Consider the following 922,746-nt stretch of genomic DNA (forward strand, 5'->3'; position numbering starts at 1 on the left):
CCGATAACGTTTTCGGCTCCGATCGCTTTGACACAAAGAGAGGCGCACAAAGCCGAATCCAACCCGCCACTAAGACCAACGACCACCCCCTGGAGCCTCCGCACGTTGACCTGGTTTTGGATGAAGGCACACACCTTGTCCGTTATACATCTGGTGTCAATCGACAGTATTCCGGAATGAAAATCCATTTCAGAAGTTCCTTTTTGCCAACAACGATTTTTGTACTTTGCCGTTGTTATCTTTGGGTAGATCTGCCCTAAACTCAACGACTTTTGGCACCATTGAACCTTTGAGTCGGGTAGCACAGTGCTCAATAATCATGTTATTGGTTATTTGTGTCCGATAATGCTCGTCAACAACTACGTACGCTTTGATCGAATTACCGAGAATCTGATCTTCGACCGCGATGACTGCTGCTTCTGTTATTCCTGGACATGAACACAGCACTTCCTCTATTTCCTTCGGACTGACAAGTTCACCACCGCTCTTGAACATCTCGTCCCGGCGCGCGATGAAATATAGAAATCCATCTTTGTCTTGTTTGAACAAATCGCCTGTGTGCAGGACCTGTTCCCCGGGGAAAAATCCCGGATGCAACGCTCGAGCGTTTTCGACCGGACGGTTCCAGTAACCTCTCATTACGGTTGAGCCTCGGACGACCAGTTCTCCCACCACATTAGGTTCTGAGATTCGATTACCCTGTGCATCGATCAAGTATACTTCGGTGTTCGGGATGGCGATTCCGACTGACGATGGCCTGCGGTCCAACTCACACGGGGGTAAATAGGAAACCCGTTTACATTCAGTCAAGCCGTACATGGAAAAGATTTTAACTTTGGGAAAGATGGAGCGTAGTCGATTGATATGGGGTAACGGCAAAGCCTGCCCGGTGCTCGAGATATATCTTAGGCTATCTAGATTTAATCCGTCGAGATTTTTTAATCGTAAAAGAATGGCTACCATGGTTGGCACGACCGGGAATCCTGTGACATGATTATTGATAATTGAATCGATAATCCGATATGGGAAAGCAAAGGATTTTTCCAGTATGACGGTGCCACCGAACTTTACAGCCATCAGCACTTGATAAAGGCCGTAATCGAAGGAGAGTGGCAAGGCATCCAGAATGATGTCACCCGGGGAATTTTCCAGGTATTCAACAATCGAGGTGGCTGCTGTGACCATGTTCAAATGGGTCAGCATAACTCCCTTTGGTTCTCCCGTTGAACCCGATGTGTATATTAGGCTAGCAAGATCGACATCAATGGTACCTGCTCCTGGCTTTGAACGAGGATATCGGGCAAGAGCCTGGGGGTAAGACATGATTTTTCGATCATCTACTGGTGTCGGCGCATCGTTGATGTCAGTCAAGACGATGAGGTGTAGGTCAGAACATTCACCCAGTACAGGCACTAGCGTTTGGAACCGGGTAAAATCGGTAATAATTGCCCTGCTTTGGCAATCGTTCAGTATAAATTTAAGCTTCCTGGATTTTATCTGATGATCAAGAACCGAAAAGACAGCTCCGATTTTCAAAATAGCGAATAAAGAAACTACCACTTCGATGGAGTTTTCGAGCAATATGGCTACTCGGTCATGGCGCTTCAGTCCTTGTTCAATCAAAGCGTTGGCCAGTGCATTGGCCTGATATTCCATTTCCTGATAGGTCAACCGCATTTTACCGCAGATAATCGCCGTTTTTGCCGGGAACAATTCTGCGGTGCTTTCCAGAAAGTTCTGAAGTAACAGTTAGGTCACCTCGATTTTGGAATTAAGTTTGGTTTTAATGAAGGCATTCAGTCGATTGATTGAGTCAAGATTCTCGGGAATCAAATCCTCGTCCTCGACCCTAATATCGAAGGTTTGTTCGATAAAAGCTACCATCTCGAGCACCCCGGTGGAGTCGACGATACCATTTTCGAACAGTGAATCGTCGTCCTTCAGAATGATGTTGGGCAGACGATTCAGGAAATTATCGTTGAGGTAACTCTTGATCGCCGATTCGATATCAACCGTTTTCATTTTCACTACCTTCATACCCCGGGCGTTGTTTGCCCATCAGCCTTCTTTGATTCATTATTCTGGGTGTAAGCATTCGCTGAGAATAGGGAAGTTAAGTGCTTCTTCAATTTAATTCTATTGTTATTATAATTCCTTGAGTTCCACCAGTCGGCTCCCGATTCGATGACTACATCGGGTGGTTTCTGAATGCTCCAACGCTCTACGCATTTGGTCAAATATTTATTCACCGAACCAAATGGGCGGGCTGGTACTCCCATTGCCAGCGTGTTTGGAGGGATATCGCTGATGACCACTGAACCGGCTCCGACTATACAGTTGTCCCCGATGGTGATATTAGGAAACAGGATTGCATTTTGTCCGATGACACAGTTGTTGCCGATAGTTATTGGCCCGAACACCTGTAGGTCCGGTACATCAAGACGGCCTATCCAGGCACCGCCATCGTGGGTAATGAAAGTCACCCCGGCCGCAATGGTGACATGGTCTCCGATCTTGACCAGGTATGGTTCATCTCCAAGGTGACGGATAAATATGCGGCATCCAAACCCAACATTTGCCCCTTGACTTCGAAAATATTCACCGACAGTATTTTCGTCGTATAGGGTTGAGGCCAAGACATAACGGGCAGCCTTTCTAAAGTTGAAAAGCAGGGCTCTGAATCGCCTCCTTGGTGAAGAAGGCTTTGATGCAATTTTAGTAGGTTCAGAATTGGACTCTGGAGTGTTCGTGTTCATGGCAATAATCGTGGCTTGTTCGGAGAAATCATATATAAATGATTGTCACTTATAAACAACTTTGGTTCGGGTATCTGGGCAATTTCTTGTCTATGATACTCTGATTCCGGACTCGAAACAACGGCTTGTTGGCTCTATTCGAATAATACCAAACAAAGCCCTTGTTTGAACGGTAGTACCCTGAAAGAAATCGCAATAAAACTATGCCGCAGAAGAGTTAGCGGATCTGAAAGTGGAAACTTTTCGAAGTTTCAGGTAAGTCAACATATCTGGTTTGCAGAATAATGTATTCCAGTTGTATGCTTCTGGCAATAATAGTGCTACTTGCTAATACGGTGCTCGTTCACCCAGGGTTTCGTTTAAAGAGAAGATGTTCATAATCATATCGGTTCTACTAATGGCATTGCTCGTGACCAAGGAGGTCATGGTGTCAACAGATTCGAAGACTTTAGGACAATACTCTCGACCTGTAAATTTTCTCATTGCTGTTTTTTTGTTATTTTTCGTCATTACTTTGATCGTCGAAATTCAGCCAATAATATCTGGTTCTTAAATCATGATAAGGTCTGTATATTTGCTCTATCCAACCATCGCGGATTCTAGCCCTGTATGCTGTCAACATTTACACATAGAGTGATTTGACGGTAGCCATATTTTTCAACATACATGACATGGGTTGGTATTGAGTTGAAAAACGCGCCAACTTCATTTCTAAATTTCTTTAGAGATAGGCTCGGTTTCTTCGAGGCAAGTAGAGTGCTAGGTGAACCTGATATTAGAATTGAATTCGTCAATCGCGTCGAATTGGGGGACGATAACTTTGTTAGTTACGGGAACGGCATGGCCCTATTAGTTACGGGAACGGCATGGCCCTATCTTGTAACGGTGAATCAATCGGGATCATCGACCCCGGCGAGCGCGATCCTTGGATACGAATTATCTTGGGTGAAACGTCGTATGCCGCCTCTTGCCGCAAAGATGCGAGGCCGCAGGAGTTATACAAGCTCGTTTTGTTTTTCATGATGTTACCCAAGCTCATCCAAAAGAATGCTGTTCTGGTGCATGCTTCCTCTGTATTCTATAAGGATAAAGGATTCTTGTTTCCGGCTTGGTCAGCCACAGGCAAGACCATCATGATGATGAATTTTATCGCACAGAGAGCTAAACTCATCGCGGATGATTTCACCATCGTGACGGCAGAGGGTTCGTTACTCTGTTTCCCAGGCGTCATATACGTCCGAAACCCTCATTCGGCCAAGATTGGATGCATCAATAAAACAAATTTGTTCTTCTCATCATATACTGCCTCCAGGCTTACCAGATGGGTGCTTCCGTCACTGGGCAAGGTTTTTCGGCGCCTGCCATTAAGAACAGCCAAGACAATTGGACTGGCATGTATCCAGATGGGAAAATCCGACATGTGTGTCCCCTTTCCTTTTGAAAGACTATTTCCCCAAGGCGAAATTAAGCGATCATGTGTTATGGATACTGTCTTCTGCTTACACAAAGACCGGCATTCGCAATCGAAGATCCGTTCAATGCAAGAAGACTGTGCGACAATTCAAATCGTCTCAAATCTCATGGACCAAATTGAAAACAATATTCCCGGTTTGTATCAGGCTTGCAGGTTCGTCCTGTCTGCCGGAGGAAAAAGTCAATTTGAAGGCATAGAACAGCCAGCTTTAAAAATCATTGAAAAAGCGCTTGTCGCGAAACCGATATATCTGGTGTCTTTCGCCTGGGATTCCAATCCTGAGGTGATCGTCAGGGAACTCATGCAGTGTCCCTCGATCGAATTCTCAGGCCTGCAGAACGCATAAAAGTGATCTTACCTTTTGATTTCTTAAACTAAATTTGTATAATTAACATATAAATAGGCACTTATAGGTAGGTAAAGTTATATCTAGTCATCTTGACAGCGATTTAGCCTAGGTTTATTATCGAATTGTACCGTTGATCCAGATTTGGTCACTCGGAAAACGGTTGCGAATGGTGAAACCGGCGCGAGAGGCCGGTTTTAGTTATTTAAAAGTGGGTGGATTATTGTACTAAGTATGATATGCTACAAAAATAAGTAATGTTACGTATTGTTAAGGAGGATTGTTATTCATCATAATAGTTTGTTGTAATAAGTTTAAATGAAGGATATGGGAATAAAGATTCCAATTTCTTGGTCGAAAATGACTAAGCATGCTCGTTCAAAGTTTTTATATCGAGGTCACTTTTTTCAATGTGTGGCATAGTAGGATATGTAGGTAATAAGAAAGCGCAGCCGGTGCTCATGGAGACGCTGGCGAGGCTGGAATACCGTGGCTACGACAGTTGCGGTGTCGCCATCAGGGGCAGTCCGTTGACTGTCTATAAAGGCGCCGACAGGGTGGGGCATCTCGAGGCCAACTCACCCTTGGTCTCGGGCACTATTGGCATCGGGCATACCCGGTGGGCGACACACGGCGAGGTCTCGGAGGCCAATGCCCACCCCCACACTGACTGCCGGCAGAAGATTGCCGTGGTCCACAACGGCGTCATCTCCAACTACCAGGAGCTCAAAAAGCAGTTAACTAACGAAGGTCACATCTTTGTATCGGGGACCGACACCGAGGTCCTGCCCCATCTGATCGAGAAATACTACGAAGGTGATATCGAAAAGGCGGTGAAGCAGGCTCTTGATGAGGTTCAGGGCAACTACGCCATACTGGTGGTGACCGAATATGAGAACCGGATGGTGGCCGCCCGGAACGGCAACCCGCTGATCATCGGCATCGGCCCTGACGGCTTTATCACCGCTTCTGACGTTCCCGCTGTTCTGAACTACGCTCAAAAGATCATCTATCTTGAAGACAATGACCTGGCCGTCATGGGCAGGGACGGCCTCAAGATCACCAACGAGGGGGTAGAAGTCAGGCGCGAGGCCTTTGATTCGCTGTGGGCTCTGGAGGATCTGGGTAAAAACGGCTATGAACACCACATGCTCAAAGAGATAAGCGAGCAGCCCAGGGTGGTCCAGAACTGCCTGCAGCAATATAACATAAAGGAAAGGGCTTATCCTGATGCCCCGCCTGTATTGGACGGGGACACTCGTAACCTCACCCTCATTGCCTGCGGCACGTCATGCCATGCCGCCCTGGTCGGCAAATACATCATTGAAGAATTGACCGGCATCCCCGTAAGGGTGGAGGTAGCCTCGGAGATCAGCCACCGCAGGCATCTTGTTGCCACATCCAAGGTCATCGGGCTGTCGCAGTCCGGTGAGACGGCTGACGTTTTGGTCAGTCTGAAACGGATGAGGGACCAGGGGGCCGAGACGGTGGCCATCACCAACGTTTTTAAGAGCACCATCAGCCGTATCGCCGACCAGACGATCTACACCGCAGCCGGGCCCGAGGTAGCTGTGGCGGCAACCAAGACCTTCATTGCTCAGCTGGTAGCGCTTATTAAGCTTGCCCTCTCCCACCCTGAGGTCGACCCTGTAATCCGGGGCCGGCTGGAGGCTGAACTGGAGCAATTGCCTCGCAAGATTCAGGAAATCATCGACAACAAAGCGCAGATTGAGCGTTATGCCGAGTATCTGGCGGCGGCCAGCCAGGTCTTTTTCATCGCCAAGGGTGTCAACGTGCCCATTGCCTACGAGGGCGCCCTCAAGGTCAAGGAGATCGCTTACTTGAATGCCGAGGGGTACTGCGCCGGGGAGCTGAAACACGGGCCGTTCGCCCTGCTGACGCCGGACTCGATGGTCGTCGCCCTGATGCCCCGCGACGAGAACTATGAGGCAATGTCGATCACCATCCAGGAGATTCGGGCCAGGAAGGCTCGGCTGCTGTGCCTGGCGGAGGCTGGTGACGACGCCCTCGACGGCAGTGCTGATTATGTCCTCAAGCTGCCGCCGACGCTGGACCTATTATCGCCGATCTTGAATGCCGTGGCCCTGCAGCTCCTGGCCTATTACACCGCCAAAGCCAGGGCATGTCCCATTGACTTCCCCCGCAACCTGGCCAAAAGCGTCACCGTGGAGTAAAAAAAGCATTGGGTAGCAACTCTTTAACTTCATTAGACTACCAACACTTCCGTCAAGATTTTAGACAAACCAGAGCTAATCGCCCGAACTCAACTAGACGAGTTCGCTTAATATCCGCTCAGTAAGTATCATCACACGTTCCTTTTTGACATAAGGGAACAAACGCCTTTAAAATCGAGTATGGGTCTTTTCGGAAGTTCGGGAATTCGTCAGCCTTTCAATGAACAACTCGTCGATGTTGTTTTCAGGGTTGGGCGGGCTGTTGGTTCGAAGTACCCGAGGGTGATTGTCGGCTGTGATACGCGAACCTCTAGTGATGCTTTGAAACATATCGCTGTCGGTGGGCTCTCTATCTCAGGCGCTAAATCCTTCGATGCCGGACTGGTCCCAACCCCCACGCTCGCATTTGCGGCGCGGAAATTCGATTGCGGCTTGATGGTAACGGCATCTCACAATCCTCCGGAATATAATGGCATAAAGCTTTTCAATCCCGATGGTTCATCGTTCAGTCCGGATCAACAGCAGGAAATAGAAACTATTGTATCGGCTGCTTCACCTCATATAGCCCAATGGGGATCTGTTAGTTGGTGTTCTAATTACCACGGCGCTGTTGAGCAGCATATCAACCAGATCCGCAAGATATTTCCACAGTCTTATCATCTTAAGGTTGTGGTAGATTGCGCCTGCGGGGCGGCATCAGATGTTACCCCGAACCTCTTAAGAGCTTTAGGTTGCTCGGTTTTAAGCCTCAATTCCAACCCAAGCGGGTTCTTCCCTCATGCCGTTGAACCACTGGAAGAAAACTTGAGCGACTTAATTAATGCTGTGCGGAAATCCGGAGCTGATTTTGGCATTGCCCATGACGGCGATGCGGATCGGATGATGGCTGTAGACGACGCAGGTCGTTTTATCACTGGTGATAAAATGCTATGTCTGTTAGCTGCAGCAGAGAGAGCCCAGAAAGTAGTGACCACCGTCGACGCATCGGCGATGATCGACCGGCAGGGCTACCAAATTGCCCGGACTCGGGTCGGCGATAGCTTCGTATCGGAAGCGCTTAAGAACGGAGGCGATTTTGGTGGCGAACCATCCGGGGCCTGGATTTTTCCCAGGAACACCTTGTGTCCAGACGGCATTTTCGCCGTTGCCTGCCTCGTCGATTTGGCCAGCAAAGCCAAACTTTCAACCAAGATCGATCACCTGATCGAACTACCGATCCGCCGAGGCAGTCTACGAGTTGATGGCTTGAATCTTCGCCATTTCGAACAGGAACTTATATCCTTGTTCAACCCGCGGGATGTTGATTACACAGATGGTATCAAATTGAATTTTACCGATGGATGGATATTAGTTCGAGCTTCCGGCACAGAACCAAAAATACGATTCACCGTTGAGGGTGAAGACGAGTCGTGGGTGCAACAGACTATCGATAAATTGTCGATGTTGCTATCTAGGTCTCGTTAGTAGCTAGACGGCTGAGCGTCATCCTTTTGTTTAGTGGAATGAGATGCGGGTCTGAAATTACTTTAGGCCGTCATCATCCTGAATGACCATAAATTTCTTTTTATTTCGGATTCAATTATTAACCCTTTTAGATATCGCCGTAATAGTTACAACAATACGTGACATCATGTAGGCGCCTTTCAAAATTTTTCATCATTTAGACGACAGCAAAACTATGCCGCTGTCTGCAATAATGCTCTAGGAGTCATCGCTGAAAGTTGGCTCTGATGGTTTTGGTTATTAGTTCTTGGTATCCGGTAATATCTTATTGCGAGAGAGTTGGACCACAATGTGTGGCATAGTAGGATATGTAGGTAATAAGAAAGCGCAGCCGGTGCTCATGGAGACGCTGGCGAGGCTGGAATACCGTGGCTACGACAGTTGCGGTGTCGCCATCAGGGGCAGTCCGTTGACTGTCTATAAAGGCGCCGACAGGGTGGGGCATCTCGAGGCCAACTCACCCTTGGTCTCGGGCACTATTGGCATCGGGCATACCCGGTGGGCGACACACGGCGAGGTCTCGGAGGCCAATGCCCACCCCCACACTGACTGCCGGCAGAAGATTGCCGTGGTCCACAACGGCGTCATCTCCAACTACCAGGAGCTCAAAAAGCAGTTAACTAACGAAGGTCACATCTTTGTATCGGGGACCGACACCGAGGTCCTGCCCCATCTGATCGAGAAATACTACGAAGGTGATATCGAAAAGGCGGTGAAGCAGGCTCTTGATGAGGTTCAGGGCAACTACGCCATACTGGTGGTGACCGAATATGAGAACCGGATGGTGGCCGCCCGGAACGGCAACCCGCTGATCATCGGCATCGGCCCTGACGGCTTTATCACCGCTTCTGACGTTCCCGCTGTTCTGAACTACGCTCAAAAGATCATCTATCTTGAAGACAATGACCTGGCCGTCATGGGCAGGGACGGCCTCAAGATCACCAACGAGGGGGTAGAAGTCAGGCGCGAGGCCTTTGATTCGCTGTGGGCTCTGGAGGATCTGGGTAAAAACGGCTATGAACACCACATGCTCAAAGAGATAAGCGAGCAGCCCAGGGTGGTCCAGAACTGCCTGCAGCAATATAACATAAAGGAAAGGGCTTATCCTGATGCCCCGCCTGTATTGGACGGGGACACTCGTAACCTCACCCTCATTGCCTGCGGCACGTCATGCCATGCCGCCCTGGTCGGCAAATACATCATTGAAGAATTGACCGGCATCCCCGTAAGGGTGGAGGTAGCCTCGGAGATCAGCCACCGCAGGCATCTTGTTGCCACATCCAAGGTCATCGGGCTGTCGCAGTCCGGTGAGACGGCTGACGTTTTGGTCAGTCTGAAACGGATGAGGGACCAGGGGGCCGAGACGGTGGCCATCACCAACGTTTTTAAGAGCACCATCAGCCGTATCGCCGACCAGACGATCTACACCGCAGCCGGGCCCGAGGTAGCTGTGGCGGCAACCAAGACCTTCATTGCTCAGCTGGTAGCGCTTATTAAGCTTGCCCTCTCCCACCCTGAGGTCGACCCTGTAATCCGGGGCCGGCTGGAGGCTGAACTGGAGCAATTGCCTCGCAAGATTCAGGAAATCATCGACAACAAAGCGCAGATTGAGCGTTATGCCGAGTATCTGGCGGCGGCCAGCCAGGTCTTTTTCATCGCCAAGGGTGTCAACGTGCCCATTGCCTACGAGGGCGCCCTCAAGGTCAAGGAGATCGCTTACTTGAATGCCGAGGGGTACTGCGCCGGGGAGCTGAAACACGGGCCGTTCGCCCTGCTGACGCCGGACTCGATGGTCGTCGCCCTGATGCCCCGCGACGAGAACTATGAGGCAATGTCGATCACCATCCAGGAGATTCGGGCCAGGAAGGCTCGGCTGCTGTGCCTGGCGGAGGCTGGTGACGACGCCCTCGACGGCAGTGCTGATTATGTCCTCAAGCTGCCGCCGACGCTGGACCTATTATCGCCGATCTTGAATGCCGTGGCCCTGCAGCTCCTGGCCTATTACACCGCCAAAGCCAGGGCATGTCCCATTGACTTCCCCCGCAACCTGGCCAAAAGCGTCACCGTGGAGTAAAAAAGTCATTATATTTATACTTAATAACCAAAATACGTATTGACACCAGAAATATCGGCTCATATAATCGCCATAGCTCCTTTGCCAATCATCAGAAGATATTTGATGATCAATTTTGATGCAATTTGAGATGACAACCGATAAATAAATAAGGAGGATAGGAATGCACGGGTTATTCGGTGGAAACAAATCCGGAAAAGAGCCAGGGAATTTCCCTAGGTCGATGAAGAGGCTGTTTATAGGGATTCCCTTCGCAGCAGCAATAATATTGGCTTGTTCCGCCGCGATTTCAGCTGCAACTTTTCTATCTGGCGTTAGTGTCGGGCCTCAAAATGGAGCGCTCACCTACGGTACCAATGGCAGTGTTACTTACGATATTACACTCACACATAATGATACTGAGTCTGGCGGGGCCATCACACTCAATTTTGACTGGACGGCGGGCGATCCGGGTGGTGTGAGTGCCAGTTTCGACGGCAATCCATATCCTGAAGGAACAACCACAGCTACCCTAACTCTGAACACTTCGGCTACCACCTCTGCAGGTGATTGGTCTTTCAAAGTTACGGGCACAGACTCCAAAGGTATACCCATCGAGGGAACTGGTGCATTAAGCATTCAAAAGGCTACTCCAATATTGTCAGTAACAAACTCGGGTATAGCTTATGATGGCACAGCAATGTCAGCAACTGTCTCTTCAGGGACGGTAGTTGGTGTCGTTAGCAATATTTTGACCGGCGGTGCCGCCACTCAAACCAATGCAGCAACATATGCCGTTACCGCCAATTTCACCCCGGATGATACGGTTAACTACAATTCACTTACCGATGCGGCTGCCGGTGACTTCATTATTACCAAACGTGATATAACCATAACTCCTAATCCGCAAACCAAGGTGTTTGGCACACTCGATCCTAGTTTTTCGTACGATGCGATAGGGTTGGTTGGCAGCGATTTCGTGCTCGGTTTCTTTACCAGGGCGCCCGGAGAGAGCGTTGGAACCTATGCCATTATCCCGGACCCAAATGGGGTCTATGGCGGAAATTCTTTGGGACCAAATCCGAACTACAATGTAATTATAGGCCCTAATAACCTGACTATCACAAAAGCAACTGCTAACGTTTCCGTAACTGGTTATGATAGTGTTTATGATGGTGCAGCACACGGAGCTTCGGGTAGTGCTATTGGCGCATCTGCCACGATTGAATTTGCGGATAATCCGCTTAATTCGGAACGCATTTGGGGTGACAACTGGTTCGCCCAGACATTCGCGTCTTCCTCCAATTTTCATCTGACTGCAGTTTCGATCAGCGGAAAAGTGATTGGTAATCCCGGAGTTGTGACCGTTAGCGTCAGGGAACTTACCGGAGTAAACACGCTTGGTCCCGATCTCTGTTCTGGTACTATTGATCAAACCTCTCTCATCGGTTTACCTGGAAATCCGATCTTCGAAAGTTACAAAGCAGTGACTGTAGACATGGGAGCTGGGTTTGATGCCGTAGCTGGCCATTCGTACGCCATCGTCGTAAGAAGCTCGGCAGGAGATGCTTCCAATTATTTCGCATGGATTGCTGATACAACAGCGAACGATTTCGCTGGCGGACAAGAATATTCCTCCAGCGGAACTCTCCACGCGACGTGGAACGCCATCCCCGCCAACGACATGTTCTTTGGAGTGTTTGGTACAGTTGATTTAGCCGGCTCTTTGATCCTTGGAAGCTCATTCACTGATGTGGCCGGAGGTACTGCCGATTGGACCTTCTCCGGAGGCACAAACTACAACGATGCCAATGGTTCAGTCCTGATAACTATTTCCCAAAAGGAACTGACCATCGGCGGTACGTTCACCGCCGACAGCAAAGTTTATAATGGGACTACGGAAGCAAACATTGCCACCAACAATCTGACCCTGTCTGGTAAGGTCGGAGCCGATGATGTTACTCTTTCTCCGGTGGTCGCCTTTGCCGACAAGAATATCAATCTCACCGGCCACAAGATCGTCAGTCTGACAGCCGCTTCCAGTCTGACGGGCGCACAGTCCGGCAACTACTCGCTGTCACTTATTGTCACGCCGACAGCCCAGGCTGATATCACCGTGAAAACGTTGACCGCTGATGTCACAGGTGTTAGCAGAGCCTATGATGGTTCCACTATTGCCACTGTCAATTTTGCCGATGACCGCATCGCGGGTGATGTCTTCAGCTATACCTATGTCGCCACCTTCGCAAGCAAAAATGTCGGTACAGGCATTGCGATTAACGTCAGCGGCATCGCCATAACCGCCAATCCGCTTGATGATTCTGGCAACTATACGCTTGGTTCAGCTACCACAGATACCACCAGTGCCGACATCACCGCTAAGGCATTGACAGTTACTGGCCTGACCGGGGCTAATAAGACCTACGATGGAGATACAACTGTCACCGTCAGTGGTACAGCGGTTCTTAGTGGAATCGTTGCTCCTGACGTAGTTACCCTGGGAGGTACGCCGGTCTTCGCCTTTGCCAGCAAGAATGTTGGTACCGGTATCGCCATCAATGGTGCCGGATACACTATAGGCGGCGCCGATGTTGCCAACTATACTGTGACCCAGCCCACGCTCTTGGCCGACATCACTGCCAAGGCCTTGACGGTCGTTGGTCTGACTGGAGACAACAAGACCTATAATGGCACCACCGCAGCCACTGCGACGGGCATAGCAGCCCTGGATGGGATCGTTGCCCCTGATGTGGTGACTCTGGGAGGTACGCCGGTCTTCACCTTTGCCAGCAAGAACGTTGGGACCGTTAACATAACCACCACCGGTTATACTCTTGGCGGTGCTGACGCCAGCAACTACACCGTGACCCAACCGACTCTCTCAGCCAGTATCAACGCCAGGACGTTGACTGCCAATGCCGTCGGCGTCGACAATGTCTATGATGGCACCACTGCCGCCTCCGTTAGCTTCACTGATGACCGCATCGCGGGTGATGTCTTCAGCTATACCTATGTCGCCACCTTCGCAAGCAAAAATGTCGGTACAGGCATTGCGATTAACGTCAGCGGCATCGCCATAACCGCCAATCCGCTTGATGATTCTGGCAACTATACGCTTGGTTCAGCTACCACAGATACCACCAGTGCCGACATCACCGCTAAGGCATTGACAGTTACTGGCCTGACCGGGGCTAATAAGACCTACGATGGAGATACAACTGTCACCGTCAGTGGTACAGCGGTTCTTAGTGGAATCGTTGCTCCTGACGTAGTTACCCTGGGAGGTACGCCGGTCTTCGCCTTTGCCAGCAAGAATGTTGGTACCGGTATCGCCATCAATGGTGCCGGATACACTATAGGCGGCGCCGATGTTGCCAACTATACTGTGACCCAGCCCACGCTCTTGGCCGACATCACTGCCAAGGCCTTGACGGTCGTTGGTCTGACTGGAGACAACAAGACCTATAATGGCACCACCGCAGCCACTGCGACGGGCATAGCAGCCCTGGATGGGATCGTTGCCCCTGATGTGGTGACTCTGGGAGGTACGCCGGTCTTCACCTTTGCCAGCAAGAACGTTGGGACCGTTAACATAACCACCACCGGTTATACTCTTGGCGGTGCTGACGCCAGCAACTACACCGTGACCCAACCGACTCTCTCAGCTAGTATCAGTAAAAATCAGTTAACAGTTGCTGGCTCTTTCACAGCTAACAGCAAGGCATCCGATGGAAATGCATCGGCGACTTTCGCCACCAATAACCTTGCTCTTAGTGGAGTAATAGCGGGCGATACGGTTAACTTTAGTCCGGTCATCGCCTTCTCTGACGCAAATGTTGGAACAGGCAAGACTGTCTCATTGACACCTGCGTCGAGCCTCGGCGGGGCTGACGGCGCCAATTACTCCCTGTCCCTTGTCGACGCACCAACTGCGACTGCTGATATTACTAGTGGTGGAGGTGGTGGAGGCGGCGGAGGAGGTGGTTTTGGTAATCAATTGGTGGGTATAAACCTGGCAGGCACTTCGCCCTGGATGGACGGCAACGGCAAGTCGATTACAGCTGGTGAGATCAAAACACCCGATGGTAAACTCACTCTGAACATCCCCGTCGGTGTCTTTATCTGGAATGCAGCTGGCGCCGCACAGCCTTTCCTCTCGGCTAACACACCATCCTCTGTTCCGGCTGCACCGGCTCAGGCTAAGATACTGAACAGCTACGACATGGGTCTAAACGGTGTCACTTTCAATCCCGGTATCACCATAAGCTTCGCGTATTCTGCTTCTGACATTTCTGGGATCTCGGAGAGTGGCCTGTATATTGCCTGGTGGAATGGCTCAGCCTGGGTTAAATTAAACAGTGTGGTGGATACTGCCAACAAGACAGTTACGGCCAATATTACCCACTTTACGGTGTTTGCCCTGATCGGCGCTCAGGCTCCTCCCACGACCACGCCTCCGCCGACCACGACGCCTCCACCGACGACTACTCCTCCGCCGACGACCACTCCTCCGGCTACAAAGACAACACTCCCGCCGACTTCTTCCACGACCACTAACCCACCTGGCGACGAGACTCCAACTAATTGGATACCTGGAGTGATACTGGTAATGGCACTCCTACTCGGGTTGGTCTTGTTCGTAAGGCAAAGACGGCCAAAAGAAAGAATTTAAGCACAGTTTGGATTTTTGGGGAGTCCGATTGGACTCCCCAAAATTTTTAAATATAACCACTACAATACATTGTCTACTAGGCTGCTTTCGTCATGTTACAATTCCAAGACGTGATGCCTATCCAAAATCGACAATATGATTTCATAGTTGGTATCAAACGGCATGAAAAACGAGCAAAGTTTGTACGATAGACTTTTAAGGAAATGAAAGCGCGGACTGATCAGGTGACGCTGCAGTTCTCTCTTGCCTGACCCCTAATCAGCAGGTTAAAGGTTAGAAGCCTGTACGGCTCACCATTTACCCTGGTTGCATCTTCCGAATTAGTTCTTCCGATTTCTTCATCGTCGATGGTCTTCCGCTTTGAGAGCACCGCTGAGCAAACTCGAAAATCCTGGCGTCATTGCCTAGCGACTCGAAGCCATCGATAAACGCAGATAGCACGTGTCCGCGGATGACCTGATGGCATTCATCTGTAGGGAGTGGGATTTCATCGACCTGTAGGATCTGATTCAGGATTTTATTGGCCAATTCCGGGCGATATTTCAGAATCTGTCCGGCGCCAAGAACCACGTTAGCGGCAGTCACCAGTTTTTTGTCCCAAAGATGCGAGAGGTATTTATCGATGACGCCATCGAGGCGATGTTGGGTATCGACTCGCGCCACATAACCCAGGATGCGCAATCCATTCCATAGTAGAACGCTCGATTGGTTATCGAGAAGGTCGGCGAAAATATTAAATTCGGGGTAAAGGAGTTCCGGTGCATCTCGGGCTATTAGACTCAATTCCTTTGCAGCTCGGAATCTATCGGTTCCCTTGGAGTTCATGATTGATATAAGTTCCGGGATGATGGAAGGATCGCTGTCAGCTTGTTCTAATCTGGATTGATCGGAGTTCTTGTTCCTGGTAATCATCGCGACTTCCATGACGGCTAGTTGTTATAGACTGATCTAATTATAGACCCCCTTTTCCCAATGGAGTCAATAGATGGAAAGAATATTTGTTGTGTATTCCAATATGTTAAACTGAAATATGACTGATAAGCCTGCCGACATCAACGAGACTATTAAAAGACTTAAAAAAGCCTATCCTAAATCTCGAATCGCGCTCAATTTCAAAACCCCGCTAGAGTTGCTTACCGCCGTGATTTTGTCGGCGCAAACCACCGATGTAGCTATCAATTCTCTCACTCCATCGCTCTTTGCCAAGTATAAGAACGCGTCGGATTACGCCACCGCTGAAGTAACAGAGCTTGAGACTCTGATTAAACGCTCCGGTTTTTACCATGCCAAAGCAAGGAGCCTGATGGGCATGGGTAAAACCCTGGTTGAAAAATTCAACGGTCAAGTTCCTTCGACAATGGCGGAGTTGATTGAAATACTTGGTGTGGGGCGAAAAACAGCGAATATCGTTCTATGGAATGCCTTTGGGAAGATCGAAGGTGTTGCCGTCGATACTCATGTTGCAAGACTGTCTAAGCGACTGGGTTTTACCCGGGATGAAGACCCCGTGAAAATCGAAAAAGACCTGATGAAAATTGTGCCTCACGAGGATTGGGGCCGAGTCTCTCACTGGCTGCAGGACCATGGCAGGGCTATCTGTACTGCTCGAAAACCCAATTGTGCGGGTTGTTTTCTAAATGATATCTGCCCTTCGGCTTTCAAGGTGTAAGTTGATGATCCAATCGGATCGGCGACTCGGTTCAATCTAACTTAAACAATTTTCTTGTGTTATCGGCGGTCGTTTTAGCAATATCTTCGAAAGAAATTTCCTTAATTGCAGCTAGTGCCTGTGCTGTTTGAACCAGATATGAGGGTTCGTTACGCTGCCCGCGGTGACTTTGAGGTGGCAGGAAGGGGCAATCGGTTTCAAGAAGTAGTCTGTCTAGCGGGATGAACCGATATACTTCGTGACTCTTCCTTGAAGAGGGGTAAGTGACATATCCGCCCAGGGAGATATAGAAGCCGGCATTCATATATGCGCGTGCCGTGTCGATCGTTCCGTTAAAACAGTGGATGACACCTTTCAGGTGGTTGGGATTGGTTATAGCCCATTCAACAAGAATCGGCAATACAGTTGAATCCGCTTCTCGACTGTGCACAACCACCGGTTTTCCGACTTGTACCGCTAGCTCAAGCTGGAATTTCAAGGTTCCGAGTTGTTGGCTTTCGGAAAAAGGTTTATGGTAAAAATCCAATCCGGTCTCGCCAATTGCAACAACTCTTGGATTTTGCGCTAGTGCTGCCAGTTCGCGTTGTGTTTCGAGGGTCATCGCTGCAGAATCGGTGGGATGTATCCCAACCGTGGCATAAATGTTTCGATGGTTTTCTGCCAGCCTAATGGCTTTCTTGCTTGAAGGGAGATCGGTTCCGATGGTAACAATGGTCCTTATGCCAGCCGCTTCTGCCCGATTCAAGGCTTCGTCGAAATCGGGTTCAAATTCCGGCAAATCGAGGTGGGCGTGGCTATCGATCAATTCTACAGGCATTATCGTGTAAAAATCGTCGATGCCGCTTCGGATAATTTCAAGACTGCGGCCGGTATGATGCCGAGAACCAGAATTCCGATCGTCGATATTCCAAGAGCGGTTTTGAGCGGTTTTGACGCAGGTACAGCGACCTGGCTAGCGGATTCTCTTAGCCAAAGAACCTTTATTACCCCAAAATAGTAGTAAGCGGAGATGACGGTGTTAACGGCGGCAATAACAACCAGCCACAACAAATCTGCCTGTACACCCGCATTGAAGACATAAAATTTGGCAAGGAATCCGGCAGTGGGCGGAAAACCCGTCAACGAGAGCAAAGCCAGCGTCAGGGCGCCGGCCATGATCGGTGAGGAACGGGCAAGTCCTGCGTAGTCGGGGAAGTCATCGCTTTTTACCTGCTTCGAAATAGCTATGATGCTGATGAATGCTGCCAGGTCGCTTACCGCAAAGCAAATGAGATAAAAAAGAACGCTACCAATCGCGAGACCTGAATTCGCAGGCTCATTACCCAAAGCCGCTAAGCCGACTAATATGTAACCGGCATGGGCGATGGTCGAATACCCGAGCAGGCGCTTGATATTTTTCTGGGGTATCGCCATCAAATTGCCGGCGGTCATGCCAATGGCAGATATCACCGCTATAACCGGCGCCCATTGGTTAGCCAGCGCCGAAGGTTCAATAAATGCGCTACTCAACACCCGAATTATCAAAGCAAAACCTGCAGCTTTGGATGCTACAGATAGGTACATTGTGATCGGCGTAGGGGCGCCTTCGTAGACATCCGGCACCCAGAACTGGAATGGTACGGCCGCGATCTTAAATCCCAGACCGACGATAATGAATATGAGACCCATCAATAGGCCCGGGCTGTCCAAGACCTGGGAAGGCGCCATTGATTGAATTGTCGCGGCGATTTCGGACAAGCCTGTGGAGCCAGTGAACCCGAAAACCAGTGCCATGCCGTAAACGAGCACCGCAGATGCGACCCCTGAAAGTAGAACATATTTGAGAGCTGATTCTGTCGATTTCTTATCTTTCTGGATGCCTACCAGCACGTAAAAGGAGATTGCGGTGATCTCTAAAGAAAGATAAAGCGTAATCAAATTGGAAGACTGAGCGATAAGCATCATGCCCAGGGCAGCCAACAGGACAAGGGCATGATATTCGCCGTGGAATTTTTTGAAGTTTTCAACGTAGTCGACTGACGCAAGAATAACAAGCCCTGCCATTACGGGGAAAAATACCTTGAAGAAACCGGCAAATGAATCATGGGCGATCATCCCGCCGAAAAGACTCTGGGGAGTGGAAGGCCATTGAAGGATCGCCGCGCTGATCGATGCGATAAGCCCGGCAATCGACAAGCCGACCAACACCTTCTTGTTGGGAACAAACAAATCCACCAGAATTACAGCGACGGCTGTACCAAGAACTATATATTCCGGAGTCAGGAGGCTGTAGTTCAACTAGGAACCTCCAAATAAAGCCGCGATTGGGCGTATCCCGCTATCGATGACGTCTGTGATAATCCGGGGGTATAAGCCGATAACGAACATGGCCGCGATGAATATGATCGAAAAAGTCTGCTCAACTTTGTCCGCATCATGAACACCTTCGAATTTGGGATGCGGCAGGCCAAAGAACACGCGCTGAACAGTCCACAAAATATACGCCGCGGCTAATAGAATACCTAATAAGCAGAGCAGAGTGAACACCTGGATGCCGCCTACGACCCCACTACTGAAGGACCCCAGGAACACCGTGACTTCGGCGATAAAGCCAGAGGTTGCCGGTACCCCCATCGCGCCTAAGCCGCCCAGGATAAAGATGATTGCTGTCCGCGGCATTTGGTTCGCCAAGCCCCCCAGTTTTGGAATGCTGCGTTCGTGGCTGTTATGCATGACCACGCCGACGATGGCAAATAAAAGCCCGGTGATAATGCCGTGGGATACCATCTGGAGCGAAGCGCCGACCATCGATATTTGACTGAGGGCGAAGATGCCTAGGAGAACAAAGCCCATGTGGCTGATAGACGAATACGCGATCAGGCGCTTGATGTCGGTTTGTTTGAGCGTAATAGCTCCGCCGTAAATGACGTTGATCACAGCTAGCACCAGGATGACCGGCGCGAACTTGAGCGCCTCATCCGGGAACATCGAGGCGTTGATGCGGATCATGGCATAACCGCCCATTTTTAGGAGTGTGCCGGCAAGGATCACCGAAACCGCTGTGGGTGCATCTGTATGGGCATCTGGCAGCCATGTGTGGAAAGGGAAGACCGGCAATTTGATAGCAAATCCAAGGAAAAAGAAGATGAAGGTGAGCGCCAATGCTCCGGACTTCATGACTTCTGTCAGATCGGCACTGATCAGATTCGTCATGTCAAGGGAGCCGGTGGCAAAGTAGAGAATCAAAATTCCGGCGAGTATAAAAGCGCCACCCAGGAGGGTATAAAGAACGTACTTGAGAGCCGAATACTCCTTTCGCCCGGCGCCCCAGATGGCGATCAGGAAGTACATAGGAATCAACTCTAGCTCCCAGAAGATGAAGAACAGAAGGAAATCGGTGGCGATGAATACACCGGTGATAGCGGCCTGCAGCAAAAGGACCCAGGCGAAATATTCCCTCACTCTGAGATCGATTTTCCATGAAATCAGGATCACCAGGAAACCGATGAAGGTTGTCAGAACCAAAAACGGGAGAGACAAACCATCGACTCCAAGGGAGTAATTGGCGTTGATGAGCGGAATCCACGAAAGTTTTTCGGTGAATTGCATCACGCCGCTCATCGAATCCGAGCGATCGAATCCGATAAAGATGATCAGGGAAATGAGCAGAGGTATAGCGGTGGCAATGAGTGACACCCATCTTATGGTTCTTGGCGAAAGCCTTGGCCAAAAAGCAATTAGCAGTGTACCGGCTATTGGAATAGCGATGGTCAGTGTCAATAATGGGATATCCAAATGCTACCTCCTTTTAGCCGGCCAAGAAAATGGCGATGATGATCGCCAAAATGCCGAAAGCGAAGAACAGGCCGTATGTTTGGAGTTGACCTGTTTGAGCCCGCCTCAATCCAGAACCGGCGGCTACGGTGTTGTCCGCCACGGCATCCACAGCGCCGTCGACGGCTTTCTCGTCAAAGTATTTGAAACGCCCGAACAGTGAACGCGTAATCGCATTTTCTACCACGATGGTGTTTAATCCGTTGTCCAGCAAGCGGGAGTCGAAATACTGGAAGCCGTTGAAAATACCGCGCAAGAGTAACAGTTCTCCGATTACTTTCTCGTAGAGTTCATCAAAGAAGTATTTACGCCGGACCAACTCGTAAAGAGCGCCGAACCTCCGGGAGATATTTTCGACCGACAGCCAACCTTTGACATATATTGAATAAGCAAGGAATATGCCGGACATGGCGAGCAACAAAGATATCCAGGTGACCGGTTCTTTAAATACGCCGAACAAACCTTCCAGAAGGCTCCGGGTTTCACCATGTCCGAAAAGACCGGCGAACCCTCCGTTGAGATTTAGGAACCCCGAAAACGCCGCAGGTACTGCAAGAATAATGAGCGGCGCCGTCATTACGGCCGGTGGATTATGGGGATGGCTTTGACCACGATACGTGCCGTGGAAAGCAAGAAAGATCAACCGGAACATATAGAAAGCGGTCAGGAACACCGTTATGAGAGCAAAAATCATTAGGATTGGTTGCGTGGAAGATCCGGCGACTATCTCATCCTTGCTGAAAAATCCCGAAAGAGGCCAGATACCGGCCATTGAAAGGGAGGCGATGACCATCGTCCAGTAGGTCTTCGGCAATTTGCTTTTCAGACCCCCCATTTGACGCAGATCGAATGTTCCCGTGGAGTGATTGACCGAACCCGAGCCCAGGAACAACAAGCTTTTGAAAAAGGCATGGTTCATCAGGTGGAACATGGCAATTGCTATGCCGCCGGTGCCCAGGCCGAGCATCATATACCCGAGTTGTGAGATTGTCGAATAAGCCAGCACCCGTTTCATGTCATGCATGACGAGTCCCATACTGGCGGCGAAGATGGCCGTGACTCCGCCGATAACCGCGACGGTGGTCAGCGCTACCGAGGATTGTTCGAACAACGGGTATGTCCGGGCAACCAAGAATACTCCGGCGGCGACCATGGTCGCCGCATGGATCAAGGCCGAAACAGGCGTCGGACCTTCCATGGCATCCGGCAGCCAAACGTGAAGCGGAAATTGGGCGCTTTTGCCCATGGCTCCGAGGAAAATGCCCAGAGCCGCCCAGGTGATTACCCCGCCGGCTAAAACACCTGCAACCGCCAGACCGTTCAGTTCGCGAATATCGAGGGTACCGGAATTAGTAAAAAGAACAAGGATCGCTGCGAGGAAACCGAAATCACCGATTCTGGTAACGATGAATGCTTTTTTTGCCGCCGCTGCGGCAGCAGGACGTTGGAACCAGAAACCAATAAGCAGGTATGAACACAAGCCGACCAATTCCCAGAATATGAAAGTGATGAACAGGTTGTCGGACAAGACCAGACCTATCATCGAGGCGCTGAAAAGAGAGAGAACAGCAAAATACCGCTCGAAGCCGGGATCGCCTGCCATGTATCCCATTGAATATATATTGACCATGAGGGCGACAGCCGTGATGACCACCAGCATAACCGCTGTCAGGCTGTCCAGAATGACCCCCGGTTGGATCTGGAGACTTCCGATCGTCAGCCAATCAAAAGGCGCGATGGCAATCTCGTGGTGGGGGGATTGGATCACTCCTGAAAGTGCCCACACTGATAGAGCCAAAGCCAGGCCTGCCGCAAAAATACCGATATACCCGCTGACTTCAGGCTGGGGTCTTAAGAACGGTTTTACGAAAAGAGCGATCAACGCGAATGCTAACAGAGGTAGCACAAAGATCGCCCAAACAAAAAACGGAGTGATCAATTCACCGGCTCCAATTTCACCATTTCATGAGATCGATTTTCGTGGCGTCGATGCTGTCCCGACTGCGGTAGATCGACATGATTATTGCCAGGGCGACGGTGGCCTCGGCTGCCGCAACCACGATGATGAAGATCGCAAAAACTTGCCCGGTCAGAAGGCCAGGGACTACGAATCGCGAGAACGCTACCATGGCTATGGCGGCGGCATTCAGCATCAATTCGATACACATAAGGATGACTACTGCGCTTTTCTTGGAAAGGGAGCCCCACAGGCCGATACCGAAAAGCACGGCCGAAAGGACAAGGTAATGATTCAGCCCAATTTCCACTACTTGTCTCTCACCAAAATTATCGCTCCGATTATGGTGGTTAAAAGGAGAACCGCCGCCATTTCGAGCGGCAGCATGAAATTTTCGGGTGAAAACAGCAGGTTTGCCAACAACGGAGTTGTAGGCTCCGCCGGAGGCACCTTTGATACCGGCCAATCCGTATTGATAGCGGTAGCGATGAGTGAAATAGAAACAAAACCGCTCGCCACCAGCGCAGGCATCTTGAGTTTATTAGTCAGGCTGCCCAGAGTGATTTCTCTTGTCAGCATGATTGCCAGAATGATTAGAATCGAAATCGCACCGACGTAAATGAGCACCTGGATCGCGGCGAGGAAGTCTGCCGTTAAGCTGGCAAACAGCCCGGCAACCAGGAAGAAGCACAAGACTAACATAAGTGACGCGCGGAAAACATTTTTCAGGAGGACAACCCCTAATGCGCTGACGATAATACCAATCGCAAAGACCCAAAAAGCAACGGCCATTTATTTTTCGCCCCGCTTTTTCAAATCTTCCAGGTAGGTTGTCTGGTTAAGGAGCAGGGTTTGCGGTGGAAGTATGACCTCAATACCAGGACGGTAGTAACCGGAGCGCGGGCGGACGGCATCGTCCACCAGCAGCGCATCATTGGACCTGACAAGTTCAACACAGCGACCATCCGACGGCGTGTTCCCTGTTTTAGCTTCTTTGGTTGATGAGCAATGATAATTGGTGTTGGCATAACTATAACCGAGGTAAATGGAGATTCCGGTCGGGCACGATTCGATGCATAAACCGCAAAAAATGCACAGACCGAAATCAATCGTGAAATCGTCGGTTTTGAGTTTTTTATCTTCACCGCGGGAGACGGTCATGGAGATGGCACCTACGGGGCAGGCTCGCTCGCAGGCGCGGCAAGAGATGCAACTTACCCGATCCCAGATAATGTCCGTGCCCCTTAACCGTTGCGACATGACCAGTTTTTGCTCGGGATACTGGACCGTGATCCACTTGCGACCCAGGTGCTTAGCGGTTACATCAAGGCCACGGAGGAGCCCTTCACCGAAGTTTTTAAACGATGACATGGCCGCCTCCGGTCCGGAATTGACGACTGGCGCCGATGATAAGAATAAATGCAAGAGCAAAATTCAAGGGTACCGCCAGCCAAACTTTGTCGTTGAGCCCGGTCAGTACCAGGACGGCAGTCAGTATCAAGTTGAGCATGGCGAGCGGCAACAGGAACTTCCAGCCAAAGGCCATGACCTGATCGATCCTGAGCCTGGGGAAAGTTGCCCGAACCCACATTATGAACGTAAACACTGCGACGATCTTTATCAACAGCCAGATGAAACCAGGCAACAGGGGACCTGCCCAACCTCCCAGAAACAGGGTGCTGGCTATAGCTGAAACCGAAAGGGTTTCCGCATACTCCGTGAGGTAAAAGAGACCGAATTTCATCCCCGAATACTCGGTCTGAAAACCCGCAATGATTTCCGAGTCAGCCTCAAGAAGATCGAAAGGCGTACGATTTATCTCAGCCATGGCGGCGGTCATATAAATCAAGAAACCGAGAGGTTGCAGAAGGATAAACGGGATATTCTGGGCTTTCACGATATCGTCGAGCGAGAGAGAGCCAGCCAGCATTACAGCGCCTAGTATTGAAAGTACCAGGGGAATCTCATAACTGACTTCCTGGGCAATGGTGCGCATGGCACCGAGCAGGGAATACTTATTAGAGGATGACCAACCAGCCATGAAAATCCCGATCACTACCACCGAACTCACCGACATAATGTATAAAATGCCGATGTTAAGGTTGGCGAGCAAAGCCCCATCGCCGAATGGGATGACGGCAAAAACAGCCAGCGCCGGAACGAATGCTATGAGGGGAGCGAGGAAATGTACCGGCTTATCGGCTAATGCCGGCACAATATCTTCTTTAAGAAGGACTTTAACGGCGTCAGCCAAAGGTTGGAGCAATCCGAACGGGCCCGCCCGATTCGGTCCAGGGCGGATCTGGAAGCGTCCCAGGCCACGACGTTCGAACCAGATGAAAAACAGCACTCCGCTAATGACGAAGACGAAGATGATCAAGGTGAAAACGGCAAAATGGAGCCAGTCCATATTAACGGTCCACCTCACCCATAACGATATCGATGCTGCCGAAGATCGCCATCAGATCGGCTACCTTCCAGCCAAGGAGCATTTCTCGGATGACCGTCAGATTGATAAGGCTGGGAGCGCGGACGTGCCAGCGGTAGGGATTCTCCGTGCCGTCTGAGGCGATGAAGAATCCCAATTCGCCTTTCGGACCCTCAACAGCAGCGTATGTTTCCGAACCGGCCGGAGGTCTCACTAGTTTGGACACCTTAGCCAGCGTCTCGCCCTCAGGTAATTGTTCGACAGCCTGTTTCAATATTCGGACGCTTTGACGGATCTCTTCAAGCCGCACAATGTAACGGTCGTAGGTGTCGCCGGCTTCACCGGTCGGGATGTCGAACTCGAACCGCTCATATATGGAGTATGGCTGATCTTTACGAAGGTCCCATTTAACGCCGCTGCCCCGAAGCACAGGACCGGCAGCTGAGGCATTGATAGCCAATTCGCGTGGCAGTATACCGACACCCTTTGCCCGTACCAACGCGATCTCATTGGTTGATATGAGCCGGTCATATTCATTAACATAGCCCGGCAACTGGTTCAGAAGCTTGTTCAGAGCCGGCAAAAAATCCCTGGGAAGATCCATGGAGACGCCGCCAAAACGCATATAGTTATAGTTGAGCCGCTGGCCACAGACCATATCGAACATCTCGATGATTTTTTCGCGCTCTCGAAACATGTATAGGAGAGGCGTCATGAACGCGCCGATGTCGTTAAGGAAGAAGCCGATACCCGCGAGATGGCTGGCGATCCGCTGGAGTTCGGCCATGATAACCCGGATATACTCAGCCCGTTCAGGGACCTTAACTCCCATAAGGTTCTCGACAGCCATGCAGTAAGCATGGTTGTTGATCATCGATGAAAGATAATCAAGTCTATCTGTGAGCGGGATGTTTTTGGTGTAGTTTCTTCCTTCGGCGATTTTTTCCATACCCCGGTGGAGGTAACCAAAGATGGGCTCAACGTCGACGATCACCTCACCATCGAGAGTCAAGCGGAAACGGAACACTCCATGGGTGCTGGGGTGTTGCGGACCTATATTGATGGCGTATTGTTCGGTGTTAAGCGTCACGGTTTACCCAGTCCTTTCGCAAGGGATAACCGGGGAATCCCTCCCAAAGGAAAATCCGCTTAAGATTGGGATGACCGGTGAATTCGATTCCCAAAAGATCGAAGATTTCACGTTCTTGAAGATCAGCGCCCCGCCAAACAGGAGTGACGGATGGGAGGTTTGGCTTAGTCCGGTCGTCGAGGTCTACCTTGAAGGTGAGCCGATGCCCCTTGGTGATTGAGGTAAGGTGATAGACCATAGAGAAATGTGTTTTGTGATCAATGCCGGTAATGGAGTTCAGGTAATCCAGCGCAAGTTCGGGATCGTCGCGAAGGAACAGCACGACATCGGCCAACTGTTCGGAACGAATCATAAGCCGTTTGTCATCCGCGGCGACCGAATTTTCGCCAAAACGGTCTGCAATGCGCCGGGCGACGGAGATAAAATCCAAGTCCTTCATTATTCGCTGGTTTTCCTGGTGGGGTGCATCTTTTCGATCTTGGCGTGAATGTCCGTAATGGCTTCGATGAGAGCCTCCGGGCGTGGAGGGCATCCGGGGACGTAAACATCGATGGGCACTACTTTGTTAAAACCGGGCACCACCGAATATGATCCCTTGAACATACCGCCTGAGGTCCCGCAGGCGCCCATCGCCAGCACCCATTTTGGCTCAGGCATCTGGTCATAAATGCGCCGGAGCCAAGGAGCCATTTTCCAAGTCAATGTTCCGGCGACGATCATGAGATCAGCTTGTCTCGGGGAGGCGCGGAAAATCTCCATCCCGAACCGGGCGAGGTCGAACCTGGAGGCAGCAGTACACATCATTTCAATGGCGCAGCAAGCTAATCCAAAAGTTACCGGCCAGACTGAAGAACGTCGCGACCAATTGATGACTTTATCAACGCTTGTGAGGAGGACATTTTGAGCTAGGGGCGGTGCATTTATCCAATCGATCGGATCCGGTATTGGTATCTGGTGGCCGGCGTAAAAAGCTTCGATTTCGCCGCCTTCTCGGACGTCCATATCTATTTCTGAATATATTCCGCGATGAATGGGATCTATTGCCATTCCAATGCCTTCTTTTTCCAGGCATATATATATCCAACCGTTACGATAAATAAAAAGAAAGCGATAACAAAAAAGGCCGGTGCGCCTAGATCGCCGAGATTAGCCGCCCAGGGGTACAGAAAGACAGCCAATACATCTACGACTATTAGCATCAGGGCGAAGATATAATAGCGGAAATTGAACTGGACCCAACTGCGGCCGGTGGTCTCCATTCCGCATTCATAGGTGTCTTGTTTAACTTTGGAGGGTTTCTTAGGAACTACACCAAGATGTGTCAACAGAATGGGGATGCCCAAGGTTACCAATATAAAAACAGCCCCGATAATAATGAAGAGCCCGACGTAGCTGAATTGAGTGAGCACAGGCTTTCGACCTCCGGAATACTGGTACTAATACTAAAGTATTAAGACAGTATATAGCATCCGGGCGGTATTAGGCAAGATTGTTTCGCGAAGGTCGAACTAGCGGCTCAGCCGCTCCGGAACTATGTCCTGTACTCCATTAGAATACCTGTTATAACACCTTGAAGCAACAGAACGAAGGCAAGAAAACGGTTCTAAGCCGATCGTGGGACAGCTAACAATGTTAGCGCTAGGTACTACCTGATTCCCGCGGTTGCTTGATATTGAAGCAACTTTTGGAGTTTATCCGGATGGCTGCTCTTGAGCAGAGCCTCTTCTTTGGATATCAGGTTTTTGCGCAGAAGATCGGTTAATGACTGATCAAGGGTCTGCATGCCGTCCTTACCCGATAATTGGATGACATTCGTGATTTCGTGGGTTTTTTGCTCACGGATAAGGTTGCGGACAGCGGGGGTTGCCGTCATTACCTCAAAAGCCGGGACGCGCCCTTTAGCGTTCAGGCGCGGAACAAGAGTCTGGACAAGCACGGCTTCGATAACCTGGCTGAATTGCAGCCGAATCTGTTGTTGCTGACTGGGCGGGAAGATATCGATGACACGGTCGACAGTCTGAGCCGCATCGGTGGTATGCAGCGTACCGACTACCAGGTGGCCGGTTTCTGCCGCAGCGATAGCCGTTGATATTGTCTCCAGGTCGCGCATTTCTCCGACGATGATAACGTCCGGATCATGCCGAAGGGCGTGTTTCAGAGCGACAGCAAACGCTTTGGTATCGTCGCCCAGGTCTCGTTGAGCGATCAAGCATCTTTTATTGGAATGAAGGTACTCAATAGGATCTTCGATTGTTATCACGTTTCTTGAAGCATTCTGGTTTAGGTAATCCACCATCGCCGCCATTGTCGTCGATTTACCGGAGCCGGTTGGGCCACAGACCAGTATCATGCCCCGGGGTTTCATAATTAGTTCTTTGCAGATCATGGGAACGCCGAGTTTTTCCATTGATAATATTTGAAAAGGAACCTGCCGGAATGCCATCGAGAGCGTACCCCTCTGGCGCATCACGCTGACGCGAAAACGCGCTAAACCGACGACGCTGTATGCGAAATCGAGTTCTTTCTCACGAAGAAATGTCTCTTTTTGTTCCGGTTTGGTGATCTCGTCAAGGACTGCTTCAAGATCAGACGTTTTAAGAGGCGGAAATTCATCGCGAACAATGAGTTCACCATCGATACGCAAAACAGGTGGGCTGGGCACCCGCAAATGCAGGTCTGAGCCTCCGAGGTCAACGAGTAATTTAAGCCATTCGTCGATTTGAGACATCTCGGTTCTCCCCAAATTCCTTACTCGCTGGCTGAGACGCCATCAACCCGGTTGGCTTCGGCTTTCAGAAGTTCGGCTTCAGCTTCGGTAAAGAGGCGCCAACCGCGCCGGTCACGCGCAACAGCCGCCCCCAGGAGATCATTCTTCAGCCATCGGAATAGTGTGGTTCTGCTGATGCCTGCCAACTCGCAGACTTCAGCTGTTCGGTAGTATTTGGTGCCCTTTAATTGAAGTGACATAATTCAAAACCTGCACGGCTATATTCGGGTATACTTTAGCGCAGGAGACCATCCGCGTAAATGGCTATATAGTCATGTCCGGAGATGACCAATAGTACTAAAGGTGTTTTAACCGTACAGATCCCCAGGCGCCGACGCGCTCCCCAACAATGATTATTGCGCCGCTGACGCCTGCGATTTTGGAAGCTAACTCCAGTCCTCGTTCGATGTCTGCTGAGGTTTGAACAACGTTGCCACAAGCCGTCGCTCCTGCATCGGCAAGTATTGCTGAAGGAGCAACTATGGTTACCGCATCAGCTTTTCCGAACGAAAGCGAATGACCTACGGTTCCCGACGAGGTACAGATGCCGCATGGGGTCTCGTTAGGGAAGATTTCGATCCCGAGCTTCCCTGATAACGGTGAATCGCCGGCATAGATGCCGATTACCCGTTCCCTGGTGGATGTGATGTAAATGTCTCCGCCATTTTCGATAATTATGTCGGGGGAGTATTCCAATAATTCCTCGCCAACGAACTGGGCTACTGCCCCGGCCACCGAAGCCATGGGACCAACACCTACTTTATTGGTCGTCTCTGCCATGTCTCGGACAATCAGAGGGGCATCGGCTTCGATCTCAACCGGCTTCAATGAGGTTAGGAACGTGGGATGACCGGCAATGTAATTTTCGAGAATGGAACGATATTTCAGTACCAGTTTGCGTGCTTTACGTTCAAGGTCAACTCTAGCGCTGACGAACAGGTTTGTTTCGTTGACACTTACGGTGAAGGAAACCAGGTCGGCGCTTTCATGCCATTTGCGGTAGGTGCGAGGCTGATACATCAACCGGATTTTTCGCTTTGCTCAGCATTAAAAGATCGATTAAAAATGGAGCTCCATCGAACGTGACGGACAGGAGAGGATGCACATGCCGCAGACGACACATTTTTCCTCGTCGAAGGCAACTTCGCGGGTCAAGGGGTCAACGACAAAGGAATCCGCAGGGCAAACAGTAACGCAGGCGCCGCAGTCGGTACAGCGGGCTTCATTGCGGGTGACCTCACGGCAAAGAGTGTCAATGATGAGACCGGTCTTGGTCAGGTACTCGATGCCTTTGTCGAAATCAGAGCGGCTACCACGGAGTTCGAGAACCATATGGCCTCCATCGCTGCTGATGGTGGCTTTAAGGATGTTAAGTTCCAAATTGTAATCCTTGATCAGGTGATAGACCACCGGCCTATCCGCCAGGTGACGGGGGAACCTCAGAGATATCTTTTTACAAGTAACAGCCATATTTATATCTCACCCCCATTAATCGGCCGCTCAGTCAACGGCTTGAATTTGACCCCGCTTTCGGCTCCCGGGAGTTTAGCCACGGGAGAAGTCAATTCGAACTTACCTGAGGTGATCCACTGTTTTAAAGCCGTCGCGATCTCCCGGGCCCGTGGGTAGCTCGAAAGGGAGGCAGTTGGCACTTTTCGGCCTTTAATCTTGACGTGCCCGGAGCGCAATTCGCCATATGAGACTTCAGCGACGATGTCCGGTTTGAGTTCGGGATAGGCGCTCGAATAGTCGACAACTGCGGCAAATATCTCGTCGTCGGTAACGGTCGTGTACCTTAGAATATCCTCGTCAAGAATTGGAATTGGGACTCCGAGACCAACGGAAATAGTCACTCCGTAACCCAGCATACTGGTGCCGACAAGGTAACGGGGATTCATCTGCTTGAGGTCGCCGATGACCGCCAGGGTTCCGGAGCCTCTTTTAGGAACGCCGCCCTCGGTGCGAGGCACGCCCGGGTTGAACTGGGTGCCCTGCCAGGCGATAAAACCCTCGCCGCCGCCGAGAAAGATCTTCGTTCCTATCCCGATCGTCTTGTAATACGGGTCGTTCAAAAGCGGCGAAAGCTGACCCGCGCTGCAGTAGGTGATATTCCCCATATTGGGTTTCAATGTGCCCATGTAAGTGTAGATAGCTTCATCGGACAGGTTGACCGCCACATTATAATTCTGATACGAGTTGCGCATGTTGAAGAGGACAGCCTCGTTCAAATCCTTGATGTTGATCCATGTCTCGAGTTTCTTGCGCGGATAGCAGTCGGTGCCATACGCCGAGGCGACCAGTTTGATGTCCTTGCCCGCCACCAGTTCCTCGATGACGTGGCCACCGCCGTAGTTGAACTCGCCGGGATGAAAACGGTTGCGTGGATCGTCATCGGGCAGGGCATTGGCGCCGATCATGACATCGACTGCGGCGAAACCGGCATAGGCCGGGACATCGTTCAAAGAGACTTTGCCGCCGCCCAGCTTGATGCGCGGCTTTGAATGACCGATGTTGAAGTAGGCGCTGGAGGAACACATGGGCCCGAAAGTGCCGGTGGTTACGACGTCGACCATGGCGGCAGCTTTGGCAAGTCCTTTTTCCTTGACGACGCCGATGATCTCTTCGGCGGTAAAGACGACGGCTTGCCCCTTGCGGATCTTTTCGTTGATTTCCTCTATGGTCTTAGCCATGAGCACCTCTGCATGAGCCGGTAGTGGACATAAATATTAACATAAGCCTTTGTTGTGCGTCACATGTTGCGTTAAAAACGACTGAAACGACTCCCTGAAGCGGAGAATTGCTTTTCGTTTTCGGGCGAATTCTTCTTTTTTCGAAAACGAATCACCTGTTTGTACGTTAGAGCCCATCGTGGATTCGTTTGTGAAATCGAAAATTTCAGGCGGCGAAACCAATCGGATATTGGAGCCAATCGAACGGGCGAGAGACTTACCGCAACATCAGGCGCAAAATTATCCATGGGCGGTTATTATAGCACACCCGTACTGCTAGGTTGTCAAGCGTCTCGTGTCGTTTTTGGTCGGTTTTTGAAAATATTCTTTTTATAGATTCGATTTCCCGAGAATCCGGCAAAACCTATCGCCGATGCTTGAGCATAAACGTAATTATTTCCTATTTGTGTACTTCAACTCGGCTTCCGGTTTCCTTGACCTCCAAAAGAGAATTACCCCGAGCGTGGTGGATGCTAACAGGAACAGAAGAGGAATTATCCATTTTGCGCTCGTCGGATTAGATCCCGGAAGAGTCTCAGTGGGTTCGGATTGAGTCGGGACAGGGATAGTGGGAGGATTGGTAGTCGGGGGATTGGTAGTAGGCGGACTGGTAGTCGGTGGATTGGTCGTCGGTGGAATGGTGGTCGGGGGTGGAGTTGTTGCCGGAGCCTGTTGGACGATCAATGCGAAGCTGGTGAAATGGGTGATCTGAGCGGAGACGGTATTGGCCGTGGCATCGACAGTACCGACTAGCTTGACCCACTGCGTTCCATTCCACCAGGCAATGTAGAGGTCGGTTTCGCGCGCGCCTGCGGGGATATCACTGTCGGAATAGTTGAAAGATAGAGTGACCACCGGGTTGAAGGTGACGCCGTTTGGTCCGAGTTCGAAAGCCATGACAAGGCTGTTTTGAGGTGGGGCAGATGGGGGATTAGTTAACGGCGCAGCTGAAAGGAAAGATTGGGCGGCGCCAGCTGCGTTCCAGATGTAGACACCAACTGGCACAATAATGGTCAGTTTGCCATCAGAAGTCTTGAGCTCACCAGCAACGATTGATCTGCCATTTGGATCCATAAACGGTGAAGTTCCTGATAGATTGATACCGATAAGTTGACTGCCAAAGCCGCCGCCTCCTCCGCCGCCGCCACCGCCACTCACGGTCCACTGGGCGACGCAGGTGGTATTTGAGGCGGGCATGGTGGCAGGCACGAGTGGAATCCAGCCATTAAAGGTATAGCCAGATTTAGTCGGATTAGCTGGAGCGACTACCGCCGTTCCATAATCCTGAGTGATGGGAGAAACGGTGCTGCCGCCGTCGGAATTGAAGGTAATGGTGTACTGATTGATAGTCCACTTGGCGTAGAGGGTGGTATTGCCGGTGATGGTATCGGAGGTGAAATTCCAGGCAGTGGTGCAGGCGGCTTCCTTGAACCAGCCGCCGAAGGTATAGCCGGTCCAGGTGGGATCGGTGGGTTGGGTCACGGTGGCGCCGAAAGCAACGGAAGCATTGGCGACGGTGCTGCCGCCCTGGGAATTGAAGGAGACGGTGTAATTGATGGCAGTCCACTGAGCGACGCAGGTGATATTTGAGGCGGGCATTGTGGCCGGGACGGTGGGACTCCATCCATCGAAGGTGTACCCTGTCCTGGTGGGATTAGCCGGAGGAATGATGGCGGTGCCGAATTCCTGGGTGATGGGTACAACAGGGCTACCTCCGGCGGAGTCGAAGTTGATAGTGTAGGAATTGAAAGTGAAAGTAGCGGTGACGGACTTATTGCCGTCCATGGTGATGGTATTAGTGGTGGTGTCGCCGGAGAAGGCGCCGAAGCTCCAGCCGGCGGTCGGGGTGGGGGTGAGGGTGACGACGGTGCCGTAGGAGTAGGTCGGCTGATCGGGGGACTTAGCGATGGAACCGGAGCCGACGATATTCAGGGTAAGGGTATAGGCGTCCTGGGAGTACTGGGCGGTGATGGTGAGGTCCGAAGTAACATTATTGAAGGCAGTATCCCAGCCGGTGAAATTCCAGCCTGCCTCGGTGGTGAAAGTGGGGGCAACCGCCGCAGCGCCATGGGCGACGGTCTGGATCAGGGTACCGCCACCGGTGTGGGTGCCGTGAGCGCCGAGGTCGAAGGTGACTTGATAGGTGACCTGGGTCCACTGGGCGGTAAGGGAAGCGCCGCCGAGGGGCATGGTGGCAGGGAAGGCAGGGATCCAGCCGGTGAAAGTCCAGCCAGTTTTAGTGGGTGGGGTGGGTGGGGACAGGGCTGAGCCGTAAGCGGCGGTGATGGGATCGACGGTGGAGCCGCCATCGGAATTGAAGGTGATGGTGTAGGAATTGACGGTAAAGGTGGCGGTGACGGACTTATTGCCGTCCATGGTGATGGTATTAGTGGTGGTGTCGCCGGAGAAGGCGCCGAAGCTCCAGCCGGCGGTCGGGGTGGGGGTGAGGGTGACGACGGTGCCGTAGGAGTAGGTCGGCTGATCGGGGGACTTAGCGATGGAACCGGAGCCGACGATATTCAGGGTAAGGGTATAGGCGTCCTGGGAGTACTGGGCGGTGATGGTGAGGTCCGAAGTAACATTATTGAAGGCAGTATCCCAGCCGGTGAAATTCCAGCCTGCCTCGGTGGTGAAAGTGGGGGCAACCGCCGCAGCGCCATGGGCGACGGTCTGGATCAGGGTACCGCCACCGGTGTGGGTGCCGTGAGCGCCGAGGTCGAAGGTGACTTGATAGGTGACCTGGGTCCACTGGGCGGTAAGGGAAGCGCCGCCGAGGGGCATGGTGGCAGGGAAGGCAGGGATCCAGCCGGTGAAAGTCCAGCCAGTTTTAGTGGGTGGGGTGGGTGGGGACAGGGCTGAGCCGTAAGCGGCGGTGATGGGATCGACGGTGGAGCCGCCATCGGAATTGAAGGTGATGGTGTAGGAATTGACGGTAAAGGTGGCGGTGACGGACTTATTGCCGTCCATGGTGATGGTATTAGTGGTGGTGTCGCCGGAGAAGGCGCCGAAGCTCCAGCCGGCGGTCGGGGTGGGGGTGAGGGTGACGACGGTGCCGTAGGAGTAGGTCGGCTGATCGGGGGACTTAGCGATGGAACCGGAGCCGACGATATTCAGGGTAAGGGTATAGGCGTCCTGGGAGTACTGGGCGGTGATGGTGAGGTCCGAAGTAACATTATTGAAGGCAGTATCCCAGCCGGTGAAATTCCAGCCTGCCTCGGTGGTGAAAGTGGGGGCAACCGCCGCAGCGCCATGGGCGACGGTCTGGATCAGGGTACCGCCACCGGTGTGGGTGCCGTGAGCGCCGAGGTCGAAGGTGACTTGATAGGTGACCTGGGTCCACTGGGCGGTAAGGGAAGCGCCGCCGAGGGGCATGGTGGCAGGGAAGGCAGGGATCCAGCCGGTGAAAGTCCAGCCAGTTTTAGTGGGTGGGGTGGGTGGGGACAGGGCTGAGCCGTAAGCGGCGGTGATGGGATCGACGGTGGAGCCGCCATCGGAATTGAAGGTGATGGTGTAGGAATTGACGGTAAAGGTGGCGGTGACGGACTTATTGCCGTCCATGGTGATGGTATTAGTGGTGGTGTCGCCGGAGAAGGCGCCGAAGCTCCAGCCGGCGGTCGGGGTGGGGGTGAGGGTGACGACGGTGCCGTAGGAGTAGGTCGGCTGATCGGGGGACTTAGCGATGGAACCGGAGCCGACGATATTCAGGGTAAGGGTATAGGCGTCCTGGGAGTACTGGGCGGTGATGGTGAGGTCCGAAGTAACATTATTGAAGGCAGTATCCCAGCCGGTGAAATTCCAGCCTGCCTCGGTGGTGAAAGTGGGGGCAACCGCCGCAGCGCCATGGGCGACGGTCTGGATCAGGGTACCGCCACCGGTGTGGGTGCCGTGAGCGCCGAGGTCGAAGGTGACTTGATAGGTGACCTGGGTCCACTGGGCGGTAAGGGAAGCGCCGCCGAGGGGCATGGTGGCAGGGAAGGCAGGGATCCAGCCGGTGAAAGTCCAGCCAGTTTTAGTGGGTGGGGTGGGTGGGGACAGGGCTGAGCCGTAAGCGGCGGTGATGGGATCGACGGTGGAGCCGCCATCGGAATTGAAGGTGATGGTGTAGGAATTGACGGTAAAGGTGGCGGTGACGGACTTATTGCCGTCCATGGTGATGGTATTAGTGGTGGTGTCGCCGGAGAAGGCGCCGAAGCTCCAGCCGGCGGTCGGGGTGGGGGTGAGGGTGACGACGGTGCCGTAGGAGTAGGTCGGCTGATCGGGGGACTTAGCGATGGAACCGGAGCCGACGATATTCAGGGTAAGGGTATAGGCGTCCTGGGAGTACTGGGCGGTGATGGTGAGGTCCGAAGTAACATTATTGAAGGCAGTATCCCAGCCGGTGAAGGTCCAACCGGGCGCCGGGGTGATGGTCGGGGCGGTGGCGCCGGCGCCGTGACTCACTGTCTGTACCAACGCGCCGCCGCCGGTCCTAGTGCCGTGGTCGCCCTCGACGAAGGTGACGGTGTAGGTATTGATGGCGAAGGTAGCGGTGACGGAGACATCAGCCTGAACATTGGTGTCAGTGCGGGTAGCGGTAAGAACTGAGTCGCTCCAGGAGACGAAGTGGTAGCCGGCCGCCGGGGTGGCGGTCACCGCCGTGCCCGACCCGCCCTGGGCTACCGTCTGTGGGGTGGTGCCGGTGATGGAGCCATTCGGTCCGGCGGTGTAGGTCAGGGTGAAGGTGATCTGGCTGTACTGGGCATTCACGGTGAGGTCGGAGGTGACATTGTTAAAAGGCACATCCCAGCCGGTGAAGGTCCAACCGGGCGCCGGGGTGATGGTCGGGGCGGTGGCGCCGGCGCCGTGACTCACTGTCTGTACCAACGCGCCGCCGCCGGTCCTAGTGCCGTGGTCGCCCTCGACGAAGGTGACGGTGTAGGTATTGATGGCGAAGGTAGCGGTGACGGAGACATCAGCCTGAACATTGGTGTCAGTGCGGGTAGCGGTAAGAACTGAGTCGCTCCAGGAGACGAAGTGGTAGCCGGCCGCCGGGGTGGCGGTCACCGCCGTGCCCGACCCGCCCTGGGCTACCGTCTGTGGGGTGGTGCCGGTGATGGAGCCATTTGGTCCCGCGGTGTAGGTCAGGGTGAAGGTGATCTGGCTGTACTGGGCATTCACGGTGAGGTCGGAGGTGACATTGTTAAAAGGCACATCCCAGCCGGTGAAGGTCCAACCGGGCGCCGGGGTGATGGTCGGGGCGGTGGCGCCGGCGCCGTGACTCACTGTCTGTACCAACGCGCCGCCGCCGGTCCTAGTGCCGTGGTCGCCCTCGACGAAGGTGACGGTGTAGGTATTGATGGCGAAGGTAGCGGTGACGGAGACATCAGCCTGAACATTGGTGTCAGTGCGGGTAGCGGTAAGAACTGAGTCGCTCCAGGAGACGAAGTGGTAGCCGGCCGCCGGGGTGGCGGTCACCGCCGTGCCCGACCCGCCCTGGGCTACTGTCTGTGGGGTGGTGCCGGTGATGGAGCCATTTGGTCCCGCGGTGTAGGTCAGGGTGAATGATGATATTTGAGCTATTTCATGAGTTGCTGTCTGGAACAACGTGCCCGTGAATAAAAAAAGGATGATGAAGAGGGTAAGAATGCGGAAGATTTTGGGGCAACGTTGTGCGAACATAGACGTCTCCTCAAACAGAGTCGGTTCGGGTGTTAATTACTGTCGCAATGATACTCTCCAACCGAAAACGTGACAACAGATAATGCAAGAATCGGTTATGCCAATTGTGAAACTAGCCAGCAGTACAGGACAAAACCGTTATTTTGCCTGATTTCACCAAGCGAGATTGATGGTAGTGTGTTACGGTCAGCGGATTGAAGGAGAAAGTTAGATGAATATGGATGAAAATGGCAACCTTACCGCGAGGCAAAGGGTCGAAGAAAGGCTCCTACGAAATAAAAATACTGCGTTTACCTGGGCGGCGGTTTTGTTCTGGGGAGCTGTGTCGTTGGTTCTGGATACAATTCCCTCAGTCAACGATTCAGCTTTGGACGGCGGGGATATCTTTGCGTTGGGAGCTGGCGCGATACTACTTATTTCCAGCCTGGCGATATTCTTTGGTACCGGGTCCAGGAAGGGAGTGATGTTCCGACTCATCTTAGGATTCATTTTTCTGTGTCTGGGTCTGGGTGAGTTCACTGATCTCAATGAAAATATCGTTGTAGCTGGTATATTAGCGGGTATCGCAATGGCAATAATGCTCAACGTTTTAAAGCTTAGGGCGTAAGCCCCCAGATCGCCGCAGAGCAATAATGATAATAATGATAATAATGAGGGCGGGTCTTAAAACCCGCCCTCATCGTTTTTCTGTTTCAGATACCTAGTTTACTACTGGAGATACGGATTCCCTACGTCGTAGCCCCAGGCAGGCAATTCTTTATTCCACCATTCGGTGGCTGCATCGTTGAATTGCCGTTATCGGGTCCAGCGCCAGACTTAAAGCCTTGTGGACCGTAGCCGAAGGCATCGTCCATGGGGTTGAAGAAACCATTGAACATTCCCGTGGTCGAGGTAACACTGCCTTCTTGCGGCCACCTGCCAAACCACACGATTGGACTACTCCTCGTTTTGTTTTTAAAAGCTACTCTGTACCGCTTGTGAGGTCTAGTAGTAGGTTTTACCAAGGTCATAACCCCAGGCCGGCAACTCCTTGTCCCACCATTCAACGGCTTTGTTGTTGAAGACACCGGTAGTTGGATCTCTCCCTGGCCCCATGTCTCCGGGACCATATCCGAATGCATCGTCCATTTTCCTGAAGAAACCGTTAAACATAGATGTCGTGCTCATAGTAGCCTTGACGACTTCGTGGACCATTGCGCCAGTGCCTTTATTGAAGACACAAGCACCTTCGCATGTGCTACATTGTCCAACAGTAGTCCTGTAAATATGGCAATTCAGCATGTGGTTCTGGAACTGCTTATGACCCCGATTCGACCATCCCGCTTGCGGCTCCCAGCTTTGTTCACCGTGAGTGATAGCTCCGTTCGGGCAGACATCGGCGCACTTAGCGCAGCTATCGCAGAACCTCAGGATACCAGCATCGATCGGGTTAGTCGACTCCAAAGGAAGATCGGTTGTCAATGAGGTCGGAGTGAATCCAATCCCGGCAGACGGATTAATGCCGTGGTTGCAGGCACGTCCGAGTTCCGTCATACCGACCATAGTATCAATTCCAGGGTGAGGATAGCAGTTTTCATAGCCTCCGAACATGCACTGGTAGCCTATCCCCATCAGAAAACGCTGCGTACAGCTACCCGTCACTTCGATCATAGTATGGCCGAGGCCAGTTGAAGCGTAGCTTATCTGAGAAGGACCTGTCGCTATGTTTGCAGTGGAATTAGGACATCCAAGGCCAATGCCCCACAATGGCACATTGGGAAGGACATCTATGCCAGCATCTGAAAAGCCTTTCGGAACATCTCTGAACTGATATTCCTCGAAAACAAACTTTTTTGTCTTCTCATTAAGTTCCATATAGCCCAACATGCTAGCCCCGTACAACTTAAGAACTGACCGGAGCATACGTGAGTTTTCTTCTGGAGTCCCTTGGTATTTCGGTACTCCATATGACTCGAAGTTGGCAATAGCGCTGGAAATAACCCAGGGATTTGATGCTCCGGGCGGAAGACCATTCTGAGAGGCCAGCACCTTATCTTGCAGCCTGTAGCCAGGTTTATTTGCGGTCATCCAAGCTTTTGCATTCACTTTTCCCGGATTACTCGCTACTTTTGCGAACTCTTCAGCGGTTACGGCGCCGGGATATCCGCCACGCACCCCTGCCGCTCTGGCTCCTTGACTCTCAGGGTAACGATTAAACATGTTCCAGTCAATTTCGGTAGTAGGGTTTTCAATTTCCCTTTCTTTTATCCACCAAGGTTTTCCGGGGTGGCTCAACGAATCAGCCGACATCGCCTCATCGAGATCATGGAATACTGGTGATACTAAAGCTGCCCCGCCGATACCGGCACCCGCCAAACCGATGGCTTTCATGAATTCCCTGCGACTTACTGTACTGTGAAAATTTGACATTTAACTCCTCAATAAATTTTGATTTGTGGTCTTTCCTACCGTCATCCGAACTTTCCCGGATGTCAAGCGATCATGCCAGCCTCCTACATAAATTTAGGAAAACCATTAAGATGATACACCTAAATGTTAAAATGTCAATACGCATTTATGCGTAGAAGCGTTAATATCGTTAAATATTAGTATTACGAAACGTTAGCTCGCATAATTTGACATAATATTTGGCTAACCTAAAAATTATTACGTCAAAGGCGTCTTGGGATAGTAAGGCACTCGGCTTCAACGCCGAAGTTGATTGAATAGAGTTGTACCTTTGGACCTACAATCGGTTCCCGGGAAAAATAAAAACAAAGAATGACTTTAGGAAAATGCTATCGAATCTGATAGCTTTTGCAATTATTACAGAATGACTTGAACCTGAGAATTGATCTCGGCGCTGAGATCAATGCCTTTGATTGGGCGACCTGAACAATTCGTAATGACGCCGTTTTTTATCGCCACCAGGCCGCGGCTGAAGGCCTTAACGGTACTGCCGATAAGCGGCAATTCCCGCGCTGCCCCGTGTCGCCTGATTTCCTTAAACAACGGATTAGCTTCACCTTCGCTATTTTTAATTTCGGCAGCGGATTTATTCCCAAGCTGCGACCAATAATTATCGAAAGCCGGACCGGCTATGGGATACCGGCAATAGGTGACCACAGGCCCTTTATCCAGTTCAGGCGTCACCAAATGCATCGTCACACCGGAGGCTTCGGCACGCTCATCGATCAATTTCCAGATGACCTCTTGCCAGGTGCCAGCGGGGCCGTCGGGAGCGGCGGGGTGGAGATTGACGATATCGAACTCAGCGCAGAGTTCCGGGCCGATGACCAGCATGTAACCGGCCATGATGCAAAGCTCCGGGTGGGGGAAGACAGCAAGGTGCTTGATGATTTCCCGATCATAGTCCAAACGCCACTCGGGGAGATCTTCTACATTGGTTCCGCGTGGAGCGCCCCTCATTTCGCGGAATTTCTTATAGGAAAAACAGACTAACGGTATGCCGTAAGATTTTGCCAGTTCGATAAATTTATCAGTTTCGGGTGATTCACCGGGCTCGCGGGACATAAAAATGAATTCTATCCTGGCATCGATCTCCCTGCTGAGAATACGTTCCTGGACTGCGGTAAGCAGATTACGGGATCCCTGACCTTTCGCGGTGGTAAACCAACCGATCGGATACATCTAGGGTTTCTTCAACTTTTTCTTCAGGCGTTGAGCTGTCGAGTGAAAATGCACCAAAGGTGAATTCCGGCGGCCACAGATTTCTGCTGTCGAAAGGGATTCCAGAAATTCCTCTTTGGTTCGAAACGAAGCCATCTCCAGATACGCGTTACCCAGTTCCTCCGGACCGTGGGCATCAGAACCTGCAGAGCGTAACAGGCCATACCTTTTGGCGAATTTATCGGCGCGGCGGACGGCGGACTCTAAAAGGATGCGCGCGTTCAGCACCTCCAAGATGTCGATCTGCCCTTTCTCGGCCAAAGCTTCAACGACTTTGCTATCGAGGGCAGAGCTGCGGAGGGGGTCGAATGGGTGGGGGATGCAAACCAAACCGCCCTGTTCCTTGATGGCGGCGACGGTGTCTTCGACCGAAGTACCGCTGGGAATAGTCTCTTTGAGAAACATACCCATGATCTCGCCGTGGGGGGTCAGCACTTCCTCGGCCACGATAACGGGGAATGGAGCTATCTTCTGGAATTCAAGGGCGCCCTCGGCGGTGCCATGATCGCAGATGGCGATGGCGCCGAGGCCTACGTCTTCGCATCGGGCAAGGAGTTGCTCGAACGTCGTCGAAGCATCCATCGAGTGGAACGTGTGGACGTGTAGGTCAACTTTCAACGTAAAATCCTAAATCCTAATTTCAAAATTCTAAACAAATTCAAAGCTATAAATTCGAAAACGCCCTCTCCTTAATGCCTCTCCCACCCTGGGGAGAGGAAATGGACAGTTATTTTGGTGAAGAAGTCAATACTCTTACTTTACCATTTTCCAATACCGCGTCGTCTTCGATGCGAATACCTCCCCAACCGGAGATGTAAACGCCGGGTTCTATGGTGAAAACCATGCCCTCCCTAAGAATATCGGTGGAATTCTGGCCGAGGCGGGGGTTTTCATGAACAACCATTCCCAAGCCGTGGCCCAGGCTGTGGCCAAAGGCTTCTGCGTAACCGGCTTCAGCGATGTAATCCCGGGCGAGCTTGTCGGCTTCGGCGCCAGTCATGCCCGGGCGGATACCTTCGATCGCCACTTTTTGAGCCTGAAGGACAATTCGATAGATTTCTGCAAACTTGGAGTTTACGTCAGTGAGCCAGAAAGTTCTGGTGAGATCGGCGCAATACCCATGAAGCTTGACGCCCATGTCGATGACGAGGGGCCCTTTCACCTCGAGCAAACGGTCGGATGGTTTGGAGTGAGCCATGGCCGATGCAGGGCCGGCGGCAACGATGGTGGGAAAAGAGAGCTCGCCACCGGATTCACGAATATATTTTTCCAGCTCCCAGGCAAGCTTAATTTCGCTGACTCCGGGCCGCAGATATTTGTCCGTGATATAGATCAAAGCCTCATCGGTGATCCGGGCGGCGGTTTCCAGGGCTCTGATCTCATCGGCGTCTTTAATGACACGCAGGTTCTCGACAGCATCGCTGACGGGCACGAGTTCTGTTTTGATACCGGAAGTCTCGAGGGCGGCTTTAAATTTGTCGAAATCGGCGAGAGTCGCATAGCCGGCTTCGATTCCCAGACGAGTTACTTTCGAATCGGATACCAGTCCGGGAAACCATGTTTTAATCGGCCCCTCGATACGTTGTACACGGCAACTGGAGACTTCACCCTGTGCTTGTTCAACGTATCGGAAATCAGTGGCCAGGACGGCATCGGCGGCGGTCACAAGAACGTAACCGGTGCTGCCGTCGAATCCGGTGAGGTATTTACGGTTTTCGGGTTGGTAAATGAGGATTCCATCGATCGCCAGAGAATCAAGTTTAGTGCGCAAGTTACTGATGCGAGTTTCTGACATCAAAATTCCTTTTCATCTTCATGAGCCATAGGGTGGGAGGATAAGTACACCTTTCGGGCTTGATTTCGACTGACATGGGTGTAGATTTGAGTGGTCGACAACGAGGCATGGCCCAGGAGTTCCTGCACCACCCGAAGATCGGCGCCGCCATCCAAAAGGTGGGTGGCGAAGCTATGCCGGAGCAGGTGGGGATGGACTTCCTGGCGGAGACCGGCGGCCCGGGCATAATGCAGGACCTGCTCCTGAATCCAGCGGGCGGTCATACGGCTGCCCTGATAGTTCAAAAACATGGCATCATTTTTTCTTTTACCGAGCAGTCTCGGCCGCCCGTGCTTGAGATAGACTTTGATGGCGGCGGCGGCGGGCTGGCCGATCAGAACCAAGCGTTCTTTGGAGCCCTTGCCGACAACTCGAAGCTCCCGACTGTACAGGTCTATCTGGTTGACCTGGAGGCTTACGAGTTCCGAAATCCGAAGACCGGCGGCATAGAAAAGTTCCATGATAGCCCGGTCGCGAAGACCCTGGGGGGTGGTGGAATCCGGAGCCTCTAGGAGCTTTGTCATTTCGTCGGTGGTAAGGAATCCAGGTAATCGTTTATCCAATTTCAGGGAAAAAGCCGACAACCGGCTTCCCCGGTGGCGGTTCACCGGAAGGGGACTTTCGGCAATAAATTCTTCCCGTAAAAGGTAACGATATAACGACCGCAAGGCGGACAACTTCCGGGCGATAGACGATTTAACCACACCCTGGTCGAGGACCCATGCCATGTACCCGCGGACGACGTGTTTATCGACATTGTCCGGGAAGGTGAGTTTTCTCATATCGAGATATTGGAAAAAACCCTTGGGTTCTCCTTCAACCAGATTGCCTTTCAGATCCGCCACGTAATTCCGCACGGTTCGAGGCGACAGGTTTTGTTCAGCCTGCAGGTAATTCATAAAACCATCGAACCAATCTTGCGGTAAGGTCATTCCAGGCTATTTTTCCTTGGCAGTTGGCTTGCTGCGAGTCGGCTTAGCCCGTTTGGCCGAAGTTTTGATTTTTGCCTTTGCAGTAGTCGATTTGGAACTAGAAGCTGCTGATGAGGTTGTCGATCTCCTGAAAAATCTCTTGCCCTTGTAATCGGCGCATTCAGGGTTCTGGCAGCTTTTTTGACCGGGTTTCAGTTCTCCCATGATGCCCCCGCATTTAGGGCATGGTTCCGGAAGCGGTTTGGCGTTCATGGCAAAGGAGTGCTTGGGAAAGGCGCTGCAGCCGTAGAACAGCTTGCCTTTCTTGGTGTACCGCCCGATGATCTCGCCCTTCTCCGGGCAATTGGGGCACATAACCCCGGTGCGGATCCGGAACGACTGGCGGAACCCACAGGCAGGACATTCCATGTACTTGCCGAACCGGCCGACTTTGATCAGTAATTTTTCTTTGGAACATTGCGGGCAGCACTCATCGGAAATTTCGATTGGCATGGGAACCCGCTCGAGTTGTTCTTCAGCGGTGGCCAGGTCTTTCTCAAATGGAGCGTAGAAATCGCGCACCACTTTAACCCAGTCAAGACCCTCGTCGGCGACTTTATCCAGCTTGTCTTCCATCTGGGCGGTGAACCCGGTATCGATGACCTCGGGGAACTGCTGTACCAAAAGGTCGCTGACCGCCACGCCAAGCTCGGTGGGCTTGAAAGCTCCCTTATCCTTGGTGACGTATTCTCTTTCCTGGACGACGCCCAGGATCGGGGCATAAGTTGAAGGACGGCCGATTCCGAATTGCTCCAATGTTTTCACCAGCGTCGCTTCGGTGAAGCGGGGCGGCGGTTGGGTGAAGTGCTGTTCCGGCTTGATGCCGGCCTTCGGATCGAGCAGCTTCAACATCTCGTTTTCCGAGAGAGATGGCAGGGGAGGAGTTTTGGCTTCTTCTTCCTCGTCACGGCCTTCAGTGTATAGCGCCATGAAACCGGGAAAGGTGTTTTTCGAATTTTGTGCCCGCAGGGTATAGCGAGTCTTAGAGGGTGTCTTCCTCGCATCGATGTCGATGGTGACGTTCTCGAACACAGCCGCGGCCATCTGGGAGGCGACCATGCGCTGCCAGATGAGCTGGTAAAGTTTGAACTGGTTTGGCTCCAAGAATTCCCTTATGGCAGCCGGCTCGCGCCGGGTGCTGGTCGGGCGGATGGCTTCGTGAGCTTCCTGGGCGCCTTTGACCTGCCGCGCAAATAGACGGGGAGACTTGGGTAGGAAGTTAGAACCGAATTTTTCGGCGATGAAGTCTCGCGTTTCGGCAATGGCGGAAGATGCCACATGAGTTGAGTCGGTACGCATGTAGGTAATCAAACCGACACTGCCTTCGGCGCCGACCGAAAGACCTTCGTACAGTTGCTGGGCAACGGCCATCGTTTGCTTGGCTGAAAATCGCAACTTGCGATAGGCTTCCTGCTGCAGGGTGCTGGTGATAAATGGCGGCGCGGGTTGGCGAGGCGAGTCTTTGGAGGTCACCTTGGCTACCGAATATTCCGCGGGCTTCAGGTCGGCGACGATGTCTCCGGCGGCGGCTTCGTTACCGATGGCAATTTTTTTCTTATCGCCCGATCCGATGAGAAGAGCCTTGAAACTTTTTGGGGTTGAAGGGACCAGCTTTGAAAGCTCGACCTCGATGGTCCAATACTCATCTGCTTTGAAGCCAAGTATTTCACGTTCGCGATCGACAATAATCCTTAGGGCGACGGATTGGACCCGTCCGGCGGAGAGGCCGCGTCGGACCTTCTGCCAGAGAAGGGGTGATAACTTGTAGCCCACCAAACGATCAAGGATCCGACGCGCCTGCTGAGCGTTAACCAGATTCATGTTGACATCGCGCGGTGATTTGAAGGCTGCGGCTATGGCTTCCTTTGTAATCTCGTGGAAAGTGACGCGGCGGCATGGCACGGATGGGGTGCAGGTAGCTTCTTTCAAGTGCCAGGCAATAGCCTCGCCTTCACGGTCGGGGTCTGTCGCCAAGTACACAGTGCCAGCTTTTTTGGCGGCTTCCTTGAGTTCTTTGAGCACGGTAAGCTTGTCTCGCATATTGAGATATTGCGGAGCGAAGTCATGGTCGACATCAACACCGAGCTTGCTTTTCGGCAGGTCGCGGACGTGACCCATCGAAGCTTTGAGTGTATACCCGGAGCCCAAGAATTTTGCGAGGGTCCTGGCTTTTGCCGGGGACTCTACAATCACCAGTTTCTTATCGGTTGCCATATTTTAACTAAGTGTCTCCTTAATCTGACGGGCGAGGGCGTAATTCATACCGCCCAATTGTTTAACCATTCCCTTTAATTCCATCATGGCCAAGGTGCTGCTGACTAATGGCGTGGGCAGACCGGAGGCCCTACACACCTCGTCTATGTGCACCGGTTCGACACCCAAGTACTTCAAGAGTTGCTTCTCAGTGTCATTTTCCGGCAAGACTTCTTTGAATTCAAGCTGACCGGCGACGGCTCTGACGTTTAGTTCTTCCATTATATCGGCGGCGTTGCGGACCAGTTTGGCGCCCTGCTGGATGAGGCGGTTGGTGCCAGTGCTTTGGGGTGACAGGATGCTGCCTGGTACCGCAAACACCTCGCGATCCTGTTCCAGTGCATAATCCGCCGTGATAAGGGCGCCTGAACCATTGCCAGCCTCAGTGACGAGGGTGCCGAGGGTCAATCCGGAAAGGATACGGTTCCGCCGGGGAAAATTTTCAGGACGAGGTCCGGCGTCGATGGCGCACTCTGAAATCAGAGCCCCATTTTCCAAAATTTGTTTGGCCAGCGCAGCATTCTCAGCCGGATAGATGACATTGACGCCGCAACCCATTACAGCGATGGTGCGCCCCCCGTTTTTGAGAGCGGTCTGATGAGCAATAGTGTCGATACCTCGAGCCAATCCGCTGGCGATGGTTATGCGGTTGCGGCTGAGTTCGGTAACCAATTCTTCAGTGACCTGCCGGCCATAGACGGTAGGTTTACGGGTGCCTACAACGGCAATCGATAGCTCATCTTCGGAGAGGAGGTTACCCTTTACATAAAGTACCGGTGGGTAATCGTAAATCTCTTTGAGCCGGGAAGGGTAGACCTTGTCGGCGAGCGTTAAAACCTTTACCCCGGACTTGGCGGCTTTTTCCAGCTCACGTTCGGGATCGATCCGCGGCCGCCAATAAGAGATAGCTTTGAGGGTGCCGGAATCGATGCCGGACTTTGCCAGTTCTGACGCCTCGGCGCGCCAGGCGGTTGCCAGGTCACCAAAGTGATTTTCCAGTAGCGACAGACGAACCCGGCCGATACCGGGAATGAGGCTGAAGCCTACATGGCAGGCGGTTAAAGATAGTTCGCTCAAAGCGGCGCAATTCTAGCACGAGAAAAGAAAATAGAAAATGGAAAAATGGTAAAAGGGATCGATGTTTGTTAAACCAGTTCGTTGAATTTAAGGCACCAGACCATGGTCTTTAAGCACTTGTTGCTCGTCGCCAGTAATGTAACTGAAAATTTTTGGCGCCCCGGAAGTATCTTCTAAAAGGTAGATAACATCAAAGTCGATAAAAACGGTTTCGCCATTTTGCTTCAGGTATTCGGAGTGCCAGAAGATCCTGACCATATCATGCTGCGGGTCAAGAGGAGTAATCTCGACAGATTTAACTGTCATGGAAGTGGTGCCGATACTACGATAAAATTCCGAGCCTCGCGGGATCATCGCACGGAACTGGTCATCATTTTTGGCGCAAATGACACCCCGAGTGCTGGCCTCAATAAAACACGGAGCGAAAGCGGATGCAGTGGTTTCTACATCCAGGTTGCCGGTTAGACTTTCATTGAATCGCCGGGCGTAGTCCGCAAAGAATTTTTCAATGTCGGCTTTGGTTGCCATTTTATGTTTTGGTGCAGAAAGAAAATGGCGGAGAGGGTGGGATTCGAACCCACGGTCGAGTTGCCCCGACTCACGCTCTCCAGGCGTGCCTGATAGACCACTCCAGCACCTCTCCGCGAGAGCGATACTGCTGCCTGTTGAGCCCGCCAATGATAATAAAAGTAGGGTTAATAGTCAAACGGGTGAAGATTAGGGGCTCATTCTGCCATTAATACGTGGATTTACCGATTCAAAAAATGATGTTTTGCTTATGCCATGAACTTAGAGAGAGAAGAAATGAAGATAAAATTGCTCGTCTGTATTCCGGTTTTGATAACAGGTCTCATTCCGCTTATTAGCGGGTGTACACCTTACACGAACCCGCCGACCACTGTCGAAGCCCAAATTGATCCTGCGGCCGTCTTTACCGCTAATTGCGCCATCTGCCACGGTGCTGCAAGAACGGGTACCTCAGTTGGACCCAATATCACACCGCCGTTTCTAACCACCTACACCGAAGCGACATTGGCGGCATTTATCTCCAGCCATCAGACGGGGCCGACGCTACCAGCAGCTGATTGGCCAGCATTGGCAGCGTACCTGATAAATACGCAATGATATCGGAAATATCAACTCGTCAGCGGGGATTAGTATCAGGTTGTGGGTGGCGGAGAGGGTGGGATTCGAACCCACGCTCCGCAGAAACGGAGATCGCTTTTCGAGAGCGACACCATAAACCGCTCGGACACCTCTCCGCCGGGTATTTTAACGGAATAGGCGCTGAAAGTGAAACTAACTTCGAGACACTTGTTGACGTTATAATCAACGTATGAAGGCATTTGTTGTTTTGTGCGCGGTAATAGGACTGTTGTTTCCGATTACCGCCTGCCAGGAATTCGACCGGTCTCTGGCTCCCATCCAGAGCGTTTCCTTCGATATTTCGGAAGCCGACCCACTGGCCGATGTAACCGTCAACATCGAATACGGTTTGCCGGACGGCTGCTATTCTTTCGACAAAACAAAAACGGTCGAGATTACCGGTGGCTTCGATATCGGCGTCTGGATTAAAAGACCGGTCAATTCCCAGGCCTGCACGGCGGTGTATACCATCGAATCAACGATGGTCGATCTGGGTAAAAGATTTAGTCCCGGAAACACTTACGCCATCAGGATTAATGGTGAAGACCATTCTATAACCATACCCAAGAAGGGTACCAGTCCGGATACGATTATTAAACCCGCGATCATCAGCAAAGTAGAGATACGCATTGCGGAATCATATCCACCGCAAGTATTCATCGATATCCGGGGATTGCTGACCGATTCCTGTACCACGCTAAACGGTGTCGATACGAAGCGTCAGGGGAATGTAATAGACATAACGGTTACAACCCAACGGCCGAAAGATGCGGTGTGCGCCCAGGTGGTTTCATATTTCAGCACGACCGTGCCTCTGGGCTCGGATTTCGCCGCCGACCAAACATATACACTTAGAGTCAACGGGCAGGCTCAACAGTTTAATCTTAGTGGAAATCCTAATCAGACGTTAAGACCGACACAAACGGCGACCCCTCCCATTACAAAACCGCCATCAAGCGCGGTACCGCCAGAAAGTGTTCTACCGCCGACAACCTTTCCATCTCCCGGACGAACTGGATAATCACCGGCACGGGAATTTCAGTCACCATGAGATAGAAAAAATCGGGACTTCAGTCCGTTCGCAGAAAATCGGTTTTCGATCAAAAACGGTGCGGAATTCATTTGGCACCAGCCGACCTAATCTGGTAAAGTTGCCTCCGGCATGGAAACTGAAGCACTCGTCTTTAAACTGATCCTGACTTTCGGATTGGTTTTGCTGGCAGCCCGTATTGGCGGCGAGGTAGCAGAACGCTTTTTCAAACAACCGGCTGTTATCGGCGAATTGGTCGCAGGTATTATGGTTTCGCCGTTTTTACTCGGCGGTTTGTTAAACGATCCAGCCATCCTGAATTTTGCGACCATCAACGGTTATCTTGCGGATGGCGGATTGGAGGTGGAAGGGTTTAATCCCCTCCAAATCGTTTCAGAGATCGCGGTGATCGCACTTCTATTCGTGGCCGGGTTGGAGACTGACGTACGGGCTTTTGTTAAGAACGCCTTTACCGGCGCCCTGGTGGCGGTTGGCGGAGTCACCCTACCGTTCGTTCTCGGTTTCTTTGCCGCCAAGTACTTCTTTCCCGACATCGGCACTATCGGTTGGCTATTTACCGGCGCCGTGCTTACGGCGACCAGTATCGGTATTACCGTGCGTATCCTCATGGATATGGGAAAACTGGGCACCCGCGAGGGGACCATCATCCTAGTGGCCGCGGTTATCGACGATATTTTGGGATTGGTAATTCTTTCCATAGTAGTGTCGATGGCAAAGACCGGGGAATTATCGCTTGGCAGCGCCCTGGTGACTGGTGCAATAGGCTTCGGAGTATGGCTGGCGATCCTGTTTATCGGCTATTTCGGACACCGGTACATATCCAAATTCCTGCTGACACCGTTCAAGGAATCCGGGCTTATGCCAATCACCGCCCTCATCATCGGCATCATTATCGCGTACGCCGTCACCCTGGTTGGGTTGCATCCGGTAGTCGGGGCATACGTTGCCGGTTTGATGTTTGCATCGACGGGGGAGAGGGAACAAATCATCGCCCAAACCAGGCCGATCATGCTTTTCCTAGCGCCGTTCTTCTTTGCCTACCTCGGCATGCAGGTCGATTTGAAAGAAATTGCGGCTGTGATCATTCCGGCGGCCGTGATTATAATTCTCGCGGTAGTAGGCAAGATCGTAGGCTGCTATCTCCCGGCGCGCTATATCGGTAAATGCGACACCAGAGGCGCATTAGTGGTCGGCATGGGTATGGTGCCGAGGGGTGAAGTTGGATTGATCGTAGCAGGCGCAGGACTCCTAGTCGGCGCAATAAGCCGCGACATTTTCGGAGTGGCCGTCGCCGTGAGCCTGGTGACAACCCTCATCGGACCCTCCCTAATCAAGCCGTTTTTCAAAAAGCCAACTACCGCTAAACCGCCAACTATTGTCCCTTCCGGGCGTTGAACAGGTCCCGGTAGCATGTGAACTCCGATTCTCAATTTGTCACGTTAGCATTAAATAAGTTAAAATAGACGTCTATCCCATCTGCCCCTGTAGCTCAGGTGGATAGAGCACCAGCCTCCGAAGCTGGTAGCGAGCGTTCGAGTCGCTCCAGGGGCATTTCCTGCGTAGTAACTTTTTTCAAGAGGGGGGAGGAGCTACTATCGACAGCGAACTTATCGAGATCAGGTGGCACGGGCGCGGCGGCCAAGGAGCCGTCACCTCGGCCGAACTTATCGCGCAGGCGGCTATCGCCGAAGGCAAATTCGCGCAAGGATTTCCGAGTTTCGGTCCGGAACGGCGGGGTGCGCCGGTCATGGCCTATAACCGGATCAGCGCCCACAACCCAATCAGGAACCGCGCCGGCATTACTCAGCCAGACGTGGTGGTTGTCCTTGACCCGAGCCTTTTGGCTATAGGAAAGGTGACATCCGGGCTAAAGGACGGCGGCATCGTCATTGTCAACAGTTCTAAAGCTACTGACGCTTTTCTGGATCTTTCGCAAAAGTGGAATGTTGCTGTAATCGATGCAACCCGCATCGCGAGAGAAGAGCTGGGTGTGCCGATTGTTAACACCACCATGCTCGGTGCGCTTCTCAAGGCGACCGGCGTCATCGACCTGGCAGCAATGACCGAGCCGTTGAAAGCCCGCTTCGGCCGGCTGGCGGAAAAGAATATCAAAGCTCTCAAGCGGGCATTCGAGGAAACCCAGGTAAAGGAGTTGAAGACCGTTGGCTAAATCGGAATTCGAATTAACCTGGCAGGATATCGAAATTGGCGCTGCGGTCACCGAACCAGGAAGCGCCGCGGCATACAAAACCGGCGACTGGAAATCCCAGCGGCCGACCTACGACTATTCCCGGTGCCTCAAGTGCGGCATCTGTTACGTTTTTTGCCCTGAAGGCTGCGTCCGGCAGAATCAGAAGGGCCAGTTTGAAGCAAATCTGTTTTATTGCAAAGGGTGCGGCATTTGCGCCTACGAGTGTCCCACGCGGGTCATCGTGATGCGGGAAGAAGAGGAGCAATAATGGGGAAACGTGTTGGTGTAGAAGTCTCCATCGCTCTTGCCGATGCCGTAAAACTAGCTAATGCCGACGTCATCGCCGCCTACCCGATCACCCCCCAGACCCACATTGTGGAGCACCTGGCGGAACTGGTGGCTGAGGGCGAACTTGACGCTGAGTATATTCCGGTAGAATCGGAGCACTCCGCGCTTTCCGCCTGCCTGGGTTCGGCGGCGGCTGGCGCCCGCACTTTCACCGCAACCGCGGGCCAGGGGCTGGAACTGATGCACGAAGTTCTCTATGTCGCCTCCGGCATGCGCTTGCCCATTGTTATGGCGGTGGCCAACCGTGCGTTGTCATCTCCGCTGTCGGTGTGGGGCGACCATTCCGACGCTATGGCGGTCAGGGATACCGGCTGGATCCAGATATTCACTGAGAACGGCCAGGAAGTAGTCGATCAGACCATCTGCGCCTTCAGAATCGCCGAGGACCCCAGAGTTCTTCTACCGGTGATGACACACCTCGACGGCTTCAACTTGTCCCATGTTATCGAGCCGATCGAAATGCCATCTGAAGAAGAAGTCTGTGACTTTCTGCCGGTCAGGCGCAACCCCCTCACCCTGCACCCATCCAAGCCGGTGGCTATGGGTGATTTTGCTCCTCCGGTAGTATATACAGAAGCCAAGTGGGCCCAGGAACAGGCGATGATGGCGGTCAAGCCGATCATCCTGGATATCTGGGACGATTTCGCTAAAAAATTCGGCCGCGAGTACAAACCGGTAGAGTGCTATAAATGTGACGGCGCCAAGAACCTGCTGTTCACCATGGGCAGCTTCTCCGAGACTGCAATGACTGCTGTCGACAAGCTCAGGGACGCGGGCATTGACATCGGCCTGGTGCGTCTCCGATTGTGGCGGCCGTTCCCGTTCGAGGAATTCCGAGCCGCAGTCAAGGACGCGGAGACACTGCTTGTGCTTGACCGCTGCATCTCATCCGGCGGCCCCGGCGGCCCCGTGGCCTCGGAACTCAAGGCGGCTCTTTATAACGAAGAAAAGAAGCCTAAAGTGGTCAGTTTCGTCGGCGGGCTGGGCGGCCGAGATATCACCGTGGCGGGTTTTGAGAAGATCATCATTGACGGACTGGAACTGGCGGCTAAAGGCCAGGAACGGGAGTATGAGATCGTGGGGGTGAGGGAATAATGCAGAACCTTGGAGTTTACGCCTCCCGATTAGTAACCAAAGAAGAAAATTTTGTCCCTGGGCACCGTGCCTGCATCGGCTGCGGCGAAGCCCTGGCGGTCAGGCTGGCAGCCAAAGCCTTCGGTAAGAATACTATCGTAGTCAACGCTACCGGCTGCATGGAAATTGTGGCTTCCCAGTTACCTTACACCTCGTGGAAATTACCCTGGATCCATACCCTGTTTGAGAACTCCGCCGCAGTTGCCTCCGGTGTGGAATCGGCGTTGAAAGTCCAGATGCGCAAGGGCAAGATCCCGCAGGAAGACATCAAGGTGGTGGCTATCGGCGGCGACGGCGCCACGGTCGACATCGGACTTCAGGCTATCTCGGGTGCTTTCGAGCGCGGTCATGACTTTCTTTATATCTGCTTCGACAATGAAGCATATATGAACACCGGCATCCAGCGGTCTTCTGCGACGCCTTTTGGCGCTTCGACCACGACCTCTCCCGCCGGCAGGGCAAAAGCCGGCCAGATGTCCTGGAAGAAAAACATGCCGGAGATCGCCGTCGCCCATAACATTCCTTATGTGGCCACCGCATGCCCGAGCTATCCCTTCGATCTGATCGAAAAGGTCAAGAAAGGCATGGCGACCAAAGGCCCGGCTTACATTCACGTCCTTTCAGTATGTCCCACCGGCTGGCGCTGCGACACCGAGATCAGCGTCATGCTGGGACGCCTGGCGACCGAAACCGGGGTGTTTCCGCTCTACGAAGTGGAGAACGGGAAATACAAGATGAGCCTGGTACCGGAGAAACTGAAACCGGTCAAAGACTACTTCAAACTTCAGAGGCGGTTCCGCCACTTGAAACCCGAAGCGATCGACGCCATCCAGGCGCGGGTGACTGAAGAATACGAGAAACTACTGGAGAAAGCGGTATGACGCTTGATACCAAATCTTACGCCGAGGTGGTAAACACCATCCTGGCCAAGTATGAGCAAGACGCCGCCATGCTGGTCGGCATCCTGCAGGACATTCAGTCAGAACTGAACTACCTGCCCAGGGAATGCCTGGTGATGGTCGGCGAAGAGCTCGATATCCCGCTTTCACGTGTATACAGCGTGGCTACTTTTTTCAAGGCGTTCAGCTTGAAACCCCGCGGTCGCCACAGCCTGCATGTCTGCATGGGCACCGCCTGCCATGTCAGGGGAGCCGAGAAGGTGCTCGATAAGCTGCAAACCGAACTCTGCCTTTGCGCCGGTGAAACCTCGCCCGACATGAAATTCACCCTGGAAACGGTCAACTGCGTCGGCGCCTGCGCGTTGGGACCGGTGGTGGTCGTCGACGGCGAGTACGCCGGCCAGGTCACGACCGATAAGGTCAAATCCATCTTAGAGGGTTGTAAATAATGGTCATCGAAGAAAAGACCCTCAAGCGGTTGAATTCCCCTGAAGAGCTTGAAAAGTTCCGCCAGGAGTTAGCCTGCGCTTCATCGGCAAAAACAAAGACCATAACTATCTGCTGCGGTACCGGCTGTTTGGCGTACGGCGGCGCCAAGGTGGCTCAGGGATTCAAAGAAGAGATCAAAGCCCGCGGGCTGGAAAATGAGGTCGAGGTCAAGACGACGGGCTGCCACGGCTTCTGCGAGCGCGGTCCGCTGGTAGTCCTCCGCCCGGAGAACATCCTCTACCAGAGGGTTAAATCCTCTGATATCGGCGACGTCATTGACACCGTCAAAGAGGGCAAGATCGTCGACCGGCTGCTTTATACTATCCCTGGCACTAAGACCATGGTGACCTACGAACATGACGTCCCATTTTACAAAAAGCAGATGCGCCTGGTATTCGGCGCCAACGGTTATATTGATCCGACCTCAATACAGGATTACATCGCTTGCGGCGGTTACTCAGCCCTGGCTAAAACACTCCACTCTATGACATCGGATGAGGTCATCTCCGAAATCAAAAAGTCCGGGTTGAGAGGCAGGGGCGGTGGCGGTTTTGCCACGGGCGCCAAGTGGCAGAGCACACGCGAAGCCCACGGCGAAACGAAATATGTCATCTGCAACTGCGACGAGGGAGACCCCGGGGCGTTCATGGACCGGTCTCTTATGGAAGGCAATCCCCATTCCATACTTGAAGGCATGGTGATCGCTGCTTTTGCGGTCGGCGCGAATCAGGGCTATATCTATATCAGGGACGAGTACCCGGTAGCGGTAAAGCATGCCGAAAAGGCCATCTCTCAGGCAGCGGCAATGGGCCTCCTGGGCAAAAATATCCTGAGTTCCGGATTCGATTTTAGTGTCAAAATCAACCGGGGCGGAGGAGCCTTTGTCTGCGGCGAATCCACCGCCCTAATGGCATCGCTCGAAGGCAGGGTGGGTGAGCCCCGGGCGAAATACATTCACACCTCAGAACGCGGTTTGTGGGATCAACCAACGGTGCTCAACAACGTCGAAACTCTGGCGAATGTGCCTCTTATTATTAACAATGGTTCCCAGTGGTTTTCCAACATCGGTACCGCCAACAGCAAGGGCACCAAGATCTTCTCGCTGGTGGGCAAGGTTAACAACACCGGCTTGATTGAAGTGCCGATGGGTATCAGCCTCCGCGAGATCATCTACGATATCGGAGGCGGCATTCCCAAGAATAAGAAATTCAAGGCAGTCCAGACCGGCGGCCCATCCGGCGGATGCCTGCCAGAATCTAAACTTGATATGCCCGTCGATTTCGACGAACTGACCCGTGCCGGATCGATGATGGGCTCAGGCGCGATGATTGTCATGGACGAAGACAACTGCATGGTGGACATCGCCCGATATTTCCTGTCATTTCTTGAAGGTGAATCTTGCGGAAAGTGCGTGCCCTGCCGTGAAGGCCTGAAGCGGATGCGCCAGATCCTGGATCGCATCATTTCCGGACAAGGCAAAGAGGGGGATATCGAACTTCTAGAAGACTTGTCCGAGACCCTGACCTGGGGCGCCCTGTGCGGTCTCGGCAGCGGCGCCGCCAACCCCATCATGTCCACCATCCGCTATTTCCGAGACGAATACGAAGTGCATATTAAAGAAAAACGTTGTCCCGCCGGTGTTTGTAAACCACTGATCACCTACAATATCGTCGAGGCTAATTGCCCTAACTGCACTTTGTGCATCAAGGCTTGTCCGGCTGGCGCCATCACCGGCCGGGGTAAGAAAATGCCGGTTGTACTGGACCAGTCCAAGTGCACCAAGTGCGGCGCCTGCTTCGACGTCTGCCGCTTGAACGCCGTGGAGGTACGATAGCCAATGGTTAAAATCAATATCAACGGCCGTGACTTTGAGGCCGAACCATGCCAAACAGTGCTTTCGGTGGCTCAATCGGCCGGCATCGATATTCCCACCCTGTGCCACACCGAAGCTGTCGCTGATTACGGTGCCTGCCGAATATGCCTGGTCGAGGTGGAAAGGCGTGGTCGCAAACGGCTGGTGACCTCCTGTCTCTACCCTGTCGAAGAAGGCATCAAGGTTACAACCGATTCCGAACGGGTGAAAAAAGTCCGGAAAACGATCATCGAACTTCTTCTGGCGCGATGTCCTGAGTCGGAGGCCATCAGGGACATGGCCGCCAGCATGGGGATCAGTGAATCGCGTTTCGCCCTTGAAGACAAAGCCGAAAGCGGCACCTGCATCCTTTGCGGCTTGTGCACCCGTGTTTGCTCCGAAGTTGTCGGTGCGTCAGCAATCAGCCTGGTCAACCGCGGGACCGCCCGCGAAGTCGCCCTGCCTTTTTACGATGAAGCCAGTTCATGTATCGCCTGCGGCTCTTGCGCCTACATTTGTCCTACTGGCGCTATCAGCCTGGTGGACGCAGGCAGCAAACGGATCATTTCCTGGCCGAACGGTACAGTGGATTTCCAGATGAAAGAGTGTGCCCGCTGCGGCACCCATTATGCCCCCGTACGACAGGTGGAGTACATGGTTCAGAAATCCGGTTTGTCGGCAACCGAGTTCGAGCTTTGCCCTGATTGCCGCAAACTCGATTGACCTCTTGTCGAATAACCAAGATACAAGATACAATAACCAAGCGGGCCGGGTCGGCAAGCCCAGGTGACAAGTTCCGATTTTTACTAATCTGGTTATCAGTGTGTGAGATTTATTCTTCGGGGTGTAGCGCAGTTGGTAGCGCGCAGCGTTTGGGACGCTGAGGTCGGAGGTTCGAGACCTCTCACCCCGAGTTTCCCCTCCTGTCTGCCCAACCCCAAATTCTAAGTACCAAGCTCCGAATCCCAAACAAATCCAAAATCCAAAGCCTAAAGTACCAAATACCGGGCTTTTTTGTTTGAGGCAGATCCCTTCAGCAGTCTCGAGCAGGCTTAGGATAGAACTCGAATTTGACTTACAGCTGCCATCCCCTGACAATGGAAAGAAACGGAGGACACAGATGAGTTCCAAGACTGTCACGTTGAAGGTCAACAGTGTCAACATTCCCCTGTCATTCTTTGTCCAAACTTATTTTGATAGGGTGATGGACGGTATCGTGGGATCTCTCGAACACACCGGCACCGTGGAAACGCTCATGCTTGATGGTTCGAAAGATGCAATTGCGTTGACTCTGAACGGCTTGCCGGTGGCTATGAACGAGTTTGTCCGCCATATTGTTCGGAGGACCGCTGAGGGGATGATATCCAGCCTCAGGGGAGTCGACCAAATCAATACTTTCAATATCAGCGTCGCCGCGGGTAAATAGGGATGGGCACCTCTTTTTTTCGATGCGGTTGTTCGATGGACGGTAACAAGATACAATTAGCCCATGTCTTTTCGTCTATCTTCCGAGCCGCAGCTCAATTCACCTGATCTCATCGTCGGTTGGCCGGGTATCGGTAATGTCGGTCTGATGGCTGTTGAAACACTCAGAAGACAACTGAACGCTGAGTATTTCGGGGAGATCGAACCAGAACCTTTTTTCTATCCCTCCGGCGTCGTCATCAAGTCGGGAGTATTGGAAACATTGAGTTTCCCGGGCAGCCGGTTCTATTACAAGAAAACCACCCAACGGGACCTGATCCTTTTCATCGGCGATGAGCAACCCGCGGAAACGGGTTCCACTTATGCTTCCGGCGGAAAAGCCTACGAGATGGCTAACCTGGTAGTCGATGTGGCCCAAAAATTCGGCTGCCGGCGGGTATTCACCTCCGGCGCCGCGGTTTCACCCATCCATCACAACTATACTCCGGGGGTCTGGGCGGTTGCTACCGATACGAACCTGCTCAAAGATATCGACGAAGCTAGAGCCAGACGGTTCAAAAGCGAATTGCAGGGTAAAACCGCTCAAGCGAACATCAGCGGCCTGAATGGCTTGCTGATCGGCGTAGCCGCACAGCGTGGCATCCCGGCAGCCTGCCTCATGGGCGAAGTGCCGGACTACCTTGCCCGGGCGCCCATGCCTTACCCCGCGGCGAGCCGCTCGGTGCTTGGGCTGATCTCGCGTTTTTATAACCTAAGCCTTGATCTCAGTGAGCTTGACGAGATGCGCCGCCAGCTTGGCGACATGATAGAGCAGTTCTTCAACCAGTTCCCCGACGAGTTGAAAGAGAAGATTTCGCAGCGGGCACAGGTCAGGGCAGAGGTTGAGGACGGGGAAGCCATTACCGACGAGGATAAAAAGTGGATGGCCGACCATATTGAAGACCTGTTCCGTCCAGCCGGAGGCAGCAATGACCGGGCAGCTTAAATACGTATCTACCCCTCAGCTCAGACGACCGGTGCTCATTGCGGGCTGGCGGGGCGAGGCCGGGAATATCGGTGAGCGGGTGGTGTCGCTCATCAACGAGGCGATGGATCTCAAATCGCTGGCTGAGATCGAGCCTGTCGGCTTTTTTCAGTTGTCCGGGGTCGAGGTCACCAGGGACCTCGCGCGCCTGCCCGATTGCCGCTTCTATTATTCAGAGGCGTTTAATTTGATCACGCTGCTATCGGATGCCCCCTCCTTTGAGGTGTACCAATTCATCAAGAACGTCCTGGATGTAGCCGCCAGGTTTGTGGTGAGTCATGTTGTGGTACTTTCCGGCTTTCCGGCGATGGCGTCGCATAACACACCCAGCCAGATGCTGGCCAACCTTTCAACTCCACTTCTCAAGGACTGGTTAGCCGGCGAGTTGATCAACACCGGAATAGACTATTCTTCTCCACCGGGGCAGAAACCGCCGATCAGCACCTATCTAACATGGGAGGCCAAACAGCGCGGTATCGAAGCGGTTTCACTGTGGCAACCGATACCTTATTACCTGGCGCCTTTTGCCGATGAAACCGGAGCTCAAAGGGTAGTTTCACTGCTACGGGAAAAACTGGCAATCCCGATTGAATTAGAGCCGGTCTTGGAAGCCGCTCAAAAGCAAAGGGAAAAGATTGCGGCCTTACGGCAGTCGGTGCCGGAGGTCGAAAAATATTTGACCATGCTGGAGAGCAATCTGAGTCTCACCGAATTCGAAGCCGGGGCCTTGGCCGCGGCAATGCGTCAGGTGATGATCTAGATCTTCAATCCGTTGATGGCCCTTTTTCGGGCTCCGGCGGGGTCGTTTGAGCTTTAGCATCCCCGGTATCCGCAGAGGTCTCTTCGGACTCGTTTTCTTCAACCGGACGGTTACGCATGAACCGGTGGACCTCGTCGAGAGACGGGGGGAACACGCTGAAAACCTCTATTTCCCTGGGGAACTGGATGGGATGCCCTTCACGGATGAACAGCACTCCGGCCTCATCGGGTTGGAGAGTCTCATCGATCTGCTTAACGATATGGTCGTAGCGGTTTTTCATCGATTCGCGGTACTGCTCGGTCGCCAGCTTGGCTACTTTGGCGCTGGAAAAGCCCATCATGATGAAACGTTCCCAGTCCATCGTCTCTGAGATGAGCTCGCGTTCCTCGATGGCGTTCAAAACAGCTCCATTTTCGATAAAGGCGCGGGCCAGGTTATAGCTCGAAGGATTGTATTCTTCGAGTGTCTTAAAGGACTCTTCACTGGTGTCGTCGATGCCTTCGTGATAAATGTGTTTTACGGCGCCGATGCGCTGTTCCAGGTGCCTCAATTGGCTTTCGACGTCTTTCCAGTATTTGTCAAAGAGTGAAACGTATTCATTGGGCGCTTCAGGCCAGCGGTAGAGCAGCGGCACCACGTACAGTTTGCGCTTCCCGCTGAAAGTTGATGCTTCCGGACGTTGAATTTTCCCCAGTTCTTCAGCCATGTGGTCTCCTTGCTGCATAAGTCTGTTAGAGTCTTTTGGATGGAAACCCTGTGATCGACGACTTGATTAATCTTCGATGTAAACGATTCGGTCGTAAAGGAGTTCCAGCTTTGCCTTGTGAGCCATTTCCTGCCAGGCGATTGCCTGGCACAGGTTCTTGGCGCTTTCGTCGCTGAAAAGGCCCATCAGGGAGGTGTAAAAGTTAACCGATTCCGCCTCGCGTTTAATAGCAAACAAAAGGGTTTCGGTGAGTTCGGCCCCCGGCAGTTCGGACGGCGCTTTCAGATGGTCGGTAAGCTTGAGATCGGCGATTCTTGATGGCAATGCCGGGGTACGCTTGATATTTTCCGGCTTAAGGTTTTTGAGCACCGCCAGGTGGTGTCCTTCTTCTTCAGCAAGCTCTTCGAGCAGAGTTGCTACAGCCGGCTCGGGAGCTAGTGTCGCGGCTTGGCGGTATATCGCTGCCGAAGCCACTTCCTTCAGCATAGCCGTTTCCAGGATTTCGGATACTTGTTCGTTCATCAGACCTCATACTGTTCTATCGTTCTTGCTATTCTAAAAGCGGCGGTCGCATGTGTCAATTTAACACCTTTGCCGCGACTATTGATTCAGGTATAATCAGGATTAAATACAGCCCTGGAGCTTCATCATGGGATATAAAAAAATTCTTATCCCCCTGGATGGTTCCGAATCTGCGGAACTGGCGCTGCCTTATTCAAGGAAACTGGCAGATGAGCAATCAACCCTTGTCTTATTCAGCGTCTGTCCAGAAGATGAATTGCGCCTTTGCCGGCTCAACAGCGCCTACCTGGGCCTTCAGGCGGATGTGCTCCGGGCGGCCGGTTACCAGGCCGTCAGCCACACCGAACCGGGAAACCTGGCCGAGCGCATCAAAGATTACGTCGCCAAAGAAGCAGTTGACCTTATTGTCGTCTGTCGGCAGGGTCATTCCGATCTCAGCAAGGAAGAAAAAGTACTTCAGAACCTGGTGACCGAACGATGTTCCCTGTTTTTGGTCAAACCGGGCAGCGGGCAGCCGAAATTGACGAAAATCCTGCTGCCCCTCGATGGTTCGATAGTATCCGAAAACGCGGTCCCCCACGTGATCCGCCTGGCTCAGATCACCAAAGCCGAAGTCCTGCTGCTTTCGGTCAACGGATATCCGGAGATCCCTTCCGACCGCCCCCCAGCCGCCAAGCCGAGCTGGGAGGAGTACGCGCTCATCCTGATGAAAGAGGTGCGCGAGCAAGCCCGGGAATACCTTGGACGGGTTGCGGCGGATTGCCAGAAAGCCGGTGTCACTACCAAGACAACCGTCGTATTCGGCGGTATCGCCGAAAGCATCGTCAGGGTTGCCGAAGAACACAAGGCGGATGCCATTGCCATGGCGACGCACGCCCGCACGGGGATCGACCGGTGGGTCTATGGCAGCGTTGCCGCGGCGGTGAGTTCAGCGACGACGTTGCCGATGCTGCTCGTCCGCGAAACCGAACGCTAATCTATTTATCGGCGGAGAAATTGAGCAGACAAATTAGAGTCGTTCCAGCATTGTTGACCGATGATGTCTCTGCGCTAAACCAGATGGTCAAAGCCATCTCGAGCGCGGTGCAATGGGCACAGGTGGACATTATGGACGGCCAGTTCGTACCGTCGAAGAGCATCGGCTGGCAGGAAATAAAGGCGGCTAAACCAAAATTCGATTGGGAAGCCCACCTCATGGTGAAGGAACCGGAGTCCTATTTTTCAGGATTTAAATCGGCGCGCGCCCGCCGGATTATTTTCCATTTTGAAGCGGTGACCGACCCAAAAGTCACAATTGATACGGCCAGAAAACTGGACCTCGATATCGGAATGGCGCTGAATCCGGGTACCCCGGTTTCGGCCGTCGCGGAGTACCTGCCGCTTCTCGACAGCATCTTGATAATGTCGGTGATACCCGGTTTTTATGGGTCGAAGTTTATTCCGGAAGTGCTCGATAAAGTAGGCGAGATCAGAGCGATCAGACCCGAAATCCCAATCGGTATCGACGGCGGAATCAAGGAGAGCAATATCCTGGAAGTCGCGGCCAGCGGAGTTGGTGATATATGCGTAGGGTCGGGGATATTCCTCAGCGCCGATCCTGCGGCTTCCTGGCGGCATCTTCAGACGCTTGTCGATGCAGTTGATGCCTGAGGAACGCTAGAGATTCCTCAAGGCGGAACGCTCGATCTCGATTATCTTTTCCAGGCGCCGGCGGTAACGGGGCTCATCGCGAAAAGAGGCGCACAAGAAAGCTCGCGAGATTTCCAGAGCAAGCGACAACCCCAAAACCCTGGCTCCCAGACACAGCACGTTCATGTTGTCGTCCTCGACCGCCTGACGGGCTGAATACGTGTCATGGCAGACTGAAGCCCGGATGCCGGGTATCTTGTTTGCCGCGATGCAAGCTCCGGCGCCCGAGCCACAGATGAGTATTCCTCTCCTGGTGTTACCTGAGTTGATTTCCCTTGCGACCTTTTCGGCGTAGTCCGGATAATCGTCATCCTGGAGGAATTCGTGCGCGCCGAGGTCGATGACCTTGTGTCCATCACCCTGAAGCAAAGGCACGAGCATTTGCTTCAACGCAAAGCCACCGTGGTCGGCGGCGATAACGACGTTAGGCATCGGATTGTCCTGACAGTTTTAATGCTGCTTCAACAACGTCAGCAGCGGTAAACCCCATTTGCTCCATTACCACGTTGCCAGGCGCCGAGGCGCCGTAGTGGTCCAAGCCGATGATAACGCCGCGGCACCCGGCGTAACGTTCCCATCCGATAGACCGCCCTGCCTCTATGGTCACCCGGCGCCAAGTTTGGGGAGGCAGCACTTCAAGTTTGTATTCTTCAGATTGGGCTTCGAAAACCTCCCATGACGGGAGCGACACGACCCGAGAAGAAATCCCCATCTCTTTGAGTTTCTTGCCCGCCTCCAGAGCCGGATGAACCTCTGAACCAGTTCCGATGATTATCACTGTTGGTTTGGCGTCGGCTTGCCAAAGGATATAGCCTCCCCGGCGCGTTAGGCTGGCGTTGCTCATGCCGGAGCGGTCGATAGGCGGCAATTTTTGGCGGGTGAGCACTAGCGCTGTCGGACCGTTGTGACGCTCGATTGCCATTTCCCAGGAAACCGCGGTTTCGGCGGCGTCCGCCGGGCGCAGCGTCACCAGGTTGGGAACCGATCTGAGTCCGAGCGCCTGTTCGACCGGTTGATGCGTCGGCCCGTCTTCTCCCAGTCCGATCGAATCGTGAGTGTAAATGAAAATGACCCGTAACTCCTGGAGGGCTGCCAGGCGGACGGAGGGGCGCATGTAGTCATAAAACGCGAGAAATGTCGCGGCATAAGGAATGATCCCGCCGTGCAGCGCAATGCCATTGGAAATGGCGCCCATGGCATGCTCGCGAACGCCAAACTGGAGGTTCCGGCCGGACCGGTTTTCGGCCCCGAAAAGGGTATCGAAATCGAGGACCGTCTTTGTGGAGGGAGCCAAGTCCCCGGAACCACCGATGAGGTTTTCAACCTTTTTGCCGATGACGTTCATTACCTTGCCGGAAGCCTCGCGGGTTGCCAGGGGCTTATCCGTGGATTTGAACATTGCCTCGATGCCCTCATTCCATCCTTCAGGCAATTTGCCATCAATGAAAGACTTAAACTTTGCCGCTTCCTCCGGATAGACGGCTCTGTACGCGTCGAAGCTACTTTGCCATTGTGCCTGCCTCGATTTTCCGGCATCGACAGCGGACATGTTTCGCCTAACTTCTTCAGGAATGAAAAACGACTCGGTGTAAGGCCAGCCAAGGTTTTTCTTGGCGGCGGCCAATTCGGCTTCGCCCAGTGCTTCACCGTGGGCGGCACCCGAGTTGGCTTTAGTCGGGGCCCCATACCCGATGACAGTCCGACAGATAATGAGTTTCGGTTTTTCTATCTCTGCATGGGCTTCAGCCAATGCGGCTTCAACCTCGTTGATTTCCATGCCGTTGATCGGGCCGATAACGTGCCAGCCGTAAGCCCGGAAGCGAGCGCCGACATCTTCGCTGAAATAATTGGAGGTATTGCCCTCGATGGTGATGTTGTTATCGTCGTAAAGATAAATGATCTTACCCAGCTTGAGCGTACCGGCCAGGGAAGCCGCCTCGGCAGAGACTCCCTCCATTAAATCGCCGTCGGAACAAATGGCATAGGTGCGGTGGTCGACAATAGCACCATCGGGCTTATTGAACTGGGCGGCCAGCCAACTCTCGGCGATAGCCATGCCGATGCCGTTGGCGAAACCCTGTCCCAGCGGACCTGTTGTCGCTTCCACACCGGGTGTCAGACCATGCTCCGGGTGCCCCGGCGTTTTCGAATCCCATTGCCGGAACTGTTTGATTTCATCCATGGAAAGGTCGTAACCGGTAAGATGGAGAAGTGAATAGAGAAGGGCTGAGGCGTGTCCGGCGGAGAGAATGAACCGATCCCGGTCGCACCATTCAGGATCTGAGGGATTGTGCTTGAGATACTTTTGCCATAGGACGTAGGCCATGACCGCGGCGCCCATGGGCGCTCCCGGGTGTCCCGAGACCGCTTTTTGCACCATGTCAGCGGAAAGGAAACGTATGGTGTTTATCGACAACTGGTCCAGGGAACTGTTATTCATGATTTTCCTTTACGGTTGATCGATATTTATGGAGCCCGAAAAAATTATAACGCCAACGAACTAAACACGGTAACCCAAACCAGCCTGGGGGCTAGTCGGGGTTGGGAGTGCCGTCCGGATTGTGCAGTTCCATGAGACGGGTGTACTGGGGTAGCAGGGTTTCCTTATAAAGGTCTTCCAGTTTGGTGAGCAGGTTCTCAGGATCGGTGTCGTAAGTCACGATAGCGCCGGTGTTTTTGTTTATCATCCGGATGATATCCGACAGATGATCGGTGATGCCGCCGGTGCCTTTAAGAATACCGATGATCTTGCCTTCATCGAAGGCAATGGAGAATTCGCCGAGAGTCCCCGAACGGCCGCCGGCAAAGATGACGACATCGCACGACCGGATGTTTTCAATCTCGCGGCCCATGAGACCGCTGCCGGTGAACACAATGGCCCGGTAGCCCCTGGTGGGGGACAGGTATTTGGTGACATGTTCTTCGAGGTTAAGCGCCGGCGAGACGCCGACCACGATGCCGTCAGATTCAAACGCGCCGAGAACCGTTTCATGGGGCATGCCTGGCGCCGCCCCGGTAATCAGGACGTAACCGCGCCGTGCGATGCAGCGCCCCAACTCCCGCAGCTTTGCTTTGATTTCCTCGGCGATGAAACCGCCCGCGGAACCCATAATACCGACTGTCATGACCGGGAAAGGATATTTATGAGCGTCCAGGGTAACGGCGCAGCTTTTCGTTTCCATAAAACCTCAACGAGCAAGTGAGAGTATTTTACAGAAATCTGGAAGAACAAGCCAACGAACCGTCATTTCGAAGCCCAACGCCCGGTCTCAGGTCAGCTGAGAACTATTCGGTCAGCTTTACAGCTTCGGTGATAACTTGCCGGGCCTTTTTGAAGGCGTTAACCACTGCTGGATCGAACTGACTTCCGGCGCAACGCTCGATTTCACAAGTCGCGAAATCCACTGTCATAGCGGTGCGATAAGGCCTGGCTGAGGTCATGGCATCGAAGGTGTCGGCCAATGCCAGAATGCGGGCGCCCAGCGGTATGCCTTCCCCTACCAGCCTGTCCGGGTAGCCTTGCCCGTCCCAGCGTTCATGGTGATTGCGGACCATGGCGAGGACGGCTTCGTCTTCGACAACCGGCTGCAGGATACGTTCCCCGACGGCCGGATGGCGTTCCATTTCAGCCCGCTCCTCGGGGTCGAGAGCGCCTGGTTTGTGCAAGATGGTGCTATCGATGCCGATCTTACCGATATCGTGGACCTTGCCCGCCAGCCGGAGACGCTCCATTTCGGCCTGGGGCAGCTCCAGTTCGATGCCGATACCGACGGCTATCTCTGAAACGCGCTCGGAGTGGCCCGCGGTGTAACCGTCCTTAGCGTCAAGGGCGTAGGCCAGGGAAGTGATGGCATTAAAAAACGAAGACCGGATTTTTTGAGCCTGGTATTCCACTTTGGTTTCAAGGTCGTGGCGATATTCGCGATTTTCCAGTTGAAGGCGGCGTTTATCCAGGGCGCGCCAGATAGAGAACAAGACCTCATCGAGTTTGAACGGTTTTGTCAGGTAGTCATAGGCGCCCTGTTTCATGCATTCGATCGCTGTTGCAGTTTCGGTCACGGCCGTGGCAATGATCATGGCTGTATCCGGATACAGGTTCTTCACATCGCCTAGCAGTTCCATGCCGGTCCTGCCGGGCATTTTCATATCTGAAACGATCAGGGCAATATCCGCATTGCGTTTAAGAACGTCAAGGGCTTCATCGGCACTGCCGGCTTCGAGACAGGCGTAGCCCTCGATGGCCAGCTTCTGGTGCAACAGTCGCCTTACTATCGGTTCGTCATCGACCACCAGTACAGTCTCTTTGGCTTTGGTGCTTTCCATCCTACAAACCCGCAACAGCTTTTTGAATTTTTTCTAATAGTTCTGCCGGGGCGAAAGGCTTGGGCAGGGTGATGCGCCCAGTTCCGGCCAGGAATCTGGCAGTCTCTCCGGAAGCTACGTCTCCAGTCGTGAAAATGACGCCTTTTGACAGGGGCGAATCGTGTTCGAGAATCCAGGAATAAAGCTGTTCACCGTTCATGTTCGGTGTCCTGACGTCTATCAGACACAGGTTGAATTTTTCGACAGACAATTGCCGGATGGCCTCTTTACCATCTGCCGCCAGGGCGACGTGGAAACCTCTGGGTGTAAGCACCCGCAGGCATACTTGAGCAATCGCGGGCTCGTCTTCAACCACCAGAACTTTTATCGCCGGGTTTTGGTTTTCGAGAATGAGCGGTTGTTCCAACTATCCTGCTCTATTAAGATTCGTATTAAAATAACACAAGATGACATAATAGGCAACAATCCCGAATAAGAATATAGTACTGTTCACCTAATCAATTTTTATCTGCAACAACCTGCCTAGCGTTCCGAAGGATGTTAGCCAGTCTTTGAAGGCCGGTTTGTCCTTGCGCCCGATGTAGATGTTTTGGAAAATGGCGAAATAAAGGTTTTGGACTCGCCACAGGTTGGGGAATAATACAAAATCGTTAAACAACTCGAGCAATCCGATGGCTCTGGTCATTTCCTCCGGATCATCGGGAGCATCGATAAGCGCCAGTAAAATGTTCTCCAGCTGCCCTGACAGGTAATACGAAACAGTCTCGCGTTCCGGTGAAATGCCCCACAACTTCATTTCATTCAACAGGGCTTCGATAGTCTCAAGGTCGGGGACGTCGGCCTGGAGGGCATTTTTAAGGTCCATTCTGAGCACGAATTCCGCCGATGTTATGAACTGGGGCGGAGCTGTTTGTCCCAGAGAGTGCAGGAAGCGCATTGTTTCACGATGCCTTGAATAGATCGTCCGGTAGGCGGTTTCCGCTTCTTTCAAGGTGCCTGCAATGATACCGTCGACGATAATCGTGCGCTCATCTCCGAAAAGATGGCGTAAATCGAAAATGTGTCCGCCGAACCGGTTGTCCAGGAATTCACGGCAACCGGCGCAGTCTGTCGGGACGGCGAACGATTTCAATTCGGATAGCAAATCAGCATAAACTTCAGGTGATTTGTATGGTTCCAAACCGACGGCAACCTGGTGGTCTCCCCAGAGCATGGCCCCAAAAATGAACCGTTGTGTCTCCAGGGTCACCGTTGAAGATATCTCTATGTCTCCGGACGAGATGCGCTGCCTGTCATCCCCAAATTGTTTTAGATCATTGATGGTCGCCGAAAAAGTGTAAAGTCCGGGTTCAGACAGTGATCCCTTGAATAACGTACTGATGGCAACATTCGCCGCCGCATCCTTGAGATCGCAGATCAGAGGCCGGACCTCCCGTTCAAAAATATCCCAACCGCTTCCGATAGACCGGTCATTGCTCTGGGCGGTCTCCAAGATATTCAAAAACTTTTTTTCAGGGGTTTTAGAAAACAGCTGATTTGCCAGTTGTAAGACTCGACCGGCTTGCTTCATCACCAGTATCGATTCAAGGCCGCCGATGTCGTCGAAAAACCAACCGCAGCTGGTGTAAATAGCCATCAGGTGTCGCTGGAGTTCCATCAATCTCAGGACCCGCACTTTTTCAGAGGATGATAGTTCCTTCAAGCTGTATTGCTTCAAAAAAGCATCGACCACGCCCGGGTTTCGATCAGCGATAACCTCTTGATAGGCATTCCGAGCCGCCCACGGGTCGGCCAGGAACTGCCCGGCATCCTTTTCAAACATGGGGTTCAGGCTGTCCCGAAGCAGGTCCATGGCTTTTCTTAAAGGCTCGCGCCAATGCTGATTCCAGTCCGGGTGGAACCCCGTTGAACAGCAGCAACCGCTTCGCCACCGCTCCACACCGTGTTCGCAACTCCACGACGAGTTTTCGATAATTTCCACTTCTGCGGCAGGAGGATGATTTTCGAGGTATTCGGCCATATTGGTGATTTTAATGCCAAGTCCGCTTAGCTTATCGAAGGCATAAGCCAGAGCCATTTCGCCGAAACGGCGGTGGTGGCCATATGTTTCGCCATCGGTGGCGATGGTGATCAGGGCGGGAACTGAACCTTTACCGTAGGCTTCCAGGATACGGTTGGCAAGCAGATCGCCGTTTTGGAGCAACGATCCGAAGGCTACACCTTTGGATAACTCGGGGTGATAGAAGAAAATCGACATTGAACGCCCCGACGGCATACGGCAAATATAAGGCTGGTTGGTGTCGATAACGCCCCTGGCAGGATGCCATGAGCCCCGCGGGTCTTTCACCCGGGAAGCTTGATGCGGAGCGAGCACGGTGAACTTGATACCATGGCTTGACATAATATCCAGGGTTTCAAGATCCACCGCCGTTTCCGGGAGCCACATGCCTTCCGGTTGCCGCCCGAAACGGCGCCTAAAGTCGGAGACGCCCCAGATGACCTGGGTCTCCTTATCGGGGCGGCTAGCCAGAGGCATGATAATGTGGTTATAAGCCTGCGCAAGGGCTGAACCGTGACCCGAATATTCGGGGGCGTTCTCACGGTCAGAATCTGTGATTGCCGTGTAAACTTCCGGGTGATTGGCTTCAAGCCACGTTAAGAGCGTAGGCCCGAAATTGAAGGAGAACCTCGAATAATTGTTCACGATCGAAACAATCTGATTCGATCCGTCGAGGATCCGGGCTGCAAGGTTGACCGCATAACACTCGTCGGTAACGCGTTCGTTCCAGTCATGGTATGGAGCCGCCGATTTTTCTGTCTCCACGGCTTCCAGCCAGGGATTTTCCCGAGGCGGTTGATAGAAATGACCGTGGACGCATAGGTACCTGGCAGGTGAATCAACCAATGTCAATACCTGCCTTCAGCGTCCCAAGTCTTCGAGACATCATATCCGGGACATTACTTCGTTTTCTCAAAGCGTCGATTTCTCTCAAGAATGACTCGACTTGCGGATCAACTTCGAGTCGTTCCAAGGACAACGGCGTCCGGCGCCGCCAGTTAGGATGTTGGGCGCACGTACCAGGAATGTTCTGGGCCTTCGTCGAACCACCCAGGTCATCAACGTTGATCAACATAAACTCGACATCGCTCGAAGCCATCACGCGGCAGATGGCTTTGTAAACCTCCATCGGCGAGTGATTTTGAGAAGGAATCAAATTTCGTTGATAAAGGCAATGGGACAGGATTTCTTTACCAACAACTCGCCGTCCGGCTTCGATCTTGGCTCTTTCATCACTGAGAACACCGCACTCCCGTCGCTCCGAGATATCCGTCATTTGCCAGAAGCTGGCGAATGGGTGCATATCGTGAGTGTTGACGGCCGCGACCGCACTGACGGGTATGGTGTCGAGGCAGTTGTCATTGCCAGCCAACATCTCATACTGGGCGATATAACTTCGTTTGAGATTGTGGCGCTGCATTGACCGCCGCACTATGCTTGGCACGAGCCCGAGATCTTCACCAACAATCACTGCATTTGCCCTCAGTGCCTCCAGGCAGAGGATAGCATACATCTCTTCGGCCGCATAACGAACGTAGACGCCCTCTTTGGCGCCGGTCCCCTCGGGGATCCAATAGAGGCGGTGCAGGCTCATGACGTGATCCAGCCTCAACATGCCCGCCACCCTGAGGTGATGCCGAACGACGTCTATGAAGTAACGGTATCCGGTCTCTCTCTGACGTTCCGGATGGGGAGGGGGAAAACCCCAGTCCTGACCACCCGGGAAAGCGGCGTCGGGCGGCGCGCCGACGCTTGAGCCAAAGGCAAATATCCCCTGGTTTTTCCAGACGTCATAGCCCTCCGGATTGCACCCCAGCGGCAGGTCAAGGTAAAGAGTTTGTCCATTCTGCTTCGATGTATCCGCGACATCGCGGATTTGCTCCCATGCTATAAATTGGGCGTATAAGTGGTAATGCTCTATCGTGGGATCGATCGCCCAGGCGTCCAGAGAACCATCCCGGATCTCATCCGGCCACTCCCACCAGGAACTTTTATGCTTTTCGGAGACCGCACGGAACCGGGCGTATTCTTCGATCTCGGGGCACTCCTGGAGGAATTGCGTGAACAATTCGCGTCTTGATTCCGATTGGGGTCTTTTGAAAAAACACTCGGCTAAAATCTCAAGGACGCTACGTTTCAAATCAGCCAGCCGGGCATAGTCCACCATGGTTTCGCCCCGCTGTTCTGCAAGCGCATTCCGGAATTCATCTGTGTCCACGAAGGCCTGAGCCTCTGGGCAATGAACCAATTCAGGCACAGCAGCGACATCGATGAAAAATTCGTTCCAGAACAGGCGGCTGGCGGGAGAGTAGGGACTAAGATTGAAATGTTCTCTGTATAAGGCAGGCAACAGCGGGAGCGTCGCGGTGAAGCCGCTGCCAAGCAGGGTGCTCCACCTGGCTAATTTGTTAAAATCGGAATAGTCGCCCGCGCCCCAATTGTTTTTTGAGTGAAGGGCGTAAACCGGGCAGAAAAGCCCCCACTTCCGACGTTTTCCAGAGTATTCAGGCGCTTTTCGCGGCGCGGAGATTATGGTCGCCGAAACCGTTTCCTCCGGCAGAATAAGGGATAGACGGTGATAACCGAAGGGCAAGCGCTGCCTCAAAGGAAGGCTCAAAAAATGGAAGGTATTCTCGGTTTTGTCTTTTGTCTGCATCTCGAATCGAGAAAGCTCAGTCCAACTAAACCTTCGGATTTGAGCGTTTTCCAATTCCAGCACCAGCCCGACGGTTGCGGGTAAAGGGTGGTGCAGCCGGATCCGCAGGATCGGCAGCCTGCCTTCCCACGCTAATATAACTGGTTCGATGATTCTCCGGGACCTTTTTGATTTAAGCTCGTTGAGCGCGCTGGCAAAATTCGTTTCTCCCGCTACGGGAATTCCCAAAGCACCCACAACCGCCAGCAAGGTTTGGGTAGAGGCGTTCCGGACCCGGCCGCCCATGTCCCGATAAGACACCTGGACACCGCAAGCCCTGGCCAGTTCTTTGAGCTTGTTATCTTGCCGGCCTTTTCTCAATAAGCTTCCCCCGTTTAACTGTCATGCCAGAATGATTATAACTGCTGGAAAGCTTGACTTGCCATCTGGTGGCACGGATAATGGAAAAAGAGCTGCCGATATCTTCCCTCGAGGTAATATATGGATAAGGTTCAATTAGCGTCCCGCCTGCCGGGACGCTTATCACGTCTAGCGGATCTCTCGGCCAACCTATGGTGGAGTTGGACCATTCAAGCTAGAGAGCTTTTTGAATCTATTGACGGACGGCTCTGGCGTTCGTCCGGGCACAACCCCGTACGGCTCCTCATCGAGGTTGAAACAAGGCGCCTCGAAAGCCTGGCGGTAGATGAAGAATTTCTCAACAAATTCGATTCGGTCATGAAACTCTACGATAGGCGTATGTCAGACGGAGACAACTGGTTGACAAAGACCTACCCGGGGATTTTCAACAATCCGGTGGCCTACTTTTCGATGGAGTTTGCCGTCCATAACTCCTTGCCTATGTACGCTGGAGGCCTGGGGGTACTCGCCGGCGATATTTGCAAAGAAGCATCGGATCTCGGCCTCCCGTTTGTAGGGGTGGGTTTCATGTACCCCGAGGGTTATTTCCATCAGCGAATCAGCGAAGACGGCTGGCAAATCGAACATTACCGGCAACTCGATTTCGATTTAGCACCGATCTCCAGGGTCACCCGGTCGGACGGTAGTCGTTTCCTGCTCAGTTTACTCGTTGGAAACAAGAACGTGTTTCTGACCGCCTGGGAGGTCAAGGTAGGTCGGGGGGTGTTGTACCTGCTTGATACTAATGTTCCGGAGAACGAACCGGGTGACCGGGAACTATCAGCCAGGCTCTACAGCGCCGGCAGAGAGATCCGCTTGCAACAGGAATACCTGCTCGGCATCGGCGGTGTAAGACTGTTGCGAACCCTCGGAATAACCCCGGTCGCCTGGCATTGTAATGAAGGCCATACTTCGTTCCTGCTGCTCGAATTATTGAGGGAACATTTGACCGCCGGAGACAATCTCGAATCCGCCATCGGTAAGGTACGTGATCAAGCGGTGTTTACCACCCACACTCCGGTCCCCGCGGGACATGACACCTTTGACCCTGCCCTGATCGATAGGTATTTTTGCTGTTATTGGGAAAGCCTCAAAATCGAACGGGACCAGTTTATGGCACTAGGCCAAGCCAGCAGAGAAGAGCACTTCAACATGACGGTTCTGGGTCTCAAACTGTCCCGCCGCGCCAACGCGGTCAGCCGTCTCCACGGTGAAGTGTCCCGGCGGATGTGGCGGCGGTTGTACGGTGCGACGCCCGAATCCGCGGTACCCATCGGCCATATAACCAATGGCATTCACGTTCCGACCTGGGAAACGCCACCGATGACCAAGGCGTTTGAGAAGTATATCGGTGAAGACTGGTATGAACATCGTCACGAGATTGGTTTTCGCGATTTGCTTAACAAAGTCCCGGACGAGGTTTTGTGGCAGGTGCACCAGTTCAGGAAACAGCGTCTCATTCATTTGATTACCGAACGCTCCAGGCAGGAATGGAGCAATGCCGAAGTATCCAGCCGTAGATTGGTTGCTCTTGGCGCCCTGATGGACCCGGACGTCCTGACCATAGGTTTCGTCAGGCGCTTTGTGGAGTACAAACGGCCGTCGCTCCTCTTCCGGGACGTCGAGAGGTTAAAAAAGATTGTCCGCAATTGGCAGCGGCCGGTACAGTTCATATTCGCCGGAAAATCCCACCCCGCCGATTTCATGGCCAAGGAATTGATCCACCGCGTATACACGCAAGCGACAGACCGGGAGTTCGAAGGCAGGGTGTGCTTTATTGAAGATTACGACCTGCACCTGGCCAGATACCTGGTTTCCGGAGTGGATGTTTGGCTCAACAATCCGCGCAGGTTGCTGGAAGCCAGCGGGACGTCGGGGATGAAAGCCGGTATCAATGGCGTACCGAACGCGAGCATTCTGGACGGATGGTGGCAGGAAGGGTACAACCGGAAGGACGGCTGGGCCATCGGCAGCGAGGAAAAGCCGGACAACCCGGTCGACGAAGATACCCGTGATGCGGCGGAGCTTTACCAGTTACTGGAAGAACAGATTGTGCCGATGTACTACGATCGGGACGTCGGTGACATTCCCAGACGGTGGTTGAAGGTGTCGCGAGAGGCTATTGCTTCGACCGTCTGGGAATTCTCCGCCAGCAGGATGATGGTCGAATATGTTGAGCAGATGTATTTGCCTATCGCCCGGTCGGCGCTTAAAAAATAAACGAGGCAGCAATGTCGGGGCTTTAACGCCAGGTCCAGGCGCTGTTGACCATGAAGTTCCAACCGAAGCCGACGACGATGCCTATTGCCGCCGAGATGATGTAAAATAGCCCGAAAACCTGGGTTAGCAAGGCCAGAATCCCGATATAAATGATAAAACCGCCAAGGCTGGTGACGTTGAACCTCAAAAGACGGCCCAGGAAGGTGCCTTCCGGCCGTTTGCGATCGCCAAAGGTGAAACGGTCGTTCAGTAAAAAATTCCAGACCACCGACACTTCGAAAGCGATTGCCCCAGCCACCAGGTAATAAAGACCGGCCCATTCCTTGAGAATGGCCAGCAGCCCCAGGTTGACCAGGGTTCCGCTCCCGCCGACAGCCACAAATTTTACTATGCGGTTTAACTCCCCGGTCCGCCGCATGAGTGAGAGAAGGTGCCTCAGATAATCGGTCTGGGTGATCATAGAGAGTTTGGTAACCCCAGCGCGGCGGTTCTCGAAAATAAACGGCACCTCGACCGTCGTCCTGGGGCAACCCAGGCAGATGACCTCGAGCAGGATCTTGTAACCTACCGGGCTAAGGGCGACTTCTGAGATGACGTCCTTTCTTAGCATGAAATAGCCGCTCATTGGGTCTTTAATGCCTCGGGTCGAGGGTAGAAGCACGTGAGACATCAGAACCGCGCCCCTTGAGATCACCCTGCGGGTAGCAGACCAGTTGCCGACGCTGCCGCCTGGGACGTACCTGCTGGCAACGGCCAGGTCGGCACCGCCTTCGATGGCTCTGACTAATCTGGGTAAAACTTCAGGCGGGTGTTGAAGGTCGGCATCCATCACCGCCACAATATCGCCGCCGGCCAGTTTGAAGCCGTCGACGACGGCTGAGGCCAGCCCGCGCTTGTCCTTCCTGACCACAACGCTAACCGGGTATTTTTCAGCCAGTCCGCGGGCCACTTCCGCCGTCCCGTCGGGGCTGTTATCATCGATAACGAGAACATCGTACGGGTAATCACCCAGGGCGGAATGGATCTTTTCCAACAGAGAAGGAATATTGGCCGCTTCTTTATAACTGGGAATGACGATGGTCAGGTGCGGTTTAGTCATGACTCTTAATGCTAACCGAGTAACCTCTAAAGCGTCAAGTGAACAGGATGGGCTTCCGGGGGAGAGGCTGTTGCCACGTGAGGGCGCGCCACTTATAATCTGGACTATGGCTGAACCGTTAGTCCCTGAATTGAGCGTTCTGAACAAGCAGGAACTGATAAGACACAGTCCCTATTTCAAGGGGTTATCCCCCAAAGAATTTTCTGTGATCGAGGGGATGGCGCTGGAAGAACGTTTTGAACGGGACGCTATGGTAGTGTCGGAAGGGGATTTGAGCCGCAAGGTTTATCTGGTAGCCTCGGGAGCGGTGAAAATTTTCGGGACTTCAGCAGAAGGTAAGGAACAAATCCTCGCCATCGCCCGCCCAGGCGACAGCTTCAACGATGTCGCTGCTTTTGACGGCGGCGAGGCTCAGGCCACTGCTCAAGCGCTCACGCCATTGATTGTTTTTGCAATCAACGGCAGGGTACTTCTCGAACAGGCTTGCCAGCTTGGCCCGCTGGCGGCGAACATCATTGGGGCTTTGGGGGTAAAGGTCCGCCAGCTTGGCGACCTGGTCGCCGATCTATCGTTCCGTCCCGTATCCGGCCGATTAGCCCGGATATTGGTGACCCAGGTTGATCTGCCCAACACGCCATACCTGACCCAGCGGGACCTGGCAGCCATGGCGGGGACGGCCCGTGAAGTGGTGGCGCGCGCCCTGAAGGGGATGGAGGACGACGGCTTGATCAAAGTCGAACGACACAGGATCGAGATTGTAAACAGGCGGGAACTCGAAAAGATCGCCCTATGATATAAGTTACATCGCGAATTTACCATCTAAAGGTATGATGGTATCAACACACCATGATCAATATCGAAATCAATCAAAAACTATGCGGTCACTGCCACCTCTGCGTCGCGTCTTGCCACAATGGCGGACTGGCACTCGAGAACGGGATTATCGTCGCCGATTCTTCTGCTGATTGCCGAGATTGCCGGACGTGTGAGTCGATCTGTGAACGAAATGCAATAAGCTGGTACTATGAGATCGTACTTAAAAATCCCGAGCCAGCCGATTGACTATCGGAACGCAGGTGAAAAGACCGCAGGACCGAAATACCTGCGGTCTTTTCTTTTATAGGGGTTTATCGGCATCTAATTTCAGAGTGCCTTCCCGCCATCGGCGCAACTCTCCGTTGAAAGAGCTGCCCGCTAGCATGATAAATGCGGAAAGGTAAATCCAGACCATCAGGGCTATAGCCGAACCGATGGTGCCGTAAATTATGTTGTACCTGTTGAATTGGACGACGAACAAGATGAAGCTTATCCGGATAATTTCGAACAGCACGGTTGCTACGAGCGCCCCAGGCCAGATATGCCGCCATTTGCTTCGGACGGCTGGCAGATAGGTGTACAACACGATAAAGACGAAAAAGGTTATGACCGAACCTACGGCGATCAATATGAAACTGGCTGATGTACCGAAGAACGGAATATCGACTTCGGGGATCAGGCTGAAAGCCGTGGGCAAAACACCGGAGAGTAGAAACAGAAAACCAGCCGCTAGAGCGAATACTATATCTCTCGGTTTGCGCAGATAAAATGGGGTCCGGTCGCAAACGCCGCAACTCCTGTTGAGCGCCACGCCCATGGAGGTGAACATATTCGAGCTGGTCCAGATCAAGGCTAGGATGCTGAAAATGCCCACAGCGCCGCGGGCGGCGATGATGCTCTGGATGTTTTCGGAGACGACATCTGGTGAGATAGGCAGATTTTGCTGGATGAAGCGGATGATTGCCTGTTGGACCGACTCCGAGGGAAGAAACAAACCTGCCAGGGAGATAAAACCGAGAAGCAACGGGAAAAGCGACAGGACAGCGAAGTAGGCTACCCCGGCGGCGAGATGTGATGCGTCGTTGCGGCCGAGTTCTTCAATCGTGCCCACGGAAACTCTGACAGCGACAAAAGACAATATCCTGTCTTTGAGACGGTTGATACTACTTTTCAAAGATAGCGGGGTCATGGTGTCTTAAAGGCAGATGGTCTTCGAATCTGGCAGCGTCTTCGGTGTATTGAAAAATCCGGATTATGGTAGCGGTCAGAGGAATGGCCAGGATGATGCCCCAGAGCCCGGCAAAATAGGCCCCCAGGATCAGCAGCACCAGGGAAAGGGCTGGATGAATGCGCTGAGCGTCACCCTGGATGCGCGGCACCAGCAGATTGTTTTCCAGCAACTGAACCACAAGAAACAGTCCGATGACCCAGAAAATGAGCTCCGGATATGTTGCCAGGATCAGGACCGCGGCAAAGAAACCACTTATCCAGGGACCGATAGTGGGCACCGCCTCAAAAAATCCCGCCAGAAGGCCAAGGAAAAGTGCCAGGGGAAAATTTACCCCCATGATTAATAGGGCAATGAAGGTTACGCCTCCGACGATACTGCCCAGTACCAACTCGGCTCGGAGGTAGCGCCCAAGCACTCGCCCGACGATGCCCAGGATGTTTCGAGTGTGGATCGAGGCCGCCGCAGGTAGTTCCTTGTAGATTCCGTCGCGGATCTTTTCCCAGTCCTTTAACAAGTAAAAGACGAATACAGGCATGATGGCAAAACCGAAGATGAAGCCGATCGTCGCCGGAACCAGGGAAATGCTTCGTTGGAACGTGTTTTTGACGGCGTCGCTGACGCTGGTGGAAGCTCCAGCGACGATGTCGTCGATGCGCGCCCTGATTTCGGGTGAAAGGTGTTCTCTCAAGCCGTTCAGCCAATTGGACAAATGGCTGGTCACGGAGTTGATGATGTCCCCAGCATTGGCGAATAGCTGCGAAACCGTGTTAGCGGTGAGCGCCACAGTATAGGTCACCACGATGACCAAAAAGATAGCGATGAAAATGAAAAGAATCAGGACGATGATCGCGCGTTTTTGCTTTTGCAGCCAGGTTGGAAACAGAGTGTATTTTTCCAGCCATAGCACCACCGGTCGAAGGATATAAGCGATGAGCAACCCGATCATAAATGGCAGGAGAACGCTTCTTAGCTTATAGACCACAACGGAAAAGACGATTAAACAAACAAAAAAAACAACGGACCGCCAGTGCCGGCTAAGAATATGGCGTATTTGCACCGTCTATTCCTTTTCCTATTCAGGCGGGTTGATGTAGAGCGCCCAGATCTGAGAGGGCGGTGGATGACTGAAAATCAGGTTTCGCCGTGGGGCAGCCGCGACTCGAGATTGCGCTTGGCCGAAGCGGCTCCCTCGCGGACATTTTCTGCAAATTCCTCGGCCCGCTCGCTGAGTTCGACAGCTTTCTCTTTTAGCATCGAACGAGTTGCCGACCCGGTCTGCGGCGCATAAAGCAGGCCGATGCCGACTCCCACCGCGACACCAAGGAGGAGTCCCAGAGCAAAATTACCGGACGAATCATTAGACATACTTTACTCCTTCCTTCGGAAGAGACCGCCCAGACCCGCTTTTAGTCCATGGAAAATCGCGGCGATCTCGATGACGGGTTTAATAAGTTCCTTTGAAGCCACCTCGGTGAAGCTTTCAACATTGCAGGCAGCTTTTTGAATGGAGTCCATGACATGTTTCGACCGGTCATAGATTTCATTGGTTTTCCGGTATATGGAAATGACCAGGACGAGCACCACCAGACCGATCAGGATGGCGACAACGCCGCCGATCACAATTACCAGATCGCGCCACCATCCAATATCCATCAAATGCCTCCGTTCGTTCGGAGAATTTTATCCCGCTGCGCCGTGGCCTTGACGCCTGCCGGTCAAGTTCAAGCGTTCGCAATTTGATGATAACACGCGGTATAGGCAGGTGCAAGTGATGTAATACAATAAATTTGGGACGTCCGGGTTTGCCTCAAGCCAAAAAAACAGCCCTGGCCAGCCTGAGCAGGAAATTGACAAAGAAATCCAGCCTGGCGAACAACCATCGTACGAACAAGGCCACGGCGCCTCCGACGGCCGCCCCGCCGATGATGTCCAGGGGATAGTACATGCCGGCGACGATGCGGCAAAAAGAATGGATGGCGGCTACGATCAAAAACACTTTACCTGCTTGTTTGTTGCCCAGCCAAACAGCAAAGGCGATGCCGAACAGGATCGCCGCGGAATTGGAGGGGAAAGACGAATCGGTCGGCTGGTATAACAGTGTCGTCACTGCGATCTCGTTGAAAGGTCGTGGGCGGAACACAAATTCATTCAGGATGGCCACCACTCCGGTGGCGATTCCCAAGCTCGCCATAGCCTGGAGGGCCAGTTTTTGGTTCGTCTCCCGTTGCCGTATCTCTGACGTACCAAACCAAAGCAGCAACAGCCCGAGGCTGGCGCCTACGATAAGAAAATAGTCGTTAGCCAGTCCCTTTATGACCTCATCCAGTATTGTCCATCGGCCGGCGAGGCTGTTGATAAACAGAGACAGGGCTTTATCGACAGCTATCAGCGCCTCCACTTAAACCTCGCAAATAGCGCTTGAACGAAAGTTCTCTCCTTGAGGGCTTCCAGACAGGGCTGGACCGGGGTGGTGGTTTTCAGCCGGGAATGGTTAAGGACCGAACTTAGGATAACGGTAACACCCACTGCCGAAAGCGTTGCCAGGGTGAACAAGCCGGCTTGCTGCGAACCTTCGATTATACCCACGGGGTTGCGGTAGTTCCAGGTAAAGAAAATAATCGCCCCCGGGGCGATCAAAAGCCCCGCGACCAGCCTGTTGACTGAAGCTTTCTGGCTGAACAGCAGACCTTTTAATCCGCTTTTGTTCGCAGCCGCCTGGATGAATCCCAGGGCGGAGCAAAATACCAATATAAAATATTCAGTACCTAAAGACATGCTCTTGTTCCGGGATTTTTTAGAACAACAGAAACAAAGCTAGAAATGCGTTTTGTATCGAATTATTGACTGGACGAATAACAATGCCAGCAGGTGATTTCACAATCGCTTGCGTTCGGCAGGAAATTGCTGCTTTTGCTTTCCGCTACCCAGGCTCCCGGCTTGCTTTCGCCGGTGCGCCTCTCCCAGACGAGAGCCCGGTTGCACCGGCCCATGTGCTGGTGGCTGCGATTGGCACACTCGCAACGCCCTCCCGAACGGGTCCAGGCTTGCTGAACTACGGCATTCGAGAACATCGGACGATCCTCGTACAAAATCCGGGCTGAATTATACCACTACTAAAAAAATCTAACTAACGCTCACTACCTCTGATGTCAGGCAACCGGCGGCTTTTCTTCACGCCGGCGCAACTGGCCGCACGCAGCATCGATATCAGCCCCGCGCCGGAGCCGTTGGGTCACCTGGATGCCGTGAGAAGACAGAACGGCGGAAAATGCCTTGACCCGCTCTTGGGGGCTGGTCTTGAAGGGTAGCCCGGCCGCCGGGTTGAACGGAATCAGGTTAACGTGGCAATTCAATCCTCGCAGCAGTTCGGAAAGCTGTACCGCTTCTTCCTGGCTGTCGTTGATCTTGTCGATTAGGCAATATTCGATAGTTATCCTCCGGCCGGTCGCCATAAAGTATTCACGGCAAGTTTCGATGATCTTGGCAACATTCCATCGTGTCAGGCTCGGTATCAGCCGGCGCCTCAATTCATCATTCGGCGCGTGGAGGGAGACCGCCAGTGTGACCGGCAGTTTTTCTTTCATCAGGCTGCGGATTCCCGGCACGTAGCCTATGGTCGAAACAGTGAGATGCCTGGCGCTTATTCCCATTTCTTCGTTCAGCAGGCGCAGAGCCTTGACCGTCGAATTGTAGTTGAGCAACGGCTCGCCCATTCCCATGAAGGTCACGTGATCGATTTTGAGTTGCGGACGGGCTTCTGTTGCTGTATTTACGGCGCCGTTTACGGTCAATACCTGATCGACGATCTCACCGGGAGTCAGGTTGCGCTTGAACCCGCTCTGACCCGTGGCGCAGAAAGCGCATCCGACCGGGCAACCGGCCTGGGTGGAAACACAGCAGCTGAACCTTTCGGCGTATAGCATGCCTACCGTTTCAACCTTCGCCCCGTCCATCAATTCCAGAAGGAGCTTGATCGTGCCGTCGGAAGCCTGCTGGCGGGTGATTTCACGAGAGCGCCCGACCGTGTAATTCGCCTTCAATTTTTCCCTGAAAGGCGCCGGAAGGGTCAGCATCTGGTCGAAGTCACAAGCCCCCTGCTTGTACAGCCAGTCAGTTACCTGACGGCCCCGGAAAGCCGGCAGACCTTCCGATTCGGTTATGGCGATCAGTTCCCGGGTATTCATGCCCAGGAGGGCGGGGTGGGTGTCACAATTTTTCACTTCTGGATTATCTCAAAAGCGACACCGTGCGGCAAAACACATAGCAGGCATGCGATTGTTAAATGCTACAATAAGAAAAAACAGGTGAAAATAATGACCGTCGTACCGTTGATCACATCCATCGTGAGTCTGATTTTCGCGGTCCTGGTCCTGGACCAGTTCTTCGCCCATCGGCGTCCGTATCAGTTGGTATGGTGCCTGGGGCTGTTGATATACGCCTTAAGCTCCGGCTCGGAATTCGTTGCCAACACAGCGGCATCTCCGAGGCCGTCTATAAGACCTGGTATCTCTTCGGCGCAATCCTGGTAGCCGCCTGGCTCGGTATGGGCACACTCTACTTGCTGTTAAAACGGGGCGTGGCGAACATCATTATGGTCGTTCTGGCCATGGTCTCGATTTTCGCGGCATTTAAGGTTTACACGGTCTCCATCGATGTCGGCGGATTAACCGGACTGGCGACCGGCATCATGCCCGGAGGCATCGTCGCCCTGACGGTAATCCTCAATATTTTCGGTACGCTGGCACTGGTGGGCGGCGCTCTTTACAGCGCCTGGTTTTTCTGGCGGAACCGCACGATGAAACACCGGGTGCTATCCAATATCCTCATTGCTTTCGGTGCCATCCTTCCGGCTATGGGCGGCACCAGCATGAGGCTCTCCGGCGACATGACGCTCTTTTATTTCATGGAAATGGCCGGGATTGTCATCATCTTCATTGGGTTCCTGCGGTCGAATGAGGTCTTCGGAGTCGCCTGGTTCCCGCTGATCCACGGCTTTTCTAAGATTGAAACCCGGCGATAAACCGCTATTTCCTATGAGTAGCCGATTCCACAAATTTCTGTGCCAGCCGGGGATCGCTGCCGAAATGCAGGTGGAGGTAGCTGGCCAGCAAATTGTTTTCCGGTCCCAGAACGAAGCCTTCTAGCTGCTCTTTGGGGTCGGTAACCTGATAAGCTGCAACGGTCTGATCCGGCTCATCGAGTTTCGACCAGTGGAACAGGTGGCCCCTGATCGGCTGGCCTTTGCCAGCGATGGGTGTCGATTTCAAGGCCGTTGCCTTTGTGTAGCCCAGGCGTTGGAGCTTATTCTGCATCTCGCAATAACCGGGCAGCAAGCCGACCATTTCGTATCGGTTACCACGGAAATCGGCGATGCCCTGGGAGAGGTACATCAATCCGCCGCATTCGGCATAAACCGGCAGCTCTGACGCTACCGCGTCTCGAATGGCACGCTTCATCGAAAGATTAGCCTCGAGTTCGCGCAAAAACACCTCCGGAAATCCGCCGCCGATGTACACGCCGTTGGTTCCTGCGGGCAAAATACTATCCGCGACAGGACTGAAATTGACGATTTCAGCCCCCCAGGCCCGGAGCATTTCAATATTGGCTTCGTAGTAAAAATTGAAAGCTTCATCCCTGGCCACGGCAATACGGCAGCGTGGAGAAATGGGATGGTCTGGAAACAGCACAGCGTTTTGTTTTAGCGTAAACTCTGGAGCTTTTCGAGCCAAATCCAAGAGCTGATCGAGATCGATATGCTCCTCGATAAGGTCGCCTAATTCATCGAGGAAACTCTTCCCCCCGCCGCGCTCCGCCACCGGTACCAGACCCAGGTGCCTTTCGGGCAGGGTGAGGTTGGCGGTTTTGGGCAGGTAACCGATGACCGGAACGCCGCAGCGCTCCTCGATGGCGCTTTTAGCCGAACGGAGGTGTGATTGGCTTCCCACCTGGTTCAGAATGATGCCCGATACCTTTACATCTGGATCGTAGGTGCAGTACCCCAGCGCCATAGCAGCGGCGCTTTCGCTCATCTTGGCTATATTAAGCACCAGGATAACCGGTGCGTCGATGATTTTAGCGATCTTGGCAGTGCTGCCGCCGCCTTCGGGCTTCCGGTGGCCGTCGTAGAGGCCCATGACCCCCTCGACCACGGCTATGTCCTTGCTCCGGTTAAAATAGCTGAAAAGCTCTTTCAGGTTACCTTCGGGCAGCATCCAGGAATCGAGGTTGTGGCAGTAGCCGGAGGCGGCAAGGCTGAGGTAGCCCGGATCGATGTAGTCCGGGCCGCATTTAAACGGTTGAACTCTGAGGCCGCGGCGGTGAAGGGCGTAGGTTATGCCGGTAGCGATGGTCGTTTTACCGACGCCGCTCGAAGTTCCAGCTATAACGAAACGAGGAATGTTCAAATCAGCCCCTCGGGGAAACTAAAGCTCATTTGATTATAATCCGGTGAAGTTTATCGGTCAATGGGTTACGGTCATTTAATCCGGAGATCGATCAAATGAGGCTTGATTTCGGCATCGGATAAAACCTTGGTCAACGCAGGGATTTCCTCGGCTACCGCCACGATGACCACTTCAAGGCCGTAGCGCAAAGCTTCTACCGCCACCTGGGGAACGGCGTAAAAATATCTTGGTTCTACGGCAATTTTCCTCAGGGCGGCATATGCCTCAATGCCCGCAGCCGCCACATGTTTCTTGCCTTCTACCAAAGATTTTAACCGTGACAGATCAGCGCTGCGGGAGCCCCCCTCGAGGATGCCGGGCACAGATACCAGGGTGATCCTACCTAATTTCAGCGGGATAATGCCTTTAACCCCGGAAATACCGACATCTTCTCCCGATTCGGCGTTTTGTGCCGCCAATCCCCATGCTCCGCCATTCTTTTCCGGTCGGGCAGAGAGTATCCCTTCTCTCATCACCAGGCCGACTTCCTGGCCTTCGGAGATTTTACCTTCCGCTAACGCAGCATTGACCGAGATATCAGTGACAGCTCGTTCGGCTAAGTTGACATAATCGTTTAACGCCCTGAGTTCTTTGAGCATCCAATTCACGCCGCTGGAAGTGACCCGATAGCGTGAACGACCTTCGGCGGCAACCAATCCATCGGCGGTCATATGCTTTAAATAGTCCGAAATTGCCTGTGGAGTGATGCTAAGGTTCGCGGCGATGGTTTTCTGCTCGATAGCCGGACCTTTTGAAGCAATCTCTACCATTATTTGAAATCGGGTGGAGGCGTTTTTGGTATGCAGGATATCAGCCATCGGGTTCTCTCATCAGATAGGTGATGCACATTATAGCATTGACATTCAATCTATTTCGGGGTATTACGTTGATTAAATGCTGGTGTAATATTTTGACATAATAAAGATAAGGGACTATATTTATTTACAATTGGCAAGTTAAAGAATAGAAGGTTTGTAGCACGTGAAAATTAGAACTTTGGTGATAGTTGCGGCGACAATCGGAGTATTTACTTTAGCGGGTTGTTCCTCCAAAGCTGGCGCTGAGCAAAATACCAATCCGCCGGTAACAACGCCCCCGCCGACTACGTCACTGGCGCCGACAGGAGATAACACGCCGCCCATCCTGAGTGGTTACGCGAACTGCCTTGGTTGCCATGGGTACGTGCCGGCAGGAATCCTCCCGGGCAGCCATGGTAGCCTGACCGTAGATGGCGATTAGATTTTAACTTGAACAAAAGAAGGCCACCGCTCGCGGTGGCCTTCTTGTTTTTGATCGGTTTTAATGTGAGCCGCCTGGGGCTCGAACCCAGCACAACCTGATTAAAAGTCAGGTGCTCTACCAACTGAGCTAGCGGCCCATGTAAAGGGAAGTTTAACAAAACTTGCGGCTATGGCGCAAATATCGCCGTTCGGAGCTTAACATCCGGGGACGTTCTGCAAATCCTCCAGGATAAAGCCAATCACTTTTTTTACCGCCATGGAGACAGGTTCGGTGAGTCCTTCATGCAATTCCAAACTGCCCGGTTGAATGCCATAGAAGATGACGTCCCCCGGCAGTTCACCGGTCAGACCGAGCAAGAAGATGGCTTCATGGACGCCGATGTCGTGCACCGACACGCTCATCTTCCGGGTTTCAGCCAGTTGTTCCGGACCGAATTTGAACACCGCGCCGGGCTCTACATCTGCGTCGAGGGCATCGATGATGATAACTTTCTCGCGCCCACGCATGACATCGATGAGTTCCATCGCCCGGGTCGCACCGTCGACGACTTCGACACACGCCGGCAGGGGATGCTTCTGGAGTTCCTCGACGACACGCACACCGACTCCCTCATCTGACAGCAAAATGTTGCCAACGCCCAAAACCAGTACGCGCAGGGGAACCTTGTTATCTGTGTCATCGGGACTTGTCCGAGTCATGAGTTCACAGGATACCATAACTGCGGCACTTTGGCATGAGCCAGCCTCAGACAGCGAAAGCTTTGTCTCTGTCTCCTGAAACCTTGTCCATCAGACCCTTGATCACCGCCTCCCAGGTATAATCCTTGGCGGTCGCCCGCGCCGAATTTCGAATCTTGCCTTCGTGATGATCATTTTCATCAAGGTAAGTGACGTATTCTTCAATTTCCTTTGGGTCGGTTGATTCAAGGACTATGGCGTTATCGAGGTGCCTGGCGTAATCCTCGCCGGTGCCGCCGGTGAAGGCAACGCCCCCGGCCGCCATCGCTTCGAGGCCGACCAAACCGAACGGCTCATGGCGGCTGTTAGCCAGCACAGCGTCCGAGGTGTTGTAAAGGATTCTTAGCAGTTGAGGGCTGCAGTGAAATTTCATGTTGACCACATCGGCGTCTTGGGCTCCCTGGACGACCGCCTCCAGGCAATCAGGGGTACCGGGGGAATCAGAAAACACGTCTTTGACTCTCAGTCCGAGTTGATGAGCGTTGTAAAGGACTTCTTCGCCGAAAGGCTCCATGCCTCCCCGAGCCAGCAAAAGAGGTTGCTTGCCGGCGCTTTTCAACCTAGCAGTAGCTTCAACCGCTTCATTCCAACCTTTGGTGGGATCAAACCGGGCAACCTTGGTAAGCAACAGGTCTCGTTTCAGTTTTGCTCTTAGTTCCGTCGATTCCTCTTCATCGATACCACCGAGCATGGCTTCCGGGATGCCGTTGGGGATCACGATGGAGTTAATACCCTTTTCTCTCATCACGTGTTTCATGTACTTACTGACGGTGGTCACCGTGGAGTTCTCGGCGAGCCTTTTCCAATCGATGCGTTCAAATCCAAAGGTATTGTTGGCGTTCCACAAGATTTCGGTTTTTTCACGTAAGCCGGCGGCAAGGAGTTGTTCCCCAAGGCGGCAAGTAGCTTCCGCTGTATGCCATTCTTCGGAAAGTACAACGACGTTTTCCCGACGCTCCACCGCCGGCCGGATAATCCTATCGATAACATAGGGAGGGATAGACCTGCTGTAATCCTCGACCTTCTCGTTTTCTCCCTGGTAAACGCCATTGGGATTGTATTCGGAGATCCATTGGCACCACCGATGAAGAGTTAAATGGCTGTCCGGCTGCGATTCCTCACCGCGGCGTTTCGGGTCGCCGATAAAAAACAGATGGGTGTCGTAGTTCCTGCCCAGGCAATGGCTCAGATTGGAAACGCGCGCCCCCAACCCCCCGGCGAGCGAATATCTGTCCGGCCCTTCGAACGAAAGGAGAATAAAAGTCGTGTTGCCGCTTGTAAATTTACGCCTATCCACTCAGAGTCCCTTTTTCCCAATCACTGCCATAAAATTGGCTAGCCCCCATGGTTGGACTCATTATCAAGCCTGAAGATGAAGCAGGGGAATTGGTATAACTACCTAAAGGTCCCCCCGTCGGGTACTTAATTTCCGGTAAGTACTTTGTGGGTGGGCGGTTTAGGGTGAGTTCACCGAAGGAAAAGCGCTAGTGTCGCCAGGTTTCGTCTGAACCGAAATAAACCAGCAATGTGGTATCGAGATCGCGTTCCAATTGCTGAAAGGCTAGAGGTCGGCTCTTGATATCATGAAGCTGTGGCCGTTTTTCCAGTGCGATTAGTTTGACACCCTCGCCCATATCTTTTTCAAGTTCTCGGAGCCGCGATAATCCGTATTGATCGATCTGTTTAAACAACTGTGCCATATGATTCTCCTCTGAGTAATGAAAACATTATCTACGCAATCGGTAGATTGTGTAATTAGTAGGCTTACGAATTGTTGCTGTTTTGGTTACTTATTTTTGCTTGCAGGGTGTACTTGTTAACCTTGGCAGCATTACGACCGGGCGGTACATGTAGAATGATGATCCATAGGAAGCATTAAGTGATTCGAAACCGAACGGCGTATAATTGCCGCGAAAGAGGTGCGGAGGAGCACAATAGGCGATAAACCTCTAGACCCCGAACATAAAATGCCCTCAGGTCCTTGGATAACCGAAGAGGACATCTACCTGTTCAGCGAAGGCACCCACGCCAGGCTGTACCAGAGGCTGGGAGCCCATTCCAGAATTGTCGATGGTGTTCAGGGCACCCAATTTGCCGTTTGGGCGCCCAATGCGTCGGAAGTCTCCGTGCTGGGCGATTTCAACGGCTGGAAGAGGACGGTGAACCCGCTGGCCCGCGGAAGAACCGGTATCTGGGAGGGGTTTATCCCCGCGGTCGGCCCGGGTACAGTTTACAAGTATTTCATCCGGTCGAGAGTCAACAATTACGGGGTCGAAAAAGCTGATCCCTTTGCCTTCTTTGCGGAAATACCTCCGAAAACGGCTTCGGTGGTCTGTGACCTCGATTATGAATGGCAGGACTCCGATTGGATGGCCCGCCGCGCATCCTTGATTTCCACTGATGCCCCGGTTTCCATTTATGAGCTTCATCTCGGATCATGGAGACGCATAGCGCAGGATAATCGCTGGATGACCTATCGTGAAATTGCCTCTGAACTCGCTGATTACGTGACCAAGGCCGGCTTTACCCACGTGGAATTGCTTCCCGTGATGGAGCATCCCTTTTACGGTTCATGGGGCTATCAGATCACCGGCTATTTCGCCCCGACAAGCCGATACGGCACTCCCCAGGATCTGATGTATTTGGTTGATTATCTGCATCAGCGCGGTATCGGTGTTATTCTCGATTGGGTGCCTTCGCATTTCCCTGACGATCAACACGGGTTGGCTTTTTTCGATGGCACCAACTTATTTGAGCATGAAGACCCGCGTAAGCGCCTGCATCCCGAATGGAAAAGCCTGATTTTCGATTATGGACGCAATGAGGTGAGGAGTTTTCTGTACTCAAGCGCTCTCTTCTGGTTGGACAAGTACCATGCTGACGGGCTCAGGGTCGATGCCGTTGCCTCCATGTTATACCTGGATTACGGCCGCAAGGCCGGGGACTGGGTTCCGAACAAGTTCGGCGGACGTGAGAATTTAGACGCTGTCGATTTTTTGCGACAACTCAACCAGTTCGTTTACCGCGAGTTTCCCGGAGTTCAAACCATCGCCGAAGAGTCGACCTCGTGGCCAATGGTTTCACGCCCGGTGTATGTCGGCGGGCTGGGGTTCGGGTATAAATGGGACATGGGATGGATGAACGATTCTCTGCGGTATCTAGCCCGGGACCCGATATTCCGCAAATATCATCACCGCGAACTGAATTTCAGGCGGCTGTACGCTTTTTCGGAAAATTTTGTGTTACCGTTGTCCCACGATGAGGTTGTCCACGGCAAGTCGTCGCTCCTTTCCAAAATGCCTAGCGATGATTGGCGGAAGTTTGCCAACCTGCGGCTGCTGCTTGGTTACCAATACGCCCAGAGTGGGAAAAAGCTGCTTTTCATGGGCGGGGAGTTTGGGCAAAGGCGGGAATGGGACCATGACGCAGCCGTTGAATGGGCTTTATTGCAATATGCCCCGCATCATGGGCTTTTTCGCTGGGTATCCGATTTAAATACGTTGTATAGGCAAGAGTCGGCTATGCACCAACTGGATTGCGAACCTTCGGGTTTCGAGTGGATTGACGCTGACGATTATGAAAACAGCGTGCTGTCCTTTATTCGCAAAGACCGAGCCGGAGGATCGATCGTGGTCGTGTGCAACTTTACTCCGGTCCCGCGCGAGGGTTATCTGGTTGGCATCCCCGAACCGGGCTGGTACCGGGAATTGTTGAACAGTGACGCCGAATGTTACGGCGGCAGCGGTTGGGGAAACCTCGGCGGAAAAGATTCCGATCTAAAACCGATGCACGGCCGACCCCACTCTTTGACCCTGAATCTGCCCCCGTTGTCTGTCATCTTTCTGAAACGGGGTAAAAAATGAATGCAACTATCTTGTAGTCTCAACCATATTTTAATTGTTTTAAGAGTCCGTTCGTGGTGAGCCTGTCGAACCATGAACGGACTGACGATCTCGTTCTTGGGATCGATGTCGGCGGTACCAAGATATTGTCGGCTGTCATTGACCCCGAAGGAAACAAAGTATCTGAGTATCTTACCGCCACCCGGGCATCCGAGGGTTTCGAGGAAGTCCTGAAATCTATCGTTGAATCCGGATTTGGTGCGCTGGTAAAAGCCGGAAAAGGATTTTCCGAAGTTCGCGCCACCGGTTTGGCGGTTGCCGGTTTGATCGATGCAAAAGATGGCATAGTCCGCGCTTCGCCCAATCTGCCCGGCTGGAGAAACGTACCCTTACGTGATCGAGTCGAAGCCGCTTTCGGTAATCGGGTATTTTTGATCAACGACGCTCATGCTGCCGCTGCAGGGGAGCATTATTTCGGAGCGGGGCGTGGTTGCCGCGATTTTGTTTACATAACAGTGAGCACCGGAATAGGCGGCGGACTCATCCTCAATAACGAACTCTATGAGGGTGCAAACGGCTTCGGCGGAGAAGTCGGTCACATGGTGATAGATGACAAAGGACCCTTATGCAATTGTGGCAACAGGGGCTGCTGGGAGATGTTGGCATCGGGCAAAGCTTTGGAAAGAGAGGCTCTCCGCCTAATCGAGTCCGGCTCTAATACGACCATTCCTTTATTTTGTCATCCTGACCCAGAGCAAAGCGAAGGGGAAGGATCTCAATCTCACCCAATCAAATGCATCACCGCCAAAGCCATCCATGCTGCCGCGCTAGCTGGCGACCCTCTTGCCGTCGAATTGATTCAACGGACCGGTTACTACCTGGGAGTGGGGTTGTCCAACATCATCAACATATTCAACCCTGAATTGATCGTGATTGGTGGCGGGCTTTCGAATATCGGCGATATGCTTTTTAAACCCGCCATCGAAGAAGCGCACAGACGGGCTTTCAAGCAATCGTTCGATCTGGTGAAATTTACTTTGGCGGAGTTGGGCGCTTACTCAGGAGTCATCGGCGCTGCCGCTTATGCCCGCCAGCAATTGGGCCGCCCTAAAGAGTAGGGGCTGGTTTTTACCCGCCCCGCCCGGTTCCCAACGATGTCATCACACGGTTTTTGGGTCGAGCATGAGATCTCTTTTCTCGGGTAACATTATCTAAAAATATCCCACCAAAAACGTCACGAAACGCTTGACAGTTAAGGAAACACCTGTGCTATAATAGCCGCTATGTCCTATAGCACACCTGTACCAACCTGCCTCCGAAATGAAGACCGCGGGCATTTGAATTATTGCCCTGAACGTTCGTTTTTTGGAACAAATCGTACGTTTGCGATGAAGCTGATTCTGGATGATTCGTTTCAGAAAAAAAGGTTTTCTGAAAACACGAAAAACAAATTCGACGCCCCGACCTAGGTTGAAAGAGACATTGTTTTCTGCAATACCCTCGGCGAAACAATTCGCTCAGCACCGATTTTCACGATTAAACACCGGAATTGTTTCAAAAACCGGTTAGTTGTTTTGTCTGAAAATGAACGTAAAATCCGAGTCGTTTTCCGAAAAATGTATCAAAAGTGAAAAAACAAAAAAACAATCCAAGGGGACGTGAGGAAATTTAAGAACCAGAGCTGAAACCTCACGGCTGACTGCTGGGAGCTACACCCCCCTGATTGCCACAATTGACATAAAGCGAGTATAATTAAAGGCTGTTTTTGAAGGATTTACTTTTATTTCCCTCAAGGAGTTTCAATGCCTCTCGATAAAATCGTTGTAAAAGGTGCCCGTGAGCACAACCTCAAAAATATTGACGTTACCATCCCCAGGGACAAGCTGGTTGTTATTACCGGGGCATCAGGGTCGGGTAAAAGTTCGCTTGCTTTCGATACAATCTACGCGGAAGGTCAGCGCCGCTACATGGAATCCCTTTCCGCCTACGCCCGGCAATTCCTCGGGCGCATGGAAAAGCCGGATGTCGACTACATCGAAGGCTTATCGCCGGCTATCTCAATCGACCAGAAGGGCGCGTCGAGGAATCCCCGTTCCACAGTTGGCACGACCACCGAGATCTACGATTACCTCCGGCTGCTTTTTGCCCGCATAGGTCATCCGCATTGTCCCAACTGCGGCCGCGAGATCGCGATGCAGGCGGTGGAGCAGATCGTGGACACGGTAAAGGCGCTTCCTGCGGATTCTCGCATCCTGGTTCTCGCGCCGCTGGTCAAGGACCGGAAGGGCGAACACCAGGCGATGTTCAAGGAACTACGAAAGTCCGGTTATGCCCGGGTACGCATCGACGGGGCAGTACTTGATCTCGCCGAGGATATAGAGCTCGACAAGAAGAAAAAGCACAAAATCGAAGTAGTCATCGACCGCCTGGTCATAGGCCAGTCTGATACACAGAGCCGGTTGGCTGATTCGATCGAAACAGCTTTAAAACTCGGCGAAGGGGTCGTTGTCGTATCGATCGTCGAAGGCTCGGAATATCTTTTTTCCGAGAAATTTGCCTGCGCAGATTGCGGCGTCTCGTTGGGCGAGATCGAGCCCCGCAGTTTCAGCTTCAACTCACCCCATGGTGCTTGCCCGGATTGTACCGGCCTCGGCATTAAGATGGAATTCGATCCGGACTTGGTGATCCCAAATAAAAAACTATCCCTCGCTGAAGGCGCCATCCATCCTTACCAGTGGCAGACATGGTACTTCTCTCAACTCGAAGATATCGCCCGGCGATATAACTTCAGCCTGAACGCACCTGTGGAGCGATTGACGCCGGAACAGATGGAGGTCGTTCTTTACGGCGAAGGCGGCGACAGAATCAAATACAAAAACCGATTTGGCAGGACCAGGGAGTACACTTCCGGATTCGAGGGGGTCATACCCAGGTTGGAGCGGCTCTACAAAGACTCCGAATCCGAACAGGTGCGAGCCGGGATCGAACGCTACATGATGGCTACACCATGTCCCACCTGCGGCGGCAAACGGCTCAAACCCGAAGCATTATCTGTGTTGATCGACGGCAAAAACATCGCCGAAATCTCAGCTCTATCGGTCGTTGACAGCCTCGAATGGGTTGAGCGCCTGGCCGATACCAAAACCCCTCTTTCCGAGCGCGAACAACTTATCGCCAAGCAGATACTCAAGGAACTGAAATCGAGGTTAGGTTTCCTCGAAGACGTCGGCCTGGATTATTTATCCGTCGACCGTGGTTCGGCAACCCTTTCGGGAGGCGAATCGCAACGGATTCGATTGGCGACCCAGATCGGTTCGGGATTGATGGGCGTTCTTTATATATGTGATGAGCCTACGGTAGGTCTCCATCCTGCCGATGATTCCCGTTTGATCGATACTTTGAAAAGGCTGCGCGACCTTGGCAATTCAATAATCGTCGTTGAACACGACGAAGCCATGATGCGGGCTGCGGATTGGATCGTAGACCTTGGGCCGGGCGCAGGGGAACACGGTGGTCATATTATCGTATCGGGTCCCCTCGACGAGGTACTTGAATGTCGCCACTCGGTAACCGGTCAGTACCTGTCGGGACGAAAGTTTATACCATTACCGGAGCATCGAAGGCCGGGGTTGGGCAAGGAGATGGTTATTCGTGGTGCCCGGCAGAACAACCTTAAGAATATAGATGTTCATATTCCGCTCGGGGAGCTTGTATGTATCGCCGGCGTCTCGGGTTCAGGTAAAAGTACCCTGGTCAACGAGATATTGTTCAAGAAGCTTGCCCAGGTATTTAACGGGTCCCGTGAGAAACCGGGCGATCATGACGGCATCGACGGTTTGGAATACATTGACAAGGTGATCGCCATAGACCAATCTCCGATCGGTCGGACACCGAGGAGCAATCCAGCGACTTACACCGGCGCCTTCACACCCATCCGCGATTTATTCGCTACAGTACCAGAAGCTAGAGTGCGCGGGTACAACTCTGGGCGTTTTTCTTTTAACATCAAAGGTGGCCGGTGCGAAGCTTGCCATGGCGAAGGCTACATCGAGATCGAAATGCAGTTTTTGCCTGATGTCACCGTGCCCTGCGACGTTTGCCACGGGCAGCGCTATTCCCGCGAAGTGCTCGATATCAAATTCAAAGACAAAAATATCGCCGAAGTGCTGGACATGACTGTCGATCACGCCCTCGATTTCTTCGAGCATTTTCCGGCGATCAAATCCAAGTTGAAGAGCATGCATGATGTCGGCCTGGGTTACATCCGGTTGGGTCAACCCGCGCCGACTCTTTCCGGCGGCGAGGCGCAACGGATCAAGTTAGCGTCGGAACTGGCTCGTCGCGCGGTTGGGCATACCTTGTATATCCTCGATGAGCCCACAACCGGGCTTTCGTTTGATGACATTGCGGCGCTCTTGAAAGTGATGCAGCGCCTGGTGACAGCCGGAAACTCGGTGGTAGTCATCGAACACCAACTCGATATCATTAAGAATGCCGATTGGGTCATCGACCTTGGCCCCGGCGCCGGGCATCGAGGTGGCCAAATTGTGGCGGTGGGAACACCTGAAGATGTTGCGAAAATCCCGGGATCAGCGACCGGTGAATATCTTAAAAAGGTCTTATCGGCTTAAGCTGGCAGGTGCTTGTCGAGCCAAAGGGACAAAGTACCGAGGACAAAGTCGCGGCAGGGCTCGTTGAAGATTTCGTGGTAACAACCCGGGAAGATCCGGATTTCCTTATCCTGGGAAGATACCGAATCGAAAGTGATCTGGCTGCTTGAAGGACTCGCCAACCGGTCGGCGCCGCCGTGGAGCAGCAGGATCGGCGATTTAACGGCGGTCAGCTTCGTTTGCACGGAAGCCATCGCTGTTATAAGTTCGGCACCCATTCTAACCGGGACTTTTCCCGTGTAGACCAGAGGATCGGCGATATAAGCCTTGACCACCGACTGATCGCGGCTGATGGCTTCGCACTCGATGGTTTGAACGCCCAGGTGGGGTATCAGGGAGGAAAGGGTGCCTGACAGTGAAAGCAGCAACTTAGGGACGTTCTGACCTATTCGCAACAGCATTCCGGAAAGGGCATATCCGGCAACAAACGGCGGATTTTCGGTGGCAAAGGCGATGCTCTCCAAAGCGCCCATGCTGTGTCCGACAATGAAAACCGGTGTTCCCGGATTTTGGGAAGAGACGAAGTTAGAAAAGCTTTTCAGGTCGCCGATGAGATCGGAAAGGCGATTAACATAGCATCGCGGTCCCGGCGATTGACCGTGTCCTCTTTGATCGTAAGTCCAGACGGCATAGCCGCGCGGTACCAGGTGGTTTACGACATTTTGGTACCGGCTCGAATGATCGGCTAAGCCGTGCACCAGGACGATAATGGCTTTCTGCCGGTTGTCGGGCAACCAGGCCTGGTAAAAAAGGGACAGGTGCTTCGCGACCGAAAACTTGCCTTCGAGATGGGTCATTTGACTTGACATGTTATCAGCTAATCCGTTTTTTGACAACGCAGTTATTGGTTTCTTAAGATAAACCGAGGAGTATAAGATGGAACGAGAACAAGCCCTGGCGGCGGTAAAAGAAAAAATCAGTAACCCCAATCTGATCAAGCATATGCTGGCGACTGAAGCCGTTATGCGAGCGCTTGCCGAGAGATTCGGCCAAGTTATCGATGAATGGGGACTCGCGGGCTTGCTGCATGATATCGACCTCGATGAATGTAAAGGTGATATGTCAGTTCACGGGAGACTATCAGCGGAGATGGCAAGGGAAATGGACGTCTCCGATGAGGTATGTCATGCTATCCTCTGCCATGGCCTGCTCGGAGAACCCTGTATCAGTTTGATGGACAAAGCTTTATATTGTGCCGATCCAGTCACAGGATTGATAACCGCCGGCGCTTTGATTCGGCCTGAGAAGAAACTTTCAGTGGTTGAAGCTAAATCGATCCTTAAAAGGTTTAAAGAAAAGAGCTTTGCAGCTGGGGCGAACCGGGAGCAGATCGCTAAATGCTCAGAAATCGGTTTGACCCTGGAAGAGTTCATCACTTTATCCCTCAAAGCGATGCAAGGGATATCTGATGACCTTGGTCTCTAGTTATAATTGATCCGAAGGTCACTCCCATCAGCCGTTTTGAACACTTCGATTCGTGCCGGAAAGGCATCTTTGAATTCTTCGATGTGAGTAATTACCAGCACGCACTCGAATTTGTCCTGGATTGAAGCGATGGCCTCTTTCAATTTTTCTATGCCTGCCGCGTCCTGGGTGCCAAACCCCTCATCTATGACCAGCGTTCGTAACGGTGCCCCTGACCTGTGCGCCAGCAATCTGGATAATGCCAGCCTAAGCGCGAAGTTTATGCGAAATGCTTCTCCGCCGCTGAACAGGTCATAGTCACGTGTGCCGAGTTCATCCGCAATCTTGATGTCAAAGGTCTCAGCGATGTCTCCCTTTTTAGTGGCGCGCTGCATTTCCAGTTTCAGGCTCATTCGGTTGTCGGTCATTTTAGCTAGCAGCCGATTGGCTTCAGCCTCCATTTCGGGAATGGCGCTCTCGATAAGTACCGCCTGGATGCCGTTCTTGCCGAACGAAGCCTGAAGTTCTTTGTAGATGCTTTCATCAACAGCATACTTCTTGAGTTCAACAGCTTTTTTAAAGAGCGAATTTTCCAGCTCATCAAGGTGAACCAAGGCTTGTTTCAAACTGCCCAACCGTTCGGAGTCCGAGTTTACGGAAATTGACAATGATTTAACGGTCGATTCTGCATCCTCGATTTGCTGGGCATCGATTCTCGGAATCTGGGACAATGACTGTCTTTGTGTGTCCGCCTCCTGAATCCGCTGTGCTAGTCTTTGTTCGAGTTCACTGATCGTCTTGAGAGCCTTATCTAAATCTTTCTCCTCCTGTGTGAGGAGCTTCTCAGCTTGATAGAGTTCTTGATGACGCTTTTCGAAGGGTTCAAGTTCGTTGATTTGAGCTTGGACACGTCGATGCGCCGTGGCGTCATAACCCATTTTTCGGATTTCTTGCTCGAGAGAAGCGATCGAATTTCTTTCTTCGAGGGCAAATTCACCTTTTTCAATCTGCTGAGTCAGCGCAGTGATCTGCTTCTCCCCTTCAGGGAGGCGTTTTGAAGCAGATTCCGCTTCCGCGAGTTCTGTCTGCAATTGCGCTTCGAGCTTGCCCAGGCGCAAGACCTCAGACCTTAATGAGCCTTCCATCGCCAAGTGGCGTTCCAGTTCGGTTATCTCTCTGGCTTTGTCTTTTTTAGAATCTGCCAACATAGCTAACGCGGACTCGGCCGCCCGGCGCTCAGCGACGTATCTTGTTTGTACCGTTTTGAGCCGATCTTCGCTGAGTTCCGCCTCACAGACCGGGCAGATTGCGGCTTGGCCCGCGGAAGCGAGCATTCCAGTCTTTTCAGCAATTTCTGCCAATCGGCGAACCTGTCCTTTCTCTTCAGCATCAATAGCCGCCACCTCAACTTTGACTACCTGAAGCTGCCTGGATTCAGCTTCGAACTGAGTTTGCCTTTCTTTGAGCTTTTCTGCCTCCAACCCGAGATCGTCCAAAGAGAGTCTCAGGCTGCTCGATTTGGCCGCCCTTAGCGACAATTCGTCAAATTTGGATTGCCACGTCGATCTTTTGTTTAAAAGAATGTGTCTGGCTTCGGAAATCTGTTTGTCTAATTGCATGTATTGTTGTTCGAGTGTTCGCAGTTCGCTGAGTTTCCGATTATCGTCCTCATTGATTTGGCGGGCCGATAATAAACGAGAATACCCATCCACAATCTCTGCCCGGTTATGTACAATATCTCGATGAATTTTAATGCGTTTCTCTATCTCAAACCTGTCATTATGTCTCGCTTTTAGGTCGTTCTCAGTATCCACCACCGCCGACTCGGCTTGGCGCAGCATTTGTTCTCGGGTTTGGATCAGTTGCCACGATGATTTCAGGGAATCCAGGGTTAGCCGCGCTTTAGACAGCTGTTCGTTCGATTCGGCGAGCTGTTTTTGGGAGGACAAAAGAGCGGATTCCAACTCCGGCCTGCGTTCCAGTTGTTTTTGCTCGATTTCCATAGTCACGCTTATCAAACTCTTGGCGGAAGCCGCTTCACTCGCCTTGTCCCTTGCTTTTTCCGCTAATTCATCGTAAACATCCAGACCGAGAATGCTGACGAGGACCTCCTTGCGTTCATTAGGACGAAGTACTGTGAAATGATCGGCTTCGCCTTGTTTGAGATAGGCGCTGCTCACGAATGTCTCGTATTCCAAATGAAGAACATTTTTTATCTTCACTTCGGTCTCGGCGATAGTGTTGCCAGAGATTGTTCTGAAACCCTCCGGGGATCCGACGAAGAGGTTTAAGCTGCTCTGTCCTGAACTACCTGTCTTTTTCGGTTTAGCGCGTCGCCGGACAACCCGGTAAATCTGGTTGTCGCCCGTGCGGAAATCGAAGCTGATCTCGGTTTCGGTTTCACCCTGGGTTATCAGGTCATCATCTGAGGTGGTTTTGCTTCGAAGCCGGGATTTTCCCCAGAGAGCCCAGGTGATCGCATCGATTATTGAAGATTTTCCGGACCCATTGTCACCGGTGATGCATGCAAGATGGATTCCATCAAAAGAAAGGGGTGTTATTTCTCCGCGATACGGCAGAAAATTTTTCATTTTGAGGCGAACTGGAATCAAGGGTTAATTACCTCGCGATTGATTTTAACATAACTAGTTTGTTTTACGCTGATCAGCGCTATGTTGGTGTTCGAATTGCTCGATGGTAACATGTTGTTATGAACATAATTAAGCGCCGAATCGGGATGGCTCTATTATCCATGATTGCATTGGGCTTGATATTGCCAATAAGTGGTTGCAGCAATTCAGGATATAGCACGTTCAACATCCATGAAGGTATGCAGCCGTTGTCTTTTGAATACCCAGAACATTACAAGCTGGTTCGCCTCGATATGGAAAATGATGATACGGCGCAGTATACGACGATAGGGTTGGTGTCTGGCGACTCCGCGAATTACTCGGAAATATATTTGTATATATGGAATACAACCGTAGACCTGCCCGGGTCAAAACAAATCATGGATCAGTTGCTTGAAAATGCTGCCCAAACCTTGACTGGGTACAAATTGGAAAGTAGAAGCGGAGCTACGATCGTGGGTATAACGAAAAAAGGCGGCTTGAGAGCCGCCTTTTTTCGTTAACATATCTGATTTTACTCAAGATAGTCTTTAAGTTTACGACTCCGGCTCGGATGGCGCAGCTTACGAAGCGCCTTGGCTTCAATCTGACGGATACGCTCGCGGGTCACGTTGAATTCCTTCCCCACCTCTTCAAGAGTTCTGCTCCGGCCGTCCTCCAACCCGAACCTGAGCTGCAGCACCCTGCGCTCTCTGGGAGTGAGGCTTCCCAGGACGCTGTCGATCTGCTCTTTGAGTAGTTGGCGGGAGGCCGCATCTGGGGGCGGCAGCGCGTTTTGGTCCTCAATAAAGTCTCCGAGGTGTGAGTCTTCTTCCTCGCCGATTGGAGATTCAAGTGAGACAGGTAATTGAGATACTTTAGCGATCTCCCTGACCTTATCAGCGGGTAATTCCATTTCAACCGCGATTTCATCCGGGGTTGGTTCCCGGCCCAGTTTTTGGGACAGCGATCTTGAAACTGACAAAAGCTTGTTGATCGTTTCCACCATGTGCACCGGTATGCGGATCGTCCTCGCCTGATCGGCAATAGCCCGGGTGATTGCCTGGCGTATCCACCATGTCGCGTAAGTTGAGAATTTAAAACCTCTGTGGAAATCAAATTTTTCCACTGCTCTAATGAGACCTATGTTGCCTTCCTGAATCAAGTCGAGCAGGGGCATACCTCGACCGATGTGTTTTTTGGCGACACTAACCACCAGCCTTAGGTTAGCCTGGATGAGGTGCCTTTCGGCTTTTTTAGCTTCGATTTCAACGGTATCAAGGTAATTCTTGAGTTGATGTTCATAGTGCTCTAATCGGTTGATAAAAGCCGGATCGACAACGAGTTTATCAATATCGGCCAATTCCATGTCAGCGGGAATACCATCGAGGACTTTTTTAGGTAAAAGGTCGCTGTTCAGAGAAAGATCGATCAGCGCCTGTTCGATCTGAGATACCGGCGCACCCTGTTCTTCCGCAATGCTCTTGGTAAGTTCCTGATCGATCTCCTGGTCGATACTGGCCCGCAACTTAGGAGAAAACACCGCCTCTTTGAAGTTAGTTGACACCGGTAGCCCAAGTTGTTTCTGTAACATGCTGACGGTTACAGCAGCCTTGACTAACTCCTGGAGCATGCAAACCATGGTCTCCACCGCAGTCGGGGGATGGCCGTCTTTTAAGCGGCACTGCTCGCGTATCTCTCGGATACGCTTGCCTTCCTCCATTTTCTTGGCGAGCATTTTCTCGGTTTCGGCATTGAGTAACGGCACGCGGCCTATCTCATGGAGATACATCCTCACAGGATCATCAACGATGCCGTGCTCGAGCTGTTCGAGTGGCATCTCAAGGTCTGGCAATAAAGCCTCAGCTCCCTCGGGGAGGGTGTCTGATTCTGCCTCCGCCTCTGCTGAAAGGTCTTCTGCCGTAAGATCTCCTGGACTGGAAGGGCCAGCCTCTTCTTCAGCCTCCTTTTCTTCATCCTCTTCGACAGGAGCAATCGGTGTTTCCAGGTCCTCGTCGTTTATAGAATTTTCAGCGCGTTCCTTTTCCATTCATTACCTCCCGGGGCTTCTGTGTTTTTGGTTTTCACGTTTGTCTAGTTCCGCCAGACGACTAGCCAATGATAGTGCCTGTTCTCGATATCTGAGAAGTTCCACGGCGCTTCCCTTGTCGCCTTCAGTATCTAATATTGCACTGATTCTAGATGCGTATGACTTAAGATATTCTTTTTCTAAATGTAACGCACATTTTTGCAGTCGGTCAGCCAAACGGTCGTCGGGAATCGGTTTTGCCGAGATATTTTCAAAACATTCCCAAACAGATGGATCAAGTTGTTCTTTTAACAAAGTACCATCGTTACTGGTCAAACAATGGCGGTAGATTTCACGATTCTCAATACTATTTAGATAATCTTCCCGGAAGCCGCCACAAGCGGACTTCAACTCGGGATGTTTTATTAATATTGCCAAGAAATGCTTTTCCAATTGATAAGCCCTTGATGATAAGGGGATGACGCGAGATGGCTCCGCTAGTTTGGCGCCGGGCTGGGGTAGTTTAAGTTGTAGCAAGCTGAATTGCAAGTCTGCAGCCGTAGTTCCAACTCTTCCCGCAAGAAGCGCCAGATAATGCGCCCGCCGGACCGGGTCGTTGATCCCGGCGATGACAGGCAACAATTTGGTGACGAGGTCTGCCTTACCCATGGCGCTGTGGAGGTCGGTGGACCCAATGGCTCTCTCGAACACAAAATCGACGATGGGTGTTGCCGATGCTATCAGCCGATGCCATTCTTCGGCGTCTGCTCTAATTACCTCGTCCGGATCCAGACCCTGAGGTGCAGTCACCACCCTGATCTCACGCTCGAGCAGGTTTTCAAAAGGGACACATCTTGCCATTGCTTCCTCGCCGGCAACGTCGGCATCAAGAGCCAGGATAAGGTTGGAAGACAATTTTTTCAGGGTGTTCAACTGTTTATCGTTAATGGCAGTGCCCATTGATGCAACGGTGTTGGTGAATCCGTACTGGTGGCTGATGATCGTATCGATATAACCTTCAACTATTACGGCGGTATCTACGACGCGGATGGCCGTGGCGGCCAGGTTGAGTCCATATAGTGTAGAGCTTTTGGAGAAAAGGGGCGTTTCAGGAGAATTCAGGTATTTGGGCTGGGAGTTGTCCAGAACTCGGGCTCCGAAGCCCGTTATGCGCCCCTTGATATCGGCGATAGGAAATATGATTTGGTCTCTGAACCGGTCGTAAAGGCGGCCGGAGTCGCTTCGGCCTAGCAACCCGGCGTCGGTGAGCAAATCGTCGGTGTAGCCGGCATTATTGAGATGGTCTTTGAGTGCCTGCCACTCGGGTAAAGCATAACCCAGTTGGAAATCAGCTATTGATTTGGAATCAACGCCCCGTCTCTGGAGGTAGGTACGGGCTTTTTCACTTGCTGGTGCATTTAATATCAGTCCATGAAAATACTGAGCTGCCGCAGCATTGACCGCGTAAAGATCTGAACGGTGGCCGGCTTCCGGTGTGGATTGGAATCTGGAAGGTAGGGAAACGCCGTACTTTTCCGCCAGCCTTTCAAGCGCTTCTGAGAACGACCAGCCCTCTTTTTTCATCAGGAAAGAAAATACATCACCGCCAGTGGCGCAGGCTCCGAAACAGTGCCAGGTACCGGATTCAGGGTAAACAAAAAAGCTACCATGTTTTTCCGAATGGAACGGACAAAGCCCTTTTAAAGACTTGCCGGAACGGGCTAATGTCGTGTACTGACTCACCAGTTCGACGATATCTGCCCGGGATTTTATTTCGTTGATAACGTCCATTTAAACAAGACCAAATGATAAAGCCGTTTGAGTAGCGAACTGATCGGTCATACCGGCTATATAGTCGACGACACCCCTGGCCGGATCATCGGCATCACGGAATTCGAGTGGAAGATTTTGAGGAGATTCGAGGTAGAACCGGTACAAACTCCTTACGGTGGCACGAGCATTTTCCGCATAGTGATCGCGGTTCCTGTACACCCGCTCAAATAAAAAATCCCTTAGCAGGTTGCAGGCACTCAGGACGGATTGGCTCATTCCGATCTTGACGGGTAACTCGGGCGCAGTGCCTGAAACACCGAAGGAAGAGGCAATAACGTCGCGAACCATGGTGTCAACTATTTTGGAGTGAGTCTGTCCCAACACCTCTACCGCCTGACAGGGAAGATCCGATAGATGGATTATACCCGCTCTGACCGCATCGCCAATATCGTGGTTAATATAGGCTAAAGCATCAGCCAAGCGGCAGACTTCACCTTCCAGTGTCGCCGGCTCACCTGCGGCAGAAGCCATAATGTCACCCTGGGCTTTGGAGTGATTAAGTATGCCATCACGCACTTCGGCGGTTAAGTTCAATCCCTGACTGTTGTTTTCCAACTTTTCAACCACTCTGAGGCTCTGAGCATTGTGCCGGAAGCCGCCCGGATAGAGTTCGCCTAATACTTCTTCGCCCACATGCCCGAAGGGGGTGTGACCCAGGTCGTGACCAAGGCTAATGGCTTCGGCCAAATCCTCATTCAGACGCAGCGCCCTGGTAATTGTCCGCGCGAGTTGCGAAACCTCCAGGGTGTGGGTAAGCCGGGTTACGTAGTGATCGCCTAACGGTGCGATAAAAACCTGGGTTTTATGCTTCAGCCGACGAAAGGCTTTAGCATGGATGATACGGTCTCTGTCGCGTTGGAATTCAGTACGTACCGGGCTCGGTTCTTCAACTTTCTCTCGTCCCAGAGTATTGACAGACAAGGTCGCGTATGGTGACAGCCATTGGCGCTCCCGGTCTTCCAGGTAATGGCGAATATCGGGGAGGTGGGTCATGGAGAGGTTAATCTCCGATCACGGGGCGAATTAGGCCAGGAATGATCCCGAAAAAAAGCAACAGTCCGCCGAAAGATTGTCAAGTGCCCAATCCCGGGGGTGAAACGGCTCAATACTGTCCCCGCTATATACTTTCCAGAACATGAAAGACTGGTAGTTTGTGTGAAACTAAACCTTCAACAACAATTAGACTTGTACCTTGGCTTCTGCTTTTGCGATGATTTCCCGGGTGGTGCCAATCATATCGGGACTGACCGAAACCGAGGTAATCCCCCAGGCTACCAGTTTCTCGGTCATTTCAGGATAAACGGAGGGCGCCTGGCCGCAGATTGAGGAGGTGATACCTTTTCGTTTGGCGGTCTTTACCGCAATTTCAAGGGCAGCCATAACGGCGTCATTACGCTCATCAAAAGTGTCCTGGAGTTTTTCGGAATCACGGTCGATTCCCAGAGTCAATTGAGTGAGGTCATTCGAGCCGATCGAAATGCCGTCAATCCCGACGTCGATGAATTTGTCCATCAGGAAAATATTGGCTGGAATCTCAGTCATCATCCACAGCTTGAAGTCCGGTCCACGTTTCAAACCTTCCCCTTCCAATATCTCTTTCGCTCTGCTTAATTCATTGACCGTGCGGACAAACGGAATCATGACCCAAAGATTGGGATAATCCTTGCGGACCCGTTTGATGGCTTCGATCTCCATTTTGAAGCTTTCGATATCACGGATATAGCGGGAGGCTCCACGATAACCAAGCATCGGATTTTCTTCAGGAAGTTCGTATTTGTCGCCACCCTCGAGTTCCCGATATTCGTTAGTCTTGAAATCGGTAGTTCGATAGACCACAGGGCGCGGATAGAATGCCTTGGCGAATGGAACAATTCCTTCGTACAATTTCTTGATGAATTCTTCTTGTCTACCCGTTTCGATCATGTAACTGGGATGCTTACCGATTCCGCTTATGATGAACTCGGCGCGGAGTAATCCGACGCCATCGACATTACGGGCTGCGACCATATCAGCCAATTCTGGCTGAGCCAAGTTAACATAAACTCTTGTTTTGGTCTTGATTGCATCGCGCACCATGCTGACGACAGAAGAGGTTTGAATGCGGCGGGTGACCTTTCCCGGGTATACCTTGCCATGGGTACCATCAACCGTAATCACTTGGTCGTCCCTAAGCACCTTCGTAGCTTCGTGGGTTCCGACGACGCAGGGTATGCCCAATTCTCGGCTGACGATCGCGGCATGGGAGGTACGGCCGCCTCTGTTAGTGACGATAGCGGCGGCCCTCTTCATCGCCGGAACGAAGTCTGGAGTCGTCATTTCAGCGACCAGAATGTCGCCCGAATCGACGCGGTCGATCTCTGACGGGTCCATCAGGATTTTTACTGGACCAGATGCCAAGCCGGGGCTCGCGGGGGAACCCTCGAGGATCGGCTGTTCTTTAATCTCAGGTTCTTCTTCAAGAGCTTGTTCTTTAATTGCGGTTACGGGACGGGATTGAACCACATAGATGGCACCATCTTCTTTGGCCCATTCGATATCCTGAGGCATGCCGTAATGTTTTTCGATGTGCATGGCCAATTCGGCAAGCTTCAGAACGTCTTCGTCGCATAACTTCTGCTGCTCTTGCTTGTCAACGGGTACCTGTTGCCAATAATTGGCAGCTTCTCCGGTGCCCGATGTGTTCCTGACGAGACGCCGGTCTTGGAAGCTTATCCGGCGTGACAATATAGCCGGCCCTTCTTTGGAAACGATGAACAGGTCCGGGTTGATTTCGCCCGAGACCAACCCTTCACCAAGGCCGTAAATGGCCTCGATCACTATTTTGGACGGATCGTGGGTGATCGGTTCAATAGTGAAAATGACGCCGGAGGTAACCGACTGCACCATGCGCTGCACTGGCACGGCGATTCCAACCTTGAAGTGATCGAAATGCTGTTCTTGGCGATAATAGATAGCACGGGCTTCAAACAAGGACGCCCAGCACATCTGGACGGCATGAACCACCTGATCAGGGCCTTCTTGATTGAGATAAGTGCTCTGTTGTCCGGCGAACGAAGCTTCCGGCAGGTCTTCAGCAGTGGCTGACGAACGGACCGCAACCAGGCCACCGCCCAACTTGGCGTATGCGTCTTTAATCTGCCGAGCAAGGGTTTCAGGTAAAACCGTTTTCATGATCAGTTCTTTGACCCTGGCTGATGCGGCAGAAAGAGCCTTCGAGTTTTCTATGTCCAAACCCTGTAGAATTTCGCGGATCTTGGATTGGACGCCGGAAGACTCTATAAAATCGTAGTAAGCAGATGAAGTAATAATAAAGCCAGGAGGGACGGGAATCTTGGCATTGGTCATTTCACCGAGGTTAGCGCCTTTGCCGCCGACCAGTGGTATGTCCTGTTTGGTAACCTGGTCGAACCAGACAATCGCTTCCGGCATTTTCTGCATCCCTGCTGTCTCCTTCCCGAGCTGTTTGTTTATGGTCAAGCGCCAGAGGCAGAGTACGACTTTGTTGGAAACGCGAGCGAGCCCTCATCTTTGGAAAAGGCCAGTTATTCTACAACAAATCAATCCCTTTGTTAAAGTGTTACAAAAAACCAGACTAGTTTACCACGTTCCAACTATATTCAATTTCATTGACACCCTATGGTCATAAAGGTAGAATTGAACCCATCGATATGTGTCTCAGAAGCGGGGAGGCTCCTCATATAAATGATTGAAATGACGATAGAAAGCATCCGTGTTAGCCTTGTGAATTATCAGCGCGTGGTGATGCTTAAAGAAAAGAATACGCTACGCTATCTGCCTATCTGGATAGGTTCGGCTGAAGCCCAGGCCATTGCGATACGGTTGCAGGAAGGCATACAGGTCCAGAGACCGATGACCCATGACCTTCTAGCCACCACTATCGAAGTTCTGGGGGCCAAAGTAGAGCATGTCATCGTAAATGACCTAAAAAATGACACCTTTTATGCCAAAATTTTATTGAACGTAGGCGGCAACCAAATCGAAATCGACTCTCGTCCTTCAGACGCACTGGCACTGGCGGTGCGCGTTGAAGTTCCGATCTATGCGGACGAATCGGTCCTGGACAAGGCCGGCATCGTTCTCGAACGCGAAGGCGAAAGCTCAGAAATCGTAGAGAGTGTGGATGGTGCCGGGGACATCTCTGAAAAACGTAAAAAGACTAGCGAAGACGAAATAAAGAAGATGAGTGCCTTCCGCGATTTTATCGACAATTTAGACCTCGAGGACTTTGACAAACGCAAATCGTAAGAGTGGCGTCACGTGGAATCAAATCCGAAGAGAGGGGAGAAAATCCCCTCTCTTTTTTGGACCGGAATAAACTGTCGGTTTCTTTACTAAAGCTGATTCATTGAACAAACAATCCGCCTGGGTTATAATTTAACTTTAATACTTTGATTTTGAGGAGCCGAGCGTTGCTTAAAGACCACCAATGCGGAGAACTGACCGATAAGAATCTAGGTCAGAAGGTCATCCTGGCGGGGTGGGTGCACCGCCGGCGAGATCATGGCAACTTGATATTTATTGATCTGCGTGATCGTTCGGGGATTGTTCAGGTTGTTTTCAACCCTGAAAAAGCCAAAGAAGCTCACCATTTGGCCGAAGCGCTCCGGTCGGAGTTCGTTCTGAGGGTCAAAGGCACCGTGTCACATCGGCCTGAGGGCACTGAAAACAAGAGGATGCCCACCGGTGCAATCGAAGTTAATGCCGAAGAACTCGAAATATTGAATGAATCAAAGACCCCTCCCTTCTATGTCAATGAAGAGGTTGAGGTCGATGAGAGTTTGCGCCTGAAATTCCGCTACCTTGACATAAGGCGGGAACGCATGCGGAATAACATCATCCTGCGCCACAAAGTTGTCACTTTTATGCGCCAGTATCTGAACGACCGGGGGTTCCTCGAAATCGAGACTCCGATCCTGCTTAAAAGCACCCCGGAAGGAGCGCGAGACTATTTAGTCCCTTCGAGATTGTATCCCGGCAAATTCTACGCTCTGGCTCAGTCACCACAACAATTGAAACAGCTTCTCATGGTCGCAGGTATTGAGAAGTACTACCAAATTGCACGATGTTTTCGCGATGAAGATCTCCGGGCGGATCGGCAAATGGAGTTCACCCAACTTGATCTTGAAATGAGCTTCGTTGAAGAAGAAGACATGATGGAACTCCTCGAAGGGTTGTTCTCCAGCCTCGTGGAAACGGTTACCCCTGGGAAGACTTTTAGAAAACCATTCCCGCGGCTGTCCTTCCACGATATTATGGATCGCTACGGCTGCGATAAACCTGATCTCCGTTTTGGCCTAGAACTGGCTGACATCTCGGACATCGTTGTCGGGAGCAGTTTTGGAGTGTTTTCAAACACCATCGCCAGGGGCGGAGTCGTCAAAGCCATCGTCGCTCCTGGCTGTTGGGGTTATAACAAGAACCAAATCGAAGAATTGATCGAATTCTCAAAGAAACTGGGCGCAGCAGGTTTGGTTCCCATAGCACTGGGTGGAGAATCCGGAAACCTCCAGCAGCTGGAGATGGACAAGGTGAGATCGGTAGCAGCCAAATACCTATCGTTGGATCAGGTTAAAGCCATCGCCCAACGGTCCGGAGCTAACCCGGGAGACTTGATCCTAATCGTCGCCGGCGAACGCGAGCGGACTAATGCAGTACTTGGTCAACTGCGCAATGAACTTGGCTGCAGACTAAAACTTGCCGATCCCAACGAGTTGGCTTTCGCCTTTGTTGTTGATTTCCCGCTCTTCACATGGAATGAAGAGGACAACCGGTGGCAGGCAACACATCACCCTTTCACCGCCCCGCGAAAAGAAGATATGCCGCTCCTGGCGGAGCAGCCCGGAAAGGTACACGGCCGCCACTACGATCTTGTATTGAACGGTTATGAGATCGCCGGAGGCAGTATCCGTATCCATCAGCCTGAACTTCAGCGGCAGGTTTTCCGGATTCTAGGCCACAGCGACGAGCGAATCCAGACTTTATTCGGTCAACTTCTTGACGCATTCGAATACGGCGCGCCGCCCCACGGTGGTGTTGCGCCCGGCATTGATCGGGTGGTCGCCATTCTCGCGGGCGAGCCCACGATTCGTGAGGTTATTCCGTTCCCGAAGAACCAGGCTGGGCTTGATTTGCTGTTCGGTTCTCCGTCAGAGGTCACTCAAGCTCAGATCGATGCCGTTCACATTTCGGTGAAGTTACCACAGTAGTCTATAATAAATTTTGATAGGGGATTTAATGAAAGTTACCGAGAAAAAGATCGAGGGTTGTGAAGCCCTGCTCACCATCGAAATGGACAGCGCTTCCATGGAGGATGCACTTGACCATGCTTATCAAAAGCTGGTCAAGAAAGTAGACGTTCCGGGATTCCGCAAGGGCAAAGCCCCCCGTCAGATTTTGGAAAATTTCGTGGGCCGTGAACGGCTCATCGATGAATCCCTTGATGAGGTACTTCCGCACGCCTGCGCCGAAGCCATCAAAGAAGAAAAACTCCAGAGCTTTGGCACTCCTGGGGTCGAAGTCCTCCAGAACGAGCCCCTGATTTTCAAGGCGAAGGTACCGCTTCCCCCCAAGGTGGAGTTGGGCGATTATAAAAGCATCAGGCTTGAGCCCGAAAATGTTGAAGTAAAGGATGAAATCATTGACGGGATGATCAGGCAGCTTCAACATGAAAAAGCCATCTGGGAGCCGGTTGAGAGACCAGTCAAATCGGGTGACCTCGTTGTCATGGATCTGGAAAGCACGATTGACGGAGCGCCATTCATTAATCAAAAAGGTCTTCAGATCGGTATTGACGAACAATCGAAATATCCAGCACCCGGATTTTCTCAGGAGATCATCGGGCTGGCACAGGGCGACACCAAAGAATTCAAATTGAAATACCCTGATGACTTCGCCAAACCTGAATTAGCAGGCAAGGAGCCTGAATTCAAGGTCAAAATCAATGAGGTCAAGGAGGAAAAGCTGCCTCCGACTGATGATGATTTTGCAATGTCGCTCGACGTGGAAATGCCTACGTTCGAGGCGCTGAAAGCTCGTCTCACCGAAAATTACCGAAAGCGCATCGAGCAGCAAGCTAATCAAGATTACGAAAATCGCCTGGTTGCTGAGCTCATTAAAATGAGTAAAGTGGAATATCCGGCCAATCTGGTTGATATGGAATACGAACGGCTTGTTAACGCCCAGATGGAACGTTGGAGGTCTCAAGTCAATTCTGAGGCCGAACTGGAAGAATTGTTAGGCCGTGTGAACCCAGAAGAACTTGCCAAGCAATTGCGACCTATGGCGGAGGATCGGATCAAAATCTCCCTTGCTCTTGGTAAGCTGTCTTCTGCTGAAGACATCAAGGTAACCGATGCGGATATCGATGCCGAGGTTACTCGAATGCTGGAACCTGTACCCGAGGATCAACGAGCAGCCCAGCGACAGCAAATGGAATCAAAAGAAGCTCGCGAGCAGGTCGTTCAAGTGTTGCTTTCGCGCAAAACGATGGAACGGTTGAAACAAATTGCAACTGAACGACTGCCGACAGAAGCGTCCGCAGAAACGACGCCTACTACCGAAAACGAAACCGAAAACAAAGAGGAGGCTACACCATGACAATGAAACCATCCAACATTATCCCTATGGTTATCGAAAGCAGCGCTCGAGGTGAGCGGGCTTTCGACATTTATTCTCTCTTACTGAAAGAACGTATCGTTTTTCTTGGCACCGAGATCAATGATCAGGTCGCCAACATCATAATTGCCCAACTTCTCTTCCTTGACCGTGAGGATCCTGATAAAGACATTAGTCTTTACATTCATTCGCCTGGCGGGGTCATATCTGCCGGTTTGGCTATCTATGACACCATGCAACTGATAAGACCTGCTGTCTCAACCATCTGTGTCGGAATGGCGGCTTCGATGGCCACCGTTCTCCTATGCGCGGGCGCAAAAGGTAAGCGTTTCGCGCTGCCGAATGCTACTATCCACATGCACCAGGCACTGGGTGGAGCGAGGGGCCAAGCCGCCGATATTGTAATTGCCGCCCGAGAAATCACCCGGATGCAGGACATCATTCGTGACATCCTTTCCAAGAGGACCGGACAATCCCTTGAAAAGATCGCCCACGACACCGACCGGGACTTCTATCTAAATCCCGAAGGCGCTAAAGAATACGGTCTGATCGACGATATCCTTAAAAAGCCTGAAGAAAAGAAACCCGCCAAAAGTTAGTTTATCTGCTTTGGTATCCCTTGCCCGAGGGCTACAACAGCCCTCGGGCGTTTTTGTAGGGTCTGGCTTGTCAATCCGGATTCGGAGATAGCACACGATCTACCATCGTTTGAACGGCAGATTGGTCGAACGGTTTTGTAAGCACTTCGAGGCGATGCTTTGAGATGAATGCCTGGACATCCTCTCCAAGGGCATCGCCGGTGATGACAATCACCCTCCCTTCAAATTCGGGTTTTTGCGAGATAATTTCCCGGTACAGAGCCATACCGCTTGTGCCGGGCATCCTCAAATCCATAAGAATAATATCGTATGGGCTCGATCTTATCAGTTCGAGCGCTTGTTGGGCGTTTCCCGCTACGTCAATAATCCTATTTTGGTCAGAGAGAGATTGCCTTAATAATCGCTGGATAGAAATTTCGTCGTCGATGACGAGTACCCTGATGTTCGAGTTAGTTCGGCGGGAAACGGTAGTCACCGGATCTAGCAGAACGTTTTCAGATTCTGAGTTAAGAGGCAATTCGATCGTAAATGTGGCGCCACGCCCTAGCTCGCTGGCTATATCGATACTCCCACCGTGCTCCAGGATTATAGACCGGGAAATTGATAGCCCGAGGCCGGTGCCTTCTCCGGGGCTCTTGGTCGTGAAAAACGGTTGGAATAGCTTAGGTAGAACTTCCGGTTCGATCCCCGGTCCGTTATCGCTGAACACGATTCGCAAGTGATCGCTGATTTTCTTGGCGGAGATGGTAATAACGCCGGTATGCCCGGTCTTTTTGATGGCGTGCTCAGCGTTAACAATTAAATTCAAAAACACCTGCTGCAGTTGACCGGGATCGGCGACTATCCAGGGTAGGTCATCCTGGTAATTTTTGACGACATCTATTCCAGCCGTCCTGAGCACATAATTTCGGAGTTCGAGGGTATTGTCGATAAGTTCGGTGACACTCAAGCTTGTTTTGAAAGGTTTTGTTTGGCGGGCAAATGTCAGCATCCGCTTTACGATTTCCGCCACCCTTTTGCTGCCGTCGGCGATTACCTTAACCTCTTCTTTTAACTCATCCGGGATATCCTCGGAAAGCATCAGTTCAGCGTAACCCAAGACTCCGGTAAGGGGGTTATTGATTTCATGTGCTATGCCCGCAGCCATTTCCCCAACGGCAGCTAGCCGACTCGATAGTTCCGCCTTTTCTTTCAATCTCTGTTGTTCGGCTTCGGCGTTCTTGACGGCAGTGACATCGCGGGCAATATGCACGTATCGTCCGGAAGATTTTCCATCGTTATTGAGCGTTGAAATATTGATCTGGTACACGCAGCCGCATCTGGCGATCTCACTGCTAGGACCACACGCTTTCCCCGAAGAGAAGCCGGGACAGCTCTCCGGGGGTGCATCCGTATTGTGCATCAGTTCATAGCACTTTTTGCCGATGGTCTGGGCGGGAGATAATCCTAATTTATCTGCCATTGCTCGGTTGACCCTGATGATGTTATGGTCAGCGTCCAAAATGCAAATCAAATCTGGGATAGAGTCGAAAGTGCTCTCCCATTCCTGCTTGGCGTTGAGGATGGCCTGCTCGTGGCGTCTTCGTTCTGAAATATCTCTCTCGGCGATTAATATGCCTCGCAATGAAACGGCTGCCACCGAGGCCAAACCCTGGATGAGATAAAAATCGGAGCCGTTAAATTCCTGGCGTGAGGTTTTTCCCGATATGAACAACACGCCAACTTCCTTGTCCGCGGCTACTAGGGGTATCACAAAGGCAATATCCGGATTTGGTGTGTCCGCTAGATTTGGGAATTCTTTACCGACGTTCCGGCGAACAATGAGGCTCAGCAAATCACGTTGTCTGGATTCAGTAGCAAAAATCCCCCTGGCCGCCCCCACCTCGAATGAGCCGGTGTCTGTGGCAATGAACAGGGAGGCTCCGGCAAGGTTGAGCGCGCTCATGGGTGCATCGATAATCAGGGAAGATGCGACTTCTTTATCGCTTGTAGCGCTCAATGAAGTGCTTAAATTCTGGATCGTTTTTCGATAATCGAAGCGGTCTTTGTAAAACAACTTATCGATCATCGTCTCGACGAGGTTTTTGATGGGGCCGAGCAAAAACACAGCTAATGCGGATAGTCCCAGAGCTAAAATGAAGCGTTCAAAGAAACCCGGAGCGATGCCGCTAGAAAATACCAGGGCGAATGCTGCCCAAATAAGCATAGCCAGGATGATAGTGATCACAGCGTAGATAAAGCTGCGCCGTATAACAACTTCTATTTCGAGTAATTGTTTAGCCACAACGGCATAGCCGAGAGACAAGGGGATAAATGACAGGAAAGCCAGTCCTACATCTGAAGGCAGAACTACCGCTCCGGTGACGGCTGCAGGAATCGCGTTTAATGCAACAAATGGCACTAATCCAAAAACACAGCCGATTAGAACAATTTTCATCTGTTGGCGGGTCTGGGGTAATTGAGCCCGGACATAGTTATAAATGGCGACTCCCACTACCCCGAGAAAACCCATTCCGTAACTGAGGAGTCTGAACATCCGGAATTCGGGAAGCGGTTGGCCGTTTGCGTAACCAATTATTGGGTACATAACGATCGCAATCGCAGGGATTACATAGATTATCAGTATTCGTGGATCATTGCGGAGCCAGGCTCTTTCGTCAGGTAAAATCAAAAAGAAATGCAATAACAACCATGGGCCAATCAGGGCGGCCAATACCGCAGGATAAGAAGAAATGGGGATTAGTCGTTCAGCCGCTAAGGTTGAACTGAGTGCTACTGAGAGTGTTGTTCCGGAAAGAAGAAGAATGAGAGCTGCAGTGTTATCAGGTTTCTTTGACAATATGTAAAAGCCGGTTAAGAAGAATGCGGCACTAAGCACAAACCAAGATATAATCTCGAAAAACGATTTTCTCGATTGTGGATCAACGTTGATTTCAGAAGAAAGAATTTGTCCGTTGGGCTGTAACACTTTGAGTTGTTCAATCAGCCTGATAGAACCAGATTTTTCGAATCTTTGCAAGAACGTATCGGCTGACTGTGCATTCACTTCGAGCGGTTTATCACCAACTTGAATCCCAGCAGAAAAAGCAGTGCCATGACGGTCCACACTCTCTATGAGCCATCCATGCTCTCCAAATGAAAGGACCGCTCCCATATAAGGTTTGGTAGCGCAGAGGGCAAAGAAGATTAATGAAACTACCAGAAAAAAGAAGGATACGCCGATAATGGCGTTGTTAACGATTTTACGTCGTTTTCCAATCAGGTTGTTGTGAGCTAGGATTGACAAGGCTACCCTTATCCGTTATTAGTTTAGGAATTCCATCAATTGACGAACCGAAATCCCACGATGCTCGAGAGCATAGTGTGTTTCTTTTGCCAATTCTCGATGAAAGCTCATTTTAAGGGAAGTATATTGAATTCCACCTGAACTAAATAACACATTTTTGACCTGGTCTGTGCTGACTTCATTCAAACATGAAGGATTAAAGGCTTTCTCGAGAATTGATCTGGATTTGTCATCTGAATGAGAGAATCCAAAAAACATAGGCAAAGTTGGCTTTCGTCTGATGATGTCCTTTTTGGTTATTACACCGACAATGTCGTTGCTAAATTGGGCCATAATTCCTAAGTTTTGGCCAAATACTGAGAATAAGTCAACCACCATGTTGTCAATAGTTGATAAGGCTGCACCAGCGTGACAACAGCATTCAATTTGCGAGGCGGATTTGAGTTTGACAATGTCTAAATATTGACCCTCATTAAGAACTGATCGTGCAAGTGAAAGATCGAGGTGCTGACCGATGCAAGCGTTCGTAAAAAACGAATTTATTTTTTCAATCACACGGAGCGTTGTTTCGTTATTAATTCCGCGATTATTCAATCGAGTTAGTGCTTTTTCAGCCAAAATTAATAGAGTTGTTCCGGTGTTAGCGGCGATCGCGGTACCATATTTTGAAGATATAGAATCTGACACATCTGAATCTTCAATGTCATCGAAAACGTCACCCGCCGCCATTAATAATTGAATGGCGGCGGCTGCTGGTACAACGTGTTCGCAATTTCCCGAAATCGAATCAGCTACTACAAGTGGGAGTAACGGCCAAGGTTTTTGAGAATTAGTTGATGTAGGATCTCGGCCCTCGACCATAAGGATATTCCTGATTAATTCAAACAAATCTGTCGTGTTACACAAAGGAGTTAGAATTTCTTCTAACTCCTCGTTGAGCAATTGTTTTTGTTTCTCTAATTTAGACGACAATTTTGTGTGTCTGAGTGTTTAGTTATAACCATCCGGCCATAGGCCCAATGTTCGACTGTAATGAAACGCCATCGGCGGTAATAAGGCCGGTCTTAGCGTGCAAAGAGAGTACAGCGTTCTTTTCGGTGGCAGTCAAATCCATCGCAGAGATGAACTTCTCGGGATCAGCCTGGAATTCTTTCTTGGTTTCCTCGTTGCTGAAGATCTTTTTTACAAGTTCCGCTAGTTCCACTAAGGCTCCTCCTTCGATAATTTGTTAAGGATTATAAACTTAAGGTGGTGAATCGTCAATAACTATTATTATCCGAAAATTGAAAAATGTAATCTTTATGAAACAAAAAACCGGTTGGTACGGGATACTTCCGCGGACTCACTGTTCTCTTTCCGAACCAGGCGTAGGCTGCCAGGGTGCCCAACATCAGCGGCTGAATAAGATAGGTCCTGACCCGGGTGTCGATGGGCAAATGAGGCAGCGCCAGGTTTATCACCAGGTAAATGCCTAATATGGCGCCAATGATCGGGATGCTATTCAATCGGGTTAACTTTACGGGAAAATCCCAAGGTTAGTGTATTCTGGCGCTTCCGGCGCCGTCAGTATGACTTTAGTAATACTTGAATATTGTTGATACGGTACACGTTGGGCGCCGCCTCGAGGGAAGCGATCAACTTGTTACAGGCGGTCGGAATCCTGAGCCGGGGTCGTTTTGAGGGCGACAAATTCATCGCAGCCTGCCCTCATCCGGTAGGCCAACCGGCAATGGCAGGGATATAGGTTGCGGACGCATCCGGAGCAGATGTGGAAGGGGTCCTTGCGCACTTCCGCGGGCGTGAGCGAATGCCTTATGGGTCTTATCTCGAGCATTGTGCTTTTCCTGCTTTCCAATAATACATATTAGCAGGCAAGCAGTACCTTCTCTGTCGCTGGAATGATGAAAAGGTGTCGCTGAAACGCTGAAGAATGCGGATGCCGGCATTTTCCCCATAGATGAAAACGAATGAAACGAATCCTTTTGCCGGGGTAGTTGTAAGGTTCCGGGGTATTGTTTTTTTGTTTTTTCACTATTGATGTTATTTTCCGAAAACGACCCGGAATTTACGTTCATTTCTGGAAAAAACGACTTCGCGGCTATTGAAACAATTCTCCTTCTGCATCGTGGGAATGAGGGCTCCGCGAATTGTTTCACCGGCGCGGGTCGAGAATCAAATGTCTCCGGTTGCATGGCGGAAGCGGGCCGATAGCGTACACTAGTGCTAATATTCATGACGGGATATTATAGCACGGACGTTCCTTAGGGTTGTCAAGCGTTTCGTGACGTTTTTGGAGGAATATTTTTGGAAGCTGTATGCTGTCAGCGGTCAGCTATCAGCCACAGTGTTGTACCGCCTTTCCCTACCCTCTCCCCGTGGGGGAGAAGGGGGGGAGTGACGACCTTCCCCAGCCCAATGCGATCGGTGTACTATTCGCAGACGATTGCCACGCCTTGCCGCTTGGCAAGGCTCGCAAAGATATTTCTGGGGTATGATCAGAAATCACAATGGACCGAGGGTTACTCTTTGGCGCTTCCGACCCTGTTGAGTTCTTCTCCGATGTCCTGGATCCGGCCTTCCGTCCTTGCCAGAGTCGCCGAGAGCCGGGTTTTCAAGTTGGTATCTTCGCCGGCGGCGTGGTCAAGCTCGTCCTGCAGCTTCACCATCAGCGCTTTCAACGCGGCGTGTTCATCGACTAGCTTTTCGACTTTAAGCTGTCGATCCGTTAAGTTCCGGGTGATTTTCTTCTTTCGTTCCATGCTCTGTTATTCACTTTCCACGATCATCAGATATTTATCGATGGGCACTAACCCAAAACCAGGCCCGCCAAAGAGCCCGGCCGGGTATATTACGGAATCAGTTTCCTGGTTTGTTTGAGCGTTTTGACGTTCTCCGAAATGGTGTACAGTATACGGTCCAGCGATACTTTATCCTGTGGATCCAGTTTGGCAAATGTCTTTTCAATGATTAACCTGGCTACGGGCAAAGCCATCCTGATGACGTAGTCACCGACATCGGTCAACCGGATTTGAACGCAGCGCCGGTCGGACTCGCTGTTTTCTTTTTCAACCAAACCCTGTCGAAGGAGTCGGCGAACTAAAGTGGTGACATTGCTCGAACCGGTCCTGGTTCGACCCGCAAGGGCGCTCATTGTCAACGGGCCATCGTATAAAAGAGTAATCAGAACGGCAAATTTACCCGAGGAGATCCCGAGCGCTTTGGTCAACAGCCTGTCGGTTTCCTTCAGCGCTGCCTGATAGGTGCTGAGCATATTCATGAATAATTTGCTGTCAGCATCGGCCAGCCTGTTTTTACTAAAGATAAACTGCTCGTTTATTTGAATATTTCACCAATGAAGTATTTCTTATTTTACCGGGGTGCCGAAACAGGTTTCAAGAAAAGATGACCTCTACGCCGTCAAAACGATCTTTATTACACAGGTATAGTACTCGCGATAGAGATTCAAAATAGCCAGTTATCCAGTCGTTTAAGAGTTAAACCGAGATTCTTCGGCAAAGCCTCAGAATGACAAAGGGAGAAACGAAGCCGGGAGTTGTCTTTTGTCAGTGAGGATGGTCGAAACGGTCAAGGTAGTCCATATCCTGGCATAAGCGCTGTTTCAGCACGAGAAACTCGGGGCAATCGCCGGTAATTTTGAAAGCCTTAGGGCAGTTATGGGGGTACAGGTTGCGGGCGCAGCAGGAGCATACATGGTTGGGATCCCGGCAAACTTTATCAGAACCGTTCGGGTGTTCAGATGGGCCTTGTTTCGGCATTTCGCTTTCCCTGCTTTCCGGTTTTGAATGCTAACAGGCAAGCAGAAACTTTTCTGTCGCTATTATGATGAAAAATGTCATCGAAAACGCTTAAAGCCGCCCAAGAAATGTTCCCCACTGCCGCTTGGCGCGGCAGTGGGGAACTCCTCGGAGGAGTTCTATAATTACTTTCCCAGATCAAGCCGATCATCTGTCCGTTCATGGTTCGAAAAGCTCACCGCGAACGGAATTAGCGGGGTAGACTCACCCCCGCGAGATCTCGGGTAGTACGCAAGTTTACGAGAATATGACTATCGGCCTATTTATTATCGCGTCGCTGGCAATCAATAATGGTACACGTGACATTATTCGGATATACCCGCGGATTCAACACTCCATGGACCCATCCGGGCGGACCTGAAAACGGAGAGTTCTCATGGCTACGTTAACCGCTCCTGCCCGGAAACTGTCCCGGCTCAACGGGGTGCAGATCGCTGCGGCGGCGGTACGAGGGCGGGCATTCGGTGGCAAGCTGAGGTTGTATCTCAGCATTTTCCGGTTCCTGACCCTTATCCTGGCGTTGAGCCAGGTGAGCGGAGTGGTCCCCAAGGGTTCAATTTCGATTGCCGGCGTTATCATCGCCGCCTCGGCGTATACCGTGATCAAATTCTTTACCCCTGTTACGGCCAGGAACTACCTAGCAAGCCAAGCACTATTGGCGACCGATCTCGTTTTCTGCGCGGCGATGGTCTGGGTGACCGGCGGCCTCAGCAGCCCGTTCCTCCTTTACACCCTTACTCCGGTACTGGCGGCATCGTTCTTCTACGAGTCCCGGATGGCGCTTACCGTGGCGGTGGCGTCCATCCTAGACATCCTACTGACCCAACTGGTCAACCCCTTTTACCAATTGACCTCCGGGCCGCTGGAATTCAGCTTTTTCTTTATATACATAGTCGCCGTCAGCCTTTCGGCGTCGCTGCCGTACCTAGTCAATTTCAACCTTCAGAGGCGGATGCAGGGCGAATACGTCGCCGAGGAGAGGAGCCGCCTGTCACGTGAACTGCACGACGGCACGGTGCAGGTTCTGGCGGCGCTCAACTGGCAAGCGCAGTTAGTCGAGCGAGACCTGAGCCGCCAGGGGATCTCGCTGCCCTCGCTCAGCCACCTGCTCCACCTATCCAAGGAGTCTCAATCCGAAGCCCGGGAAGCCCTGCAGCTCCTTCGGGACTACACCGAATCTGGCAAGTTCGTGGAGCACCTTAAAACCTACGCCGACCGGTTTAAACAGGACAGCGGGATAGAATACAAGATGGACCTTCTGCCCCTGGAACCAAAGCTGGAGCCCCAGGTGGAACTCCAACTGCTGCGCATCTGCCAGGAAGCGATGAACAACATCCGCAAGCACGCCCGCGCGCGGCACGTCTGCGTAAACATGATCCGTTCACCCAAAAACTACCTGACCGTGACCATCGAGGACGACGGCCTGGGATTCGACCTTGACGCCGGACTGCGGACCTCAGGGTTCCAGGGGCACGGGCTCAACGTGATGAGGGAGCGGGCGGAGACGGTGGGGGGCTACCTGCAGATGGACAGCCAGTTGGGCAAGGGGACGGTCATTACCGTGGTCGTCCCGTTGAACCGGTAAAGCCAATCATTTGTCTCTTGCCATAATTTGTCTCTCTGGTCCCTCGCTCTTTGTAGCATCAAAGCCCATCTGTGAGATTCATTCTCGAGTGGGCGAGCGGCCGCTCGCCCTACATGCACTCAGTGTGGTACTAAAGTTTTCGAAGCTAAACAGTACTATCTGCCCATTGCCGGAACTGCCGGAGCGGGTTAACAATAGATCAAGTTTATTAAAGGATGTGATACGATGGATTTCGAATATCACAAAGGCTCGCTCTGCATCCACCGGTTCCAGATTTGCCAGGAAGGCTACTGCGCCGAGTGCATCATCCATCTGAACGCGCTCAAAGCTGTGGTTGAGAAGCCCAGGCTGGCAGTAAAGAATAAACTTCCTGTACTTGTAAGAGCCCAAGCTTAGCCTTTATCTTTGAAACCTGCCTGAATGGCTTGACCTGAGTTCTATCGGCGGTTATTCCCAATAAACGATGCCCCGCAAAAACGCGGGGCATCTGGTTTTGTAGGGGATTTATCCCATCAGGGAGTTCAGAACCTCACGAGCCACCATTCAAAAAGGAAGTAAAATCCCAGTTTCAGATACTCGGTTGCGACCCAGCCGGTAGACTCCGAATGCTTCCACCAGTTATGGGCAAGCTGCGGGTCATAAGCCGCGGAACAAACCGTCAAATCGATCCCCTTGAAAAAGTGCCTGAAAATGATGCCTGATCTCTTAGTATGATAAGGCGAAGTTACGATGATCGCGGATTTAAATCCATGATCCTCGATAATTTTGAGCGAGTATTTGGCATTGGTATAGGTCGTAAATGAATCTTGTTCCAGCAGGATGTCCCCGGCAGGTACTCCCAGGGCTTCAGCCTGTTTCCCCATGTTATCCGAACCGCCGCCGGTGAACAGGATCTTGCTGGCATAACCTTCCTGGTATAGTACTACGCCTTTAGCAACTCTATCCTCGCCAGTGCTCAGCACAATAATCACGTCAGCCGGTTTCGGAGGCTGGTTCACCACCAAGTAGTTCCACATGTGGGGCAATATAACATGCTGGAACGCCGCCACGATTAAAATGGCCGCCAAAAGAATAGAGCCTATGATCAAAACGGCTTTTTTCACGAAGACAACTCTCCAACGCTATTATTGAGAGAACGCGAAAACATTTACAAATAATTAAATCTAAGGAATGGAATATTGACTGTTACGTATATATTGAGTCGGATCCGGCACGCATCCCGACTTTTTGATCAAGCCGATGCTTAAGCTTCAAGGATCCGCAGATTAGCACAGCAAGAGGGCATTCTAAGAGTTGAAGGCGGGCAGGGGGGAGGGAGGGCTAGAACGTAGAGACTTTGGTCGGGGTGGACGGATTTGAACCGTCGACCACCTGAACCCCATTCAGGTGCGCTACCAGGCTGCGCTACACCCCGCCGAAACGAGCCTAAAGATGTTAGCATAGACTACTTCCTATCGCAAGCCGTTTGTCCGCATCACCTGAATTGGATATAATATTTACATAACTAACGTAAAAGCGAGTACCCGATGAGCGTCAGGCCTATAATCAAATATCCGGACCAAGTCCTCCGGCAGAAAGCTAAAACCATTCCAGTCGTCGACAAAAGCATCAAGACCCTGATCGACGACATGATTGAGACGATGAAAGCCGGATGTGGTTGCGGCCTGGCGGCGCCCCAGGTGGGGGTCTCTCTACGTTGCATCGTCCTCGGCATGCCAGAGGAAGAACCTTTCGCCATCATCAATCCGGAATTCGTTAAGCGAACCGGCGAGCGTGAAATTGAAGAAGGCTGCCTCTCGGTGCCCGACCTCGGCGGTCATGTTAAAAGATCGATATCGGTAATCGTTAAAGGCCTGGACCGGTACGGGAAACCGATCAGAGTCCGCGGCAAAGAACTGCTGTGCCAGGCGCTCGAGCACGAAATCGACCATCTCAACGGCATACTGTTCATAGATAGGGTTGAATCACAGGATAAACTGTTCAAAAAAGAGAAACCGGTCGAGGTCGAAGTACAAGACGCCGCCGCCGAACTGGCTGCCAAGCAGTGATCAAAACTCTCCTCCAGTGCGATTTTGACGGCACGCTGACCGAAGAGGATGTCAGTTTTCTTATCCTCGAACGTTTTGCCGAGAGCGACTGGAAATCAATCCTCCGCGACTACCAGGAAGGCAATATCCCTGTCGGGCAGTTCAATTACCGCGCTTTCAACCTCGTCAAGCAGGATCGAGCTGCGCTGGAAAAGCTGGTTAGAGAAGAAGCCAGGCTGCGCCCGGGCGTGCATGAACTGATCGAGCACTGCCGCTCGAATCATATCGAATTGAGAGTTGTGTCCAACGGACTGGATTTTTACGTCCGAACGTTGCTGGGGCACAACGGGTTCGGGCAAGTTGAGGTCGCCGCTGCCCGGACGTTGTTTACGCCCGAAGGACTAGATGCCCGGTACTTTGACTTAAACGGCAAAGAGCTCCTGGATGAATTCAAGGCATACCATACCCGTCGGTTTATCGAGCAAGGTTACAGGGTCCTCTACGCCGGAAACGGGCCGTCTGACATCCCGGCGTCCCGACTAGCCGAACATACATTTGCCACTCAATCGTTGCTGGAATACTACCGACGCGAAGCCCTGCCGCACACGCCGTTTCATGACCTGCACGACATCGTAGCGGGTCTTAAAAACCTGGTCTAGCGGCGTGGCCCGAAGATAGCGGTGCCCAGGCGAATCATGTTGGCGCCTTCCTTAATCGCCACCCGGTAAGAATCGCTCATTCCCATAGACAAGTAACGGATATCAACGCTGGGTAGACACAAACACTTGATTTCTTCATAGATCGCCCTGGTCGACGCGAAATAGGGGCGGAGTTCCTGAGCCGGCATATTAGGTCCCATCGTCATCAAACCCGATAAACGAAGGTTGGAAAGTCCGGCGATCGAGCGAGCCAAATCGAACACATTTTCCGGTAAAACGCCGTTCTTCTGAGGTTCCCGACCTATATTCACCTCGATAAGCACCGGCATGATCTTGTTCAGCGCAGCCGCATGCTTGTTTATCGACCTGGCTATGGCAATAGAGTCGACGGTTTGGATCAGATCGAAAAGCTCGACGGCTTTTTTAACCTTGTTCAACTGCAGGTGGCCGATGAAATGCCATTTGCCCCGGCCTGGAAGATCAAATCGAGTAGTCTCGGTCTCCTGGATGTAATTCTCCCCGAGGATGTTTATTCCAGCGTCGACGGCGACGGTGATCTCATCAACCGTGCGACCTTTGACCGCGGCGACGATGGCAATATCAGGCGGGATTTCTGCCCGCAGACGGCATACGTTGTCCCGTATATGCTGATACATCTTACTCGATTTTTGTGCCGCAATAAGGACAGAATTTCATGCTGTGATCCAAGGGGGAGGCACAGGTTGAACAATAGAGCGGAGGCAATCTGGTCTGAGTTGCGATTTCGCCGAGAGTCTTTTTTAACTGTTCTTCGGTCATGAGCCGTTCGGCTATCTGAGGCTTCAGTTCGTCCGCAATCTCATATCGCTCTTTGCAGTGGAGGCAGGTCATATATTGTTTGACCTTATATTGGACAGTTGGGACAAAGTAGAGGGTGAGCTTTTCTCGGACCTGGTGGACGAAGAAAATTCGGTCCGTATTGCATTTCTGGCACTTGGTGACAACATAGCCGAGCGGATCGCCGTAGCCTTTGTTCCCGAAAATGAAAACCATATCGATTGAATATACTATTATTGGATTGTACCTTGTCAACCCGAGGGTGCGACGAACACGTTGCTGTGTTAGAATATTTTGCCCTGGGGGAGTGCCGGAATTGGCAGACGGGCATGACTTAGGATCATGTGCCGCAAGGCGTCGGGGTTCGAGTCCCCGCTTCCCCACCATGCGTTAAAGATGTATATATGTTTTGATAGATCGTTTTCGATTCATTTTATTCCTCTTTCGTCCGACGGGTTTCACTAATCATGCCTGTTTCCAAGATAGACACATATCGCGAGGAATTGAAACAAATCCCAGACTGGGAGCCGTTTCTTTTAGCCCATTCAGGACTTCCCGGGCCTCGAGGCAACCTTGAACTTGCCGCTGCGGTCTTCGAAGAGGGCAACTCAGAGCTATTTGAACGTTTGTTGAAATACACGCCGGAAAAAGCTCCAGTCAATTCGCCGGAAGAATTTCTTCATTTCTGCGGGGTTTACGGGCAAGGTAAATATCTCACCAAGTCCTCTGAATTGACTTGGGCGCGTTTGAAGCTGTTTGCGAGCGACCCGCGATGGCGGACGCGTGAAGCCGTTGCTATGGCACTCCAGAGGTATGGTGATAGAGACACCGATGATCTTGTTGTTAAGATGGCGGTCTGGGCAGGGGGAAATCGCTTCCAGCAGCGAGCGGCTTCTGCCGCACTTTGTGAACCACGGTTACTTCAACGAGCCGATGTCGCTGGGAATGTGATCGACATTCTAGACAAGATAACCATTACGCTGGCATCCGGTACAGACCGGCGTGAGGATGGGTTCAAAATTCTTCGGCAAGCTATGGGCTATTGCTGGAGTGTGGCGGTAGCTGCTTTGCCTTCCAAGGGCAAGAGCATGATGGAGAAATGGTTTCTAAGCTACGATCCTGACATTCGCCGTATAATGAAAGAAAATTTATCAAAGAACCGTTTGATCAAAATGGACGGCGAATGGGTGGGGCGGTGGATCAAAGAATTAATATAAGAATGGCGCTAGCAACTGAAGTTATACAAAACCTGGCTCAAGCCGGCTATCGCGCCTGCATAGCCCCGATAGAGCGGCTGGCTGAGCTGGAAGCCGAATACAATGCGATCACCAGCCGTGACGTGTGGCGCCGGTCGCCGCACCTCTCGCAACATCGCTTCGACTTCACTCGGCCGACAGATTTCTCAGTAAAATCGATAATCGTAGTTGCCGCTCCGGTGACGCCGGTACGACTGGGATTTAAGTATCGTGGAACTCACCATTCGTTTGAAGCTCCTCCGCTCTCAGGAGATTACGATCAGGATGTCGCCCGAATGAAAAAGGTGATCACTGACACCATAGGCCCCTTGGGCCTTCACGTTGCTGATTCGAACCTGCCAACCAAGGTTCTTGCCAGCCATACGGGGCTGCTTCAAAACGGGATCAACAACATGGGGTATATTCCTGGTATGGGCAGCTTTTTCAGGCTGACATCCTTTTTCTCTGATCTTCAACCTTCCGACAATACCTGGAATGAACAACACCTGGTCGCCCCTGTTTGCCGGGAATGTGGCCTGTGCATGGACGCCTGTCCTACAGGTTGCATTAGCCAGGAAGTGTATGACGTCGGCCGTTGCCTATCGCTCTTATCCAAAGAACCCTCGGATTTTCCGGACTGGGTAAAGAAGAGATGGCATAATTCTCTGATCGGATGCCGGGTATGTCAGCAAATTTGTCCCATGAACCGTTCCGTACTCGATGAGGCAGCCAACGGTATTGAATTTTCAGAGGCAGAAACAGAGGCCATATTATCGGGTGTTCCTTTCGATACACTCGATCAAGCGACCAGGGATAAGCTGCGTTATTTTCACCTGGCTGCGTTCTATTCCATACTGCCTCGGAACTTACGGCTGCTGCTTGAAAAATCCGGAGAACCCGTCTGATGGACTATCAAGCCGCCTCCCTGGCTCTCAAACGCAGTTTTCTATTTTCATCTATTTCTGATGAAGATATGTCAGACTTATTGGCGAACGCCGAAGAAAAGAGTTACACAACAGGAGAATATTTTTTCTGGGAGGGCGGTGCGCCGGACAGCTTCTTTCTACTGATATCCGGCAGGGTGAAAGTGATCAAACATGGATCACAGGGCAGGGAAACCGTGGTGGCCTTTTTCCGCCCTGGAGAAATCTTCGGCGAAGTGGCCGTCCTCGAGGACAAGCCATACCCAGCCTCAGCGATCGCCCTGGAAGATTCTATGGCCTTATCCATCGACCGCCAGGTTTTTCATGAATTTATCCGACGGCACCCAGGAGTCGCCCTGGCGATGGTCGGCCTCCTTTCAGCACGTCTGCGGGAAGCTCAGAGCCGTCTTCACGACCTCGCGGGGGAACGGGTCGAACAGCGACTGTCCAGGACGCTCGATCGACTGGCCTCGAAACTCGGTCCCGAACTTCCGTTCACCAGACAGGACCTGGCCGATATGTCCGGGACGACACTTGAGACTGCGGTCCGTTTTCTAAGCCGTCTGAAGCAAGACGGAATAATCTCCTCCGGACGCGGGCTTGTAGTGATCCAAGACAGGCTTCGACTCAAAAGATTGACTGAAGATCCATCTTCGGGTTGATCTATGTATCTTGTGCCAACATTGATTTAAATCATATTCCTCTAATAAAGATACTCGTATAATAATCTTATGAACTTGGAGATATCGCCTTGAACGCCGGTTGTCCGGGTCAAAGGTCCCGAAAACTTACGTCGGAGATTCTGTTCTGCTCACATTGCGGATCCGAATTGGAGATATTCTCCGACGAGGCTCGGGTCAGATGCCACAAATGCAGTCAGATGACCAGCCGGGCAAAATTACCGTCGTGCGCCGATTGGTGCGCCTCGGCAAGACAATGCCTTGGCGAAGGGGCGTGGCGAACGGTTCAGGATCAAAATGGGAAGGAGCCTGAATATGCCGGTCCGAAAGATCGTTAAAATCGATGAAGATAAATGCAACGGCTGCGGGGATTGCGTCCCGTCTTGCGTGGAAGGAGCCATCCAGGTGATCGACGGCAAAGCCAGACTGGTGTCCGAAACTTATTGTGATGGGTTAGGCGCCTGCCTGGGCGAATGCCCAATGGATGCCATTTCGATTGAAGAAAGAGATGCGCCTGAATTCGATGAATCGGCGGCTGTGGAACACGCGGCAAGGAAAGAGACGAACCAGCCCGTGCATGCCTGCCCTTCGACCAGGATGATGTCGTTCGAACGGCAGGCTAACTCCTCGGACAGATCGGCGGCAGTATCCGACCATTCGATGCTGTCCAGTTGGCCGGTTCAGTTGACCCTGGTGCCGCCTCATGCCCCGTTTCTGAAAGGTGCTGATATTTTACTAGCCGCGGACTGTGTCCCGTTTGCCTATCCTGCATTTCACCGAGATTTTCTCCAGGGTAAGAGCCTATTGATCGCTTGTCCAAAGTTAGATGACTATGAAGCTCATCTCGAAAAGCTGACCCAGATTTTCAGGAGCGCCCGGCCCCGAAGCGTTACGGTCCTGCGTATGGAGGTGCCGTGCTGCGGCGGTCTCACCCACATGGTCCGGCAGGCGTCCCTTGAATCCGGGGTTAGTTTTCCGATCCAGGAAACAACTATCGGCGTCCGCGGCCAGATCCTGGCTTCGGTTTAAAACTCTTCGATCTCAGGGGGTAATACCGATGGTAGTCCAGTTGGACTACCATCGGTATATGTATTTGAACATTTCAACGTAATTATGCTATAGTTTTCGATGGTCTTTATTTTTGCTCTGGAGGTAGCAGGCACATAGTTAAAGAACTCCGAGTCAACGAGAAAATCCTGGGCCGTGAGGTTCGTGTGCTCGGTGAAAACGCTGAGCAATTGGGTGTTATGACCGTGGCGGCTGCCAAGGAATTAGCCCGTCGAAGCAGCCTCGATCTGGTGGAAGTAGCCCCGACAGCAATACCGCCTGTTTGCCGTCTTATGGATTACGGCAAATACCGCTACGAACAAACCAAGAAAGAGCGAGAAGCCAAAAAAGGTCAAAAAATGTCGCTCCTCAAGGAAGTTCGTCTCCGGCCGAAGATTGGCGAGCATGATTACGAGGCTAAGGTCCGCAGCATTCAAAAACAGTTGGAAGCCGGGGACAAGGTAAAAGTGACCATCATGTTCCGTGGCCGGGAAATAACTCACTCGGATCTGGGTATCAAGATATTGAGGCGAATCGCAGAAGAATTGGCCGACGTTTCTATTGTTGAAGGGCAGCCGACGCTTCTGGGTTCAAGAATCCATTTAATGCTGGTGCCTAAACCCGGCGCCAAAGTGAAAACAAAGGAAGGTCAACCTGAAAATGCCCAAGCTAAAAACCCATAAGGGAGCGCAGAATCGCTTTAAGCTTACCGGTAACGGTAAGATGATGCGTATGAAGGGTCTGAAGAGCCATCTGCGCCGCAACAAGTCGAAGAGAGCGCGCCGCCAGTTCGATGAAATGATCCCGATGGCCAAGGCTGACGTCCAGCGCCTCAGCCGCCTTATCCCCTACGGCACACCGTAGCTTCCGTCACATCCGATCAACTTAGACAAATTTTAGGAGAGAATACATGGCACGCATCAAGGGTGGTGTCGCGACCCATAAGAGACACAAGAATATTCTGGCCTTAACCAAAGGTCATCGCGGGCAGCGCAATCATATCTGGCGCCGGGCGCACGAAAGCATGACACATGCTTTGGCATATGCCTTTGCCCACCGGAGAGACCGAAAAGGCGATTTCCGCAAACTGTGGATCGCCAGGATCAATGCCGCGGCTCGTCTCAATGGTACGACTTACGGCAGATTGATCGACGGCCTGTCAAAGTCGGGCATTGAGCTTGACCGTAAAGTACTGGCTGATATGGCGGTATCTCAGCCGCAAACCTTTGCCGATCTCGTTAAATCGACCGTCAGTTAGTAATATACCTATTCAGGATTCGATAGCCCCCTGGATTACTACCCAGGGGGTTTATGCTATACAATAAAAAGGATAAAGAAGCGAGGTAGAATCAAGTGAGTATAGGCCCTTTCGAAATCGTTTTGATCCTAATCATTATCGTTTTGGCATTTTTGGTTTTCAAGGGCCGAAAAAAGAATTAGAGTCCGCCCTTATATCCGCCACCCTTCAAGTATTAGCACCTTTATTCTCCTCGTTTCTCCGGCCACAGGCTTAAATCTGGTTGGTTGAAGCTGCCGCACTTTTTTGCCGACGACTACGTTTAGCCAACGTATAAGTTATCACTTGTAACAACTCGGTTCCGAGCGAACCATTGCCTCGCCTGCACAAGGGGATTTCACTTGGGGCTCCCAATACTTAAAGAAAACCGGAAAAGACGCGCTTGGGTCACAGGTACTGAGCGATAATGGCAATCAGGATTTTTTTGGCGATGGGAGTTGAAGAGCGTCCCAGGCGGGATTCGAACCCACGGCCCGCTGCTTAGAAGGCAGCCGCTCTATCCAGCTGAGCTACTGGGACACGGGCTAATAGTAGCATCGTGATTCCGGAGGGGTCAAGACCTTGACTCTTCACGAGAAGGACGCTCGGAATCAATCGTAATTTACGAACATTTTATCTTGACACGGTACTTAACCGCTGTTAGTATAAAGAACATGCCCAAGGACCCTGGAAAGATGCCACATGTCTAAAATCCTTGATGGGATAAACTCACCCGCTGATCTCAAGCCACTGTCCCTCGTCGACCTGAACAAACTGGCGATTGAACTCAGAGAAGAGATGGTCACCAGGGTTACGGCTAACGGCGGGCATTTAGCTTCCAGCCTGGGAGTAGTTGAACTTACCATCGCCTTGCACAAAGTCTTCAACTGCCCCGATGACAAAATCGTGTGGGATGTGGGGCACCAGTGTTACGCCCACAAGCTTCTAACCGGGCGCCGTGAACAATTTGCCACCCTGAGGCAGTATGGTGGGATTTCAGGGTTCACTTGCCGTGACGAGAGTCCCTATGACGCTTTTACGACAGGTCATGCCAGCACTTCAATCTCAGCCGCGGTGGGGATGGCTGCGGCACGGGACCTTTCCGGCGACAATTATAACGTGATCGCGGTCATAGGCGACGGTGCCATCACCGGGGGAATGGCATTGGAGGCATTGAATAACGCCGGGCATTTGGGTAAGCGACTGATAGTCATTCTTAACGATAACGGCATGTCGATCTCTCCCACGGTGGGGGCGATGTCCCGCCTTCTCGGGAAGGTGAGGTTCGACCGGCGCTATTACAAAGCATCCGAAAAGAGCAAGAGATTGCTCTCCCGTTTTGACATGGGGAGCCGCATCTGGGAGATCGGCCAGCGGATCAAGGGCGGCATGAAGAAAATGGTCATGCCGACCACGTTGTGGGAAGAGTTCGGGTTCGCTTACACAGGGCCGATCGATGGTCACAACATCAATGACCTAGTATCTGCGTTAGAACAGGCCAAAAGTTATTCCCATAAGCCGGCCTTAATCCACATCGTGACAACCAAAGGAAAAGGCTACGGGCCTGCGGAAAGCGATGCGATCAATTTCCACGGAATCTCGCCTAAAGGCAGTCCTAAAAAGACCGGCAGTAGCCACAAACTGCTACCCTACAGCGAAATTTTTGCCAGAACGGTTGAGAAGATGGCGTGGGAGAACCCCAAAATCGCCGTCATCACCGCTGCTATGCCGGATGGTTATTGCCTTGGCCATATGCAATCAACGATGCCCAACCGCATTTTCGATGTCGGTATCTGTGAACAACATGCCGTGACGTTTGCCGCCGGGATGGCGGCACAAGGGATGACGCCTATTGTCGCCATTTATTCCACATTTTTGCAAAGAGCTTTTGACCAAATAATTCATGATGTCGCCTTGCCAAAATTGCCGGTTGTGTTCGCTCTCGACCGCGGCGGAATCGTGGGTGAGGACGGCAAGACACACCAGGGAATTTTTGATCTTTCCTACCTTTCCCTAATACCCGATATGATCCTCGCGTCACCCAAAGACGAGAATGAGCTGCAACACCTGCTCTATACCGCGACTAAATGCGGCAAACCCATGGCGATCAGATATCCCAGGGGAGTTGGCACCGGAGTTGAATTGGAACCGGAACTCAGGGAAATTCCCGTCGGCAGTGCCGAGATCTTGCGTAAGGGTCCGGATGCAGCGCTTCTTGCCACTGGCGCCAGCGTGAAGGCCGCTATGGCCGCCGCTGACCTGCTGGAGATGCAGGGAACCAGAGTCACCGTGGTAAATATGCGATACATCAGACCACTTGATGAAGATGTGATCCTTGGATTGGCCAGCGATATCAAGAGCATAATTACGATTGAAGAGAACGTTTTGAACGGCGGCTTGGGAAGTCTGGTGGCGGCTTTATTGAAACGTGCTTCGATGGACGATGTCGGATTGAAGTCTCTGGGGATACCGGATGAATTCGTAACCCACGGCACCCAAGCACAGCTTCGTTCTAATTACCACCTGGACGCAGAAGGCATTTCTTCAGAGACCCTGGCATTCATAGATGAATTTGAAATTTCGAAAAAAATTTTAGCATCCAGGTAACCTGAAAACCTGCCGTTATTTCGGACTGACCCCTCGCTCTATACTCGATTTTAACAGGAGTTAGCATGGATAGGCTGACGGTACGCGACATCGACGTCAAGAATAAAAGAGTACTTGTGCGAGTCGATTTCAATGTCCCTCTTGGTACTGATGGCCGAATTACCGATGATGGCCGAATCCGGGCGGCTATTCCGACCATTGACTACCTGGTCGAAAACGGAGCCAAGGTAATAATAATGTCACATATGGGAAGGCCAGACGGGAAGGTGGTGCCTTCTCTTTCGTTGAGAGTCACTGCAGACAGACTATCGGAACTCATGAGGCACCCTGTCCAATTCGTGAACGAGTGTGTCGGTCAAAAGGTTGAAGAGGTTGTGTCGGGGCTTAACGATGGAGACATCCTGGTCCTGGAAAACCTTCGTTTTCATGCCGAAGAAGAAGAAAATGCCCCGGTCTTTGCTGAAAAACTGGCCAGACTGGGTGAGGTGTTTGTGGATGATGCTTTTGGCACAGCCCACAGAGCTCATGCCTCGATTGTCGGTGTAACTAAATTCTTGCCCGCCGTGGCTGGGTTGTTATTAGAGAAAGAATTAGTTTCTCTAGGACATATTCTTGAAAAGCCTGCGAGGCCATTCTGTGTCCTCTTCGGCGGAGCCAAGATAGCAGATAAAGTGAAATTACTTGAAAACGTCATGGACAAAGTCGATACGATCCTGGTCGGTGGAGGAATGGCCGCCACCTTTCTTAAAGCCGACAATTATGAAGTCGGTAAATCGATTGTAGACGAAAAGATCGATTTAGCCGCCAAATTAATGGCCAAAGCGAAAAAATACAATATCAAATTTGTATTGCCGAAAGACGTGGTAGTCACCGGCGACTTGACTCCGGATGCCAGGGGAATCTGCGTCCCGGTCGATAAGATACCTCCGTTGGGACGGGTTGTGGATATCGGGTTGCTCACCATAAATCTTTTTACCAAAGAATTGGAGCGAGCGAAGACGGTGTTCTGGAACGGGCCGATGGGTATATATGAAATGCCCCAGTTTGCCGAGGGCACAAAAACAATGGCTGATGTGATTAGCAGGCTGCACGCCACTACGATCATCGGCGGCGGTTCAACCGCCGAAATTGTTGACGAACTCAAGCTGGCTGATAAAATGAGCTTTGTGTCTACCGGTGGCGGGTCATCGATGTTATTCCTTTCAGGTGAAAAACTCCCGGGTGTGGAAGCGCTGCTAAAGAAAAATGAGAAAGCGGCGGTTTAACGATGGACCAAATCGGTCTGATGCGCCAACTCAGTCTAAAAACCGAAACCAAGATCGTCATGGTCGTCCTTGACGGCCTTGGCGGCCTACCGGATCCGATTACTAATAAAACCGAACTTGAAACAGCCAACATTCCAAACTTAAACGCCCTGGCCGCAAAAAGCATCTGCGGCCTTTCAAATCCGGTGCTACCCGGAATCACGCCCGGGAGCGGCCCGGGACACCTGGCTCTCTTCGGTTACGATCCGCTGCAATATGTTATCGGCAGGGGCGTACTGGAAGCACTGGGAATAGACTTCGATCTTAGACCCGGGGACGTGGCTTCAAGGGGCAATCTATGCACCCTCGATACGCAGGGTATTATCACCGATAGGCGCGCAGGGCGGATCAGCACGGACAAAAGTCGCGTTATCGCCTCCCAGCTTAATGGCCTTGAGATCGATGGCGTTCAGGTTATCGTCGAGGCCGTCAAAGACCACAGGATTGTGGTGGTGTTTCGGGGCGAGGGGCTATCGGATGCAGTGTCCGATTCCGATCCGCAACGGGTAGGGCTTGCTCCTCAACCAGTGACGGCAATCAACGGAAGTTCAAATCGAATGGCTCAGATCGCCAACCGTTTTATTGCGCATGCGTCGAAGGTTCTTACCAATCACCATCCGGCGAACGGGTTATTGTTACGGGGTTTCTCACGAAAGCCAGACTTTCCAAGTTTCAAGGAAGTCTATAATCTCGATGCCTGCGCCATTGCCGGATATCCAATGTATCGAGGGTTGGCCAAAGTTGTCGGTATGTCGGTGGTCAAAACCGGCACGACGCTAACCGAAGAGATCCAGAGCCTGCGAGACAACTTCAACAGCTACGATTTCTTCTTTTTCCATGTAAAAGGTACGGACGCCGCTGGGGAAGACGGGGATTTTTCCCGGAAGGTGTCAGTGCTGGAGAATTTTGACCAATTCTTGCCCGCCATTATTGAACTCAAACCGGATGTCTTAATCGTAACTGGGGATCATTCTACCCCCGCTATACTCGGCGGTCATGGATGGCAATCTGTCCCAGTTCTGGTCCAAGGGAAATATTGCCGGCCAGACAGCGTTTCAGTTTTCAGCGAGAATGCCTGTGTTGGCGGCGGACTGGGAAATATACCCGCCTGTCATTTGATGCCGGTGGCGATGGCTAACGCCTTGAAATTGGAGAAATTTGGTGCGTGAGATGGCGGAAAAACGTAATTTTACCATAGCCGGCAACTGGAAAATGAATACAACTCTGAACGAGGCTGTCGATCTTGTTAACAAAATTCGAAGTGGGGCTGCCGACTTCGGGCGTGTTGAAACAATCGTCTGCCCTCCTTTCATATCACTCTCAAAGGTGAAAGAGCTTCTCGAGGGCACCTCGATACAGTTAGGCGCCCAGGATGTTTTTTACGAGGAAAAGGGTGCTTTTACCGGCGAAATTTCACCCGGCATGCTTTCCAGTCTTTGCCGGTACGTGATAATCGGGCATTCGGAACGGCGAACATATTTTCATGAAACGGATGACGTCGTTAACCGAAAGGTGAAAGCGGCTATCCGTCACGGCCTCAAGCCTATTATGTGTGTCGGTGAAAATCTGGATGAAAAGGATGCCGGCGCCACCGAATCTATAATAAACCGCCAGATCAGCCTTGGTCTGAGCGGAATCGAATCCGCCGATTTATTGATAGCCTACGAACCTATTTGGGCCATCGGCACCGGCAGGGCAGCAACATCGGCGTACGCTAATCAGGTCATGAACTATATCCGTGAACTGCTCTGTAAGATCTTGCACACTGGAAAAGCCTTAAGAATACCACTACTTTATGGCGGCAGCGTGAACGCGGAAAATATTACCGATCTCCTGTCCCAAAATGATATCGATGGAGCCCTTGTCGGAGGAGCCAGCCTTAAACCGGACCAGTTTTTAAGCATTATCAGGCAGGCTAACGAACTGGGCAGCCGGTAACGTGTTTTGGTGACAAATTCTTGAACAAATTGGTCGCCATCGTGGGTCCTACCGGGGTGGGTAAAAGCGATCTTTCCATCAAATTGGCAAGGTTATTCAACGGGGAAATCGTCAACGCCGATAGCCGGCAGCTTTTGAAATATCTGGACATAGGGACGGCCAAGCTGAGTCTGGAAGAGCAGCAAGGGATCCCCGTTCACTTAGTTGACATAACCTCACCCGATAAGGACTTCAATCTTGCTGAGTTTCAACAATTAACATATTCAACAATTAACGAAGTCCAAACACGGGATCGGTTACCTTTCCTGGTAGGCGGCAGCGGATTGTACGTTTGGACAGTATTGGAAGGTTGGCAAATACCCAAAGTTGAGCCAAATAAAGTACTGCGAGAAATGTTGGAGAATGAAGCGCAGACTCGTGGAGCCGAGGTGTTGTACGGTAAATTAAAAGAATTGGATCCAGCAGCAGCCGCTAAAATCAACACAAACAATGTCCGTCGAGTAATCAGGGCGCTTGAAATACGGATGGGGAATGCCACTGATGATTCGGCTCGGGCAATAAAACAGCCTCTCCCATATCGAATCCTGGTAATCGGTCTGACCACAGACCGCAAAGAGCTTTACCGTCGCATTGACGCTCGAGTCGATAAAATGTTAGAAAAAGGCTTGGTCGAAGAAGTCAGATCTGTCCTCCAAATGGGTTACGGAGCCGATTCGGCGGGGCTGAAAAGCGTAGGTTATAAAGAGGTACTCGGATACTTAAGAGGCGAAATGGACCTGCGGGAAACAAGCGAACGTATCAAGGCTGAAACCCATCGCCTGGTAAGACATCAATACAACTGGTTCAATCTGAAAGACAACCGAATTCACTGGTTCGATATCGGGACCGAGTATTTCGAAAATGTAAAACAACTTATCACTGACTTTGGGAAAGAGGCAGATTCAGAATATGGATTTTACTAAGGTACAGAGCGTCGGCAACGATTTTGTGTTGATCGAAACATCTGACAACAAACGCAACTGGTCAGACGTCGCCCAGGCGATCTGCAACCGGCATTTCGGCGTCGGCGCCGACGGACTTCTTCTACTTATGCCGTCTGATAAAGCAGATTTCCGGATGCGGATTTTCAACACGGACGGCTCTGAAGCGGAGGCCTGCGGGAATGGGCTCCGTTGCCTCGTGCATTACATAAGCTCCAAAGGCCTTTCGAGCGCTAAAAACTTGGCTATCGAGACATTCGGCGGAACCCGGAAAGCCGAAATCTTGCGCGATTCGAATCACACGAGGATACGCATCGGCATGGGCGCCCCGATATTTGAACCATCGTTGATTCCGGTCCAAACCGAACTCGGAAAGGGCGGCCTGGTATGCGGGATGACGGTCAATTACCCGCTACTGATCAACGGCGATTCACTCAAGCTAGGTTTTATCTCCATGGGGAATCCGCATGCGCTTTATTTTACAGACAAAGCTGTCGCTGATTTCCCACTGGCTGAAATTGGACCCAGAGTCGAAACCTCGGCGATGTTCCCTAAGAAAACCAATTTCGAAGTTGCTCGGGTTATCAACAGCCGGTCGATTGAAATGAGGGTTTGGGAACGCGGGGTCGGGGAGACATTGGCGTGCGGATCGGGCGCTTGCGCAGTAGCTGTAGCAGCTTGGATTCTGGGTTTTACAGGCGATAAGGTTGACATAAAGTTACCGGGGGGGAAACTCTCAGCCGAATGGTCCGGGCAGGGTGATGTCTACCTTACGGGAGAGGCCGAAATCGTATTTACGGGCTGCTGGTCCAAATAGAATAATTTCTGAAAGGTCCCATTGATGAAAATTGCCCGGAGAATTGAAAATTTACCGCCTTATCTGTTTGTAACCATAAGCAAGAAAATCGTTGAAAAAAGAGCACGTGGTGAGGAAGTTATCAGCTTTGGTATCGGCGATCCGGACCTTCCAACGCCCAAAAATATAATCGATCGGTTGTGCCTGGCCGCGCATGATCCGGCCAACCACCGTTACCCTGAATCCGAAGGGCTTCCGGAACTCCGCAGAGCGATTGCCACCTGGTACCAGCAACGGTTCGATGTCGTCTTGGACCCGGATTCTGAAGTCTTGCCTTTAATCGGCTCTAAGGAGGGCATCGGGCACGTCGCCTGGTGCATGTTGAATCCTGGCGATGTGGCGCTAATACCCGATCCAGCTTATCCAGTCTATGGCATCAGTACCGCTCTGGCTGATGCGGTCCCGTACCATATGCCTCTGACCGCGGACAATAATTTCCTGCCGGACTTAGACTCAATTCCTCATGAAGTTCTCGAAAAAGCCAAACTGATGTGGATCTGTTATCCGAATAATCCGACCGGGGCGATTGCGGACGTCAGTTTCTTCGATAAAGTTGTCGCTTTTGCCAAGGCACACGATATCGCCGTATGTCATGATGGACCGTATACTGAAGTCGCTTATGACGGATATCGACCTCCGAGTTTCCTTCAGGCTGCCGGATCGAAAGAGGTCGGCGTCGAGTTCCATTCTTTGTCGAAGAGCTACAACATGACCGGGTGGCGCGTGGGCATGGCCGTCGGCAATGCCAAGATGATCGATGCCCTGAAACGATTCAAGTCAAATATCGATTCAGGAGTTCCTCAAGCCATCCAGTTGGCGGCGATTGAAGCACTGACAGGACCTCAAGACGATATTACGCGACATAACGCAATCTATCAGAGGCGGCGCGATTTAATTGTCGAAACGCTCCAAGACATGGGCCTTGAAGTACAAACTCCCCAAGCCAGCCTTTATGTGTGGGCCAAGGTGCCCAAGGGTTTCACCTCAGCCAGTTTTGCCACAGAACTTCTAGACCAGGTTGGCGTTGTGGTGACCCCAGGGACCGGTTACGGCGCCGAGGGCGAAGGTTACGTCAGGTTGTCGCTGACCTTGTCCGATGCAAGTCTGGTAAAGGGATTGTCAAAGCTCTCAGCCTGGAGAGGTACCGTAGGCCGCAGCAAATCCCGTTAAAGCTGATTGCCATTTTGACACTATAGTTATGTCAACTGCTTACTGATACGTCGATATTACCATAATATATATAGTGCGAACCAATTAAACGTAAAAAACTCGTCCCTACGAGGCTATTCTCGTTCTGCCAAAGGTAACCAATCAAAATCCGGATGACACCGTCGGGTGAAATATCGATAGATCATGGAGCGATCCTATCAACACGCTGTCGCTAAGCGGTAGAAGTCTGATTGGTCAATAAGCGTCCGATGGTTTCCGTAAGATCTTTCAATCCCCATCGCTTTGTCGCCGAGGTAAACACCGCACAAGATGGCTGAATCCCGTCATTTTCCTTCAGTCTATTCAGAACGCTGGCCTCGTCCCTACAAGAAGTAACATCCGGCAATAAATCAATCTTGTTAAATACGGTGATCCGTGGTTTTTCGTTAAGTTCCAGTTCTCTGAGGATTTTCTCAACCGTTTGACACTGCCCTACCGCGTTGGGAGACGTTATGTCAATTACATGAATTAAAAGGGAAGCATCTGAGAGTTCTTCCAGGGTCGCCCGGAAAGCTTTCACAATCGTTGGAGGAAGTTTCTTGATAAATCCAACGGTGTCGGTTACTAAAACCTGACGATTATCCGGCAATGCCATGCGCCTGGTGGTCGGATCCAATGTTGCAAACAATTTATCCTCTACTAGGACTTCAGCTTTGGTCATAGCACGCAACAGGCTGCTTTTGCCGCTGTTGGTATAACCCACCAGGGCGGCAACAGGAATCCCTTCTCTTTTTCTCTTTTGCCGATAAAGATCTCTTTGTCGGCTTACATCGTCGAGTTTGGACTCCAAAAGGCTGATTTTCCGTTGGAGAATCCGTTTGTCCGTCTCGAGTTGCGATTCGCCGGGGCCGCGTGTTCCAATACCGCCGCCAAGCCTCTCCAAATGACTCCATTGACCAGCCAGACGCGGCAGCAGATATTGCATCTGTGCAAGTTCTACCTGGAGCTTGCCTTCACGGGTTCTGGCGTGGCGAGCGAAGATGTCGAGGATCAACGCTACGCGATCGATGACCTTGACTTTCAGGGCTTCTTCGAGCGTTCTTTGCTGTAACGGTGTGAGTTCATCATCAAAAACGGCAGTGTCATACTGGCAGGTATGTCTAGTTTCAATCAACTCCTCGAGCTTCCCTTTTCCCAGATAAGACATCTTTTGGGGCTGCGGTAAACGTTGCAGGAGACGCCCTACCACGACACCTCCTGCTGTTTTTACCAGTTGCGCCAGTTCAGAAAGGGATTCTTCAGCCGTCCAATCCGAAACGCCGCCGGTGTCAACCGCAATTAGGATCACCCGTTCGGGTCCAGTAGAAGTATTGATAATTGATTTTGGGATCTTTTCGAATCTCCTGATAAAGATGTTCAAAAAGAAGCCGGGGAACTCAGCAGTCCCCCGGCTTTAGGTACAGAATATGGTGGGCTCGGCAGGTTTCGAACCTGCGACCAAGCGGTTATGAGCCGCCCGCTCTAACCACTGAGCTACGAGCCCGGTGGCGTTTAGAGGTATTGTTCGCCCTCGGGTATCTCGTCTTCGGATTCTTCGCTGCGTTCCACCTTCTTACGGTCGAAACGGCTCTCCTTTTTTTGTCCTGTCGGTTTTATCACCGGTGGATAATCAAACCCAGGTTTTTCCTCTTCCCAGGATTCGGTGTCTGGGTTCCATTTCATCTTTTCCTGGCGTGCCTGCTCTTCAGCTTCCATTTTCTGGAGTTCGCCAAGAGCCCAGTAGCGTTCTTTTTCTTTAGGATCAACCGTGGTGGATTTACGAGCCCAATTGGCGTAATCCTTTTCAGCGGTCTCCTTCATTGTCTTTTCATCTTTTTCTTTTTCCTGCTTGACGAGTTCTTCCTTAGCCCATTCAACCCAGGCTTCAGGACCGCGACCGCAGGCCTGCTGCCGCTCCTCGCGCCACCGTTTCAAAGGATCGGGATCTTTGATCTTATCGTCTTCAGCTCGCCGTTGCGACTGCCACATCTTTTCTTTGGCCTTATCCTGAGTCAGCAAGTAGCTGTCCCGCGGCGTGGCCATAACCTGGGAGAACGCAGCAGAGAGAATACGATCGCATTCGGCATTACATGAAGGACAATTCGTGATAGCGTCGCACTCGCTGAACGGTCTCCTCAACTCGAACGTATTTCGGCACTTAGGGCAGATATATTCATAAATTGGCATGAAAACCCCCCAAAAAGAATTTGATTACTTTACGTTAAATTGTATCACTCCCGAACCTTTTTCAGCAAGTTACAAAGCCAAATTTACCAAGCGATCTCTGACGGCGGTATTTAACGCTTCCACCAACTGTGGGAATGTGATGCCGAATTTTTGTTCCCCGGTCCTTAACCTCACAGCCACGGTGTTGGCCTGTAGTTCCTTATCCCCTATTACCAGCATGCATGGTACTTTATCGAGTTGGGATTGCCGGATTTTCTGGTTAATGGTCTCCGACCGATCGTCGAACGACATCCTGAATCCCGCCGCTTTAAGGTCTGAGTAAATTTTAAGGGCATATTCAAGATGCCTATCAGAGATTGGCAAAACGGCAACCTGCACGGGGTGCAGCCACAACGGGAAGGCGCCGGCATAGTGCTCAATCAAAAGGCCGAAGAACCGTTCCCAGGACCCTAGCAACGCACGGTGTACCATATACGGCCGGTGTTCCTGGCCATCGGCGCCGACGTATACCATCTTGAAACGTTCCGGAAGATTGAAATCGAATTGTATGGTGGTCATCTGCCATTCGCGGCCGAGCGCATCACGCACCTTGAGATCGATCTTAGGTCCATAGAAAGCCCCTCCGCCCTCATCCACCTTATAGGTCAGACCCTGAGCGTCCATGACGCGTCTCAGGACATCAGCAGCTTTTTGCCACTGCTCTTCAGTCCCGATAGCTTTCTCGGGCCGCGTCGCCAGATAGAGTTGATAGTCCTTGAAACCAAACGTCTGCCACATATGGAAAGAGAAACGGATGACTTCCGCGATCTCATTTTCGATCTGTTCGGGAGTGCAGAAGATATGGGCATCATCTTGAGTAAACCCGCGGACTCGAAGCAATCCGGTCAGAACGCCGCTGCGCTCATAGCGATAAACCGTCCCCAGTTCACACCATCGAAGGGGAAGATCCCGGTATGAGCGCATCTGAGATTTGTAATACAGGATGTGAAACGGGCAGTTCATCGGCTTGACGTAGTAATCCTGCCCGTCAATGTCCATGGGTGAATACATGATATCTTTATAGTTTGCCAGGTGGCCTGAAATCTCCCAAAGAGTGCTGCGGCCGATGTGGGGACTATAGAGAATTTCGTAGCCTGCGTTGTAGTGTTCTTTGCGCCAGAATTCTTCAATGGTGGTACGAATTCTCCCCGCCTTCGGTCCATAAATGATCAGCCCTCCGCCGATTTCATCAGGTGTGGCAAACAAATTAAGTTGTTTATTTATCCGGCGATGATCCCTGGCTTCAAGCTCTTCCAACTTTTTCAGATATTCTTCAAGTTCCACCTTGGTCGGGAAGGCTGTCCCATATATACGCTGGAGCATCGGACGTTTCTCGTCACCCCGCCAGTAAGCCCCGGCAATAGACAACAGCTTAAAAGCTTTTATCCGAGCTGTATGAGATACGTGAGGTCCACGACAAAGGTCGACAAAATCGCCGTCGCGATAAAGCGTGATATCCTCCCCTTCGGGTAGATCAGCGAGGATTTCCAGCTTATACGGCTGTTGGGCGAAGGTGCTCTCTGCCTCAGCTCTAGAGGCCGTTTCTTTGACGAAAGGCAAATTCTGCTTTATGATCTCGCCCATTTTCGCCTCTATCAAGGGCAGGTCTTCAGGCACCAGCGCCCGAGGAAGTTCGAAATCATAATAGAAACCGGTCTCTATCGAAGGACCTATCCCCAGTTTCGCCCCTGGGAAAAGCGCAATTACCGCCTGCGCTAACACATGAGCGGCGGAATGACGCATCATCGCGAGCTGGGGATTTATTTGTTCGTTTGCCAAGGTATCACCTCATAATGTTCTTGTAGAATTCGGCAATTATAACGCCCTTGGGAAATCAAGGCAAAATCACACCGGTTTCCTTGACACGAGTGTCGGGCTCAACCTAAAATGGCTTTACGGCAACCAATTTTAGGAGCCCGAAGATGAAATTTATGGTTCACGGTCAACAGACTTCGACCACCGCTGAACACAGGTCTCAGCTTAATTATCTCGAATCATGCAAAGAGTGGGTTCAACAACTGTCGGAATCCAAGAAGCTTGACGGAGCGTACAGCTTCACCGACGGCGGCGGTCTATTCATCATCGACGCGGCTTCACATGAAGAATTAACTAAAATACTCTTGAGTTTCCCCCTGAGCCATATCAGCAAATTTACCATCCAGCCTCTGGCCGATTTCGCAGCCACTGCCGACTCCATAATTGAAGCCATGAGCGGTGTGACTGACATGCGGCATCACATATTCTGCCCTTAAAGCCTGTTTCAACGGCCGGCTGTCCCAACGATCTGCAGTTGATGCAATCGATGCCATCGTAATGCTAAAATAACCGTCGGTTCTCGCGGAGGGTTGTCCGAGCGGCCTATGGTGACGGTCTTGAAAACCGTTGTCCTCGCAAGAGGACCGTGGGTTCGAATCCCACACCCTCCGCCATTTCTACTAAAAATTCACCCCACCATCTGGGACTTCAAGTAGGCATCGATGAACGGATCGAGGTCACCCTGTTCGAGGACCGCAGTGGTGTTACCAGTTTCATAGTCCGTCCGATGGTCTTTCACCATTTTGTACGGATGCAACACGTAACTGCGGATCTGGCTGCCCCACTCGGCGGAGATTCGCTCACCTTTAAGGCGTGAGCGTTCTGCTTCCTGCTCGGCTATTTTGAGCTTGAGCAGACGGGCTTTAAGCAGGCTCATGGCTATCTCGCGATTCTGATACTGCGATCTTTCGGTTTGAGCGGTTACTACGGTCCCGGTGGGGAGGTGAGTAAGCCGCACGGCGCTAGAAACCTTTTGGACGTTCTGGCCGCCTGCGCCGCTGGATCGGTAGGCCTCGAGTTTTATATCCTCAGGATTGATCTGAATGTCGGCGTCGGCCTCCGCTTCAGGCATCACCTCAACCAGCGCGAACGAAGTATGCCGGGCATGGTCAGAATCGAACGGCGAAAGCCTGATTAATCTGTGTACACCATGTTCGCTTCGTAGATTGCCATAAGCGTATGTCCCGCGAAGAATTACGGTGACACTTTTGATGCCTGCCTCATCCCCTGCCGACATTTCGAGTATCTCTGTCTCGTAATCGTGACGTTCAGCCCAACGAAGGTACATATTCAGTAGCATCTCGGCCCAGTCCTGGCTTTCGACCCCACCGGCGCCGGCATGTATCGAAAGGATGGCGTTACGTTCGTCGTAGTCCCCGCTGTAGGCCAGTTCGAATTCAAGTTTGTCGAGTTCAGCGGAAAGCCCATCCAGATCTTTTTGAATATCGGTAAACAGTGATGGGTCATCTTCCGCCAACTTGCCCAATTCCCTTAGCTCAGATAACCTGTACTCCAGGTCACGCCATCGATGGGCGGATTTTTTTAATTCGTTGAGACGCCGCATCGCGGCTTGAGCTTTCTGGGAATCCTGCCAGAATTCGGCTTGTCCGGTGGTGTATTCTAGTTCGGAAATTTCTTTTTCTTTTGCTGGGATGTCAAAGACGCTCCAAGTCGTTTTTGATTCGCTCTGACAATTTTTCGATGTTCGATATTAGTTCCGTCATTGTTCTCCACTCATTAATAATGAATTGATTGTCTACTGGGTACCATAGCGCCCGGCTGCCATGTGTGCTTGGCGCACAGGCTCGGGGAGCCTATGAGTTTTGCATAATTTAAGCACCCAGTTCAGCGCAGTTTCAAGGCTGATCCTATGACCAATCGAGATGTATATTAGTTTACACCCCTTTTTTGTACGGACCACCTTTCCGATGACGTCGTCACCATGGACCAGGAACTCGGAATCACCAACGTGCATCCCGACTTCCGCGTGTTCACCGCATAAGCGTGATTTTGCACAACCTATAGTGGGTTTACCGGTAAAAAGTCCCAGATGCGAAGCTATTCCCAGCCGTCTGGGGTGGGCGATCCCCTGTCCATCGACGATGAACAGGTCCGGCACGACGTTTAATCGTTCGATAGTCGGAATTATAAGGGGCAATTCCCGGAAGGACAATAATCCGGGAATATAAGGGATGTTTACTTCACCCTCGTAAACGGAACTGGCGGCGATCTCGAACGAAGGGTAGTGCATTACCACGACGGCCGCTCTACCGGTACTCCCCTGCCGTCCGATCGATACGTCCACACCGGCGATCAATTTGACATCAAGGGGTTGATCTTCTCGTATGATCTTTGAAGCTAAATTGTTTTGCAGCTTTATGGCTTCTGAAAATGAGAAGTTAAAATCGTGTAATTGATCGATAATCACTTTATGTAATTATATCCGGTATTCCATTACCGTGCCAAGATTGAGGGCATATCTGCCCATTTAAGTCCATTGGTTTTTCAATCTATTTTGTATTTGACACTATTAACGTCATATTGGATAATAGCCTAAAAAAGAAGAGAGTATTCCGAAACCAGCATGCTGAAAATTAAACTGCGCAGAATGGGTGCCCCAAAAAGACCGAGTTACAGAATGGTTGTCGCCGATTCAAAAACGTCCCGCGGCGGCGCCTTTCTTGAGATTGTTGGGCAATATGACCCGATGACTAATCCCGAAACAATTAAAGTTGAAGCCGATAAGGCAAAAAGTTGGATTGCAAAGGGAGCCCAGCCAACCGAAACAGTAAGCCGATTGCTAAAAAAAGCTGGAGTGCTTTAGTTACGATCGCTTTGCAAGGAGCCACCATGAAAGAGCTAGTGGAATACATCGCCAAATCCCTGGCAGACAAACCAGAAGCGGTGGTGGTCACCGAAGAACCGGATGAGGAAGGGCTTAAATTGACTCTCAAAGTCGATGACGCCGACAAAGGCCGAATTATTGGCAAACAAGGGCGTATCGCGCAAGCGATGCGCACGCTCATCAGGGTGAAAGCTGCTAAAGCCGGCACAAAAGCCCGCCTAGAAATTTTATAATTTAGCCAATGACTGTTAATTGAAAAGGGTGCGCATGGGTGCACCCTTTTACTTTTATCTGCTTAAACCTAAGATTTCGGCCATAAAAAAGAGCCTTAATTATAATTGAGGCTCTTTTGCTGACATCAATCTTTATGAAGCCGGGGGTGGTCGAAGAGAACCCTTCCTGTGCTTGGCTTTCTCCGCAATGGCAAGGCGGGCCATTGCTCGGTGCAAGGCCGCTTCACTTTCAGCGGCATCGAATCCTGGTTCATATTTCTCAGCCATACGCTGCTCAGCGCGTTTCCGGGCTTCCTCCGCACGGGCAAGGTCAATATCCTCAGCCCGTTCGCAGGTATCAGCCAAGACGATCACTCGATCTGGCCTGACCTCCAAAAAGCCGCCGGCAACACACAAGGAGTATTCTTCTGATCCCTTACGAGCGCGGAGTTCTCCGGTTTTTAGGGCTGTCATCAGGGGCGCGTGCTTCGGCAGGATACCGAGTTCGCCTTCAATTCCCGGAGCAACCACAATGTCAACATCGTCGGAAAAGACGCTCCGTTCCGGGGTTACCACTTCCAGTCTTATCGTTGCCAAATTCCGACTCCGAAACCTTTAATCATTATTCTAGTTCAATTGTCGCTATGCCGCCATTTTGGCTGCGGCTTCGACCGCTTCGTCAATGGTACCGACCATGTAGAAGGCTTGCTCCGGCAGAGCGTCATGTTTGCCTTCTAGGATTTCCTTAAAACCACGGATGGTTTCTGACAGGGAAACATATTTGCCCGGTCGCCCGGTGAAGATCTCGGAAACGAAGAATGGCTGCGTCAGGAAACGCTGGATCTTCCGGGCGCGGGCCACGGTTGCCTTGTCTTCTTCCGAGAGTTCTTCCATACCGAGGATGGCGATGACGTCCTGGAGGTCCTTGTAGCGCTGCAAAACGCGCTGTACTTCCCGGGCGGTACGATAATGCTCTTCACCGACGACAATTGGATCCAGGATGCGGGAGTTTGACGCTAACGGATCGACGGCAGGGAATAAGGCCTGAGCAGCCAGAGAGCGCTCGAGAGCGATAACCGCGTCGAGGTGGCCGAATGTTGCGACGACACCAGGATCAGTGTAGTCATCGGCCGGAACGTAAATGGCTTGGAATGAGGTGATCGAGCCGTCCTTGGTGGTAGTGATGCGCTCCTGAAGAGCGCCCATTTCGGTGGCCAGCGTCGGCTGGTAACCGACGGCGGAGGGCATACGGCCCAGAAGAGCCGACACCTCAACGCCGGCCAGGGTGTACCGGTAGATGTTGTCGATAAAGAGGAGAACGTCCCGATGCTCAACATCGCGGAAGTATTCTGCCATTGTTAGTCCGGTTAAAGCAATTCGCAGACGAACCGCGGGGAGCTCGTTCATCTGGCCAAAGACGAGTGCTGTCTTGGCGATAACGCCGGAGTCCTTCATTTCATGCCACAGGTCATTACCTTCGCGAGACCGTTCGCCGACACCGGCGAATACGGAAAAGCCGCCGTGCTCCGACGCGATGTTGCGGATGAGCTCCTGGATGATAACTGTTTTTCCGACGCCGGCACCGCCGTAGGCGCCGATCTTACCGCCGCGGGCGAAAGGAGTGATCAGGTCGATGACCTTAATGCCTGTTTCCAGCATCTGAGCCGTCGTTTCCTGTTGATCGAAAGGCGGCGCATTCCGATGAATAGGCCAGCGCTCCGTGGTTTTTACCTCACCCTCGCTGTCGAGGGGTTCGCCTAACACGTTAAAGATACGACCAAGTGCGCCTTGTCCGACAGGTACACTGACCGGAGCGCCGGTGTCAACGACCTCGGTGCCTCGGGCCAAGCCATCGGTCGGCATGAACGAGAGGCATCTTACCCAGTTGTTACCAACGTGCGCCTGAACCTCAAGCACAATGCGCTCGCCTTTGTTGTTGATTTCAACGGCATTAAAAAGGGCCGGAAGCTCAGCTGATGGGAATTCGACATCAACCACCGAGCCGATAACCTGTACTACTTTACCTTTGGCCATCAAATCCTCCTAGAGTTATGCCAGCGCTGCCACACCGCCGACGATATCGAGCAATTCTGAAGTAATAGACTCCTGGCGCGCCTTGTTGTATTCGAGTGTAAGTTCGCCGACGAGTTCGTTGGCGTTCTGGGTGGCGTTTCTCATGGCTACCATCCGGGCTGACTGTTCGGACGCTATTGACTCAAGTATCAAATGGTAAACCTTCATCTCGATGTAACGAGGTAACAAAGCGCCTAGGACTCCTGCAGCATCAGGTTCAAAGATATATTCCACATTCTGCTGGGGTGGAATCTGGGCGGGTTCAACCGGTAGTAGTTTGACGATTTCCGGTTTTTGCACCAAAGTCGAGACGAACTGGCTGTAAGCGACATAGACTTCATCGACAGCACCGGATTTAAAATCATCCATGATAATCCGGGAGATCGGTATCGTATCAATGAGGTTTGGTTTATCGCCCAAACCGGTAAACTCGGCCACGATATTCCGTTGTGAGCGCCGCATGAAGTCCAAACCTTTTTTTCCGACGACGACCATTTTCATCGGAGTACTCTTACGTTCGATGGAAAAGGCGAGCGTCGCCCGATTGATATTGCCTACCAGACCGCCTGATAACCCGCGGTCCGGAGAAATATGCAGAATGGCAATCTTTTTCACAGGTCTTTGCTCCAGGAGCGGGTGCCCTGCTTTGCCGCCTGAGCGCGCTGAAAGCGCAGCGATAACAGCAGTGATCTTCTGGCTATAAGGACGACCTGCCAAACCACGATCCTGCGCCTTGCGCATCTTGGAGGCTGCGATCATCTCCATGGCGCGGGTGATCTTGGCGATATTCTTAACGCCGCGGATCCGCAGCCGTATGGCTCTTAGATTAGCCATTTATCGTCTGATCCTTCCTTAGGCCACGAAACTTTTCTTAAATTCAGCCAGAGCGCCCTTGAGAACGGCCTCGATCTCTGGAGTGAAGTTCTTGGTCTCGGCGATAGTCTTGGCAATGTTGGGGTAATTGGCTGATAGGAACTGATAGAGGCTGGTCTCAAATCGAGAGACAGAGGCCACTGCGACGTCATCGAGGAATCCGTTCAAGAGGGCGAAGAAAATGATAACCTGGTTTTCCATAGGTACTGGTCGGTACTGGAGCTGTTTCAGTACTTCAGTGATACGCTGGCCGCGTTCGATCTGAGCACGCGTAGCTTTGTCGAGTTCGGATGTACCGAACTGCGCAAAAGCAGCCAAGGCCTGGTACTGGCTCATTTCCAATTTCAGGCGACCGGCAACCTTTTTCATAGCTTTGGTTTGAGCCGCCGAACCTACACGGGAAACAGAGATACCCACGTTCAGAGCCGGACGGATGCCAGCGTTGAAGAGGTCAGGTTCCAGGTATATCTGCCCGTCAGTAATTGAGATGACGTTGGTGGGGATATAGGCCGAGACGTCCTGCGCCTGAGTTTCGATGATTGGTAAAGCGGTCAGCGAGCCGCCGCCGTTTTCCTTGTTCAACTTGGCGGCACGTTCCAGCAAGCGAGAATGCAGGTAAAATACGTCGCCAGGATAGGCTTCACGGCCTGGCGGGCGGCGTAACAGAAGCGATAGCTGACGGTAAGCCCACGCATGTTTAGTCAGATCGTCATAGACGATTAAGGCTTCCTTGCCGGTGTCCATGAATTCCTCACCCATGGCACAACCGGAGAAAGGTGCTAGATACTGGAAAGCAGCCGGATCGGAAGCAGAGGCGGCTACAACGATGGTATGGGCCATTGCGCCATATTTTTCCAAAGTACCAACGACCTGCGCGATCTTGGAGGTCTTCAAGCCGATGGCTACATAGATGCAGATGAGATCGCCGCCCTTCTGATTGATGATAGTGTCGAGGGCTACTGCCGTTTTGCCGGTTGAGCGGTCGCCGATGATCAGTTCGCGCTGACCTCGTCCGACAGGGATCATCGAATCGATGGCCTTGATGCCTGTCTGCACCGGGGTATCAACGCCCTTACGGGTAACGACATTGGGTGCGACACGTTCGACGGCACGCCTTCGGGAGGTCTTGATCGGTCCTTTGCCATCTACGGGTTGACCAAGGGGATTGACGACGCGGCCAATCATCTCCGGTCCAACCGGGACTTCGACTACCCTGTTGGTGCGCCTGACCTCGTCCCCTTCTTTGATAAGGGTATCTTCGCCTAACAGCACAGCTGCCACTGAGTCCTCTTCCAGGTTTAGGACAATGCCCATAACCCCGTTGGGGAACTCAAGAAGCTCATTGTATTCAGCCGAGGCTAGGCCGTGAATGCGGGCGATGCCGTCGCCAACCTCTATTACTGTTCCGACATCGGTAACCGCTACTTCTGCGCCGAAGCTTTCAATTTGCTCTTTGATGACAGCAACGATATCAAGTCCCTTTTGAGCCATGTTAAAAACTCCTTCTGGAGCCGGCCAGTTTATAGCCTGACCTGGTTAATTTCTCGTTTCAGATTTTCGAGACGGCGAGAAACGCTGCCGTCAATTACTTTATCACCCACCCTAGCTACGATACCGCCAAGGATCGATGGATCTACTTTTGTTGTTATGTCGACATGTTTGCCGAACATGGTACCGAGTTTTTGCCTAACCTCGGCAGTCTCAGTATCGGATAATGGGATTGCGGCTGTTACCTTGGCGTGGGCTATTCCATACAAGTCATCCAGCCGCCGCTGATAGTCGGCAAAAATATCAGGCATCATCGACAAACCACCGCGCTCAACGAGCAAGTACAATAAATTGACCGCCATTGGGTTAACGCCCTTCAGTTTGGGCTCCAGTATCTCGCGTTTGTTGGCGATTGGAACTCTTGGGTTCTCAAGAAAAAAGAGCACGTCCCGATCTTGCACCATGCGGACCAGGGTTTCCATATTGTCACGCCAGGTGTTGAAGTTCTGGTGTTGTGCGGCGGTCTCAAAAACTGCTTGGCCGTACCGCATGGCCTGAGCGTAGGCGCTTTTACCCAAAGTAGCCCTAGTTCTTTCTCAACCCGGCACTCTCTTCGAGGACCTGGTTAATCATTTCGCGATGTGCCGTTTTATCAAGGGATTTTCCGATCACTTTACCGGCAGCGAGAATCGTAAGATCGGCGAACTCCTTGCGTAGTTCGTCAATAACTTCATCTCTTTCACGCCGGATTTCTGCTTTAGCCCGGGCTATGAGGGCCTCAGCTTCAGCCTGAGCTTCTGCTTTAGCTTTTTCCCGAATTTCATCACCGGTTTTGGAGGCGCGCTCGATCACCATTTGGCCTTGTTTCGAGGCTTCAGCGATCTGGACCTTGAAATCCTCTTGGGCCTTCTCCGCCTGGGCTTTAATGATCTCTGCCTGTTCGAGACTGGATTTGACCTTGTTGGACCGCTCATCCAGCATCTTCAGGACAGGCTTATAAGCCACCAGGTACAACAACCCGAATAGGATCAGAAAGTTGACCAGTTGAGCTATGAAAGAGGGCAGATTAATCCCTAGTTCTGAGAGTAGTTCTCCCATTGGTATACCCCCTAACTTAAGCCACGAAGATCAAGACGATAGAAATGACCAGGGCATAAATGGCGACGGCTTCGGTCAGAGCCAGGGCGAACAGGAAGTTGGTGAAAACCAAACCGCGGGCTTCGGGATTGCGGCTAACCGCTTGAACCGCGCCCATGCCCACCAGACCAAGACCTACGCCGGGGCCGATAGCACCCAAACCAATTGCTAAACCTGCTGCCAAGAGTTTCGCTGCTTCCGCGTCCAAGATAATGTCTCCTTTCCTTGAATAGTGATTATTTTAGCTGTGAGAGCTCTCTGTGTGAGGTTCTTCTTCTCCCCCATGGGAAGAAACCGCCATATGAGCAAAGACGAGGGTTAAACCGCCGAATATTAGAGCCTGGATGTAGCCGAAGAACAACTCCAGGCCATAAAATACTGTGGCGAAAACAAACGGTACCAGGAAAGCGATAGATAGGAGGAGGATTTCTCCACCGGTCATGTTGCCAAAAAGACGGAAGGTAAACGAGACCATCCGTATCAGGTAAGATAGGAGTTCGATGAAGCCGATAAAAATGTCCATCAAGCCCATCAGAATGTTGCCAAGACCATCTTTCAAGTGTCCGGTGAACAACTGCTTCACACCGCGTCCGAATTTCTTGAAATTGAAGAAGGTGCTCATGAAGTGCACGAATCCAACGCTCTTGAGCCCCCAATAGGTGACCATGACAAAGGAAATGACCGCTAGCACCAGGGGGAAGTTGATGTCGGTGTTGGCGCCCCGTAGCAGTGGCACGTTGCCGTGTTCTCCCGCAATGAGAATTGAACCATAGCCAGGAATGAGGTTCATCCAGGCATTAGTTATGACGAAAAGGAAGATGGTGGCAACCAGGGGAAAGAATCGCCGGCCGTTTTTCTCGCCGGCAATATCGGTACAAAAATCAAACAGATAGGTAATCACAGATTCAGCGAAGGATTGCAAGCGCCCGGGCACCAGTTTCATCTTCCTGGTGGCAGCCCAGAAGAGCAGCACAACCGTTATCATGGATATCCAAGCGGTTAGCATAGTGTTGGTTATGGCAATACCGCCGATGTGTCCGATGGCCTCAGCCGGGAGTTCCGGCGCCGGTTTATCGACGATCATCCAACTGGGCATATCGGCGCCGATTATTTCTTGTCCTACAGCGCCCGCCAGGAAGCTAACGATACTTAGACCCAGGATGACCAGGAGGATGAGGATGAATGTCCCTTTGGACAATCCGATGATCTTTTTCTTCTGTGCTGTCTCAGGCACTACCGGTCTTCCCTCGTGCTATTTCTTGTTGTCGTACTGGCGCGGCATCAGGCGATAGGCGCCATAAAACGCCACGAACAAACCCAGGAAAAGGCCAATTATCAAGAGCAGAGGCTCGGTGTTCAGCTTACCATCAAGCCAGCGACCCAGGAGAATTCCTCCCAAGATCGTCAGACTGATGTACCAGCCGATTCCGATGAACTGCAGGCCGGTTCGCCATCGGTTCATCCCTGCCTCAAAAACCCGCCAAAGCATAGCAGATGTTCCCACAGGGGTCAAGTCCTAATACTACAAAGTAATTGTCTCAAATCGGGCACAATTGACCGTTATGATTAATCCTGATACTGTGAACCTTGACGAGGCGGCAGGGCCAAATTATACTGGACTATTACTCTTATAAACCCGGCATGTTAATCTGGTGCATTGGAAGGCGCCGAAAGATGCTCGATCCTACCAAACTTCAAGACTGGCAGATTGCCGAAGAAGCCGAAAAGTCGATGAAATCGGTGCACCGATTGGCTTCGGAATGGGGGATCCTTGACAATGAACTGTTGCCTTATGGCCACCATCTCGGCAAGGTCGACTATGCCGCGGTCTTAGACCGCCTAAAAGAACGTCCCGATGGAAAATACATCGATGTCACCGCCATCACGCCCACTCCTCTCGGCGAGGGCAAGAGCACCACGACCATCGGATTGGTCCAGGGTCTGGCAAAAAGGAATGATAAGGTTTCCGGTGCCATCCGCCAGCCTTCGGGCGGGCCGACGTTCAATATCAAGGGATCGGCGGCGGGAGGGGGACTCTCGCAGTGCATACCGCTGACACCTTTTTCACTGGGACTAACCGGCGATATAGACTCGGTAACCAACGCGCACAATCTCGCGATGGTCTCCTTGACGGCCCGTTTACAGCACGAAGCAACCAACAACGACGAGTTTTTGGCCAAACGAAACCTCCGAAGATTGAACATAGATCCGACCAACGTGCCGATGCGTTGGGTGATTGATTTCTGCGCCCAGTCTCTCAGGGATATCATCATAGGCCTTGGCGGCAAGAACGATGGCTACATGATGAGATCCGGATTTGCCATCTCGGTAAGTTCCGAGGTAATGGCTATCCTGGCGATCTTCACCAGTCTTCGTGACCTCCGGGAACGTATCGGCCGCATCGTTGTGGCTTATGACCGGCAGGGCAACCCTATCACCACCCACGATCTTGAAGTAGATGGTGCCATGACTGCGTGGCTCGTCCGGGCGTCAAACCCCAATTTGTTGCAGACTACTGAAGGGCAGCCGGTGATGGTCCATGCCGGGCCGTTTGCCAATATCGCTGTTGGACAGTCTTCCATCGTCGCCGACAGAGTGGCATTGAAATTGTCCGATTATCACGTCACCGAAAGCGGTTTCGGAGCCGATATCGGGTTCGAAAAATTTTGGAATATCAAATGCCGCGTAAGTGGCTTGAGACCCAATTGCGCTGTAATAGTGGCTACGGTCCGTGCATTGAAGATGCACGGCGGCGGGCCCAAGGTAGTCCCGGGGAAGCCGTTGGACGTGACTTACACCCAGTCCGACCCTGCTCTGGTTGAGAGAGGATTAGCGAACCTCCTGGCCCATATCGAGACAGTCAAAGTATCCGGAATCAATCCAGTGGTTTGCATCAATAATTTCCACACCGATTCAGATGAAGAAATCGCAGTAATAAAAGATGCTGTTGAGAATGCCGGAGCCCGCGCTGCTGTATCCAGGCATTGGCTGCTTGGTGGCGAAGGTGCCCTCGAATTGGCCGACGCGGTGATCGATGCCTGCGAAGAGAAAAACGATTTCAGACTGCTGTATGAAGATGCTTTGTCCTTGAGAGCCCGCATTGAAAAGATTGCGACTGAAGTCTATGGGGCCGCCGGAGTCAGCTACACACCTGAGGCCAGGACAAAAGCGGAAGCTATCGAGGCAGACATTTCTAAATCGAACTTTGCCACTTGCATGGTTAAAACTCACCTGAGTCTATCCCACGATCCTACGCTGAAAGGCCGGCCTTCAGGGTGGACTCTTCCGATACGAGATATTCTTGTTTATAATGGGGCCGGATTCATCGTGCCCGTGGCCGGAGACATAAAGCTAATGCCCGGCACCTCTTCAGACCCCGCTTTCCGACGCATTGATGTTGATGTCGAAACAGGGAAGGTCAAGGGTCTCTTTTAACCTTATCACATGAACAAACCGATTAACGTTCGTTTCAACCCCGCAGGCATCTCTATTGGCGCCTTAGAGGGTGACAACCTGCTCGACATCGCCCGGAACGCCGGTGTGGGCATAGCCGCTTCTTGCGGCGGTGACGGTGTTTGCGGCACCTGCAAGGTGCTGATAGAGCGAGGCGCGGTCGACGGTCCGAAGGGATTTGTGCTATGCGAGGAGGACCTGGCGCAAGGAATACGGCTGGCCTGCCAGACCTGGGTTCTTACCGACCTCGTGGTTACAGTGTTACCCGGGGCTCAGGCGCCCGCCTCAATCGGGCATCTCCGGGCCCTTGTCACCCGTGAAGAGATCATGGCAGCTACCGATTGGCGTTTCGCTCCTCCGGTTTTCAAGCTGTATATTGAATTACCTGTCCCAAATCTGCAGGACAATTCAAGCGATCTTACCCGCCTGGAACGGGCTCTCGAATCAAATGGGATTGCCAACCCTTTAATGGGGATTTCCTTTTTAAAAAAGCTACCTGTCGCAGTCAGAGAAAACAATTGGAAGATCACACTGACGGTTTTGAAGGAGCGGCGCGGGCTCAGGTTGACCGATGTGGAGTCAGGGGATACCAGGAATAGTAATTTTGGACTTGCGTTCGATATCGGGACTACCGGGGTCAGGGGCGAGTTATTGGATCTCGTCGAGGGTAAAGTCCTGGCACAAGGAGTGGAATACAACGGTCAGCGAGTTTATGGCGATGACGTTATCAGCCGTGTAAATTATTCCGGAAAAACCGGCGGTTTGGACCAGTTGCAACGGGCCGTCGTAGCAACACTGAACCAACTTATATCCGGCATGATCGGGCACGCAGGAGTCAAACGAAGATCTATTACACACGTGATGATCGGGGCGAATACTACCATGACCCAGTTGCTGCTGGGGCTGGAATCAAAATATCTGAGGCTCGAACCCTATGTGCCTGTCGCTTCCATATTACCAGTCCTTTCCGCCGGCAATATCGGACTTGATCTGGATTGCGATGTACCGGTTTCGACGATTCCTGCGGTTGCCAGCTATGTCGGAGGCGATATAGTGTCCGGCCTTGTAGGTACGGGGATTTTCCAACGTCCCGAAACAGTTCTTTACATCGATATCGGCACCAATGGGGAAATCGTTGTCGGGAACAGAGAGTGGATGGTCTCCGCCTCGTGCTCTGCCGGCCCGGCTTTTGAGGGCGGAGGCATCCGCCATGGGATGCTGGCGACCGCCGGCGCGATTGAATCCTTCAATATCGATGCTAACGGCGCCCCGGTGGTCACCACCATCGGGGGAGATAGACCACGCGGTATTTGCGGCGCCGGTCTTATCAGCGCGGTGGCGAGGCTGTTCCTGAATGGCGTGATAAATCAAAAGGGTAAGTTCAATATTGAAAACGCCAAGTATGTACGAGCCGGTGAAGACGGCGCCGAGTACCTACTGATCTCTGCATTGTCTTCTGCGATCGGCAAAGACATCGTGTTGACGGAAATCGATATCGAGAACCTGATGCGAGCAAAAGGTGCAATGTACGCCGGCTATCAAACATTATTGGATAGCGTAGATCTGACATTCGATGGTTTAGATCGCGTGATTGTCGCCGGTACCTTCGGCACTCACCTCGACATCGAAGATGCGATTACGATTGGCCTGTTACCGGACATCAATCGGAGCAAGTTTGTATTTATCGGCAACGGATCTCTGCTAGGCGCCAGGCTTTCCAGTTTTTCAACCGAACTTATTGAAGCAGGACGCAGTGTAGCCAGCCTGGTGACTAACATTGAACTTTCGGAAAACTCGTCTTTCATGGAGAACTATACGGCTTCAATGTTTTTACCTCACACCGACGTGCGCCTGTTTCCGTCAATCAATCGACAATCAGGTGAGCCAGTTGATGGGGACGCACAATGACTGTCTCTATCGCTATGGCGGGCAAAGGAGGGACGGGCAAAACCTCCATCGCTTGTCTGATTATTCGCTATCTTCTAAGGCATGAAGGCTCGCCAGTGCTGGCGGTTGACGCCGATCCGGCAGCTAACCTCGGGCTAGGACTTGGCCTAAACTTCGGAAATACTATCGGATCTATCCTTGCCGAATATAACGAGAATAAACTCGCAATTCCGGCTGGTTTGTCTAAAGATGCGTTTCTCAATTCAAAATTGAACGAATCCATAATAGAAAGCCAGGGTATCGACTTAATTACGATGGGCCGTGGCGAGGGATCGGGCTGCTATTGTTTTCCCAACAATGTGCTGAAGTCCTTCATAGACAGGCTTTTGCCTAACTACAAGTTCATGGTTATGGACAATGAAGCAGGTCTGGAACATCTGAGCCGGGGTACGACCGAATCGATCGATCATCTCGTTATCGTTTCCAATCATTCGGTTAAGGGTGCGCGTACCGTAGGCACGATAATTCAGTTGATAAGCGAACTGAAACTCGATATCAAACGGAGATGGGTCGTGTTGAACCAGTCGCCTGATAAGGTCGATCCTCTCGTCGAAGCCGAGTTCGCCCGCCTTGGCGTATCGTTAGACGCCAGAATACCAGAAGATCGACTTATCCTGGAATATGACTGGAACCAGAGGTCATTGCTGGATATACCCGAGGGAGCCCTATCGGTAACAGCCGTTGATAAAATGATGAAACTTATTCTTTCGAAAAGATCAAGCGAGGTCCGTGCATGACAGCCAGGATAATCAGCGGTACCGAGATTGCCCAGAAAATTCGCGAAGAGCTCAAAGAAGAGATAGATCTGCTTAAATCCAGGCACGGAATCACACCCGGCCTTGCTACAGTGATAGTCGGCGATGACCCGGCGTCCCAAACTTACGTCAGTTCAAAGATCAAGTCCTGTCAGGCGCTGGGCATTTTTTCGACCAATTATCCATTGCATGAATCCACTTCCGAAAAGGAACTGCTCTACCTCGTGAAGACCCTCAACGACGACCCCACGATTAACGGCATATTGGTGCAGGTGCCTTTGCCCAAACATATTAATGAGAACAAGGTGCTCACAGCCATTCATCCTGATAAAGATGTCGACGGATTTCATCCGGTTAATATCGGACGAATGGTCATCGGCGAGCAAGGGCTGTTGCCCTGTACTCCAGCCGGTATCCAACAAATGTTGATGAGAAGCCATGTCGAAACAAACGGAGCTGAGGTGGTAATCGTCGGAAGATCAAACATCGTAGGCAAGCCGATAGCCAATATGCTCATGCAGAAGGCTGGCGGAGCCAACGCTACGGTGACCGTGTGCCACTCCGCCACCCGTGATATTGCCAGTCATACGCGCCGCGCCGATATCCTTATATCAGCCATCGGGAAACCACGTTTCATCACCGCCGATATGGTCAAACCGGGCGCAACGGTGATCGACGTAGGTACCAACGAGATCGGCAAGACTCCCGCAGGCAAGCGAATCTTGTGTGGCGACGTCGATTTTGATAATGTAAAGACTGTTGCCGGAGCCATCACACCGGTTCCCGGTGGCGTCGGTCCGATGACAATCGTCATTCTGATGGCCAACACGGTCAAAGCCGCCAAGCTTGCCCACGGCTTACAATAGCTCTGGAGCCGATTACCGCCCCCGAACGAGAGGAATTTATGGCCGTCGAAATGCCTAGAATAAACTATTCCGGAACGATCCGTTCAATTCACCTGGGTGATGGGGAAAAAGGCATCACCGTTGGTGGCGAGGTTAGTTACCCGTTTTACTCGTTCGAAGGCGCTTCGCCCAATTTGCCTCGCATAGCCATGGAAGTCTACGATGAGGCCCCATCAGATTGGCCTGAGGCAGCAAAGGCGCCTTTTGTAGATGTGATGGGCAACCCCGTCGCCTGGGCTAAAAAATGCGTTCAAGTCTACGGAGCCGAAATGATCTGTCTGCAGCTGCAGAGCACAGACCCCAACGGCAGCGATAGAGATCCCCGAACGGCAGCCAAGGTCGTCGCTGAAGTCGCTTATGCCATCGACGTTCCCCTTATCGTCTGGGGTACCGCAAATCACGAAAAGGACATCGAGGTGCTGAGAGCGGTCGCCGAACTCGTCCAGGACCGCTGCCTGGCACTGGGACCGGTAGAGGAAGGTGATTACAAAAAGATCGCGGCGGCTGCGATGGCTTACGGTCACACTGTCATTGCATCCAGCCCTATCGACATCAATCTAGCCAAACAGTTGAACATACTGATGGCCAACCTGGGGGTCAAATCCGATAACATGATAATGGACCCGACGGTGAGCGCCATCGGTTACGGGATTGAATATGCCTACTCGGTGATGGAGCGCATCAGGATGGCCGCGCTGACCCAACAAGATGAGAAACTCCAGTTCCCTCTAATCTGCAACATCGCTCGTGAAACCTGGAAATCCAAGGAAGCAAAGATTTCCGAATCCGAAGACCCAAGGCTTGGAGATGCCGAAAAGCGAGGCATAACGCTTGAAGCCATGAGTGCTACCCTGCTTCTGTTGGCTGGCGCGGATATTTTAATTATGAGGCATCCCGAAGCCATTAAACTGGTTAGCGAAATGATCGGTGATCTCAGCTGAGTCGAGACTACGTCTTATCGAGGGAACTCAAATGTCAAACTTGATAGCTTCCGCCACCATTAAAGGCGCCCATAGTCTGGTTGACCGTGCTGAAACAGCCTGGCAAAACACTCTGGCACGTTATGGGACCGGGAAACTAATCGGTTTCCCGAATACTGCTTATTTTCTTCCTGTGATTTATGGAGTCACCGCTCAAAAAGTACAGACGCTGGGCGATGCGGCACAGGTGATCCAACGTTGCCGGGACATTTTACCGGGGTGGATGAATCCTGACGATACCCTATCTTCTCTCGAACCGGTGCTCAATGCCGGGTTGGCAGCCTTGTTTGCCGAAGAAATTATTGAGGCGATCCGATACCTTGAGATGCCTGACTTTTATACTCAGTCGGAAGACCCCCGAGCAGATAACGTCTGGTTGGGAGCCGCCGACGATATTATTTTAAGAAAAAGGGGAGTTGAATTTGTCGACGGCAGTGCTCCGGGTTTTGCCGCAATCCTCGGTGCTGCCCCATCAAATACGGTTGCCGCAAAGATCGCCACCGACCTTCAGCAGAAAAACCTTTATACGTTCATGAGTGCTTCAAGCGGCGGGCGTCGCATGTCTGAACAATTGCTCGAATCCGGCGTCCAGGTCGGTTGGCCGACGAGACTGGTTTCCTTCGGCCCCGACGTATCATCAACCGTATTTGCCATCGGGTTTGCCGTTCGAGTCGCGTTATCTTTCGGAAATATTGTACCGGGTCGCTCAAAGGAATTATTCGAATATTGCAAAAATCGAGTTTATGCTTTTGTAATGGCACTTGGCGACGTCAATGAAGAATGGGTGGCGACTGCAGCCGGGGCTCTCAATTTCGGATTTCCAGTGATCGCCGATACCCCGATACCGGAAATTCCGTTGGCGGTAGTCGCCGATGTCCCCCATGATAAGATCGTCAACCGGGCTATCGACGTTCGCGGGCTGAAGATCGTTGTTAACGAAGTGCCTGTTCCCGTCGCCTACGGCCCTGCCTACGAGGGGGAAAGAGTCAGGGGCGAAGACATTTATCTGGAATGCGGCGGCGGCCGGACCCCGATGGTTGAATGGGTGACTTCAAAGCCGATTGACGATGTCGTTGACGGGCTGGTAACAGTCAACGGGCCCGACGTGAACGAAGTCTCCGCGGGCGCTAAATTACCTCTGGCAATACTGGTCGAGGTCGCCGGAAGACAGATGCAGGACGACTATGAACCTATTCTAGAACGGCAGATACATCATCTGATCAACTACGCTCAGGGCGTCATGCACATCGGCCAAAGGGATATCGCCTGGTTGCGTATCAGCAAAGGTGCGGTAGAAAAAGGGTTCAGGTTGGAGCATATCGGAAAGCTGCTCCATGCCAAATTGCACCAGGATTTCGGCAGGATCTTCGATAAGCTGCAGATCAAAATATATACCAGTGCTGAAGATGTCCTGGCGATCACAGCCAAGGCTAAAGAAGCTTATGCCGCCCGGGATTCCCGTGTGGCGGGCATGACCGATGAGTCAGTCGATACATTTTATTCATGTCTGTTATGTCAATCGTTCGCTCCATCCCACGTCTGTGTCATCAGTCCCGAGCGGACAGGGCTTTGCGGGTCGTACAATTGGATGGATTGCAAGGCTTCTTTTGAGATTAACCCGCTCGGTCCAAACCAGCCGGTACCCAAAGGCCAAACGCTGGAGCCCAGACTGGGGCAGTGGAAGGGGGTCAACGAATTCGTCTTCAAAGCTTCCAGGGGCGCCGTAGACCACTACAACTTTTATAGCATCATTTCGGACCCGATGACCGCCTGCGGCTGCATGGAATGCATTTCCGCAATCCTGCCGCTGTGTAACGGAGTGATGACGGTTAACCGGGAATTTACGGAAATGACGCCGTGCGGGATGAAATTTACCACACTGGCAGGGACAATCGGCGGCGGAGTAACGACGCCGGGTTTCGTGGGGCATTCCAAATATAATATTACCCAGCGGAAATTTCTCGCGGCTGAAGATGGAATCAAACGGCTGGTGTGGATGCCGCGATCTCTGAAAGAGGAGGTCAGCGACCTCTTTAACGAACGGGCAAATGAAATTGGCATTCCTGATTTGCTGAGCAGAATAGCCGATGAGACCATTGGCACGACCGAAGAAGAGATTCTTCCCTTCCTGACCGAGAAAAATCACCCTGCGCTGTCTTTAGACCCCCTGTTGTAACCTAAAGGAGACAATAATGGCCCTTTCCGGGATAGAAATCTTCAAATACCTGCCGAGGACGAACTGCGGAAAATGCGGGGTGCCCACCTGTCTGGCTTTTGCCATGAGTCTCGCTGCCGGTAAGGCGGAATTGAGTGCCTGCGCGTTCATGACCGAGGAATCAAAGATAAAGCTTGAAGCGGCTTCGGCACCGCCGCTTCGTCCGATAACCATTGTCACGGAAAGCAAACCTCTCAAAGTTGGTGGCGAAACCGTCTTGTTCCGGCATGAAAAAAGGTTTGAAAATCCCCCGGGGCTGGCGATTATGATCAGTGATGTCATGCCTGAAGCTGAAATCGATCGCAGGCTAAAAGCGATCAAGTATTATACCTACACCCGCGTCGGCGCCACGCTTCGGCCGGAACTGGTTGCCCTAAAATATGAGTCCGGCAACCCTGAGATTTATGCATCGTTAGCAAAACGAGCGAAAACTGAAACTGACGCTGGCATCCTTCTTATGTGCGAAGAGGTCGATGGTTTCCTGGCGGCCGCGGAGGCATGTTCGGAGAGAAAACCGGTCCTCTGTGCGATTACCGAATCGAAACTCGACCTCCTGGCTCCGGTCGCTATAGATTATGGCTTGCCGGTCGTGGCAAGAAGTAACAGTCTGGACGGATTAGCAGAACTCACCGACCGCCTTGTTAAACTTAACATCAAGGATATCATTCTTGACACCGGCGCGAGAAGCACCAAGCAGGCTTTATTTGATCAGGTGGCTCTGCGGAGATTGGCGCTGTTGAAAAAATTTCGTGCCTTGGGCTATCCGACCATCGTTTTTCCGGGTGAGATGACCGATAACCCGCTGAAAGAGGCTCTTATAGCCTCCGTGATGATGGCGAAGTATGCCGGGATAATCGTGTTATCCGATTTCAAAGGAGAGACGTTATTCCCGTTATTGGTCGCCCGCATGAACCTGTTCAATGACCCTCAGAGGCCTCAGGCGACTGCCGAAGGGATCTATGAAATAAACGGGCCGAATGAAAACTCACCCGTTGCCATCACGTGCAACTTCTCACTGACCTATTTCATCGTCTCCGGCGAAATAGAGAATACCCGGATGCCTGCCCACCTGCTTATCAAGGACACCGAAGGGCTCTCAGTAATGACCGCCTGGGCAGCCGGGAAGTTTGGCGCCGATAATATAGGCGGATTTGTCAAAAAGAGCGGGATTGCCGATCGGATTAAGCACCGCAAGATAATCATCCCCGGGTATATTGCCCAGGAGAGCGGCGGCCTTGAGGAGCAGCTTCCGGGATGGGAGATCATGGTCGGACCTCGAGAAGCAGCCCATCTCCTTTCGTATCTCAAAACGAACTGGAAATAGATATCGCCGTATTAACGCAGCCGAAATGAACCGAGGGCATATGAATCGAATGCCAAATTTACCTTCGCCTCCGGGATACGAAACGGCTTATGCCCAGTCCTATCAGTTGGCTTTTGACAGGCTTGCCGAATCCGACCCGGTGATCCTGTGCCAACGGACCGGCGCCTCGCTGACTCCCGATTCAAAGTTGGAATTGGCCTTTTTGAATACCCAAGTTATTGTTGAAATCAAGCAACGCACACTGGATGCGCCCGGGCACCCCCTTTCGATCACCGATAAATTGCCTATTTTGCATTATCTGGTAACTGCGAGCGGTCGACCAAAAACAGGAAAATCGATCTCGTTTAAAGACCTACCTGAAGGCGCAGGTTATTTCCCCACTTTCTATAAAAGAGCGATCGGACCGGTAGTTCACAAATTCGGCAATGCCCATGGCGATCTTGCTGCCGCTGCCCTGAAATTAGGTGGCAACCCTATTGACCTCGGCGATGTCGGTGTATCGATTCCTGTTTTCCCCAAGATAAGTATCGACTGGATCCTCTGGCGAGGTGATGGCGTTCTACCGCCGGAGGGTTCGATTTTGTTTGACTCCAGTGTTACCGGCTATCTGCCGGTTGAGGACATTGCCGTTTTGTGCCATTCAATTGCCAACAGGTTATGTGAAAACAAAGCTGAATTATAGACAGCGTGGCTTCACCGGAATATAATGATTTAGATCATAACGTTATGGAAAGTACATATAAGATCAAAGTCCTCCTGGCGGATGACCATGTCATCGTCAGGGAAGGCACTAAGGAACTGGTGCAGCGACAGCCCGATATGCAGGTAGTGGCTGAGGCTAGTGACGGTGTCGAAGCGGTAGAATTGGCACGCGTTTACAGACCCGACGTTATCGTGATGGATATTGCTATGCCCAACATGAACGGCATAGAAGCGACCAAACAGATCAAAAAGATCCTGCCCACGACTGCGGTCTTGATACTGACCGCCTACGACAGCGACCAGTATATCATGGCCCTTCTTGAGGCAGGCGCCGCCGGTTATTTATTGAAGAACGTGCGCGGCAATCAGCTGATCGATGCCATAAGGGCGGTGTATTCCGGCGAATCTATCCTCCAACCCTCGACGACAAGGCGTGTCATCGATCACCTAAAAGTAAAAGCGGTGAAATCGGAGGAAGATTCGGCGGCAAACACGCTCACCGAGCGCGAAATGGAAGTATTGAAACTGGCCGCCAAAGGTGTCAGCAATCGCGACATCGCCGAACAACTTTTCGTCAGCAACAGGACCATCCAAACTCATCTTTCGAACATATTCAAGAAGTTGTCAGTTGGCTCGCGGACTGAAGCTATTTTGTACGGCCTGAAAAGGGGCTGGTTTTACATGGAGGAATTGCCGTAAATGCGGTCACTGCCAATACGATGAAATCAATTATTAAACCAGCGAAATCGAGACGTCTTCCTCGTTTTTTGCTTAATTTTCATTTTTGGCTGCTGGTCCTCCTGTTTGTGGGGGGATTTTTTCTTCAATACCCTCATCTCATTCCGTTTATCAACGCAATCGATCCCGATTCCTTTTTGTCACTCACCCGGCATTCTTTCGGAAGGCTCATCATGCTACTGCCGGTGACCTATGCCGCTCTTGTATTCGGTATGCGTTTCGGCTTGTTGGCTTTGTTGATCGCGGTCGGCATCATAATGCCCAACCTATTTCTCTCACAATCCGGACCCACGCAAGACGATATCATCGAGATTATCGGTATCGTAATCATCGGGCTGGTGGTGAATCTCTGGCTCGAGAGTTACGAGACCGATAAAAAACACCGCCAGGTGGCATATTTAAGATTGGAGAACGCGCAGCGCGAATTGCAGCGCATGCAGCAGAATCTGAGGTTCTATCTAAAGCAGATCACTATCGCCCAGGAGGAGGAGCGCCGCCGTATCGCTCAAGAACTTCATGACGAGACCGCCCAGGACCTTATCGCCTTGTCACGTAAAGTAGATGGCTTCATGACAATCCATCCGGCCTTACCTTCTACAGATGAGGCTTATCTTGAGGATATGCACCAGCATATCAACCGTACCTTGAGTGGAGTCCGCCGTTTCAGTCAGGACTTGCGGCCGTCTGTGCTTGATGATCTGGGATTAATCCCGGCGATAGACTGGCTAATTCCGGAATTGGCGAAACATTATAAACTCAAAATCGAACTAAAAATTAACGGGGAACCCAGGCGATTTCCTCCCGAAGCCGAATTGGTCCTCTTCCGGGTCGTTCAGGAATCATTGCGGAATGTAGGAAAGCATGCGATGGCCACGCATGTCTGGGTCACCGTTGATTTTACTCCCGAGACCACGATCTTTACCATCAAGGATAACGGCCGCGGCTTCCACCCTCCCGACAGGATCGGCGATCTGGCAGTAAGCGGCAAATTGGGTCTAACCGGTATGCAGGAACGCGCTCAACTCATTGGTGCCAGACTCTCCATTAAATCGATCCCCGGCCAGGGAACGACAGTTTCTGTGGAACTACCGACGCCGACCGAACACCCGGAGCATACGTACTAACTGGTACCCGTTGCCCCTGTATGTTATAATCCCCCTGAATATGTTGAACGACCGTTCAACATAAGCGGAGGTGACTGTTGGGAACCAAATCACCGTTCCGGGAAGTCGCCGACCTGATCAAGGAAGCCGGCGGCGAGGCTCTCGGACAATGTTATCAATGCGGTACGTGCTCCGCCACGTGCCCCTGGCGAGACTACATCTCATTCTTACCGAGGCGCATGTTCCAGGAAGCACGGCTGGGCCTTACCGATTTTGAATCGGACTCAGTCTGGAGATGCGTCACCTGCAATAAGTGCGTCCAACGTTGTCCCCGGAGCGTCCCGATTCTTGACCTAATGACAGCACTCCGGCGTTCCGTAATCGGCATGGGGATTGCTGAAACGCCCACGGCGCTAGCGGCCACATTACGCAACCTGTCAGCGGTCGGCAACCCGTCTGGAGAACCCGCTGAAGCCCGTAACGCTTGGTCCGAGGGAATGCGTATTAGTCGGTTTACTAGCGCGACCGAATACCTTTTCTTTCCCTGCTGCGTCACATCGTATGATCCAGCAATGAAGAATGTTGCCAGGGCTACGGCGAAGGTTCTATCAGCGGCTGGTGTTGACTTCGGTATACTCGAAGGTGCGGTCTGTTGCGGCGAAAGCGCCCGCAAAGCAGGCGACGAGGCTTTGTTCCAACAACTCGCCGGCAAAAACACGAGCCTCTTTAACGAAAAGGGCGTTCGAAAAATTATAGTAAATTCCCCCCATTGTTTTAATACATTGACGCGTGACTATCCTGAAATTGATGCCCATTTCGAGATTGTGCATACATCGCAACTATTTGCTGAGCTCATTCGCGAAGGACGGATCAAATTAAGCAAGAACGCCGAGAGAACCGTAACTTATCACGACCCTTGCTATCTCGGGCGCCACTCCGGTATTTATGATTTGCCCCGTAACACCATAGCCGATATTGGTGCAAATCTTGTCGAAATTGAACCGGCTAAAGCCGATGCGTTATGTTGCGGCGGCGGGGGTGGGCGCATCTGGATGGATACCCCAAGAGATGAACGCTTCTGCGAAGAAAGATTGAAACAAGCCCTGTTAACTGGTGCTGATACCCTAATCACCGCCTGTCCGTATTGCTTATCGAACTTTAAGGATACCGCCTTAAACCAATCGGTGACCGATCAAATTGCGATAATGGATTTAAGCGAGTTAATCGCCGAGGCTCTCTAAAATTCCAGGAGGCTTTTGTGGCCGATAACATAAGAATAGGTGTTTATGTCTGTCATTGTGGCATCAACATCGCCAGTGTTGTTGACGTCGCATCCGTTGCTGAATATGCTGGTACCCTATCTAATGTGGTCGTCGCCAGGGCCAACAAATACACGTGTTCAGACCCAGGACAGGATGTTATCAAGACAGATATTATCGAACTTGGCCTGAACCGGGTGGTAGTTGCGGCTTGCTCCCCGACGATGCACGAAAAAACTTATCGCCGTGTTCTCCAGGTAGCCGGTTTAAACCCTTATCTATTCGAGATGGCCAACATCCGAGAGCACTGTGCCTGGGTTAACCGCGAAGACCCCGCCGCCGCTACCCAAAAAGCCAAGGATGCCGTTCGAGCTGCTGTTCGACGGGTTTCGTTACAAGAACCTCTTGAACCCAGAAGCATTGAAGTAAACAAAAATACACTTATCGTCGGCGGTGGCATTGCCGGTATAACCGCAGCTTTGGAAATCGCCGAATCCGGCAATAAAGTGTTCCTTATCGAGAAATCACCGACGATCGGCGGGCACATGGCCCAACTGGATAAGACCTTTCCCACTCTCGACTGCGCCGCCTGCATTTCTACTCCAAAGATGAGCCAGGCCGGCCAACATCCAAATATAGAGCTCTTGTCATACAGCGAGGTCAGCTCTGTCTCGGGTCATGCCGGTGATTTCAAAATATCCGTCAATCGTAAACCGCGATATGTCCGGGAAAAAGATTGCAAAGGCTGCGGTGATTGTGCCACTGTCTGTCCCGTTTCCGTTCACTCCGAGTTTGATCAGGGCTTATCAATTCGCAAAGCTGCATATAGGTCGTTTCCCCAATCCGTCCCTAATACTTACACGATCGACCGCCGCGGCACCGCTCCCTGCCGAGCCGCCTGCCCTGCTGGAGTGAATGCACAGGGTTATATCGCGCTCGTTGCCCAGGGTAAATTCGCTGAAGCCCTCGAGGTGGTGTGTAGGACGATGCCTTTTACCTCTGTTTGTGGGCGGGTGTGCACTCACCCATGCGAAACCGAGTGCAGCCGGAAAGACCTCGATGAAAGTGTCTCCATTCGTTCTTTAAAGAGATTTCTGGCTGATTACGAGATCACTCACCCTAGACAACCTGTAAGACCCAATATCACCCGTTCAGAAAAAGTCGCTATTGTCGGCTCCGGCCCGGCCGGCCTCGCCTGCGCTTATGACCTTCTAAAACTTGGCTATCCAGTCACAGTATTTGAAGCTGACGAAAAGCCGGGCGGCATCCTGCGTTACGGCATTCCGTCCTACCGCCTGCCTGACACCGCGCTTGATAATGACATCTCTCAAATAACCGGACTTGGAGCTGAAATCAGGACGGGTACTCGCGTTGATTCCCTTCAAAAGCTAAAGGAAGAGGGCTATGCCTCCACCTTTTTAGCTGTCGGCGCCTGGCAGAGCCAGAAGCTGGGAATTCCCGGAGAATCTTCTGAAGGCATCTACGATGCCCTTACATTCTTGAAATCGGTCAGGAAAGGCAATTCCCCAACCCTTGGACAAAAGGTCGCCGTAATTGGTGGTGGTAACGCTGCCATTGACGCCGCCCGCACCGCTATTCGGCTTGGCGCGACTGAGGTAGCTCTCATTTACCGCCGCTCCCGTGCTGAAATGCCTGCTATATCTGAGGAAGTCGAAGCCGCTGAGTCTGAAGGTGTTCATCTCACCTTCCTCACAGCCCCAATCGAGTTTTTCGAGAAGGATAGCAAAGTCATTGGGTTGCGTTGTATCCGGATGGAACTCGTTGAACCGGATTCCTCAGGTCGCCGTCGGCCGGTGCCTGTCGCCGGTTCTGAATACGATCTTGAGGTTGATAACGTCATTGTTTCCGTCGGCCAATCCGTCGGTGCCAGTTCTTTCATTGGACTCGAGAGACTGCCCAATGGCACAATCAAGACTGTTTCTTTAACTCTGGAGACAAATCTTCAAGGTGTTTTTGCCGGCGGTGATGCCACAACCGGCCCTTCCACCGTCATTGAAGCCCTCGCCGCAGGCAAGGAAGCGGCCACCTCGATAGATCGTTACTTACAAAGGCAAGATCTCAGCCAAAATAGAAAACGCCAACCCAGCATCGTTCGCCCATCGCTTAATGGGCTAAAGAAATCTGAGCGCGTAAAGAACGGGCACGCCATATTCAATAAAACGTTCGATGAAACCGAATTGGGTTTAACCGAAGCTCAGGCTATCGCTGAAGCTGCCCGCTGTCTCAATTGCGCTGGTTGTTCGGATTGCCGCCAATGCGTAGCTGCCTGTGAAGCAAAGTGCATTGATTTCGATCAAAAGCCGGAGACCGTTGAATTAGAAGTCGGCAATATTATTGTGACCACCGGCTTCGATACTTTCGATCCTTCGGCAATATCCCGCTATGGCTACGGCAGATACGAAAATGTCATAACCAGCCTAGAATTCGAGCGCCTGGCTAACGCCTCCGGCCCGACCAGCGGTGAGATCAAGTTGAAAGATGGTCGCAAACCAGAATCCGTTGCTATAGTTCACTGCGTGGGCAGCCGGGACAAAAATTATCATGAGTACTGCTCCCAAATCTGCTGCATGTATTCACTTAAACAGGCACATCTTATCCAGGAGCGCACCGGTGCGGACGTCTATCAAATGTACATAGATTTGAGATGCGCTGGCAAAGGATATGAAGAATTTTCGAATCGTGTTGCCGAAGAAGGTGTTAGTTTCATCCGCGGCAAAGTGGCCGAAGTTACAGACAAGACGGTAGGCGATGAAGCCCCCGGCAAACTAATCGTAATCGTAGAAGACACGCTCCAGGGCGTCGTTCTACGAGTTCCGGTTGACATGGTCGTTCTCGCCGTCGCTGTTGAGCCGCAAAAAGACACTGAAGCTGTTGGACGTCTCTTCGGATTGTCGCGAAGTGCCGACGGCTTTTTCTTGGAGAGGCATCCAAAACTTGATCCGGTTGCCACCATGAACGACGGAGTCTTCATCGCCGGCTGTGCTCAGGGACCCAAGGATATCCCCCAGACCGTCGCCCAGGCCCAGGCGGCGGCTGCCCGGGTGTTGGCTACTATCGCAAAAGGCAGGATCGATCTTGAACCGCGTGTATCGGAAGTCATCGAGGCTAATTGTGATGGCTGCGCTTATTGCGTCGAACCCTGCCCATACAATGCAATCACATTGATTGAATATGAGAGCGGCAACGGCATCAAGAAAATTGTCGAAACAGATCCAGTGAAATGCCGTGGCTGCGGCGTTTGCATGGCTACCTGTCCCAAGGCTGGTATTGTAGTTAAAGGATTCACCTCAGACCAGTTGAGGGCTATGGTAGAGGCACTCCTCTGCCCATAGCACCACTCAACTAGCGTCTGTGGTCATCTGCTCTTCTATCGGCCTGTTTGATCCAATGCCTTTGCCGTGTTGACCTACCTGAGCCTGACACGTTACTATTGTAGATAGTCTGCAGAAAGAGGTGAACTATGCCGCTGGAAGTTACCGATGATACCTTCGACGCTGAGGTAATGAAATCTAAAGTTCCCGTTTTGGTTGATTTTTGGGCACCATGGTGCGGTCCCTGCCGGATGGTCGCCCCGATTGTTGATAAACTGGAAGAGAAGCACAAAGAAAAATTCAAGTTCTGCAAGATAAATGTTGATAATAACCAGAAAACCGCAGGTCAGTACCGGGTCATGTCCATCCCAACCTTGATGTTTTTCAAGGACGGCAAGGTGGCTGAGACGGTTGTAGGAGCCGTGCCGGAGAGTTCCCTGCAGTCCAAGATAGACAAACTACTTTAGCCTGTAATAGACATTATGTAAAGAGGCGGCTCAATTCGAGCCGCCTCTTTCTGTTTTTACAAAATCGAGGAGTGCGTAGTCTCTAGTTTTGTGGCTTTACCTTCAGTGGAATGCCGGCCACCATTAGATACACTTCGCCAACTGCCCGGGCCAACATCTGGTTTGCTCTTCCAAGTACGTCACGATAAATCCGCGTTGAAGCGCCGAGAGGAATGATTCCCTCTCCCACCTCATTGGTCACCATTATGTAGGTAGCCGTGCTTTTTTTCATGCATTCGATTATCGAATTGATCTCAGTTTTAACGTCATCCTCAACCGTTTTCTCGTCGACATCCTCACCTTGAACCGCCATATGCTGACATAGCACATTATTGACAAGGAGAGTGATGCAGTCCAGGACGACGACATTTAGGTTCCTATTCTCTTGAGAGATACAACTGCCAACCTTATATGGCGCCTCAAGGGTGTGCCAGTGCACCGGACGGGATTTTTGGTGCACCTCGATCCGCCGTTTCATCTCATCGTCACGTGCTTCGGCGGTGGCTACGAACAATACCTCGCCGCCGATTTGCCTGGCAAGTTCCTCAGCATAACTACTCTTGCCGCTACGTGCCCCACCGATGAGGAGAATTGTCCTTTTTGTCATTTTGTTTCCTTTATTAGGTGTGAGGTATCGCTTAATTTCCCCAATATGGCACCTGTGGAATAGATATCGATTATGCTCACTGAGGCCATATCGAATTTGAATTGCCAGTAATGATCGACGGGCAGACCGAGTAGCGTACACACCAGTACTTTGTAAGGCCCTCCATGCCCAACTAACATTATCGTTTCGTTGTCCTTATGGGTTTTCAGTATTTTGATGAAGGAATTAACTCTTTCGACAAAATCGAGAAATCTTTCGCCGAGGGGGAAACACACTTTCGTACTGCCGCATTGCCACAAGTCGGTTACTTCAGGGAACAACCCACAGGCCTCCTCAAACGTTATCCCTTCAATCTGTCCGAAATTCACCTCATTAAGTTCCGGCGCAGAATTGATTTTAATCCCCTGGATTGAGGCAATTCTTTCCGCTGTTTCAATTCCCCTGCGCAGAGTGCTGGCGTAGATTGCATCAATTTTCTGCCCTTTAAAACGCTCCGCTAGTTGATCAGCCTGTCGGTAGCCTTCATCTGAAAGGTCTATATCCGTAAAACCATGGCATTTTTCAGGATTATCGGTAGCTGTTTTGCCATGTCTGACCAGGATAAGTCTCAATTTTGTCCCCTATAGCCAGTTATTGAACGAGAAGAGTATCACTATTAGCAGAATGGTGAACTCGCTGATCTCGTTGAGAGCGCCATAAGTGTCACCCGTAAGACCGCCGAATTTACCTTTAAAAAACCCAGAGAGGGCAATGGTCAAAACCCAGGTTCCCGCCATTGTGACTATTCCTAGCCAACCGGCGATCACGACGACTATTATTGCCGCCAGTACGGTGGCGACCGGCAGGACCCATTTGTTTGATCCGCTTTTTAGTTCTTTTCCCATGCCGATTTCTCGGGCGTAAGGGTAGTTGAAAACGGCATATGACATCGCCCACCGTGAAAGCACCGTCATCAGGACAATGGCAACGTAGATATGGCTCTGAGGTACGCTAGCGAGCGCGGCGAATTCCAGTAATAGTAGTACGATGCCGGCTGTCACGCCCACGGCTCCGACATCAGGGGTCTTCATTATCTGGAGCCTGCGTTCCGGCGATTTGTGCCCACCTGCCAGGCCGTCAAAGGTATCGATCAGTCCGTCCAGGTGCAAGCCGCCGGTAAGATATGCCAATATGCCGATGATCATCGCGTTGGCCAGGAGTAGCGGCAGCAGATTGGAGAACACCCAATAAAGGCCGCAGAGTATGCCCCCCAGGATTAATCCGACCAGCGGGTAATAGACCAATGACCTCGCAAATTGTTGCTGGGTCAATGGTCTATCCCATTCCTCCCGCCTGAACGGGATGGGTATGCTGGTTAAAAAGCGGAGAGCTGCCAGAAAGGACATTGTGTTACTGCCTTTCAGCGATCCCTTAAATCTGGCTTTCGAGGTGTTTGGTCTCGATTTCCGATTTGCGTTTTATTCTTTACTTTCGGAAACACCAGCCTCGCCAAAGGTCGCCATTTCGGCCAGTATTTTAGCAGAGGTCTCGGCAATAAAGATACCTATTGCCGCGCCCGTCCCTTCGCCGAGCCGAAGGTCCAGAGTGACTATGGGTTTCAGACCAAGCTTATCGGCCATGATTTTGTGCCCGGGCTCTACGGAGAGATGTCCCAGGAACATATATTCCCTCGACTGAGGGGCGATAGCTTCGGCGATCAGGGCGGCTGCCCCCGAAATAAAACCATCAACTACGACCGGGACCCCGCGAGCGGCAGCGCCTATAATAACACCGGCAATACCGCCGATCTCGAAGCCTCCGAGTTTGGCCAGCACGTCGATGCCGTTCTTCGGATCCGGCTTGTTGACTGCAATGGCCCTTTCTATTACTTCGATCTTGTGCTGGAGTTGCTCATCGGACACTCCTGTGCCTCGTCCGGTTACTTTAGCGACTGATTGTCCGGTCATGACCGCGCAGATGGCTGCGGAAGGTGTGGTGTTGCCGATGCCCATATCGCCGGTGCCAACAATATCCAAACCTTTATCAATCTCAGAGTTAACCACCTCAATACCGGCTTCAATTGATTGAATTGCTTGCGCCTCGGTCATTGCAGGGCCCCTGGCGAGGTTCTTGGTGCCCCTTGCCACCAGCTTGTTAACAACCGGTATATTGGCCGGCAGGTCACCCGCCACACCCATGTTCACCACTACGACACGGGCTCCTATCTGCCGGGAGATCACATTAATTGCGGCGCCGCCGTGCACGAAGTTCAAAACCATTTGTGGGGTGACTTCCTGAGGGAAATTACCGACTTTCTCTGCAACGACACCATGATCTCCAGCCATCGTGATGATCGCCTTGTTCTTGATTACCGGAATGGCTTTTCGCTGAATTCCGGCTAACCTGATCGATATCTCTTCCAATCTGCCCAGCGCGCCCTGTGGCTTTATTAAGATGTCCTGTCTGGCCGCGGCTTTTTCCATAGCGTTTTTGTCCAGCGGTTTGATGGCTGCGAGGGTTTTGTTTAAAAGAGTTGTCATTTTTTTCTCCTATGCGTTTATTTTTTTTTGGCTGCATTGCGATGCTGCAATAGATTCTCAAGTTTTCGTAGACTTTCGGCTGAGTCTGTTGTCTGGGTTGACACCCATTCGCGCAGTTTGGCGGCTGCCTTACCCGTTTGCACTATTCTTTCTGCCATCCGATATCCTTCGGCTAAGTCCCCGGCTTGCCCTGCAATATAGAAAATGGGCGCGGCGTTGGCACAGACAATCTGGTAATCTGCCCCGTTCCTTTTTCCTGATAAGATCGCTACCAGGCGTCGTGCTTCAGCTTCTCGGTCAGCGAGTGGGTGGATGTCCGACTCAATAGCTGCATGAATGCCGAAGAGTTCCGGAGTAACGGTGAAAGTTCGGATTCCCGAAGAGTCGTTCACCTCGGCCACGAGTGTTTCACCGAAGATTGAGATTTCGTCCATCCCTTTGCCTCGGTCATTGGAGCCATGAAACACTAACGCTCTTTTGTAGCCGATTTCCCTCATTACTTTCGCCACGGGCTCGACCAGGTCTCGCGCATAAACGCCCCGAACCCCGTATTTGGGCATGGCCGGGTTGGCCAGAGACGCCGATATGTTAAGGGTTGTTCCGAAACGTATCTGGGACAGGATGCGGAAAAGAGCTTGCGGGTGAACTTTGCCGCTCATGCCGTTAAATATGCCTATACTCGCCGTCTCTATCGAGTGTTTTACCAATTCGACGTCGCACTCTACGTCTACACCAAGAGCCTCTACTATATCAATTGTGCCGCACGCGGAGGTCAGCGCCCGGGCGCCGTGTCGAGCCATATAATTGCCTCCGGCCGCCGCGATTATTGCCGCCGCAGTACTGACATTGAAAGTTTTTAAGCTGTCCATGCCGGTACCGCTGTTTTCTATCAGGGGTGTGGTTGTTTTGGGATTCACTCTGACAGTGTCCCCCAGATAAATAGATTCCCAGGCCCCGGCGATCTCCTCCGCGGTTTCCCCTTTGGAAGTAAGCGCCGCCAGGAATGCGCCTTGCTGCAAATCGGGTTGAGTGTTTGCCATTAATTCATCGAACATGGCCTTGGTCTCTTGGCGGCTGAGACTACCTTTGTTTATCAGGCGAGCGATCCCGGCCCCGAACTCTTTCAGATTGTCTACCATTCTTTCTCCTCCTTAATCACTGATTATAATTGATTACTGCTCGCAAACCCTTGCGTTCAAGGGTGTAATTTATTGCTTCGGCAATGTCTTCAAGGCTGATACGCATGGTTATCAGGTCAGCAACGGTCATTCCCTGGGAGATCAGCTTCAATGCTGCGGTATTCTGGACTGCGGTTGAGCCGAACGATCCTGTTACTTCCAGTTCTCGGTAGTGTACATGGTTAATATCGAACCAAACCGAGGACGTTTCTTTACTCAGGCTGGCAAAAAGGGATAAGCGGCCTGCGTCTGCCAGAAGCGGCAGCAAGTTAGCGGTTGATGTTGAATTAGATGACAAGATAACTACGTCGACACCACGGCCGCCGGTTTCGTCTCTGATGATTTGTGGCAGCCTCTCTATGCTGGTATCGATGACCCTGTCCGCTCTTCCGTGTTCACTAGCCAGTTTGAGGCGGTTTTCATCCTTCTCGGCGATGAAAACCCTTTGTGCTCCTCTGAGACGGGAAAGGCGGCTGTGCAACAAGCCCAACGGCCCGCCGCCTATGATAAGGACGGAATCATCTTGGCCTACTTTTGCCCTTTCCTGGGCATTTAGGCAGCTAGCCAGCGGTTCGGCCATTGCGGCCTCTTCATCAGTGACATTTTCCGGGACCAGATTAACTCCGCCGGTAGTAACCGCTGTCGCTGGTAACGCGAGGTATTCTGCAAACCCACCATCCTCGGAAAACCCAAGTGTTTTTAGTGCAATGCATCGCCGGGTTTCTCCTCTGCGGCAAGCTGAACAACGCCCACAGCTGATACCCGGATAGATTTGGACTCTATCTCCAGGTTTATATAATTCGCTTTGGCTCTCATCAATTACACCGGACAGTTCGTGCCCGAGGATCCTTGGATAGACCAATCCGGAGTGGCCATTAATTACCATTCTGGCGTCCGAAGAACATATTGAGCAGCTCGATACCTTAACCAAAACCCCGCCGGAAGGGCATGCTGGCATTTCGACTTGGCCCAAAACAAGTTGTTTCGGTGTTTCGAGTATTGCTGCTCTCATGAGAACACTCGCATAAAACAAAAATCCCCGAACTGCACTCAGCCCGGGGATTTAAATAAAAAATCCCCGAACCTTATCGGTTCAGGGATTTACCATTTCCCGAACCCTTCCTCGAGGGCTTATAACTACGGCAGGTCTTCTGGCTTCTGGCTCCAACCTACTCACGGCGCCTTCCCATCTTCTATTTAAAGATAGTGGCTATGTTGCCGTTTTCGTCACCAGTTACAGCGGCGGGACCGCATCCGACTTGCGCGGAACTTCCCAATTAAGCTCTTGCGAGCGCCGTAACCCTTATTCAATTGTTTCTAATATTAATGTAGGCAGAAAGCCTTGTCAAGCCGCCATGTCAGGGACCTCACCGCTTCAACCAGCTTCTTGCATTCTGGCAACGTCCGCGGGGCAATGCGAACATACTCTGGCAGACCAAATGAGCTGCAATCCCTGACAACAATTCCTTGTCTCATGAGGGCTGACCGGAACTCCCTGGCTTTGCCGACCTTCATCAAAAAGAAATTCGTTTGTGTCGGCACCAGCTTGAATCTCAAGACGCCTAACTCGCCTAGCAAATAGTCACGGCTGGTCCTTATGAGTCCTTCACTCCTTGAGATGTACTCGACATCGTGTGTGGCTTGCAGACCAGCTTTTTGTGCAATGGCATTAACATTCCAGGGCGGCTTTACCTTATTCAGGTTTTCAATAATGCCCTGACAGGCTAGTCCGTAACCAAGTCGCAAGCCGGCCAGAGCGAAATCCTTGGTCATGCTTCTGACTACAATCAAGTTGCCGTGGGATATTAGGCTGACCGATTTCCAAGGATCCTGAGTGAATGCGATATAAGCTTCATCAAGCACCACGAGTCCGTGACCCGCCGCACCCAGCATTTGTTCTACATTTTTTATTGAAAGATATCGGCCGGTGGGGTTGTTCGGATTACAGATGAAAATTGCTCTGGGTTTCAGATGTTCGATCACCTTAATTGCGCGGTCAAGGTCAAGATTGAAACCTTTCATTTCTTCGGTCCAGAACTCCACAACCTCTGCTCCGGCTATCCTGCAGGCCGTGTCATATTCGCCGAATGTTGGTTTAAATATCAATACTTTGTCACCATGGTTGAAATAGGATTGTGCCGTTAGCCTGATAATTTCCATGCTGCCGGCACCAACGATGACATTTTCAGGCATCAAACCGTTCTGAGCAGCAAGTGCACGCCGAAGTTCGGCAGAATCCGAATCTGGATAGTGATCTATCACTACATCTTCAAGTTTGAAATCAAGTTTGAACGGATAAGGATTCGAGTTTGAACTGAAGTCTAGAACGTCAGCAGGGTCAATCCCCAGATGTTCAAATTCAGCATAATTCGGACCGCCATGGTAGCAACTTGAGAGAGCCACAACCTCAGGCCTTGGCGAGGGCATAAATCAGTCCTCCCGCGGCAAAGCAGATAATGACCCATATCCAGGTGGCGCTGTTGATGAGTCGTAAGGAATCGTCTATGACTTCCGGTGTCATTGGTCTTTCAGCTCTTCCCAGCCGATAATGGTCGATCTTCTCAAATTGTACCCGAAGCGCCGCTGCTGCGGCCGCCATAGGCCACCCTGCATTCGGGCTTTCGGTCTTTGAATGGTCGACCTTGGCGATGTTCCAGGTGCGTCTGGCGCCCATTTTGGTGATCCAGGCGGCCGCTATAACCATCAAGGCGGAGATTCTGGCGGGGATGTAATTGAGAACATCGTCCAGCCGTGCTGGAAACTTACCTAGATATTCGTATTTCCCATGGTAGCCGATCATGCTGTCATAAGTTGATACGACTCGAAAACCGAAGGCGGCAGCCAAACCGTACGGCCCAAACAGACTGAAAACTACGAAGAAAAACAGAGGCGAAACCAGGCTATCGCACAGGCTTTCGGATACCGATTCAACAGTGGCCGATACCAGGTATGGCCTAGAGAGCTTGGATGTGTTGCGGCTGACAAGTGCTCTTAGTTCAAATCGGGCCTGGTCAATTGTTTCATCTTTTTCTATAAGACCTTTTATGTGCAGAGCGGTTTTTCGAAGGTATACAAAGCTGAAAGTCATTTTTAGTAGAATGCCGGCCACTACCACGTACAAAACATAGTTGATATCCTTAAGCAAGGCTACGAGGAATAAGACGGCGGAGGTCACAACCGCAGTAAGTCCGATGGTCACGACCGCTCCGTAGACGAATTGATAAGTCTTGCCGCCAATAAATCCCAAACGTTCGAAAAAAGAGATTGCCCTACCTATCCAGGCTACAGGATGTATAGCATTCGGTGGATCGCCGAGGGTGAACTCTACCAATAGGGCGATGAGAAGTATCAGGATTATGTCCAAGGGAACTCCTAACTATTTAGGGCTTTGCGTCGTTTTGCAATGGCTTCTTTTGTGGCGGCAGTAACCGCCCGAGCCATTAGCCCGCCTATTTTAGTATGTCCGCTGACGTAAGTACACTTTGCAGTCTTGCCGGAGACAACAACGATTTGATCGGTGCCGGTACCCGTGGCCTGCAATGCAGGATTGTAAGTGCTTTTTATGCCAAGATCTTCCAGAGCGACTACTTTGGCTTCGGTTATCGTAATGAACGATGCCGCCATGGCTGCCTGGGTTAATTCACACGAACTGAATACGATCGTGTTTATTGTGCCTATCGGACGGTGATGACGTCCCGTGTCTACTCCTACTCTGAGTGCATTGCCCTCGACTCCGGCGGTAACAAAAGCCATTGCCCATAAATCGCCATCGGTCTCCTCGCGAAAAGCCAGTTCCGGCATCGGTACCCCAGTCGAAAGCATGGTGGCATTGTCTAGCGAAAGGATTCGGCCGCAAGAATTCGCTTTTAATATTTTGCGGTAATAATCGCGCCAGTCTACGCTCGCATCATGGAGTTTCATCCAGAGGGGTGGAGGGATGTGGCAATTGGCCACTACCCTTACGCGCCTGTATCCTTGCAAACCGGAAAGCGTTCTTTGTGGTTCCGGCAAATGCAGTAGCAGAGCGTTCGAAGGAACGTTCCAGATATGATGATAGACAACTTCGGCTGTAATATCATGGAAGCAACCGAGTATTTCCGAGTGAACGTTGGATGTCATCTTATGATCCCTGGATGGCACACGGTTCGCCTCCATTGATATTGCTGACCTTAGGCAGCACCGCAGGTAGTCCACTCAGTGGGTGAGTGTGAACATAACTGCCCGGACCGTATACGTTGCAGATGTTTTCGGTCGTAATGACGTCACGAGGAGTCCCGAAAGCATATAATTCGCCGTTCTTGATGAGAACCAGTTTTTCGCAATAATGGGCCGCTAGATTGAGGTCATGGATCGCTGCGATAATTGTCAAATGCCGGTTGGTGCACTCTTCTTTCAACAGATCAAGTACTTCTATCTGTCGTCCGATGTCCAGGTTAGCCGTTGGTTCGTCGAGCAATATGCCTTCGGTTTCTTGCGCCAGAGCTCGAGCGATAACCACGCTCTGGATTTCACCGCCTGATAACTCTGAGATGTGTCTATCCGCAAATTGCTGTACCCCGCATCGCTCCATAGCCTCCCATGCGATATCGATATCCTTTTTGCTTTCGTATTTGAACATTCCCAGGTGCGGATTACGCCCCATCAGAACAATTTCAAAAGCCGTGAAGGCACTTGGCAAAACTGGAGTCTGGGGCACGACGCTGATGGTTTTGGCCAATTCCTTGAACGACAAGTGCGCAATGTCATGACCATTGGTGAGTACTCGCCCCCTTTTAGGAGTCAACACATGGCACAGGGCTTTGATGATGGTCGACTTTCCCGATCCATTGGGACCGACTAAACCGACCATTTCGCCCGGGATAGCGGTAAAAGTCATGTTACGCACGACGTCTTTGCTTCCGTACGCAAGGGTTATGTTCTCCATCTCGAGGGTTAACATTAAAATAGCACCTTGGTCTTCTTTCGCAGAAGATACATGAAAAATGGAGCTCCGCACAAAGCAGTGATAATACCGATAGGGATTTCGGATGAACCAATGCTCCGGGACAAGATGTCTGCTCCTATCAGGAAAATCGCCCCGACCAGAGCTGATAAAGGCAACAGGAACCGGTAATCGGCGCCCCAAATCAACCTTACTGCATGAGGGATAATGATACCCACAAAACCTATGATACCCACGAACGACACGGCGGCGGCGGTTATGATCGTCGAAACGGTCAGAAGCATTAATTTCAATTTTTCAATATTGACGCCGAGTTGTTTCGCCTGGTCTTCGCCAAGTTGGATTATGTTCAGAGAACGGGCAAAAAGGAAGATGAAACCGCTACCCAGTAAGATCACCGGCAGGGCAATTTCAACATCTGTCCACTGCGCCGATGAAAAGCTGCCCATCATCCAGAAGACAATACCTCGGATCTTATCGCCGCTGATTGTGATGACGAAGTTCACTAACGCCATAAGTAACGACCCTACCGCCACACCGCCCAGAATAAGCGTGGTAACAGGAATCGAAGATCCTACTTTGGCGATGCTGTAAACCACCAATACCGTGAGGATAGCTCCCAGGGCTGCGAATACCGGGATAATGCTAAATGCTTCGTTATGGAATGTGATTGGTAGGATAAAACCGATTGCAGCTCCCAATGCCGCCCCTTGCGCCACACCAATAAGGTAAGGATCTGCCAATGGATTTCGGAACAGTCCTTGGTAAGTTGCGCCCGCGACTGATAAAGCTATACCCACCGCGCCAGCTAATACTACCCTCGGTAACCTGATCTGCGTGATGATCGTTTCCATCGGATCAGACCACGTATGATCAATGTTGACCAACGGCAACTTATCGAGGATTATGCCTAGAGTGGAACTGAAAGGGACGCTGACACTGCCGATGGTGGTAGCAAATGCTGCCAGGAGTAGTAAACCTAAAAATAACAAACCCATCGTCATAAAACGAGTATGCCACTTGACTGCCAGCAAAGGTGCAGCTTTTTTTGTTTTAAATTCGGTCAGCGTATCAGTTACCATTGTGTGTTTTCAGAGCAGGATGGCTTTTTCCATCCTGCTCCCATAACGTTTATTTCAACCCGAATTCAGGATGAATTACCTGAGCCATGGCGACTAGGCCGTCTGCCAGGCGGGGTCCCATTCTCTGTAAGATATTCCCGTCGATATCGAACACCTTGGTATTTTTTATTGCATTGATACTTTTTAGTTGGGGATTATTCAGCATTTGATCCCTGGCTGAACCGGAAGTTCCCATACTGCTGGTAATTATTATGTCAGGATTGGCAGCGACTAGATCTTCAATAGACATAGTTGGGTATCCAGTTGAATTCGGAGAAATGCTGACTCCGCCTGCCAGAACAATCAGTTGGTATTGTGGCGTGTCGGTCCCGACTGTCATCGATGGTGGATAAAGTACATATAGAACCTTCGGTCTCTGAGCGGTTGTGAGAGTTTGTGTTTTTGAGGTCACCGAATTGATCTTAGCCTGTAACGCGGCGACTTCTTCGGTTGCTTGTTTGAGGTGATCGGTGATCTTTCCGACAAGGATAATGGCATCCATTATGTCCTGCAAGTTACGGGGATCAAGCGTAAATATCGCCGTATTAGGAAGCAAGGTTTTCAGTTGGGGCACGACTTTAGCTACGTGAATATTTGAAGTCAGGATTAAATCAGGTTGAGCATTGATAACCAATTCAGTATTGACGTCGGAAAAGCCGCCCATCTTGGATTTGGTAGTTGCTGCCGCGGGATAATCACAATAAGTTGTGTCACCTATAATATTCGCATCTAAGCCAATCGAAAAAGCAATTTCAGTATTGCCAGGCGACAAGGAGACTATTTTTGTAGCTGGTTTGGTAAATATGAAAGATTGGCCTGTTTGATCCTTGACAGTCAGCGGGAATGTTACCGTGTAGTTGGTAGTTACGGGGGGCGTTGTTGTAGGAGTAGTTGTATTATCGACAGAATTTCCGCAGCCTGGCAACAATCCCAGGACCATTATTGAAGCTAACAGCAACGATACGGTTACCAGTTTCGGAATAGAACTTTTCCTTATTAAACTATTCATTAAAATCAATCCTTGATTTGTTAGTATGACTGGATTGCCGCTTCAAGATTGTTATCAACTTGTATTACACATGCGCCCACCTCCTTATCCGCGGAGAAGATACTTGACCGGAGCCGGGGTTCTGACTCTCCCAAGGAGATTGGGATTACAGCAGGCGGAACTGTACCGGACTTTCACCGGACTTGCACCCGTTCACCTGTTAAACCGGTTACTCTGGTTCGGAAAGAGTCAATTTATTCCTAAAAAAGAAACCTCCAGTCCCTTGCGGTTAGGAGGTTAGTGCTTACCAACGGCGCTCCTTATACCGCGGAGACCTAGTTACCTTAAGGCTGGGGTTCTGACTCTCCCAAGGAGATTGGGATTACAGCAGGCGGTACTGTGCCGGACTTTCACCGGACTTGCACCCGTAGCTTGTAAAACAAGCTGACTTAAGTTGGCTAATATCTAATTGATTATATAATACGGCAGTCGTTGGAACGTGTCAAGAACCTTGACTCTCGGAATATCGATCATTAGAAAATGCGAACTGCTTTATCCCCCACCCGCTTCATATCCAATGTAAGAATAGTCACCTTATTCATGTATTTCTTTGCCAGTTCGGCAGCATGTTCAACTTCCTGGTTGCTGGCAGGTCGCCAAGGGCATTCCGGCACAGGGAAATAAGCATCGATACGGAACGGAATATTTGGATCGATCGAACCAACGAACTTGGCCACCTTTTCGATCTCTTCGGCTTCGATGAGTTCGGGGATTAACACCACCTCGGCGTGGAGGTTCTTGCCCATTTTGGCAATCTCGGCGAAATGTTTGAGGGCTGGTTTGTTCGATCTCCCGGTGTACTTGCGGTAAATATCCTCGGATACAGCCTTGATGCTGAATATTACCTGGTCAACATCAGTCAAATCAGGCATGACGATTCCATTTGTTAGGAGAATGTTATAAGCATGCCATTTCTCATGCAGCTCTTTCGTCAGACGCGGAAATTCAGGATCTAACGCCGCCTCTGTTCCCATAAAGACGGCATATTTGATCTCCAAAGGCTTGAGGAGTTCTATTACCTTATTGTAGGATAAAAACTTATCTGGGGGAGTTGTGCGCTCTCTGGTCATGATTTCAGTTGTAGCATCGTCGTACAGGCTGAAATCGTATAGCTCCCAATTGGTATAGCAAGCCTGGCAATCGAGTGTGCACTTGGTCCAGATATGGATGTCGACCGATCCGTATGACGGTTCGTAAGCGATGTGATAGACCTTCAAATTTGTCCCTCCGGATTTTGTAACGGTCAAGTATACACTCGTTTACGGGTTAACGGCAAAAAATATTCGACCAAAAACGACATGAATCGCTTGACAGACAATAGTACACTAGTGCTATTATATGATAATCTATAAAGAGAAATAGGCTGGTATTTTATGCAACTAGGGCGTATTTGTTTACTGAAAACGGACTTCTAAAACTTCATCACAACCTAGTCGTTTCAGTCGTTTTTCATGCATTAGAGCTTGAAAGGAAGAGCTTCAGCGGATAATGTATAATAAATACAACTTTCGGTGAAAGAAACTACATTTAGGGAAACTACGATGACAGACGATATTTTGAGAGAAGCCAGCAACATTGCCCAGTGCCGTGAGTGCGCTTGGTATAAATCTTGCACTATCCCGATGCGTTTCACCGCCGAGGACATTAAAAGGCAAATGGAAGCTCAACAAGGAGTGACCTTCACCGCCCAGGATGATGCCAACATGCAAAACATGATCGGGAGTATGGCGCAGGCAGTCCAGAATTCAATGGTAGAGGCTTGTCCTGTATTTATTCAACGGCTGCGCGAAAGCCCGAAACTCGCCGAGCGCATCAAGCGCATCATGCAAAACTGGTCGGACGAGACAGCGTAGGGGTTAATCCGTCGCGTCTTTGTCTTCGAAATACGTTTTCTCGATGTAATCGGCGGCGTCTTTTACCGCTTGTTGGATTGGCTTCGATAATCCGGCAGTCACTATTTCTGGTATAGACTCAGGCTGGGTCGCGAGTATCGTGACGTTAACATGGGCGTTGTCCCGCAATTCCTGCAACAGGTTCAAGCTAGGTGCAAGGTGTAAAGAAAAGTCGTGGCTCTTGAGTTTCGGAACCTCATCGACCTTGACCAAGAAAATCTCACCTGGTTGTCGCCCGCAATCTAGTGCATCGACAATTACGATTTCCTTCGGGCGATCGGGTGAAATAATGAGGTCGAAAAGAATCTCTCTAACACCAGTACCAACATCCATGACCTCTGAAAAAGACGGAATCCGGCCGCGGCGGGAGAGTTCCTCCGCCACAGCCGGGCCGAATCCATCATCTCCGAAGAGCGGATTACCTACCCCAAGAATCAGGAGATCTTTTTTGTAGTAATCCGGAACGTATTCCATTTACTGGTTGGTCAATGTCTCGATGAGTTGCCCGTCCGCACTGACGATATCCACTTTGCAGGCCAATTGACCGTTCAGGTCATGACTGGCGCAGGACAAGCATGGATCGTACGCTCGGATGGTCATCTCCACTGTGTTAAGGATGCCCTGGTCGTATTTGCCATCCTTAATAAGAAGCTTGGCGGCCTGCTTGACCGACATGTTTATCGGCGCGTTGTTCTGGCAGGTGGCCACGATCAGGTTGGCGGCAGTCACCAAGCCTTTTTCATCGGTCGTGTAGTCGTGGATGAGGGTACCGCGCGGAGCCTCGGTGCAACCGACACCGCGTGCTGCCCTGGGTGTTGCTGCAACGCGGGTGTTAGGGGATGTGATATCCGGATCATTTAGCAGTTCGAGTGTTTTCTCGGCGTTATACTGGATCTCGATAAGGCGCGCCCAATGGAAAAGTAAGGTGGCCTGAACCGGCCGACCGAAAGTCGCCCGGAATTCCTCAAGTTCAGCCTGAGCCAGCGGAGTTGATATCTTGTCGGCAACGTTCATCCGAGCAAGGGTGTTGACCCTGTAAATGCCCTTGGGATTCTCCGGGTCCATGGAGAATCCGCCCCACTTCTTGTTGTATGGGAACTTGACGAACGACCAAGGCTCGACGTGCTCGGAAATGTAGTCGAGGTAATCTTTGGCTTCGAAGTCCTCGTACTTGCCGTCAGGATCCATCATGCGTAGTTTGCCGTCGTAGAGGTCCATGGCGCCATCGCTTCGTACGGTACCCAAGAAGCCGGTTTTGATTACCCCGATAGTCTTAACCGCTTCGATATAAGCGGGAAAAATGTTTTTCTTCGCGTATTCCATGGAGAATTTGGCCAGTTCAAGAGCTTCTTTTGCCATTGGTATAAGCTTCTGGCGTTCTGCTTCGGTCATTGGTTTGGAAAAACCCCCGGGAACTGCCGCCGCTGGGTGGATGGACTTACCGGCGATGATCTCAAGCATGTGGGCGCACATGTGACGGACCTTGACCACGTTGCGAGCTACGTCAGGAAGTTTCTGAGCGATACCGAAGACATTTCTGACGGCGTAGTCGGCGGCGGGCCCCATGACGAAGTCTCCCCCGCCCAGGAAATAGAAATGAAGGATGTGTTCTTCCATATAAGCGATGCTATTGCACAGTTCGCGCAGTTTGCGCCCTGCCGGAGGAGGCGTAACCCCGAAGACTGCATCGCAAGCCTTGGCGGAAGCCAGATGATGTGACCACGGGCAAACACCGCAGATACGGGTGGTAATTCGGGGCATTTCCTCGACCGGTCGCCCGATACAAAATCTTTCGAAGCCCCGGAGTTCCAGGACATTTACCTGGGTGTCGGCAACGTTACCGGCATCATCGAGTTGAATGGTTATTTTTGCCCCGCCTTCGATACGGGAGACAGGTTGAATTACGATTTCTTTCATTTTCTTTTCTCCTTAACCCAATTTAGCGGGTCGGCATCGGGCGTAGCCGCCCGGCGCCAATGAAGCGGTTAAAAGTCGCCATGCGGTCTTCGATCTGCTTCGGATCCAGTCCGACCGAGGATAGAGCGCCCATCATATCAACCATGGGATTCGCTCCAGCGCGTATCGGACCGAAACACCCCCGGCACGGCATGTAGGCCTTTATGCAACGGGGTGTCTTTTCGGAACCACCGCAGCCGGTGCGAGTGGCGGGACCGAGGCAAAGGATACCCTGTTCGTTCATGCAGCGCATGTTGTCATAACGTCCGGGAGTAAACTCTGGAGCCTGCAACGGCCGGCGGATTGCAACCTTTGCTTTCTTTTCCCTGACGGTAGGACAGTCATCACACACGCTGCGTTCCGGCAGGCTGAAACTCTTTCCCTGCAGCAATGCGGTCAAGGCACTGGCGATCCACTCTGGCGTAGGTGGACAGCCGGGAATGGAGACGTCTACTTTTATAACTTCGTTGACGGAATAGACCCGGTCGGTTAACGCCGGCAAGCCTTGACTCGGATTCGCTCCTGCTTCCGTACTAGCCGTCTTGCGATAGGCCATATCGAAAATGTCGGCGTTGTTGTACATGTTCCCTAAGGCCGGGACGCCGCCAAAATTCGCGCATGAACCCAAAGAAATGATGATCTTGCACTTTCGGCGCATTTCTTCAGCTAGTTCCTTGTTTTCCTGATTACGGATACTGCCGGTGACAATACCGACGTCGGCTTCGGGAATCTCCATGTGCTGTTTTTCGCCGGTTTGACCAAAAAGCTTGTGGTCCATAAGTACCGGCATGTGGACAAATTCGAGGCTAGGGAGCAAATCAAGTAGCGGCTCACCTATGTCCAGAATGGACACCTCGCAACCACCGCATACAGCGAACCATTCCTCCGCTACACGAACCATACCATTTCCTCCTTGCTTTTTTGATGATTTGTTAGTTATCAGAAGCCACTATGTTGAGGTATTCAGGACCAGCCGTCTGGTGAATAAGAAACACTTACCCTCTTCAGCCAGTGATCTCACCTCAAAACCAAGAGACCGATAATGTTCTTCCTGAGTTTGACATTCGGTTGAGTTTTCGTATTCTCTACCGTCCCACATGAATTTCTTGCCGTCGAAGAGGCGAGAGAGTTCCATCGTCCTCCTTACATTTTGTATGGGCTAGGACCCAGTTTCTTTAAATCGGCTACCATATCGGTCACTACCTGAGCAAAACGTGCTCCTTCGGAGGCCGATACCCATTCCAGGCGGTAACGTTCTTGTTCTAACCCGAAATCCTGCAACATTAACTTGATGGCTTCCGCCCTTGATTCGGCCCGCAGGTTGCCCTCTCGGTAATGACAATCCCCGGGATGGCACCCACACATTAATACCCCGTCAGCACCCTTTGTCAGCGCATCGATTACAAGGTTAGGATGCACCATTCCAGAGCACATAACCCGGATGATACGGACATTCGGCGGATACTGTATGCGTGATACGCCGGCTAAGTCGGCCGCAGCGTAGGAGCACCAATTGCAGGCAAAGCAGATGATAAGCGGTTGATAGCCGGCGTCACTCTGAATCTCGTTTTTGTCCATAGTCGTCATAGCGTTCATAGATTTTTCCTTATACCGGGGCAAGGACAGCCGATACAATATCGGATAATTCGTCAAGGTTGAAATTCCTGACCATAATCCCTTTCTTGGGGCATGTAGCCATGCAGACCCCGCAACCCTGACATTTGGCGGGATCGGATTCAACTGTCTTTTTAATGGTTCCATTCGCCATATACTCGATGAGGTTTATGGCTTTGAAAGGACAAGGCTCCACACAATAGGCGCATCCGTCACAGTTTTCATCCAGCACCTCAGAAACACAGGCTTCGAGTTGCCTCTGACCTTTGGAAAGAATTGCTGCCGCCTTTGCGGCTGCAGCGCCGGCTTGAGCGATTGATTCATCTGCCAACTTCGGACCATGAGCCAATCCGGCGAGGAAAACACCCTCGACAGGGGAATCGACCGGGCGCAACTTGATGTGGGCTTCCATCAAGAATCCATCCTCGGATTCAGGTAGTGTCAAGAGTCTGGTCAATTCCTGATCCTCGGAAGGCGCGACCCCAGTCGAAAGCACAAGCATATCGGCAGGGATATTCAATTTTGCATCAAGTATTGGGTCGAAAACCGTTACCCTCAGTTCATCGTTTGAGTTGGTGACCACCGGATTCTGACCCTGTTCGTAGCGCAAGAAGCGAACCCCAAGCTTACGGGCTCGGGTGTACTCAGCTTCATGCAAGCCGTAGGTGCGGATATCGCGATAAAGGACGAAGACCTCGGTCTCGGGTTGCCGTGCCTTCAATTTAATGGCGTTTTTAACAGCCTGTACGCAACATAGACGGCTACAATACGGATGATTTTCATCACGTGAACCGACGCATTGGATCATAACTACCGTTTTGGCATCGACCTTCTCGACTGACAGGCGCTCTTCCAACTCCAACTGGGTGATGACACGCCGGTCCTCCCCGTACAGGAACTGAGATGGCAGGTATTCTTTGGCGCCAGTGGCCACGATAACCGCCCCGGCTTTTATTTGATACTTCCGGTTTTCGGAAATGAAATCGATGACGAAATTGCCCGCTGCACCCTCGAATCCGATTACGTTTGATTCGAGATAAAGTTCGATGTTAGGGTGTATTTTGATCCGTTCGATCAGTTCATGAAGTTTGGCCTGCGGTTCCTGACCGGGCTCTCCGAATTTGACCCGTCTAAGATTGCCGCCAAGTTCACGCGATTTTTCCAATAAATACGTATTATATCCGGCATCGGCTAATGCTAGAGCTGCAGTCATCCCGGCTAAGCCGCCGCCGATAACAAGTCCGTTGTGGCTAACAGGCACTTGCCCGGGATGCAGCGGTTTGAGATGTGTTGCCTTGACAGCCGCCAAGCGGATAATATCTTTAGCTTTGGATGTTGCCTCTGCCGGTTGGTACATATGCACCCAGGAGCATTGGTTCCTAATGTTAGCCATCTCCAAGAGATACGGGTTGAGACCAGCTTCCCGTAGCGTGTCCTGAAATAGTGCCTCGTGGGTCCGCGGGGTACAAGCGGCAACGATAACACGGTTCAAGCCGTGTTCCAAAATGGCTTCTTTGATCTTCTCCCCGGCATCAGCCGCGCAAGCGAAGAGAGTGTCTGTAACAAAAACAACGTTGGGCAGAGTGCTGCAGTATTCAATTACTTCTGGAATATTGACTACGGAAGCAATGTTTTTACCGCAATGACACACGAAGACTCCGGTGCGCGGTTCACCGCCATACACCGACCTTTCGGAAGGGTAAGTGCGTTCCTTCAAGAGTTCGCCCTTTTTCTCGACAAGCAGAGCCAACACTCTTGACGCCGCTGCCCCGGCCTGGATGACCGTCTCAGGAATGTCCTTTGGCCCGCTGAAAGCGCCAACGGCGAAAATGCCTTCCTGGCTAGTGGCGACCGGGTCAAGGCCATCCGTCAGGCAGAACCCGTTGCCATCCAATCTAACGCCGAATTTATCTGCAACCGACTGTCCCGCCTTTGACGGCCGAAGTCCGCAGGACAGCATCGCCAGATCAAAGTTTTCTTCTGTTAAATTGCCCTGTTCGTCCTGGTAACGAATTATGATTTCTTTATTTGCCAGCAATTGTTTCAAAGATGAAGGTTGACATCTTATAAACCGGACCCCCGCCTTTTTTGCCCGTTCGTAATACGCTTCGAATCCTTTGCCGTAAGCCCGGATATCGATGTAAAAAATGGCGACATCTATCTCGGGATGGTGCTCTTTCAAGATCAATGCTTCTTTGGTGGCGTACATACAACAAACCGCTGAGCAGAAATCGGCTGAGGTCTCACGCGAACCAACGCATTGGATAAAGGCTACCTTGCGTGGCAATTCGCCATTGGAAGGCCGCATCACCTTGCCGGCAAAAGGTCCGGAAGCTGATAGGATTCGCTCGAACTGAAGGCTGGTCAGCACGTCCGGGTATCGGCCGAAACCGAGTTGGGGTTTTTCGGCAGCGTCGAATAGGTCATAGCCGGGCGTCAATACGACAGCTCCGACATTAAGTTCAATAGTCTCGTCTGCTTGATCAAGGAGGATGGCTCCGGCCTCGCAGAACTTCTCGCAGGCTTTGCAGCCCTTGCCTTTTTTGAAATAGATGCAATTGTCTTTATCGATAACCGGAACATTGGGTACCGCCTGAGCGTATAGGGTGTAGATCGCTTTTCGCTTGGTCAGACCCCCGTCAAAATCAGAGGTAGTCTTGGCAGGGCATTTTTCGATGCAAACATTACAGCCGGTGCATTTCGAGGTATCGACACAGCGAGCTTTCTTCAGCACTTTTACACGGAAATTGCCGGCTTCGCCCTCGTAGGCTATTACCCTGGAATTAGTGAGCAATTCGATGTTCAGGTGACGGTCGATAGCCACCAATCGTGGTGAAACGGTACACATGGCACAGTCGTTAGTGGGGAAGGTCTTGTCCAGTTGGACCATTTTGCCGCCAATAGCAGGCGCTTCGTCGACGAGGTAAACTTTAATACCGGCTTCGGCAAGGTCGAGCGCCGTCTGCATCCCGCCGACGCCACCGCCGACAACCAGCGCCGCGCCAACTTTAGTCTTATCCACTATGCTTCACCAGCAGGCTTTCAGTTTCAACGAAATGTTTATTCAGCATAAGCTCTTTTTCTGGAACACCGAGGGCAAGCGACAGAAGTTCTGTAAAATAAAATATTGGCATATCATAATTTCGACCCAGTTTGTTCAAATCATTCTGACGAATGTCGAGGTTGAGTTGGCAGAACGTGCATGGTACCGATACGGCTGTCGCTCCTGAATCCCGGGCATTATCCAGTATGTGGGATGTAAGCTTCAACACAGCGTCGGGCCGGGTCAGTGAAAGAGAGCCGCCGCAGCACTCAACTTTGTGCGACCAATCAACAGTTTTTATCCCAACGGCATTAAGGATCCTGTCCATGGTTATCGGATACTCCGGATTGTCTCTGAAAGCGGTTTCTTTGTGGGGGCGCACCAGCAGGCAACCGTAATAAGCTGCGACAGTAACATGAGACATATCGCGTTTAACCATACTTTTGAGTTTGGCGAGGTTTTGTTCGGAAGATAGAATTTCCAGCGGGTGGACTACCGAAACCGGATGCTCAAACTTATGGCCGATTATCTCCTCGATCTCCCGCTTCAAACGACGATCGCCTTGATCTTCGTATTGAGCAACCTTGAACCTGTTATAACAGGCGGTGCATGGCACGACCATATCATTGAAACCCGCTCTTTGTACCTCAGCCAGGTTTTTCAAAGGCAAAGTGTCGGCCAACATAACCGAGGTGTTATGGGCTAGTGTCGAGCCACAACACATCCAGTTTTTCAACTCTTCGGTTTCGATGCCGATTAACTTGAAAAGCCGGAGCAGTGATTGGGAATATTCCTTTCCTGAAGCCCGAAGCGAGCAACTATTGAAATAGGCGTACCTCAAGACCGTGCCAACTCCTGTTCCCTCTTAGCAACTTTCTTGAATAATTTCTTCATTTCACGCGAATTATGAAGGTGAGGCAGGATATCAAGCTTACCCTTTTTCAGCATGCGGATTCCCATACCGGCATCCCTGGCAATGTTGCCTGTTTTCAGGCTCAAAATTCCAGCCAGTCCGGTCTCATACACGGTGCCAAAATTCTTTACCATGAACAGGCCAATGTTATAGAACTCGGCAATCGCCGGTTCTTTAGGCATAATACCTTCTTTTATAGCAATATTGGATAATGCGTCCATCACTTTCAGGAGACCTGTCTCTTGTGGACAACGAGCGGTACAGGTGCCACAGGCAACACACAGCCAATACGTATTCGTATCAAGAACGATGTCTTTGAGCCCTAATCGAACGGCATGAATAAGTTGAGTCGGCGTCATATCCATGAATTCAGCAAGGGGGCAGCCACTAGTGCATTTGCGGCATTGGAAACACATGTTAACATCTACGCCGTGCAGGGACTTGATATCCGAGGCGAACTCGCTTATATGGCCGGGAATAAGGTCAAATTCCCTGAGGCTCGCTTTTTGCGTCATGTGTGTGTCAGCCTTAATTTGGAGTTTAACCGCCAAGGTCTAACATAGTATCTTAGGCCTAGTACCTGTGTCAACGGATAGCGGGAGGCAGATTAAGCAAGGGATAACGGTACTATATCTTTGGTACAATAGTATAGCAAACTCACTGATTTTGTCAAAAGAATCGAATTAATGATTTATGGATTTAATCATATAGCCCGAAGCTAACTGATACCCGAGGTCACGATAGTAATTGCGGGCTCCCACCCCTGACAAGATCGCAACAAAAGAAGCACCAAATTCCTCATGCGCGATCTCTTCGGCATGATAGAGCAATTGCCGCCCGAGACCCTGATGCTGAGCTGAAAGATTTCCTTTTGCCCCAATTTGGAGTTCCCGTCCATATACGTGAAGCTCCCGAACTAAAGCTACCCGATCGCCCAAGATCCTGAGGTTGTCAGGGGCTTGAGGTTGAATTCTCAAGCGTATGAGACCGTACAAAGTGTCATATTCATCCTCGTATGAAAGGAAAATCTCCTTACCTCCAGATGCGTCGTATTCCAACCGTCGCAGGGAGGGTTGTACCCCCGGGCGCATGGGGCGATGACCGTATTCTCGACATCTTATGCACCGGCAAGTGAAACCTTGCGCGTCAAGACGGTCCTTCAAGCCATCTCGCAATGAATTTTTCAGTCCGCCCGTAATGTATTCGGCGGGGATGTCTCTTAGAACCCTAGAGATCCGTACATAAGGCGGGACATTGATTTTCATTTCCGCGATCAATCCGACCATCACATCATCTTCGTATGGCTGGTACCGATTCTCACGCTGCCATAATTCCAATTCTGTGTTTTCGATTACCATTGTGGGATATATTTTTATGCCATCAGGTTGGAAATCTTGGTCGGAAAAAAGGCGTTGCGTCATTAATAGGTCATGCCCGGGATTTGAACCGGGCAAGCCCGGCATCCAGTGATAATGGACCTTTAATCCGGCTCGCCGCAATCTGGCCGAAGCTTCGATCACCGCCGAAACCCTATGTCCGCGATTTATCAGGCGGTATATCTCGTCGTCTAAGGTTTGTACTCCCAATTCAACCCGCGTCGTACCCCAGGTAATCATGCGATCGACTTCGCGCTCCCCGCACACGTCCGGTCTGGTTTCGATGCACAGTCCCACCACCCGGTTTAAGGCGCTTTCGTTGATCCGCTGAGCATCCTCGAGGGAAGTGCTGCCAACTCCGTTCAGGACATCGTAACAGGCTTTGATAAAACAGTTTTGGTATTCAATGGGAGTAGCAAGGAAGGTCCCTCCCATCACTATAAGTTCCACTTTATCGGTCGGATGCCCCATGTCCGACAGTATGCGGAGGCGCGCCTTAATCTGCTCCTCCGGATCATAATCGTACCTGACCGCGCGCATCACCGCTGGAGAATGAGGGGTGTAACTGCGGGGCGTTCCTGAAAAATCCGGGCAATAGACGCAATGCCCAGGACATGGAGAAGGCCGGCTCATTACTGCTACCGGGGTTACCCCAGAAATTGTCCGGGTAAACTTTTTCATTTATACTCCATTATACATTGGTCGCCACATCTCTTGAAGTGATTTATGTCAAATAATCAAATCCCTACCTTTGACCGAATTGCGCCCGGTTGGTACAACTTCAGGCACCATACCATCTTCAGGGCCGAACTCGAAGCATTAGCCCGGCGTTGGACAAGAGGCAAATTACTCAACATCGGCTGCGGCCACGGTGCCGATTTTTTACCGTTCAAGGACAACTTCGAATTAACGGGCATCGATATTTCTTCTGAGATGCTCAAATATGCCGAAAAATTCATGGACAAACACGGATTTTCAGCACTACTAAAACAAGCCGATATGCGGTCGCTCCCTTTCGCGGACATGTCTTTCGACTTTACCATCGTGGTAGCCAGTCTCCATCATCTCGAGGATAGGACCAGTCGTGAGAAAGCGCTCAAAGAGATATTTCGCATCTTAAAACCGGGCGGAGAAGCCTTCATCACCGTTTGGAACGCCTGGCAGCCCCGATTCATCTTCAGGAAGCGGGACACCTTAATTCCCTGGCGCTCAAAAGAGGGAAATATCAACCGTTTCTACCATCTTTATTCATACGATGAACTTGAGGGCGCACTGAGGTTAGCTGGCTTTGAAATACTTGATTCGTTCCCTGAATCAACTTATCGGTTCCCCCTAAAATATTTCTCCAAAAATATCTGCCTTCTTGTTAAGAAACCAATGAAAGATTTGTTTAGCAAACATCAAACTGATAACATTGACTCAAAAATATGCGACCGTAGCGAGCGCTTGGTAAAGGAGCGGTATTTATGCTGGTCAATATTACATGCCCGAAGTGCAATACTAGCGGTGGGTTTTCCATCACAGATGCCTATTATATTGGTCCTTACAAATGCTGGAAATGCCGCGCTGTGTTAAAGATAAACCTGGAGAATAACAGGCTGGTGAGCTGCGAAGCGATGGATGCTGCAGAACTGGCGCGCTTTGAACAAGAACAGGAAGCCAAACGCCGATCCCGCGGGCGATAAGATAATCAATGGAGTTCTTCCAAGGCGAAGTCCATCTGCCCGGAACCAACCATCCGAGCGTTGTTTCATTAGAAATTGATTGGTTGGGTAAACAAGCCACGGTGAGTCTTTCCAAACCTGAGGGGGGATTCTCCGAATGGCCCGGGCTTTTAGTACAGACAATCGGGGTGGAAGAGGCGGTCTTTAGAACTCGCGGTATTCCCCCCAGGTTCACCCACTGGTGGCATTTCTCCCGCAGCGGCAGCGATGACCTCTGGGGACTCATTATTGCCGCGCCTGATAATCACGGAGATTGGCAAACCTGCCCAGTGTTCCTGAGGAAAATACCTAAGGAGGCTTGAATGCCCGTTGTCGTTATCGAGATGCATGAGGGCCGAACCATCACCCAGAAGAAACAATTAGCTGAAGGCATCACCAACGAATTTGTTAAAATCGGCACCGCAGCCGAAAAAGTTACTATCATATTCCGTGATGTCGCCAAAACTAACTGGGCTTCCGGGGGCAAATTAAGCTCGGAATCAGCAGCCCGGCCGCTCTAAAGGCCAAATTTCAAATTGTTTCTAGATTGCTCGAATTTGGCGACGCATTCCTTCGAGTCGGCGTCATCCAGGGTCATGATAAGCGCATCCTCCCGGTTATCGGTGTAATAAGCTCGCCGCACGCCTTTGCCGACAAAACCATACTGCAAGTAGAGGCGTTGAGCCTCATAGTTGGAGACTCGGACTTCCAGGGTGACGATCTCGGCTTCAATTTTCACGGCAGCCCGTACAAGTTCAATTAAAAGCAGCTTACCGAATCCCCGCCGTCGAAAATCTTTTTTGACGGCCAAACTGATGATATGAGCCTCTCCGGCCATCATCCAAAAGCCTGCAAAACCGACAATCTTCTCTAGATGTTCCTGCCCTACTTTATGGGGCGTTAGCCACTCTACTACCTTATGGGCTAACCCAGTGTTGACTTCAAACTTGGTCTGGAGTTCTTCAGGTTTGTCCAGTACTTCGGCGACAACGATGTAATGAGCCAAATGGTTTTCTAATTCACGCTGGTAGTTCATCGGCGGCCACATGGTGGGAAAGGCCTCACGATCTATGGCGGTCACTTGAGGAACGTCTTCCTGGGTCATCGGACGTACGATATAATGCATCTCAAGCCTCTGTACTCTTTGGATCCATCGATCCGTCCTTGTATCTTTCCCGTTCACTAAAAAGGCAGCCGCAATACTGCTGCCGATAAAGATCCATAGGCTTGGTGATCCTCCGGCTATCTGAGTACCGTTTTCTCAGGTCCGCGTACTTAAACCCAACTTCGGAGGATCGTTCGATCTCTCGGGCAACCTCGATGATTTTGTCATGCTGCTGCTGCGGACTGATCAACAAACTGCTGGTAAATGCATCATAGCCATTTTGGCAGGCGTATTCAGCCACCGTTTGGAGACGAATTTGATAACAGATTGGACAACGGTCTGATTCGTGGCCGACGATCGCCCTGAAATAACGTTCCAGGTCGTAGCCAGGATGTATCTCCAAAGGAATATCTTCTTTATCAGTCAAAGTTGTAAGCGCTGCCAATCTACTCTGATGTTCGGTAAAAGGATGTATATTTGGGTTATACCAGAAAGCTGTCACCTGATAACCGCTGTCCCGCCAGTATTTGAGAGTGTAAGCCGAGCAATGAACACAACAGCAGTGGACTAAGAGTTTACTCATTGTCTTTTGAATCTGTTGATGTGATGTTGCGAAAACGACTGAAACGACTCCTCGAGTTCAAAAGAGTTACATATCAATCGAGCCAGATCCAACAAATCAGTTTTTCGCAAAAACTTCAATCCTATTGAATGAGGTGGAAAATTGTGAGCCTTATTATAGCACGCCTGTTCATTTATTTTGTTAAGCGTTTCGTGTCGTTTTTGCCAATATATTTTTACGACAAAAGCAATGTTATTAAGGCTAGCGGCATTATAGCAACGAACCCTGGGGTGGAGGTTCGATATCGGCGGCTAGCCGGGATTTGGGATATTTTAGCCCGAGATGCTCGTAAGCCCGGCGGGTAGCGACACGACCTCTCGGAGTACGCTCCAAGAATCCAAGCTGCATCAGATACGGCTCATAGATATCCATTATGGTGTCGGTATCTTCAGAAATAGCCGCAGCTAACGTCTCCAGGCCGACCGGCCCTCCCGAGAATTTCTCGATGATGGCTCTGAGCAGTTGGTGGTCAATATTGTCTAATCCCACCGCGTCAATTTCCAGACGGCCAAGAGCTGTTTGGGCGATCCCACAATCGATCACGCCCCGACCGCGAACCTGGGCATAATCGCGAACACGCTTCAGCAGGCGGTTGGCAACCCGCGGCGTACCCCGGGCGCGGCAGGCTATTTCTCTTAGTCCGGCCTGATCGGCCTGCACCCCAAGGATTTCCGCTGAGCGCCGAAGAATGGCTTCGATGTCGGCATCTGTGTAAAAGTCCAGGCGGTAAATGGAGCCGAAACGGTCGCGCAACGGGGAAGACAGCATCGCGTACCTGGTGGTCGCCCCTATCAAAGTGAATGGAGGAAGTTTCAGCCGGAGGCTTTTGGCGCCGGGACCTTTCCCGATAACAATATCCAGAGCAAAATCTTCCATCGCCGGATAAAGGATCTCCTCGACCGTCCGGCCGAGGCGGTGAATCTCGTCGATGAAAAGAACATCATGCGGCTGCAGTCCAGTCAGTATCGCGGCAAGATCTCCAGGCCGTTCGATAGCCGGACCTGAAGTGATCCGGATATTGACTTCCATACCGTGAGCGATGATATACGCGAGCGTTGTCTTACCTAAACCCGGTGGACCATAAAGGAGAACATGGTCGAGGGCTTCTTTGCGGGCCCGGGCTGCCATCATCGTCACCGCCAGGTTGTCTTTGATCTTGGCCTGGCCGATGAAATCGTCGAGCGACCTCGGACGAAGACTCGTATCAAGCTTGGTATCGTCAGGAACTGATTGACTGGAAATTATACGTTCGGCCATAAATTGTGCAGATTATAACACAGTCAACGGATACATTGGTTCCAAAGAAAATAACAAGCAAACCTTACGAAGGGACTAACTCTTCCTTGTTACAGCGATCAATAAAATGATCAGGAGTACCCCGGCCCCGCCAATCACAAATATCATCGTAGAATTGGAACTACCCCCGGAGCTTGAGGTCTCTGACGTTGACGTCTGGGTTGACGCGGTGGTTGTAAGATTGGTTGTAGTCGTGACGGGTGACGTAGTTGTCGCCGGTGGGGTAGTCGTAACAGTAGCGCTACCCCCGATCAACGCGTAAGTCGTGAAACTTGAGATAGTAGTTGAGACGGTGTTGAAGGACGTATTGAGGTCAGAGGCGAGCCTTACCCACGACGATCCATTCCACTGAGCGATATAAAGGCTCGATTCAGAGACATTCGGAGGCAATTCAGTATCGGAGTAACCAAATGTCAGCCCGACCGTCGGATTAAAAGTAGCCCCCGGGGTACCGATCTCATAGGCTATGACCGATTTTTGCTGAGCAGGCAGGGAGGTCGGTGAAGGCACAAGTATCGCCGAGATAAACTCTTGATTTTTCCCGGCGGCATTATGGATAATCGTTCCCAAGGGAATCTTTATACTCATTTTCCCATCGAGTGTCTGTAGGTCCCCACTGGAAATCGACTGACCGTTTTTGTTCATCATCGGCTGAGTGCCGACTAGATTCACACCATGCATAAGGTAACTGCCATCGGCCGCCGTCTGCGCCGCGATCGATAACGGGAGAGACGATAACATTGCTACAAAAATCAACGAAACTGTGCCAATTGACAACATCAGCTTTTGGTTCGGTCTTTTAGTCATTATGGCTCTCCTCAGTTTGGTTTATCATACACCCCGGAAATAGCGGATACAATATTGTTATGTAATATGCTCCCTACCAATCCGTAGAACTAATATTTTCGTGTGTATACGAAAAGAGGGAGCCTCCAAGGAGACTCCCTCTTTTTTGCTAACTGTTTATCTCTTAGATCGCCGGCTGTTCCAATTGTACCATCTTGGCGGCCTCCAGTTCGGCGTTTTTATCGGCAGTGGCGTCCCGGCAGGACTGACATTGAGCCGGGATAAGCTTACCGATAATGACATTCTCCTTGAGTCCGGAGAGGACGTCTTTCTTGCCGTGGATGGCGGCGTCGGTAAGAACGCGGGTCGTCTCCTGGAAGGAGGCTGCAGCCAGCCATGATTCGGTCGACAACGAAGCCCTGGTGATACCCATGAGGACGGTGTGGGCTGTGGCAGGTTCGCCGCCTTCAGCCAAAATGTTGGCGTTGATGTCCTCGTAACGGAACTTGTCAACCAGTTCACCCGGGACCAGATCGGTATCACCGGAGGAATCGATCCTAACCCGGTTCATCATCTGGCGAACGATAACCTCGATGTGCTTGTCATTGATATGAACGCCTTGGGAGAAGTAAACCTTCTGAACTTCTTCAACGAGATACCGCTGAACGGCCTCACGGCCAAGCACCGCCAGGATATCCTGCGGATTGACCGAGCCGTCGGTAAGGCGCTGGCCGGCTTTGACAGCTTCCCCATCTTTAACCGCGATATGGGAGGCCGCCGGTACGAGATACTCGCGTTGGTCGATGTCTTCATATTTGATCACAAGGCGTGTACCTTCGACGCTGACCCGGCCGCCAACGCGGGCAGCCAAGACGGATTCGCCGGTGGTCAGGTGGGCAGACTTCTTGGCGGCTTCCGGTGCGGTGGCAAGAACTGCACCCATATCAACCGGCTGGCCTTCGGTTACTTCGAGTTTCCAACCTTCGGGCAAATCATATTCATCCTGGTAAGTCTCACGCGAGATAACCTGTACACTTCGGCCGGCATCCGACTCCATTACCTGGACCGTGCCATCGATCTCGGAAATGATAGCCTGAGCTTTGGGAGGCCGGGCTTCGAAAAGTTCCTCGACGCGAGGCAGACCGGTGGTGATATCCGTACCGACGACGCCACCTGTGTGGAAGGTCCGCAGGGTCAACTGCGTGCCGGGTTCGCCGATACTCTGGGCAGCGACGATACCTACAGCGGTATAGGGTTCGACGGTGTGACCGCGGCCGAGGTCGCGCCAATAGCACTTGGTGCAGACACCGCGGCGTGAGCCGCAGGATAAAGGCGAGCGGACATAGACCGCAGTGACGCCGGCGGCGGCGATCTCTTTAGCCTTTTTATCATCGATCTCACCGTTTCGTTCAACCAGGATCTCACCGGTCTGGGGATTGGCAACCGGCTGAGCGGCCAACCTGCCCGAAATCCGCTCGGCCAGAGGAGGAAGAATTCCTTTCTCTTTTGGTTCCTCAATCCATAGACCATCGGTGGTGCCGCAATCATCCTCGAAGACGATAAGGTCCTGGGTAACGTCGATGAGGCGGCGGGTCAGGTAGCCGGAACCGGAGGTCCGAAGAGCTGTGTCGGCGAGACCCTTGCGCGCGCCATGGGTGGAAATGAAGTATTCGATGGCGGATAAGCCTTCGCGCAAGGATGCCTTGATCGGGAAGTCGATGATACGGCCGGAGGGGTTAGTCATAAGGCCGCGCATACCTGCCATCTGCCGGATCTGGGAAATGTTACCCTTTGCGCCCGAAGTAGCCATCATGTAGACGTTGCCGTAGGTATCAAGGCCCTTGGAGATGGCGTCGGTAATCTGTTCAGTGGCGCGCATCCAGATCTCGATAACGCCAGCGTACCGTTCATCGTCGGTGATAAGACCCTGAGAGTATTGCTGTTCGATGACCGCAGTTTCAGATTCCGCAGTGGCAACGATGTTCGACTTTGCGGCTGGTACGGCAATGTCGCCCATAGCGATAGTAATACCGGACCGGGTCGCAAAGCGGAAACCAAGTTGTTTGACCTGATCAAGCGACTTAGCCATTATTTCATCACTGGTAATCCGCTTATATTCGCCGATAAGCCGGCGGATAGTTGACTTGTCAACCGGTTTGTTGAAGAAGGGCAGACCGGGTGGTAACGCCTCGTTGAAAATGATCCGGCCGGCACTGGTCTTTAGTTTCTCGCCTTCAGGAGTCCTGACTTCTATTTCAGCCCGAAGCTCGATAATACCGAGATCGAAATATCTCTTGACTTCTTCGAAGCTGCCGAAGTGCTTGCCCTCGCCCTTGAGGCCGGGGCGGATAGTGGTCAAGTAGAAACAACCAAATACCATATCAAGGCTGGGCGTAACCACCGGATCACCGGAGGACGGCAGAAGCATGTTATGAATGGAGAGCATCGCCTCCCGGGCTTCCTTGACCGCAGCCTTGGACAGAGGCAGATGGACAGCCATCTGGTCGCCATCGAAGTCCGCGTTGAAAGCGGAACAGACGAGAGGGTGGATCTGCAGCGCCGAGCCATCAATCAAAACCGGCTCAAAAGCCTGGATCGATAAACGGTGCAGTGTCGGGGCGCGGTTGAGCATCACCGGCCTGTCTTTGACTACGTCCTCAAGGATGTCGTAGACCTCAGGTCGGGCACGCTCCACCAATCGGCGGGCGCTCTTAATATTAGGCGCCAAACCGTCAGTCACCAGGCGATGCATGACGAATGGTTTAAAAAGTTCGAGGGCCATACGGCGAGGTAAACCGCACTGATGGAGTTGGAGGCTGGGGCCGACCACGATGACCGAACGGCCGGAATAGTCGACGCGCTTACCCAGCAGGTTCTGGCGGAAGCGGCCCTGCTTGCCGCGAAGCAGATCGGAAATAGACTTGGCCTTGTGGTCGCCGGACACGGCGACGGAGCGGCCGCGGCGCCCGTTATCAATCAGGGAGTCGACAGCCTCTTGGAGCATACGCTTTTCATTGCGAATGATGATCTCCGGAGCGCCGATCTCGAGAAGGTGCTGCAGGCGGTTGTTGCGGTTGATGACGCGGCGATAGAGGTCGTTAAGATCCGAAGTGGCAAAACGTCCGCCGTCGAGCTGCACCATCGGGCGCAGATCCGGAGGCAACACCGGCAGAACGGTCAGAACCATCCATTCAGGTTTGTTGCCGCTACGGCGGAAAGCCTCGACCAGTTGAAGCTGCTTGGATGCCTTCTTGCGCCTCTGACCGGAAGAAGAGCGGGTTTCCTGGATGAGGTGATTTCGCATTTCGCCCAGGTCGATGGCGCGTAAAAGGTCGAGAATCGCCTCAGCGCCCATCTTCGCATCGAAGATATCCGGGTACCGAGTCTTCAAATCATAATACTGGCTTTCAGTCAACAGGTTGCCGGTGCGCAAACCAGCCAGTTGTTCGACGATGCTGACCGTCTCTTCTTCGCTTTCGTCGCGTTCGGCTTCGAAGTCGCGGCGCAGGTTGTTGATCTCCTGGACGTCGGCGCCGGCGGATTCCATCTCGGAAGCCTTGGCTTCGATCTCGCTCTGGCGCTCATCCATCTCAAGGCGCCGTCCTTTTTCAAGATCGCCTATAGCGGTTTGGCGGGCAGCTTCGTTGACCGAGGTGATAACGTAGTGGGAAAAGTAGACAATGCGCTCGAGGCTGCGGGTAGACAGATCAAGCAGCAGTCCAACCCGAGAGGGTATGCCTCGGGTAAACCAGATATGGCCGACCGGGCAGGCAAGCTCAATGTGGCCCATGCGCTCGCGACGTACTTTGGCCCGGGCAACTTCGACACCGCATTTATCGCAGATGATACCCTTGTAGCGGATGCGCTTGTATTTACCGCAAGAGCATTCGAAGTCTTTAGTAGGTCCGAAAATGCGCTCGCAGAATAGGCCGTCGCGTTCCGGCTTAAGAGTCCGATAGTTGATCGTCTCTGGTTTGGTGACCTCACCATACGACCAACTCCGGATCTGCTCCGGAGAGGCTAGCGAGATCCGAATGGCGTCAAAATCAATGACTTCATTCATATTAGTTATCGGTATCCTCTTCTTCAGTTTCTTCTTCTCCGGAGTCATCAACTTCGACGAGTTGAGAAGTCAATTCCCCGGCTAAGGTAGCCAGTTCCGATTCTTCTTCCCGGGTTCCGACTTCCGGCAGCCGTTCGGCTGAAAGCACTTTTTCTTCTTCATTGATGACTTCAACCGCCAGGCCAAGGCTTTGCAGTTCTTTGACCAAAACCTTAAAGGATTCCGGAACACCGGGTTGAGAAACATCCTCGCCCTTGACGATGGATTCATAAGCCTTGGCGCGGCCGGTCACGTCGTCCGACTTGATGGTCAACATCTCCTGGAGGTTGTAGGCAGCACCATACGACTCTAAAGTCCAGACTTCCATTTCGCCGAAGCGCTGACCACCGAATTGGGCTTTACCGCCGAGAGGTTGCTGGCTGATCAGGGAGTATGGGCCAGTGGCGCGGGCGTGCACCTTATCCTCGACCAAGTGGATGAGTTTAAGGATGTACATATTGCCAACGGTAATAGGCTGATCGAACAACTCGCCTGTCTTGCCGTCACGGAGGATCATCTTTCCAGCAACGGGCGACGGTATATTGTTTTCCCGAGACAACTTGAACACTCGCGCGTCGAGTTCGGAAACAGCAATCGTCCTCGCGTCATCTGCGCCTTGTTCTTCAAGCCACAGCCTGAGACAAGTCTCCCTGCCGAAGCCCGGATGGTTGTCGTCGAACGCCCTTGTGCCATCATAACCGCGTTTATTAAGCCAGGCAGCTGCGGCAGAAGCCACTGCTTTGGGGTCTTTAAGTTCATAGTCCAATTTGATCAGACCAGCGACCTGGGCGATGTAGGCTCTGGCCAGATCGTCTTCGATGGCGACATCGGTAGCGCCGTCAAAGACCGGGGTGCGGACCCGGAAACCTAGTAGATGCCCGGCCCAGCCGAGGTGGAGTTCCAATATTTGGCCAAGGTTCATGCGGGATGGAACTCCGATGGGGTTCAAGACCACGTCGACCGGGGTGCCGTCGGGCAGGAAAGGCATGTCCTCGGCCGGGGCAACGATTGAAATGACACCCTTGTTGCCGTGGCGTCCGGCCAGCTTGTCGCCGACCGAAATCTTGCGTTTCTGGGCGACCCAAACCTGGACCCACTTGTTGACCCTAGCCGGTAGGTCATCGCCACCATCGCGAGTGAAGACTTTTACCGCGATGACCTTGCCCCATTCTCCGTGAGGCATGCGGAGCGAGGTATCTTTGACCTCGCGGGCTTTTTCGCCGAATATCGCCCTGAGCAGTTTCTCTTCAGCAGAAAGTTCGGTTTCTCCCTTGGGGGTGATTTTCCCTACAAGGATGTCGTCTGGTCCGACCTCGGCGCCAACCCGGATGATGCCCTCTTCGTCGAGTTCACGGAGAGATTCTTCGCCGACGTTGGGTATATCACGGGTGATTTCCTCGAGACCCAGCTTGGTGTCGCGGGCCTCCACCTCGTGCTTGGAGATATGTATCGATGTAAACCTGTCGGCTTTTACCAGGCGGTCGGAAATGATGATGGCATCTTCGTAGTTGTAGCCGTGCCAGCTCATGAAGGCACAGATGACATTCTGCCCGAGGGCCAACTCACCGTTCTCGGTGGCTGAGGAATCAGCCAGCACCTGCCCGGCTTTGACCGCGTCACCCACCGAAACTACCGGGCGCTGATTGATGCAGGTACCCTGGTTGGTGCGCATGAATTTGATCAGTTTATAGCTGTCTTCGGTTTTACCATCAGTTTTGATGACGATCTTTTCCGAAGTGACCGATTTAACCGTGCCTGAGGTACGGGCAAAAATGACATGACCCGAATATCGCACAGCCTCCATTTCCATACCGGTAGCCACCAGCGGGGCTTCCGGCCGGAGCAAGGGGACCGCCTGGCGTTGCATGTTGGCGCCCATGAGAGCGCGGTTGGCATCATCGTGCTCCAGGAACGGTATCAGGGAAGCAGCCACAGAAAAGATCTGCCGCGGCGAAACGTCCATGTAATCGATCTTGATCGGCGGCTCATATAAATATTGCTCGCCGAACCGGGACTCGATGCGCTCGTCGATGAAACGGCCCCGGGAGTCAAGCCTGGCGGTAGCCTGAGCGACGACATATTTGTCCTCTTCATCGGCTGAGAGGTAAGGGACTTCGTCGGAGACAAAAGGCTCAACCATGACCAGGTGTTCAGGCAATTTGGCAATCTTAGAAAAGGACTTGTCGTCGACGATATGTCCGGCCGATAGAATACTATTGCCGGTCTCGTCCTTCACATCTTCCCGAATCGCCAGACCTATCAATCGGGAATCATGATTCAAGAGTTCTTTCAGAACTTTGCGATAAGGCGTTTCGATGAACCCATAGCGATTGACGCGGCTGTAGGACGCCAGCGAACCGATAAGGCCAATGTTCGGGCCTTCAGGGGTTTCGATGGGGCAGATACGGCCGTAGTGGGAATAGTGCACATCACGAACGTCGAACCCAGCCCGCTCGCGCGACAAACCGCCGGGGCCCATGGCGGACAAACGCCGCTTGTGAGTCAGCTCGGCAAGAGGATTCGTCTGGTCCATGAATTGCGACAACTGGGAGCCGCCGAAAAACTCGCGGACGGCAGCGACAACGGGCCGGATATTGACCAGACCGCTGGGCGTCACCTGATCAAGGGCGACTATGCTCATGCGTTCCTTGGCGACTCGCTCCAAACGAAGCAAACCGATGCGGAACTGATTCTGAATCAGTTCTCCGACCGTTCTGATGCGCCGGTTGCCAAGATGATCGATATCATCAGCATGTTCAATACCGTTGTTGATGCGGATGATCTGTTTGATGATAGCAACTATATCCTCGCGGGTAAGCGCGCGGTTCTCTTCCGAGACCTTGCCTTCCAGATTGAGTCGGCGGTTGACCTTGTATCGGCCGACCATGCCCAGGTCGTAGTGGTCCGGGCTGAAGAACATGTCGTTCACCAGACGGGAGGCGTTCTCCACGTTGGCCGGATCACCGGGGCGAAGACGGCCGTAAATATCGATCAAAGCACCATTAGTGTCGCGGATCAGGGGGTCCTTGTCGATCGAGGACTGGGTGTACAGGTGCTCCATCGAAGTATCGACATCGCTGAATAAATTGATCAGTTCCTGATCGGAGCTGTAACCGATGGCCCTAAGAAAACTGGTGACCGGGATTTTGCGCCGGCCGTCGATTTTAACCGAGACGACATCACGGTTGGATGTTTCAAATTCCAACCACGCGCCGCGGCTGGGAATAAGGGAGGTATGGCATAGCGGGCGTCCGGTAGCTGTGTCTTCCTGGACGGTAAAATAGACACCGGGAGAACGCAAAAGCTGGCTTACGACGACCCGTTCCGTACCGCTGGTGATAAAGGTGCCGTTGCGGGTCATCAGCGGCAGGTCGCCGAAGAAAAGTTCAAATGGTTCTTTAATTTCGCCGGTGGCTTTGATAATAAGCCTTGCTTTCACATATAGCGGCACCGAATAATTTTGGTCCCTTTGCTGGCATTCTTCCTCGGAAAGACGCGGTTCCCGGAACTCGTAACCGATGAATTCGAGCTCCATACGGTTGCCGTTGAAGTCTTTAACCGGCGAGATTTCTTCTATCAGTTCCTTTAGGGCATCCTCCATAAACCAGCGGAACGATGCCAATTGAATGTCGATCAGATTAGGAACATCGACGACCTCGGGGATTTTGGAATAGGATTTGCGGGCTGCGGCCGCCGACAGTTCGCCGGTAGCGGCTAATGTTGAGACCATGTTTACTCCTTATACCAGTAGTAAAGTAAAGGAATTGGGCAGACTAGTGCCTGGGAAATGTGGAGCCTGAAAAGACCTTTATATAATGAAAATGGTTCAGAGGCATAATTAACAACCACTCAGTATATACTAACAATCGAGGACTGTCAACATTGTTTAGACCTGTGATTTTGTGGTGAAATCTGCAAGGTGATCAGGGGTAGCAGTCGATTGACGTGTACTATCGCCTTTGCTACTATTGAGCAACTTAAAACGTAACTATTGAGGGGGATTCCGATCCCCTTTTTAATTTAGAAAAATTGTGACACAACTCGAAAAGGAACTTTCGGCCTATAAGCCGGCTCGCCCGATGGCATTGACCATCGGAGTCTTTGACGGCGTTCACCTCGGGCACCTGGCACTCATAACCGAAACGCTACGGCAGGCTAAGGAAAACCATCTTCTTTCGGGGGTTGTTACATTCGCCGGGCATCCACGTCTGGTCCTGGGCAAACACAAAGACCTTTCCCATCTCACCAGCCTCAGTCAACGCGTTCGGCTCATCAAAGAAACCGGCATTGATACGGTCGTTGTCCTTTCTTTCACAAAAGAATTGGCATCTGTTTCTGCAGAGGAATTCCTGTCTTCTCTGGTTAAGTACCTGAAACTGAACAGACTGGTGATCGGACCGGACTTTGCCCTGGGCAAGGGCCGCGAAGGAAATATTGAATCAATCAAAACTATCGGTTCAAAACTCGGGTTCAATGTCACTGTGGTACCGGCCTTGCAGAAAAACGGGCATAAAGTGTCAAGCACACTCATCCGTAAAGCCATGTCCGAGAGTAATATGGCCAAGGTTCATGACTTTTTGGGGAGATATTTCAGCCTCGAAGGTCTGGTGGTGAAAGGGGAGGGACGCGGCGCGACCATTGGCATCCCGACTGCCAACATAAAAGTCCCCAGCGATCAGGCATTACCCGCGGACGGGGTATATGCGACTATCGCAGTTTTAGATGGAAAATCCATGCCCTCCATCACCAACATCGGAACAAGACCGACGTTCGGCGAGGGGCATCGGACAATCGAGACCCATCTTTTTAATTTCACCGGTGACCTTTACGGCCGTTCTCTTGAAATTGCTATAATAGAGCAGATCCGACCTGAAAAAAGATTCGTTGACGCCAAAGAGTTACTGTCCCAGATTAACCGCGACATTGAAAAAGCAAAAGAGTTATTGAATAAGACGGGTTGCATCGATGCCTGAACTAGACTTCATTTTGAAAAGAGCAGTAAGCGAGATTATCGACGAACAGGACCTGCGCAAGTTGCTCGATACCAGTAGAACATTGCGACTTAAGGAAGGCTTCGATCCCAGCTCCGCCGACATCCACCTCGGCCATATGGTCGGACTCCGCAAGTTGAGGCAGTTGCAGGAACTTGGGCACCAGGTGGTCCTCATTGTCGGCGACTGGACGGCGCAGATCGGAGATCCGACGGGGGCTTCGGTCACGCGCCCGATGCTGACCGCCGAGCAAGTCAAAGCTAACGCCGAGACGTACATGCAACAATTTTTCAAGATAGTCGATCGCTCAAAAACCGAGGTGCGCTGGCAGAGCGAGTGGTTCGGCAAATTCACATTAGCCGATGTCATCAAATTGACCAGTCGGTTCACTATCGCCCAGATGTTAGCCCGTGAAGATTTCAAGAAACGTTTTGAATCCAATCGTCCCATTACCATTACTGAGTTTTTGTACCCACTACTCCAGGCTTATGACTCGGTCATGGTTAAGGCTGATGTCGAGTTCGGCGGCAACGACCAAAAATTCAACCTTCTCGTCGGACGGGAACTTCAATCTATGATCGGCCAACCATCCCAGCAGGTTTTCCTGACGCCGATCCTTACCGGCACCGACGGCACCAAAAAGATGTCCAAAAGCCTGGGAAATTACATAGGAGTGGCCGAATCTCCGGAGAACATTTTCGGTAAGGTCATGTCCATCGGCGACGACCTTATAATTCAATATTTCGACCTCCTGACCGATGTCACCGACGAAGAACTGCGCCACTTCGAGCGGGATATGGACGGTGGCCGGACAAATCCGATGCTACTTAAAAAACGGTTAGCCAGAGAGATCATCAAACAACTTTATAGTGAGTCCGACGCTGAAGAAGCTGATCTCGCTTTCGAAAAAGTTCACCAGCGCAGAGAAATGCCCGAAGAAATCAATGAATGCCGGGTCTCTTTCGAAGCTATGAAATCTGGAGATTGCGGTGATATAGATTTACCGTGCCTGATGGTGGCTACCGGACTAGCATCCAGTAAAGGTGAGGCCAAACGGCTTATCCAGCAGGGCGGTGTCTCCCTCGAAGGCGAAAAAGTCACTTCTGAAAAGGCTCAACTTAAGAGCGGTTGTGTTTTAAAAGCAGGTAAACGCCGCTTCGCCCGGATTATCAATTCAGATGTTGTCAGCGCCTCATAGTTTTATAATTTGAAGGAGAGATTGATGCAGAACCTACGTATTCCCGGTCCAACTCCTTGCCCTCCCGAAGTCCTGGCCGCAATGGGGCGGCAGATGATCAATCACCGCGGCAGCGAGTTCGCCGAGATCATCAAGGACGTCACCGTCAAGATGAAGCAGGTCTTCCAGACAAAGAACGACCTGATGCTGTTGACGGGCTCCGGCACCGCAGGTCTTGAGGCGGCGGTGGTCAATGTGCTTTCCCCCGGCGATACCGTACTAGGGGTGGCGATTGGTGTTTTCGGCGAGCGGTTCGCTAAGATTGCCCAGACATTCGGAGCAAATGTCATCCCTTTGAATTTCGAACACGGTAAAGCTGCCGATCCGGCTTTAATTAAACGGGCCCTTGACGCCAACTCACAAGTCAAAGCGGTGTTGGTTACTCACAACGAGACCTCCACTGGCGTGACTAACGACCTGGCAGCGATAAGCAAGGTGGTCAAGGGTGCCGGGAAACTACTGATGGTTGACTGCATATCATCTTTGGGTTCTCTCAATGTTCCGGTCGATGAATGGGGTATCGACGTTGCTATCTCAGGTTCGCAAAAAGGCTGGATGGTGCCCCCTGGGATGGCTATGGTAGCTGTATCCGAAGCCGGCTGGCAAGCGTATGCTCAGGCCAAGATGCCTCGCTTCTATTTTGACCTTGGCAAAGCGAAATCAGGACTTGAAAAAGGGCAGACTCCCTGGACCCCCAATGTCTCGGTAGTTTTCGCTTTCCAGGTCGCCCTGAATATGATGCTCAAGGAAGGCATCAACAATATCTTCGCCAGACACGGGAGAATCGGCAAGTTCACGCGCGAAGGAGTTAAATCTCTGGGACTTACACTCCTGGCCGATGAAAAACACGCCTCCAATACCGTTACATCGGTGGTCGGCGACCATGGCTTGGATGCGAAGAAACTCAACAAGATCATGAAGGAAGAATTTGATATCGTACTTGCCGGTGGCCAGGGCCCTCTGGAAGGTAAGATTTTCCGTATCGGGCATTTGGGAATGGTCAACGAAAAAGATATTCAGGCTGTCCTTGATGGCCTCAAGGTCGCTTTGCCCAAGGCCGGTTTTGTTAAATAAGGAGAATACCTGTGACGATGAAGAAGGTTTTAGTTGCGGATGCGTTGTCGGCAACCGGTGTTGAACGCCTGAAGGCTATCGCCGAAGTCGATGTAAAAACCGGTCTCAAACCTGAAGAGCTGGTCGCTATCGTTGGGAACTACGACGCGTTGCTTGTGAGGTCTCAGACCCAGGTGACCGCTGACGTTATCAAAGCGGGCAAAAAGCTGCAAGTCATCGGCCGCGCCGGAGTTGGTGTTGATAATATCGACATAAAAGCCGCCACCGAGGCCGGAATCATTGTCGTTAACGCACCAACCGGGAACACTATTTCCGCCGCTGAGCATACCATGGCGCTTATGCTTTCCATGGCCCGTCACATCCCACGAGCAAACTCCTGCCTCAAGGGCGGAGTGTGGGAGCGTGGCAAATTCCTGGGCACCGAACTAAGAGGCAAGACCCTGGGCATCATCGGTCTGGGCAATATCGGCTCAGAGGTGGCTAAGCGAGCCCGGGCTTTTGAAATGAAAGTTATCGGATATGATCCATTCGTTTCAGCTGAACGGGCTAAGAACATGCAGATTGAACTGGCCTCCCTCGAACGAATTTACAAGGAAGCAGATTTCATTACGCTTCACGTGCCATTGACCGCCCAAACCAAGAATATGGTCGGCGCCAAAGAGTTGGCGATGATGAAACCGACTGCGCGGATCATTAACGCAGCCCGCGGCGGTCTTATCGATGAAGATGCATTAGTTGCCGCCGTTAATGCCAAGAAGCTGGCTGGAGCAGCAATCGACGTATTTATCAAAGAGCCCTGCACAGATAACGTGTGTTTTGCCGCTGAGAACATCGTCGTAACGCCGCATCTAGGCGCTTCAACTATCGAAGCTCAAGACCTGGCAACATCGGACGTTGTCGACCAGGTGATCGATATTTTCAATGGAGCTCCGGCACGTTACGCGGTTAATGCCCCATTCTTCGCGATCGAGGCGTTGCCTGTGATTAACCCATTCTTGAAGGTCGCCAATACCGTTGGCAAACTACTTTCTCAACTGGCCGAAGGACAAATGACAGCAGTCAATATCAAGTATTCAGGCGAGATTTCAGGTTACGACACCCGCGCACTTAAGGCACTGGTCCTCGGCGGCATCCTCGAGCAAATCTCCGAGGAACGAGTTAACATGGTCAACGCTGATATCGTCGCCGCCAGGCGCGGGATGAATATTACCGAGCAGAAAGAAAGCGCCTGCGACAACTACGCCAGCGTCATCACCGTCGAAGCCGTCACAACCGAAGGCAGCACAACCGTTGCAGGCACGATAACCAGGGGCGAAACGCATGTCGTCCGGATCGATCAATACTACCTGGATATCGTTCCCACCGGCGGCTACTTCCTGTTTGCCGACCATCGGGATCGGCCTGGTCTCATCGGCGCGGTCGGCAGCATCACCGGCAAATACGATGTCAACGTCAGCTATATGCACCTATCCCGGCTCAAACCGAGAGGACAAGCGCTGATGATTTTGGCCCTCGATGAAGCCTTGCCTGATGCGGGAATGAAGCAGATCCGGGCTCTTGAGGGCGTGCAAACTGTTAAGCTGGTAAAGATCTAACCGGATCGCGGTATGAAAATTGGCGTCCTGGCGATGCAAGGTGCCTTCGCTGAACACATTGCGATACTGAACAGCCTGGGTGTCGAAGCTGTTGAAGTGAGGCGTGTTGATCAGTTCGATGAGTTAGCCGGGCTAATAATCCCCGGTGGCGAAAGCACTACCATGCTCAAACTCGGTGATATCTACAACATTAACGAACAGATAAAGAGCTCTGCTTCCAAAGGAATGCCGATATGGGGTACGTGCGCGGGAGCAATCCTTCTTGCAGCAGAGGTCACTAACACCGGACCGAACATGCCTGTAGGCCTCGGGCTAATGCGAATGACCGTCAGAAGGAACGCCTTCGGCAGGCAGGTAGACAGCTTTGAGGTCAAGCTCCCGGTAGAGGGATTAGGCTGCGAACCCTTTCCGGCGGTGTTCATCCGGGCGCCACTAATCGAAAATGTTTTGCCGCCGGCTGAGGTCATGGCTCGTCTTGGTAATGGCACGATTGTGGCAGTGCGGCAAGGGAATATGCTCGCCACGAGTTTCCACCCCGAACTGTCTCTCGACGCCAGGTTCCATCGCTATTTTATCGGCGTCGCCGAAACCTACCTGGCTCAAAAGCCCAATTAATCCCGCAGGCGGTACACCACAATCCCGGACGGCAGCTTGGGATAGAAGTACGTGCTCTTCCGTGGCATTCGATCTTTGGCGTCTGAGATGTCTTTTATCGTTTCCGGCTTTACCGGTTTCAAAATAAAAGCGAATTGAAATTCCCCGGAATTGACCCTGGCAACAGTCGAATCCAGATCATGGTCGTAGGCGATGCGCTCTTCGTCCATCGGATTCATGCCCAGGATATCCTCCAGGACAACATGGTCTACCAAGCTGACATCCATGCCGCGATAAGTCGCTGTGTGACCCGATGGCATAAAGCGCTCGACTTTTGTCTGATCCTTCACGGTAAGGCTGAGAAATTCTTTGCCGTTCAATCCGTAAATGAAGAATCGTGAGCTGCTTTCTTTCATCAGGTCTTTAACTTTGTTCCAGCTTTCACCTATAGAGTCGAGGGATTCGACGTTAAAATATTCCGCTAATCTTTCAGGCAATATGTAAAGCAGGTTTTTTGGCAAACCCTTAATCAGCCGGTGCGTCGGCAGAATTAACAGTCCGGGATCGGCCATGTCCGTCAGTGACATCATCACGAAATTGACTGCGGCATCCGCAGAAAGCTTGGGATCGAGCGCGAGTCGCTCGTTGCGGTATGCCAATGAACTCTCATATCGGTGATGACCGTCGGCGATATACACCGGCTTGTCGATAAAAGCCCGCTGTATGGCGGCGACTGCCTCGAGGTCGGTGATGACCCACAGCCGATGATATTCTCCGGGTTCGCCGGAAAATTCGATGGCTTCGGGCCATTGACTAACCTGATTCAATACAGATCCGACAGACCCGCCGTCATCCTGGTACAATCCGAATACTGGGCTAGTGTCCGCCTCCAGGGTGCCGATCAATTTAATCCTGTCTTTCTTGGGTCCTGCCATAGTCCTCTCGTGAGGACGGACGACCATCTTGTCCCACTCTTCCAGCCTGACCCTGGCAAACAACCCGCGCCGGACCACTTTTTCACCGCCGTATGAGTAGGTATGCTCGTGGAGGTAGTAGGCAGGTTTTTCATCCTGTTTTAGCACCTCATCGCGCAACCACTCTTGGAGATGAGCTAGCGCCCGAGTATAACGATTGCAGCTTTCGTCGTCTCCAGGAAGAGTCTTGGCGTACTCTATCCGAATAAAATTGTGTAAATCATGAGCGAGAAGCGACGCTTCCCGCTGTGGACTAATGACATCGTAAGGAGGGCAGATGACCGCTGACAGAGTCTCAGTAGCGGTATTGTAACGTAGGGCGCGAAAAGGTCGGATATCAGCCATTGGATTCCTTTCTAGTATACCGTTAGGAGGCCGTAAGTTTACCCAATTTTGGCTGGCGGCACAACCTAATTGTACCGGTTCATAGCGCCTTCAAGCCCCAGCGCGATAATGGTCTCTATTCCTTCGACGGATCGATCAATGGTTTCTTCAGCTATCTTCCTATCCGAAGAGTCGAAATCGGATAAAACATGGTCGATAACTTCACTACGATCGGAATCCGGGGTTTCGGGTCTACCGATACCGATCTTGAGCCTGCCGAAATCCATCGAACCGATCGAGGCGATTATCGATTTCAGACCGTTGTGGCCCCCTGCACTACCATTTGCTCTAATTCGTATCTTGCCCAGCGGCAAATCGAGGTCGTCGTGGACCACCAGGATATCAGCGGGTTTAATTTTGTATTTGCGAGCCAGCGCCGCCACTGCATCTCCAGAGAGATTCATATAAGTTTGGGGTTTGGCCAAAACAACCAGTTGCTCACCAATACGCCCTTCACCGGCACGAGAGTGACAACATCGTTTATCAAAATTAATTCCGTGTTTTCGTGCCAGTTCACTCAAAACGGCGAAGCCGATATTATGTCTAGTGCCAGAATACTCCCTGCCGGGATTCCCCAATCCGACGATAAGTTTCACTAAAGCAGCCTCGGTTGGCCTGAAGCGGGAGGATTGATCATCTTCAATAATTCTTCCTCGGTAATCGACTTTATTCCCCTAGCCTTAGCCTTTTCCAGCTTGGAACCGGCGTCTTCACCAACAACGAGGTATTTTGTATTTTTGGTGATATCTGGTTTGGTTGTTCCTCCGGCTGTACGTATTTTCTCCCAAGCCTGTTCACGGCTCATGGATTTCAGGGTTCCAGTGATTACGTACTCCTCACACTTAAGCGGCCCGGCCTTTTTCTCGGTCTCCACTTGTGGAGTTTTTAGAACAGTCAGAAGTCGTTCAACAACTTTTTCATTGGTTTTGTTCTGGAAATACGCCACAATGCTGTCAACTATTTTTTCGCCAATACCGGGAATGGCATCCAGCTGAGTCCGTGTCGCTTCTGACAAGGCTTTAAGGCTTCCGAACTGTTTGACCAGCAAGGCGGCATTTTCTTCGCCAATATGCCGTATCCCAAGAGCAAAGAACACGTTAGGCAGAGGGCGAGTTTTGGACTTTTCAATGGCAGAGATGATATTGTTGGCGCTTTTCTCCCCCATGCCTTCGCGCGATGCTAGTTGTTCTGTTTTTAGATCGTATAAATCGGCAACATTCTTGACCAAACCTTCTACAAGGAAGGCTGCGGATAGTTTTTCGCCGATGCCCCGGATGTCCATCGCCGGGCGCGAAGTGAAATGTTCGAGGCTCTCCTGGATTTGTGCCGGACATGCCGCATTGGGACAATAGTACATGACTTCGCCCTGCGGGTGATAGATTTCAGAACCGCATACAGGGCAATGGGCTTTACCGTCTTTGCCCTTAAGTTTTTCTTCTATGCTAAATGCCGGGGGGGTGTTTTTACGTTTTTCAAGCACCGGCCCAACGATTTGAGGAATTACATCTCCAGCTCTTTGCACAATCACTGTGTCGCCGAGGCGAATATCCTTACGGCGGATATTGTCCTCATTGTGCAGCGTAGCCTGTCGAATGACCACGCCGCCAACGTAGACAGGCTCAAGTACGGCGTAAGGATTAAGCGTACCGGTACGACCGACGCTTATACCGATGTCTTTAAGCTGGGTTGTCGCCCGGTGGGCAGGAAATTTAAAAGCGATAGCCCACCGCGGCTCGCGCGCCACTGAACCCAACCGCTTCTGTTGGTCAATCGAATTTAGTTTAACGACTATGCCATCGGCTTCATAAGGCAAGCCATCCCGTTTGGCGTACCATTCATTGTAATATTTTTCGATTTCGGTAATATCGGCGCAACGCCGATTGTTCGGATTCAACTTGAATCCCCATTTTTTAATAAGCTGAAGGGCGTCCCAATGAGTCTCGGGCATCCACCTGTCTTCAACCCAGCCAAGCTGATACAAGAAGGCATCGAGTGGCCTTTTGGCGGTCACAGAAGGATCTAACTGTCGCAGCGAACCAGCAGCGGCATTTCGCGGATTGGCGAAAAGAGGCAAGCCTTCTTTTTCTCGCTCCTTGTTCATCTTCTCGAATCCAGATCTAGGCAAAAATACCTCTCCACGCACTTCGAATGATTGGGGAGCGTCATCGCGGACTTTGAGCGGTATGCTGTGAATAGTTCTCAGATTCTGGGTGACATTCTCGCCTTCCTCACCGTCACCCCTGGTCGCACCGACAGAGAACTGGCCGTTTTCGTAGGTCAGAGCTACGGCTAATCCATCCATCTTATGCTCGCAGACGAATTCCAATTTCTCGCCGGGCAATAGTTTTGTAACCCTTTGTACCCAATCACGAAGTTCGTCTTTGGTAAATGCATTACCTAGAGAAAGGAGCGGGCGACGATGCCTGACCACTCCAAAGGCTTTCAAGGGTTCGGCGCCAACACGTTGGGTTGGCGAAGCAGGCGTCACCAGAGAGGGAAATTCGGTCTCCAGCTTTTGAAGTTCACGAAGCAGGGCATCGTACTCTTCATCGGAAATTTCGGGAGCGTCTAATACATAGTATTGATAGTTGTGGTGTTCTATCTCACGGCGTAGTTCTTGCACCCGCGCCTGGGCTTTCAGAAGGTCAGTCATCGTTTATTTTATATCACAATTCAGGTTGAGTGTCAGTCTTTTAGCCATCTTTGCCCGCAGAATAATCCCAATGCTATAATCCGCCCGCTAACAAACTCGGAACAATTCATGCTTCATCCTCGAATTCAGTATGATAATGCGATCGGAGATACACATGCTAAAGATCACAGGTATTAAGGGTCATGAAATCCTAGACTCACGTGGCAATCCTACGGTCGCCGCCACTGTAGTCCTTTCAGATGGCACAACTGCCTGGGCGGCGGTACCCTCCGGAGCCAGCACCGGTACACACGAGGCTGTCGAACTGCGGGATAAAGACCCGAAACGCTACAACGGCAATGGTGTCCTCCAAGCCGTTAAGAATGTCGATACCAAGATCGCCACGGCGCTTATCGGGAAAGATGTAACGGCCCAAAAAGAGTTGGACGAGACGATGATCATCCTGGACGGGACAGAGAATAAGGGCCAACTAGGCGCCAATGCCATTCTTGTGGTCTCGCTCGCGGCAGCCAGGGCGGCCGCCAACTCCAAGAATGTCCCGTTATTCAGGTATCTTGATCCTGACGGCAGATACACTTTGCCAGTCCCTCTTTTGAATATCTTGAACGGCGGGCGGCACGCTACCAATTCGACCGATTTGCAGGAGTTCATGATTGCTCCTGCCGGGGCTCCGACGTTTTCTGATGCTTTACAGATGGGCTCCGAAATTTATCACGCTTTGAAAAGTTTACTTAAGAAACAGGGCTACGGAACCAATGTTGGGGATGAGGGTGGCTTCGCGCCTTCACTCAAGTCCAATGTAGAGGCCGTTGAATTTATAGTGAAAGCCATTGAAAAGGCTGGATACGTTCCGGGTAAAGATTGCTTCATCGCCCTAGACCCTGCGGCATCGGAATTGTATAAAGACGGAGTTTACGTTCTCGAACGCGAGGGCAAAACCTTTTCATCAGAAGAGTTTATCGATTTCTATGCCAAATGGGTGACCGACTACCCGGTCATCAGCATCGAGGACGGCCTGTTCGAAGATGATTGGAAAGGTTGGAAGCTGCTCAACCAAAAGCTTGGCAGCAAAGTGCAACTAGTTGGCGATGACCTTTACGTCACCAATATCAAGCGACTGGAAAAAGGCATCTGTGAAAAGTCATCTAATTCCATTTTGATCAAGCTTAATCAGATCGGCACCTTGACCGAAACGGTGGCTGCTATCGAGATGGCGCATGATAACGGATGGACGGCAATTGCCAGTCATCGTTCCGGTGAAACTGAAGATACGACCATCGCAGATTTGTCAGTAGCTCTTGCGACCGGACAAATAAAGACCGGAGCCCCGTGCCGCGGTGAACGGACCTGCAAATACAACCGGTTGCTTGCTATCGAAGCTGAATTGGGTGTCGCCGCAAAATACGCTGGGATGGCGGCTTTCAAACAAAGGTAACGGTCTTATCTGGGTTTACGATCGTGGACTACCAGATCGGATAATGGTCTCCGTGTCTTGTCCCTAGCGTAGCCTTCAGCATAACCCAAAGGTGTGAAGGCGATGGGTTCCCACTCGTCAGGGATATTAAGAATGCGTCGGGCTGCCTCAACGTCGAAAGCAGCCACCCAGCAGGTTCCCAGACCGGCGTTAGTCGCTGCCAGAATGATGTGATCCATGACGATAGCAGCGTCGATATCGGCGTAATTTTTACCGTCGCTCCTTTTCCAGGCATTTTTCGTGATGCCGCAAACACAAACCAACAAGGGAGCCTGGGTGAACCATTTGCTCGGGTAGATCTGCCGGAGTTCCAATTCGCGATCCTCGGTATGGATCACCAGAATGCGGAATGGTTGCCGGTTAGCTGCCGTTGGGGCGACAACGGCGGCTTCGAGCACTTGAGACAACACCTCATCAGGAACCGGGTCCGAGCGGTATGACCTTACGCTGTAGCGTTTTTTGATGACGTCGGTAAACTCCATATTTTCCTCTTATCGTTACTAAACAGATTATACACTGCCTAAAACCGAACACATCAATCGTGGGAACGCCTATTGATAAGACGAAAACGTTGTTATCAGATATAATTACCCGAATGAGAAAAATCGGCATAACCACCACCGTACCCGTCGAGGTCATCCTAGCCTCAGGCGCTATTCCGGTTGATCTTAACAACCTCTTTGTGAGCGATCCCGATCCGGCCTTGCTCATTGCCGCTGCTGAAAAGGCTGGATTCCCACTCAACACGTGTGCCTGGATCAAGGGAATCTACGGCGTGATCCTTAAACATGGGCTGGAAGAGGTGATCGGCGTTACCGGAGGCGATTGTTCAAACACGCTAATGTTGATGGAAGTGCTGCACAATCGTGGTATAAAAACAATACCGTTCGCTTATCCCGGAGAACCTTATCAAGGACAGATGAAAGCAGAGATCGAATTGCTTGCCGTTAAATTAGGAACTACTTTGGATTCTGCCGAATCAGTCAGGCATGACCTGCTGCCCGCAAGGGCCCTCACTTCCGAATTAGATCGGCTGACCTGGCAAGACAACAGAATCACCGGCCAAGAGAACCATTACTGGCTGGTGTCCTCGTCCGATTTCGATCAGGATATAAATCGTTTCTCGAGAGAGCTTTCAGATGTCATTACCAAGGCGTTGAAACGCGACGCTTATCCGGCTGACGAATTGCGATTGGGATTTGTTGGTGTGCCGCCGATCTACGCAGCAGAATTTTATCCTTTTATCGAACGATGTGGCGGCCGGGTGGTGTTCAATGAAATACAGAGGCAGTTTTCAATGCCCCTCAAGGTCAAAAACCTATCCGAGCAATATTGCAAGTATACCTATCCATACGATACCGCCGGAAGAGTGTCAGATATTAAATGCGCAATCAAAGAACGCAGGCTCGACGGCGTCATCCATTATGTGCAGTCATTCTGCCACCGTGGGATCGGCGACATCATTATTAGGTCTGAACTTGCCGTTCCAGTATTGACTATCGAAGGAAATGCAGATTTTAAGTTATCCCAGCACCTTAAAACAAGACTTGAAGCCTTCCTGGATGTATTGAGATTCCGGCGCCAATCCTGACAAAATAACATCGGTATTAATACCGTCTAATCATTTATTTTCGAGAGTATTTTCTGGTACGATTAAACTGGTAAAATAAGGCATCAAATTCAACAACAGGAGGCATCATGGTCACCCGCATCGGCATCAATGGATTCGGACGTATCGGCCGCCTTACCTTCAGAGCCATGAAGAAGTACCATCCAAACGAACTTGAGGTTGTCGCAATCAATGACCTGGCCGACACCCCGACCAATGCCCATTTGCTGAAACATGACACAAACTATGGTGCCTACCCCGGGACGGTCGAAGCCGGTGAGGGGTTCATTACCGTTGATGGAAGAATGGTAAAAGCCTTCTCCGAAAAAGAACCGAACAAGATCCAATGGAGAGATTACGGGGTAGACATTGTCATCGAATCGACAGGCCGGTTTTCCGACAGGGACAAAGCAGCTCTGCACCTGGGCGGCGGCGCCAAAAAGGTCATCATCTCCACTACTTCTTCGAACGCCGATCTGACCGTGGTCATGGGCGTAAACCAGAAGATGTACAAGCCAAGCCAGCACGTCGTCATTTCCAATGCCTCATGCACCACCAACTGCGTAACGCCGATGACTAAGGTGATCTTCGATAAGTTCGGCATCGAAAAGGCACTTATCAACACAGTTCACGCTTACACAAATGACCAGAGCCTCCTGGACATCTATCACAAAGACCTCCGCCGGGCGCGCGCTGCAGCATTGAACATAATTCCAACAACGACTGGGGCCGCCAAGGCCGTGGCTCAAGTCATCCCTGAACTCAAAGGACTTATTCACGGCATTTCTCTCCGGGTCCCTGTTGGGAGCGTCTCCATTGCCGATCTGACCGCTATCGTCAAAAGAAAAGTTACCGCTGAGGAGGTCAATGCCGCATTAGAAGCTGCAGCTGACGGCGAACTCAAGGGCATCATGTCTTTTTGTGAGGAAGAACTGGTCAGTTCCGATTTCAGAGGCGATCCGGCCAGTTGCATTATCGATGCCGCATCCACCATGGTCATGGATGGCAATATGGTCAAAATCCTGGGTTGGTATGATAACGAATGGGGTTACTCTACACGTCTGGGGGATCTGGCGGCATATATCGGCGCCCAAGGATTGTAAATCCGATAAGTTCAAAAAGAGAGGGGCTTGTTGCCCCTCTCTTTTTGATTATTTTCGTTGCCGTTTGAGATTTGATGTACTACAATGCCTCAGACCAATGAATGACTTTAACGCAATCAAACGTATTAAGCTCAGGTTAACCGCATCCTTTTTATTGCCGGTAACATTGTTGTTTCTTGGGCTGTTGGCGGGGTCGGTGTCGGCGGCGGTTTCTAACGGCAAAGAAAGCTCAATTCCCGGTATTCATTACCAGGCGACGGGTACCCAAACCACCTCTCCTCCGGTAGACCTGGACGTTCCCTCCAATTGGTGGATCAATATGCTGGCTGCTGCCGCCGGCGTTTTATTAGCCTATGGTGTTTACTATATTAGACTTAGAGCAATCGCCCGGCAAAAAGCAGTGCTCGAAACAGAAGTGGCAGCCAGAACCGCTGAATTAAAGCTTCTGAACGTAGAACTAGACCGTGAAATCCACCGGCGAGCTGAATTCAATCGCGCTTTGGTACACGAACTCAAAACTCCGTTGACTGCGATGCTGGCGTCGGCGGAGTTGTTCGTCGATGAGTTGAGTGGCGATCCCAGGGTAGAGCTGGCAAAAAACATCTACCGTGCAGCGCAAAACTTGGACAGGCGGACCGATGAATTGTTGGATGTGGCTCGAGGCGAAGTTGGAATGCTGACGATCTCCCCTGTCTCTGGGGATGTGCGGCAACTCTTATTGTCGATGGCAGAAAATATTAAAGCTGCCGCCGGACGGAAAAAACAAATGTTAACGGTCGAAATTACCCCGGAATTGCCACAGGTCTCCGTAGACGAAGACCGCTTGCGCCAGGTAATGTATAATTACCTCACCAACGCCGTAAAATATACCCCGGAAGGCGGGCGTATCACTCTCACCGCTCGCCAAGAGTCCGGAGAACTCATGGTCGAGGTGACTGATACAGGCCCGGGAATCAGCGAGGAAGCCCGAAAAAGGCTCTTTGAGCCCTACTACAGGGTACCCCAAAGCGGCGGAGAAAGACTTTCTGGCCTGGGACTTGGGCTTGCTTTGTCAAAGATGATCATCCAATTACACGGCGGGCGCGTGTGGGTCAAAAGCGCCCTGGGAGTAGGATCTACTTTCGGGTTCGCGTTGCCGGCGAAAGCGTGCGCCTCGGAGGGCAAGAAGATATTATGAAAGTGCTTATGATCGAGGACGATGCCCAGATCGTCGATTCGGTAGCCTGGGCTTTTCGTATGCGCTGGCCGGATGTTGAATTTTCTTCGACTGACTCAGGCGAGCGCGGTGCCGCACAGGCGAAAGAAAATCGTCCTGACCTGGTCATTCTTGACCTTGGACTCCCCGATATACCGGGATTTGAAGTCCTCAAAAACATCCGCCAATTTTCAACTATGCCGATTATCATCCTCACGGCTAGAAAAGACGAGTTCGATATCGTTAAAGCTCTCGAAGCGGGCGCGGACGATTATCTTGTTAAACCATTCCGGCAAATGGAACTGCTCTCCCGGATAAAAGCCTTGCTGAGGCGGTCAGCCTCCCCCGCTCCGGAATCAACCATATCAGTCGGCGACCTGAAGCTTTCACCAGCCACCGGCGTCCTCCATTACCAAAACAAGGAAATTCCACTGACCAGGACGGAGGAGATCATCGTTAGCAAACTGATGCAAAGCGCCGGCGGAGTGGTTACCTATTCCGCACTAGCCGAAGCTTTATGGAACGATTATTACCCCGATTGCGTCGCCGCCCTAAGAGTTTACATTCGACAGTTACGCCAAAAGATCGAAGTTGATGTAGACAATCCAAAGGTAATCCTGAACAAGCACGGTGTGGGTTATATGCTGGCGCACTCTGCCAAGGAAACCGAATGATGAATCAGGCCGGCGTTACAAAGAAAACAGGTAACGAGGTTTCGGCGGGGATACTGAGTATCTCGCTTGGCACCATAAGCCTGATCACGTTGGCGATCGGTTTGTTAACGGGTACACGACTATTGGCCATAGTGACGACAGCCCCTGCTCTGGCCGGATTGGTTTTAGCCTCGCAGCGCAGGCCAAGAGACAAAATCGTTTAATGGCATCAACTGGTGTCATAAGTTCAAGCATTGCAATGGTTACCGGTGCTACCGTTTACGGAATCGGTCACGGATTGGGATGAGTTGAACCTCGGACATGGAGAAAAACTATGGAAGAAAGTGAGTCCACGAACCTGCCCGAAGGGATTGACCCAACCAGGTTTCGCAGTATCAAAGTATTTATCTATACTACAACAGGGGTATTTTCCGGCTACACCTATTGTCAGTATCAACAACGATTATTGGATGCCCTGAATAAGGGGTTCATGACTTCCAAGCTGCAGAGCGGTTCAGATTTTTTGCCATTGTTTGACCTCGATGTTTATTCACCGGGGATCCCGGCTCGCCACATGGATACTGTCTATGTCAGGAAAAATAATGTCCTCATGGTAGGAGAGAGCGACAGCCCAGTATCTGGAACTTCGGCAAACGCTTACCCGATCCGCCGCAAAAAAACACTTCAAACCGTCATTAACCTGCCACAAGTGAGCGTCAAGGGAAATATGTACGCCGAAATGTGGGAAGAATTACAAGACTCTTTGAACAGGAGCGATCAATTCATTCCGGTGACCAATGTAGAAATCGCACCGGAACTGCCCAGCGGCATTAGCCGTTCAAGTTTTGTGGCGGTCAACAAGGACCACATAGTTTATGTCGGTAAGTGATAGCCAAACGATCAGCTAAGTCTTACCAGAAAACTGTTCAGCGATATCCCCAGCGACCGGCAGCTTGTAGTATACCCCCTGGTAAGCCTTGACCATCAACACTACCCAGAGGATAAAGAAAAAAAGCGATAGTAAGGCGTTGGCAGTCGCTGTTATAGCAGAAAACAACCATCCTCTTCCAGCTGTGTTGAACAGTGCTCCTATTAAGCTTATTCCGCCGAACGTGATGATCGATTGAATCGCATGGAATCTAACGAAACGGTTTTTTGGTTCCAGAATCAAGAAAATGATGCCGGTAACCCAGACCCCGGCATAGCATAACAACCCCGCAATGTTTTCCTTGAGACCTGTCGAAGTCTTTTCCATGCTCGTCCTCTAGCAGCCGCAATGAAGTCCGAGATCGATCAGATCCCGGAAAATAATCAGCGGGCTACCTCATGTTTTAGTTGGATGTAGTTCAAAAGATCGGATCTGGAGATCAGCCCGCGCAACTGTCCTCCCGATACGACCGGCAGTTGGTTATAGCCTTCGCTTTGCATAAGTTCAAGCGCTTTGGTCAGATCTTCCTCCGGCGCTACGATTTTAAGCGAAGTTGCTGGCGTCATTATTTGGTCTACCGTTTCCACCGGCCAGTTATCCCGGGCGGTACGCTTAATGTCAGTCATGCTGACAAGTCCTAACATTCTGCCGTTGTTCATCACCGGAAGAGCCCGCTGTTTGGATTCCAGCATGATCGAAAGAGCCTGTTCGATAGTCAGGCTTGGTGCCCCTGTCTCGATGGCCGAACCAGCGATCTCCCTTACTTTAACGCCTTTCAGAGTCTCCAGTAAAACTGATTGCTGAAGGCTTGCCGAAGCGGCAGAAGCCAAGAACCAGCCGATAAATGCCAGCCACAAACCGCTGATACCGATCACAAACGCCATGGCGATGCCGCCAAAGATGAACAGATAAGCGATGACTTGCCCGGTAGTGGCGGCAATCTTGGTGGCTTTCATAGCATCGTGGTTAATTTTCCAAATGATGCTCCGAAAAACCCTGCCGCCGTCGAGCGGGAAACCAGGGAGGAGATTGAACACGCCCAAAATCAGGTTGATTTGACCCAGGTACACCATAACCGCGTTGAAAGCCGTCTTCGATCCTGACCCGCCCGCCAAAAAGTAGATGGCGAAAAACAGGCCACCCAATATAAAACTGACCAGAGGACCGGTGAATGCCATCCGGAACTCCGCTCCAGCGCTCTCCGCTTCCCGGGTGATATTGGACGCTCCACCGAATATGAATAGTGTAATGTCTTTTACCGGTATGCCGTTGCGCCTCGCGACGATCGAATGGCCGATCTCATGGGCCAGGACCGAGGCGAACAGGGCGATGCTCGAGACGGCGCCCAATATCCAGTATTCAATCGTAGGCGAGTTGGGCAAGAGAGAAGGAAAGTAGCCAGCGGCCAAAGACCAGGTGAGAAAGGCAAAAATCAGGAGCCATGAGATGTGAATGCGGATTTCGATCCCCAGGATGCGCCCGAGTTTAAACGATGAACGCATTTCAACACCTCCGACGGATCAACAGGTCATTCTACACAGTCGATGGCATACCGGGTCAAGCAAATAGGAGCTACGACCTCAACGATTTCTCCAGATGAGCGTCCCAATACGGCTTTACCGATCGGTGAAGCCGGGGAGATCCGGCCGGTTTTAGGGTTCACTTCCCTGGTGGTAACCAGAGTATAGACTGTAATCACGCCGGTTTTAAGGTCCCGCAAGGTGACCTTCCGCCCTAATTCGACGGTGGTGCCGACCGGACACTCTTTCTGTTCACTGATCACCGCGTTCTTGAGAAGTATTTCTAATTCTTTGATCTTGCCATCAATTTTGGCCTTTTCTTCGCGGGCGGCGTGGTAGGGGGCGTTTTCTTTCAAGTCCTTATCGGCTGCTGCCCTCTTGATATCTTCGATCACCTGAAAACGCCGTTCCTTAAGTCCCGAAAGTTCATGGTGCATCTCTGCTTGTTTCTCGGGTGTTAACACCAGCCTTTCGACTTCCGGCAATTTCATTGTCGCGGCCGCCTTTAATCGCAAGGGGGGTTTTTTTGCTTTCAGATGGACACCGAAGTTAAGCTCAGTCCATCCCTTTTTGGCGGCAAAACTCAGAAACTCCCGCACAGCTTTAATTCTTTCAGCACCGTCTCCACCCGAAGGTTGACCCTCGGCGTATTCGCCGAGTTTTGGCGGAGAAAGGTTTTCAATCCTGTTCCCACCGCCGTACCAGCGCACAAAATTCATGACCCCCGGAGTCACAGCTTCGCGTTTAGCTGCGGAAAGAGTTCCCAAATACGCAACGGCGGCATCAGTTAAATTTGATGGTGGTTGAGTTTCGTTAAGGGTCATTGATACCTCTCTTCAATTAAAAGTATATACTCGACTCTACGTTGAGACAAAAATGGATATGATCTCGATCTGGATAGGCGAAGAAATAGGATCGTTCAAACATTGGCAAAAACGTAGACAATCACCAGAGCAGCTATGATCAAGTATTCAAGCGTTCTAAAGAAACCCGGCAATAATTTACGTTTGGCAAGCTCGCGGAAACCGGCACCCGCCAGGCCGGCGACTGCCAGCGCGAACGCCAAAAAGAAATGGTACTGAATGATGATACTGGCAGCGTCAAGCACCGTTGTTCTCCCGTTCCGCTTTTTCGAACTGGAGGAACAGAACGCTCATTGTGAAAATGCTGATAAGCATGAGTAAGCCGGCGGTGGCGATGTCCGGAATATCCAACTGGTTGGCGGCATCCCAAATACCGTGAAGCACGGCCGCTAAAACGAAGATCCCGATCATTTGAGCGGCGTTAAGTTTGCCGTTGGCTTTCTGCATCCAGATGAAAACACAGATAAGCGCAGTCCATGCTGGATGGCCAAATGGAGTGAAAAAACCGCGGGTGAGCATGGTGTAACCGACATTTCCGCCATCGGCGAGCACGATAAGACCTTTGCCGATGGTTTCGAGCACCGCAAAACCCATCCCGGAAGCCGCACCGATCAAAATGCCGTCTGAGAGTTTCTTGAAGCGCCATTGATAGAAAAGTATTAGCGGGAAAACAATCTTGGCAGATTCCTCGATGATCCCGACCGAGAGATCTCCCCCAAGGGTCTTGGTAATTCGGAAGCTATATTCCAGAAAACCGGCGATGATCAAGCCGATGGCGCCGCCGACCATGAAAACATTAGCCAGATCCCTGGCTGAAACGCCCCCTCGGTAATCCAGACGGTTGAACAAAAACACCATGACCGGAATGGGAACGGTGCAGGTTCCAACGAGAATAAGCACTGCCGCCGAAATCCGATTGTCGGTCTGATTCCAAACCAAGTAAGCGGCCAGGGAAATTGCCAGGAACAGTAAAAACAGCTTCTTGGGATTTCGGAACAGGCTTTTAACGGCGTTGATCACGAGCACGGTCCGATGGTCGTGCCGAGATATTTGGACGCCAACTCCATGGCACAGAATTCACCGCACATGGTGCAGGCTGAACCAGCGGTGTGGTGAGCCCCATGACGCCGTTTGGATAACTCAGGGTCTATGGAAAGTTCAGCCTGGGCTTCCCAATCGAGGTCCTTGCGGGCGCGCGCCATCTTCAGGTCCCATTCGGAGGATCCTTTGATACCTTTTGCAATGTCAGCGGAGTGAGCGGCGATACGAGAGGCAATTACTCCTTGCTTGACGTCCTCTGCATCTGGAAGTGACAGGTGTTCCGCGGGCGTCACATAGCAAAGAAAATCTGCGCCATACATCGCGGCCAAGGCTCCGCCGATGGCGGAAGTGATATGGTCGTACCCCGGTGCGATATCGGTAACCAGCGGGCCTAAAACATAGAACGGGGCATTACGGCACACCGATTTCTGCAACTCAATGTTGGTCTGAATGCGGTTCAGAGGTACATGCCCCGGCCCCTCTACCATCACCTGCACACCCCCGGCTCGTGCCCGGTCGACAAGTTCTCCTAAGGTCAGTAGTTCTTCGACCTGGGCGCGGTCGGTAGCGTCGGCCAGGCAGCCGGGTCGCAGTCCATCACCGAGACTAAGGGTGACATCGTATTCGGCGGCGATTTCCAGCAGCCGATCATATTCTTCATAAAGAGGGTTTTCCCGCCCATGGTAAGCCATCCAACCGGCAAGCAGCGCACCCCCGCGTGATACTATATCGGTTATCCTGCCCTGCTCCTTCAAACGGGCTATCACACTGCGGGTTACGCCGCAGTGGACGGTAACGAAATCAACTCCTTCACGGGCGTGATTCTCGATTGCACGAAATAAATCATCGGAAGTCAGTTCGACGATGGAGCCGCTAGTCATCCTGGCCGTAGCTCCGGCATCGTAAATAGGAACTGTCCCTAGGGCAACAAAACATTTCTGAAGAATCGCTTGCCTGATCGCAACCAGATCGCCGCCGGTGGAAAGGTCCATGACTGCATCGGCGCCAAACTCTTGAGCTACTCTGAGTTTTACCAACTCGTTTTCAAGATCAACGCAGTCCGAAGAAGTGCCGATATTAGCGTTCACCTTGGTACGCAACCCCCGGCCGATGCCGCTCGGCTTCAGGTTCTGATGGTTGATATTCGCCGGAATAACAATATATCCATCGGCAAGGCCTTCACGGATGATCTCCGGTGAAACATTTTCGGCGGAGGCTACCGAAAGCATCTGTGGAGTAATGATACCCTTTCGGGCTAGTTGCAGTTGTGTTGTCATGAGTGATACCGCTTTCCTACGCTCGCATTATCGAGTTCAGGTGCCAGGGTTGTCCTGAAGAAGGACTCTCAGCAGGCTCGCACCCCTAGCGGTCTGGTTCATCTAGCATAACATAATCTCCAATTGCAGGACAAAAATTGCTATAATCCTGGAAATGATTTTACCCATTTTGAATCATGGCGCAAGGGAACTAGGTATCGAGCTTTCGGACCACCAGTTCGACCAGTTTGAGAAGTATTATCATCTTTTGTTTGAATGGAATAAGAAGTTCAACCTAACGGCAGTTACCGATTATTCAGAAGTGCAGCGAGTTCACTTCTTGGACTCGCTGAGTTTAATCCGGGCGGGAATTGTTCCCGATGGTTTAAGAATTATAGATGTCGGCGCGGGAGCCGGGTTCCCCGGTCTCCCGCTCAAAATAGCCTTTCCCCAACTTAAACTCACCCTTCTTGAGGCAACCGGGAAAAAGGCGGTCTTTCTTTCAGAAACTGTCGCCGCGCTGGATTTAGATGGAGTCACCGTTTTGAACGCGCGGGCTGAAGACGCCGCGCGCCAACCCGAACATCGAGAACAATACGAACTTGTAGTATCTCGAGCCGTTGCATCTCTCGACACACTTGGTGAACTATGTTTATCATTCTGCCGCGTCGGCGGAACTTTCATCGCCTATAAGAAAGGTGACATCGGAAACGAAGTTGATGGAGCCCTTAAAGCAATCGAAACGCTCGGCGGGCGCTTGCGCTTCATCCAGGATATTGCTCTAACCGACCTACCGGACTCCCGGAAGCTGGTGGTTATCGATAAGATCCGTCATACTTCGCCGGAATATCCCAGGCGTAGCGGGTTACCAGCTAAAAAGCCTATCAGCTAACGTTTGCCCGTTCGAACGGCGAATAGTAGAATATTGTTGAATCCTGCCTGCCGGGAGGCCGTAATTGCCGAACCTCATAACCGACGACCTGGAAGCGCTCCTGGATACCCTCCCCGTTGAAATCCGCCGCCCTCTAAGTCTGCAACCCGACCTCAGTCAACTAGTAGAAGTCATAATGGACCTCGGACGTGTCCCCGAGGGGCGTTTTGCCGAACGGGAGGTGGTACTGAGAACTGAGGAAGTTACAGAGGGCGACCTGGAATACGTTATCGCCAGGGTCAGCGCCTTCGGGGCTGATAATCGGGCTGGGATTGAGAGAACGCTTCACCGGATTTCGGCGATAAGGAACCGAAAAGGAAAAGTCATTGGCCTGACATGCCGGGTTGGCCGTGCAGTGTTCGGGACGATCAAGATCATCGAAGACCTTATTGAATCCGGCAAGAGTGTGCTGCTTTTAGGGAGGCCAGGCGTCGGGAAGACGACCATGCTGCGCGAGGTAGCCAGGGTGTTGGCCGACGATCTGAAAAAGCGCGTTGTCATCGTCGACACCTCAAATGAAATTGCTGGGGATGGAGATATACCCCACCCGGCCATCGGGCGGGCGCGGCGAATGCAGGTGGCGGTGCCCGATATGCAGCACGCCGTGATGATCGAGGCGGTGGAAAACCACATGCCCGAGGTCATCGTCATCGATGAGATCGGTACCGAACTTGAGGCATTGGCGGCGCGGACTATCGCCGAGCGAGGCGTTCAACTGGTCGGCACCGCTCATGGCAACACGCTGGATAACCTGATGCAGAATCCGACACTTTCGGACCTAATCGGCGGTATTCAGGCGGTTACGCTGGGTGACGAGGAAGCCAGGCGAAGGGGCACCCAAAAAACGGTACTGGAACGAAAGGCTCCGCCGACTTTTGATATCATCGTCGAGATCCAGGAACGCGATATGGTGGCGGTGCATTGTGACACCGCAGAGGCTGTGGACGCCATTTTACGTGGCAATGAGCTTGAAACGGAGATTCGGTCGGTAGGTCCGGACGGGGAGGTCAAAACAACCCACGCCGCGCCTGAGGCCGAGCAGTCGGAAGGGCGTCGGAAAGCTGTAGCGCAAACAGCGGTGGAAACTCCGCGACTTTATCTGTTCGGGATCAACCGCTCCCGCCTGGAACAGGTGGCTGAAGAAATGCACGTAAAACTTAACATCACTGAAAAATTAGGGGAAGCCGGCATGCTGGTGACATCCCGGAATTACTTCCGGCGGCGTCCTCAACGAATCCGGGATGCTGAAGCTCACAATCTCCCGGTGTACGTTCTCAAAAGCCATACCCCGGCGCAATTCCGGCAATTCCTGGGTATGTTATCCCGGCATGAACCGGAGCAAGCCGAAGAATCCGGCGCTCTAAATCGGGCGCTGTTTGAAGCGGAGGAAGCGGTACATCGGGTGAAAAGCGGCAGCGAGCGGGTGGACCTGTCGCCCCAAAGCGCCTATATCCGTCGGCTGCAGCACCTGGTGGCAGAACGGGCCAACCTGAAATCCGATAGCCAGGGCAACGAACCCAACCGCCGTGTCAGCATCTTCAAGGAGCAATGATGTCTCTTTTTATCACATTTGAAGGCGGCGAAGGTTCCGGCAAGAGCACCCAGGCTGCGGCTCTATCCGAACGGCTCAACGCTTCCGGCATTGAAACGCTCCATACCCACGAACCCGGCGGCACCAACCTTGGTGAACAGATCACCTACTTGCTCAAATGGAGCGAGGATGAGCGTATCTCTCCCTTGGCTGAAGTCATGCTGTTCAACGCCTCTCGGGCGGAACTGGTGAGCCGGATCATCAAGCCGGCGCTAGCATCAGGGAAGATCGTTGTCTGCGACCGGTATGTGGACTCAACGCTGGTATACCAGGGCTATGGACGAGGTTTAACCGTATCTACCGTGAAAGCGATTAACTCCATGGCTACTCAAGGACTGATGCCTGACCTAACATTTTTGCTCGATCTCCCTGTGGAAGAAGGAATGCAGCGAAAACGCGGTACCAAGGCCGACCGTTTCGAAAAAGAAAGCACGGATTTTCACCGGCGCATCCGTGATGGTTATCGTGCGCTGGCAGCGGCAGAACCTTCACGCTGGGTAATCCTCGACGCACAGTTACACAAAGAAGATATCGCAAACATCATCTGGAATAAAACCCTGGCAGCGTTGGAACTCCGCGCTTCCAAAACGCTATGACCGTGCCCAAGGTCGCGGTCGCTATGAGTGGCGGCGTTGATTCTTCAGTTGCCGCGTTGCTGCTCAAAGAAGTTGGCTATGACGTCATCGGAGTCACGATGCGGCTCACGGATTCGCACAAAAGCGCCGCTTCCGCTGAAAATGCCGCATCTATCGCCGCCAAATTGGGAATAAAGCATTACACCGCCGATCTTTCTCAAGAGTTTCAAAAGCATGTCATCGACTACTTCTGCGAGGCATATCAAACAGGGCAAACGCCGAACCCGTGCATCGTATGCAATAAACAAATCAAATTCGGCGCTCTCTTAAAATATGCGGAATCTCTTGGTGCTGAATATCTGGCCAGCGGCCACTACGCAAGAATCCAGAGCGGGGCAACCGGGTATCGTCTTTACAAAGCCGTTGATACCAAAAAAGACCAATCCTATTTTCTCTACCGCTTAAATCAAACCCTGCTTAACCGGATCATGCTGCCTATGGGAGAGCTTACGAAAAACAAAGTGCGCCAATTGGCTTTAAGCGCAAACCTGCAAGTTCCTGAAAACGAAAGCCAGGATATCTGCTTTCTTGAGGAGCAAGACTACCAATCATTTTTGAAAGGTAGTTTTCCAATGTTGCCTGGCGAGATCGTAAATGAGCATGGTGAAATAATTGGGCAACACTCCGGGATCAGCCGCTACACTATCGGCCAGCGGCACGGTCTGAACATCTCGGGGAAACACCCGCAATACGTCATTGGCATCGATGCTGCAAGAAATCGAATAACACTCGGCGCCGAGAGCGCCCTGTTGAAACAAAGCGTAAAAATCCGGGACCTGAATTGGATTTCCGGTTCGTGGCCGGAAGACATCTCGTCTTTGTCAGCAAAGATAAGATACCGGATGCCCGATTCCCCGATCATGTCACTGACAGTAGATTCCCAGGATTCTGCGATAATTACGTTCGAGAAGCCGGTGAGAGCAGTCACTCCCGGCCAATCAGCCGTAATTTACCGATGCGACGAGGTACTGGGCGGTGGTATAATCATCGCCTGATGGCCGCCAAGATGATCTGCCCCACGTTCAAAGAAGAAAACGCGCTTTACGAGCGAGGAATCACGCTAATCGCCGGTGTGGATGAAGCCGGGCGGGGAGCGCTGGCAGGCCCCGTGGTCGCTGGAGCTGTAATACTGGCTAAACGCAGGCGATGCGGCTGGCTTAAGGACATCCGAGACTCAAAAATGCTGACCGTGGAAGCGCGCGAAGAACTCTACGGCGCTATCACTTCCGAGGCTGTCTGTTACGGCGCAGGAATAGTCTCTCATATCTACATCGATGAGAACGGGATTGCACCGGCAACCAGGCTGGCGATGAAAATGGCGATCGAAGCCATGTCTCTTAAACCGCAGGCTCTATTAATAGACTACCTTACTTTACCTTCATTTAACCTTCCTCAGAAAGGCATTATTGACGGCGATGCTTTGTGCGTATCGATAGCCTGCGCCTCGATTATCGCCAAGGTTACCCGCGACCGGCTGATGCAACGTCTCGATGAAGAGCACCGTGGCTACAGCCTGGGGCAGCATAAAGGTTACTGTACCCCGGAACACGTCCAGAAACTGAACGTCCTCGGTCCGTCTCCAATTCACCGATACACTTTTGACCCTGTAAATTCTTTCAGGTCGTTGTTTTGAAAAGACAGCAGACGGGTAAATTGGCTGAAATCATCGCCCGGGAGTACCTAGAAAAAGAAGGCTTCGGAATCAAGGCTACGAACTGGCGCTGCAGGGAATCCGAGATCGATATCATCGCTGAGCACAGCGGAGAAACTGTCTTCGTTGAAGTCAGGGCAAAATCATCGCATGAATTTGGAACGCCTGCAGAATCAGTTACCAGACGCAAACAGGAGAAACTGATCGCCGCCGCCGAACGTTATATGGCAGAATCGGCGGATCCATTCGGAACTTGGCGCATCGACTTCATAGGAATTGATTTCACTCCCTCGGGACCCCGTTTAGAACATATTCCCAACGCAATCGATGCCATCGAGTAACCTGATTTTGTGGTCGCTAGCGCGGTGATGCTAGAATCGAACATGCCGGATAAATCAGCGACCGTATGAGTAACCAAACTCTCAGAATCATCGATGCCAACCTGGATCGCGCGACGGAAGGATTACGTGTCCTTGAAGATATCGCTAGGTTTGTCCTCGACGATGCCTCTCTCTCTGGAAAGCTCAAAACACTGAGACATTCCATACACCAGGCTTTTGCTGATATCGCCAAAGACATAATTTCCGCCAGGGACAGTGTTGGGGACGTGGGCCGAAGCGTCGAACATCAAAAAGAAGCCGAGTTGGACCTCTTGGACACTGTGTCCGCCAACTCCCGCCGGGTAGAGCAGTCGCTCAGAGTTCTTGAGGAGATGTCCCGGACTCCCGGCATCGTCCCAAACGGAACAGTTTTCGAAGACGCCCGCTATGCGATGTACAGCATTGAGAAAGGACTTTTCTCCCGATTGTCCCGGCAGGGCAGGATCGGTAGGTTAAGCCGTTACTCAATCATTGAAAACAAGGCCCAATTAGGTCCAGCGATCGATTCCGGAATTACCGCGCTTCAAATCGAACAAGGAACGCTGAGCCAACGTGATTACTACGATTGGGCTTTAGAATCGAAACAAATTTGCGGTTCAACCAACATCCTTATGATTGTTACCGGACAACCGGATATTGCCCTGGCATCAGATGCCGATGGCGTCACGCTTGACGAGTATTCCATGCCCATCTCTGTTGTTCGCAGTTTATTAAGGGTAGACCAACTCATCGGGTATTCAGCTACAAGCGCGGAAGAGGCTGCACAGGCTCAAAATTGCGGCGCCGATTACATTCTGTGTCCCAAGAGCTTCAGGGCTGAAATTTTATCAGCGGTGAATATCCCGGTTATATCGCCCTTTCGCGAGGATAAATAATGACTGAAACCTTTAACCAACGCCTCGACTCGATCGCCGAATCAATCCGTCGGTCGTTTGCGGAAAAAGATGCCGCCCGTGAGAAAGCCCTGCCTCTCTGCCGCGAGGCCATAAGACATTGTTCGGAATCTATCAGGTCAATCCACCGGCGGCAGTTCGCCGATGCCAAGGGCTCACTGGCGAAGGCTAAAGCGCTTATCGATGAGGGAGAAGCGACCATTAAATCCTGCGAGGAGTTGTCCAACACTTCTTTCTTCCGAGATGCACAGAAGGAATATTCCGAAGGCAGCATTACCTTGGCGATAACTATGGGCGAACCAATCCCGACTCCCGAGATTTTGGCGGTCGACTCTGCCGCGTACTTGAACGGAATGGGCGAGGTCGTCGGCGAACTCAGGCGTTACATCCTGGATGGAATGCGTTCCGGGGATCTGTCCAGAGCAGAAGAATTACTCTCCGACATGGACTCGATCTATGAAGTCCTGGTCACAATGGACTTTCCGGATGCCATTACCGGCAGCCTGCGGCGGACCACCGACATGGTGCGGGGCATACTTGAGAAGACACGTTCAGACCTTACGCTGACTCTCCAGCAAAAGCGGCTGGAAGAACGCCTCGACAAATTTAGCGGCCAGTTCGAACGATAGCGGTCAACACTGCTTCCGAGGCGGATTAACGAGAAAAGGGTTGTTCTCCCTTTCAAATCCGATAGTGGTGGGTTCGCCGTGACCCGGATAGACCTTTACAGCATCATCGAGAATCATCAGTCTGCGATTGATGCTGTCGATGATTTGGTCATACTCGCCGCCCGGCAAGTCAGTCCTGCCAATGCTTCCCTGGAAAAGGGTGTCTCCTGTAAATACCACGTCCTGTCCATAGAGGGCTATACCGCCGGGTGTGTGCCCGGGAACATTTAGGACCGTAAAGTGTAGCTCACCCAGCGAGAGATCCTCCCAACCTTTTAGAAGCAAATCCGGTTCCGGTACCGGTTGATGGGTACAACCAGCCAATCTAGCCAACATGCTGTTGTTCAGACTGCTGGAGTCGGCTTCATGGACGGCCAACCTGGCTCCGGTTGCTTTCTTTACTGCAGTCGTACCGGCGACATGATCAAAATGGCTGTGGGTCAATATGATATGGGTGATCTTTAATCCGAGATGGTGAACACGAAGCATAATATCTTCAGGATCGTCGCCAGGATCAATAACCATGCCTTCTTTCGATTTTTCGTCGCCTACGATGTAGCAGTTTGCTTCAATGGGCCCGACAACCAGGCGTTCGATGATCATTCAGTGATTCCTTCAAAGATGCGATTCTCATATTGTAGGGAAATCCTGGGAGGGTGTCATTTCTAAGTCAATCACCTTTTAACCCAAACCGGATTCAGGTAAAATACCTGAGATGAACCAAACGTCCCAAAATCCCACAACACCAAATCCACTGAAATTCCGGGCGAGTTTCATTGCTTTGCCGCTAATCTGCCTGATGGCAACGATAATCATATCAGCCATCTTTTACAATCAATTGCCTGACAATGTAACTTTCAGGTTCGACTTAAATGGAAGTCCGTCCGGTGAAATGGCAAAGACTTCGTTCATCGCCTTGATGATCGGCATCCAGGCTCTGCTCACTTTTATTGCCTACGTCACTACCTCAGCCATTGGCAATATTCCAACACTTCGTGATAACGCTGATAAATTCAGGTTTAGCCCTACGCGCCTGTTAGCTTTGATGGGGAATATGCCAGCTATCATCCAGTTCATCATGGCGTATATCCTCATTGACGCCATTGTTTACGCCAAGCGAGCTGAACATTTGGCTCCATTTTGGATTGTAGCTGTTGCAATCCTGGTGATCGGCGGTGCTATCACCCTGTTTTATGGTTTGCCTATTGCCTTAAAAGGTTACAAGGCAATAATGAGCGTCGAGGAAAAGAAAAAGGAATAGAAATCACCCATCCTGACATCTCCAAACCAGGGAGAGTAGTGAATTTTGAAGGAGCAATCATTTGGCCGAGAATCAGACAAATCCCGTTGACATGGAAAAGATCGTTTCTTTGAGCCGCCGCCGCGGCTTTGTATTTCAATCTTCTGAAATTTACGGTGCCCCGGGCGGTTGCTGGGATTACGGCCCGTTGGGCGTCTTGCTCAAAAATAACGTCAAGCAAGCATGGTGGCAGTCTATGGTCCAGGAGCGGGATGACGTCGTCGGAGTCGATGCCTCGATTTTGATGAATCCCAAAGTTTGGGAAGCTTCCGGCCACGTCACCGGCTTTTCCGATCCGATGCAGGACTGCATGGCCTGTAAAATGCGTTGGCGCCCCGGCGACTTCGAGGGCACGGTTTGCCCGTCATGCGGCGGCAAGCTGACCGAGCCCCGGCAGTTCAACCTGATGTTCAAGACCTTCATGGGGCCGCTGGAGGATACCGCCAGCGTCGTATACCTCCGCCCCGAAACAGCCCAGGGCATTTTTACCAACTTCGACAATGTCCTGAACACCACGCGCAAGAAGCTGCCATTCGGCATCGCCCAGACCGGTAAAAGCTTTCGGAACGAGATCACCACCGGTAATTTCATCTTCCGCAGTCGCGAGTTCGAACAGATGGAGTTGGAGTATTTCGTTAAACCCGGCACGGACGAAGACTGGCATGCCCACTGGCTCAAGACGCGCTTGGAATGGTACATCTCCCTGGGAATGAACAAGGAACACCTTCAGATGAGGGCTCACTGCAAGGAAGAACTGGCGCATTATGCCAAAGCCTGCTCGGATATCCAATATCTTTTCCCGATGGGCTGGAGCGAACTGGAGGGCATTGCCAACCGCCAGGATTTCGACCTGAAACAGCATTCCAAGTTCAGCAGCAAAAACCTAGAATATTTCGATGAAGAGACTAAAGAACGATTTACCCCATACGTTATCGAGCCATCTGCCGGCGTTGATCGCTCTGTTCTGGCGTTCATGCTCGACGCTTACACCGAGGAACCCGATAAGGACGAAATCCGCACAGTGCTGAAACTGCACCCGCGCCTTGCGCCTTACAAAGCAGCCATCCTGCCACTATCCAAGAAAGAGCCGCTGGCTAACTTAGCCAAGGAGATCTATGCCTCCCTGCGCAAAGCCTGGATGGTAACTTATGACGAAGCCCAGAGCATCGGCCGCCGCTATCGCCGCCAGGATGAGATAGGCACCCCGTACTGCATCACCATTGACTTCGACTCCCTGAACGATAATATGGTCACTGTCAGAGAGCGCGACACCATGAAGCAAGATAGGATTCCGATCGAGGAGATCAAGGCTTACCTGTTCCCGAGGTTGAAGGGGGAGATGAAGTAACAAAGCGAGGGCCATTTGTTCTCGCGACCTCAAATAAATACAATCAAGTCAGACGAAGGCTTTTCTATACGCGTTACAGGGCTGCTTGGGGTGCTTTATACCCAAGAAAACCATTCACCTGGATTAGAAGTTTTTAGATTCCACTGTGATAATGATTGTTCTTAGTCGAATTTTTATGTGGGATTTAGGCGAAGCAATTGACGAAAGGACCCACAAAATAATTTCAGATAATATTCACCGCGCTTTCAGTTGGGCTGGAACCAGAATCGAAGTCAAGTGATAATATTCCACTTATCTGACCTGCATCTGGGTTGGCGCCCCCTCTCCATAATTCCTCTCCCACGAGGGGAGAGGAAGATGAAATGATATGAAAATCATCCACTTCGCTGACTTACACCTAGGAGTTGAGGTTTACGGCAAACCCGACCCCACCACCGGCCTTGATACCCGGCTATTGGATTTTCTTGCGGCTTTCGATAAGCTGGTTGATTACGCGATCTGCCAGAAGGTTGACCTGGTTCTTTTCTGCGGAGACGCGTTCAAGAGCCGAGACCCCTCTCAGACGCAACAGCGGGAGTTTGCTCGCCGCATCCGGAAACTGGCAGACGTTGGTATCCCTGTGTTCCTGCTTATCGGCAACCACGACCTTCCAGCCGCCTCCGGCCGCGCCACTTCCACCGAGATTTATGACACACTAAGGATACCGAAGGTGACCGTTGCCAGCCAACCAAAGATATACACCATTGAAACATCTTCGGGACCGGTTCAAATAGCCGCCCTTCCGTGGCCGCGCAAGAGTTCGTTTGAAGGCAAAGCCCAGGCAGAGGGACAGAACCTCTCTTCCGATGAACTTAAATCCAAGATCGAGGCAGGCATGTCAGCAAAGATCAAGCAAATGGCTGATAGTATCAATCCGAGGCTGCCATCGATTCTGGCTGCACACATCTGGGTTGACGGCGCGGCTACAGCTTCTGAACGCAAATTCATCCTCGGCCTTGAACCAACAGTTATGTTAAGTAATATCGCCCTGCCCGCTTTTGATTACGTCGCTCTCGGCCACTTGCACAAGCGCCAGGAACTGAGCGGAACTCCGCCGGTGGTTTACAGCGGCAGTTTAGAACGGCTGGACTTCGGTGAAGAAAGAGATGACAAGGGTTTTTACGTTATCGAAATCGATATTCGAGACGGACGCAAGATCGTCGAACATCGCTTCAACAAACTTGAGGGGCGCAGATTTCTAACTCTTGAAAAGGCTTTCGATGAAGGTGAACTGAATCCGACTGCATCAGTCTTGGCACTTATCGCAGACCGCCATGAAGACATTACGAACACAATTGTTCATCTAAAACTTAAAATGCCGGAATCCATTGCTCCGCTGCTAAGAGACGCCGAGATCAAGAATGTCCTCAAAGACGCCTACTATTTTGCCATCTCCCGCGAGGTGGAACGGCAGACACGGAGCCGGTTAGGCGCAGAGAATAGCGAGTCCCTATCGCCGTTGCAGGCATTGGAGAAATATTTGGATATGAAGAATGTGGTAGGATCGCGGCGCAAGGAACTTCTCGCCCGGGCTGAAGAACTACTGGCCGAAACGGCTTCAAAATGACGGATAGACCACATATTCCTCGCCGAACACCGCTGACCACCACACGAGCCGGGCAACCCAGAGAACTGCAGCCAAGACGACCAGTCGCCAAAGCTCCGGGGTTTGTCCCAGAAACCCCCACCCTATTGAAAACATTGCGGGATGCGGGGTTGGGATCGAGGAGGGACCTGGCAGAGGTTATCAAGGCAGGGCGGGTAAAAGTCAATGTAGTCATCGCCGAAAGTTTTAGCCTGCCCCTGAAGCCGACAGATACCGTCACTTTTGACGATAACATGGTGGAACGAACAAAACCGCAAAAAGTATATCTGGCGCTCAATAAGCCCATGGACGTTATCTCCACGACTGAGGACAATCACGGCCGGCGCACAGTTATTGACTTGTTACCCGAAGAATACAAACGGCTAAAGTTATTCCCGGTCGGTAGGCTCGATGAAGACACGACCGGACTCATTCTGCTGACTAACGATGGGGAGCTGGCATATCGGCTCACTCACCCGAAATTTGAAGTGGAAAAGGAATACCTGGCGGCGGTTGACGGAGCTCTAAACGTAACGCAGGTTGATCAGTTGCAAAAAGGGATTGAGCTCGACGATGGGATGTCAGCCCCGGCTAAGATCAAGCCGGTTCTGCTCTCGCCTTACAATTACCGCATCGTCATCCACGAAGGGCGGAAACGTATAGTGCGGAGGTTGTTTGCGGCGGTGGGGCACCAGGTAAGGTTACTGAAACGCGTACGAATCGGCAAGCTGAAGCTGGAGAACTTGAAAGAGGGATCAATCAGACGATTGACAACGGCGGAGGTTAGAGAACTCTAAGCCTTCGTTGTTGCCTTAAACCTTCTCATTTCCCACTCGCGCAAACATTTGATAGCTTCTTCTTCCGGCATGTCGTTCCAGAAGCGATAATAGTAGGAAACATAGAATTTGGGGACGAGGGCGGTGTGGGCGGTAATAACGTTATCAGCCATTTTGGAGATCGTTCTAACCGCCAATTCAGATGCAACCGGGACTGCCGCGACGATCCTTGAAGGACGGCGGCGGCGAACGGATTCTATGGCAGCCATCATGGTGTAGCCGGACGCTAAGCCATCATCCACGATAATTGCAATTTTCCCCGTAACGACTGGTATAGCCCGGCTGTTGCGGTAAGCCAAGCTTCTCTGTCGGATATCGTTCCTCACCTTGGAGGTCTGATAGGTTATTTGGGATTGAGTTAGGCCGAGTGACCTGACAAGTTCATGATTCAGAACAGTCGTACCGTCGTCCGCCACGGCGCCAAAACCACCCTCAGGCCGTAACGGGATAGGAAGTTTGCGGGCAACGACTACATCAAGCTCAGCCCCGAGGGCTAGTGCAACCTGAAGTCCCACGGGCAACCCGCCGTTTGGAATGGCAAAGACTACTACTGACTCATTCTTGTACGTTGAAAGCTTCTCGGCCAGCTTAAGCCCGGCGTCGAAACGGTTTTCAAAGAGTGGGGAGGGATTGGGTTGGCGGTAGACCATATATAAAGACCTGCTCTCACATCAGTTTGAAGGCGCTGACATCGACCATGCCAAGGTCGGTCAGCTTGAGTTCTGGAATCACTGGGAGGGCTAGGAAAGACAAGGCGGCGAAGGGTGCGGAAAGTTTGACGCCAATGTCGCATGCAGCAGCCTCAACCGATTCGAAATGCTCGATCACTGTATCAAGAGGCTCTGGGGACATTAAACCGGCAACGGGCAGTGGTAGACTGGCAATGACTTTACCCCCAACGACAGTCGCCAGCCCACCTCCCATTTCGATTACGGCCTGAACCGCCGCAAAAATATCTTCATCGGAGGTGCCGACGCAGACGATATTGTGCGAATCATGGGCTACGGATGAGGCAATGGCGCCGTTTTTCATACCGAAGCCCCTTACCAAACCCTTGCCGATGTTGCCGGTAGCCTTGTGTCGTTCGACGACTACGATTTTGAGGATATCGCCTTTGAAATCAGGGATTGAATTGACTTTTTCTTTCAGGTAGCGGGTCACGATCTGACCGGGGATAACCTCGATAACCGGTGTTTCAGCGCCAGAGAAACTCATGCAAAGGTCGGCGGCGGTGAAGGGCTTGACGTTCGTGCTTTTGCGCAGTCGCGATGGTGCTCGGCTTTTGGCTTTGAACAATGCTTTGTCATTCCTGGCAACAAGTTTACCCTTGAAATAGACATCCGTGATCTCGAATTCTTCGAGGTTACTGATAATCAGGAGGTTGGCCGCGTACCCGGGAGCTATGGCACCTATTTGTCTTAAGCCAAAGTACTCTGCTGGGTTGATAGTAGCGAGTTGAATTGCCCGGACGGGATGGAGACCAAGTCTTATAGCTTTACGGACTACGGCGTCAATGTCACCGTCTCGTTTAAGATCAGAACAGGAACGATCGTCAACGACAAACATGCAACGTTTGTAGGTCTTATCGGTGACTAACGGCAGCAATTCTGCAAGGTTTTTTTCGGTGGAACCTTCGCGGATCATAATATGGATCCCGCGGGAAAGTTTCTCTCTGGCTTCTTCAAGGCGAGTCGATTCATGATCGGAGCCGATGCCTGCCGAGACGTACGCGTTCAAATCACGGCCTGTAATCCCCGGTGCGTGGCCATCGATGACTTTGCCGTCCGAAGCCTTGATTTTATCGAGGACGCCGTCATCTCCGAACAAAACGCCCGGGAAATTCATCATCTCGCCCAAACCGATGACGCCTTTTTTCTTCAGGAGTCGAGAGATGTCTTTAGTGGTTACTGTCGCGCCGGAGGTTTCCAGGTGGGTAGCGGGTACGCAGGAAGGGGCCATCACATGAAGGTCAATCGGCAATTTTTTACCAGCTTTGAGAATGTAGTCGATGCCGCCAGTGCCAACTACATTTGTTAGTTCGTGGAGATCAGTAATTACAGTGGTTGTACCTCGAGTCGAAACCGCTCGAGCGTATTCTCCGATATCCAGCATGGAGCTTTCGATATGGGTGTGGCCATCAATTAAGCCTGGGACCAGATATTTTCCGCCAAGATCGATCGTCACTTTGGCTTCCGTGTAGTCGCCGATGCCCGCGATCACGCCATTGCTTACAACTACGGAACCGGCTTCGATTTCACCCGAGAAAACGTTGACGATCCTGGCGTTCTTGAACAGGATGTCAGCCGGCTCCTGGCCTCGGGCTACTTTAATCGTCCGAAGCAAGTTGTCCGGCATCAGGAGCTTCCTCCATGGTGAAGATCTCAGGCAAGTGGCGATAGTGCTGGGAGAAATCCAGGCCGTAGCCAACGACAAATTTATCAGGGATGGTGAAACCTGAATATGCGATCTTCACCCGAACTTGGTGCCTGGCAGGCTTATCCATGAGGGCGCAGATACTGATCGAAGCCGGTTTATGTTTTGAAAAATATTTCATTATGGCTTCAATGCAAAGACCGGTATCTACGATGTCTTCAATAATCAGGATGTGGCGACCAGCGAGACGAGCGGTGGGTTCTGCCGTGATTTTGATTTGTCCGGTACTTGTTGTCCCATTGCCGTAACTCGAAGTGCCGATAAAATCAATTTCGGTTGGAATGCTTAACTCCCTGACCAGGTCCGACAGAAAGATCACTGAGCCTTTGAGAACGCCGACCACCAGAGGGTCTTTACCCGCGAAGTCACGGGATATTTGCGCTGAAAGCCTTCTAACGACCTCGGAAATCTCTTCACGAGAATACAATCGCTTCAGCTCAAAAGGGGGTTTCACAGCCAAAATTATAGTCATTAGGCTAGTATATGTCTACCCAAAAGGCGGGTCTCATTACTTATTATGCATGTTATAATAGCCACTGGTTTGGCTTGTGTTGTAAATGGACGATGGGTCTGCAAAGGAGTACAAGTGGTAATTAAGGTTGAGAACCTGGTCAAGGTTTACGGACCGATTCGAGCGGTCGATGGCATTAGTTTTGAGGTAAACAAAGGCGAAGTCTTCGGCATGCTAGGCCCGAATGGTGCCGGAAAGACTACGACTGTGGAAATTATTGAGGGTTTGCGCACCCAAGATTCTGGTACTGTCACCGTGCTTGGATTGGACTCCCAAAAAGCCACCAAGGAGATCAAGCAACGGATTGGGGCTCAACTGCAAACGCCTTCGCTGATGCCTACGCTGACCGTGGAAGAATTGCTGGATGTGTTCGCCGGATTCTATGAGAAATCCCTACCAACGAAAGACCTTCTGGAAATTGTTTCACTCACGGAAAGCCGGAAAGTGTTGGTGAAAAATCTATCAGGCGGTCAACTGCAACGCCTCTCGGTTGCCATGGCGCTAGTGAACGATCCGGAAATTGCCTTCCTTGATGAGCCTACCACCGGACTCGATCCTCAGGTGAGGCGGAGCATGTGGCAGGTCATCGAGGATATGAAAGCTAAGGGCAAGACGATTTTCATGACAACTCATTATATGGAGGAAGCCGAAAGACTCTGCGACCGTATTGCTATCGTTGATCATGGCAAGATCATCGCACTTGATACACCAAGGGGATTGATTAACTCCAATTTCAAGGAACAAGCAATTCAATTCGAGCTTGAGCCCCGCCCTTCTAACGAAATCCTCCTGTCTTTTCCCGGCGCCACAAGCGTCGCAACCGATCTAAACGAGGTCGTTATTTACACTAAAGACGTACCTGGAACAATGTCGGCGGCGATCAAATATGCTGAAGCAAATTGCTCCCCTCCTCAATTAAAAGATCTCCGCGTCCGTCAGGCCTCCCTAGAGGATGTATTTTTGAAGTTGACCGGAAGGAAGATCAGGGAATGACCGCTTTTACGAAATTACTCGTTGCCAACTTCAGAATGTTCGTGCGCGACAGGACTGCACTCTTTTTTACTTTCGCTTTCCCCTTGATCTTTATTGGGCTCTTCGGAATGGTCTTCGGTGGAAGCAACTCGGTCAACTACAAAATCGGCCTCGTCCAGGAAGATACATCAATTATCAGCCAGCACATGGCGGATGCCTTCAAACAGATCCCCATTTTTACGGTATCCGAAGACACTCTAGATAATTCCCTTAATTCCTTGAAAAAGGGCGATCTTTCGGCGGTTGTTGTAATTCCCGCCGGTACTGATGCGACTATTAACAGCGGTAGTGCCGCAGCAATTACTCTTTACCATGACCCGTCACAAACTGCCACGGCACAGGTGATTCTACCGGTGATGCAGCAGTTTGTGGATCAGTTCAATCGGCAGATTACTCAAGCACCGGTTGCTGTAACTTTGACCGAAAAATCGATCCTTTCAAGCAATCTGCGTTTTATCGACTTTTTCGTACCTGGTATCCTCGGCATGTCAATAATGCAGAGTGGACTCTTCGGCGTGCTGCCGCTTATCGAATGGCGCGAGAAGAAGGTACTGAAACGGCTTGGGGTAACGCCTCTGTCCCGTAGTACCGTGGTTACCAGCCAGTTGGTTTTCCGCCTCGGAATCGTCGTCTTACAATCCGCGGTGATTCTTGCTGTGGCCAAATTTGGCTATCGTGTTCCCATCCTTGGGAACTGGTTTTTGCTCTTGGGCCTCATTATGCTTGGCACTCTGCTTTTTGTGGCTCTGGGTTATGTAGTTGGAGCACGAGTTAAAACGGTAGAAGGTGCAAACCCCATCGTCCAGTTGATTTCCTTCCCGATGATGTTCCTTTCCGGCATATTCTGGCCAGTTGATATCATGCCTGCCTTCATCAAGCCGGTGGTTACAGCCATGCCTCTGACTTACCTTGGAGACGGCCTGCGGCAAGTTATGGTTGAATCGACCCCGTTATATCCTCTAGGAGTCGATATCCTGGTAATGTTCGCTTGGTTAGCGGTGTGCATGCTCGTCACCGTCCGGCTTTTCAAGTGGGAATGATGTGCCTTCCTACCGAATGAAAAAAGGCGCCCCCCGGGCGCCTTTTTTCATAAAACGCCCATCAGTGAATGAGCATACTGTCCCCGAAGCTATAAAACCGATACTGCTCGTCGACCGCTTCCTGGTAAGCTTGTTTTAAGGTTTCCCGACCGACAAATGCCGATGCAAGCATGAGTGGAGTACCGCGCGGAAGGTGGAAGTTGGTGATCAAATGATCGATTACCTGAAAATGGAAACCAGGCAATATGAACAGCTCGACCCAACCCTCGAATTCTTTTAACGGCAATCCTTGAGTCATCGCCGCCCATTCCAGGGTCCTGACGGTAGACGTTCCGACACCAAAAACCCTGCCGCTTGATGCCTTCACATCGTTTATAGCTTGTGCGGTTTCACTGGGTAAGATCGCATACTCGCGGTGAATTGGGTGAAACGCTGGATCCTCTTCTTTGACCGGACGGAAAGTGTCCAGGCCAATATGAAGCGTCACGAACAGTAGCTTCACTCCTTTTTTTTCGATGGCTTTCAACAGTTCCGGCGTGAAATGCAAACCTGCGGTTGGCGCTGCCACGCTGCCGGCTACCCGGCTGTATACTGTTTGATAGCGTTCAGCCTCAGATTCAGTCAATTGATGATGAATGTAGGGAGGTAAGGCTAAGATACCCAGATCAGTCAAATGTTCTTCATCGGTTAATCGAATAAGAGCGGTACCATCATCTGATTTAGAGATGATTTCGAACGTAGAGGAGGTTGGATTTCCCGACCTATCGCATAGATTTACTACAGTCCCAATGTTAAGCCGCTTGGCGGGTTTAATAAGAGCCTGCCACTCGCCGTACGCGCGCCGAAGTAGCAACAATGCTTCAACGTGAGCACCGGTACCCTTTTTAATTCCAAACAACCGGGCTGGAATCACTCTCGAATCATTGAAGACAAGAGCATCACCCGGTCGCAAGTAATCGATAATATCTGAAAAACACCTGTGTTCGATTCCTCTTCTAAACCGGTCAAGGACTAGTAACTTGGATGAATCTCGCGGGTCGACGGGAGTTTGAGCAATTAACTCAAGCGGGAGATTATAGTCAAAATCTGAGGTTTTCAAGGTAGCTAATTATACTGGTTCATCGACCTTCACCGCCATGAAGCCGGTTTACCAAGTCTGGCCGATATGTTATCCTAACTTCTCGTGAAAATACTCCTTTCCAATGACGACGGCATTCATTCAGCCGGGCTTTGGATCCTGGCTAACCATTTGAATCAGGTTGATTCGGTCACCATCGTTGCGCCGGATAGAGAGCAGAGCGCCACCGGGACTTCCGTCACTCTGCGGCATCCCCTGCGAATCAGCAAAGTTGCCTCCCAGCTTGATGGCGTAGAGTGCTGGGCTACAGAGGGTCTTCCCGGGGACGCGGTCATACTGGGACTGGAACATGTCCTGGAAAAACCGGTGGACTTGGTGGTCTCAGGTATCAACAACGGACCAAACGTTGGCGATGATGTTCTGATCTCCGGCACCGTCGGAGCGGCATTGCAGGCTTACCTCCGGAACGTACCGGCTATTGCCATTTCTACCTTCAACATCGAATCCACCAACCACGAGACTCCGGCTCGGCTGGCAGCCATCATCGCCGCCGATATCGCTTCCGGCAGATTGACCGGTGACATCTTCCTGAACATCAACACCCCAGATATCCCGCTTGATCGGATCAAGGGTGTTCGATTGTGCCACCTGGCGCATAAGACCCACATAGATACGGTTAAGGAAGGCCACGACGGCCGCCGTGAGTTTTACTGGCTGGTGCGCAGTAAGCTAGATTTTGAAGCTGAGGCTGGTACAGATATCAAAGCCATCGAGCAAAATTGCATATCAGTCACCGAACTTCACACCAATCTGTTCCGAAAGCCTCCGATAGCGACGCTCGAAATCCTTTGCAACGAATGGTTTCACACGCTCAAAGAAGACCGATAAACCCTCATGGGATTTGCATACCGAATACCTCCAATTTATCGCAATAGTCTTGCGCCAAAAAACGTCTTCAAATAACCATCATTTCTCCCTTCATCCTTGATTGATGTCCTTTTTTAGTCTTCCTTTTTCGTGGTGACAAAAATAGGTATTTTTACGCATTTGAAATAGCTCCATCTTCTTCTAACATATAGTTGAGTAGTGCGATATCTAAGGGGGATCGCTGTGTCGTCCAGCTCTCACCGATTCTCAGCAGTGAAAGAAAGAAGGCGGAATATGGCTACTTTTGACATCGGCTCCAAGGATGAATTAAGAAATGGAACCATGGCCGGGAAAACAGCCGGAGGACAGCAAATCCTCGTTGCCAACATTGACGGTCAGTTTTATGCGATGGGCGACGTTTGCACCCATATGGGTGTCTGTAATTTGTCCGAAGGATTTCTCGATAGCGATCAGGTTGAGTGTTATTGCCACGGCTCGATTTTCAATGTGAAAACCGGACAAGTTGTAAGTGGTCCGGCGACGACTCCAGAGCCGGTCTATCCCGTAACGATTCATGGGGACCGATTATTTGTTGATATCCAATAGCCAAGGAGTACCAAAACGTCAGGCGATCCGGCTCAACTCGTTTTGACTCTCGGGCATTCCACTAGGACGCTGGAGTCGTTTATCAGTACATTAAAGTCCTATGGCGCTGACGTGGTCTTGGATATTCGTACCATTCCAAGGTCGCGCCATAATCCGCAGTTCAATCAGGAAACGCTTCCGGATTGGTCGAAAACGGAAGGAGTAGAGTATGCCCACTTGACCGGGCTTGGAGGACTGAAGCATGCGAGCCCTGACTCTATCAATACCGGCTGGCTCAACGCCAGTTTCAGAGGATTTGCGGATTACATGCAAACCGGTGCGCTTACGGAGGCCCTTAACCAACCTATAGAGATCACTAATCGGAAATTGCCGGTGTTGATGTGTGCCGAAATGTTGCCTTGGCGTTGCCACCGTTCGCTAATTGCTGACGCCTTGGTGATACGAGGCTATGCCGTCAAACATATCTGAACGATTCGAAATGGTTGCAACATAAACTCACTCCATGGGCAAGCGTTCATGGGATCCTTATTACTATCCGGCTTCAAAGCCCTAATTTCTCTATTTTGAGCATCTACATCGGGAAAATTGGGGAATCGAATTGCATCCCTCTTAGAGTCCATTTCTAGTTAAAATACCGAAGGAGGTCCTTTTCTCCCAAATGCTTTAATTTGAAAGCCGGTTCCACTATAATAATTTCATAAACTAGTCCGCTTGTATCTTTCCTTTGAAAGAACGAGACGGCAATAGCCTTGAAGGAAATGCCTTCTCTGCTTTTGCCGGGAAGGCATTAAGTTTTATGGCATGCAATTCACAAAGAATCGGAATAATTGGAGCCGGCAAGGTCGGCAATGCACTGGCCGTCGCCCTGATAAAAGCCGGTTATTCTGTCAATGCTGTTTCCAGCCGTACCATTTCTTCGGCATACAAGTTGGCAGATAAACTCCCATCCGCCGTTGTTTTCGAGAGCCCAAAAGAAATAGCTACCGTCTGTGACCTTATCTTCATAACAACTCCGGATTCGGCAATCAGAGATGTCGCTACTTCTATTTCTTCCCGGTCCGGCTTGATGGTTAGCCATGTAGCCGCCTCAGTATCTCTCTCAGTCCTCGATGGTTTAAGGGAAGATGGGGCTATAACCGGAGTGTTTCATCCGCTTCAGGCAATCAGTTCCAAAAATTCAGAAATCTTGCCAGGAATCACCTTCGCTATTGAAGCCGAAGAGCCTCTGTTTAGTTTACTTCAGCAAATAGCATCCAGGCTAGGCGGACGTACCGTTGAACTCAAAGAAAATGACCGGGTTTTTTACCATGCCTCAGCAATTATCGCATCAAACTACCTTGTAGCCCTAGTCAATACCGCTGCGGAATTATGGCAGGGTTTTGGAACCAAAGAGCAGGCAATACGGGCGTTGATGCCGCTAATAAGGGGAACTCTCGATAACATCGAACAAATTGGAATACCGGAATGCCTCACCGGGCCGATTTCGCGAGGTGATAAGGAGACGATCAAGGCGCATTTAATGTTATTACAAGAATCTGCGCCTCGAACATTGGATATGTACAAATTACTTGGTTTGAACACAATCCCCCTGGCGTTATACAAAGGAAGTATCGATCAGGCCAAGGCAACCGAATTAAAAGAACTCCTGGAGACAAATTCGTGAGAACCATGTTAAAAAGCAAACTACATCGTGCTCGGGTTACCCGCTGCAATCTGGATTACGAAGGAAGCATAACAATCGATCGTGATCTCTTGAAGGTCGCAGATATCTTACCTTTCGAACAGGTCCAGGTCTTGAACTTGAACAACGGCGCAAGGTTCGCTACATATGCCATTGAAGGTGAAGCCGGTAGCGGCGAGATCGGTCTCAATGGAGCTGCCGCCCGCTGCGCCTGCAAAGGCGATACGGTCATCATTCTGACCTATGATCAGGTTGCCGAGGAACAACTCTCTAGCCACATGCCAAAACTGGTATATGTAGATGAGAACAACCGGATCGTCATTGTAAAACATGCCTTAGGCGCTATCTCATTTTAGGAGTAGAGATGAGAACAACGATCCAGCAGATCAAGGATTTCAAGCTCAAGGGCGAAAAATTCGCCGTTCTCACGGCGTACGACTATCCAACCGCGCAGATTGTCGACCGGTGCGGTATCCCGGTTATCCTAGTTGGCGACAGTTTGGGAAACGTGGTGCTCGGCTACGACTCCACCATTCCCGTAACAATAGATGACATGATCCACCACACCAAAGCGGTAGTCCGCGGAGCGCAAAAAGCCATGGTGGTCGGTGATATGCCTTTTATGACGTACCAGATAAACATTGAGGACACGCTGCGTAATGCCGCACGATTTCTCCAAGAGGCCGGAGCACAGGCGGTCAAGCTCGAAGGGGGCGTTACTGTCGCCGATAAAGTCAAGAAATTGGTCGTTTGCGGCATCCCGGTAATGGGGCATATAGGGCTGACACCTCAATCTATCAATCAATTGAGCGGGCATAAAGTACAGGGACGGAGCATTGAAGCGGCGCGAAGGGTTCTGGCAGACGCCAAGGCTCTTGAAGAAGCCGGTGCTTTCGCTGTTGTCCTCGAGACAATTCCGGCGGAACTCGCTGCATTTATTACTTCCAGGATCAGCATACCGACTATAGGAATCGGTGCCGGGCTTGGGTGTGACGGCCAGGTGCAGGTTATCTCCGATTTGCTGGGATTGTTCACGGACTTTGTGCCCAAACATGCTGGGCAGTATGGGACATTGGCTCAATTGATGTCAAAAGGAATCGCCGATTATGCAAATGACGTCATAAACGGTTCATTCCCAGCTGCACAACATAGTTTTACCATGGACCCCGCAGTTATAGATGAACTACGCCATGAAAATTCTTAGATCTATTCCGGAACTCAAAGCCTATCGAGAAAAGCTCGTCGATTCCGTCGGCTTCGTGCCAACGATGGGTTTTCTTCACGATGGGCATCTTTCTCTGGTGCGTCAATCCAAAGCAGATTGCGATCACTCTATTGTGAGCATCTTCGTAAACCCCCCCCAGTTTGGACCGAACGAGGACTTCAACTCATACCCTCGCGATATCGATCATGATCTGGCAATGTTAGACGCAGCGGGTGCTGATGCCGCATTTCTTCCCTCAGTCGATGAAATGTACCCGGAAGGTGCGGATACATTCGTCGTTCCCGGCAAGATCGCCGAAAGGCTCGAAGGCGCTGTCCGCCCGGGTCATTTCAGGGGTGTAGCTACGGTCGTTCTTAAACTATTCAACCTCATACAAGCCCAAAAAGCCTATTTCGGGCAGAAAGATGCGCAACAGGTCGCTGTTCTCAAGAAGATGGTGGCCGACCTGAACGTTACGGTTGAATTGGTCGTGATGCCGATCATCAGGGAAAAAGATGGGCTAGCGATGAGCAGCCGAAATACTTATTTAAGCCCGGAAGAGCGCCAAGCTGCAACCGTGTTGTATCGGTCATTGAAGTTCGGTGAAAGCCTGATTAGCGCAGGCGAGCAACATGCGGATGTTGTGAAACAGAAGATGATTGATTTTATCTCAGCTGACAAGTTGGCTCGAATCGATTACGTTAGTATAGCCGATCAAGCCAGCTTAGAGGAGCAAACTATAATCGGGAAACCAGCTTTGATCTCTTTAGCTGTGCGGATCGGGCGAACCAGGCTGATCGATAACTCCGTTGTTTAATAGGCGAATATTGATACCTTCGACTTGAGCCGCTAGCATACCAAGGCCGGCGAACGGTTAAATGATTCTGAAAATAAATTGGCTCCCGAGGAAGGATTCGAACCTTCGACCAATCGGTTAACAGCCGACCGCTCTACCACTGAGCTACTCGGGAGCGAGTATTTGGCTGCCGAGCCAGGGTTCGAACCTGGGCAAAAGGATTCAAAGTCCTCCGTGCTACCACTACACAACTCGGCAATAGGCTTTTCTCAGCCGCTAAAGCTGGTGCCGAAGGTCGGACTCGAACCGACACAGGAGTTGCCCCCTAGCAGTTTTTGAGACTGCCGCGTCTACCATTCCGCCACTCCGGCGTAAAGCCGAATGCTTATTTTAAAGAACGAAAGTGCCGAGGCCCAGACTTGAACTGGGGACACGCGGATTTTCAGTCCGCTGCTCTACCAACTGAGCTACCCCGGCGCAGACAACGAATGATATTGTAGCCGTTCTGTCTAGATGGGTCAAGCGATTGAACTTGGATCGAACGAGCGACCAAGCCCAAAATTAGATGACGCCGTATTGCGAAAACGTGACTAACACTATTAGTATGGACAAAGTTGAGCCGGCAATTACTTGAGCCAGGGTGTGTTGGGCTAGATTCAATCTTGCCCACCACATCACCGGCAATAGAATCAACGAGAACGACGCCCACCAGCCAAAAAGAACCAACAGCACGGTCACGAACGCGGCGACGGTCGAGGAATGTACGGATATCTTCCACCACAGGTTTATGAAAGCGAGACAAACGACTGATGCCAAACCTGCAACAAGTCCGGCGACAAGTATTGTAGGGGCGTTCAATAAGTTCAAAATCCAGATCGCAAGGACGTCGAAAAACAATCCCACAACATAAACCCTGTGGCGTTGATGCCGGCGATTGGAAAATAGGGAATCCATGCGCCCGGTTTTGACCATGTACAGAGATATTAGCAGTACTGGTAGGATGGCAAGTAGTGTAACCAACAAGAACCATTTGAATCCTTCGATAGTTGAGGCAGCGCCGTTGAACGCCACTAGAGCAATCATCGCGATTCCCAGTACAAGCGGGCTGATACTGTTCGAAATCAGGTGTGCAATGCGGGTGCGCAATTAATCGAGCTTGCTCATAAATAATCCGCCAATTATAGCACAGAGTGCATTGAATCTATTGACAATAGCCTACACTGGTATTAAAGTGACACCCAATACCATGACTGCGAACGATGTCGTCTCCGTAAATAACGTCAGCTTCAAATACGGTCATCTCAAAGTCATCGATGAACTGTCTCTGGACATCCCAAAGGGCCAAGCCTTCGGCCTGCTTGGACCCAACGGCGCCGGTAAGACTACACTGATCAGATTGATGTCGGGATTGCTTCAACCCGACCAAGGAGCAATTCGCATTGTTGGTGAACCTTTAACCCGGCAGAGGTCCTCGATCATTGGGTACATGCCCCAGACTCCCTCGGTCTACCAGGAACTGTCCGTACGACAAAACGTCGAATTCTTCGCCAAAATCTATGGAATGATCGAAGGACCAAGGAGAAAATCGCGCGTCGATGAGGTTATCAAGATAGTCGATTTGTGGGAGAAGCGCGATACCAGCGCGCATGAGCTTTCGGGAGGCATGCGGCAACGTTTAAGCCTGGCATGCGCCATCGTTCACAATCCTCCAATCATCTTCCTTGACGAACCGACCGTTGGTCTTGACCCGGAATTACGTGTCCACTTCTGGGATTATTTCCGGAAACTTACGGCCGCTGGGCACACTTTGATAATTTCCAGCCACACAATGGATGATGCGACTCATTGCGACTGCCTGGCATTTCTTCGCGGCGGAAAGGTTATCGCCCGCGGATCGCCCTGTGATCTTATTATTGCCACCAGCGACCCAAAAGCGAACCTTGAAGACGCATTTCTGTATTTCATTCGTAAAGGCGCCGAGAATCATGCCTAGGTTGGCTTTGGCAATCGCTCAACGAGTGATAACCCAGTTACGCCGCGACCATCGGACACTGGGGTTGATAATCGTTGTCCCCGTGGTCGTGATGACGCTTATCGGTTACAGTATGCCCAACAGAAATGCCCAATTGGAACTCACGGCTCCTGCGTTGATCGCTATGATGGCTCTATTCTTCAGTTTCTTACTCACCGGCATCAGTTTCTTGCGCGAGCGTTCTCAGGGTACCATGGAACGGCTGATGGTATCGCCCGTCTCCAGAACCGATATTGTCTTGGGATATTTGCTTGGTTTCATGATCTTTGCCCTGATTCAGACACTCATCATCTTCTTCTTTACCGTATGGATATTCGACGTTCCCTATAAAGGAGCCCTTTGGGAGATACTGGTCTTCCAGATGGCTATCGTTATCGGGTCGGTGACATTGGGCATATTCATCTCCACCTTTGCCAAGAACGAATTCCAGATGGTCCAGTTCATACCCCTTATTATTGTGCCGCAAGTATTTTTAGGCGGGGTGCTGTGGCCAGTGGAGCAAATGAACGGCTTCTTGCAGGGAGTTTCCAAAATCCTTCCTTTGACCTACGCCGTTGATGGCTTGCGCAACATCATGCGCCAGGGTGAATCCCTTGGTGGTGTCGGTGGTGATCTGGCCTTTCTGCTTGGTTTTGCTGTATTCACCTCCATCCTCGCCGCCCTGACACTCAGGCGCCGGGCAGGGGGTTGATCGCTACCGCAATAAAGACAATCGGAATTCCACTTATCATTCCCACGATCTTGATTGACAATATAATGTTCGTTGACACTGGGAGAAGGGCGCTTTATTATAATCCGAGTTTACCAGGTCATCGGCATTACGGGTTCCGCTAAGGACGCATATGCAGGATCCATCCTCATTCACTCAAGCGATGAGATTCGGCGGCAGATTAAGGTTATACCTGAATCTGTATCGGGCGCTTGCTCTGGTTATCGCAGCCAGCCAGTTAAATGTAAATGGAATCGAATCGCCCCTATCGTCCGCAGTCATATTTTGGGGAGTGACCGGTTATACCCTTTTTAAGTTCATCACGCCTGCTTCCCCCAAACGATACCTAGCAGGCCAACTGCTTCTTGCCCTCGACCTTTTGTTTTGTGGTTTTTTAATTTGGCTTACTGGAGGCGTGAGCAGTCCATTCCTTTTATACACATTGTCACCTGTCTTGACGGCCTCCCTGTTCTATTCTTCATATCTGGCGATGACTGTCGGCGTCGCCTCTGTTTTAGACGTTTTGCTCGCTCAACTCGTGGCGCCAGTATCAAGCGCCAGTTTCAATGCAACCGAAATCAGCTACTTTTTGATTTATATTGCCGCGGTAAGCCTGGCCGCTTCGTTGCCCTACCTGGTGAACGTCAACCTTCAGCAGCGCCTGGAAAAAGAATTCGTCACTGAAGAGAGACAACGGTTGTCTCGCGAGATTCACGACGGCACCGTTCAGACGCTTTCGGCTATAAATTGGCAGGCTCAGATAATCGAACGGGAACTTAAACGGCGCGGCATCCAGATGAATGAGGTCGATAAGCTTCTTCGTCTCGTTGAAGAATCAAGAATCGAAGCCCTGGAGTCATTGGAGTTGCTTCGAAAATATTCCGGCGCCGGACAGATGATGTCTCACCTCAAGAATTACCTCTATCATTTGAAACAGGATGCTGGCATTAATTACAGAATTAACCTTCCGGAGACAGAACCCTCGCTGCCGCCGCATATCGAACTGCAGCTATTGCGGATCTGCCAGGAAGCAATGAACAATATTCGTAAACACGCGGAAGCTAAAAATATCAATTTTGAGATGATTCGGCGCGACGGGCACCTTTGTGTGTCTATTCAAGACGATGGAAAGGGTTTCGACGTCGGCCAATATTATCACGGGCACTCACGGCATGGTCATGGCTTGAACGTGATGAAGGAACGGGCTATTTCAGCGGGGGGCGGCCTGAAAATCTTCAGTATGCCGGGAAAGGGAACCACATTGACCGTCGATATTCCATTGGAGAGGAACTAATACATGTCTGAAAACACTCGCATACTTATTGTTGACGACCACGCGATTGTCAGAAGCGGTCTTACTTCGATCCTGGCAGGCGAAGAAAAAATGCACATCATTGGCGAAGCAGCGGATGGGAATGAGGCCATTGCTAAATCCACCGCGTTGCAACCCGATGTCATTCTTCTGGATATTTTGATGCCCCGGTGCACGGGTCTTGAGGCATTGCCGGTAATTAGGGAAAAGGCGCCTGGGGCCAGGATACTAATGCTCACCGTGTCTGCAGAGGAAAAAGATCTTTTTACCGCATTGAAATACGGCGCCCAGGGTTATCTCCTAAAAGGATCAGGGATCACAGATGTTGTTTCAGCCATCAGGCGGGTGGCAAACGGTGAGGTTATTCTCTCGCCCCAGATGGCAGGGTCACTGGTGTCAGAATTCCGGCAGCGTCAGGCAAACAAGGAAGATATCGACTTATCTCCCAGGGAAATGGAAGTCTTGAAGCTAGTCGGAGACGGTCTTACCAACTCCGAAATTGCTGAGAAAATGTTCCTTGGAGAAAGCACGGTCCGTACCTATTTATCGCGGCTCTTGGATAAGCTCCAGCTTCGAAACCGGGCGGCGGCGGTTGCCTACGCAACCAGGCGGGGCATCTCGTCAAATAAATAAAAAATGTCCCGGAGTTGGAATTCTTCCGGGACAAAGAATTTCATTTTGGAGCGGGCGACGGGATTCGAACCCGCGACAACCTGCTTGGAAGGCAGGAACTCTACCACTGAGTTACACCCGCAAAACAAAGCAATTTTAACCTTGTGTGGCTAAGTTTGTAAAGCGCTTTCCCTCATCTAACATCAAACATAGTCTCCGATCGGCCCACTTGATATAATCTGCGTGCCTGGAGGACAAAATGTCGACGAAAAATGCGAAAGTTATTATGGTACAGGGAACTTCTTCAAATGTGGGGAAGAGCGTGCTGGTCGCCGCCCTTTGCAGGATTTTCAAACAAGACGGTTATAGGGTGGCGCCCTTCAAGGCTCAGAATATGGCTCTCAACGCGTTTGTGACGCCCGAGGGCGGCGAAATTGGCCGGGCTCAGGCAATGCAGGCCGAAGCCTCAGGTATCGCCCCCAGCATTCACATGAATCCGATTCTTTTGAAACCGGAGGCTAATTCCCGCGCCCAGATCATAGTACATGGAAAGGTTTTCGATACCTCATCCGCCAAGGACTATTACAACTACACGATGATGCTACTCGACAAGGTCAAAGAATCGCTCGAATACCTCAGATCACGGTATGACATCGTGGTTATCGAAGGCGCCGGCTCCCCTGCCGAGATTAACCTTAAAGCCAGGGAGATCGCCAACATGCGCATCGCCAAACTGGCAAAGGCGCCGGTTTTGCTAGCGGGCGATATCGATCGTGGCGGCGTTTACGCTTTCCTTGTTGGCACGCTCGAGTTGCTTGATGAAAGCGAACGGAAATTAGTAAAAGGTTTCATAATCAATAAGTTCCGAGGCGACGTCACCCTGATAAAAGACGCCAACGACTTTCTGGAGGAGCGGACCAAGCTGCCCGTGCTGGGAGTAGTGCCCTACTATCGAGATATCTTACTCGCCCAGGAGGATTCGGTCTATCTGGATGAGCGCCGGAATGCCGTGTCCAATGCCGACCTGGATATTGCCATCATCCGGAGTCCCAGAATATCCAACTACGATGATTTCGATCCTTTGGAAGAAGATGGAGCCAACCTCCGCTTCATCTGCCGCCCTGAAGAGATGGGGAATCCTGACCTTATTATTATCCCCGGTTCCAAAACTACGGTTCCGGATCTGCTGGCCATACGAGACTCTGGCGTCGCTGAGTCGATCATTAAGAAAGCCAGGTCAGGTACACCCGTTTTCGGCGCCTGTGGTGGGTATCAGATGCTTGGAAACCTGATACACGATCCGAACCATGTCGAATCGGATAATGACACGGTTCAAGGACTTGGCTTGATCGATGCCGAAACTACTTTCATCAGCGATAAAGCGACAACACAAGTGAAAGGCATTGTCACCGGCGAGCGGGGTTTGTTGGAAGGTTTAAAGGGGGAAATTCTAACCGGTTATGAGATTCATATGGGAAGGACTGAAAGCCGGATCCGCCCATTCCAGATTACTGAAACCCAGGACGGGCCAGCATTCTATACCGATGGCAGCGCAAACGAGGAAGGGACGGTTGTTGGTAGTTACATCCACGGCATCTTCCTGAGTCACGGATTCCGGCGAGGTTTATTGAATAACCTGCGGCGCCGCAAAGGTTTGCCTGAGCGAATTTACGATGCCCCATTAGATAAAGAAAAACATTATGACGCCCTTGCAGACCTGGTTAGAAATTCGTTGGATATGGAAACTATCTATAGGATTCTCAACGAGGGTGTCGAGGCATGAGCCGCGAAAACATCGAGCGGATGCGCGAAGCCAGCTGCAGCGAACCGGCATGGCAGACGCTGGGAATCGAGTTAAGGGAAATTTCGGACGGTTTTTCCAAGGTGAGTTTCAAGGTACGTCCTGAGTTTCTTAACTTTGTCGGCACGCTGCACGGCGGAATTATTGTAACCTTAGCTGATTCGGCCTTCGGTTATGCTTTGAATTCGCTGCATTTCCCGACGATTGCCAGCCAATTCAATATCCATTTCCTCAATCCTGCCGTCGTGGGCGATGAGTTAGCTGCGGAATGCCGGGTAATAAAAGCCGGGAAACGCACCATGATGGCTGAAATTTCAGTACAGAACCAAGATGGAAAACTCATCGCGAAGGCCACAGGAACCGGGATTCCGCTGGACAGAGAACAGCTTTGATTATCGCTTTCTGATCAGAGTCCAAAGTCCGGCGACCGTCAAGAATAGTCCAATTAATGCCAAAACGGATGTCACTGCCCATTGGATCGCCACCGAAGAGTAGCCTATCGCGAGTCCTCCCAAGGCCAAGCCGAAGACCAATAGGCTACCTATCAGTTGAGAAGTAGCTATTTCAATAGATTCGGGATATACCGTGGCCACTTTAACGCGGCGTTGTCTCAAATACCTATACGCCATAGATTCTCCTGGAATCAGGGTTTTGGACCGAATACTTCGTGTGTTCATTGCCCATCATATTATTCACTTGGGCTTTGGGCAATTCGTGAAATCACCTATTTATTGTTGATTCAGTACTCAATTATTGAAACGTCTCTAAAAATGAAAGGTTAGTGACAGGTTATTCCTTAAATTCAACCAATGGTCATATTCTGGAAAAATGTTAGGTATGTTATAATGCTGGAATTATGTCAAAACCCGATTGGCAGGTCACCGCCACCACGATTAAATGCGATGCCGTTAGTGACGAAGTGACGATCATGGTTTACCCCGACGGCACGGCAAAATGCGCCAGCTACACGAAATTCGGGGCAACCGACAAAAAGACGTTGGCCAAACTGGAAACACGGGCAAAAAAGCTCAGAATTAATTCCAAGTGTGAAGGTCCGCAGTGCCGGCGTATCACCGACTATCGCGACAAAATTATGGCTGAGGAAGGCCCTTAGTCCTGCCTCTCCAATACATACAATTACTCTATTTCTTTGCGCTCTGGCCCAGGTAAGCTGAGATCACAAGAGGATTATTCTTGATTTCTTCGGGAGTACCCTCGGCGATCTTCCGCCCGAAATCCAGAACGACGATCCTGTCAGCCAGGTCCATGACAACACCCATGTCGTGTTCGATAAGTACAATGGTGCGAATCCCGTCCCGCAAAACCGGGGTATCTGGATAAGACTCACCCTGTCCTTCGAAGATATCAACGATGAATCGGGCGATGTCTTCCTTCTCTTCGGTATTCATGCCCGCCATTGGTTCGTCCAATAAAAGGACTTTAGGCTCAAGCGCCAAGGCACGGGCTAACTCAATTCTTTTCCTCATTCCATAGGGAAGCGAGGCCACCGTTTTGTTGCGCACCGGCTCGATTTCCAGGAAATCGATGATATCCTCCACAACCCTTCGATGCCGGATCTCTTCGTTATGAGCCGGGCCGAAGTAAAGAGCCCCGGTCAAGAGATTCTGCTTCATAAACACGTGCCGGGCCGCCATGGCGTTTTCTAGTGTTGTTAACCCCGAAAACAATTCGATGTTCTGGAACGTTCTGGCTAAACCCATTCTTGCAGCCTTATCCGGACGGATGCGGGAGATATTCCTTCCCTCGAACAAAATCTCCCCTTTTTGGGGCTTGTAGAAGCCGTTGAGGCAATTCAACAGGCAGGTCTTGCCGGCGCCATTGGGACCGATAATAGCCAGGATCTCATTTTCTCGGATATCTACAGAAACATCTTTAAGCGCGGTTATTCCGCCAAATGATAGTGTCAGGTTTCGCAGGCTGACCTTTACCGGTTTTTCTGCCGAAATTATTGGTTGGGCCATTTTAGTCCCATTTTCTTTCGTCAAGTACTACTTTAGACTCCGATGGGATTGTTCCTTGAGGTAGCAATTCGAGACGGTCCAGTTTCACGATACAGGCACTTTGAAAGGCAGATTCGACCCGTTTTCGAAGTTCAAAATCATCGGTATTGCCGGATTTTAACTCCAGTCTCAGAGTCAGGGTATCACGATTATCGATCCGTCGAACTACTAATTGAAACTTGCCGGCTTCATTCACAGCCGCAAGGGCAGCCTCGACCTGTTTGGGTACAACAAACATACCCCGAACTTTGACCGCTTCTCCTGAGCGTCCAAGAAGCCCGACGAGCTTAGGAGCAGTACGCCCACAGGGACAGTTATCGACAATCATTTTGGACAGGTCGCCGGTCCCAAAGCGAATCAAACCCCAATGAGGGTTATGTAAAGGTGTCACCACTACTTCACCAACCTCACCCGGCGCCAGTTGTTTTCCCGTCGATGGATCAACGATTTCAACCACATAGTCGTCCATCAAGTGCAAACCTGATTTTTGCGAACATTCATAGGCCAGAGTCCCGCCTGGTTCTGTCACTGCATAAGTTTGATAAGTATCGATTCGATAATCTTTCTCCAGGGTTTGCCTCATCGATGGAGATAGCATTTCACCGGTAACCCAAGCCTTATCGATGCGAAAGTCCTTTTTGAAATTACTACCGGTTTCTTCGACCTTTTTTATCAAAGACATCAGGTAACTGGGCGTCCCCACGAATCCATTCACACCGAGGTCTTTCATAGCCTTGATGTGAATGTCAGTATTGCCGGCGCCAGCCACCACCACTGTTGCCCTGCAATCTCTCAGCCCTTCTTGAAATAATGTGCCCGCTGGCGAAAGGTGGTAGGTGAAAGTATTAATTACGACATCGCCTTTTCGGAATCCTGCCGCCCAGAATGACCGCGCGAACCATTCAATTTTCGAAGAATGGAGAGGTTCATACACTGGTCCGGGCGAAATGAAAATGCGTTCGATACCTTCCGGCTTACCAACATAATAACCCCCGTAAGGTGGAGTTACTTTTTGAGCCTCGATGAGATCATTTTTCCGTGTGATAGGCAGTTTTTCGAGGTCAGAAACCGTGGTGATATCTGACGGTTTAACCCCGGCTGCTTTCATCATCCTTCTAGCCGCGGGTGCCCCTCGGTAGGCACGAGATACCGCCTGCCTGAGGCGAGAATCGAGGTAGATTTTTCGCTCCGAGACGGTCATAGATTCAAGTTTATCGTAATGCTGACTCATTCGATTTATTTGCTCAATTTTAGACTATCAATTTTCGATTTTCTGATTATAGCCAACGTTTGCGCCGCTTATAATGCTTCACGTCCCGGTAGCTCTTCTGCTTACCCACAGCAGAAAGGCCCATGTAGAATTCTTTGACATCCTCATTATTTTTAAGGAAGTCCGCAGTACCATCCAGAACGACTCGACCATTCTCCATGACATACCCGTAATGGGCGATGGACAGGGCTATGCGAACGTTCTGTTCAACCAGAAGGACCGATGTCTTCTGTTCCTCGTTGAATCGTTTGATTATGGAATAGATCTCATCAACCATCAGCGGCGCCAGGCCTAGCGATGGCTCGTCCAGCATCATCAGTTTGGGTTTCGCCATCATCGCCCGGCCGATAACCACCATCTGTTGCTCGCCGCCGGAAAGGTATCCGGCAGTGTTGTTACGCAGGTTCCGAAGTCGGGAGAAGTAGCTGTAGACCATCTCTAGATCATTCTTCACCTCGGAACGATCTTTCCGATGGAAAGCGCCTACCAGGAGATTTTCTTCAGCGGTCAGATGCTCGAAAACGCGTCTGCCTTCGAGCGCCTGGACGATACCCAGCCGCCCAATGTATTCGGCGTTCTTTTTATCGATGCGTTCTCCGTTCCATTCGATATTCCCGTCGGTGACTTCGCCTTCTTCAACATGAAGCAAACCGGAAATGGCTTTGAGTGTTGTCGTTTTCCCTGCGCCGTTCGCTCCAAGCAAAGTAACTATCTGCCCTTCAGACACGCTCATAGAAACTCCGTGCAAAACGCGGATGACGTTGAGGTAGGCGACTTCTATGTTGTTTATCTTAAGCATTTTTAGGGGTGGGGAGGGGAGTTAGATCCCCTCCCCCAAATTTCTTTCTATTTGAAACCATAGTCGATGTAAGGAGCATCGATCCATGAACCGATGCCAGTAATCTTCCCGCTTTTCACTTGATACAGTTTAACTGTCTTACTGAACCGGTTGTCGCCAACCGTGTAAGTTGCGGGACCTTGTAAACCGCCAACATCGAAACCGCTTAACTTCTTAAAACCATTGGCTTCAACAAGTGCAGGAGTAAGAGCGTTGCCACCACCGGGAGTGTTGGTGATCGCTTTATTCAAAATCTCGGCAATGAGCAAGCCTTCTGCCCAACCTGTGATATAGTCCATGTTGTTGGCATCTTCGGGATGGTTCTTGGTAAGGTATTCGGTCATCTTAGCCATAGCAGGAACGTTATCCCCCCAGGCAACTGTCGGATAAATACCAAAGACGCCTTCGGCGGCTGCGCCGGCCAAATTGACCATTTCGCTGGTAAACGATGCTCCGCCGCACCCTATGGTGACGCCAGGGGTTATGCCAAGGGTCGCCGCATTTTTCAGAATTACCGCGGTCGGGGGTGGAGTGGACGAGATATAAATGACATCAGGGTTTTTCGCCTTGATGCGAGTCAGGCTTTCAATTTCGGATGCAGTCGTTGAGGTATGAGTTTCGACAGCGACGATTTCAATACCCAGGCTGGCAGCTGATTTATCGGCGGCATCTTTCGCACCCTGACCGGTCGAATTATTCAGGAGATGCAATGCCATTTTGGGCTTACCCGTGCCTTTCCAGATATTGGCCAGGTAGTATTTAGCAAAGGCTACCCAGTCATCGCCATAATCGGGGAAGGAAGCAAATTGATGCTTCGCAGGTTGGGTTATATTTGGGGCTGAGAATACGGTGAAACCCGGCAGGCCGGCTTCATTGGCAATACCCATAACCACGGTCATTTCAGCGGATGCTTGAGTGGTGAACATGACTATACCACTCGATGGCGAAATAAATTCATTAATTATTGTTGTCTCGATAGGGGCATTGTATTGACCGTCACGGAAAACGGGTTGAATCTGGTGTCCTTGAACACCATTCAATTCGGTATTGATGTATTTGATAGCATCAAGAACCCCATCTCCCATGGGCTTACCTTTAGATGCCGCTGCACCTGTATATGGCGCCATTATTCCAACTTTTATCGGATTCTTCACCGCATCGGTATTTGAGCCGGGTGGCGGGGTTGTTGAACCATTTCCATTACCGCAGCCGGAAGCCAAAATCGGCAGCCCAGCGACTATAAGCGTGACAAGAGCGATACATGCTTTATTGAACCAGGTTTTTCCTTTCATTTTCCCTCCTTTATTATGGTCTGGTCGCCGGGCAACGCATCACATCTTCTCCTCCTAAATCTAATATGAGAAAGGCCAGAGCCGGTAGGAGGCTTTGAAGAGGTTCCAGCGGTGGGCCAGACCTCGCGGCTCAAGGACCAGGAATAATACTATGACGAGACCGAATAAAAACGGACCAAGTCCGGCGGTAAAACCAGACGGCAAATTGCCGAAGAAAGTGCTTTCCAAAATTGGCGATACGTATGTGACACCTTGCTGGAGGAGACGGATAATGATAGCTCCCAATACTGGTCCAAGAGTTGTTCCAGCACCGCCGATGATTATCATGCCGACATAGAGAATCGATTCCGTGATGGAAAATTGTTCGGCGCTGACATAGGTTACCCAATGGGCGGTTAGCGAACCGGCCACGCCGGCGAGGAAGCAGCCGAGGAAAAAGGCAAGAAGTTTATATCGGAATAGGTTTATCCCCATGACTTCAGCAGCCAGGTCGTTGTCCCTGATGGCCACAAACGCCCGGCCGATGCGAGTCCGGGCCAGGTTCTTGGCGAAGAATACGACCATAACAGCCACGGTCATGATCAGAAAAAACAGACTCTGAGGGGTTTTAAACGTGAAGCCAAATATTTCAGCTCTGGGCACCGCCATGCCCATGAAGCCGCCGGTGATGTTATCCAGATGGTTGATCACCCAAAGGATGATAATCTGGGCGGCGATAGTCGAAATTGCTAGATAAAAGCCCTTGACCCTGAGAGACGCAACTCCGAAAATGATGCCGATCAAACCTGCCAGAAGCCCGGCGGCAGGCAAAGTAACTAAAAACGGCAGATCCAGTTTTGCTGTCAACACCGCCGATGTAAAAGCTCCCACGGCAATAAACCCGGCATGCCCGACCGATAGTTGGCCACAATACCCGGTTAGCAGGTTCAATCCGGTCGCAGCGATGATGGTTATTCCGATGAGATTGACTACTCCGAGCCAATAGAAAGATAACCATAACGGGGCGGTGAAAAGGACTGCCAAGCCGATAAGTAGCAGCGCCCATTGCGTTTTGGTTCGGAAAATGGCCATGTCTGCGGCATAGCTGAAATTGCGAGTCCCGCAAGGAAGTGCCACGCTAGATCCTCTCGATCCTTTCCTGTCCGAATAAGCCGAACGGCTTAATGAACAGGACGATTACTATGATGATGAAGGGAATAACGTCTTTAACACCGGACCATGTCAGGTCGGTCAAATAGCCACCGCCGACGTTTTCCGCCAGGCCGATTATCGGCCCGGCGACGATCGCTCCAAGGAACGAGTCGAGACCACCTAGGATAACTACAGAGAAGGATTTAAGTCCGGTTTCGATGAGACCGGTGGTTATACCGCCAATACTGCTCATCAACACCCCGCCGATGGCGGCGAGCGCCCCCGCAAACATCCAGGAAACCGAAAAAATCTTCGTTACCGGAATACCGCACGCCCAAACAGCCATCTGGTCGTCGGCGGTGGCTCTCATCGCCACGCCATACCGATGATAGCGGAAAAACAAGCTGACAATGATGAAGAGAACCAGCGCGATGCCCGCCGCCCAGAGATATTCCTGGGAAACCACCGCGCCGAGAATATGTACCGGCTCATCGGGAATAAAGTCCGGCATGGCCGCGGTTGAAATCGGCCAGAACATGGCGACAAGCCCTTCGAAAATGAAAGCAATGCCGAGGGTTACGGTAATAAGGGATAGAATAGGTTGACCTATCAGGGGTCTTAAGATAACCCGCTCGAGTATCCAGCCGACCGCGGCTGCGGCAAAAATAGTAACTGGCAACCCCAACCAAAATGGCATACCCGCTTGCTGTATTGTGCCATAGGCAATCCAGGAAAAAAGCAGCACCATCTGGCCGAGAGCCAGGTTGGCCACAGAAGATGATTTCCAGATAAAAGTGAAACCGAGGGCGATCAACGAATACACCAAACCCACGGTGATGCCGGTCAGGACAAATTGCATCAAGTCAGCCATTAAAGTCCTCTCACCTTAATGGATGTCGTTACGACGCCCTTGCGCCCATCACGATAAGTCACCGGAGCTTCCACCACTACTTCCTTGTTTTCGCCATACATCGCTTCGATAAGGTCGGCGTACCGGGAGTACATGGCACTCCGCCGCAATTTCCTGGTTCGAGTGAGTTCTGCCTCGTCTGGATCGAACTCCTTATGTAAAATCACAAACTTCTTGACTCTCGAATTCTCGGGTAGAAAGCTATTGACCCGGGCGACGTCCTTAGTCACCAGGTCGGCAATCTCCTTTTTTTGAGACAGGTCGACGTAAGTGGTGAAGTTGAGATGGTTGTTCTGTGCCCACTTGCTCACCATCGCGAAATCGATATTGATGATGGCGGAGGCGTAATCTTTGTCTTTGTCACCCAGGACCATAGCGTCTTTGATGTAGGGAGAAAAGCGCAATCGGCCTTCGATATATTGCGGCGCGAATTTGGCGCCACTTTTTAGTTCGCCCATATCTTTAAGGCGGTCCAGAAAAATAATGTGCCCGCCTTCGTTGATGTTGACAGCATCGCCGGTGCGAAACCACCCGCCCGTGGCAAAACTTTCCCTGGTTTTAGCCTCGTCTTTGTAATATCCAGAGAACATGCAGTCGGAGCGGACGAAAAGTTCGCCTTCGTTGGTTAGCCGTACTTCCGTATTCAAAGCTGGCCTACCGACGCTCTCGAACGCGATATCTCCCTGTCCGTGAGAAGCGATGAATCCGGCCTCGGTCGACGCGTAATTCTGCCGGAGCTCTATCCCGATGGCGTGAATGAGTTTGAATGTATCCAGAGCGAGTACCGATGATCCGGTGACTGCCCATCTCACCCTCGACAGGCCGAGTTTGTCTTTCAGTGGATGAAACATCAGCCCATCCGATACTTTTCCCATCGTTTTCCAAAAAGCGCCGGGATCGATTCCGGACAATTTGGCTTCGGCTAACTTATAACCGACCGGAAGAAATGCCTTGTAAGCCAAGCGTTTGAATGGATGGGCATCCATCATTTTGACCTGGATGTCCGAAACGATGCCTTCCCATTGGCGAGGACCATAAATGGCAAAATGCGGCCCGATTTCCCTGGTATCAGCAGCTACCGTTTCCGGTTCTTCGGGGAAATTCAATCGCGCTCCGGAGATGATGTGAGGGATCGTGGCAAAAAAACTGTCTCCCACCCAGGCAGCTGGGAAATTGGATATGAGATCGCTCTTTTGGTCAAGAGGATATCGTGTAACGAAACCTGAAGCTGTCGCGATAAGCGCTTTATGGGTAAGAATAGCCGCTTTCTGCTGTCCCGTGGTGCCGGAGGTATAGTAAATAAAAGCGGTATCGGTAGATTTGAGCCGTGACAATTTCTCATCGAACACGCCCGGATAGTTATTCTCGTATTCCCTACCTATGGCAATCACTTCGGTAAATCCGATTAGTAAAGGATCATCGTAATTCTTGAGCCCTTTGGGGTCCCAGTAAATAACCTTTTTCAACTGGGGAGCAGTGTCCCGGATCTCCAGGAATTTGTCTGCCTGTTCCTGGTCATTCGCGATGGCAAAAGTCGCACCGGAATGATTGACTACGAACTTAACTTCATCGGGGACAGCGTCTACAAAGATGCCGGTGGGAATAGCTCCCGCCGCTTGCACGGCAAACTCGCCCCAGAACCACTCCGGTTCATTGTCACCAATGATGGCGACGATGTCTCCGGTCTTAAGACCAAGACTGATGAGCCCAATCGAAAAGTATTTTATCTTTGCAAAATAGTCGGTCCATGTATATCGATGCCATACGCCCAAATTTTTGTAACACATGGCTGCTTTGTCGGGCCATCGTTCGGCGTTTCGTTTTATCAGCCCCGGTATGGTCTGTGGCTCCAAGCTGGAAACTCTCCCTAAAACAAAGACCACCCCCGCTTGGGAGGTGGTCTCAAAGTTTTCGCCTTCTAAGTACTGTTTAGTTCATGTTCGACCGGCCCAAGCGCACCCTGGTGCGCTGGGTAAAGGCGAAGGTATAGCCGAACCTGCCTGTGAACATCATGGCGTAGAATAACATGCGCCTAAAACCCTGTCAAATCGGGGTCGGACTTTGGGACTAAGACTCCGCTAACATCTCCGCCAGGTTTACCAGCGTCGCCACCGGCACACCGCTGCCGCCTTTGGTGATGATGCCCTTTTCTTTCTCGCCATAAGCGGTACCGGCGATGTCCAGGTGGACCCACGGCGTCTCGCCGACAAACTCACCAAGAAAGAGTCCGGCAGTGATCGTTCCAGCCGGACGCCCGCCGACGTTCTTGAGATCGGCATAGTCGCTCTTGTATTGCTCTTTATAATCGTCATAGGCGGGAAGCTGCCAGATGCGCTCGCCTGCAGCAGCTCCAGCTTTGATGACCTTTTCGACCAGAGGTTGATTGTTAGTTATTGCTGCCGTGGTTATCATGCCGAGGGCGATAACGCAAGCACCTGTCAGAGTGGCCATGTCGATAATCGCTGCCGGCTTTTCTTTGTTGATGTAACCAAGTGCGTCCGCTAATATAAGGCGGCCTTCGGCATCGGTTGATATAACTTCAACGGTTTTTCCGGTGAACATCTTCAGGACATCGCCAGGTTTGTATGAGCCCCCGTCCGGCATGTTCTCCGTCGCCGGGACAGCGGCGATAGTATTGACTTTAAGTTTCGATTTGGCGATAGCGCCCATAGCGGCGATGGTTGCTGCGCCGCCGGACATATCGAATTTCATATCTTCCATTTTGTCGGCGGGCTTGATTGAAATGCCCCCGGTGTCGAAGGTCAAACCTTTACCGATGAGCGCCAGGTCCCAACCGTCGGTCTCTTTGCCCTTGTAGCGCATGATGATCAATTTGGGCGGGTTCTTATCGAAAGATGCTTTTGATACTCCAAGCAATCCGCCCATCCCTAGCTTTTCCATATCTCGACGTTCGAGCACTTCGACCTTGAACCCTGATTCCTTGGCAACCTTCTCAGCGGTGTCAGCCATATCTTGTGGCGTCATATAGTTGGAGGGTTCGTTGCCCATGTCCCGGGCAAGCATCGTCATCTGTGCAACGATTTCTCCTCTTTTGGCGCCAGTATTGAAGGTTTCTTGTTGGAACTTCATGGAGGAAAGCACTTTAAATGACTTGATATCGCCGAACTCGGCTTCTTTGGTCAAATGCTTTCTGAAATTGTAGCTCCCGAGATAGGCCGCCTCGACTGCCACACGGCCGACATCACCGGCGTTGATACCAGTGTCCGGTAGCGCCAGGACAAGTTCCAGATTATTTTTCCGCTGCAGTGATCGGACCGCATCGGCAACATAAGCGCGTAATTTGATGGCGTCCAGTTCTTGTTTCTTACCCAGCCCAATAATGGCGACCTTGGCTGCGGCAATTTTGCCCAAAGAGTGGACTACCGTAAATTCGCCAGATTTGCCTTTGATCTCTTTCTTCTCCCGGAGTGCGGCTACTGCCCCACCAAGAGCCGTATCGATCGATTTTTCGAATTCGTTGTCTTCCCCATTTTCAAAGACGCCTACGATGATAGCATCAGCCTTGATTTTCTCCAGGTCTTCGGTGATGAGCTTGATGTCCATGAGACTCCTTTTCAGTCCTTTTTGATTTCAGCGACTATTTTATCAATAACGGGCGAAATGTCCATAGGCCCGGTAATCTCATAGTGAGGGCCTTGAATGGGCTCAAAAGCCGTTTCCAGTTTCTGATAAACAGCCCAATCGGCATCAGAATAACCATCTCGCTTGAATGTGCGGCCGATTAGGCGTTCTTCAGCCACTTCCCTGGGAGTGTTCAAGTGGACAAGAACAATTTTCGCATTTGTTTCATTGGCAATTTCTGCCAATGGACGACGGGAATCCGCACTCAGGTTTGTGGCATCAAGGACCACGGCATACTTTGCGGCCAGGAGTTCTCTGATTAACTCATGAATGGCTCGAAATAATCGAAAACTCTCAAATTGGGTGTATACAGGCTTTCGCACCAAATTCTTCCGTAGGAAATCACTTTCCAGTACGATTGCTGGGATCTTCTCAATCAGACGGGAAGCAAAATAGCTTTTCCCACTGCCTGGCAAGCCAACGAGAACTACAAAAACAGGATGCTCGGTTTGTCTCGCATGTTTACTGCTGACTGCCTTCCGAAGCCGGGCTACATCTTTGGCTAATAATGCCGCATCCCTCATTGTCGTCATTATACGCTGAGGGTCATTAAACCTATACGGGCTAGTCCAAAAGACCGAAGGTATCCAGGTCACCATTAGGTTTCCTGGGTATCTCACTGACAAACACAACTTTCTTGGGGCATTTGTAGTTGGCTAGTTTTTCGAGGAAATACTTCTTGACCTCTTGTTCGGTCAAGATAGCACCGTCTTTTAATTTGATTACCGCCAACACGACCTCCCCCCGCATGCCATCGGGATCGAGGATGCCTGAAGCAGCGGCATCGGCAACTGCTGGATGGTTCAACAGCAGGTCCGAGATATCGGAGAAATATATGTTTTGCCCTTTGGTGATAAGCATCGGCTTTTTGACGCCATTGATAAATAATTCGCCCTCGTCATCTATAAAGCCGATGTCATCCGTATAAAGCCAGCCAGATTGAACAAATTGCTCGGTTAGATCCGGCAGGTTGTGGTAGGCGCGCATTATCGGGCCTCTGATGATGACTTCACCGGATTCTCCAGCCATTACATCATGACCGTCTTCGGCGACGACTCGAATAGCAAATCCGGGGATCGCTTTACCCACACCACCGCTCCGCCCGCTTTTGGTAACATCCTGGCAGGTAACGTGGCTGGTAGACTCGGTCAGACCGTAGAACTGGATAAGGTTTTTCCCCGTCAGCCCTTCAAAATCAGTGATAACCTTGACCGGTATCGGGGCGCCGGCGCTGCCGCAGAAGCGCAGGGTGATTAAATTGTATTTGAGGCCGTTGTCTTTAATATGTTTCACCATCATCGCGTGGATGAACGGTACTCCGTGGAACATGGTGGCGCGTTCCTTTTCGATGGCGCATAAAGCAGCATCCATAGACACGCCGCATACAATAATGACCCGGCTTCCGGCGAAAAGTGATGTCATCATGATGACTGCGATGCCGATAGTATGGTGCAGAGGCAGGGCGAACAGAATGACCGTATCCTGATCGGTCTGACCAAAACCAGCCGCGGACCCTGCCGCCGCTTCGATAAGATTTTGCTGGGTAATCTCGGCTCCGTGAGGTCTGAGGGTGGGACCGGACGTGTAAGCGATGTGAGCCAGGTCGGGATATTGTTTAATCTGAGGCGGAAATTCTGCACAGCGAATGAGACTATCCAGAACGGTATATGCGGTTCCGGGAATTTCGGCTTTGCTGATAATGTTTTTCAAAAACTCGAAGCGTGATAATTCACCGCCCAGGGTCTTCAATATCGCGCCCTCGGCGATCAACGTCGAAGGGCGGCAGTCATCGAAGACTGCTTTGATTTCGAGCATTTTGTATTTGGTATCCAGCGGAATGGCCAATGCCCCGGCTTTGAGAATGGCAAAATAACAGACCACAAAATCAGGACTGTTCTCCAGCAGTAAAGCGACCCGATCGCCGGGTTTTACCCCCATCTCAATTAAATTCCCGGCTAAGCCGTTGGAGAGTCCATCCAGGTCCCGAAACGACAGGCACTTGTCGCCCATTTGAAAGGCTGTTCGGTCTTGATACCTATCTGCCGCCCCAGCTATAAATTCAACTAAATTCATATTGCCTCGAGATGTTTGTCGAACAGAAGTGTATCAAATCCAGCAATCAATGCCAACTTAATACCAAAGTATTAATACTTGACAGCCAGTTTCAATTGGTCTATATTGGCTTCAAATCAATATCAAAAGCTGTGAATGGGAATAGTAGGTTCCCAAGCCAGGCCGCAGAGAGCCGGGAAGGTGAAAGCCGGCGCCTGAGCGGGAATTGAATGGGCCCGGGAGCCGCCGCCCGAAAGTCAGGATGACCAGTAGGAGCAGCCGCGAGGGATGCGTTAAAATCCCAGGATATATACCATGGAATGATGGCGTATCCGTAATGAGATAGCTCCTGCCTGTGTGGCGAAGCTAAAAAGGGTGGCACCGCAGAGCCCTCTGCCCCTTACTAAGGCAGAGGGCTTTTTTGTTGCCCTCCGGAGGTGCACCAATATGTTTTGAAGGAAACTGGTTAACAGCCTGATTCTATCTCTTGAAAGACAAATTGAAAGGAGAAACAACTATGGATCGTACAAAGTTTATTTTGAATGAAAAGGAAATGCCCACGGCTTGGTACAACATTCAAGCCGATCTTCCTACACCTATTGCGCCGTACCTTCATCCGGGCACCAAAGAACCGCTTGGACCGGCCGACCTGGCGCCTCTATTCCCGATGGAACTTATCATGCAAGAAGTATCTAAAGAAAGGTACATCGATGTTCCGGGCGCCGTCATCGACATTTATCGTAGCTGGAGACCGACAACCCTTTATCGGGCATACCGCCTTGAGAAAGCTCTTCAAACTCCGGCAAAGATATTCTACAAATATGAGGGATCCAGCCCGGCCGGCAGCCACAAGCCAAATACCGCCGTGCCTCAGGCCTATTACAACAAAAAAGAAGGCATCAAGCGCCTGGCCACCGAAACGGGTGCCGGCCAATGGGGTTCATCCTTGGCTTTTGCCTGCAGCCAGTTCGGAATTGATCTCAAAGTTTACATGGTCAAGGTCAGCTATCAACAAAAGCCTTACCGCCGCATGATGATGGAGACCTGGGGCGCGCAGTGTGTACCCAGCCCCAGTATGGATACCGAAGCGGGACGAAACGCTCTGGCAGAAGATCCCAACAATCCCGGCAGTCTGGGTCTTGCCATCTCGGAGGCTGTTGAAGATGCAGCCCCCCGCGCCGATTCTCATTACGCGTTGGGCAGTGTCCTGAACCATGTTTTGATGCATCAGACAGTTATTGGACTGGAATCCCTGAAACAGATGGAAATGGCAGGTGAATATCCTGACATCGTCATTGGCTGTGTCGGCGGGGGTTCTAATTTCGGTGGTATGGCTCTCCCGTTTGTTCATCAGAACCTGACCGCGGGAAAAAAGACGCGTCTTATCGCTGTTGAACCTTCAAGCTGCCCTTCCCTGACCAAAGGCGTCTTCGCTTTCGATTATGGCGATGTTGCCGGAATGGCTCCGATAGCCAAGATGTTCACCCTTGGCCGTAAATTCATGCCACCTCCGGTTCATGCCGGCGGCCTGCGTTATCACGGAATGTCGCCCATCGTTAGCCACCTCTACAAACTGGGATTGATCGAGGCTAAGGCGGTACATCAACTGCCGACATTCGAAGCTGGTATCCAGTTTGCCCGGACCGAGGGATTTATCAGCGCGCCGGAAACTAATCATGCAATCCGAGCGGCTATCGATGAAGCCATTAAGTGCCGCGAATCCGGAGAGAAAAAAGTGATCCTCTTCAACCATTCCGGTCACGGACACTTCGACATGGCTGCTTATGATGCTTATCTGTCGGGCAAATTAGCCGACTACGAATATCCGGAAGGTATGGTCAAGGAAGCTCTTAAGGACCTCCCGCAGTGTATTCTTAGATAGGTAAATCGAAGAAATGAAAAAAAGGGGCGCCTGAAGCGCCCCTTTTTCAACTTTGAAATCAACTAAGCCTTCTTTACTCCAAGTCTGACTTCATGCCCCTCAAGTTTGAAGTTCTCAGCAGTGATCGAGGCATCCATGGGGACGCCTTTTACCGAAGCTTTAGCCAGCGTTTCTTTATTGATGTAGTCTGCCCATTCGTTTATAACCAATTCGGTATGTTCGTCGGTCTCGAAGAAAACCAGAATGTTGTCAGCGATTTCAAAATTGGCAGTCCGTCTTAACCCTTGCAACCGATGTGTGATTTCTCTTACCAGGCCCTCGTCCGCAAGTTCTTTACTCAAACGTTTGTCGATAGCGACGGTGACTGGACCTTCTGCAACAACCGAGTAAGCATCTGCCGGCAGCGCAGCCACGTCGGCGACAAATCCCACTTTCTTTATGTTCAATTCCTCAACTACTGAATCTGCCAGCTTTTGAAGGTTCGCCTGTTCAGAAGGTGTCAAACCGGCAACCAGAGCCTCGGCTATCGGTTGTCGCACTTTGATCGTCGCCTGGGCGCGAGCTGCCCTACCGACGCTTGAAACTTTCATTGCTAAACGGACGGATGATGACAAAACAGCGTCGATCTTGGACTCATCCGCTTCCGGATAATCGCATAGATGCACCGAGTCCGGAGCGCCATTATCCTTCGAAAGCACAAGATTCTGATAAAGTTCTTCAGCAACAAAAGGCATGAACGGCGCCAGCAACTTGGCGAGTTTCACCAGGCACTCGTAAAGAGTATTGTAGGCCGATAGCTTGTCAGCGTCGGACTCGCTTTTCCAGAACCGGCGTCGAGAACGCCGGACATACCAGTTGGAAAGGTAGTCGACAAATGCCTCGATAGATCTCCCGGCTGATACGGGATCGTAGTTCTCCAGATCGGCGGTAACCTCTAATATCAGTTGATTCAACTCCGAGAGAATCCAACGATCGAGTTCTGAGGCAACTTCGTACTGTTCTTTTCCGGGTTTATAATTGTCGATATTGGCGTAAAGGACGAAAAATGAGTAAGTGTTCCAGAGCGTGGACATGAAGGCCCGGGTGACTTCGCCGACGAGCTTCTCTGAAAAGCGGCGGGTATTACCAGCCGGTGAAGCTGTAAACAGGTACCAGCGAACGGCATCCGCACCGTGCTTTGAAATCACGGTTTCGGGCAGTACCACGTTACCCCGCGTCTTGCTCATTTTCTCGCCTTTTTCATCAAGGATGAGGCCGAGAGAAATGCAGTTTTTGAAGCATGGCTGATCGAACAATAAAGTCGCCAGGGCATGGAGGCTGTAGAACCAGCCCCGCGTTTGATCGATGCCCTCGCAGATGTAGTCAGCCGGGAACCTGCCGTCATTGAAGATCTTCAGGCTGCCAGCTTCAAACGGGTAATTATACTGGGCTACCGGCATCGCGCCGGAATCAAACCAACAGTCGATGACGTCGGTGACCCGTTTCATCCTCCCGCCGCATTGCGGGCAATCGTAGGTGAGTTCATCAACGTATGGCCGGTGCAAATCCAACGGCTCTTTAAAACCTGAAAAGCCGGGTTTGGATTTCAGGTCGTCCATCCCGCCGATGCAATCGGCTGCCTGGCACGTCTCACATTTCCACACCGGGACAGGCGTTCCCCAATACCTTTCCCTAGAGAAGGCCCAATCTACGTTGTTCTGCAGCCAGTCGCCGAAACGCCCGCGCTTGATATGCTCGGGATACCAGTTAATCTTTTCATTGCCGTCGATGAGCTCAGCTTTACGGGCTGTGGTCCTGATATACCAGCTCTGCTTGGCAAAATACAACAGCGGCGTGCCGCAGCGCCAGCAGAATGGGTAGGTGTGGTGGATCTTCTCTGCTTTCTGAACGAGCCCCTGTTCTTTAAGGGCGTGGGTGATCAACGGATCAGCGGCTTTTACGAATTTGCCCGAACCCGGGTAAGAACCAGTGATTTTACCCTGAAGATCGACGTGATGGATGAAGTATAGGCCATATTTTTTGCCGGACTCGTAGTCGACCTCGCCATAGGCCGGGGCGGTGTGGACGATGCCGGTCCCGTCTTCCATGGAGACGTAATCAGTCGCAATGATGGGATATTCAAGTGAAGTCTTTTCTACTGGCACTATTCCGGCTTCGGTCAATCTGTTCACCGGGACACCGAACTCAAACGGATCGAACAACGGGCGGTATTTAAGCGCCAATAAACTCTCACTAGTGAACCTGCCGACCTTGTGTGCGGCCTGTAAGCCGTTGGGTTCGAGACGCTCGGAGGCAACGACTAGGTATTCCTCCCCCAGATCGAGGATGCTGTATTCAGCGCCGCCGCAAACGGCGAGCGCCGTATTTGCCGGAAGCGTCCAGGGAGTGGTCGTCCAGGCCAAGAGGAAAAGTGGTTTATCCCGGAATGCCGCCATCGAGCCATTAAGCGTATGGGGTTCAATTTTAAATTTGATGTAGACCGATGGGTCCTCGATGTGTTCTTCGTAGCCTAGAGCTACCTCATGCGATGAGAGCGATGTGCCACACCTTGGGCAATGCGGCGTAACTTTGTGCCCCTGATAGACCAAACCTTTATCCCATAGCTGTTTTACCACCCACCACCCGGTTTCTATGTAGCTATTATTCATCGTTATATAGGCATGATCGAGGTCAACCCAATAACCTATACGTTCGGTAAGCTTGTTCCAATCTTCAACGTATTTAAAGACGCTTTCACGGCATTTTCTGTTGAATTCGGCTATGCCGTAGCGTTCTATGTCAGTCTTGCTCTTGAAACCGAGCGCTTTCTCAACCTCGAGTTCAACAGGTAAGCCGTGAGTATCCCAACCGCCAATGCGGGGCGCATAAAAACCTTTCATCACCTTGTAACGTGGGATAATATCTTTAAATACCCGGGACAAAACATGATGAATGCCTGGCTTGCCGTTGGCGGTCGGCGGCCCTTCATACAGGGTGAACCGTTTTCCGCCCCGGCGATTTTCGATCGAGCGTTTGAAAACATTTTTTTCAGCCCAGAGCTTCAGGATTTTTTCTTCCATTTCCGGAAAACTGACTCTGCTGCTTACAGGTTGAAACATATATTCCCTTTCAAAAACGAAAATCCCGTCCACTAAGGGACGGGAAACACCCGCGGTACCACCCTATTTCCCCGACGAATCGGAGCGCTTTTTCGGGCACCAACATGCCCTGCCGGGATAACGGCCGTCTGCCGTCCGTGATTACTTGCCGCTAACGGCTTTCATCTGAAAGCTCAGGAGTGATTTTCGGTCGGTTTTTCCCGCCTGCTCGCACCGTACCAGGCTCGCTTATAGATTTAGACCAGCTTACTCGTCTCCGTCAACGCTGTTAAAGGAAGGATAACACAGGCTTCAATGTTATGGCAACTACCCCAAATAAAAAACTCGTGGCTTTTTAGGCCGCGAGTTTTCAAGATCATTATTTGAATGATTCGTCTTTGGGGACAACCACCACCTTGCGTTCATCCCCGACACCCACACTTTGGGTGGCTACATCCGGGTCATTGGCAAGTACAAGGTGGACGATGCGCCGTTCGAAAGCCGGCATCGGATCAAGGGCGAAAGGCATATGGCGGCGCCTGACCTGTTCCGCGGTACGCCGGGCCAAAACCTCTAGTGCTTTGAAGCGGCGCTGCCGGTAACCATTCACATCAACGACGATCGGCAGGAAATCACCGACTTTCTGGGCAACCAGTATGCGCACCAGGTACTGGAAATTGGCTAACGTCTGCCCATGACGTCCGATTAAAAGTCCCAGGTCATCACCGAGAACGTCGAATACCATTCCGGATTCGTTGCCGCTGTCTTCGGTCACCATGGCGTCAGGAAGATATTCAACCCCGGCATCCAGGTCCATGCGATCAACAAGGTCCTGGATAACCTGTGTGGTAACTTCTACGGCATCAGCCGCCCTGGTCCCTATGCCAGTAAAAGGTTGTTCTTCAACGCGGGCGATTACCTTGGCTTCACCCGTTCCCATGCCGAACAGTCCCTGGCTACCTTCGCTTACGACGTCGATCTCCGCCTCGTCCCGGCTGACCTTTAGTTTGGCCAGGGCGCGGTTGATTGCTTCCTCCACCGTCCGCCCGGTTGCTTCTACTTCCTTCATTGACTATCTCCTCAGCCTGCTCAACAACAACCTTGGGGGCGGGTTGGGCGGGCGATTTTTCAGCTTTGGTCACCCTTGATTGATACGATGGTTTCTGGCCGAACCTAGCCACGATACCTTGGAGCCACGGCTTAAGTTCACCCGGGCCGGTGGCGACAAATTGCACCACAATCCTGAGTATGCTTGACGCCAACCAGTACAACGCTAGGCCGGCGGGGAAGGTGATTGAGATAAAAACAAACATCGCGGGCATCATGAAGAGCATCAACTGGCTCTGAGCGGCCGCCTTAGGGTCTGTCGCTGGCGGTGTCGTCATCTTCTGTTGAATGAACATGGCGGCCCCGACAAGCAGTGCGAGAAGGTAATCTGGATTGGCTAGGTCAATCCAGAGGAATTTACTGCTCAGCGGCAGGACATTATAAACGACCTGCCAGTTATAAAGATGGCCTGAAAGATTTAGAAAATCTTCCGGAGTGACAGCCAATACACGGATAATAGCCTGATACAAAGCCAGCCATATCGGGAACTGGATCAATGTCGGCACAAGGCAGCCTGTGGCGCTGGCCCCGGATTCCCGCATCAGCGCCATCTGCTCCTGAGCAAGACGCTGCCGGTCCTTTGCATATTTTTTCTGCAGGGCTTGCAGCTTGGGCTGCAGTACCTGCATCGCCTTGGCGGCTTTCATCTGCTTGATGGTCAGGGGATACATCAAACCGAAGATTACGGCGGTAAGGACGATAACGGTCAAGCCAAAATTGTGGAACAGGATGCTTGACAGCCAGACCATGCTGTTGATCAGCGGGTCCAGGATGATTACATTCCAGATATCACCGATACTCACGCAATTTCCCCTTTATTGAACGCGATATTGCCAGAGCGCAGTCCCGGCGACCGCATTGAGCGCGTAGATTGTCTCGTTGGTTTGACTGTGAAGATACACGATCTCTCCGGCCGAGGTGATCGGGGCGCGGATCGTAGTTTGGAGATCGCTGATCTGCTTTACCTGGTTGGATGCCGTGGCAATGGCGCTCACCTTGCCTGTTTCGGTGGAAACCACCACCTGATCGCTGGCGAGCGCTGGTGACGAGGCGATCGAACTGCCAAGATCAACTGAGGCCACTTGAGCGCCGGTAGCGCTGTTCAATACATAAACTTTGCCATCGGTATTCGGGGCATAAAGGTTGTTTCCAACAATGACCGCGTCTGCCCAGAACCATTTTTGACCTTCGAACCGCCAAACTTCTTGTCCGCTGTTTTTGTCCAGGGCGTAAATGTTGCGATCCAGCGATCCAACGATCACTGAGTTGCCGTCAATCACCGCTGAAGCGTTGAAAACTCCAGCTGCCTCAAATTTCCAAATCTGATGGCCATCTTCAGCGGACAGCGCGTAAAATGAATTGTCAAAAGATCCGATATAGACGATTCCGTTATCGACAACGGGCGAGGCCCAGATTTTATCACCGGTGGCGAATTTCCAGACTTGCGTCCCGTTTTCCGCATTGACTGCGTAAACGCTGTTATCGGTGCTGCCGAAAAAGAGTTTACCATCGCTGTAAGCCAGGCCGCTGATTATTGCATCCGGCGATTTTGATTCCTGGGTTGTCGGCGAGGTCCACTTTAATACCCCGCTGATATTTACCGCAAAGACACGTCCGCCATAGGTCGTGACATAGATGGTATCCCCTGACACCAGCGGAGCTCCGTACACGCCTTGTGCGCCCGAGAGACTGAGTTGCCATTGCACCGTGCCGGTATCCCTGTTGAGGGAAAATAACGTGCCATTATGTGTGCCGAAATAGAGATTGGTGCCTGAAACAGTAACTCCGCTCCAACCTAGCGGGCGGTTACCGGTACCGAAACAACCGGAGGCCGTAGTTGCCAATGTGGTTATCAAGACCAGTAAAATAAATAAGTTACGCAATTTTCTCAAAGCGTTCTCCTTTAAAGATGATCGGGGACGGGATCGTAGCCGCCTTTGTTTAGAGGGTGGCAACGGGCCAGTCTCTTGATCCCCAACCATACCCCCCTGATAATACCGAACCTTTCGATGGCTTCAAAAGTGTACTGCGAGCACGTCGGTCGAAACCGGCAGGAAGGCGGTATGCTCCGCGAAAGGGTGTTTTGGTATAACCTGATTAGATTAAGAGCCAGTTTCTTCATTTTCAGCCACTACCAGCCCGGCTCGTTTAAGCAAACTTTTTACGCTGCCTTCCAGGGTTGAGTACGGCGCTTGGGCCGCCGAAGAACGGGCGATGAAAACCAGATCTGCCCCAGGTTTGAGAACTAGCGGACCTAAAATGCCCCTGAGTCGCCGCCTGACCCGGTTCCTCTCAACAGCCCCGCCAACCTTCTTGCTGGTTATCAATCCGATGCGGCTGGGTTTGCCGGTGCCTTCGGATAATTTAAGTACCAGGTAATTATCAGCCCGGCTGCGCCCGGTGGCAAGCACCCGTTGGAAATCTTCCCTTCGCCGAAGTCGCCGCTCTCTCTGTATATTGCCTCCGTTCACCGCGTCCGGAGGGCAAGACTGCATTAAACTACAATTAACCGTTTGCGGCCTTTAGCCCTGCGTGACTTCAATACGTCTCGTCCGCCTCGGGTGGACATGCGGGCTAGGAATCCGTGTTCGCGTTTGCGCGGGATTTTCTTAGGTTGATAAGTCCTCTTGGGCACAATAAATCCTCACAAGGTAATTCGAAATATTAAGTGGCCGGGGTATTTTCAGCGGTAGGCGCCACAGCAGCGGTCTGCGATTCAGTTTTTATTTCAGTGGCCGCGGGCTTCGCCTCGACCGGAGCTTCAGGGGCTTTTGGAACGGAGGGGCTCATTGTCCAGAATGTGCCGCCTTTTCGGATGTGCTCTGGAACAAAAGGCAGCAAAGCAATGATTCGAGCTTGCTTGATGGCTTCCGCGAGCTTCCGTTGATGCCTCGCGCAGGTCCCGCTCCTTCGCCTCGGATCTATCTTAGCCCGCTCGGAGATGAAACGGGATAATCTAGCCGTATCTTTATAGTCAATGACAATGTTTTTATCGGCACAGAAAGCGCAGACTTTTCGCCGCTGTTGGAAACGGCCTCGCCCCCCGAACCTCCCCGCGGGCCTTCCCTGCGGTCTGTTGCCTTGATCTCGTGATGTTACCAAAGTTCGTTTCTCCTGTAATTATGACGTTATGTACTACGGGTTAAAAAGGAATATCATCCGGGGATATTTCACCGGTGGCCTCGGCGCCGGTTGCTATTTCACCGACTGCCGTTTGCCGCTTATCCAGGGGCATCACCCTGTTGGCAATGACTTCAGTTTTATAATGCTTCTGCCCGTCTTGACCGTCCCACGATCTGGTTTGGAGCCTACCCTCAACGTATACCAGACGGCCTTTAGCCAGGAACTGATTGCATTGCTCTGCTAACTTCTCCCAGGCTACTACGTTGAACCACTCGGTTTCTTTTTTAGGTTCCGCTCCCTGGGTATTTATCGTCCTGTTGGTAGCGACACTGAAAGACGTAACCGGATGACCCGCAGGCGTAAAACGCATCTCCGGATCTCCGCCGACATTGCCAATAATCATCACCTTGTTTAAACTGGCCACGATACTCTCCTAACGGTGTAACTGAAGAGTTAGTCTTCGACTTTGACTATCAAATGGCGTAAGACGTCTTCAGAGATTCGCAAGTCCGCGTTCAGCTTTTTGGTCACCTGCGATCCGGAGGTGAATTTGATCAGATTATAAATACCTTCTGCCTGATGTTTGATCGGATAGGCTAATTTTCGTTTGCCCCAGGGTTCAACGGAGGTGATGCTCCCACCGCGTTCGTTCACTGCTTTGGTGACATGTTCAATGCCCGCATCGACCTTTTCTTTGGTCAACTCTGGGCCGAAAATGATGACTAGTTCGTAATTGCGGACTGGTTCGACGCGGCTAGAAAGCAACTCGGTTACCGCTTTGGTTTGTTTTTCTTTAACAGCGATGGAAGTACCCTCCCTAAAAACAATCGTACTTTTTAAGACTTGGGTATTATAGCATATGGAATATCGCCAAACAATACTCAAGACTGTTGACACAAATAACCGGATATTGATACACTTTCTCTCCGCGCGGCCCCGTGGTGTAGCGGTCTAACATGCCACCCTGTCACGGTGGAGATCGTGGGTTCGAATCCCATCGGGGTCGCCATTCTTATATATCTCCTCTTTAGCCTTCATTATCCGATCCCTTCAGAACTTGAAGATTCAACAGACATCTTTATGTAAATATGCCCTCGTGATACAATATTGAATCGTGTTTGAAAAAGACCTATCTCTGCTTGAGTTTCCTAAGATACGGGATATCATCGCCGGATATTGCGCGTTTTCTCGGTCACATGCTTTGACTCTTGCGTTGGAACCTTCAACAGCCATCGATCAGATCAAAGCCAGGCTTGAAGAATCCGCTGAAGCTCGACGAATTCTTGAACTTGAACCCGGCTTCTCGGTCAATGGTCTGGTTGATGTTTCCAAACAGTCCCGCTTAGCCGCCATAGGCCGGACTCTTGAACCCAAGACTCTCGCTGAAATCAGCCGATCACTTGGGGTACTGCGGCGTCTGAAATCAAAAATGTCGGAAGCGGCATATGATGTCCCACGATTGTATGCCATATCTAGCGAAATTGGTGTCTATGGTCACTTGGAGAAATCTATCGATAAAGCAATCTCTCCCGAGGGTGATCTGCTGCCGGATGCCTCAGCCAAGTTGGCCATCATTAGAGAACGTCTCAGGGCCAAACGGTCTGAGGTTGTCGAGAAGCTTCAAAATTATATCCATTCCGACGCCACCCGTCGTTATATCCAGGAGCCCATCGTAACCGAGCGCGAAGGCAGGTTTGCCATCGCCGTTAAAGCCGAGTACAAAGGCGAGATCAGGGGCATCGTACACGATGTGTCCAATTCGGGGGCGACGGTTTTTGTTGAACCGTTCGCCACATTAGATTTGGGCAACGAGTTCAAAGAACTGGAAATAGATGAGATCCGGGAAATCGAACGAATACTCTCTGAACTCTCGAAGCTGGTTGGATCCGTCGCGAGTTCGATCGAATCCAGTCTGGAAGCTGCCGCTAGAATAGATTTCGCCCTTGCCAAGGGCCATTACTCGATTCGTCACAAGGCGCACGAAGCAGCCATTTACGAACCAACCGCGTCGGATCCGGCAGTAATCAAGTTGGACGAGGCCCGCCACCCGCTGCTTGGCTCTGCAGCCGTGCCTTTATCCATCGAACTGGGCCGGGATTTCTCAGTCCTGGTAATCACCGGCCCTAATACCGGCGGCAAAACGGTGGCGTTGAAAACGATTGGTTTACTTTGCTTGATGACCCAGGCCGGGTTACCCATACCTGCATCTGAAAAAAGCAGATTACCGCTCTTTCAGGGAGTCTTCGCCGATATCGGCGACGAACAAAGCGTCCAGGCTGCCCTTTCAACCTTTTCCGGCCATATGAGTAATATCGCTCGGATCCTGATCAATGTACAGCGAGCAAGCCTGGTGGTTCTCGACGAGCTAGGCGCAAGTACCGACCCGCAGGAAGGCTCGGCGTTGGCCCGGGCAATACTCATGCACTTAAAAGCTAAAAATGTTTTGACGGTTGCGACGTCGCACTACACGGATCTGAAAGTGTTTGCCCATGTGACGCCAGGCCTTCAGAATGCTTCTTTCGATTTCGACCCCGAGACGCTGACTCCCACTTATCATTTGACGCTGGGTATGCCCGGCGGTTCCAATGCCATCGCCACCGCGGCCAGGTTTGGAGTGCCCCCTGACGTCATCGATAATGCAAGGGGACTACTTGCCGAAGGCGCTCGGCAGCTTGAGGAACTCCTGACGGAACTACAGGCTGAAAAGAAGCGGCTTGAAGACCTGGATAAAATACTATCGCGGCAGAAAGAATCTTTGCAGTCGCAAAACAAAGCACTTTTGGGTGAGCTGAAAAACCTCAGGGAACAAAGGCAGGCGATCCTACAACAAGCGCGTGATTCAATCGTTGAAGAAGTTGCCGCGCTTCAGAAAGATTTGAAACTCGCCCGTTCCGCCCTTGACCGCGAAAAATCGCAGGCCGCCATCACCAATGCCAGGGAGGTTTCTGATCTGGTACGCAGCCATTTGAAAAAAGGCATCTGGCAAAGTCAGACACCTATGGTCTCAAAAGAGGATGAACCGATTTCGGTTGGGGACCGGGTATGGCTCAAGGAAGCTGAGATCGAGGCGGTAGTGACCGGGATCAACGCAAAGACCGGGCAGTTTGAGGTTTCTTCCGGACCTCTACGCTTCATCCTGGGACGCGAAGGTCTGTCAAAAACCGCGGCTACCACTAAGGCTGCAGCCGCTCCGAAAGTAAGTGTCCGTTTTATGGGTAGAAACATCGGGTTGGAGCTTGATCTCCGGGGTAAACGCGCGGATGACATTGAACCACTCCTTGACGAATACCTGAATGGCGCCGCTACCGCTAATTTGCCGGAAGTGCGTATAATCCATGGTTTCGGTACAGGAGCCGTGCGTTCTATCGTACGCGAATTGTCTTCCAGGCATCCTCTTGTTGCATCTTTCCATTCTGCCCCGAGGGATCAAGGCGGTGATGGCGCTACTATATTGCGCCTTAAATAGTTGACCTCACCTCAAACATTGTTAAATTCTTTGAGAAAAGGTACAATTTTAAGTAAATGTTCCCAGTCATTTCATGTTCTTCATCGCTGCGGCGGCGCCGCTTCCGACTGTAGACGTCTGATTCAGGCGTCGATCTTGTTATTACCTCGATTATTCAGCCATGTTATTTTCTTAAGGAGATTATTGTGCCCCAGTATCGTGATGACATCCGTAACGTAGCTATCATCGCCCATGTTGATCATGGTAAGACCAGCCTCGTAGATATTCTGCTCAAACAGAGCCACGTCTTTCGTGAAAATCAGGAAATGGGAGAGTGCATTCTCGACCGTAACGCTCTGGAACGAGAGAAAGGCATCACTATTCTAGCCAAGAATACCGCCGTCGAATTCCGCGGCCATAAGCTTAATATTATCGATACGCCCGGACATGCCGATTTTTCCGGCGAGGTAGAGCGTGTTTTGAACATGGCTGAAGGCTGCCTGCTGCTTATCGATTCAACCGACGGCCCGATGCCGCAAACCCGTTTCGTGCTAAAGCAGGCCATGGAAAAGAAGCTCAAACCCATCGTCGTCATAACCAAGATGGACCGGCCGACGCGCCGCATCAAGGAAGTCCTCTCAATGACTCAGGACCTTTTCCTGGAACTGGCTACTGAGGATTCCCAACTCGATTATCCGGTGATTTATTCCACTTCCCGTGGCGGTTACGCCACAACCGATCCCGATGTTGTGGGCACTGACATGGTGCCCTTGTTCGAGGCTATCATTAAAACTGTACCTCCACCGGAGATCGAAGAAGGCCACCTTCAGCTCCTGGTTTCCAATCTCGATTACTCGACCCATAAAGGCAGGATAGCCATCGGCCGTATCAGGCGCGGCAGCATCTGCCCGCGTGACCCGGTCGTTGTCATCGATAAAAATGGCGAACAGCATCGCTACAACGTGAATGAAGTCTTCACCCACATGGGTTTAGCCCGTCAGGAAGTGGACAAAGCCGAGGCCGGTGATATCGTTGCGGTAACCGGTATGGAAGAGGTCAATATCGGCGACACCATCGCTAGCCCGGAACAACCCGAAGCCTTGCCTGGTATCACCATTGGCGAACCTACGGTCAAAATGACTTTCGGTGTCAACACTTCACCATTCGGAGGGCGCGAGGGCAAATATTGTACTTCCCGCCAGCTTAGAGCACGTCTCTATCGTGAACTGGAGACCAACATTAGCCTCCGTGTGGAAGACACCGATTCACCGGATGTCTTCCTGGTCTCCGGGCGAGGTGAACTGCACCTCTCGATTTTGATCGAAACGATGCGGCGTGAAGGCTATGAACTGGAACTATCAAAACCTGAAGCTATTTTCAAGAATATCGGCGGCAAAACCATGGAGCCGATGGAAGCTCTTATAGTCGATACGGTCGATGACTGTATCGGGGATCTCACGGAGATGTTAGCCAAGCGTAAAGGCCGCATGACCAACATGCACCACGATGACAATGGTAACGTCCGGATGGAATACCATATACCCACTCGTGGTTTGATAGGTTTCCGCAGTTCCTTCCTGACCACCACACGCGGCCGGGGCGTCATGAATACCCTGTTCCTGGGTTATGAACCTTGGCAGGGAGAGATCGGCACCACCCGCTCCGGTGTTCTGATTGCCGCCCAACCCGGTATCGCTGTGACTTATGGTCTAAACAACGCGCAGGGCCGGGGTCTTCTGTTTATTGAACCCATGACTGATGTCTATGAAGGAATGATAGCGGGCCTTCATGCCCGTGGTTCAGATCTAGTGGTGAATGTCTGCAAGGAAAAGAAGATGACCAACATCAGGTCTTCTACCTCCGATATCGCTATCAAACTTACCACACCGATTAAAATGTCCCTTGAAGAGTCTCTTGATTTCATCGAAGACGATGAGCTTGTTGAAGTAACGCCAAAAAATATTCGCCTCCGCAAGAAGATTCTCTCAGCCCATGACCGCAAACGCGCCGGCCGCGCCGGACCCGGCGAAGAAGCTGACGAATAATGATGCCGTTTGTGGTGAGCTTTCTCAACCATGGGCGGCTATCCCGTGGCTTTTGCCACGTATAGTATTTGTTTACGTTCCATGATGAATCCTTCAAAGACAATGACTCTAACTCTCAATGGCATTGGTGAGTTCGGTGACACATCAAGCGAATATGAAGGCCGGACCATCAGCGTCTTCGGCGGCATTCCCGGCGAAACGGTTGAAGCAAACATCATTCGGCAAACCGATGACGGCATCGACGCTATGGTTAATCGTGTTATCGAGGCCTCTACTCACCGGCGAGATGCAGTTTGTCCATATTTCGGTCAATGCTCAGGCTGCCAGTGGCAACACATTGAATACAACTATCAACTGCAACTGAAACGCGAGATCGTGAAGCGCGCCATGGAATCCGAAGGCCTAGATGGTTCTTTAGTGGGAGAAGTACTGCCTTCGCCTTCTGAGTTCGGTTACCGCAATCACGCCCGCCTATCGGTGCGCCGACGCCTGAATAGCTTTGGATTTATCAACAAGGTAACGCATCAGTTTGTGCCCATTGATCACTGCCCTATCATGGCTGAAGGAGTAAACAGCCTTCTTTCAGCTCTTAATGGGCGATGTGGAGAAACTACCCAATTTTCGATTCGATACGGCGTCAACACCGACGAATATCTCATCCAGCCGCAGTTCAAAAATCCCGACGTAACCGTTATCACCGGACAACTGTATTACCAAGAAAATTTAGGCGGCCGAAAATTCCGTGTCTCATCGCCTTCGTTCTTCCAGGTCAACACCCCGCAAACAGAACGCCTCATCGGGTTAGTCAGGCAACGCTTGAACCTTTCCGGAAATGAAACGATCATCGACGCCTACGCTGGAGTCGGAACTTTCTCTGTGATGTTGGCGCCTTATGTCAAGAAAGTAATTGCGATCGAGGAATCAGGGGCGGCGATCAAAGACGCCCGCGTCAACGTTCGCGATATTACCAACGTGGAACTTATCGAGGCCCGAACCGAATCCGTTTTACCCCACCTCGGCCGCCTCGCTAATGCTATCATCGTTGATCCTTCACGTACAGGATGCCATCCGTCAGCTTTAAAAACTCTAAATTTCTATCCGCCAAAAAAACTGGTATACGTGTCGTGCAATCCGGCGACTTTGGCAAGGGACCTTCGTGTGTTGACCCGTGGTCCATACGAGGTCGAGGACGTGACACCGGTAGACCTCTTTCCGCAAACTTACCATGTTGAATCGATGGCCGTTCTGCGGTTCAGCCCTGAAAAAGAAAAAGCCTTTGTCGACCGTCAACAGTTGATCCTGGCCTCGGTCTCACCCCGCCGTTCGGAGATTCTGAGCGCGATGGGTCTTAAATTTGAGACCTCGGCTTCCAATTTCGCCGAAACCCCAACCGCCGGGCTATCGCCAGAACAACAGGGGTTGGCACACGCCAAAGCCAAAGCCTTGGCAGTTGCCGCCGGTTACGCCTCCGGTACGATTATTGCCGCCGATACCATTGTGGCTCTCGGCGATGAGATGTTGGGCAAACCTGTTTCACCCAGAGACGCTACGGGAATGCTGACTAGGTTACGGGGTAAGACCCACCGCGTAATCACTGCCATTGTCGTCACCGATGCTGCGACAAAGGAAACACTGGTTGATTTCCGTACTACCCAGGTCGCAATGCGAAACTATACTGACCTAGAAATTGAAGATTATGTAAAGAGCAGCAGCCCTCTCGATAAAGCCGGCGCTTACGGCATCCAGGATAAAGAATTCCATCCGGTCGCCAAGCTGAAAGGTTGTCATTTGAACGTCGTCGGACTGCCGGTGTGCCTGATGCTGGAATTACTGCTGAAGCTCGGAGTCCATCTCAACATATCATCGGACTGGCACCCGCCCGAAGAATGCTCCAAATGTCGCAAATGGCAGTGCAGTTAACCGGGAAAAGCCGCCTTGAGCGCCCTCAGGGCGCGCAGCGTCACCCATTTGCTAGGTTCGTCCTTGATCTCGATGTCAGCCCACATCTTGCCATTATAGCTATATTCTAACGGCCATCGCCCTTGTGAGTCCTGTTTTTCCAAAACCATCTTCCACGCTTGTTCCAGCCGTAAATCGCGTCCGTCGCCAAGGCGCGCCATGACTTCCAGGATTTCCAGCAAATCCCCTATGTAATAATTCGGAAACCCAAACTTGAACCAGTTGCTGCTGGGTTTCCCTTTTTCCAGGTTGGTAAACCTGCATTTCGTGAGGTCGGTGCTTAAAAACAGGTCTTTACCTTTTTCAATCGCGGAACTCATCGTTTGGGTCCGCTGAGGCTCCGGTACGCTGGATATAGCTTTTAATGCCTTAACCGCCCCCCAGGCACACGGCAGTTTTCCACAGATAAAATTTGGCCCTGCAGTGTAATGGTAATACCTGAGTGGATCTTGGCTGCCCATCGCTGCTATTCCTCGGCCCGTTACCAGTCGCGCCTGCATCTCCACCGCGTTTGTCACTCTCGAGTCGTCCCCGAATCCCAAACTGAACATCGCATCCCCGAGATATCCGGCGTGGCAATGGATAAAGCCAGAGGGCATTCCATTGTAACTGAACCATCCGGTCGGCGATATCGTATTTTTCAGGACGTACTCAGCCGCAGTTTTCACTCTTGGCTCAGATTTATCGGCGCCCATCTGTGCCAGCAACGTCAATGACCAAACCGTTCCGGTGTATTTCGGGTTATACCCGCCACCCGGCTTGACCCAATATCCTTTCGGATTCTGCGCAGCAAGAATCCTGGGGATCGGACCGATGGAATATGCCTCAGATTTGGCATCGACCAAATCGGGAGACTTTTCCGGCAAGCCAACGATATCTCGAAGAGCCAGGTAACGGACAGCAGGATTGATATCATCAACCTCGAGGAGCCAGGTTAACGGATCTCCATGAATGAGTTCACGCCAGGTGGGCATATTTATCCTCCTTCGCGAAATTTGCTTGTGATGGGTTCACGCCTATCGCGCCCAAAGGCCTTGGGAGTAATTTTTATTCCGGGAGGCGATTGGCGTCGCTTATATTCACTGGTGTCGACAAGCCTGACAACTTTTTTAACGACTGAAGGTTCATAACCCTGAGCGATAATCTGCTCAACACCTTTGTCCTCTTCGACATAAGCAAGGAGAATCGGATCGAGCAGGTCATATTCCGGCAATGTGTCGGTGTCTTTTTGACCCGGGCGCAGCTCAGCAGAAGGAATTCTATTAATCACGGCTTCCGGTATCAAGTCGAAACCGGCCTGAGTGTTGCGGTAACGGCAAAGCCTGTTTACCAGGGTCTTGGGCACATCTTTGATAATAGCGTATCCCCCGGCCATGTCCCCGTACAACGTGGTGTAGCCGGTGGCCACTTCACTCTTGTTGCCGGTATTCAGCACCATCCACCCAAATTTGTTCGACAGAGCCATCAGCAATGTTCCCCTGATTCGGGCCTGGAGGTTTTCCTCCGTCACATCGGGTTTTGTGTTGCATAAAACCTCTGAAAGACTGTCCAGATAAGCCGAATAGGCCATTTCGATCGGCACGGTGAAGGCCTTAATCCCAAGATTAGTTGCTAGTTTATTGGCATACTCCGCGCTCAGCGGTGATGAGAACCGCGAAGGCATGATTAGTCCGTGTACTGATTCCGGCCCGAGGGCGTCAACCGCGATGGTGGCTACCAGGGACGAATCCACCCCTCCAGAGAGGCCGATGATCACCCCACCAAATCCGTTCTTTAAAATATAATCGCGTGTCCCTAAAACCAGCGCTTTATAGACTTCAGCGTCGGATTCGAGCAAAGGCGTGACCTGTTTGGGTAGCATGGCGCGAAGGGAATCCTGCCTGGAAGCACTGACCGTGATCCGATCGGTCGGGCAGTCACATTCGAGTTTCTGGCCTTCTTTGCGCCAGCGCGGGTCCTGAAGCCGGCTATGGAAGACACCCTCAACATCGAGGTCTGCGATGAGAAGCTCTTCCTCGAACTGCTTTGCCCTGGAGATAAGGTTGCCCTGCTCGTCGAATATGACGCTTCCACCGTCGAAAACGAGTTCATCCTGTCCGCCCACCAGGTTGCAGAAAGCGACAATGGCTACATTGTCCGTCGCCCGGGAGCCCAGCATCCTCTCTCTGGAATGATGCTTACCGTGATGATACGGAGAGGCGGATATGTTCAGAATGACTTCGGCGCCGCCGCTAGCTTGGACGGTGGCCGGTCCGGTGTCGTACCAAATATCTTCGCAAACGCTTATCCCGACATTGACCCCGTTGATTTCATAAACGGGGCAGGAGTCACCGGGATGGAAATATCGCTTTTCATCAAAGACACCGTAGTTGGGCAGGTAAATCTTGTGGTATACCGACACTAGCTCGCCGTCGTGTATGATGGCGGCGGAGTTGTGTAGCTCCTCTTCTTTATCGACGAAGCCAACAACGACGGTTATTCCTTTGGAGGCGGCGACGACCTCGTCGAGCGCTCTCAGGTTGGCATCGATGAAGCTGGATTTAAGCAGCAGGTCCTCGGGGGGATATCCTGGTATCGCCATTTCTGGAAAAGCGACCACATCTGTTCCCGCGTTCCGGGCCCGGTCAATGTTTTTGATGATGAGCCGGACATTACCCTCGAAGTCACCGACCGTCGAATTGATTTGCGCCAGGGCGATACGAAGCTGTTTCATATACAGCTATCGTATGTGCCTGATTTGCGCTTGTCAAGAATCCCCTGCTTCAGGAGCCGCAATTGGGATCGACGATAGTGCTTGCCAGCAGGATGCCGTTAGCCCAGTATGTGCCCGAAGGTCCTTCAGGCAGGATGTCGTACGTCCTGCCTTCGTAACTGACGATTTCGATGGAGACAATCGCCGATCCATCTAGTGATTCGCCCAGCTTGAGATTGCCGAGCAGTCTGCCGTCCGATGTTGGATGCCTTGAGGAAGCGGTGACTGAACGCCCGTCCGCTAGGGCGATTTGCATCAACTCGAACACTGAAGGCTCCGCCGTCATCGTCGTGTTGACGATGGGCGCGCTAATTCTCTCACCGTTCTCACCCACGGTCCAAATCACGTCGCCGGCTGAAAGTTGGTTAACCGGAACAGGTCCGTTCGGAGTATCAATCGCCGTCCCTTTTGACAGGCATATCGGGCAAGTATTGAAACTTGGTTCGGTTTTGGTGACGTCGATTTTCCCGATATTCGAAATAGTTCCGGTGATTTTTTGACCCTGGTTCTCACCCACTCGGATAACAAAAGTGAAACCGTTGCTAATGGCTTGAAACTCTAGCGTGACTTTATTTAGGAGCTTATGCTGGCGATAGACCAGTAGTTTCTCCTCCTGGGTGTAGTCGGTTTTCCGGTCAAGGCCGATCCTGTTGATTATGGCGGTGAATTCCTGGTCATTGCTCTTGATGCTGTCGAATTGGGCTAAGGCGTTTGCCAGTTCACCGTCCGGATTTCCGATCGGATAAAAATCCGGATCGCACCAAAAATAATTTGGGTATGCATCGAGCAACCGGTACCGCAACACGAATTCCGTCAAGGGCGGTGTTGAGGTAGTCGTCGGAGATGAACCGGCACACGAAAAGCCGGCTGAAATAGTTATAAAAAATACCGTAGCTAATAGCAGTGTCTTTAACACCATACCCATCCGCGACTCTAATTATATCGTTTGATTTAACTAACGCATTAAAAAGACCAAGGATAGGTCTAAAAAAGGGGGAGCCATTCCGGCTCCCCCTTAATACAATGTTCTGACGTTACAGAATGGGTAGGTAGCGTTCGCGTTCCCAATCCGTTACCTGAACGCGGTACCTGTCCCATTCGATTTTCTTATTTTCAATGAATGCAGTGAAAACGTGCTCTCCTAGCGTTTTGCGCATCAATCCGCTTTTCTCGAATAGTTTTATAGCTTCATCGAGGCTGCCCGGCAGAGTTACGATGCCCTTCTGGGCTCGTTCTTCCTCGCTCATTTCGTAGACATTCTCTTCAATCGGAGCAGGCGGTTCCAATTTCCTTTCAACGCCCTCGAGCCCCGCCGCCAGCATTACCGCAAAAGTCAGGTAAGGGTTGCATGCCGGGTCAGGCGATCTCAGTTCGATGCGGGTGGATGTTTCCTTGCCAGGCCGGTATTCCGGGACTCTTATCAGATCCGAGCGGTTGCGCCGCGCCCAGGAGAGGTAAACTGGGGCTTCATAACCCGGCACAAGTCGTTTGTAAGAATTTACCCACTGGTTTGAAATGGCGCAGAATTCAGGCGCGTATTTCAGGATACCCGCGATGAAATGACGTGCAGTATCCGAAAGATGGTAGGGATCGTTCTTGTCGAAGAATGAGTTACTGTCGCCTTTGAATAGTGACTGGTGGCAGTGCATCCCCGAACCGTTGACGCCGAACACGGGCTTGGGCATAAACGATGCGTAAACGCCGTTTTGCCGCGCTATCTCTTTTACAACGAGTTTGTAGGTCATGACATTGTCAGCCATAGTGAGTGCGTCGGTATACTGTATGTCAATCTCATGCTGGGAAGGCGCGACTTCATGGTGAGAGTATTCCACGGGAATGCCCATTTTTTCCAAGGTCAAAACAGTCTGCCGGCGCAGGTCCATGGCTACATCGAGGGGAGTTAGGTCGAAATAGCCTCCCTGGTCCAGGAATCCTGTGCTCTTCTGATCCTTGTTTTCGTCTTTAAAATAGAAATATTCAAGTTCCGGACCAACATAGAAGATATATCCGGCATCGGCGGCTTTCTTAAGCATTCGCTTCAAAACATAGCGCGGATCGCCTTCGAACTGCTCGCCTCCTGGTTTCTTAATGTCGCAGAACATCCTGGCTACAGCGGCTTCGTCCTTCGGGCGCCACGGCAAAGTCTTATAGGTATCTGGATCCGGTAGAGCGACCATGTCGCTTTCATCGATGCGAGCATAGCCTTCGATGGATGAACCATCGAAACCCATCCCCTCTTCTAGGGCGCCCTCAAGTTCTTCGACGGTTATGGCAAAACTCTTAAGCTGGCCTAAAATATCGGTGAACCACAGCCGGATAAATTTGACCTTGTCATCCTTCACCTTCTTCAAGACGTATTCAACTGATTCCGAGCGGGTCTTGGCCATGGTCCACCTCCAATGGAAATCAACCGATTATAACAATACCACCACCGCTTAGGAAACGGGAACCTTCTCTTTATTTTTGGTACATTAGAATCTTTTAACGTTCCAATAATTAGGCTGTTCGAGTCTTGACATTGATGATGGGCAAGCCAATAATTCGCAGTATTTTCGCGCTCCTTTTCTCGGAGGTTCCGCATGGCTGAGACCTTTATCACCGACGCCTTGCCGCCGAAGCGCTGGTTTTGTGTTGCCTTGCAGCCTGATGGCACTGCCTCGATGAGCAACTCCGATTTTTCACAGAATTTTCAGGACATGCTCAAGAATGCGGTGATTGCCTGGGTCGATTTCCGTACTGACGAATTCGAAAAAGATTTCCTGAAATCCACCGAGTTCGGTTTCAGTAAAACGCTCCTCAATGCCCTGACACAAAGCCCCAGGGATATGTACGAAGATTTCAATACCGAAATGGGTGTGAAACTCCCCTCCATTCAGATTCGTCTTGACCAGGAACCTTCGGTAAGGGCACACACCACGCTGTTACTCATGAAAAAAAGGCTTATCCTCACCGTTCATCCCATCGAAGTTGACCGCAGGTATGCCCGCCTCCGCCGTTATTCCGACACGGTACTCAAGAAATTACCCAAGGGTAAAAGCGATCAGGACCTTTTGACATTCCTTATGATGCGCCTGATAGAAACCAACAACGACCGTAATTTTGAACACCTTCGCCAGATCGAAGCCCACGGCGATGAACTTAACAGAAGCCTGATGGATCCTACGACCTCGAGAAACCTCCTGGGTCCGCAGATCTACCGGATGAAACACGCTCTCATCAGTTATCTTGATGCACTGTGGGAGAGCGTGGACGTGATCAAAGACCTCCGGTACGGAGACGCCGATCTCATTACCGACGACCAGCAGATTCTTGAACGGGTAGGACTACTTGCAGACGACGTAAACCGCCAGATCGGCCTTTCAGAGCACCTCTCGGAGGTATTAGCTTCCGGTCTCGAGGTGCTGCAGTCTATTTACAATAACCAACTTCAAGTAGTGAACAACCGTTTGGCGCTGGCTGTTACATATTTCACCGTATTCGGTACCGCTTTGCTCGTTCCAAATACCATTGCCACAGTACTGGGTAATTCGGCTTTTGATATGGGTTCCGGCGATATCTGGTGGTTCTTATTGTTGCTGATATTGACTACAGTTGCCGCAACAATGTTTACCTTTTGGTGGGTCAAAAAAATGGGCATGCTGCCCAAGAAATTAGACTGACCCAACCTATTCCTTTTTCGATCAATATTTTCAAAATAATCTGAGATTTCAGATCGCGCCACAACGTATTTCGATAGGCATTATAGCCTAACGTGGTATAATAGGCCGCTTCAAGTATTTATCTTCTTCATTTCTAGCTTCAAGGTGGGGCGCCCGATCCCGTAAGCGCCCTGGTTTGAACATATTACCACTTCGGAAAGGGAGGCAAACATGCGTTTAGAAAGAACTCGTCAAGCAGAGCACCTCGGCGCAGTTACCGTTTTTGGCGTCAGGCGCGTGCTTGAGTTAGACTCAGGCCCCAAAAATCCCCAGCTCAACGAAGCCGCCGACGTTCAAAAGATCGAGCGGGAAGCCATCGACGAGATTGAGAAAAAATTAGCCATCGTCCTTCCGGTGAAAGACGAAGACCTCAAGGTTTTTGAAGCAGTCCTATCGGCCGTACCTCACGAATGTTTTATTGTCGTGTTGTCCAACAGCCAGAGGGAAGGGATCGATACCTTCCGGGCTGAGAGAGATATCCTCTCCCGTTTTTGCCAGAGCACCAGGCGGCAGGCGATGATCGTTCATCAGAAAGATCCGGTTGTTGCCAAGGCTTTGCTTGAGGCGGGGTATCCCGAAATTGTCGGCAATGACCGCCTGATCCGGAACGGCAAGAGTGAGGGGATGATCCTCGGCATCATGCTCGCCAAATTGTTGGCCAGAGAATATGTCGGTTTCATCGACACCGATAACTATATTCCCGGCGCCGCGTTAGAGTACGTCAAGCACTACGCCGCCGCTTTCAGTCTGGCCAAAACTCCATTTTCGATGACGCGCATCCAGTGGCGGTACAAACCCAAAATCATGGGCGAACTATATTTCAAGAAATGGGGCCGAGTCTCTGAAATCACCAATAAACATCTGAATAACCTTCTTTCGGCTATGGGTAAGTTCGAGACTGAAGTCATCAAAACAGGAAATGCCGGCGAGCATGCCATGAGCCTGGCTCTAGCGGAACGTTTAACCTACGGCACCGGATATGCCGTAGAAACGCAGGAGATCATCTCCATCCTGGAACAATTCGCCGGCCTTTTACCCGTCAACGGTAAGGACGTCTCCGAGAAAGGCCTGGAGGTTTACCAAACCGAGACCGTTAACCCCCATCTTCACGCAGATAAGGGAGATGAGCACGTCGTGCTTGAGATGATGATGCCTAGTCTTTCTGTCATATACCATAGCCCGCTGTGTCAGGAAAAGACCAAGGAAACTATTTTGCGGGAATTGACCGAGGTTGGCTGCATCAAGCAGGGCGAAGAACCTCCTAAAGTCAGGCTGATGCCTCCGCCTCAGAAGCTGGATATGGCTAAATTTTCGGGCAGCCTGGCTGTAGAAATGCCCCGTTTCTTTGTGCCGGAAGGTTCACCACTGCCGATCACCCAATCAAGGATAATCGGACCTGCTCAAAAAGTGGTATTCACCGATCTTGACGGCACTTTATTGCACCCTTCCACCTACTCATATGCACCTGCCCTGGGTTCGCTTAGAAGACTGCAGTCGTTGAATATCCCAATCGTCTTCTGTTCTTCTAAGACCAGGGCGGAGCAGGTTGAATTGAGACAGGAACTCGGTATTGGTGACCCGTTTATCGTCGAAAATGGTTCAGCGGTTTTCGTTCCCAGGGATTATTTTCATCTACCCTTCTCGTATGACCGGATCGCTGACGATTACCAAGGTATCGAATTGGGCATGGGTTACGAAGTGCTGAAGCTAAAGTTGGCCGCTATTCTAGGAGCCGTACGTTCGAAATTGCTGGACAATGCCTGGGCCGGGAGCCTTTCGGTCAGGGCGTTCGGCGACCTCTCGGTTGAAGATGTGGCTCGGGAAACCGGCCTCGGTCTCAAAGCCGCCGCTGCGGCTAGACAACGCGAGTACTCCGAGACCTTAAAAATCCATGGCAGCAGGCAGGCGATAGAATACCTTCTTAACGAGGTTAAAAAGGCCGGCTTGTCCTACGCCTTCGGTGGGCGTTTTTACACTATCACCGGCGGTAATGACAAGGGCAAGGCGGTCAAGGTGTTGATGGAACTGTATAAACTTAACCGCGGTCAGATTTATACCGTCGGCATCGGTGATTCCGAGAATGATGCCAAGATGTTGGCCGCCGTAGACCGGCCAATTTTGGTTCAGAATAGGGAACTGCGCTGGGCTAAAATCAAAGCCCCCTCGTTGAACTTCGCCAGAGGTGTAGGACCCGAAGGTTGGAATAATGCCCTGGCGGCGCTTTGATCAATCCTCTCTTTTGTGATTCTTAGGCGATGGATTCCCTGTTCTGCAAATAGGAGGTCGGTAGTTGAAAACGGTCTATCTGGTCCCTCACAGTCACTATGACGCAGTATGGGCATTCGACAAGGAAGACTATTTTTTCATCAACATCGAGAAGATCCTAAAACCCGCTATCGAATTGATGTCTGATCCGGGTTATCGGTTTCTTATCGAACAGACCGCCTTGATCGAAGAAATAGAGCGCCGGAGCCCTAGCCTTTTCGAGGACATCAAGCGTTTCGTTCAAAACGGTCAGATCGAGATCGCCAGCGGTGAGCACCTAATGCCGGACACCATGATGCCGCTTGGTGAAACCCTGGTGCGCCAGATTTTAACTGGAAAGAGTTATATCCGCGACAAATTCGGCGTGAAAGCGCCGGTAGCCTGGGGCGCGGATAGTTTCGGATACAACGCCCAGATGCCTCAAATCTATGTGAAATCCGGCTACCGATACTTCGCATTCCGAAGGGGGGCGGATAAAGCCTCTCCCTCCGAGTTCTGGTGGCAGGGATTGGATGGCAGCCGCATCCTGGCTCATTGGATGCCGCTAGGATATCGCGCCGGTCTGTATCTGGACAAGCTCGATGAGAGCTACGATAAACTGAAAACTGCGGCGGCTACCCAGAACATCCTGATGCCGGCCGGCAGCGGGTCGGTCCCCCCGCAACCCGAAACAATGCATGCCGTCCGGACCTGGAACCGTCTTCACAAAGATGCGCGTATCATCGTTTCCAAATCCGAAGAATTTTTTAAGGCGCTTGAACAGTCGAGCGACCAACTGGAAACACGTTCGGGAGAACTATATTCCGGGCGTTATTCCATGGTCTTCCCCAACTGCTCCTCAAGCCGAATATGGCTAAAACAAAATTTGAGGCGTTACGAACACTTCATCCTTTCCTGTGAAAAATGGTTGACCATGGGTTGGCTCATGGGAATGTCTTATCCTGCTGACGAGTTTTATGACAATTGGCAAAAGGTACTTCTCGGCGCCTTCCATGATGTGGTCCCTGGAACCGGCATGGATGAGGGTTATGAAGAAGTGCGGCATAATTTCGAGTATCTACAGAGTCACCTTACGCAGATCATGTCTAATTTCGTAGATTTGATCCAGGAAAACCTGGACTCCTCCGACAATATCATCGTGCTCAATCCCCTTTCATGGGAAGTTAAAAATTGGGTGGAGGTTGAGCTGGGTTTTGATCCAGGAAAAATCAAACGGTTTGGGGGGTTGGAGAGCAACGGTCAGGAAATTGCCATCGAAATTCTTGAATCAACCCGGTACTCCGATGATTCTTTTCACACGGTTAAGATTGGTTTCGTTGGCACGGTCCCGGCTTTTGGGTTCCGAACTTATAAACTGCTCCATTCGTATGTTCCCTACCGCCCTTCTGTTGATGGCCGCCGGATCAAGACTACAAGCAACAGTGTTCAGAACAGATTCTTCCGCGTCGAGGTCGATCCCGGCAGCGGACTGCTGGACGTGTTTCTCGACGGTAAGCATCTTCTTAAAGGGAATGAACTCACCATCGAGGAAGAAACCGGAGATCTCTATTATCACCGCCAAAACTTCACCGGAGAGTATCGTGCGGAGAGCGAGACCGGTTTGACGTTTGGCAAGTTTCGGTTGAAACACTTTGAGATCGTTAAGACCCCACTTCGCCGGATAATCAAACTTGAAAGTGACTATTATTCCCTCATATGGCCGTACCGCATGCAGGAAAAACTTCGCACCGTGATGTGGCGCCACAGTTTCCTTTCGGTGTCAAAGACAATCACTGTGTACCATGATATCCCCAGGATCGATTGTGTCACCCGGGTCGACAACCGCCATCCGCAAATCAGACTGAGACTTAAATTTGCGACCGATATTCATTCGCCCGAATATACAACTGAGATTCAATTCGGCGCGTTGAACCGCGCGGTTGATCAGGCTACAGCTCCCGTTGAAGGGGAATGGGCTGAAAAACCCTGCGGCGTTTTTCCTGCTTTGAACTGGATAGATTATTCCGATGAACAACGTGGAATCACCCTTGTAAACAAGGGACTGCCCGCCCACCAGGTTCAGGGAGGGACAATTTTTTTAACACTGCTGAGAAGTATTATGATGCTGTCGGCCGATGGGGTCACCGGTCCCGCCGTCCCCACTCCCGATGCCCAGGAATTTAAAAAATACACCTTCGAATATTCGTTATATCCTCACACGGGCAGTTGGAAAGAGGCTGAATCCTATCTCCAGGGATATGAGGTTAACAGCGGACTTCAGGCCTATCAGATCTCGCCGTCTCGAAGCCGCCGGAAGCTGTTCCCTCAATCCTTTTCTTTTATTGAGGTTAGCGCTTCCAATGTCATTCTTGCTTCTTGCAAACGTTCAGAGGACGGTAAAGGAATTATTATCAGGCTCTACGAAGCTAAAGGCGAACACACGACAGCCGAGATTCAGTTCTTCAAACCTGCTTCAAGCAACAATGCTTCAACCGACAGGCTTCGTCACCCGACGTCTGCGAAACTGGTAAATCTGTTAGAGGAAGCGGAGAGTGATATCACTCTGAATTCCGGGGTAATGAACCTCGTGTTTAAACCTTTTGAGATTATTAGCGTCAAGGTTTCTTTCTAGCAACTCTGGTTTTAAGTCGGCGTTCTCTCAGACGGGATGATTTTTACATTCATGTGATTCAGCTCCGCCCCGTAATTGCCTGAAGATGGTTGATCATCGCCACCAGGATGACGCCACCCAACACGTTGCCGATTAGTCCGGAGCCATATAATCCGAAAAATATGATGACACTGAAATCGCATTTATCATTGTGGCGTATAAGGCATCCGCGGACCCTGCAATAATGTGAGGAAATCCGCCGAGACTCACCAGGTAGGTCATGATGAATATGATACCTACTTTGGCCTGCTCAGCTCCCGGCAGCATCCAGACCATCAGAGCGATGATCCACCCGGCGAAGATTCCTTTAAGGACCATCGTCCAGAAATCCGGCAATAGCGCTGCCTGAGCGGTGTTAGCAAGTGATGTTTTAACCTCCGGATCCATTACTCCAGTATGCGCGATGACCAGAGTGAAATAAGTACCCCCGCTAGATTGGCGGCCAATACGATTCCCCACAATCTCGCAACAAGCACGAGTGTTTCATTGCTCCATTTATGCAAAAGGGGAAGTACTGCGGTTAGTGTATTTTCGGTGAATAATTGTTGCCTGCCGAGAATCACGATAAGAAAACCCAGAAAATAACCGGCGCTGGTGATAAGAGGCTTCCACGCGGCGCTTGACGGTAAGAATGCGTCGATGAGCGCGACGCCCAGGAAGGAAAAACCCATCGACAGCCCCGCCGCCAGTCCAGACCACATTAGCGCCGCGGGGTGCCGGCAGATTTCGTCTTCGCCTTCCTGCCTCACCGCCTCGTGCACGACTACCGCGCCAATAGCCGTTCTCCTGGCGATTTCTTTCGCCTCGGATTGTCTCAACCCAAGTTCATCGGAAGGATTATTGCTCATGTTGGAAGTTCTATTCTTGATACTGAGTATATCAGCAGGAACGTCATTCTCGTAAGAACACATTGGTCAGCGCTAGAAGAAAAGAAATCACGCTTCGAACCGGAGCGTGATTTCTTGAGTTTTATTAATGGAGATCGAATTTCGAAAAGGGGATTAGATAACGCTTTCGCCGGTTTCCCCCGTGCGTATCCGGTATGCGGCCTCGACGGGGCTGACGAATATTTTTCCGTCGCCGATCCTTCCCGTCTTCGCCGCCTTCATAATGGCATCGATGACAATATCGCAATCCTCGTCATGGCAGACAATCTCTATTTTAAGCTTGGGAAGGAAATCGACGCGGTATTCTCCGACCCTCCACTGCAGCGAAATGCCTTTTTGTTGACCGCGGCCGGATACTTCCGTAACTGTCATGCCGTGAATACCATGTTCCTCAAGGGCTTTTTTGACAGCGTCCAGCCGTTCTTCGCGGATAACCGCTTCGATCTTTTTCATTTACCTTATGCCTCCGAAAGCGCGTTCCCCGTGCTGTGACAGGTCCAAACCGACCGCCTCTTCCATTTCCTTTACCCTCAAGCCGAATATGGCGTCGATAACTTTGGCAATTACCCAGGTACCCCCGAAGGCAAAAGCGCCTACGCTCAACACTCCTAGAGCCTGTTTACCCAGCAGAGTCAAACCCCCGCCGAAGATCAATCCGTTAGCCCCGGCCGGATTCACGGCTGCTGAGGCGAACAGTCCCACCGCCAGTACTCCTAGTATGCCCCCCACTCCATGAACCGCCATGACGTCAAGGGAATCATCCACCCCCATCTTTATCTTTGCGATCATAGCATAGTAACAAACCACAGCGGCGACTATGCCAACCATAACTCCATAGATGGGCGGTATGAAACCCGCTCCCGGTGTCACCGCAGCCAGTCCGGCCACCGCCCCGGTGGCAATTCCCAGCAATGTAGGGCGCCGCTGGTTCCAGGCCAGCAGCATCCAGGTGGTGGCCGCCGCTGCTCCCGCCGAATTGGTTGCCACCAACGCGGAGGCTGCCAAGGAGTTGGAACCGAGCGCCGAGCCGGCGTTGAAACCGAACCAGCCGAACCAGAGCAAGCCGGCCCCGAGCATCACCAGCGGTATGGAAGAAGGCTCCATCGGCTCATGCCGGAAACCTCGTCGGGCGCCCAAAACGATTACCAGAGCCAGCGCCGAAAGCCCGGCGTTAACGTGAACCACGATGCCTCCGGCAAAATCCAGCACCCCGAGTTTAGCCATCCATCCACCCGCACCCCACACCCAGTGGGCTACCGGGGCGAAGATTAAAGTCAACCAGGCGACGGCGAAAATCATGAGGGCGGAAAATTTAATGCGTTCAACTACGGCTCCGGTGATAAGAGCCACGGTGATTATGGCGAACATTCCCTGGAACATCATAAACGCCAGGTGTGGAACCGTCGTCGCGTAGGTCGAGGAAGGTTCCCCACCGACATTGTTCAGGAATATGTATTTTAGGCTTCCGATAATACCGCCCGAGTCAGGCCCGAAAGAGAGGGAGTAGGCATAGAATACCCACAGCAAGCCCACGACTCCGAGCATGGCGAAGTTCATCATCAGGGTCGAAATTACACTTTTCTTTCTGACCATCCCGCCATAGAAGAGAGCCACCCCGGGCGTCATCAGCATCACCATGGCAGTTGAGATCAATATCCAGGCCGTGTCGCCGGCGTTGACCATGAACGACACCTCCCCAACAATTCCGGATAGATTGTAGCTTAGGTGTGTTTCCAAAAGATTACGCATAGTGTCAGGAAAATGCGGAGACTCCTTACGGAACCTCCCATTTCACTTTCGGTGTCTCTATGCCGTTTTTTTTTAAACAACCGCCTCGTCTGTCTCAGCGGTCCTTATGCAGTAGGCGGCTTCTACCGGCAGAACAAAGATTTTACCGTCGCCTATTCTGCCTGTTTTGGCCGCTTTCATGATGACCTCGACCCCGGCGTTGCAGTCATCGTCGTGGCATATGATTTCGATTTTGAGTTTGGGGAGGAAGTCTACCCGGTATTCGCCGACCCTCCACTGCAGTGGTATTCCTTTCTGCTGGCCCCGCCCAGAGACTTTTGTCACCGTCATTCCAATGAGTCCTATCTCCTCCAAGGCTTTCTTGACCGCATCCAGGCGTTCTTCGCGGATGATGGCTTCAATCTTTTTCATCTATTTGATCCCCCCGTAAGCCCGTTCGCCATGTTGGGATAGATCGAGGCCCACTACTTCTTCGACTTCGGTTACCCGTAAGCCTATGGTCTTGTCTATGAACTTGCCGATAATGAGTGTGCCGATGAAGGCGAAACTGCCCGTCGCAAGCACGCCCAGAGCCTGTTTGCCAAGTTGGATCGCGTTCCCATTGAATAACCCGTCAAAACCGGCGGCGTTCACCGCTGCCGTCGCAAAAAGCCCGGTAGCCAGCGCCCCCACAATACCGCCCACGCCGTGGCAGGCAAACACATCCAGGGAATCGTCGAAGTTACGCTTGCTGCGCCAATTCATAGCAAAGTATGAAGCGCATGCTGCGATGGCGCCGATAGCAATGGCAGACAGAGGTGTGACGTAACCGGCCGCCGGAGTTATGGCCACAAGTCCCACCACCGCGCCCGTCGCGGCACCGAGCAACGTAGGACGGCGTTGCCGCCAGGAGAGCAGGATCCAGGTCAGGGCGGCCATCGCCGCAGCGGTGTTGGTGGTTACGAGGGCATCGGCGGCCAGTCCGTTCGAGCCTAATGCGCTGCCCGCGTTAAAGCCGAACCAGCCGAACCATAGCAGCGAGGCGCCGATCAACACCATCGGAATGTTATTTGGCTCCATGGTTTCCTTTTTGAAACCCTTGCGGGCGCCCAGCAGGAACACCAGAGCCAGGGCGGATACGCCTGCATTGATGTGGACTACCGTTCCTCCGGCAAAATCTAAAACGCCCAGTTTAGCCAGCCAACCGCCGCCCCAGACCCAATGCGAAATTGGGCCGTAGATCAGTGCCAGCCAAACCGCTGCAAAAGCCATGAGCGCCGAAAACTTGATGCGTTCCACCACGGCCCCGGTGATCAGGGCGACGGTGATGATGGCGAACATGCCCTGAAACATCATGAAGATAAGATGGGGAACGGTCGTCGCATAGACGTCCGAGGGAGCCTCGCCGACGTTGTTCATGCCGAAGAAATGAAGGTTTCCGATAAAACCGCCGATATCGGGACCAAAACCCAGTGTGTAGCCGAAGACTATCCACAACACACCGACCAGAGCCAGGACTGAAAAGCTCAACATAAGGGTCGAGATGAGATTTTTGCGCCGGACCATACCGCCGTAGAATAAGGCTAATCCCGGCGTCATTAGCATCACCAGCGCCGTTGAGACGAGGAGCCAGGCCGTATCACCCGTGTCCAAGGTAGAATACCCCCTTCGCTTTACTGATACCAGTCTAACAACCGCAGGTTACCCCTTGATTTCGACGGTATTACGAAGGGGTTAAGATTGTATTTCCAACTTGTTTCGGGTGAGGGCGTACGATAGCGAAGTGGAGATATTTCGCCCGTTTTTCATTTGAGTTGTACCTGGGCTCAGTAAAAACGATGTGTCGGGGATGGAATTTGTATTCTGAAATTTGGAATTTGGTTAATGCGGGGCGATGAGGATTTAGATGTTTCTCTTGAATCGGTAGCCTATGTTCCTGACCGTTTCCACGTATATCTGTCCGGATTCTTCGATCTTCGATCGAAGCCTCCTGACATGCACGTCTACCGTCCTGTCGCCGCCGAAATACTCATAGCCCCAGACCTTGTTAAGCAAAACCTCGCGGGAAAAAACTCGGCCGCGGTTGGAAGCCAGGAACTTCAGCAATTCATACTCGCGGAAGGTAAGTTCCACCGCCGCGCCAGCCAGGGAAACCTCGCAGCGGGCAGTATCGATAATAAGGTCGCCAGCGGTGATGATGTCTGAGGGAGGGGTTGCCTTCGCCCGTGCCGCCAAGCGGCGGATGCGGGTTAAAAGCTCGTCGACGTCAAACGGTTTGAGGACAAAATCAGTGATGTCATCCCGGCTGGCCAATTCGTGCATCCTGTGGCGGAAGGCAACTGCAATGACCGTTGGACCCTTGCCGTCATTTGAATAGTCCAGCGTTGGTATGTCGCCTTCAAGTCCCACATCTAAAACAACCAGCCTTGGGTTCTGCTGTGCGAGGATTTTTTCAGGTTCTTCCCCGGGAGGTATCAACGTACAAGCATAACCTTCCCGCGAAAGGCGGGTCTTGAGTTCCCGGGTCTTGTCGTTTTCCTCGGCCAGTATCAGTATGCTAAACAATTTACTCTACGGGACCGGGCGAATCTGGAACCAGATTCATTTTAGCATTAATAAGAATACAGTCTACCGTAAGGCCGCAAGAACTTGGGATAAAGCTTTTTGAATGGCTTCTTTAGAATTTCGATGGCATCACAATTGAAATGGGCGCAATACTCATTCACAAGCCCGGTTAATACGGCTTGGTCATTTTCGTTGAGTTCGGCTACACCAACCTCTTTGCCGAGTTGATGAGGCTCAAAAGCTCCCGAGATGTAAATTACTCCGCCGTGGATGCCGGTACCAATAAAATTGGCTTTGTGCTTCTCGCCATCCTTAAGGCCGAGTCCCAGGACTACCAAAACCCCTCCCGCCATGTACTCGCCCATGAAGTCCTGGCCGGTGTCGCCCACCACCATCATTGGTTTCTTTTCCTGGTATTCCTTCATGTGGATGCCAGCGCGGTAACCCACATAATCCCTGACAAATATTTTGCCGCCTCGCGCAGCCATGCCGCAAATATCCCCGGCGTGGCCGTGGACGATTATCTCTCCCGCATTCAGGGTGTTGGCCATACAATCCTGGGCATTGCCGAAGACCTCGATCCTGGATCCGTTCATGAAGGCGCCTAGGTCGTTGCCGGGTGTGCCGTAAATTTTTATGTCGACGGGGCGTGAAAGGTCGGTAGCTATGTAGCGCTGGCCGCAGACGTTCGTAAGTTCGATTCGTTCTACGCCTTCATCCACTAGTTGGCGTAGTTTGGCGTTGAGGTCCCGGTAGTAAATTCCGGTGGTATCGATCTTGACCATTTTGGGAGTCGCCACGCTTTCGGTCATGTTATTCACCTGCCATCCTTACACCCAGAATCTCAAGTTCCTTCTCGTTCAGGTCAACGCCACGGAGGTGCAGCCGGTTGCCTCTGAGACTTTCAATGGCATTGACGCCCATGCCACCCAGCATATCGTCGATCTCTAGCTTCCATCCGCGCAGCAAATTGACCAGTCTCCTGGCCCCGATCTCAGGGTTGATGCGTTTTGTGAGCTTCAGGTCTGATGTGCAGATGCCCCAGGCGCACTTGCCGGTGTAGCACTGTTGGCAAACCCGGCAGCCCAAGGCGACTAGGGCGGCGGTGCCGATGTTCACCGCGTCGGCCCCCAAAGCGATAGCCTTGGCGACGTCGCCGGAATTGCGGATACCGCCGGAAATGACCAGAGAAGCCTGGTTTCGAATGCCTTCTGCCCTCAGCCGGGAATCAACCGATGCCAGCGCTAATTCGATAGGGATGCCGACGTTATCGCGAATAGCTTTGGGGGCAGCACCGGTGGCTCCTCGGATGCCGTCGAGGACGATGATATCAGCGCCCGCGCGAACCATGCCGGAAGCGATAGCTGCTGAATTATGCACCGCAGCGATTTTGACGGATATTGGTTTAGTGTAATTCGTCGCTTCTTTCAAAGCATAGATGAGCTGCGACAGATCTTCGATGGAGTAGATATCGTGATGGGGGCACGGCGAAAGGGCATCGGTACCCTGAGGGATCATGCGTGTCAGCGAAACCTCTGCCGACACCTTTTCACCCGGCAGGTGGCCGCCGATACCCGGTTTGGCACCCTGACCGATCTTGATCTCGACGATCCGCGCGGCTTTCAAATAATCGGAATAAACGCCGAACCGGCCGCTGGCAACCTGGACGATAGTGTTGTTGCCATATTTGACCAGCGACTGGTGCAAGCCGCCTTCACCGGTATTCCACATTGTACCCGCCTCGACAGCTGCCCGTGCCAAGGAATGTTGAACGTTTAACGAGACGGCGCCGTAACTCATTGCCGAGAACATCACCGGGAAATCGAGTTTAACCTGCGGCGCTAGTTTTGTTTTCAAAGAACCGGTTGCCAGGTCGATCTCGATTTTGTCAGGTTTGCTTCCCAGGTAGGTGGTCATTTCCATCGGTTCGCGTAGGGAGTCGATGGACGGATTAGTCACCTGTGAGGCGTTTAGCACCAGGTGGTCCCAATAAATGCGTTGTGGCTTGTCCTTACCCATGCCGGTCAGGATCATGCCGCCCTGTTCCGCCTGCTTCTGGATGTCTTCGATATATTCTGGGATCCAGCTGTAGTTGTCGCGGTATTCCAGTGGGCTGCGCCTCACGTTTAGGGCGCCTGTGGGACAAAACAATACACATCGGTGACAGCCGATGCATTTGCCGGCGCGGGTTTTTACGTCGTCTTCCTCAGCATCGTAATAGTGGCTTTCGAAAGTGCATTGGTTCACGCAAACTTGGCATTTGATGCACTTGTCGGCGTCACGTTCGACGATAAATTTGGCGGGTACTAACGTTCTCATATGGCTCCTTAGCGCCTGATGGCAACACCCTTACGGGCTAAAAATTCTTTAACTTGCGAAATCGAGTATGTGCCGTAGTGGAAAATGCTGGCGGCCAACACGGCATCGACTTTACCGACTGTCAGAGCGTCGTACAAGTGGTCGAGTGTTCCGGCGCCACCCGAGGCAATGAGCGGGATCGACACCGATTCAGATATCGCCCGATTTAGGTCGTTGTCATATCCTTGTTTTTGCCCGTCGCTGTCGATGCTGGTTACCAGGAGTTCGCCAGCTCCCATCTCCGCTGCTTTTTTAGCCCATTCAACAGCATCAAGTCCGGAAGCCTGAGTAGCCGAGTGGGTACGGACTACCCACTTTCCAACTCCATTTCTCTTTGCGTCGATGGCTACTACGATGCACTGGCTGCCGAACTTAATCGCCCCTTCGGTGATAAGCTCCGGCCGAGCAACAGCGGCAGTATTGATCGCCACCTTGTCGGCGCCCGATAACAGCATCTCCCGCATGTCGGCGATGGTGCGTATGCCGCCGCCAACGGTTAAGGGCATAAACACATACTTTGATAACTCAGCTATGATGGAAGCCATTGTCTTTCGGCTTTCGACGGTGGCGGTAATGTCCAGGAAAGCCAACTCGTCGGCCCCTTGCTCATAATAGAATTTTGCCAACGCCACAGGATCCCCGGCATCGCGGAGGTTAAGGAAACTTTGTCCCTTCACCACCCGACCCCCAGTAACATCCAGGCACGGGATGATCCGCCGGGTAAGCAAGTTAGACTACTCCTCCGGTGACGGCAACTTTTTCTGCCCCAAGCGGATGCTTCAGAGATCCGATCACCGGTTCGCCGCCCATCGGTATCCAGGCTTTTTCCAGGTCGGGGCAGACCAGCCGAATGGCAGCCTCTTCGGATGAAAGGTATAGCATGCTGCCTTTCTCGCCCACGGTCAGCGGCCTGAGCCGGATTCGATCGGTCAGACCGATCATTTCTCCCTGGTGTGCGAGGATTACGGTGAAAGGTCCATTCATAAGGAGGCTGGCATATACTTGTCGCAATGCCGTCATGAGTTCGCGCTCTATAGTCGGACGGCGCTCAATTTCTTCCCATAGCGGAGGTGCAAAAATCTCGGCAACCACTTCGATGGGCAGGTTGTGCTTTCGGACGAGGAGATCAACGGCATAAGCCAGCACTTCGGTGTCGGTCTGAAGAGTGCAGTGGTATCCGTACTGCTCCAGATACCGCTTGTTGATGCCGTATGATGAGATTTCGCCGTTGTGAACTACCGTCCAGTCAAGGATGTTGAATGGGTGTGCTCCTCCCCACCATCCCTTGGTATTGGTCGGGAAGCGGCCATGGGCCGTCCAGAGATAGCCATTGTAGCTTTCTAGACAAAAGTATTCAGAGATTTCTTCGGGATAGCCGACGCCTTTGAAGGCGGCCATATTCTTGCCTGATGAGAAAACATAAGCGTCGTCAATTCCAGTGTTGATGTCCATGACCTTGGCGACCACGTAGTCGTCAGGGGAAATTTTCCCTTCGCGCTGGCATTTATCAGCATCCAAGAAATACCGCCACACCATTGGCGGGTTCTTGATCGCCGCCACCGGCTGGGTGGGCACTTCTTCCGAGTGGTGCACGTTGAAATGCTGATTCAGGAAAGCCTCGGTGCAAGTTTTTCCTTCTTTGCTATCGTACATGATGTGGAAGGCGTAGTAATCCGGGTATTGGGGGTATAGGCCATAGACGGCAAAACCGCCGCCCAAGCCATTGCCCCGGTCGTGCATATTGGCGATAGCCCGTGTGACATCGCGGCCGGAAAAACACTTGCCGGAAGTATCCATCATGCCGAACAGGCAGCAGGCATCTATTACCTTGCCATCACCGTATACGTTGCTGATTCTGGTTAAATCTTTCATTTCAATGTACCTTTGGTCGTCAGTTTGTATCTCTTGCCTAAATTACCGTTAGAGGAATTATGCTTCACCGATCTTGACCCGGCCTGCGGTCGCTCCTGTCAGGCGCTCTTCAATAACTTCCTTCGGCAGTTGAGCTAATCCGAAATCATCTGATAGTAATTTTTTCTTAAACGCAGTAACTGGAATCCGGTCACGCATCAAGCCAAAATACACTCCGGCCTTATCGATATCGCCCAAAAAGATCATGCCCACGAGTTTGTCTTCGGAATTGATCACCAACTTTCGGTAGCTGCCTGGTCCTTCGCTTTTCAGGACTTCATAACCCTCTGGGGAAGGCGGAGAGGCCATGCCGGCAGTTGCCATCTCCAGTCCAAAGTAGTTGAGCGAGTTCATCGCCGTGCCGCCGCGATATCGGGTGGGCGAACCGGCCAAATTGTAACCTGCCACCCTGCCGCCAATGTAGGCGTTTGGCCAAACGGGGGACAACCGCCCGGAACCATAAACATAATCGTAAGCTTCGGAAGCATCTCCGCAGGCATAGATGTCCGGCACACTGGTCATCATGTGGTTGTCGACAACGATGCCGCGGTTGACGGTAATGCCAGCTGATTGCGCGAGTTCGGTCCGCGGGAAAACACCAACGGCCACAACCACCATGTCACAAACCATTTCATGACCATCGTCGTAAACCACTCCGGTGACCTTATCTTCGCCGAGGATCCTGGCTACGGTGCGGCCGGTCATCATGTTAACGCCGTACTTTTTGATCGCCATTTCGGCGATGCGGCCTGCCTGCTCATCTAGAATGGTGTTTAATGGGTATCCCTTCATTTCGACAACGGTGCACTTTATGCCCCGTTTAACCAAGGCTTCGGTCGCTGAAATGCCTATCAGTCCACCGCCGATAACCACCGCCCGGCGTGCGTTTGCCAGATATTCCTCTACTTTTTTGGCGTCGGATAGGTTGATAAAATTGAAAATGCCGGCTTTGCCCATACCTTCCATTTTAGGAATGATCGGCTTGCCGCCGGTGGCGATCAGCAGTTTCTGGTATTCAATTTCGGTGCCGTCGTCCAGGGTGACCGTCTTAGCCGCCGTGTCCATCTTATAAGCTTTGTGGCCCATTACGACATCAATATTATTGTTTTCGTAGAATTTCTCGGACCGAATGCGCATTGCGTCCGGGGTATATTCTCCGGCGACATACTTGGAAATAAGAGGCCTGGAATAAGCCTCGAAAGGCTCTTCTCCGATGATAGTAATGATCCCAATTTTATCAATTTCTCGGATGGCTTCCGCAGCACCGATGCCCCCAGCTGAATTACCGATAATCAGGTACTTCGTTTTCATCAGTTCCCCTTATAGCTGATTTCAAAAAATTGTCGTACATCTTGAGCCCCACCGCACCGCTCTTCTCGGGATGGAACTGGGTGGCTACCAAGTTTCCCCGGGCGATGGCGCTGGCGAAGTTGATTCCATACTCGGTTGTTCCGATAACTTCCGTCCGCAGGTCCGGTTCGACGTAGTAGCTGTGGACGAAGTAGAAAAACGAGTTATCCTCGATGCCGCTGAATAAAGCATGAGATTTTGCGTTTTTGACGTTGTTCCATCCGATATGAGGGACCTTGATACCGGCGGGGAGTTTACGCACCTTGCCGGGTAGTAGCCCGAGACACTGGCAGCCGCCGCCTTCCTCAGTCTCCTCAAAGAGCACCTGAAGCCCGACGCATACAGCAAATAACGGCGTATTCCTTGCGATAATTTCTCGCAGCGCCTTGTCCAGCCCCTGGGCTTGAAGCGAGCTAACGGTATCAGCAGCGGCGCCGACGCCTGGCAAAAATACTGCGTCAGCTTTGACGACTTCTTCGGGAGAACTGGTGATACGGCCATCGTAACCCAGCAGCGCGATCGCATTTGCTACCGAGCGCAGGTTCCCGGCTCCATAATCGATAATGGCGATCATACAACTACTTCTTTTGAGTTGTGATAGTCTCAGTCTCTATGAGGATGATAGCCTCGTTGGGGCAATTAGCCACGCAAGCCGGAGTTTCAAGCCCCGGACAAAAATCGCATTTCCTGACCGTTTTGGTTGTCTTGTCTTTGATCAGGGCGCTGTTCGGGCAGGAGACTACGCAGGTCCAGCAACCGATGCACTTATCCGGATCCGATGTCACCACGCCGGTGACCGGATCTTTACTCATAGCTCCGGTAAGACAGGAATAAACGCACCACGGTTCGTCGCAGTGGCGGCAAGGAACGGAAAAACTTGTCTCATTCTGCCGTTCGACTTTAAGCCGCGGAATGGGTTTGGCTGATTCTCTATGAAATGCCTTGAGGATGTCCTTGGAGCTGGAGTGTTGGGTGGCGCAATAAACGCGGCACAACCCGCAGCCGATGCAGACTTCCTTTTTGATCTGGATCTTCTTCATAACCCACCTGCAGTGCCGAAAATACGGCAGTCATTTACCAACGGGTAAGAAAAGATGATACCAGAGTCATTATAGCCTGTCAAAGGTTTTGTTTCAAACTTGTTTCTCGTTTGAAACGATGCCAATAGGGCTTCCAATTGGTCGGGAAAATACTTTTACGGCAATTATTGGGAGTCTATTGCCGTATTTCGCAATGGTGCTTGGTATCTAAAGTCTGTAATATTATGTATATTTGCCGTTTTATCTGGTGAGGCCATCTAGCAGCACCTTCAACCCTATGCCGATAAGGACGAGACCTCCTGCAAGCTCTGCCCGCTTGCCCACGATATCGCCTACCCGTCGGCCGAGCCAAACTCCTAGCAGTGTGACAGTGAAAGCGGTTATCCCAACAAGGACGCTTGCTGGCACAATGGAGACGTCGATCAGCGCAAATGTAAGTCCTGCTGCCAGGGAATCGATGCTGGTAGCAACCGAAAGACCAACGAGCGTCCTTCCCTTGCTGATGTCGACGACTTCGCACTCTTCTTCTTTTTCAAAGGATTCTTTGATCATGTGGCCGCCGATGAGAGCCAGCAGCGCGAACGCGATCCAATGGTCGAAACTTTGTATGATATCCGTCAGCGTGCTTCCGGCCAAAAAACCAGCCAGGATCATTCCGAATTGGAACAAGCCGAAAAAAGCCGCGACTTTGATCGTTTTCGCTCGATTAAGAGCCGCTCCCATGCCGATGCTACCGCAGATCGATACCGCTAAGCAGTCGGCCGAAAGGCTCAAAGCGACCAGGAATACACCTAAAATATCCATAGGTCAGCAAGTGTAACAGACCCGGCTCCTGCCCTCAAATATCTAAACTCGCGCACTACCGAAGTACACTGTTTTTCCTTGAAGCCAATGGTACTAAATGCTATTATTCTGCCATCTGTTGGAGGAGGCCTCCGGTTTCCGGAGGTGACAGGCTTTTTATACCAAGGAGTAACCGGCAAAACAGGAACGCCTCGCGAACTTTACCGTGGTCCGCAGCCCCGGATGTTTCCCCCCCGAACTGCCCCATGCGCGCTAGCCGCAGACGCCATAGCACCACACTCTGCTATTGAGAAGACCCGGGTCTCCTCATGCCCCGCTGCCGACCGCTGAATGATCTCCAGTTTAGCCGTATTCGCTCTGACCATCGCCGGAATCATTTGGCGTCCTCGGCGCCTGTCCGAAGCATTGACAGCGTCACTCGGCGCCGTCGCCATGATAGCCGTAGGCGGCCTATCGGTCGGCGAAGCCATAAACGCTCTGGAAATCAATCTAAATGTATTAGGGTTTTTCCTCGGGCTCATGATCGTTGCCGCCATCGCGGAATCATCTGGCCTGTTCGAGGCAATCACCGAAAAAGCCGTGGTGCTGTCTCGCGGCAGCGGCCGGCGGCTCCTTTTGATAGTCTTCGGCATCGGTGTGGTCATAACCACCTTGTTATCCAATGATGCCACCGCTTTAATGCTGACTCCGGTCGTGTTTCTTCTCGTCAGGCGGCTTAGAATTGATCCGTTGCCTTATGTCTTTGCCTGCGCTTTTATTGCCAATGCAGCATCTTTCCTGTTGCCGGTGGCGAATCCGGTCAACCTTTTGGCTGTTGATGCCTTTCACCTTCGCCTCGGCGATTACTTGGCCCATCTGTTGTTGCCTAGCCTGGCAGTAATCGGCGTGACTGTGGGTGTATTCCTTTACCTATTCCGGAAAGAAATCCCGGCGTCATTCACTCTGGCCACCCTCCCGACCAGGGCGGTTTCAAGAAATCTGGACCGGCATGTAATTTTGATTCTGGCTCTAATCGCTGTCGGGTATATTATCTTTTCTTTTAATGGCTGGCCTTTGTCGGTACCCGTGTTAGCCGGCGCCCTTGCTCTTTTAGCCATAACATCAATCCGCAGGATCAAATTAACTCAGATTTTCCGATCGGTTAGCTGGTCCATCTTGCCGTTTGTCGCTGGATTGGCGGTGTTAGTCCAGGGCCTCGAGAATAGCGGTGTCACGCAATACATCGGCGAATTATTCACCGGTCTGCTTAATCACGGGCAATTGCCAGGCGCCCTGGCCACATCCATCGGTACTGCCGCCGGTTCTAACTTGATGAACAACTGGCCGATGATGATGGTTTCCGTCACCACCCTGTCGGGCATCCCGGATGCCGTCGCGGCCAATCCCGGTTTGCCGTATCAGGCCATCATCGGTGCTGCCCTTGGGCCTAACATTGCCGTCCTCGGATCGCTGTCCTCGATGCTGTGGCTGCTGATCCTCCGGCGCAGAGGTCTCAACGTCACCGCTGGTTCATTCCTGAAACTTGGCTTGCTGGTCACTCCAGTTGCCCTGTTATGCGGTAGTTTGGTGCTCTACCTGTTGAGTTGATATGAGAAGTTTCACCACCAATCCCACTGTAAATAAAAGCCTCAGACTTTCAGTCTTCGATGGCGCTGCGTTCAACGCCATGATGGGTTTGACCCAGGATTTCATGTCGCCGTTCGCTTTGGCTCTCAAGGCTTCGACGGCCCAGGTGGGTTTGCTTGCCAGCCTGCCCAACCTGGCTTTAGCGCTGTCGCAACTGGGGTCTCCCTGGATTTCGGAACGGCTTCGCAGCAGAAAAAGCCTTCTCGTGCCCATGGTCATTATTCAGGCCGTTCTTTGGCTGCCGATATTCATCATGCCTCAGCTTTTCCACAATATGGCTGTCTGGTGGCTTATCGCCCTATTCACCGCCGGGAGCGTTTTCGGCGCCTTGGGCAACCCCGCTTGGGGCAGCATGATGGCTGACCTCGTTCCTGCCGGTATGCGCGGACGCTACTTCGGGTTCCGTAACAGGATCGGCGGCGCCACTCTGCTCTCATGTTTTTTCATAGGTGGGCTTATCCTTCAATTGTCATCAAAACAGGTTATGCTTGGATTCGGTACGCTGTTTGGCAGCGCAGTCATCTTCCGATTGGCCTCAGCATATTTTCTTTCCAAGATGTACGAGCCCCCGATGCGGCGTTGTCCCGATCCGTGGCACCCCATGCAGGAGCTTAAAACTTTGCCCGCCACCAACGCAGGCCGGCTCAGTCTGTTCGTCGGTGCTATGATGTTCGCCACCTACGTTGCCTCGCCGTTTTTCGCCGTATACATGCTCACAGAATTGGGATTCGGTTACGGCGCTTTTGTCATTGTCACAGCATCCGCGAGTGTCGCCAACTTCCTTTTTATGGGCTATTGGGGTCGCCGTGCCGACAAATCAGGTCACCTGAAAGTTGTTCGGCTGACAGCGCTGATGATTCCTCTCGTACCGGTAGTTTGGCTGGTGAGTCATAACCTGATCTACCTCATCGTCATCCAGGTTTTCTCCGGGTTTGTCTGGAGCGGCTTTAACTTATCCAGTACCAACCTGCTGTACGAATCCGCCGCGCCGGAACGCCGAACCCGGGCGATAGCTGTGTATAATTTCCTTTCTGGTACGGCGATGTGCGTCGGAGCCGCTATCGGAGGCGTCATCGCCACCAGACTCCCGGAAATATCGGGGCAATCCTTCTTGACCCTGTTTCTGCTCTCGGGAATATTGCGCGGTGCCGTCACTTTGTTCATGCTTCCTGGATTGAGTAGATCAAGCCGCGACGAAGATGCCCCAATTATTTCGAACGGTGTGCCCTCGCGCTCGGTTTCCCGGATTTTCAAGGTTTTTCAGCGTTTCATTGACTAGGTTCCATTTGATTAACATTAAAAATATTTTTTATCATAGCTGGCTCAAAGCTAGAGAATCCTTGACGTCACATACAGGTTTGCTACAATGAATACATTCATATTTCTAGGAGCATCAAGTGAAAGAAGAAACTCTAATAACCGAAGATCCGGCTGATCCCCCCTCGTGTTCGCACGAAGCTGACGAACCTCCCCTTACTTCGTCACAAGTTTTTCGCCTCAAGTTTTACCCCGATGTCAGCGATATCCAGTGGAATGACTGGCACTGGCATTTCAAGAACCGCATCACCTCAATAGAAGACCTCATCCGATTTATTCCCCTGTCCGTCAAGGAAAAAACCCGTCTCAAACTGGTAACCGCCCGTTATCCGTTAGCCATCACGCCTTATTATCTCTCCTTGATGGATCTTTCCAATCCCAATGACCCCATTCGACTCCAGGCTGTCCCATCAACGCTGGAAATGGCCGGCGGCATCGGCAACGAAGACCCCCTGGCTGAAGAACGGGATTCTGTAGTTCCCGGTCTGGTCCACCGCTACCCCGACCGTGTCCTGATGGTGTTGACCGATATCTGCGCCATGCTCTGCCGCCACTGCACCCGCAAGCGGGAATGGCAGCACGGTGGCTGGATCCACACCCCTGAACAAGTCGAACGCATGCTGGACTATATCCGGAAGAACACTCAGATCAGGGATGTCATCATCTCCGGAGGCGACCCGCTGACCCTTTCGACCCACCAACTCGAGAAGGTCCTGATTGCGTTACGTCAGATCAAGCACGTCGAGATCATCCGCATCGGCACCCGGTTCCCCGTCGTTCTGCCGCAGCGTATCGATGCTGAGCTCTGCGACATGCTTTCCAAATACGGACCCATCTGGCTCAATACCCACTTCAACCACGTAAATGAGATAACCCCGGAAGCCGCCGCTGCCTGTGATCGCTTACTCCGGGCTGGTGTCCAGGTTAATAACCAGAGTGTCCTGCTGCATGGCATTAACGATACCGTGGAAACACAGCTAAAATTGTGCCACGGTCTGTTAAAAGCCAAGGTACGTCCCTACTACCTCTTCCAGTGCGATCAGGTTCAGGGCACGGAGCATATGTGGACGCCCGTCGAGGTCGGTTTGCGCATCATCGAAGGCATGCGTGGACACACCTCCGGCCTTGCCATCCCGAACTATGTAATAGACCTGCCGGATGGCCGGGGCAAGATCCCGATTAGCCCAAACTATGTTTTGACCCGCACTGACAGCGAGTTGGTTGTCCGGAACTATGAGGGACACATCAGCCACTTCGTCAATCCCAAGCCGGCGCCCGCTCCCCGCAAGCCCCGCCCGGTTTCTCCACCTGTGCCCCAACTTTCGCTTGATTGGACAGTAACTGAGGTAAAGAATGAAAATAGGGCTGGCGTACGACCTTAAACAATCCGTTACCGCTGTGCCCGCCGCCCCAGTTGATGCTTTAGAAGAATACGATTCAGCCGATACTGTCAATCTCCTCGCCGCCGCTATCGAGGAAGCCGGTCACCGGCCGGTCAAACTCGGCGGCGGTCGCGAGTTTTTAGACAATGTTCTGACCAATCCGGTTGATTTCGTCTTCAACATCTCTGAGGGCCGGGGTGCCTATCGTTCCCGAGAGGCCCAGGTACCTTCCGTGCTGGAAATGCTGGGCATTCCATATTCAGGAGCCGATCCGCAGACCCTTGCGATCGCCCTAGACAAGCCGCTGACCAAGCAGATCGTTCAACTGGCAGGAGTCACGACGCCGCAGTGGCGTTTCTTCAATAAACCGGAAGAAGCCCGCCGTGCGGACTGGCATGATTTCCGTTTTCCTGCCTTCGTTAAACCGGCGTTCGAAGGTTCAAGCAAGGGCATCCGCCTGACCTCGACAGCCGCCAACCCCAATGAGGTGATTGCCCATGTGCGGCAGCTTTACGAGGGTTACGGTCAACCTGTCATTGTTGAAGAATTTATCGACGGCGACGAGGTCACCTGCGGAATCATCGGCAATGTCACGGCAAACGGTCCGCAGCCTCTGGTTTTGCCCATGCGCATTATACTCCGTCAGAAAAAGGGCCCTTTCATCTATTCTCTTGAGGTTAAACGGGACTACAAAAAGCTGGTCGACTATGAGTTTCCAGCGCAGCTTCCGGAGTCCATCATCGATCGCATCAAATCGCAGGCGTTGACTGTATTCACCACCCTTGGCTGCCGGGATTTCACCCGAATGGATTTCCGCATCGCCGCCGATGGCACGCCTTACTTCCTTGAGGTCAACCCCCTGCCCGGCCTCTCACTGGATAGTGATCTCTTTATTATCACCACCAGCATGGGGTGGAGCCATTCCAGGTTGATTGTCACAATTCTCGAGAACGCACTTTCCAGATACCCTTCCTTATGCAAATAGCGCTTATCTATAATGCTCCCATCCCCTCCCTCTACGATGCCCGTGGCGAATCCAAAGCCGAATCGGGAGTTCTTGAAGCAGTAAAAGCTGTCCGGCGCTCCATCCGAGCATTGGGGTACAATCTCGTCGAATTTCCTTTGGTACCGCCGCTATCGAGCGTCAGAAAAACACTCTCGTCGGTTAACGCGGATTGCGTTTTCAATCTCTTTGAAGGTTTCGCCGGCCTACCACGGACTGAGGCCGAGGTTGCCGATTGCCTTGAGGAATTGGAACTACCGTTCACCGGATCGCCGTCATTAGCACTTTTATTAGCTCTAGATAAAGCGGCCACAGCACGGGAGTTGAGCCGTCATGGTATTCGCACTGCCGCCCAACAATTGCTCAACACTGAAACCGTCTCCGGTTTTCGTTTGAAATTCCCTTGCATCGTAAAACCGCGAGCCGACGATGCTTCACACGGTCTTTCTGAAAACAGCGTCGTGTTTGATACCGGCGCACTTTTCCAGGAGGTAAAAGCCACCGTCGATCGTTACGACGGCGCGCCCGCCCTGGTGGAAGAGTTTCTTCCGGGGCGTGAGTTCAATGTCACCGTTTTCGGCAATTCAACTCCGGAAGTTTTGCCATTATCGGAAATTATCTACACTCTCCCCGCGGGCCTACCCAAGATTTTAACCTTCGCAGCCAAGTGGGAGCCGGAGAGTTCCTATTTCCAAAACACCAACGTTAAATGCCCGGCTGAAGTTACGCCGGAACTCGCGGCCGATCTAAGGTCAACCGCATTGGCGGCTTTTAAATCCATCGGCTGCCGAGGCTATGCCAGAGTCGACATGAGGCTTGATCCCGAGGGACATCCGGTGGTCATGGAAGTCAACGCCAATCCGGATCTTTCACCAGACGCCGGTACAGTTCGTCAGGCAAAGAAATCAGGCCTATCATATAAGGGCATGGTGTCTCGCATCATCGAATTTGCTTTGGAGAAAGCATGATCGCCTACCGTGATCTTATTGCCGCCGACCGCCCGGCCATCACTGAGTTCTTGAAGTGGATACCGGAGTTCGCCCCGGACGAGTTGCCTGTGGCTGAGGAAGTTCTCGACGATTCCCTTGACGAGTCCCACGAGTCAGGCTATTACACAATCGTCGCCGTCAAAGATGGTTGCCCTGTGGGGTACGTCACTTATGGCAATACCCCGTTATCGAAGGGCAACTGGGAGATCTACTGGGCGGCTGTGAACCCGACTGAGCAGGGCAGGGGCATTGGGCGGGAACTGATGTACAGAGCTGAGGAAGCTATTAAGGGATTGGGTGGCTGGCAGATAACCCTGGAGACTTCTTCGACACCACTGTACGAAAAAACGCGCCGGTTCCACATGAAATGCGGTTTCAAAGAGATCGTGCGCATCCCGGATTTTTATGACCGGGATGATGATCTTGTGATATTCTTCAAAAAACTGGAATAGGACGGTTACCATTTTCCGGAATCTTATCCCGAGTGCGACATAAGTTTACAGAAATTCCGCCCGTTGCCTTGAGCTAGCTCACATTCGCTGCAAAGGCATTCGACACCCACCGTAGTATCATCCACGGCCGGCGCTCCAGCTGCCTTGCGACAGTAAAGTCCTTGGAACTTATCCTCCGGTTCTTCATCGAACATGTTTCCCATAAGCTCTTTCAGTCTGTTGCTGTTGCATGCTCGCTGTTTTGAAGTGCTGCAGTCTGGGCAGCGGCAACGAAGCAAATCTTCGGGAATTTCTTGGGCAGTAATATTCAAGTCTTCAATTGTCATCTGAATCTATTAGTTTCTCTGGTGAAGTGATTATGTCCGGAATCTCGTTCGTATAGTATAATGTAATTGGTATGGTTGATAAACACGACGAATCGAAAACTTCCGCCAAAACCCAAACGGGTCATATGATCGTTCAGAATGAAACCCCCTGTGGATCAGAGGAGCAAGAAGCGTTACGTCAGAGCGAACGCAAATTTCGCATGCTCTTCCACAACGCCGGCGACGCCATTTTTCTCTGGGAATTGATACCCGGTGGAGCTCCCGTTTTGATCGAGGCCAATGAGATCGCCGCCCGCCGTTTGGGCTACCGCCTCGGCGATATGCCGGGAATGCTCCTGACCGATATTTCTCCCATGTCGCCAGATGAGATGTCGGTTACCATCGGTAAAGTTATCGCTGAAAAACACCGTACTTTTGAATCGGCGTATCGCACGCGCGACGGTGCTTACATCCCTATCGAGATCAGTTCCCACGTCTTCAAACTGGGTGAAAAAACAGTAATGCTTTCCATCGCCCGCGATATTTCAGCCCGTAAGGCAGAATCAAAATCACTTACCGAGGCCTATAACCGCGAGAAAAAACTACGCCAGGACCTCGAGACCGAAATCGGTAAAAGAGTTGATTTTACACGTGCCCTGGTTCATGAACTAAAGACTCCGCTGACCCCGCTCATCGCCTCGGGTGAAGCTTTGTTGGAAATCTCCCAGGGTGAAACCGAATTGCGTTTAGCCGGAAACATTTACCGCGGCGCGATGAACCTGGAGCGGCGCATCAACGATCTGTTAGACTACGCCCGCGGCGAAATGGGTGTCCTAAAAGTTCGGGTTCAACCGCTCAACATCTCACCCTTGCTTCTCGACCTTGCGGCGGAGGTCTCGCCCCAGTTCGACCGCAAACAACAGTCATTGGAACTCGAAATCGATGATGACATTCCATTGGTCACCGCAGATGAGGATCGGCTGCGCCAGGTTCTGCTCAACCTACTCAACAATGCGGCCAAGTTCACGCAACGCGGCGGGCAGATTACCATTGGCGCAACCGTTAGTGGTAAAATGCTTCAATTAAGCGTCGCCGATACTGGGCGCGGCATGTCGCCTGAGGAGCAGGCTCATATCTTCAAGCCGTACTACCGGGTTGAAGATGAGATTGATCCGAACGACGGCATGGGCATCGGGCTCACTTTATGTAAGATGCTGGTTACCCTTCAGGGCGGAGACATCTGGTTCGAAAGCGAAAAAGGCCGAGGCAGCACATTTTACTTCACGCTGCCACTGGCGATGAAAGTGGAGAGAGATGGTTAACAAACCTGAGCTGACCGTAGTCCTCATCGAAGATGACGCAGAGATCATCGAGGCAATAACCCTGACCTTCAAGATCAGGTGGCCCCAGGCTACCTTCCTCTCGACCGATTCCGGTCAGGAGGGCTTAACACTGATTGAAAAACACAATCCCGATCTGGTTATATTGGACCTCGGATTGCCCGATACTAACGGTTATAATGTATTAAAAGAAATCCGGCGTTTCAGCCACGTGCCGGTGATCATCCTCACTGCTCGGGGCGATGAGACAGATATTGTCCGCGGCCTGGAACTAGGCGCCGACGAGTACATCATCAAACCTTTCCGCCAGATGGAACTCCTTGCTCGTGTTAAAGCGGTCCTGCGTCGCCAGGAAGCCGTCTCCGAGGAATTGCCTCTTGCCGTTGGAACTATGACACTTGGTCCCTCGATCCGTGATCTAACCCTCAAGGGTAAAAAGATCAACCTTACTCGCACCGAGGGCATCGTGCTCGGTCAGCTCATGCGTCATGTCGGCCATCCGGTATCTCACGCCGTCCTGGCTAAGGCGCTCTGGGGTGAGGAATACCCCGGCGCGGCCGAGAGCCTGAAGGTGTATGTCCGCCATCTCCGGGAAAAGATCGAAGAAAATCCCAGCGACCCGAAGCTCCTGCTCACCCGAATCGGGGCCGGTTATCAGTTAGCTAAACCCGAGTAGATTTTATCTAAAGGGCGGGTCACAAAGCCCGCCCGTTCCTTATCTCCCCATCGTATTCTCAACGCATCGAGGTTACATCGGAAACCATGGCTATTTTTAAAGTGGCAATGCTGCATCTTGACCCCCGCCCCGGCGAGTTGGATGCCAACCGCTCGCTCATCGAGAGGGCAGTGCGTTTGGCCGCCGTCAGGGGTGCCCGATTCATTGTCACCCCCGAGCTTGTCGAGAGCGGCTATCATTTCCGCGATCACATCGGTACCGATTGGGTTGGTCCTGAATCGAGAGCCTGGCTCGATCGCATGAACGCCCTGGCCTACGAACTTGGCGTGACTCTTCTACTCGCCACTGCCGAGCGCGACACCGGGACCGGGCAACTGTACAACACCATGTTCGCCCTGACGGGGGACAAGCGATACACCGGCAAGCACCGGAAGATCAACATTCACCCCTCCCACACCCTGGAGTCGTGGTCAGGGGTCAGCGATAGCGCCGAAATTATCGAACTGCCTCAATTCAAGATCGGCGTGCTCATCTGTGCCGATGCCTGGCGGCCTTCCATCGCCAGAGAACTGGCGGCCAAGGGTGCCGAACTCCTGATCTCCGGCGCCAACTGGGGGGAAAGGCCGTGCCCGCCGGGAGACTGTTGGGAAAAACGCTCGCTGGAGAACGGCATCCCTGTCTGGGTCTGCAACCGCACCGGCGTCGAGGCCGAGCTAAATTTCGAGGATGCCCCGAGTGTGGTCTCAGTGGGTGGCAAGCGGTTGCTCAGTCATACCGGTTCAGGTTCGGCGGTGCTTCTTTTCGATTGGGACCTGGAAAAGAAAATGCCGCTTCAAAACGAGTTCGAAGTCGTCCCCGTTTTCTAGATCCGCTCCAAAATTCGAGCGCCTGATTGTGACGGGAATTTTATACCACCGGGTAACCCGCCGCCAGCCAAGCCTCGGTGCCGCCGTCCATATCGTATGCCTCGGTAAAACCGAGGTCTTTCATGATGTCCGTCGCCAGGCCCGACCGATGTAAAGTCCGGCAATAGACTAGGTAGCGCTTGTTCCGGTCCAGGTTCCCGACTTCGCTCTGGAAATTCCCTGCGTTGTAGTCAATATTGATAGCACCGGCCAGGTGTCCCTGGTTGAATTCCGAGGGCGTACGGACGTCCAGTACAAAAAAATCAACCTTTCCGGCGTTGTCATGGATCAAGGCACTAGCATCAGACACGCTTATCTTGCGGATGGTCTGGTTCGGACTCGTTTCAGAAGAGCTCCCGGCGCAGCCCACGATAGTTACCGTTACCGCCGCCGTCATGATCACGATCCTCAAAATTCTCAATGAAATGGTCCTATTCTATTTCTGGATCAGGGACATGAATTCTGCCCGGGTCGCCGCCCGTTTGGAGAAGATACCCCGCAAGGCGCTAGTAACCACCTTGGCGCCCGGTTTTTTGATCCCCCGCATGGTCATGCACATGTGTTCAGCCTCGATGACCACTCCCACCCCATCGGGTTTGAGTCCGTCCATAATGGCATCGGCAATTTCGGTAGCCATGCGTTCCTGGATCTGGGGGCGCCGCGCGATAATATCCACCACCCTGGCTAGCTTAGATATCCCGACGACTCTTCCGTCCACACCCGGTACGTAAGCGACGTGCGCCACGCCGGAAAATGGCAGAAGGTGGTGCTCGCACATCGAATAAAATGGGATATCTCTTAGTATCACCATTTCCCGATGCCCTAGTTCATATCCAACCTTGAGTTCATCCACCGGGTTTTGGTTCATCCCACCGAAAATCTCAGCGTACATCTGCGCCACCCGTTGAGGCGTGTCGATGAGTCCTTCGCGTAGAGGATCGTCGCCAATTGCTTTCAGAATATTCTCGACAGCAGTTTTTATGGTCTTTTCGTCGATCATATATTTTCCAATCAGCTTCTAATTCTTTCGATTTTTTCAACTGTCGGTTTTTGCTTGGTGATGTACTTGTCATTTCCAAGATAAAAGGCCGGCGTTACCGCTCTGGCGTTGAGGGAACCGTCTTCGGTAAAGGCTTCAACTGCCAAATGCACCGCCACCACCTCTCCAACCAACAGTTGATGATCGCCGTATTGCCGGTCTTCGGTCAGTCTGCATTCATAGGCAGCGTAGGCGTCGGCCAGAACCGGCGAATTCGTTTTCAGGGGAATATCGCGGGAAATTTTGAACGCGGCGAATTTATCGGTTGTCTCTCCCTTTGTTCCTCCCACGGCGGACAGTAGTCCGACCGATTCAGCGGACATGAAATTTACTGAAAATTCTCCGCTGTCGATGATAAGTTGATAAGTGAATCTTTTAGGTGACAGGAGTATCCCGAAGAGCGGTGGTTTGGAAGAAAGCGGGCAATGCCAGGTGCAGGTCATCGCGTCCATTTTGCCGTCATGGTAGGCGCAAATTATGACTGCCGTCCTGGGGTAATGCTGATAAAATGCCCCGGTGCTCTCGGAGACCTCTTTCATCTGAACGCTCCTGTATAACGGCTGGGAAAGATGACCTTATTATAACACCGGGACTTCTTGGTCCGATGTTTGGAGTTCGATTTTTTGGGAATCCGTACGCCGCTAGAAACCGAGTGCTTTTTCCAGAGCCCGTAATTCGGCGGGGATCTCGATGAATTTGCCCGAGAAGCCTTTGATGGCCGTATCCGCATCCTTGAGGCCGCTGCCGGTGACGACACACACCGCCGTTCTGCTGCTGAAATCGAAACCCATCCGGCTCATCTTGATCAGCCCGGCCAGCGAAGCGGCTGAAGCCGGTTCGCCGAAAATGCCGCCTTTTTCAGCCATGATGTGATAGGCTTCTAAAATTTCTTGATCGGCAACCGAATCGATATTGCCGTGAGATTCGTCCCTTGCTGCCTCGGCTTGTTTCCACGATGCCGGGTTGCCGATGCGGATGGCGGTGGCAATAGTTTCCGGTTTCTCGACAGGGTGTCCAAGAACTATCGGCGCAGCCCCGGCTGCCTGAAATCCCATCATCCTTGGTACCGAGCTTATGATACCCTGTGCGCGGTATTCCTTGAAGCCTTTCCAGTACGCGGTAATGTTGCCGGCGTTCCCGACGGGCAAAAACAGCAAATCGGGCGCTTTCCCGAGCACATCGCAGACCTCGAAGGCGGCCGTCTTCTGCCCCTGGATCCGGTTCGGGTTGACCGAGTTCACCAGGGCGACCGGTTGTTTCTCGGTTAGTTCACGCACCAATCTCAATGCGTCATCGAAATTGCCGTCTACCATTATTATCTTAGCCCCATAGACGATGGCTTGCGCCAGCTTGCCAAGCGCGATTTTACCTTTGGGTATGACGATGATTGACTCGATGTCGGCGGCGGCCGCATAGGCTGAAGAGGAGGCCGATGTATTCCCGGTGGAAGCACAGGCCACAGCTTTGTAGCCGGATTCCAGCGCCTTGGCCACCGCCACCACCATGCCCCGATCTTTAAATGACCCGGTCGGGTTGCAACTCTCCAGTTTGAAATACAACTCGCCGACGCCAAGCTCTTTTTCAAGCCTTGGCGATCTGACCAGCGGAGTTTCGCCCTCGCCGAGTGTCAAAAGCGGAGTCTTATCCGTAACCGGAAGATATTGCCGATAGTGAGAGAGGACCCCGCTTTTCATATTCCCCTACCTGTCTTTCTGAGCGTAGCGAAGAATCTCCATGCTTCGTTTGCCGAGATCATACTCGTATGCGATTGGATTTTTACTCAAATGCCAACGCGAATAAAATTATGCACCGCTTTAATGCTCTCAAGTCCTTTGAGGGACTCTACCGCCCGCCGCACCGCCGATTCTTTGGCGGGGTGGGTCATAATCACTACTTCGGCGCTCTCGGTGACTTCATCAACCTCTTTCTGCAGCACGGAGGCAATGCTGATCTTGTTGTCGCCGAAAATGCCGGCGATGTGCGCCAGCACACCCGGTTTGTCGGCCACGTTCAGCCGGAAATAATACCGGGTCACAACCTCGGACATCGGCATGAGCTTCTTGCCCCCGTCCAGCCTCCACCGCATCCGGTTGCCGACACACGAAGCCACGTCTTGCGCCGCGGCCAGTACGTCGGCGACGACAGCCGATGACGTCGGCGCGGGGCCAGCCCCTTGCCCGGAGAAAATGACGTCGCCCACCAGATCGCCGGTGGTCAGCACCGCGTTGAACACCCCATCGATGTTGGCCAGGAAGTTGTCGTCCGGCAAAAATACCGGGTGGACCCGAAGTTCTATCTGACCATCGGATTCCTTGGCGATGGCCAGCAGCTTGATGACGAAGCCCAGTTCCTTGGCGTACTGGAAGTCCCGCCCCTGGAGCTTGGTGATGCCTTCGCGGTAAATGTCCTCCGGCTTGACCTCCGTGTCGAACGCCAGCATTGAAAGTATGGCCAGTTTGTAAACGGCGTCGTTACCCTCGATGTCGTTCTTCGGATTGGCCTCGGCGTAGCCCAGTGCCTGGGCTTGTTTCAAGGCTTCGGCGAACTCGATGCCCTCCTGTGCCATCCGCGTCAGGATGTAGTTGGTGGTGCCGTTGATGATGGCGAAAATGCCTTTTATCTCATTGACGGATAAATCGTATTGGAATGGTTCCAACAAGGGGATGCCGCCGCCGACGGACGCCTCGAAACGCAGTCCGACGTTGTTCTTCCGGGCCAGGGCCAACAGTTCGGCGGCGTGCTTGGAAATCACTTCTTTGTTAGAGGAAACGACGTGCTTGCCGGCCACGAGCGCCTTTTCCAGGTAGCGGAGGGCCGGGAATTCGCCACCGATAGCCTCGACGACAATATCGATATCCGGGTTACCGAAAAACTCAGCTTCGTCGGTGGTGAAAAGCTCGGCGGAAAATTCCTTGATGATCGGCCGGGTCAGGTCGACGGGGGCTATCTTGATCTTCCGGAGGACGACCGGAGCCCCGGCCAGTTCCGCCAGTTTGGCCGAACGATCCTTGAGGACGCGCGCTACCGCCCCGCCGATGACGCCGATCCCTATAAGCCCGATGCCGATGCTGTCTTTCTTCACTTCGTTGTCCTTATGATTTCTCGGATTGCGAGGCGATCAGGTCGCGCTGGGCCTCGGTCAAGGTCACCAGGTCGATCTTGTTGGCCGGATCGTCGGCCAGGGCTTTAGCCCAATCTGAAAAAGCCTTGTTGACCAGCGTCGTCTGGTCGTCGGACGTGAAATCGCGGTTAGGCTGCTCCGAAACGATCTGGTACAGCCAGTACGCCCCGGTGGTGGCCGCGTCTTTGGTCTGGATCGGGTCGCTGACCGCTCCCACCTGGGTGTTCTCGTTGAAGACCCAGTCCACGTAAGCCCCGGTCGATGTCCCCTGTGTCAGTGTCGCCAGGACGCCGCCGTTATCCTTAGTAGTAGAATCCTGGGAATTGTCCTTGGCTAGGGTGGCGAAATCACCGCCTTCCGCCAGCTTTTGTAGGACCTCCTGGGCTTTCTCCACGGTAGGCAGCAGGATGCCTGACACCTTGGCGGTGGTGACGCCGTTTGAGGTGCTCTTTTCGGTGACCTTGATTATCCAGTAGCCGAGCTGCTTGCTCTTGGTATCGTCGTAGAAGTAGGAAGTGTCGTTAACCGCGCCGGCAAAGATCTTGTCGTCGAGCCCAGTGGCGGTTAGAAGCCCGTCGATAATCCCCTTGGGATGGTAGCCTAGGTCGCCCTTGTCGGTGACAGTGGTCGAATCAAGGGACAGTTCGGCGGTGATGGCGGCAAAACTCTCGCCGGCCTTGAGCCGCGCAATGACGGCATCGGCCTGGGCGGCGCTCTCCAGGAGCATCACATAACTCTGCCGCTGCGGCCCGGATGAGCCGATCTCGCGCTTGAACTTCTGATCGACCAGCTTCTGGTAGAGAAGCGAACCGTAGGCGATGTCGCGGGTAGTCTGATTGTCTTTTAATTTAGCATCGGCCAGGTACGCCTTGACCTCGTCGTCGCTGACGGTGATCCCCAGTTTGGCGGCTGCTTCTTTGATCAATTGGTCCTGCTTGGCCGTCTCAATGGCGTAATCAATGTAGAGGTAGGCATAGGTAGGATCGCCGCCGGTGAAATAATTGACTAGTCTGGAGATATATTTGGCGTTGTATTGCACGCCGTTGACGGTTAAGACCGTCTTGTTAAGAGGAAGTATCACCGGAATCAGTTGTTGGGTAACGAAGCCGGTCAGGAGTATGATCGCCACAAGGGCGACGACACCGATGCTGGCCCAGAGGGTAACTTTCTTCCTCTGTTTTTGTTTGGCCAACCGGGATTGCGCTAGTTTTGAGATCCCGACCGATGGGTGTTCCTGGTGTTGACGATGGTGTTTTTTAGCCAATTTTTTCTACCCCTGTCAGATGATGTTAACGAGCCTTATATCTTACCAGAAAATCGTGGATACTTTATGTGAATTACCTATTCCTTTAGTCTTAGAACGCTTCAAGCCGGGAAAAGTTGTCTCTGAAAAGCTTAATAAAGCTAAATTATAAGCACGCTTCCGCGTGCCAACCGTCCCATTATAAGTTGTAGACTTGAGCCTTGCAACGGAGATGCTCAATAACTAAACGCCATCGGTCATGTTGGGCAGCCCAATAGGTCATTGGCCTTGTTCCTTCGCCAATTATTATCATTTCTGTGAAATTTGGAATCCAATCCTAACCCATGGTGAAGCAATCTCAGTCACACTTATAGAGAAGCCCTCTCTAGCCTGTCTTTGTGCGAAAAGAATATGTACGGAAGGTTCTCGCCTGTCATCTGGTCAAGGGGGATGGGGGTAACCAAGGGATAATTATCCCCAAGAAGTCCGTTCGTGGTGAGCTTGTCGGATCCATGAACGAACGGAATTTGCTTTGACTCGCCCCGGTTTATAGATTAGAGTAACCTTTAATTGAAGGTGTTGTATGAATATCGGAGTTTTACAGTTCAGCCTCAGGCTCCCGGAGAGCCACTCGCTCAAGGAAAAGCGGATGGTGGTCAAATCGCTGGTCGCCCAGCTTCACAACCGCTTCAACGTCTCCGCGGCGGAAGTCGAGGACCATGACCTGTGGCAGTCGGCGGTTATCGGCGTCGCCTGCATCTCCAACGATAAAAAACACACCAACGAGGTGCTGAACAAGGCGCTGGCGTTCGCCACCACCTACGACCTCGAATTGGTCGAATCCAATATCGAGATCATCGATTACTGACGTGGACGTTTCCGAGTTCGTCGACTATCTCCGGGCAACCTCCGAAATGGTGGGCCAGATTGCCCACCTGGAGCCCATTCCTCCCCGCGATGCCGTCTTCGGCGACGTCGAAAAGGCTCTTGATCCTCGGTTGGAAACTTGTCTAAAAGAGAACCATCTCTGGCCGCTCTACAGCCACCAGGCGGAGGCGGTAAACACGGCGGCGAGGGGTAAGAACGTCTTCATCGCCACGCCGGCGGCATCCGGCAAGAGCCTGGCCTTCTATATCCCGATATTCGAGTTTATGCTCACCGATCCCAAGGCCACTGCCCTGTACCTCGCGCCGACCAAAGCCCTGGCGCAGGACCAGAAGAAACACATCAAAGAGCTGTTTTCATCCTATGTCATAAACCGTGGCGATTTCGATACCTTCGACGGGGACACCTCCGGTCCCAACCGGGCTGCCATCAGGCGCGATGCGCGTCTCATCCTGTCTAACCCAGATATGCTTCACGTGGGTATCCTACCCAACCACGAAAACTGGCGCCGGTTCTTTGCCAATCTGAAGTATGTCGTCATCGACGAAGCTCATTACTACCGGGGGGTTTTCGGCTCTCACCTGGGATTGGTGCTCCGCCGCCTGCGAAGGATTTGCAGCCGGTACGGTTCCAAACCTCAGTTCATCCTGGCCTCGGCCACCATCGGCAACCCGCGGGAGTTCGCCCAACTGCTCACGGGTCTGGAATTTACTGTCGTCGACCGGGACGGCTCCCCCTATGGCGGCAAGGACTTCATCTTCTGGAACCCTCCGCTTATCGATCCAGCCAAATCTACCAGGCGGAGCGCCTCGGCGGAAGCGACATCGCTATTTGCGGAGCTTATCGCCCACGATATCCGCACCCTGGTTTTTGCCCGCACCCGGCGGCTGGCTGAGGTGATCTTCGTCCATGCCAGGGAACGGCTTTCCAAACTGGCGCCTGACAAGGTCGATCGGATCAAGCCTTATAGAGCTGGATATCTGCCCGAAGACCGCCGACGGATAGAAAAAGAGCTGTTCGGAGGTCACTTAGATGGGGCTGTTGCCACCTCTGCTTTCGAACTCGGCGTGGATATCGGATCGCTGGATGCGACTGTTTTAACAGGGTATCCCGGTTCGACGGCAAGCGTCTGGCAGCAGGCGGGCAGGTCGGGCAGGCGGCGACGCAAATCTCTTTCGATGCTCATCGCCCGTAACGATCCCCTGGACCAGTATTTCATGCACCACCCGGACTTTTTCTTCCACGGTTCAGGCGATGCGGCGCTGGTAAACCCGGAGAATAAGTATATTGCCGGTGTCCATCTCCTGTGCGCCGCCTGGGAGGCGCCGCTTTCGATTGCCGACGAGCAGTACTTCGGCCTGTCATTCGGCGAAAGGTTGGCCGACCTCATCTGCCGAGGCTTGCTTAAAGAAAGAAAAGGGCATTACTTCCTTTCGGCCAATCTGACCTACCCGGCCCAGGAGGTCAGCATCAGGGGCATGTCCGGCAGCGAATACAACGTCATCGACGGCGCGACTGGGGCCCTTTTGGAGGTTCTGGATTCGTCTACCGCCATGTTCCAGCTCTATCCCGGGGCGATCTATCTTCACCAGGGCGAGAGCTATTTCATACGGTCTCTAGACCTGGACACCCGCATCGCCACCGCCGAGCTCACCGACAGCACCTATTACACCGAAACAAAGGATATTACCGAGCTTGAGATCAAGAAAACTTTGCGATCAGTCTTCGTCCGGGGCGTCCCAGTGCATCTTGGCGAGGTCGAGGTGACGATAACGGTGATCGGCTTCAAGCGCAAGGCCCAGTTCACAGAAGAGGTGCTGGGCGAAGAACCGCTGTCCTTGCCGCCGCAGAAATTTGAAACCGTCGCCCTGTGGTTTGAAGTCCCGGAAAGCCTGACCCAGAAAATAGCCGGTGACCTCGACCTGGCCGGCGGGCTACACGCTGTCGAGCATGCAGCCATCGGGATCTTGCCTCTTTACGCCCTGTGTGACCGGAACGATATCGGCGGTCTGTCCACGCCGCTGCATCCCGATACCGGCTCGGCGACCATCTTCATCTATGACGCCCACGCCGGCGGCGTCGGTATCTCTGAAAAAGGCTACGAGATTATAATCCAACTTTGGGAGGCTACGCTGAGAGCGGTCGAAGAATGTCCCTGTGATTCTGGCTGTCCTGCCTGTATTCAATCTCCCAAATGCGGCAATAACAATGAGCCGTTGGATAAACGGGCGGCACAGGTCCTATTGAGGGGGTTGCTGGCGATAAATCGGTCCTTGGATGAAGTTGATTAGGTATATCTTCACTGGTATAATTTAATTATCTTCAAGTTAACTTCGTACTCAACTAGTTACTGTTCAGCAACCCCGCTGACTACCTCGTTAACCACTGTCATTATTATTTTACTTAGCACCTACGGTGTGATTAAATGCTAGCCTATATCCGGGCAGGAGTCCCTGTGAAACTTTATCGCAAGCGGGAATTTTGGCTTATTCTGCTCCTTGGCGTACTTTTCGTAGTCACAATCTACGCCGATTTCGTGCGCGGCGGCGCCGCCCTCTCCGTCGACGAGTTCCAGCTGACCCTGTTTGCTCTTCAGCAAGTACTCTACCTATCCGCCATTGCCATTGCCACATGGCGCTTCGGCTTCTCCCTCGGACTGTTTTTCTGGGGAATTATGGGAGCCATCACCATCCCGTATTCGGTGGTTTATCTTTCGGCCAACTGGCACCCGAACCTGTTTCTTGAAATGATCATCATCGGCCTTGTCGGGCTGGCTGAAGTCTTCCTCATAAATGCGTACGATGTTGGCAAGAAACGCCTTCTCGAATACCAGCACACGTTGGAAGATCGCGTTCAGGCAAGGACCATTGACCTCACAAAATCTAACCTGGCTCTGGAGAAAGACATCGTCGAGAGGCGCAGGGTTGAAGGAGAATTGAGGGAGGCATTGGCTCAAGTTAAGACTTTAACCGGTCTGCTCCCCATTTGCGCTAATTGTAAAAATATCCGTGACGACAACGGTTATTGGAGTTCCGTCGAAAAATATATCAGCACCCACTCTGAGGCTGAGTTCACCCACGGCATATGCCCGGAATGTCTTGAAAAGCTTTATCCCAGCTATTACGGACCAGGGAAAAAGAGGTCTTCAGGCCAATAGGCTCTGTCAGCGCCTGTCCCGGAGGCTCTTACGGAAAACAGCGTCTTTTAAGCTTGTCGATTTTTGACCGATCTGCTTGACTCTGACCAGGTACTGGAAACCGGGAATCGCCAGCAACATGGCCGGGTAGATCACAAATGCCCAAGAATGATATATGAACCAACCTACCAATGGAAAAACAACGAAGGCGGCGCTGTAGCTAAAGGTCGGGAACTTGGTGATTAAAAGAAAAAGCCCGAACGCGGCGGCGTATATCGGGATGCCCCAGGGCATCAGGAATGCAAGCACGCCGATACAGGTCGCCCCGCCCTTGCCGCCTTTGAATTTCAACCATACCGGCAGGACATGCCCAATCACTGCCACCATTCCGGCAAGCAATTCAATAACCTGAGGAGCATCCAGGGCACGCGCGATCGCTACGGCGACCGCTCCCTTGCCAATATCGAAAGTCATTACCAGAAGCCCAGGCAGGAATCCGACCTCATAAAAGGTATTCATCGTGCCCATGTTTTTGGAGCCTACCTGCCTGATGTCCAGATGCTTGATCCAGCGTCCCATAAGGTAGGCCAGCGGGACGCTGCCGACAAGATAACCGGCTGCCAAAGCTGCTAATATTGCTATCGTGTCGTTCATAATGATCCTTTGAAGTTAGCTTGCGGCTGCGAAGTCGACTATATTCAGCCTGAGGGTTTCGCGCCCGTTAAACTTGTCCAGTTCCAGATTATATACAACATCAATCGGTCCCGGGAGAAGTTTTTTCATTTCTTCTGCTTGCCGGAATGCCACCGCCTCCCAGACCGATCCGCCCTGGGTTAAACGCATTTTTATATGTTCCTGAGCATTCCCCATCGTCCTGTGGTCGAGTACGGTAACACACCTTGAAACGAACAACGGCGGCCGGTTTGCTTCGCCGAACGGGCCGAGACGGTTTAGAATCTGAAACAAGTTGCCGCCGATCTCGTGGAACCGCGCCTCTGTGTCGATCGTTAAGACAGGTTGCAGATCGATTGAGGCAATTTCTTTGGCGGCAATTTCCGATATCAGAGACGACAATTTGGGCAAGTCCTCTGTTTTCAGGCTGAACCCTGCCGCCTGGGCGTGGCCGCCGTAATGGCACAGAAGATGACCGCATTGGTCAATGGCTTGCGTGATGTTGAAACCGGGAATAGAGCGGCAACTGGCGGTGGCCATGCCATCTTCCCGTCGAATGACGATGCTCGGGCGATAAAATTCATCGGACAGGCGTCCCGCCACCAAACCGAGGATGCCCGGCGGGCATTCCGCGTCTTCAACCAAAAGCAATGGGTCCAACGGACCGGATAAAACCTGTTCCCTCGCCCGAGCGACGAACTTGGCAGTCAGCCTCTGGCGCTCTAGGTTTCGATCTTCCAATATTAAAGCTAAATCTTTAGCTTTATCGGGTGTCGCTGCCATCAAGAGGTCATAGCCCATTATGGCATGTTCCAACCGACCGGCGGCATTCAATCGAGGCGCCACTTGCCAGGATATGCTCTCGGCATCAAGTTGACCAGCCCGCAGACGTGCCATGTTGATAATCTCCAGCAACCCCGGAGAAGGATGATCATTAAGATGTTTCAGGCCTTCTTTTACCAGGTAGCGGTTCTCGCCGGTGAGAGGCATGATGTCGGCGACAGTGCCGATTGCCGCGAGTTCGAGGAAATGTTCCTTTGGCAACGGTCTGCCCATCCCGGCAAAGAGAGCCTCGACTACCTTGAAAGCGACGCCTACGCCGGCCAAATCCTGGAAAGGGTATACAGAATCAACACGCCTGGGATCAATCATAGCCACCGCGGGAGGCAGGGTTTCAAGAGGCAAATGATGGTCGGTGATGATGACGTCGAGCCCGAACCGCTTGGCTTCCTTAACTTCGGTAACGGCAGTAATGCCGCAGTCAACGCTGACAACCAGCGAAACCCCTTCTTCCGCCAGTTTCTTCAGGGCATCGGTTTTCAGTCCGTAACCCTCGGTCAGCCGATGCGGAATATAAGGTATCGCCTCGGCGCCGAGGGATCTGAGCCCGGTGACCATGAGTGCCGTCGCCGTGATTCCATCGGTGTCGAAATCGCCGTAGACGGCAATGCGTTCTCCCGAAAGGATAGCCCGATAGATACGCGCCATTGCGGGTCGAATGTCGGGCAGCAGCCTCCAGTCGTTCGACAATCGGGCGTCGCCAGCCAGAAACAGTTCAGCGGCTTCAAGAGTCTTGATGCCCCGCCCGGCCATGATGCGCGCCATCAACACCGGGTAATGTCCGGCAAGCTCCGGCGGCACCTCAGCTGAAGCTACCTGCCAGCGGGCGCCGCGCAAAGCAACCCCCTATTCGTATTGACGTAGAATGAGCACAGAGTTATGGCCGCCGAAACCGAACGAGTTCGACAGGGTTGTTCGCACTTTTTTATGTTTAGCCACATTGGGCGTGTAATCAAGGTCGCAGTCCGGGTCGGGCGTTATGTAGTTGATGGTCGGCGGGATTATACCATTTTTTATGGTAAGGGCGCAGATGGCGCACTCAATAGCACCGGCACCCCCAATCAGGTGTCCCAGCATCGATTTGGTCGAGGAAATGGAGACTTTATAGGCATGATCGCCCAGCACCTGCTTGATGGCTGTAGTCTCCATTTTGTCATTAAGTTGAGTCGACGTGCCGTGGGCGTTAATGTAATCGATCTCGGTGAACTCGATGCCTGCCCGTTTGATCGACATCCTCATGGCCCGGGCGGCGCCTTCGCCGGTCTCGATCGGTTGGACGATATGAAAGGCATCGCAGGAAGATCCGTAGCCGATGACCTCGGCGTAGATGTTCGCCCCACGGGCAAGGGCGGTATTGAGTTCTTCAAGCACAACCACAGTGGCGCCCTCGCTCATGACAAAACCGGTCCGCCCGGCATCGAACGGGCGTGAGGCATGTTGAGGATCGTCGTTGGCCGTCGAAAGGGCATTCAGGGCGTTGAATGCGGCAAAAGCCAGCAGGTTCATACCGCTCTCGCTGCCGCCGGCCAGCATGGTATCGGCGCGGCCTTCGCGGATGCTCTCGTAAGCGGTGCCGATGGCATCGGAGCCCGAGGAGCAAGCGGACGTTGTGCAGAAGTTGGGTCCCTTTAGACCCATCGAGATGGCGATCTGTGCCGCAGCAATATCGGAGATCATCATCGGGATGAGGAACGGGCTGACCTTGGATGGACCTTTCTCGATGTAGACGCGAGCCTGGTCGAACAGGGTGGTCAGTCCGCCGATACCGGAGCCAACGATGACCCCTATCTCATCGCCTTTGGCAGCGACATCGATCTTCGATTCATCAACAGCCATCCGAGCCGCGGCAACGGCCAGTTGGGCGAAGCGGTCCATGCGCCGAACGTCTTTCTTGTTGATATAGTTGGTCGGTTCAAAACCCTTGCACTCACCGCCAAAATGGGTTTCTAAAGGTGAGGCGTCGAAAAGGGTAAGATTTTCGATGCCGTTTCTGCCGTTAACCAGACCATCCCAGGTGGTGGCGGTGTCTAAACCGAGAGGGCTTACCATACCGATGCCGGTGATGACCACTCTGCGGTTGTAATCCGGTTTTTGACGGGTGTCGGACATTGTATTTACGTTCACCTCAATCTTAAATTGGCTAGAGTTATAGCACTTTTTGAATGATTATTCAACGATTTACAGGTGCCTTATGGGACTTATGCTGTTCAAAGGAGGATTGTTTCATATCGGATGCGAATCCCAGTCTATCTGGATTGTACAGACAGATTTGGGAAGAATTTCCGTGAGGGATTGATAAACTGAAATCCTCCTGGAGGGTTCTCCCGAGCGAGATGTATCCAATACGTCTGAAGTATTATTCCCAAACAACGTATCTTCCCAACTAATTTCATTGACATACCGCATTATTTGGTAGATAATTTACGCGTTTTTGTAACTTTCCGAAACCTTTTAATGGGAACAGGTAAAACGGATTCATGATTGCCCCAAATCTTGACCAATCCGGTATCTCATTTCCAGGGTCGAACCGATTAACTTCGAAAAACATGCGAACCAGCAAAAAACGCTGGTTTTTTAATGCCCAAACAGAGTTAGTTGTAAATCATGTTTATGCCCATGGGTACCAGAGGAAGGTGCCGGTCGATCATGGGCTGCTTTATTCGGATATTAGCTTAGTTTAGATATCTAGATGAAGAAAGAATTGGGAAGGAGAGTATCTTGAAGCAAAGAATCCTGGGATTGTCAATCGCCCTTATGTTAACTGTTGCCACGATAATGCCAGCAGCTCTATCTGCAGCTGACACAACAACCGTCACGGGGGATGTTCTAGGACCTACCGTCACCAGCGTGGACATTGTCTCCGGAATGCAAGGAGCTGACCTGCCAGTAGTAAATATTGGGGGAACAGCTTTTGAGGGCGTCACAAGTGTAAGCTTTGGTGCTGGAATCACAGTTAATAGTTTTCAGTTGCTATCTTCTGTCGATATAAGAGCTGATATAACGATTGCTGGTAATGCCACCCCAGGCGCAAGAGACATCACGGTAACTACGCCTGAGGGTCCAGGCACTTTAGCGAGCGGATTTACAGTTACAGAGGCACCTTATATTACCGTCACCGCCCCCACCGGTTTTAGCTTGAACACCATGGCACGTGGCGGCTACACTACGAGTCTTGTACAACATGGGTCGGTAAGCACGAACGCTGAAAACTGGATCATTACGGCTACGGGCTCTGAGTCACATGGTGGTTTCATGTACAATGGTTCGGCTTCTCCAACGGCACCTTTCCAAATCAGCAAAGTTGGTGGCGATACTTGGATTGATGCAAGTGGAAGCTTATCCTATGGCCCAAGCGACCTCATGGATCAGAATTTCGATTTCTATGCCAGACAAAATATCGATTCGGACGACCCCGCAGGAGCATATTCGATAACAATCACGTTCACGGGAAGTATCCCATAATATTCTTATGTGGGATGAGTCCACTGCGGACTCATCCCACATTCATCGTTCAACATTCAATGGTGAAGAATAGTGAAAACCAAGATAATTTTCAGTCTAATTTCCGTAATATTCTGTCTTGCAGTTACCACGCAGCCTCTTACGGCGGCGGGTGGTCTTACAGTTTATAATGGGAAGATAGAAACCTCGGTCCAACCGGGGAGCAACAACGTTTACACAATGGAAATTGCTAACACTTCTGACGCACCAATGGATATCGGAGTGGAAATCAAAGGCTACGGCATGTCGCCAACCCAGGATTTTATTTCCCTGCCACCAAAAGATGACGTCAGTGCTTATTCAGCACTTTCGCTACTCAACGCCTCTCCGTCAACGTTCCACCTCGAGCCAGGAAAATCCCAGGTGGTTACAGTTACTGCTATTATCGCCGCGGGGATTGGCAACGGTGGAAGATACGCCATCGTATACATTCACACCACCGCTACCGGAAGCGGTGTCGGAGTGATCAGCGCGGTTGCTGCGAGAGTCCTTTTAACCATTTCAGGCTCGAAATTGGATACCACGAGCCAAATCGCTAGTGCGGATCTGGTTAAATCAACTGCTCAACAACCAGCCGGAATATCCTTTACGGTTGGCAACAACGGCAATTATCATTTTAAACCCAAATTAAAGGCTACGGTTCGAAATGGGACCATTGTTGTGGCAACGACCGATTTGGTCGCTCCTGGTTGGCCAATAATCCCAGGCTATTCAAGACAATTCAAGCTGGATCTGATCGGAACCTCGCCTCTACTGCCGGGCACGTACCAAGTGGAGATCGAAGTCAAAGACGAATCAGGAATCCTGATCACTAAGGGCACTTTCCCACTGTCGGTGACCGAGAACCAAACTCTTTTGCCACCCGCAACGACAACTCCAAAGACCTCGACAATTCCACCTTCAACATTACCCACCTCAACAACCATAACCCTGTCGCCATCGACGACTTCAACTGTCGAACAAAATTCCCGGTCTTTCCCAGCCCTTCTCGCCGGAATCGCAGCAGGCGCGATACTTCTCGTTATAGCCATGGTCGCGGTAGGAAGAAAACGAAAATAGTGGCGAATAATTTTCTAAGGTTGATCGTTTTCATTTTGCCACTATTGCTAATATCAGCCTACCCGGTTGCGGTCGCCGCTCAGGGAACCGACATCACCGGCACCATTCCGCTGGTAGCTTCCAATATTAACTCCTCCGGACTCACAACTTCCGGTGCGGTTATAACGTGGGAAACCAATGGCAGAGCTACCTCTCAGATTTATTACGACGCTTCATCGCATGCGGACATCAACGATTACGCTTATAGTTCCGAACTCGATCTGACTCTGGTTTCCGCTCACAGCGTGACACTCTCGGGGCTTACCGCCGGTACTATCTACTATTACCGGGTAAAATCGACAATCCCTGACACATCCTTCAATGCGATTTCCGAGGATGCTACTTTCACTACGACTGCCTCGGGCGGTGGCGGAGGTGGAGGAGGAGGCGGCGGCGGTTTCGGCAGCCAGCTCATCGGTATAGGCCTCTCGGGAACGTCACCTTTCATGGACGGCAACGGAAGGGCGATAACGGCAGGTGAAATCAAGACCTCCGACGGCAAGGTCTCTCTCAGCATTCCGGTGGGTGTCTACATCTGGAACGCCGCGGGCGCCGCCCAATCTTTCCTCTCAGCCCAACCGATCAACAACCCGCCCACTGCGCCGCCGGAGAACAGCCTGGTCATGGCTCATGAACTGGGCCCCAACGGCGTCACTTTCAATCCTGCGATCACTCTGACTTTCAACTACAAGGATGACGACCTATCACCCGGCGCCAGAGAAATCGATCTCTACATCGCCTGGTGGGACGGAACACAGTGGGTAAAGCTCATCGGCACGGTTAATACTACCTCCAATACCGTCTCCGTTCAGGTCACCCATTTCACCAGTTATGCGTTGCTCATCCCGTCTTCACTGCCTGTACCAACTCCAACGCTCAAAATAGCCACCCCCTCTACCGGGGCCTCGTTCGATTCCGGCAATGTAACCATTTCGATCAACGCGGGCAACATCAACCTGGTGCCCGACAACCGGCCCAACGCTCCGGGCGAAGGTCGAGTTGTTTACTACCTCGATGTGCCGATACCCACCACCGCGGGATCAAGCGCTTTGAGCAACGCGGGGGCCTACAAGGAGAGTGAATCGACCACCAACGCCTGGACTAACCTGTCGCCTGGCGTCCATATCCTCGGCGTTCAGTTGGTGCAGAACGACCACACCCCATTCAGCCCGCCCCTTTTCGCCACTGTCAGCGTTACCATCAAAGAGGCTGTGATAGCGCCTCCGACGACAACCCCTGCCCCGACTTCCGAGTCGCCGATAATCACGATACCTTCCGGATCGAACCCAACCAAGACGAATTGGACGATACCTGTCCTGTTTCTTGTTGCGGCGGCAGGGCTGGGCGGTTTCATCTATTGGAGATCGCGGAAACCGGAAACGGATTTGAAGTACACTAACCGATAAACAGGCTTTCCCGTGCGAATATAAAAGCCCCCGTCGAATGGGGGCTTTTATATTCGGTGTTCAACGATGCTAGTGCGAAGCCACGACAACCTGATCAAGCACCAGCATCCCCATGGGATTGATCTGGAAACCGGTGACATATGGTTTAACCAGGATATACTCCTGGCCGAAGAACAGGGGCATCACCGCAGCATCAGCCAGAATCAACCGCTGAGCCTGCTGATAGAGGGATAGGCCGGCGTTGGAATCGGTGGTGGCGGCTGCCTGATCCAGCAGGGCATCGACCGCCGGGTTAGAATAGCCGCCCGAATTGAAGTCCGCGCCCGTTCTGAACAGGATATCCAGGAAATCCTGGGGATTGGGATAGTCCGCGATCCACCCGGAATAAAACATCTGATCCTTTTCCTGCTTCAGGTTGTAGAGGAACACGCTGGGCTCTAACTGCCGTACGTTGATCGTCACTCCGAGATTGACCTGCCACTCGTTGATAATGGCCTGTAAACCGCCGTCGATAAGCCCGCCGTAACCCGAGGTGGTGATGGTGATGGCTGGCAGGTTTGCCACTGAGCCGTATTTGGACTGGGCGATCAGAGCTTTGGCCTGGGTAATATCAAAGCCGAGGGCTTTCGAGTTGGCGTCGTAGCCCGGAATCCCAGTTGGTAAAACGCCGTTGGCGGCATCGACGGCATCATTGAAGGTTAAACTAACCATTTTATTCAGGTCGACTGCCATTGAAAAAGCCTTCCTAATTAACGGGTCGTCGAACGGGGCTTTTTCGACGTTGAAGCCGATGTACGACAGGCTAAGTTCAGGCACCGATTTAAGCTGAGAGGCGAAAGAGCCGGCGGGATCGGATGCCCGGTCGAGGTCGTCGCCTCCGATTCCGGCGACATCGATTTGATTGGTCTCGTAGAGGTCCATTGAGCGTCCGGCCAAGAACTTGAACACGGCAGACCCGAGTTTGACGGCGCCGCCATAATAATTCCGGTTCTGGCTAAGCGTAATGGACGTGGTTTTAACCCAACTGCCTAATTTGAACGGACCGGTGCCGCTGGGCGTCTCCCACCAGTTGGCGCCGGACGCCACATTTGTTTTATCCACTGCAAACGCAGTAACAAATGCCAATTTGTAAATGAGGTACGAAGCCGGCTTAGCCAAAGTGATCTGGAGGGTATAATCGTCAACCACTTTTACGCCGGAAAGGCTCGTGGCTCGCCCGGTGAGCATCTCGACGGCGCCGGCGATATCGGCAAGATAAGTCGCCGCTGTCGTAGAGCCGACTGATGGGGTGCAAGCCCGCTCCCAGGAGTATTTAAAGTCGTTTGCCGTCAGCCGGTGGCCGTTTTGAAACGCCACGTCGTTCCGCAGGTGGAAGGTGTACGTCTTGCCGTCGGTGCTGATATCCCAACTTGTGGCGATGTCGGGCAGGATGCCGGCGTTACCCGTTTTGACCAGCCCGCTGAAGATCTGGTTCACAAACAGGATCGATCCCGATTCCGCCGCCAGTGCCGGATCCAGGGTATAGGGCTCGGATGCCTCAAGATTGAGGACAGTGCTGGAGGCCGGGGCGGTGGTGATGGGAGCGGCAGTTGTAGAGCCGGGTGTGTTTGTGGTCGAATCCGGCGGTGATGTCGTCTGTCCGTTGCCGGTACAGCCAACCGCGAGAGCAAGCAGCAATACCAGGGCCGCCGGTATCATCAAGACCTTTTTAATATTCATCCAATTCCTCAATTAAACTTGCCTCGCCGGGTTATTTGCCGTAGACCGAATTTTGCCACAGCGTGTTCAGTCCTGCGATATCAAAGCCATAAACCGTCTTGAAGGCATTGTCGTAGGTTGAACCCTGCGCAAAAGTGGTTAGAAGCGAGGAAAGTTTTGATTGCCCGTACCTGTCTACCAGGAACTTTACCAGGTAGTAGCTTTCGGCATATGAAATGTATGCTTTTGTCGAATCGGCGGAGAACGGGCTGTCCAGGGTCCGGACCGAGATCAGGCTCTTGCTCAGGACAGCCAGGCTGAAAACGGTGACGAACGTCGAATCCAGCGGGCCCTCGGCGTACATCGAAAGCCCCTCGTTCAACCAGACGGGGATGCCGCTGTAGGGGTTGTTCGTCATCTGGTTGGTCACCAGGTGGGTCAGTTCGTGTATCACCGCCCCAGTGCCCCAGGCTAGATTGTCCGTAGAGACCCCGATGGTAATGATATTGAAATCGGTGAAGGCCACGCCGCCGGTCCACTCCCGCGGGAACACCATGGCGCCCTGAAGATCCGCCGAACCGTTATAGATGTAGATGGTAACCGGCTTCTTGAGCTGGGCCCCGGTATCGGCGGCTAACTTCACCAGCGCCTGCTGGGCGGTGGTCATCAGCGTCTGGGCGAACTGGTTATTGCCCTGGTACCATTTCAGGGTCACCAGCCCCTGGGTGATGCTCTGCCAGGCATATTTAGTGTCCTCAAAACTGAAGGAGGCGGTAGCGCTTTGGGTCACGTTGTTATCCGTGTCTTTCAGCGTCCACCAGTATACGATCTTCGTGCCCGTCGGCACGCCGCCGATGTACCGCAGGTCAAGAGTATAGCTTGAGTTGATGGATTTCGAGGGCGTGATCTTGGCGATGGCCTCGCTGGTCACCTGAGCGAACGACGTCCGTTCTATCCGGTAGTGCAGCCTGGCATCCACGATATTGGATGTTCCCAGCGCGACGATGTTGAATTTGATGGTCAGGGGAAATGAGGGCTGGACCGAAGTCGAGGTGATTGAAATTGAACCCTGTGACTGGTTGGTAGCCGTTTGCGGTGCAACCGGGGCCATTGCGACGGCGCTCTGCGGAGCAAGAGGGATGATTACCGCAAGAATAATCGAACCCAGGACTAACCGAAGCCGTTTTAACATGGTGCCCCCGGAGTGTTCTTTGTATTTGCGGAAATTATACCTTCAGTGCGGATGATAATGAAACTCCGAACAAACAAAAAGCCCGGCTTTTCAGACGAGCTTATCTTCAAATTGGTAGCGGGGGATGGATTCGAACCACCGACCTTCGGGTTATGAGCCCGACGAGCTGCCACTGCTCCACCCCGCGACGGAAAACTCTTAATTATCCCATTTCAGTGTAATGTTGTCAATGTCATAGCTACCAGTGATAACCAAATTCCTGGTTGCCACGATTCAGGCTTTAGTTTATAATTATTCATCTCCAATGTTATGTCATCTGTCTCCCTGTCGTTGATCGAGTATTCCCTTATCGATATGTCAATCGACGTCGTTCAGAATCAAACCGAAATCAATGCCGTTTTGGGCGAATTCAAGCGCGATCGAGATAGCCTGATTCCGGTGCTGCAATCCATCCAGGGGCGTCTTGGCTATTTACCGCCCGAAGTGATCTCAGCCGTGGCCGAGCACCTGGGGCTATCAGAAAGCACTGTCTACAGCGTGGCTTCGTTTTACACCCAGTTCAAGTTCAAGCCATCCGGTAAGAACATAATCAAGGTCTGCCGCGGCACCGCCTGCCACGTGGGAGGCGGCGAGAGGATACTTGCGGAGCTCGAGCGCCAACTAGGCATAAAACCCGGCGAAACAACCCCTGACCTTCAATTCACCCTTGACACCGTCGCCTGCATCGGCGCCTGCGCCCTGTCTCCGGTCGTGACCGTCAATGAAAACATCCACGGCCGCGCCGTAGTGAGCAAGATCCTCGAAGCGGTTGCACAGAAGAAAGGTGTGGCGGTCTGCCAATGCCCGTGACCGTTGATTTCAAAGCCATTCAGACCGAATCCATGGCTTCTTGGCAGGCGTTGATCGAAAGCCCCACCCCCCACATTCTGATCGGCACCGCTACCTGCGGCAAGGTCTCAGGCGCCATGAGCGTTTACGATGCCATCCTTGCCGCCATCGAACGGCTGGGAATCAAAGCCACCGTCACCCAGGTCGGTTGTTTCGGCATGTGCTACGCCGAGCCGACGATGGACATCGCCCTGCCCGGCATGCCCCGCATCAGTTACGGTTTTATGACACCGGAAAAAGCCGGTCAGATTATTGAAGATTACATCGTAAAAGGGGACCCCAGGGCGGATCTGGCGCTTTGCACCATAGGTGATGGCCTTATTGAAGGCATTACGCCGTTCGATGAGATGCCTATGCTAAAAGGTCAGCACCGCATCGCCTTACGCAACGGCGGCCACATCAATCCATTGCGCATCAACCATTATATCGCTCGGGGCGGCTATGCCGGGCTTCACCTCGCCCTAACCTCTCTAACACCCCAGCGGGTTATCGACGAAGTAGCCAAATCGGGGCTTCGCGGCCGCGGCGGCGCAGGTTTTTCTACCGGTCAGAAGTGGCAGTTCTGCCGTGACGCCAAGGGTTCATCCAAGTACATGATCTGCAACGCGGACGAAGGCGATCCCGGAGCGTTCATGGACCGTTCGATCCTGGAGGGCGATCCTCATTCTGTCATCGAGGGGCTTATTATCGCCGCCTATGCCATCGGCGCCGCCGAAGGTTTCATCTACGTCAGGGCGGAATATCCCCTAGCCGTTTCAACGGTTCGACATGCGGTTGAACAGGCCAGAGAGCTTGGATTTCTCGGCAAAAACATCATGGGTTCCGGCTTCGATTTTGATGTAAAGATAAAAGAAGGCGCCGGAGCCTTTGTCTGCGGCGAAGAAACCGCCCTGATGGCCGGCATCGAGGGCAAACGCGGCATGCCCCGCCCCCGCCCGCCGTTTCCCGCCCAATCAGGGTTATGGAGCAAACCGACGACGATCAACAATGTTAAGACCCTGGCGATGGTCTCGTTTATACTTTCCGAGGGGGCTTACAGATTTGCCGGTTTGGGCACCGACAAGAGTCAGGGCACCTGCGTTTTCGCTTTGGCCGGAAATATCAACCACATGGGCTTGATCGAAGTGCCCATGGGCACGCCCCTCAACGACGTCATTTTCAAAATAGGTGGCGGAATACCGAAAGGCAAGAAATTGAAAGCCGTTCAGATCGGCGGCCCGAGCGGCGGTTGCATCCCGGCTGACCTTTCGTCAACAACTCTGGATTACGAATCCTTGATCAAATCCGGCGCCATCATGGGCAGCGGCGGCCTCATCGTCATGGACGAGGGCAACTGTATGGTGGATGTCGCGCGCTACTTCCTTTCCTTTATTCAGGCTGAATCGTGCGGCAAATGCACTCCGTGCCGCCTCGGTACTAAACAGATGCTGGACATCCTCGAGCGTATAACCAAAGGTGAGGGCAAACCCGAGGACATACCGACTCTGGAAGAATTAGCCAAGCAGATCAAGGTATCATCGCTGTGCGCCTTGGGCGGCACTTCCCCCAACCCTGTTCTCACCACTCTGAAATATTTCGGTGACGAATATGAAGCTCACATAAATGAAAAACGCTGCCCGGCGGGCGTGTGTAAGTCGCTCATCAGGTATTCGATCGTAAATGAGAAATGCAACGGCTGCCGCCTGTGCGTGACCGCCTGCCCGGCTAAAGCAATCACGTTTGTCGGTAAGCGCAAGCCCGTCATCCTAGATGAGACATTATGCAACCGCTGCGGCATCTGCCGCGATGTCTGCAAACTAGATGCGGTGGCGGTGAAATGATCAGAATCCGCATAAACGACCAAGAAATCGAAGCCGTCGAGGGACAAACTGTACTCGAAGCCGCCCGGCAGGCAGGGATTTATATCCCGAGTTTATGTTACTCACCCGATCTGAAACCTTATGGCGGTTGCCGCATGTGCGTCATCGAGATCGATAAGATGCGCGGCCTGCCCACCGCTTGCACTACACCGATAACCGAGGGCATGGTGATGCGTACCGAAACCCCCGCTTTATCTGATGCCCGCAAAGCTATCCTCGACCTGCTGCTGGCTGAACATCCTCTAGATTGCGTCTCATGCGTTAAAAACGAACGATGCGAACTCCAGGATGTCGCTAGGTATCTGGGGATCAGTGAAAGCAGATTGCCTCGAAATTCCCGCGTTCAGGCGATCGACGATTCCAATCCCTTTTTCACCCTCGACCGCAACCGCTGCATCCTCTGCGCCCGCTGCACACGGGCCTGCGATGAGATTACCGGCAACAACGCCATCGAAATCGTCGATCGAGGTTATGAAAGCCGCGTTGGAACAGTGGCTGATCGCCCTCTGGTTGAGACCAACTGCGCCTCCTGCGGCGAATGCGTCGCCCATTGTCCTGTCGCGGCTTTTATCCCTAAAGATTATGTAAAACCAGAGGGACCGGTGTCTACCATCTGTCCCTATTGCGGTGTCGGATGTAGCATAAATCTGGAGATCTCCAGAGGAAAGATCGTCGGCGTTTCCGGGGATCTTAACAACCCCATTTCGAACGGGCGGCTATGCGTCAAAGGGCGCTATGGAATCAAAGAATTCGTGCATCACCCGGACCGGTTGACCAACCCATTGATCAAGCGGGATGGGGAATTCGTCGAGTCAGCCTGGGATGAAGCCCTGGAATATGCCTGCTCAAAGCTTTACCAATACCGGCCGGAAGAGGTCGCCGTAATCGCCTCGGCCAAGGCTACGAACGAAGAGAATTATCTCATTCAAAAATTCGCCCGGGCGGTTTTGAAAACAAACAATGTGGACCATTCCGCCCGGCTGTGCCATGCACCAACAGTCACCGGTCTGGCCGCCGCATTCGGTTCCGGTGCCATGACCAACTCAATCGGCGACTTAAAAGAATCAGCGTGTTTCTTCATCCTGGGGGCAAATACTTCGGAAACTCACCCGATCATCGGTTTCGACATCAAGCAGGCTGTAAAAAACGGCGCCAAACTCGTCGTGGCTAATCCCGTAAAAATCCCGCTCGTTCGCTACGCCGATGTGTATTTGCAGATAAATCCCGGCAGCGACGTCATGTTGCTCTCGGCGATGTGCAAAATTATTAATGACGAGGGTTTGCTCGATCAAGAATTCATTGACCAACGCACCGAGGAGTTCGATCAATTCAAGAAATCGCTCAAGAAGTTCGATCTCGAACAAGCCGTCGCCGTCACCGGGGTCCCGTTGGAGGACATACGAAAGGCGGCCCGCCTCTATGCCAGCAGCAAACCGGCATCCATTCTCTACGCGATGGGCGTTACCCAACACCGCCACGGCACCGACAATGTGTCTGCAGTAGCCAACCTGGCAATGCTCACCGGCAATCTGGGCAAGCCTGGCGGCGGAGTAAATCCATTGCGCGGCCAGAACAACGTCCAGGGCGCCTGCGACATGGGAGCCCTACCCGATGTCTTGCCCGGTTACCAGAAGGTGTCCGATGATCAGGTCAGGGCTAGATTCGAGTCCGCATGGGGAGTGAAGTTGCCTCCCGCACCCGGCTTATCCCTACTCGAAATTATCGATGCCGTCGATCGAAAACAGATCAAGGCTCTGTACGTCGTCGGTGAAAATCTTATGCTGTCGGATCCAGATCTAAATCATCTTAAAAAAGCTTTGATGAAATTGGAATTTCTCGTGGTTCAAGATATTTTTATGAACGAGACGGCTGAACTAGCCCGCGTCGTTCTTCCTTCGACGACTTTCGCCGAAAAAGAAGGTACCTTCACCAACACCGAACGCCGCGTCCAACGCCTCAGGAAGGCGATAAATCCGGTCGGTTACTCAAAACCGGACTGGTGGATCACCGCACAGCTTGGGAAACGACTCTGCGGGAAGGGTTTTGATTTTTCGAACTCGACTCAAATCTTTGAAGAAATCCGTTCACTAACTCCATCTTATGCCGGCATTACATACGAAAGGGTGCAAAACAACGGCATGCAATGGCCCTGCCCGTCTATAAACCACCCAGGCACCCCTATTCTCCATGTCGAGGCTTTTACCCGTGGCAAAGGCGTCTTCAAAGCGGTTAAATACCTTCCACCTGCCGAATCGCCTGATACCGAATACCCTTTCATCCTTACTACCGGCCGAAGCTTGTACCATTTCCACACCGGAACCATGACCCGAAGAGTCAGGGGGCTTAAGCAACTGCAGCCGATGGAAACTCTGGAGATTGCTGCTACAGATGCAGTGGGTTTGGAGATCGAGGACAATGATCTGGTTAACGTCTCCTCGCGCCGTGGTTCAGTCCGCGCCAGAGCACGGATCTCAAAACGGATTAAACCGGGAACGATTTTCATGACATTCCACTTCCCCGAAACCGCCACCAACATCCTGACCAACGCTGTTCGCGATCCCGTTGCGAAGATACCTGAACTCAAGGTGGCAGCCGTCAAAATCGAGAAGGTATAATAGCGCTGTGAAACAGTACCTCGGCGTCGACATCATCGAGATTAGCCGCATCGAAAAGGCCGTTACCCGTTGGGGAGACTCTTTCTTGGACCGTGTTTTCACTGCTGCCGAGAAAGAAAAATATCTCAATCGGCCGGAATCGCTGGCCGCGCGCTTCGCTGCCAAAGAAGCCACGGTTAAAGCCCTCGGTACCAACGAGATTATTTACCGGGACATCGAGATCGTCTCTGGGCCGGGAGAGCGCCCTCAGATCAAGCTCGTGGGTCGGGCGTATGCCATCGCCGGTGGCCTGGGAATCAGCAGCTTGGCCGTCAGTCTCTCGCACAGTCGAGATTATGCAGTAGCCGTCGTTTCCGGGCTCGGTTAGCATCGCAGCCGCAGTAAAATGATAAACAAAGGAGGCTCTTTCGAGCCTCCTTTTATCTTCCAGGAATTTGCGTTAGGCCGCTTTAGGTTTGGATTTTAGAACCAGTCCAAGGATGACCAAAACGGCACCAAGGGCAATGGCTCCCCAGAAGCCGTAAACGCTAGCCCACATGATCTTGTTCATGTTTGCCTTGCCTTCGGTAACCATTTCATCAATGGTAGCCTGGGTGAAATGGCTTTCGTTGATGAGAACAGCCATCGATGAGCCATTGGCTAACAGCTGATTTACAGTGGTAGTGAGTTTTGAATCAACGGGAGTACCGGACACGGGTTCAACCTTGATTGTAGCCGCGACATCGATTCTTTGGGTAGCACTAGTAGGACTAGTATTTCCTTTTGAATCAATATTGAACACGTAGACTTTAAGACCATCTACGGTTTCTTCGCCCACGAAAGTAGCCGGAAGGGTAGAGTTAGTTGTAGCTACCCAGTATTGGTATGTTTCTTTCTGAACATCTAAGGGGAAGGTGAATTGCCCGCTTCTAGTTTTATCGCCACCAGCCAGGTTTACTCGAGTCGTGCGATCGATCGCATATGTTTCGTGCGAGTCTAATGCGGCAAGCGTTGAAGCTCCGGGAGCTGAGGATAGCGGTGCACCGTTAGCTGCGAGAAAAAAAGTGATGTCTTGCTTAAGCACTAGGGCATCATCAGCATTGATTTCGGTTCCTTTTAAGATACGATCCATTTTCGTGGCTATAGGAACCAAAGTTCCCGCAGTCTGATTGAAAACTTGGACTTGGCCTTCAAAATGATAGGTAACCGAATAATCTGCCGGGAGTTTTGCCATGCCTGGGAAAATGAGGTAGAGCCAGACCATCGCAAACGCGATAACCAAAACGCCAAGGGCAACCAGTGCTCGACGCATCGACGACCCCTTTCCTCATTGAACAGATTGAATACCTGTTCAATACAATATAATGGCGACCATCATATGGCTAATATGTCCTAATGTCAATACTTTGAATGAACTATCATTCAATATGAAAGGGATGGCTCAGTTCACTTGGATTGTCAGGAATGATTTACGACAGAATACCTTTTTGAAGGTTTGTAATTAATGAATAGCGCCACTGCCGCGCCCGCTGCCGCTACGAACATGGTAACGGTCATCGCGGTCGAAATGGCGCCGTTGAATTGTTCCCGCATGATCTGTCCGATAAGTTCCTGTAGGAATGAAGGTGCATCGGAAAATGACGCGCCGGTCATCCCACCTTTACTGACCGCTTCCAGCATGGCGTCTTTAGCTGATTGCGGCATGAATGGGATATAGCCGAACAAGTAGGTTAAGTTAGCCACCAGTTGAAATTGTAGGACCGCCCCCAATGCCGAAATACCAAGTGTTGCCCCCACCTGGCGCATTGTCGTCAACACTCCAGATGCCGCTCCGGAATTAGCTACCGGCGCAGAACCCATAACTACCGTACCTAGCGGAGCCATCACCAATCCCAGTCCAATTCCGGCGCCTGCCATCGGCAGGGCGATCATTACCCATCCGGTGTTCATCCCGAATTGTTTCAGGAAGAAGAACGCACCTGCCACGATCAACATCCCGGCGGACATCGCCCACCGCATTGGTACGTGATCTGCCAGCCGGCCGGCAAGTGGCGAAATAATCATCAAGGCGAGGGGTAATGGTAATACTAACAATCCGGCATGCATGGGCGTGAATTGCCTCACCATTTGCAAATACATTACCGAAAGGAAGATTCCCCCTACCAAGCAGAACATAAGCAGCAGGCCTAAAATATTGCCGGCGGAAAACGATAAATTGCGAAACAGCGAAAGTTCGATCAGAGGGGCGGCGCTTTTGGCTTCGGCGACGATGAACGCAACTCCGGCAAGCAGGCTGATGCCGAACAAGCCTAGGATAACGGGAGACGTCCAACCGAATGATTGGCCTTCCACGAGGGCGTAAGTCAGCGTTCCCAACGCCAATGATGCGGTGACGATCCCGGCGAAATCGATCCGTTTACCAGCATCCGGATCACTCGACTCAGGTATTATCCTTCTTGCCGCAACAAGGGCTGCCAACCCTATCGGCAGGTTAACCAGGAATATCCACTGCCAGCCGAGGCTGCCGACAAGCAAGCCACCGATCAGCGGTCCGAGTGCGGCGGCCGCTCCCGCCGAAGCCCCCCAGATACCCATCGCCAACCCGCGCTGACCGCGGTGGAAAGTGATGTTAAGGATTGAGAGAGTCGCCGGCATCATCGCCGCTCCGCCCGCAGCCTGTAGCACCCTGGCCGTAATCAGCCATTCGATGCCGGGCGCTAGTCCGCAAAGGAGCGATGCCCCGGTAAACAGGGCGAGGCCGCCGGTGAACAGTTTCTTCCTACCGAACATGTCGCCCAACCGCCCCATAGTAATAAGAAGGACGGCGAAAACCAGGACATAGGCATTCAGGATCCATTCACCGTCGGCAAGTGAAGCTGACAGTTTATCCATGATGTCCGGCAGAGCGATATTGACTATCGTCACGTCGAGATTGATCATGAACAGCGCGGCTGACAATACAGCCAATATCAGCCATTTGCTGGAAACATTGCCGGGAATCTTGGCGTTTTGAGACATAGGCGACCCATTCTATCGGCGGAATTGTTTTATGTCAAAGAGCCCAGGGTACCATTTCTTTCACTTGTCCGAAATGCTAGAATATAAATTGACTTAAATTGTCTTTAGATCGGGAGTTTTGAAGGTATGTCCGGACATTCCAAATGGGCTAACATCCAGCATGAAAAAGGCGCCGCCGACGCCAAACGAGGCCAGGCTTTCACCAAGCTATCCCGCGAAATTATCATGGCTTCCAAGGAAGGCGGCCCTGAACCCGACATGAATGCCCGACTGCGCCTGGCTATTCAGAAGGCTAAGGACGCCCGCATGCCCGCCGACAACATTGAGCGGGCGATTAAAAAAGGCTCTGGGCAACTGGAGGGCGAGGTCATGGTCGAATTGAACCTGGAAGGTTACGGCCCCGGAGGCGTCGCCGTGCTCGTCCAGGCTGTGTCGGATAACCGCAACCGCACGGTTTCCGACGTTCGGCACCAATTTACCCGCAGCGGCGGAGCCATGGGCGAGGCCGGATGCGTCTCCTGGATATTCGAATCGAAGGGTTCGATTATTCTCAAAACCGGCGGAAAGGACCCCGAAGAATTAACCCTGGAAGCGATCGACGCTGGAGCCGATGACGTCAAACAGGAAGAAGATGTTTTAGAGGTCATCACCGCTCCTGACCAGTTGGAAAAGGTCCGCAAGGCACTGGAAGCCAAGAAGATAAACGTGGAATCGGCCAGCATTGAAAAACATCCCAAGACCCAGGTCGAACTCAACGAAGAAACTGCGATACAGGTGCTTAGGCTTCTCTCCAATCTTGAAGACATGGATGATGTCCAGAATGTCTACTCCAACGCCGATTTTGATCCGGCTGTTGTCGATAAATTTGCCGCAGGATAGTTAAGCGGCTCGCGCAAGTCTGTTTATGAGGATCATTGGTATCGACCCCGGCACCCGGTGCCTCGGATACGGCATCATTGATGCCGCCGGTTCCAATGTCACCTATATCGGTTCCGGCGCCGTCACATGTTCTGATAAGCTCCCTATGACTGACCGGTTGGTCAGGCTCTACGCGGAACTTACCAGGATTATCTCAGAGCACCGTCCTGATTGTGCCGCCGTTGAAACGCCCTTCTTTTCCGAAAATGCCCGCTCAGCCCTGGCTGTCGGTAAAGCCCAGGCGGTCGCAATTTTAGCCGCGGCTAATGCCGGCCTACCTGTTTATGAGTATCCCCCGGCTAAAATCAAAGCCCACATCTCCGGCTTCGGCGCCTCTGACAAGGACCAGGTATCCCGGATGGTTGTCCTTCAACTGGGTCTGTCTCAGCCCCCCGCCCCTGCCGACGCCTCCGACGCACTGGCCTGTGCCCTGTGCCATCTCCAGGAGATGCAAACCTCAGCCATTATTAAACGAAGTGCCGGTACATAAATCGGCTCCGATGATCGGGATCATCACATCGGCTGATTGATATTACTAATGTGTCCCTTAACAGGTACTTTTATGGGATTGTCCTCTTCTTAAATAAAGTTCAATATCATACCGGGGATTGTGACACAATCCGCTATGCGGTGTGAGGTTCTATGGCTACGGCTGGCAAGGGTGAAATTCTGCTTGTGGTTGACGGCGATGATGGGCAGCGCAAGATTCTTTCCTCGATGCTGCTTTCAGAGGGGTACCATTGTCTGGTCAGCTCCAATGCCGCTCAAGCGATGGAACTGGTTGAAAACCACGAGGTTGCGCTCGCATTTTTAGCAACGAATCTTTGCGGGAAATCAGGCTTTCAGCTTCTTCGTGAGATAAAAGCCAAGGGCACCGATACCTCGGTCATTATAGTTGCGGACGCGAAGGACGTCGATTTTGCGATCCAGAGCGTCAAATCGGGCGCCTACGATTTCGTGACCCGGCCGGTTAATCCGGTCCTCCTCGGTTTGAGCATTCGTCGAGCGCTTGAAACCAGGCGACTTGAATCCCTTGCGTTTGATAATAAACGTTCGCTTGAATCCAAAGTTGCTGAACGGACTCGCGATCTGTCCCAGAACCTGGCAAAGATCAAGTCAGCCTCAATCGACACCATCATGCGGCTTTCCCGCGCCGCCGAATTCAAGGATGAAGATACCGGCAGCCATATTGAACGCATGAGCCGCTACACAGCCATCGTCGCCGATCGTATGGGCTTGCCGGATGCTTACGTTGAGTCCATGTTGTACGCCTCTTCGATGCACGACATCGGGAAAATAGGCATTCCGGACAGCATTCTGCTCAAATCCGGAAAGTTATCCTCCGAAGAATGGGAAGTGATGAAGCGTCATACCATAATCGGAGCCAAGATCCTTGACGGTGCCGAGGCTGAGGTGGTCAGATTGGGCGGGATCATCGCCCTCAGCCATCATGAAAAATGGAACGGTACGGGTTACCCCTTTGGCTTCAAAGGGGAAGACATCCCGCTGTCAGGGCGTATTGCCGCCATTGCCGATGTCTTTGATTCTCTTACTTCCAAAAGAGTGTATCGCGCCGATGACTTTACGGCGGATGAGACATTTCGAATCATCGAACAAAGCGTCGGCGTGCAGTTTGATCCGGCTGTTTTCACTGCCTTCAAAGCTGCCTGGCCGGATATTGTCTCCGAACAAGAGCGTTTCCGCCGCCTGGATTCCAGCCGCCGGGAGACCGTGGAAAGTCTTCCGTTGATATCGTAGGTCTATCCGACTATCTTCACTTCTCTTGCCTTCGCCCTTCCAAAGTCATACACTTCTGTTGGCGATGTTTTCGTCACCAATAAATCCTCCGACAGTAGCTTTGAATGAAAGCCCCAATCGATTGGTTGCTCGAAGGAGAACCCTGGGTAGAGTACGTTGCCAGGAGGGACCTGCTCGGGCAAGATGAAAACTCTCCCAGGGTCGGGGCAGCACGGAGAGCGATGCTTGCGGACCCGATGGTGAAAGGTCTCATCGCTGAATTGTCAGGGTGGCCTGGAACGGTCATCTCCAGCCACAAAAGTCCCGGCCAGCCGTTTCACAAGCTAACATTTATTGCGGATCTGGGATTAGTTTCCGGAGATCCCAGGATGACCGAGGTAGTTTCCAGGATTCTGGCAAACCGTTCTCCCGAAGGTCCCTTCCTTCTTCCTGTGCCGGCTTCCACTAGCGGCAAGGAATCCGGTCAGGGCAAATGGGCATGGGCATTATGCGACGCCCCGCTTATCGTGTACGCCCTGGTGAGATTTGGTCTTGCCCACGATCCGGCGGTTGAACAAGCTGTTAATTATCTCGCTGGATTGTCGTTTGACGCCGGGTGGCCTTGCGCAGTCTCAAAGGAACTCGGAAACTTCCGTGGGCCCGGTCGCAAGGGAGAGCCCTGCCCCTACGCCACCCTCGTGATGCTCAAGCTTCTTTCACAACTAGATAGATTTCGGGACAGTTCCGGTTGTCATCGGGGCGCCGAGTCGCTATTGTCACTATGGGCTCACAGCCGGAACAGGCACCCGTTTATGTTCTATATGGGGACTGATTTTCGCAAACTCAAAGCGCCCTTTATCTGGTACGATTTGCTTCATGTGCTCGATGTGCTGTCACGGTTTCCGTGGCTCGGGGATGATCCCCGTCTGGAAGATGCGATATCGGTATTGGAAAGCAAAGCCGACCCGGAAGGTCGATTCACCATCGAGTCCGTTGGGACTGCCTGGAACAATTGGGAATTCGGGCAGAAAAGAGTGCCGTCCAGGTGGCTGACATTGTTAGCCTGGCGGGTTCTCAACAGGTTTCGGGAATAGTGCGCCGCTTTCAACCCTGAGCAGAAGAGCACCTAAAATAAAAAAGCCGGTGGGAGCTTTAGGGCTCCCTCCCCGGCTTAAGCTGAACTAGAGGTTGAACAGGAGTTTTGCATAGGTCGGCATCGGCCAGTATTCGGCATCGACCATCGTCTCCAGGGCATCGGCATCCTTGCGGAGATCGCCCATGGCTTTGAAAACCAGGTCCCTGTAAGCCACGGCCTGCGCCTTGGTGTCGCCGTGCATGGGCGAGGCGGTCTGGATGGCTTCTTCCAGTTTGGTCAGGTTGGTGCTGAAAGATCTCACCAGTTGGCTGACCTGGGCGAACAGGGTGGTCTCCACCTCAGTGTTCCCTTCCACCGCCGTGATTGCCGCGATCGAGTTGGCGAGTTCCGCCTTGTAGCTCAGAACCGCCGGCAGGATCTGCCGTTTGGCCATCTCAACCATGGTTTGCGCTTCAATGTTGATCGTCTTGATGTAGATTTCGTACTGGATCTCGGCCCGGGACTCCATCTCAACAGGTGACAACACGCCGTGCTTTCCCATCACCGCAATGTTCTTTTCCGCTGTTATCGCCGCGATGGCATCTACCATATTGCCGATGTTCGGCAAACCCCTCTTCTTGGCTTCCGCCACCCATTCTCCGGAGTAATTGTTGCCATTGAAAATGACCCGCTTGTGCTTCTTGACAACCTCGAAAATGATGGCATTGATCTCTTTTTGTACGTCAGCGGCTTTTTCAAGCCTATCGGCGAACTTGCACAGACTTTCAGCGACGATGGTGTTCAGAGTAAAGTTCGCCTGGGCGATAGGCTGCATCGATCCAACCATCCGGAATTCGAATTTGTTGCCGGTGAAAGCAAAAGGTGAAGTCCGGTTTCGATCGTTCGTGTCTTTAGCCCACGATGGCAGAGCGGTAGCGCCGAGGTTCATGGTGCCACCCGCTTTACTCTTGGTGGCTCCCCCGGCTTCGATCTGGGCCAGGATATCGGTGAGTTGTTCCCCGAGGAAAATGGAGATGATAGCGGGCGGAGCCTCATTGGCGCCCAGCCTATGATCGTTGCCTGGACTGGCGGCTGACATACGGAGGATTTCGGCGTAATCATCTACAGCCTGAATGACGGCGGAGAGGAACAGCAGAAACTGGCTATTCTGATGGGGATCTTTGCCGGGATCAAGCAGGTTCTGCCCCTCGTTAGTCCCCATCGACCAGTTGTTGTGCTTGCCGCTTCCGTTGATGCCGGCGAACGGTTTCTCATGCAGCAGGCACACCAGACCATGTCGCAGGGCGACCTTTCTCATTGTCTCCATGGTAAGCTGGTTGTGATCGGTGGCGATATTGGTCGTAGAGAATATGGGGGCTAGTTCATGTTGGCCGGGGGCAACTTCATTGTGTTCGGTCTTGGCAGCCACGCCCAGCTTCCATAACTCGGTATCGACATCGGCCATAAAAGACGCCACACGATCATTTATCTGGCCGAAGTAATGATCTTCCAGTTCTTGCCCCTTGGGCGACTTGGCGCCGAAAAGGGTGCGGCCGGTCAGGATCAGGTCCTGGCGTTCGTCGAATAGTTTTTTATCGATAAGGAAATATTCCTGCTCCGGCCCCACCGTCGTGGTAACCCTCTTGACGGTCTTATTGCCGAGAGCCCGCAGCACCCGGAGCGCCTGGCGGTTGATGGCGTCCATTGAACGCAGCAGGGGTGTCTTCTTGTCGAGCGCCTCGCCGGTATAGGCGGCAAAGGCCGTTGGAATATATAGGGTGCCGTCCTTGACGAAAGCCGGTGAGGTGTAGTCCCAGGCGGTGTAGCCTCTGGCCTCGAAGGTGGCGCGAAGGCCGCCGGAAGGGAAGGAAGAAGCGTCGGGTTCGCCCTTGATAAGTTCCTTGCCCGAGAATTCCAGGATGACGCGGCCGTCAGGTGTGGGAGAAATGAAGGAGTCGTGCTTCTCTGCGGTGACGCCGGTCAAAGGCTGGAACCAGTGAGTGAAATGGGTGGCGCCCTTAGCGATAGCCCAGTCTTTCATCACCGAGGCCACTACCTCAGCTACCTGGGGATCAAGTGGCAAGCCTTCTTCGATTGTTTGCCTCAAGGACTTGTAGATCTCTTTCGGCAGGGTCTGGCGCATCACCTGGTCGTTAAACACGTTGCTACCGTAGATCTCGGTCAGGTTGATGTTTTCTCTTCTTGCTGAACGCTGCGTCATCGTCGCTCCTTATTCATCGACATTCTTCAATTACGCAAATAAGCTGGCCTTTTCGCCGATTACTATTCGAGATTGTACAAGAAAATTGTTACGATCATATTACAACGCGCGGCTTAGCCCCGGCGAGACGCTCGATTGAAAACAATCTCAATACCTGAGGCTCACTATGAACCTGAATTCGCGTTGAGATTCCGTATCTTTCTTCTCTTTGAACGGAAAACCAGCGTCGTACTGTGCCAGTTGTTCTTCGTCGATGGAGTACGCGGCGCTTTCAACGAAATTTCCCGGCATATTCGCTAAGGCTCCCGGCTTTAGTTCCAGCGCCAGCAGCGCGGCGGCGAATTTTCCGTCGAAAGTTCTGATATCGTACTTCTCGGCGCACCTGAAACCGAAGCGGCTGTAATACCTCGGATCCCCATAGATGACGATGGCCGGAAAGCCCATCCCCCGCGCCAGCGCGATGGTATGTGTGATAAGCAAACTGCCGATACCCTGATTTTGAAGTTCGGGTATCACGCTTACAGGACCGAAGGTAATGACTTCGTGAGTTTGCCCATTTTCGCCTCTGATAGCGCTCCTTGCGTAAGCGATCTGACCCACGATCCGTCTGTCCTTTTCAGCGATGAAATCCAGTTCCGGGATGAAATCTTGGCTTTTCCGAAGGTTATGTATCACCAGGTGTTCGCAGCAACCGGGGACATGGACATCCCAAAATGCGTCCCGGACCAGTTGCTCGACAAGAGGATAATCTTCTTCCTGCTCTCGTCTGATGATAAGGTCGGGCGTATGCATGGCGTGATTATAGCTTTTTGCAGGCGTTTGTGCAGGTAATCCGATATCGTACAGTCAGTATCGCTCTAACTAAGCCGTCGCTCCCACCACCACTGCCTCAGTTCCGGCAGATTCATCCCTGGAGGTTACCGGCAGTTCGATCGTAAAAATGGCGCCTTCACCCGGCTCGCTTTTTACGCTCAGGGTGCCCCCGTGTTCCAGGACTATCGACCTTGAAAGCGGTAACCCCAACCCTGTCCCCTCCCCCGGCGCCTTGGTTGTGAAAAACGGTTGGAACAGTTTGGTCATGACATCCGGAGGAATCCCCGGCCCGTCGTCGGCGACGGTGATGCGGACGTTCTCTCCGTGTCGTTCTGTACCGATCGTCAGGGTGCCGCGGTTGTGTGCTTTCTTCATCGCGTACTGGGCGTTTATGATCAGATTGAGGAATACCTGCTGCATCTGTCCCGGGTCAATTACCAGCCAGGGCAGATCGGGATTGAACTCCTTGACGATTTCGATGTTCGAAATCTGAAGGGAATAGGTCTGCAACGCCAGGGTGGAATTGAGAATTTCGTTGATGTCGACCCGGGTCCGCAAAGGTTGGGTATGACGCGCAAAGGTTAACATCCTCTTCACTATCTCGGCAACCCTGGCGGAACCCTCGGCGATAGGCCTGATATCTGCTTTCACGAGTTCGGGCAGATCGCTTTCCAATAGCATATCGGTAAAACCGATGATTCCGGTTAGCGGGTTGTTGATCTCATGGGCGATTCCGGCAGCCATTTCGCCCAGAGACGCTAGCCTGTCGGTTACGATCAGGTGGCTTTCCATCTGTTTACGTTCGGTAACATTTTTGGTAATTTGGACCATGCCAGTCATCTTCCGGTCGTCATCAATAATCGGCGCCATCGATATTTCAAGGTGAGATTCCTTGACGGCATCGTAATACTCTTCAGTCACCGGCCTGTGGGTTTTTATTATTTCCTGGTGAGCGCAATCCTTGGGAGGTGCAGTCGTCCCATGAATGATCTCGTAGCATTTCTTACCCACTAGGTCGCCGGGTTCCATGCCGTAAGACCTGGCGAAGGCCCGGTTTACCCTCATGAAACGGTAGTCATTGTCCTGAATGGAAATGGGATCATCGATTGAATCGAAGGTGATCCTCCATTCCTCGGCGGCTTTCTTCAAGGCTTTCTGAGAGTCTTCCAGACGATCAAGCGTATCATTAATTGCTTTACCTAGCGATGCCACTTCGTCATTGCCATCGTCTGGCACCCGATGTTTTTCATTCCCCTTGACCCCTATCCCCGCCACCGCCCGATTCAATAGTGACAACGGAGTCACCACCGTTCGTCCCATCATGAGATACAGGACGATTCCCAAGACCGCCATCGCCGCTCCCAGCGCTAATATCATAGAGTTGAGCGTCGATGTTCCGTTTAGCAGGTACTCGCGGGGTGCCGTTACCTTGATCAGGAATGAAGCTTTGCCTTCAAGGTCGTTGACCGATTCATAGGCCGCGATCTGGCTTGAGTCGACCGGGGCGATCCAACGGTCGTTCTCTTCAAGGTGACTCAATGCCGATTGCGCTTTTTCGTCGCTGTTCCAGGTGTCCGGGAAATCCAGGCCGACATCAGTCAACATTTTCTGGCTCAAAGCCATCCCGTAGTCCTGGGCAACATATCTGCCCCACACCAGGAATCCACGGGACGGGCCCTGCCGGTCGCTGGTCAGAATCGGATTGGAAACGACCATCAAGGGGTGTCCGCCGATGGTGACGAACCCCGTATTGGACTGTTTCTCCTCCTCGATAAACAAAGGCGCTCCGGAGGTTTTCAGAGTATTGATGGATTCATCCGGGATATCTGCGATTCCTGACGGTGAACTGCTCCCCTCCCATACCACGTTCCCCGAATTGTCCACATACATGATCAGGTCGATCCCCAAATTCTCAAAAATGGAAGCCACCAGATTGGATTCTACATAAGCGGAATTTCGGTCATCCATGAAATTGTACGTGTCGTCCCAGTCAGCCCAGTCTATATTTACCTTGTTCAGGTTCGCCAATTCTTCATTAATGGCGATGGTAATAAGGTCAAGGTGCTGGGACATGTGCTCATGGTCCAGGTCATCGTAATTACGGAGCAGAATGGCGTCGGACACCACAAAAATTAGGATAATTGCAGCAATCGTCGAAACAGCGGCGATCGAGAACACTTTTACTCTTAGCGACATACCGGTTGATCCATTCTTGTTCAAGATAGATTTTATCGGGATTCCGATTTAGCCATGGTGATAACTGCGCTTGTCCTGGCCAACAAGGCTTTAAGTTGCTCCTCGGTGAATAATCTCCATCCCCTAAAATCCCGGTGCAGGTCGCCCGGCAATTCGTCATCCTCGCACCAACGGAAAAGCGTGTTCCGGCTGATGCCTACTCTACGGCAGACTTCGGCGGTCCTGAAGTATTTTGTTCCTTTAATTGTCACGGGCATGGTTGTCTCCTGTTGCCATACTTGGCACACTCTACCATACCAATCTAAGCAGCCATATCCCTCTTTAGTAATGGTTGCTGGGGCTATCTATCAAACAATGGTACTAGCCTGACACAAGTTTCCGGTTACTCTCTCGGCGCATCCTATGACCTTCATCCTTTTTACCAACCTGGTAGTCACGCAAGGATGCGCTCGCCAGGGCTGCATGCTCCTTTATCTGGTTTGTGGTTTTACGAATTTTTCAGGAGAAACTCAAATCTCCTTTGAAGAACTCTTAAAGCAATCTATAATTCAGTTATAGGAGGCGCTCTATGTGCGATCATTGCCGGACCCATCATCCTGAACTTTACGTCGATAAACCGCCGGTCAAAACTGCAAAGACCCCAAAGAAGGCTGAACCGGCTAAAAAGAAGTAGCTTGAAGGACTGGATAAGGGCGTCCTTCCTCTTTTTCAAAACTCTGAAATCCCGCTGTGTCTCTATTGACGCCTTTCTTTGGCTGTTCTAATGGCGACCTGGCGCCCGCCCCTACCCCTTTGTTATTTCGGCGAGCGAAGCGACGTGGCAATCTAGGCGCCCGCCTGGTTGATGTGGTCTGTCCTTCGCCCTTTACGTGGATTTTACGGCGCGGAGAATCGACATCACTTTCTCGGGATCGTTGGAGGAGAAAACGAATTCGCGGTCCGGAAGGCTTCGCCGCTGGATGACGACGCCCGGTTTGCCGATAACGTTGTAAACGATTCTCCGTTTACCGTCCTTCCAGCCGAACCGTATTCCGAAGCCGCCGTAAGCCAGAGCGGAAGCGTCTTCACGGTAAATGTCGGTGAGGTCCTCCGCAGGAATGTTGTGGTGGAAAACTCCGTACCCCGCCGATACGCCCCGCGGTGAAATCTTGATGGTCAGAAAGGCGAAGTTGATCGCCACCGCCAGCAGGAACAGACCAGTTACCGGCAGAAACCAGATCATCGATGCGTTTTCGACCGTATCCGTTGCCAGCATCGAAGCAAAAAGCCCCAGTGAAAACAAACCTGCCGCCCCGGCGAGTAAAGACGCCAACCCGGAAAACATTTTCTCCTGGTACGTCTTGTCCATATTAACTCCTTTATAATCCGTTTGCTTTACCCTGATTCAGGATTCGTCTCAATTTCTTTGCTATAGGATAGATATTCCAGACCCCAAAGTCACCGATCGCCGGGTGAGTATTTTCCTGTCCTAAAGTAGGGATTCTCGCATCGTTGTAATTTACCCAAACCCCAATCCCTCCCTCTTTCTGTCTTTGCTAACCCCCGCCTTGAATGGTAAATTCGCCGAATAAGCACAAAGAAGTACAATGTAGGTATGCTTCTGGCAATTTTATCAATCTTCATCGGCTTGGCCACTTTGTATTTTTTAGTTTCGGCCTTGATCGCCAATGGTATGGCGGCTTCAAAAAGGATATTCCCTCCCGCCCTGGAGTACCCCGAGGTCCGTTTTGGTAATCTTTTTGATGATACCAAGATTAGCGGCTGGTTGATTCCTGCAACTGGCCAATCTTCAAAAGCTACCTTGATTGCCATGCACGGAGGCAAGCAGAACCGGGCGGATGAGACTGTCGGCTTGTTGCAAATGTGCCGGGATGTGGCCAGACTCGGCTTTAATGTCCTGTCGTTGGATCGCCGGGGTTGCGGCCGATCCGGCACCGCGAGATTAAACGAACGCACCAAGTCTGATCGGGATTTTGGCGGCGCCATCGATTGGATTTTAAAGCAGAATCCGGATGAAAAAGTCCTGCTGTTCGGGACTTCGTTTGCGGGAGTGGCCGCTCTGGTTCACGCTTCAAAAGACCATAGGGTCATCGGCGTCGTCGCCGACAGCAGCTTTAAATGCAGTCTGGCCATGGCACAACGATGCCTTTACGAAACTTTCCCGCCGTTTAAGGTATTCGCTCATGGAGCGGTATGGATGGCGGGACCGGTGTGCGGTGTAGGCGATGACGATGCCATTGATGCCGTGAAAAAGATTATTTGCCCTGTTCTATTCACCGGTGGTGAATTGGACAGAGTGGTGCCGCCGTCCGATGCCCGGGAGTTGCTGGAGGCTTCAGGCAATCCCCTGGATGAAATTTTGATTGTCCCCGGCGCAGGGCACAGTCAAGCTTATCGTACCTCTCAGGCGACATATATCGCCCGTTTGGATGCTTTTATCAACAAGTGCCTTCAACAATAGAAAATATCGGATTAACGGAGGGAATTATGCCCATCGACGGAGATAAATCGAATACCGGAAGAGATGATTTGAAAAATAGAGCGCCGGCCAAAGGTGATAGACTGATGTGCGGAAACTGCGGCCTGATCGTTAGTATTGAAGAAATTAATCGTTCAGCCGCCTTTGCAGAGCCCGTTTGTTGTGCCATGCCCATGAAATTGCACCTTTCAAACCCTGTAAATACTGCAATTTCCCTGAAGACACGCGGACGCCAGGCTGGGTCTTCACGGTACCAGGGCGTCACCATTCAAAAAGATACCCAGCCGAGAGATGATTGCATATGATTTTTAAGCTTTGCATTTGCTATCTGCCCCGATTGAGTATATAGTGGCAATAGTTGCAGTTTAGGTTATTACTCACTTACCGGAACCCTTCTTTGATTCCCCTGAGTATTGGATGACCCCGACTCTGACGAATTTTTAAAGAGAGGAGGTTATCCATGAATTTTCAAGCCAAAACGATTCCTTGTTGCGATTGCGGGACGAACTTTGAGTTCACCGTCGCCGAACAGGAATTTTATCAATCCAAGGGTTTCGTGAACAATCCAAAACGTTGTCCCGCATGCCGGGCAACGCGCAAGTCTGATCGAACCAACAGCACCGCCAACACTACGAGCTACAATAGTTATGCTCCGCGTCAAATGTATGCTGCTGTTTGTTCCGATTGCGGCAAAACTGCCCAGGTTCCCTTCGAACCTCGTAACGGTAAACCCGTTTACTGCAGTGATTGTTACCGTAAAGTGAAAGCTGCCTGAAGCCCCGATGACGGGAGGAACCGGTTGGGATTCCAGCCGGTTCCTTTTCTCCGTGCTCCGGTTCATAAAACCTCAACTAATTTTGCTGCGGTGTGAGGGAGGATTATGAATATATATGTTGGAAACCTTTCCCTGGCTATGACCGAGGCTGAATTGCGGAAGGAGTTTGATCCTTTTGGCACAGTAAACTCGGTCACCCTGATGAATGACAACCATATTGGCAGTGGGCAACTCCGGGGCTACGCTTACGTCGATATGCCATCTATCGCGGAGGGCGAATTAGCCATCTCTTTCATCAATGGAAGATGCCTGAACGGAAGGATCGTGACTGCCATTCAAGCTATGCCCTTATCTAGCGAAGAGGCCAAGGGCTGTCGGAAGGCTCGAACGAGAGTTAGGAATTAGTCTTCTTGTTGAACGGATCAACGACTTCGACTGAAAATCACATTAAATAAAGTCAGTAATCAGGGTAACACTTGTCTTTGCGAGGACTTGCCAGTTGGCAAGTCCGTGGGAATCGTCCTCGAATAGTACACCGATCAAATACCCGTTCGTGGTGAGCCTGTCGAACCATGAACGAGTAATCAATTCATTAAGGTCGCTGACCAGTTAAGCTTTTCTCACTTTGACCTCCACTCAACTAGGTCTATGATAAATGTATGGATACCCTCACCATCAATTCCACCACCATCAAACTGACCATGGGCGACATCGTCGCCGCGAAAGTGGACGTTCTCGTGAATGCCGCCAATTCGGAACTGGCCGGTGGCGGTGGCGTCGATGGGGCTATTCACAAAGCCGGCGGACCTGATATTCATGTCGCCTGCCACGAGATTATTTCAAAGCAGGGCCCGGTTCTACCCGGCAAGGCAGTGATCACCGCCGCGGGCAACCTCCCCGCCAAATGCGTCATTCACGCCGTGGGGCCGATCTGGTATGGGGGTAAGCACAACGAGGCCGAGACCTTGGCCAGCGCATACACCGAGAGTTTAAAGCTGGCCACAGCTAACAATCTTGAAAGCGTTGCCTTCCCGTCTCTAAGCACGGGGGCTTATCATTACCCACTGAATCAGGCTTCCAAGATAGCCTTGAAAACTGTTGCCGACTATTTAAAATCGAACAAAACCAGCCTTAAAGAAGTCCGGTTCGTTCTTTATGACACTAAGACTTACGAGGCTTATGCTAAGGCGTTGGCTGAGATCGGTTCTTAAATTTCAACAACAACCATCACGCCCCTAATCGTCCCGGAGCTAGTGGATGAATAAATGCGTTCTCCACCCCCGGCGCCTTCCCAAATTCTATCTTGTTAAACCCATTTGGATGTGTTTAATACCTAAACTCGCCGAGACTGTCGTATTTAAAGCTAGTTTCGTTGATGTCCGATATTGCAAGTAATTTCGCATCGATCTTTTGATTATTGAGTATTTTGATGAAATTCCTAATATAAAATTCATCATAGCTTATATTTATTAAGCTCGCGAGCTCTGCACCTAATTTTGTCAATAAGTGGACCGAGATATCCTTAAAATCTCCCGAAGGCCAGCCAACCATGATACCTCTACACCCACATATTAATACGTCGTTGTTCGCGAGCTTAAGAGCATATCTGGCTATCAAACCAATGTTTTCAAGTGCCCCTATCTGTTCACTATCAATCTTTAATACATCTTGTTCTAAGAGCGTAATAAAGTATTTCTGTTTGTCAGGAAATCGGAAAGTCCGATTTTTTGCCAAGTTGGTAAATAGTTCAGCTTCCTCTTTTGTTATTGCCTGCAATATTTTATGAGGAAGACCCTCAAAAAGACAGTTAGAATTAAGAAATATTGGATTGAACGGTCTTACTTTAATTTGCTTGACCTTTGTCTCTGCTGTGGCTCTCATGGGCAAGAAAGACATCGGATGACGAAGGAGATCGGGATCCAATTGCATCATCTTACCACCCAACTGTTTTTCAATTGTTATACAAGAGCCTACCACAGTTGAGAAAAATGAGGTCAACTTATGTACGTGATATTCGATAAATTCTTGTGTTGTCCAATAGTATTCGGATGTAAGTGGGATTTTGGGATCTGGGAATCCGCCCTTTAAGATCCGAGGAACTGGGAGATATCCAATGGGTAGTATCGGGAACATAGCTTGAATTGATGGTGACCCACGGTGTTGCCATTCATCACGAGTAGCGATAATGCTATCGGAATTATCACGATCCTTATCAAGCCATATTTCCAATTCTGATAAATGTTTCCCGATCGTCAAATCGTGTTCACCTACGTTTTGTCGGAAAGATAACCATTTAAAGTCACGCGATGGCCCCTTTTGGCCTAGTCTCAATAAATCGTTGAGAAATACTGCTAATGCATCTAGAGATGCTTTGGCGTGGGCAACAAAGTCAAAAAGGGCTTTCATGTGTTGAATTTGACCTATTGGGTCAAATGGCACCGTGTCTTGCGTTGCCCGTTCAGCAATACTCTTCTCAATGCGTATCGACTCTATTCCCGCCAATTTCGCCCATTGAATCTTTCGAAGACAATCCACAAGGGGAAAATACAATTCGGCACGTCCCATTTGATCAACCAAATGACTTAAATGGACTAAGTTTTCATATGAGATTTCAGGCAGCACCTCGAAAGATACATCATTAAAAATATGGAGTTTATGCTCGGGGAAATTTGGTAGTCGCGAATTAGTCATAGCAGTATGCCTTTTAATGTTCATTCGCTATGATAATATGCTTTGGAGTTGATACCATAAACAAGATACCCCCCTAAAAACGACACGAAACGCTTGACAGAACACTGTACACCAGTGCTATAATAGCCTCTCTTTATAGCACATAGTTTCTGTGGAGGCGGTTTGTATAACCAACCATCCAGTCCCGCGTTACCGGCCTTAGTTGACGCACCGGCCAAAACGAATAGCTTTGACGCCGTTTGTTTTGAAAATCAAATCCCACGTTTGTGGCAAATGTAATTTTTCCTGATTTGTTTCGCATAAAAGGTTTTTGGAAAATTTCGCGGAAACAATTCCGGCAGGAGCCGCCATTAAGAACCTTGCGAGACGGGAATAAATGGCTGACCGCTGATATCTGAAAACTGAAATTGAACGAAATGAATGGATTGAATGAATTGTCCGCGCCAAACGACTCAATCGTGATTATCGCCTGTTCCAATCGTGTCGTTTCGGCAAATATGAAAAAATGTGCTCGGACAATTCCAGGATGAAAACCCTTTATGGTCCAGGTTCTTGGTTTTGGATTTGGTGCTTTAATATTTGAATTTGTTTCGGATTTCGATATTCGGATTTCGGATTTGTAAGGCTGAAAGCTGTCAGCGGACGTGCTAGAATACCTTTCACTATCGCATCAAGGATAATCTGATGACTGACGCTCCTATGACCGATCTCCCCAAGGCTTACGAACCGGCTCAGGTCGAGGACAAGTGGTACCAGTTTTGGATGGAGAGGGGCTACTTCAAGCCCGCCATCGACCCGAACCGGAAGCCCTTCGTCATCATCATGCCTCCGCCAAACGTCACCGGCGAGTTGCACCTCGGTCACGCCCTGACCGCGACGCTCGAAGACATCATGATCCGCTGGCACCGCATGAAAGGCGAACCGACTCTATGGTTGCCAGGTGTCGACCATGCCGGCATTGCCGCTCAGGTGGTCGTCGAGCGAGCCCTGGCCAAGGAGCACCGCACCAAGTACGACCTCGGCCGCGAGGCTTTTACCAAACGCATGTGGGAATGGGCTAACTCCTGCCGTTCGACCATCCGCAAACAGCACATGAGGCTCGGCGCCTCCTGCGATTGGGACCGCGAGGTCTTCACCCTGGACGCCGGACCCAGCCTGGCGGTGCGCACCACCTTCAAGAACCTCTATGACAAGGATCTTATCTACCGCGGTGAGCGCATCATCAACTGGTGCCCCCGATGCCACACTGCCATTTCCGACCTCGAGGTCGATCACAAGGACCTGTCCGGTCACCTCTGGCACATCAAGTATCCTCTTGCCGATAACCCCGAGAAGTTCGTCACTGTGGCGACGACCCGCCCCGAGACCATGCTTGGCGATGTTGCCGTTGCCGTGAATCCCGATGACGAACGATATAAAGGCCTGGTGGGCAAGAAGCTGATGCTGCCACTGATGGACCGCGAGATCCCGATAATCGCCGATTCTGTCGTCGACATGACATTCGGCACCGGCGCGGTCAAGACGACGCCCGCCCATGACCCGACTGACTTCGAGATTGCCCAGCGGCATAACTTGCCATTGATCAACATCTTTAATGACGATGCTACTTTGAACAAAAATGCCGGGCGCTTTGCCGGCATTGACCGTTACGCCGCCCGTAAACTCATCGCCGAGGAACTGGCGCAGATGGGCTTACTGGCCCTGGTTCAGGATTATACTCATTCGGTGGGACATTGCCAGCGCTGTGCCACCGTCGCCGAACCCATAGCCTCCCGCCAGTGGTTCGTCAAGATGGCTCCTCTGGCTAAACCTGCCCTCGAGGTGGTGACGTCAGGGCAGATTAAAATTCTTCCGGAACGTTTCGAAAAAGTCTATTTGAACTGGATGGAGAACATCCGTGACTGGTGCATCTCCCGCCAGCTGTGGTGGGGCCACCGCATCCCGGTGTGGTACTGCAAATGCGGCGAGGTAGTCGTTTCAGTCGATTCTCCGACAGAGTGTCCCGCCTGCCACAATAAGGACATCGAGCAGGACCCGGACGTCCTCGACACCTGGTTCTCCTCGGGTCTCTGGCCGCACTCGACACTCGGCTGGCCTAACCAGACCGAGGACCTGAAGTACTTCTACCCAACCTCCGTCATGGAGACCGGCTACGACATCCTCTTCTTCTGGGTCGCCCGCATGATCACCATGGGGTTGGAGAACACCGGCAAGATCCCCTTCGACACCGTCTACCTCCACGGCCTGATCCGCGACGAGAAGGGCGAGAAGATGTCCAAAGTCAAGGGCAACGTTATGAATCCCCTTACCCTGATCGACAATTTCGGCACCGACGCCCTGCGTTTCGGTATCACCACCGGTAATTCTCCCGGCAACGACATAAAGCTGTCGGAGAACCGCCTGGAGGCCGGGCGCAACTTCGCCAACAAGCTCTTCAACGCCGCTCGCTTCGTCATCGGCTTCCTTTCGAAGTCCGACATCAAGCCGATCGACTACACCAAACTGCCCGTCGAGGACCGTTGGATCCTGTCGCGGCTGTCACGTACCGAGGCGCAGGTTGCCTCCTTCATGAACGACTTCCAGTTCGGCGAGGCCGAGCGCGAGCTCCACGATTTCATCTGGGGCGAATTCTGCGATTGGTATATCGAACTGGCCAAGATCCGCCTGCAGTCCGGTTCAGAGCCATCGCCCCTACCCGTGCTCCTGAAGGTCCTCGACGAGTCGCTGCGGCTGCTCCATCCCTTCATGCCCTTCATCACCGAAGAATTGTGGCAGCATCTCCGCCAATACCTCGTCGGAGCACCTGAATCGATCATGGTCGCGACTTATCCTACCGCGCATGAGGCCCTCATTGATCCCATTTCGGAGGAGGTCATCGAGGGCTTGACCGAGGTCGTCCGCGCCATCCGCAATGTCCGTGCCGAACACAAGGTCGAGGCCGGTCGCTGGATCACCGCCGAGCTCCATGCCGGCCACAATCAGGGTGATTTGATCCAATACCGGTCTGCGATTGAAACTCTCGGCCGGGTTCGCCCACTGTCTATCACCGCTGACCGTTTCAAAGGAGAAGGCGATTCCGAACGCCTGGTGCTGGTGCTGAAGAACCTGGAGGTAGTCCTCCCTCTCTCCGGCATGATCGACCTCGAGACAGAATCCAAGCGCCAGGCTACGGAACTTGCAGAGACCATCACCCAGGTTGAGCGTCTTCGCGCGTTGCTGGCGAGCGGTTTTGCCTCCAAAGCCCCGTCCCAGGTCGTTGCCAAGGAAAAAGCCCGCCTCGAAGCGCTTGAGGATAAGCTCCGGAGATTGAAAACTTAAACAATCCGTTCGTGGCGAGCTTGTCGAACCATAAATAGCCGCTGGTAGATTATCAACCTATGGTTTCCCTCTCCATGGCAGGGAGAGGGATTACGGGTGAGGGTTACCAATGGGTGGGCTTCAACCTAGAGGTTTTCGCGAGCGGGGGCGTGCAAGCTAAAACCTCTTATAAAACTATTCCCCTTCCCACGCCGAGCAACGCGAGGCGAAGGGAAGGGGAAGGGGAAGGGGTTAGGTTCCTATTTGTAAAACTAAGTTCGTATTCGTCGTTCAAGTTCCTGCGCCGGGGTGGGTATCTCGCACACGTTACCCTGGTTGGGGACCTCAACCGTAACAATGGTGCCATGGCCGGGATCGCTTTTCAACCATACATGTCCACCGATAAGTTGAGCCCTTTCCTGCATTCCCGCAAGGCCCAGCTTACCGCCGGCTGCCAGGTCAGAAACCCGTTGCGGGATGGGGAAGCCCTTGCCGTTGTCGGCGACAGAGACGACCGTTTTCTCATCTCCAAAGGTGACTGTGATCTCGACCTGGGACGCGTCCGAATGCTTGCGGACATTGTTGAGCGCTTCCTGGGCAATGCGGAAAAGCAATAACTGGACCTCGCTGGACAGGAGTTGTTCCCGCCCGGTGATGGTTACCTTGGCTTCGATGCCGTGCTTTTTGATAAGGTTGTCTGCCATCCACTCGAGGGCAGGAATCAGACCAAGGTCATCGAGGATGCGCGGGCGGAGGTCCTGGGCGATGCGCCGGGTGCTCTCCAGGGCTTCTACGGTTTGGACCCTGAGGTCCTCCATCTTCTCCTTCATCACCTCGGAGAGTTTGAGGCGGTTGTTGGAGGTGATGGCGTCTATGCGCTGGATGAGCAACAGCAAAGAGGGTGAGACCTCGTCGTGCAATTCCCTGGCGATCCGCTTCCGCTCGTCTTCCTGGGCACGGATGACCTCCTGTACATAGAACCGCATGTTGTCCTGGAGCTGTTTCTCCGCCGTAATGTCCCGGGCGATGTGCTGAAACCCTTTAACTTCGCCGTCGACGATCACCAGGCTGGTAGCCATGCGCCAGATCGCCAGGGTGCCGTCGCTCCGGACGATTCGCTGTTCGTAAGGTTGGGGGAATTCCTCGCCCGCTGTTAAGCGCCGCCGGACTTCGCGGGCTATGTCGTGGGAACGAACGTCGGCGAGAAACTTGATAACATCATGATCAACCAGTTCGTCGTGCCCGTAGCCAGTCAGTCGCTCGGCAGCCTTATTGGCGTAGAGGATGCGTCCTTCAAGGTCCTGCACCCAGATGGCGTCCGAGGCGTTTTCGAAGAGGTTGCGGTAGTCCTGATCGGGCAAGCTAGATTTTTTCTTTTTCATAGCTCTCTATGCCCTGGGGTACATCGTCCAATGTAACGTAGCCTTCGCGGAAGCCCTTGACGATGGCCTCAGTGCGGCTGGAACAGCGCATCTTGTTGAAGATGTTCGATAGGTGCGCTTTGACGGTGCGCATAGAAAGCTCGAGTTTCTCGGCGATGTCCCGATTGCTCATTCCTCGGGCGGCAAGCCTGAGTATCTCGATCTCGCGGGGAGATAGTTGACCACGGCTCTTGTCTTCAGGAGTCTCTTTAGACAGGTTGACCACCCGCTCTAGGAGCTTACGCGTGGCCATGGAATCCAGGACGGATTCGCCGGATCGGACGGCGCGAATGGCGCCCACGATCTCATCAGCTCGGGCGCTTTTCAGGAGGTAACCACTGGCGCCGGCTTCGAGCAGGCCAAGAATATATCGGATATCAGAATATGCCGTCAGGATAAGAATCGCAGTCGACGGATTAGCCTTTTTGATCAGCTTGGTCGCTTCGACGCCGGTGAGCTTGGGCATGACGATGTCCATGAGCACAACATCGGGTTTCAGTTCATCGACAAGGCGGACGGCTTCTTCGCCGTCGGAGGCTTCTCCAACCACCTCCATATCCTTTTCCTGTTCCAAAAGGCGCCGCATGCCTTCGCGGAGTACGGCATGGTCGTCGGCGATCATGACACGCGTCTTAGCCATATAATCCTCGCTTTGGCCGGTTAAGGTTCTTTGCGGCCATTGTAATATATCTAAAGGCCAATATCAATACATTGAATCGTACTATACCTTACGATATAGCATGGGTTTAATCGATGATATCACACGAACGGTTGCCGGATCACTGTTTTCCATTTTTCCGGTGGAATCCGCCTGGGATCGGATAGGTAGATTTCATGGTGTTTCTGTATCGCTCCGTCAAACTTGTGACCGGACCCTTTTATCAGGCTGTGGATCTTTTCGATGTTAGGTCCTTCTGCGGAATATGGGCCTATATGCATTATTTGCGCCGCTTTTCCCTCGGACAGTTGCGCAAACCTGATTTTTTCGATGGCGGCAGGATTCTTCTTTTTAGATACTTCCCTTATTGCCTGCTCAACCATCGAAGATGTGATGAAATTCGGTTGCATTATCAGGTAAATCCACTGCCAGTTGGCTTTGTTAGTATGGATAAAATCGTTCATGTCGTCCGACCACCACAGACTCTCCAGCGGCATTACGCCAAAGTCGATGTCTTTTTCTTTCTTTATGGTGAATTTAATGGTGTATGCAACCGCATAAAGTGCTTCGATTGCGGCAATAGCGTCAGGTCCGTCCGGCAGGCCGCGGCCATCGATCATAAGATAATTGAAATCGGGGACTTCGACAAAAACCGGATTATCAACCGGCGGATTGTAGAGATGCTTGAGTTGTTTCCTTAGGTCGATCTTCTCCACTATACTATCCCCCAAGTGCCAGCGCATCCCGTCGGAACCTGATACAGGAATTCCAGGTTAGTCGTCGATCTTGACCGTTCCGCTTCCTGAACAAGCGTGGCACCTGACTGTTCCAGAACCCTTGCAAGAAGTGCAAGTCTTCTTTTCGTCTTCAAAATCTCCCTCTCGGGTTATCTCCCCGACGCCATGGCAAACCGGACAGCCGATTTGACCGCTGCCATCGCAGCGAGCGCAGGTCTCATGATGGCTCATGTGTTATTCTCCCTGTCAATGTCACGTTTTGCTTAATCCGGCTAATGCGTATTTGATTTTATCCTCGAGAGACATCGCGGGATCTTTGGGGATGCTGACTACCGCCTTTGCCGCTTCGGTGGCGGAATAGCCTAAAGCGCCTAGAGCGGCCATTACTTCTGAATCGGCAGCGCCAGCGGTAAGCGGGGTCACCGCCCAGCTCCTGGCAACCTTGTCTTTGAGTTCAAGAACGATTCTCGAGGCGGTTTTCTTACCGATGCCTGAAACTGTGCAAAGCATGGCTTCATTGCCGGTAGCTATAATGATGGCCAATTCATCAGCCTTGAACGAAGAAAGCAACGCGAGGGCTAGTTTGGGACCAATTCCTGAAACGCTGAGCATGGTTTCGAAGATGCCCAATTCTTCGAAGGTGGTAAAACCGAACAGGCTGAGCGCATCCTCGCGGACCTGTAAGTAAGTGAAAAGTTTAACCTCTGAAATATTCTGGATCTGCGAAAGGGTTGCGGTGGAGACAAAAACCTTATAGCCTACACCGCCGACGTTCACCACCGCCCAATCGGTGCCTAACAGTTCGATTTTGCCTTTTAGGGAAGCAATCATTCAATTCCTCTAGGCTGAATTGACGAATATTCTAGCACCATTTTGCATCCCTATCCTAGCTGGGGTGGCGGGGTTTTTCCCAATACCATAAAATATCACGCAATCTTTTCAAAGAGGGTTCCAATGATCATCGGATCCGTTGCTTTGACCATAAGAATCATTTTCTGGCTTGGTATCTTGAACGCTTTGACCGGGGCATTGTTGCTTTTCAGCTGCCGGTGCGTGCCGACCATGAGCATATTCAAAGGATTGATGCTGCGCCCGTGGTATAAGACGTTTTTCAAATATCATTGTTACTTGTGGTGGGTGTTCTGGACCTCGGTCATAATTCACGCCGCACTTGCCATGCGGGTTTACGGAATAAATTTCTAGCCTCGGCTCATCCTTGCAAGCCTAAGAAAATGAAAGGACAAAATGAAAAAGGAAATCATCCACACCGACCAGGCGCCGAAAGCCATCGGGCCTTATTCTCAAGCCGTAAAAACGTCCAACCTGTTGTTCACTTCCGGCCAACTGCCTATCGATCCAGCCACGGGTGAGGTATCGGGAGACATATCGGTCCAGACTAAACGGGTGCTCGAAAATTTAAAGGCTATTCTAACCGCCGCCGGGGGATCGCTTGATGACGTTGTCAAGGCGACGGTGTTCATAACCGATCTTTCAAATTTTTCCGCGATGAACAACGTCTATTCCAGTTACTTCAAAGCATTGCCGCCAGCCAGGAGCACCGTCGAAGTGTCCGGATTGGCTAAAAATTCTCTTGTCGAGATTGAAGTTGTGGCGCAAATTGGGGGCGGGGGATAAAGATGCCAGTTTACGAATATGAATGTCCCAAGTGCAACTCAAAATTTGAAGTAACGCGAAAATTCAGCGAAACCGGAGGAAACTCGTGTCCCTCCTGCGGGGCCGAAGGTCGGAGGATCTACTGCGCTCCCTTCCTGGTGTTCAAGGGCCCCGGCTTTTATGTGACGGACAGCAGGACCGAGGTCGATCCCGAACTGGAGCATCGTAAGAAAGAAAAAGAAGCGGCAGAAAAAGCAGAGAAAGGTGAAACGTCACCCGAGGTCAAAAAACCGGAACCAGTTCCAGAGTCAAAAAGCAAGGGTGGGCAATCCGGAATCCCCGAGCAAAAAATGACTATCTACCCAAGTCGATAACCGAAGCGCGTAGTAACATATCCGTCGTTGGCTAGAAGACGGTTTTAAATAGCCAAATAATGGCGAGAATCACCGCTGCAATCAATGCTAGATGGATAAGACAGCCGAGCGATTTGAAAAAGAGCCTGGCGATTATCCAGATCACCAGTAGGGCTATTGCGATTAGAAGTAGAGTACTCATGTCCACCTCTGAGAATTGAATTTCGCCCTGGGCGTGCCTGATTTACATTCGAGGTATCATTTGATGGACTTACGAGAGATCGACCGCTTCATAAACAATATCATAAATCAGGAATAATCCTTCAAGTTTTGATTTTATATGCATTGATGTAAGATAGCGGTTAGTAACGATCACGAGGAGCCCAAAGCATTGTTTAAACGAATTCTACTTCCCCTTGACGGTTCCGAAGCGGCCGAAGCGGTAATTCCTTATGCAGAGGAAATGGCAAAAAGAATGGGTTCTACTCTCATTCTGTTTCATGCCTGCGAGGACTCACACAGGCAGGCCCGGGGAATGCACAAGCTTTACATGGACAAATTGGCGGAAATAATCAGCCAAAAGATAAACCTGAGCGGTCAACAAACGAATGTCTTGGTGGAACAGAGGATGGGAGAGTTCACCTCCAGCTTATGTGAGTATATCGAAAACAACGACATCAGCTTGGTGATACTGGTCGCCCACGGCTTCACCAGCCCATCGGCCAAGAGCATCGTTGATGACGTGGTTCGCCTGGCTAAATGCCCGACGATGCTTGTGCGGCATGAGAGGCAACCCGAGGGCGACCGTGGCGTCATCAGGAGGATACTTGTCCCCCTGGACGGCACGCCGTACGCCCAGCAGATTCTTTCGGTGGCGCGAAGAATCAGCGAAAATTTCAAAGCTGATATCGTGCTTTTTTCTGCGGTCAAATCTGCCGGACGCACTGCGGCTGATATCGAGAATCAAAAGAAAGAAGCTTCGAAATATCTGGACGGCGTCGCCGCGACGTTGCCCAGATTGAATGTGACGCCCATAATCGCGGAAACAAACGACTTTGCAACCGCGATAGACGAGGCAGCTTTTCAGAGCAAGTCCGATATGGTGACCATGGTTACTAATTCAAGGGTAACCGAATGGGCGGAGAACAGCATCTCCCGTAAAATTCTAAATACGGGTGCAACCTCACTGTTGATAGTTCACCGGAAATAAAACACAGAAGAGGACAGCTACTTTTTGTCTCCACTTGTGATCAGCAAGTAGACGCCGAGCATAGCCAGCGCCACCACGACAGACAATAACGGCCCCATGGCAAAACCCTCCGCTACGACCTTGCCTAACAATATCAGGAACATGGTCGCGGAGCATCAGTAATGTTACCTGATTATTATGGCTAAAGTACTAATTGTTGACGGATTGAGCCCCCATTTTTTTAACCGAAAAGGGAAACCCCTAGTTTGCTATAGTCCTTGCCTTGGATATGTGAACAAAAGACTTGCAGGGAAGGCAGACGGAGGCGGACTTGGCGTCTATCTGCGAGAGGTTTCCCACTGAAAAACTCATCACGCATTTAGGGTCTTCGCAGTGGCCCAAGTTAAAAAGGTGGCCGACTTCATGGGTAGCTTCTTTGATAATACGCGATGAAACCAATCTGCTGTCCGCGGTGTCCTGTTTCAGCCGGTAAAGTGATAGTGTGGCGACTCCTGAACCCGCATCCGCCTCACCGAAAACGAAATCATAATCCGGGCAATATAGGTCAACATCGACGATACCCAAAAGCTTGTCTTCAAATCCCTTTGAAATGGCCTTGAGTTTTTTTAGTATCTTCGGCGAGGAATACTGGTTGCGCCGGCGGTTGAAAGCAAATGAAACATCCCGGAAAAGGTCCATATTTTCAACCGGCACACCGAATTCTTTTTGAAGATGATCCGAAAGAGCAGTCAGAACTCCGCCGATCATCGGGCTAATCAACCCGATGATGATACTGCCCGACTTATTGAAGGTTGAATGAACTCTTGAATCTGGATCAGGGCTTACTTGGTGATTTCTTCGCATTTTTGAATTAAGACGAAGTCAGCCGGTTCAACCAGGATGGAACCATCCGGAAAAACAATGGTCGGCACACTTCGATTACCCTTGTTAGTCCGTTCGACGAAGGTACAGGCAGAAGGATCCCGTTCGATATCAATCCAGGTGTAAGAAACCTTTTGCCTGTCCAGAATAGCCCTGGAGCGGGAGGTATGGGGGCACCATGAGGTGCCGTATAGTTTCGTCACTTCAGCCATATGATCTTACCTTCTCGCGATTCCGTCAATAATATCTTAGCCCAGAATTCGTGGAAGTGTTAGTAAACGGCCTAGCTTGAATCTGCTTCCTTTACAAGCCTTGAAGTTGAAGGTTAAAATAGTCTGGATTCTGCGGGTGTAACTCAGTTGGTAGAGTGCCTGCTTCCCAAGCAGGTTGTCGCGGGTTCGAGTCCCGTCACCCGCTCCATCATTTCAGCTTTGAGTGGCCAACCAATTCATCGTACCAGTGAGCCGCGTTCGACTTCCCCACTGACGACAGATCCGGGCCGAATCAACGCGCCATCACCGATCAGCGTGCCCGGATTTATCGAGACGTTTATTCCGGTTTGAACGTTATCACCGATAATCGCTCCAAATTTATGCAAACCGGTATCAACATGGCCGCTCCTTATATTGCGGTGATCGAACCGAAGGTTGGCGACCTTGGTGCCCGCCCCAAAGTTACAATTTTCACCAATCACACTGTCGCCGACATAACTGAGGTGCGGAATCTTGGTGCCAGACATGATTATCGAATTCTTGATCTCGACCGAAGCGCCGATACGACATCCATTGCCAATTGCCGTCGAACCGCGGATATAACAGTTGGGGCCGATATCGCAGTTCTCCCCGATAATCACGGGCCCGGTGATATAAGAGCCGGAACGGATCCTGGTGTTTTTTCCTAAGACACAACGACCTTCAATGTGAGCCCCCGGTTCGATCGCGCCTTCACAACCCGATTCCATCCCAGACAATATTATTTCATTGACTCTCAAGAGTTCCCAGGGATAACTCACGGTCAGCCAATAGTTAATAGGCTGACAGGCAACGCCAGATCCATCATTGATCAGAATCTCCAGCGATCTGGTGATTTCAAACTGACCCCGGGGGGATTTTTCGGTGCGGTCGATAGCCTGGAAAATGGCTTCGGTAAATAGGTAAGTACCTGCGTTAGCGAGTTTTGAAGTAGCGTACTCCGGCTTTTCCAGAATGCTTTTAACCCGGCCGTTTTCAACCTCGATGATTCCAAGACCGGTCGTGTCGTTGACTTCTTGTACCGCGATGGAGGTCGACGGAAAGCTTGCCAACCGTTCGATGTCTGCTTTACCAATGATCCCATCACCATTCAATACGATGAAGCGATCACCTACCATCCCCTGCGCCAACTTTATAGCACTGGCGGTACCAGTCGCCTCTGCCTGGATGAAATAGGAAATTCGGACTTTCCAGCGGGTCCCGTCACCAAAGTAGTCCCTGATTGAACCCTCTCTATAACCGATGATGAAAGCAAATTCAGTAATTCCAGCTGCGATGCACTCCAATAAAAGCCATTCAAGAATGGGTTTATTTGCTACCGTTATCATGGGTTTGGGACGCGTAAAGGTCAGGGGCTTCATGCGCCTGCCTTCTCCCGCCGCCAGAATTACCGCCTTTAAGAGGCTATTCTCCCGGTCTGTCTCCCGTTTTGCCTGAATCATTCAGAAACCCAACTTCCCGATTTCGATAAGGCGAAAGATGCGTTAAACGATTCTAATTTGTTGAAGAATTCCTGTCAAAACGCGCATATGTGCGTTCCGGCCGAAGGATTGTTTTTGTGATTCCAGTCCGTGCCATCAGGTTCTCTCAGCGGAAGGTCGAGGTCTCGTCAAATAGACTGTATACGGAAAATAAGTTGGATAGGTATTACACCTGAACCCGAAAAAGCGATTATTTTTCGGCGTTCTGGCGGGGACGACGGGAGCGAACTGCGGTCTTGACCTTTATGTCTAGTTGGGGATAGACCGAGGGCAAGAGTTGCTTGGTTTCCTGGGTAATTTCTTCCAGCCGGTCAAGGATAAGAACATTCCGGGCATCACGAGCATCTCCCTGGGAGTTCTGATCCGGGGCTAGATTGTTGCATTGAGCTCTAAGCGAATAATATTCGCTGGTAAGCCTGATCAGTTGTAAACGCGCTTCTTCGGTGGCGGAGTGTTCGGCCGCCAGGCTGTTTTGATTTTGTTCCATAATTCCTCTGGCTCTTGAAAAGGAATTATACCCGTCAAATATGTTGGTAACAGCCCTACGTTGGTACCATTTTTGGCCAATCCCCTAGGTAAACCAGTAAACTTTCGTAAAATGGTCTATTGCCTCGCCAGGTTACGGCCTCCAGGCCACCAGTTGTATTTCCCAAGTACTCTCGCCAAGGCGGGTACCAATAGAGCCCGTGCGATGAAGGTGTCGAGGATGATGCCGAGGGCTATAGCCATTCCGATCTGATGAACCATTTGGAGCGGCGAAAGAATAAGTACGCTAAATGTGCCGGCCAGTATAATTCCGCAGGTGCTGATGACGCCACCGGTGTGGGTCACGGCAGTGTCCACGGCTTGCCTAGTAGGAACGGAAGCAGCTTCTTCCCTGATCCTGGACATCAGGAACAGGTTGTAATCCGCGCCGACGGCCACGAGCATGATGAAAATGAAAAGCGGCAGTACATATATAATCGGTTCTTTAGATACGTTCTGAACGAAAAAGGTGGTAAACCCAAGCGTAGCTCCGAAATTGAAAAGGACCGTGGCGACCATGTACAGCGGTGCCACGAGGCTCCTCAGCACGATCACCAGGATCACGAAAATGGCGGCGACCGACGGTATGGCTACACGGCCAAAATCAGCCGCGGTCACGGAAATCGTGTCCGCGTACCGGGCGGTTTCTCCGCCGAGGTAAGTTTCGCTCCCAGCTGATAATTGCGCCTCCTTAAAGGCAATATCTTCGCGAAGTCCTGGGATCAAGGCCACCGCCTCATCGGAATAGGGGTCCACACTCAAAACGATGTTGATCCGGGCATACATCTTGTCGGTGGAGAAGTAAGTTTGATACAACCAGTTAGTGAATGGAGTCGATACCTCCAGATTGAATTCCTGAACCATCCCGTCCAATCCCGCAGCCAGACCATTGGCTGCCTGAACAAGCTGGGATAATAGAGCGGGAAGGTCTGGCGGCGTGGCGTTTTGAATTGTTGCCAGAAGGTGCGCGGATGTTTGGGCGGCAGCTGCCGATTGTTGAAATGCGGGGCTGCCGACAATCCCGGGATACCGTATGGGTAGCACGCCAAGCGTTTCCCCCGCCTCCTGAAAAGGTACAGACGTCGAGGTATCGAAACGTCCGGCTGCGATATTACTGGCAACCGCCCGGATCTGAGTAGCCAGCGTGGTCAAAGAAGCAGAAGGAGCGTTGAAATAATCAACTCGTGCCACCCCATGCAATGTGGAAAGATAAGCGGCAAGCTCGTCTATACCCTGCCGCGACGAAACCGCGGTAAAATCTGTTCCGCTTGAGCTGACCAGCAAGTACAGAGGCTGAAGTTCACCTTTTGGGAATTGTGATTGGATCACATGGAAACCGGCGGCTGCCTCGACTTCCTGGGGTATCTGAGCGATGACATCGGCGGATCGTTTCAGCGAAGGCAAGAACACATACGGTACCGCCAGTACCACAATTACGGGCAGGATGATGAGCCACGGTTTGGAAACAACAAAGTCGGAGATCTTACTCCAGCCAATATTTTTGCCGGCAGCCCTGGCAGCCTCCCCCGGCCAGAAAAGTTTGCGCCCGAAAATGATCATCAGGGAAGGAACAAGGGTTACCCCGGCAAGGAGGGTGATTGCGACCCCGGTGGCAAGAGCTACGCCGACCGATTTGGTCATACCGAACTGGGACGCCCAGAGACACAGGAAAGCTATGATCACAGTCAAGGCACTGGCCGAGATGACAGGCCCTATTTTGGCCATGGTGAAACCGACGGCATCGGGACGTCGGGCAGACAATTCTTCCCGTAATCTCGAAATAATGAACAGACAGTAGTCAGTGCCGATGCCGAAGATGATTACCACCAGGTAGGCGTCGGCGAGCGTCGATACCTTTAGCCCGGATTCGGCCATGAATCCCACCAGACCCCGGGCGATAAGGAAACTCCAACCGATAGCGATAAGCGGAACCAGTGACGCCACCGGGGAACGGTAGGCAATTAACAATAAAACCGCTACCAGAAAAATAGTGACCAGGGTAGTCCGGTCAATGGTATTGTTAATCGATTGGAACAGATCCTTGGAGATAGCTACCTGGCCGGTAACATAGATATTCCCCGGATGCGGGCTCCCGGATATGTAGTGCCGAATAATGTCTACGGTGGCTTGAGACGAAGGCTCGAGGGAAGGTTTGCTGAGGCCGACATTCATCAGCATGACGGTGTTGTCTGCACTTATCAGGACCGTTTTCAGGGCGGGGTTGTCGAGGACTGTGGTCACCGATTTTATGTCAGCCGGGCCGCTATCGGAAAGAAGCCAGTCTCGCAAACTCAGGGCGAAAACGTTGTCGGCGTCGGAAAGCCCCTGGTCGTTTTGGATGACTATTTCGATTGTGCTGGCGGCGGTGTCTGGCGTCGCATAAAACCGGCTGTTAACAATATCCCGAGCCAGTGTCGATTCGGTGTCGGAAGGCAAAAACTGACTGTCGTCATTGATGCCTACATCAGATAACCTTGGGGCAAAAAGAAATGAAGAGATCGCAGCAACGGTCCAAACGGCGGCTATCAGCCACCTATACCGCCTGGAGATGTCCGCAATCTTTTTGAACATCGACTAATCTTACATCCGCCACCGTTAGCTATCAAAACCATATCCTCCATCGGCCGGAATTTTTACACACTTTGGATTTATGTTATACTTCTGCTTTGATAAAAGAATAAGAGGAAGAATTTGGAAAAACAGGAAAAGGTCAACGTCATTGATGCCTTCAAGCGCCATCCGAAGGATACCGGCTCCGCCGAGGTACAGGTTGCCATCCTTTCGGCGCGCATCAACCAGCTAACTGCCCACATGGCCGCCAACAAACAGGATTCACATACCAAACGAAACCTGCTCAGGCTTGTCGGTCAGCGAAGGCGCATGCTGGCTTACCTCCGCCGCGAGGACGCCACCCGTTACCAGGACCTTATCGCCAAGATCGGTCTGCGCAAGTAATACAGCGCACCACGGCCGCATCCGGATAAGGCTGAAAAGCAACGATTCCCGCTTAAACCGGCGCTCCCTCCAGGGCAAGCCCAAGGGCAGAGCTCTATTTTCGCACAAGGAGAATCCATTGGCATCGATCCACACTTTTGAACGAACCATCGGCGGGCGTAAGCTCGTTATCGAACACGGCAAGCTGGCCTGGCAGGCTAACGGTGCAGTCACCCTGCGTTACGGCGATACCGAAATTCTGACCACGGCGGTCATCGCTAAAGAAGCCAAGGCCGGAACCGACTTCCTGCCTCTGACCATCGATGTCGAGGAACGGATGTACGCCGCCGGGAAAATTCCTGGTGGTTTTATCCGCCGTGAAGGACGGGCAACCGAAGCCGCCACGCTGGCCAGCCGCCTCGCCGACCGTCCCATCCGGCCATTGCTGCCGAAGTACTGGCGGCGCGAGATCCAGGTTATCGTGACCGTACTCGCGGCAGATCAGGAGAACGATCCCGATGTCCTGGGTGTCATCGGCGCATCATGCGCGTTGGGCATCTCCGAGATGCCTTTTGAAGGACCGGTTTCTGCGGTTCATGTCGGTTACATCAACGGCAAATTCGTGCTCAACCCAACCTTTTCCCAGTTACCCGAAAGCAAGCTGGATGTAGTAGTCGCCAGCACTAAGCACGCCGTAACGATGCTGGAAGCCGGCGCCCAGGAGACGCCGGAAGCGCTGATGATCGAGGCGATCAAGTTCGGCCACGCCGCCAATCAGGAGATTATCGCCCTTCAGGAAGAAGTGATTGCCGCCATCGGCAAAGCCAAATGGCACGTCGATCCTCCCGTCATCGACGAGTCTCTCATGGAAAAAATCTCGATAGCGATCGATGACAGATTGCCGGGCGCCTTCTACCAGGCAGATAAAACCCAGCGAACCGAAAATCTTGAGAAATTATCGCAGGAATTGATCGCCGATCTGGGCGAAGAATTCGAACCCGCCGCCATTATGGCCGCCTACGACAAAAAGATTCGAAAACTGGTACGTTCCACCGCCCTGGACAGGAACGAACGCGTCTCAGGCCGCGGCATCACCGAAATCCGGGAACTATCAGCCGATGTTAGCATTTTACCCCGCGTCCATGGATCTTCCCTATTCTCCCGGGGCATGACCCAGATCCTGAACATCATCACGCTAGGTTCTCTCCAGATGGAACAGAAGCTGGACAACATCTCCCCTGAGGAGACCAAGCGCTATATCCACCATTACAATTTCCCGCCATACTCCACCGGTGAGATCAAACGGCTCGGCGGTCAGGGTCGCCGTGAAATCGGTCATGGGGCTCTGGCTGAGAGGGCATTGTTGCCTGTCATCCCCTCGGAGTCCGAATTTCCCTACGCCATGCGCCTTGTTTCTGAGGCGGTGTCTTCCAACGGTTCAACCTCCATGGCGTCAACCTGTGCTTCCAGTCTTTCTCTCATGGACGCCGGTGTACCCATCAAGAAGGCGGTCGCCGGCATCTCCATCGGACTTATTACCGATGATGAGAACAAGGACAGGTTCGTCACCCTGACAGACATCGAAGGCCTGGAAGACAACTACGGCGACATGGATTTCAAGGTGGCTGGTACTCGAGACGGCATTACTGCCATCCAACTTGATATCAAGCTCAAAGGCATCAGTTTCGCCGTCATCGAGAAAACGCTGTCTCAAGCTAAAGAAGCCCGAATGGTCATCCTGGATGTCATGGACAGGGCCATTTCTCAACCGCGCACTGAACTTTCTCCTTTGGCCCCGCGAATGTATAAATTGAAAATCGATCCTGGCAAGATCGGCACGGTTATTGGGCCTGGAGGACGCGTTATCCGCTCGATCATTGATGAGACCAAAACCACCATCGACATCGAGGACGACGGAACGGTGATCATCGGCGCCACCGATGCTGCTGCAGCTAAAAAAGCCATCGCTATCGTAGAAGGGCTAACCAAGGACGTCGAACCTGGCAGCGTCTACACTGGTAAAGTTACCCGCATTATGAGCTTCGGAGCCTTTGTGGAGATCCTGCCTGGTAAAGAAGGTCTCGTTCACATCTCCGAACTCGCCAACCGTCGAGTCGATAAAGTTGAAGACGTTGTTAAGATCGGAGATATGATCCAGGTAAAGGTCACCGAGATCGACTCCCAAGGCCGGATCAACCTTTCCCGCCGTGCCCTGTTAGCTCCTCCAACAGCAGAAGAAGCTGAAGCCATGAGACAACCACCGCCCGGCGGCTTCCCGCGCTCTTCACCAGGCGGGCCGATGGGCGGCGGACGACCTCCGTTCAGACGATAAACATCTAAACCTGATATCGAAACTCGAAACAAATCCAAAAGAAATAAATAAAATGATCGAAACCGAAGGGTTTTGAAATGCACGAAGGGACACGGCTCGCTGTGTCCCTTCGTGTTAACCGACAAAAAAGGAAAGATGAAATGACTATCAAAGTCGGCGTCCAGGGCGCCCTAGGCCAAATGGGGCAGGAAGTCATGAAAGCCGTTATCGCCGCACCCGACCTATCACTCGTCGGTGGGTGCGATGTCAAAGCTAAAGACAGTTCTCTGATGATCGGTAGTATCTATGTACCATTGTCCGCCGATCCTAGGAAACTGCTCGATAAAACCAAGCCGGATATTCTCGTTGACTTCAGCCTGGCCACCGCTGTACCGCAAACCGCGGAAATAGCCGCCAAGGCAGGCGTTTCCATAGTTATCGGAACAACGGGACTCAATCCCCAGGTCCTTAGCCGGCTTGAGGAACTCGCCAAGGAACACAGGATCGGGATCATGGTGGCGCCCAACTTCGCCCTCGGTGCGGTGATAATGATGGAATTGGCCAAGACAGCGGCCAAGTACCTCGATTGGGCTGAGATTATTGAATTGCACCATGAGAAGAAAGCCGACGCACCTTCCGGAACATCGATCGCCACAGCCCGGGGCATGGCGGCCGCCAGAGAAAAACCCTTTGAATCGCCGGCGGGAGAGATCGAACACAAGAGCCGGGGAGAGGAATTTTATGGCGTGCCCATTCACAGCGTCCGGCTACCGGGGCTGGTAGCTCACCAAGAAGTTATATTCGGCGCCTTAGGCCAGACATTAACCATCAGACATGATACGACCAGCCGTGAGAGTTTCATGCCGGGCGTACTGTTGGCCATTCGTGAGATGGCCAGTCGGAAAGGTGAGTTCATTTTCGGGTTGGATAAACTCTTGGGCTTCTGATCACCGAGAGTTCAATTCTTCCGCAAAGAAAAATCACGCTACCTTGTGTTAGCATTCCGAAATAGATAATTGGTATTATTAATCAGATTCTCCAATTGAGAGGTCCGAGTTGAACGATTTAAGAGTGGCCATCGTCGGCGCTACCGGCTTGGTCGGGCAAGAATTCATCAGAATCCTTACCCAGCGCAATTTCCCAACAAAATCGATAACTCTGTTGGCTTCCGACCGCAGCGCCGGCAAGAAATTACTGGTCAAAGGTCAGGAGATCGAGGTTAAGGAGACTACCCCCGAAAGCTTCAATGACATCGACATCGCCCTGTTCTCCGCCGGTGCCGACATTTCACGTCATTTCTCTCCAATCGCCGCCGAAAAAGGCGTGGTCGTCATCGACAACAGCGCGGCTTTCCGTTATGAACCGGATGTGCCGCTGGTTGTTCCCGAGGTAAATATCGAAGACGCCAAAAATAACAAAGGCATAATCGCCAACCCGAACTGCTCCACCATCCAGATGGTAACCGCTCTTTATCCCCTCCACAAGGTTAATCCGATAAAACGGATTATCGTTTCCACATACCAGGCGGTGTCAGGCACCGGGACCGCAGCTATGGATGTGCTCACGTCTCAAAGCCAAACGGTTTTGGCTGGACAACCTGTCACTCCCCACGTTTATCCGCACCAGATCGCCTTCAACCTAATACCCGAGATAGATGTATTCTTCGACACCGGGTACACCAAGGAAGAGTGGAAAATGCTGGTTGAGACGAGAAAGATAATGCACGCCCCTCACATCGCGGTTTCCGCCACCTGCGTCCGCGTGCCGGTATTCGTCGGCCACAGTGAAGCGGTCAATATAGAATTTGAGCGTCCAATGGCGCCGGATGAAGCCCGCGATATCCTGGCTAAAGCGCCCGGAGTCAAAGTCCTTGACGATCCCACGGTCAGTCTTTATCCCCACCCGTGGATGGCTGCTGGCACCGACGATACTTTCGTCGGCCGCATTCGGTCTGATTCATCGCTCCCCGGCGGGTTGGTGATGTGGATCGTAGCCGACAACATCAGGAAAGGTGCTGCCCTCAATGCCGTCCAGATCGCCGAAGAAATGGTCAAACGAGGTTGGCTGAGAGGCTAATAATATGAAAGAACTCGGACGCCTGATCACTGCGATGGTTACGCCGTTTAAAGACGACGGCTCTATCGATTTTGTCCAGACCCGGAAACTGGCTAAAGCGCTGGTTGCTTCTGGCAGCGACGGAATAGTCGTCGCGGGCACGACGGGTGAATCACCCACCGTAACCTGGGAAGAAGAGCATGCCCTGTTCATGGCTGTCAGAGAAGCCGTGGGCGAAAAGGCCAAGGTCATCGCCGGAACCGGATCCAACTCCACTGCCGAGGCGATCGAAAACACCATCAAAGCCGAAAAACTCGGCGTAGATGCCGCCCTCCTGGTGGTGCCTTACTATAATAAGCCTACCCAGGAAGGGCTGTACCGCCATTTCAAGGCTGTTGCCGACGCTACGACCCTACCGATTATCCTTTACAACGTTCCGTCCCGTACCATCACCTCGCTGTCCTCCGAGACGACCATCCGGCTGTCAAAAATCCAGAATATCGTCGGGACGAAGGAAGCTTCCGGTAATCTTGGCGAGATCGCCCGCATCATCGACGGCGCCCAATCTGCCCGTCCCGATTTCACTGTTTGGAGCGGCAACGATTCCGACACCCTGCCGATGATGGCCATCGGTGCCCATGGGGTTATCTCGGTGGCATCCCACCTGGTTGGACTCCAGATCAAGAAAATGATGGAAAGTTTCATCGCCGGCAATTTAGCCGAAGCAGCGGCGCTACACCGGCACCTGACCCCGATATTCAACAACCTGTTCGTTGTAGCCAACCCGATCCCAATCAAGTACGCTTTGAATTATCTAGGTTTCAAAGTAGGTCAGCCTCGCCTGCCATTGACTGAGCCTGACGAGAAATCGGCGGCGATCATCCGTGATACGCTCAAGAACTATCACATTGACCTGCCTATGAGCTGACAGGTGTCAATCGTTCCCGATAATCAACCGTCCAAGAATCGGGAAATGAATTTTATGTCATCTATAAGGGGCGTACTCACTGGTATCGCAATGTTTCCGGACAAACTCGACAACCTTGTGCCATTATCCCCGGAATTGGTTAAACCGGCGTCGATAACCTGCGCCAGGGCGTTCGCCGACGATGAGACCACCCGATTTCTCATCCCCGATGCTACAAAACGCGACAAACTTCGTTTTTCCTTCGAATACTACCTCAATTTGACGCTCATCAGCGGCAGGGGGACCTATGTCACTTCGCCGAAATGTGAAGGCGTGGCTATGTGGTTCGAGTCCGAGAAGAAAGAATCGTTTTTCGATCACCTCAGAGCCGGGTTTCCATTGTTGCCTTTGCATGCCGGTTGGGGTTTTCTATTAAGGGAATCTCAACTCGATCTCCACTTTTCCCGGCTGCGGCGCGAGTTGGCGCCTAAACGCCATATGTACCTTGGAGTGCTAGCTGTTGAACCTGCCTACCAGGGGCAAGGATTTGCTTCAAAACTGGTAAGGCCTATGATTAAACGTTTGGACGAGGAGAAGATGCCGGCGTACCTTGAAACTCAGAACGCTAGGAATATGGAGATGTATCGCGGATGGGGATTCGAATTGATTAAAGAAGAAACGATGCCAAATTCCAGCCTTAAGCTGTTCCTGATGCTCAGAAAATCCCAAGAACCAACATTAATATAATGCCGGTAAAAAAAGAGGGCGGGGTTTTACCCCGCCCTCTTTTGATTTTGATATTTCCGGATTACGGCATCGGTTTAGTTTCGGGATTGCGTTCGCCGGATTTGTAGTGGTGGGAACCGGCACTCAATTCTGCAAAAGCGGCTTTGGCTTCGTCTACCGAAGCGCCGTCATCGAGAGTGGAGGTATCACCGACGGTGGCGCCAGTTGCCACAGCCTTAAGCAGTCGACGCATGATCTTGCCGCTACGGGTCTTGGGCAGTAGATTGACGAAGAATATCTCCTCGGGAGTAGCCAAGGTGCCGATGGTGGCTCTTAGGTGCCGCGTCAGTTCGTTCTTGATCTCGACTGACGGCGGCGTACCCTTGCGCAAAGTCACGAACATGATGATGGCCTCGCCCTTGATCTCGTCGGGACGGGAAGTAGCAGCGGCTTCGGCAACTGCAGAGTGGCCGACGATGGCGCTTTCCAGTTCGGCAGTGGAGATGCGGTGCCCGGCGACCTTGATGACTTCATCGGCGCGGCCAAGCAACCATAGGAAGTTGTCCTGGTCTTTCATGCAATAGTCGCCCGGCAGATAGTAGCCGGGGAAGCGCGACCAGTATGTCTTCTGGTAGAGTTCGGGGTTATGGTAAATATCCAAGAGCATGCCGGGCCAGGGCTTCTTGATGACGATGAAGCCGGTTTGGCCGTTAGGCAACTCTTTGCCTTCAGCATCAAGCACTGCAGGTACGATGCCCGGCATCGGCTTGGTGGCGGAACCCGGTTTAAGGAAGTGGGGTTGGATGCCGGGGGTAGGGGAAATCATGAAGCCGCCGGTTTCGGTCTGCCACCAGGTATCGGAGATACCGATGCGCTCATGGCCGATATGGCGGTAATACCACAGCCAGGCTTCGGGATTGATTGGTTCGCCGACCGAACCTAGTATCTTGAGGCTGGAGAGATCATGTTTGGCTGGCCACTCTTCACCGTGGCGCATGAACATGCGGATGGCGGTAGGTGAAGTATATAAAATAGTTACGCCGTACTTTTCAATGATCGACCACCATCTATCGAGGGTGGGGTAATCCGGGGCGCCCTCGTACATGACGGAGCTCAGGCCAAGTTCCAACGGTGCATAGACAACGTAGCTGTGGCCTGTGATCCAGCCGATGTCCGCGGTACACCACCATACTGTCTGGGCGTCTGTATTGAACGCCCATTGCATCGTCTTGGCGATCCAGAGCGAATAACCGCCTGTACCATGAAGGATACCCTTGGGTTTGCCGGTGCTCCCTGAGGTGTAAAGAACGAACAGTGGGTCATTCGAGTCCATGTGCTCCGGAGCAACATACTCGTCGCAGCCGGCCAGGAGGTCGTTCAGCCACACGTCGCGGGAGGGATCCATTTCCACATTGTGCCCGGTGTGCTTGACGACAATGATCTTTTCGACGCAGGGGCACCTCTTGGCAGCCTCGACGGCATTGTCTTTCAGCGGCAGTATCTTGCCTCGGCGATGCATGCCGGATGAGGTCACAATAATCTTGGCTTCGACATCTTCGACCCTGTCAGCCAGTGCCTGTCCCGAAAAAGCGGAGAAAACCACAGTGAAAATGGCGCCGATGCGGGCGCAGGCCAGCATGAAAATGGGAAGAGCCGGGATCATCGGCAGGTAGAGCGCGATCCGATCGCCACGCTTGACGCCGAGTCTTTTTAGGGCGGCGGCGTAGTTGTTGGTCAGGCGATAAAGCTCGGCGTAGGTTAAAACCTGGGAATCACCAAGCTCTCCTTCCCAATAAAAGGCGACTTTGTTCTTAACCTCGGTTTTCATATGCCGGTCAAGGCATTGATATGAAAGATTCAACTTGCCGCCGACGAACCAGCGGGCATAGGGAACTTTCCAGTCGAGTACCTTGTCCCAGCGCTTGAACCAGTCAAGGTCCATTGCCTGTTCGCCCCAGAAACCTTCGGGATCCTGATCGGCACGGCGCCACATTTCGTCGTAGTCCCCCGACGGGCAGAAGTACTGTGTAGTAGGCAAATGAGCGACGCGGGAATCGGCTGCTTGTGTCATTTTCTCTCTCCTCTTTTAATTACTGAGCGCCGTTCCGGGCCACACCTGGGACCCGGTTAAGAAATAATCTGGAGTTGTATAAACGCCATCTGCCAGCGTTGAGCCGGAGAGGCGCGATCCCGAACCGATATGGCAATTATCGGCGATGATCGATTCGTTCACCTCGTCGTTGTCGTCTAATTCGACGTTTTCCCAAATGACCGAATTGCGTATCAAGGCATTTTTCGAGATGTTGCACCGGTCACCGACAACCACCGGACCTTCGATTCTCACACCGGGAGCAACGTGACAACTATGACCCAGCATCACATTCCCTGTAATCGTAACGGAGGAATCCAAAGTTGTTCCGTCTCCAATATTGGCACCTGCGGGAGGGGTAGCCGAGCAATGACAACGGCCGCTCAGCATATCCATGTTAAATTGAAAGTATTTATCGCGGTTGCCCATGTCGATCCAGTAGGATTTGCGATCAACAAAGGCGTAGAACGGGCGATGGTCTCTTAGAAGAAATTGAAAAGTCTCGCGCTCGATGCTGGTATTTTTACCAGATTCGATGTAATTGAAAACCTCGGGCTCCAGAATATAACACCCGGCGTTGATCAGATCGGTAGCTATCTCCTCAGATTTGGGTTTTTCTACAAAACGCCTTATCCGGTTGTCCTTTTCAGTCTCTACCAGACCAAACGCCGATGGATTTTCAACCGGCGTTAAAGCAATGGTCGCCACAGCATGTTTGGAGCGATGTTGTGCCAACATGGCCGATAAATCTATGGTAGAGAAAACGTCTCCGTTCAAAGCAAAAAAAGTGCTGTCAAGATAGCGTTCACAGTTTTTGATGCCGCCGGCGGTGCCGAGTGGTCGTTCTTCATTTATGAAAGTCACTTTGCAGCCGCGGTAAATTTCCCCGAAATAAAGTTCCATTTGCCCCGCTAGATGACCGCGCGTGAAAATTACCTCATCAACTCCATGACCGATGAGATGATCGACAACGTGGGCTATGAAGGGCTTGTTGAGCACCGGCATCATGGCTTTGGGGGTGTTGATGGTGAGGGGTCTCAATCTGGTACCCAAGCCGCCAACTAGAATCAGCGCTTTCATAATAAATACCGGTACTCACTCTTCAAATTTTGTTGGAGACGATGGGATTCCAGTCTTAATACCGCGGCCGGTTTATCTTATAGGAACTAGTACCATGAAATCAAGTGGCATAGGACATGGGAATATTGCATCCTATTTTAGAATATATAGGACTATTGTAACTTTTTCTTACTTATCTTACTTAAACTTTTCAACATTAGGCAAGCCTTAGCTGCGGCAAAAGCTCGATGGCTTATTCGATTTTTTTCTTCTACAGGAAGTTCTGCCATCGTCTTGCCGCGATCCGACAAATAAAATACCGGGTCATATCCAAAACCGTAGTGTCCCCGCGGTGCGAATGAAATTAATCCCTCTATACGGCCTTCGGCGAATCTTACTTCGCCAGCGGGATCGGCAATGGCGATAACACAACGAAAACGGGCCGTTCGCTGATCCGACGGTACTCCTTCCAAGTTTTTCAGAAGCAGGTCGATTCTCTCGGAATCCGTGGCGTTATCGCCCGCGTAACGGGCGGAATGCACTCCTGGATCACCTCCCAGCGCATCGACCTCAAGGCCAGAATCGTCGGCGAGGGTCAGGAGCCCCAATGTCGAAGCCAGTGCTCTGGCTTTCAGAGCGGCGTTTTCGGTAAAGGTGCCGCCTGTTTCCGCAACTTCGATAGAAATGCCCTTTTGAGCCGGAGTCACCAACTCATAGCCGCAACCTGACAACAAGTCGCGGTATTCTCCGATCTTGCCCCTATTGTTGGTGGCGAGCATCAGTTCAGGTTTCATAGCCCTTTAACCTAAAGTAGGGACACGGCGCGCCGTGTCCCTACGTCAGAATCGATACTAGTGGTGTTTAGAGCGGTTTAAAACGCGCTTGCAGCTTGTGGGAGACCTGCGGCATAGTGGTGTATTCCATTTCGTCCAGCGGTAGGCGGTGCGGTTCGAACGGACCATGCTTGCGCATCATGTAAGCCATGTCATTGGCTTTCTGGCGTGCTTTGTCATAGGAGACATCTGCGAAGAAATCACGCGGTCCCACCAACCGGCCTTGGGCAAGTTGGAAACCCTGCGCAATGACGCGCGGCGGGCCGTCAAAGCGGGTCGGCAAGCTGTCGGCCACTCCCACGGGCATGATCGGTCCCCAGTGAGAACCCCGCATCCAACCTTCAACCAGGTATGGCTGGGCAAAAGGTTCAAGCACCTCGCCAACGGCCGGGAAAGCCCCCTGGCAGCGGACGATACAGACCGGATCATCTTTGCCGACGTAGCGACCGGCGATGAAAGCCAGCTTCTGGGTGGAAGAGGAAGCCGCGATTTCTCCTGTTTTCGTATAGACCGCTTTGACGGGATAGCGGTTGGGGGCGCCGATAAAGACCAGCAGGTCATAAATTTCTTCCGGGGTCGAAAATACGATCTTCTTGCTCTCTTTTACATCGTGGACTTCGAAGTTGAAGCCCTGGTGCATGTTCTCGGCGATGACAAGACCGATAGTATTGAACGGATCCGCGAACATCTTGTAGAGCGGCATGTTCCAGGCGCCCGAGGAGGTTTTATCCGCCATAAAGATGACGACCGGCTCCGAGGTCCGCTCTTCAAACTCCATCTCGGCGGCGCCGGGCCCCATACCCTTGATGTTGCCGGAGAAGGCATCAGCTAAAAGGTCCTGCCCCGCCCCGTAAAGTTTTAATTTCTTGGCGACGCTGGTGCAGGCTACAAACGTGTCCCAGGCCATTTCGTGAATGTCGGTGTTGTTCTCGCCCTTCTGATGGGTCATGATCAGTTGCAGGTCGTCGCCGCACTTCGTAACATGGTAGTCAATCAGGAGGCCGCTCTCTTTAGCCTTGGCCAGTTTATTATCGGCTTCGCACAGGCACTCGGGGTGAGAATCGGAATGGCCGACGTAACCACCGATGTCGGCTTTGATGACGCTCAGGGTAATTTTCATGGTAACTCCTTCCGTTAATTAATAATCGATTCCCTTGCGGGCGCGGATGCCTTCCGTAAAGGGATGTTTGATCATCAAAATCTCAGAGACGAGGTCAGCCGCCCGCACGATTTCGGGTGAGGCGTCCCTACCGGTGAGAATTAGCTCAACGTTTTTCGGCCGGTTATTAATAAGATCCAGCACATCGGGCACATCAATCAAGCCTTTAAATGTCGCCTGGTTAATCTCATCCAGGATCACGATATCGTAGGCTCCAGAAATCATCGCCTTTTTGGCCGCCAAAAGTTGTTCTTTGGCCCTGGCACGATAATCGTCTTTGGAAGGGCCTGATCTCAGCCAGCTGCGCTCGCCGACATAACTGATTGTGACGTTGGGAAGGTTCTTAAGAACAAAATATTCGCCGTGTTCCTCGGCGTACTCCCCACCCTTCATCATGCCCATTATATACACTCGCGCTCCCCACCCGGCCGCCCTGACGGCGATGCCGATGGCAGCCGATGTCTTGCCCTTGCCATGCCCCGTGAAAACAGAAACTAGTCCCTGTTCCAATCTGAAGGCATCATTGGGCATTTCGCTGTGGGTCAACGAGAACCTCCGGGGAATGAGCGGTGTTTGGCTAGTTTGCGGATATCCGGTGAAGTTTAACAAGGCCGATTGGCAGTGTCAAGATGGTAATCTGCAACCCCAACAACACATCTGACATAGTTATCGGAGTTCGAGATCTTCTTTCTCCTGGGGAGCAGATGTCAAAGATTATGTCGAGGACCGGCGATTCCAATTGAAATCGATTCTGACCTTCGCCGCCGGGGACGGCTAGTTTTAGTCCTTAGTAACTAACCGGTTTTTAAGCGACCCTATGCCTGATATCCTTATTTCCACATTGTCCCCAATCTGCATAGGCCCGATACCGGACGGCGTCCCAGTGGCTATCACGTCCCCCGGAAGCAAGGTCATTACATGTGAGATGAAGTGGATCAGATAGTCGACAGGATAGATCAGGTCTGAGGTATTGCCGCGCTGCTTTCGCTCTTCATTAAGGTAGGTCTCAACTGTTAGATTTGCCGGATCGGCTTCGGTTTCAATCCATGGTCCGATCGCTGCAAACGTGTCAAACCCCTTGGCGCGGGTCCACTGTCCATCGATCTTCTGGAGATCCCGGGCGGTGATATCGTTGAAGCAAGTGTACCCCAGGACGTGGCTGGAGGCGTTCCCCAGGCTGATCCGCCAGCCGGCTTTTTTAATGACCACCGCCAACTCCGCCTCATAGTCAACCCGCTGCGACATCGGTGGATAAATGATGCCAGCCTCCGGACCGATTACTGCAGTGGAAGGTTTCAGGAAAATCAGTGGAGCAGTAGGTAAAGTATGCCCCATCTCTTTGGCGTGGCTGTGATAATTGACTCCAAGGCATACTATCTTTGAAGGCGCACAAGGCGCCAGCAACTTCACCGATTGCAAAGGATACACCGCCCCGGAATAATCAAGGCTCTTGTAAGGAGAACCGTTTATCCCCAGGACATTGTTTCCGTCGATGACGCCATAGGATTCAGACCCGTTAGTTGTGGAAAAGCGAATAATTTTCATGAGCGCATTTTATCCGGGACAGACAGTCAGTACAACTCTGCCAGGGATTTGGTACCCAAATCATCCAGTCCTATAATTCATAGAGATTACACGTTAGTAAGCATTTGCGCCGCCTATTTGAACCACCTATAATAACGTCCGGTTTTAGAACTAATGAATAAAATAATTGGAGGGCGTCCCAAAACCTGTGGAAGTCTCTGAAGTCTCTAAGAACAAAAAACTCCTCATCGACGGCGTCCCGTTTAATGTCGAAGGTGTAGATTTCGTCAAACCGGGCAAAGGTCGCGCCATTTATCACCTCAAATTACGCAATCTGATCAACGGGACGTTATCCGAACCGACTTATCACTCTGGCGATAAGTTCGATGAGGCCACGATCACCGTCCGGGACATGCAATACCTTTATGAAGAGCACGGCCATTATACCTTTATGGATACCGAGAGCTACGAGCAACACGTCATGGGTGAGGAGAACGTCGGCGATAAAAAGCTATACTTGAAAGACAGCCTTGGAGTACAAGTCATGATGTGGGAGGACCGGCCTATCGACCTGATCTTGCCCAAAGCTGTCGAACTCAAAGTGGTAGAAACTGAATCTGCACTCAAGGGCGCCACCGTGACGGCGCAGCAGAAAATGGCCAAGCTTGAGACCGGCATGTCTATCGGCGTACCGGCTTTTGTTAAAGATGGCGATACAATCCGCATAAGCACCGTCACCGGGTCTTACGTGGAACGCGTCGGCGGCTAGAGAACCCGTGGACCTGGGGATTCTTTCTGGAAAAAAAGAAAATCTGAAACGCCGGGCTGAGATATTGGATCTCACCCGGCGTTTTTTCTTTGAACGCGGGTATCTTGAGGTCGAAACACCTTCACTGGCTCCCTGCCCGATACCGGAAGCCTATATCGAACCTATCTCTACCGAATGCGGCTGCCTGCTACCTTCGCCCGAACTCTACATGAAACCCTTATTGGCAGCCGGCTACGGGGACATTTTTCAGATCTGCCACGCCTTCCGCAAGGGCGAAAAAGGCGCCCGGCACCGGGAAGAGTTCACCCTGCTCGAATATTACCGGGTTGGTACAAACTATCTCGAACTTGCGACGGAAACCGAATCCCTGGTCCTCAGCTTGATAAAACCAATTAAAGATTCACCTAAAATTCAGTACCAGGGTAAGGAAATCGATCTGACGCCGCCCTGGCCTCGACTCACAGTGCGAGAAGCATTTATGTCTACATGTGGGTGGGACCCCTTGAATGTCTATGATGATGATGAAAGGTTCGATTTTGAACTGGCGACAAGGGTCGCTTCACTATCTAACGAGCGCCCACTAATCCTTTACGATTTTCCCGGAAGAATGGCATCATTAGCCCGCCTGAAACAATGTGATCCAATTGTTGCCGAGCGGACCGAGATCTTTATCGGTGGACTAGAGTTAGCGAATATCTTCTCCGAATTGACGGATCTCCTTGAACAACGGCAAAGGTTTCAACACGAACTTGCCATCGCCCAGGCTCACAGGAAAGATGCAGCAATACCTGAAGAATTCCTTGGAGCCTTGGCGAAACTCCCCGAAGCGGCAGGCGGGGCGCTGGGGATTGATAGGTTGGTTATGCTGTTGTGCGACGCGAGATCGATAAATGATGTGACCGCGTTCCCGGTTTAGAATCCTCGTTCACGCTACTGTCGACTGTCAGATCGCCCCTCGAAGCTAGGGAACTTCTACAACTTCGAAATATTCTTGGGCATCTGGCGCTTCCCAAATTGTCCCGGACGGGTTCGTGATCGCGCTCTTTGACGATAATATTCTTCCGCCGAAAGTACCCACTCGCGTTATCTTGATTACGGTGGAGCCGTATTTTTTTGCAATAATGTCAGAGACCGGATGACCGGTGAAAGGCGGATGGTTTGGATCGGTCAAAGACACCGGCAGAAAAACCAGCCTCGATCCGGCGCAGGCGGCATCGACCACGTCCCATGAAATGCAATCAGCGCATATCATCAATCCGACGGTACCGAACGGCGTTTCGAATTTCACCGGGTCCTTGCCCCGGCAAAGGTCCAATGCAACTTCTTCATGGGTAAGGTTGATCTTGCGGTATTTGGTGACCTGTTCTCCGCCTTTAAAAACGTAGCAGGTATTGTAATAGCAGTCGCCCTCACGCTCGACTATGCTCCCGCCGATGATGTAGCCGTGAAAAATCGTACTGGCTTTCTTGAACATCTCCAAAGCCGGCAGAGCCGTAAGTTCCAGGCTGCTCTGGAGTGTGTAATGCCGCCTGTTGTCGCCTCCCGGGATGGTGAAAAACTCCGGCAAAGCGAAAAAATCCGCATCGGTGTTGATTATCTTGTCGTATGCCTTGGCTATGTTTAGGTCGGGATCGCCGGCATCGGCGATCTGATAGACGGCAATCTTCATTAAGCCATGCTCATCCCGTTGGCAGGCGAAATCATCAGCCCGTTCATGTAGCGCGTCATAGCTTCGATGAGTTCCTGGACGGCTTTGGACTTGTATTCTTTGACCAATGAACCCACCAGTTTCTTGACCGTAGTGATCTCTTTGACTCTATGAACATTGGCGCCGCAGAAGGCGAAGCCCCCGGAAAGATGACCGCGCTGAGCGTTAATGAGGGCAACGAAAATGCAATACGGACTCTGAGCAATGTCGCAGGTCTTGACACAATGCTGCGGGCATTTGAACGGCTTTTTGTTCCCGGCAGCAACGCTATCGATAAAAGCATTTCGAATGGCTCGGCCGGGCATGCCGACCGGGCTTTTAATGATGACAGCATCGCCTTCTTTGGAATCGATGTAAGTCTGCTTGAAGGCTGGCGAAGCGTCGCACTCCTCGGTGGCTACAAATCTCGTAGCCATCTGAACACCGCTGGCTCCGAGTTTCAACAGATTGTATATGTCCTCTCCGGTGAAGATACCGCCGCCACCGATAATAGGAATAGGACGTCCGGCGGCTTGTTCAAAGGGTTTCACTGCCTCGATAACTTCAGGGACCAGACGTTCGATGCGGTTTTGAGGGAGATCAAGTTCTTCGACCTTGAATCCGAGATGTCCGCCGGCCAGGGGACCTTCGACGACGAAAGCGTCTGGCGTGTAATTGAAATCATCCCGCCACTTCTTACACAAGATCCTTGCGGCTCGGCCTGAGGAAACGATGGGTACGAGCCTGGTGTGCCGGTTATCCCCGAGGAGTTCGGGCAACCTGAGGGGCAACCCGGCGCCGGCGAAAATGATGTCAATGCCTTCATCAATAGCAGCCTTAGCCAGGTCAGCGAAATCGGTCAGGGCGACCATAATATTTACACCTAGAATGCCTTTAGTCCTGGCTCGAGCCTGTCGAATTTGCCGACGAAGGCCGCGGATGTTGGCTTCGAAGAAATTACTAAAAAAATCAGGCTCGAAAAGGCCGACACCCGGAGCTGCGATTACTCCGATACCACCGGTATTGGCGACGGCTGATGCAAGGCCGGAAAGAGAGATGCCGGCAGCCATACCGCCCTGGACGATAGGCAGCCGCGCCATGTGCTGGCCGATTCTAAGTGGAGGTGGCCGGTGCCATTTCAGGATCTCTTCGATCTCGGCGATGGCGGAGCGGCCAAAAGGAGTATCCATAAAATCTCCAAGGTTAACAAATATAAGGAAGGGTATCTTATTTCGGCAGTTTACGTCAAGTTCAACATCAAATCCCGGGGGCCTGCGTTTAACCGGGATGGCCGCCGGCCGGTATGTAATACCCCTGCCCAGCTTTGGACAGGATGAATGCAGGGCTGGCGGCGTCTGCTTCCAGTTTGCGGCGCAAACGGCCGATGTATACGCGCAATGCGTTGACGGAACCGGGATAATCCTCACCCCAAATGATCTCGGCCAACTTGCTGTGTTCCACGACGCGCCCGCAGTTCCTGATTAGTTGCGCCAGGATGATGCTTTCAGTACGTGTAAGTTCTATCCGACCGCCTGAAGGTGTGGTAATGTCGTTTTTTGCGGTATCAAGAGTCAATTTTCCGCAGCGCAGGACTTCCTGTTCGGGCACTCCCGGCTGCCGTCGGAGCAAAGTCCTGACCCTGGCAATTAGTTCCAGTTGCCGGAAGGGTTTAACCACATAATCGTCCGCCCCAAGCTCGAGACCTTTGACTATATCTTTTTCATCGCTACGTGCAGTGAGAATCACGATCAGCATCCGGGGGAACTTTCGGAGCGTTTTCAAAACCTCAAAGCCATCGATATCCGGGAGTCCGAGATCGAGGATCACCAGATCCGGACCCTCGCTCTGCGCCGTGGCGATGCCTTCGGTGCCGAACCCGACGCTGATAAATTCAGTCTCCGGCCAGTTTACCTTAAATGCAGTTCTCAGGTACTCAACGATCGATTGATCATCTTCAATGATAAGAATCTTGCTCATACCACCTCCGTTACGACGGTCGATTTTCCAGCCGGAAGATCAAACCAAAAAGTGTTTCCTTGGTTACGAATATCCTTGGCGCCGATGGAACCCCCTTGAAGTTCGACCAACTTTTTGGCCAGGACCAGGCTGTTGTTTCCGACTCGCCGCCGTTGCCCTTCCGGTGTGCGATAGGGTTGAAAGATATACAGCAAATCGGATTCGGGGATCCCGTTCCCGTCGTCTTCGATCTCAAACACGGTAGTACTGCCAGCCCTGGCGATTCTCACCGCAATCCGACCCCCAACCGGACTCACCTTCAAAGCACTTGTTATCAGGATAGAGATCACTTGACGCAACCGCGTTTCATCAGCCCAGACATAAACAGGAATCTCAGGAAGATTCAGGGTAATAGTGACGCGTTTTGCGGGCAATCCGGCTTCGATTTTCCTGGCTTCGTCGGAAACCGGTTTGACCGGATCGAAACTGGAAAGGTTTAATCTGATTTTCCCGCATTCACACAGCTCGAGGTCCAATAGATCGTCGACCATCCGGAGTAGGTTTTCGGCACTTATCTTGATGCTCTGCGCCAGGTCCGACCACGGTTGTTCGTTGAAACCCGAGGCTAAAAGTTCGCTCGCGCCTACGAGAGGTGTCAGCGGAGTTTTCAAGTCATGAGCCAGTTGTTTCACGTAAGCCTCGAGGTTGGTTACCCTCTGCTCCAGGATTGCATTCTGGTTCTTGAGCCTGTTTAATTCTTCATCCATGACCGAGAACTCTTACGGATTTCCCAACTGATGGTTGGAAAAAACCCTGTCGCTACTTTTTGATTATATTCAATAATTCCCGTATTGTGAACAATATTTGGATTGCCGAGAAAATATTTTTTCAATTAAATGTTAATCCGTCTCTGTCACGTTGAATAAAGCCCTGATTATCAATTCTGAGAGGGCGGGATGAATATGAATTCCAGCAGCGATATCATCCAGGGTCCCTTTTCGAGCCATGGCGTTGATCACTTCCTGTATCAACACGGCAGCCCAGGGACCGATAATGTGACCGCCAAGGATTCGTCCGCTCTCTGCTTCGAGAATTATCTTGGCAAAGCCTTCCTCTTGCAGCATGGCTGATCCGAATGCGATGTCACGATAGTCCGCTTTGCCGACTTTGATCTTGTATTTTTTAGCCGCATCTTCCTCAGTTAGACCCACCGAGGCGATCTGGGGATGGGTAAAGACGGCGTGCGGCGCCGCGGAAAAGTCCATCCTCAGGTGTTGCCCGTGAATGCCATTGGCGCCGGCTATTTCCGCTTCCGCATGAGAGGTATGGGTGAACATTTCTCGCCCGATGGCATCCCCGAAGGCGTAAATACCCTTGACGCTGGTCTCCATACGAGAATTGACTTTGATGTAGCCATCCTTTGCGGTGGCGATGCCGCTGCGGCTTACCTTCAACAGGTCCGCGTTTGAACGGCGGCCGGTGGCGACCAGTAGTTTTTCTGCCCGGATTTCTGCCTTCAGACCTGTCCTGGAATGGTTGGTTTGGACTATTACTCCACCCCCCGACGCTTTTTCTACCGATTCAGCGGTGCACTCGGTCTGCACGGTCATCCGCCTGGCCAGCGCCATCTGGAGAAAGGCGGATATTTCAGGTTCCTCATCTGGTAGCAGACGGGGTCCCATCTCGATTACAGTGACATCAGTCCCCATCGCTTCAAAAAAATGGGCGTATTCCACACCGATATAGCCGCCCCCCAGGACCGCCAGGCTCTTAGGGGCTTCGACCAGGTCCAACAAAGTTTCGTTGGTGAGGTATTCGACGGAATCCAGTCCCGGGATCGAGGGGATGAGCGGTCGGGACCCCGATACTAGGTATATCTGCTTGCCCTTAACTCTTTCTCCGCTGACCGAGAGGGTAAATTCGCTGATGAATTCTGTTTCGTCATGGTAAAAATCTAATGCTTTAGATTCCTTCAGGTATTTTTCTATCTTAACCCGATCGCCGTTTACCGATTGACGCATCCGGTCCATGATAGCCTTGAAATCAATACCCTTGATCTCGGCATCTATCCCAAGCTTGGCTGATTCCCGTATCTCCATAATGCGATCGGCGGGGAAGATCAGCATTTTGGAGGGGATGCAACCGACGTTCAGGCAGGTGCCGCCGATGGGTCCGCGGTCGATCAAGGCCACGTTATGGCCGTGCTCAACCGCCATGTCAAGAATATCCAGTCCGGCCCCCGAACCGACGATTACAATATCGTATTCCCTAACCGGCGATGCCGCGGATTTGCTCACAAATCAATTGTAACACCGGATATTTTGAAACCATAACAAAAATTTCCGGTGAATACTGCAGTTTCACGCCGGATTAAAACAAGACGTTGTCGGCAGAGAGAGAACCCAGAACCCTACCTATAGGTGGAGCCTTATAAGGAGAGGGACATAGAAGCTAGATCAACTTTTTCAGTTCGATGGTCTGTTCCCTGACCGGGCCGATGCAGACATAGCAGGCGGCACACCCGGCAAGCTCCTCGAGCCGGGCGATGAATGCTCGTGCTTCTCGCGGCAGGGTCTCCAGCCTGGTGAGCCCGGTTGTCGACTTCTTCCAGCCCGGCAAAGTCTTGTAAACAGGTTTGCACTTGTTGAGCAGTGCGGGTTCGGCGGGAAAATCATTTATGGTTTGTCCATCGAGGCGGTAGGCAGTGCAGACTTTTATCTCGTCGAACGAATCCAAAATATCAAGGCGTGTAATGGCCATGCCGGTCATACCGTTAATACGGGTGGAAAAACGCGCCGCCACCCCGTCGAACCAACCGATACGCCGCGGCCGTCCGGTGGTGGTGCCGTATTCGTGAGCCAGTTCGCGGATACGGTCGCCGGTTGAGTCGGTCAGTTCGGTCGGGAAAGGCCCGGCACCGACTCGGGAGCAATACGCTTTAAACACGCCAAGGACATCGTTAATGCGTGTCGGTCCGATGCCGGCTCCCAGACAACCGCCGGCGGAAAGCGGTGAAGATGAAGTGGCGTAAGGGTAGGTGCCGAAATCGGTGTCCAGGAGGGCGCCCTGAGCGCCTTCCAACAGAACCGCCTTACCTTCATCTACCATGTCGTTAAGCATTGTCGAGGTTTCCCTGATATTGCTCTTAAGGGCTTCGGCGTAACCGCGGCAACGTTCGTAGAGTTCATTGATGTCGATGGCTTTTTCGCCATACAAACGTGTCAATATCTGATTTTTATATTCGAGGACGTACTCCAACCGGGTTCGAAGAATGTCCGGATCAAGCAGATCTCCGGCGCGGATGCCCATCCGGGCCACCTTATCGGCGAAAGCAGGTCCGATACCGCGCAGGGTAGTCCCCAGCGATTTCTTGCCGCGAGCCTGCTCTTCCAAACCATCAAGTTGGATATGGTACGGCATTACCAGATGAGCGCGGTCGCTGATAAAAACGTTATCCGTGCTGACGTCGCGAGAGTTGAGCTCGCGTCTCTCGCTCACAAAAATGTCTGGATTGACGACGACGCCGTTACCAATGACGCAAGTGCAGTGCGGATAGAACACGCCGGATGGAATGAGATGCAGTTTGAACGTGCCCTGCGGATTGATAACGGTATGGCCAGCGTTGTCGCCGCCGGAGAAACGGACAACGGCATCCGCACGTTCGGCTAACATGTCAATGACTTTGCCCTTGCCTTCGTCTCCCCATTGGGCGCCGACGATGATGGTTACAGCCATATTTCCTCCCGACGAGCCTGAAACCGGCTGATGAGCGAGCCGGTGCGGCAAAGAAACCAAGGAGTCATTTTATCAGAAAGGCGATGCGGAAGTCACTTGCCGCCGAGCTGCCGGTAAGCAGATGCCAAACGTTGTCCTATGGTGATAAAAGATAAGAGGCAGATTATGGCTAGAGCCGGAATGAGCCAGCCGGTGATCAACCCGATCCCCAGTACGACAACCCGCTCCGGCCGTGTAAAAATGCCTTCTTTACCTTCTAATCCGTTGGCCTCCGAACGGGCTCTGATATAACTAACCACCTGAGACCCGGCGAGCGTCAATCCTGTCAGAAGCAAAGGCCAGGCGTTCGCTTCCGGCGCGTAATACACGATAATAGAAATAAAAATCGCAGCTTCGGACAGCCTGTCCAGAGCCGCGTCAAGAATTCCGCCGAATTTGGTGATTCTCCCGGTAGCGCGGGCCACTGCCCCGTCAAGCATATCGAAAAAACTGGAGAATAAAAACACCAGGCCGCCCGCCAGAAGAGAACCGGTTGAAATGATATATCCGGCGACCAACGTGATCAAAAAACCGACCACGGTAACCGTGTTTGGTGTAATTCCCGTCTTCGCTAATATGCGGGACAAGCCGCCGGTCATACCGCGCCCGATCTGCCGGCGAGTGTCGTTAAGCGTCATCTTGTCTTCCACGATTATGCCGAAACGGAAGTCAATTCCGGGATCCGCTCAGGGAAGTCTTCGGGAGTCTTTCCCAATTTGGCAAGCACATGGCGGTAATATTGTTCTACCCGGCGGGCGACCTTCTCCCAGGAATATTCCTGAACCGTGACCAAGCCCTGTCTGCCCAGTTGGTCACGAAGAGCCTTGTCCTCTATCAATCTACAAATACCGTCGGCTAGGTGATGTGCGCTCGAGGGCTTGACCAGCAAACCCTCCTTTTCATGGTTTACTACGCAGGCATAACCCGGGATATTTGAGACCACCAGTGGTTTTCCAAGAGCCATGGCCTCCAGGAGGACGATGCCGAAACTTTCCCGGCCCGTGGCCGGGGCGCAGCAGATATCTGCTGTCTGGTAATAGCGCGGTAAATCCGCGTAAGATACGCCCCCGGTGAAGACCACACTGTCTTCCAAATGGGCGCGGCGCACCATCTTTTCGTATTTGGGTCTCAACCGGGTCCCGGGACCAACGACCAGAAGTCTGGTCTCGGGGTGTTCCTTATGCACCCTCTTAAAAGCATCAATAAGGTAATTGACCCCCTTCCGCTTTTCCAGCCGGCCGACGAACACAATGTTGGTTTTGCCGTCCCGGTATTGGTACATCGGCTCTACCGAAGGCTGGAAGTGAGAAAGGTCGATGCCGTTGGGAATGATGGTGTAGTCCGCTTTAACGAATTTGGAGTGAAAGCTCTCCGCAGCTTTGGAAACGGCGATATGCCCCTGCAATTTCTTTGAACGCCGGTTCAACATCCACCGGCTGATCGGCCAGGCGAAATTGTAACCCGGTTTGGCTTCGAACGAATGGAACGTTCCAATGTTGACCGTGTTTGAAAAACGTAGGATCGCCGAGCACAGCATGATCATAAAAGGCTCGTGTAAATGAACCACGTCAAACTGCTCTTTTGCCAGGACAGCTTTTATCTTATTTGCCAACCTGACCGAAAGAGTGATTCGCGCTACCGAGCCGGAACCGGGGATCGGACGCGGCGTTCCGATGTGTATAAAACGGCTGCCAAACTGGCTTATCGGTCGCGAGGTCGGCGCAATAATCTTGACCTGGTGTCCGAAAGCAGTTAGCTGTTTCTCAAGCGAGGTGACATGATTGGCTACCCCTCCGGGGTAGGCAAAGTCGTATGGTGCCACCAGGGCGATTTTCATCGTCCGTCTCCCCCGCCACTCATGCGACCGGGCTTATTTACCTTCTTTGGTAGGCTTTTTGGCAGCCTGAAGTTCAGCCACACTCTCGGTGATAAATCGCTCGGTGGCTTCGTGAGCCTCGGCATCGGAATACTGTTCCGGAGGCGATTTCATGAAGTACGAGGCAGGTCCGAACAAGGCGCCCTTGATACCACGCTCTAGAGCCAACTTGGCGCACCGGACGGCGTCGATCACAACTCCGGCGGAGTTGGGGCTGTCCCATACCTCCAGCTTGCATTCCAACAGCAGCGGGACATCACCGAAAGTCCGGCCTTCCATGCGGATGTGGCAGAATTTGCGATCAAGAAGCCATGGTACATAGTCGGAAGGACCGACGTGAATGTCGCCGGGATTCATCTTGTAATCGAGTTGGGAAGACACGGCGTTGGTCTTGGAGATCTTTTTGCTCTCCAAGCGCTCGCGCTCAAGCATGTTCATAAAATCGGTATTGCCGCCGAAGTTGAGTTGGTAGGTGCGTTCCAGTTTGACGCCGCGTTCGCGGAACAGATGGGTCAGGACACGGTGGACAATGGTCGCCCCAACCTGGCTCTTGATATCGTCGCCGATAACCGGGAGGCCCTTGTTGATGAAACGGTCCTGCCAATACTTTTCGCGGGCTATAAACACAGGGATGCAGTTTATCAGGGCGCAACCCGCCTCAAGTACCTGTTCAACATACCACTTGGTGGCTTCCTCGGAGCCGACCGGCAGATAGTTGATGACGACGTCGACTTTTTTGGCTTTTAAGATACCTACGATGTCGGCAGTCGGGCCGGGGGCTTTCTCGATGATCTGTGACAGATATTTTCCCAGACCATCGTGGGTCATACCTCGCTCGACCTTGACGCCGGACAGCGGGACATCGGTGAATTTAAAGGTGTTGTTGGGGGTGGTAAAAATCGCTTCCGAGAGGTCCTTGCCGACCTTATTCTTATCAATATCGAAAGCCGCTACGAACTCGATGTCCGAGACGTGGTAGCCGCCCAGATTGACATGCATCAAGCCCGGAACAAATTCCGTTTCTTTGGCTTTGCGATAATAATAGACTCCCTGTACGAAAGATGAAGCGCAGTTGCCAACACCGATGATGGCGACATTAATCTTACCCAAGTTTAGAGAACTCCTTTCTAAATTTGCCGGTTCTTATAATGCCTGGCCTGAGGTTGTTCACAGTAACCTTAATTTCAGCCCCCTATCATTATCTATTGGAGAGGCGTTGTCAAGCTATTTAGGTATCGGTGGCAGGCTGGTTGAATACCTTTAATCGCAGATCGGTACTTGAGGCATCGATTACCGCCAGTAGAATTCCGCTCCGGTCGTAGAGGCAGTAAGCTCTCTTCTCGGTAATTTGGGCTAAGACCTCGGCGGTTACCACACCGTGACTGATTCTTTCGGCCGATTCAGAATCCGCCTGAACCCCCGGGCAGTGCGACAACGGGTAGTCTGCCGGGAGGAGATCGGCGATAATCTCTTCTGCCGAATCCATGCGTCCGAGTTCGGTGCAGTCTTTTATGTCAAATATTCCGTATCGGGTGCGTTCGAGGCACTTCAGGTAGGCCCCTACCCCAAGTGACTGCCCGAGGTCGCGTGCAAGTGACCGGATATAGGTGCCAGAACCGCAATCGACTTCGATAGTGACAACGGGCGGATTGAAATCCAGGAGTTGGATTTTATGGATGGTTACCATCCTGGGTTCGAGTTCGACGGTTTCGCCGCGGCGGGCAAGTTCGTATAACGGAGTACCGTTCCGTTTGAGCGCCGAAAACACCGGAGGCACCTGCCGGATAGTACCAATGAAGCTTCTCAATGCCATTTCGACGGCGTCTTGGCTTACGCCCGAGGCATCGTGCCTGAACATGAACTTGCCCTTGGCATCGAGGGTATCGGTCTCGGCGCCCAGTTCGATTTCTGCGAGATACGTTTTGGAAACCTGGTGGAGGAATTCTATAGTGCGCGTTGCCTGGCCGAAAGCCACAGGCAGGACGCCGGTAGCTAAGGGGTCAAGGGTCCCGGCGTGGCCTATATGCCGCTGGCCGGTCAGACGTTTCAGCCGGGCGATGACCGCATATGATGTAATCCCCGCCGGCTTGTTAATGTTGAGCCAGCCGCTGACGGTCATCTTTGATCCGTTGGATGTTTCTGGGGTTTGTTTGCCTGATCGATGAGCTGACTCAGCCGCGCGCCCCTTTCTATTGACTCGTCCCAATAGAAATGGATCTCCGGGACGTAGCGCATGGTGAGCACTTTGCCCAACTCGCCGCGAAAAAACCCTGCGGCGGAATTTAAAGCGCCTAGTATTTCATCCTTACGCTCGGCGCCAGCCAAGTGGCTGACATAGACTTTGGCGAATTTTAAGTCGGGAGCCGTCTCCACCGCAGTGACCGATATAACTCCGGCCAGGCGGGGGTCGTTAACTTCACGCTGGAGCGACTCACTTATCTCTTTGCGGATCAGTTGATTGACCCGCTCGATGCGGTGGCTCACCCGCTCTTTTCCTTACGCACGAACTCCAGGATATCGCCCGGCTGGAAATCGTTGAAGATTTCGAGACCTACGCCGCACTCGAACCCGGCAGCAACTTCACGGACATCATCTTTAAACCGTCTGAGCGAAATGATAGCGCTTTCGGCAAGCTGCTCGGAACCCCGCATGACCCGCACCCGGGCGCCGCGTGACGCTTTGCCTTCGATGACGTAAACCCCGGCTACCTTAGCCTTTTTGCCAGCTGGGAAAACGGCGCGGACTTCTGCGCGGCCTTCTACGACTTCGATAATTTCCGGTTCGATAAGACCCTTGAGAGCTTTATCGACGTCTTCGATCAGGTTGTAAATGATGTCATAGCGCTTGATATCTATTTTTTCGGTTTCAGCAAGCTTCTGGGCGCCGGTTTCGACTCCGGTCGAGAAGCCGATAACGAGGCCGTGCGACGCGATGGCCAGCATGACATCGTTTTCGGTAATGTTACCGGTGCCGGCGTGAATAATATGAACCGTTAAGTTATCAGTAGCCAGTTTCTCCAGTGAGGTGCGTATAGGTTCGATCGAGCCCTGGACGTCTGTCTTAAGTACGATGTTGAGTTCTTTGACTTTGCCTGCGGCGATCTGGTCATGGAGACTTGCCAGGCTGACCGTGACGGGTTTCTTGACCGTCCGTTCGGAGATGATCTGCCGGGCTTGACGTTCCGACTCGACAGCGGCGAAACTGTCACCCACCCCCGGAACGGTGGGTAAACCCAGGATGGCCACGGGAGTTGAAGGATCAGCCTTGCGAAGGTGTTTACCCTGATCGCTGAACATTGCTTTGACCTTGCCGAAGGCATCGCCGACGACAATAGTATCGCCTATCTTCAGAGAGCCGTTTTGGACCAAAACCGTAGCCATAGCGCCCCGGCTTTTGTCCATTTCCGCTTCGATCACGACACCGGTGGCAGGAGCGTTGGGATCGGCGTGCAGGTCTTCCATTTCAGCAACGAGCAGGATGTTTTCCAGCAGGTCGTCGATACCTTTATGTTCCTTGGCAGAGGTCCCGACAGCGATGGTGTCTCCGCCCCAGTCTTCAACAACTAGGCCGTGGTCGGCGAGTTGCTGTTTTACCCGGTCGGGGTTGGCGGTAGGTTTATCGATTTTATTTATCGCCACCACGATGGGTACGCCTGCGGCTCGGGCGTGATCTATGGCTTCAAGCGTCTGAGGCATGATGCCGTCATCAGCAGCTACCACTAGTACGGTGATATCCGTAGAACGGGCTCCTCGGGCCCGCATGGCGGTAAAAGCCTCGTGGCCTGGCGTGTCGAGGAAAGTAATCTTCTGCCCTTTGACATCGACCTGGTAGGCGCCGATATGCTGGGTGATGCCGCCAGTTTCGCTCTCCATCACATGGGTCTGGCGGATGGCGTCCAGCAGGCGCGTTTTGCCGTGGTCAACATGGCCCATGATAGTGACCACCGGCGGCCGAAGCGGCAGGTTCTTGGTCTCTTCATGTTCGGGCTTTTTCTTCTTGGTAGCGGCGCGGACCGTCTGCGGCTTGGCTTCGATACCAAAATCCGCGGCGATCCGGGCAGCGGCTTCATAATCGATAACCTCGTTGATGTTAGCCATCAGGCCGTTTCGCATCAACTGTTTGATGACTTCGATGGGATTCTGGCGAATAGTTTGAGCGAGCTGGCGCACGCTTATCGCGGCCGGCAATTCGACCGCCTTAGACTGAGGCACCCGCGTCGAAATCTCTTTACGTTCCTCAGACAAGTGCCTGCTCCTTAATATATTCGCCGATATTAGTTTTCAGCAATTCTCTATCTTCCGGGCTGATTTTAACTTTCAATATATGCTCTATTTTGTTATCTTTCAAAGCCAGGTTCAGGCAACTGGCCTCACGGCAAAGGTAGGCGCCCCGGCCTGCCAGGCGACCCGAAGGGTCTAGCAGGACCTGCCCTTCCGGCGTCCTGACGACGCGCAACAATCCGCGTTTGCTGCCGACAGTCCGGCAGACCACGCAGGTGCGCTGGGGAGTTTTTTTAGTCGTATTCATCCGTATCGAATTCGCCGGCGCCGCCGGAGCGTTTTTTCTTGCCTCGGCCGCCTTCGTCATCTTTGCCTTTTTTCTTTTTCTTGTCGACGCCTCTATCACCCGAGCGCCCAAGGATATCCTCGGCGAAGCGGACGCCCGATTTGCTGCCGGCGCCGACTGGCACGCGCTCGGGAACGTTGAGCGACAGTTTCAGGCCGACTTCCTCTTCGACGGGAGCTTGCATCGCCGGTGCGGTCACGGCCACCGGTTCGGGTATCACCGGTTCGACGACCGGAACCGCAGGCGCTACCTCGACGGGTTTTTCGGGTTTTTCAACGTGCCTTACCGGGGCCTTTTCGGCCACTTTCTCTGCGACCTTTTCGGCCGGTTTTTCAAGCGTTTTTTCGATGACGGGTTGGGCTACAGCCTCAGGTGCCTTGCTAACAGCCTCAGGCGTCACCACGGGATGAGCCGCCTCGTAATCAGAAACGCTCTTGATATCGATGCGCCAGCCGGTCAACTTGACCGCCAGCCGGACATTCTGACCTTCTTTGCCGATGGCCAGGCTCTGCTGTCGATCGGGGATGACGGCGGTAGCGGACTTGTCACTTTCCGACAGAATTACTCTTACCACCTGGGCGGGCGACAGCGCATTGGCAATAAAAACCGCTGGGTCCGGGCTCCAGGATACCACATCAATTTTTTCTCCGCTAAGCTCGGAAACGATGTTTTGGATGCGAATACCCCGGAGACCCACGCAGCAACCGACGGGATCGATCCCCGTCTGTCGTGCCGCGACCGCGACCTTGCTCCGAGCACCGGCTTCCCGGGCGACGGATTTAATTTCCACCATGCCGCTGAAGATTTCCGGTATCTCCATCTCGAAAAGGCGCCGCAGTAAACCAGGATGAGACCGGGACAGGACGACCGTCGGTCCCTTGATACCTTTAGCAACCTCAACAAGATAGGCGCGGATGCGCTGCCCCGGCCGGTAGCGCTCGGTGTGCACCTGCTCCTGGAGCGGCATGACGGCTTCGGCCCGTCCCAGATCGACAATGATCTGTTTGGGTTCGATCCGCTGGATGACACCGGAGACGATATCACCGGCCTTTCCGGCATACTCATCTACAATGGCGGTGTTCTCGGCCTCATGGAGGCGCTGCAGGATCACCTGTTTGGCAGTCTGAGCCGCAATTCGCCCGGCATCGGCAGGCGTTGATTCTACGGCTACCGGTTCGCCTAACTGAATGCCCGGCTGGATGCGTTTAGCTTCAGCAAGGGTTATTTCCTTACGAGGGTCATCGACTTTTTCGACGACCGTTTTTTCAGCCCAAACCTTAACACGCCCGGTGGCTGGATCGATCTTGACCTGAATATTCTGATTGGGGGCAAAACTCTCTTTACGGTAGGCGGAAACGAGCGCCGCCTCAACCGCCGCCAGAACCACCTCTTTCGAGAGGTTTTTCTCGGCGGAGAGTTGAGTGATAGCGAGCAAGAAGTCGCTTTTCATCTCGTGTTTGCTCTCCTTATCTCTTACAATAAAAAAGTGGGACTTAACCCACTTCACAGGTTCTCTTCAACTAACTTTAAAGTATATCACGCTTCCCACACGAATGCAATAGATGTAAGCGCTGATAACCCGCCGAGTCAGGTTCATCGATTCCGTCATAACTGGGTATCTCAACTTTTCGTTTGACACCGGGAGAACGTGTGGCTAACATAGGAGCCACATTTATGTTAGCTCGAGTCTTGACCTGTGCTCTACTGGGTCTCGAAGGCACCATCGTCGAGGTTGAGGTCGATACCGCCCCCGGTTTGCCCAACTTCACCGTCGTCGGCCTGCCGGATACCGCCATCCAGGAAGCTCGGGAGCGGGTACGCTACGCCGTCCGTAACTCCGGCTTTTTCTTCCCAAACAAACGGGTGGTCGCGAGTTTGGCGCCGGCGGACTTCAAGAAGACCGGTCCAGCTTACGATCTACCTATTGCCCTGGGAATAGTCATGAGTTCCGGGCAGCTTTCCGCCGATGTCTCCAACCTGATTTTGCTCGGCGAGCTTTCCCTGGAAGGCAAGTTGCGCCACACTACCGGTATACTGCCGATGGTCGCCCTGGCGCATCAGAAGGGCTACCAGAGAGTGGTCGTGCCGGCCGAGGACGCGCTTGAGGCTTGCCTCGTTGACGGTGTCGAGATCATCCCCATCGATAGCCTGGCTCAACTTGCGTCCTTTTTATCGGGAGAGACCGAGGCTCCCGCCTGCCCTGTTCGCCCTCCAGAAGAAGCCCCAGTCCCACCGGGTAAAGGTGTTGACATGACCTTCATCAAGGGACAGGAGCATGTGAAACGAGCTCTCGAGGTGGCCGCTGCCGGCGCACATAACGTCGTCATGTCGGGACCGCCCGGTTCCGGCAAGACCATGCTAGCGCGGGCGCTGACCACCATTTTGCCACCACTGACCAATGAAGAGGCTCTTGAGGTTACCAAAATCATGAGCGTCGCTGGCTATCTGAGACCGGGCAAAGCACTCATCAAGGAGCGTCCGTTCCGGGCTCCCCACTACACGACTTCGGCGGCCGGATTAGTCGGTGGTGGCCATTGGCCACGTCCAGGCGAGATAACGTTGTCGCACCGCGGCGTGCTTTTCCTGGATGAACTGCCGGAATTCGGCCATAATATGCTTGAGGTTTTGCGGGCTCCGCTTGAGGATCGAGTAGTGACCATATCCCGATCTCAGGGTTCGGTAACTTTTCCGGCTAACTTTATGATGGTTGGTGCCATGAATCCCTGCCCGTGCGGTTATTTTGGAGACAGTCTCAAGGAATGCCGGTGTCAGACTTCGGCCATCACCCGCTACCAGGCAAGGCTGTCAGGACCGTTTCTTGACCGTGTCGATATATTCATTGATGTCCCCAGAGTGGACTTTGATAAGCTTTCGGGCGGGCACAACGGCGAGGCATCATCAGTTATCGCCGGACGGGTTATGGCGGCTCGTCAGATCCAGACCGACCGGTTCCACGGCACTCGGCTGAACGCCAATAACGATATGGCGGCTCCGGAGATTAAAAAATACTGCATCCTGGATCCGGCCGCTGAAAGCCTGTTGCGCACCGCGATGCGCCAACTATCTTTATCCGCGCGAGCCTTTCACCGGACATTGAGACTCAGCCGCACCATCGCCGACCTCGACGGCAGTGAGATAATAAAAGCCCATCACATGGCCGAGGCGCTGCAGTACCGGCCACGCCTCAACTCTTAGGAAGCATGATGGACACCGAAACAAATGTAGATGAAAAACCGCGCCAGGGGTGGTTTGGTAAAAACCTGCGCCGGAATTTTCTAGCCGGCCTCCTAGTTCTCGTGCCCGTAGCCATAGTCATTTTCGTCATCCTGTGGTTCTTCCACACTATCGACGGGATTCTGCAGCCCATCATCAGGCTTTTTTTCGGCCGCACCATAACCGGCCTCGGATTTGCTATCACTTTCGTGCTGATTTACCTTGTCGGCGTGCTCGCCTCCAACATCGTCGGCCGGCGAATTATTCAGTTCGGAGAATGGCTGGTGTGTAAACTGCCGGTGCTCGGCCAGCTTTACAACGCCGCCAAGCAGGCCATGTCAAGCATCTCCGGCCTCTCCCGGACCAAAGCCGCTTTCCGTGAGGTCGTCCTGATTGAATATCCAAGGAAAGGTCTAAGGTCAATCGGCTTCGTGACTAATGAAATTATTGATTCCGAGGGGCGGAAACTGACAGCGGTGTATCTGCCGACGACACCAGTACCGACTTCGGGTTGGCTCATCCTGGTGACGGAAGACCAGTTGATCCGTACCGACATATCCGTCGATACGGCGATGAAAATGGTGATCTCCGGGGGGATTGCCTCCCCGCCGGAACTGGGAGCCAGAGTTGACGGATCTCAGGGCTCTTAGTGGAGCCAGACCCACAACCCGAGAATCAGCAAGCCAACCCCAATGGAAATCCAGCCGCCTATTCGGAGGGATCCCGGCTCCGGCCTCTCTGGGTTGTGAGTCACAAATTCCCTCAGGTCCCGCTTTCGCGACAAAGCATTGTAATAGCCCCTCTCCTCAGCGACCCCGCTCAGAATCATCACGAGGCCGACGGCGAGAAACAGAAAGCCTAAGACAAGGACGATGATGCTTTGTCCTGACACGCCCAGCCTCCTTTACGACAATCTGTTTCGAATTCGACGCGGAGAGTAATTTTTAGAATTATAGTTCGTCGCCTGCCGGTTATCAAGAATTATATAATTTCAATCCGCATGGTTGTGAAACAGAAACTGGAAGCCCAGAGGGCTTCCAGTTTCTTCGGCTCGGTATCTGGAATTATTTAACTTCGACGGTCGCGCCGACGGCTTCCAGCTTGGATTTGGCGGCAGCCGCCTCGTCCTTGCTGATGGCTTCTTTGACGGCCTTGGGAGCGGCCTCAACCAGGTCCTTGGACTCTTTCAGGCCCAGGTTGGTGAGTTCGCGGACGACGCGGATAACGTTGATCTTGTTGGCGCCGACATCCTTCAAGATGACGTCAAACTCGGTTTTTTCTTCAGCGGCAGGAGCAGCGGCGGCACCACCAGCGCCGGCAGCCGGGGCGGCAGCGGCCATCATCGGGACGGCGGCGCTCACGCCGAATTTCTCTTCGATACCCTTTTTAAGTTCAGCGACTTCGAAAAGGGTCATTTTTTCAATTAACGCCAGGGCTTCAGTTACGTTCGACATAGTTCTCCTCATTTATTCCGTTTATTATTTTGCTTCCAGTTGTTTGATTCGGGCTTCCAGGACACCTACCAGACCGGCGGCGGGAGCGTTGAGCACACCGACAAGTCCGTACAAAGGACCCTGTAAAGCACCCAGAACTTGACCGATAACCACCTTTTTGGGCGGCATCTTTGACAGTTCGGTCACCTGAGGTATTGTGATCGGCTGGTCTCCCAGAAAACCGCCGGCGATCGTCATCGTAGACTTGGTACTGGTGATGTGATCTATTATCAACTTGGCGGGCGCGGCAACGTCTTCGCCGTAACCGTAAGCCATGGCGATCGGACCGTCGAAAACGCTTTTTAATGCGGCTTTTTTGGCCCCCCCCGCAGCATTCCGGGCCAGTGTGTTTTTAACTACCTTGAATCCCATCTTGGCGTTTCGAAGCTTTACCCTCAGCGTGGTCAATTCGGCTGTCTTGATACCACGATAGTTCGTGATAATCGCCACGCTGGACTCACCGATGATCTTTTGCAGTTCGTCAATAGTCTGGCTTTTCTTGAGCCTTACCTTTGCATTTGGCATTCTAATATCACCCCTTTCAATTAAAAAGTCCTTGTGCCACGCACAAGGACTTAAAAATCAAACTCAGGGAGTTTTGATGTTTTCCTCGGCTGGCATTCATTAAGTCCCTATTAAATCGGGACACCGGCTGTCTAAGGATATTCAATTATCGCAAACTATACTATCACCAAGCGACCCGATGACGCAAGGCGCCGCCATTTACCATTGTTACTATGCGCCGCCAAGGGCCATGGTCGGCCGCAGGTCCAACTTGAATCCGGGACCCATGGTGGTTGTCACATAGACGCTCTTAATATACTGCCCTTTAGCCCCGGAAGGCTTGGCGCGGACGATGGCCTCCATCAGGGAGGTCAGGTTCTGCATCAGACCAGCTTCATCAAAACTGGCTTTGCCGAGAACGGTATGGATGATGGCGCTGCGGTCTAGTTTGAATTCCACCCGGCCCATCCTGGCTTCTTTGATGGTCTGCGGCAAATCTCCGGCGGCCACAACGGTACCGGCCTTGGGATTAGGCATCAAGCCCTTGCGGCCAAGCACCTTGCCCAGTTTACCGACTTTACCCATCATGTCCGGGGTAGCGATGGCCATATCGAATTCGGTCCAGCCTTCATTGATCTTGGCAACGAGGTCGTCGGCGCCAACGAAATCGGCACCGGCGTCTCGGGCGATTTTTTCGGCGTCACCCTGGGCGAAAACCAGGACCCGGACCTTCTTGCCCAACCCGGCCGGCATGAGGGCCACACCGCGGACGACCTGCGCCGAATTGCGCGGATCCAGACCCATGCGGAGATGGACCTCGACCGTTTCATCGAACTTTGCGGTCGCGGCCTTTTTAGCCAGGGCGATGGCCTCGGCGGGAGTATATTCTTTACCCGCCTCTACCAATTTTTCAACTGCGTCAAAACGTTTGCCATGATCAACCATATTATTCTACCTTTATCCCCATACTTCGGGCTGAACCCTCGATGATGCGCTCTGCGCCGGCAAGATCGGCGGCATTCAAATCTTTCATCTTCAGGGCGGCGATCTCCTTGAGCTTGGCGCGGCTTAATACCGGAGCTGTATTGTGGCCCGGATTGCCCGCGCCTTTCTCCAAAGCCAGCGCCTTCTTCAGGAGGTCGGTGGCCGGCGGAGTCTTTGTGACGAAGGTGAACGATCGGTCGTCATAGATGGTAATCTCAACCGGCACCACCGTTCCGGCCATTGAGGCGGTGCGTTCGTTATATTCTTTGCAGAACCCCATGATATTGACGCCGTGCTGGCCCAGGGCGGGACCGATGGGCGGCGCAGGATTAGCCTTGCCGGCCGGTATCTGCAGTTTGACTATTGCCTTGATTTTCTTAGCCAATTATATCTCCCCCAGGCGAAGCGCTAGAGCTTCTCTACCTGTAAAAAGTCGAGTTCGACCGGAGTCTCCCGGCCAAACAATGATAACAGAACCTTGATCTTGCCTTTTTCGGTGTTGACTTCGTCGATGACACCGATGAAGTCGATGAAAGGACCGTCGATAACCCGGACGCTTTGCCCCTTTTTGAAGCCGACCTTGACCCTCGGAGCCTCCGCTTCCATCTGGGTTATGATACGCTGTACTTCATGGTCCTGAAGCGGTGTCGGTTTACCGGCGGTGCCGACAAACCCGGTGACGCCGGGAGTGTTGCGCACGATCTGCCAGTTGCGGTCGCTCATGTTCATCTGGACGATGACGTAGCCGGGCAGGATCTTGCGACGCACGCTACGCCGCTGGCCGTTTTTGACCTCCACCTCTTCTTCGGTGGGGACCTCCACGCGGCCGATTTCGCTTCCCAGGTCGAGCGTTTGGATCCGCTCGCCGAGATTCTTCTTTACCCGCTCCTCATGCCCGGAGTAGGTATGAACGACATACCACTTCATGTTGTTTTCGGTCAATTTATAATACCTTTAAGGCGGCTACTGGATCCTGTTATTTCAACAGGAAATGGTCGACCAGGAAAGACAAACCGTAGTCCAGCGCGCCCAGGACGGCGCCGACGGCGAAAGAAACCACAAGCACCATCACGGTCAATTTGCGGATTTCATCGCGGGTAGGCCAGTTAACTTTTTTAAGTTCGGCGATTATATCGCCGAAGAAACTGGGCTTGGCGGGAGTCGCCGGCTTTGCAGCCGGCGACTTTGAAGCCGTATTTTCCATAGTGTCAAGTTGCCCCCGCGGCGTTACTTCGTCTCCTTGAATTGACGATGGGTCTGACAACGGGGACAATACTTCTTGATCTCCAAGCGGCGGGTGTCGTTGCGCTTATTCTTGGAAGAAGTATAAACCCGCTCGCTGCACTCGGTGCAGGCAAAGGTTACAACGATACGATTTTCCGATTTAGGCATATTACTCCAGGATGCTTGAGATGGCACCGGCGCCGACGGTGCGTCCGCCTTCGCGGATAGCAAAGCGGAGACCGGCTTCCATGGCCACCGGGTAGATCAAGCTGATCTTCATTTTGATATTGTCGCCCGGCATAACCATTTCGACGCCTTCGGGCAACTCGATGTTGCCGGTGACATCGGTGGTGCCGATGTAGAACTGGGGCTTGTAGCCGTTGAAGAACGGGGTGTGGCGGCCGCCTTCGTCCTTGGACAGGACGTAGACTTCAGCCTCGGCCTTGGTGTGAGGCTTGATCGAACCGGGCTTGGCCAGAACCTGGCCGCGCTCAATATCTTCACGCTCAACGCCGCGGAGCAGCAGACCGACGGCATCGCCGGGTTCTGCGTAGTCCAAAAGCTTGTGGAACATTTCGACGCCGGTAACGACGACTTTGCGGATGTCGTGGTGGAGACCGACGATCTCAACTTCTTCGCCGACCTTGACGGTACCCCGATCGACGCGGCCGGTGGCCACGGTGCCGCGGCCTTTGATGGAGAAGACATCTTCAACCTGCATCAGGAACGGCTTGTCTTTCGGGCGCTCCGGCAGCGGGATGAAGGAATCGACTGCATCCATCAGATTCATGATCTTACCGCACCATGGGCATTCTCTCTTGCCGCAGGCACATTCCAGGGCTTTGACGGCCGCTACCCGCACCACGGGAGTATCATCACCGGGAAATTTGTACTTATTGAGCAGTTCACGGACTTCCATTTCGACGAGTTCGAGGAGCTCTTCGTCTTCCATGACATCGACCTTGTTCAGGGCGACGACGATGGCAGGTACACGTACCTGACGGGCTAGCAGTACATGTTCGCGGGTTTGAGGCATCGGACCGTCCGGAGCCGAGACCACCAGGATAGCGCCATCCATCTGGGCGGCGCCGGTAATCATGTTCTTAACAAAGTCGGCATGTCCGGGGCAGTCGATGTGGGCATAGTGCCGTTTCGCCGTCTGGTATTCGACGTGCGAAATCGAGATGGTCATGCCGCGGGCTTTTTCTTCTGGCGCGTTGTCGATCGAGTCGAAACTGCGCTTCTCGGCCAGACCGGCGGCGGCCAACACGGTGGTGATGGCGGCGGTCAGAGTGGTCTTGCCGTGATCGACGTGCCCGATGGTACCGACGTTTACGTGCGGTTTAGAGCGGTCAAATTTCTGTTTAGCCATGATATCCTTTTATCTCCCTCTTTAATTTTCTCTTTGGAGCCCACAATCGGATTCGAACCGATGACCCCGTTCTTACCAAGAACGTGCTCTACCTACTGAGCTATGTGGGCAACCCTGTCATTATAGGTTTTCCGTTTCAAGTTGTCCAGCAAGTAAAGCCAAAAATCTGGAGAGGACTGGATTCGAACCAGTGAAGCCCTTTCGAGCGGCAGTTTTACAGACTGCTCCGATTAGCCACTCCGGCACCTCTCCATGTGTTGAGGCAAGCCCGAGAGGGGAGTCGAACCCACTAACCTACCGATTACAAGTCGGTTGCGCTGCCATTGCGCCACTCGGGCAGAAAGCTGGTTATTCTGGTAAAGAACCAGTTCCTGCATTCAAACAGAAAGATATTATATGTAAAACCGAACGGTTAAGTCAAGACTTTACAGCCGGTTATCAACAAACCGGTACCAAACTCAAGATGAAGAAGAAACGTGCGACAGGTGAGTTCTTTTACCACGGAATTTCGATGCGGCGGAAGGCTTCGGCCATCAAAAATTCTTCGCCTTCGGCAGCCGCCGACGCCCTCGCCTTGATCCGGTCGAGCCGCTGGAAAAAATCTTCTTCGACCTGGCTTTTGTGGCACTTAATGGCATCTATCTTTTGGCTAAAGGTGCCCGTGATGTCGGATTTATAATTGGCGTCTTCCGCCCCGGTCAGCCAGACCTCGTTCACCTTATGGGGTTCTAGTCCTTTGGCGAGCAAGTCAGGGTAAGCCATATGGTCGCGGGCGTAAGGGAAAACTGCATCCATCGCCGCCTCGCCGCATTTTCGGTGGTCGCGGTGCCACCAGATGTACCGCGTATATGGCGAGTGAGTTATAACCAGTTCCGGCCGGTATCGCCGGATCAGCTCCACCAGTTCTTTCCGCAGTTCAGCATCGGCTTCGAGTGCCTGGTCCGGGTGCCCCAGGAAAACGACATCGTCAACCCCAAGGGTCTTAGCGGCGGCTCTCTGCTCGGCCATCCGGATTTCTACCAGCTTGGCTGGGGTCATGCTCCGGTCGGCGGATCCCTTGTCTCCGGCCGTGCAGATCACGTAAACTACCTTTTTCCCCTCCCGGGCTAAGCGCGCGATTGTCGCCCCCGCCCCGAACTCGGGGTCATCTGGGTGGGCCATGATGACTAGCACATCCGCCAGAGGCATGTCATTCGACTCCGGCTGCTGTCTTCGACAAAACGTGTCGATAAACATTCTCCATTCTTTCGGCTACCGCATTCCAACCAAAACCCGTAACCGAATCGTGAAGTTTGTTCTTATCTGTGTTGCAATTTTCAAGCCACTTGGTTAGCGCCGGCGCCAATGCGGATGGCTCGTTGCCTGAAACGACCGAACCGGAAAAGCCTTCCTTTATTATTAGACTGGCTGCCCCGACGTCGGTCGAAACAACGGGCGTGCCGCTTGAAACTGCTTCTAGCGCTACCATGCCAAAGGTTTCTGAATATGACGGCACGGCCACCACATCAGCCGAGGCGTAATACCACGGTAATTCCCGCTGCGGAACGGCTCCAATAAATTCCACCCGATCTGAGATGCGGAGTATGTCAGCGAGGGTTTTGAGGCGTTCCAGGGCAGCCCTGGAATATTCGTCACCGCCGATAACAACCAGCCGACAATCCGGTACTTCGACCAGGCTCATCGCTTCGATCAGCTGGTCTATCCCTTTAAGTTTGTCCAACCGCCCCACGAAGAGGACCAGCGGCTTATCATGAAAGCCAAGCGTCATTCGAGCCTGTCGCCTGTCGATAGGTCTGAAAAGATCCGGGTCTACCCCGCAGGGAACGACGGATATCTTGGATTCATCACAGCCGTGGTGCCGAAGTATGGTGTCTTTTTCTTTCTGGGTCCCGGCGGTGAGATGTTGGCATCCGGTGGCGATTTCTGTTTCGGTGATCAGCCTTATCGCCGGTTCGTTTTCTCCCAGGCCAAGCTCGTCTTTGGCAGCCCCGATGGTATGGAAACCGAAAATTTGCGGCACGTTCCATTCTTGAGCAAGCCTCAGGCCAACTTCCCCGGAGAGCCAGTAATGACTGTGGACAAGATCGTACGAAGCGCCGTCGGCTATCCGGAAGGCTTCGAGGTTATCGTGAAATTCCCGCAGGTGATTGTACTGAGTGAGTTTGCCCATTTCTTCGACAGCGCCGGCGGTGATATGTATCAGCCTGGCGCCGGGTGCCAGGTACTCCCACTGGGCGTCCCTTGGATCGTGCGCCCGGGTGTATACATCGATCAGATAACCCCAGCGAGCGAGAGCAGCGGCCATTTCCCGGATGTAGACATTCATTCCGCCGGTATCCCGTCCTCCCAACTGCCCGATCGGACAGGAATGGACCGACAACACGGCGATACGCAACTGTTCTGCCATCAGGTTAGCTCGATTCGCAGGCGGGACACGGGGATTTCGATTCCACCGAGATGATATTTATATGTTTCGGCGCCCTTGAGAAAATCGTACCGGGCCATCTTCTGCTCGATAGCATCCTTTATCGAATACACTTTGGACAGCAAACCGACGGATAATGATGAATATTTCGGGTCGTAACCGCTGTTATAGAGATATCTGATTCCATTATAATCAAAACACATAACACTGGCTACAATTTCATTCCCCATTTGGAGGTGCCCGAATCGCAGGAATCCAGCCTGGTTCATCGACTCGGCCATCCGCCTAAAATAGGACTCCATCTGTCCGGTCATGAATTCGGCTTTATCCGCCCTGCTTATTCTCAACAGCCTGATAAGAGTGGTTAATTCTGCGCCGACGTTTCCGGGTGCCGTTATGTCAAATCGGATTTCCCCCGCCTCCTCCAGTCTCCTCATTTTACGGCCGATCTCATGTCGTTGGTGAGTGGTCAGGGATAACAGATAGTCATCCCAGATCGCGGGCAACGGCATATCCAGCGAGACATCGGTATCGGTAAGTTCGGCGCTTTTGCCCCTGGACTGTACCAGGGGTAAAAGGTGTTTCACCGCCAGAGAGTCCGGCCTGAGCGATTCAAGTTCGATCGTTTTGATGTTCGAACGGTTAAGTTCTTCAAGGAGCGAGTCGAAGAAGTGGGCCTCAGTACCCGGTTTTACCATGAAATCCAGGTAATCGCAGACATCGGCGCTACCGATAAAACGCGCCGCGTCCCCATGAATGCGCAAAGGCGCTATGCCGAGGACCACGCCATCCGCCGAGATCTCTTTGAGGAACAGATCATCGCCGTCCCGGAAGTTTGCCCACCACGCCTCGAGCCATTCAGGTGTTACAAACGGATGGGGTGCCTTAAAGGTTTGTTGATATCCCTGCCAGTTGTCTCTCAACTGGGCAATAGTCAAAGATTCCAGGTGTGTCGGCATTTTTTAAAGGATAACATGCCGGAGATTTGAATCCAAAAACTCCGAAATCAAAATCGTTCGATTTCTTCTACGGCCAGGAGGTCTTGTGCAACAGGCAAGCGACAAAGTGACCGTTACCCGCGTCGTTCAACAGAGGTACGACATTCTTGCATTCCTCGAATGCTTTGGGGCAGCGGGGATGAAAAACGCAGCCCGAAGGAGGATTCAACGGGCTGGGCGGTTCGCCCTGCAGCAGGATGACCTTCCGTTTAGCCTCCACCTTGGGGTCCGGCACAGGGACGGCCGAAAGTAAAGCCTGGGTATATGGGTGCAGCGGACGCTCGTATAGCGCATCGCGAGGTGCTATCTCCATGATTTTGCCAAGGTACATCACCCCTACCCGGTGGCTTATGTGCCGGACCACTGAAAGGTCGTGTGAAATGAACAAATACGCAACACCGAATTGACGCTGGAGGTCGTCTAACAGATTGAGTACCTGAGCCTGGATGGACACGTCAAGTGCGGATAACGGCTCGTCGCAGACAATGAATTCAGGTTGCAGCGCCAGAGCCCTGGCGACTCCGAGCCTCTGCCTCTGGCCGCCCGAAAATTCATGTGGATACCGTTCAGCCATGTATGGGGCGAGCCCGACAATATCAAGCAGTTCTTTTACCCTATTCCGGCACTCGTCTTTACTGGCATGATGCAATCTCAACGGTTCGGTGATGATATCATAGGCAGTGAACCGCGGATTCAAGGACTCATAGGGGTCCTGGAAGATTACCTGGAGTTTAGGCCGGAATGGTCGCAACTGTTTATCCGTGAGTCCAACTAAGTTCTTTCCCTTGAAACTGACTTCGCCGGATGTCGGCCGGTGGAGTTGCAGGACGCATTTACCTACTGTGGTCTTGCCGGACCCGGATTCGCCCACAAGCCCCAGGGTCTCCCCGTGGTGCACCGCAAAAGTAACCCCATCGACGGCCTTAAGTTCGGTGACTTTTTTCCGCAGAAAACCGCCTGATCCTATCGGGAAATATTTGGTGAGGTTATTGACTTCTACTAAGACTTCGTCTTTTGCCAAGGCATCTCTCCGTTGATCGCGACAAGACAACTGGTGAAGTGTCCAGGCGTCATTTCTACCATCTTGAATTTCATGACGTCGCATTCACCCTTCACGAAATAACTGCACCTGGCGGCAAACGCGCAGCCTGAAGGCGGACAGATTAAATCTGGCGGTTGACCCTCGATAGAGCGAAGACGCATTTTCCGCGGCTCATCCAAACGGGGAACTGAACCAAGGAGGCCCACCGTATAAGGATGTAAAGGATTATGAAAGATCTCAACGGCAGTTCCATTCTCAACCACCCGCCCGGCATACATCACGTAGACACGATGCGCATATCGGGCAACAACACCCAAATTGTGGGTGATCAGAATGAGAGCGCTATCCAGATCTTTAACAATACCTTTTAACAACTCAAGCAGTTGTGCTTGAATGGTGACATCTACGGCCGTAGTCGGCTCGTCCGCAATGATGAGTTTCGGTTGGCAGGAGATAGCCATAGCGATCATCACCCGCTGGCGCATACCACCGGAAAAATGGTGCGGGTAGCTCTTTGCGCGTTTTTCAGCTTGAGGGATACCAACCTTCTGTAGCAGGTTAGCTGCCTCGGCCAGAGCAGCTTTCTTTTTTAGCTCTTTGTGAAGCATTAACGATTCGGTTAGTTGCCGCCCGATCGTCAGAACCGGATTAAGCGAGGTCATCGGTTCCTGAAAGATCATCGATATCTTGCAACCGCGAATCTTTCTCATCTCTTCCTTTGACAGGCGCAGAATGTCTACGCCGTCGAAGAAAATGTCGCCGCTGGCAATTTTCCCTGCCGGTTCGGGGATCAGGCGCATAACCGAAAGCGAACTAACCGTCTTGCCGCAACCGCTCTCACCGACCAGGGCTACGAGTTCGCCCCTATCGACGGTGAAGGAAACGTCATTGACCGCGTGGACGATACCATCCTGCGTATGAAATTCAGTGACTAAATGTTTTACTTCCAGAAGCGCCATATTATCTTTTCATCCTCGGGTCCAGTGCATCGCGCAAGCCATCACCCAAAAATGTGAATGCCAGCATTAACAAAGCAATAGCCGCGGCGGGAATGATGACAAGATGAGGGTACGCATTTAACACTGCGAAGCCATCGCGAATCATTGCGCCCCAGCTTGGAGTCGGCGGTTTGATACCGATACCGATATAGCTTAATGCGGCTTCGGCGAAGATCGCGCGGGGTACGCCGAATGTTATGGCCACGATCACTGGACCCAGCGCATTTGGTATCACATGCCTCATCGTTATATAGCGGCTGTCACCGCCCAGCGAGCGAGCAGCAGTAACGAAATCACGTTGTTTCAATGACAGCACCTGACCGCGTACCAGACGCGCGATGCCTACCCAGGATACTAGTCCGATAGCCAGGAAGATCACGAATATTCCGCCGCCGAATTTGGCAAAACTGGTCTCTCTCATTACGGCACTAAGCAGGATAATTAACAGGATGTCGGGGAAAGCATACATGATATCCACGAAGCGCATTAGGACATTATCTATCTTGCCACCGATAAACCCGGCGAAAGCCCCTATGGGTAATCCAATAAGAAGGACGATAAATTGCGTAAAGAATCCGACCATTAACGAGGTTCGCGCGCCGTACAGCATCCGTGCAAAGACATCGCGCCCCAATTCATCGGTGCCAAACCAGTGAACGGTACTTGGTGGCTGCATAACTGCAGAGTAATCCTGGAAGGCATAATCATAAGGGGTGATCCAGGGTGCAAAAATAGCCGCCAATGCGATAACGAGAACGATAAGACCGCCAACGACTGCTAATTTATTGCGACGCAGCCGGATCCATGCGTCGGCCCACAGCGTGCGGTGAACTCGCGTGGTCACCAATTCAGGCGAGGACGGCATAGAATTTCGTTCTGCCGCTTGATCAATCATAGCGGATCCTTGGATCTATCACAGCATAAAGTACGTCAACGACTAAATTCACCAAGGCTACGGCAAAAGCGTAAAAAAGAATCGCTCCCATAATCAAGCCATAATCTCGCTGAAAGACACCTGCCACAAAAAGCCGGCCTATGCCCGGTACGGAAAACAAAGTTTCGATAATAAATGAACCTGAAACGAGGGCAGCCAATTCAGGCCCGGCAACGGTGACCACCGGGATCATCGCATTCCTTCCGATGTGCCTGAGTAAAACTTGCCGCTCAGGTAAACCCTTTGCCCTTGCGGTACGTACATAGTCTTGTCTAATGACGTCGAGCATTGAAGCGCGGGTAATACGTGCCGTATAAGCGGCTGGCAATGCTGCTAATGCCACCGCTGGCATGATGATAGGTTGTATCCCTCCCCATCCGCTGGTTGGCAACCAATGTAACTGGATAGAAAATATATACATTAGGAAAATGCCGAGAACAAATCCTGGAACGCTGGCAAAAATCGTGGCGTACCCGACTGAAAAATAGTCTATAAATGAATTTTGTTTAAGCGCAGCTGCAATACCCAGACCCACCCCTAAAATAATCGCCAAGGCAAAAGCCGTAAGTCCCAATATCGCACTGACGGGAAGACCTCCCATAATGATATCTGTCACGTTACGATCTTGGTAAATATAAGAGATCCCCAGGTCGCCGTGTAAGGCGTTCCAGATATAAGTCCCGAACTGGACGATGAGAGGTTTGTCCAGTCCGTACTTCTCATTCAGATTTTCAATAACTTGGGGAGCTAGCGCTTTTGCCCTGTCCCATGGACCTCCCGGAACCAGGTGCATTAGAACAAAAGTGATCGTAGCTACCGCAAAAAGGACAAGCAGCATCCATAAAAGGCGGCGAGCGATGTACTTAGCCATTACACAAATCCGGATACGAAGCAGGGGATTGGGACCGTCCCAATCCCCTGCTTGAATAACTGATCATCAACCGGGGGCTCACTACGGAGTATAACCCGCCTGAGTAAGAAGCGTTTTGGCTTTGGCGGCATCGAATTTGTAAGCCGCGCCAATAGTGGCATCGTAACCCGGCATGCCCGGCGGAATCCAGCAAGTAGTCGGATGGCCTACGCCGCCACGAATAGTGTTGATGTAGGTATCGCGGTCGATTGCGGTGGCCAATGCCTGGCGCAGAAGCTTATTCGTAAGCGGGGCTTTGGTCATGTTGTACTGGAAAGCGTAGGTGGTCAGGTCGGCGCCACGTACGATCTGAGGGCCATAGGTTGGATCCGCAATAGTAGCTTTCTCAGTGCCGGCAGGAACACCTGTCATATCTATTTCGCCATTTTTGTAGGCAGCAAGCGATGCTTGAGAGTCGGTGATCTGTTTGAAGGTGATCTCGGTCAGGGTCGGCTTGGTGCCCCAATAGTTCGCATTTGCCTTAAGGGTGATGTGATCCAATGGCACCCATTCTGTCAGGGTGAATGGTCCGTTGCCGATGAGGTTGCCAGCCTGGAATGCAGCAGTTGATCCCTTGGAGTCGATGACGTCCTTGCGGACTGGATAAACCGGCCACAAGGCCATCACTTGCGGGAACGTCGGCTGGGCAGCTACAAGTTTGATTTGCAGTGAGGTGGCGCTAAGCGCGGTGACCCCGACGCCAGTTACTGGCCCGGTGCCAGCATTATAGGCTTCGCCTCCAACAATGTTGAAATACATCGAAGCGTATTCTGCGGCGGTATCCTTCGCTAACATGCGCTTGATGCTGTACTCAAAATCAGCTGCGGTGCATGGCTTGCCGTCGCTCCACGTGACGTTGCTCTTCAAAGTAAAAGTGTAGGTCTTGCCGTCTGCTGAGATGCCGCCGTTAGTTGTCGAGGGCAACACGGATGCAACTACCGGAACGAGGTTAAGGTTTTGGTCGAATCCCAGCAGGCCATCAAAAAGGTTGAATAAGATACTCAGGCTGCTCGCCCAGGATGCAATGTTGGTATCAAGCGTATTGACATCGCCGCCAAGGTTAAGGCGAAGTTTGCCGCTGGGCATGCTGACTCCGCGGAGCAAACGGTCGCCCATGACCTGCCCGTCCTGGCCGGTGGGTTTGAGAGTCGGTTTCAACGCAGGGGCAACGAGGTTAAAGCGTTCCCGGTTGAAAACGTAGATGCCGGGGCAATCATCAACAACTTGTTTGTGGACTGAGTCCCATAACGCCAGGCGTTTCGTGTTATCCAGTTCTTTCATCGCACTGGCGATATTTGCGTCTACAGTCGCGTTCGAATAACCGGATTTGTTGTTACCCTGGTTAGTCCCGTAGATCGTCTGAAGGAAGTTTTCCGGATCCGGATAGTCAGCGCCCCAACCGTAGAACGACCAAGTGTGGTTCTTGGCGTTGACCAGGTTCTGGAAGGCAGCCGATTCCATCGGTTCGAGGGTAAGATCAACATTCAGGTTCTGCTTCAGCTGTCCTTGAAGGAATGCGGCGATGTTAGGGTTGCTGCCGGTGTTTGCGAACTGGAATTTGAGTTGTGGTAACTTCTCTAGTGGCTTGGTGGTCGTGGGCGGAGCAGTAGTGGTAGTGGGGGTGGTGGTCCCGCCGCAGGCTTCTGCGCCGAAGACCAAGATGCCGCCGGTGATTACCGTGGCGCCTTTGACGAAGTCCCTTCGGGTAAAGTCCATACCATGTTCGGCCATTCCTAGGTTCCTCCTTCTAAATTTTGGACTGTGGACAGGGCAAAAAGCGCTGTCCATTTTGAATAACTTCTATTATATCTTCCAATGGTTAAATGTCAATACGCAATATTCAAAGTTCTATGATTCCCAAACTTCCGAAGGTGGCAAACAGTTTCCCATAAAGTGTTCTTTATGTCACCTACAAGAAAATTGCGGAGTGAGTGCCCGGTAATTACCCTGCGCTACCCACGCTTTCCAGCCAATGGACAGTGGTTATAAAGGTTATTTGATGTATGCAAAAAAAATATTTCTTCAAAAAGGCACCAAAAACGACACGAAACGCTTGACAACTCTTTCGTACCCATGTGCTATAATGGCAATCTCCTCGCCCCTATCAATGGCCAATTCCTTTTCATCCCCTCTCCCATTTTTGGGAGAGGGCTTAAGGGTCAGGGCGTTGCGGGAAAGGATTGAGGCGAGGGCGAGAAAATTCCTGCAAATGATGACTCGTGATTTCAGGTCATTCGTTTTTCAAAAGGCAAAACTTACCAATATTCGTTTCTTCACTATTGACCGATCGCGGAATTTTGGGATTCGTTTTCGAATAAAAACTTTTTCCCCGAAAAATCAAAAACGAATCGGGTTCGGGAATTTTGGTACAACGTGTCCTTGCGAGCCCGCGATAAAATCGGGGCGTAACAATCTTCCTCGGATAGTACACCGGTGCAATCGGGTGGGGGCGGCGTGGGGGTAGGGGCGAGCGGCTGCTCGCCCGCCCCGGTTCAATGTCATCCTGCGCAAGCGAAGCATCCAAGCGATGAGGGGTGTTGTATTGAATATTGGTAGTATTTGATATTGTTAGTATTTGGAAATGTTTCGTTTCATTCGTTTTCGCGCCCTTCCATTGGCAACAGAGAGGCTGATTCCGGAAACCGGAACCCGGACACGAGACCCGAGACACAGGACGACAACTGTCTCTCCGAGTCGTTTCAGTCGTTTTTGCATCGTCAGCGATGGGTGCAAGCAAAAGTCTTTAGTACCATTTACTATGGTTAAACATACCTAAGTACCATTGAAAACCCGTGCCCTATCTGATACGTTTATGTCAAGATTCAACACACAGGATTGACGTATGACTGTACCCATTGAGAAACTGCTGGAATTTATTGTCCTCCGCGATGCCACCGACTTACATATCACCGTGCCCAGCGTGCCGGTGCTCCGGGTCGACGGCGAATTGATCCCGCTGACCGAAGTACCCCCGTTTACGCCCCAGGACATCGAGAGCATTTTCAATTTGATCACCACCGAAGAGCAGCGCAACGCGTTCAAGGTGGATCGGGAATTGGACTTCTCATACAGCATGGACGGATTATCTCGATTCCGCATAAGCGCCATATCGCAGCGTAATTCAATTTCCCTGGCGATCCGGCCGGTACCGTTCAAAATACCGAGCATCGATGAACTTGAACTGCCTCAAATATTTAAATCATTGGTGTCCAAGTCTCGTGGCCTGATCCTGATCACTGGCGCCGCTGGCGCCGGCAAATCGACGACTCTTGCTGCTATGATCAATCATCTCAACGAAACGGTCAAACGAAACATCATCACTATTGAAGATCCGATAGAATATCTTTTCCCAAACGTGAAGTGCCTCATCCGTCAGAGGGATATGGGCGATGACGCGCGTAACTTTTCCAGCGCCCTGGTTCACAGTTTGCGCCACGACCCGGACGTCCTTGTCATTGGTGAAATGCGCGACCTCGATACGATGAAAACAGCGCTGACTGCCGCCGAAACCGGTCACCTGGTTCTTTCGACTCTTCACACTTTGGACGCGGCTCAGACGATTGACCGTGTAGTCGATATTTTCCCACCCGAACAGCAGCGCCAGATCCGGTATCAGCTTTCTCAGGTCCTCATCGGCGTCATGTCGCAGCGGCTGCCTCATCGTGCGAAGGGCGGACGGATCGCCGCCTTCGAGATCATGCTGAACAACCCGGTTATCTCACGTCTTATTCGTGAAGAAAAGATCTATGACCTGCAAGCAAATATCGAAGTCAGCCACAAGGAAGGCATGCAGACAATGGACCAGGCGATAGCCGACCTTATCAAACGCAAGGTTATCACCCGCGATGAGGGCATGTTATACAGTTCTTCCCAAGCCCGTTTACAACAGTTGTTGCAATCGGAACGCAGCACGGTATATTAGAGGATTGGCGGACCGTAGAACTATACGCGGGTTCCTAACGGAGTTTGGATGGTGGGCGCTATCAGTCAATAGACAGAACTTTTAGTTTAACATTCAGCCTAACTCCGAGATGAATTTGAGAGAGCTTGGATAAAGGTAACAATCTAGCTCATGTGGCGGTCAAAACTTTGAGTTGATTGGTTTAGGCTCTATATCAGAGGCTAAACACGGTAGCGCTTCGTGTTTACCAACGCTGAAATGTTAAAGTCAGTGTCAATTTTTGAATTAATGTCATATTTTTACTTTTTTCGGTGCTTATCACTTCCCACTATCCCGTTTCATTATGCTATCCCACTTAGGAAGGCGTAGGTATCAATTAGAAAGTAAAAATAGCTTTGACAGGAAACTGAACAGGAAAGTTGCAGGATAGTAGATTTAGCTTTGAACGACCCACCACAGGACACTAACGGGAAAGTAGGCGATACTGGAAATTAGCTTCGATTGGAGAGTTACTGGAAACTAACTTTGGGCGAAATAAATCAGTTGCCCAGCAGAGTAGAATAATCATAATTAAGCCATGACCGCCTGAATATTTGCAGATATTAAGTGAATATAATCAATCTAAGTCTGTTTTTTGAAATGCCAGGAGCTAGATATTATTTTGCTTAAGTTGGAATGGTCAGTTGCGAACAAACGGTTTTGGCTATCTTACAAATAATTTTGTGATCGGCTATAAAACAGAATATTTTTTGGTGTCAATGTTTAGCGAATGTGATGGCCAATCACTTTTATTTTTTAAATATCGTTGATGATTTCCTCTCAAGAGTTTTTCCAATAATTTGTTCAATTGGATAACTTCTTTTTCTGATAAATCAGAACCCCAGAACTCATCGAAAACAGTAAGCTTTTCATAAGCTACTTCAAGGAGTCCTTTGCCTTTTTCCGTGAGTGTGACATCAATCATATTTTTAGGTTTTTCTAAAAACTCCTTTGTAATCAAACCATCAAGTTCCATTCTTTTGATTAAACCCGTAACTGAATGCGGTTCGAGTGGAGACAATTTATTTATCTTGGCCAGTGTTGCATGTCCCCCAGAACCACCCAAGGTATGTAAAATAATAAATCTTTCAACAGTTAGGCCAAGATCGAGGAGTTCCTTGCTAAACACTCTATTGCCAATTAGTTGGCAATGATACAACAGAACATACAAATAGTGTCCGATCGTCAATTCCTTATAGTTCATAAGTTTCAATTATATCAAATCAATGATCATTCACCAAGTCCTAGTACTATCTGATGGACTTAATTCTTTCGTACGATTGCTAAGAAATAAATGATATGATATCGTATACGCATTCGTATACGAAGTCGTATACGTACATTATGAGGCGATGCGTGTAGCTATTTTTGCAAACGACAAACATGCTTCAATGTCAATCATAACCCTACTAAAACCATCGAAACCAATTTGGTGTTTCGCAAGAAAACCATACGAGTGCGACGTATTCAGGATTCCCTTCTTCTATACAAGTTTAAATGCTGCTTGTTTGGCTCGGAATCATCAAATTTGGATTCTTAGGAGGCGATATATGAAGCCATAATCGCAGTAAACATATTGTGCCATTTAATCTCGTCGAAAGAAAGGAAAGGTCGCATGTCAAAGTTTCATAGCATGGTCAGCCGCAGGCAATTTATGAAAGGTCTTGGTTTAACTGGTACTGCACTGGGAATTACCAGCTTAACCGCACCTACCTTCCACGATTTGGATGAAGCATTAACAACGACGTCGGCATCATTGCACCGGCCTTGGTACGTTAAAGAAAGAGAATACGGGGATATTGGGATTGAGCTTGATTGGAAACTCTTAAAACCTCGATTATCGACGATCGGTCCAAGTTGGCTTTCTTCCGCTAAGGAGGCGGCTGTACCCAGTTTCAAGCAGGCCGATTTCGATAAAGCTTTAGAAGCAAAAACTAAAGAGATTTGGCCCAATTACACAGGGCCTACAACAAGGGATTACGCTTTTGCAAATGCCTGTAGCTCGGTTGGTCTCGGAGGGTCATTAGCTGGTCCGGTAAACTATGCTGCGAATACCAAACAGGGGGGATTCAAAGTTCCACCAGCACCTACTCCAGAACAACTTGGCTTACCCAAATGGCAGGGCACACCTGAGGAAAACAACCTTATGGTACGGGCAGCATTGAGCTATATAGGTATCGGACCTGCGATCGGAGCTTCCGAATTAGACGAAAAAACAAAAAATTTTTTCTTCGTCAACCACAAACCTGATTGGGTTTGGGATGAAACTATTTCCCAGACTTATACATCCACAGATGGGAAAACGCAATATTTACCGACCTCAAACAAATACGTCGTGGTATCGAATAATATGGGGGCAACCGAATTGGGGCGTCGATCCCCATCAGTTTTAGCTGGCTCCCGAATTTTGGGAGCTAACATTGAAACAGTTTCTTATAGCCGGGTCGCATTCGCCAAAAATTTCTTTGAGGAGTTCATTCGCGGAATAGGCTACCATTGTTTTTACAATCACAGTCTATCGATGGCAAGCCCATGGGCTATGTGGTCCGGGGTTGGAGAACATGCTCGCATGGGACAGTTGTTCGTGTCGCCCCAGTATGGAGCAAACTTACGGACAAATTTTGTAGTATTCACTGATCTACCTCAGGCGTTCACTCATCCGACTGACGGTGGGGTTACCAAATTCTGCGAAACATGCGGTATCTGCGCTGAAAATTGTCCTGTAGGTGCGATTTCGATGAGGTCAGTCCAGCGAAGTTGGGATAATATGTGCGGGCAAAACTGGTCGAATGATGTCCAAGCTGGCGGTACTCAAACCATGTGGAATATACCTGGATACAAGGGTTGGAGGGTGGATATGCGTATGTGCCAGGGTTGCTGCAGTTGTAAATTCTCTTGTCCTTTTAATACCACCCGTGATGGTAACTTCTTGCACAGTGTCGTAAAAGCAACAGCATCCACTACTCCAATATTCAATAGTTTCTTCAGACAGATGGAGACAGCCTTCCATTACGGCAAACAGGACAAGGATCCTGAATCATGGTGGGATGACCCCGCTGCGTGGTCCATTTATGGTGCAGACTACAGAATTCTACAACCGTGAGTAAGAAAGGAAAGAATTATGCAGTATTTTGTTCTGTTCGTGTTCTTGGGAGCGCTTGTTGGTATAGGTTTTAGCCTTTTAATAAAGTTTATTGGATCTCGAAATCTTAAGGTGAAGTGGTATGAGTGGTTGATCGGAACTTTAGGTCTCGCTTTACTTCTAATAAGTATTCAAGCGTTTCTCGGCGCCAGGGCTGAGGACTTTAAGTTCGCCGCTTTGATGAGCCTGTTAATCTTAGCAGTTCCCGCTATCGTTCTGTTATTGGTCGCCTGGCAGTTAGTAGTGAGACATAAAGACCCCGTGAATAATCCTAGGAAGCTTTAAAGGTAACAGTAATTGTTAAGTAGTTGTTTTTTATTATTTTAACTAAGTATCAATAGCGAATAAATAGGGATTGAGATAAATTATCTCAATCCCTATTTAATTTAAGAGTTTTAACTTTCGGGTTCGTTGCTGCCAGGGAGAAACACCGGCAACCAGGCTTTTGCTAAAGCAGTTTCTTAAAAGGTGAAATCTATACCCAAAGATAATACTTGAAGAAGGAAAGAGTGCACTTCATTGTAGACATCGGATATAGAAACCACCGTTTTCCATTCTAAGATCCAGCTCGAGACGTCTTAAGAACTAATTGATAACCCTTTATCGACTTTAAGTTGCGATCTAAAACTGGTAAAAGGGCCTTTTGAACTCTATCACGTCCAAAGACCACAGGTATATTAGCGTTTTCTAGTCTCGACAATAATTCTATCAATAGCTTAACCTCATCTTCAGATAAAAAAGGCTTCCAAATTTCCTCCAAAACTGACGTTTGTTGTCTGGCTAACACCGTCAGTTTTTTGCCTTTTTCAGTAAGTTCAATCATGACCATGTTTCTTGGCTTTTCAAAAAACCTTTTTACCAATAAAGCGTCTTGTTCCATTCTAGACACTAGTGCGGATATGGTGTGCGATTCAAGGATTGAGTTTCTCACAATGTTCGAAAGGCTGGCTTGATCTCCGAGGCTGTAGACTCCTTCTAGGATAATATAACGCTCGATTGTTAACCCTAACCGCAATAATTCTTGACGGAATTTTTTTTGGTACAGGTGTTCGCCATTATACAATAGTGCGAACAGTGTAAGACCGACTCCATTCTTAAAAGATTTTGATTTACTCATAACTCACGCTTATATTCCGAATATGACTCCGACGTTCGTAAGAAACCCAATTCAATCACCGTTCATAGTCCATAGACCTACGAAGTATGTGTCTAAATATATTCTGGTAGCTTGTGTACGAACCTGTCGATATCCGCCCATCTCATACCCGCCTGTTCACTATAAGATAATCTGAAATCTATAAAAACGCAAATAACTGTGTTTACTCACAGAAGTGATCCTAACGTAAAAGCGCTCATAATTTGAAGTGCGTGGAGACTGCGCCTGGGTAGTATCTTGGCGAATCCCGCCTCTATCAATTCAAAGCAAACAGCGCGGATCAAAAATGGCATTTAATCCGCATCGCTCTTAAGTATTAATACTTATGGCCAATTGCTAAAGAAGCTTTTTCGAGGTATCTTATACGAATATCTGGTAAGATATCTAACTAGATAAACCACCTGACGAAGTTCTCATATACTACTCCGGTTTGCTCGTCTGAGGGAAACAATAAAAATTGGAAAAGAATGAATTTATATCAAATTTGACAGACGGCTGATCCGTTTGCCCTTGCGTACCTTTAATCTAAACCCCGCAAGTTAACGTTGGAAAAAATGGTCGTTACCCGAGCTGAATAACGTAGTAGGGGATCAAGTGAATCAAATATTGAGGGCAGGAAAAAGAACCCAAGATATTTTGACTTATATTAAGTATCACCCAGGAGCAACGTATGCAAATATCAGTAAACATCTGGGGTTATCTTCTCAAAGGGTCTCGTATTTGATCAAAACCAATAGAAGGAGGGAATGGCTTAATTCAGTATCCCAACCTAAATAGATCGAGTTTAAGGTAAACGTTTACGAGCATATTAGTCGTGACCCGGTTCACGACTTGCCGACTGATTTAAGCAAGGAGTATTAATGCAGACAAGAGTCTACAATATCGCCTTCGCTGAAAGTACCCGCCAAGCCTACCTCCATTTTTGGGATTGCAATCTGCACTGTCGTGGTTGTGGTTGTCAAAAGGTGGTTTACGATTTCATGCTCGACCGTAACATGCACCTTCACCTGGCCGAACCCCGCGGTATTGCCACCAGCCCCCAACGCTTTATGGACTTGGATGATGTCATTGAAACTCTCTTCGGTCTTGAGGTCCGGTGGGTACTCTTCGAAGGCCAGGAGTCATCACTCGATCCCTCGATGCCGTTGATCGCCGAAGCTGCCCACCGCAGGCTAGGTACCACCAACGTCCTTTTGACGAACGGTATGAAGATGCCCGACCTCCGGTATATCGACAAGGTATCGGTGGGTTTAAAGGCCTTCTCTAAAGAGCTGCATCAAGACTACACCGGCGAATCCAACAAGACTATACTCGAAAATTTCCCAAAGATCTTTAAATCTGGCGTACCGATGATGGCCGAAACAGTGTTAATTCCCGGGTATATTGACCATGACGAAATAGGAAGAGTCGCCAAATTTATTGCCTCAGTGGACCCGAACATCCGATATCAAATCGACGCCTACTTCAAGGCAGGCAATAACCCTTGGCGGCGTCCGACATCCGATGAGGTCGAAAGATCTGTCGCCGTAGCCAGGAAGTACCTGAATAACGTCTATGCCTACAAAGGTACCGAACCCAGGGAATTCGGCGTCAAGAGTATCTTTCCAACGGAGGAAGAGCTGGCAACTAGAGAACTGGCCCCGGCAGTGGACGCTTGCGAACCAATTCCCACCTAAGATAAAAAAATGAAGATACTCCTTGTCGTCCCCTCCCGTTCCTATGGCAACATGCCGAGATACACCAAGTTTCCCGACGAGATGCTATCTATTGGCGGCATGCTGGAAAGCCTCGGACATAAGGTCAAATTCATTGACTGCAACTTAGAAAAGAAACGTCCTGCTGACTTCATTGAATTCACTCCTGAGCTTGTCGGATTCTCCGTTGCGACAGGCCCAAATATCGCAGACGCCCTGTCTCAATCAGCTGAATTTAAAAAGCTCTTGCCCGATGTGAAAACAGTGTGGGGCTTCCGCCATGCCAGCGCCTATCCTGATCAGGTCCTTGCCGAGTCTTGCGTCGATTACGCCGTAATAGGGGCAGGAGAGTTTACTATTGCCGAACTGGCAGACTATCTGGAAAAAGGTAGTCCGCAATTGTCATCGATTAAAGGTTTAGCATGGAAAGATTGCTCCGGTAAAGCAATCATCAACGAGGTCCGGACTTTCATGTCTGATATGGACGGCCTGCCGGATCCTGCCTGGCATCTGATCAATGTCAATCGGTATTCGGATGTGACTCTGAATACCTCACGGGGTTGCCCCTACAAATGCACTTTCTGCTCCGATACTACCTTCTGGGGCGGCCAGATGTGTGACCTGTCGGCGGCTCGTATCGTTTCTCAAATGGAGAAACTGCATAAGGATTTCGGGATCCACCATATCTACTTTTCCGGCGAGCGTTTCGTCATCAACCGCAAGAGGCTTAGAGAATTCTGCCAGCTAGTCATTGCCAAGAAGTGGAAACTGACCTGGAATGCCCCAGTTTCGGGAGGTATCGACGAAGAAACAGTCAAACTAATGGCTAAGTCTGGCTGCACCTCAGTTCTCCTAGAGGCCGAGTCCGGCAGCCAGAGGATGCTGGATTTCATTCACAAGGACATCACCGTTCCAGAGATGGAAAACACCTTCTGGAACTTGGTGAAAGCCAAGATCCGCACCTCAGTTTATATCATATACGGCTTTCCAACCGAAACCATTGAAGATTTCAAAGCGACCCACGAAATGTTAGGCCGGTTGGATGATCCGTACTACATGTATAACCGTTTTGTACCTTTCCCGGGCAGCGTCCTTTTCGACTATTGCGTCAAGCACAATCTGGTGAAGTTGCCGGAACGTCTTGAGGGCTGGCCTGAGTATCTGATGCGCTTCTCAAATCAGGTCAATATCTCGGAGGTACCCGAAGAGATGATGTCCGAGGCGGCGGCGCACTGGCGCGCAACCTACGCTGTGCAGCGGTTCCGCTTCACTTTAAAGCACAATCCTGCTTATTTCTGGACGGCAGTCACCGACCCGGGCAAATTCTTCCGAGAACTCTGGGAGTTAGCCAAGTTCCACATTCAGGTCAACGGTTTCTACAAGATCGTTAAAAAGAAGCTCTCGACACCGGAAAATAAACCAGTCACCCCTTCCTGCGCCAAGGCCCAGGCACGATAATCGATGGGAGAAAGAAACATGAAAATACTTCTAATCAATGCCCCGGCTCTAGACTACATACAATATTACAACTCCAATGCCTACACCACCTTCGATTACGGATTACTGTCCATTGCTGCCGTCCTGGAACAGCACGGCCACGAGGTGAAGATCTGGGACGGCTTCATCGATTTCCGAAAGACAGAAGATTTCGTCGATTTCAATCCTTCGCTTATTGGCTTTTCGGTATTGGCTGGTCCGAACATGGAGGGATCGATCTCCCTATCCAAGGAGTTCAAACAACTCTTGCCTGAGGCCAAGATCGTCTGGGGCGACGTCCATGCCAGCGTTTTACCGGAACAGACACTGGCTGCCGAATACATTGACTTTGTGGTTATCGGCGCCGGCGAGTTCACCGTGCTGGAACTGGTAGAGCATCTTGAAAAGGGGAACACTAACTATTCTGATATCAAAGGCTTGGGTTACAAGGACGACGTAAAACTCGTCATCAATGAACATCGTCCGTTCATCAAGGACTTGGAGTCGTTGCCGGATCCAGCCTGGCATTTGATCGATGTTAAAAAATACTCGACGCCTGGCCTCAACACCTCCCGCGGCTGCGTCAACCAGTGCACTTTTTGCTACAACAAGTCCTACAATCAGGGTTACACCGGCTGGGTGTCGGCTCAGCACATCATCAGGCAGATCGATCATCTGCAAAACACATACGATATCAAATATATCCGCTTCAATGAAGACAATTTTACCTTCAACCGCAAGCGGCTTCGTGAAGTCTGCAATCTGCTGATCGCCCGCAAACGCAAGATCAAATGGAGTTGCGATGCCCGAGCTGACCTGTCCGAAGCCGATATCGCCTTGATGGCAAAAAGTGGTTGTGTCGACATCGGGCTAGGTATCGAAAGCGGCAGCCCCAGAATGTTGGAGTTCATTAAAAAAGATGTCACCGCCGAGCAAATGGCGGCTACCTTCTGGGACTTCATCAATCACAAGATCAGGACTTCGGTATACATCCTCTGCGGCATGCCGACCGAGACAATTGAAGACTTCAATGAGACCCAACGGTTCCTTGAAGAAGACTTGGACCGGCCTTACTACATGTTTCACCGCTACGTACCGTTCCCCGGCTCAGCGATGTATGACTATTGTGTAGAGCATAACTTGATTAAAGCGCCGGAAAAGCTTGAAGACTGGCCAGGTTACGTCAAATTCTACGGTCATAAGGGAGGTCACTTAAGCCAGGTGCCGGAGGAAGTGATCGAGGCGGCCGTGCAGAAATGGTCGACCACTTATGCCGTGCAGCGCTTCCGCTTCACATTGAGACACGACCGGTCCTACTTCTGGATCATCTTCAAGAATCCCTTGAAGTTCCTGAAAGAGTTGCAGGGACTTTGGAAGTACCAAGCGCAAGTACACAACTATCACCGGACCATAGTCAAAGAGCAACGGCAGAGAGTAGTTAATCCCGAAGTTTTGTCTCTTTCAAGATCTGGGAACGCCAACCATGTTGTGTAGTTATGAGGAAAGCATTTACCTTCGAATCCATGAGGAAATGGCATTCACGCCATGTCTAGGGCGCAAACTTGGAGCAGCTTATTTCACCATGGGCTGAAAAATTTCCCGGGCTAGTGCTCTGTCACCAAGCGGAGGCCTAAAAACATTTTGAAGGGAGAATGAATGTCAAATGGCATCCGGGAGAGACCGGATGACAACGTGAATTAGAACGCACAGTAATAAATAGAAAGGAAAAATAAATGTCTTCGTTTCATAGTACTGTATCGCGCCGCGAATTCATGAAAGGGCTCGGGATGGCCGGTACCGGCCTGGGTAGCGCTGCCTTTATCACACCGGTGTTCCATGACCTGGACGAACTGATATCATCCGAGGACGCTGAATGGAATCGCCCATGGTGGGTGAAACAAAGAGAAATTGACAATCCCACATTGGAGTTTGATTGGAGCCAAATCGAGCGTGGCGACATGCGATCCACGTGTTTCCAACCTTATGTCTTGGCTTATTACTGGGGTGGGGTAAATGAATATAAGCGGGTTGCTGCTATCGCCGCCACTAAGGCCGCGCAAGCATTGGGCACACAACCTGGCTTCTACCTGAAAGACAGTGCTCTTGGCAGTGGGAACTGGAATATCATGAATCCTGCTTATTTTCCCAGCCATGTCACGAATTATTACTTTACTGGCCCAAAGACTGCTCCGACTCCAGAGCAAATGGGATTACCTAAGTGGCAGGGGACTCCCGAGGAAGCTGCTCGCATGTTGCGTCGAGCCGCCATTTTCTACGGTGCCCAGCAGGTTGGGTTTACCGAGCTTGGGGCAGGAGGTAGCAACGCACGGAAACTCATCTGGACTTACTTAATGGGTACGAACTATTTTTCAACCAAATATATAGATTCAGGTGTATGGCCGCCGCCCCCGGAGGAAGCAAAAAAAGTCAATATGGAGGATGTTGATCCGGGATACGAGGATGAAAAGGTTGTTCATTTGCCCAATAAGTCCCTGTGGGATATCAGTTTTATGATCGGGATGTCTAGAGAAATGTGGCGTGCGGGTCAAGGAACTAAAATCCAAAATGCCGCCGCGGGTGCTCGCTATCGTCAAATGCAGGTTATCCAGGGCTGTATGCAAGAGTTCCTAAGGGGGCTTGGTTATAACGGTTACGGTTATGCTCGAGATTTAGGTGGTTTGATGCCTGCCGGGGCTAGCGCCATACTGAGCGGTTTAACTGAACAAGCCCGCCACAGTGATTCCACCATAAGTCCTGAAATGGGTTCTATCGCCGGGTACTTCAGCTTGCTAACAGATCTGCCTCTTGCGCCAAACCACCCTATAGACGCCGGCATCTTCCGCTTCTGTCATACGTGTTACAAGTGTGCTGATGAATGTCCAACTCAAGCAATATCTCATGACACTCAACCCACTTGGGACTTACCGACACCGTATGGTAAGCCCAACATAAACAACACACCGGGCAAGAAAATGTTTTATACGGACTTGGCTAAATGTCGAACTTTTATGGAAGTGACCCCTTATGGCAGTTGCATGAATTGTAGGCCTTCTTGCACCTTTAATGTTAATACAGCATCTTCAATCCACAAGGTGGTCAAAATGACCACTTCAACCACTCCACTTTTCAACAGCTTTTTCTATAAAATGGGCAAGACCTTCGGTTATGGAATAAAGGAGCCAGAAGAATGGTGGGACATGTCCTTGCCCTCCTATGGTTTTGACACAACGGTTTTCGCTAGTAGTGGAGGGTACAACAAATAAAATGGGATCAAAAACGGGGGTATGAATTTCCCATTCCGAATATTTTTCCGAGGTGGCGAGCACACTATCGAGCCCAGGTTGGGCGGTTATGGGATGAACACGGCTTGAGAGTATTCGAGAAAAGACCATAGATCCAGAAAATAATTGATTAGGAGAATCGAATGTCTAAGTTTCATAGCACAATGTCGCGACGTGACTTCATGAAGAGGCTCGGGATGGCCTCTGCCGGCATGGGCAGCTCTACCCTCTTTTCGCCAGTGTTTCATGACTTGGACGAGTTAATATCATCCGAGGCAGCTGAATGGGAACGTCCGTGGTGGGTGAAACAAAGAGAAATTGACAACCCAACTATCGACTTTGACTGGAGCCGTATAGAGCGCGGCGACCAACGGTTGACTTTATTCTTTCCTTATGTCTTGGCTTATTACTGGGGTGGAGCAGATGAGTATAGGCGCGTAGCCGCCATTGCAGCTGATAAAGATATTCAGCCGAGAGGTAAAGAACCTGGCTTCTATCTGAAAGATTTATCTCTTGCCAATGCTTCCGCGTGGAATGTTTTCGCTCCCAAGTCCCTCATGGCATCTTTTTCCTTAGTCGGTCCACAGTCCGCCCCGACACCGGAGCAAATGGGGTTACCCAAGTGGCAGGGGACTCCTGAGGAAGCCGCGCGAATGTTACGCCGAGCCGCCATCTTCTTTGGTGCTCAGCAGGTCGGTTTTACCGAACTTGGTCCAGGTGGTAGCGATGCGAGGAAACTTATTTGGACTCATACTATGGGAATAGCCTGGGCAAATCCAAAATATATAGATAATAGTACTTGGCCGCCGCCGCTCGAGGAGGCATGGAAAATAAACATGGAGGATATTGACCCGGGATATGACGACGGCAAGGTTGTACATCTGCCCAACAAACCACTTTGGGACATCAGCGTCATGATTGGGATGTCTAGAGAAATGTGGCGTGCGGGTAATGGCACAAAAATCCAACGTGCTGGTGCGGGTGCCCGTTACCGTCAAATGCAAGTTATCCAGGGTTGCATGCAGGAGTTCCTGAGAGGATTGGGTTATCAATGCTATGGCTATGCCCGAGATTTGTCAGGGTTAATGCCCGCTGGAGCAAGCGCCATACTGAGCGGATTGACTGAACAAGGTCGTCACAGCGATTCTACTATCAGTCCGGAAATGGGTTCTATCGCAGGTTACTTCAGCCTGCTCACCGACTTGGAAGTGGCACCGACTAATCCAATAGATGCCGGTATCTTTCGCTTCTGCCATACTTGTTACAAATGCGCCAACGAATGCCCGACTCAGGCAATATCTCACGATACTGAGCCTTCATGGGACTTACCGACTCCGTATGGCAAACCGAACATAAACAACACCCCCGGCAAGAAGATGTTCTACACAGACTTGGCTAAGTGTCTAACTTATTGGGAAGTGACTCCATATGGCGTTTGTTTCAATTGTAGAGCCACTTGTACCTTCAACGTTAATACAGCATCTTCAATTCACAAGTTGGTTAAAATGACCACATCAACAACCCCTCTTTTCAACGGCTTTTTTTATCAAATGGGTAAGACCTTCGGTTATGGAATAAAAGAGCCAGAAGAGTGGTGGGATATGTCTTTGCCATCTTATGGATTTGATACAACAGGTTTCGCCAGAAGTGGCGGGTACAATAGGTAATACATGGATGAAGTGAAGACCTAGAGGAATCGATATATCAGCCAAGAGGCCAGTTGGGACTGAAGCCTCTTGGCTGTCGAAAGCATGCTACATTGTAACGGTTAAGTATCATAAGAGGCAGTCCATGGGTCAGGAAATCGCTTAAACTATTTGATGATACGATTATTTGCTTTAGGCGTATTCAAAGATCGTTTTGTACGGTGTCCAGCCGATTTAGAGAAAAAACGTATCCCACTCTTATACTATTTGTACACAACTAATCCATCAGGAAGTCCAAAGCACCACCAAGTCTTGTGAATTTCAAAGGACTAATACTTTTGGACAATTGCATACCACGTAAGGATCTGTTATCCTATACGCCATTCTTATATGAATATCCTAAAGGATAACTATTCTGCGCAAACGCTAAGACTCCCTTTTCCTTTAATCGCCCCAAATCAGAGGGTAACTATTACAACAGATTACGACAATAACCGGTCATGGGTTAACCACCGATTGTAAACAAGCGAGGTAAGAGGCATGACATGACTTCCAGGAGAGACTAGGACTCGGTAATAGACGCTAGGTTTGTAAATCAAAATTTATTGAGGAGATGAACATGTCGGAGTTTCATTCAACGGTTTCCCGGAGAGACTTTATGAAAGGTCTTGGCTTAACCGGAGTTGGATTGGGAGCGGCAAGTCTAGCTGTTCCAGCATTCCATGATCTTGATGAAGTCTCGAGTAGCACCACTGCATCTTGGAACCGTCCTTGGTATGTTAAACAAATTGATGCACCCACGTTGGAAGTTAACTGGGAAGAGCTTAAGCGATTTGATACTAGGGATGGCAAGGCAATTGAACCTGACGAAGCAGCCAAGTTGACCTCCGAACAAATGGCAAGATGGGATGAAGCGACGCGGGCTAATAAACCGGGATATCGGATGCGGGACCGATCTTTGAGTCAAGCAAGTTGGCTATATGCAGCAGGTCCTCTAACTTATGATTCTTTCACCGGTCCAACAATGAACGCCATGTTTTTCAGGGAGTTCGAATCTGAGAAACGTTGGGCAACTTTGCCGAAATGGGAGTCTACACCAGTAGAAAACAGCAGAACTCTCCGAGCTGCTTTAAAGCATTTTGGTGCTTACCAAGTATCTTTCTTACCTCTCGATGACAATATGAAAAAGCTCATATATTCCTATAGCCTAGCGCCGGATAGGAGTCTTTCCAGACCAGTCGTATTTGAAGACGTTGAGAAGGCTTATCATTCGAATGATAAATATGTAATTCCTAATAAATGCAAATGGATTATTAATTACACAGTTCTACAATCGAATGAGCTTTCGAAGCGAACGGTTGCCCCTATCGGAACTGCTAGTTTTGGGAAAGGATATTCAGATCTTGCCATTATGGAAGGGTTTACGCAGCAATTTTTGAAGGGTCTTGGTTATCAAGGGGTGGGAGGAAGTACATCAACCTCCATACCTGTTGCATTCGGCATATGCAGTGGACTAGGAGAATCATCTAGGGCAAGCTTTTTGATATCGCCGGAATATGGAGCAACAGTACGACAAACAACGAATATCTTCACTGATTTGCCTTTGGAACCAACAAAACCCATAGATGCTGGCATCTTCCGGTTTTGTAGGACCTGCAAGAAATGTGCTGACTCCTGCCCGTCAAATTCAATTAACAAAGACTCAGAACCTTCGTGGGATTGCGTGACAGGTAAGTGGAACAATTCTGGCATTAGGGGATTCAAAAACAATTTTTCAAGTTGTTTAAAATATTGGTATCAAGGGGACGAAATTGGCTGCGGGATCTGTCAAGGAAGCTGCGTTTATTCAAAAACCGAAGAAAATGCAATGATTCACGAAATCGTTAAGGGTACAATATCCCAGACCTCTTTGTTTAACGGTTTCTTCCGCAATATGGACGATGTCTTCGGATATGGAATGAAACCCGATCTTGATGCATGGTGGAATGAAGATCGACCAGGTAATCTTCGACGATTCTAACCCTTCGAAGCGAAAGTTTTGTTTTTACGAGTGCTCCGGGTGAAAACCGAGGTTTGAGAACGGTCGGTTCAGAATCTGGGAAACCTACCGTGGCTTATTCGGATGAATCGGGATTTACCTGGAGCACTCGCTCCGTTAGGTAATAGGCAGAATGTTTTTACGTCTGCTGAAAACCAGATCGAGGAAGAATCCTTGTATGGTATCAAATTGTAGATGTTAGATTTTTTTAACTTCCTCCGTTTTTCTACTGCACAAATTTTCCTAAACTAAGCGCAAGCAGGATCGAGTAAATAGACTAAAATGATAATCCTCGAAGAACCCCAAAAATCTCTTTACGTTAACAATAGATTATTAGAGAAACGATATTTGCGCACCGATGTACTCGGGGAGACCAACGAGACTCCTGACGATATGTTTCGAAGAATCGCCAATATATTTTCTTCAGCCGAAGAGGGCCAGATTTCAAGGAATTCGCACGTCGTTAACCATGACTCGTACTACAATCTTTTGGCTTCACTCGATTTTTTACCGAATTCCCCAACTTTGCTAAACGCAGGAACTGAAAATGGGCAGCTGGCTTCTTGTTATGTTTTGCCAATCGATGACAGCGTTAATGGGATTGGAGATGCCCTTAAACAGACTATGTTGATCCATAAAAGTGGTGGCTCAACCGGATTCAATCTTTCTAGTATTCGACCAGCGCAGGACAAGGTAGGAGGGAGGGATCGTGTTGCCGGAGGTCCCATAGGGTTACTAAACCTACTTTCGGTGACGGCAGACTATATAAAACAAGGTGGGGTTAGAAGAGGGTGCAATACAGCATTGCTGAACCTTGATCACCCCGATATTGTCGAGTTTATCGGTGCCAAGCGCGATCCTGGGCGTCTTACGAATTTATACACAACCGTTTCTATCAAAGACAATTTCATGGATAGGGTGACAAGTGGCAGCGAACTCCCTTTAGTTAATCCGAGGAATGGTCAGACAACAGCGACAGTTAGCGCTTGCGACATTTTCGATTTGATCGTCGATCAAGCTTGGCGAACCGGTGATCCGGGCTTAACCTTCATCGACACCGTTAACAAGAACAATCCAATTCCACATCTCGGTAAAATAGAGTATATGTCGGGCTGCGGTGAAGAGGCACTTTTGCCTTTTGAATCTTGTATTCTTGGCTCCATTAATCTCGTGAACATGCTGAAAAAAGAATTAGATGGCACCTTTTCAATCGATTGGCAACACCTATCACAGACAATCCCTTTATCGGTCCGTTTTTTAGATACCGCCATTGACCTCAATCATTACCCAATACTCCAAAGCGAATTAATTAGTCGCCGAACACGAAAAATTGGACTTGGTGTCATGGGATTTGCGGATATGCTCATCCGTTTGGGGGTCCCTTATAACTCGGATAAAGCACTCGGCATTGCCGAAGCAATCATGAGTTTTGTACAAGATATTGCCCATGAAACATCTCATAAGTTAGCGCTGGATCGTGGCCCGTTTCCTGCTTATCAAGGCAGTGTCTATGAATTTGAAGGCATCACAATGAGAAATGCATCAGTCACATCAATAGCTCCAACAGGTTCCATTTCGCTCATCGCTGGTGTCTCGAGTGGGATCGAACCGTTGTTTGGCACTGTTTTTGTTAGAAACATGTTGGACGGAGAAAAGTTGTTGGAAGTCAATCCGTTTTTCGAGAGAGTAGCGCGTGAACAAGGTTTCTTTAGCTTCGCACTTCTAGAACGCCTGGTGTCGAAAAATCGGCTTGATCAGATTGAAGGAGTACCTGATAGCGTAAAAAAAATCTTTGTTACCGCCCACGGGGTGTCCCCGGAGTGGCATGTGAAGATTCAAGCCGCTTTCCAGAAATATACTGATAATGCCGTAAGTAAAACTGTTAACTTCCCTCGTGAAGCGAGCCGAGACGATATCGCTAAGGTTTTCGCCCTTGCTTATCAACAGAGCTTGAAGGGAATCACTGTGTATAGGGATCAAAGCCGATCTGAGCAGCCTCTTTGTACAGGAGAAGAAGGTATTAGATTAGTGCATCAGAGATACGAGTATCGTCATGAATGTTTGTGATTTAGTTCTTGCCGTTATCATTATGATAATTTTAGCAGCCTGTTATTGGGCATCAAGGCTCATTGAAAGGTTCCCCCCCCAAAAAATAGGTCAAGACCGACATGGATTTTTACAATAATACTTCTCCAATCGGAAAGCTCTCGGTTCTTTGCATTTATCACATCGTTTATGAACCTACGTTTAAATCGATCATCTTTCACCATTGGACCGAATGCAACCTGAAATGCCTCGGCTGTTACTGCAAGGTTGAAAAGCTGGATTTCTCTCTATTGCCCGACTGGCAGATACGGGTCTCGACCAATCCCCCGGAGAAAGCACCGGAGAGACTGCTGTCACTCGAAGAAGCATTGTCGATGACGAACGGCCTTGACATCGACCGGGCGATCTTCATCGGAGTCGAGCCCTCGCTTGATCCGGGGATGCCGGTCCTTGCCAGAGAAATGAAATCGAAGCATAAAACCTACAATATTCTTTTTACAAACGGCGTCACGCTACCTGATCTTTCAAATATCGATGAGGTTATCTTCAGCCTGAAGGCGGTGACGCCTGAGTCGTACAAAAACTACACCGGCGGGGATAACCGTAAATCAATGGCCAACTTCCGCCGCGTGTACAATTCCGGCAAGAAACTACAGGCGGAAATCACGCTGATACCCGGAGTTATCGATGCGGATGAAATCGAAAAGGTGGCGCGGTTTATCGCCTTGATCGACAATAAGATACCGCTACGGATCACCGGTTTCATCCAACTGTCCGGCCAGGCGTTTAGGGCGCCGACGGGGGTAGAAGTCGAATCGGCGGCAACTCTGGCCAAGCGACACCTTAAAACAGTCAATTACCTTTCAGGCGAAATGCCCCGGGTGGGCACACCGCCAATCAGATTGTTCTAGGACATAATCATGAGAATATTACTCGTTAACCCCGGTTCCGAAGTCAATCCCCGCTTCAAGACCTACGCCGTTTTCCCCAACGGGATTCTGTTCCTCGCGGCGGTTCTGGAACGGGCTGGCCACCAGGTCAAGGTCTATGACAATGTCGTCGACCGCAGAAAGCCTGTCGACTTTGCCGACTTCAACCCGGAGCTTATCGGTTATTCCGTACTCACCGGCCCGGACATCACCCAAGCTATCATCCAATCCAAAGAATTCAAGACCCTGTATCCCAAAGCCAAGATCGTCTGGGGCAATGTCCATCCCTCCTGCACCCCCGAGCAGACCATGGCGGAGGACTTCATCGATTACATCATCGTCGGCGCCGGGGAGATGCCAATTCTTGAACTCATCGATTACCTTGAGAAGGGTAGCCCCAAACTGGCTGAGATAGCCGGACTGTTCTACCGTGACGATGGCCGGATCAGGATCAATGAGCGGGCATGCGAGCTCAAAAACCTCGATGAACTGCCCGACCCTGCATGGCACCTTATCGATGTGCCTAAGTACTGGCAAGTATCTTTAAACACCTCTCGGGGCTGTCCCTTCCGCTGTACCTTCTGCTATAACTCTGCCTTCCACTCCGGTTACCGTGGCGATTTCTCCGCCGAGCGAATCATCTCCCAGGTGCAGCATCTACAAAAGACTTATGGAGTGAAATTCATCCGCTTCTTTGAAGACAACTTCACTTTCAACAGGAAACGCCTTCACCGCTTCTGCGAACTGGTCATCAAAAAGAAAATCAAGCTCAAATGGGATTGCGAGGCAAGGGCCGATCTGTCCGAAACAGATGTCGACCTCATGGCCAAGGCTGGCTGTGTCTCGGTTGGAATCGGCGTCGAAACCGGATCAAAGAGGCTGCTTGAGTTCATGAAGAAGGACATCAACCAGGACGAGATGCTCAGAAGCTTCTGGAACTTGGTCAAACACCATATTCTGCCGCGCATCTACATCATGGAGGCGGTGCCGACCGAAACACTCGAGGATTTCAAAGCGACCAAAGACTTGCTTCATACCATGGGCGACACGCCGTATTTTTATATGCGCTTTGTGCCTTATCCCGGGACGCCTATTTATTATTACTGCATTGAACAGGGCTTGATCAAGGAACCATCGTCGCTGGCTGATTGGCCGCATTTTTCGTTCAACATGGCCACCAAGGGCAATTTATCACAGGTGCCGACGGAGGTAGTGACCGAGGCTTTCGCCGAGTACGCCCGAACCTATGGTCCTCGTCGGGTTCGCTTCATGTGGCGTTATAACAAAGATTTCTTTCTCTCTTTAGTGAAGAATCCCCCGCAGTTCTTTGGGGCAGTCAAGGAACTTATCAAAAACACCCTGCCGGTGATGTTCAACAAGAACTCAAGTTCACCCGATATCAAGGTCGAGGACATCCGCACCAAGAAACTGGCAGAGGCTCAAGCTGGAGACAATTAGTGCCGATGAGAGGATTATGAACATAGCAAAAAGGGAAAAGGTTTTCGTGTCCTGGAGTGGCGGCAAAGATTCAAGCATGGCTTGCTATCGCGCCATGCAATCCGGTTTGGACGTCTGCTACCTGGCTTCAATGCTTACTGCGGATACAGGGCGCTTGTTTCCGCATTTTGTCACCGCTGAAGTGCTGCGTAGCCAAGCTGCAGCGATAGGGATCCCCCTTTTCGAGCAATGGATCGAAATTCCCAAAGATATCTCACATGACGTCCGCTTGAACGAATATGACGTCAAGTATTCTGAAATGTTGTGCCAGTTGAAAACAAAAGGAATCACTGGCGGCGTTTTCGGTGATGTCAGTAGAGGCAACAAATTTGCCCAGATGCATTGGGACAGAGTTGAGGATTTCTGCCGTCCGGTTGGAATGAAACCCTACCGGCCTCTGTGGGACCAGGATCGTGAACAGATGATCAGGAGCACCCTCGACCTCGGTTTCAAGCCTATGATCATCGTCGCCGATTCAGACATGGGGCCATCGATGTTGGGAAAGGTCTTAACACGTGAAATGCTTGACCAATTCAAAGACAGATATGAACACCTGCCCGATGAGAAGGCCAGAATTTACTATCACACATTTGTGGTAGACGGTCCTATTTTTAAGAAAGAATTAGTGATTACTGAAAGCGAAAAGTTTACATCCGGCAGAGTGTCTTATTTGGACATTAAAGGTGTTTGTTTGAACCAGAAATAAGATTCTAAGTGACAATACAAGCTTTTGTATGATGTCCAGCGGAATTCCGTCATGACATCGTTGTTTTTCGTATTAAGTTGTGACTCTAGGGTTGAGAAATTATAATGACCCTGATTTTCACTTGGAATCTCAAATGGATAACTCCATCAACAAGAGAATCGATGAATGTCTGGAATCCAGCAGATTCACTGAAACCGCTGGGCTAATTAAGAGTGTCTCCAAATATCTATTAAATTGTGGGGATTATTCGTCCTTATTGCTTTGGAATTCAAAATTTCCGAATGATGTACTGAAGGATGACTTTGAACTATCCATTATCTTCGCTCAAAGCTTGATTCATACCGGAGAAGTACATCAAGCTGGCAGAATATTGACGAGTTTCATTGAAAATACCGTAAATGCCCCAGGTTCATTCGCATTTCTCATCAGTGCCTATATCTGGCGAAGTGCGGCACACCGTTTATCGGGCAACCTTGAAAACGCCATTTCCGATTCAACAAAAGCAATATCGCTTTTAGATAAAAGTGAAGGGCATAACGATTTAAAAGCCTCTGCTCACTTTAGATTGGGGAATTGCCTCATTGATACCGGTAATCTCGAGGATGCAATCCATCAATTAAAACTGGCATTGGATCTTTCGACGGATACTTTTGATCTTGATCTTATCGCCCGCATTCAAAATTCTCTTGGTGCAGCATACATGCGACTGGGCAATATCACCAAAGCTGCTATTCACCTGGAATATGCGCGCGAAGCTTGGGCAAAAACCAGCAATCTTGGCGCTTTAGCTTCAACTATGAACAATCTCGCGTATATCTTTCAAAGACTTGGTCAACTAGCACGAGCCTCCGACATTCTTCAAACATCTCTCGACTATGCAAGAAGCGCACACGCAACCCGTCTCGAGGCAAGCATTCTCATTGCTTTAGGTGTGGTCCAGCGCGATCTCGGTGAATTGGAACAATCAACCGAAACACTCACTCTGGCTTTAGGCGTGTCCCGCCAAGCGATGGAAAAGAGTTTTGTCTCCTGGGCGAAAGCCGAATTAGGGGATACATACCGAAGGGCTAAGAAATATTCCCGGTCAGTCGGAATACTGAATGAAGCCATTACCCAGGCACAGGAACAGAACCAAGTGATGGAGATCGAAATCTTCAGGGTGTCTTTGGGCGCTTCACAATTCTTAGAAGGCGATCATGAGAAAGGACTTGATCTTTTAACGAGGACTTCTGAGAAGCTGGAATCCCTTGGAGATCAAGAGGCTTTGGCTCGCTGCTATTTTTTCTTGGCCTGTAGCAATTTCAGCATCAAGGAATTTGATAAAACGATCACCTGGTTAAATAAAACCTATCAGCTGGCCAAGAAAATTGGATACCACGAATATCTGGTAAACGATGGCCAAGATTTTCCTCTGGTGATTCAATTAGCCGCCTCAAAACAGATCGGGGGAAACTTTTTCGGCAAGATCCAGGAACGCATCAAGACGAGGAAGATAGAAAAGCGGAAAACAATTGCCGGTGTTGAAATACCTCTACCTTTTGAAATTGAAGTAGCTGCACTGGGCACCAGCAGCGTTCGTATATTTTCGAAGTCTGTGGGAGATGCTGAGTGGCGCAGCCAAAGAGCCAAGGAGTTGTTTATTTATCTATTTTGCCATCCGAATCAGACCGCCGAACAGATAATGGCTGCCCTTTGGCCCGATCAATCACCCTCAAAAGCCTTGAGTAATTTTCACACTTCTCTTTATAGGGCACGCCGAGCCACCTCACCCAGTATCATAGTTATGAACGACGGGCACTATCTCATCAACAAAGACCTTAGAATCTATTTCGACGTGTCGGATTTTATTCAACTGATGGAACCCAAATTGCCTGATGAGGAAGATTCCATATTTTATGAACGTCTCGGACAGGCAATTAACGTCTACCGCGGGGCGTTCCTGGAAGGACTACAAAGTGAATGGATCGAGACAGTTCGTCGAGAGTTGGAGGAGAAGTATCTTAGAACTCTTTCGATATTGGCTTGCTATTACAGGAAGCAAAAACAATTTCTCAAGGCTATACCTATTATCGAAAAAGCAACACGTGTTGATGAATTTCAAGATGATTTATACTGCGATCTAGTTGAGTGCCACATCGCCCTAGGTGATCGTCTTTCAGCACTGAGAGTTTACCAGAGGTATCATTCTAAGATACTCCGTGAGATCGGTTCCGAACCCTCTTCTAGGTTCCTGGAATTACTAAAACGTTAAACTAATAGAGTTAAGGTGCATCTGGATAAAGGAAGGCCAATTGGCCTTCCTTTTTTGTTTTGTAAGAGATTGGTCAGAGAAGGCCGATATGATTGGAATAAAAGAGAAAAAGGTGGTGATATCTTTGAAGAAGCTGTCGATTCGGACATTAGTCATTTTGGCGATTAGCCTGATCGCATCCCTAGCCACAGCTACGGCTGTTGCTGCAGGCCCTTTCCCGACCATGCCATGAAAACTAAAGGTGAGGGGCCGCGGTTAACGACCGAGGTCCCTCACAAATAACAGAAATAAAAAGATATGATTGAACCGAACAATGACGATTCAGTCCAACAATTCGACATCTCAACGTTAATCGGCGTTGATCTCAACGATTTTTCCGATATCGAGATTCTCGAGATCTTTTTTGGTCTTCACACTAATATCAATGACGGTCAGGCTTTAGCGCGAATTTGTGAAAGACGATTCGGATCGTTAAACAATTTGGTGAAAGCGTCTCCGAAAGCTCTGGCTAGAATTGGAATGCCTTGGCAAGCCATCTTGGCAATAAAATTCATTAACCTCATACAACGTAGAGTCAATCTTCCGTCCGAACTAAATCGGGTTGATGTGAACGGGTTAATAAATAGCATTAATTGAACTAGTCGACTGGAGTAATTGAATGGTGAGTTTTACGGATCTCTCCTGGGCAGCGCTATTAAATTATTATAAGTCCAATGGTGACAAGCGCTACCTTAAGCTGATGTCAGATAAATCATTCGTTCATCGCCTCCGAACTGCGCCTCACGAGATTCTTCCGGAAGAACTTGAACAAAAGCTCATTTTGGATCACGTAAATATAATAAATTTCGATTTATTGGTAGCTTGTCGTCTCGCTGAGCAGATTCTAAAAAAGATAGATAAAGTACAGCCGGAAATAAGGGCCATTCAAGATTTTTCAATTGTCGATGTAGATCCATTCGATCCAAGGACAATCGACTGTATCCAAACAATCTATCGTGAACTGTCTCAAGTAAATGGGCTTTGGTTAACCGGAGTATCGAAAATAGCACATGTATTAAATGATCAATTGTTACCCATTATGGGGTTGGATGTCATCGATCGATTCCCACAGATCAGAGAGCAAGGCTTTGACGGAGTCAGTGCATGGCTTAAGCAAATCCACGTAGACGCCGCCACCATTACAGAGGACTATCGAAGGAAAGGATTTTCAGGCAATCCAGAAACATATCTATCTGATCATTTGGGGTACACTGCCAAGGGAATTGGCAAGTCTTTGGTCAAATTCCTTGATGAATATTACTGGATATTCTATGGTGAAGAACTGCCTCTCCCGCCAAAATGGATTCCCTGTGATAAAAAAGATATCGCGGTTTAAGGTATGAACTAATCTGACTTTTGCGCAAAAAGGATACCTCTCTTTATCCATGTGTACCATATGAGAATGAATGCTCATTAAATCATTGGTGCCTTAGGTATGTGAAGATTTGACGAGTTGGATATAAGGGGAATATTTTCTAATAAGTTCAAAAAGAATATATCTACGAAATCGAACGATTGGGAGGGAAAAATGCCTGCCTCAGTATCGGACCTAAATATATTCTTGAATAACCCCGGTTGGGCTAGATTCATGAAAACTAATTTACATCTTCACACCCCGGCAACATCATGGGATTGGGATGCAGTCGAAGGACAGACTAGGCAGGCTAGTAATATAAGCATCGCAGAATACTTCGAGTCGTTAAACAAGACTTCACTGGATTTAGTTGCAATTACGGATCACAATTGTGTTTCTTGGTGCGGACCCCTGATTGAACTTGCAACAGCAGCTCGCAAATCGGGCAAAAGTAAGATTCATATCCTGCCTGGGGTCGAAATAACGACATATGAAGGTCCACATATCGTTGGAATTTTTGATGAGTCTTCTGATTTAGAGAAGATTGAGTTGATGTTGACTCGGCTTGGAATGTCCGGCAAAGGGGAAAAGGAAGATAAGGTTGGTAGGTTCCCGGGTGCCAAGTCGCCGCATACCATCCAAGAAGTATTCAAGGAGATAGATTCGTTGGGAGGGATCGTTGTCGGACCGCATGTTGATAACGCGGATGGTCTTTGGGGATTTAAGGATTTTAGATCACGTAATCAAGTATTAAATGACCAGCTTATTCGGATTTTAGCAGCACCATCTGGAACAATAAAGAAGGTGCGCGAAGCTGATGGGGCAGTGCGCTTATTGTTCAAGAATATGGATACGAAGATTATTACCAACTCTTTTGGATTTCTGAACACATCAGACTCCCACCGCCTAGAAGACTTTGAAGAGAAGGTGACGTGGATAAAGATGACCAGACCCGGCCTAGAAGGGGTTCGGCAATTGGTTTATGAGCCAGAATTACGTGTCAGTCATGAGATTCATGAAATCGAAGACAAAACAGGCAGGTTAGAATTTAGAGAAGGCTTCTTTTTTGTGGAACCCAGTCCGCTTCCTTACCCATATCCAAAAATTATTGGAATTTCCATCAATGGGGGGATGCTGGACGGATTGAAGGTAGCATTAAGCCCAAATCAAAACAGCATAATTGGGCGTAATTACGCTGGGAAATCAGCGTTATTAGATTGCATTAGGTTTGCATTGAATGTAATTCCTAGCGACCCGGATAAATTAGCCAAGTTCACGGATAGGATGAAGGCGTTTGTTGGAGATGGCGGAGATGTGACCTTATATCTCTCCGCCGAGGAAAAGACCTACGCAGTTACAAGGATTCTCACCTCGACCAAAGTTGGGAAGGGACCAAAGGGGGTGCCGCAGATCACAGGCGCCCCTGATGTCTATTTGTTATGGAATGGATCGGAATTCAAGCGCGAAAGTAGTAAGAACATCCACCAGGTGTTCCCAATCGAAGTCTATCCCCAAGGCGAGGTGACAAAGATAAAGGAAAATGCTGACCAGCAGATGCATATCGTTGATTCCCTGAACGGAATCAAATTATTAAAGGATGAAGTTGAATTGTTTGAATTGGGTGGTATTAAAACCATTCGGGGAGAACTTAAAGATAATCGCGAAAGCATCGTAAACAAATTGAAAAGAAAAGAAGAGTTGAATGAGGCAACATCAGGGATTGATCAGTTGCGGACCGAAATAGAAGATCTTGAATCGTTAAGCACATCGCCATCGGTAATCGAAAAAAAACTTTGGGCTGAACAAGAATTGAAGATTGAAAATCACACAAAGGAGTTACTGCGTTTCAAGCCCAAATGGAATTCAGCCAACTTGGTTCCGCAAACTCAAGATAATAAAATAGGGATAGAGCCGGGAGGAAAAGAGACTAGGGATATCGAATTCAAGCCTGAATCTGCACCACCAGCAGATTATTCTACGCAGGCGTCAAACATCTTCAAAACGACAATTAAAAAACTTGACGAAAGTATTTTGAACGGAAGTCATGCAATCAGTGAAGGTATTGAAAATCTTTCAGTGCTAGAAAAATCTAGGAAATCTCGATCCGATGAACTAGATGAAAAGATTCTCAATTCAGCAATACCTGGGGATGCGCGAGCAATAGGCGATTCGCTAATCGACCACATTACGGAAAAGAGGAAAACACTTGCAGGGTTGCTCGATCAAAATAGGGAATTAGAGGGAGTGGAAAAAGAAATTGCAGAGCTAATTCGCATGCGAAAAGAACTTCTGCAAAGATACGGCGAAAAATGGAGCGATATAAAAAAGAAGCGACAAGAAGTAGTCCAGATGATTTCAAGAGGCTCGGCATCGAATATAAAAGCTGAGTTGATGATCGATGTGGATAAAACGCTCTATAAGGACAAACTAACTGATATCGTGGATCGGTTTACGAGCGTGGCAGTGCGCATATCGCATAAAGAAGACCAATTGGCTCTTGTAACTGACGGTGCATCCCCAAATGAACTAGCTGATATAGTGAAAGGACACGTTAGTAAAGGAATTACGGATAAGTGCTCCGGAGTGACGCCGAACACGGAGAGCGTCCTGTTTTGCATGACAGATTCCGATGTCCTGGAGTTACAAGAATGTCCACTTGATGATAGATTTGTGATAAGTTATCAACGGGAAGGCGACACAGACTATACACCAGTAGATTCGGGTCTGTCTGGAGGAGAGCAGACTCTTGCATTAATATCCGTAGCCATGGTGCCGAAGGGGTTGCCTTTAATCATTGATCAACCCGAAGACGAATTAGGTCCTGGATTGATAACTCATGAACTTGTTGAACAAATACGTAAGGTCAAGTCAGAGAGGCAACTCATATTCGTGACACATGTTCCCAACATACCAGTGCTAGCAGATAGCGAGTTGGTACTTTGCGTTGAGCAGAAAATCGGAGCGAATGGGAAAAAATCAAAACTTAAGTGTTTTGGATCCCTTGAGGATGCCGATGTTGTTGGGCAATTATTGGAATTGGATGGTGGAAATATAGCTTTTGAGAAGCGGAGTCAAAGATACTCGCGTGCGACAAAGTCCAAATCAAAATTGTGAGCTATTTCTGAAAGTACTACAGTCCCGGGGACACAATTTGTTAGATGGTTACTGGACACGAGGTAATTCGTATTATAAATCGGAGCGGGTGTGACGACGAAGGAAATCAAATTTCGTAAATGGTTGATTGGAGTACTCAAAGAGAGAGGTGGGACTATACCTTTAGAAGACGCCAAGAACGCTGGTGCAGCATATTGTGACTGCTCCCAGATGACTATTGAACGCTATGTGAAGAAGTTCGCTCATTCCGGAGAAATTTTCTTCAGAGTGGCTGGCGAATACATGAATGGCAAATGGATTCAAGAGATAGTGCTTGGCAAACCAAAAATCGAATGATTACACTTTTTACTTAATTAATCCGCTGCTTTCCATTTGAATTCTTTTACGTAATTATCTCCTAGATATCAGTCAATGTTACAAAAGTCAGGATTGTATTGGTGTCAATGCCATTATATGGTGTTGTATAATATGTCAAATCCTGAAGCAATTTTCCAATTAGCCGTCGAGCGCGTATATTGAAAGCAGATTTAAATTTGGAGCTGAAATGGGATTAGCCGAATGGTTTTCGACTTATTGTTCTAATATCTGTGTTCAAAACGGGCCGACAATATCGACCCGGTATAAAATGATAACACAACGTTTAAATTTAGATTTCTGGAGTATTTATTCCGAGATTTCCCACAGTTTGTACGTGGGGTCCTACGGAAGAAATACCGCAATAAATGGTGTCAGTGACATTGATATGGTATTCGAATTACCTGCTAATGTTTTCGAAAAGTACAATGCTTATATTAGTAATGGTCAATCAGCTCTATTACAAGCTGTCAGGTCATCTTTACTAAAAACATACCCTAACTCTCGGGTGGGCGGCGATGGTCAAGTTGTGGCAATAGATTTTGCTGACGGAATTACATTTGAAATCGTTCCAGTATTCACAAACGATGATGGAAGTTATATTTTCCCTGATTCAAATGACGGAGGAAAGTGGAGAACAACAAACCCCAGAGCCGAAATTCAAGCAATCAGGGAAAGAAACTCGAATTGTAACGAGAACCTTTATCGGCTTTGTAGGATGATGCGCTCCTGGAAGTCCCAGTGGGACGTCCCAATAGGAGGCTTATTGATCGACACTTTTGCACATCAGTTTATTGGGAATTGGTCTAATCGCGACAAATCTTTTTATTACTATGATTTCATGTGCCGAGACTTTTTCAAATGGGTTTCAGAACAAAGTCCCGATCAGATGCTCTGGAGAGCCCCGGGGAGTAATCAATATGTTTTTGCAAAAGGGCCGTTCATAAAGAAAGCTTCAAAATGCCATGATATCGCTCTGGAAGCAATTGAACATGAAATGGCCACACCAAAGAGAGAATGGTCCGCAAAACAAAAATGGAGAGAGATTTTTGGAACAGAATTCCCCAGCTGACAGCAAATTAGAAGCTCAACGAATTTTGGAAGGCCAAATTAGAAACTGCTTTGGCCGGGTAGTGTATTCCCATAAAACTCATGAGAAATGCGGTGATATTCTCTTATCCCAGCTTTCAACGATTAAAAAGTGGCAAATCATCTTATCTGCAATTACTGCCGTTGGATTTATAACGATCATTTTCGGAAGTGGGACCATCGGGGCTTCGATCGGTGCAACTGTAGCTGTCGTTCTTCTCGCCCTTAACACATATGTTAAAGATCATGACCTCGGCGAATTAGCGGGGAAACACAAAGCTGCCGGAAATGAACTTTGGCTTATCAGGGAAAAATATTTATCTTTATTGACCGATTTGGCCATAGGGGAAAAAACCATGACGTCCCTCCAGCAAGAACGTGACACCTTAGCTTTTGAGCTCCATCAAGTTTATGCAGGTTCACCCAGCACCACCTATCGAGCATACCAAAAAGCTCAAGAATCGTTAAAACAATTGGAAGAAATGACATTCTCTGAAAATGAAATTGATGCATTTTTGCCAGATGAATTGAGACGAGGAACATCAAAAGCCATAGCAATACCGGAATAGGTTACAAGTCGTAGGTCCAATTGTTTTCCTGCTCCATATCGTGGGTTAATAATCAACGTTATCTTAAATTGTCATGAAAACAATCCGTCAGTTTGTTAAACCTGCTCACCATCCGTTAATCGAACATGCACCACGTCAACCGGATTTCCGCCTGACATAGCCTTCATCCTGGCTAGCCTGGTAAGTGCTGACACCCGGGGTTTAAATCATCACCATTCGATTGCACTTCCGAATGTTCAAAGCGTATCATTGAGCGAAAAATGACATCTTCCACAACACTGCTGCACGAACTCCCTGAGCGAATCAGGAATTGCACCACGAGGTAAAGTAGCGTTAATCAAAGCCAAGAAAATAACCTTGGCCGACCTTTGTGCATAATATTTTTGGTTCTCGTGGATCTGCTTCAATTTTGTTTCGTAATCTGCAGATAAACACCCTGAGTGTCTCTAAGGCGTTCGGGTAGTTTGAACCCCAAAGGGCATTAATTAATGCAGCATTCGTTACTGTCCTACCGTTTCCAACCATCATTTGTTTTAAAATGATGTTCTCATTGTGTGTCAATGTGTAGACCTTGTTACCAACAAATAGTATTCGTTTGTGGCTATCTAACCTATATTGTTTCCGAGTCAGATCGATTTCCGAAGAGTTCAGTTCTCGCCTACGTACAACTGCCTTGACACGGGAAAGCAAGTCCCACTGTTTATAGGGTTTAGTTATATAATCGTCAGCTCCCAACTCTAGTGCAGTGATTATATCGTTATCTTCCCGATGTACACTAAGGACAACAACGGCTGAATTTGAATAATTTCGAATTTCTTTCAACACGTCAAATCCATTCATGTCGGGCAATCCCAAGTCAAGAATAACTAAGTCAGGACTTTGTTCTTTAACGGCATTTATGCCATCTTTTCCAATGTATGTTTTCTCAATATCTGCTTCTGGCCAACGTATTAGTAAGGTCAAACTTATAGTATCGGCGATGTTCTTGTCGTCCTCAATGATTAGTATATTCAATTCTATCCTCCGTAGTTGTTAAGTTTTCCATCTTCTTCGGGAGTGTGAAACTGAATTTACTACCCTTGCCGAACGTGCTCTCAACCCATATATTTCCACCATGTAATTCAATGAATGTCTTGCTTAAGAATAAACCGAGTCCGAGTCCACTATAGCTTGGGACTTTGCGTTGGACTCTTGCGTACGGATCAAATATATTCTCAATTTCTGAAGGCTTAATACCTATTCCTTCATCGATAACTTCGAATAAGAGGTCGTTATTATTTGTTATGATATTCATTTTTACGGATGTATTTTTTCCGCTAAATTTACTTGCGTTAGACAACAAATTCGTCAACACTGCGGCTACCCATTCTGCATCCGCAACTATAGAAGGCAAATTTGGTTCAATATCTGTAATAAATGTTTGCGATTTTGCTCGAAATATCGGCATTTGTTCCTTGACAACTTGATCGATGAGCGTGCTTGTGTCGATTGCTGACCGCCGAATACGAAGTAAATCCATTTCAGTTTTAGTCAAATATACAAGATCGTCTATCCTCTTATTCAACGCAGAAACGCTACTATATAAATTATCCAAGTTAATTTTGGAGCCACGTTTAACATTATAGTCTATTAATTCTATTGATCCCATAAGTGCTGTAATTGGTGTCTTTAATTCGTGAACAATCAATCTAATGTAGTTGGTTCTCTCAACCGATCTAGCTTCAATTATTTTCCTTAAATTAGCTTCTTTTACCAACTGCTCTTTTATCTGTGTTTCCAATTCACTGTTGCGTGTAATGTCGCGATGAACGCCAAATCCAATGTTATATTTATTTGTTTTTTTACTATAGATTTTGCTTTCAACTTCTATACATTTTCCTTCTTTTGTAATCCATTTCCATTTAAAAATGGAATGCGAAATCGTCCCTTCTCGGTGCCCACGCATATGTGCTCTAGCTGAATCCGCACTATCTGGATGTACAAAAAAGCCAGCGTCACGAGCCATAACTTCTTCTTTGGTGTATCCAATCATATCGCAAAATTGTTGGTTCACATTTAAATGTCTCCTACTTGAAGGAGAAAAATCCACTACCGTAAACCCATCATAAGCATTATCAAAAAATGTTTTATATTGTTTATATAAATTATTCATATTTCCCTCTATAACCTAGAAGTCTACGAACGAGTTTCATTGTACTCCAGCCAATGCAACCGAGCAAAGGTTCACCTCTTCAAACATTCGTATGAATATATGTGCCTTACATACTGTAATACTATTAGTACTTATACTAATCTCGCATATATTTATGTAATATGTTCAGTAATATATTTGGTTTAACATTATACGCATCAAGAACCGAGGAGGATTCAATTTTGAATCGAATTTGTAATTAAAACCGTCCTAGTTTCTGATCATCGCATGGCATCCGGTTAAATTATACCAACTGTTTTAATTGATAAGGAGGACCTAGTGAGTAAATTTCATAGCACGATAAATCGCAGAGATTTCATGAAAGCCTTGGGTATTACTAGCGCAAGTCTCGGAGCCATGGGAATGGCTTCCCCCGTATTTCATGATTTGGATGAGATGTCTCAAAGCGGAATTGGATCAAAACGTCCTTGGTATGTAAAAGAAAATGAACCTGGAAAACTCACTGTTGACTACGACTGGGCTTTGATGAAAAACCCGGATCAAATGAAAACGATGCATGGTGGCGGTTTTCTAGGGGTATTGGAAGGAAGGAATGGGTTTTGTCAAGACCCCAACAGCACGTTCCGGCAAACGTACGGAATACAGAGATCTCAAGAAATCATCGACAAGGCGGTCCAAATATTGCATGACGGGGCTGCAACCAATCGACCAGGATATCAGGTGCGAGATTTAGCTCTAAACGCAGGAGCAGTTACAGTTGAATCGTTACCATATTATAAAGCCGCTGCGGGTGATGCTGGTAGACGAAACAATCCTAAATGGCAAGGCACTCCTGAGGAAGCTGCCAAAATGGTATGGACGGCAGGCCGATTCTACGGAGCCTCTGATATAAGAACGGGAGAGATAACAGACCAGGAAAAAGTACTCTTCTTCACCCGTGATCTTCATAACGTGCCAATAGTGTTCGAGGACTCGGAAATAGGGTATTCCAACTCTACTAAAAGAGTGATCCCAAATAAGAAATATTACTCTATCTCGGTAGCTATCCATATGAGCAAGGAACTCTTTCGTTATGGATACTCGCCTATGCGATATGCTGCTAACCTGAGTCGTTATCGCCAGTGGAGGCCTATTCAAATGGCACTAATGAATTTCATATCCACGCTTGGATATGACACATTAGGGTATTACGAGTTAATGTATGGCGTAATACCCGCAGAAGCAAGCGCGCTTTTGTTTGGGCACTCGGAAATCTCAAGAAATGATAATTTCCTCATAAGCCCGGACTGGGGGAGCGTACAAGGATACTTCACATTACTTACAACCCTACCTCTCGCTCAGTCAAAACCTATTGATGCAGGAATATCCAGATTTTGTAATACCTGTAAGAAGTGTGCTGAATCGTGTCCCCAGCAGTGTATCTCCTATGACAATGAGCCCTCTTGGGATATTCCCAATTCAAAAGCGGTTCCGAGTGCGCCAACCAGTTATACCACACCGGGTAAAAAGACCTTTCACACGGATGCAATCGCCTGTATGTCACAGTGGGTTGGTACTGCGATGGGTTGCGGATTCTGTATGGGCAACTGCGTTTTCAATGTGAATTCAAAGTCGATGATTCATCAATTGGTTAAACCAACGGTGAGCGCGCTGCCCATACTTAACCATACTTTGAGACAGGCTGATGTTCTCTTTGGATACGGATTAACCCCTGAAGGTGATTTCGAAAAATGGTGGGATATGAACTTACCGGTATACGGGACAGATTCAACGTTCAATTCTACTATGGGTGGCTACAACAAGTAACGTTCCATGCAAGGTGAAGTAAGAATTAAAGATTCTTTCAGTTACATAACTACGTACGCCAGGGGGAATATTATTTTTCCCCTTGGCGTTTTAAGTTAGTTCATCAACATATCAAAAGGTGAGATTGTTTTAATGATATGCGATATTGTTTTCTTAACAATTACCTTGGTAATTGTGATAGCTTGTTGTTTCGGGAAAAAGCTACTTCAAAAATAGCTGGGATCGACTCTTCTTCGGTACTTCAATCTAAAGACGAACGAAGACTTGATTTAGCCTGCCAGTTAAAGTCTGACTAAACATGGGAGATTTGAGTACATCTACTGTGGATTAACAAATAAGTTAGTTTTGGCCGTTAATATAAGTAGATTTTGTCCTCCTGGGAGGCTGATTGCAATACAAACTCGCTTTATCCAAAGTGAGTTCAAAGATCGAGAAAGGAGGGTTAAAAGAAAAGCTCTCGCGGAACTTAAATGATTTATTATCCAGGCAATAATTTAAAAGGAGTAAGGAAATGTCAAAGTTTCATTCGACAATAAGTAGAAGAAATTTTATGAAAGGACTCGGTCTTGCTGGCGCCGGAATAGGGGCTGCAGCAATGAGCGCCCCGGTTTTCCATGATCTTGACGAGGTTACATCCGCACCAAACGGTAAATTGAAAAGGCCCTGGTATGTAAAAGAAAGAGAAATCAATAACCCAACTTGTGAGATTGATTTCAAGATCATGAGTCGAATGAATGACAATAATTGTCTTCACGGTGATATTTATGCCATTTATTCTGACGTAAGCCAATATCGAATGGCGAAAATATTTGGAACTAACGTGGTAGCCAATATGATGAATAAAGGATCTGAGAGAGTTAATGAAGGGATTCAGAACAATATTCCGGGATGGAATCTCAGAGATGCAGCATTGAATCATGCTAGTTGTTATATGGCTCCAATCAGTTTTGTGAATACGGGGAATAATTTTGCGGGGTCTTTAAACACTCCGTCAACTTATGGAGTTACAAAATGGACGGGAACCCCAGAAGAAAATAGTCAAATGTTGAGATCAGCTGCTAAATTCTTGGGAGCATCTGAGGTTCAATTTGGTGAACTCGATTCAAATACTAAGAAATTGGTGTTCAATAATTTTATTATCGGTGCTAAACCAATTGTGTTCGAAAATGTTGATGTTGGCTATGAGACTGATTCTAAATTTGTTTTTCCAGATCGACAATTGTATGTCATTTCGGTTGCGATTCAAATGTCGAAGGAATTGTTCAGACACGGACAGAGTCAGCTTCGATGGGCTGCCAATATGTCTAGATACAGACAGTGGTGCGTATTACAAAACGAACTACAAGGATTTTTAACTGGCTTGGGTTACCAGGCATTCGGATATCCGGTTACTTATTATGGTCTTATGCCTGCCCTAGCAGATGCCGTTCTGACCGGACATGCAGAGATATCCCGAAACGATAATGTTTGCATTAGTCCCGAATTTGGCACAGTGACTGGATATTATTCTCTGATCACAGATTTACCGCTGGCACCATCAAAACCAATTGACGCAGGTATTTTCAGGTTTTGCCATACCTGTCGCAAGTGCGCCGACGCTTGCCCTAAGCAAGCAATACGGCATGATAAGGAACCATCCTGGGATTTGTCGCCCTCAGCTCTAGACCCGAAAAAGGAAAACGTATGGTCTACTCCAGGGAAGAAAACATTCCATACTGACGCAGGTTTATGTATGTCGATGTGGTGGGAAACCAGCGTGGGTTGCGCCATATGTATGGGTACTTGCACATTCAATACCAATTCTGCTTCGGTACATCAATTGGTTCGATCAACTCTTTCTACGACGCCGGTCTTCAACAGGTTTCTTTGGCAAGCAGATAAAACATTCGGTTACGGGATCACGGCTGACGAAGACAAGGAAAAGTGGTGGGATTATTCGCTCCCAACGCTCGGATACGACACCACTGTCACTTCGTTTGATGGGGGCTATTCAAAATAATTCTGAGATCCGAGACATATCCTTAGAATAATGATAAAACGAAAAATCTGTCTTAAATAGGCATAATCCTCCTACGGGATCGATTAGATAATACATCCCGTAGGAGGGCTCCAAAATAATGAATGGAATTAGAATCGATGTGTAACATTACGACGCCACCAGATTGGTTGTTTATGACTCAACCTTTTGAAACAAGAACTATGACAAACGTAGAACACCGTGTAAACACAACGAACGTCCGAGAAGAAACAAAAATCATACGACTGCCCTTGATTTACACCGCGATGGACGAAGTGTGTTTGCTGCAATGCGAGCGCCTTTTAGAGTAAACAAGAATTCTTTTGTTGATCGAAAAGCATAACAGTGTGTTCTCAGAATTTGCAGTCTATGAGAGACTTTGGACTCTCGAATGAAGTCACCGACTGTCAATAGGTTGCGCTGTGTGTTTGTCAAGCCACCCCACAACCGCAGCCATATACGGCAGAGTCCGGGTGATTTTACCGTTCTGTCCGATACTTAACAAAATCTTCAATTGTGCAGCTCATCGTTGATAAAGGGCTGGGAATTTTGTCCTGCGAATTGTTTGAGAATGAATTCGTGTAGTTAGGACTCCTGCTATCCATCTAGGTAGCATCGGGTGACTTTCTTAAAGTTATCCCGGGATTCTTTTTAAGATAGGTCAACAATTGCACAGCCGCAATATTACCCGGGTACCGAAAGAGTGCATCAAATACAGAGTTTCGGACGGATCCCTCAACGCGATCGTCTTCTAGCACAGAGATCATCGGCTCGATCGCTTCATTATCAACAATATCCCCTAAAGCCATAGCTGCAGATATCCTAATTCGTAACTCCTGAGTTTTATCCAACAACAGTTGCAACAATGGTCCTGTGGCCTGCTTGTCGGCAAATCTGCCTAAGGCAAGAATAACATAGCACTGCAACGCATTATCTTTATCGGCTAGGGACGGGTGTTGGTCCAAAGTTTTAAGCAAGAAGGGAACGGCAGAAGGATCCTTTAATTCGCATAAAGCCTCAAGAATCTTCTCCGCAAGATCGGGGTTGGTCGAGACGAACTTTTTAAAAACTTCTACCAATGGAATCGTTGCCTGGATGTCCCCGACCTTCCCGAGTATTGCTCCAACGCTTGAAATGACTTCGGGATCGATGTCAGATTCGAATGTGGCTATCAGTTTAGCCACTTGGTCTTTACAGACCAAAACATCCGGCATCATTTCTACCAGAACATGAGCCGCTTTCGAACGCAGTTCGCATTTTTGATCGCTGGTAACAGCGGATATCAACAGCCCAACAGCAGCTTGTCCAGCTTTGAGAAGTGCACCAATCGCCTTTTCCTGCATCAACATGTCCACGTGCGGGTTGGTGGCGATATTGACAAGACATTCGACAGAAAGTGGATGGTCAATTTCACCGAGCGCCTCGACCGCAGCGTGCCCGGGGTGCGGGCCCTTAGAGGTGAGGTAAATCAGGAAATCTACTGCTGATTCCTTTTCGATCAGAGCGAATGCACGAATTGCCGCCTCGCGTGCTGCAATCCCATGTTCTCCAAACAATGCCTCATTGAAAAGAGCACTCGTTGATTTGGGATCACTAAGCTTCTGAAGAGCATAAATTGCGGCTTTAGCTTCGCTCTTGGACTTGGTTGTCTCTAGTAGTTCAATCAAGCCCAAAACATCTTTTTGCTCTTCAAGAACCCACACGTCGGATAGTGCCGGACTGGCGTCCGCAAGTGAAGGAGATTGCTTTTCCTCTTTCGAACCGCTTTCATCCATTTCCAACCCCTCGATAAGACGGGAAAGAACTTGGGCTGATTATACTACAAAATATTCTCCTACAGAATATTATCCAGCGACATATTTCCTATCATTTGGGGGTGAGACGCAAAAACTTGATAGGGAATCGTATCCGGGAAGCCCGGGAGACAGCCAAACCACCGTTGACTCAACTCGATCTGGTGGCTCGACTTGAGTTACAAGAGTTAAGAATGGACCAGTCGACCCTCTCGAAAATTGAAAACCAGCAAAGGCCGGTTACTGATGTCGAATTGATCGGTTTCTCAAGGGCACTGAAGGTATCCGCAGCTTGGCTATTGGGTGAGGATAATTCTTCAAAAGATTCGTCTACGAAAACCAGTAAATCTACTACCTAGGTTGATAAATCCTAATTAGATCGCTCTCTGTTTCGAGCCCAATCCCGGTTATTTAGAAATATGTATGACCTTTGCAGTTTTAGTAACCCTGGCTGTATCTATGTAATTTGAATAAACCAAGAAATATGGGTCTCCCCAAGCCCGCTTGGGGAAGTCTCTAATACACGCAGTCTGGGTGTTACCCGGTTTGTTGCGGTTTATCGATCTGGACCGCGATTGGAATGATCTTGACAACAGCCGGTCCAAGAATCGTTTTAATTAGGCGTTTTCGGATATTAAGCTCAAGTCCGAACTCACCTTTTTCGATGCTGGTCTTTACAACATGTAGAGCCTGCTTTACAAGCCAGATAGGCTTGTTTACGTAGCCCTGCTGCCTTAATTTCTCGATCTCGAATTCGAAAAACCATGTGTTGTAGACAATGTCCGGCGGTTCTAGCCTCAACCAGACTTGAACATGGCCAGGATAAACGGCTTCACTCATCTGTCTGGAAAGTCCATCATCAATATTCTTAAGTTGGCGACGATGATCTTCCTTTACTGACTCTCGCACTTCTTCAACGAATAAAGTGCCGAGGGAATCTGCGGTACTAGCCAGATTGTGCACAACGACCGCTATGGATTGTATTTCTTCGCATATGTTTCCTGACTCTCCCATAACTCAAGCCTCCTTTTCAATAAATTCGCGATCTCACAGACATCTTTCACGTCCTTGGTGTTATATGTAGCCAGGCTGAACAAAAGAGGCCTGAATATTGTCAACATGAGAATTCGGAGCTTATCTTCCGGTAAGGCGTTTCCTTGAAGAAGAGAAACCAGATCATTCATCCAGGTTGTAGAGGTGATTTGAGCTCTAATAGCGCCGAAGTCTTTGCCAACCTCAAAAGCCTTAACCTCAACCTTGTCCATGTTAGCCAGACATCCGTCAATTCCTGTTTTAAATTGAACAAATGCCTCGACTGAAGCAGCAAGGGCGTTATTCAAGCCGGCTTTAAATCCGTCCAAACCTTTATCGAAGTTTGCCAGGCTTTTAGCTATGCCCGCATTGATACTCGTTACGAGCTTTGTCTCGGCTGACTGAGCCGCAGTGTTCATCGTAAACATCATCTTATTCAATAGCTCTTTGGCTGATTTTATCTCCAAAAGCCACTGATTGTACTGAGTTTCAAGCTTTTGGTTGGCGCCTTTCCATCCGTTGTAGGTTGCCTTGGCTTTTAGGATATCTTGCTTTGTTTTTTGGAGATCGTCCAAAAGCGCATTCTTCTCTTTCTCAATATCCAGCCAACAATCGAATTTGGTCAAGACGTCGATCATTTTCGAAAAAAGCTCGGTAGGTTTAATTCCATGTTTCAAAGCCACTTCTCTGGTTTTCGACCGAATAATAGTCAGTTCTTCAATTGAAATACCGATGTTGGCTAGCTGGGCCAAGTCTTCGTGGATGCTATTGTATTTCTCCATAGCTGAGTCGGCGCGATCTTCGAGCTCAGTTTCTGAATTCTGCAACTGGACCAGCACTAGCTTTCGTTCTTTGATTTTCGCTTTAAGCGTTTCGAACTCCTGGTGAAGCGCACTCTTTTCTGACTTCAGGTGAGCAGTTTCATTCTCAATTGATTCCAGCTTATCCTGCTTTTCCGATAGCTCTTCAGCAATGGGACCTAATTCCACTATCTCGTGTTTTAATTCTTCAATATAAGCCATCAAATCCGACAGCGATTGTCCTTGCTCTTTTTCGAGTTTGACTACATTCTCCGATGCCTTGAGCAGGAGAGGGGTGTCGACGCCGGGTTCGACGAATGCCTTGACGGCTGAGTGGAAATCAATCAAATCTTTGGGTAAAAGATTGAGCTCGGCAAGTTTCCCATTTACGATAACGCCGACAAGGGCTGCCGCAGGGGTGGCTTGTAAGTGTTTGCAGGCGATACTAAGCTCTCTCAGGACATCAATCTCGTCGACGACATCGTTAGTTTCCGGGTACTTGCCGGCTCGGACATCGGTGCAGATGGCGCTCACCTTGCCAAGAGAAACACCAGTCTTGATGCTGATCTCCTCATAACTGCAGCCCTGGAAAAATAGCCGGATGACCTTGTACTGAACCGACAAAGAAATCTCCTTCATCAAACCCTCCTTATATACCCTGATGCGGGTACCATTTTTTGAAGGACTTAAACACCGTATTGAAAGTGCACCGAAATCGATTTGAAATTGAAAAAACGCCCAATTGAAGGGCATTTGAAGGCCATTCGAAACAAAGTTGGACAGTATCGTTAAAGCACATGACGGAAATTCTAGTCCCGATTTCGCTGAAATTTAGGGTCAGGCGCCGATACCGAGCGGACCAATGGAGAAGCCATTGTTTTTAGACGGCGTCTCACGATAAGCCGAGCCAAGATATGCAAAGCTTGGTTTTTGGCGTTTGAGTCTTGAATGGTTTCCATACTTTAATTCTAAGGGGGGTCATACAAACACCGTTAAAAATGATTTAGCCTTGACTAATGCATATTTATGCGTTATAGTACGTGAAAGTCGAACTTCGGAGGTTCCAAAATGCCACGTAAAAGTGCACCGTCCCCAAAAGAAATGAGGGAGTGGCTGAATTGGCGAGAGGAAGGCCTGTCTGAGGTAGCCATACGGGACAAAGCGACGCGAGATTTACGCACCGTGAGAAAAGGCATTGCCTGGGCGGTCGAGGATCGCCGTTCGAACCTGGCGCTACTTGATCTATTAAAAGACGCATTGAGAGACCACCAGAATCAACTCAAGGGGGCGATTAACGAAATATTGGCGGGGACTGAACCGGTGAAGCGGGACACTTTTGTTGAGTGGCACAAAGAGCCTCAGGACACAGAAAGTGCAGAACCAGAGTTTGAATCGCCGTTGACTCCACGAGACCTACTAAGAGAACATCTGCCAAAAGATCCGGTCTGGAACCGACTCGAGGAGTTCGAAGAATTGAAGTACGACTACCTGGATAGCCTGGCCTCTTTCAAAAAAGCAGCCGCAGACAAGTTAGTTACTGCGACTGGAGGTGTTTTCGTTGATGGCAACTTCAGGATGAACGATCCAAAGAAAATTGTTCCGGAGAAGCTGATTAAACTGGTTGAACCCAACCTCCTGGAACGGGCTTACCAAATCACGATCAAAAAAGTCTTTGAGCCAGGCAGTGAAAGCGTGGACTTCGAGGAACGGCTTAAGTTATTTAAAGATCAAGGCGAAGTGCGCTGGGGAGAGGCGAGCGTTGTTGCCGTCTGCCGGGGCGGGGAGGAATCTTGCCGCAGCAGAATTTTGTCCGTACTTTCGAAATTACCGTCTATGGCTGAAGCTAAAAAACTGCCGGGTAAATTCAACAGTCTCATGACTTCTAGAAGCAAAGTGGTCAATGCATTAAGTGAGATCAAGCTTGGGCTATTTATTAGCGGCGAATGCCGAGTTTGTAGAAGACTAAAGGGTTCTGGAGGCCGACCATGAGAGTTGTGCTTTATGCTAGAGTTTCGTCCGAAAAACAGGATACCGACTTATCCTTGACAGCACAGTTAAAAGCTCTGAGAGCCTTCGCCGCTACCCGAGGCTATGAGGTAGTACGTGAATATGTCGATGAAGCAGAGAGCGGACGAAGCAGTTCGCGGCCGGCGTTTAAGGAAATGATCGCAGCCGCAAGACGGCAAAATAAACCATTTGAGGGCGTCCTGATTTGGAAATATTCCAGGTTTGCTCGATCTAGAGAGGATTCAATCGTCTTCAAAACTTTACTCCGGAAAAATGGCGTTCAGGTCATATCAATGAATGAGCCATCCGAAGACACTCCCGTTGGTCACCTCATGGAAGGCATCATCGAAAGCTTGGATGAGTTCTACTCCGAAAATTTGGGTGAAGAAGTCACTCGCGGCATGCGAGAAAGCGCCTCGAGGGGCTTCTACCAGTCTTTCCGGCCGCCTTACGGCTACAACAAGATAAAAGTGGCTGACGGCACCAAAATGAGGACAAAACTTGAACTTAACACCGCTCAGGCAAAAATCGTCGAAACTATCTTCAAGTCAGTCCTATCCGGGATGGGTACAATCGAAATCGTTCGTGACCTCAACTCGAGGGCGATTCCAAGTTCTAAGGGAAAGACTTGGACCAAGGGAACTATTTACTCTATGTTGACCAACGAAATCTACACCGGGAACTTGATCTGGGGTAAAAAGTGTAAACGCAATTTGGAACCGATCAAAGTCGAGGGCGCTTGTCCAACAATCATCGACGAAGAATCGTTCAAAACAGTTCAACAAATGCTGGAGCAGCGAGCACCAACTCGGATCCATCCAAGGGTTGTTTCTAGCAAGTTCCTTCTGAGCGGTCTTGCCAGATGCGGATATTGCGGCAAAGCCCTCACTGGCACCGACGCGAAGAGTGGGAAATTTTCCTACTATGTCTGCGGCAGCCTTTCGAAGAAAGGCGCTGGTTCATGCCAGTTCAAATACCTGAACGCCAAGAAATTTGAAAGCGCCGTGGTCAATGAAATAAAGAAGTCAATCCTGACAAATGACAATCTGATAGAACTTGCGAAGATAGCGAGTGAAGAATGGAATGACACTCTTTCTGGTCTCAGAGAGGATATTGACACGATTGATAATAGTCTCAAGGATATGGGGTGTCGGTTAGTCAATCTTTATGACGCCATCGAAACGGGCAAATTCGATCTACCTGACCTGGCTCTTCGGATAAAGGAACTAAGGATGCGCCAGGATCAACTGCTTGAAAGAAAACGGAACATCGAACTTCAGTATGCCGAACATCGTTACGAAATCCTTGATCCCAAAGAGATGGCACTCTATGTTGAAGATTTACAATCGCTACTCGACGAGAGTGAGATATGCGAACGCAAGGCTTTTATCAAGGGATTCGTTCAAGAGATCAAGGTAAAGGGTGATGAAGTTACTATCGAATACACGCCCCCACTGCCGCAGGACAAGAGGGAAACAGTTCTATCTATTGGAGGAAATGGTGGGCGGTAGTGGTCTCGAACCACTGACCTCTGCGATGTCAACGCAGTGCTCTAACCAACTGAGCTAACCGCCCGAAAAACTTAAAGATTTTAGCCGAAGTCAGAACGGATGGCAAGCGGGGCTAACCGTCAGAGGACCCGTCGCGGTAATCGGTTTGAGGGGTGATGATTTTGGCTACCGCCGCCGCGCCCATCGTTTTGATGATGTCGCCGGCGACAAACGGTGCAACCCCCATGGCGATAACCGATGTAAAGGTTACTGCTTTGCCTGCCATCCCCAGCCATATGGCGAGCCAGATGGTGCCCGGGACATAGGTAAGTAATAGTCCGGCAGCCGCCATAATCCCGAACATCGGGGTAAAGCCGCGGGACCTGATAAAATTATCGACCATATATCCGACGAACATGGCAGCCAGTACAAAACCGACGAGGTAACCGAAGGTTGCGCCAAATCCTGAAGCCCCGTTTGCGAGCCAGGGTACACCCAGAATCCCCAACCCACCGTAAGCTGCCATCGAGATCCCACCCCACCAACGTCCAAGGGCAACACCAGCCAGGAGAACGGCGAAGGTCTGGAGAGTGATCGGGATCGGCGTGAAGGGCAGATAGATCTTCACCTGAGCAAGAAGACCAGTCAAGGCGGCAAATGACAAAGCCAAAACGATCTTGGACGGGACGGACAAAGCTACCCTGCGGCGAAATACATCTGTTTTCACGCGATCAAATCGAGCGATGAGTTCCATGACGTTCTCCAGAATCTACTTTCGGATGCTTGGTTTTTCGCTGGCCAACAAGGTGTAGGTGCTGGTCTTTCCGCAGCCGGAGCAGGTAACAGAAATGGTGATCGGTTGGTTCATGACCCGTTCGGCAACGTTGGTCACGATAGAGTCTATGTTATCGAGGCGTTCATCCATCATTGCCAATTGCTGGGCCAGGTTTTCCAAGGTCAGTTCGGTCAATTGACCGTGAAAATGCAGTTTTGGTTTGTCTGCCAAGATCGTCTCCGAAGGGAATGAGGATGCCGTATTATAGGTATTAGGACCGAATGGTGTCAAAACTCCTGGCCTTGAAAACAAGTAACCCAAACCGTGGACGCCCCGTTGAGCTTAAGGACTGACCCGAATCAGGCGAGCGTTTTGACTAGGTTGGCCATTTCAATGGCTTGAACGGCAGCGTCAAATCCCTTGTTGCCCATTTTGGAACCTGCGCGTTCGATAGCTTGTTCAAGTGTCTCAGCGGTGATGACACCAAAGATAATGGGAACTCCGGTATCGAGATTTACGGCGGCGATTCCCTTGGCGACTTCATTGGCGATATATTCGAAGTGCGGCGTGCTGCCCTTGATAACGGCGCCTAAACAAACGACCGCGTTGTATTTCCCGCTCTTGGCCAATTTTTTGGCTACCAGGGGAATCTCAAAAGCCCCGGGCACCCAGGCAAAATCCACATCAGTTTCAGCGACTCCGTGGCGGAGAAAAGCATCCTTCGCGCCGGAAACGAGTTTTCCGGTCATGAATTCGTTAAACCTGGAAACAACCACCGCAAACTTGAGTCCCTGTCCAATCAGTGAACCTTCGTAATTAGCCATTTTTCGCTCCTTCAGCGTGTTTTCCATTTGGACTCAGCATATGCCCCATTTTTTGCCGCTTGGTTTCCAGATATTTAACGTTGTGCGGATTGGGCTCAATCTGTATTGGTACAGTTTCTACCACTTTCAGCCCGTACCCTTCAAGCCCGACCACTTTCTTGGGATTATTAGTCAAGAGTTTGATCTGTTTCAAACCAAGGTCAGCCAGGATCTGAGCGCCGATTCCATAGTCGCGGAGGTCAGCATCAAAGCCGAGCCTTTCGTTCGCCTCCACGGTATCCAGCCCCTGATCCTGCAGAGCATACGCGCAAATCTTGTTATGGAAACCGATGCCCCGGCCTTCCTGACGCATATATAGAAGCACCCCGGTTCCGGCAGCAGCAATCTGTTTCAGGGCAAAATCAAGTTGCTCGCCGCAATCACAGCGGAGGCTTCCTAAAACATCTCCCGTGAGACACTCAGAATGAACTCTAGTCAATACCGGTTGATCAGTCACCAGATCCACTGGTGCGCCATAAACCAACGCTAGATGTTCTCCCGGATCCACCGAACTCTTATAACCTATCGCCGTAAACTCGCCGTAACGGGTCGGCAGCCTGGCTTCGGCGACGCGATCCACAAGTTTTTCTGTTCGACGTCGGTAGGCGATGAGGTTGGCGACGCTGCCGATTTTGAGTCCCCACTCCTCGGCCAACTTCTCCAGCTTGGGCAGCCGGGCCATAGTGCCGTCTTCATCCATGATCTCACAAATCACGCCCGCCGGATAAAGTCCAGCCATGCGGGACAAATCGACGGAAGCCTCGGTATGTCCGGCGCGCACCAGGACGCCGCCATCCCGGGCTCTCAGTGGAAAAGTATGCCCGGGCTTCAAAAGATCCTCCGGCCGCGTCCGTGGATCTATTAAGGTTTTCACCGTTTCAGCCCTGTCGGCTGCTGAAATACCCGTGCTGACCCGGTGACGCGCCTCCACGGAAACGGTAAATGCGGTGCAATGCTTGGAAGAATTTTCTTGAACCATCAATGGGATGTTCAACGCATCGAGACGTTCGCCGGTCAACGAGACACAAATCAAGCCGCGGGCGTTTTTAGCCATAAAGTTTATCGCTTCGGGCGAGATTTTTTCTGCGGCTATGAAGAGGTCACCCTCGTTTTCCCGATCGTCGTCATCCACGAGGATGACGAACTTGCCATTTTTGATATCTTCAATGAGTTCGGAAATGGACGCCATCGTCATGAGCAACTCTCCTTGGTGGTAAAGCCATGTTCAGCAAGGAAACCTTCGGTAAGACTTGATTCTCTTCTCACCATAAAATTCTCCACGTATTTGGCTATTATGTCTGCTTCGAGATTAACCTTATCGCCGACCTTTTTCCGTCCCATGGTCGTGCACATTCTGGTGAATGAAACCAGGGACACCTTGAAATTCGTCTCGGTTCGCCCTGTAACGGTCAGACTGAGGCCATCGACGGCAATAAAACCTTTTTCAACCACGTAACGCATCACTCCGGGCGGTGAGGCGATAGTCACCAATTCGCTATCCCCTTCAAATTCAATTCGCTCGATCACGCCTGTATCATCGATATGGCCTTCGACCAGATGACCGCCCAGTCTCCCCGATAGCGTCAATGCACGCTCAAGGTTTACCGAATCCCCGGTCCGCAGTTTTCCAAGAGTTGATCGTTTTAGGGTCTCGGGCATAACATCAACATTAAAGGTTTTGTTCTTGATCTCCGTTACCGTAAGACAGACTCCGTTAACAGCAACAGAATCGCCGAGTTTTAGTTCAGCAAATATGATACTGGCTGAGATTGAAAGGGATGAAGCGGAAACAGAACTAATAGTACCTGTCTCCTCGATAATGCCGCTAAACACGGCTATTACTCCTTAACCACGTATCCGGAAATAACCGTGTCATCACCAAACTGTGTGATACGGACATTCTCCAGTTGAAGCGCCTGTGAGATTTTTTCAACACCGATACCGGCAACCGGGGTTTTGGCCCCTGAACCGCCGATTATCATCGGTGCAATGATCGCAACGACCTTATCAACCAGACCTTCATCAAACAAGCTGCCGAAAAGGGTGCCGCCACCTTCGACAAGGATGCTGGTCACTTGCCGTTCGCCCAGAAATTTAAGAAGAGATTGGAGGCTGACGCGATTATCCCTGCCGGGAAGCTGCACGACCTCAGCGCCCATTTTCCGGTAGCCTTCCAAACGTCCTTCGGGTACCGTATTGCCAAGCGCCATCAAAGTCTTACCCGGTTCGGCGAAAATACAAGCATCCAACGGCGTCCTGCCATTAGAATCGACTATTACGCGCATCGGTTGCTTGTGAGAAGTACCGCCTCGACCGGCGCAACCCCTGGCGGTCAATCTCGGATTATCAGCGAGAATGGTGCCCACACCAGCCATGATGGCATCGGAGGCATGACGAAGAGTGTGCGAAAACGAACGTGAATCTTCATTGGAAATCCATTTTGAATCTAGGGTTCGAGTAGCAATTTTACCGTCAATGCTCATCGAGTACTTAGCTGTCACAAAAGGCATACCGGTGTTTATATATTTGAAGTAGGCTTCGTTGAGTTCACGGGCTTCATCGCGGTGCTCGCCGATATGAACCTCTATACCGGAGTCTTCTAGTTCTCCCTTGCCGCACCCGAATACTCTCGGATTATCGTCAAGGGTAGCTATGTGGACTGCCCGGATTCCAGCGGCAATGATAGCCTTGGTGCATGGAGGGGTGCGCCCAAAATGGCAACAAGGTTCCAGCGTCACGTACATCGTTGATCCGCGGCTTTTTTCTCCGGCTTGCTTGAGAGCTACGATCTCTGCGTGGTCTTCGCCCGGCGGTTGGGTGAAACCCTCGCCGACAATATCTTCCCCGCAAACGATCAACGCTCCAACTGCTGGATTCGGTGAAACCTCACCCAAAGCCAGCCGGGCTAATTTCAAGGCCTGTTCCATGTAATCCATTGTGAAAGCTATTCTAACACTCGTCATCGAACGGGCGCAAACGAGAAACGGCGTCAGAAACATACAAATGGTCTTGTACCTTACACTCATACTTTTACCGCTTCAAAACAGTGTGTTATCATTACCTAAATTAGCGAGGCCTGCGACAAGATATGAGAATTGGACCCAGCGAACTCCTCATCGTAGCGATAATCATCATAATCATGGTGCTTATCTCGCGGTCCAAGAAATCGGCGGAGGAGGCTAAATCGAGGGCGGAAGCTGAACGGTTAGCAAAAGCGAAAGCCCCGCAAGGAAATCAACCGATCAAATACCCCCAATTGCAATTATTGGGAATCCTTGTGATGCTCGCCGGCGCTACGATGGCTGTTCTCGCCTATCTGAATGAGCAGCAAATCCTGGGGACGCTCTCCCTGGCCGGCATCGGCGTTCTGATTGTAGGTATCGCGTTCGTCATCCTTGCCCGCCGTCGTTAAAAACGGTTTAATACTTCCGCAGGCCATCCTCATGATATATAAACGCATCGGCATCATCTATCATCCGCTTAATCAGGCTGCTCACGATTTGGGCATCGAGATATCTTCGTACCTCGATAACTTGGGTTGTGAAAACTGGCTGGTTTCGGCTTGGGACAGCGAGGCATTAAAAAAACAGATCGAAGGTAGCAATCTGGTCATCACCACAGGCGGCGATGGGACCATTCTACGCGCCGCCCAGGTGGTTCTGCCCTTGGAGATCCCTATTGTAAGCGTCAACCTCGGCAAGTTGGGGTTCATGACCGAGATACCGGTAAATGAAGCAATGTCCCAGCTTCCAAGGATATTGGAAGGGGAAGGTTGGATTGATGCCAGGACGGTTCTCGATATCGAATTGACCGGTTGCAATCGTGAATCCTCTTCCAATTTCCTCGCTGTGAACGATGTGGTGGCAGCCCGCGGTAGTATCGCGCGGATTATCTCGGTCGAATGTCACCTTGACAGCTCCCATTTTGCCACTTATAAAGGTGATGGGGTTCTGGTTTCGACCGCCACGGGCTCGACTGGTTACAATTTCGCCGCCGGCGGGCCGGTTCTTCATCCGGATTCCCCGGATATGCTAGTGACTCCTATTCTGCCTCATTTGGGGCGCAGTTATAGCCTTGTTGTTCCGGACAGCAAAAAAATCATTCTAAAGGTAAGCACTTTTCACGAAGCGACCCTATGTATTGACGGCCATATCAACCTAGATCTACGCACGGGCGATATTATTCGGGTCAGTATAAGCCACCGAAAATTGCGTTTCCTACGGCTTCGCCCACCGGAATCCTTTTACGCTAACCTCGATAATAAATTGAAGGGCAACCCAAATTGATGAAAGTTGAAAAAGCCACTATCAAAGATGCTCCCCATATACAAAAGTTGGTGAATTCATTTGCGGAACGCGGTCAGATGCTGGCGCGGCCTTTGTCTGAAGTATACGAAAATATCCGTGACTTCTTTGTCGTTCGCAAGGACGGCAATGTTATCGCCTGCGCCGCACTGCATATCAGTTGGGCTGACCTGGCTGAAGTCAAATCTTTAGCGGTCGAGGCATCGCACCACCGCCGCGGAATCGGCGATGCCCTGGTATCGGCCTGCACCGCCGAAGCTGCGAAACTGGGCATATCCACCGTCTTTTGTCTAACTTATCAACCAGTGTTCTTTGGCAAATGCGGCTTTAAAGAAGTTGAAAAAAAGGAACTGCCCCACAAGGTATGGGGTGAATGTTACCGCTGCCCGAAATTTCCGGATTGCGACGAATCCGCGATGACTTTTACAATCGGAGCGACAGCCGGTGTCTAACCGCAATGTGACCAGCGAAATCCTTTCCGACGGCCATTTCCAGGTGCGCCGGGATACTTTCACCGCGTCATCCGGTGTAGTGAAAACCCGGGATGTCGTCGAATACCCCGAAGCGGTGGCGATGGTCGCCATCGATCCCGACGGCAAGCTCATACTGGAGAAACAATACCGTCATGCGGCGGGACGAGAGTTATTAGAGATCCCTGCCGGAGGGATAGAACCGGGAGAAGCGCCAGAAGCCGCTGTCTGCCGCGAGATGCAAGAGGAGACGGGCTACCTTCCTCAAACCGTACAACACCTTACAAGTTTTTATTCCGCGCCGGGGTATTCGACGGAAATCCTACATGTGTATCTAGTCAAGGACCTCGTTGAAAACCCGCTGACCGCTGAAGACTCCGATGAAATCACCTTGTTACGGGTATCAAGAGAGGAAGCGCTGGAATTGATTACCAACGGTACCATCCGGGATGGGAAGAGTATCGCCGGATTGCTTTTTTATTTCAACTCTTACAAGCCAGCCAAGCCTAGAGCCCAATAGGCCATCATCCCCAGCATCACCGATCCGAACAGATTTCTTGCTTTCCAGGCAAAGACGAGAACGATCGCCGCCGATATTAGCAGCCTTGCATCCATGCCAACCCCTCCGCCGTCGACCGCGAACACTGCAGGAATGACCAGTGCCGATAATACTGCAACCGGTACATACTCGAGGAATGACTTGATCCCATCTGGGATAACGATTCGGCTGACTAGGGCCATCGGCAGAAAGCGCGGTAAAAAAGTCACCGCCGTCATCCCTACAAAAATCAAAATCATCTCCGGGCGCATCAGTTTTCCACTTCCAGTTCGGCTGGTGAAACGGGGATTGCCCGCTTTTGAGTCAGCAGCAGGCCAAAAATAGGAGCGATGATCGCGGCGGCAACGATGAAGAGGTTGTTGGGCAGGACGCCTTTTAGTGAAAGAGCGAGGATTCCAGACGCGACTGCTACAAGCAGGTGGATTCTACTCCTGAGTTGAATAACGAGGAGGCAAATAAACAGAGCAGTCATGGCGAACGGGATTCCGAATGAGGCGCTATCAATAACAGAACCGAAGAGAGCTCCAACCAGGGAACCCGTAAACCAGGCAAGCCAGGCAGTCATCTGAAGTCCAATCTGGTAATTGGGGCGTCCGGCGATTTTCGAGGTATCAGCCATCGCCATCGCAAATGATTCATCGGTTAACTGCGATGCCAGCACCACGACCTTCTTGAGCGATAATCCTTTAAAGAAAGGAGCAATAGCCGAACTCATCAGGAGGTGCCGGGAATTGACCGCCAGCGTGGTTAATATGATCGGGATGGCGGCAATGCCCGATGAGAGCATTCCCACCGCTATGAACTGTGAAGCTCCGGCGAAGACGATAAGGCTCATGGCCCCCGTCTCAAACGTCGACAGTCCCGCAGCTCTGGCGAGTACTCCGTAAGCCATGCCTACAGGGAGATAGCCAAGAACGATCGGCAGAGCCGCCTTGATGCCCTGGCGGAAATCACTTGCCAAGCATCAGCTCCATGGTGACGCCGTGGAAAGGCAAACCCGAAACGAAATCAGAAGTCAAGTTGAAGCCAAGGTCTTCATAGAGGTGACCTGCGGCGTCAAGCCCTTCCATTGTCCAAAGCCAAACAATGTCGAACCCGGCATTACGGCAGAAGTTTACTGCGCGAAGCAATAACTCCCGCCCAATGCCACGGTTTTGATAGGCTGAATCCACATGGAACCAACGCAGCCTGGCTCCGGTGCGTTCTTCTTGCGAACCAACGACAGCGATATTTCCAACCATCAAACCATCGACGTGGGCTGTCAGCAGCAGGTCCCGCCCGGGGAGGTAGGAGTCGTGAAAATCACACATCTGGCGCGCCATCATAACCTCGAAGGAAACACCTGGTTTTGCCCAGACTACGTCGTAGTACTCACCCTGCATTTGGATCATGCGGCCGAGATAACCCGGCCGGAAGCCCTCTTCGTAACTTACTTCGGAAGGGACCAATTTAGCCAAGCTCCCCGGATAACTGACGCCCGCCAAGCAGATGGAAGTGCAGGTGCTGAACCACCTGCCCGCCCTCTTTACCCGAATTAACGGCGATTCGATATCCACTTTCGGCGATGCCTTCTTTGCGGGCAAGGTCGTTAGCAACTTCGAATATGTGCGCCACGACGTCGTAATCAATTCCCTTCAGTTCGGTCAGATTGGTGAAGTGTTTCACCGGAATGATCACTATGTGCACAGGGGCTTGCGGATGGATATCCCTGAAAGCTACAGCACTTTCATCTTTATGTAATATAGCGGAAGGGATAGCACCCGAGGCGATCTGACAAAAGATGCAGTTCATTTTGAATCCCCCTATTTATTTGCGGGGCGCTGAGATTCTTCGCTCCGCTCAGAAAGACAAATCAGCTGGTCCGATATTGAGAAGGTCCGATTTTGCAGAAATCGTTGCCCTGCGAATCGACAGCCACTATTGCCGGGAAATTCTCGACCTCCATTTTGAGGACTGCCTCAGTGCCGAGATCTGGATAAGCTACGATTTCGGACGATTTCACTTTAAGAGACAACAATGCGCCTGCGCCTCCAATGGTGATGAGATAAACGCCCCGGTATTTTTTGATGGCCTCGACGACTTGCAGCGACCGGTCGCCCTTGCCCATCATCACACGCAATCCTTCGGTGAGCAGCCGAGGCGTATATTTGTCCATCCGGGCTGAGGTGGTGGGTCCGCAGGCACCGACGATATCCCCGGGTCGCGTGGGTGAAGGCCCCATATAGTAGATTACGGATTTCGAGAGATCGATAGGCAGTTTTTCCCCCCGGTCGAGGGCTTCCACAAACCGCTTGTGCGCCGCGTCACGGGCGGCATAGATTGTGCCGGACAAAAGCAGTTTGTCTCCCGCCCGCAGCTCCGCCACTGTCTTGGCAGTCATCGGCAACTGAATCTTCCGCCAATCGCTCACAACACTACCTCTTTATGCCGAGCACTGTGGCATTGGAGATTAATCGCCACCGGCAGGCTGGCTATGTGGCATGGCATGCTTTCGATGTGTACTGCAAGGGCGGTTACCGTGCCGCCCAACCCGAGAGGCCCAATACCAAGATTATTCACTTTTTCGAGGATTTCAACCTCAAGCGCGGCGGCGTCCGGGTCTGAGCTGGGCTGTCCCACCTTGCGCAACAGCGAACGCTTAGCCACGAGCATCGATTCCTCGGCGGTGCCGCCGATGCCAATACCGAGGATAACCGGGGGACAAGGCTTGCCCCCGGCGTCTTCAACGGCTCGAACTGCCGATTCGATAACCCCGCCTCGGCCCTCGGCCGGCTTGAGCATGAAAAGGCGGCTCATGTTTTCTGCCCCTGAACCCTTGGCCATCAGGCTGATCTTAAGCTTATCGCCGGGAACGATGCGGTAGTGAATTATCGGCGGGGTGTTGTCACAAGTGTTCTTACGCTCAGTGAAGGGGCAGGCGACCATTGAATTGCGAAGATATCCTTCACCATACCCCCGGCGCACACCCTCCGTAACAGCCTCGTCAAGGTCACCGCCTACGACATGGATATCCTGACCGATATCGAGAAAAACCACCGCCACCCCACAGTCCTGACAAAGGGGCTTTTTTATCTTCGGTGCCTGTCGGGCGTTCTCAACAAGGAACTCAAGTATCTCGCGCCCAAGAGTCGATTTCTCTGTTTCCTTTGCTCCTAGAAGCGCCGCCAGCACGTCTTGTGCCATCTCGTAATTAGCTTCTTCGGCTAAACAGGCAATCGAAGTAGAAATAATAGAAGCATGGATTTCACGCATGTCGATATTATATGGCAGGCGCACTGGAGCTGTCATTGCGAGATGGTTCAACACCGACAAGCCCACTGTTTGAAGCTTGGAATACTTGCGAATTCTTTATTTGGGTAATGCAGATATGGTTTTTCGAACAGCCTCGGCTGAAACCTTCAATGCCGCCAATTCTTCTGCATTAAGAGGGAGTTCTACGATTTTTTTGATGCCGCCGCGGCCAAGTTCCACGGGAACTCCGATCACAACATCGGATAGCCCATATTCTCCATCAAGCAGGGCTGCGCAGTTCATTATCATCCCAGAATCAGTGGCGACCGCGCTTACCATATGAGCGACAGAAGCCGAAGGGGCATAGAAAGCCGAACTGGTTTTCATGATGGACACAATCTCGGCGCCGCCGTTAACCGTTCGCTCAGCAAGAGTCTTTTGTTTAGAATCGTCAACGAGTTCCGAGAGCGGTTTGCCATTAACAATTGTAAAACGAGGATACACCACCATACTGCCGCCGTGTTCGCCCATGACGCATGGCGTCACGTCGGAGGCGTTGACGTTTAATTCTTCTGCAACGAAAGCTGCCAATCTGCCTCCGTCCAAGACTCCTGACAGGCCGAATACCCGATCTCGTGGCAGGTTGCTGACTTTCAGCGCCAGGTATGTCATGGTGTCTACCGGATTGGTGACGATGATAAACATTGCGTGAGGTGATAGAGCCAGTGACTTTTCGATGACCTCGCGAACTATCTTGGCGTTGATGCCGACCAGTTCGTCCCGGGACATACCGGGTTTACGGGCGATACCTGCAGTGATGACCACGATATCGGATCCGGAAGTAACGTCGTAAGAATTCGAACCGACTATCTTGTGAGTAAATCCGATCATATTGGCTGACTGCCTCATATCGAGGGTCTTACCTTGCGGGATTCCCTCAATGACATCAACAAGCGCGACATCGGCGAAATTTTTCTCAATAAGGCGCTGTGCCAGGGTGGCGCCGACATTGCCGGCGCCGACAACGGTGATTTTCATGCTTTTACTTCCTTTGAAGTAATTTCTTGAATTCTTCGTCGGAAATGCAGGCGTCATCGAGTAAGGCGTCCACAGTTCCCGAGTCGAGTGTTTGATTATCCGGGATTATCAGGGTGGTAAAAGGCTCCTTCCGCTGTAGGGCGATATGATGGCCTTTCTTGTAACTCACATTGAAACCGGCTTTTTGCATGAGCCGGGACATTGCGTTGCCGGTGAGTCCTCTGGCATTCAAGGTCACTTGGCGGTGACCTCTATTTGGAGGTAGTCACGGCCGACTTCAATCGGAATCGTAAATCCCCCTTCGATCAGGGACTCGATGTAAGCCTCCGCTGCCTCTTTGACGTTCTTCATAGCGTCAATCCTGGTTTTACCTTGTGAAACACACCCCTTGAGTGCCGGCACTTTGGCAATAAAGCCCGCTTCTCGGCCTTTTTCAATAATAACGGTGTATTTCATTTTTGCCCCAAATCTGCCCGATTTCCGGGGGATGCCGTCTTACAATCGGGCTATTATAGCATCTGCCACCTGCGACGTCCCGACTGCCAAGCACTGTTTTTCCGGCGGTAAAAGATCATAGGTGACGCTCGCACCATCGGCTATTACCGAGGCGATGGCTTTCTCCAACCGATCGGCAGCTGTAGGCTCATTCAGGTGACGCAACATCAGCACACCTGAGAGCATCATGGCCATAGGGTTGACCTTGTTCATGCCTTTGTATTTGGGTGCGCTGCCATGGGTTGGCTCAAAGACAGCATATTGGTCGCCGATATTGCCGCCCGGCGCAACACCCAGACCGCCCACAAGCCCGGCGCAAAGATCAGACAAAATATCGCCGTAGAGGTTGGGACAGACAAGAACATCGAATTGCTGTGGGTTCTTGACCAGTTGCATAGTCATGTTGTCCACGATGCGATCTTCGAACTCGATTTCTGGGTAAGAGGTAGCCACATCGCGGGCGACTGCCAGAAACAGGCCGTCGGAGAATTTCAAAATATTGGCCTTATGTACCGCCGTGACTTTCTTCCGTCCGTAACGCCGGGCATATTCGAAGGCGTACTTCACAATGCGGCGGGTGCCGGTTTCCGAAATCATCTTGATGGAAAAACCGGCATCCTCACGGATCAGTTTCTCTCCTTTGTCCTTGAGCATCTGCTTCAGCTTTTCAGCCCATTCGGTGCCGCGTTCGAATTCGATTCCAGCGTAAAGATCTTCCATATTTTCGCGGACAATGACTAAATCGACTTTATCATAGCGGGATGGGATCCCCTCGTAGCTCTTGCACGGCCGTAAACAAGTGTAAAGATCAAGAGCCTTTCGAATGGCGACATTGACGCTGCGAAAACCGCTACCGACGGGGGTGGTGATGGGCCCTTTGATGGCCACCTTGTTCTTTCTGATCGATTCAAGAACATTGTCAGGTAGGGGAGTCCCGTACTGAGCGATGACGTCGCTACCGGCGTGAACCACTTCCCAATGGAACTTGATTCCGGTGGCTTCCAGGACGCGCCGGGTGGCATCAGAGATTTCAGGACCGATGCCATCACCGGGAATTAGAGTTACATTATGAACCATTGTGCTCCTTCAATTACTGCCGAAAATCGAGATTCTTGCCTGCTCTAATAATGACAGTTTGTTTAAATCTTAAAATCGCCGTGTTTTTTGATATAAGGCATCAAGCCGCCTTCGTTAAGGATGGATAACATGGCGTCCGGAATTTTACCGAATGTCAGCGTTTCCCCGTTTGTCCGGTCATGGATAGTGCCGCTGGTGAGATCTACATCGAGTTCGTCGCCATCGTTTATTCGATCGGTGTCGCAGATCAAAATCGGCAATCCGACGTTGATCGAATTGCGGAAAAAGATACGGGCAACCGACTTGGCGAGAACGGCAGAAACTCCTGCCATTTTAAGAATCACCGGTGCGTGTTCGCGACTTGAACCAAGACCGAAATTGCTGCCGCCAACAACGAAATCACCTGGCTTCACTCTCGCCGAAAAAGTTGGATCGGCATCCTCCATGACGTGCTTGGCGAGTTCCGGCAGATTGCTCCGCAGATGCACCAGGCGCCCGGGGGCGATTAAGTCAGTGGAAATATCATCGCCGAATTTGAAGGCTTTGCCCGTGAGCATGTTATGCTACCTCCCGAGGATCGGTGATAACGCCGGTAATGGCGGAAGCGGCGGCTGTCGGTGTGCTTGAAAGGAAAATCAATCCTTCCGGATTGCCCATGCGCCCGAGAAAGTTGCGATTGGCGGTGGAAAGGCAGGTCTCTCCATCCCCGAGGACGCCCTGGTGGACGCCGAGACAACCCGCACAACCAGGCGGCAATATAAGGGCGCCTGCCTCTACCAGGTCCTGGATATATCCCATACGCATGCCTGCCAACATGATTTGGGGGGAAGCCGGGGCGACGAGAAGGCGGGTCGCCGGGTTGCGTCGTTTGCCGCGGAGGATGTCGGCTGCAAGTTTCAAGTCTTCCAGACGGCCATTGGTGCACGTGCCTATGAAAACTTGATCCACCTTCGTCCCCTTAACCTCATCGATAATGGCTGTGTTGTCCACAGTGTGAGGTTTGGCAACCGTTGGTTCAAGTTTGGAGAGGTCTATTTCTATTAACCGCTCGTATGCCGCATCAGCATCGGCAAAAAGGAAGCGGTGATCTGCTTTGCGACCTTGTTGATTGAGATATTCGAGGGTGGCGTCATCCGATGGGAAAATGCCTACCTTAGCGCCAGCTTCGACGGCCATATTGGCGATAGTCAAACGGTCAGATACAGGTAGAGTACGCAAGCCTTCCCCACCGAACTCAAGAGCTTGATAGGTAGCACCGTCTGCACCGATACTGCCGATAAGATGGAGGATGACATCCTTGGCGGTCACGTATTTTTGGAGCTTACCAGTAAGGCGGATGTAGAATGTTTCCGGAACGCGGAACCAGGTCTTTCCCAGGCCAAAAGCCGCGGCTACATCTGAAGATCCCATGCCCGTAGCGAAAGCGCCAAGCCCGCCTGCGGTCACTGTGTGGGAGTCCGCGCCGACAATGACGTCACCCGGCCGTGCATACTTCTCTGCCATTATCTGGTGGCAGACACCCTCGCCAACATCAGACAACACTGCGCCGTAATCTTTGGCGAATTTGCGAAGAAAAGTATGGTCGCACGAAAGCTGTTTCTGCGGTGAGGGCGCGGCGTGATCGATGAACATTATGGTATGCGATGGATTGGCTAGCTTTGGTAGTCCTAGTCCGAGGAATTCGCGTACAGTAAGGGGGCCGGTCGTATCTTGCACCAACGCCCAATCTACCGGTGAGACGACGATGTCACCTGGTTTAACATCCTGTTTGGTTTTTTCGGAGAGTATTTTTTCTGCGAGTGTCTTACTCATAAAACCTCAAATTCTAATATCGAAGCACGAAATCCGAAAATAATTTTAAAATTAAAGCACCAAGCTCAAAATGTCGCACTCTCTTAATTCCCGTCTCATCGAGGGGTAGAAAACAGAAGTTAAGGAGCAATTATCGCAAGCACATCGTCGCGGGAGACACGATCACCGACGCCGAACTTGATCGCGGCAACGGTGCCGTCGGTCGTCGAAGGCAGATCAATGGCCATTTTCATCGCTTCAAGGACCACTACGGTGTCACCTGACTTAACCTTGTCCCCGACTTTGACTTCGTATCGGAGAATGACTCCGGGCATAGGGGCAAGCACATCTTCGCCGCAGGGTTCGGACCCAGCGGGAGGTAACTTTGCCTCGGTCTTGGCAATCGGTGCCTCGACCGGCCTGGGAGCTTCCGCAGGTTTGGCCTGTTCGATCGCCTTGGCGGCGACGGGTTTGATTTCAACTGGAGCAGGAGACAACGGCTTTGAGTCAAGTTGAGCAGCTGGTGTCGCGACAGAGGGCGGTGCGATATACGTAGCGGCCGGAGCAACAGAGGCGGTCGGTTCGACGCCAACGCAATAGACTTTACCATCCAGATGGACATTGAAATGGCGAAGTCCACCTACGGGGGCAATTAGCGTGGCGGTCGGGACCGGGTTAACTTTTTCTGCTGACTTTTCCACCAACTTGCCAGACTTGGCTTTGGTAACAAGATCGTCTTCTCGTTTTACATCCTCGAGAGTTCTGGGTTTGGTATCGGCGGGTGGATTCTCCAGGCCGTATTTCCATTTGAGGAAACGGAGACCAACCTGCGGGTACAATGCATAGGTTAAAACGTCACCGATATCCCTGGCGATGCCTTTTGTGGCTTCCTTGGCAGCTTCGAGTTCAGGTTTGAGGACATCGGCGGGACGAACGGTAATTGGCACCTCGCCGCGTTCGTAGCCTTTTAACGCCAATTTCTGGATCTCCGGTTCGACCGGCATCGGCGGCCGCCCGTACAGGCCGTAAAAGTAGTCCTTGACCTGGGCGGAGATAACTTTGTATCGTCCGAAGAGAACGTTCTGCACCGCCTGGATTCCCACGATCTGGGACGTTGGAGTGACAAGCGGCGGGAAACCCATCTCCCTGCGAACGCGAGGTATTTCGTCATAGACCTCGTCGATGCGGTTGAGAGCTCCTGCTTCGCGGAGCTGGGAAACAAGGTTAGAGATCATGCCGCCGGGTACCTGGTGTTCCAGCACCGCGGTGTCGATAACCGCCATTTTGGTTGTGTCCATAAAGTCACGATACTTCGGTGAGATAGTTTCGAAATAATCACCGATCTTGAGTAATTGATGAAGATCAAGACCGGTATCACGAGGAGTACCGGTCAAAGACACCACCATCGGCTCAACGGCGGGATGTGAGGTGCGTAACGCCCAGGGAGCAAGACAGGTATCCACGATATCAGCACCAGCTTCTACCGCTTTCAGCATGCTCATCGAGGCCATACCGGAGGTGTAGTGTGAATGGAACTGAATGGGAATCTTAATGGCTTTCTTCAAGGCTTTGACCAAGGTGTAGGCATCGTTTGGCGCGATGATACCCGCCATATCCTTGATGCAGAACGAGTCTGCGCCCATGTCCTCGAAGGTTTTGGCTTTTTCGACGTAGTATTCGAGGTTATAGACAGGACCACCCATAACCCGCTCGGTCAGCGAGTAGCTGATGGCGAGCTGCGCGTGCTTGCCTTTGGATTTGATCGCTTTAAGGGCCGTCTCGAAGTTTCTTTCATCATTTACAGCGTCAAAGACGCGAAAGATGTCGACGCCACAATCCGCGGCATGCCCTACAAAGGCTGTGACGACATCGTCGGCGTAATTGCGGTAGCCAACCAGGTTTTGCCCTCGGAGTAACATCTGGAGGGGAGTTCTGGTTGCACGCTTTTTCATCTCGCGCAGGCGGTCCCAGGGGTCTTCATTCAGGAAACGGATCGGCACGTCAAAGGTGGCGCCGCCCCAAACTTCCATGGAATGAAAACCGACCTGATCCATGTCGCCGATGATTCCCAGAATGTCATCGGTTCGCATTCGGGTGGCGAGGAGTGACTGGTGGCCGTCGCGAAGAGTAAGATCAGTGATTTTCAGTGGCTGGACCGGCATTTTCTCCCCCTTTAGACTGAAACCGTCGATTCAGTTTCAAGATACGAGGCAAGGGCGACTGTAATGATCGCCCTGAGCCTGGTTTCGTCAAGAGTTGCTACGTTCATGCCTTCGGATTCCAGATAGGCAAGAACGGCAGCGCTTATTATAGCGATTTCGGAGTGATTCATCATCTTAATGTCAGAAAACACATACCCATGTTATTCTAGCTGAAAAGGGTATCGCGATTAAAGCACGAATGAAACGTTTTATGTCAGAATTCAAAAAGCCATCGATGGCTCGACGAGCTCACCCCGAGCGGCCTAAACACAACAGCTTCCTTAGATTTAGCCGGAATTACAGGGGAATATTCCCGTGTTTTTTGGCCGGGTTCCTACCCCGCTTTCCGGCGAGGACCTTGAGCGCTTGGATCAAGCGCGGACGCGTCTCGGCTGGGACGATGACATCGTCTACGTAGCCGAGAGCCGCTGCCTGATAGGGGTTATCAAATTTCTCCCGGTACTTGGAGACGCAGCGCTGGCGTTCGGCTTCCGGTTCGGCGGACTCGGCGATCTTTTTACGGTGGATAACAGCCACGGCTCCCTCGGCACCCATGACGGCGATTTCGGCGCAAGGCCATGCCAGGTTGATATCGCCTCGTAAGTGACGTGAACTCATGACGATATAAGCTCCGCCGTAGGCTTTCCGGGTGATGACAGTGATCTTGGGTACTGTCGCCTCGGCGTAAGCGAATATAAGCTTTGCGCCGTGGCGGATAATGCCGCCGTGCTCCTGGTCAACGCCGGGCATGAAGCCGGGTACGTCGACAAAACTGACAAGCGGAATGTTGAATGCATCGCAAAAACGGACGAAACGAGCCGCTTTGACGGAGGCGTTAATATCAATGACGCCCGCCAGATAGTTCGGCTGTTGGGCGACGATGCCTACACTCTGACCGTCAACACGCGCAAAACCGACGATCATATTGGGGGCAAAGGCAGCGTGCACTTCCATAAAATCGCCATTGTCGATGACTGCGGTGATGACCTTTTTCATGTCGTAGGCTTTTTTAGGATCATCCGGCACGATGGTGTTTAGTGTCTCATCGTTCTGCGGGCCGTGAGTTTTCTTTGTCGCCACCCGGGGCGGGGCTTCTTTGAAGCTCGACGGGATAAAGGATAACAGCCTCCGGACAGCTTCGTAGCAATCTACCTCGGAATTAAAAGTGAAATGGGAGACCCCGCTCTTCCGGGCATGGACATCTGCACCACCAAGAGCTTCATGGGTAACTTCTTCGCCGGTGACCGCTTTAACCACATCCGGACCGGTGATATACATCTGCCCCATGCCTTTAACCATAAAGACAAAATCGGTCAAAGCGGGGCCGTAAACGGCGCCGCCCGCCGATGGACCCACAATGATCGAGATCTGGGGTATCGACCCTGATGCTAACGCATTCAGGAGCAGAATATCGCCGACGCCGCACAATGAGGCCACGCCTTCCTGAATCCGGGCACCGCCTGAATCATTAATCGCTATCAAAGGAGCGCCTTGATCGATGGCCATGTCAACAATCTGGCGGACCTTCTGGCCAACGACTTCGGAAATGGATCCGCCGAGTACCGTAAAATCCTGAGAATACAGGAAAACCTTCCGTCCGCCGATTGTGCCTGAACCGGTAACGACGGCATCTCCCGAATGGACAGTATCAGCTAATCCAAAATCCGTAGATCGATGCGAGCAAAACGCTGATAACTCGGTGAAGGAACCGGGATCGAGTAATTTTTCGATACGCTCACGCGCCGTCAACTTGCCGCGGGCGTGCTGCGCTTTTACCCTCGCCTCGCCACCACCCTCGGCAATTTCTTTCTTTTTAGCTTCGAGTTCGGTCAATTTATCATTCATTGAACAACCATTCACCCAAACCAGAATGTCGCTATCTTAGCACAAGGGTTGGGGATGGGCAAACAAAAAACGACCGCGATCGCGGTCGTTTGGCGACTTGTTCAAGTTCAGGTTTGGAAGAGGTATTTTACTTCGGCGAAGTTCCTGTCATCAGGCAGCAACAGTGGGCACGTGCTCTTGCTCCAGTACCAGTTTCCCCGTTTGCTTGATCTCTTTCACACTCTGGATATAAGGACAGTAACCGTCATCGAAAAAGGTGCAACGATTGGAGTAACCGGAATAATGGCAGAGACCGCAGTGCTGGGTGGCGACATTGAAATTAGATTGCTTCATCTGACCGTGCCTCCGATTTCTTTCCCCCTCCAGCCACGGTACAATCTGGTATTGTACTGTAGGACTAGTACCAGTCTGAGGAAGTGAGCTGATTATATAGTCCTGAACTAGTACCTGTCAATAGGTACTAGTACCTACTAATGAATATTTTTGGTACTCGTTTTGAAATAAGGGATTACAATAATTCAAAGAGTGAATTCCCATCTGATTGGGAAAAGAAGATAAACTTTATCAGAATGCCTGTCGGCTACTCGCGGATTTTTTCTTCGCGCTCCGGGAACCAGTTCTTAAGCCTGGCTGCGATGATCTTCTCCTGCCCGATATCCGTCGGAAAGTAAAAGCGTTTGTTTTTGAGCGAATCCGGCAGGTTCTGCTGCTTCACAAAGCCGCCGGGGAAGTCATGGGCATACTTGTAGCCCTTACCGTAACCCAGGTCCTTCATCAGTCCCGTTGGAGCGTTGCGAAGGTGGAGAGGCACCGGTTCGATGGGATTTTTGGATATGGTTTCTTGCACTCGCTTATAAGCGGTGTAAAGCGAGTTACTCTTGGGAGCCGTGGCCAGGTATACTACACACTGCGCAAGCGCCACGTTACACTCCGGCATACCTACAAAATGAACCGCCTGCTGAGCTGCAATCGCAATCACCAATGCTTGCGGATCGGCCATCCCTATGTCCTCTGAAGCAAATCGGATCAAACGGCGAACGACGAACAGCGGGTCTTCGCCAGCCTCCAGCATCCGGCCCAACCAATAAAGAGAGGCATCCGGATCGGAGCCGCGAAGTGATTTATGTAAAGCCGAGATAATATCGTAATGCTGCTCCCCTGCCCGATCATACAGGAGTGTCTTGGCTTGGGCGGCGTCCTCGACGGCTTCGACAGAGACGTTGCGCTTGCCGGCTTTGTCCGGCGGCGTGGTGCGGGCGGCGAGTTCCAAAATATTGAGGGCAATGCGAGCGTCACCGCTGGCGAGGTTAACGATCTGGGCGGCCGCCTCATCTGACAAAATGACGTTGGATGTGCCTATGCCGCGTTCTGTGTCAGAAATCGCACGATCGAGGATCGTCCGCATCTGTTCGCCGGTCAAACCCTTAAGGACATAGGTACGCGCTCTCGACAATAACGGAGAGATGACCTCAAACGATGGATTCTCCGTCGTCGCGCCGATGAGAGTCACAGTGCCGTCTTCAACATAGGGCAAAATGGTATCTTGTTGACCCTTATTAAAGCGGTGGATCTCATCAATAAAGAGAATGGTTTTTTGGTTCTGCCCCAGCCGCCTCTGCTTTGCTTCCTCTATTATCTTGCGTAAGTCAGCGACGCCTGCCGAAACTGCGCTCACCTGGGCAAAATAGGCCTGGTTTGCCTTGGCCATGAGGTGCGCCAGGGTCGTCTTGCCGGAACCCGGCGGACCCCAAAGTATGATCGATGGCAGTTCCCCGGCGTCGATCGCCCGTCGCAAGGCACGGCCCTCCCCAACGAGATGCTCTTGCCCAACGTAATCAGCCAGGGTCTGCGGACGCATCCGGGCTGCCAGCGGCGCCGTTACGTCTCTCAGTTTTTCAAAATGTGCTTCGAACATGTCCTGGGGCATTTTTCAGCCTCTCGTGGAGAATCTCTATCACCGTATCGGGATGGTAGGTTGAAAAAATGGTAATGCCCGTGGCGTCTGTTTTCCAACTTAAGATTAATCTCACCTTTGCCAACCATCGTACTGTGCGACGACCGGTATTACCCTTAAAGATTCCATCAATTCGTTCAAGGTAAACGGAATATAGGAGGGCCGCCGAATCCGCCAGGCCACTGACGATCCCAGTCGATTTTGACAAGCTCCTCTTCAGGTTGTACCGTCCTGTCAGCGCTGATCTCTGGTGTGTTCCTCGATCTTTCCTTAATCAGGTTCATCAACTCATCCAGGTGACGAGTAGGAAAGATCAACCGACGCAGGTTGTTAAGTCGCAACTGCACTTCCACCCTGGGCAGACTGCCGATGGCATAAACCATCACACGCTCGCCATCTTGTGCTGTCGGCACCGCGGTCAGAGGATTTCCAGGTGAGCGGCGGCTGAAATCTTCCCCGAAGGATTCGATCTCGGCCCAGTAGATAGAATTGCTGTTCATCCCTGCAATGATGTTCAACCGATCGGAAGTAGCAATTACCGTGAATTTACCGAAAGATATCACGAAAGTAGCCAGGATGAGGAAGAGAGCCGCCGGGATGAAAAATTCCCCGGCTCCATCGCCGCGCCCACCGGCCGCAAATGGATCGGTAAAGGCAAGTACGACAAAAACAATCGCCAGGAACGCCATCGCCCCTGCCGCCAACTTCATCACTGGCTGCCTGATATCTTCCCGGTAGAGCACTTCAGGTGTCGTCACGATGGAACCCAGATTTGCTTCGCATTGACGATCTCGGCATCGCCTGGGAGGTCAAGCGGTTGTGATGATTGGGCGTAGAAAGCTAACCCTTTATAGCTTGTGAGGTAGCTGAACTTATTCCCTCGCCACCCGGCTTTAGAGGCCACGATTAACGGATTCCTGGCTTTACTAGCAATCAGGACAAATTCCGATGGTTCCAGTCTAACGATTACCCCGGAGGTCTTGACTGCCTGAACCACTGCGGCGTGTGCCGCGGCGGCGCCACCGTAAGCCATGACTGCCTCCTGAAACGAGGTTTACAAACGTATTATAAACCTATTAATGATAGCGCTTCACCTGAAATTTTGAGAGCTTTATCGGCTCGTTTGGAGAGATGCCAGCCTTCTGACAGCATATGCTCACCTGGTCTTTGGCGGTATCGACGCCCTCAAGGTCGGGTAACAACAAGCCTCGACGATAACCGCACTCAGCGATAACACCGTACTTCCTGGGATCGAGTTCGTTGAATTCGGCGGGTTCGGGTTTGGTAAGGACGTCCACGCTAATCGACAGCCGATCGAGTTCCTGCGGTGTAATTGGCAAAAACCGGGGGTCGCGAGTGGCGGCGGACACAGCGTTGGCGATGATCTCCTCGGCGACGTTTGCACGCGTCGGTTCAAAAGTTCCGATGCAGCCTCTTAGTTGCCCATCCTTCTTAATGGATACAAAGACGCCGGCCTGCTCTTTCATTTCGGGCGTAAGTTCCACCGGTGGCTTCGGTATTCTTCGTTCTTTAACATACGCCTCGACGGTTTCCTTTGCCAGTTTTACCAAAGGCGACATTTCGTATCTGCGGACGATGACCCCTGCGTAACCGACAACAGCAGAATAATCTCCGGATGCGTCGCCGGAAGTCTGGTAGCGAACAAGTTCGGCGGTTTTCGCTCCTAAAATCTTGGCCGCTGTGAGCATGGTCACAACCGACGCGTACCCGCACATGGATATGCGTTCTTTGACAACTCTGTTAAGAAGCCCTTCTTCATCGAGCTTCAGGATTTCCTCGATAGCCCTGTGATCTTTGGCGGAGGCTGCCTCCTGCGATTCGTAGTGCGTCATGTCCGATGATGCAACGATGAGGATACTCTTCCCATCAGTTTCTTTGATCGCCTGCGCGATAGCGGCGCCGATCTCGTGGTAAATTTCCAGGGTCGCCACCGAAAGGATGATCGGTACGATTTTAAGGTCGGGTTTGAAATATTGGATGATGGGTAGCTGCACTTCGATTGAATGCTCGTTCTGATGTGCCGTCCGGTCCTCTTGAAGGTTTTTGGATTTCGCCAGAATACTTTGAGCCAACGTTGAATCGATCGGGACTTCACCAAGAGGCGTCTTCCATGAACCGACAGTCATGATCGAGAATGGCTTACCCATCCCAGTATGGTTCGGCCCGATGATGATATAGGTGTCCGCTGGTTCGACTCGCGAGAATACTGCAGTCGCGACCGAACCGGAGTAAATGTAGCCGGCGTGTGGAGCTACCACTCCGATTGCATCGACTTTGTCCTCATTGCCCTGCGTAAAAGAATCGATGAGGGCTTTTATCTGTTCCGCGTTCCCCGGATAAAACCTGCCGGAGGCAATAGGCTGTCGGGTCATAACCATAGGTTTCACCTCATCTTATTGATCAATAGTTACCTGTAACCTGGCAAGTTCCCCGCTCCCAAACTCCTAAGAATATTTGCGCTTTCGGATTTTAGTAGTTGGGATCTGTTTGGTTATTGTATCTTGTGTCTTGGTCATTCATTAAACTCTGAAATTCAGATCGGTTCCACAGTTGGCGCATTTTGATCCGTCCAGGCCGACGACGCGTGAAGAAAAACCGGTTCTTATAACAGCCCGGTTGCTGCAGTAAGGGCATATGGTATCATTGTGCTCGTTGCCGGGCACGTTGCCCAGGTACACGAAGTCCAATCCTGCCGCCTTGCCATGTTCGTAGGCGTGTTCGAGTGTTTCGATCGGCGTTGCCGGGTAATCCCGCATCAGCCGGTGAGGATGAAAACGGGTGATATGCCACGGGGTATCTTTGCCTAGCCTGCGGGCAATCCAGTCTGCGATGCCCATGATTTGAGCATCGTCATCGTTGACCCCAGGGGTGACGTTTGTCACCACCTCCACGTGCATTCCCCATTTCGATTTTGCCCGTTCGGCGGTGGAGAGTATGCCCTCGAAATGCGGCACCTTGCCGATCTTTTTGTACGTTTCATCGTTGAATCCTTTGATGTCCACTCTCCAGGCATCGAGGTACGGACCGATGGTATCCAGATGTTCTATCGAAGCGTAACCGTTGGTGACGTAAACGGTGTAGAGACCCTTTTGCTTTGCCAGTTTGGCGCATTCAAGTGTGTATTCGAGCCAGACTGAAGGCTCATTATAGGTCCAGGCGATCCCGGCACTACCCGAGTTTTGGGCCATCGCTATGGCCTGCGCAGGCAGGATCTCTCGGGATTGGTGCAAGCCCTCGTCAGTTTCCGGACAAGCGATCTCCCAATTCTGGCACCCTTTACAATGGAAATTACAGCCCCAGGATCCCAGTGAAAACACATCGGTCCCCGGATAGAAATGATAAAGTGGTTTCTTCTCAATTGGATCTACAGCCACCGACGACACTTTTGCGTAATTGAGGTTGTAAAGTTCCCCACCCTGGTTCCGGTACATCCGGCAGACTCCAAGTTTGCCTTCATTGATTTCGCAGTACCATTGGCAGGTTCGGCATTTAACCCTTTTTTCCGCTAGTTTTTCCCAAAGCAAGGCTGGGTACATCTATTCGACTTCCTCGACACCGATTATATCACTCCGCATGGGATTCCTATGAGGTCTGAGACATCGAAAAAATAATTAAATAAATCCTAAACAAACGGTCAGAACCGTGCTATTCTTGAATATCAAGTCAAGGAGGGCGGCAATGATCCTTATAACCGGAGCCAGCGGCTTTGTGGCCAGTCACTTGATCCCACAACTCAGGAAAACCGGGGAGCCTTTACGTTGCCTTGTTGCCAACGAGACAGAAGGGGCAAGAATAAATGCTCCTGGAGCCGAGCTTGCCTTCGGGAATGTCACTGATCCCGGCGCTTTACAAACGGCCTGTAAAGGTGTTGATACCGTGATCCATCTCGTGGCGGTCATCCGGGAACCTCGGAATGCTACTTTCGAACAGATCAACGTCGCCGGCACCCGCAACATGGTAGAGGCGGCCAGGGATTGCGGTGTCAAACGCTTCATTCACATGGGAGCACTTGGTGCCACTCCGGACCCAGGATACAAGTACCTTAATTCCAAATGGCTTGGCATGGAAGAGGTTAAAAACAGCGGGCTGGATTTCTCGATCCTCCAGCCGTCTGTGATGTTCGGCGAGGGCGCCGGTTTCGTGGCCTCACTGGTGAGGTCCGTTCACCTCGCGCCTTTTATCGTCCCGATAGCGGGGGACGGGAAAAGCCGATTGCAGCCAATCTGGGTCGGCGATGTGGTTAGTTGCGTTATGAAGCTGGTGAATGGTGAAAAAAGCGGTAGGAGCATCGAAATCGGCGGTCCTGAGATCATGACCTACGAGAAGGTGATAGATGAAGTCCTGAAAGCGCTTGGTGAGAAGCGGACGAAGGTCCACGTCCCTCGATGGCTGATGCGGCCGGGCGTAGCTGTCATGGATGCCCTGTTGAGGAACCCGCCGATAACCATAGTCGAATTCAAATCAATGGAGATCCCCAACATCACCGCCCCTGATTCGGTTGAGAAAGAGTTCGGGTTTAAACCCATGCCCTTGAGAGAAGGCTTGGGTTACCTTAAACTCAAACGTTGAGTTCTTGCCACAAGGTCTTGACCCTGGCTCTCAATTCTTCGATTGAAGTATTGGTATCGATCACCGCCGTGGCGTGACGCTTCCGTTCGTCGTTTGACACCTGGCAGGCGATCCGGGCACGTGCGTCAGCTTCGGAATAACCCATTTTCTCAACTAGTCTGCGAAGGATAACAGCCGGGGGAGCAACGGTGAGCCAAATTACATCGGCTTGCTCTGCCCAACCGGCCTCCACCAGCAGCGCCGCCTCGACCACAACCGCTCTGAATTTTTGAGACCTGAATTCGGCTACTTCCTCTGAAACCGCCTGGCTGATGGCGGGATGGGTGATGGCATTGAGCCGGGAAAGGGCCGACGGGTCACAAAAAACTATCCCCGCTAATTTTTTCCGGTCGATTGTATCGTTTTCATCTAGGATTCGTTCACCGAACGCGGAGACGATTGCCCATTTAATATCGTGGTCTTCCCGGAGCAACCGGTGGCCGACTTTATCGGCGTCGATAAACGCCGCGCCGAGCTCTTTCAGCATCGCACCGACCGTACTCTTCCCGCTGCCGATACCGCCGGTGAGACCGATAACAATCATAATAAGGTATGAGTCTAATCAGGAAAAATTCTAAAGTCAAGGAATCTGAAGTACTTTCAACCGATTGACACGCTTGGCTCTGCAGGATATTCTGAATCGATGTTCGAACAAAATGGACCTTTGGAACCTCTGAAAATAGCCACATCCCCAATGGACCGAACTTCGGCCCCGTCACCCGCAATGGTTCGCTTCTGGGGATTTTGGCCGACTCTAGGTTTCAGCGCCATAGTCGGGGTGGTTAACGGGATCGCAGGGCTCCTGGCTGTCCTGGCGGTCGTTGATTTCAACCTTATCTCAAACCCGAATTTCAATTGGACCGAATATGTTTTCAACAGTATCGGTACGCAGTTCAACGCGGTTATTGTGACCTCCGTTATCGTTTCGGACGCGGTGTCGCTCGCCGTGATCGGAGGGTTGGTTCTTGCGAGGCACGGCGCGAGCATAAAGGAATACTTGGCATTAAACCCGATTCCTGTAAAAACCGTCGTCAAACTTGTTTTCTTGACGCTGGGTTTGGTTGCCGTCAGTATTTTTATCGATTCTTTTCGCAATTTGCCGAATAACCCGCAACCCGGTCCGATCTATGAGGGCGTTTGGCCGGTATTTGCCTGGTTTGCGGTGGTACTCGTGGCACCGTTATTTGAAGAGGTCATGTTCCGCGGTTTTATGTTCCAGGGTTTTTTACGTACACGTTTGGGGCCCGCCCTGGCCATAATCCTGCCGGCAATCTGGTGGGGGCTATTGCACGCGCAGTATGGGGTGTTTGATCGTGGAGTAATAATCGTGTTGGGCATCGTCCTGGCTACCGTCCGGCTTAAGACCGGTTCTTTATATGCCCCGTTGGCAATGCATGCGACATGGAACCTTATTTCGATGATACGGTTGAGTTTTTTGACCTAGCCAATTGACTAACTTCCAAGCTCGACCTAACATATTCTAGTTTCATAAGATTGACATCAGGGAGGGATTTGAAATGGGAAACAAATCGCAACCCGCAGGAATATTGACCATTATAACCGGGGGTGTTGGGGTGTTGGGTTCGTTGGCATTATTGGCTTTTATCCCCTTGATACATACGGCGATGACGGACCCGGACTTGCAAACAAATACCAATCTTACACCGGCCGAAATCAAAGCGGCGGCCGATTTTGTGACCGGGGTGTTCTCATTCTTGGCCGTCATGGGAATATTGCTGGCCATATTTGTTATCATCGCCGGAGTATACGCCTTGAAACGCCGGGCATGGGGCTTGGGCTTGGCGGGTTCGATTGTCGGTTTGTTCCTCTTCCCCTTGACCGCCATACCGGCGCTCGTTTTCATGGCTTTGGCGAAATCGGAGTTCGAACCAAGGGCGGTAACGAACCTTACAGCGCAGGAAAAGCAGATTACTCAAACGACCTCACCCGAACCACCCGGGAACGTTCCCCCTCCGTCGCCGCAAAGCCCACAGGCTTGACTTGACGGCACGGTTCGAGGCCGGGACAGCTTGCACTCCGTTGCCCGGCTTATAGCGTTATGATATACTGCTGTGTTATACTTACCACTTGGCTAAATACGCGTGCCTAAATTTAGGAGGAGATCACTTGCCGACCACAACCACAATTAAGGAATTACTGGAGTCCGGGGCGCATTTCGGTCATCAGACCAGCCGATGGCACCCCAAGATGAAGAAATACATCTTCACCAAGCGCAATGATATTCATATCATCGATCTCGAAAAGACCGTCGTGATGCTGGACAAGGCGCTTGAGTTCATTGATAAAGTCGTTTCCGAGGGCGGCAAAATCCTTGTCGTCGGCACCAAAAAGCAGGCTCAGGAAATCGTCGCCGAAGAGGCTAAACGGGGCGGCTTGTACTATATCAATCAGCGATGGATCGGCGGTATCCTGACCAACTTCGCTGCCATCCAGAACCGGATTGATTACCTGGTCAGGCTTGAAGATCAGCAAACCCGCGGCGAGTTGGCCCGTCTACCCAAAAAGGAGCAGCAGACTCTTACCGATGAAATGGCTCGCCTGAACAAGATGATGGGTGGTTTCAAGGAAATGACTGCCCTGCCGGACGTCATTTTCATTGTTGACCCGACCAAAGAAAAGATCGCATTGGCCGAAGCCCAGCGTATGGGCATCCCGATCGTGGCCATGGTCGACACCAACTGCAGTCCCGAAGGCATCGATTACCCGATCCCCTCGAATGATGATGCCATGCGTGCCATCAAGCTCGTCGTCGGTAAGGTTGCCGACGTCGCCATCGCCGCGCGGGAAGGCCTTTCCAAGGTCGAGGTTGAGCAGGTAACCGCCGCTCCAGCGGAAGCCGAGCTGGCTGAGAAACAGGCCGCTGACGCCGAAATGGACGTCTAACGGAATTATTTAGAGGTTAGAAAATTGCAGATATCAGCTGAACAAGTCAAAGAACTGCGCGAAAAATGCGGCGCAGGCGTCATGGAATGCCGCAATGCCCTGGTTGAATCCCAGGGTGATGTAGACAAGGCATTCGAGGCGCTTCAGGCTAAGGGCTATTTGAAAGCCGCCAAAAAAGCAGAGAGAGTTACCGGCCAGGGGTTGGTCGAAGGTTACGTTCACACTGGCGGACGCGTGGGGTCGTTAATCGAACTCAACTGTGAAACCGACTTTGTGGCGCGGACTGATGAGTTCAAGAAGCTGGCTCATGATGTTGCCATGCAAGTCGCGGCGATGTGCCCGATCTACGTCAACGAAGCCGATCGGCCCGAGGGTTGCGAGGTTGAAGCTAACAGCGCATGCCTGATGCTGCAACCCTTCATCAAGGACCCATCTAAAACCATAAAAGATTTGATCACCGAGGGCATCGCCCGCACCGGTGAAAACATCCGCCTGAAGAGGTTTGTCCGGTTCGAATTGGGGGGTTAATTTCTTGATATCTCTCGCGGCGCGCGTGTCCATTTGGGATGACGGCGCCGCGATTGTTAAGGTAATAGCCAGGCCTAAAAAGCCTGTTGGTAGAATGGGAGCCGACAAAATTGACCGACCTTAAATACCGTCGGGTTCTCCTCAAGCTCTCAGGCGAGGCTTTTGCCGGCGACGGCAACAGTGTCATCGATATCCCCATCGTCCGCGGCATCGCTCGCCAGATCAAAACTCTAACCCAGACAGGCGTCCAGGTGGCGATAGTAGTTGGCGCCGGGAACATCTGGCGGGGAGCTACCGTTGCCCGGCATGGTATCGATAGGGTGACTGCCGACTATGCCGGTATGCTCGCTACTGTCATCAACGCTCTGGCGCTTCAAGACAGTCTGGAGAAAGAGGGTGTTACAACCCGCACCCAGTCGGCCATCACGGTCCAGCAGGTCGCCGAACCATTCATTTACCGCCGCGCTATCCGTCACATGGAAAAAAGCCGCGTCGTAATTTTTGCCGGGGGTACCGGCAATCCCTACATGACCACGGATACGGCTGCCGCCCTCCGTGCAATTGAGATTGAGGCGCAGGTTCTGCTGATGGCCAAAAACAGGGTCGACGGCGTATATTCCGCCGATCCATTGAAACATAAAGATGCGGTGAAATTCGATCGTCTCTCCCACATCGAAGCTCTGTCCAAGAGGCTGGCGGTGATGGACTCCACAGCGCTGTCTTTATGTCTTGAGAATAAGCTCCCCATCATTGTCTTCGATATGACTACTCCCGGCAACCTCGAACGGGCCGTCGCCGGAGAAGCCGTCGGTACGCTAATTTCAAGCGAAGGGGTAACCCAATGACCGTAAGTGAAATCATGCAGCAGATCGAAAGAAAAATGTCCACCTCGATAGATGTATTACATCGTGAGTTAGGAGCCATCCGCACTGGGCGCGCCTCAGCCGCGATAATCGAGCACGTCAGGGTGGACTATGCCGGAACACCGACACCGATCCATCACCTGGCAAATGTCTCGGTACCTGATGCCCGTCAGATATTGATCCAACCATGGGACCGGTCCATGGTGAGCCAGGTCGAAAAAGCCTTGATGAAGTCCGACCTGGGTCTGACTCCTTCCAGCGACGGGCAGGTCATCCGCCTCGTCATTCCTCCCTTGTCGCAGGAACGCAGGCTCGAACTTACCAAAATGGTCCACAAGCGCGTCGAGGAAGATAAAGTGGCCATCCGCAACCTGCGCCGGGATGCCCTCGAGCAGATCAAGAAGCTTGAAAAGGACAAAGAACTGTCGCAGGACGAAAGCAAGCGCTCCCAGGACCAACTTCAAAAAGTGACCGATGCTTACACCGCCAAGGCGGAAAAATTGGGCAAAGACAAGGAGTTGGAACTCCTTAGCGGGTGATGTGTATCAACATCTAAAGGTAAGGGGAGCCGATTGGCTCCCCTTTTTTATTCGCTTGATTTGAACTTTATCTCGAGATGGCTTCCATCGCAAAAAGGTTTATTTTTGGAATGGCCGCAGCGGCATAGGGTCACCCTGTTGCGTTGTTCATATTCAAAACCGTCTGCAGATTCGGTCGGAATGCCGCCTCGCACCCAGATAGGGCCGGAAAATCCTGCGGGCTCGTCCTCGACAAGGCCGATCGACGGCGGCAATTCGGGTTCAATGATATTGCCGTTCTTATCTTTCAAAACGATCCTGCCTGAAGGACACTCTCCTGCTTCTTCGATGGCGATCCTCCGGCATTCCTGGTCGTCTGACCTTTTTACCAGGGACCAGGTATCTCCAGCCCTCTGGCAGAAACGCGCCTCGGCGCATAGAACCGGCACTTCAGATAAAGTCAACCCCGGACCTACGACCTCGACTGATTGCGCGGAAAAAGTCGCGCGGTTGGCGGTTTCGGTACCGTCGAAATCCGAGCGGAAGTGAGAACCATCGCAGAAAGGCTTATTCTTTGACTTGCCGCACCGGCACAGGGTGTATGTGTTGGGGACATCGAATACCTTTCCCTCGCGCCATCCGTGGCTATGGCCCTCCGAATCCTGGCATATTATCTGTTCGGACAGCGGCACCCCACCCGTTACGATATAAGGTCCGTTGCGGGTTATCTTGATTCTATATTCTTTTTCGTCCGATCCTTGTCCGGCAATCACGTTATCCATCCTTTTAAAAAACACATTATAACACGGCTCTGGATCCAGTCTTCGGTATTTTGTCGTAAAATATTCCATCAAAAACGACACGAAACGCTTGACAACCCTATCGAACCTCTGTGCTATAATAGCAGTCTCTTCGCCCGCATCAACTTCATTGTCATTCTGACCCTCGAACGAAGCGAAGGGGAAGAATCCCGGTTTTGCCTGAAATGATGCATTCACTGGGAGATCTGCACCAGGATTCTTCATCCCGATTGAATCGGGATTCAGAGAGACCCGGAGGAGGACTGCAGATGACGCGGTAGCGGCGAGCGGCCGCTCGCCAGCCCCTATCACTATTGTGAACTGTTAACTGTAAACTTTGAACTCATATTTGAACGAATTGAAAGAATTGAATGAATTGACCGAGCCAAACGACGCCACGATTGACGCCCCAAAACCCAATCGTAAAATTCGCCGTCGTTTCCCCAAATCGCATTTTTGGCGCTCAAACAATTCACCCCCGGCTGCCATCGGGGGTGGTGAATATTGAATATTGGTAGTTATTTGATATTGGTATTATTGGTATTATTTCCTCGGGTTTGTTCATAAATCTCACGAAACAACTACTCCCCGATTGTACCTCGGTGATCCAATCGTAAAAAGGGTAGTCGTTTCCGGAAAATGCATCATTTTCAAGAAAACAAAACAAATCGCCTACCGTACAAACGTTTCGATTGCTATCCCAGGCACCGAGGTTGTAAAATTAAAGTTCATCGTCTGATAAAGGGGTCTACCGAATCTATGGAACAGGAAGTCATCGTAGGAACGTTTAAAGTCAAAAGCGGCCTGGCCCAGATGCTCAAGGGTGGAGTGATCATGGACGTCACAACGCCCGACCAAGCTAGGATCGCCGAGGACGCCGGCGCTTGCGCTGTCATGGCTCTGGAACGCGTACCGTCCGATATCCGCGCCGAAGGTGGGGTAGCCCGCATGGCCGATCCTACGGTCATCAAAGCTATAATGAAGGCGGTCACTATTCCGGTCATGGCGAAGTGTCGCATCGGACATTTTGTGGAAGCCAGGGTCCTGGAAGCTATGGGCGTGGACTTCATAGACGAGTCGGAGGTATTGACCCCGGCTGATGAAGCCTTCCACGTTTGGAAGCAGGACTTTAAAGTGCCATTTGTCTGCGGCTGCCGTGATCTAGGGGAAGCGTTAAGACGCATTGGTGAAGGTGCCGCCATGATCCGGACCAAGGGTGAGGCTGGGACCGGGAACGTCGTGGAAGCGGTGCGTCACATGCGCGCCGTTCAGGACGGCATCCGTCGCGTTGTCGCAGCTCCCGTAGAAGAGCTTATGGCTATCGCCAAGGAACTGAACGCCCCGTTCGAACAGGTTCTTGCTTTGCACAACACCGGCAAATTACCCGTGGTGAACTTTGCCGCTGGCGGTATCGCTACTCCGGCTGACGCTGCGCTCATGATGCAACTCGGCGCAGAAGGCGTGTTTGTCGGTTCCGGCATCTTCAAGAGTTCCGACCCGGCCCGCCGCGCGCATGCCATCGTCAAAGCTACTACTCACTACCAGGACCCGGTGGTAATCGCCGAAGTCTCGGAAGCCTTGGGAGAAGCCATGCCCGGCATCGAGATCGGTCAGCTTTCCCCTGATAAACTTCTGGCCAAAAGGGGCTGGTAAATTAAATTGTTTTAAACAGGCGAGGGGGCTTATGATTAGCCCCCTCGCCTGTTTTTGGATATAATAAGGCCACCTTGATTTACCGCATTGACGTAATGCCCGCCGCCGGAGTTACCGACCGCCGGGGTGCGGCTCTACTTAAAGACATTACGGACCTGAACCTTACCGGACCGACTTCAGCTCGGGTCATTGAGGTCTATTGGTTTAAAGGCGAAATCGATCGTCCAGCCATTGAAAAACTTGCCCGTGAAGCTCTGACCGATCCGGTCACTGAGATCTTCCGTGTGAACGAGCCAACTGAACTGACCACATCATTCCGGTCGGTTCTGGTCGCCCATAATCCCGGAGTCACCGACCCAATTGAAGAAACCATACTTAAAGCCGCCGCGGACCTCGGAATCGCGTTGGAAGCAGCACGCACCGGTCGTCTGTACATCCTGGGCGGTCGTTTCAACGACGAAACACTTAAGGTCATCACCCACCAACGCCTATTAAACCCCATAGTTCAACATGCCGTAACCCCCGATTCGATCGTTTTCGGCGAAAATCCGAAATACCATTTCAAGCTGCGTGAAATAGACCTACCCTCCGGTGATGTCGGTTTATGCGATCTCGGCAAAATTTTCTGCCTTTCTCCCGATGAGATTAGAGCCGTAGCCAAATATTATGACAACCTGGGCCGAAAACCGATTGATGTCGAGTTGGAGACTTTAGCCCAATCCTGGAGCGAGCACTGCGTTCACAAAACCTTTAAGGCCAAATTCGAGTTCGAAGGGCAGACTATCGACAATCTGCTCAAATCTACCATTGCCCGGGCGACAAAACTGCTAGATAAACCCTGGTGTCTCTCCGTTTTCGTGGACAATTCGGGCGTGATCGATTTCGATGGCGAGAACGCGGTCTGCTTCAAGGTTGAGACTCACAATCACCCCTCGGCGGTTGAGCCCTACGGCGGAGCGGCCACGGGATTGGGTGGCGTAATCCGCGATGTCCTGGGAACAGGGCTGTCAGCCCGGCCGATATTCAACACCGACGTTTTCTGCTTCGGTGAGCCCGATATGAAATATTCTGACCTCCCGCCCGGAGCTTTGCATCCAAAGCGCGTTTTCAAAGGAGTCCGGGCTGGCGTTGCGGACTACGGTAATCGCATCGGCGTCCCTACCATAAACGGCGGCATTCTGTTCGACCCGAGGTACACCGGTAATCCGCTGGTTTATTGCGGCACCGCCGGCATCATGCCTGCTTGGGCGGCCAAACCCGGCGAGCAGTCTCCGGGCGATTTGATCGTCCTTATGGGAGGCCGGACCGGCCGCGACGGTATCCACGGCGTCACCTTCTCGTCGGAAGCCCTGTCTGATAAATCTACTGAACAATCTTTTTCCTCTGTTCAAATCGGCAATCCCATTGTCGAAAAACGGATGACCGAGGCGGTCTTGCAGGCCCGTGAAGAAAAACTGTTCGTCCGCATCACTGACGTTGGTGGCGGCGGGCTCTCCTCGGCAGTTGGCGAGATGGGTGAAAACACTGGAGCCAGAGTATTTCTTGACAGGGTGCCTCTGAAATATTCCGGGCTTTCCTATTCGGAGATCTGGATCTCCGAATCCCAGGAACGCATGGTCCTCGCCGTCCCGCCCGAAAATCTGAAACGCTTACTAGAGATATGCCGTGGCGAGGGAGTCGAGGCTACAGCGATCGGCGAGTTCACCGGTGATAAGAAACTGACCTTGTATTATAAAGATCACCTCGTCTGTGATCTTAGTATGGAGTTCCTCCACGGCGGCCGTCCCCAACTCAAGCTGAAGGCATCTTATAAAACATCCGGCAACCCCGAGCCTACTTTTCCCTGCCCGTCGCGTCTTGATGACGATCTATTGAAATTGCTTGGCCGCTGGAATACTTGCTCGAAGGAATGGGTAATACGTCAATACGATCATGAGGTACAAGGCGCAAGCGTCCTTAAACCTCTGGTCGGCGCAAAGAGCGATGGGCCGGGTGACGCTTCTATCGTGCGTCCTGTTCTTGGCTCCAAACGAGGTGTCATCGTCGGATGCGGCATCAATCCGGCCTATTCCGACATCGACGCCTATAAAATGGCATCTTCAGCGATCGATGAAGCAATCCGGAACGTGATCGCCGCTGGGGGTTCACTCGATCAACTGGCGTTACTGGATAATTTCTGTTGGGGTTCAGCGACCGAGGAACAGTCTCTCGGCGCTCTTATTAAAGCGGCGCAGGCCTGTGCCGATCTTTCATTAGCCTACGGGACGCCCTTTATTTCCGGCAAAGATTCTCTTAACAATCAATTCCGCGTGGGCGAAAAAATCGTATCCATCCCTCACACGCTGTTAATATCCGCATTCGGCATTATGCCCGACGCCGAAAAAGCCGTCACCATGGACCTTAAGAAAGCCGGCGACATCATTTATGTTGTTGGTGAGACGAAAACCGAACTAGGCGGTTCGGCCTATTTCGCTTCCAAGGGATTTATCGGCAACAATGCCCCGGGTGTCGACACCGCAACTTCGAAGTCGCTCTATGACCGGCTGGCTGCGGCTATTGAAAAGGGGCTTGTCCGTTCGTGCCATGACCTCTCGGAAGGAGGCTTCGGTGTAGCTCTAGCGGAGATGGCCTTCGCCGGAGGGCTCGGCGCGCGGGTTAACCTTTCAAGAATGCCCCAGGACGGAAGTTTGCACCGGGATGACTACCTTCTGTTTTCCGAATCTAACTCACGTTTCATAGTTGAAATCTCGCCGGATCATCAGCGCGATTTCGAGATGATTATGGGCTCAACACGGCTTAACATCATCGGTGAGGTTACAGGAGCGGAAAACCTGATGATTGAAGGTTTGGGCGGCGGCATAGTTATCGATCAATCCATCGAAACGTCGAAGGAAGCCTGGCAAAGGCCACTCAAATGGTGAGAAACGTCCGTGTCATGGTCCTCCGTGCCCCCGGAACAAATGCCGATCGTGAACTGGCGTTTGCTTTTGAACTTGCCGGAGGCATCGCGAGATTGACTCACATCAATGAACTGATATCGGGGTCACAAAAACTCTCGGATTATCAAATTCTTGCCTTGCCTGGAGGATTCTCTTATGGCGACGACCTGGGCGCCGGAAAAGTGCAGGCCAATGAAATGCGCCTGCGTATTTTCGACGATCTGAAGGTATTTATCGACCGAGGCAGCCTCATTCTCGGAGTCTGTAATGGATTTCAAGCTCTGATCAAAACAGGAATACTTCCGGGTCCCCCCGATCCTGCTCTGCCCCATGTTACCTTGACCAACAACGACTCTGGCAAATTCGAGTGCCGATGGATCAAATTGGTGGCCGAACCTGCATCGGATTGTGTCTGGACAAAAGACATTGAACGATTGGAGGCGCCGGTAGCCCATGGCGAGGGCAAACTCATAGCCGCGCCGGAAATGCTGTCCCGCCTCAGACCGGTTTTCTATTACGCCAACAGCAAATGGCAGCCGACCTCGACGTATCCCGCCAATCCTAACGGGTCGATGAACAATATTGCTGGTCTCACCGATGATACCGGAAGAGTGTTCGCCCTGATGCCTCATCCCGAACGGTTCGTCCATGCTTCTCAACATCCCCAGTGGACTCGCCGGCACATTGACGAACCAGGACAAGGCCTTAGACTTTTTGAAAATGGGGTTGCTGCCGCCAAGGGAATTTAATTTGCAAAGCCAACGGGAAGCTACCTAGAGTTTTAGTTTCGAATATCCTGTGATAAAGTATTTATACCCGATACACAAAAAAAGAAAGGATTGATAAATGCCTCGGAAACGCAAGTTACTAATTCAGTTTGTTCTGGTCGTTACGGTACTGCTGGCATCCCTTAGTTTGATGGCATGTGGAGGCGGTACCCCCTCAACGACCACCTCTCATCCGCCGACCACGTCAAATCCGCCGACCACGACTACGGCTCCTCCTACCACCACAACCGTACCTCCAACCACAACTACCGCCCCTCCGACCACGACCTCCAGCCTCGGTGCTCAGGTCTATACCGCCAGTTGTGCATCATGCCACGGGGCTGACCGCAAAGGTCTCGCATCGGGCGGCATCGTTCTGTATCCCCCGGTTCTTCCAACTTCTCCGGGGGTCGTCACTCGGACAGAAGCGCAATTAGCCACGTTTACAGCGACCCACCAGACTGGTTCTTCGCTTACCGCGGATCAACGTACGGCAGTTGCATCTTTCCTTAAAACTCCCTGATCCTGGTTGCGTTTGAAAAGGGGGAGAGCGTTGCTCTCCCCCTTTTGTTCAACCTTATGACATCTTCAGGCATAGTGCGATATAACAAAAAGAGGGGCTTCCGCCCCTCTTCATACGTACTGGATAACCTTAAACGCATTTGGAAAGCTGGTAACTCTTGCCTTCTGTAGTGATAGCCGGAGCAATCACCATTTCAGCGCGCTGCATTTCGCGGATGGTGGCGGCGCCGCAGACGCCCATCACAGTCCTAAGAGCGCCCACGAAGTTCTGGCTCCCGTCTACCACCGAGGTAGGACCAAACAGAATTTGCTCGAGTCCAACCGTGGTACCCACCTTAATCCGGGTACCACGCGGCAATGACGGGTGAGGATGGCTCATACCCCAATGATAACCATGGCCCGGAGCCTCTTTTGCCTGGGCAATGATGGAACCAAACATGGCAGCGTCGGCACCGGCAGCAATTGCCTTACAGAAATCGCCACCCTTCTTGAAGCCTCCGTCGGTAATGATCGAAACGTAACGGCCAGTTTCGGCCAGGTAAGTTTCTCGAGCGGCAGCGCAATCCATCGTTGCGGTAATCTGGGGAACACCCAAGCCGAGAACCTCGCGGGAGGTGCAGGCAGCGCCTGGTCCCACTCCGACGAGGACAGCAGCAACGCCTTGCCTCATCAGTTCGAGGGTCGCCGAATAGCTAACGCAATTGCCGACCATAACCGGAACCCGCAGCGAAGAACAAAGCTCGGAAAAGATGAGTCCGCGATAGCTTTTGGAAACGTGGCGGGCAGTGGTGACAGTTGATGCAACAACAACGATGTCGGCGCCAGCTTCCGCGACCACCGGAGCCAATCTTTTGGCGTTGGCAGGCATCATTGCTACGGCGGCGGTCCCACCGGCGGCTTTGATAGCTTTGACCCTCTCGGCTACAAGATCGTCTTTAATAGGTTCGGTATAAATTTTCTGCAACAGAGCCGTGACTTCTGTCTGAGGTGTGACCGCGATTTCTGCCAGCACGGCTTCGGCATCGTGATAACGAGCCTGAATTCCTTCACCGTGAAGAACGGCCAGGCCACCCAGTTGACTCATCTTGATAGCCATTTTCACATCGGTGACCGCATCCATCGCGGCTGCAATGATGGGAATTTTGAAATTGACATCGCCGATGGAGAAACCGATGTCGGTCTGCTCCGGATTGATGGTGACATCGCCGGGGACGATTGCCACTTCGTCGAAACCGTAAGAGCGCCTGAGCTCTTTGAATTGGGGATGGGTCATCAGAGCCTCCTTGTTTGAAGAGTAACTATAACAAAAAGGCTTCGGATGGGTCAAGGATTTTGGGGTTACCTGACTACGTATTGAACCTCGGAAGACGACGGAGTCGACAATGGAAGTTCGATAAAGAAAGCGGCGCCCTTGCCCGGTTCACACTCCGCCCAGATCCTGCCGCCATGAGCCTGGACGATCCCGTGGCTGATCGACAACCCGAGTCCCGTACCCTGCCCGACATCCTTGGTGGTAAAGAATGGATCAAACAGCCTGGGCAAAGTATCGATTGCAATGCCTGGCACGTCATCAACGAAAGTTATTCGGATGGCTGAGGCTTCCTCAACCAACCGGATGGATATGAGTAGCTTGCCTCTGCCGTGAGCCCTGGACATGAAAAACTCGGCATTGATGACGATGTTCAGAAACACCTGCTGTAATTGAAAGTAGTCGGCGGTTATAGCTGGCAGGTCCTCCGCAAAATCGGTGACAACTACAATATTATTGATCTTTTGCTCATACGCCCGAAGCGCCAGGACTTTGTCGATCACCTCGTTCACCGATAACTCCTGGCGGCTCTGGTTGTGCCTGCGGGCAAAGACCAGCAGGTTTTTGACCACATCCACCGCCCTCTGTGCCTCTGAATGGATTGTCTCTACGTCCTGACGTATCGCCACGGGGATATCTGATGACGGGACCAGCTCCGAAAAACCCAGCACGCCGGTGAGCGGGTTGTTGATCTCATGGGCGATGCCAGCCGCGAGTTCGCCGACGGATGCCAGCCGGTCGGTAACCATAAGTTTTTCCTGCATGCGCTTGCGTTCGGTTATATCTTGGGATATGTGGACGCTGGCAACAACTTCTCCCGAAGGGCTGAACATCGGGTATGTCGATACTATGGTGTAAGTTCCCATCTCGGCGTTGTGGATCTCGACTTCAGCCGGAACTCCCTTTTTAAGCGTTTGAACATGGGGGCAACCCGATACCGGTTCTGTCGAACCATGAGAAACCTCGTAGCAGGTTTTGCCCACAAGATTCTCCGGCGAAGTTTTCAAGGCCTTCGGCGAAAGCCTTGTTAACCCGGACGATCTTAAAATCGCGGTCCTGGATCGAAACGGGCGTTGATATGGCATCGAAAGTCGCCCGCCATTCCTCGGCCGACCGCACCAGGCGGAGTTCCATTCGCTTGCGCTCCGTAACATCGCGGAAACTCCAGACCCTGCCGACGATCCGCCTTTCGAGACGCAGCGGCCGGGAATAACGCTCGAATACCCGCCCGTCTTTAAGCAGTAAAACGTCCGAACTCGAAAGCTCCGGTTGGGTCAAGATCTCTTCAATTCTCTTGACAAAACCGTCGCCGTCGGTGAGTTGCTGGCGGGCAAATTCGATAAGATCCTGATCGTTGCCTTTAGCGAGGATATCCTTGGACATCCCCCACATCTTCACAAAACGGCTTGAATACCGCTGTACTTTGCCGCCGTGGCCGACCACCAGAATGCCGTCAGCGGTCGATTCCAGCGTAGCTGCCAACTCCGAAAGCGATTGGCGCAACACCTCCTCGACCCGTTTGGACTCCGAGATATCCAAAGCGGTGAAGACGATGCCTTTCGAGATGTCCAAGGCATCCATGGGAGTCACCGAAAGCATGATCGGGAAATGGCTGCCGTCCTTGCGCCGGGCGCTGATTTCAACGGTCATTTGCCCGCGGGCTGACAACTGCTCCTGGATTCTGTCGCCCATAGTCTCATACGCTTCGTCGGTGTCATACAGGATGCGGGTGCTCTGCCCGACCATCTCATCCCGGGTGTAACCGGACAGACGGCACATAGTTTCGTTTACTTCTCTGATGACCCGGTTGACAGAGACAGCGATGCCGACCGGTGTGGTGCCGAATATAGCGGCCAGCTTGCCTTCCCGCTCCTTCAAGCTTCCTCAATCTGTCTTCGGGCAGTGATATCGCGGGAGACGCCGAGAATGTGCGAGGGACGCCCGTCGTCGTAGACGAGGCTGGCGGAGACTCCCGTCCACACCGTCGTGCCGTCCTTGCGTGGTTGTTCAACATCGATAAGGGGAACCCGACCCTGTTTTTCGCCGGTCATGATCTCGGCGGCGGCCAGTTTCATCCCATCTACAACAGCTTGAAGCGAACCCGGGCAGACCGCTCCTTTGTCGATTGCCTCAACACCTCGTCAGGGGTGTAGCCGCGCAACTGATAAACGGAGGGGCTGACATAGGTAAACCTGCCGTCCAGCGACAAAGTCCAGATGACGTCCGTAGAATTCTCGGTAATCAGGCGGTAGCGGCGTTCACTGTCACGCAGGGCGTTCTCCGCCTTCTTCTGTTCGGTGACGTCCTTGATGACGCCGAAGACCTTGCCCGAGGCAGCGTCGTATTCGGCGACAGATTGGACGTTGGCAACTGAGCCGTCGGAGGGACGGCGGATCTTGAACTCGACGTCATAGGTCTGCCCATGCTCAATGAGATTGGCTAATCCCTCGTCGAGGGCAGGGCGGTACTCTTCCAGGGGAATGCCCTGGATGGTGGACAGGGACCATGTATCGCCAGTAAGGCCGTAGATGGCTTTGGCGGCATCGGAGGCGGTGACTTTTTGGGATTTGAGATCTATCTCCCAACTGCCGAAGCCGAGGACGCGGCCGATGCGCTCAAGGCGCAGGATGTTTCCCAGCAGGGTTTTATGAGACCTGTATCCGTTTCCCGTCATCGTTCCCCGTGTAGTGTCGTTGGATTGCGCGGGCGGACGCACCGGGTACCGGACAGGCCGATGCGTTAATTAATAATTGTAATGATGCCTAAATACGAGTATTTTGTCAACCTTATGTCTGGTCAATTCATCGAGTGAAGATCCCGAGATACCAGTCTATTATCTGGTTGCCCCATAGGAAGGTGATGAAGGTGGTCAGGGCGAGGAAGGGGCCGAAGGCGATCGCTTCCCTTCCTCTCTTAATTTTAGCCGCCACCAGGATAACCGCTACAATCCCGCCCAAAATCCAGGACAACAGCACCGCTGCAATGATATTCGGCCAACCGGTGATCACTCCTGCCAACGCGCCCAGCCAAATATCGCCGATCCCCATAGCTTCCTGTTTATAATAGGCGTTAGCCCCCAGCCTGACCATGAAATAAACCGCCGCCCCTACCAGGCCACCGATAAGGGCACTGCCTAGGGAGGAAACCATTGTTAGCTCGCTCGTAAAAAAGCTTGCGACGAAACCTATCAGTATGCCACCGATCACGATGGTCGGAAGAACAAGTTGTTGTTCGAAATCTATGACGAAAATGACAAGTAGTAGGCTGAAATACGCCAGGGACAGTAGCAAGTCCGGCGTAAAGCCAAAATAGAGATAGAGCCCGGCGAAAGCCAGCGCGGTGACCAGTTCTACCCAGAATACCCGCTGGGGGATGGTCTCGCCGCAGGTGCGGCATCGGCCGCGGAGGGCAAGCCAGGAGATGATGGGGATCATGTCGAGCGGGGTCAGACGCCGGCCGCAGCCGGGGCATCGCGAAGGAGGCGCGACCACCGATTGTTCCTGGGGCAGCCTGTCGCAGAGAACGTTCAGGAAGCTGCCGATGACGGCGCCGAAGAGGGCGAAGATGACGGCGTAGGCTATTTCCATTTCGGGATATTGTGGCGGGTTGGGGCATGGGTGTCAAACTTTGTTATTTGTTTTAGCCCTTTGATATATATCGAAGGAAACGAATCCATTTTTACGTTCAGATTTGGGGTTTTAGCGGGTTCTAGTTTGGAACAATTCTTTTTGCATTTAAAACTAAACATGAAAATGAACCTATCCCTGCCCCTTCCCTCCGGCTCGGTCGCTCGCCGCTGGAAGGGGTGGTTTTTTTAAAGAGGTTCCGACTCGCAAGCCCCGCTCGTCGGAACCTCTATCCGGGATCCCCCGCCTAAAAACATCGTAAAGCCTAATTCTTTGATGGTATGCATATCCCCGGTCATACTCGTTTAGTCTTCGGTCTGTAACTCGCGAAAACGAATGAAACGAATATTTCGGGTGCAAATGAGTCTGGGGGAGCGATAAATAGGTTGTACAGATGTGCTATTATCATTGTGGTATTATAGCACCGGTGTCCTCGAAGGTGTCAAGCGTTTCGTGTCGTTTTTGGTAGAGTATTTTGTTATGTCGTCCAAGTGTGCTAAGAGGTAAAAATCCGAAAGAATATCCCAGCTCAAAACTCCAAATGGGCTTTCAGCGATTTGCGGGGCATTGAGATTCTTCACGATGCTTCGCTCGTTCAGAATGACAGCATGGGCGAAGGTGCCCCCTCTCCCTACCCTCTCCCCGTGGGGAAGAGGTGTAATGGGCGGATCCTCCCCGAGGCATCGGTGTACTATTCGAGGACGATTGCCACGCCTTGCCGCCAGGCAAGGCTCGCAAAGACAGAGTTTTTTGTGGCATCGGTGTGGATGGTGGTACTCCCTCTCCTTCATTTCCTCTCCCACGCGGGGGCGAGGAAAGCTAGATATTATAGCACATGGGTTCGATAGGGTTGTCAAGCGTTTCGTGTCGTTTTTGGTGCAATATTTTTCAGTGTCGGCACAGTTATTAGCCCCTAATTGATCGACACACTCGTCCAGGGTTAACCCTATTCGAAATACTTTAAGTCGCATTGCCGGTTTGCCACTAGGTAACCCGATCTGAAAAATCGGGTACATTTCACCCGAGAATTACGGGTGTTTTCGGATATGTCGAGGAATAAAAGTCAATTATAGTGTAACTATCAAGTCCCTGAGAGGCCGGGTATGTTGAGAGGGTTGTGTCCAGGGTGCGGCGAACTGGTAAGCGGATGGGCGCTAAGGGTCCCAAAATACAATAAATGCCCGCAGTGCGGACTTGATTACCTGCTATCCGAGAACGAGCAACCCTTTCAAAAGAACAATCCCAGGATACTCCCCGAGTACAAGCCGATCTTCAACAGGTCGCAACCGTTCACCGAACCGCAAACTGTGGAATAAAGGCTTACCTCTCTCGCAAAGACACAATATTAATGGATTGTGGTACCCCCGCTCCCTAACGACCTCCAAATCCCAATTGCAACGGTGGACTATTCGGGGACGATTGCCACGGATTGCCATTCAAGGCAATCCTCGCAAAGACATTTATGGGGGAAAGATTTCCTTACCCTCACCCTAACCCTCTCCCCGTGGGGAGACGAGGAATAAATGACCTCTGGATCTCAATTGCATCGGTGTACTATTCGTTGACGATTGCCACGGACTTGCCAACTGGCAACTCCTCGCAAAGACACAATATTGATGGATTGTGGGGATGGGCGAGGAAAGTTCTAACTTTAGTTGTAGCGGTTTTGATGACAACAAAGTGCTCGCGTAACACAACGTTATGTCAGTCACTTTCATCGTAAACGCTATACTTTTCCACCTTCACATCATTTATACTCACAACACATCGCTGGAACCACGGGCATGCGATCCGGCGAAAAGGCGCCGAAGAGGTACCGGAGTACCTTAAAAAATCGAAAATCGAAGAAAAACGGTAAACTAAAATACTATTGATTATATTCAACCCGCCCACATATAATCCTCAGGTACTTAACTGAACGACAATTCAGTGAGTAAATAAAATAAACTAGAACGGAAAGGTGGTGACAAACAGATGAAGTTCTTACAGAAATTCCGCAAAGGCCGCAAAGGCTTTACCCTGATTGAGCTTTTGGTGGTCATTGCCATCCTGGGCGTCATCGCCGCCGTCGCCGTACCGAACATCCTCAAGTTCATGGATAGCGGTGCTGAGGAAGCTGCTAGGGCCGAGCAACACAACGTTCAGGTAGCCGTCGCTGCATGGATGGTTGATAACACTGGCAGTCCAGCCGATGCAATCACTCCAACCGATAAAGGGCTCTTCGCAGCCTATCTTATCAACAATGTGGAATACAATTGGACCATTGATGCGAACGGTGCGGTAACTCCGACCGATAGTACGAATCCGCTTTACGTCGCACCCTAATAATCTTGTCAAAGCGTAACCGTAAAAAGAACCTCCCTCACAGGAGGTTCTTTTTTTCAAACTAAAGTAATCTTGACTCGCAATATTGAATATAATATTCTCTTGTTCAAGAAACATATCTGAGTATCATTGACCATAACAGGGGTAAATCTTATGAAATTAAGAAGGAAAAACGGTTTTACGTTAATCGAACTTTTGGTAGTAATAGCGATACTCGGGACTGTCGCGGCGGTAGCAGTACCTAATGTATTAAAGTTTATCGGAACAGGAAATGACGCTGCCGCTAAACAGGAATTACTCAACGTGGCGGCGGCAACCGCGGCGGCTCTTGCATCAGAACCACCTGTCGATCCGACTATAGATGATGCCCAGATTATCGCAGGTGTAGGAGTCGGCAAATTCATGGTTCAGAATACTGAATTCAAATACACAATAGATTCGGCTGGAAATATCACGCAGGGCGGAAGAGTCTCCTAAACGAACCATTTTCCGTAGAAACGTGACAACAAACCGCTACAAATTCTCAATAAATACGTCTTGACCCACTGATTTCTAATTGAGTATCCTAATAATAGCTATCTATGATTCGGATCAGTGAATAATCTGATGAAAAAACATCGCGGTTTTACCTTGATGGAAGTTCTCGTGGTACTAGCAATATTTGCTGTATTGGCGGGCATTGCAATACCAAACGTCCTGGGCTATATCGGGAAGGCGGATAGAAGCGCAGCGCTGGAAGAGGAACATAACCTCATCGTGGCCGTCGGTGTGGCGATGAAGCAAGGCGGAGGCGCCATTGTTTCAGATTACACAAGCAGCGGCAAGGTTTATGCAAACGCCGGGGCTGCAGATGACGATCCCGCCAAGTACCTTTATAACGACACCGAATTTGAATGGATCATCACTACTGACGGTGTGCTAACTCCCGGAGACGATAATCCGTTAAAACCTACCTGATGCAATAAGCATTGAAAAAAGAGCCCCCTTCGGAGGGCTCTTTTTTATTGAAATTGTCGCTCCGTTCAAGGATTTGCTTCGGCAAACTCAGCACAGGCTCAAGCTCACCACGAACGGAGGAAAAAAGCTCAGGGCAGGCTCAGGCTCCCACGAAAGGGTATTGGAGGGGTAACCATCCGTTCATGGATTTGCTTCGGCTAACTCAGCACAGGCTCAGGCTCACCACGAACGGAGATTGTATTAAAGGAACGAACTGATCATGCCGCCGCCAGTTGAAGGCTTTCGCCGTGGCGCCACACCTTTTGTCCGGCCACCCAACAACCGTTCCACCTCAGCCTGGTCGGCGCAATAATCAAACACTGTTTCACGTGAGATCTTCTGGTTTCTATATAAGTCAACCAAAGAATCATCGAGTGACATCATACCTTCTTCCCGACAGGTGCGGAGCACATTAGGCAACTGGTAGAGCTTTTCTTCCCGTATCAGGTTCCGCATAGCGGTATTGGCCAGCATGACCTCAACCGCGGCAATCCTGCCTTCATCGCAATACCTCGGCACCAGAGCCTGGCAAAGAACGCCCACAAGCAGTGACGCAAGGCGGGTATAGGCCAGGTGACGCTCATGGGGCGGGAAGAGGTCGATGATGCGTTCCAGGGCCTGGTGGGTGCTGGGGGCATGGCTGGTGGAGAGCACCAGGTGACCGGTCTCGGCGATGGTCAGAACCGCCGCCGCGGTCTCCAGGTCACGCATCTCGCCGACCAGGATGACATCCGGGTTCTGACGCAGGACGTGCTTCAAGGCGTGGGCAAAGGATTTGGTATCGGTACCCAACTGACGCTGGGTGATGGCGCACCTGATCGAGGGATAGACGTACTCAATGGGATCTTCGATAGTGATAACGTGCTTGGCCTCGGAGTTATTCAAATGCTGGATCATGGCGGCCAGGGTGGTGGACTTGCCGCTGCCGGTGGGGCCGGTGACGACGACCAGACCTCTGGGTTTGGTTACAAGGTCCTTGCAGATCTGGGGCAGTTCCAGTTCATCGATGGTGGGGATGACGGGAGGCAGGAGGCGGATGGCAAGGCTGATAGCGCCGCGCTGTTGCGCGGCATTGCAGCGGAGGCGGCCGACACCGGGCATGGTGAAGCCGAAATCAAGCTCGAGTTCTCTGTGGAAAATGTCGCGGTCGGAGGGCGAGGCGAGCTGGTTAAGGGCTTCCGCGGTGTCCTCAACAGAGAGCCCGGGCAACTTCAGCGGGTCCAGGGCGCCCTTGACGCGGACGAGGGGCGGCGAATCCACCACCAGGTGGAGATCGGAACCGCCGCGGTCGCGGGCTTCGGTGATGAGGGAGAAGACGTCAATCATTTTATGAAGTTCACAGTCAACAGTTTACAGTTCACAGGTTGCCCATTCCACCCCATAATTGCTTTCGTTGCACTATTCGCGGACGATTGCCACGAACTGCCGCAGAGGCAGTCCTCGCAATGACAATATTTATTACACACAGGTCAACGTGAAGTGGTAGATATAGACCATGGTGTCGGTGGTCAGTTCCTTAACGATCGAGGTGACAATAACGTTCTGGAAACGGTAAGTATCACGCAAGGAAGTAGCATAATTAAAGACAATTTTTTCATCAGGTGTATAGGCGGTGCCGACGATAACTACACTAGCTCCATCCCAATTAATCGAGTCCAATCTTACTTCGTCGATATTTCTCTTTTCCAACCAGGCACTGCGGACGTAGCCCGAAGCCATTTCACGCTGGCTCTGTAGAACGGTGTAGAACGAGGCATAAGCGGCCGCTTCAGTTTGAACAGGCGCAACAGCGGCATTGGCGGCGTCAATTTGGGGTTTGTAACCGGCTAACTTGGCCTGCGCCTGAGTAATCTGAAGCTGAACAGCGTCTATCTGCGGCTGTATTGCATCGGCGTCCTTCTTGGCTTTATCCACAATGGTCCAACCGTAAACCAAGGCGCCGATCAAGAGCAAGCCAACCGCCGGAGCCAGGATATTGAACCAGTTGACGCCACGGGGCAGGTAGATAGCCGGAATGGCGTTCAGGTTAATAACCGAACCAAACTCGTTAGGCAGATCCCGCTGAGCCATACCCAGGTTAACGACGAACCGGGAGGCATCGAAGCCCTCGGGCGCCGTAAAATCGGTGGTCAGGGCTTCAACGGTACGACCGTCGGGACCGCCCAGAGCCGGCCATCCGTTTTTGTCTTCCGCGATCTCACCCGAGACCAGGATAGCCACGTCGGCGCCAAGCGGGTCCTCGGTGTGGGAGGAATTGTAGAAGGTAACGGTCCGGGAGATCTCTTCAGCCATGGTGCTGAGACGTTCAGTCTCGGTCAGGTTTTCAGAACCAAGTGAGAAGCTGCGGATGACTTCCGGGACCCGGTCAACCATGACGATGATGTCGATGGTGGCAAGCCAGGTATTGACAACGACGCATCGCGATCGGTTCACGTTACGGACCAGCGCCAGCGGGGCAACGTCAAGGACCTTGCTTTTGAGACCGGCTTTGGTCAGGGTGCGCATCAGGGAATCCGTGGCATTCTTGGGATGAGCGGCCAGGAAAAAGCGCATCTCATGGGCTACGCCCGTCGGCAGTTCCTGCCGCGACACATAGACCTGGTCCAGGGGGACAGGAATAACCCGGGCGGCTTCACTATGGACAGCATCATCGAGGATATTCTTGGGAACTTCCGGGATGTTGATCAGGCGGAAGATGGAGTTCTGCCCGGAGACGGCGGCCACCACCTGATGCCCGGAAACCCCGTTGTCCGATGCTAGTGTCTTGAGGCGTTCGGCTACGGCGTCCTCCTGCATAATAATGCCTTCATTGACCATGCCGGAATCAAGGGGGGCGGTAGCCCATTTCTCAACCTGCTTGCCGGCGGTGACCAGGAGTTCAATTTCATTGTCTTCGATGTAGACGGTGGTAAGCGTTTTTGCCATCAGTTTATCCTTCCAACGCCATCAGGCTGATTGTGATAGTGGCATCCGGGGGCGGCACGGCGCTAAGTTCAGTATCAAATTCGGTATAGAATTTTATGTTCACAGAATCTATGGTGGCTGTGAGATAGGCACTGCCGGTTTCAAGATTACCGACGAAGTCGTTGATCCGTTCAATGGGACCGGAGACCACAATGACCATGGTGGTTTTTTGGTACTTGATCTTGTCGATAGTCTTTGATTCCGGCTCACTGGCGTGAAACTCCGTCAGGTTCAGCGTGTTGTTGGCCGCCAGGATGAACAATTTTTCGCCATAATCAATAGATTGAATAGCCGCGATGGGAGGCGGGGTGGGGAACTTAGCCTTGTACGCTTGAAGGTTAGCTTGAGCGGCAATAACCTTAGCCTGAGCAGCCGCTAGATCAGCCTGTGCTTTCGTGACGTTAGCCTGGATCGGCGGAAGTAGCGCCGAGGTACTATCCAGGTTGGCATTAAGGGTGTCCTGCCTGTCAAGTTCCTTTTGCCACATGGTATAGAGGAGCACTCCCCCAATGGCTATAAGCCCAAGGAATAGGACAGAGATGAATGCCTTGCTAATTTTCATTTAACTCCTTTATTCGTAATGGCATTGTTAAGTTCATCAACCGCTTTCAGATAACAAATGCCTTATTTTTTAAGATATTCAGATCCTGCTTTTCTAATGGCTAATAGTCCAAGTACGCACAGAAGAAAGGGTCAACTCGGGCAAGTCCATGATATCCCGGTAAGCCGGATCATAAGTTATCGAAAAGTTCTTGTCGGCCGCAAGGTCCATCGGTACATCGATGCCCTGTCCGCTCACGACGCTACCCTGTACAGTCGCATCCTTTTTAAAGGAGATGTTGCCATTGGGGGCATATATGAAAGCTTCCATGGGAACACCAACTTCTCCGGCTTCTTTCCTGAAGTCTATCGATCCGTTAATGGAAAATATGATGCTTTCACTTTTACCGAAATTCACTACTTTTTCAAAGCCGATATTACCAACCGCAACAAAGTTGGCATTACCTTCAAAAACGGTATCTTTACCAATGTCGATGGATCCGGTCACATAAATAGTGGCAGGTAGATCATCGGCGGTCCTGGGAAGCCCATCAGGACCGGGCAGGCCAAAATACACACTAGTCAAATTCATACTAGTTGAAAAATCCCCGTTTATGAACATTGAACCATAATAACCTGATGCGGTGATCTTTAGACTGCCGGGGTATACGGTCCCAGCACGAGCCAACGCTTCATAATGCGCAGCGAAAATTACATTTTGCAATGCCGACGGGAAGATCAAACCAGTCTGATATTCATAAGTTGGGCCAACATGCGTCAACGCGCCCTGGGAATCGAAATTTCCCATACAATACACGGGACCGTTGATATAGGTGTCCTTTTTCAACGTAATATCACTGCTGGATACTAGCGCACCATCCCAAAGATACAGTCCACCACCAGCAATGTAGGAAACAACCCGAGCCCCGGAACTGGCGAGAGCCTCAACACGATACATGGACTCCTGGGTTTTGCTGATAGTCACAGCAACGCTGTTCCCGTTCATATCGGTTACTGTCATGTTCGTTGCCGGACTATCGAGATGCTGGGGGATATAGTCATAAAGATCAAGCCCGTAATCAGCGGTAAAGGTCAATGGATCCTGGTTGATATACCACAGCGCCTTTTCAACGCCACTGTCGGCGGCAAAATAATCTTCAACGGCGATCTCAGTATGCTTGCCGACATTAAGGCTGGTCACAACTAGACCGAGCAAAGGACCCAGGATAAGTCCCCCCAGGGCAAGCATAACGAGAGCCAGAATCATCGCCATTCCTGCTTGCCGTTTAAACAACTTATTATAGGTTTTCATTGCTCTACCTCCCCGCTATACATTATCGGGTCTCGGCTCAATCTTGTAATATCGAGTCTCCGTGGCGGCTGTATTTCCGGATCCGTATCTGACCGTTATCTTCAATTCGTAAGTAGTAACGCTTCCCACTGTCGTTGCCTTGAACCAGGTACTGTTGTAATTGGGATCAGAGCTGTTGGTAGAAAAGAGAACACCGGTAGCTACGGTGATCTGCGGTGAAAGAACCCCGTTCACTGAACTCTGCCTGAGGAGGTTGCCATTGCTGATGGTATACGTGACTATTGTCACTTTTTCATTGAGTAAATCGATATTGTTAAAGTCTTCAGTGAACTTCAGAGGGGTGAATCCGTTCGGTGTGGTCATAACGATTTTGATGTTTGCCTGCAACGCATCCTTACTTATATATTGCCCGGCACTTTGCACCTGGCGAATGGCCATTGCCTGATTCTGACTTTTTTGGTTTACTTTCATTATTTGCATCGTTGTCATACTGAGCGCAGCCATCAGAAACCCCAATATAGCCATCCCCACCAGGAGTTCAACCAGGGTGAATCCCCTGGTGCGCCGCAACTTAAAACAGCTTAAAAACATCAACGGTTCACCTTGTAACCCTGGACGCTCACGCTTGCATCCCACAGGTTAGGGTTATTGGCAATTTTGTTGAACTCCACCAGGATGGTGATCCTCTGGATCCCATTATCCGTATCGTAGATGTCGGGATTGGATAATTCTTTGATGAAGGGGGCCGCGTTAATCGCATCCCACGGCACAACGGTGATAGTTATCCGATAATCCCCGGTGACTGTGACTTTGGCGTAATTATCCACAGGCCTCAACGGGTCACCTACATCGACCGCCCTTGAAAAATCCAGGTAGGGCGCCTTTTTAATACTTTCCCATTGAGTCCGAGCCAGGCTTTCAGCAGTGGATTCAGCGTCGTCAAGCATGTTGGCCTTCAAGGCATACTGGAGCGAGAGTAAAAAGCCAATACCCACTACCGTAAGGATGAATAGGGCAATCAATACTTCAATGAAGCTGAAGCCTCTATTCCCTTTCATTATTCTGGATCTCGCAAGTCTTCCCATTGTTCAAATCCTACTCAGTGCCGAGTTGTCCGTACATCGAGTACATAGATCCGACCAAGGCAACAGCGATAAAGGCTACAACGAGACCGATCACCACTGTCATAGCAGGTTGAATTAATTCCACCGCTGATTTTATTCTATCATCAGCTTCCATATCATAAGTATGCGCAACGGTAGCCAGCGTATCATCAAGCTTACCCGTTTCCTCACCGACACCGACCATCTGTACCATCATCGGCAGGAAGACCTTGCGGCGTTTCATTGGACCGGAAAGACCTTCACCCCGAATTAGTTCCTGTTGGACCTGGCCTATGGCTTCACTGATGATCTTATTCGATGTGGCGTTCTGCGCCTGGGCCATGATCTCCGGAAGAGGAAGGCCAGCGCGGAAAAGGAGTGAGATAGTCTGGCAGGCGCGGGAAAGTTCTGAGAGTTGAATGATCCGACCGATTACCGGCGTCTTCAACAAGCCTTTATCCACGTTATAGCGACCGATGGGAGTTCTGGCCCACATTATCAATCCGATAACGATGGCGATCAGAGCCCCGAGGATATAGATACCAAATTTCGAGGAAAAATCGGTTACGCTTATCAATATCTTGGTAGCTGCGGGCAGGTTAACGCCCAGGTTTTTGTACAAATCGGTAAAGGTTGGCATGACAAAAAGCATCAGGATGGCGACAACGACCACCGCAACAACCGCCACAACCACCGGATAGGTCATGGCGCTCTTCAGCTTCTTACGAGTCTCGTTCATCCTCGACAAAAAATCGGCCATGTTGCGGAGGACGGTCTCCATGTTGCCGCCCTGCTCACCGGCGGAAAGGACGCGGTGGAACAAGGGAGAGAACACCTTGGGGTGCTTGCTCATAGCGGCTGACAGAGACGAACCGCCGCGGATGTCATTGGCAACGGCGCCGAGGGTTTTTTTGAAGGTGGGATTGGTGGTCTGCTCCTGGAGAAGTTCCAGCGAGGTCACGATATCCGTGCCGGACTCAAGGAGGAGGGCCAACTGGCGGGAGAAAAGAATGATCTCCTGCAGTTTCACCTTCTTGGCGAACAAGCTGGAGGTAGAAACCGAAAACAAGCTAGATTGTGTCTTCAGCGACAGGACCTGGTAGCCGTTGTGGACCAAAAGCTTGGTAGCGGAGTCACGGTCCATGGCCGCGATCTTGCCCTGCACTAACTTGCGATCCTGGGTATAAGCTACATAGGCGTAATTCATATTAAATCCTAAATCCGAATTTCGAAATCCGAAACAATCTCCAAATCCTAATTTTCAAATTCCAAAACTTTTAATCGAGATCCTTCGCTACGTTCAGGAAGCCAAAGGGCGCGTGCTACGTATGAACCCGATGACTTCCAATTACTTAATTATACCCCGTTGTACAATCCTCTCAATCGTGACGCGAATTGTTATTTCAAAAACTTTCTTCTGGTGAATAGGCATTCTTTAGTACTTCCGAAGGGGTTGTAATACCATCTCGTACTTTCAGCATGCCGTCTTTCATCATGGTGACCATGCCTTCACGGATGGACTGGGCGCGCATATCGACGGCGCCGGCCCCGTCAAGCATCATCCGTTTCAGCGTCTCAGAGAAGTACATGATCTCATAGACGCCGACGCGGCCGAGGTAGCCGGTGTAGGCGCAGGACTTGCAGCCGGTGCCGTAGTTGAACTTGGTACGCTTTTCCCCCATCTCCCGCTCATAGGCAACCTGCTCGATGACCGGGGCTTCAACCTGGTGGCCGCAGTAGGGGCAGACGCGGCGGACCATGCGCTGGGCAACGACGCCGATGACGGCCGAGGAGATGAGGAAGGTCTCGACGCCCAGATCCACCATGCGGAAGAGGACGCCGACGGTATCGTTGGCATGGATGGAGGACAGCATCAGGTGGCCGGTCAGGGCGGCCTGGACGCCGATATTGGCGGTTTCAGCATCGCGGATTTCGCCGACCATGATTACGTCCGGGTCAAGGCGGAGGATGGAGCGCAGGCCCGAGGCGAAGGTGATACCGGCCTGGACGTTGACCTGGATCTGGTTGATGTCCTTGAAGCGGTATTCCGCCGGGTCCTCGATGGTGATGACGTTCCGGGTCTTGGTATCGATGGTGGCCAGCGAGGCGTAAAGGGTGGTGGTCTTGCCGGCGCCGGTGGGGCCGGAGATCAGGATCATGCCGTAGGGCACACGCAGCATGCTTTCATACTTGGTCATGGAGTCCTTGTTGAAGCCGAGCTGGGGGAGCTGCATCAGGCCGCGGGACTTGTCCAGGAGGCGCATGACCGACATTTCGCCGTGGACGGTGGGGGCGGTGGCGACGCGGATATCGATGTTGCGGCCACCGGCGGTGATCGAGAACTGGCCGTCCTGGGCGTGGTGGTGATCGGCGATGTTCAATGACGCCAGGATCTTGATGCGTGAAATGATTGCCCGCTGCACCGAGATGGGCAGACTCATCATTTCCTGCAAGGAACCGTCAATGCGGAAGCGGACGCGGAGTCTCTCTTCATCGGGCTCCAGGTGGATGTCCGAGGAGCGGGCCTTGACCGCTTCTTCGATAATGAGGTTGAGGGCCTGGGCGAGGGGGGCGTCGACGGCGGCGTCCACGGCCAGTTTTTCATCTGAAATATCGGCGGACATCGACATGCGGGAGAGGAATTTATCGACCTCGCCGTAACCCTTGTAGTTGAAGTCAATGGCTTCACGGAGTTCACGCTCATCCGCGGGCAGGGCCTTGATGCGGCGCTTGGAGTAGGCGGTCAGGGCTTCCAGCGCCAGGATGTCCGAGGGGTTGGCCATAGCCACTTCCAGGGTGTTGCCGGTGAGGCGCACCGGGATGGCGTTGTAGCGGCGGGCCATGATCTCCGGGATGATCTTTAAAGCTTCCGGGGTGGGAAGCTGGCGGAGTTCCCGGCCCAGCTTGCCGCCCTCGGCGGGCTTGATCTCCATCTGGGGGGGCGGGGCGGTCACCGGGACGGTTTTCAATGGAGTGATTTTCTCAGGAGCCTTGGGGGTGAAGGTGATGACGCGGATCTTCTGGCTCTCGGCGAATTTCTCGGCTTCATCGGAGAGGTGGGAGGCGGTGGCGATGAACTTGGAGCCGACCCGGGCGTCATAGGCCTTGGTATCGAACAGGGCGATCTCTTCCAGGTTCAGCACCGGGGCGTGGTTGATGATGTCTATGCCAAGGCAGTGCTCCTGGGCGCCGTTGCCTATCGAGCAGGCGATCAGGTCAAAGGTATGCTCAATGCCACTCTTACCGGTCAGGCGGGCGTTTTCTTCCACCTTATAGCCGGTCTTCTTGAGCGAATCAACAAGTTCAGCCTTGTCGACGAACTTCAGGGGGCGGTCCAGGTTGGGGGTTTCGGGGGCAGGCGACTTCTCCGCCTGGCTGAAGAGGACCTGCAGGGAGGCTTCGTCAAAAAGCTGGACGTTCTGGCTGTCAGCGAATTCCTGGGCCTGCTTGGCGAGGTCGGTGGACAGGATCACCGCCCGTTCCGAGATGCCGGAATCATAGGTCTTGTTGGCGAAAGCGAAGATGGAGGCCTCAGCCGCCGACTGGTCTGCCAGGCCGGTCAGAACCCCGAAGGCGATAGTGCGCCGGGCAAAGCCGTCGTCGCGCCGGGCCAGGACATCGAAATTGTGCTCCAGCCCGGAACGGCCTTTGAGCTTGGCCTGCTCCGTGACCTCATAGCCCTGGCTGGTGAGGTAGGCTGCCAGGCGGGCGCCGATGGACTTCTTTTCGGCAACCTTGGTCGGTGTCATAGGAGCCTGACCTCACGTTTATCAGAAGTGTATTGTGTATTATAAATCATATGAATACTAACTATCTAATATTTTAGCTTGCCCTGGCCGGTTGCTCGGTTTCCCGTCCCAGCGGGATGTAACCGCGGCGGATGGCCAGCACGGCGGCGTGGGCGCGGTCATTGGCGTTGAGTTTGCGCAGGATAGCCGAAATGTGGTTCTTGATCGTCTGCTCCGAGATTTTCAGGGCGATAGCGATCTGCTTGTTGGTGTGGCCGTCGGTGACGTGGATCAAAATCTGGCGCTCGCGGGAGGTGAGGGGGGCGACGACGTCCAGGCCGGCGTCCAACTCGCTCAGTTCCTGGAAATTCTTCAGTACCCGCTGGGCGATGACCGGGCGGGTCAGCAATTCGTTGATGGGGTATTCGCCGCGGGAGGCGCGGTCAATGGTCTCCAGGAGTTCGCCGGCGGTGCTGCTTTTCTTGAGGCAGGCCACGGCGGCGGTGCGGATGACGTCGAAGAGTTCGGTGTCATTGGGGTCAGGCGACAGAATGATGACGCGGATGTTGGGGTAATAGCGCACGATCTTGCGGCCCAGCTCCAGGCCGTTGGAGGCGGTCAGGTCCGAGCCCAGGAGGACGATGTCGGGGAGGGAGGCTTCAACCTTGGCGAGGGGGTCTTCGTTGGGATCGCATTCGACCACTTCCAGGTTTTCCCGGCTGGACAGGGCTTGGGCGACGCCGGAACGGAAAAAGGGCTGTTAATCGCAAACCATAATCCTGGTCATGTTTTATGCCATCTCCTTGCTGTCTTCGGCCATGTCATCGGAGCCGTTGTGATTCTGGTGCACCGCCAGGAACTCGTCGATGTCCTCACGCCGGAAGCGCCTATCACCGCGCGGTCCCAACTGGTAAGCCTTGAGGGTGCCCTGGTTGCTCCAGCGGCGGACGGTGTTGATGTGGACGTTAAGTATCGCCGCCACTTCGCTCGTGGTGAGCATCGGAGTTACGGGCGACCCACTTTTTTGCGCCATGTTGATTTACCTTTCTCAACCTAACCATAAGTAACTAGACAGTACTATATCTCATTGAAAGTACCTCCACAAGATGACTTTGGTACTATTTCTCGAAATATTTTTGCGTCATTTGAAGCCGAGTAGCATAATTACTTTATGAACGATAGTTTAGGCATCGGGAAAATCCGCGGCTTGCAGCAGATAGCCGGAAAGTCCGGGGTCTTTAATGTGGCGGCGATCGACCACCGTGGTTCTCTGGAACGCGGACTGTGCTCTGTCGATGGACCTGAATGCTACGCCGAGCTAGTCGAATTCAAGATGGAACTGTGCCGGGCTCTGGCGCCGGTGGCCAGCGCTGTCCTGCTGGATCCGGTCTACGGCGCCGCCCAGGCAATCGCCGGTTCCGTCCTGCCGAAAGGCACCGGGCTGCTGGTCAGCGTCGAAGCTACCGGTTATGAAGGCGATAGCACTGCCCGCGTCACCAGAGTACTGGATGGGTGGGGGGTGGAGAAGATCAAGCGCATGGGAGCTTCGGCGGTTAAGATGCTGGTCTATTTCCGGCCGGACTCCGGGGAACTGGCGGAAGAGCAACTGGCAACCGTGGAGAAAATCGCTCTCGAGTGCGTCAGGTTTGACATCCCCTTCCTCGTAGAGCCGGTGGCGTACCCGCTGGAGGGAGAGACAACAGCGGATTTCAATTCGAAAAAAACAGCCCTGGTGGTCGAAACGGCCAGAGTTATGACCGTTTTGCCTATCGACGTTCTCAAGGCTGAATTTCCGGCGAATGTAGTGGCTGAGGATGGGGAAACCCTTATGGATGCCTGCCGCCAGTTGGATGAAGCGTCCGCCAAGCCCTGGGTCATCCTCTCAGGAGGGGCGGAATATGAAATCTTCCGCAAAGAGGTTGAAATAGCGTGCGGGGCGGGGGCTTCTGGATTTTTAGCGGGACGAGCGATTTGGCAAGAAGCGGTTTCGATGCAGAAAATTTCGGAACGAACCCAATTCCTGGCTACGGTCGCCGCCAGGCGGCTCAAAGAGATCAGTTTGATTGCGGAAAGTCGCGGACGCCCCTGGTATCAAAAATTGGGATTGAGCCCCTCCAACCTGGCAGCGGTGGACGAGGGGTGGCACTACCGTTATTAGGCAGCCTGTCCGGTGATCAGAATTTGTTCACCCTGGCGGGTGACCTTAGCCACTCCGGGCATCGTCGATAGCTGTTCCACCAGCGGCAAAGTCTCAACCAATCTGATATGTAATTTGATACCTGAAGCTGCGCCGGAAGTGGCCAGGATCTTGATCTCCGGGAATTTTCGCAGGGCATTCTGAAACGCTATCGCACCACCGGTCACGAATTGACTCAATTGTAAGACATATTCCCCAGGGACGAATTCCTCGACGGCTTCCTCCGATGGTGCCTCAGGGGTGATCATGGTGTCTTCCTGAATGATTGCGTCTTTTAATTGACCGGGAGCTTCGGCATCTGCTACCGCCGCAAGTTGATTTTCGTCCAGGAGTGATCTATCCGCCTGACTTGGAACAACAGGTTCAAGCTCAGGTTCTAAAATGTTGGGAGGTTGGGTATGGGCGGGTCCTGAGAACCCTGCCTCAACCGTCGTGTTGGATGGGGGTTCGGGGTAATGCTCCCGTTCCAATTGGCTGATCAGATATTCGGCTTCCTGGCGGGCCAGGATTTCCACCTCTGCCAGGATCTTAGCTTCTTCTTCAGCGATCCGACCAACGAGTTCTGCTTCTTTGGCCGTCGAGGACGAATATAGCGCCTCCGTCTTTTCGACGGGGCTTCCCCGCTGGTTATCGATCTCATCGGAAAAAGAGGTTTTGATGTCCCTGTCGTTCAACACAAATACCTCCGGCAGAGACCAGCCCGTAGCTTTGGGCTAATCGCACAGTCATCTGGAAGTATAGGATGACAGGGAAAAAGTGTCAATCACCCAAACCTGCTATATTATGGCTGGCAACCGGCTTTTCCGATAATTTTTATGGGCTCAGAATGAGGGCTTCGTAGCCGTTGGTGATAGCAGCCAGCGCCCGGTTTAGGGCCGATTGGACCGCCGGGGAAAGGGTGTTGTTGTATGCCCTGGCCAACAAATTAATCTGGTCATTGGCATGGCTTACGAGGCCAGCGTCAACCGCCGAACCGCCCTCCTGCAGAGTGATCGTGGTCCCAAATACTGGAGCACCGACTTCAGGAAGGTTGCCGGGTGGAGGCGTACTTCCGCCGATCGACGAGTTGGTAGTGTCCGGCGGTTTGGTTCCGGGAGAAGTTGTATCGGTAACGGTATTGCCCGTCGTTCTCGGGAAATTCGATGAAGCCTTGGCAGCGGCATAATCATTGGCGGAAAGCCCGATGGCAGACGCAGCCGCCGAAAGGTTGATTTCGATGCGGCTGGTCAATTCGGCAATCCCCTGAGAATTACCTTTACCGGCCAGGTAGACGATCTCACCGACTCTCCGGTCATTCAAGGAAGCATACAGTTCTACCTTAGCTTCCGATGAAAAGGTCAAGCCGACAAGCGCCTGTTCCAGGTCGAGCTTCAAAGGATACAGGATCTGGCCGGGCATCGCCGACGAAGCGGCGTAAGCAACACTGCCTCCCGCCATAGTCAGGCCTAATACGAATGTAACAACGGCATTTGCCCAACCGATTCGCCAAAAAGGCCGGGGCCGAACGGTGCGGCTGGACAGTTCCGCCATACGCTGGTTTAAAGCGACCCGAATGCGCATTCTGGCGCCAACGGGGGGGATTATACTCGCCGCTTTTGAAATATCCATCGATGTCCAGAGGAGTCCTTCCAGTTCAGCCGCGTATTCCGGATAGCGTTCGAGACAATCTTCCACCGTGGTTTGCCCGTTAAGAACTTCGTCCAGGCAACTATTAAATATCTGATCTATGTTGTTCATCTTATCCATTGGGATTCACCATGATGCGCCTGAGAGCCGCCACCGCACTGTGCTGCAAAGCTTTTATCGCCCCCTCGGTCTTATCCATCACCTTTGCCACCTGCGCAATAGGCATATCCGCCCCAAAACGTAGAGCGATGACTTCCTGCTGCAACTTTGTCAATTTCTTGGCCGCTTCAATGAGCTCCTTGGTTTCTAGTTTTAGCTCAGTTTCTTCAACAAGATCACCATCAGCCGGGATCGGCAGGGATTCATCGAGTTCAAGAGTCGGCCGGCGCGACCTTTTCCTGAGGGTATCCACCACCTGGTTGTGGGCGATCCGATAGAGCCAGGCGCTGAACGGGACCTCCCGCATTTTGTACGAGCAGATCGATTCCAGAGCGTTGACAAACACCTGCTGCGTCAAATCTTCCGCCTCGGTACGGTTGCCGATCTTGATCGCCACATAGCGATAAATCTTCTCGAAATAGGCCTCATATATGCGGCCGAAAGCCTCCGCGTCGCGGGACTGCGCCCGCGTTATGAGACTTTGCTCATCCTGCACCTTGAAAAAACCCCCTCGTCGGCATGCGTGCTGCTGAAAGTTTCTACCGACACCGTCCGGTTTTTAGTCGGTGCAACAATTATAACGAAAAGGATTGGCTCGAGGATAGCACCCGTTTGCTGCCAAACGTGCGCTCGTTAGAAACGGTAAAGCCCGGCGCAGGCCGGGCTTTTAAGAAAGGCAACCTGAGAATTAAACCTCTATCTCCTGGCGTCCCAGTTTGATGTTCTCCAGATAGTCAGCCTTGATGCCCAGGGATTCAGAAATCTCTGTATCCACATCGAGGGGTCTGCCTATGAATATCTTTCCCACTTCTTCCGCTGTGCCATGCATGGGGTCATCTCCGACGATGAATTTCTGCTTCGCCTCGATAATGCTCATATCGAAGGGGAGGGTAAAATAAAGGTCCGCCAGCACCTTGTCCAATCCAAGCGCATACAGGTTCTTCCAACCATCTTTGTTGCCGCCGTATTTGGCGACCGGTAATAGCGACATGAGATTTGACATGGTAAGTTCGCCCTGACCTTTGTTCACCTTTAGGGGAGATACCGAGATTAAATAGTCCGAAGACAGGATGATGTTAGGCACCCAGAAGGTCGGGATGATGAACGGCTTGGGCAAAGGGTTGTCCACCTCGACCCAGGTGGAATCCTTAACGTCGAGGGTCAAAACTCGAGGGAAATCATACCCGAGTGACTGATAGATGGGACGGATGGGTTCCCCGTTCGGAGTACCGTCCAGCAGGATGATATCCGCATCGGAAATCCACCGGATTCCCTTGATGATACGCGCGATGATATCTTTACTGGTGGTTACCGGATAACCGGCTGCGAAATGGGCCGAGGGTTTGATCAGTACCCGCCTCGCCCTTGAGATGGCTTCGGGGGCTTTGAACACAAACTGCGACGCGTTATATATCAATTCGAAAAACCCTTCTCAGGAATGTTTAGGTAATTACGACTAAGTTCGGCACACAAAATAAAAACTTGAGACGCATGCGTGGTGGAAGGTCGGTTTGCATCGGGTCCCAAGAGTATAATCTTACCAACCGAGACTAAGGGCGAAAGGCCAAGAAATCCCGGCATAGTTCACGCGTTATAACGGGCTAGAACTAACCCCTCCTATACATTCATTTTAACATTCTAGTCAATAGGGTTTTGAGGCGAGTTCCCCTTTTTTCCCTGATCGTCCGGCGTATGGTTTGACTTTGAGCGAGCCTTAACTTATCCTGAATCACCATCGTCAAGGAGCCGCTTTGGAACGTCAATTACTGTCAGGAAACGAGGCCATAGCCCTCGGCGCCGCTCACGCCGGACTGAAGCTTGCAGCCGCTTATCCCGGTACACCATCAACTGAAATTATGGAAGCAATCTCGAGGCTTCCAGAGATCTACAGCGAGTGGTCTTCAAACGAAGCGGTCGCCGTCGAAGTAGCCACAGGAGCAAGTTACACCGGAGTCAGGGCAATGGCCTGCATGAAACACGTCGGCCTAAATGTGGCTGCTGACGCCTTCATGGCTGCCGCCACTACCGGTGTTCGGGGCGGTCTGGTCATCGTATCCGCCGATGACCCTGGCGTCCACTCTTCTCAAAACGAACAGGATTCCCGAAATTATGCCCGGCTCGGCAAAGTGCCCTGCCTGGAACCGTCTGATTCACAAGAAGCCTACGACTTTGCCCGCGCAGCGTTTGAACTTAGCGAAGAATTCGATACGCCGGTACTTCTGCGGCCGACAACCCGCGTCTGCCATTCCAAGAGCATCATCGTCCCAAGAGAACCGATTGCTCCCCAACATAATCCAGAGTTTCACCACGAATTCGCCAAATGGGTGATGCTGCCCGGTTCAGCTAGGGCGCGGTGGATAAAAGTCATAGAACGGTTGGAAAAATTGTCACATTTCGGCGAAACTTCCGAACTGAACAAGGTCGTCCGTGGAACGACTGACCTTGGCATCATCGCCAACGGCATTTCCTACCAGTACGCGCGCGATGTATTCCCCGATGCCTCGTTTTTGAAGTTGGGGATGTCCTACCCTCTACCCAAAAACCTGGTTCGGGACTTTTCAAGGCAGGTCAAGAGACTGCTGGTGATCGAGGAACTCGACAGCTTCATCGAAACCGAACTCAAGGCACTGGGTATCGCCGCAGACGGTAAAGAATTTTTCCCGAGAACCGGGGAGTTCTCCCCGGATGTCATCCGTGACTCGGCGTCCAAAGCTGGCATCCCTATCGAAAGACTTTGCAGGAATTCACCGATCGAAGGTCTTGCCAAAAGACCGCCTTTGTTGTGCCCCGGTTGTCCGCATTCAGGAGTATTCTTTACCCTCTCCAGCATGGGACACCGGTCAACCTTGCCCGGCAAGGAGCCGCGGCCTCCAAAGCTAACCATCTGCGGAGACATAGGCTGTTACACGCTTGGAGCTTACCCTCCTCTAGGAGTCATCGACACTTGCGGCTGTATGGGAGCCGGCATTTCCCAGGCAGCCGGAATGGCTCAGGCCGGGGCGATTGAAAAACCCCTGGCGGTGATTGGTGATTCCACATTCATGCATTCCGGCATCAACAGCCTGATAAACGCGGTTTACAATCAAGCCAGGATCTGCGTCATCATTTTGGACAACGGCACCACCGCCATGACCGGCCACCAGGGGCACCCGGGAAGCGGGGTCTCCGTGACAGGCCAGCCGGGGAATCGTATCGTAATCGAAGACCTGGTACGAGGAGCCGGTGTAAAAAGCGTCGTCGTGGCCAATGCCTTCGATTTGAAAACCATCCGGTCTGAGTTGAGACGTGCGATATCTTCGGACCAACTTGAGGTCTTGATCATCAGGGGCGAATGTCCCACCCTGACCCGAAAAAAAGCTCAACCACTCAGACTTTCAATAGAAAAATGTGACGACTGCGGTGCCTGTCTGTTGATCGGCTGCTCGGCGATTGTGAAAAACGAAAATGGCCCAATCACGATAGATCCCGCGGTTTGCCTGGGGGATAACTGCACCTTGTGCAAGCAGATCTGCCCGAGAGGCACAATCACAGCGACAGCAGAGGTGTCAGAGTGACCGGCAAGAACATCTTGATCGTTGGTGTGGGCGGCCAGGGCGTGGTGCTGGCTTCCAATCTGCTGGCTGAAGCCGCACTCAAGGCCGGATTCGATGTCAAAAAGACCGACACGCTCGGCATGGCGCAGCGCGGCGGCAGCGTCGTTTCTCACTTACGTTGCGCCAATTCGGTGGCTTCACCCCTGATCCCCGTCGGAGAGGCTGACCTGCTGATCGCCTTTGAGAAGCTCGAGGCGGCACGCTGGGCTCATTTCTTGAAACCGGGAGGTTTGGCAATCGTTAACGACCTGGCTTTGCCGCCACTATCGGTGACCCTGGGCAGTGAGTCCTACCCCTCGGACCAAGAATTGCTGAGCATGTTGTCCGGTTTTTCGGTGAACATCAAATTGATCGCGGGATCGACCATCGCTGCAAAACTGGGCAACCCAAAGATGGTTAACACCGTCCTGCTGGGATACGCTTCAACGTACGTCGACATTGAAGCTGGTATTGTTAGGTCTACTATTGAGGCAGGTCTTCCGGATAAGTTAAGGAAGATAAACCTGGCAGCTTTTGAAAAAGGCCGGTCCCTGGCAGAACCTCAACACCAATAAGAACCTTCGCTTAAGCTTTAGTCTCACACACCGGCCCGGTCGCTTTATTGTCGCCCAACATTTTTGAAAGCAGTTGCGGCAATTTTATCTCACCTAAAAACATCCCGTTATTGTCGACAACGGGAAGCTCTATCGCTTGCTCGAGGACCATGATGCGCAAGGCTTCAGCCAGGGTCGCATCCGGTTTAACCTCTGGTGCAGCGGAAAGAATATCGCCGATGGTCTGGGACTGACACAGTTTTACAACCTCAAAAGCGTGAAGCGAATCTGCTGTTCGAATACTCGAACGGTTTACAATTTCCATCCCCAGTTTCAGTTTTACCCAATTGAGAATGTAATGCAGTTTTACCGCGCCTTTGTATTTGTTGTGTTTATCAACGATGAACAAGGTATGTAGTTCCGGTTGGGAAAGGAATTCATTTATTGCCTTTTCAACAGGCTCATCCTCGGTGGCAAACAGGGCTTTTGTACCGGGAATCATTATCTCCCGGACTCGAGTCTCGGTCATTGACTATCCTCTCTTTAATTCAGGGGTACAGGCGATTACCATTATCATCAAAAATGGCGATGGCATCAACCGGACAGGAGCGGGCGGCGGCTAATAATTTCTCATCGTCAACAGACTTGGGGTCCAGGAGTATCGCTTTGCCGAAGGAATCCAGGTCGAAAACGGTCGGCGCTTCCTCTAGGCAGTCCGCTGCGCCGATACATTTATCGCGGTCGATCTCTACTCTCATGAGGTACATTCCTCTCCATACGTATTGTAACACAGGCATCCTCGGAAACGATTAAATTTCAACGCCCCAAAGTCCTGATTGGGAGCGGTTTGAACCGACACATTCACGCTATATAATGTACCTGAAGGTTTGAGAGCAGCGCCCAGTACTCGCTAAAAAAAGAGAGGATGAAAAACATGTATACCGCGATGGATTTCACCAAACTGCAGGGCATGATGGGGTTTTCTGACCTGCTACTTAATAATCATTTCACTCTGTATCAGGGTTACATCAAAAACACCAACAAGCTCATCGAAACGATCGATGCACTCTCCAAATCAGGCAAATCGGATACTCCGGAATACGCCGAACTTCAGCGGCATTTCGGATTTGAATGGAACGGCATGAGGCTGCACGAACTGTATTTCGGCAACCTGGGCGGAAGCGGCATGCCGATAACGAGCGGAAAACTCGAAAAGAAACTGATAGAGGCCTGCGGCAGCTACGAAGCCTGGGAAAAGGATTTCCGCGCGACTGCTTCCATGAGGGGCGTCGGCTGGGCAGTGCTGTATCAGGACTCAATGACCGGCATGGTATTCAACAGCTGGATCAACCTCCATGAATCCGGCCATTTGGCAGGATGCAATCCCATTCTGGTGATGGACGTTTGGGAGCACGCCTTTATGCTCGATTACGGGTTGAAACGCGCCGACTACATTGACGCTTTTTTCAAGAATGTCGACTGGACAGCCTGCGAAAAACGCCTGAAGTAATTATTACTCAGTGAATAGAGGAGAGAAAATATGTCTATCGCCTTCTCCCCGGCCGAACTCTACAATATCGCCATCGCGGTCGAACGCAGAGGGGCTGCTTTCTACGACACTCTGGCAAGGTCTTCTCAGAACGACCTAGTCAGACAATCTTTTCTGGCTCTGGCGGCCATGGAGCACCAGCATATCCAGACCTTTCAAAAGATGCTGGCGTCAGCCCCTAAAACTTTCGGGGAAGGTTTTGAGGATGAGGAATATGGGGCATACTTCAAGGCGCTGGTCGATTCCTCCGTATTCAACGACGACCTGGCTACCAGCGAACTCGTGACCAAGGTGGACAGCGATAAAGAAGCCGTCGAAATCGGGATCGGGGCGGAAAAAGACTCGATACTATTTTACGAACAGATTCAGGATATTGCCGGCGGCGATGCGGCTGAAAGCATCGGCAAGATCATCAGCGAAGAAAAAGAACATCTGCGTAAGCTGGCGGAAATCAAAACCAAATTATAATAACCAAGGTACAATAACCATATCAAATCTCAAGAAACGACACATCTGGAATTTGAATTTTGGGATTTGAAATTTGCTGGGATTTGTCTCTTGGTTATTGGTTATTTCTTGACCACATCCCAGAAACTCTGCAGGCCGCCGAAGTCCATCAATCCGCTCATGGCGCGGTTGCGGGTGCCGATCCCGGCTTCCGCCGCGGCTGCTACCGGATTCAAACCGCCGCTCAACACCAGCCCCACCTTGTTCAACCCGACAGGTACTTCGCAGATCGGCTTGCCGCTTTCGCCCATAGCCACCAGGCCGCGGATGCCGGCCTTCTCTAGTTTCGCTATCAAGTCCCTGACCAATGGCAGGCTCATCGCCGGAATTTCACGAAAATTGGCTAGAATTTTACCGGCCCCACGGCGCGCAGTTTCGCCGACGGCGGTCATCCGACTGGCGATGAAAATCTCCGAAGGGTCTAACGATGAACCGGAATAGTGGATAAGGTCAGTGAATCGCCACGGCCGGTTTTGCCGGAACTGCAGCGTGCCGCCGAAACGGGAATCCATGGGCACGCCGGACCTGAGGAGGGTGCCGTTGATCACTATTGAGCAGACGGTGGCAAAACCCACGTAATCCTGCGGCACGAGCAATCCGCCGAGAGATCCGCCGGCTTCAGCTATTGCCACTCTTTCGGCAACGCAAATTCCTGCCTTGAAAACCGGGGTCATCGCCTTCAATGCTTCTTTGAACTGGTCAGCCTGGAAAAATGAGATGTTCACCGGAATCAGCCCGGACTGCCTGTCGACGTCGAAAGTGCTCTGATAAGCCAGCAACTCGATCTTATCGGAAACAAAGCCTACTTTATCAGTCACCAGGGCATTGGATAATTCGTCAAGACCCGCCGTGGTAACACTCCGCCCGCTGCGCCGGGACACCTTGCTGGTCAGCCCCTGCTCGTCCAAAAGCCCGAGATGATAACGCACGGCACGTTCCGAGAGTTCGATGCCGTATTCGTCACGAAGGCGGCGGGCGATAACCTGGCTCCCCAGCGAACCCGTTGAACTCCCAAGGACCCTGAGGATCGCCAGTTTTTCTCTTTCAACTTCGCGGCTGTCGATTTTCGCCATATAACCTCAAACATTACGGCAATTTATTCCATTTATTTGCCATTATATCACGGATTCAATCAGCTTGTTCAATCTGCCGCCATCGGATAACACTTTTTGATATAATACAGTAGTGACTAATGTATTTATCGAGACCCTCGGCTGCAAGCTAAACCAGTCCGAATCGGAAACGATGGGGCGTGATTTATCGGCTGCTGGTTACCGTATTGTCCATTCCATCGATGAAGCCGACATTTTTCTGCTGAATACCTGCACCGTAACCGGCGTGGCCGACCGCAAGGCGAGGCAGGCTGCCCGTGCCTCTCTCAAAACCAACCCCCGAATAAAAGTCGTTATTACGGGTTGCTACGCCGAACGGGACAGCGGAGAACTCAGCAAATTACCCGGAATCGCGACTGTCCTGGGCAACGCAGCTAAAAGCAACATCGCCAGTGAGCTTGAAAGTATCGGATTTATCCATTCCAAAGAACCTTTTAAAAGCGAAGCCGGCAGGACGCGCTCGATGATCAAAATCCAGGACGGCTGCGATCACCGGTGCGCCTATTGCATCGTACCCTTGGTCAGACCCCACAAAAGCTGCGTTCATGCTGAAATCATCATCGAACAAATCAAAAAACGGCAGGCTGAGGGTTTCCGCGAGGTGATACTCACGGGGACGGAAATAGGAGAATACGCTAAAGACGGCCTGAACCTGGCAGGTTTACTGAAACGGATTCTTGCCAAGACCGGTATCGAACGCGTACGCATTTCTTCACTACAACCGCAGGAGATCAACCAGGAACTTGTTAATCTCTGGAAAAACAAACGCTTGTGCCGCCATTTCCACCTGTCGCTGCAGAGCGGCTCCGATACGGTCCTCCGTCACATGCAACGGCGTTATAACAAGGCAAGCTACAGGTCAGCGGTTAAACTCATAAGGGACGCCGTACCGGAAGCGGCAATCACCACCGACATTATCGCCGGATTCCCAGGCGAGACCGACGCCGAGTTTGAAAAGAGCTTCAGGTTTATCGAGGAAATTGGATTTTCGCGCTTGCACGTTTTCCCTTACTCACCCCGCCCCGGAACCCTGGCCGCCTCAATGCCGGGACAGGTCGAGTCCAGTACGATAAAAACCCGCGTAGATCGTCTACTCAAACTGGGGCGGCAAGGCGAACTGGATTTCAAGCGGAGATTCAAAGGCAAAACCCTCGAAATCTTGATAGAAGCCAGGGAAGACGCCCGGTGGGTGGGCTACACCGACAACTATATCAGGGCGACCATCGATAGCACCGAAGACTTGGAAAACCGTATCGTCGAAGCGAAACTTTAAGTCCGGATAATAACTGAGGCGCCTCTTGCGAGGCGCCTCAGATTCTTTTGCTTTTAGTTCAAACTACCGGGTCGGCGGTTTGATCTTGCGGAAGCAATCGCTGCAGTAGACGGGCTTGTCGCCACGGGGCTGGAACGGAACCTGGGTGTTCTGACCACAGGCTGCGCACACGGCCGGGTACATCTGAGCCCTCTGACCGCCGCCGAAACTGCCGCCACCCATTCCGGTGCTGCCACCACGCTCGGCTTTGCGAGCGGCGCGGCAGGACGGGCAGCGCTTTGGTTCATTGGTATAACCCTTGGAACGGAAAAACTCCTGATCCTCAGCGCTGAAGGTGAAGGTAGTGCCGCAATCGGTGCACTGGATCTGCTTGTCCTGAGCCATTTGTATGACCTCCTCTCTTAAAACTCGTTGTGAGAGTTGCGGTCATCTATACGTAGGCTCGAGGCGCGGTAATAATGACACGAACTGAACAACTATTCTTCAATATATCGCAATACACAGCGGTTGTCAATAGGCCAATCCTGAAAAGAGGAAAATAACGGGAGAAGTGTTCGGCGATTTAGGATCTAAAGCTCGAGTTGGAAAACCTTGATGGAATCGAGCTTCCTGCCGCCCATCCGGTAGTAGAAGTCGTGAGCCGGGGTATTCCAATCGAGGGCAGTCCATTCCATGGCGCCGCAGCCGCGGTTTCTGGCCAGTTCTATCATCGCCTGGAATAAAGCCTTGCCGGCGCCTGAACCCCTGAATTCCGGCAAAACGAAAAGGTCCTCGATGTACAGCTTGGGCTTGGCTCTGAAGGTGCCATAGGTCTCGAAAACCACGGCGCAGCCAATGGCGTTCCCGCCCAACTCGGCAATATAAGCCTCGAAGCGCGGAGTGGCCGAAACCAACTCAGCGGAAAGCCTTTCCCGGCCGGCGGCGTCCGGAGGGGTAAGTTTTTCATATTCGGCCAAAGCCACCAGCAGGTCGATGACGATCGCCGTGTCTTCGACGCCGGCGCGGCGGACTGAGATTTTAGACATGGGGCCAATCTTAAAGCAACGGCGCCCGGTGATACAACTATTTACCCCGCGCCACTGCCGCCAGGACTTCATCCATGTCCGGAGCGTGGTCGATTTTGTATTCTTTGGCAAATATTACCTTGCCCTGTTCGTTCAAGACCACGTTAGCGCGCTGGGCAAAGCCCTCCGCCTCGATGAACAAGCCGTACCTGCGGGAAACCTCGCCGTGGGGCCAAAAGTCGGATAACAATCTGGTATTTTTGATTCCCAGGGATTTTGCCCAGGTGTTCTTGGTCGGGACGGTATCGATGCTGATACCGAATGCCACCGCGTTCATCTCGGCGAGCTTTTGAAAATTTCTCTCGAGCGAGAGCATCTGCTCCTGGCACACGTTGGTCCAGGCTAGCGGATGAAATGACAACACCACTTTCTTGCCTCTGAAATTCGAGAGAGTGACCGGTTTGCCATCCTGGTCCTTCAGTGTAAAATCCGGGGCCGTGGCGCCGATGGCGATCATCGCAATATCCTTTCGAAGTTGAATTGCCTTTCAGGGATATTGTAAATGCTGCCTGTATGAGCGCAAAACCGCCGGGCGCTCTAGGTTAAGGTCGATGAAACCTTGTCGCCGTGGAATTGCGTCTCATAGAGCCGGGCGTAGAGTCCGCCCCGGGCGAGCAACTGTTGATGGTTCCCGCGTTCGATGATCTGCCCGCGGTCCATTACCAGGATAATATCGGCGGCGAGAATGGTCGAGAGACGATGAGCAATGACGATACTGGTGCGTCCGGCCATCACCCGTTTCAGCGCTTCCTGGATCAGCGCCTCGGATTCGGAGTCCAGGGAACTGGTGGCTTCGTCGAGGACGAGGATGCGGGGATTTTTGAGGATGACCCGCGCCAGGGCAATGCGCTGCTTTTCACCGCCGGACAGCCGATAGCCCCTCTCACCAACCACGGTATCGTATCCTTTGGGCAGCCCCATAATGAAATCGTGGATATTGGCCGCCCGGGCTGCCGCCTGGACCTGGGCGGGGGTGGCGTCCGGATCGGCGTATAACATGTTGACGCGGATGGTGTCATGGAAAAGGAAGGTCTCCTGGGTGACCATGCCGATCTGGTTGGCCAGGGAATCAAGAGTGACGTCCCGCAGATCGTGGCCATCGATGAGGATCTGGCCGCTTGTCGGATCGTAAAGCCTGGGGATCAAATAGGTCAGCGTCGTTTTACCAGCTCCGCTTGGTCCAACCAGGGCTACCAATTGTCCCGGTTCGGCGCGGAAAGAAACATGGTCAAGCACTTGCTCCCGGGCTTGAGACACGGGGACTTTTTCGGTTTCCCCGTTGGCGGGCGCGGTCTGAGCGCCCCCTGATAAAACAGCCACCACATCCTGCATCTGGCCAAACCTTTTTACATCTTTCAGCAGACTCTTCTCGGTTTTGGGATACTGGAAACTGACGTCTTCGAACTCGAGTACACCCTTCGTCTCCTCAAGTTTCAGGGCGCCGGGTTTTTCGCCGATCTCGTGTGGCAGGTCTATAACCTCGAAGACCCTCTCGAAACTGACCATCGAAGTAGCAAAATCCACTGGGGCATTTGTCAAGTTTTGCAGCGCGGAATACAGACTGCCGAGGTAGGCTGCCATGGCGACTATGGTACCGATACTCAAGGTACCCATAATCACCAGGTAGCCGCCGAGGCCGTAGACCAGGGCAACGCCGATAGCACTGATTAAGCCGATGCTGGCGAAGAATAGCATGCCGGTGACAGCGCGCCTGACGCCGGCGTCACGCACCGCCGCTGCCCTTTGTTTGAATCTCTCGTCTTCCGTCGAAGCGCGACCGAACAATTTCACCAGGAGCGCGCCGGATATGTTGAGGAGTTCGTGCATCACGGCGTTCATTTTGGCGTTCAGGTCCAGCTGCTCCCGGGCGATAGCCTGCAACCGGCGTCCAAGGTTCCGGGCGGCCACCAGGAATAAAGGCAGGATAACGATTGAAAGAAGAGTCAGTCGCCATTCCAGGCTGAACATCACCACCAGCAATGCGACCGTCTGGATAAAACTGGAAACAATGCCGACCATGGTATTGCTGATGGCGTTCTGCGCGCCGACAACATCGTTATTGAGGCGGCTCATCAGTTCGCCGACTTTGGTGTTGGTGAAGAAGTTCAGCGCCATCCGCTGCAGGTGAGAGAATAGCGCCACCCGGAGGTCATAGACGACGCCCTCACCCACTCCCGCGTTGATCCGCCTCAAAAGAACGTTCAAAGCGCTGGTAGCGATCGGCAAAGCAACCAGGGCTGCGACAAGCCACCATAACTGGGGTAGATTGCGATCAACCAGAGTATGATCGATCAATTGGCGCAGAATGAGCGGCATGAGCAAAGACAGTCCGGCAACCACAACCGTGATAGCGAACATCAACACGATCAGCCTGGTATAAGGGCGGGCGTAGCCCAGTACGCGTTTCAATAAGCCGAGGGTGACTCTGGGCTTCTCATCGGGGGCGCTCAATGAGTAAGGAAAACCATGAACCATGGACATAATGTATTATGTTAACACAAATGCCAGAAGCTTGCTCAGAAATAAGATCAAATATCTAGGATGACGTGAGCCCGCCAGCCTTTTTCGGTCTGTTCGAGAGTAAAGTTGTGGAAAGTCACCGCTTTGACGTCGGCGCGCTGACGGTGACGTTTTGGGTCGATGAACTCCCCCTTCCCGGTGGCCGAAAGCCGCCAAAGGGTCCCCATGCGGTTGAGTACGATGCCATCCAGGTGCAGCAACAACTGCTCAGCGTCTTTGAAGAATACTATTTTTTGGAGAAGGTCAAAAAGAAGAAGGTCAAGCGCGTTGTTGTTGAGTTTGATGTTCCTGTTCTCGATCTCGAGTACGGCTTCCGGATTGTCCACCATAACGTTGAGGACGGCTTCAACAGCCGCACGGAAGCATTCTTCGAGCGTGTCACCGCTGGCCTCGAAAGCAATGTCCGCCGTAGCTTCTTCAGGGATAAATCTGTAAGACATGACGTCAAATCAAATATTTATGTCGAAGTTGCGGGTCTCTTCGCCTTTCCCTAGCGATTTGTACAATTCGATGGCCGGCTCATCACCTTTATCCGCCTGAACGAAAATAATGTAGGCGCTGATTTCCTTAGCCGTCAACTTCAAATTGTTGATCAATGCCGTGGCTATCCCCTGCCTGCGATACTCGGCGGACACAGCCAGGTCGTATAAGTATACCTCTTTGCGCTCCTGCTCGAATTTCTCAAGGACATAAGCAGCGAGCCCTCCCACGACCTCCCCCTCATCTAGGGCAACTATGACGATGAAATCGGGCTTGTCGAGTATCCGCCTTAGATAGTCGTCGCCCGGAACGTTCCCCTGATACGTAGTAGGCTCTTCAAAAGCTTCGCCGAAAACCCTGAGCAGAGCTTTGAGATCAGACACATCGTTTGACGTCAATCGTTTATAGCTGTAAGGCAAAGCCTCATCCTTTGATGTTCCCCACTGGGGTGAAACGAGCTACTTTCCGTGACAACCCGGCAAGTTCGGTGGCTTCCACAACGGCGTCGATATCTTTGTAAGCCTCGCCGGCCTCTTCGGCCAAACCCGACCACGATGCCGTTCGGACGTAGATACCGTGTTTTTTCATTTCATCAGCTAGTTCCCGGCCGTGCCACTGTTTTCGGGCGGCGGTGCGGCTCATCGTCCGGCCGCTGCCGTGGGCGGTGGAGTAAAACGAAGCCGCCCCCTCTTTCACCCTATTCAAGGCGCACTTCATCGCCGCAAAAAGTCTTGCCCCTCCGGCGATTTGAAGGGCGCCGATGCCAGTTCGCGGTCAACGACCTTGATCCCGTACTTTGGCTCCATAACATCCAGAAAATTGCGCAGGTAGTCTGTGGCTACCTGGTGCCCGAAGCTGCGGCTGCCGCAATGGAACATGATGACCACCTGTTCCGGGCAGTGTCGCCACGTTGGAGATCTGATCAAAGACTGCCACATCCATCTTTTCGATGAGCGCCCTGGTGGCAAAAATCCTTGCCGGCACCAGCATACCCTCTTTGTGGGAGATTGGCAGGTCCCAAATGACATTCGAGACTTTGGTCAAAGCGGAAATGGTAACCATATTCTCAGTCTAAGACGGAGACAGAGCTCGCGCAATTGGTATTTATACGTAATTTATCGAAAATTGATCGAAATACTTCGGCATCATGGTCCTCAAACTAATATCCAACGTTTCCCATGTCCTATAATCTATCCATATGGAAACATCGCTACCCAAACCTACCATCCAGGTCAATGAACTCCGCAAAGTCTATGTCGTCAGCCAGCAGGAAGGCGAGTCTTCCTCGGGTCTATCAGGAATCCTCCGTCGCAAAAAGACCGAGGTTGCCGCCGTCGACGGCATCTCTTTCAGTGTGTCCTCAGGAGAGATCGTCGGCTTCCTGGGACCTAACGGCGCCGGCAAGACCACCACACTTAAAATGCTCTCCGGGCTGTTGTTTCCTACCTCCGGCACGGTCTCTGTTTTGGGCAAGATCCCGTGGCGCCGGGAATCCGAGTACCTTCGGCAGATAACGTTGATCATGGGCCAGCGAAACCAACTCGTCTGGGACATACCCGCCATCAGGAGTTTTGAGCTGAACCGAGCCATTTACCAGATACCACAGGCCGATTACGGCAGCCTGGTAAGGGAACTGACCGACCTGCTCGACCTTGGCCCGCTCCTGAACAAGCCGGTGCGCAATCTTTCTCTCGGCGAGCGGATGAAGTGCGAGTTCGCCGCAGCGCTGCTGCACCGGCCGCGAGTGGTCTTTCTTGATGAACCGACGATCGGCCTCGATGTTACCATGCAGCACCGGCTGCGCGATTTCGTCGCCGAATACAACCGCCGGTATGGGGCGACCGTGCTCCTAACCAGCCACTACATGGCCGATGTCGAAGCGTTGTGCAAGCGGGTTCTGGTCATCCATCACGGAAAATTGCTTTTCGACGGGGACCTCGTCGCCCTGGTACAAAAATTCACTTCGTACAAAACAATCGTCATCCAGACCGCCGGATGCGGCGCGGATCTTTCAGCTTACGGCGATGTGACCTCTTGCGAAAGCGGCCGCTATACCCTGCGGGTACCCAAAGCCCAGACCGCTGTGGTAACGGCGCGGCTTTTGGCCGAACTGCAGGTGATCGACCTTTTGGTGGAAGACCCTCCCATCGAGGAAGTCATCGAGAGGGTATTCGCCCAGGAGATTGCGTGAAGTATTACTTGGAACTTTACCGGCAGCAGTTCCGGGTGACGTTCGCCTCCATGTTCCAGTACCGGGCGGCGCTCCTTATCTGGATGATCTGGCAGGTCAGCGAACCCCTGGTGCTGCTGATCGTCTGGTCGGTGGTGGCCAATGCCTCCGGCGGCAATGTCGGCGGCTACTCGGCGAGCGGTTTTGCTGCTTACTACGTGATGTTCATGATCGTCAATCAGTTAACCTATACCTGGATCATGTACGAATTCGAATATCGCATCCGCGAAGGAGGCTTATCAGCCCGTCTGTTAAAGCCGGTCCACCCCATCCATTCGGATATCGCCGATAATATCTCGTCGAAGCTCATTACTTTCCCGGTCATCCTGGTTATCGCGACCGGCCTGGCTTTAGCGTTCCATGCCTCGTTTTCATTTACTCCGCTGATGCTCCTTTTAAGCGTGCCGGCGATATTTTTCGCTTTTCTCCTCCGCTTTCTCCTGGAGTGGACGCTGTCATTAGCTGCTTTCTGGACTACCCGGGTGGGAGCGGTGAACCAGACCTACTTCATGTTCATCCTGCTCTTCTCCGGTCAACTGGCGCCGCTGACCCTCATGCCGTCGGCGATACAGTTCGTCGGGCAAATCCTGCCGTTCTACTGGATGATCGGCTTTCCAGTGCGGTTGCTTTTAGGGCAGTTGTCGACGGGTGAAGTGTTAGCCGGGATCGGCGTCCAGATCATCTGGGTAGCGCTGGCTCTCGGGCTCGTACGCATTGTCTGGCGTTCCGGGATCAAGATCTATTCGGCGGTCGGGGCATGAGATACCTGCGACTGGCTGCCGCATTTTTCCGCATAGCCCTCCTAGGGGAACTGGCCTACCGCGCCAATTTCTGGTGGCGGTTGTTCCAGTCCATTCTGAACCTCGGTGTCGCCCTGTCAGGTGTTTGGGTCATCTTCTCCTACACCGATAGCCTTGGCGGGTGGAAGCCGGAGGAAGTCGTTGCCCTGGTCGGCGTCTATCTCCTGGTCGGGGGCATCATGGGGCTTGTCATCCAGCCGGGGATGGAGGAACTCATCGAATCGGTGCGAACCGGGGAGTTGGATTTCATCCTGACCAAACCTGAAGACGGCCAGTTGCTAGTCAGTATCCGGCGTTACGATATTTGGGAGATTATCGACTTCTTCCTGGGCGCGGGAGTGCTCGTTGTTGCTCTGACTCGTCTCGGCAGCCAGATCGGTTTAATTCAAGCCACGGAATTCATCCTGCTACTGCTATGCGGGGGCATCATCGTCTATTGTTTCTGGCTGATGTTGTCTTCGCTCTCATTTTGGCTGGTGCGCGTGGAGAACATCCTGGTGATCTTCCAGAGCCTGTATGAAGCCGGCCGTTGGCCGATAAGCCTCTACCCCGGCTGGCTGCGATACGGGCTGACCTTCATCATCCCGGTGGCTTTTGCCGTGACCGTTCCCGCCGAAGCCCTTACAGGAAGGCTGAACTGGCCGACCGTTGCCGGAGCAGCAACTCTAGCAGTCGGTTTATTTATCCTTTCGAGGATCATCTGGAAGGCGGGTATGAGAAGATACTCAGGCGCTTCGGCTTAACCTATGTTACTGTCGAAAATGCTATAATGTTACGTTCGAATTTATGAAAGTCCTGCTGATTTTCCCACCGCAATTTACACCTTTTCGTCCGCACCTGGGTTTACCCTCGATCACCGCTTATTTGAGATCACATCAAATTGAGGTCACGCAACGTGATCTCAACGTAGAAACTTACGACCTGATTCTGTCGAAGGAATATCTTCTAAGCCTGAAGGCGATTCTGGCAGAGCGGTTCAAGGCGCTGGACTCCAGGGCACAACTATCGCCCTCATCCCAGAAATATTATAACGACCTTTTCATCGCCACCGCATCGCTGGCACACGTGGCGGCGAAGGTCGAGGGCGCGAAGGAAATACTGCGTAGTAAAGGCGCGGATTTTTATGATCCGGGGGTGCTTTTCAAGGCCAGGCAAATCCTTGAACAGGCTTTAGCAATTGTTTCGATTGCCCATTTGCCCACTACTATCGGTTTCGAATCGCTAGAGATCCCTTCGTTTGATAATACTTTTGAGGGAATACAATTCTCCACCAACGATAATGAACATAATCCCTTTTTGGGAATTTTTGTTGACCGGATCGTATCGGAGTTAATTAAAAGCAAACCAGATGTGATCGGAATTTCCGTAACGAGCCGCAGTCAGCTCATTTCCTCATTCACGCTTTCACGATTGTTGAAAAAGGCTCTGCCAAAAACTCATATCGTGTTCGGCGGAAACATCGTTACCCTGCTGGCTGATTCTTTTAAGAAAAATGAAAGATTGTTTGAGGAATTCCTCGACAGCGCGGTCCTCTATGAAGGTGAAAAACCGATGCTCGCTCTGGTGGAGCATATCCGGGACCGACTTCCTCTGAATGATGTTCCTAATCTTATTTACCGCGATGAAACGGGAGTAAAGACTACCGGGAGGTGCCTCCCGGAGCCCATCGACTCCCTGCCCACCCCGGATTTCGATGGCCTTCCTTTGAAACTTTATCTCAGTCCTGAGCCGGTCCTGCCGCTTTTAGCATCGCGAGGTTGCTACTGGACCAAATGTGCCTTCTGTTCCCAAAACTTCGGTTTTGGCGAATGCTATCACAAAAGGAATACTCACCTCGTGGTCGAGGACATCAGAAAACTATCCGCAAAATACAACACCAGCCAATTTGCCTTCGTTGATGAGGCAATTTCACCCAGTCAAATAGAACTGCTTGCAGACGAGATCATCAATACCGGCTTGAACATCCGTTGTTCAACCAACATCAGGATGGAGAAGCAGTTGAGTTCCCATCTCTGTCAAAGAATCGCAACCTCTGGTTTCAAGATGCTTTACCTGGGGCTTGAATCCGGGTCTGACAGGATTCTCCAACTAATGAACAAGGGAATTACCACCGATACGGCACAGACCGTGTGCCGGAATGTGCATGGTGCCGGCATCTGGAACCACTTGTACGTAATGTTCGGGTTTCCCGGCGAAACAATGCAAGAAGCTCAAGACACTATCAGTTTCTTACTAGATCATAAAAGCACCATCAGTTCATTTCACACCGACAATTTCAGCCTCGAACGAGGCATGATAATCGAACGTGAACCGGAACGGTTCGGGGTGACCGTAGAAAAAGACCGCATAAATGACTTCTCCATTGCCTACAGCTACAGCCTCAACCGGGGGATTTCATACGTACAAGCTCGGCAATTATCCGACAACACTATGGACGAAGTCGGCACGCAGTTCGATGGAAACAAGGTGTTGGAACTAATTACTCATTATTACCTACCGCTCTATCTGTCTCATTATGAAGCGAGCGACCCATCATTAATGAACATCAAGCTCGCGGACAATGCGCCAATTAGACCAGCCAAAGCCCTTAGGCCTGGTTCGATTCCAATCGTAAACACAAGCACCATGATCTGGAGGACGAATTTCGATCTTATTAACATCAGGCGCCGATTAGGAACAGGGCAGGACACCGAGGTTCTTCCCGAACCAAGCACCATGATGTTTGATTCAGAATCCAAATTAATGGGATCGATACCGGAACAGGCCATTGAAATCCTGGAATTGTGTAACGGCCGGAGAACGGTGAGAGAGATTGCGTCAATATTAGGGAAGACTTACGATGCTCCGGTTAATGAGATAGAAAAGGGCGTTTTGATTCTGTTGAATTCATTGGTAAAGAGCGGGTTTATTAAGTTTAAATGAAGGTGTTGCTAGTTTTTCCGCCCCAGTTCACCCCGTTTCGGCCTTACGTGGCTGGACCTTCGCTGGTGGCCTACCTCCGCGGCAAGGGGATCGATGCCATCCAGAAAGATGTCAACCTCGAAGTATACGAGACCTTTCTATCCGAATCTTATATCAAGGGAATAAAACCGGGTATTGACGCCCGGTTTGCGGCTTTGGAGACAAAAGACCGCCTGAATCCCGGTGATGAACAGAAACGATACAACAACCTGTTTGTCGCCAGGTCGATCGCCGCCAACATAGCCGAAAATATCCAAACTGCGAAAAAGGTTTTCCACTCCCCCGAGACGTTCTTTGATCCGGATGAGCTCGCCAGAGCCCGTGAAACTATCAATCTGGCTTTTTCGGTTATCTCAACCGCCCACCTTCCAACCAGTTTCAGCTTTGCCCCATTCGAAATGCCGTCTTTCACCGGTTCGTTCGATTCGTTGGAGAAAGTGACCACGGATCGGAGCGAAAATCCGTTCATCGAATATTACGATAGCCACTTGATGCCCTTCATCGAAGAGCAAAAACCCGATGTCATCGGAATCACCATCGCCTCGCACAGCCAGCTTGTTCCCGCCCTTACACTTTCCCGGATGTTGAAAACCAGGGCTAACAAGGCACATATCACGGTCGGGGGACATGTATCAACGGTCCTATCTGAGGTGATTTCCCGGCACACTGAGCTGTTCCGGGACTTTTTCGATAGCGTCATCCTTAACGAAGGCGAACTACCCCTGCTGCGCCTGGTTGAGTGTTTATCTAAAGGCGAATCACTCCAGACAGTGCCGAATTTGATGTACCTTAGTGATGGCGCTGTGCAAATCACAGAAATGCTCCCGCCGGTTGATATCAACGATTTACCTACACCCTGTTTCGACGGTTTGGATCTGGATAGCTATTTCGGTCCGGAACCGGTTGTGCCCCTATTATCTTCGAGAGGATGCTACTGGAACAAATGCGCCTTCTGCGGACACGGGCTGGGCTGGGGAGGCGCTTATCAACTCCGGGATACCCAAAAGGTTATCGATGACGTCCAGACCTTATCCCACAAGCATGGAGCCCGCCATTTCGCCTTTTGCGACGAGGGCATATCGCCCCATTCGATTAGAAATCTTTCAGATAAGATCATCGAACGAGGATTAGATATCAGATGTTCAACCAACATCCGGTTGGAAAAACAATTTACCCAGGAACTCTGTCAAAAGATCGCTCGAGCCGGTTTCCGGATGTTGTCGCTGGGTCTTGAATCAAGCTGCGACCGCGTCCTGAATCTGATGTCCAAGGGGACGACCGAAGCCGTTGCGACTGAAGTATGCCGGAATGTCTACGATGCCGGGATCTGGAACCACGTCTATTTTATGCTCGGCTTCCCGGGAGAAACGTACAACGAAGCCAAGCAGACCATCGATTTTCTAGCCGGTGGGAGGGGCTTCATTCGTTCATTTTATGTCGAAAATTTCGGGCTGGGTAAAGGTTCTATTATCTATAAACATCCCGAGGATTTTGGCATTACCGTAACGAACGATGGACCTGAGAACGAATTCCTTCTGGTTTCCGATTACACAGTGTCATCTGGGCTGACATATGATCAAGCCAGGGAACTGGCCCAGTACTGCATGACCACGGTGGCCGATTCCTACGACTCAACAAGGCTCCTGGATAGCATCGGCTATCGTTACGATAAAGATTTTGCCCTGCCGCTTTACCTCTGCCGTTTTGAGGAGAGCGACCCGTTGCTTAAGTCGCTGACGGCTAAACTTAACGCTCCTCACGCTGCTGCAACTGCCGTTAGGCTGAATCGGAGATCAACTCCCAGTTTGCGAAATGGCGTCGTATTTGACAATACAAATTTCAACCTTGCCGAGGTGCGACAGAACCTGGCGGCGGACACAAAGCTGCCCGTGTACCCGGTACGAACACAGGTGCTGGTTGACACCCATTCGGGGAATCTTGCGGCTTTGCCGGAAGCCGGAATGGAACTAGTCCGGTTATGCGATGGCAGGAGCACCCTGAAGCAAATTGTTCAAACCTTAGCCGAAAAATACCAGGCCAGATTCGAGAGCATTGAACAGGACTGCATCACCTTCCTTGAGGCCATAGCGCAACAGGGATTCGTAGAAATTCCTGTTCGTTGATGAAGAAAAAGAGAGAGCCCCTTCCTAGGCTCTCTCTTTCAACAGTGTTTCGAGTTGGATTATTGTGCGTGTAGCTCACGTGAGCGACCATCTTCGCCATGAGGAGGCGTTTCGGTCTTCCACCAATCCACGCCCTTCGGATTGAAGGTTCCGGTAGGCGGTCCGACACCAGCGCTGAATTGCTGCAGGCCATAGCCCATAACTTGATCCATATCCTTGAAGAAGGTGTTGAACACTGGCGTTGTGCCAAGAGTCGCCTTGACAGCCAGGTGAACAGCTGCTGTCTCCAGATGGGAGAAGACGCAGTTGCCCATACAGATGTTACAACCCCAGACCATGTCCTGATAAGTCTTACAAGTGGCCATGTTGTTCCAGAACACCTTTTTACCAGGAATTGAATAGATGATATTAGGATCCGTGAGGCTCCTAACATTAAGCGTCGCCGGCGGGTCCCAGGTAGGCTCATGTTCGGTGCTATTCGAGCTGCTGGGGCATACCTTAGAGCAATTGGCACAGGTCCAGCAGAACTTCCAGATACCGGCATCGATCGGGTGAGTAGGAGCGAGAGGCAAGTCGGTCGACAACAGGTTTTGAGTCTGCGTCATGCCATAGGTCGGGCTGATGCTCTGACCTCCAATTCGCCCCTGTTCGCTTTCGCCGCCAAGTGCCATAAACGGGGGCATGGGACCGATTGAACCGTTAACCCCTTGGTAGCCAATAGCCACCAAGAATCTTTGGCCTGAACTGCGAACTTGGCCATTTCCCCGATTACCCTGCTCATGAATACCACGAATTAGAGGGCTCGGCGCTGCATAATACGCAGTCAGCATTTCTGGATACATGATAGGAATATGGGTTAATCCGCCGCTGGGCATAACATTCTTGCTGGCGGCGTTGATATACGCCGTCTGGGTGTCTTCTATGATCACGCCATTGGAGTATGCCAGCTTGTTCGTATTGGCGGTCTGAGGCACATAGCCGATCTGGTAGGCTCCGAAAGTCCGAAGAGCTGTCCTCAACATGCGAGCGTTCTCTTCGGGAGTGCCTGTATACTTAGGTACTCCCAAGGATGCAGGGGTATCGGCCGGGATCTGAGTACCCGTCAAAACCCAGGGATTAAGAGCCCCGATAGGCAAACCGACGTTGTTCCTGAAGGCAAAATCTTTTAGAGTATAACCCGGTTGGTTTTCCGTGATCCATTTCTTTTTGGCGGCTTTTTGATCGATAAGCGCTTGCGCCCAATTGGGATCATATAAGGCGTTGTTGGATTGGGTGCTCTTGGTAGAATCAAAGCGCTTGACCAGGGTCCAGTCAATCTCGACGGTAGGATTCTCCAAATCCCGTTCTTTTATCCACCAGGGTTTTTTCGGATTAGCCATATCTCCGCTGGCGGTCATTTCGTCTAGATCATGAAAAACCGGGGCGGTTAGAGCGGCAGCGCCAACGCCAGCCAAACCCAGGGTCTTCATGAACGACCGGCGGCTCATCGTACTGTGAAAAACTGACATAAATTTCTCCTTTCCTAATCGCGACTTTTGGGTCTATTTCCCAACGTTATACGGTCTTTCCCGGATGCCAATATTCAAAGTAAGCTCCTTACGTTTAACACTCCAAGGGTTGGAAAAGCGCGTTAGATCTTAATATTCCAAAAAAGCCACGGGGGTTCCTTGGGAGGAACCCCCGTTTTGCCTTTACTTCGACATAGTCTCTTGTCGTACGGTTGGATTTACTGGGCGTGTGCTTGAGTGGCGCGTCCGTCCCAACCAAAGGGTGGAGTCTCAATCATCCACCACTCCGCCGCGGCAGGATTGAATGTACCATTGAGGGGCGGGCTGATACCGGGGCCAAACTGTTGTAGACCGTATCCCATGACCCGGTCCATGTCCTTAAAGAAGGTATTAAAGGTCGGAGTCGAACCCAGGGTAGCCTTGACCATGATGTGCACGGCGGCTGTCTCAAGGTGAGAGAATACGCAGTTGGCCATACAAACGTTACAACCGCCACCGCACAAATCGCAGTGAGTTTTGCAGGTGGACATGTTGTTGAAGAAAACCTTTTTCCCGGGAACCGAGAATTGCGCATCTGGATTGGAAAAACTCTGAGCGAAGGTCGGGACTTCCCAGCTCGGTATTTTATCTGTATTAATCGATTCACTCGGACAAACTATGGCACAATTGCCGCAGGTATGGCAGAATTTCCAGATACCAGCGTCGATCGGATGTGTCGGATCAATCGGCAAATCAGTCGAGAGCCCGTTGTGTGTCTGGGTCATACCGTATGTCGGGCTGATAGATTGTCCACCGATGCGTCCCATTTCGCTGCCGCCACCTAGAGGGAAGAAAGCCGGACCGCATCCGATGGATCCGCTTAAACCCTGGTAGCCAAGAGTGGCTAAGAAACGTTGCCCTGAACTGACCACTACGCCAAGTATTTGATTGCCTTTGCTGTGGGTACCGCGGTTGGTGGCTGATGGATTCCCTCTGTAACCGGTCAACATTTCCGGAGCCATGAGAGGGATGTAAGTTATGCCGGCTTGGGTCGGAATGACGTTACCCTTCTTGGCGTCGCTGTAGCCGATTTTGGTGTCTTCCAGTGTGTAACCATTGCTGTAGACGAGTTTCTGAGCATTGGCGGTTAAGGGCACATAGGCCATGCCGAACGCACCGAAGGTTCTGAGAGCCGTGCGCAACATGCGGGAGTTGTATTCGGGCGTGCCTTCATATTTGGGCACTCCCTGCGCCTCCGGGGATTTAAAAGAGCTGGCAGCGGGTACCCAGGGGTTCGTGGAGCCTGGCGGGTTACCAATGATATCCCTGAACGCGTAATCTTCGATGCTGAAACCGGGTTTCCGGTCGGTCATCCAAGATTTTTTCAGCTCAGCCTCTTTCTTAACGACGTTGCTCCAGTCTTTGTCATAAAGGGCGTTGTTGGACTGGGAGCTGTAGGTGGAGTTATAACGTTTGATCAACGTCCAGTCGATTTCAACCGTGGGCTTTTCGAAATCGAGTTCCTTGATCCACCAGGGCTTCTTGGGGTTTGCCATGTCTCCGGTTCCGCTGGCAACCATCTCGTCCAGATCATGGAAGACAGGCGTGGTAAGAGCAGCAGCCCCGGCGCCGACTAGACCCAGCCCCTTCATGAAATCCCGGCGAGAAACTGTTGAATGAAATTTCGCCATTTTGTTTTCCTTTCTTCTACGTTCCATTTGGTTGTTCAGTTCCCAGTGCTCCGGTCTTTCCCGGCGGTCAAGGATTCATAATTTCTCCTTTAAAGGCATCAAGTTCTTCAAGATTCAATAATCGTTGCCTTCAGGTTCATTGTGCGTCTGGTGCGAAAAACCGTTTTTCTGCCCCATTGGGCGCAAGTTCCCATGTCCACCACTCAACCGCGGTCTCATTAAACGTTCCGGTCGGTGGGCCAATTCCAGCCTTGAATTGCTGGTTACCATACCCAAAAGCCTTATCCATCGTAGCGAAAAAGCCATCGAACAAGGGTGTATTGGCAATTATCGTCTTCACCGTATTGTGAATCATCGAGCTATCCATCTTGGAGAAAACGCAGCTGGCAATACAGGTGTTACACCGTGATATGGAAATGCTATAACTTCTGCACGTGGAAGCATTGAACCAGAACGCCTTTTTGCCAGGATTTGAGAATTGGGCGGTATTGCCTGGAAGCTTGCTAAAGACATAATCCGGCAGGTCCCAAGTTGGCTCAGGGTCTGTAGGAATAGAAGAACTTGGGCAAACATCTGCACAATTCGCACATTTGCAACAAAATTTTGCGATGCCGGCGTCTATGGGGTGGGTCGGCGCTAAAGGAAGGTTAGTTACCAAGGTATCCGTACCGACACCGATACCGTAGCTGGCACTGATCAGACCGCCGCCGGTACGAGCAATCTCGCCTCCTCCAGCCAGGGTGCTGAAGGCTGGAGCGGGTCCGATTCCGCCATTCAAGCCGTCATAACCCAACGCAGCTAGAAAACGGGAACCGGTGCTACTAGCCTGTCCCTTCAACCTGTTTTGCAGGTTATTTCCAGCATGTCCCAGGACACTCGGGGTGACCATAAGAGATGTGATAGGTGTTACAGACGTAACCGGGATAACAGTCATACCGGAGTTGGGAATAACACTTCCCTTCTTGGGATCTGAATAACCGGTCGGAGTGTCTTCAAACGTAAACCCGTTACTAAATACCAGGTTCTTGGTGTTTGAAGTCAGCGGGACATACCCAACTAAGGCGGCACCTGCAAACCTGAGAGCCGATCTCACGATCCGGGCGTTGTCTTCAGGCGTACCACTATACTTCGGTACGCCTAGCTTTTCCGGTGTTGTGGCAGATGGCACCCAGGGAGCAGATGACCCGGTCGGCAATCCGATTGTATCGTTCAACGCATTATCTTTAAGGGTGCAACCGGGACTATCATCAAGCATCCATTTTTTCCGGCTCTCTATTGCTTGGGTAACCACATTTGGATAATTGGTATCATAGAACTGGTTACTTGAGTTGGCGGAGTTTTTTGAGTTAAATCGCTTGATCTGGGTCCAATCCAACTCCATGGTCGGATTTTCCAGCTCCCTCTCCTTTACAAACCACGGCTTTTTGGGATTACCCATATCAGCCGCGGCCATGTCATCCAGATCGTGGAAGACGGGTGTGGTTAAGGCTGCTGCACCCGCCCCAACCATTCCCAGGGCTTTCATGAAATCCCTTCTACTTACTGTTGAGTGAAACTTGGACATCCCCTTTTTCCCCTTTAAATTATTATCTTGGCTTGTTCCCAGTCTTTTCCGGTGTCAGTTGATCATTCGCCTGACCTCAAGTTCCCGCATTTTGTTAAGCCGGTTTCGGTGCCAGTTTGGTATGGGCTTCTTTAAGACTGGCGGCAAAACCTGCCAGGTGACGCTTAGACTTGACGACATAGATCTGGTTCTTGATGAGACTCCACAGCTCCCTGAAGAACTTCTTTGGATTGGTGACGATGATCTTGAAATAAGCCGGATCATGTTTCAGGGTAAAGCGGAAGCGGTTGACCGCATAAGTATTGAGGTAGTGGGTGAGCGCGTTATTGATAAGCTCATCCGGCACCTCGCTCAAATTGATCTTGTTGGAGTACTGCATCATGTACTCCGGCCATTCCCCCAGCTTCTGCGGAGGAGTGATCAACTTGTGATCGACGCAGTAATCAAAGAGCTTAGTGCCCGGCAGAGGCCGGAAGCGGTTATATAGGTAATAGGGTCTATCGAGCCGCTCCAGCAGGCGATGGGTGGCCATGAAGTCCTCGGTCGTCTCGGTCGGGAAACCATGCATGATATAGAGCGAGGCGCGGATCTTGTACTTCACCAACAGCCAGAATGTCTTGACCATTTGGTCCACGGTGATGCCCTTCTGGACGAAATCCAGCATCCGCTGGGAGCCGGTTTCAAAGCCCAAAGTCACCGAGACGCAGCCAGACTTGGCCATCATTACCGCGTCTTCCTCCGACAGGTCGGCCCGGCAGTCGCAACTCCAGGTGAGCTTGATCTTCTTTTCCTTTAAGAGGCGGCAGAAGTCCCGCAGGCGCTTTCGGTTGAATGTAAAATTGTCATCATTAAATCGAATGTGCTTGGCGCCGTAGGTCTGTTGCAGGTGTTCGATCTGGGACACCAACCGCTCGGCGGAAAGATAGCCGAGTGAGCCCTTATTGAAGGAATCGTTGTAACAGAAAGCGCAGTGGAAAGCGCAGCCCCGGCTGGTGTTGAGGTCGAGTTCTCGATATTTGGCGGCATCCACCAGGTGCCAGGCTGGGTCAGGCAGTTCGTCCATGTTCTTGGTGAGAAACCGGGGTTCGTTCTTGACGACCTTACCACCTAACTTGAAGGCCAGTCCCTTGATCTCTTCGATTTTTGGGGTTCCGGTTTGCAGATGGTCAGCCAGTTCGGCCATGGTGTATTCCCCGGCGCCGATGACGGCATAATCGACATAGTCTTCAGCCAGGGTTTGTTCGGTAAGCACGCTCGGGCTGACGTTTCCCCAGACTATCCTGGCATTCGGCAGCAGGTTCCTGAATTCCTTGGACATATGGATGGCGCCTTCCATATTGGGACCGACGATGACCGAAAAGCCGATAAGGTCCGGTTTGAATGCCGCCAGTTCTTCCGTGGTCCGGTCGTCCATGAAGCCGTCGTAGACCATTACCTCATGCCCGTGTTTCTCAAGCATGGCGCCGATGAATAGGAGCCCGTTCGGAAGATTGGAAGAGTTTGCAAAAGCGCGTTTGAAGGCGGGGGTGGTGGCGGCGACGAGAAGTACTTTCATATATTCTCCAAATTCTTTCCAGTGGAGCTAGGCGGCAACCATTTCCCTGGTCTCTATGGCGGGCTGTAACTCAGGGGCATCTAACTCGGCTTCGGTGGGGAAGATGCTCTTAACGTTGTATTCCAGTAGCTCAGTGCCCTTAAAGCAGTGAACATTGGTCAAGTGCTTGGAAGCGGCTGCCACGGCTTCTTCAATCTCTTCAGCCGTCGGTTTGCGCCATGGGTTGTGCCCAACCCGGGAGTATGCATCGATCTGGTATCGCATGTTTTTATCGATTCCGGCGATAAACTTAGCGATTTTTCCGATCTCCGGCGCATCGATGTATCCGGGGATGACGACTGACTCGGCCATCATCGGTACACCGCTTCGGTAGATACTTTCAAAGTTATGTAAGATTGCCCTGTTGGACTCGCCGGTATAATCGATGTGGAGTTTTTCATCTAATGCCTTCAGTCCGACAACCACCCTGTCAATATCGGTCAGGTTAGGCATGTGAAAGGCATTGGTCAGGAGGTAATTGGTCGTGCCCAGCTCGCGATGGAGGGTTTTGGCGATAATCGGCATAGCTGGGTCGAGGGAGGCTTCTTGCCCTTCAAGGAGCACCGATTTTACATTCAGGCCGATAAGAGTCTTGACGGCGGTATCCAGATCCATAAAACGCGTCGGCGGGGCCGTTACGCCTTTCGGATCAAGCATATGAATCTTAGCGTTGCGATCCAGCATCGCGTCATAGACCATCTTCTTGCAAATGCAGCCTTTGCACCGGATATTGCAGCCCCAGAAATGGATGTAGGCTTGCTTGGTGGATTCGGCAAAGGCGATGTTATATATATTGGTCTGCATCACAACCTCGTTATTTCGAAAGGGGAAGAAGGTCTTTGTATTCAGTTAGTAACTGTAACCCGAATTTAGCTCTTCCATTTACTTTCTTAATGTTAACGCGACCATTATATTCCTTGGAAGAGTCTACCGAAGTGATTTAAGTTACAGGAGGAGTCTAGTATTTAGTTTAGAAGAACTCCGTTGGGGATGGTCAATCATTTAATATTATTATTAAGATTGTTTAACTTGAATAAGAGTATCATGGGATTCCATACTTGTCAATGGGTTAGACATTAAAGGTGATTTAACTCTACGATTAATTATCATAATATTAAGAAAAAATTCAGTATAAATGCTTAGACGACATTGTACCGTTGGACATGGTATTAGTACCGCTAACGATAATCTTAATATTTTATGAAACTGGGCCAGGGAGCTTTTATCCTTGTCCAATTTTAGAAATCACTTCGATGAGCAACCCGTTTCTGGTACATTGAATGTGTGACTTTGAACGGTGCGCCGAACCCAATTTCCAAAAGTCCCGGCGTCCTCGGGCAATACAAGCTCGACGAGCCCGCGGGTCGCTGGTTATTAGCGACCACGATAGTCTCCAGCGGGCTGGCATTCCTGGTTTCCACAGCGGTTGGCATTGCCCTTCCGTCGATCCAATCGTACTTTAACGCCCCTCTTTCGGGTCTTCAGTGGATTAGCGTGGCGTATCTTCTGCCGTTTTCGGCGCTTCTCCTTATCGGCGGGGCACTGGGCGATCATTACGGCAGGCGAAGGATCTTCTTTATCGGCTTGGCGCTGTTCGTTCTCGGTTCTGTCACCTCTGCGTTTGCTGTCAACGTTGCGATGCTGGCAACTTTTCAAGCAGTGGCGGGAATCGGCTCCGCCTTACTTGTCCCACAGAACCTCGCTTTCATCAACACTAGTTTTGCAGCCGGTGAACGGGGCCGGGCGATTGGCTGGTGGGCTGGGCTATCGGGAGCTATAGGGGTCGCCGCTCCCTGGATCGGCGGCATCATCACCCAGTATTTTTCCTGGCGCGGCGTCTTTCTACTGGTTCTTCCATTCGGCGTGTTGCTCGTCTTCATGGCCCGGCGGTTTATCCGTGAGAACGCGCCAGTCCGAAGTCAGCGGCCTAATTGGATTCTTGGTGCACCCCTGTTGCTCGGTTTCGGCTCTATTATCTTCGCCCTAATCCGGTTGCCCGAATATTCGATCGGATTACTCGAATCAGGGGTTTTTGTAATCGGAGTGGCTCTCATCCTAATGTTCTTCGTCCTCGACCGCCGGCAAAAAAAACCGATGCTACCGAGAAAACTCTTCCGCTCGCCTCTGGTGGCGGGAGCCAACGGTGCGACCCTCCTGCTGTATTTCGCGCTGAACGGCATAATCTATTTCACCGTCCTCAATCTCCAGCAGGTCCAGGGCATGAGCCCATCGATCGGCGGATTGGCGATCCTGCCCTCCACTCTCCTGATCACCTTTTTATCCGGTCCTTTCGGCAGCCTTGCCGACAAGCTCGGTCCCCGGATCCAGATGATTTTCGGCCCTATCATGGTTGCCGGAGGTATATTTCTTTTAGCTTTTTCGGGGGTAGGCAACAGCTACTCCATCGCTTTTTTGCCTGGTCTGATTACTATCGGCTTCGGGATGGCGGTGGTCATCGCTCCACTCACCAAGTCAGCATTGTCGGTGGACGAGTCACTGTCCGGCGTGGCTTCGGGATTCAACAACGCCGTGGCACGGATCGCCACACTTTTCTCCGTGGCACTGCTGGGGCTGATGATGTCGGTGCTGTTTTCGGCATCGCTGGCGGGAAATCTCGAAAAAACAGACCTGAGTCCCGCTCAACGCCAGGAGATCATGGATCAATCGTCGAAATTGGGCGGCATCAGTGTGCCCGATAGCTTCGATGGTGGGTCCCGGTTTGCTGCTCAGAACGCGGTAAGAGAATCATTTGCTTCAGCATTTAAATGGACGATGGTGGCCAATGCCGCGCTAGCTGCCGGAGCGGCAGTGGTATCACTGGCAGCCATTCGGAACCCGCGAAAAGGCGGATAAAAAAGAGCTTCCTGATCAGGGAAGCTCTTGGCCGGATTTGCCGCGCCGGGCCTTGGAGTCTAGTGCATCGTGCCCAGCTAAATAACCCGTTGTTTGCGTCTTCTCCAAAACATCACAAAGCCGCCGAGCACGATCCCGGTTCCCAGAACTGCGAAGATGGAATTAACTACCCCCTGCCGGGGTTTTTCAAGAATGTCTGCGTTCAACGCCGGAGGAATGCAAACGTAATTGTTCGCGTCCAGCCCGGTTAAAGATAATCCGGAAATGACGACTGATTTGCCAACACCCACTTCGCTGTTATCAAAACTTCCTGCCACTTCAAACGTTACCAGGCTTGCTGCATCTGAACCAACCAACCCCGAAAGAGTGGCGGTGCTGACATCTACTTTGCAATCCGTCGTGCCATCGAACGTTTTATTCTGCGCCGCCACCCCTATCACAGTTACAGGCTTCGGCAGTATCCAGCCTTCCGCAGAAAAGAATGAATAATCGTAATTTTTACCGTCATTGCCATCCAGTATGACTCCGCTGGGAATCAGTTGCTTCCCTGTACCTGCGTTCTTGTTGTCGAAATTCTGGTTGAATTTATACTCGCTATCGCCAAAGCCCAGATCGGTCAGAACCAGGGGATTACCTGTGGATGAGGTGGTCCCGTCATACGTCTTGGAATCTGACACCGCGGCCACAGACACAGGCTTTTTGATGATCTCTCCGGTTGAGACGCTGATAAAGGTACAGGCGTAATTTGCCCCGCCGTTACCGTCAACAACCGCACCGAACGGCGTCAGTGTCTTAGCCGCGCCCGCGTTCCGGTTATCGTATGATTGTTTGAACGACCAGATATCTCCCACCGAAACCGGTTGAGACGTTTTCGGAGTCGCAGATGAAGTATTGGTGCCGTCGTAGACTTTAGAATCCGGGACAGCAAAGATGCTGATAGGAAGCTTGTCCACGACGCCGGTGGTATCATTCCGGTAGGTGTAGGAATAATTCTCACCATCGTTGCCATCGTCGACTCTGCCGGACGCGAATATGGTCTTATTGGTACCTGCATTCTTGTCAGCAAATTGCTGGGTGAAAGAATCAGAGTCGCCTTGCGCCAGACCTGGGAAAACTGAAGGCGCGGCGCTTGAAAACCCCGTACCATCGTACATTTTTCTGTCGGGGCTGGCAATAATCGTGATCGCCAGTTTATCGATCTGGCCTGAAGTCACGGATAAAAAGGTGTAAGAATAATTTGCGCCATTATTCCCGTCCGCGATCACACCGGCAGGTGTCAACTTTTTGCAGGTGCCAACATTCCGGTTGTCGAAAGTCTGAGAGAAAGCCGGCGTATCACCCTCCATCGCGGGTGCGGAAAGCGTCGGTATCCCGGATGAAAGAACTCTTCCGTCATAAGTCTTGAAATCAGCCACTGCGGAAATCGTGACCGGCAATTTTTGAATTTCACCGGTAGCCGCGCTTATGAAAGTCGCGTCATAGTTGTTGCCGTTGTTGCCATCATTGACGGCTCCGGCGGGGATTAATGTCTTGCCTGTGCCGGCATTCCGATCATCGAAAATCTGGCGGAACGAATGGGTTGTATCCCCAGTCGCCAGCCCGATCGACAGGGAGGGAATTTTCGATGATGACACGGTGCCGTCATACGTCTTCGTGTCGGTGAGCGAGCTGACGGTGATCGGCAGTTTCGTAATCCCACCGGTGGCGTCGATGAAGGTGTATGCATAGTTGCGGCCGCCATTTCCGTCATTGACAATGCCGGAAGGAGTCAGTGATTTGACGGCACCCGCGTTCCGGTTATCGAAAGTCTGGATAAAAGAATCATTCATGTCACCAGCAGCCAGCGGGATTGATAAAGACGGGGTCGCGTTCGACAAGGTGGTGCCATCATAGGTTTTAGTATCGGGCACGGCGGTTACGATGATTGGCAGTGGAGCGATATCGGCGGTAATGATCGGGTTGATGTAATAGCCGGAGGCATCATCGCCACCCAGGCTCAAACCAGAAACCGTTATCGGCTTCCCCGTTCCAATGTTACGATCGTTGAAGGTACCCGATGGGTTTGACATCAACAGGCTGACATCGTCGCCAGGTTCAACACCGATCAGACCGGGACTATCAATTTGGAGTCCTGCTCCAGTGGTGCCGTCGTACATCTTATTATCACTGGAAATTCCAGTAACGGTTAGTTCCTTGATCACATTGAATGTGTCAATTGTAAGATCACCGTACAAAAGTCGGGTTGAGTCGAAGTTGGTGCCCTGAATAATGAAACCCCATTGGTAACCATTGTTTACGTGAATGGTTAAAACACCGCTGCCCCCGGCATCGCCATAGGTGTTGGCCGAATATAAAGTCCCTTGAACACGACCACCCGGACTATCGGCAAAGACAAAGAGACGCGCTTGAGCTGCATACCAGGAATGCATGCAATGGTAATTCCAATTGAAGCTAACATTGGCACTTGCCGACACAGTATTGGTGACGTTCCAGGTTTGTCAGCTGAAAGGAGCGCTACGCAGAAGATACGTAAACGTGAGACCTTCAGTGCCGCCAGTTGAAGAGTCGATGGTTTTCGTTCCCGGGCCGGATGACTGCCAGTGTTCGGGTTCGTAGGAACTGGGCAGTTCAGCGGCAGAGATTGGTGTAAGTGTAAGAATGAACAAGCCTGCAGCCGCGATACCTCCAGCCCCGAGGAGGCGTTTCAAGGTGATAAATGACCGGCCGAATTTAGACAGAAGTTTCATAGTTGCGCATTGTAACACCTCTGCCTACTGAATCGCCAAACGCAGCAGAGAATGGGATAAACACAATGAATTAGATATAATTCTGAAGGTAATGGCGCGCCTGAAGGGATTCGAACCCTTGGCCCTCGGTTTCGAAGACCGATGCTCTATCCACTGAGCTACAGGCGCATGGCACCAAGGGAGAAGTTGGGGTGGGTAGTGGGAGTCGAACCCACGGTCTTCAGGGCCACAACCTGACGCCTTAACCACTCGGCTATACCCACCGCGCAAAGTGTAATTATAACCATTTTAACGTCCCCATTTCAATCGAAGCGTTCGGGGGAGGTGAGGAGGCATCCCCTAACGTGATATAATTCAAGATTATGTTAGAACAACTCGAAAAAATCGAACGGCGTTTCAACGAGATCGAACAGGCTATCGCGTCGCCCGAGATCGCCGCCGATATCCCCCAGCTCACCCACCTCTCGAAGGAACGCGCCGGACTGGAAGAAATAGTCGGCCTGTACCGTAAATACCAGCGGACCGAGAAGGCGTACGAAGATACTCAGCACCTCCTGGAAACCGAAAAAGATGAGGAAATGCTGGAACTGGCACGGGAGGAGCACAAAAGCCTAAAGGAGCAGAGAGAAGCGCTGTACGAGGAGCTCAAGATCGCCCTTCTGCCAAAAGACCCGAACGCCGAGCGCAATATCATCATGGAGATCCGGGCGGGCACCGGCGGAGACGAAGCTAAATTATTTGCCGCCGATCTGTTCCATATGTACACCCGATACGCTGAATCCAAGGGCTGGAAGGTTGATGTCATCGACCTGACCGAGTCCTCTGCCGGAGTTTTCAAGGAAGTTATTTTCGAGGTTGACGGCGAGGACGTTTACTCCCGCCTCAAGTTCGAGAGCGGCGTGCATCGCGTACAGCGTGTGCCGACGACTGAAGCCGCCGGTCGCATCCATACTTCCACTGCGACCGTGGCCGTATTGCCTGTTGCCGAGGAAGTGGACATTTCCATCAACCCTGATGAGATACGGACTGACATCTTCCATTCCGGTGGCGCCGGCGGTCAAAACGTAAACAAAGTTGCCACTGCGGTACGCCTGACCCACCTCCCCACCGGGCTTGTGGTCATCTGCCAGGACGAGCGTTCCCAGCTCAGAAACCGCCAGAAGGCAATGGACGTGCTGCGGGCGCGACTGCTTGCCATCGAGCAGGAAAAGAAAGACGCCGAGATGATCGATACCCGACGGTCGCAGGTTGGAACTGCCGAACGTTCGGAGAAGATCCGGACTTATAACTTCCCCCAGGACCGCCTCACCGACCACCGGATCGGCCTGTCGGAGCATAACCTTCCCAAGATCATGGACGGCGACCTCGATGACATCATCGATGCCCTGGCTACCGACGAACAAGCGCGCCTCCTTCAATCCGCCGGTATCTAAAACCGGCAGTCGTTGCGAACGCCGACAATTCGGGGCGAAGCAATCTCAATGTCAGCCCCGAACCTGTTGTTTTTTTTGAGGTGATAATGCCGACCATCGGAAGTGCTCTGGATAGGGCTTCCGCCCGCTTGAATGGTCACTCGGCCCGATCCGACACCGAAGTCTTGCTTCGCCATGTTACCGGCTTGTCCCGGACAGAATTACTTCTCAAACTCGACCGTGAACTGGATCAGGAATCGTCAACAACCTATTATCAGCTCATCGACCGCTTTGAAGCCGGAGAGCCCCTGCAATACTTGACCGGTCATATGGAGTTTTACGGATTAGATTTTTATGTCAACCGATCGGTTCTCATCCCCCGCCCCGAAACTGAGATCATGGTCGAAAAAGCCATAGAGATCGGTAAAAGATATCCCACCCCCATTATCGCCGACGTCGGCTCCGGTTCCGGCGCCGTCGCCGTCACCCTGGCCAAGCACTTGCCACAATCCAGGGTAATCGCCCTTGATGTCTCGACTGCCGCCCTTGAAATCGCCCGGCGTAATGCCGCGCGTCCCGAGTGCACCAATATCGAGTTCATCAAGAGCGACCTCCTCGGAGCTGTCCCCGATAGGCACTTCGATATCATCTGCGCCAACTTGCCCTACGTCCCATCCGCGGAATCACAAAGCAACCGCTTCGAGCCTCAGCTTGCTCTGGACGGTGGACCGGACGGGCTGAATGCCATCCACCGCCTGATCCGGCAAATGTCATCCAGGGAAGATAAACCTGAGTGGCTTTTGCTGGAGTTCGGTACCGGCCAGGCCCCGGCGGTCAAATCCATCCTCGATAAGACCTTTCCCGGAAGCCAAACTGAGATCCTCCGCGATTTCATCCCTCTTGATCGCATCTCGGTGACCAAACTGTAGAAATCCGTTCGTGGTGAGCTTGTCGAACCATGAACGGAATCCCCAATGATTTGACCCCCACTCTGTTCTGATGCTAAATTAGGCCCGCCGTTGAGCAATCGTTCAATAATTACCGAGGAGTGGCACCTTGGATATCATTGTTCTCATAAAACAGATCCCAGACCCCGAAATTCCCCCAGCCAGCTTTAAGATCGATGCCCCATCCAACAAGATGGCCCCGCCCGCCGGCGTCGCCCCTGTCATAGATCCCTATTCCGAGCACGCCCTCGAAGCGGCGCTCAAGCTCAAGGATGCGAATCCTGGCAGCACCATTAAGGTTTTGAGCCTCGGTACCAATTTGAACAAAGAACTTCTGAAAAAAGCCCTGGCGCTCGGCGCCGATGAACTTATCCTGATCGATGATCCTTCCTACGCCGACCTCGATGCATCGGGAACGGCTGTCGTTCTAGAGTCAGCAGTTAAAAAGATCGGAAGATTCGATGTCGTCCTCGCCGGCCGCGCCGCAGCGGACTGGGATGCCGGGCAGACCGGCTTGCTGCTAGCAGGAAGTTTGAAGACCCAGACCGTGTCTCACGCGAGGAAAGTGGAACTTTCTGGCGGAAAACTTCGCGTCGAACGCGTTGTTTCCGATGGTTATGAGGTCGTCGAATCAACGATTCCGGCGGTTATCACTGTTTCCTCGGAGATCGGCAAGCTTCGATTGCCCAACATCAAGGGCGTGCTGGCGGCCAAAAAGAAGGAACCGGTTTACTTGAAAGCCGCTGATCTCGGCGCCGCCCCCGAGCGAAGGGTAAAGTTGGTCAAGCTCTACCAGCCTCAGCGAGAAGCCCGGTGCGAAATGATCTCCGGCGTCACCCCCGAGGAGCAGGGCGTCAATCTGGCGCTTAAACTCCGCGAATTGAAACTGATATAAAACAATCCGTCCTTCCTCCCCCTTGTGAGAGAGGAACAAGAAAATGAGGGTAACCTATGAATATATTGATCATCGCCGAGGTAAATGATGGCGTGCTTTCTCCTGCCTCCGCCGAACTTTTTACCGCCGCCAGGGCAATCTCGGCCGATGCAGATATTAATGCCGTCGCCCTTGGCAGCGGAATCGGATCATCTGTTGCCATACTATCTAGTCTAAGTGTATCCAGGGTCTTCACCGCCGAAGCTCAGAATTTGACTTCGGCCCTGGCTGCCTCTTTCATCCAAAAGGCAGTCGCCGAATCCGGACCGGGAGTGATCTTAATGACAGAGAACGATCTGGGCGCCGATCTCGCGCCACAGCTCGCGGTCAGGCTGAATACGGCTGCCGTCACCGGGATAGTCGCCGTTCGGGTCGAGAATGACCAAGCCGTCTTCACCCGCCCGGTCTATGGCGGTAATGCCCTGGCTGATTTCACTATCGAGTCCGAACCCCAAATAGTTTCCATTCGTCCCAAGGCATTTGCCCCGGCTGCGGAGGTTGGGAACCATACCGCCGAGGTCTTCGAACTCGCCGCAGAGCCTCCGGCCGGCGTCCGGGTACTGGAGCGCGTCGCCGTTCAGCAGCAGGGTCCTAAGATCGAGGAAGCCAAGATAGTAGTTGGTGGCGGGCGTGGACTGGGCGGGCCGGAAGGTTTCGCCCAGCTCAAGCAATTGGCCGACCTTATCGGAGGAGTTGTCGGCGCTTCCCGTCCTCCATGCGACCAGGGTTGGTGGCCGGAGTCAGGCCAGATTGGCATCACCGGCAAAATCATTTCACCAGACTTGTACATCGCCGTCGGCATCTCCGGTTCCAGCCAGCACGTCTCGGGAGTTTCCGGCAGCAAGACAATAGTAGCGATCAACAAAGACACCGAAGCCAATATCTTCAAAGTGGCCACTTATGGTGTTACCGGCGATTGGAAAAAAGTGATTCCGTCTTTTACCGCCAAAATCAAAGAACTGACAGGCCGTTGATTCTGGACAACCAGTAAGTATTATTCCCTTTTAATCCTTTTTAATTAATTTTTGTTAGCTAGTTGACCGGTACTAGTACCTTGTGTTAAGATTGCCGCAAGTAAATATCTATCTCCGAGTCTTTTAACCTAAATCCCCAGGGGTCATGGTCAAGAGACCGGCGGGCGGGTCACCGCCCCAAGGGTAGCGTTGGAAACGGCGCCGCCTCCCGCGATTTGGAAAGGAGAGAAAGCTATGACCGGGTTCTCGGTTGGCCGTGCACCTCCTTAAACAAGAGGTGTTTTCTTTTTTGGAAGATAAAGTAATATTTAAGGTGAGAATTTTGAAAAATAGAAAACGGTTGCCAATTGTTGGAGTCCTGCTTTCGGCGCTTTTGATAGCCGCCTCTATTGCAGGATGTTCCAACACCCCCGGTACCACAACCACCCCTCCCGCCACCACCGACCAAGGCGTCGGCGTTCTAAAACCGGAGACCCACCTCAAGGTAGCTACCACCAGCTCACTGTACGATACCGGCCTTTGGGCGTTGCTGGAACCCATGTTTGAAAAGCAGAACAACTGCCAGGTGGACATCCTCTACGCTAACACCGGGCTGGCGATGACCTACGGGCAGCGCGGCGACGTGGACGTGATCGCTGTCCACGACAAAACCAAGGAGTTGCAGTTCATCACCGATGGCTACGGCACCCAGCGTTACGTTTTCGCCTACAACTACTTCGTGATCGTCGGACCGGCTAACGACCCGCTCGGCTTGAAAGGTTTGTCTCCTGAAGAAGCCTTCAAAAAACTTGCCGCGTCCAAAACTACCCCCTTTGTCTCCCGCGGTGATACATCCGGGACCTACTCCAAGGAACTCGCCATCTGGAAGGCGGCAGGCCTGGATTATCAGACGGTCCGCAACTCCGGCTCGTGGTATGTGGAAGCAGGGCAGGGAATGGGTCCCACCCTGGCAATAGCCGGGCAAAAGCAGGCTTACACCCTTTCCGATATTGGCACTTTCCTGGCCTATAAAGCTCAGACCGGACTTGTATCCCTGGTTGATACCGGATCGATCTTGCTCAACGTTTATTCTGTAATTCCGATCAACCCCGCCAAAGTCAACATCAACAACTCCCAGGCTGAATTGGCTTCAAAATTCGCTCAATGGATGGTCTCCCCAGACATCCAGAAGATCATCGGCGAATACGGAGTCAAAGACTACAGCCGTTCGCTGTTCACTCCTTGCGCCGGTAACGAACCAACGGCTTAGTAAGGATTCATGGAAATCTGGCAAGGACTGCAACGGGCCATCGAGCTGATCTTTTCGCTCGATCCCGAGGTACTCGAGATCACGCGGCGGTCGCTGACCATCTCAGCGACCGCCAGCGTTATTGCCGCTTTTGTATCTTTACCCCTCGGATCGGTAATTTTCCACAATACCTTTCCGGGCAAAGGTTTCCTGATCAGCGTCATCAACACCTTGTTCAGTTTACCCACGGTGCTGGTCGGCTTGTTTGTTTTCCTTCTATTTTCCCGCGCCGGACCTCTCGGGCAATTTGGCATTCTTTTCACCCCGACGGTCATGGTAATAGGCCAAATCCTGCTTGTCACCCCACTCATGCTGGGATTGGTGATTTCTGCCCTTTCAGGAGTTGACCGCCAGGCTAAAGAAACCGCTGTTGCATTGGGTGCCAACCGGTGGCAGATGGGCACGCTCATCATCAAGGAGGCCCGGTATGCCATCTTCACTGCCTTCATCCTGGGGTTCGGCCGGGCTATTTCTGAGGTCGGCCTGGCGCTCATGGTGGGCGGCAACATCCGCGGCTTCACGCGGGTCCTGACCACCACCATTTCATTGGAAACCAGTAAGGGAGACATTGAATTATCAATGGCGCTTGGCATTATCCTGCTCGCGATTGCACTGGTGATCAATCTGGCACTCTCCTGGCTGCAACAACGCAGTTCGTTGATCAGATCCAGGATGGTTGAATAGCATGCCTGTATTAGAAGCCAACGGGCTCATCAAGCGTTACGGGCAGACAGATATTATCAAGGGCATCTCCTTATCAGTGGAAGCAGGTGAGACCATAGCCTTCATCGGACCCAGCGGTGCCGGAAAAAGCACCCTGTTGCGGCTCCTCGACCTGCTCGAACTTCCTTCAGGCGGTACCATTGCCCTGCAAGGGACTCGGGTGGGTAGGAAAAATTCGGAGCGCCTGGAATTCCGCCGGCGGATGTCCTTTGTCCATCAGAAACCCCTCGTTTTTTCGTCCAGTGTTTTCGACAACGTCGCTCAGCCGCTGAAATGGAGAGGCTTCAAAAAAGAGGATCTGCACGAGCGGGTCGGAAAAGCGCTTGCTTTAGTCGGGATGGAACACTACTCTAGCCGGGCGGCCAAAACTCTCTCCGGAGGTGAGACACAGCGCATCGCCATCGCCCGATCCCTGGTAACTGACCCTGAAATCTTGTTTCTGGACGAACCGACCGCTAATCTCGATCCCCCGTCAACCGCCCGGGTCGAGGAACTCATCACTAAGATAATTAAAACCCAGAATTTGACTGTGGTCATGGCTACCCACGACTTGGCCCAGGGGCAGCGTCTTGCCGGCCGGATCGGGGTGCTAATGAACGGGGAATTGATGCAGCTGGCAAAAAGCGACGAGATCTTCCTTGCTCCCGCCTGTCGTGCCGTGGCTGAGTTCATCGGGATCGAAAATATATTTTCGGGAACCGTTATCGGAAATCTTGAAGGAATGGTCAATGTGGATGTATCGGGGCAGGTCTTCCAGACATTGGGAGATTTTGCCATCGGGGATAAGGTAAACCTTTTTGTTCGTCCGGAAGATGTAACCGTCAGCCTCGCCGCTGGATCGACCAGCGCCCGCAACTGCCTGCGTGGGACGATCTCCCGGTTATCGCTGATCAATCCCCTGGTCCGCCTGGAGATCGATTGCGGTTTCAAGCTCATGGCAGTTATCACCCGCGCCTCATCAGAGGAAATGGGTTTGTCGCTTGGCTCGAATGTTTACGCCTGTCTCAAAGCCACGGCCATTCATGCCGTCAGAGCTTGAAGTCGGGTTCGATGGGATAGCGTAAAAATGAGAGAGGGGCTTTCGCCCCTCTCTCGGTTTCACCTTGAAATTTTGAAAATTCGGATTTGTTTCGTATTTCAATATTCGGATTTCGTTTTTGGGGTTAATGGGCTGCCTGCGCCGCAGCGACTTCCGCCGCTCGTTCCGCCACCAGCTTCTGCGTCAAATGTGACGGCACTTGCTGGTAGTGGTCGAATTTCATGGTGAAATGCCCCCTGCCGTGGGTCAGGCTCTTCAGGTCAATCGCGTAGCGCTGGACTTCGGCCAGCGGCGCCATGGCGTCGATAAGCGTCTTCTCGCCCTCGGGATTCAGCCCCTGGACCTGGGCGCGTTTCGTGTTGAGATCACCGATGATGTCGCCGACGACGTTCGACGGCACCGTGATGCGCATCGTTACCATCGGTTCTAGCAGTACCGGTCCCGAGGCCTCCATACCCTTTTTGAGGGCGCCAGCGCCGGCAATTTTGAAACAGATTTCGGATGAGTCAACGGGGTGGAAACTACCGTCGCATAAAGTGGCTCTGAGGTCGACAATCGGGAAGCCCAGCGACCCGCCCTCCTGGACCGCTTCCTTGATCCCTTTTTCCACTGCGGGAATATAGTTGCGCGGTACCGCGCCGCCGACCACTTTGTCGACGAATTCAACGCCGGAACCGACGGGCAAAGCCTCTACCTCGAGCACTACGTGGCCGAACTGACCGTGGCCACCGGTCTGCTTCTTGTGGCGGTATTCGGCGCGCGCCGAACCGGTGATCGTCTCTTTATAGGGTACTCTAGGCGGCTTGAGTTCGACGGCGACGCCGTACTTGCGCGCCATTTTCTCCGCCGTGACATCGAGTTGCGTATCGCCCAGGCCGACCAGGATCGTCTCCGAGGTGTCGGAATCTCGGTGGCTCTGGATCGTCGGGTCTTCCTCAAGGATCTTGGCGATAGCCTGCCCCAGTTTGTCGACGTCCGCCTTGGACTTGGGGTGCGCGGCTACCGAGTATGTCGGGGTCGGGAAAGCGGTGGGAGCAATGACCACCGGGGAATCCGGCATAGCCAGCGTGTCGTTGGTGAAAGTGATGGCGCATTTGGCCACGGCGCCTAAATCTCCCGCTCCCAGCTGGGTCGCCGGTTCCTGGTTTTTGCCGCGCATGACATACAACTGGCCGATCCGTTCATCGGCTTTTCTGGTGGCGTTCCAAACGTGCGAGTTGCTCGTCATAGTGCCGCGGAACACGCGGAAGAAGGTCAGCTTGCCCACATACGGGTCGGCGGTGGTCTTGAAAACGAGCGCCGCCAAAGGACCGGATTCCGAGGATTTTAATGTTCCGCCGTCAACCAGGGCGACTTCGCGGTTTTCGGGCGACGGCAGGAAGTTGACGATGAAATCGAGCAGTTGGTCGATGCCGGTATTGGTGAGCGAAGACGCTGCAAGAATTGGCACGATTTCGCCGGCGGCAACGGCTTTTTTAAGTCCGTCGACCACTTCGTCCGGGGTAAGTTCCTGGCCGTTTAAGAATTCTTCTATCAGAGTGTCATCCTGTTCGGCGATAGCCTCTACCAGTTTACCCCGGTAATCGGCAGCGCCGGCTTCCATACCCGAAGGAATGGGGCCTTCAGTGGCGGGATGAGCCCCGGTGTAAGCTTTCATATTTATCAGATCGACGATACCCTTGAAATCCTTAAATGAGCCTATCGGGATGTTTACCGGTAGGCATTTGTGACCGAATTTGGTCTGGATGGCAGCCACGATGTTATCGAAATTGACGTTTTCGCGGTCCATTTTGTTGATGAGGAAGCAGCGGGGCAACTTGGCTCCCTCGGCCAAATCCCAGGCGGCCTCGGTGCCGACTTCGACGCCGGAGGATGCCGCCACCGGAATGATCACCGACTCTGCGACCTTAATCGCCGCTTTGGCTTCACCGCCGAAGTCGGCATAACCCGGCGCGTCCAGCAGGTTGATCTTGGTTTTTTGCCATATAAAAGGCAGAAGCGAAAGACTTATACTTATCTTTCGCTTCACTCCCTCAGGATCGAAATCGGACGCTGTTGTCCCGTCATCGACTTTCCCCATTCGGCTGATTGCCCCGGCGCTATAGAGCGCTGCTTCGGCCAGGGTGGTTTTTCCGGCGCCGCTGTGAGACAGCAGCGCCACATTTCGGATGCCGGCTATGCCATAGTTCTCCATGCAACACCTGCCCTGTATTTAATCATTAGCGGCTATTATAACCACGCACTGACGTTAGGGCAAATTACCGGGTACCCGTCTGAACGTCAGACGGCCTGAAAGACAGCCTGGTTTTAGTTGAACAGCCCCAGGAGCAGCGGCGTGATGAAGGCTTCGACCAGCGCCGCGGGTATGAGCAGGATTATCGCCAGCCCAAGCCATAACAGGCATTTTCTGAGCACCAGACCGGCTTCAGACCTTCGCTGGGGGGCGAAAAGGGCGTTTAGCACGTTGAAGCCGAAACATATCGCCGCCGCCTGAGCCAGCAGGTAGGCGGGAATTTCGATGATACCGTGGGGCAGTATTCCGGCAGCGAGAAACGCCGGGGAATGGTCCTGGAGGGTGAGCCTGGCGACGACGGTTATCAGGGCGCCGTTCGTGAGGAGTGAAACAACAGGCAGAATAAGGAAAATTGGACTGAAGATAAAGCTGGCACCGACCGCCAGCGTATTATTCAAAAGTAGCAAAATAAATAGACCGAGCCCCTGGGCGGAGGCGGCGCTGCCGGCAATGTCCTTGAAAGTCTGCTCGATCGAATCGGCAGCGCTGTCTGGTAGCAACAGGCCGATGACCAACCCGACGCAGAAGATCGCGGCGGCAATAAGTACCCAACGCTTAAAATTCATGCGTAATCACTTGGGAAGACACACGGTTCGTTGGTCGGATCGTTCAGGAATAAGATTAATTTTTGTACCGGAGACTACCGCAAAACCAGGGCGGCAGCCACCAGGACGACGACGACCAGGCTGCCGATAACGGCGAAACGCCTCAACTCGGCACCGAGGTTGCTGACCCGGGAAATGCCCCGGCCCTCGCTCGGAGAAGCGGCAGGCTGGGTGGCACCCGATGGACGCGCCGCTGTTGCTGATTTTATCGCAACAATCGGGTGCATATCGCTGGTAGGGGTTAATTCAGCTTCGATCTCAGCTTCGGTTTGAACCGGTTGGACGACAACCTGCCGCCGGGCGCTCTTCTTTTTTTTGCCGGGTCTATAAGAATATTTATCGGGCATCTTTCAATCCTGTTCTGATTTTCGCGTGTAGGATTTGGATTAATTTTATCGTGAAACTGTTCTTCAGATTTCGGATTCTACTTCTTGGCTCTGGGATGCGCGCTGTCGTAAGCCCGTCGGATGTGGTCCGAGGTCAGATGAGTGTAGATTTGTGTCGTCGAAATATTGGCGTGACCCAGCAGTTCCTGGACTGACCTTAGGTCGGCGCCGCCGTTAAGCATGTGGGTTGCAAAGCTGTGGCGCAAGGTGTGGGGCGTTACCTCGTCGGCTAAGCCCGCCGCTTTGGCGTACTCCTTGAGTATCTGCCACAAGCCCTGCCGTGTCAGGCGCTCGCCCCGGCGGTTAAGGAATAACGCCTTTTCTGAATCGTCGCGCTGCAACCGGTGGCGCACTTCATTGATATATTCGCCGGTCGCCCTTGCCGCCTGGGGATAGATCGGCACTATTCGTTCTTTCTGACCTTTGCCGAAACACCGCACCTGGCCTTCGTCGCAATCGACGTCTTCGACATTAAGGTTGATCAGTTCAGACACGCGCATACCGCTGGCGTAGAGGAGTTCCAGCATCGCCCGGTCTCGCTTAGCCTCGGGTGCTGATAGCTTGACCGGCTGTTCGAGTAGCAGTTTTACCTGGCCCACGGAAATCGCTCCGGGGAGGGGTTTTCCTACCTTGGGCGATTCGATGTTGTCCGTCGGGTTCTGGCGGACTCTCTTTTCCTCGATCATGAAGCCGAAGAAACTCTTGGCCGCCGCCAATTTCCTTACGACGGTGGTGACGGCGTATTTCCTATCCTTGAGATCCAACAGGTAGGACAACATGTCTTGCCGGTTGAAATTGTCCCACAGGTTCTGGGCGCCGCGGTGGGAGAAACAGTGGCCCGCAAAGTCGGCAAGCTGGCAGAGGTCATTATGGTAGGCTTCTTTGGTGTTCCCGGAAAAGCCCTTTTCGACCATCAGGTAGTTCAGAAAATTCTCGATGTCAGTTTTCAACCCGGCACCTCGCAACCGCGATTATTGTTATGTATTCTAACATAACTAGAGAAATGGTCAAAGGGTTCACCAGGTAGCTTTTTGAATAAAAATAACCGTCTTTCGACGGTTTCACCTGTTTTGAGATTTGAATTTATTTAGTGCTTGGATGTTTAGGAGGAATTTCCGTCAGCTAAAGGCTTACCGCCGGTATTTCCTCCGAATCCAGTACTCGGTGAATATCTTTCAAGTTGCCCGTCATACCTTCTAGCGCCAGCTTGTCCATCTCGAGCTGAACCGGCACCGGGTATTCGCCGGTAAAGCACGCCAGGCAGAATTTGTTCTTGGGTGCACCCACGGCGCGGATCAGGCCGTCGACCGAAAGGTAACCCAGTGAATCGGCGCCGATGTAATCTTTGATCTGAGGTATGTTCATGCGTGCGGCGATGAGTTCCCGGCGAGTGGCCATGTCCACGCCGAAGAAGCAGGGGTGCCGGATCGGCGGGGCGCAAACACGCATGTGGACCTCTTTGGCCCCTGCCCGCTTCAGCAGCTTGATGACCTGCGGTGTTGTCGTGCCGCGGACGATGGAATCATCTACCAGGACCACCCGTTTGCCGGAAAGGACTGACTGCAGCGGGTTGAACTTCAGTTTGACCCCCAGGTCGCGGATGCGCTGGGTTGGCTCGATGAAGGTGCGTCCCATATAACGGTTCTTGATCAAGCCCTCGGCAGGCGGGATGCCGCTTGCCAAAGCATAGCCGGCACCCGCGGCGGTAGCTGAATCGGGGACGCCTACAACAATATCGGCATCGACGGGATGTTCTTTGGCCAGTTCGGCGCCCATAGCCTGCCGGGCTGAATAAAGCAGCCGGTCGTTCATGATGCTGTCAGGGCGCGCAAAATAGATATATTCGAAAATGCATAGAGCCCGCTTGCCGGAGTCTTCCTTGTAACTTTCGATGCCGTTAGGATCGATGCGGATGATTTCCCCCGGTTCGACCTCTCGGACTAGTTCGGCCCCGATGTGTCCCAGGGCGCAGGTCTCGGAGGCGATGACCGAACCTCCGGTGCTTAGAGCACCCAGACACAACGGCCGGACGCCCAGCGGGTCCCTGAAGGCATAGAGCGTTTCCTTGGTCAGCATGGTGATTGAATAGGCGCCCTGCAGCCGTCCCATGGCGTAGCGGATGCGCTCTATCATGTCGATATATGGCGCAGAGATGATGAGATTGGCGATAACCTCGGAATCGGTGCTGGATTTGAAGATGTAGCCGAGTTCGTCGAGTTCGCGCCTGAGTTCGGCGGCGTTAGTAATATTGCCGTTGTGCGCCAGGGCGATCTGGAATTCGCCCTCTCCGGCGATGATCGGCTGGGCATTGCAGGAAATGCTGGAACCGGAAGTCGAATACCTGTTGTGGCCGATAGCCATGTGGCCGGTGAGCTGGTTCAGGACCGGTTCGGAAAAGACCTGGGACACCAGCCCCATGCGGGCATAATTGCGAATGGTGTAGCCGTCAGCCGTGGCGATGCCTGAAGATTCCTGGCCGCGGTGCTGTAATGCAAAGAGAGCGAAGAATGAAATTCGGGAGACTTCTTCACCGGGGGCGTATATACCGAAAACGCCGCATTCTTCGCGCGGCGACTCCGTCAGTGGGGTTATTAGCCCTGTCACTTGATTAATTATACTCGGAGGGGCCTATCCGGTCAATCTCAACATCCCGATTATGTCTTTCTGAGCGTAGCGAAGAATCTCAATGTCACGTCATAACAATCGTCCCCAAATTGTCTTTACGAGCCTTACCGATCGTCCTTCATCTTTGTAAGTTTATTATTCTCTGCAACTGAAAGGTGACGCTTGAGAGCTATTTAAAAAAATATTCCGCCAAAAACGACACCAAACGCTTGACACCGTTTAGGAACCCCTGTGCTATAATATCCGGCGTGAATATTAGCACATGTGTAAGCCAGAGCCAAGATCGAAAGGGGAAACCCAAGACAAGCGCCAGTAACCGCCACCTGGTTGAGACTGTGCTGTGTCCGGTTTATACGCGTGACGAACGATGTCTTACCAGGTCTGCGGGGGAATTGTTTTACAGGTCCCGCTTTTGTTTTATTTGATTTTGAACGTATTGTTTTGGATAAAAAATGTTTTTTCGCCGAAAAATTCAAATACAAATCAAACTGCCTAAGGCAGTTTGCCCTACGCGCGGGCGAAGGCAATGGGGCGGACGTTCACCCGTAGGGGTGACCCACGGGGTCGCCCGCCATGTCTCGCAACCCGCAATACGATACCTGGAACGCAAAGCGCGCGACGCAAATTGGGTCGCCTGCCGTGTCCATTACCCAGGCGATTGTTCTTTCAACTGTCCCTGTCGAAACAATTGGTGGAAGCGTGATTTTTACGATGCAGAAAGGGAATTGTTTCAACAGCCCGCTAGTCGTTTGGGCCGAAAATAAACGCAAAATCCGAGTCGTATCCGGAAATATTTATCAAAAGTGAAAATTCAATAAAACAATTCCACCCTCCCCAGGATGGGGATGCTGATCTAGTTATGGAGCTTGAGCTTTTGGAGCCCGTTTGGGATCTGGAATTTGGTTTGTATTTGCCATAAATCCGTACGTTCCTCTATAATACAACCCTTGTGGAGAAAGCGGCGTGCTGAGTTTTAATGTTGCCCAACTCGAAAAGGGGCCGATCGGCTCCACTCGTGATTACCAGATCGATGACCCTCTCACCGTGGATGGACAGGGTATCAACGTTAAGGGTTCGGTCAAATTCACCCGGACCAATCGCTCGGTGCTTGTTGGGGCTAATTTGAAGACCGCCCTGCCTCTGGAGTGCTGCCGTTGTCTCAACGAATACGAGTGCCCCCTTGAGGTCCATTTCGAGGAAGAGTTTTTCCCCACACTCGATGTGGTCAGCGGCTTGCCGTTGGACGTTGAAGATGCCGAGGAAAGCTTTATTATTGATGAGCATCACGTGTTGGACCTCACCGAGGCCATCCGCCAATACGTCATTTTGGCCCAACCGATGAAGCCCCTTTGCCGGGTCGATTGCCCGGGTATCCAAACAAAAGAGTAAAATAGACAGTAAGTATAGACGGAGAACCAGAAATGCCTTTACCCAAACGGAAAACTACCAAAGCGCGCCAGGGCGATCGCCGCAGTCACCTTCACTTGGTGGCCCAGGAACTGATCGAGTGCCCGCAGTGTCACCAGCCTAAACTGCCCCACGTCGCTTGCCCTTCCTGCGGTACCTATGATGGGCGCGCTGTGCTGGACGTTGAAACCAAGGTAAAAAAGAAAGCCGAGAAGGCCGCCAAAGCCGAAAAAACGGCCAAGGGCGAAACCGCCAAGACCGAAGTAAAAGCCGTTAAACCCGAGAAGGTCAAGAAGGAAAAACCGGCTAAGGCGGAAAAGCCTGAAAAAGAGAAGAAAGCTAAAACTGAAATAGCCGAGAAATCCACTAAGGCGGAAAAAGCCGCCGAGGCCGCCGAAAAACCGGCTAAAGTGAAGAAGGAAAAGAAGAAAGAGGCTTAGCTCTAAGGAGCCATACCTCCGGCCGTTCCATCGGCCGCAAACGGACGAGGGGGAAAAGTGGATAAACCCAGGCTGGCTTTCGTCTTCCCCGGCCAGGGCGCCCAGGCGCCCGGCATGGGTCAGGATGTCTACGAAGAATATGATGCGGCTAAAGCGGTGTTCAAAGCCGCCGATGAGCGCCTCGGCTTTTCCATTTCCGAACTTTGTTTCGAAGGCCCGGAAGATAAACTCAAAGAGACCGCCATCGCCCAGCCTGCCATTGTCACCACCAGCTTGGCCTATTTGGCTGCCCTTCGCGATATGGAAGTGTTGCCCGAGCCGGAATTTGTCGCCGGCCACTCGCTGGGCGAATATACCGCTCTTGCCGCCGCCGGCGTCCTTGATGTCGCCGATACCGTTCAACTGGCAGCCCTCAGGGGCCGGATGATGCATCTGGCAGCCATTCAGTCGCCCGGTTCGATGGCTGCGGTTCTCGGCATGGACGAAGCCACATTGAAACAAGTCGCAAGCGAAGCCGGTGTTTACATAGCCAATTACAACTCACCCGGCCAGGTCGTTATTTCGGGTGATAAAGACAAGATGGCGGCTGCCAGCGACGCGCTCATTGCCAAAGGCGCTAAGGTAGTCCCGCTCGCCGTGTCCGGCGCTTTCCATACTCCTCTGATGGTCCCGGCTGCCGATGGATTAGCCAAGGTCATTGAACGCCTGCAATTTAAAGACGCCGCGATTCCGATTATCGCTAATACCACCGGTGAACCGATCACCTCTGCCGACGACATCAAGGCCGAACTGTTAAAACAGTTGACCACCAGCGTCTACTGGCAAAAATCGATTGAATTCATGATTCAAGCGGGAATAACCACCTTCATCGAGATAGGCCCGGGTAAAGTTCTTTCGGGTCTTATCCGGCGTATCAACCGCGACGTAAAAACAATCAACATTTCCGAAGCCCAATCGATAAAAAATCTGCAGGCTACCACTTGGACCTGAAAAGGCTCGAAGGCAAGGTTGCTGTAATCACCGGAGCGGGGCGGGGCATCGGTGCCGCCATTGCCCGGCGCTTCGCGGATGAAGGAGCCTCGGTCGTCCTTAACAGTCTCTCGGATAGCGCCATGAAGGTTGCAGAAGAGATCAACAGCGCTGGCGGCAAGGCTGTTTTCGTACAAGGGGATGTTTCCAAGCCTGGCGATGTGAATAAAGTCATCGACGGCGCGGCCGCCAATTTTGGACGTCTGGATATCCTGGTCAACAATGCCGGCATCACCCGGGACAACCTCCTGATGCGCATGAGCGAAGACGACTGGGACGCGGTGATGGATACCAATCTGAAGAGCGTCTACTTATGTACCAGGGCGGTAATACGCCCCATGCTTAAAAGCAAGAGCGGTGGAAGAATTATAAACCTATCGAGCGTCATCGGTCTTTCGGGCAACGCCGGACAGGCCAACTATGCCGCTTCAAAGGCTGGCATTATAGGTTTCACCAAATCTCTTGCCAAAGAACTGGCTTCGCGACTGATAACTGTCAATGCCATCGCGCCCGGATTCATCGTGACCGATATGACCTCGGTTATGAGCCAGGAAGCCAAAGACGCTTTAATCAAGCGAATCCCGTTGGGTACGCTGGGATCTGCTGAAGATGTGGCGTCTGCGGCCGCCTTTCTGGCTTCGGACGAGGCAATGTATATTACCGGGCAAACCCTGACCGTAGACGGCGGTATGACCCTCTAGCCACCCAATATGACCAAACGACACGAGGCTCGTACACTGGCACTTAAGGTTCTATTCGAATCCGATGTCGCCCATCATGATCCGTCTGTCGTGCTCGAACGTCAACTGGCTTCGAGTGAGCTTGAAGCGGAGAACCAGGTTTTCACCCGAACCCTTGTTGAGGGTACCGAAGCTAATAAATTAGAGGCGGACGGCATCATCGGTCGGTTGGCGCCATCATACCCCGTTGCGCAGCTCGCCCCAATCGACAGGAACATCCTGCGGCTTGCAATCTACGAGCTTTTACACGATAATACTGTCCCAGTCCGGGTAGCCATAAATGAAGCGGTGGAACTGGCAAAGGACTTTGGCTCAGACAGTTCCGCCAAGTTTATTAACGGCGTGTTGAGTTCAGTGGCGACACTGGTTCAACGCCATTAAATCAGGAGGTTTGTGTGGCCACAGTTTTCGAACGGGTTAAAAAGATCGCTGTTGAGCAGCTGAGCGTTGAGGACAAGGACGTCACCCTGGAATCCAAGTTCACCGACGATCTCGGCGCCGATTCCCTGGATCTCGTCGAGCTCATCATGGCTCTTGAAGAAGAATTCTCTACACCTGAAGCCAAGATCGAGATCCCGGACGAGGAAGCCGAGAAGCTGTTGACCGTCAAGGACGTCGTTGAATACGTCAAGGCAAAAGGCATAAAGGACGCCTAGTCCTTTTTTTTAAACCCTTTTCGCTGGTCGGCCGTTCATTCAAAGTTGAGGGCTAACGCAGAATCCCTGCGTAGGCGAGGCTTTTACCGTTCGGGAGCCATTCCTCGTCCGCGTAAACCACCAAGTTTGCCGCGCCCGTTGAACGTATATTGGAAACGGCTATTCTTGGCTGACGATGTGCCGCTGGCGTATACGAATATCTCGCCGCGCGCCCCATCCTCAAACTCCATGATGAATTCGCCCAGCGTTTTGAGTTCCTTACTGGTGGAAAAATCGCCCCACCATTTCCCGGGCGTAAAACGCGTGCCCCTGGTCATCATCATTTGATAGCGGGCGTCCGCCACCGGCTTATCAATGTCCTTAGCGAATAGCTTTGCGACGCCGCCTTTGTAGCTTACTGTCATTCAACAGACCGCTAAATTGTTCCGGTGGATGACCTCATCCCCGAAGTTGTGCCCCAATATCGAGGCAATAGCATCGGTGTGAGCGCCTTTTATGCGGCCAACGTCCATGGAATCGTAATTGGTGATGCCATAGCCGATTTGCCTGCCGTCCTCGTCAAGCAGGCGAACAATGTCGCCGCGCTTGAATGCGCCGTCGACCGATTTCACCCCGGCCGGCAGCAGGCTGGAGCATTTAGCCACCGCCCTAGCCGCCCCGGTGTCGATAACGATCTTGCCCCGGGCGGATAACCCCGACACAAGCCACCGGTGCCTCGCGTCTGGACGCGCATGGGGCAGAAAATGGGTCCCCAAGCTTTCGCCGATCGACACCCGCTGGATAACATCCTGTGCGTGTCCGGAAGTGATAACCACTCGGACTCCCGACGCTGTGGCTAACTTGGCAGCCTCAATCTTAGTGATCATACCGCCGGTACCCACGTTGCTGCCCGCGCCACCGGCCAAAGCCTCAACCTCGTCAGTAACCCGTTCGACCACCGGAATCAGTGTGGCGTTAGGATCGTCTTTCGGGTTGGCGGTATATAGACCGTCGATATCAGAGAGAATGAGCAGCAGATCGGCGTCAATGAGATTGGCCACCATTGCCGAGAGGTTGTCATTGTCGCCGAACTTGGCTTCCTGGATCTCATCCACAGCTACCACATCGTTCTCGTTGACGATGGTGATGACGCCAAGTTCGATCAGGGCTAAAAGGGTATTTCGAGTGTTAAGATATCCCGAGCGGTCGTTCAGGTCTGCTTTGGTTAAGAGCGCCTGGGCTACGGTCAGGTTGTATTTGGCAAACAGGCCGTCGTAGACGTTCATCAGTCGGCTCTGCCCTACTGACGCCAGCACCTGCTTGAAAGGGATGTCTTTGCGCTTCTTGTAAAGCCCGAGCTTCTCCTTGCCTGCGGCGATGGCTCCCGAACTGACAACAACGATCTCCCCACCCTGTTTCGCCAGGTTTGCCATCTGGGCGATAAGTCCGGACATCACGTCCCGGTCAAGTTTCCCCGACCCGCCGGTGAGGAGATTGGTGCCCAGCTTGACCACTATCCGTTTGTAGCAAAGTTCACATGTCATATGAATGGCTCGCATTATAGCAACGGGTCGACTCGTGGACAACAACCCATACCCGGTGTACAATTCGGAACAGGGCTAGAATGTGTATCTAGCCCTTGTTGCGTTTGGAGAAACAAGTTGACTGACGTTCGCGGGCTCTTCCCCCTCCTGTTGGATGAACCTCAATATAAAGACTGGCTGTCGGCGGTTAAAAAAGCCGCTCCAACCGCCTCCCGGCTGTCAGTCATCGAGGCGGCGCGGCCATACCTGATCGCCAGCCTGTTTCAAGCGACCAGCCGCCCAATCCTGGTGGTCACCTCCCAGGCTGAAAAGGCGCGGGATTTAACTGAGCAACTGGCCCTGTGGCTCGGTGACTCCGAGGTCCAGCTGTTCCCTCAGCAGGAACTCCTGCCCTATCAGCGGGCCGCGGTGGACCGCGCCAACGAATTGGACAGCATCACCGTGCTTTCAAACCTGGCTGGTCTGCCCCACAAACAACCCTTCGTCACCGTGGTCTCAGCAGACGCCCTGGCCAGAACGCTGCCGAGTCCCGAGATATTTAAGGACGGCTGGCTGCACCTCACGCCCGGTTCCGAGTACCCGCCTCTTGAGCTGATCGCGGCTCTCGACAAGCTCGGCTACAGGGCAGAACACCTCGTGGAAGTGCCGGGCTCATACTCCCGCCGCGGCGGCATACTGGACATTTTCCCCTCCACGGAGAACTCCCCGGTCCGGCTGGAATACTTCGGCGACACCGTCGAGAGCATCCGCATGTTCGACACGGGTACGCAGCGTTCGTCGAAGAGGCTCGACTCCGTCACCATCGGCCCGGCGACACTTCTCCTGAACCTGGACCAGATGCCGGCCGTGAATCTCGCGGGCACCTCCGAGGAAATGCGACCGGTTCTGGCCGAGGAACTGGAACAACTGAAACGAGGCAGCCGGCCGGAAACTGCCTCGTTCTGGGCGCCCTATCTCAACCGTTCGACGCTCGTGGACTACATCAGCGATAACACGATCATCATCGTCGATGAGCCGGACTCGGTCGAACAGGCAGCCCAGTTCTTCCACGACGAGGCGGAATGCCTGCGCGCCGAAAAGACCGCCGCCGAAGAACTGCCGCGTGATTACCCTCAACCTTATGTCGAGTGGACAACGCTCAAAAAGAAGACTTCCCGGTTCCAAAACGTCGAACTCGCCTCCTGGGGCACTGGCGCCGGAGGCGTCGTCGAACTGGCAATAGCGCCATCGCCGAGCTATGCGGGACGACTGCCGGCCTTTTTCAAAAAAGCGACCGAACTGATCGGCCAGGGCAAGCGGCTGGTGGTCATCAGCTATCAATCCGATCGTTTGGAGGAACTCTTCGCTGAGGAACACGTCAGGTTCTCCTCTGCCGAGAACCTGGACAAACCCCCGGCCAGGGGAGCCATCACCCTGATGTACGGCCTGCTGGCGCACGGCTGGATCCTCTCCGGCGAGACCTACCTCTTCACCGACAACGAACTCTTCGGCTTCGTCAAGGAGCGCCGTCGCCCGAACCGGCGCGGCGGTGGCGCCAAACGGCTGTTGCTGCCGGAACTCGAACCGGGCGATTATGTCGTCCATATCGACCACGGCGTCGCCCGCTTCGCCGGTACCGTCACCATGGAAGTGTCCGGGGCCAAACGCGAGTACCTCCAACTGGAGTATGCCGGCGAGGACAAGCTGTATGTGCCCACCGACCAGGTCGACCGCGTCTCCCGATACATCGGAGGCGAGGGCGAGGCGCCGACGCTGAACCGCCTCGGCACCCAGGAATGGGCGCGCTCGAAGGAACGTGCTAAGGAAGCCGCCCAGGAGGTGGCCGCCGAGCTTATCGAACTTTACGCCGCCCGGCAGATCGTGCCCGGCTACGCCTACTCCCGGGACACCCTGTGGCAGCAGGAACTCGAGGGGTCGTTCCCCTATGTCGAGACGCCTGACCAGGCCAGCGCTCTGTCCGACGTCAAGGACGACATGGAGAAGCCTCGCCCCATGGATCGCCTCATCCTCGGCGACGTCGGTTACGGCAAGACCGAGGTCGCGCTGCGCGCCGCCTTCAAGGCAGTCATGGACGGCAAGCAGGTCGCCGTGCTGGTGCCCACCACCGTTCTGGCCCAACAGCACTATTCGACGTTCAGGGCGCGGCTGGCGGCCTTCCCGTTGAAGATCGAGGTGATCTCCCGCTTCCGCACCGATAAGGAACAAAACGCCATCCTCAAAGCTCTCGAAAAAGGCGAAATCGACATCATCATCGGCACCCACCGGCTGCTGCAGCCGGACGTTAGGTTCAAGAAGCTGGGCATGCTCATCATAGACGAGGAGCAGCGGTTTGGCGTCATGCACAAGGAGTTCCTGAAACGGATGCGCCAGGAAGTCGACGTGCTAACCCTGTCGGCGACGCCTATCCCCCGTACCCTGCACCTTTCGCTCGTCGGCGTGCGGGACATGAGCGTAATCGAGACGCCGCCCAACGAGCGCCTCCCCATCAAGACGTTCGTCGCCGGGTATGATGACCACCTGGTGCGCGAGGCCATCCTGCGGGAGAAGGAGAGGAACGGCCAGGTCTTCTTCGTCCACAACCGCGTCCAGAGCATCTATTTTATCGCCGAAAGGCTTAAAAAACTCATCCCCGAAGCTTCTCTCATCATCGGCCACGGCCAGATGCCGGAGGGTGAACTCGAGGCGGCAATGGCCCAATTCGCCGCGGGCGAAGTCGACGTCCTGGTGTGTACCACCATCATCGAGAGCGGCCTCGACGTGCCCAACGCCAACACCCTCATCGTCAACCATGCGGACAAGTTCGGCCTGACCCAGCTGTACCAGCTCAGGGGCAGAGTCGGCCGCGGCGCCAACCTGGCCTATGCCTACTTCCTGTACGAGAAGGGCAAGCGCCTCACCGGCGACGCCGAAAAGCGGCTGAGAACAATCTTCGAGGCATCGGAACTGGGGGCGGGCTACGGCATCGCCATGAAAGACCTCGAGATCAGGGGCGCGGGAAGCCTCCTCGGCACCCGGCAGAGCGGCCATATCTCGGCGATCGGCTTTAATTTGTACACCCAGATGCTGAGTGAGGCCGTCGAAGAACAAAAGGCGAGGCGGTCGGGCAAAGAGGTCGAGCTGCTCAAGTCGTCGAAGATTCCGCCGCCGACCATCGACCTGCCGCTGACCGCTTTCATCCCGGAGAGCTACATCCCCGAGGAGTCGATCAGGCTGGGATTGTATCAACGCCTGGCCGCCATCAAGGATGAGAAGGAACTGGGCGATTTCGAGCGCGAGCTTGTCGACCGGTTCGGACCGACGCCCGTCGAAGCGCAGAACCTGTCGTACATCATCAGGATGAGGCTGATGGGGCTTAAAGCCGGGATCAAGGCTATCGGCATGGAGAGCGGGCTTATCGCCATCACCTTCCTGCCGGGCATTGTGCCGGACATCAAGAAGATCTCACCGCTCAAGGACGGCCTCCGGGCGTCGACGAACAAGGTGTGGGTGGATTATCTCCGCCTGGGCAGCCGTTGGCGGGACCTCCTGGAAGAGACAGTGTGGAGATTGGGGAAATAGACCCCCACAGGCAGGGCGGGCAATCCCGTGGGTCGCTCCTACGAATTTTTGTTTTGCGCATTTTATCAATATCCAAGGAAACGAACCGGATTTTACGTTCATTTTCTTCGAAAAAGATTTCAAGCCTTTGAAACAATTGGGTCGTTCTGCGGGCGATCCAATAGGTAACCCCTACAGAGGGCTCGAATTGTATTTGAATTTTCGGCGAAAACAACATTTTTATCCAAAACAATACGTTCAAAATCAAATAAAACAAAAGCCGGACCTATGAAACAATTCATCGGCACGGTTAAACCAGGTGCCGGGTAATTTCGGCCAGGCGTTCCGGCGGTAAAACGATGTCCCGCTCGACCAGATCCAGAGCGAAATCCAGCCTGTCCACGTCCCGATCGCTGGCGACGCCGAACCTGCGCTTCACCAGCTTCATGAAACGCCGAACCGCATTGCCGTACATCGCTTCATCGTCTGGAAAACGGCAGGCGATCTCCTTCGCCTGCCAGATAGCGAGAAATATCTCCCGGTCGGCGCGGCCGAGATCGGTGTTCTCCTTGAGGTAGGCCATGTTGGCCTCGTGGCTCTTGCGGGAATAGAGCCCATGCCTACGAGCGTTGGTATTCCCTTTCGGCGCGCCGCGGCGGCGCTTGGGTGAATTGGGTTGTTCTAATGCTTGTACACTTGTTCTATTTTCAGTCATGCGGGTATTATAGCACAGTAGTTCCCAATGGGTGTCAAGCGTCTCGTGACGTTTTTGGTGGATTATTTTGTTATGTTAAGCGGTGGTGGGAAAGCTAGATTTCATCTTGCTCACTTGGTAATTGCAAATGTTCAATGTTGTCTAATTCTGGTAACGAATCCTGGGCAATACCTTGTATTTGTCCAACTATACTGGACATGCCAACCGCTACTCGTTCGAGTTGCATTTCACGTTTCTTCCATGTTCGGTACATAGCGTTCTTCTCTCGGTCCAAATCAAGTTTCATCTGCTCGAAACCTTCGAATACAGATCTTAGGTTCTGCAAGAATTGGGGAGTGCCTAAATAGGAATAAATAAGGTCAGCTTTCCGAGCTCTGCCATCATTTTGAGCTTTCAAACTATTCAGTTGAATCAGCATCACCCTCAGGGTTTCGGCGACTGGCCTAACAATCTTGTCAGAAATAACCCAAACGCCATCGATTATCTTAAAGCCATCACAATCTTTCGGCATTATAGTGCTTACGATTACCGCTACATCCCCATTTGAGGCCAAACAATCGTCTTTAACTTTCTGTAGCCATTTATCGGACCAATTTTGAGACCGCTTAGCCTCCCATATGATTGTGCCACACGGGATTCCGGATTGAGAACAAACTTGTTGCGAGATGTCGGCGCCCCTTACTCCTTTGGCAATTTCTTTGATTAAATCGCTCGGAAATGATTGCCTCAGAAGCGACTCAATTTCCAATTCCAAAACCTCACCTTGTAATTGCTGTGAACCCTGCTCCAGTTTCCTAGTGAGTTCCGTATTTGCTTGCGCTGCATCCTCAATTTTCTTCTTGTAGTCAGCCTCTTTTAGGCGAAACCTCTCAGACTCGATATCGCAAACCCTTTTTTCAATATCCTTTTTGGCGGCTTCTAATTTACGCTCTTGATCGATTTCAAAATTTCGTTTATCTTCTTCAAGTTGCTTTTTTTCTTTTCGAAGAGCGCTTTCTTGTTCCCGGAAGTTTTTTATCGAATCCTCTTGTTTCTTAAGCTCTTCTTGTAACTCTTTACGTTCTTCGTCAAATTCCTTTGTGGCTCTTTCCTCTGCCTCGATTTTGAGTTTTTTGATCTTTTTTTCAAAATTCTTAAGGGCTAGGTCTTTCTCTTCGATCTCGGAACTCAACTCAGAAACTTGTGCTTTAAACAGTTTTTCCGCCTCTTTTGAAGCTTCTTTGGCGAGTTCTTCTCGCATCCCTTTGGATCGTTCTTCTAATATTTTTTGATACTCTTTCTCATGTAAATCAATTGAATGCCGGCTTATCCCATCCTTGATCTGAAATGTACCCCCACATTTAGGACATAAAATGGTTTCTTCAGAACTTAACATGATGTTAGAGGACATTACACTACCTCCCGATAAACGGTCATTTATTTCATGTACTTTAATCTCACAATGAATCCAAGTCAATACTATGCGCATATCAACAAATGTTAAACGAAATATGAATTTGGGTACTCCTGAATGTTTTAATATACTTCGCAAATATTATTGTGAATCAGAGTACAATATCAGATAAAAGACCGATCATTCAGTTGCGGAGGCTTTTTTAAACTTATGGGTATTTGGAAAACACTTAAAATCGAAAACTATCGTTCGGTGGGCTCGCAAATTGCTCTATCCTATCCCGAGGGTTTTCCATTGATAGTAGCTGGAGAAAATAACGCTGGTAAATCCAATATCGCCCGAGCTTTGGAGCTAATGTTAGGAGAGGCTTGGCCAACGACTGAACCCGAAGATCACGACTTTCATAATCGAGATAAAGAATTACCTATCTCGATTGGTGTTGATGTTGAAGGTGTTATTAACACGACCGCGGGCGGGCGTTCAAACGAAGTTGCGGGGTTTACCTGGAATTACCCTCCATTAGATAGTAGTGGAAAAACTTTCCGAATGTTATTCAGAAATGGTGCAGATAATGTATATGTTAGCTCGGAGACCCGAGAACAATGCACCTGTATCCTTATAGATGCGGATCGTCGTCTTTCATACCAATTGAGTTATGCTTCGAAGTACACTTTTCTTTCAAAATTAATGAGAAAATTTCACCAATCCCTCACAGAAGACCCTGAACGTGTTCGAAGGCTTAAAGAGAAGTTTGAGGAAACCAAAAGCACATTTCAGGAAGTTGCGCCTTTTATGGCATTTACCGAAGAATTGAGACGTCAGGTGACGGAATTTTCAGGGAATTTCGAGTATGGTTTACAAATAGATTTTTCGGCGTATGACCCATCCAATTTTTTCCACGCGCTCCGAGTTCAACCTCAACAAGGGGACGAGACATTGTCCTTTGATGAACTTGGAACTGGACAGGAACAAGTTCTTGCATTGAGTTTTGCTTATGCATATGCAAGTGCGTTTCACGGCGGGGGCGGTTTAACACTAATTATTGAAGAACCCGAGGCACACCTACATCCACTTGCGCAGAAGTGGGTCGCGCTAAAGATCTATGAACTTGCAAGGCAAGGGGTTCAGATTGTAGTAACGACCCATAGCCCGCTTTTCTTGAATGTATTGAATCTGAATGGCATTGCCCTTTTGCGCAAACACGACGGTGCCACCCAAGTAACTCAATTAACTTCTCATGACTTATCAACTTACTGTAATGAACACGGAGCTTCGCGAGCAACCCCGGAGAATATCCTCGCTTTTTATGCCGCAGGCGCAACTGATGAGATTATGGCAGGGTTATTCTCGAGGAAAATCGTCCTCGTGGAGGGGCCTTCGGAAGCACGAGCTCTACCTATCTATTTTAAAAAACTTGGTCTCGAATGCTCTAAGGAGGGAATAGCTATCATCCCAGTACATGGCGTTGGTAATATTGCTCGATGGTGGCGATTCTTCACTGCCTTCGGGATTCCTACATACGTCATCTTTGACAACGATGCTGACGATGACTTGGAACATGTGAAAAGAAGTGATATTTTAGATACTCTTTCGGTTACAAACCTGGAAATTCGCACTCGACTACTCAATGCTCGAACGTTAATTTGTGGAGCCCGGTTGGCGGTGTTTGGCGGGAATTTTGAACAATGTCTACGCACCCTCTTTGGTGAGCAATACATCGACATGGAAAGGCAGGGGAGCCTAATTTATGGGCTTTCTCCAACTAGAGCAAAACCGTTAGTAGCTCGGTATGTTGCCGAAAATATTTCATACGAACGCGAAGACCTCAGATGGAATGACCTAGTACAACTCAAAGAGAGAATCGTTGCTTTGGGTACGGCTTGATCAGGGAATGCAATTATATTGCATTTTAACATAATACGTATGGGCAAAGTCTGACAGTCGTGTCCTCTGGGCCGAAAGCGGATTAGCCTGAATGGGCCCCGTGCAATCTTAGATCATCCCGAAGTCTCTTCCGTGAATATGATAATTTATAATGTGCCTTGACTTTTATAAACGTTAACCCTATATTGTTTATAACATTATAAACAGGAGAACGAAGTTATGGGGCTTGCAGGGCTTTCTGAAGTAGCCGAAATGGCGAATGTTACCAAGCAGGTAGTAATAAATTGGCGCACAAGGTTTGAAGACTTTCCGTCTCCAGTAGTCGAACTCGCTGCTGGTCCAGTTTGGCTGCGAGAAGACATAAATGATTGGTTAAAAAACCGGAAGGAGAATTTGGCTAAACCTACTAATGACCAAATAGATCGTCTCAAAGGATCCGGAGATATTTTAGGGGTGATATATCTCTTGAGCCTAGCCACAGATAGCGCAGGCTTTAAAGACTGGCTCGTGAAGCAGTTAGGCATTGAAGTTAATCCTCACGTCTTTAACGGTTATATGTTTGCTTTAAGCACACTGATTAGACTACTTCATATGGCTCTTGATTTAGATTTTAGCCTAGACTTAACCGAGGACTTCACTTTTAGCCGAGCCAGGTTTTACGGCGCCCCTATTGCTGAAGTTCCTAATAGCTGTGAAAAAGCGATTCTCCTCCGGAATGTCAATCAAGCAGCTCGCAAACTCCTCAACACAAAGTCGTGGGCTCAAATAGAGCAGCAAGCCAAAGAGTTCGACAAAATGGTCACTGTACCATTCCAGCGAATTTCAACGGTAACTACATTGCGTTTGCCAAAGGTCACACCTGACTATGAAACAGCAGTAAATTTCATCGGTCAATGGCATATGCACCTGTTTCTACATGATACGCGACGAGGGTATCCTCACGGCTATCTGCAACCAATGCTGAATGAGAGGCTCGAGAAAGAAAGGTTGGATGAGGCATTCGACGGATACAAACTCACCGTTCAATATCTATGGTTTAGGCTCTTGGGTAACGAATTTCATCGATCGATTGCAGCTAATATTCATAAAGCTACAAACTGGCGGGAGTTTGACCAATACTACCGTCCAATTCAACATGAACTAATTGACCCAAAAGAGAAAGTCACACATCTGTTTGGAGGATTTAACACACTAATCGGGGCAAACAATGGAGCCAAACAAAAAATATCTGAACTCCTCCAACCACAGGCAAAAGAACAACCGTTACCGTTGGGAAAGGATCTTCAGCGCAGATTTCTATGGTATGACATTGAGCTCATTGATGCATCATCCACCGTATTCAATGGCGTGATGGCATTTATTTCGATACTCAACGGCTTAGTTGTTTTGCGCACGAGATCTAACAATCCTGAGCATATTTTAGTTATGCGTGTTAAACACCCCGCGGGGGGGACGATTAACGGCAGGCCAAAATTCGACTACAGTTATGGGATATTGATAGAAGGCTATGGCAACCTTGGCATCAGCGACTATTCAGGCTGGCTGCTGTTTTTTGATTGTTGTGGTGATTACTCTGGTTTCGCTGGCAGTCAACACGCAATGGCTGAGCAAGAAATCCAGTTACATCTGAAACAAAAATCTATCGAGATGCACGAAGTCACCGTTGAGAAAGATAAATTCATTAAGTCTATGCAAGGTAAGTTACTCTCAACTACTAAGGATGTCATGCATGAAGCTGTGCAAACAAAGTCGGACCTACTCTTAGAAGGCAACAGATTGGGCGCTGCTCGTGGCGTTTTGCTTGAACTTCTTGGAATGCGACACTATTACAAAAATCATTCTGGAACATTACGAATTGAATGGTCGTTTGAGAGAATTGGTCAGGAGATAGACCTTTTAATTGGGAGCGCTGATCAATTAACCTTCGTGGAATGCAAGAAGCCAGGAATAAGTAATCCGATTAGCCAGGTGAATAAACTAAAGGATAAGGTGAAAACTCTTCTTTCTTCAGAGGAATTTATAAAAGAATGGCAGGTCACTTCTGGTGTTAGAAGCGCGCTAGCATTTGCTGTGTGGGACCGTCCTGCCCTCAATGTCTTCAATACACTTAAGAAAACCGGGGTTGATGTCCTAATCCTATCTTCAGAAGCAGAGAAAGCTGGGATAGGTCAAAAGGCGCGAGAACATCTAAAATTGGCCCTCGATGCAGACAAATCCAAACCGAAGTTGATACGCGACGAGTTTTTTAAACTATGATCATGCCGTCTGACCTATTTTCCTGGAGGAGTGGCGACACAGCAAGCAGAGAAAACGGGTGACATCCGCATGAACTTGATACCATTAACTTCCTGCTCAGGACCGGTCGGATCGAACCCGAGTTTCCGATAAACCGGTACGGCGTCCGGACACGAGTTTACAAGCTGGATCAGCCATTGCCAGACGGCAAAGTTTGCATCAGGGCAAAGAAATGTTCAGGCTTACCGGTACTGAAATATTGATACCAAGATTCCAGTGTGTTTGATTGAAAAACACCTAAATGCTCAATAATTTGTTTCGCCCACAACAAAGCCCCGGTGGAACCGGCAGTAATAAGGTGGTTATCCGCTACAGATGGCTGGTCAATATAAAAACTTTGCCCTTTATAGCCTGGAGAAACCATTTCAAGAAATCCCGGCCCGTTACTAGTATGCGGACGCTTATCCAATAGCCCAAAGTGAGCAAGCGCAGCTGTAGCTCCGCAGATGGCACACACCATAGCGCCTGAAGAGAGAAATTCGCTTGCTTTCTCGATAATCGCGCCATGCTTCGGGTCGTTCCATGTATTGGCGCCCGGTAACAGCAACGCGGTGGTTCCTCTCACTACAACATCGTCAATCAAGCAATCGGGCATGATGGTCATCCCGCCCATTGTTTTGATCGGCTCTTTGGAATAACTAACCGTTTTGAGCGATACGGGGTACGCGCCCTTTTTGAAAAATCGGCCGGAATTCAACTCCGAAGTAACGTACCCCAGTTCCCAATCGGCCAAAGTATCAAGAACGTAAACATAGACTGTAGACATAGATTTCCTCCATTTTCATTGTGTGTCTAATTCGCCTTCTATTTACCCTGGTATTGTACTCGGACAGGGCAATAACGCACAGCTTCGGCCAGCCGCTCATAACGAGTATATTCGGCGGCGATGCTGATGTCATCGAAAAGCCCATAGCCTGACATATGATGAACATCGTTTTTGTTCATTTCAGTTGCGTATTGCCAGTTCGAAGTCTGGCAGAGTTTTCTAGGATTTTCCATGTGACCAGTTTAGTTGAGCAGCGGAAATAATGATTCGGCCATTGGTATGGACTTTCACTAGACATTCGGGGAGTTTTTAACGACGCCTTCGAGAACGTCGTAAATTTTCATCGGTGTACTATTTGGGGACGATTGCCACGGACTGCCATTCAAGGCAGTCCTCGCAAAGACAGATTGGGGAGAGGGATGGAGATAAAAACCGAAACCATTTTTTGAATCTGCTTGGTTTTTGTTATTCTGATCAAAGAACCGCTGAAATAAATACGGAGAATTGCTTTGAAAGCCGAGGATTCTGTCAGCTCAGCCCAGTTAAATCAGAATGAAGCGATCAAAGACTGCCTGTGCCGTATGTGCCCTTCGTATATCGAGTGTGAAGAGCCGGTAGGGTTCTGCGTTTCACCCAAGCCCAGCAAATGCATCGATGCCGAAGCAGGTTGCCTGTGTCTTGGCTGCCCGTGGTGGGTACGGAATTCTTTACGTCATGTATACTTCTGCACCCGGGGAGCTGAAGCTACGCAATGACCATGGATTCCGGACTTCGACGGAATGAAAAACAGGGCAAAGAACGACAGGGAGGACGAGGCGTGCCTCGCCCTACATTTGGATCGGTGTACTGTTCGGGGACAATTGCCACGGATTGTCAGGCAATCCTCGCAAAGACAGTTTTGGGGGAGAGATTGTTGTTAAGGTAAGATTACGATTTCTTCGTCCTCGGTGAATGGCTCGCAACGACGAAGGTGGTGGGTTACGCGATGCTTCACCCACCCTACGGACCGATTGGGACTCCAACGACGAGGCGGGCACGGCAACACGTCGCCACTATAGCATTCATTTCCCCTTGCTCAGATTTTTTCGAGGGTAAGCAACGATGGATTTGAGGGGGTAAGGGTGTTCAAGACCCTAAACCGTGTCAGGAGTGAGCGGTTCGGGTTGCCTGCCGTCGATGTCAGTAAAACCATATTCCCTTGCGATAGCTGCGGCGACGCTAACTTTCCCTGAATGTTTCATGATGTCCGGGTCCGATGCCAATGCGGCGACGGCACGGCCAATGAACTGGGGAGACTCGCTATTGGAAAGATCAAGGAACTCTGCTGCTCTCATCACGCTTTCCGTCCTCACCAGACCCGGATAAAGTGAAATTACAGCAACATTATATGGCCGGAGTTCCTGCGCCATATAGACGGTTAGTTTATCCGTGGCAGCTTTAGCGACACCATAGGGGACGTTGCCGATCAATTTTTGCGCAGACCAAAAAGAGATGTTAATTATAAGACCTCTCTTTCGCCGAACCATGTCCCGCGCGGCGAGAACGCCCGCCACATAATGGGCCCGAACACCAGCCTGAAACATCTTGTCCCAGCGCGACAGCGGTTGTTCCCAGAAAGGAAGGCTCCATGTGAATTTTCCGTTTTCCGCCATTCCTTCGTAGCCGCCCCAAACATTGTTCACAAGAATGTCGAGGTGTTCTTGTTCAGCGAATATTCTATCGAAAACACGTCGGACCTGAGAGTCATCCCGATGGTCGCACGGCACGGCGATTACCTTGCCGCCTAATTTCCCGGCCTCTCGCGCGGTGTCCAGCACCGTGCCGGGAAGTCCTTCCGGCCCTTCTCCGGGTTCAGTAGTCCTACCGGTTACGTAGACTGTAGTGTTAGCCTCGGCGAGTCCCAGGGTAATCCCCTTTCCTACACCTCTGCTGGCTCCGGTTACCAGGGCGATTTTGTCTGTAAGATCAAACATATATATCTCTCTTTCTCCATTTGATACAGAATAAATCATGATATACGAAGTCACCAACTTGCCGGCCAGTTTTATCCTACCCGAGAAGCTAGACTATTGTAGTGTGGTTTTCAGTATACAGCGGGTGCGACACGCCGTGCCCCTACATTTTGATCGGTGTACTATTCGGGGACGATTGCTACGGACTGCCATTCAAGGCAGTCCTCGCAAAGACAGATTGGGGAGGGAATTTGCTTAGGGCAGATCGATATTGCTTCATCCCGACTGGTCGTGACTCGCAACGAAGTAGGTGGTGGGTTACGCTATGCTTCACCCACCCTACGGACTCCTCTTCCACAAGGGGCGAGGAAAGCACGCGGATCCCTTCGACAGACTCCCCGACGCCTCGAGGCATTGGTGGCAAACCCTATTACCTCGATTTACCAGGCAGGGGTTTTGTTCCCATCATTGGCAATCCAGTATGGGAACCATCCCAAAGTTACCAATTGTACGTTGATGTCGGTCTTTTTTGGTGAAATCGGCACATGGACCAAAGATTCAGTCAGTGGATCAAATTTTGCCGCAAGCCCCGCCATGTCTGAGTTAAATTCGGCCTGAAGCTGGTTAATCCGCTGTTGGACGCTTTCGACCGTATCATTAGCCCGATCGACATCTTTACCCTCTTTCATCGAACGGCTTACGCCAGTGAAGGTCGACTTGGCACGACTCATCGAACCCAGCTTTTTACTCCCCAGGAAACCTCCCAGAAGGGTAGAACCGAACGATAAGACGGTTTGCATTTGCTGCTGCCGCTGCTGGTCTTTTTCACGTTGGACAGTTGCCTGTGCTAACCGCAAGCGCTCCTGGAGAGTCGTAAACTTCGGGGCATATTTCTTGCGCAGTTCATCGCTGGCGGCATCGCGGCGTTCCCTGGCAAGTTGCTGGAGCCTCACCCTGAAGTCCCGTTCAGACTCGTCAAGCTTTGAAAACTCATTAAACACCGAGCTTTTCATCAGTTCGACTTTTTGGTTCTGGTAAAGCCAGGCGGCGAACTCCCGTTTCCAGAAACCAAAACTGTCGGCTCTGGCGGCTATGGGAGGTAATTCGGCGAACGTGGCATTGGACTCCGGCACAGATTTGAGATTGCCAACTGCCAGCCTTGTCTCCCGGGACTGGTTCCAGTCAACGGCGTCCGCCGAATCAGACACCGGGGTACTGATAAATACGTTTCTAATAAAATTGACGCCCGTTTTGAGGTCGGCAAACCGGACATCGGCAGCACCAAGAATTTCAGGGATGTATTTCAGTTGGGATGAACCCGATTGAACCTGACGGACAGGAACGAAATATTGCTGGACTTTGGGGGGCAGGACGGGGGGTTGACATCGCGCACTCTGGGCGACATTGGTGGAGGTGGGCGAGGCTTTGGCGGCAAAATCGTGGATCGGAGAATTATCAGGTTTTTCAACCGGTTTCAAAGCCTTGATCGGGTCCATGATCAACTTGATCTGATTTCGGGTTAACGGACCCCGGAGATAAGACATTGCCCACCGCGTCTCGAAGATCGTCGGCTTGTCGTCGTGAACGTTGTTCATAAGAAAGACCCGGTTGGACAAACCGGCCAGGATTTGTTCCATCTTGCTACGGTCCCAGGTCACACCAGCCGTGGTGGCCGCCCCTTCCAGACCTTCCAGTACGCGCATCTTGTCTCTTTCAGTCTGCAGCCTGCCGATAAACCAGGTGCCCGTGTTGGCCAAACCCTTGTAATCAAGGTCAACCGGATTCTGCGTGGCAAGGACGACACCAACGCCAAAGGCACGAGCCTGTTTGAGCAGGGTAAGCAAAGGGGTTTTAGAGGGAGGATTAGCCACCGGGGGGAAGAAGCCGAAAATCTCGTCCATATAAATAATGGACCTGAGACTGGAGGTCCCCGACTGCCCACGCATCCAGCCGAGAACCTGGTTCAAAAGCAGGGAGACAAAAAACATGCGCTCAGCATCATTAAGGTGAGCGATCGAAAAAATCGCCACCCTGGGTTTGCCTTCGGGCGTGTACATGATCGAACCGATATCCAGAGGCACCCCCTCGAGCCAGTTTTCAAAACCCGGGGCTGCCAGTAGATTGTTCAAAGCCAGAGCTAATTCAAACCTTTCCTTGGCTGGATAAAACGATTCCAGGTCGATCACGCCAATAGTCTTCATTGGGGGTGATTGGATCTGCTGGATCAGGCTGGCGATGGTAACGTCCTGTCCCTGCTGCCACGACCGGCTGAGCAGGTTAGAGATCAGGATGTGCTCACGGCTGCGGATCGGATCCGCTTCAATGCCGATAATGCCGAGGAGGCTGCTGGTGGTAATGCCGACGCGTTCACGGAAAGCTTCAGCGTCATCGATGGTAGACTGGGGCGGGGCGGCAAACGACTTCAGTATTGAGACCGGTATCCCTGCCTGACTCCCGGGGGTATAAATAACAAAGTCTGCGGTTTGCCGAAGCCTCTTGATGCGGTCTCCGGATTGGCCCCAGGACGCCAATCCGTTGGTCCACATCTGGGACTGCTGGCCGGCGTATTCTTCCGGCGTCATACCCTTCTTGCGCGCATCTTCCTCGTTGACCCACGGCCGAAAATCGGCCTTGCTCAAGCCAGGGAAGGTGAGCATCAGGTTTGTTAAATCACCTTTGGGATCAATTGCGATAGTCGGCACGCCGTCCATCGCCGCCTCTTCGATCAGAGAGATACAAAGACCGGTCTTGCCGCTGCCGGTCATGCCCACACAAACGGCGTGAGTGACAAGATCTTTGGAGTCGTATAGGAATAATCCATCTCCCGGTTTACCGCTGGTTATTTGATATGGTCTGCCGAGATAAAATACACCGAGTTTTTCGTAATCTTCCATTTTAATCTTTTGCTCCATGGACGAATCAGATGTTTCGACCGGGCGACGAGCTTTGATAAAAGGCGGTCCCAACCATATCAAAACATACCGCTTTGAATCGATTAAACTTTGAATTCAAAGCAGGTCTAGTTTGACGTGGCAATCTCTTGTAATCCCCCCGTTTGTCACAAGGCCCGTGGAGTGGCTAATAGGGGGAATTGCATCTATCGAATGACTTTATGTTAACCGAGACTTTTACTTAGTCTTGCTGCCAGGCTTGAACGCAGTAACACAAGCATCACTGCAAAATTGATAATCAGCACCCTGGATGTTCTTCTTGATGTTGCCACCTGGCTTCATCATCTTTCCACAGGTATCGCAGGTCATGTCGACCTTGTCGACGACTTTTTTGCCTAGCAACTTGCCCTTGTCAGCCATGTCTTTGAGAGCCATAGGATTACCTCCTTTTTGTATTTTCACAATTATCTATCCTCCAATATCAAAATACATCGTCGTAAAGGATTAAGCCCCATTGTCATTTAGGCCTAATACCGAGTGCGTCAGATTAGGCAATCTAACTAATATATCGTGAAGGTAGAGTAACCCGAGGCTAAATTCAAGAAAGTTTTAAAACCCTGAGAAAGGGCTGATCTTACCTTCCTTTTTTAGGCTTTCTCCTCTCAACCTCACTGCCCTGCCAGGAATGTACCTGGTAGGTTAATGACTGGAACCTACGTGAACACTGTAGGGCAGGGCAAGTGTTATGCTGAGGACGATTGCCATCTTTAGATCTTGCTCAGGACAGAGCTAATGCCATTGCGGCAGTCCTCGCAACGTCATGTTTTGAATCCGACGGATTTTTGTTATGCTGGTTGATATATCCAACTTAATCTGAAAGATAACCACGAAGGCAAGGATACAATATTGCGGGGAGTTAAAAACTGAGATGAAACCTATCGGTCCTTTAATGTGGGAACACCGCCTGATAGAACGCATGATCGCTCTGCTGTCATCAGAGTTGGACGCTTTCACCCAAACAAACGTCTTTCATCTTGATTTCCTGCGCCAGGCGATTGATTTTCTTCGGACATACGCAGACAAAACGCATCACGGTAAAGAAGAGAAAATCTTTTTTCGAGAACTGTTTAATAAACCTTTATCGCCAGAACACCGTAGGATCCTGAACGAACTGATAGACGAACACGAGACCGCCCGGAAATTAGTGGCTTCGCTGGATCAAGCTGTGCGTGAAGCTGAGCCCCAAAAGCAAGCGAACGCGCAAACCATATCCGAACTGGTTCGGGGGATCGTCGATTTCTACCCGTGTCATATCAAGAAAGAAGATCAGGTAATTTTTTATCCGGCCCAGGACTACCTCACTAAAGATGAACAAGACAACATGCTGGCCGAATTTTGGGAGTTCGACAGGAGACTTATCCACGAAAAATATCAGGAAATTGTATCCGGGATGGAATCAAGGTTAAAAGCCTGATTCTTTTAATTCCTCAGACGTGCCGCGTTTCCGGCTAACCACGAACCCCTTCTTTGAAAGACCAGCAACGGCTGAAAAATCCCCTCTTCTTAATTTCCTCTCCCAAAAGGGGCGTGGAAAGAACGCAGACCTCAAAAGGCTACCCGATTGGCATCGGGACACGGCAGGGAGAAGGGGATTTGGGGTAATGGGTTTCACCCACCCTACGGACCGATTGGGACTCGCAACGACGAGGCGGGCACGGCACGCCGTGCCCCTACAGAGAACCGGGAAAGCGTTTCGGCCAGACGCGGTTGAGCACAACCCATTGGTCGGAGTCTCTGCGGATGTGCTTTTCCATCACCCTGACGACTTTTGCCACGTTCTCCGCGAGCGCCTGGTTGTTGCCGTTGGGCGCCAGGTCGACGGCAGGTTCAAAGGTTATCTCGTATCCGGCGGCGGCGCGGCGGGGGAAGACGGGCACCAGGGCGGCGCCGGTTTTCATGGCAAACCTGACAGCGATCGACGGCATGGTGGTCTCTTCCCCGAAAAAGTCGAGGCTGACGCCGTTCTTATCGATATCACGGTCGCTGGCGAAAAGCAGCGCCTCCCCACGGTGGAGGCATTTGAACAGCCTGGCCAGGGTATTCGGCTGGGGTGCCAGGAAGGTGATGCCGTGGCTCTGGCGCAATTTGGTCACGTGTTTCAGGAGTTGCGGGGGGTTGATAGGCTCGACAAGCGCCGTAGACTTGATAGACTGAAGGGTAAGCCATTGGATGGCCATGTCGTAGCCGCTCATGTGCGCCGTTACCATCACCACCCCTTTGCCTCTGGCGAGCGCCGCGTCGAGGTTTTCCTTTCCGTTGACGCTGTACAGGCTTTCAAGGTGGCGGCGGTTCAGGCGGGGGAGCTTGACCAGGTCGAAATAATTGCGGGCGGTGTTGCGCAGAACGCCGCGGACCAGGCGTTTCAAAGCCCGGTTATCGTTCTCGATGCCGGAGGCGCGGCGCTGGTTATCGGCGATGGTTTCACGAAGGCCGGGAGCCGCGAGATAGAGGATATTGGCCATAAAACCAGCCACGAGATAGCCGGCTTTCCGCGGGAGAAACGAAAGGCTGAAACCGGCTATCTTAAAGGCGTAATATTGCCACACATCAATCCTCTCCCCTGGTTCATGTGCTATTTTTCACGGCGATCTCGCCCAAAAAAGCTGTAATGGCTGGTTATTATAGCGTTTTCGGCGGGGGAAGGGGTAAGCCATCAAAACGCTCCACCGCCACCCTCAAAAAACCAACCTGAGATTGCTTCGTCGTTGCACTCCTCGTAACGACGAATAGGGAGCTTTTGGGGTTGTGAACCCCGTTCATCCATTCGACAGGCTCAGGACGAACGGGGGAAGTAGATTCCGGCTTTCGCCGGAATGACATTCGGGCAAGGACTCGCAACGATGAGGCGGGCGGGTTAAAAACCCGCCCCCTGCAGAAATTCGAAGCGCCGGATTCCGGGCGAGGAGGGATATCGCTAGAACGGCTCTTCCGCCCCTTTGTAGCCTTCGTCCCGGTATTCTTCCCGTTCTTCGGCTAGCGCGTGACCGACGTGAGTCGGCCGGGCGGGTTCGGGAATGGTCTTAGGCAGGAAATTCTTGAGGACTCCGAGGGACTTGTCGGTCATGGCGATCGACACGGCGCCGTCCGTCTCCAAGCCGCACATTGCGCGGATGGCGTCGATGTTTTCGGGGATGGTGATGGCCTCGTTGTGAACCTGGAAGACGAGATAAAGCTCCCGCTCGTCCGCCGCCAGGGCGTCTTCCCAGACGGCCACTTCCCACATGTCGTTGCGGGGACGTCCCAAATCTCTCATCAGCTCGATGACCGAATTAAGGGCTACCAGCCCGTCCGAGGAACGGACGAAGGAGATGCGCGGCTCCTCCCACAACGCCTGCCGCAGTTCCGCGAGACTGACCGGCCGGTTGGTCTCCACCATGGAGTAATGGATGTGAGAAAGGTTGTACGGTCCGGCGCCGGCCATGGTGGTGATGTCCAGGCCGGGTATGACGGTGCAGGCATCGGGGCCCTGGTGGGAGGGGACCTTGGTTTCAGGGATGACGGTGTTGATCATGCCGTCGCGGTGGCTTTCCCAGGGGTCGGTGCCGCGCCTCAAGAGTACCGCCCGGCTGCGCTTGATCCAGCCGCGTTTATTCAGGGCGTTATTGACCCGGCACAGGGCCGTGGTGTTGCACGATACGACCCGGACAAAGTCCTTATTTATAGCCTGATCGTAGTTGACCTGGGCGACAAAGGATACGCCGGTGAGTTCGTGCTTCTCGGCGCCCTGGAAAATGGCTTTGACGTGGTGTTTTTCATACACCGGCTTGTTCTCGGCACCGATGCCCTTGGGGGTGCAATCGATGATGATGTCGCTCCGCTTCAACAGGTCTTCGAGGGAACCTTCAGTGGGGATATGAGCTTCGGTCATCATCTGGCGGCGGTCGGGCTTGACGGCGAATATGGGGTAACCCCTTTCGGCGGCGATGCGGACACGATAGTCGGCGTTGACCGCGGTGACGCCGCTGACTTCCATGTCGGATTGGAGAGAGACGGCATCGGCGACACGCTTGCCGATGACGCCGTAACCGTTGATGCCGACGCGGACCTTACCGTTCATAATGGCCTCCAGAAGTTGAATCGGGGTGACAGGGCACAGTCTAGCATAAGAAGAGTTGTGAAAATAAGGCGCCACTCCTCACAATTTGGAAATTTCGAAGGGTATCCTGTTCCCGTCAATGGCAAGACAAACAGGAATCTATTTCGCCGCGGCCCGCAAAGGCAGCCAGGGATTAAGACAAGGCTTGAACGGCGACCTCGTACATTTCAACATCGGGGTTGGTCGCGCTGATATTTTTCGCGGCCGCCGCCCTAAGCTTGTTTGCCTCTTCAGAGCTCAATTGCATGTCCTTTTCTGTTGCCCACATTGTGATGCCGAGATGCCGACCGATCTTGCGATCAACCAGCAGAAGCCCGCCTTTGAAGCCGGACAGGTTCCGAGCGTGGGGAAGCATGCGGTCGCGAAAATCTTTAATCCCTTCTTCGACCTTGTCAGAGGCGCTTGTCATGACGGTGACTCTCGCAAACATAGATCCCTCCTCTGCTGATATTAAATATTCCTTTGAACTATCAACTGAAAATTGTCAGGTCAATCTATCTTAGTTGGATTCTCCAGCCAATTATTCGCTCCCCCCGGAGTTAACGCAATACGTAGAAATACCTATTTCGTTTGGGAACGGAAAATGAATGAGGCGGGTCTTGCGACCCGCCTCATTCGAACAATAAGGGAGGAGGAGAAATCTAGTACTTGCGGTCGATGATCTCTGTTTCATCGACGGTGACCGGGACCGGAGCGGGAACCAGGCCGCGGGGCAGGCGGGGGGCGGGAGCGACCTTGACCGCTTCGGGCGCCTCATCGGTCTCACCCAGGGAGACATTGGGCAGCCAGTTGAGCCACCTGGGAAGATACCAGTTGGCCTTGCCGAGCATGGTCATGGTGGCTGGGACCAAAACACAGCGGACCAGGGTGGCGTCCACCAGGACGGCGACAGCCAGGCCGAAGCCCATCTGCTGGAACATCGCCATATCGCCCAGGGCAAATCCGCCGAAGACCGCGACCATGATCAGGGCAGCGCCGGTGATGAGCTTGCCGGTGGAACTGAGACCGAAGGCCACGGCTTCGGAGGTGTTGCCGGTCTTCAGGTAGCGCTCGCGGATGCGGGAGAGCAGGAACACCTGATAGTCCATGGACAAGCCGAACAGGAGAGAGAATAGCATCAGGGGAAGCCAGGTCTCTATCACATCCACCTGGATGAATCCGAAGATGGAAGCGCCGATACCCTTCTGGAAGACCAGGACGAGCAGGCCGTACGCAGCGCCGACTGAGAGCAAGTTCATCAGGATGGCGGTGGCGGGGATGACTACCGAGCGGAAAGCGACCATCAGGATGATGAAAGCCAGCGCCAGCACGAAGGCAAAGATGACCGGTGTATAAGAATCGGTGGTGGCGTTGAAGTCCAGGGTGCCGGCGGTGCCGCCGGTTACAAAAGCCCTGGCTGAGATGTCACCGAAAGCAGCGGGGATGTAGTCAGCACGGAGAGCCCTGACGGCATCCATGGAATTCAATGAGGCCGGGTCGCCGACCAGATTGGCGTAGATGATGGCCAGGTTCTTGTCAGCATAGGAGACGACGTTGGTCGAGCTGAAATTGGAATCGGTTCCAATCCTGGCGACCAATTTATTGATGGCATCCTGAGTGGCGGCGGCATTGATATCGCCGTCAACCACGATCTTGGCTGGGTCGTCCATACCGATGTGGAAATCATTGACCAGGACCATGAAACCTTCCTTAGCGCGTAGGTCATCAGGCAGGCCGGAGATGCCGGAGAAGCCGGACTGCTTGTCGAAGTAAGGAGTCAGGGCGGCGATCATAATGCCGGCAACGATAACCACGCTGACCAGGGGTTTGTGAGTAACTACCTTGACCATGCCGGCCCAGAAACCGCTGATCTTGTGCTCAACCGCTTCCCTCTTTTCGGCGCGGGCGGTGAAGGGCATGCGGATCTTGTTGACCCGGTCGCCGAGGAGAGAGATGATGGCGGGAAGTATCGTCATGGAGGCCAGGACGGCGGCGACGACAACCATGATCGAACCGAGACCCATGGACTGGAAGATGGACAAGGGGAAGATCAGGAGGCCAACCAGGGCGAGGACTACGGTCATGCCCGAGAAGAAGATGGCCTTATTGGCGGTGCGAGAAGTCACGGCGATTGCCTCAACCTTGGACAGACCTTTTTTGCGCTCCTCGCGGTAGCGGGAGACGATAAAAAGAGAGTAGTCGATGCCTACCGCCAAGCCCATCATGGTGACCATGTTGGTGATGAAGAAGGACAGGCCCATGAAATGGCTGGTCAGGCCGATGAGACCCAGCGCTGCGACGATGGCGACGACGCCGAGGGCGACGGGTAAGAGGGCGGCGACCAGAGCGCCGAAGACGATAGCCAGGACAACCAGGGCGACCATGATGCCGATGCTCTCACCTTTGGTCATGGTGTCCTCAGCCAAAGCCATGGTATCAGCGTTGAAAGAGGCGCTACCGGTGTAATAGACCTTGAATTGGGAGTTGTCCGCGGCCAGTTTATCGCCGACGGCGTAAACCTGATCGACGAAATTCTCGGCCTTGTCGACCATCACCAGCGGGATCATGGTGGTGTGGCGGTCGGCGGAGACCAGGGAAGAGTCAAAAGTCATGTAGTAGTTGATGCCGCCAACGACGACTTTGTCGCCCAAGGCCATGATGTCCGCGTAAAGGCTTTCAATGGCGGCGCGATATTCAGGGGAGTCGATTGTCAAGGTGTCCGACTTGATGATGATGGTCTCATCTTCAGTCCGGGGGGTAGTGGCATCGGTCGGGTTGGACAGGCGATCTTTGATCAAGGTGTCAGCCTGCCGGGATTCGGGATTGTCGGTCATCGTGATCTCGTTGACCAGAGCGTTTCCGGTGACCATGAAACCAACCGCCGCGACCAGACCAACGACCCACATGCCGATGGTGACCCATGGGCGGCGGGCCGAGGCTCGGGCTAGACTTGAGATACCGTTTACCAGATTCATTAAATTCCTCCCTTTTTTGTTCGGCTATATCTTAAAATGGTAACAGTTCACCCATAACTGCCGTAAGAATGGATTTTCACTGGAGGGGGTGCGGGTTTTTAAACTGGCCGGATGGGCAGGTTGGACTCTATCTCAAAAAGCCTCCCTGCCCATCCTGTCTGACGGGCTATTCAGCGAAAACGCGGACTTTACCTTCGCCGCCGTCGATATCGACTTCAAGTTCGGACAGGGCTTCTATCAGGTCATCGATATCCTCATCCTTGATGTTCTTGATGTTGAGGTTAATACCACGGCAGCGAAGTTCTTCCTCTACCTTATCTCCTGCTTCACGCGGTATCAAGGAGGTGAATTTCATACCTGCACGGATGAGACTGACAGGCACACGCACGTTGACCTTCTCAGGGGTTTCACCGTGATGGCTGTGCGGATTATCGATGAGCACTCTGAGGTATTTTATCTTGCGCCCGACCCTGTTTAGGATCTGATCGATAGGTTTTTCATCGGAAAACGAGCTGCCTCCACGATCGACCGCCGAGAGCAGTTTAGTCGCCTCATCAACGGTAATTTTCTTGGCATCGAGCATTTCGAGAATTTTCTTCCGATTATCAGACATATATTTCTCCTTAAATAAAATCAAACAACATTTTTCGTTCGCCGGTCTGGATATCCATCTTCAAGCCGCGCATGGCAAAGAGCAAGCGCCAGATGTACGGTCCAGCCATGAGAAGCGGACGAGCCCGGCCGGCAGGCACCAGGAAAATGGCTGCTATAAGAATGAATGGAAGCGCGATCAGCATCAGCACCAGCAAAATCGGATACACCAAAAACCAGGGAAGCCAAAGACCTATGAAACCTTCACCCGACGGCAACCTGAGATGCAGTAAAAGAGGCGGCCAGTTCATTTTCAACCTCCTTTAGGCGAACAATCCTTCTAACCAGTGCCAGATCTCCGAGATGTGGGTCAGAACAAAGACCAGTAAAATCACTGAGACCACAAAAAGCAGGAAACCAAAGCAACCGCAGCCGCCTCTCATGACAACCTCCTAACAGCCTCTTCGGCGTTGATTTCGCCACGTTCAAGCATACCCAGGACGTCTTCCTTATCCACTTCAGGCTCAGGCGCCGGTGTAAACTCCACCATTTTGAGTTTGCCGGCAAGCTTGTCCAGCCGGTTCTTTACAGTTGGGTAGCTTATGCCGAACATCCGCTCCATATCTTTCAGGGAGCCATGGGCGCTGACGAAAGCCATGACGAAGACCTGGTCGTCAGCTTCAAGCTGAGCCAGGCGAGGCAAAGCGAATTCGCCTTCGATGGCGATGCCGGAATCAGCCAGTCTCACCTTCTCCACAACGATGGAGCTACCGCCGGTGAGTCTTGTGAGTTCCGTCCATTCTCTGATCATTTTTAACTCCAGTTTTTGCCGACTTTAACTTTATGAACTTATTATAGCCCATTTTTTGATATTGTCAATAGTATTTTAAATTATTCTTATTATCTAGTCTATTTTTATTGATTTTATTGAAGTCATACAGGCTGCCGCTGGATAAACAGAAAAGGCTTCGACACAAGTCGAAGCCTTTTTTCCTACTTAATAAGAATCTAGATAAACCGGCTGATATGCTGCTTGAGGAAAGCGGCAATCTCAGCCCTGTCATAAGGCCAGGCATATACTGTTTTTATCTTAGGGTGATCTTCCTGAAAGATCCTGATGGTGGCGGGGATCTCTGCTTCGGCATGCTCGCCGCCCCTGGTCATCATCGGAGTAGCAACAACAATTTCCTCCGCGCCTTCATCTGCTGCAATCTCTAAAGCGGTCGCGACATCCGGAGCGCAAAACTCGTTGTAGCCTACAACCACTTTGAACCCGGTGGCTTGCGAGAGCTCGGCAGCCAAAGCCTCTGATGCCGTATAGAACGGGTCATTAGCGGCGGTGCGAGGCCAATTCTTGATCTTTTCTTCCAACTCGGCGTACCTGGGGTTAACTGCAGTACCATGACCGCCCTCACGCTTCATCCTGCCATAAATAACGAAGAATTCGGACAGTTCCTGGCGGGGGAAATCGGTGGGAGGGGCGCCATGCATCACAAGAACGATCAATGTTTTCATGAGTTACATCTTAACACAAAATTGTTTTACCTCAACCGGGCTAATTTAAGTGTCTTTGGCAACCACAATTACGTAAGTGTACTCATTTCAAGTCGTTCTTAATTTAGTTTATACTAGGTTCTATGAGATTTTTACAGATTTTTACGTCGTGAATGACGACCTGCTTACGATAGGCGAAGCCGCCGAAATCCTGGGAGTCAGCGAACCGGCGTTACGCACCTGGACCGATGAAGGCCAGATAAAAGCTTTCGTGACCCCGGGGGGTCACCGGCGCTACCTAAGGTCCGAACTTAAAAAATTCATCGGCCTCAATCAGAAACGCCTGGGTATCAAGAGCCTGACCGAAAAACTCGAAGGTACGGCCGCGGTGCATCGAGAGATCGGCGCTGGTCCGTGGCGAACGCACCTGGATGAAGCCGATCAACACCGGTTCGCAGCTCTAGGCAGGCAACTTCTGGCATTATTGACTCAGTGCCTGACCAAGCCTTCCAAACCGGAGGACACCTTCTCCGCAGCCAGGGAAATCGGAAGGAGCTACGGCGAATTGACCGGGGAACTCAATATGCCCCTGGTGGCGTCAGTCAGCGCTTTCATCCGGCACAGGCAGCCGATGCTGACCGCCACGTTCGATATGATGAAACGAGGCGAGATCACCGACCGGCAGATGGCGGAGGCGATGCCGCTCATCGACCGAGCCATCGATGAGGCTCTTATCTCCCTGGTTCAAGCCCGCGAAGAACAGTCCGCAAACATTGATGAGGAAACCCACAATTGAACATCGAAACCGCATCCGGACCCCAGCTGGTTGCCTGGGAAATCACCCGAAGCTGCAATTTATCATGTGCCCACTGCCGGGCATCGGCACAGAGCGGCGGATATGAAGGCGAACTGTCGACCGAAGAGTGTTTCAAGATGGTCGATCAGATCGCTGAAGTTGGGAGCCCGATCCTGATCCTTACCGGTGGCGAGCCGCTTCTCCGCGAGGATGTCTTCGATATCGGCAAGTACGCGATCGGAAAAGGTCTGCGGGTGGTGATGGGGACCAACGGCACAATGGTCACAGGGGCAATTGCTCAAAAGATGAAATCCGTGCCTTTATCCCGCATCAGCATCAGCCTGGATTATCCGACTCCAGACCTTCAGGATGAATTCCGTGGAGCAAGGGGGGCTTTCCAGTCGGCTATCGCCGGCATCAGAAATGCCCAAGAAGCAGGGATCGAAGTCCAGATCAATATGACGGTGACCAGAAAAAACGCCGAATATCTGCCTGAACTCGTCGATCTAGCCCTTGACCTCGGCGTGGCTGCGTTCCATCCGTTTATGCTGGTGCCTACGGGCCGAGGTAAAGGCCTGGCTCAAGAGGAACTATCGCCCGAAGATTATGAAGCCACTCTCAAGTGGATCTACCAGAAACAAAAAGAGCTTGGCGATCGGTTTAATTTCAAACCGACCGATGCCCCACATTATTACAGGATCGTCAAGCAGTGCGGCGGAAGCGTCAGTTTCGGGCACGGGCACCGGCCAAACCAGGGGCAACCGTCACCCCATCACGGGATGAACGCCCACACCCGCGGCTGCCTGGCGGGTACCGGTTTCTGCTTCATCTCCCACACAGGGAAGGTCCAAGGCTGCGGTTACCTGGATATCGAGGCCGGCGACATCAAAAAGAATACCTTCTCTGAAGTCTGGAATGAGTCTCCCCTTTTTCGTGAGATTAGGGATCTTTCTAAACTTAAAGGCAAATGCGGACGCTGCGAGTTTAAAACGGTCTGCGGCGGATGCCGGGCGCGCGCCTACGAGACCAGCGGCGATTACCTGGCCGCTGAACCTTATTGCGTTTATAGGCCGACGGGAAACGTCGCGGTTACCGTATAAATCAAGCGGAAGAGAAACCGAAGGTAACTATGACGTCCGTAGAAAAGTCAAAGCCAATGACGGAGCCCAGACAAGGCGGGCTTTCCCGTTATCACTACATGCCAAAGCCGGTAAAGGTAATATTTCTTCTGGCGCCGGTCATTGCCTCGACACTGTTCGTCATCCACTGGTTTTCCATACCTATTTTCGGCCATATCCTTGCCGGCACGATCTATTCGTATCTCCTCTACGCCATCCTCGGATTCAACATCTTCATCGGCCTTGGCGCCACCAAGAAACAGAATAGGCAAGCTCCACCGTGGTACGACTATATTCTGGGCGTGACACTGGTTGGCATAATCATTTTCTTCATGTTCAACATCAACGACATCACCTACCACAATTGGGATTCGCCACCGAATAACTGGGTTTTCGCCTCTGCAGTTACCATAAGTTTGCTGGTCATCGAAGCCGGGAGAAGAGTCGGCGGGTGGGGACTCGCGGCTCTCCTGGTTTTCTCGATCATCTACCCATTGTTTTCCTCAAGCCATTTCCTGGCGACCCATTTCGGCGGCGTTTTCTATGGTGCTTCTTTCCCATTCAAAGAGATCGTGAGTTCGTTCGCTTTCGGCGCCAACGGGATGCTCGGCATTCCGGCACAGATGCTGGGTGAACTTATCCTCGGTTTCTTCCTGTTCGCCGGCTTGATAATGGGAATGGGCGGCGGCAGTTTCTTCATGAACCTGGCTACCTCGTTAATGGGCAAAGTACGAGGCGGTCAAGCCAAGGTGGCAGTACTGGCCAGCGGCTTTTTCGGCAGCATCACCGGCAGCGCTATGGCTAACATTGCCGGTACGGGTTCCTTCACCATCCCAGCGATGAAAAAATCCGGGTTCGAAGCGGAGGACGCGGCGGCGATCGAGGCCTGTGCCTCCTCCGGCAGCGATTCTATGCCGCCGGTGCTGGGAGGACTGATCTTTTTCATGGTTGCAATATTCGGCGTCGACTACGCCGATGTTGTTATCGCCGCCTTCCTTCCTTCAGTCCTGTTCTACCTCGGGCTGCTGGTACAGGTCGATGGATATGCCGCACGGAATAATCTGAAGGGATCGAATGGTGAAGACCTGCCTAAATGGTGGCGCGTCATCCGGGACGGTTGGGTATACATAGCAGGTTTAGGGGTCCTGGCTTTCGGTCTGGTGTACATGAGATGGGGAGCGATAACCCCGGTGTACGCCACAGGCGTGGTCATTGCACTTCAGCTTTTCCAATGGGCTGTACGCAGAATCTCACCAAAAAAACAGGGTCAAAGCCCGATAAAAACCAATTTCGGAGGCGCCTGGAAAAGTGTAGAAACCGGGTTGGTACAAACCGCCGGCCTGGTAAACTACGTTGTTGCGATATTCATCGGGATGGGTCTTATCCTTGTCGGTCTCCTCAAGACCGGGGTAGCTGCCGGGCTGGCGGCATGGATCATCAGCCTAGGCGGCGATAATTTGTATCTTATCCTATTCATCTGCCTTGGTTTCTGTGTTGTTATGGGCACTTTCGGACTGGAACGGACGGCTTACATCTTTCTGGCGATTATTGCGGTGCCGGCGATCATGACCCTGAGCAAAACTGCCCCGGAATTTCAGGCGGCGGGAGGCCTTTCCATCATCGGCCTCAACCTGTTCATTATTTCCTATTCCAACCTTGGAGGCATCACACCACCAGTGGCATTAAATGCATTTGTCGCCGCCAATATCGCTGGCGCCAACCCGATGAAGACTGCCTGGATAGCCTGCCGCATGGGCGCGGTGCTGGCCTTCATCCCGTTTTTCTACGTATTACAACCGTCGCTTCTGATCATTTACACTCCGTGGTGGCAGACGCTCATCCATTTTGCCCAGGCCTTCATCGGCGTCTGGCTGTTGTCTTCAGGGCTGGCGGGATACCTGGTGGGCGCCGGAGAACTCAAAAGGGTTGCAAGATTGCTTCTTATCCTCGGCGGCTTCTCCCTGGCCTTCCCTCAGCCGGCAGTGTTCGGCGCGGGAGTAATCATCAGTCTAGCGACTATCTCCATCACGGTTTTATCCAACCGCGCTAAAAGTGTTCAAATCCCAAAAGTTAGTATCCCCCAAGCAAGTCTGGCGGAGGATGAGAGATGAATCCAATCTTACGTAAATTGTTTGGCGGTGCCGCGGTTTTATTGTCGGCGGTGCTGTTATCGGGCTGTGGAGGGAACTCGATTTACAACTCGACGTCCCCTGCCGGGACCGCTTTTACTTGGCCTGACGCCCTGCTCTTTGCCGCTACCGGCGACTCCGGACAAGCAAAGATGGTCTCCTGGGCTTCGGCAATGCAAAGCGGGCTGAACGGGCCCTTGATCAGGGTAGTCACCGAGGCTGCCTGGACGAATACTTATAAGGATATGAAAGCCGGCAAGATGGTGTTGTCACAGTGCGACAAGGTTACACTTGCTGACGACATCGAAGCTAAAAACGAGTACGCCATGCCCGACGGCGGCCCATGGATGGCTGGAATGGTGTGGATAGACTCACTTGCTTCCACCGGGTTCATGGTCCGTGGCAATTCCAACATGTACAAACCTGAAGACATCAAACCCGGAACCAGGATTGCTATCTGGAACAATCAATCCGCTACAATGTCGCCTTTCCTTTCACTGTTTGCCTGGGCCGGAATTGACCAGAAAGACATTGTCTGGGTGAACACGGGCGATTACAATGCCTGCCCGAGGGCGGTGGTCGAAGGCCGCGCTGATATAGCTATGGCCGCCCCGGTGACTCCGGCGGTAATGGAGGCTTCGGCGGCTCCGTCCGGGATACGATACCTGTCGATGAAACCAGCCGACAACCCCAAGGGAGCCGCGGCATTCCTGGCCATAAGCCCGATGTATGATTTCAGCCCGATCACCGCCGGACCGGCGAGCGCCATCGGCACCTGGGCGATTTCCAGCTATAAGTACCTTGCAGCAGACACCAGCACCGATGCAGAACTGATCTACCGCCTGGTCAAATGGCTCGACGAGAACTACTCATCTTACAAAGACAGCTACGCTTCAAACACCAATATGACTTTCCAGGATGTTTTCAGCGCCCTCCAGACCACCTTCATGCCGGTGCATCCCGGCCTGATCAAATACCTCAAAGAAAAAGGCGTCTGGAACGCGGACTACGAAAAACGCAACCAGACGAATATCACTCTCTTCCAAAAATATGTTACCAGCTACCAGGACGCGATGAAACAGGCCACCTCCAAAGGAATCGACATCAAAGCCTCGAACAGCGTATGGATCGAATTTTGGGAGAACTACAAAAAGACCAACGCCATCCCATTGCTCCGCATGCACGTCAGTTTGACCCAGGACGCCGCAATAACGCTGCCAGGAGGATACATCGCCCCCCCGACCACCACGACTCCATCCCCAACGACAACTGCCCCTCCCCCGACGATAACCGCGTCGGCAATCCCTATCAGTGTCGACATTTCTGACGCTCACCCGGGTGACGATGTGACGGTTACTATCAAAACCACCCCCGGCGCCGAAGTCACCATCCTGTTTACCATGCCCAACGGTACGAACAGCACTTTCCCGACGGATAACAAGAAGACTGCCGGTGCCGACGGGCGGATCACCTGGACGTGGAACATCAATTCCCATGTACCATCCGGGGAAGCGACTTTCACCTTCACCGCCGTTCTGAACGGCCAGACATCAACGCTTGCGGTCAAAAAGGTAATCTAGTTACTGCATTTCGAGGAGCGTCGTTTCACGCGATGTCTCCTCGTAATTTGGTCCGTGGTTAAGGAACGATCTTAAAGACCTTACCGGTTTTGCCGCTAGGACCGGCGTTATCAGATGCCAGGACATAGACTTCTCCATTTGCGTCCTGCCCAAATGATCGAAGCAACGTGCCCAGCCTCCCGTCCCGGCCATTCTTGATCATAAGTTCCCCAAAAGGCCACGCGGCTTCGCCTCCAGCGGGGCGTCGGGCGGCGAACACCTTACCCGTCGGATTATCGCCATTATCGCTGTAGTCACCGAAGATGTAAGTTCCGTCAAGCCCTGGAATCGATTTTCCCCGGTATACATAACCGCCGATAACCGATGAACCGAGGCCGCCGGAAGAGGCATTCTGATATTCGATCATGGGTTGGATCAGGGGTCGCCCCTGATCATTAACTTTCGGTGGCGTTGAAGTGATCAACTTCCATGGGTCGCCGGGATCGAAACCGTGGGTGCCCTCCATCAAATTCCAGCCGTAATTGCCTCCTTTGACGATGATGTCGACCTCCTCCCACTGGTGTTGACCGGCATCACCGGCAAAAAGTTCACGGCTGCCTCCCATGTCGAAGGAAATATGAAAAGGATTACGGAGACCCCAGGCAAAGATCTCCGGCCGGCCTCCGCCATTGGCGAAGGGATTGTCTTTGGGGATGCTATAAGGTTTTCCACCATCGACGTCGATCCTTAAAATTTTCCCGAGAAGAGTATCGGTGTTTTGGGCATTGCCTCCCGGCACGTGGCCGCGACCGACGTCGTTAGCTCCGCCGCCGTCCCCCAGCGGGATATATAAAAACCCGTCAGGCCCGAAAGTGATCTGCCCGCCGTTGTGGTTGAATTCCGGTTCATCGACCTCAAGGATGATATTTTCGGAATCGACATCAGCCATATCGAAACCCGCTGTAGTAACATTGAACTCTGAGATGTGACTGGTATGGTCCCAACCGGCCGGAGCTCCCACGCGGAGAGGGGCGGAGTAATAAACAAAGAACCTCCCGTTTTCGGCAAACCGGGGATGCAAAGCCAGCCCCAACAATCCCCGTTCATCATAACCGGCATTAAGGCGAATCATCCTCGGTTTTAAATCCAATAAAACCGCCGGGTCACGATTCGGTTGAACAATTGAAATCCTTCCGGTTTGATCCGCAACGAGAAACCTCCCACGGCCATCAGGGAGTTCAACCAAAGCTATGGGTGAGGTAAAACCGGAAGAAAGCAGTTCAAGCGATATCTCGGTGGTTTGTGCTTGAGTATCGGCTTTTGAATTCATCGGAGTGCCCTCCGTTCAGAGAAAAATTCATCCAATTCAACCTATACTGGTTTTTCGTATTATGCAATCCGTATGAGTACCTAATTTCACCAATCCGGGTCACTGCGGATTTTCCAAACTATCATTTCAAAGCTATAATTATTCGTTTCAATGCTCACCCTAAATAACATTTCAAAGTCTTTCGGCGCCCGGAACCTTTTCAGCGGCGTGACATTCCATATAGGCGCACGCGACAGGACGGCTCTTTTAGGACCCAACGGGACTGGAAAGACTACCCTGTTTTCCTTGATCGCGGATGAAAACCCACCTGATGGAGGAACGATCACCCGACCCAAAGACATCACCATCGGGTACCTGAAGCAGGAAATCGACAATCAATCAGCAAAACCGCTGCTCGAAGAGGTGGCGGCCTCAGCGATACACACGGCGAAACTCGAACATCGAATAAGGGTATTACAGGAAGAGATAGCCGAAAACTCAGATGAAGAGGAACTGGAACCCCTGCTGAAAGAACTTGGCGAATTACAGCACCGCTTTGAAACAAGCGGCGGCTACGACGTAGAGCACGAGGCGAGGATGATCCTGACAGGATTGGGGTTTAAGGAGAGCGATTTCTTCAGACCGATGTCCGCGTTTTCCGGAGGCTGGATAATGAGGGCGGAACTAGGCAAAATCCTGCTCCAGAATCCGGACCTGCTGCTCCTGGACGAACCTACAAACCATCTTGACCTTGAAACACAGTTGTGGTTCGAGAACTATCTCGCCAACTACCAGGGCGCGGCCCTGTTGACCTCCCACGACCGTGCCTTTCTGAACCGGGTGGTTCGACGGGTAGTTTCGCTCGAAAACGAAAGAGCAAAGGTCTATGCGGGAAACCACGACGCTTTTGTCCTGGCACGGCAAAGAGAAATCGAAGGATTGGAAGCGGCAGCCGGCCGCCAGGCGGTCAAGATCGAAAAAGAGACCAGATTCATCGAACGTTTTCGATACAAGAACACCAAAGCAAAGCAAGTGCAGTCTCGAATCAAAGCATTGGATAAACTCCAGCGGGTCGAAGTGCCCAGACTGGTAAAAAAGATAAAATTCAGCTTCCCCGATCCACCACACTCAGGTGAAGAGGTAATTACCCTAAAGCATTTGGGCAAAGCCTATGGAGACAATGTCGTCTATAAGGATCTGAACCTTTCTCTCCGGCGCGGCGACAGGGTCGCTTTGATCGGTCCAAACGGCGCCGGTAAAAGCACCCTGCTAAAAATCCTGGCGGGCGTTCTGTCATTTGAAAAAGGCGAACGGCATCTTGGGTACAACGTCGTTTCAGCCTACTATGCCCAGCACCAGCTCGATCTGCTGGACAGCAACAATACCGTTATTCAAGAATTGAACTTGGTAGCACCCTTGGAAACGGAACAGCGGCTGAGGTCGATCCTCGGGGGTTTTTTATTCACCGGAGACGACGTCCAGAAAAAGGTCGGAGTGCTTTCCGGCGGTGAAAAAGCTCGGTTGGCTATTGCCAAGATGCTGACCCAACCGGCTAACCTTTTACTGATGGACGAACCGACGAATCACCTGGATATCGCATCACGGGAAGTCCTGGCCGACGCCCTCGAAAGCTACAAGGGCACTCTGTGTTTCATTACCCATGACCGCACTCTGATCAGCCAAACGGCCAATAAAATTATCGACATCAGAAACGGACAGGTCTCGGTCTATCCGGGCACTTACTACGAATATCTATATCACATGGAATCGGCCTCATCCATTTCAACGACAGGTTCACCGCAATCTGAAAAACACGTAATTTCTACAGAGCCAGCAGTCGATCCGCGGCGCCGGAGAGCGGCAGCCGGAGAAATCAGGAACGAATTCAACCGAAAACTCACTCCACTCAAAAACCGGATTACCCAGATCGAAGAAGAACTAGAACAGGACGAATCCGAACTAGCGGGAATTGAACTAGAGTTTGCTAAACCCGAGGCTTATGGAGACTCCCAGGCAGTTGTTGCCAGAATCGAACGGCACAAGACGCTTAAAGCGAACATGCAAGAACGAACCAGCGAGTGGGAAAACTTGATACGCGAAGAGGAAGAACTGCACACCAGTCTCAATAACGCGCTGGCCGCCCTAGATTAGGCCTTGAGCTGACCATTTTTGTATTAGTGATAAAATAACAGTATGAAAATTGGATTGTTCGATACGATCGATCCGGTCCCTGAACTGAAGAACCCGCATGTTATTGTGACCATCCCGCCATGGCTAAATGCCGGCGAATCCGCCAGGTTAGCCGTCGAGTACCTCGAAAAACTAACCGACGCTCAGCCCCTGGCCAAGCTATCGTCTCCAGGGGAATTTTTCGATTTTACCCGCTACCGTCCGACGGTCTCATTGGTTGACGGCGGATCTCGTCTGGATATCCCAAATGCCACCGCCCGTTTCGGGAAAACTGACTCAAACGACTTTATCTTGCTCCGGGCGCCCGAACCGCATACCAGATCGGAATCGTACATCGAATCCATCCTGGAATTCTTCAAGCATTTCAAAGTGAAACGCTATTGCCTTTTAGGCTCAATGTACGAGATGCTGCCCCATACCCGGCCACCATTCGTTACCGGTTCAGCCAGCAGCCAGTGGCTGCAAAACAGCATCGAGGTCGCGGGGGTCGTCCCGAGCAACTATGAAGGTCCCACCTCGATAATGAGCCTTGTGGCTCAAGAGGCCAAGAAGCTGGGGATAGAAACCTTAAGCCTGGTCGTCCATCTGCCCATTTACCTCCCACTCCCTGTCGACCACCGTGGCGAGGTACCGCTGCTTGAAATCTGTGAATCTCTATATGGTATCCCTGTTCCCGTAGTCGACGTTGAAAAAGCCAAAGAGGAAAATGACCAGGTTAATTCGATGGCTGAGGCTTTCCTTAAAGAGCACCCGCAGCTTAGATTTATGCTTACCCAACTGGAAAACAATTACGATGCGCGGATTAAAAACCGGGAACAGGTCCGTTTATCACCGGAGATAGAAAAGTTTCTTCAGGATATGAGCCGCGGTTTCGAAGCCAGTTAATTGCAGTCTAAACCTAAAATTAAACACCAATGAAAGAGACCCCCACATGGATTATGTAAAGATGCTGGCTGAACTAGTAGCTATCGATACAACAGTGCCGCCGGGTAATAACTACCGCAAAGCACTTGAATACCTTGTCCCGCATTTCGAAGACACCGGATTCAACACCGAATTGGTTGATATTCCACCCGAATTCTGCGAGGGCCGCCCCGGCAGATTAGCATTGATCGGGCACCGGAGACTGCCGGGCAAACCCCGCTTGATTTTTTACGGTCATGTCGACGTCGTACCCGCGCAAGGATGGCCCGCTTTCGAACCGCGTGTCGAAGAGGGAAAAATGTTCGGACGCGGCAGCGCCGATATGAAGGGCGGCATCATCGGTTTGCTGATCGGCTTCGAGAAGATCAAAAACTCTCAATTCAAATACGATGTCTCCGTGATGATAACAACCGATGAAGAACTCAGTCAGTCGGGGCAGATCCGCTTTCTCAGGCGGTACCTTGAACCAGTGAAGGATTCCATCGTCTGGTCTCTTGATTCCAACACCGGGGGAGTCGCCGTCGCGGGGCTTGGCGCGCTGCAAATGGAAATAAAGATCGCGGGGAAATCGGTCCACTCCGGGCTTTCCCACCTCGGGGTTAACGCGATAGAACAAGCCGTGAGAGTTATGAACTCTTTGCTGGAGCTTAAATCCAAAGTAACTTCTAAGAAATCGGCCGTACCGGCACACCCGGACACCGGGCTTAAGTTCATGGAGCCGCGGTTGAACATCAATATGGTACATGGCGGGCTCAAAGCCAACATCGTGCCCGATGAATGCACGATAACTATTGACCGCCGCCTGATTCCTGAAGAAAGCCTCGAGGAGGCGGACAAGGAAATCCGAGACCTACTTAACCAGTTCAAGGACATCCGCTGGGAAATTTCTTATGGTCTGCGGGTGCCCACCGTCCCGCCTGCCAGCGGTCCGGCAGTAGAGCGGCTCGAAAAGCTGATCAAGGAAGTCATGGGAACGACAGGGCAATTCGGCGAAATGGGTTCCGGCGATATGGGCATCATCGTCCACGATGAGTGGAAAGGTCAAGATTTCGGTCTCGGCGTGATCCGTACCGAGTGTAACATCCATGGAAAGGACGAATTCGTGTATTTGAAGGATGTAGAAGACCTGGGAGAAATAGTAGCCCGATATCTTAGCGAATAAAAATCGGGAAGAGGAATGATTCTTCCCGATTTGAAGGCGATTAAGGTATGGTTAAACCAGTTTTGACAAACAGGTTACAAGTGATTTAATCCCTCTTATTTCGATATAGGCGAATTTTACCTTAGGTCAATAGCCTCCATTGTGGGAGCCAGCCACTGTGTCATAACCATAAGCTGGATAATCCTGCGCCCACCAACTATCTACTTTATTGGTTGAAGCTCCGTACCCAAAGGTCTTGGCACCCTGATAGAACAAACCATTGAAAATATCAGTCGTACCTACAATGCCTTTTACAACCTGGTGCACCATGGCACCGGTATTCACGTTAAAGGTACAAGTAGACATGCACATTCCGCATTGGGCAGGCAGCCCGCTATAAGCATTGTAATAGTTACAAGCCGGCGAATCGCTCCAAAATACCTTTTTACCCCTTCCGGCACATTTGTTTGGGGCGCTCGTCCGAGGCGGGATGCCTTGTTCATGTTCGAATGCTTTTTGTGGGGGATCCCAAGATGGTTCCTTATCGTAAGTAATAACTTGGGGTGGGCAGAAATCGGCGCATTTATGGCAAGAATGACAAAAGCGATTTAATCCTGCATCGATAGGATGGGTTGGCTCAAGTGGTAGATCAGTCATGAACTCGTAGTAACCATCTATTGGACCTCGCTCTGGGCTAATAGCAACACAATGGTTGCGCGCAAGTTCAGCGGTTCCACCGAGTACCGCCGACGCTTGGGCTGCCAACAGAGGGTATGGTCCCAAACCCAGACATTGAAAACCTAACGCTTTAATGAACGCTTGAGCCGAATTCTCTACGTCGCCACGCAGGCGATACCGACTGATGTTCGCAGCGTCAAGAACCGCAGAAGGGTTGCATCGCCAAGCATCGCGCGACATTGGGATCGTGAAACCTACGACAAACATTTTGGGGTTATTTGGAACAACGAACTTCTCGGGAGTCACATAACCTTGGTCAACATTCTCAATTTCGATTTTGCGAGACACTGTGATTGGCGGAGGCCATTGATCGATATATGTTGCATTAAATGTCGCACCACCCCTATCCCATGAACATAACAACTTCTTTTCATTTTCGGAAAACTCGCTAACGGCGATTGCCGCAGCACCATAGAAATTCATCGCCGCTCTAAGCATTCTCAAATTGTTTTCCGGGGAATCATTCCACCGTGGCAAGCCATAAAAATCCGGCCCGGTTACCGTAGGACCCGTCCAACTGCCTGTAGCCCAGACAGCTGCACCGAGGCGAAGGGCGTTGTCCCGGAGATTGAATCCCTTTTGGCCCTGAGTTACCGCGTCTTTTCGGCATTTACCTTGCATAATCCCCACGCCGCTAGTAGCTAATACATTTTTGATTTGGTCAGCCCCGTAATACTGAGCCATAGCATGGGTAACATGGGCTGTCTCTCGAGCGTCGTACCTGGTGGTTTGTGACCAATCAATCTCTATTGTGGGGTTCCCCAATTCGCGCTCTTTAACATACCAAGGTCTTTTCCAACCATTTGAGTTCGAAACGATTGCTTCATCAATATCATGGAAAACCGGGGTTATCGCAGCTGCACCTCCTGTTCCAACTGCAGTAAGTCCTACATACTTCATGAAATCCCGACGGCTTAATGTTGAATGGAATATGGACATTCAATTTGCTCCTTTATGATTTTTCTCGGCTCCCTCTGGTCTCTCCCGAATACCCTCCGGTCTCTCCCGAATGCCAGTACATTGGTTACTTCCTCCTATATTCACCCAATAGTGGAATACGAACTAGCCACCTCCACAGAGCACTGGGTATGGTATTTACTTCCTGGGTCTAGGTAGAACATCTCGGCTTCAGGGACGCGGGCTCAGGCGATACAGACTTGCCGTTGAACACGCTGGCATATTGTTCTCTGCGGATTTTCTGCAGCTTATTCATATGCAAGTGGTATTTCAGGAGTTCCTTCATCTCCCGGTAGAGTTTGGCTGGATTGGTGAAAGCCAGCAGGAAATAGGCCGGATTATGCCGCACTGTAAACATGAACCGAACTTTGGCGTAGGTATGGTTGAAATGGGCGACATACTCGTCGATCATCTCCTGGGGCACCTGGCTCAAATTGACCTTGTGGCCGTGAGAAACGATGAATTCCGGCCACTCTTCCAAGCTCTGGGGTGCCTTGATAAGATTGTTGTTGACACAGTAGTCATAGAGCACGCTGCCAGGGATGGGGATGAAGCGAGATAGGAGATAAGCCGGGTTATCCAGCCGGTCGAGCATGGATCTTGTCGATTTCATATCCTCCACTGTCTCCGTCGGGAAGCCATAGATAAGATAAATGACGATCCTGATCTTGTGCTTGGTCAGGAGCCAGAAGGTCTTCTCCATCTGCTCAAGAGAGATACCCTTCTGGATGAAGTCCAGCATCCTCTGGGAGCCGGTCTCGGGTCCAAGACCCATGGCGACACAGCCGGCTTTTTTCATCAGGATAATGTCGGCTTCAGATAGGTCGGCACGTGACTCGCAGGCCCACTTCACCTTGTTCTTGCGTTCGATGAGGATCTTGCACACCTGGCGAAGACGCTTTCTGTTGAAGGCGAAATTGTCTTCGTTGAAGCGGACAAACTTGGCATTGTAAAGTTTCTGCACTCTCTCAAGCTGCTCGACGACCCTTTCTGCTGAAAGCTCTGAAGCATATCCCCGGTCGAAGGCACTGTGGTAACAGTAAGCACATTTGTAAGCACACCCTCTTGAAGTTGAAAGGCCGATCTCCGAATACCTCTCCATCTTGACCAGATGCCAGGCAGGATCAGGGAGTTCATCGAGGTTCTTGATGAAAGGCCTTCTCTCATTGATAACCGGCTTGCCGTCCACCTTATAGCCAAGACCTTTTATCTCGGAGAGGGCAGGAGTCCCAGTCTCGAGATGTGTAACCAAGTCGAGCATGGTGTACTCGCCGGCGCCCATGACGACGAAATCAACATATGGCTCTATAACACACTGGGCGGGGAGGACGGTGGGTTGTAGATTTCCCCAGGCGATCTTAACATCGGGCAGTAATGCCTTGAACTGCTTCGACTGGAGGATGGAGCCTTCGAGGTAAGGCCCGGCGATCACCGAAAAGCCGATGAGGGCAGGTTTCCACTCCACAAAATCCTCAGGCTTCCTCTCATCGACGAATCCGTCGTAGATCTGCACCTCATGGCCTGCCCGCTCGAGTGTGGCGGCGATGTACAGGAGGCCATTAGCCAGGGTACAGCGAGCCTTGTTGTAATAAGCCTGATAGGTCGGCGAGGCGGCGTTAACCAGTAAGACTTTCATCATTACCTCCTTGTCGTTGCAGCGACGGGAACAAGCGTCTGCTCTTTGGTTTCACCGGAGAGCTTCTTTTTAACCACCTTGTAGAAGCCGTTGACCTGGGTGTGGTACTTGACAAGCTCCCAGAGTTCCCTGGAAAACTTCTTTGGATCAGTGAAGGCGGTGAGGAAGTAGGACGGGTTGTGCTTCAGAGTAAAGCGGAAACGCTGGACAGCGTAGGTCGCTCTCCAGTGAGCGGCGGCCTCGCTCAACATCTCCTCCGGTACTTCAGAGATGTTGATCTGGTTGCTGAATCTCATGAGGTATTCCGGCCAGCCTTCCAGTTTCTCGGGAAGGGTGACCAGACCGTGCTTGACACAGTAATCGAAGAGGACGCTGCCGGGGAAGGGGACGAAACGGTTGTACATATAGTAGGGATCATCGAGGTCCTTCAGCATTCTTTGAGTAGCCTGAAAATCAGTTACGGTCTCGGTGGGGAAACCGTACATGATGTAGACAGAGGTACGAATCCCGGCTTTAACCAAGCTCCAGAAAGTCTTCTCCATTTCAGGCACGGTGATATCTTTCTGAATGAAGTCCAGCATCCGCTGGGATCCTGTCTCAAGGCCAAGACCGACGGCGACACAGCCAGCTTTCTTCATCAAGGCGATATCGGTGTCGGATAGATCAGCCCTTGAATCACAACTCCAGTTGATTTTGAGTTTCTCCTCGATGAGGAGTCTGCAGAGCTCGCGTAGTCTCTTCCGATTAAATGTGAAGTTATCTTCGTTGAAGCGGATGTACTTCGCTCCGTACTTCTCTTTGAGGTGCTTTATCTGGGAGATGATCCGCTCAGCACCGAGGAAGCCGACGTATCCCTGGTTGTAGGTCTTGTTGTAGCAGAAGGCGCAGTGGTGAGCGCAGCCACGGGATGTGTTTAAGCCAATAACGGAATACTTCTTGACGTCCACCAGGTGCCAGGCCGGGTCCGGCATGGATTCCAGGTCTTTGATGAACTCGCGGCGTTCGTTGACGATAACATTGCCATCGCGCCTGAAGGCAAGACCTTTGATAGAGTCGAGAGAAGGGGAACCGATTCTCAAGTGCTCAAGAAGTTCTAGCAGAGTAAACTCACCCGCGCCGATAACAACGAAATCAACGGAATCTTCAGCCAGTGTCTGCTCCACCATGATAGAAGGGTGGACATTGCCCCAGGCGATCGTGGCTTCCGGCAGAAGCGATTTGAATTCCCTGGACTGGGCTACCGAGCCCTCGAGGTTGGGCCCGGTGATGACCGAAAAACCGATCAGGTCGGGGTTGAAGGCGACAAAATCCTTCGGCTCCCGCTCGTCGACGAAACCGTCGTAGATCCGGACCTCATGGCCAGCCCTCTCTAAGGCAGAGGCAATATACAGCAGGCCGTTGGGCAGGTTGGTGTATGCCTGCGAGTAATACTGCCGATAAGCCGGGGTAGCCGAGGTGACGAGCAGGACTTTCATTCTATTTACCTCCATCAGGTTTGGGCCGCGCTGTCCGGATGTTACTTGTTGGTTCCGGGAGGATTCTCCCGGAACCAACAAACCAAAGCCAGATTATAGGAATGGAGGACTCTTCCATTTGCTATAACCACCATCATGGGCAGGGATGGTTGAATCCTGACCAAGGACCGGCAGATCGTACTCGAAGAAATGGTCGATCTTATCAGGAGCAGTCCGAGGCCAAGCGCCATAACCAAAGAGATCACCGAGCTTATAGGCTTGACCATTCAGAGCGCTAAAATTGGAGATGACACTGCGGATGACCTGATGAATCTGGGAGCCGCGATTGGTAGTAAAGGTACATTCCGCCCAGCACACCAGGCAACGGCCAGTCTCAAGACCGAACTGGCGGCACAACGGGCTGTCCTGAATGAAGGCTTTTGTCCCATCGACGGACCACCGTGCAGTCTTGCCTGCATAACCCGGTTGTGACGCAGGATCACGACTACCGGCAGTGGCTGCATCACGTTCGAAGGTGGGTTCTTTAGCCTGGGAAATAGCGCCAGGCGGACAGTGATCAGCGCACTTGTGACAGCTGTGGCAAAAACGGAAAAGACCAGCATCGATTGGCTTACTGGAGGCCATGGGAAGATTGGTGGCAGGGGTATAAAGCCGGCCGGGAGCACCCTTTTCCGGTGTTAAGGTATAAAGCTGCTGGCGGGAAGCTTCACCAAGTCCTGATAGGACAGCGACCGCCCCCTCTGATCCAATATAAGTTGTATCATTACCGATAACGCCTATCATCCAATAGCCGAGATACCTCAGGAAACTATAGGTAGACGCATGGCAGTTAGCTACGTTGTTAAACGTGTTGGCGTTGGCTAAACTGCCACAGGGCGTAGGCGCCAGCCGCCACAACTCGTTAGCGCCACCCATGGTCATGCTCCATTCGAAAACATCCTGGTTTGATGGGATCACGAGTTTGGTGGTAGTCGAATATGGCTGATCCACGGCTTCGAACACTATCGGTCGGGCAGCTGTGGCAGGCGGAGGCCAGGCATCGATATACTGGTCACCATTAGCCTTATCGCTATTGGCAAAGACAACGTGGTCCTTATCTTCCTGGGACATCTCTACCGGATACATCAATTCGCCGCCGTACATGCGGATGGCAGTCCGTAGCAACAGAGTGCCTTCCTCTGGTGTACCGGTCCACTTCGGCTCGCCGCGCTCCGCCGGTGATTTTGATGGGGCAGGAACGGTTGTTTCAGCCCAAGTTGGGGCCGTTGCTGCGGCGACCCGCTTATAGGCGTTATTCAGAGCCTGAAATCGTGTGTCCCAGCCAGGCTTACCGGCGGCGATCTGGGCTTTTTCGTAAGCCGCACCAGTGGTCGCACTGGCCAGCACGCGGTCTTTACCCAGGTAGTAGGCACGCATGTAAGATGATTGCCCCTGGAGAGTGGAATCGTGCCGGTGCATCAGGCTGTAATCGATATCGATGGTCGGTTTATCGACCTCTTTGACCCACCATGGCCGTCCCGAATGGGCGGCACCATCTGATATGAGTTCGTCCAGATCGTGAAAAACGGGCCTAACCAGGGATGTGACGCCTACACCGGCGCCACCCAAGCCGAGGGCTTTCATGAACTGCCTGCGGCTCACAGTACTGTGAAACATAGACATTCTGTTTTTCTCCTTTCAATTAATAAACCGTGTTGTCTTTCCCACCGTCATCCGGTCTTTCCCGGAAGCCAACCGTCATTTTTATCCTCCCGATTTCTCTCAAACGCTAAACCAGCACTGGTATCCTGGCACTCTTGATACTAGGCTGTTCGGCAAAATCCAATTCAGCTTCAGTGGGGAAAATGCTCCTAACGCTGAATTCCCTAGGGGCGTCACGCAGGAAATGAACATTGTTGAGGTGCTTGCGAGCGGCCAACGCAGCCTTTTCAACGTCTTCGACGGTCGCCCTGGGCCAGGGGTTATCGGCGACCCTTGAATAGGCATCGAGGTGATAAAGCATCCCTGAATCAATTGAGGCGATGAACCTGGCTAACTTTTCGATCTCTTCCGAGTCTATGTAGCCCGGGATGACTACAGTTTCTGCCAGCATAGGCACTCCGGAATCGTAGATTCGCTTAAAGTTCTTGAGGATCAATTGGTTAGAATGCCCGGTATAGTCAATATGGAGATCTTCATCGAAAGCCTTCAATCCAAAGGCCACTCTGTCGACATGAGCCAGATCCGGCATGTTTAGCCCATTGGTGAGGAGGATATTCGTCGTTGAAAGCCTGCGGTGCAGTGTTTCGGCGATCAACGGCATCGCCGGATCGAGGGAGGCTTCCTGGCCTTCAAAGAGGACCGACCTGGCTTCAAGGTCGACCAAGGTATCGATAACCCCGTCGAAATCAATGAACCGGTTGGGCATCGAGGCTTCACCGTCCGGTTCCGCCAGATAGAGATCCATGTTGCGGTCAAGCATGGAATCGAAGGGAATCTTGCGAAGGATGCAGCCCCGGCAGGCGATGTTGCAGCCGCGGAAATGAAGGTAAGCCTGCTTAATCGAGTCGGCAAAGGCGATATTATAAACCATGGTTAGCATCAATTCCTCACCTGTTGTTTATTCGGCAAGCCTTGCGGTGAAACCCGATTACACCCGGGGAGGCCCACGGGAGGGGTTTCACAGCGTTTTATACCGGATCGGTCGCAACAATCCGGACACCCCGGTTTCCCCCACCGCAAGGCTTGCCGTGATAATGACGGAAATTCCAAGATACAAACTCCAAATTCCAACTAGCTTCGCTCTGCCCGCAGACGATCCGCGCCAATTAAAGAAATCGCCACCATGAAAATGAAGATCCCAAGCTCGATAATCATTGTCTCGCCTCCCAAAGGGTTGCTTTCACCCGTTCCTGTAGTTCGATCTTATCCAGTGGTTTGTACAGGTAGTCGTCAGCTCCGGCATCCAGGGCTCCAATCAGCCGCTCCGCACTGCCGTTGTGATCTGCGAGGAGAATGACCGGAACGCCGGGCCGGGTTTTGAGGCCGCTTAAAATCTCATCCGATGCATTGTGCTCAAGGTCGACAATGACCAATCCGGCGGAATCAATACCGCCTTGTCCAGGCCAAGTGCTGACTTTAACGCCTGATATGCTCCTTTCGAGGGTCCTTTTAATGTCCATGAAGACGTCACGATTGTCTTCGGCAACGAGTATGTCCATTTTCCCCTCGCGTTCCCTGATTGATACCAGTCTAAATGAACACACCCACGCACCCGGCAACAGCTTGCAACAGTAAAAAAACTGTAAGAAGCATAATTGGCACTAACAAACACGTAAAAAAACCAAGTGACACGAAAGGTAACAATCTTCATAAAACAAGGCTCTCCTTTCGGAGAGCCTTGTTTGGCTAACGTTTGTTCCGGTTACGACGGAGAAATCAAGCGGAAACCGATTCCTCTCTCGTTAACCAGCATGGGCGACCGGGCATCAGCCTCCAGCTTGGCTCTCAAGCGGTCAACATATACCCTAATGGCTTTGCTTGAGCCGGGGTAGTCCTCACCCCACAGCTCACGTGCGATGCTGCGATAAGAGGTGACCTGGCCGCAGTTGCGCATCAGGTGCTGGAGGATGATATTTTCTGCCCGGGTCAAAGGCACTTCCCGCCCCATGAAATATGCCCGATGGATAAAGGCATCCAAACGCAACAAACCACTGACCAGTGATTGACTTTCAGCTCGCCCACGTACCCGCCGCAGAAGGGCTTTGGTCCGGGCGATGAATTCGATCTGCTTGATCGGCTTGGTCAGGCATTCATCGGCGCCGATGTCCAGGCAGCGGACAAGATCGACTTCGTTCAAATCGTTTTTGACGGCGACGATGGGCACCATTGAGAAAAGTACCAGTCTTTTCAGGAAATCGAAACCGCTCATATCGGGCAGTTTGAGATCAGTGACCACAAGATCAAAACGTTCCCGTTCCGCCAGGTCCAATCCTTCTTCGCCTGAAGAACATGGAACTACACTCACATCAGGCCACGGGATTTTGAGAGTTGAACCGATGATTTCGGTACATTCTGGATCACCGTCGATAACGAGTACTTGCATCTGTCCCCTTTGCTGATCAAGAATCCGATCTAGCAATTTGATTTTAGGTCTTGTGCAGGTGAGGACAAATACGTATTGCTACCTATTTTTGACTGAAACGGTACTAATTCTCTCAATTACATCATTTGCAATATTAATACCGATAACATTGAGGGCCACGGAAAGGCTTATTAAGAGTTAACCACCCATACGGCGGTAGTACAAATAAAGGGCGATAGCGATAGCCAGAATGATAAAGGAAACGATGTTGGCGGAAATAATAACGACATCTCCCAAATGGATGCCGTAAATGCCCCATATGGTTACTCCAATCAAGAACTGGCCCAGAGTCATGAGGCTGATATCCTTGACGCACCTGGTACGCCGCATCTTGATGATCTGTGGAACAAAACCAAAGGTCGTCAAGAGGGCCGCAATGGCGCCCACCACATACCACATTCGAACGCTTCTCCTTTGTTTCTCATGGGGTCTTTGTCTTTATGTAACGTGGCATTATACAATAATTTAATTTACTTACTAACGGAGGAACCTTGGCAAAGTTGGCGCTGGATCTCCATGACATCTACAATCGCGGCGCGGCGATCGAATCTGAACTCAACCGGGTGATCTCCGAGGCGGTGGCAAAAAAAGTTTCAATAGTCGAGATAATCCCAGGAAAGGGCTCCGGCCAGTTGAAAAAACACGTTCTCAGGTTCCTGGCCCAACCAGAGATAAAGAAGCTGTACCACCGGATTGAGAAGGATGACAAAAACTTCGGGCGCATCTTCGTGCATTTCCGGTTTTAAAGCTCACTTGCGGTCCCCAAAATCAAAATACGTACTTGTACCAATTGACCGAAAGTTCTCCGGCATATACAGTGGACGTGTTGGACACCTTCACGAAGACAGGATAAACAGAGATGGCTGACGAGATTATCATGTACGGCACTACCTGGTGCCCCGATTGCTACCGGGCGAAGAGCTTCCTCAACAGCAGGGGAATCCCGTTCAAGTGGATCGACATCGCCACCGACCCCGCTGCCACAGCCGAGGTGGAACGCATAAACAAGGGCAACCGCAGCGTACCCACGATTGTCTTTCCGGATGGCTCCATCCTGGTTGAACCTTCTAATTCGGAATTGGAGAAGAAACTCAGTCCCTGATCATCGAACTAAGTAACCAAACACGAGTTTATCCGTACCATCGTCCCAAGGACTTAGTACCGTTACAGCCAACTTCTACAGCCTCATTTTATCAAGATTACGAGACTTCCTAAACAACAATACGGGAGGTCTCGTCTTTAATCAGGTAGGTTTCCCAATTTCGCAAAGCCGATCCAATTGGTACGATTCTGGTGTATCAAAAACGGTAAGGACAAGCGCGAACTCTGCGAAAGGAGAAACAAAATGCCTGTGATGATTGGACTCGTCGGTGGTTTTTTAAACGGACTGGGGATCGATCTCCTGTCAAAAGGCAACTATGCCCTAGGGATCGCCTGGTTTTTGATGGGGTTTGCTGTAGCGTGGATGCTCTACATGAGGGTGCGGGAAGACCAGAAGGCCGCCGTCAAAGTGGCGGTTAAGCGCCAGGATGATGACCCTAAATAAATGTCGTTCACGCCAATGATCTCTATTCTTGCCAGAAGATTTGATGTCACAATTGAAAGTGGAGAACTAGTAACGCAACTGTTATAAATAGGTAATTGTACTTATTTCAAACACCCAGGATTTCTGCCATAATATTTTGTAAGGTAAAATGCAACATGGCAGAAAAAAAGAATAATCCGATTCTAACTTCTCTCAGGAAAGACTTCATTTCAGGTCTGTTATTCCTGGTCCCATTCCTAGCCGCAATTGTAATCTTGCTCTGGGTCTTCAACACTATCGATGGGTTCCTCCAACCGATCATAAAACTGTTCTTCGGTAGAGAGATCGTAGGCTTGGGGCTAGCAAGCACCATCGTCCTCATCTTGCTCATAGGACTGATTCTTCACAACTACCTCGGCCGTTTCGTGCTTAAATCTCTCGACAAGGGACTGGAGCACGTGCCCATTTTTTCACAGGTTTACACTGGCGCCAAGCAGGTTATGTCTTCACTTGGCGGCGCTAAAAATGCCGCGTTTAAAGAAGCGGTGCTCGTTGATTTTCCGCAGAAAGGCGTAAAATCCCTGGCATTCATCACGAACGAATTGGAGGACGACAGGGGGGAAAAGATCTTCGTCGTCTATGTTCCCGGGTCACCGAACCCGACTTCGGGATTCCTCCAACTGCTTCGCGAGCATCAAATTGTCAGACCTGAGCTTGCCGTTGATTGCGCCATGCGTATGATTGTGTCCTGCGGCATGGTTACGCCTGACAAATGCCACACTTTCGGGCTCGCGGACGGCTATCGAGCTGCGGTCGGTGCTCCTCAGGAAGTTCTGGGAGAAGGCGCCCTGCCTCAAGGCGTTCCTATTTCACTCTCGGAGGTTGAGAACCTCAAGATCAGTTCCTGCAAACTGGAAGAACAGGAGAAGATGAAAATACAATCTGAGTAATCCCTGCCTCATCAACCTGTAGACGGTTATTCAAAGAGCGATAAAATAAGATCCCTAAACCATTTCGGAGAGCAATATGAAGTTGAAACAAAATCTCGGGCCGACAGATGGCCTTATCAGGGCGGTTCTCGGCATAGGTCTGTTCGTGATCGCCAATTTCGTTGTTGAAGGCGTTGCCGATGGGATCCTTGAGCTTCTGGGCGCCATTCTGATCCTGACCGCGGTGATTGGATATAGCCCAGTATATGCACTGTTTAAAATTTCCACCCGCAAACCTGACCAGAGCTGATTGGTCCGGGTTTTAAATTCCGAGGATTATCTCTCAAAATATCCCTTCGTTGTAGAGGGATTTTAGCTGTAATCAAACCTCAATCCTTGGTAAAATAAACCGATTTCCCGTATGATTAAGCTAAAACATCTTCTTAAAAGGATTACAAATGCATTCTATTAAGGCCCTAATGATAATGGCGTTGCTTGCCTTATTGGCAGTAACTGGCTGCAGCACCAAAATCACCTATGCGACCATCGAAACCAACATGGGATCGTTCAAGATCGAACTTTTCACCAAGGACGCCCCAAAAACTTGCGAGAATTTCATTTCACTGACCAACAAGGGCTTTTACGACCAAACAACCGGAAACAAGGTCGTTTTCCATCGGATTTATAAAAACTTCATGGTCCAGACCGGCGACCCGACAGGTACCGGGGCCGGCGGTCCGGGCTATACCTTCGCCGACGAACTGCCGCCCAAACGACCTTATGATCCGGGCATCGTGGCTATGGCCAACTCCGGACCGAACACCAACGGCAGCCAGTTTTTCATCTGCACCGGGTCGATGGCAAGGAACCTGGATCAGACCCCCAACTATACCCAATTCGGGAGAGTGGTGTCGGGTATGGACGTCGTATTGGCGATAGAAGCCGTGCCGGTAATCAATAACGGAGCCGGAGAAGTCTCCAAACCTGTCGATCCGCCTTACATCATCAAGATCACCATCGAAAAAGCTTAAATTAAAATAGGTAAGAGATAATACTTCGAGAAAGGAAATCCGATGCCCGAATCCGCCAAACGTTGGAACACACCACCCGCCATGGAGATCGATCCGGCAAAAAAATATACAGCCACAGTGAACACGAGCCTTGGAACGTTCAAGGTCCAATTGTTCGCCAAGGAAAGCCCCAAAACGGTCAATAATTTCGTCTTCTTGTCCCGGCAGGGGTTTTACAGCGGGGTGATCTTTCACCGCATTATTAAATTGTTCATGATCCAAACCGGAGATCCCACCGGCAGCGGAGCCGGTGGTCCGGGATACAGATTTGCCGACGAACTCCCGGTCAAGCATTCCTATGATCCGGGAATCGTAGCTATGGCCAACGCCGGACCGAATACCAATGGCAGCCAGTTTTTCATCTGCACCGGACCGCAGTCCAAAGGCCTCGACGGATGCCCGAATTACACCCAGTTCGGTCAGATTATCGAAGGTATGGATATCGTTCAAAAGATCGCCGGCGTTCCGGTCAGGCGTTCTCCTCACGGCGAGATGTCCAGCCCTGTCGACCCTCCGGTAATCCAGTCTATCGAAATCTCGGAAATGTAGGCCCAGGTTTTCTCAGCCCATTGGTTGACAATGACCGACAAAACCATAATCCAACTGGCGGTATTCGAAGCCCCGGCAAGGCGGGTGTACGATGCGCTGATGAATTCCGAACAGCACTCGGCATTCACCGGCGATACGGCTTCGATCGACGCCAGGATGGGAGGACGTTTCAAGGCTTACGGCGATTACATTAGCGGCACTTTCCGTGAGATCGTTCCCGGGAAAAAGATCGTGCAAGATTGGCGAGCATCGGACTGGCCGCCCGGGGTTTTCTCGATCGTAACCATTCAACTTCAAGGAAAAAACGAAGTAACTACCCTACGCCTGACCCAGGAAGGGGTGCCGGAGACATTCGCCGAGGAAATCTCTCAGGGCTGGCACGATTTCTACTGGGACCGCCTTCGTGAATACCTGGAAAAAGACGGGCATTGAGCCAAGCTACGATCACTTGTATGAACCTGAATCAGGGCGGCCTTTCCAGAAAAGGCTGCCCTGACTTATAATGAAAGACATGGTTATGGAAAGTTTTCCGGCTTCAAAAAAGGCTGATCAGACTTTCTCCTGGGCCTACCGTTCCGCAGCTGAAATAGTCGAGAACGTCGGCAAGGTAATAGTAGGTAAGAACGAAGCCATCAGGTTGGCGGTCATAGCCGTCATGAGCGGCGGGCACCTGTTGATAGAAGACGCACCGGGCGTCGGCAAAACGATGCTGGCGCGTGCGCTGGCGCGCTCGCTGGAGTGTTCTTTCAAACGCATCCAGTTCACCCCCGACATGCTGCCCGGAGATATCACAGGGACGACGGTATACAACCAGAAATCGGGAGATTTCGAATTCCGGGCGGGCCCGGTAATGGCTCAGATCGTCCTGGCTGACGAGATCAACCGGGCGACGCCCAAGGTTCAATCGGCGCTGCTCGAATGTATGGAGGAGCGCCAGATTTCCGTCGATGGCATAACCCATCCGATGCCGGCGCCGTTCCATGTACTGGCAACCCAAAATCCGATCGAGTATGAAGGCACATTTCCCCTGCCCGAGACGCAACTCGACCGTTTTGCCCTCCGTTTGTCCCTCGGTTTCCCGGACCCGGCCGGTGAACTGACAATCCTCGAAAACCAGCGACGCCATCATCCGATAGAGGACCTTGGACCGGTAATCCATGCCGAGGACCTGGTCACTCTTCAAACGATCGTCAAAGAGGTATTCGTAGACCGGCTGGTCAGCGAATACATAGTATCCATTTCCGGCGCCACCCGGAAACACCCGGCACTGTACCTTGGAGTATCACCCAGGGGCTCGCTGGCTTTGTTCCGAACCGCCCAGGCGCACGCCCTACTGTCTGGACGGGACTACGTTCTACCTGATGACGTCAAAGCCTTGGCGGTGCCGGTATTGGCCCACCGGCTGGTGCTCGATCCGTCGAGCGCCCACAAAACCGGCAGCCGTGAAATTATCAGCGAACTGATTACGACAATCCCAGTTCCGGGGGCTTCGGGCAGGTAAAACAACTTCTCATTTGAGGGGTACGGCGGATGGGTAAACGGTGGGGATTAATTGCTGTCACCGGCTTGCTAGCAGCGGCAGTAGCTGTGACAGGATCAGTGCTGGTCCTCAGGGTGTTTTATGCCTGGTCACTGTCGCTTGCCCTGGGATTTTTGTGGGTTGCCTTCACCTCGAGAGGAATTTCCTTCAGCATAACTCCCCTCCCTGACCGCGCCCAGGTTGGCATGTCCCTGCGCCAACAGGTTTCGATATCGGTTAAGGGCTTTCTCCCGAAACCCGGCATCAGTATTCAAGCCAACAATGATCTCCCCGGGGGAAATGTAACAACCACCATGGACCTGTGGGCAGGCAAGGCGACAGCCTGGCAGGCGGATTACCCCCTGAATCGCAGGGGCCGCTTCCATCTCGGGTCCTTCAGCCTGCAATTGGGCGACCCTTTCGGCTTATTCCGGCGGGATATCCAGCTGGGATCGTCCTCAGAAATACTCGTCCACCCGTTGACTGTGCCGCTGCCGCCATTTTCCTTGCTGGGACTGAACGGCAGCGGGCTATCAAAGCGGATGCCAGAATCACTGTCGGCTTCTGCTTCCAACATCAGGGAATACACCACCGGCGATAGCCTGCGTCACATCCACTGGCGAAGCACGGCCCACACCGGCCGGTATATGGTTAAGGTTTTTGATGCCGACCGATCCCGCCACCACCCCGAAAATTTTTGGGTAATCCTGGACATGGGGAGCAATCACTCGGGAAGAGAGGATGACTCCACCGCCGAATACGCCGTCACCCTGGCGGCATCTCTGGCTAAGGAATATATCTCGCACGGATACCGTTTCGGACTGTTGGCCGCCGGAACCGAACCTGTCGTATTTCCTTCAAACACCGGCCAGGAACATTTGACGGACATCCTTGATTTCCTCGCGGTCGTAACGCCGAACGGGTCGTTCTCTTTCTCCGAATTACTGGCGAGACACCAGGGACTATTCGGCTCAAATTCCACGGTGATCATCATCACCCCATCGCCGGGAAGTTCGCTGATAGAGAGTTTTCATCAGTTGAACTCCCGCGGCTGCGCGGCGGCTTATTTTCTTATCGACGGCGCCGATTTCGGCGGGTATAGCCCGGCGGCGGCCGGCAGGACGCTGACCCAACTAGGAGCACCGGTGTATCTCCTCAAGCGCGCCGAAACCTTCAAACAGTCCCTGGACAAGGCGGCCAACGCGACGCCCTGGCTGGAGGGAGCTAGCCGGTCATGACAATTCGATCGCGTCCAAATGAGTATATCCGCGGCATCTCATCGATCGGCGCCGTCCTCTGGAGCGCTGCCTTGACCGCCGCCTCCCTGGGGGTGGCCGTTTGGTCGCTGCAGTCCGCCAAATGGTTCAATCCAAACCCTTCGTTCATGCTGGTCCTTTTATCCGGAATAGCCTTAAGCACTTTTCTGGCGTTAACCGGGATGAAGCAACGCCTGGCGATGCCGATCATGGTTTTCACCGGTTTGCTCGTCTCCATCTGGCAATCCATGAGCGCGATGCCTGAAGTTGCCAGCTCGAGTGCCTGGTCCCGGTGGCTGGCTGCCCTGGCTGAACCGGCCAGAGATCCGGCGGCATTCGTTATGGTGTTGGTAATAGTTACCTGGCTGATCGGCTCTTTCGGCGCCTGGTATGCTGTGCGGCGGAGGAACGGCTGGATAGCGTTTGGCCTCGGGTGCATTCTGGCGATTCTAAATCTGGTCAATTTACCAAGGGATTTTTCCTACGTGCTGCCGCTTTTCACGGTCCTCGGTCTGGCGCTGATCGTCCAGACTAACTGGGCGAAGTTCGACCGTAAAAAAAGCTCAGGAAACCGCACCCTCCAAATAATCCCGGGGACGTTAATCTGCGTAGCTGTGACTCTGGGGGCTTTTGCACTGCCCCAATCTCCAGCTGAAACACTCGACTTGAACATCGATGGTGGTGCCATTTATTCCGCGATCAAAAACAATGGTTTCAATGTTTTTGAGGCAGTACCGTCCAAAGTCAAAACGATATTGAGTTCCACACAGGAAACAGTGAGTTTCGGGGAGTCACCAGACCTCGGTGACACCGTCAGATTCATTATTACTCCGGCTATGCCCGGATATTTCGCAACTCGTTACTACGATACATATTCTGCCGGCGGGTGGAGCAACAGCCCGCTCAACGAAACCAGCATACCGGCAAATCAATCCCTCGGGGAAGCCGTACCGCCCTTAAAAGCAGCCACCGTTCATTATAAGGTTGAAAGTGAGGTAAAAACCGATATTATCCTGGTCAACGGCCGACCTGAGACGCTGGACATTTCGACTCTAGCGAAGAGCCTGCCGGCAATGAGCGGAATCGATATTTCTTCATTGGCGGCGACCAAGATACTATCTGCTTACTCCTCATACGCGGTGGTCTCCCAAATTCAAGTCGCAATTGTTGCTGATCTTTTGAAAGCTAACAGCTCCTACCCCGAATGGATCACCCAAAGGTATCTGCAATTACCGGCCAATTTGCCCCGGTCAGTGAAAACCCTTGCCCAACAACTGACGCGTGGAATTCCCTCTTCAACGACCGGGACTTCGACCTATAACAAGGTTGTTGCCATAGAAAATTATCTCCTGAATTTTAAATATGAAATCGACGGTACGCTAATCAACGGGAACACAGACGGCGTAGCGGCCTTCCTGGCTGAGAGACAAGGCAACTGCGTCAACTTCGCATCGGCTCTGGTGGTGATGCTCAGAGCCGCCGGCGTCCCCGCCAGGTTTACCCAGGGTTACCTCGGATCCGAGGTCGATGCAGACGGCAAGAACTTGTCGATCTACGGCCGCGACGCTCATGCCTGGGCCGAAGTATATTTTCCCGACTACGGCTGGGTTCTCGCCGAGGCCACGCCAGGGAAACCAACGGATAACTTCACCGGGTTTTCGAGCCAAATACCCGGGGGCACTGTTCCACCCGACACCGATACAACGCCAATCATCGGGGACGACCCCCAGACGCCTCAAAATCCTCCAGGCACTTCTCCGTACAGTCCAAGCAGTGATTTTCATTTCTCCTGGATCCTTTGGGGATTGTTGGCCGGGTTAGTCCTGACGGCAGGAGGCGGGACCATTTACCTCACGCGAGCGCCAAATCCGCAGGCGATGTATGTCCGCCTTAGGTGGTTGGGCGGGCTTTACGGCGAAAAAGCCCGCCCTGCCGATACCCCCGGAGAGTATTCTCGCCGGTTGGGTCTCAAGTTGACCGCCGAAGCGACCGAAATCTCGGCAATCACTGATGCTTTTGCCCGCTCCCGCTACGGACGTCCGGGGTCAGCCGATATTGCCAGCAGAGATGAACTGATGGACACCTGGAAAAAACTAAGCGCCGGTCTGATTCGCGGCCGGTTCTTTTATCCCAAATAAAAGAATCGAAAAAGATAAACTCTCTGTTCACCCCAAATGAACAGTTCAATAACTATTTGACCGGTGTATCGACTAGGTGCGGCAGGTGCGAGCCGGCAAATACGATCCAGGCCAGGTTTACCCCCGCAAGCAACCTTTCGCTGATACCGATGAATCTTATCGGGTTCAAGGGCAGCAACTGGAAAGCGATCAGCCCACCAATGGCGGCCATTAAATAAGAGAAGTGCAGGATTGTAGCCGAATCCGGATTGTTGCCGATGGCCCTGGAAAGCAGGTAACAATTGATCGGGAATAGCGCGGCTAGTACGATCACTGTGGTCACATGAATTCCGCCGCCCAACGACTCTATACCCAACCCCGGATCGGTCTTGAAAACGGTGATTATCCCGAACCCAATGCTCATCACGGCAAAAATAAGACCGGAGATTCTCACCCAATGGTTTGTCCTGGCGGACTTAGACGAGAGGATAAATGCCGCGAACATAATCTGGGTGAAGCCAGCAGCCGCCATGCCGAGTTGTTCCAGCCATCCCCAAGGATAGAATACCAGGTCGCTGATGGATTCATTCAACGGGTTATAGCCGGAATTCAGGCTGACTCCCATGGCATCGCAAATGACGACGGTGGCCGCGGCCAGACCGCAAATGATGGGAAGAGATGATGAGATAGTCTCATGCAGACGACGTCGAATCACAATTTAATTATATGTGAATTTCGGGGCAAAATTAAAAATCCGTCGCTGCCTGTGGATAAGTCCTAATGAATATGGAGAACTTTTGACAGGAAAGCGCGTGAGCGCTCTTCTTTGGGGTTGATGAAAAAATCGTTCGGAGAAGCCATCTCGACGATGCGGCCTTCGTCCATGAATATCATACGATCTGCCGCCGCCCTGGCAAAGCCCATCTCGTGGGACACTACTACCATAGTCATGCCTTCCGCCGCCAGGCCGGTCATGACGTCCAGGACTTCCTTGATCATTTCGGGATCAAGGGCTGAGGTGGGTTCATCGAACAGCATGATTTTCGGATTCATGGCCAGGGCTCTGGCAATAGCCACCCGCTGCTGCTGACCGCCCGAAAGCTGCCCGGGAAATGCCCGTTCTTTTTCCGGGATGCCGACTTTTTTCAACAGTTCACGGGCTATGCCCTCAGCCTCCGAACGACTGCGCTTTCTGACCTGCATTTGTGCCAAAATGAGGTTATCCATCACGGACAGGTGCGAAAAAAGATTGAATTGCTGGAAAACCATGCCGACTTCCTGGCGCACCGCGTTGATATTTTCAGTGCTGTCGAGCGGAATTCCATCGACGGAAATTCTGCCCGAGTTGTATTCCTCGAGCCGGTTTATGCAACGCAGGAGGGTCGACTTGCCAGAACCTGAAGGTCCGATAATGACCACGACTTCACCCTTTTCGACGGTAAGACTGACGCCGCGAAGAGCGTGAACACGGCCGAAACGCTTGTGGACATCTTCGATCTCGATTATTGGCTCTGGCATGCTATTTCTCATAACGGGTCTTTCGTTCGATAAATGAAACGATGCGCGCGGCAAAAAGGGTCATGATCAAATAAAGCAGCGCCACCATGGTCCATGTCTCAATGGGGCTGAAATTAGTGGCCATGATTTCTCTGCCCCTCCGGGTCAGGTCGGCGACAGCCACGACCGATACGAGCGACGAATCCTTCAAAAGGGCGACAAACTCATTGCCCATCGGAGGAAGAATGACCCTGAACGCCTGGGGCAGCACGACGAATCGCATGGCCTGGAAGTGGCTCATGCCAAGACTCCTAGCGGCTTCCATCTGCCCCTTCGGGATGCTCTGAATGCCTGCCCGAACGATCTCGCTCATGTAGGCGCCATAACAAACGGTGATGCCGATAATGGCGGTAACAATCGGATTCGCCTGGTAGTTCTCCAGGGCTCCAACGTGGATCCAGGCACCAATTTTCTGGACGACAACGGGAGATACGAAATACCAGCCTATGAGCTGCACCAGGAGCGGAACGCCCCTGATAATTTCAACGTAAAGAGTGGCGACGCCAAAAATGATTTTATTCTTGGCCAGTCGGCTCAGGCCACCCACCAGTCCCAGTGCTACCATCAAAACGTAAGAAACCACGGTAACGAGTGCGGTGATGGCGATTCCGTCGGAAACGAAGGAAACGATGTTTTTAAACGGGTCCGGCTTGATCACGACAAGGAGAATGATCAAGGCGGCAACGCCGGCGACCAACCACCACCAGGGGTCCTGGCGAATGTTGACCTCGCCGCCGGTGACGAATTTTAGTTCTTCTTTTGGCGTTACAACGGGTTCTTCTTGTTTCATCTGTTGCAAAAAGGGAGAGGGTGCTTTCGCACCCTCTCTACTTCAAGAAGCTATCCTGCGAGCCATTTGGTAACGAGCTGCTCGATGGTCCCATCGGACTTGATCTGGGACAAGCCCGAATTGATCTTGGTCAGCAAATCTTGTTTACCCTTGGCGACGGCAATACCGTAATCCTCGGTGGAAAGAGCTGATCCAACTGTTTTCAGGGCGGTCGCATTCTTTTTGACGTAGTTGTTGGCTATCGGGGTGTCGCAAATAACAGCGTCAATCTGGCCGTTCAAAAGATCCTGGTAAGCCAACCCGATTTCGTCATAGGACCTGACGGTGGCATTCGGAATGTCTTTTGCGAGTACTTCACCGGTTGTACCCAACTGGGCACCGATCTTTTTACCTGAAAGCGATGCCTGACCGGTGATCGTGGTGTTGTTCAGTTTGACGGTGATCATCTGACCGGCCGTGAAATAGGGATCGGAGAACATCATCTGGGCGGCGCGTTCAGGGGTGATGGTTATCGAAGAGATAGCGGCATCGTAAGTTCCCTGCGCCATACCGGCAAGCAGCGGATCGAAACCGACGTTGATGTACTCAATCTCCAAATTGGCTTTGGCTGCAATGGCGTTTAGTAGGTCGATGTCAAAGCCCTCAATTTTTTTTGTGGTCTCGTTCACATACTCAAATGGCGCCCAGGTGGCATCGGTGGCGACACGGATTTTGAGCGGACCAGCAGTAGTAGTTGTGTCAGTGGTCCCGCCGTTAGAACAACCCGGCAGCGCCAAAGCCAATATGGCTACAACGGCTACTGCCAACCAGGTAAGCTTTTTCACGATTTTCCTCCTTAGGTAGATTCAGAATGCCCAAGTTTACATTATCAGGCCATATTATGTCTATTGTTTTTGAGGCTATTTTCTCGTCTTTTATGAAGAAAAATTGCCAGATTCGGGCGTCACACCCGAGAATGATAAGGGTGCTTTTCAACTGGCGGTAGCCGGTTCAGGCTGGTGGGCAGCACTGAGCTCAAGTGTGGTAATGAATTCACTGGCGAGTATCGCCATGAAGGCAGCAGGAAGCGTTCCCTCAAGGATAAAAGCGGGGTTGAACTGGATAAGACCAGCAATTACCGGAGACCCGAGGCCGCCTGCCCCGATTAAAGCACCGATCATGGCCGTCCCAATATTGACCATGACCGAGATGCGAATGCCTCCTAATATGACAGGCAGACCCAACGGGATTTCCACCCTGAAGAGTGATTGGACCGGAGTCATGCCCATGCCTCTGGCTGAATCCAGCACGGTAAGCGGTACGCCGGAAAGTGCGACCGAGGTGCTGGAAACGATAGGAAAAAGTCCGTATAGAAACAAAGCTAAAACCGCCGGTTTAAGGCCGAAACCAAGCGCGGGCACCGCAAGCGCCAAAACAGCGATGGGCGGGAACGTCTGCCCCAGCGAAGTCAGGTGGCCGACCAGGGGATTAAGGGTTTTCCCCCAAGCCCGGGTAGTAAGGATACCCAGAGGGATTCCGATTGCCATCGAAAGGAATGAGGAGATACCCACCATACGGAGATGTTCCCAGAGGAAAATCCGCAAAGGAGCGCGGGGGTGCAACGCCTCGGTTTGGGAAGGGAACAAAAAACCGAAAGCATCCCGCCACCAAGTGTCGTTCGAGACAACGAGAATAAAGAGGGCGGTAAACAGCCCGAGCCAGATCCAGCGAGTCTCAGGCTGCTTTGCTATCGGTCGTTGCTTTTTCGACATCGGCAAGTGTGACCTCTCCCAGAAAAATCCCCGACTCGTCCACCACGGGCAACGCGCGCACTCCTTGACCTAACATTATCGACAAAGCCTGGCGGAGGGAAGCGTCCCGGGGAAGGGCGAAATCATCCTGCGGGATGACCACGGCATCAGAAGGATTTCCCGCTCCCAACATCGTTTCATCTAACCAGCCTTTGAATTCCCCCCTGTCTCCGATGATCCAGGAAAATCGATTCGCCTGAGCGGTAATCTTGTCGATATCTGACAGTCTTATCGCGGAAGTTTGTTTTACGAAATCGGCTACTTTAAACCTAGAAAGGCGTTTAAGGGCTCGGTCGGTGCCGACAAAATCATGCACATATTTGTTGGCAGGCTTTGATAAGATATTTTCCGGCGTGTCATATTGAACGATTTCTCCGGCGGCCATGATAGCTATGCGATCGGCGAGACGGATAGCCTCTTCAAGGTCATGGGTAACAAAAATGACCGTCTTTTTCAATCTCGATTGTATGCGCATGAATTCATTTTGGAGTCGGATCCGGGTCAGCGGGTCTACCGCACCAAAGGGCTCGTCCATGAGGAGGATAGGGGGATCCGCGGCTAGAGCCCGCGCGACACCCACCCTCTGCGCCTGGCCACCGGATAGTTCGGCAGGGTAGCGGTTAGCGTAATCTTTAGGTGATAAGCCGACCAGTTCCAGCAATTCCCGGACTCTCTTTTCGATGCGCTCCCGTTGCCAGCCGATGAGCTTGGGAACGGTGGCGATGTTTCCGGCGACCGTCCAATGGGGAAACAGACCCACTCCCTGGATGGCGTAACCGATGCCTCGCCGAAGGTCTTCCGATTTGATACCCGTGTTGTCCTGGCCGTCAATCAACACTTTACCGGCAGTTGGAGTCACAAGGCGGTTGATCACGCGAAGGAAGGTGGTCTTGCCGCAGCCCGAAGGCCCGATCAGCACGGTAACCTGTCCCCTCGGGATGGTTATCGAAACACCGCGGAGGGCATGAGTCGTGCCATAGTCTTTTGATACATCGAGGAGTTCGATCATGCAGCGGCCACCTGCCCGGGACTCAGCCGGTCCTCGATGAATTGGAAGAAGGCATTAACAACCAATGCCATAATGGTGACGGACAGAGCCCCCAACAGGATCAAATCCGAGGCAGCCTGGCCGAGGCCCTGAAGGATAAAAAAGCCAAGGCCACCGGCGCCGATCAAGGCAGCGACGGTGGTGCCACCCACCGCCTGGATGGCGGCGATGCGCAAGCCAGACACGATGGCCGGAGCCGCCAGCGGCAATTCGACATTGGACAGAAGTTGAAAGCGGCTCATGCCAACCCCGAACCCGGCATCACAAATTTCATTAGCAACCGATCTGATGCCGGTGTAGGTGTTCTGTACGATCGGCAACAGCGCGTAGAGGGTAATGGCAATTACCGCCGGCAGAAAACCGATGGCCGAAATGCCCAGCGCAGGCAATAAGTCCCGGATAGCTGCCAAAGTCACAAGGAGTAAACCGAACAAAGCGAGGCTTGGCACGGTCTCGACTATACCGAGAAACCATAGGATAGGTCGGGCTGCTTTACTACCCTTAGAAATCCAGATCCCCAACGGAATGCCGATCACGGTGGCAGCCGCCAGGCTAACGCCGAAGATGGACAGGTGACGCCAGAGTTCAGCCACAAACCTGGTACGTTGCGCATTGAATTCCACGATGACCGAGAGACCATCACACCAGCCTGACGCCAGGATTGCCAGGACGGCCAATGGGCCAAGCATCGTTACCAGGGAGCTGAAAGGATGACCTTTACGGGTGGACACGAAATAAAGAAGGTAAACCGCCAGGAGGGAAAGCCAGAACCCGCCAGAGAGACTGACGCGAGAAAGGACGCCAGCACCGGATAGGTGCCTTGTGGCAGCAAGACCGGAACCACCTATAACTTCGAATAAAACCACGAAAAACAAAACCGGGTAGGCATATTTTGACCAGGATTTTCGAATCGCCGCAATTGAGAGAATGACTACCCATGACCCTAACAGCAGAGTCCCTAGAACCAGACCGAGGCTTTCGAAAAATCCCAATCCCTGCCCGGAGACCAACCGGTTAGGGTTGAGACTGAACCAATCGAGAAAAGCCGCTGAAATCCCGAGAACGACAGCGGCTGCGGCAACTGCATGTATCTCGAGTTTTTGCATTTAAGGTATGAAGTTTTTGGATTTCAGGTAATCCCGGGCTACGGCGGCAGCGCCCCGGCCTTCCACCTGAATCTGAGCGTTCAGCGTCTGGAGAGTCAGCAGATCGAGGGTGGCAAAAACGGGATTCAAAATTGTCGCCAGTTCGGGATATTTATCGAATACAACACCACGAACGATCGGCGCGGGAGCGTAGTAAGGTTGGGCATGCCGGTTGTCATCGAGGATCAACAAGCCCAGCGCTGCCAGGTCGCCGTCGGTCCCGAAGGCCATAGCCGCGTTCACGCCGCTGGTCCCCTCAGCGGCCGCTTTCTCAGTTGTCGCAGTTCCGCCGGTGGAGACGACTACCTGCTGATCGGGCCTTAAACTGAAGCCATAAGCAGCCTCGAAGGCCGGTAAAGCGACCTGGCTGGTCAGGAATTCTTCTGAAGCCGCCAGCTTGAATACCCCGCCGTTGTTGATATAGGCTGCCAAATCATCCATTGTTTTCAGGTTATTATTATCGGCGAATGTCTTGGTCACGGCGATGGCCCAAGTGTTGTTGGCCGGAGCAGGCTGCAGCCAAATGACATTATTGGCAGTTTTATCCAGTTCTTTGACCTTCTGGTATCCCGCATTGAAGTCCTGCCACACCGGAGAATCCGCCAGGTTGAAAAAGAAAGCGCCGTTGCCGGTATATTCGGGATAAATATCGATTTCACCGTTGAGCAGGGCTCTTCGGACGATAGGAGTCTGCCCGGTAGCAGAACGATCATTGACAGTGAAACCGTAATCCCTGAGCATGAGTATGATAATTTGCGCCAGCAGAGTTCCCTCGGTGTCAACCTTTGAACCGACGGTGATAGGTCCCTTGGTCGTGGTAGAAACAGGGGCATTGCCGCAACCCGAGAACGACAGAGCGAGAATTATTGCCGTTAAAAGGATCAGGAACCTGATTTTCATTCGCGAATTCCGTCTGTTATTCAAGCTTTCCGTTCTCATTGTAGGTGATTGATAAATGAGGTCAAAACGTATGTTTGCGCCTTCTTAGACCGATAAGGCATAATTCCCGCAAATGGTGATTGTGCTTATCAGCGCGGTTGTTGTCATCTACCTGGCGGTATGGGTCATCGCCGGCGTGTACCGTCACCTGCAGTAAGGTCGTTCTCGGAGAATTCTGTTTGAAAATCCTTCTGGTCAATCCAGCCCGCAAGCATCTTGCCACCTTCGGCCATCACAGTGTTTTCCCCAACAGCCTGCTCTATATCGGGGCGGTGCTGGAGAAGGCGGGGCACGATGTGCGTATTTACGATAACCAGGTGGACCTTCGCGGGCCCAAGGATTTCATCGATTGGGGACCGCAACTTGTAGGCTTTTCCGTCCTGTCCGGTCCGAACATCGCTGAAGCCATCCAGCAGACGAAGGAATTCAAAAGGTATTTGCCGGACGTGAAAACGGTCTGGGGGAATGTCCATCCGAGCGTCCTGCCGCAACAGACGATCGCCGAAGAATTTATCGATTATCTTTGCGTTGGCGCCGGCGAATATATGATGGCCGAATTAGCCAGCCACCTGGAAACCGGTTCACCCTCGATCGATAAGATCAAAGGGCTGGCCTGGAAGGATGATGGTAAAGTCGTTGTCAACGCGCCGAGCGAATTCATTAAAAATCTGGACGACCTCCCAGATCCGGCATGGCATTTGATCGACGTGCCGAAATACTGGGAAAAATCCCTCAATACCTCGCGTGGGTGCCCCAGCAAATGCACCTTCTGCTACTCGCCGCTCTTCTACAGAGGCTACTCCGGCGACCTGTCCGCTGCCCGTATCGTTTCCCAAATCGAGCATCTTCATACAACCTATGGAGTGAAGTTTGTACGTTTCTTCGAGGACACCTTCACCTGTAACCGCGAGCGTTTGCGTGAGTTCTGCAGGTTAATGATCGAAAAGAAAATGCCGGTGCAATGGGACTGCGACTCGAGAATCGGACTGTCAGACGAGGATATCGGTCTGATGTCCAAAGCGGGCTGCGTCAGTGTGGGGCTGGGCATCGAGAGCGGTTCACCCAGGATCATCAAGTTCATCAAAAAAGGCATCACAGTGAAAGCTGTCGAGGAGACGATTGAACGCCTAGCCCGCCACAAGATTATGCCTCGCCTCTACTTCATCGCCGAACTGCCCACAGAGACCGTTGAGGAGTTTAAGGAAACGCAAGATCTCATCAAGCGACTGGACAAGCCTCCGTACCAGTACATGCCTTACAATCCCTTCCCGGGAACCGCACTCTATGAGTATTGCCTTAAAGAGGGTTTGCTTAAGGAGCCTGCAAGCCTGGCAGAATGGGCGAACGTTGTGACACTGCGCGCCATCAACCCCAGATACCTGCTCGTACCTCCTGTGCTTTTGGATAAAGCCCTCGACGACCTGCGCGACATGTATTTCCTGCGCCCGTTGCGCTTTGCCCTGCGCCATATGCCACTCTATTTCACCCGTTTGAAGCCATGGCCTAAGGAATTGTGGAAAGGCATAAAGCGGTTCATCCTCTATTTCAATACTCGGCCGGTGGCGGAGGGAAAATTACGAGGGCAATTACGTTAATCTAGATTGAGATTCTTCCCCTTCGCTTCGCTCAGGGCCAGAATGACAAATTGAAAAAATGAGCCAATGCGCGTCTTATTAGTCAACCCTGCCAAACGTTTCGAAGGTTTCCTCGGTAAAACGAGGTCTCTGCAGCCGACAGTATTGCCCAATTCTCTACTTTTCATTGGCGCGGTTCTGGAGCGCGGCGGCCACCAGGTCATGATCTGGGACCAACAGGTCGACGCACGGCAACCGGCAGATTTCTTCAAGTCCCTCAATCCGCAACTCGTTGGGTTCTCCGTTTCGGTCGGGGGAATCATCTATGAGGCTATCGCGCAGTCGATAGAATTCAAGCGCCTAGATCCCTCGATAAAAGTGGTCTGGGGGAACGTCCACCCGAGTATGCTCCCCGAGCAGACCCTGGCCGAGGATTATGTAGACTACGTAGTCATCGGCCCCGGGGAGTACACAATGCTGGAATTGGTGGACCACCTCGAAAAACGGCAGCCATCCGACCTGTCGAGTATCAATGGCCTCGCATTCAAAAATGATCGCAAGGTCATCATCAACCCCGACCGACCCTTCATCCAAAACCTCGACGAACTGCCGGACCCAGCCTGGCACCTGGTGCCGATGGAGGATTACTGGGAAAAATCCCTGAACACCTCCCGCGGCTGCCCCAGCAAGTGCATCTTTTGCTACAACCCGCCCTTTCATAAGGGCCAACTCGGCGAATTCTCCGCCGAACGCATCGTGTCCCAGATGGAGACCCTCAAGAAGAGCTACGACGTGCCGCTCTTCCGCTTCTTCGAGGACGATTTCTGCCACAACCGACCGCGGCTGCATCGGTTCTGCAAGCTGGTCATCGAAAAGAAAATGAAAATCCGCTGGGACTGCGACGCGCGCGCCGGCCTAACTGAGGAGGACGTACGGCTAATGAAGCAAAGCGGCTGCGCTTCAGTCGGCTTCGGCGTGGAGAGCGGTTCGCCGCGGCTGCTGAAATTCATCCGCAAGACAGCCAAACTCGAGGACATCAAGCAGACGTTCAAGCTCCTCGTCAAATACAAGATCCTGCCCAAGCTGTACCTGATCTCGGAACTGCCGACCGAAACCGTCGCGGACTTCGAGGCTACCAAGAATCTCATAAAAGAACTCGGCAACCCGCCATACCAGTATGTCTCCTTCCTGCCCTACCCCGGGACCGAGCTTTATAACTACTGCATCGCTCGCGGCCTTGAGCCCCCGAAAACGACCGAGGAATGGGCGGCTTTTATATCGCAACCTGATTGCGGCGCCCGGTGGTCCGAAGTGCCCAAAGAAATGACCGCCGCTTTCAAGCGAAAGCTGGTAAAATACTACTTCTGGCGGAGGACGTTCTTCGCTCTGCGGCACGGAATGTTTTCCTTCTATATCCCCGTCAACCCAAGCGCGAAGGAGTTCTTCCGCGTCATCCGATTCTGGTGGAGGTATTATGTCACCCGACCCTTGTACGGCTGATTCAAAAAATCCTGTGTCGAAAATCACATACCGTGAGCATTTGGGCGAGTTTCACGGCACCAAAGCCGAGATCATCGGCCACTGCGTCTGGGACTACCCCGCCAACACCCTGGTCCTCCGCCTGCCGCAGCCCAAGTGGGTCCTGTGCGCTTACCAGGGTTACCGCAAGGTTACCTCCGTGCTTAACTGCTTCCACCCGCCGGAATCCTGGCGCGCCGTTGACAATACTAACCGCACCTATTGGGAATACACGCGCTGGATCCACCGCGAGATGCTGAAGCAAGTGGCCCCCGGTGAAAAGACGGCGCTTCTTTTCACCGGCGTAGACATGCACAAGCACGTTGTGGTCGAGGAGACATTTGAGGAATTGTGGGTGCAAGCCTGGGTCACCGCCGGCGTCAAGACCAATGCCCTTAGGATAGGCAGGGATGCCGCATATGGAATCGAACGAAAAGGACTATGGCAGCCTTTCGATCATAAGGAGCCACCCCAGCCCGGCACTATCAACATCATCGTCCTCACCTCCTCAGACTTAGGACAAGCAGCCATGGCAAGCAGCTTTATTACAATCACCGAGGCCAAGACCGCAGCCCTCCAGGATCTGGACATTCGAAGTTCCTACAATCCCAAATTGCTCGCGACGGGGACCAGCACCGATCAGGTCTGCGTTGTTCCGGGGAATGGCGATCGATGCTTCTATGTATCGGGTCAGGTCAAATTGGGCGAGTTGATTGCCCGGGCTGTCACCCGCGGTGTTACCGAGGCTATCAATAAAGTGCGAGGCCAAGGATAATCGTTGTCCCACTAACCGTTTCGTGTTTCGACAAGCTCAAGACGAACGGAATACAATAAAAACGTGAAACACCGCGGCGGCAAACTCCTAACCAAGTCCAAATTCATGGCCGGGCTACAATGCCCACGCTATTTGTGGATTTATGTTAACGATCCCAGCCGCATCCCCCAGCCAAACCTTATCACCCAACACACCTTCGATCAGGGGCACGAAGTCGGGGAGATAGCCAAAAAGCTCTTCCCCGGCGGGCTCGACATGTCGAACCTGGGCTTTCGGGAAATGCTATCGGAGACCTCGGCGCGTCTAACAGATCGGAAACCCATCTTCGAAGCTGCTTTTCAGTGTAATCAGCTATACGCCCGGGTCGATATCCTGAATCCGTCCGGTGATGACGGCTGGGACATCGTCGAGGTCAAGAGCGCTACCGAAGTAAAAGACGAAAATATCGCCGACGTAGCCTTCCAGCGTTACGTAGCGGAGCGGTGCGGGTTAACGGTAAACCGCTGTTATCTCGTCCACATTAACCGTGAATACATCAGACAGGGCGAGATCGACCCGGCCGGGCTTCTGATGTCTGAGGATATCACCGAACGCGTTGCCGAGGTCATAGGCGGCATGGCTGATATGGTGGAGGACATGCTCCAGACTATATCCGGTGATTGCCCCGATTCGGTTATCGGTCGACTTTGCGATTCACCCTACATTTGCCCGCTAAAAGACGGATGTTGGGCGTCGCTGCCGGAACATCCGGTCAGCGACCTTTACCGCATCGGATCGAAAATGGATGACCTATTGAAACGCGGCATCACTTCGATCCGCGAGATTCCAGCAGGATTTAAATTAAACGAGAAGCAACTCATCCAGAAAACCTGCGTCGAGTGCGGTCAGCCCTATCTTGAAACCGATAAAATAGTCGATTTCCTTGCGGATTTGAAGTATCCGCATTACTTCCTCGACTTTGAGACTTTTGCGACTGCTATACCGATGTTCGATGGAACCAAGCCTTTCCAACCCGTCCCGTTTCAATTCTCGCTGCATACTGTTGCGTCGCCATCATCTGGAGTTGAACATAAGTATTTTCTTGCCAGAGGACCCGGCGACCCGCGTCGAGAGTTCATCGAAGCGCTAAGCTCCTGTCTCGGAGAAGAAGGTTCAATTATTGTTTACAACCAGAGCTTCGAAGAAGGGGTCCTGGAAAAGTTAGCTGAGGCTTATCCTGAATACCAGAACTGGATCGAGAATGTTATATCACGGATGAAAGACTTGATCATTCCCTTCAGGAATTTTAATTACTATCACCCGAACCAGTGCGGCAGCGCTTCGCTCAAACACGTTCTGCCATCGATCGCAGGCATCACTTATGAAGGCATGAACATAGCTGAAGGGCAAACCGCAAGTCTGAAATTTATGGCTGCCGCATTCGGTGAGATTTCAGAACCTGACCGGCAAACGATCTTCAACGATCTTCTCGAATACTGCGGCCAGGATACGTACGGCATGGTACGCATAGTGGAGGAACTGAGGAAATTGGTCGTGTCTTAAAAAGATCCGATTTCCTAAAAGAAACGAGGCCCTCGACTTGAAGGCCTCGTTTCTATTTGAAGGGAGGAGGAGCTAATTGATGTTGTAGATGACCTGAACGGAAACAGTCAGGTCGGTATCGCCGGGAAGAATAGGAGTCGTAGAACCGGCAGCTCCGGCTTTCGAATCAAAGGACGGCGGAAGAACCCGGGCGGCGGTACTGGAAGAATCACTGACGTAGCTGACAGAACCCAGGGACACTCCGGTAACACGGGCGATCTGTTCAGCCTTGGCCTTGGCATCGAGAAGAGCAAGTTCACGAGCTTGATCGATCGCTTTAGTGGGATCATCCACAGAGAATGCGATGCTATTGACGCGGACAGCATCACCTGCGGCGGCGACGGAAGCGTCGATGATTTTACCGGCGTTGGCGATCACCCGGACTTTTACGACGACCGTGTTGGTCACCTGGTAACCCCGGATAACGGGAGTGCCGATATCTTTGGTGTAATCATAAACTGGATAAATATTGAAGTTCTGTGTCTTGATGTCCTTGTCGGCTATGCCCTGAGTCTTCAGAACGTTAATCAGCGCATCCATGGCGGCTGAGGCTTTTTGATTGGCATCGGCAAGCGTCGCTGATTCGACTTGAACTCCGAGAGACAGGTTGGCAACATCGGGAACAACGGTCACTTTACCTTCACCCGAAACCCAGATTCCGACTTGCTGAGTGGTGTTGACGAGTTCACCAGATTGAGCAGCCGTAAATCCCATGACACCCATCCCGACAGCGAAGATGGCAATCGCTATCAGGGCTCCCAAGATACCCTTTTTCATGGCGGTTCTCCTTTTACAAATTTTTTGCGGTCTCAAGAAGTATAACGGCGCATTTTCAAATTAGTTAGTACAGTTTTCTTCCCAAAATTTGCATATGGGCTCGCAAAAACCGGTGGTATAATTAGCAAAAATAACAACGGAGGAACCGGCCCGAGCCTGGGGGCGAGCGCCATTTCACCGTTATCCCGAATCCGGCGCAAGCGTAGGGCTGAAAGTTCTGCGATGAGCAACGAAAAGGGTATCGTCCGGCAGTTGTTCTCCGAAGCTGAGATCACTCCCGATGGGGATAACGTTTATGACCCCCAGATACACGATCCCCGGTTTTATAAGCGAGTACTTCAAGAAAAATCCCTCGGCCTTGGGGAGGCCTACATGGATGGCTGGTGGGACTGCCAAAGCCTCGACCAGTTCTTCCATCGCCTACTAGCCGCGGATCTGGATAAAAAAATCAGGAACAATCCCAGACTGCTGGCTGCCTTCGCCTGGAATACCATCACCAATCCAGGCCGCAAATCCAAGGCATTTGAAATCGGTCAAAAGCATTACGACATCGGCAACGACTTGTACAGGGCGATGCTGGATAAACGCCTCACATACACCTGCGGCTACTGGAAAGACGCCGAAACCCTCGATGATGCACAGGAAAGTAAACTGGATTTGGTGTGCCGTAAAATCAATCTGCGGCCGGGGCAAAAGGTGCTGGACATTGGGTCCGGATGGGGATGTTTTATCAAGTTTGCCAGTGAGCGTTATGAAGCTGAGGCAGATGGCGTTACCGTCTCAAAGGAACAGAAAGCCCTTGCCGACGAGATGTGTTGCGGCATTCCAGCACGGACTCAACTTAAAGATTATCGAGACATTGACGGCAAATACGACCACGTGGTGTCCCTGGGGATGTTCGAACACGTCGGGCACAAGAATTATCGAGTGTTTATGAAAGCGGTAAATAGGGCCCTTAGCGATGGAGGATTGTTCCTTCTCCACACAATCGGGGGAAACAAATCAACCTCTGGCTCTGATCCCTGGATCACCAAATACATCTTCCCGAACTCCATGATCCCATCAATGGCACAGATCACCAGGGCGATCGAAGGGCTATTTGTGTTGGAGGACTGCCACAGCTTTGGAGCAGATTACGATAGGACTCTCATGGCGTGGCATCGAAATTTCACCAGCAACTGGCCCAGCCTCTCGAATAAATATGATGAACGGTTCTACCGGATGTGGACTTATTTCCTCCTCTCCTGCGCGGGATCATTCAGAGCGAGGAAAAACCAGTTGTGGCAACTGATCTTTTCAAAACGGGGAGTGGCGGGGGGTTACCGGGCAATCCGATAATTGATCCCCGATTCCAGAAATTTCATTTTACCGTTGAATAATCCTCGATAACTTAAGTCCGCAGCCTCCCTGTGTCAACCGAATGCGACTATGTTATTCTGATAATACATGTTCTTTAAGCTTTCGTGAAAAGGAATGTTATGACACCTGAAATAAGTCCACACTTAAATGGCGACGTAATCCTGCGAACCTCAGGGCTCACTAAATATTTCGGTACATTGGCCGCGGTCAAGAACCTGAACCTTGAACTTAGAAAAGGCGAAGTGTTCGGCTTCCTGGGGCCAAACGGCGCCGGCAAAAGCACCACTGTCGGCATGCTGCTCAATCTTATCGCTCCCACCGCCGGAGAGATTGAAATCTTCGGGCTAAAGCTCGAAGAACACCGATGGCCGATACTCAGAAGGATCGGGGCCATCATTGAAGAGCCGGCTTTTTATCCATATTTATCAGGTTGGGATAACCTAGAAGCCCTGAGCAAATCCATCGGAGATGTACCCCTTACCAAGATCAAAGAGGTACTAGAAAGAGTCAATCTGTTCGACCGTTCAAGAGACCGATACCAAACATATTCGATGGGTATGAAACAGAGACTCGGTATCGCCGCTGCGCTGCTCCGCGACCCGGAACTCATTATTCTGGACGAACCGACCAACGGGCTGGATCCGGCTGGCACCAAGGAGATCCGGGACCTGATCCCGGAACTTGCCCATGAGAACCGCGCGGTATTCCTTTGCAGCCACCTTCTTCACGAGGTCGAACTGGTCTGCGACCGGGTAGCCATCATCAAGAAAGGCAACATGATCGCCAATGCCCAGGTGCGCGAACTGCTGACTACTGGGCAGGTACTCCAGGTTAGGGTTGTCGATTCGGACATAACCGCCGCCTCCGATGTACTAAAAAACCTGCCGTGGATCCATTCGGTTAAATCCGAGAACGGCTATCTGGTGGTAGATGCTCCAAAAGAAAGCGGTGCCCAGGTCAACAAGGCGCTGGCGGAGAAGAATATCTTCGCTTCGGAAATCGTGCCCCATGTCGCCAGCCTGGAAGACATTTTCCTGGAGCTGACCGGAGGTGAGAGTCATGATTAGGTTGATCAGCGCCGAACTGTTCAAACTGCGGAAACGCGGCATGACCCGGACCCTCCTGTTTGTGCTTATGGGGATCCTCGTGGTGGTGTACCTGATACTATATGCTGTCTCCAGGGCTAACATTCCGACCGGTCCCGGAGGACCAGGACAGATCGACTTGCAAACGGTGCTGGGACTTCCGGTGGCGATTCCTTTTGCCTTTAACATGTTGGCATCTTTAGGAACCGTACTGGCGGTCATCCTCATGGCCAGTTCCATGGGCAATGAATACAACTGGCGCACTATCCGCAGTACCGTCGCGGCTAGCGAGAGCCGATTCAAACTCCTGGGCGCCAAGTTAATTTCGGTTTTCATCTTCATTTTGATCGGGATGGTCATAGGCGTGATCACCGGATTCTTAATGAGCATGATCACCACGGCTATAGGCGGAAACAGTTTTAACTTCAACTTCTTTACCGGAAGCTACGCCTGGGACCAGTTCCTTCAGTTCTGGCGGACTTTTTTCGTGATGCTGCCCTTCGTGTTCCTAGGTTTCATGCTCTCGATCGCCGGTCGCTCGGCCATGCCGGGCATTGCCCTGGGCATCGGAGTACTCTTTTTCGAGCCGATCATCACCGGTTTAATGAGTCTTGCGGGCGGTTGGGTGGCTGATATTCCGAAATATTTACTCGGGGCGAATGTGAACGTAATTACAGCACTGGCTAACCTGCCGGAAGGCTTCAGCGGAGGATTCGGCGGAGCCGGTGATAATTCAGCGCCTAGCGTTCTACATGCAACGATCTTGCTCAGCATTTACGCCATCGCTTTTGTCACCTATTCCTTCTACTTATTCAAGAAGAGGGACGTCACTGGCTAATCAAGGCGACGAGTCGATGAAAGGAATTTACATTCTTGTTATCGAATTACCGGCGGATGGCGAGATCAACACTCTGAAAAAGAAATTCACACTGTCCAAAGGGTTTTACATGTATGTCGGTTCGGCGATGAATAATCTCGAAGCCAGAGTTAAGCGTCACCTCTCGAAATCGAAAAAACAACACTGGCACATTGATTTCCTTCTGGACCGTGCCCGGATAAAAGCCGTATTCCTGGCTCAAACCGAAGCAAAACAGGAATGTCAACTGGCCGGTCAGTTTGCCCGATTAAAATCGGCCCACAACTTCGGGTGTAGCGACTGCCGTTGCTATTCTCACCTGTTTTTTGGTGAAAGCGAGAGCGCATTACGCGGGTCAGCCTTGCAAGGTTTTATAGCTATCGGACTTGAACCTCTGGAACAGGCAATTTAACTAATAATCCCGGCGCTGTTATAATGGGAAAAACTCAGGGAGACCGATTGAAAGTATTCAAATCCGCCCTTCTCGAGATAGCCTATATCCTGGCAGGGGCGTTAATAATTTTCCTCCTTTTCCAGGTCACACTCCAAAACTCAATCGTCGACGGTTCCAGCATGGAACCCAACCTTATGAACGGCGATCGTTTACTGGTCAGCAAGGTAAGCTACGTTTTCAGCGAACCGAAGCGTGGCGACATCGTGATCTTTCCTTCACCCTATAGCGACGGCAGGGAATTCATTAAACGCATCATCGGCCTGCCGGGAGAGACGGTGCAGATCGTTTCCGGGGAAGTCCGGATCAACGGAACACTGATCGACGAACCTTATCTGGTGAATAAAGATACCAGAAGTTATCCGGCTACCGTAATTCCAACCGGCGAATATTTCGTCATGGGTGACAACCGCCCGGTGAGTCTGGATTCCCGCCAGGGCTGGACTGTTAAACGCGCCGATATCAACGGAAAAGCCTGGCTGGTTTTTTACCCGTTCAAGAGTTTTGGATTCGCACCCAACCATAAATTTGCCGATATTGCCGCCGGCGCTGTCCTACTGCCAATTTTCATCCTTCGCCGACAGGAGAATTCTCATTAACGACATCGAAGCCCTATTCATCAAATCAGGCGCGGTCCTTAACGGACACTTCGTACTTACATCAGGTCTCCATTCTCCGGTTTATTGGGAAAAGTTCCGCATTATCGAAAACCCTGCCACGGCTGTGTCGCTATGTAATATGATCGCCGAGCACTTTAAGGGCAAAGGGATCGAACTGGTCGTCGGCCCAACTACTGGAGGCATCATCCTGGCGTTCGAAGTTGCACGCCTTATGGGATTGCCAGCAGCCTTCGCAGAAAAAGTGCCGTCCGGAGAGCGAGAATTCCGCCGGGGTTTTAAGATCAGAGCCGGCGAGAAAATCCTCGTTGTAGACGATGTGTTGACCACAGGAAAAAGCGTCCGCGAGGTTTTCGATGCTGTGGCCAAGCATAAAGGCGACATAGTCGGCGTAGGTGTCCTGGTCGATCGTTCCGATACTCCATTTGGTTTTGGCGCACCGCTGTTCAGTTGTTTGCGCGTCGCCAACATCCCTGCTTATAAACCAGAGCACTGCCCTTTGTGCCAGTCGGGACAACCGCTTACGAAGCCAGGGAGCAGCTAAATGGGCACGGCGCTCGCCATCGCCGCCGTCATTTTCCTGGCTTTCACTATCATCACCGTCAACTATTACCTCATCCGCCGCCGTTTTGAAACACGTTTCAAAGAGTGGCAAGCCCAAGAACAAATCTACTGGCAAAATGAGGTTGAACGCACTTCCAGGCAAGCGGTAGCTCAAAGCCGGGCGGTCCTCGGCGGCAAGTTTACCGAGCAAATGGCTCCCTACCTGCCCGAATTCAAATATGATCCCACTGAAGCCCGATTCATCGGTTCGCCCATCGACTTTGTCGTTTTTCCGGGATTATCCGCCGGCGATCCCAAAGAGGTGGTGATCGTCGAGGTAAAGAGCGGCAAGAATTGCGTTCTGACTCCGTCGGAAAAAAAGATCCAGGAACTTATCGAGGACGGGATGGTACGGTGGGAGCTTATCGAGCGGCGATGTGAAGATGAAAGCAATTCTCAGGGCAATAGTTGATGCCTGCGGAAACACGATTCTCAATTAAGCAGTTTGTCGAAGACGAATTATCGCAACTTACCCGTTTGATCAATGAAACGATTGAGAAGTCGTATTCCAGCGCCTATCCGCCGAAGGCGGTTCGCTTTTTTCTTGATTACCATGCGCGTATGAACGTCCTCCGTGATGCCGGCGCCGGCACCATCTTGATCGGTTGGGAGAAAAAGAGCGCCGTTGCAACCGGTACGCTGGTCGGAAATCACGTATCACGCGTGTTTGTCGGCGCCGAGTATCGAAAACGAGGCTACGGGAAAATGATCGCCGAGGAGCTAGAGAATCGAGCCAGGGCTAGAGACCTCAGGGCGTTGGAACTCGATGCTTCCGTGACATCCAGAAGTTTCTGGGAACGGCTGGGGTGGATCGTTATCTCTCACGAAGTTGAAATGGTTGAAGATGAACCTCTGGAATATTTCAAGATGAAGAAAGAGTTAGTCTAACCTAAGTCCGCTTAAAAAAACGTTCCAAAGCCGAGATTTCCAGCTTCATCAGGGTGGGGCGGCCGTGGGGGCAGGCGTTGGGAACTTGAGCTTTTTCTAAATCAAGCAACAAAACCCTTATTTCATCCATCGACAAAACTTTTCCCGCCCTGACCGCCGAGTGGCAGGCAATGAGTTCAGCCAATCTCTCCTCTCCCAGTGCGAGAGACTCCGGCGAGTTCAGGAATTCATGCAGAGCCGTTTGCCAATCGCCGCCCGATAATGCCTGTGGTATGGCGCGGACTAACAAACTGCGCTCACCGAAAGACTCAATGATAAAACCATAGGCAGCCAGTGTGGAAAACAGTGACGAAAACCGGTTCATCTCGGCCGGGAATAATTCTACATTCTGCGGTTCAAGGAACGCCTGCGACGATGGAATTCGACTCTTACGCCCGGCGATGACTTTTTCGTACATGATGCGCTCATGCGCCGCATGCTGATCAATGATATAGAGACCGTCCGGACCTTCGGCAAGGATATAACATCCGGCCACTTGCCCCAAAGGCCTTAATGCGGGAATAGCCTGAGAGGGCGTAGGTCGGAGATCATTTCGTTCCGAAAATAGGTCCGTCGGAATGGAAGAAGTTTGAAATCCGCTCGGACGATAGTTTGAAAAAGCATCGGCGACCGTTGGGGCTGCAACTGCCAAACTCGGAACCGGGGCTTCTCCGAGCAACGCCGCACGCACCGCTTGGCGCACGAACTCAAAGACTTTGCCGTCTTCGCGGAACTTGATTTCGGTTTTAGCCGGGTGGATGTTGATGTCGGTGTCAGATGGCGGAAGCCGAAGATTTATGATGGCATTGGGATAACGGCCTACTGTAAGTAAACCGTGACAGGCTTCCTCGATAGCTCGCGAAAGGATGTGGCTCCTGACCCAGCGCCGGTTGACAAAAAGGAACAAGCCAGTTCGATTCGCCCGGGAATTTTCGGGCGCCGAGACAAGGCCGGCAATCGAAAATGAGCCATCGACAGCGGAGATTTCGATCATCCTGGCGGCGACATGATGGCCGAGAATTTCAATGGCGGTATCCCGCAATTTGCCGTTACCAGGTGTCATCAGTGTGTCCCGTCCGTCGACGATAAGTTTAAACCTGACCTCAGGATAGGCTAACGAATAATTGCTCACAACGGTCACGATATGCCCTGTCTCCGTAGTGTCCGACTTGAGGAATTTCAGACGCGCGGGCACCTCGCGAAAGAGATGAGAGACCGAAATAGTCGTGCCGCAAGCCCGCGCTATGGGACGGACTATATCTCCCCGGCCCCCTCGCAAGGACATCATCTTGCCGGATGGGCTTCCACTGACAGCCGTCGTCACTTCCACCTCGGCCACTGCTGCAATCGAACCCAGGGCTTCACCTCGGAACCCCAGAGTTCCGATAGAGCTCAGATCATCAAACGACGATAGCTTGGAAGTTGCATGCCGGGCGAAAGCTAAAGGAAGTTCGTCGGATAGTATGCCACAGCCGTCATCGGATACCTTGATCAAACCTGCGCCGCCGCCTTTGATCTCAATGTCAATGCGGTGAGACCCAGCATCTATCGAGTTTTCCAGCAGTTCTTTGACTACCGAAGCCGGCCGTTCAACAACCTCGCCGGCGGCGATACGAGCCACGGTCTGGTGGTCGAGAACGCGGATGGGCACTAGGTCTTCTCCAGCCTGGCGAAAGAAAGAAGTAATTTCTTGAGCCCGGCGGTTTTAAAAGCGACAACAACCTCTGTATCATCTTTGACCGGCAAAGTGCTGATTACCACCCCATCGCCAAACACGGCATGTTTTACCTGATCGCCGGTCTTAAAGGCCGGGGGCGTTGCTTTAACGTGGGTACGGGCAATTCCGCCCCCGATCGGGGCAGACGGTATGGTAGGCTGAGCGGGTCGTTCAGCATAATCGTAAAGTTTCTTCTGCAGCGGGATAAGAGGTTTGACCGGTTCCTCGCGGGCGGCGGTTGCCGTGGTGAGGTGCGCGGGAATAGATGCGAGGAACCGCGATGGTTCGTTAACGGTGCTGCCGCCCATCAGGCTTCGGCGGAACGCTCGCAGGAGATACAGCCGTCGCTTGGCACGGGTGACGCCCACGTAGCACAACCGCCGTTCTTCTTCCATCTGAGCGGGATCGTCGAATGATCGGAAGTGAGGCAAAACGCCTTCTTCCAGGCCAACCATAAAGACTGCCGGGAACTCAAGCCCTTTGGCTTGATGCAGGGTGATCAGAGTAACGCCACCTTCGGTTTCATCAAGATTGTCCACATCGGAAACGAGGCTTACACTTTCCAAAAACGGCGATAGAGCATCGCCAGGCAACAGGGAATTAAACGGCTCAGCGACGGTGCGCAATTCGGCGATATTCTCCAGCCGTTCTTCGCCGTCGGGTTGGGCTTTGAGGTATGTTGAATAGCCGGATTTTTCCAACACGTGATCGAAGAGTTCAAGTATTGGTAGAGTTTTGCTTTCGGCGATAAAACCCCGGATCAATTTGTAGAAAATATCGAAAGATGCGAGGGCACGGGCTGCCAGCGGCGGTTTATCAACCCCCGTCGACGACTGTTCCAAAGCTTCAAAAAGAGAAATGTCGTGTTGCTTGGCCCAGCTTTGCATCTCGAGGATCGATTTATCGCCCAATCCTCGAGGGGGCATATTGATTATCCGCATCAATGAGACCGAATCAGCTGGATTATGGATAAGTCTGAAATAGGCTATAAGGTCTTTAACCTCACGCCGCTCGTAGAACCTGGTGCCGGCAACCAGCTTATAAGGCACCCCATAGCGGATGAAGGCCTCTTCCAGTGCCCGGGACTGAGCGTTAGTGCGGTACATAACGGCAATGTCATTCAGGCGGAATTTTTTCGATCCCGTCAGCCGCTCCGTTTCCCGAACAACCATCTGAGCTTCTTCCTGTTCGTTATAGGCTTCGATCAGGCATACCGGTTCGCCCGGTTCGTTTTCGGTCCAGAGTTTGATGCCTTTTCTAGTCCGGTTGTCGGCAATAATGTTGGAAGCAGTTTCCAGGATCTTGGCCGTCGACCTATAGTTCTGTTCCAGATAATGAATCTGGGCGTCCGGAAAATCTTTTTCGAAATTGAACACGTTGCGCAAGTCGGCAGCCCGCCACGAATAAATGGACTGGTCCGGATCGCCAACGACCGCGATGTTACGATGCCCTCCGGCCAAAAGTTTTACCAGTTCGTACTGCACCAAGTTGGTATCCTGGAACTCGTCAACCATGATGTGGACATAGCGGTCCTGATACCGTTTCAGGATTTCAGGTTTACGTTTGAACAGGAAAACGGTCTTAAGCAAAAGGTCATCAAAATCGACGGCATTGTTTTGAGAAAGCATCTTCTCATAACGCTCGTAAACCCGCCCGACAATCTCATCGAAATAATTCTTGCCGGTCTCCTTGAACTTTTCGGGAGTAACCATTTGACTTTTGGCCTGGCTAATAGCCGCGGCGATCTTGGGCGCAGGAAACTGTTTGGGATCCACCTTGGCATCGATCGAAGCCTGTTTCAAGAGTTTTTCCTGGTCGTCAGCGTCAAAGATAACGAATTCAGGATGGATCCCTATGGCCTCCCCGTCTTTCCTCAAGATTCCGGCACAGATTGCATGAAACGTTCCGAGCGTCATGTCTTTGACTGAACCGAAGAGAAGTTTCTCAAGCCTTTCACGCATCTCGCGTGCGGCTTTATTGGTAAAGGTCACCGCCAGAATCCTGTGCGGGTTAATACCCACCGTTCTCACAAGATAAGCGATACGGTAAGTGATAACTCTTGTCTTACCTGAGCCGGGTCCTGCTAGGATAAGAACCGGCCCCTTGATGGCCTCGGCGGCCTTGCGTTGAGCGGGATTCAAATCTTTTAAAAAATCGGTATTCAAAGCCGCCCATTATAGCATTTTTGGTTTTCAGGAGGCAGGGCGAGGCATGGTTTGGAAAACAGGCACTAAATAACTATTGTTTTTACCCTGCGCCACTGATATAATATCCAACAACTTAATAAGTAACCCCTCCTTTAAACCCGGTCCTGTGAGGCCGGCAAGGGTTAGCGGGATTAAACGCGCAGACACCTCTTGCCGGAAAATTGGCGAGAGGTTTTTTAATGTCCGCAAAAACGGTAATGACCGCTGAGGACATGCGCAGAACGCTGTCCCGGATTGCTCACGAAATCGTCGAGCGCACCAAGGACATCAAGTCGGTTGTACTCGTCGGCATGCAAACCAGGGGTGTACCCCTTGCTAATCGTCTGGCTTCTCTCATCGCTGACTTTGAAAAAGTTCAGGTACCTGTAGGCGCCCTGGATTTTTCGCTCTATCGAGACGATCTGGGTCGCCGCAACTTTAACCCGCAGGTAAAATCCACCGACATTCCGGTTGACATCGAAGGTAAAGTCGTCATCCTGGTTGACGACGTACTGTACACAGGCCGCTCGGTCCGCGCGGCTATGGATGCGCTGATCGACTACGGGCGGCCGCAGGTAATCCAGTTGGCAGTGCTAGTCGACCGTGGCCACAGGGAACTGCCGATTCGGGCTGATTATGTCGGCAAAAACATTCCGTCCGCAACCAATGAAGACATCAGGGTAAGACTGGCTGAAACGGATACGATGGATGAAGTACTCATCTCATCAGGTGAATAATATATTGAACGAAATGACTGCAACCCAAAAGACGACCGACTGGAACCACCGCCACCTCCTTGATGTCGATGATTTCACGCCGGAAGAATTCGAACTTGTTTTCGCGACGGCCGATGCCATGTCTGAAATCCTATCACGACCGATTAAGAAAGTGCCGGCGCTTCGCGGGCAAACGGTGGTCAACCTTTTCTATGAAAATTCGACCCGGACCCGTGCATCGTTCGAGATCGCCGCCAAGAACCTTTCGGCTGATGTCCTAAATGTCACCTCGACAGCTTCCTCAATAACTAAAGGTGAAAGTCTCATTGACACCCTGAAAACGCTGGAAGCACTTGGCGCGAATATCATCGTAATGCGCCATAATTTCTCGGGCGCCCCCTACCTAGCCACCAAACATAGCAAAGCCAATATCATAAACGCCGGAGACGGCTGGCACGCCCACCCCACCCAGGCACTCCTCGACCTGTATACGATCCGGAAACACAAAGGCAGCCTCGCCGGACTCAAGGCTGTTATCGTCGGCGACGTGCGCCACAGCCGGGTAGCCCATTCCAATATCTGGGGTATGACCCGCCTGGGAATGGAGGTAACCGTATGCGGCCCGCCAACCCTCATGCCGTACGGGCTCGAAAACCCCGGCTCAAATTTTCCGAAGGTGCGGGTCGAAAATCAGGTTGAAAAAGCAATCGAAGGCGCCGACTTGGTCATGGCTTTAAGATTACAGCGAGAGAGACAACAGGGCGGCCTGCTGCCTTCGGTTCGAGAATACGTCCAGCGCTACCAGGTTACCTCTGAACGATTGAAAAAAGCTGCAAAAGACGTCCTGGTGATGCACCCCGGTCCCGTGAATGAAGACATCGAACTAGCCACCGAATCAGCCTATGGCGAAAGGTCGGTTATCAACGAGCAGGTGAGTAATGGTGTGGCTATCCGGATGGCGATTCTCTACCTGCTATCCGGCAGACAGGGTGAACTATGAAAAGCATTTTGATTAAAAACGGCAGGTTCATCGACCCGGAACAGAGCAATGACCGTCACACTGACATTGCGCTTATTGATGGCAAAGTGGCCTGGATCGGTAGTGGCACCCTGCCTAAAGACGATTACGAGATTATTGATGCGTCAGGCATGATCGTCGCTCCCGGTTTCATCGATCTGCACACTCACCTTCGGCAGCCGGGATTCGAGGATAAAGAGACAATTGCCACGGGAACTATGGCGGCGGCGAGGGGCGGCTTCACCACAATTTGCGCGATGCCCAACACAAACCCGCCAATCGAGAATCGCTCCATTGTTGATTATGTCAAGTGCGTCGCCTCAAGTGAGGGCATAGTCAGAGTACTCCCCATCGGATGCATCAGCAAAGGGCGCAAGGGCGAAATCCTTGCCGAACTTGGCGAGATGGGAACAGCCGGTGTCATCGGTTTCTCTGATGACGGCTCGCCGGTTCCAGGCGCGCGATTAATGAAACAGGCTATGGAATATGCCGCTGGCCTCGGCTTGCCGATTATCGATCATTGCGAGGAGCCAAGCCTGGCCGAGGGCGGCCAGGTCAACGAAGGCATTATCGCCACGCGGCTGGGGCTCGCTGGCATTCCCAACGCCGCGGAGGAGACGATGGTTGCCCGCGACATCGCCCTGGCTAAGCTGACTGGTGCCCGGATCCACCTTTGCCACATCAGCACCAAAGGTTCGGTCGATCTTATCCGTAATGCTAAAGCCGACAGCGTGCAAGTGACTGCCGAGGCCACCCCCCACCACCTCACCCTGACTGAGGAACGATGCCTGGGATACGACACCAATTCCAAGGTCAACCCGCCGTTAAGAACTCAAACTGATATAGATGCCCTTATCGCAGGACTTATCGACGGGACTATTGAAGCAATAGCAACCGATCACGCTCCACATTCCGAAAATGACAAGTGCTGCGAATTTGCCCTGGCACCCTTTGGCATATCCGGTCTGGAGACAGCTCTGGGAAGCCTTATGAAACTGGTGCACAACGGTAAAATACCGCTGCCTCTCATTATCGAGAAGCTGACCGCCGGACCGGCGCGGATTATAGGCGATGGGTTTGGAGCGACTGGTTCGTTAACGGTTGGCGACCCAGCCGATGTAGTGATTTTCGATCCGAAAGCGGAGTGGACCGTTGATGTTTCAAAATTTGCATCCAAAGGTAAGAATACCCCACTCGCCGGGGAAAAGCTCAAGGGCAAAGTGATCGCCACGATCTATCACGGCAACATCGTTTACAAAGAGGATAACAGATGACCAAACGCGCCATCCTGGTCCTGGCCGATGGTTCGGTCTTTGAAGGGAACAGTTTCGGGGCGGAAAAAGACGCCTTCGGGGAGGTGGTCTTTTCCACCAGCATGACCGGCTATCAGGAAATGTTAACCGACCCATCCTTCGCTGGGCAGATACTTATCCCGACCTTCCCCTTGATCGGCAATTATGGGGTTAACCCTGCGGACTGGGAATCGGACCGGCTGCAGGTTCGAGGTTTTGTGGTCCGGGAAGAATGCGCCGAACCCAGCAACTACCAAACTGAAGCAACGATTGATTCTTATTTGAAACAGGGCGGCACTCCGGGGATATGGGGGCTCGACACCCGCGCCATTACCCGGAAACTACGCAGCCATGGCGTAATGATGGGCATGATAACCTCGGACAAGACGCCGGGGCAAGCGTTCGAAATCCTGCGGATGTCTCCGATATACGGTACGACAGACCTAGTCAAAGAAGTGTCCACCAAAGCGACTTATGACTGGGACTCGGAAGATATACCCGAGACAGCTCCTCGCGTGGCGCTGCTGGACTGCGGCTGCAAGTTCAACATCATGAGGATACTCAGGCATCATGGATGCCGGGTTACGGCCTTCCCTTGCACTGCAACAGCCAAAGAGATGCTAGCCATAAATCCCGACGGAATCCTGTTATCGCCCGGTCCGGGTGATCCGGAACTCCTGGACTACGCCACCGAGACAGTCAGAGGGCTGGTCGACGCTGGTAAGCCGATCATGGGCATCTGCCTGGGCAATCAGATCGTAGCCAAGGCTTTCGGGGGGCATAACTTCAAGCTGAAATTCGGCCACCGCGGCGGTAATCACCCTGTCAAAGACCTGGCTACCGGGCGAGTCCACATTACCGCGCAGAACCACGGCTATGCCGTCGACCCGGAATCTCTCAAAGGCAGCGGATTAGAAGTAACGCACATCAATCTAAACGACGGCACAGTGGAAGGAATGAGGCACAAGACATTGCCGATCTTCACCATCCAGTATCACAGTGAGGCCAGCCCAGGCCCTTTGGATAATACCTATTTGTTCGAACAGTTCATGACTATGATGGGGAGGACCGATGCCCGCTAAACCTTCTAAAGTCCTGATTATCGGTTCCGGTCCAATAGTTATCGGGCAGGCGGCGGAGTTCGATTATGCCGGAACTCAAGCCTGCAAAGCGATGCGCGAGGAAGGCGTGACCAGCGTGCTGGTCAACTCCAACCCGGCAACCATCATGACCGATGAAGAAATCGCCGACATTGTTTACATTGAACCCCTGACCGTGGAATCTGTTTCCCGAATCATCGAACGGGAGCGTCCAGACGGTTTACTACCGACATTGGGCGGCCAGACAGGTCTAAACCTGGCAGTGGATCTGGCCGATGCGGGTGTTTTGGATAAATACAATGTTCGCGTCCTCGGTACGCCAATCGACACGATCCGTAAGGCTGAGGACAGGGAACTCTTCAAGCAACTGTTGCTTTCTATCGGTGAGCATGTTCCCCCCTCTGAGACGGTCACTACCGTTGAAGAAGCAAAGCGTGTTGCCGGGAAGCTGGGGCTGCCTCTCATCATCCGCCCGGCTTACACCCTCGGCGGCACCGGCGGCGGCATCGCCAACGATATGGACGAGTTCGAGGAGATCGCCGCGGGCGGTATCGCCGCCTCACCGATTCACCAGATACTTGTGGAGAAGTCTATCGCCGGTTGGAAAGAGATCGAGTACGAGGTGATGCGGGATGGTGCCAACAACTGCATCACCGTCTGCAACATGGAGAACTTTGATCCGGTTGGCGTACACACCGGCGACTCCATAGTTATCGCCCCTTCGCAAACCCTTACCAATAAGGAATACCAGATGCTGCGGACGGCGTCCATCAATATCATCAGGGCGCTGGGCATCGAGGGTGGATGCAATATCCAGTATGGCCTCGACCCGTACAGCGCCACTTATTATGTCATCGAGGTCAATCCTCGCGTCAGCCGCTCTTCTGCCCTGGCATCGAAGGCAACAGGTTACCCCATCGCCCGCGTGGCAGCTAAAATCGCGACTGGCAAAACGCTCGACCAGATTCCCAACGCAGTCACTGGGAAGACAATGGCTTCGTTCGAACCTGCCCTCGATTACGTAGTGGTCAAGATTCCCCGCTGGCCGTTCGACAAATTTGCCACCGGCGACAGGATCATCAATACCCAGATGAAAGCCACCGGCGAAGTCATGGCCATCGACAGAACCTTCGAAGCGGCCCTACAGAAGGCGGTGCGATCGCTGGAGTTCGGTAAGAAATCTATCTTATGGGAAGACTCATCCTGGGGGCTGGTCGATGACATCTCAAGTTACCCCTTGAAACCGACCGATCTGCGGCTCTGGTCGATCCTGGCGGCGCTACGGCGAGGCATCACGCCGCAGCAGATCTTCCAAGCCACCAGGATCGACCTTTGGTTCCTGAAAAAACTGCTCAATATCATCACGATGGAGAAGCGCTTGCTGTCGGAAACCCTGAACCCGGACCTGCTGCGCGAGGCCAAGAGACTCGGCTTCGGTGATGAACAAATAGCCACCCTGGGCGACCGTTTGCCTGAGCAGGTACGCGAGTTGCGCAAACAGTGGAAAATCCTGCCAACTTACAAGATGGTGGACACCTGCGCCGCCGAATTCGACGCTGAGACCCCTTATTTCTACTCAACCTACGAATCCGAAAACGAAGCCGTGCCCGAAAACTGCGATAAAGCCCTGGTTATCGGCTCAGGGCCGATCCGCATCGGCCAAGGCATCGAGTTCGATTATTGCTCGGTACATGCGGCTATGTCTCTGTCCAAAGCCGGATACCAATCGATTATGGCAAACTCCAATCCGGAAACGGTGTCCACCGACTTCGACACCTCCAATCGCCTCTACTTCGAACCACTCGATAACGAGAGCGTGCGGGATATCCTAGACAATGAAAACTCGGGTTGTTCCCAGCTAACCCCCTCCATCTGCCAGTTCGGCGGTCAAACGGCTATCAACCTGGCATATCCCTTGACTCGCACCAGCAATCCGATCATCGGATCCTCCGCTGAAACCATCGATCTGGCTGAAGACCGCCGGCGTTTTGAAGCCTTTTTATCCGAACTCGACATCCCTCAGGCTCCGGGCGCCGGGGTAACAACGCTCGACGAAGGGCTGAATGTTGCGAACCTAATAGGCTACCCGGTGCTGGTGCGGCCCAGTTACGTGCTGGGCGGCCGGGCTATGGAAATCGTCTACGACGCCTCCGAGTTGGTCCGTTTCATGAAACTGGCGATGGAACTTCAAACCGGCCATCCGGTACTGATCGACAAATACCTTATGGGCAAGGAATGCGAGGTCGATGCCATCGCCGACGGCCAGCAAGTCCTTATTCCGGGCATCATGGAGCACATCGAACGGGCCGGTGTCCATTCGGGAGATTCGATGGCTGTTTACCCTGGGCTCGGCTTGACTCCAGAGGAAAACAAAACCATTGTCGATTACACCACCCGCATAGGCCTCGCCCTCAACGTCCGCGGCCTGATGAACGTCCAGTTCGTCATCATGCGCTCCGAAGGCCAGAGCAAAGTATACATCCTGGAAGTCAACCCCCGAGGTTCGCGCACCGTCCCATTCCTCTCTAAAGTAACCGGCGTGCCGATGGTGGACGTTGCGGTGAACGTGATGCTGGGAAAAAGCCTCAAAGATCAAGGCTACGATGGCGGCTTGTGGCCTGCCCGGCCTCTCGTAGCTATCAAGGCTCCGGTATTTTCAATGTCGAAACTCATCGGTGTAGATACCTACCTTGGTCCTGAGATGAAATCAACGGGAGAAGTCATGGGTGTAGACCATGATATGAAAGGCGCTCTGATCAAAGCCTTGATCGCAGCCGGTCTAGCGTTGCCTCCAGAAGGCAGTATCCTCCTGTCTATCGCAGACCGGGACAAGGCGGAAGCGTTGCCGCTAATCCGTAAATTGCATTCTATCGGTTACCACTTATACGCAACCGAAGGCACGGCGGTGATGATCGAAGTTGCCGGGATGCCGGTGAAAAAGATTTCTAAGAAATTATCTGAAGGTCACCCAAATATCGTGGATATGATAAGACAAGGTATTGTCTCAGGGGTCATCAATACCTCTACCGGCGGCAGGGTGCCGCTTCGGGATGGATTTCATATTCGTCGGGCTGCCGCCGAAAAACGTGTGCCGTGTTTCACCTCTCTCGACACCGCAAGAGTGGCCATCGACGCATTGGCTGACACGGGCTACAATTACAATATTAAATCGATGCCCGAGTATCGCAATGGCAAAGAATAAACCTCAGGCGTGCATGGCAACCGTTCTATCTAACGATGCGGTCATGCCTAATGTTTTCCAATTGAGGTTGCAGTGCCCGGAAATAGCGCATTCAGGCGAACCCGGCCAGTTTGTTATGATCAAATGCGGGGACAATCTGTTGAGACGGCCCATCAGCATCTCTGACGCCAACGGTCCGTCCGAACAATTTAGTCTGCTGATTGCAAAGGTGGGCAAAGGCACCGATTGGCTCTCGAGCGTACGGCCCGGTGACGAACTCGATATTATCGGCGCTCTAGGGAACGGATTCACCATCGACGACCGAACCGAGAGATTGTTGCTCATCGGGGGAGGTATGGGCATTGCTCCGCTCAACTTCTTGGCTTCCAGAGCGACCGGACTGGGGAAAAAAGTTACCTTGATGTTGGGCGCTCGTACGGGCGAACTTCTCTGCCCGTCTTCGCATCTACCCCAGGTCAATGAATGTGTATTCTGCACCGAGGACGCCTCGGTAGGGATTAAGGGGCGTGTCACCGATTGTCCCGACGCTTACATAGAAACCGCCGAACAGATATTTGCCTGCGGACCACTACCCATGTATCGAGCCCTGGCTAAGGACCATCGCTTTGGCGGTAAACCAATGCAGATCTCCCTCGAAGTTCGTATGGCCTGCGGGATCGGGCTTTGCTACGGCTGCACGATTAAAACCAAAAACGGTCAAAAACAAGTTTGTGAGGATGGACCTGTATTTGAGATGGACGATATTTTATGGGACGAATTGGCTGACCTTTAAGGTGATTGCGAAACATTCCAGAGTAGCCCATGAATAATCCTCCAAAATCGATGGACCAAATCCAAATCATAGTAATTGGCGGCGGTGCCGCTGGACTCATCGCCGCTGGCCGGGCGGCTGAACTCGGGGCTAGTGTAACGTTATTGGAACGCATGGACGCCCCGGGGAAGAAACTGCTCATCACCGGCAAAGGCCGCTGCAACATAACCAACACCGCTCTGCTCAAGGAATTCTTGTCCGCTTTCGGCCCGAATGGCAGATTCCTCCACGGGGCTTTTCACCGTTTCTTCCGGGATGAGTTGTTGGACTTCTTCCGCCGCCGCGGCGTCGAAACTGAGAACGAACGGGGGGGAAGGGTCTTTCCCGTTTCGGATAATGCCGCCGATGTCGTTAACGCGCTGGTGTCATACGCTAAGGGAAACGGCGTTGAAATCAGACCAAACAGCCGCGTCGTCGGTATTGAACGAGGCTGCGACGGTATCATTAGCGTCCAGCTCGAGTCCTGCGAGATATTGAGCGCAAAAGCCGTCATCCTGACAACAGGCGGCGCCTCCTACCCGGCCACCGGTTCAGCGGGCGACGGCTTCAAGTTGGCTCGGGGCGTCGGTCACAAAATAAACCCTTTATACCCGGCGCTGGTGCCGCTGGTCCTGAAGGAAACCAGTTTCGCCATTGCCTGCCAGGGCGTAGCTCTCAAAAACATCCGGCTTACTGCTTTTGCTTGTGATAAGGTATCGATCCCGGAAGTGACGATTGAACATGATTACGGTCGCGGCACGGGCTATGAAAAACCGGCAAAACCGATCATCGAGAGCCGTTTCGGTGAGATGTTGTTCACCCATTTCGGCATCGGGGGACCCATCACATTGCTGATGAGCCAGGCAGTGGCGCGGGCACTGGACGCCAGCCCAGTGTCTATAAGCATCGACCTCAAACCCGCACTCTCAAACAAAGAACTCGATACTCGTTTGCAGCGCGAGTTTGCCGCCTCTCCCAAACGCCAACTTCCGGCGATCCTGCGAGAATTATTACCTGAAAAAATGGTAGAGGTAATGGCGGGAATTTCAGGGATTCCCCTGGGACGGACGGCCTCCAATTTCACCATCGAGAATCGTCGTTCCCTGGTCAGGCTCCTCAAGAACTTAACCTTCGAGATAAAGTGCACCCTGCCGCTGGGCGCGGCCATGGTTACCGCCGGCGGCGTCGAACTTACGGAAGTCGATCCCAAGACGATGGCCTCAAAATTGGTGCCCGGTCTATATTTAGCCGGCGAGGTTTTGGATCTGGATGCCGATACAGGGGGATATAATCTCCAGGCGGCGTTCTCAACCGGTTGGGTAGCCGGAGAAGCGGCCGCGAATTTCCTTGAAACAACAGGCACCCGGGAATCCTGAGTTCTCTTAACTTTGCGTTATAATTAATCTAACAAATCGAGCAAAGAGGGCGGTACTTGAAAAAGATAGCTGTACTTACCAGCGGCGGCGACGCACCAGGAATGAATGCCGCCATCAGAGCTATCGTCAGATACGGCACCTCATCCGGTTTCGAAGTCATAGGAACGAATAACGGCTACTCCGGCTTGATTGCCGGAGAATTCCGACCTCTGGGACCACGCGACGTCTCTGGAATCATCCAGTCCGGAGGCACGATCCTGGGATCAAGCCGTTCGAAAGAATTTGAAACCGTGGCCGGAAGACAAAAAGCGATCAACAATCTTGTCTCTTCCGACATCGAGGCATTGATTGTGATAGGCGGCAATGGTTCCCAAACCGGCGCTCACCTCCTGAACCAAATGGGGTTTCCCGTTGTCGGCGTGGCTTCAACGATAGACAACGACTTGTACGGCACCGACCAGAGCATCGGTGTCGACACGGCCCTGAACATCGTGCTGGAAGCCATCGACCGTATCAAAGTCACCGCCTCGTCCCACCACCGTGCCCACATCGTTGAAACCATGGGAAGAAACCACGGTTATCTGGCATTGACCGCCGGCATCGCCGGAGGAGCGGAATGCGTAGTTATCCCTGAAGTTGAAGTTAGCCCTGAACAAATCGCTAGGGTAATCGAGGAAACATATTCACGCGGCAAATCACACTGCCTCATCGTGGTGGCTGAAGGCGCCTACTGGAATGCAATGCGGCTTCAGGAGCACTTCAAGGAAAATCCAAGTTTGGGGTTTTCCATCCGTACCACCATATTGGGTCACGTCCAGAGAGGCGGGGCGCCGACAGCATTCGATAGGATGCTCGGCACTCGAATCGGGATCGCAGCGATAAGGGAACTCGCCTCTGGTCGCTCAGGCTCGCTCCTCGGCCTGGCCTGCGGGGAAATAGAGGCTACCCCGTATGCCGAGGTCGTCAGCCATAAAAAGACACTCGACCTTTCAATCCTTGAGACCGCCGAAAAACTCGCCCGATAAGGAGTTTTAACATAGCAGAGAGTACCATGCCTGCTGAAACCAAAACAAAGCAGCTACTAACACGGCGCAAAGGCGACCAAACCTTTATAAGTACCAATTTGCCACTCGGACTTACTGATAGAAAAATCTTGATAAGGGGAGTGTCCCATGTCCACGCTACTCCTCACGCGGCACGATATCCTAACCCTGATAACGATGCCGGAGACCTTGAAAGCAGTCGAACAGGCCTTCACCGATTACGCGCTTGATAAAGCAGCAATGCCCTCCAAAGCCTACCTGACGTTGCCGTTAGGCGATTTCCGGGCTATGCCGGCATCGGTGCCGGGGGCAGCCGGCTTGAAATGGGTCAACGTGCATCCTGAGAACAATAAACTGGGATTGCCGACGGTGATGGCTATCGTCGTATATTCGGACCCGGAGACCGGCTACCCGTTGGCCATCCTGGATGCTACCGAACTCACGGCATACCGGACGGGGGCAGCCGGCGCCATCGCCAGCAAATACCTTGCCAGAAAGGATGCCAATTCGCTGGGGTTGATCGGTGCGGGCAAACAAGCGCAGACGCAACTTCTGGCTCATTCGGAATTTTTCAAATTCGATGAAATCATGGTGTTCGACCGGTCTTCTGAATCCGCGGAACGGTTCAAGTCTCTATTCCCAAATTATCCGATCAAGATCGTGAGCCTGGAACAAGCCTGCGGCGCCGATATCGTCTGCACTTTGACACCATCAAGAAACCCTTTTTTGAAACTCCGCTGGCTTAAGCCGGGCGCCCATGTCAACGCCATCGGCGCCGACGCAAAGGGCAAAGAGGAACTTGAACCCGAAGTATTGGCAAATTCTATCGTGGTCGTCGATGACATCGAACAATCGACCCACGCCGGAGAACTCAATGTTCCGATTTCTAAGGGTTCATTCGGCATCCAAAACATCTACGCAACCCTTGGTGAATTGACATCAGGTAAAAAAGCGGGACGCAGCGATCCCCAGAAGATTACCGTCTTTGATTCGACCGGGCTGGCAATCCAGGATATCGCGACCGCCCGAACGATTTATACCAAAGCACTCGCAAATCAAGCCGGCTTGAATTTTGATTTCATACAATTTGAACAAACCTATTGAGAAAATTCTGTTGTTTTGAAAAGCATTCGAACAAATTCTTATAATGATTCACTTCATTTTTATCTTCGGCGCAGCTTCAATAAGAAACAATGAACGCAAGTAAAACCAGAACGGCCCCCATTTCGGTGCGAATGCTGTCGGCCGGAGTCCTGGCTTTTATCGGGTTTTACGTCTTATCAAGGACCGATTACCTCCTTTTCCACAGCATTGTGGAACTGCTTGGTGTCGCTGTCACATTCAGCATCTTCGTTATCTCCTGGAATGCCCGTCGCTTCATATCTAACGATTATCTGCTGTTTATCGGCATCGGTTTTTTATTCGTCAGTATTTTGGGCACGATGCACACCCTGTCCTACCGGGGTATGGGGATTTTTAACGACTTCGAACCTACCAACCTTGCGGCTCAATTTTGGATCGCCGCCCGATACCTTCAAAGCCTGACACTAATCCTGGCGCCGCTATTCATCCACAGCCGGTTGAATTCCAACGCAGCGTTCACGGTGTTTGGAATCGCCACAGCTCTGATATTGATTTCAATTCTCGTCTGGCAGGTTTTCCCTACCGCTTTCATTGTGGGAAGCGGCCTCACCGCTTTCAAAATAATCAGCGAGTATATCATCTCCGGCATCCTGGTTGGCGCCATCTTGTTATTGCGGCGTGACCGAGACGAATTCGGTCCTAATGTCATCACCTTCCTCACCGTCGCCATGCTGGCGAACATCGGATCGGAGATGGCATTTACCCTGTATACCGATGCGTACGGTTTTCTGAACGCCGTCGGGCACTTCCTGATCCTCGTTTCGATCTACTTCATCTACAAGGCGATCATCGAGACCGGACTGTCCCGCCCCTTCGACCTGATGTTCCGCCAATTGAAGCTGAACGAAGAGCACTTCGAGGAACGGGCTAACGAGCTACAGCGTTTTGAACTCCTGTCGAACAACTCCCGCGACATCATCCTGATGGTCAGGGCGGACGATGGGCGCATCGTTGAGGCCAACACAGCCGCTACCTCCGCCTACGGTTATGACCGGGAAGAACTCTTGCATTTGAAAATCGGAGATCTCAGGGCTGCGCCTGAACAGGAAATGATTTCCCGGCAAATGGCGGAGGCCAACGAAAAAGGCATCATGTTTGAAACAGTTCACCGGCGTCGCGACGGCAGCGAATTTCCGGTTGAAGTCAGTTCCCGGGGAGCTACCATCGCCGGCACCAGACTTTTGCTGTCTGTCATCCGCGATATTACGGACCGCAAAAAGGTAGAGGACGCTCTGAAAACGAGCGAGGCCAAGCTCCGGGTGCAGTTGGACTATATACTCTCATCGGAAGCTCATCCGGTCGAGTACGACCTGGGCGCCGTCCTTGACCTGCCTGCGGTTCAGAACATGATGGAAGACCTATATAAGGTGACAGGAATAGGGTTTTCAATTATCGATCTCAAGGGCAAGGTTCTGGTTGGCACCGGATGGCAGGAGATCTGTACGGAATTCCATCGAAAAAATCCGCGGGCCTGCGCTAACTGCATCGAGAGCGATTTAGCCTTGACTCGGGGCGTTGCACGAGGCGAATTCAAAACGTATAAGTGCAAAAATAACATGTGGGATATCGTCACACCCCTATATATTGGCGACCGTCATGTCGGCAACGTCTTTACCGGCCAATTTTTCTTTGACGACGAACAACTTGACGAAAGCCGTTTTTTGAAACAGGCGGATGAATTCGGTTTCGATAGGTCCGCGTACATTACCGCCTTGAAACGGGCGCCACACCATAGCCGGGTTAAAGTCGCCGCCCTGATGGATTTTTTCACTCGATTTTCATCGATGGTATCGGAACTGGGGTACTCCAACCTGAAACTAGCCAAAGCCAAGGCAGATATCGAAAGAACTGCGGAAGCCCTTCGTCAGAGTGAACAACAATACCGCATTGTCGCGGACTTCACCCACGATTGGGAATACTGGCTGAGCCCGGCTGGCGAGTTCTATTACAACTCTCCTTCCTGTGAGGCGATCACTGGATATTCGAGGGAAGAGTTCAACAACGACCATACCCTAATCACCCGGATCGTCCACTCTGATGACCGCGAACTGCTGACGAATCATCTCTCGGCTTCGGCAGTCGACCAGGACGAGAGTGAACTCCGGTTTCGTATCATCCGCAAGGACGGCCAGGAGCGCTGGCTGGGCCATGTCTGCCGACCGGTTTACGATGCTCACGGGTCGCCGCTGGGCCGCCGCGCGTCGAACCGGGATATCACCACAAATGTCGAGGCGGAACAGGAAGTCAAGAGAAGCCGGCAGGACTTAGCCAGAGCCCAGGAAGTTGGCAAGATCGGCAACTGGTTTATGGACACTCGCCGTAACATCCTCACCTGGTCCGACGAAACCTACCGTATTTTCGAGGTGCCTACAGGCGAAGCCATAACCTATGAACGCTTTTTAGCCAGCGTTCACCCCGATGACAGGCGGTTTGTGGACGATAGCTGGCAGGCCGCCCTCAGTCAGCAGAAACCGTATGACATTGAGCACCGCCTCGTAGTTAACGACCGTTTGAAATGGGTGCGGGAGAAAGCTGAGTTGGAATTTGGCCACGACGGTTCGCTCCTCGGCGGCTTCGGTATCGTCCACGATATCACCAACCGTAAAAAAGCTGAAGAAGCTGTCAAAGCAGCGGCAGAGGAATGGCAGGCAACTTTCGATTCGATTAACGACATCATCATGCTCCTCGATCCCGAGCACAAAATAATCCGTGCCAATCGAGCCTTCACCGAGACATTCAAAATCCCTGTTGAACAGGCAGTGGGAAAATATTGCTACGAAGTCGTCCATGCCGCAGCTCATCCGCCGGCTTTCTGTCCCCACCGGCGCACCATGAACTGCGGAGCCGAAGCCAAAGAAGAATTCATGGAACCGAAATTGGGCATATTTATCGAAGCCACGACCTTGCCGATCATCGACGTCGACGGAAAATGCGTCGGCAGCGTCCACATCGTAAAAAACATCCACGAAAGGAAGCTGGCCGAAGCCGAGCGGGAAAAATTACATCAACAGATCGATGAACAGCGCCGTCTGCTGCAAAATACCCTGGACCAACTGCCTACCGGAGTAGTCATCCGGGACGCGCACGGAACGCTGGTTATGGCCAGCAGTCAATTTGCGCGCATTTTCGGCGAACCGCCGTCAAGTGAAAACACGTTCGACTTGAGCCGCAGCTATCACCGGGATGGAAGATCATACCTAGCATCTGAATGGCCGATGAACCGGACGATCGCCACAGGCGAAGCGGTCGATAATGAAGAGATGGACATTGTCCGCAAAGACACCAGCCGCGCCACGGTGGTTGCCTCAACGAGCCCGATCCGCAACGATACAGGACAGATCATCGCCTATGTCGGAGTGTTCCGTGACATCTCCGACAGCAAGCGTGCCGAACAAGCAATCCAGGAACTGAACGCCAGTCTGGAACGCCGTGTCGAACAGCGCACCATGGAATTGGAGACCGCTTACGCCGACCTTTCCGAGCAACTAAGGTTCCGAGCTGAGGCTGAAGAATCCCTCCGTTCATTGTCCAGCAGGCTGCTCTCGATCCAGGAGGAGGAGCGGCGGGCGATCGCCCGGGAACTCCACGATCAAACTGGCCAGAGCCTGACAGTGCTGAAGCTTATGTTCGGCCGGGCCGACCGCATGGCGCCTGAGGAAATGAAACCGATCCTCAAAGACACGGGGAACCTTATCGCAGAGATCATCAAACAGGTGCGGAGCCTGTCGTTGTCGCTTCGACCGGGCATCCTCGATGATTTGGGTCTGGTAGCCGCGATGGAATGGCTTTTCAAACAACTCAAGGCGCAAACGGATCTTCAGGTTCATTTTGAACACGATGAAATATCGGGTTTGTCTTCAGATATGAACACGGTAATTTACCGTATCACTCAGGAAGCACTGACCAACATTATGCGGCATGCGGGCGTGAAAGAAGTATGGGTTCAGATGTCGATCAAGGATCACACTCTCACTTTGAAAATCGAAGATCATGGCCGCGGATTCGATCCCGCTGCATCAAGCATGTCAACCGGGCTGTCGGCAATGCGAGAGAGAGCCGCTTTATTGGGTGGAACATACTCGCTTGAATCCAGTCCGGGTAAAGGCACGATTATCAACGTAAATTTACCTTATAAACCAACTAAGTAAACCTGTTTAACATAATTAGTCCCATTCAGACGACTAAATACGTATCATTACGTATTTTTTTAATACCTGGTTCCGCCTAAAATACAATTATGAAATCATTGGGCGACGACGGTGTTTGGGATATGACTACGATAGTTCTAGCGGATGATCACAAAATTGTGCGGCAGGGTGTTCGCGCTCTGCTGGAATACGAGCCCGACTTCGATATTGTGGGCGAAGCCGGAAGCGGCAGTGAAGCTTTGTCACTGTTAGAAACAACCATCCCTGACGTGCTTGTAACAGACCTCTCGATGCCCGGGCTCACTGGAATCGAACTGGCTGATGAAATCAGAAAACGCCGATGGCCGACGAAGGTGATTATACTTTCGATGCACGGTGATGAACCATATGTAGCCAGGGCGATGGCCTGCGGCGCCTCGGGATATATCTTGAAAGAATCAGGGGTTGAGCATACGGTAAACGCCATCAGGGAAGCCCTGGCGGGCGGTCGTTACGTCAGCCCTCCCCTGGTGATGCCTTCGATCAACTGACACAAATAAATCAATTAAGATCGGCCGTCAATAAGTCTTTTCGCGGTTGATCCCGGTGGTCTTTCGATTTATCCTCCCCCTGGAATCTTATGTACTCAAGCCCAAGATGCTGATAAACTAAGACCGTTGTTAGTAACTCAATAGCTTGAGGAGACAGTATGCCTGAGTCTTCCGGATCCAGCGGAGTTCCCTTCCGAGGCAAGATTTTCCCCCATTTCACACACGGCATCGCCTGCGATATCACCGAAACTATCGGCAATACCCCTCTTGTGCGTCTGAACAGGGTGAGCGCCGGGACCGGCGCTGAACTCGTAGCCAAACTCGAATCTTTCAACCCTTTGCATTCGGTCAAAGACCGGATCGGCGTCGCCATGATCATCGATGGCGAGGCAACAGGGAAACTCAAACCCGGCGCCACGATAGTCGAACCGACTTCAGGCAACACGGGGATCGCGTTAGCTTTTACCGCGGCGGCCCGGGGCTACCACCTGATATTGACCATGCCGGACACTTTTTCGGTGGAACGGCGCCAGTTATTCACCATTCTCGGTGCCGAGTTAGTCTTGACCCCCGGTGCCGAGGGTATGCCTGGAGCAATACGCAAAGCCCAAGAAATAGTCGACGCCAATCCGGGTTTTTTCATGCCCCAACAATTTAAGAATCCGGCAAATCCTGAAATCCACCGTTTGACCACTGCCGAAGAAATCTGGCGGGACACGGGGGGGAAGGTCGATGCCATTGTCGCCGGGGTTGGCACCGGCGGCACGATTACCGGAGTTGCCGAAGTTCTTAAGACCCGGAAGCCGTCTTTCAAGGCTTTCGCTGTCGAGCCGGCGTCTTCGCCGGTGATCTCCGGCGGCAGTCCTGGTCCCCACCGGATACAGGGCATCGGTGCAGGTTTTGTTCCAAGGAACCTGCGGACGGATTTGATAGACGAGGTGATCGAAGTCAGCGATGATGCTGCCGGGGAGATGACCCGACGTCTCGCCAAAGAAGAGGGAATCCTGGCGGGTATTTCTTCCGGCGCAGCGGTATGGGCAGCAGTCGAAATTGGAAAACGGCCGGAGATGAAAGGCAAATTGATTGTCGTAATTTTGCCGGACACGGGGGAAAGGTACCTTTCCACCTGGGTCTTTAAAGGGAGCTAATCTTCAGGAGCAGAGAATATAATGGATTGGCGAGACCTGGTCATCGATGGTTACGGCCGGATTTTTGAACTGCTCGACCCGGCGCTCCAGGCTGGCTTGGGAATAAGAATCCGATCGTCTTGTTGTTAACTTATCATGAACTATATACAATATCCCAAACCGATCTTCTGAGTTCGGGCAAGGCCCGCGAAGGTGAACATCGATGCCCTCCTTAAAAGATATTCTGGCGGTCATCATGGGCGGCGGCCGCGGCACCCGCCTGCACCCCCTGACCGCTCTGAGGGCTAAGCCTGCCATCCCCCTGGCGGGTAAATACCGCCTCATCGATATCCCCATCTCCAATTGCATCAACTCCAGCATATTCAGGATCAGTGTCCTCACCCAGTTCAACTCAGCTTCACTCAACCGTCATGTTAGCCAGACCTATCAGCTCGACCGGTTCCACGCCGGATTTATCGAAATCCTGGCTGCCGAACAAACTGTGATCACCAGCGATTGGTACCAGGGAACGGCGGATGCCCTGAGGAAACAGCTGATTCAAATCCAGTCCGCCAACCCCTCCGATATCCTCATACTAGCCGGGGATCATCTCTACCGCATGGATTATTCTAAAATGGTCGAGTGTCACTGGTCTTCCGGGGCGGATATCACCGTCGGCGTTATCCCGATCGGCGGAGAGGAAGTCGACAGATTCGGGGTCCTGAAACGCAGCGCCGACGGCAGAATCATTTCTTTCAATGAGAAGCCCAAAGACCCGGCATCCCAGGCCGCCATGGTCAGCTATCCGGATCGAACCAACTGCTATCTCGGTTCAATGGGCATCTACGTTTTTAAAGCCGGCGTTCTTGCCGATATCCTGACGAATAAACCGGATTTCGTCGATTTCGGAAAGGATGTTATTCCCTGGGCTGTCGATAATCTGACTGTTTTCAGCTATGAATTCGATGGCTACTGGCGAGATATCGGTACTATTCGCTCGTTTTACGAGACCAATCTCGAACTGACACGCCAGGACGCGCCTTTCAACTTTTACGACCCTCGAGGACCGATTTACACCCACGCACGGTTTTTGCCCGGTTCGATTATCGAGGATTCAAGCCTGCACGATGTTTTGCTCGGAGACGGTTGCCTGGTCAAGAGTTCCAGCGTCATTCACTCGGTGGTTGGCGTCCGCAGCCAGATACGGCGCGGCAGTGTCATCAGCGATTCTGTGCTAATGGGTGCCGACTGCTACCGGGCCGACAACCACGATCGGCCGATCGGTATCGGCGAGAAATGCTACATCCAGGGCGCCATCATCGATAAAAACGTCAGCATTGGAGCCGGCACCGTGATCAAACCGTTCCCACGCGGCACCAACGCCGATCACGGCAGCTGGGTTATCCAGGACGGCATTGTCGTCGTGCCCAAGGGGACCGTGCTGCCTGAAGGCACTATCATCGAGCCTGAGACCATCGCCAAGCAGTTGACGTTCTAAGTCCGATGCCTGAAAAATCAAGAGGTCCATCCAACCCTCGGTTCGTTATCACCATGGCTTCGGCAGAAATTGTCCCGTTTGCCAAAACGGGCGGACTGGCGGATGTCGTCGGCGCGTTATCCCAAACCTTAGCTTCGTCGGGAGCCAAGGTTAACCTTGCGATGCCGGCTTATCGTGCCGTAATCGCGAATTTTTTGGCGAAACAGAAACCGTCTACCACCCTCGCCATCCGCATCGGTGACAAGATCGTCGGCGTGCAGCTTTACAAAAAACGCATTGGGCGGTCTCTGAATGCCTTTTTTATCCGAGCGGATGAGTATTTCGACCGTGAATGCCTCTACGGGGACGATTCGGGAGACTACTCTGACAATGCGGAGCGTTTCGCCTTTTTCTCTAGGGCCGTTCTCGAGGTCGCGACCATAACCCGCAGCAAGATAATCCATCTGCACGATTGGCAGGCGGCACCCACAGCCGCGTTCCTCAGGCTGCAACCTGAAAGATATCCTGCGCTATCGGATACAAGGGTCGTCCTGACCATTCACAATCTCTCTTATCAGGGTCTATTCGGCACGGATCATTGGCCGGCGCTTGACCTTGATTGGCGTCATTTCAACCCTTCGCAATTCGAGTTCTGGGGCAAGATAAACTACCTGAAGTCCGGTATCGCAACCGCCCACCGGTTGACCACCGTCAGCCCAACTTACGCCCTGGAGATTCAGCAGGACGGTGGCGGATTTGGCCTCGAAGGGTTGCTGAGAGAACGCGCAGAGGATCTCTCCGGGATTTTGAACGGGATCGACTACGAGGTCTGGAACCCAAATACTGATTCGTACATCAAGGAACGTTTCGGTGCAACGGACGCATCGGGGAAAACCGAATGCAAGCGTTTTCTGCAGGATTGTTACGGGCTTGAACCAGATCCAAATGTGCCGATAGCCTGTGTCGTAACTCGTCTAGTGGAAGGCAAAGGCCTGGAGCTGATCATGGATATCAGCCAACAACTTCTTATGAAGGATGTCCAGCTCCTGGTACTCGGCCGGGGCGAGAGGCGTTATGAAGAATATTTTATGGAACTCGCACGTAAGAACACTGGCCGCGTCGGTACCAGAATTGCCTTCGATGAAGCCGCCGCCCACCAGATGATCGCCGGAGCGGATATCCTCCTGATGCCGTCGAAAAGGGAGCCTTGCGGCCTTACCCAGATGTACGCGGTAAGGTACGGTACCGTCCCGATAGTCAGGCGGACCGGAGGCCTTGCCGATTCAGTTGAACCATATGACGCTACAAACCATCGCGGAACAGGTTTCGTGTTCGATGATTTTTCCGGGAAAGACCTGGTCGAAGCCGTCGACAGGGCACTTTCTGTGTACCACAATGAAATTGAATGGAAGTCACTCGTCCACCGGGCTATGACGGCCGACCATTCATGGGACCGTTCAATGCGGCAGTACCTGCGTTTGTACCAAGATCAACTTCAGAATCAGTCTATCCATCGATCAGGTTAAGGCAATACCCACTTCCGGAAAAGCGCGCCCAAATCCTTGCCCGAACACGATTGGAACCAATTCTGAAATGACGCCGTGTTTACCACCTGCCACTCGAAATTCTTGCAGTAGGCTTGCAGGCAGTCTTCGAAAACAAGACCTCCGATACAATCCGACAGCGCCGCCACGAACAGCGGTCCGCGTCCGTAAATAATGGAACCGTAGGTATATCCCGGGTACGACGACACCGGCATCCCGATCGGAATTTCAGCTTTGAGCGTCCGTGACCAAAAACTGTTCCAACCGGACTTCGTGACGTTCCAGCCGTCCTGGCCGTGAACGTCGATATAGTAAAGGCTGGTTACATATTGGGTCAGGGACTCATCGAGCCATGGCTGGTTCACTTGATCACTGCCGACCAGATTGTAAAACCACTGGTGCGCCGTTTCATGGGCGACCGTTTCTTCCAGCAATGCCAGATTATCGTAGACGCTCATCCCGACGCAGACGATGCCGGGGTATTCCATACCGATGCCGCCTCCGGAGAGGGCTAGCGGCACGATGTCGAATTCGGTGTAGGGATATAAGCCGAACCTGTCGCCATATGCTTTCAAAGCGTCCGTCGCCGTTGATAAAGCCTTGTCAGCCCCGTCCTGCTCTCCGGGGAGGTAGTAGCTGTTTACGGTTGTTTCGCCGATAGTCGAACTCTTCCTGGATAATTGGTCGCTGGCCACCAGGTAAAAATCTCGAGCCGGGCCGTCAGCAAATCTGACTATCTGGTTCAGTCCCTGCCTTTCGCCGCCGATCTCAACTCCTGAAGACACCAGGGTTACGTTCGAAGGCGCAGTGACTGTCGCCAGAAAAAAAGCGGCGTCATTATAGGTTTTATCTCCGTCAGGATCGGTAGACTCGATATGCCAGCCGCTCTCGTCGTAGACCGGGATGATCGGAAAGAAAGAATCAAGAGCAAGCACTCCATTAAAATAGCCCAAAAGACCAAAATTTTGTTCGGCCGTTAAAGGGAGCGTCAAGCTAAAATCCAAGCTGATTGTAATCTCGTCATCTGGTTTTAATGCCTCGGGAAGAGTTACTTTCAGAGCCGATGAACTTGAAGTTGTCTCGAAATTTGCCGGTTTTCCATCTACAAAAACGACTGAAACGACTTCCTGCCCGCCTGATTCGTTGGGGAACAACCTGAAATATAACGATGACAACTCAACCGTCTCCCGGTTGACGTAATGCGCCTCTTCGTGCCCGGTAACCGTTCCGAAACCTGGGGCAATACTCACATCCAAATGGTAGACAGTCAGCTCCGACATCGTTGCCATGGAGGCGTGTTCGCTCTGAATGAGATTGGGCTCATAAATACTCAAGTCTTGCCAATCGACATCTGGTGCAGTGGTTAACGCGGGAGTGCAGCCACCGGCGCCAACCAGCAAGACAAGTATGACGGTCAGCAATATCGAATTGACGGACGAAATCAACTTTTGGTACATGTTTATCGCTACATTTTAACCCATGGGAGATCCGGGCTGAACCAGCCCATTTGGAGAATCTGGTTTGCAGAAAACCGGGCTGATATGCTATATTTCGATTCTGTCCTCGTGGGGCCGTAGTTCACTTGGGAGAACGTTTGACTGGCAGTCAAAAGGTAGAGGGTTCGATCCCCTCCGGCTCCACCAATTTGCCTTCTTTTCATTTCTACATTCTATTCAGTGATTCCTACAACCCATAGCGCCTTGTCTATTCAGAGACCTGGTCAGGAAGTTAGAGGGTTCGATCCCCCACCCCTGAACCAAATTCCTCGCACGACCAGCTGATTTCCTCATTTTTTACAGATTTGTTTTTCCGACCCCAAAAAGCTTTTTTTGCGAAACGATTCGGTTTTAATTAGCTTTACCGCAAACGCAAGATTCGTTTCCGAAATCAAATCTTCTGAAAGACCGTCCCTTCAGTAGCAACTAACCTCGGAAGCCTCTCCCGGCTTTCCAATGAACTCATTGCGCGAAACCAGATGACGCAATTCATTTCATAATTTGCTTCAGACACATTTGTGCTGTTTTCATTCATGGGGTATTATAGCACATAAGTTCACTATGTCAAGCGACTCATGTCGTTTTTGGCAGGGAATATTTGTTATGTACTATGCTCGCTATGTTGATATACCTGAAATCCTTCACCTAAACGCATTCAGAATAACCTTCGCAATCCTGCTGCGAAATTTATTGTAGGTAAACACTCCCCCAACTCAATTTAATTACGTATTTTTACCCCGTAAAACACGTAAGAATACGGATAGTGTCTAAGCTTGATGAAACGCATAATACGTAAAAAGTCTTAGAAACAAGGCCTGATAAAAAATTCCGTTTGAAGGGAAACAGCATGAATCCCCTGAAAAACAATGGTGTTCTGTTGCACATCGTAGCCGGGGCTATAGGAGCGGTCGCTTCGTTCCTGATGCTGGGATTCATGGTTATCCCCGCAATGGCGCAAACCGGCGGCACCTACACGCTGACGAATTCAACCACGTCCAACGTAAACCTGGACTGCGCCATCGACTCAACAGGTATCACCCATGTCGTTTACCAGCGCGGCGGGGCTATCTATTACCGAGCGGGGACCAGCGGAGCCGAGGAAGTAGTCGATACTCCCCCAACCGGTTTCGCCGATAACAATCCGGCGATCGCCATCGGCCCGGACAACCTGCCTCAGATCGTGTGGGCAGCCAACGATGGCTCGTATTACAAAAAGAGAGCGACAACCGGATGGCCGGCATCGCCCATTCTGGTGGGAGACGTACCGCTGGGAGGTAATCCCGACATCGCCATCGGCGCCGATAACGCACCCAGGGTGATATATTCCGCAGACTGGGATGGAGACTCCTTGGCAGAGACGATGTTCACCACCGGGAACTTCCAAACGGCGACGGTGATCTTTGATAGCGGGCTAGACAACACCCGCGGCATCGGAAATTACTACTCCAATCCACACATCGCCATCGACTCCGCAGGGGTCTATCACGTTACGGCCGGTCACAAGCTTAACACGCCCGGAACTCCTAACGTTATCACATATTCGGTAGCTTACTTCAATTCGGCCGGGAGCGGAACCCGAATGGAATCCCCACCAAGGCCTTCCGAAGCCCAGTTCAGCCAGAACCCGATCGCTACCACCGGTACGGGTGTCCGGGCGGCGTACGCCCAGGGGGGAAGCGCTTACTCGGCAACATTGGGAACAACCTGGTCCGAGGTTTCAATGGGGAACGTCACTGGTGTAGCCATAACCGGCGGAAGTTCCTTTGCGGCGGCTTACCTGTCCGGCACAAACATCATGTACGCGCTCTCAAGCGGCGCGGGTTTCGGTGCCGGGACCGCCGTGGACGCAGGCAACCTGCCTTCTTTGGTGTCCAATTCTACCGGAGTCTCGGTGTATTATCTTTCGGGCGCGGCCGTTTCCCAGGTCATGCTCAAGGTCTTTCCGTTTCCGAATGCGGCGCCGTTGGTGATCGCCAACCCGGCTAACGTATCGGTGACCGCCGGCGCCAACGCCGTCTTCACTGCCACCGCCAGCGGCAACCCCCTGCCCACCGTCCAGTGGGAAGTCAGTGTCAACAACGGGGCATTTACCCAGATAACCGGCGCCACTTCCACCACGCTCGTTATCTCGAATACCACCGCCGCCATGAGCGGCAATCGATACCGAGCGGTCTTCCACAACAACCAGCCGCCGCCAAACGGGACAACGGTAATCACCACCGCTGCCACACTAATTGTGAAAGTAACGCCGGTGATCGCTTACCACCCTGCCGGGATTGCCGCGGCGACGCCCCTCACCGCAGCCCAATTAAACGCCACGGCCACCAATCCAAATCAGCCAGGTGTCGCTATTCCGGGCACGTTCACCTACAAACTGGCCTCGAATAACACGATACTGACAGTCGGCAGTACGTTGACCCCAGGCAACAAGTTAATAAACGTCAGCTTTGTGCCAAACGACACTATCAATTACAACAACGGCACTGGGTCGGGCACCATCAGCGTCGCGCTGCCCGCGCCGTCCGTCACGCTGGTATCCTCGGTCAACCCGGCTGCGGACGCCAACACCCAGATTACATTTACAGCGACGGTGGCCGCCACCGCTCCCAACCCTACGGGCACGGTGACCTTCAAGGAAGGCCAGGCGGCGCTGGGATCCGGGCCGGTGACCCTGAACGGCGGTACCGCCTCTATTACCGTCACTCTCCCCAGCGGTTACCACAACATCACCGCGGTGTATAGCGGCGACGCCAATTATTCTTCCACGACTTCCAATGCGGTTTCGCAGACGGTTAATACCCCCGGTACCGGCGGCGGCGGAGGGGGCGGGGGAGGAGGCGGCGGTTTCGGGTCGCAGTTGATAGGCATCAACCTTGCGGGTGAATCACCCTTCATGGATGGCAACGGCAAGTCACTCACCCCCGGCGTCATCAGCACCGCAGACGGCAAGGTCACACTGTCCATTCCGGTCGGCGTCTATATCTGGAACGCCGCCGGCGCAGCCCAGCCTTTCCTGTCGGCCAGGGCGGTCGACAACCCGCCGCCGACGCCAGCAGGACAGGCGCTCATCGCGACCATTGAAATGGGCACCACCGGCGTTACCTTCAATCCCGGCATCTCGATCACCTTCACCTATTCTGCCGCCGAACTCGCGTCGAATGTGGGTGAAAATAGCCTGTACATCGCCTGGTGGGACGGCTCGGTGTGGGTCAAGCTTGCCAGCAGCGTAGACACCTCCAAAAAGATGGTCACCGCCACCATCACCCACTTCACCACCTTCGCATTGCTGGGCGCCATCCAGGCGCCTCCCACGACGACTCCGCCGCCAACGACGACGCTGCCCCCAACCACCACGGGGGTTATTCCAACGACAACAATAGCCATGCCGTCCACAGAGCCGGTCACTACAACGACCGCGGCTCCCCCGGCATCCAGCCCGGTTAACAGCGGCAGTAAAGCGCTCGGTTGGTTACCGGTAGTCCTCGGGGGCGCCGCCGGGATCCTGGCCGTCGGTGTGATCATCAGCATCGCCAGACGGAAAAGATGACAGCCTGCATCGTCAAGATCTAAACGGCATTAGAGGGCAGTGGACAAGCCAGGAGGATCGGCTCGTTCACCAGGACCTATTGAGTCATCGCCGGCAATTCCGATTTTCGTTGTGCCCGTCCAAGATGGACTGGCATGTTTGGCTTGACTGGAATATGATTGCCTAACCATGAAAACCACGCTCCGCCTTCTGCTATCGATCGTCGCTATGGTGCTGATTGGCAACTTTATCATCCTGAGACTCTACGGAGACACGCTTCAAAGCTCCAACCTGTTCATTGTCCGCGGCACCGTGTTTTACCCATTCGCATTCCTGAACGGAATCCTCGGCGTGGCACTCGGTGCATATATTTTCCTGGATTGGAGAAAAAGCCGCTCAGAATCTTAAGATGCATGGACCAAGATCGAATAAAAGAAAGAGGGTGCCGTGTGGCACCCTCTTTCTTTAGGAAGGACCGGGATCAACGACTGAGAACTTTGATGTTGGTCGTGCCAAAGAATCCGAACCCATCCTTGGTCATGCCCCAGATGGATACCAAAGTCTGGCCGGCGGAGACACTGTCAGGTCGATCTAGGAATGCCAGCAGGTCCGCTATCCCATCGGCGTTGGTGTCCTGAATCTGGATCTTGGTCGGCCGGGTGGACACATTGCCGAAAGGCGTGGGGCCGATCCTGACGGTAGCCTGATCGATGTTTCTAACATCGAAGGTGGAGCTGCCAAAGACGGTCATCTTGAACGTGCCTTTAGCATTCGGATTGAACACCTTCGGAGCAAAGTCAGCATCGACCTGAGTCGGAGCCTTAACGGTAACGACAGCCGTGTCGGATCCTACTCCACCATCATCGTCAGCGACCGTCACCGTGACGGTGAAACTGCCAGCGGTGGTGTAGACATGGCTTAACACGAATGTCTTGTCCGTAAGATCGAGGTTCATGGTTCCCGACCCATCGCCGTAGTTTACGGTTGCCGACCAGGCATCGCTGCCCGGATCAGTGAAGGAACCCGAACTGGCGAAGGTGCCACCCACCGGGATTGTCTTATCCGGCCCTGCATTGACTACAGGTCCAGCGTTGCCGACGCTAACGATCGCCGTGTCAGAACCACTGCCACCTTCGTCATCCATAACGACTACGGTTACAGTGAACACACCATTGTCGGTGTACTTGTGGCTCAAGGCGAAAGTCTTGTCAGCGTTAAGAGCCAAGGCCATGACTCCGGATCCGTCGCCGTAATCAACGGTGGCCGTCCAGAGATCGACATCCGGATCGGTGAAGGAACCGGAACTGACGAAGGTATCGCCCTCGTTGATAGCTGCATCCGGGCCGGCATTAACCACCGGAACGTCGGTAAAGGCTACAAGGGCAGTGGCGGTACCGGAGGTGTTGAGACGGTCGGTAACCACAACGGTGATGGTATACGAGCCATGCTGAGCGTAGGTGTGGCTGAATACGAAAGTCATGTTGGTGTTCAGAGCCAGCGGATTGACTCCGGTTCCATCACCATAGTCGACCGTTGCCGTCCAGGGAGCCGCTCCGGAAGCCCGGTACGAGCCACCGCCACTAAGCACGAAGGTGGTAGGATCAGCCGCGGCGCTGTTGATCGTGACTACGGGCGGAGCATAGACCGCATCCGGCCGCATCATCTCGTTGTCTTCATGGTCAACGATATGGCAGTGCCAGACGTAGTCATACATGCCGTTCGGCCAGGCCTGAGATTGGACCGGCCCATTGGGAACGAACGCATAATGGATATCCGCAGCAGGAGTAGTAACCGGGAAGTGCTGCGGACCCCAGCGGACAACAAACCTGGTAACCATGAACGGGGGAACAAAAACCGTGTCTTTCCAGCCGGCTTCATTAGGATCGGGCGGAACTACTCCACCGGTGAGGAATGGGGTGATGTCCGGGTTGCCCCCGTATTTTCCTCCCGAGGCGGTTGAAGGTGTATAGGCCAGCGGAGGTCCAAAAGCCGGTTCATAAGCTCCAGAAGCGAATGCCGCTTCATAAGCCGCGATGTAGCCGGTAGATACGGGAATGGGCGGAACGGCCATTGGATCCGGCCACATACCCATGTAGGCCTCCCGGTTTAATACCTGGAATTGAGCCAGATGGGTGTGAATAGGATGGGCATCCATAGTAGTATTGATGATCTCCCAGATTTCCGTTGTACCCTCAACCGGGAATTCGGTCAACCAGTTCATCAAACCGTCAGACTGGCCGCCGTTAACAGGCAACAGAGGCGGAGACATATGCTCGTTCGGCATCGCGGGATCGGGCCGCAATCCATTCCACTTGGAGTTATTGACCACAGCCTCCAGTGGACCGCCTACCCAGTTGTAAACAAGACCGGTGCCGTCGACGGGAGTGGTCCGAGGGGTATCGAAAGCGATCTCATTGAGGGTCAGGGCGCGGATCTTATCTACGGTTACGCCCGCGGCCAGAGTCCCCGTGGCGGGATCTACCAGACGCACGATCTGTTGCGCGCCCGCCCTGATTGCAGGACCTGTTGCCGGGTTATATCCGGTATCCGGGGCTCCTGCCGTGACTCTAAATTGCATGACGACACCCGTTGTGGCTGGATCATTGAAACCAGTGGCGGTGAGATCGCTCAGCGGAGCATCTGGACCAAAGTTGTGAAGAACGAGCCTGTCGCCCACGACGGCGGTACCGAAATCGACGATGAACTCAGCCCGCTCGCCGGGCATGATCCGCAGGTAATCAACAGCCACCGGGGTATCCAGGTAGCCTTGATCAGTGCCGATCTGCCAGATGGTGGGTTCGACTGGATTGATATTAGTCACCTGGTATCCCGCCAGAGTCGGAATATTTGGAGGGGGAGCATTTTTAAAGCTAAGGATATAGCTCCTAGAATTGGAACCGTTGATCAGGAAGAAGCGCTGCCTTGTATTTGGAACGTTCAGATAAGGCCAGGCCTTACCGTTGACGCATAACGCAGCCAAGGTATTAGGATCACCATCGAAGAATTCCGGAGCCCAGAACTGGTGCTCCGGATTTAACGCAGGATTGGTGGGATCATCGGGGCCGGCAGGGAAGTAAAGCTGACCGTTTTGATCGAAGATACGATCCTGGATAACCAGCGGAACCAGGACATCAGTTCCCACGCCAGTCGCAGTAAGGCCGGGGGGAAGCTGTAGGTTCGGATCGATTAGCAAGTACGCGCCTGCAAGACCGGCGTAAACATTAAGGCGGGTGGCACCCAGGGTGTGATCATGGAACCAAAGCGGGGCCGCTTCCTGGATGTTGGGGTAAGTATAGATGGAATAATTCTGAGGTGTAATGCCGTCCCAGCCCTCGGAGTAGAATGCCTTGCCGGTCCTCCCAGCAGAAGTGAACCAAGCTTCAGGACCACCATCAACCGCCGCGATATCCTCTCCGCCATGCAGGTGCACCGCGGCAGGGATATCCGCCAGATAATGGGCGGGGTTGCCGATCCACGGAACCCCCGGATCCGCATTTGGAATATACATCGGGGAACCATCGGGGTTAGCCCAATGGAGACTCTGGTCGATGGCCCATTTATATGCCAGTACGTTGGTGGTATTTGCATTACCAAGATTGTTGGTGAATTTGAAGGTGTTGGGTGTGCCGCGAGCGGCTACCACAACAGGTCCGGTGTAAGTATCGCGGGTGATGGTGGTATCGGTCCCTGCCGTTACATAGCCCCACACCCAGGTGCCGGTGTACGTTCCGGCGGCCGGAACAAAATCAGAAGGCAGCATGTTTGCCTTAAATTCACGCATCTCGATGTTGACTTGAGAGGCAGGCGTGACGATAGTTTGGATTGTTCCGTTAGGCAATGGAGTGATATCCAGAACAGGCAGCGGATCCAGGTATTTTGTCAAAGTTCCTCCCACAATGGGCACCTGGCCCTGGGAGTTCGGCGTCATGACCGCCGCCTGAGCTTTGACTCTCTTGGGTTTTTCAATGAGTTGGACACCAGTTGCCGCCAGCGCGCCTAAGGCTACGCCAGCTGCGCCTGCCGCTTTGGCAAAATCGCGGCGTGTCATTTTGATCATGTCAAATCTTTCCATTAAAAATCCTTCCTTCCTTTTTATTAACCGTGGATTGAGATCCGGGAACCGAAATGGGGCACCGCTACACCTCCCGAAAAACACTTCGCTCAGTACTTAAGTCATTATTAAACTGAATAATGTTGGGTGCTATAGGTATATCTACTTATTTTTTACACATTTCAATACTCGTTTTTCAGGCCAGATGATCGGCATAAGTTAGCAATGGTATTGTATAGTTAGGTTTTGTCCCTGAAGTCCTATTTAATCGATTGGAGCCTATCATTTCTTGCCCGCCCCCAGCCCCCGCCCGTATAATGCTGCTATTCAACCGAGGAGCGTTTATGGCCGAAATTTCCCCTGAGATAAAAACCCCGAATTACTACAGCGTCGCCTATTGGCGGAAGTGGGCCGGACTCTACGACCGGACAACGAAACTAGCTTTTCTGCCCTTCGGGGGTGAAAAAAGATTCCGCCGAAAATTCGTAGCCATGGCGAAATTGAAGGATACGAACCAGGTGCTGGACATCTGCTGCGGCACAGGTTCCACCACAGCCATTATTGCCGAAGAGGTAAACCAGGGTCACATCATCGGCGTTGACCTTTCGCCCGATATGCTGGCCGTCGCCCGGAGAAAGGTACCAGCCCAGTGGGTCGGTTTCGAACGCGCCAGTGTCGATGCCCTGCCCTTCGGCGACAATTCATTCAATGCCATCTTATGTTCCTACGGCTTGCACGAAATCCCGAAGGAGATCCGCGCCGGGGCCTTGAAAGAGGTTTTCCGCGTCCTCAAACCGGGCGGCAAGTTCCTGACCCTGGATTACAACCTACCCCGCCGTTTCCCCGCCCGCCAGGCGGTCTCGGTCTTCGTACGAATATTCGAACATGACACCGCCTACCGGATGATGAAAGGCAGTTTGTCGGGCGAGGTCGAGGCATCAGGCATGCGGGTGCTGTGCAAGAGAGAGGCTCTGGGGGGGATGTTCCAGATCATCGAGAGTGTTAAGGATTAGTCCTCGAGAGGTTTCGACCATGAACATTGATAACGTCGCCGCCAAAATCAGGGCTTTAGCTAAGGAAAAGAACGCAGTCATTCTGGCGCATAATTACCAATTGGGTGAAATCCAGGACATTGCCGATTTTGTAGGAGACTCCCTGGAACTGTCCCAAAAAGCAGCGGCAACGGGTTCGAAGCTAATCGTCTTCTGCGGCGTACATTTCATGGCGGAGACCGCGGCGATTATCGCGCCGGGATCAAGAGTCCTCCTGCCCGACGCCCATGCTGGTTGCCTAATGGCAGACATGATAACCGTCGCCGGGCTCAGGCGGATGAAGGAACAACTGCCGGGCCGCCCGGTGGTGTGTTATGTCAACTCAACGGCGGAGGTCAAGGCTGAAAGCGACATCTGCTGCACCTCCGCCAATGCAGTAAAAGTGGTCGAAAGCGTGCCTAACCCGGAGGTCATTTTCGTTCCCGACCAGTACCTGGGTTATTACGTGCAGCAGCAGACCAAAAAGCGAATCCACTTCTGGCCGGGTTACTGCCCAACCCATGCCCGCATACTGCCGGAACACATCCTGGAACTCAAAGCAGATCATCCGAATGCCAAGGCCATGGTGCATCCTGAGTGCCGGCCTGAAGTTGCCGCGATCGCCGACGCAGTTCTTTCCACCGGCGGGATGATCAGATATGCCAAGAATCCGGCATATAATGAATTCATCGTCGGCACGGAAATGGGCATCATCCACCGCCTGCGGAAAGAGAATCCAGGGAAGAAGTTTTATCCAGTCTCTGAGCAGGCTGTCTGCCCTAATATGAAACTGATCACCCTCGAAAAGGTCTTATATTCCCTCGAGACCGAGGAGCCCCAGGTCAAAGTACCGGAACTTGTCGCCGAAAAAGCGCGATTGGCGATAGAAAGAATGCTTGAGGTAAAAGGATAAAAGCTAAATGAACGATTTCAAATACATGATGGTCATGGTCACCGCCGCCGACAATGAGGAAGCCCGGCTCATCGCCAAGATGCTTTTGGAGCAGAAAAAAGCCGCCTGCGTCAGCATCATGGACGGCATGAACTCAGCCTATTGGTGGAAAGGCGCCGTCGAGAACGCTACGGAAAGCCTGTTAATGGTCAAGACAAAAGCCGCGTTGCTCGATGATATCGTAACAGCGGTGACCGAGATCCACAGCTACGAAAACCCGGAAATCATCGCCCTGCCGGTCCTCGGCGGCAGCGATAGCTATTTCGAATGGATCGATGAATCACTCGAACCTGAGGCTGAAGAACCGGCTGCGTAGCTATTTTAAGGTTCGCCGCCGTATAATAGCTGTTCAAGAGCGAACAGATGTTTAATACCGTCCGCGAAGATATCAATAATGTTTTCACAAAGGACCCGGCGGCGCGGGGTGTCTTCGAGGTCATTTTCTGCTATCCAGGCCTTCACGCCCTGTGGGGATACCGGATTTTCCATTGGTTCTGGAAGATCAGATGGCATTTCCTGGCGCGTTGGCTTTCACACGTAACGCGGTTTCTAACTGGCATTGAGATCCACCCCGGCGCCACCATCGGCCGCCGTTTTTTCATTGATCATGGAATGGGCGTGGTCATCGGCGAAACGAGCATCATCGGTGACGATGTACTGCTCTATAAGGGCGTGGTTTTGGGCGGCACCAGCCTGTCCAAAGGCAAGCGCCATCCCACCCTGGGCAACAACGTGGTCATCGGCACCAACGCCTGTGTCCTGGGCAACATAACCCTGGGCGATGGTACCCGTGTGGGGGCGGGATCAGTGGTGGTCAAGAGCGTGCCGCCGGGGTCAACTGTTGTGGGCATCCCTGGACGCGTCGTCGAGGAACATAAACCACAGGTCGTCACCGACCTCGAACACGGCAAGTTGCCTGATCCGGTCGCCGAGGCGGTGCGTTACATGCTGGCCGAACATGCCAAGCTGGACAAGCGGTTGGCAGCACTGGAAAAACTGGGAAGCATCGTGACACCGACCGATGAACTCGAGGACAAGCTCAAGGAACTGGCCAAGGAATTTGATTCAAACGAGCCAACCTAGCCAACGGTTCAAGCCTTAGGCACCAGTTCGATCTCAAACAATAGCGGCCACAGCTTCCCTGTAACGAAAAGCCTCTTTCCTGCTGCATCGTAGGCGATCCCGTTGAGCACATCGACAGCCACGGGATTGGAAAAGGGCGGCAGCAGCCCGGTTAAATCAATCCAGGATTCCACGTTGCCGGTACCCGGGTTGATTACGGCGATCTTATCGGTCATCCAGATATTGGCATAGATTTTGCCATTGACGTATTCCAGTTCGTTTATGTTGACTACCGGCGTGCCCTTGTCTTTGACTTCGATCTTGCCACTCACCTGGAACGTCGCCGGGTCCAGGAAGTATATCGTCGAGGTACCGTCGCTCATAATCAGGCGGGTTCCATCTTGCGTCAGCCCCCAGCCTTCGGTGGCGTAACTGAAGCTTTTCAACACACTAAACGTGTCTTTGGAAGACACGAAACCGATATGGGTCTGCCATGTCAATTGGACGAGCGAGTCCTGCCACACGGTCAATCCTTCGCCGAAGTACTTAGAGTCCAGGCTTGCGTTTTGCAAGGCTCGGCCGGTAGCCAACTCAACCTTTCTCAGAGTGGATTGCCCGTAAAGCCCGGTGCTTTCGTAGAGGAAACCATCGCTGTAGATCAAGCCTTCAGTGAAGGCACCCCGGTCATGAGGGTAGGTGTTGACGATGCGATAAGTGTACTCGGCGACCGGGGGAGTGGTGGTCTGGGGAGCAGTAGTCGAAGTCGTTGGAGCAGTGCCGCAACTCAACAGGGAAAACAGCAACGTGGCGACAAACGCCGCGGCAACCATCTCCCGGATTCTCGTCAAGTGCATCACTTCCCCCTAAAGACAACGACTAAATAATATCCCTCTGGTGACATCAGGCCAAAATCCTGAACGTCAACTTGATCCAAATCATACACAACCAACCGCGGTCAGCTATATACTGGCTTTGTCGCGCGATTGAGAGCGCGAACAATTTTTATTAAGGGAGAACTATTTCGGGCGAAATGTTTTGTTTCCAGTGCGAGCAGACGGTGGGCAGCAAAGCCTGCACTAAAGTTGGCGCCTGCGGTAAATCGCCGCAGGTTTCAGCCGCGCAAGATGAGTTGACGGCTGCGCTGGTCGATCTGGCAAGAACCGTCGAGGGTAAAAACACCGATTCCTCAATGGATGGTCTGATGATGCGGGGACTGTTCGTCACCGTCACCAACGTCAATTTCGATAATCAAGATTTCAAAGAATTGGTGGAAGAGGTCAGGAGTCAGACTAGTCGACTGGGCGGATCCGCGACATTCCCGGCCGCCGCCCTGTGGCGGGGCGATCCCGACATCGTCTCACTCCGCTCAACGCTGCTTTTCGGCCTGCGCGGCATGGCCGCCTATGCCTGGCACGCCAGAGCCCTGGGTCATACCGATGAAACGGTTACCGGCTGGCTGTACAAAGGCCTGCGCGAGATCGAGTGCGAGCATTCCGTCACCGAGTGGTTTGACCTGCTGATGGAATTCGGCCGCGTCAACCTGAAATGCATGGAACTCCTGAACGCCGCCAACACCGGGACTTTCGGACACCCGGCGCCAGCGCAGGTAACCACCACCATCGAACCGGGCCCGTTCGTAGTCATGAGCGGCCACGACTTACTCGACCTGGAGGAACTGCTGGAGCAAACGGCGGGCAAGGGCGTCAACGTTTACACCCACGGCGAGATGCTGCCGGCTCACGCCTATCCCGGGCTGAGAAAATATCCCCATCTTAAAGGAAATTTCGGCACAGCCTGGCAGAACCAGCAGCAGGAGTTCGCCGGCGCCCCCGGGGTCTTCGTCTTCAACACCAACTGTCTCATGCCACCGAAGGCTTCCTACGCCGACCGGGTCTTTACCTCGGCGGTGGTCGCCTACCCCGGTCTAAAGCACCTGCCCGAGTCTGGTGGGCGGACCGACTATACCCCGGCCATCGAAAAAGCACTAGAACTCGGCGGCTATAAAACTCGCCAGGAGTTCACCGGCATCAACGGCGGTAAAACCCTGACCACCGGCTTTGGCCTGGAGGCGGTGATGGGCGTGGCCGGCGCCGTTATCGAGGCGGTCAAAAGCGGTGCAGTGAAACACTTCCTGCTGGTTGGCGGCTGCGATGGCGCCAAGCCCGGCCGCAACTACTACACCGAGCTTGTTGCCAAATCACCGGCTGATACTTTCATCTTGACCCTGGCGTGCGGTAAATACCGTTTCAACGACCTGGACCTCGGAACCGTCGGCGGGCTGCCGCGCCTGATCGATGTGGGCCAGTGCAACGACGCCTATTCGGCCATCCGGATCGCCCTGGCGCTGGCAGACGCATTCAAATGCGGCGTCAACGAATTGCCTTTGTCGCTGGTTCTTTCCTGGTATGAACAGAAGGCAGTGTGCATTCTTTTGACCCTGCTCGCGCTGGGCATCAGAAACATCCGCCTGGGTCCGTCGCTGCCAGCATTCATCTCTCCCAACGTGCTGGCGGTGCTGGTCGAGCAGTTCGGCCTTAAACCTATCGATACCGCAGAAGCGGATCTAAAGGCCATTCTCGGTTAGCTTTTTCGGGTGCGAGGCCGGCGCATCCCGCTGGCTCGCACCCCTTACGTTCAGAATTCTCCGGGCATAACAATCCTATGGTATAATAATTAATATGGCTGAGATAAAGGTCGTCGCCACCAACCAGAAGGCGTACCACAACTACTTCATCAGCGACCCGGTTGAAGCCGGGCTGGTGCTGACCGGCACGGAGATCAAATCCCTCCGCGGCGGCCGCGTCAGCCTGGGCGACGCCTATGTCAAGCCTGAGAACGGCGAGATGTGGCTTTTGAATGCCCACATCGCCCGTTATGAGCCTGGCTCTTATATGAGCCACGAGCCGACCCGGCAGCGCAAGCTTCTGGTCCACAAAAAACAGATGCGCCAGATGCTCTGCAAGATCAAAGAGCGTGGACTCACCCTGGTGCCGACCAAGATCTATATCAAGGGCAACATCGCCAAGGTGGAAGTGGCGGTGGGTAAGGGCAAGAAGCTCTACGATAAGCGTGAAGTCATCGAGAAGCGCGAGTGCGAGCGGGAACTCGGCCGGGTACTCAAAAACCGGCTCTAAATCATGGGGACGCGTGGTTTCGACAGGGGAGGTTAGTTACGGAATTGCGGGTTGAGCTTGCCGCTAAGCTCATTAATCCTGGTGGCAAAATACAATTGGCGAACGTGAACTCGTTCTCGCCGGCTAAATAAAGCCAGCGCATCCGCCGCGCTCCACCCCAACGGGCGCGGACCGGGTGCCGAAAGATTGGGGTGCCTCCAACCAGACACCGATACGGAAGGCGAAAGAAAAATCGGCTGGCCCCTAAAGATTCCGCCGGTTGAAGCTTAAAGGGCGAGAAACAAACATCCGGCTAGACCTGTAGTAAATTCCGGACAGTCTTTTCTGGACGGGGAGTTCGACTCTCCCCCGTCTCCACCAGAAACACGACCGAGCCTTTGGGAGAAGATCCCAAGGGCTCGTTTATTATATGGATTTTAGAATCTTTCTTGGCTGAAGCTACTTGGAAGATCGGCCTAAAGGGCGGCTTTGGCATCACGGCAACCACATTCTTCCCAGCTTTCGCATCGATGTAAACTGCATCAAGCATGGTAACGAGAATCTTTCTCTGCTCTGAGAGGTTGGCTTTAGCCCATAGCTTTGGAAGATCCAGAATAAGCTTTCCAGCTTCCTCAGCGGCGTTATAGTCAGGAACAATTAGAGACTCAAGACTAAGTTCTAGTAGTCTCTTCTGTTTCTTGTACTCTTCCTCTTCAATCAGACCATCGATGTAAGCTCTGCCCATTCTGTGTAGTTTGCCTTTAGCCTCTTCCCTTTCTTGGTTGATCCGGTCAACATCATCTTTCAAGGCAATCACCGAGAGTACTTCTTCAAGCCACCTAGGACCGAGTTCAATGGCTGAGACTAAGCTTCTAACCTGTTCATCGATAGTTGAACAGCTTATGGCTCCTCCATGTCCGGGACAGTCCTCAATGCTCCTGGTGGCTTTGTGTTCCCGATAATAAGTATTTCCGCTCTTATAGGTCTGAGCCCACATCGGCATACCGCAATAGGCGCATCTCACCAAGCCTTTAAGCAGATATTCTCTTTCAGGGTGAGACGATAGAGTCTCAGACCGGCTGCAGTTCTTTCTAAGTGCTGCCTGAACTGTGTCAAACACTTTTTTACTGACAATCGGTTGATGAGCGCCAGGTAAGGCCTTACCTCGATAGATGACTTGACCTGTAAAGAATGGATTGTGAAGTATGCCTCTCACTGAGGCGGTTGTGAAGAACCTTGGTCCTGAAACAAGGTTGCCAATGGCATCCGGCATTGCCTTAGTATTTCTGGTCCTGAAACCCTGAGCATTGAGCCAGGAAGCAAGGGTAGCCAACGTTGCTGAGCCAGAAGCGTAGCGTCTGAAAAGATCGGTTACCGTTGGTCCCTCAGTTGGATGAATATGGATCCCGGCTGGGTGCTCGGGGTCGCACTTCTTGATCTTCTCGCCTTTTTCTGATTTGTCCCAGCATGATTCATATCCGAAAGGGATAGCCCCATGGTGTTTGCCCTCAAATATCCGCTGTTCCTGTCCTTTCTTCACATGCTTGGCCAGAGAAGATGAAAAGAACTGGTTGAAAGCTCCCAGCATGTGTAGGTGCAGCATGCCGTCTGGCGTGGAATAGTCCAGGCTCTCGGTGATCGATATCAAACCGATGTTGTGCTTGGACAGGATCGATAATGACTCGAGCATCACCTTCAGATTCCTGCTCCAGCGGTCGAGGGTGTGGATCACGATGACATCAAATTGATGTTTTGTGGCATCGTCTAGAAGTTTCCGAAAGACTGGACGCTTATTGATAGCATCGACATGAGCGCTCTTGCCTTCTTCCCGATAAACATCAACCGCTTGCCAGCCCCTGTTCTGGCAGAGCTCACGGAAAAGTCTTTCTTGAGCGCTAAGTGAATGACCCTGCACCTGGGATTGATCGGAGACCCTTGTGTAGGTAACCGCTCTCTTCTGTTCAAGCAAGTCGGTCGCTTTCAACTATAGGGACCTTATCCTTCCTTGATGCTATCGACAGAGCTACCTCAGCAAGTGCATCCAAGAATTGATTAACCAATAAGGCGTCAAGTTCTGACCCTTCTCTTGAAGTGGTGGTGAGTGTAGCCGCTTCCACCTTACCCGTCAACGCATCCTTACTGAGTTGTTCAGGAGCCATATCCATCGTCTTCCTGCAATCTCTCCAGTACATCTATTACCTGTTTGACATATCCTTGGTCGTTGACGAAACCACGGAAGTGGCGAGGCGTCTCACAGTAGAACATCACCGAGACTGCCCGTTCCCGGCCATGAGATAGTTGGTGTCGTGTCGGAGGTCGGATCAAGTACAGGCGACCTTAAGATCGGAGACCGGGTCGGCATCGGTTGGCTAGGCCGGCCATGTGGACGATGCGAATGGTGTAGTAAGGGTCAAGAACAACTCTGCATGGACATCGTACAAGCGGCGACATGGCTGCCTTATGGCGGTTTCTCGTCATCTGTTGTCGCAAACAGCCGCTTTGCCAATCTACTTCCCCGGTCCATGTCCTCGGAAGTAGCTGCTGTTATGATGTGCGCCGGAATTACTGTTTATTCCCCTTTAATAGCGCGAGTCAGTCAATTACCTTTAAACATCGGGATTATCGGCATGGGCGGTTTGGGACACCTCGCGATACAGTTTGCGCATGCTATGGGTTACGAGGTCACCGCTATTTCTTCCTCTCCCGACAAGAAAAAACAAGCCTTTTCTTTCGGGGCAGATCACTTTCTTGATCTAAACGATAGGACCGCACTCAGGCAGCGGCAATATGCATTCGATTTTCTCTTCTGCACCGCGCACGGTAATTTCAAATGGGAGCCGTTACTCGAGATCCTGAAAAAGAGGGGCACCATAGTCATGATAGGCTTCCCCAACGTATCTTTGAATTCCACCGACCTCGTCGCGCACGAACTCACGATAACCGGTTCGTTTCTTGGTTCGAGACTGGTCATGAGAGAAATGCTGGCTTTCGCCGCCGAGCACAATATTGAGCCTCTAATCCAATCTATGCCCATGTCACTCATAAACAAAGCTATTGAAATCGTACGGCAGAACAAGGCTAGATATCGGATTGTCTTATATAATGACCTTCTACCAAATTCTAAGGCGTGACAACCTACCTAATAACACACGAGGGGTTTTCTACGGCCACCATCTAATTCCCATCCAATCTAAAAATATCTCGTTTCAGAGTGGACTCGACTCTCCGAGAATGAAGCTAACATAAACAAAGAGGCTTCGTCGCGTTTAAGGCGCGAGTCCTACGCTCCGAGAAAGACGATGCTTAGGAGCCAGGTTAACAGCTCCCACGTTGCGGGGAGAGTCCGACTCTCTTCATATCGAATCGATCAAAAGCCCTGCAGACATACTTTTAAGCTCTTGTAATTCGTACTGCTAAAGCTATAATGCTTTTATGAAGAACCGTACACCCGCATTACGGAAAGACTAAAAACGTCATTTCAGTTCAGGACAAAGACAGCACCATATTTTGTCAACTAGGAGGAGAATACAATGAGAGGCAATCCTGCAAAAAGGAATCTTCGTTTTGCAATTATTCCAAAGGTTAGCCATCCCTGGTTTGATGAAGTCAACAAGGGTGCCTTGGCTCAAGCTGAATTACTCGGAAATCAATTGGGTATAAAGATAATGATTGAGTATCTTGCACCTAAAACCGCAAATATAAATGAGCAGAATTCTATTCTTGACAAAGTTGCATCCACCAATTGTGATGGTATCGCAATTGACCCTCTTGCTAACCCATGTGAGATGAAGGCTATTGCAAAAATTAAAACTAAGGGTATTCCCATAATTGTTTTTGACTCCCCATCATCAAATGAGGGGATTTCAAGTGTTGGAAACGATTTCACACAGCAGGGAGTGGTGGCTGCTGAGCGCCTAGTTAAATTGATTGGAGAGAGAGGGAAAGTAGCGGTCATGCAAGGTTTCCCAAGTGCCCCAAATCACAAGGCGCGTTACGAAGCACAAGTGTCGGTTTTGAAAAAATGCTCTGATATCATTATTGTTGACGGAGGAATCGACAATGATGATATTGAGATCGCTAAGCAGCAAGCGGCTATTGTTCTTAATTCTAATCCTGACCTCAACGGTTACTTGTGTTGTGATGCTTCTGGACCGATAGGCATAGCTTCTGCAATAAAGGAATCGGATAAGACATTTAAGGTTAAAGTTGTTGGAATGGACGGGATTAAACCTATACTCGAAGCAATCAAAGAGGGCGTGATAGAATCATCAGTTTCAACTATTCCAAGAGTTCAAGGCTCCATGTCAATTCTAATATTGTGGCAGTCTACTTTAGGCGTTCAGATTCCCCAAAGGATTGATACAGGCATTGATGTGATTACACAGGAGAATATAGATTCATTCTTGTCTTCATCCTGAATGATGGGGGGTAACGTGATTGTTAAAATTGGGAGTTATAGACAACCGAGGGGCTTCACCAACCCCTCGCTCATCTCTTCAGTGATCCACTCCAGAATTTCCCGCGTTTCGGAGAGGCTCGACTCTCCGAGGAGGATTATATTAACAACAGACCGAGAGTTTTACGCTCTCGGTCTGTAGGGATCTTAACCACTCCAGAATATCTATTGTTCCAAGTAAATTCATTTAGGCGCCAGGTTCTCCTTTAGAGCAAAGCACGCCTAGCACGTTCAAGATTGTTTTTGTAACCAGGCAATAATTTTAGCCCCAATTTTACAAAAGAATTACTCGAGACACTGTCAAGATAAGCTAGATCTCCTATCCGTTTGACTATACCCTCAGAATAAGTGGGGAAGGCAAAACCAACATCATGTAATCCGGCAATCGTTTTTCCAGAATGTCGCATCAAATGAAACTGCTGTATGATCTCATCGGCACCTACCCCCAGAATATGAGCACCCACCAATTTACCACCAGTAGTGGTTATTACTTTGGCTGAACCTTCCTCTCCTCCATCAATCCCAGCTCGTCGTACAGACCTGTAATCGTATCTATATATGCGTAGATTACTACCATAACGCTTAATCGCTTCAATCTCAGTTAAGCCGGTGTGAGCCAAGGGTGGGTCAGAAAAGACGACCGAAACAATGTTTTCGGAACGAAAACATTTTTTTAAAGGAATAAACATGTTGTTGGCGGCTATAAGACCTTGTTGTTCAGCTACCATAGCTAATTGAAGGGGCGTAGTTACATCACCACACGCATAGATATTAGGGGTGGATGTCTTTTGGTGGGCATCAGTCTGGATGCCCTTTTTCGAATACTTGACACCCGCATTTTCTAATTGAAGTCCTCCAACTGCAGGGGCGCGACCGGCAGTCGTTAAAAGCACCTCTGCCTGAATCACCTCATGGAAATCTGAACCGGTAACCGAAAGCTCGATCGGTTTTCCCTTACCTACAACTTTAATGGTACGGCACCCTGTGTACAATCGGATACCAGAAGCCTTCATGATAGCGACCAAACTGGAAGTAAGTTCGTTATCCTCACGGTTTAAGATCGAAGAAGCAATGTCAACCAAGCTTACTTCAAGCCCGATATTTCTGAAAGCTTGAGCGAATTCAACTCCATCGGGTCCTCCGCCTAAGATAATTATCGATTTAGGCATATGATCAAGATCATAAATGGTTTCGCATGTGAGCACTGGCACCGATTCGATACCCTCGACCACTGGCTTAACTGGAGTTGAACCAGTGGCTATCAGAAAAAACCGAGATGAATAACTTTTACCGTTAAGCTCTATATAATTCTCGTCAGTAAAATGCGGTTGCCCGAACATCACTGTGATGCCAACTGCCTCTAAATCAGAAAGCAAGTTGCCAGCTGCGCGACTAGCGATTGCTGCTTTGACGTGGGCAAATACTCCATGGCTATTTGAGTCGAAAACGCCAGAGCTAAATCCAAAGTTTCCAAGATTCCTTGCTTCTTTAATAGCATGACCGGCACGTATCAAAGCCTTCAAAGGTAAACAGTTGTTCCATGTGCACTTGCCGCCAAAAAGACCTGATTCAATGATAGCCACCTTTTTACCTAATCCAAGCACCATGATGGCAGCCGATAAACCGCCTAAACCGCTACCAATGATTATGAGATCAAAGTCCTTTTTCATTTGTTAATATCCTGTTTTTGATATCAAGCGTGAATTAATGCGCAGCATAACTATACTTATTCGAATAATTCTACTGTTCCGGTCGCCTTTCTTATCGGCATTACTTTACTTTTATTCTTTTTGTATTATGGAAATCTGACAATAAATAGTGGCTTATACTGATGGTGACAATAGCGGTATCAGCTTGCTTGATGAACTCAGCTAATCTGGGATAACGCTGAATTAATTGATCAGCATATCTCGCTTTTTCGTCTGACACTTCAGAAGCCAATCCAAAAACGGTGACTGCGCTCGCATTCGAGATATCGGATGGCTGGTTGGTTCGATTATCAATTAATAGCGAAACTAAGGGATTTTGAACAAGATTAATGTATTTCTGGGTATTTCGAATAGTAGCAAATACTATCGTTTTCAGATTATCAGTTATGACAAAAGCGATTAGATTACAATGAGGCTGATTTGCGTTTGTTGTGGTTAATACGGCAAAGAGTTGGTTTATTATGATATTACGTACAGCCGCTACGCCTTTTGAAGTTCTCAACACCATCACTGACTTTATCCCTTTAGTAGCTGTATCATGTATTAAATCCCGGCAGTTACAGGAAATCTCGTGGAATGGGTCTATATCACATTTTTTCTTCACCCTGGGCTATAAATCCACAACCAACCGCCAGTACAGCTAAGCCTGCCGAGATAATTGTCCAGACTTCGATGTTTTTGTTCTGTATTACCCTTTCGTTCTGTTAGTTAAGTTGTGATTTGATTTTCGAGATGTGGTTCTTTGTCTCGGCGACTAGCTGACTTAGTACTTCTTTGAATGACTGCCCTTCACCGGAAAAGGCATCAAAAAATCTCTTTTCTATAAGACTCTCCTCAATATATAGACTAGTCACCAGCGCCTGTCTATCCTGAACTACCCCTGAAAGAGCTAGCTCAATCTCTTTTTGCACATAAGCACTATAAGTTGATACAGCGGCTATCGAAAACCTGTGGCTTACCTTGACGTCACCTTGCATTTGACCGAGTTGGCGTAACCAACCCGCGTGCATCTTCTCTTCAACTGCTAGAGACTGCCAGAATTGTTTTCTTATCAGCAATCGATCAGCATAAACTTGGTAAAGTTGACCGATCAGTTCTTCGTTCTGAGCCAATGACTCTATTAGTTTAAACGTGGTATCACTGGGCATAATGATTGGGGCAATAATACCATCGTCTAAAGTCGCACACAACACCGGAAAAGCTTTTTCAGCCCCTCTGTCATCCACTTTAGGACGTCTATTGTTTCAGCTAGAGTCCGACTCGAAGGAGAACGATGCCTTAACAGACCGATAGTATCGTGGATCTCTCGGTCTGGTTTATGATAGCCCATCCAGCGTTTTTATTTGTTCCTAGCAAAGTCCGAATCACCCTGCGTAGATAAAATCTGACACTTCGACAACCCCGTTTGCCTTATTGCTACCATATTTTTGATTTTTCAAACCTGATATCATGGTCAGGGGTGAATTACCCCCGGCATAACTGATATTATTGAATCAATTTCTAGGAGTGATTCATGACAAAGCGGTTCATCGTTCTGATTGGCGTATTAGCAATCAGCGCGTCCATCATCTTATATCTCCTTCACTTTGTGATTTTCCAAGATGCTCACCATATACTTATTTATCTACTCGGGGATTTGGCTTTCATGCCACTAGAGGTTTACCTCGTTGTCATAGTCATTGAACGACTATTAGCTCAGCAGGAAAAAAAAGCGCTCTACTCCAAGCTCAATATGGTTGTCGGCGCCTTTTTCATGGCTGTAGGTAACCGTCTCCTTGCCAACCTTTTAACAAATTTCCGTGAGCAGGAAAACCTCTTCAAGACCTTTAGCGTTAACATCCACTGGCAACGTAACGACTACAAACTTGCTCGGGCAATGGCTCTAAAGGTTAAACTCAAGGTCGATTTCAACCAAATTGACTTGGAAGCATTGAAAGGATTCCTCTGCGATCAAAGACCATTCTTACTAAGTCTTATGGAAAATCCCAACCTATTGGAGCGCGAAGCTTTTTCTGAGTTATTATGGGCTATTACGCACTTGGCTGAAGAACTTGAAGCCAGAAAAAGCCTAGGGTCACTAGGCGAAACCGACATGAAGCACCTCGAAGGAGATATCAACCGTTTCTACGACCGACTTGTATTCGAGTGGCTAAACTACGCTGAACATTTACAAACCCATTACCCATATTTCTTCTCGTTACTGGTACGAACCCACCCGTTCCAGCATGCACCGACGCCCGAAGTGAGTGCCTGAAGGTCAATAACCCTCTTAATATTGCCCTTATAATTCACCTTTGCAAGTAAGGCTCGTAGAACTAATTGAGGGGCTTTTCTAACCCTCCAATTAGTTCTTTTCTTAAACATCTCAATGGATCACACCATATTCAGAAAGGCAGTCCGACTCTCCGAGGAGGACGTAATTTTACACGAGACGAGATTTGTACGCTCTCGGTCTTTCAGGTTCTTAACCAATCCATATTACGGCGCGTTTCGGAGAAAGTCCGACTCTCTGAGGATGATGACCTAACAAAACACTTGAGGGGCTTCATTAACCCCTCAAGTGTCTATCACAAAAGTGTCATTGATTATGGATATATTTTGTTTACACCAGCGATATCGCCTGTCTCAAGACTACGCTTTTTAAGTTCTGAGTCAGAGGCATATCCGTACATCGTCTGTTCTGATGCAGCATCTGTGTAAAGATCGTTTAGCACCAACCAGTGCCCCGCTTCGTGAGTCATTATGTTTTGAACATCGACATCATAAGCTGAGGTATTGGTAAGCTGCGCCAAATCAGGATCAGCGCCCACAGAGATAGTGCCTTGTACCCAAGCATAACCAGAATCTAAGTTGAATATGGTGTCAGTATCGACAACTAGTTTCGTTCTGGTATTCGACCAGATGATTGTGATGGCTACACTTCCCGGGTCGTTCAGAGGTGCCCAGCCAACCACATTCTTGTAGTCGGGCACAGATACATCAAGGCCAGGTAATACATCTGTAGTACCACCGAATGTGAAGTCAACGCCTGAGCCAGCAGCTTCCCAGGCTTCAAAAGAAGCAATCACTCCGTCCTGTGCGTTACTGACAGGGCTCGAGCTCGGGTTATAGTAATAGGTGACAGGCAAATTGGACCAGTGATAGCGACTATACGAGTACAATACCGGCTCTTTGGGCGGTTTTGCCGGTGATGGTTTAACATCTTTAACCTTCGGGTGGACAAAAACAATCCGCTCGAGATCAGGCGGATCTTTCCCCTGACCATTGTCGGCTGCAGTCAAAGCACCAGCGGAAGGCAAGATAAAAAGAGCCAGAACGCTAAAGATTATTAGCGCGCGTCTGAGGAAATGTAACATCTAACACTTCCTAAAATCTCAATGAATCTACTTGATATTTAACACCCAGTTTGGTCTATGTCAAGAAGCTTTATCGCGTTGCGTTGGAGAATTCGGCTTGATTCTGGTTCCGATTCGACCTTCTTCCGGAGCCTGGAAAGGAGAATACCCTCTTGCAACGAACTGGCCACGTTCAGTGATAATGTAACCTACCCCACAGGTTGTACATGTCTGGTGCCGGGGTAAGGACAAACACCAACCATACACTTCAACACAGCATTTCGGGCAGGTCCCCTTCAGTACCATACTCATATTTTGGACCGATAACTCACTTTAAACAAGATGCATTTTCCTAACCTGAACTGCCCAGAGTTAGGTATTTTCACACCAGTCTTCCCATATTTCCGGCATAGTCAAATCCCAAAGGGCTGCATTATGACTTTTTTACCAATCGGTAGGGTACTAATTGGGGATTGATAATCATCAAACCAAGACTTATCTTCTGATTGATGCGAATAAAGAACTGGGCGCATCAGAGGAGGAAGGTATGAAAGGCAGAAAAGCAGTAAGGTTGTCGCTTGCGCTTATACTCGTCTTGATTATGACGGGTGTTACACAGGTTGCAGCGGCAAAACCAGACGGTTCAAACGGCACCAATGATGTGATAGCCCGAAGCAATGGATTCCCCAGTGGTGAGCACTTCAATCTCAACATACTCGGTAAGAAGGTGGACTATATTGGCGACCCGACTCCGGGAGGCAACTCGGTTTTCATCCTAGAGTATGGAGCCTCAACAATCGAGTATGTCACTAATAAAAAATCATCTCAAACTGAACTCTACGTGCTTGACCCGCTTGCAGAAGCCTTCGATGGCGATGCTGCCCGGGTTCAACTTCCCTATGAAGCTGATGGCTACTACGTTTTTGGCCGAATTCTCGGGAAACCAAACAACGGTAGCATCGAACCGGTCAGCAGCATCATCCTCTATCCCAATCAGGTAATCGCAGCCTACAACGATACCGATCCAGCAAATCCGGAATTTCCTAATTACACTGATCCCGTTGATGACCCGCTGTTGGCTTTAGGCTTGATTGTAGGGCCAAACCTGTATGTCGCCGAGGAAGAAACTTACGTCCGGTTTGATCCTGATTCCACCGCCGGTAAAGGCAAATCAAAAGCCACCAACATCACGGACCTGTTCACCTATACCGGATGGGTCGTGGACGCCCGCCTTGATACCAATGGTCCTGAAGGTGTGCCTGACGGGGTTATTTCTCTGTTCGATGTGCCAATCGGCGACTACGACAGCGATATCCTTACGGCGCCGAACAGAGACTATAACAATGACGGCGTTGAGGATGAACTGGATGTCGAAGCCTGGTTAACATCACAGTCTCTACTCGATTCCCCGATGTCCTGGTATTACGATTCAGAATGGATACTTAACATCGCTGATCTGGTCATCACCGAACAAGGCCTCGTTAATGACGGCACGAAATTGCTGCAGATCAGGTTTTACCCTGTCGATAGTACTACATTTATCGAGTAACTAAGAATTCCTAACTGATTCGAATGGTTTAGAACAACAACCGAGGGGCTTCTTCAGCCCCTCGGTCAAATCAATACTTCCCGTGTTTCCAAGAGCGCCCGGCACTCCCTTTCGAGGATGCCGACCTAAAAACGGACCGAGCGATTTACTCGCTCGGTCCGTTTGATGTGTAGCCAATCGAATCGTTTTCGCGTTTCAGAGAGAGAGTTTGACTCTCCGAGGAGGACGTAACTTTAACAACAGATCGAGAGTTGTAATCTCCGGTCTGTTTGATGTGTAGCCAATCCATACTCCGTCGCGTTTCGGAGAGAGTCCGACTCTCCGAGGAAGACGATGCTTCGTAGCAACAGAGAGGCTTTAAAAGCCTCTCTGTTTCATCAGTTTTGAGCCAAATCAATACCTCCCGTGTTTCCAAGAGAGCCCGACACTCCCCGTCTCCCCGTCCAGGTCACAAAGTCTGCATTTGTTACTTCTGAGGATCTGACACCAAACAAAAACAGAGGCAGACTGAATCAATCTGCCTCTTTCTAACAGGTAACCTAAAGAAAAAATTTCGCATTTTGAGCGTGGAATAGTCTTCAACGGTGGAGTGGGTATTAGAAGATAGGCCTTTCAGGTCATACTTGCATCGGGGTAAATATCGGCATCACCGTTATTTGGTGAATGCTTCGAATTGAGTAAACATACGCGCCAAGCGTGTTTATTGCTCATCCGGTATAACACAAGATAAAAATGGGTATCAGTTTAATTATCCAAAAGGAAGTCAGGGGTGACGGAGAAAGTTGGAACTTCCATCACCCCTGACTTATAGCAAAAGCGCCGTTATTCAGGAATTCATTTGATGCAAAACGTTATTTCTTATAGGCTCCTGACGATGAAACAACGTTGTAGTCCTGGCCAAATACGGGGAGATTCAATTCCCACCAGCTGTCTGGTTCTTTACAGCCATAGTCAAAAGTCTCAGCCATCTTATAGAAGAATCCGTTAAAAAGACCGGTCGTGGAGATCGTGCTTTTAATTATCCCGTGTACCATGGCTCCCCTATTCACTGTAAAAGTGCACTCGCCCCAGCATAGCATACAGGCACCATTTTCATTGGTATAAGTTCGGCATATTGGAAAATCAGTGTAGAAGGCTTTGGTCCCCTTAACAGAGAATATGTTTGGTTGACCATTCACTAACGGCATTTCCCAAGATGAATCCTTTTCCTGAGAAATTGCTCCTGGGGGGCAAAAATTAGCGCATTTGTGACAGCTATGACAGAATCGATACATACCAGCGTCTATGGGCTTTGTAGGTGCTAATGGCAGGTCTGTGCCAATAGAATACAGACGCCCAGGAGCTCCATATTCAGGTGTAAGGGTGTACAGTTTCTGTCTCGATGCTTCGCCGACACCACTCATTATGGCCGGAGGCCCGCCAGAGTCAAGGTACAGTCCGTCGTTACCGATTATCGCTACCTGCTGATAGCCTAAAGCCCGTAAAAAGTTGAAAGTACATGCATTTAACACGCCGACAGTGGGAAACGTATTTCGATTTGCCAACAAACTCAATGCTGGAGCTCTACGGAAAAGTTCATTAGAACCTTGTGTAGAGACACTTATTTCCCACATTTGCTTTGTCGGAAATACCAGTTTCCCGTTGGGATTAGGAGTTTCATAGGCTCGATCAACATCCTCGTAGACAATAGGGCGAGCAGTTTTTGGATCCTTTTCGCCGTGAGACAAAAACACATGTTTGCGTTCATGATCTGTCACGTCAAGAAAACCTACCAATGAGCCACCGTACAGTCTTATGGCTGAACGCATCATTTGAGATGCTTCCTCAGGAGAACCGGTCCACTTCGGAATTCCCATTTGTTCCGGTGTCTGAGATGGGATAACATTTTTTCCATTTGTCCCTGCCCACCCAAAATCGCCAGCTTCCCGACATATGTTCAAGGCCGTGTCGCCACTATATAAGGCCCGATCCTTATGGCGATAACCCAATTCATTCGCATCATATCGAGCTTTGTTGGCAGCATTGCCGATGGCTGAAGCTTTATCCACCCGATCGCCATAATAGATACGATTAATTTCTGCACGTTGTGCTTGCCTAAAACCAGCATGTCGTTCCATCATGTCCCAATCGATTTCGATCGTAGGTTCATCGACCTGTTTTACCCACCAAGGGCGGCCTGGATTGGCCTCAGATGAAGACATCAATTCATCCAAGTCATGAAATACCGGCGCAGCGCCAACCACACCGCCCAAACCTGCACCCGCGAGCCCCAATACTTTCATGAAATCCCTGCGACTGACTGTGCTGTGGAAACTAGACATGGTCTCTCCTTTCGAGTATTTACTTTTAAATTAAAGATTACAACCTTGAGGTCAAATGTAAATACGCATCTATGCTGATTTATTTTTATTAATCTCTGAATGAACGAAGGGATTAATAAATATATATCTGGTTAATGATTTTCTAACTAATATAATCCACGGTTGGCTGGATATGAGCCAGTTTGATTGCATCGCGTTTCCATGAGTCCGACTCTCCGAGGAGGACGCTGCCGAATTAGCAAAAGAGAGGCTCTTGAAGCCTCTCTTTTGCTCTAGTTCTGATCCAATCCAGGCTTTCCGCGTTTCAGAGAGAGTCCGACTCTCCGAGGAGGACGACCTGAAGGGTTAACCGCATTCGAGGAGCTAAATGGAGTCCCTCATGCGTAGTCTCCATCCTAATTAAGGTTCAGCACTTGTTTCAGAAAGACCTAGTTCGTGACGATTACAGTTTTGGATTTAGCTGTCTGACTGGTCTGGCTTCTATGTAGCCACGATAACCCATCGGTTCAAGTTGGAAACGTGGACCGTCATTGTCAGCCCATTCGAAGCCATAAATTGTTGGATCATAGGTTTTCATTACTTCCCATAAATCACTGATCGCGTCCTCGAACTTTGAATCATCATACGACTGCCCTTGAAATACCATCATCTTACATGCTGGAAGAGAAATCATGTCAAAACCTTCAGGCACAGGACCGTTATATGAACTCGGCATTTCAACACCTTGAGCGTATACGGAGGTCCCCGGCACGATCAGATTGTCGGGTAGCCACATCCCCATTGGTTCATATAGTGCATCTTTAATGTTACTGAGGGTATCCCAAACCTCACACCCAACTTCTTCACAGTATTCAAAATAATGGGATGCCTTCCGGCCACATTTCAGAATCAATTTACGTTCAGGCCGATCAATTACCTGGACGAAAACGGTATTGTTCTTGCTCTTTTCCATTTCAAGTTCTCCATTCTGTTTATTGAGATAGTAGTTGGAGTCACGAGAGGGAAGAAACAGCTTCAATGGCATCTTTCGCCTGCGGAATTCACCCGGTGGCACACCAAACTGCTTTGAAAAAGCCCGTGTAAAACCCTCATGCGATTCGAATACAAAATCAAAGGCGACGTCGATTACCTTGCAGTCACCACCAGCTAGCTTGGTGGCTGCCGCCGACATACGCATCGCCCGTATGTATTCAAACGACGTCTTGCCAGTTACCTCCTTGAAAATCCTGGCCGAATAGAAGGGAGAATAACCAGCAGCCTGGGCGAGTTGATAGAGCGTTATCGGCTCTTTCAGCCGTTGCACAATGAACTGCTGCATCCGTCGGACAGCAAGGACCTTTTCTCGGTTCTCCATCACTACTTCGTTGAAAGTATAGCATCCAAGTAAGTGGCGGAACTTGACCGGGATTGCTCAGTTTATCGGTTTCGTAAAACAACCGGGGGGCTTCATCAGCCCCTCGGTTGTTATCGTCTCATCCAGCCACAATTAGATATCCGTCGCGTTTCGGAGAGAGTCCGACTCTCCGAGGAGGATGATGCTTAATAGAAAAAGAGAGGCTTTAAAAGCCTCTCTTTTGTTTTGATCCTTAGCCAATCCATGCTCTGTCGCGTTTTAAGCAAAAAACGAAACAAGAACATTTTCGTTTTATATTAGACACTAATGCAGGATGGTTCTACAATGTTTAACATGAGATCTGTTTGCATAATTGCGTTATTGATTCTACTAACCTTCACAGGTGTATCGTGTGCCCAATCGAACACAGGGTCTCAGGAAGGCGGACAAAAAGTAGCCCTAAAATTTGTGAAGCTGGAGGCTACTTATCGGTTTGATGGGATTCCAGAGACCTTAAAAGTAACGAGTACCACTTCCGTAGGCAATGACTGGAAGTACACCATCGAATATGATAGTAGACACGCCGGTTACGGAAACCGGACCGGGCAGGTACTCGCCGAGGTATTAACCCATCATACTGCCGAAGTTACCGTCCAGGCTGGGAAGGTAACCAAAGCTATTATGGATCAGCAATGGGATATGATTAACCAGCGGCTGGATGTGGAAATCAAACTGGCGCCCATAGACGAGGTTAAAGTTTATATTATGAAATCTAATCCCCCGCAGATAGGCGTATATATCAAAGGTGGTTTATCCGATGGCTGTACTACCTTTCACAATATCGAGACAACCAGAGAGGGCAACACTGTCAATATCAAGGTGACTGTCCAGCGGCCTAAAGGAGTCGACTGCCCAGCGATATATACCTGGTTTGAGAAAGATGTTAACCTGGGTACCGATTTTGCTTTTGGTACCATTTACACCCTGAATGTTAACGGCTATAGCACCACATTCAGTGGCACCTCTGAATAATGAAACTCTAATAATTCAGACTAGGACAATACTCTCATCTAATCTATTATTAGTCGCGTCTCGTAAAATAGTCCGGCAAGATGATGAGCAAGTTAAAAAGCAGACCGAGACCTTTTAACTCTCGGCCTGTCCGGTTCTTACCCATTCCAGGATAGGTCGCGTTTCGGAAAGAGTCCGACTCTCCGAGGAGGACGTCCTAACAACAGACCGAGAGTTGTACGCTCTCGGTCTGTCTAATTATTAACCAATCGAGGCTTAGTCGTGTTTCCGGCAGAGTCCGACTCTCAAAGAAAGACTGGAAAGGTCTACTCGATAACTAAAACCGAATGTGTTCGTTGTATCATTTAGTTGGGTACTGCGGAGACCTAAAATGAGATCTTAGTCATTTGTGCTGCTTAGCGTAACAATTTCGTTTTTACTCTTGGGGGCATATTCCTCGAAAAAGTATTTTGTGGAATCTCATTATGAAGAATTTGCCGCGGTCCAAGACACTATTAGCCGACACGTCAATAGAGCATCGATGTTCCTCTCGGGTTTCATTTACAGTGACGCTATGGTCGAATCAAACGACAGGTTTCAAATGGTCAGAGTCAGCACTGATCAGAGATCAAAACTTGGTGGAGCAATCTAACCACAAATATGTTCCTCCCAGGACCAAAAAATAGTCGGGGCAGCCGGAAAAGAGATTCGGACATTTAAGACAAAAAAATAGACACAACGATGATATCAATGGAATATAGCCAACTATGAGAAGGCGGGTAAAAGGATGCCTTTGGACTCTTCTTGACGGTAAATGTAAAATAATACACCTTGTCAATGTGGAAGATGATAATTCGGTGATCTAATCCTGTTAAACGGTCACTGCCATCCCATAGATCTGTCCCAGAGCTAGGGAGGCAAGTAAATGAATCCGTTCAGATCACGTTTAGATTGTGTAGGATGTGAATTGGCAGTATAAAAATAAGAGAGAGAGCCAATCCGACGTGAATGAATCTTAAATTATTGTAAATTGGAGATACCGTTCCGAAGCGTCTCATCAGGCCGGTTGCGACGATACCAGTAATTATCAAGTACATCGCCAATCCAGTACCGAAGTCCGGGGCAAACTCGGTCGGACGGCCTAATTGCTGGGCGAAGTGAACCGAGATCATACCGAAAGCAATGAGGTTACCAAAAACATGTACGGTTAAAATCGTGGCGAATGGAATCTTTGATTGCCGTTTCAGAACTGAGTAAAGAGGGACGAATATTGTCAAATACCCGGCCCCAATCCAACTCAGCCAGTGTGTAAAAGAAAAGGATCCGATATCGAAACGCAAATCCCACCATCTAAAGTAGGTACCGATTGAGAGGAATATGAGCGAGAGGATAATAGCTAACGCCACCCCGATTTGCAACCAATCGCGTCTCTGTTCCATTCTCCACCTCACGGAATGAATATCTCACGCTCGACCATACACTTTGAATATTACCAAGATATTTGTTGAACTGCACTTCGACTATTGATCGAATTTTGATTGGTTTTGGCTTTACCCACTTCATACAAAAACGCATTTCTGGCTTAAAACCGTCGAAGACCAGAACTAAGGACGGAAATTGGCATAACAGCCGGCGGCAACTATTAAGACTTGGCAAGTTCCACTGAGATCGGCTTCTCCACATAACCGTTATGGATTTCAACCTTTGAATGCAAACTCATCGACTGACCTCATAAGCCCGTTACTCATATATTCTGAGATCCACTCCAAGAAATATCGCGTTTCGAGAGAGTCCGACACTCCGAGGAGGACGATGCCGAATTAGCAAAAGAGAGGCTCTTGAAGCCTCTCTTTTGCTCTAGTTCTGATCCAATTTAAGTACGTCCGCATTTCGGAGAGAGTCCGACTCCCCGAGGAGGACGAAATTTTATCGCCAGACCGAGATCTGGACAATCGCCTCCCTGAGAAATGCGATGTTTAGTCTAACAAACGCAGAAGCCTTAAAAACCTCTACGTTGCACTGGTTTTTAATTAGTTCAATAAGTCCATTTTAGGTTCTGATTCTACCTCAATGTACATTTGGTTCGATATACATACTTTAGTTCCAGGCTCAATCCAAAATGCTTAGATAATTAAGCCTTTAGGACGATGTATTGTTAGACCTATAAATTTAAAAATGTGCCATAAATACACAAAGGGGGTTAAAGATGTCTGTATTCCATAGCACCATAAGTAGACGGGAATTCATGAAGGTTCTCGGTTTTGCTGGGGCCGGCACTGGTGCTGCTTCGCTCGTTGCGCCTATCTTTCATGACCTTGATGAGGTGATTTCTTCCGAGAGCGCTGGTTGGAAACGCGCCTGGTGGGTTAAATCTGTCGATGAGCCCACAGTAGAAATTGACTGGGGCCAGGTCAAAAGGTTTGACCATAGGGTATCTGCCCACGCCTCTTGGGCTAACGCACAACATTGGGGAAAAGAAAGATGGAATCAAGCCGCAAAAGAGGGCGAAACGAAGGCTGCTGCGCTCATCGGCACAAAGGGCTATAAGTTGCGCGATTACGCACTGGCTGCAGGAGGAGGTGTCTATTCCAGTTATCGGTTAACATGGAATTGGGATTTCACCGGTTCTGATAAAACCGCTACTCCTGAAAGCCTCAATATGCCTAAATGGCAAGGAACTCCAGAGGAAAACGTTCGAATTATACGTGCCGCGGCTAAAAACTATGGGGCTGGGCAAATTGGCGCTGCTGAACTTTCGGGCCATGAAAAGAATCTTGTGTATACGTACAATCGGACCGGTCCCTTGGGCTCCAGCACCTCCGACAGCTGGATCGACAAACCTTGGCCCCCACCGCCAGGCTATTGGCGAAAGATCGATTTTGAAAATGTAGACGTGGGATATACAGAGTCTTATGAAGGCGTGAAAGACGTGCGCTTAGTGTTACCAAACAAAACTCTCTGGGATATTGGTATCATGATCCCGATGGCCCGCGAGTCTTGGAGCACCTCTGCTGATGGGATAACCTCTACCCAGTTATCATCAGACGCCAACGGAGCTCGCTATCGGATGTTCCATCAGTCATTGCTTCCGAGTCTCCAGGGATTCGTTCGAACACTAGGTTACCATAGCTACGGCTATGCAAAGAAGGATGGACCCGGTGGCTTAATGCCTTCGGAAGCCAGCGCCGTACTGGGCGGCGTCTCCGAAATGGGCCGAAGTAGTGAGATTTGCATAAACCCCGAACACGGCTCGGTAACGGGCTACTATAGTATGCTCACTGATCTAGAGCTTGAGCCAGCTAAACCAATCGACGCCGGTATCTTCCGCTTCTGCCATACTTGCCGGATGTGCGCAAACACCTGCCCAAGCCAATCAATTTCGCACGATTCCGAACCTTCTTGGGAAATACCAAACTTCGACTATAAGGTACCCAATATGTGTTCGGTTCCAGGGAAGAAACTTTTCTGGATTAATATCACCTCCTGCCAGGCATCACGGAGCTATACAAACAACTGCCCACAGATCTGCCGTGCGGTTTGCAACTTTAATACCAGTTCAGCAGCTATGGCCCACGAACTTGTCAGGAGCACAATATCCACGACCTCGATATTTAATGGTTTCTTCTGGCAAATGAGCAAGACCTTTGGTTACGGAACATTGGATCCCGAAAAATGGTGGGAGATTGCACCAGACTTACCAACTTGGGGCACGGATAGCACGCTATTCACTTCTGCAGGTGCGTATAAGCGCTAATTCTCTTTATTGAAAAATATTTCATCGGACGAAGGGAGAGTTTTCTCTCCCTTCGCTTTTTCTATTTGACGCGGTTTTAGGCAGATTTTAGGTTAGAGTAGGTTCAGAATGCTAAGATGATTAGTCCTTTGTGCGATGCTTTAACAACGGGCCGAGAGTTGTATGCTCTCGGTCTGTCCGGAGCTTAACCATTCCATACTCCGTCGCGTTTCCGAGAGAGTCCGACTCTTAGGAGGACAAAATTCTAACACGAGACCGAGAGCCTTAGACTCTCGGTCCGTCTGGTTCTTAGCCAATCCATCCTCCGTCGCGTTTCGGAGTGAGTCCGGATCTCCCTCGAGGGGTTAATAAGACGAATAAAATAACAATACTGGCTCCTCATAAAAGCCAGCATTGTTATTTCAGAATGGAATGGAACTATTTTCGATACCCTCCATCATAGGAAACGATGGTGCTATCGAAACCCATAATCGGAAGTGACTGATCCCACCAATCTTCTGGATTATAAAGGCCGTAATCAAAAGATTTACTCATCGAGTAGAAAAACCCATTAAATAGCCCGGTTGCAGCTGCGGCGCCTTTGACTAATTCATGGACCATCGCGCCACTTCCAACCATGAAAGAACAGTTACCAATGCATTGTTTACATCCATGGCCAGCTTCATATATGTAAGTCCAACAAAGAGCCCCGTTTCCGAAATATGATTTCCTACCAAGGTGGTGCATTATATTCTCTTTCCCGTCAACTGGAGGCGCTTCCCAAGAGGGATCTCCCATTGGGATTGTACCCGCTGGACAGGTCTCCGCACACTTCCCACACCTTTGACAGAAACGGAAAATCCCGGCATCGATAGGTTTTGTTGGAGCAACAGGTAAATCTGTAAGTAACGTCCAAGATGAATGCGCCAAAGCCATTTCAGGAGTCAAAGATAATACACCCTGGCGATTTTCTTCAGCAATCCCTCCAAGTATTGCTGTGGAGTTATCTGGCACTGCATCCCATCCATCCTGCATCGTACCTAGAGTCTGATACCCCAAATAACGCATAAAATACGAAAAGGAAGGGTAGAAAAGAACCCTTAGGTTATCATGCGGACCCCTTCCGTTTGCGAGCAACGATGGAGCAGCTTGATATTGGTGTTTGCCCCCAGGGAAATCAGCACATATCCAATACATGTTTTTTAATGGGATGACCAGTTTTGTGGGCGTAGAATAACCCAAATCAACATCTTCATATACGATTGGATTCGTCATCGCATCGGTCCAATTGGATTTGTCGATGTACATTTCTGTATTCTGCCAAACGTTTCCTCTTGAATGTGAGTTTACGACTTTTGTACGCATCCTCTGATCCAACTCACCATACCCAAATAAAGCGCCCCCAAAAAAACGCATTGCAGCATTGAGCATGCGGCTCGCTTCCTCTGGCGTCCCGGTCCATTTGGGTTCTCCTCTTTCTTGGGGTGTCTTGGCGATAGTGACGCCCTTCGCTCCCGTCCAGGATCTTTCAACATCTTTTCGAACTAGAGTCAGGGCTTGATCTCGGACAGTGAATCCGGATTGACCGGCAGCCATTCGCTTAGCATTCTCGGCCGCTCCTTTGGCCTGACAAGTCAATACTCTATCTTTGCCGTAATACATAGCTCGTACGTAGGCCGCTTGGCCTGAAAATCGAGGATCATAGCGATTTGGGGTCATTTCCCAGTCAACTTCTACTGTGGGATTGTACAAATCTCGTTCTTTCACGTACCAAGGGCGACGCTGGATACTTTTCTGTGACGATATAAGTTCATCAACATCATGGAAAATCGGGGCTGCCAGAGATGCACTACCGATGCCGGCACCGACTAAACCAATAGCTTTCATAAAGTCTCTACGACTTACGGTACTATGAAATAATGACATGATATTCTCCTTCACAATTACTGCTTGTTTCAATGCTGCATTGGATAGCTAAAGTCAAACTTTACCTTCTATAACCACCATCGTATGCAATTCTTGTTGTATCTACACCTTGAGCAGGAAGAGATAAATCCCACCACTTTTCGGGATCCATTTGCCCATATCCAAAAACTTCGCTCATGTTGTAGAAAAAACTATTGAAGATATTTGTCGAAGCCATCGTGGTTTTGACGATTTCATGGACTAATGCCCTGTCGTTATTGTTAAAAGGGCAGACAGCGTAGCAAATTTTACAACTGCTGTTGACGTATCCATTTTCTTGGCTCCACATGGAGCAAGTTTCAGTATCCTGCCAAAAAGCCCGAATACCCTTTGGATGGAAAATTGTTGGTTTCCCTTCCACCATCGGTTGGTCCCAGGTGGGTTCTTTTTCATTGGAGATAGCGCTTGCGGGGCAGCTTTTAGCACACTTCCCGCAACTGTGGCAAAACTGCCAAATACCGGCATCTATTGGCTTGGTAGGAGCTAGAGGTAAGTCCGTTAAAAAAACGAACATACGACCAAACTGACCGTATTCCGGTGTAATAGTGTATAGCTGTTGCCGCGTGTGTTCACCGACGCCCGACAAGACCTCGCCAGGCCCGCCGGCAATTGGCTCGTCGCCATCTACATGGTTGGTCAACATCTGATAACCCAGGTATCTTTGGAAATTAAAGGAATGGCAATACGTGTTCATATTGACGTATGCCCCACCAACGTTACCCACAGAGCCCAGGGGGGATGGGGCACATCGAAAAAGTTCCTTTGACATTTGGGTGAAATAGGCGACATACCACATCGGTTTGGTGGGGATAACTCGTTTGCTGGTCGTTTCATACCCCTTAACAACATCCTCATAAACATAGGGAGGCGCCGCACTTGCCGGAGGAGGCCATGAGTCAATGAAATTTGTGCCTGAAGTCGATGCGCGAGGATAAGCCAAAACGATCTTATCCCTCATACGTTGATCTAGTTCCCCATAACCAACCAGGGTGGCGCCACGGTGCCTGAGAACAGCCGTTAGCATCTGGCTTGCCTCTTCGGGTGTGCCAGTCCACTTGGGCTCTCCCCTTTCTTCTGGGGTCTTGGCTTGAGCGATGCCAACGGGTCCATTTGCCCAGGTATGAGCGACATCGATTTTGTAGGGTACTTCACTCAAAGCCCGCGCTCTATATGTATAACCAGGCTCATTGGCAGCGACGCGTTGAGCGTAAACCTCCGCGTTCTTCTTAGCAGCGTTAATTACACGTTGTTTCCCGAAGTATTGGGCACGAGAGTAGGCGGTTTGCGATGTGAGTCTTGAATCGTACCGTTCAAGCATGGTCCAATCAACGTCGATAGTTGGATTATAAATTTCTCTATCCTTGACGTACCACGGGCGTTTCTGGATCGATTTTGATGAAGCCATTACTTCGTCTAGGTCATGAAAGGTTGGCGAAGTCAATGCAGCCCCTCCAAATCCCACTCCAGCAAAACCAAGTCCTTTCATAAAATCCCTTCGGCTTACTGTGCTATGAAATACCGACATTTTTCCTTCTCCTTCTTTTTGAATCGTTTTGTCGTTTTGGGATAAAATAAGCATGGGAAGGTCGTTAAATTCTGACCCTCATCCGGCAGTTTTTACGTTCTTCCTTTCTGGCGGCCTCTCGAACAGGCCGCCGGTTTTTTTTGTTTTTACGCGCTAAAAATATAAAAGCACCTGCACAGTCTTGATGCCCCTTTTTGTTCTGGTAGGCAACTCCTTACCGCTTAAAACGCGACGTGTCTATATTTGGTATTTATTTCTCATCTGGTGGTTTTATAGGCTACTTTTTGTGAAGTTGCATCGTCCTTTGGTACTAGTACTGCATTGTACTTTATGCCGATTTCTATTTTGTTATTACCTTCTAAACGAGTTAATTAACGTTCCGTTATGTCATTTATGGCACCTATTGTATAGACTCTTCATGCTATGATGTATGCAGTTGAGGTCATAAAGGACTGATGAATAATTCCCAGCGACTCGAGTCAGAGTTAAAATATCAAATTCTCTTTGATAACGCTGACGATGCGATATTGGTCTGGAAGGTTAACGAGAAACTCAATGAGTTTGTTGTAATTGAAGCTAATCAGGTGGCATGTAACCGTTACGGATATGCGCATAATGAGATTATCGGCCTGACCGGAGAACAGTTGAACACTCCTGAAAGCCTTTTAAGGAATAGGTATGTTGGTGCAGCCCTCGCTAGAGATGGGCATGTCACCGCTGAAATTACCCATTTAACCAAATACGGTAAACCGATCCCTAATGAGGTGCGCTCCCACCTATTTTCTCTGAACGGAGAACGGGTAATCATCTCTGTCTGCAGGGATGTTTCCGAGCGCAAAGAACTCGAAAGACAACGCCAGGAACTCCTTCAACAAGAGCGTCGGCTCCGTGAAAAAGCTGAGGCGGACACGCTGATGAGGGCTAATTACGTCCGTGCGCTGGCTCACGAGTTGAAAACACCACTCACATCGCTCATGGCCTCCAGTGAGCACCTGATGGATGTACTAAAAGACGGTCACCTTAATGAGTTCGCCAAGAATATTTGCTACGGAGCGGAAAGAATCAACAACCGCATCGAAGAACTACATGACATGGTACGCCTCGAAAGTGGAAATTTTAACCTACCATCATATCCAGTCGATATGAAGCAACTACTTCTTGACGCGGTCGCTTTCGTTAAACCCACAGCGGTTAAGGGCAAGATTTCTCTTGAAATCACAATTCCAAATGAATTGCCTTTGGTTTGTGGCGATACCGAGCGTTTGCAGCAGGTCGTACTTAATCTGCTGAACAATGCCTTGAAATACACCCCTAAGGGGGGGGCGGTCTGGCTTAAAGCCTCAGTTGGACAAAAGGGGCTCATAGTCGAAGTAGGAGACACCGGATGTGGCATTCCAAAAACGGATCAAAATGATCTATTCAAGCCCTACAATCGACGACATCCTAAACAGCAGAAGGTTGATGGGCTGGGTTTGGGACTAGTTATCGCAAAAGCTATCATCGAACGATACGGCGGACGAATATGGTTAGACAGTCAGCCCGGCAAAGGAAGTAGGTTTTTTATCGCCATGCCCATAATCACCCCGGAGGCTAATTGTGAAGGCGCTTGTAATTGACGATGATGATGGAATAATCCAGTCAGTTTCACTATGCCTGGGGCTGATCTGGCCGGATTCCGATATCAACTGGTGCCATCTAGGAAACGAAGGGATTAGTATGGTCCGGGAGACCTCTCCCGAATTGGTAGTTCTCGATCTTGGTCTGCCCGATATTTCCGGATATGACGCCCTGAAATCAATCCGCTCTTTTTCAAAAGTACCGGTCATCGTGCTCACCGTTCGAAGCGATGAAGATGATGTGGTTAGAGCTTTCAAACTAGGGGCCGATGACTATATTACCAAACCTTTTCGCAAGTTTGAGTTCCTTGCCAGGATTCAATCGGCCCTTTCCAAGTTTTATCCTAGAGCGGAGGATACCGGCAGCATAAAGACAAAATATGGCAACCTCCAATTCGACTCAACGCTCAAACAGCTTATCTACAATGGCAAGACAATCAGCTTGACCTCGACTGAAAGTAACACCTTGCGCATTCTCCTTGACCGCCAAGGTAAAATCGTAAGTTATAAAGAAATCGAACAAGAACTCTGGGGACATAACGTTCCAAATTCAGTCAAGGTAATCCGCGTTTATGTGAATCGGCTGAGAGAAAAACTTGAGCTTAATCCCAAAAATCCAAGACTAATTATCACCGAACCGGGTATTGGTTATTCGATTCATCCGACTGGCCCTAGGTCGTAACTTCAAAGCTTTCTAAGTTCCTGCACAACTCCTTAGCCATCTATTATTGATTCCAAAAAGTATAACTTTTCGTTAATCTATTCGTTTATCATCACATAACAATTCAGAAATCAGCATAAATGCGTATTTACATTGGAAAAACGCAATAGTACAGTTTCTCCCAATGCAACGAAGGAGGAGTAGAAAAAGACATGTTTCATAGTACAGTCTCAAGAAGAGAATTTATGAAAGGACTCGGCCTTGCTGGTGCCGGCATTGGAGCAGCCAGTCTGGTTTCCCCTGTGTTCCATGACCTTGATGAACTAGCTTCATCTGAGAGCGCATCTTATCGGCGCTCTTGGTGGGTCAAACAGAATTTGGAACATCATCATCCGACTGTTGAAGTCGACTGGGGCCAGATGAAACGCATTGACCAACGTCTGACGACTCAGTCGGCCTATGTCAATGCCCAATACGAGGGACTAGCCGAATGGAAAGCATTGATAACGCAAGGCGCCCCGACTCTGGCAAGTTTTAACGGACAAAAAGGCAACCGGCTAAGAGATTTAGCTCTGAATGCTGGGGCTGGTTATCATATGCAATCTGGCCCCGTAAAATTAACTCCCGTTTATTACCGTTCAACGTTACTTGGTCCTACCGATGGGGCACCGACTCCACAACAGAGAAATATGCCTAAATGGACAGGAACGCCAGAAGAAGGATCACGCATATTACGGGCAGCGGCGGTGTTTTATGGTGCCGGTCAAATAGGTGGCGCTGAGCTGGACCACAAACTGGTCTTCACTCACATCAAACATGGCAAAACAGCAACGGCTAACGACGCAACATTTATCGATACTTTCCCGCAGCCCTTAACTGCCGGACCAAAAATAGAATTCGTGGACGATGATATTGGCCACGAAACCGATGAAATTAAATATCTGCCAAATAAAACACTAATGGAAGTCGGAGTCATGATTCCCATGTCTAGAGAAGCTTGGAGAACGGATGACCCAGTAGCCGGCTCGTCCATTAGGGCTGCTGCTAATATAAGTCGATATAGAATATGGACCACCTGCGTTCAGCCTGCTATCCAGGTTTTTCTCCGTTCTCTCGGGTACACGGGTTACGGCTACCCATATCCTGATATGTCAGGTGGGCTTGTCCCCGCCCAGGCAAGCGCTGTGCTGGGTGGTGTTTCGGAAATGGGACGCTCGAGCGAAGTCGCGATAAATCCAGAACATGGCTCGACTGGAGGATACTACAGCTTCCTTACAGACCTCCCGATGGAGCATGATAGGCCTATTGATGCCGGTATCTTCCGCTTTTGTCATACCTGTCGTAAATGCGCGGATGCCTGCCCATCGGAATCCATTTCGCAGGACGCGGAGCCTTCTTGGGACATACCCCAATTTGATTACAAAGTACCGGCTATGAATATGGCTGCCGGCAAAAAATTGTTTTGGACCAATACACACTCATGCGCCAAATATCGGCTATCCGCTGCATGCTGTATCTGTCGTCCAGTGTGTACTTTCAATGTGAATCAAGGCTCAATGGTTCACGAATTGGTCAAATCTACTGCAGCAAACACATCACTGTTTAATGGCTTTTTCTGGAGTATGGCCAAACCATTCGGATATGGGCTGAAAGATCCTGACGAATGGTGGGATTTGTCTCTGCCGAGTTGGGGGACAGATAGCACTATGAGTGCATTCGATGGGGGCTATCGGAAATAAACGAATCGCGTCAATAATCATAAAGGCGGGCTCGTTTTCGAGCCCGCCTTTTCTTCAATGATTCTCAAGGAATTGATAACCAATTTTTATATGACATTTCCTCGAGTTTATCTCACTGTTTATAGCATTTTGCGCCTCGATCTCAATGAAGAGTCAGATAACTGAACTTCTCGAGAAGCTTCATAGTCCCCTTTATTGCCATCGAGTTCCGTTCTATGATCGATCGCGTTTCAGGTAGAGTCCGACTCTCCGAGGAGGACACTTTACAAATGACCGAGATGGTTTAAAGCCATCTCGGTCATTTCTCGACTCACCCACTCCAGGATAGCCATTCTTTACGCCAGGCTCGGGTATGTATACATAAGTTTCAGGGTAAGTCCAAAATGCTTAGATTATTAGTCCTTTAGTACGATGCATTCTTGACCTTTGAAAGGTATAAATAAGCATAATATGTGATAACTTGAATGTGTAATCGTTGAAGGCCTACGCACCTTTGGCGAGAAGGGGGTAGCCTACCGATTGGTGAAGCACTAGACCTGATAAGGTTTAGTGCTTTTGTGTTTCTGGAGCCTAATAAAAGACCAGCGGCCAGTGCGAGTGGCCGCCAGAAAGGAAGGTGTAAAGACTGCCGGTTGAGGGTCAGAGGTTAGTGGCCTTCCCATATTCATTTTAGCTAATCGGTAAGAATTAAATCAAGGAGGTCATCTATGTCAAAGTTTCATAGTGTGATCAGCAGGCGGGATTTCATGAAGGCAATTGGTTTAGCGAGTGCCGGTATAGGCGCTGCCTCCCTAGTTGCACCTGTGTTTCACGATCTGGATGAGTTGATCTCTTCGGATAGTGCGGGGTGGCAACGTCCTTGGTGGATAAAACAAAAAGATGAGCCCACTGTTGAAATCGATTGGAGCCAAATAAAGCCATATGATCACCGGCTGATTGGTTTTGCGGCTTACGCAAATGCACAGCATTGGGGATTGGATAGATGGAAAGAGGTAATCGCTCAGGGACCAGCGAAGACTGCCTCACTTAAAGGAACGAAGGGTTGGCGTATACGGGAAATGGCCCTTAGCCAAGCTGGCACCCCGTTTGCCGATTGGCGAACGAAAAATGCAGAATTTATGGGTTTTTCTACGGTTACTCCCGAGACTCTAGGGCTTCCAAAATGGCAGGGTAGCCCCGAAGAAAACACCCGGATGATTAGGGCAGCAGCGATCATTGAAGGTGCCACTCAGATTAGCACTACCGAGCTTGGCTCGAACGAACGTAATCTTGTGTATACCTACGGAAGACAGGGCATATTGGGTATGTCAACAGAAGATCAATTTATGACCAAGTGGCCGCCGCCAGCCGGTTATTGGCACAAATACGAATTTAGAAACGTTGATATCGGGTATACAGCACCAGTCGACGGTGTAGATGGTGTTTTGTGCGTTTTGCCGGATAGGCCTCTTTATGATATCAGCGTAATGATCCCAATGGCTAAAGAAGCCTGGAGAACGACTTCGGACGATCAAAAATCATCCGCGATGATTGGTTCTGAAGCGAATGCGGCACGCTATCGCATGTTCCATACCTCGACGTTACCGGGCATTCAGACGTTCATAAAAGCCATAGGATATCATAGTTATGCGTATGCAAAAAACGATACCGCAGGTGGGTGCTTGCCTTCCGAAGCAAGTGCAGTCCTAGGCGGGATATCGGAGATGAGTCGCAGCAGTGAAATTTGTATCAATCCTGAATATGGTCCTGTAACTGGTTATTATAGTATCTTAACTGATCTACCTATGGCGTCTCTAAAACCGATCGATGCCGGTATTTTCCGTTTCTGCCATTCTTGCCGCAAATGCGCAGATTATTGCCCATCTGGTTCGATCTCTTTTGATAAAGAACCGTCTTGGGAAATACCTAATTTTGACTACAAAGTTAAAAATATGTGTCTGGCTCCTGGGAAAAAACTCTTTTGGATAGACATTACCAAATGTCAATCCTCTCGCCAGTATATCAACCAATGTTCTTTCTTATGTAGAGGGGTTTGTTCTTTTAACGTAAACAACACGGCTCTAATCCATGAAGCGGTACATGTAACGGCATCCACCACGGGTGTCTTCAACGGATTCTTTTACAACATGAGTAAAGCTTTTGGGTATGGACCCCTTGATCCTGATGATTGGTGGAGTATGGCATCAAACCTACCTACCTGGGGGACATTCCCAACACAAAATACTACAAGGGGAATCTAATTGATGACCTAATAAACAGGGAGCCGATAAAAATCGGCTCCCTGTTTATTCCGCCTTTGATGACAAAGTTGGCTGTATTTTATAAATCTAATTATCCAAATTTGTTGTAAGGAGTTAAAAAAGATGTCCAAGTTTCATTCAATGGTAAGCCGCCGAGATTTCATGAAAGGCTTAGGATTAGCAGGCATGGGTGCAGCTGCGTTGACAACTCCAATATTCCATGACCTGGATGAGGTTGTTTCTTCTTCGCTTGCCAGTTTCGAGCGCCCTTGGTGGGTAAAGCAAAGAGAAGAACCCACGGTGGAAATTGACTGGAACGTATTGAAGCGCTATGACGCGCGCATCGCCAAAGGGAAATATACCGATGTCCAGCACTGGGGCATGGATAGAATGCTAAAAGCGGCTCAAGAGAAAAGTGCCTTCTCTGCGGCGCAAGCTGCCGGTGCAAAGGGCTTTACAACCAGAGACCGTGCTTTTTCGAGTGCCGCCAGTCTCGTACCGAGGAACCCTGAAGGAGAAACGTGGATGGGTTATACCAAAGTCAAAACTCCGGAACAACAGGGCCTCCCAAAGTGGCAGGGCACCCCCGAGGAGAATACCCGTATGCTGAGAGCCGTAGCGAAAGCATATGGTGCCAGCGCACTTGGTGCTGACTCGCTTGGAAGCGCCAGTGACAAGCGCCGGAATCTTATCCATTCTTACGACAGATGTGGCCCGAAAGGCTCCAGTATCTCACTACCTTTGTCATCGGGAACCTCATGGCCACCGGCCGCGGGATATTGGAGGAAGATAGACTTTGAGGATGTTGATGTCGGGTACTCGGCTCCTCTTAATGGTGAAGCAGATTGTCGTTTAGTTTTGCCCAATAAAGAATTGTGGAGCGCCCCGATCATGATTCAAATGCCCAGGGACGGCTGGCGTACCTGCGCCCCTGATAAAATGCGCGGTTCAACCATCAGTGGATGGTCCAACGGCATGCGCTATCAAATATGGCATCATTCAGTAAGCCCCGGCGTTAAAGGCTTTCTCCGTGGTATAGGCTACAATGGCTACGGCTCTGGCTACCCCGAAAGTTCTTCCGGCGGCCTGATGCAATCCGAAGCCGCCGCCGTAACGGGAGGTCTGGCCGAGATGGGCCGCCCCAGCGAGGTTTGCATCTACCCGGAATGGGGTCCCGCCAGCGGCTGGTTCGACGTTATTACCGACCTGCCCCTGGCGCCTTTGAAGCCGGTTGATGCCGGTATCTTCCGCTTCTGCCATACCTGCAAAAAGTGTGCCGAGGTATGTCCCTCCCAATCGGTTTCTTACGACAAAGAGCCTTCCTGGGAGATACCACAGTTCGACTATCTGGTGCCGAACATGAGACAACAGGCAGGAAAAAGGCTCTTCTGGATCGACACCCAACAATGCAACCAAAACCAATGGGGCTGCACCAACATATGCAGGGGCCAATGCACCATGAATGTTGACGCAGCGGCCATGGTCCACGCTGTAGTGCGTGGCACGGTATCTGTCACTCCAATATTTAATAGCTTCTTGTGGAACATGGGTAAGACTTTCAACTACGGCTTCGTAGATCCGGAGGATTGGTGGGCGATAGCGTCAGACCTGCCGACTCATCACACCGTCGGCACCTTAGGTGCCACCCGTGGACTATGACATAGAAAAGAGTTGACTATCACCTAGCAGTTGGTCATCTGATACAGAAAGACAGCCTAAAGCAAGGCACCGCCCTACCGAGGGGCTCTCGATGAGCCCCTCGGTTATTTAAGATAAAAAAATCATGGATCAAAGATTAGTACATGATTGGGAGCGACTAGGGTATTGATTGAGCAATAGAGAAGGGAATAGAATCAAGTACATTATCATAGGACTTTGTACTACTGGTTTCTAGAACCTGAGGCTATCAGAACCGGGGGGGGGTAAATACAACTGTACCCTTACTTATACCGTAACTAGACGCCGCTCGGTTGGCTAAGATAAATCCGAGCTTCGCACTGGAGGATGTTTTTATTCATAAACATTGATATATGCGGGGAACATGTCACATTTATTGTCAGGTTTACTCAAGGAATCAGAACTAGCTATCGTTGCGCAAATTGCTTCAGCAAAACGCAATCTTCACGGCGCCAGGTTTGATACGTATATTGATAAAGTAATCGAGGTACTTAAAGTTAAATGCCCAGAAGTGAATAAGCTAACATCTCCTGAACTACGTGATGTCGTGGCTATGGTAGACGTGTGGGGAGTCGAATCCCGCGGCATGATGAAAATGCTCACTGATACTTGCACCGGGTGTGGTTGGTGCTGTTCACAGACCTCCACCGTCATTGTCGACCTTGAAGACACAGAGCGTATCAGCAGACAATTACGCAAGAAAAGAGATGAGCTATTTGTTTCCGATGGCAAATATTGGCATATAAAGCGTTGCTGTCCTTGCCAGTGGTGGAACCCACGCAACGGTCATTGTTTGATTTATCACATCCGGCCGTCTACTTGCAGGTGGTGGCCATTACAGGTCAACGAATACGGGCAGGATACCCTCCACAACGCAACCGAATGTAATTACTCCGTCATGGTGTTGGTTTACAAGGTGATTGGGGCTCTCCAGGCGTCGGAGCAGGTTCAATAACACAAACTGAGCATAGTCGCTAACTCAGAAGTCTTATTAAGGCCCCTCGGGTGGGCTTGTACCAATCAACTCTATGATTTCCATGTTTCCGGCAGGGACTTCCTCCAAAAAGGACGACGCCTGACACTCGGCCGGCCGTATCAACCCCTCGTTCATCTCTTCAGCGATCCACTCTAGGATCTCCCGTGTTTCAGGTATCGTTCGACTCTCCCCCGTCTCCACCAGAAACACGAACGAGCCTTTGGGAGAAGATCCCAAGGGCTCGTTTATTATATGGATCTTAGAATCTTTCTTGGCTGAAGCCACCTGGAAGATCGGTCTGAAGGGCGGCTTTGGCATAACGGCAACCACATTCTTCCCAGCTTTGGCATCGATGTAAACTGCATCAAGCTTTGATATTCTCGGATTTTGCTCGAAAATCCAAACCTACAAACCAAAGATCATAGCTTTCAACGGAAAGGCCGCTGCCAGTGTGTTTTTTGGCCGTTCAGTCCTGTATGGTGGCCCTATGTTCGATCCGAGAGTTGGGGAAACCGCTATTTTTGTGCTCTCTTCAACCTCTGGAGCTGCGAGACGATACTGGGATCTAATATATTGGATGCAGCTAGCGGATGCGATTCACAGACTCAATTTGTCCAGTACTTAACCAGTTCATGCTCCGTCGCGTTTCCGAGAGAGTCCGACTCTCCGAGGAGGACGAAGTCAATTAATGAATGAGAGGCTCTTGAAGCCTCTCATTTGCTCTGGTTTTGATCCAGTCCAGCATCTCCCGCGTTTCAGAGAGAGTCCGACTCTCCGCCTTAGAGCCAGATTCAATGAAACCGAGAGACTTAATGCGTCTCCCTGTTTCATCGTCCCAATTAATTCGTTCACCATGTTTCTGAATATCACTGTTGTACTTTTTGAACTCCCTTTCATTCACTTTATAATTATTATGATATGAGTCTTCAAGGGGGAAATATGAATCCAACTGATCAACTGAGAGAAGAACATGGTGCCATTCTAGAATTGCTATCTGTGATGGATAATATTTCCCAAAGATTGAACACAAATGAGGCTGTCGATCAAGAAGACCTAGAGTCGATCGTTGATTTCATTCGCATCTTCGCTGACAAATGCCATCATGGAAAAGAGGAGGGTCTGCTTTTCCCCGCGATGGAAGCAGCAGGTATGGAGGGGGAATATGGGCCGATTGCAGTAATGCTATCTGACCATGAACAGGGACGGAAATACGTCGGAGAACTCGCACACGGAGTTGAGACTTATTCGAGTGATAATAACAACGCTCCAATGACAATCATAGGAGCAATTTCAAGCTACACAAATCTATTGAGACAACATATCTACAAAGAAAATAACATCCTTTTCCCTATGGCTGACCGCTTGTTATCACCCGAGAAACAGCAAGTACTGATGGATGGCTTTGAAGAACTTGAGGAACGCGTAATCGGTCTAGGCAAGCATGAAGAACTTCACAAAACGCTACATAATCTAAAAAAGGCCTACGATTAATCAAAGTCCCTTGACCTGTCCAAATCTCTTGGGGAGTTAAACTGGCCGAACCCCGACCAAAAAGATTGGGTACCAATAGCCCAACGCCTTAGCCTCTATTGATTGGTACCAAGATCCATTCAAGAATGTCTCGTGTTTCCAGCCGAGTCCGACTCTCTGAGGAGGACGATAAAACTAACAACAGACCGAGAGTTGTAAGCTCTCGGTCTGTCCGGTTCTTAACCAAACCTGTCCTGCGTTTCCGAAAGAGTCCGACTCTCCGGGGAGGACGAGCCTAACACCAACAGTGAGGCTTTTAAAAGCCTCACTGTTTCACCATTTTAGAGCCAATCCATGCTCTGCCGCATTTTAAGCAAAAAACGAAACAAGGACATTGTCGTTTTATATATTAGACACTAATTCAGGGTGGTTCTAAAATGTTTAATATGAAATCTGTTTGCATAATTGCGTTATTGATTCTACTAACCTTCACAGGTGTATCGTGTGCCCAATCGAACACAGGGTCTCAGGAAGGCGGACAAAAAGTAGCCCTAAAATTTGTGAAGCTGGAGGCTACTTATCGGTTTGATGGGATTCCAGAGACCTTAAAAGTAACGAGTACCACTTCCGTAGGCAATGACTGGAAGTACACCATCGAATATGATAGTAGACACGCCGGTTACGGAAACCGGACCGGGCAGGTACTCGCCGAGGTATTAACCCATCATACTGCCGAAGTTACCGTCCAGGCTGGGAAGGTAACCAAAGCTATTATGGATCAGCAATGGGATATGATTAACCAGCGGCTGGATGTGGAAATCAAACTGGCGCCCATAGACGAGGTTAAAGTTTATATTATGAAATCTAATCCCCCGCAGATAGGCGTATATATCAAAGGTGGTTTATCCGATGGCTGTACTACCTTTCACAATATCGAGACAACCAGAGAGGGCAACACTGTCAATATCAAGGTGACTGTCCAGCGGCCTAAAGGAGTCGACTGCCCAGCGATATATACCTGGTTTGAGAAAGATGTTAACCTGGGTACCGATTTTGCTTTTGGTACCATTTACACCCTGAATGTTAACGGCTATAGCACCACATTCAGTGGCACCTCTGAATAATGAAACTCTAATAATTCAGACTAGGACAATACTCTCATCTAATCTATTATTAGTCGCGTCTCGTAAAATAGTCCGGCAAGATGATGAGCAAGTTAAAAAGCAAACCGAGAGCTTACATCTCTCGGTTTGGTCTTCCTTAACCAATAAAGTCTGCGTCGCGTTTCGGAGAGAGCCCGAATCTCCGAGGAGGACGCTTCTAGAAACAGCCGATAGTTCACAACTCTCGGTTTGCTGAAGAATGAACCCTGATGGAAATCAGCATAAAGTACAATGATGATTAATACTACGGTACGATGATTCATTCTCGGATGTCATGATACAATATTATGTAACATAAATCCGATCGGTTTAATTAAAAACCTCGGGATATAAGGAGATCATCAAAGTGGACCATGGTATCGCCAAACAGGTCGTGGAGCTATTTGAAGAGAACACCAGCCAAAAATTAGATGAGATTTTGAAGACGGTAAAACTGGAACACCATTTTTCGGTTACTGAAATCGACTCGGTTAAAAAAGAGGCTGAAGCACTTTTAACGCTCGAATTATTGGAACCCGAAAGACACGTCGACGTCTGCTAGGTGCTTCCCAATTGGGCAATAGCGCCTCGCCAACACCTCGTTCATTTTCTTAGAGACCAACTCCAGCGTCTCACATATTTCCGGCAGAGTCCGACTCTCCGAGGAGGACGATGCCTAATAATCGAACGATAGCTTCACGTTTTCGAACTGTCTAGTCCAGAACCAGTTCGACAGGTTATGCGTGTCTGACAGATTCCGACTCTCCCCCGTCTCCACTAGAAACACGAACGAGCCTTTGGGATTTTCTCTCAAAGGCTCGTTTTGACCGGTTCCTTAAAGTCTCAAAATTACTGAGATCATACGTGGCTTGGGCAAACTAACCAAAGAACTCTAAGACCTGAGCTCTCTTTATTAACGTGAAACATCCAAATTAAGCTGGCATTAATACCGGGAAGAAGACTTGCCAGGCCAATAATGCCTTCGCAGTAAGACTCAGGATGATATACGCCCTTTCACCGAAAAGGTAATCCCGCCATGGGCCGATTTTCTTGTACTGCAAAATCATATTGACAGCAAAGCAATTGAAGAAGATGAAAAGAGACACAATAATACCGTAGACGAAACCGGGCGGGGAAGCGTTAAGCCCTGGAGCCCAAACATAAATCAAAATAGCTAGCCAGGGGATAATTCCGGCAAAACTACCGAACCAAAACGGGAGAAGTTTGTTGGTACCCGGTTTTTCGTATTTTTCCTGAACAGCACCAAAAAGGATCATTGCCGCATTTATGCCAAATATTGCCATCAGAGCCGCGATATCACTGATCCCGGTAATCTGCGAGATAAGTACGATCATGATTGAGGAGCTGAAAAAATACTCGATCCATCGGCCATAATTGCGGCTTTGTAGCAAGTTACGCTTATACCAGGGAAATACAGATGGAGAAGCAATGATTAAAAGAGCCGCGGCGGAAATGAACAAAAAGGCAAAAACGCCCCACCCGGTGGGAATATCAAATAAAATTCTAAGCTGTGGGGCGGTTCCGGGGGGACCACTCATAAAAGTAGATGTTACGGGTAGAGCAAAATCGTTGGTTAAAAATGCAATGACAAACGCTTGGATAGCAAGAATGAAACCCACAACGACATTTAAGACGCGTAATCGTTTGATTTTGCCCTCTGTCACTGGATCGACTACCATAAGCAATCCTCCTAATTTATTTGCTTTCTACTGTATGTTTGCATCAGGTTTGATACATATCAATACACTATCGAACCGTACGCCGGCCATGCCGCTTTAACACTTCAGATGCTGCCAATTCGGGTGAAATGGGCTTTTCACCATAGCCCATGTACCCACATTGTATACATACCGTATAACACCCGTATTCATCATTGCCATCGAACAGGTCACCAACGCGGCATTTGGGGCAACTTTTCAGCTTGATTATGGCGTCACCTCAAGATCTGTTTGAAGTATTTTATCCATAGCCACTTAAGCCCACAGTGACCCAGATCACATTTGGCGACAAATAGTCAATCGGCATCTAGATCGTTTCAACCCAGATCCACTTCCCGTAGTGTTGCGTCGGGGGCGAAGGCTAAACCAACTACACTGGGGCCTGTATGGGCACCAAGCACCAATGAAATGGTGAATGTCGGCATCCAGTCACACTTACAAATCTTGTCTAGGGCGTTTTTAAGCATGTCAGCCCCATCTGGATTTTGAGCATGAACAATTTGAGCGCGGAGTTTGGTTCCGGCCGGGTATCGTCCCACCACCTGGCTCACCAAATTCTCGATAGCGCTGTAAAAGGTCCTAGCCTGACCCATTTGGACATATTTCCCGTGTACTTTTTCGACCCCAATTATCGGTTTGATATTCAAGAGTGAAGCCATCAGACCCTTGATGTGACTGATACGCCCGCCATGAATCAAATAGCGCAGTTCCTTAAGCGTAAATAGAGTGTCCGTCGCGTCACCAATTCGTTTCATAATCGATAACACCTGTTCAACAGGTTGATCGACCTTAACGGCACGGGCAGCCGCTATCGCCTGCCAGCCTGAGGCCACCGAAAGTGTCTTGGTATCGAAGTGAGTGACCTTAGCATTGGGTACCAAACCGGCGGCGATACGGGCTGCATCATAGGTGCCGCTGAGACCAGAAGACATATGAATGGAGAGGATATCAGGATCGTTGGCGGCTAGCGCTTTGTAAGTCTCGGCAATCAATCCAGGTGAAGGTTGTGAGGTAACTGGAAACTCGGAGTTTTCACTTAACATCGAATAAAACTGAACGCGGTCGATGTCCACGCCTTCTCTGTAGGTTTTTCCCTTAAATGTAACACTCAGGGGCACCTGGTGGATGCCCATCTCCAACATGGTTTCCGGGGTCATGTTCAAGTCGACTCCGCTATCAACAACAATTTGCATCATTCATCTCCAAATTCGATTATTACTCTCAGAAAGATACCGCTATTCGTTTTAATCTAAAATTGTCTTTTCATAATAGACTGGATCATCTGGGATAAAGCTTTTGTTTCATCGAGAAACAGACCCTCCCACGACGTTGCCGACACCGCCAGCTGTTATTCTTGAGAAATGGTCAGGACTCTTGATCAACAAGGCCGCCACAGCGCCGATGAAGCAGAATATCGCGGCGACGACCATCGCTGCGTTCAGGGCGCCGGCAAATTCGTTGGTAAACATTTGACCTACCGCTGCCTGGACCGTTTCCGGTATGCCACTTCCATTCAGAGCGCCCGTCCCTCCGGCACTCAGGCTTCCGTCATTGATTGCATTGATTATGCTTGTTTTTATTGATTCCGGTATGCCGGCTGCGTTGGTCAGGGCGGCAATCAATCCGCTTGCCAGCCTTGCCTGTAACACCGCGCCGAGCACCGCAATCCCGAGCAGGCTACCAACTTGCCGCATCGTCGTCATGATTCCGCTGGCGGCTCCCGACTGCTCCACTCTGGCGGCCGCCATCATCACGGTATTGACCGGAGCCATCACCAGTCCCATGCCCACCCCGGCAAATATCAGTGGTACTATCAGAGATTGCCAGGTCGTGTTGATGGAAAGATGGGCCATGAAAAAAATGGCGACGGATATTGTTAGCATGCCGGAGGCCAGTATCCAGCGCACTCCGTTGCGTTCGGCCATTCTGCCCGCCATTGGAGCGATAAATACTACAACGGCTGACATGGGCAGGAGCACCAGGCCGGTCTTCACGGCGCTGAACCCCAGGACGATCTGGAAGTAAAGCACCAACAGAAAAAGGATGCCGATTAGTCCGAACATCAGCAGCGCGCTCACGACATTTCCCGCCGCGAAGTTGATGTTCTTGAACAGACTTAACTGGATTAAGGGAGCTTGGCTGCGCTTTTCAATAAAGAAAAACAATATCAGGCCTATCACAAACAGCCCAAAAGAACTCAGAATGATAGGCGAACTCCAACCGAACCGCTGTCCTTCGATAAGGGCGAAAGTCAAGCCCGCCATACCCGCCGTGGCGCTGGCGACTCCAGGCCAGTCTATCTGCCGTACGGCGGTCGGGTCAGTTGACTCCTTGACGACAATCATGCCGGCGATTATGGCGATGATACCCAGAGGGATATTGACAAGGAAGATGGACCCCCAGGAAAATCTATCGACCAGGAGGCCGCCAATAATAGGCCCCATGGCGCTGGCGGCCCCGGAAACCGCACCCCAGACCCCCATAGCCGCTCCCCTGCCTCCGTTTTTAAAGGCTACGTTCAATATCGAAAGCGTAGCCGGCATCATGGCCGCTCCACCGAACGCCTGTAGAGCGCGGCTGGCAACCAGAGTTTGTATGTTTTGAGACAAACCGCAGGCTAAAGAGGCGGCGGTAAACAGCACCAGGCCGCCGATGAACAGGCGCTTGCGCCCAAAAATATCGCCGAAGCGCCCCATGGTGATCAAACTGACCGCAAATATCAGGATGTAGATGTTGACCACCCATTCCGCGTCGGTTAAAGAAGCCTTCAGATTGTTCATGATGCTGGGCAGGGCGATATTCACGATGGTGACATCAAGGTTGATCATGAACAGCGCGATGGCCAGGATGGTCAGCACCAACCATTTACTATATGAAACGGATTTAAACATTGGTGGTCCTTGCGTGTGACAACTCCTCTGTTAAGTCGATAACTTGCTGAAGCGCATTGGACAGTGCATCAGCCTTTTCTGGCCCCAGGGCTTGCGTTTTCTCTGCGATATGGTTACGGACTGCGCGGCGGTAATCGGCAAGGATTGATCTACCTTGATTTGTGATTTCAACAATCACTCGCCGTCGGTCATCGAGATCATTGTTTCTTGAAACGGCTTTGTCGTCCTTCAGTTTGTCGATAAACTGAGTTACTTGCGGTCTGGTCAATGACAGTCTTCTGGCAAGTTCTGAGGCTGCCATCGGACCATTTAAGGTGAGCAGGTTCAGAATAGCAAGGTTGTGGTGAATCATTTTCCGGCCTGGTAGGTTCACGAGGTCACGATGCAGTAGGTGCAATGCGCGATAGGCCTTATCGGCGATTTCATCGGCAATATCATGTTGATTCATTATTGAATAATTCATTTTTTAATTATATCAGTCCTGCAGAACGATTTAAATGCCAAGAGACTCCTGAAATCCCAAAATGAACCCACACCGAATAATTACGAACGGGACGTCCCAGACCTTCCTGTGACACCCGGGGCAGATCCCCCAGCCATTGAGGCTGCTTTAGAGATCCAATTTGGAAATTCTTGTTTTACTTATTCGGAAGTGTCTGCAGAAACGCCGTAAGGTTCACATGGCTGTTTGTGACACGCAGTTTTCGTCGAATATTTTCTCTGTGTCGATTGATCGTACCAGGCGCTACATTCCTGAGCTTGGCAATCTCTTTCGTCGAAAGACCTACTTTAATCAGATTAGAAATCTCTAACTCGGTGAGTGACAAACTTGAATAGGTATGGGTTAAATTTGATACAAAAGGCGAGACTATATCGTCAAGGAGAGACGAAATTAAATGCGTGCATGTCTTTTGATCCGGTGTGAGTTGTGATTCCAGCGAGAATAGAAGTGGTTTAATGACTTTATCCACATTCGTATTGATATCGCCAATAATTTCGTTCCGGTCATCTTCTTTTCGAGATAGGATGACCTTGAGAGCGATATTCGCCTCCTGAAGGGCTTTTCTTTCCGATTGAAGTTGGCTATTGACCTTCTTCAATTCTTCGTCCGCCGCGATGTGACTGGCCAAGTTACCGATTCGTTCTGCGACTGCGTCAAGGAGAACGCGCTCTTCCTCTAGAAACGGACCTTCGAAGGCCAGGGGACGTAGCTCGGTGTAATAAATTGCACATTCTCCAACCACCGATTTGCCAATTTTTATTTGGGATACTTGATGCCATTCGCTTACATTGAACCCCGATGATGTAAAGACCTGATCGTTATAAACGATTTTCGCCTTTGCTACATCAGGATACTGCCACGCATGCGGCAAAAATTCTGCAATCTCTCTTAAAAATTGGTTCAGAGATGAATGAGCGCGTTCTGCAAGCCGGGAAATGCCATAGAGGCAATTTAGTTCCTTTACACGCTCGCGAAGAGCAGCTTCTATCTGGCCAGATTGAGTAACAGCCGGTAACGAAATGGGCTCAAAGTCAGAGTAATTTTCAGTCATATACATTATTTATGTGTATTATATATGTACTGGTTTGGTATTCCTAAATGGAATAATAGCAGTTATCCTTAAACCTAATCAAAAATCATCCAATTGAGCTAAAAAAAGGAGTTAAATGGTACAAGTACTGACCAGTAATGTCATTGAGAACAATCCGTTTGAAATTGTCAAAACCCAGATAGACAAGTGCGCCGAAATTCTTAAATTGACACCAGCCGTTACGGAAGTCCTTAAACACCCTTTGCGTGAACTTCATGTTTCTCTTCCAATCCGAATGGACGATGGCTCGATCAGAGTCTTCCAGGGTTTCCGGGTACTGTATAACGATGCTAGGGGACCGGGTAAGGGAGGGATCCGCTTCCATCCTCAAGAAACGGCCGATACAGTCAGGGCATTGGCCGCATGGATGACATGGAAATGTTCTCTGATGGATATTCCCCTTGGAGGCGCGAAGGGTGGCATAATTTGCAATCCTAAAGAGATGTCCCAAGCCGAGCTCGAGAGGCTCAGCAGGGCTTATATCAGACAGGTCTATCAATTCATCGGTCCGTGCAAGGATGTCCCAGCGCCAGACGTATATACCAATCCGCAGATAATGGCCTGGATGGCCGACGAATATTCTGTGATCGCCGGCGAGCCCAAATTTGGCGTTATCACTGGCAAGCCACTGTGTTTGGGTGGCTCACGAGGAAGAGGCGATGCAACCGCTCGAGGCGGCATGTTTACCATCCGTGAGGCGGCCAAGAATTTGGGTATTGACCTGAAGAACGCCACGGTGGCTATTCAGGGTTATGGCAATGCAGGGTATTATGCGGCAAAATTATGCCAGGAGATGTTAGGCTGCCGGGTAATCGCAGCCTGCGACAGCAAAGGCGGCGTGTATAACGACAAGGGTATTGACCCACATGAGGCGATGAGATGTAAAGAAGAATCAGGGTCTGTTTGCGACTTGCCGGGAGTCGAGAAGGTAACCAATGAAGATGTCTTGACCCTTGACGTTGACATTCTTATCCCCGCGGCGATTGAAAACGTTATCACGGCGGATAATGCGGAAAACATTAAAGCGAAAATCGTCGCCGAGTTAGCCAATGGGCCGACCACTCCTGAGGCCGATGATATCCTTTTCCAGAATAATGTTCATGTTATCCCCGACTTTTTGTGCAATGCGGGCGGCGTGACGGTATCTTACTTTGAGATGGTACAGAATACCTCCATGTATTACTGGGAAGAAGAAGAGGTATACGCCAAGCTTGACAAGAGGATCTCGTCAGCTTACGCCAGTGTGCTGGAGGCAAGCCGCAAATACAACGTCAATATGCGTCAAGCAGCTTACTCAGTCGCAGTGAAACGGGTGGTCGACACAATGAAGGTCAGGGGTTGGGTTTAAATTTGTTCCCGGCAAGGAATATTACGCCGAAGTTCCGATAATCTGATGGATGAATTTTTGACGCCAAAACAGATGACTAAATATATATGCGTCAGGCATAAGTATTGTGATGACAAGTGCACTAATAAACTGCCGCATCAATGGAATGCGCACTGTCAACAACAAAATTCACTCTGTTCGGCGTATTGCGTGCCTTGTTCCGAACACATAATTTTTAGCGAACTTCCTATGCGGGACATTGTGGCAAACGACCACTTTGTGAGGTCATCACACTTTTAGCTACAGGTAGTCACAGCCGTCTAAATTTGCCCCGGAAACAATACCGAGCCTTTGGGAGAATGTCCCAGAGGCTCGTTGATTTTGGGTGTAATTTCTCAATCGCCAGGAATCCGATTACCTTTGAAAATCCTGGAAATAACTTTACAATAATCTGCGACTCGGGCAGCTAAGGATGCTGTCTTCAGGTTTCGGAGATCGGTTTTGCTCGAAGTAACGATTGGCATCATTGTCACTCTGGCGGCATCTTTTTCCCCACGTTAAGGATATGCAAGATCCGGTAGAAAACCGGAGTGAACATAATACCCACAGATCAACAAAACAAGCCTGCATTTCACATTGGCTAGGTTGAATGCGTATCTTTGCGATCGAGCCTGACGCTAACACTTGCTTAATCCCGAAAAAACTGCCGCGGAGAGCCCGGCGCAATTTATGTTATAATGTCGCCTATTTACCTCCGATATTTACGATCTATTTTAGGAAAGGCGATCGCTTTTGAAATCGATTTTAGAAAAAACCAAGTTTCTGACTCTGATCGGCGTCGTGTCGACCCTAATAGCCTCCGCAAGCGCGTTTGTATGGGGACTCTACAAATCGGGGGAAATCGTCGTCGGTTTCTTGACGGATTCAGACGCCGATACCGTTGCCTCCGTTGCCCTGATCGAGATAATGGACATTTTCCTGATCGCAATAGTCCTGCTGATATTCGCCCTGGGCATTTACGAGTTGTTTGTCGGTAAGCTCAACGTACCGGAGTGGCTCATCGTTCGCAACCTGCACGACCTCAAGATAAAATTGAGCAGCGTCGTTATCATGGTCATGGGCATCGTGTTTTTGAAACACCTTGTAGAGTGGCAGGACCCGCAAGGCACTCTCTTCTTCGGCCTCGGTGTGGCGGTGGTGGCTTCAGTTCTGGTCGCCTTCGGCTACTTCGGGAGTAAAACCGACTGATATCGACCAATGGTTCTGAAAAACAGAGGGGATTTGCCGACAGAATCCCCTTTTTACTTTGAAGCAATTACCGTCTCACGATTGATTGGCTTTCGGCTCGAGTTTATGTAAAATAATTCCCAAGATTCAGTGGAAAGGCAACCTTGAAAGCTCTCAATTTAGTATTAACCTATACACGAAAATACAGGCTCGTTTTGTCCGTAACCATCATCGCCATGCTCCTTTTGGTCGCGGTTCAACTCGCAATACCATGGGCGATCAAGAGCCTGCTGGCTCTCTTTTCAGGTTCAGAGATCACTGCCGATGCCTTAAGCACCGTCGGCCGTATCGCCTTGCTCGTTCTGGCCATTTATTTAGCCCGCGCGGGTCTGGAGTTCTTGCGTTCCTATTACGCCCACGTGGCGGGATGGGGCGTCGTCGCCGACCTGCGTAAACATATCTATGAGCGGATGCAGCGATTCTCACTGCGGTTTTACCAGGACAAGCAAACCGGTCAGCTGATGTCGCATGTCGTCAATGACACCGATCAATTCGAAGACCTCATCGCTCACGCCATTCCCGACATTTTCGTAAGTTTTGTGACCCTGGTCGGTGTTTGCGCGGTTCTGGCCTATATTAACTGGCAACTAGCTTTGCTGGCCCTGATCCCGATTCCCTTCATTGTCATCCTGATGCGTCTTTATGCCCGTTATGTGCGTCCCGCGTTCCGCGAACGCCAAAAAGAGCTGGGAAACCTTAATGCCGTCCTAGCCGACAACCTTTCCGGCATACGGGAAATCAAGGCTTTCACCCGCGAAGATGAGGAAAACGAGAAGGTCGGACATCAGGTCGAGAAATACCGCCAACTATCCCTGAGGGCTATCGGCCTCATGTCCGCTTTTCAGCCGGTGATCGCCTTCTTCTCCTCACTGGGACTGGTGATCGTCATTTACTTTGGCGGCCACCTGGCTTTCCGCCAGACCCTGTCACTGCCAGACCTGGTTGCCTTCGTGTTGTATCTCGATCTGCTTTACCAACCGGTGAAAACTCTTTCGGGCTCCTGGGAACAGATTCAACGGGCACTGGCTGGCGCCGATCGAGTAGCAGACCTGCTCGAAGAAACACCCGAACCTCAGCAAAAACAGGGTTCATTTCTTATAGCCGGGCGAGCACCCGGGGCTATCAGGTTGAAAGGCGTATGTTTCGAATACAAGCAGGGACAACCTGTTCTGGAGGATATTGACCTGGAGATCCCTGCCCGCAAAGTCATCGCCCTGGTAGGGCCGAGCGGCGTGGGTAAATCGACTCTCGTAAGTCTTATCCCCCGTTTTTATGATCCGACACAAGGGACTGTTTCACTGGACGGCAGAGATGTACGCGAAATTGACCTGCAAGGCCTGCGTCAACAGATCAGCATCGTCCTGCAGGATGTCTTCCTCTTTTACGGCAGCATTCGTGAAAACATCCTTTTTGGGCGGCCAAACGCTACCGAGGCTGAACTTATTACCGCGGCCAAGGTAGCCAATGCGCACGATTTCATTACGTCCATGCCCGACGGCTACCAGACCCTGATCGGCGAAAGGGGATTGAAACTGTCCGGGGGTCAAAAACAGCGGATATCAATCGCCAGGGCGGTTCTGCGGGACGCGCCGGTGCTGATTCTGGATGAAGCGACCTCCGCCGTCGATACCGAAACCGAACTCCTGATCCAGCAGGCTTTGGAACGGCTGATCGCCGGTAGGACAACGATTATCATCGCCCACCGCCTTTCCACGATCAGAAACGCGGATAAAATCGTGGTTCTGGACGGGCGCCGGATAGCCGAAACCGGCAATCATGATGAATTGATCAAGAAGAAAGGGCTGTATCACAAGCTGTATTCAATCCAAAATAAATTGAGCGAAAGCCCGCTTCTTTATAACAACGAACCCGAGGATCACATCTCCGCTTCAGTTATCTAGTACGAGAGGAGGCATGATGAACGATACTCTTAGAGTAATTCATAACCGGCGCTCAGTCCGAGCCTACAGCGATAGACCGATCACCCGGGAAGAAAAGAATGAGATCTTGGAGGCTACTTTCCGTGCCCCGACAGCGGGCAATCTTATGCTTTACTCTATCATTGAGGTCGAGGCTCAGGAGATCAAAGACCGTCTTGCGGTAACCTGCGACAATCAGCCTTTTATCGCCCGGGCGCCTTACATACTACTTTTCCTGGCCGACTACCAGAGATGGATGGATTATTTCAAACAATCAGGCGTTTCAGGGCTAGCTGAGTCCCTTGGTGTCGTCGAGCGGAAACCCCAAACGGGCGACCTATTACTGGCCTGTTGCGATGCCCTGATCGCTGCACAAACAGCCGTGATCGCTGCGGAATCGATGGGTATTGGATCCTGCTATATCGGTGATATCCTGGAGCAATATGAAATCCATCGGGAACTTTTCGATCTGCCGCCGCACACTTTACCCATCACAATGTTGTGTTTTGGTTACCCTGCCGTTCCCGGTAAAAAGTTGACCACCCGATTCGACAAGGAAATGATTGTTCACACTGATAAATACCGGAGGTTAAGCTCCGATGAACTTGGAAAAGGATTTGCTCGCCTGGAGTCTGATTTCCGGGTGGGGCACCATTCGAGCCAATACGCCAACGCCGGGCAAGCTGTATATTTCCGAAAATTCGCCTCCAGATTCGCCGCTGAAATGAATCGGTCGGTCAAAGAAATGCTGAAAAACTGGGAGTAGGAAACCTACTCCCAGTTTGCTTTGCTGTTGCGCATCCAACCGACCGAAAAATCGAATGGAACTGCCGATATCTACATCGGCATCGGCGACATCAAATGCCACATGCCCATCATACCGATATCCTCATGTTCCAGGATGTGGCAGTGGAACATGGCCATGCCGTCGTAATCCAGAACAGGGATCAGAAGCCTTATACTGCCTCCCTTGGGTACAATGACGACATCTTTCCATGCCGGGGTCGTGGTGTAAAGATTGGTGTAAGCACTGTCGCCGCCAGTGATCGACAGCACCTGTGCGGCGTTGACGTGCTGATGGAAAGGATGGTCCATGTTGGAGTTATTCACCACTTCCCACACTTCGTATGAAGGCATGTCCATCGTTCCAACCTGCGACATTATAGTGTAAGGCGCCACATCGAAGTCCATGCCGTTAATATAACCGCGGCTCATACTCATACTGAGAACGATGGTGCGCTTGGGGAAGTTCGCCACATTCAGATTGAGCCTCTTCGCCGATGGATCGACAACTGCAGGAATCGACTGGTTTACCTTCGATCCCTGTACCGCCATGGTGAGCATTGTTATCTGAGCGCTTTGCATCATGCCCATCCTGGAATAAGGTAGCGACAGAAACTTGTAGTTTCCTTTGGTGGTACTCGCCTTCACCAGGAGATCCACCCTCTCTCCCGGCGACAGGATCAGGCTTGAAACCGCATAAGGTTTGTCCAGCATGCCACCATCAGTTCCCACTACGTTCAATTGATGACCTTGTAAGCTCAGTTTGTAAAAACGAGCGTTGGATGCGTTCAGGACACGCCACCTCTGCACCTGCCCCGGTTTTGTCGCGAGAAGAGGATTCACCAATCCGTTAACGGTAACCGTGTTGCCCTCTTTGCCGTGCATGTAGTCCATGCTGGAAGAATGGGCCTCAGGTGCCCCGTTCACGATGTTGATGTCTTTCAGGATCATTACGTGACTCTCGAAACCCTGGAGAACCGGGATTTCATCATTTACCAAAATGGGCGATACAAGCCCGCCCCAATGCTGCTCCGCAACCAACCCATGCTTATGAGCGTGCAGGAAATACAGGGAACCACCAGGCTGCAAGCCAAGGTCGTATTCATAATCGTAGCCGTTACCTGGAAGAATATCCAGGTGGGCGGCATCAGCCGGTTCCTTGGGTGACACATGTAAGCCATGGGTATGGATATTGGTGTGGTTTTTTTCGAAACCGAGATAGTTTGTGGCTGTGGTTTTCGGCAGGGAATTGGTGAAATGGATCTTCATCCTGTCGCCATGATTGACTTTGATCATCGGCCCCGGGTAGAGCCCGTTGTAGGTGTAAAGGTTTGCAGTCGTGCCATTGACGTTTACTGACGCCATGCCGGCACCGAGATATCCCTCGAAGATGCCGGGAGTTGTCGAGGTGTTGGCCAACAGAGCCGGATCCTTGAAAGCCGCGCCGATCGGAGGATCGATAGTGCCGCCTCCCATTCCACCGCCGCCACCACCTCCGCCCATTCCACCGCCACCACCACCCATACCGCCACCGCCCCCTCCCATGCCTCCACCGCCTCCGCCCATACCGCCCTGAGCCTCCAGCGGCAGCGGTACTCTGGTCAAAATTGCCCCGACCGCAGCTCCGGCTGAAATAAGACCAACTCTGGTCATGAAATCCCTGCGTGAAACACCAATTTCTTTGTCAGACATAATTGACACCTCCAAGCCTAATCAAATAACTACCAAAACAATCTTATCCGCAGCAAGCGGCGAATTTAATTCGTAAAAATACCTATTTTCCGCGTATTAAATACTGAAAATCAGCGGATTCATTCCGCACCGAAAAATCTGCCTTTATCCTCGGGGCAGGGATAATCGTTACAATTCAAAATGATCGGGGAAGATTTCAGGATGAGTTTTTGTCAGAGGGTTAGTTTGGACTCAAAAAACCCGACTATCCTGTTGATATACGCGGTCGGGTCATAATCATAAGCCCGGCTGTGGTAGGCGCCCTGTACTTCCCAGAACATGACATCGGTTACTGTAGCCCTTGAGTAAATATCTAACGTGTCCTGATAACTTACCAGGTCATCGAATTGCTCATGGATCAGAAGAATTGGCGACTCGATTTTTCCGATGAAATCGATGGGGTCTTGTGTTTCGTACCGGTAGGAATATTTGACGATCTGCTTCATTGTGGAATGGAAGGCACTCAATAATCGGATGGGTATGTGCCGTTCTCTGGCCTGGTTGATCACCATAGACTTTATGGTATTAAAACAGCCGTCGAGAACGACCGCGCCAACCTGTTCGCCTGCGGAAAAGATGCACACTCCGGCCGCTCCTGAACAGAAACCCATCAAACCGATCGAATTGGTATTAAACCCTCTCTGTTTTAGGTAGTCCACCGCCCCGCCGATGTCCGAGGGTTCATACTTGAGGTTTACTCCTTTGCCCCCACTCTCCCCTCTTCCACTCAAGTCAAACAGCAGAAGGTTGAAGCCCAACCTGACCAGGTCCCGTCCGATCCCTGCGGTGTTGGCCAAGTCATCCACGCGATTTTGGAAACCTCCATGGACGATGACGATTACCGTCCCGTTGTCGCCGGGAAAGAACCATCCCTTCAAAGTCACACCGTCCCGGGCGATAAATGAGACCGACTGGTACTCCGGATTGATCAAAATCGGGTCTGCTGTTAACGGCAGGCGTGGAACCGTCATTATAGCGACAGAACCGATAACTGACAGGAGTAAAAACCCCGCCAACAGGGCGCCCATCACCTTGAGGAGTTTCCGGAACCACTTCCCTGTTGAAGTGACAATCATTAATGACTACTATATCACCGCGCCGTTCCGCGCGTTATCCGAAGGTGCTAAAAATAGCCCGTTAATTTATGATGATGGGAATCGAACTAAAAAGTGAGTACTGTTATGAATTCTTTGAAAAAGAAACTCCTTCTTGATTCGTTCGTAGCCGCTCCGGATCAATTGGAATCTGCCTTAAAATCAATAGATCTAAAGATTGTGGATTGGAAGCCGGGTCAGGGAGAATGGAGCGTCCGGCAAGTGGTCTTTCATGTGGTTGATGGCGAGGCCAACTATTACCTGCGGATTAGAAAGGCGATCGCCGAGCCGGGCGGGACCGTCATCGCCTATGATCAAAACAAGTGGACGGATCATTTTGATTATCCGGGACGCAGCATCGAGGAAGGTCTGCGCCTGTTTCGTCTGCTCAGAACGTCAACGTACCAGTTGATGGCTCAATTGCCCGACAGCGCATGGGCAAACACCGTCCAACATTCCGAACGTGGCACATTGACCCTTGAAAACCTTCTAAATGGAACCGAAAGTCATGTGCTCGAACACTTGAGACAGATCCAGGACAATGTTACCCGATTCGCGAATAGGTAATACGGCTCCCAGAGAATTATCTGTTGTCCTGGCAGCGGCTTTTAAGCTGGCCGCATCCAGCATCGATATCCGAGCCACGGGAGACCCGGAGCATCGCCCTGATGCCGCCAGCGATCAACCGTTTCTGAAAAGCGTGCGCTTTTTCAACGGGTGACGGACCGAAACCGTTTTTTCCTGGCGTTATGTTGCAGGGAATCAGGTTGATCGGGAAATCGCCTTGCCCCAGCAATTCTATGAGTTTGTCCGCGTCCTCCGGGGAATCGTTTATCCCGTTAAACAGAGCGTACTCGATATAGACATGTCTTCGGGTTTGTGCCGAGTATTCGCGGCAAGCTGCGATCAACTCCTGCAAAGGATATTTCCTCGTCAAAGGCACCAGTTGCTGACGGAGTTCATCTGTAGCGGCGTGCAAGGAGAGCGCAAGCTGACACGGGACATTTTCGCGCGCTAGCCTTTGAATTTCCGGCACCATGCCCGCGGTCGAAAGAGTGATCTGACGCAGCCCCATGTTCAAGCCCTTTGGCGAACCGATGATATCGATTGCGGACCTGACGTTTTCATAATTGGCGAGGGGTTCACCCATTCCCATAAACACAACGTTAGTCGCTTTGTAATGGGGTTCCGTTGTTTCAGCCCTAACGGATTCGTTTTCGAGGCGGCGAATAAAGTATAAGAGCTGTGCTACTATTTCACCGGGGCTTAAATTCCTCTCGAATCCCTGTTGCCCGGTAGCGCAAAACCGGCAGCCGATCGGGCACCCGACCTGGCTGGAGACGCACACCGTGCGGCGTTCCCTCCCATTGCCCTGGTTGTTAAAAAGCATAAGTGCCGCTTCGATCGTTTTGCCGTCTTCCAGTCTGAAAAGGACTTTGGTCGTCAAGCCGTCTGCGGATACGGCTTCTTCAAGAAGTTCAAGAACGGTGAACCTGGCAGATTCACTCAATCGGCCTTGTAAGGATGCGCCCAAGCCGGTCATGTCATCAAAATCCGTTTGAAAGCGCCGGTATAAACACCTCCAGAGTTCGGTCGCTTGGTTTGCCGTTGCCCCCAACGTCCCGACGAATTCCGTCAATTCGCGAAACGTCAGGTCCTGAAGATTCACTTTTTCCGGATTCTCAGACATGGAGCACATTGTAAACGAAGACCACCTCAATGAAAACCGATTGCCCTAATTCACAATCCATAGTACACTTTCTTTTTATGAAAAGTGACATTTCCATCAGGCTGGCAACCGCAGAAGATTTGAAAGCCATCAATGATATTTACAATTATTATGTCACGGCATCTACCTGCACTTACCAGGAAGAGCATGAAACCCTAGAGGGCCGAAAAAAGTGGTTTGAACACCATCAGCCTGGGATCCACCCTGTGGTGGTCGCCGAACAGGCTGGAGTAGTTTTAGGGTGGGGCTCTCTGTCCCCTTATCACTCCAGGTGCGCTTACCGTTATACCGTGGAAAATTCAATTTATATTCATCCCGAGTATCTCCGGCAGGGGATCGGTTCGGCTATTCTAAAAGACCTTGTGAAGCGCGCCCGCGGGATCGGATACCACGCCATTATTGCAGCAATAGACGGCAGCCAGAGCGCCAGCATTGAGATGCACCACAAATTTGGCTTCAAGGAAGTTGGGCAATTCCGGGAAGTGGGTTTCAAGTTCGGGACCTGGCTGAACGTCATTTACCTTGAACTCATGCTTGACGAGTCACATTGAGCATCATCAACCGATCCGATCTGAAACCCGGGGTCCGGGTATCAATAGTGCAAAAAGCCGATCAGAAGACCGGCAGGCTCACCGATGGAGTAGTCCAGGACATCCTGACCTCTTCCGCCACCCACCCCCACGGCATCAAAGTCCGCCTGGTGAGCGGCGAGGTCGGTCGGGTGAAGTCAATCAGAAAGCCGACTTAATCGCACAGGCCGGCGACCGTAGCTTCATCGAGCCGACGTACCAACGCCGTCACCAGTTTGCTCGTCAGGTCAAAATCTTTGCGCCGAATGATCGAATTGTGGCTGTGGGCGTGCCTGGTCGGTATGGCGATGACCACCGTCGGTACTCCGCTCTTATGTAGATGAATTGCTCCGCCGTCATAGCCACCGAATTCCAGTGTGTCCAGCTGCAGGGGGATATCCAGGGTTTTGGCGGTATCCATAACCAGGTCCCGTAGCTTGAGGTTCGGGATCATCCTGGTGTCGTAAACCAGCAGATTCGGACCGCCGCCGAGACGTGTAACGGATTCATCCGGCTTGATACCCGGAACGTCGCCGATCGGACCGATATCGAGGATTACTGCCACATCGGGATTGACCATTTCCGCGCTGGTGGTGGCGCCGCGCAACCCCACTTCCTCCTGGACCGTCCCGACGCCGTGAACTGCGTTGGGATGCTTTCCGTCGGCTAACGATTCCATCACTGAGATAAGCAGGGCACAACCGACCCGGTCGTCGAATGCCTTGGCCATATAGGTCGGCTCTTTGACCGAGAGTACCGTGAAATCGGTTATCGGAATGATGGGATCGCCTACCCGGACTCCGGCGGCTTCAACTTCTTCATTGGAAGTCGCCCCGATGTCGATGAACATTTCCTTTTTATCGGGCGTCGCGTTTCTGTCCTTATCACGCAGCAAATGGGGCGGCGGGGTTCCAATGACCCCGATAACCGGACCGGACGAGGTTTGTATCTTCACACGCTGGGCGGGCAGGTGCTGGTTCGGCCAGCCGCCGAGAGGCACAAATTTAATGAATCCCTCTTTGGTGACCATTTTCACCATGAAGCCGATCTCATCCATATGAGCCGCGATTAGTATGCGCGGACTCACGGACGATCCTTTCTGAAATCCGATGACGCTGCCAAGCCTGTCGCGCGACACCCTTCCAAGGGGCACAAACCGGCGCTCCATGATCAGCCTGACATCTTTTTCGTAACCAGAAACACCGCTGGCCTCGGTAAGTTCCTTGAGAAGTCGCTCGATATCATCCATAGTTCGTCTCCTTGTTCGATAAAAGCGAGCGCCGTCCCGTTGGACGGCGCCGTAGCATTAACGAAGTCAGCCTCACTGCTCTTCGACTTTTTCGTCCCTTTTGTATGTGCCCAGCACCTTTATCATGCTGGTAACTTTTTCGAGTTCCTTCAACGCCCGCTGTGTCGCCGGGGCATTGAGGCCTTTCTCGAAATCGAGATAGAAATAGTATTCCCAGACCCTTCCCGTAACCATGGGACGGCTTTCAATCTTTGAAAGGTTTATACCCTCGTCATTGAAGCATTTGAGGACCAGGTACAACGCGCCAGGAATATTCTTGGCGCGAACCACCAGTGATGTTTTATCGGCATCAAGGTCGTAGGGAGTATTGGGACGGGCGATGATCAGGAAGCGGGTGTAGTTGCGTTTCTCGGTCTCGATGTCCTTGGCAAGGATCTTCATACCGTAGATTTCCGCCGCTAGCGCCGATCCGATAGCCGCCGCCGTGTGCAGGTCCTGCCCTTTGATCAACCGGACGGCCGCGGCGGTATCCTCGGATTCGATGCGCCGCATCTTGGGGTGCTTTTCCAGGAAATCCTCTGATTGGTTCATTGCCATCGGATGCGTGTAGATTTCGGTAATATTCTCGATCTTGGTCCCCGGCAGGGCGATCAGGTTCAGGACAATGCGCAGATATTCTTCGCCGACAATTCGCGCGTCGTATTTCAGCAGGAAGTCATAGTTTTCCAGGAATGAGCCGTAAATTGAATTTTCGATCGCCACGACGCCATAGTCGGTGATTCCCTTGTGGACGTCCTCAAATACCTGTTTGAATGTTTCGCTCTCGATGATCTCGGAGTCGCCGGGAAATTTTTTTCGGGCGACGATGTCGTGGAAAGAACCGCGGGCGCCCTGGATGGAAATCTTGATCATTGACGCCTCCTTGAAGTTTGAAATGCTGGCGATTTCCTTATTATGATACCGGCAAAACCAGCCGGTGGCAATAGATTCAATGCGGGATTTCTGGGCAACGCTCGATCAAACCCTCGCTTCGTAATGCTGCAGTCTCTGGTCAAAATGAGAGAGCAGCTATCTGGCCTTAGGCGGCACCACCGCCGCTTCGTAATCGATTCCGGCAAACTGCTTCACTGCATCGAAATCATCGAAGGTCATGAGGGGTGATGAACTCGGTTTCATTGCCGGACTCGCGCCGGAGAAGTTGGATTCCCTTGTATCCGGCGATTTTCCGGCCGGTGATTCCGGTGAACACCTCTTCTTTTTAAAAGGCTCTCGAAGCTGTCGGCGTTTTTAGAAGGCGTCCAGACATACCATCCGGACAATCATTCGATACCTCGATCAATCTTCTAAGTTGCCTTGGGTGTTTGCAGGTAACGTATCACCTTGCTTGCCAGCACCATCACCGCGTAGGAACATTCCGAGACGCTGTGCACCATCTTTTGGCCGATCTCATTTACCGCCATCGGCCAGACGCGGCAAACCTGCGGCCGGATGTTGTAGATGGCGCACCTCCCGTTCTTGGGATTCCACCACCGGCAGGGACGCACCTTTTTCATCGACCATTCTTTACCGTCAAACACGAAAAGATCTTCGGTTTTTTGCTTAAGCGCCCGGCTGATGCGCTCGGTGTCTTCTTTCGTCACAACGATCTTATTCGTCCGTGAGCAGCACCAGCCACAGCGGGCGCAATATTCGCCTAATTTCTTCATAGTACCGCGCGATTCCTCGCCGATGACGTCAACCAGCATGACCAGTTCGGTGATCTCTTCGTCAGTCATTGTCTCGAACGTGGCGTTGTTGGCGCGGAGCACTGCCACCACCCGGGCAACATAACGGTCATACTTGACCCCGAGCTTCTGGCGCTTGGTCTCCACCATCGCCTTAACTTCGGCTATCTCTTTCTCTTGCTTTTCGGTCAGCTCGGGCATGTTTTCCCCTGGAATTTTACGTTTGAATTGCCGGTACCGACGGTCACTTTAGTAGCTTTCGCGGCTCGTGTCAAAGAAGCTGTTTGAAAGACCGTTTAATAAGTGCTTTAATGGGAAATATGAACTGGCTAGATGTTGTGATTATAGTCATCCTGGCCATCCAGGTGATCACCGGTTTCGCCCAGGGATTTATAAAAGCGCTGGCGGGGTTGGTTGGACTTATCGTCGGCATCATCCTGGCCGGGCGTTTCTACGAGAATCTCGCCGGCAGTCTCCTCAGTTTCATCTCCAATACCGATGTTGCCAACGTCGCCGCCTTCGTCCTGATCCTGCTGGTGGTTTGGGGTATTTTCTCGCTGGTTGCTTCGTTGCTGACCAAGCTGGTATCGGTGGCCTTTCTCGGTCTGCTGAACCGCCTCCTGGGCGCGGTTTTCGGTCTGGTCATGGGCGCCTTATTCGTCGCCGCCGCGCTGGCTGTCTGGGCCCGGTATTTCGGCACCGATTCTCTTTCGAATTCGGTGATGGCTACCTTCCTGCTCGATAAATTCCCGTTCGTGCTGAGCCTGTTGCCATCCCAATTCGACTCTATCAAAGATTTCTTTAAATAGATTCAGCCCAAAACGGGTGATCATCGATCAATCCAACAGGCTATTGACAGCCTTCGAATGGACGCTTAAACTTGACGCAAGTTATGAATTGTCCCAAAGACAGCAGCCCTATGATTGTGGTCGAACACGACCAGATCGCCCTTGATTATTGCCCAACTTGCCACGGAGTCTGGTTCGACCGCGGCGAATTGGAACTGGTAACCGAGCGGGCTTGCGGTCCTAAAGCCGAGATTTGCGTTGCCGACATCTTGACCCGACCCGACGCCTCCACCCCTGAGGCAAGCCGTCGTTGTCCCATCTGTAATCGCAAAATGTTGAAGAAAAATGTGGGTACCTCTCCCGCCGTTATTATCGACGCCTGCGATCGTGGAGACGGCTTGTGGTTTGACGGCGGCGAGCTGCACCAGGTCCTTTCCAAGGCTGAGCCGGCTGAGGGCAGCGCCGTGGATACCGGAATGCTCTCATTTCTCAAGGATACATTGAAAGCGGATATCTCAAATAAAGGAGGAGCTGAATGATACCACTGATCATCATCCTGGCCGTCATCGTCATCCTGTTCCTGATTTTCATCGGCATCTACAACGGCCTGGTCGGGTTGAGGAACCAGGTCAAGAACGCCTGGGCTCAGATCGACGTCCAGTTGAAACGGCGGTACGACCTGATCCCCAACCTGGTCGAGACGGTCAAAGGCTACGCCAAGCACGAGCGCGAAGTCTTTGAAAACGTTACCAAAGCCCGGAACATGGCCCAGCAGGTTGCCTCAGCCGGACCGGCTACCCGCGCTCAGGCTGAAGGCGAACTCACCGCCGTCCTCGGCCGCTTGATCGCGGTCGCCGAAGCTTACCCGGAACTGAAGGCTAACCAGAACTTCCTGGCTCTGCAGGAAGAGTTGTCCTCGACCGAAAACAAGATTTCCTTCTCCCGCCAGTTCTACAACGATTCGGTCCTGAACTATAACAACAAGATCCAGATGTTTCCATCCAACATCATCGCCGGGATGTTCGGTTTCACTGTCAGCGAATTCTTCGAAGTCAAGGTCGAGGCTGAGCGGACCGCCCCAAAGGTTTCTTTCACTTAATGAGTCGATGGTTGAATCGTCGGGGCGCGATTTCTCGCGCCCCGACTCAAGTGTAAAGATGGTTTTATCGTAACACTATGTGGGAACAGATAAGCGCAAACCGCACCCGCTCGATCATCCTGGTGATTTTCATGGGAGCGGTGCTCATCGGAGTAGGCTTTGCCCTTGGCGACTATTTCTTCGGGACTCCTTACGGCGGAGTAGCCATTGCCGCGGTAGTCTGGATTATCATGACGCTGGTGGCATATTTCCAGGGCGATAGCATCCTTTTAGCCACAGCAGGCGCCAGGAAGATCGAGAAGAAGGATCACCCGAGGCTCTTTAACGTCGTCGAGGAAATGACCATCGCCTGCGGCCTGGCCAAAATGCCGGATGTCTACATCATCGACGACCCGGCGTTGAATGCCTTCGCCACCGGCCGAGACCAGAACCACGCGGCCGTGGCTATCACCTCGGGACTGCTACAGAAACTTAACCGGGATGAACTCCAGGGCGTCATCGCCCACGAAATGTCCCACGTCAAAAACCGGGACGTGCTGCTGATGTCAATCGCAGCGGTTCTCCTGGGCACCGTCGTCATCCTGTCATACTATTTCAGCCGGATGATCTTTTTCACCGGCGGCCGGGGTTCACGGCGATCCAGCGACTCGGGCGGCAGCGGCGGCGCCATTATTGCGATCGTCGGTATCCTCTTCATCATCCTGGCGCCCATCTTCACTCAACTTTTGTATTTTGCCCTGTCCCGCCGGAGAGAATACCTGGCGGACGCCTCCGCAGCGCTTTATACCCGGTATCCGGAAGGGCTGGCTTCAGCACTGGAAAAACTGGCGGCTTCTACCAATCCTGTCGCCAAGGCCAACCAGGCTACCGCGCCGATGTACATCGTAAATCCGTTCCGCGACAAAGGCCGAGCGGCCACCGATTGGACCAGCACCCATCCGCCTATCTCCGAGCGGATCCGCATTCTCCGCCAGATGGGCCACAGCGCCTCGCTCAAGGCGTACGAAGACGCTTACGAGAAAACAGCCCATTCCCACGTTCTGCCTCATTCCGCTCTGGCCGGCGCCGCAGCCGCGGTAGAAACCCGGGCGCCTTCTGCGGAAGGCGTCGTCGAAGAACCGGATCTGACCGCCCGCACCCGGGAAACACAGAACATGCTCTTCGGTATGGCCAATTACCGCAGGATCGATTGTTCCAACTGCGGCACCACCCTCCGCCTGCCGCCGAACTTCACCGCGCCAGCCGTAAGATGCCCGCATTGCGGAACTATCAACGCGGTTAACTGAGATTCTCGCCGCCAGTACTACCCCCCATCTATAGCAACATTTGTATCCAAGCAACTTTTCACGTATAATTATATCAATTGGTAGGTTTTTCGGTTATCGCGTACCTTAACGCTCGGCCTCAGGTCAAACGGAATCTCTTCGGTTCGCTTCCTAACGACTCTTCAATTCTCTCAGCTCAGTGCACTTCAATTTTGACCATTTCCAACCAGACAGGCTAATCCACAAAAAAATAAAACCATAGGAATATTATGACTTTCGAATCATTCAACTTTCATCCCGCTATCTTGAGCGGTATCAAAACGGTCGGTTACACCGAACCCACCCCCATCCAGGCTCAGGCTATACCACCCGCCCTGGAAGGCCGCGATCTTATCGGCCTGGCCCAAACGGGCACGGGTAAGACCGCAGCTTTTGTTCTGCCGATGCTCCAAAAGCTGCTTCGAGGCCCTCGCGGCAAGCTTCGCGGATTGATCATCTCGCCAACTCGCGAACTCGCTGAGCAGATTTATGATGCTATAAAAGGGCTGTCGCACCACACTGGAATACGCAGCATGGCCATCTACGGCGGTGTCGGCATGGAAGCCCAAAAGAGCAAACTGCGCGTTGGCATTGACATTGTGGTGGCTTGCCCCGGACGCTTGTTGGATCACGTCTGGCAGGGATCCATTGACTTCACCGACGTCGAAACGCTGGTCATCGATGAGGCTGATCGGATGTTCGATATGGGCTTCCTGCCTGATATCCGCAAGATCATGAAATGCCTGATGCATGAACGACAGACACTCTTATTCTCCGCCACTATGCCAGATGATGTACGCAAATTGGTGCGAGAATTTTTGAAGGATCCGGTGACAGTGCAGATAGGCACAGTGGCTCCGGCCAATACCGTGGCTCATGCCCTTTACCCCGTGCGCCAGGATCTTAAAACTCCTCTACTTAAAACGTTGCTCAAAGAAAAAGGCATGGACTCCGTACTAATCTTCACCCGTACCAAGCATCGCACCGAACGCGTTGCCCTGGCTCTAGGCCAGGAAGGCTATGCCGTGGCTTCCATTCAGGGCAATCTTTCTCAATATCGGAGACAAGCAGCTCTGGACGGTTTCAAGGACGGTACTTTTAAAGTGCTGGTCGCCACCGACATCGCATCCCGCGGCATCGATGTCTCTGATGTCTCGCACGTCATCAACTACGATATGCCGGACACCGCCGACGCCTATATCCACCGCATCGGCCGTACCGGCCGAATCGGCAAAACCGGAGATGCCTTCACCTTCGTTTCTGCTGAAGATGAGCCTATGGTACGAGCCCTGGAAAGACTGCTCAAATCTCCGATTGAACGGCGCAGCCTCGAGCACTTCAAGTACGACGCCCCTGAGCCCGTTAAACATGAGTTTGCCCGCGGCCCCAGGCCTTCCCGTCCGACCCCCGCCGCACCAGGTGCTGGCGAACGCCGTCGGGTACCTTCATGGCGCAGACCGCCTGCAGCCTATCGCCAACCTGCCTAGCCTGAATCCTTTCGTAATCCAAGCCCGCCCTCAACCGGCGGGCTTATCATTTATTCTGATCGAAAACTCTTCATAATTATTTTAGCCGGCTTAAAAATAGTCGTAGCCATATGGGATTGACTACGGTATACTTTAAACCTGATAGACTTTTTAATCAGGAGATCAGCCGTGGTCATCAAAATTGTCACTGACTCCACCGCCGACATCCCACTGGAACTTGCAACCCAACTTGGAATAACCTCGGTTCCGCTTTACGTCCAATTCGGCGGTCATTCATATAAGGATCGTATCGATATCACTGAGGATGAGTTTTATGCGCGCCTTCAGAGTGACTCGGTACACCCAACCACCGCCCAGCCCTCTCCTCAGGATTTTGCCAGAGTCTATGACAGCCTCGCCAAAGATACCGACGGCATCCTTTCAATCCATATCTCTGAGAAAATGAGTGGTACCATCAGCTCTGCCCACCAGGGCGCCAAGATGATGAAAAATCCCGTGCCCGTTGAAATTGTAGATTCCAAATACACTTCCATGGCCCAGGGGCTGGTGGTGGTGGCCACCGCGCGCCTGGCCAAAACCGGCAATGACCTTCAGACATTGGCAGCGGCAGCCCGAGGTTTCGTCGGCGATATTCACTTGCTGGTACTTTTCGACACCCTGAAATATGTTGCCCGCGGTGGCCGCATCGGCCGGGCTAAGGCATTACTGGGCTCCATCCTCAATGTCAAACCGCTTCTCGGCATCAAGGACGGTGAATTCATTCCCGTTGGTCAGGTCAGGAGCCGGGCTAAGGGAATCGAACGACTGTTTGAACTGGTCAAAGAAGCCGGGCATAACATCGCCGAGGCGACAGTTATCCACTCCACCACCCCTGACGAAGCCAAATCGTTAGCTGATCGCATTTCCGAATTCGTATCGCCGGACAAAATCTATATCGGGCGATTTGGCCCGGTTCTCGGGGTTCACGGCGGTCCAGGTGTCCTGGCAGTCGCCGTCAGGCTCAAAGCCCAAACCTGATCCTTCTTTTGACAGGTTATTAGATAAGGTGCTAATATACTTAGCACCTTAATTTTATTAATGAATGATCGTAAACAACAGGTCGAGCAGCTTATAAAAAAGCTGCATTCGCTCAAACGCCTGATGAATCCCGACGCTCAGTGCACCGGTGAGGAATTTTTGGCTCCCTCTCAATGGCTGGCGCTGTTTCTCATCAGCCGGCATGAAGGCATCGGCATAAAAGAGTTGGCGTCCAAGTTGGGTATTTCATCCAGCGCCGCCACCCAGCTGGTTGACGGATTGGTTGACAAGGGCATGCTTCTGCGCCAACCTGCGCTCGAAGACCGACGAGCCCTTCGTCTCAGCCTGCCGAAAGAAAGCCGTAAAAAAATTGAAGCCCTGAAAGTCCAGCGTCTGGAACGCTTTTGCGCTGTCTTCAGTTCCCTCGATGACGAGGAGTTCCGGACCCTGATCGGGCTTTTGGATAAAGTAGTCACCCATTCCCCGACCAATTGAAAGAGGTATTATGACCCACAAGCAAAGTACGCCCCTTATCCTGGCCGGCGTCATGTTGTCCATGATCCTGGCCTCGCTTGACCAGACCATTGTCGCCACCGCTATGCCTAAGATCGTCGAAGAATTCCAGGGCTTGTCGCACATTTCCTGGGTTTTCACATCGTACATGCTGGCTACAGCCGTTACTGTGCCAATCTATGGCAAATTAAGTGATGTTTTCGGCCGTAGGAACCTTGTCCTGCTGGCCATTATCATTTTCCTGGTGGGTTCCGCCCTTGCCGGTGCATCGCAAAATATGACCCAGCTCATCTTCTGCCGCGCCCTCCAGGGTGTCGGTTCCGGCGCGATCATGGTTAATTCTTTCTCCGTCATCGGTGACCTGTTCCCGCCAGCCCAGCGCGGTAAAGTCCAGGGTCTTTTTGGTGCCGTGTTCGGCATCACCTCAGTGGCTGGTCCGCTCCTTGGCGGTTGGCTGACCGATAGTTTCTCCTGGCGTTGGATCTTCTATGTCAACATTCCCGTAGGCATGGCTGCCCTGGCAGTCATCTTCGCTGGTGCGCCACCCAAGATCAGTAATCCTCACGAAGCTAAAAACCACTCTATCGACTACCTCGGAGCGATTCTGCTTACCGCCACACTCGTGCCGCTTCTTCTTGCCCTGGTATGGGGCGGCAGCCAATATCCCTGGGGTTCCCCGGAGATCGTTACTTTGCTCGTCGTCGCCCTTATCGCTCTGTTTGCCTTCATCTGGCGCGAAATTAGGGCTAAGGATCCGATCGTCTCACCCTCACTGTTTAAAAACCGGGTGTTCACCGTGTCCATCATCGCCACCTTCCTGGCTTCGCTGGGCATGTTCGGATCCATCCTGTTCATCCCGGTCTTCGCCCAGGGCGTCGCCGGATTTTCGGCCACCAATTCCGGTCTGATCCTGATGCCAATGATGATCTCGATCGTTGTCGGCTCCATGTTCGCCGGCCAGGTCATGTCGCGCACCGGCAACTATAAGATCCTGGCCATCGCTGGTATGGTAATCGCCACCGTGGGAATGCTGCTTTTCTCCCAGATAAGCGAGACGACCTCGCAGTTCTCCCTGGTCCTGCGCATGATCACTATGGGCATCGGCCTCGGCTTCACCATGCCGGTCTTCACCGTGGCGGTGCAAAACGCCTTTGCCCATAAACATCTCGGTGAGGTCACCGCCGGAATCCAGTTGTTCCGGACGGTCGGCGCCACGGTCGGCGGCGCGGTCCTGGGCGGCGTCATGAACGTCCAGCTCGCTGCCCGCCTTTCTAACATCCAGAGCGACCCGTTCATCGTCATGGCCAAGCAGGCTAACCCGAACATTCCGGTCAACATTGACAGCAACACCATCCAGACGTTCCTGAGCAACACCGGACAGGCGCAGATCCGGGCCGGTTTCGAGCAGGCTCCTGCCGCCATCCGCGATGCGCTGACGAACGCCTTCAACAACTTCCTGGAAATCCTTAGGACGGCCTACAGCGACTCCATCGACCGGGTGTTCATCATCGGCGCCATCCTGATGGCCGTCGCCGTTATCGCCACCATCTTCCTGCCGCAGATCGCCCTGCGCAAGAGCCATCACCCCATGCCGGAAGAACTGGGTGTAGAACGAAGCATCGATGGGACAGTCTGACAAAAGGCACGAACCGGAGCTTTAGTAAAAGCGATGAAAAGAAGAGAGCCTCGAAATTCGAGGCTCTCTTCTTTTTCTGGGATTTTTTATACCCCCAGCAACTGGTCCAAACCAGGGCTACCGCTCCTGCCGGGGAATTTCTTGAGCCGGGTCAGGGCTTTCTTGGTGTCTGAGGCGACACGGGCTTTATCGGTGTGCTTCAGCCGGTACTTGAACAGCCAGTAGGTGAATTCCCTCATCTCAGAAAGCTTGAGCGACCGGCTGGTGCGCTCTCCCCGGTCGCGCCGGAACATCTTCAGGAGTTCGGATCGAGGTTGGTCGTAGATCCGGACGAAACTCTCTTCGATGGTATCGAATTCCTTGATCACCAGCGACCGCTGGTCCTTGCGGACTTCTTCCTGGACCGCCAGGATCAGCGCTTCCTCAACGGTGATGCCATAGAAATAATTGAGGTGCTGCTGGTAGCGCGTGTCGCCCATCAGGCGGCGCATTTCACCGGGGGAAACTTCCAGGGGCGCCTTGGAATTGAACAACAACGCCACCCGTTCCTGTTCCGGGATCAGGTCACGAGCGGTCTCGGTAAGCCTCTCCGCCAGCAGCAGAAAATCCAGCGCCTCGCCTTCTATAAGGTATTTGTAAACCCGCCCGTCGACGCATTCTTCATCTGCCTGCCACATGCCGATGGCCTCCAGGAGCGCCAGATACCAACGCGCCCCGGCTTGTATAGCCGAGCGCAGATGCTGTATCGCTCTGTAAGAACTTTCAGCCAATCCGGTCGTGTTGCAGGTTTCTTCCACCATCAACTGACTACGCCCCACAGCACTTTTTGTATTTTTTGCCGCTGCCGCAAGGGCAGGGATCGTTGCGGCCGACCTTGTGGCCTTCGGCGTCCTTAGCGGCGTGACTGACATTAGCGCCCGCTGCCGCCGCCTGCATTGGTGAAGTTGCCCCCGCCTTTAGCGCAACCGTTTCGGCGGCGGAACTGACTGCCGCTCCGACAGCCAGCGGCGCCTGTCTGGCCTGGATCCTTTGAGGAGCCGCTCCGGGGGCTCCCTGCCTCACTACCTGGACCTTGAAAATGGTATGGACTACGTCATGTTTAATGCCATCAAGTAGGTCCTCGAAGGCTCGATACCCTTCGTTTTTGTAGGCGTCCACCGCCTTGACCTGCCGCAGCGTCTGCCAACCGGCTTCCAGCCTCAAGTGTTCCACGAAAGTTAGGTGCTCGATCCAGAGGGTGTCGATGACCCGGAGCATCAGATGGCGTTCGATCTGCCGAAGTATCTCAGGGCTTATTTCCTGTTCTTTTTTGGCATATTGCTCTTCAGCCCAGCACTTCAACCGCTCGGCGACTTCGTCTGCTGACAGTCTCTGGATTTCTTCCGCGGTCAGGTCCGCCGGAATCGTCATAAACGCGCCGATATCGGTCAAGAGTCCGGCGGTGTCCCAGTCCTGGTAGTCCAAACCTGCCAGCCGGTCGGCGACGATTGCATCGATGGTTTCTTTGACCATGTTCAGGATGTTGCTTCTGAGGTCGGCTCCTTCCAGGATTTTCTTTCTTTCGCCGTAGATGATTTCGCGGTGCTTGTTGACCACGTCGTCATACTCGACCAGGTTCTTGCGGATGTCGAAGTTGAAACCCTCAACCCGTTTCTGCGCGTTTTCGATCGACTTTGAGATCATGGAGTTTTCGATCGGCGTGTTCTCATCGAAGCCAAGCCGCTCCATCAACCCCCTGACCATATCGCCGCCAAAACGGCGCATGATGTCGTCTTCCAGCGAGACGAAAAAGCGTGACGAACCCGGATCGCCCTGGCGCCCCGAACGGCCGCGGAGCTGGTTATCGATGCGGCGGGCCTCGTGGCGCTCGGTGCCGATGACGTGGAGGCCACCGGCCTTCACGACAGCAACATAGCGTTCCAGCCATTCATTGAAGCGCTTTTTCTCTTTATCCAGCACCGACTGGCAACGCCCGGTGTCGATACGGCATTCCATTTTCTTGGGATTGGCGGGCTGTTCGTTGGCCATATCGCCAATCCACTTGCCATAAACCGTCATATAGTGTTCGGCAACAGCCTTGAGCATCCGCTCATGTTCGTCGATCTCGGCCAACTTGCCGCTTTGGACCGCGGCTGCCGGGTCGGTCTTTACCTCCTGAATGTACTCCAGTCGCAGGGTGTTGATCTGGCCCTGGAGCCGGGTGATCTCGGCTTCCTCCGCTTCGATGCCCTTCTCGAACTCGGTGAGTTTCTCTCGGTCGACGGTGGTTTTGGAGAGTTCTTCGGCCAGGAAAGTTTTCAAATCCCCCATGGGGTCATAGCTTTCAAGCCTGCCGCCCAGGATGATGTCAACGCCGCGGCCGGCCATATTGGTAGCAACGGTCACCGCCCCCGGCTTACCTGCTTCGGCGACGATGGCGGCTTCCCGTTCATGCTTCTTGGCGTTCAGCACCTCGTTCGGGATGCCTTTTTTCCTGAGCATCTCGGAAATGAGATCAGAGTTTTCAATGGACACCGTGCCCAGGAGCACCGGCCGTCCCGCCGCCCGCATCTCTTCTACCTCACGGACGACAGCCTTGAACTTGGCGTCAACATCTTTGTAGATCTGGTCGGTTTCGTCGTCGCGGATCATCGGCCGGTTGGTCGGGATAGCCACCACTTCCAGCTTGTAGATCCTGGCGAATTCCTCGGCCTCGGTCAGGGCGGTTCCGGTCATGCCCGCTAGTTTGTCGTACATCCTGAAATAATTCTGGATGGTGATGGAGGCGTATGTCTTGGATTCCTCCCGGACTCTTACGCCTTCCTTAGCCTCGATAGCCTGGTGTAAACCTTCTGAGTAGCGCCGCCCGACCATCTTGCGGCCGGTGAACTCGTCGACGATGACGATGCCAATTTGCCCGTCTGGGTCTCGGTCGACGACGTACTGGCGGTCTTTGAGATAAAACTCCTTGGCCGAGAGGGCGTTTCTGAGCTGGCGCATCAGGTGGGAGTTCTGGGGATCGTACAGATTATCGGTCTTCATCAGGCCTTCGCGTTTTAGCAGACCTTCGATCTTGACCCAGCCATCCTCGGTAGGCTCAGCCTGGCGTTCCTTGATCTTGACCTCGTAGTCCGTTTCCGGTTTAAGTTTTAGAACCAGGCGGGCGAACGTCTGATAGAGCTTGCCGGCTTCCATATCCGGGGCTGAGATGATAAGCGGCGTCCTGGCTTCATCGATGAGCAGGTTGTCGACTTCATCAACGATGGCGAAGTAAGGCCCGTCCGGCCGCTGGACGCACTGCTTCAGGTCGATGACCATGTTGTCGCGGAGGTAGTCGAAGCCGAATTCCGCCGAAGTGCCATAGGTAATGTCGGCATCGTAAGCCTCCTTGCGCGGCACCGGCCTGTAGTGTTTCCAGGGGTCGTTCTCCTTGCCCGAGTTGTAAGCCGGATCGAACAAACGCGACGGCTGGTGCTCGTCCGGCGTCTGCATCGGGTAGATGGAGGCCACCGAAATGCCCAGGGCGTGGTAAACGGGTCCCATCCAGTAGGCGTCGCGGCGGGCCAGGTAGTCGTTCTGGGTGATCAGATGGGCGCCTTTGCCCAGGAGCGAGTTGAGGTAGAGGGGCAGGGTGGCTACCAAAGTTTTGCCTTCGCCGGTTTTCATCTCGGCGATGTGCCCTTCGTGCAGGACGGAACCGCCGATGAGCTGGACATCGTAGTGTCTCAGTCCCAAAGCTCGACGGGAGGCCTCGCGCACCGCCGCAAAAGCCTCGTGCAGGATTGTATCGAAGCATGAATTCTCTAGGGTAATGATCTTGTCCTTGAGCTTGTTGCGGTCCTCCGGGCTGACGGTGACAGCCAGTTGTTCACGCAGATTGTCGATATCACCCATGAGTTCTGCGTACTCCGCGGCCACCTTCGTTTTGAACTCTGCAGTCTTTCCTTTGAGTTCCTCATCAGTAAGCTTCATATACTCGGGTTCAAGCGCATTTATCCGCGCAACCAGCGGCTGTAACCGTTTGATCTCTTTTTCATTAGAGTCGCCGGCCACTTTGCTGAGCCATTTGAACATCTTATCCAACCTCTTTTAAGCCCCCGAGGGGACGGTATCATTCTGTATAACGCGCGAAGGCGTTCTTTGTATTGTACCACATAGAGGAAAATCTGTGGGGAAGATGAATTGGAAACAAAAGGAATATGCCATTATCGGCGAGGATTTGACGCTCGGATCCCGGGACGGGATAAAAATTAAAGCGTTTTGGGGGTCTTGAGGGCAAACCAGAAAATTACACCATATACCAACACGGCAGCAAAGAGTACCGGATTGTAGATGCCGCTCATATTCACAGTAAAACTATCTATGAAAGCAATAAGCGTAATGACGGTAAATATCGCGCCCGCGACGATATTTATCGTCCTGTTGTTATTGCCTTTAAGCACAAAAGATAGGAGGGCGAACAGGAGAGCCACCAAAGAATAGCCGATCAGGTCGCCTGCGCGAACCAGGGCAAGGTTATTGTAGTTCTCCGCGGTCTCGACAGTGGCCAACGCGGCATAAAGCAGAACAGCCAAAATCCCCACAATCCACAGTATCGTAGTACGGAGGTACCGTCTGTTGAGTTTTTCCATTGGAAATACCCCCTGCGGATAATTTCGAGAAAATTATTGGCCGGGCCAACACTCATGTCAATAAGTTCAAGCGAAATATTTTTGGGATTATTTCCGATTAGCTCCAATATTGTCACAATGGTATAATCTTTTTCATTCTCAAAATCCGACATTGGAGAAAACCATCGAAATTATCCCCGCGATAGACATCCGAGGCGGCCGCTGCGTCCGGTTGGTGCAGGGGGATTATTCCCGCGAAACAGTCTATTCCGACAATCCGGTCGACATGGCCCTCAAGTGGCAGTCGATGGGCGCCCCCCGCCTCCACATCGTCGACCTTGACGGTGCGGCCTCGGGGGAGATGATTAACCTCAGCGTCATCAGCCAGATCGCCCAGGCCGCCCAGGTCCCGGTGCAGCTCGGCGGCGGTATCCGGGACATCGGGCATATCAAGAAACTTCTTTCAGCAGGAATCGACCGGGTCATACTGGGAACAGCGGCCGTCGAAAACCCGGCATTGGTCCAGGAGGCCTGCGGCAAGTACGCCGAATCCATCATCGTCAGCCTGGATGCCAGAAACGGCAAGATGGCGGTCAAAGGCTGGAAAGAGGAGACCGATTTGCCGGTGTTGGCATTCGCCCGGCAGATGATGGGACTGGGCGTACGGCGTTTCGTTTTCACCGATATTTCTCGCGACGGGATGCTGACCGAACCCAATTTCACAGCTTTGTTCGACCTCATGCAAGCTATAAAAGCACCGGTGATCGCTTCAGGCGGCATTGCTTCGATCAGCCATCTCCAGATACTGAAACTAGTCGGAGCCGAAGGGGCGATACTGGGCAAGTCCATCTATTCGGGGGCTATCGACCTGAGACAAGCCCTGAAAACAATCGATAAATCCTGATTTCCAATTTCCAATATCTAAATAATTTCAAATCTCAAAGTACCAAAATCCAAAACATCGAAAAAAAGGAGAAGGAAGGTTCATGGCAGTCAAGGACAAGGGATTAAAACTGGATGACAAAGGGCTGGTCGCGGCCATCGTGCAGGACGTCAAGACCGGCCAGGTATTGATGCTGGGTTACATGAACAAGGAATCGGCCAAACTGACCCTGGAGACCGGCAGCGTCTGGTTCTACAGCCGATCGCGCCAGGAACTCTGGAACAAAGGCGCCACCTCCGGCAACAAGCTTATCGTCAAGGAAGTTTGGTTGGACTGCGACAACGATGCCATCCTGGTTAAGGCCGAGCCAGTGGGTCCCACCTGCCACACCGGCGAGACCAGTTGTTTCTTCGAGCCACTCACCATGGAATACGTTGCCGCAACTAAGGAATAGAAACATTCAGTTAAACAAACGACCCCGCCACAATTTTTTGGCGGGGTCGTTTTAATTTATTCGACGAATCAGCTAAGTCAGCGGCTCGGCGTCCGTCACCGGCTCAGTTTCAACGGGAATCTCGACCGTCACCGGGGCCGGGTACAATTCGGCTTCCATTTCCGGATGATCAATAACGATCGCTTTCTTTAACGCGGCAATGCCGACTTCGAGCTGGGCTAATTCCGGAACGCGTGTGCTCAACCCTTGCAGCCACAAGCCTGGGCGGGTGAGTCCTTTTACCAGGGCGTTATCGCCGTGACCGGCGGCGTAACGGGTGAATTCGTAGGAAATCCCGGCGATAACCGGCAAAAGCAGAATCCGTGACAGGATCATCATCCACAAAACCGGTTTGCCGATAAGGGAGAAGACGAATATAGCGATGACCATGACCGCCAGCAGGAAACTGGTGCCGCAACGGGTATGAGCGGTAGAAAATTCGCGAACAGTTAACGGTTCAAGTTTTACGCCGTGCTCAAAGGCATTGATACTCTGGTGTTCCGCGCCGTGATAGGCGAACATCCGCTTGATATCAGCCATCCCGCCGACCAGCTTCAAATAGCCGATAAACAGGGCCATGCGGATGAAGCCTTCAACCAGGTTGAACAGGACTGCTGATTCCAGCCAGCGGTTGAAGATGCTGGTGACCAATAGCGGGGTCAGAACGAAGATGGCGATCGAGGCGGCAAGGGAAAAGCCGACGAAACCCCAGAGAAGCCAAGGCGACACTTTCTCGGTTTCTTCCTCCTGAATCGCCACTTCGGCCGAGTGCATCAGCGTCTGCATGCCGAGGAACATCGCCTCGAGGAGAACGATGACGCCGCGGATGAAAGGTATCTGCCGGAGTTTGCCGGTGTAGATGCTGGGCAGCGGTTGTGCCTCAACGAGGATATCCCCTTGTGGCCGCCTGACGGCCGTAACCAGCGATTTCTGTCCGCGTATCATCACCCCTTCGATGATCGCCTGGCCGCCGTAATAAAATTTCTGTGCCATCGTTGAATCTTACTCCAATAATTCGCCGGGTAACAAAAAAGGAGCGGTGTTCAGCCGCCCCTTTTGTATCGGTTGCTAGTGTTTATTTGTCCTTGAGGCCGTAGCGCTGCTTGAAGCGGTCGACGCGCCCTGCCGTGTCCACCATGCGCTTTTCGCCGGTGTAGAACGGGTGGCACTTGTTGCAAAGCTCAACTTTGATCGTGGGGGTGGTCGAACCCAGGAGGAAAGTGTTGCCGCAGGAACAGGTCACCTTGGCTTCGGGGAAATATTTGGGATGCAGTTTTTCTTTCATAATCGTTAGACCGACTTTACAGTGGCCATCCTCCTGCTGTTAGCCGTCGGTTTGAACTCCACCACTCCGTCTGCCAGGGCAAACAGGGTGTGGTCTCTGCCGATGCCGACATTTTCGCCCGCTTTGATGGGGGTGCCGCGCTGCCGCACGATGATGGTCCCGGCCAGGACTTTTTCGCCGGAATAGCGCTTGACGCCCAGCATCTTAGGCTTGGAATCTCGTCCGTTACGGCTTGAACCGCCGCCTTTCTTATGAGCCATTTGATCTAATCTCCTAAATTATTTGGGGGCTACGATACTTTCGATCTTTAGCCGGGTGAACACTGCGCGACCGCCAGTGCGGGTGTGAGCGCGGGTCTTGGCTTTGAACCGGAGTCCGCGTACCTTCTCGCCCAAGCCGGTACCTTCAGCCTTGGCGACGACCTTGGCGCCTTCGACGACTGGTTTGCCGGCTATATTGTTCGTACCGTCGGAAAAGAACAGCACCCGGTCGAGTTCGATCGTGGCGCCGTCTTCAACGTTCAAATGATCAACATCGAGAGATTGTCCCTCGGTTACCTTATATTGCTTGCCGCCAGATTCAACTATCGCGTAAATTGTCACACCTCCAGATAAAAACAACTTGCCATTATACCAATCTGCACGACCTCGCGCAAGTGGTGGGGGTCATTTTACCCCTCCCCCACCCCCATGCTACACTTCCCGCCATGACCTGCATCGCCAAAGAAGAACTCCTGCGCCTCATCGAAAACAAACCGTCGTTAATAACCGATTACCTGTGCTTGCAGGATCAGGTGCAACCTAACGGAATCGACCTGACCCTGAAAGAAGTCTTCAACATCGATGGACCCGGCGTCATCCCTGTCGACAACGCTCAACGCAAACTATCGAGTCTTTCGCCGTTGCCCTTTGATGGTAAAGATCGAATCCACCTTAAACCGGGTGATTACCTCATCACCTACAACGAGGTCGTCAGCCTGCCCAAGGACGTCATGGCGCTGGGTAGGACGCGTTCCAGCCTGCTTCGATGCGGCGCCGCCATCCACACTGCCGTCTGGGATGCGGGCTATTCAGGTCGATCGCAGTCCCTGGTCGTGGTTTACAACAAGGACGGCATCATCTTGGAAAAGAATGCCCGCCTTCTGCAATTGGTGTTTTTCCGGCTTGGCTCGGAGACTGAAGGCTATAGTGGCATCTACCAGAACGAAAATATTCGTTAGCCGCTTAGTAGAGGTTTGATCTCTCCGTCTTCCTCAAAACCCGCGGCACGGCGGGCTAAATCCACCCTTCAACCTCTCCCCCTTTTGCACCAGTCTTCGCATTGCTGAGCCAGCGCTTCTTCGAGGTAGGCGAACCCGCATTCGCCGCAGATGAAATAGTTCTTCCCGTTCTGCTTAATTTCTTTCATGATGCCTATTTATGCAGCGCCCAGATCCAACTGACCGAATTCGAGCGGTATTCAGCTTTCAACCTGCCGTTGGAGAATGTACCGGTCATCGGATATGATGCCCTGTCGTTGGTGTGGGTTTCCCAATGGCGGATTAGAGGTTGCCGAAATGCTATTCTTCGCAGGTTTAATTGTCAACAACTCAGGGTGTAACATAATGTGAAAAAAGGCCTCGGCATAACCCGGTCGCAGGGTTTATAATTCCCGCGAGTTAGTTCAATTTATTGGAGGATTGCACAAATGATGAAAACTCCAGATTTGGTTATCATGCACAATACAGTGACCCTGGACGGTGCATTCACGGGTTTTGATGTGAATATGGGTCTCCATTATGAAATAGCAGGCAAGTATAAAACTCAAGCCACTTTAATTGGCTCAGACACGATTGCAAGCGGAATCGAAACATACGGCGGCGTTCCTGAGGAAAAAGAACTGGACTTTGTTAAGCCGAGCCGGAACCAAGATTTACCGTATTGGATAGTAGTCGACACCCATGGCAAAACGAAAGGCATGCTTCATGCCTGCAGGTCGTTCGAATTTTGCAGAGATATCATCGTCCTGGTATCCGAAAAAACGGGTGAAGATTTTATTCGATATCTCGAGGCTAGGGATTACGATTATCTGGTTTGCGGAAAAGATCATGTAGATTTCAAAACCGCATTTGAAATGCTTGCTTCCAAATACACTCTCAGGAGCTTTTTGGTTGACTCGGGGCCGACATTGAACAGCGTGCTTATCGCTCAAGGATGGCTGGATGAGATCAGCCTGATTATTTCGCCGGCTCTGGTAGCGGGAAGTTCCCAACGTTTTCTAAACCAGCTAAATAAGACAAACCAAACGATTCCCTTGAAGCTCCTCCAATGTGAACAAATAGGAGATGGACTCGTACTCCTCAGATACCAGGTTTTGAAACAGCGTTCCTGATTGAACTCGGTAACCCTTGTATCCTTCGCCCGTGACTGGCTGTCGGCGTATAATAACCCCATGAAATACGATTTCGATCGCCTAATCGACCGTACTGGGACCAACTGTGTCAAATGGGACATGCGCCGCGAGGTTTTCGGTACGGATGACCTCATCCCGATGTGGGTGGCAGACATGGATTTCGCCGTCGCCGAACCAATCACCGCCGCCCTCCGTAAACGCACCGCGCACCCTATCTATGGCTACACCTCTCCCAGCCCCTCCCTCATCGAGGCGGTGGTTGATCGTCTGCGACGCAAATACAATTGGAAAGTCAATCCGGAGTGGGTGGTCTTCACCCCCGGCGTTATCCCGGCCATCGCCGCTGCTCTTAAAGCTCTAATTCATCCGGGCGATTCTGTAGTCATCAACGATCCGATCTATCACCCCTTCTGGGCATTGGTAGCCGGCGCCGGGTGCCGCGTTGCTGCCAGCCCGATGAAGTTTGAGGGCGGTAGGTATGAGATGGATTTTGGCGACTTAAAACGCCTCTTCTCCACCCCCCACCCCGGTTTCATGGCTCCTCCGCAGCCCAAAGCAAAGATCCTTTGTAACCCCCACAACCCGGTTGGCAGGGTCTACACGCCGGATGAACAGAGAAAGATCGGCGAGATTGCTATCGATTCGGGGGCGATTGTTATTTCAGATGAAGTTCACTGCGAGCTTCTCTTCGACGGCACAAAGCACACGCCTTTTGCTACGCTTTCCGAGGAATTCGCTCAGAACTCTATCACCTGCATGTCGGCATCCAAGACCTTCAACCTTGCCGGACTTGCCGCCTCGGTCATCATTATCCCAAACGCCCACCTCCGCGCCGATTTCCAAACCGCCCGTGCCGGAATCATGCCTCAACCTGATTCGATGGCGCTTGCCGCGCTGGAAGCTGCCTTCCGCGACGGCGACGAATGGTTGCAACAGCTTTTAGCCTATCTTCAGGGTAACCTTGATTTCCTGGTGGATTTCTTCGAGAAGAGGATCCCAAAAATCAAGGTGGTGCGCCCGCAGGGTACATATCTGGTTTGGCTGGACTGCCGCGGTCTTGGATTGGATTCTAAGGCGCTGCGTAATTTTTTTATCCATCAAGCGAGGGTTGGATTAGATGAAGGTTGTCGGTTTGGACCGCATGGCGAGGGATTCATGAGAATGAATATTGCTTGTCCAAGGAGTACGTTGGAGGAAGCATTAACAAGGATCGAAAAAGCGGTCAACGGGCAGGTACAAAGCCTTTAGACTATCACGCTCAATGCCCCGGGTAGCAGGGAGAACCTGAACGCCCCCTCCCCGATGATCTCCCCATCCGCTTGAAGCAAAAGTCTTTCGATTGAGGAAAGATCGACTTTGGAAGCGCGTTCCACCTTGACCTTGGGGTGGGTAATGTGGGTGCCCTTGTAGACTCTTGGGAATGCCTGTACCAGTTCGAACTTCCCGATATCGCCGATGGTCAGTACTTCAAAGAGTTGGTCGCCCAGTTCCGCGGCCGGGGCAACTTTCATGCCTCCGCCAAAATACTTCCCGTTCGCCACGATAACCGAGAGCACTTTCTTGTGTCTCTCATCGGTTTCGTCGAGTTTTATGTTGATGCGTTTGTTCCGGTAAGCCACCAGGGTCTTGAAAACACCCACCACATACGAAACAGGTCCCCGAAAAATCCTGGGTAAGTTACGGCGTGTCTCGGTGGCCTCGGCGTCAAAGCCCACACCTGCGGCGTTTACAAAATAGCGGCGCCCGGCCGTTCCGTTAATGCCCCATTCGATGACGCCGACATCCACCTTAATCCTTTTATCGGACAAAAGATGGTGGCAGGCGCGATCGGGGTCGCGGGGAATGCCCAGCGAGCGGACGAAATCAGAACCGGTGCCGGTATTCACCACGCCAAGGGCGACGTTGTGCCCCGGGACAGCTAAAAGACCGTTGACAACCTCGTTTATGGTGCCGTCGCCGCCGACCGCCACAATATAGTTGTAGTGACCCTTGGCGGCTTCCCTGGCGAGTTCGATGGCGTGGCCGATTCTCTCGGTGAAGACGACGTCGTACTTGATGCCGAGTTTTTCAAGCTGACGCTTTATATGCGGCCAGTGCTTCGCGGAGGCGCCGCAGCCCGCGGCGGGATTGACGATTACCTTGGCGATAACCTTGTTGGGCAAGAACCGGCTCCTTTTTTGACTTTACTATTCTACCATGTTATGTCTATGAGGAGAGCCCCGTTTTAATTCAAGTGACGCTCCTGACATTATGACAATTAGTCCGTTACTACTATCGAACAAGCCTTTTCGGGGCTGTGGTATAGTAATTTAAAATCCGTCGCATAGTCCCGAGAGGCCGATGCAAAGATCAGACTCGCTAAAAGAAAAAGAGAATAAGCTCGCCGGTCTCTTTGACGAATATTACGACCGCATCGCCCGCTATGCCTACGCCCGCATCGGCGACCAGCGGGAAGGCGAAGACATCGCCTCGGAAGTATTCGTCAAGGCTCTGAAATCCCTGGACTCCTTCGAGGAGCGGGGTCTACCGATGGGGGCCTGGTTGTTCAAGATCGCTCACAACTTAGTAGTGGACTACCATCGTAAGAACAGCCAGTTGAAAAAGATTGACTTGGAAAAAGTGGAGATAGAATCCGGCAGCGACCCGGTGATTGACACCGAGAGAAAAATCCAGGTGGAATTGGTGCAACTAGCGATGCAGGACTTGACCGAAGATCAACGGGAGATTATCCAAATGAGGTTCTTCGGCGGATTATCCTCGGCGGAGGTCGGAAAAATGCTCGGCAAGAGCGACGGCGCGGTCCGTGAAGCCCAGTCCGCGGCGCTTAAAAAACTCAGGATCAAGTTGAATTAGATGAACAAAGATATGAAACCAATGGATTTGAATACGGTCCTGGACATTTGCGTCGACCGGGTTGTGCGCGGCGGAACTATTGAATCATGCCTGGCCGACTATCCTGAATACTCCGATGAGCTGAAACCTGCTCTCGAGGCGGCAGCGGGGATCTCATGCGTTTCCTATTTCAAGGTTTCCGACCAGTCCCGGCGGGAGGCTCGAAAACGGCTGTTTGACGCCATCGAAAAGCGGCATAAACCGTCATTCTGGGCGCAATTCGCCGCAAAGGCTCCGGCTTGGGGCACTGTAGTCAGCGTTTTCCTCATCGTTGCGATTGGGTTGGTGGGTTTAAACTCCGCCGCTACCGGGTCTATCCCGACTGTGGTAGCTACTGTTCCTCAGCCCGGCATCAGCAACTTCCGCTTCCTGGTCAGCGACGCGCCGAATGACATCGCCGATTTCAGCAGTCTAGTGGTCACGGTGGACCACGTGGCTATGCTTAAAAAGAGCGGCGGCGACGCTCTGGTCACCTTCACCCCGGAAGTGAAGCAGTTCGACCTGGTCAAACTGCCCGGCGACCTTACCCAGCAGCTTTGGCAAGGCAATGTCCCCGAAGGTCAATACACAAGAATCGAGCTTTATGTCAATGAAATAGTGGGTACGTTGAAAGACGGTCAAGCCGCCGAGGTAAAATTACCCAGCGACAAACTCCAGATTTCCATTCCGTTCGTCGTCGGCGGTGATACGCTGACTGCTTTCACCTTCGATATCACGGCTAACAAAACGGGGGAGGGCTCCGGCAAATACATCCTTAATCCGCAAGCCGGCGATAGTGGCGCGGTCTACGAGCCAAAGAAATAACTGCCAGAGCTTTTCGTTTCCCCTAAGACTACCCCCACCAGTGGCCGGTGAGCACCCTGAATGCCGCGCCGATGATAAATAGGATCAAGAATATCCAGAAAAGTACGATCGCCAGCCCTGTGATTGCCGCTGCGATGCCGCCGAATCCAAAAATTGCGGCGATAATCGCCAAAATAAACAGTAACACTACGAGTCCCATTTTTAATCTCCCTCCATCCTATTTCTTTTCCACGGGGGTTTCGCAGAACTCTTTGAGTTGTTCTTCGCTCATGCTCCGGGCTATTTTCGCTCCCTGCCTGCTGTAGCTGGCTGGTGTTTTCCCCCTCTTAATAGACTCGGCGATACACATGACCTTTTGCTGTCTTTTTGACGTGCTGGGCATTCAACCATCACCTCCTCATGGGTTTCTATCCTACATTTAAGCCGATATATTTCGACATGGTAATTCGTAAATCTACTTGTCCTGGGAGAAATCTATGCCTATTTTATCGAGAGTTTACTACGTAACGTCGGAAGCATTCGGGCTTATCTCACAAAAGCCTGGTACGATAGTAATGTAGGTTAGGCCTGACAAATTTCGTCTTATCCCGTTCTTATATTTGTAATCACCTGAAAAGGAGAACGGAAAAATGAAACCACGCTTTTTGGCAAAACTGGCAGCCTTGATCGCCATCTCGGCGGTCGTACTCACCGGCTGCGCTCAACTCGGCATACCGAATCCCGGAGGCTCAGATCAGACCACCGGCGCCACCACAGGCCGCCTGGAAGTCCGGGTCACCGACGCGCCGCCTGAAAAGAAAGTGACTGCGGTAAACGTAACCGTCGCCTCGGTAGAGATCAACAAGAGCGGCGGAGAGAACGGCGAAAACGGCTGGCAATCGCTTGCATTAACCGGCGCCACCACCTTCGACCTTTTAAAGGTCCAGGGTCTGGAACAACTCTTGGCCGTTAAAGATCTGGCTCCCGGTACCTATAATCAGATCCGCATGGAAGTCACCAAAGTTGCCGTTTCACATGAAGGCGAACAGCAGCCAGTAGAAGCAAAACTACCCTCTGGAAAACTTAAATTCATCAAAGGTTTTGAAATCGCCGCCGGCAAGACTACCGTCCTTTTATTCGACTTCGATGCCGCCAAATCCATCCATACCGCCGGTAATTCCGGCCAGGTAATCTTCCAGCCGGTAATCAAGATCAACGCCACCTTCGCCCCCGGCGCCCTGGGCATCACCACCGCATCCCTGCCCAACGGTATGGTCGGTGTTCCTTATACTGCCACTCTGGCCGCCATGGGCGGGCAGACCCCATATACCTGGAGCATCACTGGAACCTTGCCGGCCGGTTTAACCCTTGATCCTGCAACCGGCGTCATTTCGGGTACTCCAACAACTGCCGGCGATGTCACTTTCACTGCTAAGGTTGAAGACAGCTTCGCTGTAAAGAAGACAGCTGAAAAATCCTTCACCGTCAGCATTGCCGCTGCCGACGCTGTCCAGATCGTGAACACCAGTTTGCCTGACGGTACTGCCGGCAGCGCTTACACCGCCACTTTGACCGCGCTGGGCGGCACCGCACCGTTGACCTGGGCGGTCACCGTCGGTACTCTGCCCGCTGGTTTAAGCCTGGCTCCGGCAACCGGAGTCATCTCCGGTACGCCTACGGGTGTTGGTGACACCACTATCACTGTAACCGTTACCGATTCGACGACTCCCGCCCCTGCCAAGACTGACTCGCAGGTCCTGACCATCCATGTCGCCGCGGCTCCGGCTCTCCAGATCACTACGACCACTCTGGCTAACGCCACGCTGAACACGCCGTACACCGCCACCGTCGCCGCAACCGGCGGAGTTGCCCCGTTAACCTTCGCGGTAACTGCAGGAACGCTTCCTGTCGGATTAGTCCTCAATACAAATACCGGAGTCATCTCCGGTACACCGACAGCTGCCGGTGATTCTTCCTTCACGGTAACCGTGACTGACGGCGCTACCCCAACCCACCTGACTGCTGCCCAGGCGCTTACCATTCACGTCGCCTAAACTGCGGTTATTGTCTTCGGGATAGAAAGAGGGAGCTTCTGGGCTCCCTCTTTCGTTTGATCACAACCACAAAAACCAGCCATTAGGCCAGTTTCAAAACCCGGCTTACGGGGATTATCCTCGCAAGTTCTATCGTAGTATATTATCGATGAAGTTTCTTGACACTCAGGTTAGACCGCTATAGTATTTCGGTGATTGGCGAAATACCGAAAAATAGAATGAGAGGTGGCAATGGAACAGATCTGGGCTCCCTGGCGAATGCAGCTCATTGAGGGACCGAAAAAAGACGGCTGCATTTTTTGCGACCTGCCGGGTGAAGGCGAGGACAGGAAAAATCTCGTGCTGCATCGCGGAAAACAAGCCTTCGTCATAATGAATGCGTTCCCCTACACCGCCGGTCATCTCATGGTCGCGCCCTTCCGTCACGTCGCCCGGCTGGCCGACCTGACCCCCGGCGAGAAAGCCGAACTTATGGATCTCGTCGCCAAGTGCGAGACAGTTTTAAGCGACGCAATGCGGCCGGAAGGGTTCAACGTCGGCTTCAACCTGGGCAGGGCGGCCGGCGCCGGAGTAGACAAGCACCTCCATTGCCACATCGTTCCGCGCTGGGTCGGCGATACCAACTTCATGCCGGTGCTTGGCGAAACTCGCGTCATCAATGAGGCTTTGGATAAAACCTACGAAAAATTGAAGGAGTATTTCAAATGAACGATCTGGGAACCGCCCTGCTTCTGGCCATTCCGATCCTGATCATCGAGATCATCCTCATCGTTATCTCGTTGGTCGACCTCTCCAAGAGGAAGAAAGTCCAATTCGACAACAAAATCATCTGGGTTGTTATCATCGTTTTCTTAAATCTGATCGGCCCGATCTTGTACCTCGCCTGGGGCCGGCACGCGGAAGACAAGGAGATTGGCAATGGCTCCGGCGATAAAGACTGAAGGCCTGACCAAGCGCTTCGGCGACGTCGTAGCCGTCGATAAGCTCGACCTCTCCATCGACGAGCGGGCGGTCTTCGGCTTCCTCGGCCCTAACGGTGCCGGTAAGACGACCACCGTCAAAATGCTGACCGGCCTTTCGGCGCCGACCGAAGGCAAGGCTTACATCTGCGGTCAGGAAGTCACCCAGGGCTCGGTCGAGGTCCGCAAGAACTTCGGCTTTCTGCCCGATGTCCCTGCCTTCTACGATTGGATGACCGGCGAGGAATACCTGCGCTTCGCCGGCGAGCTTTACGGTATGACCTATCCGGGCATCAACAAGCGCGCCGCTGAACTGCTCGAGCTGGTCGAACTCAAAAAAGCATCGAAGCGCAAGGTCGGTGGTTATTCCCGCGGCATGAAGCAGCGCCTCGGCATCGCCCAGGCTATGCTTAATCACCCGAGGGTCCTCTTTCTCGACGAGCCGACATCGGCGCTCGACCCCATCGGCCGGCGTGACGTGCTGGACCTCATCGGCAGGCTCAAAGAGGAAGCCACCGTCTTCATGTCCACCCATATCCTGTCCGACGTCGAGAGGGTCTGCGATGGCGTCGCCATCATTGATAAAGGCAAGTTGCTGGTTACTTCGACAGTGGAGGAGTTGAGGCATAAATACTCGCGCTCGACGTTCGAGATCGAGTTCGATGAGGACGGCCAGGCTTTTGCCGATTCCCTTCAATCGAAGCCGTGGTTCGTCAAGTCCGAAAAGGAGAATGTCAACGGCAACCCCACCCTGCGGATAACCGCCCGCGACATCGGCTTAGCCCGTAAAGAACTGCCCCACTTAATCGCCGGGAGCGGCCTGACGCTGGTGCGGTACGAGTTGGTGCAACCCAGTCTTGAGGACATCTTCGTCGAGGTGGTGAACGGCAAATGAACGGTTTTAAGACGCTTCTGTTTAAAGAATTGAAGGAGCAATTCCGCACCTACCGGCTGCTCATCGTCAGCGGCGTGTTCCTGTTCTTTGGCTTGAGCACACCTCTCATGCTGAAATACCTGCCCGAGATCATTAAGCTTTCGGGTCAGGATATCACCGGTATCCCGCTTCCTGCGCCGACCGCGCTGGAATCCTTGACCGAATATTCGGGGACGGCTTTGCAGATCGGTCTCCTGGTGGTAGTTCTGATCGCCATGGGTGCCATCGCCGGTGAACGGAGCCGCGGCACCGCGGTGATGACCCTTTCAAAACCGGTTGGTATCGGCGCCTTCGTCACCGCTAAATTGGTGGCCATCAGTTCGACCTTCATCGCCGGACTGACGCTCGGCGCTATCGGCGCATACGGCTATACCGTGATCCTTCTCGGCGATGCCAACCTGGGCGGGTTTATCGGCCAGACCCTGCTGCTCGCCGTTTTCATGGTCTTCTGTGTCGCCACCACCCTGGTTTTTTCGGCGATATTCCGCAATTCCCTGGCGGCAGGCGGCATCTCCATCGCCGTCCTGATCACGGGCGCCGCCATCACCCAGATACCGTGGGTCGGTCGGGTTATTCCCAACTCTCTGACCAGTTGGGGCAACCACCTGGTAGCCGGACAGAGCGGCGGGACGGAATGGTTGGCGCTGGCGGTAACTGTGGCTCTCATCGGGCTTGGAGCCTATCTTGCCACCGCGATCTTGAGGAGGAAGGAAATCTAGGCTTCCTCCACAAAAATAACATATTCGGTTTTGCACCGTTTCAAGCGATGCCCGCAATTGTGGGTCTGATGCTTTTGTCGACCCTGTTTTCAGTCACGTCCTGCAACTCGGGGACAACTGGAGCCCAGGGACCGGCCGGTCCCGCCGGCGCCGCCGGGTTGAGCGTGTCTTCGGCTTCAGTTAATACCAGCGGTCACCTTATTCTCACCATGTCGAACGGTCAGATCATCGATGCCGGCAGCGTGATCGGTCCTCAGGGCATCTCGACCGGGTCAGCCGGCGATTCTTTCGCCAGCGTCATCGCCCAGGTAGAGCCCAAGATCGTGCGTATCGACTGCACCGTTCAGGGCGGACTGGATTCAGGTTCCGGCACCATCATTGACGCCCGCGGCTACATCCTGACCAATGCTCATGTAGTCTCCGGGGCAACAGCCATCAAAGTGACTTTGATGGACGGGACGATTCTTCAGGCGACCACCATTGCCGCCGATACCGCAAAAGACATGGCTATCATCAAGCTGACCACCACCCGCACCGATTTCCCCGTGATGACCCTCGGTTCCATGTCGGATTTCGCGGTCGGAGATGAAGTCGTCGCCGGCGGCTTCCCGCTTGGCACCCAACTCCCCGGCCCGGCCACTTTCAGCCAGGGCATGGTTTCAGCGATGAGAACTTATGATAGCGCCAACTGGATCCAGATCGACGTGCCCATCAACCCCGGTAACAGCGGCGGCTGCCTGTTCACCCAGTCCGGCAGGATGATCGGAATCCCCAGCGCCGGGATCGACCCGGGCCAGGACTTTGAGATGATCAACCTGGCTATCCCGATCAACCTGATTACCGCCTACATTTCCGCAAACGTTCCCAAGTAGAGTTTTATCCGCCGATAAGAAAGGAGGACTTCAAGATGAAGCCCTCTTTTCTTTACCCGCGATTCTCTATATTCTCATCGGATCTTTTCGTTCCGTTCGTGGTGAGCTTAGCCTGCCCTGAGTTTATCGAAGGGAACCCTGAGCGGAACGCAGCTTTTGGGATCCAACCCGATAAGCACGTTTTTTATAATTCGAAACTTTGGCCATAAGCCGGAACGGTAACCTGCCAACCGGTGCTGGCTTTGAGCGCCTCCGCAAAAGATTTCGCGGAATCCTCCTCGCTGTGGGCGATAAAAACGTTCCGCGGAGTCTTGCCCAATTTCGTTACCCATTCCAGGAGTTCGGAGCGTCCGGCATGTGCTGAGAGGCCTTGTAGCTGTTCGATCCGAGCTTTGACTTCGTATTCCTGCCCCAGTATGCGAACTGGATTTACTCCGTCGGTTATTACCCTGCCCAACGTGCCTCTCGACTGATAACCGACGAACAGGATGGTGCACTCCGGGCGAGAGATGTTGTTCACCAGGTGGTGTTTGATGCGGCCGCCCGTCGCCATGCCGGATCCAGCGATGATAATGCAGGGTTTGGGATCATGGTTGATAGCTTTCGAGTCCTCCACCGACCCCGTCAGCTTCAGCCCCGGGAATCCAAACGGCGCGCTTTCACCCACCTCCCCTCCCAGCAACTCCGGGTGTTTGGAGAATATCGCCGTAAGTTCGATCGCCATCGGGCTGTCGACATAGACCGTCAATTTCGGGATTTTTCCGTCAGTCAGCAGATTTTTGATGTAAAACAGCAGTTCCTGGGTCCGTTCGAGCGCAAAAGCCGGGATGACCACGTTGCCGCCCTTTTTCACCGTGTCGTTGATCACTGAGGCCAGCGACTCTTCGACTTCCCCTACCGGCGGGTGTTCCCGGTCGCCGTAGGTGGCTTCCATCACTAGGTAGTCCGGGGCCGGTGGCGGCGGCGGCGCGGGTAGAAGCGGACTGACCGGCCGTCCGATGTCCCCGGAGAACAAGATGCTGCGCCCCTGCCCGCCGTACTGGCACTCGAGGTAGACCATCGCCGATCCCAGCACATGTCCGGCATCTTGAAGGGTGGCTTTCACCCCATCGAATTCGATGGTCTGGCCGTATTCCGCAGTCTGGAAAAGTGGAAAGGTATTATGGGCATCCTCGACGGTGTAGAGCGGCACCTCGGGGAATAGCCCCCGGCGTCCTTCGCGCTCGTGACGCCGTTTTTTAAATTCAGCGTCCTCTTCCTGTATACGGGCGGAATCAAGCAGCATCACTTCAGCCATTTCGAGGGTCGCGCCCGTGCCGTAGACCTTGCCCCGGAACCCGTCACGGACCAGTTTCGGCAGTAGTCCGCAGTGGTCCAGGTGAGCGTGGGTCAGGATGACCGCCTCTATCTCGGAGGGTTTGAGAGGTGAGGGGTCCCAGTTGCGAGAACGGAATTCGCGCTCCTGGTACAAACCGCAGTCAACCAGGAGTTGGATTTTAACGCCTTCAAACAGATATCGTGAACCGGTGACGTTGCCCGCTGCGCCGAGGAAAGTTAGTTTAGGCATATCTATACGATAGCCCAAACCTGAGCTTCGGGCAATTTGTCATTGGATCTTCGATGAATGCCTATCGAAGGAGCGTGTCGTCGTCCGCGGGTACTTCCGCCCCGCCGTCCTCAGTGTCCTGTCCCAGGGCTTCCTTGACCTCATCGGCAAGCCTGGCTGCTCGGGGATAACCTATGTGGAGCTTGCGTTGCAGGAAAGAAGCAGAGATATTGCCTGATTCTTGGGCCAGTTGCATCGCCGTGTCGAACAAACTGTCGCGCGGCTGGGTGCCGCCGAGGATGCCGGGCGTCTGGGCTGTCGCCAGTTCCTCCACCTTGAGCATCGGAGAGTTGGCCTCCGGGTGCTGTCCGTTCCAGAAATAGACCATCCGCTCCGTTTCCTGGTCGGAGACGTAACAACCCTGGAGGCGCTTTGGTTTGGCGGCATCGGTCGGCATGTAGAGCATGTCACCCCGCCCCAGCAGTTTTTCAGCCCCAACAGAGTCAAGGATAGTTCGAGAGTCCACCTGTGAGGTTACGGCAAAGCTGATACGGGTGGGGAAGTTGGCTTTAATCAAGCCGGTGATAACATCCACCGAAGGCCGCTGGGTGGCCACCACCAGGTGAATGCCCACGGCGCGGGCCATCTGCGCCAGGCGGCACAGCAGGTGCTCAACGTCGTCGAAGCCGGCCATCATTAGGTCGGCCAGTTCGTCGATAACCAGCACCAGGTAAGGCATCTTTTCGATGCCGGGCTTCTTGTTATACGCGTCGATGTTGCGCGCCGTCACCTCGGCCATCTGCTTGTAACGCCGATCCATTTCGCCCGCCAGCCATTTCAAGGCGCCGATAGCTTTGTCCACATCAACGATAACCGGCGCCGCCAGGTGCGGCATTGAGTTATAAGGTGTCAGTTCGACCCGCTTCGGGTCGACCATGATGAAACGGACATCGTTAGGCGTGTTGTTCATCAGCAGGCAGCAGATTAGCGCATTGAGACATACCGTCTTGCCGGAGCCGGTAGCGCCGGCGATAAGCAGGTGAGGCATCTTCGCTAGGTCGCCGACCACTGCTTCCCCGCCCGCCCCTTTGCCCAGGGCCACCGCCAGGGGCGCTTTGGCTTTGAGCTTTTGGAAGGCCGTTGTCTCGATGACGGACCTCATGCTGACGCTGCCCAGCATCGTGTTGGGCACCTCGATACCCACCAGCGATTTGCCGGGAATTGGCGCCTCGATGCGGATGGAAGGGGCTGCCAGCGCCAGTGCCAGGTCATTTGAAAGTGATGAAATCCGGTCAACCTTAACCCGGGTCCGCCCCGTCTCCACCTGCTTGGTTACCGGGTTGCCGTCCTTGTCTTTTTCCTTGACCTCTTTGACCCTCCGGTCCCAGCCCGGTTCGACGCCGAATTGGGTGACCGTGGGACCGGCGTTGATCTGCACCACCGCCGCCTCTACGCCGTAGCTGCCCAGCGCTTCCTCGATCATGCGGGCGCGTTCCTGGTTGTCGGCCTCGCCGTATTCGATCTCAGGGGTGTAGTCGAGAATTTCAACCGGCGGCAAACGCCAGCCGTCGGCGGTGAGCAGCGTCGCTGTTTCGCCGTACTTTTTCCAGACGTCCTGCGACACCTGCTTCAAATCGCGGGGTTCTTTGGCGTCTTTGTCTGTTTTGGCCGCCGCTTCCTTTTCAACAGAGGGTTTTTCCTCAGCCTGGACCATCGTCGAGGCGGGGACGGCAGTTTCGGCGGCTGGCTTCCGTTCGAGAACAGGGCGATCGCCTATCATTGATTGCCTGAGCGGCGGCCGATTGCCATTGAGGCCCGGTTGATAAGTCCCTTCTGCGCCCGGCCGCTCTTTGTCAACTCTGAACGGTCGGGTGATCCCCCCGAACAGCCACTTGGTGACGGCCCATCCCGCCGCCGGGATTATCAGCACTAGAGCCAGGATGAACAACCCGGTGACGCGGAGAAAGCCGCCGAACCCGGTATCCGAATTGATAATCGAGTTGCCTACCACCCCTCCCGTCCCCATGATCCCCAGCAGCCCCCACACCGCCCCTACGAGGACGATGGCTCCCAGCCACCGGTACCAGTAGATGAACGTCGTTTTCCGCGCAAATTCAAGAACGGCTTCCCGCTTGAAAACAGCGACGGCTACGGTGATGCCCAGGACTAAAAGGATCAAACCGAAGCCGAAGACCGCCCCGATGGTCTGCCACTGCGAAATAATAAGGGCGATGATCCCCAGGCCGATGACGACTTTGATGATCGTCCCGGCAGCATCGGATGTTTTGGATGATGAAGCTCGGGACGGTCTGGATTTTGACTTGCCACCCATCCCTCCCCGGCTGTTGATGTTGAGTTTACTTTTTTTCTTAATTGACATAACCGGCCTTCGCGCCACAGTTTAACAGGCATTTTTATCGAAGTAAAGAGTACTATTTACCATTAAAACGCCCCAGCCAGGATGTTTGTCAGCAGTCGAAAACCGACCAGCATATGGCATTTCGTAACCGCTCGTCTTCCAACACCAGATCGCTAATCGATACAGGTAGCCGATCGCGCTGCCAGCGGCACTCAAGACGACCGGCAAGCTCTGCTCTACCTTCAGGAGCGGCAGCCCTGGCGGCTTTGATTGCATACGCCGCAGCGCCGAGTTCATGCGCAGCCACGTGCGCCGTCACGGCCGCCTGGCCGGCGGCGTATGCCGCCCACCTCGCCGCACCTTTCAGATTCCTGGCCGCCCCCATCGCGTGTCCCCCCGCCGCCCGGGCTTCTGTCATGGTTATTTCGCCTCCCGCCCAGGCTCTGGCTTGCTCAATCGCCTGGCGCGGCCGGAAATCCGAAGGTCTTTCGGCCTCAAAGAAGTGCAAAACATGCTCGGCGCAATTTGCAGCCCATAGGGCGAGGAGATAATGATCAGAATCCGTGAGCGTCCCACCGCGACGGACGGTGATAAAGCGGGGATCTCGATCTTTGGGGAGGATCATTTGAAGTTACAAATCAGCGCTTTGTGTTTCCGGACGGCCTGCCGGATTTGAATAATGTGTACCCAATCTGGATCATCGCTAGGCCGCCAATAGCCAACACAAATCTGCTGACCGTATTCTCAATGACAGAAGAGAGATAGGACGCCTGAACAACAATGCTCGCCAGCAAAATCGCCCCGGCTATTCCGATGATGACGCCAAAAACCATTTTCATGTGGCACCTCTGAAACCGGCAAATCCGGAGTACCAAATAATATCAGAATTACTGTTTCGATATCTCTACGGGTAACCCAAAAAACCTTCCGTAGTCTTTTACGACCTTTTGGACTGCCTCTGCGTTTTGTTCACTGAGCTTGTCAAAGGGAGATAATTCAACCTTTATCCCCTTACGATCAATTGACCGTTTCCACGTTCCTGCAACCTTTCCATCGACGATGATGAGAGATGTCAGCAACGCATTGCCGACAGGGAGTTTTCGCTTATATTTTTCATCGATGAGATCGCTTCGGTCAGCATAACTTATGAAATACTCGTCATAAACCGACAATAAAAAAACATCTGCCACGTCTGTTTGGCGATATTTCTGTTCGGGAGAAAACAAATATATTTTGTCGCCCATTTTCACGCTTTCAAATTTGGAGCGGATCATGTCCACTCCATTTGTTGCTTCTTTTACCGACAAACCTGACCACCAGGCAAAATCTTTGATTTGGGCAGGACCGTGGCTTGTAAAATATTTTTCTGTGAGCCTTGCCAGAGATTCATCTCTGGTCATTGTCCTTGCTTGAGGAACCCGTTTGTCCAGTAGAGCGTACGTTAACTCTTTCCCTCGTCTTGGACCGCTGGTAATGATGCAATCGATTTCCGCATTGGCAACAATATGTCCCAATCGTTGCACGTCAGTCTCGATCCCTTCACGATTGAGAATTGTTTTAATCTCTTGTCGAGTTAGATAAGTATGCTCAACAAGCGCTTGAGTGATAATGTTATTCGTTTGTTTGAATACGGCCTCAGTTAACCCGAGTTTATTCGCGTAATATTTTGTGACTCTTTTTATCCTCGGTGAAGTGAGCTCAAGGAACCCTCGAATATCTTCCGGCGAAACAAAATGCCACGTCGGCCGTAACACGTGGGTCCTGAGGATCTTTCCTTCGTTGAGTGCCCGCTCGATTGTTTCGTCGTGTGCATTTTCGAGGCGGAGTCCCACAGACCATTTAGCCCCAGCATAATCCTGCGATTGTACTGCTCCGAAGTACGCCACCACGTCTTCAGGGTTGGCAAACTTTTTACCTACCAACCGCTGATTTGAAAGGCGTAATGCTAGAAGGTCCACTTAGAAATTATACGATTAAAATCCTGATAAGGCGATGAACTGAAGAGCCGTGCCGGGAAATCCGGCCACGATCTTTTCATTGTCCAATCCTGGAATTCGGCCGCTTGGTCGGTTTTCGGATTTCGATACTCGTGATTCGTGTTTACACGGTCACTAGCACCGGCAGCACCATCGGCCTCCGGCGAGTCCGATCGTAGTAGAACTTGGACAATACATCGCGTACCCTTGTGTTAATTACCGCCGAGTCCGAAATCCGTTGCTTTTCTTCCGCGAACATGCGGCTGACGATATCCTTGCTCTCGTCGAGGAGTGCCCTCCCCGCCTCCGGGTCCACGAAGCCCCTCGAGACGATATCCGGCCTCACCGCCATCTGTCCTGTAGCGGCATCGAGCGTGATGATGGCAACGACGATGCCGTCCTGAGACAACATCTTACGGTTGCGCAGGACAACACCATTGATGTCCCCCACCGACACCCCGTCGACATAGACGTTCGACGACGGGACGCGGCCGGTAACCCTGCCGCCGTTGGATGAGAGTTCGAGGATATCACCGTCCTCCAGAATGAAGATGTTCTCCGGATCCACCCCCATCCCCTCCGCCAGTTGGGCATGGAGCTTTAGATGTCTGTATTCGCCGTGCACCGGCACAAAATACTGCGGACGGATGAGGCTTTGGAGCAGCTTCAACTCCTCCTGGGAAGCGTGGCCGTGGACGTGGACCTTGGCGATGCGGTCGTAATAGACCATGGCGCCCTGCTTGAACAGACTATCGATGGTCTTCGAAACGACTGATTCGTTTCCCGGAATCGGCGAGGCGGAAATGATGACAGTATCTCCGTGTTTGATCTGCACCTCGCGGTGCTCGCGGTTGGCGATGCGGACAAGGGCTGATGTCGGTTCGCCCTGGGAGCCGGTGGTGACCATGGCGATGCGGTTCGGCGGCAGCCTGTGCATCTCGGATAGCTCGCCGATGAGCCCGTCTGGGGCCCTGAGGTAGCCCATCTTGAGCGCCATCTTGACGATATCATTCATGCCGCGCCCGGCGATGAACACCTTTCGGTTGTACAAAACCGCCGCGTCCATCACCTGTTGGATGCGGGACACCAGGGAGGCGAAGGTCGTCACCAGCACCCTGCCCTTGGCGGCGCCCATGATCGTCGAGATCGTCTCGCCGACCACCTTCTCTGAAGGCGTATATCCCGGCAGTTCGACATGGGTGGAGTCGGCCATGAGCAGCAAAACGCCCTCGGCACCGATCTGGCCTAGCCGCCCCAGGTCGGTCGGCCGGCAATCCACCGGGGTGTAGTCCAGCTTGAAATCGCCGGAGTGGACGATCGTCCCTACCGGAGTCCTGATAACCAGCCCGGCCGAATCCGGTATGGAGTGGCACATGGAGATGAATTCGATATTGAACGGCCCCAGGTCGATTCTCTCACCCGGTTTGACGGCGTGGATCTTGGCGTTGTGGACGTGTGATTCCTTGAGTTTGACCTGGATCAGGCCTTGGGGCAGTGGAGCGCAGTAGATTGGGACGTTGAGCTGGGGCAGGATGTAAGGTAGAGCCCCGATATGGTCTTCGTGGCCGTGAGTTATGACGATGCCGAGGATTCTATCTTTGCGTTCCTGCAGATAGCTGATGTCCGGGATAACAAGGTCGATTCCCGGCATGTCTTCTTCCGGGAACATCAGGCCGCAGTCGATGATGATAATGTCGTCGTCGTATTCGACGACCATCATGTTCTTGCCGATCTCGCCGAGTCCTCCAAGCGGCACGATGCGGATCTTTGAACCCGGGCCTCGGCGCGGAGGCTGAGGCTGGGGTTTAGAAGCCGAAGAGGTTGAGCTGGCGGGCCTCCTGTGGCGGCGGCTTTGCTGGGATTGGGACTGGGGTTGGTTGTTCACGTTTTTTTATATCCTCGAGTATTTTAGGTAATTTAAGCACGTCCGCTTCTATAGTGGCGCGGAGCGATCCCTGGTGCAGCGCCGCCGCCGGGTGGTACATCGCGAAACAGGTGTATTCCCCACATTTTTGGGATTGGCCGTGGATGCGGGAGATGGTGACGCCCGGGAAAAACCGGGCCATCGAATACCTGCCCAGCGTGACGATTACTTTAGGCTTGATGATCTCCAGTTGACGGTCGAGCCAGGGTTTGCAGGCTTCTATCTCCTCCGGCAGCGGATCGCGGTTGCCAGGCGGCCGGTGCTTCACGATGTTGGTGATGTAAACATCCTCGCGCTTGAGGCCGATCGATGTGATGAGCTGGGTCAGGAAATTTCCCGCCGCGCCGTAGAACGGCCTCCCCGTCTGGTCTTCGTTGAAACCCGGTCCTTCTCCGATGAACATGATTTGGGCGTGAGGGTTGCCCTCACCGGGGACGGCGCGGGTGGCGGTTTTGTAAAGCCCGCAGCGCTGGCAGGCGCAGATGTCCTTGGCAAGGGCGTTCAGGTCGGCGGATTCAGGCATTGCAGTTACGATGAAGTCTCATTCGATGGCATATTAACATTGGATGCATTGTGAGTCAATCGTACGTATGCCGCATTTCCAATACCCGCTTGTTCCTGTTGCCAAAATAAAGTAACGCAACCTTAAAAATTTAAGGAGTCAACCTTAAAAAGGTTGACTCCTTTTTCAGACTCGGTTTGGCCGCCGAACCTCTAACAGCCGAACGGTTCCTCTTTCCAATAAGAATTTACATTTTGATTTCGGTCAGGTCTTCAACACTCGCAGTTTCGGCGTTCATCATGACGGATTTGATCCCGTCCATCGCTCCGGCTCTGCTTTTGTAACCTTCCGAGGCAAGAATAGGCTCACCGTTGCTTGCAACCAATCTAAATCTGAATTCTCCGGATTTGTCCATGAAGATCTCGAATTTGCCGGCTCTCCTGGCTTCTTTCTTCGGTGCCGGCATCTCGGTTTTATCGGACATCATCGGCTCCATTTTTGCCGCGGGCATTTCGGTTTTAGCCAGCATCATGGGATCGGTTTTAGCCATCGCCATCTCAGGTGCAACCATCATTTCTCCGGTGTCATTCCCCCAGTAAGGCTTGCAGCTGTAATGTTCATAAAGATCATCCAGCCAGCCCGTGTCGCTCTCCATGTAGTGATCGGGCCACATTTTTTTATCGATCCCGGGTGCTTGCATCATCACCTCTGGTTTAAGATCAACTGTGAACTTCTTACGTTCCGGGGTCCAGCATAAAGCTTCGAAAGGCATTGCGATCCATTTGTCCGTGAACCCCAATGTACCCCCGTAAGCAACCACCGCGTATGCAACCCGCCCGTTTGTCATGTCGATCATAAATTCCTGAACTTGACCAAGATCCTGGCCTGCGTTATTTACCACGTCATAGGCTTCTAATCTCCTAGATGGCACCAGGTACTTTTTCATGTCGTTGTCCTCTCCTTTTTTTCGCGCGGTTTTGGATATCTTTAAAAAACCTTTAAACCCTGGCGATTCTCGGAATTACCAACATTATTTTACCGATGGTTCATTTCGTGGTGAATAGGTATTTCTACTCGTTTTAGGGAATTCGGACACCTAAAAATATTATCGTAGCTGGCGCCCCAGGTCGTTTTCTGACGTTAGTGGAGGGTTTTAAAACCGTTAAAAGAAAACGGTCACTTAAGTCCGGCAAAAGTTGGGTACTAGGCCCAGTTAGCATCCAATATTTATGATTCAGTTACAGTTCGGGATGTGTAAATATTGAACGTTGATTCCCGAGCAATTGGGTTCCTGATTATTAATACTCCGTACCAACGACCTTCTCCCCCCACATCCCCTTCAACGTCTTCAAGTCCTCGATAAACTCTTTCTGGGACTGGTCTTTCTTCTTTTCGAGTGAATCCAAAACCTCGAACCTGAATGCCTGGGCTCCGAACTCTTTCCAGTCCTTGTCCATCTTATAATCGAAACTTGCGTTGGTCGTCACCATAAAATTGAAGCTGTTCTGCTTTGCCTGCAAATCGGTCGCGTAGTCCAGCAGGAACTTACCGTTCTTGGTATTGACTACCCTGAACACCCCTCCCACGACTTTGCGTTGCTTATATTCGTTGATCAGTTCCTTTTTGCTTTCGTTCATGTCCCGTCGATCTCCTGAAAATCCTCGTTATCGTTTTTAAGTGAAATGTGGGATTCACCCTGTGATAGTCTTTGTGAATTCTGCCGTGTCCGCTGCAAATCGGGCCGGTTCTTCCCAATAGAGGACGTGCCCCGCGAAAGGATATTCTATCAATCGCGAATCTTCGATTTTCCCAATCATTATTTCCATGTCTCCAAGCGGGATAATCGTATCCTTACCACCCCAAACGATGAGGGTTGGGACTTTGATCTTATCGAGTTCTTTCTCTGAGTCATCCTCTAAAAAGCCCTTCAAGGTATCCTTCCAGACCCGCGCCGGTACCTTCAGGTTTTCCTTCAACATCGTTTCCAGAAATTCCCGCGGGACTTCTTGGGCTATACTGCCCATCATGAACCCGCGAGCGAAATCGGGATCGATCGGGTCTTCCAATTTAGAAATGGTGGAATTCCACAATTGCAGTACGCTTGGCTTGCACAAGGTAAGGGGCGAACCGGCAAGTATTAATCCTGCTGTTCGGTTGGGATGCTCTGTGGCAAAGCGCCTGGCGATTATCCCCCCACTGGAACCACCCGCAATTACACCAGCCTCGAGACCCAGCAAGTCCATGAATTCAAGTAAATCATTGGCGAAGTTGCGAGGGCTGTACCCGCCTTTGGGATGGTTGGCGTTGCCGTGTCCCCTCTGCGTCACGGCAATTGTGTGAAGGGAACCCGGAAGGTGGGGCAGAACGAGCTCAAAAGAATGCCACGAATCGACATAGCCATGGAGCAAGATCAATGTGACGCCCTTCGGCTCCCCTTGCTCGAAATATTCGAGTCTTGCGTGATTCGAAAGCTCAACAGTATTTACCCTGGTCTTCATCGCGTTTTCCACAATAAATAATACCTCAGGTCACAGCCAATAGTCTGCTTAAAAATGGTAGAGAATCCGAAATATCGATCGCCGGCTGCTTTTGTTTCTACTATCGCCGATTGCCCATGTACAATTGATTTGTGACTATTAAGCAGACCATCGCCAAACTGAAGAAGAAATACAACCCGGCTTACGAGCGGTGGCTTGCCAAGCCTTTCATCCAGTTGATCGTCAGGATCGCCAACCAGGCTGGCAATACCGCCGCCGGAGACCTGGCCGGAAACGTCTCTTTCAATATCATTCTGTCCATACTGCCCCTGTTCTTCGGCGCCCTCGCCCTTTTTGCCTACTTTTTCAACACCGCGGACGTTCAAACTCACCTGATCAATTATTTCTCCGCGAACTTCCCGTCCCTGGTAGATAATCTGCAATCGAACCTGGACCGGGTAGATAACGCCAAGGCTGCCCTGGGATTGGTCGGGGCGCTTGGAAGTGTCTGGACCGGCATCAACGTTTTCGGCAGCCTCGACGATGCCGTCAACCGGGCTTGGGGAGTCAAAAAGTTTCGGCCATTGTTCCACGCCAAGCTCGTTGAACTCGGCATGGCTATTGGCTGCGGCCTCCTATTCCTTGTGTCTATCGGTTTTTCAACAATACTGGAATTTTTCCCAAATATCGCACTTCTGAAAAATCACGTTGTCCAGGGCGGCGGCTATGTTATCTCCTTCGGCTTGATGTTCATGCTTTTCTCGCTCATGTATAAAATCTTTCCAAACGTCAAAACCACGTGGCGCGAGGTTTTTCCCGGCGCGATTTTTGCCGCCGTTGCCTTCGAGCTAGCCCGCCAGTTGTTCTTCGCCTTCGCCGGAAATTCCACGCGTTTCGAGGTCATCTACGGCAGTCTTTCAACAATGGTCTTGTTCATCACCTGGGTTTACTACGCCTCGATGGTTGCCATTATCGGGGCTATTTTTACCGTGGAGTACAATGCCTTACGTAAAGAACGACTCGAAGGAAACTATCACGTCATAAAGCCCGGCGAGTCCCACAACGCTCACGAAGAAAAAGTATTTCTAAACAAGACCCGCGAAAATCTCAGGTAGATCCCACTTTAACCTTGCCTATCGCTTCCGAACAATATCCCCGGAAATGTAGGGGCGAACTGCCGGTCGCCCGCCCCGGAGGGTTATACCGTTCACTCCCTAATCTGTCTTTGCGAGGACTGCCTTGAATGGCAGTCCGTGGCAATCGTCCTCCCTCGCCACCAATCAAAAATTCCGTCCGTAACGATTTGGAAGAGAATCCTCGATCCTATTCTATGATGACATCCAGGCCGTTCAGCAACGATAAAGCCTCCGGCATCGAAAATTTCGTCTTTTTTAGCGTGTTGGTCCTGGCGTCGATGAAATAGTTCCTGGCTCCCTTGAAATCGGCACCAGTCAGGTTAGTCTTGAAAAACCGGCTGTTCTCAAAATCCGTTCCCGTAAACACTCCTCCGGCCAAATCGGCTTCGATAAAATCAGCTTCTTTGACTTCGCACTTTATCATTTTTAGCCTCGGCGGCTTGAGCATCCGGAAGTTGGAGTAATTAAGCTTGCATCCAGTAAATTCCAGTCCCTCGAGTGCGTCGGCTTTGGTCCAGTCGATGCCGATCAGTTGCGAATTCAATAATTTCACCTCGACAAACCGGCAGTGAGGCAGTTTGTCGGCGCTGAACCGGCATTCGATGATCTTGCAGTCAAGAAATTTGCACCCGTCGAAAGTGCAATTCACGAAACTGCATTTATTGAACTCACACTCCTCGAATTCAACACTCTCGATCGTTTCATTTTCGAGTGACAACGAAGTGAAGGTTTCCAGGTAAAATGCTTTTTTCTTGAAATTCACGATGAGATTATACTCTTTCCTTAGTCATGATGATTGGATAAATATTTCTTGATTAGTCCCAATTTGTGGAATAAAATTCATCAATTTATTTCAGAGGAGGCGCTATGTCCTGGTACCTCGCAGCCTTAAAGAAATATGCAGTTTTCGATGGTCGGGCCCGTCGTAAAGAATACTGGTTTTTCGTCCTGTTCAATTTCCTCATTGCCGTAGGTTTATCGATAGTTGGCGTTCTTCTCGGTGTCGCCATCGGCGGTTTCGATGCCGATTCGTTCCCTTTCATTGCCGTGACTCCCGTGGTCCTTTACGGGCTCGCTATGATCATTCCCTCGATCGCCGTAACCGTCCGCCGGTTGCATGATATCGGTTTTTCCGGATGGTGGTACCTGATTACGCTTGTTCCCGGCGGATCAGTTGTCCTTTTCATCTTTGCCCTTTTGGACACTAAAGCAGGCGCCAACCAGTACGGACCGGACCCGAAAGCTGCTGAACGGGCACCTGCCGTGTCCTCAACTGTACAATAGAAGACTGTCTTTCTGAGCAAAGCGAAGAATCTCGGTCATACCCTGAGTCAAATGCGTCCGTTCACTTTATTGCCATTCTGAGTTTCTTGGTGCGCCTATCTATTGTAAGCGGCAGCAACTGTCAGCTTAATTGACTTTATGACGATTACAAGAGATAATTTTCCGTTAGAATCTCATTAATGACGGCAACCCACTCTGACAGATATATGTCCAAAACCAGAGTCTTCGCTCTTGTCGCTCTAGCCGTCCTCATCGGGATCGGTTCTTACCTGGTAGCCAAGTCTGACTACCTTCTCTTCCACAGCTTCGCGGACATGATCACAGTGTTCATCGCCGCCAGCGTCTTTGTGGTGGCATGGAACGGCCGGAAGCGCCTTGATAATGACTACTTCCTCTTTGTCGGTATCGCTTTCCTCTTTTTTGCTTTCGTCGATTTCATGCACCTGCTTGGCAACAAGAACATGGGCGTTTTCACCGGATACGGAAACCTGGGTCCGCCGTTCTATATCGCCAGCCGATATCTCCTCGGCATTTCTTTGCTCATTGCGCCCCTGTTCATGAAGCGCCGGCTCAATGTCCCAGTGACCTTAGCGGTTTACGCAGCCGTCTCCGCGGCTGTGGTTTTGTCAATTTTGGTATGGCGCAATTTCCCCACCACCTTCATTGATGGCGTCGGACTGACGCCGTTCAAGGTCATCTCAGATTACGTTATCTGCGGTCTGCTTGCCGCGGCAATCGGCGTTCATTTCTTAAACCGGAAAACCCTGGAGCCGAGGGTTTTCAAGCTCCTGACCTTGGCCCTTGTATTGGCCATTGCTACCGGGTTAGCCTTCACTCTCTACACCGACCCGTTCGGCATTACCAACATGGTCGGCCACTTCTTCCAGATCGGTACTTTCGGCGTGGTCTTCGCAGTGTTCGTTGAAATCGCTCTGAACCGGCCGCAGGACATACTCTACCGGGATCTGAGGTTGAGCGATGAACGTGTCCGGAACTTAAATACTCAGTTGAACCAGGAAATTACTCAGACCAGAGATGCCGAGCAGGCGCTGCGTCACAGCAACGAACGTCTTCAGAGGGTGTTGGACAACGAGACCGTCGGCGTCATGTTCTGGGACTTGACAACAGGCCGCATGACTGATGCCAATGACACCTTCCTGAAACTTATGGGATACAGTCGATCCGAGGTGGATGCCGGTGAACTTACCTGGCAAAAGTTGACTCCGCCGGAATACGTTGAAACGAGTCTCGCGGAGATCGAGAAATTTCATGCGAGCGGGCGCATTGGTCCATACGAGAAAGAATATTTCCAGAAGGACGGCGCCAGGAGGTGGCTCCTGTTTGCCGGCAGCTCCCTGGTGGCTGATCAGTGCGTGGAATTCTGTGTCGATATCTCCGAGCGCAAACAGGCTGAAAAGGAGTTGCGTGAAAGCGAGCAGCGGCAGGTCGGTGTCCTTGAGAGCATGCCGGATGCCTTCGTCGCATTTGATCGTAACCTGCGATACACCTACCTCAATTCAAACGCCGCCCGGATTCAAAACGTAAAACCCGAGGACCTTTTGGGCAAGGACGTACGGCAGGTTTATCCCGATGCCGAATCGTACAAGACCATCAGCCTGTACGAGCGGGTAATAGCCGAGCAGAAACCTGTTACCGCGGTTACACACCATTCAGGCTTTGGCTTGTGGACCGAGGTTCGGGCTTTTCCGACCCCGGATGGCGTTTCGGTCTTTTTTAAAGACGTTACGGAGCAGGTAAAAGCGCGCCAGACACTCGTTAATCTTAATGAAGAACTCGAGAAACGGGTGCAGATCCGGACCGAGGAACTTACGAGATCTCAGGAAAGCCTACTTAAAGAACTTAGATTGAGATCTCAGGCTGAGGCTTCTCTGCGCTCCCTTTCCGCCCAGCTTCTGACCGTCCAGGAAGAGGAACGCGGCACCATTGCGATGGAATTGCATGACCAGATAGGCCAGAGCTTGACTGTGTTGAAACTGATGCTGGCCAGGATCACCCGGGACGCGCCGGAATCGCTTAAGCCACAGCTCTTCAATGTCTCCGATTCTGTATCCGAGACTATGCAGGCGGTTCGGAGTTTGTCGCTGTCATTGCGCCCGGGAGTGTTGGATACTCTTGGCCTTGTTCCTGCTCTCGAGTGGCTGTTCGACGACCTGAACAAGAGGGCCGGACTGGATATCCATTTTGTTCACGATGCCGCCTTGGATATACCTCATAATGTGGGTACGACGGTTTATCGCATCACCCAGGAAGCCATGACCAATATCATGCGCCATTCGGGCGTCAAAGAAGCCTGGGTCAGGCTTGAAATCCGTGACGGTAAGCTGGATTTGACCATCGAGGACCATGGCCGGGGTTTCGATATCGCCTCTCTCGGGCGCACCACAGGAATCTCCGCTATGCGCGAGCGCGCCGCCCTTCTCGGCGGCGTCTGCCTCACCGAATCCGAGATCGGCCGCGGCACCTCCGTCAAAGTCTCGTTGCCGTTATCCTAGCGCCTTGCTTTTCAAGGAAATCGCGGTCTTTCTGCATTTGACATTGGCCATTATGCGTGGTGCTTATCCCGAACGTAAACGCCGGCGCAACCAATTTCCTCGTTAACCATTTTCCTGTTAAAATGGTCGCGAGTTTTCAATCTGTTTTCAAGCCTGCCTCGGTATTCAAGACCATAAAATCTTTGGGGGACCCTTGGAATTTTCTACCGAAGTCATCGCCGATTTCGCCGTAATTATGACCGTCGGCGCCATCGCGACTTTCATCTTCCACCGTTTGAAGCAACCGTTGATCCTGGGGTACCTCATCGCCGGCATTATCATCGGTCCGTATACCCCTCCGTTCGGTTTCATCAACCGGCCAGAGGTGCTTGAGGCCTCGGCGGAACTCGGCGTTATCCTGCTTTTGTTCGGCATAGGGTTGGAATTCCCTCTCAAAAAGCTTATGTCGGTCGGACTTAAGGCTTACGCGGTCATTTCAATCATCGAAATTGTCTGGATGTTCGTCTTAAGTTTTTTCATCGGCCTACTCTTGGAATGGCCAGTCATGGATTCGCTCTTCTTAGGCATGGCATTGGCCTCAAGCTCTACCGTGGTTATAGCTAAAGTCTTGTCAGATATGGGCAAATTACAGGATACTTCTGCGCTGGTGATGATGGGTGTATTGGTGGTTGAGGATCTAATCGTGGTGCTGGCGCTGGGACTGGCGACCTCGGTCATCGACGCAGGCTCTATAAGCTTTCTGGACCTCTCGTTTTCGGTCGGGCGGATGCTCCTGTTCGTGATCGGCTCCCTTGTCATCGGCCTTCGCTTCATCCCCCGGATCATCGACTGGATCAACCACCCGGAGGAAGGTGAGGGCTACACCGAACACGACGAGGTGATAGTCCTGACCGCTCTCGGGTTCTGCTTCGCTCTTTCGGTGATTGCCAATTTCTTGGATCTTTCTATGGCCATCGGAGCGTTCCTGATGGGCGTCATTATCGCCAGCGCTCGGTCAGCTCACCGCATATCCTTCCTGACTCTTCGGATTAAAGAAATGTTCGGGGCGATGTTCTTCGTTTCCATCGGAGCTCTGATCGATATAACTCAGTTCACCACCTTCTTCCTGCCGGGACTGCTCGTAATCGCCACGATGCTTCTCGGCAAGGTTGTCGGATGCGGCCTCGGCACCCGGCTCATGGGTTATGACCTTTCGACATCCCTCAAGGTGGGTCTCGGTATGGGTCAAGTCGGAGAATTCGCGTTGATCGTGGCCAAGAGCGGCCAGGATCTGGGTGTGACCAGCCCTTTTCTGTTTCCCATCATCGGCATGGCGGTTGGCGTCACCGCTTTTATGACGCCGTATCTCATCAGGTTCAGTTACCGCCTCAATCCCGAATGGATATCCAACGCCTGGGGCAAGGACCGTTGGAATAGACCCGGCGATAAATAGGATATTGACTCTTAGTCCCGGTTTTGACCAAACAAACTTGTCTCCTAGAATGTTATTGGTGCCCATATCAAGACGGAGCGACGCGTTTGACGAAACTGCTTAAAGATACAGTCCTTGAAGTAGTCTGGGCGGCTGGCCCCCTCGTCGGGGTCATCATTATTCTGCAGTTTGTCCTTGTCAGGGCGTCGGCAGCGGTATTTATCCAGTTCCTGGTTGGCACCCTATTCGCCATTGCTGGTATAACACTGTTTCTCATCGGTATCGAGGTTGGTATCTTGCCTGCGGGCAAAGCGGTCGGGGCTGGCTTGGTCCAACGGCGGTCTTTCTGGCTTATCGTAGGCATCGCTTTTCTCATCGGTTTCGCCACCACCATTGCCGAACCGGACGTGCTCGTGTTAGCCGACCGGGCGCAAGACATTTCCGGGGGTGCCGTTTCCCACCAGAACCTCATCTACATTATAGGAATCGGCGTGGCATTTTTTGTGGTCATGGCCATGCTGCGTATCCTGCGCGGTATCCCTATTGCCTACCTCCTGACCGCCGGCTACCTCATCGTAATCGCGCTCTCCATGATGACCCCCGCGGATTACGTCTCGCTGGCGTTTGATTCCGGTTCCGTGACGACAGGGGCGCTCACCGCCCCCATCATCATTTCCCTGGGCGTCGGTTTCAGTTCAGTTCTCGCCGGCCGGTCGAGCGTTGGCGACGGTTTCGGCATCATCGGGCTAGCGTCGATAGGGCCGATAATCGGAGTGCTCGTTATGGGAATTTTTCACTCATGAACGGGCTCACTATCTTCGACGGCTTGCTGGAGACAGCCGGAAGCGTGATCGAAGCCTTCGTGCCGCTGCTTTTCGTTCTATTGATATTCCAGGTATTCTTCCTGAAACTGCCCCCCACCTACATTATGAAACTGCTCAAAGGCACGCTCATCGCCTCTGCCGGTCTTGTCCTTTTTTTGCAGGGCGTCAAGGGCGGATTCCTGCCGTACGGCCATGCCATTGGGGTCTCGCTAGGAAACCTGGACCCGAAATGGCTGGCGGTCCCGTTCGGGCTGCTTCTTGGTTTCTTGACCGCCCGTAGCGAACCGGCGGTAAGGGTATTGTGCGATCAGGTAGAAGAAGCCTCTTCGGGATCTATGCGCAAGTCCACCGTGCTGGCAGCCATTTCTATCGGCGTAGCGATCTTCGTTGGTCTGGGGATGGCCAGGATAACCTATTCCATCCCGCTGTTGTATATTCTGATCCCCGGTTACCTGTTAGCGTTAGTCCTCGCCTACTTGAGCCCCAGGGAATACACGGCGGTAGCTTTTGACGCCGGGGGAGTGGCCACCGGTCCGCTCGCCAACACCTTCCTCTTGAGCTTGGGTCTAGGTATGTCGGCGGCCATCGGCGGGCAAGATGGCGCCATCTATGGATTCGGGCTGGTATCTTTTATTGCACTTGCCCCGCTCATTTCAGTCATGATTTTGGGAGTATTAGTACGTACGGTTCCAAGAAGGAGGAAACCATGAAGTCCGATGTTTCGCTCATCATCACCATCGTCAGAAAGGGCTGGGCAGACAAGGTGCTGGAGAATTCGATGAAGGCCGGCGCCGAAGGAGGCACCATTCTCATGGGGCGGGGAGTGGGTATCCATGAGAAAAGTCAAAGCATCATGGGTATCCCCATCGAACCGGAAAAGGAAATAATCCTCTCGGTGACGTATCCTGACAAGACCGATGTGATCCTTCAGCAGATCGTCGATTCTTGCGACTTGGAAGACCCGGGCGCCGGGATCGCCTTCGTTGTGCCTGTGGAACGTGTCGTTGGCGTGTGTCATCGGATTAACCACCATGGCGAAGCTCCGCAATCGGAAAAACCGTAAGTCCGGATATTTAACAAAGGGAGGCGACAATGAAAACCGAAGTTTTTGTCGGTGATGTATTTTCGTTACACGGCACTTCAAGTGTGACCCTCGATCAAAATGAGAGCATGGTCAATGTTGTTAAGGTTTATGCCAAAGAGCCACAGGTTAAGGGCGTGTTCCTTGTAGATGCCGATAACCGGTTTGCCGGTTTGATTTCCCGTTTGGCGATACGGAAGTGGGCGGAATTCCAGTTGATCGGCAAATGGGAAGCCGACGGAACGTGTTCCGCATTGAATGACACCATCAAATCAACTCTTGCCAGGACCCTGGCTCGGGGCGACCGGGCGTCGTTCGGGCTGAAGAAAACAGATACTTTGCGGCAGGCTTTTCAACAGATGCTGAGACTGGATGAGGATATATTGCCCGTTGTCGACGATGGTGGGAACGTGATTGGCGACCTGAGTCTTTCTGAGATCCTGGTGAAAACACTGGACGAAGACTGCGCCTGAACAAACCTGCCTGTTTGGCTGGCATCTGAGAAAATCAGCTCATCTTCCCGCCTCGTAGTGAATTGAGGATAAACTCGATTTCGACGATGCTGAGACCGTAGCGGCGAAGAGCATGCCTGGTAATCTCCAGACCGGCTTCAAATTGAGGTTTTACCAGTTCATTGACATTTACTTTTCTCAGGGTTACCTCATCGCTATCGCGCTCGACCCTGACAATTATGTCCAATTTCGGATTGATGCTCCGCGCGTTTTCCACTGTCAGCTGTATGTCAAGGAAACTCGGGAATGTGCAAACCAGCAATTTGGCCTTTTCCAGGAAAGCTCCATGGAGTACCTCGAATTTGCTGGCATCCCCATACAAACAGGGCACCCCTGTCTTACGAGATCGTGAGATGACTTGCGGATCCAGGTCGATGATCAGATATGGCAGATTTCGCCTCGAAAGGATTTTGATCAGACTCGAGGCTGCCCGGCCGCCGCCACAAATCACGGTGTGCCCGCCCATTGAACTTAGCGCGTGAGGTTCGGTCTCTGGGCGAATGCTTAGAATGCGCTTTCCAATAACGGTACTTTTGAGACGGTTATATAAATGATTGGTGCCGGAAAGCAAGAATGGGGTTTGTACCATAGTTACGATGGCGGATCCCAGGATCAACGCATAAGTCCCGTCGCTGAGTATTCCCGAAGCCACGCCGACCCCGGCCAGCACAAAACTAAACTCTCCTATTTGAGCCAGACAGGTACCCGTTATGATCGATGTTCTGGCATTAAACCCGAAAACCCATGGAATTCCAGTGTAAATTATGAATTTTGTGATAAAAATAAAAACGACAACGCCAACGAGAAGAGCCACGTTGTTTGTCAAGAACCTTGAATCTACGAGAGTTCCGAGGGACACGAAGAATAAGGCACCGAAAGCATCACGGAAAGGTACGATATCGGCGAGGGCTTGACGGGCAAAAATTGAACGGCCGGTGAGCAACCCGGCAATGAAAGCTCCGATCGCGGCTGAGACGCCGAACAGTTGGGAAGCAATGGCAGCCGCCAGTGTTATTGCCACCACTGAAATTAGGAACAACTCTTTTGAACGGGTCCCGGCGATACGGTTCAAAACTCTAGGTAAAAACAACAGTCCCGCACCAATCATGATGATAATGAATCCTATCGCTTTTCCTCCGGCTTCAAACAGAGCAGGAAAAACCTCAGTTCCGGAAGTGCCCAGGGTGGGCATGATGATCATCAACGGGATTACGAATAGATCCTCCACCAGGAGCAGACCGATCATTACCCGCCCGTGCACGGAGTCGAGTTCATTGCGGTCAAGCAGCAGCTTGAGTACCACAAGGGTAGAACTCATGGTGAGCACCAGGCCGAAAAAGATGGCTTCGGGAGTCGCCCAGCCCAGCACCTTACCGAATAAAGTGCCTGCGCCGCCTGTCAGGATCACTTGAGCGATCCCACCGAAAACAGCCACCTTCCCTACCCGGCGCAGTTCATCGAAAGAGAACTCCAGCCCCAGCGTGAAAAGGAGCATTATGACGCCGATATTCGCCAGATTTTCTATCGCCGCAATATCCTGAACCAAACCCAAGCTGTAAGGGCTGACGATCATGCCGGCAATCAGATAGCCCAGCAGAACAGGCAATTTCAGCCGGTTGGCTAAAAAACCTCCGGCTAAAGCCGCAAGCAGAACAACAACAACATCAAAGCCAAGACCCAAATTTTCCAACTTGGCTCCTAAAATTCATGGAAGTCTGTAATTTTATCACAGGTAAGCCAAACGCTCTAGCTGATTGAAACACATCAGGCGCTGTTAGATTATCGCTCGGCGCTTTCTTGCGGACTTATTGCGAAAAAGTGACATAACAAAATATCCTTCCAAAAACGACACGACACGCTTGACAACCTAATCGTACAGGCGTGCTATAATATTGACATCATGCCCTCATCTGTCATTCTGAATCCGAGCGAAGCATCGGGGAAGAATCTCTATGCGTCCCCTTTTGAGAACTGCCATTCATGCAGTCGTTCCCAAACGCCGAGTTGTTTCTGCAACCCGACCCTTGAAATCGGGGGGGGTTGAACGTAAAAATGGAGTCGTTTCGGTCGATCTTGTTCTACGCAAAGAAACAAATCAATCCATCAAAGGGAGGAAGATTCGTTTCCTTCGTTTCACCCCACGCGAGACTCACAACTCACGACTCACAACTTCCTTCGCGGGACGCGCGCCAAAGGTTTTGCTATAATGACCTCTGCTTCCTGCCGCCCAAAGCAACGGCTGGAACGTTTATGAAAGGATTGAAGTGACCAGACTGCGTTTTGATGATCCCGATATTTACAATGCCATCGCCGCCGAGGATAAACGGCAGCAGGAAACGATCAACCTCATTGCCTCGGAGAACTACGCCTCCCGCGCCATCCTCCAGGCGCAGGGCTCTTCTTTAACCAACAAGTACGCCGAAGGCTACCCCGGCAAACGCTATTACGGCGGCTGCCACAACATGGACACCATCGAGACCATCGCCATCGATCGCTGTAAAGAACTTTTTAAGGCCGAACACGCCAACGTCCAGCCCCACTCGGGCGCTCAGGCTAACATGGGCGCCTATTTCGCCCTGATCAAGCCCGGCGACACCATCATGGGCATGAGCCTGTCCCACGGAGGTCACCTGACCCACGGCGCCAAGGCCAACTTCACCGGAAAGATGTATAACGTCGTCGCCTACGGCCTCGACCAGGAGACCGAGCGCATCGACTACGCCGCCATGGAAAAGCTGGCCGACGAATCTCAACCGAAGATCATCGTCGCCGGAGCATCCGCCTATCCCCGCGTCATCGATTTCGAGCGCATCCGCAGGATCTGCGACAAGGTCGGCGCCAAAATGATGGTCGATATGGCCCATATCGCCGGACTGGTTGCGGCAGGCGTTCATCCCTCTCCTGTCCCCTACGCCGATGTCGTCACTTCGACTACCCACAAAACCCTGCGCGGCCCGCGCGGCGGTTTCGTCCTTTGCAAAGCGGACCTGGCCCACGCTATCGATTCCGCGATGTTCCCCGGCATCCAGGGCGGGCCGCTGATGCATGTCCTGGCCGGCAAGGCTGTCGCCTTCCGCGAAGCCGCCACCCCTGAGTTCGGCGACTACGCCCGGCAGATTTTGGCCAACTCAAAGACGCTCGCCCGCGAGCTCCAAAAGCACGGCTTCCGCCTTGTTTCCGGCGGCACCGATAACCACCTGGTATTGCTCGACCTCACCGCCACCGGCGTCAACGGCAAGGACGCCGAGGAGGCTTTAGGCCGCTGCAACATCGTGGTCAACCGCAACACCGTGCCTTTCGTCGCTACGCAGAAGGCCACCGCCCCCAATGGCATGCGCCTGGGCACCCCGGCGGTTACCACCCGCGGCTTCGGTGAAGCGGAAATGGTCCGGATCGCCGCCTGGGTCCACGAGGTCATCAAGAATTTCGGCAATCCCGAGGTCGAGGCCCGCATCGCTGCGGAAGTCAGAACCCTGACCGAGAAATTCCCCGTCCCTGGCATCACCGACTAGAAAATTTCGAATTTTGGACTTGTTTTCGAATTTCGGATTTCGTGCTTCGGATTTGGAGACTGAAAAATGGATGAGATGAAGGTTTTCACCGGCAACGCCCACCCGGCTTTGGCAAAAGCTGTGGTCGATTATCTCGGCATTCCGATGGGCAACAGCCAGGTCTTCCAGTTCTCCAACGAGAACATTTTCGTCAAGATATTAGACAACGTTCGCAACCGCGATACCTTCGTCATCCAGCCCTTTTCGACCCCTGTAAATCAAAGTATCCTCGAGATGCTGATCATGATCGATGCCCTTAAAAGGGCTTCGGCTGGCCGTATTACGGCGGTCGTCCCCTACTATGCCTACGGCCGCACCGATAAGAAAGACCAGCCTCGCGTCCCCATCACCGCCCGCCTCCTGGCCGACCTGATCACCACCGCCGGGGCTAACCGGCTGCTCACCGTCGACCTCCACGCCGCCCAGATCCAGGGCTTTTTCAACATCCCGGTCGACGAACTTTCAGCCATCAGCTTGCTCACCACCTATATCAAGAAAATGAACCTGTCGCCGCTGGTGGTCGTTGCCACCGATATCGGCATTAGCAAGCGCGCCCGAGACTTCGCCGCCCGGCTGAACGCCCCCCTGGCCATCATCGAAAAGCGCCGCCTCGGCAATGAAGACAAGACCGAGACCTTGAATATCATCGGCGACGTAAAAGGACGCATTGCCCTCACCGTTGACGATGAGATCGATACCGCCGGCTCTCTCACCAACTCGGTGCAAACGCTACTGAACAACGGAGCTACCGAGGTCTATGCCTGTTGTACCCACCCGGTGTTGTCCGGTCCCGCCATCAAGCGCATCGAAGGCTCGGCGGTTAAAGAGGTCATCGTTACCGACACCATTCCGGTGGCTGATGAGAAACGGATCGATAAGATCACCGTCCTATCGGTGGCATCTCTCCTCGGCGAGGCCATCCACCGCATCCACACCGGCCTATCCGTCGGCGCCATGTTCCAGCAGGAATAGTGGAATTATCCGCCGCCGAACCTCTCGACCGCCCTAGCGTGTCGTTTGGCGGCTTCGGCCTCTCGGTTTTTCGGCTGCGCTTCGGTCACCAGCGAATCTAACAATTTCGAAGTCGCCTTCGAAACCTCTTTGATTGCCCGATCGAAGGCTGCGTGATTGGCAGCTGAGGGAATGGAAAAGCCGCTAACTTTTCGGACGTATTGCTGCGCCGCGGCGTTTATTTCATCTTCTGTAGCTGGCGGATCGAAGTTGAACAGCATGTGGATATTGCGGCACATTATGCAGCCTCCCGAACGTGATTCTTGGCCATCGCCTGATAATACCTGACCAACAGGAGACAATTTTGCTCTACGATGTCGATCCTTGAGTCGCCGTCAGACCCTGCGGCAAAACCGGTCAACATGCTGTCGTTGAAATATGCCTTTGGAAATGATTTCCTCAGAACATCGACCAGGGTGCTGAAATTGCCCGCCGCTGTCGGCCCCATTCTTCCTCCGAGGAAAGAATAATCAAAGTCGAACTGGCATATTTCGATAGCCGGCGCGATCGATTTTTCACCGTAGAGCCGGATGAACTGCTCGGTGATTGTCTGAGCTTCCCGCCCTTTGGAAACGATCCGTTTCATCAGCGGGATACCGCCGCTCAACAAAGTTGCCGGCACATTCACCTTCATCATGGTCTTTTCAGACGTGCCCTCTTCGACCACGCTCGTTCTGCGGGCGGCGAGTATCATGAAAACATCGGAGCCGGTTAGGCTCTCTGTGTTTCCGTTCCGGCTGGAAAAACTGGTCCTATCATTTTCAGAGCTTGCCGAATGAGCTACCAGCTTGGGAGAAACCGGCTGCCTAAGTTCTGATTCGGATACTACAAACGCGGTCAATCCCAATGCCGACAATGATCTGGTTGCCGCGATTGCCGCATCTTCGTTTCTGAAATGCCCGATCATTCGAGGTAGACGCCCGGCGAACTGGAACCGGATCTGATAGTCCGGTTGGGCGACGGCATTGGCAATCCTGGTGATGAGTTCCGAGGACAACTCGGCTGGGGGCATTGCCGCCACGTGGAAAACTTCGTCTCCGATCATGACTTCAGTATATTACACTGATCATCGGACACAATAATTGAAACGAAGTGATCGGCTTAAGCCGGCCAAATATGAAGTCCTGGTCCGATAAATGACTTTACACGTGTGTACTCGTATAATTCTGAACATGGAAACTGCCAAACGTCATTTGTTTAGATGCAAAGTTTGCGGCTACATTTGGGTGCAATATCTTAAAGAAGGCGACCCCAGCCCAGGCAATTGTCCCAAATGCAGTTCACCGGATTGGAATAAAGCTAGAATTCCCCGGCCATGAACCAGAGTACATTAGACTTTCTAAATTGGTCGGAATTGCGGGGAAAAAAGGTGGCGGCGGGTAGATTTGAACTACCGCCCAAGGTGCTGGTTGCTGAACAGCTTTCTAGAATATCTTGATGTTAAGACCACCGATTAACAGGGATATTGCCGCGGCGTAAGTGACCAGTATTAATAAGATAAAAATTGCCGCTAGAACTATCAACAGTTTTGAGCGTCTTGATATCCCAAACCCCAATAACCACGAGGCGAATCCGATAGTAGCAAGGTCGACAGCGGCCACTGCCAGTCTATTCAACGTGAAACCATCGGACATGCCGACCCCGACTGCAAATGCCAGGACGGGTAATGACAATACAACGAATGTTATCCAACCTAATACGGTACCTCGGGGTAACTTGGATTGTTGATTCATAACAATGCTGAAGGGAAAGTGGTGGCGGCGGGTAGATTTGAACTACCGACCAAGGGCTTATGAGTCCCCTGCTCTGCCGCTGAGCTACGCCGCCATACTGAACTTAAAACGCGACAGGCAGTAATTCTATAATCCCCGCCCGAGACTGTCAATTCACACCCATACTATATCCTAAGTTCTAGTCATTTTTGACTGAGTTCAAAAGGAGCAGTACAATTATGTAAGTTAATCATCTTGCTCAAGAGGGAGGTGATAAGCATGTCCAGGACCCCCTTCCACCGCCGCACTTGACGGAACATTAATAGCGCGGGTACCGCGCCCGGGACTGCTTATGCCTCCCATACGTCAGGTTTTTTCGGCTAGTTAGTCGAAATCTCCATTATTCAAACGTGACGGTGGAGGCAACTCCGCCTTCTTTCTTTTGACGTCCTCGCGACGATCATCGAATTTCGGCCGCAGTCCCCTCGAAAACAGCCAACGATCAAGCACCAATAATTTCGAGAGGATTTTGACATGGTTTTAACCGAAAACGAGCAAATGTGGGCCGACCTCGGCATCGACCTCAAGTCCCACGGCCAGTTGATGAACGCCCTGGGACCGATCTACAGGGACATCTATCTCAGCCAGCAGAACCGCCCCAAGGGCATGGGCTTTTACGATTTCGTCGTCGGCGATATCCACGGCATCCGGGTCAAGGAACTGCGGGAGCACGCCAAGGCCGGCGGCAAGGTGGTGGCCACCTACTGCGTCTTCGTGCCGGAGGAGTTCTGCTGGGCCACGGGCGCCATCCCCATCAGCCTGTGCGCCGGCACCGCCTTCTCCATCCCCGCCGCCGAAGAAGTCCTGCCCAGGAACACCTGCGCACTCATCAAGTCATCGTTCGGCTTCAAGCTGGGTAAGCTCTGCCCTTACGTTCAGGTGTCCCACCTCATCGTCGGCGAGACCACCTGCGACGGCAAGAAGAAGATGTTCGAATTACTCGCCGAGCACCAGCCGGTCTACGTAATGGAGGTACCCAACAAGCGCGGACCCGCCGGTCGTAACCTGTGGCAGCAGGAAGTCCGCGACTTCAAGGCTAAAATCGAGGAATTGACCGGCAACCAGATCACCGCCGAAAATCTCGGCGAAGCCATCAAGAAGGTCAATGCCCGCAGACGTGAGTTCAAGCGGCTTTCGGCTTTACGAGCCGCCGACCCGGCGCCCATCTCCGGCAAGGACGCGCTACTCGCTACCCAGGTCTCGATGTACGACGATGTCGAGCGCGAGACCCAGATCATGAAGGCCTTGAACGATGAACTCGAGGAGCGGGTAAAGAAGGCCGAGGGAGTATTCCCCAAGGGCGCCAAGCGTATCCTCATCTCCGGCTCGCCCATGGCCATCCCCAACTGGAAGCTGCACCACCTCATCGAGAGTGCCGGTGCGGTGGTCGTCGGCGAGGAGTCCTGCACCGGCAGCCGCTTCTTCAACGAACTGGTACCCGAGGGCATTACCCATCTTGACGAGATGGTTACGGCGCTGGCCGATCGCTACCTCAGAACCAACTGCGCCTGCTTCACCCCCAACTGCGAGCGCCTGGATGACATCATCGGCATGGCGAAGGCGCTCAAGGCCGACGGTGTCATCCACTACAACCTGCAGTTCTGCCACACGTATGCCAATGAAGCCATCCAGGTGGACAAGGCGCTGGAAAAAGCCGGCATCCCGCTGCTTCGCATCGAGACCGACTACTCCGACGAGGACTCCGGCCAACTAAAGACCCGCATCGATGCCTTCCTGGAGACTTTGTAATAATCCAACCTCCCTCTCCCTCAATGAGAGAGGGATAAGAGGGTGAGGGTGAAATGCCGCCCAAAAGCAAATTGAGGTTTTGCAGATGATCACCGCCGGCCTCGACGTCGGTTCCCGCACCATCAAGCTGGTGCTCTTCGATGGCAATATCATCCATTCCGTTGTCGCCGATAGCGGCCTGAAGCCCGTTGACCGCTGCCGCCGGTTGCTCGAAGGCCGCTCATTCGACAAATTGATGGTGACCGGCTACGGCCGAGATTTGGTGGCCCTGGAGCTATCCGGGGCCACCATTTCCGAGATCTCGGCACAAGCAGCCGCCGCCCGCTACCTCTACCCCGACGCCGCCAGTGTCATCGACATTGGCGGCCAGGATTCCAAGGTCATCCGCCTTTCGGCGACGGGCGTCCGGAAGTTCGAAATGAACGACCGCTGTGCTGCCGGCACAGGCAAGTTTTTGGAGATCATGGCTCGCGCCCTGGAGCTTTGCATCGACGACTTCGCCAAAACAGCCCTCGATGCCGAACGCTCGGTGACCTTGAATTCCCTCTGTACCGTCTTCGCCGAGTCCGAGGTCATCTCCCTCATCAATAAGGGCGAGGATGCTCATGCCATCGCCCTCGGTCTGCACCAGGCTGTCGCTTCCCGTGTTGGCGCCATGGCTAAACGAGTCGGTATGGCGGACAGATTGGTCTTTTCCGGCGGCGGCGCTAAAAACCCCTGCCTAGTTAAGTTGCTGGAGGAAAAGTTAAGCCTTAAAATCACCGTGCCCGAAGAGCCTCAGATAACCGCTGCCCTCGGTGCCGCCATTATCGCCTCTCGTTAATTTTCCTCCCCCTCGATGGGAGATGAATTAGAGGAGAGGGTGGATGGGCGGTGCAGTGTGGGGCGTAGGGGCGACGGGTGCGTCGCCCGCTGTATGTATAGAAAACTGAAAACTGCTAACTAGGAGAAAACATGCCTGAGATCATAGACGCCCGCAGCAAGCCCTGCCCCCAACCCGTCCTCCTGGCCGCCGAGGCCCTGAAAAAATCAGACGATGTCACCGTCATCGTCGATAATCCCGGCTCGCAGCAAAACGTCGCCAAATTCGGCAAGACCCAGGGCTGCAGCGTGACGGTTGAGGAAAAAGCTGATGGTATCTACATCCACCTGACCAAGATGGCTGTGGCTTCGAAAACCGAGGCACCCAAGGCCAGCGGTATCGTCGTTTTCATCGGCTCCGACGTCATCGGCCGCGGCGAGAACATCGAACTCGGCAGCTTGTTGATGCAGAGTTTCCTGAATACCCTCCAGTCCTTACCCAACCGCCCGGAAACCATCTTATTCATGAACAACGGCGTGAAATTGGTAGCCGAGGGCTCTCACGTCATCGGCGAACTCAAGCAGCTTGCCGATTCCGGAATCGAACTCCTGGCCTGCGGCACCTGCCTGTCGCGCCTCGGCCTGTCTAACAAGATCGCCGTCGGCCATATCTCCAACATGTTCACCATCGCCGACACGATGATGCGGGCATCAAAGGTTATTAGTCTTTAGTTGATGAATCTCCCCTCCCGCGGCTTCGCGGGAGAGGGCTAAGCTGAGGGCGAGGAGATATCTTGACCACCCGCCCCCTCCCTGTTACAATGCCGCCGTCTGAACGTTCGTTCAACGGAATTACATGACGATAGATTTCATCACGCACGGCGCCGTCGCCATCATCACCTTGAACCGCCCCGAGGCTTATAACGCCCTCGACCTCGCCAGCCTCCGCGGCCTTTCCGATGCCGTTGCTCGTTTCGAATCTGACGGGAATCTCCAAGTTGCCATTATCACCGGTACCGGCAAAGCCTTCTGCGCCGGCGCCGATATCGATGAAACCCTTCCATATATGAAAGAACACGGCACCAAAACCCTGCCCCCGACGATCATGCGCGGCCAGAACTGTTCAAAACCTCTCATCGCCGCTATCAACGGGTTGGCTTTGGGCGGAGGACTGGAACTGGCGTTTGCCTGTGACATTCGAATCGCTGCAGCGTCTGCAAGGCTCGGCTTTCCGGAGATCGGCTTAGGTCTTATCCCGGGTTGGGGTGGCACTCAGCGTCTGGCTAGGCTAGTTGGCCTTGGGCGGGCATCAGAAATGATTCTCACCGGACATGCCATCAATGCCTCGGGAGCTGAACGTATCGGTCTGGTCAACAAGGTCGTCCCGGACAGCGAGTTGATGACCTCCGCGTTCGAAATGGCCCATGCCATCGCCGAAAAATCGCCGGAAGCGGTTAGAATCGCTAAAGAAGCCCTTCGTAAAGGTTTCGACCTACCTCTGAACGAGGCCCTTGACCTCGAAGCAGGTCTCGAAGATGCCGCTCTTCACACTGCCGGTTTTGAAGAAGGAATGCTGGCATACCGCGAAAAACGGCGGGCACACAAAAACAAATCTTAGAATAAAATAGCCATTCGTGGTGAGCTTGTCGAACCATAACGGTGGGTTAGAACAAGGGGGATTTTTCACCAATGTCAATCAAAAAAGTCGGTGTGGTAGGTTTCACCGGCGTCATGGGTGCCGGCATTGTTCAGCTCTGCGCACAGTCCGGTTATGAAGTCGTCGGCTTCAGTCGCAATCCGGAGCGCACCAAAAAAGCCGTCGCCCTTATCGAAAAACACCTTAGCCGACTCGTAGAAAAGGAAAAAATCTCTGCATCCGATAAGGCTGCCGCCCTGGCTCGCATTTCCACCGCTGATAATATGAGCGCTCTTGGCGATTGCGACCTCGTCATCGAGAGCGTCGTCGAGAACATGGACCTCAAAAAGAGCATCTTCGCTGAACTCGATGCCGCCTGCCACCCCGATGCCATCCTGGCCACCAATACCTCATCGCTTTCGATTATCGACCTGGCTATGGCTACCCGCCGCCCCAACCAGGTGCTCGGGCTCCACTTCTTCAACCCCGCACCTTTAATGCCACTGCTTGAAGTGGTGAAAACCATCGCCACTTCCGATGAAACTCTGGCCATAGGTAAAGGTTTCGGCGAGACCCTGAACAAAACGATTATCGTTGCCCGCGATGCGCCCGGCTACATCGTGAATACCCTTCTGATTCCCTATTTACTTAACGCCATCCGCATGCTTGACCGCGGCCAGGCGGCGCGTGAGGATATCGATACGGCGATCAAGTCCGGTTTGAACTACCCGATGGGACCGCTGCAAGTGGCTGACTATATCGGGCTGGACGCGCTCCTCTTTATCGCCAACATCATGTACGAGGAGTCCAAGGAACCGCAGTACGCCGCGCCGCCTCTATTAAAGAAAATGGTCACCGCAGGTTGGCTGGGCCGGAAGTCCGGCAAGGGCTTCTACGAATACCGATAAATAACCAATTCACTACACACAAATTTCAAGGTTTGGATCTTGATTTGGTGTTTGGTTATTGTTTGGTTCTTGTTTCTTGGTTATTGGTTATTTGGCTTTAGCCTAAGCGCCAGGCTAATTCCCAGAATTGGTGCAAAATGTCGGGGTTTTCGGTGCCCAATAGTCGGCTCACTTCACCGTCGACATCATGGCTCAGCCTCAACCGCCACTTGGTCATTTGTCTTGAATTGGGCATGACCAACCCATGTTCCCATCTCTCGAGTTCATCCTCGGAGATTCCTAGGTTCGTCGCGATGTCGCACCGGGTTTGACCGATCTGTTCTCGCAGTTTACCAAGCGACGGGCCGTCTCCATTCCTTATGAGGGAAATCAGCCCGCTGACTTTGCTGAAATCGACTTCTCCTGTGTTCACCTTGGCAGAACTCCTGCGATATACCCGAAAAATTATTGGGTTCATCTTACGCGGGTAATAACAGCCTTGCAACAGGAGGATAATTTCCCCTTCAAAGCAAAAAGGTTTTATACTTGTCACCGCTTATGGGCGAATCGATTATAAACGGTGCCTGGGTTCTGCCGGCACTCCTCGCGCTGGTCGGGCTGGTTGTGGGTGCGTACGGAACGCTTATCGGCGTCGGCGGCGCTCTGGTACTGGTGCCCCTGCTGTTACTCCTGTATCCCCACGCCACCCCCCAAGCGATTACCGCTATCTCTCTCGTCATCGTGCTGGTTAATTCGGTCGGCGGCACGATCGCCTACGCCCGCCAAAAACGCGTCGATTACCGCAACGGACTGATTTTTGCCTTTGGGACGGTGCCGGGAGTCCTGCTCGGCATATGGACCTTGCAGTACGTTTCGAGAAATCTCTTCGCCCTCATCTTCGGAATTGTGATGATCGCGATTTCAGCATTTCTGATAATTCGGGCGGAACCGGCTAACACCGCTAAATCGGTCAACGGGCATTATAGCTGTAACCGGCCGCTTGGATTCACCTTAAGCATGGTAGCAGGTTATCTGGCGGGGTTACTGGGCATAGGCGGCGGCATCATCCATGTCCCGGTGATGGTGTACATCATGTGTTTCCCCACCCACGTCGCCACCGCCACCTCCCATTTTATCCTGATCTTCACCGGCGCCACCGGTACCTTGACCCATTTGGGTCAAGGTACTTTCGGCTCGGACTGGTCGGTCATTATTTGGCTGGCCCTTGGAGTTGTCCTCGGATCGCAGATAGGCGCCCGACTCTCAAAACGCGTTCACGGTAATGTGCTCATCCGTTTGCTTGCGGTAGCTTTGGCTATCACGGGGTTGAGATTGGTGCTAGGATAGTCGAGTTATGTTAAAATTGGTCAGCGCAATGGTTCATCGAGGCTGATCGTATGGTCATGGCACAATCACAAAAACTGCCCCCAAAGCTAAGGATGGAAACCGTCGAGTTCGGCGGCCTGACCTGGTACGACATCGAAAGGCCTTCCGAAACCGAGACGACCTACCTTGCCCAGAATTTCCCCTTCCATCCCCTCGACCTTGACGACGTTCTCTCCAAGCGCCAGCGCCCCAAGATCGACGAATATAAAGACTATCACTTCATGGTGTTCCATTTCCCGGTTTACAATAAGGTCGAAAAACTGCTGACACCTTCCCAGCTTTCCGTTTTTATCGGTTCCAACTACCTGATCACCCTTCACGCGGGCCTGCTTAGGCCCCTGACCAGGCTGTTCCGTGAATGCGAAATGGATGATGAGTGTCGGAAAGAATTCCTTACCCACGGACCCGGCTACCTGCTCTACCGGATCGTCGACCGCCTGGTGGACTACTGCCAGCCCATCGTCAACAAGATCCTGGAGAATATGGACCGGATCGAGGACGAAATTTTCGCAAAACACCGCGCCGGTACGGTCAAGGAAATTTCCGTGCTCCGGCGTGATATCATCACCTTCCGCCGCACGATCTGGCCAATGCGCGCCGTCATTGCCGGCCTGGAGCCCAAGCTCAAGCGTTACATAGACACCGACCTCAATGTCTACTTCGGCGATCTGATCGATCACACCGACAAGATCTGGGATAGTCTCGACGAGTGCAAGGAAGTTATCGAAGCGCTGTCAGCAACGTTCGATTCGATGTCATACAACAACTACAACGCCGGCATCCGCACCCTCACTATCTTCGCCACTATCACCCTGCCGCTGCTGCTCGTCGCCAGCGTTTATGGCATGAATATCCCCTTGCCCGGCCAGAATACAGCGCACCCCATCATCATCGTCCTATTGATAACCCTCGGCGCCACCATATTCACCGGCCTTGTCCTTAAGCGATTGAAAATCATTTAGCCTCCCCGAAAGGAACCTTTTCTTGCGCATTTCTCCGCGTTTAATGGTAATCGCCGCTCTGTTTGTCACTTGCCTTATCGCGGCCAACATTATCGCCGTCAAGCTTATCTCCGTCGGTTCCAATATCGTCTTGCCGGCGGCTATTATCATCTTTCCCTTGAGCTACATCATCGGCGATATCCTGACCGAAGTCTATGGCTTTGCCTGGGCTCGGCGCGTCATCTGGCTCGGCTTCTTATGTAATTTCATCTTCGTTTTCTTTGCCTGGATCGGCGGCTTGCTCCCCGGTGCGTCATTCTGGCAGGGCCAATCAGCATACGAAACAATTTTGGGCTACACCCCTCGCCTTCTGTTGGCTTCCTTCAGCGGATACCTTTTGGGCAGTTTCGCCAACGCCGCGGTCCTGTCCAGGATGAAAATCTGGACAAAGGGACGGTATCTCTGGACGCGGACCATGGGTTCGACCATTGTCGGTGAGGGTCTTGACTCGGCGGCTTTTATCACCGTCGCCTTCATCGGCACTCCCGCTTTCGCCCTGATGCTGATCGTCTATCATTGGGCCGCTAAAACGCTCATCGAAGCCGTGGCGACTCCCGTGACCTATGCCGTGGTCAATTACCTCAAGAGGGTTGAAAAGACCGACTCTTTCGACCGCGGTGTAAACTTTAATCCATTCAAACTGGCGGACGCCAAGCCATGAAAATCAAATTCCTGGGCGCTCACAACTGCGAGACTGCCACTACCGGGATGATGTGCATTTTGGTCGATGACCGGATCGTCGTTGACGCCGGTGCTCTCACCCGTAATATGACGCTCGATGAAATGTTCAAAATAAAGGCTCTCTTCTTGACCCACGGCCATTTGGATCATTTCCGTGATATCGCCACATTGGGCATGAACCTGTTTCTGAACGGGCGGACTCTCGACGTCTACGGTAGCGAGGAAACCCGTGCCGCCATCTCGGAACATATTCTCAACGGCGCCATCTATTCAAAATTTTTCGACAGTCCGCAAAATAACCCAACTCTTAGGTTTAATCTCGTCAAAGCCGGCGAATCTTTTAAAATCGATGATTATGAGGTAATGCCTCTCGCCCTGCCCCACCCCGTACCCGTCCTGGGCTATCAATTGACCGATGCATGGGGTAAAAAGTTCTTCTACACCGGCGACACCGGGACCGGGATGTCGCGCGCCATCGAACAAATTTCGCCGGATTTCATGGCGGTAGATGTCACGGCTTCTTCGCGATACACGGCGTTCTTCTCGGTACGCAACCAGCACCTGACTTCAGAGACATTGGGCGATGAGTTGAAGACTTTCAGGGAACTCAAAGGCTATCTTCCGCCCGTCGCATGTGTCCATATGAGCCCTTTCGGCGAACCGGAGATCGCCATTGAGATCGATGCCCTTTCGGCCTCCTTGTGCAGCCCCGTTTACCTCGCCCGGGAAGGTCTTGTAGTCGAGCTCTAGGTTGTTCCGATGGAATTGCCCCGGTTCATCGTAGATCAAAATGTCGGCAAACTGGCGCGGTGGTTGCGGCTCTTGGGCTACGACGCCGTCTTTTTCACCGGTGAGGATGACACCCGGATGGTCAAGCAGGCGCTCGCCGAAAACCGCATCCTCCTCACCCGCGACACCGCCATCCAGCGCCGGCGGGTGGTCACCTCCGGTAGTCTCAAAGTTATGACCTTCGAGACCGAGGATGCCGAAGTCCAAATGGGGCAACTCCTCGCTCAGTTCCAACTCGTAGGCCTCAGCCACCCTTTCCCCCGGTGTTTGGAGGATAATTCGTTACTTCGCCCGATCGACAAACTAGCTATCGAAAAACGAGTGCCCCGATACACCTTCGAGTCTCAGGAGGAATTCATGGAATGCCCGATGTGTGGGCGCGTTTATTGGCGCGGCACTCACTGGCAAGCCCTCAAACGTCGTCTCGCCGGGTTTCGTAATCAGTAACCTCGATTATTTGGTCATGCGAGTTTGTTTCGGATTTCGATATTCGAATTTCGTATTTGGGTCATTGACCGCCACTATTTCCACTGCTACACTCAATGCCATGAAACTTGTAACTTCCACCGAAATGAATCTCCTCGAAAAACGCGCCGTGGAATCTGGGATAAGCCTTGCGGATTTAATGCGCAACGCCGGCCAGGCCGTGGCGACTGAAATCTGCGGCCTCTTCGATTCCTTCCCCGGAAAAAAGGCGTTGGTCCTCATCGGACCCGGCAATAACGGCGGTGACGGATTGGTGGCTGCAAGGTCGCTCAAGGATGCCGGGGCTATTATCAGTGTCTATCTTCTTTCGCCTCGAGATCCTGAGGACTTCGCATACAAGCAGGTTTTGGAAGCTGATATAAACCCCATTGACGTTCAATCGGATGCCGGTTTTTCAAAACTGCGAAAAATCCTGGACGAGACTGACCTCGTCCTCGACGCAGTTTTCGGTACGGGTCTGTCTCGTCCTGTTACCGGTGCTCCAGCCGCGGCTTTGGCCCTCGTCGCCGAAGTCCGTGAAGAACGCCCCGAGATGATTGTCATTGCCCTTGACCTCCCCTCAGGGCTCAACCCCGATACCGGGGAGGTGGATGATTCAACCCTCGCCGTTGATTACACCATTACTCTAGGCTACGCCAAGCGCGGTTTTTTCCTTTTCCCCGGCGCCGATTACACCAGACAGATCCTGGTTGCCAATATCGGCATCCCGGAGGGCCTGGACGATGACATTCTGTCCGAAGTGATCGATGAACACGATGTTCTGGCCATCTTACCCATCCGTCCTTCCGACGCCCACAAAGGTTCATTCGGCAAAGTCATGGTCGTTGCCGGCTCCGCCGAGTTTATCGGCGCCGCCACCCTTGCTTGTCAGTCCGCCGCGCGCGCCGGCGCCGGTCTGGTGACCCTTGCCGCTAGGCGAAGCCTTCACCACATATTTGCTGCCAAACTGATCGAAACGACTCATCTGCTCCTACCTGAAACGATGCATAATGAGCTTGCCCCTGAAGCCGCGGAGGTTGCGTTATCGAAACTGACCAAATACGACGCCGCCGCCGTTGGTCCCGGTTTGGGCCAGGCACCTGAAACTGTTGAGTTTATACATCGACTGCTGTCGGGCATTTCGGAGAACACAAAATTGGTGCTCGACGCGGACGCTTTGAATGCTCTGTCCTTAACCCCGGATTGGTGGAAAGTTTTCGATCGCCGGGCTGTACTGACCCCTCACACCGGCGAATTTGCCCGCCTCAGCGGTTTGTCAATCGGGGAAATCCTGGCCAACCGGATGGAGGTCTGCCGCAAGAAAGCCGCTTTATGGGGCAAGGTCGTCGTACTTAAAGGTGCTCACACCGTTGTCGGCTCACCAGACGGACGGATCGCCGTCTCGCCCTCAGCCAACCCGGGACTTGCCAGCGGCGGTACCGGCGACGTTTTAACCGGAATCATCGCATCCCTCCTGGCTCAAGGACTGGATGAGTTTGACGCCGCCCGTGCCGGCGTTTACATCCATGCCATGGCCGGAGAGGCCGTCCGCGGCAACATCGGAGATGCCGGCATGATCGCCTCCGATCTCCTGATCCAGATTCCTCGAGCGATAAAATCAATCAAGGAACATGACCATGCTTCTTGTCATTGACATCGGTAACACCTCCATCTCCCTCGGCCTGTACGATGGCGAAAAACTGAAGGTCAGCCTCAGGGTCGCCACCGTCCTTCACCGGATGCCAGACGAGTACGCCTCATTATTGCTCCATCTGCTCGAGATAAATGGCATCGATCGTAAATCGATCGATAAAGTCGCCCTCTGCTCCGTCGTGCCGCCACTCACCGCCACCTTTGAAGACTTATGCCGCAAGTATTTCAACACCGACCCGCTCACCATCGGCGTGGGCACCAAAACCGGGGTCAAGATCCGCATGGACAACCCCCGCGAGGTCGGTGCCGACCGTATCGTCAATTCCGCCGCCGCCTTTCATCTCTACCGTTCAGCTTGCATCGTCGTCGATCTCGGCACCGGTACCACTTTCGACACCGTATCCTCGTCCGGCGATTTTATCGGAGGAGCCATCGCCCCCGGCATCAACATCGCCGCCGAGGCGCTCACATCCCGAACATCGATGCTACCAAGAATCGAACTCCACGCGCCGGAGAAAGCCATCGGCACTTCCACCGTCAAAGCCATGCAGTCGGGCATGGTCTTCGGTTATGTCGGTCTCATCGAAGGCATCGTCGGCAGGATTCAAAAAGAGTTGCCTTCCCCTGCCAAGGTCATCGCCACCGGCGGCTACGCCGAACTCCTGGCTTCTCAAACCAGAGTTTTCGATGTCGTCAGCCCCGATCTCACTCTCTACGGACTCCGCCTGATTTATTACATGAACCGGGCGTGATCCTGTTGGGAATTTTGGATTTTGATATTTGAATTTGCTCAGAAATTGGGATTTAGGATTTAGCATTTTCTGACTGCGGTCTCATCGTTTCATTATTTTTTCGGAAGTATTATAAATTTCCACCAAAGGCGTATAATAATCTGCGAATTTGTGCTCTCTTTGTGAGTCGTTAGCCGAGCGAATGGACACGGTGCGGGTCGGATAATTTCCGCTTAAGGAGCCAGGCATGATCATCATCCTCTCCGGCGCCATAATTTCAATGGTCTGGGGTGTGTGGAGGGTAATGAGAGGTAAAAAATCGACCGAGATGCAGCAAAATCTCGGGCTTGCCGGCATCCTGGTCGGCGCCGTGGTCGCTATCGCCGCTAATTTCACCCGATCCAATGCTGGAGTTATGACGCTGATTGCACTGTTGGCCGCGGCGGCCATGCTGGTTCTCGCCATCCTGTGTGTCAGCGCTATCAGGCGTCCCGAGGGTGGGGCTACTACGGTCGATCTAGCCGCGATCATGATCGGCGTTTTTGCCTTCCTGGTCGGCAGCGTTTTTCACTAGACTGATTGGGCACCTGTATGTTTAAAGATAAAACCATCGTTCTTGGAGTCACCGGTTCCATAGCCGCCTACAAGGCTGCCGAGATCACCTCGAAGCTGGTCCAGGCCGGAGCCGGCGTCGAAGTGGTGCTGACCGATTCGGCCCAGAAGTTCATCACTCCCCTCTCCTTCCGCTCCCTAACCAACCGTCAGCCCGTGACCTCCATGTGGGAACCCGCGAGCGATGTGAATGTAAAGCACGTCTCCCTGGCCAATGCCGCCGATGCTATCCTCATAGCCCCCGCCACCGCCAACATCATCGCCAAGCTTGCCGGCGGGTTTGCTGATGACATGCTGTCATGTACTGTCCTGGCCACCAGGGCTCCGGTGATCGTCGCCCCCGCCATGAACTGCAACATGTGGGACAATCCCGTCACCCAGCAAAATATCAAAACCCTTCAGGACCGAGGCTTTATTCTTGTCGGTCCGGAAACCGGCTACCTTGCCTGTGGCACCGAGGGACGAGGCCGCCTCGCCCCGGTAGATCAGATACTAGCCATCGTGGGTTCAGTTTTGAACAAGAAGAAAGATCTTGCGGGCAAAACCTTCGTCGTCACCACCGGCGGCACCAGGGAACCCCTCGACCCCGTCCGGTTCATCGGCAACCGCTCCTCCGGCAAAATGGGTTACGCCATGGCCGCGGCCGCGCGCGACCGGGGCGCCATGGTCAAGCTCATTTCGACTGTTGAATTGCCGGAGACCGCGGGCATGGAGGTTACGAGGGTGCAGACCGCCGCCGAAATGCTGGCCTCGGTTAAAAACGCGGTCAAAGGGGCTGATGCCCTTATCATGGCCGCCGCCGTCGCTGACTTTAGACCTTCGGCTGTCGCCAACGAGAAGATCAAGAAAACCTCTGCCGCCCTCGATCTCAAGCTGGAACCGACGACGGACATCCTGGCTGAAATTCGTGGCAAATTTGTCCGCATCGGTTTCGCCGCGGAGACCTCCGAACTGATCGACAACGCCGAGCGGAAGCTCGACGCCAAGAACCTGGACATCATCGTCGCCAACGACGTCACCGCCCCCGGCTGCGGCTTTGGATCTGATACCAACAAAGTTACCCTGATCTTCAGAGATGGTCACATGGAAGACTTGCCTCTAATGAGCAAGCGTGAAGTTGCTGACGCCATTCTCGATAAAACGATGCCTCTTCTTGCACCCCGCAGAAGTGGAGAAGTCTCCCCGCCCCGGAGCCAGTGATGGCTCGAAGCATCGAGATCACTCTTCAGCCTGTTTATCTCAAGAACGATTATATCTACATCCCGGCGGCTTCTAGACCATTCTTCCCGCCAGGAAAACCATTTTCGGTTCACCCGATCGCTATTGAATCGCAGACCGGTTCTTTCACCGCGGAACTCCAATTCAATAGCAAGGGCTATATCTGAATCAATAAACTCCGCAAGTTCTTTGCGGCTTACCCGGATTTAAAGCCCGGCGGCATACTTGAAATCACCGAAATCAAACGCGGTGCCCGCTATAGTATTTCTCCCGTTATGTCATCCTAAACTAAGTATTCGTTCGTGGTGAGCCTAGCCTGTCCTGAGCAAAGCCGAAGGAAATCCATGAACGGATACATTTACTAACGCTATAACTTTGCCGGCAACATCGTATGATTAAGTCGAAATCGTCGCCTTCCTCTTCGCCTTATAGCTCAATCCTATAAAATAGAACCCGCCCAGCATCGCCACTACATGGAACACCACCGCGGGTATCTGCGAGGCAAAGGTTGTCGTGTCGTTCGCGGCGACCGCCGCGATAATCGTGATGACTCAGACCACGCCGAGACCGAAACAGACATATCCGAGTGTCTTGAAAAATGCGCTCATTTCATCACTCCCTTATTGTTGCACCGCGTTGACAAACATCCACAATGCCAGTAACGCAAAGGTGCCGTGAATGGCATAACCCGTTACCGAGGTCTTGCTCCAGGGTTTTTCTTTTTGGCGGAACACGCCCGCCATCACCATAATTATTCAAGCGAGTTGGAAAATAAAGGCCACCGATGCCCCAATCCACCATCCCATATGTATTTCGACCTCCTGCTTAAATTACTTTCGATGAGATTATAAGAACCTCTAATTAGGCGCTCAATGGTCTCAATGCGAGATTTTCCCCATACTTTTGACCAGTACATTAATAACCTCTCCTTTGCGCTAACAATCACTCTTCGTAAACGTTATAATCATTAACGACCTCCATCGAAAATTGTTTCCCACTCATGGAACGATTCCACCCTTTCTCGCATCTTATATAGTAGAGAATCATTCAAAAGGGAGCGCTCCTGTTGGATGACCCTGGTCAGGCAGCCCTGGTCCGCCGCTGCCAGGATGGGGATGCGGAAGCCTTCCGCGCCCTCGTCGAGGCATACAAAAATGCGCTCTTCGGCGTAGCCTTCTTGATGACCAGGGATCGGGGCATGGCGGAGGACGCGATTCAGGAGGCATTGGTCCAAATCTGGAAACACCTCCCCTCCCTCCGCGACCCCGCCCGGATCAAATCGTGGATGATGCGAATTGTGGTGAATGAAGTGAACCAGCAGTTGAGAAAGAAACGAGTGCCCTCCCTCCCCATCGAGGCCGCCGATATCCCCTGCGACGACGATCCCGTAGAAAACCGGATCATCTCGGCGGAGCGCCGCCGCAAGATCCAGGAGGCTCTGTCCGGTCTACCACGTGAGCAGCGTGAAGCCATCGTTCTGCGGTTTTACTCTGATCTCTCGGTGCCGGAGATCGCCGCCGCCACTGGCGCCCGTGAAGGCACCATCAAGTCCCGCCTTCATCGGGCTTTGGAAAATCTCAACGAGGCTCTCCAGAACGAAGGTCTGGAGGCCGAGGCATAATATGGCAAAACTCGAACAGGAATTAAGGACCTACTTCCGATGCGAGGCCGAGGCTGCCATCCCCCGGGATGATTGGTGGCAGAAAGCGGCTTCGAAGGCTGTTAGCGAACAACGGAAACCCAAAACAGGTTTGAAAAATTGGGTAGGCAATCTTGCGGAAATCCTTCGTATCAATCCTCAACGACCCGCCTGGGGCATCGTGACCTACCTTCTACTGCTTGTTGTCTATGTCGGATTGAGCGCCGGTCTTACTGATATAGTGTCCAATTTCCCGCCTGGAGGCTCAAGCGCGCCACCAATCACGAGTCAACCACCATCTACGACAATTGGACCGAGTCCAACCGGCACTTTGCCTCCCGTTACCACCCAACCCCCGATTACTATCACGAATACCACCGTTACTCTCACTACTCCAGCCGAGAGCATGAATGCCTTGTATCCATTGATCTTCTTTTTGTTTTTCATTTTCTTTGTCACCACGACGCTCGTGATACTCTCGTGGGCAAGAAGAGCAAGGGATCGAAATGAAGCCATTTGACCTTCGGCGCGGTATCGCCTATTTCGTTGCGCTCGCATCGATGATAGCCGTCATGACTATCACCCCCATCACTATCCATTCTCAAACCGTCAAAACGCAACCACCGATATTCCCATCCAATCCCCCGACATCGTTTGGCATAACATTCGACCAGGCCATCACTATTGCACGAGGGCTGGTCAATCCTCAAATCTATGAAAAAGTTACCCTTACCATTGTCGGGGGAACTGTGCAGCAGGGTTACTTGGAAGTAAGGTTTGAGATACCGTCAGGTGTCACCCGGGATGCTCTAGGGTGGCAGGAAGGTCCATTTGTTGTATTTGAAAACACCGGAACGCTGCCGGAAGGAAACTTCCGGGATTTATACTTCCGGATCGACGGCTCATCCGGTGCCGTTCTGTTCAGGATAGCATCCGACCGCTTGATACCGCCCCCAGGGATCCCCCCTCCAACCAATGAATTTTGGAAGGTTTGGCCACCCATCATAGTTGGCACTGTTATCGCCGTTATCGCTGTTGCGGTTTGGCTGTTGATTAGGCGTAAAGGGAAAGCAGCAAGATGAAGGCAATTGAGGTTGATCTCAAGATCTTAATCCTGATCGCTTTGTTGGCTTTTTCAGCCGCATGTGGCACTAACACCACATCAACAACCTCTTCCCCAACCTCCTCCCCACCCACTACCACTCCCCCGATCTCTGGCACCACAGGAGTTCCGGGAGTCCAGGTCGTAACTGTCGCCTTCGATCCAACTCAGACCCCGAATCCAGGTGGGCCAATTATTATCATTGAACTCAAGAACATCACGGCACAAGCGATAGTTACCCTTGACGTGAAGCTTTATGAACCCATTAATCCCGTTGCGTCTCCATGGACCTTCAACTTTGGTGTCAGCCAGACTGCACTGTTTGATCCGGGAGTCACCATCGGCCACAGAATGAGAATAATCTCAGGTAGCTGGGGTGCCGGAACTCCCTATTTTGTAACCGTCGCGGGTACATTTTCAAGCGGAGTAACCTTCGCGTTTCGTTGGACTCCTCCTGGAGATGGGGATTTTGGTACCGTCACACCTCCACCATAATTAATGCAAGGAACCAAAAATGAAAAAATTGTTCGTTGCCCTTTCGCTGGCGCTGGTTCTAACCGCCGTTATTCCGGTTGCGATCTGCAAAGCCAATTCAGCCCCACCCCCATCAATAATCATAGGAGTATCCGACGCACCTGCTTATTTAACGATGAACATCGGCAGAATAAATGCAGAACGAAAAGACAGGCCTTTCATGACCTATTTCATTCTTGACACGTGGAATTTGAATCTAGATTTGAGCGATGGATTGCATGTGGTTTCACAGGACAAGACTTTCGATGTTCCCATCAATACCGGTAAAACCTTCAATAACTACTTCACGCTTGATTTGGAAAACCAAACCTTGACGTCGGTCCGTTCTTTACCAGGTGTGAAAAGCATCCCATTCCTGATGATCATTCTCACTCTTTTGATCGAGGGCATCGTCTTCTATATTTTCGGTTACCGTCAGAAGCGGTCCTGGCTGATTTTCCTCGGTGTTAATCTTGTTACTCAATTAGCTTTAATCACATGGCTCGGAGGTAGTTCTTCACTTGCAAACATGTACGCCATTTTTGGTTTGATTATAGGGGAAATTGGGGTACTTATTATTGAAATGATCGCCTTTGGTCTCTTGCTCCGAGAGCGAGGGCCATTGCGGAGAATGTCGTATGTTTTCTTGGCCAACATCCTGAGCCTCTTTATCGGCGGTTACATCATTTCGATTTTTGCGATATGAGCACAAAATGATGAATAAGAGACAACCTCGTGGGCTCATGTTATTGGTTTTGGGACTTGTCCTTTTATCATTATCAGCCTGCACAACCCCCACCGTCGCCTATTTCCCCGTCCGGCATGACTCCGGGATTTCCTTGCTTTTGCCCAATTATGGAAAGATCGTTCTTGAAGATGGCTTGTTAAGGTTCAAGGAAAACTTTAGCGACACCTCATATCTGCTCATCTGGCCTCATGGTTTCTCATATCGGGTTTCCGGCAGCCGGGTCGAGGTCCTCGATGCTGAAGGAACAGTTGTCGCCAAAACCGGCCAATACAAGCTGATCGGCGGCGGACCGGCTTCCTCCGTCGAGTATTACACTGGTGAACAACCCCCAGTTCCGGTGCCCGGTCCCTATTGGGCGATGGATAGAACACTCAAGAATCTCTACCCCTGGGACTATGGGTCAGTAAGGGAACTGGCCGTCCTCCTGCTCTTGGTCTTAGCGGTGGTAACGATTATTGTTTGGTTTACCATGCGCCGGAGGAGGAAAATATGAAATTGCCCCTCGGATTAACCCAGAATCCGTTCGTGGTGAGCCTGTCGAACCATGAACGGATCGGTATCACGGTGCTTATCGTATCTGTTCTCCTTATTTCCACCGCCTGCACCTCTCCCCACCCCTCCACCACCCCACCTACTCAGACCACAACCCAATACCCCGCTGACGGAACGGTTTTGCCCATTGAGCCGGTTCAAGGGTCCGGAAATGCTTGGTCGAATGGAATCAAGTTCTCCAACATCAAATTCACCTTTGGTTACCTAAATCAAAAGGTTCTAGCCCCTTCAGGAAGCCACCAATTAGGGGAACCGTGCATTTATTTCACAGGTACCCTGACGAATGAAAGCTCATCTCGAACGTACGTCAACATCTGGACGAGCGGTCTCGAGACATGGGAGAGCGACAATTTGGTTGGCCTGGCGCTTGAAATCATCGATCCCCAATCTAGCGATGAATTCAAAATTCGATTGAGCTATTCTCCCTCTGTTACCACCGTGACTATTAACGCAAATTCTTATCTAACCCACCCGCCTTAGGATATTTTTTTTGGAACGGAACATTTCCCGCATTCCTTGCATCTATTCATAGAGGGAGATGAAACATCAACCCGTACTAAATACTTGCTAAATAACAGCTATGATGCCTTTTATCAAATGCTATAATTCGTCCGAACCTAACAAACAATAACTACGCGCCAGTTTATACTAGTGAGGCTAAAAATGGATTTACCCGCGATTTTCAGGCTGGTAGGCCTTGAATTCAAAAAACTGTTCAAAGGCAAGGCTCTATACATCGTCATTTTCCTCCTGATTGTCTTTGCCGGCATGAGCACCACAGGATGGAAAGATAATTACCAGAACAACGTCAACAGTTTGCGACAGATGATCGGCAATTCGACCCAAAATCTGGAACAGATGGCAAAACTGCCTCCGAATGTGATCAAGCCGCCTGTCGTTATTATCGGCGGTATGGGTAGTTACGAGCCTCCTCAAATCGATTGGGTAAACCATCCCCTTAAAGACGCCGACGGCAACCTGATCCCCGAGAACATGGCGTATTACAAGCAGCTTTACACCACATACTACGAAAACCAGATCGTTGCCTTGACCCAGGAAGGCGGGCAATTCTCCCTCGGCAGACTGATGGGGCAGGGAGCCAGTCAGGTAGGCATGCTGATCCCGATCCTTGCCGTTGCCCTGGCTGTCGGGCTGTTTGCCACCGATTTTCGGGGTGGCTACCGTCTCATGGTCAGCCGGGGTGTCAGGCGCTCCAACGTCATGACCGCCAAGCTGCTGACCGCTCTTACACTGGCCGTTAGCCTGGCGGCGCTTTTCACCGGCGCCCAATTAGTCTTCGGGCTCGTTTCATCCTCCGGTATCGAGGGAGCCGGGCTGTCCGGTGTTTCCTCTTCGACGATTTTGAGCATCTTCGCCATTGCCCTGCTCCTGTTCGTCGCCTACATGGCCCTCGGCGGGGTCATCAGCACCGTCGTGGGAACGCCCAGCGCCGCGATGGCTATCGGGCTGGTGGTCGCCTTCATTTCGGTCAGTTTCTTCTTCAACCTGACCCCGGAAGACCATTTCTTCCTGGCCGGCCTCTCCCCCGTTTCGCTAGGCTACAATTTCAATAGCCTGATGTATTACGTTTGGCGGGACGGCGACGCTTCCACCAGGTACCGCGATGTAGCGCCGTCGGTCGCCTTCGCCCTGACCTATGCCGCCATCTTCGTCACCGCCATCTACGGAATCTTCTCCAATAAACAGTTGAGGGCTTGATATGACCGGAGAATGTATTGTCAAAACCGAAAATCTCACCCGCACCTTCGGCAGCATCACCGCCGTCAAAGACCTGTCCATCGAGATTAACCGGGGCCAGGTATTCGGCTTCCTCGGTCCCAACGGCAGCGGCAAAACGACTACCATTTCGATGATGCTCGGTCTAATTAACCCGACAAAAGGCAACGTCAATCTCTTCGGCACAAAGCTCTGCCCGGATTCCCTGAAGCGCGTCGGCACGGTCATGGACACCAACGGTTTTTATCCCGGTTTTTCCGCGCGGGACAACCTGCTCATCTTCGGCAGCCTCCACAAGCCGGCCGACAGGAAAAAGATCGATGCATCGCTGGAAATGGTCGGGCTGGCCTCGAGAGCCAGGAGCAAGTTCCACACCTACTCCATGGGCATGAAACAGCGCTTGTCGATCGCCCTGGCGCTCCTCGACGACCCCGAGTTCTTCATCTTCGACGAGCCCACCAACGGCATGGACCCGGAAGGCATCGCCGAGATCCGCAGCCTCATCGTCAAGCTGGCCTCCCAGGGCAAAACGGTCTTTTTGGCCAGCCACCTTTTGTCCGAGGTGGAGCAAGTCTGCACCCACCTGGCGATTCTGAAGAAAGGCGTCGTCATCAGGCAGGGATCGCTCACTGAGCTTTTATCTAAAGACAACCGCGGTGAATTGGAGGTCGTACCGTCCGACTTCGACAAAGCCCTTTCAGTCCTCAAAGACGCCGGATATGAAACCCGGATCGAGAAATCGTCGCTCATTGTCAAAGTCCACGAGGGCGATGCTGAAAAGATTTCGGTTCTTCTCGTCACCGGTGGCGTTCCGATAAGGGAAATGCGGTTGAGTAAACCCCGCCTTGAGGACGTCTTCATCGAGGCGACAGGGCAAAACTGATGAAATTCCTTCAAAATCCGCTCAGCCTGTCTTGCCCCGATTGGTCGGGGAGCCTGTCGAAGGCCTGCCCTGGGCGCAGCGAATGAGACGAACATGGAAACCTGAATTGTTCTCCGATCCACGTAAGGGCACGGCGTGCCGTTTTTCTGCGTTTTCAATAGTTCAATAATAGTCGCGCCTATTGTTCTTATCTCAACGCTTCTCATCGGAAATCGAGGGAAAAAATTCTAGCAAAAAGGAGATCGATGTGGTCGTGTGGACTCTACGGATTTTAGGAGTCCTCTTAATTATCTTGCCTTTTGTCGATTCATACATTTCAATTCAAATTCTCCACATGAGGTGAGCAACCTTCTGTGGCCCCCGAGTTACGGGGGTAATGTTAATCATAGGGATCGGGCTTATAATCCATTCTATATTCTTGAAGAAAAAGCCAGCCAACGATCAACCAAAGGATCTCGAAAACCCCCGAGTTCAAAAGTGAGAAAAAGGGCAGTCTCTTGAAACAGACGACACTGGGCTTGTTAATCGTAATCGTGATGCTTGCCATCTCGGTTCTACTTATCTTTGGCATTATCAAGGGGTCAATTGCGCGTGGCATTGAGACCAACAAAAAACGTGAAACGGACCCTAATAATTCACAGAAACAAATTGATAACGTCAATGCCAAGCCCGAAGATAATCGCAACGACAAATCGTTCGGTTATTTTCTGTTAGCGGTTGGCTCGTTGATGATAATTGGCGTCGTAATTTCGGCGTTTGAAAAGATTGAATCATGGCTCATGGGTGCGGTTTTCTGGGGTGCTCTTGGAGTGTCATTTATAGGGGCAGGGTATAATCTAATCAAAGGAAGGCATTCGGGAAGAACGCAACGGTGAAAAAATCCACCAGGGTTTCTTGGCTTGGGTATTCACTTATGGCTGCCTCCAGCCTGATAACTTTGGGCATATTTATTTGGATTCAGATTCCCCTAATATTGGCTTTGTTGCTATCCGGGCTTAGCATACGGGTGTTTTTTGTGGCGCTAAATAATCCCAGGGATGGAAGTCTGGGCGCGGCCATCACGTCCGGGATAATATTAGCGTGGCTGGTCCTGTTCTATTTTATTCCCTGGGATATTGCTCGTTCATTCAAATTAACATTGGTGGGATTATCTGCGATGTACTTCTTGGGTAGTCTTTTGGTTTATTTGTCGACGGGAAAACAGTCTCAAAAGGCTTAGATATCGCCACCAAAATGCGCCGATAGCTGAATTCCCTGAGGTATGGTCCTGCTCTAAATGTTCCTCAAGGCACCAGAAAAACCATATCGCCTTTGCGAACACGCTCTTGAACCTTGACACCTACTGATTGCCCTGCCGAAGCCTCACCTACTTCTTTTCGATCGATCTGTATGGACTCGACTGTCTGCATCAGGTCGGTAGTATGACCTTGAATGTGGATGCGATCTTCTTTCTTAAGGGAGTCGATAAGGTCGATGCCCGCCACCCCGATATGAGAGAAATAGTCACTGACAGTGCCAATCATTACCTCGTCCGACATACTCTCCTCCTCAGCATTCCGTATATATCTTGAAAACAGGTAACTTTTGATCCCGTATCAATATAAATACAACGCGTTTCATCATACGCGACTCATGCCATCGATTCAGGCTGTATGGATATCTCTGATTATGTTTTTGTAATGGTTTTTTCGCCCTGCCAATGCCTCCTCGCTGTATATCTGCGACCCCAGCCAGATCATGCCTTCCTCAAGCTGCTCCGGTGTCATGTTTTTTGGTAAAAAGTTGATATCGAAAAGTGTGCACCTGTCCCAGGCTGATTCTTTAAGCAGGCGTTTTTCGGTTTTTAATTTTTCATACAGCCGCGTACCGGGGAATGGTGTCATAACCGTAATCTGCGCCTCCAGCAGCCCTGACGTCTCGATAAAATCACGTGTTTCTCGGAATGCATCCTTTGTGTCATGTTCAAGACCAAGAATAAAACATCCATCCAGCGAGATTCCGTATGATTGGATTTTTTTGATCGTTGAAATATATGAACTAAATCGCTTCAGTTTCCAATTGTTCCGGTCAATACCGTTCAGGTTACCCTCGAGGATGCTTTCGAAGCCTACCAACAACTGATGACAGCCGCTAGGTCGAAGCAGGGCTAGCAGTTCGTCGTCTTCGGCGACTGAAATATCGGTTTCCGTAAACCACTTTATCCCCAGGGGGGTAATGGCTTTTAACAGTTCCTTGGACCAGGCCTTATCGACAAAGGTATTATCATCGGCAAACTCGATGAACGGGTGCGGCCAGTATTTCTGGATTTCCTTGATCTCTTTTACAACGAGATCGATCGGTTTTTTACGGTAAGGCCCGAGAGTTTTGGAAGCGGCACAAAAATCACAATCATGCGGGCAACCCCGGGAGGTCTGTACTGTTATCCTGTTGTGTTTATTCCGGTCGAGGAAATCGAAGCGGGGTAATGGGGATTTTGCCAGATCGAACGGGGCCTCCGCTCGATAGAATTGTTTTAATTTGTCGCGCCGGAAGTCGTTGATCAGTTCCGGCCATACGGGTTCTCCTTCACCGATCACTACCGCATCGGCATGACCGGCTGCCTCATCGGGCAGAGCCGTGGCATGCAATCCCCCGATCACCACCCTGATACCGTTTTGCCGGTAGCGATCGGCAAGTTCATAAGCCTCGAAAACTTGAGCTGAACAGGTAGAAATGCCGACAAGGTCGTAAGTCCGGTTTATCTGATGTTGAGCGCCCTCGGTTATCTCGATGTATTCGACTTCTATATCCTTGGGTGTCAGGGCGGCGATAGTGAGCAAACCTAGATTTGGTAATGAGGCAATGAGTTTTCCTCTACTCACGAAACCCGGCAAAGTAACCCCCAGTTCAGCGATGCGCCTGGTGCGAACCTGGGCTCCGCATAGTGCCAACAATCCGATCTTCATGGTTTCACCAATCCAACAACAATAATGAATACCCCGATTAACAAGGAAGTGGCTGACAACGGGAGAAGATATTTGGCCTTTCTCCAAAAAGCGGCGGTCAGACACGCGATGGGAACCCCGGCTGCGCCGAATATCATCAGGAAGGAACCCAGGTTTTTACTTGTGTCCGAAAGACTTGCTGAAACGAGTTCTTTACCGTAGAGAATGTTGATGATTGCCAGCGCGATAAAAGCGATGTGGCCAAGCCTCAAATATCGTCGGGTTAAAGAGCTGTATCCACCGAGCCAGTGCTCGCCTTCGGCTTTGAGTCCTAATATCATACCGACGACGAGCCCGACCAATATCCATATCCAGCCGAAGGTTACATTGACCTCACCCTGTAACACTGGTCACCCCTCTTTTATATTGCGTGAGAAACAACAGGAAAAACACTATAAAAATCAAGTCCATCAGTCCGAAGAGCGCGAAAATACCTGGCATCCCTTGGAATATCACCCAATAAAAAGCCACTGCGCTGTAGAAGATCTTGAAAATGATCCCAAGCCTGATAATGTCCATGTTTCTGTACATATTCCTGTACACAAAATAAAAACCTATCCCCATGTTGAATATGAAAGCTGCGGCTGCCTGGTAAAAAGCCAAATAGTTGGGCCGGGCGATTTGTAAAATGTTGTCAAAAATCGGTTGCCAAAAGACAAAAAATACCGCGCCAAGAATGAAATCGTATAATGCAGCTATCAGGAAAAGAAGTCGGAATCGATCTTCATTGCGCATGTGCTGGTTCATCGCACCCTCCTGATTTACTCGTTTTTCAGAACCTTCTATAAAGAGTCACGATTTGATTGCCGGTGCTAAAACACAAAAACCGACCATTCAGGTCGGTTTCACTATTAGCTGCGCGCTACCTAAGTGACCAATTACTGGTAGCGTTTCAGAGCTACCTGCGCATATAAAATAAGCCGTGAAACACGACAAAGTCAATAGATTTCGCGGGAATATTTGGTTAATATACTAAGTTTGTGTTGAAACTGTGTTGATTGCGTTTTTGATACCCCGTCTCTCTAGGAAGAATCTGGACTGAATATTTATTTCACAAAAAATATTCCACCAAAAACGACACGAAACGCTTGACAGCTCAAAGGAACAGTAGTGCTATAATAGGCGCACTAATCTCCCGCCTGTCATCTGAACGTATTGAAGAATCTCAATCCTTCCCGCTAATTGATGACGTCTTTGAGGCAAGGTTGCCCCCTCAATTTTGTCATCCTACGCGAAGGCGAAGGATCCATGTGGGTGGGGTATTGTGTATTGGTAGTATTTAACATTGGTAGTATTCTCCACGGCAGAAAGCTGACCGCTGATTGCTGAAAGCTGTAATTGAACGAAATGAATGGATTGAATGAATTGTCCGCGCCAAACCACCCAATCGTGAAGTCCGGGAATCCCAATCGTGTCGTTTCGGTAAATCCCATAAAAAGCGCCCGTTCAATTCACAGATGGTTTCGCCCGGGATTTGACGCCCATGCACATGGATTCGGAGCCCGTGATTTGGATTTGTCTATGATTTCACCTCAATTGTTTTTCTTGCCGGCACGCACAACGAATATTCGTTTCCCCACGATTGACCAATCGCGCATTTTTTGGATTCGTTTCAGAAAAAAGCTTTTTCCCCGTCGCGAAAAAACAAATGCAAATCCCGGTTTTGGATTTGAGGATTTGGATTTTGATGTTTTTTCGGTCCTGAGCTTGTCGAAGGACGAGATTCGGATTTCGGATTTTTTTGCAGGCGAGGTTTTAGGGGGTATTGAATATTGGTAGTATCTGGCATTGGTAGTATTGGTATTATTCCCCTTGCGGGTCGAGTCGTTTCAGTCGTTTTCGCAACAGGAAAACCTGAAATACAATTTCGAAGCCAACCCGGCGGCCTTTTGCCCCCTATGGTATAATCACACATTATGCTTTTTGATGGTGATCCATGAAGTCCAAAGACTTTCTCTCCGTAACTGACCTCGCCGGCCATGAGATCCGCATGCTCCTGTCCGACGCCGCCAGCCTGAAAGCCCAGGGTTGGCAGACGACCCTCTCCGGCAAAACCCTGGCTCTGCTATTCGAAAAACCCTCCCTTCGTACCCGCGTCAGCTTCGAACTGGCGATGAAACAACTCGGCGGCGAGGCTATCTACCTCTCCCCCGCCGAGGTCGGACTGGGCAAGCGCGAGTCCATCGCAGATGTCGCCCGCGTCCTGTCCCGCTTCGTCGACGCCATCGCCGTCCGCACCTTCGCCCAGAGCACCCTCGAGGAACTGGCCCAGTGGGCTGGCGTGCCGGTGATCAACGCCTTGTCCGATGCCGAGCACCCCTGCCAGGCCCTCGCCGACCTCCTGACCATCTATGAGCACAAGGGCGAGTTCCCCGGCCTGAAACTGGCATTCGTCGGCGACGGCAACAACGTCGCCGTGAGCTTGGCCCTGGCCGCCGCATCGGTCGGCTTGAACTTCACCATCGCCACTCCGAAAGGGTATGAACTCCCCGGCGCCGCGATGAAACGGGCGCTCGACCGGGCCGCGGTGACCGAAAGCATCATCGAAGCCACCTACGACCCGAATGGGGCCGTCCGTGACGCCGACATCATCTACACCGACAGTTGGACGTCAATGGGCCAGGAAGCTGAAGCCGAGATCCGGCGCAAAGCATTCAATGGTTTCCAGGTCGACGATCAAATGGTCTCCCTGGCCAAGCCCGACGCCATCATCATGCATTGCCTGCCGGCCCACTACGGCGAAGAGGTCGCCGAGGGTCTCCTCAACAGCCCGCAATCAGTCGTTTTCGACCAGGCCGAGAACCGCCTCCACGTCCAGAAGGCGCTCCTCGCCGATATGCTGGGCGGTCTCTGTTTCCCCTGGCCTGGCTGATTTGGCATTGGTATCGCGATTTAAAAGATGAATAAATTACCTTCCGTTGCCATCGTCGGCCGCCAGAACGTCGGCAAGTCCACCCTGCTCAATCGCCTGACCGGAAAACGCCAGGCCATTACCGAAGACCTGCCCGGCACCACCCGCGACCGGCTCTACATCCCCATGAACCATGCAGGCCGCGATTTCGAATTAGTCGATACCGGCGGTATGGAAAGCCTGCCGCAGGACACCATCGCCCGAGCAGTGAACGACCAGGTGCGCTCCGCCATGAAAGCCGCCTCGGTCGTCGTCTTTCTCGTCGACGCCCAGACTGGTATGGCGCCACTTGATCATGAAATCGCCGACGAGGTAAGAAAAAGCGGTAAACCGGTAGTGGTAGCCGTAAACAAAGCGGATAACGCCAGATTATCGTTGAACTCCGCCGAATTCCACTCTTTGGGCTTCGGCGAACCGATGCCGGTGTCCGCTTTCCATGGCCGTGGCGTCGAGGATCTGCTCGATCGCATCGTCGAACTCCTGCCGGAACCGGAAGCGATAACCGCCGCCCCTTCGAGGCTCCGCATAGCCATCGCCGGACGGGCCAATGTCGGCAAGTCATCGCTTTTGAATGCCCTGGTCGGCGAAGAGCGGGTGATAGTTTCTCCTGTTCCTGGGACAACAAGGGACTCTATAGATACACCTATTGACACCGCCAGTGGTTCTGTGGTACTTATAGACACCGCTGGCATAAGGCGTCGGGGCAAGATCGAGCGCGGCGTCGAAGAATATAGTGTCATCCGTTCACTCAACGCCATTGATCGCGCCGACATTGTTTTAATTGTTTTAGATGCCAGCGAACCGGCGACCGCCCAGGACACCCACATCGCCGGATATGCCAAAGACCAGGGCCGGGGGTTAGTCCTTGTCGTCAACAAGATCGATCTCCTAGAAAATGTGGATATGACTGAATACGACCGTAACATGGCCGCCCGGTTCAAGTTCATCCCCTATGCCCAGCGCCTCTACGTTTCCGCCCGCACCGGCGACGGTGTCGACAGGGTTATTCCTGCCTCCTTTGAAATCCAATCTGAGCGTTGCAAGCGTATCCCTACCCCCGATCTGAACAGCCTGGTTCGCCAGGCGCTGGCCCGCCATGCCCCGCCGAGTATAGGCGGCAAGCTCTTGAAAGTCCTTTACGCCACTCAGGTGGGAGTCTGCCCGCCGGAGATTGTTTTCTTCGTCAACGACCCGAAGCTAGTCCATTTCTCTTTCGAGCGTTTCTTGGAGAACCGCCTCCGCGAGGTCTTCGGTTTCACCGGCACGCCGATCAAGTTCACGTTCAAATCCCGAGGTGAATAAATTATGTTAGTCATCGAGCTTTTGCTTGTTGCCATAACCTCTTACCTCATCGGCAGCATCCCTTTCGGTTATCTCATCGCCCGGCGTAAAGCCCATATCGACATCACCTCCATCGGCAGCGGGCGCATCGGGGCAACCAATGTAATGCGCACCCTCGGGCGCAAAATGGCTATCCTGGTTGCCGGTCTGGACCTGCTCAAGGGTATTACAGCCGTTCTACTGGCCGGGGTTGTTATCGGCCATAATTACATCATGCTCGGCGATTACCATGTCGGCATCCTTACGGCACAGGTGATAGCAGCGTTGGCCGCGGTCACCGGTCACATTTTCCCCGTTTTTAATCATTTCAAGGGAGGAAGAGGCGTCGCCACTTTCTTCGGTGGTTTCATCGCACTCTATCCCCTTGCCGCAATTTTCGGCGGCGAGGTCTTCATTATCGGTGCCGGTCTGACCGGTTTCGCCTCTCTTGGCAGCATCGCCGGGGTCGCCGGCGCCTACGCCGTCATGATCCCACTTTCGCTCCACTCCGGTCTCCCCATCGAATACCTCTTCTATTCTCTCATCGGCTCAACGATCATCGTCATCATGCATCGCGACAACATCCAGCGACTTATTGCCGGCAAAGAGCGCCGCTTCACCGAAAAAGCCAACTGAATGACCCTATTTAAGGCCGAAAACGCGATACTGGCGGTCATTTAATGCCTAAAGTTGCAATTGTCGGCGCTACCACATGGGGCATAACCCTTGCTGCTGTGCTTGCCCGCAAGGACGGCGATCTCCGGATACTTACCCGGACCGAGGAAGAAGCCAGCCTCACTCGGAAAAGTGTTTTCAAAACCCCCCGCCTGCCCGAAGGTTTTATCCTGCCTCCCGGCATCACCGTCACCGCCGATGTTCCCGCAGCTCTGAAAGACGCCGATGCGGTGATCATGGCGGTTCCCTCCCAGGCGATGAGACTCAACACCCGGCAGGTCGCGCCTTATTTTGGAAAACGGACGCTCATCATCAGCGCCGGAAAAGGCCTCGAGATCGAGACCGGCAAGCGCATGTCCGAGGTCATCGCCGACGAGACCCGCAAGGAACACCACTCAAACATCTGCGTCCTCTCCGGGCCGAACCTGGCTTGGGAAATCCTGGCCGGCAGACCCGCGGTCACCGTTATCGCCGCTGAGAAAGAGACCCGCGCGCGGCGCGGCGTAAGGCTGGTGACCGTGCCGAACTTCTGTGCCTTCACCAACACGGATGTCGTGGGTGTGGAACTGGGCGGCGCTCTCAAGAACATCATTGCTCTTGGGGCCGGCATCGTTGATGGGCTGGGCTACGGCGATAACACCAAAGCGGCTTTGCTGACACGGGGATTGACCGAGATAACCGCCCTGGCAACGGCGTTGGGCGCCAACCCGCTGACCCTGGCAGGCCTTGCCGGACAGGGTGACTTGATCGCTACCTGTTCCAGCAAGCTTTCGCGCAACCATCAGGTCGGCGAGAGACTTACCCGGGGTGAACCGCTTAAGGACATCCAGGAACACATGAACGGTATCGCGGAAGGCGTATCCACAACCCTGGTGGCCTGGAACCTGGCCCAAAAACTGGGTATCGAGATGCCCATCACCGACCGGCTTTACCGCGTGTTGTACCAGGGCGAAGACGTTCGTGTAGCCGTTAAGGAACTGATGGTGGTGACCGCCTCCCACGAGTTGGCGGGACGCAAGTGGGGTCTGTTCAGCCTCTTCCGAAGGCGCAAGACCCCCGAGGCGATTTCGTAAATTTTCTAAAATTGGCAGCTATTCTTCGGCAGATGAGTCAGTCTGCGTACCGAGGCTCTTGCCCAGTTCTTCTAGAAGCTGCTTCTGCTTTTTGTTGAGCTTTTCCGGGGTTACCACCTTCACCTCGACCCATTCATCACCAAACACTGACGGTCGGTTGACCTGGGGCATGCCTTTTCCCTTGACACGCAACACCTTGCCGCTCTGCGTGCCCGCCGGTACCTTCAACTTTGAAGGGCCGTACAATGTTGGGACGTCGAGCTCGACGCCGAGCGCCGCCTGGGCGAAATTCAAGGGTAATTCGTAAACTACGTTATCCCCGTCGCGGCGGAATAGCTTGTGGGCGGCGACCGAAGGAGTAATGTACAAATCACCGGCACCGCCGTTCCGATCACCCATGTTCCCGGCTCCGGAAATCCGGATCTGATTACCGTTATCGATGCCTGCGGGAATTTTAACTTTTATCGTCCTGGACGCCCTGATACGGCCGGAACCTTTGCAGGTGGGACACGGGTCGCTAATGGTTTGACCCTCGCCGCGGCAGCGGGGACAGGTCACTACGTTGGTGAACCGCCCGAAAACACTGCGCTGGACCTGGTAGACCTTACCCTGGCCGCCGCATTCGGGGCATTTGGTGGGAGTGGTGCCTTCTTTGGCGCCGGTACCCTTGCAGGTTTCGCAGGCCTCGATACGCTGGACGTTGACCTCTTTTTCGACACCCGTCGAGGCTTCCTCAAGGGTGATGTTGATCTTGTAGTTCAGGTCTGAGCCGCGGCGCGGTCCCTGTCCGCCCTGACCACCCATGCCCCCGAAAAAGGTCTCGAAAATTTCGCCCAGACCGCCGAAACCGGCAAAGTCCTCAAAACCGCCGGTTCCTCCACCAAACGGACCGCCGGCAGCCCCGGCATGACCGAAGCGGTCATAAGCGGCACGCTTGTTGGTATCGGAAAGCACGGAGTACGCCTCGTTGATCTCCTTAAATTTGGCTTCGGCATCCGCCTCTTTGTTACGGTCGGGATGGTACTGGAAAGCGAGCTTGCGGAAGGCTTTTTTTAAATCATCGTCGGTGCAGGTCCGGGCTACGCCGAGCACCTCGTAGTAATCTCGTTTTGCTGTCGCCATGGTCAACCTCGTTGAATAATTAGACTAACGTATCATTCTATCGCAAATCAGGTAAAAACGCCATTCCCAATCGTAAGCGGCGCCGGAAACCGCGCCGCATTCCCAGAACGAAACAGGTTTCAGCCCGGATCTAAACCGGACGGTATGGCTCTTAAAACGTCAGCCTTTGATCTCGTTGCCTACGCTAAAAGCCTTGGCGACGACTTTGCCGAGGTCCAGGTATTGCGATTGACCGGTGATGTAAACGATCGGGTCTATCTTTGACACATCAGCCCGACCGTTGGTCAGGCATTCTTCGGAGATATGGCATTCGGTGATGCGGCCGATGACTAGCACGTGACTCCCGAGCTCAACTATCTGGTACAAAACGCACTCCAGGTTGACCGGACACGATTCGATAAGGGGCGCGCCGCTTTGCTGCCCGAAGAAGACTTTAAAGCCACATTTGGCTGTCTTGTCGGCTTTAGAGCCGGAGACTATTCCGCAATAGTCAGTTTCCCGGACGAGTTTGGTATTCGGAATATTGACCGAGAAGCTCTTGTTTTCGTTTATTCCCTTGAGGGTGTAGCGGGTCGGCCGTATAGCCACGGACACCATGGCGGGTTCTCCGCAGGCGACACCGCCCCAGACCGCCGTCATGAAGTTAGGTTTACCCGCCACCATACTGCCGACCAGCAAGGTGGGCATGGGATAAATGAGAGCCTGAGGCCCTAGTTTAAGTTTGGCCATATCACTCCTTGGAAATTCCGCGGCTATTGTACCAGCTTGCGACCCGCCTCGAAAGCCTGTTCCATTGCGCCAGGAACATTCTTGATCGCTCCGGCTTCATCGACATCGGCAAAAAGGAGTTCGCCGGCGTATCCAATATCGAGAACCACGAAGAGCGCCTTTACCGTCGCCCTGGCCGGTTCGAACATGGTCTGCCCTTTACGGCCGCCGACGCAGATAAAGAACCCTTTTCTTCGTTTAACCGGTTCGATCGGCGCCAGTTTCAACTGGTATTTGCGTGCCCAGAGGCATTGGCAGCGATCTATGGCTGCCTTGAGCTGAGCGGTCACCGACATGAAGTGTAGCGGGGATGCGACGACGATGATATCCGCGGCGGATAGAGCGTCGTAAATGAGCTCCATATCGTCATTGATCTTGCACTGCCCGGTGCGTGAGCAATAATCGCAGTGCAGGCAACCAGAGATGTTGAGTTCGGCAACCTCGATTAGGCGGGTATTAGCCCCGGCTTCCCGGGCGCCTCGCAGAAATTCGTAAAGGAGGTGCTCCGTATTGCCGCCCATCCGGGGGCTTCCGGACAGGCCGAGGACGTTCACGAAAGTTCAGACTCCAGGGTTTTCAAGATCTGTAACTCTCGGTCTTCCATGATGACGGCATCGGCTTCAACCTCGTGGTCGAAACCCAGCAGGTGCATGATGCCATGGATGAGCAACCGCGCCAGCTCTTTTTTGAGGGAATGACCGTATTCCACCGCCTGGATCTCGGCTTGCGGCAGAGAGATGACCACCTCTCCCAGGTTGATGCCGCTATTCGCAACGATAGGGAAATCCGGATGCGTCGTGGCATCCGCAGAGGCTTCTTTCACAAAAAAAGAGAAGGAAAGGACATCCGTCGGGCAGTCTTTGCTCCGGTACACCCGGTTAAGTTCCCTGATCTTATCCTGCCCTGTGATGTAGATACCGACTTCGGAAGAAGCCTCGGCGCACTGGGCGATAAGGATGCGGCGGGCTATTCCCCTAAGCCACGGTACGGAAAGGGCTTTCTTGAATTCTTTATCTATGGTTATGTCAATTCTCATATCAAAAACAATTATAGCGTAACGGCTGGAAGCTGTCAGCATTCACCATTCCTCCGTTCATGGTTTCCTTCGGCCCTGCTCCACGATTGAAGTCGGAGTAAACACCACGAACGGACACTTGAACTTGTCGAAGCCCGAGATGCGCTTTTAGAGCAATTGGCGTTTGCGCGAAGGCCGAAGAACCCTTGAGATCAGGCTCAGGGCAGGCTAGTCCTTTCCGCTGAAGGACTCTTCGCTACGACGCGGGAGTGGATTCCCACATCGGCCAAAAAAGGACACCCGCGTTTTCGCCTAGAATGATAGCCTTTGTAGGCAAAGACAGACGGAGGTAACCATTAGGAAAACATATTTCTTAGCAACCACCCAACGAGAAAACGTTGGTGATCCGATTACTATTATTAATTAACACTTTGACATCCGGTAATTCAGATGCTACTTTATCACAAACCCTCGGAAGCAACACCTACTTGGTAAGCAGACACACTAGATGACGGGATACACCGGCAAAGACTTCAACCTGCTGTTCTCCAAAATGAGCGAGGGAGTAGCCATCCATGAGCTCATCTTTGACAGCGACGGAAAGCCGATCGATTACCGCATCCTGGACGTGAATCCAAGTTTCGAAACCTTCACCAGAATCCCAAAAAATAAGGCGGCCGGCGCCAGGGCTTCTGAGATTTACGGCACCGGAACCGCTCCCTTCCTGGAAATCTACTCAAGGGTCTCATCTTCAGGCAAACCAGAATCTTTCGAAACCTATTTTCCGCCCATGGAAAAGTATTTTTCGATTTCGGTCGTCTCCATGCATCCCGGAATATTCGCGACCATTTTCAGCGACATTACTGAACACAAGAAGGCATCGAACCGCACGGAGCAGTTGAACCAGTTCCTCCTGGCACTGCGAAACGTCAACCAGCTAATCACCCATGTAAAGCGAGATCCGCAACACCTGATCGACGAGATCACCCGGACACTCATCCAGAGCTGCAACTACTCACACGTCTGGATCGTCCTCCTGAACCTGGACCGACAAGCGACAGCCGTGACCTCATCCAGTCCCTCGGAATATTGGGACAAACTGAACCGGGAATTCAAAAAGAAAAATATTCCTCCCTGCGCGAAAGACGCCATAGAAAAAGGCAAAACTGTAGTTGTCAGCGCCATTTCGGACTACTGCTCCAATTGCCCCCTGGCGAGGGGCGAGATCACCAAGCTCGTTGCCCCGCTAATTCACGATAACAAACTCCGGGGCGTTATCACCATCGACATGACCCCGTGCGCTTTGATCGGCGAAGAGGAATTGAGCCTCTTCGATGAAATGGCCGGAGACATCGCCTTCGCCTTGAGCGACATCGAAATGGAAGAAGCCCGGATCAAAACCGAAAAAGCCCTGGCCGAGTCCGAAATCAGGTACCGCTCGCTTTTCGATAACAGTAACGATGCGATTTATGTCCACCTTGAAGGCGTCACCGGCCGGTTCATCGACGTGAACGATAGGGCGTGCCAATTGCTGGGCTACAGCCGTGAAGAAATGCTGGAGATGAGCCCAAGTGATATCGATGACCCCGAGTACTCCAAACAATTAGCGGAAAAGTCAGACCAACTCCTTAAAAACGGTCACGGCGTCATTGAAATGGTACACATAGCCAAGGACGGTAGGCGCATTCCCGTGGAACTAAGCACAGGACCCTTGACCATTGGCGGACTCTCTCTCCAGTTGACGATTGCCAGAGATCTTACCGAACGTAAAAAAACCGAAGCCGAACTAATCCGTTTTAACAAACTGTACGACGTACTTAGCCAGGTGAACCAGGAAGTTATCCGGGCTAAGAACAATGACAGTTTCCTGAGCGCGACCTGCAAAATAATTGCCGAACGCGGCGGTTTCGCCCTGGCGTGGGTCGGAAAGTTTGAGCCAATCAACAAAGCGATAACACCAGTCGCTTCCAGCGGTCAAGCCGCAAGTTATTTAGATGGTATCGAAGTCACCGTGGAAGATTCACCGAAAGGAATCGGCCCCATCGGAATGAGCATTCGCCAAAATGCTCCTTACATCATCGAAAACTTCATGACCGATGCCAGCACAGCTCACTGGAAAGACCGCGCCCAACCTTTCCAATTCGGAGGCGTGGGCGCCTTTCCGATTCTCGTCAACGGAGAAATCTGGGGCGTTCTGGGAGTATATTCATCTGCGATCGGCTACTTCGGCGACAAAGAAGCCGAACTTCTTGAAGAAACAGCCGGAGACATCGGCTTCGCACTTCATAACATCGATAAAGAACGAAATCGAATCGCAGCGGAATTAAGAATCCAGGCCGCCGCGGATGAATGGTTGACCACATTCGATTCGATCAAGGATATGGTTGCCATCGTAGACAGAGATCACATCATCAGACGGGTAAACAGAGCTTTTACAGAAGCGCTTAAAACTGGACCTGGAGATTTGCTTGGCAAGCATTGCTTTGAGGTTGTCCACTGCATGAACCAGCCCCACCCATCGTGCCCTCATGCCAGAACCCTGATTTCTCGAAAGGCTGAATCCAGCGAATATTTCGACAAAAGATTGAAAAAATGGGTCGAAGCCAGTTCCTCGCCGATCTTCGATGACGACGGGATTCTGGTCGGTTCGGTCCACATCATCAAGGATATCTCAGCCCGCAAACGAGAGGAACAAGAAAAGCTACTTCTCAGAGACAAAGCGGAGATCGCCAGCCGCCTGGCGACGGTAGGCGAAATGGCAGCGGGCATCGCCCATGAGATCATAACCCCTTGACCGGCGTTATCGGATTCTCAGAGATGCTGATGGAGCAGGAAGTTGCTCCGGAAATCAAAGAACAGCTCCAGATAATCAACGATGGCAGCAAGCGGGTCAAAGACATTGTCAAGCGCATGCTGACGTTCGCCCGCCAGGCAAAGCCGATGAAAAGCCGGATCGACATCCACGAACTGATCGAGAATACACTGGAAATCCGCGGTTACGTCCTCAAGACCGCGAATATCGAAGTCACCAGGCATTACGGTGAGGATCTGCCGTGGATCACCGTCGATCCAGGCCAATTGCAGCAGGTGTTTCTGAACCTGATCGTCAACGCCGAATACGCCATGAAACAAAACCAGGGCTTCAAGGGGGTATTGACCATCAGTACCCGAAAAGCAGCCGACAAAATGATCCTATCCTTCAGCGACAACGGCTGCGGGATGTCCAGGGAAACCATAGGCAAGCTCTTCCAACCGTTCTTCACCACCAAAAATCCGGGCGAGGGCACGGGGCTGGGGTTGAGCGTATCGCGTTCGATCATCCTGGAACACGGCGGTGAGATCACGGTTGAAAGCCGGCCCGGATCGGGCAGCACATTCACCATCGAACTTCCAATCAGCGCTGAACCTGAGGTAATAGAAGAGACAGACCCGGATAATTCAGGCATTCCGGTTTCCAACGTAAAAGCGCGGGTAATGGTTATCGATGACGAACCGGCGGTTAGATCGCTCATAGAAAAGTGCTGATGCGAGAAGGTCACTCCGTCCTAACTATTGAGGATCCGGGCGACGTCCTTGGGATTCTAATGAATGACGCCTTTGATATAATCCTGCTTGATATCAGGTTACCGGGTATCAGCGGAATCGATCTATATGGAGACATAGTCCTGATCCACCCGAAACTAAAGGAACGGGTCATTTTTATCACAGGCGACACCGCAGATGCCAACGTGAGAGAATTTATCGCGAGTCACCACGCGAATTGGATAACCAAACCCTTTGACCGCAGTACTTTCCTGAAGAAATTCAACGAAGTGCTGCTGAGAAAATGACCCGACAGCCTTCAGCTATCAGCTTTCAACCTTTTATCACGCAAAAACCGACAGCTAAGGGTGAATAATCGGCCAGAGCCAGTTGAAGGGTGAAAAGACCCAAAACAAAATGACGTGGGCAGCCATGAACAAGACGATGCCCACGCCGATGATCTTCTTCCAGTTTCGGCGCCTGCTCCAGGCGATAAAACGGTCTTTGAACCTGGGCTTGTTATCCATCGAAAGCAGGAGCTGACGGGGGCGCTTTGCCCATCCCAGAGCTTTGTCGATGAACAGCGCGAGACCCAGGATTATGCCACCGACGATCGGCACGAAATAGAAGATATAAGTAATGCGGTTGGTAATGCCGCCGATGATAATCCACAGGATAAGAGTGGCGAAAATCCACGCGGCGGCAAATAACGCGGCTTCATTACGGCGCCGCCATGCCTGCCAGCTTGTCCAAGTGAAAACGGGGATGGTCGCCGCCCAGACAGTGGGCGTTACCGCCGACATGTACTGCGGCGTCCACCAGAAGGGCATGACATGGTAACCAAGCACCCATTGCCAGGGGTGGAGGGCGGAGGGGTGGGACGAGTTGGCGAAAGTGATGGTGGCGGGAATGGTGAATAGTTGTGCAGCCCGATTAACCGGATTGCTCCATTCTCCGGTAAGGGCGAACTCCATAACCGGTACCGCGAGGATGGCAACGACATAGGCGACGAGGCCGGACAGCGCCAGTTGAAGAGCTTTATCCCGGCGGAAAAATAGCCAATGTATCCCGATGATGGCGATCCCAAGGAGCCCCGTAAGTTTCACTAAAGTGGACATGACCAGAAACAGGACCGCCAGCGGGTATTTACGGGCGAGGTAAGCCCACAAACCGGCGATCATAAAAAAAACATTGAAGATGTCCAGCATAGCCACCGAGGCCATGGTGAAAATTGAATTCTCGAAGGCGAACATGGTCGTGGCTAAATTAGTAGCGAGGTTCGACAAATTTAACCTTCTCAGGATGAGGTAGAAGAAGAATATCGAGCCGACACCAAAAAGGGCGGGCATGAAGCGCCAGCCGAACTGGTTGTCGCCGAAGATCTGCATGCCGGCGGTGATGATGATCTTTCCCAACGGGGGGTGTTCCGGCTGATGCAGGACTCCTTGGACCAGGTAGTCCCTGGCCGAGACGACATAGTATTGCTCGTCCAACACCAGGTCCTTGGGAAACCACATCAGACCCAGATGCAGGATCATGGAGGCGATGAGAATGGTCAGAAGCCAGGCGTGCTTCCAACCGGCAAAGCGTTTAAGCGCAGTTTTTATCTTTGTCATTAATTAAGGCCGCTAATGAACATAACGACCGGAGAGCAATACCGTTAGCCCCTTGCCGTTTAAAACAATAAGGTTTCCTGGTTGGTATCCAATCACAAACTAATCGTTAAATAATAACACAAGAAACCATTCATTGTTTTGACGTCGTCTTTTTACCGGCAAAGGGGCAATTTTTCAAGATTCAGCAACTACCGGTCGGTCAAGCAGCAAGCGCGACCAGAAAATCCGGTCTCGGGGAGAGTCGGTAGCCAAATCCGCGGAAAGCCCTGCGGTCAAGCGCCGCACCATCACCAGGACGAAGAGGGCGGCAAACCCGGCGACCACAGCCATTGGTTCGTCCAGGAGGTAAGCCGCCAGCGGCAGTACCAGGAAGGCGGCGCCAACCCCTAGCGGCAGGGCGTTGCTCTGTCCGGCGCCGGTTCTGAAGCGCTGTTCCTTTGGAACGCTTTTCAGACCAGCAGCCTTGATTACCTTGGAAATGATGGCTAGAAAGACCGGGATGAGGCAGATTATCGCCGGCCAGAAGGCCAGAGTCGCCGCGGCGCCGAAACCGGTGGTATTGCCCTTTTCACCATCGAACTTCTTGAACACCGGCCACATCTGGCCGCAGGTAGCGGCCAACGCGGACAGAGTGACTACAGAAATGTCAAAATCCAGAGAACGAGCGAGCCAGACCGTGCCGATTCCTTTCAAAACATCGATGGCGCTGGCCGACAGTCCCCACACCGGTCCGGCTTTCTTCCAGATGGCATGGTGCAGGTCGCCTATCGGTTCGATATGATGGTACTTCGCCATCAGAAGGAGCTGGGGGAAGGCGCCGATAAAGTACGCCGCAACGATGACCGCGATATTAGCGACTATAGTCTCCTCCCGAGGAGTTGTATAAGATCAAAACGGTCACATTATAAATCCGCCGCCGTTGGTTTTGATAGTCCGAAAAAAGTCTTTACATTGAACGATGGTTCAAGTTATTATAATAACCATCCGCATCTCCCGCTTAAGCGTACCTAATTCTTTCGCGTCTATACCAGGAGTAATCCTTCCCAGCAAATTTGAGACCGGAGGGCAGACAGGATGACCGTCAAAGTAGTCACCGACACAACCGCAGATTTGCCCGCATCCATAGTGGCGGAACTCGGCATTAAGGTCGTACCCCAGTACGTCAGATTCGCGGACAAGGTTTACCGGGACCTTGTCGAGATTTCTCACGATGAATTTTACCGCCGGCTGCAGAGCGATAGCGTCCACCCTAGCACCTCCCAGCCCTCCCCCAAGGATTTTGTGGACGTTTACAAGTCAATCCTTCCGGCGAAGGACGGCATCCTGTCACTTCACCTTTCGAAGAAACTCAGCGGCACCTACGATTCGGCGCTCCAGGCTAAGCAAATGATGGCCAAGGAAGCCAATATCGAGGTGATCGATACCCAATCCGTCTCCATGGGGCTGGGGCTTTTCGCCATCATGGCGGCACGCATGGCCAAGCAGGGCGCTACCCTGGCTGAAATAGCGGCCGCAGTCAACGACGCTATACCTCAGATGCGCTTACTGGGCATTTTCGACACCCTGAAGTACTTAGCCGCTGGCGGCCGCATCGGTAAAGCGAAGGCTTTAGTGGGATCGATCCTTTCGGTTAAACCCGTTTTGACCGTAAAAGAGGGCGAACTGCACCCGGCGGGTCAGGTCAGGAGCAGGTCCAAGGGGATCGACCGACTGATCGAGTGGACCGGGACATTGGGGAAAATCGCCGACCTGGCGGTGGTTCATACCACCACCCCCGATGAAGCCAAGGCACTCGCAGAACGCCTGGGCAATTATTTCCCCAAGAACCAGATTATCATCTCCCGTTTGAGCGCCGCGGTAGGTGCCCACGCCGGTCCGGGGACGCTGTTTGTGGTGGCCCGCTCAGCTTAATCCCCGCATTGGCAATTGATTCCTCTCCGAAGTGAGAGGATAATAGGCCGCTTTGAACCACCAAACGGCGTTTGTATTGGTCCGCTCATCGCGGCAAACCCTTGCGATCGAGATCAGACCCGATGCCACCGTTGTCGTTAGAGCCCCGAGGCGGGTGGGTTTAAGAGACATTCACCGCTTCATCGAAAGCCATCAGAACTGGATTGTCCGGAAACGGATGGAGCTCGCGGCGCGGCCACAGCCGCAGAGGAGAAAGTTCGTCGAAGGTGAGGAATTCCTCGTCGGGGGCCGAACCTGCCTGTTGCAATTGTCTGACTCGGTGTCCCCAGCCGTAGATTTGCAAGGCGACCGGTTGGTTTTGTCCGCCAAAGCACATTCCAAGGCCCGCGAAACAGTCACCACATGGTACCGGGAACATGCACGCCGTGTTATCACCGAACGAGTCCAGCATTATGCCCGGATCATGGCCTGCCGTCCCTCGGCGATAAGGATCACCAGCCCTCGGCGTAGATGGGGATCATGCGGCCCATCCGATTCCCTCAATTTCAACTGGCGATTGGTCATGGCGCCTCGGGAGATCATCGATTACGTTGTTGTCCACGAACTGGCCCACATCCGTCATAAGCACCACGGCGCCGAATTTTGGGACTTAGTCGGCACTTTTTTCCCGGAGCACAAAGCAGCGCGACGCTGGCTGAAGGACAACGGATATCAATTAGATTTTTAATCAAACGGGTATTGAATCGCGGGCGAGAAGTGATAGAATTACCCCGGGATTTTGGATTGATACCGTGACATCAGAGATAAAACCGAAACGCCGGGTCCTGGTTGTCGACGATGAGACCGCTATCCTGCGGTTCGTGAACGCAGGACTGGAGATTGCCGGTTATCAGCCGACGTCGACAACCGATTGCGACGAAGCCCTCAATATCGCCAGGTCCGGCAAAGCCGATATTATGCTCCTGGATATTTTCATGGCGCCGATAACCGGCTTCGACGTGCTGACCAAACTCAGGGATTTTTCAGATCTGCCGGTGATCGTGTTCACAGCCAGGGACGACGTTGGTGAATTCGCCAAGGAAGCCGGGGCTGACGACTACTTGGGCAAGCCTTTCAAACCGGGAGAACTGGCGGAAAAGATCGAGGAAGTAATGGCGCGGCGATCCGCCAGGACCGCCTAGCATCCGCAGCGTCCTTCACACCACCTGGTCCGGAAAAACCGTCAGGCTGGATTATGGGCGGCGCGTGCGGGCAGATCCGAGGCGATCTTGCGAATGACCACTTTTTCAGCGGCTGAAGCGTGGTCGTGAAGCTCTTCGATGATGCTGGCGAGAGCCTTCCGGGCCCTCAAAGACAGCCGGGGATCAGCTTTGATGGCAGGAAGCAACCCCGACAATATGGATTCTCTTCCGGTGACCAGGTAATCTATGGTGACGCCCAGTTCTTCGGCGAGTTTCTCCAGCATCGAGAGTGAAGGCAGCCTTTTGTTTTGTTCAATGGCGGAGATGTGCTGAGGGGTAATATGCAATCCATTGGACAGGTCCTGCTGGGTGAGTTTGAGGTCAAGACGTTTGGCCTTGATCCTGTCGCCGATAGACATGTGGGTCCCTGCCTTATATTTAGTATTTTTACCCGCACAAATCTTAACAGCCTGTTGTGAGTAGCGCAATGAGACAACTACAGGTTGATTTTGCTATTGGAACCGAGTATTGTATATTTTATTAGGGCAAATTCTTAATAAATAATTTCAAATCCTGAGATACATTGAACAAAGGTAAAACCACAATTCTTCTGGCCGACGACCACGCCATTGTCCGGCGCGGCATTAAAGCCCTCCTGGAGTACGAACCGGACTTCGCCGTGGTGGCGGAAGCCAGTGACGGCCTTCAGGCTTTGGAACAGCTCGAATCGGTCAAACCGCACATACTGGTTACTGACCTGTGCATGCCCAACATGAGCGGCATCGAACTGCTCAAAGCTATGAAAGAGAAAAATATCCCGACACGATCGGTCGTTCTTTCGATGTGCGGCGATGCCCCGTACATCACAGGCGCTTTAGACGCCGGTGCCTTCGGCTATATCCTCAAGGAATCCGGCGTCGAGCATCTAGTCACGGCGATACGGGAAGCCCAGTTGGGACGCAGGTACTTGAGCCCGCCGCTCTCAGTGGGTTAAACAGGCGCCCCGGATTTCTTCGGAGTCGTCTCTGCGTTTGATTTGAATCCCGGACAGCTTCTCGATTCTCGTCATTTCCTCCTTTCCCGGTTTTGATGCCAGCAGAAACCGGTGTTACTATTGGAGTGCGGTCTAAAAGGAGGGTGCGATGTCCACCGAGAAATTCACTGTCTCCGGCGATAAAGTGGTCGGAAAAGTCAAGGAAATAATCCACCAGGGCAATATCCGGCGGGTCCGCCTGATCCACGAGGGTAAAGCCATTATCGACATCCCCCTGTCTATCGGGGCGCCGGCGGCGGCCGTCGGTATTCTGGCGGCTCCGCTCTTGGCGGCGGTCGGTGCCTTTGCGGCGCTGGTGACCGAGACCACCATCGAGGTGGAGCGGACCGACGATAAACCGGTTGAAACAAAATAAGCCGCTGATTCTTTGGCGCCCATTACAAGTACCGGTTCCAGGCTAACTTCCCGGTTATATTTCAGTACCGGATCTTGATTTCGCTAACCTGCGGTGGTACTATAGGCGGGTTGGAGAAAAGTATTGCGCCTGCGTCAATACGACCCTGAAAAACCGGTATCATATCTCAAACTAGTCGGTGCCGTACTTCACAATTACGGCAGCTTTCACCATCCTGAGGACCTTGTCCGAATTATGGGTGAGAAGCGCCTTACCGACGTGACACATACCCCCGAAATGGGGGAAGCCACAATCAATCTTTACGACGGCGGCGACCAGAGGGTTTTCCAGTTTAAAGAATCCGCCAACCGAGGCGGCACCATTGACGTGTTGTTCAATCATAACCACCTCGAAAGTTTCCGGGCGCAATTATTTTTTGAGGGGATGCTGGGAAAACCGGGGGCATTGATTTTCTCCAGCCTGAGGCTGGGGCCGCTAGTCTCAGCGGTGGTGGGAGGGAAAGCCAACATCAGTTTTGACGCCTCCTCGGGACAATTTTTCTGTCACTATGGAGACTTGGTTATTTCATACACCCACGAACAGGAAATGGGCATTCCAAGTATTTCAACATCCATCCTCTGCCGCCAAACCTGTCCAGCGAACCTGTTCAACAGGCCAGAACAGTTACGGTTTTCCATCACCTGATACCCCCGGTTCGCAACGAACAGCCGAAAACCGGTGTTTTCTGATATAATTCAGGTATGACCGATCCACCTAAACCGGCTGCCAGCAAACCTAGAATCGTCCTTTTCGACGCCAGCGCGCTGGTGCACCGCGCTTACCACGCCTTCGCGCACGGGCGGCAACTCACCAACTCCAAGACCGGCGAGGTCACCTCGGCGGTGTTCGGCTTCACCAATATCCTGCTCAAAGTCCTGGCTGACCTGAAACCCAACTGCTACGCCATCGCGTTCGACCGCAAGGGGCCGACCTTCCGCCACGACATGTCGCCAGAATACAAAGCCCACCGCCCGCCGACGCCGACTGAACTCATAACGCAACTGGGGCGGGTACATGAACTTGTGGAAGCCTTCGACATGCCGATCTTCGAGCAACAGGGTTATGAGGCCGACGACCTGTTGGGGTCGGTGGCCCGGAAGGCGGAGGCGGCAGGCGCCGAGGTTATCATCGTCACCGGCGACGCCGACGCCATGCAACTTGTGGACGACGACGTCAAAGTGCTCTACCCCAAACCCGGTGGCACATTTTCCGACACCATTCTCTATGATGCCATGGCCGTAACCGGGAAGTTCGGGGTGCCGCCTCACCGGGTTGCCGATTACAAAGCACTAGTAGGAGACCCGTCCGACAATATCGGCGGTGTACCGGGAGTGGGACCCAAGACCGCCGTTAAACTCCTCACCGAATTTGATGGAATCGAAGAGATTTTCAGGAATATCGAGCTAATCAAGCCCGAAAAACTCAGGGAACTCTTGAGAAAAGAAGAAAACGCAGCGCGTCAGAGCTTGAAATTGGCAACTATCGTCACCGACCTGCCCATAGACTTCGACATCAATAAGTGTGAAATCTGCCGCCTCAACCGGGAAAAAGCAATTCCACTGCTGCGTGAACTCGAGTTCACAACCCTGATCAATAGACTACCAAAAACCGATTCCGCCGGAGACGCAGTGACGCAAGCGACGCCGTCGCAAGTTTCCCAACCTACAATCGAATGCCAATATACCCTGGTCGACACCACTGAGAAACTCGAGCACCTGGCTAAAAGTCTCGCCAAAGACGAGAGGTTTGCCCTTGACACGGAGACCACCAGCCTGGATGCCCTGACCGCCGAACTGGTGGGACTTTCGATCGCGCCGACGGCCGGCGAAAGTTATTACCTGCCGGTTGGGCATGTGGGAGTGGAAGGCGCTCAGCTAGAGTTATCAGAAGTCAAAAGGATGCTTGGTCCGATCCTGGCCGATAAAAAGATCCCCAAGATCGCCCACAACGCCAAGTTCGACCTTCAGATAATGCAAACCGCCGGTTTCGTTATCAATGGGCTGGACTTCGACACCATGCTGGCTGCGCACCTGCTGGGGGAAAAAGCCCCCGGATTAAAAAACCTGGCATCAACCCGCCTCCACGTTGAAATGACGCCGATAACGGAACTTATCGGGGAGGGTAAGAGCCAGATCTGTATCTCCCGCTGCGGCTTGAAAGAGACCTCCGATTACTCCTGCGCCGACGCCGATATGACTTTCCGGCTGGCCAACAACCTCGAACCGGAACTTAAAAAACAGAACCAATGGAGATTGTTTTCCGAGGTGGAGATGCCGCTGGTTCCGGTCATCATGGACATGGAGCGGGCGGGGATAGCGCTGGATATCGATAAGCTGAACGAGATGGCGGTACAGATCGCTCGTCAACTGGTAGCCCTTGAAGATGAGATCCTCGCCCTGGCCGGGCACGACTTCAACATCGCCTCGCCCAAACAACTCGGCGACGTCCTTTTCGGGGAACTTCACCTGCCGTCGGGCAGAAAAACGAAGACTGGCTATTGCACCGACGCCGCTGTCCTCGACGAACTTAAAGATGAGCACGCTATCGTTCGGAAGGTACTCGATTACCGTACCCTGGCAAAACTGAAATCTACCTACGTCGATGTATTGCCAACAATGGTATCAGCCTGCGACGGACGCCTTCACACCAGCTTCAACCAGGCGCGGACGGCTACCGGGAGGTTGTCATCGAGCGATCCGAACCTGCAGAACATTCCCGTCCGGGGCGAATTGGGCCGCGAAATACGCAAAGCCTTCGTGGCACCGCCCGGTTACGTCCTGCTGGCGGCAGACTATTCCCAGATCGACCTGCGGGCGCTGGCGCACCTATCAGGCGACCCCGACCTGATCGCCGCGTTCAAGCATGATGAGGACATTCACACCGCGACAGCGATGCGGCTTTACAACCTGCCGAAAGAACAGATCACTCCGGTTATGCGCCGCTTCGCCAAGACGATCAATTTCGGCGTCATCTACGGCATGAGCGATTACGGACTGGAACAGGCGACGGAACTCACCCGGGCACAATCTTCGGAATTCATCACCAAGTATTTCGAGCGTTATCCCGGCGTGAAATCATACCTCGAGGCTACCAAGGAACAGGCCAGGTCGCGAGGGTACGTCGAAACGATCCTCGGACGGCGGCGCTACATCCCCGAGATCAACGCTTCGAACCGCCAGGTGCGAGAGGCAGCCGAACGTATGGCCATCAACATGCCGGTCCAGGGGACTTCGGCGGATATCATCAAGGTTGCGATGCTGCACGTCATCAGGGAGATGAACCGGCGCAAGCTCCAGAGCCGCCTGCTGCTGCAGGTCCACGATGAACTCATCTTCGAAGTACCGCAGCACGAACTTATCTTCATGTCCGAGATGGCCCCAAGATTGATGGCCGCTGCAGTTGAACTGGCAGTGCCTCTTAAAGTTGATATGAAATACGGCACCAACTGGGGAGAGATGGAATAGCCTTGACAAAGACGTCGATAAAGGCTTTCCCCGTTGTACCCTTTTTGGTTATATGCATCGGTTTCATTATCTTATTTTTTATTACTAATAACCCGCCCGCCAGCTTCGACACCTCAGTTTTCAACGCGATCCACAACCTGAACGCGCCTCTAATCAACTCGATCATGACCGGGGCATCGTTGCTCGGCGAGACCTGGCCTTCCATCTTTCTGGCTTTGTCCGTGACACTGTGGTTTTGGCTCAAGGGGTTCAAGCGCGAGGCAATCTGGTTTGCCTTAGCTTTGATAGCAGTTTCATCTACAACATCCCTGATCAAGAATATCGCCGACAGAACCAGGCCAAACGGCAACGAATTCAGCTTCATTTCGGGGCATACCTCATATTTCACTGTTTTTGGAAGTTACCTATTACTCAACACCCAAAAACTCATTCAAAAGGCATCTGTGGTGACTTTTTGGCGTCCAAGTATCATTATCGTCGTAGCGATTATTGCCTTTTCACGAATTTACCTGGGAGCCCACTGGCCGACAGATGTGGCGGGCGGATTCGTGTGGGGCCTAATAGTGTTAATTCCCGGTACAGCGGGCTATTGCCAGCCGGCAGCGGGTTGAAACAAAATCTAATGACTTTATCAATACTGAAATGAAGTCCCTCGCCTCCCTCAGGACAACAGAGGTGAATGATGCCTGAACTACCGGAAGTTGAGACGGTCACCAATGAAATCCGACCCTACGTCCTGGGACGTCGCATAAAAAACGTCGAGGTGTTCTGGACGGGAACGATCAAATGCAACACGGTCCCGGAATTCGTCAATGGCCTTGTGGGGCACACAGTAACCGAAGTCTCGCGGCGGGGCAAGTTTATCGTCTGGCAACTATCCGGTGGAAAAAGGCTTCTCACCCACCTCAAGATGACCGGTGCGCTGATCGCCCAGGAAGCTGATACCCCACCTCCCCCGTACAACCGCGTCGAGATCACTCTCGACAACGGATTGAAAGTCTACTTTCGAGACCCTCGGAAGTTCGGGCGCATGAGGGTTGTCGATCACGATGCGACGCTCGATGAACTCGGACCGGAGCCCCTGGAGCCGGAGTTCACCTCTGACGTCCTCGCCTCGATCCTGAAAAAACGTAAAAGTCCGATCAAGCCGACGCTGTTAGACCAAACGCTCATCGCGGGCATCGGGAATATGTATGCAGATGAGGCGCTGTTCGAGGCTAAAATCCACCCGTTGAGGGCTGCGGACAGCTTATCGCCTGCCGAATACAAACGAATACACGAGGCGATTCAGCACGTGCTGACAGCAGCTATCGAGAGCAAGGGCGCATCGATCGCCAATTACGTCCGTCCCGGCGGGGAGTTGGGACACGCCCACTTCGCCTTCAAAGTAGCGCATCGGCGGGGTGAAAATTGCCCGAGGTGCGGAACCCCGCTCGAGCGGATTGTGGTACGAGGCCGGGGGACTTACTTGTGTCCGCACTGCCAACCCCACACGGGGAATAATACCAATACTACAAATATCCAATAAGGAACGTTATGAAGACAATTGGACTTATTGGCGGAATCAGCTGGAACTCGACGGCTTTATATTACAAGTTAATCAACGAGGGAGTGGCAAAAACCCTGGGCGGGCTGCATTCGGCTAAAGTTCTGATGTACTCTTTCGACTTCGAGGAGATCGAGAAACGGCAGAGCAGCGGCGATTGGCATGAACTGGGCGCGATGCTGGGGGAGAGGGGGAAAGCTCTAAAAGACGCGGGAGCGGACTTCCTGGTCATCTGCGCCAATACCATGCATAAGGTCGTCGAGCAGGTCGAGGCAATTTCCGGTTTGGCAGTCCTGCACATAGCGGACGCGGCGGGTGAGTCGATAAAGAAAGCCGGTCTCAAGAAGGTCGGTCTTTTGGGAACCCGCTTCACAATGAGCGAAGATTTCTATCGCAGGCAGCTGGAAGAAAGATTCGGCTTGGAGGTACTCGTCCCGGAAAAGGACCAGCAATATATCGTCAATTCTATTATTTACGATGAACTGTGCCGCGGCTGCGTCCAGGAGGCTTCCAATTGGGCCTGCCAGCTGATCATCGACAAACTGGTCGCTCGAGGTGCCGAAGGTATTGTATTGGCATGTACCGAGCTTCCAATGCTGATCAAACCATCCGACATGAAGGTTCCGCTGTTCGACACAGTTAAATTGCATGCGGGGGCGGCGGTGCGGCGGGCGGTCACAATCTGAAGAATACCATGGGAACGATTTGGGGGTTTTCGGCATCTTATACTGTGGACATGCATTAGGAATGTAGAGACTTGGTAAAATACCGGAGGCTTGCAGATGGCCGGGGGCGTTGGGGACCGAAATACTAAAAGACTGACATTAATCGCCTTTGTCTTGACCATGACAGCGACCCTAATACTATTCTTTGTCCCGACGTTCAGGCACTACAGTGGAGTTATTGTTCACCCGGAGGATAGTAGGTACGTATATCAAACAGCCTGGGATCATTTTACTTTCAATCAAAACACACCGGATGTTCCTTGGTTCTTCTTCTTTTTCATCATACCGTTAGTGCCAACCATGATCGGTTATTTGGCCTCGAGATTTCGCGATAAATCGAAGTGTAAGAGATGGTTATGGTTTTCCACGGCGCTAATGACCGGTTTAGTTCTTCTAAATGCATTCTATTTTAGCCTGTATTTCCTGCCAGCTGCCGCTTGCCTCCTTGCCGCGGCAATCAACGAAACTCGCAAATCACCCGCCGTTCATGGTTCGACAGGCTCACCACGAACGACTTAGAGCGTAAAGGTCAAAACTCCTCCCCCCAATTGCCAATCGCCGCCGTTTTAGATATGCTTTCATATCGGAATTATAGACGAGGTATCTAATGAGACTTTCTCTCCTATTTGGTAAAACCCAGCGTGAAATCCCCGGCGAAGCAGAAACGATAAGCCATCAATTGCTCCTACGAGCTGGCATGATCAACCAGCTCACCGCGGGCGTTTATTCATTTATGCCTTTGGCCTGGCGCAGCGCCAAAAAAATCATGGATATCATCCGGGATGAGATGGATGCAGCGGGCGGGCAGGAAATAACGATGCCGGTTCTCCAGCCCATCGAGTTATGGGAAAAGTCCGGCCGCGGCGCTGCTTTTGGAGCAAACCTATTCAAGCTGATCGACAGGAAAGACCGGGTGCTGGCCCTCGGCCCGACTCACGAAGAAGTGGTAACCGACTTGGCTGCACACTACATCCAGTCATACCGCGACCTGCCGCAAAGGCTGTACCAGATCCAGACAAAGCTACGGGATGAACCCCGCCCCCGCGGCGGCCTTGTCCGCGTCCGCGAGTTCATTATGAAGGACATGTACACCTTCGATGCCGACGATGCTGGCCTCGAAGTGTCTTACCAAAAAATGGTACAGGCATACAAAAACATCTACCGGCGCTGCGGTTTAAAAGCCATGGCAATCGAGGCCGATTCGGGAGCTATCGGCGGCAAGGCTTCCCATGAGTTCATGGTGCTGGCGGAGTCCGGCGAGGATGAAATCATTTTTTGCCCCGGTTGCGGTTACGCCGCCAATGTGGAAAAAGCCAAGTTCGATAAAGGCTCTTCGATTGAACAAATCCCTCTCCCAATGACCGATGTGGAAACACCCGGCAAAGAGTCTATCGAAGATGTCGCCAAATTCCTGAACCTGGCGCCGTCCCAGATGCTCAAGTGCGTCTTTTACATCGCCGACAAGGAATTCATCATCGCCGTCATCCGAGGAGATCTCGAAATAAACGAAGTCAAATTGAAGAACCTGCTCAAGGCAACCGATCTGCGGCTAGCCACGGCTGAAGAAGTGTCGGAGCAGGGAATTATTGCCGGTTCGGCGTCGCCAGTCGGTCAAAAAGCCAAAGTTATAGCCGACGACTCGATTGTCTCCTCAATTAACTACGTTGGCGGGGCAAATATCGCCGGCCGCCATACGAATAACGTCGTCCTCGGAAGGGACTTTAACGCCTACAAAACATCCGATATAGCCTCGGCCGGAGTTGGTGCCAAGTGCGCCAAGTGCGGCGGCACCCTAGAATCAACCCGGGGGATCGAGGTCGGTCACGTATTTAAACTGGGCACATTCCTGGCTGAAACATTTGGAGCCCTCTATACCGACCCGGAAGGGAACCAAAAACCATGCGTCATGGGCTGCTACGGCATAGGGGTCGGGCGCCTCCTGGCTGCGGCGATCGAACAAAACCATGACGACAAAGGCATCATCTGGCCGATGCCCATCGCTCCCTACCCGATTCACATCTGCGGGCTCTCCCTGGACAATGAAAAGGTTAAAGAGGCGGCGGACAAAATATACGCCGACCTGTATACCGCCGGTATCCAGTCGCTCTACGACGATCGGATCGAGTCCCCCGGAGTAAAATTCAACGACGCCGATTTACTCGGCATGCCGCTACGAATTACTGCCAGCCCGCGAACCCTCGATAAGGGTGGAATAGAACTCAAGAAACGTTCGGAAAAAACGTTCACCTTGGTGCCAATCGACAACATCGTGGGTGAAGTTAAACGCATGATTGATGAACAGATGAAAGCAGCCGCTTAATTCTAGAGAAGAACGCAAAAGAAAGAGACAGGCCTCAAAGCCTGTCTCTTTCTTTTTTCAGACCAAAAATCAGCATAAAGTACAATGGAGTCCTAATACTTTAGGACGATGTAAAAAGTTGGTAATAGTGTAAAATGGGGTATTGCTATATAGAACATTATGAAAGTCGATCAGTAACACTAAGGATTATCATCAATTATGACTTAAAAGCATGAAGTCTCCCAGACAATGCTATCTAATATTTTGAATCCAAAATAAAACCGGCGACCTCACGCAAAGGCCGCCAGAAAGGAAGGATTTAAAAAGACTGCCGGTTCAAGGTCAGAACTTTTGGCGTCCTTCCGTGTTTCTATTATCCAATAACATATAAATCCAGTCAAAAATTTTTAAGGAGTAAAAATGTCCAAGTTTCACAGCATGGTTAGCCGAAGAGATTTTATGAAAGGTCTGGGATTGGTCGGGACGGGAGTGGGTGTTACGTCGCTTGTGGCACCCGTATATCACGATATCGATGAGCTTATAGCTTCTCCATCCGCAGCCCAGAACCATCCCTGGTGGATAAAAGAACGAGAACTTGAAAACCCCACCGTCGAAGTAGATTGGTCATTGATGTACCGCTCAGATGGCCTTTGGACAGGGCAACAACCTTCTTGCACCGACTATTTCATCGGAAAAGAAGAGCGTTTGCGGAGGTCTAAGATTGCATCCGATTTCAGCAATAATGCATTAAAAAACAACACCCCAGGACTCGATCTTAAGGCTTCAGCGCTTTCCGGCGGAGGTCTTCAAGCCACAGCTCTGATGGGTTTTATTTGTCCACAAAAAGCAGCAACCCCAGAATCGAAAGGGGTGCCAAAATACCAGGGTAGCCCCGAGGAAAACAGTAAAATAGTGAGAGCTGCCACCATTTTCTACGGTGCAGCACAAGTGGGCATGGGAGAAATCACGGACAGAATAAAGGCTAAGCTCCTAAGAGATAAGGATAAGGCTCCTTCGAATAAAAAATACGTCTTTGAGGATGTGCCTGTCGGTTACGAGGGCACCGATAAATTAGTATTCCCGGCCAACGTACCCCTATATGACTTCGCCATGAACGTGCCAATGTCCAAAGAAATGTACCGCACATCTCCTGCTTCAAACATTCAGGGCGCTGCCAACGGTAGCCGTTATAGCCGATTTTCCTTAATCCAACCCAGGATTCAGCTTTTTCTCGCTGGTTTGGGTTATACCTGCTATGGCTACACCCAAGTATATAATGGAGCAATCCCCTCAGCGGCAGCTTGTAACCTTCAAGGATTGGGAGAAGGTGGTCGGAACAATGGTGTCTTCATCAACGCAGAATATGGACCTTGCGTAGGTTGCTTTAGTCTGGTAACAGACCTGCCTTTGGCTCCCACAAATCCAATTGATGCGGGTATTTGGCGTTTTTGCCAGACATGTCATAAATGCGCGAATGCCTGTCCAACCGGCTCAATCTCTAATGACAAAGAACCAAGTTGGGAGATACCGCCCATTTATGGGAAAGCAGATAATACCCACATCCCCGGACGTAAGGAGTTCTGGACTAATGGCATCGATTGTTGGAACTCCAAAGGCATGTACGGCGGATGCGCCAACTGCATGGGAACGTGCACATTCAATACCAGTCAATCCTCAATTCATCAAATAGTCAGAGCTACCCTCGCAACTACTCCAATGTTTAACAGTTATCTGTGGAATTTGGACAATACCTTCTCTTACGGTCTTCATGAGGATAAAGATGCTTGGTGGCATATGTCACAACCCACCTATGGGTTTGATAGTACGATACACGTAAAAGGTGGAAATTATTAAGTAATAATTTTTCGTTGTTCACAAACCAAGCGGCAGGCTTTAGAGCCTGCCGCTGTTTTTCTTGCTATTGGCAGACTATTCTTCCGGGATGTTACCGGCGAATCCGCCTGGGATGTTATATTCTTCGAGTTTTCCGAATTCTTTCAAAGCATTTTTTGTGACTTTAAGAAGATAGTACGCCAGTCTACGCTGTTCCACATCATCGAGTGTAGATACCAACTTAACACTATCATCCTCCGTAGTCATCTGACCGAGGATACTGCTACCTTGTGGGGTCAAAGCCAGGCTTATCTTCCCTCTAGATCCTTTGGTAACGATCACAAGATCATTTTTAACCATTCGCCTGATCAGACTGGTTATGGTGTGGTGTTCACGAATCATTATCCGGCAAATATCACCAATGGAGATATCACGATTTCCATGTATGAGTTCCATAACTGTAGCTTGTTCCAGAGTCACACCGTGACGGCTTACATCACGCTCTTGGATTCTGTAGACGCTCTGGCGAGCGCGGAATAAAAGAAATATAAGGTCTGATGCCGGGACGGGTGGAAGCTGATTGTCTTTGATCATTGATTTTCCTTGATTTTTTTTGAGTTTATCACCGGGGACTTATTATTGCTACTTAATTCTTTCTTAACCATACCTTAACCAAAAATAAGCATAAATGCGTATTTACACATCTTATATGATATCTTACAATATATTTGCGCGGCAGTTATTCTTCATTACCTGAAAGGAGCTACATCATGTCGAAATTCCACTCAAGTCTTTCCCGACGCGATTTTATGAAGGCCGTAGGTTTAGCCGGGGTTAGCCTGGGGGCGACCGCCGCGGCAGTTCCTGCGTTCAAAGATCTCGACGATCTAGCGGCCTCCAGCAATCAATCCCATCCCTGGTGGGTCAAAGATAGAGAGTTCAACGACCCAACCAATGAGATCGATTGGAATGCTTTCAAGCCTTATGATAACAAAATAAACCCCATGCCGACGATTAAGCCCGCTACCAAAGACGCCAACACCATCCGGGACAACAATATACAGAAGGCTGCCTTTGCCAATAAGGCACCTGGTGATTCCCTCAGGGATTATGCTTTCGGTCAAGGTTCGAGCTTTATTGGTCCCGATGCTCCATGGGATGGACCCACAGCGTCTTTACCGGCTAATGCGGAGGGTAAACGATGGGAAGATACTCCAGAAAATAACCTTCAGATGATGCGCGCCGCCCTTCATACTTATGGGGCTGTATTAACGGGGGCTCTCGAAGTAAACGAAAAAACAAAGAAGATTTTTGATGCTTCTGGCTTTGTTTTTGATTCCAGTCCTGTGGGTACGCAAGATTCTGCCAAAGTGTACCACATCCCTGAAAAAGCTAAGTACATGCTGACCTTCGCGGTAAAACAGAACTACATCCAAAGCCTATTTCAACTCCGCTTGGACGACACTATGCCCGGCGGTTACGGTGTGAAGCTGGCTCTGGGTAATCAAGCTATCGGTCATGCATACTCCAATTCTTCCCAAACGGGTTATGCCGCTATGCGCATGGTCAAAACTCTAGGTTATGGTACGTATAAAGCAGGTGTAAGGGCTAACGTCCCATTGGGTATTTTCTCCGGATTAGGCGAACAGGGACGATCTACTGCTCTCCTCACTCCGCGCTATGGCCTCATGGTACGTTACACCAACTACTTTTTCACCGATATGCCGTTGGCGCAAACTCCACCGATGGATGCCGGCTTGCTCAAATTCTGCAAGACGTGCGTCCGTTGCGGGGAACGCTGCCCATCAGAATCAATCTCCAAGGACAATGACACGACCTGGGATACCGCCGATAAGGGAAACCGCCCCGGCTTTAAAGGATTCTTCATGAATTGGCAATCCTGCATCGATTTCGGTTCTCCGGGCGCTTGCGGCAATTGCCAGGCGACCTGCCCATTCAACCACGCCTCAGATGGGGTAATCCATCCCATCGTTCGCGCGGTATCAGCTTCAACCGGCACGTTTAACAGCTTTTTCGCCACAATGGATCGGGCTTTCGACTATGCCAAGGCAAAGACCGACAGAGAACTAGAAGATTGGTGGACCCGCGACCTTGACAAATGGCAGGCTGACACTACCCTCGGGGCTGGAAAGAACGTCTGGTAGAATCCTGGTTTGTAATATCTAACAAGAAGAGGCAGGCTGAACAGCCTGCCTCTTCTTGTTCGCGATAATGCCGCATCAGTCCGGATCTACAAAGTAGTAGCCAATTCCGAATTTTGTCATGATAATCTTTGGTGAAGCCGGATCAATCTCAATTTTCTCTCTCAAATGGCGTACGTGTACCTTGATGATTTCGGCCGCCCCCGAATAAGCCACACCCCAAAGCTTTTCTGCAATACCAGCATGGGAGACCACTTCCCCATTTTTATCCATAAGACATTTGAGTATTTCACTTTCAGTATCGGTGAGTACTACCATCTTGTTGTTGTATTGAACTACCCGTCGAGACAGTTCGAAAACTAGTTTTCGGTCTTTAGAGTTATTTTCAACCAGACTCTTTAGGCTCTGTTCTATCCGCCGTCTTTGATAACGCTCTTCAACCAATTTAACGTTGGTTTCATTGAGCTGGTTAGATTTTTCAATAATTAATTGTAAAAGTCGCTCTTGTGCCAATTTCCGTTCGGTAATGTCTCGTACCATCGAAATCACACATTGTTTCCCATTCAGGACAATAGTACGGCTACTTATCTCCACCGGAATCCTGTGACCATCTTTGGCCATGTGAGTCCTTTCGAAAACGACTCGGCCTTCAGCCTTTATATGTTCGACAGTCGAATCATCGACCGTTTTGGGGTCATCAATGTCCATCGGAGTCATCAACTTTAATTCTTCCCGAGTATAACCGAGCATCCGGCAAGCCGCATCATTAACTTCAATAAACGGTCCGGCCGTGCCGTCATGATTGATACCGTGAACCATAGCCCCGTCGTTACTAAGATTAAAAAGCAAATGGAACTTTGCGATGTCTTCCTCAACCGTCGTCCCAACTTGTTTATGTTCAGAATTCTCTTCGTATTTTTTCATTTCGACCTCCCAACCTTAGATCACACCTCAAGATCTCCAAGTGGCTTTGGATCGAAGCGGTTTTAACAATTCTTAACGGAAAATCAGCATAAATACCGATATACCGAATATCAGAAACGTTATACCATGGTTACCTTAAAGAATGCATCCATTACTGTAGGGTTCAAAATTGGGTGAAAAGTAAGTCGGAAGGAGTCTAGTGATGAAGGGGTTCCATTCAACGGTTAGCCGCAGGGATTTCATGAAGGGTCTGGGCCTGGCCGGCGCGGGTGTCTCCGCGGCAGCGGCACTCGGCGCTCCGGTTTTTCACGACCTGGACGAAGCCGCAAGCAGCGTCTACGGGAAAAAATCATGGTGGATCAACGAACGCGATCACGAAGACATCACTACCGAGGTCGATTGGAAGGTTTACCAGGCCTATGATCCAGCTACTCATCCAGCGGTTCCCGTTTCTCAGGAAGTTAAGGATGCAACGACTGCCAGATTGGCCGAGGATAAAGCGCTTGGCCTGGCAGGAAAAAAGGCAGGGTTTGACCGCCGCGCCTGGGCTTGGTACTCGGCTTCCGGGGTAGGCGGCTTGGATACCGACTGGAACGGCAACGTTTATGGTACCGGCGTTCTAAATTATTGGAAGCCGGCGGCAACCGACGTCACTCAGCCATGGAGCAAGGATCCCGATTATAACTTAAAAGTGCTGCAGGCCGCCTTCCACTCCTTCGGTACACCCACCGTCGGCGTTGTCGAGATTACCGAACATATACAGCGGCTGTTCAATAAAGGCACGGTTTCATGGGGTGAAAATATTGCCGAGCCTACTTATGATGCCAACAAAGTGTACCATATCCCTGCTAAAGCTAAGTACATGGTCGTTTGGGAAACCCAAATGTCCCAGCGGCAGAGCACCTACACCTATTCTGAGTACCCGACCCCTAGCGGCTACGGTTCGGCACCGCCCATCGGACGGATGGATTCCCAAGCTTATAATTATGCCAGACTCGTTCGCGCCCAAGCCGTCTCGTTTATGAAAGGTCTGGGGTGGCTAGCAGTCAAGCCATCACCAAGTTTTCCGGTGCAGAGCACGGCTCACGGCATTTTTGCCGGTCTTGGGGAACAGGCACGCCCAAACTACAGAATGAGCCCGAATTTCGGCCTAAACATGCGCTATGCCAACATCGCTGTTACCGATATGCCGCTCACTCCGACTAAACCTATTGATTTCGGCGGCCACCGCTTTTGCAATGGCTGCAAACGTTGTGGCGAGGTTTGCCCGACAGGTTCTATAGATATGTCAGATGAACCACGGTGGGAGACGGTCGTACCTAAAAACAATGCTGGTATTAAAGCCTTCTTCATGAACTGGGACACATGCCCAGGATTTGGTTCACCGGCACACTGCGGTATCTGCCAACCCACCTGCCCATTCAACCATGCACCTGAAGCAATCATTCATCCTATCATCAGGGTCACAGCCTCGACAACCGGTATGTTTAACGGGTTCTTCGGACAGATGGATCGAGCGTTTGGTTACAGCAAGGTTAGATCCGATGACGAGATGGAAGGTTGGTGGACCCGGGAACTATCGACAGACAAGGGTGACACCATCTTCGGCGCCGGCAAGTTCATGTGGTAATCAACGTCCAAATGGTTTAAGCCGGGGGGAAGGTAATACCTTCCCCCCGGGCTGTTTTGGTCAAGGGAGAATAATCTTAACCATTTCTTAACTAAAAATCAGCATAAATGCGTATTTACATGTCGTATAAGATACGTTACAATATTAAGGTGTGGTTGTAACTGAATATAACTGGAAAGGGAGTAAAACATGATGTCCGGTTTCCATAGTACACTATCCCGGCGGGATTTCATGAAAGGCCTGGGATTGGCCGGTGCAGGCATCGGCGTCGCCGGAGCTGTAGCTCCCACGTTCAACGACCTCGACCAATTGGCAGCAACAACGACCAATAAACGCCATCCCTGGTGGGTCAAAGAGAATGAACTCAATGTCCTGACTTCAGACATCGATTGGAATGTATTTGCCCAACTGGATAAAAAGACGACAGGGATGCCGTCACCGAGCGCTGAAAACGAAGCTTTGCGTGCCGAACGAGATAAGAAGTTCGATCTTGAGGGCATGACTCAAAAAATCCCCGGGCGTGACGTTAGATGCGCTGCCTTAGCCGATATGGTTACCGGTCTTCAGACTGCAGCCCCTTGGGACGGTCCCAGCGGTATCGTTCCACCGCAAGAAAACGGGGCCAGCGCCTGGCAAGGAACCCCTGAAGATAATATGACGATGCTACGCGCTGCTTTGCACCTTGCCGGCGCGGCCCAGGTTGGCGCAATGGAGCTAACTGAAAAAATGCTCCGGAACTTCGACAAAGGGGCTGTGGTTTTTGAAGATATTGCCAAAGGGACTGTTGATGCTAAAAAAGTGTATCACATTCCCCAGAAGGCCAAATACCTCCTTACCTATTCGATTCAACAGAATTATGTGCAGTGCATTTATCAGCTGCGCGAAGACCCGGCTTACCCAGGGAAATTAGCTATGCCAATGCCTCTAGGCCGCCCCGCAATTCACCGGGCATATGGCGATGGCCGCTATACCGAGTGGCAGGCTATGCGCTTCGTCAAGAACCTGGGCTACGGGGCTTACAAGGCGGGCGTAACTACTAACGTCTCGTTAGGTCTTTTCTCTGGTCTGGGCGAGCAAGGCCGGGCTACCTACATGATGACACCACGCTCCGGTCTGATGACGCGCATCACCAACTATATCATCACGGATCTCCCATTAGCACCGACTAATCCTATCGATTTCGGCGGCAGCAAGTTCTGCGAGACCTGCATGCGATGCGCCGAGAAATGCCCGAGCGATGCTCTGGGCACTCAAAAAGAGCCAACCTGGGATGCTGGTCCGGGAAATAAACCCGGGTATAAGGGCTGGCGAGTAGACTGGTTGAAGTGCCGCGAAGTAGGCGCACCATCCCGCTGCGGTGTCTGCCATACACTATGTCCGTTCAATCACCCGAATGAAGGCATGATCCACCCTATAGTACGATCTACCGCAGCTACCACACCGATTTTCAACAGCTTCTTTGCTACAATGGACCGCACATTTGCATACGCAGAACCCAAGAGTCCTGAGGAGTTGGAAGCCTGGTGGACACGCGATCTCGAAAATTGGAGACCGGACGTTACACACGGTGCTGGTAAGTTCACCTGGTAGTTTAGATCGAGGAGGGATTTAACTCCTCACTCGACAAAAAACCGATGTTCTCTTATGATTGCCGCGTGATGAACGCGGCAATCATGTGTCTGACATGTTTGGAGATTATGAATCAGCCAATCTCATGCCCACAATCCGACACGGTATTAACAAGCGATAGGTCGTTGCACGTCTATCACGTCGTTTACGAGCCGACGTTCAAGTCGATAATCTTCCATCACTGGACCGAATGCAACCTGAAATGCCTCGGCTGCTACTGCAAAGTCGAAAAGCTGGACTTTTCGCTGTTGCCCGACTGGCAGATGCGGGTCTCGACCAATCCCCCGGAAAAACCGCCGGAAAGGCTGTTATCTCTCGATGAAGCCATGGCTTTGACTGAGAATCTGGCTATTGAGAGGGCTATCTCCATCGGTGTCGAACCATCGCTGGATCCCGGAATGCCGCTCCTGGCCAGAGAAATGAAATCACGACACCACACTTACAATATCCTCTTTACCAACGGCGTGGCATTGGCCGATCTTTCGAGCATCGACGAGGTCATCTTCAGTCTGAAGGCGGTGACTCCCGAGCTATACAGAAACTATACCGGCGGGGATAATCGGAAATCGATGGCCAACTTCCGCCGGGTGTACGATTCCGGCAAGAAACTGCAGGCTGAAATCACGCTCGTGCCGGGAGCTATCGAGGCGAATGAGATTGAAAAAGTGGCAGAGTTCATCGCCTCGGTCGATAACAATATACCGTTGCGGATCACAGGTTTCATCCAGTTATCCGGCCAGCCCTTCAGAGCGCCGACCGGGGCAGAAGTTGAAGCTGCGGCGGCTTTAGCCAAAAAACATCTCAAAACGGTCAATTATCTCTCCGGAGAAATGCCCCGGGTGGGCACGCCGCCAATTAGATTGTTCTAGGACAGAATATGAGAGTATTACTCGTAAACCCTGGTTCTGAAGTCAATCCCCGCTTCAAGACGTATGCCGTTTTCCCCAATGGCATTCTGTTCCTGGCGGCGGTGCTGGAACGCGCCCGACTCGGCACAAAACGCGGTTCCTTCCCCGCTTTCCGGGGCAGCGTTTTCGATCTTCCCGGCGCTTCTCCGATGCGTAACGCCGCCCGCACCACGGTTGCACCCACCGGAACGCTATCGATTATTGCCGGGTGTTCCTGCGGCATCGAGCCCCTGTTTTCGGTGGCTTTTGTCCGGCACATGCTGGACGGCGAGCGGTTGCTTGACCTCGGATTCAAACCCATGATCATCGTCGCCGATTCGGAAATGGGCCCCTCGATGCTGGGGAAGGTTCTCACCCACGAGATCTTGGACCAACTTAAAGCCAGGTATGAACACCTTCCCGATGAGAACGCCAGGATTTACTACCATACCTTTGTGATCGACGGCCCGATTTTTAAGAAGCGCCTGGAGATAACGGAAAGCGATAAAGTTGTGGCTGGCCCAATATCGTACCTGGACATCAAAAAGTTCGAACTTAGATGACCTTCTGGAGCGATAACAGTTTCGACCATAATCTCTCCATAAAGGCTAGTAATCATTACATTTGGTGAATCGTGAGAGTTGCTCTTAATTTGTATTACTCACTCAAAGTGTTACAATGAAACGCAAAAAAATTGCCGGGAAATAGAATGAAACTTAGGAACTCTGACCGATCATTAGCAAAGCTAGTAATCATCATTCCGCTTGCCGTTATAGCCATCTCCACGATGACCGCATGCGGCGGTGGCGGTACACCTACGACGTCAAACCCACCAACCTCCCAACCTCCGACCACGACACTTCCCCCCTCGTTGAATTTTCCTTCGGGGAAATACGTAAATGAAGTCACTTATGTGGATCAATTCACTTTAGCATACACCGTGACCGATGACGGTATAATTTCTATCGGCATCAAGGCCAAAACAGGCGGTTGGTTTGCCATAGCTGTCGGCAGCCCTCACGGGCAGTCTGATATTTGGATCGGTTACGTTACCGGTGGTCAAGTAACGCTTTTAGACACGCATAATGCGAGTTATAGTGGCGCACACCCATTGGATACCGGTTCAGGCGGCACGGACGACTTGACCAACATCACCGGAAGCGAAGGCAACGGCGTTACCACCATCGAATTCAAACGCAAATTGGACACCGCAGACAAATACGATCTGCCGCTCGTTGCCGGCTCCAACATTGTGACCTGGGCGATCGGACCTTCGGACGATACCAATCAAGAGCATTCCGTGATCGGGCTGGCGACATTCGAAATTCGTCAGCTCCCAAGCCACTAAAGCGGCAAACTGATAATACTGGGCGCAAACAATCTTGCGTCCAGTGCGCTTTGTGTTGGCTTTGTAAAGAATTCCATGTATTCAGTTTCGATTTAGACTTCACGTCGCAAGTAGCTATAATCAAATTGTCGATATGGATAAAATCCGTTCGATAACGTTACGTTTACGGAGATGCAGGAGTTATGATTCGGGGCGTCTATCTAAAATTCCTTGGGGCAATCTGCGCCATTTTCATTTTGCTGATTGGTGGCTGTGGCACTCCTCAACAAACCACCCACACCACCTCCACAACTCCACCGGAACTCGATTTCTCGGTTGGCAGCTACGCCAGTGTCAATACGTATAGCAACTCAATCACCATCGCCTATACCGTCCAGGGCGATACCATCGCCATCGGCCTCAAGGCTAGAACAACAGGTTGGGTCGCTATTGCGCTTGGAAATGCTCACGGGGATTCAGACGTCATCATGGGTTGGGTGGCTAACGGGCAAGTCACCATAAATGACACTAACCGCGCCAGTAAGGCCGGTTTGCATCAACTTGACGTTGATACCGGCGGCACCAACGATGTCAATGTTTTCGGTGGAAGTGAGATCAACGGCATCACCACACTCGAATTCACGCGCAAGTTGGTCACTGGAGATACTCAAGACCTCCCATTCCTCAAAGGCAACAATACCATCACTTGGGCGATCGGACCGACTGACGCCATCACCTCACACCACTCCGAGATCGGTTTCGCCACGATTACCATTCCCTAACAGATTGCCCGTTTGGCCAGGAGACGCGTACAATCGGACTATGGGTTTCATTGATCCGTACGCCTACCAACCCGCCGAGCCCCAGGCGGCCGTTTCTATCCAGAACGGTCGGCGTTTTTCAAAACTCGCCGTTAGCTTCCCGTCTGCTGTCTCCAATGGTTCGTCTATGGGGAATGTCACCGGGGTCTGCTACCTGCCCCAAAAACCCCATAAATCGCCACTCGTTGTCCTCGTCCACGGCATCGGCGATTCCAGCACCATCCCATGTCACGCCCTGGCCAGATCACTGGTCGGTTCAGGCATCGCAAGCTTCGTCATCTACCTGCCGATCCATTCGCGGCGTCTGCCCCAGGACATGAAGGACCGTTTTTTCAATCTTTCCGTGGAGGAATGGTTTGAGTTATACCGGGTTTCGGTGATCAATATCAGGCAGGCGCTGGACTGGGCGGAAACCCGCAGTGATATAGATTGCTCGCGCATGGGTATCGCCGGAATAAGTTTCGGAGGCTACGTCGCAGGCATCGCTCTAGGGATCGACCACCGACTGAAATCCGGCGCCATGCTCCTGGCCTGCGGAAACATGCAAAAACTGGCATGGACTAGGTCCACCAAGCGTATCCCTAGATGGGAGGTCACTGAAGCGGTTTACCGTGAGGCTCAAAAATCTTATTTGTCTTATGTTGACCACGTGTCGGCTTTCGGTTTCGAAAACGTTACACCGCCAGAATCCAACTACGCATTCGACCCCTACACTTTTTGTTCGAAGATTAAAGAAAAACCGCTCTATTTAACAAACGCCCTGTGGGATGAATATTTCCCCAGGGAAACCGCCAAAGAATTCTGGCAGGCATGCGGTCGCCCACCCCAGTTGTGGCTGCCTGCGGGTCATGCAACCGCCTGGTTGTTTTACCCATTGATATCGAATAGGGTAAGGAACCTTTTCAAGAAGGCCTTTTCACTTTAGCCCGGTATCAGATCGATCCACAACGGATTTTGCTCCGGATTTAGAATGACACTGAAAGAGAAGAACGCCTCAGCCATCTTCGAACGCCCCGAATTATGGACGTAGACAAACAGGGCTTTCCGAGGCTGTGGCCTAGTATTTCCCGGCAATCTCTTCTTGCCTGCCGGTAACCACGAAAACCACCCTCTCGCAGATGTTGGTGACGCGGTCAGCGGAGCGCTCCATATTGTGCGCCGCCCAGATTAGCCGGGTAGCCCGCCCGACCGTCTTGGGGTCCTGCCCCATGAAAACAGGAGTTCCCGGAAGATCTGGTTATAAAGGGCATCGACCTCATCGTCTTCTTTGGTGATGGCTCGGGCGGCATCCGCGTCCCGCCGGACAAAGGCATCAAGCGCCCGGCGACATCCCGCTCTTTCATCGAATCCATGGAAAGAATGATCGCCTTTTCGACCATGCTGCCCATGGCCAGGACTTTATCCTGGAGTTGTTTCAGGTTGCGTTCGTAATCGGTTCTCATCGTTCTCCTAAAATTTCACTGTTCCTTACATTGCAAGCGGTACCAGAATCGGCTGTTTCTTGCCATCGGAATCGACATTTACAAAGGTAATGTGGGTCTCGAACAGGATGGTCTCCGGGCTGGCCTGCCGCCGGGTCCCGAAAACCCTGACCTGGTATTGGACCGAAGTCCTGCCGACCCTGGAACGGGTGACCTCGAACCGGATGATCTCGCCACTGGCTACTGGATGATGGAAGGTCACGTTATCCAATGCTATGGTGACAAAGCGGTTGCCCGGAAAATCGTGATTGGCGGTGATGTAGGCAAACTCGTCTATCCATTTCAGCATGTTGCCGCCGAACAGGAAGCCGTCGTGGTTGAGGTGCTCAGGCAGAATCAGCTTATAGTGCTCCAATTGCTCTCCTCTTAGCCCGTCGCGCGGCGGTTAGCCGAACCGCCCTGTGATGTAGTCCTCCGTCCTTTTATCGCGAGGGTTGGTAAATATTTTGGACGTCTCGTCGTATTCTACCAGCGTCCCGGCGCACTTGTCGTCTATCATCATGAACGCGGCCATATCGGACACCCGCGCCGTGACAGCTTCGAGAGCGATTCACGATGGTCCTCGGCGAGCGACAGCATTTCTTCTTTTTTGTTGTCGTGGGCGATGAGCGCCAGGGTTATGGGCAATATTCTGTTTTCTTTGGCGGTGTCTACACTGTTTTTTATCATACAGGTTCAGTATAAAACGCCGACTTTAAGGCGCCTTTAAGGGAATGTTAAAGTTTTGTTAAATTTTCGGCGGTTTGCGGCAAAAAAACGGCCTCAATGATTGAGGCCGTTTGATTCAAGAACGATTACAAATCTACCGAGGCAGCGTGAAATAGAAGGTCGAGCCCTGCCCAGGGACACTCTCGGCGCGGATCTCGCCGCCGTGAGCTTTGACGATGTGCTTGGCAATGGCCAGCCCCAGGCCGGTGCCTCCCCCGCCGCGGGCTTTATCCGCCTTGTAGAATCTTTCGAAGATGCGCGGCAGGTCTTCGGCGGAAATCCCGATTCCGGTGTCCTTGACGGCTATCTCGATGGCGTTTCCATTTTTGGGATATGCCGAAACGATGATCCGCCCGCCGGCCGGGGTGAACTTGATGGCGTTGTGGAGCAGGTTAACCAGCACCTGCTCGATACGGTCGGCGTCAGCCTGGACCGGCCTTAAGCCGGGAGTTACGTCGACCGACAACACCAGTTCCGCTCTGTCGGATTGAGGCTTCATGCGTTCGGTGACTTTGTTGATGAACGGGCCGAGGTCCAGTGGCTTTTTGGAAAGAGGCGCCTCCCCGCTCTCGATACGCGATAGTTCACCCAATTCGCGCACCATCTGGGTCAACTTGTCCGTTTCCACCTCTATCCTGTTCAGGAAATCTGCAGCCACAGACTGATCCTCGATGGCGCCGCCCTTCAAGGTTTCGGCGAGCAGTTTCAGCGAGGCGAGCGGAGTCCTGAGTTCATGCGAGATGTTGGCCACAAAATCCCGCCTTACCCTTTCGAGGCGCTTGATCTCGGTCAGGTCCCGGACGACGACCACTGCTCCGGGTTCGTTTTTCGGCGGCGTTACCGTTACCTCAAAGAATCTGCGATTGGAGCGGATTTCAACCGAGCCTTGCTGGCGCGTCCCGGAAGCCAGGCACGCCTTCACCAGGGCATCGAATTCATGGTCTCGGATGACATCGATAAATGTCCGCCCGACCGCATTGGATCCCAGGCCGAACATTTTTGTGGCCGTATCGTTCACCTTGGTGACCTCGCTATAGCGGTTTACGACAAAGATGGCGTCTGCCACGTTGTCCATCATAAGCTCAAGCCGGCTATTCTCGGACTCGAGCGACCTGAGCCGGTCGCCCAGTTGCTTGGTCATCTCGTTAAAGGTATGTTTCAAGTCAGCCAGTTCGCCGATGGCCACCAGCCTCAGCTTATCCGGAGGCTCGCCGCCGCCCAGCTTTTTCATCGCCATCTCAAGCTCGAGTTCGTCCTCGGTCATCGACGGCACAAAAAAGTACATAGATACCGCCGCCGTCGCCGCCGAAGCGACACCTGCGATGAGGAGGGTCAGACTGAAACCGCGTATAAAGCCTACGACGGTCAATACCGCGGCAATAGCCACCACGGTAAACAGGATAAGGCTCCGGATGGAAGTGCTGGTCAAGTCATTCCTCGAATTTGTAGCCGAATCCCCGCACCGTGAGAAGGTGTTTCGGGTGGGAAGGATCGGCTTCTATTTTTTGCCGCAGCCAGCGGATGTGGACATCCACCGTGCGGCTGTCGCCCGGGTAGTCGTAACCCCAGACCCGGTCCAGGAGGCCTTCGCGAGAAAACACCTGGCCTTTATTGGTCATCAGGAACTGGAGCAGGTCGAATTCTTTGGGTGTGGTCTCGACAGCAGCGCCCGAAACCAGGAGAACGTGCCTGACGGGATCGAGCTCGATCTCCCCGGATCTGATCGTCGAAGTCTCGACGGGGCCCTGTTCGCGCTTAGCTGTCTCGTCCCGGCGGAGCATCACCTTGACCCTGGCCAGTAGTTCCCGCATTGAAAACGGCTTGGTCAGGTAATCGTCGGCGCCCAGTTCCAGCCCTAGGACCTTGTCTATTTCGTCACTCCTGGCCGTCAGCATCAGCACCGGCACGTGAGATTCCCGGCGTAATAAACGAGTGGCTTCAAAACCGTCTATCCCCGGCAGCATGACGTCCATGATGACGGCATCCGGCTTTTCGCGGCGGATAAGGTCCAGTCCTGAATTGCCGTCGGCGGCGGTGACCACCGCGAAGCCGTCCCGGTTCAGGTTGTATCTGAGTAGGTCGGCAAGAGTCCGGTCGTCTTCGACGACAGCGATTTTAGGCATCGTCCAAGTATAGAGCCTGCCGCGGTCTCACGGCAATAACCAATTACCAAGATACAAATTCCAAATAATTCCCAAATTCCAATGACCCAATAATCGAATGTTTGGCGATTGACGTTTGGTAATTGGAGCTTATTTGGTTATTGTATCTTGTATCTTGGAACTTGTTCGATTTGCCAAACGGACTTATTAACCTTTATCATGTCAGATTATGTACCGTTATAACCGTCCCTTGTGGCAGGAACCCCTGTTTATCCTCATCGCGATCAATGTGGTGGTGTGGCTCATCGAGTTGAGTTCACCCGGGCTGGCGGCGAATCTAGGCCTTTTCCGTCCTTCGTTTCTCTCCGAACCCTGGACCGCTGTTACCAGTATGTTCATCCATGATCCCTACGGCTTTACCCACATACTTTTCAATATGATCGCCCTTTACTTCTTCGGCACCTACCTTATCCAGATCGTTGGCGAACGAATGATGTTGGCGGTCTACTTCATCGGCGGCATCATCGGCAGCATTTTCTTCTGGCTCCTCGGACCGGTCAACGGTCTGGCTTACGGCGCTTCCGGCGCTATCTTCGCCCTGGGCGGCGCTCTAGCGGTGCTGAGGCCGCAGACCAAGGTTTTCGTATTCCCGATTCCCGCCCCGTTGCCGCTTTGGGTAGCCGTTATCGGCGGAGCCTTGATATTGTCATTCATCCCCGGCGTGGCCTGGCAGGCTCACCTCGGTGGGTTGTTGACCGGCATGGTTTTTGGTTATTTCGTAAGCAAGGGGCGGGTCCGTTTTTAAGTTCCCGAGACTCGAAAAGAAATCTAACTTTTTTCTTGCCATTTTGGCAACCTGAGTTTATACTTTCGAACGATGACCGCGAAAATTCTTATCGCTGACGACCAGGCGCCAATTCGCAGCTTGATTTCGACTGTCCTCAGCAAAGACTACCAGGTAATCCAGGCCAATACTGGCACTGAAGCCTTGAATATGGCCCGCCAGGAAAAACCCGATCTGGTTATCATGGACATATTGATGCCGGGCATGGACGGCCTGACGGTTTGCACCCAGCTCAAGGCTGACCCTGCGACAGCGAAAATTCCCGTCCTGATGTTGACCATCATAGATTATGAACTTAATCGCAAGTTCGCCGAAAACCTCGGCGCGGACGGCTATGTCACCAAGCCTTTCACCGCGGAGCAGCTAAGACAGGCGGTCTCAAGCCACCTCAATCCCGTCTCTCGAGTCGACACCACGGGTTAACCCTGTGTTGGACAGGTTTTCATTCCGCACCTCGGCTAAAATTGAATTCCTGGATATCACTAGCAAGATTCAGAACGCCGTCGACAACCACCAAGTCGAAAAAGGGACATGTATCATTTTCGTTCCCCACACCACCGCCGGAATTACCGTGAACGAAAATGCGGACCCGGCGGTGTTGCGTGACCTGAAACGCGAGATCCAGCGCCTGAACCCGCAGAGAGCCGATTTCGAACATTCTGAGGGTAATTCCCCCGCCCATGTTGCAGCCAGTCTCACCGGGCATTCATTGACTGCGTTCATCGAGGGCGGCCGGTTAGTCCTTGGCACCTGGCAGGCAATCTACCTGGCGGAGTTCGACGGGCCGCGCCAGCGGGAAGTCCTGGTTAAGATCCTCCCCGACGTCTAGGCTTTGAGTCGGGATTTGATAACCTTCTAACAGCGATCCGTTCGTGGTGAGCCTAGTCTGCCCTGAGTTTAACGAAGGGAACCATGAACGGAAGCTCTACCGGTTATTTTAGGACTCCAGCTTTTTCAGCTTCCCCGTTGCCTCTTTCACCGATTGTCCCTTTTTATAGATGCCCTTCCAGGGGTCGGGCCTGCGTTTCAACAATTCGAAAACATTACCAATGGTATAACCATCTGGTTTGAGTCCGGGTTTCTCAAGCTCCTCCCAGGTGATCGGGGCGGCGACTGACGGCGTTTTTCTGGCGCGCACCGAATAAGGGGCTACGGCAGTCTGGCTGAAGTGGTTGCGGTTCACATCGATGAACACCCGGTTGCCTCGCTTTGCCTTGGACATTTCTGTGGTGGTGTCATCCGGATGCCGGCTCTGGTAAAACCTGGCAACCCTCAATGCAAAATTATGGACTGTCTCGAAATTGTCGCTACGATCGAGCGGTACAGTTACGTGCAGGCCGCGGCCGCCGGTTACTTTGAGATAACTTTTCAGGCCGAGGTCATCGAGAAATTCCTTGAACCCAAAGGCTGTCTGTCGAACCGGCTCGAACGAATCGGTCTGTGGGTCAAGATCGAAAATCATCAGGTCCGGGTAATCCGCCTTGTCCCCTCTGGCCAGGGCGGTGTGCAGGACGATGACAGCCTGCTGTGCGAAATAAACCAGGTCCGCCGCGGAATCCGCCGACGCATAGTCGACGATCTCTCTTTGTCCTTGCGAAATCCGGGTAATCCAGGACGGATAGCTCGACGGGGCTTGTTTCTGGAAGAAACCCTCGGCTTCAACACCATCAGGAAACCGCTGGAATGACAGCGGCCTCCCCTCCAGGTGCGGCAACATTACCGGGGCGATTTTCAGATAGTACCGGATAAGATCGCTTTTGGTCGTGCCGTCCGGAAAGAAAACCTTCTCAAGGTTGGTCAGTTCGATTTCATGCCCGTCGAGGCTGGTCTTGATTTTCTGAGGCATAATCTAAATATAACAACTTGAGCGTCAAGCGCCAAGCTCGTCGCATTACGATGTGCATGATTTTCATCGTTATGTAAAAAGAAGGGGCGGGTTTCAGACCCGCCCCAACTTATCCGAGGTGGCGACACTATTCAGGCTGGTAGAGTTACCGCGTTCTGGGCCGCAGTCGGCAGAGTGATGTTTACCGGCTGGTTCACTTTGTTGAAGGTTTGGGATAAGACCATAGTGATGGTCATCGTCTGCCCCTGGCTGTCTACGTTAAGCCCTAAAGCCATGTCCATCTTCGCAGGCAGGTAGCTGGCGGTGCTGACCCAGATGGTCACGTCCAGCTGCTTGAACGCCTGGGCGGCATTGGCGATCCCCATATCGGCTAGGTCGCTCCCGGAGGCGCCGAGGTAGGACATGAATTTGTCCATGTTCGGATTGATTTTTAATTTGTAGCACTGGACTCCCCCGATGCTCTCGGTACCGACGATCTGCAGGGCTGCCGAGTCCAGGAGGATCTGGATCTGACTTCCGATATCCTGGGACGTCCACATCGCTGACAGGTCGGTTGCAGGTAAAACCTGTTTGTACCAGGTATTGGGATCCATCCCGGAGTCCTGGACTTCGCCTTTTATGTACATCGTATCGTTTATCAGATACATCTGCTCGTTCATCGCGACTGTTTCGCCGAATCCCGAGGAGGAACCGGTGATCACGGTGAACAGTTTTTTGCCCGGTTTATCTACCGCCATCGTTCCTGTCATGTCGATCTTCATATCCATGCCAAAAAGGTTCATCGACATGTTTGTCGAAAGTGAGCCTTCGAACGTATTCATTCCGGCTGAAGCGGTGTTGATCAGCTTCAACAGGACATCGGGCGCCGGAGTGGTCGGAGGCGGGGTTGTCGTCGGCGGATTGGTCGTCGACGAGGTTGTGGTCGTCACCGGGTTATTGGAGGTGGGTGGCGGCGAAGCCGTGTCATTGCCGCCGCAGGACGAGGCAATGATGGCGATTAACGCCAGGCCAGCCAAAATAGAAAGGATTTTAGATCTAATCATCTCTGATCTCCATAATTTAAGTCCGGATAACAATGATACACCCTGAAGCAAGGCTTGGGAATAATCCGATAGTACTATACCCAAACCGGTTTGAAACTTATCGCTCTCGGCGCAAAAAATATATCCTCAAAAACGACACGAAACGCTTGACACCCAAAGAAACACCCGTGCTATAATACCCGCTGTGAAGATATTAGAACCTATGTACTTGATAGGTTCGTTCCCGTTCTTCCGATGCTTGCTGCGGTTGCGATGCAAACAGGCAATTGTTTTTTCGGCCGGTTAGTCGTTTCCAGCAAAAATGAACGTAAAATCCAAGTCGTTTCCCGAAAAACGTGTCAATAGTGAAAATTCAAAAGAACAATTGCAACAGCAACGCCCTGTTGTCCGCTATCCGTAAGGCACAGCCTGCCGTCCCGATGCAACTGACAACTGTAAACTGTGAAAATTGATAACTAACCGGTGGTCTGAACTTGAACCGCCCGCAGGCAGGCGTTAAGATTACAGGATACCGCCAAACGGAGTCACATTTGATGATCGACAGATACGAGCCCCAGGAAATAGAAAAGAAATGGCAGGCCAAATGGGCCGCCGATAACCTTTACCACGTACCTGATGATTCGCCCAAGCCGAAGTGGTACGCGCTCACCATGTTCCCCTACACCTCCGGCGACCTGCATATCGGCCACTGGTACGCGATGGCCCCCTCCGACGTTTACGCCCGCTACAAGCGGATGATGGGCTTCGATGTCCTGCACCCCATGGGCTTCGACGCCTTCGGTTTCCCGGCGGAGAACGCCGCCATTAAGCGCGGCATCCATCCCCGCATCTGGACGGAGAAGAACATCGAGAACATGCGTAAGCAACTCAAATCCATGGGCTGCTGCTATGACTGGGATCGCGAGGTTGTGACGTCCCGACCCGATTATTACAAATGGACCGAGTGGTTCTTCCTGAAACTGTATGAGGCCGGTCTGGCCTACCGGGCCAAAGCCCCGGTCAACTGGTGTCCATCATGTCAGGCGGTCCTGGCCAATGAGCAGGTTATCGGCGGTGGTGAATGTTGGCGCTGCGAGACTCAGGTGGTCCGCAAGGACCTGGTGCAATGGTTCTTCAAGATCACTAAGTACGCCGACGAACTCAAAGACCATGAAGGATTGGACTGGCCGGAGCGCATCAAGATCATGCAGCGCAACTGGGTAGGCAAGTCCACCGGCGCCGAGATCGAGTTCAACCTGGACGTTCCCGGTGTCGCCGAGAAGAAGATCAAAGTCTTCACCACCCGGCCCGATACCGTTTACGGAGTGACTTTCATGGTACTGGCGCCGGAGCATCCGTTGGTCGAAAAAATCACGACGCCGGCGCAGAAAGCCGCGGTTGAAGCCTATGTTGATAAGGCCCGCCGCCTGACAGAGATCGATCGCCTGTCGACAGAACACGAGAAAGACGGCGTTTTCACCGGCGCATATGTAATCAATCAGCTCAACGGCGAGCCAGTGCCGGTATGGATCGCCGACTATGTTATCTGGAGCTACGGCACCGGAGCTGTCATGGCGGTGCCCGCCCACGACGAACGCGACTTCGCCTTCGCTAAAAAGTATAAGCTGCCCGTCCGCGTGGTTATCGCCCCTCCCGGTTATGAGGGCGGCCCCATCCCCGAAGCCTACGTCGGCGAAGGAAGAATGATCAATTCCGCTCAATTCAACGGCAAACCAAGCGCCGAAGCTTTCGACGGCATCATCGATTGGATGGAATCCCAGGGCTTCGGTAAAAAAGCGGTCAGTTATAAACTCAGGGACTGGCTGATCTCGCGACAGCGCTATTGGGGCGCGCCCATTCCGATGATTCACTGCGATAAATGCGGCATCGTGCCGGTACCCGAAAAAGACCTGCCTGTGCTATTGCCGGAAGAAGCGGAGTTCAGGCCCACGGGTGAGTCGCCGCTCAAGTACGTCGAGAGTTTCGTTAATACGACTTGCCCTAAATGCGGCGGTCCTGCCAAACGCGAAACCGACACAATGGACACTTTCATGTGTTCCAGTTGGTATTTCCTGCGTTATTGCTCGCCGCACGACGCTAAAGAAGCCTTCGACCCGGAGAAAACAAAAAAGTGGATGCCGGTGGATATCTACACCGGCGGCGCCGACCATGCCGTGATGCACCTCTTCTATTCGAGGTTCTTCACTATGGCATTGCGCGACATGGGACGCCTGCCCTTCGGCGAGCCGTTCAAGAGGCTTTTCAACCAGGGCGTCATCACCAGCCAGCATCAGAAGATGTCCAAGAGCAAGGGCAACGTCGTAAATCCGGACAAGTACGTTGGCGAACTCGGCGCCGACACTGTTCGCGCCTACCTCATGTTCGTCGGACCGTGGGAACTAGGCGGTGATTGGAACGATTCCGGCATCGGCGGCATGTCCCGCTGGTTCAACCGCGTCTGGAAACTGGCATTGGAGGAGTACACACCAACAGATTTCGGTTCCGATGCGGACGCGGCTCTTACCCGCAAAACTAACCAGGTCGTTCGCAAAGTGAATCAGGATATCGACAAGCTCCAGTTCAACACCATGCTGGCGGCTCTGATGGACTACACCAACTACCTGGCGACGGCAAAAGATACCGGGAAAGTGTCGATCGAAACCTGGAACAAGGCTATCGAAAGCTTGACGCTGATGCTGGCTCCGACTGCGCCTCACCTAACCGAAGAAATATGGCAGCGCCTGGGTAAACCATATAGCATTCATAATCAGTCATTCCCGTCGTGGGATGACGAATTGGCCAAGGAACCGGAAATCACACTAGTGGTGCAGGTAAACGGCAAAGTACGCGCCCGGATCCAAGCACCTGCTGATATTACCGAGTGCCAGGCTACCGACCTGTCCATGTCCAACGACAGGGTCAAAGAGTTCAGTGCCGGGAAGACGGTCAAAAGCGTGGTCTACGTTCCCGGCAAATTGGTCAACGTCGTCGTCGTATAGGGCGACCTGCCGGTCGCCCGCCTGGTCTGTCCTTTCCCCCGGGTGGGAAAGGACTTAAAGGAGAGGGCATCATGAAAATAGCGTTTATCGGCGGCGGCAACATGGGCCGCGCCATGATCTCTGCCATCATCGATAAGGGGCTGGCTGAGCCCGAAGACATCACCGTCGCCGACGTTAAAGAGGAAAGCCGCGAGGCTATCGTCCTGGACCTCGGCGTTTTTGCGACGCCGTCAAACCTGGCCGCGGTCAAAGATGCCGAAGTGATTATACTGGCTATCAAACCGCAGAACCTGGCAGATGTCACTGCCGACCTTGCCGGAAAGCTCGATAGCTGCCAGTTAGTCTTATCTATTATCGCCGGAAAGAAAATCTCGACTCTGGTCGACGGGTTCAAGCATCGGGCGGTTGTCCGTGTAATGCCCAATACCCCGGCACAGATAGGTAGAGGCATGAGCGTTTGGACTGCCACCGAGGTGGTCAGTCCGAAGCAAAAAGAATCCACCCAAAAGATCCTCACCGCCATGGGGCAAGAGCTGTTCACACCGGATGAGAACGACCTTGACAAGGCCACGGCTCTTTCAGGCAGCGGTCCAGCCTATTTTTTCCTGTTTATGGAAGCCCTCGTCGATGCCGGCGTGAAAATGGGCTTCAGTCCCGAGGTCGCGCGGCAACTGGTGCTCCAGACCGCTTCGGGCTCCGCAGAGTATGCCTGCCTTTCCGGTCGAGACCTGATGGAATTACGACGGATGGTCACCTCGCCCGGTGGCACCACTGCAGAGGCGATCAAGGTATTTGAATCCGGCGATTTCAAGGGTCTGGTGAATAAGGCTGTCGAGGCAGCTTTACGGCGGGCTAAAGAGCTGGGCGTCTAGTTTCGGAGGGCACGATGGAAAAACCAAAATCGACCGACGAATATATTAAAAGTTTTCCCGCAGATATCCAGGGCATTCTTGAAGAAATCCGCCGGGTCATCAAAGGGGCAGCTCCCGAATCTACAGAGGTTATCAGTTATGGCATGCCGGGATTCAAATTAGATAACCATTTACTCTTATGGTTTGCGGCTTTCAAGGACCATATCAGTCTTTTCCCGACCAGTTCCGGCGTTGACGCTTTCAAGGCAAAATTGAAAGAATTCAAGGTGTCGAAGGGGACGATCCAATTCCCGCTGGATAAGCCGATCCCCTATGATTTAATCCGAGAAATAACCGGGTTCAGGGTGAAGGATCCCGCCAGGCACGGTTCGAAGTATTAACAGGCGCGGGGTAGCTATGCTCGTAACGTGGCGCCGAGCTGGGTCATCAACGTTGATACGATCTCGGCCATGACCTTATCCACTTCTGCGTCCGTAAGCGTTGCAGCCGGCGACTGGAAAACCAGCCGGTAAGCCAGCGATTTCTTGCCGTCCGGAACCTGTTTGCCTGAATAGACGTCGAACAACCGGACTTCCTTAAGCAAGGTGAAAGCGGAAAGGATATCTGACACCTGTTTGTGGGTTACGGACTCGTCCAAAACCAGGGCGATATCACGCATCACTGCTGGATATTTGGGCAGCGTCTGGTAGGTACGGCCGGGCCTTACTTTGGGTAATAAAGCCGTCAGGTTGATTTCAAAGAGGAAAGCCCTATCTTCGATATCGAAATTCTTAAGTACCTTGGGATGGACTTCACCAAGCACCCCGAAATTGACGCCGGCTACAGAGAGTTGGGCCTGGTGACCGGGGCGCAAACCGGAGTCAGTCCCCGGTTCGAGTGTATAAGGCAAATTCATTCGCCCGAGAATTGTCTCCAACAGACCTTTCGCGTCATAGAAATCAAACGGGCGCTTGCATTGCTGCCATCCCATCGGTTCTGCTTCGCCCGCAATGATGCCGCAGACCATTTCAGGTTCAGCCGGCAACGCCCCCGGCTTTGAATGATAAGCCCGGCCGATCTCGAAGAATCTGAGTCCGCCTTCTTCGAAGCGACGATTGGAGGACACAGCGTCCAGCAACGGGGCTCTCAGATTAGTGCGAAGGCATTCCTGTTCGGATGACATCGGGTTCAACAATTTTACCGGCTCAGCGATAAGTTTTCCGTCCGCCGTAGCGCGCTGTAAAGCGTCGAAACTGGACAATGAAAGCGACATCATTTCCTGGAAGCCAAAACCGGCAAGAGCGATGCGCCATAATTTCTTGAAGGCTAAAATCGGCGGGCCGACTCGTCTGGGAATATCTCCGGAAAGGGGACGGGTGGGCAAATTATCATAGCCATAGATCCTGGCGACCTCTTCGATCATATCTTCGACGATGTTCAGATCGGTCCGCCACCAGGGGCAATAAACTCGGAGGAATTGAGTTTCGCCGCCGGCGCCATATTCAGCTTCATCGACGGTTTCCCAATAGAAATCGATCGCTAAAGCCCTGAAAGCCCTGAGTATCTTGTCGTATCCGAGGTCAGTACCGAGCACCAAATTGAATCGGGATGCCGGAACCTGGATGCCGATCCTGGCTTTCTTGCTCGGAAAGACATCGATCAGTCCGGTGGCTGCCTGGCCGCCACAGATCTGCAGAACAAGCTGTACAGCCCTTTTCAGAGCGTGGATCGCCATTTCCGGGTTCAGGTTCCTCTCGAAGCGCATTGAGGCTTCAGAACCCAGTTTCAAACGATGAGAAGTATGGTGGATGCCCGTGGAATTGAAGCTGGCGGATTCGAGGATGATGTCCGTGGTCTCAGCCGATACTTCCGAATTAGCGCCGCCCATGACTCCCGCGATGGCTATTGCTTTCCCGGCGTCGGCGATCATCAGAGTGTCGCTCGAAAGTATCCGCTCTTCGCCGTCCAATGTGACGAACTTTTCGCCCTCGGCGGCGCGCCGGACGTTGATTTTGCCTCCGGCAACCTTCGACATGTCGAAGGCGTGCATCGGCTGGCCATATTCCATCATCACATAATTGGTGATGTCCACGATGTTGTTGATGGGGCGCATGCCCACCGCCGTCAGGCGCTTCTTAAGCCAGTCAGGCGATTCCGCAATTTTCACGCCTTTGACAATTGCCGCCGTGTAACGGGCGCAAAGATCCGGCGCGTCGATGGCAACCGACAGCAGCGAGTTGACGTCCGGACCTTTTTCCTCATAGGCGGTATCCGGCAGTCTGATGGATTTGATCTCCATCTGGGGAATGTCTTTAGACACGGTGACAGCAAAAATCTCGCGGGCGATGCCGGTTATGGACATGCAGTCGACCCGGTTGGGGGTGATATCCAGTTCGAGCACCTTGTCGCCAAGAACTTCAGCCAATTTGGTACCGACGATCGATTCGGGCGGAAGTTCAAGGATGCCCTCGTGGCGGTCGGAAATACCTAACTCACGCTCGGAAAGGACCATCCCCCTGGATTCCACGCCACGGATGACGGCGGCTTTGAGTTCCATCGGCTGACCGGTATGACCGTCAGTGAGCTTGGTGCCGATACCGGCAAAGGCAACTTTCTGGCCGACAGCGACATTCGGCGCGCCGCAAACAACTTTAGGTTGCTCGGCACCGGTATTGACGGTGACTAGCCTGAGTCTGTCGGCATTGGGGTGGGGTTCCACAGCCAGAACCTCAGCAACGACGACACCTTCCCAGGCGGGAACGGTATAAGAAATCGCGGACACTTCATTGCCGGCAAGTGTCAGCTTTTCAGCGACCTCTTCAACCGGAATGTTGATATCAACGTAATCTTTAAGCCAGGAAATCGGGGCTTTCATCTAGAATTGCCTCAGGAAACGCAAATCATTTGAATAGAACAACCTGATATCATCGATTCCGTAACGCAGCATCGGCAGCCGTTCGACGCCGATACCGAAAGCAAATCCGGTATAGGTCTGGGGATCAATGCCGACTCCTTCGAGTACCTTGGGGTGGACCATGCCGGCGCCCAGGATTTCCAGCCAGCCGGTGTCGCCGCACAGACGGCAACCAGCGCCCTTACAAACGGCGCATTCGACTGCCATCTCCACTCCCGGTTCGACGAAGGGGAAGAAATCGCAGCGGAAACGGACGCGGCGGTCCGGGCCGAAGAAGCGCCGCGCGAACTCAAAGAGGGTACCTTTAAGGTCCGCCAGCGATACATTCCTGTCAACCATGAGGCCTTCAACCTGGTGGAACATGGGCATGTGAGAGGCATCCGTGGCCTCATAGCGGAAAACGCGCCCGGGAACCACGATGCGGATCGGCGGTTCTTTGTACTTCTCCATGAAACGGACCTGCATCGGCGAGGTGTGAGTCCGGAGAAGAACGTGCCGGTCACCTTGGGCATCGGCTTCATCGACCCAAAAAGTTTGCATTGTATCCCTGGCCGGGTGTTCCTTGGGGATGTTCAGGGCGTCGAAATTATAGCGGTCGAGTTCGACTTCGGGGCCCTCGATCACCGAAAAACCAAGGCTGGAAAAGATGTCGGTAATTTCGTTGACAATGCGGGTCACCGGATGCAGTTTGCCGGATAGCCACGGGCGACCCGGCAGGCTGATGTCAATTCCAGAGACAACCTTTAACGACTCTTCGTTAATCGCATCTTCCCTGGCCTTGAGCGCGGTTTCAAGCTCTTCACGGACGACATTGGCGTCCGCACCGACAGCTTTCCGTTCTTCAACGGGCAGATTAGCCAGCCCGCGAAGGATGATGTTCAGATCGCTTTTTTTCCCGAGATATGCAACCCGCCAAGACTCAAGCGCATCTTCGGTGTTCGCGGACGACAGTTCAGCCAGGGCTTTTTGTTTAAGATTTTCGAGTGAAGTGTTTTCTGTCATTTCAGTAACTTACAAGACACCGATTATAGCCAGTCACCCACCATTGGGTCAAATCATCTGTAAACTTCATTGCCTATTTTACCCCGCCCATCCCCGATGTTATCATTAGCCATGCCCGCCGCGTTCGAAATCCGTAATCTCACCAAACACTACAAGGATGTCACTGCCGTCGATAATCTTTCCCTCGATATTTTCGAAGGTGAATGCTTCGGACTCCTGGGCCCCAACGGCGCCGGCAAAACTACCCTGGTAAAAATGCTGACCACCACGTCTCCCTTAACCAACGGAACCATCCACGTAATGGGCATGGACCTGCAAAAGGAACCGCGGCAAATTAAGGCCTTTTATGGTGTGGTGCCTCAAGGCGACAACCTGGATCCCGAACTTTCGGTCATCGAGAACCTGACTACTTTCGCAAGGTATTTTGAGATCCCAGGGGAAGCAGCCAAGAATCGAGCTAATGAAGCGCTCTCCTTGTTCAAGCTTGAGCACAAAGCCCAGGGGAAGATAAAAAACCTTTCGGGTGGCATGAAACGGCGTCTTCTGCTCGCCCGCGCCCTTATCAATAACCCACTAATTATCATCCTCGACGAGCCTACGGTAGGTCTGGATCCCCAGTCCAAATACCTGGTTTGGCAAAAATTGAAGGAATTGAAGAGCCGGGGAGTGACCCTGCTGCTGACCACTCAGAACATGGATGAGGCGGCGGTGCTTTCAGACCGTGTGGCTATCATGCACCAAGGCAAAATTCTCGCTCTGGATACGCCAAAAGGTTTAGTTGAAAAACACGTCGGCAACCGTGTTGTCGAAATCCTGCCTGAAGAACAGTGCCGCGGAGAGCTCCTCGCCGAACTCAACAAGCGAGGCTATGAATTTGAAGAGGTGGAAAGCATATTCCAGGTTTTTCATTCCGAGACAGACACGTTGTGTGCCGATCTGGGGAAACTCGGTTTCAACGTGTGGCAGCGGCTCGGAACCCTTGAAGACGTATTTATCAAGTTGACCGGCCGGGGACTGGTGGAATGATCCAGCTACCCTCGCTCCGGGCTATCCACATGTGGCAGCGCAACCGGGATGTTTTCGTGAGGCTCTGGTGGTCGCTGGCACCGGCATTCATGATCGAACCAATTCTACTGCTTTTGGCAATCGGCCTGGGGTTCGGAGCCTATATCGGCGTCATTCAAGGTGAGGAGTACATCAATTACATCGTCCCGGGTATTCTGGCCAGCTATGCCATGACCACCGCAACCTTCGAAGCAACTTATGGCGCCTATTTCCGAATGGAGTATAGGCGTACTTACGACGCCATTCTGGCGACGCCTCTTAACATCGAAGATATCGTAACCGGCGAGATCTTGTGGGGTGCAACACGCTCGGTTATCACCGCCACGATCATCGTGGTCGTCTCCCTGTTTTTTGGTTTATTGAATTCATGGTGGGCTCTGTTGATTCCAGTCGCCGCCGGTCTAGTGGGATTCCTCTTTTCCTGCCTTGCCATAATCTTCGTTTCCGTGGCTTCTTCGGTCTATAGCTTCAACTACTACTTCACATTGTTCATCGCGCCGATGACCTTCTTTTCCGGCGCCTTCTTCCCGTTGGACAACCTTCCGTCAGCGGTCAGCCGCGTATCGCCATTTTTACCTTTGACTCATTCGGTCAGACTGATGAGATCGCTGGTCACCGGTGAGTTTTCCTCATCGGCGATCTTTTCTCTCATCGTTATCATCGCCGCCACAGCGGTCTTCTTTCTTGCCGCCGCAGCGGTTATGAGACGCCGAGTATTGGAATAATCCCGGAAGGCTATTCTCGTTCGGATTGTTCAATTCAATTGCTTTATGTCGACTTTCATAATAGAATGAATGCCAGTGTTTCACCCTTTCCCAGAAAATAGGCGTCTGTCTGCCTGAACGACATGGCAAGACAGTATTTATATGCCCGATAGCGAAGCCACACACAACCCCGACTCAAGACCACCCGCCGTTGACAAAAAGCCCGACGGCGCCAAGCTGAACCCCGAGCTAATATCCAGGGAACACCGGAGAGGCTCGCGTCCGGGCGATGTCGTAGTTAGAGTAAAAAGGCCGAAGGGGTTCCAGAAAGTCGGACCCGGACATTTCCTGGCAACTCCAGAAGCAAACATACCTGAAGGCAGGCTTGACCGGATATTTCTTGCGATAAAGCGCATCTTCATCGGCCTGCCGCTGGCAAACGTCGAGGAGTCTCAAGAACGGCTGGGCGTTGGCAAAGCCCTGGCGGTATTCGGCTCCGATGCCATCTCGTCCTCTGCATACGCAACCGAAGCCGCGCTGCTCATCCTCATGACCGCCGGCAGTGCCGCTCTGCATATCTCACTTTACACCTCGATAGCAGTGGCGGTTGTTTTCGCGATTGTAGTGTTTTCGTATCGTCAAATAGTCTACGCATACCCCCAGGGTGGAGGCGCATACAACGTCTCGAAAACCAATTTAGGTAAAATGCCCAGTTTGATCGCGGCCGCAGCGCTCGTTATCGATTACGTTCTCACAGTCGCGGTTTCGATCGTCGCCGGAGTTCAAGCGATCACGTCGGCGCTGATCGTCTCAGGCCATGGGCACTGGATCCAGATACTGAACGATAAACTTCCGGGGGTTGCCGAACCCGCCGTGGTTCTCTGTCTCGTTTTTATCGGCTTGATGACTCTAATTAACCTGCGCGGAGTTCGGGAATCCGGCACCGTATTTTCAATCCCTACGTATCTCTTCATAATCGGGATGATAGCCGTCCTTACTATCGGCATCTTCAAATCGATCAATGGCACGTTAGAGCCAGCCTCACCTCCACCAATAATTCCCGTTCTAGCCCCGGTGACGCTGTGGCTGATTCTTCATGCTTTTTCCTCCGGTGCCGTCGCTATGACAGGTACCGAAGCCATTTCCAACGGGGTGCCGTCCTTTAAACCGCCGGAATCACGCAAAGCGGCCCGAACCATGACCTTAATGGCCATATGTCTCGCTGCTTTCTTCCTCGGTATAAGCTTTTTGGCTAATCACATGCACCTGGTCCCCGGGACCGAAACCATAATCTCCCAGACAGCTTTAGCTGTTTTTGGCCCTAACATCGTCTATTATGTATTTCAGATCGCTACTATGGGTATCCTGGTAGTTGCGGCGAACACTGCTTTCTCGGGCTTCCCTCGATTAGCTTCTGTATTGGCTGCCGACGGCTTCATGCCCAGGCAGTTCCTTTTCAAAGGTGACCGACTGGCTTTCTCTACCGGAATTTTAGCTCTGGGAATCGCAGCGTCATTACTCGTGGTTTTATTCCAGGGTAATATTGGCAGCCTGATCAACTTGTATGCCATCGGCGTATTCCTCGCATTCAGTCTGTCAAATTCCGGAATGGTCATACACTGGTTCCGCGTTAAGACAAAGGGCTGGCGGATGAATATGGTTATCAACGGCACGGCAGCAGTGATGACCGCAGTGATCCTGTTCATCGCCATTGTCACCAAGTTTGCCGAGGGCGGCTGGATAGTAATAGTAATGGCTCCAGTGATCGTTTTAATCCTCCTTGCGACTCGCGACCACTATGACCGCACTGCTGCGCAACTTCGCATTACAGAGCGGGAGGTTCTTCCGGCAAAGTTGGAGCAGCTGGCAATCCTGCCTATAGACGATGTCAATCGGGCCTCTCTCCGAGCCATGGCTTTCGTCCGCACGATCTCGACTGAGTCGTTGGTGCTTCACGTATCAACAAATCCAGAACGATCTGAGCGTCTGAAGCAAAAAATGAAGAAATTCGCCCCGGATTTCAAGCTAGTTATTGTTGAGTCGCCCACCTCCTCCTTCGTACAGCCGATGATCACTTACATCAACGCGATTCACAGTCAATCTCCGGAAACCCTGGTGACGATTGTTTTCCCGGAATTCATCACTGCCCGGTGGTGGGAGCAATTCCTGCACAACCGCACCGCCCGGCGCCTCTACCGCGTGTTCGAAAAACATCCCAATGTGGCAGTCGTCCTTGTTCCCTATCAATTGGTTAAGTAGTTCTATGGACAAATTCAAAAAAGCGCTCGCTGCCTACATAGAGGTGTTAGCCAGGAGTTCGATAGAATCGAAAACTCCCGGAGATCAGAGTTTGTACCAGTTCCACCTCGCTCAAGCCGCATTGATGTTCCTGGCTATCGAAAAAGACGAATCGATTGATAAGCTTAAACAGATCGTCGGAATGGTGAGGCAGGTATATCAACTGAATCCGTTGCGAAGCCCGCCAGGAAAAGCGGCAACGGACGCTTTCATGATATTTGCTAGTTTCGTTGAGTCCGCCTGATTTTTTGATCGTCGCTTTGTTCCGGTGCGATTCACTAACGTCAGGTTCATTTGGACAAAGGAAGCCCGTTCGTGGTGAGCTTGTCGAACCATAACGGGCGATCCATCTCTGATACTCCTCTTCATCGGGCGACAAGCTCAGAACCAGTCCTCAGCGAATGAGTGGGAAAACATTGATGCTCCAACAATGTTAAACTTTTAGTAATTATTCTCCATATCTTGACGCTGCTCTCTGCCACGCCTACAATCGTCTTATGAGCAGCTACGATGTAATTATCATCGGCGGGGGGCCTGCCGGACTTTTCAGCGCGCTTGAACTATCGGGGAACAAAAATCTCAAAATTCTGCTCCTGGAAAAGGGCCGCGATATTGACGAACGTACCAATATCGTCAGCGGCTTGGGAGGAGCGGGCGCTTTCTCCGATGGCAAACTCACCCTTTCATCAAAGGCTGGCGGTCACCTGGTGGAATACGTCGGTGAAGTGGCAGCGGAGAAACTTATCGAGCATGTCGATAAGGTCTGGCGCGATTTCGGCGCGCCCGCCAATCTCTTCGGAACCGGTCCCGGTGTGGCAGAAATCGAACGCCGGGCTTCCCTGGCCGGGTTACGCCTGGTGCCGCTGCCAGTCCGCCACCTGGGAACAGAACGTTGCCCCGCGGTGCTGCGAGCAATCAGGGACCACCTCAAAAACCTTGTTGAAATCCGGGTTAATACACCTGTTACTCGTATTGTAGAAAGAGACGGCAAGCTAGTCGGTGTCGAGATCGCTGATGGGGTAACTATCGAGGCAAAGAACGTCATTGCCGCACCGGGGCGCGAGGGCGCCGACTGGCTGATGAAACAGGCTAGGGCTCTTGGGCTCTCGTTGGCGACCAATCCGGTTGACGTAGGCGTGCGCGTCGAATTGCCCAACGCTTTTCTGGACAACCTCACCACCGTCCTTTACGAGGCTAAACTGGAATATCTATCAAAGAGTTTCGACGACCGCATCCGCACCTTTTGCATGTGCCCGCAGGGCACCGTGGTGCGAGAGACCACGGGAGGAGAGGATCCGGTGACCACGGTCAACGGTCAGAGCTTCGCCTCTCACGATAGCCCAAATACCAACTTCGCTCTTCTGGTCTCCACTCAATTCACTGAACCTTTCAAAGAACCCATCGCCTACGGTAAATATATTGCGAGACTGGCAAACATCCTGGGTAGCGGTGTGTTGGTGCAGCGCTTAGGCGATCTCAAGAAAGGGCGACGTTCAACACCCGAACGCATTGACCGCGGCCTTGTGCGTCCGACATTGGAATCCGCTACCCCCGGCGATCTATCCTTCGTCCTGCCCTACCGCCACCTCACGGGACTCCTCGAAATGCTGGAATCGATGGATAAACTCTCCCCAGGCGTCGCTTCAGACCACACGTTGTTGTATGGAGTCGAAGTGAAATTCTACTCGTCGCGGCCCAAACTCTCGGCCGGATTCGAGACCGAACTGCCCGGTCTCTTTGCCATTGGCGACGGGGCAGGCATTTCCCGAGGTTTGGTTCAAGCCAGCGCTTGTGGAGTAGTGGCGGCACGGGCGATATTGGCAAAGCCGGGATAAATCATGGAAAACGATAAAGCCATCGAAATCTTGAGGAAGATGCTGGAAAAGCCTTCTCTCGACGCGGAAGAAAAGGAAGCGGTGATGACTGCGCTAGGGATGCTGGGTTGGGTGAAGTTATCAAAAAGCCGGATGAAGTTAATAAAAGAAAAACGCGATCAGAGCCTCAAATGGCAATGATCCGCAATAACGATGAAGGCGCCTCTCGGCGCCTCATCGTTTGACCAGTTTACCTGGTTTCCGTTACTTTTTGCGCCCCTCAACGTAGTGCTCGATGGCCGCGGTCATGAACCTGGGCATATCCGGATGGAATTTGAGGTAGAAAGCGGCGAAGCGCTCGTCTTCTGAATACATTCTCCCCAGCCCGAGGATCATCTCATCGGTATAGTGGTGGAAGTTTTCCATGAGCTGCCGCCAGCGGGCGATCTGCTCCTGAACTTCCTTGCTCTCCGGCCCCTTTTCCATATTGGCGACGATCTTGTGGTAGGTCTGGCCGAACTCCGCCTGCAGGGCGTCCCACTTCTCCTTGCCCATAGCCGTGACGCGGGCTTCGGAATCGGCGATGGTCTTTTCGCCGTATTTTTCTCGGGCTTCTTTTCGGATTGCCTCGACCTCTTTGTCGGAAAAGCCCTTGTAGTAGTCCTTGATTTCCATTTCTTTTTCTCCTTTCAATTTCCTGATCGTCCTGTTAACCGTCGTCAGCAACTCACCCAGCCTATCCGCCTTCTCCTTGAGCAGCTCGCGATGCGATTCCAGGGCGGACAGCAGGTCGAAGTCCGGTTTCTCCATGATAGCCTTGATTTCGGACAGCCCGAAACCCAGCTCTCGGAAGAACAATATCTGCTGCAGGCGGAGGGCGGCAGCGTCATCGTAACGACGGTAACCGGACCCCGAATACGATTCAGGTTTCAGAAGCCCGATCTTATCGTAGAACTGAAGGGTGCGCGTACTGACGCCGGAGATTTTTGCCAGCTCACCGGTGGCGTAGCTGCGAGCGATAGCCAAGACTTTTTTCCTTTCTTACCCATTTATCGATCGATAGAAAGTAGTATAAACTATGACGTTACGTAATAGTCAAGGGCAGGAGTTGGAAAAACAAAAAACTCAGCATCAGAAGATGCCGAGTTAATGGGTCGCTTATCTTATCTACTTGGCGTTTTGCAGCTTCTCTATCACACCATTCAATGTCACTTCTTGCTGTTTGAGCTGCTTGCGATATTCAGGAGTGCTGGTATCGGTGATCTCCATACGGAAATCAGACTTATAATTATTTAAGATGTCCAGTACCAGATCGCGTTCCTCGGGGGTGAAGGAAAGGGTCAACATATTTCTTCCTCCTCGTTTCAGATTGTATTTTCATTGTAGCATCGAATTTTGGCATCCCAAAAATCGTTGCACGAGGAAGAGTATTCCTTTGATTGAAGAAGGCCTTAATGTTTGAACGCCTGGTTAGCCAGGGCATCAGCTTCCTGGTTGCGTTCGCGGGGAATGTAGGAATATTTGACGCTTTTGAACCTGGACTCGAGAGCTTTAACCTTGGCATACAAAAGCGCCAGGCCCGCGTTCTTTACCTGGTACTTGCCGGAGAGTTGCTTGACTACCAGTTCAGAATCAGCTTTAAGGTGCAAATCCGTCGCACCTAATTTCGTTGCTTCTTCGAGAGCCGTTATCACCGCGTGATACTCAGCCTGGTTGTTAGTCATGTTGCCAAGTCCGCGGCAAATCGACTTGAGTACCTGCCCCGAAGGAGTCCGGATGATAACACCTAAGGCCGAAGCTCCGGGGTTGCCCCGGCAGGCGCCGTCGGTGTTGGCAATCAATTGTGTCAACTATTCACTCCAGATACAAAATGCGATTGCAGTTGGTGCAACGTACAATCTCCCCGGTACGAGCGCGGTGCAACCATGCCGCGGTCACGGCTATCCCACAAGCCCGGCAGATTGCCTGTTCAACTTTGGAGACAGCTCTGCCTTTCTGTTTTCTAAGGGACTGGTATTGAACTTGCACATACGATGGAATCTCGGGTAAAAGCGCGGCTCGGCGAGTCTCGAGTTCGGAAGTTTCAGCCGCGACAACCTCCAACTGGCCGATGAGTTCACGTTTATGAGTGTCCAGAGTTTCCTTATGCCTTTGCAAAGCTGTCTCGGCATCGGAAATCGAATGTTCTAGAGCCTCAACCGCTTCCATCAGCGCAAGCGATTTGTCTTCAAAAGGAATCCGGTGGCCCCGCAGCAGTTCGATATCTTTCTGCAGGGTGGTGAGTTCTTTCGGGCTGGTAATCCGGCCGCTATAAAGCTTTTCCTCATAGCCTTTGATCCGGTCTGTAAAATCGTCAACCTGCGCATCATTTTCCCGAAGTTCATGTTGCAGGCCTCTGAGTTCGGTTTGTTGTTTGTTAATTGCGTTACGTTCGACAGCCAGCGGATCGGCCGCCAGTTCATTTTCAATTCGCCCGGATTTCTCTCTGGCGGCGTCATGTGCCAGATCGATTTCCTGAAGTTGAAATAACAGCCTGGGGATATTCACAACCCTATTGTAAATGCTGGAGTAATCGACTTCAATCCGCTCAGTAAATCGGACAATCTTGCCAGTTTTCCCTTTTTAAGGTAGGCTATGATAGATATTTTTAAGAGTGGTCAGGGATGATTGACAACATCTTCGGATTCTTCTTCGGCGGCTTTTTTGGATTCATCGCTTTTCTATTCAGCGTCGTCCTGTATTTTTTACCAACCATAATTGCTGTGGCAGGACGCCGCCGCAACACTTTTGCTATTTTCCTGTTGAATCTTCTTCTTGGCTGGACATTCATCGGGTGGGTCATAGCGCTGGTTTGGTCGGTTAAGAAGTAAACAAAATTACTTGAAATTGGAAAAAAGGCGGGGTAAAACCCCGCCTTTTTATTTCGTCCGGGTGATTATATTCAGAACATAGCCCACCTGACATTTTTCGCTCTGGCGCGTTCTAAAATATTTTTGTTAAAAGTATTGACATTGCCCCAACCCACCCATAAAATGGGTAAACGTGGTAAATTGTGGGAGATACGGGGGCTCCCAATAGATGCTGTTTTTCGGCGAGTTCCATTACAAATTAGACGAAAAAGGCCGCCTGCCGGTGCCGCCCCATTTTCGCGGACCGCTGCAGGAAGGAATCGTGTTTGCGCCGGGCATCGACGGTTGCATTGACGCCTATTCCAACAAGGCATGGGAGGTATTTTCCTCGGGAATCGCCGCCGCGTCAACCAGTCCTTCAAAGCTGCGAAAACTCAAACGCACCATGTTCGGCCAGGCTTTTCCGGCATCGATCGACGGCCAGGGGAGGATTTCACTGCCCGAACCGCTACGTACTTACGCCGGTATCAAGACCGAGGCGGTGGTGGTCGGCGTATCGGATCACCTGGAAATCTGGAGCAAGTTCGCCTGGGATAAAGAGAAGGCCGACGACCAGGACCAGGTCTGGCAAATCATGGAAGGGTTGGAAAAACGCTGATGTTTCGAAAATCGAGAATCGAAAATCGAAAATCGAATTCAGCGCATATCCCGGTCATGCTCGACGAGACGCTGCAGGCTCTAGCCGTTGGCCCCGGCGGGCGTTACATCGACGGAACGGTCGGCGCCGGCGGTCATGCCCGCGCCATCCTGGAGCTTGCCGCCCCCGGCGGTCAACTCCTTGGCTTCGATGCCGATCCGAATAGCCTTAAGACCGCAAGCCGGAACCTGATGGGCTTTGAGGGTTCCTACCTCCTGGTAAACCAGAATTTCGATACCATGGAAGCCGTCGCCCGGGCCAACGATTTCTACCCCGTTCATGGTATTGTCCTGGACCTCGGCCTGGCGTCGATGCAGCTCTCAGAGTCCGGCCGGGGCTTTTCATTTCAATACGATGCGCCGCTTGATATGCGCTTTTCACCGGATCAGAAACTGACCGCCACCGAAATTATCAATACTTACGCTGAATCAGAAATCGCCGATATTCTCTGGCGCTACGGCGAAGAACGTTTCAGTCGGAAGATCGCCCGGCGTATCATCGAAACACGCCCAATCAAGACAACAACCGAACTCGCAAGCCTGATTGCCAGGACTATCGGGCGCGGCGGCGACATTCACCCGGCCACCCGCACCTTCCAGGCGCTCCGCATCGCCGTCAATGAGGAACTCACCAAACTTGAAAGCACCCTGGAACAGGCGACGAGGCTGCTGGGTTTCGACGGGAGATTGGTGGTTATCAGCTACCACTCGCTGGAGGACCGCATCGTCAAGCAGTTCATGCAGCAGGAATCAACCGACTGCATCTGCCCGGCTGATCTGCCCGAGTGCCGCTGCGGCCACGCCGCCAGGCTGCGCATTTTGAATAAGAAAGTCGTCACCCCTTCCGAAGACGAATTACAAGCTAATCCAAGAAGCCGCAGCGCCAAGCTGCGGGCTGCCGAGCGCATCCTCAGCCGTGAGGAGGCGGGGACGCTCGAGGACCATTTTTTTCTAAGCGAGAGAAACACGAGAGTGGCTAGGTATGGCCTTGAGGCGGGCATCCCTAACAACCTGAGCGAACTGGCTGAGTTCGCCTGCACCGCTCCTTCGGGCCCTGTAAGAAGGAGGGCAGCGATGTGAAAAAGGCGAAAAGCCTGAATATGAAAGTACAAACCGGGTAACTTTAAAAACAAATTAAGGAGGAGGAAATGAAACGTAGGGTCGTCACGGCTATCGATGTCGGTACCACCAAGATCTGTACCGCCATCGCTGAAATCACTGAAAGCGGGGCCACCCAGGTTATAGGGGTAGGTATCAACCCGTCCCACGGCCTGCACAAAGGGCTGGTGGTCAACATCAACGACGCCGCCGCATCTATCCGCGAGTCCATCAGAAAAGCGGAACAGGCCGCCAATTACAAGGTCGAATCCGCCTATGTCGGCGTCACCGGCCGCCATGTCAGTTCGGTAAACAACAAGGGTGTAGTATCCATCACTAGGGGCGACCGTTTGGTCCGCCCGGACGATCTCAAGCGTGTCTTGAACAGCGCTCAATCTATCAAAGTCCCCAACGATCGAAAACTGCTCCACGTTATCCCGCGCAATTACGCCATCGACGGCCAGGTCGGCGTCAGGAACCCGGTCGGCATGCATGGCTTCAGATTGGACGTCGAGACCCATGTCATCACCGCCGCTTCTGCGTCTGTGCAGAACCTGGTCAAGTGCATCCGCGGGCTGGGCATCGAGATCGATGACCTGGTCCTCGAACCCCTGGCCTCCAGCGAGGCGGTGTTGACCGAAGACGAGAAACAGGTCGGCGTCGTGCTGGCTGATGTCGGCGGCGGCACCACCGACGTCTGCATCTTCAAGGATGGTTCTATCTGGCACACCGCCATTCTCCCCGTTGCCGGATACCAGCTCACCCGCGATGTGGCCATAGGCCTCGGCCTGCCCTTCGATGTGGCCGAAGAGATGAAGAAGCGCTACGGTTCGGTAATGCCGGTCTATGAGAGCCGGATGGAACAGAACCCCATCTCCGAGGACGGCCACGGCATCAGCTACCAGGACCTGTGCGATATTCTTCGCGCCCGGATCGAGGAGATCACCAGGCTCGTCCTGCTTGAGCTGCCCGGCCAGGACTACGAGAGTATCGTGCCCGCGGGCATCGTCTTCACCGGCGGTTCCTCTAATATCGCCGGACTGGAAACTCTGGGCCGCGATCTCACCCGCCTGCCGGTCAGGGTCGGTATGCCGGGTAACATCTACGGCCTGACTGATGCCCTGAGAGATCCCGCCTACGCCACCGGCGTCGGCCTGCTGCTCTGGGGCGCCAAGAACCAGCCCAAAGCCAAGAGTTGGAATCCCTTCGCCTTCTTCGATCGAGTAAAAGGCCTTCTGGCCAAGTTCAAATTCGGCAGTCCGGCCGCCCCGACCAAAAACAGCTAAATTAAAATTAAATGAGACGGAAATAAAGAGGAGAGAAAAAGAATATGGCTAAGACGAGTTACCTGCCCAATCCCGCAAGAATCAAGGTCTTTGGCTGCGGTGGCGGCGGTTGCAATGCCGTAACCCGCATGGTCCGTGAGGAAATCCAGGGCGTTGAGTTCATCGCCCTCAACACCGATGCCCAGGCTCTGGCGATCACCGAAGCCCCTGTCCGCGTCCAGCTCGGCGAGCGCGTCACCCGCGGTTTGGGCGCCGGCGGCGACCACACCATGGGCCAGAAAGCCGCGGAAGAGTCCCGCGATGACATCCGCGAACTGGTCAGCGGTTCCGACATGGTCTTCGTCACCGCCGGCATGGGCGGCGGCACCGGCACAGGCTCCGCTCCCATCGTAGCCGAGGAAGCCAAGAAGAGCGGCGCCCTCACCATCGCGGTTGTCACCAAGCCCTTCGGTTTTGAAGGTTCCCATCGTATGAAGACCGCCAAGGAAGGCATCTCCAAGCTGCTCGGCAAGGTCGATACCCTGATCATCATCCCCAACGACCGCCTACTGGAACTCTGCGACGCCAAGACCGGCGTCGATACCGCCTTCAGAATGGCCGACAACGTCCTGCAGCAGGGCGTCAAGGCTATCTCCGAAGTCATTACCGTCCCGGGCACGATCAACCTGGACTTCGCCGATGTCAAAGCCGTTATGAAGGACGCCGGGCCCGCCTGGATGAGCATCGGCCGCGGCGCCGGTAAGAACCGCGCCATCGACGCCGCTCGGGAAGCCCTGGCTTCTCCGCTCCTGGACGTATCCGTCGGCGGAGCCCGCGGCGTCCTGTTCAACGTCGTCGGCCCGTCCGACCTGTCCCTGTATGAAGTCAACGAAGCCGCTGAGGTCATCCGCAAAGCAGTCGATCCTGACGCCAACATCATCTTCGGCGTCGGCTCCAACACCAACATGGGCAATGATGTTCACATCACCCTCATCGCCACCGGTTTCAACGTCGCCACAGAAGACGGCGAGGGGGATGACGAATTGACCGCCAAGCTTCGTGGCATCAAGAACGAGGAAGAGCTTGACGTGCCTTCCTTCCTGCGCCGCCCACTGTTCTCCCAAAGCCGCCAGCCGGCCCCGGAACCCTCCAAATCTAACCGGCCTCCGACCCGCAGCACCTGGCGGTAGTCCCCAAGCTCCGATCCGAGTATTGAATACAGGCGGCATCCCTTCACCGGGATGCCGCCTGTTTCGCTAAAAAGGGAGAAGAATTTAGATGCAAGTTGAAAACCATAAAGGCTGTGTCTGCCTCTACCAATTTCAAATTTGCCAGGAAGGCTTCTGCTCCGACTGCTACATCCATCAAAGTGCGATCAAAAAAACCGCGCTTGTCCAGTTGAAAACTGGAACCGCACCCAAGGAACTTCTCAAAACGGTCACTGCTTCGAGGTAACGGTTCACAATCGTCCGAAAAGCCTTATCCCTAATTCCAAATCGTGGCGGGGGTGTTTATTCAGACGTCCGATCGTTCTCTATTAATCCTTTTGGTGTGATTTCGCCTTCCAATTCGCTTAAGCAACCTGCGGGGTATATTTGTTTTTGCAATAAATGAAAAACTTTTATTCAAAAACGATTCAGCTTGTACCAGCTTCAGATTGAACGTACGCTTCGTTTTAGAAAGCGAAGCCATCACCATAGTGTTTTTGCATCCATTCATTGAACGCCCGTTGGCGAAGTATGCCTGTTTCGAGTCGTGTGTTAGGCGTTTGTTGACGTTGTGCGTCTTGCATCGCGCACCTAGCGTTTTGTGCCTCGCGTTCCGACCCTGCCAGTGAAAGGCACGAAAACGAATGAAACGAATCGGATGGCTGGCAATCGCGACACGCTTTCTCTCGTGTAGCCGGGATTTGGGGTGGAATAGAAGTATCAGCTTGATCACCCGATACAAGTGTTCTGTTTTCATTCATATGGGTATTATAGCACGAGTGTTCCTTGAGGTTGTCAAGCGTTTCGTGTCGTTTTTGATGCCATTTTTGAAAAAATATATTTGGACTGAATCAACGTACCTCGAGGTTCCGGGCAATAACAGTATTTCAGGATCGAGTTTTGTAAAAGGGAAGTGATTGAGCCTCCACCAAGAATACCAACCCAAAATTACTTCGTCATCCTTCCCCCCAGACAGAACTCCTCGCAACGACGGTGAGGGGCGGAATGGATTGCCTGTCTTCGGCGGAATAACGAAGAGAAATTACGACGTGGAACGAACCGGGCGGTCAGGTTAAAAACCTGACCCTAGAAAAACCCCGATCCACCCCTCGAAGATTTCCGTCGTTTTGGGCTATGATATAGATGTCATGCCTCAGAACAAGGACCACCTCTACTGCAAAGCGCTGCGCCAGGCGATAACCGCGGCCGGAACCGCCGCGTCGCTGAAAGACAAGCTAGAGGCGATCGTGCGCATCGCTTCACGCTCTTTCGACACCGGCGCCGCCATCGGGCTCCTCGATGCCACAGGAAGCCATCTTATCCAGACCGCCCATTGGCGCCTGCCCCCGACCTTCGTTCAGAAGGGCATCATCGACGTCGGCAAAAGCCTGAACGAGACGACTTCCAACGCACCTGTCTTTATTGAAAACGCGGCCACTGACAGCCGCGTGCAATATCCCGCGGCGGCGATCAAAGCGGGTATCGTTTCCATCTTCGGGGTCCCCATCTCACAGGACGGGCACCAGATAGGGGCTTTAAGGATCTATTTCAAGAAAACCCAATTGATCACTTTACAGGATACCAGCTTCGTCAAAGCCCTGGCTCAACTGGTAGGGATCGTGCTTTCCCGACAGACGATCGAGGTCAAAGGCGAGATTCCAACCGCATCCGCAAAACCATCGCGAATGGTCAAATTTAACCATGCCAGCGAAGAGGAATTTGCACGTATCCTCGATTTTTATAATGTACCATGGGTCTATGAACCGCGGTCTTTCCCTATCGGGCATAAAACCAAAGGCACACCGGAACTGTTCACCCCGGACTTCTACCTGCCGAGCCTCGATCTTTATGTCGAGTTGACCACGATGAAACAGTCGCTCGTCACCCAGAAGAACCGCAAGCTGAAGGCACTCAAAGCCCAATATCCCGAGATAAAGATCACCTTACTCTACAAGAACGACTACGAAAAACTGCTGGCAAAATACGGCGCCGGTCCCCTCGCAGAGTCCCGGGCTCATGGCGTCAGCCGGATTCTTTATTCAGCGGCGGATATCAACCAGCGGGTAAAGGACATCGCCGGTAAAATCTCAGCGGACTACGCCGGCAGGCGCCCGGTGCTTCTCGGCGTGCAGCGCGGTTTCCTGTGCTTTATGGCCGATCTCATCCGCCAGATCACGGTGCCGATGGACCTCGATTTCATCGCTATATCGTACTATAGCGGCGCCAAGGAACCGGCCGTAAAAATCACCAAGGAGGCCGACTTGCCGCTTGCCGGGCGCCACATCCTTCTGGTCGAGGACATTGTCGACACCGGTATCACGCTGAACTACATCCTGAATTATCTGACTGAAAAGCAACCGGCAAGCTTGGCGGTCTGTACCCTTCTCGACCGCAAAGCGCGTCGCCTGGTCAACATCAAACTCGACTATATCGGTTTCAACGTGCCGGATGAGTTTGTGATCGGCTACGGGCTCGACTATCACGAGGAATATCGCAACCTGCCGTTTATCGCCGTCCCGCAGATAAAGGGCCCAGAAAAAGAGAAATCCGAAGCGCCAAACACGAAACCCGAAACAAAAACCAAAGAGACATAATCAAAAAGAAGAAAGGTGAGGGACGAGGGCGGGATTTCGGATTTCCGTATTTCGAATTTGGTTAAAAATAGGGATCCCAGGTAGCCTCTGCCCCCGGGTCAGATTTCTTCAGAACTCCCTGATAGGACCTGCAAAGTTTTCAATAACGCTCCCAGGACGAACCTTGGGTTGATTAAGTTTCCCTTTCAGGTATCCCACCAAGTCAACGCTCTGGAGATCCTCCCATTGCATTGGTTACCTGGGACATTAATATGATGGCACGCGCGGTATAGTGAAGTCAAAGCGATGGATGGGATCATACGGCCATCAGTCATATTGGATCGCTCCAGGCTATCTACTCATTGCTCGCGATTATCCGGTTGATCGTGATTTCTCGCACTAAAGCAACGCGGGGGTCAAATGAAACTCGGAGGATGATCCCCATTGTTCAACGAGGGACGAGCCCCGATACAAAGCTCAAGGAATAATATCATAAACCTGAAACGGCGAGGGTTGAAGTCGGGCGGGTCGGATGGGATATTCGGATTTCGAAATTCGTATTTCGAATTTGGTAATAAAAAGGGATCCCAGGTAGCCTTTGCCCCCGGGATGGAATCCTCCAGACTCTCTGAAAGGGATCTGCGAAGGTTTTCTTAAACTCTTCCAGGACGAACCTTGGGGTTGTTAAGTTTTCCTTCCAGTTGCCCGATCAGGTCATTGCCTGATGGCCATTCCCACTGCATTGGTTACCTGGGACATCTACTATGATTTCACACCGATATAACCGGCGTCAAAGTCATTGAGAGCAGAATAGAACCAAAGAGATCGCTGTTTCAATACATGGACTATTCCTTACTTGCTTGTTTCACAGTTTAAAAATATTTTCACCGAACATCGGTTCAGGTTCGGATGATTTCAGTCGTCGGTAAGGGATCTCAATTTAGAAAGGAGATCATCGTCTTGACAGGACCAGGAATGCGAGTCCGAGCACGAGGATGGCAACCGCCCAGATGAACATTTTGGCGAGACCGATCAGGATGATGTAGCCTACCAGGATCAGTCCCAAACCCCCCCACCACCAGCAGAATTCCTACGGTCCCGATCTTTTGCAGGAACGATGGCGGTGAGTTATCGTCAGTCTCTTCAGTGCCGCCCTGCCGCATCCAGCGCCATATAACGAGGATCGACAACAAGACGATAACGATGAGGACGAATTCTAAAAATCCAAGACGCATGAGTTGACTCGACTTTTTATTACGGGTGTCATTGAAACGAACCTACTATGAACATCGAAATTGTCATCAGGATCAGAACGCCACTGGCTATCACCGAAAGGAAGACCGTCAGCGCCCGCTCCCTGAATTTGATTAGGCCGATCATGCCGGTGACGAAGGACGCAACACCTGCCGCCATCGCCGAAATCGAGGCGACGACTGGAAGCCCCGAGGTAACGGCGATCTCCTGCCCTCCTTGTTCCATGGCCGACAGCGCCCGGCCGATAATCACCAGCACGAAGAACGCGACAATCAGCCAGACTGACCATTTACCGATATTTGTTGTCGGCAGGAACGACATCGGCTCAAATCCTAGCCGCTCCCGGGCCTCAAGTCAACGTAAACTCGCTTCGGCTAAATGTACAGGTCCCTCCGGTTATAGGCGATCCGGGCTCCGATGACAGACACCACCATAATTAACAGCGAAAGGCCAATGAAGACAGGCTCGAATTTCGATTGATGCAGCAACTCCGCCGGATCGAAGTATTTGAACGGCGTCAGGTATTTCAAGAAATCCAGGCTGCTGTTCAGGGTGACCACGACGGAGAGGAAATAAGTCCCCAGTAATACGAACAAGGCGGTGGAGCTGGCCATCTTGTAACGCTTTAGAGCGGTGCCGATAAAAACGCCGATCGAAAGGAATACGAGCTGTAACAGAAACAAGGCTAACATGCTGAGCCCCAGGAAACGGTAAAATCTACTGTCAGGCTGGTAACTGCCGGACGCCGCGATAGAGGTGCCCCAGGTAATGAGCAAAAGCAGGACGCAGTTGACGAGCGCAGTCAGGGTCTTGGAGGTAACCACTTTATTACGGGTCACCGGCAAGGTCAACGAGAACTCGACAGTCTTATCCCGCTGTTCCTTGGCGATGATATCCGCGCCCCACATGGCGGCGGCGATTGACAGGAGTAAGGCAAAATAAATGAACATGATGCCGTAGAAGCCTGAAATAGTGGTCAGGTTGAAAGCCTGCAGGTTTAATATGGTAAGCACCTGCTGCGGCAGGCTGTTCAACGTGTCCAGCAGATCGGGGTTGTTGTAGTAGGCCGAGAACTTAGATACGCCGACGATAACGAACAAAATCACCACGCCCCCCCAAATGAGGAGGGATCGGAAATTGGCTTTAAGTTCACGGAAAAATATGTTCATCTGCGCTCCCTAAGCCACCGCCGGTATGTCACGGCGGATATACAACCGATATCCGGTGGCGATCGAAACGACCACCACAACGACACTGACCAGGGCCAAGGCTGTGTCAAATGAACTGTGACCAATGATATACACCGGGTCGAAATGCTTGAACGGGCTGATCTTTTCCAGGACACTGGTGCCCAAGAGGTTGCCAAAGGCGGCCAGAACGTACATGCCAAAGCCAAGCGCCAGGGCATAGGTGATGACGCTGCGGATCCTCTTCACCAGTAGGGAAATACCTAATCCCACCCCGAGGAAGAAAAGCTGGAAGATGAAGATGCTGGACAAAAGGAGTAAAAGAGTCCCGGCATCGAACGAATGGCTGCCTTTGAATAGATTGAGGAAGACGAAACTCGTAACCCAGGTAACGGCATTGGTGATGGTCAGGCAGGCAAACGCGGCCAGGAGTTTACTGGAGAGTATCCGGTCTCGTTTAACCGGCTTGGTCAGCAGGAAATCGGCGGTCCATTCAGCCTCTTCCACCGATACCAGTCCGAAACCGTAACTCGCCGCCTGGATAGCCAGGAGTAATTGGGCGAACAGGAACATGAAACTATAAAAACCCAAGATAGTCGAGAGATCGACCCCATTCAGGCCGAAGGCGATGAGCAGTTCCTTGGGGAAATTATTAAGGAAATCATTGACCGAACCTATCTGGCTGGATATGGTCGAAAACATAGCCGAAAAAGTGAAGATTATGGCAGCGACGGCTATAGACCAGCCGACAGCCGATTTGAGTTTCATCCGGAATTCGTGCAAAAAAACATTCGAAGCCATATTTCACCTACTCGTAGTAATGCATGAAGATCTCTTCGAGCGTCGGCTCCTCGATGGTGACATCGGAGACCGTTTTCTCGGCGATCTTGCGCATTACGACGTTGATATCGCCCTTGTACAGGAACCGCACCAGGCCGTCCATATGCTCCAGGCTGGTGACGCCGGGGAAGTCGAAGCAAGAGGCGTCAATCTCGCCGGTCACCTGAACTTTCTTGTAATTGTCTTTTTGGAGGTTGCGGATGTCATCTATCTCAATGATGCGCCCCTCCTTGATAATGGCAACCCTATTGCACAATCGCTGCACCTCCCCCAGGATGTGGGAGGAGAAGAAGACCGTTACCCCTTTTTTATTTTCGTCACGGATTAGATCGAAGAATTTGCGCTGCATCAGCGGATCGAGACCCGAAGTCGGTTCGTCGAGGAACAGCAACTTCGGGCGATGGAGCAGACCCTGGACAATGCCTACCTTCTTCCTGTTGCCATAGGACAAGTCTTCGATTTTCCGCTCGAGTTCAAGTTCCATCAGTTCGGAAAGCTCGTGCATCCGCGCCGTGTGATCGCCAGGATAGAAACTGGCCGAATAATTGAGCAGGTCCTTGACCTTCATCCGGTCGTAGTAGAAAACCTCTGAGGGGAGGTAGCCGATGTCTTTCCTGATCTCTGGGCCGTACTTGATGCAGTCCTTGCCGAAGATCGTGGCATCGCCGCTCGTCGGATAGATCAACGACAGCAGCAGGCGGATAGTTGTGGATTTGCCGGCGCCGTTTGGCCCGATGAAACCAAAGATCTCACCATCTTCGACCTTGAAAGAAACGTCGTTGATGCCCCGGGCTTTGCCGTAGTACTTGGTCAGGTGGTTGACTTCGATGACACTCATCGTCTACTCCTTATTCGCATTGACAGGCAGGTTGGGCTCAGAACCGAACAGGTCGATTTCCTTCTTCATAAAGCCGTAAAACGTCAGCCGGGTCATCTGTTTAATTTTTTCAGCATTCTGCATCCAGTCCCGGATTAGTCCCTTCCTGGCGGCGAACCCCGCCCTTAAAATGTCGAGGTATTCCAGGAAGACCTCAGTGTCGAGCGATTCGTCGATAAATCCCTGAGCTTTGCCCTCAGCCAGGAAGTCACGCCACATCGGCCAGGCTACACTTCGGAACATTTCCTCGATGAAAGGCGCGATATCTGGGTCCTGACTGAGGATCTTGGCAATCACTTCGTCCGAGGCTGCGGAAGCGATGGATATTTTCCCACTGACAATGCTGGCAATCTTTTGGTCGAAGGGCAGGTCAGATTTGATGAAGCCCTCAGCCATTCGTCCGATTCTGGTAATGACGGATTTGGCAGCCGCGAGCACCAGAGCCTCCCGGTTGCCGAATTGATTATAGACAGTAGTGGGCGAGACTCTCGCAGCGGCTGCGATGTCCTCTACCGAGACCTTGCGGACGTCGTGGGTCTTGCGGAACAGTTCGACCGTGGTCTCGATGATCACCTGCCGCTTTCCGCCCCGTCCCCGTTCATTATGTAGTTTTAGAGTCATTTACTACAATTATACAATATAATATCAATAAAAACAGCGGTATCATGTTATTGACATGCAAACCAAACGGGTTTATACTCGGTACTAGTACCGGTTTTAGTACCGGATAGTCTTGATACGGGAGGATGGAACATGGACAAATCGATCAAGGAACTCTTCGATCTATCGGGCAAGGTCGCCATCGTTACCGGCGGCGCCCAGGGTATCGGCAAAGGCATCGCTTTACGTCTGGCCGAAGCCGGAGCCAGCATCGTCGTCTCCGACATTAACCTCGAATCAGCCCAGGCGACCGTTGCCGAGATGAAGAAAACTCATTTCAAAGCCGTCGCCGTCAAATCCGACACGAGTAAAGTGGCTGACGCCGAACGCACGGTCCAGGAAGCGATCGAGGCTTTCGGCGACCTCGACATCCTCGTCAATAACGCCGGCATCTACCCTTTCGCCTCGACCGAGTCAATGACCGAGGGCATCTGGGACAAAACCATCGACATCAACTTGAAAGGAATCATGTTCTTCACCCAGGCGGCAGCTAGGGCGATGATTGCCAAAGGTCACGGCGGCAAAATCGTCAATATCGCCTCAGTGGATGGCTTCCACCCTACCGGCAACTTATTGTCGTATGACGCTTCGAAGGGCGGAGTGGTCATGCTGACCAAGGCACTCGCCAAGGACCTGGCGGGAAAGGGCATTAACGTCAACGCCATCGCCCCCGGAGCGATCGTGACGCCCGGCGCTTCCGGCGGCTTGTCCGGAATGAGCAAGGAACAAATTGACGCCGTCACCAAAGCGTTTTTGGCAACGATCCCTATGGGCAGGCAAGGGACGCCGGACGACATAGGCCGGGTGGCTCTATTCCTGGCATCCGAGGCAGCGGACTATATGACCGGCAGTGTCGTGGTCGCTGACGGAGGCTACCTGGTAGGCTAGTCAAAGCATCCTGATCTAAACGCGCCTGTTAAAAAGCAGGCGCGTTTGTCGTCTCAAACTGAAAACTTCGGTTTTTATCGTGTTAGAATTATTCCATTATGACCGAGTCCTGGCACTCACTATCCCCCAATGAAGCTCTCGAAAAGCTTGAGGCAACTGCATCCGGGTTAAACGATGAAGTTGTCAAAAAGCGGCAACTACAGTACGGTCCAAACGCGCTCGAAGAAAAGCCAGGCAAACCGCCTTTGTTGGTCTTCCTGTCCCAATTCGCCAACCCCCTGGTTTACGTCCTTTTTGTCGCGGCAGCCGTTTCGATATTCACCGGGCACGCCGTAGACACACTTACCATCTTCGGCGTTCTTCTGATCAACGCCGCAATCGGTTATATCCAGGAGACCCGGGCTGAAAAGGCGATGGCATCGCTTAAGGAAATGACGGCACCCAAGGCTACTGTTAGGCGCGGGGGGCGGCTGCACGATATTCCCGCCCGTGAACTTGTGCCTGGAGACATAATCATCCTAGCAGCCGGCGACCGGGTTCCAGCCGACGCCCGGCTGATCCAGATAACCGGGCTCGAGACCAATGAGTCCGCCCTGACCGGCGAATCCGAACCGGTTGAAAAGGGCCTGCATCAGGTTCCCGATGAGACAACGATGGCCGACCAAGCGGACGTGGTCTTCCAGGGAACCTCAGTAACCCAGGGCCAGGGTGAAGCCGTGGTAGTTGCTACGGGCATGGCGACTGAACTCGGGCGGATCGCCGGCAGCCTGGAAGAAATACCACAAGAAAAGACGCCGCTGCAGAAAAACATCGACCGCCTATCCAAGAGCCTAGTATTCATTCTCCTCGGTGTTTGCGTTTTGATCCTAGCCGTCGGTTTAATCCGAGGACTTGGATTAACCGATATGGTCCTCTTTGCGATAGCCGCCGCCGTCTCAGCCATTCCGGAAGGGCTGCCGGCGGTGGTCACGGTCGTCCTGGCCATTGGAATGCGCATCATGGCCGCCAGACACGCCATTATCCGCAGACTGGTCGCCGTGGAAACACTCGGCTCGGCCACGGTCATCTGCTCCGACAAGACAGGCACCCTTACCATTAACCAGATGACGCTGCGCAAGCTCTATTTCGACGGACGCACCATCGAGGTCACTGGTGAGGGATACCGACCGGAAGGAGACTTCAAAGAAGGAGAGCGAACACTCAATATAACGGAAGAAGAAACCTTACTCAACCTTCTCCGGGTGAGCGCGCTAACTAACGATGCATCGATTACCACCGGCGCGGAATGCTGCAATATCTTCGGCGATCCAACCGAAGCAGCTCTACTAGTGGCCGCCGCCAAAGCCGGCATAGTCAAAACCGATCTGGAGAAATCTGAGCCCAGGCTCGATGAAATACCCTTTTCGTCGGAACTCCAATATATGGCCACACTCAACGCCGTCGGAGATGACCTGCAGACAATAAACCTGAAAGGCGCCGCCGAGAAAGTACTCGGCATGTGCAATTTAATCTGGCGGGAAGGCCGAGTCCTCGAACTAGACGACGAAGTCAGAGAAAATGTCAAGCAGGAAATCGAAGCCATGGCGGCTGCCGGGTTGAGGGTGCTGGCACTGGCCTCTGCTGACCTGGCCGAGCCAGTTTCGAGCTTTGACAACCTGTCGTTTGAAGATAAATTGACGTTCATCGGATTGGCCGGCATTGCCGATCCCCCGCGAGCCGAAGCTAGAGACGCGGTCGCCATGGCCAGGGGAGCCGGCATTAGGGTGGTGATGATTACAGGCGACCACGTCTCGACAGCAAAGGCCATCGCCGGTCAAGTGGGCATCGACGGCGATCACGCCCTGACCGGAACCGAGCTTTCGGCGATGACTGAAAGCGATTTCGCCCGCGCGGTCGAAAAAGTATCCGTTTATGCCCGGACCGAGCCGCTACAAAAGCTACGTATCGTCAAAGCCCTGAAAGCCAGGGGCGAAGTGGTGGCGGTCACCGGCGACGGGGTCAATGACGCCCCGGCGCTCAAGGCAGCGGACATCGGAGTGGCCATGGGCAAATCCGGCACCGACGTTGCACGCGAGGCCGCCGACATGGTGCTGGCCGACGACAACTTCGCCTCAGTGGTTGCCGCAGTTGAAGAAGGCCGCGGGATTTTCAACCGGCTGCGGGCTGTCTTTTATTATCTCCTGGCATCTAATATCGGCGAACTGCTAGCCCTGGCCGCCGCCATCGCCATCATTGGGCAGGCGCCATTATTGGCCGTCCAAATCCTTTGGGTCAACGTCGTCACCGACGCCACCCTGACGGTACCCCTCGCTCTCGAGCCGCGCCGGGGCGATGAACTCGACGGGCCGCCACGTTCCCCCGAAGTGGGACTGCTTTATCCCGGTATGATTTGGCGCATCGGTTATACCGCCGCTATCATGGCAGTGGCGGTATTCGGCATCTTCTGGTGGGGACTGCGCCACGAAACGCTGGAGCAGGCACGAACGCTGGCGTTCTGCACCATCGTCAGTTTCGAACTATTCAAGGGTTTCGTAGCCCGCACCGACAACAAGCCGGTTTTGAAAATCGGGCTGTTCTCAAACAAGTGGTTCATGTTCGCTATGGGTATCGCAGTCTCCCTCCAGCTTGCCGCAGTGTATTTACCCTTCATGCAGGCAGCTTTTCACACCGCGCCGCCTTCGCTGACGGACTGGCTGATAATTATCGGCGCCGGACTATCGATCTTCGTGATCGAGGAGCTTCGCAAACAGTTTTTCCCCGAGCTCTTTTCAAAAGGGAAATGGCGAAAATAACTCCAGATTGAAGCCTCATATTATCCCGATAGTTAATACCTTCAACTAAAAGCCTCTTATAATGGATTTAAATTTCAATGAAAGGGCGTATACTATGGAACCCGAACAGAAAAACAAGATAGACAACCTGGTGGCTCTCCTCAATTGTGACGATCCGATTCAATGCCGGAAAGCCCGACGGCAACTGATCAAAATCGGGCAGGCGGCTGTCCCTGCGCTGATCAGTGCAGCTTCAAGCGGATTCACCATGAAGCGCTGGGAAGCCCTGGCTGCCCTGGGTTCCATAGGGGGGCAGGACGCTATAAAGACCCTGATAAGCCACCTCGGTGACGCCGACTATGGCATCAGGTGGACCGCGGCGGACAATCTTATCAAGATCGGTGAACCGGCGTTGATACCGGTGCTTAAAGCCACTATCAGCAACAGCAAGTCCCTGCCGTTCCGCGATGGCGTCCACCATTTCCTGACGGACGCAACTTCTGTAGCCGATCCGCACAACGAGATCCTCGAAACAGTACTAAAGAGCCTCGAAGAGCCAGTCGCCGAACTTGCCGCGCCTGTGGCTGCTGAAGCCGCCCTCGACAAGTTGCGGGAATTCAACAAAGTCGCAGAGGTTAAGCGTTAAGTATTGCACGGAAAAACGACTGAAACGACTCACCTCCAAAACACCAAGGCCGACGGTGTGGCAATTTGTGTGCTGCGAGCATTTGTGCTAATATGCATGGAGATATTATAGCACTTGCGTTCTCATAGCTGTCAAGCGTTTCGTGTCGTTTTTGATACGATATTTTTTGAAAAGCGGAGCCCAAGGCCACCGCGAACGGACACGCGAACTAACCGCAGATTGCCACGTCGCTTCGCTCCTCGCAAAGACATAGTATTAGAAGCACTTCCGAGGCGGGAGAGCAGTCGTTAGGGGAATTTCACCCTCTCCATCACTTCCTCTCCCATCGAGGGACAGGAAAGTAATTTACCAGAATAGACTCTTGCTGCCCTCACCCTATCCTCTCCCGCGAGGCCGTGGGAGAGGATATACCCCCTCGCAAAGACAGGGGGAATTTGGTCGTCGCGGAAACGGGGATTAATATTATCTTGAGTGGGGAATCGGACTCGCGGACAAGAGATCGGAGGCAGAGAAATGTCTGGGGAAAATCTTAAAAAAGCGACGTTCGCGGGGGGCTGCTTCTGGTGCATGCAGCCGCCGTTTAGAAAACTCGAAGGGGTGACAGATGTCGTCGTCGGGTATTCCGGCGGCACCAAGGAAAACCCCACCTACGAAGAAGTATCGACCGGCACCACTGGCTACCTCGAATCGGTGCAGGTGACCTATGATCCGTCAAAGATATCTTACGATAAGCTGCTGGACACGTTCTGGCACCAGATCGACCCTACCGACTCCGAGGGACAGTTCGTGGACAAGGGAACCCAGTATCACACAGCTATTTTCTATCATGATGATGAGCAGAGGCAGCAAGCCGACGCATCCAAAAAGGCGCTCGATGCCTCCGGCAAGTTCAAAAAGCCGGTGGTGACCGAAATAAAGCCGTTCAAGAACTTCTACCCCGCCGAGCAATACCACCAGGATTACGCCAAGAAAAATCCCGGCCAGTACGGGATGTACCGCATGTTTTCCGGCCGCGACCAATTCCTGAAGAAAACCTGGGGAGAATCCAAGGGTGTCACGGTTTACACCACGCCCGGCTGCAACAACTGCCGGATGACCAAAGAGTACCTGAAGTCGAAGAAGATCGATTTCGACGAGGTTGACATCACAGCGCACGAGGACGCGGCAGAGATGATCGTCGACAAGACCGGGCAGTTCGGGGTGCCGGTTATCCAGATCGGGGAAGATTTCCAGGTAGGATTCGATGAAAAGGACATCGATAAGTTTTTGAAAGAGCATATGGCGGTGACATCGTGAAGTGCGAACAGGAGATCAAAGACATCATCATCGTAGGGGGAGGCCCCGCCGCGATCACCTCCGCCATCTACGCGGCCAGGATGAAAAGGTGTGTCTGGATGCTGTACGAGGTGTTGGCCGGCCAGGCTTCGCTGACCAGCAATATCGAAAATTACACGGGTTTCAGGATGATCTCGGGGAGCGACTTCACCGACACCCTTCAAGACCATCTCGACGATTACGACCTGCAGCCGATGAAGGAGAAGGTCCTCGAGGTCAGGAAAAACGACGGACTGTTCGAAGTTAAGACGGGAGGCAACCTTTACAAGTCAAAAGCCGTCATCGTCGCTTCCGGTGCGAGGCATCGGGAGCTTGGCGTGCCGGGGGAGAAGGAATTCCTCGGCCACGGCGTCGCCTACTGCGTGATCTGCGACGCGCCATTTTTCAGAAACAAGGACGTAGCGGTCGTCGGCGGCGGGAATTCAGCCCTGACCACCGCGCTCGAACTGGTGAAGTATGCCAGCAGGATCTATCTTTTATCCAAGAACGAAGGACTCATGGGCGAGCAAACCCTTATCCAGGCTGTTAAGGTGTCAGAAAAGATCGAATTCGTCCCATCGGCCAAAATCCTGAAAATCACCGGAGACAAATTCGTTAATGGTATCGAATTCGAGGTCAAGGGCACAGCTAAAAACCTCGAAGTCCGCGGGGTGTTTATCGAAATCGGGTACATCCCCAATTCAGAGATCATCGACGTCAAGAAAAACAACCGGAACGAGATCATCATCAACGAGAGAAACGAGACGTCAGAAGAAGGGTTATTTGCCGCGGGAGACGTGACCAACATCGAAATCAAGCAGATCGTGGTAGCGGCGGGCGAAGGCGCCAAGGCGGCTCTGGCGGCATCCCAATACCTGGACAGAATCGGAGGCGGTTATGGCCATTGAGAAGCTGATCAAAACGAACGAAGAATGGAAGAAGATCCTGACCCCAGCGCAATATCACATTTTGAGGGAAGGCGGGACCGAGGCAGCGGGCACCTGCGCCTTCACAATAAAACTGGAAGGGGTGTTTCACTGCATCGCCTGCGATAACCCGTTGTTCATATCCGGCACCAAGTTCGAATCGGGGACCGGCTGGCCGAGCTTTTATGAACCCTACTCGCCCGATTCGGTCATATTCAAAGAGGACAATCGGGGTTTTGTGAAAGCTACGGAAGTGATCTGCGGCCGGTGCGAGGGGCACCTGGGGCATGTCTTCAACGACGGGCCGCCACCGACCTATAAGAGGTTCTGCATTAACGGACTGGTGCTGAAGTTTGTTAAGGGGGAGAAGCGACCGAGTACTTGATCGCCGGGGAAGTACCCCCTCTCCTTTAGTCCTCTCCCCGTGGGGGAGAGGTGGATTTGACTGGTGTACTATTCGCGGACGATTGCCACGCCCCGATTACATCGCGGGTCCTCGCAAAGACAGTCCAAGGGCGGCTTTTCACCCTCTCCTTTACTTCCTCTCCCATCGAGGGAGAGGAAAGGTCACAGACAAGATTGCCGCGTCGATTCGCTCCTCGCAAATACGACGGTGTCTTTATTGTAAATTCTTTTTGATCTCGTCGAATTGGTCTTTGGTAATTTCGCCTTTGGCGTAGCGTTCTTTGGCGATATCCAGAGGCGTCTGACCGCCTCGGGATTGTCCCATCCCTATCCCCATAGGATGGCCGCCGCCCCGAGACAAGGCGATAATGCCCCAGACCAGCAAGCCGATGATAATTAGACCAAGTATGAATAAGAACCATCCTCCGCCGCCGTAATCATGCATTGGCCACCACATAAATATCCTCCTGTCAATTGCTGGCGAGCTTGTCAACTCACCTTTTATTCTAGTCTACCAGCTATTTATGTAAAAACGATGAACTCTTCAAGTAGATTTGAAGAAATTACATTCATTAATGGTCAAATCCAAGCACAAAATAATTTTCAGCAGTCTCGGTTTTTAGCTTTAACCATTACTTCCGTTCTATTGACAGCTACTACCCATAGTGGTAACTTATTTCAGCCCCCACAACAGGTTGTAGATATTAGAACGTGAACTGTCCAAATTGCCATCATACTAATTTCAAGGTCGTCGACTCGCGCGAGGTCGAAGACGGTATCCGCAGACGCAGGGAGTGCCTGGGCTGCGGCTTCCGTTTCACCACCTACGAGCGGATCCAGCCGGCGGCGCTATTCGTAATCAAGAGGGACGGCCGCCGCGAGGAGTTCAACAAGGAGAAGCTGCTCGGGGGTTTGCACAAGGCCTGCGAGAAGCGTCCCCTGCCGGTGGGCACGGTCGACAGACTGGCGAATGAGATCGAAGCCGAGTTGGTCGAAACCGGGCGCTCCGAGATCCCCTCGGCTCTCATCGGCGACAAGGTGATGGAGAAGCTGAAGGCCGTCGACAATATCGCCTACATCCGCTTCGCCTCGGTATACCGGAAATTCACCGACGTTACCGAGTTCAAGGAAATCATCGATAAGCTAATCAACGGTGACGGACCCTCCCGTGCCCAGTTGCCCCTGATCCTGGGAGAAGGCGTGAAAGAAACGGGTAGACAGCAGTCCAGCCGTCATTTAGCGATGTCATCGAAAGAGGCGGGGAAGGTATGATAATCCAGGCTTTGAGATTGCTTCGCGCTCCTGCGGGATCGCTCGCAACGACGATTGCATTGACAGACAATCCCAATCGGATTGCCATGGGCCCCCGATTTCAACGCAGCCCTCGCAAAGACACTATAAGGTAAAGGATATCCTATGACGCCACAACCAATGGGCAAACCTATTGTTGATAAGAACCGGATCGCCAGCCTGATCTTCAACCAGGCGTCCGCCATGGGAATAGCCGACCGCAAGAAGATCGAAGAGATGACCAAGAGCATAATCGACAAGTTGGAAAAACCCGCCACCGCCCTTCCCGGTATGGAAGACTTCGTATCGCCCACGGCTAAGGTCCCCATCGCGGTGACTGAGAACGAAATCGAGAACATGGTCAAGGACGCGGTCGAAGGGGTGAAATCTGATGCTGAGACTCACCCTTCGACAGGCTCCCCGACTGATCGGGGCGAGACAGGACGAACGGAGAATAGTATCGTCGAAGGTGTCAAACTAGCTCCGGGCGATATCGACGAAATACCCAAGCCTCCGGTCCCTCCACTGCCTCCGCTGCAATCGACACCTGTCGCCAATGTCACACCAAAACCCGTCACCGAGGAGAAGAAAATGGTAGTCGCCATCAAAACCAAAAACTTGAAATCAATGAAGAAACAGCCCATCCCGGAAAAGATCGGGCTTTCGGATAACGCCCTCCAGGTGCTGGAGAAACGCTATTTGAAGAAGGACAAAGCCGGCAAACCTATCGAGAAACCGGAAGACATGCTGCGGCGCGTCGCCAGGACGATCGCCGCGGCCGAGTTGATCTATGACCCGAAAATCGACATTCGTTCCATCGAGGACGAATTCTACGGCCTGATGGCGAGGCTTGAGTTCCTGCCCAACTCCCCGACCCTGATGAACGCCGGCCGAGAGCTGGGGCAACTTTCCGCCTGCTTCGTCCTGCCGATCGACGACGCCATAGAGAGCATCTTCGACGCCGTAAAGCACACTGCCATGATACACAAGTCCGGCGGCGGCACCGGCTTCTCCTTCTCCCGCCTGCGCCCGGAAAAGGACCGCGTCGGCTCCACCGGCGGCGTCGCTTCCGGCCCGGTGTCGTTCATGCGCGCCTTCGACGTGGCCACTGACGTCATCAAACAGGGCGGCACTCGCAGAGGGGCCAACATGGCCATCCTCTCCGTCGACCACCCGGATATCGAGCGCTTCATCAAGGCTAAATCGGTTCCTGGCGTGCTGACCAATTTCAACTTGTCCGTCGCCGTTACCGACGCCTTCATGGAAGCCGTCCGAACCAACGGCGAGTATGAACTTAAAAATCCGCATAATGGCGAGGTCGTCGAAAAGAAGAAAGCCCGCGACCTCTTCGACCAGATCGTTAACCTGGCCTGGAAGACCGGCGATCCCGGCGTGGTGTTCATCGACCGCATCAACGCCGGCAACCCGACACCCCAACTCGGGAAAATCGAATCGACCAACCCGTGCGGCGAGCAGCCGTTACTCCCCTACGAGTCCTGCAATTTGGGCTCGATCAACCTGTCCAAGATGGTCAAGAAGAACGGCAAGGCCTCGGTGGATTATGACAAGCTGAGCTACACCGTGCGCACGGCAGTCCGTTTCCTGGACGACGTCATCGACGTCAACAAGTTCCCGCTGCCCCAGATCGCCGAGCGCACCCGCCAGACGAGAAAGATCGGCCTAGGGGTGATGGGCTTCGCCGACATGCTGATCGATCTAGGAATCGCCTACGACTCGCCCGCCGCCCTGGATACCGCCGAGGCGGTCATGGGCTTCATCCAGAGCGAATCGCACAAGGCATCGGAAGAGCTGGCCGCCGTCCGCGGCATCTTCCCGGCCTACGAGAAATCGGTCTACGACGGCAAGGTCAAGATGCGCAATGCCTCCTGCACCACCATCGCCCCCACCGGCACCCTGTCCATCATCGCCGGGTGTTCCAGCGGCATCGAGCCCCACTTCGCCCTGTGCTTCACCAGAAACATCATGGACGGCACCAAGATGGTGGAGGTCAACCCCTATTTCGAGCGCGCTTCAGTCGAGGGCGGCTTCTTCAGCAAGGAGATGATGGAGAAACTGGCCGGTGGCGCCCACCTGGAAGATTTTAAAGACGTGCCGGAAGCGACGAAGAAGCTGTTCATCACCGCCCACAACATCACCCCCGCGGGCCATGTCAAGATACAGGCGGTTTTCCAGAAGTACACCGACAACGCAGTGTCCAAGACAGTCAACTTCCCGGCCAACGCCACCGTCGCCGATGTCGACAAGGTCTACCTGATGGCTTTCGACGATAAACTGAAAGGCATCACCATCTACCGCGACGGCTGCAAGGCCGACCAGCCCATGTCCACCGGCAAGACCGAGGCGAAGCCTGAAGTGGCAGTCGTCGCTGCCCCCGCCAAGCCTGTCGGCCCGCGCGAGCGAGCCAAGGTCACCACGGGAGTCACCGAGCGGATCAAGACCGGCTGCGGCAACATCTACATCACCATCAACGCAGACGAAACCGGCATCTGCGAGGTCTTCTCCCACCTGGGCAAAGCGGGAGGCTGCGCCACCGCCCAACTCGAAAGCACCTGCCGCCTGGTGTCACTGGCCCTGCGCAGCGGCGTCCCGGTGGAAACAGTCGCCAAGCAGCTTAAAGGCATCCGCTGCCCATCCATCGCCTGGGACGCCGGCAAGAGCGTTCTTTCATGCGCCGACGCCATCGCCACCGTCCTGGAGAATTACCTGGCCAATGGCACGAGCGTCAAGGTGGAGACCAAGGCCGAGCCCAACGGCAACGGGAATGGCAACGGTCACGGCGAGAAAAAGGCCATCAAGGACTTCGGCCTGGTCAAGAACATTGCCGGCCAGTGCGTCGAATGCGGCAGCATCCTGGTGTACCAGGAGGGGTGTTTCATCTGTCCGGGGTGCGGGTTTACGAAGTGCTAATGGCGATGTGAGTATGTCTGAAAATAGTAGAGTCCGTCCGGATTCACAGAAGCGCCTGGTGCGAGAAGCCCAGGCGCTTTTTTACACGATAATATCAGTCTAAGAAAGAACAATCGGAGGAACGAGTGAAATTCCAATATCAATTCCATGATCTCTTCAATCCACTGATCCAAGCTTTGAATAACCTTGGTGGTTCGGCGTCCATTGAGGAGTTAGAAAACGAGGTCTCGAAAATTCTCAAATTGACTGATGATCAGGTTAATGAAATCCACAAAGGCAGCAGGACGAAATTAAGCTACCGTTTAGCTTGGGCAAGAACCTATTTAAAAAAATACGGATTAATCGATAACTCTGCCCGTGGAGTTTGGACATTGACTGAAATGGGGAAAAACACGAAAAGTGTGTCCCCTCAGAAAGTCGTTTCAGTGGTGCGGGGTGATGTTCAAACGCCGACCGATGAACCTATTGAAGTCGAGATACACGAAACGCAATGGCAAAACAAACTGATAGAGCATGTCCAAACGTTGACACCTCAGGAATTTGAGCGGCTTTGCCAAAGGTTGCTGCGCGAATCTGGCTTTGTGAATGTCGTTGTTACTGGGAGGGCGGGGGATGGCGGAATTGATGGTAAAGGTCTATTCCGGATGGCCGGGGTCATTTCGTTTAATGTGTACTTTCAAGCCAAGCGATATGTTGGGAGCATTTCTCCTTCTGTCGTCCGGGATTTTAGAGGAGCTTTGCAGGGTCGCGCTGATAAGGGTTTAATAATCACAACTGGTACTTTCACAAAAGCAGCGAAGGATGAAGCCCAGAGGGATGGCGCGATTGCCATTGACCTGATGGACGGTTGGCAACTCGCGGAAAAACTCAAGGAATATCGTCTTGGTGTAAATGTACAGACGATTGAAGATGTTAATTTGAACAAAGAATGGTTTCATTCTCTTTAAAATCCCTGACGCATTGCCCAGTGCCTCGTGAATTAGGAGAAAGCCGATGCTCATATTTGAAGGTGTCCGAAAATTATTTGGTAAGCCTGAAAAGAGATTTGAATTTGAAGACTATCCGATCAAAACATGGAAGAACCCCAACGCAGGCGAACCCAAAGTAGCTTTTGGTGCGAAAATTGACGGTTGGGTAACAATGGTAGGGCATGGAGAAACACCTGAACGAGCTATTGAGGCACTCAAAGTGCGATTCAATCAGTATAAAGGCTACAATAAGAAGTTGCCCGAACCCCACACCCACGTACCATTGAAGTTTGCTCCAAGCGATAAAATCAGCAAATATGAGACGATTGCAATTGACTACTTCCTAAAAGTCCTCGATATGGACTATAAGAACGGTTTCTACTCCGATGGAAGCAGCCTAGCAAATTTCGGTTTGATGAATGAAGATCAGAATGACCGCGCTAAAAGAGCGATCATCGAGAAAACCCAAGCACTATATGGAATCGACATCACTGATCTTTATGACGGCCCATTGTATCTCGTGTTTGAGCGAATAAAAGAATCAAAGGTGCTTTAATTAACAAGGACATTTTTGCCTCCCATCCATTGGCCTCCGATTCTTATGACCAAGCCCTCGCCCTGTGGCAAGCTTGAGAGGGAATCGGGCTTTCAGACGCGGATTCGCGCTGCGGCATAACCAAGTACCTTGAACGCAATCCCGGCTGCAGTTTCGGGGCGTGGGATGGAGAAAGGCTTGTCGGCACGGTGCTTGGGGGGCATGACGGGGAACCTCAGCAAGACGCTGAGGAAGGATATCAGCGTTGTGTCACTGGTATTGGAAAAGGGAACGTGTCAACAGGTAATGGCTGACCTTATTGATTTCGATAAACACGGGCTGGGAAACCTGAGGGGGCGCCAGCCTCACCAATGGATGCAAGCCGAGATGGACAGTTTCCTGACTGCCTGCGAGGCAGAGGAAGCGGCGCCGAGGATCAACCTGCCGTTCAGTCTCGACACTATCCAAAAACTACTATCGCTGGCTAAATGCCGGGGCTGCGGCAAGTGCTGCATCCCCAACCCGAAACACCCGGAGTGGCCGGGGGCGGGATTGTTCGAGGATGAACTGAAAGAGGTCGCCAAGGGATCGCTGATACCGTTTAATAAATTGAAACAGCAATGCATCTACCGTGATACCGTGGACGGACGCAAGTCATACTGGCTGCCATTTCCATGCCAGTTCCGCTCGGCCAAAGGCTGTAAGGTCTACCAGGTGCGACCGATGGCTTGCCGGATGTACCCCTTCGTCAGCGGCGACAACGATCCGTCGCATTTAATCCTGAAAGTGAGTTGCGATTACGGCAAAGACATTTACCGCGCTATCACGCGGAATATCAAAGAGTCGCTAGTTGATTCCCACTACCTGGCTTCCGGCAGAAAAACGTTCGATCCGACTGAGAAAGACTGGGAGTATTTGGTCGGGTATCTACCTAAAAACAAATAGCCTCGGCGTAACCCCCGTCACATACAATTCCAATCCTGGATAGTAGAATAAAGCATCGTTTCAGGAGGGGAAATTATGATGTACGGTTGGGGTCCCGGGTGGTATGGGGGGTTCGGAGGAGGCTGGTTAATGCTTCTCTTCTGGATCGTCCTTATTGCCCTGATAGTCTGGGGAGTCGTTTCCCTGACAAGGCATGGCCGTTATGGCCACATGCATATGCATACCGGCGGGTGCTGTTCAACTGACGGCAACGCGCTGGACATTGCCAGGGAGAGGTACGCCAGGGGAGAGATCAGCAAGGACCAGTTCGAAACCCTCAAAAAAGACCTCGGTTAAGAGATACCGGGAATCCGAAAAAGGGATGGATAATACCATCCCTTTTTCATTTTCGAGATGGAATTATGAGCCTACCTCTTTCGGCGATAAAATGAAATCGACTCATAAGGAGGGTTTCGAGCCGATGTTCGGGGACTGGAGATTCAGCGTCGTCATCGTGGTGATACTGGTGATTGTACTGATGTTTGTCGTCTGGAATGTTGCCAGGGGAGGCATCGGCAGTCATGTTCATGACCCAAAGGCGATCGCCAAAGAACGCTATGCCCGCGGAGAAATAACCCTGGAGCAGTTCAACGACATCAAAAGGAACATCCGCTAGGTTCAGGATTCAATGTATTACTCACACGGATATTGGATTATGGGAGGGATTCTGATGATCATTTTCGCGGTCATTCTTATCGTGTTAATCGTCTGGCTGGCCGCCCGAAACGGCAGTTGGGGGATGGGAAGCTGGAGTCCCGGTCCCAGGCGCGATCCGCTTGAAATAGCCAAGGAGCGTTACGCCAGGGGCGAGATCACGAAAGAACAGTTCGAGGAGATCAAGAAGAACCTGATGGGCTAAGTTGTTCTGGAAATTAAAAATGGGGGTGGCTAATAACCACCCCCATTTTTCGCTACTGGGTAAATGCCTATTTTTTCTTGGTCGAGATGCCGAAGGGCATGTACAGTGGGCACGTGCCGATCAAAGAGGTGACGATCAGGATGGCGCCCAGAGTATACAAAGCGCCTGCCCACACTCCGGTGGCGATAAAAATAGCCCAGAGAACGAAAACAATGCCGAGGATGATCCGAATCCAACGGTCGACCGCGCCCAGGTTCTTGTTCATCTATAATCCTCCTCGATAAGAATTCTTCTTTAATTATCATATCGCGGAATTTTTCGAACCCAAAAAACTCAATTCGTATGATAAACTATCGCTTTTCAAAGCCTGACGGCTTATAATCAGCCAAAATATATCGGAGCATTTCATGGCGGACAATAAATCTCTTGAGTTCGACACCTGGCTTTTGCGGTCGGTGATGCTGGCCAATGTCGAAGGCTCGGGGACACCGGAGCGAATCGCCAACGCCGCCGACCTGATGAGCAAAACGCCGATGGCGGCCACGGACTTGCGCGCCGGACTGGCCAGGCTGGCGCAAAGAGGATTCGTCCAAGAGGCTAACGGTAGTTTTTCAGCGACGCAGATAACAGCGGGTCTCAAATGGAATGAGCGGGACAAGATCCGGCAGTTGCTTTTAGCGGAGCCTGAGCGGAGCGGGGATATGGGGGCGGGGACGAGTAGCATCGGCAAGGTAGCCGGGGATTATGTCAAGCGATTTCAGGGTTTCATGTCCGGACTGACCAATCCTAAAAAGGAATAGGCTTCCACCTAATTGATGCCGGAATAACGTGAGGTTCCGCCAGCCGGAGCTTGATCAAGCACACGGTCCAGGGCGTCACGTAACTGGTCCATGGTATAAGGTTTGTGGACGACTCCGCTGAAACCCAACTCGGCATATTGCGACAGAGCCGGGTCGTCGGAATACCCGGATGAAACGATGGCCTTAACCGCCGGATCGATGTCGCGAAGGACACCGATGGTCTCCAGGCCTCCCATGCCGCCGGGGACCGTCATGTCCAGGATGACCAGGTCAAATCCGCTGCCGGTTTTCATCCCTTCTCGGTAGACCTCGACCGCCTCACGGCCGTCGACGGCTGTTTGGACGTCGTAGCCCATCCTGAGAAGCATTTTTCCGGCGACCTTGCGCACGTCTTGTTCGTCATCCATGACGAGGACCCTGAATTGGCTTACGGGCCTGGTATTCGTCTCCTGGAGTTCGGGGGCGGTGATGCCGGCGGGGAGATAAATGCTGAAGGTGGCGCCTTTAGCTCCATTCTGGCCCAAGGTCAGATAGCCGCCATGGCTTTTACAGATCGAGTAGGCTGCCGCCAGTCCAAGACCGCTGGCACCGGGTTTAGTCGAAAAGAAAGGTTGAAATATCTTATCCCTGTCTTTCTCAGGGATGCTGGGTCCGTCATCGCTGATCTCGACCAGGATGTAACGCTCGGCTTTCAGAAGCCCCGAAAGGCCGCGCCGCGCAACCTCGGTATTATCGATGCTCCTGGCAGTGATCCAGATGGTGCCGCCCCCAGGCATAGCCTCTCTGGCATTCACCAGGATATTTTTCAGAGCCTGCCTGATCTGGGCGGGGTCCATCTCGGCGATGATGACCTCAGGGATGGAGACCTTGGGTTCGATTGTCGTCCCGTCGAAAACCGATTTGACGGTATCCCGTACTAAATCGACGACGTAAGAGGGTTGCTTTATCGGCTGACCGCCTCGGGCGAAGGTTATCAATTGCCGGTTAAGCTCAGTGGCCCGAACGGAGGCTTTTTCGGCCTCGGCTAGGATCTTATCCATTTCGCTGTTCGGCTCCGTCATCTCCCGACCCAGGCTGACATTACCGATAATGGCGGTGAAAATGTTGTTGAAGTCATGGGCGATGCCCGCCGCGGCTTGACCGATGGCCTCGAGCTTTTCGTTGCGGCGTTGCTCAAGCTCCATCTTGAGTTTTTCTTCCTGGGCTTGGGCTTCCGCTTCCTTAGCTAAGGTCTCACGGCACCGGGAAGCTTGCATCCGTCGGGAGAGGCCGAATCCGACCACATTGACCAGCCCGAAGGTCGGGATGATGGTGAAGAGTTGAGAGCGAAGAGAAGCATCCTTGGTCAATACGAGCACCAGGATACTACCGACCATCAAATATATACCCAGGAACGCTTGGTTCGCCAGCTTTTGAGGCACCGCAAGGTAAACCGCAGATACCATCACGAGGTCTAAAAGGAGGTAGGTGACGTAATCAGAGGGCCGGTTCGCGTCGATTATTAAATTGCAGGTGAGCCCAGCCAGGAAAGCAATGAATAATACACGATCGAACTTTCGAAAATCGTCGACCCTTTGCAGGAACCTCAGGAGCGACAATCCGATTGTAATAATTGTCAGGCGTAAAAAAGCCAGAGCATAGAATGTTGAAGAAAATCCCTCGAACTGGTAGTCGCGAAAAACAAAGATTCCGATGACCAGCATGAAGACAGCCAGGCTTACGGAAGCCAGACGGACGTCTTCCTTGAGGTACCGGGGACGGTACCTGTCTTCAGGAACATTGGGCAGCCAGAGGTCGTTTGGTGAGTGGTCCAGGCTGCAAAAACCTCAATATAATTTCGGGCATTTTAACACGATAATTGAAAACTAAACAAAATACATTTAATTACAAAACGTTGAATATGGTTTAAATATTCGCAACCACCTAAGAAACATCTTATAATTGGTGTATTAACCTTGGAGGTAACCCTTTGGCCGATAAAGAAGAACGGGTGATGATCTTCGTTGACGGGTCCAACATGTACCACTCGTTAAAAGCCTATTTTCACCGAACCGACATTGACCTCGGCAAGTTCTGTGAAAAACTGGTCAACAAGCGCAAACTGGTCCGTATCTACTACTACAATGCCGAGGTCGGCCAAGCCCAGGAGCCGGAACGCTATAAAGACCAGCGCGCCTTTTTTGACAGTGTAGAAGCAATCCCCTACACCGAACTCCGACTTGGCCGCCTAGTCTACACCAACGCCTGGCCGAATACGCCACCTTACGAAAAAGGCGTCGATGTCATGCTGGCCACAGACATGCTGACCCACTGTTTCAAAAACAACTACGATACCGCCATCCTTGTCGCTGGCGATGCCGATTTTGTCGGCGCGCTGCAGGCGGTCAAAGACGATGGCAAGCACTGCGAAGCCGCGCTTTTCGGCGAGGAAAGGACCTCGGTTCCGTTGCGAAAGGTCGCCGACGTGGTTCACATTATCGACGGCAATCTGATGCGCGGCTGCTGGAAAGCACCCCCTCCGCCCCCTCGGCCTCAGCGCCAATTCCCGCACAGGCACGTTCGCCCTCAGCAAGGGCAGCAACCGCCCCAGCAGGCGCAAACGCCACAGCAGCAATCTGCGACTCCTGCGACACAACCGGTGCCTCAATCATCGCAAATGCGCCCGGAAGCTGCCGAAGGGCAACCGCCCCCAGTTATGCAACCACCGTCACGTCAATTGCCCCCTTCGCCGCCACCGCAGTACGTACCCAAACCTTTTAATCCGAATGGTCTGGAATAGGGCTTTAAAAGATCGGCTGAGCGCCGAATCCGGCGCGGTCATCACAGACTGGGGCGGCCGCCTCCCGGTAGCTATCGTCTACGCCAATAGTTACCACATCGGCATGTCCAACCTGGGAGTCCACGCGCTCTATAAATGGTTCAATTCCCGGGATGATTTTGTCGCAGAGCGCGTCTTCTGGGATGAAGAGCCCCAATCCACCAGCGGCGGGTTATCCGTGGAGAGCCGCCGGCCTCTGCCCGATTTCAGTGTTCTGGCGTTCTCTGTGTCCTTCGAGCTTGATTATCTGAATATTCCACGCATGCTAAAATCGGCTGGCATCCCAGTCTTCTCGAACGACCGCGATGAATCGTATCCACTGGTAATCGGCGGCGGGGCGGTGCTTACCGCCAACCCTATGCCTGTTGCACCCTTCTTCGATGCCGTCTGCATCGGCGAGGCTGAAGCGATCCTCCCCAGCCTGTCCCAAGCGATCAAAGACCCCCTTGACCAGCCTAGACAAACACAATTGGAGCGATTAGCGGCAATATCGGGTGTCTATGTCCCGTCCCTTCCGGCGCCAGTCAAACGACAGCATGTTTCTATCCTCGATGATTTCATGGTCGGGACCACAGTGTTCACAGAAGATACCGAGTTCGGCGACATGTTTCTCCTGGAGGTACAGAGAGGCTGCCGCTTCTCCTGCCGCTTTTGCCTGGTGGCCAGCTCGTTCTATCCCTTCCGATATCGCTCGATCGAATCGCTTCTCAATCAGGCCCGACTGGCCCGAAAATACCGTAACCGGATCGCCCTGGTTGGTCCCGTGGTCAGCGAGTACCCCCATCTGGCGGAGCTACTGCGAGGGCTCAAAGAATTGGGCTACAGCCTGTCGATCGGCTCGATGCGAGTTAAGCCGATCTCGACTGAAGTCCTCAATGAATTGGTAATGGGCGGAGTCAAAAGCCTGACCATCGCGCCTGAGGCGGGTACCCCCAAACTGCGGCGGTCCATCGGTAAGGGTTTCTCAGATGACGACATCACCGAGGCAGTCCGGAAGATCGGCGGCGCCGGTATAAGGCAGTTGACGTTGTATTCCATGGTCGGCCTGCCGGGTGAAACCGATGCCGACGTGGATTCGTTAGCCTCTTTAGTTCTGCGCTCTAAAGTTGAGGCAGACAAGCACCATGTTGCGTTGTCGCTAAACGTCTCAGCCTTCATCCCCAAGGCGCACAGCCCCTTCGAACGCGAACCCATGGCATCCGCCAAAGATATCGACGGGCGTTTCGACAAACTCGAAAGGTCGTTATCCGGCAAAGGTGTCAAGGTCAAGCCCGATACATCGGGGTGGGGGGAGATCCAAGCGGCTCTGGCACGGGGCGACGATAAACTGGCCGGAGTTATCGAAAAGTTGGACAAAATTTCACTTGCCGGTTGGCGCCGCTCAATGAAAACCGCCGGGTTGTCCACTGAGGCATACGCCCATCGCCGCTTCAGCGAAGATGAGCCGTTGCCCTGGGATATCATTTCGATGTAGGGAAAAACAGCTTAAATAACAAACTCACCGTTCTTGTACAGTAGTTCACCATCAACTGTGATCTCCCCGTCGTGGCGCAGGTCGCAGACCATGTCCCAGTGGATGGCGCTTTCGTTCTTGGCTCCCGTTTCCGGAATGCCGGCGCCGAGAGCCATGTGGAAGCTGCCGCCGATCTTCTCATCGAAAAGAATTTCGCGGGTGAAGTTCTTGATGCCCTCGTTGGTGCCGATAGCCAGCTCACCAAGGTAACGGGCTCCGGGATCGGCATCCAGGATCTTGTTCAGATACTCCTCGTTTTTCTCCGCCGTCGCCCTGACGCACTTGCCCTTTTCGAACCACAACCTGACCCCGGTGACCTCATGGCCACCATGGATGGCAGGGTAGGAAAAGTAAACGTGCCCTTCCGCGGAATCTTCAATCGGTCCAGTAAAGACCTCCCCATCAGGCATGTTCCTCCGGCCGTCGCAATTCTCCCATGTTCGCCCATGGATATTGAAGGTGATATCGGTTTCCGGAGCGGTGATATGGACCTTCTTCTTACCGGTCAACCAGTTGATGATATATGCCTGTTTGTCGGACAGCGCCTGCCAGTAGCCCACCGGATCGTTCAGGTCCGGTAGGCAAGCATCGAAAATGAAATCCGTGTAGTCCGCAAGGCTCATATCGGCGTCCTGGGCCATGGCGTTGGTCGGATAAGGGGCTATGGTCCAGCGGAATGCTCCAGAAGCCGACCTTTGCATCATAGTCTTCATCAAATGGCGGCGTGCCGCCGAGTGCCAGGCGGCTTTCTGGGGATCGATCCTCGAAAGACTCCGCGTATTCTCCTCCGCCAGGACCGAGATGCGCACGTCATACTGTTCCGTAATGTGGGCAAGCGGCTGGTGGACATATTCTATCTGTTCTTTCGAGCCATACTTGAATAACAGTTCGGACGTTTGCGACGGTGTTAGCACCAGCGGATGCCCACCGGCCTTAAGCACTTCGACAAAAATAGAGTCAGATAAAGGCTTGGCAATCTCGAGAGCCATGATGGCCACCCTGTCGCCCGGTTTTACCTCGACGGAGTAATTGACCAAAAGCTTAGCTAGTTTATCGATTCGTGGATCGTGCATTTGGGTTCCCTTTCATGATTATTGGACGAAAATGATCACGTAATAATAGACAGCGATAACGGCAAACACCACAGAGTCCATCCGGTCAAGTAATCCACCATGGCCAGGGATGGCCTGACTTGAATCCTTGACCGCCATATTCCTTTTGAACAACGACTCAACCAGGTCTCCGGCTTGCCCGACAATTGAGGCAAAGACACTCAATAACCCGATAGCAACAAAACTTGAGGGTAAGTTGAAAACAGCTTTTAACAACAACCCAACGATCAGAGCGGCGATCACCCCTGCTGCCGCGCCTTCCCAGCTTTTGGCCGGACTGATGGTTGGGGCCATTTTATGCTTCCCAAATGCGCGCCCGACGAAATAGGCGAATGAGTCAGAAGCAACGGTTACGCCAAGGGCAAGCAGCACCCAATCACGCCCTGCATCGAGTCCACGCAGCGCGACCAGAAAGGAAAGAAGCAAACCTACATAGATTACCCCGGCCAACGTCCAAGCCCATTGGATAAACCTTTGTGACCTGTCACCCGGCTTCAAAAGGTACAGCAGAGAAAGAGTGGCAAACCCAGTTAGAATGGATGACAGGCTGTTTTCAAAATGCGGCGAGACTATCAATAACGCTACCGCAAGTGAACCAATAACGCCGAAAGGCGCGGCCTTTACCTGTCTGACTACTTTATTGAACTCATTGAGAGCCAGAATCCCCCAAATCATTGCCCCGATCGTCAGCCAGGGCACCGGCTGGTCGTACCAGACCGCCAAAAGGGCAGCCAAGCCAAGTATGAAACCCGAGATGAGGCGCGTCTTGAGCAAAACTAAAGCCCTCCGAAGCGGCGCTGACGCCGGGCGTATTCAGTCAGGGCTTTTTCGATGTCGGCACCTGAAAAATCAGGCCAGAGCGTATCGGTGAAATAAAGTTCGGCATAAGAAGCTTGCCACAACAAAAAGTTGGATAACCTCATCTCGCCCCCGGTGCGTATAAGGAGGTCTACGTCGGGAATTCCAGCGCTATAGAGGTACTTCGCGAACGTCTCCTCGTCGACTTCATCGGGCGTGAGACTGCTTTTCATCAACTTCCGGGTAGCCTGGATGATCTCAGCGCGACCACCGTAATCGAAAGCAAAGCTAGCAACGGCTCCAGAGTTACCCATGGTTTTCTCGATTACTTCTTTGATCCGGTGACGCAACGGAGGAGCCAAACGACCAAGGCTCCCCAGGTGGCGGATAGCGATATTTTGGCTGTTCAGATCTTTGACCGTACGCTCCAAGGCTTCGGCGAGGAGACGCAAAATCCCAGCGACTTCTTCCTTCGGACGTTTCCAATTTTCGGTTGAAAAACTGAAAAGGGTTATATACGACACGCCAGCAGCGGCAAAGTCGAGGACGGCGTCACCGGCTTTTTCTAAACCGACACGATGTCCTTCGAGTCTCGGGAGACCTCTTGCTGTTGCCCAACGCCCGTTGCCGTCCATAATAATAGCGACATGGCGAGGAACCGAAGCGGATTGGGTCATTGAAGGTTGCATCAAGGAGTTATTGTAGGGCTATACGGAGTGCAGGGCAAGAAATTCCATTGTGCAACAGCATAGACTCTGGTAATCTTTCCCCGTGAATCTGCCCAAGGTCCCGCCCCTGTTCAAAGGCACGGAATACCTTAAGATTACTATTCTCAGTGCCGGTTTAGCCGCGCTGTCTCAAAGCGTCCACGGAATCATACTTCCCCTCCGGGTGCTCGACTTTGTAGGGGAGTATGACAAAAACACCGCCCTAGCAGCGATAACGTTCACCGGTCTGATCCTGGCCATGCTGTTCCAGCCTATCGCGGCGGCATTATCTGATTCGACAGCGTCTCGATGGGGACGGCGCAAGCCCTTTGTAATAGTCGGTGTTTTGGGGCTTATGCTCCTTTTACCGGGTTTGGCGCTGGCTTCGAGTTTTGCAGTCCTGTTCATTATCTATTGCCTAGCCCAATTATCTGCCAATGCCGCTCAAGGCCCTTATCAAGGGTACATTCCGGATTTGGTGCCCCTTGAACGCCGAGGGCTAGCCTCATCCTTCAAATCCGAGATGGAACTTTTTGGAGGGGCAGCGGGAATATTAGGGACGGGCATCCTGATGGCCCACTATTCCCGGCAAGATCAGAACGGGCTCTGGATCTCTCTACTTTGTTTAGCATTGTTCCTCGGTTCGATCCTGTTTTACATCGGGTTGAGCCTCAAGGAAGGACCGGTGACCCGGCCGCCGAAACCATTCCGTAATCCGCTCTCGGCGTACAGGTTCAGTATCAAGAAGAGCCCGGCTTTCGGGTGGCTTCTCGGATCACGATTGCTCTTTTTCATGGCCGCCGCAACCATTCAACAATTCGCCCTCTTCTACCTTCGGGACGTACTCGGGGTGACCGATCCGGCTGGATTCACGGCGATCTTCATCCTGACCGCCGGGGCCAGCATGGCGCTGGCAATCTTGCCAGCGGGTTATTTCGCCGACAGATACGGAGCCGCAATCCTGTCCAGAGCCGCCGGATTGCTCGGTGCACTGGGAATCCTGTTTTTGTTGCTCTGGCCTTCGACCGTAACAGTCGTCATTACGGCGGGGATCACCGGATTTGCCATCGGCATCTTCGGAGTTTCCAACTGGGCTATGGCGACGAAGATGGTGGTTAAAGGGGAAGAAGCCAAGTACCTTGCGATCGCCAACATGGCCACAGCTGGCGGGGCTGCAATCGCCAGGCTGATCGGTCCAATCATCGACTACTTCAACCGCCAAAGTCTCAACATGGGCTACCAGGTCATGCTGGTATTTTGTCTCATATATTTTGTTCTGGGCGGGCTGCTGATCAAAAATCCGAAGACGCGATCGGACGAAGTTGTTATCGAACGGGACATTTGATATACTCTTAAAGTTCTTGCCCCCATCGTCTAGAGGCCTAGGACAACGGCCTTTCACGCCGTCAACAGGGATTCGAATTCCCTTGGGGGTATTCTAATTCCACAGAGTCCGTCATATAATGATTCTGTGACCCATAACTTCCCCACCAAGTCGCCGAAGGACCAGCAGCTCAAGGGTGAACTGCGCGGCGATCTCGGCACCTACGAGAAAATCGGCTTATTCCAGCGCGACATATCCCAGAATACCGCCTACCGCTACCGCGGCGCCCTGCTGCGCTTCCAGGCCTTCCTGGGCAATAATCCACCGACCCCAGCCGCCAGCCTGGAGTACCTTAGCGGCCTGCGCAAGAACGAGCTCGACCCGGCGACGCTCCGTGTCTACTCCGTCGCGCTCAGAGGCTTCCACGAGTGGCGCGGCGAGGAACTTAAATTCAAGGTCAAGGTGCCGAAAAAAGCGCCCAAGCTGATCCCGGAAGAGCCGATCCTGAAGATGCTGGAACAGGCAGCGGCCAAGCCGCACGACGAACTGATTCTGCGCCTGATGACCGACGCAGGCATGCGCCGCGATGAAACAGTTAATTTGACCGAGGGCGCGGCGGAAGATGGCTGGCTAAGGTTTGTAGGCAAGGGCAAAAAAGAACGCCAGGTGCCCATGACCAGAAGACTGGCCGAGTTGGTGAAGATGTTTTCGACCGGCAAAAGCCCCGACACCAACCTGGTAGGCGTGGGCGAGAAGGGCATTTACGGCCTGGTCAAGCGCTATGCCGCCACCGCCGGTCACCCGGAGCTCGCGCCCCATGACCTCAGGCGCTATTTCGGCATGCGCGTCCAAGAGATTAGTGGGGACATCCGCGTCACCCAGGAGCTTTTGGGCCACTCCAACGTCAATACCACCCAAATCTACACCGCGGTTAAGCCCAAGCGCCTGGAAGACGCCATCGCCAGGTTGAACGGTCCGGGTTTGGGTGAGCAAGCAAAACGCCCAGAGCAAAACTCCGTTAATATCGATAGGTTATTGGCCGATTTGGCAAGTTTTTCAGTGAAACTTGTTGACAGGACCACTAATGCCGCGAATTTTCTGTCCCTTCTGTGGCAGAAGTTTGGCTCTGGAATAACGACCGTCCAAGTTATTCAAACCCTGACAACCGAATTTGGTTTTAGCGCTTCAGATCCCCAAGCTTTGTGGAATGGGGTTGAAACACTTCTGGCTCAATTGAATCTGCGCCAGATCATCTTCCAAGAACAGCGGCGCGGCGGAACAACCGTCAGAGGCAAGGTTGATATTGGCCACTGGGTGTTAACGGATTTCGGAAAGACAGTGGTTTTGGAAATCGAAAAGAGAAAAACAGCATAGCTAAGATCATTACCACAAAATTGTAAATTGGCCACGATGCGCCCAACAACTTGATGGTTGAGATGTCGGTTCTGGCGCTCTGAAACACGGTTTAGGAATGCGCGCGTCTGGATGCCTTTAGCTTTAATTTAGCGCCTTTTGTCACCACGGCTGAGAAGCAATTACGTTCAATGGTGACTAATGGTTGCAAACAAAGAATAGCAAACGGAATAGCAAAATAGTTGGATTTTATTGGTGGCCACAATCGGGGTTGTGTTATAGAGTGTTAGTATTAACACGATTAAGTAAAGATATGACCGCTAGTTTTACATCTAAACCTCGGACGGTCTGAGCCATATCCAGCATATTCCACGTTTTCCGATCCGCATATGGGACAAGTTACTTTGTGAGGTATCAGGGACTTTTCGCCCATTTCTTCTGTTGTGAATCTTCCATTACACCGCGGTTCCAAACATTCAAAAAGGTTTGACATATAATTAAACCAGACAGTCTTCACTTGAGAGTGTCCGTTCGCCATTTCCCTCTTCGGACAGAAATAGAGTTTATTCATTAAATCTGCTCACACATCTAGGCTCTTGGTGCGTTTCCGATAGCACCATTGGAACAAAAAGCATATTACCTTCATTTCTACATCGAATGGGATGAGTTCGGTTTTTCAAATGGATCGTTGTTGAGAGAATAACCTGAATTACCTCCGCCTCCACGTGTTTGGGAAGGATGCTGAATATATGCCATGATAGAGCGTTGAGCTTCCTCTGATAGCTCGTTGAAATCTCGGTGATATACTCGTCTTGCTAACCCATTCGCCTGCTCTTGCCTTGCTCTTTCGTATTTCTCTTTTGCCCTTTTTCTCTTTAGTCGAAAAAGCAAATAGGTTGTTACTGCGAGCGCAATTCCAATCAGAATCCAAAGAATAGAGTCTAACATAAGCACTCCTTTCAGCTGGCTTTAGGACAATGTTAGCTCTTTATAGTACGCCTCTTCCACTATCTTCCACCATTATTTTACCCGTTGAACAGCAGCAGATAGTGGTCTATTATGATAGCGGCGAATCTTTTTAAGGAAACCGCCATGAACAAAAAGAGTGTTTTAGGATTAGTTACAGCCGCGGTTGTTATAGTTTTGTTTTTAAGTTATGCCGGAATCCAACCGTTTGCCACTTATAAAGACAATGTTGTTTCCTTTGTTAATCAAAAGGCAACCAATATCCCGAATCCGCTTTCAAAGCAAGTGGCAACTGTGCACGATATTTTTGTTGGCTTCACCCTGTCACTATGTGTTGAAGTTCAACCAACTAATCAAGCACAGGCAAACATACCTTATAAGGTTCAATTGTTTGAAAAGGGCAACCTCCGGGCAACAAGCACGGTGATTTTTAACCAGCCACAGATAAACGTTGGTGACATGGTACTGGTCTATTTCCCTTTATCACGGGATGAAGTGAATGCCTACAATGGGCGTGATTTAAGTAACGTCTTTTCCGCCAAAGTCAGTTAAGAGGACCATTATGTCCAGTAGAGAAGAGGAAAATGCTGCAGCAGCCAGAGAACCAAAGAGAAAAGGAGCTTGTCCTTATTGCTGGAGCTACAGTATAAGTTACAATGAGCGCTCCAAGATCTGGGGTTGCCAAAAATGCGAGCGATCCTTTCAAATTCCAAGTTACGGACAAGGCGGGTCTTCTCCACCTCAAAAAGCAGAGCCGATGGGTTTTTTAACTTCAGTCTTTGAAGTTTGCCCCAATTGTAACGAAAGGTCTCTGATTTATCGAAAGTCTGAACTAATTGAATGGGAATATTATAAATGTAAAAATGAAAACTGCGGGAGAGTTTTTGGAGTTGAAGAATTGAATGATATGAGGGGGTCAACCTCGTGAGTGGACAAAGGTGCCCTGGATGTGGAGGATATATTTGGGTAGATGGAATATGCCAATCATGTGGTTATTCACCCAAGGCGAAGCCGAAGTTTGAGTTTGAAAAAGTGGATGTATTCAAACTCGCCAAGGGGCTAAAAGCCAAAGAAGAGGCAAATGCTAACAAATCGGGCGAAACTCAATCGCCTCCTAAACAAATAGCGGCGAGTACGAGGGAAGTCGCAATGTCAGAAATCCTAAAAAATGCGGGTCGACACTTCGTGGACATCAATGGACACTATGAAGTTGTGGTTGATGGAGACATGGTCACGATCAACACCATTCATGATGAAAGTGGTCGAGTAGTTGCAAAAGCCATGTTTGATGGCTCTGAATGGGGAAGGATTGTGGCGTGGGTTGAATGGGCAAAACATGATTGGAATACACAATCTGAAGGTAGATCGTAATTACCAATTCTATTGTTCGGATCAATCAAACAGTTCCATTGAACTCGCAGATGAGTCTGTAGATGCGTTTTTCGAACTCGATTAAATATCCTAAATTATTTCTAATTCATTATTTGCATGTATCGGTTCACGTTCGTTTTAGCTTTGGGATTTTGCTCTTGACAAACGGGTTGCTTATGATTTAATTAAATCGGTGACTAAAAGGAGGGCATGTTAATGAAAGGCGTACCGACTCAAAAAGAAGGAAACATAGCACGACCCGTATGGACAAAAGGTGGACCTCGACCTGACAAGTCAGGAGATGGTGCTGCTGTAAGACCGTCTAAAACCAAACGCTAATCGTCTTTCTGATTACTAGATATAGGTTCCCATTTAGGAAACTCTTCTCGGCTTTGGGGGCTTTAGCTTTACGGACCGGCGCACCTTTTTATGAATCAGGCGAGCCTGGCAGTGAGACATCCATAATGAAAGACCGAGTCATGACATAGGTCATATGTGATAAATGACTCATATAGTCATGTAGGCTAAAGACACATGGGTTGTCGGGGAGTGTCGGTAGCCGAGTCATATAGTCATGAATGATAAAAGACTCATGGGTTGTCGGGGAATGTCGTTATAATGCTACCCCATTTGCATCAAGAACATGGTAACCCTTTAGCCCAACAATTCAACATTTTGTTGGTTTGCCGCTTTTGGTCAATTACCGTGCACATAATCGCCTTTTCTCGCCGGCCTTGACTATATCTATAAGACGAATATACTTAACCACAAATATCTCGAGAGGCGCGGGTTTTTGGGAAGAGTTCCGATTACTATCATGGGATTTCGTTGTGAATGTTGCACATACGAATGGATACCAAAAGATTTCCAGGAGCCAGAGGCTTGTCCAAAGTGCAATAGCGATGTTTGGAATGTCCCCCTCAAAAATACACTGATTACTTATGAAGAATTCAGAGATCGCGTAAAACAAATACTTTTAAAATCGCGTTCTCGGATGACATGGACTGAAATTCGCACGGGTGCTCAACTCCCTCAGAAGTTCCCCAATAATCAATGGGTACACAAAATGGAAAACGACATAGGTTTATCCAGACAGAAAGATGCACACGGAATAATCCAATGGGAAATAAAGGTATGAGCGAAAAATCAAGGTTTTGAATATGTTTTTGGATCTTCCTGAAAAAACCCCTCTTGAACAACGCAAAGGGAAAAATTATTGGAATAGTTCTCATTTTTGCTCCGAGCCTGATTTTTTCACAATTGGTTATTCTGGTCATACCATCCAAAGTTTCATTAATACTCTAAAAGCAGCAGGTGTCGTCACATTAGTCGATGTTAGGTATTTACCTGTGAGCCGATTTAAGCCAGCGTTTAGTAAAACCAATTTAAAAAATGCTCTTGAGGCTAATGGGATCCTTTACAGTCATCGCCCCGAATGGGGTATTCCCCGTGAAATCAGAGCCTTCAGCATTGGGAAGCAGTCTCGTGGTGATATTTGGCTTTGGTACGATTCTAACGTTTTGCCCAAAATCGCCGGTGATAATCTTAATGTATTTTTTAACTCACTTGAGCATCCCGTTGCATTTATGTGCATGGAGCTTGATCCGACAGAATGCCACAGGCATAGGATTTTTTTAGGCCTCGAACGAATAGGGTTGGGTGGGCGTGACCTTTAGGAGAACGAGGAGTCCTTGATGACTGATGTTGAAAAATGGACGAAAAAGAAAATCCTTATCACGGTTCGCACTTATCCAATACCATCGTCAAAAGACATAGAGGTGTCATGCACAGCCGGAATTACCGAAGACGGTAACTGGATAAGGATATTCCCGGTCCCATTCAGATTTCTGAATGAAGATCAACGATTTAAGAAGTATCAGACGATAGAAGCCAACCTTATTAAAGCTAAATCCGATACGAGAGCTGAAAGTTATAGGGTGAACGTCGAAACAATTAAAGTTATAAGTGATTCGATCGGCACTGATAATTGTTGGGCCGCAAGGAAATCCAAGGTCCTTCCATTGAAGGCTTTGTCCCTTTGTGCTTTGCAACGGGAACGGAATCTTTCATTATTTCCAACATTAGGATTCTTTAAACCGAATAGAATCAAGCGACTGATCATAGAACCCACGAACCCTGAATGGACCATGGAGGAACTCTCTAAGTTGCGTCAATATCCCCTGTTTGGGAAGTTGCCCAAAGAGGAATTGAAGAAAGTCCCGTACTCTTTCAAATACGAGTTTGAATGCGAAGATGATAACTGTAAATCGCATATTCTATCTTGCACCGATTGGGAAATGGGAGCCTCATTCCATAATTGGAAAGATAAATATGGATCTAGTTGGGAAGAA

The 922,746-nt window shown here is 51.8% G+C and carries 877 protein-coding genes, 27 tRNA genes, 1 other RNA gene, 8 pseudogenes, 3 riboswitches and 3 other annotated features (2 of these 919 cut by a window edge); of the genes and pseudogenes, 448 read left to right on the forward strand and 465 right to left on the reverse strand.

Annotated features, from left to right (window positions below):
* The 4 genes in view from nadE to HX448_RS10630 are tightly spaced (at most 11 nt apart) and all read right to left on the reverse strand, a layout consistent with a single transcriptional unit that may run on beyond the window.
* Positions 1 to 188: the 5' portion of an NAD(+) synthase gene (gene nadE / locus HX448_RS03795; protein ID WP_190259831.1), read on the reverse strand. It extends 823 nt beyond the left edge of the window; 188 of the gene's 1,011 nt are visible here — the first part of the coding sequence; it begins with the start codon at positions 186 to 188; its stop codon lies off the left edge, out of view.
* Position 189: 1 nt separating this feature from the next.
* Positions 190 to 1,749 (reverse strand): class I adenylate-forming enzyme family protein, encoded by a 1,560-nt coding sequence (locus HX448_RS03800; RefSeq protein WP_190259912.1) that lies wholly within the window; start codon positions 1,747 to 1,749, stop codon positions 190 to 192.
* Positions 1,750 to 2,022 (reverse strand): acyl carrier protein, encoded by a 273-nt coding sequence (locus HX448_RS03805; protein ID WP_190259832.1) that lies wholly within the window; start codon positions 2,020 to 2,022, stop codon positions 1,750 to 1,752. It abuts the gene before it with no gap.
* Positions 2,023 to 2,033: 11 nt separating this feature from the next.
* Positions 2,034 to 2,636, reverse strand: a complete 603-nt coding sequence (locus HX448_RS10630; RefSeq protein WP_190259833.1) for an acyltransferase — start codon at positions 2,634 to 2,636, stop codon at positions 2,034 to 2,036.
* A gap of 1,130 nt (positions 2,637 to 3,766) precedes the next feature.
* Here HX448_RS10630 and HX448_RS03815 point away from each other — a divergent pair.
* The 5 genes from HX448_RS03815 to HX448_RS03835 all read left to right on the forward strand — a co-directional run bounded on the left by HX448_RS03815 (position 3,767) and on the right by HX448_RS03835 (position 14,999).
* On the forward strand, positions 3,767 to 4,576 hold the full coding sequence (locus HX448_RS03815; protein ID WP_226846845.1) for a hypothetical protein: 810 nt from the start codon (positions 3,767 to 3,769) through the stop codon (positions 4,574 to 4,576).
* Between the two features lie 410 nt (positions 4,577 to 4,986).
* Positions 4,987 to 6,771 carry a glutamine--fructose-6-phosphate transaminase (isomerizing) gene (gene glmS / locus HX448_RS03820; protein WP_190259835.1) on the forward strand — a complete coding sequence of 595 codons (1,785 nt, stop codon included), beginning with the start codon at positions 4,987 to 4,989 and terminating at the stop codon, positions 6,769 to 6,771.
* A 180-nt stretch (positions 6,772 to 6,951) separates the two neighbouring features.
* On the forward strand, positions 6,952 to 8,235 hold the full coding sequence (gene glmM, locus HX448_RS03825; RefSeq protein WP_190259836.1) for a phosphoglucosamine mutase: 1,284 nt from the start codon (positions 6,952 to 6,954) through the stop codon (positions 8,233 to 8,235).
* A 328-nt stretch (positions 8,236 to 8,563) separates the two neighbouring features.
* Positions 8,564 to 10,348 carry a glutamine--fructose-6-phosphate transaminase (isomerizing) gene (gene glmS, locus HX448_RS03830; protein WP_190259835.1) on the forward strand — a complete coding sequence of 595 codons (1,785 nt, stop codon included), beginning with the start codon at positions 8,564 to 8,566 and terminating at the stop codon, positions 10,346 to 10,348.
* Between the two features lie 163 nt (positions 10,349 to 10,511).
* Entirely contained in the window at positions 10,512 to 14,999 is a 4,488-nt protein-coding gene (locus HX448_RS03835; protein ID WP_190259837.1) for a beta strand repeat-containing protein, read from the forward strand.
* Between the two features lie 297 nt (positions 15,000 to 15,296).
* On the opposite strand, the gene HX448_RS03840 is transcribed toward HX448_RS03835, so the two are convergent.
* A complete protein-coding gene (locus tag HX448_RS03840; RefSeq protein WP_162486024.1) occupies positions 15,297 to 15,923 on the reverse strand; it encodes a hypothetical protein in 627 nt (208 codons plus the stop codon).
* Positions 15,924 to 16,029: 106 nt separating this feature from the next.
* Between HX448_RS03840 and nth the strand changes: the two genes are divergently transcribed.
* Positions 16,030 to 16,668 carry an endonuclease III gene (nth, locus tag HX448_RS03845; RefSeq protein WP_104201607.1) on the forward strand — a complete coding sequence of 213 codons (639 nt, stop codon included), beginning with the start codon at positions 16,030 to 16,032 and terminating at the stop codon, positions 16,666 to 16,668.
* A 31-nt stretch (positions 16,669 to 16,699) separates the two neighbouring features.
* On the opposite strand, the gene HX448_RS03850 is transcribed toward nth, so the two are convergent.
* The 18 genes from HX448_RS03850 to HX448_RS03935 form a co-directional block, all read right to left on the reverse strand.
* A complete protein-coding gene (locus tag HX448_RS03850; protein ID WP_104201608.1) occupies positions 16,700 to 17,485 on the reverse strand; it encodes a TatD family hydrolase in 786 nt (261 codons plus the stop codon).
* Positions 17,485 to 18,945 carry an NADH-quinone oxidoreductase subunit N gene (locus HX448_RS03855; protein WP_104201609.1) on the reverse strand — a complete coding sequence of 487 codons (1,461 nt, stop codon included), beginning with the start codon at positions 18,943 to 18,945 and terminating at the stop codon, positions 17,485 to 17,487. Before HX448_RS03855 ends, HX448_RS03850 begins: the two co-directional genes overlap by 1 nt.
* Positions 18,946 to 20,442: a complex I subunit 4 family protein gene (locus HX448_RS03860; protein ID WP_104201610.1), complete on the reverse strand. Its 1,497-nt coding sequence runs from the start codon at positions 20,440 to 20,442 to the stop codon at positions 18,946 to 18,948. It abuts the gene before it with no gap.
* A gap of 13 nt (positions 20,443 to 20,455) precedes the next feature.
* Entirely contained in the window at positions 20,456 to 22,420 is a 1,965-nt protein-coding gene (nuoL, locus tag HX448_RS03865; protein WP_226846847.1) for an NADH-quinone oxidoreductase subunit L, read from the reverse strand.
* A 16-nt stretch (positions 22,421 to 22,436) separates the two neighbouring features.
* Positions 22,437 to 22,742 (reverse strand): NADH-quinone oxidoreductase subunit NuoK, encoded by a 306-nt coding sequence (nuoK, locus tag HX448_RS03870; RefSeq protein WP_104201624.1) that lies wholly within the window; start codon positions 22,740 to 22,742, stop codon positions 22,437 to 22,439.
* A gap of 5 nt (positions 22,743 to 22,747) precedes the next feature.
* Positions 22,748 to 23,230 carry an NADH-quinone oxidoreductase subunit J family protein gene (locus HX448_RS03875; protein ID WP_104201611.1) on the reverse strand — a complete coding sequence of 161 codons (483 nt, stop codon included), beginning with the start codon at positions 23,228 to 23,230 and terminating at the stop codon, positions 22,748 to 22,750.
* Positions 23,231 to 23,809 (reverse strand): NuoI/complex I 23 kDa subunit family protein, encoded by a 579-nt coding sequence (locus HX448_RS03880; protein WP_104201612.1) that lies wholly within the window; start codon positions 23,807 to 23,809, stop codon positions 23,231 to 23,233. It abuts the gene before it with no gap.
* The gene (nuoH, locus tag HX448_RS03885; RefSeq protein ID WP_104201613.1) at positions 23,796 to 24,848 is read right to left on the reverse strand and encodes an NADH-quinone oxidoreductase subunit NuoH; all 1,053 of its coding nucleotides are present in this window, start codon (positions 24,846 to 24,848) and stop codon (positions 23,796 to 23,798) included. The genes HX448_RS03880 and nuoH overlap by 14 nt, the downstream gene beginning before the upstream one ends.
* Before the next feature lies 1 nt (position 24,849).
* The gene (locus HX448_RS03890) at positions 24,850 to 25,956 is read right to left on the reverse strand and encodes an NADH-quinone oxidoreductase subunit D (protein ID WP_104201614.1); all 1,107 of its coding nucleotides are present in this window, start codon (positions 25,954 to 25,956) and stop codon (positions 24,850 to 24,852) included.
* On the reverse strand, positions 25,946 to 26,395 hold the full coding sequence (locus HX448_RS03895) for an NADH-quinone oxidoreductase subunit C (RefSeq protein ID WP_162486025.1): 450 nt from the start codon (positions 26,393 to 26,395) through the stop codon (positions 25,946 to 25,948). Before HX448_RS03895 ends, HX448_RS03890 begins: the two co-directional genes overlap by 11 nt.
* Complete coding sequence (locus tag HX448_RS03900; RefSeq protein ID WP_104201616.1) at positions 26,395 to 27,003, reverse strand: NADH-quinone oxidoreductase subunit B; 609 nt, start codon at positions 27,001 to 27,003, stop codon at positions 26,395 to 26,397. Before HX448_RS03900 ends, HX448_RS03895 begins: the two co-directional genes overlap by 1 nt.
* The gene (locus HX448_RS03905) at positions 26,994 to 27,365 is read right to left on the reverse strand and encodes an NADH-quinone oxidoreductase subunit A (protein ID WP_104201617.1); all 372 of its coding nucleotides are present in this window, start codon (positions 27,363 to 27,365) and stop codon (positions 26,994 to 26,996) included. Before HX448_RS03905 ends, HX448_RS03900 begins: the two co-directional genes overlap by 10 nt.
* 236 nt (positions 27,366 to 27,601) lie before the next feature.
* Positions 27,602 to 28,684 (reverse strand): type IV pilus twitching motility protein PilT, encoded by a 1,083-nt coding sequence (locus HX448_RS03910; RefSeq protein ID WP_104201618.1) that lies wholly within the window; start codon positions 28,682 to 28,684, stop codon positions 27,602 to 27,604.
* 20 nt (positions 28,685 to 28,704) lie between these two features.
* Complete coding sequence (locus HX448_RS03915) at positions 28,705 to 28,923, reverse strand: MerR family transcriptional regulator (RefSeq protein ID WP_104201619.1); 219 nt, start codon at positions 28,921 to 28,923, stop codon at positions 28,705 to 28,707.
* A gap of 97 nt (positions 28,924 to 29,020) precedes the next feature.
* On the reverse strand, positions 29,021 to 29,743 hold the full coding sequence (locus HX448_RS03920) for a UPF0280 family protein (RefSeq protein WP_104201620.1): 723 nt from the start codon (positions 29,741 to 29,743) through the stop codon (positions 29,021 to 29,023).
* Between the two features lie 39 nt (positions 29,744 to 29,782).
* On the reverse strand, positions 29,783 to 30,193 hold the full coding sequence (locus HX448_RS03925; RefSeq protein WP_104201621.1) for an NIL domain-containing protein: 411 nt from the start codon (positions 30,191 to 30,193) through the stop codon (positions 29,783 to 29,785).
* A gap of 2 nt (positions 30,194 to 30,195) precedes the next feature.
* Positions 30,196 to 31,413, reverse strand: coding sequence for a homocysteine biosynthesis protein (locus HX448_RS03930; protein ID WP_104201622.1), 1,218 nt, complete (start codon positions 31,411 to 31,413; stop codon positions 30,196 to 30,198).
* Between the two features lie 432 nt (positions 31,414 to 31,845).
* A complete protein-coding gene (locus HX448_RS03935) occupies positions 31,846 to 37,110 on the reverse strand; it encodes a beta strand repeat-containing protein (protein ID WP_190259838.1) in 5,265 nt (1,754 codons plus the stop codon).
* Positions 37,111 to 37,321: 211 nt separating this feature from the next.
* Here HX448_RS03935 and HX448_RS03940 point away from each other — a divergent pair, with 211 nt between their 5' ends.
* Positions 37,322 to 37,717, forward strand: coding sequence for a hypothetical protein (locus tag HX448_RS03940; protein ID WP_102330522.1), 396 nt, complete (start codon positions 37,322 to 37,324; stop codon positions 37,715 to 37,717).
* 121 nt (positions 37,718 to 37,838) lie between these two features.
* On the opposite strand, the gene HX448_RS03945 is transcribed toward HX448_RS03940, so the two are convergent.
* From HX448_RS03945 to HX448_RS03990, 10 genes are all read right to left on the reverse strand, one after another.
* Positions 37,839 to 38,039: a hypothetical protein gene (locus tag HX448_RS03945; protein ID WP_162485882.1), complete on the reverse strand. Its 201-nt coding sequence runs from the start codon at positions 38,037 to 38,039 to the stop codon at positions 37,839 to 37,841.
* A 55-nt stretch (positions 38,040 to 38,094) separates the two neighbouring features.
* On the reverse strand, positions 38,095 to 39,519 hold the full coding sequence (locus tag HX448_RS03950) for a reductive dehalogenase (protein WP_102330566.1): 1,425 nt from the start codon (positions 39,517 to 39,519) through the stop codon (positions 38,095 to 38,097).
* A gap of 396 nt (positions 39,520 to 39,915) precedes the next feature.
* The gene (gene purN / locus HX448_RS03955) at positions 39,916 to 40,740 is read right to left on the reverse strand and encodes a phosphoribosylglycinamide formyltransferase (RefSeq protein WP_102330521.1); all 825 of its coding nucleotides are present in this window, start codon (positions 40,738 to 40,740) and stop codon (positions 39,916 to 39,918) included.
* Positions 40,741 to 41,397 (reverse strand): PHP domain-containing protein, encoded by a 657-nt coding sequence (locus tag HX448_RS03960; protein ID WP_226846850.1) that lies wholly within the window; start codon positions 41,395 to 41,397, stop codon positions 40,741 to 40,743.
* A gap of 109 nt (positions 41,398 to 41,506) precedes the next feature.
* Entirely contained in the window at positions 41,507 to 42,574 is a 1,068-nt protein-coding gene (locus HX448_RS03965; protein WP_102330520.1) for a M24 family metallopeptidase, read from the reverse strand.
* Positions 42,574 to 43,545, reverse strand: coding sequence for a tyrosine recombinase XerC (locus HX448_RS03970; RefSeq protein WP_102330519.1), 972 nt, complete (start codon positions 43,543 to 43,545; stop codon positions 42,574 to 42,576). Before HX448_RS03970 ends, HX448_RS03965 begins: the two co-directional genes overlap by 1 nt.
* A gap of 6 nt (positions 43,546 to 43,551) precedes the next feature.
* Positions 43,552 to 45,798 (reverse strand): type I DNA topoisomerase, encoded by a 2,247-nt coding sequence (gene topA, locus HX448_RS03975; RefSeq protein ID WP_102330518.1) that lies wholly within the window; start codon positions 45,796 to 45,798, stop codon positions 43,552 to 43,554.
* Positions 45,799 to 45,801: 3 nt separating this feature from the next.
* A complete protein-coding gene (gene dprA, locus HX448_RS03980; RefSeq protein WP_102330517.1) occupies positions 45,802 to 46,914 on the reverse strand; it encodes a DNA-processing protein DprA in 1,113 nt (370 codons plus the stop codon).
* A gap of 87 nt (positions 46,915 to 47,001) precedes the next feature.
* Positions 47,002 to 47,442, reverse strand: coding sequence for a hypothetical protein (locus HX448_RS03985; RefSeq protein WP_102330516.1), 441 nt, complete (start codon positions 47,440 to 47,442; stop codon positions 47,002 to 47,004).
* Positions 47,443 to 47,467: 25 nt separating this feature from the next.
* A tRNA-Ser gene (locus HX448_RS03990) sits at positions 47,468 to 47,557 on the reverse strand.
* Positions 47,558 to 47,718: 161 nt separating this feature from the next.
* On the opposite strand from HX448_RS03990, the gene HX448_RS03995 reads away from it, so the two are divergent.
* Positions 47,719 to 48,039 carry a c-type cytochrome gene (locus HX448_RS03995; RefSeq protein ID WP_190259839.1) on the forward strand — a complete coding sequence of 107 codons (321 nt, stop codon included), beginning with the start codon at positions 47,719 to 47,721 and terminating at the stop codon, positions 48,037 to 48,039.
* Positions 48,040 to 48,086: 47 nt separating this feature from the next.
* Here the strand turns inward: HX448_RS03995 and HX448_RS04000 are convergent.
* Positions 48,087 to 48,176, reverse strand: a tRNA-Ser gene (locus tag HX448_RS04000).
* A 74-nt stretch (positions 48,177 to 48,250) separates the two neighbouring features.
* On the opposite strand from HX448_RS04000, the gene HX448_RS04005 reads away from it, so the two are divergent.
* From HX448_RS04005 to HX448_RS04070, 14 genes are all read left to right on the forward strand, one after another.
* Positions 48,251 to 49,081 carry a hypothetical protein gene (locus tag HX448_RS04005; protein WP_102330515.1) on the forward strand — a complete coding sequence of 277 codons (831 nt, stop codon included), beginning with the start codon at positions 48,251 to 48,253 and terminating at the stop codon, positions 49,079 to 49,081.
* A gap of 141 nt (positions 49,082 to 49,222) precedes the next feature.
* Complete coding sequence (locus tag HX448_RS04010) at positions 49,223 to 50,506, forward strand: cation:proton antiporter (protein ID WP_102330514.1); 1,284 nt, start codon at positions 49,223 to 49,225, stop codon at positions 50,504 to 50,506.
* Between the two features lie 83 nt (positions 50,507 to 50,589).
* Positions 50,590 to 50,662 (forward strand) — tRNA-Arg (locus HX448_RS04015).
* A 58-nt stretch (positions 50,663 to 50,720) separates the two neighbouring features.
* Positions 50,721 to 51,281 carry a 2-oxoacid:acceptor oxidoreductase subunit gamma family protein gene (locus tag HX448_RS04020; RefSeq protein WP_226846880.1) on the forward strand — a complete coding sequence of 187 codons (561 nt, stop codon included), beginning with the start codon at positions 50,721 to 50,723 and terminating at the stop codon, positions 51,279 to 51,281.
* Complete coding sequence (locus tag HX448_RS04025) at positions 51,274 to 51,570, forward strand: 4Fe-4S binding protein (RefSeq protein ID WP_102330512.1); 297 nt, start codon at positions 51,274 to 51,276, stop codon at positions 51,568 to 51,570. Before HX448_RS04020 ends, HX448_RS04025 begins: the two co-directional genes overlap by 8 nt.
* Entirely contained in the window at positions 51,570 to 52,745 is a 1,176-nt protein-coding gene (locus HX448_RS04030; RefSeq protein ID WP_102330511.1) for a transketolase C-terminal domain-containing protein, read from the forward strand. Before HX448_RS04025 ends, HX448_RS04030 begins: the two co-directional genes overlap by 1 nt.
* Positions 52,745 to 53,665, forward strand: coding sequence for a pyruvate synthase subunit PorB (porB, locus tag HX448_RS04035; RefSeq protein WP_102330510.1), 921 nt, complete (start codon positions 52,745 to 52,747; stop codon positions 53,663 to 53,665). The genes HX448_RS04030 and porB overlap by 1 nt, the downstream gene beginning before the upstream one ends.
* Positions 53,662 to 54,132 carry an NADH-quinone oxidoreductase subunit NuoE family protein gene (locus tag HX448_RS04040; protein ID WP_102330509.1) on the forward strand — a complete coding sequence of 157 codons (471 nt, stop codon included), beginning with the start codon at positions 53,662 to 53,664 and terminating at the stop codon, positions 54,130 to 54,132. Before porB ends, HX448_RS04040 begins: the two co-directional genes overlap by 4 nt.
* Positions 54,132 to 56,006 carry an NADH-quinone oxidoreductase subunit NuoF gene (locus HX448_RS04045; protein WP_102330508.1) on the forward strand — a complete coding sequence of 625 codons (1,875 nt, stop codon included), beginning with the start codon at positions 54,132 to 54,134 and terminating at the stop codon, positions 56,004 to 56,006. Before HX448_RS04040 ends, HX448_RS04045 begins: the two co-directional genes overlap by 1 nt.
* 3 nt (positions 56,007 to 56,009) lie before the next feature.
* Complete coding sequence (locus HX448_RS04050) at positions 56,010 to 56,747, forward strand: 2Fe-2S iron-sulfur cluster-binding protein (protein ID WP_102330507.1); 738 nt, start codon at positions 56,010 to 56,012, stop codon at positions 56,745 to 56,747.
* Positions 56,748 to 56,864: 117 nt separating this feature from the next.
* Positions 56,865 to 56,937: transfer RNA gene (locus tag HX448_RS04055), tRNA-Pro, on the forward strand.
* 207 nt (positions 56,938 to 57,144) lie between these two features.
* A complete protein-coding gene (locus HX448_RS04060) occupies positions 57,145 to 57,450 on the forward strand; it encodes a hypothetical protein (RefSeq protein ID WP_102330506.1) in 306 nt (101 codons plus the stop codon).
* 63 nt (positions 57,451 to 57,513) lie between these two features.
* Positions 57,514 to 58,434, forward strand: coding sequence for a PAC2 family protein (locus HX448_RS04065; RefSeq protein WP_102330505.1), 921 nt, complete (start codon positions 57,514 to 57,516; stop codon positions 58,432 to 58,434).
* A complete protein-coding gene (locus HX448_RS04070; protein ID WP_102330504.1) occupies positions 58,418 to 59,233 on the forward strand; it encodes a PAC2 family protein in 816 nt (271 codons plus the stop codon). The genes HX448_RS04065 and HX448_RS04070 overlap by 17 nt, the downstream gene beginning before the upstream one ends.
* 4 nt (positions 59,234 to 59,237) lie before the next feature.
* On the opposite strand, the gene HX448_RS04075 is transcribed toward HX448_RS04070, so the two are convergent.
* Both HX448_RS04075 and HX448_RS04080 read right to left on the reverse strand, forming a co-directional pair.
* Positions 59,238 to 59,939: a hypothetical protein gene (locus HX448_RS04075; protein ID WP_102330503.1), complete on the reverse strand. Its 702-nt coding sequence runs from the start codon at positions 59,937 to 59,939 to the stop codon at positions 59,238 to 59,240.
* Between the two features lie 66 nt (positions 59,940 to 60,005).
* The gene (locus tag HX448_RS04080; protein WP_102330502.1) at positions 60,006 to 60,461 is read right to left on the reverse strand and encodes a ferritin family protein; all 456 of its coding nucleotides are present in this window, start codon (positions 60,459 to 60,461) and stop codon (positions 60,006 to 60,008) included.
* Positions 60,462 to 60,588: 127 nt separating this feature from the next.
* On the opposite strand from HX448_RS04080, the gene HX448_RS04085 reads away from it, so the two are divergent.
* Positions 60,589 to 61,437 (forward strand): universal stress protein, encoded by an 849-nt coding sequence (locus tag HX448_RS04085; protein ID WP_102330501.1) that lies wholly within the window; start codon positions 60,589 to 60,591, stop codon positions 61,435 to 61,437.
* Positions 61,438 to 61,457: 20 nt separating this feature from the next.
* A complete protein-coding gene (locus HX448_RS04090; protein ID WP_226846852.1) occupies positions 61,458 to 62,111 on the forward strand; it encodes a ribulose-phosphate 3-epimerase in 654 nt (217 codons plus the stop codon).
* A 6-nt stretch (positions 62,112 to 62,117) separates the two neighbouring features.
* Here the strand turns inward: HX448_RS04090 and rpiB are convergent, their stop codons facing one another.
* The 7 genes from rpiB to malQ all read right to left on the reverse strand — a co-directional run bounded on the left by rpiB (position 62,118) and on the right by malQ (position 71,548).
* Positions 62,118 to 62,582 (reverse strand): ribose 5-phosphate isomerase B, encoded by a 465-nt coding sequence (gene rpiB, locus HX448_RS04095; protein ID WP_102330500.1) that lies wholly within the window; start codon positions 62,580 to 62,582, stop codon positions 62,118 to 62,120.
* A complete protein-coding gene (gene tkt, locus HX448_RS04100) occupies positions 62,575 to 64,590 on the reverse strand; it encodes a transketolase (RefSeq protein WP_102330499.1) in 2,016 nt (671 codons plus the stop codon). The genes rpiB and tkt overlap by 8 nt, the downstream gene beginning before the upstream one ends.
* Positions 64,591 to 64,681: 91 nt before the next feature.
* The gene (locus HX448_RS04105; protein ID WP_102330498.1) at positions 64,682 to 65,332 is read right to left on the reverse strand and encodes an SLOG cluster 4 domain-containing protein; all 651 of its coding nucleotides are present in this window, start codon (positions 65,330 to 65,332) and stop codon (positions 64,682 to 64,684) included.
* A gap of 103 nt (positions 65,333 to 65,435) precedes the next feature.
* On the reverse strand, positions 65,436 to 66,473 hold the full coding sequence (locus HX448_RS04110) for a response regulator (protein WP_102330497.1): 1,038 nt from the start codon (positions 66,471 to 66,473) through the stop codon (positions 65,436 to 65,438).
* A 1-nt stretch (position 66,474) separates the two neighbouring features.
* On the reverse strand, positions 66,475 to 66,879 hold the full coding sequence (locus HX448_RS04115; protein WP_102330496.1) for a response regulator: 405 nt from the start codon (positions 66,877 to 66,879) through the stop codon (positions 66,475 to 66,477).
* 87 nt (positions 66,880 to 66,966) lie between these two features.
* The gene (locus HX448_RS04120; RefSeq protein ID WP_102330495.1) at positions 66,967 to 69,378 is read right to left on the reverse strand and encodes a DUF3536 domain-containing protein; all 2,412 of its coding nucleotides are present in this window, start codon (positions 69,376 to 69,378) and stop codon (positions 66,967 to 66,969) included.
* Positions 69,371 to 71,548, reverse strand: a complete 2,178-nt coding sequence (malQ, locus tag HX448_RS04125) for a 4-alpha-glucanotransferase (protein ID WP_102330494.1) — start codon at positions 71,546 to 71,548, stop codon at positions 69,371 to 69,373. Before malQ ends, HX448_RS04120 begins: the two co-directional genes overlap by 8 nt.
* Before the next feature lie 120 nt (positions 71,549 to 71,668).
* On the opposite strand from malQ, the gene glgP reads away from it, so the two are divergent.
* Positions 71,669 to 73,807, forward strand: a complete 2,139-nt coding sequence (gene glgP, locus HX448_RS04130; RefSeq protein WP_102330493.1) for an alpha-glucan family phosphorylase — start codon at positions 71,669 to 71,671, stop codon at positions 73,805 to 73,807.
* Positions 73,808 to 73,829: 22 nt separating this feature from the next.
* Here glgP and HX448_RS04135 read toward each other — a convergent pair whose 3' ends face one another.
* On the reverse strand, positions 73,830 to 74,906 hold the full coding sequence (locus tag HX448_RS04135; protein ID WP_102330492.1) for a glycosyltransferase: 1,077 nt from the start codon (positions 74,904 to 74,906) through the stop codon (positions 73,830 to 73,832).
* Between the two features lie 70 nt (positions 74,907 to 74,976).
* Here HX448_RS04135 and HX448_RS04140 point away from each other — a divergent pair, with 70 nt between their 5' ends.
* Together HX448_RS04140 and HX448_RS04145 are read left to right on the forward strand one after the other, a co-directional pair.
* Positions 74,977 to 75,699, forward strand: a complete 723-nt coding sequence (locus HX448_RS04140; RefSeq protein WP_190259840.1) for a Crp/Fnr family transcriptional regulator — start codon at positions 74,977 to 74,979, stop codon at positions 75,697 to 75,699.
* Positions 75,700 to 75,752: 53 nt separating this feature from the next.
* The gene (locus HX448_RS04145) at positions 75,753 to 75,968 is read left to right on the forward strand and encodes an RNA polymerase alpha/RpoL/Rpb11 family protein (protein WP_162485879.1); all 216 of its coding nucleotides are present in this window, start codon (positions 75,753 to 75,755) and stop codon (positions 75,966 to 75,968) included.
* A 55-nt stretch (positions 75,969 to 76,023) separates the two neighbouring features.
* Here HX448_RS04145 and HX448_RS04150 read toward each other — a convergent pair whose 3' ends face one another.
* The 6 genes from HX448_RS04150 to HX448_RS04175 form a co-directional block, all read right to left on the reverse strand.
* A complete protein-coding gene (locus HX448_RS04150; RefSeq protein WP_102330490.1) occupies positions 76,024 to 76,911 on the reverse strand; it encodes a YihY/virulence factor BrkB family protein in 888 nt (295 codons plus the stop codon).
* Positions 76,886 to 78,010 (reverse strand): AI-2E family transporter, encoded by a 1,125-nt coding sequence (locus tag HX448_RS04155; RefSeq protein ID WP_102330489.1) that lies wholly within the window; start codon positions 78,008 to 78,010, stop codon positions 76,886 to 76,888. The genes HX448_RS04150 and HX448_RS04155 overlap by 26 nt, the downstream gene beginning before the upstream one ends.
* A 74-nt stretch (positions 78,011 to 78,084) precedes the next feature.
* Entirely contained in the window at positions 78,085 to 78,318 is a 234-nt protein-coding gene (locus tag HX448_RS04160) for a YtxH domain-containing protein (RefSeq protein ID WP_102330488.1), read from the reverse strand.
* Positions 78,319 to 78,321: 3 nt separating this feature from the next.
* Complete coding sequence (locus HX448_RS04165) at positions 78,322 to 78,606, reverse strand: hypothetical protein (protein ID WP_102330487.1); 285 nt, start codon at positions 78,604 to 78,606, stop codon at positions 78,322 to 78,324.
* Between the two features lie 154 nt (positions 78,607 to 78,760).
* Positions 78,761 to 79,351 carry a phosphatase PAP2 family protein gene (locus HX448_RS04170; RefSeq protein WP_102330486.1) on the reverse strand — a complete coding sequence of 197 codons (591 nt, stop codon included), beginning with the start codon at positions 79,349 to 79,351 and terminating at the stop codon, positions 78,761 to 78,763.
* Positions 79,339 to 79,728: a hypothetical protein gene (locus HX448_RS04175; protein WP_102330485.1), complete on the reverse strand. Its 390-nt coding sequence runs from the start codon at positions 79,726 to 79,728 to the stop codon at positions 79,339 to 79,341. Before HX448_RS04175 ends, HX448_RS04170 begins: the two co-directional genes overlap by 13 nt.
* 83 nt (positions 79,729 to 79,811) lie before the next feature.
* Between HX448_RS04175 and HX448_RS04180 the strand changes: the two genes are divergently transcribed.
* Entirely contained in the window at positions 79,812 to 80,054 is a 243-nt protein-coding gene (locus tag HX448_RS04180; protein ID WP_190259841.1) for a hypothetical protein, read from the forward strand.
* Between the two features lie 48 nt (positions 80,055 to 80,102).
* Here HX448_RS04180 and rlmN (HX448_RS04185) read toward each other — a convergent pair whose 3' ends face one another.
* Entirely contained in the window at positions 80,103 to 81,173 is a 1,071-nt protein-coding gene (rlmN, locus tag HX448_RS04185) for a dual-specificity RNA methyltransferase RlmN (protein ID WP_226846853.1), read from the reverse strand.
* Between the two features lie 191 nt (positions 81,174 to 81,364).
* Between rlmN (HX448_RS04185) and HX448_RS04190 the strand changes: the two genes are divergently transcribed.
* Positions 81,365 to 81,973: a hypothetical protein gene (locus tag HX448_RS04190; protein WP_102330484.1), complete on the forward strand. Its 609-nt coding sequence runs from the start codon at positions 81,365 to 81,367 to the stop codon at positions 81,971 to 81,973.
* Positions 81,974 to 81,977: 4 nt separating this feature from the next.
* Here the strand turns inward: HX448_RS04190 and HX448_RS04195 are convergent, their stop codons facing one another.
* Entirely contained in the window at positions 81,978 to 83,357 is a 1,380-nt protein-coding gene (locus HX448_RS04195) for a cobyrinic acid a,c-diamide synthase CobB (RefSeq protein WP_102330483.1), read from the reverse strand.
* A gap of 71 nt (positions 83,358 to 83,428) precedes the next feature.
* Complete coding sequence (locus tag HX448_RS04200; protein ID WP_102330482.1) at positions 83,429 to 84,214, reverse strand: DUF7839 domain-containing protein; 786 nt, start codon at positions 84,212 to 84,214, stop codon at positions 83,429 to 83,431.
* Positions 84,215 to 84,377: 163 nt separating this feature from the next.
* Between HX448_RS04200 and HX448_RS04205 the strand changes: the two genes are divergently transcribed.
* Positions 84,378 to 84,635, forward strand: coding sequence for a hypothetical protein (locus HX448_RS04205; protein WP_162485877.1), 258 nt, complete (start codon positions 84,378 to 84,380; stop codon positions 84,633 to 84,635).
* 66 nt (positions 84,636 to 84,701) lie between these two features.
* Here HX448_RS04205 and HX448_RS04210 read toward each other — a convergent pair.
* The 4 genes from HX448_RS04210 to HX448_RS04225 form a co-directional block, all read right to left on the reverse strand.
* Positions 84,702 to 84,774 (reverse strand) — tRNA-Lys (locus tag HX448_RS04210).
* A 58-nt stretch (positions 84,775 to 84,832) separates the two neighbouring features.
* Positions 84,833 to 85,336: a hydrogenase maturation protease gene (locus HX448_RS04215; RefSeq protein ID WP_162485876.1), complete on the reverse strand. Its 504-nt coding sequence runs from the start codon at positions 85,334 to 85,336 to the stop codon at positions 84,833 to 84,835.
* A gap of 46 nt (positions 85,337 to 85,382) precedes the next feature.
* On the reverse strand, positions 85,383 to 86,672 hold the full coding sequence (locus HX448_RS04220) for a glycosyltransferase family 4 protein (protein WP_102330479.1): 1,290 nt from the start codon (positions 86,670 to 86,672) through the stop codon (positions 85,383 to 85,385).
* Between the two features lie 187 nt (positions 86,673 to 86,859).
* Positions 86,860 to 87,075 (reverse strand): hypothetical protein, encoded by a 216-nt coding sequence (locus HX448_RS04225; protein ID WP_102330478.1) that lies wholly within the window; start codon positions 87,073 to 87,075, stop codon positions 86,860 to 86,862.
* A 267-nt stretch (positions 87,076 to 87,342) separates the two neighbouring features.
* On the opposite strand from HX448_RS04225, the gene glgB reads away from it, so the two are divergent.
* The 3 genes from glgB (at position 87,343) to uvrA (ending at position 93,848) form a co-directional block, all read left to right on the forward strand.
* On the forward strand, positions 87,343 to 89,238 hold the full coding sequence (gene glgB / locus HX448_RS04230; RefSeq protein ID WP_102330477.1) for a 1,4-alpha-glucan branching protein GlgB: 1,896 nt from the start codon (positions 87,343 to 87,345) through the stop codon (positions 89,236 to 89,238).
* Between the two features lie 53 nt (positions 89,239 to 89,291).
* Positions 89,292 to 90,335, forward strand: coding sequence for an ROK family protein (locus tag HX448_RS04235; RefSeq protein ID WP_102330476.1), 1,044 nt, complete (start codon positions 89,292 to 89,294; stop codon positions 90,333 to 90,335).
* A gap of 684 nt (positions 90,336 to 91,019) precedes the next feature.
* Positions 91,020 to 93,848, forward strand: a complete 2,829-nt coding sequence (gene uvrA, locus HX448_RS04240; protein WP_102330475.1) for an excinuclease ABC subunit UvrA — start codon at positions 91,020 to 91,022, stop codon at positions 93,846 to 93,848.
* Here the strand turns inward: uvrA and HX448_RS04245 are convergent.
* A complete protein-coding gene (locus tag HX448_RS04245; RefSeq protein ID WP_162485875.1) occupies positions 93,845 to 94,684 on the reverse strand; it encodes an alpha/beta hydrolase in 840 nt (279 codons plus the stop codon). The two genes, uvrA and HX448_RS04245, sit on opposite strands and share 4 nt — an antisense overlap.
* Positions 94,685 to 94,763: 79 nt before the next feature.
* Here HX448_RS04245 and HX448_RS04250 point away from each other — a divergent pair, with 79 nt between their 5' ends.
* The gene (locus HX448_RS04250; RefSeq protein ID WP_102330473.1) at positions 94,764 to 95,312 is read left to right on the forward strand and encodes an HD domain-containing protein; all 549 of its coding nucleotides are present in this window, start codon (positions 94,764 to 94,766) and stop codon (positions 95,310 to 95,312) included.
* On the opposite strand, the gene HX448_RS04255 is transcribed toward HX448_RS04250, so the two are convergent.
* Positions 95,309 to 97,882: an AAA family ATPase gene (locus tag HX448_RS04255; protein WP_102330472.1), complete on the reverse strand. Its 2,574-nt coding sequence runs from the start codon at positions 97,880 to 97,882 to the stop codon at positions 95,309 to 95,311. The genes HX448_RS04250 and HX448_RS04255 overlap by 4 nt on opposite strands.
* A gap of 161 nt (positions 97,883 to 98,043) precedes the next feature.
* On the opposite strand from HX448_RS04255, the gene HX448_RS04260 reads away from it, so the two are divergent.
* Positions 98,044 to 98,424, forward strand: a complete 381-nt coding sequence (locus HX448_RS04260; protein WP_162485874.1) for a hypothetical protein — start codon at positions 98,044 to 98,046, stop codon at positions 98,422 to 98,424.
* 11 nt (positions 98,425 to 98,435) lie between these two features.
* Here HX448_RS04260 and rpoD read toward each other — a convergent pair whose 3' ends face one another.
* The 4 genes from rpoD to ppsA form a co-directional block, all read right to left on the reverse strand.
* A complete protein-coding gene (rpoD, locus tag HX448_RS04265) occupies positions 98,436 to 99,950 on the reverse strand; it encodes an RNA polymerase sigma factor RpoD (protein ID WP_102330470.1) in 1,515 nt (504 codons plus the stop codon).
* Between the two features lie 3 nt (positions 99,951 to 99,953).
* Positions 99,954 to 101,720 (reverse strand): DNA primase, encoded by a 1,767-nt coding sequence (gene dnaG / locus HX448_RS04270; RefSeq protein WP_102330469.1) that lies wholly within the window; start codon positions 101,718 to 101,720, stop codon positions 99,954 to 99,956.
* Positions 101,721 to 102,755 carry a deoxyguanosinetriphosphate triphosphohydrolase gene (locus tag HX448_RS04275; protein WP_102330468.1) on the reverse strand — a complete coding sequence of 345 codons (1,035 nt, stop codon included), beginning with the start codon at positions 102,753 to 102,755 and terminating at the stop codon, positions 101,721 to 101,723.
* 186 nt (positions 102,756 to 102,941) lie between these two features.
* Entirely contained in the window at positions 102,942 to 105,200 is a 2,259-nt protein-coding gene (gene ppsA / locus HX448_RS04280; RefSeq protein ID WP_102330467.1) for a phosphoenolpyruvate synthase, read from the reverse strand.
* A 264-nt stretch (positions 105,201 to 105,464) separates the two neighbouring features.
* On the opposite strand from ppsA, the gene HX448_RS04285 reads away from it, so the two are divergent.
* From HX448_RS04285 to HX448_RS04300, 4 genes are all read left to right on the forward strand, one after another.
* The gene (locus HX448_RS04285; protein WP_102330466.1) at positions 105,465 to 106,028 is read left to right on the forward strand and encodes a bifunctional nuclease family protein; all 564 of its coding nucleotides are present in this window, start codon (positions 105,465 to 105,467) and stop codon (positions 106,026 to 106,028) included.
* A gap of 164 nt (positions 106,029 to 106,192) precedes the next feature.
* Positions 106,193 to 107,989: an aspartate--tRNA ligase gene (gene aspS, locus HX448_RS04290; protein ID WP_102330465.1), complete on the forward strand. Its 1,797-nt coding sequence runs from the start codon at positions 106,193 to 106,195 to the stop codon at positions 107,987 to 107,989.
* A 28-nt stretch (positions 107,990 to 108,017) separates the two neighbouring features.
* Complete coding sequence (gene tig / locus HX448_RS04295) at positions 108,018 to 109,379, forward strand: trigger factor (RefSeq protein WP_102330464.1); 1,362 nt, start codon at positions 108,018 to 108,020, stop codon at positions 109,377 to 109,379.
* Positions 109,376 to 109,996, forward strand: a complete 621-nt coding sequence (locus tag HX448_RS04300) for an ATP-dependent Clp protease proteolytic subunit (protein ID WP_162485873.1) — start codon at positions 109,376 to 109,378, stop codon at positions 109,994 to 109,996. The genes tig and HX448_RS04300 overlap by 4 nt, the downstream gene beginning before the upstream one ends.
* A 70-nt stretch (positions 109,997 to 110,066) precedes the next feature.
* On the opposite strand, the gene HX448_RS04305 is transcribed toward HX448_RS04300, so the two are convergent.
* From HX448_RS04305 to HX448_RS04340, 8 genes are all read right to left on the reverse strand, one after another.
* Entirely contained in the window at positions 110,067 to 113,282 is a 3,216-nt protein-coding gene (locus tag HX448_RS04305; RefSeq protein ID WP_102330463.1) for an ATP-binding protein, read from the reverse strand.
* Positions 113,283 to 113,300: 18 nt separating this feature from the next.
* Positions 113,301 to 114,224 (reverse strand): polyprenyl synthetase family protein, encoded by a 924-nt coding sequence (locus HX448_RS04310; RefSeq protein WP_162485872.1) that lies wholly within the window; start codon positions 114,222 to 114,224, stop codon positions 113,301 to 113,303.
* 52 nt (positions 114,225 to 114,276) lie between these two features.
* Positions 114,277 to 114,486: a hypothetical protein gene (locus tag HX448_RS04315; RefSeq protein WP_102330461.1), complete on the reverse strand. Its 210-nt coding sequence runs from the start codon at positions 114,484 to 114,486 to the stop codon at positions 114,277 to 114,279.
* Between the two features lie 55 nt (positions 114,487 to 114,541).
* The gene (locus tag HX448_RS04320; RefSeq protein ID WP_102330460.1) at positions 114,542 to 114,787 is read right to left on the reverse strand and encodes a hypothetical protein; all 246 of its coding nucleotides are present in this window, start codon (positions 114,785 to 114,787) and stop codon (positions 114,542 to 114,544) included.
* Positions 114,788 to 114,924: 137 nt separating this feature from the next.
* Positions 114,925 to 115,116 carry a hypothetical protein gene (locus HX448_RS04325; protein ID WP_190259842.1) on the reverse strand — a complete coding sequence of 64 codons (192 nt, stop codon included), beginning with the start codon at positions 115,114 to 115,116 and terminating at the stop codon, positions 114,925 to 114,927.
* A 685-nt stretch (positions 115,117 to 115,801) separates the two neighbouring features.
* Positions 115,802 to 116,041: a hypothetical protein gene (locus HX448_RS04330; RefSeq protein WP_102330457.1), complete on the reverse strand. Its 240-nt coding sequence runs from the start codon at positions 116,039 to 116,041 to the stop codon at positions 115,802 to 115,804.
* Positions 116,042 to 116,130: 89 nt separating this feature from the next.
* Positions 116,131 to 116,559: a MarR family winged helix-turn-helix transcriptional regulator gene (locus tag HX448_RS04335; protein ID WP_102330456.1), complete on the reverse strand. Its 429-nt coding sequence runs from the start codon at positions 116,557 to 116,559 to the stop codon at positions 116,131 to 116,133.
* 286 nt (positions 116,560 to 116,845) lie between these two features.
* Positions 116,846 to 117,058, reverse strand: a complete 213-nt coding sequence (locus HX448_RS04340) for a hypothetical protein (protein WP_102330455.1) — start codon at positions 117,056 to 117,058, stop codon at positions 116,846 to 116,848.
* 415 nt (positions 117,059 to 117,473) lie between these two features.
* Here HX448_RS04340 and HX448_RS04345 point away from each other — a divergent pair, with 415 nt between their 5' ends.
* Positions 117,474 to 118,682: a sensor histidine kinase gene (locus HX448_RS04345; protein WP_102330454.1), complete on the forward strand. Its 1,209-nt coding sequence runs from the start codon at positions 117,474 to 117,476 to the stop codon at positions 118,680 to 118,682.
* A gap of 225 nt (positions 118,683 to 118,907) precedes the next feature.
* On the forward strand, positions 118,908 to 119,078 hold the full coding sequence (locus HX448_RS04350; protein ID WP_162485870.1) for a hypothetical protein: 171 nt from the start codon (positions 118,908 to 118,910) through the stop codon (positions 119,076 to 119,078).
* 125 nt (positions 119,079 to 119,203) lie between these two features.
* On the opposite strand, the gene HX448_RS04355 is transcribed toward HX448_RS04350, so the two are convergent.
* Both HX448_RS04355 and HX448_RS04360 read right to left on the reverse strand, forming a co-directional pair.
* Positions 119,204 to 119,785, reverse strand: coding sequence for a YdcF family protein (locus HX448_RS04355; protein ID WP_102330453.1), 582 nt, complete (start codon positions 119,783 to 119,785; stop codon positions 119,204 to 119,206).
* A 234-nt stretch (positions 119,786 to 120,019) separates the two neighbouring features.
* Positions 120,020 to 120,096: transfer RNA gene (locus tag HX448_RS04360), tRNA-Pro, on the reverse strand.
* Between the two features lie 112 nt (positions 120,097 to 120,208).
* Here HX448_RS04360 and def point away from each other — a divergent pair.
* On the forward strand, positions 120,209 to 120,730 hold the full coding sequence (gene def / locus HX448_RS04365; RefSeq protein WP_102330452.1) for a peptide deformylase: 522 nt from the start codon (positions 120,209 to 120,211) through the stop codon (positions 120,728 to 120,730).
* Complete coding sequence (locus HX448_RS04370; RefSeq protein WP_102330451.1) at positions 120,727 to 121,368, forward strand: HAD-IB family phosphatase; 642 nt, start codon at positions 120,727 to 120,729, stop codon at positions 121,366 to 121,368. Before def ends, HX448_RS04370 begins: the two co-directional genes overlap by 4 nt.
* On the opposite strand, the gene HX448_RS04375 is transcribed toward HX448_RS04370, so the two are convergent.
* Positions 121,365 to 122,024 (reverse strand): YggS family pyridoxal phosphate-dependent enzyme, encoded by a 660-nt coding sequence (locus HX448_RS04375; RefSeq protein WP_102330450.1) that lies wholly within the window; start codon positions 122,022 to 122,024, stop codon positions 121,365 to 121,367. The genes HX448_RS04370 and HX448_RS04375 overlap by 4 nt on opposite strands.
* A gap of 1 nt (position 122,025) precedes the next feature.
* Positions 122,026 to 122,400, reverse strand: coding sequence for a zinc-ribbon domain-containing protein (locus HX448_RS04380; protein ID WP_102330449.1), 375 nt, complete (start codon positions 122,398 to 122,400; stop codon positions 122,026 to 122,028).
* Between the two features lie 85 nt (positions 122,401 to 122,485).
* Between HX448_RS04380 and HX448_RS04385 the strand changes: the two genes are divergently transcribed.
* The 8 genes from HX448_RS04385 to rplT all read left to right on the forward strand — a co-directional run bounded on the left by HX448_RS04385 (position 122,486) and on the right by rplT (position 127,327).
* A tRNA-Leu gene (locus HX448_RS04385) sits at positions 122,486 to 122,570 on the forward strand.
* A 117-nt stretch (positions 122,571 to 122,687) separates the two neighbouring features.
* Positions 122,688 to 123,401 carry a hypothetical protein gene (locus tag HX448_RS04390; protein WP_226846855.1) on the forward strand — a complete coding sequence of 238 codons (714 nt, stop codon included), beginning with the start codon at positions 122,688 to 122,690 and terminating at the stop codon, positions 123,399 to 123,401.
* A gap of 2 nt (positions 123,402 to 123,403) precedes the next feature.
* Positions 123,404 to 124,324 (forward strand): 4Fe-4S double cluster binding domain-containing protein, encoded by a 921-nt coding sequence (locus HX448_RS04395; RefSeq protein ID WP_162485869.1) that lies wholly within the window; start codon positions 123,404 to 123,406, stop codon positions 124,322 to 124,324.
* Positions 124,324 to 125,004 (forward strand): Crp/Fnr family transcriptional regulator, encoded by a 681-nt coding sequence (locus HX448_RS04400; protein WP_102330446.1) that lies wholly within the window; start codon positions 124,324 to 124,326, stop codon positions 125,002 to 125,004. The genes HX448_RS04395 and HX448_RS04400 overlap by 1 nt, the downstream gene beginning before the upstream one ends.
* A 333-nt stretch (positions 125,005 to 125,337) precedes the next feature.
* Positions 125,338 to 126,051 (forward strand): ATP-binding protein, encoded by a 714-nt coding sequence (locus HX448_RS04405; protein WP_102330444.1) that lies wholly within the window; start codon positions 125,338 to 125,340, stop codon positions 126,049 to 126,051.
* 134 nt (positions 126,052 to 126,185) lie between these two features.
* Positions 126,186 to 126,752: a translation initiation factor IF-3 gene (gene infC, locus HX448_RS04410; protein ID WP_102330443.1), complete on the forward strand. Its 567-nt coding sequence runs from the start codon at positions 126,186 to 126,188 to the stop codon at positions 126,750 to 126,752.
* Positions 126,730 to 126,933 carry a 50S ribosomal protein L35 gene (rpmI, locus tag HX448_RS04415; protein WP_102330442.1) on the forward strand — a complete coding sequence of 68 codons (204 nt, stop codon included), beginning with the start codon at positions 126,730 to 126,732 and terminating at the stop codon, positions 126,931 to 126,933. The genes infC and rpmI overlap by 23 nt, the downstream gene beginning before the upstream one ends.
* Before the next feature lie 46 nt (positions 126,934 to 126,979).
* Complete coding sequence (rplT, locus tag HX448_RS04420; protein ID WP_102330441.1) at positions 126,980 to 127,327, forward strand: 50S ribosomal protein L20; 348 nt, start codon at positions 126,980 to 126,982, stop codon at positions 127,325 to 127,327.
* A 484-nt stretch (positions 127,328 to 127,811) separates the two neighbouring features.
* Here the strand turns inward: rplT and HX448_RS04425 are convergent.
* Positions 127,812 to 127,885: transfer RNA gene (locus HX448_RS04425), tRNA-Arg, on the reverse strand.
* A 162-nt stretch (positions 127,886 to 128,047) separates the two neighbouring features.
* Between HX448_RS04425 and dxs the strand changes: the two genes are divergently transcribed.
* The 7 genes from dxs to HX448_RS04460 all read left to right on the forward strand — a co-directional run bounded on the left by dxs (position 128,048) and on the right by HX448_RS04460 (position 136,200).
* A complete protein-coding gene (gene dxs, locus HX448_RS04430) occupies positions 128,048 to 129,952 on the forward strand; it encodes a 1-deoxy-D-xylulose-5-phosphate synthase (protein ID WP_102330440.1) in 1,905 nt (634 codons plus the stop codon).
* A gap of 65 nt (positions 129,953 to 130,017) precedes the next feature.
* Positions 130,018 to 131,217 carry a phosphoglycerate kinase gene (locus HX448_RS04435; protein ID WP_102330439.1) on the forward strand — a complete coding sequence of 400 codons (1,200 nt, stop codon included), beginning with the start codon at positions 130,018 to 130,020 and terminating at the stop codon, positions 131,215 to 131,217.
* 2 nt (positions 131,218 to 131,219) lie between these two features.
* Entirely contained in the window at positions 131,220 to 132,425 is a 1,206-nt protein-coding gene (locus HX448_RS04440; protein ID WP_102330438.1) for a 2,3-bisphosphoglycerate-independent phosphoglycerate mutase, read from the forward strand.
* A 1-nt stretch (position 132,426) separates the two neighbouring features.
* A complete protein-coding gene (tpiA, locus tag HX448_RS04445; RefSeq protein WP_102330437.1) occupies positions 132,427 to 133,194 on the forward strand; it encodes a triose-phosphate isomerase in 768 nt (255 codons plus the stop codon).
* A 20-nt stretch (positions 133,195 to 133,214) separates the two neighbouring features.
* The gene (gene miaA / locus HX448_RS04450) at positions 133,215 to 134,156 is read left to right on the forward strand and encodes a tRNA (adenosine(37)-N6)-dimethylallyltransferase MiaA (RefSeq protein WP_102330436.1); all 942 of its coding nucleotides are present in this window, start codon (positions 133,215 to 133,217) and stop codon (positions 134,154 to 134,156) included.
* Positions 134,143 to 134,991: a diaminopimelate epimerase gene (dapF, locus tag HX448_RS04455; RefSeq protein WP_102330435.1), complete on the forward strand. Its 849-nt coding sequence runs from the start codon at positions 134,143 to 134,145 to the stop codon at positions 134,989 to 134,991. The genes miaA and dapF overlap by 14 nt, the downstream gene beginning before the upstream one ends.
* 24 nt (positions 134,992 to 135,015) lie before the next feature.
* Positions 135,016 to 136,200, forward strand: coding sequence for an LL-diaminopimelate aminotransferase (locus HX448_RS04460; RefSeq protein WP_102330434.1), 1,185 nt, complete (start codon positions 135,016 to 135,018; stop codon positions 136,198 to 136,200).
* Between the two features lie 211 nt (positions 136,201 to 136,411).
* Here HX448_RS04460 and hflX read toward each other — a convergent pair whose 3' ends face one another.
* The 4 genes from hflX to thrS form a co-directional block, all read right to left on the reverse strand.
* The gene (gene hflX, locus HX448_RS04465) at positions 136,412 to 137,599 is read right to left on the reverse strand and encodes a GTPase HflX (protein ID WP_226846856.1); all 1,188 of its coding nucleotides are present in this window, start codon (positions 137,597 to 137,599) and stop codon (positions 136,412 to 136,414) included.
* Positions 137,600 to 137,646: 47 nt separating this feature from the next.
* Positions 137,647 to 137,722: transfer RNA gene (locus HX448_RS04470), tRNA-Ile, on the reverse strand.
* Between the two features lie 8 nt (positions 137,723 to 137,730).
* Positions 137,731 to 138,405: an FmdB family zinc ribbon protein gene (locus tag HX448_RS04475; protein ID WP_102330433.1), complete on the reverse strand. Its 675-nt coding sequence runs from the start codon at positions 138,403 to 138,405 to the stop codon at positions 137,731 to 137,733.
* A 69-nt stretch (positions 138,406 to 138,474) separates the two neighbouring features.
* On the reverse strand, positions 138,475 to 140,190 hold the full coding sequence (thrS, locus tag HX448_RS04480) for a threonine--tRNA ligase (protein ID WP_102330560.1): 1,716 nt from the start codon (positions 140,188 to 140,190) through the stop codon (positions 138,475 to 138,477).
* Between the two features lie 176 nt (positions 140,191 to 140,366).
* On the opposite strand from thrS, the gene HX448_RS04485 reads away from it, so the two are divergent.
* Both HX448_RS04485 and HX448_RS04490 read left to right on the forward strand, forming a co-directional pair.
* Complete coding sequence (locus tag HX448_RS04485) at positions 140,367 to 140,696, forward strand: DUF3303 family protein (RefSeq protein ID WP_102330432.1); 330 nt, start codon at positions 140,367 to 140,369, stop codon at positions 140,694 to 140,696.
* Positions 140,697 to 140,783: 87 nt separating this feature from the next.
* A tRNA-Ser gene (locus HX448_RS04490) sits at positions 140,784 to 140,873 on the forward strand.
* Positions 140,874 to 140,887: 14 nt separating this feature from the next.
* Here the strand turns inward: HX448_RS04490 and prfB are convergent.
* Both prfB and nfi read right to left on the reverse strand, forming a co-directional pair.
* A protein-coding gene (gene prfB / locus HX448_RS04495) for a peptide chain release factor 2 (RefSeq protein ID WP_102330431.1) occupies positions 140,888 to 141,983 on the reverse strand; the annotation gives its coding sequence in 2 pieces (ribosomal slippage) (positions 140,888 to 141,916 and positions 141,918 to 141,983; 1,095 coding nt in all).
* A gap of 32 nt (positions 141,984 to 142,015) precedes the next feature.
* Positions 142,016 to 142,687 carry a deoxyribonuclease V gene (gene nfi, locus HX448_RS04500; RefSeq protein ID WP_102330430.1) on the reverse strand — a complete coding sequence of 224 codons (672 nt, stop codon included), beginning with the start codon at positions 142,685 to 142,687 and terminating at the stop codon, positions 142,016 to 142,018.
* A 156-nt stretch (positions 142,688 to 142,843) separates the two neighbouring features.
* Between nfi and rpsP the strand changes: the two genes are divergently transcribed.
* Positions 142,844 to 143,083, forward strand: a complete 240-nt coding sequence (gene rpsP / locus HX448_RS04505; RefSeq protein WP_102330429.1) for a 30S ribosomal protein S16 — start codon at positions 142,844 to 142,846, stop codon at positions 143,081 to 143,083.
* A gap of 26 nt (positions 143,084 to 143,109) precedes the next feature.
* On the forward strand, positions 143,110 to 143,337 hold the full coding sequence (locus HX448_RS04510; protein ID WP_102330428.1) for a KH domain-containing protein: 228 nt from the start codon (positions 143,110 to 143,112) through the stop codon (positions 143,335 to 143,337).
* Positions 143,338 to 143,469: 132 nt separating this feature from the next.
* Here the strand turns inward: HX448_RS04510 and HX448_RS04515 are convergent, their stop codons facing one another.
* From HX448_RS04515 to HX448_RS04555, 9 genes are read right to left on the reverse strand one after another with little or no spacing between them, the layout of a single operon-like run.
* Entirely contained in the window at positions 143,470 to 143,913 is a 444-nt protein-coding gene (locus HX448_RS04515) for a F0F1 ATP synthase subunit epsilon (protein WP_102330427.1), read from the reverse strand.
* Positions 143,914 to 143,958: 45 nt separating this feature from the next.
* Positions 143,959 to 145,350 carry a F0F1 ATP synthase subunit beta gene (gene atpD, locus HX448_RS04520; protein WP_102330426.1) on the reverse strand — a complete coding sequence of 464 codons (1,392 nt, stop codon included), beginning with the start codon at positions 145,348 to 145,350 and terminating at the stop codon, positions 143,959 to 143,961.
* A gap of 15 nt (positions 145,351 to 145,365) precedes the next feature.
* Complete coding sequence (gene atpG, locus HX448_RS04525) at positions 145,366 to 146,223, reverse strand: ATP synthase F1 subunit gamma (protein WP_102330425.1); 858 nt, start codon at positions 146,221 to 146,223, stop codon at positions 145,366 to 145,368.
* 18 nt (positions 146,224 to 146,241) lie between these two features.
* Positions 146,242 to 147,753 (reverse strand): F0F1 ATP synthase subunit alpha, encoded by a 1,512-nt coding sequence (atpA, locus tag HX448_RS04530; RefSeq protein ID WP_102330424.1) that lies wholly within the window; start codon positions 147,751 to 147,753, stop codon positions 146,242 to 146,244.
* Positions 147,754 to 147,782: 29 nt separating this feature from the next.
* Positions 147,783 to 148,328 (reverse strand): F0F1 ATP synthase subunit delta, encoded by a 546-nt coding sequence (locus tag HX448_RS04535; RefSeq protein WP_102330423.1) that lies wholly within the window; start codon positions 148,326 to 148,328, stop codon positions 147,783 to 147,785.
* 7 nt (positions 148,329 to 148,335) lie between these two features.
* A complete protein-coding gene (gene atpF / locus HX448_RS04540; protein WP_102330422.1) occupies positions 148,336 to 148,848 on the reverse strand; it encodes a F0F1 ATP synthase subunit B in 513 nt (170 codons plus the stop codon).
* A gap of 16 nt (positions 148,849 to 148,864) precedes the next feature.
* The gene (gene atpE, locus HX448_RS04545) at positions 148,865 to 149,095 is read right to left on the reverse strand and encodes an ATP synthase F0 subunit C (protein ID WP_102330421.1); all 231 of its coding nucleotides are present in this window, start codon (positions 149,093 to 149,095) and stop codon (positions 148,865 to 148,867) included.
* 33 nt (positions 149,096 to 149,128) lie between these two features.
* Entirely contained in the window at positions 149,129 to 150,121 is a 993-nt protein-coding gene (locus HX448_RS04550) for a F0F1 ATP synthase subunit A (RefSeq protein ID WP_102330420.1), read from the reverse strand.
* 18 nt (positions 150,122 to 150,139) lie between these two features.
* The gene (locus HX448_RS04555) at positions 150,140 to 150,349 is read right to left on the reverse strand and encodes an AtpZ/AtpI family protein (protein WP_102330419.1); all 210 of its coding nucleotides are present in this window, start codon (positions 150,347 to 150,349) and stop codon (positions 150,140 to 150,142) included.
* Between the two features lie 179 nt (positions 150,350 to 150,528).
* On the opposite strand from HX448_RS04555, the gene HX448_RS04560 reads away from it, so the two are divergent.
* The 13 genes from HX448_RS04560 to trxA all read left to right on the forward strand — a co-directional run bounded on the left by HX448_RS04560 (position 150,529) and on the right by trxA (position 168,067).
* A complete protein-coding gene (locus HX448_RS04560) occupies positions 150,529 to 152,322 on the forward strand; it encodes a formate--tetrahydrofolate ligase (RefSeq protein ID WP_102330559.1) in 1,794 nt (597 codons plus the stop codon).
* A 9-nt stretch (positions 152,323 to 152,331) separates the two neighbouring features.
* On the forward strand, positions 152,332 to 154,248 hold the full coding sequence (locus HX448_RS04565; RefSeq protein WP_102330418.1) for an ASKHA domain-containing protein: 1,917 nt from the start codon (positions 152,332 to 152,334) through the stop codon (positions 154,246 to 154,248).
* Entirely contained in the window at positions 154,245 to 155,024 is a 780-nt protein-coding gene (locus HX448_RS04570) for an ATP-binding protein (RefSeq protein ID WP_102330417.1), read from the forward strand. Before HX448_RS04565 ends, HX448_RS04570 begins: the two co-directional genes overlap by 4 nt.
* Entirely contained in the window at positions 155,021 to 155,908 is an 888-nt protein-coding gene (gene folD, locus HX448_RS04575; RefSeq protein WP_102330416.1) for a bifunctional methylenetetrahydrofolate dehydrogenase/methenyltetrahydrofolate cyclohydrolase FolD, read from the forward strand. Before HX448_RS04570 ends, folD begins: the two co-directional genes overlap by 4 nt.
* Before the next feature lie 38 nt (positions 155,909 to 155,946).
* Entirely contained in the window at positions 155,947 to 156,888 is a 942-nt protein-coding gene (locus tag HX448_RS04580) for an acetyl-CoA decarbonylase/synthase complex subunit delta (RefSeq protein WP_102330415.1), read from the forward strand.
* 31 nt (positions 156,889 to 156,919) lie between these two features.
* The gene (gene acsB / locus HX448_RS04585) at positions 156,920 to 159,103 is read left to right on the forward strand and encodes an acetyl-CoA decarbonylase/synthase complex subunit alpha/beta (protein WP_102330414.1); all 2,184 of its coding nucleotides are present in this window, start codon (positions 156,920 to 156,922) and stop codon (positions 159,101 to 159,103) included.
* Between the two features lie 16 nt (positions 159,104 to 159,119).
* Positions 159,120 to 160,466 (forward strand): acetyl-CoA decarbonylase/synthase complex subunit gamma, encoded by a 1,347-nt coding sequence (acsC, locus tag HX448_RS04590; protein ID WP_102330413.1) that lies wholly within the window; start codon positions 159,120 to 159,122, stop codon positions 160,464 to 160,466.
* 49 nt (positions 160,467 to 160,515) lie between these two features.
* Positions 160,516 to 161,148 carry a DUF3786 domain-containing protein gene (locus tag HX448_RS04595; protein WP_162485868.1) on the forward strand — a complete coding sequence of 211 codons (633 nt, stop codon included), beginning with the start codon at positions 160,516 to 160,518 and terminating at the stop codon, positions 161,146 to 161,148.
* Between the two features lie 44 nt (positions 161,149 to 161,192).
* Positions 161,193 to 161,867: a response regulator transcription factor gene (locus tag HX448_RS04600; RefSeq protein WP_102330411.1), complete on the forward strand. Its 675-nt coding sequence runs from the start codon at positions 161,193 to 161,195 to the stop codon at positions 161,865 to 161,867.
* Positions 161,868 to 162,079: 212 nt separating this feature from the next.
* Positions 162,080 to 163,030 carry a sensor histidine kinase gene (locus HX448_RS04605; protein ID WP_226846857.1) on the forward strand — a complete coding sequence of 317 codons (951 nt, stop codon included), beginning with the start codon at positions 162,080 to 162,082 and terminating at the stop codon, positions 163,028 to 163,030.
* Positions 163,031 to 163,107: 77 nt separating this feature from the next.
* Positions 163,108 to 164,250 (forward strand): (Fe-S)-binding protein, encoded by a 1,143-nt coding sequence (locus HX448_RS04610; RefSeq protein WP_102330409.1) that lies wholly within the window; start codon positions 163,108 to 163,110, stop codon positions 164,248 to 164,250.
* A gap of 17 nt (positions 164,251 to 164,267) precedes the next feature.
* The gene (locus HX448_RS04615; RefSeq protein WP_162485867.1) at positions 164,268 to 167,621 is read left to right on the forward strand and encodes an FAD-dependent oxidoreductase; all 3,354 of its coding nucleotides are present in this window, start codon (positions 164,268 to 164,270) and stop codon (positions 167,619 to 167,621) included.
* Positions 167,622 to 167,749: 128 nt separating this feature from the next.
* Positions 167,750 to 168,067, forward strand: coding sequence for a thioredoxin (gene trxA, locus HX448_RS04620; protein ID WP_102330408.1), 318 nt, complete (start codon positions 167,750 to 167,752; stop codon positions 168,065 to 168,067).
* Between the two features lie 82 nt (positions 168,068 to 168,149).
* Here trxA and cobU read toward each other — a convergent pair whose 3' ends face one another.
* From cobU to HX448_RS04685, 13 genes are all read right to left on the reverse strand, one after another.
* A complete protein-coding gene (gene cobU, locus HX448_RS04625; RefSeq protein WP_102330407.1) occupies positions 168,150 to 168,713 on the reverse strand; it encodes a bifunctional adenosylcobinamide kinase/adenosylcobinamide-phosphate guanylyltransferase in 564 nt (187 codons plus the stop codon).
* Positions 168,710 to 169,324: a histidine phosphatase family protein gene (locus tag HX448_RS04630; RefSeq protein WP_102330406.1), complete on the reverse strand. Its 615-nt coding sequence runs from the start codon at positions 169,322 to 169,324 to the stop codon at positions 168,710 to 168,712. The genes cobU and HX448_RS04630 overlap by 4 nt, the downstream gene beginning before the upstream one ends.
* A 9-nt stretch (positions 169,325 to 169,333) precedes the next feature.
* Entirely contained in the window at positions 169,334 to 170,098 is a 765-nt protein-coding gene (gene cobS, locus HX448_RS04635) for an adenosylcobinamide-GDP ribazoletransferase (RefSeq protein ID WP_102330405.1), read from the reverse strand.
* Positions 170,099 to 170,170: 72 nt separating this feature from the next.
* A complete protein-coding gene (gene cobT / locus HX448_RS04640) occupies positions 170,171 to 171,232 on the reverse strand; it encodes a nicotinate-nucleotide--dimethylbenzimidazole phosphoribosyltransferase (RefSeq protein WP_102330404.1) in 1,062 nt (353 codons plus the stop codon).
* Positions 171,233 to 171,249: 17 nt separating this feature from the next.
* Positions 171,250 to 172,371, reverse strand: a complete 1,122-nt coding sequence (gene trpD, locus HX448_RS04645; protein WP_102330403.1) for an anthranilate phosphoribosyltransferase — start codon at positions 172,369 to 172,371, stop codon at positions 171,250 to 171,252.
* A 16-nt stretch (positions 172,372 to 172,387) separates the two neighbouring features.
* Positions 172,388 to 173,422: an alcohol dehydrogenase catalytic domain-containing protein gene (locus HX448_RS04650; protein ID WP_102330402.1), complete on the reverse strand. Its 1,035-nt coding sequence runs from the start codon at positions 173,420 to 173,422 to the stop codon at positions 172,388 to 172,390.
* 112 nt (positions 173,423 to 173,534) lie between these two features.
* A riboswitch (cobalamin riboswitch) is annotated at positions 173,535 to 173,724 on the reverse strand.
* A 9-nt stretch (positions 173,725 to 173,733) separates the two neighbouring features.
* Positions 173,734 to 174,837 (reverse strand): pyridoxal phosphate-dependent aminotransferase, encoded by a 1,104-nt coding sequence (locus HX448_RS04655; protein WP_102330401.1) that lies wholly within the window; start codon positions 174,835 to 174,837, stop codon positions 173,734 to 173,736.
* Positions 174,818 to 175,774: a cobalamin biosynthesis protein gene (locus HX448_RS04660; RefSeq protein ID WP_102330400.1), complete on the reverse strand. Its 957-nt coding sequence runs from the start codon at positions 175,772 to 175,774 to the stop codon at positions 174,818 to 174,820. Before HX448_RS04660 ends, HX448_RS04655 begins: the two co-directional genes overlap by 20 nt.
* A gap of 8 nt (positions 175,775 to 175,782) precedes the next feature.
* A complete protein-coding gene (locus tag HX448_RS04665) occupies positions 175,783 to 176,529 on the reverse strand; it encodes an adenosylcobinamide amidohydrolase (protein ID WP_102330399.1) in 747 nt (248 codons plus the stop codon).
* Position 176,530: 1 nt separating this feature from the next.
* Positions 176,531 to 177,349, reverse strand: a complete 819-nt coding sequence (locus tag HX448_RS04670) for an ABC transporter ATP-binding protein (RefSeq protein ID WP_102330398.1) — start codon at positions 177,347 to 177,349, stop codon at positions 176,531 to 176,533.
* Positions 177,349 to 178,434 (reverse strand): FecCD family ABC transporter permease, encoded by a 1,086-nt coding sequence (locus HX448_RS04675; protein ID WP_102330397.1) that lies wholly within the window; start codon positions 178,432 to 178,434, stop codon positions 177,349 to 177,351. Before HX448_RS04675 ends, HX448_RS04670 begins: the two co-directional genes overlap by 1 nt.
* A 49-nt stretch (positions 178,435 to 178,483) precedes the next feature.
* Positions 178,484 to 179,482, reverse strand: coding sequence for an ABC transporter substrate-binding protein (locus HX448_RS04680; protein WP_102330396.1), 999 nt, complete (start codon positions 179,480 to 179,482; stop codon positions 178,484 to 178,486).
* Between the two features lie 512 nt (positions 179,483 to 179,994).
* A complete protein-coding gene (locus HX448_RS04685; protein WP_102330395.1) occupies positions 179,995 to 180,738 on the reverse strand; it encodes a radical SAM protein in 744 nt (247 codons plus the stop codon).
* Positions 180,739 to 181,062: 324 nt separating this feature from the next.
* Between HX448_RS04685 and HX448_RS04690 the strand changes: the two genes are divergently transcribed.
* Positions 181,063 to 181,374: a hypothetical protein gene (locus HX448_RS04690; RefSeq protein ID WP_102330394.1), complete on the forward strand. Its 312-nt coding sequence runs from the start codon at positions 181,063 to 181,065 to the stop codon at positions 181,372 to 181,374.
* 3 nt (positions 181,375 to 181,377) lie between these two features.
* On the opposite strand, the gene HX448_RS04695 is transcribed toward HX448_RS04690, so the two are convergent.
* From HX448_RS04695 to HX448_RS04735, 9 genes are all read right to left on the reverse strand, one after another.
* Positions 181,378 to 181,887 carry a hydrogenase maturation protease gene (locus HX448_RS04695; RefSeq protein WP_102330393.1) on the reverse strand — a complete coding sequence of 170 codons (510 nt, stop codon included), beginning with the start codon at positions 181,885 to 181,887 and terminating at the stop codon, positions 181,378 to 181,380.
* Entirely contained in the window at positions 181,888 to 183,330 is a 1,443-nt protein-coding gene (locus HX448_RS04700; RefSeq protein ID WP_102330392.1) for a Ni/Fe hydrogenase subunit alpha, read from the reverse strand.
* A gap of 22 nt (positions 183,331 to 183,352) precedes the next feature.
* The gene (locus tag HX448_RS04705) at positions 183,353 to 184,270 is read right to left on the reverse strand and encodes an NADH-quinone oxidoreductase subunit B family protein (protein WP_102330391.1); all 918 of its coding nucleotides are present in this window, start codon (positions 184,268 to 184,270) and stop codon (positions 183,353 to 183,355) included.
* A 48-nt stretch (positions 184,271 to 184,318) separates the two neighbouring features.
* Positions 184,319 to 184,504, reverse strand: coding sequence for a hypothetical protein (locus tag HX448_RS04710; protein WP_102330390.1), 186 nt, complete (start codon positions 184,502 to 184,504; stop codon positions 184,319 to 184,321).
* 8 nt (positions 184,505 to 184,512) lie between these two features.
* A complete protein-coding gene (locus HX448_RS04715; RefSeq protein ID WP_226846884.1) occupies positions 184,513 to 184,956 on the reverse strand; it encodes a hydrogenase iron-sulfur subunit in 444 nt (147 codons plus the stop codon).
* A 19-nt stretch (positions 184,957 to 184,975) separates the two neighbouring features.
* Positions 184,976 to 188,005, reverse strand: a complete 3,030-nt coding sequence (locus HX448_RS04720; protein ID WP_226846858.1) for an FAD-dependent oxidoreductase — start codon at positions 188,003 to 188,005, stop codon at positions 184,976 to 184,978.
* Positions 187,998 to 188,867, reverse strand: coding sequence for a CoB--CoM heterodisulfide reductase iron-sulfur subunit B family protein (locus HX448_RS04725; RefSeq protein WP_102330388.1), 870 nt, complete (start codon positions 188,865 to 188,867; stop codon positions 187,998 to 188,000). Before HX448_RS04725 ends, HX448_RS04720 begins: the two co-directional genes overlap by 8 nt.
* Entirely contained in the window at positions 188,864 to 189,454 is a 591-nt protein-coding gene (locus HX448_RS04730) for a 4Fe-4S dicluster domain-containing protein (RefSeq protein ID WP_162485866.1), read from the reverse strand. The genes HX448_RS04725 and HX448_RS04730 overlap by 4 nt, the downstream gene beginning before the upstream one ends.
* Positions 189,455 to 189,622: 168 nt before the next feature.
* Positions 189,623 to 190,996 carry an elongator complex protein 3 gene (locus tag HX448_RS04735; RefSeq protein WP_102330386.1) on the reverse strand — a complete coding sequence of 458 codons (1,374 nt, stop codon included), beginning with the start codon at positions 190,994 to 190,996 and terminating at the stop codon, positions 189,623 to 189,625.
* Positions 190,997 to 191,041: 45 nt separating this feature from the next.
* On the opposite strand from HX448_RS04735, the gene HX448_RS04740 reads away from it, so the two are divergent.
* From HX448_RS04740 to HX448_RS04750, 3 genes are all read left to right on the forward strand, one after another.
* On the forward strand, positions 191,042 to 191,890 hold the full coding sequence (locus tag HX448_RS04740) for a class I SAM-dependent methyltransferase (protein ID WP_102330385.1): 849 nt from the start codon (positions 191,042 to 191,044) through the stop codon (positions 191,888 to 191,890).
* A 118-nt stretch (positions 191,891 to 192,008) separates the two neighbouring features.
* Positions 192,009 to 192,341: a hypothetical protein gene (locus HX448_RS04745; RefSeq protein ID WP_102330383.1), complete on the forward strand. Its 333-nt coding sequence runs from the start codon at positions 192,009 to 192,011 to the stop codon at positions 192,339 to 192,341.
* On the forward strand, positions 192,342 to 192,539 hold the full coding sequence (locus tag HX448_RS04750; RefSeq protein ID WP_102330382.1) for a tautomerase family protein: 198 nt from the start codon (positions 192,342 to 192,344) through the stop codon (positions 192,537 to 192,539).
* On the opposite strand, the gene rimI is transcribed toward HX448_RS04750, so the two are convergent.
* The 6 genes from rimI to rpoB form a co-directional block, all read right to left on the reverse strand.
* Positions 192,536 to 193,144 carry a ribosomal protein S18-alanine N-acetyltransferase gene (gene rimI, locus HX448_RS04755; protein ID WP_102330381.1) on the reverse strand — a complete coding sequence of 203 codons (609 nt, stop codon included), beginning with the start codon at positions 193,142 to 193,144 and terminating at the stop codon, positions 192,536 to 192,538. The genes HX448_RS04750 and rimI overlap by 4 nt on opposite strands.
* Before the next feature lies 1 nt (position 193,145).
* On the reverse strand, positions 193,146 to 193,706 hold the full coding sequence (locus HX448_RS04760) for an epoxyqueuosine reductase QueH (protein WP_102330380.1): 561 nt from the start codon (positions 193,704 to 193,706) through the stop codon (positions 193,146 to 193,148).
* Positions 193,707 to 193,955: 249 nt separating this feature from the next.
* Complete coding sequence (gene ruvB / locus HX448_RS04765; RefSeq protein ID WP_102330379.1) at positions 193,956 to 195,002, reverse strand: Holliday junction branch migration DNA helicase RuvB; 1,047 nt, start codon at positions 195,000 to 195,002, stop codon at positions 193,956 to 193,958.
* 75 nt (positions 195,003 to 195,077) lie between these two features.
* Positions 195,078 to 195,848: a hypothetical protein gene (locus HX448_RS04770; RefSeq protein ID WP_102330378.1), complete on the reverse strand. Its 771-nt coding sequence runs from the start codon at positions 195,846 to 195,848 to the stop codon at positions 195,078 to 195,080.
* Between the two features lie 163 nt (positions 195,849 to 196,011).
* Positions 196,012 to 199,890 carry a DNA-directed RNA polymerase subunit beta' gene (rpoC, locus tag HX448_RS04775; protein WP_102330377.1) on the reverse strand — a complete coding sequence of 1,293 codons (3,879 nt, stop codon included), beginning with the start codon at positions 199,888 to 199,890 and terminating at the stop codon, positions 196,012 to 196,014.
* Position 199,891: 1 nt separating this feature from the next.
* Complete coding sequence (rpoB, locus tag HX448_RS04780; protein ID WP_102330376.1) at positions 199,892 to 203,659, reverse strand: DNA-directed RNA polymerase subunit beta; 3,768 nt, start codon at positions 203,657 to 203,659, stop codon at positions 199,892 to 199,894.
* Between the two features lie 301 nt (positions 203,660 to 203,960).
* Here rpoB and HX448_RS04785 point away from each other — a divergent pair, with 301 nt between their 5' ends.
* From HX448_RS04785 to pdxT, 5 genes are read left to right on the forward strand one after another with little or no spacing between them, the layout of a single operon-like run.
* Entirely contained in the window at positions 203,961 to 204,902 is a 942-nt protein-coding gene (locus HX448_RS04785; RefSeq protein WP_102330375.1) for a bifunctional riboflavin kinase/FAD synthetase, read from the forward strand.
* On the forward strand, positions 204,895 to 206,118 hold the full coding sequence (gene tyrS / locus HX448_RS04790; RefSeq protein WP_102330374.1) for a tyrosine--tRNA ligase: 1,224 nt from the start codon (positions 204,895 to 204,897) through the stop codon (positions 206,116 to 206,118). Before HX448_RS04785 ends, tyrS begins: the two co-directional genes overlap by 8 nt.
* Positions 206,119 to 206,142: 24 nt before the next feature.
* A complete protein-coding gene (locus HX448_RS04795) occupies positions 206,143 to 207,231 on the forward strand; it encodes a pyridoxal-phosphate-dependent aminotransferase family protein (protein WP_102330373.1) in 1,089 nt (362 codons plus the stop codon).
* A 17-nt stretch (positions 207,232 to 207,248) separates the two neighbouring features.
* Complete coding sequence (serA, locus tag HX448_RS04800) at positions 207,249 to 208,826, forward strand: phosphoglycerate dehydrogenase (RefSeq protein WP_102330372.1); 1,578 nt, start codon at positions 207,249 to 207,251, stop codon at positions 208,824 to 208,826.
* Positions 208,827 to 208,838: 12 nt separating this feature from the next.
* Positions 208,839 to 209,441, forward strand: a complete 603-nt coding sequence (gene pdxT, locus HX448_RS04805; RefSeq protein ID WP_102330371.1) for a pyridoxal 5'-phosphate synthase glutaminase subunit PdxT — start codon at positions 208,839 to 208,841, stop codon at positions 209,439 to 209,441.
* On the opposite strand, the gene HX448_RS04810 is transcribed toward pdxT, so the two are convergent.
* The 3 genes from HX448_RS04810 to ligA form a co-directional block, all read right to left on the reverse strand.
* Complete coding sequence (locus tag HX448_RS04810; protein WP_102330370.1) at positions 209,438 to 210,739, reverse strand: DUF1015 domain-containing protein; 1,302 nt, start codon at positions 210,737 to 210,739, stop codon at positions 209,438 to 209,440. The genes pdxT and HX448_RS04810 overlap by 4 nt on opposite strands.
* A gap of 65 nt (positions 210,740 to 210,804) precedes the next feature.
* Complete coding sequence (gene pth, locus HX448_RS04815) at positions 210,805 to 211,374, reverse strand: aminoacyl-tRNA hydrolase (RefSeq protein WP_102330369.1); 570 nt, start codon at positions 211,372 to 211,374, stop codon at positions 210,805 to 210,807.
* A complete protein-coding gene (gene ligA, locus HX448_RS04820) occupies positions 211,374 to 213,431 on the reverse strand; it encodes an NAD-dependent DNA ligase LigA (protein ID WP_102330368.1) in 2,058 nt (685 codons plus the stop codon). Before ligA ends, pth begins: the two co-directional genes overlap by 1 nt.
* Positions 213,432 to 213,585: 154 nt before the next feature.
* Here ligA and eno point away from each other — a divergent pair, with 154 nt between their 5' ends.
* Positions 213,586 to 214,866 (forward strand): phosphopyruvate hydratase, encoded by a 1,281-nt coding sequence (gene eno / locus HX448_RS04825; protein ID WP_102330367.1) that lies wholly within the window; start codon positions 213,586 to 213,588, stop codon positions 214,864 to 214,866.
* A gap of 5 nt (positions 214,867 to 214,871) precedes the next feature.
* Here the strand turns inward: eno and HX448_RS04830 are convergent, their stop codons facing one another.
* Entirely contained in the window at positions 214,872 to 215,387 is a 516-nt protein-coding gene (locus tag HX448_RS04830) for a nitroreductase family protein (RefSeq protein ID WP_102330366.1), read from the reverse strand.
* A gap of 113 nt (positions 215,388 to 215,500) precedes the next feature.
* Between HX448_RS04830 and HX448_RS04835 the strand changes: the two genes are divergently transcribed.
* From HX448_RS04835 to HX448_RS04850, 4 genes are all read left to right on the forward strand, one after another.
* Entirely contained in the window at positions 215,501 to 216,496 is a 996-nt protein-coding gene (locus tag HX448_RS04835) for a 2-hydroxyacyl-CoA dehydratase family protein (RefSeq protein WP_102330365.1), read from the forward strand.
* A 107-nt stretch (positions 216,497 to 216,603) separates the two neighbouring features.
* A complete protein-coding gene (gene gap / locus HX448_RS04840) occupies positions 216,604 to 217,617 on the forward strand; it encodes a type I glyceraldehyde-3-phosphate dehydrogenase (protein WP_102330364.1) in 1,014 nt (337 codons plus the stop codon).
* 97 nt (positions 217,618 to 217,714) lie between these two features.
* On the forward strand, positions 217,715 to 218,794 hold the full coding sequence (locus HX448_RS04845) for a sensor histidine kinase (RefSeq protein WP_162485865.1): 1,080 nt from the start codon (positions 217,715 to 217,717) through the stop codon (positions 218,792 to 218,794).
* Positions 218,791 to 219,486: a response regulator transcription factor gene (locus HX448_RS04850; protein ID WP_102330362.1), complete on the forward strand. Its 696-nt coding sequence runs from the start codon at positions 218,791 to 218,793 to the stop codon at positions 219,484 to 219,486. Before HX448_RS04845 ends, HX448_RS04850 begins: the two co-directional genes overlap by 4 nt.
* A gap of 4 nt (positions 219,487 to 219,490) precedes the next feature.
* Here the strand turns inward: HX448_RS04850 and HX448_RS04855 are convergent, their stop codons facing one another.
* Positions 219,491 to 219,679 carry a hypothetical protein gene (locus tag HX448_RS04855; protein WP_162485864.1) on the reverse strand — a complete coding sequence of 63 codons (189 nt, stop codon included), beginning with the start codon at positions 219,677 to 219,679 and terminating at the stop codon, positions 219,491 to 219,493.
* 120 nt (positions 219,680 to 219,799) lie between these two features.
* On the opposite strand from HX448_RS04855, the gene HX448_RS04860 reads away from it, so the two are divergent.
* Positions 219,800 to 220,354: a DUF6812 domain-containing protein gene (locus HX448_RS04860; protein ID WP_102330360.1), complete on the forward strand. Its 555-nt coding sequence runs from the start codon at positions 219,800 to 219,802 to the stop codon at positions 220,352 to 220,354.
* Between the two features lie 15 nt (positions 220,355 to 220,369).
* Here the strand turns inward: HX448_RS04860 and HX448_RS04865 are convergent, their stop codons facing one another.
* The 6 genes from HX448_RS04865 to thiC form a co-directional block, all read right to left on the reverse strand.
* Positions 220,370 to 220,720, reverse strand: a complete 351-nt coding sequence (locus HX448_RS04865) for a DUF4870 domain-containing protein (RefSeq protein WP_102330359.1) — start codon at positions 220,718 to 220,720, stop codon at positions 220,370 to 220,372.
* A gap of 56 nt (positions 220,721 to 220,776) precedes the next feature.
* Positions 220,777 to 221,895 carry a site-2 protease family protein gene (locus HX448_RS04870; protein ID WP_102330358.1) on the reverse strand — a complete coding sequence of 373 codons (1,119 nt, stop codon included), beginning with the start codon at positions 221,893 to 221,895 and terminating at the stop codon, positions 220,777 to 220,779.
* Between the two features lie 26 nt (positions 221,896 to 221,921).
* The gene (locus HX448_RS04875) at positions 221,922 to 222,737 is read right to left on the reverse strand and encodes a transcription elongation factor GreA (protein ID WP_102330357.1); all 816 of its coding nucleotides are present in this window, start codon (positions 222,735 to 222,737) and stop codon (positions 221,922 to 221,924) included.
* Positions 222,738 to 222,832: 95 nt separating this feature from the next.
* Positions 222,833 to 223,021, reverse strand: a complete 189-nt coding sequence (locus HX448_RS04880) for a hypothetical protein (RefSeq protein WP_102330356.1) — start codon at positions 223,019 to 223,021, stop codon at positions 222,833 to 222,835.
* Positions 223,014 to 223,796: a PrsW family intramembrane metalloprotease gene (locus HX448_RS04885; protein WP_162485863.1), complete on the reverse strand. Its 783-nt coding sequence runs from the start codon at positions 223,794 to 223,796 to the stop codon at positions 223,014 to 223,016. The genes HX448_RS04880 and HX448_RS04885 overlap by 8 nt, the downstream gene beginning before the upstream one ends.
* Complete coding sequence (thiC, locus tag HX448_RS04890) at positions 223,793 to 225,094, reverse strand: phosphomethylpyrimidine synthase ThiC (protein WP_102330354.1); 1,302 nt, start codon at positions 225,092 to 225,094, stop codon at positions 223,793 to 223,795. The genes HX448_RS04885 and thiC overlap by 4 nt, the downstream gene beginning before the upstream one ends.
* A riboswitch (TPP riboswitch) is annotated at positions 225,091 to 225,191 on the reverse strand. It overlaps the preceding gene by 4 nt.
* A 57-nt stretch (positions 225,192 to 225,248) precedes the next feature.
* Here thiC and rsmG point away from each other — a divergent pair.
* From rsmG to HX448_RS04930, 8 genes are all read left to right on the forward strand, one after another.
* Positions 225,249 to 225,965 (forward strand): 16S rRNA (guanine(527)-N(7))-methyltransferase RsmG, encoded by a 717-nt coding sequence (rsmG, locus tag HX448_RS04895; RefSeq protein ID WP_102330353.1) that lies wholly within the window; start codon positions 225,249 to 225,251, stop codon positions 225,963 to 225,965.
* Positions 225,966 to 226,029: 64 nt separating this feature from the next.
* Positions 226,030 to 227,556, forward strand: coding sequence for a R3H domain-containing nucleic acid-binding protein (locus tag HX448_RS04900; protein WP_102330352.1), 1,527 nt, complete (start codon positions 226,030 to 226,032; stop codon positions 227,554 to 227,556).
* Positions 227,556 to 228,191 (forward strand): dTMP kinase, encoded by a 636-nt coding sequence (gene tmk, locus HX448_RS04905; RefSeq protein ID WP_102330351.1) that lies wholly within the window; start codon positions 227,556 to 227,558, stop codon positions 228,189 to 228,191. Before HX448_RS04900 ends, tmk begins: the two co-directional genes overlap by 1 nt.
* Positions 228,188 to 229,225, forward strand: a complete 1,038-nt coding sequence (gene mnmA / locus HX448_RS04910) for a tRNA 2-thiouridine(34) synthase MnmA (RefSeq protein ID WP_102330350.1) — start codon at positions 228,188 to 228,190, stop codon at positions 229,223 to 229,225. The genes tmk and mnmA overlap by 4 nt, the downstream gene beginning before the upstream one ends.
* Positions 229,225 to 229,863, forward strand: a complete 639-nt coding sequence (locus HX448_RS04915; protein ID WP_102330349.1) for a ribonuclease HII — start codon at positions 229,225 to 229,227, stop codon at positions 229,861 to 229,863. Before mnmA ends, HX448_RS04915 begins: the two co-directional genes overlap by 1 nt.
* Positions 229,860 to 230,222, forward strand: a complete 363-nt coding sequence (locus HX448_RS04920; protein ID WP_102330348.1) for a YraN family protein — start codon at positions 229,860 to 229,862, stop codon at positions 230,220 to 230,222. Before HX448_RS04915 ends, HX448_RS04920 begins: the two co-directional genes overlap by 4 nt.
* Positions 230,223 to 230,287: 65 nt before the next feature.
* On the forward strand, positions 230,288 to 231,136 hold the full coding sequence (locus HX448_RS04925; protein ID WP_102330347.1) for a thiamine phosphate synthase: 849 nt from the start codon (positions 230,288 to 230,290) through the stop codon (positions 231,134 to 231,136).
* Positions 231,136 to 231,783 carry a translin family protein gene (locus HX448_RS04930; RefSeq protein ID WP_102330346.1) on the forward strand — a complete coding sequence of 216 codons (648 nt, stop codon included), beginning with the start codon at positions 231,136 to 231,138 and terminating at the stop codon, positions 231,781 to 231,783. Before HX448_RS04925 ends, HX448_RS04930 begins: the two co-directional genes overlap by 1 nt.
* Positions 231,784 to 231,786: 3 nt before the next feature.
* On the opposite strand, the gene HX448_RS04935 is transcribed toward HX448_RS04930, so the two are convergent.
* Complete coding sequence (locus HX448_RS04935) at positions 231,787 to 232,425, reverse strand: MBL fold metallo-hydrolase (RefSeq protein ID WP_102330345.1); 639 nt, start codon at positions 232,423 to 232,425, stop codon at positions 231,787 to 231,789.
* Positions 232,426 to 232,503: 78 nt separating this feature from the next.
* Complete coding sequence (locus HX448_RS10455; RefSeq protein WP_226846941.1) at positions 232,504 to 232,647, reverse strand: hypothetical protein; 144 nt, start codon at positions 232,645 to 232,647, stop codon at positions 232,504 to 232,506.
* Here HX448_RS10455 and HX448_RS10700 point away from each other — a divergent pair.
* The 5 genes and pseudogenes from HX448_RS10700 to HX448_RS04955 form a co-directional block, all read left to right on the forward strand.
* Positions 232,622 to 232,696: pseudogene (locus HX448_RS10700) on the forward strand (hypothetical protein); the annotation flags it as partial. The gene HX448_RS10455 and the pseudogene HX448_RS10700 overlap by 26 nt on opposite strands.
* 18 nt (positions 232,697 to 232,714) lie before the next feature.
* Positions 232,715 to 233,083, forward strand: a complete 369-nt coding sequence (locus HX448_RS04940; RefSeq protein WP_235611410.1) for a hypothetical protein — start codon at positions 232,715 to 232,717, stop codon at positions 233,081 to 233,083.
* A 91-nt stretch (positions 233,084 to 233,174) separates the two neighbouring features.
* The gene (locus tag HX448_RS04945) at positions 233,175 to 234,470 is read left to right on the forward strand and encodes a glycine--tRNA ligase (protein WP_102330556.1); all 1,296 of its coding nucleotides are present in this window, start codon (positions 233,175 to 233,177) and stop codon (positions 234,468 to 234,470) included.
* A 367-nt stretch (positions 234,471 to 234,837) separates the two neighbouring features.
* Positions 234,838 to 236,076 (forward strand): metallophosphoesterase family protein, encoded by a 1,239-nt coding sequence (locus HX448_RS04950; RefSeq protein ID WP_102330343.1) that lies wholly within the window; start codon positions 234,838 to 234,840, stop codon positions 236,074 to 236,076.
* Positions 236,073 to 236,891 carry a pseudouridine synthase gene (locus HX448_RS04955; RefSeq protein ID WP_102330342.1) on the forward strand — a complete coding sequence of 273 codons (819 nt, stop codon included), beginning with the start codon at positions 236,073 to 236,075 and terminating at the stop codon, positions 236,889 to 236,891. Before HX448_RS04950 ends, HX448_RS04955 begins: the two co-directional genes overlap by 4 nt.
* On the opposite strand, the gene HX448_RS04960 is transcribed toward HX448_RS04955, so the two are convergent.
* The 3 genes from HX448_RS04960 to hpt (HX448_RS04970) are packed head-to-tail and all read right to left on the reverse strand — an operon-like array spanning position 236,888 to position 239,817.
* Positions 236,888 to 237,580, reverse strand: coding sequence for a phosphoribosyltransferase (locus HX448_RS04960; RefSeq protein ID WP_102330341.1), 693 nt, complete (start codon positions 237,578 to 237,580; stop codon positions 236,888 to 236,890). The two genes, HX448_RS04955 and HX448_RS04960, sit on opposite strands and share 4 nt — an antisense overlap.
* A gap of 16 nt (positions 237,581 to 237,596) precedes the next feature.
* Positions 237,597 to 239,285, reverse strand: a complete 1,689-nt coding sequence (gene ade, locus HX448_RS04965; RefSeq protein ID WP_102330340.1) for an adenine deaminase — start codon at positions 239,283 to 239,285, stop codon at positions 237,597 to 237,599.
* Positions 239,257 to 239,817: a hypoxanthine phosphoribosyltransferase gene (gene hpt, locus HX448_RS04970; protein ID WP_226846860.1), complete on the reverse strand. Its 561-nt coding sequence runs from the start codon at positions 239,815 to 239,817 to the stop codon at positions 239,257 to 239,259. The genes ade and hpt (HX448_RS04970) overlap by 29 nt, the downstream gene beginning before the upstream one ends.
* A gap of 132 nt (positions 239,818 to 239,949) precedes the next feature.
* On the opposite strand from hpt (HX448_RS04970), the gene HX448_RS04975 reads away from it, so the two are divergent.
* Positions 239,950 to 240,867, forward strand: coding sequence for an ABC transporter ATP-binding protein (locus tag HX448_RS04975; protein ID WP_102330338.1), 918 nt, complete (start codon positions 239,950 to 239,952; stop codon positions 240,865 to 240,867).
* Positions 240,864 to 241,946 (forward strand): ABC transporter permease, encoded by a 1,083-nt coding sequence (locus HX448_RS04980; protein ID WP_102330337.1) that lies wholly within the window; start codon positions 240,864 to 240,866, stop codon positions 241,944 to 241,946. Before HX448_RS04975 ends, HX448_RS04980 begins: the two co-directional genes overlap by 4 nt.
* 61 nt (positions 241,947 to 242,007) lie before the next feature.
* On the opposite strand, the gene queA is transcribed toward HX448_RS04980, so the two are convergent.
* A complete protein-coding gene (gene queA / locus HX448_RS04985) occupies positions 242,008 to 243,045 on the reverse strand; it encodes a tRNA preQ1(34) S-adenosylmethionine ribosyltransferase-isomerase QueA (protein WP_102330336.1) in 1,038 nt (345 codons plus the stop codon).
* Positions 243,046 to 243,129: 84 nt separating this feature from the next.
* Here queA and surE point away from each other — a divergent pair, with 84 nt between their 5' ends.
* The 7 genes from surE (at position 243,130) to panC (ending at position 248,199) form a co-directional block, all read left to right on the forward strand.
* On the forward strand, positions 243,130 to 243,912 hold the full coding sequence (surE, locus tag HX448_RS04990) for a 5'/3'-nucleotidase SurE (protein WP_102330335.1): 783 nt from the start codon (positions 243,130 to 243,132) through the stop codon (positions 243,910 to 243,912).
* 273 nt (positions 243,913 to 244,185) lie between these two features.
* The gene (locus tag HX448_RS04995; protein WP_102330334.1) at positions 244,186 to 244,497 is read left to right on the forward strand and encodes a Rieske (2Fe-2S) protein; all 312 of its coding nucleotides are present in this window, start codon (positions 244,186 to 244,188) and stop codon (positions 244,495 to 244,497) included.
* A 117-nt stretch (positions 244,498 to 244,614) separates the two neighbouring features.
* A complete protein-coding gene (locus tag HX448_RS05000; RefSeq protein WP_235611409.1) occupies positions 244,615 to 244,965 on the forward strand; it encodes a DUF488 domain-containing protein in 351 nt (116 codons plus the stop codon).
* A 328-nt stretch (positions 244,966 to 245,293) separates the two neighbouring features.
* A complete protein-coding gene (locus HX448_RS05005) occupies positions 245,294 to 246,160 on the forward strand; it encodes a Rossmann-like and DUF2520 domain-containing protein (protein WP_102330333.1) in 867 nt (288 codons plus the stop codon).
* Between the two features lie 5 nt (positions 246,161 to 246,165).
* Positions 246,166 to 246,534: an aspartate 1-decarboxylase gene (gene panD / locus HX448_RS05010; protein ID WP_102330555.1), complete on the forward strand. Its 369-nt coding sequence runs from the start codon at positions 246,166 to 246,168 to the stop codon at positions 246,532 to 246,534.
* Between the two features lie 8 nt (positions 246,535 to 246,542).
* Positions 246,543 to 247,382: a 3-methyl-2-oxobutanoate hydroxymethyltransferase gene (panB, locus tag HX448_RS05015; RefSeq protein ID WP_102330332.1), complete on the forward strand. Its 840-nt coding sequence runs from the start codon at positions 246,543 to 246,545 to the stop codon at positions 247,380 to 247,382.
* Positions 247,369 to 248,199, forward strand: a complete 831-nt coding sequence (panC, locus tag HX448_RS05020; RefSeq protein WP_102330331.1) for a pantoate--beta-alanine ligase — start codon at positions 247,369 to 247,371, stop codon at positions 248,197 to 248,199. The genes panB and panC overlap by 14 nt, the downstream gene beginning before the upstream one ends.
* A 79-nt stretch (positions 248,200 to 248,278) precedes the next feature.
* Here panC and HX448_RS05025 read toward each other — a convergent pair.
* The 5 genes from HX448_RS05025 to HX448_RS05045 all read right to left on the reverse strand — a co-directional run bounded on the left by HX448_RS05025 (position 248,279) and on the right by HX448_RS05045 (position 249,261).
* Positions 248,279 to 248,353 (reverse strand) — tRNA-Asn (locus HX448_RS05025).
* Positions 248,354 to 248,362: 9 nt separating this feature from the next.
* A tRNA-Gln gene (locus HX448_RS05030) sits at positions 248,363 to 248,436 on the reverse strand.
* Positions 248,437 to 248,461: 25 nt separating this feature from the next.
* Positions 248,462 to 248,549 (reverse strand) — tRNA-Leu (locus tag HX448_RS05035).
* A 33-nt stretch (positions 248,550 to 248,582) separates the two neighbouring features.
* Positions 248,583 to 248,655 (reverse strand) — tRNA-Phe (locus HX448_RS05040).
* Between the two features lie 84 nt (positions 248,656 to 248,739).
* The gene (locus HX448_RS05045) at positions 248,740 to 249,261 is read right to left on the reverse strand and encodes a hypothetical protein (protein ID WP_102330330.1); all 522 of its coding nucleotides are present in this window, start codon (positions 249,259 to 249,261) and stop codon (positions 248,740 to 248,742) included.
* Between the two features lie 112 nt (positions 249,262 to 249,373).
* Between HX448_RS05045 and HX448_RS05050 the strand changes: the two genes are divergently transcribed.
* The 4 genes from HX448_RS05050 to HX448_RS05065 all read left to right on the forward strand — a co-directional run bounded on the left by HX448_RS05050 (position 249,374) and on the right by HX448_RS05065 (position 252,864).
* Positions 249,374 to 250,171, forward strand: a complete 798-nt coding sequence (locus HX448_RS05050) for an ABC transporter ATP-binding protein (RefSeq protein ID WP_226846864.1) — start codon at positions 249,374 to 249,376, stop codon at positions 250,169 to 250,171.
* Complete coding sequence (locus HX448_RS05055; protein ID WP_102330328.1) at positions 250,164 to 250,901, forward strand: ABC transporter permease; 738 nt, start codon at positions 250,164 to 250,166, stop codon at positions 250,899 to 250,901. The genes HX448_RS05050 and HX448_RS05055 overlap by 8 nt, the downstream gene beginning before the upstream one ends.
* 151 nt (positions 250,902 to 251,052) lie before the next feature.
* Positions 251,053 to 252,213, forward strand: coding sequence for a sensor histidine kinase (locus tag HX448_RS05060; RefSeq protein WP_102330327.1), 1,161 nt, complete (start codon positions 251,053 to 251,055; stop codon positions 252,211 to 252,213).
* 3 nt (positions 252,214 to 252,216) lie between these two features.
* Positions 252,217 to 252,864 carry a response regulator gene (locus HX448_RS05065; RefSeq protein WP_102330326.1) on the forward strand — a complete coding sequence of 216 codons (648 nt, stop codon included), beginning with the start codon at positions 252,217 to 252,219 and terminating at the stop codon, positions 252,862 to 252,864.
* A gap of 46 nt (positions 252,865 to 252,910) precedes the next feature.
* On the opposite strand, the gene HX448_RS05070 is transcribed toward HX448_RS05065, so the two are convergent.
* Positions 252,911 to 252,985, reverse strand: a tRNA-Gly gene (locus HX448_RS05070).
* 117 nt (positions 252,986 to 253,102) lie between these two features.
* Between HX448_RS05070 and HX448_RS05075 the strand changes: the two genes are divergently transcribed.
* Positions 253,103 to 254,626 (forward strand): cobyric acid synthase, encoded by a 1,524-nt coding sequence (locus tag HX448_RS05075; protein WP_102330325.1) that lies wholly within the window; start codon positions 253,103 to 253,105, stop codon positions 254,624 to 254,626.
* On the forward strand, positions 254,623 to 255,036 hold the full coding sequence (locus tag HX448_RS05080; protein ID WP_102330324.1) for a PaaI family thioesterase: 414 nt from the start codon (positions 254,623 to 254,625) through the stop codon (positions 255,034 to 255,036). Before HX448_RS05075 ends, HX448_RS05080 begins: the two co-directional genes overlap by 4 nt.
* Here HX448_RS05080 and HX448_RS05085 read toward each other — a convergent pair whose 3' ends face one another.
* Entirely contained in the window at positions 255,037 to 255,273 is a 237-nt protein-coding gene (locus tag HX448_RS05085) for a hypothetical protein (RefSeq protein ID WP_102330323.1), read from the reverse strand.
* A 227-nt stretch (positions 255,274 to 255,500) separates the two neighbouring features.
* Here HX448_RS05085 and HX448_RS05090 point away from each other — a divergent pair, with 227 nt between their 5' ends.
* Entirely contained in the window at positions 255,501 to 255,758 is a 258-nt protein-coding gene (locus HX448_RS05090; protein ID WP_102330322.1) for a hypothetical protein, read from the forward strand.
* Positions 255,759 to 255,786: 28 nt separating this feature from the next.
* Here the strand turns inward: HX448_RS05090 and HX448_RS05095 are convergent, their stop codons facing one another.
* The 10 genes from HX448_RS05095 to HX448_RS05140 form a co-directional block, all read right to left on the reverse strand.
* Complete coding sequence (locus HX448_RS05095) at positions 255,787 to 256,626, reverse strand: ABC transporter ATP-binding protein (RefSeq protein ID WP_102330321.1); 840 nt, start codon at positions 256,624 to 256,626, stop codon at positions 255,787 to 255,789.
* A 1-nt stretch (position 256,627) separates the two neighbouring features.
* Positions 256,628 to 257,896, reverse strand: a complete 1,269-nt coding sequence (locus tag HX448_RS05100) for a phenylacetate--CoA ligase family protein (RefSeq protein WP_102330320.1) — start codon at positions 257,894 to 257,896, stop codon at positions 256,628 to 256,630.
* A gap of 46 nt (positions 257,897 to 257,942) precedes the next feature.
* Positions 257,943 to 258,734, reverse strand: coding sequence for an ABC transporter ATP-binding protein (locus tag HX448_RS05105; RefSeq protein ID WP_102330319.1), 792 nt, complete (start codon positions 258,732 to 258,734; stop codon positions 257,943 to 257,945).
* A gap of 47 nt (positions 258,735 to 258,781) precedes the next feature.
* Entirely contained in the window at positions 258,782 to 260,065 is a 1,284-nt protein-coding gene (locus HX448_RS05110; protein ID WP_102330318.1) for an ABC transporter substrate-binding protein, read from the reverse strand.
* A gap of 60 nt (positions 260,066 to 260,125) precedes the next feature.
* On the reverse strand, positions 260,126 to 261,181 hold the full coding sequence (locus tag HX448_RS05115) for a branched-chain amino acid ABC transporter permease (RefSeq protein ID WP_102330317.1): 1,056 nt from the start codon (positions 261,179 to 261,181) through the stop codon (positions 260,126 to 260,128).
* A gap of 1 nt (position 261,182) precedes the next feature.
* Positions 261,183 to 262,067, reverse strand: coding sequence for a branched-chain amino acid ABC transporter permease (locus HX448_RS05120; RefSeq protein ID WP_102330316.1), 885 nt, complete (start codon positions 262,065 to 262,067; stop codon positions 261,183 to 261,185).
* A complete protein-coding gene (locus HX448_RS05125; protein WP_226846866.1) occupies positions 262,067 to 263,989 on the reverse strand; it encodes an AMP-binding protein in 1,923 nt (640 codons plus the stop codon). Before HX448_RS05125 ends, HX448_RS05120 begins: the two co-directional genes overlap by 1 nt.
* A gap of 184 nt (positions 263,990 to 264,173) precedes the next feature.
* Positions 264,174 to 265,670: a leucyl aminopeptidase gene (locus HX448_RS05130; protein WP_102330315.1), complete on the reverse strand. Its 1,497-nt coding sequence runs from the start codon at positions 265,668 to 265,670 to the stop codon at positions 264,174 to 264,176.
* Positions 265,671 to 265,681: 11 nt separating this feature from the next.
* The gene (locus tag HX448_RS05135) at positions 265,682 to 266,272 is read right to left on the reverse strand and encodes a P-loop nucleotide/nucleoside kinase family protein (RefSeq protein ID WP_162485861.1); all 591 of its coding nucleotides are present in this window, start codon (positions 266,270 to 266,272) and stop codon (positions 265,682 to 265,684) included.
* A 40-nt stretch (positions 266,273 to 266,312) separates the two neighbouring features.
* Positions 266,313 to 267,821 carry a class I adenylate-forming enzyme family protein gene (locus tag HX448_RS05140; protein ID WP_102330313.1) on the reverse strand — a complete coding sequence of 503 codons (1,509 nt, stop codon included), beginning with the start codon at positions 267,819 to 267,821 and terminating at the stop codon, positions 266,313 to 266,315.
* A gap of 122 nt (positions 267,822 to 267,943) precedes the next feature.
* Positions 267,944 to 268,204, forward strand: a binding site (T-box leader).
* Positions 268,205 to 268,317: 113 nt separating this feature from the next.
* Between HX448_RS05140 and HX448_RS05145 the strand changes: the two genes are divergently transcribed.
* Positions 268,318 to 269,682 carry a TrpB-like pyridoxal phosphate-dependent enzyme gene (locus HX448_RS05145; protein ID WP_102330312.1) on the forward strand — a complete coding sequence of 455 codons (1,365 nt, stop codon included), beginning with the start codon at positions 268,318 to 268,320 and terminating at the stop codon, positions 269,680 to 269,682.
* A gap of 62 nt (positions 269,683 to 269,744) precedes the next feature.
* Here the strand turns inward: HX448_RS05145 and ileS are convergent, their stop codons facing one another.
* The 10 genes and pseudogenes from ileS to rpsF form a co-directional block, all read right to left on the reverse strand.
* Positions 269,745 to 272,780, reverse strand: a complete 3,036-nt coding sequence (ileS, locus tag HX448_RS05150; protein WP_102330553.1) for an isoleucine--tRNA ligase — start codon at positions 272,778 to 272,780, stop codon at positions 269,745 to 269,747.
* A 32-nt stretch (positions 272,781 to 272,812) separates the two neighbouring features.
* Positions 272,813 to 273,052, reverse strand: a binding site (T-box leader).
* 86 nt (positions 273,053 to 273,138) lie between these two features.
* Positions 273,139 to 273,828 carry an RNA-binding cell elongation regulator Jag/EloR gene (jag, locus tag HX448_RS05155; protein ID WP_102330311.1) on the reverse strand — a complete coding sequence of 230 codons (690 nt, stop codon included), beginning with the start codon at positions 273,826 to 273,828 and terminating at the stop codon, positions 273,139 to 273,141.
* Positions 273,716 to 274,669 carry a YidC/Oxa1 family membrane protein insertase gene (locus HX448_RS05160; protein ID WP_102330310.1) on the reverse strand — a complete coding sequence of 318 codons (954 nt, stop codon included), beginning with the start codon at positions 274,667 to 274,669 and terminating at the stop codon, positions 273,716 to 273,718. The genes jag and HX448_RS05160 overlap by 113 nt, the downstream gene beginning before the upstream one ends.
* Before the next feature lie 12 nt (positions 274,670 to 274,681).
* Entirely contained in the window at positions 274,682 to 275,758 is a 1,077-nt protein-coding gene (locus tag HX448_RS05165; RefSeq protein ID WP_162485860.1) for an outer membrane protein assembly factor BamB family protein, read from the reverse strand.
* Between the two features lie 11 nt (positions 275,759 to 275,769).
* Positions 275,770 to 275,988, reverse strand: a complete 219-nt coding sequence (gene yidD / locus HX448_RS05170) for a membrane protein insertion efficiency factor YidD (RefSeq protein WP_102330308.1) — start codon at positions 275,986 to 275,988, stop codon at positions 275,770 to 275,772.
* Positions 275,969 to 276,361, reverse strand: a complete 393-nt coding sequence (gene rnpA, locus HX448_RS05175) for a ribonuclease P protein component (RefSeq protein ID WP_102330307.1) — start codon at positions 276,359 to 276,361, stop codon at positions 275,969 to 275,971. The genes yidD and rnpA overlap by 20 nt, the downstream gene beginning before the upstream one ends.
* A complete protein-coding gene (gene rpmH / locus HX448_RS05180; RefSeq protein ID WP_102330306.1) occupies positions 276,361 to 276,501 on the reverse strand; it encodes a 50S ribosomal protein L34 in 141 nt (46 codons plus the stop codon). Before rpmH ends, rnpA begins: the two co-directional genes overlap by 1 nt.
* Positions 276,502 to 276,680: 179 nt before the next feature.
* Positions 276,681 to 276,968: pseudogene (gene rpsR, locus HX448_RS10460) on the reverse strand (30S ribosomal protein S18); the annotation flags it as partial.
* 40 nt (positions 276,969 to 277,008) lie between these two features.
* Positions 277,009 to 277,413, reverse strand: coding sequence for a single-stranded DNA-binding protein (locus HX448_RS05190; protein WP_102330304.1), 405 nt, complete (start codon positions 277,411 to 277,413; stop codon positions 277,009 to 277,011).
* Between the two features lie 29 nt (positions 277,414 to 277,442).
* On the reverse strand, positions 277,443 to 277,754 hold the full coding sequence (gene rpsF / locus HX448_RS05195) for a 30S ribosomal protein S6 (protein WP_162485859.1): 312 nt from the start codon (positions 277,752 to 277,754) through the stop codon (positions 277,443 to 277,445).
* Positions 277,755 to 277,921: 167 nt separating this feature from the next.
* Between rpsF and HX448_RS05200 the strand changes: the two genes are divergently transcribed.
* From HX448_RS05200 to rlmD, 4 genes are all read left to right on the forward strand, one after another.
* Positions 277,922 to 277,998: transfer RNA gene (locus HX448_RS05200), tRNA-Asp, on the forward strand.
* Between the two features lie 105 nt (positions 277,999 to 278,103).
* Positions 278,104 to 280,455 carry an endonuclease MutS2 gene (locus HX448_RS05205; protein ID WP_162485858.1) on the forward strand — a complete coding sequence of 784 codons (2,352 nt, stop codon included), beginning with the start codon at positions 278,104 to 278,106 and terminating at the stop codon, positions 280,453 to 280,455.
* Between the two features lie 182 nt (positions 280,456 to 280,637).
* The gene (typA, locus tag HX448_RS05210; protein ID WP_425490964.1) at positions 280,638 to 282,479 is read left to right on the forward strand and encodes a translational GTPase TypA; all 1,842 of its coding nucleotides are present in this window, start codon (positions 280,638 to 280,640) and stop codon (positions 282,477 to 282,479) included.
* Positions 282,480 to 282,581: 102 nt separating this feature from the next.
* Entirely contained in the window at positions 282,582 to 284,399 is a 1,818-nt protein-coding gene (gene rlmD, locus HX448_RS05215) for a 23S rRNA (uracil(1939)-C(5))-methyltransferase RlmD (RefSeq protein WP_226846868.1), read from the forward strand.
* Here the strand turns inward: rlmD and HX448_RS05220 are convergent.
* From HX448_RS05220 to HX448_RS05235, 4 genes are all read right to left on the reverse strand, one after another.
* Positions 284,396 to 285,412: a nitrogen fixation protein NifH gene (locus HX448_RS05220; protein ID WP_102330299.1), complete on the reverse strand. Its 1,017-nt coding sequence runs from the start codon at positions 285,410 to 285,412 to the stop codon at positions 284,396 to 284,398. The genes rlmD and HX448_RS05220 overlap by 4 nt on opposite strands.
* 2 nt (positions 285,413 to 285,414) lie before the next feature.
* A complete protein-coding gene (locus HX448_RS05225; protein WP_102330298.1) occupies positions 285,415 to 287,151 on the reverse strand; it encodes an NAD+ synthase in 1,737 nt (578 codons plus the stop codon).
* A gap of 49 nt (positions 287,152 to 287,200) precedes the next feature.
* Positions 287,201 to 288,109, reverse strand: coding sequence for a Hint domain-containing protein (locus tag HX448_RS05230; protein WP_102330297.1), 909 nt, complete (start codon positions 288,107 to 288,109; stop codon positions 287,201 to 287,203).
* Between the two features lie 115 nt (positions 288,110 to 288,224).
* Positions 288,225 to 289,577 carry a glutamine synthetase family protein gene (locus HX448_RS05235; protein ID WP_102330296.1) on the reverse strand — a complete coding sequence of 451 codons (1,353 nt, stop codon included), beginning with the start codon at positions 289,575 to 289,577 and terminating at the stop codon, positions 288,225 to 288,227.
* A gap of 192 nt (positions 289,578 to 289,769) precedes the next feature.
* Between HX448_RS05235 and HX448_RS05240 the strand changes: the two genes are divergently transcribed.
* From HX448_RS05240 to HX448_RS05250, 3 genes are all read left to right on the forward strand, one after another.
* A complete protein-coding gene (locus HX448_RS05240) occupies positions 289,770 to 290,849 on the forward strand; it encodes a CorA family divalent cation transporter (RefSeq protein WP_102330295.1) in 1,080 nt (359 codons plus the stop codon).
* Positions 290,850 to 291,059: 210 nt separating this feature from the next.
* Positions 291,060 to 293,114: a bifunctional mannosyl-3-phosphoglycerate synthase/mannosyl-3 phosphoglycerate phosphatase gene (locus HX448_RS05245; RefSeq protein WP_102330294.1), complete on the forward strand. Its 2,055-nt coding sequence runs from the start codon at positions 291,060 to 291,062 to the stop codon at positions 293,112 to 293,114.
* A 64-nt stretch (positions 293,115 to 293,178) separates the two neighbouring features.
* Positions 293,179 to 295,764 (forward strand): alpha-mannosidase, encoded by a 2,586-nt coding sequence (locus tag HX448_RS05250; RefSeq protein WP_102330293.1) that lies wholly within the window; start codon positions 293,179 to 293,181, stop codon positions 295,762 to 295,764.
* A 132-nt stretch (positions 295,765 to 295,896) separates the two neighbouring features.
* Here the strand turns inward: HX448_RS05250 and HX448_RS10705 are convergent.
* From HX448_RS10705 to HX448_RS05320, 14 genes and pseudogenes are all read right to left on the reverse strand, one after another.
* Positions 295,897 to 296,714 (reverse strand): annotated as a pseudogene (locus tag HX448_RS10705) (formate/nitrite transporter family protein).
* A gap of 90 nt (positions 296,715 to 296,804) precedes the next feature.
* A complete protein-coding gene (locus HX448_RS05260) occupies positions 296,805 to 297,143 on the reverse strand; it encodes a P-II family nitrogen regulator (protein ID WP_102330292.1) in 339 nt (112 codons plus the stop codon).
* A complete protein-coding gene (locus HX448_RS05265; protein WP_102330291.1) occupies positions 297,144 to 298,373 on the reverse strand; it encodes an ammonium transporter in 1,230 nt (409 codons plus the stop codon).
* Between the two features lie 138 nt (positions 298,374 to 298,511).
* On the reverse strand, positions 298,512 to 298,850 hold the full coding sequence (locus HX448_RS05270; protein WP_102330290.1) for a P-II family nitrogen regulator: 339 nt from the start codon (positions 298,848 to 298,850) through the stop codon (positions 298,512 to 298,514).
* Positions 298,851 to 300,071 (reverse strand): ammonium transporter, encoded by a 1,221-nt coding sequence (locus tag HX448_RS05275; protein ID WP_102330289.1) that lies wholly within the window; start codon positions 300,069 to 300,071, stop codon positions 298,851 to 298,853.
* Positions 300,072 to 300,320: 249 nt separating this feature from the next.
* Complete coding sequence (locus HX448_RS10635) at positions 300,321 to 300,983, reverse strand: response regulator transcription factor (RefSeq protein WP_118401463.1); 663 nt, start codon at positions 300,981 to 300,983, stop codon at positions 300,321 to 300,323.
* 47 nt (positions 300,984 to 301,030) lie between these two features.
* Complete coding sequence (locus tag HX448_RS05285) at positions 301,031 to 301,795, reverse strand: GltB/FmdC/FwdC-like GXGXG domain-containing protein (RefSeq protein WP_102330288.1); 765 nt, start codon at positions 301,793 to 301,795, stop codon at positions 301,031 to 301,033.
* A 1-nt stretch (position 301,796) separates the two neighbouring features.
* Positions 301,797 to 303,302 (reverse strand): glutamate synthase-related protein, encoded by a 1,506-nt coding sequence (locus HX448_RS05290; RefSeq protein ID WP_102330287.1) that lies wholly within the window; start codon positions 303,300 to 303,302, stop codon positions 301,797 to 301,799.
* Positions 303,303 to 303,310: 8 nt separating this feature from the next.
* Positions 303,311 to 304,069 (reverse strand): imidazole glycerol phosphate synthase subunit HisF, encoded by a 759-nt coding sequence (gene hisF, locus HX448_RS05295; RefSeq protein ID WP_102330286.1) that lies wholly within the window; start codon positions 304,067 to 304,069, stop codon positions 303,311 to 303,313.
* A gap of 1 nt (position 304,070) precedes the next feature.
* A complete protein-coding gene (locus HX448_RS05300; protein WP_102330285.1) occupies positions 304,071 to 305,213 on the reverse strand; it encodes a class II glutamine amidotransferase in 1,143 nt (380 codons plus the stop codon).
* Between the two features lie 57 nt (positions 305,214 to 305,270).
* Complete coding sequence (locus HX448_RS05305; RefSeq protein ID WP_102330284.1) at positions 305,271 to 306,563, reverse strand: NAD(P)/FAD-dependent oxidoreductase; 1,293 nt, start codon at positions 306,561 to 306,563, stop codon at positions 305,271 to 305,273.
* The gene (hisH, locus tag HX448_RS05310) at positions 306,535 to 307,176 is read right to left on the reverse strand and encodes an imidazole glycerol phosphate synthase subunit HisH (RefSeq protein WP_102330283.1); all 642 of its coding nucleotides are present in this window, start codon (positions 307,174 to 307,176) and stop codon (positions 306,535 to 306,537) included. Before hisH ends, HX448_RS05305 begins: the two co-directional genes overlap by 29 nt.
* Before the next feature lie 4 nt (positions 307,177 to 307,180).
* On the reverse strand, positions 307,181 to 307,642 hold the full coding sequence (locus HX448_RS05315) for a 4Fe-4S dicluster domain-containing protein (protein ID WP_102330282.1): 462 nt from the start codon (positions 307,640 to 307,642) through the stop codon (positions 307,181 to 307,183).
* Positions 307,643 to 307,882: 240 nt separating this feature from the next.
* On the reverse strand, positions 307,883 to 308,446 hold the full coding sequence (locus HX448_RS05320; RefSeq protein WP_102330281.1) for a manganese efflux pump MntP: 564 nt from the start codon (positions 308,444 to 308,446) through the stop codon (positions 307,883 to 307,885).
* A 330-nt stretch (positions 308,447 to 308,776) separates the two neighbouring features.
* On the opposite strand from HX448_RS05320, the gene HX448_RS05325 reads away from it, so the two are divergent.
* From HX448_RS05325 to HX448_RS05365, 9 genes are all read left to right on the forward strand, one after another.
* Positions 308,777 to 310,033, forward strand: coding sequence for an ArsB/NhaD family transporter (locus HX448_RS05325; RefSeq protein WP_102330280.1), 1,257 nt, complete (start codon positions 308,777 to 308,779; stop codon positions 310,031 to 310,033).
* 1 nt (position 310,034) lies between these two features.
* Positions 310,035 to 311,351 carry an MFS transporter gene (locus HX448_RS05330; RefSeq protein WP_102330279.1) on the forward strand — a complete coding sequence of 439 codons (1,317 nt, stop codon included), beginning with the start codon at positions 310,035 to 310,037 and terminating at the stop codon, positions 311,349 to 311,351.
* A gap of 118 nt (positions 311,352 to 311,469) precedes the next feature.
* Positions 311,470 to 312,771, forward strand: coding sequence for a KamA family radical SAM protein (locus HX448_RS05335; protein ID WP_102330278.1), 1,302 nt, complete (start codon positions 311,470 to 311,472; stop codon positions 312,769 to 312,771).
* Entirely contained in the window at positions 312,743 to 313,756 is a 1,014-nt protein-coding gene (locus HX448_RS05340) for a D-alanine--D-alanine ligase family protein (RefSeq protein WP_102330277.1), read from the forward strand. Before HX448_RS05335 ends, HX448_RS05340 begins: the two co-directional genes overlap by 29 nt.
* Complete coding sequence (locus HX448_RS05345) at positions 313,747 to 314,742, forward strand: D-alanine--D-alanine ligase family protein (RefSeq protein ID WP_102330276.1); 996 nt, start codon at positions 313,747 to 313,749, stop codon at positions 314,740 to 314,742. Before HX448_RS05340 ends, HX448_RS05345 begins: the two co-directional genes overlap by 10 nt.
* Positions 314,739 to 315,215: a GNAT family N-acetyltransferase gene (locus HX448_RS05350; protein WP_102330275.1), complete on the forward strand. Its 477-nt coding sequence runs from the start codon at positions 314,739 to 314,741 to the stop codon at positions 315,213 to 315,215. Before HX448_RS05345 ends, HX448_RS05350 begins: the two co-directional genes overlap by 4 nt.
* Positions 315,216 to 315,612: 397 nt before the next feature.
* Positions 315,613 to 316,842, forward strand: coding sequence for a PAS domain-containing sensor histidine kinase (locus tag HX448_RS05355; RefSeq protein ID WP_102330274.1), 1,230 nt, complete (start codon positions 315,613 to 315,615; stop codon positions 316,840 to 316,842).
* A complete protein-coding gene (locus tag HX448_RS05360; protein WP_102330273.1) occupies positions 316,835 to 317,536 on the forward strand; it encodes a response regulator transcription factor in 702 nt (233 codons plus the stop codon). The genes HX448_RS05355 and HX448_RS05360 overlap by 8 nt, the downstream gene beginning before the upstream one ends.
* A gap of 86 nt (positions 317,537 to 317,622) precedes the next feature.
* Positions 317,623 to 318,402: a carbon-nitrogen hydrolase family protein gene (locus tag HX448_RS05365; RefSeq protein WP_102330272.1), complete on the forward strand. Its 780-nt coding sequence runs from the start codon at positions 317,623 to 317,625 to the stop codon at positions 318,400 to 318,402.
* Positions 318,403 to 318,442: 40 nt separating this feature from the next.
* Here HX448_RS05365 and HX448_RS05370 read toward each other — a convergent pair whose 3' ends face one another.
* From HX448_RS05370 to HX448_RS05395, 6 genes are all read right to left on the reverse strand, one after another.
* Positions 318,443 to 318,838: a rhodanese-like domain-containing protein gene (locus HX448_RS05370; protein WP_102330271.1), complete on the reverse strand. Its 396-nt coding sequence runs from the start codon at positions 318,836 to 318,838 to the stop codon at positions 318,443 to 318,445.
* Positions 318,839 to 318,877: 39 nt separating this feature from the next.
* The gene (folE, locus tag HX448_RS05375) at positions 318,878 to 319,441 is read right to left on the reverse strand and encodes a GTP cyclohydrolase I FolE (RefSeq protein ID WP_102330270.1); all 564 of its coding nucleotides are present in this window, start codon (positions 319,439 to 319,441) and stop codon (positions 318,878 to 318,880) included.
* An 11-nt stretch (positions 319,442 to 319,452) separates the two neighbouring features.
* Positions 319,453 to 320,019, reverse strand: a complete 567-nt coding sequence (locus HX448_RS05380) for a flavin reductase family protein (protein ID WP_102330269.1) — start codon at positions 320,017 to 320,019, stop codon at positions 319,453 to 319,455.
* Positions 320,020 to 320,121: 102 nt separating this feature from the next.
* Entirely contained in the window at positions 320,122 to 321,174 is a 1,053-nt protein-coding gene (gene thrC, locus HX448_RS05385) for a threonine synthase (protein ID WP_102330268.1), read from the reverse strand.
* 86 nt (positions 321,175 to 321,260) lie between these two features.
* Entirely contained in the window at positions 321,261 to 322,562 is a 1,302-nt protein-coding gene (locus tag HX448_RS05390) for a homoserine dehydrogenase (RefSeq protein ID WP_102330267.1), read from the reverse strand.
* Positions 322,563 to 322,572: 10 nt separating this feature from the next.
* Positions 322,573 to 323,865, reverse strand: a complete 1,293-nt coding sequence (locus HX448_RS05395; RefSeq protein ID WP_102330266.1) for a peptidylprolyl isomerase — start codon at positions 323,863 to 323,865, stop codon at positions 322,573 to 322,575.
* A gap of 562 nt (positions 323,866 to 324,427) precedes the next feature.
* Between HX448_RS05395 and HX448_RS05400 the strand changes: the two genes are divergently transcribed.
* The 3 genes from HX448_RS05400 (at position 324,428) to HX448_RS05410 (ending at position 327,886) form a co-directional block, all read left to right on the forward strand.
* Positions 324,428 to 324,712 (forward strand): DUF503 domain-containing protein, encoded by a 285-nt coding sequence (locus HX448_RS05400; protein ID WP_102330265.1) that lies wholly within the window; start codon positions 324,428 to 324,430, stop codon positions 324,710 to 324,712.
* A 1-nt stretch (position 324,713) separates the two neighbouring features.
* Positions 324,714 to 327,020 carry a DEAD/DEAH box helicase gene (locus tag HX448_RS05405; protein WP_102330264.1) on the forward strand — a complete coding sequence of 769 codons (2,307 nt, stop codon included), beginning with the start codon at positions 324,714 to 324,716 and terminating at the stop codon, positions 327,018 to 327,020.
* A 164-nt stretch (positions 327,021 to 327,184) separates the two neighbouring features.
* Positions 327,185 to 327,886 carry a hypothetical protein gene (locus tag HX448_RS05410; RefSeq protein ID WP_102330263.1) on the forward strand — a complete coding sequence of 234 codons (702 nt, stop codon included), beginning with the start codon at positions 327,185 to 327,187 and terminating at the stop codon, positions 327,884 to 327,886.
* Positions 327,887 to 327,892: 6 nt separating this feature from the next.
* Here the strand turns inward: HX448_RS05410 and HX448_RS05415 are convergent, their stop codons facing one another.
* From HX448_RS05415 to fabF, 3 genes are read right to left on the reverse strand one after another with little or no spacing between them, the layout of a single operon-like run.
* Positions 327,893 to 328,519 (reverse strand): glycerol-3-phosphate acyltransferase, encoded by a 627-nt coding sequence (locus HX448_RS05415; RefSeq protein ID WP_102330262.1) that lies wholly within the window; start codon positions 328,517 to 328,519, stop codon positions 327,893 to 327,895.
* Between the two features lie 15 nt (positions 328,520 to 328,534).
* Positions 328,535 to 330,214, reverse strand: a complete 1,680-nt coding sequence (gene recJ / locus HX448_RS05420) for a single-stranded-DNA-specific exonuclease RecJ (protein WP_102330261.1) — start codon at positions 330,212 to 330,214, stop codon at positions 328,535 to 328,537.
* Between the two features lie 9 nt (positions 330,215 to 330,223).
* The gene (fabF, locus tag HX448_RS05425) at positions 330,224 to 331,486 is read right to left on the reverse strand and encodes a beta-ketoacyl-ACP synthase II (RefSeq protein WP_102330260.1); all 1,263 of its coding nucleotides are present in this window, start codon (positions 331,484 to 331,486) and stop codon (positions 330,224 to 330,226) included.
* A 609-nt stretch (positions 331,487 to 332,095) separates the two neighbouring features.
* Here fabF and HX448_RS05430 point away from each other — a divergent pair.
* From HX448_RS05430 to HX448_RS05435, 3 genes are all read left to right on the forward strand, one after another.
* A complete protein-coding gene (locus HX448_RS05430; RefSeq protein WP_102330259.1) occupies positions 332,096 to 332,839 on the forward strand; it encodes a hypothetical protein in 744 nt (247 codons plus the stop codon).
* 72 nt (positions 332,840 to 332,911) lie between these two features.
* A complete protein-coding gene (locus tag HX448_RS10470) occupies positions 332,912 to 333,937 on the forward strand; it encodes a fimbrial biogenesis chaperone (protein WP_226846663.1) in 1,026 nt (341 codons plus the stop codon).
* Positions 333,937 to 335,382 carry a fibronectin type III domain-containing protein gene (locus HX448_RS05435; RefSeq protein ID WP_226846665.1) on the forward strand — a complete coding sequence of 482 codons (1,446 nt, stop codon included), beginning with the start codon at positions 333,937 to 333,939 and terminating at the stop codon, positions 335,380 to 335,382. Before HX448_RS10470 ends, HX448_RS05435 begins: the two co-directional genes overlap by 1 nt.
* A 69-nt stretch (positions 335,383 to 335,451) precedes the next feature.
* Here the strand turns inward: HX448_RS05435 and HX448_RS05440 are convergent, their stop codons facing one another.
* From HX448_RS05440 to HX448_RS05450, 3 genes are all read right to left on the reverse strand, one after another.
* Positions 335,452 to 337,101, reverse strand: coding sequence for a peptide ABC transporter substrate-binding protein (locus HX448_RS05440; protein WP_226846667.1), 1,650 nt, complete (start codon positions 337,099 to 337,101; stop codon positions 335,452 to 335,454).
* Positions 337,102 to 337,132: 31 nt separating this feature from the next.
* Positions 337,133 to 338,272: a peptidase MA family metallohydrolase gene (locus HX448_RS05445; RefSeq protein WP_102330257.1), complete on the reverse strand. Its 1,140-nt coding sequence runs from the start codon at positions 338,270 to 338,272 to the stop codon at positions 337,133 to 337,135.
* Between the two features lie 112 nt (positions 338,273 to 338,384).
* Positions 338,385 to 338,459, reverse strand: a tRNA-Met gene (locus HX448_RS05450).
* 167 nt (positions 338,460 to 338,626) lie between these two features.
* Between HX448_RS05450 and nuoE the strand changes: the two genes are divergently transcribed.
* From nuoE to acpS, 4 genes are read left to right on the forward strand one after another with little or no spacing between them, the layout of a single operon-like run.
* Positions 338,627 to 339,121, forward strand: a complete 495-nt coding sequence (gene nuoE / locus HX448_RS05455) for an NADH-quinone oxidoreductase subunit NuoE (protein ID WP_102330550.1) — start codon at positions 338,627 to 338,629, stop codon at positions 339,119 to 339,121.
* Entirely contained in the window at positions 339,112 to 340,980 is a 1,869-nt protein-coding gene (nuoF, locus tag HX448_RS05460; protein ID WP_102330256.1) for an NADH-quinone oxidoreductase subunit NuoF, read from the forward strand. Before nuoE ends, nuoF begins: the two co-directional genes overlap by 10 nt.
* Complete coding sequence (gene fdhF, locus HX448_RS05465; RefSeq protein ID WP_102330255.1) at positions 340,977 to 343,634, forward strand: formate dehydrogenase subunit alpha; 2,658 nt, start codon at positions 340,977 to 340,979, stop codon at positions 343,632 to 343,634. The genes nuoF and fdhF overlap by 4 nt, the downstream gene beginning before the upstream one ends.
* Positions 343,635 to 343,641: 7 nt before the next feature.
* Positions 343,642 to 344,001: a holo-ACP synthase gene (gene acpS / locus HX448_RS05470; protein ID WP_102330254.1), complete on the forward strand. Its 360-nt coding sequence runs from the start codon at positions 343,642 to 343,644 to the stop codon at positions 343,999 to 344,001.
* A 72-nt stretch (positions 344,002 to 344,073) separates the two neighbouring features.
* Here acpS and HX448_RS05475 read toward each other — a convergent pair whose 3' ends face one another.
* Both HX448_RS05475 and HX448_RS05480 read right to left on the reverse strand, forming a co-directional pair.
* Complete coding sequence (locus HX448_RS05475) at positions 344,074 to 344,925, reverse strand: porin PorA family protein (protein ID WP_102330253.1); 852 nt, start codon at positions 344,923 to 344,925, stop codon at positions 344,074 to 344,076.
* 146 nt (positions 344,926 to 345,071) lie between these two features.
* Positions 345,072 to 346,631, reverse strand: coding sequence for a DHA2 family efflux MFS transporter permease subunit (locus HX448_RS05480; protein WP_102330252.1), 1,560 nt, complete (start codon positions 346,629 to 346,631; stop codon positions 345,072 to 345,074).
* A 126-nt stretch (positions 346,632 to 346,757) separates the two neighbouring features.
* On the opposite strand from HX448_RS05480, the gene HX448_RS05485 reads away from it, so the two are divergent.
* The 4 genes from HX448_RS05485 to HX448_RS05500 all read left to right on the forward strand — a co-directional run bounded on the left by HX448_RS05485 (position 346,758) and on the right by HX448_RS05500 (position 350,380).
* On the forward strand, positions 346,758 to 347,510 hold the full coding sequence (locus HX448_RS05485) for a YebC/PmpR family DNA-binding transcriptional regulator (RefSeq protein ID WP_102330251.1): 753 nt from the start codon (positions 346,758 to 346,760) through the stop codon (positions 347,508 to 347,510).
* Between the two features lie 25 nt (positions 347,511 to 347,535).
* Complete coding sequence (gene ruvC, locus HX448_RS05490; RefSeq protein WP_102330250.1) at positions 347,536 to 348,039, forward strand: crossover junction endodeoxyribonuclease RuvC; 504 nt, start codon at positions 347,536 to 347,538, stop codon at positions 348,037 to 348,039.
* A 152-nt stretch (positions 348,040 to 348,191) separates the two neighbouring features.
* Positions 348,192 to 349,307 (forward strand): HD domain-containing phosphohydrolase, encoded by a 1,116-nt coding sequence (locus HX448_RS05495; RefSeq protein ID WP_102330249.1) that lies wholly within the window; start codon positions 348,192 to 348,194, stop codon positions 349,305 to 349,307.
* 104 nt (positions 349,308 to 349,411) lie between these two features.
* On the forward strand, positions 349,412 to 350,380 hold the full coding sequence (locus HX448_RS05500) for a hypothetical protein (RefSeq protein WP_102330248.1): 969 nt from the start codon (positions 349,412 to 349,414) through the stop codon (positions 350,378 to 350,380).
* 87 nt (positions 350,381 to 350,467) lie between these two features.
* Here HX448_RS05500 and HX448_RS05505 read toward each other — a convergent pair whose 3' ends face one another.
* The 5 genes from HX448_RS05505 to HX448_RS05525 form a co-directional block, all read right to left on the reverse strand.
* On the reverse strand, positions 350,468 to 352,582 hold the full coding sequence (locus HX448_RS05505; protein WP_102330247.1) for a glutamine synthetase III family protein: 2,115 nt from the start codon (positions 352,580 to 352,582) through the stop codon (positions 350,468 to 350,470).
* A 147-nt stretch (positions 352,583 to 352,729) separates the two neighbouring features.
* Positions 352,730 to 353,374: a GNAT family N-acetyltransferase gene (locus HX448_RS05510; RefSeq protein ID WP_102330246.1), complete on the reverse strand. Its 645-nt coding sequence runs from the start codon at positions 353,372 to 353,374 to the stop codon at positions 352,730 to 352,732.
* 69 nt (positions 353,375 to 353,443) lie between these two features.
* Entirely contained in the window at positions 353,444 to 355,591 is a 2,148-nt protein-coding gene (locus HX448_RS05515) for a CHASE4 domain-containing protein (protein WP_102330245.1), read from the reverse strand.
* 32 nt (positions 355,592 to 355,623) lie between these two features.
* The gene (locus HX448_RS05520; protein WP_102330244.1) at positions 355,624 to 355,848 is read right to left on the reverse strand and encodes a helix-turn-helix domain-containing protein; all 225 of its coding nucleotides are present in this window, start codon (positions 355,846 to 355,848) and stop codon (positions 355,624 to 355,626) included.
* 608 nt (positions 355,849 to 356,456) lie between these two features.
* Positions 356,457 to 356,939: a hypothetical protein gene (locus tag HX448_RS05525; protein WP_102330243.1), complete on the reverse strand. Its 483-nt coding sequence runs from the start codon at positions 356,937 to 356,939 to the stop codon at positions 356,457 to 356,459.
* A gap of 246 nt (positions 356,940 to 357,185) precedes the next feature.
* On the opposite strand from HX448_RS05525, the gene HX448_RS05530 reads away from it, so the two are divergent.
* The 5 genes from HX448_RS05530 to HX448_RS05550 all read left to right on the forward strand — a co-directional run bounded on the left by HX448_RS05530 (position 357,186) and on the right by HX448_RS05550 (position 360,056).
* Positions 357,186 to 358,052 (forward strand): alpha/beta hydrolase, encoded by an 867-nt coding sequence (locus HX448_RS05530; protein ID WP_102330242.1) that lies wholly within the window; start codon positions 357,186 to 357,188, stop codon positions 358,050 to 358,052.
* Positions 358,053 to 358,078: 26 nt separating this feature from the next.
* Positions 358,079 to 358,375: a hypothetical protein gene (locus HX448_RS05535; RefSeq protein ID WP_102330241.1), complete on the forward strand. Its 297-nt coding sequence runs from the start codon at positions 358,079 to 358,081 to the stop codon at positions 358,373 to 358,375.
* Between the two features lie 155 nt (positions 358,376 to 358,530).
* A complete protein-coding gene (locus tag HX448_RS05540) occupies positions 358,531 to 358,845 on the forward strand; it encodes a CxxC-x17-CxxC domain-containing protein (protein ID WP_102330240.1) in 315 nt (104 codons plus the stop codon).
* A 105-nt stretch (positions 358,846 to 358,950) separates the two neighbouring features.
* Positions 358,951 to 359,250, forward strand: a complete 300-nt coding sequence (locus tag HX448_RS05545) for an RNA recognition motif domain-containing protein (RefSeq protein ID WP_102330239.1) — start codon at positions 358,951 to 358,953, stop codon at positions 359,248 to 359,250.
* A 254-nt stretch (positions 359,251 to 359,504) separates the two neighbouring features.
* Positions 359,505 to 360,056 (forward strand): O-acetyl-ADP-ribose deacetylase, encoded by a 552-nt coding sequence (locus HX448_RS05550; RefSeq protein WP_102330238.1) that lies wholly within the window; start codon positions 359,505 to 359,507, stop codon positions 360,054 to 360,056.
* A 115-nt stretch (positions 360,057 to 360,171) separates the two neighbouring features.
* On the opposite strand, the gene HX448_RS05555 is transcribed toward HX448_RS05550, so the two are convergent.
* Positions 360,172 to 361,560, reverse strand: coding sequence for a hypothetical protein (locus HX448_RS05555; RefSeq protein WP_190259843.1), 1,389 nt, complete (start codon positions 361,558 to 361,560; stop codon positions 360,172 to 360,174).
* Positions 361,561 to 362,220: 660 nt separating this feature from the next.
* Between HX448_RS05555 and HX448_RS05560 the strand changes: the two genes are divergently transcribed.
* Complete coding sequence (locus HX448_RS05560) at positions 362,221 to 364,854, forward strand: valine--tRNA ligase (RefSeq protein ID WP_102330236.1); 2,634 nt, start codon at positions 362,221 to 362,223, stop codon at positions 364,852 to 364,854.
* Positions 364,855 to 365,105: 251 nt separating this feature from the next.
* On the opposite strand, the gene HX448_RS05565 is transcribed toward HX448_RS05560, so the two are convergent.
* The 5 genes from HX448_RS05565 to ruvA form a co-directional block, all read right to left on the reverse strand.
* Positions 365,106 to 366,215: a sensor histidine kinase gene (locus HX448_RS05565; protein WP_102330235.1), complete on the reverse strand. Its 1,110-nt coding sequence runs from the start codon at positions 366,213 to 366,215 to the stop codon at positions 365,106 to 365,108.
* Positions 366,196 to 366,894, reverse strand: a complete 699-nt coding sequence (locus HX448_RS05570) for a response regulator transcription factor (protein ID WP_102330234.1) — start codon at positions 366,892 to 366,894, stop codon at positions 366,196 to 366,198. Before HX448_RS05570 ends, HX448_RS05565 begins: the two co-directional genes overlap by 20 nt.
* A gap of 119 nt (positions 366,895 to 367,013) precedes the next feature.
* Complete coding sequence (locus HX448_RS05575) at positions 367,014 to 367,628, reverse strand: GyrI-like domain-containing protein (RefSeq protein WP_102330233.1); 615 nt, start codon at positions 367,626 to 367,628, stop codon at positions 367,014 to 367,016.
* A gap of 57 nt (positions 367,629 to 367,685) precedes the next feature.
* On the reverse strand, positions 367,686 to 367,880 hold the full coding sequence (locus HX448_RS05580; protein WP_162485856.1) for a hypothetical protein: 195 nt from the start codon (positions 367,878 to 367,880) through the stop codon (positions 367,686 to 367,688).
* 21 nt (positions 367,881 to 367,901) lie between these two features.
* Positions 367,902 to 368,480 carry a Holliday junction branch migration protein RuvA gene (gene ruvA / locus HX448_RS05585; protein WP_102330232.1) on the reverse strand — a complete coding sequence of 193 codons (579 nt, stop codon included), beginning with the start codon at positions 368,478 to 368,480 and terminating at the stop codon, positions 367,902 to 367,904.
* A gap of 123 nt (positions 368,481 to 368,603) precedes the next feature.
* Between ruvA and HX448_RS05590 the strand changes: the two genes are divergently transcribed.
* From HX448_RS05590 to HX448_RS05600, 3 genes are read left to right on the forward strand one after another with little or no spacing between them, the layout of a single operon-like run.
* Complete coding sequence (locus tag HX448_RS05590; RefSeq protein ID WP_162485855.1) at positions 368,604 to 368,852, forward strand: hypothetical protein; 249 nt, start codon at positions 368,604 to 368,606, stop codon at positions 368,850 to 368,852.
* Positions 368,853 to 368,894: 42 nt separating this feature from the next.
* Entirely contained in the window at positions 368,895 to 369,284 is a 390-nt protein-coding gene (locus HX448_RS05595; protein ID WP_102330230.1) for a RidA family protein, read from the forward strand.
* A gap of 2 nt (positions 369,285 to 369,286) precedes the next feature.
* A complete protein-coding gene (locus HX448_RS05600; RefSeq protein ID WP_102330229.1) occupies positions 369,287 to 369,637 on the forward strand; it encodes an FmdB family zinc ribbon protein in 351 nt (116 codons plus the stop codon).
* A gap of 31 nt (positions 369,638 to 369,668) precedes the next feature.
* Here HX448_RS05600 and HX448_RS05605 read toward each other — a convergent pair whose 3' ends face one another.
* Positions 369,669 to 369,818, reverse strand: a complete 150-nt coding sequence (locus HX448_RS05605; RefSeq protein WP_190259844.1) for a DUF5670 family protein — start codon at positions 369,816 to 369,818, stop codon at positions 369,669 to 369,671.
* A gap of 189 nt (positions 369,819 to 370,007) precedes the next feature.
* Here HX448_RS05605 and HX448_RS05610 point away from each other — a divergent pair, with 189 nt between their 5' ends.
* The gene (locus HX448_RS05610) at positions 370,008 to 370,826 is read left to right on the forward strand and encodes a universal stress protein (RefSeq protein ID WP_102330228.1); all 819 of its coding nucleotides are present in this window, start codon (positions 370,008 to 370,010) and stop codon (positions 370,824 to 370,826) included.
* A gap of 17 nt (positions 370,827 to 370,843) precedes the next feature.
* Here the strand turns inward: HX448_RS05610 and HX448_RS10585 are convergent, their stop codons facing one another.
* From HX448_RS10585 to HX448_RS05620, 3 genes are all read right to left on the reverse strand, one after another.
* Positions 370,844 to 370,969 (reverse strand): hypothetical protein, encoded by a 126-nt coding sequence (locus HX448_RS10585; RefSeq protein ID WP_264294058.1) that lies wholly within the window; start codon positions 370,967 to 370,969, stop codon positions 370,844 to 370,846.
* A 97-nt stretch (positions 370,970 to 371,066) separates the two neighbouring features.
* The gene (locus HX448_RS05615; protein ID WP_162485854.1) at positions 371,067 to 371,573 is read right to left on the reverse strand and encodes a peptidase zinc-dependent; all 507 of its coding nucleotides are present in this window, start codon (positions 371,571 to 371,573) and stop codon (positions 371,067 to 371,069) included.
* Positions 371,574 to 371,647: 74 nt separating this feature from the next.
* The gene (locus HX448_RS05620) at positions 371,648 to 371,899 is read right to left on the reverse strand and encodes a glutaredoxin domain-containing protein (RefSeq protein ID WP_102330226.1); all 252 of its coding nucleotides are present in this window, start codon (positions 371,897 to 371,899) and stop codon (positions 371,648 to 371,650) included.
* A gap of 132 nt (positions 371,900 to 372,031) precedes the next feature.
* On the opposite strand from HX448_RS05620, the gene HX448_RS05625 reads away from it, so the two are divergent.
* A tRNA-Gly gene (locus HX448_RS05625) sits at positions 372,032 to 372,107 on the forward strand.
* A gap of 28 nt (positions 372,108 to 372,135) precedes the next feature.
* Here the strand turns inward: HX448_RS05625 and glmU are convergent.
* From glmU to HX448_RS05640, 3 genes are all read right to left on the reverse strand, one after another.
* Positions 372,136 to 373,380, reverse strand: coding sequence for a bifunctional sugar-1-phosphate nucleotidylyltransferase/acetyltransferase (gene glmU / locus HX448_RS05630; RefSeq protein WP_102330225.1), 1,245 nt, complete (start codon positions 373,378 to 373,380; stop codon positions 372,136 to 372,138).
* A 229-nt stretch (positions 373,381 to 373,609) separates the two neighbouring features.
* Complete coding sequence (locus HX448_RS05635) at positions 373,610 to 373,906, reverse strand: hypothetical protein (protein ID WP_102330224.1); 297 nt, start codon at positions 373,904 to 373,906, stop codon at positions 373,610 to 373,612.
* Between the two features lie 116 nt (positions 373,907 to 374,022).
* Positions 374,023 to 376,515 carry an MMPL family transporter gene (locus HX448_RS05640; RefSeq protein WP_102330223.1) on the reverse strand — a complete coding sequence of 831 codons (2,493 nt, stop codon included), beginning with the start codon at positions 376,513 to 376,515 and terminating at the stop codon, positions 374,023 to 374,025.
* Positions 376,516 to 376,635: 120 nt separating this feature from the next.
* Here HX448_RS05640 and rpsO point away from each other — a divergent pair, with 120 nt between their 5' ends.
* The 6 genes from rpsO (at position 376,636) to HX448_RS05670 (ending at position 382,898) form a co-directional block, all read left to right on the forward strand.
* The gene (gene rpsO, locus HX448_RS05645; protein WP_102330222.1) at positions 376,636 to 376,899 is read left to right on the forward strand and encodes a 30S ribosomal protein S15; all 264 of its coding nucleotides are present in this window, start codon (positions 376,636 to 376,638) and stop codon (positions 376,897 to 376,899) included.
* A 118-nt stretch (positions 376,900 to 377,017) separates the two neighbouring features.
* The gene (locus HX448_RS05650) at positions 377,018 to 379,210 is read left to right on the forward strand and encodes a polyribonucleotide nucleotidyltransferase (protein WP_102330221.1); all 2,193 of its coding nucleotides are present in this window, start codon (positions 377,018 to 377,020) and stop codon (positions 379,208 to 379,210) included.
* Between the two features lie 140 nt (positions 379,211 to 379,350).
* A complete protein-coding gene (gene dapB, locus HX448_RS05655; RefSeq protein WP_102330220.1) occupies positions 379,351 to 380,136 on the forward strand; it encodes a 4-hydroxy-tetrahydrodipicolinate reductase in 786 nt (261 codons plus the stop codon).
* 109 nt (positions 380,137 to 380,245) lie between these two features.
* Positions 380,246 to 381,265, forward strand: a complete 1,020-nt coding sequence (locus tag HX448_RS05660; protein WP_102330219.1) for an aspartate-semialdehyde dehydrogenase — start codon at positions 380,246 to 380,248, stop codon at positions 381,263 to 381,265.
* A gap of 4 nt (positions 381,266 to 381,269) precedes the next feature.
* Positions 381,270 to 382,172, forward strand: coding sequence for a 4-hydroxy-tetrahydrodipicolinate synthase (gene dapA / locus HX448_RS05665; protein ID WP_102330218.1), 903 nt, complete (start codon positions 381,270 to 381,272; stop codon positions 382,170 to 382,172).
* A 54-nt stretch (positions 382,173 to 382,226) separates the two neighbouring features.
* A complete protein-coding gene (locus tag HX448_RS05670) occupies positions 382,227 to 382,898 on the forward strand; it encodes a GNAT family N-acetyltransferase (protein ID WP_162485853.1) in 672 nt (223 codons plus the stop codon).
* A 61-nt stretch (positions 382,899 to 382,959) separates the two neighbouring features.
* Here HX448_RS05670 and acs read toward each other — a convergent pair whose 3' ends face one another.
* The 6 genes from acs to HX448_RS05700 form a co-directional block, all read right to left on the reverse strand.
* Positions 382,960 to 384,948, reverse strand: coding sequence for an acetate--CoA ligase (gene acs, locus HX448_RS05675; protein ID WP_102330216.1), 1,989 nt, complete (start codon positions 384,946 to 384,948; stop codon positions 382,960 to 382,962).
* Positions 384,949 to 384,963: 15 nt separating this feature from the next.
* Positions 384,964 to 386,046, reverse strand: a complete 1,083-nt coding sequence (locus tag HX448_RS05680; RefSeq protein ID WP_102330215.1) for a nucleotidyltransferase family protein — start codon at positions 386,044 to 386,046, stop codon at positions 384,964 to 384,966.
* A 152-nt stretch (positions 386,047 to 386,198) separates the two neighbouring features.
* Complete coding sequence (locus HX448_RS05685) at positions 386,199 to 386,819, reverse strand: XTP/dITP diphosphatase (protein ID WP_102330214.1); 621 nt, start codon at positions 386,817 to 386,819, stop codon at positions 386,199 to 386,201.
* A gap of 67 nt (positions 386,820 to 386,886) precedes the next feature.
* Positions 386,887 to 387,978, reverse strand: coding sequence for a fructose-1,6-bisphosphate aldolase/phosphatase (gene fbp / locus HX448_RS05690; RefSeq protein WP_102330213.1), 1,092 nt, complete (start codon positions 387,976 to 387,978; stop codon positions 386,887 to 386,889).
* Positions 387,979 to 387,996: 18 nt separating this feature from the next.
* A complete protein-coding gene (locus HX448_RS05695; RefSeq protein ID WP_226846668.1) occupies positions 387,997 to 388,563 on the reverse strand; it encodes a cob(I)yrinic acid a,c-diamide adenosyltransferase in 567 nt (188 codons plus the stop codon).
* A gap of 234 nt (positions 388,564 to 388,797) precedes the next feature.
* A complete protein-coding gene (locus HX448_RS05700) occupies positions 388,798 to 389,562 on the reverse strand; it encodes a fumarylacetoacetate hydrolase family protein (protein ID WP_102330212.1) in 765 nt (254 codons plus the stop codon).
* Between the two features lie 187 nt (positions 389,563 to 389,749).
* On the opposite strand from HX448_RS05700, the gene efp reads away from it, so the two are divergent.
* Together efp and HX448_RS05710 are read left to right on the forward strand one after the other, a co-directional pair.
* Positions 389,750 to 390,310 carry an elongation factor P gene (efp, locus tag HX448_RS05705; RefSeq protein WP_102330548.1) on the forward strand — a complete coding sequence of 187 codons (561 nt, stop codon included), beginning with the start codon at positions 389,750 to 389,752 and terminating at the stop codon, positions 390,308 to 390,310.
* Between the two features lie 7 nt (positions 390,311 to 390,317).
* Positions 390,318 to 391,226 carry an amino acid--tRNA ligase-related protein gene (locus HX448_RS05710; RefSeq protein ID WP_102330211.1) on the forward strand — a complete coding sequence of 303 codons (909 nt, stop codon included), beginning with the start codon at positions 390,318 to 390,320 and terminating at the stop codon, positions 391,224 to 391,226.
* Between the two features lie 45 nt (positions 391,227 to 391,271).
* Here HX448_RS05710 and HX448_RS05715 read toward each other — a convergent pair whose 3' ends face one another.
* From HX448_RS05715 to nusA, 14 genes are all read right to left on the reverse strand, one after another.
* Positions 391,272 to 391,979, reverse strand: coding sequence for a carbon-nitrogen hydrolase family protein (locus HX448_RS05715; protein WP_102330210.1), 708 nt, complete (start codon positions 391,977 to 391,979; stop codon positions 391,272 to 391,274).
* On the reverse strand, positions 391,979 to 393,097 hold the full coding sequence (locus HX448_RS05720; protein WP_226846888.1) for an NAD(P)H-dependent flavin oxidoreductase: 1,119 nt from the start codon (positions 393,095 to 393,097) through the stop codon (positions 391,979 to 391,981). Before HX448_RS05720 ends, HX448_RS05715 begins: the two co-directional genes overlap by 1 nt.
* A 178-nt stretch (positions 393,098 to 393,275) precedes the next feature.
* Complete coding sequence (locus tag HX448_RS05725) at positions 393,276 to 393,974, reverse strand: response regulator transcription factor (RefSeq protein ID WP_102330208.1); 699 nt, start codon at positions 393,972 to 393,974, stop codon at positions 393,276 to 393,278.
* Positions 393,971 to 394,720, reverse strand: coding sequence for a sensor histidine kinase (locus HX448_RS05730; RefSeq protein WP_102330207.1), 750 nt, complete (start codon positions 394,718 to 394,720; stop codon positions 393,971 to 393,973). The genes HX448_RS05725 and HX448_RS05730 overlap by 4 nt, the downstream gene beginning before the upstream one ends.
* Before the next feature lie 132 nt (positions 394,721 to 394,852).
* Positions 394,853 to 396,250 (reverse strand): dihydrolipoyl dehydrogenase, encoded by a 1,398-nt coding sequence (locus HX448_RS05735; RefSeq protein WP_102330206.1) that lies wholly within the window; start codon positions 396,248 to 396,250, stop codon positions 394,853 to 394,855.
* Positions 396,251 to 396,404: 154 nt separating this feature from the next.
* Positions 396,405 to 397,688, reverse strand: a complete 1,284-nt coding sequence (locus HX448_RS05740) for an adenylosuccinate synthase (RefSeq protein ID WP_102330205.1) — start codon at positions 397,686 to 397,688, stop codon at positions 396,405 to 396,407.
* A gap of 92 nt (positions 397,689 to 397,780) precedes the next feature.
* Positions 397,781 to 398,365 (reverse strand): CDP-alcohol phosphatidyltransferase family protein, encoded by a 585-nt coding sequence (locus HX448_RS05745; RefSeq protein WP_102330547.1) that lies wholly within the window; start codon positions 398,363 to 398,365, stop codon positions 397,781 to 397,783.
* 14 nt (positions 398,366 to 398,379) lie between these two features.
* On the reverse strand, positions 398,380 to 399,564 hold the full coding sequence (locus HX448_RS05750) for a glycosyltransferase family 4 protein (protein WP_102330204.1): 1,185 nt from the start codon (positions 399,562 to 399,564) through the stop codon (positions 398,380 to 398,382).
* A 33-nt stretch (positions 399,565 to 399,597) separates the two neighbouring features.
* Positions 399,598 to 400,713 carry an inositol-3-phosphate synthase gene (locus HX448_RS05755; RefSeq protein WP_102330203.1) on the reverse strand — a complete coding sequence of 372 codons (1,116 nt, stop codon included), beginning with the start codon at positions 400,711 to 400,713 and terminating at the stop codon, positions 399,598 to 399,600.
* Between the two features lie 118 nt (positions 400,714 to 400,831).
* Positions 400,832 to 401,722 (reverse strand): tRNA pseudouridine(55) synthase TruB, encoded by an 891-nt coding sequence (gene truB / locus HX448_RS05760; protein ID WP_102330202.1) that lies wholly within the window; start codon positions 401,720 to 401,722, stop codon positions 400,832 to 400,834.
* Entirely contained in the window at positions 401,719 to 402,087 is a 369-nt protein-coding gene (gene rbfA, locus HX448_RS05765; protein WP_102330201.1) for a 30S ribosome-binding factor RbfA, read from the reverse strand. The genes truB and rbfA overlap by 4 nt, the downstream gene beginning before the upstream one ends.
* Positions 402,084 to 403,847, reverse strand: coding sequence for a translation initiation factor IF-2 (gene infB, locus HX448_RS05770; protein WP_102330200.1), 1,764 nt, complete (start codon positions 403,845 to 403,847; stop codon positions 402,084 to 402,086). The genes rbfA and infB overlap by 4 nt, the downstream gene beginning before the upstream one ends.
* On the reverse strand, positions 403,840 to 404,130 hold the full coding sequence (gene rnpM / locus HX448_RS05775) for an RNase P modulator RnpM (RefSeq protein ID WP_102330199.1): 291 nt from the start codon (positions 404,128 to 404,130) through the stop codon (positions 403,840 to 403,842). Before rnpM ends, infB begins: the two co-directional genes overlap by 8 nt.
* Positions 404,117 to 405,619, reverse strand: coding sequence for a transcription termination factor NusA (nusA, locus tag HX448_RS05780; protein ID WP_102330198.1), 1,503 nt, complete (start codon positions 405,617 to 405,619; stop codon positions 404,117 to 404,119). The genes rnpM and nusA overlap by 14 nt, the downstream gene beginning before the upstream one ends.
* Positions 405,620 to 405,843: 224 nt before the next feature.
* On the opposite strand from nusA, the gene HX448_RS05785 reads away from it, so the two are divergent.
* Both HX448_RS05785 and HX448_RS05790 read left to right on the forward strand, forming a co-directional pair.
* The gene (locus HX448_RS05785) at positions 405,844 to 407,364 is read left to right on the forward strand and encodes a YifB family Mg chelatase-like AAA ATPase (protein ID WP_102330197.1); all 1,521 of its coding nucleotides are present in this window, start codon (positions 405,844 to 405,846) and stop codon (positions 407,362 to 407,364) included.
* A gap of 8 nt (positions 407,365 to 407,372) precedes the next feature.
* Positions 407,373 to 408,032, forward strand: a complete 660-nt coding sequence (locus HX448_RS05790) for a DUF502 domain-containing protein (protein WP_162485852.1) — start codon at positions 407,373 to 407,375, stop codon at positions 408,030 to 408,032.
* Here the strand turns inward: HX448_RS05790 and HX448_RS05795 are convergent.
* The 20 genes from HX448_RS05795 to HX448_RS05890 form a co-directional block, all read right to left on the reverse strand.
* The gene (locus HX448_RS05795) at positions 408,029 to 408,274 is read right to left on the reverse strand and encodes a hypothetical protein (RefSeq protein WP_102330195.1); all 246 of its coding nucleotides are present in this window, start codon (positions 408,272 to 408,274) and stop codon (positions 408,029 to 408,031) included. The genes HX448_RS05790 and HX448_RS05795 overlap by 4 nt on opposite strands.
* A 172-nt stretch (positions 408,275 to 408,446) precedes the next feature.
* Positions 408,447 to 408,836: a 50S ribosomal protein L7/L12 gene (rplL, locus tag HX448_RS05800; RefSeq protein WP_102330194.1), complete on the reverse strand. Its 390-nt coding sequence runs from the start codon at positions 408,834 to 408,836 to the stop codon at positions 408,447 to 408,449.
* A gap of 24 nt (positions 408,837 to 408,860) precedes the next feature.
* Positions 408,861 to 409,400, reverse strand: a complete 540-nt coding sequence (gene rplJ / locus HX448_RS05805) for a 50S ribosomal protein L10 (protein WP_102330193.1) — start codon at positions 409,398 to 409,400, stop codon at positions 408,861 to 408,863.
* Between the two features lie 12 nt (positions 409,401 to 409,412).
* Positions 409,413 to 409,555 (reverse strand) — a sequence feature (ribosomal protein L10 leader region).
* Between the two features lie 55 nt (positions 409,556 to 409,610).
* Positions 409,611 to 410,324, reverse strand: coding sequence for a 50S ribosomal protein L1 (rplA, locus tag HX448_RS05810; protein WP_102330192.1), 714 nt, complete (start codon positions 410,322 to 410,324; stop codon positions 409,611 to 409,613).
* 1 nt (position 410,325) lies between these two features.
* On the reverse strand, positions 410,326 to 410,748 hold the full coding sequence (rplK, locus tag HX448_RS05815; RefSeq protein WP_102330191.1) for a 50S ribosomal protein L11: 423 nt from the start codon (positions 410,746 to 410,748) through the stop codon (positions 410,326 to 410,328).
* 23 nt (positions 410,749 to 410,771) lie between these two features.
* Positions 410,772 to 411,290, reverse strand: a complete 519-nt coding sequence (gene nusG / locus HX448_RS05820) for a transcription termination/antitermination protein NusG (RefSeq protein ID WP_076004222.1) — start codon at positions 411,288 to 411,290, stop codon at positions 410,772 to 410,774.
* Positions 411,291 to 411,339: 49 nt separating this feature from the next.
* Positions 411,340 to 411,567 (reverse strand): preprotein translocase subunit SecE, encoded by a 228-nt coding sequence (gene secE, locus HX448_RS05825; protein WP_102330190.1) that lies wholly within the window; start codon positions 411,565 to 411,567, stop codon positions 411,340 to 411,342.
* Between the two features lie 23 nt (positions 411,568 to 411,590).
* Positions 411,591 to 411,755: a 50S ribosomal protein L33 gene (rpmG, locus tag HX448_RS05830; RefSeq protein ID WP_102330189.1), complete on the reverse strand. Its 165-nt coding sequence runs from the start codon at positions 411,753 to 411,755 to the stop codon at positions 411,591 to 411,593.
* A gap of 1 nt (position 411,756) precedes the next feature.
* A complete protein-coding gene (tuf, locus tag HX448_RS05835; protein WP_102330188.1) occupies positions 411,757 to 412,959 on the reverse strand; it encodes an elongation factor Tu in 1,203 nt (400 codons plus the stop codon).
* 34 nt (positions 412,960 to 412,993) lie between these two features.
* A tRNA-Thr gene (locus HX448_RS05840) sits at positions 412,994 to 413,069 on the reverse strand.
* A gap of 57 nt (positions 413,070 to 413,126) precedes the next feature.
* Positions 413,127 to 413,211: transfer RNA gene (locus tag HX448_RS05845), tRNA-Tyr, on the reverse strand.
* A 13-nt stretch (positions 413,212 to 413,224) separates the two neighbouring features.
* A tRNA-Thr gene (locus tag HX448_RS05850) sits at positions 413,225 to 413,297 on the reverse strand.
* A gap of 157 nt (positions 413,298 to 413,454) precedes the next feature.
* Positions 413,455 to 414,147 (reverse strand): PIG-L deacetylase family protein, encoded by a 693-nt coding sequence (locus tag HX448_RS05855; protein ID WP_102330187.1) that lies wholly within the window; start codon positions 414,145 to 414,147, stop codon positions 413,455 to 413,457.
* A gap of 1 nt (position 414,148) precedes the next feature.
* A complete protein-coding gene (locus HX448_RS05860) occupies positions 414,149 to 415,366 on the reverse strand; it encodes a glycosyltransferase (RefSeq protein WP_102330186.1) in 1,218 nt (405 codons plus the stop codon).
* The gene (locus tag HX448_RS05865; RefSeq protein ID WP_102330185.1) at positions 415,366 to 416,343 is read right to left on the reverse strand and encodes a GNAT family N-acetyltransferase; all 978 of its coding nucleotides are present in this window, start codon (positions 416,341 to 416,343) and stop codon (positions 415,366 to 415,368) included. The genes HX448_RS05860 and HX448_RS05865 overlap by 1 nt, the downstream gene beginning before the upstream one ends.
* Before the next feature lie 67 nt (positions 416,344 to 416,410).
* Positions 416,411 to 417,403, reverse strand: a complete 993-nt coding sequence (locus HX448_RS05870) for an ABC transporter ATP-binding protein (protein ID WP_272868182.1) — start codon at positions 417,401 to 417,403, stop codon at positions 416,411 to 416,413.
* The gene (locus tag HX448_RS05875) at positions 417,382 to 418,383 is read right to left on the reverse strand and encodes an ABC transporter ATP-binding protein (protein ID WP_102330183.1); all 1,002 of its coding nucleotides are present in this window, start codon (positions 418,381 to 418,383) and stop codon (positions 417,382 to 417,384) included. Before HX448_RS05875 ends, HX448_RS05870 begins: the two co-directional genes overlap by 22 nt.
* A 1-nt stretch (position 418,384) precedes the next feature.
* Positions 418,385 to 419,317 (reverse strand): ABC transporter permease, encoded by a 933-nt coding sequence (locus HX448_RS05880; RefSeq protein WP_226846669.1) that lies wholly within the window; start codon positions 419,315 to 419,317, stop codon positions 418,385 to 418,387.
* On the reverse strand, positions 419,310 to 420,227 hold the full coding sequence (locus HX448_RS05885) for an ABC transporter permease (protein WP_102330182.1): 918 nt from the start codon (positions 420,225 to 420,227) through the stop codon (positions 419,310 to 419,312). Before HX448_RS05885 ends, HX448_RS05880 begins: the two co-directional genes overlap by 8 nt.
* Positions 420,228 to 420,308: 81 nt before the next feature.
* On the reverse strand, positions 420,309 to 421,997 hold the full coding sequence (locus HX448_RS05890) for an ABC transporter substrate-binding protein (protein ID WP_162485851.1): 1,689 nt from the start codon (positions 421,995 to 421,997) through the stop codon (positions 420,309 to 420,311).
* Positions 421,998 to 423,108: 1,111 nt separating this feature from the next.
* Here HX448_RS05890 and HX448_RS05895 point away from each other — a divergent pair.
* On the forward strand, positions 423,109 to 424,188 hold the full coding sequence (locus HX448_RS05895) for a type IV pilus twitching motility protein PilT (protein WP_102330179.1): 1,080 nt from the start codon (positions 423,109 to 423,111) through the stop codon (positions 424,186 to 424,188).
* Between the two features lie 709 nt (positions 424,189 to 424,897).
* On the opposite strand, the gene HX448_RS05900 is transcribed toward HX448_RS05895, so the two are convergent.
* Positions 424,898 to 425,410 (reverse strand): MarR family winged helix-turn-helix transcriptional regulator, encoded by a 513-nt coding sequence (locus tag HX448_RS05900; protein ID WP_102330178.1) that lies wholly within the window; start codon positions 425,408 to 425,410, stop codon positions 424,898 to 424,900.
* 411 nt (positions 425,411 to 425,821) lie between these two features.
* Between HX448_RS05900 and HX448_RS05905 the strand changes: the two genes are divergently transcribed.
* Entirely contained in the window at positions 425,822 to 427,309 is a 1,488-nt protein-coding gene (locus HX448_RS05905; RefSeq protein ID WP_102330177.1) for a reductive dehalogenase, read from the forward strand.
* A gap of 595 nt (positions 427,310 to 427,904) precedes the next feature.
* Here HX448_RS05905 and HX448_RS05910 read toward each other — a convergent pair.
* A complete protein-coding gene (locus tag HX448_RS05910) occupies positions 427,905 to 428,465 on the reverse strand; it encodes a MarR family winged helix-turn-helix transcriptional regulator (protein WP_102330175.1) in 561 nt (186 codons plus the stop codon).
* Between the two features lie 633 nt (positions 428,466 to 429,098).
* Between HX448_RS05910 and HX448_RS10710 the strand changes: the two genes are divergently transcribed.
* From HX448_RS10710 to HX448_RS06000, 18 genes are all read left to right on the forward strand, one after another.
* Entirely contained in the window at positions 429,099 to 429,281 is a 183-nt protein-coding gene (locus HX448_RS10710; protein ID WP_162485850.1) for a MarR family transcriptional regulator, read from the forward strand.
* 83 nt (positions 429,282 to 429,364) lie between these two features.
* Positions 429,365 to 430,180 (forward strand): radical SAM protein, encoded by an 816-nt coding sequence (locus HX448_RS05920; protein WP_102330173.1) that lies wholly within the window; start codon positions 429,365 to 429,367, stop codon positions 430,178 to 430,180.
* A gap of 9 nt (positions 430,181 to 430,189) precedes the next feature.
* Entirely contained in the window at positions 430,190 to 431,656 is a 1,467-nt protein-coding gene (locus HX448_RS05925) for a B12-binding domain-containing radical SAM protein (protein WP_102330172.1), read from the forward strand.
* 18 nt (positions 431,657 to 431,674) lie between these two features.
* Positions 431,675 to 433,168, forward strand: a complete 1,494-nt coding sequence (locus HX448_RS05930; protein WP_162485849.1) for a B12-binding domain-containing radical SAM protein — start codon at positions 431,675 to 431,677, stop codon at positions 433,166 to 433,168.
* A gap of 239 nt (positions 433,169 to 433,407) precedes the next feature.
* Complete coding sequence (locus HX448_RS05935) at positions 433,408 to 434,937, forward strand: reductive dehalogenase (RefSeq protein WP_102330170.1); 1,530 nt, start codon at positions 433,408 to 433,410, stop codon at positions 434,935 to 434,937.
* Between the two features lie 161 nt (positions 434,938 to 435,098).
* Positions 435,099 to 436,622: a reductive dehalogenase gene (locus HX448_RS05940; protein ID WP_102330169.1), complete on the forward strand. Its 1,524-nt coding sequence runs from the start codon at positions 435,099 to 435,101 to the stop codon at positions 436,620 to 436,622.
* A gap of 598 nt (positions 436,623 to 437,220) precedes the next feature.
* The gene (locus HX448_RS05945) at positions 437,221 to 438,621 is read left to right on the forward strand and encodes a reductive dehalogenase (protein WP_226846671.1); all 1,401 of its coding nucleotides are present in this window, start codon (positions 437,221 to 437,223) and stop codon (positions 438,619 to 438,621) included.
* A gap of 300 nt (positions 438,622 to 438,921) precedes the next feature.
* Positions 438,922 to 440,706, forward strand: coding sequence for an adenosylcobalamin-dependent ribonucleoside-diphosphate reductase (locus HX448_RS05950; RefSeq protein WP_102330167.1), 1,785 nt, complete (start codon positions 438,922 to 438,924; stop codon positions 440,704 to 440,706).
* Positions 440,707 to 440,807: 101 nt separating this feature from the next.
* Positions 440,808 to 441,596, forward strand: coding sequence for a radical SAM protein (locus tag HX448_RS05955; protein WP_102330166.1), 789 nt, complete (start codon positions 440,808 to 440,810; stop codon positions 441,594 to 441,596).
* Positions 441,597 to 441,605: 9 nt separating this feature from the next.
* The gene (locus HX448_RS05960) at positions 441,606 to 443,072 is read left to right on the forward strand and encodes a B12-binding domain-containing radical SAM protein (protein WP_102330165.1); all 1,467 of its coding nucleotides are present in this window, start codon (positions 441,606 to 441,608) and stop codon (positions 443,070 to 443,072) included.
* Positions 443,073 to 443,088: 16 nt separating this feature from the next.
* Positions 443,089 to 443,817, forward strand: a complete 729-nt coding sequence (locus tag HX448_RS05965; protein ID WP_102330164.1) for a Dph6-related ATP pyrophosphatase — start codon at positions 443,089 to 443,091, stop codon at positions 443,815 to 443,817.
* Positions 443,818 to 443,950: 133 nt separating this feature from the next.
* Complete coding sequence (locus HX448_RS05970; protein ID WP_102330163.1) at positions 443,951 to 446,068, forward strand: AfsR/SARP family transcriptional regulator; 2,118 nt, start codon at positions 443,951 to 443,953, stop codon at positions 446,066 to 446,068.
* Between the two features lie 40 nt (positions 446,069 to 446,108).
* Positions 446,109 to 446,300, forward strand: a complete 192-nt coding sequence (locus tag HX448_RS05975; protein WP_102330162.1) for a hypothetical protein — start codon at positions 446,109 to 446,111, stop codon at positions 446,298 to 446,300.
* 426 nt (positions 446,301 to 446,726) lie between these two features.
* Entirely contained in the window at positions 446,727 to 447,443 is a 717-nt protein-coding gene (locus tag HX448_RS05980) for a hypothetical protein (RefSeq protein WP_102330160.1), read from the forward strand.
* 192 nt (positions 447,444 to 447,635) lie between these two features.
* Complete coding sequence (locus HX448_RS05985; RefSeq protein ID WP_190259846.1) at positions 447,636 to 450,575, forward strand: TrlF family AAA-like ATPase; 2,940 nt, start codon at positions 447,636 to 447,638, stop codon at positions 450,573 to 450,575.
* 90 nt (positions 450,576 to 450,665) lie between these two features.
* Positions 450,666 to 450,911 (forward strand): hypothetical protein, encoded by a 246-nt coding sequence (locus HX448_RS05990; protein WP_102330158.1) that lies wholly within the window; start codon positions 450,666 to 450,668, stop codon positions 450,909 to 450,911.
* Positions 450,912 to 451,119: 208 nt separating this feature from the next.
* Positions 451,120 to 452,001: an SMODS domain-containing nucleotidyltransferase gene (locus HX448_RS05995; RefSeq protein ID WP_102330157.1), complete on the forward strand. Its 882-nt coding sequence runs from the start codon at positions 451,120 to 451,122 to the stop codon at positions 451,999 to 452,001.
* On the forward strand, positions 451,979 to 452,587 hold the full coding sequence (locus tag HX448_RS06000) for an SLATT domain-containing protein (RefSeq protein WP_102330156.1): 609 nt from the start codon (positions 451,979 to 451,981) through the stop codon (positions 452,585 to 452,587). Before HX448_RS05995 ends, HX448_RS06000 begins: the two co-directional genes overlap by 23 nt.
* Positions 452,588 to 452,920: 333 nt before the next feature.
* Here HX448_RS06000 and HX448_RS06005 read toward each other — a convergent pair whose 3' ends face one another.
* Entirely contained in the window at positions 452,921 to 453,601 is a 681-nt protein-coding gene (locus HX448_RS06005; protein WP_102330155.1) for a response regulator transcription factor, read from the reverse strand.
* Positions 453,582 to 454,739 (reverse strand): PAS domain-containing sensor histidine kinase, encoded by a 1,158-nt coding sequence (locus tag HX448_RS06010; RefSeq protein ID WP_102330154.1) that lies wholly within the window; start codon positions 454,737 to 454,739, stop codon positions 453,582 to 453,584. Before HX448_RS06010 ends, HX448_RS06005 begins: the two co-directional genes overlap by 20 nt.
* 318 nt (positions 454,740 to 455,057) lie before the next feature.
* Between HX448_RS06010 and HX448_RS06015 the strand changes: the two genes are divergently transcribed.
* Complete coding sequence (locus HX448_RS06015) at positions 455,058 to 456,545, forward strand: reductive dehalogenase (protein WP_102330153.1); 1,488 nt, start codon at positions 455,058 to 455,060, stop codon at positions 456,543 to 456,545.
* A gap of 511 nt (positions 456,546 to 457,056) precedes the next feature.
* The gene (locus HX448_RS06020) at positions 457,057 to 458,544 is read left to right on the forward strand and encodes a reductive dehalogenase (RefSeq protein WP_102330152.1); all 1,488 of its coding nucleotides are present in this window, start codon (positions 457,057 to 457,059) and stop codon (positions 458,542 to 458,544) included.
* A gap of 623 nt (positions 458,545 to 459,167) precedes the next feature.
* On the opposite strand, the gene HX448_RS06025 is transcribed toward HX448_RS06020, so the two are convergent.
* The 3 genes from HX448_RS06025 to HX448_RS06035 all read right to left on the reverse strand — a co-directional run bounded on the left by HX448_RS06025 (position 459,168) and on the right by HX448_RS06035 (position 462,826).
* Positions 459,168 to 460,337: a HEAT repeat domain-containing protein gene (locus HX448_RS06025; RefSeq protein ID WP_102330151.1), complete on the reverse strand. Its 1,170-nt coding sequence runs from the start codon at positions 460,335 to 460,337 to the stop codon at positions 459,168 to 459,170.
* A gap of 555 nt (positions 460,338 to 460,892) precedes the next feature.
* Positions 460,893 to 461,369 carry a hypothetical protein gene (locus HX448_RS06030; RefSeq protein ID WP_102330149.1) on the reverse strand — a complete coding sequence of 159 codons (477 nt, stop codon included), beginning with the start codon at positions 461,367 to 461,369 and terminating at the stop codon, positions 460,893 to 460,895.
* On the reverse strand, positions 461,327 to 462,826 hold the full coding sequence (locus HX448_RS06035) for a coiled-coil domain-containing protein (RefSeq protein WP_102330148.1): 1,500 nt from the start codon (positions 462,824 to 462,826) through the stop codon (positions 461,327 to 461,329). Before HX448_RS06035 ends, HX448_RS06030 begins: the two co-directional genes overlap by 43 nt.
* 429 nt (positions 462,827 to 463,255) lie before the next feature.
* On the opposite strand from HX448_RS06035, the gene HX448_RS06040 reads away from it, so the two are divergent.
* Together HX448_RS06040 and HX448_RS06045 are read left to right on the forward strand one after the other, a co-directional pair.
* Complete coding sequence (locus tag HX448_RS06040; protein WP_102330147.1) at positions 463,256 to 464,176, forward strand: hypothetical protein; 921 nt, start codon at positions 463,256 to 463,258, stop codon at positions 464,174 to 464,176.
* Positions 464,173 to 465,705, forward strand: a complete 1,533-nt coding sequence (locus tag HX448_RS06045; RefSeq protein ID WP_102330146.1) for a recombinase family protein — start codon at positions 464,173 to 464,175, stop codon at positions 465,703 to 465,705. The genes HX448_RS06040 and HX448_RS06045 overlap by 4 nt, the downstream gene beginning before the upstream one ends.
* Here HX448_RS06045 and HX448_RS06050 read toward each other — a convergent pair.
* From HX448_RS06050 to ribD, 7 genes are all read right to left on the reverse strand, one after another.
* Positions 465,693 to 465,769: transfer RNA gene (locus tag HX448_RS06050), tRNA-Val, on the reverse strand. The two genes, HX448_RS06045 and HX448_RS06050, sit on opposite strands and share 13 nt — an antisense overlap.
* A gap of 48 nt (positions 465,770 to 465,817) precedes the next feature.
* The gene (locus HX448_RS06055) at positions 465,818 to 466,438 is read right to left on the reverse strand and encodes a biotin transporter BioY (protein ID WP_102330145.1); all 621 of its coding nucleotides are present in this window, start codon (positions 466,436 to 466,438) and stop codon (positions 465,818 to 465,820) included.
* A gap of 15 nt (positions 466,439 to 466,453) precedes the next feature.
* Positions 466,454 to 466,690, reverse strand: a complete 237-nt coding sequence (locus tag HX448_RS06060; protein WP_102330144.1) for a hypothetical protein — start codon at positions 466,688 to 466,690, stop codon at positions 466,454 to 466,456.
* Positions 466,691 to 466,818: 128 nt separating this feature from the next.
* Complete coding sequence (gene ribH, locus HX448_RS06065; RefSeq protein WP_102330143.1) at positions 466,819 to 467,283, reverse strand: 6,7-dimethyl-8-ribityllumazine synthase; 465 nt, start codon at positions 467,281 to 467,283, stop codon at positions 466,819 to 466,821.
* A complete protein-coding gene (locus HX448_RS06070) occupies positions 467,276 to 468,517 on the reverse strand; it encodes a bifunctional 3,4-dihydroxy-2-butanone-4-phosphate synthase/GTP cyclohydrolase II (protein WP_102330142.1) in 1,242 nt (413 codons plus the stop codon). Before HX448_RS06070 ends, ribH begins: the two co-directional genes overlap by 8 nt.
* Positions 468,514 to 469,155, reverse strand: coding sequence for a riboflavin synthase (locus HX448_RS06075; RefSeq protein ID WP_102330141.1), 642 nt, complete (start codon positions 469,153 to 469,155; stop codon positions 468,514 to 468,516). The genes HX448_RS06070 and HX448_RS06075 overlap by 4 nt, the downstream gene beginning before the upstream one ends.
* Positions 469,156 to 469,160: 5 nt before the next feature.
* Complete coding sequence (gene ribD / locus HX448_RS06080) at positions 469,161 to 470,258, reverse strand: bifunctional diaminohydroxyphosphoribosylaminopyrimidine deaminase/5-amino-6-(5-phosphoribosylamino)uracil reductase RibD (RefSeq protein WP_162485845.1); 1,098 nt, start codon at positions 470,256 to 470,258, stop codon at positions 469,161 to 469,163.
* 152 nt (positions 470,259 to 470,410) lie between these two features.
* Here ribD and HX448_RS06085 point away from each other — a divergent pair, with 152 nt between their 5' ends.
* The 4 genes from HX448_RS06085 to HX448_RS06100 are packed head-to-tail and all read left to right on the forward strand — an operon-like array spanning position 470,411 to position 472,616.
* Complete coding sequence (locus tag HX448_RS06085; protein ID WP_102330140.1) at positions 470,411 to 470,734, forward strand: hypothetical protein; 324 nt, start codon at positions 470,411 to 470,413, stop codon at positions 470,732 to 470,734.
* A gap of 31 nt (positions 470,735 to 470,765) precedes the next feature.
* Positions 470,766 to 471,608, forward strand: coding sequence for an NAD(+)/NADH kinase (locus HX448_RS06090; RefSeq protein WP_226846673.1), 843 nt, complete (start codon positions 470,766 to 470,768; stop codon positions 471,606 to 471,608).
* The gene (locus HX448_RS06095) at positions 471,608 to 472,078 is read left to right on the forward strand and encodes an N-acetyltransferase (RefSeq protein WP_190259847.1); all 471 of its coding nucleotides are present in this window, start codon (positions 471,608 to 471,610) and stop codon (positions 472,076 to 472,078) included. The genes HX448_RS06090 and HX448_RS06095 overlap by 1 nt, the downstream gene beginning before the upstream one ends.
* A complete protein-coding gene (locus HX448_RS06100) occupies positions 472,071 to 472,616 on the forward strand; it encodes an NUDIX hydrolase (RefSeq protein WP_102330138.1) in 546 nt (181 codons plus the stop codon). The genes HX448_RS06095 and HX448_RS06100 overlap by 8 nt, the downstream gene beginning before the upstream one ends.
* Here HX448_RS06100 and HX448_RS06105 read toward each other — a convergent pair.
* From HX448_RS06105 to amrS, 21 genes are all read right to left on the reverse strand, one after another.
* A complete protein-coding gene (locus HX448_RS06105) occupies positions 472,586 to 472,888 on the reverse strand; it encodes an AzlD domain-containing protein (protein WP_162485844.1) in 303 nt (100 codons plus the stop codon). The genes HX448_RS06100 and HX448_RS06105 overlap by 31 nt on opposite strands.
* Positions 472,889 to 472,905: 17 nt before the next feature.
* Positions 472,906 to 473,616, reverse strand: a complete 711-nt coding sequence (locus HX448_RS06110; protein WP_102330136.1) for an AzlC family ABC transporter permease — start codon at positions 473,614 to 473,616, stop codon at positions 472,906 to 472,908.
* On the reverse strand, positions 473,606 to 474,112 hold the full coding sequence (locus HX448_RS06115; protein WP_102330135.1) for a GNAT family N-acetyltransferase: 507 nt from the start codon (positions 474,110 to 474,112) through the stop codon (positions 473,606 to 473,608). The genes HX448_RS06110 and HX448_RS06115 overlap by 11 nt, the downstream gene beginning before the upstream one ends.
* Complete coding sequence (locus HX448_RS06120; protein ID WP_102330134.1) at positions 474,105 to 474,446, reverse strand: histidine triad nucleotide-binding protein; 342 nt, start codon at positions 474,444 to 474,446, stop codon at positions 474,105 to 474,107. The genes HX448_RS06115 and HX448_RS06120 overlap by 8 nt, the downstream gene beginning before the upstream one ends.
* A gap of 61 nt (positions 474,447 to 474,507) precedes the next feature.
* Positions 474,508 to 475,065: a Fe-S-containing hydro-lyase gene (locus HX448_RS06125; RefSeq protein ID WP_102330133.1), complete on the reverse strand. Its 558-nt coding sequence runs from the start codon at positions 475,063 to 475,065 to the stop codon at positions 474,508 to 474,510.
* A complete protein-coding gene (locus HX448_RS06130; RefSeq protein WP_102330543.1) occupies positions 475,062 to 475,907 on the reverse strand; it encodes a fumarate hydratase in 846 nt (281 codons plus the stop codon). The genes HX448_RS06125 and HX448_RS06130 overlap by 4 nt, the downstream gene beginning before the upstream one ends.
* A gap of 96 nt (positions 475,908 to 476,003) precedes the next feature.
* Positions 476,004 to 476,924, reverse strand: a complete 921-nt coding sequence (gene mdh / locus HX448_RS06135; RefSeq protein WP_102330132.1) for a malate dehydrogenase — start codon at positions 476,922 to 476,924, stop codon at positions 476,004 to 476,006.
* Between the two features lie 4 nt (positions 476,925 to 476,928).
* Positions 476,929 to 477,162 (reverse strand): type II toxin-antitoxin system HicA family toxin, encoded by a 234-nt coding sequence (locus tag HX448_RS06140; RefSeq protein WP_102330131.1) that lies wholly within the window; start codon positions 477,160 to 477,162, stop codon positions 476,929 to 476,931.
* A complete protein-coding gene (locus HX448_RS06145) occupies positions 477,159 to 477,380 on the reverse strand; it encodes a type II toxin-antitoxin system HicB family antitoxin (RefSeq protein ID WP_102330130.1) in 222 nt (73 codons plus the stop codon). The genes HX448_RS06140 and HX448_RS06145 overlap by 4 nt, the downstream gene beginning before the upstream one ends.
* 39 nt (positions 477,381 to 477,419) lie before the next feature.
* Positions 477,420 to 478,496, reverse strand: a complete 1,077-nt coding sequence (locus HX448_RS06150; protein WP_102330129.1) for an isocitrate/isopropylmalate dehydrogenase family protein — start codon at positions 478,494 to 478,496, stop codon at positions 477,420 to 477,422.
* Between the two features lie 62 nt (positions 478,497 to 478,558).
* On the reverse strand, positions 478,559 to 479,053 hold the full coding sequence (locus HX448_RS06155; RefSeq protein WP_102330128.1) for a 3-isopropylmalate dehydratase small subunit: 495 nt from the start codon (positions 479,051 to 479,053) through the stop codon (positions 478,559 to 478,561).
* Position 479,054: 1 nt separating this feature from the next.
* Positions 479,055 to 480,308, reverse strand: coding sequence for a 3-isopropylmalate dehydratase large subunit (locus HX448_RS06160; protein ID WP_102330127.1), 1,254 nt, complete (start codon positions 480,306 to 480,308; stop codon positions 479,055 to 479,057).
* 119 nt (positions 480,309 to 480,427) lie between these two features.
* Complete coding sequence (locus HX448_RS06165) at positions 480,428 to 482,449, reverse strand: pyruvate carboxylase subunit B (RefSeq protein WP_102330126.1); 2,022 nt, start codon at positions 482,447 to 482,449, stop codon at positions 480,428 to 480,430.
* A gap of 11 nt (positions 482,450 to 482,460) precedes the next feature.
* Positions 482,461 to 482,640, reverse strand: coding sequence for a hypothetical protein (locus tag HX448_RS06170; RefSeq protein ID WP_190259848.1), 180 nt, complete (start codon positions 482,638 to 482,640; stop codon positions 482,461 to 482,463).
* 145 nt (positions 482,641 to 482,785) lie between these two features.
* Positions 482,786 to 484,333 (reverse strand): acyl-CoA carboxylase subunit beta, encoded by a 1,548-nt coding sequence (locus HX448_RS06175; protein ID WP_102330125.1) that lies wholly within the window; start codon positions 484,331 to 484,333, stop codon positions 482,786 to 482,788.
* 150 nt (positions 484,334 to 484,483) lie between these two features.
* A complete protein-coding gene (locus tag HX448_RS06180) occupies positions 484,484 to 484,666 on the reverse strand; it encodes a hypothetical protein (RefSeq protein ID WP_162485842.1) in 183 nt (60 codons plus the stop codon).
* A 247-nt stretch (positions 484,667 to 484,913) separates the two neighbouring features.
* A complete protein-coding gene (locus tag HX448_RS06185; RefSeq protein ID WP_102330123.1) occupies positions 484,914 to 486,260 on the reverse strand; it encodes a replication-associated recombination protein A in 1,347 nt (448 codons plus the stop codon).
* Positions 486,261 to 486,424: 164 nt separating this feature from the next.
* Positions 486,425 to 487,045 (reverse strand): hypothetical protein, encoded by a 621-nt coding sequence (locus tag HX448_RS06190; protein WP_162485841.1) that lies wholly within the window; start codon positions 487,043 to 487,045, stop codon positions 486,425 to 486,427.
* Positions 487,042 to 487,320, reverse strand: a complete 279-nt coding sequence (locus tag HX448_RS06195) for a hypothetical protein (protein WP_102330121.1) — start codon at positions 487,318 to 487,320, stop codon at positions 487,042 to 487,044. Before HX448_RS06195 ends, HX448_RS06190 begins: the two co-directional genes overlap by 4 nt.
* Before the next feature lie 43 nt (positions 487,321 to 487,363).
* On the reverse strand, positions 487,364 to 488,680 hold the full coding sequence (gene amrB / locus HX448_RS06200; protein ID WP_102330542.1) for an AmmeMemoRadiSam system protein B: 1,317 nt from the start codon (positions 488,678 to 488,680) through the stop codon (positions 487,364 to 487,366).
* 147 nt (positions 488,681 to 488,827) lie between these two features.
* Complete coding sequence (gene amrS, locus HX448_RS06205) at positions 488,828 to 489,844, reverse strand: AmmeMemoRadiSam system radical SAM enzyme (RefSeq protein WP_102330120.1); 1,017 nt, start codon at positions 489,842 to 489,844, stop codon at positions 488,828 to 488,830.
* A 142-nt stretch (positions 489,845 to 489,986) separates the two neighbouring features.
* On the opposite strand from amrS, the gene HX448_RS06210 reads away from it, so the two are divergent.
* Positions 489,987 to 490,877, forward strand: coding sequence for a complex I NDUFA9 subunit family protein (locus HX448_RS06210; RefSeq protein WP_102330119.1), 891 nt, complete (start codon positions 489,987 to 489,989; stop codon positions 490,875 to 490,877).
* On the opposite strand, the gene coaE is transcribed toward HX448_RS06210, so the two are convergent.
* Entirely contained in the window at positions 490,867 to 491,460 is a 594-nt protein-coding gene (gene coaE, locus HX448_RS06215) for a dephospho-CoA kinase (protein WP_102330118.1), read from the reverse strand. The genes HX448_RS06210 and coaE overlap by 11 nt on opposite strands.
* Positions 491,461 to 491,610: 150 nt before the next feature.
* Here coaE and HX448_RS06220 point away from each other — a divergent pair, with 150 nt between their 5' ends.
* The 6 genes from HX448_RS06220 to frr all read left to right on the forward strand — a co-directional run bounded on the left by HX448_RS06220 (position 491,611) and on the right by frr (position 495,750).
* On the forward strand, positions 491,611 to 492,360 hold the full coding sequence (locus HX448_RS06220) for a CPBP family intramembrane glutamic endopeptidase (protein WP_162485840.1): 750 nt from the start codon (positions 491,611 to 491,613) through the stop codon (positions 492,358 to 492,360).
* A gap of 73 nt (positions 492,361 to 492,433) precedes the next feature.
* Entirely contained in the window at positions 492,434 to 492,916 is a 483-nt protein-coding gene (locus HX448_RS06225) for a DUF4064 domain-containing protein (RefSeq protein WP_102330116.1), read from the forward strand.
* Positions 492,917 to 493,043: 127 nt separating this feature from the next.
* Positions 493,044 to 493,820: a 30S ribosomal protein S2 gene (gene rpsB / locus HX448_RS06230; protein ID WP_102330115.1), complete on the forward strand. Its 777-nt coding sequence runs from the start codon at positions 493,044 to 493,046 to the stop codon at positions 493,818 to 493,820.
* A 24-nt stretch (positions 493,821 to 493,844) separates the two neighbouring features.
* On the forward strand, positions 493,845 to 494,348 hold the full coding sequence (locus HX448_RS06235) for a translation elongation factor Ts (protein ID WP_102330114.1): 504 nt from the start codon (positions 493,845 to 493,847) through the stop codon (positions 494,346 to 494,348).
* A gap of 110 nt (positions 494,349 to 494,458) precedes the next feature.
* On the forward strand, positions 494,459 to 495,193 hold the full coding sequence (gene pyrH, locus HX448_RS06240) for a UMP kinase (protein WP_102330113.1): 735 nt from the start codon (positions 494,459 to 494,461) through the stop codon (positions 495,191 to 495,193).
* On the forward strand, positions 495,190 to 495,750 hold the full coding sequence (gene frr / locus HX448_RS06245; protein WP_102330112.1) for a ribosome recycling factor: 561 nt from the start codon (positions 495,190 to 495,192) through the stop codon (positions 495,748 to 495,750). Before pyrH ends, frr begins: the two co-directional genes overlap by 4 nt.
* Positions 495,751 to 495,797: 47 nt before the next feature.
* Here the strand turns inward: frr and HX448_RS06250 are convergent, their stop codons facing one another.
* Positions 495,798 to 496,841: a CDGSH iron-sulfur domain-containing protein gene (locus HX448_RS06250; RefSeq protein ID WP_336470071.1), complete on the reverse strand. Its 1,044-nt coding sequence runs from the start codon at positions 496,839 to 496,841 to the stop codon at positions 495,798 to 495,800.
* 447 nt (positions 496,842 to 497,288) lie between these two features.
* Here HX448_RS06250 and pdxS point away from each other — a divergent pair, with 447 nt between their 5' ends.
* The 4 genes from pdxS (at position 497,289) to HX448_RS06270 (ending at position 502,411) form a co-directional block, all read left to right on the forward strand.
* Complete coding sequence (gene pdxS / locus HX448_RS06255) at positions 497,289 to 498,182, forward strand: pyridoxal 5'-phosphate synthase lyase subunit PdxS (RefSeq protein ID WP_102330111.1); 894 nt, start codon at positions 497,289 to 497,291, stop codon at positions 498,180 to 498,182.
* Positions 498,183 to 498,256: 74 nt separating this feature from the next.
* Positions 498,257 to 501,103 (forward strand): phosphoribosylformylglycinamidine synthase subunit PurL, encoded by a 2,847-nt coding sequence (gene purL, locus HX448_RS06260; protein ID WP_102330110.1) that lies wholly within the window; start codon positions 498,257 to 498,259, stop codon positions 501,101 to 501,103.
* Entirely contained in the window at positions 501,097 to 501,870 is a 774-nt protein-coding gene (gene purQ, locus HX448_RS06265) for a phosphoribosylformylglycinamidine synthase I (RefSeq protein ID WP_190259849.1), read from the forward strand. The genes purL and purQ overlap by 7 nt, the downstream gene beginning before the upstream one ends.
* 97 nt (positions 501,871 to 501,967) lie before the next feature.
* Positions 501,968 to 502,411 (forward strand): c-type cytochrome, encoded by a 444-nt coding sequence (locus HX448_RS06270; RefSeq protein WP_102330109.1) that lies wholly within the window; start codon positions 501,968 to 501,970, stop codon positions 502,409 to 502,411.
* A gap of 129 nt (positions 502,412 to 502,540) precedes the next feature.
* Here the strand turns inward: HX448_RS06270 and HX448_RS06275 are convergent, their stop codons facing one another.
* The 6 genes from HX448_RS06275 to HX448_RS06300 form a co-directional block, all read right to left on the reverse strand.
* Positions 502,541 to 503,683, reverse strand: a complete 1,143-nt coding sequence (locus tag HX448_RS06275) for a GuaB3 family IMP dehydrogenase-related protein (RefSeq protein WP_102330108.1) — start codon at positions 503,681 to 503,683, stop codon at positions 502,541 to 502,543.
* 65 nt (positions 503,684 to 503,748) lie between these two features.
* A complete protein-coding gene (locus tag HX448_RS06280) occupies positions 503,749 to 504,702 on the reverse strand; it encodes a sensor histidine kinase (protein ID WP_118401461.1) in 954 nt (317 codons plus the stop codon).
* Entirely contained in the window at positions 504,626 to 505,597 is a 972-nt protein-coding gene (locus tag HX448_RS06285; protein WP_102330106.1) for a PAS domain S-box protein, read from the reverse strand. Before HX448_RS06285 ends, HX448_RS06280 begins: the two co-directional genes overlap by 77 nt.
* The gene (locus tag HX448_RS10590; protein ID WP_102330105.1) at positions 505,594 to 505,794 is read right to left on the reverse strand and encodes a PAS domain S-box protein; all 201 of its coding nucleotides are present in this window, start codon (positions 505,792 to 505,794) and stop codon (positions 505,594 to 505,596) included. Before HX448_RS10590 ends, HX448_RS06285 begins: the two co-directional genes overlap by 4 nt.
* A 5-nt stretch (positions 505,795 to 505,799) precedes the next feature.
* On the reverse strand, positions 505,800 to 506,393 hold the full coding sequence (locus HX448_RS06295; protein ID WP_102330104.1) for a PAS domain-containing protein: 594 nt from the start codon (positions 506,391 to 506,393) through the stop codon (positions 505,800 to 505,802).
* Between the two features lie 127 nt (positions 506,394 to 506,520).
* Entirely contained in the window at positions 506,521 to 507,306 is a 786-nt protein-coding gene (locus HX448_RS06300) for a prepilin peptidase (protein ID WP_102330103.1), read from the reverse strand.
* A 2,013-nt stretch (positions 507,307 to 509,319) separates the two neighbouring features.
* Between HX448_RS06300 and HX448_RS06305 the strand changes: the two genes are divergently transcribed.
* The 3 genes from HX448_RS06305 (at position 509,320) to HX448_RS06315 (ending at position 510,627) form a co-directional block, all read left to right on the forward strand.
* Positions 509,320 to 509,670 carry a type II secretion system protein gene (locus HX448_RS06305; RefSeq protein WP_102330102.1) on the forward strand — a complete coding sequence of 117 codons (351 nt, stop codon included), beginning with the start codon at positions 509,320 to 509,322 and terminating at the stop codon, positions 509,668 to 509,670.
* A gap of 153 nt (positions 509,671 to 509,823) precedes the next feature.
* The gene (locus HX448_RS06310) at positions 509,824 to 510,147 is read left to right on the forward strand and encodes a type IV pilin protein (RefSeq protein WP_102330101.1); all 324 of its coding nucleotides are present in this window, start codon (positions 509,824 to 509,826) and stop codon (positions 510,145 to 510,147) included.
* 129 nt (positions 510,148 to 510,276) lie between these two features.
* Positions 510,277 to 510,627, forward strand: coding sequence for a type IV pilin protein (locus HX448_RS06315; RefSeq protein WP_102330100.1), 351 nt, complete (start codon positions 510,277 to 510,279; stop codon positions 510,625 to 510,627).
* A 240-nt stretch (positions 510,628 to 510,867) separates the two neighbouring features.
* Here HX448_RS06315 and HX448_RS06320 read toward each other — a convergent pair whose 3' ends face one another.
* The 11 genes and pseudogenes from HX448_RS06320 to HX448_RS06365 form a co-directional block, all read right to left on the reverse strand.
* Positions 510,868 to 511,989, reverse strand: coding sequence for a type IV pilus twitching motility protein PilT (locus HX448_RS06320; protein WP_102330539.1), 1,122 nt, complete (start codon positions 511,987 to 511,989; stop codon positions 510,868 to 510,870).
* Positions 511,990 to 512,124: 135 nt separating this feature from the next.
* Positions 512,125 to 513,591 (reverse strand): type IV pilus biogenesis protein PilM, encoded by a 1,467-nt coding sequence (pilM, locus tag HX448_RS06325; protein ID WP_102330099.1) that lies wholly within the window; start codon positions 513,589 to 513,591, stop codon positions 512,125 to 512,127.
* A 4-nt stretch (positions 513,592 to 513,595) separates the two neighbouring features.
* Positions 513,596 to 514,192: a hypothetical protein gene (locus tag HX448_RS06330; RefSeq protein ID WP_102330098.1), complete on the reverse strand. Its 597-nt coding sequence runs from the start codon at positions 514,190 to 514,192 to the stop codon at positions 513,596 to 513,598.
* A gap of 93 nt (positions 514,193 to 514,285) precedes the next feature.
* Entirely contained in the window at positions 514,286 to 515,482 is a 1,197-nt protein-coding gene (locus HX448_RS06335; protein ID WP_102330097.1) for a DUF7305 domain-containing protein, read from the reverse strand.
* A gap of 15 nt (positions 515,483 to 515,497) precedes the next feature.
* The gene (locus HX448_RS06340; RefSeq protein ID WP_102330096.1) at positions 515,498 to 516,073 is read right to left on the reverse strand and encodes a type II secretion system protein; all 576 of its coding nucleotides are present in this window, start codon (positions 516,071 to 516,073) and stop codon (positions 515,498 to 515,500) included.
* Entirely contained in the window at positions 516,073 to 516,540 is a 468-nt protein-coding gene (locus HX448_RS06345; protein WP_162485839.1) for a type IV pilus modification PilV family protein, read from the reverse strand. Before HX448_RS06345 ends, HX448_RS06340 begins: the two co-directional genes overlap by 1 nt.
* Positions 516,541 to 516,577: 37 nt before the next feature.
* A complete protein-coding gene (locus HX448_RS06350) occupies positions 516,578 to 517,792 on the reverse strand; it encodes a type II secretion system F family protein (RefSeq protein ID WP_102330094.1) in 1,215 nt (404 codons plus the stop codon).
* A 196-nt stretch (positions 517,793 to 517,988) separates the two neighbouring features.
* Positions 517,989 to 520,334 carry a GspE/PulE family protein gene (locus HX448_RS06355; protein ID WP_102330093.1) on the reverse strand — a complete coding sequence of 782 codons (2,346 nt, stop codon included), beginning with the start codon at positions 520,332 to 520,334 and terminating at the stop codon, positions 517,989 to 517,991.
* Positions 520,335 to 520,407: 73 nt separating this feature from the next.
* The gene (locus HX448_RS10595) at positions 520,408 to 520,722 is read right to left on the reverse strand and encodes a response regulator transcription factor (RefSeq protein ID WP_264294077.1); all 315 of its coding nucleotides are present in this window, start codon (positions 520,720 to 520,722) and stop codon (positions 520,408 to 520,410) included.
* A 48-nt stretch (positions 520,723 to 520,770) separates the two neighbouring features.
* Positions 520,771 to 521,058: pseudogene (locus HX448_RS10600) on the reverse strand (response regulator); the annotation flags it as partial.
* 45 nt (positions 521,059 to 521,103) lie between these two features.
* Entirely contained in the window at positions 521,104 to 521,346 is a 243-nt protein-coding gene (locus HX448_RS06365; RefSeq protein ID WP_102330092.1) for a helix-turn-helix domain-containing protein, read from the reverse strand.
* Positions 521,347 to 521,484: 138 nt separating this feature from the next.
* Between HX448_RS06365 and HX448_RS06370 the strand changes: the two genes are divergently transcribed.
* Entirely contained in the window at positions 521,485 to 522,471 is a 987-nt protein-coding gene (locus HX448_RS06370) for a tagatose 1,6-diphosphate aldolase (protein WP_102330091.1), read from the forward strand.
* On the opposite strand, the gene HX448_RS06375 is transcribed toward HX448_RS06370, so the two are convergent.
* From HX448_RS06375 to HX448_RS06390, 4 genes are all read right to left on the reverse strand, one after another.
* Positions 522,468 to 523,187, reverse strand: a complete 720-nt coding sequence (locus HX448_RS06375) for a hypothetical protein (protein WP_102330090.1) — start codon at positions 523,185 to 523,187, stop codon at positions 522,468 to 522,470. The genes HX448_RS06370 and HX448_RS06375 overlap by 4 nt on opposite strands.
* 136 nt (positions 523,188 to 523,323) lie before the next feature.
* On the reverse strand, positions 523,324 to 524,256 hold the full coding sequence (locus HX448_RS06380) for a DUF5667 domain-containing protein (protein ID WP_102330089.1): 933 nt from the start codon (positions 524,254 to 524,256) through the stop codon (positions 523,324 to 523,326).
* On the reverse strand, positions 524,249 to 524,791 hold the full coding sequence (locus tag HX448_RS06385; RefSeq protein ID WP_102330088.1) for an ECF subfamily RNA polymerase sigma factor, BldN family: 543 nt from the start codon (positions 524,789 to 524,791) through the stop codon (positions 524,249 to 524,251). Before HX448_RS06385 ends, HX448_RS06380 begins: the two co-directional genes overlap by 8 nt.
* Positions 524,792 to 524,983: 192 nt before the next feature.
* Positions 524,984 to 525,712: a DUF362 domain-containing protein gene (locus HX448_RS06390; protein ID WP_102330087.1), complete on the reverse strand. Its 729-nt coding sequence runs from the start codon at positions 525,710 to 525,712 to the stop codon at positions 524,984 to 524,986.
* Positions 525,713 to 526,046: 334 nt separating this feature from the next.
* Here HX448_RS06390 and iorA point away from each other — a divergent pair, with 334 nt between their 5' ends.
* A complete protein-coding gene (gene iorA / locus HX448_RS06395) occupies positions 526,047 to 527,849 on the forward strand; it encodes an indolepyruvate ferredoxin oxidoreductase subunit alpha (protein ID WP_102330086.1) in 1,803 nt (600 codons plus the stop codon).
* Positions 527,846 to 528,442, forward strand: coding sequence for an indolepyruvate oxidoreductase subunit beta (locus HX448_RS06400; protein WP_102330085.1), 597 nt, complete (start codon positions 527,846 to 527,848; stop codon positions 528,440 to 528,442). The genes iorA and HX448_RS06400 overlap by 4 nt, the downstream gene beginning before the upstream one ends.
* Before the next feature lie 10 nt (positions 528,443 to 528,452).
* Here the strand turns inward: HX448_RS06400 and HX448_RS06405 are convergent, their stop codons facing one another.
* The gene (locus HX448_RS06405) at positions 528,453 to 528,950 is read right to left on the reverse strand and encodes a CBS domain-containing protein (protein ID WP_102330084.1); all 498 of its coding nucleotides are present in this window, start codon (positions 528,948 to 528,950) and stop codon (positions 528,453 to 528,455) included.
* 19 nt (positions 528,951 to 528,969) lie between these two features.
* The gene (locus HX448_RS06410; protein WP_102330538.1) at positions 528,970 to 529,179 is read right to left on the reverse strand and encodes a ferredoxin; all 210 of its coding nucleotides are present in this window, start codon (positions 529,177 to 529,179) and stop codon (positions 528,970 to 528,972) included.
* A gap of 176 nt (positions 529,180 to 529,355) precedes the next feature.
* Here HX448_RS06410 and HX448_RS06415 point away from each other — a divergent pair, with 176 nt between their 5' ends.
* Positions 529,356 to 529,931, forward strand: a complete 576-nt coding sequence (locus tag HX448_RS06415; RefSeq protein ID WP_102330083.1) for a superoxide dismutase — start codon at positions 529,356 to 529,358, stop codon at positions 529,929 to 529,931.
* Positions 529,932 to 529,961: 30 nt separating this feature from the next.
* A complete protein-coding gene (locus tag HX448_RS06420) occupies positions 529,962 to 530,438 on the forward strand; it encodes a ferritin-like domain-containing protein (protein ID WP_102330082.1) in 477 nt (158 codons plus the stop codon).
* 101 nt (positions 530,439 to 530,539) lie between these two features.
* Here HX448_RS06420 and HX448_RS06425 read toward each other — a convergent pair whose 3' ends face one another.
* The gene (locus tag HX448_RS06425) at positions 530,540 to 531,550 is read right to left on the reverse strand and encodes a DUF128 domain-containing protein (RefSeq protein ID WP_102330081.1); all 1,011 of its coding nucleotides are present in this window, start codon (positions 531,548 to 531,550) and stop codon (positions 530,540 to 530,542) included.
* Positions 531,551 to 531,662: 112 nt separating this feature from the next.
* Between HX448_RS06425 and mtaB the strand changes: the two genes are divergently transcribed.
* The gene (mtaB, locus tag HX448_RS06430) at positions 531,663 to 532,862 is read left to right on the forward strand and encodes a tRNA (N(6)-L-threonylcarbamoyladenosine(37)-C(2))-methylthiotransferase MtaB (RefSeq protein ID WP_102330080.1); all 1,200 of its coding nucleotides are present in this window, start codon (positions 531,663 to 531,665) and stop codon (positions 532,860 to 532,862) included.
* A 63-nt stretch (positions 532,863 to 532,925) separates the two neighbouring features.
* Here the strand turns inward: mtaB and HX448_RS06435 are convergent, their stop codons facing one another.
* From HX448_RS06435 to HX448_RS06465, 7 genes and pseudogenes are all read right to left on the reverse strand, one after another.
* A complete protein-coding gene (locus HX448_RS06435) occupies positions 532,926 to 533,246 on the reverse strand; it encodes a CxxC-x17-CxxC domain-containing protein (RefSeq protein WP_076004309.1) in 321 nt (106 codons plus the stop codon).
* Between the two features lie 185 nt (positions 533,247 to 533,431).
* Complete coding sequence (locus HX448_RS06440; RefSeq protein ID WP_162485838.1) at positions 533,432 to 533,887, reverse strand: GNAT family N-acetyltransferase; 456 nt, start codon at positions 533,885 to 533,887, stop codon at positions 533,432 to 533,434.
* A gap of 37 nt (positions 533,888 to 533,924) precedes the next feature.
* Entirely contained in the window at positions 533,925 to 534,383 is a 459-nt protein-coding gene (locus tag HX448_RS06445; protein ID WP_190259850.1) for a redoxin domain-containing protein, read from the reverse strand.
* Positions 534,384 to 534,463: 80 nt separating this feature from the next.
* Positions 534,464 to 536,407 carry an ABC transporter ATP-binding protein gene (locus tag HX448_RS06450; protein WP_102330078.1) on the reverse strand — a complete coding sequence of 648 codons (1,944 nt, stop codon included), beginning with the start codon at positions 536,405 to 536,407 and terminating at the stop codon, positions 534,464 to 534,466.
* A 47-nt stretch (positions 536,408 to 536,454) separates the two neighbouring features.
* On the reverse strand, positions 536,455 to 536,886 hold the full coding sequence (locus HX448_RS06455; protein ID WP_102330077.1) for an archease: 432 nt from the start codon (positions 536,884 to 536,886) through the stop codon (positions 536,455 to 536,457).
* 9 nt (positions 536,887 to 536,895) lie between these two features.
* Positions 536,896 to 537,345, reverse strand: coding sequence for an AAC(3)-I family aminoglycoside N-acetyltransferase (locus HX448_RS06460; protein WP_102330076.1), 450 nt, complete (start codon positions 537,343 to 537,345; stop codon positions 536,896 to 536,898).
* A 4-nt stretch (positions 537,346 to 537,349) separates the two neighbouring features.
* Positions 537,350 to 537,822, reverse strand: a pseudogene (locus tag HX448_RS06465) (RtcB family protein); the annotation flags it as partial.
* 302 nt (positions 537,823 to 538,124) lie between these two features.
* Here HX448_RS06465 and HX448_RS06470 point away from each other — a divergent pair.
* From HX448_RS06470 to HX448_RS06490, 5 genes are read left to right on the forward strand one after another with little or no spacing between them, the layout of a single operon-like run.
* A complete protein-coding gene (locus tag HX448_RS06470) occupies positions 538,125 to 539,117 on the forward strand; it encodes an ABC transporter ATP-binding protein (RefSeq protein WP_102330075.1) in 993 nt (330 codons plus the stop codon).
* On the forward strand, positions 539,114 to 539,917 hold the full coding sequence (locus HX448_RS06475; protein WP_102330074.1) for an ABC transporter permease: 804 nt from the start codon (positions 539,114 to 539,116) through the stop codon (positions 539,915 to 539,917). Before HX448_RS06470 ends, HX448_RS06475 begins: the two co-directional genes overlap by 4 nt.
* Positions 539,914 to 540,699 (forward strand): ABC transporter permease, encoded by a 786-nt coding sequence (locus HX448_RS06480; RefSeq protein ID WP_102330073.1) that lies wholly within the window; start codon positions 539,914 to 539,916, stop codon positions 540,697 to 540,699. Before HX448_RS06475 ends, HX448_RS06480 begins: the two co-directional genes overlap by 4 nt.
* Positions 540,700 to 540,742: 43 nt before the next feature.
* A complete protein-coding gene (locus HX448_RS06485; RefSeq protein WP_102330072.1) occupies positions 540,743 to 542,878 on the forward strand; it encodes a PqqD family peptide modification chaperone in 2,136 nt (711 codons plus the stop codon).
* Positions 542,875 to 545,040, forward strand: coding sequence for a PqqD family peptide modification chaperone (locus HX448_RS06490; RefSeq protein ID WP_102330071.1), 2,166 nt, complete (start codon positions 542,875 to 542,877; stop codon positions 545,038 to 545,040). The genes HX448_RS06485 and HX448_RS06490 overlap by 4 nt, the downstream gene beginning before the upstream one ends.
* A 59-nt stretch (positions 545,041 to 545,099) precedes the next feature.
* Here HX448_RS06490 and HX448_RS06495 read toward each other — a convergent pair whose 3' ends face one another.
* The 5 genes from HX448_RS06495 to HX448_RS06515 form a co-directional block, all read right to left on the reverse strand.
* On the reverse strand, positions 545,100 to 546,548 hold the full coding sequence (locus tag HX448_RS06495; RefSeq protein ID WP_102330070.1) for a reductive dehalogenase: 1,449 nt from the start codon (positions 546,546 to 546,548) through the stop codon (positions 545,100 to 545,102).
* 218 nt (positions 546,549 to 546,766) lie between these two features.
* The gene (locus HX448_RS06500) at positions 546,767 to 548,218 is read right to left on the reverse strand and encodes a reductive dehalogenase (RefSeq protein WP_162485837.1); all 1,452 of its coding nucleotides are present in this window, start codon (positions 548,216 to 548,218) and stop codon (positions 546,767 to 546,769) included.
* 136 nt (positions 548,219 to 548,354) lie between these two features.
* Complete coding sequence (locus HX448_RS06505; RefSeq protein ID WP_102330535.1) at positions 548,355 to 549,782, reverse strand: reductive dehalogenase; 1,428 nt, start codon at positions 549,780 to 549,782, stop codon at positions 548,355 to 548,357.
* Between the two features lie 94 nt (positions 549,783 to 549,876).
* Complete coding sequence (locus HX448_RS06510) at positions 549,877 to 551,337, reverse strand: B12-binding domain-containing radical SAM protein (RefSeq protein WP_102330069.1); 1,461 nt, start codon at positions 551,335 to 551,337, stop codon at positions 549,877 to 549,879.
* A 27-nt stretch (positions 551,338 to 551,364) separates the two neighbouring features.
* Positions 551,365 to 552,180, reverse strand: coding sequence for a radical SAM protein (locus tag HX448_RS06515; protein WP_102330068.1), 816 nt, complete (start codon positions 552,178 to 552,180; stop codon positions 551,365 to 551,367).
* A gap of 486 nt (positions 552,181 to 552,666) precedes the next feature.
* Between HX448_RS06515 and HX448_RS06520 the strand changes: the two genes are divergently transcribed.
* Entirely contained in the window at positions 552,667 to 554,229 is a 1,563-nt protein-coding gene (locus HX448_RS06520; protein ID WP_162485835.1) for an MFS transporter, read from the forward strand.
* A gap of 77 nt (positions 554,230 to 554,306) precedes the next feature.
* Here HX448_RS06520 and HX448_RS06525 read toward each other — a convergent pair whose 3' ends face one another.
* From HX448_RS06525 to HX448_RS06540, 4 genes are all read right to left on the reverse strand, one after another.
* Positions 554,307 to 556,658, reverse strand: coding sequence for a YDG domain-containing protein (locus HX448_RS06525; RefSeq protein WP_102330066.1), 2,352 nt, complete (start codon positions 556,656 to 556,658; stop codon positions 554,307 to 554,309).
* A 69-nt stretch (positions 556,659 to 556,727) separates the two neighbouring features.
* Positions 556,728 to 556,976, reverse strand: a complete 249-nt coding sequence (locus HX448_RS06530) for a hypothetical protein (RefSeq protein WP_102330065.1) — start codon at positions 556,974 to 556,976, stop codon at positions 556,728 to 556,730.
* 92 nt (positions 556,977 to 557,068) lie between these two features.
* Positions 557,069 to 557,144, reverse strand: a tRNA-Arg gene (locus HX448_RS06535).
* Positions 557,145 to 557,163: 19 nt separating this feature from the next.
* Positions 557,164 to 557,239: transfer RNA gene (locus HX448_RS06540), tRNA-His, on the reverse strand.
* A gap of 99 nt (positions 557,240 to 557,338) precedes the next feature.
* Between HX448_RS06540 and prfA the strand changes: the two genes are divergently transcribed.
* The 7 genes from prfA to HX448_RS06575 all read left to right on the forward strand — a co-directional run bounded on the left by prfA (position 557,339) and on the right by HX448_RS06575 (position 564,293).
* On the forward strand, positions 557,339 to 558,409 hold the full coding sequence (prfA, locus tag HX448_RS06545; protein ID WP_102330064.1) for a peptide chain release factor 1: 1,071 nt from the start codon (positions 557,339 to 557,341) through the stop codon (positions 558,407 to 558,409).
* Positions 558,410 to 558,495: 86 nt separating this feature from the next.
* Complete coding sequence (prmC, locus tag HX448_RS06550) at positions 558,496 to 559,317, forward strand: peptide chain release factor N(5)-glutamine methyltransferase (protein WP_102330063.1); 822 nt, start codon at positions 558,496 to 558,498, stop codon at positions 559,315 to 559,317.
* A gap of 127 nt (positions 559,318 to 559,444) precedes the next feature.
* Entirely contained in the window at positions 559,445 to 560,230 is a 786-nt protein-coding gene (locus HX448_RS06555; protein WP_102330062.1) for an electron transfer flavoprotein subunit beta/FixA family protein, read from the forward strand.
* Between the two features lie 56 nt (positions 560,231 to 560,286).
* A complete protein-coding gene (locus HX448_RS06560; RefSeq protein WP_102330061.1) occupies positions 560,287 to 561,243 on the forward strand; it encodes an electron transfer flavoprotein subunit alpha/FixB family protein in 957 nt (318 codons plus the stop codon).
* A 100-nt stretch (positions 561,244 to 561,343) separates the two neighbouring features.
* A riboswitch (molybdenum cofactor riboswitch) is annotated at positions 561,344 to 561,485 on the forward strand.
* A gap of 80 nt (positions 561,486 to 561,565) precedes the next feature.
* Positions 561,566 to 562,492, forward strand: a complete 927-nt coding sequence (locus tag HX448_RS06565) for an ABC transporter substrate-binding protein (protein WP_226846679.1) — start codon at positions 561,566 to 561,568, stop codon at positions 562,490 to 562,492.
* Positions 562,493 to 562,501: 9 nt separating this feature from the next.
* The gene (locus HX448_RS06570) at positions 562,502 to 563,215 is read left to right on the forward strand and encodes an ABC transporter permease (protein WP_102330060.1); all 714 of its coding nucleotides are present in this window, start codon (positions 562,502 to 562,504) and stop codon (positions 563,213 to 563,215) included.
* A gap of 1 nt (position 563,216) precedes the next feature.
* A complete protein-coding gene (locus HX448_RS06575) occupies positions 563,217 to 564,293 on the forward strand; it encodes an ABC transporter ATP-binding protein (protein ID WP_102330059.1) in 1,077 nt (358 codons plus the stop codon).
* A gap of 124 nt (positions 564,294 to 564,417) precedes the next feature.
* On the opposite strand, the gene fusA is transcribed toward HX448_RS06575, so the two are convergent.
* The 5 genes from fusA to purF form a co-directional block, all read right to left on the reverse strand.
* Complete coding sequence (gene fusA, locus HX448_RS06580) at positions 564,418 to 566,487, reverse strand: elongation factor G (protein ID WP_102330058.1); 2,070 nt, start codon at positions 566,485 to 566,487, stop codon at positions 564,418 to 564,420.
* A 113-nt stretch (positions 566,488 to 566,600) separates the two neighbouring features.
* The gene (locus HX448_RS06585) at positions 566,601 to 567,152 is read right to left on the reverse strand and encodes a stage II sporulation protein M (protein WP_102330057.1); all 552 of its coding nucleotides are present in this window, start codon (positions 567,150 to 567,152) and stop codon (positions 566,601 to 566,603) included.
* Positions 567,153 to 567,226: 74 nt separating this feature from the next.
* The gene (locus tag HX448_RS06590) at positions 567,227 to 567,538 is read right to left on the reverse strand and encodes a hypothetical protein (RefSeq protein WP_102330056.1); all 312 of its coding nucleotides are present in this window, start codon (positions 567,536 to 567,538) and stop codon (positions 567,227 to 567,229) included.
* A 77-nt stretch (positions 567,539 to 567,615) separates the two neighbouring features.
* Positions 567,616 to 568,527: a site-specific tyrosine recombinase XerD gene (gene xerD / locus HX448_RS06595; RefSeq protein WP_102330055.1), complete on the reverse strand. Its 912-nt coding sequence runs from the start codon at positions 568,525 to 568,527 to the stop codon at positions 567,616 to 567,618.
* A 172-nt stretch (positions 568,528 to 568,699) separates the two neighbouring features.
* Positions 568,700 to 570,181: an amidophosphoribosyltransferase gene (purF, locus tag HX448_RS06600; protein WP_102330054.1), complete on the reverse strand. Its 1,482-nt coding sequence runs from the start codon at positions 570,179 to 570,181 to the stop codon at positions 568,700 to 568,702.
* Between the two features lie 984 nt (positions 570,182 to 571,165).
* On the opposite strand from purF, the gene HX448_RS06605 reads away from it, so the two are divergent.
* The 6 genes from HX448_RS06605 to acpP are packed head-to-tail and all read left to right on the forward strand — an operon-like array spanning position 571,166 to position 574,474.
* Entirely contained in the window at positions 571,166 to 571,591 is a 426-nt protein-coding gene (locus tag HX448_RS06605; protein ID WP_102330052.1) for a YceD family protein, read from the forward strand.
* 32 nt (positions 571,592 to 571,623) lie between these two features.
* Positions 571,624 to 572,049, forward strand: coding sequence for a 50S ribosomal protein L32 (gene rpmF, locus HX448_RS10715; protein ID WP_102330051.1), 426 nt, complete (start codon positions 571,624 to 571,626; stop codon positions 572,047 to 572,049).
* A gap of 57 nt (positions 572,050 to 572,106) precedes the next feature.
* Entirely contained in the window at positions 572,107 to 573,039 is a 933-nt protein-coding gene (gene fabD, locus HX448_RS06615) for an ACP S-malonyltransferase (RefSeq protein WP_102330050.1), read from the forward strand.
* Entirely contained in the window at positions 573,036 to 573,779 is a 744-nt protein-coding gene (fabG, locus tag HX448_RS06620) for a 3-oxoacyl-ACP reductase FabG (RefSeq protein WP_102330533.1), read from the forward strand. The genes fabD and fabG overlap by 4 nt, the downstream gene beginning before the upstream one ends.
* A 9-nt stretch (positions 573,780 to 573,788) precedes the next feature.
* Positions 573,789 to 574,199, forward strand: a complete 411-nt coding sequence (nusB, locus tag HX448_RS06625; protein WP_102330049.1) for a transcription antitermination factor NusB — start codon at positions 573,789 to 573,791, stop codon at positions 574,197 to 574,199.
* Between the two features lie 14 nt (positions 574,200 to 574,213).
* Positions 574,214 to 574,474, forward strand: coding sequence for an acyl carrier protein (acpP, locus tag HX448_RS06630; RefSeq protein WP_102330048.1), 261 nt, complete (start codon positions 574,214 to 574,216; stop codon positions 574,472 to 574,474).
* Between the two features lie 83 nt (positions 574,475 to 574,557).
* On the opposite strand, the gene HX448_RS06635 is transcribed toward acpP, so the two are convergent.
* Complete coding sequence (locus HX448_RS06635; protein WP_102330047.1) at positions 574,558 to 574,878, reverse strand: hypothetical protein; 321 nt, start codon at positions 574,876 to 574,878, stop codon at positions 574,558 to 574,560.
* Positions 574,879 to 575,997: a glutamate 5-kinase gene (gene proB / locus HX448_RS06640; protein ID WP_102330046.1), complete on the reverse strand. Its 1,119-nt coding sequence runs from the start codon at positions 575,995 to 575,997 to the stop codon at positions 574,879 to 574,881.
* Positions 575,998 to 576,114: 117 nt separating this feature from the next.
* Here proB and mfd point away from each other — a divergent pair, with 117 nt between their 5' ends.
* On the forward strand, positions 576,115 to 579,555 hold the full coding sequence (gene mfd, locus HX448_RS06645; RefSeq protein ID WP_162485834.1) for a transcription-repair coupling factor: 3,441 nt from the start codon (positions 576,115 to 576,117) through the stop codon (positions 579,553 to 579,555).
* A gap of 289 nt (positions 579,556 to 579,844) precedes the next feature.
* Here mfd and HX448_RS06650 read toward each other — a convergent pair whose 3' ends face one another.
* Entirely contained in the window at positions 579,845 to 580,249 is a 405-nt protein-coding gene (locus HX448_RS06650; RefSeq protein ID WP_162485833.1) for a hypothetical protein, read from the reverse strand.
* Between the two features lie 94 nt (positions 580,250 to 580,343).
* Positions 580,344 to 581,639, reverse strand: coding sequence for a DUF2130 domain-containing protein (locus HX448_RS06655; protein ID WP_162485832.1), 1,296 nt, complete (start codon positions 581,637 to 581,639; stop codon positions 580,344 to 580,346).
* A 213-nt stretch (positions 581,640 to 581,852) separates the two neighbouring features.
* On the opposite strand from HX448_RS06655, the gene HX448_RS06660 reads away from it, so the two are divergent.
* Both HX448_RS06660 and HX448_RS06665 read left to right on the forward strand, forming a co-directional pair.
* A complete protein-coding gene (locus tag HX448_RS06660; protein WP_102330042.1) occupies positions 581,853 to 583,526 on the forward strand; it encodes an ATP-dependent nuclease in 1,674 nt (557 codons plus the stop codon).
* Positions 583,527 to 583,745: 219 nt separating this feature from the next.
* Positions 583,746 to 585,782, forward strand: coding sequence for a helix-turn-helix transcriptional regulator (locus HX448_RS06665; RefSeq protein WP_102330041.1), 2,037 nt, complete (start codon positions 583,746 to 583,748; stop codon positions 585,780 to 585,782).
* Positions 585,783 to 585,796: 14 nt separating this feature from the next.
* On the opposite strand, the gene HX448_RS06670 is transcribed toward HX448_RS06665, so the two are convergent.
* The 3 genes from HX448_RS06670 to HX448_RS06680 are packed head-to-tail and all read right to left on the reverse strand — an operon-like array spanning position 585,797 to position 586,766.
* Positions 585,797 to 585,955: a GNAT family N-acetyltransferase gene (locus HX448_RS06670; RefSeq protein WP_102330532.1), complete on the reverse strand. Its 159-nt coding sequence runs from the start codon at positions 585,953 to 585,955 to the stop codon at positions 585,797 to 585,799.
* Positions 585,952 to 586,587 carry a type 1 glutamine amidotransferase family protein gene (locus HX448_RS06675; RefSeq protein ID WP_102330040.1) on the reverse strand — a complete coding sequence of 212 codons (636 nt, stop codon included), beginning with the start codon at positions 586,585 to 586,587 and terminating at the stop codon, positions 585,952 to 585,954. The genes HX448_RS06670 and HX448_RS06675 overlap by 4 nt, the downstream gene beginning before the upstream one ends.
* 38 nt (positions 586,588 to 586,625) lie before the next feature.
* A complete protein-coding gene (locus tag HX448_RS06680) occupies positions 586,626 to 586,766 on the reverse strand; it encodes a hypothetical protein (protein ID WP_162485831.1) in 141 nt (46 codons plus the stop codon).
* Positions 586,767 to 587,096: 330 nt separating this feature from the next.
* On the opposite strand from HX448_RS06680, the gene HX448_RS06685 reads away from it, so the two are divergent.
* Complete coding sequence (locus tag HX448_RS06685; RefSeq protein ID WP_102330038.1) at positions 587,097 to 587,342, forward strand: DUF2769 domain-containing protein; 246 nt, start codon at positions 587,097 to 587,099, stop codon at positions 587,340 to 587,342.
* A 378-nt stretch (positions 587,343 to 587,720) separates the two neighbouring features.
* On the opposite strand, the gene HX448_RS06690 is transcribed toward HX448_RS06685, so the two are convergent.
* The 3 genes from HX448_RS06690 to HX448_RS06700 all read right to left on the reverse strand — a co-directional run bounded on the left by HX448_RS06690 (position 587,721) and on the right by HX448_RS06700 (position 591,892).
* Positions 587,721 to 588,560, reverse strand: a complete 840-nt coding sequence (locus HX448_RS06690; protein ID WP_102330037.1) for an SDR family NAD(P)-dependent oxidoreductase — start codon at positions 588,558 to 588,560, stop codon at positions 587,721 to 587,723.
* Between the two features lie 419 nt (positions 588,561 to 588,979).
* Positions 588,980 to 591,433 carry an ATP-binding protein gene (locus tag HX448_RS06695; protein WP_102330531.1) on the reverse strand — a complete coding sequence of 818 codons (2,454 nt, stop codon included), beginning with the start codon at positions 591,431 to 591,433 and terminating at the stop codon, positions 588,980 to 588,982.
* Between the two features lie 234 nt (positions 591,434 to 591,667).
* A complete protein-coding gene (locus tag HX448_RS06700; protein ID WP_162485830.1) occupies positions 591,668 to 591,892 on the reverse strand; it encodes an eL24 family ribosomal protein in 225 nt (74 codons plus the stop codon).
* A 466-nt stretch (positions 591,893 to 592,358) separates the two neighbouring features.
* Here HX448_RS06700 and HX448_RS06705 point away from each other — a divergent pair, with 466 nt between their 5' ends.
* Positions 592,359 to 592,904: a hemerythrin domain-containing protein gene (locus HX448_RS06705; protein ID WP_102330035.1), complete on the forward strand. Its 546-nt coding sequence runs from the start codon at positions 592,359 to 592,361 to the stop codon at positions 592,902 to 592,904.
* A 256-nt stretch (positions 592,905 to 593,160) separates the two neighbouring features.
* Here the strand turns inward: HX448_RS06705 and HX448_RS06710 are convergent, their stop codons facing one another.
* The 8 genes from HX448_RS06710 to HX448_RS06745 form a co-directional block, all read right to left on the reverse strand.
* The gene (locus tag HX448_RS06710; RefSeq protein WP_162485829.1) at positions 593,161 to 594,036 is read right to left on the reverse strand and encodes a lysophospholipid acyltransferase family protein; all 876 of its coding nucleotides are present in this window, start codon (positions 594,034 to 594,036) and stop codon (positions 593,161 to 593,163) included.
* Between the two features lie 368 nt (positions 594,037 to 594,404).
* Positions 594,405 to 595,547, reverse strand: a complete 1,143-nt coding sequence (locus tag HX448_RS06715) for a type II glyceraldehyde-3-phosphate dehydrogenase (RefSeq protein ID WP_102330033.1) — start codon at positions 595,545 to 595,547, stop codon at positions 594,405 to 594,407.
* A gap of 172 nt (positions 595,548 to 595,719) precedes the next feature.
* On the reverse strand, positions 595,720 to 596,016 hold the full coding sequence (locus HX448_RS06720) for a hypothetical protein (RefSeq protein WP_102330032.1): 297 nt from the start codon (positions 596,014 to 596,016) through the stop codon (positions 595,720 to 595,722).
* Between the two features lie 211 nt (positions 596,017 to 596,227).
* Positions 596,228 to 598,540, reverse strand: a complete 2,313-nt coding sequence (locus HX448_RS06725; protein WP_102330031.1) for an MMPL family transporter — start codon at positions 598,538 to 598,540, stop codon at positions 596,228 to 596,230.
* Between the two features lie 166 nt (positions 598,541 to 598,706).
* Positions 598,707 to 599,153, reverse strand: coding sequence for an SHOCT-like domain-containing protein (locus HX448_RS06730; protein WP_102330030.1), 447 nt, complete (start codon positions 599,151 to 599,153; stop codon positions 598,707 to 598,709).
* A gap of 10 nt (positions 599,154 to 599,163) precedes the next feature.
* Positions 599,164 to 599,442 carry a hypothetical protein gene (locus HX448_RS06735; protein WP_102330029.1) on the reverse strand — a complete coding sequence of 93 codons (279 nt, stop codon included), beginning with the start codon at positions 599,440 to 599,442 and terminating at the stop codon, positions 599,164 to 599,166.
* 128 nt (positions 599,443 to 599,570) lie between these two features.
* Positions 599,571 to 599,942, reverse strand: coding sequence for a DUF2089 domain-containing protein (locus tag HX448_RS06740; RefSeq protein ID WP_102330028.1), 372 nt, complete (start codon positions 599,940 to 599,942; stop codon positions 599,571 to 599,573).
* A gap of 197 nt (positions 599,943 to 600,139) precedes the next feature.
* A complete protein-coding gene (locus HX448_RS06745) occupies positions 600,140 to 600,646 on the reverse strand; it encodes a sirohydrochlorin chelatase (RefSeq protein ID WP_102330027.1) in 507 nt (168 codons plus the stop codon).
* A gap of 148 nt (positions 600,647 to 600,794) precedes the next feature.
* Between HX448_RS06745 and HX448_RS06750 the strand changes: the two genes are divergently transcribed.
* From HX448_RS06750 to HX448_RS06765, 4 genes are read left to right on the forward strand one after another with little or no spacing between them, the layout of a single operon-like run.
* Positions 600,795 to 601,421: a helix-turn-helix domain-containing protein gene (locus HX448_RS06750; protein WP_162485828.1), complete on the forward strand. Its 627-nt coding sequence runs from the start codon at positions 600,795 to 600,797 to the stop codon at positions 601,419 to 601,421.
* A complete protein-coding gene (locus HX448_RS06755; protein WP_102330025.1) occupies positions 601,418 to 602,521 on the forward strand; it encodes a radical SAM/SPASM domain-containing protein in 1,104 nt (367 codons plus the stop codon). Before HX448_RS06750 ends, HX448_RS06755 begins: the two co-directional genes overlap by 4 nt.
* A 56-nt stretch (positions 602,522 to 602,577) precedes the next feature.
* Positions 602,578 to 604,650: a TRAP transporter permease gene (locus HX448_RS06760; protein WP_162485827.1), complete on the forward strand. Its 2,073-nt coding sequence runs from the start codon at positions 602,578 to 602,580 to the stop codon at positions 604,648 to 604,650.
* Positions 604,647 to 606,248: a TAXI family TRAP transporter solute-binding subunit gene (locus HX448_RS06765; RefSeq protein ID WP_102330023.1), complete on the forward strand. Its 1,602-nt coding sequence runs from the start codon at positions 604,647 to 604,649 to the stop codon at positions 606,246 to 606,248. Before HX448_RS06760 ends, HX448_RS06765 begins: the two co-directional genes overlap by 4 nt.
* A 58-nt stretch (positions 606,249 to 606,306) precedes the next feature.
* Here HX448_RS06765 and HX448_RS06770 read toward each other — a convergent pair whose 3' ends face one another.
* Positions 606,307 to 607,557 (reverse strand): PQQ-dependent sugar dehydrogenase, encoded by a 1,251-nt coding sequence (locus HX448_RS06770; protein ID WP_102330022.1) that lies wholly within the window; start codon positions 607,555 to 607,557, stop codon positions 606,307 to 606,309.
* Positions 607,558 to 607,707: 150 nt separating this feature from the next.
* On the opposite strand from HX448_RS06770, the gene HX448_RS06775 reads away from it, so the two are divergent.
* The 3 genes from HX448_RS06775 to HX448_RS06785 are packed head-to-tail and all read left to right on the forward strand — an operon-like array spanning position 607,708 to position 611,812.
* Positions 607,708 to 609,687: an ABC-F family ATP-binding cassette domain-containing protein gene (locus HX448_RS06775; RefSeq protein WP_102330021.1), complete on the forward strand. Its 1,980-nt coding sequence runs from the start codon at positions 607,708 to 607,710 to the stop codon at positions 609,685 to 609,687.
* Positions 609,688 to 609,729: 42 nt separating this feature from the next.
* Positions 609,730 to 610,611 (forward strand): PAC2 family protein, encoded by an 882-nt coding sequence (locus HX448_RS06780; protein WP_102330020.1) that lies wholly within the window; start codon positions 609,730 to 609,732, stop codon positions 610,609 to 610,611.
* Positions 610,612 to 610,657: 46 nt separating this feature from the next.
* Entirely contained in the window at positions 610,658 to 611,812 is a 1,155-nt protein-coding gene (locus HX448_RS06785) for a M20 family metallopeptidase (RefSeq protein WP_102330019.1), read from the forward strand.
* Positions 611,813 to 611,938: 126 nt separating this feature from the next.
* Here HX448_RS06785 and HX448_RS06790 read toward each other — a convergent pair whose 3' ends face one another.
* The 8 genes from HX448_RS06790 to HX448_RS06825 form a co-directional block, all read right to left on the reverse strand.
* A complete protein-coding gene (locus HX448_RS06790; protein ID WP_102330018.1) occupies positions 611,939 to 613,468 on the reverse strand; it encodes a reductive dehalogenase in 1,530 nt (509 codons plus the stop codon).
* A gap of 169 nt (positions 613,469 to 613,637) precedes the next feature.
* On the reverse strand, positions 613,638 to 615,122 hold the full coding sequence (locus HX448_RS06795) for a B12-binding domain-containing radical SAM protein (protein WP_162485826.1): 1,485 nt from the start codon (positions 615,120 to 615,122) through the stop codon (positions 613,638 to 613,640).
* A gap of 2 nt (positions 615,123 to 615,124) precedes the next feature.
* Positions 615,125 to 616,597, reverse strand: a complete 1,473-nt coding sequence (locus tag HX448_RS06800; protein WP_162485825.1) for a B12-binding domain-containing radical SAM protein — start codon at positions 616,595 to 616,597, stop codon at positions 615,125 to 615,127.
* 93 nt (positions 616,598 to 616,690) lie between these two features.
* A complete protein-coding gene (locus HX448_RS06805; RefSeq protein WP_226846681.1) occupies positions 616,691 to 618,253 on the reverse strand; it encodes a reductive dehalogenase in 1,563 nt (520 codons plus the stop codon).
* Positions 618,254 to 618,365: 112 nt separating this feature from the next.
* Complete coding sequence (locus tag HX448_RS06810) at positions 618,366 to 619,178, reverse strand: radical SAM protein (RefSeq protein WP_102330014.1); 813 nt, start codon at positions 619,176 to 619,178, stop codon at positions 618,366 to 618,368.
* 271 nt (positions 619,179 to 619,449) lie between these two features.
* Complete coding sequence (locus HX448_RS06815) at positions 619,450 to 619,797, reverse strand: response regulator (RefSeq protein ID WP_102330013.1); 348 nt, start codon at positions 619,795 to 619,797, stop codon at positions 619,450 to 619,452.
* 203 nt (positions 619,798 to 620,000) lie between these two features.
* Positions 620,001 to 620,681, reverse strand: a complete 681-nt coding sequence (locus HX448_RS06820; RefSeq protein WP_102330012.1) for a response regulator transcription factor — start codon at positions 620,679 to 620,681, stop codon at positions 620,001 to 620,003.
* Between the two features lie 177 nt (positions 620,682 to 620,858).
* A complete protein-coding gene (locus HX448_RS06825) occupies positions 620,859 to 621,119 on the reverse strand; it encodes a SemiSWEET family sugar transporter (RefSeq protein WP_102330011.1) in 261 nt (86 codons plus the stop codon).
* 92 nt (positions 621,120 to 621,211) lie between these two features.
* Here HX448_RS06825 and HX448_RS06830 point away from each other — a divergent pair, with 92 nt between their 5' ends.
* From HX448_RS06830 to HX448_RS06880, 11 genes are all read left to right on the forward strand, one after another.
* Positions 621,212 to 621,466: a Smr/MutS family protein gene (locus HX448_RS06830; RefSeq protein ID WP_102330010.1), complete on the forward strand. Its 255-nt coding sequence runs from the start codon at positions 621,212 to 621,214 to the stop codon at positions 621,464 to 621,466.
* A gap of 113 nt (positions 621,467 to 621,579) precedes the next feature.
* Entirely contained in the window at positions 621,580 to 621,822 is a 243-nt protein-coding gene (locus HX448_RS06835; protein ID WP_102330009.1) for a glutaredoxin family protein, read from the forward strand.
* 243 nt (positions 621,823 to 622,065) lie between these two features.
* A complete protein-coding gene (locus HX448_RS06840; RefSeq protein ID WP_102330008.1) occupies positions 622,066 to 622,266 on the forward strand; it encodes a hypothetical protein in 201 nt (66 codons plus the stop codon).
* 155 nt (positions 622,267 to 622,421) lie between these two features.
* On the forward strand, positions 622,422 to 623,195 hold the full coding sequence (locus HX448_RS06845; protein ID WP_102330007.1) for a DUF502 domain-containing protein: 774 nt from the start codon (positions 622,422 to 622,424) through the stop codon (positions 623,193 to 623,195).
* A gap of 76 nt (positions 623,196 to 623,271) precedes the next feature.
* Positions 623,272 to 623,484 carry a YgaP family membrane protein gene (locus HX448_RS06850; RefSeq protein ID WP_102330006.1) on the forward strand — a complete coding sequence of 71 codons (213 nt, stop codon included), beginning with the start codon at positions 623,272 to 623,274 and terminating at the stop codon, positions 623,482 to 623,484.
* 169 nt (positions 623,485 to 623,653) lie between these two features.
* Positions 623,654 to 624,205: a peptidylprolyl isomerase gene (locus tag HX448_RS06855; protein ID WP_226846896.1), complete on the forward strand. Its 552-nt coding sequence runs from the start codon at positions 623,654 to 623,656 to the stop codon at positions 624,203 to 624,205.
* A gap of 42 nt (positions 624,206 to 624,247) precedes the next feature.
* Positions 624,248 to 624,793 (forward strand): peptidylprolyl isomerase, encoded by a 546-nt coding sequence (locus tag HX448_RS06860; protein WP_226846683.1) that lies wholly within the window; start codon positions 624,248 to 624,250, stop codon positions 624,791 to 624,793.
* A 30-nt stretch (positions 624,794 to 624,823) separates the two neighbouring features.
* Positions 624,824 to 625,225, forward strand: a complete 402-nt coding sequence (locus tag HX448_RS06865; RefSeq protein ID WP_102330004.1) for an SRPBCC family protein — start codon at positions 624,824 to 624,826, stop codon at positions 625,223 to 625,225.
* A 79-nt stretch (positions 625,226 to 625,304) separates the two neighbouring features.
* On the forward strand, positions 625,305 to 626,294 hold the full coding sequence (locus tag HX448_RS06870) for an AAA family ATPase (RefSeq protein WP_226846898.1): 990 nt from the start codon (positions 625,305 to 625,307) through the stop codon (positions 626,292 to 626,294).
* A 29-nt stretch (positions 626,295 to 626,323) separates the two neighbouring features.
* Entirely contained in the window at positions 626,324 to 627,550 is a 1,227-nt protein-coding gene (locus HX448_RS06875; protein WP_102330003.1) for a DUF58 domain-containing protein, read from the forward strand.
* Positions 627,547 to 629,706 carry a DUF4129 domain-containing transglutaminase family protein gene (locus HX448_RS06880; RefSeq protein WP_102330002.1) on the forward strand — a complete coding sequence of 720 codons (2,160 nt, stop codon included), beginning with the start codon at positions 627,547 to 627,549 and terminating at the stop codon, positions 629,704 to 629,706. Before HX448_RS06875 ends, HX448_RS06880 begins: the two co-directional genes overlap by 4 nt.
* 52 nt (positions 629,707 to 629,758) lie before the next feature.
* Here HX448_RS06880 and HX448_RS06885 read toward each other — a convergent pair whose 3' ends face one another.
* The 8 genes from HX448_RS06885 to osmF all read right to left on the reverse strand — a co-directional run bounded on the left by HX448_RS06885 (position 629,759) and on the right by osmF (position 636,915).
* Positions 629,759 to 630,400 carry a DUF998 domain-containing protein gene (locus tag HX448_RS06885; RefSeq protein WP_104201588.1) on the reverse strand — a complete coding sequence of 214 codons (642 nt, stop codon included), beginning with the start codon at positions 630,398 to 630,400 and terminating at the stop codon, positions 629,759 to 629,761.
* Positions 630,401 to 630,462: 62 nt separating this feature from the next.
* Positions 630,463 to 631,203, reverse strand: a complete 741-nt coding sequence (locus tag HX448_RS06890; protein WP_102330000.1) for an amino acid ABC transporter ATP-binding protein — start codon at positions 631,201 to 631,203, stop codon at positions 630,463 to 630,465.
* A 1-nt stretch (position 631,204) separates the two neighbouring features.
* Positions 631,205 to 632,032 (reverse strand): amino acid ABC transporter permease, encoded by an 828-nt coding sequence (locus tag HX448_RS06895; protein ID WP_102329999.1) that lies wholly within the window; start codon positions 632,030 to 632,032, stop codon positions 631,205 to 631,207.
* A gap of 50 nt (positions 632,033 to 632,082) precedes the next feature.
* Positions 632,083 to 632,856 carry a basic amino acid ABC transporter substrate-binding protein gene (locus tag HX448_RS06900; protein ID WP_102329998.1) on the reverse strand — a complete coding sequence of 258 codons (774 nt, stop codon included), beginning with the start codon at positions 632,854 to 632,856 and terminating at the stop codon, positions 632,083 to 632,085.
* A 147-nt stretch (positions 632,857 to 633,003) separates the two neighbouring features.
* The gene (locus HX448_RS06905; RefSeq protein ID WP_102329997.1) at positions 633,004 to 633,783 is read right to left on the reverse strand and encodes an ABC transporter permease; all 780 of its coding nucleotides are present in this window, start codon (positions 633,781 to 633,783) and stop codon (positions 633,004 to 633,006) included.
* Positions 633,746 to 634,831, reverse strand: coding sequence for an ABC transporter ATP-binding protein (locus HX448_RS06910; RefSeq protein WP_102329996.1), 1,086 nt, complete (start codon positions 634,829 to 634,831; stop codon positions 633,746 to 633,748). Before HX448_RS06910 ends, HX448_RS06905 begins: the two co-directional genes overlap by 38 nt.
* Positions 634,828 to 635,976, reverse strand: coding sequence for an ABC transporter permease (locus HX448_RS06915; protein WP_102329995.1), 1,149 nt, complete (start codon positions 635,974 to 635,976; stop codon positions 634,828 to 634,830). The genes HX448_RS06910 and HX448_RS06915 overlap by 4 nt, the downstream gene beginning before the upstream one ends.
* Positions 635,977 to 636,915, reverse strand: a complete 939-nt coding sequence (gene osmF / locus HX448_RS06920) for a glycine betaine ABC transporter substrate-binding protein OsmF (protein WP_102329994.1) — start codon at positions 636,913 to 636,915, stop codon at positions 635,977 to 635,979. It abuts the gene before it with no gap.
* 218 nt (positions 636,916 to 637,133) lie between these two features.
* On the opposite strand from osmF, the gene HX448_RS06925 reads away from it, so the two are divergent.
* From HX448_RS06925 to HX448_RS06940, 4 genes are all read left to right on the forward strand, one after another.
* Positions 637,134 to 638,549 (forward strand): B12-binding domain-containing radical SAM protein, encoded by a 1,416-nt coding sequence (locus HX448_RS06925; RefSeq protein ID WP_102329993.1) that lies wholly within the window; start codon positions 637,134 to 637,136, stop codon positions 638,547 to 638,549.
* A 66-nt stretch (positions 638,550 to 638,615) separates the two neighbouring features.
* The gene (locus HX448_RS06930) at positions 638,616 to 640,028 is read left to right on the forward strand and encodes a B12-binding domain-containing radical SAM protein (RefSeq protein WP_102329992.1); all 1,413 of its coding nucleotides are present in this window, start codon (positions 638,616 to 638,618) and stop codon (positions 640,026 to 640,028) included.
* Complete coding sequence (locus HX448_RS06935) at positions 640,003 to 640,821, forward strand: adenosylcobinamide amidohydrolase (protein ID WP_102329991.1); 819 nt, start codon at positions 640,003 to 640,005, stop codon at positions 640,819 to 640,821. The genes HX448_RS06930 and HX448_RS06935 overlap by 26 nt, the downstream gene beginning before the upstream one ends.
* Before the next feature lie 63 nt (positions 640,822 to 640,884).
* A complete protein-coding gene (locus tag HX448_RS06940) occupies positions 640,885 to 642,363 on the forward strand; it encodes a DUF2779 domain-containing protein (RefSeq protein WP_226846686.1) in 1,479 nt (492 codons plus the stop codon).
* Positions 642,364 to 642,435: 72 nt separating this feature from the next.
* Here HX448_RS06940 and HX448_RS06945 read toward each other — a convergent pair whose 3' ends face one another.
* Positions 642,436 to 643,179: an SIMPL domain-containing protein gene (locus tag HX448_RS06945; protein ID WP_102329990.1), complete on the reverse strand. Its 744-nt coding sequence runs from the start codon at positions 643,177 to 643,179 to the stop codon at positions 642,436 to 642,438.
* 222 nt (positions 643,180 to 643,401) lie between these two features.
* Between HX448_RS06945 and cfa the strand changes: the two genes are divergently transcribed.
* From cfa to HX448_RS06985, 8 genes are all read left to right on the forward strand, one after another.
* The gene (cfa, locus tag HX448_RS06950) at positions 643,402 to 644,517 is read left to right on the forward strand and encodes a cyclopropane fatty acyl phospholipid synthase (RefSeq protein ID WP_102329989.1); all 1,116 of its coding nucleotides are present in this window, start codon (positions 643,402 to 643,404) and stop codon (positions 644,515 to 644,517) included.
* Between the two features lie 140 nt (positions 644,518 to 644,657).
* Positions 644,658 to 645,605 carry an ABC transporter ATP-binding protein gene (locus HX448_RS06955; protein ID WP_102329988.1) on the forward strand — a complete coding sequence of 316 codons (948 nt, stop codon included), beginning with the start codon at positions 644,658 to 644,660 and terminating at the stop codon, positions 645,603 to 645,605.
* The gene (locus tag HX448_RS06960; protein WP_102329987.1) at positions 645,598 to 646,461 is read left to right on the forward strand and encodes an ABC transporter permease; all 864 of its coding nucleotides are present in this window, start codon (positions 645,598 to 645,600) and stop codon (positions 646,459 to 646,461) included. The genes HX448_RS06955 and HX448_RS06960 overlap by 8 nt, the downstream gene beginning before the upstream one ends.
* Before the next feature lie 16 nt (positions 646,462 to 646,477).
* On the forward strand, positions 646,478 to 646,891 hold the full coding sequence (locus tag HX448_RS06965) for a GIY-YIG nuclease family protein (protein ID WP_102329986.1): 414 nt from the start codon (positions 646,478 to 646,480) through the stop codon (positions 646,889 to 646,891).
* Between the two features lie 47 nt (positions 646,892 to 646,938).
* On the forward strand, positions 646,939 to 647,529 hold the full coding sequence (lepB, locus tag HX448_RS06970) for a signal peptidase I (RefSeq protein WP_226846688.1): 591 nt from the start codon (positions 646,939 to 646,941) through the stop codon (positions 647,527 to 647,529).
* A complete protein-coding gene (pyrE, locus tag HX448_RS06975) occupies positions 647,525 to 648,091 on the forward strand; it encodes an orotate phosphoribosyltransferase (protein WP_102330527.1) in 567 nt (188 codons plus the stop codon). The genes lepB and pyrE overlap by 5 nt, the downstream gene beginning before the upstream one ends.
* Complete coding sequence (locus HX448_RS06980) at positions 648,092 to 648,562, forward strand: Holliday junction resolvase-like protein (protein ID WP_102329984.1); 471 nt, start codon at positions 648,092 to 648,094, stop codon at positions 648,560 to 648,562. It abuts the gene before it with no gap.
* The gene (locus HX448_RS06985; RefSeq protein WP_102329983.1) at positions 648,562 to 649,038 is read left to right on the forward strand and encodes a GNAT family N-acetyltransferase; all 477 of its coding nucleotides are present in this window, start codon (positions 648,562 to 648,564) and stop codon (positions 649,036 to 649,038) included. The genes HX448_RS06980 and HX448_RS06985 overlap by 1 nt, the downstream gene beginning before the upstream one ends.
* 1 nt (position 649,039) lies before the next feature.
* On the opposite strand, the gene mutL is transcribed toward HX448_RS06985, so the two are convergent.
* Complete coding sequence (gene mutL, locus HX448_RS06990) at positions 649,040 to 650,728, reverse strand: DNA mismatch repair endonuclease MutL (protein WP_102329982.1); 1,689 nt, start codon at positions 650,726 to 650,728, stop codon at positions 649,040 to 649,042.
* Positions 650,728 to 652,959, reverse strand: a complete 2,232-nt coding sequence (locus HX448_RS06995) for an ATP-dependent helicase (RefSeq protein ID WP_102329981.1) — start codon at positions 652,957 to 652,959, stop codon at positions 650,728 to 650,730. Before HX448_RS06995 ends, mutL begins: the two co-directional genes overlap by 1 nt.
* Before the next feature lie 221 nt (positions 652,960 to 653,180).
* Between HX448_RS06995 and pyrR the strand changes: the two genes are divergently transcribed.
* From pyrR to glgA, 14 genes are all read left to right on the forward strand, one after another.
* Positions 653,181 to 653,717 carry a bifunctional pyr operon transcriptional regulator/uracil phosphoribosyltransferase PyrR gene (gene pyrR, locus HX448_RS07000; RefSeq protein ID WP_102329980.1) on the forward strand — a complete coding sequence of 179 codons (537 nt, stop codon included), beginning with the start codon at positions 653,181 to 653,183 and terminating at the stop codon, positions 653,715 to 653,717.
* Positions 653,718 to 653,730: 13 nt separating this feature from the next.
* Entirely contained in the window at positions 653,731 to 654,696 is a 966-nt protein-coding gene (locus tag HX448_RS07005; protein WP_102330526.1) for an aspartate carbamoyltransferase catalytic subunit, read from the forward strand.
* On the forward strand, positions 654,693 to 655,988 hold the full coding sequence (locus HX448_RS07010; RefSeq protein WP_102329979.1) for a dihydroorotase: 1,296 nt from the start codon (positions 654,693 to 654,695) through the stop codon (positions 655,986 to 655,988). Before HX448_RS07005 ends, HX448_RS07010 begins: the two co-directional genes overlap by 4 nt.
* Positions 655,985 to 657,088 (forward strand): glutamine-hydrolyzing carbamoyl-phosphate synthase small subunit, encoded by a 1,104-nt coding sequence (gene carA / locus HX448_RS07015; protein WP_102329978.1) that lies wholly within the window; start codon positions 655,985 to 655,987, stop codon positions 657,086 to 657,088. Before HX448_RS07010 ends, carA begins: the two co-directional genes overlap by 4 nt.
* Complete coding sequence (gene carB, locus HX448_RS07020; RefSeq protein ID WP_102329977.1) at positions 657,078 to 660,308, forward strand: carbamoyl-phosphate synthase large subunit; 3,231 nt, start codon at positions 657,078 to 657,080, stop codon at positions 660,306 to 660,308. Before carA ends, carB begins: the two co-directional genes overlap by 11 nt.
* Positions 660,295 to 661,080, forward strand: coding sequence for a dihydroorotate dehydrogenase electron transfer subunit (locus tag HX448_RS07025; RefSeq protein ID WP_102329976.1), 786 nt, complete (start codon positions 660,295 to 660,297; stop codon positions 661,078 to 661,080). Before carB ends, HX448_RS07025 begins: the two co-directional genes overlap by 14 nt.
* 29 nt (positions 661,081 to 661,109) lie before the next feature.
* Positions 661,110 to 662,474, forward strand: coding sequence for a BaiN/RdsA family NAD(P)/FAD-dependent oxidoreductase (locus HX448_RS07030; RefSeq protein ID WP_226846690.1), 1,365 nt, complete (start codon positions 661,110 to 661,112; stop codon positions 662,472 to 662,474).
* A 56-nt stretch (positions 662,475 to 662,530) separates the two neighbouring features.
* A complete protein-coding gene (locus tag HX448_RS07035; protein ID WP_102329975.1) occupies positions 662,531 to 663,499 on the forward strand; it encodes an ATP-dependent 6-phosphofructokinase in 969 nt (322 codons plus the stop codon).
* A gap of 147 nt (positions 663,500 to 663,646) precedes the next feature.
* A complete protein-coding gene (locus HX448_RS07040) occupies positions 663,647 to 664,621 on the forward strand; it encodes an ornithine cyclodeaminase family protein (RefSeq protein WP_102329974.1) in 975 nt (324 codons plus the stop codon).
* 89 nt (positions 664,622 to 664,710) lie between these two features.
* Complete coding sequence (locus tag HX448_RS07045) at positions 664,711 to 668,808, forward strand: MASE3 domain-containing protein (protein WP_102329973.1); 4,098 nt, start codon at positions 664,711 to 664,713, stop codon at positions 668,806 to 668,808.
* Between the two features lie 89 nt (positions 668,809 to 668,897).
* On the forward strand, positions 668,898 to 669,338 hold the full coding sequence (locus HX448_RS07050; protein ID WP_102329972.1) for a response regulator: 441 nt from the start codon (positions 668,898 to 668,900) through the stop codon (positions 669,336 to 669,338).
* Between the two features lie 158 nt (positions 669,339 to 669,496).
* On the forward strand, positions 669,497 to 670,486 hold the full coding sequence (cysK, locus tag HX448_RS07055; protein ID WP_102329971.1) for a cysteine synthase A: 990 nt from the start codon (positions 669,497 to 669,499) through the stop codon (positions 670,484 to 670,486).
* 202 nt (positions 670,487 to 670,688) lie between these two features.
* A complete protein-coding gene (locus HX448_RS07060; RefSeq protein WP_102329970.1) occupies positions 670,689 to 671,963 on the forward strand; it encodes a glucose-1-phosphate adenylyltransferase in 1,275 nt (424 codons plus the stop codon).
* A 5-nt stretch (positions 671,964 to 671,968) separates the two neighbouring features.
* Positions 671,969 to 673,468: a glycogen synthase GlgA gene (gene glgA / locus HX448_RS07065; protein WP_102329969.1), complete on the forward strand. Its 1,500-nt coding sequence runs from the start codon at positions 671,969 to 671,971 to the stop codon at positions 673,466 to 673,468.
* Here the strand turns inward: glgA and HX448_RS07070 are convergent.
* Positions 673,465 to 674,943, reverse strand: coding sequence for a M1 family metallopeptidase (locus tag HX448_RS07070; RefSeq protein ID WP_102329968.1), 1,479 nt, complete (start codon positions 674,941 to 674,943; stop codon positions 673,465 to 673,467). The two genes, glgA and HX448_RS07070, sit on opposite strands and share 4 nt — an antisense overlap.
* Before the next feature lie 110 nt (positions 674,944 to 675,053).
* Here HX448_RS07070 and HX448_RS07075 point away from each other — a divergent pair.
* The 3 genes from HX448_RS07075 to HX448_RS07085 all read left to right on the forward strand — a co-directional run bounded on the left by HX448_RS07075 (position 675,054) and on the right by HX448_RS07085 (position 678,916).
* Positions 675,054 to 675,129 (forward strand) — tRNA-Ala (locus HX448_RS07075).
* 700 nt (positions 675,130 to 675,829) lie between these two features.
* Positions 675,830 to 678,529 (forward strand): Ig-like domain repeat protein, encoded by a 2,700-nt coding sequence (locus HX448_RS07080; protein ID WP_102329967.1) that lies wholly within the window; start codon positions 675,830 to 675,832, stop codon positions 678,527 to 678,529.
* 168 nt (positions 678,530 to 678,697) lie between these two features.
* Positions 678,698 to 678,916 (forward strand): hypothetical protein, encoded by a 219-nt coding sequence (locus tag HX448_RS07085; RefSeq protein WP_102329966.1) that lies wholly within the window; start codon positions 678,698 to 678,700, stop codon positions 678,914 to 678,916.
* Positions 678,917 to 678,989: 73 nt separating this feature from the next.
* Here HX448_RS07085 and HX448_RS10640 read toward each other — a convergent pair whose 3' ends face one another.
* Positions 678,990 to 682,580 carry a PKD domain-containing protein gene (locus tag HX448_RS10640; RefSeq protein ID WP_102329965.1) on the reverse strand — a complete coding sequence of 1,197 codons (3,591 nt, stop codon included), beginning with the start codon at positions 682,578 to 682,580 and terminating at the stop codon, positions 678,990 to 678,992.
* Between the two features lie 323 nt (positions 682,581 to 682,903).
* Here HX448_RS10640 and HX448_RS07095 point away from each other — a divergent pair, with 323 nt between their 5' ends.
* From HX448_RS07095 to cysE, 4 genes are read left to right on the forward strand one after another with little or no spacing between them, the layout of a single operon-like run.
* The gene (locus HX448_RS07095) at positions 682,904 to 683,572 is read left to right on the forward strand and encodes a class I SAM-dependent methyltransferase (protein ID WP_162485824.1); all 669 of its coding nucleotides are present in this window, start codon (positions 682,904 to 682,906) and stop codon (positions 683,570 to 683,572) included.
* A 19-nt stretch (positions 683,573 to 683,591) separates the two neighbouring features.
* Complete coding sequence (gene nadA / locus HX448_RS07100; protein ID WP_102329963.1) at positions 683,592 to 684,503, forward strand: quinolinate synthase NadA; 912 nt, start codon at positions 683,592 to 683,594, stop codon at positions 684,501 to 684,503.
* 7 nt (positions 684,504 to 684,510) lie between these two features.
* Entirely contained in the window at positions 684,511 to 684,858 is a 348-nt protein-coding gene (gene cutA / locus HX448_RS07105) for a divalent-cation tolerance protein CutA (protein WP_102329962.1), read from the forward strand.
* A 47-nt stretch (positions 684,859 to 684,905) separates the two neighbouring features.
* Positions 684,906 to 685,625, forward strand: coding sequence for a serine O-acetyltransferase (gene cysE / locus HX448_RS07110; protein WP_102329961.1), 720 nt, complete (start codon positions 684,906 to 684,908; stop codon positions 685,623 to 685,625).
* 8 nt (positions 685,626 to 685,633) lie between these two features.
* On the opposite strand, the gene HX448_RS07115 is transcribed toward cysE, so the two are convergent.
* Positions 685,634 to 686,458 carry a glutaminyl-peptide cyclotransferase gene (locus HX448_RS07115; RefSeq protein WP_226846692.1) on the reverse strand — a complete coding sequence of 275 codons (825 nt, stop codon included), beginning with the start codon at positions 686,456 to 686,458 and terminating at the stop codon, positions 685,634 to 685,636.
* Positions 686,459 to 686,634: 176 nt separating this feature from the next.
* Here HX448_RS07115 and hcp point away from each other — a divergent pair, with 176 nt between their 5' ends.
* The 3 genes from hcp to ssrA all read left to right on the forward strand — a co-directional run bounded on the left by hcp (position 686,635) and on the right by ssrA (position 689,098).
* Positions 686,635 to 688,188 (forward strand): hydroxylamine reductase, encoded by a 1,554-nt coding sequence (gene hcp / locus HX448_RS07120; RefSeq protein ID WP_102329960.1) that lies wholly within the window; start codon positions 686,635 to 686,637, stop codon positions 688,186 to 688,188.
* A gap of 94 nt (positions 688,189 to 688,282) precedes the next feature.
* Positions 688,283 to 688,738 carry an SsrA-binding protein SmpB gene (gene smpB / locus HX448_RS07125; RefSeq protein ID WP_102329959.1) on the forward strand — a complete coding sequence of 152 codons (456 nt, stop codon included), beginning with the start codon at positions 688,283 to 688,285 and terminating at the stop codon, positions 688,736 to 688,738.
* Positions 688,739 to 688,743: 5 nt separating this feature from the next.
* Positions 688,744 to 689,098, forward strand: a transfer-messenger RNA (tmRNA) gene (gene ssrA / locus HX448_RS07130).
* Between the two features lie 505 nt (positions 689,099 to 689,603).
* On the opposite strand, the pseudogene HX448_RS07135 reads toward ssrA, so the two are convergent.
* Positions 689,604 to 690,701: pseudogene (locus HX448_RS07135) on the reverse strand (recombinase family protein); the annotation flags it as partial.
* Positions 690,702 to 690,990: 289 nt separating this feature from the next.
* Here HX448_RS07135 and HX448_RS07140 point away from each other — a divergent pair.
* Together HX448_RS07140 and HX448_RS07145 are read left to right on the forward strand one after the other, a co-directional pair.
* Positions 690,991 to 691,848, forward strand: coding sequence for an NAD(P)-dependent alcohol dehydrogenase (locus HX448_RS07140; RefSeq protein ID WP_226846903.1), 858 nt, complete (start codon positions 690,991 to 690,993; stop codon positions 691,846 to 691,848).
* Between the two features lie 399 nt (positions 691,849 to 692,247).
* The gene (locus HX448_RS07145; RefSeq protein WP_102329957.1) at positions 692,248 to 693,135 is read left to right on the forward strand and encodes a substrate-binding domain-containing protein; all 888 of its coding nucleotides are present in this window, start codon (positions 692,248 to 692,250) and stop codon (positions 693,133 to 693,135) included.
* Positions 693,136 to 693,379: 244 nt separating this feature from the next.
* On the opposite strand, the gene HX448_RS07150 is transcribed toward HX448_RS07145, so the two are convergent.
* From HX448_RS07150 to HX448_RS07160, 3 genes are all read right to left on the reverse strand, one after another.
* Positions 693,380 to 694,843 carry a dihydrolipoyl dehydrogenase family protein gene (locus tag HX448_RS07150; protein ID WP_102329956.1) on the reverse strand — a complete coding sequence of 488 codons (1,464 nt, stop codon included), beginning with the start codon at positions 694,841 to 694,843 and terminating at the stop codon, positions 693,380 to 693,382.
* 100 nt (positions 694,844 to 694,943) lie between these two features.
* Entirely contained in the window at positions 694,944 to 695,486 is a 543-nt protein-coding gene (locus HX448_RS07155; RefSeq protein WP_162485823.1) for a pyridoxamine 5'-phosphate oxidase family protein, read from the reverse strand.
* Positions 695,487 to 695,586: 100 nt separating this feature from the next.
* Positions 695,587 to 696,108 (reverse strand): hypothetical protein, encoded by a 522-nt coding sequence (locus HX448_RS07160; RefSeq protein WP_102329954.1) that lies wholly within the window; start codon positions 696,106 to 696,108, stop codon positions 695,587 to 695,589.
* A 287-nt stretch (positions 696,109 to 696,395) separates the two neighbouring features.
* Between HX448_RS07160 and HX448_RS07165 the strand changes: the two genes are divergently transcribed.
* A complete protein-coding gene (locus HX448_RS07165; RefSeq protein WP_102329953.1) occupies positions 696,396 to 697,136 on the forward strand; it encodes a hypothetical protein in 741 nt (246 codons plus the stop codon).
* Positions 697,137 to 697,467: 331 nt separating this feature from the next.
* Here the strand turns inward: HX448_RS07165 and HX448_RS07170 are convergent, their stop codons facing one another.
* A complete protein-coding gene (locus HX448_RS07170; RefSeq protein WP_102329952.1) occupies positions 697,468 to 698,238 on the reverse strand; it encodes a zinc metalloprotease in 771 nt (256 codons plus the stop codon).
* A 526-nt stretch (positions 698,239 to 698,764) separates the two neighbouring features.
* Here HX448_RS07170 and HX448_RS07175 point away from each other — a divergent pair.
* Positions 698,765 to 699,766 carry a hypothetical protein gene (locus tag HX448_RS07175; RefSeq protein WP_162485822.1) on the forward strand — a complete coding sequence of 334 codons (1,002 nt, stop codon included), beginning with the start codon at positions 698,765 to 698,767 and terminating at the stop codon, positions 699,764 to 699,766.
* 851 nt (positions 699,767 to 700,617) lie between these two features.
* On the opposite strand, the gene HX448_RS07180 is transcribed toward HX448_RS07175, so the two are convergent.
* Both HX448_RS07180 and HX448_RS07185 read right to left on the reverse strand, forming a co-directional pair.
* Positions 700,618 to 702,087, reverse strand: a complete 1,470-nt coding sequence (locus HX448_RS07180) for a reductive dehalogenase (RefSeq protein ID WP_102329950.1) — start codon at positions 702,085 to 702,087, stop codon at positions 700,618 to 700,620.
* A 442-nt stretch (positions 702,088 to 702,529) separates the two neighbouring features.
* Positions 702,530 to 703,441, reverse strand: coding sequence for a helix-turn-helix domain-containing protein (locus tag HX448_RS07185; RefSeq protein ID WP_102329949.1), 912 nt, complete (start codon positions 703,439 to 703,441; stop codon positions 702,530 to 702,532).
* 324 nt (positions 703,442 to 703,765) lie between these two features.
* Between HX448_RS07185 and HX448_RS07190 the strand changes: the two genes are divergently transcribed.
* Entirely contained in the window at positions 703,766 to 704,452 is a 687-nt protein-coding gene (locus tag HX448_RS07190; RefSeq protein ID WP_190259851.1) for a hypothetical protein, read from the forward strand.
* A gap of 914 nt (positions 704,453 to 705,366) precedes the next feature.
* Here the strand turns inward: HX448_RS07190 and HX448_RS07195 are convergent.
* Positions 705,367 to 705,870, reverse strand: a complete 504-nt coding sequence (locus HX448_RS07195) for a hypothetical protein (RefSeq protein WP_102331872.1) — start codon at positions 705,868 to 705,870, stop codon at positions 705,367 to 705,369.
* Positions 705,871 to 706,637: 767 nt separating this feature from the next.
* Here HX448_RS07195 and HX448_RS07200 point away from each other — a divergent pair.
* A complete protein-coding gene (locus HX448_RS07200; RefSeq protein WP_102331873.1) occupies positions 706,638 to 708,185 on the forward strand; it encodes a reductive dehalogenase in 1,548 nt (515 codons plus the stop codon).
* Between the two features lie 417 nt (positions 708,186 to 708,602).
* On the opposite strand, the gene HX448_RS07205 is transcribed toward HX448_RS07200, so the two are convergent.
* Both HX448_RS07205 and HX448_RS07210 read right to left on the reverse strand, forming a co-directional pair.
* Positions 708,603 to 710,090 (reverse strand): reductive dehalogenase, encoded by a 1,488-nt coding sequence (locus HX448_RS07205; RefSeq protein ID WP_102331874.1) that lies wholly within the window; start codon positions 710,088 to 710,090, stop codon positions 708,603 to 708,605.
* A gap of 61 nt (positions 710,091 to 710,151) precedes the next feature.
* Positions 710,152 to 711,615, reverse strand: coding sequence for a reductive dehalogenase (locus HX448_RS07210; RefSeq protein ID WP_226846694.1), 1,464 nt, complete (start codon positions 711,613 to 711,615; stop codon positions 710,152 to 710,154).
* A gap of 494 nt (positions 711,616 to 712,109) precedes the next feature.
* Here HX448_RS07210 and HX448_RS07215 point away from each other — a divergent pair, with 494 nt between their 5' ends.
* From HX448_RS07215 to HX448_RS07240, 6 genes are all read left to right on the forward strand, one after another.
* Positions 712,110 to 713,270 carry a PAS domain-containing sensor histidine kinase gene (locus tag HX448_RS07215; protein WP_102331875.1) on the forward strand — a complete coding sequence of 387 codons (1,161 nt, stop codon included), beginning with the start codon at positions 712,110 to 712,112 and terminating at the stop codon, positions 713,268 to 713,270.
* Positions 713,251 to 713,952, forward strand: coding sequence for a response regulator transcription factor (locus HX448_RS07220; RefSeq protein WP_102331876.1), 702 nt, complete (start codon positions 713,251 to 713,253; stop codon positions 713,950 to 713,952). Before HX448_RS07215 ends, HX448_RS07220 begins: the two co-directional genes overlap by 20 nt.
* 191 nt (positions 713,953 to 714,143) lie before the next feature.
* The gene (locus HX448_RS07225; protein ID WP_102331884.1) at positions 714,144 to 715,670 is read left to right on the forward strand and encodes a reductive dehalogenase; all 1,527 of its coding nucleotides are present in this window, start codon (positions 714,144 to 714,146) and stop codon (positions 715,668 to 715,670) included.
* A 707-nt stretch (positions 715,671 to 716,377) separates the two neighbouring features.
* Positions 716,378 to 717,910: a reductive dehalogenase gene (locus HX448_RS07230; protein WP_102331877.1), complete on the forward strand. Its 1,533-nt coding sequence runs from the start codon at positions 716,378 to 716,380 to the stop codon at positions 717,908 to 717,910.
* 123 nt (positions 717,911 to 718,033) lie between these two features.
* Positions 718,034 to 719,569 (forward strand): reductive dehalogenase, encoded by a 1,536-nt coding sequence (locus HX448_RS07235; RefSeq protein ID WP_102331878.1) that lies wholly within the window; start codon positions 718,034 to 718,036, stop codon positions 719,567 to 719,569.
* A 382-nt stretch (positions 719,570 to 719,951) separates the two neighbouring features.
* On the forward strand, positions 719,952 to 720,542 hold the full coding sequence (locus tag HX448_RS07240) for a YkgJ family cysteine cluster protein (RefSeq protein ID WP_102331879.1): 591 nt from the start codon (positions 719,952 to 719,954) through the stop codon (positions 720,540 to 720,542).
* A 36-nt stretch (positions 720,543 to 720,578) separates the two neighbouring features.
* Here HX448_RS07240 and HX448_RS07245 read toward each other — a convergent pair whose 3' ends face one another.
* Positions 720,579 to 720,881: a hypothetical protein gene (locus HX448_RS07245; protein ID WP_102331880.1), complete on the reverse strand. Its 303-nt coding sequence runs from the start codon at positions 720,879 to 720,881 to the stop codon at positions 720,579 to 720,581.
* 621 nt (positions 720,882 to 721,502) lie between these two features.
* Between HX448_RS07245 and HX448_RS07250 the strand changes: the two genes are divergently transcribed.
* The 3 genes from HX448_RS07250 to HX448_RS07260 all read left to right on the forward strand — a co-directional run bounded on the left by HX448_RS07250 (position 721,503) and on the right by HX448_RS07260 (position 723,737).
* Positions 721,503 to 722,054 carry a hemerythrin domain-containing protein gene (locus HX448_RS07250; RefSeq protein WP_102331882.1) on the forward strand — a complete coding sequence of 184 codons (552 nt, stop codon included), beginning with the start codon at positions 721,503 to 721,505 and terminating at the stop codon, positions 722,052 to 722,054.
* A gap of 416 nt (positions 722,055 to 722,470) precedes the next feature.
* Complete coding sequence (locus HX448_RS07255; protein ID WP_190259852.1) at positions 722,471 to 723,157, forward strand: hypothetical protein; 687 nt, start codon at positions 722,471 to 722,473, stop codon at positions 723,155 to 723,157.
* A 385-nt stretch (positions 723,158 to 723,542) separates the two neighbouring features.
* Positions 723,543 to 723,737, forward strand: coding sequence for a hypothetical protein (locus tag HX448_RS07260; RefSeq protein ID WP_102331608.1), 195 nt, complete (start codon positions 723,543 to 723,545; stop codon positions 723,735 to 723,737).
* 370 nt (positions 723,738 to 724,107) lie between these two features.
* Here HX448_RS07260 and heR read toward each other — a convergent pair whose 3' ends face one another.
* From heR to HX448_RS07285, 5 genes are all read right to left on the reverse strand, one after another.
* The gene (gene heR / locus HX448_RS07265; protein WP_102331609.1) at positions 724,108 to 724,875 is read right to left on the reverse strand and encodes a heliorhodopsin HeR; all 768 of its coding nucleotides are present in this window, start codon (positions 724,873 to 724,875) and stop codon (positions 724,108 to 724,110) included.
* A 356-nt stretch (positions 724,876 to 725,231) separates the two neighbouring features.
* Entirely contained in the window at positions 725,232 to 726,107 is an 876-nt protein-coding gene (locus HX448_RS07270) for a DegV family protein (protein ID WP_226846697.1), read from the reverse strand.
* A 108-nt stretch (positions 726,108 to 726,215) separates the two neighbouring features.
* Complete coding sequence (locus tag HX448_RS07275) at positions 726,216 to 727,805, reverse strand: MFS transporter (protein WP_102331611.1); 1,590 nt, start codon at positions 727,803 to 727,805, stop codon at positions 726,216 to 726,218.
* Positions 727,798 to 728,268 carry a MarR family winged helix-turn-helix transcriptional regulator gene (locus HX448_RS07280; RefSeq protein WP_102331612.1) on the reverse strand — a complete coding sequence of 157 codons (471 nt, stop codon included), beginning with the start codon at positions 728,266 to 728,268 and terminating at the stop codon, positions 727,798 to 727,800. The genes HX448_RS07275 and HX448_RS07280 overlap by 8 nt, the downstream gene beginning before the upstream one ends.
* Before the next feature lie 175 nt (positions 728,269 to 728,443).
* Entirely contained in the window at positions 728,444 to 729,358 is a 915-nt protein-coding gene (locus tag HX448_RS07285; protein WP_162485997.1) for a helix-turn-helix transcriptional regulator, read from the reverse strand.
* Positions 729,359 to 729,473: 115 nt separating this feature from the next.
* Between HX448_RS07285 and HX448_RS07290 the strand changes: the two genes are divergently transcribed.
* The 4 genes from HX448_RS07290 to HX448_RS07305 all read left to right on the forward strand — a co-directional run bounded on the left by HX448_RS07290 (position 729,474) and on the right by HX448_RS07305 (position 734,696).
* Entirely contained in the window at positions 729,474 to 730,745 is a 1,272-nt protein-coding gene (locus tag HX448_RS07290; RefSeq protein WP_102331614.1) for a Glu/Leu/Phe/Val family dehydrogenase, read from the forward strand.
* Between the two features lie 771 nt (positions 730,746 to 731,516).
* A complete protein-coding gene (locus HX448_RS07295) occupies positions 731,517 to 731,972 on the forward strand; it encodes a YqhA family protein (protein ID WP_102331615.1) in 456 nt (151 codons plus the stop codon).
* A gap of 194 nt (positions 731,973 to 732,166) precedes the next feature.
* A complete protein-coding gene (locus HX448_RS07300) occupies positions 732,167 to 733,912 on the forward strand; it encodes an ABC transporter ATP-binding protein (protein WP_226846699.1) in 1,746 nt (581 codons plus the stop codon).
* A 16-nt stretch (positions 733,913 to 733,928) separates the two neighbouring features.
* Positions 733,929 to 734,696, forward strand: coding sequence for a nitroreductase family protein (locus HX448_RS07305; protein ID WP_102331617.1), 768 nt, complete (start codon positions 733,929 to 733,931; stop codon positions 734,694 to 734,696).
* 71 nt (positions 734,697 to 734,767) lie between these two features.
* Here HX448_RS07305 and HX448_RS07310 read toward each other — a convergent pair whose 3' ends face one another.
* On the reverse strand, positions 734,768 to 736,405 hold the full coding sequence (locus HX448_RS07310; RefSeq protein ID WP_226846701.1) for a multicopper oxidase family protein: 1,638 nt from the start codon (positions 736,403 to 736,405) through the stop codon (positions 734,768 to 734,770).
* Positions 736,406 to 736,617: 212 nt separating this feature from the next.
* A complete protein-coding gene (locus HX448_RS07315; protein ID WP_102331618.1) occupies positions 736,618 to 737,520 on the reverse strand; it encodes an alpha/beta hydrolase in 903 nt (300 codons plus the stop codon).
* A gap of 105 nt (positions 737,521 to 737,625) precedes the next feature.
* Here HX448_RS07315 and HX448_RS07320 point away from each other — a divergent pair, with 105 nt between their 5' ends.
* The gene (locus tag HX448_RS07320; protein WP_102331619.1) at positions 737,626 to 738,105 is read left to right on the forward strand and encodes a DinB family protein; all 480 of its coding nucleotides are present in this window, start codon (positions 737,626 to 737,628) and stop codon (positions 738,103 to 738,105) included.
* Between the two features lie 16 nt (positions 738,106 to 738,121).
* Here HX448_RS07320 and rlmN (HX448_RS07325) read toward each other — a convergent pair whose 3' ends face one another.
* Positions 738,122 to 739,228: a dual-specificity RNA methyltransferase RlmN gene (gene rlmN / locus HX448_RS07325; protein ID WP_162485998.1), complete on the reverse strand. Its 1,107-nt coding sequence runs from the start codon at positions 739,226 to 739,228 to the stop codon at positions 738,122 to 738,124.
* A gap of 77 nt (positions 739,229 to 739,305) precedes the next feature.
* On the opposite strand from rlmN (HX448_RS07325), the gene HX448_RS07330 reads away from it, so the two are divergent.
* Positions 739,306 to 739,818, forward strand: a complete 513-nt coding sequence (locus tag HX448_RS07330) for a GNAT family N-acetyltransferase (protein WP_102331737.1) — start codon at positions 739,306 to 739,308, stop codon at positions 739,816 to 739,818.
* A complete protein-coding gene (locus HX448_RS07335) occupies positions 739,815 to 740,015 on the forward strand; it encodes a YwbE family protein (protein ID WP_102331621.1) in 201 nt (66 codons plus the stop codon). Before HX448_RS07330 ends, HX448_RS07335 begins: the two co-directional genes overlap by 4 nt.
* On the opposite strand, the gene HX448_RS07340 is transcribed toward HX448_RS07335, so the two are convergent.
* The 3 genes from HX448_RS07340 to HX448_RS07350 all read right to left on the reverse strand — a co-directional run bounded on the left by HX448_RS07340 (position 740,012) and on the right by HX448_RS07350 (position 743,010).
* Positions 740,012 to 741,085: a M42 family metallopeptidase gene (locus HX448_RS07340; protein WP_102331622.1), complete on the reverse strand. Its 1,074-nt coding sequence runs from the start codon at positions 741,083 to 741,085 to the stop codon at positions 740,012 to 740,014. The two genes, HX448_RS07335 and HX448_RS07340, sit on opposite strands and share 4 nt — an antisense overlap.
* A 72-nt stretch (positions 741,086 to 741,157) precedes the next feature.
* A complete protein-coding gene (gene pheA / locus HX448_RS07345) occupies positions 741,158 to 741,997 on the reverse strand; it encodes a prephenate dehydratase (RefSeq protein ID WP_102331623.1) in 840 nt (279 codons plus the stop codon).
* 431 nt (positions 741,998 to 742,428) lie between these two features.
* Positions 742,429 to 743,010, reverse strand: coding sequence for a YkgJ family cysteine cluster protein (locus HX448_RS07350; RefSeq protein ID WP_102331625.1), 582 nt, complete (start codon positions 743,008 to 743,010; stop codon positions 742,429 to 742,431).
* 119 nt (positions 743,011 to 743,129) lie between these two features.
* On the opposite strand from HX448_RS07350, the gene HX448_RS07355 reads away from it, so the two are divergent.
* The 8 genes from HX448_RS07355 to HX448_RS07390 all read left to right on the forward strand — a co-directional run bounded on the left by HX448_RS07355 (position 743,130) and on the right by HX448_RS07390 (position 750,653).
* On the forward strand, positions 743,130 to 743,618 hold the full coding sequence (locus HX448_RS07355; RefSeq protein WP_102331626.1) for a CvpA family protein: 489 nt from the start codon (positions 743,130 to 743,132) through the stop codon (positions 743,616 to 743,618).
* A gap of 83 nt (positions 743,619 to 743,701) precedes the next feature.
* Positions 743,702 to 744,136, forward strand: a complete 435-nt coding sequence (locus tag HX448_RS07360; protein ID WP_102331627.1) for a zf-TFIIB domain-containing protein — start codon at positions 743,702 to 743,704, stop codon at positions 744,134 to 744,136.
* Positions 744,133 to 744,696 carry a LemA family protein gene (locus HX448_RS07365; protein ID WP_102331628.1) on the forward strand — a complete coding sequence of 188 codons (564 nt, stop codon included), beginning with the start codon at positions 744,133 to 744,135 and terminating at the stop codon, positions 744,694 to 744,696. Before HX448_RS07360 ends, HX448_RS07365 begins: the two co-directional genes overlap by 4 nt.
* A gap of 77 nt (positions 744,697 to 744,773) precedes the next feature.
* Positions 744,774 to 745,982 carry a zinc finger domain-containing protein gene (locus HX448_RS07370; protein ID WP_102331629.1) on the forward strand — a complete coding sequence of 403 codons (1,209 nt, stop codon included), beginning with the start codon at positions 744,774 to 744,776 and terminating at the stop codon, positions 745,980 to 745,982.
* 248 nt (positions 745,983 to 746,230) lie between these two features.
* Positions 746,231 to 747,487 (forward strand): DEAD/DEAH box helicase, encoded by a 1,257-nt coding sequence (locus tag HX448_RS07375; RefSeq protein WP_102331630.1) that lies wholly within the window; start codon positions 746,231 to 746,233, stop codon positions 747,485 to 747,487.
* 168 nt (positions 747,488 to 747,655) lie between these two features.
* Positions 747,656 to 748,504: a DegV family protein gene (locus HX448_RS07380; protein ID WP_102331631.1), complete on the forward strand. Its 849-nt coding sequence runs from the start codon at positions 747,656 to 747,658 to the stop codon at positions 748,502 to 748,504.
* 60 nt (positions 748,505 to 748,564) lie between these two features.
* Complete coding sequence (locus HX448_RS07385; protein ID WP_102331632.1) at positions 748,565 to 748,999, forward strand: MarR family winged helix-turn-helix transcriptional regulator; 435 nt, start codon at positions 748,565 to 748,567, stop codon at positions 748,997 to 748,999.
* A 10-nt stretch (positions 749,000 to 749,009) separates the two neighbouring features.
* Positions 749,010 to 750,653: an MDR family MFS transporter gene (locus HX448_RS07390; RefSeq protein WP_226846703.1), complete on the forward strand. Its 1,644-nt coding sequence runs from the start codon at positions 749,010 to 749,012 to the stop codon at positions 750,651 to 750,653.
* A gap of 86 nt (positions 750,654 to 750,739) precedes the next feature.
* Here the strand turns inward: HX448_RS07390 and HX448_RS07395 are convergent, their stop codons facing one another.
* The 3 genes from HX448_RS07395 to HX448_RS07405 all read right to left on the reverse strand — a co-directional run bounded on the left by HX448_RS07395 (position 750,740) and on the right by HX448_RS07405 (position 755,263).
* Entirely contained in the window at positions 750,740 to 751,453 is a 714-nt protein-coding gene (locus HX448_RS07395) for a hypothetical protein (protein WP_226846705.1), read from the reverse strand.
* A gap of 7 nt (positions 751,454 to 751,460) precedes the next feature.
* A complete protein-coding gene (gene secA / locus HX448_RS07400) occupies positions 751,461 to 754,706 on the reverse strand; it encodes a preprotein translocase subunit SecA (protein ID WP_102331633.1) in 3,246 nt (1,081 codons plus the stop codon).
* A 176-nt stretch (positions 754,707 to 754,882) separates the two neighbouring features.
* Positions 754,883 to 755,263 carry a hypothetical protein gene (locus tag HX448_RS07405; RefSeq protein WP_102331634.1) on the reverse strand — a complete coding sequence of 127 codons (381 nt, stop codon included), beginning with the start codon at positions 755,261 to 755,263 and terminating at the stop codon, positions 754,883 to 754,885.
* A gap of 151 nt (positions 755,264 to 755,414) precedes the next feature.
* Between HX448_RS07405 and hisA the strand changes: the two genes are divergently transcribed.
* Both hisA and hisI read left to right on the forward strand, forming a co-directional pair.
* Positions 755,415 to 756,146, forward strand: a complete 732-nt coding sequence (gene hisA, locus HX448_RS07410) for a 1-(5-phosphoribosyl)-5-[(5-phosphoribosylamino)methylideneamino]imidazole-4-carboxamide isomerase (protein WP_226846707.1) — start codon at positions 755,415 to 755,417, stop codon at positions 756,144 to 756,146.
* A gap of 82 nt (positions 756,147 to 756,228) precedes the next feature.
* Positions 756,229 to 756,579, forward strand: a complete 351-nt coding sequence (hisI, locus tag HX448_RS07415; RefSeq protein ID WP_102331635.1) for a phosphoribosyl-AMP cyclohydrolase — start codon at positions 756,229 to 756,231, stop codon at positions 756,577 to 756,579.
* A gap of 72 nt (positions 756,580 to 756,651) precedes the next feature.
* On the opposite strand, the gene HX448_RS07420 is transcribed toward hisI, so the two are convergent.
* The 4 genes from HX448_RS07420 to rplU all read right to left on the reverse strand — a co-directional run bounded on the left by HX448_RS07420 (position 756,652) and on the right by rplU (position 758,505).
* Positions 756,652 to 757,611, reverse strand: coding sequence for a DUF1385 domain-containing protein (locus HX448_RS07420; RefSeq protein ID WP_102331636.1), 960 nt, complete (start codon positions 757,609 to 757,611; stop codon positions 756,652 to 756,654).
* Between the two features lie 82 nt (positions 757,612 to 757,693).
* Entirely contained in the window at positions 757,694 to 757,903 is a 210-nt protein-coding gene (rpmE, locus tag HX448_RS07425) for a 50S ribosomal protein L31 (protein ID WP_102331637.1), read from the reverse strand.
* 5 nt (positions 757,904 to 757,908) lie between these two features.
* Positions 757,909 to 758,163, reverse strand: a complete 255-nt coding sequence (gene rpmA, locus HX448_RS07430) for a 50S ribosomal protein L27 (RefSeq protein ID WP_102331638.1) — start codon at positions 758,161 to 758,163, stop codon at positions 757,909 to 757,911.
* Between the two features lie 18 nt (positions 758,164 to 758,181).
* Positions 758,182 to 758,505 (reverse strand): 50S ribosomal protein L21, encoded by a 324-nt coding sequence (gene rplU / locus HX448_RS07435; RefSeq protein ID WP_226846709.1) that lies wholly within the window; start codon positions 758,503 to 758,505, stop codon positions 758,182 to 758,184.
* 104 nt (positions 758,506 to 758,609) lie between these two features.
* Here rplU and HX448_RS07440 point away from each other — a divergent pair, with 104 nt between their 5' ends.
* The 4 genes from HX448_RS07440 to HX448_RS07450 all read left to right on the forward strand — a co-directional run bounded on the left by HX448_RS07440 (position 758,610) and on the right by HX448_RS07450 (position 761,542).
* Positions 758,610 to 759,122 (forward strand): deoxyuridine 5'-triphosphate nucleotidohydrolase, encoded by a 513-nt coding sequence (locus tag HX448_RS07440; RefSeq protein WP_102331639.1) that lies wholly within the window; start codon positions 758,610 to 758,612, stop codon positions 759,120 to 759,122.
* 101 nt (positions 759,123 to 759,223) lie between these two features.
* Positions 759,224 to 759,502, forward strand: a complete 279-nt coding sequence (locus HX448_RS10495; RefSeq protein WP_162485999.1) for a hypothetical protein — start codon at positions 759,224 to 759,226, stop codon at positions 759,500 to 759,502.
* Positions 759,503 to 759,589: 87 nt separating this feature from the next.
* The gene (locus HX448_RS07445) at positions 759,590 to 760,273 is read left to right on the forward strand and encodes a RibD family protein (protein ID WP_102331640.1); all 684 of its coding nucleotides are present in this window, start codon (positions 759,590 to 759,592) and stop codon (positions 760,271 to 760,273) included.
* A 60-nt stretch (positions 760,274 to 760,333) separates the two neighbouring features.
* Entirely contained in the window at positions 760,334 to 761,542 is a 1,209-nt protein-coding gene (locus HX448_RS07450) for a MalY/PatB family protein (protein ID WP_102331641.1), read from the forward strand.
* Here HX448_RS07450 and HX448_RS07455 read toward each other — a convergent pair.
* Positions 761,539 to 762,456 carry a diacylglycerol/lipid kinase family protein gene (locus tag HX448_RS07455; RefSeq protein ID WP_102331642.1) on the reverse strand — a complete coding sequence of 306 codons (918 nt, stop codon included), beginning with the start codon at positions 762,454 to 762,456 and terminating at the stop codon, positions 761,539 to 761,541. The genes HX448_RS07450 and HX448_RS07455 overlap by 4 nt on opposite strands.
* Positions 762,457 to 762,634: 178 nt before the next feature.
* On the opposite strand from HX448_RS07455, the gene HX448_RS07460 reads away from it, so the two are divergent.
* Positions 762,635 to 763,147, forward strand: coding sequence for an RNA polymerase sigma factor (locus tag HX448_RS07460; RefSeq protein ID WP_102331643.1), 513 nt, complete (start codon positions 762,635 to 762,637; stop codon positions 763,145 to 763,147).
* The gene (locus HX448_RS07465) at positions 763,148 to 763,990 is read left to right on the forward strand and encodes a DUF4382 domain-containing protein (protein ID WP_102331644.1); all 843 of its coding nucleotides are present in this window, start codon (positions 763,148 to 763,150) and stop codon (positions 763,988 to 763,990) included.
* A 28-nt stretch (positions 763,991 to 764,018) separates the two neighbouring features.
* Here HX448_RS07465 and HX448_RS07470 read toward each other — a convergent pair whose 3' ends face one another.
* Complete coding sequence (locus HX448_RS07470; RefSeq protein ID WP_102331645.1) at positions 764,019 to 764,189, reverse strand: DUF1328 domain-containing protein; 171 nt, start codon at positions 764,187 to 764,189, stop codon at positions 764,019 to 764,021.
* An 18-nt stretch (positions 764,190 to 764,207) separates the two neighbouring features.
* Positions 764,208 to 764,372, reverse strand: coding sequence for a DUF3008 family protein (locus tag HX448_RS07475; RefSeq protein ID WP_102331646.1), 165 nt, complete (start codon positions 764,370 to 764,372; stop codon positions 764,208 to 764,210).
* 247 nt (positions 764,373 to 764,619) lie between these two features.
* Between HX448_RS07475 and HX448_RS07480 the strand changes: the two genes are divergently transcribed.
* The 6 genes from HX448_RS07480 to HX448_RS07505 all read left to right on the forward strand — a co-directional run bounded on the left by HX448_RS07480 (position 764,620) and on the right by HX448_RS07505 (position 769,507).
* Positions 764,620 to 766,023: a putative Ig domain-containing protein gene (locus HX448_RS07480; protein WP_102331647.1), complete on the forward strand. Its 1,404-nt coding sequence runs from the start codon at positions 764,620 to 764,622 to the stop codon at positions 766,021 to 766,023.
* A gap of 231 nt (positions 766,024 to 766,254) precedes the next feature.
* Complete coding sequence (locus HX448_RS07485) at positions 766,255 to 766,731, forward strand: HIT family protein (protein WP_102331648.1); 477 nt, start codon at positions 766,255 to 766,257, stop codon at positions 766,729 to 766,731.
* The gene (locus HX448_RS07490) at positions 766,728 to 766,964 is read left to right on the forward strand and encodes a PLD nuclease N-terminal domain-containing protein (RefSeq protein ID WP_102331649.1); all 237 of its coding nucleotides are present in this window, start codon (positions 766,728 to 766,730) and stop codon (positions 766,962 to 766,964) included. The genes HX448_RS07485 and HX448_RS07490 overlap by 4 nt, the downstream gene beginning before the upstream one ends.
* Entirely contained in the window at positions 766,942 to 767,877 is a 936-nt protein-coding gene (locus HX448_RS07495) for an ABC transporter ATP-binding protein (protein WP_102331650.1), read from the forward strand. Before HX448_RS07490 ends, HX448_RS07495 begins: the two co-directional genes overlap by 23 nt.
* Positions 767,874 to 768,635 carry an ABC transporter permease gene (locus HX448_RS07500; protein ID WP_102331651.1) on the forward strand — a complete coding sequence of 254 codons (762 nt, stop codon included), beginning with the start codon at positions 767,874 to 767,876 and terminating at the stop codon, positions 768,633 to 768,635. The genes HX448_RS07495 and HX448_RS07500 overlap by 4 nt, the downstream gene beginning before the upstream one ends.
* A gap of 47 nt (positions 768,636 to 768,682) precedes the next feature.
* Positions 768,683 to 769,507, forward strand: a complete 825-nt coding sequence (locus tag HX448_RS07505) for a S1C family serine protease (protein WP_162486000.1) — start codon at positions 768,683 to 768,685, stop codon at positions 769,505 to 769,507.
* A 184-nt stretch (positions 769,508 to 769,691) separates the two neighbouring features.
* On the opposite strand, the gene HX448_RS07510 is transcribed toward HX448_RS07505, so the two are convergent.
* From HX448_RS07510 to HX448_RS07555, 10 genes are all read right to left on the reverse strand, one after another.
* Entirely contained in the window at positions 769,692 to 771,074 is a 1,383-nt protein-coding gene (locus HX448_RS07510; RefSeq protein WP_102331653.1) for an MBL fold metallo-hydrolase RNA specificity domain-containing protein, read from the reverse strand.
* Positions 771,075 to 771,135: 61 nt separating this feature from the next.
* Positions 771,136 to 773,433, reverse strand: coding sequence for an FtsK/SpoIIIE family DNA translocase (locus HX448_RS07515; RefSeq protein WP_102331654.1), 2,298 nt, complete (start codon positions 773,431 to 773,433; stop codon positions 771,136 to 771,138).
* 88 nt (positions 773,434 to 773,521) lie between these two features.
* Positions 773,522 to 774,037 (reverse strand): putative immunity protein, encoded by a 516-nt coding sequence (locus HX448_RS07520; RefSeq protein ID WP_102331655.1) that lies wholly within the window; start codon positions 774,035 to 774,037, stop codon positions 773,522 to 773,524.
* 13 nt (positions 774,038 to 774,050) lie between these two features.
* Positions 774,051 to 774,251, reverse strand: a complete 201-nt coding sequence (locus tag HX448_RS07525) for a hypothetical protein (RefSeq protein WP_102331656.1) — start codon at positions 774,249 to 774,251, stop codon at positions 774,051 to 774,053.
* Positions 774,252 to 774,299: 48 nt separating this feature from the next.
* Complete coding sequence (locus HX448_RS07530; RefSeq protein WP_102331657.1) at positions 774,300 to 775,370, reverse strand: winged helix DNA-binding domain-containing protein; 1,071 nt, start codon at positions 775,368 to 775,370, stop codon at positions 774,300 to 774,302.
* 142 nt (positions 775,371 to 775,512) lie between these two features.
* Entirely contained in the window at positions 775,513 to 777,144 is a 1,632-nt protein-coding gene (locus tag HX448_RS07535; protein WP_264294061.1) for a ribonuclease J, read from the reverse strand.
* A gap of 49 nt (positions 777,145 to 777,193) precedes the next feature.
* The gene (locus HX448_RS07540; RefSeq protein ID WP_102331659.1) at positions 777,194 to 777,835 is read right to left on the reverse strand and encodes a uracil-DNA glycosylase; all 642 of its coding nucleotides are present in this window, start codon (positions 777,833 to 777,835) and stop codon (positions 777,194 to 777,196) included.
* 226 nt (positions 777,836 to 778,061) lie between these two features.
* Positions 778,062 to 778,760: a DUF1508 domain-containing protein gene (locus HX448_RS07545; RefSeq protein ID WP_102331660.1), complete on the reverse strand. Its 699-nt coding sequence runs from the start codon at positions 778,758 to 778,760 to the stop codon at positions 778,062 to 778,064.
* 352 nt (positions 778,761 to 779,112) lie between these two features.
* Positions 779,113 to 779,451, reverse strand: coding sequence for a GIY-YIG nuclease family protein (locus tag HX448_RS07550; protein WP_102331661.1), 339 nt, complete (start codon positions 779,449 to 779,451; stop codon positions 779,113 to 779,115).
* Between the two features lie 54 nt (positions 779,452 to 779,505).
* The gene (locus tag HX448_RS07555; protein ID WP_162486001.1) at positions 779,506 to 780,324 is read right to left on the reverse strand and encodes an alpha/beta fold hydrolase; all 819 of its coding nucleotides are present in this window, start codon (positions 780,322 to 780,324) and stop codon (positions 779,506 to 779,508) included.
* Between the two features lie 119 nt (positions 780,325 to 780,443).
* Here HX448_RS07555 and HX448_RS07560 point away from each other — a divergent pair, with 119 nt between their 5' ends.
* Positions 780,444 to 781,406: a YihY/virulence factor BrkB family protein gene (locus tag HX448_RS07560; protein ID WP_102331663.1), complete on the forward strand. Its 963-nt coding sequence runs from the start codon at positions 780,444 to 780,446 to the stop codon at positions 781,404 to 781,406.
* Between the two features lie 208 nt (positions 781,407 to 781,614).
* Here HX448_RS07560 and HX448_RS07565 read toward each other — a convergent pair whose 3' ends face one another.
* Positions 781,615 to 782,190, reverse strand: a complete 576-nt coding sequence (locus HX448_RS07565; RefSeq protein WP_102331664.1) for a pentapeptide repeat-containing protein — start codon at positions 782,188 to 782,190, stop codon at positions 781,615 to 781,617.
* Between the two features lie 104 nt (positions 782,191 to 782,294).
* Between HX448_RS07565 and HX448_RS07570 the strand changes: the two genes are divergently transcribed.
* From HX448_RS07570 to HX448_RS07600, 7 genes are all read left to right on the forward strand, one after another.
* Positions 782,295 to 782,711, forward strand: coding sequence for a DUF805 domain-containing protein (locus HX448_RS07570; protein ID WP_102331665.1), 417 nt, complete (start codon positions 782,295 to 782,297; stop codon positions 782,709 to 782,711).
* 179 nt (positions 782,712 to 782,890) lie between these two features.
* Positions 782,891 to 785,224, forward strand: a complete 2,334-nt coding sequence (locus HX448_RS07575) for an MASE3 domain-containing protein (RefSeq protein WP_102331666.1) — start codon at positions 782,891 to 782,893, stop codon at positions 785,222 to 785,224.
* A 193-nt stretch (positions 785,225 to 785,417) separates the two neighbouring features.
* Positions 785,418 to 786,656, forward strand: a complete 1,239-nt coding sequence (locus HX448_RS07580) for a cation:proton antiporter (RefSeq protein ID WP_102331667.1) — start codon at positions 785,418 to 785,420, stop codon at positions 786,654 to 786,656.
* Positions 786,657 to 786,742: 86 nt separating this feature from the next.
* A complete protein-coding gene (locus HX448_RS07585) occupies positions 786,743 to 787,438 on the forward strand; it encodes a DUF1538 domain-containing protein (protein ID WP_102331668.1) in 696 nt (231 codons plus the stop codon).
* Positions 787,435 to 788,169, forward strand: coding sequence for a DUF1538 domain-containing protein (locus HX448_RS07590; RefSeq protein WP_102331669.1), 735 nt, complete (start codon positions 787,435 to 787,437; stop codon positions 788,167 to 788,169). The genes HX448_RS07585 and HX448_RS07590 overlap by 4 nt, the downstream gene beginning before the upstream one ends.
* Complete coding sequence (locus HX448_RS07595) at positions 788,166 to 788,522, forward strand: P-II family nitrogen regulator (protein ID WP_102331670.1); 357 nt, start codon at positions 788,166 to 788,168, stop codon at positions 788,520 to 788,522. Before HX448_RS07590 ends, HX448_RS07595 begins: the two co-directional genes overlap by 4 nt.
* Positions 788,523 to 788,551: 29 nt before the next feature.
* Entirely contained in the window at positions 788,552 to 789,013 is a 462-nt protein-coding gene (locus HX448_RS07600; protein ID WP_102331671.1) for a CBS domain-containing protein, read from the forward strand.
* Positions 789,014 to 789,047: 34 nt separating this feature from the next.
* Here HX448_RS07600 and HX448_RS07605 read toward each other — a convergent pair whose 3' ends face one another.
* Positions 789,048 to 790,742, reverse strand: coding sequence for a cation:proton antiporter (locus tag HX448_RS07605; RefSeq protein WP_102331672.1), 1,695 nt, complete (start codon positions 790,740 to 790,742; stop codon positions 789,048 to 789,050).
* A 574-nt stretch (positions 790,743 to 791,316) separates the two neighbouring features.
* On the opposite strand from HX448_RS07605, the gene HX448_RS07610 reads away from it, so the two are divergent.
* A complete protein-coding gene (locus tag HX448_RS07610) occupies positions 791,317 to 792,564 on the forward strand; it encodes a serine hydroxymethyltransferase (protein ID WP_102331673.1) in 1,248 nt (415 codons plus the stop codon).
* 66 nt (positions 792,565 to 792,630) lie between these two features.
* Positions 792,631 to 793,575: a ribose-phosphate diphosphokinase gene (locus HX448_RS07615; protein ID WP_102331674.1), complete on the forward strand. Its 945-nt coding sequence runs from the start codon at positions 792,631 to 792,633 to the stop codon at positions 793,573 to 793,575.
* Positions 793,576 to 793,580: 5 nt separating this feature from the next.
* Here HX448_RS07615 and HX448_RS07620 read toward each other — a convergent pair whose 3' ends face one another.
* The 4 genes from HX448_RS07620 to HX448_RS07635 all read right to left on the reverse strand — a co-directional run bounded on the left by HX448_RS07620 (position 793,581) and on the right by HX448_RS07635 (position 795,441).
* A complete protein-coding gene (locus HX448_RS07620) occupies positions 793,581 to 793,853 on the reverse strand; it encodes a DUF2277 domain-containing protein (RefSeq protein WP_102331675.1) in 273 nt (90 codons plus the stop codon).
* Positions 793,853 to 794,659, reverse strand: a complete 807-nt coding sequence (locus tag HX448_RS07625; RefSeq protein WP_102331676.1) for a hypothetical protein — start codon at positions 794,657 to 794,659, stop codon at positions 793,853 to 793,855. Before HX448_RS07625 ends, HX448_RS07620 begins: the two co-directional genes overlap by 1 nt.
* Before the next feature lie 379 nt (positions 794,660 to 795,038).
* Complete coding sequence (locus HX448_RS07630; protein ID WP_162486002.1) at positions 795,039 to 795,287, reverse strand: hypothetical protein; 249 nt, start codon at positions 795,285 to 795,287, stop codon at positions 795,039 to 795,041.
* 79 nt (positions 795,288 to 795,366) lie between these two features.
* A tRNA-Met gene (locus tag HX448_RS07635) sits at positions 795,367 to 795,441 on the reverse strand.
* A gap of 419 nt (positions 795,442 to 795,860) precedes the next feature.
* On the opposite strand from HX448_RS07635, the gene HX448_RS07640 reads away from it, so the two are divergent.
* The 5 genes from HX448_RS07640 to HX448_RS07660 all read left to right on the forward strand — a co-directional run bounded on the left by HX448_RS07640 (position 795,861) and on the right by HX448_RS07660 (position 800,480).
* Positions 795,861 to 797,135: a double-cubane-cluster-containing anaerobic reductase gene (locus HX448_RS07640; protein ID WP_102331678.1), complete on the forward strand. Its 1,275-nt coding sequence runs from the start codon at positions 795,861 to 795,863 to the stop codon at positions 797,133 to 797,135.
* Positions 797,136 to 797,220: 85 nt separating this feature from the next.
* On the forward strand, positions 797,221 to 797,958 hold the full coding sequence (locus HX448_RS07645; RefSeq protein WP_102331679.1) for an acyl-CoA dehydratase activase: 738 nt from the start codon (positions 797,221 to 797,223) through the stop codon (positions 797,956 to 797,958).
* A gap of 131 nt (positions 797,959 to 798,089) precedes the next feature.
* Positions 798,090 to 798,668, forward strand: a complete 579-nt coding sequence (gene yedF / locus HX448_RS07650; RefSeq protein ID WP_102331680.1) for a sulfurtransferase-like selenium metabolism protein YedF — start codon at positions 798,090 to 798,092, stop codon at positions 798,666 to 798,668.
* 124 nt (positions 798,669 to 798,792) lie between these two features.
* Positions 798,793 to 799,554, forward strand: a complete 762-nt coding sequence (locus HX448_RS07655; protein WP_102331681.1) for an enoyl-CoA hydratase/isomerase family protein — start codon at positions 798,793 to 798,795, stop codon at positions 799,552 to 799,554.
* A gap of 77 nt (positions 799,555 to 799,631) precedes the next feature.
* Positions 799,632 to 800,480, forward strand: coding sequence for a 3-hydroxyacyl-CoA dehydrogenase family protein (locus tag HX448_RS07660; RefSeq protein ID WP_162486009.1), 849 nt, complete (start codon positions 799,632 to 799,634; stop codon positions 800,478 to 800,480).
* Positions 800,481 to 800,577: 97 nt separating this feature from the next.
* On the opposite strand, the gene HX448_RS07665 is transcribed toward HX448_RS07660, so the two are convergent.
* Positions 800,578 to 800,892, reverse strand: a complete 315-nt coding sequence (locus HX448_RS07665; RefSeq protein ID WP_102331683.1) for a helix-turn-helix domain-containing protein — start codon at positions 800,890 to 800,892, stop codon at positions 800,578 to 800,580.
* A gap of 113 nt (positions 800,893 to 801,005) precedes the next feature.
* Between HX448_RS07665 and HX448_RS07670 the strand changes: the two genes are divergently transcribed.
* The 10 genes from HX448_RS07670 (at position 801,006) to HX448_RS07715 (ending at position 809,162) form a co-directional block, all read left to right on the forward strand.
* Positions 801,006 to 801,806, forward strand: a complete 801-nt coding sequence (locus HX448_RS07670) for a sulfite exporter TauE/SafE family protein (RefSeq protein ID WP_226846711.1) — start codon at positions 801,006 to 801,008, stop codon at positions 801,804 to 801,806.
* Positions 801,807 to 801,862: 56 nt separating this feature from the next.
* Positions 801,863 to 802,807 (forward strand): magnesium transporter CorA family protein, encoded by a 945-nt coding sequence (locus HX448_RS07675; RefSeq protein WP_102331742.1) that lies wholly within the window; start codon positions 801,863 to 801,865, stop codon positions 802,805 to 802,807.
* Positions 802,808 to 802,829: 22 nt separating this feature from the next.
* Complete coding sequence (locus HX448_RS07680) at positions 802,830 to 803,507, forward strand: queuosine precursor transporter (protein ID WP_102331684.1); 678 nt, start codon at positions 802,830 to 802,832, stop codon at positions 803,505 to 803,507.
* A complete protein-coding gene (locus tag HX448_RS07685; RefSeq protein ID WP_102331685.1) occupies positions 803,504 to 804,277 on the forward strand; it encodes an MBL fold metallo-hydrolase in 774 nt (257 codons plus the stop codon). Before HX448_RS07680 ends, HX448_RS07685 begins: the two co-directional genes overlap by 4 nt.
* Positions 804,278 to 804,286: 9 nt before the next feature.
* The gene (locus HX448_RS07690; protein WP_102331686.1) at positions 804,287 to 804,763 is read left to right on the forward strand and encodes a Mut7-C RNAse domain-containing protein; all 477 of its coding nucleotides are present in this window, start codon (positions 804,287 to 804,289) and stop codon (positions 804,761 to 804,763) included.
* A 100-nt stretch (positions 804,764 to 804,863) separates the two neighbouring features.
* Positions 804,864 to 806,435 (forward strand): NAD(P)H-hydrate dehydratase, encoded by a 1,572-nt coding sequence (locus HX448_RS07695; protein ID WP_162486003.1) that lies wholly within the window; start codon positions 804,864 to 804,866, stop codon positions 806,433 to 806,435.
* Positions 806,419 to 807,186, forward strand: a complete 768-nt coding sequence (locus HX448_RS07700) for a type III pantothenate kinase (protein ID WP_102331688.1) — start codon at positions 806,419 to 806,421, stop codon at positions 807,184 to 807,186. Before HX448_RS07695 ends, HX448_RS07700 begins: the two co-directional genes overlap by 17 nt.
* 226 nt (positions 807,187 to 807,412) lie before the next feature.
* Positions 807,413 to 807,739 carry a hypothetical protein gene (locus tag HX448_RS07705; protein WP_102331689.1) on the forward strand — a complete coding sequence of 109 codons (327 nt, stop codon included), beginning with the start codon at positions 807,413 to 807,415 and terminating at the stop codon, positions 807,737 to 807,739.
* A 17-nt stretch (positions 807,740 to 807,756) separates the two neighbouring features.
* A complete protein-coding gene (gene coaBC / locus HX448_RS07710) occupies positions 807,757 to 808,977 on the forward strand; it encodes a bifunctional phosphopantothenoylcysteine decarboxylase/phosphopantothenate--cysteine ligase CoaBC (protein WP_102331690.1) in 1,221 nt (406 codons plus the stop codon).
* The gene (locus HX448_RS07715) at positions 808,977 to 809,162 is read left to right on the forward strand and encodes a hypothetical protein (RefSeq protein ID WP_102331691.1); all 186 of its coding nucleotides are present in this window, start codon (positions 808,977 to 808,979) and stop codon (positions 809,160 to 809,162) included. Before coaBC ends, HX448_RS07715 begins: the two co-directional genes overlap by 1 nt.
* A gap of 453 nt (positions 809,163 to 809,615) precedes the next feature.
* Here HX448_RS07715 and HX448_RS10605 read toward each other — a convergent pair whose 3' ends face one another.
* Positions 809,616 to 809,744 (reverse strand): hypothetical protein, encoded by a 129-nt coding sequence (locus HX448_RS10605; protein WP_264294062.1) that lies wholly within the window; start codon positions 809,742 to 809,744, stop codon positions 809,616 to 809,618.
* Positions 809,745 to 810,061: 317 nt separating this feature from the next.
* Between HX448_RS10605 and HX448_RS07720 the strand changes: the two genes are divergently transcribed.
* The 10 genes from HX448_RS07720 (at position 810,062) to HX448_RS07765 (ending at position 817,044) form a co-directional block, all read left to right on the forward strand.
* Complete coding sequence (locus HX448_RS07720) at positions 810,062 to 810,616, forward strand: RNA polymerase sigma factor (RefSeq protein WP_162486004.1); 555 nt, start codon at positions 810,062 to 810,064, stop codon at positions 810,614 to 810,616.
* Position 810,617: 1 nt separating this feature from the next.
* Positions 810,618 to 811,154 carry a hypothetical protein gene (locus tag HX448_RS07725; RefSeq protein ID WP_102331693.1) on the forward strand — a complete coding sequence of 179 codons (537 nt, stop codon included), beginning with the start codon at positions 810,618 to 810,620 and terminating at the stop codon, positions 811,152 to 811,154.
* Positions 811,141 to 811,716, forward strand: a complete 576-nt coding sequence (locus HX448_RS07730) for a hypothetical protein (RefSeq protein ID WP_102331694.1) — start codon at positions 811,141 to 811,143, stop codon at positions 811,714 to 811,716. The genes HX448_RS07725 and HX448_RS07730 overlap by 14 nt, the downstream gene beginning before the upstream one ends.
* Positions 811,713 to 812,231 carry a hypothetical protein gene (locus HX448_RS07735; protein WP_102331695.1) on the forward strand — a complete coding sequence of 173 codons (519 nt, stop codon included), beginning with the start codon at positions 811,713 to 811,715 and terminating at the stop codon, positions 812,229 to 812,231. The genes HX448_RS07730 and HX448_RS07735 overlap by 4 nt, the downstream gene beginning before the upstream one ends.
* Before the next feature lie 19 nt (positions 812,232 to 812,250).
* Complete coding sequence (locus tag HX448_RS07740) at positions 812,251 to 812,955, forward strand: hypothetical protein (RefSeq protein ID WP_102331696.1); 705 nt, start codon at positions 812,251 to 812,253, stop codon at positions 812,953 to 812,955.
* 7 nt (positions 812,956 to 812,962) lie between these two features.
* Complete coding sequence (locus tag HX448_RS07745; RefSeq protein WP_162486005.1) at positions 812,963 to 813,490, forward strand: hypothetical protein; 528 nt, start codon at positions 812,963 to 812,965, stop codon at positions 813,488 to 813,490.
* Positions 813,487 to 814,029 carry a hypothetical protein gene (locus HX448_RS07750; protein WP_102331698.1) on the forward strand — a complete coding sequence of 181 codons (543 nt, stop codon included), beginning with the start codon at positions 813,487 to 813,489 and terminating at the stop codon, positions 814,027 to 814,029. Before HX448_RS07745 ends, HX448_RS07750 begins: the two co-directional genes overlap by 4 nt.
* A 183-nt stretch (positions 814,030 to 814,212) precedes the next feature.
* The gene (locus HX448_RS07755) at positions 814,213 to 815,268 is read left to right on the forward strand and encodes an ABC transporter permease subunit (RefSeq protein ID WP_102331699.1); all 1,056 of its coding nucleotides are present in this window, start codon (positions 814,213 to 814,215) and stop codon (positions 815,266 to 815,268) included.
* Position 815,269: 1 nt separating this feature from the next.
* Positions 815,270 to 816,169, forward strand: a complete 900-nt coding sequence (locus HX448_RS07760; RefSeq protein ID WP_102331700.1) for an ABC transporter ATP-binding protein — start codon at positions 815,270 to 815,272, stop codon at positions 816,167 to 816,169.
* Between the two features lie 497 nt (positions 816,170 to 816,666).
* Positions 816,667 to 817,044 carry a hypothetical protein gene (locus tag HX448_RS07765; protein ID WP_102331701.1) on the forward strand — a complete coding sequence of 126 codons (378 nt, stop codon included), beginning with the start codon at positions 816,667 to 816,669 and terminating at the stop codon, positions 817,042 to 817,044.
* 408 nt (positions 817,045 to 817,452) lie between these two features.
* On the opposite strand, the gene HX448_RS07770 is transcribed toward HX448_RS07765, so the two are convergent.
* The 4 genes from HX448_RS07770 to HX448_RS07785 form a co-directional block, all read right to left on the reverse strand.
* Positions 817,453 to 817,707, reverse strand: coding sequence for a translation elongation factor-like protein (locus HX448_RS07770; protein WP_102331703.1), 255 nt, complete (start codon positions 817,705 to 817,707; stop codon positions 817,453 to 817,455).
* A 105-nt stretch (positions 817,708 to 817,812) separates the two neighbouring features.
* Positions 817,813 to 819,114, reverse strand: coding sequence for a B12-binding domain-containing radical SAM protein (locus HX448_RS07775; RefSeq protein ID WP_102331704.1), 1,302 nt, complete (start codon positions 819,112 to 819,114; stop codon positions 817,813 to 817,815).
* A complete protein-coding gene (locus HX448_RS07780) occupies positions 819,111 to 819,500 on the reverse strand; it encodes a hypothetical protein (protein WP_102331705.1) in 390 nt (129 codons plus the stop codon). Before HX448_RS07780 ends, HX448_RS07775 begins: the two co-directional genes overlap by 4 nt.
* Positions 819,487 to 819,900 carry a hypothetical protein gene (locus tag HX448_RS07785; RefSeq protein ID WP_102331706.1) on the reverse strand — a complete coding sequence of 138 codons (414 nt, stop codon included), beginning with the start codon at positions 819,898 to 819,900 and terminating at the stop codon, positions 819,487 to 819,489. The genes HX448_RS07780 and HX448_RS07785 overlap by 14 nt, the downstream gene beginning before the upstream one ends.
* A gap of 591 nt (positions 819,901 to 820,491) precedes the next feature.
* Between HX448_RS07785 and HX448_RS07790 the strand changes: the two genes are divergently transcribed.
* From HX448_RS07790 to HX448_RS07810, 5 genes are all read left to right on the forward strand, one after another.
* On the forward strand, positions 820,492 to 820,932 hold the full coding sequence (locus tag HX448_RS07790) for a hypothetical protein (RefSeq protein WP_162486006.1): 441 nt from the start codon (positions 820,492 to 820,494) through the stop codon (positions 820,930 to 820,932).
* 157 nt (positions 820,933 to 821,089) lie between these two features.
* Complete coding sequence (argF, locus tag HX448_RS07795; RefSeq protein WP_102331708.1) at positions 821,090 to 822,025, forward strand: ornithine carbamoyltransferase; 936 nt, start codon at positions 821,090 to 821,092, stop codon at positions 822,023 to 822,025.
* 27 nt (positions 822,026 to 822,052) lie between these two features.
* Positions 822,053 to 823,366 carry a ribosome biogenesis GTPase Der gene (gene der, locus HX448_RS07800; RefSeq protein ID WP_102331709.1) on the forward strand — a complete coding sequence of 438 codons (1,314 nt, stop codon included), beginning with the start codon at positions 822,053 to 822,055 and terminating at the stop codon, positions 823,364 to 823,366.
* 3 nt (positions 823,367 to 823,369) lie between these two features.
* Positions 823,370 to 824,020 carry a glycerol-3-phosphate 1-O-acyltransferase PlsY gene (gene plsY, locus HX448_RS07805; RefSeq protein WP_102331710.1) on the forward strand — a complete coding sequence of 217 codons (651 nt, stop codon included), beginning with the start codon at positions 823,370 to 823,372 and terminating at the stop codon, positions 824,018 to 824,020.
* A gap of 44 nt (positions 824,021 to 824,064) precedes the next feature.
* Entirely contained in the window at positions 824,065 to 825,132 is a 1,068-nt protein-coding gene (locus HX448_RS07810; RefSeq protein ID WP_102331711.1) for an NAD(P)H-dependent glycerol-3-phosphate dehydrogenase, read from the forward strand.
* 18 nt (positions 825,133 to 825,150) lie between these two features.
* Here the strand turns inward: HX448_RS07810 and dnaJ are convergent, their stop codons facing one another.
* The 4 genes from dnaJ to ybeY all read right to left on the reverse strand — a co-directional run bounded on the left by dnaJ (position 825,151) and on the right by ybeY (position 828,100).
* Entirely contained in the window at positions 825,151 to 826,254 is a 1,104-nt protein-coding gene (dnaJ, locus tag HX448_RS07815; protein ID WP_102331712.1) for a molecular chaperone DnaJ, read from the reverse strand.
* Between the two features lie 159 nt (positions 826,255 to 826,413).
* A complete protein-coding gene (locus HX448_RS07820) occupies positions 826,414 to 826,983 on the reverse strand; it encodes a flavin reductase family protein (RefSeq protein ID WP_102331713.1) in 570 nt (189 codons plus the stop codon).
* 23 nt (positions 826,984 to 827,006) lie between these two features.
* A complete protein-coding gene (locus HX448_RS07825; RefSeq protein ID WP_102331714.1) occupies positions 827,007 to 827,576 on the reverse strand; it encodes a flavodoxin family protein in 570 nt (189 codons plus the stop codon).
* Entirely contained in the window at positions 827,573 to 828,100 is a 528-nt protein-coding gene (ybeY, locus tag HX448_RS07830; RefSeq protein ID WP_226846713.1) for an rRNA maturation RNase YbeY, read from the reverse strand. Before ybeY ends, HX448_RS07825 begins: the two co-directional genes overlap by 4 nt.
* Before the next feature lie 445 nt (positions 828,101 to 828,545).
* Between ybeY and HX448_RS10500 the strand changes: the two genes are divergently transcribed.
* From HX448_RS10500 to HX448_RS10510, 3 genes are read left to right on the forward strand one after another with little or no spacing between them, the layout of a single operon-like run.
* Positions 828,546 to 830,831, forward strand: coding sequence for a PAS domain S-box protein (locus tag HX448_RS10500; RefSeq protein WP_226846715.1), 2,286 nt, complete (start codon positions 828,546 to 828,548; stop codon positions 830,829 to 830,831).
* Entirely contained in the window at positions 830,828 to 831,562 is a 735-nt protein-coding gene (locus tag HX448_RS10505) for a sensor histidine kinase (protein ID WP_226846717.1), read from the forward strand. The genes HX448_RS10500 and HX448_RS10505 overlap by 4 nt, the downstream gene beginning before the upstream one ends.
* Entirely contained in the window at positions 831,562 to 831,867 is a 306-nt protein-coding gene (locus tag HX448_RS10510; protein WP_226846719.1) for a response regulator, read from the forward strand. Before HX448_RS10505 ends, HX448_RS10510 begins: the two co-directional genes overlap by 1 nt.
* A 54-nt stretch (positions 831,868 to 831,921) precedes the next feature.
* Here HX448_RS10510 and HX448_RS07850 read toward each other — a convergent pair whose 3' ends face one another.
* Together HX448_RS07850 and HX448_RS07855 are read right to left on the reverse strand one after the other, a co-directional pair.
* Positions 831,922 to 833,175 (reverse strand): phospholipid carrier-dependent glycosyltransferase, encoded by a 1,254-nt coding sequence (locus tag HX448_RS07850; RefSeq protein ID WP_102331715.1) that lies wholly within the window; start codon positions 833,173 to 833,175, stop codon positions 831,922 to 831,924.
* Between the two features lie 174 nt (positions 833,176 to 833,349).
* Positions 833,350 to 834,036, reverse strand: a complete 687-nt coding sequence (locus HX448_RS07855) for a glycerol-3-phosphate acyltransferase (RefSeq protein ID WP_336470084.1) — start codon at positions 834,034 to 834,036, stop codon at positions 833,350 to 833,352.
* 213 nt (positions 834,037 to 834,249) lie between these two features.
* Here HX448_RS07855 and HX448_RS07860 point away from each other — a divergent pair, with 213 nt between their 5' ends.
* From HX448_RS07860 to HX448_RS07870, 3 genes are all read left to right on the forward strand, one after another.
* The gene (locus HX448_RS07860; protein WP_102331717.1) at positions 834,250 to 835,086 is read left to right on the forward strand and encodes a DegV family protein; all 837 of its coding nucleotides are present in this window, start codon (positions 834,250 to 834,252) and stop codon (positions 835,084 to 835,086) included.
* Between the two features lie 52 nt (positions 835,087 to 835,138).
* Positions 835,139 to 835,813, forward strand: a complete 675-nt coding sequence (locus HX448_RS07865) for a M48 family metallopeptidase (RefSeq protein ID WP_102331718.1) — start codon at positions 835,139 to 835,141, stop codon at positions 835,811 to 835,813.
* A 64-nt stretch (positions 835,814 to 835,877) separates the two neighbouring features.
* The gene (locus tag HX448_RS07870) at positions 835,878 to 836,267 is read left to right on the forward strand and encodes a response regulator transcription factor (RefSeq protein WP_162486007.1); all 390 of its coding nucleotides are present in this window, start codon (positions 835,878 to 835,880) and stop codon (positions 836,265 to 836,267) included.
* A gap of 41 nt (positions 836,268 to 836,308) precedes the next feature.
* Here the strand turns inward: HX448_RS07870 and HX448_RS07875 are convergent, their stop codons facing one another.
* The gene (locus HX448_RS07875) at positions 836,309 to 836,686 is read right to left on the reverse strand and encodes a helix-turn-helix domain-containing protein (RefSeq protein ID WP_102331720.1); all 378 of its coding nucleotides are present in this window, start codon (positions 836,684 to 836,686) and stop codon (positions 836,309 to 836,311) included.
* A gap of 164 nt (positions 836,687 to 836,850) precedes the next feature.
* On the opposite strand from HX448_RS07875, the gene HX448_RS07880 reads away from it, so the two are divergent.
* The 9 genes from HX448_RS07880 to HX448_RS07920 all read left to right on the forward strand — a co-directional run bounded on the left by HX448_RS07880 (position 836,851) and on the right by HX448_RS07920 (position 847,603).
* Positions 836,851 to 837,261 (forward strand): response regulator, encoded by a 411-nt coding sequence (locus HX448_RS07880; protein WP_102331721.1) that lies wholly within the window; start codon positions 836,851 to 836,853, stop codon positions 837,259 to 837,261.
* Between the two features lie 148 nt (positions 837,262 to 837,409).
* Positions 837,410 to 837,676 (forward strand): DUF4342 domain-containing protein, encoded by a 267-nt coding sequence (locus HX448_RS07885; protein ID WP_102331722.1) that lies wholly within the window; start codon positions 837,410 to 837,412, stop codon positions 837,674 to 837,676.
* 123 nt (positions 837,677 to 837,799) lie between these two features.
* Complete coding sequence (locus tag HX448_RS07890) at positions 837,800 to 838,360, forward strand: hypothetical protein (RefSeq protein WP_102331723.1); 561 nt, start codon at positions 837,800 to 837,802, stop codon at positions 838,358 to 838,360.
* 56 nt (positions 838,361 to 838,416) lie between these two features.
* Positions 838,417 to 841,179 carry a DNA polymerase I gene (gene polA / locus HX448_RS07895; protein ID WP_102331724.1) on the forward strand — a complete coding sequence of 921 codons (2,763 nt, stop codon included), beginning with the start codon at positions 838,417 to 838,419 and terminating at the stop codon, positions 841,177 to 841,179.
* A gap of 2 nt (positions 841,180 to 841,181) precedes the next feature.
* Positions 841,182 to 841,790: a phosphatase PAP2 family protein gene (locus HX448_RS07900; protein WP_102331725.1), complete on the forward strand. Its 609-nt coding sequence runs from the start codon at positions 841,182 to 841,184 to the stop codon at positions 841,788 to 841,790.
* Between the two features lie 71 nt (positions 841,791 to 841,861).
* The gene (gene mutM, locus HX448_RS07905) at positions 841,862 to 842,707 is read left to right on the forward strand and encodes a bifunctional DNA-formamidopyrimidine glycosylase/DNA-(apurinic or apyrimidinic site) lyase (RefSeq protein WP_102331726.1); all 846 of its coding nucleotides are present in this window, start codon (positions 841,862 to 841,864) and stop codon (positions 842,705 to 842,707) included.
* A gap of 8 nt (positions 842,708 to 842,715) precedes the next feature.
* Positions 842,716 to 843,411 (forward strand): aspartate/glutamate racemase family protein, encoded by a 696-nt coding sequence (locus tag HX448_RS07910; protein WP_102331727.1) that lies wholly within the window; start codon positions 842,716 to 842,718, stop codon positions 843,409 to 843,411.
* A gap of 646 nt (positions 843,412 to 844,057) precedes the next feature.
* The gene (locus HX448_RS07915) at positions 844,058 to 845,770 is read left to right on the forward strand and encodes a proline--tRNA ligase (protein WP_102331729.1); all 1,713 of its coding nucleotides are present in this window, start codon (positions 844,058 to 844,060) and stop codon (positions 845,768 to 845,770) included.
* 399 nt (positions 845,771 to 846,169) lie between these two features.
* Positions 846,170 to 847,603, forward strand: a complete 1,434-nt coding sequence (locus HX448_RS07920; protein WP_102331730.1) for a reductive dehalogenase — start codon at positions 846,170 to 846,172, stop codon at positions 847,601 to 847,603.
* 75 nt (positions 847,604 to 847,678) lie between these two features.
* Here HX448_RS07920 and HX448_RS07925 read toward each other — a convergent pair whose 3' ends face one another.
* Entirely contained in the window at positions 847,679 to 848,176 is a 498-nt protein-coding gene (locus HX448_RS07925; protein ID WP_102331731.1) for a MarR family winged helix-turn-helix transcriptional regulator, read from the reverse strand.
* A gap of 176 nt (positions 848,177 to 848,352) precedes the next feature.
* Between HX448_RS07925 and HX448_RS07930 the strand changes: the two genes are divergently transcribed.
* On the forward strand, positions 848,353 to 849,747 hold the full coding sequence (locus tag HX448_RS07930) for a reductive dehalogenase (protein WP_102331732.1): 1,395 nt from the start codon (positions 848,353 to 848,355) through the stop codon (positions 849,745 to 849,747).
* 75 nt (positions 849,748 to 849,822) lie between these two features.
* Here HX448_RS07930 and HX448_RS07935 read toward each other — a convergent pair whose 3' ends face one another.
* Entirely contained in the window at positions 849,823 to 850,668 is an 846-nt protein-coding gene (locus HX448_RS07935) for a winged helix-turn-helix domain-containing protein (RefSeq protein ID WP_102331733.1), read from the reverse strand.
* A gap of 202 nt (positions 850,669 to 850,870) precedes the next feature.
* Here HX448_RS07935 and HX448_RS07940 point away from each other — a divergent pair, with 202 nt between their 5' ends.
* The 7 genes from HX448_RS07940 to HX448_RS07970 all read left to right on the forward strand — a co-directional run bounded on the left by HX448_RS07940 (position 850,871) and on the right by HX448_RS07970 (position 857,887).
* The gene (locus tag HX448_RS07940; protein ID WP_102331734.1) at positions 850,871 to 852,298 is read left to right on the forward strand and encodes a reductive dehalogenase; all 1,428 of its coding nucleotides are present in this window, start codon (positions 850,871 to 850,873) and stop codon (positions 852,296 to 852,298) included.
* 192 nt (positions 852,299 to 852,490) lie between these two features.
* The gene (locus HX448_RS07945; RefSeq protein ID WP_102331744.1) at positions 852,491 to 853,888 is read left to right on the forward strand and encodes a reductive dehalogenase; all 1,398 of its coding nucleotides are present in this window, start codon (positions 852,491 to 852,493) and stop codon (positions 853,886 to 853,888) included.
* A 107-nt stretch (positions 853,889 to 853,995) separates the two neighbouring features.
* On the forward strand, positions 853,996 to 854,796 hold the full coding sequence (locus tag HX448_RS07950; protein WP_226846721.1) for a radical SAM protein: 801 nt from the start codon (positions 853,996 to 853,998) through the stop codon (positions 854,794 to 854,796).
* Positions 854,797 to 854,804: 8 nt separating this feature from the next.
* On the forward strand, positions 854,805 to 855,377 hold the full coding sequence (locus HX448_RS07955) for a Dph6-related ATP pyrophosphatase (protein WP_190259854.1): 573 nt from the start codon (positions 854,805 to 854,807) through the stop codon (positions 855,375 to 855,377).
* 146 nt (positions 855,378 to 855,523) lie between these two features.
* The gene (locus HX448_RS07960) at positions 855,524 to 856,162 is read left to right on the forward strand and encodes a DOMON domain-containing protein (protein WP_102331745.1); all 639 of its coding nucleotides are present in this window, start codon (positions 855,524 to 855,526) and stop codon (positions 856,160 to 856,162) included.
* Between the two features lie 182 nt (positions 856,163 to 856,344).
* Entirely contained in the window at positions 856,345 to 856,923 is a 579-nt protein-coding gene (locus HX448_RS07965; protein WP_102331746.1) for a DOMON domain-containing protein, read from the forward strand.
* A 40-nt stretch (positions 856,924 to 856,963) separates the two neighbouring features.
* A complete protein-coding gene (locus HX448_RS07970) occupies positions 856,964 to 857,887 on the forward strand; it encodes an alpha/beta hydrolase family protein (RefSeq protein ID WP_102331747.1) in 924 nt (307 codons plus the stop codon).
* 132 nt (positions 857,888 to 858,019) lie between these two features.
* Here HX448_RS07970 and HX448_RS10720 read toward each other — a convergent pair.
* The 6 genes and pseudogenes from HX448_RS10720 to HX448_RS08000 form a co-directional block, all read right to left on the reverse strand.
* Positions 858,020 to 858,285, reverse strand: a pseudogene (locus HX448_RS10720) (phosphate signaling complex PhoU family protein); the annotation flags it as partial.
* Positions 858,286 to 858,429: 144 nt separating this feature from the next.
* Entirely contained in the window at positions 858,430 to 858,798 is a 369-nt protein-coding gene (locus HX448_RS07980) for an acyl-CoA thioesterase (protein WP_102331748.1), read from the reverse strand.
* Positions 858,799 to 858,828: 30 nt separating this feature from the next.
* Positions 858,829 to 858,972: pseudogene (gene pstB, locus HX448_RS07985) on the reverse strand (phosphate ABC transporter ATP-binding protein); the annotation flags it as partial.
* On the reverse strand, positions 858,942 to 859,112 hold the full coding sequence (locus tag HX448_RS07990) for a hypothetical protein (RefSeq protein WP_190259855.1): 171 nt from the start codon (positions 859,110 to 859,112) through the stop codon (positions 858,942 to 858,944). The gene HX448_RS07990 and the pseudogene pstB, both read right to left, overlap by 31 nt.
* Positions 859,113 to 859,245: 133 nt before the next feature.
* Complete coding sequence (locus tag HX448_RS07995; RefSeq protein WP_102331749.1) at positions 859,246 to 860,580, reverse strand: sensor histidine kinase; 1,335 nt, start codon at positions 860,578 to 860,580, stop codon at positions 859,246 to 859,248.
* Position 860,581: 1 nt separating this feature from the next.
* Entirely contained in the window at positions 860,582 to 861,274 is a 693-nt protein-coding gene (locus tag HX448_RS08000; RefSeq protein WP_102331750.1) for a response regulator transcription factor, read from the reverse strand.
* Between the two features lie 208 nt (positions 861,275 to 861,482).
* Here HX448_RS08000 and HX448_RS08005 point away from each other — a divergent pair, with 208 nt between their 5' ends.
* The 3 genes from HX448_RS08005 (at position 861,483) to HX448_RS08015 (ending at position 862,926) form a co-directional block, all read left to right on the forward strand.
* Positions 861,483 to 862,058: a rhomboid family intramembrane serine protease gene (locus HX448_RS08005; protein ID WP_102331751.1), complete on the forward strand. Its 576-nt coding sequence runs from the start codon at positions 861,483 to 861,485 to the stop codon at positions 862,056 to 862,058.
* 72 nt (positions 862,059 to 862,130) lie between these two features.
* A complete protein-coding gene (locus HX448_RS08010) occupies positions 862,131 to 862,520 on the forward strand; it encodes a response regulator (RefSeq protein ID WP_102331752.1) in 390 nt (129 codons plus the stop codon).
* A 4-nt stretch (positions 862,521 to 862,524) separates the two neighbouring features.
* A complete protein-coding gene (locus HX448_RS08015; protein ID WP_102331753.1) occupies positions 862,525 to 862,926 on the forward strand; it encodes a secondary thiamine-phosphate synthase enzyme YjbQ in 402 nt (133 codons plus the stop codon).
* A 108-nt stretch (positions 862,927 to 863,034) separates the two neighbouring features.
* On the opposite strand, the gene ligD is transcribed toward HX448_RS08015, so the two are convergent.
* Both ligD and HX448_RS08025 read right to left on the reverse strand, forming a co-directional pair.
* Positions 863,035 to 863,943, reverse strand: a complete 909-nt coding sequence (ligD, locus tag HX448_RS08020; protein WP_102331754.1) for a non-homologous end-joining DNA ligase — start codon at positions 863,941 to 863,943, stop codon at positions 863,035 to 863,037.
* A 131-nt stretch (positions 863,944 to 864,074) separates the two neighbouring features.
* A complete protein-coding gene (locus HX448_RS08025; protein ID WP_162485890.1) occupies positions 864,075 to 864,986 on the reverse strand; it encodes a DUF6612 family protein in 912 nt (303 codons plus the stop codon).
* A 533-nt stretch (positions 864,987 to 865,519) separates the two neighbouring features.
* On the opposite strand from HX448_RS08025, the gene leuS reads away from it, so the two are divergent.
* The 3 genes from leuS to HX448_RS08040 all read left to right on the forward strand — a co-directional run bounded on the left by leuS (position 865,520) and on the right by HX448_RS08040 (position 869,216).
* A complete protein-coding gene (gene leuS / locus HX448_RS08030; RefSeq protein ID WP_102331757.1) occupies positions 865,520 to 867,964 on the forward strand; it encodes a leucine--tRNA ligase in 2,445 nt (814 codons plus the stop codon).
* 71 nt (positions 867,965 to 868,035) lie between these two features.
* Entirely contained in the window at positions 868,036 to 868,836 is an 801-nt protein-coding gene (proC, locus tag HX448_RS08035) for a pyrroline-5-carboxylate reductase (protein ID WP_102331758.1), read from the forward strand.
* A 14-nt stretch (positions 868,837 to 868,850) separates the two neighbouring features.
* Positions 868,851 to 869,216 carry an iron chaperone gene (locus tag HX448_RS08040; protein ID WP_102331759.1) on the forward strand — a complete coding sequence of 122 codons (366 nt, stop codon included), beginning with the start codon at positions 868,851 to 868,853 and terminating at the stop codon, positions 869,214 to 869,216.
* 14 nt (positions 869,217 to 869,230) lie between these two features.
* Here HX448_RS08040 and pheT read toward each other — a convergent pair whose 3' ends face one another.
* Together pheT and pheS are read right to left on the reverse strand one after the other, a co-directional pair.
* A complete protein-coding gene (gene pheT, locus HX448_RS08045) occupies positions 869,231 to 871,690 on the reverse strand; it encodes a phenylalanine--tRNA ligase subunit beta (protein ID WP_102331760.1) in 2,460 nt (819 codons plus the stop codon).
* Entirely contained in the window at positions 871,691 to 872,731 is a 1,041-nt protein-coding gene (gene pheS / locus HX448_RS08050) for a phenylalanine--tRNA ligase subunit alpha (protein WP_102331761.1), read from the reverse strand.
* Positions 872,732 to 872,842: 111 nt separating this feature from the next.
* On the opposite strand from pheS, the gene HX448_RS08055 reads away from it, so the two are divergent.
* The 6 genes from HX448_RS08055 (at position 872,843) to HX448_RS08080 (ending at position 878,813) form a co-directional block, all read left to right on the forward strand.
* The gene (locus HX448_RS08055; protein ID WP_102331762.1) at positions 872,843 to 873,757 is read left to right on the forward strand and encodes an ABC transporter ATP-binding protein; all 915 of its coding nucleotides are present in this window, start codon (positions 872,843 to 872,845) and stop codon (positions 873,755 to 873,757) included.
* The gene (locus HX448_RS08060; protein WP_226846723.1) at positions 873,754 to 874,521 is read left to right on the forward strand and encodes an ABC transporter permease; all 768 of its coding nucleotides are present in this window, start codon (positions 873,754 to 873,756) and stop codon (positions 874,519 to 874,521) included. The genes HX448_RS08055 and HX448_RS08060 overlap by 4 nt, the downstream gene beginning before the upstream one ends.
* Positions 874,522 to 874,662: 141 nt before the next feature.
* Entirely contained in the window at positions 874,663 to 876,759 is a 2,097-nt protein-coding gene (locus HX448_RS08065) for an APC family permease (RefSeq protein WP_102331763.1), read from the forward strand.
* Between the two features lie 4 nt (positions 876,760 to 876,763).
* Positions 876,764 to 877,042, forward strand: a complete 279-nt coding sequence (locus HX448_RS08070; protein ID WP_102331764.1) for a hypothetical protein — start codon at positions 876,764 to 876,766, stop codon at positions 877,040 to 877,042.
* 253 nt (positions 877,043 to 877,295) lie between these two features.
* Positions 877,296 to 878,633, forward strand: a complete 1,338-nt coding sequence (locus HX448_RS08075; protein ID WP_102331765.1) for an NAD(P)/FAD-dependent oxidoreductase — start codon at positions 877,296 to 877,298, stop codon at positions 878,631 to 878,633.
* A gap of 3 nt (positions 878,634 to 878,636) precedes the next feature.
* Complete coding sequence (locus HX448_RS08080) at positions 878,637 to 878,813, forward strand: hypothetical protein (RefSeq protein WP_162485891.1); 177 nt, start codon at positions 878,637 to 878,639, stop codon at positions 878,811 to 878,813.
* Positions 878,814 to 878,876: 63 nt separating this feature from the next.
* Here the strand turns inward: HX448_RS08080 and HX448_RS08085 are convergent, their stop codons facing one another.
* The 4 genes from HX448_RS08085 to HX448_RS08100 form a co-directional block, all read right to left on the reverse strand.
* Positions 878,877 to 879,638, reverse strand: coding sequence for a MerR family transcriptional regulator (locus HX448_RS08085; RefSeq protein WP_102331766.1), 762 nt, complete (start codon positions 879,636 to 879,638; stop codon positions 878,877 to 878,879).
* Between the two features lie 141 nt (positions 879,639 to 879,779).
* The gene (locus HX448_RS08090; RefSeq protein ID WP_102331767.1) at positions 879,780 to 879,959 is read right to left on the reverse strand and encodes a hypothetical protein; all 180 of its coding nucleotides are present in this window, start codon (positions 879,957 to 879,959) and stop codon (positions 879,780 to 879,782) included.
* Positions 879,960 to 880,063: 104 nt separating this feature from the next.
* Positions 880,064 to 880,462, reverse strand: a complete 399-nt coding sequence (locus HX448_RS08095; protein ID WP_102331768.1) for a ribonuclease HI family protein — start codon at positions 880,460 to 880,462, stop codon at positions 880,064 to 880,066.
* Between the two features lie 4 nt (positions 880,463 to 880,466).
* Positions 880,467 to 881,159: a zinc ribbon domain-containing protein gene (locus tag HX448_RS08100; protein ID WP_102331769.1), complete on the reverse strand. Its 693-nt coding sequence runs from the start codon at positions 881,157 to 881,159 to the stop codon at positions 880,467 to 880,469.
* A 128-nt stretch (positions 881,160 to 881,287) separates the two neighbouring features.
* Between HX448_RS08100 and HX448_RS08105 the strand changes: the two genes are divergently transcribed.
* The 7 genes from HX448_RS08105 to hpt (HX448_RS08135) all read left to right on the forward strand — a co-directional run bounded on the left by HX448_RS08105 (position 881,288) and on the right by hpt (HX448_RS08135) (position 888,322).
* Positions 881,288 to 881,482, forward strand: a complete 195-nt coding sequence (locus tag HX448_RS08105) for a superinfection immunity protein (protein ID WP_102331828.1) — start codon at positions 881,288 to 881,290, stop codon at positions 881,480 to 881,482.
* A gap of 208 nt (positions 881,483 to 881,690) precedes the next feature.
* Entirely contained in the window at positions 881,691 to 882,119 is a 429-nt protein-coding gene (mraZ, locus tag HX448_RS08110) for a division/cell wall cluster transcriptional repressor MraZ (protein WP_102331770.1), read from the forward strand.
* Complete coding sequence (gene rsmH / locus HX448_RS08115) at positions 882,119 to 883,237, forward strand: 16S rRNA (cytosine(1402)-N(4))-methyltransferase RsmH (protein WP_102331771.1); 1,119 nt, start codon at positions 882,119 to 882,121, stop codon at positions 883,235 to 883,237. Before mraZ ends, rsmH begins: the two co-directional genes overlap by 1 nt.
* Positions 883,238 to 883,305: 68 nt before the next feature.
* The gene (gene ftsA, locus HX448_RS08120) at positions 883,306 to 884,541 is read left to right on the forward strand and encodes a cell division protein FtsA (protein WP_102331772.1); all 1,236 of its coding nucleotides are present in this window, start codon (positions 883,306 to 883,308) and stop codon (positions 884,539 to 884,541) included.
* Positions 884,542 to 884,585: 44 nt separating this feature from the next.
* Positions 884,586 to 885,710 (forward strand): cell division protein FtsZ, encoded by a 1,125-nt coding sequence (gene ftsZ / locus HX448_RS08125; protein ID WP_102331773.1) that lies wholly within the window; start codon positions 884,586 to 884,588, stop codon positions 885,708 to 885,710.
* 88 nt (positions 885,711 to 885,798) lie between these two features.
* On the forward strand, positions 885,799 to 885,975 hold the full coding sequence (locus HX448_RS08130) for a hypothetical protein (protein WP_162485892.1): 177 nt from the start codon (positions 885,799 to 885,801) through the stop codon (positions 885,973 to 885,975).
* Between the two features lie 901 nt (positions 885,976 to 886,876).
* Positions 886,877 to 888,322, forward strand: coding sequence for a hypoxanthine phosphoribosyltransferase (hpt, locus tag HX448_RS08135; protein WP_102331775.1), 1,446 nt, complete (start codon positions 886,877 to 886,879; stop codon positions 888,320 to 888,322).
* A gap of 1,242 nt (positions 888,323 to 889,564) precedes the next feature.
* Here hpt (HX448_RS08135) and HX448_RS08140 read toward each other — a convergent pair.
* The 5 genes from HX448_RS08140 to HX448_RS08160 are packed head-to-tail and all read right to left on the reverse strand — an operon-like array spanning position 889,565 to position 893,080.
* Complete coding sequence (locus HX448_RS08140) at positions 889,565 to 889,876, reverse strand: hypothetical protein (protein ID WP_102331776.1); 312 nt, start codon at positions 889,874 to 889,876, stop codon at positions 889,565 to 889,567.
* A 53-nt stretch (positions 889,877 to 889,929) separates the two neighbouring features.
* Positions 889,930 to 890,724, reverse strand: coding sequence for an ABC transporter permease subunit (locus HX448_RS08145; RefSeq protein WP_102331777.1), 795 nt, complete (start codon positions 890,722 to 890,724; stop codon positions 889,930 to 889,932).
* Between the two features lie 9 nt (positions 890,725 to 890,733).
* A complete protein-coding gene (locus HX448_RS08150; protein ID WP_102331778.1) occupies positions 890,734 to 891,543 on the reverse strand; it encodes an ABC transporter permease in 810 nt (269 codons plus the stop codon).
* A 7-nt stretch (positions 891,544 to 891,550) separates the two neighbouring features.
* Complete coding sequence (locus HX448_RS08155) at positions 891,551 to 892,420, reverse strand: ABC transporter ATP-binding protein (RefSeq protein ID WP_102331779.1); 870 nt, start codon at positions 892,418 to 892,420, stop codon at positions 891,551 to 891,553.
* Positions 892,421 to 892,423: 3 nt separating this feature from the next.
* Entirely contained in the window at positions 892,424 to 893,080 is a 657-nt protein-coding gene (locus tag HX448_RS08160; RefSeq protein WP_102331780.1) for a TetR/AcrR family transcriptional regulator, read from the reverse strand.
* A 132-nt stretch (positions 893,081 to 893,212) separates the two neighbouring features.
* Between HX448_RS08160 and HX448_RS08165 the strand changes: the two genes are divergently transcribed.
* From HX448_RS08165 to msrB, 6 genes are all read left to right on the forward strand, one after another.
* Positions 893,213 to 894,007 carry an SDR family NAD(P)-dependent oxidoreductase gene (locus HX448_RS08165; protein WP_102331781.1) on the forward strand — a complete coding sequence of 265 codons (795 nt, stop codon included), beginning with the start codon at positions 893,213 to 893,215 and terminating at the stop codon, positions 894,005 to 894,007.
* A gap of 98 nt (positions 894,008 to 894,105) precedes the next feature.
* Complete coding sequence (locus HX448_RS08170; RefSeq protein ID WP_102331782.1) at positions 894,106 to 896,799, forward strand: cation-translocating P-type ATPase; 2,694 nt, start codon at positions 894,106 to 894,108, stop codon at positions 896,797 to 896,799.
* A gap of 94 nt (positions 896,800 to 896,893) precedes the next feature.
* Positions 896,894 to 897,424, forward strand: a complete 531-nt coding sequence (locus tag HX448_RS08175) for a HEAT repeat domain-containing protein (protein ID WP_162485893.1) — start codon at positions 896,894 to 896,896, stop codon at positions 897,422 to 897,424.
* Between the two features lie 513 nt (positions 897,425 to 897,937).
* Positions 897,938 to 898,720, forward strand: coding sequence for a peptide-methionine (S)-S-oxide reductase MsrA (gene msrA, locus HX448_RS08180; protein ID WP_162485894.1), 783 nt, complete (start codon positions 897,938 to 897,940; stop codon positions 898,718 to 898,720).
* A complete protein-coding gene (locus tag HX448_RS08185; RefSeq protein WP_162485895.1) occupies positions 898,717 to 899,646 on the forward strand; it encodes an NAD(P)/FAD-dependent oxidoreductase in 930 nt (309 codons plus the stop codon). Before msrA ends, HX448_RS08185 begins: the two co-directional genes overlap by 4 nt.
* A complete protein-coding gene (gene msrB, locus HX448_RS08190; protein WP_102331785.1) occupies positions 899,636 to 900,049 on the forward strand; it encodes a peptide-methionine (R)-S-oxide reductase MsrB in 414 nt (137 codons plus the stop codon). Before HX448_RS08185 ends, msrB begins: the two co-directional genes overlap by 11 nt.
* A 234-nt stretch (positions 900,050 to 900,283) precedes the next feature.
* Here msrB and HX448_RS08195 read toward each other — a convergent pair whose 3' ends face one another.
* Positions 900,284 to 900,526: an SHOCT domain-containing protein gene (locus HX448_RS08195; protein ID WP_102331786.1), complete on the reverse strand. Its 243-nt coding sequence runs from the start codon at positions 900,524 to 900,526 to the stop codon at positions 900,284 to 900,286.
* 254 nt (positions 900,527 to 900,780) lie between these two features.
* Between HX448_RS08195 and nrdR the strand changes: the two genes are divergently transcribed.
* From nrdR to HX448_RS08235, 8 genes are all read left to right on the forward strand, one after another.
* Positions 900,781 to 901,341 (forward strand): transcriptional regulator NrdR, encoded by a 561-nt coding sequence (nrdR, locus tag HX448_RS08200; RefSeq protein ID WP_102331787.1) that lies wholly within the window; start codon positions 900,781 to 900,783, stop codon positions 901,339 to 901,341.
* Positions 901,342 to 901,986: 645 nt separating this feature from the next.
* Positions 901,987 to 904,287 (forward strand): vitamin B12-dependent ribonucleotide reductase, encoded by a 2,301-nt coding sequence (locus HX448_RS08205; protein ID WP_226846913.1) that lies wholly within the window; start codon positions 901,987 to 901,989, stop codon positions 904,285 to 904,287.
* Positions 904,288 to 904,412: 125 nt separating this feature from the next.
* On the forward strand, positions 904,413 to 905,234 hold the full coding sequence (locus HX448_RS08210) for a restriction endonuclease (RefSeq protein ID WP_102331789.1): 822 nt from the start codon (positions 904,413 to 904,415) through the stop codon (positions 905,232 to 905,234).
* A gap of 46 nt (positions 905,235 to 905,280) precedes the next feature.
* Positions 905,281 to 905,811, forward strand: a complete 531-nt coding sequence (locus HX448_RS08215) for a hypothetical protein (RefSeq protein WP_102331790.1) — start codon at positions 905,281 to 905,283, stop codon at positions 905,809 to 905,811.
* 201 nt (positions 905,812 to 906,012) lie between these two features.
* A complete protein-coding gene (locus tag HX448_RS08220; RefSeq protein ID WP_162485896.1) occupies positions 906,013 to 906,735 on the forward strand; it encodes a YkgJ family cysteine cluster protein in 723 nt (240 codons plus the stop codon).
* 129 nt (positions 906,736 to 906,864) lie between these two features.
* Entirely contained in the window at positions 906,865 to 907,071 is a 207-nt protein-coding gene (locus tag HX448_RS08225; protein WP_226846727.1) for an SHOCT domain-containing protein, read from the forward strand.
* A gap of 91 nt (positions 907,072 to 907,162) precedes the next feature.
* Positions 907,163 to 907,390, forward strand: a complete 228-nt coding sequence (locus HX448_RS08230; protein ID WP_162485897.1) for an SHOCT domain-containing protein — start codon at positions 907,163 to 907,165, stop codon at positions 907,388 to 907,390.
* Between the two features lie 54 nt (positions 907,391 to 907,444).
* Positions 907,445 to 907,633 carry an SHOCT domain-containing protein gene (locus HX448_RS08235; protein ID WP_226846729.1) on the forward strand — a complete coding sequence of 63 codons (189 nt, stop codon included), beginning with the start codon at positions 907,445 to 907,447 and terminating at the stop codon, positions 907,631 to 907,633.
* A gap of 67 nt (positions 907,634 to 907,700) precedes the next feature.
* Here HX448_RS08235 and HX448_RS08240 read toward each other — a convergent pair whose 3' ends face one another.
* Positions 907,701 to 907,898, reverse strand: a complete 198-nt coding sequence (locus HX448_RS08240) for a YgaP family membrane protein (protein WP_102331795.1) — start codon at positions 907,896 to 907,898, stop codon at positions 907,701 to 907,703.
* Between the two features lie 142 nt (positions 907,899 to 908,040).
* Between HX448_RS08240 and HX448_RS08245 the strand changes: the two genes are divergently transcribed.
* Positions 908,041 to 908,433: a hypothetical protein gene (locus HX448_RS08245; RefSeq protein ID WP_102331796.1), complete on the forward strand. Its 393-nt coding sequence runs from the start codon at positions 908,041 to 908,043 to the stop codon at positions 908,431 to 908,433.
* Positions 908,434 to 908,441: 8 nt separating this feature from the next.
* Here the strand turns inward: HX448_RS08245 and HX448_RS08250 are convergent, their stop codons facing one another.
* On the reverse strand, positions 908,442 to 910,136 hold the full coding sequence (locus HX448_RS08250; protein ID WP_102331797.1) for an ATP-binding protein: 1,695 nt from the start codon (positions 910,134 to 910,136) through the stop codon (positions 908,442 to 908,444).
* 266 nt (positions 910,137 to 910,402) lie between these two features.
* Here HX448_RS08250 and HX448_RS08255 point away from each other — a divergent pair, with 266 nt between their 5' ends.
* Positions 910,403 to 911,212, forward strand: coding sequence for a LabA-like NYN domain-containing protein (locus tag HX448_RS08255; RefSeq protein WP_226846731.1), 810 nt, complete (start codon positions 910,403 to 910,405; stop codon positions 911,210 to 911,212).
* Positions 911,199 to 912,725, forward strand: coding sequence for a radical SAM protein (locus tag HX448_RS08260; protein ID WP_102331798.1), 1,527 nt, complete (start codon positions 911,199 to 911,201; stop codon positions 912,723 to 912,725). The genes HX448_RS08255 and HX448_RS08260 overlap by 14 nt, the downstream gene beginning before the upstream one ends.
* A gap of 11 nt (positions 912,726 to 912,736) precedes the next feature.
* Here the strand turns inward: HX448_RS08260 and HX448_RS08265 are convergent, their stop codons facing one another.
* Genes HX448_RS08265 through uppS form a run of 3 tightly spaced genes read right to left on the reverse strand, consistent with a single transcriptional unit; the run spans position 912,737 to position 915,351 of the window.
* On the reverse strand, positions 912,737 to 913,837 hold the full coding sequence (locus tag HX448_RS08265) for an aminopeptidase (RefSeq protein ID WP_102331799.1): 1,101 nt from the start codon (positions 913,835 to 913,837) through the stop codon (positions 912,737 to 912,739).
* 18 nt (positions 913,838 to 913,855) lie between these two features.
* Entirely contained in the window at positions 913,856 to 914,650 is a 795-nt protein-coding gene (locus HX448_RS08270; RefSeq protein WP_102331800.1) for a phosphatidate cytidylyltransferase, read from the reverse strand.
* 2 nt (positions 914,651 to 914,652) lie between these two features.
* Positions 914,653 to 915,351, reverse strand: coding sequence for a polyprenyl diphosphate synthase (gene uppS / locus HX448_RS08275; RefSeq protein WP_226846733.1), 699 nt, complete (start codon positions 915,349 to 915,351; stop codon positions 914,653 to 914,655).
* Positions 915,352 to 915,445: 94 nt separating this feature from the next.
* On the opposite strand from uppS, the gene HX448_RS08280 reads away from it, so the two are divergent.
* The 3 genes from HX448_RS08280 to HX448_RS08290 all read left to right on the forward strand — a co-directional run bounded on the left by HX448_RS08280 (position 915,446) and on the right by HX448_RS08290 (position 918,079).
* The gene (locus HX448_RS08280) at positions 915,446 to 916,726 is read left to right on the forward strand and encodes an MFS transporter (protein WP_102331802.1); all 1,281 of its coding nucleotides are present in this window, start codon (positions 915,446 to 915,448) and stop codon (positions 916,724 to 916,726) included.
* Between the two features lie 18 nt (positions 916,727 to 916,744).
* Positions 916,745 to 916,817: transfer RNA gene (locus HX448_RS08285), tRNA-Glu, on the forward strand.
* A gap of 35 nt (positions 916,818 to 916,852) precedes the next feature.
* Positions 916,853 to 918,079 (forward strand): tyrosine-type recombinase/integrase, encoded by a 1,227-nt coding sequence (locus tag HX448_RS08290; RefSeq protein WP_102331803.1) that lies wholly within the window; start codon positions 916,853 to 916,855, stop codon positions 918,077 to 918,079.
* A 627-nt stretch (positions 918,080 to 918,706) separates the two neighbouring features.
* Here the strand turns inward: HX448_RS08290 and HX448_RS08295 are convergent.
* Complete coding sequence (locus tag HX448_RS08295) at positions 918,707 to 919,006, reverse strand: YtxH domain-containing protein (RefSeq protein ID WP_102331804.1); 300 nt, start codon at positions 919,004 to 919,006, stop codon at positions 918,707 to 918,709.
* A 111-nt stretch (positions 919,007 to 919,117) separates the two neighbouring features.
* On the opposite strand from HX448_RS08295, the gene HX448_RS08300 reads away from it, so the two are divergent.
* From HX448_RS08300 to HX448_RS08320, 5 genes are all read left to right on the forward strand, one after another.
* Complete coding sequence (locus tag HX448_RS08300) at positions 919,118 to 919,576, forward strand: hypothetical protein (protein WP_162485898.1); 459 nt, start codon at positions 919,118 to 919,120, stop codon at positions 919,574 to 919,576.
* Positions 919,577 to 919,586: 10 nt separating this feature from the next.
* Positions 919,587 to 919,952 carry a hypothetical protein gene (locus HX448_RS08305; RefSeq protein WP_162485899.1) on the forward strand — a complete coding sequence of 122 codons (366 nt, stop codon included), beginning with the start codon at positions 919,587 to 919,589 and terminating at the stop codon, positions 919,950 to 919,952.
* Between the two features lie 104 nt (positions 919,953 to 920,056).
* Positions 920,057 to 920,395, forward strand: coding sequence for a hypothetical protein (locus tag HX448_RS08310; RefSeq protein WP_102331806.1), 339 nt, complete (start codon positions 920,057 to 920,059; stop codon positions 920,393 to 920,395).
* A 1,166-nt stretch (positions 920,396 to 921,561) separates the two neighbouring features.
* On the forward strand, positions 921,562 to 922,071 hold the full coding sequence (locus HX448_RS08315) for a DUF488 domain-containing protein (protein WP_162485900.1): 510 nt from the start codon (positions 921,562 to 921,564) through the stop codon (positions 922,069 to 922,071).
* 18 nt (positions 922,072 to 922,089) lie between these two features.
* On the forward strand, positions 922,090 to 922,746 hold the 5' portion of the coding sequence (locus HX448_RS08320) for a hypothetical protein (RefSeq protein WP_102331808.1). Its footprint extends 144 nt past the window's final position; only the first 657 of its 801 coding nucleotides appear in the window; it begins with the start codon at positions 922,090 to 922,092; its stop codon lies beyond the right edge, outside the window.

The organism is Dehalogenimonas etheniformans (assembly GCF_014672715.2).
Taxonomy (GTDB): Bacteria; Chloroflexota; Dehalococcoidia; order Dehalococcoidales; family Dehalococcoidaceae; genus Dehalogenimonas; species Dehalogenimonas etheniformans.

Bases quoted from the DNA above. Each gene is read 5' to 3' on its own strand.
- HX448_RS03805 (WP_190259832.1), bottom strand. From the start codon at position 2,022: ATGAAAACGGTTGATATCGAATCGGCGATCAAGAGTTACCTCAACGAT.
- glmS (WP_190259835.1), top strand. From the start codon at position 4,987: ATGTGTGGCATAGTAGGATATGTAGGTAATAAGAAAGCGCAGCCGGTG.
- glmM (WP_190259836.1), top strand. From the start codon at position 6,952: ATGGGTCTTTTCGGAAGTTCGGGAATTCGTCAGCCTTTCAATGAACAA.
- glmS (WP_190259835.1), top strand. From the start codon at position 8,564: ATGTGTGGCATAGTAGGATATGTAGGTAATAAGAAAGCGCAGCCGGTG.
- HX448_RS03835 (WP_190259837.1), top strand. From the start codon at position 10,512: ATGCACGGGTTATTCGGTGGAAACAAATCCGGAAAAGAGCCAGGGAAT.
- HX448_RS03840 (WP_162486024.1), bottom strand. From the start codon at position 15,923: ATGGAAGTCGCGATGATTACCAGGAACAAGAACTCCGATCAATCCAGA.
- nth (WP_104201607.1), top strand. From the start codon at position 16,030: ATGACTGATAAGCCTGCCGACATCAACGAGACTATTAAAAGACTTAAA.
- HX448_RS03850 (WP_104201608.1), bottom strand. From the start codon at position 17,485: ATGCCTGTAGAATTGATCGATAGCCACGCCCACCTCGATTTGCCGGAA.
- HX448_RS03875 (WP_104201611.1), bottom strand. From the start codon at position 23,230: ATGGCCGTTGCTTTTTGGGTCTTTGCGATTGGTATTATCGTCAGCGCA.
- HX448_RS03880 (WP_104201612.1), bottom strand. From the start codon at position 23,809: ATGTCATCGTTTAAAAACTTCGGTGAAGGGCTCCTCCGTGGCCTTGAT.
- nuoH (WP_104201613.1), bottom strand. From the start codon at position 24,848: ATGGACTGGCTCCATTTTGCCGTTTTCACCTTGATCATCTTCGTCTTC.
- HX448_RS03895 (WP_162486025.1), bottom strand. From the start codon at position 26,395: ATGAAGGACTTGGATTTTATCTCCGTCGCCCGGCGCATTGCAGACCGT.
- HX448_RS03900 (WP_104201616.1), bottom strand. From the start codon at position 27,003: ATGGCAATAGATCCCATTCATCGCGGAATATATTCAGAAATAGATATG.
- HX448_RS03910 (WP_104201618.1), bottom strand. From the start codon at position 28,684: ATGTCTCAAATCGACGAATGGCTTAAATTACTCGTTGACCTCGGAGGC.
- HX448_RS03915 (WP_104201619.1), bottom strand. From the start codon at position 28,923: ATGTCACTTCAATTAAAGGGCACCAAATACTACCGAACAGCTGAAGTC.
- HX448_RS03920 (WP_104201620.1), bottom strand. From the start codon at position 29,743: ATGTATCAGCCTCGCACCTACCGCAAATGGCATGAAAGCGCCGACCTG.
- HX448_RS03925 (WP_104201621.1), bottom strand. From the start codon at position 30,193: ATGGCTGTTACTTGTAAAAAGATATCTCTGAGGTTCCCCCGTCACCTG.
- HX448_RS03930 (WP_104201622.1), bottom strand. From the start codon at position 31,413: ATGGCTAAGACCATAGAGGAAATCAACGAAAAGATCCGCAAGGGGCAA.
- HX448_RS03935 (WP_190259838.1), bottom strand. From the start codon at position 37,110: ATGTTCGCACAACGTTGCCCCAAAATCTTCCGCATTCTTACCCTCTTC.
- HX448_RS03940 (WP_102330522.1), top strand. From the start codon at position 37,322: ATGAATATGGATGAAAATGGCAACCTTACCGCGAGGCAAAGGGTCGAA.
- HX448_RS03950 (WP_102330566.1), bottom strand. From the start codon at position 39,519: ATGTCAAATTTTCACAGTACAGTAAGTCGCAGGGAATTCATGAAAGCC.
- purN (WP_102330521.1), bottom strand. From the start codon at position 40,740: ATGTATCCGATCGGTTGGTTTACCACCGCGAAAGGTCAGGGATCCCGT.
- HX448_RS03965 (WP_102330520.1), bottom strand. From the start codon at position 42,574: ATGTCAGAAACTCGCATCAGTAACTTGCGCACTAAACTTGATTCTCTG.
- HX448_RS03970 (WP_102330519.1), bottom strand. From the start codon at position 43,545: ATGACCTTACCGCAAGATTGGTTCGATGGTTTTATGAATTACCTGCAG.
- topA (WP_102330518.1), bottom strand. From the start codon at position 45,798: ATGGCAACCGATAAGAAACTGGTGATTGTAGAGTCCCCGGCAAAAGCC.
- HX448_RS03985 (WP_102330516.1), bottom strand. From the start codon at position 47,442: ATGGCAACCAAAGCCGACATTGAAAAATTCTTTGCGGACTACGCCCGG.
- HX448_RS03995 (WP_190259839.1), top strand. From the start codon at position 47,719: ATGAAGATAAAATTGCTCGTCTGTATTCCGGTTTTGATAACAGGTCTC.
- HX448_RS04005 (WP_102330515.1), top strand. From the start codon at position 48,251: ATGAAGGCATTTGTTGTTTTGTGCGCGGTAATAGGACTGTTGTTTCCG.
- HX448_RS04010 (WP_102330514.1), top strand. From the start codon at position 49,223: ATGGAAACTGAAGCACTCGTCTTTAAACTGATCCTGACTTTCGGATTG.
- HX448_RS04030 (WP_102330511.1), top strand. From the start codon at position 51,570: ATGGGGAAACGTGTTGGTGTAGAAGTCTCCATCGCTCTTGCCGATGCC.
- porB (WP_102330510.1), top strand. From the start codon at position 52,745: ATGCAGAACCTTGGAGTTTACGCCTCCCGATTAGTAACCAAAGAAGAA.
- HX448_RS04040 (WP_102330509.1), top strand. From the start codon at position 53,662: ATGACGCTTGATACCAAATCTTACGCCGAGGTGGTAAACACCATCCTG.
- HX448_RS04045 (WP_102330508.1), top strand. From the start codon at position 54,132: ATGGTCATCGAAGAAAAGACCCTCAAGCGGTTGAATTCCCCTGAAGAG.
- HX448_RS04050 (WP_102330507.1), top strand. From the start codon at position 56,010: ATGGTTAAAATCAATATCAACGGCCGTGACTTTGAGGCCGAACCATGC.
- HX448_RS04060 (WP_102330506.1), top strand. From the start codon at position 57,145: ATGAGTTCCAAGACTGTCACGTTGAAGGTCAACAGTGTCAACATTCCC.
- HX448_RS04065 (WP_102330505.1), top strand. From the start codon at position 57,514: ATGTCTTTTCGTCTATCTTCCGAGCCGCAGCTCAATTCACCTGATCTC.
- HX448_RS04070 (WP_102330504.1), top strand. From the start codon at position 58,418: ATGACCGGGCAGCTTAAATACGTATCTACCCCTCAGCTCAGACGACCG.
- HX448_RS04075 (WP_102330503.1), bottom strand. From the start codon at position 59,939: ATGGCTGAAGAACTGGGGAAAATTCAACGTCCGGAAGCATCAACTTTC.
- HX448_RS04080 (WP_102330502.1), bottom strand. From the start codon at position 60,461: ATGAACGAACAAGTATCCGAAATCCTGGAAACGGCTATGCTGAAGGAA.
- HX448_RS04085 (WP_102330501.1), top strand. From the start codon at position 60,589: ATGGGATATAAAAAAATTCTTATCCCCCTGGATGGTTCCGAATCTGCG.
- rpiB (WP_102330500.1), bottom strand. From the start codon at position 62,582: ATGCCTAACGTCGTTATCGCCGCCGACCACGGTGGCTTTGCGTTGAAG.
- tkt (WP_102330499.1), bottom strand. From the start codon at position 64,590: ATGAATAACAGTTCCCTGGACCAGTTGTCGATAAACACCATACGTTTC.
- HX448_RS04105 (WP_102330498.1), bottom strand. From the start codon at position 65,332: ATGGAAACGAAAAGCTGCGCCGTTACCCTGGACGCTCATAAATATCCT.
- HX448_RS04110 (WP_102330497.1), bottom strand. From the start codon at position 66,473: ATGGAAAGCACCAAAGCCAAAGAGACTGTACTGGTGGTCGATGACGAA.
- glgP (WP_102330493.1), top strand. From the start codon at position 71,669: ATGGATAAGGTTCAATTAGCGTCCCGCCTGCCGGGACGCTTATCACGT.
- HX448_RS04135 (WP_102330492.1), bottom strand. From the start codon at position 74,906: ATGACTAAACCGCACCTGACCATCGTCATTCCCAGTTATAAAGAAGCG.
- HX448_RS04145 (WP_162485879.1), top strand. From the start codon at position 75,753: ATGATCAATATCGAAATCAATCAAAAACTATGCGGTCACTGCCACCTC.
- HX448_RS04150 (WP_102330490.1), bottom strand. From the start codon at position 76,911: ATGACCCCGCTATCTTTGAAAAGTAGTATCAACCGTCTCAAAGACAGG.
- HX448_RS04160 (WP_102330488.1), bottom strand. From the start codon at position 78,318: ATGTCTAATGATTCGTCCGGTAATTTTGCTCTGGGACTCCTCCTTGGT.
- HX448_RS04165 (WP_102330487.1), bottom strand. From the start codon at position 78,606: ATGGATATTGGATGGTGGCGCGATCTGGTAATTGTGATCGGCGGCGTT.
- HX448_RS04175 (WP_102330485.1), bottom strand. From the start codon at position 79,728: ATGTCTTTAGGTACTGAATATTTTATATTGGTATTTTGCTCCGCCCTG.
- HX448_RS04180 (WP_190259841.1), top strand. From the start codon at position 79,812: ATGCCAGCAGGTGATTTCACAATCGCTTGCGTTCGGCAGGAAATTGCT.
- HX448_RS04190 (WP_102330484.1), top strand. From the start codon at position 81,365: ATGGTGCCTGGGGCTGTTGATATACGCCTTAAGCTCCGGCTCGGAATT.
- HX448_RS04200 (WP_102330482.1), bottom strand. From the start codon at position 84,214: ATGGCTGATATCCTGCATACCAAAAACGCCTCCACCCGATTTCAAATA.
- HX448_RS04215 (WP_162485876.1), bottom strand. From the start codon at position 85,336: ATGACTCGGACAAGTCCCGATGACACAGATAACAAGGTTCCCCTGCGC.
- HX448_RS04225 (WP_102330478.1), bottom strand. From the start codon at position 87,075: ATGGCACAGTTGTTTAAACAGATCGATCAATACGGATTATCGCGGCTC.
- glgB (WP_102330477.1), top strand. From the start codon at position 87,343: ATGCCCTCAGGTCCTTGGATAACCGAAGAGGACATCTACCTGTTCAGC.
- uvrA (WP_102330475.1), top strand. From the start codon at position 91,020: ATGCCTCTCGATAAAATCGTTGTAAAAGGTGCCCGTGAGCACAACCTC.
- HX448_RS04245 (WP_162485875.1), bottom strand. From the start codon at position 94,684: ATGACCCATCTCGAAGGCAAGTTTTCGGTCGCGAAGCACCTGTCCCTT.
- HX448_RS04250 (WP_102330473.1), top strand. From the start codon at position 94,764: ATGGAACGAGAACAAGCCCTGGCGGCGGTAAAAGAAAAAATCAGTAAC.
- HX448_RS04255 (WP_102330472.1), bottom strand. From the start codon at position 97,882: ATGAAAAATTTTCTGCCGTATCGCGGAGAAATAACACCCCTTTCTTTT.
- HX448_RS04260 (WP_162485874.1), top strand. From the start codon at position 98,044: ATGATTGCATTGGGCTTGATATTGCCAATAAGTGGTTGCAGCAATTCA.
- rpoD (WP_102330470.1), bottom strand. From the start codon at position 99,950: ATGGAAAAGGAACGCGCTGAAAATTCTATAAACGACGAGGACCTGGAA.
- dnaG (WP_102330469.1), bottom strand. From the start codon at position 101,720: ATGGACGTTATCAACGAAATAAAATCCCGGGCAGATATCGTCGAACTG.
- HX448_RS04275 (WP_102330468.1), bottom strand. From the start codon at position 102,755: ATGACCCACCTCCCCGATATTCGCCATTACCTGGAAGACCGGGAGCGC.
- ppsA (WP_102330467.1), bottom strand. From the start codon at position 105,200: ATGCAGAAAATGCCGGAAGCGATTGTCTGGTTCGACCAGGTTACCAAA.
- HX448_RS04285 (WP_102330466.1), top strand. From the start codon at position 105,465: ATGATTGAAATGACGATAGAAAGCATCCGTGTTAGCCTTGTGAATTAT.
- tig (WP_102330464.1), top strand. From the start codon at position 108,018: ATGAAAGTTACCGAGAAAAAGATCGAGGGTTGTGAAGCCCTGCTCACC.
- HX448_RS04300 (WP_162485873.1), top strand. From the start codon at position 109,376: ATGACAATGAAACCATCCAACATTATCCCTATGGTTATCGAAAGCAGC.
- HX448_RS04325 (WP_190259842.1), bottom strand. From the start codon at position 115,116: ATGCTCGAGATAAGACCCATAAGGCATTCGCTCACGCCCGCGGAAGTG.
- HX448_RS04330 (WP_102330457.1), bottom strand. From the start codon at position 116,041: ATGGAACGAAAGAAGAAAATCACCCGGAACTTAACGGATCGACAGCTT.
- HX448_RS04335 (WP_102330456.1), bottom strand. From the start codon at position 116,559: ATGAATATGCTCAGCACCTATCAGGCAGCGCTGAAGGAAACCGACAGG.
- HX448_RS04340 (WP_102330455.1), bottom strand. From the start codon at position 117,058: ATGCCGAAACAAGGCCCATCTGAACACCCGAACGGTTCTGATAAAGTT.
- HX448_RS04345 (WP_102330454.1), top strand. From the start codon at position 117,474: ATGGCTACGTTAACCGCTCCTGCCCGGAAACTGTCCCGGCTCAACGGG.
- HX448_RS04350 (WP_162485870.1), top strand. From the start codon at position 118,908: ATGGATTTCGAATATCACAAAGGCTCGCTCTGCATCCACCGGTTCCAG.
- def (WP_102330452.1), top strand. From the start codon at position 120,209: ATGAGCGTCAGGCCTATAATCAAATATCCGGACCAAGTCCTCCGGCAG.
- HX448_RS04375 (WP_102330450.1), bottom strand. From the start codon at position 122,024: ATGTATCAGCATATACGGGACAACGTATGCCGTCTGCGGGCAGAAATC.
- HX448_RS04380 (WP_102330449.1), bottom strand. From the start codon at position 122,400: ATGGTTTTCATTTTCGGGAACAAAGGCTACGGCGATCCGCTCGGCTAT.
- HX448_RS04395 (WP_162485869.1), top strand. From the start codon at position 123,404: ATGGCGCTAGCAACTGAAGTTATACAAAACCTGGCTCAAGCCGGCTAT.
- HX448_RS04400 (WP_102330446.1), top strand. From the start codon at position 124,324: ATGGACTATCAAGCCGCCTCCCTGGCTCTCAAACGCAGTTTTCTATTT.
- HX448_RS04405 (WP_102330444.1), top strand. From the start codon at position 125,338: ATGCCGGTCCGAAAGATCGTTAAAATCGATGAAGATAAATGCAACGGC.
- rpmI (WP_102330442.1), top strand. From the start codon at position 126,730: ATGCCCAAGCTAAAAACCCATAAGGGAGCGCAGAATCGCTTTAAGCTT.
- rplT (WP_102330441.1), top strand. From the start codon at position 126,980: ATGGCACGCATCAAGGGTGGTGTCGCGACCCATAAGAGACACAAGAAT.
- dxs (WP_102330440.1), top strand. From the start codon at position 128,048: ATGTCTAAAATCCTTGATGGGATAAACTCACCCGCTGATCTCAAGCCA.
- HX448_RS04435 (WP_102330439.1), top strand. From the start codon at position 130,018: ATGGATAGGCTGACGGTACGCGACATCGACGTCAAGAATAAAAGAGTA.
- HX448_RS04440 (WP_102330438.1), top strand. From the start codon at position 131,220: ATGGACCAAATCGGTCTGATGCGCCAACTCAGTCTAAAAACCGAAACC.
- tpiA (WP_102330437.1), top strand. From the start codon at position 132,427: ATGGCGGAAAAACGTAATTTTACCATAGCCGGCAACTGGAAAATGAAT.
- dapF (WP_102330435.1), top strand. From the start codon at position 134,143: ATGGATTTTACTAAGGTACAGAGCGTCGGCAACGATTTTGTGTTGATC.
- HX448_RS04460 (WP_102330434.1), top strand. From the start codon at position 135,016: ATGAAAATTGCCCGGAGAATTGAAAATTTACCGCCTTATCTGTTTGTA.
- HX448_RS04475 (WP_102330433.1), bottom strand. From the start codon at position 138,405: ATGCCAATTTATGAATATATCTGCCCTAAGTGCCGAAATACGTTCGAG.
- thrS (WP_102330560.1), bottom strand. From the start codon at position 140,190: ATGATGCGTCATTCCGCCGCTCATGTGTTAGCGCAGGCGGTAATTGCG.
- HX448_RS04485 (WP_102330432.1), top strand. From the start codon at position 140,367: ATGAAATTTATGGTTCACGGTCAACAGACTTCGACCACCGCTGAACAC.
- rpsP (WP_102330429.1), top strand. From the start codon at position 142,844: ATGCTGAAAATTAAACTGCGCAGAATGGGTGCCCCAAAAAGACCGAGT.
- HX448_RS04510 (WP_102330428.1), top strand. From the start codon at position 143,110: ATGAAAGAGCTAGTGGAATACATCGCCAAATCCCTGGCAGACAAACCA.
- atpD (WP_102330426.1), bottom strand. From the start codon at position 145,350: ATGGCCAAAGGTAAAGTAGTACAGGTTATCGGCTCGGTGGTTGATGTC.
- atpG (WP_102330425.1), bottom strand. From the start codon at position 146,223: ATGGCTAATCTAAGAGCCATACGGCTGCGGATCCGCGGCGTTAAGAAT.
- atpA (WP_102330424.1), bottom strand. From the start codon at position 147,753: ATGGCTCAAAAGGGACTTGATATCGTTGCTGTCATCAAAGAGCAAATT.
- atpF (WP_102330422.1), bottom strand. From the start codon at position 148,848: ATGGGAGAACTACTCTCAGAACTAGGGATTAATCTGCCCTCTTTCATA.
- HX448_RS04555 (WP_102330419.1), bottom strand. From the start codon at position 150,349: ATGAACCGATGGCGAACCGGCCTGCAGTTCATCGGAATCGGCTGGTAC.
- HX448_RS04560 (WP_102330559.1), top strand. From the start codon at position 150,529: ATGTTAATCTGGTGCATTGGAAGGCGCCGAAAGATGCTCGATCCTACC.
- HX448_RS04565 (WP_102330418.1), top strand. From the start codon at position 152,332: ATGAACAAACCGATTAACGTTCGTTTCAACCCCGCAGGCATCTCTATT.
- HX448_RS04570 (WP_102330417.1), top strand. From the start codon at position 154,245: ATGACTGTCTCTATCGCTATGGCGGGCAAAGGAGGGACGGGCAAAACC.
- folD (WP_102330416.1), top strand. From the start codon at position 155,021: ATGACAGCCAGGATAATCAGCGGTACCGAGATTGCCCAGAAAATTCGC.
- HX448_RS04580 (WP_102330415.1), top strand. From the start codon at position 155,947: ATGGCCGTCGAAATGCCTAGAATAAACTATTCCGGAACGATCCGTTCA.
- acsB (WP_102330414.1), top strand. From the start codon at position 156,920: ATGTCAAACTTGATAGCTTCCGCCACCATTAAAGGCGCCCATAGTCTG.
- acsC (WP_102330413.1), top strand. From the start codon at position 159,120: ATGGCCCTTTCCGGGATAGAAATCTTCAAATACCTGCCGAGGACGAAC.
- HX448_RS04595 (WP_162485868.1), top strand. From the start codon at position 160,516: ATGCCAAATTTACCTTCGCCTCCGGGATACGAAACGGCTTATGCCCAG.
- HX448_RS04600 (WP_102330411.1), top strand. From the start codon at position 161,193: ATGGAAAGTACATATAAGATCAAAGTCCTCCTGGCGGATGACCATGTC.
- HX448_RS04605 (WP_226846857.1), top strand. From the start codon at position 162,080: ATGCTACTGCCGGTGACCTATGCCGCTCTTGTATTCGGTATGCGTTTC.
- trxA (WP_102330408.1), top strand. From the start codon at position 167,750: ATGCCGCTGGAAGTTACCGATGATACCTTCGACGCTGAGGTAATGAAA.
- cobU (WP_102330407.1), bottom strand. From the start codon at position 168,713: ATGACAAAAAGGACAATTCTCCTCATCGGTGGGGCACGTAGCGGCAAG.
- cobS (WP_102330405.1), bottom strand. From the start codon at position 170,098: ATGTCCTTTCTGGCAGCTCTCCGCTTTTTAACCAGCATACCCATCCCG.
- cobT (WP_102330404.1), bottom strand. From the start codon at position 171,232: ATGACAACTCTTTTAAACAAAACCCTCGCAGCCATCAAACCGCTGGAC.
- trpD (WP_102330403.1), bottom strand. From the start codon at position 172,371: ATGGTAGACAATCTGAAAGAGTTCGGGGCCGGGATCGCTCGCCTGATA.
- HX448_RS04650 (WP_102330402.1), bottom strand. From the start codon at position 173,422: ATGAGAGCAGCAATACTCGAAACACCGAAACAACTTGTTTTGGGCCAA.
- HX448_RS04655 (WP_102330401.1), bottom strand. From the start codon at position 174,837: ATGCCCTCGCCAAGGCCTGAGGTTGTGGCTCTCTCAAGTTGCTACCAT.
- HX448_RS04665 (WP_102330399.1), bottom strand. From the start codon at position 176,529: ATGACATCCAACGTTCACTCGGAAATACTCGGTTGCTTCCATGATATT.
- HX448_RS04670 (WP_102330398.1), bottom strand. From the start codon at position 177,349: ATGTTAACCCTCGAGATGGAGAACATAACCCTTGCGTACGGAAGCAAA.
- HX448_RS04675 (WP_102330397.1), bottom strand. From the start codon at position 178,434: ATGGTAACTGATACGCTGACCGAATTTAAAACAAAAAAAGCTGCACCT.
- HX448_RS04680 (WP_102330396.1), bottom strand. From the start codon at position 179,482: ATGAATAGTTTAATAAGGAAAAGTTCTATTCCGAAACTGGTAACCGTA.
- HX448_RS04690 (WP_102330394.1), top strand. From the start codon at position 181,063: ATGACAGACGATATTTTGAGAGAAGCCAGCAACATTGCCCAGTGCCGT.
- HX448_RS04695 (WP_102330393.1), bottom strand. From the start codon at position 181,887: ATGGAATACGTTCCGGATTACTACAAAAAAGATCTCCTGATTCTTGGG.
- HX448_RS04700 (WP_102330392.1), bottom strand. From the start codon at position 183,330: ATGAAAGAAATCGTAATTCAACCTGTCTCCCGTATCGAAGGCGGGGCA.
- HX448_RS04705 (WP_102330391.1), bottom strand. From the start codon at position 184,270: ATGGTTCGTGTAGCGGAGGAATGGTTCGCTGTATGCGGTGGTTGCGAG.
- HX448_RS04710 (WP_102330390.1), bottom strand. From the start codon at position 184,504: ATGGAACTCTCTCGCCTCTTCGACGGCAAGAAATTCATGTGGGACGGT.
- HX448_RS04715 (WP_226846884.1), bottom strand. From the start codon at position 184,956: ATGACGACTATGGACAAAAACGAGATTCAGAGTGACGCCGGCTATCAA.
- HX448_RS04730 (WP_162485866.1), bottom strand. From the start codon at position 189,454: ATGACGCAAAAAGCGAGCCTCAGGGAATTTGACCTTATTCCCGGCCAT.
- HX448_RS04735 (WP_102330386.1), bottom strand. From the start codon at position 190,996: ATGAAAAAGTTTACCCGGACAATTTCTGGGGTAACCCCGGTAGCAGTA.
- HX448_RS04740 (WP_102330385.1), top strand. From the start codon at position 191,042: ATGTCAAATAATCAAATCCCTACCTTTGACCGAATTGCGCCCGGTTGG.
- HX448_RS04745 (WP_102330383.1), top strand. From the start codon at position 192,009: ATGGAGTTCTTCCAAGGCGAAGTCCATCTGCCCGGAACCAACCATCCG.
- HX448_RS04750 (WP_102330382.1), top strand. From the start codon at position 192,342: ATGCCCGTTGTCGTTATCGAGATGCATGAGGGCCGAACCATCACCCAG.
- rimI (WP_102330381.1), bottom strand. From the start codon at position 193,144: ATGCATTATATCGTACGTCCGATGACCCAGGAAGACGTTCCTCAAGTG.
- HX448_RS04760 (WP_102330380.1), bottom strand. From the start codon at position 193,706: ATGAGTAAACTCTTAGTCCACTGCTGTTGTGTTCATTGCTCGGCTTAC.
- ruvB (WP_102330379.1), bottom strand. From the start codon at position 195,002: ATGGCCGAACGTATAATTTCCAGTCAATCAGTTCCTGACGATACCAAG.
- HX448_RS04770 (WP_102330378.1), bottom strand. From the start codon at position 195,848: ATGACTAAAAGACCGAACCAAAAGCTGATGTTGTCAATTGGCACAGTT.
- rpoC (WP_102330377.1), bottom strand. From the start codon at position 199,890: ATGAATGAAGTCATTGATTTTGACGCCATTCGGATCTCGCTAGCCTCT.
- rpoB (WP_102330376.1), bottom strand. From the start codon at position 203,659: ATGGTCTCAACATTAGCCGCTACCGGCGAACTGTCGGCGGCCGCAGCC.
- tyrS (WP_102330374.1), top strand. From the start codon at position 204,895: ATGCCTGAACTAGACTTCATTTTGAAAAGAGCAGTAAGCGAGATTATC.
- HX448_RS04795 (WP_102330373.1), top strand. From the start codon at position 206,143: ATGCAGAACCTACGTATTCCCGGTCCAACTCCTTGCCCTCCCGAAGTC.
- serA (WP_102330372.1), top strand. From the start codon at position 207,249: ATGAAGAAGGTTTTAGTTGCGGATGCGTTGTCGGCAACCGGTGTTGAA.
- pdxT (WP_102330371.1), top strand. From the start codon at position 208,839: ATGAAAATTGGCGTCCTGGCGATGCAAGGTGCCTTCGCTGAACACATT.
- HX448_RS04810 (WP_102330370.1), bottom strand. From the start codon at position 210,739: ATGGCTGATATCCGACCTTTTCGCGCCCTACGTTACAATACCGCTACT.
- ligA (WP_102330368.1), bottom strand. From the start codon at position 213,431: ATGACTGACCTTCTGAAAGCCCAGGCGCGGGTGCAAGAACTACGCCGT.
- eno (WP_102330367.1), top strand. From the start codon at position 213,586: ATGCTAAAGATCACAGGTATTAAGGGTCATGAAATCCTAGACTCACGT.
- HX448_RS04830 (WP_102330366.1), bottom strand. From the start codon at position 215,387: ATGGAGTTTACCGACGTCATCAAAAAACGCTACAGCGTAAGGTCATAC.
- HX448_RS04835 (WP_102330365.1), top strand. From the start codon at position 215,501: ATGAGAAAAATCGGCATAACCACCACCGTACCCGTCGAGGTCATCCTA.
- gap (WP_102330364.1), top strand. From the start codon at position 216,604: ATGGTCACCCGCATCGGCATCAATGGATTCGGACGTATCGGCCGCCTT.
- HX448_RS04845 (WP_162485865.1), top strand. From the start codon at position 217,715: ATGAATGACTTTAACGCAATCAAACGTATTAAGCTCAGGTTAACCGCA.
- HX448_RS04850 (WP_102330362.1), top strand. From the start codon at position 218,791: ATGAAAGTGCTTATGATCGAGGACGATGCCCAGATCGTCGATTCGGTA.
- HX448_RS04860 (WP_102330360.1), top strand. From the start codon at position 219,800: ATGGAAGAAAGTGAGTCCACGAACCTGCCCGAAGGGATTGACCCAACC.
- HX448_RS04865 (WP_102330359.1), bottom strand. From the start codon at position 220,720: ATGGAAAAGACTTCGACAGGTCTCAAGGAAAACATTGCGGGGTTGTTA.
- HX448_RS04870 (WP_102330358.1), bottom strand. From the start codon at position 221,895: ATGCGTTCATCGTTTAAACTCGGGCGCATCCTGGGGATCGAAATCCGC.
- HX448_RS04875 (WP_102330357.1), bottom strand. From the start codon at position 222,737: ATGACCCTTAACGAAACTCAACCACCATCAAATTTAACTGATGCCGCC.
- thiC (WP_102330354.1), bottom strand. From the start codon at position 225,094: ATGACAACACAACTGCAACTAGCCCGAAAGGGTATCATTACTCCACAG.
- rsmG (WP_102330353.1), top strand. From the start codon at position 225,249: ATGATTTTACCCATTTTGAATCATGGCGCAAGGGAACTAGGTATCGAG.
- tmk (WP_102330351.1), top strand. From the start codon at position 227,556: ATGTCTCTTTTTATCACATTTGAAGGCGGCGAAGGTTCCGGCAAGAGC.
- mnmA (WP_102330350.1), top strand. From the start codon at position 228,188: ATGACCGTGCCCAAGGTCGCGGTCGCTATGAGTGGCGGCGTTGATTCT.
- HX448_RS04915 (WP_102330349.1), top strand. From the start codon at position 229,225: ATGGCCGCCAAGATGATCTGCCCCACGTTCAAAGAAGAAAACGCGCTT.
- HX448_RS04925 (WP_102330347.1), top strand. From the start codon at position 230,288: ATGAGTAACCAAACTCTCAGAATCATCGATGCCAACCTGGATCGCGCG.
- HX448_RS04930 (WP_102330346.1), top strand. From the start codon at position 231,136: ATGACTGAAACCTTTAACCAACGCCTCGACTCGATCGCCGAATCAATC.
- HX448_RS04935 (WP_102330345.1), bottom strand. From the start codon at position 232,425: ATGATCATCGAACGCCTGGTTGTCGGGCCCATTGAAGCAAACTGCTAC.
- HX448_RS10455 (WP_226846941.1), bottom strand. From the start codon at position 232,647: ATGGCTGATATGATTATCGTTGCCATCAGGCAGATTAGCGGCAAAGCA.
- HX448_RS04940 (WP_235611410.1), top strand. From the start codon at position 232,715: ATGGCAAAGACTTCGTTCATCGCCTTGATGATCGGCATCCAGGCTCTG.
- HX448_RS04945 (WP_102330556.1), top strand. From the start codon at position 233,175: ATGGAAAAGATCGTTTCTTTGAGCCGCCGCCGCGGCTTTGTATTTCAA.
- HX448_RS04950 (WP_102330343.1), top strand. From the start codon at position 234,838: ATGAAAATCATCCACTTCGCTGACTTACACCTAGGAGTTGAGGTTTAC.
- HX448_RS04955 (WP_102330342.1), top strand. From the start codon at position 236,073: ATGACGGATAGACCACATATTCCTCGCCGAACACCGCTGACCACCACA.
- HX448_RS04960 (WP_102330341.1), bottom strand. From the start codon at position 237,580: ATGGTCTACCGCCAACCCAATCCCTCCCCACTCTTTGAAAACCGTTTC.
- ade (WP_102330340.1), bottom strand. From the start codon at position 239,285: ATGCCGGACAACTTGCTTCGGACGATTAAAGTAGCCCGAGGCCAGGAG.
- HX448_RS04980 (WP_102330337.1), top strand. From the start codon at position 240,864: ATGACCGCTTTTACGAAATTACTCGTTGCCAACTTCAGAATGTTCGTG.
- HX448_RS04995 (WP_102330334.1), top strand. From the start codon at position 244,186: ATGGCTACTTTTGACATCGGCTCCAAGGATGAATTAAGAAATGGAACC.
- HX448_RS05005 (WP_102330333.1), top strand. From the start codon at position 245,294: ATGGCATGCAATTCACAAAGAATCGGAATAATTGGAGCCGGCAAGGTC.
- panD (WP_102330555.1), top strand. From the start codon at position 246,166: ATGTTAAAAAGCAAACTACATCGTGCTCGGGTTACCCGCTGCAATCTG.
- panB (WP_102330332.1), top strand. From the start codon at position 246,543: ATGAGAACAACGATCCAGCAGATCAAGGATTTCAAGCTCAAGGGCGAA.
- panC (WP_102330331.1), top strand. From the start codon at position 247,369: ATGAAAATTCTTAGATCTATTCCGGAACTCAAAGCCTATCGAGAAAAG.
- HX448_RS05045 (WP_102330330.1), bottom strand. From the start codon at position 249,261: ATGATTGCTCTAGTGGCGTTCAACGGCGCTGCCTCAACTATCGAAGGA.
- HX448_RS05055 (WP_102330328.1), top strand. From the start codon at position 250,164: ATGCCTAGGTTGGCTTTGGCAATCGCTCAACGAGTGATAACCCAGTTA.
- HX448_RS05060 (WP_102330327.1), top strand. From the start codon at position 251,053: ATGCAGGATCCATCCTCATTCACTCAAGCGATGAGATTCGGCGGCAGA.
- HX448_RS05065 (WP_102330326.1), top strand. From the start codon at position 252,217: ATGTCTGAAAACACTCGCATACTTATTGTTGACGACCACGCGATTGTC.
- HX448_RS05075 (WP_102330325.1), top strand. From the start codon at position 253,103: ATGTCGACGAAAAATGCGAAAGTTATTATGGTACAGGGAACTTCTTCA.
- HX448_RS05080 (WP_102330324.1), top strand. From the start codon at position 254,623: ATGAGCCGCGAAAACATCGAGCGGATGCGCGAAGCCAGCTGCAGCGAA.
- HX448_RS05085 (WP_102330323.1), bottom strand. From the start codon at position 255,273: ATGGCGTATAGGTATTTGAGACAACGCCGCGTTAAAGTGGCCACGGTA.
- HX448_RS05090 (WP_102330322.1), top strand. From the start codon at position 255,501: ATGTCAAAACCCGATTGGCAGGTCACCGCCACCACGATTAAATGCGAT.
- HX448_RS05095 (WP_102330321.1), bottom strand. From the start codon at position 256,626: ATGGCCCAACCAATAATTTCGGCAGAAAAACCGGTAAAGGTCAGCCTG.
- HX448_RS05100 (WP_102330320.1), bottom strand. From the start codon at position 257,896: ATGAGTCAGCATTACGATAAACTTGAATCTATGACCGTCTCGGAGCGA.
- HX448_RS05105 (WP_102330319.1), bottom strand. From the start codon at position 258,734: ATGCTTAAGATAAACAACATAGAAGTCGCCTACCTCAACGTCATCCGC.
- HX448_RS05110 (WP_102330318.1), bottom strand. From the start codon at position 260,065: ATGAAAGGAAAAACCTGGTTCAATAAAGCATGTATCGCTCTTGTCACG.
- HX448_RS05120 (WP_102330316.1), bottom strand. From the start codon at position 262,067: ATGGCTGACTTGATGCAATTTGTCCTGACCGGCATCACCGTGGGTTTG.
- HX448_RS05130 (WP_102330315.1), bottom strand. From the start codon at position 265,670: ATGGACATCAAGCTCATCACCGAAGACCTGGAGAAAATCAAGGCTGAT.
- HX448_RS05135 (WP_162485861.1), bottom strand. From the start codon at position 266,272: ATGAGGGATGCGGCATTATTAGCCAAAGATGTAGCCCGGCTTCGGAAG.
- HX448_RS05140 (WP_102330313.1), bottom strand. From the start codon at position 267,821: ATGAATTTAGTTGAATTTATAGCTGGGGCGGCAGATAGGTATCAAGAC.
- HX448_RS05145 (WP_102330312.1), top strand. From the start codon at position 268,318: ATGGATCGTACAAAGTTTATTTTGAATGAAAAGGAAATGCCCACGGCT.
- ileS (WP_102330553.1), bottom strand. From the start codon at position 272,780: ATGTTTCAACCTGTAAGCAGCAGAGTCAGTTTTCCGGAAATGGAAGAA.
- jag (WP_102330311.1), bottom strand. From the start codon at position 273,828: ATGAAGGAAGTAGAAGCAACCGGGCGGACGGTGGAGGAAGCAATCAAC.
- yidD (WP_102330308.1), bottom strand. From the start codon at position 275,988: ATGAAGAAACTGGCTCTTAATCTAATCAGGTTATACCAAAACACCCTT.
- rnpA (WP_102330307.1), bottom strand. From the start codon at position 276,361: ATGCAGTCTTGCCCTCCGGACGCGGTGAACGGAGGCAATATACAGAGA.
- rlmD (WP_226846868.1), top strand. From the start codon at position 282,582: ATGACTCTAACTCTCAATGGCATTGGTGAGTTCGGTGACACATCAAGC.
- HX448_RS05220 (WP_102330299.1), bottom strand. From the start codon at position 285,412: ATGCCCACCTGGCGTGAACTCATTCATGGAGATCCGTTAACCTGGCTC.
- HX448_RS05225 (WP_102330298.1), bottom strand. From the start codon at position 287,151: ATGAAACAGCTTCGTATCGCCCTGGCGCAAATCAATTCGACGGTCGGT.
- HX448_RS05230 (WP_102330297.1), bottom strand. From the start codon at position 288,109: ATGGTGTTAAAGACACTGCTATTAGCTACGGTATTTTTTATAACTATT.
- HX448_RS05235 (WP_102330296.1), bottom strand. From the start codon at position 289,577: ATGGCCAAGACCCGCTCGGAATCAGTTGAATACGTCTTGAAGAAGGTG.
- HX448_RS05240 (WP_102330295.1), top strand. From the start codon at position 289,770: ATGGCTGAGACCTTTATCACCGACGCCTTGCCGCCGAAGCGCTGGTTT.
- HX448_RS05245 (WP_102330294.1), top strand. From the start codon at position 291,060: ATGCGTTTAGAAAGAACTCGTCAAGCAGAGCACCTCGGCGCAGTTACC.
- HX448_RS05260 (WP_102330292.1), bottom strand. From the start codon at position 297,143: ATGAAAAAGATCGAAGCGGTTATCCGCGAAGAACGGCTGGACGCTGTC.
- HX448_RS05265 (WP_102330291.1), bottom strand. From the start codon at position 298,373: ATGGTCAACGCCGGCGACACGGCCTGGATATTGATCTCAACTGCCATG.
- HX448_RS05270 (WP_102330290.1), bottom strand. From the start codon at position 298,850: ATGAAAAAGATTGAAGCCATCATCCGCGAAGAACGCCTGGATGCGGTC.
- HX448_RS05285 (WP_102330288.1), bottom strand. From the start codon at position 301,795: ATGACCGAAAGCGTGGCGACTCCCAAAATGGTCAAGATCGATACCACC.
- HX448_RS05290 (WP_102330287.1), bottom strand. From the start codon at position 303,302: ATGAGAACGTTAGTACCCGCCAAATTTATCGTCGAACGTGACGCCGAC.
- HX448_RS05300 (WP_102330285.1), bottom strand. From the start codon at position 305,213: ATGAAAGATTTAACCAGAATCAGCAACGTATACGGTGATGGCAAGGTA.
- HX448_RS05305 (WP_102330284.1), bottom strand. From the start codon at position 306,563: ATGAAAACGAAGTACCTGATTATCGGTAATTCAGCTGGGGGCATCGGT.
- hisH (WP_102330283.1), bottom strand. From the start codon at position 307,176: ATGATCGCCATTATCGATTATGGAGCCGGGAACCTGCGCTCGGTAGCA.
- HX448_RS05315 (WP_102330282.1), bottom strand. From the start codon at position 307,642: ATGAAGAAGATCCAGATCAAAAAGGAAGTCTGCATCGGCTGCGGGTTG.
- HX448_RS05320 (WP_102330281.1), bottom strand. From the start codon at position 308,446: ATGGATATTTTAGGTGTATTCCTGGTCGCTTTGAGCCTTTCGGCCGAC.
- HX448_RS05325 (WP_102330280.1), top strand. From the start codon at position 308,777: ATGATCTCCAGTTTAGCCGTATTCGCTCTGACCATCGCCGGAATCATT.
- HX448_RS05330 (WP_102330279.1), top strand. From the start codon at position 310,035: ATGAGAAGTTTCACCACCAATCCCACTGTAAATAAAAGCCTCAGACTT.
- HX448_RS05340 (WP_102330277.1), top strand. From the start codon at position 312,743: ATGAAAATAGGGCTGGCGTACGACCTTAAACAATCCGTTACCGCTGTG.
- HX448_RS05345 (WP_102330276.1), top strand. From the start codon at position 313,747: ATGCAAATAGCGCTTATCTATAATGCTCCCATCCCCTCCCTCTACGAT.
- HX448_RS05350 (WP_102330275.1), top strand. From the start codon at position 314,739: ATGATCGCCTACCGTGATCTTATTGCCGCCGACCGCCCGGCCATCACT.
- HX448_RS05355 (WP_102330274.1), top strand. From the start codon at position 315,613: ATGGTTGATAAACACGACGAATCGAAAACTTCCGCCAAAACCCAAACG.
- HX448_RS05360 (WP_102330273.1), top strand. From the start codon at position 316,835: ATGGTTAACAAACCTGAGCTGACCGTAGTCCTCATCGAAGATGACGCA.
- HX448_RS05365 (WP_102330272.1), top strand. From the start codon at position 317,623: ATGGCTATTTTTAAAGTGGCAATGCTGCATCTTGACCCCCGCCCCGGC.
- HX448_RS05370 (WP_102330271.1), bottom strand. From the start codon at position 318,838: ATGACGGCGGCGGTAACGGTAACTATCGTGGGCTGCGCCGGGAGCTCT.
- folE (WP_102330270.1), bottom strand. From the start codon at position 319,441: ATGATCGACGAAAAGACCATAAAAACTGCTGTCGAGAATATTCTGAAA.
- HX448_RS05380 (WP_102330269.1), bottom strand. From the start codon at position 320,019: ATGAAAGAGGTCTCCGAGAGCACCGGGGCATTTTATCAGCATTACCCC.
- thrC (WP_102330268.1), bottom strand. From the start codon at position 321,174: ATGAAAAGCGGGGTCCTCTCTCACTATCGGCAATATCTTCCGGTTACG.
- HX448_RS05400 (WP_102330265.1), top strand. From the start codon at position 324,428: ATGAATATCGGAGTTTTACAGTTCAGCCTCAGGCTCCCGGAGAGCCAC.
- HX448_RS05415 (WP_102330262.1), bottom strand. From the start codon at position 328,519: ATGAACGACACGATAGCAATATTAGCAGCTTTGGCAGCCGGTTATCTT.
- fabF (WP_102330260.1), bottom strand. From the start codon at position 331,486: ATGTCCGACACCCGTCAAAAACCGGATTACAACCGCAGAGTGGTCATC.
- HX448_RS05440 (WP_226846667.1), bottom strand. From the start codon at position 337,101: ATGAATATTAAAAAGGTCTTGATGATACCGGCGGCCCTGGTATTGCTG.
- HX448_RS05445 (WP_102330257.1), bottom strand. From the start codon at position 338,272: ATGTTAAAACGGCTTCGGTTAGTCCTGGGTTCGATTATTCTTGCGGTA.
- nuoE (WP_102330550.1), top strand. From the start codon at position 338,627: ATGTCAATCGACGTCGTTCAGAATCAAACCGAAATCAATGCCGTTTTG.
- nuoF (WP_102330256.1), top strand. From the start codon at position 339,112: ATGCCCGTGACCGTTGATTTCAAAGCCATTCAGACCGAATCCATGGCT.
- fdhF (WP_102330255.1), top strand. From the start codon at position 340,977: ATGATCAGAATCCGCATAAACGACCAAGAAATCGAAGCCGTCGAGGGA.
- HX448_RS05475 (WP_102330253.1), bottom strand. From the start codon at position 344,925: ATGCGTCGAGCACTGGTTGCCCTTGGCGTTTTGGTTATCGCGTTTGCG.
- HX448_RS05480 (WP_102330252.1), bottom strand. From the start codon at position 346,631: ATGTCTCAAAACGCCAAGATTCCCGGCAATGTTTCCAGCAAATGGCTG.
- HX448_RS05485 (WP_102330251.1), top strand. From the start codon at position 346,758: ATGTCCGGACATTCCAAATGGGCTAACATCCAGCATGAAAAAGGCGCC.
- ruvC (WP_102330250.1), top strand. From the start codon at position 347,536: ATGAGGATCATTGGTATCGACCCCGGCACCCGGTGCCTCGGATACGGC.
- HX448_RS05495 (WP_102330249.1), top strand. From the start codon at position 348,192: ATGGCTACGGCTGGCAAGGGTGAAATTCTGCTTGTGGTTGACGGCGAT.
- HX448_RS05500 (WP_102330248.1), top strand. From the start codon at position 349,412: ATGAAAGCCCCAATCGATTGGTTGCTCGAAGGAGAACCCTGGGTAGAG.
- HX448_RS05505 (WP_102330247.1), bottom strand. From the start codon at position 352,582: ATGACGCAGCGTTCAGCAAGAAGAGAAAACATCAACCTGACCGAGATC.
- HX448_RS05510 (WP_102330246.1), bottom strand. From the start codon at position 353,374: ATGCATACGCCCGACCTTATCATCAGACGAGAGCAGGAAGAAGATTAT.
- HX448_RS05515 (WP_102330245.1), bottom strand. From the start codon at position 355,591: ATGTCGCTAAGAGTAAAAGTGTTCTCGATCGCCGCTGTTTCGACGATT.
- HX448_RS05520 (WP_102330244.1), bottom strand. From the start codon at position 355,848: ATGCCCGTGACAATTAAAGGAACAAAATACTTCAGGACCGCCGAAGTC.
- HX448_RS05525 (WP_102330243.1), bottom strand. From the start codon at position 356,939: ATGGACAAGACGTACCAGGAGAAAATGTTTTCCGGGTTGGCGTCTTTA.
- HX448_RS05530 (WP_102330242.1), top strand. From the start codon at position 357,186: ATGCTTCTGGCAATTTTATCAATCTTCATCGGCTTGGCCACTTTGTAT.
- HX448_RS05535 (WP_102330241.1), top strand. From the start codon at position 358,079: ATGCCCATCGACGGAGATAAATCGAATACCGGAAGAGATGATTTGAAA.
- HX448_RS05540 (WP_102330240.1), top strand. From the start codon at position 358,531: ATGAATTTTCAAGCCAAAACGATTCCTTGTTGCGATTGCGGGACGAAC.
- HX448_RS05545 (WP_102330239.1), top strand. From the start codon at position 358,951: ATGAATATATATGTTGGAAACCTTTCCCTGGCTATGACCGAGGCTGAA.
- HX448_RS05550 (WP_102330238.1), top strand. From the start codon at position 359,505: ATGGATACCCTCACCATCAATTCCACCACCATCAAACTGACCATGGGC.
- HX448_RS05555 (WP_190259843.1), bottom strand. From the start codon at position 361,560: ATGAACATTAAAAGGCATACTGCTATGACTAATTCGCGACTACCAAAT.
- HX448_RS05560 (WP_102330236.1), top strand. From the start codon at position 362,221: ATGACTGACGCTCCTATGACCGATCTCCCCAAGGCTTACGAACCGGCT.
- HX448_RS05565 (WP_102330235.1), bottom strand. From the start codon at position 366,215: ATGAAAAAGAAAAAATCTAGCTTGCCCGATCAGGACTACCGCAACCTC.
- HX448_RS05570 (WP_102330234.1), bottom strand. From the start codon at position 366,894: ATGGCTAAGACGCGTGTCATGATCGCCGACGACCATGCCGTACTCCGC.
- HX448_RS05580 (WP_162485856.1), bottom strand. From the start codon at position 367,880: ATGAGCCATCATGAGACCTGCGCTCGCTGCGATGGCAGCGGTCAAATC.
- ruvA (WP_102330232.1), bottom strand. From the start codon at position 368,480: ATGATTGCTTCCCTAAAAGGCAAAATCGAACTGTTAGGCACCGATTGG.
- HX448_RS05590 (WP_162485855.1), top strand. From the start codon at position 368,604: ATGATCATCGGATCCGTTGCTTTGACCATAAGAATCATTTTCTGGCTT.
- HX448_RS05595 (WP_102330230.1), top strand. From the start codon at position 368,895: ATGAAAAAGGAAATCATCCACACCGACCAGGCGCCGAAAGCCATCGGG.
- HX448_RS05600 (WP_102330229.1), top strand. From the start codon at position 369,287: ATGCCAGTTTACGAATATGAATGTCCCAAGTGCAACTCAAAATTTGAA.
- HX448_RS05605 (WP_190259844.1), bottom strand. From the start codon at position 369,818: ATGAGTACTCTACTTCTAATCGCAATAGCCCTACTGGTGATCTGGATA.
- HX448_RS10585 (WP_264294058.1), bottom strand. From the start codon at position 370,969: ATGTTCCTGATATTGTTAGGCAAGGTCGTAGCGGAGGGTTTTGCCATG.
- HX448_RS05615 (WP_162485854.1), bottom strand. From the start codon at position 371,573: ATGATCGGCGGAGTTCTGACTGCTCTTTCGGATCATCTTCAAAAAGAA.
- HX448_RS05620 (WP_102330226.1), bottom strand. From the start codon at position 371,899: ATGGCTGAAGTGACGAAACTATACGGCACCTCATGGTGCCCCCATACC.
- glmU (WP_102330225.1), bottom strand. From the start codon at position 373,380: ATGATTCAGGCAAAACGGGAGACAGACCGGGAGAATAGCCTCTTAAAG.
- HX448_RS05635 (WP_102330224.1), bottom strand. From the start codon at position 373,906: ATGGAACAAAATCAAAACAGCCTGGCGGCCGAACACTCCGCCACCGAA.
- HX448_RS05640 (WP_102330223.1), bottom strand. From the start codon at position 376,515: ATGTTCAAAAAGATTGCGGACATCTCCAGGCGGTATAGGTGGCTGATA.
- dapB (WP_102330220.1), top strand. From the start codon at position 379,351: ATGACTATCAAAGTCGGCGTCCAGGGCGCCCTAGGCCAAATGGGGCAG.
- dapA (WP_102330218.1), top strand. From the start codon at position 381,270: ATGAAAGAACTCGGACGCCTGATCACTGCGATGGTTACGCCGTTTAAA.
- HX448_RS05670 (WP_162485853.1), top strand. From the start codon at position 382,227: ATGTCATCTATAAGGGGCGTACTCACTGGTATCGCAATGTTTCCGGAC.
- acs (WP_102330216.1), bottom strand. From the start codon at position 384,948: ATGACACAAGCAGCCGATTCCCGCGTCGCTCATTTGCCTACTACACAG.
- HX448_RS05680 (WP_102330215.1), bottom strand. From the start codon at position 386,046: ATGAAAGCGCTGATTCTAGTTGGCGGCTTGGGTACCAGATTGAGACCC.
- HX448_RS05685 (WP_102330214.1), bottom strand. From the start codon at position 386,819: ATGAAACCTGAACTGATGCTCGCCACCAACAATAGGGGCAAGATCGGA.
- fbp (WP_102330213.1), bottom strand. From the start codon at position 387,978: ATGAAAATTACCCTGAGCGTCATCAAAGCCGACATCGGTGGTTACGTC.
- HX448_RS05700 (WP_102330212.1), bottom strand. From the start codon at position 389,562: ATGAAAATTATTCGCTTTTCCACAACTAACGGGTCTGAATCCTATGGC.
- HX448_RS05715 (WP_102330210.1), bottom strand. From the start codon at position 391,979: ATGAAGATTGCCGTCTATCAGATCGCCGATGCCGGCGATCCCGACCTA.
- HX448_RS05720 (WP_226846888.1), bottom strand. From the start codon at position 393,097: ATGGCGCGGCTGCCTATCGTCCAGGGCGGTATGGCTGCCGGCATCTCT.
- HX448_RS05725 (WP_102330208.1), bottom strand. From the start codon at position 393,974: ATGAGCAAGATTCTTATCATTGAAGATGATCAATCGATCGTTGAGTAC.
- HX448_RS05730 (WP_102330207.1), bottom strand. From the start codon at position 394,720: ATGGATGAAGAATTAAACAGGCTCAAGAACCAGAATGCAATCCTGGAG.
- HX448_RS05740 (WP_102330205.1), bottom strand. From the start codon at position 397,688: ATGGCTGTAACCATCATCGTCGGCGCCCAATGGGGAGACGAAGGCAAG.
- HX448_RS05745 (WP_102330547.1), bottom strand. From the start codon at position 398,365: ATGACGCTTAACGACACTCGCCGGCAGATCGGGCGCGGTATGACCGGC.
- HX448_RS05750 (WP_102330204.1), bottom strand. From the start codon at position 399,564: ATGAAAATCGCCCTGGTGGCACCATACGACTTTGCCTACCCCGGAGGG.
- truB (WP_102330202.1), bottom strand. From the start codon at position 401,722: ATGACCGTCAGCGGCTGGCTCAACATTAACAAGCCGGCGGGGATTACA.
- rnpM (WP_102330199.1), bottom strand. From the start codon at position 404,130: ATGAATACGACTAAAAAAACTCCCCAGCGCACCTGCGTGGTCTGCCGG.
- nusA (WP_102330198.1), bottom strand. From the start codon at position 405,619: ATGAAAAGCGACTTCTTGCTCGCTATCACTCAACTCTCCGCCGAGAAA.
- HX448_RS05785 (WP_102330197.1), top strand. From the start codon at position 405,844: ATGTTAGCTCGAGTCTTGACCTGTGCTCTACTGGGTCTCGAAGGCACC.
- HX448_RS05790 (WP_162485852.1), top strand. From the start codon at position 407,373: ATGGACACCGAAACAAATGTAGATGAAAAACCGCGCCAGGGGTGGTTT.
- rplL (WP_102330194.1), bottom strand. From the start codon at position 408,836: ATGTCGAACGTAACTGAAGCCCTGGCGTTAATTGAAAAAATGACCCTT.
- rplJ (WP_102330193.1), bottom strand. From the start codon at position 409,400: ATGCCAAATGCAAAGGTAAGGCTCAAGAAAAGCCAGACTATTGACGAA.
- rplA (WP_102330192.1), bottom strand. From the start codon at position 410,324: ATGGTTGATCATGGCAAACGTTTTGACGCAGTTGAAAAATTGGTAGAG.
- nusG (WP_076004222.1), bottom strand. From the start codon at position 411,290: ATGAAGTGGTATGTCGTTCATACCTACTCCGGGCATGAGGAGCGGGTA.
- secE (WP_102330190.1), bottom strand. From the start codon at position 411,567: ATGGAAAATACGGCTTCAAAGTCGCCGGCTGCAAAGCCGGCGACTCCC.
- rpmG (WP_102330189.1), bottom strand. From the start codon at position 411,755: ATGCCTAAATCGGAAAATCGTATCGTTGTAACCTTTGCCTGCACCGAG.
- tuf (WP_102330188.1), bottom strand. From the start codon at position 412,959: ATGGCTAAACAGAAATTTGACCGCTCTAAACCGCACGTAAACGTCGGT.
- HX448_RS05855 (WP_102330187.1), bottom strand. From the start codon at position 414,147: ATGCCTCTGGCGGATGTGCTAGTCATCATGGCCCACCCAGATGACCCC.
- HX448_RS05860 (WP_102330186.1), bottom strand. From the start codon at position 415,366: ATGGCAGAACAGTTGCGTATCGCCGTGTTGTCGGTCCATTCCTGTCCG.
- HX448_RS05865 (WP_102330185.1), bottom strand. From the start codon at position 416,343: ATGCCGACACACCTGGAATCTTTGACTATTGCCCAGTTGAGAGACAAC.
- HX448_RS05875 (WP_102330183.1), bottom strand. From the start codon at position 418,383: ATGGCGCTTCTGGAAGTAAAACATTTAGTCACTGAATTTCATACGCAG.
- HX448_RS05880 (WP_226846669.1), bottom strand. From the start codon at position 419,317: ATGATTGATCAAGCGGCAGAACGAAATTCTATGCCGTCCTCGCCTGAA.
- HX448_RS05885 (WP_102330182.1), bottom strand. From the start codon at position 420,227: ATGGCTAAGTACATCGCTCGCCGCCTTTTATGGATGCTGCTTGTCCTT.
- HX448_RS05890 (WP_162485851.1), bottom strand. From the start codon at position 421,997: ATGGCCGAACATGGTATGGACTTTACCCGAAGGGACTTCGTCAAAGGC.
- HX448_RS05895 (WP_102330179.1), top strand. From the start codon at position 423,109: ATGACTGTACCCATTGAGAAACTGCTGGAATTTATTGTCCTCCGCGAT.
- HX448_RS05900 (WP_102330178.1), bottom strand. From the start codon at position 425,410: ATGAACTATAAGGAATTGACGATCGGACACTATTTGTATGTTCTGTTG.
- HX448_RS05905 (WP_102330177.1), top strand. From the start codon at position 425,822: ATGTCAAAGTTTCATAGCATGGTCAGCCGCAGGCAATTTATGAAAGGT.
- HX448_RS05910 (WP_102330175.1), bottom strand. From the start codon at position 428,465: ATGAGTAAATCAAAATCTTTTAAGAATGGAGTCGGTCTTACACTGTTC.
- HX448_RS05920 (WP_102330173.1), top strand. From the start codon at position 429,365: ATGCAGACAAGAGTCTACAATATCGCCTTCGCTGAAAGTACCCGCCAA.
- HX448_RS05925 (WP_102330172.1), top strand. From the start codon at position 430,190: ATGAAGATACTCCTTGTCGTCCCCTCCCGTTCCTATGGCAACATGCCG.
- HX448_RS05930 (WP_162485849.1), top strand. From the start codon at position 431,675: ATGAAAATACTTCTAATCAATGCCCCGGCTCTAGACTACATACAATAT.
- HX448_RS05935 (WP_102330170.1), top strand. From the start codon at position 433,408: ATGTCTTCGTTTCATAGTACTGTATCGCGCCGCGAATTCATGAAAGGG.
- HX448_RS05940 (WP_102330169.1), top strand. From the start codon at position 435,099: ATGTCTAAGTTTCATAGCACAATGTCGCGACGTGACTTCATGAAGAGG.
- HX448_RS05945 (WP_226846671.1), top strand. From the start codon at position 437,221: ATGTCGGAGTTTCATTCAACGGTTTCCCGGAGAGACTTTATGAAAGGT.
- HX448_RS05950 (WP_102330167.1), top strand. From the start codon at position 438,922: ATGATAATCCTCGAAGAACCCCAAAAATCTCTTTACGTTAACAATAGA.
- HX448_RS05955 (WP_102330166.1), top strand. From the start codon at position 440,808: ATGGATTTTTACAATAATACTTCTCCAATCGGAAAGCTCTCGGTTCTT.
- HX448_RS05960 (WP_102330165.1), top strand. From the start codon at position 441,606: ATGAGAATATTACTCGTTAACCCCGGTTCCGAAGTCAATCCCCGCTTC.
- HX448_RS05965 (WP_102330164.1), top strand. From the start codon at position 443,089: ATGAACATAGCAAAAAGGGAAAAGGTTTTCGTGTCCTGGAGTGGCGGC.
- HX448_RS05970 (WP_102330163.1), top strand. From the start codon at position 443,951: ATGGATAACTCCATCAACAAGAGAATCGATGAATGTCTGGAATCCAGC.
- HX448_RS05980 (WP_102330160.1), top strand. From the start codon at position 446,727: ATGGTGAGTTTTACGGATCTCTCCTGGGCAGCGCTATTAAATTATTAT.
- HX448_RS05985 (WP_190259846.1), top strand. From the start codon at position 447,636: ATGCCTGCCTCAGTATCGGACCTAAATATATTCTTGAATAACCCCGGT.
- HX448_RS05995 (WP_102330157.1), top strand. From the start codon at position 451,120: ATGGGATTAGCCGAATGGTTTTCGACTTATTGTTCTAATATCTGTGTT.
- HX448_RS06010 (WP_102330154.1), bottom strand. From the start codon at position 454,739: ATGAATAATTTATATAAACAATATAAAACATTTTTTGATAATGCTTAT.
- HX448_RS06020 (WP_102330152.1), top strand. From the start codon at position 457,057: ATGTCAAAGTTTCATTCGACAATAAGTAGAAGAAATTTTATGAAAGGA.
- HX448_RS06025 (WP_102330151.1), bottom strand. From the start codon at position 460,337: ATGGATGAAAGCGGTTCGAAAGAGGAAAAGCAATCTCCTTCACTTGCG.
- HX448_RS06030 (WP_102330149.1), bottom strand. From the start codon at position 461,369: ATGGGAGAGTCAGGAAACATATGCGAAGAAATACAATCCATAGCGGTC.
- HX448_RS06035 (WP_102330148.1), bottom strand. From the start codon at position 462,826: ATGAAGGAGATTTCTTTGTCGGTTCAGTACAAGGTCATCCGGCTATTT.
- HX448_RS06040 (WP_102330147.1), top strand. From the start codon at position 463,256: ATGCCACGTAAAAGTGCACCGTCCCCAAAAGAAATGAGGGAGTGGCTG.
- HX448_RS06045 (WP_102330146.1), top strand. From the start codon at position 464,173: ATGAGAGTTGTGCTTTATGCTAGAGTTTCGTCCGAAAAACAGGATACC.
- HX448_RS06055 (WP_102330145.1), bottom strand. From the start codon at position 466,438: ATGGAACTCATCGCTCGATTTGATCGCGTGAAAACAGATGTATTTCGC.
- ribH (WP_102330143.1), bottom strand. From the start codon at position 467,283: ATGGCTAATTACGAAGGTTCACTGATTGGACAGGGACTCAAGTTTGCG.
- HX448_RS06070 (WP_102330142.1), bottom strand. From the start codon at position 468,517: ATGACGATGGCGTCCATTTCCGAACTCATTGAAGATATCAAAAATGGC.
- ribD (WP_162485845.1), bottom strand. From the start codon at position 470,258: ATGGATTACATGGAACAGGCCTTGAAATTAGCCCGGCTGGCTTTGGGT.
- HX448_RS06085 (WP_102330140.1), top strand. From the start codon at position 470,411: ATGAGAATTGGACCCAGCGAACTCCTCATCGTAGCGATAATCATCATA.
- HX448_RS06090 (WP_226846673.1), top strand. From the start codon at position 470,766: ATGATATATAAACGCATCGGCATCATCTATCATCCGCTTAATCAGGCT.
- HX448_RS06095 (WP_190259847.1), top strand. From the start codon at position 471,608: ATGAAAGTTGAAAAAGCCACTATCAAAGATGCTCCCCATATACAAAAG.
- HX448_RS06120 (WP_102330134.1), bottom strand. From the start codon at position 474,446: ATGAACTGCATCTTTTGTCAGATCGCCTCGGGTGCTATCCCTTCCGCT.
- HX448_RS06130 (WP_102330543.1), bottom strand. From the start codon at position 475,907: ATGCGTGAAATCCATGCTTCTATTATTTCTACTTCGATTGCCTGTTTA.
- mdh (WP_102330132.1), bottom strand. From the start codon at position 476,924: ATGAAAATCACCGTTGTCGGCGCCGGCAATGTCGGCGCCACCCTGGCA.
- HX448_RS06145 (WP_102330130.1), bottom strand. From the start codon at position 477,380: ATGAAATACACCGTTATTATTGAAAAAGGCCGAGAAGCGGGCTTTATT.
- HX448_RS06150 (WP_102330129.1), bottom strand. From the start codon at position 478,496: ATGGTTCATAATGTAACTCTAATTCCCGGTGATGGCATCGGTCCTGAA.
- HX448_RS06155 (WP_102330128.1), bottom strand. From the start codon at position 479,053: ATGCTCACGGGCAAAGCCTTCAAATTCGGCGATGATATTTCCACTGAC.
- HX448_RS06160 (WP_102330127.1), bottom strand. From the start codon at position 480,308: ATGAGTAAGACACTCGCAGAAAAAATACTCTCCGAAAAAACCAAACAG.
- HX448_RS06165 (WP_102330126.1), bottom strand. From the start codon at position 482,449: ATGCCGGTCCAGCCACTGAAAATCACTGATCTTACTCTTCGCGACGGC.
- HX448_RS06175 (WP_102330125.1), bottom strand. From the start codon at position 484,333: ATGAATGATAAATTGACCGAACTCGAAGCTAAAAAGAAAGAAATTGCC.
- HX448_RS06180 (WP_162485842.1), bottom strand. From the start codon at position 484,666: ATGAAGCAATCTAATTTCAATGTCGCCACCCAGCACTGCGGTCTCTGC.
- HX448_RS06185 (WP_102330123.1), bottom strand. From the start codon at position 486,260: ATGCCCCAGGACATGTTCGAAGCACATTTTGAAAAACTGAGAGACGTA.
- HX448_RS06195 (WP_102330121.1), bottom strand. From the start codon at position 487,320: ATGGCTTACGGTGGCGCCGCCGCGGCACACGCCGCAGTGGTTCAGGCA.
- amrB (WP_102330542.1), bottom strand. From the start codon at position 488,680: ATGACCCGACAGCCTATTGCCTCCGGCAGGTTTTATCCGGGGAACGCG.
- amrS (WP_102330120.1), bottom strand. From the start codon at position 489,844: ATGTACCCAGCCTTGCTTTGGGAAAAACTAGCGGAAAAAAGGGTTAAA.
- HX448_RS06210 (WP_102330119.1), top strand. From the start codon at position 489,987: ATGATCCTTATAACCGGAGCCAGCGGCTTTGTGGCCAGTCACTTGATC.
- coaE (WP_102330118.1), bottom strand. From the start codon at position 491,460: ATGATTGTTATCGGTCTCACCGGCGGTATCGGCAGCGGGAAGAGTACG.
- HX448_RS06220 (WP_162485840.1), top strand. From the start codon at position 491,611: ATGGACCGAACTTCGGCCCCGTCACCCGCAATGGTTCGCTTCTGGGGA.
- HX448_RS06225 (WP_102330116.1), top strand. From the start codon at position 492,434: ATGGGAAACAAATCGCAACCCGCAGGAATATTGACCATTATAACCGGG.
- frr (WP_102330112.1), top strand. From the start codon at position 495,190: ATGACCGTAAGTGAAATCATGCAGCAGATCGAAAGAAAAATGTCCACC.
- pdxS (WP_102330111.1), top strand. From the start codon at position 497,289: ATGGAACAGGAAGTCATCGTAGGAACGTTTAAAGTCAAAAGCGGCCTG.
- purQ (WP_190259849.1), top strand. From the start codon at position 501,097: ATGGTGAGAAACGTCCGTGTCATGGTCCTCCGTGCCCCCGGAACAAAT.
- HX448_RS06270 (WP_102330109.1), top strand. From the start codon at position 501,968: ATGCCTCGGAAACGCAAGTTACTAATTCAGTTTGTTCTGGTCGTTACG.
- HX448_RS06275 (WP_102330108.1), bottom strand. From the start codon at position 503,683: ATGACCCATCCCCAATTCAAAGAGCTCAGGCGCTCTTACGGTTTCGAC.
- HX448_RS10590 (WP_102330105.1), bottom strand. From the start codon at position 505,794: ATGAAACTGGCCGCCGCCGAGATCATGACCGGCGAAAAACAGGGTCGG.
- HX448_RS06295 (WP_102330104.1), bottom strand. From the start codon at position 506,393: ATGACGGGAAACGGATACAGGTCTCATAAAACCCTGCTGGGAAACATC.
- HX448_RS06300 (WP_102330103.1), bottom strand. From the start codon at position 507,306: ATGGAAATAGCCTACGCCGTCATCTTCGCCCTCTTCGGCGCCGTCATC.
- HX448_RS06305 (WP_102330102.1), top strand. From the start codon at position 509,320: ATGAAGTTCTTACAGAAATTCCGCAAAGGCCGCAAAGGCTTTACCCTG.
- HX448_RS06310 (WP_102330101.1), top strand. From the start codon at position 509,824: ATGAAATTAAGAAGGAAAAACGGTTTTACGTTAATCGAACTTTTGGTA.
- HX448_RS06315 (WP_102330100.1), top strand. From the start codon at position 510,277: ATGAAAAAACATCGCGGTTTTACCTTGATGGAAGTTCTCGTGGTACTA.
- pilM (WP_102330099.1), bottom strand. From the start codon at position 513,591: ATGGCAAAAACGCTTACCACCGTCTACATCGAAGACAATGAAATTGAA.
- HX448_RS06330 (WP_102330098.1), bottom strand. From the start codon at position 514,192: ATGAAAATTAGCAAGGCATTCATCTCTGTCCTATTCCTTGGGCTTATA.
- HX448_RS06335 (WP_102330097.1), bottom strand. From the start codon at position 515,482: ATGAAAACCTATAATAAGTTGTTTAAACGGCAAGCAGGAATGGCGATG.
- HX448_RS06340 (WP_102330096.1), bottom strand. From the start codon at position 516,073: ATGTTTTTAAGCTGTTTTAAGTTGCGGCGCACCAGGGGATTCACCCTG.
- HX448_RS06345 (WP_162485839.1), bottom strand. From the start codon at position 516,540: ATGAAAGGGAATAGAGGCTTCAGCTTCATTGAAGTATTGATTGCCCTA.
- HX448_RS06350 (WP_102330094.1), bottom strand. From the start codon at position 517,792: ATGAATTACGCCTATGTAGCTTATACCCAGGATCGCAAGTTAGTGCAG.
- HX448_RS06355 (WP_102330093.1), bottom strand. From the start codon at position 520,334: ATGACACCGACCAAGGTTGCCGAAAAGAAGTCCATCGGCGCCCGCCTG.
- HX448_RS06365 (WP_102330092.1), bottom strand. From the start codon at position 521,346: ATGGCGCAAAAAAGTGGGTCGCCCGTAACTCCGATGCTCACCACGAGC.
- HX448_RS06370 (WP_102330091.1), top strand. From the start codon at position 521,485: ATGAACGATAGTTTAGGCATCGGGAAAATCCGCGGCTTGCAGCAGATA.
- HX448_RS06380 (WP_102330089.1), bottom strand. From the start codon at position 524,256: ATGGATAAGATGAACAACATAGATCAGATATTTAATAGTTGCCTGGAC.
- HX448_RS06405 (WP_102330084.1), bottom strand. From the start codon at position 528,950: ATGACCGAGACTCGAGTCCGGGAGATAATGATTCCCGGTACAAAAGCC.
- HX448_RS06410 (WP_102330538.1), bottom strand. From the start codon at position 529,179: ATGAGAGTAGAGATCGACCGCGATAAATGTATCGGCGCAGCGGACTGC.
- HX448_RS06415 (WP_102330083.1), top strand. From the start codon at position 529,356: ATGTATACCGCGATGGATTTCACCAAACTGCAGGGCATGATGGGGTTT.
- HX448_RS06420 (WP_102330082.1), top strand. From the start codon at position 529,962: ATGTCTATCGCCTTCTCCCCGGCCGAACTCTACAATATCGCCATCGCG.
- HX448_RS06425 (WP_102330081.1), bottom strand. From the start codon at position 531,550: ATGGCGAAAATCGACAGCCGCGAAGTTGAAAGAGAAAAACTGGCGATC.
- HX448_RS06435 (WP_076004309.1), bottom strand. From the start codon at position 533,246: ATGGCTCAGGACAAGCAGATCCAGTGCACCGATTGCGGCACTACCTTC.
- HX448_RS06440 (WP_162485838.1), bottom strand. From the start codon at position 533,887: ATGTCTAAAATCTCAGTCCGCCGCGCCGGCGTCGAAGACACGGCGATC.
- HX448_RS06445 (WP_190259850.1), bottom strand. From the start codon at position 534,383: ATGATCGCCATCGGCGCCACGGCCCCGGATTTTACACTGAAGGACCAG.
- HX448_RS06450 (WP_102330078.1), bottom strand. From the start codon at position 536,407: ATGTCCATGGTTCATGGTTTTCCTTACTCATTGAGCGCCCCCGATGAG.
- HX448_RS06455 (WP_102330077.1), bottom strand. From the start codon at position 536,886: ATGTCTTACAGATTTATCCCTGAAGAAGCTACGGCGGACATTGCTTTC.
- HX448_RS06470 (WP_102330075.1), top strand. From the start codon at position 538,125: ATGGAAACATCGCTACCCAAACCTACCATCCAGGTCAATGAACTCCGC.
- HX448_RS06480 (WP_102330073.1), top strand. From the start codon at position 539,914: ATGAGATACCTGCGACTGGCTGCCGCATTTTTCCGCATAGCCCTCCTA.
- HX448_RS06485 (WP_102330072.1), top strand. From the start codon at position 540,743: ATGAAAGTCCTGCTGATTTTCCCACCGCAATTTACACCTTTTCGTCCG.
- HX448_RS06490 (WP_102330071.1), top strand. From the start codon at position 542,875: ATGAAGGTGTTGCTAGTTTTTCCGCCCCAGTTCACCCCGTTTCGGCCT.
- HX448_RS06495 (WP_102330070.1), bottom strand. From the start codon at position 546,548: ATGTCAGTTTTTCACAGTACGATGAGCCGCCGGTCGTTCATGAAGACC.
- HX448_RS06500 (WP_162485837.1), bottom strand. From the start codon at position 548,218: ATGGCGAAATTTCATTCAACAGTTTCTCGCCGGGATTTCATGAAGGGG.
- HX448_RS06505 (WP_102330535.1), bottom strand. From the start codon at position 549,782: ATGTCCAAGTTTCACTCAACAGTAAGTAGAAGGGATTTCATGAAAGCC.
- HX448_RS06510 (WP_102330069.1), bottom strand. From the start codon at position 551,337: ATGAAAGTACTTCTCGTCGCCGCCACCACCCCCGCCTTCAAACGCGCT.
- HX448_RS06515 (WP_102330068.1), bottom strand. From the start codon at position 552,180: ATGCAGACCAATATATATAACATCGCCTTTGCCGAATCCACCAAGCAA.
- HX448_RS06525 (WP_102330066.1), bottom strand. From the start codon at position 556,658: ATGCATTCCTGGTATGCAGCTCAAGCGCGTCTCTTTGTCTTTGCCGAT.
- HX448_RS06530 (WP_102330065.1), bottom strand. From the start codon at position 556,976: ATGAAACTTCTGTCTAAATTCGGCCGGTCATTTATCACCTTGAAACGC.
- prfA (WP_102330064.1), top strand. From the start codon at position 557,339: ATGTTAGAACAACTCGAAAAAATCGAACGGCGTTTCAACGAGATCGAA.
- prmC (WP_102330063.1), top strand. From the start codon at position 558,496: ATGCCGACCATCGGAAGTGCTCTGGATAGGGCTTCCGCCCGCTTGAAT.
- HX448_RS06560 (WP_102330061.1), top strand. From the start codon at position 560,287: ATGAATATATTGATCATCGCCGAGGTAAATGATGGCGTGCTTTCTCCT.
- HX448_RS06570 (WP_102330060.1), top strand. From the start codon at position 562,502: ATGGAAATCTGGCAAGGACTGCAACGGGCCATCGAGCTGATCTTTTCG.
- HX448_RS06575 (WP_102330059.1), top strand. From the start codon at position 563,217: ATGCCTGTATTAGAAGCCAACGGGCTCATCAAGCGTTACGGGCAGACA.
- fusA (WP_102330058.1), bottom strand. From the start codon at position 566,487: ATGGAGAACTATGGCATAGCCGGCATCCGAAATGTGGCGCTGCTGTCT.
- HX448_RS06585 (WP_102330057.1), bottom strand. From the start codon at position 567,152: ATGAATTTTAAGCGTTGGGTACTTATTGCCGCCGCGATCTTCTGCGTC.
- HX448_RS06590 (WP_102330056.1), bottom strand. From the start codon at position 567,538: ATGCCCGATAAATATTCTTATAGACCCGGCAAAAAAAAGAAGAGCGCC.
- rpmF (WP_102330051.1), top strand. From the start codon at position 571,624: ATGCCTTTACCCAAACGGAAAACTACCAAAGCGCGCCAGGGCGATCGC.
- nusB (WP_102330049.1), top strand. From the start codon at position 573,789: ATGACCAAACGACACGAGGCTCGTACACTGGCACTTAAGGTTCTATTC.
- HX448_RS06635 (WP_102330047.1), bottom strand. From the start codon at position 574,878: ATGACAGTAAGCTACAAAGGCGGCGTCGCAAAGCTATTCGCTAAGGAC.
- proB (WP_102330046.1), bottom strand. From the start codon at position 575,997: ATGACATGTGAACTTTGCTACAAACGGATAGTGGTCAAGCTGGGCACC.
- HX448_RS06650 (WP_162485833.1), bottom strand. From the start codon at position 580,249: ATGACTGAAAATAGAACAAGTGTACAAGCATTAGAACAACCCAATTCA.
- HX448_RS06655 (WP_162485832.1), bottom strand. From the start codon at position 581,639: ATGTCCTCTAACATCATGTTAAGTTCTGAAGAAACCATTTTATGTCCT.
- HX448_RS06660 (WP_102330042.1), top strand. From the start codon at position 581,853: ATGGGTATTTGGAAAACACTTAAAATCGAAAACTATCGTTCGGTGGGC.
- HX448_RS06665 (WP_102330041.1), top strand. From the start codon at position 583,746: ATGGGGCTTGCAGGGCTTTCTGAAGTAGCCGAAATGGCGAATGTTACC.
- HX448_RS06675 (WP_102330040.1), bottom strand. From the start codon at position 586,587: ATGTCTACAGTCTATGTTTACGTTCTTGATACTTTGGCCGATTGGGAA.
- HX448_RS06680 (WP_162485831.1), bottom strand. From the start codon at position 586,766: ATGAACAAAAACGATGTTCATCATATGTCAGGCTATGGGCTTTTCGAT.
- HX448_RS06690 (WP_102330037.1), bottom strand. From the start codon at position 588,560: ATGTTTGATCTTACAGACAAAATCGCCCTGGTAACCGGAGCCAGCAGA.
- HX448_RS06695 (WP_102330531.1), bottom strand. From the start codon at position 591,433: ATGGAAGATTACGAAAAACTCGGTGTATTTTATCTCGGCAGACCATAT.
- HX448_RS06705 (WP_102330035.1), top strand. From the start codon at position 592,359: ATGAAACCTATCGGTCCTTTAATGTGGGAACACCGCCTGATAGAACGC.
- HX448_RS06715 (WP_102330033.1), bottom strand. From the start codon at position 595,547: ATGAACGGTAAGGTCCGCGTCGGCATCAACGGTTACGGCGTCATCGGC.
- HX448_RS06720 (WP_102330032.1), bottom strand. From the start codon at position 596,016: ATGTTTGCGAGAGTCACCGTCATGACAAGCGCCTCTGACAAGGTCGAA.
- HX448_RS06725 (WP_102330031.1), bottom strand. From the start codon at position 598,540: ATGAATCTGGTAAACGGTATCTCAAGTCTAGCCCGAGCCTCGGCCCGC.
- HX448_RS06730 (WP_102330030.1), bottom strand. From the start codon at position 599,153: ATGTCTGATAATCGGAAGAAAATTCTCGAAATGCTCGATGCCAAGAAA.
- HX448_RS06735 (WP_102330029.1), bottom strand. From the start codon at position 599,442: ATGAACTGGCCGCCTCTTTTACTGCATCTCAGGTTGCCGTCGGGTGAA.
- HX448_RS06740 (WP_102330028.1), bottom strand. From the start codon at position 599,942: ATGATCAGAGAATGGACGGAACTCACAAGACTCACCGGCGGTAGCTCC.
- HX448_RS06745 (WP_102330027.1), bottom strand. From the start codon at position 600,646: ATGAAAACATTGATCGTTCTTGTGATGCATGGCGCCCCTCCCACCGAT.
- HX448_RS06760 (WP_162485827.1), top strand. From the start codon at position 602,578: ATGACGGAGCCCAGACAAGGCGGGCTTTCCCGTTATCACTACATGCCA.
- HX448_RS06765 (WP_102330023.1), top strand. From the start codon at position 604,647: ATGAATCCAATCTTACGTAAATTGTTTGGCGGTGCCGCGGTTTTATTG.
- HX448_RS06770 (WP_102330022.1), bottom strand. From the start codon at position 607,557: ATGAATTCAAAAGCCGATACTCAAGCACAAACCACCGAGATATCGCTT.
- HX448_RS06775 (WP_102330021.1), top strand. From the start codon at position 607,708: ATGCTCACCCTAAATAACATTTCAAAGTCTTTCGGCGCCCGGAACCTT.
- HX448_RS06780 (WP_102330020.1), top strand. From the start codon at position 609,730: ATGAAAATTGGATTGTTCGATACGATCGATCCGGTCCCTGAACTGAAG.
- HX448_RS06785 (WP_102330019.1), top strand. From the start codon at position 610,658: ATGGATTATGTAAAGATGCTGGCTGAACTAGTAGCTATCGATACAACA.
- HX448_RS06790 (WP_102330018.1), bottom strand. From the start codon at position 613,468: ATGTCCATATTCCATTCAACATTAAGCCGTCGGGATTTCATGAAGTAT.
- HX448_RS06795 (WP_162485826.1), bottom strand. From the start codon at position 615,122: ATGAAAGTCTTACTGGTTAACGCCGCCTCGCCGACCTATCAGGCTTAT.
- HX448_RS06800 (WP_162485825.1), bottom strand. From the start codon at position 616,597: ATGAAAGTCCTGCTCGTCACCTCGGCTACCCCGGCTTATCGGCAGTAT.
- HX448_RS06805 (WP_226846681.1), bottom strand. From the start codon at position 618,253: ATGTTTCACAGTACTGTGAGCCGCAGGCAGTTCATGAAAGCCCTCGGC.
- HX448_RS06810 (WP_102330014.1), bottom strand. From the start codon at position 619,178: ATGCTAACCATGGTTTATAATATCGCCTTTGCCGACTCGATTAAGCAG.
- HX448_RS06815 (WP_102330013.1), bottom strand. From the start codon at position 619,797: ATGGACATACTCGTTGCCGAAGACAATCGTGACGTCTTCATGGACATT.
- HX448_RS06820 (WP_102330012.1), bottom strand. From the start codon at position 620,681: ATGCAAGTACTCGTTATCGACGGTGATCCAGAATGTACCGAAATCATC.
- HX448_RS06825 (WP_102330011.1), bottom strand. From the start codon at position 621,119: ATGTGGTATGTGGTGGGCGCCATTGCGGCCCTCTTGACGACCTTTGGT.
- HX448_RS06835 (WP_102330009.1), top strand. From the start codon at position 621,580: ATGGCTGACGAGATTATCATGTACGGCACTACCTGGTGCCCCGATTGC.
- HX448_RS06840 (WP_102330008.1), top strand. From the start codon at position 622,066: ATGCCTGTGATGATTGGACTCGTCGGTGGTTTTTTAAACGGACTGGGG.
- HX448_RS06845 (WP_102330007.1), top strand. From the start codon at position 622,422: ATGGCAGAAAAAAAGAATAATCCGATTCTAACTTCTCTCAGGAAAGAC.
- HX448_RS06850 (WP_102330006.1), top strand. From the start codon at position 623,272: ATGAAGTTGAAACAAAATCTCGGGCCGACAGATGGCCTTATCAGGGCG.
- HX448_RS06855 (WP_226846896.1), top strand. From the start codon at position 623,654: ATGATAATGGCGTTGCTTGCCTTATTGGCAGTAACTGGCTGCAGCACC.
- HX448_RS06860 (WP_226846683.1), top strand. From the start codon at position 624,248: ATGCCCGAATCCGCCAAACGTTGGAACACACCACCCGCCATGGAGATC.
- HX448_RS06865 (WP_102330004.1), top strand. From the start codon at position 624,824: ATGACCGACAAAACCATAATCCAACTGGCGGTATTCGAAGCCCCGGCA.
- HX448_RS06870 (WP_226846898.1), top strand. From the start codon at position 625,305: ATGGTTATGGAAAGTTTTCCGGCTTCAAAAAAGGCTGATCAGACTTTC.
- HX448_RS06875 (WP_102330003.1), top strand. From the start codon at position 626,324: ATGGGTAAACGGTGGGGATTAATTGCTGTCACCGGCTTGCTAGCAGCG.
- HX448_RS06880 (WP_102330002.1), top strand. From the start codon at position 627,547: ATGACAATTCGATCGCGTCCAAATGAGTATATCCGCGGCATCTCATCG.
- HX448_RS06890 (WP_102330000.1), bottom strand. From the start codon at position 631,203: ATGCCAGAGCCAATAATCGAGATCGAAGATGTCCACAAGCGTTTCGGC.
- HX448_RS06895 (WP_102329999.1), bottom strand. From the start codon at position 632,032: ATGAAACAAGAAGAACCCGTTGTAACGCCAAAAGAAGAACTAAAATTC.
- HX448_RS06905 (WP_102329997.1), bottom strand. From the start codon at position 633,783: ATGTCGAAAAAGCAACGACCGATAGCAAAGCAGCCTGAGACTCGCTGG.
- HX448_RS06910 (WP_102329996.1), bottom strand. From the start codon at position 634,831: ATGATCGAACTCCTCGATGTATCAAAAGACTATGGCACGACTCATGCC.
- HX448_RS06915 (WP_102329995.1), bottom strand. From the start codon at position 635,976: ATGCAAAAACTCGAGATACATGCAGTTGCCGCAGCCGCTGTCGTTCTC.
- osmF (WP_102329994.1), bottom strand. From the start codon at position 636,915: ATGAAAATCAGGTTCCTGATCCTTTTAACGGCAATAATTCTCGCTCTG.
- HX448_RS06930 (WP_102329992.1), top strand. From the start codon at position 638,616: ATGCGCGTCTTATTAGTCAACCCTGCCAAACGTTTCGAAGGTTTCCTC.
- HX448_RS06935 (WP_102329991.1), top strand. From the start codon at position 640,003: ATGTCACCCGACCCTTGTACGGCTGATTCAAAAAATCCTGTGTCGAAA.
- HX448_RS06945 (WP_102329990.1), bottom strand. From the start codon at position 643,179: ATGAAAAAGGGTATCTTGGGAGCCCTGATAGCGATTGCCATCTTCGCT.
- cfa (WP_102329989.1), top strand. From the start codon at position 643,402: ATGAGCAACGAAAAGGGTATCGTCCGGCAGTTGTTCTCCGAAGCTGAG.
- HX448_RS06955 (WP_102329988.1), top strand. From the start codon at position 644,658: ATGACACCTGAAATAAGTCCACACTTAAATGGCGACGTAATCCTGCGA.
- HX448_RS06960 (WP_102329987.1), top strand. From the start codon at position 645,598: ATGATTAGGTTGATCAGCGCCGAACTGTTCAAACTGCGGAAACGCGGC.
- HX448_RS06965 (WP_102329986.1), top strand. From the start codon at position 646,478: ATGAAAGGAATTTACATTCTTGTTATCGAATTACCGGCGGATGGCGAG.
- HX448_RS06980 (WP_102329984.1), top strand. From the start codon at position 648,092: ATGGGCACGGCGCTCGCCATCGCCGCCGTCATTTTCCTGGCTTTCACT.
- HX448_RS06985 (WP_102329983.1), top strand. From the start codon at position 648,562: ATGCCTGCGGAAACACGATTCTCAATTAAGCAGTTTGTCGAAGACGAA.
- pyrR (WP_102329980.1), top strand. From the start codon at position 653,181: ATGTCCGCAAAAACGGTAATGACCGCTGAGGACATGCGCAGAACGCTG.
- HX448_RS07005 (WP_102330526.1), top strand. From the start codon at position 653,731: ATGACTGCAACCCAAAAGACGACCGACTGGAACCACCGCCACCTCCTT.
- HX448_RS07010 (WP_102329979.1), top strand. From the start codon at position 654,693: ATGAAAAGCATTTTGATTAAAAACGGCAGGTTCATCGACCCGGAACAG.
- carA (WP_102329978.1), top strand. From the start codon at position 655,985: ATGACCAAACGCGCCATCCTGGTCCTGGCCGATGGTTCGGTCTTTGAA.
- carB (WP_102329977.1), top strand. From the start codon at position 657,078: ATGCCCGCTAAACCTTCTAAAGTCCTGATTATCGGTTCCGGTCCAATA.
- HX448_RS07025 (WP_102329976.1), top strand. From the start codon at position 660,295: ATGGCAAAGAATAAACCTCAGGCGTGCATGGCAACCGTTCTATCTAAC.
- HX448_RS07030 (WP_226846690.1), top strand. From the start codon at position 661,110: ATGAATAATCCTCCAAAATCGATGGACCAAATCCAAATCATAGTAATT.
- HX448_RS07040 (WP_102329974.1), top strand. From the start codon at position 663,647: ATGTCCACGCTACTCCTCACGCGGCACGATATCCTAACCCTGATAACG.
- HX448_RS07045 (WP_102329973.1), top strand. From the start codon at position 664,711: ATGAACGCAAGTAAAACCAGAACGGCCCCCATTTCGGTGCGAATGCTG.
- HX448_RS07050 (WP_102329972.1), top strand. From the start codon at position 668,898: ATGAAATCATTGGGCGACGACGGTGTTTGGGATATGACTACGATAGTT.
- cysK (WP_102329971.1), top strand. From the start codon at position 669,497: ATGCCTGAGTCTTCCGGATCCAGCGGAGTTCCCTTCCGAGGCAAGATT.
- HX448_RS07060 (WP_102329970.1), top strand. From the start codon at position 670,689: ATGCCCTCCTTAAAAGATATTCTGGCGGTCATCATGGGCGGCGGCCGC.
- glgA (WP_102329969.1), top strand. From the start codon at position 671,969: ATGCCTGAAAAATCAAGAGGTCCATCCAACCCTCGGTTCGTTATCACC.
- HX448_RS07070 (WP_102329968.1), bottom strand. From the start codon at position 674,943: ATGTACCAAAAGTTGATTTCGTCCGTCAATTCGATATTGCTGACCGTC.
- HX448_RS07080 (WP_102329967.1), top strand. From the start codon at position 675,830: ATGAATCCCCTGAAAAACAATGGTGTTCTGTTGCACATCGTAGCCGGG.
- HX448_RS07085 (WP_102329966.1), top strand. From the start codon at position 678,698: ATGAAAACCACGCTCCGCCTTCTGCTATCGATCGTCGCTATGGTGCTG.
- HX448_RS10640 (WP_102329965.1), bottom strand. From the start codon at position 682,580: ATGGAAAGATTTGACATGATCAAAATGACACGCCGCGATTTTGCCAAA.
- HX448_RS07095 (WP_162485824.1), top strand. From the start codon at position 682,904: ATGGCCGAAATTTCCCCTGAGATAAAAACCCCGAATTACTACAGCGTC.
- nadA (WP_102329963.1), top strand. From the start codon at position 683,592: ATGAACATTGATAACGTCGCCGCCAAAATCAGGGCTTTAGCTAAGGAA.
- cutA (WP_102329962.1), top strand. From the start codon at position 684,511: ATGAACGATTTCAAATACATGATGGTCATGGTCACCGCCGCCGACAAT.
- cysE (WP_102329961.1), top strand. From the start codon at position 684,906: ATGTTTAATACCGTCCGCGAAGATATCAATAATGTTTTCACAAAGGAC.
- HX448_RS07115 (WP_226846692.1), bottom strand. From the start codon at position 686,458: ATGCACTTGACGAGAATCCGGGAGATGGTTGCCGCGGCGTTTGTCGCC.
- hcp (WP_102329960.1), top strand. From the start codon at position 686,635: ATGTTTTGTTTCCAGTGCGAGCAGACGGTGGGCAGCAAAGCCTGCACT.
- smpB (WP_102329959.1), top strand. From the start codon at position 688,283: ATGGCTGAGATAAAGGTCGTCGCCACCAACCAGAAGGCGTACCACAAC.
- HX448_RS07145 (WP_102329957.1), top strand. From the start codon at position 692,248: ATGAGAGGCAATCCTGCAAAAAGGAATCTTCGTTTTGCAATTATTCCA.
- HX448_RS07150 (WP_102329956.1), bottom strand. From the start codon at position 694,843: ATGAAAAAGGACTTTGATCTCATAATCATTGGTAGCGGTTTAGGCGGT.
- HX448_RS07165 (WP_102329953.1), top strand. From the start codon at position 696,396: ATGACAAAGCGGTTCATCGTTCTGATTGGCGTATTAGCAATCAGCGCG.
- HX448_RS07170 (WP_102329952.1), bottom strand. From the start codon at position 698,238: ATGTTACATTTCCTCAGACGCGCGCTAATAATCTTTAGCGTTCTGGCT.
- HX448_RS07175 (WP_162485822.1), top strand. From the start codon at position 698,765: ATGAAAGGCAGAAAAGCAGTAAGGTTGTCGCTTGCGCTTATACTCGTC.
- HX448_RS07180 (WP_102329950.1), bottom strand. From the start codon at position 702,087: ATGTCTAGTTTCCACAGCACAGTCAGTCGCAGGGATTTCATGAAAGTA.
- HX448_RS07185 (WP_102329949.1), bottom strand. From the start codon at position 703,441: ATGGAGAACCGAGAAAAGGTCCTTGCTGTCCGACGGATGCAGCAGTTC.
- HX448_RS07190 (WP_190259851.1), top strand. From the start codon at position 703,766: ATGTTTAACATGAGATCTGTTTGCATAATTGCGTTATTGATTCTACTA.
- HX448_RS07195 (WP_102331872.1), bottom strand. From the start codon at position 705,870: ATGGAACAGAGACGCGATTGGTTGCAAATCGGGGTGGCGTTAGCTATT.
- HX448_RS07200 (WP_102331873.1), top strand. From the start codon at position 706,638: ATGTCTGTATTCCATAGCACCATAAGTAGACGGGAATTCATGAAGGTT.
- HX448_RS07205 (WP_102331874.1), bottom strand. From the start codon at position 710,090: ATGTCATTATTTCATAGTACCGTAAGTCGTAGAGACTTTATGAAAGCT.
- HX448_RS07210 (WP_226846694.1), bottom strand. From the start codon at position 711,615: ATGAAAGGACTTGGTTTTGCTGGAGTGGGATTTGGAGGGGCTGCATTG.
- HX448_RS07215 (WP_102331875.1), top strand. From the start codon at position 712,110: ATGAATAATTCCCAGCGACTCGAGTCAGAGTTAAAATATCAAATTCTC.
- HX448_RS07225 (WP_102331884.1), top strand. From the start codon at position 714,144: ATGTTTCATAGTACAGTCTCAAGAAGAGAATTTATGAAAGGACTCGGC.
- HX448_RS07230 (WP_102331877.1), top strand. From the start codon at position 716,378: ATGTCAAAGTTTCATAGTGTGATCAGCAGGCGGGATTTCATGAAGGCA.
- HX448_RS07235 (WP_102331878.1), top strand. From the start codon at position 718,034: ATGTCCAAGTTTCATTCAATGGTAAGCCGCCGAGATTTCATGAAAGGC.
- HX448_RS07240 (WP_102331879.1), top strand. From the start codon at position 719,952: ATGTCACATTTATTGTCAGGTTTACTCAAGGAATCAGAACTAGCTATC.
- HX448_RS07245 (WP_102331880.1), bottom strand. From the start codon at position 720,881: ATGCCAAAGCCGCCCTTCAGACCGATCTTCCAGGTGGCTTCAGCCAAG.
- HX448_RS07250 (WP_102331882.1), top strand. From the start codon at position 721,503: ATGAATCCAACTGATCAACTGAGAGAAGAACATGGTGCCATTCTAGAA.
- HX448_RS07255 (WP_190259852.1), top strand. From the start codon at position 722,471: ATGTTTAATATGAAATCTGTTTGCATAATTGCGTTATTGATTCTACTA.
- heR (WP_102331609.1), bottom strand. From the start codon at position 724,875: ATGGTAGTCGATCCAGTGACAGAGGGCAAAATCAAACGATTACGCGTC.
- HX448_RS07270 (WP_226846697.1), bottom strand. From the start codon at position 726,107: ATGCAAATTGTTGTTGATAGCGGAGTCGACTTGAACATGACCCCGGAA.
- HX448_RS07275 (WP_102331611.1), bottom strand. From the start codon at position 727,805: ATGTTTAAATCCGTTTCATATAGTAAATGGTTGGTGCTGACCATCCTG.
- HX448_RS07280 (WP_102331612.1), bottom strand. From the start codon at position 728,268: ATGAATTATTCAATAATGAATCAACATGATATTGCCGATGAAATCGCC.
- HX448_RS07285 (WP_162485997.1), bottom strand. From the start codon at position 729,358: ATGACTGAAAATTACTCTGACTTTGAGCCCATTTCGTTACCGGCTGTT.
- HX448_RS07290 (WP_102331614.1), top strand. From the start codon at position 729,474: ATGGTACAAGTACTGACCAGTAATGTCATTGAGAACAATCCGTTTGAA.
- HX448_RS07305 (WP_102331617.1), top strand. From the start codon at position 733,929: ATGAACGATACTCTTAGAGTAATTCATAACCGGCGCTCAGTCCGAGCC.
- HX448_RS07310 (WP_226846701.1), bottom strand. From the start codon at position 736,405: ATGTCTGACAAAGAAATTGGTGTTTCACGCAGGGATTTCATGACCAGA.
- HX448_RS07315 (WP_102331618.1), bottom strand. From the start codon at position 737,520: ATGATTGTCACTTCAACAGGGAAGTGGTTCCGGAAACTCCTCAAGGTG.
- HX448_RS07320 (WP_102331619.1), top strand. From the start codon at position 737,626: ATGAATTCTTTGAAAAAGAAACTCCTTCTTGATTCGTTCGTAGCCGCT.
- rlmN (WP_162485998.1), bottom strand. From the start codon at position 739,228: ATGTCTGAGAATCCGGAAAAAGTGAATCTTCAGGACCTGACGTTTCGC.
- HX448_RS07330 (WP_102331737.1), top strand. From the start codon at position 739,306: ATGAAAAGTGACATTTCCATCAGGCTGGCAACCGCAGAAGATTTGAAA.
- HX448_RS07340 (WP_102331622.1), bottom strand. From the start codon at position 741,085: ATGGATGATATCGAGCGACTTCTCAAGGAACTTACCGAGGCCAGCGGT.
- pheA (WP_102331623.1), bottom strand. From the start codon at position 741,997: ATGATCAAGATTTCCATCCAGGGCGCCCGCGGTTCTTTCCACGACATC.
- HX448_RS07350 (WP_102331625.1), bottom strand. From the start codon at position 743,010: ATGCCCGAGCTGACCGAAAAGCAAGAGAAAGAGATAGCCGAAGTTAAG.
- HX448_RS07355 (WP_102331626.1), top strand. From the start codon at position 743,130: ATGAACTGGCTAGATGTTGTGATTATAGTCATCCTGGCCATCCAGGTG.
- HX448_RS07360 (WP_102331627.1), top strand. From the start codon at position 743,702: ATGAATTGTCCCAAAGACAGCAGCCCTATGATTGTGGTCGAACACGAC.
- HX448_RS07365 (WP_102331628.1), top strand. From the start codon at position 744,133: ATGATACCACTGATCATCATCCTGGCCGTCATCGTCATCCTGTTCCTG.
- HX448_RS07370 (WP_102331629.1), top strand. From the start codon at position 744,774: ATGTGGGAACAGATAAGCGCAAACCGCACCCGCTCGATCATCCTGGTG.
- HX448_RS07375 (WP_102331630.1), top strand. From the start codon at position 746,231: ATGACTTTCGAATCATTCAACTTTCATCCCGCTATCTTGAGCGGTATC.
- HX448_RS07385 (WP_102331632.1), top strand. From the start codon at position 748,565: ATGAATGATCGTAAACAACAGGTCGAGCAGCTTATAAAAAAGCTGCAT.
- HX448_RS07390 (WP_226846703.1), top strand. From the start codon at position 749,010: ATGACCCACAAGCAAAGTACGCCCCTTATCCTGGCCGGCGTCATGTTG.
- HX448_RS07395 (WP_226846705.1), bottom strand. From the start codon at position 751,453: ATGGTGGAAGAAACCTGCAACACGACCGGATTGGCTGAAAGTTCTTAC.
- secA (WP_102331633.1), bottom strand. From the start codon at position 754,706: ATGTTCAAATGGCTCAGCAAAGTGGCCGGCGACTCTAATGAAAAAGAG.
- HX448_RS07405 (WP_102331634.1), bottom strand. From the start codon at position 755,263: ATGGAAAAACTCAACAGACGGTACCTCCGTACTACGATACTGTGGATT.
- hisI (WP_102331635.1), top strand. From the start codon at position 756,229: ATGGCAGTCAAGGACAAGGGATTAAAACTGGATGACAAAGGGCTGGTC.
- HX448_RS07420 (WP_102331636.1), bottom strand. From the start codon at position 757,611: ATGGCACAGAAATTTTATTACGGCGGCCAGGCGATCATCGAAGGGGTG.
- rpmE (WP_102331637.1), bottom strand. From the start codon at position 757,903: ATGAAAGAAAAACTGCATCCCAAATATTTCCCCGAAGCCAAGGTGACC.
- rpmA (WP_102331638.1), bottom strand. From the start codon at position 758,163: ATGGCTCATAAGAAAGGCGGCGGTTCAAGCCGTAACGGACGAGATTCC.
- HX448_RS07440 (WP_102331639.1), top strand. From the start codon at position 758,610: ATGACCTGCATCGCCAAAGAAGAACTCCTGCGCCTCATCGAAAACAAA.
- HX448_RS07445 (WP_102331640.1), top strand. From the start codon at position 759,590: ATGATGAAAACTCCAGATTTGGTTATCATGCACAATACAGTGACCCTG.
- HX448_RS07450 (WP_102331641.1), top strand. From the start codon at position 760,334: ATGAAATACGATTTCGATCGCCTAATCGACCGTACTGGGACCAACTGT.
- HX448_RS07460 (WP_102331643.1), top strand. From the start codon at position 762,635: ATGCAAAGATCAGACTCGCTAAAAGAAAAAGAGAATAAGCTCGCCGGT.
- HX448_RS07465 (WP_102331644.1), top strand. From the start codon at position 763,148: ATGAACAAAGATATGAAACCAATGGATTTGAATACGGTCCTGGACATT.
- HX448_RS07470 (WP_102331645.1), bottom strand. From the start codon at position 764,189: ATGGGACTCGTAGTGTTACTGTTTATTTTGGCGATTATCGCCGCAATT.
- HX448_RS07475 (WP_102331646.1), bottom strand. From the start codon at position 764,372: ATGCCCAGCACGTCAAAAAGACAGCAAAAGGTCATGTGTATCGCCGAG.
- HX448_RS07480 (WP_102331647.1), top strand. From the start codon at position 764,620: ATGAAACCACGCTTTTTGGCAAAACTGGCAGCCTTGATCGCCATCTCG.
- HX448_RS07485 (WP_102331648.1), top strand. From the start codon at position 766,255: ATGGAACAGATCTGGGCTCCCTGGCGAATGCAGCTCATTGAGGGACCG.
- HX448_RS07490 (WP_102331649.1), top strand. From the start codon at position 766,728: ATGAACGATCTGGGAACCGCCCTGCTTCTGGCCATTCCGATCCTGATC.
- HX448_RS07495 (WP_102331650.1), top strand. From the start codon at position 766,942: ATGGCTCCGGCGATAAAGACTGAAGGCCTGACCAAGCGCTTCGGCGAC.
- HX448_RS07500 (WP_102331651.1), top strand. From the start codon at position 767,874: ATGAACGGTTTTAAGACGCTTCTGTTTAAAGAATTGAAGGAGCAATTC.
- HX448_RS07505 (WP_162486000.1), top strand. From the start codon at position 768,683: ATGCCCGCAATTGTGGGTCTGATGCTTTTGTCGACCCTGTTTTCAGTC.
- HX448_RS07510 (WP_102331653.1), bottom strand. From the start codon at position 771,074: ATGCCTAAACTAACTTTCCTCGGCGCAGCGGGCAACGTCACCGGTTCA.
- HX448_RS07515 (WP_102331654.1), bottom strand. From the start codon at position 773,433: ATGTCAATTAAGAAAAAAAGTAAACTCAACATCAACAGCCGGGGAGGG.
- HX448_RS07520 (WP_102331655.1), bottom strand. From the start codon at position 774,037: ATGATCCTCCCCAAAGATCGAGATCCCCGCTTTATCACCGTCCGTCGC.
- HX448_RS07525 (WP_102331656.1), bottom strand. From the start codon at position 774,251: ATGAAAATGGTTTTTGGCGTCATCATCGGAATAGCCGGGGCGATTTTG.
- HX448_RS07540 (WP_102331659.1), bottom strand. From the start codon at position 777,835: ATGCCTGAATCCGCCGACCTGAACGCCCTTGCCAAGGACATCTGCGCC.
- HX448_RS07545 (WP_102331660.1), bottom strand. From the start codon at position 778,760: ATGAAAAAGTACCTGGTGCCATCTAGGAGATTAGAAGCCTATGACGTG.
- HX448_RS07550 (WP_102331661.1), bottom strand. From the start codon at position 779,451: ATGAACGAAAGCAAAAAGGAACTGATCAACGAATATAAGCAACGCAAA.
- HX448_RS07570 (WP_102331665.1), top strand. From the start codon at position 782,295: ATGTCCTGGTACCTCGCAGCCTTAAAGAAATATGCAGTTTTCGATGGT.
- HX448_RS07575 (WP_102331666.1), top strand. From the start codon at position 782,891: ATGACGGCAACCCACTCTGACAGATATATGTCCAAAACCAGAGTCTTC.
- HX448_RS07590 (WP_102331669.1), top strand. From the start codon at position 787,435: ATGAACGGGCTCACTATCTTCGACGGCTTGCTGGAGACAGCCGGAAGC.
- HX448_RS07595 (WP_102331670.1), top strand. From the start codon at position 788,166: ATGAAGTCCGATGTTTCGCTCATCATCACCATCGTCAGAAAGGGCTGG.
- HX448_RS07600 (WP_102331671.1), top strand. From the start codon at position 788,552: ATGAAAACCGAAGTTTTTGTCGGTGATGTATTTTCGTTACACGGCACT.
- HX448_RS07615 (WP_102331674.1), top strand. From the start codon at position 792,631: ATGGATGAGATGAAGGTTTTCACCGGCAACGCCCACCCGGCTTTGGCA.
- HX448_RS07620 (WP_102331675.1), bottom strand. From the start codon at position 793,853: ATGTGCCGCAATATCCACATGCTGTTCAACTTCGATCCGCCAGCTACA.
- HX448_RS07625 (WP_102331676.1), bottom strand. From the start codon at position 794,659: ATGATCGGAGACGAAGTTTTCCACGTGGCGGCAATGCCCCCAGCCGAG.
- HX448_RS07640 (WP_102331678.1), top strand. From the start codon at position 795,861: ATGGTTTTAACCGAAAACGAGCAAATGTGGGCCGACCTCGGCATCGAC.
- HX448_RS07645 (WP_102331679.1), top strand. From the start codon at position 797,221: ATGATCACCGCCGGCCTCGACGTCGGTTCCCGCACCATCAAGCTGGTG.
- yedF (WP_102331680.1), top strand. From the start codon at position 798,090: ATGCCTGAGATCATAGACGCCCGCAGCAAGCCCTGCCCCCAACCCGTC.
- HX448_RS07655 (WP_102331681.1), top strand. From the start codon at position 798,793: ATGACGATAGATTTCATCACGCACGGCGCCGTCGCCATCATCACCTTG.
- HX448_RS07675 (WP_102331742.1), top strand. From the start codon at position 801,863: ATGGCACAATCACAAAAACTGCCCCCAAAGCTAAGGATGGAAACCGTC.
- HX448_RS07685 (WP_102331685.1), top strand. From the start codon at position 803,504: ATGAAAATCAAATTCCTGGGCGCTCACAACTGCGAGACTGCCACTACC.
- HX448_RS07690 (WP_102331686.1), top strand. From the start codon at position 804,287: ATGGAATTGCCCCGGTTCATCGTAGATCAAAATGTCGGCAAACTGGCG.
- HX448_RS07695 (WP_162486003.1), top strand. From the start codon at position 804,864: ATGAAACTTGTAACTTCCACCGAAATGAATCTCCTCGAAAAACGCGCC.
- HX448_RS07700 (WP_102331688.1), top strand. From the start codon at position 806,419: ATGCTTCTTGTCATTGACATCGGTAACACCTCCATCTCCCTCGGCCTG.
- HX448_RS07705 (WP_102331689.1), top strand. From the start codon at position 807,413: ATGATCATCATCCTCTCCGGCGCCATAATTTCAATGGTCTGGGGTGTG.
- coaBC (WP_102331690.1), top strand. From the start codon at position 807,757: ATGTTTAAAGATAAAACCATCGTTCTTGGAGTCACCGGTTCCATAGCC.
- HX448_RS07715 (WP_102331691.1), top strand. From the start codon at position 808,977: ATGGCTCGAAGCATCGAGATCACTCTTCAGCCTGTTTATCTCAAGAAC.
- HX448_RS10605 (WP_264294062.1), bottom strand. From the start codon at position 809,744: ATGGTGATGGCGGGCGTGTTCCGCCAAAAAGAAAAACCCTGGAGCAAG.
- HX448_RS07725 (WP_102331693.1), top strand. From the start codon at position 810,618: ATGGCAAAACTCGAACAGGAATTAAGGACCTACTTCCGATGCGAGGCC.
- HX448_RS07730 (WP_102331694.1), top strand. From the start codon at position 811,141: ATGAAGCCATTTGACCTTCGGCGCGGTATCGCCTATTTCGTTGCGCTC.
- HX448_RS07735 (WP_102331695.1), top strand. From the start codon at position 811,713: ATGAAGGCAATTGAGGTTGATCTCAAGATCTTAATCCTGATCGCTTTG.
- HX448_RS07740 (WP_102331696.1), top strand. From the start codon at position 812,251: ATGAAAAAATTGTTCGTTGCCCTTTCGCTGGCGCTGGTTCTAACCGCC.
- HX448_RS07745 (WP_162486005.1), top strand. From the start codon at position 812,963: ATGATGAATAAGAGACAACCTCGTGGGCTCATGTTATTGGTTTTGGGA.
- HX448_RS07750 (WP_102331698.1), top strand. From the start codon at position 813,487: ATGAAATTGCCCCTCGGATTAACCCAGAATCCGTTCGTGGTGAGCCTG.
- HX448_RS07755 (WP_102331699.1), top strand. From the start codon at position 814,213: ATGGATTTACCCGCGATTTTCAGGCTGGTAGGCCTTGAATTCAAAAAA.
- HX448_RS07760 (WP_102331700.1), top strand. From the start codon at position 815,270: ATGACCGGAGAATGTATTGTCAAAACCGAAAATCTCACCCGCACCTTC.
- HX448_RS07770 (WP_102331703.1), bottom strand. From the start codon at position 817,707: ATGTCGGACGAGGTAATGATTGGCACTGTCAGTGACTATTTCTCTCAT.
- HX448_RS07775 (WP_102331704.1), bottom strand. From the start codon at position 819,114: ATGAAGATCGGATTGTTGGCACTATGCGGAGCCCAGGTTCGCACCAGG.
- HX448_RS07785 (WP_102331706.1), bottom strand. From the start codon at position 819,900: ATGAACCAGCACATGCGCAATGAAGATCGATTCCGACTTCTTTTCCTG.
- argF (WP_102331708.1), top strand. From the start codon at position 821,090: ATGAAGTCCAAAGACTTTCTCTCCGTAACTGACCTCGCCGGCCATGAG.
- der (WP_102331709.1), top strand. From the start codon at position 822,053: ATGAATAAATTACCTTCCGTTGCCATCGTCGGCCGCCAGAACGTCGGC.
- plsY (WP_102331710.1), top strand. From the start codon at position 823,370: ATGTTAGTCATCGAGCTTTTGCTTGTTGCCATAACCTCTTACCTCATC.
- HX448_RS07810 (WP_102331711.1), top strand. From the start codon at position 824,065: ATGCCTAAAGTTGCAATTGTCGGCGCTACCACATGGGGCATAACCCTT.
- dnaJ (WP_102331712.1), bottom strand. From the start codon at position 826,254: ATGGCGACAGCAAAACGAGATTACTACGAGGTGCTCGGCGTAGCCCGG.
- HX448_RS07820 (WP_102331713.1), bottom strand. From the start codon at position 826,983: ATGGCCAAACTTAAACTAGGGCCTCAGGCTCTCATTTATCCCATGCCC.
- ybeY (WP_226846713.1), bottom strand. From the start codon at position 828,100: ATGCTGACAGCTTCCAGCCGTTACGCTATAATTGTTTTTGATATGAGA.
- HX448_RS10500 (WP_226846715.1), top strand. From the start codon at position 828,546: ATGACGGGATACACCGGCAAAGACTTCAACCTGCTGTTCTCCAAAATG.
- HX448_RS10510 (WP_226846719.1), top strand. From the start codon at position 831,562: ATGCGAGAAGGTCACTCCGTCCTAACTATTGAGGATCCGGGCGACGTC.
- HX448_RS07850 (WP_102331715.1), bottom strand. From the start codon at position 833,175: ATGACAAAGATAAAAACTGCGCTTAAACGCTTTGCCGGTTGGAAGCAC.
- HX448_RS07860 (WP_102331717.1), top strand. From the start codon at position 834,250: ATGACCGTCAAAGTAGTCACCGACACAACCGCAGATTTGCCCGCATCC.
- HX448_RS07875 (WP_102331720.1), bottom strand. From the start codon at position 836,686: ATGTCTATCGGCGACAGGATCAAGGCCAAACGTCTTGACCTCAAACTC.
- HX448_RS07885 (WP_102331722.1), top strand. From the start codon at position 837,410: ATGTCCACCGAGAAATTCACTGTCTCCGGCGATAAAGTGGTCGGAAAA.
- polA (WP_102331724.1), top strand. From the start codon at position 838,417: ATGACCGATCCACCTAAACCGGCTGCCAGCAAACCTAGAATCGTCCTT.
- mutM (WP_102331726.1), top strand. From the start codon at position 841,862: ATGCCTGAACTACCGGAAGTTGAGACGGTCACCAATGAAATCCGACCC.
- HX448_RS07910 (WP_102331727.1), top strand. From the start codon at position 842,716: ATGAAGACAATTGGACTTATTGGCGGAATCAGCTGGAACTCGACGGCT.
- HX448_RS07915 (WP_102331729.1), top strand. From the start codon at position 844,058: ATGAGACTTTCTCTCCTATTTGGTAAAACCCAGCGTGAAATCCCCGGC.
- HX448_RS07920 (WP_102331730.1), top strand. From the start codon at position 846,170: ATGTCCAAGTTTCACAGCATGGTTAGCCGAAGAGATTTTATGAAAGGT.
- HX448_RS07925 (WP_102331731.1), bottom strand. From the start codon at position 848,176: ATGATCAAAGACAATCAGCTTCCACCCGTCCCGGCATCAGACCTTATA.
- HX448_RS07930 (WP_102331732.1), top strand. From the start codon at position 848,353: ATGTCGAAATTCCACTCAAGTCTTTCCCGACGCGATTTTATGAAGGCC.
- HX448_RS07935 (WP_102331733.1), bottom strand. From the start codon at position 850,668: ATGAAAAAATACGAAGAGAATTCTGAACATAAACAAGTTGGGACGACG.
- HX448_RS07940 (WP_102331734.1), top strand. From the start codon at position 850,871: ATGAAGGGGTTCCATTCAACGGTTAGCCGCAGGGATTTCATGAAGGGT.
- HX448_RS07945 (WP_102331744.1), top strand. From the start codon at position 852,491: ATGTCCGGTTTCCATAGTACACTATCCCGGCGGGATTTCATGAAAGGC.
- HX448_RS07950 (WP_226846721.1), top strand. From the start codon at position 853,996: ATGAATCAGCCAATCTCATGCCCACAATCCGACACGGTATTAACAAGC.
- HX448_RS07955 (WP_190259854.1), top strand. From the start codon at position 854,805: ATGAGAGTATTACTCGTAAACCCTGGTTCTGAAGTCAATCCCCGCTTC.
- HX448_RS07960 (WP_102331745.1), top strand. From the start codon at position 855,524: ATGAAACTTAGGAACTCTGACCGATCATTAGCAAAGCTAGTAATCATC.
- HX448_RS07965 (WP_102331746.1), top strand. From the start codon at position 856,345: ATGATTCGGGGCGTCTATCTAAAATTCCTTGGGGCAATCTGCGCCATT.
- HX448_RS07970 (WP_102331747.1), top strand. From the start codon at position 856,964: ATGGGTTTCATTGATCCGTACGCCTACCAACCCGCCGAGCCCCAGGCG.
- HX448_RS07990 (WP_190259855.1), bottom strand. From the start codon at position 859,112: ATGATAAAAAACAGTGTAGACACCGCCAAAGAAAACAGAATATTGCCC.
- HX448_RS08000 (WP_102331750.1), bottom strand. From the start codon at position 861,274: ATGCCTAAAATCGCTGTCGTCGAAGACGACCGGACTCTTGCCGACCTA.
- HX448_RS08005 (WP_102331751.1), top strand. From the start codon at position 861,483: ATGTACCGTTATAACCGTCCCTTGTGGCAGGAACCCCTGTTTATCCTC.
- HX448_RS08010 (WP_102331752.1), top strand. From the start codon at position 862,131: ATGACCGCGAAAATTCTTATCGCTGACGACCAGGCGCCAATTCGCAGC.
- ligD (WP_102331754.1), bottom strand. From the start codon at position 863,943: ATGCCTCAGAAAATCAAGACCAGCCTCGACGGGCATGAAATCGAACTG.
- HX448_RS08025 (WP_162485890.1), bottom strand. From the start codon at position 864,986: ATGATTAGATCTAAAATCCTTTCTATTTTGGCTGGCCTGGCGTTAATC.
- leuS (WP_102331757.1), top strand. From the start codon at position 865,520: ATGATCGACAGATACGAGCCCCAGGAAATAGAAAAGAAATGGCAGGCC.
- proC (WP_102331758.1), top strand. From the start codon at position 868,036: ATGAAAATAGCGTTTATCGGCGGCGGCAACATGGGCCGCGCCATGATC.
- HX448_RS08040 (WP_102331759.1), top strand. From the start codon at position 868,851: ATGGAAAAACCAAAATCGACCGACGAATATATTAAAAGTTTTCCCGCA.
- pheT (WP_102331760.1), bottom strand. From the start codon at position 871,690: ATGAAAGCCCCGATTTCCTGGCTTAAAGATTACGTTGATATCAACATT.
- pheS (WP_102331761.1), bottom strand. From the start codon at position 872,731: ATGACAGAAAACACTTCACTCGAAAATCTTAAACAAAAAGCCCTGGCT.
- HX448_RS08055 (WP_102331762.1), top strand. From the start codon at position 872,843: ATGCCCGCCGCGTTCGAAATCCGTAATCTCACCAAACACTACAAGGAT.
- HX448_RS08060 (WP_226846723.1), top strand. From the start codon at position 873,754: ATGATCCAGCTACCCTCGCTCCGGGCTATCCACATGTGGCAGCGCAAC.
- HX448_RS08065 (WP_102331763.1), top strand. From the start codon at position 874,663: ATGCCCGATAGCGAAGCCACACACAACCCCGACTCAAGACCACCCGCC.
- HX448_RS08070 (WP_102331764.1), top strand. From the start codon at position 876,764: ATGGACAAATTCAAAAAAGCGCTCGCTGCCTACATAGAGGTGTTAGCC.
- HX448_RS08075 (WP_102331765.1), top strand. From the start codon at position 877,296: ATGAGCAGCTACGATGTAATTATCATCGGCGGGGGGCCTGCCGGACTT.
- HX448_RS08080 (WP_162485891.1), top strand. From the start codon at position 878,637: ATGGAAAACGATAAAGCCATCGAAATCTTGAGGAAGATGCTGGAAAAG.
- HX448_RS08090 (WP_102331767.1), bottom strand. From the start codon at position 879,959: ATGTTGACCCTTTCCTTCACCCCCGAGGAACGCGATCTGGTACTGGAC.
- mraZ (WP_102331770.1), top strand. From the start codon at position 881,691: ATGCTGTTTTTCGGCGAGTTCCATTACAAATTAGACGAAAAAGGCCGC.
- rsmH (WP_102331771.1), top strand. From the start codon at position 882,119: ATGTTTCGAAAATCGAGAATCGAAAATCGAAAATCGAATTCAGCGCAT.
- ftsA (WP_102331772.1), top strand. From the start codon at position 883,306: ATGAAACGTAGGGTCGTCACGGCTATCGATGTCGGTACCACCAAGATC.
- ftsZ (WP_102331773.1), top strand. From the start codon at position 884,586: ATGGCTAAGACGAGTTACCTGCCCAATCCCGCAAGAATCAAGGTCTTT.
- HX448_RS08130 (WP_162485892.1), top strand. From the start codon at position 885,799: ATGCAAGTTGAAAACCATAAAGGCTGTGTCTGCCTCTACCAATTTCAA.
- hpt (WP_102331775.1), top strand. From the start codon at position 886,877: ATGCCTCAGAACAAGGACCACCTCTACTGCAAAGCGCTGCGCCAGGCG.
- HX448_RS08140 (WP_102331776.1), bottom strand. From the start codon at position 889,876: ATGTCGTTCCTGCCGACAACAAATATCGGTAAATGGTCAGTCTGGCTG.
- HX448_RS08145 (WP_102331777.1), bottom strand. From the start codon at position 890,724: ATGAACATATTTTTCCGTGAACTTAAAGCCAATTTCCGATCCCTCCTC.
- HX448_RS08150 (WP_102331778.1), bottom strand. From the start codon at position 891,543: ATGGCTTCGAATGTTTTTTTGCACGAATTCCGGATGAAACTCAAATCG.
- HX448_RS08155 (WP_102331779.1), bottom strand. From the start codon at position 892,420: ATGAGTGTCATCGAAGTCAACCACCTGACCAAGTACTACGGCAAAGCC.
- HX448_RS08160 (WP_102331780.1), bottom strand. From the start codon at position 893,080: ATGACTCTAAAACTACATAATGAACGGGGACGGGGCGGAAAGCGGCAG.
- HX448_RS08165 (WP_102331781.1), top strand. From the start codon at position 893,213: ATGGACAAATCGATCAAGGAACTCTTCGATCTATCGGGCAAGGTCGCC.
- HX448_RS08170 (WP_102331782.1), top strand. From the start codon at position 894,106: ATGACCGAGTCCTGGCACTCACTATCCCCCAATGAAGCTCTCGAAAAG.
- HX448_RS08175 (WP_162485893.1), top strand. From the start codon at position 896,894: ATGGAACCCGAACAGAAAAACAAGATAGACAACCTGGTGGCTCTCCTC.
- msrA (WP_162485894.1), top strand. From the start codon at position 897,938: ATGTCTGGGGAAAATCTTAAAAAAGCGACGTTCGCGGGGGGCTGCTTC.
- msrB (WP_102331785.1), top strand. From the start codon at position 899,636: ATGGCCATTGAGAAGCTGATCAAAACGAACGAAGAATGGAAGAAGATC.
- HX448_RS08195 (WP_102331786.1), bottom strand. From the start codon at position 900,526: ATGTGGTGGCCAATGCATGATTACGGCGGCGGAGGATGGTTCTTATTC.
- HX448_RS08205 (WP_226846913.1), top strand. From the start codon at position 901,987: ATGAAGAAACAGCCCATCCCGGAAAAGATCGGGCTTTCGGATAACGCC.
- HX448_RS08215 (WP_102331790.1), top strand. From the start codon at position 905,281: ATGCTCATATTTGAAGGTGTCCGAAAATTATTTGGTAAGCCTGAAAAG.
- HX448_RS08220 (WP_162485896.1), top strand. From the start codon at position 906,013: ATGACGGGGAACCTCAGCAAGACGCTGAGGAAGGATATCAGCGTTGTG.
- HX448_RS08225 (WP_226846727.1), top strand. From the start codon at position 906,865: ATGCTTCTCTTCTGGATCGTCCTTATTGCCCTGATAGTCTGGGGAGTC.
- HX448_RS08230 (WP_162485897.1), top strand. From the start codon at position 907,163: ATGAAATCGACTCATAAGGAGGGTTTCGAGCCGATGTTCGGGGACTGG.
- HX448_RS08235 (WP_226846729.1), top strand. From the start codon at position 907,445: ATGATCATTTTCGCGGTCATTCTTATCGTGTTAATCGTCTGGCTGGCC.
- HX448_RS08240 (WP_102331795.1), bottom strand. From the start codon at position 907,898: ATGAACAAGAACCTGGGCGCGGTCGACCGTTGGATTCGGATCATCCTC.
- HX448_RS08245 (WP_102331796.1), top strand. From the start codon at position 908,041: ATGGCGGACAATAAATCTCTTGAGTTCGACACCTGGCTTTTGCGGTCG.
- HX448_RS08250 (WP_102331797.1), bottom strand. From the start codon at position 910,136: ATGCTGGTCATCGGAATCTTTGTTTTTCGCGACTACCAGTTCGAGGGA.
- HX448_RS08260 (WP_102331798.1), top strand. From the start codon at position 911,199: ATGGTCTGGAATAGGGCTTTAAAAGATCGGCTGAGCGCCGAATCCGGC.
- HX448_RS08265 (WP_102331799.1), bottom strand. From the start codon at position 913,837: ATGCACGATCCACGAATCGATAAACTAGCTAAGCTTTTGGTCAATTAC.
- uppS (WP_226846733.1), bottom strand. From the start codon at position 915,351: ATGACCCAATCCGCTTCGGTTCCTCGCCATGTCGCTATTATTATGGAC.
- HX448_RS08295 (WP_102331804.1), bottom strand. From the start codon at position 919,006: ATGTTAGACTCTATTCTTTGGATTCTGATTGGAATTGCGCTCGCAGTA.
- HX448_RS08300 (WP_162485898.1), top strand. From the start codon at position 919,118: ATGATAGCGGCGAATCTTTTTAAGGAAACCGCCATGAACAAAAAGAGT.
- HX448_RS08305 (WP_162485899.1), top strand. From the start codon at position 919,587: ATGTCCAGTAGAGAAGAGGAAAATGCTGCAGCAGCCAGAGAACCAAAG.